General features: G+C 52.2%; 854 protein-coding genes, 6 tRNA genes, 2 pseudogenes, 1 CRISPR repeat array and 2 riboswitches (2 of these 865 running past the window's edge). Of the genes and pseudogenes, 394 read left to right on the plus strand and 468 right to left on the minus strand.

Annotation, left to right across the window (positions count from 1 at the left end):
* The 3 genes from ACO0LH_RS01035 to ACO0LH_RS01045 form a co-directional block, all read right to left on the minus strand.
* A protein-coding gene (locus tag ACO0LH_RS01035; protein ID WP_422939180.1) for a PBSX family phage terminase large subunit crosses the window boundary here: on the minus strand, window positions 1–896 show its 5' portion. It extends 400 nt beyond the left edge of the window; the window shows 896 of its 1,296 coding nt (coding positions 1–896); the start codon lies at window positions 894–896; its stop codon lies off the left edge, out of view.
* Entirely contained in the window at window positions 838–1,146 is a 309-nt protein-coding gene (locus ACO0LH_RS01040; RefSeq protein ID WP_422939181.1) for a hypothetical protein, read from the minus strand. Before ACO0LH_RS01040 ends, ACO0LH_RS01035 begins: the two co-directional genes overlap by 59 nt.
* A gap of 230 nt (window positions 1,147–1,376) precedes the next feature.
* Window positions 1,377–2,300 (minus strand): LysR substrate-binding domain-containing protein, encoded by a 924-nt coding sequence (locus ACO0LH_RS01045; RefSeq protein WP_422939182.1) that lies wholly within the window; start codon window positions 2,298–2,300, stop codon window positions 1,377–1,379.
* Window positions 2,301–2,398: 98 nt separating this feature from the next.
* On the opposite strand from ACO0LH_RS01045, the gene ACO0LH_RS01050 reads away from it, so the two are divergent.
* Genes ACO0LH_RS01050 through ACO0LH_RS01060 form a run of 3 tightly spaced genes read left to right on the plus strand, consistent with a single transcriptional unit; the run spans window position 2,399 to window position 5,076 of the window.
* Complete coding sequence (locus ACO0LH_RS01050; RefSeq protein ID WP_422939183.1) at window positions 2,399–3,382, plus strand: quinone oxidoreductase family protein; 984 nt, start codon at window positions 2,399–2,401, stop codon at window positions 3,380–3,382.
* Between the two features lie 27 nt (window positions 3,383–3,409).
* Complete coding sequence (locus ACO0LH_RS01055) at window positions 3,410–3,880, plus strand: RidA family protein (protein WP_422939184.1); 471 nt, start codon at window positions 3,410–3,412, stop codon at window positions 3,878–3,880.
* A complete protein-coding gene (locus ACO0LH_RS01060) occupies window positions 3,877–5,076 on the plus strand; it encodes an aminotransferase class V-fold PLP-dependent enzyme (RefSeq protein WP_422939185.1) in 1,200 nt (399 codons plus the stop codon). The genes ACO0LH_RS01055 and ACO0LH_RS01060 overlap by 4 nt, the downstream gene beginning before the upstream one ends.
* Window positions 5,077–5,294: 218 nt before the next feature.
* Here ACO0LH_RS01060 and ACO0LH_RS01065 read toward each other — a convergent pair whose 3' ends face one another.
* Window positions 5,295–6,263 (minus strand): LysR family transcriptional regulator, encoded by a 969-nt coding sequence (locus ACO0LH_RS01065; RefSeq protein WP_422939186.1) that lies wholly within the window; start codon window positions 6,261–6,263, stop codon window positions 5,295–5,297.
* Between the two features lie 251 nt (window positions 6,264–6,514).
* Here ACO0LH_RS01065 and ACO0LH_RS01070 point away from each other — a divergent pair, with 251 nt between their 5' ends.
* Window positions 6,515–6,805 carry a DUF4148 domain-containing protein gene (locus ACO0LH_RS01070; protein ID WP_422939187.1) on the plus strand — a complete coding sequence of 97 codons (291 nt, stop codon included), beginning with the start codon at window positions 6,515–6,517 and terminating at the stop codon, window positions 6,803–6,805.
* A gap of 206 nt (window positions 6,806–7,011) precedes the next feature.
* Here ACO0LH_RS01070 and ACO0LH_RS01075 read toward each other — a convergent pair whose 3' ends face one another.
* Complete coding sequence (locus ACO0LH_RS01075) at window positions 7,012–7,428, minus strand: winged helix-turn-helix transcriptional regulator (RefSeq protein WP_422939188.1); 417 nt, start codon at window positions 7,426–7,428, stop codon at window positions 7,012–7,014.
* Between the two features lie 217 nt (window positions 7,429–7,645).
* On the opposite strand from ACO0LH_RS01075, the gene ACO0LH_RS01080 reads away from it, so the two are divergent.
* Window positions 7,646–8,578 carry a hypothetical protein gene (locus ACO0LH_RS01080; protein ID WP_422939189.1) on the plus strand — a complete coding sequence of 311 codons (933 nt, stop codon included), beginning with the start codon at window positions 7,646–7,648 and terminating at the stop codon, window positions 8,576–8,578.
* A 9-nt stretch (window positions 8,579–8,587) separates the two neighbouring features.
* On the opposite strand, the gene ACO0LH_RS01085 is transcribed toward ACO0LH_RS01080, so the two are convergent.
* A complete protein-coding gene (locus ACO0LH_RS01085) occupies window positions 8,588–9,109 on the minus strand; it encodes a hypothetical protein (protein ID WP_422939190.1) in 522 nt (173 codons plus the stop codon).
* 184 nt (window positions 9,110–9,293) lie between these two features.
* Between ACO0LH_RS01085 and ACO0LH_RS01090 the strand changes: the two genes are divergently transcribed.
* From ACO0LH_RS01090 to ACO0LH_RS01115, 6 genes are all read left to right on the plus strand, one after another.
* Entirely contained in the window at window positions 9,294–10,256 is a 963-nt protein-coding gene (locus ACO0LH_RS01090; RefSeq protein ID WP_422939191.1) for an MBL fold metallo-hydrolase, read from the plus strand.
* A gap of 51 nt (window positions 10,257–10,307) precedes the next feature.
* On the plus strand, window positions 10,308–10,622 hold the full coding sequence (locus ACO0LH_RS01095) for an antibiotic biosynthesis monooxygenase family protein (RefSeq protein WP_422939192.1): 315 nt from the start codon (window positions 10,308–10,310) through the stop codon (window positions 10,620–10,622).
* 11 nt (window positions 10,623–10,633) lie between these two features.
* The gene (locus ACO0LH_RS01100; RefSeq protein ID WP_422939193.1) at window positions 10,634–12,835 is read left to right on the plus strand and encodes a molybdopterin cofactor-binding domain-containing protein; all 2,202 of its coding nucleotides are present in this window, start codon (window positions 10,634–10,636) and stop codon (window positions 12,833–12,835) included.
* A 33-nt stretch (window positions 12,836–12,868) separates the two neighbouring features.
* Window positions 12,869–13,318 carry a (2Fe-2S)-binding protein gene (locus ACO0LH_RS01105; protein ID WP_422939194.1) on the plus strand — a complete coding sequence of 150 codons (450 nt, stop codon included), beginning with the start codon at window positions 12,869–12,871 and terminating at the stop codon, window positions 13,316–13,318.
* Entirely contained in the window at window positions 13,318–13,920 is a 603-nt protein-coding gene (locus ACO0LH_RS01110) for a hypothetical protein (protein ID WP_422939195.1), read from the plus strand. Before ACO0LH_RS01105 ends, ACO0LH_RS01110 begins: the two co-directional genes overlap by 1 nt.
* Before the next feature lie 143 nt (window positions 13,921–14,063).
* The gene (locus ACO0LH_RS01115) at window positions 14,064–14,906 is read left to right on the plus strand and encodes a lipase family protein (RefSeq protein ID WP_422939196.1); all 843 of its coding nucleotides are present in this window, start codon (window positions 14,064–14,066) and stop codon (window positions 14,904–14,906) included.
* A 93-nt stretch (window positions 14,907–14,999) separates the two neighbouring features.
* Here the strand turns inward: ACO0LH_RS01115 and ACO0LH_RS01120 are convergent, their stop codons facing one another.
* Window positions 15,000–15,494 (minus strand): DUF3224 domain-containing protein, encoded by a 495-nt coding sequence (locus tag ACO0LH_RS01120; protein WP_422939197.1) that lies wholly within the window; start codon window positions 15,492–15,494, stop codon window positions 15,000–15,002.
* Window positions 15,495–15,571: 77 nt separating this feature from the next.
* Here ACO0LH_RS01120 and ACO0LH_RS01125 point away from each other — a divergent pair, with 77 nt between their 5' ends.
* From ACO0LH_RS01125 to ACO0LH_RS01170, 10 genes are all read left to right on the plus strand, one after another.
* The gene (locus tag ACO0LH_RS01125; RefSeq protein ID WP_422939198.1) at window positions 15,572–16,468 is read left to right on the plus strand and encodes an AraC family transcriptional regulator; all 897 of its coding nucleotides are present in this window, start codon (window positions 15,572–15,574) and stop codon (window positions 16,466–16,468) included.
* A 158-nt stretch (window positions 16,469–16,626) separates the two neighbouring features.
* Entirely contained in the window at window positions 16,627–18,096 is a 1,470-nt protein-coding gene (locus ACO0LH_RS01130; RefSeq protein ID WP_422939199.1) for a DUF4157 domain-containing protein, read from the plus strand.
* Window positions 18,093–18,875 carry a hypothetical protein gene (locus ACO0LH_RS01135; RefSeq protein ID WP_422939200.1) on the plus strand — a complete coding sequence of 261 codons (783 nt, stop codon included), beginning with the start codon at window positions 18,093–18,095 and terminating at the stop codon, window positions 18,873–18,875. The genes ACO0LH_RS01130 and ACO0LH_RS01135 overlap by 4 nt, the downstream gene beginning before the upstream one ends.
* Window positions 18,876–18,994: 119 nt before the next feature.
* Complete coding sequence (locus ACO0LH_RS01140) at window positions 18,995–19,858, plus strand: hypothetical protein (RefSeq protein WP_422939201.1); 864 nt, start codon at window positions 18,995–18,997, stop codon at window positions 19,856–19,858.
* A 185-nt stretch (window positions 19,859–20,043) separates the two neighbouring features.
* Window positions 20,044–21,594 (plus strand): methyl-accepting chemotaxis protein, encoded by a 1,551-nt coding sequence (locus ACO0LH_RS01145; protein ID WP_422939202.1) that lies wholly within the window; start codon window positions 20,044–20,046, stop codon window positions 21,592–21,594.
* A 256-nt stretch (window positions 21,595–21,850) separates the two neighbouring features.
* Window positions 21,851–22,831, plus strand: coding sequence for a hypothetical protein (locus ACO0LH_RS01150; RefSeq protein ID WP_422939203.1), 981 nt, complete (start codon window positions 21,851–21,853; stop codon window positions 22,829–22,831).
* A gap of 128 nt (window positions 22,832–22,959) precedes the next feature.
* Window positions 22,960–24,279, plus strand: a complete 1,320-nt coding sequence (locus tag ACO0LH_RS01155) for a M20/M25/M40 family metallo-hydrolase (protein ID WP_422939204.1) — start codon at window positions 22,960–22,962, stop codon at window positions 24,277–24,279.
* 170 nt (window positions 24,280–24,449) lie between these two features.
* Entirely contained in the window at window positions 24,450–24,917 is a 468-nt protein-coding gene (locus tag ACO0LH_RS01160; protein ID WP_422939205.1) for a MarR family winged helix-turn-helix transcriptional regulator, read from the plus strand.
* A 311-nt stretch (window positions 24,918–25,228) separates the two neighbouring features.
* Window positions 25,229–25,654, plus strand: coding sequence for an organic hydroperoxide resistance protein (locus ACO0LH_RS01165; RefSeq protein ID WP_422939206.1), 426 nt, complete (start codon window positions 25,229–25,231; stop codon window positions 25,652–25,654).
* Window positions 25,655–25,712: 58 nt separating this feature from the next.
* Window positions 25,713–26,732, plus strand: a complete 1,020-nt coding sequence (locus ACO0LH_RS01170) for an alpha/beta hydrolase (RefSeq protein WP_422939207.1) — start codon at window positions 25,713–25,715, stop codon at window positions 26,730–26,732.
* A 56-nt stretch (window positions 26,733–26,788) separates the two neighbouring features.
* Here the strand turns inward: ACO0LH_RS01170 and ACO0LH_RS01175 are convergent, their stop codons facing one another.
* Entirely contained in the window at window positions 26,789–27,685 is an 897-nt protein-coding gene (locus ACO0LH_RS01175) for a LysR substrate-binding domain-containing protein (protein WP_422939208.1), read from the minus strand.
* A gap of 97 nt (window positions 27,686–27,782) precedes the next feature.
* On the opposite strand from ACO0LH_RS01175, the gene ACO0LH_RS01180 reads away from it, so the two are divergent.
* Both ACO0LH_RS01180 and ACO0LH_RS01185 read left to right on the plus strand, forming a co-directional pair.
* A complete protein-coding gene (locus ACO0LH_RS01180) occupies window positions 27,783–29,000 on the plus strand; it encodes an MFS transporter (RefSeq protein WP_422939209.1) in 1,218 nt (405 codons plus the stop codon).
* 87 nt (window positions 29,001–29,087) lie between these two features.
* Complete coding sequence (locus tag ACO0LH_RS01185) at window positions 29,088–30,152, plus strand: YiiG family protein (RefSeq protein ID WP_422939210.1); 1,065 nt, start codon at window positions 29,088–29,090, stop codon at window positions 30,150–30,152.
* Between the two features lie 182 nt (window positions 30,153–30,334).
* Here ACO0LH_RS01185 and ACO0LH_RS01190 read toward each other — a convergent pair whose 3' ends face one another.
* Entirely contained in the window at window positions 30,335–31,618 is a 1,284-nt protein-coding gene (locus ACO0LH_RS01190) for an MFS transporter (RefSeq protein ID WP_422939211.1), read from the minus strand.
* A gap of 147 nt (window positions 31,619–31,765) precedes the next feature.
* Here ACO0LH_RS01190 and ACO0LH_RS01195 point away from each other — a divergent pair, with 147 nt between their 5' ends.
* Complete coding sequence (locus ACO0LH_RS01195; RefSeq protein WP_422939212.1) at window positions 31,766–32,734, plus strand: LysR family transcriptional regulator; 969 nt, start codon at window positions 31,766–31,768, stop codon at window positions 32,732–32,734.
* 68 nt (window positions 32,735–32,802) lie between these two features.
* Here the strand turns inward: ACO0LH_RS01195 and ACO0LH_RS01200 are convergent, their stop codons facing one another.
* The 6 genes from ACO0LH_RS01200 to ACO0LH_RS01225 all read right to left on the minus strand — a co-directional run bounded on the left by ACO0LH_RS01200 (window position 32,803) and on the right by ACO0LH_RS01225 (window position 38,886).
* Entirely contained in the window at window positions 32,803–33,429 is a 627-nt protein-coding gene (locus ACO0LH_RS01200) for an NADPH-dependent FMN reductase (protein ID WP_422939213.1), read from the minus strand.
* A gap of 392 nt (window positions 33,430–33,821) precedes the next feature.
* Window positions 33,822–34,307: a hypothetical protein gene (locus tag ACO0LH_RS01205; protein ID WP_422939214.1), complete on the minus strand. Its 486-nt coding sequence runs from the start codon at window positions 34,305–34,307 to the stop codon at window positions 33,822–33,824.
* A gap of 240 nt (window positions 34,308–34,547) precedes the next feature.
* Window positions 34,548–36,188 carry a hypothetical protein gene (locus ACO0LH_RS01210; RefSeq protein WP_422939215.1) on the minus strand — a complete coding sequence of 547 codons (1,641 nt, stop codon included), beginning with the start codon at window positions 36,186–36,188 and terminating at the stop codon, window positions 34,548–34,550.
* Window positions 36,189–36,257: 69 nt separating this feature from the next.
* Window positions 36,258–36,668, minus strand: a complete 411-nt coding sequence (locus tag ACO0LH_RS01215; protein WP_422939216.1) for a DUF1801 domain-containing protein — start codon at window positions 36,666–36,668, stop codon at window positions 36,258–36,260.
* Window positions 36,669–36,714: 46 nt separating this feature from the next.
* The gene (locus ACO0LH_RS01220) at window positions 36,715–37,650 is read right to left on the minus strand and encodes a TIGR02285 family protein (RefSeq protein WP_422939217.1); all 936 of its coding nucleotides are present in this window, start codon (window positions 37,648–37,650) and stop codon (window positions 36,715–36,717) included.
* Between the two features lie 111 nt (window positions 37,651–37,761).
* Complete coding sequence (locus ACO0LH_RS01225; RefSeq protein WP_422939218.1) at window positions 37,762–38,886, minus strand: hypothetical protein; 1,125 nt, start codon at window positions 38,884–38,886, stop codon at window positions 37,762–37,764.
* Between the two features lie 284 nt (window positions 38,887–39,170).
* On the opposite strand from ACO0LH_RS01225, the gene ACO0LH_RS01230 reads away from it, so the two are divergent.
* From ACO0LH_RS01230 to ACO0LH_RS01250, 5 genes are all read left to right on the plus strand, one after another.
* Window positions 39,171–39,704 carry a hypothetical protein gene (locus tag ACO0LH_RS01230; RefSeq protein WP_422939219.1) on the plus strand — a complete coding sequence of 178 codons (534 nt, stop codon included), beginning with the start codon at window positions 39,171–39,173 and terminating at the stop codon, window positions 39,702–39,704.
* A gap of 343 nt (window positions 39,705–40,047) precedes the next feature.
* Window positions 40,048–40,719 carry a GntR family transcriptional regulator gene (locus ACO0LH_RS01235; RefSeq protein ID WP_422939220.1) on the plus strand — a complete coding sequence of 224 codons (672 nt, stop codon included), beginning with the start codon at window positions 40,048–40,050 and terminating at the stop codon, window positions 40,717–40,719.
* 32 nt (window positions 40,720–40,751) lie between these two features.
* Window positions 40,752–41,270: an isochorismatase family protein gene (locus ACO0LH_RS01240; protein WP_422939221.1), complete on the plus strand. Its 519-nt coding sequence runs from the start codon at window positions 40,752–40,754 to the stop codon at window positions 41,268–41,270.
* A gap of 11 nt (window positions 41,271–41,281) precedes the next feature.
* Window positions 41,282–42,478, plus strand: coding sequence for a trans-sulfuration enzyme family protein (locus ACO0LH_RS01245; RefSeq protein WP_422939222.1), 1,197 nt, complete (start codon window positions 41,282–41,284; stop codon window positions 42,476–42,478).
* Window positions 42,479–42,530: 52 nt separating this feature from the next.
* Complete coding sequence (locus ACO0LH_RS01250) at window positions 42,531–42,710, plus strand: hypothetical protein (protein WP_422939223.1); 180 nt, start codon at window positions 42,531–42,533, stop codon at window positions 42,708–42,710.
* Window positions 42,711–42,726: 16 nt separating this feature from the next.
* Here the strand turns inward: ACO0LH_RS01250 and ACO0LH_RS01255 are convergent, their stop codons facing one another.
* Window positions 42,727–43,566: an oxidoreductase gene (locus ACO0LH_RS01255; RefSeq protein ID WP_422939224.1), complete on the minus strand. Its 840-nt coding sequence runs from the start codon at window positions 43,564–43,566 to the stop codon at window positions 42,727–42,729.
* Window positions 43,567–43,750: 184 nt separating this feature from the next.
* Between ACO0LH_RS01255 and ACO0LH_RS01260 the strand changes: the two genes are divergently transcribed.
* Window positions 43,751–44,737, plus strand: a complete 987-nt coding sequence (locus tag ACO0LH_RS01260; protein ID WP_422939225.1) for an AraC family transcriptional regulator N-terminal domain-containing protein — start codon at window positions 43,751–43,753, stop codon at window positions 44,735–44,737.
* Window positions 44,738–44,873: 136 nt separating this feature from the next.
* Here ACO0LH_RS01260 and ACO0LH_RS01265 read toward each other — a convergent pair whose 3' ends face one another.
* The 3 genes from ACO0LH_RS01265 to ACO0LH_RS01275 form a co-directional block, all read right to left on the minus strand.
* Window positions 44,874–45,332, minus strand: coding sequence for a GNAT family N-acetyltransferase (locus ACO0LH_RS01265; RefSeq protein WP_422939226.1), 459 nt, complete (start codon window positions 45,330–45,332; stop codon window positions 44,874–44,876).
* 143 nt (window positions 45,333–45,475) lie between these two features.
* Window positions 45,476–46,558, minus strand: a complete 1,083-nt coding sequence (locus ACO0LH_RS01270) for a calcium:proton antiporter (protein WP_422939227.1) — start codon at window positions 46,556–46,558, stop codon at window positions 45,476–45,478.
* 142 nt (window positions 46,559–46,700) lie between these two features.
* Window positions 46,701–47,684 carry a zinc-binding dehydrogenase gene (locus ACO0LH_RS01275; protein ID WP_422939228.1) on the minus strand — a complete coding sequence of 328 codons (984 nt, stop codon included), beginning with the start codon at window positions 47,682–47,684 and terminating at the stop codon, window positions 46,701–46,703.
* A gap of 95 nt (window positions 47,685–47,779) precedes the next feature.
* Here ACO0LH_RS01275 and ACO0LH_RS01280 point away from each other — a divergent pair, with 95 nt between their 5' ends.
* From ACO0LH_RS01280 to ACO0LH_RS01295, 4 genes are all read left to right on the plus strand, one after another.
* Complete coding sequence (locus ACO0LH_RS01280) at window positions 47,780–48,679, plus strand: LysR family transcriptional regulator (RefSeq protein ID WP_422939229.1); 900 nt, start codon at window positions 47,780–47,782, stop codon at window positions 48,677–48,679.
* Window positions 48,680–48,834: 155 nt separating this feature from the next.
* Window positions 48,835–49,863, plus strand: a complete 1,029-nt coding sequence (locus tag ACO0LH_RS01285; RefSeq protein WP_422939230.1) for a zinc-dependent alcohol dehydrogenase family protein — start codon at window positions 48,835–48,837, stop codon at window positions 49,861–49,863.
* A gap of 117 nt (window positions 49,864–49,980) precedes the next feature.
* Window positions 49,981–50,553: a beta-lactamase hydrolase domain-containing protein gene (locus ACO0LH_RS01290; RefSeq protein ID WP_422939231.1), complete on the plus strand. Its 573-nt coding sequence runs from the start codon at window positions 49,981–49,983 to the stop codon at window positions 50,551–50,553.
* Complete coding sequence (locus tag ACO0LH_RS01295; RefSeq protein ID WP_422939232.1) at window positions 50,550–50,771, plus strand: hypothetical protein; 222 nt, start codon at window positions 50,550–50,552, stop codon at window positions 50,769–50,771. The genes ACO0LH_RS01290 and ACO0LH_RS01295 overlap by 4 nt, the downstream gene beginning before the upstream one ends.
* A 35-nt stretch (window positions 50,772–50,806) precedes the next feature.
* Here ACO0LH_RS01295 and ACO0LH_RS01300 read toward each other — a convergent pair whose 3' ends face one another.
* The 13 genes from ACO0LH_RS01300 to ACO0LH_RS01360 form a co-directional block, all read right to left on the minus strand.
* On the minus strand, window positions 50,807–51,277 hold the full coding sequence (locus ACO0LH_RS01300; RefSeq protein WP_422939233.1) for a hypothetical protein: 471 nt from the start codon (window positions 51,275–51,277) through the stop codon (window positions 50,807–50,809).
* 84 nt (window positions 51,278–51,361) lie between these two features.
* Window positions 51,362–52,579: a hypothetical protein gene (locus tag ACO0LH_RS01305; protein ID WP_422939234.1), complete on the minus strand. Its 1,218-nt coding sequence runs from the start codon at window positions 52,577–52,579 to the stop codon at window positions 51,362–51,364.
* 199 nt (window positions 52,580–52,778) lie between these two features.
* On the minus strand, window positions 52,779–55,508 hold the full coding sequence (locus tag ACO0LH_RS01310) for a diguanylate cyclase domain-containing protein (RefSeq protein WP_422939235.1): 2,730 nt from the start codon (window positions 55,506–55,508) through the stop codon (window positions 52,779–52,781).
* Between the two features lie 182 nt (window positions 55,509–55,690).
* Complete coding sequence (locus ACO0LH_RS01315) at window positions 55,691–55,831, minus strand: hypothetical protein (protein ID WP_422939236.1); 141 nt, start codon at window positions 55,829–55,831, stop codon at window positions 55,691–55,693.
* A gap of 151 nt (window positions 55,832–55,982) precedes the next feature.
* Window positions 55,983–56,777 carry a peptidoglycan-binding domain-containing protein gene (locus tag ACO0LH_RS01320; RefSeq protein WP_422939237.1) on the minus strand — a complete coding sequence of 265 codons (795 nt, stop codon included), beginning with the start codon at window positions 56,775–56,777 and terminating at the stop codon, window positions 55,983–55,985.
* A 483-nt stretch (window positions 56,778–57,260) separates the two neighbouring features.
* Window positions 57,261–58,469, minus strand: coding sequence for a DUF2278 family protein (locus tag ACO0LH_RS01325; RefSeq protein WP_422939238.1), 1,209 nt, complete (start codon window positions 58,467–58,469; stop codon window positions 57,261–57,263).
* Window positions 58,470–58,726: 257 nt separating this feature from the next.
* Window positions 58,727–59,104, minus strand: coding sequence for a cupin domain-containing protein (locus ACO0LH_RS01330; RefSeq protein WP_422939239.1), 378 nt, complete (start codon window positions 59,102–59,104; stop codon window positions 58,727–58,729).
* A 138-nt stretch (window positions 59,105–59,242) separates the two neighbouring features.
* On the minus strand, window positions 59,243–59,473 hold the full coding sequence (locus ACO0LH_RS01335) for a hypothetical protein (RefSeq protein ID WP_422939240.1): 231 nt from the start codon (window positions 59,471–59,473) through the stop codon (window positions 59,243–59,245).
* A 47-nt stretch (window positions 59,474–59,520) separates the two neighbouring features.
* A complete protein-coding gene (locus ACO0LH_RS01340; RefSeq protein WP_422939241.1) occupies window positions 59,521–60,354 on the minus strand; it encodes a hypothetical protein in 834 nt (277 codons plus the stop codon).
* Window positions 60,355–60,443: 89 nt separating this feature from the next.
* On the minus strand, window positions 60,444–60,842 hold the full coding sequence (locus ACO0LH_RS01345) for a PRC-barrel domain-containing protein (RefSeq protein ID WP_422939242.1): 399 nt from the start codon (window positions 60,840–60,842) through the stop codon (window positions 60,444–60,446).
* A 193-nt stretch (window positions 60,843–61,035) separates the two neighbouring features.
* Window positions 61,036–61,881, minus strand: coding sequence for an AraC family transcriptional regulator (locus ACO0LH_RS01350; protein ID WP_422939243.1), 846 nt, complete (start codon window positions 61,879–61,881; stop codon window positions 61,036–61,038).
* 89 nt (window positions 61,882–61,970) lie between these two features.
* Window positions 61,971–63,113: a hypothetical protein gene (locus ACO0LH_RS01355; RefSeq protein ID WP_422939244.1), complete on the minus strand. Its 1,143-nt coding sequence runs from the start codon at window positions 63,111–63,113 to the stop codon at window positions 61,971–61,973.
* Complete coding sequence (locus ACO0LH_RS01360; RefSeq protein WP_422939245.1) at window positions 63,106–64,047, minus strand: hypothetical protein; 942 nt, start codon at window positions 64,045–64,047, stop codon at window positions 63,106–63,108. The genes ACO0LH_RS01355 and ACO0LH_RS01360 overlap by 8 nt, the downstream gene beginning before the upstream one ends.
* A 199-nt stretch (window positions 64,048–64,246) precedes the next feature.
* On the opposite strand from ACO0LH_RS01360, the gene ACO0LH_RS01365 reads away from it, so the two are divergent.
* The 4 genes from ACO0LH_RS01365 (at window position 64,247) to ACO0LH_RS01380 (ending at window position 73,043) form a co-directional block, all read left to right on the plus strand.
* Window positions 64,247–65,008 carry a hypothetical protein gene (locus ACO0LH_RS01365; RefSeq protein WP_422939246.1) on the plus strand — a complete coding sequence of 254 codons (762 nt, stop codon included), beginning with the start codon at window positions 64,247–64,249 and terminating at the stop codon, window positions 65,006–65,008.
* A 375-nt stretch (window positions 65,009–65,383) separates the two neighbouring features.
* Window positions 65,384–67,462 (plus strand): M48 family metalloprotease, encoded by a 2,079-nt coding sequence (locus ACO0LH_RS01370; protein ID WP_422939247.1) that lies wholly within the window; start codon window positions 65,384–65,386, stop codon window positions 67,460–67,462.
* Window positions 67,463–67,510: 48 nt separating this feature from the next.
* Window positions 67,511–68,212 carry a hypothetical protein gene (locus tag ACO0LH_RS01375; RefSeq protein ID WP_422939248.1) on the plus strand — a complete coding sequence of 234 codons (702 nt, stop codon included), beginning with the start codon at window positions 67,511–67,513 and terminating at the stop codon, window positions 68,210–68,212.
* Window positions 68,213–68,810: 598 nt separating this feature from the next.
* Window positions 68,811–73,043 (plus strand): beta strand repeat-containing protein, encoded by a 4,233-nt coding sequence (locus ACO0LH_RS01380; protein ID WP_422939249.1) that lies wholly within the window; start codon window positions 68,811–68,813, stop codon window positions 73,041–73,043.
* Window positions 73,044–73,168: 125 nt separating this feature from the next.
* Here the strand turns inward: ACO0LH_RS01380 and ACO0LH_RS01385 are convergent, their stop codons facing one another.
* Window positions 73,169–73,369 carry a hypothetical protein gene (locus ACO0LH_RS01385; protein WP_422939250.1) on the minus strand — a complete coding sequence of 67 codons (201 nt, stop codon included), beginning with the start codon at window positions 73,367–73,369 and terminating at the stop codon, window positions 73,169–73,171.
* Window positions 73,370–73,747: 378 nt separating this feature from the next.
* On the opposite strand from ACO0LH_RS01385, the gene ACO0LH_RS01390 reads away from it, so the two are divergent.
* Entirely contained in the window at window positions 73,748–74,392 is a 645-nt protein-coding gene (locus tag ACO0LH_RS01390; protein ID WP_422939251.1) for a hypothetical protein, read from the plus strand.
* A gap of 231 nt (window positions 74,393–74,623) precedes the next feature.
* Here ACO0LH_RS01390 and ACO0LH_RS01395 read toward each other — a convergent pair whose 3' ends face one another.
* Both ACO0LH_RS01395 and ACO0LH_RS01400 read right to left on the minus strand, forming a co-directional pair.
* The gene (locus ACO0LH_RS01395) at window positions 74,624–74,929 is read right to left on the minus strand and encodes a DUF6959 family protein (RefSeq protein ID WP_422939252.1); all 306 of its coding nucleotides are present in this window, start codon (window positions 74,927–74,929) and stop codon (window positions 74,624–74,626) included.
* A gap of 167 nt (window positions 74,930–75,096) precedes the next feature.
* Window positions 75,097–76,596, minus strand: a complete 1,500-nt coding sequence (locus ACO0LH_RS01400; protein WP_422939253.1) for a DUF4214 domain-containing protein — start codon at window positions 76,594–76,596, stop codon at window positions 75,097–75,099.
* A 491-nt stretch (window positions 76,597–77,087) separates the two neighbouring features.
* On the opposite strand from ACO0LH_RS01400, the gene ACO0LH_RS01405 reads away from it, so the two are divergent.
* The 9 genes from ACO0LH_RS01405 to ACO0LH_RS01445 all read left to right on the plus strand — a co-directional run bounded on the left by ACO0LH_RS01405 (window position 77,088) and on the right by ACO0LH_RS01445 (window position 83,046).
* Window positions 77,088–77,411 carry a hypothetical protein gene (locus ACO0LH_RS01405; protein ID WP_422939254.1) on the plus strand — a complete coding sequence of 108 codons (324 nt, stop codon included), beginning with the start codon at window positions 77,088–77,090 and terminating at the stop codon, window positions 77,409–77,411.
* A gap of 299 nt (window positions 77,412–77,710) precedes the next feature.
* Window positions 77,711–78,205, plus strand: a complete 495-nt coding sequence (locus ACO0LH_RS01410) for a rod shape-determining protein (RefSeq protein WP_422939255.1) — start codon at window positions 77,711–77,713, stop codon at window positions 78,203–78,205.
* Window positions 78,206–78,338: 133 nt separating this feature from the next.
* On the plus strand, window positions 78,339–78,857 hold the full coding sequence (locus tag ACO0LH_RS01415) for an O-acetyl-ADP-ribose deacetylase (protein WP_422939256.1): 519 nt from the start codon (window positions 78,339–78,341) through the stop codon (window positions 78,855–78,857).
* 79 nt (window positions 78,858–78,936) lie between these two features.
* Window positions 78,937–79,320 (plus strand): lysozyme inhibitor LprI family protein, encoded by a 384-nt coding sequence (locus ACO0LH_RS01420; RefSeq protein ID WP_422939257.1) that lies wholly within the window; start codon window positions 78,937–78,939, stop codon window positions 79,318–79,320.
* Between the two features lie 27 nt (window positions 79,321–79,347).
* Window positions 79,348–79,908, plus strand: coding sequence for an exonuclease (locus ACO0LH_RS01425; protein WP_422939258.1), 561 nt, complete (start codon window positions 79,348–79,350; stop codon window positions 79,906–79,908).
* A 12-nt stretch (window positions 79,909–79,920) separates the two neighbouring features.
* Window positions 79,921–80,289: a hypothetical protein gene (locus ACO0LH_RS01430; protein WP_422939259.1), complete on the plus strand. Its 369-nt coding sequence runs from the start codon at window positions 79,921–79,923 to the stop codon at window positions 80,287–80,289.
* Between the two features lie 175 nt (window positions 80,290–80,464).
* Window positions 80,465–81,448: a hypothetical protein gene (locus ACO0LH_RS01435; RefSeq protein ID WP_422939260.1), complete on the plus strand. Its 984-nt coding sequence runs from the start codon at window positions 80,465–80,467 to the stop codon at window positions 81,446–81,448.
* Between the two features lie 140 nt (window positions 81,449–81,588).
* Entirely contained in the window at window positions 81,589–82,530 is a 942-nt protein-coding gene (locus ACO0LH_RS01440; protein WP_422939261.1) for a hypothetical protein, read from the plus strand.
* Between the two features lie 177 nt (window positions 82,531–82,707).
* The gene (locus ACO0LH_RS01445; protein ID WP_422939262.1) at window positions 82,708–83,046 is read left to right on the plus strand and encodes a hypothetical protein; all 339 of its coding nucleotides are present in this window, start codon (window positions 82,708–82,710) and stop codon (window positions 83,044–83,046) included.
* 63 nt (window positions 83,047–83,109) lie between these two features.
* Here the strand turns inward: ACO0LH_RS01445 and ACO0LH_RS01450 are convergent, their stop codons facing one another.
* Window positions 83,110–85,140 carry an ankyrin repeat domain-containing protein gene (locus ACO0LH_RS01450; RefSeq protein WP_422939263.1) on the minus strand — a complete coding sequence of 677 codons (2,031 nt, stop codon included), beginning with the start codon at window positions 85,138–85,140 and terminating at the stop codon, window positions 83,110–83,112.
* A 69-nt stretch (window positions 85,141–85,209) separates the two neighbouring features.
* Window positions 85,210–86,370, minus strand: a complete 1,161-nt coding sequence (locus tag ACO0LH_RS01455) for a DUF3592 domain-containing protein (protein WP_422939264.1) — start codon at window positions 86,368–86,370, stop codon at window positions 85,210–85,212.
* Window positions 86,371–86,701: 331 nt separating this feature from the next.
* Between ACO0LH_RS01455 and ACO0LH_RS01460 the strand changes: the two genes are divergently transcribed.
* Entirely contained in the window at window positions 86,702–90,781 is a 4,080-nt protein-coding gene (locus tag ACO0LH_RS01460; protein WP_422939265.1) for a YCF48-related protein, read from the plus strand.
* A gap of 120 nt (window positions 90,782–90,901) precedes the next feature.
* Here the strand turns inward: ACO0LH_RS01460 and ACO0LH_RS01465 are convergent, their stop codons facing one another.
* Together ACO0LH_RS01465 and ACO0LH_RS01470 are read right to left on the minus strand one after the other, a co-directional pair.
* On the minus strand, window positions 90,902–92,758 hold the full coding sequence (locus ACO0LH_RS01465; RefSeq protein WP_422939266.1) for a DUF4214 domain-containing protein: 1,857 nt from the start codon (window positions 92,756–92,758) through the stop codon (window positions 90,902–90,904).
* Between the two features lie 145 nt (window positions 92,759–92,903).
* Entirely contained in the window at window positions 92,904–93,356 is a 453-nt protein-coding gene (locus tag ACO0LH_RS01470; protein ID WP_422939267.1) for a cache domain-containing protein, read from the minus strand.
* Between the two features lie 158 nt (window positions 93,357–93,514).
* Between ACO0LH_RS01470 and ACO0LH_RS01475 the strand changes: the two genes are divergently transcribed.
* Window positions 93,515–94,150 carry a class I SAM-dependent methyltransferase gene (locus ACO0LH_RS01475; protein ID WP_422939268.1) on the plus strand — a complete coding sequence of 212 codons (636 nt, stop codon included), beginning with the start codon at window positions 93,515–93,517 and terminating at the stop codon, window positions 94,148–94,150.
* Between the two features lie 37 nt (window positions 94,151–94,187).
* Here ACO0LH_RS01475 and ACO0LH_RS01480 read toward each other — a convergent pair whose 3' ends face one another.
* The 4 genes from ACO0LH_RS01480 to ACO0LH_RS01495 all read right to left on the minus strand — a co-directional run bounded on the left by ACO0LH_RS01480 (window position 94,188) and on the right by ACO0LH_RS01495 (window position 97,565).
* Window positions 94,188–95,075: an alpha/beta fold hydrolase gene (locus ACO0LH_RS01480; RefSeq protein WP_422939269.1), complete on the minus strand. Its 888-nt coding sequence runs from the start codon at window positions 95,073–95,075 to the stop codon at window positions 94,188–94,190.
* 87 nt (window positions 95,076–95,162) lie between these two features.
* Window positions 95,163–96,473: a type II toxin-antitoxin system HipA family toxin gene (locus ACO0LH_RS01485; RefSeq protein ID WP_422939270.1), complete on the minus strand. Its 1,311-nt coding sequence runs from the start codon at window positions 96,471–96,473 to the stop codon at window positions 95,163–95,165.
* Window positions 96,474–96,493: 20 nt separating this feature from the next.
* Window positions 96,494–96,805, minus strand: a complete 312-nt coding sequence (locus ACO0LH_RS01490; protein ID WP_422939271.1) for a helix-turn-helix domain-containing protein — start codon at window positions 96,803–96,805, stop codon at window positions 96,494–96,496.
* A 184-nt stretch (window positions 96,806–96,989) separates the two neighbouring features.
* Window positions 96,990–97,565, minus strand: a complete 576-nt coding sequence (locus tag ACO0LH_RS01495) for a hypothetical protein (protein ID WP_422939272.1) — start codon at window positions 97,563–97,565, stop codon at window positions 96,990–96,992.
* Window positions 97,566–97,690: 125 nt separating this feature from the next.
* On the opposite strand from ACO0LH_RS01495, the gene ACO0LH_RS01500 reads away from it, so the two are divergent.
* Entirely contained in the window at window positions 97,691–97,876 is a 186-nt protein-coding gene (locus ACO0LH_RS01500; protein ID WP_422940549.1) for a helix-turn-helix transcriptional regulator, read from the plus strand.
* Window positions 97,877–97,961: 85 nt separating this feature from the next.
* Here the strand turns inward: ACO0LH_RS01500 and ACO0LH_RS01505 are convergent, their stop codons facing one another.
* Together ACO0LH_RS01505 and ACO0LH_RS01510 are read right to left on the minus strand one after the other, a co-directional pair.
* A complete protein-coding gene (locus ACO0LH_RS01505; RefSeq protein WP_422939273.1) occupies window positions 97,962–98,273 on the minus strand; it encodes a HigA family addiction module antitoxin in 312 nt (103 codons plus the stop codon).
* Window positions 98,274–98,303: 30 nt separating this feature from the next.
* Window positions 98,304–99,008 carry an SOS response-associated peptidase gene (locus tag ACO0LH_RS01510; protein ID WP_422939274.1) on the minus strand — a complete coding sequence of 235 codons (705 nt, stop codon included), beginning with the start codon at window positions 99,006–99,008 and terminating at the stop codon, window positions 98,304–98,306.
* Window positions 99,009–99,207: 199 nt separating this feature from the next.
* Between ACO0LH_RS01510 and ACO0LH_RS01515 the strand changes: the two genes are divergently transcribed.
* The 3 genes from ACO0LH_RS01515 (at window position 99,208) to ACO0LH_RS01525 (ending at window position 104,320) form a co-directional block, all read left to right on the plus strand.
* On the plus strand, window positions 99,208–99,747 hold the full coding sequence (locus ACO0LH_RS01515) for an acyl-CoA thioester hydrolase/BAAT C-terminal domain-containing protein (RefSeq protein WP_422939275.1): 540 nt from the start codon (window positions 99,208–99,210) through the stop codon (window positions 99,745–99,747).
* A gap of 567 nt (window positions 99,748–100,314) precedes the next feature.
* Window positions 100,315–101,826 (plus strand): hypothetical protein, encoded by a 1,512-nt coding sequence (locus ACO0LH_RS01520; protein WP_422939276.1) that lies wholly within the window; start codon window positions 100,315–100,317, stop codon window positions 101,824–101,826.
* A gap of 406 nt (window positions 101,827–102,232) precedes the next feature.
* The gene (locus ACO0LH_RS01525) at window positions 102,233–104,320 is read left to right on the plus strand and encodes a DUF4157 domain-containing protein (RefSeq protein ID WP_422939277.1); all 2,088 of its coding nucleotides are present in this window, start codon (window positions 102,233–102,235) and stop codon (window positions 104,318–104,320) included.
* Between the two features lie 22 nt (window positions 104,321–104,342).
* On the opposite strand, the gene ACO0LH_RS01530 is transcribed toward ACO0LH_RS01525, so the two are convergent.
* Together ACO0LH_RS01530 and ACO0LH_RS01535 are read right to left on the minus strand one after the other, a co-directional pair.
* Window positions 104,343–104,576 carry a hypothetical protein gene (locus ACO0LH_RS01530; protein WP_422939278.1) on the minus strand — a complete coding sequence of 78 codons (234 nt, stop codon included), beginning with the start codon at window positions 104,574–104,576 and terminating at the stop codon, window positions 104,343–104,345.
* Window positions 104,577–104,797: 221 nt separating this feature from the next.
* Window positions 104,798–105,061 (minus strand): hypothetical protein, encoded by a 264-nt coding sequence (locus ACO0LH_RS01535; RefSeq protein WP_422939279.1) that lies wholly within the window; start codon window positions 105,059–105,061, stop codon window positions 104,798–104,800.
* Between the two features lie 195 nt (window positions 105,062–105,256).
* Here ACO0LH_RS01535 and ACO0LH_RS01540 point away from each other — a divergent pair, with 195 nt between their 5' ends.
* A complete protein-coding gene (locus tag ACO0LH_RS01540) occupies window positions 105,257–105,892 on the plus strand; it encodes a glutathione S-transferase (RefSeq protein WP_422939280.1) in 636 nt (211 codons plus the stop codon).
* A gap of 2 nt (window positions 105,893–105,894) precedes the next feature.
* Here ACO0LH_RS01540 and ACO0LH_RS01545 read toward each other — a convergent pair whose 3' ends face one another.
* Window positions 105,895–106,371 carry an Lrp/AsnC family transcriptional regulator gene (locus tag ACO0LH_RS01545; RefSeq protein WP_422939281.1) on the minus strand — a complete coding sequence of 159 codons (477 nt, stop codon included), beginning with the start codon at window positions 106,369–106,371 and terminating at the stop codon, window positions 105,895–105,897.
* Window positions 106,372–106,873: 502 nt separating this feature from the next.
* Here ACO0LH_RS01545 and ACO0LH_RS01550 point away from each other — a divergent pair.
* Genes ACO0LH_RS01550 through ACO0LH_RS01560 form a run of 3 tightly spaced genes read left to right on the plus strand, consistent with a single transcriptional unit; the run spans window position 106,874 to window position 108,888 of the window.
* The gene (locus tag ACO0LH_RS01550; protein WP_422939282.1) at window positions 106,874–107,425 is read left to right on the plus strand and encodes a hypothetical protein; all 552 of its coding nucleotides are present in this window, start codon (window positions 106,874–106,876) and stop codon (window positions 107,423–107,425) included.
* A gap of 21 nt (window positions 107,426–107,446) precedes the next feature.
* Window positions 107,447–108,298 carry a hypothetical protein gene (locus ACO0LH_RS01555; RefSeq protein WP_422939283.1) on the plus strand — a complete coding sequence of 284 codons (852 nt, stop codon included), beginning with the start codon at window positions 107,447–107,449 and terminating at the stop codon, window positions 108,296–108,298.
* The gene (locus tag ACO0LH_RS01560; protein WP_422939284.1) at window positions 108,295–108,888 is read left to right on the plus strand and encodes a hypothetical protein; all 594 of its coding nucleotides are present in this window, start codon (window positions 108,295–108,297) and stop codon (window positions 108,886–108,888) included. The genes ACO0LH_RS01555 and ACO0LH_RS01560 overlap by 4 nt, the downstream gene beginning before the upstream one ends.
* 670 nt (window positions 108,889–109,558) lie before the next feature.
* On the opposite strand, the gene ACO0LH_RS01565 is transcribed toward ACO0LH_RS01560, so the two are convergent.
* Window positions 109,559–110,458, minus strand: coding sequence for a LysR substrate-binding domain-containing protein (locus ACO0LH_RS01565; protein WP_422939285.1), 900 nt, complete (start codon window positions 110,456–110,458; stop codon window positions 109,559–109,561).
* Window positions 110,459–110,631: 173 nt separating this feature from the next.
* On the opposite strand from ACO0LH_RS01565, the gene ACO0LH_RS01570 reads away from it, so the two are divergent.
* The 5 genes from ACO0LH_RS01570 (at window position 110,632) to ACO0LH_RS01590 (ending at window position 114,740) form a co-directional block, all read left to right on the plus strand.
* Window positions 110,632–111,642 carry a zinc-dependent alcohol dehydrogenase family protein gene (locus ACO0LH_RS01570; RefSeq protein ID WP_422939286.1) on the plus strand — a complete coding sequence of 337 codons (1,011 nt, stop codon included), beginning with the start codon at window positions 110,632–110,634 and terminating at the stop codon, window positions 111,640–111,642.
* A 248-nt stretch (window positions 111,643–111,890) separates the two neighbouring features.
* Window positions 111,891–112,583 (plus strand): hypothetical protein, encoded by a 693-nt coding sequence (locus tag ACO0LH_RS01575; protein ID WP_422939287.1) that lies wholly within the window; start codon window positions 111,891–111,893, stop codon window positions 112,581–112,583.
* Between the two features lie 98 nt (window positions 112,584–112,681).
* Window positions 112,682–113,281, plus strand: coding sequence for a DUF6624 domain-containing protein (locus tag ACO0LH_RS01580; RefSeq protein ID WP_422939288.1), 600 nt, complete (start codon window positions 112,682–112,684; stop codon window positions 113,279–113,281).
* 85 nt (window positions 113,282–113,366) lie between these two features.
* Entirely contained in the window at window positions 113,367–114,038 is a 672-nt protein-coding gene (locus ACO0LH_RS01585) for a CPBP family intramembrane glutamic endopeptidase (protein WP_422939289.1), read from the plus strand.
* A 117-nt stretch (window positions 114,039–114,155) separates the two neighbouring features.
* The gene (locus tag ACO0LH_RS01590; protein ID WP_422939290.1) at window positions 114,156–114,740 is read left to right on the plus strand and encodes a hypothetical protein; all 585 of its coding nucleotides are present in this window, start codon (window positions 114,156–114,158) and stop codon (window positions 114,738–114,740) included.
* A 182-nt stretch (window positions 114,741–114,922) separates the two neighbouring features.
* On the opposite strand, the gene ACO0LH_RS01595 is transcribed toward ACO0LH_RS01590, so the two are convergent.
* From ACO0LH_RS01595 to ACO0LH_RS01625, 7 genes are all read right to left on the minus strand, one after another.
* Entirely contained in the window at window positions 114,923–115,603 is a 681-nt protein-coding gene (locus ACO0LH_RS01595; protein ID WP_422939291.1) for a hypothetical protein, read from the minus strand.
* Window positions 115,604–115,694: 91 nt separating this feature from the next.
* Window positions 115,695–116,588, minus strand: coding sequence for a LysR family transcriptional regulator (locus ACO0LH_RS01600; protein WP_422939292.1), 894 nt, complete (start codon window positions 116,586–116,588; stop codon window positions 115,695–115,697).
* Window positions 116,589–116,738: 150 nt separating this feature from the next.
* Window positions 116,739–117,440, minus strand: a complete 702-nt coding sequence (locus ACO0LH_RS01605) for a hypothetical protein (RefSeq protein WP_422939293.1) — start codon at window positions 117,438–117,440, stop codon at window positions 116,739–116,741.
* 108 nt (window positions 117,441–117,548) lie between these two features.
* Window positions 117,549–118,346: a hypothetical protein gene (locus ACO0LH_RS01610; RefSeq protein ID WP_422939294.1), complete on the minus strand. Its 798-nt coding sequence runs from the start codon at window positions 118,344–118,346 to the stop codon at window positions 117,549–117,551.
* Window positions 118,347–118,500: 154 nt separating this feature from the next.
* Entirely contained in the window at window positions 118,501–119,070 is a 570-nt protein-coding gene (locus ACO0LH_RS01615; RefSeq protein WP_422939295.1) for a DUF4865 family protein, read from the minus strand.
* Window positions 119,067–119,501 (minus strand): tautomerase family protein, encoded by a 435-nt coding sequence (locus ACO0LH_RS01620; RefSeq protein ID WP_422939296.1) that lies wholly within the window; start codon window positions 119,499–119,501, stop codon window positions 119,067–119,069. The genes ACO0LH_RS01615 and ACO0LH_RS01620 overlap by 4 nt, the downstream gene beginning before the upstream one ends.
* Window positions 119,502–119,521: 20 nt before the next feature.
* The gene (locus tag ACO0LH_RS01625) at window positions 119,522–119,890 is read right to left on the minus strand and encodes a carboxymuconolactone decarboxylase family protein (protein WP_422939297.1); all 369 of its coding nucleotides are present in this window, start codon (window positions 119,888–119,890) and stop codon (window positions 119,522–119,524) included.
* Between the two features lie 111 nt (window positions 119,891–120,001).
* Between ACO0LH_RS01625 and ACO0LH_RS01630 the strand changes: the two genes are divergently transcribed.
* From ACO0LH_RS01630 to ACO0LH_RS01640, 3 genes are all read left to right on the plus strand, one after another.
* A complete protein-coding gene (locus ACO0LH_RS01630) occupies window positions 120,002–120,910 on the plus strand; it encodes a LysR family transcriptional regulator (protein WP_422939298.1) in 909 nt (302 codons plus the stop codon).
* 153 nt (window positions 120,911–121,063) lie between these two features.
* Complete coding sequence (locus ACO0LH_RS01635) at window positions 121,064–121,732, plus strand: O-methyltransferase (RefSeq protein WP_422939299.1); 669 nt, start codon at window positions 121,064–121,066, stop codon at window positions 121,730–121,732.
* 44 nt (window positions 121,733–121,776) lie between these two features.
* Complete coding sequence (locus ACO0LH_RS01640) at window positions 121,777–122,250, plus strand: YbaK/prolyl-tRNA synthetase associated domain-containing protein (RefSeq protein WP_422939300.1); 474 nt, start codon at window positions 121,777–121,779, stop codon at window positions 122,248–122,250.
* A gap of 52 nt (window positions 122,251–122,302) precedes the next feature.
* Here the strand turns inward: ACO0LH_RS01640 and ACO0LH_RS01645 are convergent, their stop codons facing one another.
* From ACO0LH_RS01645 to ACO0LH_RS01655, 3 genes are all read right to left on the minus strand, one after another.
* Window positions 122,303–124,039 (minus strand): methyl-accepting chemotaxis protein, encoded by a 1,737-nt coding sequence (locus ACO0LH_RS01645; protein WP_422939301.1) that lies wholly within the window; start codon window positions 124,037–124,039, stop codon window positions 122,303–122,305.
* Between the two features lie 569 nt (window positions 124,040–124,608).
* Window positions 124,609–125,031, minus strand: coding sequence for a hypothetical protein (locus ACO0LH_RS01650; RefSeq protein ID WP_422939302.1), 423 nt, complete (start codon window positions 125,029–125,031; stop codon window positions 124,609–124,611).
* Window positions 125,032–125,115: 84 nt separating this feature from the next.
* Window positions 125,116–125,373, minus strand: a complete 258-nt coding sequence (locus tag ACO0LH_RS01655) for a hypothetical protein (RefSeq protein WP_422939303.1) — start codon at window positions 125,371–125,373, stop codon at window positions 125,116–125,118.
* A 360-nt stretch (window positions 125,374–125,733) separates the two neighbouring features.
* On the opposite strand from ACO0LH_RS01655, the gene ACO0LH_RS01660 reads away from it, so the two are divergent.
* The 6 genes from ACO0LH_RS01660 (at window position 125,734) to ACO0LH_RS01685 (ending at window position 129,665) form a co-directional block, all read left to right on the plus strand.
* Window positions 125,734–126,168, plus strand: coding sequence for a hypothetical protein (locus ACO0LH_RS01660; protein ID WP_422939304.1), 435 nt, complete (start codon window positions 125,734–125,736; stop codon window positions 126,166–126,168).
* Between the two features lie 124 nt (window positions 126,169–126,292).
* Window positions 126,293–126,694 (plus strand): NUDIX domain-containing protein, encoded by a 402-nt coding sequence (locus ACO0LH_RS01665; RefSeq protein ID WP_422940550.1) that lies wholly within the window; start codon window positions 126,293–126,295, stop codon window positions 126,692–126,694.
* Between the two features lie 290 nt (window positions 126,695–126,984).
* Entirely contained in the window at window positions 126,985–127,641 is a 657-nt protein-coding gene (locus ACO0LH_RS01670; protein WP_422939305.1) for a GNAT family N-acetyltransferase, read from the plus strand.
* A 39-nt stretch (window positions 127,642–127,680) separates the two neighbouring features.
* Entirely contained in the window at window positions 127,681–128,241 is a 561-nt protein-coding gene (locus tag ACO0LH_RS01675; RefSeq protein ID WP_422939306.1) for a GNAT family N-acetyltransferase, read from the plus strand.
* Window positions 128,242–128,310: 69 nt separating this feature from the next.
* Window positions 128,311–128,868 (plus strand): GNAT family N-acetyltransferase, encoded by a 558-nt coding sequence (locus ACO0LH_RS01680; RefSeq protein WP_422939307.1) that lies wholly within the window; start codon window positions 128,311–128,313, stop codon window positions 128,866–128,868.
* 44 nt (window positions 128,869–128,912) lie between these two features.
* Window positions 128,913–129,665, plus strand: coding sequence for an SIMPL domain-containing protein (locus ACO0LH_RS01685; protein WP_422939308.1), 753 nt, complete (start codon window positions 128,913–128,915; stop codon window positions 129,663–129,665).
* Window positions 129,666–129,688: 23 nt separating this feature from the next.
* Here the strand turns inward: ACO0LH_RS01685 and ACO0LH_RS01690 are convergent, their stop codons facing one another.
* A complete protein-coding gene (locus ACO0LH_RS01690) occupies window positions 129,689–129,985 on the minus strand; it encodes a CBS domain-containing protein (protein ID WP_422939309.1) in 297 nt (98 codons plus the stop codon).
* Here ACO0LH_RS01690 and ACO0LH_RS01695 point away from each other — a divergent pair.
* Both ACO0LH_RS01695 and ACO0LH_RS01700 read left to right on the plus strand, forming a co-directional pair.
* Entirely contained in the window at window positions 129,984–130,154 is a 171-nt protein-coding gene (locus tag ACO0LH_RS01695; RefSeq protein ID WP_422939310.1) for an SMR family transporter, read from the plus strand. The genes ACO0LH_RS01690 and ACO0LH_RS01695 overlap by 2 nt on opposite strands.
* Window positions 130,155–130,271: 117 nt before the next feature.
* A complete protein-coding gene (locus tag ACO0LH_RS01700) occupies window positions 130,272–131,117 on the plus strand; it encodes a hypothetical protein (protein WP_422939311.1) in 846 nt (281 codons plus the stop codon).
* A gap of 357 nt (window positions 131,118–131,474) precedes the next feature.
* On the opposite strand, the gene ACO0LH_RS01705 is transcribed toward ACO0LH_RS01700, so the two are convergent.
* Window positions 131,475–132,479 (minus strand): hypothetical protein, encoded by a 1,005-nt coding sequence (locus ACO0LH_RS01705; protein ID WP_422939312.1) that lies wholly within the window; start codon window positions 132,477–132,479, stop codon window positions 131,475–131,477.
* Between the two features lie 66 nt (window positions 132,480–132,545).
* The gene (locus ACO0LH_RS01710) at window positions 132,546–133,235 is read right to left on the minus strand and encodes a glycoside hydrolase family 75 protein (protein WP_422939313.1); all 690 of its coding nucleotides are present in this window, start codon (window positions 133,233–133,235) and stop codon (window positions 132,546–132,548) included.
* Window positions 133,236–133,761: 526 nt separating this feature from the next.
* On the opposite strand from ACO0LH_RS01710, the gene ACO0LH_RS01715 reads away from it, so the two are divergent.
* The 4 genes from ACO0LH_RS01715 (at window position 133,762) to ACO0LH_RS01730 (ending at window position 137,309) form a co-directional block, all read left to right on the plus strand.
* Window positions 133,762–134,103, plus strand: a complete 342-nt coding sequence (locus ACO0LH_RS01715) for a low molecular weight protein tyrosine phosphatase family protein (RefSeq protein ID WP_422939314.1) — start codon at window positions 133,762–133,764, stop codon at window positions 134,101–134,103.
* 2 nt (window positions 134,104–134,105) lie between these two features.
* Window positions 134,106–134,984 (plus strand): hypothetical protein, encoded by an 879-nt coding sequence (locus tag ACO0LH_RS01720; protein WP_422939315.1) that lies wholly within the window; start codon window positions 134,106–134,108, stop codon window positions 134,982–134,984.
* 301 nt (window positions 134,985–135,285) lie between these two features.
* Window positions 135,286–136,353, plus strand: a complete 1,068-nt coding sequence (rsgA, locus tag ACO0LH_RS01725; RefSeq protein ID WP_422939316.1) for a ribosome small subunit-dependent GTPase A — start codon at window positions 135,286–135,288, stop codon at window positions 136,351–136,353.
* Window positions 136,354–136,559: 206 nt separating this feature from the next.
* Window positions 136,560–137,309, plus strand: a complete 750-nt coding sequence (locus tag ACO0LH_RS01730; protein WP_422939317.1) for a polysaccharide deacetylase family protein — start codon at window positions 136,560–136,562, stop codon at window positions 137,307–137,309.
* 360 nt (window positions 137,310–137,669) lie between these two features.
* Here ACO0LH_RS01730 and ACO0LH_RS01735 read toward each other — a convergent pair whose 3' ends face one another.
* The 4 genes from ACO0LH_RS01735 to ACO0LH_RS01750 all read right to left on the minus strand — a co-directional run bounded on the left by ACO0LH_RS01735 (window position 137,670) and on the right by ACO0LH_RS01750 (window position 140,283).
* Complete coding sequence (locus ACO0LH_RS01735; RefSeq protein ID WP_422939318.1) at window positions 137,670–138,032, minus strand: YXWGXW repeat-containing protein; 363 nt, start codon at window positions 138,030–138,032, stop codon at window positions 137,670–137,672.
* A 228-nt stretch (window positions 138,033–138,260) separates the two neighbouring features.
* A complete protein-coding gene (locus tag ACO0LH_RS01740; protein ID WP_422939319.1) occupies window positions 138,261–139,157 on the minus strand; it encodes a hypothetical protein in 897 nt (298 codons plus the stop codon).
* 13 nt (window positions 139,158–139,170) lie between these two features.
* The gene (locus ACO0LH_RS01745) at window positions 139,171–139,686 is read right to left on the minus strand and encodes a hypothetical protein (protein ID WP_422939320.1); all 516 of its coding nucleotides are present in this window, start codon (window positions 139,684–139,686) and stop codon (window positions 139,171–139,173) included.
* An 84-nt stretch (window positions 139,687–139,770) separates the two neighbouring features.
* Window positions 139,771–140,283 carry a hypothetical protein gene (locus tag ACO0LH_RS01750; protein ID WP_422939321.1) on the minus strand — a complete coding sequence of 171 codons (513 nt, stop codon included), beginning with the start codon at window positions 140,281–140,283 and terminating at the stop codon, window positions 139,771–139,773.
* A gap of 239 nt (window positions 140,284–140,522) precedes the next feature.
* Between ACO0LH_RS01750 and ACO0LH_RS01755 the strand changes: the two genes are divergently transcribed.
* On the plus strand, window positions 140,523–140,780 hold the full coding sequence (locus ACO0LH_RS01755) for a hypothetical protein (RefSeq protein WP_422939322.1): 258 nt from the start codon (window positions 140,523–140,525) through the stop codon (window positions 140,778–140,780).
* A gap of 103 nt (window positions 140,781–140,883) precedes the next feature.
* On the opposite strand, the gene ACO0LH_RS01760 is transcribed toward ACO0LH_RS01755, so the two are convergent.
* From ACO0LH_RS01760 to ACO0LH_RS01780, 5 genes are all read right to left on the minus strand, one after another.
* Entirely contained in the window at window positions 140,884–141,585 is a 702-nt protein-coding gene (locus tag ACO0LH_RS01760) for a hypothetical protein (protein WP_422939323.1), read from the minus strand.
* 76 nt (window positions 141,586–141,661) lie between these two features.
* A complete protein-coding gene (locus ACO0LH_RS01765) occupies window positions 141,662–142,273 on the minus strand; it encodes a hypothetical protein (protein ID WP_422939324.1) in 612 nt (203 codons plus the stop codon).
* A gap of 154 nt (window positions 142,274–142,427) precedes the next feature.
* Window positions 142,428–144,119: a glycosyltransferase family 4 protein gene (locus tag ACO0LH_RS01770; protein WP_422939325.1), complete on the minus strand. Its 1,692-nt coding sequence runs from the start codon at window positions 144,117–144,119 to the stop codon at window positions 142,428–142,430.
* A complete protein-coding gene (locus ACO0LH_RS01775) occupies window positions 144,116–145,693 on the minus strand; it encodes an asparagine synthase-related protein (RefSeq protein WP_422939326.1) in 1,578 nt (525 codons plus the stop codon). Before ACO0LH_RS01775 ends, ACO0LH_RS01770 begins: the two co-directional genes overlap by 4 nt.
* Before the next feature lie 137 nt (window positions 145,694–145,830).
* Window positions 145,831–149,352 carry a hypothetical protein gene (locus ACO0LH_RS01780; protein WP_422939327.1) on the minus strand — a complete coding sequence of 1,174 codons (3,522 nt, stop codon included), beginning with the start codon at window positions 149,350–149,352 and terminating at the stop codon, window positions 145,831–145,833.
* 619 nt (window positions 149,353–149,971) lie between these two features.
* On the opposite strand from ACO0LH_RS01780, the gene ACO0LH_RS01785 reads away from it, so the two are divergent.
* Genes ACO0LH_RS01785 through ACO0LH_RS01795 form a run of 3 tightly spaced genes read left to right on the plus strand, consistent with a single transcriptional unit; the run spans window position 149,972 to window position 154,369 of the window.
* Window positions 149,972–150,409 carry a response regulator gene (locus ACO0LH_RS01785; protein WP_422939328.1) on the plus strand — a complete coding sequence of 146 codons (438 nt, stop codon included), beginning with the start codon at window positions 149,972–149,974 and terminating at the stop codon, window positions 150,407–150,409.
* Window positions 150,410–150,420: 11 nt separating this feature from the next.
* Entirely contained in the window at window positions 150,421–152,196 is a 1,776-nt protein-coding gene (locus tag ACO0LH_RS01790) for a putative bifunctional diguanylate cyclase/phosphodiesterase (protein ID WP_422939329.1), read from the plus strand.
* Window positions 152,171–154,369: a PAS domain-containing sensor histidine kinase gene (locus ACO0LH_RS01795; RefSeq protein WP_422939330.1), complete on the plus strand. Its 2,199-nt coding sequence runs from the start codon at window positions 152,171–152,173 to the stop codon at window positions 154,367–154,369. Before ACO0LH_RS01790 ends, ACO0LH_RS01795 begins: the two co-directional genes overlap by 26 nt.
* Before the next feature lie 296 nt (window positions 154,370–154,665).
* On the opposite strand, the gene ACO0LH_RS01800 is transcribed toward ACO0LH_RS01795, so the two are convergent.
* From ACO0LH_RS01800 to fusA (ACO0LH_RS01820), 5 genes are all read right to left on the minus strand, one after another.
* Complete coding sequence (locus ACO0LH_RS01800; RefSeq protein ID WP_422939331.1) at window positions 154,666–156,270, minus strand: M64 family metallopeptidase; 1,605 nt, start codon at window positions 156,268–156,270, stop codon at window positions 154,666–154,668.
* A gap of 765 nt (window positions 156,271–157,035) precedes the next feature.
* Window positions 157,036–157,890, minus strand: a complete 855-nt coding sequence (locus tag ACO0LH_RS01805) for an alpha/beta hydrolase family protein (protein ID WP_422939332.1) — start codon at window positions 157,888–157,890, stop codon at window positions 157,036–157,038.
* Window positions 157,891–158,110: 220 nt separating this feature from the next.
* On the minus strand, window positions 158,111–160,462 hold the full coding sequence (locus ACO0LH_RS01810; RefSeq protein WP_422939333.1) for a putative bifunctional diguanylate cyclase/phosphodiesterase: 2,352 nt from the start codon (window positions 160,460–160,462) through the stop codon (window positions 158,111–158,113).
* A 263-nt stretch (window positions 160,463–160,725) separates the two neighbouring features.
* On the minus strand, window positions 160,726–161,946 hold the full coding sequence (locus ACO0LH_RS01815; protein ID WP_422939334.1) for a Fic family protein: 1,221 nt from the start codon (window positions 161,944–161,946) through the stop codon (window positions 160,726–160,728).
* A 384-nt stretch (window positions 161,947–162,330) separates the two neighbouring features.
* Complete coding sequence (gene fusA / locus ACO0LH_RS01820; protein WP_422939335.1) at window positions 162,331–164,424, minus strand: elongation factor G; 2,094 nt, start codon at window positions 164,422–164,424, stop codon at window positions 162,331–162,333.
* 723 nt (window positions 164,425–165,147) lie between these two features.
* Between fusA (ACO0LH_RS01820) and ACO0LH_RS01825 the strand changes: the two genes are divergently transcribed.
* Window positions 165,148–165,768 (plus strand): hypothetical protein, encoded by a 621-nt coding sequence (locus ACO0LH_RS01825; RefSeq protein WP_422939336.1) that lies wholly within the window; start codon window positions 165,148–165,150, stop codon window positions 165,766–165,768.
* A gap of 167 nt (window positions 165,769–165,935) precedes the next feature.
* On the opposite strand, the gene ACO0LH_RS01830 is transcribed toward ACO0LH_RS01825, so the two are convergent.
* Both ACO0LH_RS01830 and ACO0LH_RS01835 read right to left on the minus strand, forming a co-directional pair.
* Complete coding sequence (locus tag ACO0LH_RS01830; RefSeq protein WP_422939337.1) at window positions 165,936–166,439, minus strand: hypothetical protein; 504 nt, start codon at window positions 166,437–166,439, stop codon at window positions 165,936–165,938.
* Window positions 166,440–166,818: 379 nt separating this feature from the next.
* Window positions 166,819–166,941 (minus strand): hypothetical protein, encoded by a 123-nt coding sequence (locus ACO0LH_RS01835; protein WP_422939338.1) that lies wholly within the window; start codon window positions 166,939–166,941, stop codon window positions 166,819–166,821.
* Between the two features lie 261 nt (window positions 166,942–167,202).
* Here ACO0LH_RS01835 and ACO0LH_RS01840 point away from each other — a divergent pair, with 261 nt between their 5' ends.
* The 3 genes from ACO0LH_RS01840 (at window position 167,203) to ACO0LH_RS01850 (ending at window position 171,425) form a co-directional block, all read left to right on the plus strand.
* Window positions 167,203–168,321 carry a hypothetical protein gene (locus ACO0LH_RS01840; RefSeq protein WP_422939339.1) on the plus strand — a complete coding sequence of 373 codons (1,119 nt, stop codon included), beginning with the start codon at window positions 167,203–167,205 and terminating at the stop codon, window positions 168,319–168,321.
* Window positions 168,322–168,392: 71 nt separating this feature from the next.
* Complete coding sequence (locus ACO0LH_RS01845; RefSeq protein WP_422940551.1) at window positions 168,393–170,606, plus strand: choice-of-anchor A family protein; 2,214 nt, start codon at window positions 168,393–168,395, stop codon at window positions 170,604–170,606.
* 180 nt (window positions 170,607–170,786) lie between these two features.
* Entirely contained in the window at window positions 170,787–171,425 is a 639-nt protein-coding gene (locus ACO0LH_RS01850) for a hypothetical protein (protein WP_422939340.1), read from the plus strand.
* 363 nt (window positions 171,426–171,788) lie between these two features.
* Here the strand turns inward: ACO0LH_RS01850 and ACO0LH_RS01855 are convergent, their stop codons facing one another.
* Window positions 171,789–172,979: an MFS transporter gene (locus ACO0LH_RS01855; protein ID WP_422939341.1), complete on the minus strand. Its 1,191-nt coding sequence runs from the start codon at window positions 172,977–172,979 to the stop codon at window positions 171,789–171,791.
* Between the two features lie 268 nt (window positions 172,980–173,247).
* Between ACO0LH_RS01855 and ACO0LH_RS01860 the strand changes: the two genes are divergently transcribed.
* The 4 genes from ACO0LH_RS01860 to ACO0LH_RS01875 all read left to right on the plus strand — a co-directional run bounded on the left by ACO0LH_RS01860 (window position 173,248) and on the right by ACO0LH_RS01875 (window position 177,723).
* Entirely contained in the window at window positions 173,248–174,939 is a 1,692-nt protein-coding gene (locus ACO0LH_RS01860; RefSeq protein ID WP_422939342.1) for an ABC transporter substrate-binding protein, read from the plus strand.
* A 170-nt stretch (window positions 174,940–175,109) separates the two neighbouring features.
* Entirely contained in the window at window positions 175,110–176,261 is a 1,152-nt protein-coding gene (locus ACO0LH_RS01865; RefSeq protein WP_422939343.1) for an SEL1-like repeat protein, read from the plus strand.
* A gap of 311 nt (window positions 176,262–176,572) precedes the next feature.
* Complete coding sequence (locus tag ACO0LH_RS01870; RefSeq protein WP_422939344.1) at window positions 176,573–177,034, plus strand: hypothetical protein; 462 nt, start codon at window positions 176,573–176,575, stop codon at window positions 177,032–177,034.
* Window positions 177,031–177,723 carry a type II toxin-antitoxin system RelE/ParE family toxin gene (locus ACO0LH_RS01875; protein WP_422939345.1) on the plus strand — a complete coding sequence of 231 codons (693 nt, stop codon included), beginning with the start codon at window positions 177,031–177,033 and terminating at the stop codon, window positions 177,721–177,723. The genes ACO0LH_RS01870 and ACO0LH_RS01875 overlap by 4 nt, the downstream gene beginning before the upstream one ends.
* A 135-nt stretch (window positions 177,724–177,858) precedes the next feature.
* Here the strand turns inward: ACO0LH_RS01875 and ACO0LH_RS01880 are convergent, their stop codons facing one another.
* Window positions 177,859–178,749: a LysR substrate-binding domain-containing protein gene (locus ACO0LH_RS01880; protein ID WP_422939346.1), complete on the minus strand. Its 891-nt coding sequence runs from the start codon at window positions 178,747–178,749 to the stop codon at window positions 177,859–177,861.
* Window positions 178,750–178,904: 155 nt separating this feature from the next.
* Here ACO0LH_RS01880 and ACO0LH_RS01885 point away from each other — a divergent pair, with 155 nt between their 5' ends.
* Entirely contained in the window at window positions 178,905–179,957 is a 1,053-nt protein-coding gene (locus tag ACO0LH_RS01885) for an MBL fold metallo-hydrolase (RefSeq protein ID WP_422939347.1), read from the plus strand.
* 170 nt (window positions 179,958–180,127) lie between these two features.
* Here the strand turns inward: ACO0LH_RS01885 and ACO0LH_RS01890 are convergent, their stop codons facing one another.
* From ACO0LH_RS01890 to ACO0LH_RS01905, 4 genes are all read right to left on the minus strand, one after another.
* A complete protein-coding gene (locus tag ACO0LH_RS01890; protein ID WP_422939348.1) occupies window positions 180,128–181,885 on the minus strand; it encodes a serine hydrolase domain-containing protein in 1,758 nt (585 codons plus the stop codon).
* Between the two features lie 222 nt (window positions 181,886–182,107).
* Window positions 182,108–182,746 (minus strand): hypothetical protein, encoded by a 639-nt coding sequence (locus ACO0LH_RS01895; protein WP_422939349.1) that lies wholly within the window; start codon window positions 182,744–182,746, stop codon window positions 182,108–182,110.
* A gap of 348 nt (window positions 182,747–183,094) precedes the next feature.
* Window positions 183,095–183,658, minus strand: coding sequence for a hypothetical protein (locus ACO0LH_RS01900; RefSeq protein WP_422939350.1), 564 nt, complete (start codon window positions 183,656–183,658; stop codon window positions 183,095–183,097).
* A gap of 111 nt (window positions 183,659–183,769) precedes the next feature.
* Window positions 183,770–184,660: a LysR family transcriptional regulator gene (locus tag ACO0LH_RS01905; RefSeq protein ID WP_422939351.1), complete on the minus strand. Its 891-nt coding sequence runs from the start codon at window positions 184,658–184,660 to the stop codon at window positions 183,770–183,772.
* A gap of 140 nt (window positions 184,661–184,800) precedes the next feature.
* Here ACO0LH_RS01905 and ACO0LH_RS01910 point away from each other — a divergent pair, with 140 nt between their 5' ends.
* Window positions 184,801–185,967 carry a mandelate racemase/muconate lactonizing enzyme family protein gene (locus ACO0LH_RS01910; protein WP_422939352.1) on the plus strand — a complete coding sequence of 389 codons (1,167 nt, stop codon included), beginning with the start codon at window positions 184,801–184,803 and terminating at the stop codon, window positions 185,965–185,967.
* Between the two features lie 177 nt (window positions 185,968–186,144).
* Here ACO0LH_RS01910 and ACO0LH_RS01915 read toward each other — a convergent pair whose 3' ends face one another.
* Both ACO0LH_RS01915 and ACO0LH_RS01920 read right to left on the minus strand, forming a co-directional pair.
* Window positions 186,145–186,528, minus strand: a complete 384-nt coding sequence (locus ACO0LH_RS01915; RefSeq protein ID WP_422939353.1) for a VOC family protein — start codon at window positions 186,526–186,528, stop codon at window positions 186,145–186,147.
* 183 nt (window positions 186,529–186,711) lie between these two features.
* The gene (locus ACO0LH_RS01920; RefSeq protein ID WP_422939354.1) at window positions 186,712–188,655 is read right to left on the minus strand and encodes a DUF4214 domain-containing protein; all 1,944 of its coding nucleotides are present in this window, start codon (window positions 188,653–188,655) and stop codon (window positions 186,712–186,714) included.
* A 351-nt stretch (window positions 188,656–189,006) separates the two neighbouring features.
* Here ACO0LH_RS01920 and ACO0LH_RS01925 point away from each other — a divergent pair, with 351 nt between their 5' ends.
* From ACO0LH_RS01925 to ACO0LH_RS01940, 4 genes are all read left to right on the plus strand, one after another.
* Window positions 189,007–190,236 carry a tetratricopeptide repeat protein gene (locus ACO0LH_RS01925; protein WP_422939355.1) on the plus strand — a complete coding sequence of 410 codons (1,230 nt, stop codon included), beginning with the start codon at window positions 189,007–189,009 and terminating at the stop codon, window positions 190,234–190,236.
* 107 nt (window positions 190,237–190,343) lie between these two features.
* Window positions 190,344–190,742, plus strand: a complete 399-nt coding sequence (locus ACO0LH_RS01930; RefSeq protein ID WP_422939356.1) for a VOC family protein — start codon at window positions 190,344–190,346, stop codon at window positions 190,740–190,742.
* A 142-nt stretch (window positions 190,743–190,884) separates the two neighbouring features.
* Complete coding sequence (locus tag ACO0LH_RS01935; RefSeq protein ID WP_422939357.1) at window positions 190,885–191,103, plus strand: VF530 family DNA-binding protein; 219 nt, start codon at window positions 190,885–190,887, stop codon at window positions 191,101–191,103.
* 465 nt (window positions 191,104–191,568) lie between these two features.
* On the plus strand, window positions 191,569–192,543 hold the full coding sequence (locus ACO0LH_RS01940; RefSeq protein ID WP_422939358.1) for a VirK/YbjX family protein: 975 nt from the start codon (window positions 191,569–191,571) through the stop codon (window positions 192,541–192,543).
* Between the two features lie 151 nt (window positions 192,544–192,694).
* Here the strand turns inward: ACO0LH_RS01940 and ACO0LH_RS01945 are convergent, their stop codons facing one another.
* From ACO0LH_RS01945 to ACO0LH_RS01965, 5 genes are all read right to left on the minus strand, one after another.
* Window positions 192,695–192,829, minus strand: coding sequence for a hypothetical protein (locus tag ACO0LH_RS01945; protein WP_422939359.1), 135 nt, complete (start codon window positions 192,827–192,829; stop codon window positions 192,695–192,697).
* A 292-nt stretch (window positions 192,830–193,121) separates the two neighbouring features.
* Complete coding sequence (locus ACO0LH_RS01950; RefSeq protein WP_422939360.1) at window positions 193,122–199,865, minus strand: LamG-like jellyroll fold domain-containing protein; 6,744 nt, start codon at window positions 199,863–199,865, stop codon at window positions 193,122–193,124.
* Window positions 199,862–201,883 carry a hypothetical protein gene (locus ACO0LH_RS01955; protein ID WP_422939361.1) on the minus strand — a complete coding sequence of 674 codons (2,022 nt, stop codon included), beginning with the start codon at window positions 201,881–201,883 and terminating at the stop codon, window positions 199,862–199,864. The genes ACO0LH_RS01950 and ACO0LH_RS01955 overlap by 4 nt, the downstream gene beginning before the upstream one ends.
* 607 nt (window positions 201,884–202,490) lie before the next feature.
* Entirely contained in the window at window positions 202,491–202,997 is a 507-nt protein-coding gene (locus ACO0LH_RS01960; protein ID WP_422939362.1) for a hypothetical protein, read from the minus strand.
* Between the two features lie 57 nt (window positions 202,998–203,054).
* Window positions 203,055–203,657, minus strand: coding sequence for a phosphatase PAP2 family protein (locus ACO0LH_RS01965; protein ID WP_422939363.1), 603 nt, complete (start codon window positions 203,655–203,657; stop codon window positions 203,055–203,057).
* A gap of 284 nt (window positions 203,658–203,941) precedes the next feature.
* On the opposite strand from ACO0LH_RS01965, the gene ACO0LH_RS01970 reads away from it, so the two are divergent.
* From ACO0LH_RS01970 to ACO0LH_RS01995, 6 genes are all read left to right on the plus strand, one after another.
* Window positions 203,942–204,169 carry a hypothetical protein gene (locus tag ACO0LH_RS01970; RefSeq protein WP_422939364.1) on the plus strand — a complete coding sequence of 76 codons (228 nt, stop codon included), beginning with the start codon at window positions 203,942–203,944 and terminating at the stop codon, window positions 204,167–204,169.
* A 70-nt stretch (window positions 204,170–204,239) separates the two neighbouring features.
* A complete protein-coding gene (locus ACO0LH_RS01975; RefSeq protein WP_422939365.1) occupies window positions 204,240–205,553 on the plus strand; it encodes an MFS transporter in 1,314 nt (437 codons plus the stop codon).
* A gap of 88 nt (window positions 205,554–205,641) precedes the next feature.
* Window positions 205,642–206,652, plus strand: coding sequence for a M14 family metallopeptidase (locus ACO0LH_RS01980; RefSeq protein WP_422939366.1), 1,011 nt, complete (start codon window positions 205,642–205,644; stop codon window positions 206,650–206,652).
* Between the two features lie 56 nt (window positions 206,653–206,708).
* A complete protein-coding gene (locus tag ACO0LH_RS01985; protein WP_422939367.1) occupies window positions 206,709–207,731 on the plus strand; it encodes a porin in 1,023 nt (340 codons plus the stop codon).
* Between the two features lie 108 nt (window positions 207,732–207,839).
* Window positions 207,840–208,301: a cache domain-containing protein gene (locus ACO0LH_RS01990; protein ID WP_422939368.1), complete on the plus strand. Its 462-nt coding sequence runs from the start codon at window positions 207,840–207,842 to the stop codon at window positions 208,299–208,301.
* A gap of 57 nt (window positions 208,302–208,358) precedes the next feature.
* On the plus strand, window positions 208,359–209,282 hold the full coding sequence (locus ACO0LH_RS01995) for a LysR family transcriptional regulator (protein WP_422939369.1): 924 nt from the start codon (window positions 208,359–208,361) through the stop codon (window positions 209,280–209,282).
* A gap of 34 nt (window positions 209,283–209,316) precedes the next feature.
* On the opposite strand, the gene ACO0LH_RS02000 is transcribed toward ACO0LH_RS01995, so the two are convergent.
* Window positions 209,317–210,477, minus strand: a complete 1,161-nt coding sequence (locus ACO0LH_RS02000; protein ID WP_422939370.1) for an ABC transporter substrate-binding protein — start codon at window positions 210,475–210,477, stop codon at window positions 209,317–209,319.
* 24 nt (window positions 210,478–210,501) lie between these two features.
* Between ACO0LH_RS02000 and ACO0LH_RS02005 the strand changes: the two genes are divergently transcribed.
* The 5 genes from ACO0LH_RS02005 (at window position 210,502) to ACO0LH_RS02025 (ending at window position 217,634) form a co-directional block, all read left to right on the plus strand.
* Window positions 210,502–210,723, plus strand: a complete 222-nt coding sequence (locus ACO0LH_RS02005; protein WP_422939371.1) for a hypothetical protein — start codon at window positions 210,502–210,504, stop codon at window positions 210,721–210,723.
* A 119-nt stretch (window positions 210,724–210,842) separates the two neighbouring features.
* Window positions 210,843–211,307, plus strand: coding sequence for a hypothetical protein (locus ACO0LH_RS02010; protein ID WP_422939372.1), 465 nt, complete (start codon window positions 210,843–210,845; stop codon window positions 211,305–211,307).
* A gap of 213 nt (window positions 211,308–211,520) precedes the next feature.
* A complete protein-coding gene (locus ACO0LH_RS02015) occupies window positions 211,521–215,792 on the plus strand; it encodes a response regulator (RefSeq protein WP_422939373.1) in 4,272 nt (1,423 codons plus the stop codon).
* 147 nt (window positions 215,793–215,939) lie between these two features.
* Window positions 215,940–216,884, plus strand: a complete 945-nt coding sequence (locus ACO0LH_RS02020; RefSeq protein WP_422939374.1) for a GGDEF domain-containing response regulator — start codon at window positions 215,940–215,942, stop codon at window positions 216,882–216,884.
* A 180-nt stretch (window positions 216,885–217,064) separates the two neighbouring features.
* Window positions 217,065–217,634, plus strand: coding sequence for a YdeI/OmpD-associated family protein (locus ACO0LH_RS02025; RefSeq protein ID WP_422939375.1), 570 nt, complete (start codon window positions 217,065–217,067; stop codon window positions 217,632–217,634).
* A gap of 67 nt (window positions 217,635–217,701) precedes the next feature.
* Here ACO0LH_RS02025 and ACO0LH_RS02030 read toward each other — a convergent pair whose 3' ends face one another.
* Together ACO0LH_RS02030 and ACO0LH_RS02035 are read right to left on the minus strand one after the other, a co-directional pair.
* Window positions 217,702–218,376 carry a hypothetical protein gene (locus ACO0LH_RS02030; RefSeq protein WP_422939376.1) on the minus strand — a complete coding sequence of 225 codons (675 nt, stop codon included), beginning with the start codon at window positions 218,374–218,376 and terminating at the stop codon, window positions 217,702–217,704.
* A gap of 91 nt (window positions 218,377–218,467) precedes the next feature.
* Window positions 218,468–220,588 (minus strand): alkaline phosphatase family protein, encoded by a 2,121-nt coding sequence (locus ACO0LH_RS02035; protein WP_422939377.1) that lies wholly within the window; start codon window positions 220,586–220,588, stop codon window positions 218,468–218,470.
* 226 nt (window positions 220,589–220,814) lie between these two features.
* Between ACO0LH_RS02035 and ACO0LH_RS02040 the strand changes: the two genes are divergently transcribed.
* Complete coding sequence (locus tag ACO0LH_RS02040; protein WP_422939378.1) at window positions 220,815–221,567, plus strand: YkgJ family cysteine cluster protein; 753 nt, start codon at window positions 220,815–220,817, stop codon at window positions 221,565–221,567.
* Window positions 221,568–221,584: 17 nt separating this feature from the next.
* Here the strand turns inward: ACO0LH_RS02040 and ACO0LH_RS02045 are convergent, their stop codons facing one another.
* Both ACO0LH_RS02045 and ACO0LH_RS02050 read right to left on the minus strand, forming a co-directional pair.
* On the minus strand, window positions 221,585–222,376 hold the full coding sequence (locus tag ACO0LH_RS02045; RefSeq protein ID WP_422939379.1) for a hypothetical protein: 792 nt from the start codon (window positions 222,374–222,376) through the stop codon (window positions 221,585–221,587).
* Window positions 222,377–222,472: 96 nt separating this feature from the next.
* A complete protein-coding gene (locus ACO0LH_RS02050; RefSeq protein WP_422939380.1) occupies window positions 222,473–223,600 on the minus strand; it encodes a zinc-binding alcohol dehydrogenase family protein in 1,128 nt (375 codons plus the stop codon).
* A 152-nt stretch (window positions 223,601–223,752) separates the two neighbouring features.
* Here ACO0LH_RS02050 and ACO0LH_RS02055 point away from each other — a divergent pair, with 152 nt between their 5' ends.
* The gene (locus ACO0LH_RS02055; protein ID WP_422939381.1) at window positions 223,753–224,721 is read left to right on the plus strand and encodes an AraC family transcriptional regulator; all 969 of its coding nucleotides are present in this window, start codon (window positions 223,753–223,755) and stop codon (window positions 224,719–224,721) included.
* Between the two features lie 76 nt (window positions 224,722–224,797).
* On the opposite strand, the gene ACO0LH_RS02060 is transcribed toward ACO0LH_RS02055, so the two are convergent.
* Together ACO0LH_RS02060 and ACO0LH_RS02065 are read right to left on the minus strand one after the other, a co-directional pair.
* Window positions 224,798–225,190: a GntR family transcriptional regulator gene (locus tag ACO0LH_RS02060; protein ID WP_422939382.1), complete on the minus strand. Its 393-nt coding sequence runs from the start codon at window positions 225,188–225,190 to the stop codon at window positions 224,798–224,800.
* Window positions 225,191–225,195: 5 nt separating this feature from the next.
* Window positions 225,196–225,831, minus strand: coding sequence for a TetR/AcrR family transcriptional regulator (locus ACO0LH_RS02065; protein ID WP_422939383.1), 636 nt, complete (start codon window positions 225,829–225,831; stop codon window positions 225,196–225,198).
* A gap of 124 nt (window positions 225,832–225,955) precedes the next feature.
* Here ACO0LH_RS02065 and ACO0LH_RS02070 point away from each other — a divergent pair, with 124 nt between their 5' ends.
* From ACO0LH_RS02070 to ACO0LH_RS02090, 5 genes are all read left to right on the plus strand, one after another.
* Entirely contained in the window at window positions 225,956–226,963 is a 1,008-nt protein-coding gene (locus ACO0LH_RS02070) for an SDR family NAD(P)-dependent oxidoreductase (RefSeq protein WP_422939384.1), read from the plus strand.
* Between the two features lie 161 nt (window positions 226,964–227,124).
* The gene (locus tag ACO0LH_RS02075; RefSeq protein WP_422939385.1) at window positions 227,125–227,871 is read left to right on the plus strand and encodes an SDR family oxidoreductase; all 747 of its coding nucleotides are present in this window, start codon (window positions 227,125–227,127) and stop codon (window positions 227,869–227,871) included.
* 41 nt (window positions 227,872–227,912) lie between these two features.
* Window positions 227,913–228,659 carry an SDR family NAD(P)-dependent oxidoreductase gene (locus tag ACO0LH_RS02080; protein ID WP_422939386.1) on the plus strand — a complete coding sequence of 249 codons (747 nt, stop codon included), beginning with the start codon at window positions 227,913–227,915 and terminating at the stop codon, window positions 228,657–228,659.
* Between the two features lie 34 nt (window positions 228,660–228,693).
* On the plus strand, window positions 228,694–228,921 hold the full coding sequence (locus ACO0LH_RS02085; RefSeq protein ID WP_422939387.1) for a hypothetical protein: 228 nt from the start codon (window positions 228,694–228,696) through the stop codon (window positions 228,919–228,921).
* 26 nt (window positions 228,922–228,947) lie between these two features.
* Window positions 228,948–229,376: a GNAT family N-acetyltransferase gene (locus tag ACO0LH_RS02090; protein ID WP_422939388.1), complete on the plus strand. Its 429-nt coding sequence runs from the start codon at window positions 228,948–228,950 to the stop codon at window positions 229,374–229,376.
* A gap of 44 nt (window positions 229,377–229,420) precedes the next feature.
* On the opposite strand, the gene ACO0LH_RS02095 is transcribed toward ACO0LH_RS02090, so the two are convergent.
* Window positions 229,421–230,872, minus strand: a complete 1,452-nt coding sequence (locus tag ACO0LH_RS02095) for an MFS transporter (protein ID WP_422940552.1) — start codon at window positions 230,870–230,872, stop codon at window positions 229,421–229,423.
* A 160-nt stretch (window positions 230,873–231,032) separates the two neighbouring features.
* On the opposite strand from ACO0LH_RS02095, the gene ACO0LH_RS02100 reads away from it, so the two are divergent.
* The 5 genes from ACO0LH_RS02100 to ACO0LH_RS02120 all read left to right on the plus strand — a co-directional run bounded on the left by ACO0LH_RS02100 (window position 231,033) and on the right by ACO0LH_RS02120 (window position 234,992).
* Window positions 231,033–231,926, plus strand: a complete 894-nt coding sequence (locus tag ACO0LH_RS02100; protein ID WP_422940553.1) for a LysR family transcriptional regulator — start codon at window positions 231,033–231,035, stop codon at window positions 231,924–231,926.
* A 501-nt stretch (window positions 231,927–232,427) separates the two neighbouring features.
* On the plus strand, window positions 232,428–233,069 hold the full coding sequence (locus ACO0LH_RS02105) for a CPCC family cysteine-rich protein (RefSeq protein WP_422939389.1): 642 nt from the start codon (window positions 232,428–232,430) through the stop codon (window positions 233,067–233,069).
* Between the two features lie 507 nt (window positions 233,070–233,576).
* On the plus strand, window positions 233,577–234,041 hold the full coding sequence (locus ACO0LH_RS02110; RefSeq protein ID WP_422939390.1) for an SRPBCC family protein: 465 nt from the start codon (window positions 233,577–233,579) through the stop codon (window positions 234,039–234,041).
* A gap of 26 nt (window positions 234,042–234,067) precedes the next feature.
* On the plus strand, window positions 234,068–234,568 hold the full coding sequence (locus ACO0LH_RS02115; protein ID WP_422939391.1) for an SRPBCC family protein: 501 nt from the start codon (window positions 234,068–234,070) through the stop codon (window positions 234,566–234,568).
* Window positions 234,555–234,992, plus strand: a complete 438-nt coding sequence (locus tag ACO0LH_RS02120; RefSeq protein ID WP_422939392.1) for an ArsR/SmtB family transcription factor — start codon at window positions 234,555–234,557, stop codon at window positions 234,990–234,992. The genes ACO0LH_RS02115 and ACO0LH_RS02120 overlap by 14 nt, the downstream gene beginning before the upstream one ends.
* Before the next feature lie 264 nt (window positions 234,993–235,256).
* On the opposite strand, the gene pstS is transcribed toward ACO0LH_RS02120, so the two are convergent.
* From pstS to ACO0LH_RS02155, 7 genes are all read right to left on the minus strand, one after another.
* The gene (gene pstS, locus ACO0LH_RS02125) at window positions 235,257–236,432 is read right to left on the minus strand and encodes a phosphate ABC transporter substrate-binding protein PstS (RefSeq protein ID WP_422939393.1); all 1,176 of its coding nucleotides are present in this window, start codon (window positions 236,430–236,432) and stop codon (window positions 235,257–235,259) included.
* A 42-nt stretch (window positions 236,433–236,474) separates the two neighbouring features.
* Complete coding sequence (locus tag ACO0LH_RS02130; RefSeq protein ID WP_422939394.1) at window positions 236,475–238,520, minus strand: methyl-accepting chemotaxis protein; 2,046 nt, start codon at window positions 238,518–238,520, stop codon at window positions 236,475–236,477.
* A gap of 166 nt (window positions 238,521–238,686) precedes the next feature.
* Window positions 238,687–238,914, minus strand: a complete 228-nt coding sequence (locus tag ACO0LH_RS02135; protein WP_422939395.1) for a hypothetical protein — start codon at window positions 238,912–238,914, stop codon at window positions 238,687–238,689.
* A gap of 176 nt (window positions 238,915–239,090) precedes the next feature.
* Entirely contained in the window at window positions 239,091–241,949 is a 2,859-nt protein-coding gene (locus ACO0LH_RS02140) for a bifunctional diguanylate cyclase/phosphodiesterase (RefSeq protein ID WP_422939396.1), read from the minus strand.
* Window positions 241,950–242,094: 145 nt separating this feature from the next.
* Window positions 242,095–242,409 (minus strand): hypothetical protein, encoded by a 315-nt coding sequence (locus ACO0LH_RS02145; RefSeq protein ID WP_422939397.1) that lies wholly within the window; start codon window positions 242,407–242,409, stop codon window positions 242,095–242,097.
* Between the two features lie 327 nt (window positions 242,410–242,736).
* A complete protein-coding gene (locus tag ACO0LH_RS02150; protein WP_422939398.1) occupies window positions 242,737–242,886 on the minus strand; it encodes a hypothetical protein in 150 nt (49 codons plus the stop codon).
* Between the two features lie 139 nt (window positions 242,887–243,025).
* Complete coding sequence (locus ACO0LH_RS02155) at window positions 243,026–243,220, minus strand: hypothetical protein (protein ID WP_422939399.1); 195 nt, start codon at window positions 243,218–243,220, stop codon at window positions 243,026–243,028.
* A gap of 123 nt (window positions 243,221–243,343) precedes the next feature.
* Here ACO0LH_RS02155 and ACO0LH_RS02160 point away from each other — a divergent pair, with 123 nt between their 5' ends.
* The 3 genes from ACO0LH_RS02160 (at window position 243,344) to ACO0LH_RS02170 (ending at window position 245,428) form a co-directional block, all read left to right on the plus strand.
* Complete coding sequence (locus ACO0LH_RS02160) at window positions 243,344–243,676, plus strand: EamA family transporter (RefSeq protein ID WP_422939400.1); 333 nt, start codon at window positions 243,344–243,346, stop codon at window positions 243,674–243,676.
* A 232-nt stretch (window positions 243,677–243,908) separates the two neighbouring features.
* Window positions 243,909–244,526 (plus strand): PAQR family membrane homeostasis protein TrhA, encoded by a 618-nt coding sequence (gene trhA, locus ACO0LH_RS02165; protein ID WP_422939401.1) that lies wholly within the window; start codon window positions 243,909–243,911, stop codon window positions 244,524–244,526.
* A 407-nt stretch (window positions 244,527–244,933) separates the two neighbouring features.
* Window positions 244,934–245,428 carry a hypothetical protein gene (locus tag ACO0LH_RS02170; protein WP_422939402.1) on the plus strand — a complete coding sequence of 165 codons (495 nt, stop codon included), beginning with the start codon at window positions 244,934–244,936 and terminating at the stop codon, window positions 245,426–245,428.
* 234 nt (window positions 245,429–245,662) lie between these two features.
* Here the strand turns inward: ACO0LH_RS02170 and ACO0LH_RS02175 are convergent, their stop codons facing one another.
* Window positions 245,663–246,397 (minus strand): polymorphic toxin-type HINT domain-containing protein, encoded by a 735-nt coding sequence (locus ACO0LH_RS02175; RefSeq protein WP_422939403.1) that lies wholly within the window; start codon window positions 246,395–246,397, stop codon window positions 245,663–245,665.
* Window positions 246,398–246,644: 247 nt separating this feature from the next.
* On the opposite strand from ACO0LH_RS02175, the gene ACO0LH_RS02180 reads away from it, so the two are divergent.
* Window positions 246,645–246,986, plus strand: a complete 342-nt coding sequence (locus ACO0LH_RS02180; RefSeq protein ID WP_422939404.1) for a hypothetical protein — start codon at window positions 246,645–246,647, stop codon at window positions 246,984–246,986.
* A gap of 69 nt (window positions 246,987–247,055) precedes the next feature.
* Here ACO0LH_RS02180 and ACO0LH_RS02185 read toward each other — a convergent pair whose 3' ends face one another.
* The 4 genes from ACO0LH_RS02185 to ACO0LH_RS02200 all read right to left on the minus strand — a co-directional run bounded on the left by ACO0LH_RS02185 (window position 247,056) and on the right by ACO0LH_RS02200 (window position 249,940).
* Entirely contained in the window at window positions 247,056–248,216 is a 1,161-nt protein-coding gene (locus ACO0LH_RS02185) for a YaaC family protein (RefSeq protein WP_422939405.1), read from the minus strand.
* Between the two features lie 100 nt (window positions 248,217–248,316).
* Window positions 248,317–248,562 carry a hypothetical protein gene (locus ACO0LH_RS02190; protein ID WP_422939406.1) on the minus strand — a complete coding sequence of 82 codons (246 nt, stop codon included), beginning with the start codon at window positions 248,560–248,562 and terminating at the stop codon, window positions 248,317–248,319.
* A 36-nt stretch (window positions 248,563–248,598) separates the two neighbouring features.
* Window positions 248,599–248,832, minus strand: a complete 234-nt coding sequence (locus ACO0LH_RS02195; RefSeq protein WP_422939407.1) for a hypothetical protein — start codon at window positions 248,830–248,832, stop codon at window positions 248,599–248,601.
* A gap of 343 nt (window positions 248,833–249,175) precedes the next feature.
* Entirely contained in the window at window positions 249,176–249,940 is a 765-nt protein-coding gene (locus ACO0LH_RS02200; RefSeq protein WP_422939408.1) for an SDR family oxidoreductase, read from the minus strand.
* 55 nt (window positions 249,941–249,995) lie between these two features.
* On the opposite strand from ACO0LH_RS02200, the gene ACO0LH_RS02205 reads away from it, so the two are divergent.
* From ACO0LH_RS02205 to ACO0LH_RS02220, 4 genes are all read left to right on the plus strand, one after another.
* Window positions 249,996–250,190, plus strand: coding sequence for a hypothetical protein (locus ACO0LH_RS02205; protein WP_422939409.1), 195 nt, complete (start codon window positions 249,996–249,998; stop codon window positions 250,188–250,190).
* Between the two features lie 119 nt (window positions 250,191–250,309).
* On the plus strand, window positions 250,310–250,771 hold the full coding sequence (locus ACO0LH_RS02210) for a cupin domain-containing protein (protein ID WP_422939410.1): 462 nt from the start codon (window positions 250,310–250,312) through the stop codon (window positions 250,769–250,771).
* Window positions 250,772–250,920: 149 nt separating this feature from the next.
* Window positions 250,921–252,252 (plus strand): hypothetical protein, encoded by a 1,332-nt coding sequence (locus tag ACO0LH_RS02215; protein WP_422939411.1) that lies wholly within the window; start codon window positions 250,921–250,923, stop codon window positions 252,250–252,252.
* A 358-nt stretch (window positions 252,253–252,610) separates the two neighbouring features.
* A complete protein-coding gene (locus ACO0LH_RS02220; protein ID WP_422939412.1) occupies window positions 252,611–253,675 on the plus strand; it encodes an alginate lyase family protein in 1,065 nt (354 codons plus the stop codon).
* Between the two features lie 14 nt (window positions 253,676–253,689).
* Here ACO0LH_RS02220 and ACO0LH_RS02225 read toward each other — a convergent pair whose 3' ends face one another.
* Window positions 253,690–255,081, minus strand: a complete 1,392-nt coding sequence (locus ACO0LH_RS02225; RefSeq protein WP_422939413.1) for a PLP-dependent aminotransferase family protein — start codon at window positions 255,079–255,081, stop codon at window positions 253,690–253,692.
* A 301-nt stretch (window positions 255,082–255,382) separates the two neighbouring features.
* Here ACO0LH_RS02225 and ACO0LH_RS02230 point away from each other — a divergent pair, with 301 nt between their 5' ends.
* The 7 genes from ACO0LH_RS02230 to ACO0LH_RS02260 all read left to right on the plus strand — a co-directional run bounded on the left by ACO0LH_RS02230 (window position 255,383) and on the right by ACO0LH_RS02260 (window position 263,186).
* A complete protein-coding gene (locus ACO0LH_RS02230; protein ID WP_422939414.1) occupies window positions 255,383–256,612 on the plus strand; it encodes an MFS transporter in 1,230 nt (409 codons plus the stop codon).
* Between the two features lie 134 nt (window positions 256,613–256,746).
* Window positions 256,747–257,286 (plus strand): hypothetical protein, encoded by a 540-nt coding sequence (locus tag ACO0LH_RS02235; RefSeq protein WP_422939415.1) that lies wholly within the window; start codon window positions 256,747–256,749, stop codon window positions 257,284–257,286.
* A gap of 116 nt (window positions 257,287–257,402) precedes the next feature.
* On the plus strand, window positions 257,403–257,711 hold the full coding sequence (locus ACO0LH_RS02240; protein WP_422939416.1) for an addiction module antidote protein: 309 nt from the start codon (window positions 257,403–257,405) through the stop codon (window positions 257,709–257,711).
* Between the two features lie 215 nt (window positions 257,712–257,926).
* On the plus strand, window positions 257,927–259,633 hold the full coding sequence (locus ACO0LH_RS02245; protein WP_422939417.1) for a DUF4157 domain-containing protein: 1,707 nt from the start codon (window positions 257,927–257,929) through the stop codon (window positions 259,631–259,633).
* 45 nt (window positions 259,634–259,678) lie between these two features.
* Window positions 259,679–260,362 carry a glutathione S-transferase family protein gene (locus ACO0LH_RS02250; RefSeq protein ID WP_422939418.1) on the plus strand — a complete coding sequence of 228 codons (684 nt, stop codon included), beginning with the start codon at window positions 259,679–259,681 and terminating at the stop codon, window positions 260,360–260,362.
* On the plus strand, window positions 260,307–261,962 hold the full coding sequence (locus tag ACO0LH_RS02255) for an SAM-dependent methyltransferase (protein ID WP_422939419.1): 1,656 nt from the start codon (window positions 260,307–260,309) through the stop codon (window positions 261,960–261,962). Before ACO0LH_RS02250 ends, ACO0LH_RS02255 begins: the two co-directional genes overlap by 56 nt.
* A gap of 87 nt (window positions 261,963–262,049) precedes the next feature.
* On the plus strand, window positions 262,050–263,186 hold the full coding sequence (locus ACO0LH_RS02260; RefSeq protein WP_422939420.1) for a hypothetical protein: 1,137 nt from the start codon (window positions 262,050–262,052) through the stop codon (window positions 263,184–263,186).
* 19 nt (window positions 263,187–263,205) lie between these two features.
* Here ACO0LH_RS02260 and ACO0LH_RS02265 read toward each other — a convergent pair whose 3' ends face one another.
* Window positions 263,206–264,336 carry a Fic family protein gene (locus ACO0LH_RS02265; protein ID WP_422939421.1) on the minus strand — a complete coding sequence of 377 codons (1,131 nt, stop codon included), beginning with the start codon at window positions 264,334–264,336 and terminating at the stop codon, window positions 263,206–263,208.
* A gap of 481 nt (window positions 264,337–264,817) precedes the next feature.
* Here ACO0LH_RS02265 and ACO0LH_RS02270 point away from each other — a divergent pair, with 481 nt between their 5' ends.
* The gene (locus ACO0LH_RS02270) at window positions 264,818–265,921 is read left to right on the plus strand and encodes a hypothetical protein (protein ID WP_422939422.1); all 1,104 of its coding nucleotides are present in this window, start codon (window positions 264,818–264,820) and stop codon (window positions 265,919–265,921) included.
* A gap of 225 nt (window positions 265,922–266,146) precedes the next feature.
* Here the strand turns inward: ACO0LH_RS02270 and ACO0LH_RS02275 are convergent, their stop codons facing one another.
* The 6 genes from ACO0LH_RS02275 to ACO0LH_RS02300 all read right to left on the minus strand — a co-directional run bounded on the left by ACO0LH_RS02275 (window position 266,147) and on the right by ACO0LH_RS02300 (window position 270,511).
* On the minus strand, window positions 266,147–266,542 hold the full coding sequence (locus tag ACO0LH_RS02275) for a hypothetical protein (protein WP_422939423.1): 396 nt from the start codon (window positions 266,540–266,542) through the stop codon (window positions 266,147–266,149).
* Between the two features lie 600 nt (window positions 266,543–267,142).
* A complete protein-coding gene (locus ACO0LH_RS02280) occupies window positions 267,143–267,568 on the minus strand; it encodes a hypothetical protein (protein WP_422939424.1) in 426 nt (141 codons plus the stop codon).
* 88 nt (window positions 267,569–267,656) lie between these two features.
* A complete protein-coding gene (locus ACO0LH_RS02285) occupies window positions 267,657–268,445 on the minus strand; it encodes an ATP-binding protein (RefSeq protein WP_422939425.1) in 789 nt (262 codons plus the stop codon).
* Window positions 268,432–269,472 (minus strand): hypothetical protein, encoded by a 1,041-nt coding sequence (locus ACO0LH_RS02290; protein WP_422939426.1) that lies wholly within the window; start codon window positions 269,470–269,472, stop codon window positions 268,432–268,434. The genes ACO0LH_RS02285 and ACO0LH_RS02290 overlap by 14 nt, the downstream gene beginning before the upstream one ends.
* A 369-nt stretch (window positions 269,473–269,841) precedes the next feature.
* Complete coding sequence (locus ACO0LH_RS02295; RefSeq protein ID WP_422939427.1) at window positions 269,842–270,057, minus strand: hypothetical protein; 216 nt, start codon at window positions 270,055–270,057, stop codon at window positions 269,842–269,844.
* Window positions 270,058–270,232: 175 nt separating this feature from the next.
* Window positions 270,233–270,511 (minus strand): helix-turn-helix domain-containing protein, encoded by a 279-nt coding sequence (locus tag ACO0LH_RS02300; protein ID WP_422939428.1) that lies wholly within the window; start codon window positions 270,509–270,511, stop codon window positions 270,233–270,235.
* 9 nt (window positions 270,512–270,520) lie between these two features.
* On the opposite strand from ACO0LH_RS02300, the gene ACO0LH_RS02305 reads away from it, so the two are divergent.
* The 3 genes from ACO0LH_RS02305 (at window position 270,521) to ACO0LH_RS02315 (ending at window position 272,576) form a co-directional block, all read left to right on the plus strand.
* Window positions 270,521–271,210, plus strand: a complete 690-nt coding sequence (locus tag ACO0LH_RS02305; RefSeq protein WP_422939429.1) for a S24 family peptidase — start codon at window positions 270,521–270,523, stop codon at window positions 271,208–271,210.
* Between the two features lie 201 nt (window positions 271,211–271,411).
* On the plus strand, window positions 271,412–271,963 hold the full coding sequence (locus ACO0LH_RS02310; protein WP_422939430.1) for a GNAT family N-acetyltransferase: 552 nt from the start codon (window positions 271,412–271,414) through the stop codon (window positions 271,961–271,963).
* A gap of 310 nt (window positions 271,964–272,273) precedes the next feature.
* Window positions 272,274–272,576 (plus strand): hypothetical protein, encoded by a 303-nt coding sequence (locus ACO0LH_RS02315; RefSeq protein ID WP_422939431.1) that lies wholly within the window; start codon window positions 272,274–272,276, stop codon window positions 272,574–272,576.
* A 388-nt stretch (window positions 272,577–272,964) separates the two neighbouring features.
* Here ACO0LH_RS02315 and ACO0LH_RS02320 read toward each other — a convergent pair whose 3' ends face one another.
* Window positions 272,965–275,376, minus strand: a complete 2,412-nt coding sequence (locus ACO0LH_RS02320) for a catalase (RefSeq protein WP_422939432.1) — start codon at window positions 275,374–275,376, stop codon at window positions 272,965–272,967.
* A gap of 574 nt (window positions 275,377–275,950) precedes the next feature.
* Here ACO0LH_RS02320 and ACO0LH_RS02325 point away from each other — a divergent pair.
* The gene (locus ACO0LH_RS02325) at window positions 275,951–276,259 is read left to right on the plus strand and encodes a hypothetical protein (protein ID WP_422939433.1); all 309 of its coding nucleotides are present in this window, start codon (window positions 275,951–275,953) and stop codon (window positions 276,257–276,259) included.
* Window positions 276,260–276,520: 261 nt separating this feature from the next.
* The gene (locus tag ACO0LH_RS02330; RefSeq protein ID WP_422939434.1) at window positions 276,521–276,817 is read left to right on the plus strand and encodes a hypothetical protein; all 297 of its coding nucleotides are present in this window, start codon (window positions 276,521–276,523) and stop codon (window positions 276,815–276,817) included.
* A gap of 436 nt (window positions 276,818–277,253) precedes the next feature.
* On the opposite strand, the gene ACO0LH_RS02335 is transcribed toward ACO0LH_RS02330, so the two are convergent.
* From ACO0LH_RS02335 to ACO0LH_RS02345, 3 genes are all read right to left on the minus strand, one after another.
* Window positions 277,254–278,450 carry a DUF2252 family protein gene (locus tag ACO0LH_RS02335; protein ID WP_422939435.1) on the minus strand — a complete coding sequence of 399 codons (1,197 nt, stop codon included), beginning with the start codon at window positions 278,448–278,450 and terminating at the stop codon, window positions 277,254–277,256.
* Between the two features lie 238 nt (window positions 278,451–278,688).
* Window positions 278,689–279,852 carry a zinc-dependent alcohol dehydrogenase gene (locus tag ACO0LH_RS02340; RefSeq protein WP_422939436.1) on the minus strand — a complete coding sequence of 388 codons (1,164 nt, stop codon included), beginning with the start codon at window positions 279,850–279,852 and terminating at the stop codon, window positions 278,689–278,691.
* A 74-nt stretch (window positions 279,853–279,926) separates the two neighbouring features.
* A complete protein-coding gene (locus ACO0LH_RS02345; protein ID WP_422939437.1) occupies window positions 279,927–280,394 on the minus strand; it encodes a hemerythrin domain-containing protein in 468 nt (155 codons plus the stop codon).
* Window positions 280,395–280,824: 430 nt separating this feature from the next.
* On the opposite strand from ACO0LH_RS02345, the gene ACO0LH_RS02350 reads away from it, so the two are divergent.
* The 7 genes from ACO0LH_RS02350 (at window position 280,825) to ACO0LH_RS02380 (ending at window position 284,477) form a co-directional block, all read left to right on the plus strand.
* Window positions 280,825–281,049: a hypothetical protein gene (locus tag ACO0LH_RS02350; RefSeq protein WP_422939438.1), complete on the plus strand. Its 225-nt coding sequence runs from the start codon at window positions 280,825–280,827 to the stop codon at window positions 281,047–281,049.
* Window positions 281,050–281,450: 401 nt separating this feature from the next.
* On the plus strand, window positions 281,451–281,666 hold the full coding sequence (locus tag ACO0LH_RS02355; protein ID WP_422939439.1) for a hypothetical protein: 216 nt from the start codon (window positions 281,451–281,453) through the stop codon (window positions 281,664–281,666).
* A gap of 568 nt (window positions 281,667–282,234) precedes the next feature.
* Window positions 282,235–282,567 carry a hypothetical protein gene (locus tag ACO0LH_RS02360; RefSeq protein ID WP_422939440.1) on the plus strand — a complete coding sequence of 111 codons (333 nt, stop codon included), beginning with the start codon at window positions 282,235–282,237 and terminating at the stop codon, window positions 282,565–282,567.
* Window positions 282,567–282,875, plus strand: a complete 309-nt coding sequence (locus tag ACO0LH_RS02365; protein ID WP_422939441.1) for a hypothetical protein — start codon at window positions 282,567–282,569, stop codon at window positions 282,873–282,875. The genes ACO0LH_RS02360 and ACO0LH_RS02365 overlap by 1 nt, the downstream gene beginning before the upstream one ends.
* A gap of 227 nt (window positions 282,876–283,102) precedes the next feature.
* Window positions 283,103–283,411 carry a hypothetical protein gene (locus ACO0LH_RS02370; RefSeq protein ID WP_422939442.1) on the plus strand — a complete coding sequence of 103 codons (309 nt, stop codon included), beginning with the start codon at window positions 283,103–283,105 and terminating at the stop codon, window positions 283,409–283,411.
* Between the two features lie 34 nt (window positions 283,412–283,445).
* Window positions 283,446–283,772, plus strand: coding sequence for a hypothetical protein (locus tag ACO0LH_RS02375; RefSeq protein WP_422939443.1), 327 nt, complete (start codon window positions 283,446–283,448; stop codon window positions 283,770–283,772).
* A 159-nt stretch (window positions 283,773–283,931) separates the two neighbouring features.
* Window positions 283,932–284,477: a DUF4399 domain-containing protein gene (locus ACO0LH_RS02380; RefSeq protein ID WP_422939444.1), complete on the plus strand. Its 546-nt coding sequence runs from the start codon at window positions 283,932–283,934 to the stop codon at window positions 284,475–284,477.
* 155 nt (window positions 284,478–284,632) lie between these two features.
* Here ACO0LH_RS02380 and ACO0LH_RS02385 read toward each other — a convergent pair whose 3' ends face one another.
* From ACO0LH_RS02385 to ACO0LH_RS02400, 4 genes are all read right to left on the minus strand, one after another.
* Entirely contained in the window at window positions 284,633–285,208 is a 576-nt protein-coding gene (locus tag ACO0LH_RS02385) for a hypothetical protein (RefSeq protein ID WP_422939445.1), read from the minus strand.
* A gap of 444 nt (window positions 285,209–285,652) precedes the next feature.
* Complete coding sequence (locus ACO0LH_RS02390; protein WP_422939446.1) at window positions 285,653–287,743, minus strand: hypothetical protein; 2,091 nt, start codon at window positions 287,741–287,743, stop codon at window positions 285,653–285,655.
* Complete coding sequence (locus tag ACO0LH_RS02395; RefSeq protein ID WP_422939447.1) at window positions 287,706–287,882, minus strand: hypothetical protein; 177 nt, start codon at window positions 287,880–287,882, stop codon at window positions 287,706–287,708. Before ACO0LH_RS02395 ends, ACO0LH_RS02390 begins: the two co-directional genes overlap by 38 nt.
* Window positions 287,883–288,328: 446 nt before the next feature.
* Window positions 288,329–289,432: a serine hydrolase domain-containing protein gene (locus ACO0LH_RS02400; protein WP_422939448.1), complete on the minus strand. Its 1,104-nt coding sequence runs from the start codon at window positions 289,430–289,432 to the stop codon at window positions 288,329–288,331.
* Between ACO0LH_RS02400 and ACO0LH_RS02405 the strand changes: the two genes are divergently transcribed.
* On the plus strand, window positions 289,431–289,604 hold the full coding sequence (locus tag ACO0LH_RS02405; protein ID WP_422939449.1) for a hypothetical protein: 174 nt from the start codon (window positions 289,431–289,433) through the stop codon (window positions 289,602–289,604). The genes ACO0LH_RS02400 and ACO0LH_RS02405 overlap by 2 nt on opposite strands.
* 158 nt (window positions 289,605–289,762) lie before the next feature.
* Here ACO0LH_RS02405 and ACO0LH_RS02410 read toward each other — a convergent pair whose 3' ends face one another.
* A complete protein-coding gene (locus ACO0LH_RS02410; protein ID WP_422939450.1) occupies window positions 289,763–290,521 on the minus strand; it encodes a carbonic anhydrase in 759 nt (252 codons plus the stop codon).
* 126 nt (window positions 290,522–290,647) lie between these two features.
* Window positions 290,648–291,781, minus strand: coding sequence for a ribonuclease T2 family protein (locus ACO0LH_RS02415; RefSeq protein WP_422939451.1), 1,134 nt, complete (start codon window positions 291,779–291,781; stop codon window positions 290,648–290,650).
* 180 nt (window positions 291,782–291,961) lie between these two features.
* On the opposite strand from ACO0LH_RS02415, the gene ACO0LH_RS02420 reads away from it, so the two are divergent.
* The 4 genes from ACO0LH_RS02420 to ACO0LH_RS02435 all read left to right on the plus strand — a co-directional run bounded on the left by ACO0LH_RS02420 (window position 291,962) and on the right by ACO0LH_RS02435 (window position 293,735).
* Window positions 291,962–292,366: a hypothetical protein gene (locus ACO0LH_RS02420; RefSeq protein WP_422939452.1), complete on the plus strand. Its 405-nt coding sequence runs from the start codon at window positions 291,962–291,964 to the stop codon at window positions 292,364–292,366.
* 120 nt (window positions 292,367–292,486) lie between these two features.
* The gene (locus ACO0LH_RS02425) at window positions 292,487–293,134 is read left to right on the plus strand and encodes a hypothetical protein (RefSeq protein ID WP_422939453.1); all 648 of its coding nucleotides are present in this window, start codon (window positions 292,487–292,489) and stop codon (window positions 293,132–293,134) included.
* Window positions 293,135–293,197: 63 nt separating this feature from the next.
* On the plus strand, window positions 293,198–293,449 hold the full coding sequence (locus ACO0LH_RS02430) for a type II toxin-antitoxin system prevent-host-death family antitoxin (RefSeq protein ID WP_422939454.1): 252 nt from the start codon (window positions 293,198–293,200) through the stop codon (window positions 293,447–293,449).
* Window positions 293,439–293,735 (plus strand): type II toxin-antitoxin system RelE family toxin, encoded by a 297-nt coding sequence (locus ACO0LH_RS02435; protein WP_422939455.1) that lies wholly within the window; start codon window positions 293,439–293,441, stop codon window positions 293,733–293,735. The genes ACO0LH_RS02430 and ACO0LH_RS02435 overlap by 11 nt, the downstream gene beginning before the upstream one ends.
* A gap of 48 nt (window positions 293,736–293,783) precedes the next feature.
* Here ACO0LH_RS02435 and ACO0LH_RS02440 read toward each other — a convergent pair whose 3' ends face one another.
* The gene (locus ACO0LH_RS02440; protein ID WP_422939456.1) at window positions 293,784–294,275 is read right to left on the minus strand and encodes a winged helix-turn-helix transcriptional regulator; all 492 of its coding nucleotides are present in this window, start codon (window positions 294,273–294,275) and stop codon (window positions 293,784–293,786) included.
* 141 nt (window positions 294,276–294,416) lie between these two features.
* Here ACO0LH_RS02440 and ACO0LH_RS02445 point away from each other — a divergent pair, with 141 nt between their 5' ends.
* Entirely contained in the window at window positions 294,417–295,175 is a 759-nt protein-coding gene (locus tag ACO0LH_RS02445) for an SDR family oxidoreductase (protein ID WP_422939457.1), read from the plus strand.
* 40 nt (window positions 295,176–295,215) lie between these two features.
* The gene (locus ACO0LH_RS02450) at window positions 295,216–295,410 is read left to right on the plus strand and encodes a hypothetical protein (protein ID WP_422939458.1); all 195 of its coding nucleotides are present in this window, start codon (window positions 295,216–295,218) and stop codon (window positions 295,408–295,410) included.
* Window positions 295,411–295,438: 28 nt separating this feature from the next.
* Here the strand turns inward: ACO0LH_RS02450 and ACO0LH_RS02455 are convergent, their stop codons facing one another.
* Window positions 295,439–295,597 carry a hypothetical protein gene (locus tag ACO0LH_RS02455; protein ID WP_422939459.1) on the minus strand — a complete coding sequence of 53 codons (159 nt, stop codon included), beginning with the start codon at window positions 295,595–295,597 and terminating at the stop codon, window positions 295,439–295,441.
* 127 nt (window positions 295,598–295,724) lie between these two features.
* Here ACO0LH_RS02455 and ACO0LH_RS02460 point away from each other — a divergent pair, with 127 nt between their 5' ends.
* The gene (locus ACO0LH_RS02460; RefSeq protein ID WP_422939460.1) at window positions 295,725–296,459 is read left to right on the plus strand and encodes a hypothetical protein; all 735 of its coding nucleotides are present in this window, start codon (window positions 295,725–295,727) and stop codon (window positions 296,457–296,459) included.
* Between the two features lie 32 nt (window positions 296,460–296,491).
* Window positions 296,492–298,252, plus strand: a complete 1,761-nt coding sequence (locus tag ACO0LH_RS02465) for a hypothetical protein (protein WP_422939461.1) — start codon at window positions 296,492–296,494, stop codon at window positions 298,250–298,252.
* Between the two features lie 242 nt (window positions 298,253–298,494).
* On the opposite strand, the gene ACO0LH_RS02470 is transcribed toward ACO0LH_RS02465, so the two are convergent.
* The 7 genes from ACO0LH_RS02470 to ACO0LH_RS02500 all read right to left on the minus strand — a co-directional run bounded on the left by ACO0LH_RS02470 (window position 298,495) and on the right by ACO0LH_RS02500 (window position 307,265).
* A complete protein-coding gene (locus ACO0LH_RS02470; RefSeq protein ID WP_422939462.1) occupies window positions 298,495–298,959 on the minus strand; it encodes a hypothetical protein in 465 nt (154 codons plus the stop codon).
* 276 nt (window positions 298,960–299,235) lie between these two features.
* Window positions 299,236–299,883 (minus strand): GNAT family N-acetyltransferase, encoded by a 648-nt coding sequence (locus ACO0LH_RS02475; RefSeq protein WP_422939463.1) that lies wholly within the window; start codon window positions 299,881–299,883, stop codon window positions 299,236–299,238.
* 75 nt (window positions 299,884–299,958) lie between these two features.
* Window positions 299,959–302,118 carry a DUF4157 domain-containing protein gene (locus tag ACO0LH_RS02480; RefSeq protein ID WP_422939464.1) on the minus strand — a complete coding sequence of 720 codons (2,160 nt, stop codon included), beginning with the start codon at window positions 302,116–302,118 and terminating at the stop codon, window positions 299,959–299,961.
* An 87-nt stretch (window positions 302,119–302,205) separates the two neighbouring features.
* The gene (locus ACO0LH_RS02485; protein WP_422939465.1) at window positions 302,206–304,644 is read right to left on the minus strand and encodes a DUF4157 domain-containing protein; all 2,439 of its coding nucleotides are present in this window, start codon (window positions 304,642–304,644) and stop codon (window positions 302,206–302,208) included.
* 554 nt (window positions 304,645–305,198) lie between these two features.
* On the minus strand, window positions 305,199–305,540 hold the full coding sequence (locus tag ACO0LH_RS02490) for a hypothetical protein (protein WP_422939466.1): 342 nt from the start codon (window positions 305,538–305,540) through the stop codon (window positions 305,199–305,201).
* 236 nt (window positions 305,541–305,776) lie between these two features.
* Window positions 305,777–306,685: a hypothetical protein gene (locus ACO0LH_RS02495; protein WP_422939467.1), complete on the minus strand. Its 909-nt coding sequence runs from the start codon at window positions 306,683–306,685 to the stop codon at window positions 305,777–305,779.
* 133 nt (window positions 306,686–306,818) lie between these two features.
* The gene (locus ACO0LH_RS02500; protein ID WP_422939468.1) at window positions 306,819–307,265 is read right to left on the minus strand and encodes a hemerythrin domain-containing protein; all 447 of its coding nucleotides are present in this window, start codon (window positions 307,263–307,265) and stop codon (window positions 306,819–306,821) included.
* 367 nt (window positions 307,266–307,632) lie between these two features.
* Between ACO0LH_RS02500 and ACO0LH_RS02505 the strand changes: the two genes are divergently transcribed.
* Together ACO0LH_RS02505 and ACO0LH_RS02510 are read left to right on the plus strand one after the other, a co-directional pair.
* Window positions 307,633–308,079, plus strand: a complete 447-nt coding sequence (locus ACO0LH_RS02505) for a CHRD domain-containing protein (RefSeq protein ID WP_422939469.1) — start codon at window positions 307,633–307,635, stop codon at window positions 308,077–308,079.
* A 350-nt stretch (window positions 308,080–308,429) separates the two neighbouring features.
* Complete coding sequence (locus tag ACO0LH_RS02510) at window positions 308,430–311,693, plus strand: PAS domain S-box protein (RefSeq protein ID WP_422939470.1); 3,264 nt, start codon at window positions 308,430–308,432, stop codon at window positions 311,691–311,693.
* Window positions 311,694–311,827: 134 nt separating this feature from the next.
* Here ACO0LH_RS02510 and ACO0LH_RS02515 read toward each other — a convergent pair whose 3' ends face one another.
* From ACO0LH_RS02515 to ACO0LH_RS02525, 3 genes are all read right to left on the minus strand, one after another.
* Complete coding sequence (locus ACO0LH_RS02515) at window positions 311,828–313,360, minus strand: sensor domain-containing diguanylate cyclase (RefSeq protein ID WP_422939471.1); 1,533 nt, start codon at window positions 313,358–313,360, stop codon at window positions 311,828–311,830.
* A 266-nt stretch (window positions 313,361–313,626) separates the two neighbouring features.
* Window positions 313,627–313,700 (minus strand) — tRNA-Gly (locus tag ACO0LH_RS02520).
* 77 nt (window positions 313,701–313,777) lie between these two features.
* The gene (locus tag ACO0LH_RS02525) at window positions 313,778–314,284 is read right to left on the minus strand and encodes a tyrosine-type recombinase/integrase (RefSeq protein ID WP_422940554.1); all 507 of its coding nucleotides are present in this window, start codon (window positions 314,282–314,284) and stop codon (window positions 313,778–313,780) included.
* A 101-nt stretch (window positions 314,285–314,385) separates the two neighbouring features.
* Here ACO0LH_RS02525 and ACO0LH_RS02530 point away from each other — a divergent pair.
* The 3 genes and pseudogenes from ACO0LH_RS02530 to ACO0LH_RS02540 form a co-directional block, all read left to right on the plus strand.
* Window positions 314,386–315,204 (plus strand): annotated as a pseudogene (locus ACO0LH_RS02530) (phage portal protein); the annotation flags it as partial.
* A 321-nt stretch (window positions 315,205–315,525) separates the two neighbouring features.
* Entirely contained in the window at window positions 315,526–315,771 is a 246-nt protein-coding gene (locus ACO0LH_RS02535; protein ID WP_422939472.1) for an antitoxin, read from the plus strand.
* 2 nt (window positions 315,772–315,773) lie between these two features.
* On the plus strand, window positions 315,774–316,148 hold the full coding sequence (locus ACO0LH_RS02540; protein ID WP_422939473.1) for a type II toxin-antitoxin system death-on-curing family toxin: 375 nt from the start codon (window positions 315,774–315,776) through the stop codon (window positions 316,146–316,148).
* Window positions 316,149–316,565: 417 nt separating this feature from the next.
* Here the strand turns inward: ACO0LH_RS02540 and ACO0LH_RS02545 are convergent, their stop codons facing one another.
* Window positions 316,566–316,832 (minus strand): hypothetical protein, encoded by a 267-nt coding sequence (locus ACO0LH_RS02545; protein WP_422939474.1) that lies wholly within the window; start codon window positions 316,830–316,832, stop codon window positions 316,566–316,568.
* A gap of 80 nt (window positions 316,833–316,912) precedes the next feature.
* Window positions 316,913–317,485 carry a tetratricopeptide repeat protein gene (locus ACO0LH_RS02550; RefSeq protein ID WP_422939475.1) on the minus strand — a complete coding sequence of 191 codons (573 nt, stop codon included), beginning with the start codon at window positions 317,483–317,485 and terminating at the stop codon, window positions 316,913–316,915.
* A gap of 190 nt (window positions 317,486–317,675) precedes the next feature.
* Between ACO0LH_RS02550 and ACO0LH_RS02555 the strand changes: the two genes are divergently transcribed.
* Window positions 317,676–318,680 (plus strand): alpha/beta hydrolase, encoded by a 1,005-nt coding sequence (locus ACO0LH_RS02555; RefSeq protein ID WP_422939476.1) that lies wholly within the window; start codon window positions 317,676–317,678, stop codon window positions 318,678–318,680.
* Between the two features lie 81 nt (window positions 318,681–318,761).
* Here ACO0LH_RS02555 and ACO0LH_RS02560 read toward each other — a convergent pair whose 3' ends face one another.
* Both ACO0LH_RS02560 and ACO0LH_RS02565 read right to left on the minus strand, forming a co-directional pair.
* Window positions 318,762–319,244, minus strand: coding sequence for a hypothetical protein (locus ACO0LH_RS02560; RefSeq protein WP_422939477.1), 483 nt, complete (start codon window positions 319,242–319,244; stop codon window positions 318,762–318,764).
* A 287-nt stretch (window positions 319,245–319,531) separates the two neighbouring features.
* Window positions 319,532–320,098 (minus strand): hypothetical protein, encoded by a 567-nt coding sequence (locus tag ACO0LH_RS02565; protein ID WP_422939478.1) that lies wholly within the window; start codon window positions 320,096–320,098, stop codon window positions 319,532–319,534.
* Window positions 320,099–320,305: 207 nt separating this feature from the next.
* Here ACO0LH_RS02565 and ACO0LH_RS02570 point away from each other — a divergent pair, with 207 nt between their 5' ends.
* Window positions 320,306–320,647 carry a hypothetical protein gene (locus tag ACO0LH_RS02570; RefSeq protein ID WP_422939479.1) on the plus strand — a complete coding sequence of 114 codons (342 nt, stop codon included), beginning with the start codon at window positions 320,306–320,308 and terminating at the stop codon, window positions 320,645–320,647.
* A gap of 113 nt (window positions 320,648–320,760) precedes the next feature.
* On the opposite strand, the gene ACO0LH_RS02575 is transcribed toward ACO0LH_RS02570, so the two are convergent.
* On the minus strand, window positions 320,761–321,351 hold the full coding sequence (locus tag ACO0LH_RS02575) for a DUF938 domain-containing protein (RefSeq protein WP_422939480.1): 591 nt from the start codon (window positions 321,349–321,351) through the stop codon (window positions 320,761–320,763).
* Window positions 321,352–321,481: 130 nt separating this feature from the next.
* Here ACO0LH_RS02575 and ACO0LH_RS02580 point away from each other — a divergent pair, with 130 nt between their 5' ends.
* Together ACO0LH_RS02580 and ACO0LH_RS02585 are read left to right on the plus strand one after the other, a co-directional pair.
* On the plus strand, window positions 321,482–322,300 hold the full coding sequence (locus ACO0LH_RS02580) for a helix-turn-helix domain-containing protein (protein ID WP_422939481.1): 819 nt from the start codon (window positions 321,482–321,484) through the stop codon (window positions 322,298–322,300).
* Window positions 322,301–322,353: 53 nt separating this feature from the next.
* Complete coding sequence (locus ACO0LH_RS02585) at window positions 322,354–322,659, plus strand: putative quinol monooxygenase (protein ID WP_422939482.1); 306 nt, start codon at window positions 322,354–322,356, stop codon at window positions 322,657–322,659.
* A 22-nt stretch (window positions 322,660–322,681) separates the two neighbouring features.
* Here the strand turns inward: ACO0LH_RS02585 and ACO0LH_RS02590 are convergent, their stop codons facing one another.
* Window positions 322,682–323,305, minus strand: coding sequence for a LysE family translocator (locus ACO0LH_RS02590; protein ID WP_422939483.1), 624 nt, complete (start codon window positions 323,303–323,305; stop codon window positions 322,682–322,684).
* Window positions 323,306–323,436: 131 nt separating this feature from the next.
* On the opposite strand from ACO0LH_RS02590, the gene ACO0LH_RS02595 reads away from it, so the two are divergent.
* Window positions 323,437–323,889 carry an Lrp/AsnC family transcriptional regulator gene (locus ACO0LH_RS02595; RefSeq protein WP_422939484.1) on the plus strand — a complete coding sequence of 151 codons (453 nt, stop codon included), beginning with the start codon at window positions 323,437–323,439 and terminating at the stop codon, window positions 323,887–323,889.
* A 103-nt stretch (window positions 323,890–323,992) separates the two neighbouring features.
* Complete coding sequence (locus ACO0LH_RS02600; RefSeq protein ID WP_422939485.1) at window positions 323,993–324,682, plus strand: flavin reductase family protein; 690 nt, start codon at window positions 323,993–323,995, stop codon at window positions 324,680–324,682.
* A gap of 37 nt (window positions 324,683–324,719) precedes the next feature.
* On the opposite strand, the gene ACO0LH_RS02605 is transcribed toward ACO0LH_RS02600, so the two are convergent.
* Window positions 324,720–325,928, minus strand: coding sequence for a hypothetical protein (locus ACO0LH_RS02605; protein WP_422939486.1), 1,209 nt, complete (start codon window positions 325,926–325,928; stop codon window positions 324,720–324,722).
* Between the two features lie 247 nt (window positions 325,929–326,175).
* Between ACO0LH_RS02605 and ACO0LH_RS02610 the strand changes: the two genes are divergently transcribed.
* Window positions 326,176–328,167 carry an OPT family oligopeptide transporter gene (locus tag ACO0LH_RS02610; RefSeq protein WP_422939487.1) on the plus strand — a complete coding sequence of 664 codons (1,992 nt, stop codon included), beginning with the start codon at window positions 326,176–326,178 and terminating at the stop codon, window positions 328,165–328,167.
* A 94-nt stretch (window positions 328,168–328,261) separates the two neighbouring features.
* Here ACO0LH_RS02610 and ACO0LH_RS02615 read toward each other — a convergent pair whose 3' ends face one another.
* Entirely contained in the window at window positions 328,262–328,888 is a 627-nt protein-coding gene (locus ACO0LH_RS02615) for a TetR/AcrR family transcriptional regulator (protein ID WP_422939488.1), read from the minus strand.
* Window positions 328,889–328,981: 93 nt separating this feature from the next.
* On the opposite strand from ACO0LH_RS02615, the gene ACO0LH_RS02620 reads away from it, so the two are divergent.
* Window positions 328,982–330,082, plus strand: a complete 1,101-nt coding sequence (locus ACO0LH_RS02620) for an alpha/beta hydrolase (protein WP_422939489.1) — start codon at window positions 328,982–328,984, stop codon at window positions 330,080–330,082.
* Here the strand turns inward: ACO0LH_RS02620 and ACO0LH_RS02625 are convergent.
* From ACO0LH_RS02625 to ACO0LH_RS02640, 4 genes are all read right to left on the minus strand, one after another.
* On the minus strand, window positions 330,045–330,425 hold the full coding sequence (locus tag ACO0LH_RS02625; protein ID WP_422939490.1) for a VOC family protein: 381 nt from the start codon (window positions 330,423–330,425) through the stop codon (window positions 330,045–330,047). The two genes, ACO0LH_RS02620 and ACO0LH_RS02625, sit on opposite strands and share 38 nt — an antisense overlap.
* Window positions 330,426–330,521: 96 nt before the next feature.
* Window positions 330,522–331,061: an RNA polymerase sigma factor gene (locus tag ACO0LH_RS02630; RefSeq protein WP_422939491.1), complete on the minus strand. Its 540-nt coding sequence runs from the start codon at window positions 331,059–331,061 to the stop codon at window positions 330,522–330,524.
* Between the two features lie 18 nt (window positions 331,062–331,079).
* Entirely contained in the window at window positions 331,080–331,289 is a 210-nt protein-coding gene (locus ACO0LH_RS02635; protein WP_422939492.1) for a YgaP family membrane protein, read from the minus strand.
* The gene (locus ACO0LH_RS02640; protein WP_422939493.1) at window positions 331,276–331,476 is read right to left on the minus strand and encodes a hypothetical protein; all 201 of its coding nucleotides are present in this window, start codon (window positions 331,474–331,476) and stop codon (window positions 331,276–331,278) included. Before ACO0LH_RS02640 ends, ACO0LH_RS02635 begins: the two co-directional genes overlap by 14 nt.
* A gap of 60 nt (window positions 331,477–331,536) precedes the next feature.
* On the opposite strand from ACO0LH_RS02640, the gene ACO0LH_RS02645 reads away from it, so the two are divergent.
* The 3 genes from ACO0LH_RS02645 to ACO0LH_RS02655 all read left to right on the plus strand — a co-directional run bounded on the left by ACO0LH_RS02645 (window position 331,537) and on the right by ACO0LH_RS02655 (window position 336,791).
* Entirely contained in the window at window positions 331,537–333,966 is a 2,430-nt protein-coding gene (locus tag ACO0LH_RS02645; protein ID WP_422939494.1) for a DUF6600 domain-containing protein, read from the plus strand.
* Window positions 333,967–334,222: 256 nt separating this feature from the next.
* Window positions 334,223–335,701, plus strand: a complete 1,479-nt coding sequence (locus ACO0LH_RS02650; RefSeq protein ID WP_422939495.1) for an MBL fold metallo-hydrolase — start codon at window positions 334,223–334,225, stop codon at window positions 335,699–335,701.
* Window positions 335,702–335,966: 265 nt separating this feature from the next.
* On the plus strand, window positions 335,967–336,791 hold the full coding sequence (locus ACO0LH_RS02655) for a substrate-binding periplasmic protein (protein ID WP_422939496.1): 825 nt from the start codon (window positions 335,967–335,969) through the stop codon (window positions 336,789–336,791).
* An 8-nt stretch (window positions 336,792–336,799) separates the two neighbouring features.
* Here ACO0LH_RS02655 and ACO0LH_RS02660 read toward each other — a convergent pair whose 3' ends face one another.
* From ACO0LH_RS02660 to ACO0LH_RS02680, 5 genes are all read right to left on the minus strand, one after another.
* Window positions 336,800–337,435 carry a hypothetical protein gene (locus tag ACO0LH_RS02660; protein WP_422939497.1) on the minus strand — a complete coding sequence of 212 codons (636 nt, stop codon included), beginning with the start codon at window positions 337,433–337,435 and terminating at the stop codon, window positions 336,800–336,802.
* A 157-nt stretch (window positions 337,436–337,592) separates the two neighbouring features.
* Entirely contained in the window at window positions 337,593–338,210 is a 618-nt protein-coding gene (locus ACO0LH_RS02665) for a hypothetical protein (protein WP_422939498.1), read from the minus strand.
* A gap of 257 nt (window positions 338,211–338,467) precedes the next feature.
* Window positions 338,468–339,082: a DUF4337 domain-containing protein gene (locus tag ACO0LH_RS02670; protein ID WP_422939499.1), complete on the minus strand. Its 615-nt coding sequence runs from the start codon at window positions 339,080–339,082 to the stop codon at window positions 338,468–338,470.
* 141 nt (window positions 339,083–339,223) lie between these two features.
* Window positions 339,224–340,216, minus strand: a complete 993-nt coding sequence (locus tag ACO0LH_RS02675) for an HAAS signaling domain-containing protein (RefSeq protein ID WP_422939500.1) — start codon at window positions 340,214–340,216, stop codon at window positions 339,224–339,226.
* Window positions 340,213–340,548 carry a PadR family transcriptional regulator gene (locus ACO0LH_RS02680; RefSeq protein ID WP_422939501.1) on the minus strand — a complete coding sequence of 112 codons (336 nt, stop codon included), beginning with the start codon at window positions 340,546–340,548 and terminating at the stop codon, window positions 340,213–340,215. The genes ACO0LH_RS02675 and ACO0LH_RS02680 overlap by 4 nt, the downstream gene beginning before the upstream one ends.
* 254 nt (window positions 340,549–340,802) lie before the next feature.
* Between ACO0LH_RS02680 and ACO0LH_RS02685 the strand changes: the two genes are divergently transcribed.
* The 5 genes from ACO0LH_RS02685 to ACO0LH_RS02705 all read left to right on the plus strand — a co-directional run bounded on the left by ACO0LH_RS02685 (window position 340,803) and on the right by ACO0LH_RS02705 (window position 346,056).
* Complete coding sequence (locus ACO0LH_RS02685) at window positions 340,803–342,068, plus strand: sensor histidine kinase (protein ID WP_422939502.1); 1,266 nt, start codon at window positions 340,803–340,805, stop codon at window positions 342,066–342,068.
* The gene (locus tag ACO0LH_RS02690; RefSeq protein WP_422939503.1) at window positions 342,061–342,831 is read left to right on the plus strand and encodes a LytR/AlgR family response regulator transcription factor; all 771 of its coding nucleotides are present in this window, start codon (window positions 342,061–342,063) and stop codon (window positions 342,829–342,831) included. The genes ACO0LH_RS02685 and ACO0LH_RS02690 overlap by 8 nt, the downstream gene beginning before the upstream one ends.
* Before the next feature lie 7 nt (window positions 342,832–342,838).
* A complete protein-coding gene (locus ACO0LH_RS02695) occupies window positions 342,839–344,272 on the plus strand; it encodes a DUF4407 domain-containing protein (RefSeq protein WP_422939504.1) in 1,434 nt (477 codons plus the stop codon).
* Between the two features lie 81 nt (window positions 344,273–344,353).
* Window positions 344,354–345,451: a WD40/YVTN/BNR-like repeat-containing protein gene (locus ACO0LH_RS02700; RefSeq protein ID WP_422939505.1), complete on the plus strand. Its 1,098-nt coding sequence runs from the start codon at window positions 344,354–344,356 to the stop codon at window positions 345,449–345,451.
* Between the two features lie 251 nt (window positions 345,452–345,702).
* A complete protein-coding gene (locus tag ACO0LH_RS02705; protein WP_422939506.1) occupies window positions 345,703–346,056 on the plus strand; it encodes a hypothetical protein in 354 nt (117 codons plus the stop codon).
* Between the two features lie 71 nt (window positions 346,057–346,127).
* Here the strand turns inward: ACO0LH_RS02705 and pcp are convergent, their stop codons facing one another.
* From pcp to pssA, 4 genes are all read right to left on the minus strand, one after another.
* The gene (pcp, locus tag ACO0LH_RS02710) at window positions 346,128–346,778 is read right to left on the minus strand and encodes a pyroglutamyl-peptidase I (RefSeq protein WP_422939507.1); all 651 of its coding nucleotides are present in this window, start codon (window positions 346,776–346,778) and stop codon (window positions 346,128–346,130) included.
* A 3-nt stretch (window positions 346,779–346,781) separates the two neighbouring features.
* Window positions 346,782–347,777, minus strand: coding sequence for a DUF979 domain-containing protein (locus ACO0LH_RS02715; protein ID WP_422939508.1), 996 nt, complete (start codon window positions 347,775–347,777; stop codon window positions 346,782–346,784).
* Complete coding sequence (locus ACO0LH_RS02720) at window positions 347,770–348,525, minus strand: DUF969 domain-containing protein (protein ID WP_422939509.1); 756 nt, start codon at window positions 348,523–348,525, stop codon at window positions 347,770–347,772. The genes ACO0LH_RS02715 and ACO0LH_RS02720 overlap by 8 nt, the downstream gene beginning before the upstream one ends.
* 97 nt (window positions 348,526–348,622) lie before the next feature.
* Window positions 348,623–349,972 (minus strand): CDP-diacylglycerol--serine O-phosphatidyltransferase, encoded by a 1,350-nt coding sequence (pssA, locus tag ACO0LH_RS02725; RefSeq protein ID WP_422939510.1) that lies wholly within the window; start codon window positions 349,970–349,972, stop codon window positions 348,623–348,625.
* Here pssA and ACO0LH_RS02730 point away from each other — a divergent pair.
* Window positions 349,971–350,114: a hypothetical protein gene (locus tag ACO0LH_RS02730; protein WP_422939511.1), complete on the plus strand. Its 144-nt coding sequence runs from the start codon at window positions 349,971–349,973 to the stop codon at window positions 350,112–350,114. The genes pssA and ACO0LH_RS02730 overlap by 2 nt on opposite strands.
* 5 nt (window positions 350,115–350,119) lie before the next feature.
* On the opposite strand, the gene ACO0LH_RS02735 is transcribed toward ACO0LH_RS02730, so the two are convergent.
* The 7 genes from ACO0LH_RS02735 to ACO0LH_RS02765 all read right to left on the minus strand — a co-directional run bounded on the left by ACO0LH_RS02735 (window position 350,120) and on the right by ACO0LH_RS02765 (window position 357,194).
* A complete protein-coding gene (locus tag ACO0LH_RS02735) occupies window positions 350,120–351,142 on the minus strand; it encodes a patatin-like phospholipase family protein (protein WP_422939512.1) in 1,023 nt (340 codons plus the stop codon).
* 254 nt (window positions 351,143–351,396) lie between these two features.
* The gene (locus ACO0LH_RS02740) at window positions 351,397–352,005 is read right to left on the minus strand and encodes a methyltransferase domain-containing protein (RefSeq protein ID WP_422939513.1); all 609 of its coding nucleotides are present in this window, start codon (window positions 352,003–352,005) and stop codon (window positions 351,397–351,399) included.
* Window positions 352,006–352,025: 20 nt separating this feature from the next.
* A complete protein-coding gene (gene ubiB, locus ACO0LH_RS02745; protein WP_422939514.1) occupies window positions 352,026–353,597 on the minus strand; it encodes a ubiquinone biosynthesis regulatory protein kinase UbiB in 1,572 nt (523 codons plus the stop codon).
* Window positions 353,594–354,166 carry a ubiquinone biosynthesis accessory factor UbiJ gene (locus ACO0LH_RS02750; protein ID WP_422939515.1) on the minus strand — a complete coding sequence of 191 codons (573 nt, stop codon included), beginning with the start codon at window positions 354,164–354,166 and terminating at the stop codon, window positions 353,594–353,596. The genes ubiB and ACO0LH_RS02750 overlap by 4 nt, the downstream gene beginning before the upstream one ends.
* A gap of 190 nt (window positions 354,167–354,356) precedes the next feature.
* Window positions 354,357–355,268 carry a Tim44 domain-containing protein gene (locus tag ACO0LH_RS02755; RefSeq protein ID WP_422939516.1) on the minus strand — a complete coding sequence of 304 codons (912 nt, stop codon included), beginning with the start codon at window positions 355,266–355,268 and terminating at the stop codon, window positions 354,357–354,359.
* A 34-nt stretch (window positions 355,269–355,302) separates the two neighbouring features.
* On the minus strand, window positions 355,303–356,037 hold the full coding sequence (ubiE, locus tag ACO0LH_RS02760; RefSeq protein ID WP_422940555.1) for a bifunctional demethylmenaquinone methyltransferase/2-methoxy-6-polyprenyl-1,4-benzoquinol methylase UbiE: 735 nt from the start codon (window positions 356,035–356,037) through the stop codon (window positions 355,303–355,305).
* Between the two features lie 224 nt (window positions 356,038–356,261).
* The gene (locus tag ACO0LH_RS02765; protein ID WP_422939517.1) at window positions 356,262–357,194 is read right to left on the minus strand and encodes a LysR family transcriptional regulator; all 933 of its coding nucleotides are present in this window, start codon (window positions 357,192–357,194) and stop codon (window positions 356,262–356,264) included.
* 130 nt (window positions 357,195–357,324) lie between these two features.
* On the opposite strand from ACO0LH_RS02765, the gene ACO0LH_RS02770 reads away from it, so the two are divergent.
* Both ACO0LH_RS02770 and ACO0LH_RS02775 read left to right on the plus strand, forming a co-directional pair.
* Window positions 357,325–358,359, plus strand: coding sequence for an NADP-dependent oxidoreductase (locus tag ACO0LH_RS02770; protein WP_422939518.1), 1,035 nt, complete (start codon window positions 357,325–357,327; stop codon window positions 358,357–358,359).
* A 5-nt stretch (window positions 358,360–358,364) separates the two neighbouring features.
* Entirely contained in the window at window positions 358,365–359,060 is a 696-nt protein-coding gene (locus tag ACO0LH_RS02775) for a hypothetical protein (protein WP_422939519.1), read from the plus strand.
* A gap of 502 nt (window positions 359,061–359,562) precedes the next feature.
* Here the strand turns inward: ACO0LH_RS02775 and ACO0LH_RS02780 are convergent.
* The 3 genes from ACO0LH_RS02780 to ACO0LH_RS02790 are packed head-to-tail and all read right to left on the minus strand — an operon-like array spanning window position 359,563 to window position 364,375.
* On the minus strand, window positions 359,563–359,982 hold the full coding sequence (locus ACO0LH_RS02780) for a gamma-butyrobetaine hydroxylase-like domain-containing protein (protein ID WP_422939520.1): 420 nt from the start codon (window positions 359,980–359,982) through the stop codon (window positions 359,563–359,565).
* Window positions 359,979–360,404 (minus strand): HIT family protein, encoded by a 426-nt coding sequence (locus tag ACO0LH_RS02785; RefSeq protein WP_422939521.1) that lies wholly within the window; start codon window positions 360,402–360,404, stop codon window positions 359,979–359,981. Before ACO0LH_RS02785 ends, ACO0LH_RS02780 begins: the two co-directional genes overlap by 4 nt.
* On the minus strand, window positions 360,404–364,375 hold the full coding sequence (locus tag ACO0LH_RS02790; protein WP_422939522.1) for a DUF3683 domain-containing protein: 3,972 nt from the start codon (window positions 364,373–364,375) through the stop codon (window positions 360,404–360,406). Before ACO0LH_RS02790 ends, ACO0LH_RS02785 begins: the two co-directional genes overlap by 1 nt.
* Before the next feature lie 326 nt (window positions 364,376–364,701).
* On the opposite strand from ACO0LH_RS02790, the gene ACO0LH_RS02795 reads away from it, so the two are divergent.
* On the plus strand, window positions 364,702–365,418 hold the full coding sequence (locus tag ACO0LH_RS02795; protein ID WP_422939523.1) for an SDR family NAD(P)-dependent oxidoreductase: 717 nt from the start codon (window positions 364,702–364,704) through the stop codon (window positions 365,416–365,418).
* Between the two features lie 107 nt (window positions 365,419–365,525).
* Window positions 365,526–366,164, plus strand: coding sequence for a TetR family transcriptional regulator (locus ACO0LH_RS02800; protein WP_422939524.1), 639 nt, complete (start codon window positions 365,526–365,528; stop codon window positions 366,162–366,164).
* Window positions 366,165–366,301: 137 nt separating this feature from the next.
* On the opposite strand, the gene ACO0LH_RS02805 is transcribed toward ACO0LH_RS02800, so the two are convergent.
* A complete protein-coding gene (locus ACO0LH_RS02805) occupies window positions 366,302–367,588 on the minus strand; it encodes an HAD family hydrolase (RefSeq protein ID WP_422939525.1) in 1,287 nt (428 codons plus the stop codon).
* 290 nt (window positions 367,589–367,878) lie between these two features.
* Window positions 367,879–368,370, minus strand: coding sequence for a YqaA family protein (locus tag ACO0LH_RS02810; protein WP_422939526.1), 492 nt, complete (start codon window positions 368,368–368,370; stop codon window positions 367,879–367,881).
* A gap of 81 nt (window positions 368,371–368,451) precedes the next feature.
* Here ACO0LH_RS02810 and ilvA point away from each other — a divergent pair, with 81 nt between their 5' ends.
* From ilvA to ACO0LH_RS02850, 8 genes are all read left to right on the plus strand, one after another.
* Window positions 368,452–369,987, plus strand: a complete 1,536-nt coding sequence (gene ilvA, locus ACO0LH_RS02815) for a threonine ammonia-lyase, biosynthetic (protein ID WP_422939527.1) — start codon at window positions 368,452–368,454, stop codon at window positions 369,985–369,987.
* 117 nt (window positions 369,988–370,104) lie between these two features.
* Entirely contained in the window at window positions 370,105–370,953 is an 849-nt protein-coding gene (gene queF, locus ACO0LH_RS02820; protein ID WP_422939528.1) for an NADPH-dependent 7-cyano-7-deazaguanine reductase QueF, read from the plus strand.
* A 91-nt stretch (window positions 370,954–371,044) separates the two neighbouring features.
* Entirely contained in the window at window positions 371,045–371,629 is a 585-nt protein-coding gene (locus ACO0LH_RS02825) for a hypothetical protein (RefSeq protein WP_422939529.1), read from the plus strand.
* A gap of 404 nt (window positions 371,630–372,033) precedes the next feature.
* Window positions 372,034–374,706 (plus strand): EAL domain-containing protein, encoded by a 2,673-nt coding sequence (locus ACO0LH_RS02830; RefSeq protein WP_422939530.1) that lies wholly within the window; start codon window positions 372,034–372,036, stop codon window positions 374,704–374,706.
* A 102-nt stretch (window positions 374,707–374,808) separates the two neighbouring features.
* Window positions 374,809–375,282 (plus strand): PTS sugar transporter subunit IIA, encoded by a 474-nt coding sequence (locus tag ACO0LH_RS02835; protein ID WP_422939531.1) that lies wholly within the window; start codon window positions 374,809–374,811, stop codon window positions 375,280–375,282.
* Window positions 375,283–375,376: 94 nt separating this feature from the next.
* Window positions 375,377–376,318, plus strand: a complete 942-nt coding sequence (gene hprK, locus ACO0LH_RS02840; protein WP_422939532.1) for an HPr(Ser) kinase/phosphatase — start codon at window positions 375,377–375,379, stop codon at window positions 376,316–376,318.
* Between the two features lie 53 nt (window positions 376,319–376,371).
* Entirely contained in the window at window positions 376,372–377,235 is an 864-nt protein-coding gene (rapZ, locus tag ACO0LH_RS02845; RefSeq protein ID WP_422939533.1) for an RNase adapter RapZ, read from the plus strand.
* 231 nt (window positions 377,236–377,466) lie between these two features.
* Entirely contained in the window at window positions 377,467–378,618 is a 1,152-nt protein-coding gene (locus ACO0LH_RS02850; protein ID WP_422939534.1) for a WD40/YVTN/BNR-like repeat-containing protein, read from the plus strand.
* Window positions 378,619–378,733: 115 nt separating this feature from the next.
* On the opposite strand, the gene ACO0LH_RS02855 is transcribed toward ACO0LH_RS02850, so the two are convergent.
* The 6 genes from ACO0LH_RS02855 to mutM all read right to left on the minus strand — a co-directional run bounded on the left by ACO0LH_RS02855 (window position 378,734) and on the right by mutM (window position 386,343).
* Entirely contained in the window at window positions 378,734–379,897 is a 1,164-nt protein-coding gene (locus tag ACO0LH_RS02855) for an ABC transporter permease (protein WP_422939535.1), read from the minus strand.
* Window positions 379,897–380,727, minus strand: a complete 831-nt coding sequence (locus ACO0LH_RS02860) for an ATP-binding cassette domain-containing protein (protein WP_422939536.1) — start codon at window positions 380,725–380,727, stop codon at window positions 379,897–379,899. The genes ACO0LH_RS02855 and ACO0LH_RS02860 overlap by 1 nt, the downstream gene beginning before the upstream one ends.
* Complete coding sequence (locus ACO0LH_RS02865) at window positions 380,724–382,172, minus strand: alpha/beta hydrolase (RefSeq protein ID WP_422939537.1); 1,449 nt, start codon at window positions 382,170–382,172, stop codon at window positions 380,724–380,726. Before ACO0LH_RS02865 ends, ACO0LH_RS02860 begins: the two co-directional genes overlap by 4 nt.
* A gap of 121 nt (window positions 382,173–382,293) precedes the next feature.
* Window positions 382,294–383,451 carry an A/G-specific adenine glycosylase gene (gene mutY, locus ACO0LH_RS02870; protein ID WP_422939538.1) on the minus strand — a complete coding sequence of 386 codons (1,158 nt, stop codon included), beginning with the start codon at window positions 383,449–383,451 and terminating at the stop codon, window positions 382,294–382,296.
* A gap of 30 nt (window positions 383,452–383,481) precedes the next feature.
* Window positions 383,482–385,419, minus strand: a complete 1,938-nt coding sequence (locus ACO0LH_RS02875) for a dynamin family protein (RefSeq protein ID WP_422939539.1) — start codon at window positions 385,417–385,419, stop codon at window positions 383,482–383,484.
* Between the two features lie 102 nt (window positions 385,420–385,521).
* Window positions 385,522–386,343, minus strand: a complete 822-nt coding sequence (gene mutM, locus ACO0LH_RS02880) for a bifunctional DNA-formamidopyrimidine glycosylase/DNA-(apurinic or apyrimidinic site) lyase (protein ID WP_422939540.1) — start codon at window positions 386,341–386,343, stop codon at window positions 385,522–385,524.
* A gap of 218 nt (window positions 386,344–386,561) precedes the next feature.
* Here mutM and ACO0LH_RS02885 point away from each other — a divergent pair, with 218 nt between their 5' ends.
* The 7 genes from ACO0LH_RS02885 to ggt all read left to right on the plus strand — a co-directional run bounded on the left by ACO0LH_RS02885 (window position 386,562) and on the right by ggt (window position 393,743).
* Entirely contained in the window at window positions 386,562–388,313 is a 1,752-nt protein-coding gene (locus ACO0LH_RS02885) for a tetratricopeptide repeat protein (RefSeq protein WP_422939541.1), read from the plus strand.
* Window positions 388,314–388,431: 118 nt separating this feature from the next.
* Entirely contained in the window at window positions 388,432–389,058 is a 627-nt protein-coding gene (gene lolB, locus ACO0LH_RS02890) for a lipoprotein insertase outer membrane protein LolB (protein WP_422939543.1), read from the plus strand.
* Between the two features lie 14 nt (window positions 389,059–389,072).
* A complete protein-coding gene (gene ispE / locus ACO0LH_RS02895) occupies window positions 389,073–389,921 on the plus strand; it encodes a 4-(cytidine 5'-diphospho)-2-C-methyl-D-erythritol kinase (RefSeq protein ID WP_422939544.1) in 849 nt (282 codons plus the stop codon).
* A gap of 70 nt (window positions 389,922–389,991) precedes the next feature.
* Window positions 389,992–390,068 (plus strand) — tRNA-Gln (locus tag ACO0LH_RS02900).
* Between the two features lie 121 nt (window positions 390,069–390,189).
* Window positions 390,190–391,152, plus strand: a complete 963-nt coding sequence (locus ACO0LH_RS02905; protein WP_422939545.1) for a ribose-phosphate pyrophosphokinase — start codon at window positions 390,190–390,192, stop codon at window positions 391,150–391,152.
* Window positions 391,153–391,273: 121 nt separating this feature from the next.
* A complete protein-coding gene (locus ACO0LH_RS02910) occupies window positions 391,274–391,861 on the plus strand; it encodes a 50S ribosomal protein L25/general stress protein Ctc (RefSeq protein WP_422939546.1) in 588 nt (195 codons plus the stop codon).
* Window positions 391,862–392,003: 142 nt separating this feature from the next.
* On the plus strand, window positions 392,004–393,743 hold the full coding sequence (gene ggt, locus ACO0LH_RS02915; protein WP_422939547.1) for a gamma-glutamyltransferase: 1,740 nt from the start codon (window positions 392,004–392,006) through the stop codon (window positions 393,741–393,743).
* A 23-nt stretch (window positions 393,744–393,766) separates the two neighbouring features.
* Here ggt and ACO0LH_RS02920 read toward each other — a convergent pair whose 3' ends face one another.
* The gene (locus ACO0LH_RS02920; protein ID WP_422939548.1) at window positions 393,767–394,348 is read right to left on the minus strand and encodes a 5-formyltetrahydrofolate cyclo-ligase; all 582 of its coding nucleotides are present in this window, start codon (window positions 394,346–394,348) and stop codon (window positions 393,767–393,769) included.
* Between the two features lie 35 nt (window positions 394,349–394,383).
* Here ACO0LH_RS02920 and ACO0LH_RS02925 point away from each other — a divergent pair, with 35 nt between their 5' ends.
* From ACO0LH_RS02925 to ACO0LH_RS02940, 4 genes are all read left to right on the plus strand, one after another.
* The gene (locus ACO0LH_RS02925; RefSeq protein WP_422939549.1) at window positions 394,384–396,339 is read left to right on the plus strand and encodes a transglycosylase SLT domain-containing protein; all 1,956 of its coding nucleotides are present in this window, start codon (window positions 394,384–394,386) and stop codon (window positions 396,337–396,339) included.
* A 21-nt stretch (window positions 396,340–396,360) separates the two neighbouring features.
* Complete coding sequence (locus tag ACO0LH_RS02930; RefSeq protein WP_422939550.1) at window positions 396,361–397,074, plus strand: glutathione S-transferase family protein; 714 nt, start codon at window positions 396,361–396,363, stop codon at window positions 397,072–397,074.
* A 3-nt stretch (window positions 397,075–397,077) separates the two neighbouring features.
* A complete protein-coding gene (locus ACO0LH_RS02935) occupies window positions 397,078–398,268 on the plus strand; it encodes a multifunctional CCA addition/repair protein (protein ID WP_422939551.1) in 1,191 nt (396 codons plus the stop codon).
* Window positions 398,269–398,377: 109 nt separating this feature from the next.
* Complete coding sequence (locus ACO0LH_RS02940) at window positions 398,378–399,064, plus strand: GNAT family N-acetyltransferase (protein WP_422939552.1); 687 nt, start codon at window positions 398,378–398,380, stop codon at window positions 399,062–399,064.
* A gap of 124 nt (window positions 399,065–399,188) precedes the next feature.
* Here the strand turns inward: ACO0LH_RS02940 and ACO0LH_RS02945 are convergent, their stop codons facing one another.
* Both ACO0LH_RS02945 and ACO0LH_RS02950 read right to left on the minus strand, forming a co-directional pair.
* Window positions 399,189–399,512 carry a hypothetical protein gene (locus ACO0LH_RS02945; protein WP_422939553.1) on the minus strand — a complete coding sequence of 108 codons (324 nt, stop codon included), beginning with the start codon at window positions 399,510–399,512 and terminating at the stop codon, window positions 399,189–399,191.
* A gap of 178 nt (window positions 399,513–399,690) precedes the next feature.
* A complete protein-coding gene (locus ACO0LH_RS02950) occupies window positions 399,691–400,194 on the minus strand; it encodes an Lrp/AsnC family transcriptional regulator (RefSeq protein ID WP_422939554.1) in 504 nt (167 codons plus the stop codon).
* A gap of 220 nt (window positions 400,195–400,414) precedes the next feature.
* Here ACO0LH_RS02950 and hppD point away from each other — a divergent pair, with 220 nt between their 5' ends.
* Together hppD and phhA are read left to right on the plus strand one after the other, a co-directional pair.
* Entirely contained in the window at window positions 400,415–401,527 is a 1,113-nt protein-coding gene (hppD, locus tag ACO0LH_RS02955; protein WP_422939555.1) for a 4-hydroxyphenylpyruvate dioxygenase, read from the plus strand.
* Between the two features lie 87 nt (window positions 401,528–401,614).
* Window positions 401,615–402,520 carry a phenylalanine 4-monooxygenase gene (gene phhA / locus ACO0LH_RS02960; RefSeq protein ID WP_422939556.1) on the plus strand — a complete coding sequence of 302 codons (906 nt, stop codon included), beginning with the start codon at window positions 401,615–401,617 and terminating at the stop codon, window positions 402,518–402,520.
* Window positions 402,521–402,573: 53 nt separating this feature from the next.
* On the opposite strand, the gene ACO0LH_RS02965 is transcribed toward phhA, so the two are convergent.
* Window positions 402,574–403,104 carry a DUF2147 domain-containing protein gene (locus ACO0LH_RS02965; protein ID WP_422939557.1) on the minus strand — a complete coding sequence of 177 codons (531 nt, stop codon included), beginning with the start codon at window positions 403,102–403,104 and terminating at the stop codon, window positions 402,574–402,576.
* 241 nt (window positions 403,105–403,345) lie between these two features.
* On the opposite strand from ACO0LH_RS02965, the gene ACO0LH_RS02970 reads away from it, so the two are divergent.
* Window positions 403,346–404,083: a response regulator gene (locus ACO0LH_RS02970; RefSeq protein WP_422940556.1), complete on the plus strand. Its 738-nt coding sequence runs from the start codon at window positions 403,346–403,348 to the stop codon at window positions 404,081–404,083.
* Entirely contained in the window at window positions 404,083–405,423 is a 1,341-nt protein-coding gene (locus ACO0LH_RS02975) for a sensor histidine kinase (protein WP_422939558.1), read from the plus strand. Before ACO0LH_RS02970 ends, ACO0LH_RS02975 begins: the two co-directional genes overlap by 1 nt.
* 603 nt (window positions 405,424–406,026) lie before the next feature.
* Here ACO0LH_RS02975 and ACO0LH_RS02980 read toward each other — a convergent pair.
* Both ACO0LH_RS02980 and ACO0LH_RS02985 read right to left on the minus strand, forming a co-directional pair.
* Entirely contained in the window at window positions 406,027–406,848 is an 822-nt protein-coding gene (locus ACO0LH_RS02980) for a DUF2087 domain-containing protein (RefSeq protein ID WP_422939559.1), read from the minus strand.
* A gap of 339 nt (window positions 406,849–407,187) precedes the next feature.
* Window positions 407,188–407,808 carry a LysE family translocator gene (locus ACO0LH_RS02985; protein ID WP_422939560.1) on the minus strand — a complete coding sequence of 207 codons (621 nt, stop codon included), beginning with the start codon at window positions 407,806–407,808 and terminating at the stop codon, window positions 407,188–407,190.
* A gap of 135 nt (window positions 407,809–407,943) precedes the next feature.
* Here ACO0LH_RS02985 and ACO0LH_RS02990 point away from each other — a divergent pair, with 135 nt between their 5' ends.
* Window positions 407,944–408,837 (plus strand): LysR substrate-binding domain-containing protein, encoded by an 894-nt coding sequence (locus tag ACO0LH_RS02990; RefSeq protein ID WP_422939561.1) that lies wholly within the window; start codon window positions 407,944–407,946, stop codon window positions 408,835–408,837.
* Window positions 408,838–408,853: 16 nt separating this feature from the next.
* On the opposite strand, the gene ACO0LH_RS02995 is transcribed toward ACO0LH_RS02990, so the two are convergent.
* Together ACO0LH_RS02995 and ACO0LH_RS03000 are read right to left on the minus strand one after the other, a co-directional pair.
* A complete protein-coding gene (locus ACO0LH_RS02995; RefSeq protein ID WP_422939562.1) occupies window positions 408,854–409,717 on the minus strand; it encodes a lipid A biosynthesis acyltransferase in 864 nt (287 codons plus the stop codon).
* A complete protein-coding gene (locus ACO0LH_RS03000; protein WP_422939563.1) occupies window positions 409,714–410,574 on the minus strand; it encodes a lysophospholipid acyltransferase family protein in 861 nt (286 codons plus the stop codon). The genes ACO0LH_RS02995 and ACO0LH_RS03000 overlap by 4 nt, the downstream gene beginning before the upstream one ends.
* 228 nt (window positions 410,575–410,802) lie before the next feature.
* On the opposite strand from ACO0LH_RS03000, the gene metK reads away from it, so the two are divergent.
* Both metK and ACO0LH_RS03010 read left to right on the plus strand, forming a co-directional pair.
* Window positions 410,803–411,984, plus strand: a complete 1,182-nt coding sequence (gene metK, locus ACO0LH_RS03005; protein ID WP_422939564.1) for a methionine adenosyltransferase — start codon at window positions 410,803–410,805, stop codon at window positions 411,982–411,984.
* A gap of 47 nt (window positions 411,985–412,031) precedes the next feature.
* Window positions 412,032–413,000 carry a M14 family zinc carboxypeptidase gene (locus tag ACO0LH_RS03010; RefSeq protein WP_422939565.1) on the plus strand — a complete coding sequence of 323 codons (969 nt, stop codon included), beginning with the start codon at window positions 412,032–412,034 and terminating at the stop codon, window positions 412,998–413,000.
* A gap of 34 nt (window positions 413,001–413,034) precedes the next feature.
* Here the strand turns inward: ACO0LH_RS03010 and ACO0LH_RS03015 are convergent, their stop codons facing one another.
* The 12 genes from ACO0LH_RS03015 to ACO0LH_RS03070 form a co-directional block, all read right to left on the minus strand.
* Window positions 413,035–413,652, minus strand: a complete 618-nt coding sequence (locus ACO0LH_RS03015) for a hypothetical protein (protein WP_422939566.1) — start codon at window positions 413,650–413,652, stop codon at window positions 413,035–413,037.
* Between the two features lie 20 nt (window positions 413,653–413,672).
* On the minus strand, window positions 413,673–414,341 hold the full coding sequence (locus tag ACO0LH_RS03020) for a hypothetical protein (RefSeq protein WP_422939567.1): 669 nt from the start codon (window positions 414,339–414,341) through the stop codon (window positions 413,673–413,675).
* 294 nt (window positions 414,342–414,635) lie between these two features.
* Window positions 414,636–416,087 (minus strand): M16 family metallopeptidase, encoded by a 1,452-nt coding sequence (locus tag ACO0LH_RS03025; protein WP_422939568.1) that lies wholly within the window; start codon window positions 416,085–416,087, stop codon window positions 414,636–414,638.
* Between the two features lie 363 nt (window positions 416,088–416,450).
* Window positions 416,451–416,783 carry a secretion protein HlyD gene (locus tag ACO0LH_RS03030; RefSeq protein ID WP_422939569.1) on the minus strand — a complete coding sequence of 111 codons (333 nt, stop codon included), beginning with the start codon at window positions 416,781–416,783 and terminating at the stop codon, window positions 416,451–416,453.
* Window positions 416,780–417,370, minus strand: coding sequence for a hypothetical protein (locus ACO0LH_RS03035; protein ID WP_422939570.1), 591 nt, complete (start codon window positions 417,368–417,370; stop codon window positions 416,780–416,782). The genes ACO0LH_RS03030 and ACO0LH_RS03035 overlap by 4 nt, the downstream gene beginning before the upstream one ends.
* A 9-nt stretch (window positions 417,371–417,379) precedes the next feature.
* On the minus strand, window positions 417,380–419,497 hold the full coding sequence (locus ACO0LH_RS03040; protein ID WP_422939571.1) for a peptidase domain-containing ABC transporter: 2,118 nt from the start codon (window positions 419,495–419,497) through the stop codon (window positions 417,380–417,382).
* 304 nt (window positions 419,498–419,801) lie between these two features.
* Window positions 419,802–421,016 carry an alpha/beta hydrolase family protein gene (locus ACO0LH_RS03045; RefSeq protein ID WP_422939572.1) on the minus strand — a complete coding sequence of 405 codons (1,215 nt, stop codon included), beginning with the start codon at window positions 421,014–421,016 and terminating at the stop codon, window positions 419,802–419,804.
* A gap of 106 nt (window positions 421,017–421,122) precedes the next feature.
* Window positions 421,123–421,485 carry a hypothetical protein gene (locus tag ACO0LH_RS03050; protein WP_422939573.1) on the minus strand — a complete coding sequence of 121 codons (363 nt, stop codon included), beginning with the start codon at window positions 421,483–421,485 and terminating at the stop codon, window positions 421,123–421,125.
* 162 nt (window positions 421,486–421,647) lie between these two features.
* Complete coding sequence (locus ACO0LH_RS03055; RefSeq protein ID WP_422939574.1) at window positions 421,648–422,985, minus strand: HlyD family secretion protein; 1,338 nt, start codon at window positions 422,983–422,985, stop codon at window positions 421,648–421,650.
* A gap of 350 nt (window positions 422,986–423,335) precedes the next feature.
* Window positions 423,336–423,830 (minus strand): hypothetical protein, encoded by a 495-nt coding sequence (locus ACO0LH_RS03060; RefSeq protein ID WP_422939575.1) that lies wholly within the window; start codon window positions 423,828–423,830, stop codon window positions 423,336–423,338.
* Between the two features lie 151 nt (window positions 423,831–423,981).
* A complete protein-coding gene (locus ACO0LH_RS03065; protein ID WP_422939576.1) occupies window positions 423,982–425,394 on the minus strand; it encodes a hypothetical protein in 1,413 nt (470 codons plus the stop codon).
* 2 nt (window positions 425,395–425,396) lie between these two features.
* Window positions 425,397–426,695: an SPFH domain-containing protein gene (locus ACO0LH_RS03070; RefSeq protein WP_422939577.1), complete on the minus strand. Its 1,299-nt coding sequence runs from the start codon at window positions 426,693–426,695 to the stop codon at window positions 425,397–425,399.
* A 301-nt stretch (window positions 426,696–426,996) separates the two neighbouring features.
* Between ACO0LH_RS03070 and ACO0LH_RS03075 the strand changes: the two genes are divergently transcribed.
* Both ACO0LH_RS03075 and ACO0LH_RS03080 read left to right on the plus strand, forming a co-directional pair.
* The gene (locus ACO0LH_RS03075) at window positions 426,997–427,734 is read left to right on the plus strand and encodes a response regulator transcription factor (RefSeq protein ID WP_422939578.1); all 738 of its coding nucleotides are present in this window, start codon (window positions 426,997–426,999) and stop codon (window positions 427,732–427,734) included.
* A gap of 1 nt (window position 427,735) precedes the next feature.
* Window positions 427,736–429,814 (plus strand): sensor histidine kinase, encoded by a 2,079-nt coding sequence (locus ACO0LH_RS03080; RefSeq protein WP_422939579.1) that lies wholly within the window; start codon window positions 427,736–427,738, stop codon window positions 429,812–429,814.
* Between the two features lie 36 nt (window positions 429,815–429,850).
* On the opposite strand, the gene ACO0LH_RS03085 is transcribed toward ACO0LH_RS03080, so the two are convergent.
* From ACO0LH_RS03085 to ACO0LH_RS03095, 3 genes are all read right to left on the minus strand, one after another.
* Entirely contained in the window at window positions 429,851–430,234 is a 384-nt protein-coding gene (locus tag ACO0LH_RS03085; RefSeq protein ID WP_422939580.1) for a cupredoxin domain-containing protein, read from the minus strand.
* A gap of 2 nt (window positions 430,235–430,236) precedes the next feature.
* Entirely contained in the window at window positions 430,237–431,109 is an 873-nt protein-coding gene (locus tag ACO0LH_RS03090) for a metallophosphoesterase (protein ID WP_422939581.1), read from the minus strand.
* A gap of 80 nt (window positions 431,110–431,189) precedes the next feature.
* Window positions 431,190–431,579 (minus strand): c-type cytochrome, encoded by a 390-nt coding sequence (locus ACO0LH_RS03095; RefSeq protein ID WP_422939582.1) that lies wholly within the window; start codon window positions 431,577–431,579, stop codon window positions 431,190–431,192.
* Between the two features lie 139 nt (window positions 431,580–431,718).
* On the opposite strand from ACO0LH_RS03095, the gene ACO0LH_RS03100 reads away from it, so the two are divergent.
* The 3 genes from ACO0LH_RS03100 (at window position 431,719) to ACO0LH_RS03110 (ending at window position 435,462) form a co-directional block, all read left to right on the plus strand.
* Window positions 431,719–432,312 (plus strand): sigma-70 family RNA polymerase sigma factor, encoded by a 594-nt coding sequence (locus tag ACO0LH_RS03100; protein ID WP_422939583.1) that lies wholly within the window; start codon window positions 431,719–431,721, stop codon window positions 432,310–432,312.
* Complete coding sequence (locus tag ACO0LH_RS03105; protein ID WP_422939584.1) at window positions 432,302–433,093, plus strand: anti-sigma factor family protein; 792 nt, start codon at window positions 432,302–432,304, stop codon at window positions 433,091–433,093. The genes ACO0LH_RS03100 and ACO0LH_RS03105 overlap by 11 nt, the downstream gene beginning before the upstream one ends.
* Window positions 433,094–433,362: 269 nt before the next feature.
* The gene (locus ACO0LH_RS03110; RefSeq protein WP_422939585.1) at window positions 433,363–435,462 is read left to right on the plus strand and encodes a prolyl oligopeptidase family serine peptidase; all 2,100 of its coding nucleotides are present in this window, start codon (window positions 433,363–433,365) and stop codon (window positions 435,460–435,462) included.
* A gap of 99 nt (window positions 435,463–435,561) precedes the next feature.
* Here the strand turns inward: ACO0LH_RS03110 and ACO0LH_RS03115 are convergent, their stop codons facing one another.
* A complete protein-coding gene (locus ACO0LH_RS03115) occupies window positions 435,562–436,449 on the minus strand; it encodes an amino acid ABC transporter substrate-binding protein (RefSeq protein ID WP_422939586.1) in 888 nt (295 codons plus the stop codon).
* Window positions 436,450–436,992: 543 nt separating this feature from the next.
* Here ACO0LH_RS03115 and ACO0LH_RS03120 point away from each other — a divergent pair.
* The 4 genes from ACO0LH_RS03120 to ACO0LH_RS03135 all read left to right on the plus strand — a co-directional run bounded on the left by ACO0LH_RS03120 (window position 436,993) and on the right by ACO0LH_RS03135 (window position 443,671).
* Window positions 436,993–438,744, plus strand: coding sequence for an ABC transporter ATP-binding protein (locus ACO0LH_RS03120; protein ID WP_422939587.1), 1,752 nt, complete (start codon window positions 436,993–436,995; stop codon window positions 438,742–438,744).
* 1 nt (window position 438,745) lies between these two features.
* The gene (locus ACO0LH_RS03125) at window positions 438,746–440,518 is read left to right on the plus strand and encodes an ABC transporter ATP-binding protein (protein ID WP_422939588.1); all 1,773 of its coding nucleotides are present in this window, start codon (window positions 438,746–438,748) and stop codon (window positions 440,516–440,518) included.
* An 8-nt stretch (window positions 440,519–440,526) separates the two neighbouring features.
* Complete coding sequence (locus tag ACO0LH_RS03130) at window positions 440,527–442,806, plus strand: penicillin-binding protein 1A (protein ID WP_422939589.1); 2,280 nt, start codon at window positions 440,527–440,529, stop codon at window positions 442,804–442,806.
* A 358-nt stretch (window positions 442,807–443,164) separates the two neighbouring features.
* Window positions 443,165–443,671 carry a GIY-YIG nuclease family protein gene (locus ACO0LH_RS03135; protein WP_422939590.1) on the plus strand — a complete coding sequence of 169 codons (507 nt, stop codon included), beginning with the start codon at window positions 443,165–443,167 and terminating at the stop codon, window positions 443,669–443,671.
* Between the two features lie 33 nt (window positions 443,672–443,704).
* On the opposite strand, the gene metC is transcribed toward ACO0LH_RS03135, so the two are convergent.
* Window positions 443,705–444,931, minus strand: a complete 1,227-nt coding sequence (gene metC, locus ACO0LH_RS03140) for a cystathionine beta-lyase (protein ID WP_422939591.1) — start codon at window positions 444,929–444,931, stop codon at window positions 443,705–443,707.
* Window positions 444,932–445,114: 183 nt separating this feature from the next.
* Here metC and ACO0LH_RS03145 point away from each other — a divergent pair, with 183 nt between their 5' ends.
* Window positions 445,115–445,594, plus strand: coding sequence for an Lrp/AsnC family transcriptional regulator (locus tag ACO0LH_RS03145; protein WP_422939592.1), 480 nt, complete (start codon window positions 445,115–445,117; stop codon window positions 445,592–445,594).
* 38 nt (window positions 445,595–445,632) lie between these two features.
* Here the strand turns inward: ACO0LH_RS03145 and ACO0LH_RS03150 are convergent, their stop codons facing one another.
* Window positions 445,633–446,415, minus strand: coding sequence for an MBL fold metallo-hydrolase (locus ACO0LH_RS03150; protein ID WP_422939593.1), 783 nt, complete (start codon window positions 446,413–446,415; stop codon window positions 445,633–445,635).
* Window positions 446,405–446,671: a hypothetical protein gene (locus tag ACO0LH_RS03155; protein WP_422939594.1), complete on the minus strand. Its 267-nt coding sequence runs from the start codon at window positions 446,669–446,671 to the stop codon at window positions 446,405–446,407. The genes ACO0LH_RS03150 and ACO0LH_RS03155 overlap by 11 nt, the downstream gene beginning before the upstream one ends.
* Between ACO0LH_RS03155 and ACO0LH_RS03160 the strand changes: the two genes are divergently transcribed.
* Window positions 446,658–447,560 carry an AEC family transporter gene (locus ACO0LH_RS03160; RefSeq protein ID WP_422939595.1) on the plus strand — a complete coding sequence of 301 codons (903 nt, stop codon included), beginning with the start codon at window positions 446,658–446,660 and terminating at the stop codon, window positions 447,558–447,560. The genes ACO0LH_RS03155 and ACO0LH_RS03160 overlap by 14 nt on opposite strands.
* Before the next feature lie 95 nt (window positions 447,561–447,655).
* On the opposite strand, the gene metF is transcribed toward ACO0LH_RS03160, so the two are convergent.
* The 6 genes from metF to ACO0LH_RS03190 all read right to left on the minus strand — a co-directional run bounded on the left by metF (window position 447,656) and on the right by ACO0LH_RS03190 (window position 453,696).
* The gene (metF, locus tag ACO0LH_RS03165) at window positions 447,656–448,483 is read right to left on the minus strand and encodes a methylenetetrahydrofolate reductase [NAD(P)H] (protein ID WP_422939596.1); all 828 of its coding nucleotides are present in this window, start codon (window positions 448,481–448,483) and stop codon (window positions 447,656–447,658) included.
* Window positions 448,470–448,826, minus strand: coding sequence for a phage holin family protein (locus ACO0LH_RS03170; protein WP_422939597.1), 357 nt, complete (start codon window positions 448,824–448,826; stop codon window positions 448,470–448,472). The genes metF and ACO0LH_RS03170 overlap by 14 nt, the downstream gene beginning before the upstream one ends.
* A gap of 110 nt (window positions 448,827–448,936) precedes the next feature.
* The gene (gene ahcY / locus ACO0LH_RS03175) at window positions 448,937–450,364 is read right to left on the minus strand and encodes an adenosylhomocysteinase (protein ID WP_422939598.1); all 1,428 of its coding nucleotides are present in this window, start codon (window positions 450,362–450,364) and stop codon (window positions 448,937–448,939) included.
* A gap of 25 nt (window positions 450,365–450,389) precedes the next feature.
* Window positions 450,390–450,464: riboswitch (S-adenosyl-L-homocysteine riboswitch) on the minus strand.
* A gap of 105 nt (window positions 450,465–450,569) precedes the next feature.
* Window positions 450,570–451,043 (minus strand): GNAT family N-acetyltransferase, encoded by a 474-nt coding sequence (locus ACO0LH_RS03180; protein WP_422939599.1) that lies wholly within the window; start codon window positions 451,041–451,043, stop codon window positions 450,570–450,572.
* 94 nt (window positions 451,044–451,137) lie between these two features.
* Window positions 451,138–451,680 (minus strand): adenine phosphoribosyltransferase, encoded by a 543-nt coding sequence (locus tag ACO0LH_RS03185; RefSeq protein ID WP_422939600.1) that lies wholly within the window; start codon window positions 451,678–451,680, stop codon window positions 451,138–451,140.
* Window positions 451,681–451,713: 33 nt separating this feature from the next.
* A complete protein-coding gene (locus ACO0LH_RS03190) occupies window positions 451,714–453,696 on the minus strand; it encodes a monovalent cation:proton antiporter-2 (CPA2) family protein (RefSeq protein WP_422939601.1) in 1,983 nt (660 codons plus the stop codon).
* Between the two features lie 113 nt (window positions 453,697–453,809).
* On the opposite strand from ACO0LH_RS03190, the gene ACO0LH_RS03195 reads away from it, so the two are divergent.
* The 8 genes from ACO0LH_RS03195 (at window position 453,810) to ACO0LH_RS03230 (ending at window position 460,726) form a co-directional block, all read left to right on the plus strand.
* A complete protein-coding gene (locus ACO0LH_RS03195) occupies window positions 453,810–454,850 on the plus strand; it encodes a KpsF/GutQ family sugar-phosphate isomerase (protein WP_422939602.1) in 1,041 nt (346 codons plus the stop codon).
* Entirely contained in the window at window positions 454,850–455,374 is a 525-nt protein-coding gene (locus ACO0LH_RS03200; protein WP_422939603.1) for a KdsC family phosphatase, read from the plus strand. The genes ACO0LH_RS03195 and ACO0LH_RS03200 overlap by 1 nt, the downstream gene beginning before the upstream one ends.
* Entirely contained in the window at window positions 455,371–456,015 is a 645-nt protein-coding gene (lptC, locus tag ACO0LH_RS03205) for an LPS export ABC transporter periplasmic protein LptC (protein WP_422939604.1), read from the plus strand. Before ACO0LH_RS03200 ends, lptC begins: the two co-directional genes overlap by 4 nt.
* A gap of 18 nt (window positions 456,016–456,033) precedes the next feature.
* Window positions 456,034–456,609 (plus strand): lipopolysaccharide transport periplasmic protein LptA, encoded by a 576-nt coding sequence (lptA, locus tag ACO0LH_RS03210; protein ID WP_422939605.1) that lies wholly within the window; start codon window positions 456,034–456,036, stop codon window positions 456,607–456,609.
* A gap of 1 nt (window position 456,610) precedes the next feature.
* Window positions 456,611–457,363 carry an LPS export ABC transporter ATP-binding protein gene (lptB, locus tag ACO0LH_RS03215; protein WP_422939606.1) on the plus strand — a complete coding sequence of 251 codons (753 nt, stop codon included), beginning with the start codon at window positions 456,611–456,613 and terminating at the stop codon, window positions 457,361–457,363.
* 11 nt (window positions 457,364–457,374) lie between these two features.
* Window positions 457,375–458,862: an RNA polymerase factor sigma-54 gene (locus ACO0LH_RS03220; RefSeq protein ID WP_422939607.1), complete on the plus strand. Its 1,488-nt coding sequence runs from the start codon at window positions 457,375–457,377 to the stop codon at window positions 458,860–458,862.
* A 108-nt stretch (window positions 458,863–458,970) separates the two neighbouring features.
* Window positions 458,971–459,324 (plus strand): ribosome hibernation-promoting factor, HPF/YfiA family, encoded by a 354-nt coding sequence (gene hpf / locus ACO0LH_RS03225; protein WP_422939608.1) that lies wholly within the window; start codon window positions 458,971–458,973, stop codon window positions 459,322–459,324.
* Between the two features lie 307 nt (window positions 459,325–459,631).
* Entirely contained in the window at window positions 459,632–460,726 is a 1,095-nt protein-coding gene (locus tag ACO0LH_RS03230; protein WP_422939609.1) for an enoyl-CoA hydratase/isomerase family protein, read from the plus strand.
* Between the two features lie 103 nt (window positions 460,727–460,829).
* Here ACO0LH_RS03230 and ACO0LH_RS03235 read toward each other — a convergent pair whose 3' ends face one another.
* From ACO0LH_RS03235 to ACO0LH_RS03295, 13 genes are all read right to left on the minus strand, one after another.
* The gene (locus ACO0LH_RS03235) at window positions 460,830–461,558 is read right to left on the minus strand and encodes an ABC transporter ATP-binding protein (RefSeq protein ID WP_422939610.1); all 729 of its coding nucleotides are present in this window, start codon (window positions 461,556–461,558) and stop codon (window positions 460,830–460,832) included.
* A 10-nt stretch (window positions 461,559–461,568) separates the two neighbouring features.
* Window positions 461,569–463,518, minus strand: a complete 1,950-nt coding sequence (locus tag ACO0LH_RS03240) for an ABC transporter permease subunit (RefSeq protein ID WP_422939611.1) — start codon at window positions 463,516–463,518, stop codon at window positions 461,569–461,571.
* A 9-nt stretch (window positions 463,519–463,527) separates the two neighbouring features.
* Window positions 463,528–464,418, minus strand: coding sequence for a branched-chain amino acid ABC transporter permease (locus ACO0LH_RS03245; protein WP_422939612.1), 891 nt, complete (start codon window positions 464,416–464,418; stop codon window positions 463,528–463,530).
* A gap of 131 nt (window positions 464,419–464,549) precedes the next feature.
* Window positions 464,550–465,707, minus strand: coding sequence for an ABC transporter substrate-binding protein (locus tag ACO0LH_RS03250; RefSeq protein ID WP_422939613.1), 1,158 nt, complete (start codon window positions 465,705–465,707; stop codon window positions 464,550–464,552).
* 325 nt (window positions 465,708–466,032) lie between these two features.
* On the minus strand, window positions 466,033–466,731 hold the full coding sequence (locus ACO0LH_RS03255) for a DUF4197 domain-containing protein (RefSeq protein ID WP_422939614.1): 699 nt from the start codon (window positions 466,729–466,731) through the stop codon (window positions 466,033–466,035).
* 123 nt (window positions 466,732–466,854) lie between these two features.
* Window positions 466,855–468,006, minus strand: coding sequence for a deoxyguanosinetriphosphate triphosphohydrolase (locus ACO0LH_RS03260; RefSeq protein WP_422939615.1), 1,152 nt, complete (start codon window positions 468,004–468,006; stop codon window positions 466,855–466,857).
* Window positions 468,007–468,010: 4 nt separating this feature from the next.
* The gene (aroKB, locus tag ACO0LH_RS03265) at window positions 468,011–469,633 is read right to left on the minus strand and encodes a bifunctional shikimate kinase/3-dehydroquinate synthase AroKB (protein WP_422940557.1); all 1,623 of its coding nucleotides are present in this window, start codon (window positions 469,631–469,633) and stop codon (window positions 468,011–468,013) included.
* 84 nt (window positions 469,634–469,717) lie between these two features.
* Window positions 469,718–472,108 carry a beta strand repeat-containing protein gene (locus ACO0LH_RS03270; protein WP_422939616.1) on the minus strand — a complete coding sequence of 797 codons (2,391 nt, stop codon included), beginning with the start codon at window positions 472,106–472,108 and terminating at the stop codon, window positions 469,718–469,720.
* Window positions 472,109–472,202: 94 nt separating this feature from the next.
* On the minus strand, window positions 472,203–474,311 hold the full coding sequence (gene pilQ, locus ACO0LH_RS03275) for a type IV pilus secretin PilQ (protein WP_422939617.1): 2,109 nt from the start codon (window positions 474,309–474,311) through the stop codon (window positions 472,203–472,205).
* Between the two features lie 35 nt (window positions 474,312–474,346).
* Window positions 474,347–474,889, minus strand: a complete 543-nt coding sequence (locus tag ACO0LH_RS03280) for a pilus assembly protein PilP (RefSeq protein ID WP_422939618.1) — start codon at window positions 474,887–474,889, stop codon at window positions 474,347–474,349.
* On the minus strand, window positions 474,886–475,536 hold the full coding sequence (locus tag ACO0LH_RS03285) for a type 4a pilus biogenesis protein PilO (protein ID WP_422939619.1): 651 nt from the start codon (window positions 475,534–475,536) through the stop codon (window positions 474,886–474,888). The genes ACO0LH_RS03280 and ACO0LH_RS03285 overlap by 4 nt, the downstream gene beginning before the upstream one ends.
* 42 nt (window positions 475,537–475,578) lie before the next feature.
* Window positions 475,579–476,190, minus strand: coding sequence for a PilN domain-containing protein (locus ACO0LH_RS03290; protein ID WP_422939620.1), 612 nt, complete (start codon window positions 476,188–476,190; stop codon window positions 475,579–475,581).
* Window positions 476,190–477,269, minus strand: a complete 1,080-nt coding sequence (locus ACO0LH_RS03295) for a pilus assembly protein PilM (RefSeq protein ID WP_422939621.1) — start codon at window positions 477,267–477,269, stop codon at window positions 476,190–476,192. The genes ACO0LH_RS03290 and ACO0LH_RS03295 overlap by 1 nt, the downstream gene beginning before the upstream one ends.
* 304 nt (window positions 477,270–477,573) lie before the next feature.
* On the opposite strand from ACO0LH_RS03295, the gene ACO0LH_RS03300 reads away from it, so the two are divergent.
* Window positions 477,574–479,889 carry a penicillin-binding protein 1A gene (locus ACO0LH_RS03300; RefSeq protein WP_422939622.1) on the plus strand — a complete coding sequence of 772 codons (2,316 nt, stop codon included), beginning with the start codon at window positions 477,574–477,576 and terminating at the stop codon, window positions 479,887–479,889.
* Window positions 479,890–479,917: 28 nt separating this feature from the next.
* Here ACO0LH_RS03300 and cyaY read toward each other — a convergent pair whose 3' ends face one another.
* On the minus strand, window positions 479,918–480,229 hold the full coding sequence (cyaY, locus tag ACO0LH_RS03305) for an iron donor protein CyaY (protein ID WP_422939623.1): 312 nt from the start codon (window positions 480,227–480,229) through the stop codon (window positions 479,918–479,920).
* A 61-nt stretch (window positions 480,230–480,290) separates the two neighbouring features.
* Between cyaY and lptM the strand changes: the two genes are divergently transcribed.
* Complete coding sequence (gene lptM, locus ACO0LH_RS03310; protein WP_422939624.1) at window positions 480,291–480,485, plus strand: LPS translocon maturation chaperone LptM; 195 nt, start codon at window positions 480,291–480,293, stop codon at window positions 480,483–480,485.
* A 2-nt stretch (window positions 480,486–480,487) separates the two neighbouring features.
* On the opposite strand, the gene ACO0LH_RS03315 is transcribed toward lptM, so the two are convergent.
* The 6 genes from ACO0LH_RS03315 to ACO0LH_RS03340 all read right to left on the minus strand — a co-directional run bounded on the left by ACO0LH_RS03315 (window position 480,488) and on the right by ACO0LH_RS03340 (window position 487,147).
* Complete coding sequence (locus ACO0LH_RS03315) at window positions 480,488–481,117, minus strand: 1-acyl-sn-glycerol-3-phosphate acyltransferase (RefSeq protein WP_422939625.1); 630 nt, start codon at window positions 481,115–481,117, stop codon at window positions 480,488–480,490.
* Between the two features lie 123 nt (window positions 481,118–481,240).
* Window positions 481,241–481,867, minus strand: a complete 627-nt coding sequence (locus ACO0LH_RS03320; RefSeq protein WP_422939626.1) for a sulfite oxidase heme-binding subunit YedZ — start codon at window positions 481,865–481,867, stop codon at window positions 481,241–481,243.
* 1 nt (window position 481,868) lies between these two features.
* Window positions 481,869–482,849: a protein-methionine-sulfoxide reductase catalytic subunit MsrP gene (gene msrP / locus ACO0LH_RS03325; protein WP_422939627.1), complete on the minus strand. Its 981-nt coding sequence runs from the start codon at window positions 482,847–482,849 to the stop codon at window positions 481,869–481,871.
* Window positions 482,850–482,996: 147 nt separating this feature from the next.
* The gene (gene ccsB, locus ACO0LH_RS03330) at window positions 482,997–484,142 is read right to left on the minus strand and encodes a c-type cytochrome biogenesis protein CcsB (RefSeq protein WP_422939628.1); all 1,146 of its coding nucleotides are present in this window, start codon (window positions 484,140–484,142) and stop codon (window positions 482,997–482,999) included.
* Window positions 484,143–484,196: 54 nt separating this feature from the next.
* The gene (locus ACO0LH_RS03335) at window positions 484,197–486,362 is read right to left on the minus strand and encodes a cytochrome c biogenesis protein ResB (RefSeq protein ID WP_422939629.1); all 2,166 of its coding nucleotides are present in this window, start codon (window positions 486,360–486,362) and stop codon (window positions 484,197–484,199) included.
* 86 nt (window positions 486,363–486,448) lie between these two features.
* The gene (locus tag ACO0LH_RS03340; protein ID WP_422939630.1) at window positions 486,449–487,147 is read right to left on the minus strand and encodes a c-type cytochrome; all 699 of its coding nucleotides are present in this window, start codon (window positions 487,145–487,147) and stop codon (window positions 486,449–486,451) included.
* 216 nt (window positions 487,148–487,363) lie between these two features.
* Between ACO0LH_RS03340 and yihA the strand changes: the two genes are divergently transcribed.
* From yihA to sbcB, 6 genes are all read left to right on the plus strand, one after another.
* Window positions 487,364–488,122 carry a ribosome biogenesis GTP-binding protein YihA/YsxC gene (gene yihA, locus ACO0LH_RS03345; RefSeq protein WP_422939631.1) on the plus strand — a complete coding sequence of 253 codons (759 nt, stop codon included), beginning with the start codon at window positions 487,364–487,366 and terminating at the stop codon, window positions 488,120–488,122.
* A gap of 180 nt (window positions 488,123–488,302) precedes the next feature.
* Window positions 488,303–489,328: a porphobilinogen synthase gene (hemB, locus tag ACO0LH_RS03350; protein ID WP_422939632.1), complete on the plus strand. Its 1,026-nt coding sequence runs from the start codon at window positions 488,303–488,305 to the stop codon at window positions 489,326–489,328.
* Between the two features lie 9 nt (window positions 489,329–489,337).
* A complete protein-coding gene (locus ACO0LH_RS03355; protein ID WP_422939633.1) occupies window positions 489,338–490,012 on the plus strand; it encodes a lysoplasmalogenase in 675 nt (224 codons plus the stop codon).
* Between the two features lie 10 nt (window positions 490,013–490,022).
* Window positions 490,023–491,273 carry a sterol desaturase family protein gene (locus ACO0LH_RS03360; RefSeq protein ID WP_422939634.1) on the plus strand — a complete coding sequence of 417 codons (1,251 nt, stop codon included), beginning with the start codon at window positions 490,023–490,025 and terminating at the stop codon, window positions 491,271–491,273.
* A complete protein-coding gene (locus ACO0LH_RS03365; protein ID WP_422939635.1) occupies window positions 491,254–492,354 on the plus strand; it encodes a magnesium transporter CorA family protein in 1,101 nt (366 codons plus the stop codon). Before ACO0LH_RS03360 ends, ACO0LH_RS03365 begins: the two co-directional genes overlap by 20 nt.
* Window positions 492,355–492,412: 58 nt before the next feature.
* Complete coding sequence (sbcB, locus tag ACO0LH_RS03370) at window positions 492,413–493,849, plus strand: exodeoxyribonuclease I (protein WP_422939636.1); 1,437 nt, start codon at window positions 492,413–492,415, stop codon at window positions 493,847–493,849.
* A 70-nt stretch (window positions 493,850–493,919) separates the two neighbouring features.
* Here the strand turns inward: sbcB and ACO0LH_RS03375 are convergent, their stop codons facing one another.
* From ACO0LH_RS03375 to rpsL, 36 genes are all read right to left on the minus strand, one after another.
* On the minus strand, window positions 493,920–494,558 hold the full coding sequence (locus ACO0LH_RS03375; protein ID WP_422939637.1) for a peroxiredoxin: 639 nt from the start codon (window positions 494,556–494,558) through the stop codon (window positions 493,920–493,922).
* 110 nt (window positions 494,559–494,668) lie between these two features.
* The gene (gene dsbD / locus ACO0LH_RS03380; protein ID WP_422939638.1) at window positions 494,669–496,540 is read right to left on the minus strand and encodes a protein-disulfide reductase DsbD; all 1,872 of its coding nucleotides are present in this window, start codon (window positions 496,538–496,540) and stop codon (window positions 494,669–494,671) included.
* Window positions 496,541–496,542: 2 nt separating this feature from the next.
* Window positions 496,543–496,866 carry a divalent-cation tolerance protein CutA gene (gene cutA / locus ACO0LH_RS03385; protein WP_422939639.1) on the minus strand — a complete coding sequence of 108 codons (324 nt, stop codon included), beginning with the start codon at window positions 496,864–496,866 and terminating at the stop codon, window positions 496,543–496,545.
* 184 nt (window positions 496,867–497,050) lie between these two features.
* Entirely contained in the window at window positions 497,051–497,446 is a 396-nt protein-coding gene (rplQ, locus tag ACO0LH_RS03390; RefSeq protein WP_422939640.1) for a 50S ribosomal protein L17, read from the minus strand.
* A gap of 124 nt (window positions 497,447–497,570) precedes the next feature.
* Window positions 497,571–498,548 (minus strand): DNA-directed RNA polymerase subunit alpha, encoded by a 978-nt coding sequence (locus ACO0LH_RS03395; protein ID WP_110255934.1) that lies wholly within the window; start codon window positions 498,546–498,548, stop codon window positions 497,571–497,573.
* A 104-nt stretch (window positions 498,549–498,652) separates the two neighbouring features.
* Window positions 498,653–499,276 carry a 30S ribosomal protein S4 gene (gene rpsD / locus ACO0LH_RS03400; protein ID WP_422939641.1) on the minus strand — a complete coding sequence of 208 codons (624 nt, stop codon included), beginning with the start codon at window positions 499,274–499,276 and terminating at the stop codon, window positions 498,653–498,655.
* 250 nt (window positions 499,277–499,526) lie between these two features.
* Entirely contained in the window at window positions 499,527–499,931 is a 405-nt protein-coding gene (gene rpsK, locus ACO0LH_RS03405) for a 30S ribosomal protein S11 (RefSeq protein ID WP_110255932.1), read from the minus strand.
* 31 nt (window positions 499,932–499,962) lie between these two features.
* Entirely contained in the window at window positions 499,963–500,328 is a 366-nt protein-coding gene (gene rpsM / locus ACO0LH_RS03410; protein WP_186950499.1) for a 30S ribosomal protein S13, read from the minus strand.
* 27 nt (window positions 500,329–500,355) lie between these two features.
* Entirely contained in the window at window positions 500,356–500,469 is a 114-nt protein-coding gene (gene rpmJ / locus ACO0LH_RS03415) for a 50S ribosomal protein L36 (protein ID WP_014004415.1), read from the minus strand.
* Window positions 500,470–500,502: 33 nt separating this feature from the next.
* Window positions 500,503–500,721 (minus strand): translation initiation factor IF-1, encoded by a 219-nt coding sequence (gene infA, locus ACO0LH_RS03420; protein ID WP_005663428.1) that lies wholly within the window; start codon window positions 500,719–500,721, stop codon window positions 500,503–500,505.
* Window positions 500,722–500,744: 23 nt separating this feature from the next.
* Complete coding sequence (secY, locus tag ACO0LH_RS03425) at window positions 500,745–502,082, minus strand: preprotein translocase subunit SecY (RefSeq protein WP_422939642.1); 1,338 nt, start codon at window positions 502,080–502,082, stop codon at window positions 500,745–500,747.
* Between the two features lie 26 nt (window positions 502,083–502,108).
* Complete coding sequence (rplO, locus tag ACO0LH_RS03430; RefSeq protein WP_110255929.1) at window positions 502,109–502,540, minus strand: 50S ribosomal protein L15; 432 nt, start codon at window positions 502,538–502,540, stop codon at window positions 502,109–502,111.
* A 28-nt stretch (window positions 502,541–502,568) separates the two neighbouring features.
* Window positions 502,569–502,748, minus strand: coding sequence for a 50S ribosomal protein L30 (rpmD, locus tag ACO0LH_RS03435; RefSeq protein WP_110255928.1), 180 nt, complete (start codon window positions 502,746–502,748; stop codon window positions 502,569–502,571).
* A 10-nt stretch (window positions 502,749–502,758) separates the two neighbouring features.
* Window positions 502,759–503,277 (minus strand): 30S ribosomal protein S5, encoded by a 519-nt coding sequence (rpsE, locus tag ACO0LH_RS03440; protein ID WP_110255927.1) that lies wholly within the window; start codon window positions 503,275–503,277, stop codon window positions 502,759–502,761.
* A gap of 12 nt (window positions 503,278–503,289) precedes the next feature.
* Window positions 503,290–503,652 carry a 50S ribosomal protein L18 gene (gene rplR, locus ACO0LH_RS03445; protein ID WP_110255926.1) on the minus strand — a complete coding sequence of 121 codons (363 nt, stop codon included), beginning with the start codon at window positions 503,650–503,652 and terminating at the stop codon, window positions 503,290–503,292.
* Window positions 503,653–503,664: 12 nt separating this feature from the next.
* Window positions 503,665–504,198 (minus strand): 50S ribosomal protein L6, encoded by a 534-nt coding sequence (gene rplF / locus ACO0LH_RS03450; protein ID WP_422939643.1) that lies wholly within the window; start codon window positions 504,196–504,198, stop codon window positions 503,665–503,667.
* Window positions 504,199–504,208: 10 nt separating this feature from the next.
* Window positions 504,209–504,604 (minus strand): 30S ribosomal protein S8, encoded by a 396-nt coding sequence (rpsH, locus tag ACO0LH_RS03455; RefSeq protein ID WP_110255924.1) that lies wholly within the window; start codon window positions 504,602–504,604, stop codon window positions 504,209–504,211.
* Between the two features lie 14 nt (window positions 504,605–504,618).
* Entirely contained in the window at window positions 504,619–504,924 is a 306-nt protein-coding gene (gene rpsN, locus ACO0LH_RS03460) for a 30S ribosomal protein S14 (RefSeq protein ID WP_110255923.1), read from the minus strand.
* A gap of 7 nt (window positions 504,925–504,931) precedes the next feature.
* Window positions 504,932–505,471 carry a 50S ribosomal protein L5 gene (rplE, locus tag ACO0LH_RS03465; protein WP_422939644.1) on the minus strand — a complete coding sequence of 180 codons (540 nt, stop codon included), beginning with the start codon at window positions 505,469–505,471 and terminating at the stop codon, window positions 504,932–504,934.
* A 4-nt stretch (window positions 505,472–505,475) separates the two neighbouring features.
* Window positions 505,476–505,790 (minus strand): 50S ribosomal protein L24, encoded by a 315-nt coding sequence (gene rplX / locus ACO0LH_RS03470; protein WP_422939645.1) that lies wholly within the window; start codon window positions 505,788–505,790, stop codon window positions 505,476–505,478.
* Between the two features lie 9 nt (window positions 505,791–505,799).
* Complete coding sequence (gene rplN / locus ACO0LH_RS03475; protein ID WP_006464924.1) at window positions 505,800–506,168, minus strand: 50S ribosomal protein L14; 369 nt, start codon at window positions 506,166–506,168, stop codon at window positions 505,800–505,802.
* A gap of 237 nt (window positions 506,169–506,405) precedes the next feature.
* The gene (gene rpsQ / locus ACO0LH_RS03480; protein ID WP_422939646.1) at window positions 506,406–506,678 is read right to left on the minus strand and encodes a 30S ribosomal protein S17; all 273 of its coding nucleotides are present in this window, start codon (window positions 506,676–506,678) and stop codon (window positions 506,406–506,408) included.
* Window positions 506,678–506,869, minus strand: a complete 192-nt coding sequence (rpmC, locus tag ACO0LH_RS03485; RefSeq protein WP_162021780.1) for a 50S ribosomal protein L29 — start codon at window positions 506,867–506,869, stop codon at window positions 506,678–506,680. Before rpmC ends, rpsQ begins: the two co-directional genes overlap by 1 nt.
* A 12-nt stretch (window positions 506,870–506,881) precedes the next feature.
* Entirely contained in the window at window positions 506,882–507,301 is a 420-nt protein-coding gene (gene rplP, locus ACO0LH_RS03490; protein ID WP_110255918.1) for a 50S ribosomal protein L16, read from the minus strand.
* 2 nt (window positions 507,302–507,303) lie between these two features.
* Window positions 507,304–508,137, minus strand: coding sequence for a 30S ribosomal protein S3 (rpsC, locus tag ACO0LH_RS03495; protein WP_186953127.1), 834 nt, complete (start codon window positions 508,135–508,137; stop codon window positions 507,304–507,306).
* A gap of 9 nt (window positions 508,138–508,146) precedes the next feature.
* Entirely contained in the window at window positions 508,147–508,479 is a 333-nt protein-coding gene (gene rplV, locus ACO0LH_RS03500) for a 50S ribosomal protein L22 (protein WP_174244915.1), read from the minus strand.
* Between the two features lie 6 nt (window positions 508,480–508,485).
* Window positions 508,486–508,761 carry a 30S ribosomal protein S19 gene (gene rpsS / locus ACO0LH_RS03505; RefSeq protein WP_110255916.1) on the minus strand — a complete coding sequence of 92 codons (276 nt, stop codon included), beginning with the start codon at window positions 508,759–508,761 and terminating at the stop codon, window positions 508,486–508,488.
* A gap of 10 nt (window positions 508,762–508,771) precedes the next feature.
* Window positions 508,772–509,599, minus strand: coding sequence for a 50S ribosomal protein L2 (gene rplB / locus ACO0LH_RS03510; RefSeq protein ID WP_422939647.1), 828 nt, complete (start codon window positions 509,597–509,599; stop codon window positions 508,772–508,774).
* A gap of 2 nt (window positions 509,600–509,601) precedes the next feature.
* Window positions 509,602–509,916 (minus strand): 50S ribosomal protein L23, encoded by a 315-nt coding sequence (gene rplW, locus ACO0LH_RS03515; protein ID WP_422939648.1) that lies wholly within the window; start codon window positions 509,914–509,916, stop codon window positions 509,602–509,604.
* Window positions 509,913–510,536, minus strand: a complete 624-nt coding sequence (gene rplD / locus ACO0LH_RS03520) for a 50S ribosomal protein L4 (RefSeq protein ID WP_422939649.1) — start codon at window positions 510,534–510,536, stop codon at window positions 509,913–509,915. Before rplD ends, rplW begins: the two co-directional genes overlap by 4 nt.
* A 3-nt stretch (window positions 510,537–510,539) precedes the next feature.
* Window positions 510,540–511,196: a 50S ribosomal protein L3 gene (gene rplC, locus ACO0LH_RS03525; RefSeq protein ID WP_422939650.1), complete on the minus strand. Its 657-nt coding sequence runs from the start codon at window positions 511,194–511,196 to the stop codon at window positions 510,540–510,542.
* Window positions 511,197–511,418: 222 nt separating this feature from the next.
* Window positions 511,419–511,736 (minus strand): 30S ribosomal protein S10, encoded by a 318-nt coding sequence (rpsJ, locus tag ACO0LH_RS03530; RefSeq protein ID WP_110255911.1) that lies wholly within the window; start codon window positions 511,734–511,736, stop codon window positions 511,419–511,421.
* A 135-nt stretch (window positions 511,737–511,871) separates the two neighbouring features.
* On the minus strand, window positions 511,872–513,062 hold the full coding sequence (gene tuf / locus ACO0LH_RS03535; protein ID WP_422939651.1) for an elongation factor Tu: 1,191 nt from the start codon (window positions 513,060–513,062) through the stop codon (window positions 511,872–511,874).
* A 78-nt stretch (window positions 513,063–513,140) separates the two neighbouring features.
* The gene (gene fusA / locus ACO0LH_RS03540) at window positions 513,141–515,246 is read right to left on the minus strand and encodes an elongation factor G (protein ID WP_422939652.1); all 2,106 of its coding nucleotides are present in this window, start codon (window positions 515,244–515,246) and stop codon (window positions 513,141–513,143) included.
* A gap of 128 nt (window positions 515,247–515,374) precedes the next feature.
* Window positions 515,375–515,845, minus strand: a complete 471-nt coding sequence (gene rpsG, locus ACO0LH_RS03545) for a 30S ribosomal protein S7 (protein ID WP_186957171.1) — start codon at window positions 515,843–515,845, stop codon at window positions 515,375–515,377.
* A gap of 145 nt (window positions 515,846–515,990) precedes the next feature.
* Window positions 515,991–516,374: a 30S ribosomal protein S12 gene (gene rpsL, locus ACO0LH_RS03550; protein WP_110258019.1), complete on the minus strand. Its 384-nt coding sequence runs from the start codon at window positions 516,372–516,374 to the stop codon at window positions 515,991–515,993.
* A 515-nt stretch (window positions 516,375–516,889) separates the two neighbouring features.
* Between rpsL and ACO0LH_RS03555 the strand changes: the two genes are divergently transcribed.
* The 10 genes from ACO0LH_RS03555 (at window position 516,890) to ACO0LH_RS03600 (ending at window position 527,012) form a co-directional block, all read left to right on the plus strand.
* The gene (locus ACO0LH_RS03555; protein ID WP_422939653.1) at window positions 516,890–518,812 is read left to right on the plus strand and encodes a phosphoethanolamine transferase; all 1,923 of its coding nucleotides are present in this window, start codon (window positions 516,890–516,892) and stop codon (window positions 518,810–518,812) included.
* Between the two features lie 111 nt (window positions 518,813–518,923).
* The gene (locus ACO0LH_RS03560) at window positions 518,924–520,048 is read left to right on the plus strand and encodes an MlaE family ABC transporter permease (RefSeq protein WP_422939654.1); all 1,125 of its coding nucleotides are present in this window, start codon (window positions 518,924–518,926) and stop codon (window positions 520,046–520,048) included.
* The gene (locus ACO0LH_RS03565; RefSeq protein ID WP_422939655.1) at window positions 520,048–520,839 is read left to right on the plus strand and encodes an ABC transporter ATP-binding protein; all 792 of its coding nucleotides are present in this window, start codon (window positions 520,048–520,050) and stop codon (window positions 520,837–520,839) included. Before ACO0LH_RS03560 ends, ACO0LH_RS03565 begins: the two co-directional genes overlap by 1 nt.
* Window positions 520,840–520,842: 3 nt before the next feature.
* Window positions 520,843–521,793 (plus strand): MlaD family protein, encoded by a 951-nt coding sequence (locus tag ACO0LH_RS03570; protein ID WP_422939656.1) that lies wholly within the window; start codon window positions 520,843–520,845, stop codon window positions 521,791–521,793.
* A gap of 11 nt (window positions 521,794–521,804) precedes the next feature.
* Window positions 521,805–522,446, plus strand: a complete 642-nt coding sequence (locus ACO0LH_RS03575; RefSeq protein WP_422939657.1) for an ABC-type transport auxiliary lipoprotein family protein — start codon at window positions 521,805–521,807, stop codon at window positions 522,444–522,446.
* Between the two features lie 12 nt (window positions 522,447–522,458).
* A complete protein-coding gene (locus ACO0LH_RS03580; protein ID WP_422939658.1) occupies window positions 522,459–523,601 on the plus strand; it encodes a VanZ family protein in 1,143 nt (380 codons plus the stop codon).
* 144 nt (window positions 523,602–523,745) lie between these two features.
* The gene (locus ACO0LH_RS03585; protein ID WP_422939659.1) at window positions 523,746–524,063 is read left to right on the plus strand and encodes a (2Fe-2S) ferredoxin domain-containing protein; all 318 of its coding nucleotides are present in this window, start codon (window positions 523,746–523,748) and stop codon (window positions 524,061–524,063) included.
* Window positions 524,064–524,067: 4 nt separating this feature from the next.
* Window positions 524,068–524,724, plus strand: a complete 657-nt coding sequence (locus ACO0LH_RS03590) for an alpha/beta hydrolase (protein ID WP_422939660.1) — start codon at window positions 524,068–524,070, stop codon at window positions 524,722–524,724.
* A gap of 45 nt (window positions 524,725–524,769) precedes the next feature.
* Window positions 524,770–525,918 (plus strand): D-alanyl-D-alanine carboxypeptidase family protein, encoded by a 1,149-nt coding sequence (locus tag ACO0LH_RS03595; RefSeq protein ID WP_422939661.1) that lies wholly within the window; start codon window positions 524,770–524,772, stop codon window positions 525,916–525,918.
* A 245-nt stretch (window positions 525,919–526,163) separates the two neighbouring features.
* Window positions 526,164–527,012 (plus strand): D-amino acid aminotransferase, encoded by an 849-nt coding sequence (locus ACO0LH_RS03600; protein WP_422939662.1) that lies wholly within the window; start codon window positions 526,164–526,166, stop codon window positions 527,010–527,012.
* 160 nt (window positions 527,013–527,172) lie between these two features.
* Here the strand turns inward: ACO0LH_RS03600 and ACO0LH_RS03605 are convergent, their stop codons facing one another.
* A complete protein-coding gene (locus tag ACO0LH_RS03605; RefSeq protein ID WP_422939663.1) occupies window positions 527,173–527,838 on the minus strand; it encodes an NADPH-dependent F420 reductase in 666 nt (221 codons plus the stop codon).
* A gap of 105 nt (window positions 527,839–527,943) precedes the next feature.
* Between ACO0LH_RS03605 and ACO0LH_RS03610 the strand changes: the two genes are divergently transcribed.
* Together ACO0LH_RS03610 and ACO0LH_RS03615 are read left to right on the plus strand one after the other, a co-directional pair.
* Entirely contained in the window at window positions 527,944–528,903 is a 960-nt protein-coding gene (locus ACO0LH_RS03610) for a LysR family transcriptional regulator (protein ID WP_422939664.1), read from the plus strand.
* Between the two features lie 138 nt (window positions 528,904–529,041).
* Window positions 529,042–529,317: a DUF493 family protein gene (locus ACO0LH_RS03615; RefSeq protein ID WP_422940558.1), complete on the plus strand. Its 276-nt coding sequence runs from the start codon at window positions 529,042–529,044 to the stop codon at window positions 529,315–529,317.
* 38 nt (window positions 529,318–529,355) lie between these two features.
* On the opposite strand, the gene gcvA is transcribed toward ACO0LH_RS03615, so the two are convergent.
* Window positions 529,356–530,255 (minus strand): transcriptional regulator GcvA, encoded by a 900-nt coding sequence (gene gcvA, locus ACO0LH_RS03620; protein WP_422939665.1) that lies wholly within the window; start codon window positions 530,253–530,255, stop codon window positions 529,356–529,358.
* 210 nt (window positions 530,256–530,465) lie between these two features.
* Here gcvA and ACO0LH_RS03625 point away from each other — a divergent pair, with 210 nt between their 5' ends.
* From ACO0LH_RS03625 to ACO0LH_RS03665, 9 genes are all read left to right on the plus strand, one after another.
* Window positions 530,466–530,789, plus strand: coding sequence for a DUF2917 domain-containing protein (locus ACO0LH_RS03625; protein ID WP_422939666.1), 324 nt, complete (start codon window positions 530,466–530,468; stop codon window positions 530,787–530,789).
* A 34-nt stretch (window positions 530,790–530,823) separates the two neighbouring features.
* Window positions 530,824–531,375 carry a cysteine hydrolase family protein gene (locus tag ACO0LH_RS03630; protein ID WP_422939667.1) on the plus strand — a complete coding sequence of 184 codons (552 nt, stop codon included), beginning with the start codon at window positions 530,824–530,826 and terminating at the stop codon, window positions 531,373–531,375.
* A gap of 128 nt (window positions 531,376–531,503) precedes the next feature.
* Complete coding sequence (locus tag ACO0LH_RS03635; RefSeq protein WP_422939668.1) at window positions 531,504–532,325, plus strand: PhzF family phenazine biosynthesis protein; 822 nt, start codon at window positions 531,504–531,506, stop codon at window positions 532,323–532,325.
* Window positions 532,326–532,623: 298 nt separating this feature from the next.
* The gene (gene lipB / locus ACO0LH_RS03640) at window positions 532,624–533,289 is read left to right on the plus strand and encodes a lipoyl(octanoyl) transferase LipB (RefSeq protein WP_422939669.1); all 666 of its coding nucleotides are present in this window, start codon (window positions 532,624–532,626) and stop codon (window positions 533,287–533,289) included.
* Between the two features lie 22 nt (window positions 533,290–533,311).
* The gene (gene lipA, locus ACO0LH_RS03645) at window positions 533,312–534,295 is read left to right on the plus strand and encodes a lipoyl synthase (protein WP_422939670.1); all 984 of its coding nucleotides are present in this window, start codon (window positions 533,312–533,314) and stop codon (window positions 534,293–534,295) included.
* 369 nt (window positions 534,296–534,664) lie between these two features.
* Window positions 534,665–536,077 carry a diguanylate cyclase domain-containing protein gene (locus ACO0LH_RS03650; RefSeq protein ID WP_422939671.1) on the plus strand — a complete coding sequence of 471 codons (1,413 nt, stop codon included), beginning with the start codon at window positions 534,665–534,667 and terminating at the stop codon, window positions 536,075–536,077.
* Window positions 536,078–536,511: 434 nt separating this feature from the next.
* A complete protein-coding gene (locus ACO0LH_RS03655) occupies window positions 536,512–538,026 on the plus strand; it encodes an ATPase domain-containing protein (RefSeq protein WP_422939672.1) in 1,515 nt (504 codons plus the stop codon).
* Window positions 538,013–538,660, plus strand: coding sequence for a hypothetical protein (locus tag ACO0LH_RS03660; RefSeq protein ID WP_422939673.1), 648 nt, complete (start codon window positions 538,013–538,015; stop codon window positions 538,658–538,660). The genes ACO0LH_RS03655 and ACO0LH_RS03660 overlap by 14 nt, the downstream gene beginning before the upstream one ends.
* On the plus strand, window positions 538,584–539,930 hold the full coding sequence (locus tag ACO0LH_RS03665; RefSeq protein WP_422939675.1) for a response regulator: 1,347 nt from the start codon (window positions 538,584–538,586) through the stop codon (window positions 539,928–539,930). The genes ACO0LH_RS03660 and ACO0LH_RS03665 overlap by 77 nt, the downstream gene beginning before the upstream one ends.
* 105 nt (window positions 539,931–540,035) lie before the next feature.
* Here the strand turns inward: ACO0LH_RS03665 and ACO0LH_RS03670 are convergent, their stop codons facing one another.
* Window positions 540,036–540,986, minus strand: a complete 951-nt coding sequence (locus tag ACO0LH_RS03670) for a LysR family transcriptional regulator (RefSeq protein ID WP_422939676.1) — start codon at window positions 540,984–540,986, stop codon at window positions 540,036–540,038.
* A 96-nt stretch (window positions 540,987–541,082) separates the two neighbouring features.
* Here ACO0LH_RS03670 and ACO0LH_RS03675 point away from each other — a divergent pair, with 96 nt between their 5' ends.
* The 7 genes from ACO0LH_RS03675 to infA (ACO0LH_RS03705) all read left to right on the plus strand — a co-directional run bounded on the left by ACO0LH_RS03675 (window position 541,083) and on the right by infA (ACO0LH_RS03705) (window position 550,026).
* Window positions 541,083–542,015 (plus strand): sodium-dependent bicarbonate transport family permease, encoded by a 933-nt coding sequence (locus ACO0LH_RS03675; RefSeq protein ID WP_422939677.1) that lies wholly within the window; start codon window positions 541,083–541,085, stop codon window positions 542,013–542,015.
* A 357-nt stretch (window positions 542,016–542,372) separates the two neighbouring features.
* Window positions 542,373–543,941 (plus strand): ferritin-like domain-containing protein, encoded by a 1,569-nt coding sequence (locus ACO0LH_RS03680; RefSeq protein ID WP_422939678.1) that lies wholly within the window; start codon window positions 542,373–542,375, stop codon window positions 543,939–543,941.
* Window positions 543,942–543,950: 9 nt separating this feature from the next.
* Window positions 543,951–545,360: a hypothetical protein gene (locus tag ACO0LH_RS03685; protein ID WP_422939680.1), complete on the plus strand. Its 1,410-nt coding sequence runs from the start codon at window positions 543,951–543,953 to the stop codon at window positions 545,358–545,360.
* On the plus strand, window positions 545,360–546,184 hold the full coding sequence (locus ACO0LH_RS03690; protein ID WP_422939681.1) for a hypothetical protein: 825 nt from the start codon (window positions 545,360–545,362) through the stop codon (window positions 546,182–546,184). The genes ACO0LH_RS03685 and ACO0LH_RS03690 overlap by 1 nt, the downstream gene beginning before the upstream one ends.
* Window positions 546,174–547,589, plus strand: a complete 1,416-nt coding sequence (locus ACO0LH_RS03695) for a radical SAM protein (RefSeq protein ID WP_422939682.1) — start codon at window positions 546,174–546,176, stop codon at window positions 547,587–547,589. Before ACO0LH_RS03690 ends, ACO0LH_RS03695 begins: the two co-directional genes overlap by 11 nt.
* Before the next feature lies 1 nt (window position 547,590).
* Entirely contained in the window at window positions 547,591–549,114 is a 1,524-nt protein-coding gene (gene qhpG / locus ACO0LH_RS03700) for a flavin-dependent monooxygenase QhpG (RefSeq protein WP_422939683.1), read from the plus strand.
* Window positions 549,115–549,762: 648 nt separating this feature from the next.
* Complete coding sequence (gene infA / locus ACO0LH_RS03705; protein WP_422939684.1) at window positions 549,763–550,026, plus strand: translation initiation factor IF-1; 264 nt, start codon at window positions 549,763–549,765, stop codon at window positions 550,024–550,026.
* A gap of 96 nt (window positions 550,027–550,122) precedes the next feature.
* Here infA (ACO0LH_RS03705) and ACO0LH_RS03710 read toward each other — a convergent pair whose 3' ends face one another.
* Genes ACO0LH_RS03710 through dctP form a run of 11 tightly spaced genes read right to left on the minus strand, consistent with a single transcriptional unit; the run spans window position 550,123 to window position 559,911 of the window.
* The gene (locus ACO0LH_RS03710) at window positions 550,123–550,752 is read right to left on the minus strand and encodes a carboxymuconolactone decarboxylase family protein (protein WP_422939685.1); all 630 of its coding nucleotides are present in this window, start codon (window positions 550,750–550,752) and stop codon (window positions 550,123–550,125) included.
* A gap of 48 nt (window positions 550,753–550,800) precedes the next feature.
* Window positions 550,801–551,742, minus strand: coding sequence for an ACP S-malonyltransferase (locus ACO0LH_RS03715; protein WP_422939686.1), 942 nt, complete (start codon window positions 551,740–551,742; stop codon window positions 550,801–550,803).
* A gap of 19 nt (window positions 551,743–551,761) precedes the next feature.
* Window positions 551,762–552,682 (minus strand): triphosphoribosyl-dephospho-CoA synthase MdcB, encoded by a 921-nt coding sequence (mdcB, locus tag ACO0LH_RS03720; protein ID WP_422939688.1) that lies wholly within the window; start codon window positions 552,680–552,682, stop codon window positions 551,762–551,764.
* Window positions 552,676–553,380, minus strand: a complete 705-nt coding sequence (mdcG, locus tag ACO0LH_RS03725; RefSeq protein ID WP_422940559.1) for a malonate decarboxylase holo-[acyl-carrier-protein] synthase — start codon at window positions 553,378–553,380, stop codon at window positions 552,676–552,678. Before mdcG ends, mdcB begins: the two co-directional genes overlap by 7 nt.
* Window positions 553,361–554,089: a biotin-independent malonate decarboxylase subunit gamma gene (mdcE, locus tag ACO0LH_RS03730; protein WP_422939689.1), complete on the minus strand. Its 729-nt coding sequence runs from the start codon at window positions 554,087–554,089 to the stop codon at window positions 553,361–553,363. The genes mdcG and mdcE overlap by 20 nt, the downstream gene beginning before the upstream one ends.
* Entirely contained in the window at window positions 554,089–555,006 is a 918-nt protein-coding gene (locus tag ACO0LH_RS03735; RefSeq protein WP_422939690.1) for a biotin-independent malonate decarboxylase subunit beta, read from the minus strand. Before ACO0LH_RS03735 ends, mdcE begins: the two co-directional genes overlap by 1 nt.
* Window positions 555,003–555,314, minus strand: coding sequence for a malonate decarboxylase acyl carrier protein (gene mdcC / locus ACO0LH_RS03740; RefSeq protein WP_422939691.1), 312 nt, complete (start codon window positions 555,312–555,314; stop codon window positions 555,003–555,005). The genes ACO0LH_RS03735 and mdcC overlap by 4 nt, the downstream gene beginning before the upstream one ends.
* 7 nt (window positions 555,315–555,321) lie before the next feature.
* A complete protein-coding gene (mdcA, locus tag ACO0LH_RS03745; protein WP_422939692.1) occupies window positions 555,322–556,986 on the minus strand; it encodes a malonate decarboxylase subunit alpha in 1,665 nt (554 codons plus the stop codon).
* Entirely contained in the window at window positions 556,986–558,335 is a 1,350-nt protein-coding gene (locus ACO0LH_RS03750) for a TRAP transporter large permease (RefSeq protein ID WP_422939693.1), read from the minus strand. Before ACO0LH_RS03750 ends, mdcA begins: the two co-directional genes overlap by 1 nt.
* A complete protein-coding gene (locus ACO0LH_RS03755; protein ID WP_422939694.1) occupies window positions 558,332–558,886 on the minus strand; it encodes a TRAP transporter small permease in 555 nt (184 codons plus the stop codon). The genes ACO0LH_RS03750 and ACO0LH_RS03755 overlap by 4 nt, the downstream gene beginning before the upstream one ends.
* Window positions 558,883–559,911, minus strand: a complete 1,029-nt coding sequence (dctP, locus tag ACO0LH_RS03760) for a TRAP transporter substrate-binding protein DctP (protein ID WP_422939695.1) — start codon at window positions 559,909–559,911, stop codon at window positions 558,883–558,885. The genes ACO0LH_RS03755 and dctP overlap by 4 nt, the downstream gene beginning before the upstream one ends.
* A 194-nt stretch (window positions 559,912–560,105) precedes the next feature.
* Between dctP and ACO0LH_RS03765 the strand changes: the two genes are divergently transcribed.
* From ACO0LH_RS03765 to ACO0LH_RS03780, 4 genes are all read left to right on the plus strand, one after another.
* Window positions 560,106–560,759, plus strand: coding sequence for a GntR family transcriptional regulator (locus ACO0LH_RS03765; protein WP_422939697.1), 654 nt, complete (start codon window positions 560,106–560,108; stop codon window positions 560,757–560,759).
* Between the two features lie 155 nt (window positions 560,760–560,914).
* Complete coding sequence (locus tag ACO0LH_RS03770) at window positions 560,915–561,625, plus strand: queuosine precursor transporter (protein ID WP_422939698.1); 711 nt, start codon at window positions 560,915–560,917, stop codon at window positions 561,623–561,625.
* A gap of 144 nt (window positions 561,626–561,769) precedes the next feature.
* Complete coding sequence (locus ACO0LH_RS03775; protein WP_422939699.1) at window positions 561,770–562,069, plus strand: hypothetical protein; 300 nt, start codon at window positions 561,770–561,772, stop codon at window positions 562,067–562,069.
* A 181-nt stretch (window positions 562,070–562,250) separates the two neighbouring features.
* A complete protein-coding gene (locus tag ACO0LH_RS03780) occupies window positions 562,251–562,583 on the plus strand; it encodes an ArsR/SmtB family transcription factor (protein ID WP_422939700.1) in 333 nt (110 codons plus the stop codon).
* 16 nt (window positions 562,584–562,599) lie between these two features.
* On the opposite strand, the gene ACO0LH_RS03785 is transcribed toward ACO0LH_RS03780, so the two are convergent.
* Complete coding sequence (locus ACO0LH_RS03785) at window positions 562,600–563,409, minus strand: sulfite exporter TauE/SafE family protein (RefSeq protein WP_422939701.1); 810 nt, start codon at window positions 563,407–563,409, stop codon at window positions 562,600–562,602.
* 152 nt (window positions 563,410–563,561) lie between these two features.
* On the opposite strand from ACO0LH_RS03785, the gene ACO0LH_RS03790 reads away from it, so the two are divergent.
* Complete coding sequence (locus tag ACO0LH_RS03790) at window positions 563,562–564,422, plus strand: MBL fold metallo-hydrolase (protein WP_422939702.1); 861 nt, start codon at window positions 563,562–563,564, stop codon at window positions 564,420–564,422.
* Between the two features lie 150 nt (window positions 564,423–564,572).
* A complete protein-coding gene (locus ACO0LH_RS03795) occupies window positions 564,573–565,514 on the plus strand; it encodes a DUF4214 domain-containing protein (protein ID WP_422939703.1) in 942 nt (313 codons plus the stop codon).
* Window positions 565,515–565,620: 106 nt separating this feature from the next.
* Here ACO0LH_RS03795 and ACO0LH_RS03800 read toward each other — a convergent pair whose 3' ends face one another.
* A complete protein-coding gene (locus ACO0LH_RS03800) occupies window positions 565,621–569,154 on the minus strand; it encodes an EAL domain-containing protein (RefSeq protein ID WP_422939704.1) in 3,534 nt (1,177 codons plus the stop codon).
* 250 nt (window positions 569,155–569,404) lie between these two features.
* The gene (locus tag ACO0LH_RS03805; protein ID WP_422939705.1) at window positions 569,405–570,706 is read right to left on the minus strand and encodes a hemolysin family protein; all 1,302 of its coding nucleotides are present in this window, start codon (window positions 570,704–570,706) and stop codon (window positions 569,405–569,407) included.
* Window positions 570,707–570,973: 267 nt separating this feature from the next.
* On the opposite strand from ACO0LH_RS03805, the gene ACO0LH_RS03810 reads away from it, so the two are divergent.
* From ACO0LH_RS03810 to ACO0LH_RS03840, 7 genes are all read left to right on the plus strand, one after another.
* Window positions 570,974–572,974 carry a site-specific recombinase gene (locus ACO0LH_RS03810; protein WP_422939706.1) on the plus strand — a complete coding sequence of 667 codons (2,001 nt, stop codon included), beginning with the start codon at window positions 570,974–570,976 and terminating at the stop codon, window positions 572,972–572,974.
* A gap of 27 nt (window positions 572,975–573,001) precedes the next feature.
* A complete protein-coding gene (locus ACO0LH_RS03815; RefSeq protein WP_422939707.1) occupies window positions 573,002–574,051 on the plus strand; it encodes a tetratricopeptide repeat protein in 1,050 nt (349 codons plus the stop codon).
* Between the two features lie 223 nt (window positions 574,052–574,274).
* Window positions 574,275–574,904 (plus strand): YitT family protein, encoded by a 630-nt coding sequence (locus tag ACO0LH_RS03820; protein ID WP_422939708.1) that lies wholly within the window; start codon window positions 574,275–574,277, stop codon window positions 574,902–574,904.
* 91 nt (window positions 574,905–574,995) lie between these two features.
* The gene (locus tag ACO0LH_RS03825; RefSeq protein ID WP_422939709.1) at window positions 574,996–576,099 is read left to right on the plus strand and encodes an S-(hydroxymethyl)glutathione dehydrogenase/class III alcohol dehydrogenase; all 1,104 of its coding nucleotides are present in this window, start codon (window positions 574,996–574,998) and stop codon (window positions 576,097–576,099) included.
* A complete protein-coding gene (gene fghA / locus ACO0LH_RS03830) occupies window positions 576,099–576,995 on the plus strand; it encodes an S-formylglutathione hydrolase (protein WP_422939710.1) in 897 nt (298 codons plus the stop codon). The genes ACO0LH_RS03825 and fghA overlap by 1 nt, the downstream gene beginning before the upstream one ends.
* A gap of 56 nt (window positions 576,996–577,051) precedes the next feature.
* Window positions 577,052–577,966: a hypothetical protein gene (locus tag ACO0LH_RS03835; protein WP_422939711.1), complete on the plus strand. Its 915-nt coding sequence runs from the start codon at window positions 577,052–577,054 to the stop codon at window positions 577,964–577,966.
* Between the two features lie 192 nt (window positions 577,967–578,158).
* A complete protein-coding gene (locus ACO0LH_RS03840; protein ID WP_422939712.1) occupies window positions 578,159–579,283 on the plus strand; it encodes a beta-ketoacyl-ACP synthase III in 1,125 nt (374 codons plus the stop codon).
* A 93-nt stretch (window positions 579,284–579,376) separates the two neighbouring features.
* On the opposite strand, the gene ACO0LH_RS03845 is transcribed toward ACO0LH_RS03840, so the two are convergent.
* From ACO0LH_RS03845 to ACO0LH_RS03865, 5 genes are all read right to left on the minus strand, one after another.
* Window positions 579,377–580,066, minus strand: coding sequence for a DUF3334 family protein (locus ACO0LH_RS03845; protein WP_422939713.1), 690 nt, complete (start codon window positions 580,064–580,066; stop codon window positions 579,377–579,379).
* Between the two features lie 73 nt (window positions 580,067–580,139).
* Window positions 580,140–580,472, minus strand: coding sequence for a hypothetical protein (locus tag ACO0LH_RS03850; RefSeq protein WP_422939714.1), 333 nt, complete (start codon window positions 580,470–580,472; stop codon window positions 580,140–580,142).
* A gap of 271 nt (window positions 580,473–580,743) precedes the next feature.
* Window positions 580,744–581,457, minus strand: a complete 714-nt coding sequence (locus tag ACO0LH_RS03855; protein WP_422939715.1) for a GNAT family N-acetyltransferase — start codon at window positions 581,455–581,457, stop codon at window positions 580,744–580,746.
* Window positions 581,457–582,662 carry an ABC transporter permease subunit gene (locus ACO0LH_RS03860; protein WP_422939716.1) on the minus strand — a complete coding sequence of 402 codons (1,206 nt, stop codon included), beginning with the start codon at window positions 582,660–582,662 and terminating at the stop codon, window positions 581,457–581,459. Before ACO0LH_RS03860 ends, ACO0LH_RS03855 begins: the two co-directional genes overlap by 1 nt.
* Before the next feature lie 161 nt (window positions 582,663–582,823).
* Window positions 582,824–583,678 carry a helix-turn-helix transcriptional regulator gene (locus ACO0LH_RS03865; protein ID WP_422939718.1) on the minus strand — a complete coding sequence of 285 codons (855 nt, stop codon included), beginning with the start codon at window positions 583,676–583,678 and terminating at the stop codon, window positions 582,824–582,826.
* Window positions 583,679–583,996: 318 nt separating this feature from the next.
* Between ACO0LH_RS03865 and cas9 the strand changes: the two genes are divergently transcribed.
* The 3 genes from cas9 to cas2 are packed head-to-tail and all read left to right on the plus strand — an operon-like array spanning window position 583,997 to window position 588,309.
* Window positions 583,997–587,041 (plus strand): type II CRISPR RNA-guided endonuclease Cas9, encoded by a 3,045-nt coding sequence (gene cas9 / locus ACO0LH_RS03870; RefSeq protein ID WP_422939719.1) that lies wholly within the window; start codon window positions 583,997–583,999, stop codon window positions 587,039–587,041.
* A gap of 5 nt (window positions 587,042–587,046) precedes the next feature.
* Complete coding sequence (gene cas1 / locus ACO0LH_RS03875) at window positions 587,047–587,976, plus strand: type II CRISPR-associated endonuclease Cas1 (RefSeq protein ID WP_422939720.1); 930 nt, start codon at window positions 587,047–587,049, stop codon at window positions 587,974–587,976.
* Window positions 587,977–588,003: 27 nt separating this feature from the next.
* Entirely contained in the window at window positions 588,004–588,309 is a 306-nt protein-coding gene (gene cas2 / locus ACO0LH_RS03880) for a CRISPR-associated endonuclease Cas2 (protein WP_422940560.1), read from the plus strand.
* A 70-nt stretch (window positions 588,310–588,379) separates the two neighbouring features.
* Window positions 588,380–590,925: direct repeats of the CRISPR family, unit length 36 nt; unit sequence AGTCTAACAGATTGGGATATGTGCTCTGACCGGAAC.
* A gap of 143 nt (window positions 590,926–591,068) precedes the next feature.
* Here cas2 and blaOXA read toward each other — a convergent pair.
* The 6 genes from blaOXA to ACO0LH_RS03910 all read right to left on the minus strand — a co-directional run bounded on the left by blaOXA (window position 591,069) and on the right by ACO0LH_RS03910 (window position 599,332).
* Entirely contained in the window at window positions 591,069–591,893 is an 825-nt protein-coding gene (blaOXA, locus tag ACO0LH_RS03885) for a class D beta-lactamase (RefSeq protein WP_422939721.1), read from the minus strand.
* A gap of 58 nt (window positions 591,894–591,951) precedes the next feature.
* The gene (locus tag ACO0LH_RS03890) at window positions 591,952–594,153 is read right to left on the minus strand and encodes a TonB-dependent receptor plug domain-containing protein (RefSeq protein WP_422939722.1); all 2,202 of its coding nucleotides are present in this window, start codon (window positions 594,151–594,153) and stop codon (window positions 591,952–591,954) included.
* 83 nt (window positions 594,154–594,236) lie between these two features.
* Window positions 594,237–596,072, minus strand: a complete 1,836-nt coding sequence (locus ACO0LH_RS03895; protein ID WP_422939723.1) for a M56 family metallopeptidase — start codon at window positions 596,070–596,072, stop codon at window positions 594,237–594,239.
* The gene (locus tag ACO0LH_RS03900) at window positions 596,069–596,479 is read right to left on the minus strand and encodes a BlaI/MecI/CopY family transcriptional regulator (RefSeq protein WP_422939724.1); all 411 of its coding nucleotides are present in this window, start codon (window positions 596,477–596,479) and stop codon (window positions 596,069–596,071) included. Before ACO0LH_RS03900 ends, ACO0LH_RS03895 begins: the two co-directional genes overlap by 4 nt.
* Window positions 596,480–596,640: 161 nt before the next feature.
* Window positions 596,641–598,470, minus strand: coding sequence for a hypothetical protein (locus ACO0LH_RS03905; RefSeq protein ID WP_422939725.1), 1,830 nt, complete (start codon window positions 598,468–598,470; stop codon window positions 596,641–596,643).
* Window positions 598,471–598,600: 130 nt separating this feature from the next.
* The gene (locus tag ACO0LH_RS03910) at window positions 598,601–599,332 is read right to left on the minus strand and encodes a flagellar brake protein (RefSeq protein WP_422939726.1); all 732 of its coding nucleotides are present in this window, start codon (window positions 599,330–599,332) and stop codon (window positions 598,601–598,603) included.
* A gap of 269 nt (window positions 599,333–599,601) precedes the next feature.
* Between ACO0LH_RS03910 and ACO0LH_RS03915 the strand changes: the two genes are divergently transcribed.
* Window positions 599,602–600,120, plus strand: a complete 519-nt coding sequence (locus ACO0LH_RS03915) for an NADPH-dependent FMN reductase (RefSeq protein ID WP_422939727.1) — start codon at window positions 599,602–599,604, stop codon at window positions 600,118–600,120.
* Here ACO0LH_RS03915 and ACO0LH_RS03920 read toward each other — a convergent pair whose 3' ends face one another.
* From ACO0LH_RS03920 to ACO0LH_RS03930, 3 genes are all read right to left on the minus strand, one after another.
* Window positions 600,121–600,642 carry a TlpA family protein disulfide reductase gene (locus ACO0LH_RS03920; RefSeq protein ID WP_422940561.1) on the minus strand — a complete coding sequence of 174 codons (522 nt, stop codon included), beginning with the start codon at window positions 600,640–600,642 and terminating at the stop codon, window positions 600,121–600,123. It abuts the gene before it with no gap.
* Window positions 600,643–600,789: 147 nt separating this feature from the next.
* On the minus strand, window positions 600,790–601,581 hold the full coding sequence (locus ACO0LH_RS03925; RefSeq protein ID WP_422939728.1) for a transporter: 792 nt from the start codon (window positions 601,579–601,581) through the stop codon (window positions 600,790–600,792).
* 16 nt (window positions 601,582–601,597) lie between these two features.
* Window positions 601,598–602,062, minus strand: a complete 465-nt coding sequence (locus ACO0LH_RS03930; RefSeq protein WP_422939729.1) for an Lrp/AsnC family transcriptional regulator — start codon at window positions 602,060–602,062, stop codon at window positions 601,598–601,600.
* A 129-nt stretch (window positions 602,063–602,191) separates the two neighbouring features.
* Between ACO0LH_RS03930 and lysA the strand changes: the two genes are divergently transcribed.
* Window positions 602,192–603,433 (plus strand): diaminopimelate decarboxylase, encoded by a 1,242-nt coding sequence (lysA, locus tag ACO0LH_RS03935; protein WP_422939730.1) that lies wholly within the window; start codon window positions 602,192–602,194, stop codon window positions 603,431–603,433.
* Window positions 603,434–603,507: 74 nt separating this feature from the next.
* On the opposite strand, the gene ACO0LH_RS03940 is transcribed toward lysA, so the two are convergent.
* Window positions 603,508–604,065 carry a TlpA family protein disulfide reductase gene (locus tag ACO0LH_RS03940; RefSeq protein ID WP_422939731.1) on the minus strand — a complete coding sequence of 186 codons (558 nt, stop codon included), beginning with the start codon at window positions 604,063–604,065 and terminating at the stop codon, window positions 603,508–603,510.
* A 195-nt stretch (window positions 604,066–604,260) separates the two neighbouring features.
* Window positions 604,261–605,022 (minus strand): phytanoyl-CoA dioxygenase family protein, encoded by a 762-nt coding sequence (locus ACO0LH_RS03945; protein WP_422939732.1) that lies wholly within the window; start codon window positions 605,020–605,022, stop codon window positions 604,261–604,263.
* A gap of 207 nt (window positions 605,023–605,229) precedes the next feature.
* Here ACO0LH_RS03945 and ACO0LH_RS03950 point away from each other — a divergent pair, with 207 nt between their 5' ends.
* The gene (locus tag ACO0LH_RS03950; protein WP_422939733.1) at window positions 605,230–606,285 is read left to right on the plus strand and encodes a 3-deoxy-7-phosphoheptulonate synthase; all 1,056 of its coding nucleotides are present in this window, start codon (window positions 605,230–605,232) and stop codon (window positions 606,283–606,285) included.
* A gap of 42 nt (window positions 606,286–606,327) precedes the next feature.
* On the opposite strand, the gene ACO0LH_RS03955 is transcribed toward ACO0LH_RS03950, so the two are convergent.
* The 20 genes from ACO0LH_RS03955 to ACO0LH_RS04050 form a co-directional block, all read right to left on the minus strand.
* Complete coding sequence (locus tag ACO0LH_RS03955; protein WP_422939734.1) at window positions 606,328–607,689, minus strand: formimidoylglutamate deiminase; 1,362 nt, start codon at window positions 607,687–607,689, stop codon at window positions 606,328–606,330.
* The gene (gene hutG / locus ACO0LH_RS03960) at window positions 607,686–608,504 is read right to left on the minus strand and encodes an N-formylglutamate deformylase (protein ID WP_422939735.1); all 819 of its coding nucleotides are present in this window, start codon (window positions 608,502–608,504) and stop codon (window positions 607,686–607,688) included. Before hutG ends, ACO0LH_RS03955 begins: the two co-directional genes overlap by 4 nt.
* Window positions 608,505–608,514: 10 nt before the next feature.
* Window positions 608,515–609,279 carry an IclR family transcriptional regulator gene (locus tag ACO0LH_RS03965; protein ID WP_422939736.1) on the minus strand — a complete coding sequence of 255 codons (765 nt, stop codon included), beginning with the start codon at window positions 609,277–609,279 and terminating at the stop codon, window positions 608,515–608,517.
* A gap of 110 nt (window positions 609,280–609,389) precedes the next feature.
* A complete protein-coding gene (locus tag ACO0LH_RS03970) occupies window positions 609,390–609,671 on the minus strand; it encodes a hypothetical protein (RefSeq protein ID WP_422939737.1) in 282 nt (93 codons plus the stop codon).
* Between the two features lie 34 nt (window positions 609,672–609,705).
* On the minus strand, window positions 609,706–610,386 hold the full coding sequence (locus ACO0LH_RS03975) for an SPOR domain-containing protein (protein WP_422939738.1): 681 nt from the start codon (window positions 610,384–610,386) through the stop codon (window positions 609,706–609,708).
* 17 nt (window positions 610,387–610,403) lie between these two features.
* Window positions 610,404–611,231, minus strand: a complete 828-nt coding sequence (locus tag ACO0LH_RS03980) for a type III pantothenate kinase (RefSeq protein WP_422939739.1) — start codon at window positions 611,229–611,231, stop codon at window positions 610,404–610,406.
* A 22-nt stretch (window positions 611,232–611,253) separates the two neighbouring features.
* Window positions 611,254–612,045 (minus strand): biotin--[acetyl-CoA-carboxylase] ligase, encoded by a 792-nt coding sequence (locus ACO0LH_RS03985; protein WP_422939740.1) that lies wholly within the window; start codon window positions 612,043–612,045, stop codon window positions 611,254–611,256.
* Window positions 612,046–612,170: 125 nt separating this feature from the next.
* A complete protein-coding gene (gene rpoC / locus ACO0LH_RS03990) occupies window positions 612,171–616,403 on the minus strand; it encodes a DNA-directed RNA polymerase subunit beta' (RefSeq protein ID WP_422939741.1) in 4,233 nt (1,410 codons plus the stop codon).
* Between the two features lie 229 nt (window positions 616,404–616,632).
* Window positions 616,633–620,739 (minus strand): DNA-directed RNA polymerase subunit beta, encoded by a 4,107-nt coding sequence (rpoB, locus tag ACO0LH_RS03995; protein ID WP_422939742.1) that lies wholly within the window; start codon window positions 620,737–620,739, stop codon window positions 616,633–616,635.
* Window positions 620,740–620,960: 221 nt separating this feature from the next.
* Window positions 620,961–621,329, minus strand: coding sequence for a 50S ribosomal protein L7/L12 (rplL, locus tag ACO0LH_RS04000; RefSeq protein ID WP_222616693.1), 369 nt, complete (start codon window positions 621,327–621,329; stop codon window positions 620,961–620,963).
* Window positions 621,330–621,381: 52 nt separating this feature from the next.
* Window positions 621,382–621,918, minus strand: a complete 537-nt coding sequence (gene rplJ / locus ACO0LH_RS04005) for a 50S ribosomal protein L10 (protein WP_162039459.1) — start codon at window positions 621,916–621,918, stop codon at window positions 621,382–621,384.
* Window positions 621,919–622,217: 299 nt separating this feature from the next.
* Window positions 622,218–622,913, minus strand: coding sequence for a 50S ribosomal protein L1 (gene rplA, locus ACO0LH_RS04010; RefSeq protein WP_422939743.1), 696 nt, complete (start codon window positions 622,911–622,913; stop codon window positions 622,218–622,220).
* Window positions 622,913–623,344, minus strand: a complete 432-nt coding sequence (gene rplK / locus ACO0LH_RS04015) for a 50S ribosomal protein L11 (protein WP_186956792.1) — start codon at window positions 623,342–623,344, stop codon at window positions 622,913–622,915. The genes rplA and rplK overlap by 1 nt, the downstream gene beginning before the upstream one ends.
* Window positions 623,345–623,507: 163 nt before the next feature.
* Window positions 623,508–624,101 carry a transcription termination/antitermination protein NusG gene (gene nusG / locus ACO0LH_RS04020; protein WP_422939744.1) on the minus strand — a complete coding sequence of 198 codons (594 nt, stop codon included), beginning with the start codon at window positions 624,099–624,101 and terminating at the stop codon, window positions 623,508–623,510.
* Window positions 624,101–624,484, minus strand: coding sequence for a preprotein translocase subunit SecE (gene secE, locus ACO0LH_RS04025; protein ID WP_422939745.1), 384 nt, complete (start codon window positions 624,482–624,484; stop codon window positions 624,101–624,103). Before secE ends, nusG begins: the two co-directional genes overlap by 1 nt.
* Before the next feature lie 36 nt (window positions 624,485–624,520).
* Window positions 624,521–624,596: transfer RNA gene (locus ACO0LH_RS04030), tRNA-Trp, on the minus strand.
* A 77-nt stretch (window positions 624,597–624,673) separates the two neighbouring features.
* Window positions 624,674–625,864, minus strand: a complete 1,191-nt coding sequence (gene tuf, locus ACO0LH_RS04035) for an elongation factor Tu (protein ID WP_422939651.1) — start codon at window positions 625,862–625,864, stop codon at window positions 624,674–624,676.
* Between the two features lie 78 nt (window positions 625,865–625,942).
* Window positions 625,943–626,017, minus strand: a tRNA-Thr gene (locus ACO0LH_RS04040).
* A 29-nt stretch (window positions 626,018–626,046) separates the two neighbouring features.
* Window positions 626,047–626,120 (minus strand) — tRNA-Gly (locus tag ACO0LH_RS04045).
* A gap of 48 nt (window positions 626,121–626,168) precedes the next feature.
* Window positions 626,169–626,254: transfer RNA gene (locus ACO0LH_RS04050), tRNA-Tyr, on the minus strand.
* 283 nt (window positions 626,255–626,537) lie between these two features.
* Between ACO0LH_RS04050 and ACO0LH_RS04055 the strand changes: the two genes are divergently transcribed.
* The 4 genes from ACO0LH_RS04055 to ACO0LH_RS04070 all read left to right on the plus strand — a co-directional run bounded on the left by ACO0LH_RS04055 (window position 626,538) and on the right by ACO0LH_RS04070 (window position 629,334).
* The gene (locus ACO0LH_RS04055) at window positions 626,538–627,149 is read left to right on the plus strand and encodes a TetR/AcrR family transcriptional regulator (protein WP_422939746.1); all 612 of its coding nucleotides are present in this window, start codon (window positions 626,538–626,540) and stop codon (window positions 627,147–627,149) included.
* 98 nt (window positions 627,150–627,247) lie between these two features.
* A riboswitch (yybP-ykoY riboswitch) is annotated at window positions 627,248–627,360 on the plus strand.
* A gap of 93 nt (window positions 627,361–627,453) precedes the next feature.
* The gene (locus ACO0LH_RS04060; protein ID WP_422939747.1) at window positions 627,454–628,026 is read left to right on the plus strand and encodes a TMEM165/GDT1 family protein; all 573 of its coding nucleotides are present in this window, start codon (window positions 627,454–627,456) and stop codon (window positions 628,024–628,026) included.
* A gap of 135 nt (window positions 628,027–628,161) precedes the next feature.
* The gene (gene arsC / locus ACO0LH_RS04065) at window positions 628,162–628,524 is read left to right on the plus strand and encodes an arsenate reductase (glutaredoxin) (RefSeq protein WP_422939748.1); all 363 of its coding nucleotides are present in this window, start codon (window positions 628,162–628,164) and stop codon (window positions 628,522–628,524) included.
* Between the two features lie 6 nt (window positions 628,525–628,530).
* Window positions 628,531–629,334 (plus strand): hypothetical protein, encoded by an 804-nt coding sequence (locus tag ACO0LH_RS04070; protein WP_422939749.1) that lies wholly within the window; start codon window positions 628,531–628,533, stop codon window positions 629,332–629,334.
* Between the two features lie 59 nt (window positions 629,335–629,393).
* Here the strand turns inward: ACO0LH_RS04070 and ACO0LH_RS04075 are convergent, their stop codons facing one another.
* The 5 genes from ACO0LH_RS04075 to ACO0LH_RS04095 all read right to left on the minus strand — a co-directional run bounded on the left by ACO0LH_RS04075 (window position 629,394) and on the right by ACO0LH_RS04095 (window position 634,981).
* Window positions 629,394–630,041, minus strand: coding sequence for a LysE family transporter (locus ACO0LH_RS04075; protein ID WP_422939750.1), 648 nt, complete (start codon window positions 630,039–630,041; stop codon window positions 629,394–629,396).
* Window positions 630,042–630,120: 79 nt separating this feature from the next.
* A complete protein-coding gene (locus ACO0LH_RS04080; RefSeq protein ID WP_422939751.1) occupies window positions 630,121–631,674 on the minus strand; it encodes an HDOD domain-containing protein in 1,554 nt (517 codons plus the stop codon).
* A gap of 63 nt (window positions 631,675–631,737) precedes the next feature.
* Entirely contained in the window at window positions 631,738–633,366 is a 1,629-nt protein-coding gene (locus ACO0LH_RS04085; protein ID WP_422939752.1) for a tetratricopeptide repeat protein, read from the minus strand.
* Between the two features lie 184 nt (window positions 633,367–633,550).
* Entirely contained in the window at window positions 633,551–633,748 is a 198-nt protein-coding gene (locus ACO0LH_RS04090) for a DUF2905 domain-containing protein (protein ID WP_422939753.1), read from the minus strand.
* 57 nt (window positions 633,749–633,805) lie between these two features.
* Entirely contained in the window at window positions 633,806–634,981 is a 1,176-nt protein-coding gene (locus ACO0LH_RS04095; RefSeq protein WP_422939754.1) for a class I SAM-dependent methyltransferase, read from the minus strand.
* Between the two features lie 45 nt (window positions 634,982–635,026).
* Here ACO0LH_RS04095 and ACO0LH_RS04100 point away from each other — a divergent pair, with 45 nt between their 5' ends.
* Genes ACO0LH_RS04100 through ttcA form a run of 3 tightly spaced genes read left to right on the plus strand, consistent with a single transcriptional unit; the run spans window position 635,027 to window position 637,227 of the window.
* Window positions 635,027–635,842 (plus strand): SDR family oxidoreductase, encoded by an 816-nt coding sequence (locus ACO0LH_RS04100; protein WP_422939756.1) that lies wholly within the window; start codon window positions 635,027–635,029, stop codon window positions 635,840–635,842.
* Between the two features lie 15 nt (window positions 635,843–635,857).
* A complete protein-coding gene (locus ACO0LH_RS04105; protein ID WP_422939757.1) occupies window positions 635,858–636,256 on the plus strand; it encodes a dihydroneopterin aldolase in 399 nt (132 codons plus the stop codon).
* Window positions 636,257–636,276: 20 nt separating this feature from the next.
* Window positions 636,277–637,227 carry a tRNA 2-thiocytidine(32) synthetase TtcA gene (gene ttcA, locus ACO0LH_RS04110; protein WP_422939758.1) on the plus strand — a complete coding sequence of 317 codons (951 nt, stop codon included), beginning with the start codon at window positions 636,277–636,279 and terminating at the stop codon, window positions 637,225–637,227.
* Between the two features lie 22 nt (window positions 637,228–637,249).
* Here the strand turns inward: ttcA and ACO0LH_RS04115 are convergent, their stop codons facing one another.
* The 8 genes from ACO0LH_RS04115 to phnG form a co-directional block, all read right to left on the minus strand.
* Window positions 637,250–638,350, minus strand: coding sequence for an AMIN domain-containing protein (locus ACO0LH_RS04115; RefSeq protein WP_422939759.1), 1,101 nt, complete (start codon window positions 638,348–638,350; stop codon window positions 637,250–637,252).
* 192 nt (window positions 638,351–638,542) lie between these two features.
* Complete coding sequence (locus ACO0LH_RS04120; RefSeq protein ID WP_422939760.1) at window positions 638,543–639,697, minus strand: alpha-D-ribose 1-methylphosphonate 5-triphosphate diphosphatase; 1,155 nt, start codon at window positions 639,695–639,697, stop codon at window positions 638,543–638,545.
* Window positions 639,694–640,404, minus strand: coding sequence for a phosphonate C-P lyase system protein PhnL (gene phnL, locus ACO0LH_RS04125; RefSeq protein WP_422939761.1), 711 nt, complete (start codon window positions 640,402–640,404; stop codon window positions 639,694–639,696). The genes ACO0LH_RS04120 and phnL overlap by 4 nt, the downstream gene beginning before the upstream one ends.
* Before the next feature lie 9 nt (window positions 640,405–640,413).
* Window positions 640,414–641,208, minus strand: coding sequence for a phosphonate C-P lyase system protein PhnK (gene phnK / locus ACO0LH_RS04130; protein WP_422939762.1), 795 nt, complete (start codon window positions 641,206–641,208; stop codon window positions 640,414–640,416).
* Window positions 641,205–642,092, minus strand: a complete 888-nt coding sequence (locus ACO0LH_RS04135; protein WP_422940562.1) for an alpha-D-ribose 1-methylphosphonate 5-phosphate C-P-lyase PhnJ — start codon at window positions 642,090–642,092, stop codon at window positions 641,205–641,207. The genes phnK and ACO0LH_RS04135 overlap by 4 nt, the downstream gene beginning before the upstream one ends.
* Window positions 642,093–642,127: 35 nt before the next feature.
* Complete coding sequence (locus tag ACO0LH_RS04140; protein WP_422939763.1) at window positions 642,128–643,336, minus strand: carbon-phosphorus lyase complex subunit PhnI; 1,209 nt, start codon at window positions 643,334–643,336, stop codon at window positions 642,128–642,130.
* Window positions 643,321–643,995 carry a phosphonate C-P lyase system protein PhnH gene (gene phnH, locus ACO0LH_RS04145; RefSeq protein ID WP_422939764.1) on the minus strand — a complete coding sequence of 225 codons (675 nt, stop codon included), beginning with the start codon at window positions 643,993–643,995 and terminating at the stop codon, window positions 643,321–643,323. The genes ACO0LH_RS04140 and phnH overlap by 16 nt, the downstream gene beginning before the upstream one ends.
* On the minus strand, window positions 643,992–644,471 hold the full coding sequence (gene phnG, locus ACO0LH_RS04150; protein WP_422939766.1) for a phosphonate C-P lyase system protein PhnG: 480 nt from the start codon (window positions 644,469–644,471) through the stop codon (window positions 643,992–643,994). Before phnG ends, phnH begins: the two co-directional genes overlap by 4 nt.
* 119 nt (window positions 644,472–644,590) lie before the next feature.
* Between phnG and ACO0LH_RS04155 the strand changes: the two genes are divergently transcribed.
* Together ACO0LH_RS04155 and phnN are read left to right on the plus strand one after the other, a co-directional pair.
* Window positions 644,591–645,799: an alpha-D-ribose 1-methylphosphonate 5-triphosphate diphosphatase gene (locus tag ACO0LH_RS04155; RefSeq protein ID WP_422939767.1), complete on the plus strand. Its 1,209-nt coding sequence runs from the start codon at window positions 644,591–644,593 to the stop codon at window positions 645,797–645,799.
* Window positions 645,799–647,061: a phosphonate metabolism protein/1,5-bisphosphokinase (PRPP-forming) PhnN gene (gene phnN, locus ACO0LH_RS04160; RefSeq protein WP_422939768.1), complete on the plus strand. Its 1,263-nt coding sequence runs from the start codon at window positions 645,799–645,801 to the stop codon at window positions 647,059–647,061. Before ACO0LH_RS04155 ends, phnN begins: the two co-directional genes overlap by 1 nt.
* A 29-nt stretch (window positions 647,062–647,090) precedes the next feature.
* On the opposite strand, the gene ACO0LH_RS04165 is transcribed toward phnN, so the two are convergent.
* From ACO0LH_RS04165 to ACO0LH_RS04195, 7 genes are all read right to left on the minus strand, one after another.
* On the minus strand, window positions 647,091–647,702 hold the full coding sequence (locus ACO0LH_RS04165; protein ID WP_422939769.1) for an HD domain-containing protein: 612 nt from the start codon (window positions 647,700–647,702) through the stop codon (window positions 647,091–647,093).
* Window positions 647,699–648,508, minus strand: a complete 810-nt coding sequence (phnE, locus tag ACO0LH_RS04170; protein ID WP_422939770.1) for a phosphonate ABC transporter, permease protein PhnE — start codon at window positions 648,506–648,508, stop codon at window positions 647,699–647,701. The genes ACO0LH_RS04165 and phnE overlap by 4 nt, the downstream gene beginning before the upstream one ends.
* A gap of 4 nt (window positions 648,509–648,512) precedes the next feature.
* Entirely contained in the window at window positions 648,513–649,502 is a 990-nt protein-coding gene (phnD, locus tag ACO0LH_RS04175) for a phosphonate ABC transporter substrate-binding protein (RefSeq protein ID WP_422939771.1), read from the minus strand.
* A gap of 28 nt (window positions 649,503–649,530) precedes the next feature.
* Window positions 649,531–650,376, minus strand: coding sequence for a phosphonate ABC transporter ATP-binding protein (gene phnC / locus ACO0LH_RS04180; RefSeq protein WP_422939772.1), 846 nt, complete (start codon window positions 650,374–650,376; stop codon window positions 649,531–649,533).
* Between the two features lie 185 nt (window positions 650,377–650,561).
* Window positions 650,562–650,978: a DoxX family protein gene (locus ACO0LH_RS04185; RefSeq protein ID WP_422939773.1), complete on the minus strand. Its 417-nt coding sequence runs from the start codon at window positions 650,976–650,978 to the stop codon at window positions 650,562–650,564.
* A gap of 111 nt (window positions 650,979–651,089) precedes the next feature.
* Window positions 651,090–651,983, minus strand: coding sequence for a pirin family protein (locus tag ACO0LH_RS04190; RefSeq protein ID WP_422939774.1), 894 nt, complete (start codon window positions 651,981–651,983; stop codon window positions 651,090–651,092).
* A 62-nt stretch (window positions 651,984–652,045) separates the two neighbouring features.
* Window positions 652,046–652,648, minus strand: coding sequence for an FMN-dependent NADH-azoreductase (locus ACO0LH_RS04195; RefSeq protein WP_422939775.1), 603 nt, complete (start codon window positions 652,646–652,648; stop codon window positions 652,046–652,048).
* Window positions 652,649–652,768: 120 nt separating this feature from the next.
* On the opposite strand from ACO0LH_RS04195, the gene ACO0LH_RS04200 reads away from it, so the two are divergent.
* Window positions 652,769–653,731, plus strand: coding sequence for a LysR substrate-binding domain-containing protein (locus ACO0LH_RS04200; protein ID WP_422939776.1), 963 nt, complete (start codon window positions 652,769–652,771; stop codon window positions 653,729–653,731).
* A gap of 21 nt (window positions 653,732–653,752) precedes the next feature.
* Here the strand turns inward: ACO0LH_RS04200 and ACO0LH_RS04205 are convergent, their stop codons facing one another.
* The gene (locus ACO0LH_RS04205) at window positions 653,753–654,448 is read right to left on the minus strand and encodes a DUF4272 domain-containing protein (protein WP_422939777.1); all 696 of its coding nucleotides are present in this window, start codon (window positions 654,446–654,448) and stop codon (window positions 653,753–653,755) included.
* A gap of 151 nt (window positions 654,449–654,599) precedes the next feature.
* Between ACO0LH_RS04205 and ACO0LH_RS04210 the strand changes: the two genes are divergently transcribed.
* The 3 genes from ACO0LH_RS04210 to ACO0LH_RS04220 all read left to right on the plus strand — a co-directional run bounded on the left by ACO0LH_RS04210 (window position 654,600) and on the right by ACO0LH_RS04220 (window position 656,731).
* Window positions 654,600–655,157 carry a GNAT family N-acetyltransferase gene (locus ACO0LH_RS04210; RefSeq protein ID WP_422939778.1) on the plus strand — a complete coding sequence of 186 codons (558 nt, stop codon included), beginning with the start codon at window positions 654,600–654,602 and terminating at the stop codon, window positions 655,155–655,157.
* Window positions 655,158–655,412: 255 nt separating this feature from the next.
* The gene (locus ACO0LH_RS04215; RefSeq protein WP_422939779.1) at window positions 655,413–656,000 is read left to right on the plus strand and encodes a sigma-70 family RNA polymerase sigma factor; all 588 of its coding nucleotides are present in this window, start codon (window positions 655,413–655,415) and stop codon (window positions 655,998–656,000) included.
* The gene (locus ACO0LH_RS04220; protein WP_422939780.1) at window positions 656,000–656,731 is read left to right on the plus strand and encodes an anti-sigma factor; all 732 of its coding nucleotides are present in this window, start codon (window positions 656,000–656,002) and stop codon (window positions 656,729–656,731) included. Before ACO0LH_RS04215 ends, ACO0LH_RS04220 begins: the two co-directional genes overlap by 1 nt.
* A gap of 86 nt (window positions 656,732–656,817) precedes the next feature.
* Here the strand turns inward: ACO0LH_RS04220 and fahA are convergent, their stop codons facing one another.
* Together fahA and hmgA are read right to left on the minus strand one after the other, a co-directional pair.
* Complete coding sequence (gene fahA, locus ACO0LH_RS04225; RefSeq protein WP_422939781.1) at window positions 656,818–658,149, minus strand: fumarylacetoacetase; 1,332 nt, start codon at window positions 658,147–658,149, stop codon at window positions 656,818–656,820.
* Entirely contained in the window at window positions 658,150–659,469 is a 1,320-nt protein-coding gene (gene hmgA, locus ACO0LH_RS04230) for a homogentisate 1,2-dioxygenase (protein ID WP_422939782.1), read from the minus strand.
* Between the two features lie 124 nt (window positions 659,470–659,593).
* Between hmgA and ACO0LH_RS04235 the strand changes: the two genes are divergently transcribed.
* Window positions 659,594–660,529 (plus strand): LysR family transcriptional regulator, encoded by a 936-nt coding sequence (locus ACO0LH_RS04235; RefSeq protein ID WP_422939783.1) that lies wholly within the window; start codon window positions 659,594–659,596, stop codon window positions 660,527–660,529.
* 94 nt (window positions 660,530–660,623) lie between these two features.
* Window positions 660,624–661,760: an alpha-hydroxy acid oxidase gene (locus tag ACO0LH_RS04240; protein ID WP_422939784.1), complete on the plus strand. Its 1,137-nt coding sequence runs from the start codon at window positions 660,624–660,626 to the stop codon at window positions 661,758–661,760.
* Between the two features lie 39 nt (window positions 661,761–661,799).
* Here ACO0LH_RS04240 and ACO0LH_RS04245 read toward each other — a convergent pair whose 3' ends face one another.
* Entirely contained in the window at window positions 661,800–663,164 is a 1,365-nt protein-coding gene (locus tag ACO0LH_RS04245; RefSeq protein ID WP_422939785.1) for a sensor histidine kinase, read from the minus strand.
* A complete protein-coding gene (locus tag ACO0LH_RS04250) occupies window positions 663,164–663,829 on the minus strand; it encodes a response regulator transcription factor (protein WP_422939786.1) in 666 nt (221 codons plus the stop codon). The genes ACO0LH_RS04245 and ACO0LH_RS04250 overlap by 1 nt, the downstream gene beginning before the upstream one ends.
* A gap of 275 nt (window positions 663,830–664,104) precedes the next feature.
* Between ACO0LH_RS04250 and ACO0LH_RS04255 the strand changes: the two genes are divergently transcribed.
* The 3 genes from ACO0LH_RS04255 to ACO0LH_RS04265 all read left to right on the plus strand — a co-directional run bounded on the left by ACO0LH_RS04255 (window position 664,105) and on the right by ACO0LH_RS04265 (window position 669,742).
* A complete protein-coding gene (locus tag ACO0LH_RS04255) occupies window positions 664,105–665,259 on the plus strand; it encodes an efflux RND transporter periplasmic adaptor subunit (protein WP_422939787.1) in 1,155 nt (384 codons plus the stop codon).
* Complete coding sequence (locus ACO0LH_RS04260; RefSeq protein ID WP_422939788.1) at window positions 665,252–668,377, plus strand: efflux RND transporter permease subunit; 3,126 nt, start codon at window positions 665,252–665,254, stop codon at window positions 668,375–668,377. Before ACO0LH_RS04255 ends, ACO0LH_RS04260 begins: the two co-directional genes overlap by 8 nt.
* An 81-nt stretch (window positions 668,378–668,458) precedes the next feature.
* Complete coding sequence (locus tag ACO0LH_RS04265) at window positions 668,459–669,742, plus strand: TolC family protein (RefSeq protein WP_422939789.1); 1,284 nt, start codon at window positions 668,459–668,461, stop codon at window positions 669,740–669,742.
* Between the two features lie 129 nt (window positions 669,743–669,871).
* Here the strand turns inward: ACO0LH_RS04265 and ACO0LH_RS04270 are convergent, their stop codons facing one another.
* Window positions 669,872–670,342 (minus strand): Hsp20 family protein, encoded by a 471-nt coding sequence (locus tag ACO0LH_RS04270; protein ID WP_422939790.1) that lies wholly within the window; start codon window positions 670,340–670,342, stop codon window positions 669,872–669,874.
* A 190-nt stretch (window positions 670,343–670,532) separates the two neighbouring features.
* On the opposite strand from ACO0LH_RS04270, the gene ACO0LH_RS04275 reads away from it, so the two are divergent.
* Complete coding sequence (locus ACO0LH_RS04275) at window positions 670,533–671,084, plus strand: thymidine kinase (RefSeq protein WP_422939791.1); 552 nt, start codon at window positions 670,533–670,535, stop codon at window positions 671,082–671,084.
* Between the two features lie 85 nt (window positions 671,085–671,169).
* Here the strand turns inward: ACO0LH_RS04275 and ACO0LH_RS04280 are convergent, their stop codons facing one another.
* Window positions 671,170–672,765, minus strand: a complete 1,596-nt coding sequence (locus tag ACO0LH_RS04280) for a cytochrome C (RefSeq protein WP_422939792.1) — start codon at window positions 672,763–672,765, stop codon at window positions 671,170–671,172.
* 255 nt (window positions 672,766–673,020) lie between these two features.
* On the opposite strand from ACO0LH_RS04280, the gene ACO0LH_RS04285 reads away from it, so the two are divergent.
* Both ACO0LH_RS04285 and ACO0LH_RS04290 read left to right on the plus strand, forming a co-directional pair.
* A complete protein-coding gene (locus ACO0LH_RS04285; RefSeq protein ID WP_422939793.1) occupies window positions 673,021–674,556 on the plus strand; it encodes an ATP-binding protein in 1,536 nt (511 codons plus the stop codon).
* 9 nt (window positions 674,557–674,565) lie between these two features.
* Window positions 674,566–675,249 carry a response regulator gene (locus ACO0LH_RS04290; RefSeq protein ID WP_422939794.1) on the plus strand — a complete coding sequence of 228 codons (684 nt, stop codon included), beginning with the start codon at window positions 674,566–674,568 and terminating at the stop codon, window positions 675,247–675,249.
* 117 nt (window positions 675,250–675,366) lie between these two features.
* Here the strand turns inward: ACO0LH_RS04290 and ACO0LH_RS04295 are convergent, their stop codons facing one another.
* Window positions 675,367–675,906 carry a DUF3455 domain-containing protein gene (locus tag ACO0LH_RS04295; RefSeq protein ID WP_422939795.1) on the minus strand — a complete coding sequence of 180 codons (540 nt, stop codon included), beginning with the start codon at window positions 675,904–675,906 and terminating at the stop codon, window positions 675,367–675,369.
* Between the two features lie 327 nt (window positions 675,907–676,233).
* Here ACO0LH_RS04295 and rlmF point away from each other — a divergent pair, with 327 nt between their 5' ends.
* Window positions 676,234–677,247, plus strand: a complete 1,014-nt coding sequence (rlmF, locus tag ACO0LH_RS04300; protein ID WP_422939796.1) for a 23S rRNA (adenine(1618)-N(6))-methyltransferase RlmF — start codon at window positions 676,234–676,236, stop codon at window positions 677,245–677,247.
* Window positions 677,248–677,429: 182 nt separating this feature from the next.
* Complete coding sequence (locus ACO0LH_RS04305) at window positions 677,430–678,674, plus strand: nitronate monooxygenase (RefSeq protein WP_422939797.1); 1,245 nt, start codon at window positions 677,430–677,432, stop codon at window positions 678,672–678,674.
* An 84-nt stretch (window positions 678,675–678,758) separates the two neighbouring features.
* Here ACO0LH_RS04305 and ACO0LH_RS04310 read toward each other — a convergent pair whose 3' ends face one another.
* Window positions 678,759–679,295, minus strand: coding sequence for a YHS domain-containing (seleno)protein (locus ACO0LH_RS04310; RefSeq protein ID WP_422939798.1), 537 nt, complete (start codon window positions 679,293–679,295; stop codon window positions 678,759–678,761).
* Window positions 679,296–679,672: 377 nt separating this feature from the next.
* Here ACO0LH_RS04310 and ACO0LH_RS04315 point away from each other — a divergent pair, with 377 nt between their 5' ends.
* Window positions 679,673–681,067 carry a trypsin-like peptidase domain-containing protein gene (locus tag ACO0LH_RS04315; protein ID WP_422939799.1) on the plus strand — a complete coding sequence of 465 codons (1,395 nt, stop codon included), beginning with the start codon at window positions 679,673–679,675 and terminating at the stop codon, window positions 681,065–681,067.
* Window positions 681,068–681,118: 51 nt separating this feature from the next.
* Here the strand turns inward: ACO0LH_RS04315 and ACO0LH_RS04320 are convergent, their stop codons facing one another.
* Together ACO0LH_RS04320 and ACO0LH_RS04325 are read right to left on the minus strand one after the other, a co-directional pair.
* Entirely contained in the window at window positions 681,119–682,129 is a 1,011-nt protein-coding gene (locus ACO0LH_RS04320) for a DUF2804 domain-containing protein (protein ID WP_422939800.1), read from the minus strand.
* A 97-nt stretch (window positions 682,130–682,226) separates the two neighbouring features.
* Window positions 682,227–682,835: a hypothetical protein gene (locus ACO0LH_RS04325; protein WP_422939801.1), complete on the minus strand. Its 609-nt coding sequence runs from the start codon at window positions 682,833–682,835 to the stop codon at window positions 682,227–682,229.
* A 291-nt stretch (window positions 682,836–683,126) separates the two neighbouring features.
* Between ACO0LH_RS04325 and ACO0LH_RS04330 the strand changes: the two genes are divergently transcribed.
* From ACO0LH_RS04330 to ACO0LH_RS04355, 6 genes are all read left to right on the plus strand, one after another.
* Window positions 683,127–684,419: a hypothetical protein gene (locus ACO0LH_RS04330; protein WP_422939802.1), complete on the plus strand. Its 1,293-nt coding sequence runs from the start codon at window positions 683,127–683,129 to the stop codon at window positions 684,417–684,419.
* Window positions 684,420–684,546: 127 nt separating this feature from the next.
* Entirely contained in the window at window positions 684,547–685,299 is a 753-nt protein-coding gene (locus ACO0LH_RS04335; protein ID WP_422939803.1) for a FadR/GntR family transcriptional regulator, read from the plus strand.
* A 412-nt stretch (window positions 685,300–685,711) separates the two neighbouring features.
* Window positions 685,712–686,623, plus strand: a complete 912-nt coding sequence (gene kdgD, locus ACO0LH_RS04340) for a 5-dehydro-4-deoxyglucarate dehydratase (protein ID WP_422939804.1) — start codon at window positions 685,712–685,714, stop codon at window positions 686,621–686,623.
* A gap of 111 nt (window positions 686,624–686,734) precedes the next feature.
* Window positions 686,735–688,309: an aldehyde dehydrogenase (NADP(+)) gene (locus tag ACO0LH_RS04345; protein ID WP_422939805.1), complete on the plus strand. Its 1,575-nt coding sequence runs from the start codon at window positions 686,735–686,737 to the stop codon at window positions 688,307–688,309.
* Between the two features lie 50 nt (window positions 688,310–688,359).
* On the plus strand, window positions 688,360–689,826 hold the full coding sequence (locus ACO0LH_RS04350) for an MFS transporter (protein WP_422939806.1): 1,467 nt from the start codon (window positions 688,360–688,362) through the stop codon (window positions 689,824–689,826).
* A gap of 17 nt (window positions 689,827–689,843) precedes the next feature.
* Window positions 689,844–690,737 carry an SMP-30/gluconolactonase/LRE family protein gene (locus tag ACO0LH_RS04355; protein WP_422939807.1) on the plus strand — a complete coding sequence of 298 codons (894 nt, stop codon included), beginning with the start codon at window positions 689,844–689,846 and terminating at the stop codon, window positions 690,735–690,737.
* Window positions 690,738–690,816: 79 nt separating this feature from the next.
* Here ACO0LH_RS04355 and ACO0LH_RS04360 read toward each other — a convergent pair whose 3' ends face one another.
* From ACO0LH_RS04360 to ACO0LH_RS04385, 6 genes are all read right to left on the minus strand, one after another.
* Window positions 690,817–692,703 carry a glycoside hydrolase family 28 protein gene (locus tag ACO0LH_RS04360; RefSeq protein ID WP_422939808.1) on the minus strand — a complete coding sequence of 629 codons (1,887 nt, stop codon included), beginning with the start codon at window positions 692,701–692,703 and terminating at the stop codon, window positions 690,817–690,819.
* A 30-nt stretch (window positions 692,704–692,733) separates the two neighbouring features.
* Window positions 692,734–695,478 carry a pectinesterase family protein gene (locus tag ACO0LH_RS04365; protein WP_422939809.1) on the minus strand — a complete coding sequence of 915 codons (2,745 nt, stop codon included), beginning with the start codon at window positions 695,476–695,478 and terminating at the stop codon, window positions 692,734–692,736.
* The gene (locus tag ACO0LH_RS04370; protein WP_422939810.1) at window positions 695,478–696,350 is read right to left on the minus strand and encodes a rhamnogalacturonan acetylesterase; all 873 of its coding nucleotides are present in this window, start codon (window positions 696,348–696,350) and stop codon (window positions 695,478–695,480) included. Before ACO0LH_RS04370 ends, ACO0LH_RS04365 begins: the two co-directional genes overlap by 1 nt.
* A 61-nt stretch (window positions 696,351–696,411) precedes the next feature.
* The gene (locus tag ACO0LH_RS04375; protein WP_422939811.1) at window positions 696,412–698,301 is read right to left on the minus strand and encodes a glycoside hydrolase family 28 protein; all 1,890 of its coding nucleotides are present in this window, start codon (window positions 698,299–698,301) and stop codon (window positions 696,412–696,414) included.
* A gap of 57 nt (window positions 698,302–698,358) precedes the next feature.
* Window positions 698,359–701,070, minus strand: coding sequence for a TonB-dependent receptor plug domain-containing protein (locus tag ACO0LH_RS04380; protein ID WP_422939812.1), 2,712 nt, complete (start codon window positions 701,068–701,070; stop codon window positions 698,359–698,361).
* A 194-nt stretch (window positions 701,071–701,264) separates the two neighbouring features.
* Complete coding sequence (locus tag ACO0LH_RS04385; RefSeq protein WP_422939813.1) at window positions 701,265–701,963, minus strand: FadR/GntR family transcriptional regulator; 699 nt, start codon at window positions 701,961–701,963, stop codon at window positions 701,265–701,267.
* Window positions 701,964–702,329: 366 nt separating this feature from the next.
* Here ACO0LH_RS04385 and garD point away from each other — a divergent pair, with 366 nt between their 5' ends.
* Window positions 702,330–703,883: a galactarate dehydratase gene (garD, locus tag ACO0LH_RS04390; RefSeq protein WP_422939814.1), complete on the plus strand. Its 1,554-nt coding sequence runs from the start codon at window positions 702,330–702,332 to the stop codon at window positions 703,881–703,883.
* Between the two features lie 59 nt (window positions 703,884–703,942).
* On the plus strand, window positions 703,943–704,764 hold the full coding sequence (locus tag ACO0LH_RS04395; protein ID WP_422939815.1) for an NAD-dependent epimerase/dehydratase family protein: 822 nt from the start codon (window positions 703,943–703,945) through the stop codon (window positions 704,762–704,764).
* Window positions 704,765–704,811: 47 nt separating this feature from the next.
* Here the strand turns inward: ACO0LH_RS04395 and ACO0LH_RS04400 are convergent, their stop codons facing one another.
* Genes ACO0LH_RS04400 through ACO0LH_RS04415 form a run of 4 tightly spaced genes read right to left on the minus strand, consistent with a single transcriptional unit; the run spans window position 704,812 to window position 709,676 of the window.
* Window positions 704,812–705,849 (minus strand): bifunctional nicotinamide-nucleotide adenylyltransferase/Nudix hydroxylase, encoded by a 1,038-nt coding sequence (locus ACO0LH_RS04400; RefSeq protein ID WP_422939816.1) that lies wholly within the window; start codon window positions 705,847–705,849, stop codon window positions 704,812–704,814.
* Between the two features lie 15 nt (window positions 705,850–705,864).
* Window positions 705,865–707,568, minus strand: coding sequence for an NAD+ synthase (locus ACO0LH_RS04405; RefSeq protein WP_422939817.1), 1,704 nt, complete (start codon window positions 707,566–707,568; stop codon window positions 705,865–705,867).
* Window positions 707,569–707,579: 11 nt separating this feature from the next.
* Window positions 707,580–708,770 (minus strand): nicotinate phosphoribosyltransferase, encoded by a 1,191-nt coding sequence (pncB, locus tag ACO0LH_RS04410; protein WP_422939818.1) that lies wholly within the window; start codon window positions 708,768–708,770, stop codon window positions 707,580–707,582.
* A gap of 42 nt (window positions 708,771–708,812) precedes the next feature.
* Window positions 708,813–709,676, minus strand: coding sequence for a cysteine hydrolase (locus ACO0LH_RS04415; RefSeq protein WP_422939819.1), 864 nt, complete (start codon window positions 709,674–709,676; stop codon window positions 708,813–708,815).
* 272 nt (window positions 709,677–709,948) lie between these two features.
* Between ACO0LH_RS04415 and ACO0LH_RS04420 the strand changes: the two genes are divergently transcribed.
* Window positions 709,949–710,614 carry an NUDIX hydrolase gene (locus tag ACO0LH_RS04420; protein ID WP_422939820.1) on the plus strand — a complete coding sequence of 222 codons (666 nt, stop codon included), beginning with the start codon at window positions 709,949–709,951 and terminating at the stop codon, window positions 710,612–710,614.
* A 5-nt stretch (window positions 710,615–710,619) separates the two neighbouring features.
* Here ACO0LH_RS04420 and ACO0LH_RS04425 read toward each other — a convergent pair whose 3' ends face one another.
* Together ACO0LH_RS04425 and ACO0LH_RS04430 are read right to left on the minus strand one after the other, a co-directional pair.
* The gene (locus ACO0LH_RS04425) at window positions 710,620–712,038 is read right to left on the minus strand and encodes a slipin family protein (RefSeq protein WP_422939821.1); all 1,419 of its coding nucleotides are present in this window, start codon (window positions 712,036–712,038) and stop codon (window positions 710,620–710,622) included.
* Between the two features lie 757 nt (window positions 712,039–712,795).
* Entirely contained in the window at window positions 712,796–713,548 is a 753-nt protein-coding gene (locus ACO0LH_RS04430; protein ID WP_422939822.1) for an NUDIX hydrolase, read from the minus strand.
* A 182-nt stretch (window positions 713,549–713,730) separates the two neighbouring features.
* Here ACO0LH_RS04430 and ACO0LH_RS04435 point away from each other — a divergent pair, with 182 nt between their 5' ends.
* The 4 genes from ACO0LH_RS04435 to ACO0LH_RS04450 all read left to right on the plus strand — a co-directional run bounded on the left by ACO0LH_RS04435 (window position 713,731) and on the right by ACO0LH_RS04450 (window position 717,056).
* A complete protein-coding gene (locus ACO0LH_RS04435; RefSeq protein WP_422939823.1) occupies window positions 713,731–714,321 on the plus strand; it encodes a DUF4291 domain-containing protein in 591 nt (196 codons plus the stop codon).
* 210 nt (window positions 714,322–714,531) lie between these two features.
* Window positions 714,532–715,419: a CmcJ/NvfI family oxidoreductase gene (locus tag ACO0LH_RS04440; RefSeq protein WP_422939824.1), complete on the plus strand. Its 888-nt coding sequence runs from the start codon at window positions 714,532–714,534 to the stop codon at window positions 715,417–715,419.
* Window positions 715,420–715,436: 17 nt separating this feature from the next.
* Window positions 715,437–716,072 (plus strand): 2-hydroxychromene-2-carboxylate isomerase, encoded by a 636-nt coding sequence (locus tag ACO0LH_RS04445; RefSeq protein ID WP_422939825.1) that lies wholly within the window; start codon window positions 715,437–715,439, stop codon window positions 716,070–716,072.
* A gap of 33 nt (window positions 716,073–716,105) precedes the next feature.
* Window positions 716,106–717,056: a DMT family transporter gene (locus ACO0LH_RS04450; RefSeq protein ID WP_422939826.1), complete on the plus strand. Its 951-nt coding sequence runs from the start codon at window positions 716,106–716,108 to the stop codon at window positions 717,054–717,056.
* A gap of 29 nt (window positions 717,057–717,085) precedes the next feature.
* On the opposite strand, the gene ACO0LH_RS04455 is transcribed toward ACO0LH_RS04450, so the two are convergent.
* From ACO0LH_RS04455 to ACO0LH_RS04465, 3 genes are all read right to left on the minus strand, one after another.
* Window positions 717,086–718,003, minus strand: a complete 918-nt coding sequence (locus tag ACO0LH_RS04455; protein WP_422940563.1) for a LysR substrate-binding domain-containing protein — start codon at window positions 718,001–718,003, stop codon at window positions 717,086–717,088.
* 108 nt (window positions 718,004–718,111) lie between these two features.
* Window positions 718,112–719,527, minus strand: a complete 1,416-nt coding sequence (locus ACO0LH_RS04460; RefSeq protein WP_422939827.1) for a DHA2 family efflux MFS transporter permease subunit — start codon at window positions 719,525–719,527, stop codon at window positions 718,112–718,114.
* On the minus strand, window positions 719,527–720,375 hold the full coding sequence (locus ACO0LH_RS04465; RefSeq protein ID WP_422939828.1) for an alpha/beta hydrolase: 849 nt from the start codon (window positions 720,373–720,375) through the stop codon (window positions 719,527–719,529). Before ACO0LH_RS04465 ends, ACO0LH_RS04460 begins: the two co-directional genes overlap by 1 nt.
* A 184-nt stretch (window positions 720,376–720,559) precedes the next feature.
* Here ACO0LH_RS04465 and ACO0LH_RS04470 point away from each other — a divergent pair, with 184 nt between their 5' ends.
* From ACO0LH_RS04470 to ACO0LH_RS04480, 3 genes are all read left to right on the plus strand, one after another.
* A complete protein-coding gene (locus ACO0LH_RS04470; RefSeq protein ID WP_422939829.1) occupies window positions 720,560–721,135 on the plus strand; it encodes a TetR/AcrR family transcriptional regulator in 576 nt (191 codons plus the stop codon).
* A 339-nt stretch (window positions 721,136–721,474) separates the two neighbouring features.
* Complete coding sequence (locus ACO0LH_RS04475; RefSeq protein WP_422939830.1) at window positions 721,475–723,811, plus strand: sensor histidine kinase; 2,337 nt, start codon at window positions 721,475–721,477, stop codon at window positions 723,809–723,811.
* Between the two features lie 379 nt (window positions 723,812–724,190).
* Window positions 724,191–724,898, plus strand: a complete 708-nt coding sequence (locus ACO0LH_RS04480) for a Crp/Fnr family transcriptional regulator (protein WP_422940564.1) — start codon at window positions 724,191–724,193, stop codon at window positions 724,896–724,898.
* Between the two features lie 94 nt (window positions 724,899–724,992).
* Here ACO0LH_RS04480 and ACO0LH_RS04485 read toward each other — a convergent pair whose 3' ends face one another.
* A complete protein-coding gene (locus tag ACO0LH_RS04485; RefSeq protein ID WP_422939831.1) occupies window positions 724,993–726,354 on the minus strand; it encodes a CHASE3 domain-containing protein in 1,362 nt (453 codons plus the stop codon).
* A 372-nt stretch (window positions 726,355–726,726) separates the two neighbouring features.
* Between ACO0LH_RS04485 and ACO0LH_RS04490 the strand changes: the two genes are divergently transcribed.
* Window positions 726,727–727,107 carry a response regulator gene (locus ACO0LH_RS04490; protein WP_422939832.1) on the plus strand — a complete coding sequence of 127 codons (381 nt, stop codon included), beginning with the start codon at window positions 726,727–726,729 and terminating at the stop codon, window positions 727,105–727,107.
* A 286-nt stretch (window positions 727,108–727,393) separates the two neighbouring features.
* On the opposite strand, the gene ACO0LH_RS04495 is transcribed toward ACO0LH_RS04490, so the two are convergent.
* The 9 genes from ACO0LH_RS04495 to ACO0LH_RS04535 all read right to left on the minus strand — a co-directional run bounded on the left by ACO0LH_RS04495 (window position 727,394) and on the right by ACO0LH_RS04535 (window position 735,587).
* Window positions 727,394–727,888 carry a hypothetical protein gene (locus tag ACO0LH_RS04495; protein WP_422939833.1) on the minus strand — a complete coding sequence of 165 codons (495 nt, stop codon included), beginning with the start codon at window positions 727,886–727,888 and terminating at the stop codon, window positions 727,394–727,396.
* Window positions 727,889–728,334: 446 nt separating this feature from the next.
* Window positions 728,335–728,967 carry a response regulator gene (locus ACO0LH_RS04500; protein WP_422939834.1) on the minus strand — a complete coding sequence of 211 codons (633 nt, stop codon included), beginning with the start codon at window positions 728,965–728,967 and terminating at the stop codon, window positions 728,335–728,337.
* Window positions 728,968–729,426: 459 nt separating this feature from the next.
* Window positions 729,427–729,618 (minus strand): hypothetical protein, encoded by a 192-nt coding sequence (locus tag ACO0LH_RS04505; protein WP_422939835.1) that lies wholly within the window; start codon window positions 729,616–729,618, stop codon window positions 729,427–729,429.
* A 587-nt stretch (window positions 729,619–730,205) separates the two neighbouring features.
* Window positions 730,206–732,080, minus strand: a complete 1,875-nt coding sequence (locus tag ACO0LH_RS04510) for a family 2A encapsulin nanocompartment cargo protein cysteine desulfurase (RefSeq protein WP_422939836.1) — start codon at window positions 732,078–732,080, stop codon at window positions 730,206–730,208.
* On the minus strand, window positions 732,055–732,984 hold the full coding sequence (locus tag ACO0LH_RS04515; RefSeq protein WP_422939837.1) for a family 2A encapsulin nanocompartment shell protein: 930 nt from the start codon (window positions 732,982–732,984) through the stop codon (window positions 732,055–732,057). Before ACO0LH_RS04515 ends, ACO0LH_RS04510 begins: the two co-directional genes overlap by 26 nt.
* Before the next feature lie 73 nt (window positions 732,985–733,057).
* Complete coding sequence (locus tag ACO0LH_RS04520; protein ID WP_422939838.1) at window positions 733,058–733,327, minus strand: helix-turn-helix domain-containing protein; 270 nt, start codon at window positions 733,325–733,327, stop codon at window positions 733,058–733,060.
* 7 nt (window positions 733,328–733,334) lie between these two features.
* Window positions 733,335–734,294, minus strand: a complete 960-nt coding sequence (epsC, locus tag ACO0LH_RS04525) for a serine O-acetyltransferase EpsC (protein WP_422939839.1) — start codon at window positions 734,292–734,294, stop codon at window positions 733,335–733,337.
* A 54-nt stretch (window positions 734,295–734,348) separates the two neighbouring features.
* Entirely contained in the window at window positions 734,349–734,885 is a 537-nt protein-coding gene (locus ACO0LH_RS04530) for a rhodanese-like domain-containing protein (protein WP_422939840.1), read from the minus strand.
* Window positions 734,886–735,110: 225 nt separating this feature from the next.
* On the minus strand, window positions 735,111–735,587 hold the full coding sequence (locus ACO0LH_RS04535) for a tautomerase family protein (RefSeq protein ID WP_422939841.1): 477 nt from the start codon (window positions 735,585–735,587) through the stop codon (window positions 735,111–735,113).
* A gap of 170 nt (window positions 735,588–735,757) precedes the next feature.
* On the opposite strand from ACO0LH_RS04535, the gene ACO0LH_RS04540 reads away from it, so the two are divergent.
* Window positions 735,758–736,750 carry a GlxA family transcriptional regulator gene (locus ACO0LH_RS04540; RefSeq protein WP_422939842.1) on the plus strand — a complete coding sequence of 331 codons (993 nt, stop codon included), beginning with the start codon at window positions 735,758–735,760 and terminating at the stop codon, window positions 736,748–736,750.
* Window positions 736,751–736,854: 104 nt separating this feature from the next.
* Window positions 736,855–737,169 carry a DUF2917 domain-containing protein gene (locus ACO0LH_RS04545; protein WP_422939843.1) on the plus strand — a complete coding sequence of 105 codons (315 nt, stop codon included), beginning with the start codon at window positions 736,855–736,857 and terminating at the stop codon, window positions 737,167–737,169.
* Here ACO0LH_RS04545 and ACO0LH_RS04550 read toward each other — a convergent pair.
* From ACO0LH_RS04550 to ACO0LH_RS04580, 7 genes are all read right to left on the minus strand, one after another.
* The gene (locus ACO0LH_RS04550; protein ID WP_422939844.1) at window positions 737,152–738,426 is read right to left on the minus strand and encodes an O-acetylhomoserine aminocarboxypropyltransferase/cysteine synthase family protein; all 1,275 of its coding nucleotides are present in this window, start codon (window positions 738,424–738,426) and stop codon (window positions 737,152–737,154) included. The two genes, ACO0LH_RS04545 and ACO0LH_RS04550, sit on opposite strands and share 18 nt — an antisense overlap.
* Window positions 738,427–738,559: 133 nt before the next feature.
* Window positions 738,560–741,112, minus strand: coding sequence for an EAL domain-containing protein (locus ACO0LH_RS04555; RefSeq protein WP_422939845.1), 2,553 nt, complete (start codon window positions 741,110–741,112; stop codon window positions 738,560–738,562).
* Between the two features lie 16 nt (window positions 741,113–741,128).
* Window positions 741,129–744,164 (minus strand): response regulator, encoded by a 3,036-nt coding sequence (locus ACO0LH_RS04560; protein WP_422939846.1) that lies wholly within the window; start codon window positions 744,162–744,164, stop codon window positions 741,129–741,131.
* Window positions 744,165–744,190: 26 nt separating this feature from the next.
* Window positions 744,191–745,138, minus strand: a complete 948-nt coding sequence (locus tag ACO0LH_RS04565; RefSeq protein ID WP_422939847.1) for a substrate-binding periplasmic protein — start codon at window positions 745,136–745,138, stop codon at window positions 744,191–744,193.
* Between the two features lie 247 nt (window positions 745,139–745,385).
* Complete coding sequence (locus tag ACO0LH_RS04570) at window positions 745,386–746,318, minus strand: ornithine cyclodeaminase family protein (RefSeq protein WP_422939848.1); 933 nt, start codon at window positions 746,316–746,318, stop codon at window positions 745,386–745,388.
* A 24-nt stretch (window positions 746,319–746,342) separates the two neighbouring features.
* Window positions 746,343–747,578, minus strand: coding sequence for a D-amino acid dehydrogenase (locus ACO0LH_RS04575; protein ID WP_422939849.1), 1,236 nt, complete (start codon window positions 747,576–747,578; stop codon window positions 746,343–746,345).
* Window positions 747,579–747,631: 53 nt separating this feature from the next.
* A complete protein-coding gene (locus tag ACO0LH_RS04580) occupies window positions 747,632–748,345 on the minus strand; it encodes a gamma-glutamyl-gamma-aminobutyrate hydrolase family protein (RefSeq protein WP_422939850.1) in 714 nt (237 codons plus the stop codon).
* 153 nt (window positions 748,346–748,498) lie between these two features.
* On the opposite strand from ACO0LH_RS04580, the gene ACO0LH_RS04585 reads away from it, so the two are divergent.
* The 3 genes from ACO0LH_RS04585 to ACO0LH_RS04595 all read left to right on the plus strand — a co-directional run bounded on the left by ACO0LH_RS04585 (window position 748,499) and on the right by ACO0LH_RS04595 (window position 751,568).
* Window positions 748,499–749,491, plus strand: coding sequence for a LysR substrate-binding domain-containing protein (locus tag ACO0LH_RS04585; RefSeq protein WP_422939851.1), 993 nt, complete (start codon window positions 748,499–748,501; stop codon window positions 749,489–749,491).
* 250 nt (window positions 749,492–749,741) lie between these two features.
* Entirely contained in the window at window positions 749,742–750,893 is a 1,152-nt protein-coding gene (locus tag ACO0LH_RS04590) for a branched-chain amino acid ABC transporter substrate-binding protein (RefSeq protein ID WP_422939852.1), read from the plus strand.
* A gap of 102 nt (window positions 750,894–750,995) precedes the next feature.
* Window positions 750,996–751,568: a hypothetical protein gene (locus ACO0LH_RS04595; protein ID WP_422939853.1), complete on the plus strand. Its 573-nt coding sequence runs from the start codon at window positions 750,996–750,998 to the stop codon at window positions 751,566–751,568.
* A gap of 3 nt (window positions 751,569–751,571) precedes the next feature.
* On the opposite strand, the gene ACO0LH_RS04600 is transcribed toward ACO0LH_RS04595, so the two are convergent.
* The 3 genes from ACO0LH_RS04600 to ACO0LH_RS04610 all read right to left on the minus strand — a co-directional run bounded on the left by ACO0LH_RS04600 (window position 751,572) and on the right by ACO0LH_RS04610 (window position 756,371).
* Window positions 751,572–753,533 (minus strand): sulfatase-like hydrolase/transferase, encoded by a 1,962-nt coding sequence (locus tag ACO0LH_RS04600; RefSeq protein WP_422939854.1) that lies wholly within the window; start codon window positions 753,531–753,533, stop codon window positions 751,572–751,574.
* A gap of 271 nt (window positions 753,534–753,804) precedes the next feature.
* Window positions 753,805–755,061, minus strand: a complete 1,257-nt coding sequence (locus ACO0LH_RS04605) for an MFS transporter (RefSeq protein WP_422939855.1) — start codon at window positions 755,059–755,061, stop codon at window positions 753,805–753,807.
* A gap of 131 nt (window positions 755,062–755,192) precedes the next feature.
* Window positions 755,193–756,371 carry an FAD-dependent oxidoreductase gene (locus ACO0LH_RS04610; protein WP_422939856.1) on the minus strand — a complete coding sequence of 393 codons (1,179 nt, stop codon included), beginning with the start codon at window positions 756,369–756,371 and terminating at the stop codon, window positions 755,193–755,195.
* A gap of 211 nt (window positions 756,372–756,582) precedes the next feature.
* Between ACO0LH_RS04610 and ACO0LH_RS04615 the strand changes: the two genes are divergently transcribed.
* On the plus strand, window positions 756,583–757,143 hold the full coding sequence (locus ACO0LH_RS04615) for a TetR/AcrR family transcriptional regulator (RefSeq protein ID WP_422939857.1): 561 nt from the start codon (window positions 756,583–756,585) through the stop codon (window positions 757,141–757,143).
* A gap of 32 nt (window positions 757,144–757,175) precedes the next feature.
* Here ACO0LH_RS04615 and ACO0LH_RS04620 read toward each other — a convergent pair whose 3' ends face one another.
* The 7 genes from ACO0LH_RS04620 to ACO0LH_RS04650 all read right to left on the minus strand — a co-directional run bounded on the left by ACO0LH_RS04620 (window position 757,176) and on the right by ACO0LH_RS04650 (window position 763,608).
* Window positions 757,176–757,526, minus strand: coding sequence for a GlpM family protein (locus ACO0LH_RS04620; RefSeq protein WP_422939858.1), 351 nt, complete (start codon window positions 757,524–757,526; stop codon window positions 757,176–757,178).
* Window positions 757,527–757,646: 120 nt separating this feature from the next.
* Window positions 757,647–760,160, minus strand: coding sequence for a TonB-dependent receptor (locus tag ACO0LH_RS04625; RefSeq protein ID WP_422939859.1), 2,514 nt, complete (start codon window positions 760,158–760,160; stop codon window positions 757,647–757,649).
* Between the two features lie 189 nt (window positions 760,161–760,349).
* Window positions 760,350–760,982 (minus strand): ABC transporter ATP-binding protein, encoded by a 633-nt coding sequence (locus ACO0LH_RS04630; protein WP_422939860.1) that lies wholly within the window; start codon window positions 760,980–760,982, stop codon window positions 760,350–760,352.
* Between the two features lie 100 nt (window positions 760,983–761,082).
* Window positions 761,083–761,637: a DUF3916 domain-containing protein gene (locus ACO0LH_RS04635; RefSeq protein ID WP_422939861.1), complete on the minus strand. Its 555-nt coding sequence runs from the start codon at window positions 761,635–761,637 to the stop codon at window positions 761,083–761,085.
* Window positions 761,638–761,685: 48 nt separating this feature from the next.
* Complete coding sequence (locus tag ACO0LH_RS04640) at window positions 761,686–762,186, minus strand: hypothetical protein (protein ID WP_422939862.1); 501 nt, start codon at window positions 762,184–762,186, stop codon at window positions 761,686–761,688.
* Between the two features lie 185 nt (window positions 762,187–762,371).
* A complete protein-coding gene (locus ACO0LH_RS04645; protein WP_422939863.1) occupies window positions 762,372–762,764 on the minus strand; it encodes a hypothetical protein in 393 nt (130 codons plus the stop codon).
* Window positions 762,765–762,984: 220 nt separating this feature from the next.
* The gene (locus ACO0LH_RS04650; protein WP_422939864.1) at window positions 762,985–763,608 is read right to left on the minus strand and encodes a hypothetical protein; all 624 of its coding nucleotides are present in this window, start codon (window positions 763,606–763,608) and stop codon (window positions 762,985–762,987) included.
* A 250-nt stretch (window positions 763,609–763,858) separates the two neighbouring features.
* On the opposite strand from ACO0LH_RS04650, the gene ACO0LH_RS04655 reads away from it, so the two are divergent.
* Window positions 763,859–764,065 (plus strand): ParD-like family protein, encoded by a 207-nt coding sequence (locus ACO0LH_RS04655; protein WP_422939865.1) that lies wholly within the window; start codon window positions 763,859–763,861, stop codon window positions 764,063–764,065.
* A gap of 2 nt (window positions 764,066–764,067) precedes the next feature.
* The gene (map, locus tag ACO0LH_RS04660; RefSeq protein WP_422939866.1) at window positions 764,068–764,835 is read left to right on the plus strand and encodes a type I methionyl aminopeptidase; all 768 of its coding nucleotides are present in this window, start codon (window positions 764,068–764,070) and stop codon (window positions 764,833–764,835) included.
* A gap of 85 nt (window positions 764,836–764,920) precedes the next feature.
* On the opposite strand, the gene arr is transcribed toward map, so the two are convergent.
* Together arr and ACO0LH_RS04670 are read right to left on the minus strand one after the other, a co-directional pair.
* Window positions 764,921–765,376: an NAD(+)--rifampin ADP-ribosyltransferase gene (gene arr, locus ACO0LH_RS04665; RefSeq protein ID WP_422939867.1), complete on the minus strand. Its 456-nt coding sequence runs from the start codon at window positions 765,374–765,376 to the stop codon at window positions 764,921–764,923.
* A 177-nt stretch (window positions 765,377–765,553) separates the two neighbouring features.
* Window positions 765,554–767,770, minus strand: a complete 2,217-nt coding sequence (locus tag ACO0LH_RS04670; protein ID WP_422939868.1) for an OsmC domain/YcaO domain-containing protein — start codon at window positions 767,768–767,770, stop codon at window positions 765,554–765,556.
* A gap of 481 nt (window positions 767,771–768,251) precedes the next feature.
* Between ACO0LH_RS04670 and ACO0LH_RS04675 the strand changes: the two genes are divergently transcribed.
* Both ACO0LH_RS04675 and ACO0LH_RS04680 read left to right on the plus strand, forming a co-directional pair.
* A complete protein-coding gene (locus ACO0LH_RS04675; RefSeq protein WP_422939869.1) occupies window positions 768,252–769,238 on the plus strand; it encodes an AAA family ATPase in 987 nt (328 codons plus the stop codon).
* Window positions 769,239–769,283: 45 nt separating this feature from the next.
* On the plus strand, window positions 769,284–771,899 hold the full coding sequence (locus tag ACO0LH_RS04680) for a S8 family peptidase (RefSeq protein ID WP_422939870.1): 2,616 nt from the start codon (window positions 769,284–769,286) through the stop codon (window positions 771,897–771,899).
* A 27-nt stretch (window positions 771,900–771,926) separates the two neighbouring features.
* Here the strand turns inward: ACO0LH_RS04680 and ACO0LH_RS04685 are convergent.
* The 6 genes and pseudogenes from ACO0LH_RS04685 to ACO0LH_RS04710 form a co-directional block, all read right to left on the minus strand.
* Window positions 771,927–772,052 (minus strand): annotated as a pseudogene (locus ACO0LH_RS04685) (transcription initiation protein); the annotation flags it as partial.
* 324 nt (window positions 772,053–772,376) lie between these two features.
* Complete coding sequence (locus ACO0LH_RS04690; protein ID WP_422939871.1) at window positions 772,377–773,417, minus strand: S41 family peptidase; 1,041 nt, start codon at window positions 773,415–773,417, stop codon at window positions 772,377–772,379.
* A 207-nt stretch (window positions 773,418–773,624) separates the two neighbouring features.
* Window positions 773,625–774,380, minus strand: a complete 756-nt coding sequence (locus ACO0LH_RS04695; protein WP_422939872.1) for a LytR/AlgR family response regulator transcription factor — start codon at window positions 774,378–774,380, stop codon at window positions 773,625–773,627.
* Complete coding sequence (locus ACO0LH_RS04700; RefSeq protein WP_422939873.1) at window positions 774,377–775,708, minus strand: sensor histidine kinase; 1,332 nt, start codon at window positions 775,706–775,708, stop codon at window positions 774,377–774,379. Before ACO0LH_RS04700 ends, ACO0LH_RS04695 begins: the two co-directional genes overlap by 4 nt.
* 338 nt (window positions 775,709–776,046) lie before the next feature.
* Window positions 776,047–776,322 (minus strand): hypothetical protein, encoded by a 276-nt coding sequence (locus ACO0LH_RS04705; protein WP_422939874.1) that lies wholly within the window; start codon window positions 776,320–776,322, stop codon window positions 776,047–776,049.
* Between the two features lie 32 nt (window positions 776,323–776,354).
* Complete coding sequence (locus tag ACO0LH_RS04710; protein WP_422939875.1) at window positions 776,355–776,696, minus strand: YciI family protein; 342 nt, start codon at window positions 776,694–776,696, stop codon at window positions 776,355–776,357.
* Between the two features lie 689 nt (window positions 776,697–777,385).
* Between ACO0LH_RS04710 and ACO0LH_RS04715 the strand changes: the two genes are divergently transcribed.
* The 3 genes from ACO0LH_RS04715 to ACO0LH_RS04725 all read left to right on the plus strand — a co-directional run bounded on the left by ACO0LH_RS04715 (window position 777,386) and on the right by ACO0LH_RS04725 (window position 780,524).
* A complete protein-coding gene (locus ACO0LH_RS04715; RefSeq protein ID WP_422939876.1) occupies window positions 777,386–779,305 on the plus strand; it encodes a M61 family peptidase in 1,920 nt (639 codons plus the stop codon).
* 175 nt (window positions 779,306–779,480) lie between these two features.
* Window positions 779,481–780,164, plus strand: a complete 684-nt coding sequence (locus ACO0LH_RS04720) for an HD domain-containing protein (RefSeq protein ID WP_422939877.1) — start codon at window positions 779,481–779,483, stop codon at window positions 780,162–780,164.
* Window positions 780,165–780,257: 93 nt separating this feature from the next.
* Window positions 780,258–780,524, plus strand: a complete 267-nt coding sequence (locus tag ACO0LH_RS04725; RefSeq protein WP_422939878.1) for a hypothetical protein — start codon at window positions 780,258–780,260, stop codon at window positions 780,522–780,524.
* 242 nt (window positions 780,525–780,766) lie between these two features.
* Here ACO0LH_RS04725 and ACO0LH_RS04730 read toward each other — a convergent pair whose 3' ends face one another.
* The gene (locus ACO0LH_RS04730) at window positions 780,767–781,642 is read right to left on the minus strand and encodes a LysR family transcriptional regulator (protein ID WP_422939879.1); all 876 of its coding nucleotides are present in this window, start codon (window positions 781,640–781,642) and stop codon (window positions 780,767–780,769) included.
* A 309-nt stretch (window positions 781,643–781,951) separates the two neighbouring features.
* Complete coding sequence (gene glmS / locus ACO0LH_RS04735; RefSeq protein WP_422939880.1) at window positions 781,952–783,769, minus strand: glutamine--fructose-6-phosphate transaminase (isomerizing); 1,818 nt, start codon at window positions 783,767–783,769, stop codon at window positions 781,952–781,954.
* Between the two features lie 155 nt (window positions 783,770–783,924).
* Here glmS and ACO0LH_RS04740 point away from each other — a divergent pair, with 155 nt between their 5' ends.
* Window positions 783,925–784,395 (plus strand): Lrp/AsnC family transcriptional regulator, encoded by a 471-nt coding sequence (locus tag ACO0LH_RS04740; protein WP_422939881.1) that lies wholly within the window; start codon window positions 783,925–783,927, stop codon window positions 784,393–784,395.
* An 18-nt stretch (window positions 784,396–784,413) separates the two neighbouring features.
* Here the strand turns inward: ACO0LH_RS04740 and ACO0LH_RS04745 are convergent, their stop codons facing one another.
* The 3 genes from ACO0LH_RS04745 to ACO0LH_RS04755 all read right to left on the minus strand — a co-directional run bounded on the left by ACO0LH_RS04745 (window position 784,414) and on the right by ACO0LH_RS04755 (window position 786,947).
* Window positions 784,414–785,232: a substrate-binding periplasmic protein gene (locus ACO0LH_RS04745; protein WP_422939882.1), complete on the minus strand. Its 819-nt coding sequence runs from the start codon at window positions 785,230–785,232 to the stop codon at window positions 784,414–784,416.
* Window positions 785,233–785,362: 130 nt separating this feature from the next.
* Complete coding sequence (locus ACO0LH_RS04750; RefSeq protein WP_422939883.1) at window positions 785,363–786,190, minus strand: substrate-binding periplasmic protein; 828 nt, start codon at window positions 786,188–786,190, stop codon at window positions 785,363–785,365.
* A gap of 67 nt (window positions 786,191–786,257) precedes the next feature.
* Window positions 786,258–786,947, minus strand: a complete 690-nt coding sequence (locus ACO0LH_RS04755; RefSeq protein WP_422939884.1) for a Crp/Fnr family transcriptional regulator — start codon at window positions 786,945–786,947, stop codon at window positions 786,258–786,260.
* 133 nt (window positions 786,948–787,080) lie between these two features.
* On the opposite strand from ACO0LH_RS04755, the gene ACO0LH_RS04760 reads away from it, so the two are divergent.
* The 3 genes from ACO0LH_RS04760 (at window position 787,081) to ACO0LH_RS04770 (ending at window position 789,309) form a co-directional block, all read left to right on the plus strand.
* Window positions 787,081–787,674 carry an HD domain-containing protein gene (locus ACO0LH_RS04760; protein WP_422939885.1) on the plus strand — a complete coding sequence of 198 codons (594 nt, stop codon included), beginning with the start codon at window positions 787,081–787,083 and terminating at the stop codon, window positions 787,672–787,674.
* A gap of 64 nt (window positions 787,675–787,738) precedes the next feature.
* Window positions 787,739–788,494 (plus strand): class II aldolase/adducin family protein, encoded by a 756-nt coding sequence (locus ACO0LH_RS04765; protein WP_422939886.1) that lies wholly within the window; start codon window positions 787,739–787,741, stop codon window positions 788,492–788,494.
* Entirely contained in the window at window positions 788,491–789,309 is an 819-nt protein-coding gene (locus ACO0LH_RS04770) for an SDR family oxidoreductase (RefSeq protein ID WP_422939887.1), read from the plus strand. Before ACO0LH_RS04765 ends, ACO0LH_RS04770 begins: the two co-directional genes overlap by 4 nt.
* Window positions 789,310–789,506: 197 nt before the next feature.
* Here the strand turns inward: ACO0LH_RS04770 and ACO0LH_RS04775 are convergent, their stop codons facing one another.
* On the minus strand, window positions 789,507–790,556 hold the full coding sequence (locus ACO0LH_RS04775; RefSeq protein ID WP_422939888.1) for a porin: 1,050 nt from the start codon (window positions 790,554–790,556) through the stop codon (window positions 789,507–789,509).
* A gap of 323 nt (window positions 790,557–790,879) precedes the next feature.
* On the opposite strand from ACO0LH_RS04775, the gene ACO0LH_RS04780 reads away from it, so the two are divergent.
* Window positions 790,880–791,644, plus strand: coding sequence for a hypothetical protein (locus tag ACO0LH_RS04780; RefSeq protein ID WP_422939889.1), 765 nt, complete (start codon window positions 790,880–790,882; stop codon window positions 791,642–791,644).
* A gap of 91 nt (window positions 791,645–791,735) precedes the next feature.
* Here ACO0LH_RS04780 and glmU read toward each other — a convergent pair whose 3' ends face one another.
* Entirely contained in the window at window positions 791,736–793,094 is a 1,359-nt protein-coding gene (glmU, locus tag ACO0LH_RS04785; RefSeq protein ID WP_422939890.1) for a bifunctional UDP-N-acetylglucosamine diphosphorylase/glucosamine-1-phosphate N-acetyltransferase GlmU, read from the minus strand.
* A gap of 318 nt (window positions 793,095–793,412) precedes the next feature.
* On the opposite strand from glmU, the gene ACO0LH_RS04790 reads away from it, so the two are divergent.
* From ACO0LH_RS04790 to ACO0LH_RS04815, 6 genes are all read left to right on the plus strand, one after another.
* Window positions 793,413–794,054, plus strand: coding sequence for a PepSY-associated TM helix domain-containing protein (locus ACO0LH_RS04790; RefSeq protein ID WP_422939891.1), 642 nt, complete (start codon window positions 793,413–793,415; stop codon window positions 794,052–794,054).
* A gap of 24 nt (window positions 794,055–794,078) precedes the next feature.
* A complete protein-coding gene (locus ACO0LH_RS04795) occupies window positions 794,079–794,597 on the plus strand; it encodes a DUF2271 domain-containing protein (protein ID WP_422939892.1) in 519 nt (172 codons plus the stop codon).
* Between the two features lie 18 nt (window positions 794,598–794,615).
* Window positions 794,616–795,425 (plus strand): DUF4198 domain-containing protein, encoded by an 810-nt coding sequence (locus tag ACO0LH_RS04800; RefSeq protein WP_422939893.1) that lies wholly within the window; start codon window positions 794,616–794,618, stop codon window positions 795,423–795,425.
* Between the two features lie 45 nt (window positions 795,426–795,470).
* On the plus strand, window positions 795,471–796,481 hold the full coding sequence (locus ACO0LH_RS04805) for an FAD:protein FMN transferase (protein ID WP_422939894.1): 1,011 nt from the start codon (window positions 795,471–795,473) through the stop codon (window positions 796,479–796,481).
* A 136-nt stretch (window positions 796,482–796,617) separates the two neighbouring features.
* Window positions 796,618–798,009 (plus strand): sulfite reductase subunit alpha, encoded by a 1,392-nt coding sequence (locus ACO0LH_RS04810; protein ID WP_422940565.1) that lies wholly within the window; start codon window positions 796,618–796,620, stop codon window positions 798,007–798,009.
* Between the two features lie 310 nt (window positions 798,010–798,319).
* Window positions 798,320–800,239 (plus strand): M64 family metallopeptidase, encoded by a 1,920-nt coding sequence (locus ACO0LH_RS04815; protein WP_422939895.1) that lies wholly within the window; start codon window positions 798,320–798,322, stop codon window positions 800,237–800,239.
* A 111-nt stretch (window positions 800,240–800,350) separates the two neighbouring features.
* Here the strand turns inward: ACO0LH_RS04815 and ACO0LH_RS04820 are convergent, their stop codons facing one another.
* The 26 genes from ACO0LH_RS04820 to ACO0LH_RS04945 form a co-directional block, all read right to left on the minus strand.
* Window positions 800,351–800,791 (minus strand): nuclear transport factor 2 family protein, encoded by a 441-nt coding sequence (locus tag ACO0LH_RS04820; protein ID WP_422939896.1) that lies wholly within the window; start codon window positions 800,789–800,791, stop codon window positions 800,351–800,353.
* Between the two features lie 6 nt (window positions 800,792–800,797).
* Complete coding sequence (locus ACO0LH_RS04825; protein ID WP_422939897.1) at window positions 800,798–801,436, minus strand: SGNH/GDSL hydrolase family protein; 639 nt, start codon at window positions 801,434–801,436, stop codon at window positions 800,798–800,800.
* A gap of 31 nt (window positions 801,437–801,467) precedes the next feature.
* The gene (locus ACO0LH_RS04830; protein ID WP_422939899.1) at window positions 801,468–801,809 is read right to left on the minus strand and encodes a zinc ribbon domain-containing protein YjdM; all 342 of its coding nucleotides are present in this window, start codon (window positions 801,807–801,809) and stop codon (window positions 801,468–801,470) included.
* Window positions 801,810–801,888: 79 nt separating this feature from the next.
* On the minus strand, window positions 801,889–803,913 hold the full coding sequence (locus tag ACO0LH_RS04835; RefSeq protein WP_422939900.1) for a PAS-domain containing protein: 2,025 nt from the start codon (window positions 803,911–803,913) through the stop codon (window positions 801,889–801,891).
* A gap of 124 nt (window positions 803,914–804,037) precedes the next feature.
* Window positions 804,038–804,496: a GNAT family N-acetyltransferase gene (locus tag ACO0LH_RS04840; protein ID WP_422939901.1), complete on the minus strand. Its 459-nt coding sequence runs from the start codon at window positions 804,494–804,496 to the stop codon at window positions 804,038–804,040.
* Window positions 804,497–804,509: 13 nt separating this feature from the next.
* Entirely contained in the window at window positions 804,510–805,010 is a 501-nt protein-coding gene (locus ACO0LH_RS04845) for a DinB family protein (RefSeq protein WP_422939902.1), read from the minus strand.
* A gap of 32 nt (window positions 805,011–805,042) precedes the next feature.
* The gene (locus ACO0LH_RS04850; protein WP_422939903.1) at window positions 805,043–805,933 is read right to left on the minus strand and encodes an alpha/beta hydrolase; all 891 of its coding nucleotides are present in this window, start codon (window positions 805,931–805,933) and stop codon (window positions 805,043–805,045) included.
* On the minus strand, window positions 805,923–806,360 hold the full coding sequence (locus ACO0LH_RS04855; RefSeq protein ID WP_422939904.1) for a hypothetical protein: 438 nt from the start codon (window positions 806,358–806,360) through the stop codon (window positions 805,923–805,925). The genes ACO0LH_RS04850 and ACO0LH_RS04855 overlap by 11 nt, the downstream gene beginning before the upstream one ends.
* Before the next feature lie 182 nt (window positions 806,361–806,542).
* Entirely contained in the window at window positions 806,543–807,016 is a 474-nt protein-coding gene (locus tag ACO0LH_RS04860; RefSeq protein WP_422939905.1) for a VOC family protein, read from the minus strand.
* A gap of 96 nt (window positions 807,017–807,112) precedes the next feature.
* Window positions 807,113–807,409 (minus strand): cupin domain-containing protein, encoded by a 297-nt coding sequence (locus ACO0LH_RS04865; protein WP_422939906.1) that lies wholly within the window; start codon window positions 807,407–807,409, stop codon window positions 807,113–807,115.
* Between the two features lie 24 nt (window positions 807,410–807,433).
* The gene (locus tag ACO0LH_RS04870) at window positions 807,434–807,919 is read right to left on the minus strand and encodes a nuclear transport factor 2 family protein (protein WP_422939908.1); all 486 of its coding nucleotides are present in this window, start codon (window positions 807,917–807,919) and stop codon (window positions 807,434–807,436) included.
* A 65-nt stretch (window positions 807,920–807,984) separates the two neighbouring features.
* Entirely contained in the window at window positions 807,985–808,218 is a 234-nt protein-coding gene (locus ACO0LH_RS04875; protein WP_422939909.1) for a hypothetical protein, read from the minus strand.
* A 634-nt stretch (window positions 808,219–808,852) separates the two neighbouring features.
* Window positions 808,853–812,131, minus strand: a complete 3,279-nt coding sequence (gene icmF, locus ACO0LH_RS04880; protein WP_422939910.1) for a fused isobutyryl-CoA mutase/GTPase IcmF — start codon at window positions 812,129–812,131, stop codon at window positions 808,853–808,855.
* Window positions 812,132–812,404: 273 nt separating this feature from the next.
* The gene (locus ACO0LH_RS04885; protein ID WP_422939911.1) at window positions 812,405–816,019 is read right to left on the minus strand and encodes an indolepyruvate ferredoxin oxidoreductase family protein; all 3,615 of its coding nucleotides are present in this window, start codon (window positions 816,017–816,019) and stop codon (window positions 812,405–812,407) included.
* A 428-nt stretch (window positions 816,020–816,447) separates the two neighbouring features.
* On the minus strand, window positions 816,448–817,773 hold the full coding sequence (locus ACO0LH_RS04890; protein WP_422939912.1) for a sugar MFS transporter: 1,326 nt from the start codon (window positions 817,771–817,773) through the stop codon (window positions 816,448–816,450).
* Between the two features lie 59 nt (window positions 817,774–817,832).
* Entirely contained in the window at window positions 817,833–818,846 is a 1,014-nt protein-coding gene (locus ACO0LH_RS04895; RefSeq protein WP_422939913.1) for a glucokinase, read from the minus strand.
* The gene (locus tag ACO0LH_RS04900; RefSeq protein ID WP_422939914.1) at window positions 818,843–821,404 is read right to left on the minus strand and encodes a glycoside hydrolase family 3 N-terminal domain-containing protein; all 2,562 of its coding nucleotides are present in this window, start codon (window positions 821,402–821,404) and stop codon (window positions 818,843–818,845) included. The genes ACO0LH_RS04895 and ACO0LH_RS04900 overlap by 4 nt, the downstream gene beginning before the upstream one ends.
* A gap of 111 nt (window positions 821,405–821,515) precedes the next feature.
* Window positions 821,516–822,340 (minus strand): glycoside hydrolase family 16 protein, encoded by an 825-nt coding sequence (locus ACO0LH_RS04905; RefSeq protein ID WP_422939915.1) that lies wholly within the window; start codon window positions 822,338–822,340, stop codon window positions 821,516–821,518.
* Between the two features lie 76 nt (window positions 822,341–822,416).
* A complete protein-coding gene (locus ACO0LH_RS04910; RefSeq protein ID WP_422939916.1) occupies window positions 822,417–825,122 on the minus strand; it encodes a TonB-dependent receptor in 2,706 nt (901 codons plus the stop codon).
* A 534-nt stretch (window positions 825,123–825,656) separates the two neighbouring features.
* Complete coding sequence (locus ACO0LH_RS04915) at window positions 825,657–827,057, minus strand: GH1 family beta-glucosidase (RefSeq protein ID WP_422939917.1); 1,401 nt, start codon at window positions 827,055–827,057, stop codon at window positions 825,657–825,659.
* A gap of 423 nt (window positions 827,058–827,480) precedes the next feature.
* Complete coding sequence (locus ACO0LH_RS04920; RefSeq protein WP_422940566.1) at window positions 827,481–828,509, minus strand: LacI family DNA-binding transcriptional regulator; 1,029 nt, start codon at window positions 828,507–828,509, stop codon at window positions 827,481–827,483.
* An 81-nt stretch (window positions 828,510–828,590) separates the two neighbouring features.
* Window positions 828,591–829,655, minus strand: a complete 1,065-nt coding sequence (locus ACO0LH_RS04925; protein ID WP_422939918.1) for an ABC transporter ATP-binding protein — start codon at window positions 829,653–829,655, stop codon at window positions 828,591–828,593.
* Between the two features lie 3 nt (window positions 829,656–829,658).
* Window positions 829,659–830,519 carry a carbohydrate ABC transporter permease gene (locus ACO0LH_RS04930; protein WP_422939919.1) on the minus strand — a complete coding sequence of 287 codons (861 nt, stop codon included), beginning with the start codon at window positions 830,517–830,519 and terminating at the stop codon, window positions 829,659–829,661.
* The gene (locus tag ACO0LH_RS04935; RefSeq protein ID WP_422939920.1) at window positions 830,516–831,403 is read right to left on the minus strand and encodes a carbohydrate ABC transporter permease; all 888 of its coding nucleotides are present in this window, start codon (window positions 831,401–831,403) and stop codon (window positions 830,516–830,518) included. Before ACO0LH_RS04935 ends, ACO0LH_RS04930 begins: the two co-directional genes overlap by 4 nt.
* Window positions 831,404–831,410: 7 nt before the next feature.
* The gene (locus ACO0LH_RS04940) at window positions 831,411–832,676 is read right to left on the minus strand and encodes an ABC transporter substrate-binding protein (protein WP_422939921.1); all 1,266 of its coding nucleotides are present in this window, start codon (window positions 832,674–832,676) and stop codon (window positions 831,411–831,413) included.
* 136 nt (window positions 832,677–832,812) lie between these two features.
* The gene (locus ACO0LH_RS04945; RefSeq protein WP_422939922.1) at window positions 832,813–833,712 is read right to left on the minus strand and encodes a LysR family transcriptional regulator; all 900 of its coding nucleotides are present in this window, start codon (window positions 833,710–833,712) and stop codon (window positions 832,813–832,815) included.
* Between the two features lie 162 nt (window positions 833,713–833,874).
* On the opposite strand from ACO0LH_RS04945, the gene ACO0LH_RS04950 reads away from it, so the two are divergent.
* Complete coding sequence (locus tag ACO0LH_RS04950; RefSeq protein WP_422939923.1) at window positions 833,875–834,357, plus strand: DUF1348 family protein; 483 nt, start codon at window positions 833,875–833,877, stop codon at window positions 834,355–834,357.
* On the opposite strand, the gene ACO0LH_RS04955 is transcribed toward ACO0LH_RS04950, so the two are convergent.
* The 5 genes from ACO0LH_RS04955 to ACO0LH_RS04975 form a co-directional block, all read right to left on the minus strand.
* Entirely contained in the window at window positions 834,327–835,541 is a 1,215-nt protein-coding gene (locus ACO0LH_RS04955; protein WP_422939924.1) for an acyltransferase family protein, read from the minus strand. The two genes, ACO0LH_RS04950 and ACO0LH_RS04955, sit on opposite strands and share 31 nt — an antisense overlap.
* 129 nt (window positions 835,542–835,670) lie before the next feature.
* Window positions 835,671–836,375 carry a LytR/AlgR family response regulator transcription factor gene (locus tag ACO0LH_RS04960; protein WP_422939925.1) on the minus strand — a complete coding sequence of 235 codons (705 nt, stop codon included), beginning with the start codon at window positions 836,373–836,375 and terminating at the stop codon, window positions 835,671–835,673.
* Entirely contained in the window at window positions 836,372–837,478 is a 1,107-nt protein-coding gene (locus tag ACO0LH_RS04965; RefSeq protein ID WP_422939926.1) for a sensor histidine kinase, read from the minus strand. The genes ACO0LH_RS04960 and ACO0LH_RS04965 overlap by 4 nt, the downstream gene beginning before the upstream one ends.
* Before the next feature lie 22 nt (window positions 837,479–837,500).
* A complete protein-coding gene (locus ACO0LH_RS04970) occupies window positions 837,501–838,436 on the minus strand; it encodes a LysR substrate-binding domain-containing protein (RefSeq protein WP_422939927.1) in 936 nt (311 codons plus the stop codon).
* A 3-nt stretch (window positions 838,437–838,439) separates the two neighbouring features.
* Complete coding sequence (locus ACO0LH_RS04975) at window positions 838,440–838,886, minus strand: Lrp/AsnC family transcriptional regulator (RefSeq protein WP_422939928.1); 447 nt, start codon at window positions 838,884–838,886, stop codon at window positions 838,440–838,442.
* Window positions 838,887–839,012: 126 nt separating this feature from the next.
* Between ACO0LH_RS04975 and yedA the strand changes: the two genes are divergently transcribed.
* Window positions 839,013–839,903 (plus strand): drug/metabolite exporter YedA, encoded by an 891-nt coding sequence (gene yedA / locus ACO0LH_RS04980; protein WP_422939929.1) that lies wholly within the window; start codon window positions 839,013–839,015, stop codon window positions 839,901–839,903.
* A gap of 48 nt (window positions 839,904–839,951) precedes the next feature.
* Here yedA and ACO0LH_RS04985 read toward each other — a convergent pair whose 3' ends face one another.
* Entirely contained in the window at window positions 839,952–841,001 is a 1,050-nt protein-coding gene (locus ACO0LH_RS04985; protein WP_422939931.1) for a GGDEF domain-containing protein, read from the minus strand.
* 350 nt (window positions 841,002–841,351) lie between these two features.
* Here ACO0LH_RS04985 and ACO0LH_RS04990 point away from each other — a divergent pair, with 350 nt between their 5' ends.
* Entirely contained in the window at window positions 841,352–841,972 is a 621-nt protein-coding gene (locus ACO0LH_RS04990) for a methylamine utilization protein (RefSeq protein WP_422939932.1), read from the plus strand.
* A gap of 40 nt (window positions 841,973–842,012) precedes the next feature.
* Complete coding sequence (locus ACO0LH_RS04995) at window positions 842,013–844,376, plus strand: EAL domain-containing protein (protein ID WP_422939933.1); 2,364 nt, start codon at window positions 842,013–842,015, stop codon at window positions 844,374–844,376.
* A 4-nt stretch (window positions 844,377–844,380) separates the two neighbouring features.
* Here the strand turns inward: ACO0LH_RS04995 and ACO0LH_RS05000 are convergent, their stop codons facing one another.
* Window positions 844,381–846,090: a diguanylate cyclase domain-containing protein gene (locus ACO0LH_RS05000; RefSeq protein WP_422939934.1), complete on the minus strand. Its 1,710-nt coding sequence runs from the start codon at window positions 846,088–846,090 to the stop codon at window positions 844,381–844,383.
* Between the two features lie 294 nt (window positions 846,091–846,384).
* Here ACO0LH_RS05000 and ACO0LH_RS05005 point away from each other — a divergent pair, with 294 nt between their 5' ends.
* From ACO0LH_RS05005 to ACO0LH_RS05030, 6 genes are all read left to right on the plus strand, one after another.
* Window positions 846,385–847,536 (plus strand): tetratricopeptide repeat protein, encoded by a 1,152-nt coding sequence (locus ACO0LH_RS05005; RefSeq protein ID WP_422939935.1) that lies wholly within the window; start codon window positions 846,385–846,387, stop codon window positions 847,534–847,536.
* 148 nt (window positions 847,537–847,684) lie between these two features.
* Window positions 847,685–848,533: a DUF3034 family protein gene (locus ACO0LH_RS05010; RefSeq protein ID WP_422940567.1), complete on the plus strand. Its 849-nt coding sequence runs from the start codon at window positions 847,685–847,687 to the stop codon at window positions 848,531–848,533.
* Between the two features lie 20 nt (window positions 848,534–848,553).
* Window positions 848,554–848,988: a group I truncated hemoglobin gene (locus tag ACO0LH_RS05015; protein ID WP_422939936.1), complete on the plus strand. Its 435-nt coding sequence runs from the start codon at window positions 848,554–848,556 to the stop codon at window positions 848,986–848,988.
* A gap of 190 nt (window positions 848,989–849,178) precedes the next feature.
* Window positions 849,179–850,000: a DUF3034 family protein gene (locus tag ACO0LH_RS05020; protein WP_422940568.1), complete on the plus strand. Its 822-nt coding sequence runs from the start codon at window positions 849,179–849,181 to the stop codon at window positions 849,998–850,000.
* A gap of 44 nt (window positions 850,001–850,044) precedes the next feature.
* Window positions 850,045–850,488 carry a group I truncated hemoglobin gene (locus tag ACO0LH_RS05025; protein WP_422939937.1) on the plus strand — a complete coding sequence of 148 codons (444 nt, stop codon included), beginning with the start codon at window positions 850,045–850,047 and terminating at the stop codon, window positions 850,486–850,488.
* 62 nt (window positions 850,489–850,550) lie between these two features.
* Complete coding sequence (locus ACO0LH_RS05030; RefSeq protein WP_422939938.1) at window positions 850,551–851,228, plus strand: methylamine utilization protein; 678 nt, start codon at window positions 850,551–850,553, stop codon at window positions 851,226–851,228.
* A 22-nt stretch (window positions 851,229–851,250) separates the two neighbouring features.
* Here ACO0LH_RS05030 and ACO0LH_RS05035 read toward each other — a convergent pair whose 3' ends face one another.
* Window positions 851,251–852,171, minus strand: a complete 921-nt coding sequence (locus ACO0LH_RS05035; protein WP_422939939.1) for a collagenase — start codon at window positions 852,169–852,171, stop codon at window positions 851,251–851,253.
* A 384-nt stretch (window positions 852,172–852,555) separates the two neighbouring features.
* On the opposite strand from ACO0LH_RS05035, the gene ACO0LH_RS05040 reads away from it, so the two are divergent.
* Both ACO0LH_RS05040 and ACO0LH_RS05045 read left to right on the plus strand, forming a co-directional pair.
* Window positions 852,556–855,345: a TonB-dependent receptor plug domain-containing protein gene (locus ACO0LH_RS05040; RefSeq protein WP_422939940.1), complete on the plus strand. Its 2,790-nt coding sequence runs from the start codon at window positions 852,556–852,558 to the stop codon at window positions 855,343–855,345.
* 173 nt (window positions 855,346–855,518) lie between these two features.
* Window positions 855,519–856,730, plus strand: coding sequence for a M24 family metallopeptidase (locus ACO0LH_RS05045; RefSeq protein ID WP_422939942.1), 1,212 nt, complete (start codon window positions 855,519–855,521; stop codon window positions 856,728–856,730).
* A 66-nt stretch (window positions 856,731–856,796) separates the two neighbouring features.
* Here the strand turns inward: ACO0LH_RS05045 and ACO0LH_RS05050 are convergent, their stop codons facing one another.
* From ACO0LH_RS05050 to tagH, 4 genes are all read right to left on the minus strand, one after another.
* The gene (locus ACO0LH_RS05050; protein ID WP_422939943.1) at window positions 856,797–857,279 is read right to left on the minus strand and encodes a TssQ family T6SS-associated lipoprotein; all 483 of its coding nucleotides are present in this window, start codon (window positions 857,277–857,279) and stop codon (window positions 856,797–856,799) included.
* 12 nt (window positions 857,280–857,291) lie between these two features.
* A complete protein-coding gene (locus tag ACO0LH_RS05055; RefSeq protein ID WP_422939945.1) occupies window positions 857,292–859,118 on the minus strand; it encodes a serine/threonine protein kinase in 1,827 nt (608 codons plus the stop codon).
* Window positions 859,119–859,242: 124 nt separating this feature from the next.
* Window positions 859,243–860,007: a PP2C family protein-serine/threonine phosphatase gene (locus ACO0LH_RS05060; protein WP_422939946.1), complete on the minus strand. Its 765-nt coding sequence runs from the start codon at window positions 860,005–860,007 to the stop codon at window positions 859,243–859,245.
* Window positions 860,008–860,039: 32 nt separating this feature from the next.
* On the minus strand, window positions 860,040–861,290 hold the full coding sequence (gene tagH, locus ACO0LH_RS05065; protein WP_422939947.1) for a type VI secretion system-associated FHA domain protein TagH: 1,251 nt from the start codon (window positions 861,288–861,290) through the stop codon (window positions 860,040–860,042).
* 509 nt (window positions 861,291–861,799) lie between these two features.
* Here tagH and ACO0LH_RS05070 point away from each other — a divergent pair.
* Complete coding sequence (locus ACO0LH_RS05070) at window positions 861,800–862,300, plus strand: helix-turn-helix domain-containing protein (RefSeq protein WP_422939948.1); 501 nt, start codon at window positions 861,800–861,802, stop codon at window positions 862,298–862,300.
* A gap of 64 nt (window positions 862,301–862,364) precedes the next feature.
* On the opposite strand, the gene ACO0LH_RS05075 is transcribed toward ACO0LH_RS05070, so the two are convergent.
* Window positions 862,365–865,193, minus strand: a complete 2,829-nt coding sequence (locus tag ACO0LH_RS05075) for a TonB-dependent receptor (protein WP_422939949.1) — start codon at window positions 865,191–865,193, stop codon at window positions 862,365–862,367.
* A gap of 104 nt (window positions 865,194–865,297) precedes the next feature.
* On the minus strand, window positions 865,298–865,672 hold the full coding sequence (locus ACO0LH_RS05080; RefSeq protein ID WP_422939950.1) for a hypothetical protein: 375 nt from the start codon (window positions 865,670–865,672) through the stop codon (window positions 865,298–865,300).
* Here ACO0LH_RS05080 and ACO0LH_RS05085 point away from each other — a divergent pair.
* The 3 genes from ACO0LH_RS05085 to ACO0LH_RS05095 are packed head-to-tail and all read left to right on the plus strand — an operon-like array spanning window position 865,671 to window position 869,560.
* Window positions 865,671–866,723, plus strand: a complete 1,053-nt coding sequence (locus ACO0LH_RS05085; RefSeq protein WP_422939951.1) for a proline racemase family protein — start codon at window positions 865,671–865,673, stop codon at window positions 866,721–866,723. The two genes, ACO0LH_RS05080 and ACO0LH_RS05085, sit on opposite strands and share 2 nt — an antisense overlap.
* On the plus strand, window positions 866,720–867,811 hold the full coding sequence (locus ACO0LH_RS05090) for a M24 family metallopeptidase (RefSeq protein WP_422939952.1): 1,092 nt from the start codon (window positions 866,720–866,722) through the stop codon (window positions 867,809–867,811). Before ACO0LH_RS05085 ends, ACO0LH_RS05090 begins: the two co-directional genes overlap by 4 nt.
* Window positions 867,812–867,841: 30 nt before the next feature.
* A complete protein-coding gene (locus tag ACO0LH_RS05095) occupies window positions 867,842–869,560 on the plus strand; it encodes an MFS transporter (RefSeq protein WP_422939953.1) in 1,719 nt (572 codons plus the stop codon).
* A gap of 119 nt (window positions 869,561–869,679) precedes the next feature.
* Here ACO0LH_RS05095 and ACO0LH_RS05100 read toward each other — a convergent pair whose 3' ends face one another.
* The 8 genes from ACO0LH_RS05100 to ACO0LH_RS05135 all read right to left on the minus strand — a co-directional run bounded on the left by ACO0LH_RS05100 (window position 869,680) and on the right by ACO0LH_RS05135 (window position 878,496).
* Complete coding sequence (locus tag ACO0LH_RS05100; protein WP_422939954.1) at window positions 869,680–870,189, minus strand: DUF1993 domain-containing protein; 510 nt, start codon at window positions 870,187–870,189, stop codon at window positions 869,680–869,682.
* 105 nt (window positions 870,190–870,294) lie between these two features.
* Window positions 870,295–871,677 carry a sensor histidine kinase gene (locus ACO0LH_RS05105; protein ID WP_422939955.1) on the minus strand — a complete coding sequence of 461 codons (1,383 nt, stop codon included), beginning with the start codon at window positions 871,675–871,677 and terminating at the stop codon, window positions 870,295–870,297.
* Window positions 871,674–873,083 (minus strand): sigma-54-dependent transcriptional regulator, encoded by a 1,410-nt coding sequence (locus ACO0LH_RS05110; protein ID WP_422939956.1) that lies wholly within the window; start codon window positions 873,081–873,083, stop codon window positions 871,674–871,676. The genes ACO0LH_RS05105 and ACO0LH_RS05110 overlap by 4 nt, the downstream gene beginning before the upstream one ends.
* Before the next feature lie 44 nt (window positions 873,084–873,127).
* Window positions 873,128–874,330, minus strand: a complete 1,203-nt coding sequence (locus tag ACO0LH_RS05115; protein WP_422939957.1) for an ABC transporter permease — start codon at window positions 874,328–874,330, stop codon at window positions 873,128–873,130.
* Window positions 874,330–875,565, minus strand: a complete 1,236-nt coding sequence (locus ACO0LH_RS05120; protein WP_422939958.1) for an ABC transporter permease — start codon at window positions 875,563–875,565, stop codon at window positions 874,330–874,332. Before ACO0LH_RS05120 ends, ACO0LH_RS05115 begins: the two co-directional genes overlap by 1 nt.
* An 8-nt stretch (window positions 875,566–875,573) precedes the next feature.
* Window positions 875,574–876,236 carry an ABC transporter ATP-binding protein gene (locus ACO0LH_RS05125; protein WP_422939959.1) on the minus strand — a complete coding sequence of 221 codons (663 nt, stop codon included), beginning with the start codon at window positions 876,234–876,236 and terminating at the stop codon, window positions 875,574–875,576.
* Window positions 876,237–876,330: 94 nt separating this feature from the next.
* Window positions 876,331–877,578 (minus strand): efflux RND transporter periplasmic adaptor subunit, encoded by a 1,248-nt coding sequence (locus ACO0LH_RS05130; RefSeq protein WP_422939960.1) that lies wholly within the window; start codon window positions 877,576–877,578, stop codon window positions 876,331–876,333.
* A gap of 294 nt (window positions 877,579–877,872) precedes the next feature.
* On the minus strand, window positions 877,873–878,496 hold the full coding sequence (locus ACO0LH_RS05135) for an OmpW/AlkL family protein (RefSeq protein WP_422939961.1): 624 nt from the start codon (window positions 878,494–878,496) through the stop codon (window positions 877,873–877,875).
* Between the two features lie 182 nt (window positions 878,497–878,678).
* Between ACO0LH_RS05135 and ettA the strand changes: the two genes are divergently transcribed.
* The 6 genes from ettA to ACO0LH_RS05165 all read left to right on the plus strand — a co-directional run bounded on the left by ettA (window position 878,679) and on the right by ACO0LH_RS05165 (window position 885,548).
* Entirely contained in the window at window positions 878,679–880,346 is a 1,668-nt protein-coding gene (gene ettA, locus ACO0LH_RS05140; protein WP_422939962.1) for an energy-dependent translational throttle protein EttA, read from the plus strand.
* 238 nt (window positions 880,347–880,584) lie between these two features.
* Window positions 880,585–880,995 carry a flagellar basal body-associated FliL family protein gene (locus ACO0LH_RS05145; RefSeq protein WP_422939963.1) on the plus strand — a complete coding sequence of 137 codons (411 nt, stop codon included), beginning with the start codon at window positions 880,585–880,587 and terminating at the stop codon, window positions 880,993–880,995.
* Window positions 880,996–881,038: 43 nt separating this feature from the next.
* Complete coding sequence (locus ACO0LH_RS05150) at window positions 881,039–881,827, plus strand: carbon-nitrogen hydrolase family protein (protein WP_422939964.1); 789 nt, start codon at window positions 881,039–881,041, stop codon at window positions 881,825–881,827.
* Between the two features lie 77 nt (window positions 881,828–881,904).
* Window positions 881,905–882,492, plus strand: a complete 588-nt coding sequence (locus tag ACO0LH_RS05155; RefSeq protein ID WP_422939965.1) for an IMPACT family protein — start codon at window positions 881,905–881,907, stop codon at window positions 882,490–882,492.
* 283 nt (window positions 882,493–882,775) lie between these two features.
* Window positions 882,776–884,962, plus strand: coding sequence for a protein kinase domain-containing protein (locus ACO0LH_RS05160; protein ID WP_422939966.1), 2,187 nt, complete (start codon window positions 882,776–882,778; stop codon window positions 884,960–884,962).
* A gap of 139 nt (window positions 884,963–885,101) precedes the next feature.
* Window positions 885,102–885,548, plus strand: a complete 447-nt coding sequence (locus ACO0LH_RS05165; RefSeq protein ID WP_422939967.1) for a hypothetical protein — start codon at window positions 885,102–885,104, stop codon at window positions 885,546–885,548.
* Between the two features lie 48 nt (window positions 885,549–885,596).
* On the opposite strand, the gene ACO0LH_RS05170 is transcribed toward ACO0LH_RS05165, so the two are convergent.
* On the minus strand, window positions 885,597–887,147 hold the full coding sequence (locus tag ACO0LH_RS05170; RefSeq protein ID WP_422939968.1) for a sigma-54-dependent transcriptional regulator: 1,551 nt from the start codon (window positions 887,145–887,147) through the stop codon (window positions 885,597–885,599).
* Window positions 887,148–887,298: 151 nt separating this feature from the next.
* On the opposite strand from ACO0LH_RS05170, the gene ACO0LH_RS05175 reads away from it, so the two are divergent.
* The 3 genes from ACO0LH_RS05175 to ACO0LH_RS05185 all read left to right on the plus strand — a co-directional run bounded on the left by ACO0LH_RS05175 (window position 887,299) and on the right by ACO0LH_RS05185 (window position 889,378).
* Window positions 887,299–887,862 (plus strand): hypothetical protein, encoded by a 564-nt coding sequence (locus ACO0LH_RS05175; protein WP_422939969.1) that lies wholly within the window; start codon window positions 887,299–887,301, stop codon window positions 887,860–887,862.
* A gap of 104 nt (window positions 887,863–887,966) precedes the next feature.
* Window positions 887,967–888,293, plus strand: a complete 327-nt coding sequence (locus ACO0LH_RS05180; protein ID WP_422939970.1) for a hypothetical protein — start codon at window positions 887,967–887,969, stop codon at window positions 888,291–888,293.
* 59 nt (window positions 888,294–888,352) lie between these two features.
* A complete protein-coding gene (locus ACO0LH_RS05185) occupies window positions 888,353–889,378 on the plus strand; it encodes a hypothetical protein (protein ID WP_422939971.1) in 1,026 nt (341 codons plus the stop codon).
* Window positions 889,379–889,386: 8 nt separating this feature from the next.
* Here ACO0LH_RS05185 and ltaE read toward each other — a convergent pair whose 3' ends face one another.
* On the minus strand, window positions 889,387–890,448 hold the full coding sequence (ltaE, locus tag ACO0LH_RS05190; protein WP_422939972.1) for a low-specificity L-threonine aldolase: 1,062 nt from the start codon (window positions 890,446–890,448) through the stop codon (window positions 889,387–889,389).
* Between the two features lie 179 nt (window positions 890,449–890,627).
* On the opposite strand from ltaE, the gene ACO0LH_RS05195 reads away from it, so the two are divergent.
* Window positions 890,628–891,329, plus strand: a complete 702-nt coding sequence (locus ACO0LH_RS05195) for a transglutaminase-like cysteine peptidase (RefSeq protein ID WP_422939973.1) — start codon at window positions 890,628–890,630, stop codon at window positions 891,327–891,329.
* 57 nt (window positions 891,330–891,386) lie between these two features.
* On the opposite strand, the gene ACO0LH_RS05200 is transcribed toward ACO0LH_RS05195, so the two are convergent.
* Window positions 891,387–893,345 carry a bifunctional diguanylate cyclase/phosphodiesterase gene (locus tag ACO0LH_RS05200; RefSeq protein ID WP_422939974.1) on the minus strand — a complete coding sequence of 653 codons (1,959 nt, stop codon included), beginning with the start codon at window positions 893,343–893,345 and terminating at the stop codon, window positions 891,387–891,389.
* Window positions 893,346–893,545: 200 nt separating this feature from the next.
* Here ACO0LH_RS05200 and ACO0LH_RS05205 point away from each other — a divergent pair, with 200 nt between their 5' ends.
* The 3 genes from ACO0LH_RS05205 to ACO0LH_RS05215 all read left to right on the plus strand — a co-directional run bounded on the left by ACO0LH_RS05205 (window position 893,546) and on the right by ACO0LH_RS05215 (window position 896,025).
* Entirely contained in the window at window positions 893,546–893,842 is a 297-nt protein-coding gene (locus ACO0LH_RS05205; protein WP_422939975.1) for a DUF2288 domain-containing protein, read from the plus strand.
* A gap of 110 nt (window positions 893,843–893,952) precedes the next feature.
* The gene (locus tag ACO0LH_RS05210) at window positions 893,953–894,597 is read left to right on the plus strand and encodes a hypothetical protein (protein ID WP_422939976.1); all 645 of its coding nucleotides are present in this window, start codon (window positions 893,953–893,955) and stop codon (window positions 894,595–894,597) included.
* A gap of 156 nt (window positions 894,598–894,753) precedes the next feature.
* On the plus strand, window positions 894,754–896,025 hold the full coding sequence (locus tag ACO0LH_RS05215; RefSeq protein WP_422939977.1) for a tetratricopeptide repeat protein: 1,272 nt from the start codon (window positions 894,754–894,756) through the stop codon (window positions 896,023–896,025).
* A gap of 259 nt (window positions 896,026–896,284) precedes the next feature.
* Here the strand turns inward: ACO0LH_RS05215 and ACO0LH_RS05220 are convergent, their stop codons facing one another.
* The 3 genes from ACO0LH_RS05220 to ACO0LH_RS05230 are packed head-to-tail and all read right to left on the minus strand — an operon-like array spanning window position 896,285 to window position 899,025.
* The gene (locus ACO0LH_RS05220) at window positions 896,285–897,904 is read right to left on the minus strand and encodes an ammonium transporter (protein WP_422939978.1); all 1,620 of its coding nucleotides are present in this window, start codon (window positions 897,902–897,904) and stop codon (window positions 896,285–896,287) included.
* A 20-nt stretch (window positions 897,905–897,924) separates the two neighbouring features.
* Window positions 897,925–898,263 (minus strand): P-II family nitrogen regulator, encoded by a 339-nt coding sequence (locus ACO0LH_RS05225; protein WP_110254759.1) that lies wholly within the window; start codon window positions 898,261–898,263, stop codon window positions 897,925–897,927.
* 15 nt (window positions 898,264–898,278) lie between these two features.
* Entirely contained in the window at window positions 898,279–899,025 is a 747-nt protein-coding gene (locus ACO0LH_RS05230) for a TorF family putative porin (RefSeq protein WP_422939979.1), read from the minus strand.
* 410 nt (window positions 899,026–899,435) lie between these two features.
* Between ACO0LH_RS05230 and ACO0LH_RS05235 the strand changes: the two genes are divergently transcribed.
* From ACO0LH_RS05235 to ACO0LH_RS05305, 15 genes are all read left to right on the plus strand, one after another.
* Window positions 899,436–899,678: an accessory factor UbiK family protein gene (locus ACO0LH_RS05235; RefSeq protein ID WP_422939980.1), complete on the plus strand. Its 243-nt coding sequence runs from the start codon at window positions 899,436–899,438 to the stop codon at window positions 899,676–899,678.
* Between the two features lie 12 nt (window positions 899,679–899,690).
* Complete coding sequence (locus ACO0LH_RS05240; RefSeq protein ID WP_422939981.1) at window positions 899,691–901,214, plus strand: YifB family Mg chelatase-like AAA ATPase; 1,524 nt, start codon at window positions 899,691–899,693, stop codon at window positions 901,212–901,214.
* Window positions 901,215–901,764: 550 nt separating this feature from the next.
* Window positions 901,765–903,588, plus strand: coding sequence for a hypothetical protein (locus tag ACO0LH_RS05245; protein WP_422939982.1), 1,824 nt, complete (start codon window positions 901,765–901,767; stop codon window positions 903,586–903,588).
* A 131-nt stretch (window positions 903,589–903,719) separates the two neighbouring features.
* On the plus strand, window positions 903,720–906,152 hold the full coding sequence (hypF, locus tag ACO0LH_RS05250) for a carbamoyltransferase HypF (RefSeq protein WP_422939983.1): 2,433 nt from the start codon (window positions 903,720–903,722) through the stop codon (window positions 906,150–906,152).
* Between the two features lie 56 nt (window positions 906,153–906,208).
* Window positions 906,209–906,487, plus strand: coding sequence for a HypC/HybG/HupF family hydrogenase formation chaperone (locus tag ACO0LH_RS05255; protein ID WP_422939984.1), 279 nt, complete (start codon window positions 906,209–906,211; stop codon window positions 906,485–906,487).
* Between the two features lie 30 nt (window positions 906,488–906,517).
* Window positions 906,518–907,240 (plus strand): D-sedoheptulose-7-phosphate isomerase, encoded by a 723-nt coding sequence (locus ACO0LH_RS05260; RefSeq protein WP_422939985.1) that lies wholly within the window; start codon window positions 906,518–906,520, stop codon window positions 907,238–907,240.
* Window positions 907,227–908,381, plus strand: coding sequence for a hydrogenase formation protein HypD (hypD, locus tag ACO0LH_RS05265; protein ID WP_422939986.1), 1,155 nt, complete (start codon window positions 907,227–907,229; stop codon window positions 908,379–908,381). The genes ACO0LH_RS05260 and hypD overlap by 14 nt, the downstream gene beginning before the upstream one ends.
* The gene (gene hypE, locus ACO0LH_RS05270; RefSeq protein ID WP_422939987.1) at window positions 908,378–909,490 is read left to right on the plus strand and encodes a hydrogenase expression/formation protein HypE; all 1,113 of its coding nucleotides are present in this window, start codon (window positions 908,378–908,380) and stop codon (window positions 909,488–909,490) included. The genes hypD and hypE overlap by 4 nt, the downstream gene beginning before the upstream one ends.
* A gap of 39 nt (window positions 909,491–909,529) precedes the next feature.
* Window positions 909,530–910,138, plus strand: a complete 609-nt coding sequence (locus tag ACO0LH_RS05275; protein WP_422939988.1) for a hypothetical protein — start codon at window positions 909,530–909,532, stop codon at window positions 910,136–910,138.
* Complete coding sequence (locus ACO0LH_RS05280) at window positions 910,138–911,058, plus strand: phosphoribosyltransferase family protein (RefSeq protein ID WP_422939989.1); 921 nt, start codon at window positions 910,138–910,140, stop codon at window positions 911,056–911,058. The genes ACO0LH_RS05275 and ACO0LH_RS05280 overlap by 1 nt, the downstream gene beginning before the upstream one ends.
* Before the next feature lie 3 nt (window positions 911,059–911,061).
* Complete coding sequence (locus ACO0LH_RS05285; protein ID WP_422939990.1) at window positions 911,062–911,871, plus strand: M15 family metallopeptidase; 810 nt, start codon at window positions 911,062–911,064, stop codon at window positions 911,869–911,871.
* 44 nt (window positions 911,872–911,915) lie between these two features.
* Window positions 911,916–913,838: a nickel-dependent hydrogenase large subunit gene (locus ACO0LH_RS05290; RefSeq protein ID WP_422939991.1), complete on the plus strand. Its 1,923-nt coding sequence runs from the start codon at window positions 911,916–911,918 to the stop codon at window positions 913,836–913,838.
* Window positions 913,839–913,899: 61 nt separating this feature from the next.
* The gene (locus ACO0LH_RS05295; RefSeq protein WP_422939992.1) at window positions 913,900–914,598 is read left to right on the plus strand and encodes a DUF2076 domain-containing protein; all 699 of its coding nucleotides are present in this window, start codon (window positions 913,900–913,902) and stop codon (window positions 914,596–914,598) included.
* A 208-nt stretch (window positions 914,599–914,806) separates the two neighbouring features.
* Window positions 914,807–916,468: a DUF1800 domain-containing protein gene (locus ACO0LH_RS05300; RefSeq protein ID WP_422939993.1), complete on the plus strand. Its 1,662-nt coding sequence runs from the start codon at window positions 914,807–914,809 to the stop codon at window positions 916,466–916,468.
* Window positions 916,469–916,491: 23 nt separating this feature from the next.
* Entirely contained in the window at window positions 916,492–917,694 is a 1,203-nt protein-coding gene (locus ACO0LH_RS05305) for a DUF1501 domain-containing protein (protein ID WP_422939994.1), read from the plus strand.
* Here the strand turns inward: ACO0LH_RS05305 and ACO0LH_RS05310 are convergent.
* On the minus strand, window positions 917,666–919,864 hold the full coding sequence (locus ACO0LH_RS05310) for an ATP-binding protein (RefSeq protein ID WP_422939995.1): 2,199 nt from the start codon (window positions 919,862–919,864) through the stop codon (window positions 917,666–917,668). The two genes, ACO0LH_RS05305 and ACO0LH_RS05310, sit on opposite strands and share 29 nt — an antisense overlap.
* A 58-nt stretch (window positions 919,865–919,922) precedes the next feature.
* Window positions 919,923–920,063 (minus strand): hypothetical protein, encoded by a 141-nt coding sequence (locus ACO0LH_RS05315; RefSeq protein WP_422939997.1) that lies wholly within the window; start codon window positions 920,061–920,063, stop codon window positions 919,923–919,925.
* Between the two features lie 157 nt (window positions 920,064–920,220).
* On the opposite strand from ACO0LH_RS05315, the gene ACO0LH_RS05320 reads away from it, so the two are divergent.
* Window positions 920,221–920,511 carry a DUF1161 domain-containing protein gene (locus tag ACO0LH_RS05320; protein WP_422939998.1) on the plus strand — a complete coding sequence of 97 codons (291 nt, stop codon included), beginning with the start codon at window positions 920,221–920,223 and terminating at the stop codon, window positions 920,509–920,511.
* Window positions 920,512–920,570: 59 nt separating this feature from the next.
* Here the strand turns inward: ACO0LH_RS05320 and ACO0LH_RS05325 are convergent, their stop codons facing one another.
* The gene (locus ACO0LH_RS05325) at window positions 920,571–921,095 is read right to left on the minus strand and encodes a GNAT family N-acetyltransferase (protein ID WP_422939999.1); all 525 of its coding nucleotides are present in this window, start codon (window positions 921,093–921,095) and stop codon (window positions 920,571–920,573) included.
* A 2-nt stretch (window positions 921,096–921,097) separates the two neighbouring features.
* Window positions 921,098–921,445, minus strand: coding sequence for a hypothetical protein (locus tag ACO0LH_RS05330; protein WP_422940000.1), 348 nt, complete (start codon window positions 921,443–921,445; stop codon window positions 921,098–921,100).
* Window positions 921,446–921,813: 368 nt separating this feature from the next.
* On the opposite strand from ACO0LH_RS05330, the gene ACO0LH_RS05335 reads away from it, so the two are divergent.
* Together ACO0LH_RS05335 and ACO0LH_RS05340 are read left to right on the plus strand one after the other, a co-directional pair.
* Window positions 921,814–922,317 carry a hypothetical protein gene (locus tag ACO0LH_RS05335; protein ID WP_422940001.1) on the plus strand — a complete coding sequence of 168 codons (504 nt, stop codon included), beginning with the start codon at window positions 921,814–921,816 and terminating at the stop codon, window positions 922,315–922,317.
* A gap of 104 nt (window positions 922,318–922,421) precedes the next feature.
* Window positions 922,422–922,746 carry the 5' portion of a DUF1840 domain-containing protein gene (locus tag ACO0LH_RS05340; protein ID WP_422940002.1) on the plus strand. Its footprint extends 20 nt past the window's final position, so only the first 325 of its 345 coding nucleotides appear in the window; it begins with the start codon at window positions 922,422–922,424; its stop codon lies off the right edge, out of view.

Raw genomic sequence — 922,746 nt, forward strand, 5'->3', positions numbered from 1 at the left:
GCAGAATAATGATCCAGGGTTTTATGACTGTCTTCGATGTATTCAATCACCCGCAATTCGGCACTTTGTTTTTGTACCAGGCTGATCGCCATCGCATCATTCCAGCCCAGGTCAACCACCACATGCACCTTCAGCAAAGGGTCATAAGGCACGTTGACGACACGCCCTTGCGCGGCGGCCACTTCGTTGTAATAAATGGCACCGCTGACGGCTGGCTTGCATTCACCATCCCAGATGTTTTTATAGCTTTCAGGATCGCGTTGCTGGCAAGTCTGGCGCTCTCTTTCCAGCACTTCCGGGAACCAGGGGTTATCACGCCAGTTCATCAATACCGATACACAATCATGCGGTGGCCGCATGACAAAACGCTGATGCGTGGGGTCGGTATCAAGCTCCGGGTTATAGGTGACCCAGATCTCTGACCTGGCCGTGCGTATGGTAGGTATCAAGATACTCCATGAACGGTCAGACACGCTCTGCCCCTCTTCTACCCAGACCTTGGTACAGCCTTCAAATGACTTGATGCTGTCAGCCGTCTGGTCAGACAGGCCACTGAAATAAAAGCGCGTGCCATTCTTGCCGCGCACTTCAGTCTCGAACACTTCATAAAAATGTTGCAGGCCCAGCGCTGCAATCTGGTCACGCAATAACTGATGTACTGATTGCTTGATGGATTTCTGGATTTCCCGCGTGCACAATATCCTTTCGATATTCTGTACGCCATATAAAAGCAGCGCCCGCGCAAAGCCCCAGGATTTGCCGCTGCCACGTCCGCCCCTGGCGACCTTGTAGCGTGAAGGCTCGAAGAGAAATCCCAGCTTGTCAGGAAACTCGCACTCAATCTGCATGGGCTTTGACCAGTTTGATGGCGATGCCGCTGACCAGGTGTTCGCCATTTTCACCTGCGCCACTGACTTGCAAAGGCAGCAGTTTCAGGTAAAGCACAGTCCAGAATGCCTTCTCATTGGCCGGGTCTTCACGTGCCCATTCGGCCAGACGCAAGGCACCACCCAGTTCTTCACCCGCCTTGGCAATGGCGTCCTTGACTGTCAGCGTGGTCTTGTTCAAAGACCCTTTGGGTCGCCCCCTGCCCGCCGCTGGCGGTTTGCGCTTGGGGGCAATATCCACAATATTTGTTTCTGTCATCGTGTTTCAGGATGCCTTGCAGCTTGTCCTGCCTTTGGTTGATTTGTTGAATTGACTACATTGCCTGAGCGGTAAGAATTACCGTAAGCGGAAAGCAAAAAACCCCGCGTCTTTGCAGAAGCGGGGTCTTTAGTGATGCAATTCGTAGGGGCGCAACTCGCCCTGAGAAGAACTATACACTGATTATTTAATCAGTACAAATTTTTTTATCTTTTGTCTTAAAGTGAAAATCAGCCTTGTAATACTAAGACTTGCGGGTCAAACCCATCAACCTGGGTTTGCCATATTTTTGCCTGCTCACGTATCCACTGGGTAAATGCGCGCACCTCGGGCAAGCCAGCGCTGTCTTCACGCAGCACCAGCAGATTATCGCGCGGCGATGGACAAACTACATCACAGGCCAATACCAGACGGCCTTCCTGCAAGCGTCGCCAGACAATGGATAAACGTGTCAGCGCCATACCAAGACCATATTGCGCCGCTTCAAGCAAGACATCGGCATCATTGAAGGCCTGTCCTTGCGGCACAAATTCTTCCGGCAGGCCAGCGGCAGCCAGCCAGGTCTGGGCATCCAGCGATAAATGTTGCAGCATGGCTTGCGCAGGCCACAGGCTGACATCTGTGCCAAGGCTGGCTTGCAGATGCGGCGCGGCCACTGCCACCAGTTTATCGGTGAACAGAGTTTCGCAAATCTGGTCGCTGGCCTGCCTGACGCCATGTCGCAGGGCCACCATCGCCAGCCTGGGTGCCGGCTTCACCAGCGCATAATCGGTATGGATGATCAGGCGTATATCCGGGTGCCTGGCAGTGAAGTCTGGCAGGCGCGGCAGCAGCCATTCTTTTGCGGTGGATGCCAGCGTGGCAATTTGCAGGCTCTTGACGGCATCATCCGCTGGCGGGTAGACCGCCTGGTGCAAGGCCGACAAAGGCCCGGCCAGGCGCGACAGCAAGGCCGTGCCATCCGTAGTCAGGCTGACCCTGGGGCCATTGCGCACGAACAGGGTCAGCGCGCTCCAGTCTTCCAGTTGCCGGATCTGGCGGCTGATCGCACCCGGCGTCAGGCTCAGCTCATCGGCAGCACGGCTAAAACTGCCCAGGCGCGCGGCAGCTTCAAATGCCTGCAAGGTGAACAGCGGCGGCAATTTTCCATGCATATTGAATTTCTCTCACTTTCACTTTGCCAAAGTATCGTTTTTCGCCAGTGGCGAAACAGCCAATAATTCTCGCATATTAAAGTGAAGACGGATTGATGATGAAAGCGATGATTGTGAAAGAATTTGGCGGGCCAGAGCAGCTCACCATCAGCGAAGTCCATGCCCCGCATGCCCACATCATTGTCGATGCGGCCTGGGCGGGTGTCAATTTTGTCGATATCTACCAGCGCGAAGGCCGTTACCCCGGTGTGCAGCAACCATTGACAATGGGTATAGAAGGCAGCGGTATCATCAGCAAGGTCGATGCTGTAGCAGAGGCAAGCGGCTGGCATGTGGGTGACCGTGTGGCCTATACCACCGGTGTACAAGGCAGTTATGCAGAGCAGGTCGCCGTACCTGTGGCCCACCTGGTGCGCGTGCCGCAGTCTGTCAGCCTGCATGACGCCTGCGCCGCGCTGGAACAGGGCCTGACCGCCATCGTATTGTCAGAAGATGTCGCCCGTTTGCAGGCGGGCAGCACTGTACTTGTGCATGCGGCGGCTGGTGGCGTCGGTGGCTGGATGGTACAACTGCTGGTGGCAAAAGGGCACACGGTAATAGGCACGGCTTCGTCAGCCAGCAAAGCGACATGGCTGCAAAGTGTGGGGGCGCAGGCGGTACGCTATGACGGTGATGCCGACTGGGTGGCTGATGTACTACGCCTGACACAGGACCGTGGTGTTGACGTGGTATTTGATTCCGTCGGCAAGGCCACGTTCACCAATAGCTTAAAAGCCGTTGCTACCAAGGGTCATGTTGTCCTGTTTGGTGCCGCCAGTGGCCAGCCTGAACCGGTAGATGTCTTGCAACTGATGCGCAAGAGTATTACCCTGACCCGCCCGGTACTGCCACACTACCTTGATACACCAGCCGCTTTACAGGCACACGCTGAAAAAGTTTTTCATTACCTGCAAGACGGCAAAGTGCAATTGCGCGTGCATCAGCAATATCCATTGGCTGATGCCAGCCTCGCCCATATTGCGCTGGCAGAACGCGGCACCCAGGGCAAACTGCTATTGGCAATTAATACCGCACTCGACTGACTTTCAATTCAAGAAACAAGGAAATATATGAACTCCATTACCGCACAACTCGCCACCCTGGGTCTGAGCCTGCCCGCAGTCAAAGCCCCTGCTGCCAATTATGTCAGCTATACACTGCAAAATAATTTGCTGATTATCGCCGGCCAGATCGGTCGCCCCGGGCTTGCCAACAACGGCGTCGTTGGCGCAGGCGTCGATGCTGAAGCTGCAAAGCAAGAAGCAGAACTGGCCGCGCTGGGTTTGCTGGCTGTGATCAATGCTGCGATAGACGGCAAGGTCGAACGCATAGTCCAGGTCTTGCGGCTGGGCGTGTTTATCGCTGCCACACCGGCATTTGACCAGCACAGCATCGTCGCCAATGGCGCGTCTGATCTGCTGGTGGCGACACTCGGTGAGCGTGGCCGCCACGCCCGCACGGCGATAGGTGTTGCCAGCCTGCCCGCAGGCGCAGTAGTCGAAGTCGATGCCATCGTCCAATTGCATCCTGAAAGCGCATGATGATTGATGCCAACACATTAGCAACACTCAGATCGCAAACCCCGGGCTTGAATCATCATGGCAAAGCCGTCCACCTGAACCATGCCGGTGCTTCATTGCTGCCGCAGGCTGCGCTTGACGCCATACACCAGCACCTGGAACTGGAATCGCAAGTCGGCCCCATGGAAGCTGCCATCATCGTCGAAGCACGATTGCAAGCATTACGCGCCGATGCCGCCAGGCTGATCAATGCAGACAGCGATGAGATCGCTCTCATGGGATCAGGTTCCAGTGCTTTTGGTACCGCCTTCAGCGCCATGCCCGCCTTGAAGCCGGGTGAACGCATCCTGGTCAGCCGACAGGAATGGGGTGGCAACCTGGCGAATTACCAGCGTGCCGCACAAAGCGCCGGGGCTCGGGTCGACGTCATACCCTGTCATGCCGATGGCAGTGTCGATGCCGCAGCCCTGGCCAATCAGATAGACAGCAGCGTGCGCCTGATTTCACTGACCTGGCTGCCTGCCAATGGCGGCCTGATCAATGATGCCATCGCCGTTGGCAAAGTCGCGGCTGCCGCAGGCGTGCCTTACCTGATCGATGCAGGCCAGGCAGTCGGCCAGTTGCCGGTCGATGTCAGGCTCCTGCAATGTGATGTATTGAAAAGCGCAGGCCGCAAACATTTGCGTGGCCCGCGCGGCACCGCCATATTGTATATACGCCGGGTCTTCCTGGAAAAACTCCAACCGGCCTGGGTCGATGTATCGTCTGCGCCCATGGAGACAGGCAACGTCAATCTGCGCAATGATGCACGCCGTTTCGAAACCAGTGAAGCACCCATCGCCCTGCAACTGGGCCTGGCAGCATCAATCGCCGTGGCATTAGAAGTTGGCGTGGAAAACATTGCCAATACCACCGCCCGCCTTGCGCAAAATTTGCGTGAACGCCTGACAGACATCAAGGGTATCAGCCTGCACGATCTTGGTAGCGGTAGGCAATCTGGCCTGGTGTCATTTACATTGCAAGGCCATGAACCGACCGTACTGAAATCTGCCCTGGCAGCAAAGGGCTTCTACATCGGTGCCAATGGCGTGCCTTACACCCCGCTGGACATGCAGACACGTGGCCTGCACAGCATAGCGCGCGCTTCGGTTTCTTATTTAAATACCGATGAAGAACTGGAGAGCTTTGCCGTGGTGCTGGAGCAGATGGCCAGATAGATTCAGACGGATGTATTGTGCGATATAACTCTGTACAGGAATGACGCTTGATCAACTGAAACCATCTCCACCTACCCATCCCCTTGAAGGGGAGGGGATTTCAATTGTCGCTTACTGTCCAGCATGCTATCAAGAACAGTTGCATCCTTATGCCAAAGCGACGATTTCAAGAGTGTCATGAAGGTGATCCGCACAAGCCAGTGACGCCGCAAAAAAACTCACATCTTCCCCAGCACCGCGCTACATAAACCACCCGTAAAATCCTGTCCCAGCCAGATATCACTTTCCGGATTGGGGTATTTGGATAAAATGAAATCGACAAAGCTGCGCACCTTGGCCGACAGCAGACGGCGGCTAGGGTACACCATGGAAACCGATACACGTCCAAAGCATTTATCGGGAAACAGGCGCACGAGCCTGCCACTTTCCACATCGCCCATCAATTGAAATGAGGTGCGCAGCGCCAGGCCCATCCCAGCCAGGGCGCAGACGCGCAACACATCTGCATTGTTTGAAATGATCGTACTATGTATGGGAATCTGCCTGGCCGTGCTGACATCTTCACCTGCATTGCGCACCATCCAGTGATCGCGCAGGAATTCATAACTGAAATTCAGGCAGCGGTGATCAGAAATATCTTCCGGGGTTTGCGGTGTACCAAATTTTTCCAGGTAGGCAGGAGACGCGCACAACACCACCTCTGAAGTCGCCAGCTTGCGAGAAATCATATTGCCATCGATTTTTTGCAAGTCGAGGAAAAAACCAATATCGATGCCCTCTTCCACCAGGTCTACCGGATGATCGGTAATCTTGATGTCCAGTATCACGTCGGGGTATTCCCGCGCATATTCTGGCAACAAGGGAGCCAGTTGCGCCTTGCCAAAATGCGGGACAGAATAAATCCGCAAGGTGCCACTGGGTTTCTTGGCGGAATACGAAGCCACGGCATCGGCGTCGTCAATATCGGATAATATCTGCCTGACGCGTTCCAAATAAATGTGGCCAGTCTCAGTCAGCGACAGTTTGCGCGTCGAGCGGTTCAGCAGGCGCGTGCCCAGATGCGCTTCCAGATCGGCAATATAACGGGTGACAACGGCGTTTGACATCTCCAGCGCCACGGCTGCCCGGGCAAAGTTGCCCAGCTCAACCACCTTGGAAAAGATACGCATTGATTGCAGGCGGTCCATTTTTCAAGTCCTTTATTGTTTCGGAATCCGCAACAGTATATTCCAGAATACCTACTTTATTGTTGATTCCGAAAAGCCTACACTGCATTCATCGGTGAACGGCAACAGATTTAATGCAGACACCGAACCGGAAACGCTGGCTTATTTTACAAGTTGCCATCGGAAGTGAAGCAAAGCCTCACTTCTCATGGCAATTAAAAATAAGACAACGGAGACCGCAACTCTTAACTTATCAATGATTGGAAATGAAAATGAATGCGAAACAAACTCTTGTAGCAGCCAGCCTTTTAGTGTTGACAAGTACAGCTGCCTTTGCTGCCGATACCACTACAGTGGCCCCAAAAACCCGCGCTGAAGTGATTGCAGAACTGGTGCAAGCCCGTGCCAACGGTGAAGAACTGGGCGCAGAAGGCTATGCCTGGTACCAGGCACAACGTGCAGTTCTGGCATCCAAAGCCAACACTGAAACAAAAATGGCTGCTGAAAAATCCAATGCTGATCAGGTAGCGACTGCAAAGACCCAAAAAGCGCAGCAAAACTAAGTCTTTCGCTTTAACAGGTCATTGCGGATAGATTGCATGGCAAGCCAGATGAACATTGGTTCATCTGGCTAAAGAAAACCGGCAATCTGTTCGCGCCTGACCCACAACACAAAAAAGCCCTGAACTGCTCTATGCATCAGGGCTTTATTGTTTTTGCAGCAATTCATTGAGCGCAGCACCGTCTTATCAGAAACTCATACGACAGGTCAGCGTTTCTGCTTTAACTCATAGATTTTTGAAGATATCTTGTCGCTAGCCGCTGACAGTTCATCCATTTCAGTTGCCGCCACAGCCTTCCTGTTTCTGAATTCCGCCCCCCATTTCGCCATCAAGGACAAGATAGGCGCCAGGGTCTGGCCATGTTCTGACAATGAATATTCCACCTTCAAGGTTTTACCTGGGGTTTCGATGCGGGTAATGATGCCATCGGTTTCCAGTTCGCGTAACTGTTCGGTCAACACCTTATGCGATGCTCCCTGAGTAAGCCGTTTCAATTGCCCAAAACGGATAGGGCCGTCTTTCAGGTAATACAAAACCAGAGTCTTCCATTTACCCGAAATGACATCGGCTGTAGTTTTTACCGGGCAATCTTCCAGCCGCATGGGCAGTCTGACGATTTTCACGATACGCTTATCCTTTCATCTCTTCAAATAGCGGAAAAACCTGTTGCATCTTCATGCTCACAAATATGATTTCCCTATGGTAAGGCCATTGAGCCTGAATGCACAGTAAGTACAAAAAAGTGCCTAATAGCGGGCACAAGAGATTGTTATTAGAATTCTTCGCAGCGCGCGCTGCAAGGTCTTTTTACTTTCCTTTTGACTTACTGGATTTTCAAACATGGTAACTCTGAAAAATAATCCCCGCGCAGCACCAGGCTGGAAACCCCTTTTTGTACAGCTTGCCAGCGTTGGTCTGGGTCTGCTATTTTCCATGCACGCACTGGCAGGTGATCTGACAGGCGAAGCCGTTGTCACAGCCACCCCCACCAATAATTTTAACGAAGCACAGCAAAAAACCATTCGTGTCGTGCACGATGGTGACCCGGTATATTTTCATGTACGCCTGCCCAGGCCCTTGAAAGAGTATGTTTACCCCACGTTCTCGAATGAGCAACTGGGACTGGTGCTCGCCGTCGGCCCACGTGGTCAACCTGCGCAGCAGCATAATGCCATCGCCTTGTTTTTGCGTGAGTCAGAATTAAACAGTACAGAATTACATCTGAACCTCGCACCAGGAGAAGTCAGAAAATCCTCCATGCATGTATGGCTGGAAACCGTGGGCGGTGGCAGGCCAGGGCTGTGGGAAAACGAAATACGGCTGCTGGGCAGGAACAACAGCCTGTTGGCAGTCGCCCCACTGACGGCAGACGTCAGCGATGGCATCAGCAAATATAAGGCCATGATAAAAGAATACGGCAGCCGCTTCGTCGTCGGCGACCCGGCCTCGAACGAAGCACCCGCCAATATACACAGGCGCGATCTGCGTCTGGCCGATGAAGTACTGAAACAAGCGAGCCAGCTATTGGGTAAAAAACCGGATGCCAGCTATTTCACCGATGATGGCTGGGCCGACCACCGGAGCCGCACAGGCAACATTGAATATCAGATCACGACGGCGACAGCATTGCTCAACCTCAACAAGAAACCCTGCTATCAGAATCTCAGCGTCAAAAAATATCCGATCAGTGGCCGTATCGAAGTTGAACTCGATGGAAAACCGCGCGATCTCAGCCCGGAAAATTATAAACGCGCCATGAGTGATGCGCGTTAGCGCAATTCGTCAAATGTGCGCCCGGCCTGCTGGCGACACCAGCAACGCCGGGAAATATTGCCTCAGTGCCAGCAACAATTGTCTGGCATAGGGAGCAGGCAATGCCAGCTTGCTTGTTTCGCCATTGTGGCGCTGTATTTGCAATCGCACCGCCTTAACACCCTTAGGTATGTTTTGATTCTCCCCTATCATGATTTGCCTGCCGCCACGGCGATAGCTGAATTCCACCAACGTCAATTCAGCGGGTTTGCCTAAGCATCCGCTTTTTTGCAATTGACGCAGTCTGAACCAGTCCAGCGCAAAAGAAATCGCCGCCAGGCCAAATACCACGATGCCAATAATAGAGGCAGCAACCGATTTTGCCATGATGTGTTGCCACATCAAAAATCCCAAGCCTGCCACTGCAAAAATTGCACCTCCAAAAGACCCCAAAAAGGCCAGTCTGGTTCGCCTGATTTCATCATTGAGCCTCACTTCGAGCATCGACACTGCCGCAAATTCAGCTTGTCTGGTCAAGGTATTTTCTTGCATGGCATTTTCCAAAGAGAAGTGGAATAAATTTTAGCCTGCTTATGGAAAAACAGATACAGACACGTACCGGATTATTCAAGGCAACACCGCTTTGTTGCCTTGCCCGCAGTTACTTATTTGTGCCTAATGGTGAAAAAAAAACAGACATCCTAAAATAAAAAAGTATTCATTTTCTGTAAAGACCATGTTCCCCACATATTGTTTTCAACGCATCTGCAAACACCTGTTGCCACTTGCCGTACTAGCTTGCGTGACTGTATTTGCGCAAGCCAGTACGACAAAGGGCTACACGCTGAAAGAAATCCGCGGCGGTGTTTATTTTCTGTCTGATGGTGCCTATAACACCATCTTCATCGTTGCTGACCAGGGTGTAATTGTGGTGGATCCCTTGCCGACGCTGGGTAAAAAATATTTGCAGGCCATTGCAGAAGTAACGCCCCTACCCGTCGTCTACATCATCTATAGCCATGAACATCTGGATCATATCGGTGCTGCCACGCTGTTTCCAGCCAGCGCGAAAATCATTGCGCAAACTGAAACCCGGCGGGCACTGGAAAAGGCCAATGATGCGCGGCGTCCGCTGCCAGATATTTCTTTCGACCAGTCTTACCGTCTGCAATTGGGCAATCAGGAAGTGCTACTTGAGTATGCCGGCAGCAATCATACGGCGGGGAATATCGTCATACACCTGCCAAGGCAAAAAATCCTCATGCTGGTTGACGTGATTTACCCTGGCCATGCCCCTTACCCCAATCTGGGCGTGGCTAGCGATATAAGCGGTACGCTGGCTGTCAATCGGGCGGCACTGAACTATGACTTTACTGATTTTGTCGGTGGCCATGTCGGTCAGACAGGTGAGCGTAAAGACGTACAAACTTCACTTGAATTCCTGAATGCCGTAGAGAGCACAGCAAGACAAGTGCTGACAGAAAAAACTTTTCCTGACTATTTGCGGCAAACCCCGAATGCCCTGGCCAATGGCACCTGGTTTGCCCATGACGATTATGAAAAAGAGCGCGTCGATGCTTGCTATGCGCGACTGTTGCCCGGATGGGAAACTCGCTTGCTAGGCCTGGCGCGCTCACTGAAATCACATTGCTGGGCAATGATCGTCAGCCTGGCCATTGCCATGCCGCCAGAAAAATAAATTTGCTGTCATCACGCCATTTACTAACCCTGCCTGATCGAGAACTGCGACATGATTATTGAATACCTGCGCTATCAACTGCAAAACCCGGCTACCTGTGAAGAATTTGAACAAGCCTATCTGGCAGCCATGAAAATCCTGAGGCGATCTCCGCATTGCCTGGGCGTAGAGATGGCGCAGTGTCTGGATGCGCCTACTGACTATATCGTGCGCATCAGCTGGGACAGCGTGGCCGGGCATATCGAAGGTTTTCGCAAGAGTGCCGATTTTCCTGCCTTTCTGGCCCTGGTGCGCACCTACATACCCTACATGCCGGAAATGCGGCACTACCAATTAAAACCTGGCAGCGAAACCCTTGCTGCCTGACAGGAAAAACCATGATCATGGACCTCAGCAAACCAGCCAATCTGCCAAATCCATCCAGACGCAATCTGATCAAGTTGATCAGCGCAACTGCTGGTGCCCTGACGTTGGGTTTTGACTTGCCTGCACTGGCAGCCAGTCTGGCCAGCGAAGTAAAGCTCCACTCTGCCGGACAAGAAATTGCACTCGGCAGCTGGATCAAGATCACGCCGGATAATCAGGTCACTGTCATGTTGTCTCAGGCAGAAATTGGCCAGGGCATCAGCACCACCCTGCCCGCCATACTGGTCGATGAACTGGGTGCAGACTGGCAAGGCATACGTCTCGAAACCGCCCCGTTTGCCCCAGCCTTTCGCAACCCCAAGCTGAACTGGATGTTTACCGGCAATAGCGAAAGTACCCAGTCGTTTTTTGACCTGATGCGCAAGACCGGTGCCAGCGCACGCGAAATGCTGGTCAGTGCGGCAGCACAGCGCTGGCAAGTGGCAGTAACTGAATGCCATGCTGAAAACAGTCATATCGTACATGCCGGTTCAGGCAGAACATTCGGGTTTGGTGAACTGGTGGCAGATGCCGCCAAATTGCCAGTACCTGAATCCCCGATACTGAAAACGCAACAGCAATTAAAGCTGGTCGGCCGCCCACTGGCACGCATCGATATCCCCTCAAAGGTCGATGGCAGCGCCGTGTTTGGCATAGACCTGCAATTGCCAGACATGCTGCATGCCGCCATACGCATCTGCCCCTACATAGGCGGCAGCATGCAAACCTATGACGATACCAGCATAAAAACGCAGCCAGGTGTCATTGCAGTAGTGCCTTTTCCAAACGGGCTGGCAGTGGTGGCAAGCAGCTACTGGCTGGCCAAATCCGCGCTCAACAACTGCCCACCAGAATTTGTCGCCGCCGCTGACAGCAAGCTCAATTCTGCGCAGTTAAGATCAGATTATCAAAACGCCCTGGAACAGGGGCCATTTGTCACGGCAGCCCAGGAAGCAGATGCAGGCAATGTGATCAGCAAGGCAAAAAACCGCCTGCAAGCCAGTTATGAAAATGCTTTCGCCGCCCACGCGACAATGGAACCCATGAATTGCACAGCCCATGTCAGCGCTGACAAATGTGAGATATGGGCACCAACCCAGGGACAGGAATTTGCCCACGTCGCACTGAAAAATATCTTCCAGCTAAAGGACGAACAAGTCATCATCCACCGCACCGAAGCCATAGGTGGCGGTTTTGGTAGACGTCTGCTACCTGATTTTGTCATACAGGCCGCACTGATTTCCAAAGCTGTAGGCAATCCGGTGAAACTGCTATGGGACAGAGAAGAAGATTTCGCCCATGATTATTACCGCCCCGCCAGCCTGCTGGCACTGGAAGCCGCCGTGGATGAGCAAGGCTATCCCGCCGCCCTGGCAGTGAAACTGGTTTCGCCGACCATACTATTGCCAGTGTTCCCACCTATTGCCGGCATGCTCAAGGAAAAACACATCGACCCCAGTGCCATAGAGGGCCTGACTGAAATTCCGTATGACATTGCGGCAAAACGCCTGGATTTTCATTTGCTGGAAACAGCCATCCCCACCTCCGTCATGCGCACCACGGGCTTTGGTCCCAACCTGTTTGCACTTGAATGCTTTATCGATGAACTGGCACATGCCGCCAGACGTGACCCGCTGGCCTATCGCCAACATCTGCTACGCGACAATCCACGCGCAATGGCCGTGCTGGCAAAAGTCGCCAGCATGAGCCACTGGTCAACCAGGCCAGCGGCAAAAAATCGCGGCCGCGGCCTGGCGTTTGCCTATGCCTTTGGCACCCTGATTGCGCAAGTGCTGGAGGTGGAAGTCAAAGGCGACGCGATACGTCTGCTTGACACCTGGCTGGCCGTCGATTGCGGGCAGGTGCTGGACCCCGGCATTGCTGCCGCCGGTATCGAAGGTGGTGTGGTGTTTGGCCTGGCCTATGCCAATACCGCCATCAGTTTCAGCAAGGGGCGCACAGATCAACGCAATTTCAATGACTACGAACTGCCGTATCTGGCGCAGACACCCCATATCGCCGTTGAATTCATCAACAGCGGTGCCACCCTTGGCGGCGTGGGCGAAGTCAGCCCCATTACCGTGGCGCCCGCCTTGTCAAATGCCGTATTTGCAGCCACCGGCAAGAGAATCCGGCAACTGCCACTTGCACGGCAGAGGTTCAGGCTCGCCTGATTTTACTTCGTTCATATCAGCAGAAAGAGACATATGGAAATCAACATCAATGGGCAGCAGCACAATATCAATATCGATGGCAAGACACCCTTGCTATGGGCAATTCGCGAAATCCTGGGTTTGACCGGCACCAAATTTGCTTGCGGCATTGCCGCCTGCGGCGCCTGCACCGTACACATCAATGGCAATGCTGTACGCTCCTGTTCTTTCCCTGTAGAAGCAGCCAAAGGGCAGGAAATCACCACCATAGAAGCCTTGTCGAGAGACCGCTCCCATCCCTTGCAGCAAGCCTGGATAAATGTTCAGGTGCCGCAATGCGGTTACTGCCAGTCGGGCATGTTGATGACAGCCGCAGCACTGATCAAGAAAATCCCCCAACCCAATGATCAGCAAATCAATGAAGCCATGACCAATATCTGCCGTTGTGGCAGCTATCACAGGGTGCGTATCGCCATTAAAAAAGCGACCAGGCAGGCAGTATGATGGCGCGCATCACATTGCAACTAGTCATCAGCCTGGCATTGGTTTGTCTGGCGTTGACCAGCTCAGGTCAAGACGCCCATGCCGCCAGCGTGCGCGACCAAGAAAGCCTGAATGCCTGGGCACAGGTCGAAAAAGTATTATTGCATCCGCGCTGCCTGAACTGCCATTCCGCTGGTGACCGCCCACGCCAGGCAGATGACAGACACGTTCATCAGTTTCGCGTCCTTAACGGTCATCAGGGCACAGGCAAACCCGGTACTTTATGCATAGGCTGTCATCAGGCCAGCAATCAACATACCAGCGGCGTGCCTGGTGCGCTCAACTGGCAGCATGCGCCCACTTCCATGACCTGGGAAAGCAGTCCAGGCACAGCTCTGCAAGGCAAACAGCTATGCCGTGTATTGCGTGACCCGAAAAAAAATGGTGGTCGCGACCTGCCCGCATTGATAGAACACCTGCGCACAGAACCCTTGGTCTTATGGGCCTGGGCACCTGGCAATAACGCCAAAGATGAAGCCCGAACCACACCACCGATATCACATGAAGACTTGATCAGCCATGCCAGTTTATGGGCAGACAAGGGGGCGAAATGCCCTTCGTGATTTTTCGACCATTCGTCATCAACTTATCTCCGGTTACGCGCAAAAATTCATTGCCTATTACTTAACAATACCTTATCTTGAATGAAGAAATGAGTTCTGGTCAACAAATTCGCTGGCCCGGCTTGTCAACATCAAGGTGAAGCATGGACTACGATCCCACCAAAACCGCCCTGTATCATCCAGAATTGCAACCCGCCCTGCTGAATGCGGACAAAAAATGGACACGGCATGCGGCCTGCGCAGAACTGTCAAGACTGGCCTATACGCGTTTTGAAAAAGGCGACCCGCATCTGGCCGACCTGAAAAAGACGCTGCATGATGCGCAATTTTCGTCGGCCCAGTTCTTTCAGAATGCCGCGACGGGCACGCAAGCCTTTGCCACCACCAGCAAGGATGGTCAATCAGCTTTCCTGGTGTTTCGCGGCACGCAAACCGATGACCTCAGCGACATCATCAAGGATGGCGAATTCTTGCCTGTGACCTGGGGCGACCGTGGCAAGGTACACCTGGGTTTCCTGCAGGCATTTCAAAGCATAGAGGCTGAGCTCGATGCATGGATATCAGCCTGCCAGGCAAGCATCATCTGGATCAGTGGCCACAGCCTGGGCGCGGCGCTGGCCACCCTGGCAGCGGCCAAATATACCAAGACCCATCTGGTCACTTTCGGCTCACCACGTGTTGGTGACGGGCAATTTGCCGATGCCTTTATCGGCCGTGATGTTGCGCGCTATGTCGATTGCTCGGATCTCGTCAGCTTCCTGCCGCCCGATTCCATCTTTTACAAACACCTGCGCGGCCTACACTACATCGACAAACATGGCCGCATCATGCCCGACATGACAGCTGCCGACATCCTGGCCGACCAGACCGTCGCCAAGGCTGAATACCTGATCGAATCAAGCTGGAAGCTGGCCAATGTCGGCTTTCGTTCCATGGCTGACCATGCGCCCATCAATTATGTCAGGGCCTTGCTGGGCGAAATCTGAGCAAAAAATTCCCGAAGCGCTGATTAAGCCAAGCGCGATGCGTCATCAGCGCTTTCCCTATGGCAAGCGCTGGGGTAACGCCCACGGTAACGCTTAAGGCAACTGATAGTCAAAGGTGTAAAAATGCTGCCCATTGGTGATCTGTATGCGCATCTGCCCACTGATGCCCAGCAATTCTTCGGTGCCTGAATCAGGCACGACCTGCACCGTCAATTGCGGTATGCCACGGTTCATGACACCTGTGTGCATCAGGATGAAAGTGCCTTTTTTGCCCTGCAAGCTGCCGGTCACGCGTTCAATGGCGACATAGCCTGCTGATCCTTTCGTGGCCGTGCCAGCCGCAATCATTTCACCCAGGCTATGGGCTTCCAGTTCACCATGAAATTGCTTGTCTATGGTTTGTCGCCCTAGGTTGGCAGCGGCGATGCTAGCCGCTGCAGGCTGAGGACTGAGTTTGACTTCAAATGTACCGGTCACTGACATTTTACTGCCCTCCTTTAAAGTAATCTGCGCCTGCGCGGCGGCTTGCCAGGCAAAAGAAAAAAGTACAATGGCATATGTTGCCAGACGATGAATTTTAGCTGTCATTACCCTGCTCCGTTAAAATGAAATAGCACAGGCTTCTTCCTGTGCGCAGGGCACATTACACAGGATATGAAAACGGCATGATAGGAAAAACGCGACAAGCACAGGCCACATCGGTCACACCAGCCACACCAGCCACACCAGCCGCATCGCTGGCATCTGAGATACCGGATACCTCCCCGGCACCAGGCAAACCACGCGGCGTGCTGCGCCCCAGCCTGCCGCAAGGTGAATTCCAGCATCACCGTCGCCTGCCTTCGCCAGCGCTGGCTGGGCTGATTGAGCATTACTGGTTTGTCAGTTGGGATTTGCGCGGCCTGTCTGCGCAACAACAAGAAACCCTGCCCCACCCAAATGTGCAACTGGTGTTTGAAGCAGGTCAGGCGCGCATCTATGGCGTGCATACTGCGCGCTTCATCAAACACCTGCACGACCAGGATCGCGTGTTTGGCATCAAGTTCAGGGCCGGTGGTTTTTATCCGTTTTACCGCCAGCCGATTGCCACGCTGGAAAACCAGTCCATCGATATCAGTGCCTGCTTTGCAGAAGCTGGGAAAAGCCTGTGTGGGCAAATCCTGACCAGCCCGGATTTCGACACCATGTACAAACTGGCAGAACAATTTCTGCTACAGCAGTTGCCTGCACCTGACAGCCAGGTTAAACGCGTCAGCAGCCTGCTGGCCCGCATCGCCAGTGACCGTGATATCACTTCGGTAGAACAGTTGATGACACTGGCAAGTCTGGACAAACGCGCCCTGCAACGCCTGTTCCAGAAATATGTAGGCATAGGCCCGAAATGGGTCATCAGTCGCTACCGCCTGCATGAAGCAGTGGCACAGGTGCAGGAAGGCAAGACCATCAGCTGGAGTGGGCTGGCGCTGGAACTTGGCTATTTCGACCAGGCCCATTTCATTCGTGATTTCAGGCAATTGGTGGGCATGTCACCGCAGGAATATGAAAAAAGCATACAAGATTGACAGACCCTGATTTGCAGAATTATTACAGCAGCCAATAAAATCATTGCAAATACAGCAATCTCATTTCATACTCAAAGCCTTGCAAAAAATTCCACGAAATCCTTGCGAATTTACCTTCCCGCGATGTTCACATCGGCCGGGAAACCGGAGCGCATAGAATGAAAACTGCCATACCCGGCCCTGCGGGCAAGACAGAACAAGCAGCCACGCAGCACAGCAAGCCTGTATTGACACAGGGCGATCAACGCCCGCAGAGCCTGGCCCTGCAAATGCATCAAGACCATGCCGACCGCAGCACCCAGGCCATGCAACTCAAGACACAGTCTGCCTTGATGGCAAACAGCCCGCGCGCCACGCAAATGAAAGCGTTAGCACAGTTGATGGCGCATGCGTCAGCAAACCGGCACAAGCCCGTCCAGCGCATGGCCGATGAAGAGCCTCTGCAAGCCAGACTGGCTGAAACCGTCAAACCAGACCGGACCGGTCTGCCACGCCAACTGAAGGCTGGCGTGGAATCCCTTTCCGGCATGAGCCTGGATCATGTCAGCGTGTACTACAATTCAGACAAACCTGCGCAGCTCCAGGCGCATGCCTATGCCCAGGGCAGCGATATCCACGTCGCACCGGGCCAGGAACAACATTTGCCGCATGAAGCCTGGCATGTCGTGCAGCAGGCTCAGGGGCGCGTACGCCCTACGCTGCAAATGAAGACCGGTGTCGCCGTCAATGATGATCAGGCTTTGGAAGCCGAAGCCGATGTGATGGGGGCCAAAGCCATGCAACTGCATATTGATGGCGATAGCGCGCCAGTTGCCCACGCATATACCGGCGTGCAAAGCACGGTCGCACAACGTGCACTGGTCAAAGGTAAATTGAATGTGGTGGGCGAGAACCACGACGAATCAGACCCCAGGCGCGTCAAGGAAAGCACCTATACCAAATCTGAACTGGGTGAAGATGCCGGTTACTGGGGGGAAGGAGATTTTGCCACCGGCGACCGTACTGGCTGGGGCGATCCCAAACACTTGCGCCTTGCTGAACTGCTGAGCCGCCTCAACAAAAACTTCACTCCGCTGGAGAAATTGACTTCAAGATATCCTGAAAGCGAAGGCGAAATTCCTGCTGATCAACTGAAACTAATCAGGACTGCCCTTAAAGTGGTGCTTGACACCTATATGGGAAGACTGGTGGCTGAAATAAGCGTCAACATCGGCCTTAAAAAAGCTGGCAAAGATGCATTGACCGGGCACATGGATCAACCGTTTGTAACATGGGCGAAGAAAGCCCTGGAAATTAAAAAAGACATCATTAAACTGATCGCAGGCATTGATCAATACCTCATCGATAAAAGCGGGGAAGATGAATTAAAGCTTGATCTGTGGGCAACCTGTTTCAGCGCACAATATTTCAGCGAAGAATCGATCAGTGCACTATACAAAGGCAACACTCTCATTACGGAAGAACGCTCCTTTGCAATGGAAGACGCCGCCAGCCAGGCGCATGACCGCAAGGGTGTCTGGAAAATAGGCCAGGCCCATGTAGAAGACATCAAACTCATCACAGAAGAAGATGCGCGTGAGTACCACCTCATGGACAGAAGTGAATTCAATGACCTGCTGCCCTCATGACTGGCAGGCGCACCTTGCCTGAGTTGTGGATTTCAAGGGTTTGCGCAATATTGGGCAGCCTCATGCTGGTCAATACTGCCATGCCCTGCAAGGCAGATGAATTGCCAGCGACGGCAAAACGCAGCATCATCCTGCCTGTATTTGTCGATGGACTTGAAATGCGGCAAACCCGTTATGCGCTGGAACTGGCCTATGCTGCGCTGGGCATCAAGCTCAGTTTCGTCAACAGGCCGGCATTGCGCGCGCTGATCGAAGCCAATGACGGCCAGCTCGATGGTGAAGTCGTACGCGATTCTTCAATAGAAGCGGGGCACCCCAACCTCATCAAGGTCGATGTCCCCATGTTCAATTATTCAGGCAGCGCCTTCGTGCTCAAAGACAGCACCGAAGCACCTGTCAGCCTGGAGGCAGCCTCCAGATTGCCGTCGGTTGGCATCGTCCGTGGGGCAAGGCGGGTTGAATTTGAAACCCGGGGCTGGACCAATATCGTTGTCATCAATGACCATGCGGCTGCGGTGCGCATGCTCAAGATCGGCCGCATCACTGCCCTGCTGGGTGCGTATGAAGTCATCAAGGACGCCATATTGACAAACCAGTTCAGTGAAAGCGACTTCAGGTCGTATGAAGTCTACACCATGCAGGTTTTTCATTACCTGCACAAAAACAATGCCGACATCATCCCCGCATTGAGCACCCAGCTCAACAAGCTGAAAGGCAACCAGGCTACCGTGCTGGATGGCTTGCGCGCCGGCAAGCTCAAAGACTTCCCCAGGCAATAGTAGCCGAGTCGCTGGGTCGCCAGCAAGGGTACATTTCCCCTACATCGACAGTCCCACCTCTGACCATCCATGCACCAATGCGTTATGCTAGGCAGTCATATCATCAAAATGCCTTGTTCATGGAAATACAGACCCTCTCCACCGCCGCCAGACCCGACAGAAACGAAGACCTGGTCACCAGCTTCACGCATGGCGATGGGACACTGGATTTGCTGGTGTTTGATGGCGCCAGTTCAGTCTCTGGTCACGATTACCTTGATGCCGCGCTGGGTGACCCGGCCTGGTTTGTGCAGCAGTTTTCAGCAGCACTTGAAACCGTCGCCACGCCCATGACCAGCCAGGGCGACAGCATGACGCTGGCCCTGCATGCACTGCATGAGCGGCACCATGCGCTCCTGGTCGCTGCTGCCATGCCCTGCTACGCATGGCCAATTGCCGCACTCAGCTGGTTACGCGTGCAGGCCAATGGTATCGATGCGTGGTTGTACGCCCTGGGGGACTGCAAGACTTTCTTGCTCAATGCTGAGGGCCATGTGACTGATCTTGACCCATATGAAAACCCGCAAGAAGGCCTGCTCAAAGCCGCCGTTGAACAGCTAAAGCACGAAGGCCTGGATGAACAGGCCCGCTGGGCCAGGCTGTTGCCCATGTTAAGAGAACGTCGTGTGGCACAAAACATGAGCATGCAGCCATCCATAGTCTGCATGCACCCGCAAGGCCGTTTTGCAGCGCGTGAGCATCCTGTCCGCCTGGCAGGAGCAAGCAGCCTGCTGATGATGACTGACGGTTTCTACAGGCTGGTAGATCACTATCACCTGCATGATGATCAAAGCCTGATGCAAACCTGCACAATGCACGGGCTGGACGTTTTGATGCTGCAACTGCGTACTCATGAAGCAGGCGAGACCAGTGCTGGCATGAGTGTAAAGAAAGCAGATGACGCCTCGGTCGCGATGCTGAAACCGGGCTTGCAACACAATTGATTTGTACTCTGGCGTACATAACACTGACGATCAATCATGGACGGTACAAGTCAATATTGCCAATTAAAAATATTTAACAGACGCATGCCACCTATTTGATACACTCTGACAATACCAGTGCCAGATCGTCATTTAACCAATACCGTCGGCTGCCTACCCAAGGCGACCGGCATGATGGAGTCAGCATGAAATTTTCTGCCAAGATCGTCCTGTGTTCTGCCATACCCGCCGTCTTGTTTGCCATAGGCTTGGCCACCGCCATTACCTCGCTGATGTCGACACGCAGCCAGTTTGATAACTATATTTCAACTGAACAGGCGATAGAAAGAAACATCTCTGAAATGTATGCCCAGGGTTTGCAAATGGGGCAGGCGCTCAGAAACGTCGTGCTGGACCCCTCAAATAAAAAAGGCGTGGACAATTTTCTGGCGGCGCAAGTCGCCTATGACAAGGCCTTTGAAGAAGCCAAGAAAGTATCAGCACTCAATGGCACGATACAGAACCTGGCTGAACTGCCGAAACTGAGGGCCATCCACGCCCAGTCACAAGAAAAAATCGTGTCCATCATCAAGGAAAAAGGGGATGCCGCCCCCGTACTCAATACCGAAGAAACTCCCGCCTGGCGCAACCTGCGCACTGAATTGCTCAAGCAACGTGATGAGGCCGCCAAACGCTCTGCGCAAGAGCACACCAACGTCAACAACAAGGTGGGCTTCGTCGTCACGCTGTCGATCTGCCTGGCGCTGCTGGCCAGCCTGGTCGCCATCTTCCTGACCTTCTATTGCCAGAAAACCCTGCACAAGGAACTTGGCGGTGATCCATCCCAGGCCAGGGATGCGCTGGCCAATATTGCCAAAGGCAATCTGGCGCAAAACATAGACAATAATGCCGGTGACGACAGCCTCATGGGCGTGTTGCAAGAAATGCAGACATCGCTGGAATCACTCGTCAATGGCGTACGTGGCTCTGCCACCGGCATTGCCCAGGCTACCAATGAAATCGCCACCGGCAGCATGGATTTAAGCAACCGCACAGAAAGCCAGGCCAGCTCACTGGAAGAAACCGCAGCGTCAATGGAAGAACTCAATTCCACCGTCAACCACAATGCCGACAGCGCGAAAATGGCCAATCAACTGGCCGCCCAGGCTTCAGCGGTCGCCACCAGAGGCGGTGAAGTCGTCGAGCAGGTCGTAGGTACCATGCGCGGCATTAATGAATCATCCAAAAAAATCCAGGATATCATCGGCGTCATTGACGGCATTGCCTTCCAGACCAATATCCTGGCATTGAATGCCGCTGTCGAAGCCGCCCGTGCAGGTGAACAGGGCCGCGGTTTTGCCGTCGTCGCCAGCGAAGTGCGCTCCCTGGCCGGACGCAGCGCCGAAGCCGCGAAGGAAATCAAATCCCTGATAGGCAGTAGCGTCGAAGCGGTAGGCAAAGGCACACAACAAGTCGATCTCGCTGGCAGTACCATGGCCGAAGTGGTTGGCTCCATCCGCAAGGTCAGCGAAATCGTCGCCCAGATCACCGCGTCCAGTGCAGAGCAATCCAGCGGTGTCGCCCAGGTCGGCCAGGCCGTCAACCTCATGGATCAAACCACCCAGCAAAACGCTGCCCTGGTCGAACAAATGGCCGCTGCCGCCAGCAGCCTCAATGACCAGTCAGGCGAGTTGATGAGTGCGGTATCCGTGTTCAGGACCAGACAAAGTGGCGGCGCAATGCGGGTGATAAGGTGAAAGCATGCAGGGTGTCGCGCCACCCTTTTTGATACGCGTAGCCGGTAGCCCATCAGTGCGATTAACGTAGTGTAATCGCATATCTCTCGCACACATCTCACACACATCTCAGGAACTTTATTCCACACATTCGCGTTATTTGTGCGCGCCTAAACATCAAGGCTTTGTGTAACAAATTGTCCCTGTCAGGCCAGGCCACACTACTATTTTCAATTTCATAAGATAATAGTGGCACCTTAAAAGTCAGGGCCTCGCAGTGCAAAGAAAAACCATCCTTACGGTAGCCGCAGCGCTGGCCTTGTCTGCAATCACAGGCTGCGTCATGTATTTCGCAAGCCCGGCAGAAGTGGCGAGTGACACAGCGGACAAGGCAAGACAGAACAGCACCGCGCAACTGCCACGGCAAGACTCAGTCATTGCGACAAATTCCAGCACACAGCCCCTGCTACAAAGCCCGGCTTCAGCAGCAGCTGGCAATGTCATGCATCAGGAAATGCTGAATTTGCTGAACCGCAGCCAGAGCTTGCGTGCCTTTGTATATGAAGCACAAAAGCATCCCGAACTGGGTGGCTATTTGTATGCAGGCTATGTGCTGGAAATATGCAGGAACTTCCCTTACCCGCCTGACCCAGTTCAGGTAAAGGCAGATGTCAAATCTGCCATCGCCGCGCAGATCCAGGCGCAGTCAGCACTGGCTGCGCGTTGTGATATGTCGGTGCAAGAACTGAAAACTGCACAAGAACAGATGCCTGCATTTGACAGCCGCAAGCCCTATGATGCAGACCCGCAGGTTGCTTTGCACCACAACTTGCTGGTCGCTGAAACGCCTGACGCAAAACTTGCTGCCATCAATGCCATACTGGTCAATGGAGATGCTCTTGAACTGAATCTGCTGTCCCCTTTTGTGATGATCAAAGACAAGCAGGGTGCAGATCAGACGGCCCATTATTTTGATGGCCAATGGTATGTCAGCCAGGGAGACAAGAACAAACTATACCTGGCGCAAGACCTGGCCATGTGCAATCTGGGCCTGGATTGCGGCACCAATTCCACCCGCGGCCTGGTGCTATGTGCGAACCGGGGTTATTGCGGCGACACGGCAATCGATGCCATCCGCAATGGGCTGGCGACACAATCGGCCAATTCATTTGACGACGTGATGACACTGGCAAACCGGCTGAGTGCCGCATTCAGCAAAAAGAATGCTCACGCCTTCATGATACCGGATCACAAATAGGGCAATGCCTGTAAGAGAACAAATTCGTGTACATTAATGAAACCGTCTCATCGCACTGAATGCCAACTAAGCTCCTAATAAACTTCGACTGACCTACACCTTATATCCGCAACAGAAAGGCTCGCATCATGTTTCCTAAAACTGCAATGTTACGCGCAATTATTTCTGGCTTTGGCCTGCTCACCTGTGTCGCGCATGGCGCTGCGCAGGCAGAAGATTTATCGCCTGCCGAACAGCAAATCATTGCCGCCGTCAAAGGCCATTCTGATGCGGCCCTGCAATTGCTGGAACGCAGCGTCAACATCAATAGCGGTACCCTGAACCATGACGGCGTGCGCGAAGTTGGCAAGCTGTTTCGTGCAGAGCTGGATGGCCTGGGGTTCAAGACCAGTTGGTCAGAAATGCCTGCGGCCATGAACCGCGCCGGTCATTTGCTGGCTGAGCGCGAAGGTACGCAGGGCAAGCGCGTGCTGATGATAGGCCACCTGGATACCGTATTTGAAAAAGATAGCCCCGTACGTTTGTGGGACAGGAAAGGCAATCGCGTGCGTGGCCAGGGCGTCAACGACATGAAGGGTGGCGATGTCATTATGATAGAAGCGCTGCGCGCCCTGCATGCGGTGGGTGCACTCGACAATACCCGCATACAGGTCATCTTCAGCGGCGATGAAGAAAGTGCCGGTCACCCTATCAGTATTTCGCGCGCTGACCTGATCAATGCTGCCAAGCGCAGTGATGCCGCGCTGGCCTTTGAAGGCACTGCACTGGATGCCGATGGCAATGCCACCGGCACCGTAGGCCGTCGCGCGTCGGGCGGCTTTGTCCTCACCGTCAAGGCAAAACAAGGACATTCTGCCACCGTCTTTGGGCATAATGGCTATGGCGCGATTTATGAAACCGCCCGCATACTCAATAGTTTTCGTGAGCAATTGATAGAACCCGACCTGACCTTTAATGCCGGCAATATCATCGGCGGTACCGAGATCACCTATGACAGCCTGACCGGCAAAGCGACTGCCTTTGGCAAGACCAATGTCATCCCACCATCTGCCCTGGTACACGGCGACCTGCGTTATCTGAGCGCAGAACAAGGCAAGCGCGCAACAGAGCGCATGCGCGATATCGTCTCCAAAAACTTGCCCGGTACCAGCGCCAGCATCAGTTTTTCTGAAAACTATCCGCCAATGTCACCCACGCCCGGCAACTTCGCCTTGCTGGACATTTATTCCAAAGCCAGCAAGGATGCTGGCCTCGGCGAAATCAAGGCGCTCCCCCCCGGTGAGCGTGGCGCTGGCGACATACAGTTTGTCGCCCCCTATGTTGCCAGCCTTGATGGCTTGGGCGCCACCGGCAGGGGTGCGCATTCACCTGACGAGGACCTCGATATCTCATCCATACAAAAAGCTACCATCAGGACAGCGATTTATTTGTACAGGCTGACGCGCTGAATAGCGGGGCCTTAAGCAACCGGTGTATGGTAAAAGAATGGGCGATAACACGATATCGCCCATTCTGGCCGGCAGTCTGCTTTACTTCCTTAAAGATACTTCAGGATATTCTCAAAATATTTTTCAAAAATAACTTGCAATTAAATAGCACGCTATTTATTATGTGAAACATGAAGACGCCAAACACAACGCCCAATACCAAATCACTACCGGTACCGCAACTCGGTGACCAGCTTTGCTTTGCCCTGTATTCGACGTCGCTGGCAATGAACAAGCTGTACCGCAAGCTGTTGAAAAAAATGGGCATCACCTATTCGCAATACCTGGTATTGATGGTGTTGTGGGAACAGGATCAGCAGACCGTGAACGATATCGGTGCGCGCCTGATACTGGATTCTGCCACGTTGACACCCTTGCTCAAGCGCATGGAAGCACAGGAACTGATCACCAGGGTGCGTGCCGCAGCAGATGAAAGGCAGGTCATTATTTCGCTGACCAAGGCAGGCAATGATTTGCGCAAGCAAGCTGCCGCCCTGCCGATATCGGTCATGTGTGCTGCCGAATGTTCGTCAGAACAAATACGTGGCCTGAAGGATGAAATACTGGCCCTGCGTGCGGCCTTGCTGAAAAACGCATAAGGGGTTTGCCTGGTACAGGAACAGGTAATGGATTTTTTGTTTTAATGATTATTAAGTAGCGAACTATTTAATAGGTAGTTATATTTTTGAATTTTCATCTTGCATCAAGACTGCAAGTGCAATGGTCACGAAGCTGAGTTGAGCCTGGCGTATTTAAATCTGAAGCATAAAAATTTAAAAGTAGTGCGCTATTTAATAGGTATCAATATAAAAATAATAAGTAGTAAGTAAAAAGTAAGAAGCAAGAAGTAACAGCAGTTTTAACAAATCCCCGCAGCCCGAAAAGCTGCATAAACTGAAAGGAAGTTTGTATGTCAATAGCTCAAGTTCTCTACCGCGCCTATGCTAAAGCCACAGGTGGCCGTGATGGCCGTGCCGTTTCTTCGGACGGTGTACTGGATATCAAACTGGCGACACCAAAAGAATTGGGTGGTGCTGGTGGCCAGGCGACCAACCCTGAACAATTATTTGCCGCCGGTTATTCTGCCTGTTTTCTCGGTGCGATGAAATTTGTCGGCCAGCGCGACAAGATCGCCGTGCCTGCTGATGTGGCCGTCGATGGCATGGTTGGCATAGGCGCGATACCGCAAGGCTTTGGCATCGAAGTCGAACTCAAGATCAGCCTGCCCGGCATGGACAAGGCGGCGGCCGAGGACCTGATTGCCCGCGCCCATATTGTCTGCCCTTATTCCAATGCGACCCGCAACAATATTGACGTGACACTGACGCTTATTTAAGCCTTTCGACCTTCTTCTCACCCTGTCCACACGAACATTTTAACAACTGGAAACCACCATGAACAAGCTTACTACCGTCCTGACCGCCACTGCCATCAGCCTTGCTTTCACCAGCGCCTTTGCCGCAGGCAGCCCCGGTGTAGAACCCACCACCCAGGCTTTCCTTGAAGCCCTGCAAGCCAGTGGCGGCAAGCCCCTTGAACAATTGCCCGTGGCAGATGCACGTGCCGTGCTGGTGGGTGCGCAGGCCGGTGTGAAACTGGTTTTACCCGCCGCTGATGTTTCAGAAAAAACCATCCGTGTTGATGGTGCCGACATCAAACTGACCATCGTCCGCCCGGCCGGTGTCAGGAAAACCCTGCCCGCCTTCATGTTCTTCCACGGTGGCGGCTGGGTGCTGGGTGACTTCCCTACCCATGAACGCCTGGTGCGCGACCTGGTTGCCAGCTCCGGCGCTGCTGCCGTGTTTGTCAACTACACTCCATCACCAGAGGCAGCTTATGGCGTCGCCATACAGCAGGCCTACGCGGCGACCAAATGGGTAGCGCAACATGGAAAAGAAATCCAGCTCGATGGTAGTCGTCTGGCAGTGGCCGGCAATAGCGTGGGTGGCAATATGGCAGCCGTGGTCAGCCTCATGGCAAAAGACAAGGGCGAACCCACACTGCGTGCACAGGTCTTGCTGTGGCCGGTGACAGACGCCAATTTTGACAATGCGTCGTACACCCAGTTTGCTGACGGCCACTTCCTGACACGCAATATGATGAAATGGTTCTGGGACAATTACACCACTGATGATGCCAAACGCAAGGAGATCTATGCATCGCCCTTGCAAGCCAGCACAGCGCAATTAAAAGGCTTGCCGCCTACGCTGATACAAACCGCCGAATTTGATGTCCTGCGCGATGAAGGCGAAGCCTATGGCCAGAAACTGGACAGCGCAGGTGTAGCGGTGACGACCGTGCGCTACAAAGGCATGATCCATGACTTTGGCCTGCTGAATGTCTTGAGCACGGTACCGGCAGTACGGTCAGCGATGTTGCAGGCAGGTGGAGAACTGAAGCAGCGCTTGAAATAATTTCTGCTTCATCAGGCGTGGCAATGGGTCAGACTGATGCCACGTCTTTTCTGATTTCAGCTTTTGTCCAGTGCCAGCCTTGTCGCCAAAAAATTCACGAACGCCGCTACGCGTGGCGCCATGGCTTCCTGTTTGTAGAACACGGCCCACACGGGCTGTACCCACGGCACGCTGGATGCGGCCAGCACCGGCAGCAAACGCCCCTGGGCACGGTCAGTCGCTGTCATGAAATCGCCCAGGCAGGCAATGCCTGCACCATTCAATACCAGATGCCGCAGGGTTTCGCCGCTCGATGCGCTGACCACAGGCGTTATCTCCAGCCCTTCCACGCCGCTTGCCAGTTTCAGGGGCCAGGTATTGAGGCTGACCGGTGTCGTAAAGCCCAGCAGGCGGTGCTTGTGCAGCTCAGCCACGGTTTGCGGCTCGCCATGCCTGGCCAGATATTGTGGTGAGGCTACCAGCCGCATACGGCTGCTGCCCAGGCTGCGTGCATGCAGGCTGGAATCTGCCAGGTGGGCGATGCGTATACCCAGGTCGGCACGTTCTTCTATGAGGTCAACGATGGTTTCGCCGCTGACCAGTTCCAGTCTTATCAGGGGATAGCATTCCAGGAAATCAGCAACCAGCGGTGCGATCATGTGATCAAACACCGGCGTTGCCGCATTCACGCGCACCAGGCCAGATGGCTGCGGCATCCTGGCGAGCAAGTGTTCTTCAGTCTCATGCAGGTCAGCCAGAATTTTTCTGGCTCTTTGCAGCAGCCATGCGCCTTCTTCAGTCAGATCAAGGCGACGTGTCGTGCGCGTCAGCAAGGTCATGCCCAGTTGCGCTTCCAGCCGCGAAATCGTGCGGCTGACGCCAGACGGGGTTTGCCCCAGCCTTTCTGCCGCAGCGGAAAACGACCCGGTATCCACCACGGCGACAAAGCCGGTCAGGCTCTCTACTGACAACATTCGTGACTCCCAGTCAAAAGTCTAGTGTAGCCGCAATGATTTTTCTTTGCTGGCATTTGCCGCACACTAGGCTACTTTTTCAACGCAAGGAAAGATTATGCCTCTCGCCCTATGGGCGCTGACACTCAGCGCTTTTGCTATCGGCACGACAGAATTCGTCATCGTCGGCCTGATCCCCACCATCGCCGACAGCCTGCATGTATCCGTACCATCGGCCGGTCTGCTGGTCAGCCTGTATGCGCTCGGTGTTGCCATTGGTGCACCAGTGCTGACCGCACTGACCGGCCGCGTGCCACGCAAGCAATTATTGCTGGGGCTGATGGCCCTGTTCACTGTGGGTAACCTGGTCGCCTGGCTGGCGCCCAACTACGCCGCCCTGATGGCCGCCCGGGTCCTGACCGGCCTTGCACACGGCGTGTTTTTTTCTATCGGTTCCACCATTGCGACCAGCCTGGTCTCCAAAGAAAAAGCGGCCAGCGCCATCGCCCTGATGTTTACCGGCCTCACCGTGGCACTGGTCACCGGCGTGCCGCTGGGCACTTTCATCGGCCAGCATTTCGGCTGGCAGGCGACCTTCCTGGCAGTGTCACTGCTGGGGGTGATTGCCGTCATTGGCAGCGCCCTGCTGATACCCAGGCACATTGCAGGCAGCGTCCCGGCAAGCCTGCTGACACAGCTCGCCGTGCTGAAAAAACCGCGCCTGCTGCTGGTCTACGCAATGACAGCGCTGGGCTATGGCGGCAGCTTCATCGCCTTTACCTACCTTGCCCCCATCTTGCAGGACATCAGCGGCTTCAGCGCGTCCTCAATCGGCCTGGTGATGCTGGTATATGGTGTGTCGGTTACCTTTGGCAATATCTGGGGTGGCAAACTGGCCGATAAAAAAGGCCCGGTCAAGGCACTGCAAATCGTATTTGCCTTGCTGGCCCTGGTCTTGCTGGTGCTGACTTTTACTGCCCATGACAAATGGCTGGCCTTGCTGACCGTATTGGCCTGGGGTGCAGTGGCCTTTGGCAATGTGCCGGGTTTGCAGGTGTATGTCGTACAACGTGCAGAACACGATGCGCCGCAGGCCGTCGACGTCGCCTCTGGCCTCAATATCGCCGCCTTCAATGTCGGCATCGCAGGCGGTGCCTGGGCTGGCGGCCTGATCGTCACCCATCTCGGCCTGATGGCAACACCGTGGATAGGTGCACTGGTGGTAGTGGGTGCGCTGGGCTTGACGACACTGGCAGGCCGGCTGGACAAGATCGATGTCCAGACCGGGAAAGGCATCATCACACAAAAACCGCATGCGGCGGTGGTGATGCATTAAGCCTGTTCAACAGGCATTGTAACAAACTGTTGCATCTTTAAAATTACATAAAAGCTAAGATGGCGCATCTCATCATTCAGGACATTTATGAATGCGCCATTGCATACGCCAGCACATATCGCCAGCAAGCTGACCATCCGCCTGCTGCTTGCGCTGGCGGCCACAGCACTGCTGCCCGCATGTAGCAAAAAGCCGGACAATGCCGGCCTTGCGAGCACAACTCCGGCGCCTGCCTCAGTTGGCAATAGCCAGGCCACGCCGCCACTGACGACACCTGCCGAAGACAAGTCCAGTCAGGCAGCCAGCAAGCTGCAAGACTATATCGCCTGCTACAACAGCCTTGACGGTGATACCCACCGCAGCATTGCGCGTTACCGCAGCTGGGTCAAGGACATGAGCAACGGCCCCAGCGGCAAGGAAGTGGTGGTGTATGGTCTCTATAAAATCGATGTCGACCATATCAGCAGATGCAAGGCGAGTTTTGCGCAAACCGCCAAAGCCTCGCCTGCCTTGCCCAGGCTGGATGCCGCCGCCGAGAGCTACATCAATGCCCTGGCCGAACTGGGTGCCTTGGTGGCAGACGCCGAACAGTATTACAGCCGCGAAAACTACAAGGATGATGCCTTTGCCAAAGGCCGAAAACTGCACGCGCCGCTGGCCGCCAGCATGAAGACTTTTGAAGAAAAAAGCACGGTCTTTTCTGATCAGATAGAAGCGGAAAATGATCAATCGCTGGATGCAGAAATGCAGCGTCTGGAAAAAACCGAAGGCCGCCAGTTACCCTATCTGCACATGGCCTTCATGAGCAAGGCCAAGCAATTGATGCGCATGCTGGGCGAAGAAACTTTCGATGCCGTGGCCGCTGGCAAGCTGCTGGCTGATTATGAAAACCTGGCGGACGAAACAATTGCCTATGTGAAGAAAAACAGCGACAGCGCATCCAGCGGCTGGTCACAGCTGGAAAGAAAAACCGAAGATTTCCGCAAGGCCGCCAAAGAACGTGTCAGGCGCATACGTGACAAGCAGGCGTATAGCGAAGGTGAAAAAATGATGCTCAAACCCGGTTCAGCCTGGATGGTCGATGGCAGCCAGGAAAAAGTGATGCGTGCCTATAATGACCTGATCGAGGCCAGTAACCGTTTGAATCGTTGAGAGAAAAGCTTGCTGGCAAGATGTAAAACGATGCCTTGAAGCCCATCGTTTTACATCTGAAAACAAACCAGAACAGCTGCACCAAAATTCTCCTCCGCACTTCTCTGTGTCTCTGTGGTGAGTTTTTTGGTTTTGAATTTGCTGTCAATCAGACTTCTACGCACTACATCAAAACATGGACATCACACTTTAGCAGCAGGCACTTTCCAGAAACGTACCGCCAGTGCCGCCAGCGCAGTCAGCGTCGCCATGCCTGTCACCCCTGTCCAGCCAAACCTGGCCAGCAAGATACTACCCAGCGTTGCCCCTGCGGCCATGCCAATGAACATGCCAACAAACAGGACGGCATTGAGGCGGCTGCGTGCACCGTTGTCTATGCCGTAGACTATGGTCTGATGCGCAATCAATGAACTTTGCACACCCAGGTCAAAACCTACCGTGCCTATGCCCAGCAACCACAGTTGCGCTGTGGGTGGCAGCAAGGCACTGAAGTTCATCGCGGCAAAAGACACTGCGGTCAAGCCGGCACCGAGTTTTGTGACCAGTTCCGGCCCGCGTTTATCTGCCAGATGCCCAGCCAGCGGTGCGGCCAGTGCCCCGGCTGCACCGGCGATGCCAAAAGCACCGGCCACGGCACTGCCGAGGTGGAAAGGTTCAGCATGCAACATCACCGCCAGGGTAGACCAGAACGCGCCAAAGCCCATCGCCAGCAAGCCTTGCGCCAATGCGGCGCGGCGCAAGGCACCATAGCGGCGTATCAGCTCAAGCAGGGAACCCAGCAAGGCACGGTAAGACATGGTCGTAGTTGGCACAAAATGCGGCAGCCCGCGCCAGATGGCAACCCCGATTGCAGCAACGCCGCCAGCAGCTACGACAAACATGGCGCGCCAGCCAAAATGCTCTGCCACAAAGCCACTGATCACACGCGACAGCAAGATGCCCATCAGCAGACCTGTCATGACCTTGCCCACCACCTTGCCACGGCGGGATTCATGTGCCAGCGTGGCAGCCGCAGGAACAATGTCCTGCGCCATGGTGGCGGTAAGCCCTATCGCCAGGCTGGCCAGCAACAGCACGCCTAAAGAATGCGCAAACGCCGCCGCAATCAGGGCAGATACCAGCAAGCCTGCTTTGACGAGAATGATATTGCGGCGGTTATGCCGGTCACCCAGCGGGGCCAGCAACAAAATGCCCAGCGCATAGCCGAGTTGCGTCAGGGTGGGCACATAACCGATATCGAGATTACTGACACCGATGTCGGTCGCCAATACGCCCAGCATGGGCTGGCTGTAATACAACGAAGCCACCGATAAGCCGGCTCCGCTGGCCAGCAGCAAGACCAGCGGTGGTGACGGTTGCTGATGCACTGCCTCTGGCATTGCCGTCATGGCAACGGCAGGCCTGGCAGCTGTGGCAGCGCCTGCCGGTAAAGTAATTTGGTCATGCGAATTATGAATGGAAGACATGGTTTGATCCTTCTTTAATGCAAATCGGCTAAAAACTGGGGCAGAAACGGCATGCATGACACCCTTCCCTTCTATGAGACCCAGTGTAAGCGCCATGACTTTGAAACGGTAGTAGCAGGCCGCGCAGATTTGTTATACATTAAACGTATGACCAAAACACTGATCAAGGTTCCAGACCATGCCGCCACCGCCGCCCTCATGACGGGTGCCGGTGACCGCATAGAACTGATGCAAACCTTTGTACGCATCGTGGAAGCAGGCAACCTGTCTGCCGCAGCGGCTCAGTTGGGCACGACCCAGCCCACAGTCAGCCGCCGCCTGCAATCTCTGGAACAGTTCTTGGGTGTGCGCCTGCTGAACCGGTCTACCCACAGCATGCGGCTGACCGCCGATGGTGAGCGCTGTTATGAACATGCGAGAAACCTGCTGGTCAGCTGGGCCGCTTTTGAATCCGACCTGCGCGGCAGCAATGAAGAACCTGAAGGTGTGCTGCGCGTGGTAGCACCGCATGCATTTGGGCAGCAACGCCTGATCAGGCCGCTGGCTGATTACCTCAAACGGTATCCGCAGGTATCGGTGGAATGGCTGCTGCATGATGACACCTCGGCGCAAGATTTCATTACCGACGGCATAGATTGCGCAATACAGGTCGGTGAAATTGCCGACTCTGCCCTGGTCGCCATCAAGCTGGCAGAAGTGCCCCGCATCGTCGTCGCCTCACCATCTGTGCTGGCGGGTGGGCAGATACCGCAGCAGGCCATTGACCTGGCTGGCCTGCCGTGGCTGTCGCTGCGTACTTTTTACCGCAATGAAGTCTTCCTGCACCATATGCACACCGGCGAAGTGCAACGCCTGGCCATCACCCCGCGCATGAGCACCGACAACCTCTATGCGCTGCGCACCGCTACCCTGGAAGGCCTGGGCATCGCCATTGGTTCAGCCTGGATACTGACCGACGACCTGGCCACAGGCCGCCTGGTACAACTGGCCCCACAATGGCAGGCCACCCCGCTGCCCGTGCACCTGGTTTACCCCTATGCACGCTTTTACCCCGCACGCCTGCGCAGGTTTATCGAGGTGATACGGGCGGCGGTGCCGACGACGCTACATGGGTAATTTTTCAAGATCGGCTCGCAACAAAACTGCAAAACAGCCCTGAATTTTTCAATCCAAGACTTTGATTACTAACGCTTTGCCCTGATCCGTAGCGCCGATGGCAATGACTGCACTTCGGAACGGGCGTTCTTGAAAACCTTGGCCAGCCAGGCAAGATCATCAAGCATGACGCTCAGGTGCACATTTGTTATCGGGTTGGTCGCCTGCCCATCCGCATCAAAGGCGGTTGTCACCAGCGGGATAAGTGTCGATGCACGGACAGGGATAGCCTCGGTTTCCACCATGATCTGGGTCAAATGTTCAACTGCCCGCGCCGCAGCCGTAGGGCCCAGGCTGTAAGCGACAAAAGCGACTGGCTTGCGGCGAAAACTGAAAGAGAAAAATACTGTATCAATCGCATTTTTCAGCACAGCAGGCATGCTGCGGTTATATTCTGGTGTGACGATGATGTAGGCATCGGCTTCCCTGATCTTTTCGTTCCAGCGTTTTACCAGTGGATCAGAATAGGTGGGATTGCTGAAATCACCGACACTGGCAATGGTCTCCTGAAAAAAGGGCAGATTCCATTCCCGCAAATCCAGAACCTCGACATCAAAGTCGCCATGCGACTGTGTCAATGGCAACAGCCATTGACAAACGGCATCGGCATTTCTGCCTTCACGGGTACTACCGATAATGATCTTTAGTTTGAACATATATGCCCTTAAAGTGATTGATGTAGTGATTGATGTAGCGCCTCTTTGTTTTGGCACCATCATTATAATCATATTTATATAAACTTGTTTATATAAATTTTACACCCACCTGCAGGGGGGCTTAGTGGTGCATGCGGAATGCGGCGAAAATTGGCTGACGCCCTGGGTGTGCCAGTCAGGATGCAGCCTGGACGTTTACTATGACAGGGGATAAGCAGCAAGATTCGGTAGCCAGGACAATGACAGGCAATATCATTGCCCGTCAAGCTAGTTTGCCTGCGCGTACGCGATTCTGCCACAAGCATACACAGGCCATTTTGCCCTGCCATGAAAGGAAAATTTGTTTCACCAGCAGTTAGCTACCCCGTCTTTAAGATAGCTAAATGGAAAAATCACTCAGCATGCCCGACGACCACATCGTCTATGCATTGCCGCCATCCTGCGATATCGCTTTTAGGGCGATTGGCTGCTTCACAGGCTTGCACTTCCTTGATGATGATTCGAATTTTATCGAAATTGAGCAAACGTTGACGGGTTGCCTTCATCTTGCAGACACTCCAGTCAAAATAGGAATACGATTCTTTCGACCATTCACGTACGGCAAAGGCAATTTCTGCACGCCCCTGAATGATGTTTCTCAACAGGTCAGGGCGATTCCCATCTGTCTTTGACAATTCATCAAACGCGGCAGTATTGGCGGCTTTTTCAGTCAGACCCTGGTCGCGGTATTTGGTGACCGTCAGGGCGATCAGCGAAGATATCTGGCATTGATTTGCATCTGCTTCTGACATCGTTTTTATTTCTTGCGCCTGCGTTACAGTGCTGGCAGCCAATCCCATACAAATGACTGCTGCATTGAAGACAAAATTGATTTTCATGTTTATATTGGTGTTCCACATATGGTTAGCAAGTGCGCTCATGGCGACAGCATTTCGGCAGCTAGTTAGCTGAAGTCGATGTCTGTTACCTTTTACGCCAGGAGATTTTGAACCGGTGACAATCTTGCCATGCGCAACAAGGTGATGCAAATCCAGGTGCAAATCCAGATGCGCAATGAAAATGGTAGCTGGAGGCCCCGAGAACGCATTTCACGCACAGGATGAAATGCGTTCCAACTTCTATAAATCCAATTTCTGCATCAAGCGCTGCATATCAACTTCATAAAATTGCGGTATCTCGAAACCTTTTTTACACGGCACCATGATGCTTGTTGCATTTTTCAAACCCAAAATCACCTGGCCACGTGACGCACAGGCTTGTATCATTTCATCGACCAGCAGCGAAGAACCGAATAAATTTTTGCCCTCCATCTGGTGGATCTGCATACCTTCCTTAAAGACGCCGCAATCCTTGATATCACCTACGACGAAAGCATCTTTATCAGTGTAAAAACTGGCCTTGCCATGGCAGTTTTCTTCCATCAAGGCGACGAATGCCATGCGTTGAATATTGGCATATTGTGCTGGCGGTGGCGGCGCGGGTTTTGCCAGCTTTGTGCGGGCCAGAAAATCGGGCCAGATTGCTGATATGGTCTGGGCACCAAGCAATTCAGGCAGCCAGTGCGGCGTGCAATTCTTTTTTCTCCCACATTCCAGGGCTTGTTCAAAGCTGGTCGCGGCCCCTGTTTCAAAGCTGTGATAGTAGTCATTCATTTGTTGCAGCGGGCCAGCATCATTCTGACGCACGGCCAAACCCATGACGTGCAATGCAAGCCCACATTCGTAAGGCACAGAGCCGCTGGTCGCCAGATTCTTTGGCAAGGCTTGCCAGCTATACTTGCCTGTTTTCGTAATACAGTTGGAAATGGCAGTACTGATTTCCGTGGCGGCATCTTCAGGGCTGACCCGTCTGGTTTTCAAGCCAGCCATCCAGCGTAAATATTCAGCGCCGCCTTCGATGATGAACGCAGTACGTTCTCCGCTTTCTTTGGCTTGCTGTGGTTGAAAGCGATGCGCAAATTCATGCCATACAAATTTTCTCAGCCTCTCTTCACTTTCTGCACTGGATTGCAGCGGCCAGTTATACAAGGACAGACGCAGGACATCGCCAGCGTCCCCCCAGAAACCTGGCACACCGCCGTTCTGTTCTATGCTTGCTGCCAGAATGGGTTTGCGAAAGCTGACATCTGGCAAAGCCTTTTGATAAAAATCCACTGCCTGGTCAGCCATGCCCTGCAGTAGCTGAATATTTTCTGCCCCTATCGCCGGGTTGAAATAACTGATGGCACCCGTTTTTGAGGCGATTTGATTTTGCAATAGCAACACCGCCATGTATTTGCCATCAGGTGCGTCATACGACGCCGTATTCTGGAAAACCTGTCCTTTAAACGCAATGCTGCCAGGCGCTGAAAACCGATAGGCAACAGTGCCGCAGGCATCGCTGACAGCATAGCTGGTGGTATTGGCATACATACCCTCTCCCATGGGAAAGGCACCTGGCGCTACGCGATCATAAAACTTGCTGGTTGCAGGTACCCGGAAACGAAGGCCCGGGCATGTCTTGCTGGTTCTGGTGAGCGCCGTCCCGTCAACAGTACCGCAACCATCCAGGGCTTGCCAGCTTGAACGAATTTCGCTGCCAAACCTGGGCAGGGTTTCTTCATTCAGGAAAGGCAGGGCATCACATTGTTGAGGTAACTGGTAACTGACTTCCAGTTCCTGTGGTGAGATCAGTTTCAGGTGGACAGTGACATCAGCAGCCCTGGTTTGAGAGAACAGCAAACAAGCACCTACAGCGATACCTAAAGAGCGAAGTTTCATTATCGAGATTTCTGTTAAGCTGATTTTGCACGCCAGACATGGCGCACTTAAAATGATAATCGTGCAACATTATGCCTTGCCTTTGGCAGTAACAGCTTCTTTAATCAGGGTTTCGAACACCTTCATATCAATATCTGCCAGTTTGCGTATGTAAAGACAGCCCTTGCCTGACCTGGTCTTGCCCAGGCTGGCCAGCAATTGTTCATGATTGGGTGCGGCCCTCAAACCGTAGACGCTGATGTCGCCCTTGCGAGAGGCAAAGCCGACGAGGCAGATATCCCCTTCACGACCACTTTCATATTGATAGTGGATACTGCCAAAGCCGACTATGCTGCTGCCCCACATGACGGCGGGCTGTCTGGTGACCTTAGTCATCAGCTTGATCAATGCCTGGCAGTCTTTGCGTCGTGATTCATCATCGATGGCGGCAATGTATTCTTCTACGCTTTGCTCAGTTGCCTTGGTTTGATTGTCTGCCATGATGACTTCCCAAATAATGATCTGGTGCGTTGGAAAAAATTACAGCTTATTTGCGCGCCCTGGCCTTTTGTGGGAATGCCTGGGCAAACACCTGGCGTGCCAGTGGCCGCGCATCTTCGTTCAACCGGGCTTCATAATAACTGGCGACAGCTTCGAGTATTTCGCGCCGCGCAAATACGGTATTGATCTGACGTATTGCCTGTTCACCAAATGCGCCTTTGGCGCAAACGGCATGGCCCGGCAGGTAGGCAGGCTGTTCCAGTAAGGGGAAGAATTTCAGGTCGATGAAATCAGCCGTATCTTTTTCATTCAAAAAACTGGCTTCATAGGGAAAGCCCAGCATCAGGTTGACGCGGCCCAGGGCATTCATCTGGAACAGACTTTTGGCAGGGTTGGTGGTGCTGTTGATATAGACGTTTTTCTTGTCTGCATAGCTCAGCAGCATCTCGTCTATACCTGCCCCATAGCTGCGACCATTGTGCACACCGACGACCAGGTTTTCATCAGCCAGCAGATCACGCAAGCTGAGCTTGTCACCAGCGCGCAGATAAGGCTTTAACTGCGACACCAGCGCGGCAGGCAGCATGGCGCCCGGCGGTATCTGGGCAAAGAAAGGGCTTGAAAAAAGCATGGTTTTTTCACGCTCAGGTTTTTTCAGCAAACCCAGGGCGCAGGCAGTGGGGTCCTCCTTAAGCATCAGTTCCAGTCGCTTCAACGGCACATTGACGATCTTGTGCTGATAGCCGGGCATGCCGGGTATCAGGTGGCGCTGCAAGGCCAGGTCAATGATGCCCTGTCCCTTGTCCGGCCCTTCCTGTATATACAGTGGCGGTAGCTGGTAGGTGTACCAGGTGATGACAGGTGCGCCATGCGCCAGGCCTGTCCAGCAAAATGCCGCCGCGACCAGGATAGCCAGCACGAGCATACGCATGATGCGTATGTCGCGACTGCCGTAGTTATATCTGCCTGAAGACTGATGCATGCGCACTGTTCCGGAAAAAATCACCATGCCGGAAGTATGTCATACCAGCCCGCTTTGGCAAGTGGCCTGTGTCATCGCCGTCACTATTTCGCTATGGTGTCACTACTTTTCCTAAGGTGTCACCACTTTGCAGGCAGCGCTTTTAGCATTGCCTGTTGTACTGACACCAAACACGGCCTGCAAACCGCATTGCGAACCGAACATGCCTTCCTGGTCATGGCCTATGCCGATGACATCGAAATAGCGGCGCAGGGGCTGGTCGGAAGACGTGTTTCTGGCTGGCGAAACAGGTGGCAATTTTTTTGCCAGGTAAGTTTCATATTGCCAGTAGGCATGAGCGCGTTCATAGCGGTTTGGCCCTTCTGCCTCAGCCCCGCATGATTTATCCAGCACGCGGTGATTGGGGTCATTGTCTTTCGACCCGACCAGATAGGTGACATGGCGCTGCATATGACGCCGGTAAAGATCTTCAGCACTCATCTTGTTGGCATAGGCGACCATCTGCTGCATGCCATAGCGGTAATCATCATACGCCGCGCACAGCCTGGCATCGTAGGGTACAAAGCCGCCACCCGCAGTTGGCCGCTCCGGCGTGAAATACAGGTAAGAAGACGGGTTGGCAATCACATATTGGACAGCAATGCCGTTGCTGCGCAGGCGTTCATCGACATGATTCAGTACGGCATAGCGATGCATCAGTTGCCCGCCACCTGAATGCCCGGCGAAGGTGATTTTTTCCAGCAGCGGCAGACGGGCTTTATCAGCCAGCATCAGCGCCAGGTCATCGAGCACGCTGAGCGAACTCAATTGTGCCGGTGTGGCGGCGCCTGCCAGGGCAAAATCACCCCCTGTCCAGCCTTGCACCGACCAGACCGGCATGCGGTCAAAACCCTTGGCCTGGTCTGGCGTGCCAGGGAAATTGGGGGCGATGATCAATACCTGTTCATCAGGCAAACCCGCCGTTTTCAGCAATTGCATGGCGGCCGCAAAATAGTCATCACCATTGCGCTGTATGCCATGCTGGACGAAAATCACATGGCGGATTTTTGTCAGATCCGCTTTCAGGTCATGATTGGCATACACGGGAAAGTCATAGGCGCGCAATTTGTCAGCAACATGCAGGCTGACGCGCTGCCAGACAGGAGCCGTTTCAGCCAATGCGGGGTTTGTGTTTATACCGGCTGTGACCAGGCACGCCATGATCAGGCCCCGCCATGTGTTTTTGAATGTTGTCATGCGCTTTCCCAGTTTTTACGTGTGTGGCGGTGATGATAGAACATTTTGTGGGAGTAAACTTGAGTTGAAATGTATCCGAGTTTATCAAACGCCACTGGATTCCTGCCTGCGCAGGAATGACGAATTTGGGGGTGCTGGCGCATTCCAGTGGCGTTTGTTGCACACCAAATTATCTTGCATCAAGACTCTATAGTGACGCTTTACGCTACCATGACTCATGACCATCATTTCATGGAATGCAGTGTTTCGTTAATAAACCAAGATTGAGAATACAATCCCACACTATGGTCAAACCTGTTACCAAACTCAAACACATGAAAATGCCTATCAAAAATAAACTGCTGACCCCCGGCCTCTTCACAGTCATCCTTCTTGCCAGCCTGGGTAATGCCCACGCGCAGGAAGAAATCTGCAAGGACGCCACCACCGCCAGGCAGCAGGCCGATACCATAGACGAAGATATCGCCAGTTTTCGCACCCGACAAAAACAGTCAGAGCGCAAGGCGCAATCAGAAATAGATGCAGCGGCAGACAAACTGGTGGCCACCGGCAAATGGACAGCCCAGCAACGCCAGGATTTTTTCGGCGTGCAGGTTGCTTCAGATTATTTTACGGATTACGAAGCAAAGAAAAAAACCGCACTTGATTTTTACATGATCGCCGCACAATCCATGGTCAACGCCAAGAAAAAGGGCGATATCCAAACAGCCTGCAACGGTTCTGTCGGCATGCGCACAATGTTGAAACTGATAGGTAGCTATAACGACAAGCAATATGCCCATATGCTGGAAGCACTGACACAGCAAACCAGGCCCTGATGTGTGACGGCTGGCCCAACGACCAGCGACGCCGCCACAGGCCAGGTTTTTAAACCTGGCTGGTGCAGCCTGGGTACGTAGATATTTGAGAACTGTTAAGGAATCAAGCTGGCATTTCTGCGTTACTGCGTGGTTACTTCGCCTTTCCAGAGGCGCCAGCTTATCTTCATTTCACAACAGCCTATTGATAAGCTCTCAGCTAAAAAAATAGGCAAATCTGTGAAGCAAACCTGTCAATTTACGTGTGGTATATTACATATTACTTGTAACGAACTCGCAAAATATAACGAAAAGCGAGCTTGCCAGCCATTTTCATTACACAGACTTACCTGAAACAAACAGCATGCCCATACCTGTCATCACGCCTGTCATTCCCCGTTCGCTTGCGCGGGTAGACGTTTATCGCACCATTAAGCAATGGATCATTGAACTCCAGCTTGCTCCAGACGAAATCCTGCGCGACCATGAACTGGCAGAGCGCCTGGGTGTATCACGCACCCCTGTGCGGGAAGCCTTGCGCCAGCTGGAAGATGAAGGCCTGGTTGTCACGCGCTTTCACAAGTGGACAAAGGTAGCGCCTTCAGACATCAACGAGATCGCTCAGCTCTACCCCGTACTGGCCGCGCTGGAAGCGACGGCGGCTGAACTGGCCTTGCCACATCTGTCACGTGCTGACCTGGCACAGTTAAATGACATCAATACCGCACTGGCGCTGGCGATAGCGCAATCTGACATCCAGGCGGCGACAGCATGGGATGCGCAATTCCATGCCCTGATCGTGCAAAAAAGCCAGAACACGGAAATCGAAAAAATACTGGCCAGCCTGCTGCCACGAGTCAAACGCATAGAGCTTGCGCATTTTGGCAACCAGCTGGTGGCCGCGCATTCAGTGACTGAACATGAAGCCATCATCCAGGCACTGCAAAACGGTGATGCCGTGGCAGCAGCACAGGCGATGAAGAAAAACTGGCAACTCGACGCTGCCGACCTGGCATTGATCAAACCGCCTCTGTAAAAATCTGTCTATATTTATTCCAAGGAACACCTATGCAATCTGCCCTGCTTATCATCGATTTCCAAAACGCCATTTTTACAGAGCCGGCTGCCTGGCAGGCTGACCTGGTGCTGCAACGCATACAACAACTGATCGCCAGGGCGCGACAGGCAGGCATGCCTGTTGTCTACGTACAGCATGATGAAGCGGGTACGATATGGGAACACGGCAGCCAGACCTGGCAGTTTCCCGCTGCGATTACCCCTTTGCCTGGTGATTTTGTCAGCCCCAAGCAGCATAGCAGTGCCTTCCAGAACAGTGCTTTCCAGGCCGGCCTGGCAGAGCGGGGCATACAAAAAGTATTTGTCTGCGGTTATGCGACTGAATTCTGCATGGACAGCAATATCCGTCAGGCTGCCAGCCTGAACATCTACACTGTGGTGATCAGCGATGCGCATACTACGCGCAATCGCCCGCACATGGATGCGCCAAAAATTATCGAACACCACAATTGGGTCTGGTCTGAAATGGGCCAGATCGATGTGGTGCCAGCTGACAGCCTGCCTTTTTAGAGAGTCTCACCATGCCGACTTCAAACGCCGATCCAAGCCGGGATTCAAGCCCAGATTCAAGCACCGACATCGCTACACAACTGGTGCAGCCAGCGCAGGGCCTGCCAGCAGGTTTTGCCTCGCTATCGCAGGGGGTGTTTCATGCCTCCACCATAGTCTTCCCGGATGTGGCTTCTTTCCTGGCGCGGCAAAACCAGGCTTATGATGGGTATAGCTATGGTCAAAACGGCACACCCACGCACTATGCACTCACAGGCAAACTGGCTGAACTTGAAGGAGGAGGCAAGACGGTACTGGTACCCACCGGCCTGGCCGCTGCCGTGCTGGTCAACAGCATGCTTTTGTCGGCAGGTGACCATGTGCTGTTGCCGGAAACCGTCTATGGCCCGACACTGGAAATGACCCAGGCTTTGTTCGGCAAATGGGGCGTCACCTGTACACTTTACCCTAACGATATCGCGGCAGATATCAGCAAGCTGTTCCAGCCGCGCACGCGGCTGGTATGGACAGAAAGCCCCAGCTCGAACACGCTGGAAATGCAGGATGTGCCAGCCATCGTCAAGGCTGCCCATGCACAGGGCATACTGGTGGCGATGGATAACACCTGGGCCACGCCACTGGGCTTTCGCCCCCTGGATGTGGGTGTCGATTTTTCCATCCAGGCCCTGACCAAATATGTGGGCGGGCATTCTGATCTATTGATGGGTGCGGTCAGCACACGTGATGAAAAAACCTACCAAGACCTGCGCGACACTGCTGAATTAATCGGCTATTACGTCGCCAGCGATGAATGCTTTCTCGCCCTGCGCGGCTTGCCCACGATGGCCTTGCGCATGGAAAGGCAATTCAGCTCGGCATTGCGTATCGCCCGCTTTCTGCAAGATCATGCGGCTGTTGCCAGCATCCATTATCCGCCGCTGGAAAGCGACACTTACCACTGTCTGTGGAAGCGCGATTTCAAGCTGGGTAGCGGCTTGCTGTCGTTCACGCTGAAGAACAATACTCTGCCCGCCATAGAAGATTTCGTTGCCGCCTTGAAGCTGTTTACGCTCGGTAACAGCTGGGGTGGCGTGCATAGCCTGGTGGCTGTTGCGCCCTTGCGCAAGACAGAGGATGCGTCAGACCAGGGCTGGCTGATCCGTTTGCATGTGGGTGTGGAAGACGTGAATGATTTGCTCAATGATCTTGGGCGGGCTTTGTCGGTCTAAAATTTTTTTGAAAATAAACTGCCAGATTCACTTGCACCGCCCTTGACTGAAAATGAGCTTGAAGTTCTACACCAGGCCTGTCGTCACAAAAAAAGGGGAGCCATGCCGCCATGACCCCATGACGCAAACCGCCAACGTGATTTTCCAGATCAGACAAAACCAGATCAGCCGTACCTGGTTACAGGTCGACCATCTGGGTTTGCTACAGCAAATCGGTGGTGTGGCAATCTGAGCGCAGGATACCTGGCTTAAAACGTCCCGTCTGTTGAAGTTGACAATACACGCCATTGCTGCAATTCCTGTGCATGCCTGTCGAGGCTGCCAGCTATCATGCCCACTGCATCTGAACCAGCGACGAAGCGCAATGGCGGCTGTGGCGCGGCACTGAGGCTCAGCAATGCCAGGCCCAGTTTGACCGGGTCACCCTGCTGCTGGTGATTATAGGCATCATAGGTCTGGCGGCTGGCGGCAGAAGATTCAGCATAGTCAGCAATCGCAATCTCCCCATAGCGAACTGAATTCTGGTCGAGGAAATCTGTCCTGAAAAAACCGGGTTCAACAATGGTGATATGGATGCCGAAACCTGCCACTTCCAACGCCAGTGATTCAGAAAACCCCTCAATCGCGAATTTGCTGGCGCAGTAAACCGATGCCCCTGAAAAACCGACAATGCCACCCACAGACGACAGGTTAAAGATATGGCCACGGCGCTGCTTGCGCATGATGGGCAAGACGGCACGTACCATGTTCATGCTGCCAAATACATTGGTGTTGAATTGGGTATTGATCTCTGCCGCACTGATTTCTTCAAACAAGCCCAGTTGCCCATAGCCTGCATTATTGACCAGTACGTCGATACCGCCGAATTGCGCAGTTGCCGCCTGCACCGCCGCCTGTATCTGTGTCGTGTCATTGACATCAAGGGCCAGTGCCAGCACGCGGGTGCCGTAACTGGCAAACAGTGTCTGCAATTTTTCTACCGAACGGCCAGTGACGACCACATTCGCACCGCTATCGAGTACAACTTTTGCAATTGCCGCGCCTATGCCGCGGGTTGCGCCGGTGATGAACCATGTTTTTTGCGTCATGATGTGCCTTAAAAATGAATGCCCGCCCATTGCGAACTGGCTGCCATCATAAAATTGCGGGGTATTTTTGCGAATGCCGGAATCTCGCACAGATTTGCCTGATCCTATAATTTGCAGTCGCTGGCCGTGCTCTGATGCCTGAGTTTTGTTACCATGATTGCCTGTTCCTATCGGTAGATACAGCATGTCAGCACATCAACCCACTACACACCCTGACCTGGCCCAGCGCATGGCCTATATCGTGGCGCAGATGGCATCGGAAGAAGGTTTCACCGCATCGGCACTGGATAATGTGCAGTTCATGCGCAGCAACCATGCATTTGCCCGCGCACCGGTCATGTATGAGCCGTGCATCTGCATCATCGTCCAGGGCAGGAAGCGTGCTTACCTGGGTGAAGCCAGTTATGTCTATGATGCCCAGCAATACCTGGTCGTATCAGCGCCATTGCCGTTTGAAGCAGACACAGAGGCGACGACGGAAAAACCCATGCTGGGTATTACCCTGAGTATCGACCAGGCACTGGCGGCTGACCTGGCGCTGGCCGTGGATGAGGCTATGCATGAGGCTGTCCATGAGGTTATGAACAAGGCCACTCAGCAGGACACCAATGCCCAGGCAGCCATTCACGATGCGCCGCCGGGTTTCATGTATTCCACCCGCGTCGATACCGCCTTGGCAGAAGCTGTCATGCGCCTGCTGCAAAGCCTGGCGTCACCGCTGGAAGCAAAGATACTGGCACCCGCCATCGTGCGCGAAATTTATTTCCGCGTCCTCATGGGTGAACAGGGGACGGCGATGCGGGCCGCGTTAAGCCAGGGCCAGCATTTCCAGAAAATCACGCGCGCCTTGCGCATTATTCATCGTGATTTCAACAGCAAGCTTGATGTGAACAGCCTGGCCAGGGAATCTGGCATGAGCGTGCCTGCCTTCCATGCCCATTTTAAAAACGTCACCATGACCACGCCTATCCAGTACATCAAGGCGATGCGCCTGCACAAGGCCAGGTTACTGATGATACGTGGCGGTATGAGCGCCTTCAGCGCATCCAGCAGTGTCGGCTATGAAAGCAGTTCGCAATTCAGCCGCGAATTCAAACGCCTGTTTGGCCGCAGCCCGCTTGATGAAGTCCAGCAGATGCGCTCGGTACTACGCTTGCGGCCAGCAGCTTAGTACTTGCGGATGCAGTTACTGCACCGAGATGAACAAGTTGTGCCTGCTGGCTCGACAAGCAGATGCAATAGGCTAGCTCAACAAGCAGGACAGTATCACTGTCAAATAAGCTTGCAGGCTGGCACAGTGCCAGGCTTCAGCTTTCCGCAATCACCCATTCCATATAACTGCTGTCTTCCACAAAGCCCGCTGCGGCATATAGAGGACGTCCCTGATCAGATGCATGCAGCCACACTTTGCCGTAGCCGTGCTGCTGCGCGTAGTGCATGGCCTGTTGCAGGACAGCTTTGCCATGCCCTTTGCCACGGTATTCGGGCAGCGTAAACATATTCAGCAGATAGGCGTCCTTGCCTGATACATTGCCAGGATAAGGCGGGCGGCTAAAAATCGCCAGCGTACCCGCCGCCACGATTTGCCCGTCGGCCTCTGCCAACCAGGTCTTGCAATCATCGCCGGTGAAACTACGTTCAAAATACGCGCTGGTCGCCGCCTGCAATTCGGCATCCACACCTTTACCGTGATTGAAATCGACCAGATCACCAAACAGCCTCAGTCGCAATGCGATGATTTGTTGCAGGTCGTCGGGGTTTGCCATTCTGACTGTCATTTGGTTTAACTGTGCCTTATCGTTGGTTTAAAAACCTGCTTAGGGAATAGCAGCATCTGGTATTGACATCAGACCAGGCTCAAAAAGTGCTGGTTTCGCAAGACATAAAAAAATAAATCTGCAAAAGCCACTCAAGGCACGATCGTCGTAAACAAATACACGGCAAAGATCACGCAATGTATCGTGCCCTGCATGATGGTGGTGCGGCCGGTGCCCAGCGATATTGAAGTAATGATCAGGGACAACAATAGCAGGATGGTGGATTTGGCATCCAGGCCCAGGGTCAGTGACCAGCCCGTGGTCAGGGAGATGACGGCCACCACGGGTATCGTCAAGCCTATGCTGGCCAGCGCTGAACCCAGCGCGAGGTTGATGCTGGTTTGCAGGCGGTTGGCGCGGGCGGCACGAAAAGCAGCCATGCCTTCAGGCAGCAAGACTACCATGGCGATGATGATACCCACCAGCGCCTTTGGCGCACCGGCAGCAGCGACCGCATGTTCGAGCGTGGGTGCCAGGGCCTTGGCCAGCAAGACCACGGCCCCCAGGCAGAGCATGAGCAATGCTGCGCTGGTCCAGGCCATTTTGTTCGATGGCAGCGGCGCATGCGCTTCTTCATCAGCAGTAACCACATCAGGCAGGAAGTAATCACGGTGACGCACCGTTTGCACCAGCACAAAAGTGCCATACAGGACCAGTGAAATCACGGCGATAAAAGCCAGCTGGCTGGGGCTGTAAAAGGGGCCCTTTACGGTAGAAGTAAAATTGGGCAACACCAGGGTCAACACCGCCAGCGCTGCCAATGTCGCCAATGATGTACTAGCACCTTGCAGGCTGAAGCTTTGCTCTTTGTGCAGGCTGGCACCGGCCAGCAGGCACAGGCCGATGATGCCGTTCAGGATGATCATGATGGCGGCAAACACGGTGTCACGTGCCAGGCCAGACGTGGCTTCGCCACCAGCCAGCATCAGCGAAACAATCAACGCCACCTCGATGAGGGTTACCGCCAGCGCCAGCAGCAGCGTGCCAAATGGCTCACCGATACGGTGGGCCACCACTTCAGCATGATAGACCGCTGTCAGCACGCCACCGAACAAGGCGGCTGTCAGCAAGACCGCATACAGTGGCGCAGAAACCAGCAGCGAGCCGCCCAGGACAAGCCATGCAGCAATGGGAATAACGATGGACCAGCGCGGCAGGCGTTGAGGAATTTTCATGTGTGATCCAGTATGCAGTAAATACGATACGGCATATGGTATTACAGATAGCTGGCTTATGGCGGCTGGCTTATGGCGGCTGGCTTATGTGCAAGCGAAACTGAGCTGCCCATGCTGGCGCTTGCATGGGCGCTCCTATCTTTTAAACCCGCACAACCAGCTTGCCGTGTGCTGCATTGGTTTCCATTAACTGATGGGCGAGCGCAATGTCAGCCAATGCAAAGCTGCGGGCGGGTTTCAGTTTTAAGGCACCAGTTTCCACCGCGCTGACAATCTGCTGCATGGGCACATCATTCAAGGGGAAATCGTCATTGCCAAAATTGAAGCTGCCAAAAAAACTCAGGTGTACGCCGCTGGGCATCTGCGCCAGCGGGTTAAACGCAGCCAGCGGTGCCAGGCCGCCCAAAAACCCCGCGAGGCAGACATGGCCACCACACCGGGTTTGCTGCATGGAATCGAGAATACTGCTATTACCCAGCAAATCGAGCACTGCATCGACCTTGCCGCCGACAGACTCGATATGGATACCCGAGTTTGCATCAGCAACCAGAATATGCCGCACACCCAGATCGCGCAGCCAGTCTGCATGTGCAGTCTGGCGTGTGGTGGCAATGACTTCTGCGCCCATATGCACGGCAAGTGCAATGGCTGCCTGTCCGAGGCTGGAAGTACCGCCACGCACGAGCAGGCGTTGCCCGGCTTTCAGCTCCAGGTTGCGGTGCAGGCAAGTCCAGGCGGTGGCATAAGATTCAGGCAATGCCGCCAGCACTTCCCAGGGCAATTCGCTGTCAATCGCAATCACATTGGCGGCTGGCACTGCCGTAAACCCGGCATAACTACCATTGATGCTGCGCCCCATGCCGCCCATGAATGCCATCACCTTTTGCCCCGGCTGCATGCAGCCTGTGGTATCGGTCACGACCTGCCCCACGCATTCTATGCCGCTGATGGCAGCCACATCTCCCCATTCACCACGGCGCATATACAGTTCGGCACGGTTCAGGCCAAATGCCCTGACTTCTATCAGGATGCTGCCTGCCTGCACGACGGGCATGGGTACTTCACTCAGTTGCAATACTTCCGGCCCGCCAAACTGCTGACGTGTGATTGCTTGCATGGTCTTCATTGTGTTCTCCAGTTCAGGTTGAAGACGCATGGTAAGATGGGACAATATAAGAATAAATTACTTTGTTTTTACAAAGACTGAAGGTTTTATCTACAATGAATGAACCCACCTTATTGCAACTGCAATGTTTTACGGCGCTGGTGGCGCATGGCAGTTTTTCGGCTGCGGCCCAGCACCTGAACCGTACACACCCGACCGTGCATGCGGCATTGAAAAGTCTGGAAGAACAGCTGGGGATTGTTTTGCTGAACCGTGACGCCTATCGCGTGGCGCTGACTGCGGAAGGCGCAGCCTTTCATGCACGTACCTTGCTGTTCTTGCGCCGTTATGAGGAACTGAAACGCGAAGCTGCCCAGCTGGCCGCTGGCGAAGAGCCTGAATTACGCATCGTGGTGGGTGACCTGTGCCCGCTGCCAGAAACCCTGGGCATGCTCAGACGCTTCTTTGATGGCAGCACAGGGACACGACTGAACCTGCTGGTAGAAGCCATCAGCGGCCCGTGGGAACGCCTGCAGGACGGTGATTGCGACCTCATCTTCCACCACCTCGACAAGCCCGACCCGCAAATTGAGGCAATTGCCCTGTTCGATGTCAAACTCATCCCCGTGGTTGCACCTGGCTTTTTTGCTGGCGAGATCAGCAAGGCGCTGACACCAGACGACTTGCGCCCCTACTTGCAATGCGTGATCAAGGATAGCTGCCACCGGCCATCACAAGCCAGTTATTACCTCATTGATGGTGCCCGCACCTGTAGCGTGGCTGACCAGTTGATGAAGCGTGAACTGATCGTGCAGGGCCTGGCCTGGGGCCACCTGCCGCAACACCTGATTGCCAGTGACCTCAAAGAAAAACGCCTGCTGTCACTGGAAGGCCATCATTTTCGTGGAGCCACCCTGCCACATTATGCGGCGCGCCGGCGTGATGTCGCGCATGGCCCGGTGGCAGAAAAACTGTGGGCCCAATTGCGTGACGGGCAGGCAAACCCGGTGCGCTGAACTGCCTGTTCAGACTTGTCTTTGCGCCAGCGGCAAAAGCCCTTTGCCATGATAGCGGATTGTGCCCGCGAGGCTTCATGCCGATACTGTCTTCCTGTCACCCCATCACGGCCTCACAGCCTCATGGCCTCACAACTTCATCGACAGGAAATCACATGACACACACCAGTTTTCGTACCGATGGCCAGGGCGGCCTAGTTCGCCAGATGCAACACGACAGCCCTCTGAAACCGACACAGGTGCGCATCAGCGTCCTGGCGGTTGGCCTGAATTTTCGCGACAATTATTTCGTCAAGGGCAACCGCTTTCGCCCAGCAGTCGAGGGGCGCATCCCCTGCACTGACAGCGTTGGTATCGTCACCGCCATTGGCAGTGGCGTGACCAGGTTCAAACCGGGTGACCGCGTCAACACCACGGTCTTGCCCAACTGGATAGACGGCCCGCTGAGCCAGGCTAGCTTGCATGGCTCCATCGGCAGCCGCGAGCGTGACGGCGTGCTGGCAACGCAGCTACAGATGGATGAACAGGAACTGGTATTGGCTCCGGTATTTTTGTCTGACCTGGAAGCGGCCACCCTTTCGGTTGCCGCCCTCACCGCCTGGCATGCCGTGGCTGAACTGCAAGCCCTGCAAGCTGGTGATACGGTGGTCATACAAACCACGGGCGGCGTCGCCGTATTTGCCATCCAGTTCGCGCATGCAATGGGCGCGAAAGTCATTGTCGTCTCACGCTCGGATGAAAAATTGCGGGCGGCACGGCAACTCGGGGCAGACAACATCATCCATACCGGCCAGACACCGGCATGGGAACAGCAAGTGCTGGCGATGACTGACGGCAAAGGTGCGCAACTGGTGCTGGACATGGGCCTGAGCGATTCTTTGCGCCAGTCATGCACAGCCGCCGCCTTTGAAGGCACGGTAGCGATCATCGGCGTGGTGCAGGAAGAAAGTAATCCCCTCGATATCTACACCGTGATGAATAAGAACCTGCGGGTGCGTGGCGTGGAAACCGGCTCACGTGCGATGTTTGAACGCATGAACCAGTTCCTGGCAGCTCAGCGCATTCGGCCTGTCATTGACAGCGTCTTCGCAATTGCAGACATCAATAAGGCTCTCGACCGCTTGGCCGCCAGCCCGTTTGGCAAGGTGGTCGTTAACATGGAAGGGCTGGAAAACACGGCATGAGAACTGCCCTGCATTTGCCCTGCATTTGCCCTGCATTTGCCCTTCATTTGCCCCACCATCAAAGCATGTTATTCTTTTCAGCCTATTCCATCTTGATAAGCAGAGGACAGAAGCAACATGAAAATGCCAGGCAATAAAACTCTCTTTGGCCTTTCAGTGCTGGCAGGCATAGGCTTTGTTTTGCTGTCGGCCGCTTATAGCCGCTTCAGCCTGAGCCGCCTCCCTGAAGTCACGACCCATCAACTGACGCACAGCATCTTCGTGACAGAACAGGTCAGCGTGAATGCCGTCACCAGCTTGAAGCATGACGGCATCACCACCATCATCGACATGCGCCCCGATGGCGAAGCAGCAGGCCAGCCCACGGCGGCGGCAATGGCAGCAGCTGCAAAGGCAGAAGGTCTTGATTTTGCGTATATCCCCGTGCCGCATGGCCCTATACCAGATACCGCAGTCACCGCCTTGCAGCAGCAACTGGCGAAAAACTCTGGCGCGGTACTTTTGTATTGCCGCAGTGGCAGCCGTGCTGCCCGTACCTGGAGCCTGGTCGAGGCATCACGCAATGGCGGGCTGGATGCACCTGACATTCTGGCAGCGGTCAAAGCCAGCAAGCTCAATGCCGATGATCTTGAACCAGCGATCAGGCAGCGCATCGCCCTGCGTACTGCCGATAGCAAAGGAACGCCATGAACCCGACCATGCCAGAAGCCACCAGCCATGCTGCCACACCAGCGACATCAGCAACATCAGCAGAAGCAAGCACAGCGCCAGCAGCTGCGTCAACTGGCTGGCAACTATTTTTCAAAGTCTTGCTGAAACTGATACTCATCGCAGCAGGTATCGCTGCCGGGACGGTTGCGGGCTTCATTATAGGAGTATGCATGGGGCTGATCGATTTTCACTGCTGAGACAGCAGTGTGAACAACACCGAAGTGCGATCGATCTAAGAAAAATGCCGCAAGAAATCCGTCGCCCGGTCGACACCGGCATCTGCGGCCAGATGGATCATCGCCAGTCCGGCAATGGCGTTTTCTGTGATGCCATTGCTGCCGTAAAACATATTGATGCCATGATCGAGCCAGGCTTCCGGGTGGCCAGCATTGGCAGCCTGCCTGAATAACTGTGCCGCCTTTAACAGGTCGCGCTGGTAATAATCACCGACTTCATGATACACACCCATCAGGTACAGTGCCGGTGCATAACCACCGTCTGCGGCAATTTGTAACTGCTGCTTGTGACGCTGTTCAAACTGCTGGGTGCTTTCATCTTCACAGGCACTGAAATGGGCAGCCATGTAGAGTGCTTCTGGCTGTTGCGCGCCGACCAGTGTGGACAACAACTTGCGGGCACGCTGGAATTTACCGTTTTCTATCAACACGCGTGCCAGCCCCAGCACCTGTTCTGCTTCTGTCATTTGATTCAAAATCAATCTTCTCTTTATTTTCTTTATTCTCTTTATTTTCCAGGGCCAAATGGCGAATAGGCACTGGCCACCAGCCTAAAGCGGTGTTTCTGCCGCAGCCTGCAATTGCCCTGCCTCTGGAAATTCTCTGACCAGATACCGCACAGGGTAGCCTTCCACTTCCTGCATCAGCGGGGCCGCCATGCTGACGGCATCTGCCCAGCTGAGTATCTTGCTTTCATATTTATCGTCAGTCGCACCGGGCGTGACCATGGCAACCAGGTCGGTTTTGGGCAGCAGCGAGATCACGCCCCTGGTCCAGGTGCATAGCGAAGTCAGTTTGTCGGTATCATTGTTCTTGAAGACGGTGAAGCTGGCAACGAAGGTATCGTCGCCATTTTTGTCATGCAGAGCATCAAGCAATTCTTTTTGAGAGCCATAATCTTCTGCGAAAAAAGACGTGCGCAGGTTATTGAGCTGTTCACGCACGCTGGCATCTTCTGGCGTATAGACAACTAGCTGGTCACCCTTGATTTTATACATGCAGGCGGACACGGTGCGGCCATCCGTTTCACTGCTGAGGCGCGCCACTTCTATCATTTTCAGTTGCCCGGCGATGGCATTCGATGCGGTCAGCAAAAACCGGCCACGGCTAGGTATCATCATGACCGGGTCGCTGCCGCAATTGGCACGGTAGGCCAGGTCATGCAGCAGAATGCGCGAAGAATCATAGGCATCGTCCCATACACCCGCCACGAGGCCGTGGCCAAGATCAACAAAATGATCGGCAGTGCGGTCGCGCAGATTGTCGAGCGCCGCCGCCAGCGCCTGTTCCATCGTCACGCCCCAGCTCTCATAATTGGATTTGTTGACGAGTGCCATTGAATGTTCGGTGTCATAGGCCAGCATCAGTACGGCATCATCACTGAAAGGCAGGGCCGCGGCATCATAGGACATTTCCTTGTCCTGTATCTTGCTGGTCAGACGCAGGTATTCCCCCTGCCCGCGCGGCTTGAGGCTGGGCATCAGATGGGCTTTGGCACTGGCAAAATCGTCGGGTATGCCTTCTATTTTCAGACCGGCCGTGTATTTGAGAAGGACAGTATCGCGCTGGTGTTTGGGCACGGCGCAGTAATCGCGATAGGCATTATGCAGGTTCAGTACATGGCTGGCATTATCACCAACGACCAGGCGAAATTCTGCTTCATCGAAATTGATGGGTTGCTGAAAACCATTTGCCCGCGCATAGTTGATCACGATCTGGCCAAATTTTTTGGTCGATGGTTTGGAACTGAAGAAATCAAAAAATCCCATGTTTATCCTGTTCTTCCCTGAATTTTTGCCGTGCAACACCGGGGCATTGGCGCAATTTTAATTCATCTGCGCGCAGACAGCCGTAATGTAGCATATTGGCTATGTCCGGCCAGGGTTTGCAGGGAAGATGATCAAGCGGAAGAAGGACTACATGCGGAGTGCAAGGCAGGGCATTTCTGCCCCGCCACGTGACAAGAATTTAATCCATTTGCAGAACCTTGAAATTATTACGGCCTGCTTTCTTGACCAGGTAAAGCGCTTCGTCGGCTTTTTTCAGCATTTGTTCGCCGCTGTGTTTTTTCTCGCCGCAAATGGCGATGCCTATGCTGGCGGTAATCATATGGGGCTGGCCTTCAGCAATCACCGGGACGGTCATTGCCTGTATGATTTTACCGGCAACCAGTTCGGCTTCTGCATGGGCATTGAGGCCTTCAAGTATGATGACGAATTCATCGCCACCCAGTCGTCCAACCAGATCCGTCTGGCGTATGCAACTCTTGAGGCGGCTGGCAAATTCTTTCAATACCTCATCACCGGCGTGGTGGCCGAGGTTATCGTTGATGTCCTTGAAGTGATCAATATCAAGGAACATGATCGCCATCAGGCGGCCTGTGCGTTGAGAACGGGCGCTGGCCTGTTCCATTCTTTCGTCGAGCTGGTTACGATTGGGCAAGGCGGTCAGACTGTCAAACCTTGCCAGTGCCAGCAACTGCTTTTCCACAGCCTTGGCGTCACTGACGTCATTGATCAGTGAATTCACGCCGATGACTTTGCCGACATCGTTAAACTGCGGTACATAGGTGGCATGGTAATGCCCCAGCACACCGGCGATTTCAATTTCAATTTCAAATTCTGTTCTCTCGCCCGACAGCGCATACATGAAATGGGTCTGGTGCAGTTCCAGCAGATCACCGCTTAGCAATGAACTGAGGGCACGGCCACGTATGGCCACCAGTGGCAAGTTGAACCAGGTTTCATAGGGCCGGTTCACGAACTGGAAGTGATTGTCGGTATCAATAAAACTGACGAAGGCAGGTATATTGTCGGCAATGGTACGTAACAGGCCTTCGCTGGCCTGCAGTTTCAGTTCAGCTTCTTTGCGGTCAGAGACATCGATGATCATGGCATAAAATCCCAGGGTTTCGCCTTCCGTGTTGACGTCGGGCACATATTCATATTGCAGGTGCTTGTATAAACCGCGCTCTGTGGCAAAGCGTTCAAACGATACAGCTTCGCCATTGAGGGCACGGTGTATTTTTTCTTTCAATTCCAGATAAGGCTCATCGCCAAATACCTCCTTCACCGTTTTTCCAACGATCTCTGCCTGATCCACACCAGACATCATACGTGAATAGCGGTTGCAGAACTGATAGCGCTCATGCGCATCCACATAGGCTATCATGGCCGGGATATTGTCGGTGATGGTCAGTATGCGCTTTTCACTGAGCATCAGGTCGGTCTGAATGCGCTTGAAGTCGGTGATGTCTTCGACCAGCACAAAAAAACCCAGCACTTCGCCATCACGGCTGACATCGGGTACATAGGTCACCCTGTCCCATTCCAGCACGCCTTTTCTCTCTGCGCGCCGTTCAAAACGTGTCCACAAGCCCGTCATCACCCTGGCAATATAGGGTTGGGTTTGCAGGTAAAACGGGGTGCCTGCAATGTCCTGTACCGCACGGCCTATGACCTGATGCGCAGGTATGCCAAACAGGTGCTCTATCTTTTTATTGGCAAAAGTATATCTCTCATGCTTGTCTATATAACCAATGAAGGCTGACATATTGTCTGCAATCAGACGCAGATTGTTTTCACTATTGCTTAAGGCAAGTTCTGCCGCACGGCGCTTGCGCATCGCATCATCAAAAGCCTTGGCCAGGTCGCCGATTTCATCCTTGTGGTAGCTGGTATCGGCCTCTGCAAGATCAGGTTCAGCTTCGGCATTATTGACCTTGTCGCGCAGTTTCTGCAAGGGTGACAACTGCCAGTACATGAACCACCAGGTCAGCAATAACAGGCCCAGCAACAGGGCAATGCTGGCAACGATGGCGTGATTTCTGACGTCGGCGATGGTGCTGAAAGCCTCGCGTTTCGGGTACACCGCTGCGACGATCCAGTCTACCGACTTCAAATGCCTGTAAGACAGTATGGCTTCGTCATTACCGCCCTTGCCCGACGTGGTCGTGCCTTCGGCCTGTTGTAAAACCTGCGCGGGTATGCCGCCTTGTGCTGGCAGTTCACTGAGATTTTTCAATATCCAGCTTTGGTCTGGATGACTGACAAAACTGCCTTTGGCTGTCAGCACATAGAAATAACCGGTCTCGCCAATTTTGGCATTCGATAATTCAGACAAAAAGCTGTCATGGGTCAGCTCTATCGTCCCCAGCAAGACAAACAGCAGGCTGCCGCGGGTATTAAAGATAGGCGCGCTCATCAATACCAGCGGGCGACCGGTCAGCCCGCTTTTGAGCGGTGCTGAAATCACTGCCTGGTATTGCTTGACTGCTGCCTTGAAATAATCACGGTTAGCCACATTGATTTTGCCGCGTGTTTCAGGGCTGTCCATATTGGCTAGCTGGTCACCATTCAGATCTACGATGGAAAAATTGTCAAATAAACCATCAAGACTATGAAATTGCCCGAGATAATCCTGTAACTGGTCTTTGTCGAGTTCGGCAGCGCCGATATCATGGGCCAGCCGTGTCAGGGCAGTTCTTCGGAGGTTGATCTTTTGATCCACCTCATCTGCCATATTGGCAATCAGCGTGGATTGCCGCGCCTCGATGACTTTTTCCAGGGTTTTTTCAAATACCGATATCGCCAGTGCCGACAGCAAACCCAGCGCCAGCACAAACAGCAGCGCGACTGCCAGACTCAGGCGCGTCTTCAGGCTGATATTGCGAAAGTGAAAAAACTGCTTTGGCGACATATCTGTAAGCGAACAGTGTTAACTCAAGATACATACTAGCATTCACTTTCGGCAGAACAACAAAAAAATCCCATATCAAGTGTTAATGAAAGTCAACATTTGGGGAAATAAATACATCTCACTCAATTTGAAATACGTATCTTTACCAAGTTAGCATTTCCAGTCTATTGCACTAGCTTGCACTAACGCCCCTTAAACATTAATATTTTCTCAATTTCACCCGCACTTCTCCCAGTTTCACTTTCCAGTATTTTCAAGGTTTCAGCAACATCAGCTTTCAAGGTAATACTCCCTCCAGCAACAAGGCAGGGCGTGGCCGCCATGATCAGGGCAATCAAAACGAATATAAGAAAAAATGCCCAGTCTCAAATCCTTCAAAATTCCTCGTTGTGCGCTGGTCATGATGATTACTTTCAATTTTCGATTTGTTGAAATTCCCTGGCATGGCTACGGCTAGGCGCCATCAAATTGAGCTTACAGCCCTGCGTAATCAATAAACCCTTTGTTGATATCCGCTATCTTGCGGCTAAGCTTATAGACGCCCCCGCCTTCACGGGTTTTGCTGGCGTCGGTGTTGCCTTCTATGGTGAAGATGATGCCACCTGCCACGCTTTCTATCAGGCCGGAATGACCCAGCCCGCCGCCATGATCCATCACGAAAATCATACCGGCTCGCACCAAGCTGGGGTCAGCCGCTGCCTGGGCACTGGTGATGCGACTTGCCCCCTTCTCTTTGACGCAACGGCTCCAGTGATCCAGCACGCCAGCGGTTTGGACCATGGGGTTGCTGCGTCCCAATTCGACAGCAGCGGTATCAAAGCAGTAGTAAATGAAGGCCACACACCAGGCCAGGCCTGACCGCATGCCCGCAGTTTTCAAGTACAGATCCACTTCTGGTCCGCTATTGGAATTTATTGGCACCTCCCTGACTTTATCGTCGGCAGCTTTGCCGGCGATTGCCAGTACGCGGCTCAAATAGTCGCTGGTGGTATCGCTTCTGACAACGCTCTTGTCACCAAACAGCGCTTCCCAGGTCAGCGAGCCAACTTGTCCGTCGATTTTCAAGGGTAAGCCTGTGTTATCCACCTTTTGAGACTGGAACAACATCACAGCCTGCTTGGTCGCTGCATCAAATTCAGTCACGCTGGTATCAAGCTTAAGCGCAGGCTGGCGTGAAATTGCCAGCATTTTGTTCAATTGCTTCTTCAATGCGATCACCAGCGCTACATCGCTTTCGCCGGTTTTGATAATGTGTCCTGGATATTTCATATGGTTTCCTGCTTGGTTAGATTCGGGAGTTGAGCAATGGGCTTGCTGTCAAGGGCACACAAAGAGGTGACCAAGGTTTTCGCTATCATGTATCGCGACAGGTTTTAGCTTGAAGGCGGTGGCCGGTGCGGTGAGAACAGGCAGCCATACGCCATGCCAGATACGCCTTCATGCCAATAAACTCCCAGCGAATGGGCCATTTCAAAAAAATGATACCAAACCGGTTAGCAATCAAAGCGAATTAAATATAATTAAGATTACTAAATTTAACAAATCATTTGATTGTAGTTCACCCACATTGCTGAGATAACGTGCACAAATTGCCCCGATGCAAGCCAGCTTGGCTTGCTGGTTATAGAGAAACGTTTCGATTCTTCCAAAAAGGAAATGGCGATTTCAGATAAGCTGAAATCGCCATTTATCTACGCAGGTGCCTTTCGTTATCCTGCACTTTTCGACCTTACCGCAAAAAATGATTATCGATCAAAACGCGGCAGGCCCTACCGTATAGGTCGTGCTGAGGTTGAAAGTCACAGCCGTATTGCCGTTGTTATGTACGGCAATATACATAGACTGGTTGCTGGTGTTGAACAGCCTTTCCCAGAAATTCAGGCGGTTGGTCCAGACATGGGCGTTGGCGTAGGCATTGCTGGGTACGCGCCCATAATTAACATACAGGTCAAGGTTCTTGTTGATGCCGATGTTGGGGATAAGATTGGCCGTCGACATGGTTGATGCGGCTGTTGCGGCTGACACAGGTGATGCAGCAAAGGGGGTGGTTGTTGACAGGATGATTTCTGCTTCTTCTGCCGTGTAGGGGCCAAAATATTTCCATGAACCGGCGCCTACGACCTGGCCATTCTGGATATCGGTCACTGGCGGGTTATAGGCATGGCCGTAGGCAGGTACGTTCCAGGTGTAATCCTGGGTGTAGTCAAGCTGGTCAGCAAAGCGTGCCATCAGCAGGATGCAGTTGGGCTTGCAGACATTGCCGCTACAGGTTTGCGAATTCATTTCCAGGATGACGGCACCGTCTTGCCAGATGCCGTTTTGCCCCGCAAAATTGGCGCTGGTATCGCCCTGGTTCTGGTGCACCTGATGCACACCCAGACCATTGGTGTAAGGCTCACCAAACACGTATACGCGCTTTACCCCTTGTGCGAACAGGGCGTCGTAGGCAGGGACATCATATTTGTGAGTGGCGGTCGGGTTGACGGCTGGCTGTATCAGGTTATTGGTGTCGTCGAGATTGCTCCAGGGGTGCTGGTCCAGTGCTTGCAGAATACCGGGGTGGCGGATGTAATCCAATGCCCCGCCCGTTGCCGCCTGAGCAGAGGCATTGGTCGGCAACACATATTTGCCGTCGGCCTTGTTGAAGACGGTATCGAATGCCGTTATGCCATAGGGCAATAGCAATTCGCGGTGACGGCTTTGCTGCGTCTGGCTGCTGGTGGACAAGTCGATGGCAGAATCCCAGGTCTGGCCGTTGACGTTAAAGGTGATGTGATAATGCGGCCACTGGCCGTTTTGCCCTGGCACGCCACTCCAGTCCTGCAATTTGGCGGTCAGGGGTTTGCCTATGGCGACGATATAACCATAAGGCAACTGTGCCATGGCTGGTGCGGCCAGCAAGCCTGTGATGGCAAACATGGCCACGACAGAGGCAAGCAGCGATGTAAAGCGTTTGTTCATGATAATTTCCTTGTTCAATATTTGGCTGATGCAAATACCCCGGCACCGCATGGTGTGGTGATGCAGCGATGCAATGTCGGGGGAGACAGAAATGCTTTGAAGAAATTGCCTGCAGGATGGTAAGACATGCCAGCATGTCGCCAGCCTGTTTGTAATTTACCGATGCCTGCGGGCAGCCATGTGACAACAGTCAGCACGGCAGAACATTATGCGCACAAGGAAATTACGAATCGATTACAAATGTGTTATTACCACTATCAGACAGGGCGTAATTGATCCGCGATGGAACGGGTTTTTTCTGTTTGTATGTTGCCTGTATGCAGCGTGGATTTTTTTTCTATGAGCATGATCAGACATTCTTCATCGGCAACCGGGTTGTGCCTGACGCCTTTTGGTACGACATACATATCGCCTTGCGCCAGATCAACATTGCCCTGTTCCATCTCTATACACAGATGGCCTTTGAGGATGTAGAACAGCTCATCTTCATTGTCATGACTATGCCAAGCCAGTGTGCCTTTGACCTTGGCTACTTTAACGAAGGAATCATCAAATTCTGCCACCACACGAGGTGACCAGAATTCATTCAACGAGGCGGCGATTTGCGTGGGTGTGCTACTTTGCTGGCTAGTCATTTCTTGCTCATCCTGTGAAGTGGTTGAAACCCACAGTCTAGGCAATTAATGCTGTCCTGTCTTGAACGTTTGTGCGCTGGCTGTTTTGCCACAGCCAGCGATTAAATGTCAGTATTAGCGTCAGCGCCAGCGTCCAAATCAGTGTTCACGCGAATATTCGCGATGTTTTGCTGACATGGATTTCCGGATGGCATCCAAGCTCCGCATTTCCCTCAGCCACTTTCTGCGCTCGGCTTCTTCCTGATGAAAATCAGGGTCATCCGTATCGGCATCTACATCCGGCAAATGCATTTCTTTTTGATCTTCCCTTGGCGTTTTTCTTGGGATTTCTCTTTGTGCTTCATCATTGTGACTGTTACTCTTTAACATGCTCAGCTCCGTACAAAAAATGAATTCATGGTTAGAACAATCCAGCCTTAAAAACGTACTTTCACATACGCGGAAGGGCCAGCCAGACGGATATTCATATTGGCATTGTCATGCTCACGCATCAGGTCAATCTTGGTGACGCCATAATCAGCGACCAGTCCTACGTTCTGGAACGGGAACCATTCGACACCGGCGTTACCACCATAGATATTGCCGCTGACACTGCCACCGTTTTTCTTGATGCCAGATGCCTCGGCAAAGAACCTGAAATTTTTGGAAAAGGCATGCCGCCAGCCCAGTTCAAGCAGCGGGGCTACCGTACTCTTGCTGACTGAATCGCTGGCGCTGGCAGTGTTACCATCGACTGTGCCGCTGACGATGCCATCGAGCCGGGCACGGTAAAAGGCCGCACCCAGCCCCACGCCGACCACGTCATTGTCGCCACCAAACCACCAGCGATAGGCAAACTGCCCTACTTCCAGGCGCAAGTCTGAACTCAGGCTGGCGGCGCCAGTAACCAGTTTATCGTTGATGGTGGCTTGCCCGCTCACGCTTGACAGATAAGATTTGTCATAACGGAAATAATCAAACGACAGCCCCTGGCTATCACCCAGCAACATATCGGCGCGTACACGCGGAATTTGCACATGGTCCTGATCATAGGTAGGCGTCTGGATACGTCCAAATCGTGTATCGGCATTGAAATTGATGCTGGGGTCGGCATAAAAGACACCACCCGAAAGACTGATACGATCCAGCGCAGAGGACTGGTCAGCCCATGCAAGGCTGCTGCTCAAGCCTGCGGCAAGACTCACAACAAGGCCCGGCAAAACAGATTTGCGCAATAAGGCGAGAGGGCGGTAAATTTTTTTATTATTCATGGCTGGCATTCTCATTAAAAAGAGGCAGCGACTGCTGGCGAAACAGTGCTGCCCCAACTTGGGTAGGACTAGCTATTCAACGCCTTGATTTATCGGGATTGGTTCACACCGTAGTAGGTGTCCAGATTGTTACGCCATGCCAGGTCGGCCATGTCCGGCCAGTTATTTGGGTCAAAGCCTGGTGCGGTATCAAATCTTTCTTTATCAACATTAAGAACCAGGTTTTTCTTTTCGGTATTTAAATGCAGGGCGGACCAGGGCACCGCATACAGCTTTTCGCCCAAGGTAAATACACCACCCCTGGACAGAACGGCATAGGCGATCTCACCGGATTTGGTGTCAAGCATGATCTCTTTCAACTGGCCCAGATGTTCGTCCTGTGCGTTATGGATATGGTCACCAATCAGGGTGTTGGCGCCCATTACGGCAGGGCCTGGGCCATCGCCATGAATTGGCTGGTAGATATTGTATTGGTCTGCGCTTGTCATGAAGCTCTCCTGTTTTCCAAGTGAAATTGAACGATGCATGCGAAGCATTATAGAAATAAATGCAGCGAGAGCGCCGTAGGATGAGACAAGCGGAATTTGTAGGAAAAAGCCTAATGATTGCTTTTATTTCTTGCCAGAATCACGGATGAAATAACTCCGAATGACTCCGCAGGCGGCCGTGTATTACCAGTGTTTAAGAAACACCAAGACGTAACCATTTCGCCGGAGAAATACCATACGTCTTAAGAAACTGGCGGCTCATATGGCTTTGATCAGCAAACCCGGCAAAGACAGCGCATTCTGCCAATGGCCTGCCAGCGAGCATCAGCCGCCGCACCAGTGCCAGGCGGCGCATGGTGATATAGCGGTAGGGACTGGTACCAAAAAATTGCCGGAAATCACGCGACAGGCTCCAGCGGTCACGGCCACTTGCCGTGGCCAGCTGGTCCAGCGTGATGGTCTGGTCAAGCGCATCATCGATATACTCACGGGCGATTTGTGCCGCCCTGAAATCGCCTGGCTTTGCCAGAGGCTGACCGGACACCTGCTGCATCGCCATGGCCAGGTCAAACATGGCATCGTCTTGCTCCAGGCCGTCCACCGTATCGGTGAAATTGTTCAGCAAAGCCTGTGTTGCACGAAACAGACGGGGGTCAGTGGATACGCCACCAGCAATAAAAGGCAAGGGGCGACCTTGCAGAATATCTTGCAGCATCGCCGGTTCAACATAGACCATGCGGTAGTGAAAACCGTCTGTGGTACCCGCCTGTCCATCATGCAGTTCATCGGGATGCAGAACGATGGTGTGACCAGCCAGGCTATGTCGCATCGAAGAGCGGTAATGAAATGACTGCACGCCGGAAATCGTACGCCCTATCGCATAGGTATCATGACGATGTGGTGCGTAGGCCCGGCCTTTGAAAAAAGCTTCTATGCGCTCTACACCGGCCAGTGGCGTGGCACGCCGCACCCAGTCGCCATGCGCCTGATTTCCAGGCAGGGGCTGTGCTGTTTGCGGAGAAGGCGTTTTCTTGTCCATCAACAGATTCTACCTGAAGCACAGCAAGCAGGTCATGTTGAGGACTGGTGCCAGCCATTCCCGCTCTTTCTGTCACAAGAAGCCACAACTTAAGAATAAGCCCCCAGGCTGTCGTCGGTGGCAATGTCATCACGACCCCCACCGTAGGAGCCTGCCGTCGTTGAAAAAACAGTCTGGCTGTCGTCGCTGCGATTTGAAGCACTGCTGGTATCAGTCATGTCATCCGCTCCGCCATCAGTGCGGTCATCAGTACGGTTATTCGGATAACCAGGCACCTGTGTCAGATCAACCGGGCTGGATGCGCTGGGATTATATTGCGACGAATAGGCAGCTGCCGCAGCGAAATTGTCATTGTTATAGTTGTTGTAGGTATTATAGGTATTGTGATTGTCCTGATGCTGGTGGTCGTGATGCCGGTAACTGCTTTCGTAATACATATGGCGGCGACGCATGGGTACATAACTCGGGTTGGCCCGCACCATCGCAGTTTCAAGACGGTCAAAAGCCGCAGGATGAAAATGATGGTCTATGCAATACCACGCATAGGCATCTTGATAAGGGGCATCGCGGTAATGTGTCTGCCGGCTGCGCCATTCTCTTTCCATTTCCTGCATATGCCGGTCAGACAAAATGGTCTTGCGGCGCTCCTGCAATTGCCTGGCCTGGCGCACGATTGTTTTCAGCTGCTCATAGACATCTTCAGGTATTGCGCAGCCATCTTGCTCAGTGTGTTTCAGCAATTCGATAAAGTCTGCCGTATTGCTGTCCTGCCTTTGCAATTCATCGATCTGCGCATTGACGGCTGCCAGTTCTTTATCGATGATGGACAGCGAAGACAATTCGGCCTTGGTATCAAAATAAAATGCCAGCCTGGTCTGCAAACTCCCCAGCGCCTGGGCAGAACCGGGCCGGTCGATAAAACCCAGCCATGGCCGGTAGGCTTCAAATGCCGCCAGCACCACGGCATCGACAAATGCCGGACAGGTGGCGTTCAGGTCTCGCAAGGTACTGGCCTGAAAACCCGGCAACAAATCAGCCACGACCCGCTTGATTTCTTTTTCACGCCTGGCCTTCAGGTGTTCTTGCCGCGGTGTCAGATCACCCAGCTGTGCCTTGATTGCCAACAGCGCTTTTTGCAAGGCATCGCGTGCCGCCGACACGACATTGAGGTCAGGATAAACGGTAGCGGGTGCGCCATCGGCATAGTCATCGTGTTGACGAGGGTTAGGCATGGCTGGCTTTCTCAAAAAATTCGCCATCTTCACGGCGGGATAAAAAATAATCGGCAAAATATTGACGCAATTTGGGTTTTTGCATATCGGCATGCCACTCCAGCGGCTGGCCGCTGCGCACAGTCAGATCAGTCCAGGGGTTGTAACCGAGGTCGGTAATTTCATGCATGCGTAAAAAATAGCGGCGGTGCAAGGCTTCGCCGTGCCACAGATGGCAGATATCGGTACGTACCACGCCCAGGCTGCCCTGCACGAGCTGATGAAAGCGCGCACCCCAGGCTTGCAGGTGCAAGATCTGGGCGCGGTCATGCTTGAGGGCATTCTGTATGCAAAAATTATAGTCACCATAAATCGCGTGTGCCATGAAATGGTCAGCACTGCCTGATATTGCAGCTTCATACAGACCCACAGCATCAAACAGGCTGCGCCGCATGGCCCAGCCATAACCTGTATGCCCGTGTGTATCATAGCGCCCCGCCTGCAAAGAACCCGGCTGCGCCTGCATGACCGCAGCGAACGAGGTCACCAGGTCTGGCTTGGTACCGGCACTACCGTCCTGTTGCAGGCGCAGGCAGTTTTCCCATACCTGGGCAATCGGGTGCTTTTGCAAGACTTTCACCAGTTCCTTGGCCCATAGCTTGTTGTTAAACAAGATGTCGCAATCGAGCCAGGCCACATATTTGCAGCTGGGCGGCAACCAGGATGCTGCCAGGTTCAGCAAGCGTTCTTTCTGCCACAGCAGCGTGGCAGAGCGCACCTGCAAAACATCCAGCGCGGCAGGTAATTCAAACGGTGCGTCACCAAAAGCACATTCGACCGTGATACAGGTCACCCCAGCCGCCCGCATGCCCTCGATGAAGACATCATAATTCTGCCTGCGCGATACATAGCGGCAAGGGTTGAAATAAGTAGTAAGGACGACAAGTTCAGACATGGCAGGCGAATCAGGAGCGCAATTAATGGAAAGGCATGGCAGCGTATCATGATAACAAGTATTTGCGCTATGATCTGCATGTGCTTATGGCCATGCTTATGTTCATGCTTATATCCATATTAATGCCGATATTTTCACCGCCAATACCATCAGCCTGTTCATCATTCTCATTACTGTCATCACAATCATCAAGGACACCATGGAAAATCATCACGCCAATAATGCGGTCTACACCAGCGCGACACAACTCAATGCCATCGTCATGACCAATCTCGGTGCCGGCGATGAGTTGCGGGTCTTTTTGGCAGATGCCAAAGCACCACGCGGTATCACTTTCGATGCGGCTGGCAATCTGTATTTTGCTGAATACGGCTCACAACGCGTGCGCGTCATCGATGACAGTGGCGTCAAAACCTTTGCCACTGGTTTGCGCTATCCACGTGGACTGGCAATCGATAGCGCAGGCAATATCTATGTCGCAGACGCGGGGTCCGATACGATCAAGGTAATCGACCAGCAGGGGCGCGTGCGCGACTTTACCCACATTACCAAGCCGGATAGCCTGTCCCTGCAAGGCGACAAACTCATTGTTTCTTGCGGAGAAGGCACCATCGGCAAATTCAGCCTGAACGGCGAAGGCGGTGCCTTTCACAAACTGCCGCGCCCATCAAGCGGCACGGCCATGGATGCCCAGGGCAATATCTATGTGACCACCGGCATGGATCAGCACAACCGCTCGCAGATGAGCAAGATCGATGCGCAGGGTCGTGAGTCCATTATCATGACCAGCAGGTCACAAGGTAACCTGTTCACCATTCTGGGTTTTAGCAACAATGGTTACCTGTTGTTCTCAGAACTGCCCGATACCATCACCATATGGAAATCACGCGAAGACTGCATCGTCAGATCCTGCGTTGTTCCGGCGTATTCTGCGACAACGCATGATTTTGTGATGGGGTGATGTACAGGGCCTGATCTACGTCTTACAGAACCCGCCGCTTGCATTCGGCAAGTTAGCAACGCAGGCGGGCCTGCTCCCACACTGGTCACCAATCACCACTCCAATATCTGGGTAAGTGGTGCGTAGAGGAACGTCACGACAAAGACTGCCATCCTATTGAGATACAAACATAGCTACCTTTTCCTTTCCAGAACAAGATATTTTAACTTGTTACCTTTTTTGAAATAATGTTACAAACCTCCCATATTTGTAAGCATATCAAAAACATGGCAAATTAATAAGCCATTTCAACTACACTTGGAAATCTTTCCAATTTGTTCGTCCGGCATCCTGGTTTCATCCGGACAAACGATATACCACACACCCACGACAATCATGACTAAGTCTAGCCTGAAGCTCGCCATTTTTCTTTTGCTGTTGCCTGCTTTGCTCACCGTCCTGGGTATATCGCAGTTCATGCGACTGACAAATCTGACGCAGGACCGCGCTACATTGTCTGCACAAATAGCCAGTTTGTCCGAGCTTGCCCAGCGCGATCCGCATGCAGCCATACCTAGCGGCGTTCCGGGACGGGTACTAGGTGTGCAATATGCCGGGCAGATCCTGAAGGCGCAATTGTCTGATCTAGATGAAAACCAGCCTGCCATACGTGCCCGCCAGGCCTTGCCGTTCTGGACAGTTGCCTGCGGATTGCTGGCAACCCTATTGGGCATGGTGGGTATGGTGCTGATGATTCGTGCCGGGCGCCTGGCGCGACATTCGCGTGAACAACTCTGGCAGATTTTTTCGAAAGGCTATCAACGCTTACCCTGGCTGATGGGTGCCATGACCGTATTGCTTGCAAGCGCCACCATTACAGCATCGATTTATGAAACTTTAGCCAGTATTCACATCACCAGCGCGATGAGCAATGGTGACCTGAAACGCAGTGTCCTGTTCGGTATCATCAGCCTGGTTGCCATCGCAGCAGCCTTGCAGGCGCTGTATGCGCTGTATGTCAACCGGACCAGTTTCAACATCCAGCCCATGCCCTTGATGGGCCGCAGTGTTTCAACAACGCAGTCACCAGCCCTGTGGGCCTGGATGCGGGACATCGCCCAGAGGCTCAACGCATTGCCACCAGATCATATTGTTGTTGGTCTGTGCGACGGCTTCTTTGTCACCTCCTCTGATATCAGGCTGACACCTTCAGAGGCTATCTTGCGGGGCCGTACCCTCTACCTGCCGCTTACCTACCTGGCGGTGTTGTCGCGGTCAGAAACTGAAGTCATTATGGGTCACGAGCTGGCGCATTTTGCAGGTGCCGATACAGAATATTCCACACGTTTCGTCCCTATTTTTTCCGGAGTGTACAGAAACCTGCGGCACATGCACACTTTGCGCGAACGTGACATCGTCAGTCAGGTCATGCTCTACCCGACCTTTCTGTTAGGCGAATTTTTTTCTCAACAGTTTGATCATGCCGTTCAGCACTGGAGTCGCCAGCGTGAACTGATGGCAGACAAGCTTGGCAGTTCCCTGCATAGCCCGGTTGACGCAGCCACAGCACTATTGCGTACCAGGCTGTTTAACCTGTATATCCATGAGTCCCTTGGCCGCGTGCGCTTGCAGCCAAAAGACCAGGATGATCTGGTCGCTGAAATGATAACAAGCGCCCAGGCAAGGGGGCTGGACAATCCGCAAACACATCTGGATGATGAATGGGCCCACCCCACTGATAGCCACCCGACATTGCGGCAGAGGATGGATGCATTGCAGGTCAACCCAAACGCCGACTTGCTGACCCATGCTGCCCGGCCTGTAGATGACGCCGGCATGTCGCTGCTGAATCAACTGCTGGGCGGCGGCCGTGCATGGTGCCAACAACTGACCAAGGATCTATCGCAGGTACAAAAGCAGGACATCGACATACGCACCGGTTTGCTGACAGATCAATGGATCATCAAAAAACCGCCATCAACGGCAATGCTGGTATTTGGGTTGATGGCTTTTCTGCAGTTCCTGTTTGCATTTGGCATTGTACTGATGTTCACGTCCAGCGGCACGCACTTCAAGATGATTACCGTCACAGTGATTGCCTTCCTGATGGCAGGCGGCGCCGCCTGTACTTTCGTTGCCAACATTTACCGCAAGAAATCGCAAAAGCCCTTTATCGTTGTACGCAGAGACAGCTTACGCCTCGAAGGTATGTCAGGTGAATTAGCCTGGTCGGCAGTTGAATCGGTGGTAGCGCATCCCGGCTTCGTCGTCACTTTACAGCTGCAATTGATGCCTGGCACAACCCTGCCCCCGCCAGGAAAAAAAGCGACCTACCTGCGCTTCGACACCCTGTCAAATCAATTGTTCATCACCTTGCCAAGAATTAGTGGCAAAGACTATGACGAGATTGCGACCCTGTTTTATGAATACCACCATATCGCCCATGCCGGCCGCGTTGATGCAGGGCCAGGCTGAACGCACGATGAACCGGCTTCTCATCCCAAGATTATTTCGGAGAATGTAATGTTTTTCTACGTCGTCACTCAAACCCACGTCCCTGTGGGTGAACTTGCCGTCAGCCATATCCCATGCCCACACTGCCACGCAGAGCGACTGCGCATGCAATTCTTCAATTTGCGTGAAGATTCTTTCTTCCACACATTTACCAATATGCCGGCCATACCGCTGGTGGTCTGCACGGCCTGCCATACACAAATCGAGCGCAATGATTTCAGCAAACCGATGACTGACTTCTATCGGCAACATCAGAAAGGCTACCGTGGCAAGTTCCGTTTCTGGTTCAAGTGGAAATTTGTCGCAGGTGTCGCAATCGCCATCACCGCCATAGGGGTCTTGCAATTTAAATTCAATACAGATGCGCAAGCCTCCAATGATCGCGCTGCCCTGGTCAAGCAACATCTGGCCCACCCTGTCGTTGGCGATATTTTTGAAGCCTGGGTAGTCACCGAGCCAAACACTTCGCAGGCGGCACCCAAGGTAGTGCAGCGATGGTTCAAACTGATACGCATCGATGGCGATGTGCTGGTCATGCAACAAGATACCCGTGAGTACAGTCTGACGAAGGACAAGCCTCATCAGAATGTGCAGGTCAATGACGATAGCTTTGCCCCCGCAGAACTGAAGTTTCAGCTCAAGTATGGCGGCTTGTATCCACTGGATGGCAAAGAGGCTATGTCGGTCTGGAGTGTAACAACGGCAAGCTGATTTTACAGATTTGCTGATCCTATAGAGTCGTCGTCGCCCGAATATGCCCTTGCACGCGCAGGTGCCATGTACTCCAGCAACGTAGGTGCGACAAGCGCAGCGTAATCGCACGCATGACCCCTCGCAAATAAACATAAACCAGCAAAGCCATATCTAATATCGCAGCAGGCCGCCCCTGGGTAGAAGGGTTTCTCTTTAAGTTCTGCTGTAATGATGCGGCAATGACGCGTGACGACCTGAGCAAATGTGAAGGTAGGTGTGATGCGCGTGTACGATTCGCATGCTCATCGCACCTGCAGCTTGCTACAGCGGCAGGTCGCTTTTCATTGCATCCATAAAGTTGTCAAATAAGATATTAATGTAATTAATTGTAATTTAATGACATGGTTTTCAAGCAATCCCCTGAAAATGGGGTGGCGCTATTCTTCAGACTCAGGCTTACCCATAGCGACTCACCAGGACATTCTTACCTGGGATCAGCGTTACCCATATAACAAATATATGCCGGATCAATCCGGCAATACGCATTGCCAACCCATCCTGTCTGCGCTGGTTTGGCCTTAAAGCTGCGCCTCAAAAGGGAAAAGGGAAATTTAAAATGAAAGCAAAAAAATATGCCATGCTGCTTATCGCAGCAGTGGCGGCTACCGTCGCCATCGCTGGCGCTATTGTCACGCTCGGTGGCTCGAATTCAGGGTTAAATGCCAACGCAGCAGGCGGAGGAGCCAGCTCGGCAACCGGCCCACGAGGGCTGATGAGCGCGCTTGCAACGCCGGGGTCGAATTCGATTTTGAACGTCAGCGTAGCAGGTGACGGCACGGTGAGCAGCACAGCCGGCAGCCCGGGCGCAGTGACCTGCACCAGTGCTGTCGTGGGCTATACCGGCAATTGCAGCCAGCTGTTTGATACTAATTCCACTTTCACGCTGCATGCATCAGGCAGTGGTTTTACTGGCTGGGCGGGGCCGGGTCTGACTGCCGTTGGCACGGGGTGCAGCGGCACGGCAGATTGCACCTTCACCAAAACTGCTGATACACAATATGTCACGGCAATCTTTGCTTCTGGTGGCACAAATGACGCAGGCAGCAATGCACCGCAGCAGCTCTATACAGATATCACGTCTGGCCCCACAAGCGGCGGCGAGAATAACAAGGGTATTTATCTGTCCGTCTTTGGGCAGAACTTTGGCACGACAGGCGCAGGTACCAGCGCCAAGGTCTACCTCGATAACATCGAAGTAGACAATTACCGTTCCATCGGCACTTCACGCGGCCGGGCCGATATCCAGCAAATCACAGCGCAGATAGGCGCACTGGGCGGTGCGTCCAACGGCACCAGTCTGCCAGTTAAAGTAGTCATCAACGGCAATGTCGCAACAGACGCGAATCAACTGAGTTTTAAAGTCAACCCCGGCAAGATCTACTTTGTCAGTCTGGATGGCAGTGACAGCACCGGGCAGCCGGATGATATCAATCACCCTTACAGACACGTACAGCTGGCGATCAGCAATAACTCCAACGACATCCATGTCGGTTGCACGATTGCAGGTGGCTTGCAGCCCGTGGCAACTGCCGGTGTATGGGGCATCGTCCTGCCGGGTGACTTCATCATCATGCGTGGTGGTGTGTGGACTGATGTGCACCAGGCGAATGATAACTATTTTTTGCGCGTGCAAAACAAGTCCGGCACGCCGGCGACAGGCGCGGTACAAACCGGGCCGATTACCCTGATGGGCTTCCCGACAGAAACACCCCTGCTCTCTCAGGCACTGACCAGCAGTGCCGACAATGGTTCAGGTGGCGTCATTACCTCAGCTGACAGTGCCCGCCAGGAAATTGGCTGCGGTGCCGGCATCACCATCACCAATCTGAAGATAGAATCAGGCCGTGCAGATGGTATGATCGATGTGCAAGCAGGCTATGAACTCAATGCCTACAAGGGTGCCAACTGGCGCGTGGTCAATACCGAACTGACTGCTTATACCGCCGCCTACAACGTCATGGCAAAAGGGGCCGGGGTAACGGGTAGCGGCAACGGTGTCGTGGTTTTGGGTAACCATGTGCATGATGTGTATTGCGGGCCGGACAACGGCACCAGCTTCCTGCAAAACCATGGCATTTATTTTGATGGCACGGGCTCGTATGAAGTCGCTTATAACGAGATCGGCAATATCTTTGGTGGCAATGGTGTACAAAGTTACAGTTCTTCGGGTACGCCCATAGGCAATATCAATGTGCACCACAACTTGATCCACGATGTACGCAAGCATGGCATCAACCTTGCTGACGGTACGGCTGGCAATGTGAAAATTTGGAATAACATTGTCTACAACATCCAGTATGCGGCTGTGCGCTTCAACACCACCGACATCAACGCGGCAAAGATATACAACAACACCTTCTACAACACCAATACCGCAGGCAATAACAATTACGGTGCATTGACGAACGACTGGAACCTGCCCAAAGGGGCGATGGATGTGGAAAACAATATCTTCTACGTGGCCACCGGCACACCGTATAACTCAGGCTCGAATGGCGTACAGGCCAGCGCTGGCACCTTTGCGCGCAACCTGTGGTTCAACGGCTCTGGCAGCCCTGGCCTGGATTCCACCGCGGTACTGGCCAACCCGCTTTTTGTCAAAGCCGGTGCTGACTTCCATCTGCAGAACAACAGCGCGGCACGTGGTGCTGGCTCAACAGCCGCAGCGGTAACCTCTCTCGTCACAACGGACTATGACCTCAAAGCCCGCAGTACAACAACGATGGATATCGGTGCCTACCTGTCGGGTTCTGCCAGCGATTCAGGCTTGCCAGCCATCACTGTGTCGCCAGCCATCCAGGGTACGGCGCAGGTTGGCAGCACATTGACCGTATCAACAGGCACCTGGACCAACAGCCCGAACAGCTATCAGTATCAATTGATAGTGAATGGGGTCGATGTGACTGGCAGTACCGGCAACAGCTTTACCCCAGGCAGCGCGGATGCCGGCAAGATGATTGTGTGGCGCGTCACCGCAAGCAATGCGAAAGGTTCTGCCTCGGTCATGAGTAATACCGTGACGGTGGCAGGCGCGGCCTCTCCCGTCAATGGCACTTGCGGCAGTGCCAACGGTTTGTCATTTTCCACCGCGCCCTCAAGCGGTCTGTGCAGCGCGGGTACGGCATCTACATTGACAGGCTCTGGCCCCTGGGCCTGGAGTTGTGCGGGTTCCAACGGCGGTAGCACGGCAAGTTGCAGTGCAAATCTCGCCAGTGCGCAGGCCCCGGCCAACACGGCGACACCTTCTATTTCTGGTATTGCGGGTGTTGGCAGTACGTTGACTTGTTCGCCTGGCAGTTGGAGCAACTCACCCACCAGCTATGCCTATCAATGGAAGCGCGCTGACGCGGCAATTGCTGGCGCCACTGCGGCAAGCTATGCCGTCGCCGCCACAGATGCGGGTCAATCACTGACTTGCGCAGTGACAGCAAAGAACGCCGCAGGTTCTGCTACCGCAACATCGGCTGCGGTGACCGCGACAGGGGCGACGCAAATCACGCCACCGCAAGTGGTGCAGACTGCAAACCCGGTCTATGCTGACGGGTCAACCCGACCTGTCAAGATCAGCTTCCCCAACCCTGTCAAGGCGGGCAATCTGATTCTTGTTTCCATGGCTTCCACGCAAGGGCATACCTATAATTTCACTGTCTCGGATAACAAGAACACAGGCAACTACACCTGGTATAAAACCGATGCCTGTCAGACTACCTGCGCAGGATGGTTCTATCTCGTGGCGCCAAAAGGCGGCAGTTATTTTACGATCACGGCAAGCGGGGGCGCGGCCCAAGCAGTCGTCATGTCCGCGATGGAAGTCAGCAATTTCGACGCTTCGATCTTTGATGGCAACCCCGTCACAAGCAATGGTACAGGTGACACGGCAAGCGCGACCAAGCTGACCGCTTCGGCCAATTCACTCGTTCTCACGGTGTATGGCGGTGACCCTGATCAATCCATTGCCCCCGCCAATGCAGCAGGCGCATTCAACGCACCTTACGCCCATGCACTGACTTACGGCACGCAGATGGCAGTGGCAACGACACCGGGGTCTACACCTGTCTCGTGGAGCGTCGCACAAGTCAGAGGCTGGACAGGCTGGTCAGAAATGGTCATCGCGATTAAGGGCGCCCATAGTGCCGTCCAGACCCCAGCATCCGCTGCGGTGGTGCAAACCACGGTACCTGCCTATGCAGATGGCGTGACCAGACCGGCTTCGATCAGCTTTGCCAACCCGGTAAAGGCCGGCAACCTGATCCTTGTTGCGATGGCGACCAACCAGGGTAACACTTACAACTTCACTGTCTCGGATAATAAAAATGCAGGCAACTACACCTGGTATAAAACTGATGCTTGCCGGTCTTCCTGCGCTGGCTGGTTTTACATGGTGGCTACAACGGGTGGAAGTTCGTTCACGATCAACGCTAATGGTGGCGCAGCGCAAGGCGTGGTGATGGCTGCCTATGAAATATCGGATTTCGCCCCCACAATCTTTGATGGCAACCCCGTGACGGCAAGTAACACCAGCGCCTCTGCAAGTGCGGCCAAGAGCACCCTGCTGGCAAATTCTCTGGTTTTTGGTGTGTACGGTGGCGATTTTGCGCAAAGCATCGTGCCCAGCTATGGCCTGGGCGCGCTCAGCTACGCCAATCCCAATACCCTGACCTTTGGTACGCAACACGCACCGGCCACTGCATTGGGCTCTTCCTCCATGGCCTGGAGCGTCGCGCAACCGAATGGCTGGCTGGGCTGGGCGGTGACAGCAATTGCGATCAGGAGTGCGACCAGTCCGTAAAATTTGCAGCCCCCGGAACCGCGCTTACTGCTCGTCTGCGCGGTTCTTCCTTAACTGCAACAAAGCGCATTATCGGCACCCTGCAAAACAAAAATCCACTTCCAAAACAACATCATCCGGGGCAATTACCGCCCAACAGAGGTGAAGTTCACCGCCAGTTTTTGCAGATACGTATCAAGCACCGGCTTCACAGGCACCTTCAACCAGAATTCAAGAACCAGCACCGCCAGCCCAAATACCGATACCGCCAATTGCCTGGGTCGCAAGACGATAGTGCATTCTGTATGGCAGGAAAACAGTTGTGTTAAGTTGGCGGCGATAGTCATGGCACAGTGTCTTTCATCAAGGCTGGATCAGTTTTACTGCAAGAGACGCCAGTGTGCGGGATTGCCTGACAAAAGAAAATTACCTGAAACCGTATGGCTGATATACATAAATGTATACATGCTGTAGACGGAGTTGCAGCAAGGGGCGCTATGGCATCTGCCGCATGACGTTAAGCCATAAACCATAGCCCGGGAGTCATCGTCAGCGATCGTCAGGCACTTCGCATTAATCGCCAGCTTCGTGATGAGATAAGTGATGTGCCTGCCTCGGCCTACCGTCACCTGTGAGCAACCTGACATGAAAAAGGGGCATGCTCAGCGGAACTGTTTCATTGAAAGCAATGTCCAATAAACTGTTTCCAAATTGAAGACGAATTGATGCACGAACACAAGCTTACCCTGCCGGATCAGGCTGCCTGGCAATCCATCGTCTCTTTCGTCATTGCCTGTCTGATCACCGCCTTGTTATTGTTCCAGCTGGTACGACCCTGGCACAAAAATAGCGAGCCTCTGAGCCGCTATATCGCACTCGATTTATCACTCTTGCCTGCGCTGATTCCCACAGCCCCGGCGAAAGACGACAAGCCTGCCGACAACAAGATGGAGGTTCCCAAAAAGACCGAAAGGCAAGCCCGCAAACAGGCCAGCCCTGATACACATAAGCCGGCGCAAGCCATAAGCTTACCGGCATCAGAACCACAGCGGCAAGATACCGCCAAAGACTTGTTCACCGAAGAAAAACCCGCAGGCGCATCGACCCTGCGCATAGACAGGGACGCCGTCGCCCGTGCATATAAAGACAGTCGCAGTGACATACAAAAACTCGCAGGCCGCGCTGGCCAGCCACTGGAAGCCACAGAACGCAGTCAAATCCGCCAGTTCGGGCGCGAAGTTCACAATGCCAAAATAAGCGACTGCATCAAAGCCAATGGCGAAGGCATCAGCATAGGCCAGGCGACCTACCTGGGCTATTTCGCCGCCGCTGCGCTGGCCTACAATGCAGTGACGGGGAAGTGCAAGTGATGTGGAATATGCCTGGTCAGGCTTGCATGCAGGAGTGGCGCTAACGGATCTTGTAGGGGGAATTATTTTGCAACGCGTGATCCGTCTTGCGCAGTTCGCATAGGTGCGATTAGCACAGCGTAATCGCACAAATGGCCATCACGATCAAAAGTGCAGCGGGGTAACAAACTGCATAATTTCAGAATAACTACGACCCTACGCTGATATGCATGTCGTTCAGTTTGCGTACGATTACGTTGCGCTAATCGCACCTACCGGGTCGTCATCGTTTTTAGTGTATGGCAATGCGATCTTTTGTTCGCTACACACCAGTTCATAGTGATTCAATACAGCAGCCATTTCGTCACAAATTTCAATCAATTCAATATTTAGATCGTCGATACAATCATTACGTAACAACTGCTGCAAATTTTTCAGACGGATGACTAAACTATGCAAACTATCGCCCTGAAATACGATGCCTGGATATCGCCTTTCTAAAAGCTGCACAACAGCGAAATTTTTGGGGCTACTCAATAATTTGACGTCATCGCTCATTTTGGCATCCCTGATTTAGAAGCTAGATAACAGATTCTTCACATCGCGGCGATCAGCGCTAACAAATACGATGAACCCAGCATAATGACCCACAAGCCCAGAGATGTATGAAACAGGGCGCAGCAACCAGCCGCGCCCTGTTTCGTTTCACACGACAAGACCCAAACTCATCCCACCCACAACTTGTACTCTATCCCGTTCTGTATTGTACCTATCACCTGGGCCTGGTTTTCTGTGCTTTCGCAGAAGCTGGCCAGGGCGCCGGCTGCGGTGATTTTGCCGGTGCTGAGTTGACCGTTCCAGTAATCAAAACCTGCCTGGTCGGGGGCGCGGTGCAAGACGTTCTGGTAAAAATTGGTGATCAGGGTATTGGTCGACGGGTTGGCCCCGTACAGTTTCTGAAATTCTGGCGACTGGAAGAAACCCGCAGCGACCGTCGTCAGGCTGGAGCCGCCATCCATGTCCTTAATCCAGTAACCCAGGCCTGCCAGGTCTGGCTTGCGGCCAAAAGCAGCCTGGTAGATGCGATAGGCTTGTCCAGCCGTGCCATTGATATCGAGTGCGATGCTTTTGTCGGAAAATTGCAGACGCTCTACGTTGACCAGGTTATTGGTGTCGCCATTGGCATAGGCACGCAACTGGTAACCGCCGCCGGAAGCGGTTACCGCAAAGGCGCTTGCCTGCCCGTTCAGTATCGCCGTATCCATGCCTGTGCCGCCATCGACATTGTGGTTGCCAGTGCCGATGTTGATAGCGTCATTACCGCTACCTGCATTGACGTGCAAACGACCACCACCGCCATTGATGGTGATGAGGTCATTGCCTGCGCCCGAAGAAATCAGGTAATCAGAATACATCGCTGATGGCAGGTCAACGCTGATGATGTCATTGCCGCCAAACAGGGACGCGTCAGCCAGCAGTTTTTCATCGATTTGCTGGTTGGCAGCGATGGGGGCAGACAGGTTGGTGATGCGGTTATAGCTGCCGTCACGGTATTCGGTGACGCTGCTGGTCATGGTACCCGTCACACTGGATTTGCTGGTGCCTTGCCCGACTGAAATCCCATTGGCATACAGAGAAAAACTGCCATCAACGGTAGTGGAAGCCAGAAACTTGTCAGCTGTCGCTGAAATACGGCTGATGCTGCCAGAATTATTGCCACTGCTATCTGCCGCGATATTGCCCTGTACGGTAACGCCGATATTGCCGAGCACAGGGTCATAGTTGCTGCTGTAGGTCGGCTGCAAGGCATTAAAGGCATAGCTGGACGCCTGTACACCTGTGCCCCTGATGGTAATTGAATTGACGCCGTTGACGACGGTATTGGTGTAATCAAAGTTGAATTTGCCTGTCTCTACGATCGACACCACGCCATTTTTATATAACTGTATGCCGGTTGCCGTCGCCGTCCCTGACAGGGCGTTGGGGTTGGCCAGCACAACGCCGGTATATGTCGTGGTGGCGCCATCGGGAAAGCCCAGTTGCAGCCTGCCCCCAGAAAAATCAAACGAGGTGTAATAGGGATGATCCCTGGCCCAGGCTGTGCCGACGATGGCGAAGGCATCAAACAGGGTGCCCAGACTGCCATTAGTAGGTGGCGATTTTTGTGCCTGTTGGTAATTGGTGTTAACGACTGCTTGCGAAAGTTTGATATTGATATTTGCCATGTTTTTTTTCATCAGCTCATGCTGATGTTATTCATTAAGAAGTCAATGAGAAGTCATTGAGAAATCATTGAGAAGTCGTTTTTGTTGCAGCTTAAAGTAATCAGAACACAAGCATCGTTATCAGTTCCGGCGCTGGCATGCATACCAGTTACTGAGAATCAATTGTCACCTCTTATATAAAGCGCTGTGTTTTTTCAATTTCGACCATACCACTGAGAAATGAGCTGATGCACACAGAAAACTTTGACCCACTGCAAACACGCAGGACTATAACAGTCACAAAACGAATTGCCAAATGAATAATATTAGATTATATTTACACAATTGAAATTTAACCATATTTGACTTTTGATTTTGCTTACTGATAAGCCCGCATGCTGCTTGCATTCTGGTTCTTGCAGGCACCAACAGCAGCCGGGCACAGACTTTACAGCCCTGGTCACGAAGTCATTTTATCGAATCCCCCTACTTCGCTGTCATCAGGAGCGCGCATGAAGTACATACGAATCTTAGCGACATTGTTGACACTGGTGACGGTGTCGGCCTGTGAAGGCAGCTGGTCTAACCCGCGGTATCAGTTGGTTACTTCCAGTGATGGCAAGGTATATCGCCTGGATGCACAAAGTGGCACAGTGCACTATGTGACAGGCGACAAGATGGTGGCCTTGAATGATGGCCTGCCTACCCTGCATGTGGGCGAATATTATCAAATGAGCGACGCCAGCGGCGGCACCAAATATTTGAAATATCTGGGCAATGCACAATTTGAAAAGAGCCTGGCTGGCACACAATTAAGCCAGGTTAAACAGCAATAGCAGCTTGCCGGATCTGTATCGACTATCTGTATCGACTACCTGCCCAACTATTTGTCCAACTTTTTGTCCAATTCGCTGTCAGATGTTTGCCAGTCGTTTTTCAGATGTGCATCAGGCACCAGCATTGCATGCCGTCACTGATGCTGACTTATTTCTTTATCGTCAGCATTGGGCAAGCCGGTATTTTATATTCCTTCTATAATGAAGCGTTTTCTGCGCTTGGTGACTTAGTGACTAATACCGGACAGAGCACGCATCACGGACGACAACAATTCATCCATCAACTACACTGAAAAAATATGCTTAAGCATTTTCAGCAATTACTCTATATCCAGCTCTCACCAGATCGCCTGACGGTGCGCAACCCAAAAAGTGGCGACGTGATTTCTGAAATACCCGAGATCGCCATCAGCGCCGCCCCCCAGGCCCGTATCGTCGCGGTTGGGGCGCAGGCCAGGCAAGCCAGCAGCCTGGACAGTTCCGTCAGGCTCGTCAATCCATTTGCCCACCCGCGCTCACTGATGTCTGATTTCACTACGGCGCAAGAAGTACTCAAGAGCTTTGTGAAACGTCTGCCGCCCAAAGCTTTCTGGCAGGCTTCACCAGCGATGGTGATACACCCGCTGGGTGAACATGAAGGCGGCCTGACGCAGGTAGAATTGCGCGCCCTGCATGAACTGGCTTTCGGCGCGGGTGCTGCGAGCGTCAGTATCTGGCAAGGTCGTCCACTGACAGATACCGAATTGCTGGCGCGGGAATTTCCGCATGAAGGGCAGTTATTGTCGGCGACCTGAGTTGTCAGGCATGGCCGATGAAAGTTTGATCTCTGTTGTAGCCTGTATTTGCAAACCAACGATACTGCTTGCACAAACTGACAGGCTAGTTCAAGTTGGCAGGCAATAACACGTATATAAGAAAGATCACCTGATGCCTGTCAAATTTCGTGCAGTGCGTGCTGATATTACTACCATGAAAACAGACGCCATCGTCAATGCGGCCAACTCGTCCTTGCTGGGTGGCGGTGGTGTCGATGGTGCCATACATAGGGCTGCGGGTCCTGATCTGGTGCATGAATGTCGACTACTGGGTGGTTGCAAGACGGGCGACGCAAAATTAAGCAAAGGCTATCGCCTGCCCGCAAGTTTTATCATCCATACGGTTGGTCCCGTCTGGCGTGGCGGCAGCAATGGCGAAGCAGAATTACTGGCGTCATGCTATCGCCGTGTCATGGAAGTGGCGGCGAGCAAACCTATCCATAGCCTGGCATTTCCCAGCATCAGCACAGGTATTTACGGTTACCCGATAGATCAGGCGGCACAGGTAGCGCTTGATACGCTGAATGCACTCGCCCCGGATTTTCCGGCGATCAATGAAATTATCTTTTGCTGTTTTTCAGATGCTGATCTGCAGGTGTATGAAACTGCGCTGAATAAAATATCAGGTTGAATCGAGTACATTGCCGTTACCATTCATTATTTATGAAACGCGTATTTGCCAAGCATTTGCCACTTATTCCCTCACCATCATGCGACAACTATTAAGCTTACTCACCCTGGCCTGCACTTGCAGCTTCGCCCATGCGATTGATTGCAGCAAAGCACAAAACACCATGGACCTGAATGAATGCGCATCCATAGACCTGCAAAAGGTGGAAGCCAAACTGAACCAGGTCTACCAGCGTGTCTTGAAGTCAACAGAAAAAGACTATGCATCAGAAGGCAACTACGCCGACATCAAGAAATCTTTTATCAATGCCCAGCGTGCGTGGATCAAGTTTCGTGAAGCGGATTGTGATGCTGTGTATCAGCGCAATATAGGTGGCACCATACGTACGGTGATGCATCTGGGTTGCATGCGGGCGCATGCGTTAAAGCGCATAGCAGACCTGGAAGAATATGAAAAGAATTGAACACGCACATTGCCAACGGACGATGCCATGAGCGCACCAGAAATCTATATCAGTACCGACGTCGAAACCGACGGCCCCATACCTGGCCCGCATTCAATGTTGAGCATAGGTTCTGCTGCCTACACTGCCGACAAGCAATTGATCGCCACGTTCAGCGCCAACCTGGCAACCCTGCCGGGAGCCAGCGCAGACCCCAGGACAGCCGCCTGGTGGCAAACCCAGCCAGAAGCATGGGAAGCATGCCGCAGCAACCAGGAAGACCCGGCAGCAGCCATGCAGCGCTATGTTGCCTGGGTCAAGACCTTGCCTGGCCGCCCGGTATTTGTGGCTTATCCGGCAGGTTTTGATTTTCTGTTCGTTTACTGGTACTTGATACGCTTTGCCGGTGAAAGCCCGTTCAGCCATTCGGCACTGGATATGAAAACCTTCGCCATGGCCTTGTTGAAAACTGATTACCGCGACAGCACCAAGCGCCATATGCCCAAGCAATGGTTTGATCCCATGCCGCATACCCACGTCGCGCTGGATGATGCGATAGAACAAGGCGCCTTGTTTTGCAATATGCTGAAACAGAACCGCAATACCTGAAACAACAGCAACATGGCTTTCCTCACCTGCCGTCAATTGTTTGGCACCCTGCGCGGCTGGTCGTGGCTGCTGGGTATCTTATCGCTATTACCGGTGGTGTTTCTTGTGTATGAATATCAGGTGTTTTCTGCATGGGCAAAGCAGCAGGCTGAAAACGGTGGTTTTGTCTGCGGCACGGGTCTGGCGGGGCTGACTCTTTTGTGCGCGCTGGTGGCTGTCATTTTTTCCTTGCCTGCCCTGGTCTGTGCGGTCATGGCATATCAATATGCCCCTTCACCGCGCGGCCTCATGCGCAAACTGGAAGTGCTTGTTGTGGGCAATGTTGTTGTCCTGCTGGCGCTGATGTTTCTGGTGTCAGCCATCGATTATCTTTTGAGTTGAAGCAGGTTTATTGACAGCAACACCGATCTGCATCTGCCCCAGGCTGCTTATCTGCTTATGCCCAACATGCCCCTCATGCGGCAGCTTCAGTTACCCTCTGCCAGCGCCACGACTTGCCAGCAGTTTAACAATGCGGCACACTGCTGCTCTGAAAATTCATATTGAAAGATGTGCCATGAATGAAAAAAATCAAAGTAACTTTGTCTGGGTAGCAGCCCTGGTATTGACCAGCATCGCTGCGGCTATTCTCAGTTATAAGGTGGCCAGCAAGGGTATGACCAATATGGCCTATCTGGCCGGGCAGTTTGTTGTTTATGCACTGATTATTGCGGTAGTATTCCGCTCGCTGCTGTTACGCAAACGTGACGGAAAATTATTCATCGTGGTCTTCTTCGCTATCTACGCAGCCATGCTGGTGGCGGGTAGCATGAGTGTTGAAAAACAGAAAAAACAGGCGGCACTGGCTTTTGCTTCGGCACAGGAAGAAATGAAGCGTATCAGTGATGCCCTGCAAAAACCCGGTGCCGACGCAAACAGCTTGCCAGCGATAGAAGCACACACTGGTGACGCACCCAAAGCCAGCGGTGAATTTGGTGAAATGGAACGTTTCATGAAAGACTTCATGAACAGTGCCGTCACCTTCAGGAACCAGTATCAGCAAGAACTGGAAGCAGCTGGCTGGAACCGTCTGCTGGATGCAAATCGCCTGAAAAATGATCTCAGCATGATAGAAAGCCAAAGCATACTTGATAGGGGTAAAAGCATCGTCAGCAAATACGAATTGAAGACCAATTCATTATTCGATGAAGGCAAATCCAGAATCCAGAGTCTGAATATCAGTGAAGCCAGCAAGCGCGACATGCTGACAGGCTTTGAAAGCGGCCTGGGTAAAGCCATGAAGGAATCGGCAGAACAATGGCAGATGGAAAAACAGATCGTCGAAGAAGTGGGTAACATGATCAACCTGCTGTCAGACCATAAAAAATGGACCGTGGAAAATAATCAGTTCATGTTTTATACGGACGGTGACATGAGAAAATTCAATGCCTACCATCAGAAAATCCAGGACATTTCCAAAAAACAGGAAGAAACCCAGAAACGCCGTCTTGAACAAGGCAGCAAAAATTTTGAAAATCTGAAAAATAGCTTTCAAAAATAAGCGGCAAGAACGGATGCCAGCGTCGATGCTGGCATTGCCGTTGGCAGTGAATTGATATTGGTGTCAACGATGACCGCATGTCAAACCTGGATTTATCTGGCACACTGCCATACCGAAATTCGATTGAAAAGATGCCCGACATGAGTACAACAAATCAAAGCAATGTCCTGTGGATAGGCGCACTGGTGCTGACTACCGCCGCCGCTGCCTTTCTGGGTTTTACCCTGGCGGGCAAGAGTGCGGTCAGCATGATTTATCTGGCCGGGCAATTTGCCGTCTATGCGCTGGTGATTGCGGCGATATTACGCCTGATATTGTTGCGCCAGCGGGTCAATAAATTGTTTGTGATCGCCTTCCTCAGTATTTACGTAGCGATGCTGGTGGCTGGCATGGCAGGCATTGACCAGAAGAAAAAACTGGCAGTCACCAGCCCGGAAACCGTGACTGAAGATTTGCAGCACAGCACAGTAACAGGCAGCAGCACGGAAGCCGATAAAAACCTGGCTGAATATGAGCGCTACGTAAAGACCGTCCTGGAAAGTGCCATCGCGTTTAAAAAACAGTTTCATGACGAAATGACTGAGGCTGGCTGGGGCCGCCTGATGAACGCTCAGCGCCTCAATAATGACACCGATATGACTGAAAGCCGCGACATACTGGTGCAAGGCAAACGCGTCATCACCAAATTTGAAACAAAAGTGAATGCCCTGCTTGAAAACGCCAGGGACGGCGTTCAGTCAATGAACGTCAGCGATGCGATAAAGCGCGATATGCTTAAAGAGATGGACGCTGAAATCGTCAAGGTCAAGACCGATCTGGCAGCGAAATGGCAGGCCGAAAGGCAACTGGCCGACGAGGCAGGTAATATCATCGTGCTGCTTTCAGACCATAAGCGATGGGCTGTACAGGATGACAAAATCATGTTTTATTCTGCCGAAGATTTGAACAAGTTCAATGCCTACAATCAAAACATGCGGCTTATCCTCACCCGGCAGAATGAACTTCAAAAGCGCCGTTTCGAAGAAAGCGCCAGGGATATTGAAGCAGCAAAAGAAGCCCTGCGCAAACGTGAGAGCAGTTAAAACATTTCAGCGCTCAAGTTAAGAGGCTATTGCGAAATCAAGCTGGCATTGTTGCGTCGCCTTCATGTTGGCTCAGATGGCTAGATCGCACACAGCAACAAAAATCGCAAAAATCATAAAAAATCCACACAAATCCTGGATTTAGTCGATAATACTGATTATTTATACAGTACTATCATGAAACTGCACATGGTGAAGATGCGCATCAGGGGTATCGCCATCCCCAAAAAGCGCCTGCTGGACCGCTTCAACTGCGGCAATTCTGGCGAACTGGCGATTTGCGAAACCAATGACCAGGGCCTGCACCGCATGACGCGGCTGGCACGGTTTACATCGGGTTCCAATAACCAGTATCAGGAAACCCTGTTCGATCCCCAGATATTGTGGATGGAAGGTGAACGCATGGTCATCACCGGCTTTGAGCGCATCAAAACAGAAGAAGGCATGGTCGACTATGCACAGTCATGGCTATGCATACAGGGAGACATACCTGGCATGGTGGAACAGCGGAATTAAAGTTTGAAAGATAGCAACTCAGTCGATTGATTAAATCACCAGAGCCCATTTCAAAAACAAATATCAATCACACCCCAGCGTCTTCGCCGCCAGGGGCTTTTTAAAATAGCGTGCATAGCTGCAAGCGTCTTCACCGTACAAGTCTTTCTTGTTCTTGTCAGCGCCTGCACTGATCAAAAACCGGATCGAATCTACCTGATCATGTTCCACTGCGATCATCAAGGGTGTGGAACCACGTGCGCCGCTGAAGCGCTCATCAACAGGAAGACCTTGCGTCTGTAAAAAGGCCATGCTCTTCACCGCGCCGCGATAAGCACCATAATGCATGGGCGTCCACACCTGGTTGCTGGCTTGATGGATATTCGCGCCTGCCGCCACCAGGGCTTGCAAGACAGGCAAAGCATCGGCCTGTATCGCATCAAACAAGGCGGTGCGCTCACCCAGACCAGTGGCATCAAGTGGCGTAGCGGCATTGACCTGCGCGCCATGCTCAAGTAAAAACTGCACGCTGGGCAGGTCGGCATCCAGGGCAGCATGCATCAGCAGGGTTTTGCCATCGCCATCTCTGGCATTCACATCCGCTCCGGCCTTTAGCCTGGCCTGTAATCGCGTCAGTGTTTCTTTTTGGGCAGGCGCAATAAGTGGTCTGTCTGTCAGGCCAGCCTGCGCATCGTCGTCTTCGGCATGAAGGGACGATAGATAAGCAAACACGGACGTCAACATCAACGTCAGCACAATGATACTGAGGATGACCCAGCGTGCTGTGCGCGTGCCCGGTGAGGAGACTACTTTGTGAGGCCCCATGAAAACGAAACTGCCACGGCTGGAACCTGCGTTCTTTTCAGATGAGGCCGCGTCCCTTTTTAAGGAAGCCGCACTGCGATGTGACAGTTGCTGGTCTGGTGCACTGTGCGCGGTGTGATGTACCGGTATGATGAAGTCCAGTGTATAGCCCAGCAATTTGACCTGCAATGTCCAGATGACTTGTAATGCATCGTTATCCTGCATACCGCTAGCTGGCAAACCTGCCGGGCAATCTATTGTGAAATCAAAGTGCTGCGCCCCATGCATGGCGATTTTTACCGCTTGTTTTTGCGACCACAATACTTTCTCGACCGCATCTTCATTACGCTTATCTTTTTGCGCGCACTGGAACTGTATTGTCAGCGGATAATGCAGTTGCGACGCCTGCAAACGCGTGCCCAGGGCGGTAGCAAATTGCAGGCGCATGCGGATGTCAGTCCTGCCTGTTGCAGCTTGTTGCACCATCAGCAAACTGGTTTTGCCAAGCCGCCAGCGCCGGTAAGCGTTCAGCGCGGCAAAAGAGATGAGCAGCACACCAACGAGGGGGAACAGCAGACTCAGGTAATACCAGTCAAGCGCGAGTTTTTTGCTTTCCCATTTTTGCAAGAACAAGGGCACGGCAATCGCAAAACTCATCAAGCTCCATATGACGGCAAAAAGAGCCATCCCATAAGCCGCGCCAGTATCGGGCACAAGCGTGGTATGACTGGCAAACTGCGCCCCACCACGTGCCGACTGGCGTGCATGGTCAGGTGCCAGGGTGCGGTTGGGCACCTCATGCCAGATGCGCCAGACACCCCAGCAGGCAAGCAGGCTAATCATGGGAAACAGCAAGGCAAAGGGCAGCGAAAACAACAGAAGGCGAAAGCGGGGTTGCCTGTCAAGCACCGCAAATTGCGGATTTTTTGGGTCTGCCCACAGGGTCACGCCCTGCCCTTGTGATTTACTTTGCAATAACTGCTGGTAACACGCTTGTTGATAGTTGCCGATATTGTCGTGCGTATCACCGGCAATATTGATGCGGTGGCTGCGAAATTCTTTCCCCTGGTAATGATAGACAAATTCAGCTTTCACCTGCCAGGTAAGCGATTCATCGACACGTTCATCGAGGCTGAGTTCCAGTATCTGGGCTGACACCGCGACCAGGTTCTGCGCGCGCCACCATCCGGCCAGCATGGCAGAAACCGGTTGCCAGCCTGCATACCACCCTGCGACGCCAAAGCCAATCGCAAAGGCCAGAGCCACCAGAGTGCGTACTACTTTTGAACCTGAATTTATTGTTTTTGTCATGGCGCCAATGTAACAAACAAAATTACATGCAACAACATACCAAGGTAGGTACTGTGGCCTGGCTTTTTGTCACTCGGTGTGGTCATATGCGCCCCACTTTGCTGAGTTTTTTTCTACCGGCAGACTGAAATGCTGCGCATCCCCCAGGAATCGCACTTCCAGCGTCCAGCCTATCTTCAGATATTTCTTTTCCAGCACGCCAGCGGCGGGCAGATGTGCCGGGCAATCAAACCTGAAATCCATGCTCTGTGCGCCATGCAGCACCATTTTTTGAGGCAATTCCTGCGACCACAATGTCTTGCTGACCGTGTCTTCACCACGGCTGTCTTCATGCACACATTTGATTTCCATGCTGACCGGATACTGCATGGCGGGTTCGCGCATGCGCTCACCCAGCGCATGCCTGAAATGCAGGCGGGCTGCCCTATTCTCTGCACCCGTCACCGGTTGGCGCATCATGCTCAACACGGTGTCGCCAGCACGCCAGCGCAAAAAACCGGCACGCGCTGTGATATACACCAATAACACCCCAATCGCCGGGAAGATCAGCGTCAGGTAGATCAGCAGGTTGCCCATGTCGCGGGTGTTATAAAAAGCCACCATCACAATTGGCCAGCAGACGATATTCCAGAACAGGGTAAACAAGCCCAGGGTGATGGCACCACTTTTTGCCGCTGGCAGCACCAGGCCACCAGGCGGCACAGCAATGCCAGTGGAATCGCCACCAGCCCACCCTGGCCGCACGGGCCGCCATATCACCCACAAGGCCCAGCAACTACCCAGGCTGATGGCGGGCAGGATCAAGGCAAAGGGAAGAATGAACAACAGGCGGGTCAGACGGAACGCCCGGTCATAGACGGCAAACCCTGGCTCTTGCGGGTCTAGCCAGACAGTGATGGAACGGCCAGTTGCCCTGGCCTCTTGCAATTCGTGATAACGGTCTTGCTGGTAAGTGTCGATATTATCACTGCTGTCGCCACCGATATTGATACGCTGGCCATGATATTGCCTGCCTTGGTACGCATAGGTGAATTCAGCCAGCACCTGGCGGGTAATGGCTTCACCCTCGTGTACACGCAGTTCCAGCCTGTCGACTTTCGCAGGCACTGCCACCAGGCCTTGCGCCCGTGACCAGCCCCTGAACATCTCTGCGGCAGGTCGCAGGGCAACTTGCCAGCTTCCATAAGCAAAACCCAGGGCACACACGACTGCAACAACACTACGAACCAATCTGGAGCTTATTATTTTTGTCTTGGTCATGCCACCAATGTAGCAAACAAAATTGTGCGCGGCAACATGCCTTAGCGGGTGCGATGGGTGGATACAACATGCGGTAATACGCCTGTCATAAAGAACCTCAGAAATTGTGATGCGTTTATTGCAAACCAGGTTTAAAAGAAGGCAACTTCATAAATTACTTATTGAATATGCTTTATTAGCAATTTTAAACGGTTACTATGTTGACACGACTGTGTCTTTCAGCTTCCATTGCAGTGCCGATAGCGAAGCCGGTCAAATCTGCATCGATACCAAACCGAATTGAAAAAATGAGGGTTCTTGCATGGGAATTCAAAGACCGGCGACCAAGACTGGCCAAACAAAACCGGGCTTGCTACCGCCACTGCTAGCCTGGCCCTGGCTTTGGCTGGCGTTTGTCTTGTTAGCGCTTGGCAGCATTCTCGCCTGGCAACAGGAGCCGCGTCTGGTGCCGGCCAATCGCACGGCGCAGCAGATGTCATTCTTTGCCCCAAATGAAAGCAATCCGCACCGGCGGCTGTTTACTTCGTACGAAGATTTTCGCTCCATCAGTTTTGCCGAAGATGGTTTGCATGGCTGGGTCGCCGGCGGGAAAGACATTATTCTTGCCACAGTCGATGGCGGCAAACATTGGCATGTCCAGAAAATAGCCGTGCCACAAGACAATATCACTTCCGGTCTGGCGAACATCCATGCGCATGCAGATGGCAAGCGTGCCTGGGTCACCGGAGACAAGGGCTTTATTGCATCCACTATTGACGGTGGCGAACACTGGATTACACAGAACAGCAACACAAGCAATGCCTTGCATAATGTGAGTGTGATGGCAGACGGCCAGCATGCATGGACAGTAGGCGAAGGGCAAGGCACCCTGCTGGCAAGCACAGACGGTGGTAAAAACTGGGCTCCCCAGCCAAATAATCTGCAACGACGTCTGCAGGCCATCAGTTTTCATCCAGACGGCCAACACGGATGGATATTAAGCGGTGGTGCCAGCGTCTGTCGTACTGGCGATGGTGGCCAGACGTGGGATGAGGTCAGCATCTCCTCCAACCTTCGCCTGTATGCCCTGGCTACCAGCGAAAACCCCAGGCATGTCTGGGTAGCGGGAGAAAACGGCAGCCTGTTTTTTAGCAAGGATGATGGCAAGACCTGGGAAAAGCAAAACAGCACACTGACATCAGAGATAGCGGCAATCACTTTCCAGGCCAACGGCCTCCATGGCTGGGCAAGCACATATAACGGTGAAATCATTGCCACCAGTGATGGTGGACAAACCTGGACGCAGCAAATCAATGAGATACCAACCGCCCTGACATCGATTCACTTCATGCGCGATGGCCTCAATGGCTGGGTGGCGGGAAGACAGGGCGTCATCATTCACACAGACAATGGCGGCCAAACATGGCACGCCCTGTCAGCCACCAGCCAGCCGGACCTGAACGCCGTCACATTTGATCATGCCGGCATCCATGGCTGGGCAGTAGGCAGCAATGGCCTTATTTTGGCAACGTCCGACGCAGGTATAGACTGGTATCCTCAACACAGCGGCGTCAGCAATAAATTGCTGGCCGTGGCCTTCAGCGACAATGCCCAGAATGGCTGGGCAGTCGGTGATAATGGCATTATCCTCGCTACCAGGAACGGTGGACAAAAATGGCTAAGACAGGTCAATGGCAACAACGCGACCCTGGTCGCAGTCGGTTTTGATCAGGCTGGTATCAATGGCTGGGCAGCGACAGCGAATGGTGGACTGATAGCAAGCACTAACGGTGGCGAGAGCTGGGATGCCAAAACCGACTGGTCAGTCACATCTGTTAAAGCGAGTGCCATACAATTTACCAAAGATGGATCGCAAGCCTGGACAATCGACGAAGATATCCGCGGCCTGGGTGGATCGTTAATGAGTACATCCAACCACGGCATTGACTGGAATCCAGTCTCCAATAGCCAGGGCCTCGATTTCATCTACACGCACTTCAATGAAGACAGGCAGCATGTGTGGGCGATTACCGGCTTTGGCGTGACAGCCAACGGAAAAACTGACTTCCCGATAACACTGGGCGAAATCGTCGCCAGTGAAGACGGTGGACACAGCTGGAAAAAACAACAAATCAACGCCCCCGCTGAACTGCTGGCCATTCACATCAACAACGATCAGTTGCACGGCTGGGCAGTGGGCAAAAGCGGCCTGATACTGGCGACAACAGATGGCGGCAAGAACTGGAATTATGCAGAGCACTATAGCCGCTCGCCTGCCCTGTGGTATTGGCTGCTGGTGGCGGCATCTGCCTTTTGCCTGTGGCTGTCCTGGCATTTCCGCCCCAAAGGCAATGCGCCCGATTCCGTCGCCGACGTGGCCGCCTCTGATGCTGAAATACGCCAGCCTGCTGACGACAAGCTGGAATTTTCTGGCCTTGCGCGTGGCATCTCGCGGTTTTTACGCAATACCGAAACCCAGCCACCACTGACCATGGCAATCACTGGTGACTGGGGTAGCGGCAAAAGCTCACTGATGCAACTGGTCTGTGCAGACCTGCGCAAATTTGGCCATCGCCCCATCTGGTTTAATGCCTGGCATCACCAGAAGGCAGAAAACCTGTTTGCCGGTTTGCTGGGCGCGATATATGCACAGGCTGCGCCTGAACTGTTGAGTTTCAGCGGTATCCTGTTTCGCCTTAATCTTTTGTGGTGTCGTTCCAGACGGCATTTTGGTGCGATGATGCTGGCCATTATTATTGTGACCAGCCTGTCTATTCTCAGCTGGAATGCATGGCACCTGGGTGGCATGCAAAATATGCTGACAACGCTGGATGCCTATCTGAAGAATATGTCGCAACCATCAGTCCCAGTCGCCACACCACTGACTGCATTCCTGGCTGCTGTCACCGCGCTGTGTACGGCCCTCTACACACTGGCAAAAGGCACCAGTATTTTTGGTGTGAACCCAGCCACCCTGCTGGCCAGCGTCGGCGACAGCATGAGCCTGAAAACAGCCACGGCCCAGAATGATTTTCGTGACCAGTTTGCAAGGCAGTTCAGAGAACTGACGCTGGCTTTACCATATCGCCTGGTCATTGTCATTGATGACCTTGACCGTTGCCGCCCGGAGGCCATACTGGAGGTGATGGAAGCAGTCAATTACCTGACCTCATCAGGCGATTGCTTTGTGATTTTTGGCATGGCAAAAGAACGTGTACAGGCAGCACTTGGCCTGGCATTTAAAGATATTGCTGCTGAAATGCTGGCCATGGATGAAAGTAGCCATACAGAAGAAACCAGCGCTACAAAAGATGACGCCACATTGATCAAGCGTCGCGCCTATGCCGCAGATTATCTGCAAAAACTGGTGAATATAGAAATCAAGGTGCCAGGCACGCGCGACAAGGCAGTGCACCGTCTGTTGGTCAGCAATGAAGCCGCTCCTGCACGTCGCAGCAAGGAATTTTTCCGCCTGCTGACACATACCTGGCCACTGTTTGCCGCAGCACTTGCCGTGCTTCTCGGCCTGTACGTGGCGGAAAGCAGTTTTCTCAAAAACTTTTCTGCAGAGCCGCCACCTGCGATAGTGAAAACTGAAAATGCAGCACCTGTAAAGATGACGGTAGCGGTATCAGCATCGTCGCCAGCCGCCAATGCGCCATCAGCCAAGGCCAAGCCTGAAATCAATTACGATAAACCCATGTATCCGGGTGAAGGCGAGTCCCCCCTGGGCATACTCGCCTGGCTAGGCCTGGCACTTGTTCCGGTGCTATTTGTTGCAGTGATTGTCTTCACACGATTGCTGCGAAAAAACATACTGGAAACCAGGGATTCAGAACATTTCCGCGATGCGCTGGAAATATGGACCAGTGTCATCGCCAGCAAGCGCAGCACGCCGCGCGCCATCAAGCGCTTTGGCAATCGCCTGCGCTACCTCGCCATGTTGCAGCAGGGCGAAGCCAGGGATGAAACCCTTTTTGATGTGTTCAGAGACAATCTGTTCGCCTTGCTGCGCAGCGAAGAATCACCTTCAAAATTAGTGCCTGCTACAGAAAATGCACTGTCAGAATATCAGTTGATCGCCATTGGCGCGATCTATGAAGTGTATGGCGAAAAATGGAAAGATAAATTAAGTGGTGAACACGACTTGAAGATGGGCTATGCAGGTGCACCAGCTACTGAAAAAAGTCTGGCCGAGAAAAATATGGAAGACGCCGTCAAAATGCATCAGAATAAATTTGATATCTATTGGCCGCCCAGCGCCGAAGAAATCCAGGTCTTTGAACGCCTGATCGCCGGCGTGCGCCTGGCCGGTGACCCGAAGGTCATCAATCATCCCTTGTCCATCTCTGAAAGGCATAAGAACGGCGGAGGGTCTTTTTCTTCCAGCGCTGTGAAATAAGCGGTGGACAGGCAAGAAAGACCGCGATGAGAAGAGCTTGCCTTGAAAAACAATATGCAGTTTTTCGAGGCAAGGAACGATCAGCAAATCAAAGCCTGCCTGCCCATCTCAAACCAGCCCCTAGCCTACCCATACCAGGTAGTCGATACCATTTTTGATTTGACCTAGGACCTGGGCCTGATTTTCAGAACTTTCGCAAAAACTTGCCAAGGCACCAGCGGGTGTAATCAAGCCCTTGCCGAGCTGATTGGACCAATAATCAAATCCTGCCTGATCAGGGTTGCGATGCAAGACATTTTGATAGAAGTTGTTGATCAAGGTGCTGTTACTAGGGTTACTGCCATAAAGCTTCTGAAATTCTGCGGATTGAAAAAACCCGGCAGCCACTGTCGTCAGGCTTGAGCCTTTATCCATATCCTTGATCCAGTAGCCCAACCCGGCCAGGTCAGGCTGGCGGCCAAAAGCAGCCTGATAAATGCGGTACGCCTGTCCGGCAACGCCGTCTATATCCAAGGCAATAGCGCCATCGGTAAATTGCAGTCTTTCCACTTGCTGCACATTATCTGTACCGTCATTGCCAACATTGTCTTTGATGGTATAACTGGTGTAAGTGCCACTGACATAATAATTTGCTTTTTTCCCTGACAGAACAATGGTATCCGTACCGGCACCACCGGAAATATTGTCATTGCCTGCGCCGCCAACGATGGTGTCATTGCCGTCACCACCAGAAATATTATCATTCCCGGCTGAACCTAATAAATAATCATTTCCCGCTGTGCCATTCAAATTAAGACCACTGCTGGCAAGGGTCGTGAACGAATAGCTGCTGGTTCCTGAAAAATTATTGCCAGCCAGATCCTTGATGCTGCCATTTGGGATACTCACCGTATAAGAGGTGCCGGCGTTGAATGACGTATTTGGGTGTATCGTCAAGGTAGAGCCGCTGATGGTCAGATTAGTGCTGCCTGCGGCATCAAAATTGCCCACAACGTTACCATTCGCATCTTTCAACGTGATGATCCCGCTACCACGCTGAATGGCTTCGCTGAAATTGAGGACAATATCGCTATTGACGGGTACCGAAGTACCAAAATAATCTGGTTTAACTGAGACAATAGTGGGCGGTGTAGTATCGCCTGCGCCCACGACATTGATGGACGTGTTCACTCCCAAAGCCTGCAACTGTGCTGCCGTGTATGTCATTGAGTTACCACTCAAGTCTGTCACTTTGGCACTGATGACGTGGTAGACACCATTCTTGTTGCTACCGGCGATTGAAAAACTTTGCGTAGATTGACCATCGGCCCAGGAATCTTTAGCGCCTATCATGGCAAAGGCACTATAGGTCCCGCCATTTGCGTTAACGTCATACGTCAGCGCGGCATCAAGAACAATCAGTAAGCTATCGACACCTGAGCCAATATCTGTCGCATTGGCAGTGATCACCAGTGGCGCGTCACCATTGACCAGATTAACCGTAGAGGGAATCTTAAGCGAAGATAAAACGGGTGGAATGACATCGACAACAGGGGTGGAAGCTGAAAAATTCAAGGTCATGACATAGTCAGCATTTGTATAACCTGGATTGCTCACCTTGATGAAATAATCGCCGTGCGAATAATTACCAGAATAGGTAAAGCTAATCGCTCCGTCAACGTTGACACGGGCGGTAGCCATACTGATACCTGGTACGGTGTTACCATCCTTATCGGTAATCTCTATCTGAACGCCGCTATAGGATGTGTTCCAGAAATGGGAAGAACTGTAATTATTAGCGACATCAGTAGAGACAATGAGGTTATAGCTTCCAGGACCGTTGAGATTCAATTGATACCAATCAATCCAGTCGCTTCCCGAGAGCGTTCCGTAAGATTTACTTCCCAACGATACCTGGTATGTGGATGAACGGTAAAAAGAATCCGTACCCCAGAATTTTTCGTCAGTTAAACTATCGACACCTACGATATAAGCCATAAAGCCTGTTCCGCTGTTTGAAATTTAAAAACTGAATTGCCGCGTCAATGGCGGCGCGATTTTCCAGACCAGATCATAAATGAATGGCCTCAGAAATCAAGTTTTTTGAATTTGCCGACTGTCAGCTTACGAGCTTACTTAATGCTTACTTGCCCTTATAAATCCCCGCCTCAATGATCACATCACCACTGCGTACATAGTAAGTGGATTTGTTTTCGAGTTGCTTGGTCACCGGATTATTGTAGCGGTAGTCGACCCAGCCTTTGCCCTTGGTTTTGGCACCGTCGACGATCTCTTTGCGGAACATTTTGCCATCGGCATCAGGCAGCACGATCATGTTCTTGCCTATCAGCTTTGGATTAACGGGGTGGGCCAAAGTGGTGCCGTCCAAGCTGCGCACGACCAGGTACATTTCACCTTTGATGAATTCAGGGTTCTTGTTGTTGACTTCCTTGACCAGGGCTTCAACGCCGTTTTTCTTCAGATAGGCCAGGCCCTTGTCCACCATTTCTATGGCGTCCGCAGGGGCATCGGCATGGGCGCTGGAAAACATCATGAAAGAAAACAGTGTCAGGATAAGGCGTGCAAATTGTTTCATGGTGTCCCCTGTATTGTTATAGTCCGAGTTTTGAGTATAGGTAAGATGACTGACGCAGGCAAGAAAATTGCGGGACTGGCCTTGCCGGCTCAGCCTGCGAGCAGGCATAATCAGGTGATAAGTAGGTGATAAGCAGCCTACCGTTACCAGAGCCCGTCATGCACAATTCCAAAGTCACCATCGCCACTTTCAACAAGCTGGCGCAACGCTACCAGGATAAATACATGCACCTGGATACGTATGACGACACTTATGATTTCTTTTGCACGCATCTGCCCAGACATGCGCAGATACTGGAGCTGGCTTGCGGGCCAGGCAATGCCACACGCAGCCTGCTGGCGCGACGCCCTGATTTCCAGATCCTGGGTACCGACATGGTAGAAAACATGCTGGAACTGGCACGTGCCAATAATCCCACAGCGCTGTTTGACGTCATGGATTGCCGTGATTTTCTGCGTCTGGGCAGGCGCTTTGATGCCATCATCTGCGCATTTGGTTTGCCGTATATTTCAAGGGAGGATACGGTTCAATTGATCGCCAATTCAGCAAAGGCTCTGGAACCGCAGGGCCTGCTCTACCTGAGCATGATGGAAGGTGATGAGGCGCAGTCGGGTTACCAGGTATCTGGCTCGGGTGACCAGGTTTATATCCATTATCACCAGCATGCGCATCTGGCCCGGGCCCTGAAGATGCATGGTTTTACTGAACTCGCCATGTACCGCAAACCCGGCCCTGCGCAAAGCAGCATGGTGAGCACCGATCTGTTTATGATTGCCAGTTACCAGCCAGCTTGAAGGCCAGGCTGGTAACTGGTATTCATCTCTGCATGAATTACTTCAGGAAGTTTTTGACCTCTGCCTGAAACTGCTCAGGCTGGTCCCACATGATGAAGTGGGCGCTGGCGGGTATGCGTTTCAGTGTCACGCCTTTTAAGCTCGCATAGGCGGACTGATAAAATGCGTCTATCTGCGCTTCTGTCAGCGGTGCGCCATTGGGCAATACATACAAGACTGTTGTCGGCACAATGATGTTTTTCAGTTCAGGCGTCAGGTCGGTGATGATCAGCTCATGATAGGCGCGTGCAGCTACCCCGGGATCTGACTTTTGCCCATCTTCAAGCGCACCGGGGCGCATGGCCACATTGTTGATCATGCTGTTGATGGTAGCCTCTGTCCTTTGCGCACGGGCTGCCGGTTCGGCTGCAAGCATCTTGGCCATCATGCCATCGGCGATGGGCTTGACGCTTTGCGCCGTCGTACCCGGCGGCCCGAACAAAGCCCCCAGGAAAGGGAACATATCCACCACCATCAATTTTGAAACGGCCTCAGGGTGGCGTGCCGCCAGCATCATGCCTATGGTGCCGCCCATGGAATGCCCGATCACGACCGGTCTATGCGATTCAGTACTGCTGATATAGCGGGCAATTTCTTCTGCTACTGGTGCAGAGACAACACCCTCACTATTGCCACCGGCAGCTTGGCCGGCAAAGCCGGATACCTGCACCAGGTGGTAACGGTACCCAGGTACCGCCTTGATCATCTCCGCCCATACGCGCGGAGATGAACTCAGGCCAGGGATCAGGATCACATCCGTGCCCGTACCTTCTGTTTTGACAGTGATACGGTCAGAGCTAAAGCCGGCGGCCCAGACTGCCATTGGCGTGAAGACAGCGCAACTGAGGGAAATCATTGCGGCAAGCATGTTGCGACGAGTGTTCATCTGTGAATTCCGTAGATAAAAGAGAAACAGAGTGTAGCAGCTTCCGTTTTTTCTTGAAGAAAAATAAATGCTATTTTTTTGCCCTGTTCATGCAGTCCCGGCAGTCAACGCCACACCACCATCGAGCCTGGCCGCCACTGCCAACCTGACGCTGTCTGGTGCAGTTGCCAGGATAGCCGGCCAGTTTTTTTGCGCGTGCCTCACAGTGTTTCTGGCGATTTGCATGAGGCGGCTTTTGCGCAGCACGCCGGCGCTGGTCAGCAATTGCTCCAAATCTGCCCAGGTAAAAGATCTGAGCTTGTCATCAATGGCTTTGTTGATCGCATAATAATCATCAGGCACACTAGCAAACAGGGCCGTCACGCAAACCGGGTCGTAGGCTGGCGACAGTTGGAGATGGCGGCCATCTAGGTAAATGACTGACCAATTTTTGAGATGGGCATCGGTATTGCCCATGAGGATATAGGCGACAAAGCGGCGGACGAATTCGGCCGTGTCTTGCGCGGACTGCGAAGACAGGTTTTCCAGTACGCTCAGGATGGCAGCGTAATCGCGCAGCAGGTCTTTGCCGTATTTGTGCCTGGGTGCATATTGCAATATCTGGGCAAATTCTTCCATGTGGATGCGCTGGCTGTTTGCGCCACGGTCAAAGCGTTTTACCACCAGCAATTCATCGAAGGGAAAAGCCTCTGGCAGATCGGCATCGTCTTTGCTGATGATGCTGGCCTCTGCGCACCGTATGCCAACTGCCTTTAACAGGGCAAACCCGGTCGCTTCGTTTTGTGCGAGCTCAGGGTGGGTGGAAGTCGGCAGTTTCAGGATATACGCACCCGGTGCGCCGTGGCGTTTGATGATGTAGCGCCGCCCATCCTGTATCGCTGAAAACTTGGTCACCACGCCCGGGATGGCAGCGGCATCGGGTACCGGGTTTTCTACAAAACCGGGTTCGAGCACATCTTTGCCCAAGGTGGTATGCCACAGCCGCACGCTGTCTGGCACGCCTTCACGTGCTGGCACGGGTTGCACTTCGACGGCACCCATCAGGTCATGCCCAGCAGCGGCCAGCAATTCAAATTCATCGTCGGTGCCGCACTGGCGTTCACGCGCCAGGCGTTCACGGTTATGTCCTTCGGGCAGCAGGTTCTGGAAATAGACTGGCCATTTGCCATCGCTGCGCGATACACGCATATCCCGCTCAGAACGCAAGATCGCCTGCGTGTCTGCTTCATTTGCACCCTGGTAAGCGAGCGACAATATCGGCCGCTGGCTGTCCTGGATGTAGCTTTCATCAAAGGACAGTCGCAAGATATCACCATAGGCAGACAAATAGCCAATGGCTGTCTTGCCTGCTTCTGGCGTGTGCAGATAAAGGCGCAGATAGCGTATCGATGTGCTCATGGTGGCTGCCAGGGATGGTATCAGCCCCGCCCTTTTGCCAGCAGGCTGTCAACGACAGACAGCGGTGCATCAATCCCCTGGTCTTGCCCCAGGTATTTGCCACCAGCCTGGATAAACGAGGTCAGCGGCGCAGTCAGCTCTTGCGGTACCAGCATCAGTTCCAGCCCCAGCGCACGCGCCATGACCTGTATGGTAGACAGGCGCGGGTCAATCTGCCCGTGTTCAGTACGTACGACGGTCATGCGGCTTAAACCTGCCAGTTCTGCCAGATCAGCCTGGGACTGTTTGCTGGCTTCACGCAAAGCGGTCATTTGTCTGGTGATATTGTTCATTATGCTACTCATTTCAGAGGTGATGAGTAGCATCATAGGCTTTTTACCCGTTTTTTCAAGGCAAATTTCATACTTAAGCTACTCATTTCATCAACAATGAGTAGCTTACTACTCTTGTATCGATAGTGATGCGTTAAAAACAAGGGGGATTAAAACGGCATGTGGCCGAGCCCGTGCGAAGTGATCAACCCGCATAGCCAGTCGTCAAACAGGCATAGTAATGCCCCAATAACTTCAAGACAGGCTTGCTTTCGCATTGCATGCTGGTGCTGATTTTATCGAGCCGCGCCTGCTGCGGTGAGCCGCCGCCTGGCACATACAGGATGCCTTCATGTGCTGAAAATGGCACATGCAGGGCATATTCAAAATACACATAGGGCGGGTCAGCTTCGTCTGAAAAACAGCTCGATTGCTGCACGCAATTGCCCGGTGTTTTTTGAGTGACACTGACGACTTCACTGTCATAGTGATACTTGCAGAGCAACAGATCTGCATACACACTCAAGCTGCTGGCAGACAGCAAGGGCCATAGCAACCATGAAGCCACAACCGCTACCAACAACCACGGCGAAGCATGTCCACCCTTGCAAAAAACCGCAGCACGGTAACTGGTATAACAACCGAGGCAAAACAGGCCAATGACCACGATCACCAGCACACCAAAATAAAACTGCTGATACAGCGTTACAAAGCAGGCGACGCTGGCAACAAAAGCGAATGGGGAAATCGGGTAAGGCTGTTTATCTGTTGATAAATGCATGGGTAATCGCGTTGCAAAAGAATTTAGAAGCCATCAACACAGCAAAAACTACTTTTTAGCACATATATGTATTCATATTCGTACGACATTCAAGGAAATAAGTACATATATGTACTGCTATCGCGCTGCGGGCCTTATCCGGCCTGACCCAGAAAGAATTCGCACGGCATCGTGGCGTCAGCATACGCGTCATCAAGGAACTCGAAACCGGCACAGGCAACCCGACCATCAAATCCATCAACACTATCGCTGCCATTTTCGGGTTGGAAGTGGGTTTGCGGAAAAAATCACAGGATGGAGATCATCTGTAAGCGCAGTGCAGTGCACTGCGGCAGCGAAGCATAGACAGCGTACCTTATTCAGGAAGTAATGGAGCGCTGATTAATCGCTTCCCTCTCAGGCAGTTTCAAATTCAAAAGGGCGAATGCGGGTTTTAATTTCAGGTAACAGATTTGCCTTTGCAATACGCACATCATACTCAGCTTGCAAATTCAGCCAAAAAGATGCATCCATATTAAAAAACACGGCCAGACGCATTGCCGTATCTACGGTAATCGGGCGACGTTTGTTAATGATTTCGCTGATGCGGCTGGTCGGTACATCAAGATCACTGGCCAGACGTGCATTTGTTATCCCCAAAGGCTTAAGAAACTCTTCACTCAGAATTTCACCTGGATGTATTTCTTCCAGCCGGGTTTTCTTCGTCATGTCAGTCCTTCTTTATCAGACAGAATAATTTCAATCAAACAAATCCAGATTCCGCGGCAAGATCATCTTTTCCCTGACTGGCTTCACCAGCTTTTTAGGCGCGGGTTTGGCCACCTGCTCTGCCACCATGCGTTCTGCCGGGAACAGTTGCAGGTAAGCCCTGGCCACCTCGGGGTTGCGGCAGGCGAGCCAGTCATCGAAATCATCGGGCTGCACAATCACGAGTGAGCGCTTTTCTTCACCGGGTTTGTGAAAGCGTTTCATCAGCGGGTGTTCGTCGGCATTGATGGTGATCTGGGTGAATGAATAGCTGACGCTGCCGTCGGCTTCTGGCCATTGCTGGTAGAGCCCGGCCACGGCAAAATCCGCTTCATCAAGCAAGCCTATGCGCCAGCGTTCAGCCTGGCCGTTTTCATAATTGGGCTCGAAGAAATGCTGCATGGGCACCAGGCACAGTTGTCCTGCATGCCAGGCGGGGGCATAGCTGCGCAGTGCACCCAGGGTTTCTGCCCGGGCGTTCATGGTGGAAAAGCGTTTGATACCAGGCGGTATTTTTGACTTCGGCACCATGCTGTACTTGCCCAGCATGGCCTGGCGCTCGCCAGCCTGGTTATGCAGGATGATGGGGGCAGCATAATCTTGCCAGGTTTCGCCATTCCAGTCGGCCAAGGCTTTGCCACCAACGCCAAATCGTTCAAGCGATTCTTTTCGAGTAGGGGTGTAATTAATGCACATGCCGCCAGTTTATTCGTTTCGCGGTTTTTCAGCCAGCGGCTGAATAAGAAGCTAAATAAGAGGCTGGCAAAACTGTGTGCTGAATTTCGTCACACAACATTATCTATAGCAGGGCGAAGTAGGTATATTCGCATATTTGCTTCCATTGACGTCGATGTCGACATCCATATCCACGGCCATCATATCCAGGAGAATATGCATGCCACAGGGTAGCCACTTCCGGTCAACCCTGTTGCGGGCGGTGACGATATGGTTGCTGGGTACGGTCATCAGCATGGCAATAGTCGCGCACGCGCAAAGTGAAGGCACTGCCAAGCCGGCACTGCCCTATACACCCAATGCCGGACTGGATAAAGCCTTTGCCACCAAAGTGCCGGTGCTTGCACATATCTATATTGAGGGCCGCAAAGCCTTCCCTGAATTTGCCAAGGCTGCGCGCATACGTATGGAAAATTTCAAAGGGGCGGTCTTGCTGATTGCCGTTGGCGATGACCAGATGTGGCCCGCCGCAGACATGGCGACCAGCATCGCCGCCACGCGCAAGGCAGCCGGGCTGGATACTGAAGTGCTGCTCTTCCCCAAAGCCGGGCATCTGGTCGGTGGTGACGGTTATTCACCCAATGATTACAACACGCCGTTTGCCATGGGTGGCAATGCAAAAGAAGATGCCCATGCGCAGACCACGGCATGGCCAGCGACCATGCGCTTTTTGAAAAAAGCGCTGCAAGTGTCACCTTGAGCAGGCAATCGTATTGAGTTGGATTTGCCTGCGCGCAGGCCGCTCGACTGCAACTGCCAGCTGTGCCTGCTAACTTTGACTGCCAGCTTTGACTGCTCGCTGTGATTACAGCTACGTCAAAACAATGTCAGTCTGGCTCAGGCAAACCGCATACTCACCCGCCTTGACCAAAAACAAAAATTCCATTAAATTTTGCCGCCAGAGAATTTCTTAAAAGAAATTCACTTAACTTCGTCAAAAATAGAGGGATTACTCTTCTTTTTCGCGCTTTCTTACTTCTGTTGGCATCAAGGCACTTTCGATGATGGCAATACCAGTATTCAATATCGCGCTGCAGCAAAACGAATTTTTAATACGGCATTGACCATACCAGTTACCACTTTGCGCAGGAAATCCTGTTGATAGAAAACGATTTATGTCCGATGTTGAAACCAGTTCCTCTGAACTCAAAGCCAAATCCGCTGTCTACGCCGAAGGCAAAAACGACCGCAAATACAGTCTGCATGAAAAAGTTTTTCTGAGCTGTTTCAAGTAAGCCCTGCTTTTACCATTATTACCGGACATCTGATGAAATACCTGAGCGCTGATATTTTGTTCAAGGACGAAACGGCGGCAAGCCAGTTTTTTGCCGCCACACAACCGCATCTGCAAGACGATGCCTGGACACTCAACAAGTCACTGACAAACGCTGGGGCAAGTATCCCTTCAGACTATTCCGATTTCTCGATTGATGCGTTCAGGCAGTTTCGCAATGTCGTCCATATTGAATTTTATTGCGGCACACGTGACGAATATGAAGAGATCATCAAAGCCTTTTTTACCACTGGCGCGCATATGCTGAAACTGCGTGTACGTACCGACGAATGCGATGAGACTGAACGCCATGTCGCCAACCAACGTGTCAGGAACATCAAGCAATTTGACCAGGAATATGACAGCCTCGTCATCGTCGACGTTAATCTTGCATTCAGCCGCGCCATCATCAAATCCGATTTCGTCAAAGCGATAAACCTGCTGGAACAGATGGATCTCACCAGCTTCCACTTCGACGATGAACACCTGCTAGCGCTGACAAATGACGATACCGCGGCTGACCTCATGCTGGCATTGATCGCACGTGGTGTTTTCACGGAAAACCGCCTCGTCAATGAAGACATGCGGCTGTTCAGCCTGGCTGCGGGCATGGGTAGCCTGGCAGTGGTGAAGGCTTTTTTTGACCTGGGTTTTGATCCTTATCTGGCAGATGCCAACGGCAGCAATGTCTTGCATGCCGTGCTGAGCTGCAATCAAGCCGGGGCCATCGCCGCGGCACAGTATGTGGCAGAACAATGCGCGGCCAACCTGAACCCTGTCGGTGAAGAAGGCAGCCCTTTATGGCTTGCCTGTTACCGGCAAGCGAATATGGCCGGGGCGAAATATTTCAGCCAGCGCGGTGCCATCGCTATTGCACCAGACGGGTTTTATGATGGCCTGGCGCATGCAGACATCATTGCAGAAGCTACCAGCCATGGCGACCTGGCAACGCTGAAAACACATTTCACGGTAGCCGACTATGATCTGGTCCTGCGCAAGGCCATCCATGGTGAAGCACTGGATATCGTCCTATGGGTGGATGGTATCCAGAAAATCGACTGGTTGCGTATCGTCGAAACAGACCGTTTTGATGAACGCTTTGCGCGCGAAGTACGCCTGTTTGAAACGCCCTTCCTATTTGCCAGCGGTGACAATGCCGATCTGGATTTTTATGACATGATCATCGATGCCGTCGCCAGCCACCCTAGCGCAATCGACGTGATGGCGGTCTACCTGGCAGGCTATAACGGCAGCAGCCGCTTATTGCGCAAACTGGGCGCGCTGGGCGCAGTCTTTGGGCCCGCCCCGATAGAACATGGTGAAGCGGTCTACCCGCTCTACAAAGCCGCCCTTGGTGGCCACCTGGGCAATATCGCCACCCTGCTCGACATGGGTGCCGCCGTCCCTGTCATGGAAAGAGACAGCCTCGATAAATTCGTCTTGCGCAATATCGAAAAAAACAAGGCTGAACAGGCAAAGGCGCTGTTTGTGGAGTATGGGGTTTAACGCTTAGTTGCGCTTATTTGTGCTTAGTTGTCCGTAGCTTAAGCCCAAGCTGCGATACTGACGAGGCCTGCCCCAAGCTGCAAAGTCCCACCGACAAGAGTCTTCCTCTCTCAACTCCCTCGCCACAAACGTAAATTATACGACCAGCCAATGCCTTCCTTGGCTGGTCGTACACACCTTACGTCGCCATATCGTACCAGCTTCATCTGTATCCACTGCCATGAATGAAACCGGTGATGAACAGCGAAATGATGAATTAATTATCAACACAGCATGACAATACGCTATCATATTTAAGAAAACAGATGGCGTGTAGCCAACGTAGCGCTTGTGTCCCGTATGAAGCCCGCCACATCACTTGTTTGTCATTCTGACTGGAACCGTCGCTAAAGCAGGAGAGCATTGCATGAGAGCCGCACTACCCGGCCAGCCCAGCAAGACCAACGCACAGCCGCAGCAAATTGCGCAGACCGTGCAAGCTGTGCGCGGCGATGCCCAAGCGCCGCTGCTCGACTCCCGCCCGCCAAGCCTGACCCAGCAGATGCAACAGGCATACCAGCGCCACGCAGACAGCAGTACCCAGGCCATGCAGTTAAAGGCACGCCAGGCCATGATGGCGAACAGCCCGCAGGCGCTGCAAATGCAGGCCCGGTCACGCATGATGAACCGCAATGAAGCGCCGGTACAAACCATGGATGATGAAGTGACATCCATCGCAGACAGCCAAACCCAGGCAACAGGGCCGGCAGACATGGCTGCGCCCCCGCCAGAAGTGGCCGCACCCACCGCCCCAACTGCGCCAGCAGCATCCGGCAACGGCTTGCCGCATCAGTTAAAGGCTGGCATGGAAAGTCTGTCAGGCATGCGCATGGACCATGTCAAAGTGCATTACAACTCATCACAGCCTGCACAACTGAACGCCCTGGCCTATGCACAGGGCACGGATATCCACGTCGCACCGGGACAGGAACAGCACCTGCCGCATGAAGCCTGGCATGTCGTGCAGCAGGCACAGGGGCGCGTGCAGCCTACCAGGCAAATGAAAGGGAATACCCCCGTCAATGATGATGCCGGGCTGGAAGCCGAAGCCGATGTCATGGGTGCCAGGGCCATGTCAGCAGGCGCGCAGATGACCCAGCTAGCCACCGCAGAAAACCGGCCTGCCCAGGCCGGGCTGGCTGAGCTTCCCACGTTTTCAGCCAGCACACCGGTGATGCGTAAGATAGGTTTTGAATATGAAGTCGGTTCCGTCAACACAGAGAAAGACACCGCTTTTTTCAGCACCGAATGGGAGCCCCACAGCAAGGGTGAAATCATCAAGACCCGTACCGGCTACGACATCACCGCAGATATCAATCAATACGGAGAAGGCACCAATCTCGAATTCATCACCAAGCCCATCGACGAAACCAGCCCCGCCGCTGCCGCTGAACTGACCATGGTGGCAAACAACATCGTCGCCGACCTGACCGAAATTGTCCAGGCATCCTACGGCCCCCATGCCGATCAGGATAACTGGGTAACACTCGATCATCTGAATCGTGTCAATGGGAAAAAATCGCAGCGTATGCACAGTACAACCAACGCGGTCAATAATTCCCTGGCGCAGTTGCAAATGACGGGTGGGGTCGATATCCACAATCTGCCCGACCTCATGTCAGGTCGTGTTCTGGGCCAGGAGCCGTTGAGAGCACCCATGCCGCATGTAGGCCCCCAGGTAAGCACAGAAGTCAAACGCACCTCGCTCAGTAAATACTATGCCACCAACCCGGCCGGTGAAGCCAAGCAACCAATTTATGTGCAAGCACTTTCACAAATCAATGCCCGCTTTGGCGATGACTGGGACGTGCCCAGCAAACAGATCATTGCCGCAGCATGTGCACTGATGGCGCAAATACCCATAGAAAAACGCGCCAACGCCGAATTATTCATGGCCGGGTCCGGATTGTTGCTGGCCAAGACCGACTATGGCACCATTTTGCACATGGCCACTGAAGCAGTGGGAAAAACCATCGACAGCAGCAAATTCACCAATGCCCTGGTCGCCACCATCAATGCGCATGTACCGGGCGACAAGCAGGTCAGTTCCGCCAGCGATGTTTTCCCCGACGACTACAGCATGATTCAACGTGGTCGCGAAAATGAGCCAGACCGCGGTATTGTGACTTTTACCGGCGTCAAAATTGGCGATTGGGTCACCCAGGCCATGCCCTTCAAATTGCCCGACCTGCCCTTATTTCCATTTGGAGGCGACGCCATGATGCAAGGTATGCCGACCAGCGAAACCCTGCGCAAGGGCAAAGATTTGCTGACGGCGCAAAATTTCCCTGGCACGAAAGCACAGAAAAAAGAAATGCGCGCCTTTGGTACTTTCGGCAGCAAAACCGACCCTGGTAACAAAATCATCCTTGAATGGCGTAGCCTGGGCCCCTGCTATCCAGACTCTTTGCTCGACGCCATGCTGAACGCGCTGGCGTATAACCAGCGGTTGTAGATAGGAGAGTTGGTACGTTCCCTTATACCTGTTCCACCGTATCACAAGCAACATCAACCAGCATATTCCACGGGCATGACTTTATGAAGTCAGCTAATTCCTGTCTGGATGCTGCGTCTTTAAGTTCAGAATATGCCCATAACAGTGCAGACAATCGCTGGTTCCACTGGCGATAATTGAGCCTTAATACTTTGATGATTTCAAAAAAATCTTCTGCATTGTCGATCTCGGGCAATGCATAACTTTGCATTTCCATGGACACAAATTTCAAGAGAAATGCCACACTCTCTTGATTATAAAATTTGTCCCGTTTAATTTCAGGTAAATTAAATAATTGATCAAACCTGTCCCATCTTGATTTACGCTGCTGATATCAAGATGCCATTTATGGCCTTTGACATTGATTTTTTTCAGTGACTAATGCACAAAAAACATTAATCACACTGCTAACAATTTTTCAGAAATTTGTAACAAATATCAGCGTGAATCAATCGGTTCTATTTTCAAATATTCGCCCGATACACAAAATGCATGTCCTGAATAAAATGCAGTATCTCCATGCTCTACAGTACTTCCAAATCCAAGCCAATAATATCCGTATTTATCAATCTCAGTGATGACTGCCGCTTTACCAATACAGGAATAGATTTCTGTTTTCTCTTCTTCTGGCAAATCATGTACGAGCCATTCCGGTACGCCAGTCAGGATTACCCGATCCCCCATTTTAATTACATTACTCACTCACTTCCCCTAAAAGAACACAACAAAAATGATCATTTTTAATGATCGCCATTGCAATGGTTTGAATAATCGCACTCAGCATCCCTATACCCAACATTGCCAAAAACCCGCACTAGCAAGGTCATCAACGCGGTAAAAACGCATGCGTCCTGGTTTAACATCATCGTGGTATACACATCTTCAGGAACCCACAACATGCAACTACTGTACCAAACCCACTCCCCCTACGCCCGCAAGGCACTGGTCTTCGCCCATGAAGCGGGCCTGGCTGATCGCATTGAAGTCATCCATCATGAAACCAGCCCCACCAACCGCAATGAAGCTGTGTATGCCCAAAACCCCTTGGGCAAAGTGCCGGTGTTGTTGCGTATGGGTTTGCCCCCGATTTTTGATTCTGGCGTGATTTGTGAATATCTCGATACCCTGCACACAGGCAGGCCATTGATACCATTGCGTGACGAGGCACGCTGGCATGCCTTGCGCGTACAGGCGGTAGCCCAGGGCATGGCAGATTCCGGCATTGCCGTGCGCTGGGAAACCTCACGCCGCCCCGAAGCCTTGCGTTATCCACCGCTGCGTGACGGGCATACCGGAAAACTGCTGGCAAGCTATGACTGGCTGGAAAAGGAACTGGATATGCATATAGACACCGATGCCCCCATCCACATCGGCCATATCGCCGTTGCCACATCACTGAGCTGGCTGGAATTCCGTGACTTGCCCGGCTTTAGAAACCAGCGCCCCAGACTCACTGCCTGGTATGAGACTTTCATCCAGCGCGCTTCGATGCTGGCGACACCTTTGTCTGGTGAAACACAGGATCACGCCTGACCTCAATCACCCCCATCCAGCGGCACAGGTATATGCAAACCACGCTTGACCAGCCCAAGACAGACATTGGTGGTAAAGCGTTTGACATTGGGGTTATCTTTCATCAGCGCTGACATCAAGGTGTCAAAGGCTGCCATGTCAGGTGCGGTGACGATGATGACAAAATCTGCTGCGCCGGTGACGTAAAAGGCTTGCTGTATCTGCTCATGTCGCGCCAGCCATGCGCGCAGCTGTTCCAGCAGTTCAGGATGTTCGCGCTCAACTTCCAGGCTGACGATAAAAAAATTGGGCTGGCCAATCTGAACTGGATCCAGCATGGCCACATCCCGCACGATCACACCCTGCTCACGCAGGCGGCGCAAACGCCTTTGTATGGCCGATGGCGATAGTGGCACCTGCTCTGCCAGGCCTTCGGCCGCCATGCTGGCGTCTTGCTGGACAAGATTAAGCAGTTGACGGTCAAATTTATCGAGTTGCATGTTTATTTTTTGGCGGATGCGGAACTGGCAGGGCTTATGAATTGCAAAGCCTGGTGATTTTCGATTGTAGCATTGCGGCATGTTGCCGATGTCTGAGCATCTGCCACTCATCTATCACTCATCTGCCGCTCGCCTGTCAGCACTCATATCCACCGCGCAGCAAAAACCTGGCATGGACATTGTTTCATTGCTTGGTGGCAGGTCTCTACAAGCACCTGTTTACGGCCTTGACTGGCTTGCTACCTGCTATCTTGCTTGCGCTTGCCCTTTGGCAAGATGGCTGTGACTGCGTGCAAAGCATGGCGTGCATCCGCTTTAAACGTAAGGAAAACGCGTCAGCAAGAATATCAGTGCGTGTGTGCATAAGCATGTAAAATAGACCATATTTCATGAAAAAGGCGGGCTCTTGCAGCTGGGGTTTTCATGTCATCGGTTTTAATCTTTTCTTCCTGTGCACGACGTATTCTGGCAAGCACATTATCTTCATCAACCAGGGGTAAGCATGAGCTTTACTGTCATTAATAATACCGGCTTCGAGGCGCATTTCACCTTCAAAAAAGGCGACATCATATTTGCGCACTGGGTACCTGTCGCAGCTGGCGCCACGATGGAATTAAAAACCGATATCGCGCTCAGCATTGTTGCCAAAACCAATTTCCTGAATAAGGAATATGAGTCAAGTATGCAGATACAGTTATCTGCCAACCTGGCCTATGTTGCAGAGATAGACCAGGATATCGAAAACAAGTCCTATGTGATGCAACTGTCGGAAGCCCCCAGCAGCAATCCGCCTTGCCTGCAACTTTACAAGACCTGTACTTCGCCTGTGAGCTTTCTGGTGCGAGCTGGCGACAATGTCGAACAGGCCTTTTTGCAGCCCGAAAGCTTTACGCCCATGAATTTGCAACTGGACGGCTATACCGTGCAAGCTGTCATCAATGGCATTACTGTGCCCCACGTTGCCATCGCCCAAGACGGCGCAACTGTCACTGCCAATACGCTAGACCCCAATCCCGAAGCCGGGTTTTATGCGCTGGAAGTGACCAATAGTTAGTAATGAGTTTGCCCAGAAAAAATGGAAATAACACGACGTGTACGCTGGCGACGCATTTCGCAACAAGGACAACAGGTGTTAAGCGAAGATTGTTTTACTCCTGCAAGACCTTCGGCTATATTGCTCAGTCAATTGTACAAACTTATACCTATGTGTCTCAAACATTTACTTCGCACCTTTCTTACTTTTGTTGCCTTGATATCCATATCGGACAAAGGCTTTGCGAGTCAGGCAAGCGTTAAAATCGCCAGGCACGTCTGGTCTGCACTAAGCCTGCAAGAACAGCAATTGATTCAGAATAAGGGTCAAATCCAAATCATTGAATCAGATTCTTATGGACTGATCATTGATAACCAGGGTGTCAATGAATCAACCCAATCTACCAATGGGGGTGCCGCTCTTGGCGCTGCAGTTGGAAGTGCGGTGTATGTAGATAAGGCGATCGGCAATGGAAACTATTCCGCTAAAAGTCAGCTTGCAGCCATCCTGGTTGGTGGCATACTCGGCTCAGCACTTGATAGCCAGGGTGTGACAAGGTACCACTTCAGGTATGCGGTCAAACTTGGTTCCGGTGAATTAAAATATTTTGATCAAATGCAGTCAGATCCATTTCGGCATGCAAACGGCGCATGCGTATCTGTTTCAAATTTTTCTCTGATAGAGCAGCAGCTTTGCTCACAGTCTGTCGAGATGGTTAGAAGCGTGTATCTGACTGCCAAATCCACTACAGGTGGAGTCGCAACAGGCATCAGCGGCGACGTTGCCGGTCAGCAGGTAAAACAAGAAAGAATTAGTTGTAAATTGGGAACGCAAGCTCCAGTTTTCACCACCCGAGAAAAATGTTTGTCAATCAATGGGAGTATCGAAGAATGAAATTTAAATATGCTATGCCTGGCCTGCTGCTGATACTCATGGCGCTTACAGGCTGCGGAACTGTTTATACTTTTGAGGGACAAAAGTACGATTCTAAAGAAAAACTATTTCAGGCAAGTGATAACTTCATCAGCACTTCCCTAAACACTGTAACACCACTGCCTAAACCTGTATCCTCAAAGAAGCTGGTTTTTGCCATACCCAGTCAACTAGCTCTTTACAATGAATCAATCACTAGATACGAGACTGTTCAGCACACCAAGGCGCCTGGCAATGTGCGCGATATGCTGGATGGAATTACCACGACAAATTTCAGGCAAATTAAAGTTTTTTATGACGCAATCGCAAAGAAAAATATCTATCAAAGCACAGAATTTGTAGGCTTCGATACGATGAACGGCTCTTATCCAGCATCGCCAGATGTCGATGTAATTTATTACATCGAGCCAGCTCAGGGTGCAGGTCAATGGTTTTTTGTCTCTGCTAAATATGGAAAACAGGTATTTGCCTATGACAGAAGCTCTACTACCGGCGCAGGCAAAATACAAGGTTTCATTGACGCCGTTCAGGTGCAAGCCATCAAGGATTAAATGGATTTAAAGAAGGGTTTGCGGTGAGAGAAAAACCAACATTTATCCGCAAGCCTTTAGTTGGCACCAAAACCCGAATAGGTATTGGCTCAAAGCATTGCCAGACCTAGCATAGTCAGCGCCATTGCAACAACATTTGCGTTTCTTCAGTCACCTTATGCTCAAAAGCGTCCTCGAATACAGTTAGCTCAATAGTGGTAAGACCTACCTCATCACTCAAAGCCACTTTTTTCCAATTCTCAACATGGGATAGCACGATCTCTCAAACCGTGATGGCCTCAACATTGGTAAGCGAAAAGTAAAGTGCAGCATCAAGCAGCATTTGCACTGAATCAATCGTGCCAGAATCTTCCGTCAATCAGATCTTTAATTCCCGCAACTCGCCTGGCATTGGATTGATGTCGAACGACGGCGAGAGTTGCGATTACCCTTCACCGATATAGAAAAATCATGGCTTTTCAGGTGGTCGTCAGTATTGGTGATGAGCAGATTAAAGACCCGGCGACGCCCTAGTCCGCAGGCACCCTGTTCAGGATTCAACCACTTTTGCCGCATGACGTCGACAATCTCGGTGTAAGCACGTATATCCCCTCTTGAGGCTTGAAGCATAGACGCTGCCGATAGATAGGGAATTCAACAATACAAAGCCTGGAGCTAGCCGGGGCGACAATCAAACAGAAAGCGGCCGCAGCACCTCTTCCAGAAATTCCACAAACACCCTGATCTTGGCAGCGCGATGATGTTTTTGCTGGAACAGCACGGACACGTCCGGTCCCGGCACTGACCAGTCTGCCAGCATGGGCAATAGCTGACCATTGTGGACGGGGCCAGCCACCGACACCGACATATGCTGGATGATGCCGGCACCCGCCATGGCCGCAGCGATCAATGATTCCACATGATCCATCGCCAGCAAGGGGGGTGGCATGTGCTGAAAATGTTCGTCATCTTTTTCAAACAACCAAGGCCGCAGTTGACGGGAATTGGGGCGCAAAAAACCCAGGCAGGCAAATTGCGCCAGTTCTTGCGGGTGCTTGGGCTGGCCATGCTGCTGCACAAACGACGGTGCCGCACAACAGATATAGCGGGTCTTGCACAAGCGTTTTGCGATCAGGCTGGAACTGGGCAGATCAGCAATGCGCACGGCAACATCGACGCCCTCTTCCACCATATCGATATTACGGTCACCAACGGTGATCTTGAGGGCGATATCAGGATATGCCGCCATGAAGCGCGGCAGGGCCGGGGCCACATACAGGCGACTGATGATGGCGGGCAGCTCCACGCGCAGGCTGCCTGCCGGGTTCTGGCCTGATTGCGTGAGGCTGGCTTCGAGGTCATCCATGTCGCCCAGCAATTGCAGCGCCTGTTCATAGCATTGACGGCCCTCGTCCGTCAGCGACATGCTGCGCGTACTGCGGTTCAGCAATTTGATGCTGAAATGCTTTTCGAGTGCGGCGATCTGGTTCGTCACCGAAGAGGTGGACATGCCCAGCTTGTCTGCCGCACGGCTAAAGCCACCCAGCTCGACTACGCGGCAAAATACTTTCAGTGCATCGAGCTTATCCATCGGTGTTTCCCCAGGGTGTGTCCAGAAGCGCTTTCATTCTAGCATCCGTCAATTTTTTCTAAGACAGGGATTGTGCAGCTTTTCTGAATACTGCATTGCGCCCGGCCCTGTTTATCCCGGTAGCCCACAGGTCTAGACTGCGTTTCATCATCAATTTTTATGGAGAAACCATTATGACAAACACTCACACCAATACAGGCATGCGCGCCCTGGTGCTGGAAAACTACGGTACGCCTTTCATCAGCCGCGAAGTGGCACGCCCCCAGCCTGCAGCAGGCGAAGTGCTGGTGCGTATCAGCGCCAGTGGTGTCAACCCGCTCGATACCAAGATACGCAGCGGCAATGCAGCGCATGCCAACACAGTGTTGCCGGCCATACTGGGTATGGATATGGCAGGTGTGGTGGAAGCGGTGGGCGCAGGTGTCAGTACTTTCAAGCCTGGCGATGCCGTGTTTGGCATGACCGGCGGCATTGCCGGTGTACCCGGTTCGCTGGCGCAGTTTGCCGCTGTCGATGCACGCCTGCTGGCGCATAAACCCGCACACCTCAGCATGCGTGAAGCCGCCGCCCTGCCACTGATCTTCATTACCGCCTGGGAAGGCCTGGTAGACCGCGCCCACGTGCATGCAGGCCAAAAAGTGCTGGTGCATGGCGGTGCCGGTGGTGTCGGCCACATGGCAGTGCAACTGGCCGTCGCCCTCGGTGCAGATGTCTATGCCACAGGCTCGGCACAGCAAAAAAACATCATCGAAGGCTATGGCGCCACGGCGATTGACTACCAGGCCAGCAGCGTGGCTGACTATGTACAGCAACATACCGGCGGTGAAGGCTTTGATGTGGTCTATGACACCGTAGGCGGCAGCACGCTGGATGCCTCCTTCAACGCCGTGCGCAGCTATGGCGGCCATGTGCTCAGCTGCCTGGGCTGGGGCACGCATGCGCTGGCGCCACTGTCTTTCCGTGCAGCGACCTATTCAGGCGTGTTCACGCTGCTGCCATTAATCACCGGCAAACAGCGCCAGCATCATGGCGACATCCTGGGCGAAGCCGCCCTGCTGGCCGATGCAGGCAAACTCAAACCCCGCATGGACAGCCGCCACTTCGACATGCAAACCGTGATGGATGCACACCAATTGCTTGAAACTGGCAAGGCCGAAGGAAAACTGGTGATTGATATCGCGTGAGCAGACTTGGTAATGACATCCCGCACGAAACAAACTATGCACAGGAAGACAAAGCGGAAACTGTGCATAGTTTGCATGAAAAAATCACAATTGACAGCCTGCATATTCTGAATTAATGTACCCGATTACGCCAAGCTGCTGATGGCTTAATCCTGGCTTTTTCTTTCTTGCAATCAATGTATTGGTGAGAAAGACCTATGCAAACCTGTTTTCGCCTGCGTGATTTTTCCTGTGAAGAGTGAAGCCATATGCAAACAAGCAGCAGCATCAAATCACCACTTTATTTCTCGGGCCTGTTTTTGCTGGTGTTCATCGGCTTTTACCCCAGTTACTTTGGAAGGTTGGCACAGCTTGATGTGAAGCACCATTTTCACGGCATCATGGCGACCATCTGGATGGGCATGCTGGTTTTGCAAAGCTGGCTGGCCACGCACAGGCGGCTCGATATCCATCGCAGCATAGGCAAGTTGTCGATGGTGATCGCGCCCTTGTTTGTCATCTCTGGCATCATTATCATGATGACGATGCTGTCCAGCCACAATGGCTTTGCCAAAGCCTTTGGCAGCCGCCTGGCTTTCGTCGATCTGACAACCTTGCTGGGTTTTGTATTGGCGTATGGACTTGCGATTCAGTATCGCCGTTATCGTCCGCTGTATTCGCGCTGGATGGCATGCACAGCCTTACTGGCTTTCCCACCAGCGGCAGCGCGGGTGTTCGGCAATTTTGTGCCGGGCATTAACTCTTTTTCAGCCTCGTTCAATGCCTCGTATTTTTTTACCGACGCCATCCTGCTTGGCCTGATCGCCTATGATGCGCGCCAGGGCAGATTGAAAACCCCTTACTGGCTGGTACTGGGCATCATGGTCTTGCATCAGATCAGCTTCATCGTCTTGCCGCATATCCCGCAATGGCAGGCATTCACTGACTGGATAGGGTCTTAATTCAATCCATCCCATGGTGAGCGTGGTGACGTCGAGCGCTAAGTGATTATCACCGCTTTGCCAATAACAAAAAATGAAACGTAGCAATTAAAACATGCATGCTTCTGCTGTTGATGAGTCCATGGGCGCTTTGCCAGGCCCACGATTCCTGCGCCATCGACCGCTTAAACCCACAACTTGAGCAAGTGTTTCAACGCGACCAGGGTTTGCGTATGGCGCGCATCCAGGCAGATTATGATCAGAAATTTGCCCCCAGCGCCGAGCATGAAGCCAACCAGGCCAAAGTGCTGGAAGAATTACGCGCCGGTGACCGCGAAAATGATGCCACGATAAAAAACATTATCAGCAACTGTGGCTGGCCTGATGCCAAGACACTGACCTACCTGGCTAATTCGGCACTGTTTTTTGTCATACAACATGGCAGCAAAGAAGACCGCATCCGCTATTTCCCTTATTTTGAGAAACAGTATCAGGACAAACAGCTGCATAGTTCACGCTATACCATGATGAAAGACCGCATGCTTTTTGACCAAGGTTTGCCGCAGTTATATGCCACCCAATTTTTTCCTGGAAAAGAAGGTATAGAAGCCTATGGCAACGTGGAAGAACCAGAAAAACTCAATGACAGGCGCGAACAGGCGGGCTTGTCACGCATCAAGGCCTTTGATGACCAATATCCACCACAACAACGCAAGTAAATCAGTCAGCAAGGAAAACAAAGCGGTGCAATACACGGCTGCATTGCTTGTCTTGAAGTGAATTTCGACTTAACGCATCCCTATCATGAATCAGCATAAAGACGCTTCCCAGGCGCCTGTTCACAGCGGTGAAATCATCGCCATCATCACGATCTGCTTTGGCCTGTTTATCCTCGCATCACTACAGGCAGTAGCCCTGGGCTTTCCCGCTGGTGGCGCATTCAATGACCATGTCTTGCTGTCGATGGCGTATACAGAATGCGTACTCGCAACAGTGGCACTGGTGGTATTGCGCATACGTGGGTATACACTGGCGTCCCTGTGGCCAGTACCAGACTTGCGCGGCAGTGGCATAGGCATACTGTTGCTTGCTGCCAGCTACCTCGGTCTTAGTATTGTGTACCCGCTGTTGCCGGTCAATTCCATGGTCGAACAACCGATCGCCACCATCGTCTCGCAGTCTCACCCGTCTTTCATCGGCATCTTGCTGATTTCCATCATCAATGGCTGGTATGAAGAAACATTTTTACTCGCCTACCTCGTGCGTGGTCTCGACAGACTGGGCGCTTCCACGGCGATAGGCATCAGCGCACTGGTACGTCTGATGTATCACCTGTACCAGGGCCCTGTGGGTGCAGTCTCCGTGCTGGTTTTTGGTATCATCATCAGCACTTACTACTGGCGCAGCCGCAACCTGTGGCCCGCCGTTTTTGCGCATATGCTGGCAGATTTTGTGGCCTTCCTGCCGCAGATTTAAATTGCTGTGGCAAGGTAAAACGACAAAGCCGGGCTGGTATGCTCATGGCAACAGGCAGTTGTGTTTCACGGCAGCACCCATTAAAAATTCTACATTCGTCATCAATAAGGAGTCAATATGAAAAAAAACCACCTGCGAAGCTTATGCCAACTTCCAGCCATGATGTTGCTGGCACTGGCTTCCAGCACCTTTGCCGCAGCCGATAATGAAGCCATTTTAAAAGACAAACCCTACAGTCTCGATTTGACGGAGATCGCGGCACTTGACCCAAAGCCTTTGAAGATTTCTGAATTTTCACCCGACCCGGATAAAAAAATTCAGGGCGTCAGAATCACATCAACAGGACGCATTTTTCCTATCGAGTATGAAGTCATCACCTTTCCGGCACCTGCAGATACTGACCGCATGCTGATCGCCATTTCCAATTCACTGGAAAAGCATGACGACATCATCCTCAAGCAGATGCAGGACAGCAAGACACGCGGACATTCCATCCATTATTTCCAGCAGGTGTCTGAAAACGGCAAACCGCATCACGTTTCTTCGAACTATATCTTCGTCAAGAACAATGTCACATACCACATCGTCGGCACCAGCTATGCCGCAAAAGTGATGTCCCGCGAAAGCTGGGGAGAACCCAGCCCCGACAAGAATGCTGACGAGGAAGCGAAGCTCTTGTATAAAGCCCTGCAATTCAAGTAATGACATGCCGGATCAAGTCCGGCATGTCAGCCTGGATACTTTATGTTGAGATGCAGGATGCTGCCCGTTATTTGAGAATGCTGCTTCAAAATAAAGCTCAGTCGTAAAAAACCAAAACATGATGAAGGCACTCTTTGCTCATCAGGCTAGACGAAGAGTTCTGATTTGCACACGTAAAATCATCAACAGGGGCAAGGGCAAGCCCCAACCACAAACCACGGCATGTTCAAAAGCCCCTTGTGCAGGGTGACACAGGTCGTGTTACTCGATGCCAGATCATTGAAAACCGTACTTCTGACACGCACTTCTTCAGATGTCGGTGTTGGCCCCCAGGGCGCCAGTTGCAGATAATAGGCCGTACTCTTGCCGTGGGAAACGCGCCTGCTTTCAATGTTGACATTGTAAGATTGAATAGCAAAGGGATCAAAGCGCGCATTGATCAATGCCAGCGCACCAAAGCCATGCAGAAAAGAGAGGACCAGGCACAGAAAAAGTACCATGGGCTTATATGCCTCTTCATAAACGCGTATCACGATAGCGACGAAGATTAGCGAGCAGGCCAATGCCATCCCCACCAGCATGGTATGGTCAAGCAGATTGACATCTGTCTGTGATCTTATAAACAGCACACCTGCTGGCAACAGGATCAGCAAAGTCAGGTTGCCCCCAAAGTCATTCCATTGCCCGTCAATCTGGAATTCGTCCTTGTAGCGCTGCATCAATAGCAAGGCCACACAAGGCATGGGCAACAAAGCCAGCAGCAGCAAGTTATAGGGAGTGGGATAAAGCAGCATCCATGCAGAGATCGCACCGGCGATGAAATTCCAGAGCTTGGCAACCTGTTGTGAATTCAGTCTTTGCATGGGTTGGTGCCAATAGGTGAGGCAATGCGGTTGATGAAGAAATACAGCATCTCTTACCTGCTTATTTTTCAGCTTATTTTTTAGCTTATTTTCAGCCCTTATGCCGCAAGGCTTCGACCACCAGCGCAAACGCGGGTGATGCCTGGCGGCGGCTGGGGTAATACAGATGATAACCCTGGAAACTGGGGCTCCAGTCTTCCAGCACGCGTTGCAGATTGCCCGCGCTGATATGCTGCTCAACCATATCAATCGGCAGATAGGCCAGGCCCAGGCCAGCCAGCGCTGCACGCACCATGGGCGAACTGCTGTTGAACACCAGTTGGCCTTCGACACGCACTTTCAGTTCATGCCCCTTGCGCTTGAATTCCCATGCATACAGGTTACCCAGTGTAGGCAGGCGCAGGCAGATGCAATTGTGACTGGCAAGATCTTGCGGTGTCTTCGGTCGCGGGTTTTTGGCAAAATACGCCGGTGCGCCCACGACCACCATATGCAAATCCGGCGCAACCCGCACGGCGATCATGTCTTTGGCAACATGCTCGCCCAGGCGTACACCGGCATCAAAACGGTCAGCGACGATGTCGGTAAAACCGTAGTTGATATTGATCTCCACCTTGATATCAGGATAGTCAGGCAAGAACTTTTCCAGCCTGGGCCACAAGACTGTGTTGGCCGCATGCTCAGCGGCAGAAATGCGCACCGTACCAGCCGGTTTGTCGCGCAGCTCGCTCAGGGCGGCCAGTTCCAGTTCGATTTCTTCAAAACGCGGGGCGAGGGTTTTCAGCAGGCGTTCACCGGCATCAGTCGGTGCCAGGCTGCGTGTGGTGCGCGTCAACAGACGCACACCCAGCCGCGTTTCCAGACCACGTATGGTATGGCTTAAAGCCGATTGCGACACCCCGAGTTGCGCTGCTGCCCGGGTAAAGCTGCCTTCACGTGCAACCACGGTGAAGGCCAGCAGGTCATTGAAATTTTCTTTGGGCATTCATGAGACTTTCTCACCAGTTCATGCCGATTATAGCGCCTTATAGTACCTTGTAGCACCTTGTAGCACCTTCGAGACGCAAGAAGTGCACAGCCTGCCTGTTCCTTATCCATGTACGGTATTGCCATCGCCTGCAACGAACGTGGAAAGCTATGCGATGGCACGTAGCCCTATCTCATCCAGATAGGCCGCCAATGCCGCAGGGGGATCATGCTGTATCAGCACATAGGGGTACAACGATGTCGGCTTTTTAAACAACATGGTGGCACGTTGCCCGCTGAGATAACAGTGCTTTACCTTGCGGTTCCAGGCCAGCGTGGAACCCGCTTTGCTGATACGGTAATACACGGCAACATCATCGCGAAAAACATATTCCGCCTCGAATGGCAGGATTTTCCTGGCCACTTTCAGCATGCGTTTGGCGTGAGACTTTGCCAGCCAGCTCCAGTAAGGCTTGAATACTTTTCCCTGCCTGTTGATGAGTTTGTTTTTATCCCAGAACAAGACCAGCAGGATCAGGAAAAAGAGGGCGAATAAAAATTCTATCCTGATCCCGTGAAAAGGAATGCCGCCCAGCGCAAACACCCACACGCACAAAGCCAGGCCCAGGATGCAAATGCATTTCAATATCAACAGCAAAGACAGGGTCATCCTGGATTGCATGTACCGTTCGCGATACGCCATGAACCGCGCATGCAAAGTTTCCACCAGTTCCGCTTCCAGTGCATCGAGAAATTCTGCATCAACCTTCGTATGCAACTGGAATTGGCGGTGAGGCGCACTGTTTTCAGCGCCGTGTTCAGCAGCAGTGACAGTCGCAATTTCACTTAGGGGATTGATCTGGTCGGCCATGTTTTTTTATTCCCTTATCAGCGGCATCGCCTTGGTCTGATGATGAAATCTTATTTTAGCATGGCGATATGCTGTCTCTTTCCATGTGTGAAGCCAGCAGACTGGAAATTATTCTTGCTGGGATGCGAAATCATCCGGCGCACAAAACCATTCACGCCTGATGCCATCTTGTTCCATCCTTGCTTCGTCAAAGAATGGGGCAAATGGCACAATACCCTGCTTCACCAGGCTGGCATATAAATCAGCCGCGAAGCGATGGGCATAATCTTCTTTGGTGGCAGTCGTCTTTCCATCCCACTCTTCATCTGAACATCGCTGCCTGTCAACATGATGTCCTATCTCGTGCAGGAGCGTACGGTACAGTATCGTGTTACGCAAGGATTGTGCATTTGGCGCTATACGGTAATGTCTGTCAGAACGATGGATAGCATGCCCATCTTGCTGCAAACGGGTGAGTTCACGGCGGCGTTCCGTACTCAATGATGTAGGCCAGACATAGGAATCGAGATTTTGCGCCTCAATGACGATGGCAGCGCCGCGTAAACGCCGTATATCAAATGAGAATATTGCCCTGCCCCACACCGGTCGCAAAATGCGCTGCTTGCGTGTAGCCTGACGCAGTACGATGAAATCGAAAGATGAGAGAGCATCTTCAGGGCAATGTGTCAGCACAGTAGAAATGTCGTCAATGCTGCATGGATAAAAGAAACCGGGTCGTGCAGGTTCTATAAAAAAGCGTATCTCGCGCAAGCCAATATGGCGCACGATCAGTTTATGTGAATCAAGCTTTTCATAATAAATATCGCCCCAGGCTTCAGGAATGACGAGGCGATTATCGTTGCCATGTCCTTGCGCCCCGGTACCTATATGTTTATTGCGGCGGGTAGGATTCCAGGCGTGGCGCATGGTCGATGTACTGAGAAAAGTGTTGGTGAAAGCCGTAAATCGGCTTCAGCGTGGTGAGGCCTGGTCAATAATTCTAGCATGACAATCTTGCGGCGATTTCTATTGCGGGTTCAGATACCCTATGTCTGGTATATCCAAACCCTGCATCAAAAATTTATCTGGCCCCCACCGACACATGCCCCACTTCATACCCCTGCACATCCTGACCAGCATTGGCAAACCCCGCATCACGCCATAGATAAAACCGCACCAGTGTCCATGCATTGGGGTCAAAGGCCGTTACCACGGCCAGCAGGCCATCTTGCTGGCTGGCTTTTTTTGCCGCAGCGGTTTCTGTTTCGCGCAAGGCGGGTAAAGCGGTATAAGGTGCAATGGCGATGATCTCGCGTGTCGCATAGCTTGCACTGGCCACCTCGGCATGCACATGGCTGTGCCAGACTGACCAGTTGCTGACGGCGGGCCAACCAAAGGCTTGCGAAACGGTGGCAAAACCATCGCCGCACAGGAAGTTGTTCATGCCTTCATTGCTGTCCCACAGGTAAAACGGCGCATACCAGTTTTGTGCTGATTGCGTGGGCACGGTATTTTTTGCCGCATGCAAATACGCCTTGAAGACCAGGCCAGGGAAGTTGTCCATCAGATGCCCCTTGCTGGCAATGCGCTGGCGCACGATGCCCATGTCATAGTCAGCAGGCAGGGTAAAGTTATATTGCATGGCGATCATGTTGCGGCCCTGTTTTCTGTGGTGGTGTCGTCAAGGCTGGCACGCTGGCCTATGCCCATGTGGCCTGAGCTTAAAGACCAGTCGTCTGAGGTCGTGGTGTTGATGATGATCATGATGTCTTGTGGCCGCAAACCGGGTGCTGCGCCCAGCAATTCAACCACACGCTGGTAAAACGCCTGCTTGGTGGCCTTGCTTCGCTCGCGCCCGCCAGTGATGCAGATGAGCACATAATCATCGGAACGCGCGCCGCCGCGGCTTAAGTAATGGCGGTCAAAAATCAGCTCTTCAGGCGCATGCTGGTGAATGGCCTGGAAGCAGTCATCCAGTGGCACTTCATAGGCATCCACCAGGGCTTGATAGATACCGTCAGACAAGGCTTTCAGATAGCTGACTGGTTTGCCTTTTAAGAGTGAGATACGGGCGAATGGCATGGTGTCGGTTCCTTATTTGGCTACTTTGGTTGATTTTGGGTGGATGTGAGGGTGCCACCAAACTGCGGCATGGCTTTCAGGGCGGTCACGGCGCTTGCGGCAGTCGGCCAGCCTGAATAAAACGCCAGGTGGGTGACTAGTTCCACCAGTTCTGCCGGGGTCACGCCATTGTCGATGGCGCGCTGCAAATGGAAAGGCAGTTGTTCACTGCGGTTAAGTGCCACCAGGGTGGCGACGGTGATCAGGCTGCGTTCGCGCTTGGGCAGACCCGGCCTTTGCCAGATATCGCCAAACAAGACTTCATCTGTCAGTTGTGCCAGCCTGGGGGCAATATCGCCCATGGTTTGCTGGCCTTTGCCTATGGCGGGGTCGACATTTTTCTGCTGCATGTGTCCTCCAGATCGCGTTGTAGTGATTGACAGGATCAGAATACGCGCTTATCTTCATCCATAAAATCAGATAATTTTCAACAGATAGTTCAGAAAAACAGGATTATTAAAATGGCAAAATTAACTTTTGATCTGGATGTCTTGCGTACCTTTGTCACTGGCGTTGACCTGGGCAGCTTTGCCAGGGCGGCGGACCGGCTGGGTCGCTCCACCTCTGCCGTCAGCGCGCAATTGAAGAAGCTGGAAGACCAGGTGGGCAGCCCCATCCTGCGTAAATCTGGCCGTGGCATGCTGCCCACTGCGGCAGGTGAAACCCTGCTGACCTACGGACGCCGCCTGCTGGAACTCAATGATGAAGCCGCCACCGCAGTACGCGGTGTAGAGCTGGAAGGCTGGATCAGGCTGGGCATGCCGGAAGATTTTGGCGAACGCATACTCACTGATGTGCTGGGCCGCTTTACCCGCGCCCACCCGAAGATACGCATGGAAGCCAGGGTCGCGCGCAATGTCATTCTGATGGAGCAAATCAGCGCCAGCAAGCTTGACTTGGCACTGACCTGGGATGCCGGCATCCCCACCCCGCATGTGGAAGACATCAGCAGCTTTGCCATGCGCTGGATAGGCCCGCAAGAAAACTGGACGCTGCCCATGCCCACTGCCGACAACCCCTTGCCGCTGGTCGCCTTTGAAGCGCCCTGCCTTATGCGCAGTTGCGCCATCAACGCGCTCGACAAGGCGGACATACCCTGGCGGCTGGCGTTTACCAGCCCCAGCCTGAGCGGCGTCTGGGCGGCGGTGGCAGCAGGACTGGGCGTCACCGTGCGTACAGAAATCGGCCTGCCCGCCAACCTGCGCCTGCTCAATTCGGCAGACACAGAATTCGACCTGCCGCCCCTACCCATGCTGGGCCTGAACTTGCATCGCGCAGAAGCAGAACTCGACACTGCCACCCAGCGCCTGCGTGACATCATCGTCGAGGCACTGGCCGAGCATACGGTGCACGTGAACAAAATTTGCTAGGCTACATGAAGCATCATTGCACGCAGTTGTCAGCACTTGCGGATGAAATTATGTGTAATTGCTTTGGCAAGAAAAACCCCACAACTTACACAATCAGGCATAATATTTCAGCAAGATTTCCCCAAAAAGCAAAGAACCGAAAGATCCCTGACCATGAGCCAAGATACCTGGAACAGTGTTGACGATTATTTTTGTGAACGCCTCATTCCTGAAGACCCCGTACTGACAGCCGCCCTGGCGGACAGTGATGCCGGTGGTTTGCCACCCCATCATGTGGCAGCCAACCAGGGCAAGTTTTTACACCTGCTGCTGAAAATGCAGGGCGCACGCACGGTGCTTGAATTTGGCACGCTGGCAGGCTACAGCACGATCTGGCTGGCGCGTGCCTTGCCGGAAGACGGTCGCGTGGTCTCACTGGAATTCAATCCAAAAAATGCCGAAGTTGCCCGTCACAATATTGCCCGCGCAGGCCTGTCGCACAAGGTCGATATCCGTGTGGGCAAGGCGCTCGATACCTTGCCTGCGCTGGAAAAAGAAGGCATCGCACCGTTTGATTTTATCTTCATTGATGCCGACAAGCCCAATAACCCGCATTATCTGGAATGGGCATTGAAGTTGTCACGGCCAGGCACGGTCATCATTGGTGACAATGTGGTGCGCAATGGCGCCGTGGCTGATGCCGGCAGCACCGACGCCAATGTCATCGGCGTGCGCAGCTTTTTTGACCTGATGGCAGCCAACCCGCGCCTGTCAGCCACGGCCCTGCAAACCGTTGGCAGCAAGGGTTATGATGGCTTTTCCATGGCCCTGGTGTTGGAGTAAATTTCGCTGGAATAAACTTCGTTGGAATTTTTTTGGAAAGCAGCATGTTTGAACAACTGAAACAACACTTGCAAGACCATCATGCACGTTTTCGTGTGATCGAACATGCTGCTGAAGGCAATTCAGAAAAAGTCGCTGCCGTGCGCGGTACCGAGGTTGGCCAGGGTGCCAAGGCCATGCTGTGCCAAATCAAAGAGCAACCGGCTTCACTGGTGCTGGCGATTTTGCCCGGTGACCAGAAGATCGATTTCAAGAAACTGGCGCTGGCGGTCAAGGCCAAAAAAACCAGCTTTGCAGCGCCTGAGGTTGCAATGGCAAAAACCGGCTGCGTCATCGGCGCGATCCCACCCTTTGTATTTTCTGAAGACATACACCTGGTGGTTGACCCCAGCCTGCTGGCACGGTATGCAGAAATTGCCTTCAATGCCGGGCGGCTGGATGCCTCCATCGTGTTGAACAGTGAGGACTATCTGCGCATTGCCAAGCCCTTGCTGTCAGATATTTGCGCGACGGGCTGAAAAGCTTTCGTGTTTCAGCCCGGCTGCGTTTATACAGTCATTTCAAAATTCTTCAAAACTCTTCCCAATCCGGTGTTTCCTGCGGCTGTGCTTTTGCTGCCCCAGCATCTGGCCGGGTTGGTGCGGCACGCCTGGGCGTGGCATGACTGGCTGCATGTTTGATCTGCCTGACCGGCGCTGACCTGGTGGCCACTGGCTGGCGATGGATGGCTTTGGTCGATACCGTGGATACTGAAGATGCCGACGATGCAGGCAACAGATTCTTGATCTTGAAGACGCTGACGACCTGCGACAGATTATGCGCCTGGTCTTGCAGCGAAGAAGCGGCAGCGGCTGCCTGTTCAACCAGGGCGGCATTTTGCTGGGTGGCTTCATCCATATGAATGACAGCCTGGTTGATCTGGTCTATGCCGGATGACTGTTCATGGCTGGCAGAGCTGATTTCACTGACGACATCGGTCACGCGGCGTATGCTTTCCACCACATTGCTCATGGCGACACCTGCTTCATCGACAAGCCTGCTGCCTGACGCGACTTTTTCTACCGAGTTGTCGATCAGGGTCTTGATTTCCTTGGCGGCAGAGGCAGAACGCTGGGCCAGGTTGCGCACTTCCGAGGCGACCACGGCAAAGCCGCGCCCCTGTTCACCGGCACGGGCGGCTTCCACCGCGGCATTGAGGGCAAGGATATTGGTCTGGAAGGCGATGCCATCAATGACGCTAATGATGGCCTCTATCTGTTTGGCTGAATCATTGATTTCTGCCATCGTGCCTACTACCTGCGACACCACGGCACCACCATCCACCGCCACCTTGGAAGCAGTCTGCGCCAGTACATTGGCCTGACGCGCATTGTCTGAATTCTGTTTGACTGTGCTGGTTAATTCTTCCATCGACGAGGCGGTTTCTTCAAGTGCGCCAGCCTGCTGCTCGGTGCGTGAAGACAGATCCATATTGCCGGTGGCGATTTCTGATGAGGCGGTGGCTATCGCATCGGTGCTGTGGCGTATTTCTGAACAGATTTTTTCCAGGCTGCCTGACATTTCTTTCAACGCCCGCATCAACTGGGCGATTTCATCCTTGCCGCTGTCGTCGATCTCCTTGGTCAGGTCACCAGCGGCAACGGCGCTGGCAACTTCGATCGCCGTATTGAGATTGCTGACAATTTTACGCGCCAGCATCAGGGCCATCGCTGCCACGGCTAGCACGGCGATCAGGCCGATGATGGACGATGTGAGATTAGCCCGCCTCAACACGGCGCTGGCCTGTTCTGCACCGGCGGCACCCAGTTGCACATTGTATTTCTGGTGTTCGCGCAAGGCTTCCAGCGCTTTTTGTACCACGGCCTGCTGCCCTATCAAGAGGTCTTTGGCTTCATCCATCTTGCCTTCTACCCCCAATGCCAGCACTTTGACGCGCAGCGCATCATAGGTGGCAAATGTGCTGCGGTCTGCGGTCAGCAGTTCGCGGTCTTTTTGGTCGGCGATATCTTCTTTTTCGTATTTGTCCAGTGCCTCGACCAGCTTGACCCTGGCAGCGTCAATACGTGGCAACATCGTCGCCCGTCTGGCTTCGTCGCTGTCGGCCAGATAAGTCAGGGTGGCGACACGCATGGTGGCCAGGGCATTGATGCCATCATCCAGTGCCAGCAGGCTGGGTACGGTATTGACATTGGCAAAATTGGCCGCTTCGAACACCGTGCTGATCTGGCTTAAACCCATGCCCACCAGGATAAGCAATACCACAGTGACGAATGCGGTCAGTATATAGAGTCTTCTTGCGATGCTCATGATGTCTCCTGACTATCGGTTTTTATAATAAAACGCGTTTTTGATTCGGTGCATCAGGCCATACTGGTGATAGGACTTGCAAATTCTGTTCAGATAAAAATTGCCGCAGATAAACAATATGTCGATTATGTCGCATTTGACGACCCGCATTTGACGACCCGCATTTGACGGCCATTTGTTAAGGATAGCGGCAAACTGTATTGATACAAGCAGCGTCGATATGCTGACACCTGCTTGCTCGACATCATGCATGGGTTAATCTATCAAAAAGACCCTGACAGCACATGACATTATTTGTAGTGAATTGTAAATTGTGTCTTGCGAATCACACATGGAGCGCAAGAAAAAAGTATCAGACCGGATTGATTTTCATTTGCATTGGACTGACCCGATTTGTATTGTCGGCTTTTACTACCGGCGCAGTTTAAAAATGAACCGTCTGTCATTCAAACTTGGCGTCCTTGTTTGCCAGTGATTTCGCCTGCATAAAAAAACGACGCCCAGTCCTGAGACCGGGCGTCGTTTTTTAGACTAAAAGCAAGCCTGGCAGGCTTGCTTCTACAGCGGGCTTACTTGGCTGCTGGTGCTGTTTTTACAGCTGGGCTGGCCGTTGCTGCGGTGGCGACTTTATCGTCTGCCTTTTTACCTGCTTTGGCATGTTTTTCGTGCTTGACATGCTTGCTGTGCTTCACTTGTGTATCGGTGCCTGTCACAGCGGTTTTGCTGTCTGTGCTTGCTGTCGCAGTTGCAGGCGCTGTTACAGGTGCAGTTGCGGACGTTGTTGCTGATGTTGTTGCCGACGTTGTTGCTTTAGTGGCCACAACAACAGGTTTCGCTGTCGGTGCCGGGGTAACCGCTGTTGTGGTCGTGGTGGTAGCAACCGTTGCAACTGGTGCTGCTGCTGTTTTGCTTACTGGCTCAGTTGGCGTTTTTGCAAAAGCACTGCCCATCAACAAAGTGGAAGCGATGAAAGCGGAGATAATTTTGTTCATGATCATTGTCCTTGATTTAAAAAATTTAAAATGCGTTGATTGCTGGAATAAGTTGCGTAACAATTTGCCTGACTAAGTACCTGATTATTTCGATGCTGCCGGTGCTGAGGCTGAAGCTGGTTTGGCTTCATCTGCCTTGACTACCTTTGCTGCTTTTTTTGCTTTCGCATGTTTGACATGCTTTACTGGTTTATCTGTACTTGCTGCTGGTTTGGCTTCGGCGGTGGCTGAAGCCACTGGTGCAGCAGCCTTGGCAGATGCCGATGCGCTGGCAGGTGTTTGTGCAAAAGCGCTACCCATCAAAACGGTGGAAGCGATGATGGCGGTGATCAGTTTGTTCATGATATGTTTCCTTTATTCCGGTTGAGGTGATTTGCTTGCCTGCCTTGTGTTTCATTTCAGCCTGCATGAGCAAAAAACGCCAGCCGACGCATCTGCGTTGACGCAAAAAACCACAGTGGGGTGTGCTTAGTGTTGTTGTTCTAAACGAGGGTGGTCTTGTCAACCGGATGGTGGCTTCATGCGTTACGCGCGTAAGGGTATGAATAAATCATGGCCCTGGCGCATCTCTTCCTGAGCTCCTCCTTTCTCCCTCCTGATTTTCATCTGGCTGCGCTTAAATTTTTTGCACAGCAGGGGCAGCACGCCAAAATGCTATCATTCACCTGCTTTTCTACCCATCACAGGAACAGGCAGCAATCCATGAGATATCTATTTGCATTCATTTTTTCCCTGTTTTCGACCTATGCGCTGGCAAGTGACATGGCACTCATCAGCGGCAAATACCGTTATGAGAAATATGCGCTGACCATGCCCAACGGGAATGTCATGTCGATGAATAACATCGGCGCCAAATCGATCAACATGGTGTTCAATCTTGACGATACCGTCATCATGGAACTGAAAACACTGGATGGAAAAATCATCAAGGAAACCGCCACCATCAAGGAAATCAAGATCAAGGGCAACAAGGGTTACTGGATCGCCAAATGGCCAGACATCAACTACAACGTGCGCAAGGATTTCACTTTCCATGATGATGTCTTTGAATATGAAATCAAATTCACCGACAAGTCAGATACTGTCCGCTATGGCGCAGTGGAACGTGCCACCCTCAGGAAAATGCCTTACTTTTGATGTCACACCTGTCAAATAATCAGGGCGCAAATGCAGGTACATTGCGCCAGCAGATACGCGCCGAAATCAGCACCATCACCGCCCACGATGCGCTTGAGCAAAACCGGCCACGCCACCGCAACACCTGGTATCGTATTTTGTCGTTACCGATGGTCAGCATGTTTTGCTGGTGGATCACAAGAATGCCCAGTTATGGCTGCCTGCGGGCGGCCATGTCGACGATGGCGAACACCCCCGCACGACGGTTCAACGCGAACTGTTTGAAGAACTGGGCTTTCATGCTGCGCATGACATTGCCGCACCGTTGATGATCACCTGTACCGGCACCGTTGGCCTGACTGCCGGGCACACCGATGTATCGCTGTGGTACGTGGTTCATGCCAGGCGTGAACAACCGCTGGTATTTGACACAGGTGAATTCAACAGCGTGCGCTGGTTTGCCTTTGCCGATCTGCCGTTTGACCGCAGTGACCCGCATCTGCGCCACTTCATGGACAAATATCTGGCTGTGCAAATGGCTATGTAGAGGTATGCAGGGTATGCAGGGAGGGCGTTTGAACGTACCGCCTGCGCCCAGCCGCTGTCAATGACATACATGATCTGACCAGCCCGCATACATCGCCCTCCTGCTGCGCTGAGTTCAAATACCCCCTGCAAAATGCCCCACCTGGCGCAAAAACAGGGGGACTTTGTAGTTCGGTGTAAAATTGCTACTTTACAAACAGCTGCGCACCTGCCGCAGCTCGTCACCACTGCTGCCGCACCTCACACTGACGGCTCCGACAAGACGATGCGTTCACCGACAAAGGTAACATCATGCAAAGCACCTTCAGCATTACCGAACAAAGTACCCTGCTCAGCGCCTGGGTCCATGGCTGGACCATTTCACGTGGCACGCCGCCAGCTGTCGCACTGGCCGATGATGGCTTTCATATCCCGGTTGGCCTGCCTGGCCACCTTGAACGCTATGTCCTCTACGGCCATGCTGTCAGCGCGATACGCTCGCTGGCACGCGAATTAAGCGCGGCAGATACCTGGCTTAAAATCTGCGCGCCTGTCACCGAAGTCGCTGCACTGTTGCCAGCCTGCTGGCAGATCAGGCCGGCAGAATACCTGATGCACAAAGCCATACGCGCCAGCCAGGCCCTGAACTTGCCTGAACGCTATAACATGCGCATTGCCGAAGACGGCCAGGCTGTCACCGCCCACGTGCTCAGCACCGATGGCCAGATCGCTGCCACCGGCCGCATGGCACTGAGCAGCCATTTCGCTGTGTTTGATCAGATCGTGACTGACCCGGCGCACCGCCGCAAGGGGCTGGGCCAGCAGATCATGCAAGCTCTGAGCAACCATGCGTTTGGCAGGCAGGCCAATACCGGCGTGCTGGTCGCCACCGAAGACGGCAAGGCGCTTTACACTGCCATCGGCTGGGCACTGGTGTCGGCCATGACGGCAGCAGTCATCTGTAGCTGAACACTTCGTACCTGAACATCTCAGACCTTAAACGACTTCATGCCTGCCTTTGACCAATTGACCCTGCATACCCGGCGCCTGTTATTGCGGCCCTTGCACCACGGTGATACCGACGCCATCATGCGCATACGCGGCAACCCTGCTGTCATGCGCTACATGCCTTCGCCACCGTGGACAGACATCGCCAGAGCCACGGCCATGGTTGAGCAAGACAAGGCTGCCATGATGAAAGGCGATTTCTTGCGCCTGGGCCTGGAGCGCCTGGAAGATGGTCTGCTGCTGGGCAGCTGCATCCTGTTCCACTTTGATGCCGGTTGCCGCCGTGCCGAGATCGGCTATGACATGGATGCCGCCGTCTGGGGCAAAGGCTATATGCATGAAGCCCTGGTCTGTCTGCTCAATCACGGCTTTGATGAAATGAACCTGAACCGCGTTGAGGCGGATATACACCCGGACAATCTCGGTTCAGCCAGAACTTTGGACAGGCTGGGTTTCAGGCAGGAAGGCTTGTTGCGCGAACGCTGGATCGTTGAGGGCGTGGTGGGAGATTCCGCCTTATATGGCTTGTTGCGCAGCGACTGGCGCGCACGTCAGCAATGAAGAAAATGCCTGCCATGGCCATCAACCTTACCAGAACATATCACTGAACACATAAGCTGAAAACCTACCATGCCTGCATTTGACCAACTGACACTGACTACCCCGCGCCTGCTGTTGCGCCCCCTGCGCCACGACGATACCGCCACCATTTTGCGCATACACAGCGACCCTGTCGTCATGCAATACATGAGCACACCACCGTGGACAGGTATTGCCCAGGCCACCGCCATGGTAGAGCGCGACCTGGCTGCCATGGTCAAGGGTGAATTCTTGCGTCTGGGGCTGGAACGCCTGGAAGACGGTGCGCTGCTGGGCTGTTGCACCCTGTTCCACCTTGATGCCGGTTGCCGCCGTGCCGAGATCGGTTATGACATGGATGCCGCCGCCTGGGGCAAAGGCTATATGCATGAAGCGCTGACCTGCCTGCTCAATTATGGCTTCGATGAAATGAACCTGAACCGCGTCGAGGCGGATATCGACCCGCGCAATATCGGTTCAGCCAGGTCTCTGGAGAGACTGGGTTTTAAACAGGAAGGCTTTCTGCGCGAACGCTGGATCATTGATGGCGTGGTGTCCGATACCGCCCTGTTTGGCTTGTTGCGCAGCGACTGGCTGGCGCGTGGGTGACACAGAAATCCCGCAAATCTTTACATCAGACACCGGAGCCTAACATGAACAAAGAACTGTCCCGCGCCCTCATCATCCTCGGCGTTTTGCTGGCCATAGGCATGTCGGCAGCAGCGTTTATTTTTGGCATGCAGGCCAAACACATAGGCGCAGGCAGACAAAGCATTTCGGTCAAGGGTCTGGCGGAAAAGAATGTGCAGGCCACGCTTGCAGAATGGAAGATCGGTGTCGCCGTTGTCGCCCCCAGCTTTGCCGAAGCCCTTGCCAAGCTGCGCACATCGCGGCCAGTGCTCGACAGCTTCCTCGCAAAGAATGGTTTTGACAAAAAAGCCCTGAAAGAATCGGAAGAAAGCGTCGGCCCGAATATGGAAACCGAAGAACTGCCCGAGGGCCGCAACCGCCAGGTACAGCGCGGCTTCAAGGCCAGCCAGAGCATCACTGTGACCAGTAGCGACCTGGCAAAAGTCAGCAATGTCAGCAAGGCGGCGCTGCAACTCGAGGCCGATGGCCAGCCCGTGTTTTATTCTTCACCGCTGTTCCTGGTGCAGAACCTGGAAAACCTCAAGATGTCGCTGATCGGTGCTGCCACTGAAAACGCCAGCAAGCGCGCCAGCGAATTTGCCAAATATGGCGGCGTCAGGGTCGGTGCCATGCGATCAGCTTCGCAGGGGGCCTTCTACATCCTGCCAGCCGGTGCCGAAGTCAGCGCGGATGAATATGGCGGTACTTACGATAAAAGCACCATAGACAAAGTCGCCCGGGTGGTGGTGACGATAGAATACAATATCGAGCACTGATGGTATTCAGCCATTGACAAGCCTCAGGCTTCGGTATCTGCCAGACGGCCACGGTACAGCGCTGCCACCAGGTCAGATTGCGTGACCATGCCAACCAGACGGCGCTCTGCATTGATGATGGGGATATGATGCAGGCCCTGGTCAGATAACAGTGGCACCAGTTCCACGATATGCAGGTCACTGCCCGCCGTGCGCACAGGGTGGCTCATGATTTGCCCGACGACTTCCGGCTTGGCAGAATGCATGAGATGCGTGCGGCGCAATAGTTGCCGCAGCTTTTCATCAAACTTTTCATAGACATCAAGGTAGGCATTTTTCATGAAATCAACCAGGGTGATGATGCCGATAGGCATTGCCTACGCCATCTGGTCAGGCGTCGGTTGGCTACTGTTCGGACAAAAACTCGATATGCCTGCCATTCTCGGCATGGTACTCATTGTTTCTGGCGTGATCGTAATGAATGTTTTTGCAAAAGCAAACCAGCATTAAGCGAAAAGAAATAAGCCCGCCACCAGAATAGCAAGACAGTTTCGTCATCCTGTGCGGCGGGTACGTTGACGATTGTTAAGACAAGACTATGGAAATCAATTGCTTGTTCTGGAAACGATGGCTGACGCTGTCGTAGAAAAACTGGTTGCCAATTTAAGGTCTCTCGTTTATGTTGATGGCTACCCGCCATCATTTGGTCATCATTGCCGTATGGATAAGAATCGCCTTCGTATCATCGTCGCCGTGGTATTGCTGGTCCCGGGCTTGCTGGTCTTGAAAGCCATCTTTCGCCGGGGTGACAGTGTGCCAGCCATACCTACAGAGATGGCAACCACGACGTCACAAGCTGCGATGAACAATCCATCTGTGCTGCTTGCCCCGACGACAGCAGAAGAAGAACAGGGCATGCAGTTTGCACCGGAAGCAGAAAAATTTGCTTCCGACATGGTCGAAGGCCAGGCCGGTTTGCGCAAATACCTGACGGCCACACAGGCAAAGCAGGTAACAGCCATGCTTAAGGGCCAGCATTGCGATTCACAAAAAATGACTGTGTATTACCAGCAAGCTGTCGCTGAAAAACTGCTGGTCAGCGACTGTAATTACGAAATCGAAGCCGCCTATGGCAACACACCAGCTTATTACGATATCGAATACAACATCATGCTGGCTGTCAGCAAGGATCAGATTCATGAATTGAAAAATGTCAGGGCATACAAATTCATGTACGAATCCGGTAGCCTGGCTGCTGTTACCAACCTCAATAAAAACGGTCGCCTGCAATTGTGGCTTGATGGCACAGTCTGCGAAAACGATAATAGCCAAGACATGCCCGCCATTGCCAACCTCAATGACCCGGTAGCTGAATGCGAAGCGACGACGATAGTAGAAATTATTGACGGCAAATTATTGCCGTTCAAAAAAAAGGCCCTGCCAGAGAAATTGCCTGGCAAGGCCGTGAACTGATGTGGTGTGCGGTAAGGGTTTTTGCTACTTGACTAGTTCCGCTATTTTGTCATTTCTTCCACGCATATCGGTAACAACGGAATCTACCTTTAGTTTGAATTGCATTACCGCTGCTTTCGCAGCGTCAAACTTCAATTTTTGCGTCACCTTCTGGTCGAGAGATACGGCAGAGAATTGACGTATCGCCTCGAACATATCTGTTTCAGCCTTGTTAATCGGGCCATTTTTAATATCGCAATCAGCTTGCTCATCTGCCGCAAGTTTAGCAACTTCTTTCGCCAGTTGATCAACAGCCAGCGCACGGATAGCAGAAGATGTTTTGAGGGCGACAATATCAGGTGTGTTTGTCGTATCGTCCTAAATTTTTTTGTCTTTTGCGGCAAAGGCAGCCGCTACTTTAACGGTATCCTGCGCAACCTCTGCCATGGTATTGCAACTCTTGGTTGCAGACGGCAAAGCAGAAGTATCCAGCGAGGCAGTACCCAAAGATAAATTGACGCCCGTATTCAAATCTTGCAGCAATTCGTTCACCCTCTTCAGTCCCGGGTCGCGATCACGAGTAACCGCATCACTGGCTTCTTCAAGACCGGCCAGGATATTGCAACTGCCATGATAAAAAATCGCATCACTGATGGCGGCGTCCAGCGTATACTGGGTGATGTTTTTACTTACACGATTATCGCGTATACGTTTGAGTGTTTTTTCACGTACAGAACGTATGGATTTTGACACCAGTTCAAACGCCTGAGATGAAAAGTAGACCTCATTGTATTCTGCGCGCAAGCCGCTGGTAAATGCGCCTGCACCTGAAAAAACCCTTGCCGTAGTAACCGATGTGATCAAACTACCCAAAGTGCCAAACATGGTGGTCGCTGCGCCGAGATTCAGATTAGTACGGGTAAACGATTTTCTTACACTGACCAGGTAGTCTGAACAGGCACTTTCTGAGGCCCAGATCAATCTGTCCTGGACGCGGTCACGCAAAACGCCACACCGTTCATCGCCTGAACAATGGGCGTAAAAGTACTGGCGTGCCAGTTCAATTTCGTCGCCAGCGATATTGGCTGCTGCCGGAGCTGCTACAGACTGGTCACCAGGTGACGCCGTACTGACTGCTTGTTGCGCTGATATTCCGTCTCTGTTTATTAATGCGCCTGGCTTAGAAGGATCTGTCTGCGCCGCCATTGCTATCAAAGTGGGCAGGCTGACCGGATAATCCGTGGGTGTGCCATCCGTCCGGTGATTACTGATTCTCGCCGCAGTGGATGGCCCGGGCTCCAAACCCTTGCCTGTCAGTGAACAGCCTGCCAATAAGCTGGCAACTGGAAATATCAATAATAAAAACCTCGCGGAATGACGCATACAGTCTCCAGATGTATAAGTGGAAGCACGTTGATGAAGCGAACAGGTGAAGCAATGCGTGAATGATTACCAGGCAATCTCCGGCAACAATGCCTTGAGCCGCGACAGACCACCCCATTGTGTAAATTTTTCTTTTGCGTGCTGCTCTATCACCTCAGGTGCCAGTGGCCAGCCTGTGCCACTACCCGGGAAGACCACATAGACGATGCCATGCGCAACGCCACCGTGTTTAGGGCTGCTGGGAATATCCAGTTTTTTTGCCAGTGCCATCGAGCCTTCGCCAATTTTTGCGCTGGGTCCATTGTCGGCATGAATACAGCCATAGACCAGGCCATTGCGGGTATTGATGGCGACGCTAAGGTCACCCAGCCTGGCACCAAACTTGAATTTCCCCGGCAAGACAAAGAAGGGGATATGTTCAGCATCGACATAGCGCAGCGGGTCTTGAACAGCGCGGGTTTTATCTTGCAGGGTGGTCGTCGAAATATAAAAACCAGGTGCAGGGTCGCCCTGTTTTTGTATAAGCGGCTTACCGGCACGTGTACCGTCATCGGTCACCAGTGCCCACCAATCGCCAGGCTTGCCCGCATTACCCAGATAATCAAGCCCCTGTCCAGACTGAGGATGATAAGCATGCGGCGCACCATCGGCATCTATCGCCATGCCCGCTTCAAAGAAATAGGCACTGCGATCATTTTCCAGCGTATAAATATCTGAATAGGCGATACGCGCCAGCAGTGTTTTTACATCAGCCATCAGCTTGCCCTTTATAAAAATATCCTACAAATTCACCGGACAGAAAAGCAGGCCAGACAAAGACAGTGCTGGCGAAAGCGCATACAAAATCAACAGACAAGAGTACCCCTGCAAATAAAATGCATCTGAAAACGAGGGGCCGGAGGGTGATGCGTACAATCTGGAATCTAAAATCTGGGAAAGCGATAAATCTAGCGAAAGAACCAGGCTCAGTGCCTGTTCGTGCAATTTAGGCGCGCTTGGCCTGGAAGATTTTTTGTTGAATCTCGCGCGCTGAAATTGCTTTATTGTATTTATATATAGATAATTATTTGATAGCTGAGTATATACTTATTAATAACTATCGCAAGCATTTTTCTCTGCGGTTGATGTTGTTTCTTTTCACAACAGCGGATACTTTCCCTTAGGGAAATCGCTTAAATGTAGTGTCCACCTGTATGTCATCCTGCTCAATGGCTGAATTGCCGAATTACTTAATGCAGGCAATCTGGCATGATGATGGTTCTCAAATTTTTTCTGCTTCTACATGCCGTCAAATCCCGTCAATGTACTTTTCGTTTGCAGCCGTAACCAGTGGCGCAGCCCGACTGCCGAACAGGTATGGCGCAAGCACCCCATGGTGCGTGCCCGTTCTGGCGGCACCAGCCCCAATGCCAGACATACCGTTTCTGCCGATGATGTGAGCTGGGCCGACGTCATCTTCGTCATGGAAGACAAACACAAATCCCGCCTGTTTGCCGAACACCGCCGCCTGCTGGAAAACAAGCCCGTGCATGTGCTTGATATTCCCGATGAATACAAATACATGGATGCCGACCTGGTAGAACAGTTGCGCCAGGCGGTAGGCGATATCCTGGGACTGGAATGAATGTGCATGACTACCCTGTCTGGATAGACCATTTCATCGCCCGATTTGCGTCTGCGTCCCTATTGCAAAAAACAGAAATCCTGCAATCGTTCACGCAACTTGACCAACGTCTGCCAGTGCAGGCGCAAGAACTGGTTTATCAAACTGCATTGCATGCAAAACTGGATACCAGCCCTGATGTGACAGACCATACAAACCAGGAATTATTCAGCACGGCCATCATCGCCTTAAGCAAAGCCACTGACATCAGGTCACAGGCCATCGCCCTGCTCAGCGACTGTCTGGCTCACCCGCTGTGGTTCATCCGTGGCAATGCAGCACTATCGCTGGCGATGCTGGGCGTGAGCGATGAAGCCATCATCAGTCGCATTGCAGACCTGCTGTTCGACAAAGCTGGCAATGACTGGCATGTGTTTGAATCTGCCCTTCAGGCATTGGAGATTTTGGGTGGGCGTGCACAGGGAGAATTACCCAAAGTCTTGCGTCTGGTATCGTTTTACCTACATGATACCGATGGCGGCGGTTGGAACGATACAGGTATTTACCTGGCAGACTGTCTTGCTGCCATCGGTGATAATTCAAGCGCTGTCATCAGCATGTTGTGTCAGATTATTGCCAAGCGCAGAAGCAGCGCCTACCAGGCCTGCATCGCTTTGGGCATGCTGGGTACGACCGAAGAACAGGCCACGCAAGCGATTGCCAGCTATTTATGCAGTGATGACATGCCCGCCGATGAGGCAAGAAAAGCGCATGAGCTGATTGATACACTGATCAGCGTCGCCGGTGAAAAACACGCCATCGTCGGGCAATGCCTGACGCATTTGCTGCAATCACCGTTTCCTGATGTGGCACATATCGCCAGACAGCGGCTGTCGTCATAACTTGACACACAAAAGCCCGACACTTGACGCCTGCATCACCTGCTGGCACACTGGCTGCTCCCATCAACCACCACAGGAGACAAAACCATGCGAACCATAGATATTGCCGCCCTGTCGGCTGCCTGATCCTGCCTCATCTTCCTGCTTTTCCCTGCAAATAAACTTGCACTAGTGTGTTGATACGCGCCTGATCCCGCGCCGGCCTCCATTTTCTTTTTCAGCACCTGCACGTCTGAAGCTTTTACGTGCGGGAAGGACTCGTGCATGCCACGGGTAACGAATTTGGGAACACACACTCATCATGATCAATTTTGATTTTGAAGCATTACGCCGCATCGGCCTGACACCCGTCATCGCCAACCAGCTCTATACACTGACACCACAGACAACCGGCAGCCACCATGTGGCCCGCATCACCGAAGTACATCGTGACACGGTGAACGTGCATGATGGAAAAACCGCTTTCAACACCAGGATCTTGCCACGCCTGTTGCTAGACAAGGACAGCAGCGATAGTGGTTTGGCCGTTGGCGACTGGGTGCTGACAGAAAGTATGCAGCATGACGACTATTGGGTCACTGACCGCATGCTGCCAATCACCCATCTGACCCGCCGCAGCAACGATGGCAGGCGGCAGGCACTGGCCAGCAATATCGACACCGCGCTGCTGGTCATGGGCCTGGATGCCGATTTCAATCTGCGCCGCATGGAACGTTACCTGGCGCTGACGCATGCCGCAGGCGTAGCCGCGGTGATCGTGCTGACCAAGGCTGATGTCAGCAGCGACACCGCAACGCGCGTGGCCGAGGTAGAACAACGCCTGTCTGCCAGCGTGCCCGTGATTGCCGTCAACGGCCAGAGTACCGATGCCGCCAGCGCTCTGGCACAGTGGATGGCTGCCGGGCAAACCCTGATTTTGCTGGGCTCATCGGGTGCAGGCAAATCCACACTGACCAATACCCTGGCCAGCAGCCAGCAACAAACCGGTGGCGTGCGTGCCAGTGATGGTCGCGGCCAGCACACCACCACCGCACGCTCGCTGCACTTATGTCCAGGAGGCGCCTGCATCATCGACACACCCGGCCTGCGCAGCCTGCAACTGGACGTGGATGAAGCGGCATTGAGCGCCAGCTTTGAAGACATTGAGGCGCTGGCAGAACTATGCCAGTTCCGCAATTGCAGTCACCAGAGCGAGCCTGGTTGTGCCGTTCGCGAAACAGTCGACGCTGACCGCCTGCACAACTACCAGAAACTGTTGCGTGAAGCGCGCCGCCACCAGCAAAGCCCGCTGGACAAAATCGCTGACAGGGCGAAATGGAAAGTGATGATGCGTTCTGTGAAAGAGAGGGACAGGCAAAAGCGCGGCTAGCAGTTAGCGTTTAGGGTTTATGGGCCTGCTCGCTGAATGTTCACTGAATGCTTACTGAACATTCAGTGCAGGCTGGATGGCCCGCACCGCCAAAGCGCTTGCGATGGCGGTGCAACTTGTCTTTTTGTTTTTACCAAATGTAAATTTCAATGCGCTTGATCATGCGCTGTGTATACTTGTGCGCATTAAAACGATACTGAGACTTCATGAAATACCCTGGCACCCGCCCTTTATTCGCAGTTATGCTCGGCCTGTGCAGCAGCCTCGCAATGGCACAGGAAAAGCCAGTGGAAATCCACACGCGGCTGGTGCAGCAGGCAGGAGCAGACAAGAAAGTGGCGCTGACGCTGGACGCCTGCTCAGGCAAGTTTGATGATGACCTGATCGAATTTTTGATACGCAACCGCATCCCTGCAACCATCTTCGCCACCAAAAAATGGCTGGACAGTAATCCCTATGGCATCTCTGTCATTAAGGCCCACCTGGATTTGTTTGATGTCGAAGACCATGGTGAAAACCACATCCCCGCCGTCATCGGTGCCGGCAGAAAAGTCTATGGCATACCAGGCCAGCCCGACCTTTTGCACTTGCAACGCGAAGTCAGCGAAGGTGCCAAGGCCATCACCCGCATGATAGGCGTGACACCCCGCTGGTATCGCGGTGCCACTGCTGAATATGATGCCCAGGCCGTCAGTGAAATCAATAGAATGGGTTACAAGATCGCCGGTTTTTCATTGAATGCCGATGCAGGTGCCACCTTGCGCAAAGCTGCCATCATAGAAAAAGTCAAACGCCTGAAATCAGGCGACGTCATCATCGCTCACATGAACAAACCCGCATCTGATTCTGCCGAAGGTTTGTCATCTGCCCTGATCAATTCGCTCAAGCAAGGCTTCATCTTCGTGCGCCTTGATCAGGTGGACATGGAACAGATACCTGACCGCAGGTTGAGATAGCTTAGTTAAATAACTTAGTTAAATAACTTAGTTAGATAACTTAGTTAGATAGGACGGCGGCTTAGCTAGATAAGGCTGATGAAATTGAGCGCAGTTTCAGCTTGTGCGGCTGTATGGACAGAAGGCCCAAAGGCGCATCACAGAAAAGGTCGAAGAGAAAACGATGCTTATCGCCTCATCTTATATCTTAAGGTGTAGAGTTTTCAACGCGACAATGATGCGTTCCAACTAGCCATATCATAGTTATATCACATAGGCTGCGCCACGCGCACCGCATGAAAATATGCAATACCGTCAGCCATCAGGCAAACGATATTGACATGCACGGATGCCGTTTTTCGGCATCCGCTTGCTACCGCATTAACGGCGATGCGGTTCCCAGTGACCTTCGCGGAAATGCCAGGAATTACCGACCTGCTCCCAGCGATGGCCAACCCAGTAATGGCCTGAACGCGGGGCCGACCAGTAACCGCCGTGCCATACATGGCGGCCACCTTCCCAGAACCAGGCGCCGCCTATCCACACATACCCTGCGGTAGGTGCCACGCCTATCACCTCAGCATAGGGCGCTGGCGGTGGTGCCTCTACCACGACCGTACTGATCGGGTAAGGCTGCTGCACATACACAGGCTGCGCATGATAGACAGGACGGGGTGCCACTACGCAAGCCGTCATCGTTGTTGCCACGGCGACAACCGCCAGGCATAAAGGAATGGTTTTCATTTTTACTCCTGAGTAATTTTCTGCAAGGCATTCTACAAACAAAGCCTGCATACAAGCATAACGACCCAGGCCCATCTTTGTTGACTACAGACTTGTAAAGTATTGCAACAGCAGTTACAGGTGATGGCGACGACAAGTGACAACTGCTGATCGATGGCAATTTAGTAACCCAACTCCAAGAATATTATTGCTTGCATCATGCTGTTTTCTCCATGCTGAAAATGAGATTTAATATTCAGGTCGAAGAATAAATGACTGTAAAAGTTTTTCCCATACAGCTTGCATTGCCACCCAGTCTTTCAGATGTATGCGCTGATAGCTCAGTGTTACTTTTGCATTCAGTGGCTTGAATATAAAACCCTGTTCACAAAAAGCAGGTGCTGGTGCCTGCAAGCCATTGCCCGATGCTTCCGCTTCTTCTGCCGTACAGCGTATAACTGTATTCAGATTTTTTTTCTCGTCGTAGCTGAAATAAACATCGTCTTTGAAAATGTCACCATATTGCGATCGTGGAATAACTGGATAGTGGCTAAAATCGATACCGATACGTTCCAGACCATAACGTGCAGGCTTGGCATCTACCTGTTCTCTGTTACTACAAATGGCAGCATCAATCAATCCGCGTTCATTCTTTTCCACTTTGGGGTAATAGCAAACATTGTTCAGATTTACAGAAAAGGTCTTGAAGTCATATTGCAAGCGATTGACATTAACACCGTCATAAATGTCAATTGCAGATAACTGTAATAATGCATATACCTGCAATGACTTGTCATGTGCAGGCTGGGCCAACCATTTCATTTCATCCAATGGCGCCATGTCGGGCCAGAAAGCAGAAACGGAAAAATTAGCATAGGCTGGCGCTGTCATTTTCCCTTGTTTCTGCTGAAATAACTGCGTCTCAGCTAGCAGCGGCAAATTCCATACCGTGTTGACCTGGAAAGCATAGGGAATGCGTAAATGCGTCCATTCAATACCAGTCGTGGTTTTTGGCCAGGTGATATTGAAGAAGATCACAGGCTTTTCGTCAGCGCTGGCGTTAGCGTTGCCCGAGGTAACGAGTAGCAGGTCAAGAACACCGAGCACAAGTCTGATAGAAAAGAACAAGCCTGCTATGGTTCTCATTAGCGATGCGCTCTTATTTTTTATGTTCTTTCTCAATTTTCTTCAACCCCAATTTATCAAACAAATTGACTTGATTGTCTGGCCCACATTGTCCAGAAAACGTCCAGGGATAAACATCTTCAGTTGCAGGAAACATCCGGCTGACAAAGCCACCGTTTGCGGTGACATATGCATAATGAAAAACCAGCTCACCCGTTTTGGCATCGATATAGCGTATAGGCAAAATTTTTATCGCAACAGCTGTATCTGCTAAATATTGTTGGGGGCGACTATCGAAATAAACTGTACGCCCTCTTGTTGATGCAACATCGATATGAACCATGGATTCTTCATTGCAAATTTTTTCAAACTGCCTTTTCCCAATGAATTCGTCAGTTAAAGGTAAGGCCAGCAGCATGAAGAAAATGAAGAACGCAATGAAAACACCCCACCATTGCTCAATGATTTTGCGCGTTAAAAATCTGCTGATCTTGAATACGATATACAACCACACTGGAAAGCACAGCAAAAACAAGATCAGGTGTATCAATGGACCAGCTCCAAAAAAACCCAAATTACATTAACTAAGTAATGCCATCGGCAAATACGAAATGCCGAACATAGCAAACAGCATTCAATCATTTATATGCTGCCATTGCCCGTTCGAAAAATCATAACTTTCCAGGTCAAACACGATGTAAGTGCTGGCATAGACAAAATAGGGCTTGCCTTCATTGATGCCATAAGCAGTAGTGCCCAGGTGTTTTCTCAGCCATTGCCTGGAAAGCCCGGCAGTGGCACTGTCTGGCGGGTAATGCCCTTTTTCCTGCCTGTATTGTTCTATACTGGCGACGGCCTGATTGGCGTATTGTCTGGCGACTGAGGCCATCCATATATGGCCGGCAATGATGATGGCAAACCCGGTTAGCCAGATCGCTATTTTTGCACCCCGCAATGTACGCTGTGGCGGATGTCTTCCCATGATGTAGATGCTGTAAAACAGCCACGGTAGCCAGAACAACATTACTAAAATCAGTGCGAAGCCAAAGTGGCGTTGCATCAGTGTCAAAGTGATGAAGCTTACCCCGGCGATACACGATGCCAGTGGGCGGAACTTGGTATACAACTTTTGCAGGGTGTCAGACATCAGAAATGCCAGTTAAGCTGCGCAGCATTCGAGGTGAAAGCATGCATCAGGCGCAAAGCATATCATGTTTATATGGCAATAATTCGAGGTTTTTGCTGCACTTGTGCAGAATGGCGCACTGATAGCGGGATATTGCAAATATGCGTTCCCCTGACACAAAATTTCTTGCTACACTCATCCTGCTTACCGGCTTAAAACCAAAACCCACGCTGGCTTCACACCCTGATCGGATTCGCATGATGGATGATATCTTCGAAATCCTGCTGCAATTGTTTGGCCAGATTATTGGCTATGGGACAGGTCGTTTGCTGATACCCATTTTATCTTTGGGCAGCATGCGCGGTGAGCATTTTGATGGAGAGACGGGGCCAGATAAAAAATCCTATTTCTGGCGGGACGATACCGGCATCGTTGTCAGCAGCGGGACGACGACATTCATCGGCATCGTCTTCTGGGTTGCGGTGCTGATTGCGGTGGTTGTGCATTTCAATAGCTGACGGCAACAGGCGTTTGCCTGTGTAGTCAGCCTGTGTAGTCGGCCTGTGTAGTCGGCCTGTGTAGTCGGCTCGTATAGGCTGCCTGTTTCCTGGCACCCGCGTGTCACGGTGCAGGCTTGGTCGTTGCCGTTATACCCCACACACTTTCCAGCATGGCATGGCCGCGTGCATCATATTTGATGAGTTCTGCGCGCTGGTAGGGATAAAAATCATTCTCGCCAAAATAGGCTTCGCTGAGTTCGGCAAAATATTCACGGTGGTTACCCAGGGCATAGGCTTCCTGCAACTCTGGCCTGTGATCACGTGTCACCTGTTTGTATAGCCCGGCTGCTTTTGCCAGCTCATAGGCCTGCAAGATGCGGGCGTCGAGTTCAGGGTGCAAAAAGTGGTAGGCATGCGACATTTCATGCAGTAGCGCATACGGCTGGCTGCGTACCAGGGTGGTGAATTCACGCCAGTTACAGATTTCTATATTGCCGGCAAATTCAACGGGGTAGCCATTTTCTTTCAGCCATTGTGCCGACGGGTGATGCTGCGCACCAAAGGCGCGGTAGGTACCGCTAGACACAAAGATTTTAACGCCACGCAAACCTGCCAGCGCTGGGGCTGGCAGCTTGTTGAGTTTGTTGAGCTGGTCGTTCAAGACCACCAGAAAGGCCGCTTTTTGTGCCGCATCTGCGGTTTGCGCGCCCTGGTCGAACAGTACAGTCCAGCCAGCGATTTGCCTTGCTTGATAAGTGGTATGGGGATGGTCCTGGGCAGGGACAACGCCGTGGGCCTGACCGCTTGCCAGCCAGGCGAGCATGGCCCATATCAAAGACAATAAAAACTTTGGCACTTGCGTATGACGAGACAGAAACGGGTAGATGAACTGTGCAATATCAATGCACCTTCAAACCATTTACCATGGAAAAATGCTGCATCTTTTCAATGATGGCATTGTTTGATACATAGACGCTGATGATGGTGTGTTCGGCGTCATTGACCCAGAATTTGACATAGCCAATGTCATTGGTCTTGTACAGGTAACGGCCCAACAGGCTGAAGAAACCGACACCAAACAGGGCGGCAGCTGCGGTCGCGCCATTGATGGACACGCCGCCAATGGCCAAACCACCACCGTCTTTGTATTCCATTTCCCAGCGCAGGATGTCGCTGTAGAGCATGGCTTTTTGTTTGCCATCGTCGATTATGTAAATGGTCTTGTTGGCGTAATTGAGAGCGATGGCGCTTTCGCGGCAAGTGTCGAAATAGGCAGGGTCACTGATTTGCGAAAACGACTTGATGTCGGCCAGCAATTGCTGCTTGGCGCGTCTGGCCTTGACGACGGTATTGATCAGCGCATAGATGGTCCAGATGATGACAGGCAAGCCCAGGATATTGCGGAAGGTTTGCGAATAGGTCACCTGAGAGATCACATAGAACAAGACCCAGGCGGTGAGCAAAATTCTGACAACCGGGCGTTTAAAGAAGTGGATCAATCTTTGTATCATCTTTTTCCATCTCGCAAGCAGATAAATTAAAAGCCCCTGCATATGCTTACCTTTGCACATGCAAGAGCCAGGTAGATCATTATAAGGCAGGTGCATGTTCATTTATCAATGCCCCTTGGCAATTATGTAATCAAAAGTTACAAAATCAGCGGGATCAAGGCAGTCGCCTGGCCAGACCCATTTTGAGCAGCCACATCAGTTGCCTGTGCGCCTGCTGGGGCCTGAGATGGCAACTGGCACCCAGGCTGCCTGCCAGTTCGCCAAAGCTGGCCGGGCCATGCACCAGTTGCAGCAACGCAGCGCTCAGGAAGGGGATGGACAACACACCGAGTGCATGGTGATAAGCGGGCAGCTTGGCCCTGCCCTGGCAGATCGCATGCCCCTCATCAGTGAGCGCGATCTGACCCTGCTGATCAAGTTGCGCGCTGGGGTAGTGAGAAAACACTTGCGGTATCGCCTGCAGGTTATAGTCTTTTTGCGGCTGTGGCTGCCACGGCGTGTGGCTGGCGACATCGGCCAGCTCATCCCATAAGGCTTCATGCTGGCCGACCACGACTTGCCAGTCGTAACTGGCAACCGCCCGCTCACGTGATGCCGCACCCAGGCGCTGGCGCAGGGCCGCAGAATCGATCAGGCTTTGCAGGCTGGCCGCCAAGGCATCGGGGTCGACCACCACGCTTTGGGCGCTAGCGAGATGGTCGGACATATCATAGGCGTCATACACGCCTGCGCCCAGGCTGACGTCATCAAGCGTGCCATCTGCGACAGGTGCAGGCATCCAGGTGGGGATGCGGAAACCTGTCACATCGTCGATGACGGTATCGCGGTAACCGTCCCAGTCAGACACCACTTGCGGCACGCCGCAGGCCATGGCTTCGATGGGGGTGATGCCAAAGGTTTCCTGTATGCTGTCCGCCGGTGAGACAAAAATGTCTGCCGCTGCGTGGTACAGATGCCGCTGCCGTACTGGCACGGGGCGCAACAATACGCGATCAGCGATACCCAGTTCACGCGCATGAGCCTGCAAGGTATGGCTGACAAACTGGTGGCCGGAACCACCGATCAGCAAGACCAGCGGCTGGCCTTCAGGGCCGAGCCGCAAACGTGCAAACACTTGCAGCAGTGGCAGCAGATCTGCCTTGTCGAGTGGTGAAAAGCGCCCTACCCATAACAATATCAATGCGTCTGCCGGCAAACGCAGTTGCTGGCGCAAGGGTGTTTTTGGCCTTGGCCGGAACACCTTGCTGTCCACCCCCAGCGGTATGGTGGCCAGGCGCGGTGTGAAAGACAGTGTCAGGCCGTGGCTGGCTTCCAGGCTGGCGCTGACGCTGGCAAACATATTCTGCACAACCTGCCTGGCTGAAGCGGTCGGGCAAATCAGTGCATCACAGGGCTGGCCGTCTTGCAACAGCATGCGCAATATCCAGCTATGGTTGAGGCCGGCATAACTGTAGGCATGCGGCGTGGCCGTGACCGGATACAGGCGCGACGAATAGCGCTGGCGCAAATCATGTGCGCCATGCAAATTGCCATCAAGGTCATGCCAGGCGGCAAATGGGTGATCCGCAAAATGATTGCGCAAGGCGCGCATTTCTGCCAGCACGGGGCGCACCTGCGCTGCGGCCTGCTGTTCAAGGCGCGGCATGGGGTTACTGCGCTTTTGCAGCAGCGGACTGTTCTGAAAAAACCGCAATTCGCCAGGACGGGAATACTGCAACAGCGCGCCACAAAAACCTTCTACTGCAATGTCACGGCCAAACACACCGGCCGGATCTGGCTCGGGGTCGTTGATGTCCAGGTACATGCCCAGCCTGGCCATTTTTTTTGCCCCTGTCACTGCACTCATGCGGCGTCTCCGGCCAGGTGGCGCAGGCACAATTCAAGGCTGGCGGCACTGTAGAAGGGCAAGACTTCATCATCGCTGCCATCTTCACACCAGCCCTGGAATTGCGCTTGCAAGCGCTTGCTGTCTACCAGCCCGGCCTGGGCCAGCAACGGGGCGTCAAACAATTCGGCCAGTTGTGCCGTGGCGCTGTCGCGCATGCCTGCCGACAGGGCTGTCTGGAAGCTGTCGTTGACGCGGCTGTCCACCACCTCGGTAGTGCAGTTGAGTTCGCGCAACATGCGTCTTTCTATCGTGCGGCCTACCCGCCATGACCACGGCAGTGCACCGCAGAACAGGTTCAGTTCTGGCGTGCATAAAGGATGTATCGGCCAGATGCCATGACGCAAATACATGGCCGAACCCAGCGCGGCAGACTCCAGTGAAGAGGCATCAATGGCGGCCCGGGGTGCAGGCGCACGTGGCGTATTGCGCATGGCCTGCACGGCGCGCAGTGTCAAAAAATCAGATTGCGTACGCACGCAGGTGGCCGGTTCCAGCGCAGCCAGTTCCGGCGGTGGCGGATCTTCATCCCCATAGAGCGGACATAATTCATCGCCGCCAAAGCCGGTAAACATCGCTTGCACACCCTGTTGCGCGGCCAGGCTCAGCATGACATTGACGCCTTCATCATAGATTTCTTCCCAGGGTACGCTGACCTGCTGTTGCCAGCGCGGCGAATTGCGCGCCAGTGGCAGGTGGGCATCAAGCTCAACCGTGTGGTCGACAAAACCGAAACGGTCTATCAATGATTGCCGCCTTGGCTGCTGGCCCGGTGCATCGATATGAATGCCATAAGTCTGCCATTGTGGCCGGTGCTGCTGGCAGACTATCGACACCAGGCTGGAATCAAGCCCGCCACTCAATTCAGACGCATAGCGGACATCATCATGCAGCCAGCGCCGTATGGCCTGATCAAGTATCGTCACCGCTGCCTGCGCAGGCTCAGCACCCGGGCGCAAGGGCTTGCGGCTGACAGGCGCCGCTTCACGCGGGTAGGCAATGTGGATGCCACCGCCCTGCCAGCGTGCGTAACTGCCTGCTGTCGTGACCTGCAAGCCGTCAAACAGGGTATGGCGCGAATACGGCATGTCAAATTCATGCAAAAACCGGGCAGCCCGTCCAGGGTGCAAACTGTTCAGGCCAGGCAGGTGCTGATAAAGTTGCAAGGGGTCCCAGTGTCCATGCAGGGTCCATTCAGCTTCACAAAAAAAGACCGGGGCCGTACCCCAGGAACCCTGACGTACGCGCACAGTGCCATCAGTATGGTCGATTAATGCAATGCAGGTCTGCAAGGGCCATGCACAGGCTGCCTCGATGGCGGCGGCAAATTGCTCCCTGCCCATCACCTGGCTGGCGGCAGGCCCGGGGCCGCGTTCACGCACGACCAGTGCGCTCGTGCCAGGTGCACGCAGGGAATACGATTCCAGCATGGGGTGTTGCAGTGCACGCACCCAGCTTGCGCTGCAACTTATTTCACCATCAGTCGCATGCCATCCCTGACGCAAGGCAGGGGCATGGATTTTAAGACTCAGCATAATGTCCTTTTTTCTGAGCGGTTTTCAACATAAAAAAAGCGCGCAACCCGGTGCTTTTTTGCACCAGGCCACGCGCCGATTTCAACGACCGTTCAGGTTCTTACTGTTTCTGACGAGCACATCAGTCCCTGAAAATATCATTTCTTCCTGCGCTGACGGTCTCTTGCGCCAGCTCTTTTCGCTGTCTCCCCCAGGGCAGAATTTCCCAGCAATTCTGCGATCTGTTCGCGCAAGACATCTGCTTCATCCGGCTCATCAGATTCATAGGATTCATGAAAGGCCAGGGCATTATCTTCATCACCCACAACACCATCCGATTTCTTTTTCCGCTGACGATCACGCGGACCATAGATCTTGGCATCGTCCATGGTGGTCAGTGCAATCACATTTTTCCTGCGCTGGCGGTCTCTTGCACCGCTGACTTTTGCTGTCGTTCCCGGATCATAATTTTCCAGCAATTCTGCTATCTGCTCACGCAGGTCATCTGCTTCGTCAAAGTCACTCTCTGCTTCGCCTTGCAGTACCATTTTCTTTTTCTTCTGACGATCACGCGCGCCAGAGCGTTTGGCACTATCCGGTTCAGCACCCAGGTGCAACGGTTTTCTTCTGCGCTGACGGTCTCTGGCACCACTGACTTTTGCTGCGTCTCCCAGATCAGCATTTTCCAGCAATTCTGCAATCTGTTCGCGCAAGTCATCTGCCTCATCGGGCTCATGGAATGCCAGGGCATCGTCGTCATCAATGCTGTAATCCATGCGTTTTTTCCGTTGACGATCACGCGGGCCATAGATTTTTACATTATCCTTAGCGGCCAAAGTATTCGCATTTTTCCTGCGCTGGCGGTCTCTTGCACCGCTGAGCTTGGCTGTCGTTCCCAGATCATAATTTTCCAGCAATTCTGCAATCTGCTCAAGCAGGTCATCTGCTTCGTCAAAATCGACCTCTGCTTCGCCTTGCAATGCCATTTTCTTTTTCTTCTGACGATCACGCGCGCCAGGCCGTTTGGCATCATCCGGTTCAGCACCCAGTTGCAAAGGTTTTCTTCTGCGCTGACGATCTCTGGCACCACTGATTTTTGCTGCGTCTCCCAGATCAGAATTTTCAAGCAATTCTGCGATCTGTTCGCGCAAGTCATCTACTTCATCGTATTCATGAAATGCCAGCGCATCGTCATCACCAACAACGCCATCCCATTTCTCTTTACGCTGACGGTCACGATTACCAGCACGCTTGGTATCGAGCTCGGCACCCAGCAGCGCTGTCTTTTTCCGACGCTGAAGGTCTCGTGTACCACTGGTTTTGATTGTTGTTTCCAGCTCTGAACTACCCAGAAATTCTGCGATATGCTCAAGCAATGTATCGGCATCATCTGCCTCGTCAGAGGCTTCCGCCAGCATATTGCGTGGCTCGCGCTTCTGACCACGGCCAAGGTCTCGTATGCCAGGGAATTTGGCGGCGACGCCAACACCCTGGGCCAGGTATTTTTTCTTGCGCTGACGGTCGCGTGCACCACTGACCTTGGCTTCTGCCTGTTCATACTCATCATCGCCGTAGCCAGCCTGCGCCTGCTCGCGCAGTGCAAGCAGTTCATCGACAAGATCGCGTAACAAACCGGTATCGTCAGATACGTCCGATGACGACAGGTCTTCATCATGCAAGGACAATTTCTTTCTCTGACGGTCACGCGCACCGGCCAGTTTGGCACTGACATCGGCGTTGACATCGGCACTCAGCCTCCTTACTTTCCTGCGCTGACGGTCACGTGCGCCGCTGATTTTAACTTCATGGTCTTCATCATCATCGTCGTAGCCAGCCTGCGCCTGTTCGCGCAGTGCAAGCAGTTCATCGACGAGATCGCGTAACAGGCTGATTTTATTCTCGCCAGTCACATCATCAAACTGGTCTTCATCGCTGCCGTCAAAATCATCTTCTTCAAACTGCTCTGAACCGTCGGCGATATGCAGGCCGTGATACTCCTCGTCTGCATGATCAAGGTCATGGTCGCCAGACAAAATATCTTCTGCCAGCGCGCTGAAGCGATAGTCTTTTTTAGCCTGGCGATCGCGTGCACCTGCCAGCTTGCTTGGCAGTGGGCGCGGGTCACTATCATCGTCCGGCCATGGGCGGTCATCACCGCCGCCATCTTTCTTGCGCTGGCGGTCACGCGCACCGGCTGTCTTGCCGGCGGTTGTCAGAGGTGCCAGATGATTGCTTTTTTTACGCTGGCGGTCACGTGGGCCGGCGATCTTGCTGTTGACTTCCGCATGCAGGCCATCATCGATACCCTCTGTGCCTTCAACAGTGTCGGCCCCGTCAGCGGGCAGGCCGAAAGAGCATTCCGGCGCAATGTTGGAAATCAGCGCAGTCTGTAATATCGTGATGCGGCTATGGTTGTCGGGATATGGCTGGCCATTGGCTTCTTGCGTCGGCGGGGTGATATCGAGTGTGTCATCCTGCTCTTTGGCCTGTTGCAGGTAGCTATACAACAATTCCAGCTGGGCGATGGCTTTGGGCAGGCGGGCGGCATGCTCTTCACCAAACCAGATGGCGCGCAATGCCACGGCGGCGGCAAACCAGTCTGCCCGGCCTTCGCAGGTAACACCACCAGGCAACAGCGGCCAGCCCAGCAGGTGCCCGACTTCATGCGCCAGTGCCAGTGCCAGCCCTTCTACTGCAAAGCCCTTGATACGCGCCAGCCCGCCAGACAGATACACGGTTTGCTGGCCCGAAGCCGGGTTGACCCAGGCATAGGCGTTGACGGTATTGTCATACCAGTTGAAGTGGAAACGGATATCGTAATAGCGCGGTTCGAAAACAAATTCAACCAGGTGTTCACACAGGTCTGGCAGATAGAGGCTGGATGTCGGCTCTTTCGGTGCGTGGCGGTCAAGTACGGCGGCTTGCACTTCCGGTAAAAAGGCGCTGGCATACGCCGGGATGGCAACCGCAAAAGCCGCCGCCGGAATGAAAATGCCATCCACCAGTTGTATCGGTTGGGTATAGGTATGTTCTTCCGAACCATTTTTTTCCAGCCAGGCGCTGGAGCCGATGGACGGGCGCTGCGCGTTGCTCTGGTCTGGCATGATGATGCTGGCGTCACCAGTGACGACACCCTCGCTGATCAGGAGGTGACCATCGAGGCTGGCTGTGTCAGCCTTGCCGCAGATCAGTTCCCAGAACTGACCTATATAGTTACCCATGACGATGGCATCAATGCTGACTGGCCTGCCATCACCGCCTTGCAACTGGTCGCTGGCCTGCAAGGCATAGGCAGGTACCAGGGTCTTGTCAGCCAGCAGGAAGGGGTAATCCATATTGACGACGCGCTCCAGCACGGCACCATCGCTGTCCTGGTAACGCAGGTAGATGCTGTTCCTGAATTCGGCGGTATTGCTTTTGACGAGGCTGCTGACCGTGCCCGGCACGAATTTCAGATCCAGCCCTGCCGTGGCAATGCCGGTTTCGCCTGCCTGCAAATCTTCTATCCGTTCCTGGCTGCCATCTGCCATTGCAACCAGTGTGCCGGTAGCAAGGCAGGCACGGGCCGCATAAGTGCGCTTGCCGTGCGCCAGTATCATGCGCCCGGCGCCTGCTTCATCATCCAGATCATGTTCTTTCGCAGAAATATAAAAATGATCACTGCCTTCACTTGCCGCCATGCTGCCCCCTATTGGATTAACTTCAGTTGACTTCGATAGACTCAATTCCCTGGCTTGCCCAGCTTTACTCCAACGCAGGCATTGCTGCGGCTGATGGCCTCTGCGCCTGTCTCACCGCACCCTGCCCTGCTCTGCCCTGATTTGACTTACCTGATGATGGCGAATCTTTGTGGCAACAGCATGACCTGTCAGCTCATTATTTGCATAATCAGCAAGTGTGATGTTTGATGGTACATGAGCTTTCATCAACAAAGTGTGTTTTATTCAAGGCTCTTTATTTGCTCTTTATTTGCTCTTTATTTGTTTTTTATCTGCGTTTTCTCTACCTTGCAGCGCCCTGCCCTGCGCTGATATCACCCGCGACATCTCAGAGGTAGGAAAAACAAGGCATTGCGTAATGTTACTCAAATTGTAACTTCATGTTAAAAACGTAACACTCCTGTCATTCAATATTGCACCATCGTGCTAATTTGCCTACTATTGACTTAATAAATTTCCAATTAAATGCGAATTTTTCAAATTAAATTTAGAGCAATGTCCTCCAATTGAAAAATAATGTTGCATAAAAGTTGCCCTGTAGTATTATTGTTTGATGGCCCTTCTGTCGAAAGGCGTTCTTATGGATGACAGCATCCCGCAGACCAAACCGGTCACGATACTGATCGTGGACGATGATGACGTTGATGTCATGGGTATAGAACGGGCGCTCAAAAAACTCAAAATTGCCAATCCCATCGTGCGTGCACGTGATGGCATCGAGGCGCTGGAAATTTTGCGTCAGCCAAACGGTGTGACGCGCCCCTACCTGATTTTGCTAGACATTAATATGCCACGCATGAACGGGCAGGAAATGCTGGCCGAGCTGCGCCGTGATACGCAGTTGTCGCCTGCAGTCGTGTTTGTTTTAACCACCTCGCAAGACGATCAGGACAAGGTGCTGGCTTATTCGCAGCATGTGGCCGGCTATATCGTCAAACAGCATGTCGGTGACGGCTTCATGCGTGTCATCGAAATGCTGGATCGTTATTGGCGCATAGTCGAACTTCCTATCGCATAAGGGGACGCATGATGTTAGCTGGATCTCAACAGACCGCCGCACTGGAAATACTGGTCATTGATGATGATGAACTCGACCGCCGTTCAGTCATGCGGGCGATGAAACAGGTGCCGGTATCCGTCAATATTTCAGAAGCCACCACAGCGCTGGAAGGCTTGATGAAAGCGCAGGCCACGCGCTTTGATGTCATTTTGCTTGACTATCGCCTGCCTGACCGCGATGGCATCGAAGTCCTGAAAAGCCTGCGCATGGACAAGACCCACCACACCGCCATCATCATGCTGACCAACCAGGAAGATGTGACCCTGGCGGAACAGGCCATCGAAGCCGGTGCCCAAGATTTTTTGCTAAAAGACGAAGTCAGCGCCCGCCGCCTGCTGCGCGCCGTGCAACAGGCACGCCACCGCCATAAACTCGAAACCGAACTCAGCAACAGTTATGACCAGTTGCGCGACCTGGCCGAACACGATGCCCTGACCGGTCTGGCCAACCGCTATGATTTTGAACGCGCGCTGGAATTTGCCGTCAGCCGCGCCCGCCGCGAAAACCTGCATGGCAAACTGGCGGTATTGCTGCTGGATTTGGACCGTTTCAAGAACGTCAATGACACCTATGGCCATGCCATCGGCGACCAGTTGCTGGTCAAGGTGGCCCGTCGCCTGGGCACCACCACGCGCGGCAGCGATTTGCTGGCACGCCTGGGGGGCGATGAATTTGTCGTGCTGGTGCAGGATATGGAAAGGGTAGACCAGGCAATCTTGCTGGCGGGCCGCATCGTCGACGCTTTCAAGAAACCCATCGTGCTCGATGGCGTCGAATGGGACGTAACCATGAGCATAGGCATCGCCGTCTTTGGCTCCTGCGCCGACAGCGCTACCGAACTGATGAAATGCGCCGACATCGCCATGTACCGTGCCAAGCAGGAAGGCCGCAACCAGAGCCATTTTTATTCCGACCAGTTGCATCAGGCCGTGCGCCACCGCATCTATCTGGAAAGGGATTTGCGCCAAGCCCTGCGCAATGACCAGTTGAAAGTCTATTACCAGGCCAAGATCAATACCAGTGACGGCAGCGTAGGCGGCATGGAAGCGCTACTGCGCTGGCACCACCCTGTCGAAGGCGTACTGGCACCCGGCACATTTTTGCCGATGGCAGAAGAGCTTGGCCTGATGTTTGAAATCGACCAGTGGGTCATGCGCACCGCCTGCAAACAATTGCAGCAATGGCGTTCACTACCGTTTTTGCATGCACAGGAGTTGACGGTGGCCGTCAATGTCTCGTCCATACAATTACAGGGCGACAATTTGCTGGCGACCGTTGACGAGGCTTTGCACAGCAGTGGGCTGGACCCTGCCTGTCTGGAGCTGGAGATTACTGAAAATGCCCTGATCCGTGACCCAGTGCACGTGGCCAGCATCCTGCTCAAGCTGGCGGCACGCGGTGTTAAATTGTCACTGGATGATTTTGGTACCGGTTATTCGTCTTTTGGCCACCTTAAACTCTTCCCCATCCATGTGTTGAAGATAGACCAGAGTTTTGTCAAAGGCGTGGGCCACGGCGAATCGCCAGAACGTTTGCTGGCTGCCATGATCGCCTTTGCCAAAACCATGGGTCTGACCCTGGTCGCCGAAGGCGTGGAAACACAGGCACAGGCCGATTTTTGCACAGACCATGGTTGTGAGCTTTTGCAAGGCTACCTTTACTCGCGCGCCGTCAATGTTGACGAGTTTGAAGCGACTTTTTTAGCGAGGAAATACCGTCATGACGCCCACGCCCGGCAAACCTGAAACTGGTCACGAACCAGACTGTTTGCTGGCAGCCATCGTCGCTTCATCGAATGACGCCATTATTGCCTGCGACCTGGACGGCAATATCCATAGCTGGAACCCGGCGGCTGACCTCATCTTTGGTTATCCTGCCCACGAAATCATGGGCAACCCGCTGGCCAGCCTGTTCCCACGCGGCCAACTGCCTGAGCATGCGCAGTTGTGCCAACTGCTGCAACAAGATGAACCCTTAGGGCATTTTGAAACCATGCGGCGCTGCAAAAGCGGCATGGAATTGCCAGTGTCGCTGACCATCTCCGCCATTCTTGACCAACAGGGCCGCTTCAACGGTATGTCGGTCATCGCCCGTGATTTCAGCGATGGCTACCGCATCAATGCCAGGCTGGCGCAAAGCGAAAGGCATTTCCGCCAACTGGTGGAAGCCGCGCCGAATGCCATGATCATGATAGACAAGCGCGGCCAGATAGAAATGGTGAATGCCCGTGCCGAACAAATTTTTGGTTACAGCCGCAGCGAGCTGATAGGCAAAACCATGGAAGTACTGATACCCCAACGGTTTCGCCATCACCACCCCGGCCTGCGCATAGACTATTTCACCTCTCCCAGCACGCGTGAAATGGGCCGTGGCCGTGACCTGTTTGCCCTGCGCAAGGACGGCAGCGAATTCCCGGTTGAAATTGGCCTGAACCCGATAGAAACTGGCGACGGCATCAAGGTGCTGTCGGCTATTGTCGACATCTCTGAACGCAAACGCCAGGAACAGCGCTTTCGCCAGGTAGTAGAGGCTGCCCCAAACGCCATGGTGATGATAGACAGCAGCGGCCAGATAGAAATGGTCAATGCCCAGACTGAGCAGATTTTTGGTTACAGCCGCGAAGAACTGCTGGGCCAGCCGGTGGAAATGTTGATACCCGAGCGCTTTCACCATCAGCACCCCGGCTTGCGCAGCAGCTATTTTTCTTCGCCCAGTACGCGCACCATGGGCAGTGGCCGCGACCTGTTTGGCCGTCGCAAGAATGGCAGTGAATTCCCGGTTGAAATTGGCTTGAACCCGATAGAAACCGCCGATGGCATCAAGGTCTTGTCATCCATTGTTGATACCTCAGAGCGCAAGCGCCAGGAACTGCGTTTCCGCCAGGTGGTGGAAGCCGCACCCAATGCCATGGTGATGATAGACAAACACGGCCACATCGAAATGCTCAATGCCCAGGCCGAACAGATTTTCGGTTACAGCCGCAGCGAACTCATGGGCAAGCCCATGGAGATTCTGATACCGCAGCGCTTTCGCCATCACCACCCTGGCCTGCGCTCGGATTATTTTGCCGACCCCAGCACACGCGCCATGGGCAGTGGCCGCGACCTGTTTGGCCTGCGCAAGGACGGCAGCGAATTCCCGGTTGAAATTGGCCTCAACCCGATAGAAACCGCCGATGGCATCAAGGTCTTGTCTGCCATTGTCGATATCTCTGAGCGCAAGCGCTTCACCGATGAACTGTCACGCCGCAATCAGGAACTGAATAATTTTGCCTATGTCGCCTCGCATGACCTAAAATCGCCATTGCGCGGTGTTGACCAGCTGGCGACCTGGCTCAGTGAAGACCTGATGGGCAAGTTCGACAAGGACACCGACGAACACCTGCGTCTGATGCGCGTGCGTATCAAACGCATGGAAAAACTGCTCGACGACCTGCTGCTGTATTTCCGCGCGGGCCAGCTGGGCGGCAACCTCGAACGCATAGACATAGGCCAACTGGTCACCGACGTGTTTGACCTGTGCTGCAATGACCGCCCTTACCAGTTGCAATTAAATGGTGATTTCCCCATCGCCAGTATCCACAAGGTGCCGTTGGAACTGGTGTTTCGCAACCTCATCAACAATGCCATCAAGCACCATGACCAGGCCAGCGGCACTATCACCGTCAGCGCCACACCGGGCGAAGGCCGCTATGAATTTGCTGTCGCTGACGACGGCCCCGGCATCGCCGAAGAACACCGCGAACGCGTCTTCACCATGTTCCAGACCCTGCGCCCGCGCGACGAAGTAGAAGGCAGCGGCATGGGCCTGGCCATCGTCAGAAAAACCATAGAATCCTTCAACGGCAACATCACCTTGGGCAATAACACGCCACGCGGCGCGGTGTTTCAGTTCAGCTGGCCTTGCAAGGTGGGGTGAGTATGATGACGCGGGAGTTTTTCTCACGTTCATAAGAGGAAGGTAAGGCGCAGTGCGCCCTGCCACCTCCGCAGGTGCGATTAGCACAGCGTAATCGCACGTATGCTGACTATCGCCAGAGCGCATCGATGCGTATCAATGCGCATCAATTGCATCATTCACGACCATCGCAGACGATGCAATTGATGTCTTGCTGACCGGGGAAAGTATATGTGTGCGATTATGCTGCGCTAATCGCACCTACGAATCAGTGACACTCCTTCATCCGCAAAGAAACATCCCCCGGCCAAGCCAGTTTACTTAGGCGGAAACGAATACGTCACCGTGTAATTGCCACTGCCAGAATACGATTTGACCTGGACGTAGTAATAACCCGCCGTACCCGCATAGTTGAACGATTCTGACGATGTGTTGCCTTCGCTGGCAGCCACCTTGATCCAGGCAGTACCCGAATACTTGAACAGGTAGAGGTCAAAGTCAGCGCCCGCTGGCCCGCTCAGTTGTACGCTAAACGTGCCGTTGCCTGCCTGGATATAACCGGGCGATGCACTGGGCGCATAGGCTACCGCGCCATTGGTGAGGCTACCGGTCTGCGTGACAGGGCCGCCTGTCACTGGGGCATAGGAGGCAAATACGGTTTTGGCAATGCCCTCATTCACGGCATGCCATGGATAACCCAGCGTGCGCATGCGTGAGTTTTCTGTCGGACGGTATTTGCCGGTCGTGCAATATTGCGCACCCTGGAAGACACCGACAGTGCCATTGGCATACTGCCCCAGGCTGGTTGGCACGGCAGTGGCAGATGAGATCAGCCCGCCCCATTTGACGTTACGTGTGCCGTTAAGCGATACATCACCCGAAGTCGGTTCGGCACTCAGGCTACAGGTGCCGTAATCATATTCGTCGGCCAGGGCAAAGGCGGTGTGACCAATTTCATGCAGGGCAATTTCCACTGACTGCGCGTGCATGGACAAGGTCGCTATTTCCCCGCCTGAGCCGCCATAGCGCGTCGAATTGGAAACCACGACGATGATATCGCGCTGATCGGGTGCCAGCACCGAACCGACGATGTCGTACACCTTGGTCGAATTGACGCATAACAGGCGATCGAGGTTATAGCAATAAAAGCTGCCATCCATGGCCGTATCGCGGTAGATACCCTTGTCAGGCTCATCCACGCCCGACTGATTGCTGGCGACATCGACGCGGCGCACATTGATGCTGGCGCGGTTGGCTGCAAACAGCGGGTCGGCCATGAAACCGTTAATCACTTTCTGCGCATCTGCATGCCATTTATCCATCTCGGCAGCCGTGTAGCCATCACCGACAAAGACAATGTCCATACGCGCATTGGACGGGCCGTTATCGATGATCGTGGTGGCTGTCGCTGCAGGCGGTGGGCCCTGGACACGTGCCACCTGGCTGCTGCGTGCGATTTTCTCAAGGCTAGCCCGGTCAAATACGGTCAACTGCGGCGGCACAGGCGCCATGCCTGCGGTGCCGGTAGATTGCTGCTGGATTTCAACACTGGCGATCTGCGCATCAAAAGGCAGGGACACCTCGAAGACGCCATCAGCCTGCCTGACCTGCTGCGACACGTCGATGGTGCCGTTTTTTTGATTGAATACTTCTACATGGCGCTGCTGTGCGTTCCTCACCAGCACTTCATGGATGACGGCGCCTTGTGCATTTTTGGCGACGACGCGCCATTTATCTCCCTGCCCACCCTGCGCCAGGCTGGGTGTCAGGCCAAACTCGCCAAGCTCGGCATGCACAGGGGTGAAATTCGTACCCTGCCTGCCATCGCTGTAAGCGACACGCAAAGAGATATTCCCGGCATAGGCACTGATGTGTGCCAAGGCAATTGCCAGGAAGGTAAAACTAAGTTTGATCGCATTCATACTGTCTCCGAATAAGTATTTTTGAATGTAAGAACTGTCGATGCTGATGCTTTGATGATGCTGATGCTGATGCTGATGCTGATGCTATTGATGATGTTGATAATGTCGATGGTATGGCCTGGCGATGAGCCCTTCCTTGGCAAAGAAACTGTTGATGGGAGATGTCAATGAGGCAGCAACTGCGCGCGATGCTGGCAGTTGCTGCCCAGTATAGTAAACTAAATATAAAATAAATATATCAAAGAAAACTTAATGTAACTAGATGTAACTTCTTTGTGCGGTATCGATCATAACGGCAGTCCATGTTGCTTATTGCCGCTTGGCACCACTTGGTAACGATCGGTATCAAATAGCGCCAGTGAAAGCTTATGCGTGTTATTGCGAAAGACTGGCAGGCAGCATCTTGTTTAACTGTGCTGGCGCACCAGACTCAAGCGCACAGACGTTAATACGATGGATTCCTGCCTGCGCAGGAATGACGATTTGAAGCGTACCGGGGTACTGATGCAGCCCGGTACGCCGATGTGATTTTTATTCCAGAGAAACAGGCGTGCAGCAGATCAATAAAATGCTATGCGAGACAATCCTTGACCTGGCTATGAAGGGAAAACAAGATCCACATAATTGGCATCGCCTCAGCGCAAGCTGAGAGCGTAATAGCGTTTGTTGATAGCGATCAAGCGCAGCTAGAACCGCGCCTTACTGAGCTACAGCTCATCAGCCCAACATGGGGCATAACATCACCTGGCATTGTTTCACAACACCTCACCCCTTACTGAACAAAGCAATCGACCGCGCAACAGCCGGTGCAATCATCGATTCATGGTTAGCGTTAATCACTTCATGTTTGCACACGGAATATTTGGCGACCAGGTTGCAAAATTCTGTATTGACAGGGATAGCCGGCGTGTTGACTGATTCAGTAAAGATATACAGCGGTGTTTTGACTGCGGCGGCATAACGATAGGGGTCGCGGATTTTTTGTTCGTCTGGCAGGTCGACATTAAAGGGGGCCATGTTCTTGTAATGGGCCAGCCACAACGGCAGGCGGGCGAAGCCGCTGTAGGAGGCAACTGCCTTGAATGGGGATGGCATTTCTGCTGCCAGCATGGCCAGGCTGCCACCGACGCTATGGCCTGCCAGGTAGAGTCTTTGGGTATCTACCTGTGGCAATGTGGCGAGGTAATTGCCGGCGGCGATGGCATCATCGAGTTCACCGCCAAACATTTCAAAATTGCCTTCACCACCGTTTTCACCGCGCAGGCGCGGCATCATGAGGAGATAACCCGCTTTGACAAAGCCTTGAACAGCGTTCCAGTCATCGGATGAAAATGAGAAACCACCGTGCAAAACCACCACGGCAGGCATTTTTTTCGTGCTGTCAGGGGTGGCAGAAACCCATGCTTTCAAATGCAGTTTGCCTGATACGTAGTCAATTTCCCTGACACCGGCTGGCGGCTTTTCTGGCACGTAGTCTTGCGGTGCCTTCATTTTCTTGATGAACTGGCTGGCATAGGCGGCACGCGCTGCCAGCAGGTCTTCTGCGTGGGCGCTGAAAAGTGGCGCTGACAAGAGGAATATTGACAGGGAGATAGTCAGGCAGGGTACATTGAATGTCATTTTGAATGATGGAATAGATGGGCGGGCTTAGGATATTACGGCATTCAGCCGCCTATGGATACTGGCGGGTAATCATAAAATCGAAGCCTGGCACAGCGTGCTAAGCATTGCCGCACCGTTTGGTTAATCACATGAATTTTTGCCGGCGCAGGAATGATGAGGCGGATGGTATCGACACCTCAAAATGAATGGGCTTGCGAATAAGTGACAAGAAATCTCATCAGGTATGCGGTTGCACATTTACTTCAGGCATACCTTCACTCACCACGACACCAGCTCCATAAACGCGTATCAGTTCATCGACAGGCTTGGGCTTGCTCAATACGAAGCCCTGGATGAAGGTATCGCCAAACTGGCGCAGAAAGGCCAGTTGATTGTCTGTCTCCACCCCTTCTGCAATGACATTCAAATGCAGGTTGCGGCCCAGTTCTATGATGGTGCGCACGATGGCGCGGTCTTCGCTTTGTTGCGGCAGGCCCTTGATGAAAGAGCGGTCTATCTTCATTGATGAGATGGGCAGGTTTTTTAAATGCGCAAGCGACGAATAACCCATGCCAAAATCATCAAGGCTGATGCCAAAGCCCTGCCGCCGCAGGGTGCTCATGATGGGGATGACGTGATCGGGCTGCTGCATGAGCATGCTCTCTGTCAGTTCCAGGCAAAGATGATGAGGCTTGATGCCGGATTTGTCGACGATGGCGCGCAGTTCATCCGGCAGGTTGCTGGATGTGAATTCAGACGCGGCCATATTGACATGCACTTTCAAATTCTCGAACCCTGAACGATGCAGGCGTGCCAGGTCATGGCAGGCGCGATGCACGACCCAATTGCCAATCTGTATGATTAAACGGCTTTCTTCTGCAATGGGGATGAACACGTCAGGCCGTACGATGTTCCCATTGGCGCGACGCCAGCGTATCAGCGCTTCTATCGCATGGATCTGGCCATTGCCGGCAAAGATGGGCTGGTATTCGAGATAGAAAGCTTCATCTGCAATGGCCTGATGCAATTCGGTTTCCATCGTCAGCCGCTGCGCCAGATCAGATTGTTGTACCGCCAGTGTGTAAGACGTGCTGCTGGCAAAATAGCTCATGGCGTTGCGGCCATTTTTCTTGATGCGGTACATGGCGGTATCGGCACCACGCAACAGTTCGGGGCCGTTCAGGCCATTGTCAGGATAGATGCTGATGCCTATGCTGGCCGATACGGTAATTTCATGGCCATTGAACATGAAGGGTATTTGCGCTGCATGCAGCACTTGCCTGACGAGGGCATCAAGCTGTTCATTGAAGGGTGTGTCAGAACCATCGGGCTGGTACAGGATGGCGAACTCATCGCCCCCCAGCCTGCCCACCAGTTTGCCAGGTATAGGCAGTGCCTGCACGCGCTGCGAGAAGCCACGCAAGACGACATTGCCAGCCTCATGACCAAAGGCATCATTCACTGGTTTGAAGCGGTCAAGGTCAATAAAAATCAGGCCAAACACGCTGCCATTGGCCGCGCTTTGTTTACAGTTTGCTTCCAGTATCTGGTAAAAGTGGCTGCGGTTGGCCAGTTCAGTCAGCCCATCGATCTGGGCTAGCTGGCGTATGGTTTCTTGCTGTTCCAGCCTTTGCGCAGTTTGTGCAATCAGCGCACCGATGGTGGCAGACAAGGTCGGCAATTGCGCTTCGCTCTGGCGCGTCAGGCGGCTATAAAATTCCAGCACGCCGGGGCAATGGAGATAACCTTCATCAGTCACATACGCCACCGGGAAAATATACCCAGATCGCAACTGGCACTGGATTGCCGTTTCACTGCGCAAGAAATCACGATCATCATTCATGTTTTCTACCCAGCGCGGCTCGCCCTGTTGCCACACCTGTCCAACCAGCCCGGTGCCAGGGCGCACCTGCATGGCCAGGCTTTCTTCGGTAAACAAGGCCAGTGATTCTTGCTGGGCATGCCAGCAGTTTTCCAGCGCCAGTTTGCGCTCACCCAGGCTGTCGGCCTGCACTGTCCAATAGGCACCCCAATCCCAGCCCAGGTTTTCACACACCAGTTGTATGACCTTGGTAACGGCGACCCCGATAGAATCTGCACCGACGAACAGCCGGGTGGTTTCAAAACTCAGACGTTCACGCATGGCGGCATGTCTGGCGGCGGTAATATCCGTCAATATGCCTTCGCAAATGGCCGATGCGTCTGTTTGCGGGATGGATTTCAAACGCAGCCAGCGCAAGCCACTACCTTCGATGAAAATGCGGAATTCCCATTCCAGTGGCAGATGGCTGGTGCGGCTCTCACGCAACATGGCGCTTAATTGCAACCTGTCGTCTGCCAGCACGTTGATAAAACCTGCCTCCAGGGTGACATGCCAGCCAGCAGCCACGCCCACCATGTCGGCAGCGGCCCTTGTCAGCACCATCTCGCCGCTGTCAGCGTGATACCACCAGCGCCCGAATGACGCCGCCTGTTCAACCGGGTCAAACGCCACCGCCTGCGCAAGCAGCACCCGCAGCGCCGGCGTGGCAAAGTGGCCTGTTGATGACGGCAACCCTGAAGCAGTCGCCTGAGCAGCGGTTTCACGCATGATGTGAAATACTTCCCTATGCAATGGTGGAAATGTCTATATCTCTATATGTCTGCGCAGCAATTTTTATACCAATAGAAATACCACAAATGCGGGTCTTTCGTGCATAAAACCTGTTTCTCAGATGATGGAAGCCAAACTCAGGCGGGAATTTCGCTTTTTTCGGTGCATGGCAGCTTGATGCACCACGCGGGTGCGAATGTCTCACAATAAAGCTGGCTAAACGTTATGACGCTGCGCATATGCAGATGAAATCCACGCATTCATGCTTGTGTATTTGCTTCCGCCTCAGGCCAAAGCCGTGGAAAAAGATAGCGAAACAAATCCAGTGGCGCCGCCAGTTCAACGGGACCTTTGGGCGTTTTAGAAGTGATCACTCCGAGTTTAAACAAATCTGCAAGAACGCGGTCAGCAGTGCGGTCCGCCAGGCCCATCATGCTTTTAAATCTGTTTCTCTCCAAAGATTTGACACTCCCCAAATAAGCCAATGGCGCTGCGGCTTCAAGCTTCAAATATCTGGTTTCCTTACGGGTTGATTCAGCAGCCAGCATTTGGGCAAGGCGGTCTTCAAAGCTGGAGAAATCAAGCAATCTATTCATAAAATAAATCTGGTCAAGGCAAACCTGCATGAAGAATTCAATAAACGCGACCAGTCCTTTTTCCGTCAAATTACCTCTGCCATCCAGATCGCCACGACGTACCTGATCAGCATTGATCAAATGCGTGTAATAATTTTCTTGTTGCCGCGCCAGTCCGCGCATGGGCGACCATAAGCCTTGCGTCAGACCCAATGCATTCAGCCCGGCATGCGTATGTAAGCGTGCAGTACGGCCATTGCCATCCACAAAAGGATGTATCCAGGTGAATCGATGATGGGCGGCAACCAAGGCAATGACGGCAGTTTCACCTGCGCGTGCATATTGATATGCCGCATGCCATTCATTCATGAACAAAGACAAAGTCATCGGATCAGGCGGAATATGCTGTCCAACAATGACACCAACTTCACGCGATATCCCAGGCTTAACAATTTGCTCAATGCCATCTTCATTGAACTGAATCAGGTCTTCAGGCAAGAGTTGTGCATGTAAATGGCGATGAATGGCATGTGTGACATCTGCATTAAAGAAAATGGATGCGTCAAAGTGTGGATAAGTTGCGTCTGCCCAGCGCTCAGTTTCTATATGGGCAACGGCAATACGCTGCTTACGCGCTTCATCTGGCTGATTCGAAAAATCTTTGTTCATCGCCCTTTCTATTAACAAGGGTTCAGTCTGTTGCCCTTCTATCTTATTGGTATAGAAAGAATTCATGGGACGTAAGGTTTCCCGCAACAAGGCGCGCAAATGCGGCATGCCATGAGAAGCAAGATCCTTGGCTTTGCTAATGAGATCTGCCGCCAATGGCCGCAAATCATTGAGTTTTGCTTCACCCGGAAGCATGGGATGCATCTGGTGAGGGTTGTTGTATGGATATTTACTCATATTATCGCTTTGCATACTTCCAATACGATCAAGTCACATTCACGATCAAAATGGCGCCTATTTTGGCGGATCATTTAATAATTTAAATATATAAAATTTCCTTTAAATACAATAACTTAAAAAGTTAATGGCGAATCATTTGGCGAATCATTTTTTGAATACAATACTACTATACCTCATTTCTTCATGTGCAATAACCCGGTGGTACACTGTGTGTACCACCGGGTTATTGCACAGCATGAGGTGCGATATTTGCGCCTCTTGTAAACAAAAAGAAAAAAGCCAGAGCACACGCCCTGGCTTTTCTCATTCCAACATACTGCCTTGCAAACAACAGGCAAACCAAATTCCAGCCTGCCTGTCATCTGCCATTACAACAACGCCTTACACAAACGACGCTTCATTCACATCACAAGCCGCATGCCTTGCATAAGTTGCGCTGGCAAATGCCCTGCCCTGTGTCAGTGAACGCAAGTCATTCGTATGACCGAACAGCCTGGTCAGCGGCACATCGGCCACCACTTCGACACGGCCTGTGCCTTCAGTGATGCCCAGTACGCGGCCACTGCGTTTTTGCAAGTCACCAATCACGTCGCCCGTATTGATGGCGGGTGCATCGACGGTGACTTTCATGACGGGTTCAAGCAAGACCGGGTTGGCCTTGCGCAAACCTGCCAGCACTGCCTCTTTGGCGGCGATGATGAAGGCCATTTCGTTACTGTCAACGGCATGGAAATCACCATCCAGCAAAGTGACTTTGACACCTGTCACTTTTTGCCCCAGCGGGCCTTGTTGCATGGCCTGCTGCACACCTTTTTCAACAGCCGGGAAAAACGCTGTAGGTATCACACCGCCCTTGACGACATTGGCAAAGGCAAACTCACCGTCTTTGGCATCGAGCAATTCCAGCCTGACCACGACGCGGGCATACATGCCTTTGCCGCCGTTTTGCTTGTCAAGCTTGCCTTCTGCTTCGACGACTGGCAGGCCCATGGTTTCTTTGTAGGCCACATGCGGCGCGCCGACGCGGATGTCCACCGCAGCTTCACGGCGGGCACGCTCAAGCACCACATCCAGATGCAACTCACCCATGCCCCACAAAATCGTCTCGCCAGTTTCGACATTGTTTTCCAGACGCAAAGACGGGTCTTCACGGCGGAACTTGTCGAGCACGGCCAACATCTTCGCCCGGTCAGTGCCACTGCCCGGTTCCACTGCCAAAGCCACGACAGGCTCACCCGCATGGATGGTTTCCAGCGTCCACGGTTGTGCCTTGCTGGCCAGGGTCTGGCCAGTCAGTGCATCTTTCAGGTTGGCGATGGCGATGATGCTGCCCGCGCCAGCTTGCGTGGTGCTGGTACGTTCATCCGCATGCACGACATACAGACGGCCTATGCGAACAGAACTATCCAGGCTCGCATTCCAGATGGTGTCACCTTCATGCATGCTGCCACCATAAATGCGCACAAAAGCCAGCGAACCATGTTCGTCATGCGTGACCTTGAACACCAGCGCGGCCAGCGGATCAGCATCGCCAGTTGCCACGGTCAGGCTGTCACCGTTCAAACTTGCAACGGGGGCAGCACGGTCGTCAGGTGCCGGCAGCCAGTCAATCACGGCATCCAGCAGCGGTTCTATGCCCGCGTTTTTATACGCAGAACCGCCCAGCATGGGCACGGCTTTTCTGGCCAGCGTCAGGGCACGCAAACCTTGCAGGATATCTGCATGGCTGAGCGTGTCGTTCGCCAGGTAGGCATCGGTCAAAGCATCATTCGCTTCTGCCGCGACCGAGGCTGCATAGGCATATGCTGCCTGCGACTGCGCCTGCAATTCTGCGGGCAAAGCCGACACCGTCATGTTGCCCTTGGCATCCCATTGCAGAAAACGCTGTTGCAAGACATCAATGACACCAGTGAATTCATCTGCTGCACCAACCGGTATCGCCAAAGGCACAGGGCGCGCACCCAGGTGCGAACGCACTTGTTCAGCGACACGGGCAAAGTCGGCACCCAGCTGATCCATCTTGTTGACGAAGATGATCATGGGCACGCCATGTTTCTCGGCCTGATGCCAGACAGTTTCGGTCTGCGGCTGCACGCCAGCCACGCCGGACAGGACAGTGATGGCACCGTCAAGCACGCGCAGGGAGCGTTCAACTTCTATCGCAAAGTCGATATGGCCGGGTGTATCTATCAGCGTGAATTCATGGCCGTTCCAGACACAGCGGGTTGCCGCTGCACCGATGGTGATGCCACGTTCTTTTTCCAGGTCCATATGATCCATGGCAGCATTGCCTTCATGGACTTCGCCAGTGCGGTGGATTTCGCCGGTTTTAAACAGGATGCGTTCAGACAGCGTGGTCTTGCCAGCGTCGATGTGCGCGATGATGCCAAAGTTGCGCCAATGGTCACGCAAATGATGACGTGAAGTATGAGCAGATGCCTTGTTGGAAGCGGCACGGGGGACAGTGTTCGTCATGATAGGGGTACTTTCACATAGCGAGCGGTCGTGGGGTTGTCTTGGTGACAGCGCCGCGGGGCCATGCGACCACCCTCATTTCAGTGGACCCGCGCGCGTTCTACATCTGCTGACTTCATGTTATATGGCTCCTCAAAAGAGAGTGTTTGGTGTTACAAGTAATGCAAAGTGCTTACTAAAGTGGTGCTGAGTTTTTGGATATCAAGGGCAAAAACAGAGCGCCGAAAACAAAGTGGTAGAAAACAAAAAAGGCCCTTGTGGGCCTTTGTTTTCATTTCTGATTTACTTTGGTCAGAGTTTCAACGGGCACACATCAGCGGCCCCGGGATGTCGTCTGACATGCCGGGAGGGCGTAGGTAAAAAAAAGTATGCTCAGTGTTTTCATTTTTATAGAGTAATCCTGTTTTGCAGGCTTGTCAAATGAGGTCGTACTCGTTACACGGCAGAAAAAACGGATTTTTGCAAACTACCTCATAGAGCAAACCCCTGTATTTTGGTATTGAAGTACGCGCTGATAATAATTTTCAATCGGCCTGATATAAACTGCCTATCGTCGCTATATAAAGCAAATTGTGAGCGTAAAAAATGAGCGCGTAAGCGCGTTATAACTCTCCGTCTTTGACACTCTCAAGTGTATGCAGCAATTTTGGAAACGATGCGCTTCACCACAGTCTACGCACAGTTAACATTTGATTTCGCGTTTATGAAAATATTGAAGAAATCATGAAAAAAAAACTTACTTTAGTCATTGCAACATTAGGATGTCTAATGAATTTAACGGCGTGCTCTGAATCGTCCGATTTCATTAGCTGGAATGAAGAAGTTAAATTGAATGACAATCGAATGATTATTGTTACTCAAAAAAAGAAATGCGAGGGCGGGGAAAAAGTGACAGCAAATGGTTTCCCATATTGTATTGCACGCGAAACTTGGCTAACTATAAATTTGCCTGAATTTAGTAAGCAGCCAATTGTTTGGCATGAAAAACTTCATCCGATGATTATAAATATTGTTGGTGGGCGACTCTACGTCGTGGGCACTCCACCGACCTTAGCTGAGTATCGTTTTTATGAAAATCCAGAACCGTATTTTGTTGGTTTTATTTGGGAAAATGAAAACTGGAAAAGAATCAAATTCAATGAAATTCCAGAGGTGATTTATGACGCAAACATGCTTTTCTCGAATATTCCTATCAAAGGAACCAAGCTACTAACTTGGGATGTGAAATGGAGTGAAAAACTAAATGGTGGCTCTGAATATAGCGCGTCTTCATTTAGAAAACGAATAGATCCAAAATATATAACTGGCTACCCTCAACTGTATAAACCTAGTCCAAATAAGTAACTCTATTTTTGAGATATGGATCGAAATCGGTAATAGTAATCAGCGAAATCAGGCATGCATAATGACATTATTCTAAAAATTTAGAATAGTTATGGTATCAGCGAGCAAGGTGCGTTACAACGTACCCTACATCACGGATCAATAACGAGATCAGATAAAGTATGTAATTAGCAATTCTCACTATATTTCGCAATCTGTGAACGCAAGATACCCGCAACCTCGTCGACTGTTCCTGTGCTTATACATGCATCGGGCCACCATTGAAATTGGCCGTACTGATAAAAAATCAGAAATCCATCCTTGAGCCTGTAAACCTTGTCAAAAACATTCCATTGAGCTTCCCCTTTGGACAGTGGATCATCCCAAGAAAATTTATCGGATTCCACTACAAGCTGCATCATGATATTGCAGGCAGACGACCGTCTGAAGCGCCATAACATTATCCAGTAATCCAACTTGGGGCCTAGAGCAAGAAGCACTATCATCGAAGCGATGAATAGCGATACCAAATATGCCTTTGCATGTATCAGGATTGCCAGCAAAGCCATCAACCCTAAACAAGAAACGATTTTTACGGGCTGACGCAAGAATCGCTCATATGAAATACTACGCTTGCGATAAAAGGCCGTGACTTGATGTTTTTCTGTATTTTTTATCTGGTATTCTGCCATTGAAGAACTTATCGTAGTTGCGAATGTGGACTGTGTATTTCCAGATAGGGATTGTACCAAACCCTGCACGCATCGATCTTCTCATATTGCCGCTGATTATTGCAGCCAGTGTAGGTACGATTAGTGCAACGTAATCGTACGCATGCTATGCCGCAAATGACCAAGCATCACTGGTAAGTTTCGTGGCCACCGCTTATTATCTCAACATGGGTAAGATGCATGCTTGATTGAGTCACATAAAATTCCCGTGATTATCAAGCAACATGGCGAGTTGCTGCCAAACATGCGTACGATTACGTTGCACTAATCGTACCTACGCTCTTACCGCTGGCAGCGGTATGGAAGATGCACGACTCGCTCAATGCTGCGATGACATCCCCTACTCCACCCCATAAACAGCCGACACCCGCGTCCCCACCACCAGCAAAAAATGCGTGAACGCGCAGGCTGTCAATATCCAGGCCAGCGGCAAATCACCCACCAGTGCGCCTGACAGCAACAAGCAGTGATCAGGCGATGGCGGCTTTGTTGGATAGTCTGGGTAACTCGGTGGGCAGTGCTTTGCAGGCGCAGATGGATAAGACCCTCGGACAGATGAATTGATCTATTGAATAAGATGCCACTCTGATTAAGGTCATTTGTGGCATCTTTTAGTGACTTTATGACAGTGAGGTTTTCGGGTAGTTTGACGGGCTGTATCAAACTATTGGTAATCCTTTGAAAACTACCATACGATGCATAATGATGAATAAGTGAGAATGAAATGAATGAATCTAGCCGACAACAAATAACTGTTATGAACGAAATACAACAAGATAACGTTCAGCAAGATGGTTGGGGTGTGCCACGTGCATGGACAAGGAATACTGGGGACGTTTTTGGAGGAGCGAGACAAAGAAACCTGTTCTTTCCTAAAATTAAGATTGGGGATAAAGTCCTGGCGCACAACGTAGAAACAGGTGAGCTTGGATATAGCAAAGTCGTGAATGTATATACTATGGACAATGTACCTAGCTATATACTCTATTGCGAAGATATTCATGGGGTAAGAGATAGGATTCAAACTATCGAGGCTGCAGAAAATTTGTTATTACTGGTCGAAGGGAAGGGCTGGACCAGGCTGATCGATTTGCAAATCGGGGACAGAATCAGGTCATTTGACAGCGATGCTCGCCGCCAATCAATGAATAGCGAAGTGGAGACATTGCAAAGCAAAGAAGTCGTTGTGCTTGGAATAAAAAAAACAGGCATGCTCAGAAAAATGTATAGCTTGGAATTAGATTCGTCACATAGTTACTGCATGGGGGATCTTCTTTTATGGATGCATGACGGTGTTGGGCAAGAGCCAGTGAAGCAAGCTGTGGCAACGATGCCTGTCGATGAATTAAGCCAGCTAGGCTCATTAAGAATTTGTGGTGTCGGTGGTTTGGAATTCGTAAAAGAGCCAGGCAAGAGACTACTCGATATGGAATACGTAAGTCGCGGTAGGAATTTGTGTGGACGCAACAAAAAAACAGGTGAGTTAACAGTGTCGAAAGTGTTGTATCAATGGGAGCATAGGGACATCGAGAAATGTAATCTTTTTTATCTTTATAATGAAGAGCCACATCGTGTACACATGTCCTGTGCACAAGAAATTTTGGTAAAAGGGGGCAACTGGGTTAGGGCAATGAACCTTCAATCTGGCGATATTTTGGAATCTGGCGATGACCTTACCGTTGTTGAATACGTTGAGACGCTATGTGATGGAGAAATAGAGCATGAAGATTTTTATGCATTCATCCTTGACGGTGATAATAACTTCTGTGTTGGTGAAAATTCTGCAATATGCTTGCGTGGCTTTCGCTTTGATGAGGACACGGAAGCTGAAGAAGGTCTTTGAAAATTTCGAGTCCGTGATCGTATTGTTTTAATCAATGAATTTGCAATGACCTCATTGATCACAATGGCGGCATCAATGGCACGGCGCCTTATGGCCACACGCAAGACGCCTATGGCCAGAAGGCAGATGACCACGTCATTCAGGGCAACCCACCGTTTGCTTTTGCTGATGTCCAGACCCAACTGACCACCCTGAGCACCAGCCTGGCCAACCAGCCAGTGACTGGCACTGTCGTGCTGCAATACGGTGGCCTCACCTTCACCGGTGACGGTACGTCCGCAGTCCAGGTCTTTACCGTCAGTGGTGCTGACTTTGCCAGTGCCGGTTACACCCACCTCAACAACATCCAGCCCGGCCAAAGCATCATCGTCAACATCATTGGTGATACCGGCTTTGATGGTGGTGTCACTGACGCCTTTGATGGGTACAACACCCTGTTCAATCTCAGCACCGCCACTACCTTCACCATCAACACCAGCATCTACGGCAACATCCTTGCCCCCCATGCCAGTGTCAATGGTGGGTCTGGTTCCATTAATGGCAACCTCATCGTCAACAACTGGAACTCTGGTGTACAGATCAATGCCTACCACTTCTTTACCCCGGCAACGACCAATGCCCCTGGCACCACCCCACCGGTCAACCATGCCCCGATTGCCACCAACAGCAGTGCCAGCCTCGATGAAGACACCAGTGTCTCTCTGAGCCTCTTGAGCAACGCCAGTGATGCTGACAGCGCCGACGTATTAAGTGTCCGCATCACCACCCAGCCAACACACGGCACCGTTACCAAAAACAGCAATGGCAGCTGGACTTACACCCCAGTAGCCAACTACAACGGCACAGACAGCTTCAGTTACGTCGTCAATGATGGCAAGGTCGACTCCAACATTGCCACCGTCAGCCTGACAGTCAAAGCCGTCAATGATGCCCCGGTCGTCAGCAACCAAAGCATTACCGTTGACAATGCCACCAGCATCCTCATCAAAGCGCTTGGCACCGATGTTGATGGTGACAGCCTCACCAGCAAACTCATCAGCACCGCCAGCCATGGCGCCGTTACTCTCAATGCCGATGGCAGCTTTACCTACAAAGCCACCGCAGGCTATGTCGGCACCGACAGCTTTAGCTACAAAGTCAACGATGGCAAGGTCGATTCCAACATTGCCACCGTCAGCCTGACCATCACTGCCGTTGCCCCACCGGCAATGACCTCAGCCGACCTGGGGTTGGCAGGGCAGTTCAACGCCTTTGTCTTCAATGACTACACCGCCACCGGTGGTGAGGTCGCTGGTACCATGGCCGTAGGACACAACTTCAATGTGTCGTCCTTCAGCACGGACACTACCCAAAAGAACTACCAGGGCATGTCACTGATCGTTGGTAACCAGCTCACCTTCAATGGTGGGTCCACCCATGGCAAAGCCACCTATGGCAGCAGCAAAACCACCAGCAACCTGCAACAGGGTGACACCGTCGTCAAGGCCGCACCGCCATTCAGCTTTGCTGATAACAAAACCCAGTTGACAGACTTGTCCACCAACCTGGCAGCTCAAACTGCCAATGGCAAAACCACCGTCCAGTTCAATGGTATGACTTTTCAGGGTGATGGCACCAACGGCACACAAATCTTCAATGTTAAAGGCGCCGACCTGCTCAGCGTGACCTATGCCAACTTCGTCAACCTCACACCAGGGCAGACACTCATCATCAATGTGACAGGGGACAGTGGCATGCAGGGTGGTATGCCAGATGGCTTCAAGAATTACAACACCCTGTTCAACTTCAGTACCGCCAAGAAGTTGACCTTCACCAACGTCGCCTTGAACGCCAGCATCCTGGCGCCATTAGCGACAGTGACCGCAGGCAGTGGGGTGATCGATGGCAATGTGGTGGTCAATAACTGGAACAGCAATATCTACATTGCGAACAACCGCAGCTTCCAGGCGGCAGCGATGCCAGTGAAACAGACGAGCACCAACACGGCGATGGCGATGTCTGTTGCCGCAGCCAACCCGTATGCAACGGTGGTGAGTCCGGCGACACCGGCCACGACTGCCAACAGCAAGGCGGCGACGGTCTCAGCAACACCGTTACAGTCAACAACAGGTAGCAGTGCGATTGTGATACCGGCAAGCACAACAACGTCATCAAGCAACACCAGCACGACAGCAGCAAGCAGTGATCAGGCGATGGCGGCTTTGTTGGATAGTTTGGCTAACTCGGTGGGCAGTGCTTTGCAGGCGCAGATGGATGCGGTTTTAAGGTTTAATAAACCCTTTTAATCTACAACAAATGTTGCGTGTTGAGCGCACTCTATTTTGCAGTTACTGTAATTGCGACAGTGTAAAATTAGAATTTAAGTGTGGTGATTTGCTTCATTTTTGAGCACAATTTATATGTTTTACAGCAATAAATATAACTGATTTATTAATCAATTGAGTTGGACTTTTCTGGATTAAAAAATGCCTAGAATTATTAATGTAACGAATGGGGTTCCTCTATATGCGGAAAATAACTTACCATTTGGTGATGATCTGCCTTTACTTTGTGAATCCATGGAATTATTGAAGAGTATCAAAGGAAAAATAATAACTGACATTCTAAAGTTGTATAACTGGGAACCATCCGAATATCTGAATAAGCCATTTAATATACCTGTAAATCAATTATTTAAACGAGCATTAGGACCAGTGTTTTTCGTATTGGAGAATGAACTGTGTGTCGGTTTTTATAGTTCATCCTTAAATCAATCAGTATTGGTTTGGAGGGAAGATTTACCTTTACGATTTGACGTACTTGCCGAAAAATTTCAGTACATTGTGGAAAAAGGATCATTGATTGATTGTAGAAACAAGCATTTTGGCGATGTACAATTTGCCAATGTCATTGGTAGGAAAATAACGAGACTTACTATATTTAAGACTTCGGAACCTAAGACCATACCCTATCGAACTGAACGTGGCCTCTTGGTTGGATTAGATAATGGTACAGATTTTTTAATCTCCAAGGGCTTGCAAGAAAAAAGCAGTGACTTTATTTTAATGTTTGATGAAAAGATCAGGGCATCTCTAAAAGACATTATTACGCCAATTGAGGTTTGATTTGCTACTGCCATGTTCAGTGTTCAGTTAAACCAAATCGCTCCGTCCGATCTGCAAATTTTGCAAAATCTGATGGAGGTTTTGGTAAGCCCCCGTAGGTACGATTAGTGCAACGTAATCGTACGCATGCTATGCCGCAAATGACCAAGCATCACTGGCAAGTTTCGTGGCCACCACTTATTATCTCAACATGGGTAAGATGCATGCTTGATTAAGTCACATAAAATTCCTGTGATTATCAAGCAACATGGCGAGTTGCTGCCAAACATGCGTACGATTACGTTGCACTAATCGTACCTACGCTCTTACCGCTAGCAGCGGCATGGAAGATGCACGTCGCGCTCAATGCTGCGATGACATCCCCTACTCCACCCCATACACCGCCGACACCCGCGTACCCACCACTAGCAAAAAATGTGTGAGTGCGCAGGCTGTCAATATCCAGGCCAACGGCAAATCGCCAACCAGTGCGCCTGACAGCACCAGGCTGACCGGCATCAGCAGTTTGAACAGCGAACCGGTGAGGCCGGATATGCGGCCTATGTAGCGGCTGTCTGTGCTTTCCTGGCGATAGCCCCAGATGCAGACATTGCCGATGACGGTGCAAAAGCTGTTGATGCCCAGTGCCAGCAGCAGCAAGGGGATGCTGTTGCCCCAGGCCAGCAGGAGCATGGAACAGGCTTCCACACCCAGTTCCAGTGCTAGCAGGCGGCCCAGGCCAAAGCGCTGGCGCAGGCGGCTGGCGACCAGGCCGCCGATGACGCCGCCTATGCCTGCCACGCCATACATGAGGCCCACCTCAGCCGCGCCCAGTTGCAACTGGTCACGTGCGCGGAACAGGAAGAGTACATCCACCACGCCCGCGCTGCCATTGATGACGACCACCAGCCAGGCCATATGCCATAGCGGTTTGTTGGCGACCAGCACGCGCCAGCCATCGCGCCATTCATTCCAGAAACCGTCTGCATCCGGCTTGCGCACTGGCAGTTGTAAATCCCTGAGCAGCCATGCCGCCAGCAGCATGGCTGCCATGGGCAGCCACAGGCCCAAGTCCATGCGTATGGCAATCACCGCACCGGCCAGCGCCGGGCCAAGGATGCTGAACACCTGGTTTAACACTGTCAGTTGGCCGGTGGCGGGCAGCAGCAATTGCTCGGGCAGCATTTCTTTCAGCATACCCATGCGGCAGATCGCATACAGATAATGCAGGGTCATCAGCAGAAAGGCGGTGATGAAGAAAAAGGACAAGGCCCTTGCACCATGGTCCAGCAGCACTGCCTGCATGCCGGTCAGCACGACGATACCGACCAGCGCAAAGCGTGCCCAGCGGCCCCGGTCTATGCGGTCAACCCAGACACCGATGAACATCGCCAGCAGCAGATTGGGCAGCAATTCAATGGCGCGCATGCCCGTCATGACGCCGGCTGAGCGGGTCAACTGGTAAAGTATCAGCGGCATGGCCAGTTGGTAGATTTGCGTGCCCAGCGAAAAACTGATGGTCGATGCGTACAGGCGGCGGAATCCGGCGTGTTGCCAAAGCGAGGGTGTGGACATAAAGAATATCAAGCAAGGTTGAAGAATGTTTTAGTGAACTGTAACAATAGGAAACGAAGTGCCTGCCATGTGCGCGCCGATCATGGCTGCGTTACAAATGCTCGCGATAGTCCCGCTATCGCTGTGCTTTGCGTCTTGCCCTGATGCGCCGGGCACAAGTCCTTCACTTCCGTTTCCTACTGTTACAGTCCACTAGCGTATATCAAAGGCGGAAACACAAAAACGGATAGAATCTGATATTTCTTTCCGCCTTTATTGCGATACCCAGATGCGACTGCTTGATCACTTCCAGCGCCTGGCCGAGTGGCACCCCGGTGCCCATGCGCCTGACCTGACGCAGATCGCTGCGGCCCTGTGCTGTAGCGAGCGCAATGCGCGCCTGCTGCTCAGGCGCATGCAAGAACAGGGCTGGATAGACTGGCAGCCCGGCAACGGGCGTGGCCACCGCTCACGCCTGCGCTTGTTGCAAGACCATGACAACCTGCGCCTGCAAAGACTGCATCACCTGCTGGCAGATGGCAAACTCGAAGCTGCCTTTGATGGCTTGCCCAGTGCCGGGCGTGAACGCCTGAAGCAATCGCTGCCTGGCTACCTTGGCGGTGGCCGCGCCGGCAGCTTGCGCATGCCCTTCTACCGCCCGCTGCATGCGCTGGACCCCATCCACATCAACCGCCGCACTGAGCAACACATCATCATGCAACTCTGCACTGGGCTGACAGAGTATGACCGCGCCAGTGAGCAGATCATTCCGGCGCTGGCGCATCGATGGGATGCCAGTGCCGATGGCCGTCGCTGGGAATTCATCCTGCGCCCCGGCCTGCAATTCCACGATGGCCGCCCCGTGCGTGCCGAGGACGTGGTCTACACCCTGCAACGTGCCCGTGATACAGATGGCCCCTATCGGGCCATGTTTGCCCACCTGGCCGGCATCAGCGGGGCTGAGCGCAGCGTGAAGCTGCAACTGAACAAGCCTGATCATCTGCTGCTGCATCTGCTGGCGCACCATGCCGCCGTGATCGTGCCTGTGGAGGATGCCAGACGCGCAGATTTTGCCGCGCTGCCTATTGGTGCCGGGCCTTTCCGGCTGTTGCGCAATAATGAACACCGCGCCACGCTGGCAGCGTTTGATGCTTACTTTCGCGAACGCGCCCTGCTTGATGAAATCGATTTATGGGTAGTGCCGCACAGCAGCCCTTTGCCCGAAGTGGATCTGCACCTGGCACATGCCTCGCCTGAAAAAGTGTTCGCCCCCGCCGATAGCTGGTCGCAGATACGTGCGCTTGAACAAGGCTGCGACCTCGTCATGCTGAACCCGGCACGCGCAGAATTTTCTACCCCTGCGGCACGTTTGGCAGTCGGTGCCTGGCTGCGCCCCGCTGCGGCTGAACTGGCCGCCAGAGAAACCCGCCCCATGGCTTTTGGCATGCTGCCGCAATGGCAGCACTTGCCTGAGCAAACGGCGACGACAGCACCCGCGTTGCCAACCCACCTCGACGTGGTAACGTATGAACTCGACAGCCATATCGCCCTCACCCATTGCGTAGCTGCCAGGCTGCGCGAGGCGGGGGCAGATGTCACACTGCACATTCTGCCCTTCCCCGAATTTGGCCCCTACAACTGGCGGCACTGGGCAGACGTGGTGATTGCCGGTGACGTGCTCGACAATGATATGGAATTTGGCCTCTACAGCTGGCTGGCCGGTGAGTCACTGGTCAACCAGATGATGGACAAAACAGCGCGCACCTGGCTGGCAAAGGCCAGTGCAAAAATTGCTGCCGAAGCAGATGCTGGCAAACGTGCCACCCTTATCGAAACCTGCTTCGCCCGCATGGTTGAACAAGGCTGGATACTGCCCATGCGCCACACCCGCCACGGCATAGACTATGGCCCGCAACTGGGCGGCGTCACGCTGGCCCGCTGCGGCTGGATGGATTTTCGCAAGCTGTGGTTGCGGCCCTGATTTGCATCCCAAAATTGCACTCCTGAATTGCCCATGCCGAATTGCCCCATAGCGTATTGCTCAGGCAGCAGCCAGCGTCGGCATACGCAATGCAGACAATGACACGCCCCCTGCCGCCAGGTATGTTTTTCATTTACAATCAATCTCCGCCCATCCATTGCCGATCTCTCATGCGTAAAATAATTTCCTTACTTTTGCTATCCAGTGCAATCCTCACATCGCACGCTTATGCCGATTATGAAGCAGGCCTGATTGCCGCAGACAAACAAGACTATGCAACAGCGCTGAGAGAATGGAAGCCATTGGCTGAAAAAGGTGATCGCAGGGCACAATACAAAGTGGCTATTCTATATCACCACGCCCTGGGGGTGAACCAAGATTATGCCGAAGCTGCAATGTGGTATCGCAAAGCCGCCGAGCAGGGCGAGGCCATATCCCAGTTCAGCCTTGGTGCGTTTTACTATCGGGGATTAGGGGTAACAAAAGATTATAACCAGGCATTGAGTTGGCTCAGCAAGGCAGCCGAGCAGAATTTGCCCGTGGCACAATACCAACTTGGTATCATGAACGAGCTTGGGGAGGGTGTTCCGAAAAATTCCCCGCAGGCACTCATCTGGTTCCGCAAGGCCGCTGAACTTGGCGACGCTGAATCCCAGGTACATTTGGGCAACATCTACTTTTCTGGCGCGGGCGTTCCTAAAGACGATGCACAAGCAGTGGCGTGGTTTCGCAAAGGGGCAATGCAGGGAGATGCAGAAGGCCAGCTCAACCTGGCGTTTATGTACTACACCGGCAAAGGCATAAAAGAAGATCGTCGACAAGCCTTTGAGTGGTACAGCAAAGCAGCAGAACAAGGCCAGGCACTGGCACAATTCTATCTGGCAGTCATGTATGAGAAGGGCGATGCCACACCGCAGGACTATGCAAAAGCTGTTTTCTGGTTTCGCAAAGCAGCAGAACAGGGCGACGCCACTTCGCAATTTTATATGGGTGAGTTTAATGCCAACGGCATAGGCGTGCCCAAAAGTCTTTCTTCTGCCTTGAACTGGTATCGTGCAGCGGCCGTGCAGGGAAATGGCAACGCCCAGTTAGCCATGGGAAAAATGTACGAAAAAGGAATCGAGGTAGCACAAAACAAGGTCGTCGCCTGCGCACTGTACACGCTGGCCGCCAGTTCCAATACCAAAACTGCCAAAGCAAATCGCGATACCATCCTGACGACCATGTCTGCCCAATCAACCGATGCAGCGCAAAAACTGGCTGTCAAACTGGCAGAGCCAGGCAACCTGTTGAAGGCGATTGAGCAAAATCGGGAGCAGTGAAAAAATCAGCGGATTGTGTATGCCACACCACGCCACGCCGCACCACACTACACCGTGACGATTACCCGCAACGGCGTCGATGATGGTCAGCATCCCAGCGGCGTTACGCTGGTCCGTTGCAGCCGGATGGATTTTCGCAAGCTGTGACTGCGCCCCTAAGTTACCTCCAAAAAAGCCCGTGCGATTGAGTCCCCCGTTTAAACGTCCTTGTTAGTCAAAAACCATCATTTAATACATATTTATCTAATAATGATTGTATTTTTATTAGATAATATACATAATAAGCGCTTCCATATAAAAAAAGACAGCCCATGAACCAGCACATTCTGGATACTGCCCTGGCAAAACGTCTTGTCACTACATCTGCCATTGAAGGCGCGTCGATTATCGGGCAGACTGGCGGCTGGCATATCCTGCTCAGGTTTGGTGCCACGGAACACCCCTTGTGCGCACAAAGAACCGACCAGCCGCGCGTATGGCGTTCGCTTGACCGCTGTGTGGAATACCTGAAGTCAGAATTGCAAATCACCCGTATTGATTTGCTTGACGCCAGCGCGCACAGTGAATTGGCAGACAATCTCAAAACCCGCGCAGATACCTCCGAGCGCATGCGCCGCGCGCATGAGGCAGCGGCCTACGACAAATGGGTTCGTGAACAGACCCAGGTCGCGCTGGACGATACGGCACCTGCGCTGTCCAATGACAAAGTGAAACAGCAATTTGCAGACAAACGCGCAGCCTTGCGTCAACGTATGGCGGGCAGCAAAGCATGAAGCTGGTATGGAAACAACAGGCCCTGGCTGACCGCGAAAGTCTCATCAACGACCTGGCGCAAGACCAGCCGCAGGCTGCCCTTGAACTGGATGAAGCCATTGAACACTGCGCAGAGCAATTGCTGGCCAGCACGGCTGTCTATCAACCTGGCCGCATGAACAAAACCCATGAAGCACTCATCCGTAAGGGGTATGTGATGGTATATGCGCTGGAGGGCGATAAGCTCTGCATATTGCGCATCCTGCATCACCAGTCAGCTTCGCCGGTCTCTGCGAAAAAGACAGGGGCAGTGTCATTGCGCGACATTCCTGCCAGTTCAACAGGCTATAGCGAACTGACAGATCAACATAAACAGGCTGAAATTTTTCATCACATCAATTCAGAGCCGGTGCGCCTGGTTGCGCATGCCATCCCTTTCGAGCATGGCCCGGTGATTCATATTGATATTTTCAAAGGCGACGATGCCATCGCCGCCGCCCGTATCATGCCGCCTTATCATTCCAGCCTGATCGGTGTTCGTGCAGACAAGTCCGCTACTGAACTTGCACACGAAGTATTGAAGCTATTCAGCACCGGTGCGCTGCACGCCACGCTTGGCCGTGTCATGCAGGCAAGGCAGCATTACCTGGATTACGGCCTGTCATTCCTGCCCGTGATTTATCAAAACCCGGGGGATGTGAAAGCCTGATCACCGGTGTGCCGGTGCGCTGATGCTATGCATCATTTTCCTGGCAAAAGTAATGCTTCATCCCCTCTTCCTTAAAAGGGAGAGGGTGAAGTTTCGCCAAGCATGGTTTGCATGCGTGCATGATCTGAACCGCTCTCAGGCCACACGCAAAAACGAAATCAAGGCCTGCAAGGCCGCTGTCATATGGCGGCGGCTTGAATAATACAAATGAAAACCGGCGCGTGTCGTTGCAAAATCTGGCAACACTTCGAGCAGGCGGCCACTTTGCAGATAAGGCCGCGCATGGTCTTCTGCCAGGGCGCTGATGCCTGCGCCGCCCAATGCCGCCGCCAGGGCAAGGCTGGCGTCGTTGACGATGAGATGGCCGCTCACGGCAATTTCCAGCGCCTGGCCTTTGTCCATGAAAGACCAGGGCAAATGCACCTCGGTCGTGGGGCGCTTGATGCGTATGCATTCATGTTTTTGCAAATCACGTGGGCTATGCGGCATGCCGTTTTTGGCGATATAGTTTTTTGACGCAACACAGACAAAACGGCGGTCAGGGCCTATGCGCATGGCGATCATGTCCTGCGCCAGCAATTCACCCTGGCGTATGCCCGCATCGAAACGCCCCTTGGCCAGGTCGACGATCTTGTCTTCCACCGAAATATCCAGAGTGATTTGCGGAAACGCCAGGCGAAACTCTGCCAGCCTGGGTGCCAGCATTAATTCTGTCGCCACCCGCGGCGCGGTCAGGCGCACTGTGCCCGATGGCGTCTCACGAAAATCATTGATGGCTTCCACCGCATTGTCCAGCCCTTCCAGCACGGGCCGCAAATGATCAAGCAATTGCTGCCCTGCCTGCGTCACCGACACGCTGCGCGTCGTGCGGTGCAAGAGCCGAACATTAAGCCGGGTTTCCAGTTGCCGCATGGTCTGGCTCAGGGCCGAAGGCGTCACTTCCAGAAACGCTGCCGCCTTCGCAAAGCTTTGCCGCTCTGCAATCGCCACAAAAGCCCTGAATTCTGCAAATTCATTTGCACGCATGGATAAAAGTCTTGATAAATATGAACAAGCATAAACAAGCACGAACAACATTAATTAGCTTGACTACATAATATAGTAAATCATTCAGTGATTATTTGAACATAATTTTTCCCTATACTGAAGCCCTTCCAACAAAAAACGCAAAGGGGTTTCTCATGAACAGCAAATTGACAATGCGCGCACACCAGATCAGTAAAGCCGTCATCCTGCTCGCAGGCGCCGTCGCAAGCACGATTGCCCTGTCAACCAGCGGCCAGGCACAGATCAGTACGCCAGCGAATAAACCAGCAAATACACAAGCCAATCCACCAGCCCGGACACCCGTGCCAATGGCAACATTCCAGGCCCCCGGTTTTTACCGCATGATGCTGGGCGGTTTTGAAGTCACCGTCCTCTCTGACGGCACCGCCACACGCCATGTCGATGAAATCATGAGCAAGCCAGAAGAAGTCCGTGCCGCCTACGCGCACAGCCATGAAGAACTGCCCGTCGAACTGTCGATCAATACCTACCTCATCAACACCGGCAGCAAACTGGTGCTGGTTGATACCGGCGCGGGTGAACTGTTTGGTGGCGGCAGCAGTAACAGACTGGTTGGCAACCTGCGCGCTGCTGGCTACCAGCCGGAACAGGTTGATGCGGTCTTGCTCACGCACATCCACGGCGACCATTCAGGCGGCCTGAGCATCGGTGGCAAACGCGTTTTCCCGAATGCTGATGTGTATGTCGATCAAAAAGATGCCAGCTACTGGCTGAGCCAGGCCCAGGCTGACGCAGCACCTGCCGCAAAACAGCTGACGTTTACGCAATCACGCGCCACCGTCAACCCCTATGCCGATGCAGGCCGCCTGAAAACCTTCAACGGTGCGCAGGAGCTGTTCCCAGGCATCAGCAGCGTCCCCGCCTATGGCCACACACCCGGCCACACCGCCTACCTGATCGCCAGCCAGGGCAAGCAATTGCTGTTGTGGGGTGACCTCATCCATGCCGGCAATGCGCAATTCAAAAACCCCGCCATCACCATCGCCTATGACTTTGATGCAGCCGCCGCAGTCAAATCACGCGAATACCTGTTACAACTCGCCGCCAGCAAAGGCTACCTGGTTGGCAGCGCCCATATTTCCTTCCCCGGCCTGGGCCACATAGGCGGCTCATCAGCAGGCTATGAATGGATTACTGCGCCGTACCAGCTTAAAGGCACGTTTTGATGGCAGTTGATTCAGGTCAGAGATTATTCGCAAGGGCATTATCAGCGATGTGCAAGGCTGTCAGCATGCCTGGTTTCTCATGACCTGAACTGGCTTGCGGCTTCCGACCCAAAGCGGGAGATCGCTTGCTTACCGTATTCACCCGGAACTTTGAGAAGATGTGAAAAAATTCAAGCCCAGGTCCGTAAAGGGATGATGCCAAACCAGGCCAGATAAGCCGCTGCACACAAGTGCAGTACCGTAAACAAAACACTATACCAATAAGCTACCCAATTGCCGGGCACACCGCGCTGACGCCACACTGCCCATGCGCTCCATAGCACAAGCAGGCCATACAGCAGCGAGCCTATGCACCAAGACAGGGATGCTGGCGTCATGCTGCCGAGCGCGGATTCTTCCACCTTCAACATGGGCGGCGTAATACCAGTCGCGATGAACACCAGGCTGGCCAGCAAGGGCCAGACGCGCAGACGGAAGGCTGGCCCGCCTTGCAGTTGGCCCCACACCCGGCGCGGCACCCACACCAAAGCAAACACGAGCCCGCCTAGCGTGCATGCGACCAGGCCAAGCAAGACGGCGTACATCGCGCCCACTTGCAGGACAGAGATGCGCCGGTAGTGGTTTGTGCCCAGTACCACCACATCGCCCGCAAGAGGGTCTTGCGCACGAAGGCCATTGGCAAGACCAGTCGAGGGATCGATCAGATAGATGCCGCTTTTGAGAAGCTTGTCAGACCATGTCCCGGTAAAGGCTGTGCGTTCCACAAAACCATCTCTGTCTTGCAAGCGCACGGCCTGAAAGGGTAAGAGAAACCTGACCAGGGCTATACGCGGGTTATCCGGCACATACAAGCCATCCACATCTTCCCATGTATGCGCGTCAACTGGCGACTGTAGATAGGGTGGCTTGGGCGTCTTGATCCATTGATCAAACACCAGGTCACGAACCTTGAAACGCACATTGCTATCGCTGTTGGTCATCACGACCATGCCGACACCCAGTTCATGCGAATACTGTACCAGCGCGTGGAAGCCGCCAATGTCGCCGCCGTGACCAAACAGGGCGTAGCCCTTGTAGCCGTCAAGCTGCAAACCCATGCCCGGACTTGATTCCATGCGCGCAATGGTCTCAGGCTTGAAAATGCCATCGCCGTTTTCAAGAAACATGCGTACCAGTCGTGCCATGTCGCTGCTGGTGGATATGCCTGAGCCACAGGGGCGAAACAGAATATGTATGAACGGCCGTGCCTTGCCATCCTTCGTGTGGCCGATGGCACCGAGCTGCGTGTCTTCGAAGTAGCTGGCAGAGGCCATGCCCAAGGGTGTGAACACGCTTTGCCTGACCCAGTCCTCAAACAGCATGCCGCTGACTTTTTGCGCCACATACCCCGCCACCGCCGCGCCGGCATTTGAATACGCCGTCCGTGTGCCAGGCACCCAGCGCGAAGTACGTGAATGCGGATGAAAGGCCAGAGTCTCAGCGAGCGGCACTTCCCTGCTATTGTCGTAGGCATATTCTACAAAATGGATATCGTCCCAGCCTGTGGTGTGTTCCATCAGGTGGGCAATGCGCACAGGCGCCGTGGCTTCATAGGGATTGCTGAATTCGACTTCCGGTGCAAGCTGATGCAAGGGTGTACTCAGCGCGAGCTTGCCGTCTTCGACCAGGCGCATGACTGCCAGCGTCGTGAACATCTTGCCCATCGACGCGGTGCGAAAGCGCGTCTGGTCCGTCACTGGCAACTTGCGCGCCGCATCGGCAAGACCCAGGTTGATGACGTGGGTGGGCTTACCGCGTTCGATAAGGGCGACGCTCATGCCAACAGTGTGACTGTCCTCGCGCAGTTGTTCCAGACGCGCTTCCAGCGTGTCGTGAGCGGCCGCGTTGCAGCAAAGCATATAGGCCAGAAGAGCGGTCAGTAGTTTCATTTGACGTGGTCAAGCAGAAAAAATTTGAACCAGACCGTTGACGAGTGTGAACGCCCTTCCCGCCCTGGATGAAATAATGCCGGAACAGCGCTCATCATGCCCATCACTGTGTCTTGTACGACTTGGCGCCTGACGTCAGCGCTTGGCTAAATTCTATAGACGGACTGAACACGCTTGAATTTGTCGGCGCACATAATTAGCGCAACCAACCCGAACGAAAAATTATTGCGCTACCTTTGGTGTATCCTCCAGCTTAAGGTCGTCGTAAAAGCTCATTGCATAATCTGAAATTCTGGATTCAGTAATGACTCCTTTACTGAACAGGAAGAAGCGACGTTCAACGAAGCGTTGGTCGCCACCACCGTCAAATTTCAATGTGCCATTTTGGTAACTAGCAGGCAAGAAGAGTGCTGCGATATTGACATCCTGCTTCTCATCTACTTTCCAATAGACCTGGCAGACGTAAGCAAACTGGTCAGCTGTATTTTTCAATTTGGCCACGAGCATCGTGGTCGGATTTTGTCCCTTTTCTACCTTCATTATTTCGGATTGCATTCCATGCAAGGACAAAATTTCATGAAATTCACCTGCAAATTCTTCAACTTTCATATTTAGAAAGTCGTTAAGGTTTTCGTTTGTTGCGTGACCATTCATTTGCCTGGACGTCACTATGAAAAATGGCTTGCTTTTTTGAATGGGCTCCGCCGAATGAGCGACAGTGTCGAACAGAGTCATACTCAAGGCTATAAGAATGCAAACTATGTATTTTTGTATGTTCATTTCAGAATAATTTCTAGCGGTCAAACGGGAAAATGTAGATTCATTTTTTACTGGTACTATGTTACTGATGCTGGTTGGCATGCGGTCATGCCGCATAGCAATCCAAAAATTGACATTAAATTAATCCATTGGCAAGCTTGTACTTTAGCCTGATACACCACAATCGGCCAGTAGCTGTTAGTCATTCTCACTAACTGCGCCAAATTTGATTTTATTTCAATTTGCGTAAAGTTCCGTAGCGATGATAGTGCACTTGATTGACCAGCATCATTGCCGCCATTTGAACCCCAAAACGGTGCGATTGATCGCACCCTACAAAGCGCCGCATCGCGTAGGGTGCAATGAATTGCACCGTCTTGCTAGTTAGGCGGTCAAGTCATCAGCAATAAATCGCGCTTTCGCAGGCAGGCAAAACGCAAACCCGCACCATCACATAAACAGCGTCTTGTGATGCAGATAATTGCGGTACATGATCTTGAAGTTCTCGATATTGCGGTTGTCTGGCTGCACCAGCAGGTCGCGCACTTCGCAGGCTTTATCGTCGATTTTGTAGACCCAGAAATCCAGTATCACTTCAGGGTGGTCTTGCGAAACGATGGAGACGCCTTTGCCACCGCCGATGATGTTGGCATATTGATAGACCATGAACTTGCCTTTCAATACCGTTTTATCGATCTTCATGCCATCCAGCACAGCCGCGGCCTTCTCTTCTGCCGGGCTGATTTTTTTACGCGCATCCGCATAGGTGTTCAGAAATTTACGCAGGCAGGCCACTTCAGGGGTTTTATAGGACTTGCTATAGCCTTCCAGTTGCTGCTTGTTGAGGACAAGCTCTTTTGGTGCTTTGACTTCCTGCGCTTTTGGTTCTTCGGCTTCTTTGCTTTCTTTCGTGTCGGCAGTTTCCTTGACCTCTTTGGCTTCTTGTGCGTGCAGGGCAAAGGGTGCAAGGGATAACAGCAAGGTGGATATCAAGGCGAATTTTTTCAGGTGCATGTTTGCTTTCGGTTGGTTCGGTTGGTGCAGCCGCTACGATTCTCTGGGCTGTTTCGTTATCGTCCTTATTGTAATTTATCTCAACATCAATAAGGCATGGTGGCGTGACTATTACTTCAGTGTCGCCACCAGGAAATCAATAAACGCCCTGACCCTGGCAGGCTGCTGGCGGCGGCTCAGGTAATATGCATACAGGTCGGCAGATGGCAGGGTGTAGCCGGGCAGCACCTGTTGCAGCCTGCCGCTTTGCAGGTATTTTTCCACATCCCATTCTGAACGCTGCAAGATGCCGTGGCCATCAAGTGCCCAATTCAGCACCACATCGCCATCATTGCTCGATACTGCACCGCGCACTTTGACCAGCTCGACCTTGCGGCCCTTTTGCAAACGCCAGGTGCCGTAGACATCATCATTCTGGCGGTGCAGGATGCAGCGGTGCTGGTGCAGGTCTGCCGGGGTGAGCGGTTGCCCGGCTTTTTTCAGATACGCAGGTGAGGCGCACAGGTAACGGCGGTTGCTCATGAGTTTGCGCGCACCCAGGCGGGTGTCGGGCAGCTCGCCAAAGCGCACGGCCAGGTCATAGGCATCTTCAACCAGGCCAATCGGGCGGTCAGTCAGTTGCAGTTGCACTTCGATATCGGGGTAGGTATGCGCAAAGCGCGATACCAGCGGGGCAATGTGGGTGCGGCCGAAACCCGGCGTGGCATTGACGCGCAGCAGGCCCTTGGGCGTGGCGCGGCTGCTGGAAACTGATTCTTCCATATCGCGGATGCTGCCCAGTATTTGCGTCGCATGCGCGAGATAGGTTTCGCCTTCCGTCGTCAGGCTCAGGCGGCGTGTAGTGCGGTTGACCAGGCGCACGCCCAGGCGCTGCTCCATCAGCATCAGGCGTTTGGTGACGGCAGGCGGTGTGATGCCCAGTTCACGTGCCACGGCAGACAGGCTGCCCAGCTTGGCCAGCAGTGCAAAAAACGCCAGTTCGGGTGCAATTTCAATCTTCATTTCATTCTTCACTTTAAGTTAAGAATGGTTTTCATAGGGGTGAATTATAACAAGATCAATGCAGGGTAAGCTTGTTTCATGTGCCAGCCACGCTGCTTATGCGGATCACTTAACTTCTACCTTACCCAGGAAGCCATGCCATGAAAATTGTCGACATCCGCGAAAAAACGGTGCCTATCAGTTCCCCCATACGCAATGCCTATATCGATTTCAGCAAGATGACGCTGAGCCTGGTGGCCGTTGTCACTGACGTGATACGCAATGGCAAACCCGTCATCGGCTATGGTTTCAACTCCAACGGGCGTTATGGCCAGGGCAAGCTCATGCGTGAACGCTTCATCCCGCGCGTGCTGGAAGCTGCACCAGACAACCTGCTTGATGACAGTGGCAGCAACCTCGACCCGCACAAGATCTGGAACTGCATGTTTACCAATGAAAAGCCCGGCGGCCATGGTGAACGCTCAGTGGCGATAGGCACGATAGACATGGCGGTGTGGGATGCCGTTGCCAAGATCGCTGGCCAGCCCCTGTTTCAACTGCTGGCAGATCGCTATGGCAATGGCGTGCCTGACCGCCATATTTTTGTGTATGCAGCCGGTGGTTATTATTACCCCGGTCAAAGCCATGACAAGCTCAAGGATGAAATGCGCAGCTATATTGACCGGGGTTATACCGTGGTCAAGAAAAAGATAGGCGGCGCTTCACTGGATGAAGACCTGCGCCGCATCGATTCTATCCTCAGCGTGCTGGGTGACGGACAAAAGCTGGCGGTGGATGCCAATGGCCGCTTTGATCTCGACACGGCCATCCAGTATGCCAAGGCCTTGTCGCAATATGATTTGTTCTGGTATGAAGAACCGGGCGACCCGCTGGATTTTGAATTGCAGGCCACGCTGCGCAATTATTATGACAAGCCGATGGCCACTGGCGAAGACCTGTTCTCGATGCAGGATGCACGCAACCTGATACGCTATGGCGGCATGCGCGCCGACCGTGACTGGTTGCAGTTTGATTGCGCGCTCAGCTATGGCCTGGTGGAATACCTGCGCACGCTTGACATGCTGCGCCAGCATGGCTGGTCAGCCAAGCGCTGCATACCGCATGGCGGCCACCAGATGTCGCTCAATATCGCCGCGGGCCTTGGCCTGGGCGGTAACGAGTCCTACCCTGACCTGTTCCAGCCCTATGGCGGTTTCCCCGATGGGGTGAAGGTGGATAAGGGCCATATCATGCTGCCTGAATTACTTGGCATCGGTTTTGAAGGCAAGGCGGATTTGTATGCCGAGATGGTCAAGCTTGCGGTATAGGACGGGGCTTGCCTGCGGCAAGGAAAGCATTTTCCTGCGTGAGGGAAATGCCAGGGTCACGGCAGCGGCGAGACAGTGAAAATGACAGCCGTCAAGCATCAATGAAACGCTCAGGGCTTTGGGCGGCTGTTCAAGCAGCGCCCCAAAGCCCTGTCATGACTTATCAGGTAAAAAAAATCAGCTTGCTGGTGGTTCCCACAATTCGACGCGGTTACCTTCGGGGTCCATGACCCAGCCAAATTTGCCATATTCCGACTCATCGACCTTGTCGTCAACGGTACAGCCTTCTTCGCGCAACGCAGCCAGCAAGGCATGCAAATCATCAACGCGATAATTGATCATGAAGGCTTGTGTGCTCGGCGCAAAATAGTTCGAATCGCTTGGGAACAAAGACCAGACCGTTTTTTCCCTTTCGGTGGAGCCAGGGTCGCCAGTCGGTTGAAATATCGCGCCGCCCCAGTCGTCAAGATTGAAGCCCAGATGATCCCGGTACCACTCGCGCAGTTTTTCAGGATCCTGTGCTTTAAAGAACACGCCACCGATGCCAACAACACGTTTCATATTGCCCCCTGGGGATAGCTGCTGTTACCTGCTGAAATAACCAGCTCACCTGAGCGGTCGACTGGCACAGATACTACATGATAGGCTGGGGTGGTGCAAATCAGGCGGTGAAGTAGTTACAGCGCGCTTTGTTCGACATTGACGATCTGCAAAACACCGCCAGTATGGCCTGGCATTTCCCCTTCATGCAGCCACGCCAGTCAGTTGTATGACCAGTTGCGTACCGGCCAGTGTGGCAGCGGTGGCGGCGTAGGTATCAGTTAGCTGGTTGGCGGCGGTGACGCTGGCGGTGCTGCCATCTACAGCGCTCATTACTGTTTTTGCCCAGGTGGTGTCGGTCAGCCCCTGGTTGATGGCAAAGTGGACGCCGACCAGTTCTTTGTTGGCAAGTGCCAGGGCATCGGCAGCGGAACCGGTGACGGCGCGGGTGCCGTAGATCACGTCGAGAATAAACAGCGATTTGGTCACTGAGCCGGTTTGCAATTCGTTTGTCCAGTATTTCAGCCCTACGGCGTCGGGGCTGCGGTTTAATACGTTGTGGTAGACGGCATTCACAAAATCATTGATGTTCTGGCTTTCAGGGTAAGCAGCCACGGTTTCTGGCTGGACAAAAAAACTGTTGGCGATCTGTTGCAGGCTCATGCCGTCTACCATGCGGCTGGACCAATAGTCGAGACCGACAGCGTCAGGTGCGCGATTGAAATAGGCGATGTACATTTCGGTCAGGTCAACCAGGCTGGCTGTTGGCAAGGTGGCTGCCTTGATGAACCAGGAGGTGTCGATATCACGGTCGTTGAACTGTATTTTTTGGATGTTTTTGAGGGTGTCGTTACCGTCAATCCCCCTGTGGTCTTGGACTTTGATGGAGGCACCATTCACCACCAGCCCATAATTTTTTGATGCACTGGCATACGTGACGGCGCTGTTGCTGTTACCGGCAAAGCCTATGAGGGTGTCGTTACCGGCACCGCCGTGCAGGCTGGCATTGGCAACGCTGGCAGCGATCAGCAAGTCGGCATTCAGGGGGCTGATCGTGACGGTGGCTTCGGCAAAGATGACGGTCTCTATCGAACGTAACAGGGAAACGCCATCGATGCCTGTCTTGTTTTGCAGCAGGGTGTCCGTGCCGTATTTGACGAGATTGGAATCAGCCAGATAGCGGGTGACCACGACGGTGTCATTGCCCAACCCGCCATCAAGCAGGTAATTGCCATTGCCGATATTTTTGGGCAGCATGATTGTGTCGTCGCCTTCGCCGGCAGCAACGATGCTGGATGTCTGAACAGGTGTAAGCACGTCATTGCCAGACGTACCAATGATATTGTTTTTATCCAGCGTATCGACCAGTGGCAGGCTCTGGTAGTTTTGTATGGTCCAGCCTGCATCGCGCAGGATCAGCAGGTCAAGCTGGCCTATATCGAGGCGGTTGCTGTCGTAATTACCCCATTGGTACATGAGGCCCGACCTGACTGGCTGATAGGTGATGGTGGTGTTGCCGTAGTGGTCGTTGGCACCAGTCAGGGTCGTCGGTGCCAGCGGCAAATCGCCACCCAATACCTGATCGATGGTGGGGCTGGAATAATACCAGGCGCCATTCACCTGTTTGGTCAACTGGTTCCAAGGGGCATTGACAGCCGACCAGGACGCAAAGCCCAGGCAATGCACCAGTTCATGCATGGCAATGCCAATAAAATCAGCGGTGCCCACCGGCAAGGTGGGTGTCACGCCGATTTGCGGGTTAGGGTCAAACCAAAGCGGCGTGCCATAATTTTTCAGGCTGCCGTCATTGCCTGCATAGACGGTGAAACCGGCATCGGCGACCGCCCCATTGGCATCGACCCCGGTCTGGTTTTTCAGCACCGGCACCAGCATGGTATGGCCGGGTACTAATGACCAGGTGGGATTGGATGGCAACAAGCCATCGGTATTGGCCGCATTTTGCGAAGCAGGTGCAAAGTTGATTTGTAAATCGAGTGGCTTGGAAAAGACGATGTATTTGGACAGCACGCCGATAACGTAATTCACATCCGTGATTAAAGCCGCGACATTCGCCCCCAGCAGATTGCCAGGATCATTGATGTTGAGGGTGAAGCCGTTATTCATCGGGATGGGGATGGGCGTGGGCATGGCGATTCCTTTTCGCTGCGATCAACAGTGGGCTTCAATGCACATGGGCAATGCTCTTCAAATACCAGCCTGCCGCAATCGAGTATAGGTAACTATGGCCAATTTGTCATTTTGAATTTGCATAACAAAACCCGCAGTCGAGCCATAGGCAGGCCGCGATGCACAGCCCTGCCAAACCTTGTTAAGCCTTGTTAAGCCTTGTCGTCATCGTCTCTCGTTTGGCGCGCATGCATATGTACACACTATTGTGCCCATGATATCTTAGGAACAATTTTGTCCAGGGCAGATTTTCATGCACCCTGGCCTGCCAAGATAACAGCCTGCCACTTCACCGCATTGATCAAAACGAAAATGAAAAAGACTCTGCAAATCTGCCTTTCTGCCGCCCTGCTGATGGCAGGCATACCATCCCTCGCGCAAACGGTGGAAGAAGCAGCTGCCGCATTGGCGCGCGGTGATAATCTGGCGGGTCTTGAAATGTACCGCAAGCTGGCTGACCAGGGCAATGCGGTTGCCCAGTTCAATATCGCTTATTTCAATGAGCGGGGCCGCTTTGGGCCGGCCAATTATGATGCGGCAGAATTCTGGTATTACAAATCTGCCCAGCAGGGCAATGTGAAGGCGCAGTCCAATCTCGCCTGGTTCTATGTCGATATCAAAAAAGATGATGTGCGCGCGGCGTTCTGGTATGAAAAAGCGGCGGCGCAAAAAGATGCGAAGGCCATCGCCTCCCTGTCCAATTTGTATGCCGCGCACCCCGGCCTGAAAGAAACCGTCAGAAAGCACCTGGACACAGAAATCGATATCAACAAACAGCAGGCCCTGGCACAACAGCAGGGAAAAGACCTCGACGCCCAGGATGAGCAAAGCAAGAAAGAATCGCTGGCCTGCCTGGACAAACTGTATGACGACCCCAGGGCAAAATCATTGTCCGGCAAGATCATGCTGGACACGCGCAAACCCGCGCCGATGGAGCTTCTGGCCAATACCGCCAAACCCACTGCAAAGGAAAAAACTGCGCTGTCCTATATCGTAGCCGAGTGGGAAAGATGCGTTGACATGCAGGCCGAAACGCATAAGCGCAAACTGTCCGCCGAAACCATGCAGGCAATGAATGCCTACCGGCTGGATTTAAGGTCCGCCTTTGCTGACCTCTACAGCGGCAAATTCAGCTATGGCGACCTGGCAAAGGCGCGCGCCAGACTGGACCTGGAATTCAGCCAGAAAATCAGTGCCATCATCGCCGCCGGGCAGGCAAGAGAAATGGCCGAAGCCAAACAAAGGCAGGAAGCAGAAGCACAACGACGTTATGCCGAAGCACAGAACCAGCAACAGCGCGAAGCCGAACTGCAAAGGCAGCAAGAAGCCCGCCGCCAGCAGGATATGCTCGAAGCGCAGATGCGCCAGCAACAGGCACAAGCGCGCCAGTTGCAAAAAGAGGCCGACTTCAACAGAACCATGCAGATGCTGCAAATGTTCAGCCAGCCCCAGCAAGTGCAACAGGCCCCACCGCTGTTGCGCCCACCTGTGACATGCACATCGAACCGCCTGGGCAATACGGTGACGACAAACTGTAATTGACGGCAAGGCGGGACGCTGAAAAAGGCCTTGCCTACACTTGCGGCTGGTAGCATCCGGCCCTAGTATGGACAGGTCAGCAACCATGCCCACAATGACAGAGGATAGCCATGGCAATTGAACTTGATCACCTCATCCTGGCAGTCAACGAACGCGACACCAGCCTTGCTTTCTACACCCACATACTCGGGCTAAGCCACGAAAAAGAAGGTGATCAGGGGCCGTTTTCCATGCTGCGGGTCACACCTGCCTTCGTCATCCAAATGGCCGCCTGGGGCACGACAGGGGGCGAACACCTGGCCTTTGCCATGTCCAGGGCAGAATTCGACGCCGCCTTTGCCCGCATCAAGGCCGCTGGCATCGCCTATGGCGACCGGTTTGATACGGTCGGCAACATGCAGGGGCCGGGCGACGAAGCCGCATTGGGAGGCATGGGCATAGGCAAGGCCGTGTATTTTTTTGACCCGAACAAGCATTTGCTGGAGATACGGCATTATGAAACCACGTAATGCCCGGTAATGCGGTTATAACGGATATGGCGAAGCGATAGCTTCACACCCGCCGCGCGATGACCTCCAGCCTGTTGGTATGCAGTTGACGGCAGCATCCTGCTATGATGGCGTCATCACCCAGCCTCACCGAAGACCAACAATGAATACACCCACCCTTCCCCGCAGCCTGCATGGCATGACCCTGGAAACAATACTGGTACAGCTGCAAGCCCATTATGGCTGGGAGAAACTGGGGCAAATGATAGACATCAACTGCTTCACCAGCGACCCCAGTATCAAATCCAGTTTGAAATTTTTGCGCAAAACACCATGGGCGCGCGCGAAGGTGGAAGAGTTGTTTTTGAATATGCCGGTGTAGGTGCTGGAATAAGCCCGGCTGGCATACGCTTGCTGAGGCCGCGGTTAGAGATGCAGGATCGTACTAAACACAATCGGCACACTAAGCACACCTCTGCCCTTTAATGCGCAGTACCTGCCCTTCAATCGTCGCGCCTGCGCAGGCGGGTGCCCAGTGGCGTTCGTCGGCTACGAAAAATCTTGCTGACACTACGCAAATACGCTCAATAGAAGCAAAACTCTAGCGGCAAAACGCAATCGGCCTTCGCGTCGACATAGCTATCAAATTGACAAAAAACCGGCACTCGCAAGCCTTTCTTCGTTCTTCTGCTTCAAAAATTCGTAAACAAACGACAACATCTTTTGAATAGGTGACAATTTGACTACAAAATTGACACAATTTTCCACAATTCCGAAACAAATCAAAGACATACAAGCTGGAAACATTAAGTTACAATCGAGCACAATATGAAACAATGGTGCCATCGTGGATATTCTGAACTGGGTAGAGCTGGAAATAGCAAGCAACAGAAGCAAGGAAGCACCTTCAGCAAGAAGCGTGCAAGGTGGTTCTGCGTTTGCCAGCATGGCCTGGGCAATGGGCACGCGGTTTGCGGACACCAATAGCAGCTTCAAGAGTAAATGTGTATTCGTGCTGCGCAGCCTGTTGCAACCAGCGACCAGCCTGACCTGGTTCAAATGCCTGCACCAGACGTATCTGCAAAAAGCCGTGCATGGCGATGCCAGCCTGCTTGATGCCATACACCGCCCGTTTTTTGATCACACCATCGCTTGCGGCGCACGCCTGAAGTTGCTGAGCAATCATTTCCGCCTGTCCGGCATGTTGCTGGGTACCAAACTGGCGCAAGACCTGGCCAGCGGCAAACCCTATGAAATTGCCACTGTCAGCGGCAAGAACCATGAAGAATACAGCCTGGCCCTGTTCTGGGGCAGTTCCTTCAAACGTGAAGGCGGCATGACACTGGGCCTGTTTTTGCAGGGCAAGCTGTTGCAATGCATGACCTTTTCTTTTGACCGCGAAAATGGCCAGACCGTGTTGCGCGTCGGTGGCGTGCAAGCCTGCAACCAGGGTGGCCGTGATCTGATACGCGAATCCACCAAGGGCCTGCATGGCATACAGCCACGCCTGCTGCTGATCGATGCGCTACGCTGCATCGCCAGAGAGATCAATTGCGCTGCCATTGAATGCATCGCCAAGAAAAACCATATCTACCAGGCCTGGCGTTATAAATTCAAGAAAAACATCCGTGCCGAATATGATGCCCTGTGGGTGGCCGCTGGTGGCGTGGCACAAGCCAATGGCAATTACCGTCTGCCGCTGGTAACACAAGACAAACCCCTGTCCGAGCGCCCGACGAATAAACGCAGCGAATACCGCGCCCGCGAACAACTGACACTGGCCATGCGCAACGACATCGCCTGCCGCCTGCCGTTGGTGTGATCGATCGATCATAATCTAGCTTCAAGATATTCAGGTACGGCTGCGCCAGCGTAAAAATCTGCCTACCAGATGCAGCGAGTTCACTTGAACCAGCGCCACAGGTCAGCCCGTGGGTAGCCTGGGTTACGTACCGGCACAACTGCGCAACCCTTCAACCCCGCCCATCACCATTGCCCGGCAACATGCGGCGCAACACCCCATCTTTTTTCACCAGCGCATGCCACAGGGCCGCTGCCGCATGCAAGGCAGCCAGTGCCAGCGGGATATTGGCAATCAAATCGTTCAATTCAACACCCGCCGCGTGATCGCACTCGGCCAACCATCGATATCACGCTCCATTTTTTCGATTTGCACATTGCCCATGAATGGTGTAAGCCTCTGCCAAACAAACAGGGTCGTCATCAGCGATCAACTGCGCTTTTCCTTGTTTCGCCAAGGCGAGGAGTTCAGGGGCAATTGTTTTGAGAGACTTGTTGCCTTAGGGTAAGGTGGGGAATGGCATAGGCACTCCGCGTCACCCGGCGGCGGTTTCCCCATCAAGAAAAGGAAACCGCCTGGAAACCAGCACTCACCTAAGCCTATTTACCGTATTTCAAGCTAGCCAAACTGTGCGTTACCAGCGCAGTACCGCTTGCCAACGCGCGCACGCCAGTCACTACTGTGTAGATTCCCGTCGCGGCACCGCCAGTCGACTGACGGAACCAGTTCGCGCCTGTCTGGGTGAACATGAACCAGGGCATGCGCGCCACGAGCATGGAGACGTCCCGGACAAAATACAAACGCGTTTGCATCTTGAGATTCTCGTCTGCCTCATCCTGATCAAGAACCATCATCGCTCGACCGTAAATTATAATCCGTAGGGTAAGCAGGACGATGCATCCAATAGGCGCGAACTTGGCAATCTTAGCTTCTTTCTGGTCGAGCCAACTACCAGCGATCCCGCCGCCTAGCTCGCTCAATTGCTGAGGGGCAGGCGGCCTCACGATTTGTATGGCACCGCCGACCAACGTGATTAGGTCCCCCAGGGCCAGTACGCTGAAAACACTATACGTCATCCACTCTTTAGGTTCGACAATCTCCCAAGCTTCAGCGCTCAGTCCGCTCTTCATTCGGTCGTTGAATGCTGGCGTCCACGTGAGAGTCTGCAAACAGGAAGCGGCTATTCCGGTCGCACCTTTTAGCACTTTCATCATTCCGCGCACACGTGCTTCGGCCTGTGACGCCGCGCCGATACCGCCTGAGCTCACGCTCTTGGTGAAGAGAGCGTCGGATGCCAGGCCGGAGATGAGATTGATCGAGCGCAGCACGATGATTAAAGTTTCGCTGGACGTGTCCATTTCATTTGGTACTTTGGGTGCGCTGGACAGTTGTAGAGAATCTGTAGTCTTGCGTAAGGTGCGCGGTGCCTTGCCCTGTTCGGCACGCTTCATGCTCTCAACGAGACCCTTGTTGTCTTCCGCAAAAGTGCTCATCCGGCCTGACAGCGTCGTGACGACCAGATGTGCTATATGCACTGGCACAGCAAGGCCGAGACAGACCAGATCGAGGAGTGATAGTTCTGAACCTGTGATCCATCTGTACAAATCGCTGAGGAATGGAATCCGGATTTCCGTTTTCAGAATCTTCATGATCCAGTCCAGTCCTTCGATCAGCGCGCCGCTCACTGCAGTGAGCTCCTTGATCATCAGCCGGATGCTCGTCTCTGCGCCTTTCTTCAGGACAGCGAGAAGTTTGTCTAACATTTCGGAAAGCGATGTGTCGAGCAAGCCGGAAATCAGCGATGGAATGCTGTTGATCAGATCGTCGAAAGGACTTTCGCTACTGACGGCTATAGCTGGCGCGGCTGAAGTCACGCCAGTGACCGGGTTTTCCCGCGACTTTTGTATCACCATCTGCCCCTGCACACCTCGCGACTCATTGAGAACTGGCGAGTCGGACTCTCCTGCGCTAGCCGCTACTCCATTCACACTCTCGTTCCTCATCTTCGGTTTGACCGCAATCGCGTCAATGAGAGGCAGAAATGCAGCCTCAATTTTTGCGGGAGACATGGCGCGCTTGGTGGCGTCAAGACTCAGCTCGATGACACCTTTGATGATGTTCTTTGCTTGGATAATCGCCTTCCAGTTGAAGAGGGCGCGCAGGAACTCGATCGCTTTCATGATCATCACACCGATTTGCTCGAAGAAGCCCGCGACGGCATTCGCCGCCTCGACCACCGAATTAACGACGGTATGGACCACGCTCAGCACGCCATCGACCATCTTGGTGATCGCGAGTTCGACGGTATCGGCGATGGATACCACGATTTTCACGGCACCTTCATAGATATCCGTTGCCACATCCTTGATACCCTCCCACAGATCGCCGAAAAAGCCGCGCAGCAACACGCGTTCAGGAGTTGCCTCGCCGCGTTCTTCGTCTACCTCTGCCTGCGTTTCAAGCATCTCAAAGCGCAGACCCTGATTGCCGTGCGGGTCGTTGACGGCTTCAAACACAAATCCAAGATTGGAGTTGAGCGCTGCACGGGTCGCTTCGGGATTGAGCGCCTGCTGCATAGGCACGTGGGTCATGGTGCGGAAGGTCGCGACGCGGTCGCTGCCCGCAGGGCGCTGTGGTTGACGCATAGGCTGCGCATCAAAAAGTGCTCTTTCAGCACCATGCAGATTTCGCTTGGCCTGCTTGCGTGCCTTTGAACGCAGCATATGCGCATCGCCGCGCGGCTCCTTGGACGCAGCCGGATCAACTGGTTTTGCCGATGCCATTACAGTCTTGATTGCATTGGCCACCTTGTCTGCATGCGGCGCATAGTCCGGCGCGAGCAAGGTTTCACCATCGCCTTCCTTCATGCCTGGTTTCCAGCGTGTGGTGCGCTTTTCCATGAAGTCGGAACCGCGCACGTTGGCAAGTTTGCGATGCAACTCCTGATCGGCCGCGATCACTACCCGGTCATTCCTGTGCATGAAGCCAGCCCGCGCCATCAGGATGGGCGCGGTCAATGCTGATGCATCAGAGATGATGATGACTTCGCCCTGGCTGTCGGTCGTGAGCTCTGCACTGTTCTCTTTGTTGATCGCATACGAGCGGCCCACAACCTGCACGGTGGTTTGCTCGTCACCCCACAAGGATACTGGTTCACCGATCACGACCGTGCCGTCAGGGTTGGTGACGCGAATTACTGTTCTCCAGGTCGAGCGATCGCGGCTCTCGTCGATCTTGTTGCCACTGGTATAGGCATAGTCCTGGATCAGCTTGCTTTGCACGCTGAGTGTGGGTGGTGTTGCTGGTACCAGCATCTGTTCGTCCATCAGGACGTTGACGTGGAAGCGCTCATGACTCGCCATGAAACCGGCGCGCAGATCAATGGCTGGCGTGTGATCCACGCGTGAGGGCGTCACGAAGAAGGAAATAGTTCCGTCGTTGCCCGTGGTCGCCGAGAATACCCGCTGCTTGCCATCTGGCGAAGTTACGCCTGGTTCAGGTTCCTCTGCTGACCGCGAGCCGGTGATGCCGTCTGAATTGAAGAGAATCGATTCAGGCTGGTCGTCACGATTACGCACATACCAGAGGTTCATCGCTTGCCCAGCCATGCCGCTGCCGTCGGCACGGTGCACCTTGCAAGTCATCTGGTAGGTCTTGGGCTCGCCAGCGACATTGCGTAATATGCTCGCCTGGGTCGAGACATAGGGATACGATGGTTTCTCGAAAGCCAGATCCGACAACCACCAGACCGGGTCCTGGCCCGCGCCGACGACCGTGCCGTGGTGATGGTCGACACCCGCATCATTGACGTTCTGACGGTCGAAGTTCCAGAAGGCCAGCAGGTCAGGCTCGCTGCCGCGCAGTTTTACGTGCATACGTGCCGCAATTTCCGCAGGCTTAAGATAGGTGTCCCAAACACGTACATCCGCAATCATGCCGCAGAAAGGGCGCACCGCGTCGAGATTTGCGCCTGCTGCTGCGCCAATGAAGGCTTTCAGGCCCGGTGAGGTGTGCGCGGGTGCTTCCTCGACCAGGGTGCTGGTCAAATTTGGCACGGCCACGCCGTCGATATAGATGATTGCCGATTGCTCGGTCGAGCGCGAGACAGCGATGTGATGCCAGGTACCGTCATTCAGTTTGGCATCTGCACTCAGCTTCAGCATTTTCCACTTGCCGCGTTGCAGGGAGCGTGCGTGGTAGTGCAACGTACCGTCTTCATCGATTTCGAGATTGACGTCAAACTCGCCGTTTTGTGTCGGGCAAATGCCCAGCACACCACCACCAGGCCGCCGTTTGGAATCTACTTGCGCATCCGGCACGTTGACCCAGGCTTCGATGCAACTGAACGAAGGGTCCATCAAATGCAGGGTGTGTTTCGCAGCATCGACCGCTGGAATATCGACCATGGCGTAGGGTTCTGCCTTGGAAGGCATGCCCAGTTCATTGAGCCCGAGTCGCAGCACCATGGTGTCGCCGAAGACGACGCTGTGCAGCGCGCCGTCCCGGAAAGCGTCAGCACCTACCGCGTCGGCGCAGCCATAGTAAGCCGTGGCGGCGGAAAATGCAGCAGGCGTTACAATGCCCTGGTCATTGAAATACAGACCAACACGCGCGCCTGTTACAGGATCGAGAATGGCAATCGTTCCCGCGCTTGTTGTGCAGCAAACACGTCCGGCGGCGTCGAACACCGGCGCGTAAACCGAATGAGCTTCATGCGTTTTGAGTGTATGACTTGCTGGCAGCTTCACGCTCCAGCGTAGCGCCAGGTCAGAGATGGCAAATCCGTAGACCTCGCCTTTGTCGGTACCCACGACAACGAGGTCGCGGTCCAGCCTTGCGGCGATCCCGCTTATCGCGCCATTAATGGCAGCGTTTGCCTGCAGAACCACACCAGCATTATCGGCCGCAACACGTGTGAGTTTGGCATCGCGCACGCAGAACAACCATTCGCGGCTCGCTGCGTAGGCATCTGCGCTTACTGTCGTGCTCGCCTGGTTTCCGCTTGCCAGATCGATGCTGACCATCTTGAGTGCGCCCGGTGAACCACATAAGGCGAACAGGTGTTTGTCGCCGAGAGTCAACTGACGTACCGCAGCCGATACAGAAATATTGCGAACCCCGACAGGGACAGCGAGCCGGTCGACGATACGAATCTCGCCCGCAGGCGTTCCTGCCGCAAGATGTGTCTGTGTGACGGCTGGCGCGGCGAGCTGCGCGTTGGTCGGCTTCATGAAACCGGCGAACGAATCGATGCGTGCATATTCACCGCTCACTGCATTCACACCGATAAGACCATCATCGCTGGTCAACACGAAAAAGCGACCTGAGTCTGCCACTGGTGCCGAAGCTGCACCTGGCATATCAATCTGCCAGATCCGGCGTCCATCCGCGCGACGAACTCCGTATAGCGCGTTGCTCGTGCCAAACGCAATTGCACCGCCTGTCAGCGCTGCCGCTGTATCTACCGGTTGCTGGCCGCGTGCAGCCCAGGTGCCGGCATAAGGCCAGTGACTCTGCACTTCATGCAGCAGATACGGGAAGCCGGCATTGTCGAGTGTGAGGTCGGTGGGTGTCGAGGCCGCATTTTTGAAAGTTGCTTTGCTGGCGTGTCTTGCGACAGCATTTACTACTGGCGTTTCTTTGCCGGGAAGATGTTTTTCCGACAGTGTCCACAGGCCTTTCAGGCGCGGTTCGTTGCCGGTGAGCGCCACATGGCGGTTGTTTTGTACGGTAGCGACGTCGAGTGCGCGGTCCCAGATACGCAATTCGCGGATCAGGCCGTTGAAGTGCTGTTCTGCCTGTCCACCTGCTGACGGCCGTGCCGCACCGATAGTGAGCGCGCTCTTGCCACCGATAGAGAGGCCTGCCTGCGAATCGTCGCGGAAGAAGACGTCCAGCGATTTACCATCAAGCAGCGCGAGCAGTGTCTGATCACGCCGGATCAGTGCGATGTGATGCCACTCGCCATCGTTGGCGTGTGTTTCGCGCGTGCGGCCTGCATGTACCCGCTTCGCTGTTGCATCGACGATCGCAACGCGCAATTCACCATTTTCGCCAAGGTTCAAGCGAAAACCATGTTCTTTCGAGCCAGCCTCTGTGACGTGACTGGAGACGATCTCGCCACCTTCGCTGGAACGTATCCACGCTTCGATGCTGAAGTCGTCCATGCCAAAGTCGAACTGCTTGCCGTCTGCCTCTACGTCAATGTAGGAACTGATGCCGTCAAACAGTGCCGCATGCTGGCGCGCAAAAGGCCGCGCTTCGACCGAGCCACCAACATCAGGAATAAACACCGTGTCATTCGCGACGACGGGCGAATGATCACCCGCTATCTCGGGAAGTTCCATACGGCGTTCTACCTCGCCGGTAGACAATAGCAGCGTCGAGAGCATCCTGCGGTTGTCGGTTGTTACCATGACGCGGCCGGCAAGTAGCGATGGCAGGCCGGGCTTGTTGAGCGTGGTGCGCCAGGCTACCGTGCCATCCTTGGTGCGTACTGCAATCACTTCGCTGCTATTGCTTGCGATGAACAGGCCTGCTTTTTCAGCCAGCACTGGTGACAACCATACATCATTTGCGTTCTTTGGCTTAATCGCCGAAAACACCTCAGCACCTGTCTTGACATCGAAGAAATGCAACGATGTGCCGGCAGCGATGACGACGTCCCGGGCAACGCAGGGCTTCACGTTTGCATGTAGGGGCTCTGACGAAATTCCGCCTTTCGTGTATTTGAACCGGTCATCGCCAAAATCTACGTTGACTGCGTGAAGCTTACCGTCTGCCACGAAAAATACTGCACCTTCGCCATAGCTTACAGTGCCAGGACTCAGGTCACTGATGACCAGAGGGCCGAACACAGGCTCGCCATTGACGGCCACGAAACCGGAAACTTCTGTATTACCCGAATCGCCGATGTGCACGGCGATGATTTTGTCTTTTGCGGCGACCAGACCGCTGACCTGCGAGAGCCGCGGTGCTTCCCAGAGCTCCCAGTCGCCTTTCTTATTGCGCTTCTTCAATGGTTGACCATCAGCCAGGCGCAATGCGGTAAGTTCTTCACCATCCATGAAATACACGACGCCCGCTGCCGCGACGAGATAAGGGTCATCACCATAATGCGACTTGAACGTGTACGGAAAACCCGGCTCGGCGACCTGCGCATCGGGCAGGGGTTCCTTGCCACGAAAGATGTCGATCGCGAACAGTGTGCTTCCTGCAACACCGAGTAGCCTGTCACCTGCGACAACCAGGGGTTGCTGCGGCGAGAGTGTGCCAAAGCCATCGAAACGCCATAGTTCACCAAGGCGTTCGGGTGTGGGGAGTGCAGCAATAGTAGTGGTCATGCAGGTTTCCTCGGAAAACGGCCGCCGCCTGTATCAAGCGGTTTAACGTAATGAATAACGATCTCGTTGCCTGTTCGGCCTTTGAGAACGGTGGGCAAGGATCTTGCTCTGGAGTCGACCGCCCGGGAAGAGGCAGAGGCGGATGTGACGGTGGATCCCAGCCGCGAGAACGGGAGGGCGACGTCGCCATTTGCATCGGTGGTTGCGCTTATGCGGTCGCCATCGCTAAATTGAAGTTCTACGCGCTCGTTCGCCAGAGGGTGCGAACTGTGGTTGACTTCAGTGCCGCCCCAGGCCTCCTGCGAGGATGAGTAGATAATACGCACGATTATCGGACTTGCGAGGTCGCGCATGCGCTGCAGTACCTTGCGTGCGTTTTCTGCATCTTCGCTGGTGACAGCTGCACCTACCTGGTAGGAATAGAGAGCATGTTTGCCAATCATTGGTGGCAGCGGCAGTTCGCCTAATGCAGCGCCTGCCGCGGCGGCATCTGCGTAGGGTTGCAGGATTTTTTCCTTGTGCACGCTCCAGGACGCCTCGCCGTCTGCCAGCAGCGCAAGCAACTGCTCGCGTGTGCTGCTGTCCCGCGCAATCATGTACGCATCGATCATGGAAATCGTCACCTGCGTACGTATGCTCACTGGCGGCTTGGCTGTCGGGGAAAACGCTTCCAGTGTGCCATTGCGGATACTTTCTGGTGGTGGTGGATACCAGGCGACCGCCCTTTGGTCTGCCGCGTCCACGTTGTTTGCAACCAGTACCCTGAAGCCCAGGCCGCTACCAGGCTGGCGTGGTTCGCGGTCGAATTCAGCGACCATGAGAGGCCTGTTCTTGGTTTCGAGGAAACTGCTGTAGTGTGGCGCCAGGTCTTTGCGTGCGCCCCATCGTTCAGCAGTCACATTGTTCTTGGCGAACGAAATCAGGCGTGAGGATGTATCGGTGCAGACGAGCGCGAGCTGCCCTTCTTTTGGCAGTTCCAGCCAGCGCCAGTCTTCGCCCTGCGCAAGCTTGATTCTTGATGCTGAGCCTTGTTCATCAATGGGCAGCGCGAACACCCCGGTCTCCTGCGCATCGTTTCCCCAAAGCAGGCCTGAGTCTATGCGCGGCCTGATGCCGGGCTGCAGACTCGAGCGCCCGCGCGCTGGCCATTTGCCTTTGACCGCGGGCGGCAATGAATGGCCTTCAATCTCACGCACCAGACCTTCGCCAGTCACGTAGAAAAGTTGACACGCGAATTCGTCACTATGGGCTTCGGTTTCTGACTCTATCATCGCAAGTGCGGGCCGTGCGCTGTTGTCGTGGCGGACGGTTCCCATGCGTTGCAGCTTGTCGTCAAGCGGATGAATAGTTCCGTCACGTCCGATCGCGTAGACCAATGCGCCAGCCTTCGCTGCGACTTGGTGAGTGCGCACCACCGGGGCCGAGAAAATCATCTGTGCCGCGGCGTCCTCGGCTGTTGCCAGTTGGGCACGGATCTGGCCGCGGTTGGCACCGACGAGTTGCCCCAGGTCGGCGATCATTGCGAGCAGCTTTGTCTGTATGTCAGGCGTGCGGGTTGCGGAGGTATCGTGCTGGAGTGCTTCGCAGTTTTCAAGCAGCGTGAGCCATTCGGCCTTGCGGCGCGCACGCACCAGTGCGAGTTTCTTTTCGCTCTGCGCGGTATCGAGCACGTGTAGCTTGCCCCAGTTCACCGGACCATCAGCAGGCTTCCATGAAAGCTTGGGATTGAGCAAGTTGATGGCGGCCATGCAGGTGCCGTTGATAAGCTCCCATCGGCTCAGTACAGGCCCATCCTGCAAGAAAAGTTCGCCCGAGTGCACGGCGAATCCAGTGATGCGCGACTGAGCTGGAATCGACGTCATGAGGGTGGGATTCGCATTCACCTTGACGAGTGACAGACCCGAAGGTCCACCAGCAAAAACGACGGCATTCCCTTTGTCGAGGTAGGGTTGCAAGGCGGAATCGCCATAAGGAGCGATGTCGCCCGGAAGAGGAATCGGTTGCCATCTCGGTTTCATGCAGGAACCCTATCAGAAATTGAACGTGTGATGCTGAACTCAACCTTGGTTTCCGGTTGAGTACGACGGATACGAAAAAAAGAATATGACACTTAATTTAATAGTATTATTGCATGTATTTAAGATAAGTGTTCATATCAACTCAAATATATGATGTCAGCCCCTATCTGGTAAAACCAGTCGAAGTACCTATCGACTATAAGAGCGACGGTTCTGTCTATCCTTTTGGGATACCTGCACAGTTGCCGTCCATCTTATGCGTAGGCCGTTTTTATCTCTTAGGCCGACAATTGGCTCATCATGCTACGCATCAGGTCTGGTTGTAGTGTGGTTCCAGGACAGCTTTGCCCTCCCTATCGCCGAAGAAATCTTGCAGCACCTGAGCCAGACTGTCTGGAATGATCTTGCTGGCAGTTTTTATTTTTGAATCGTAGTGCAGCACAGCGTTCAAATCTCCCTGGCAAAAATAGATGGCTGCGCACGCTGCACACATGCGGCGCATTGCTAAGAACTCTGGAATGAACCCTTTGTTAAGCCTGCAGTGACCGGCTGCTGGCTATCCACATGCCTGATAAAACTGATTAGCAAATTCATCAATTTGGTATGCTCAACTCCCCCTATGCCACCAAACATTGTTCTTGAAGTCGTACTGCTCGGTTTCAAAAACCAGATAGGTAGTCGCGTAATAAAAGTGCGGCTCCCCGTCTTTGCAGTAATAGTGAGAAAGACCTAGTCTGTTTTTCAGCCAGTCCTCTGACAAACCCAGGACTGCAATGTCTGCCGGACAATGGCCGTTCTTTGCAATGTATTGTTGCACCAGGCTGATGACTTCATTGGCAGTCTTCCGACTGGAAACGTACAGATAGCTGTGCCAGGTAATGATGCAGCCAAAGGCTACAATCCACAGCAAGATCTTGTTCCTCAGGAAGCGCCTGCGACCCGGATTTTTCATCATCACGAAGAGATTAAAAATCAGGAAAGGCAGTGATAAGAGCATGACAAATACCAGCATGAAACCCGCATGCCGCTGCGCCAGCAGAAAAACAATGATGGCCGCAGCAATAAAGTCGGATTTCAGCGATAGTTTTTTGTCAGCTTGTACCAGGTCACCCATTCTTTCTCCGGTTTATAGAGCTCTGAAAAATTTCTTGCATCCCACATCATTCACCCCTTAGCGCCGTACCCACCCGCGCGCAATCGGCCAGGCCAGCACCAGGTGGTAAAAGCGCTCAGCCACAGCCATCACTGTGATTCCCCACTTAGCCCACAGGGGCATCATCAGCGCATAGGCCAGTAAAGCCACCAGCACCGCACCCACCATATCAAACGGGAAATGCACGCCCAGAAAAATACGTGAGCATGCTACGGCGACACCTGTTATGGCCAGCAGGCAGCCCCACAGGCTTTCGCCTGCGATGAGAAAACATAGCGCAATGCTGGCGAACACCGTGCCGTGGTCACTGGGGAAAGACGCATCTGCGGCATGCATCGTCCAGGTGTGCCCGACACCGATCATGAACGGGCGTGGGTGTTGCCACAACAAGGTCACCAGTTGCCCCAGGCCCAGCGCCAGCAGGCACACCAGCACTGACTGCAAGGCCAGCCTGCGTCTGTCTGCACCGCCCCATAACCAGAAGGCCAGCAATAACAGGGGCAGCAAAAAGATGAGGGCATCAGCAATAAAAATGGCGATGCTGATCATGGCTTGCGGTGTACCGTCAGTGGCATTCCATTGCAAGAAGAGGAGTTGATTCAGGTTTTCGATTTGGTGCATGGCTGATTTTTATTGTTGAAATCATGGTCATTACCGCAGCTAGCGACATTGACGTGCTGCTTTGGCGTAAAAAAGACAGTCCCCGCATTTTGCCACAGCTTTATTCAAGCGCCATATCATTGCTTTCTTACATCGGAATTTTCTCCGGCCTTCATTTTCTGTGCCCCGCTTTCACTCTATAGCTGAGCCTGCCATCAGCAGTTTTTACATTGCTTCACATAGTCCCAAAAACCTCTGCCGCATCAGAAAGCACGAGGTCGTGCCGAAACGGCACAGAGGCAAATTTGACGCAAAACTATACTCGCTTAAGCCCAGAGAAATTTGCCCGCGCTTCACACCAGATGCCAGATGTTGATACTGATGTTGATACTGATGTTGATACTGATGTTGATACTGATGTTGATACTGATGTTGATACTGATGTTGATACTGATGTTGATACTGATGTTGATACTGATGTTGATACTGATGTTGATACTGATATTGATGTGGAAGCCCGCAAGTTTTTTTGAAATTATTCAAAGTGTTTCGAAGTATCTCGCCCATACTGATGAGACCTGATAAAAATACCGGAGTCTGTATATGTCAGCACAACTGCAAACCCTTGCTGTTGAACCCCACAACACCGCCGCGCGCCAGCCGTGGAAAGAAATCTGCGCCGCCAGTATCGGCAATGCGCTGGAATTTTATGACCTGCTGATCTATGGCTATTTCGCCATCATCATTGGCAAGCTGTTTTTTCCGGCAGACAGTGAAACCACGTCTTTGCTGCTCAGCGTCGGCACCTTTGGTATTTCCTTCGTCATGCGCCCGCTGGGTGCCATCATGCTGGGGTCATATGCGGACCGTGCGGGGCGCAAACCTTCGCTGACCTTGTCGATCACCATCATGATGATAGGCACAGGCATGATCGCCTTTGCGCCCACCTATGCGCAGATTGGCATTGCTTCGCCCATCATCATTATCGTTGCACGCATGTTGCAGGGCTTTTCTACCGGGGGTGAATTTGGTGCTGCCACGGCTTATATGGTGGAACATGCTGACGGCAAACGCCGTGGCTTTTTCGCCAGCTGGCAGTTGTCTACCCAGGGTCTGGCGACGGTGCTGGCTGCCGGTATCAGTGCGCTGCTCAGCTACACGCTGACGGATGCGCAACTGAGCGACTGGGGCTGGCGTCTGGCCTTTGCCTTTGGTTTATTGGTGGGGCCAGTGGGGCTGTATATACGCAACCAGATTGATGAAACACCAGAGTTCAAAAAAGTAAAAGCCATCAAGGCTGAACGCTCGCCCCTGCGCACCGTGCTGCTGCATGAAACCACCAACCTGCTGCTGGGCATAGGTGTGGTGTCGGGTGCGACGGCATTCAATTATGTGCACAAACTGTACATGCCCACTTACGCCCTGAAGCAATTGCACATACCCGCCACGTCTTCATTTTTGGGCGCGATGATCACGGGCGTGGTGCTGATGATTACCGCCCCTATCTTTGGCGCGATGTCTGACCGCTTTGGCCGCTTCCGTGTATTGTCGATTGCGCTGATGCTGATCGGCCTGACGTCTTACCCGCTGTTTTTGATATTGAATACCTGGCCAACGGTGACGACGCTGATCGCCGTACAGTTTCTGGTCGGCCTGTTGATCGCTGCCTGTCTGGGCCCGATACCGGCAATGCTGTCAGATATTTTCCCGACCACATCACGTGGTACTGGCCTGGCCTTGAGCTATAACTTCTCTGTCACCATCTTTGGCGGTTTTGCGCCACTGCTGGTGACCTGGATGATCTCTGCCACTGACAACAAGATGGCACCCAGTTTTTATGTCATGGCGACATCGGCCATCAGTGTCATCGCCGTGCTGGCGCTGGCCCAGCGTATGAAACGCAGACCGCAAAGCTAACACTCACCTCACTTATTCCCTCTCATTTTTACCGCTCTCCTGCCTGGCAGGCTGGGTCACCCTTTGTCTTTTTTTTGGAATTATTTACATGAAAACCCTGGATCAGATTCGTGCCGGATTACCTGTGTATCCTATCGAGGTCGATTTCCCTGACATTTCCAGATGGCAGAAAAGTAATACCGGCGTCGATTACATCCACACTTTCGACAGCGGCATCGCTGGCCCGCATGTGATGGTGATGGCGCTCACGCATGGCAATGAAGTAAGCGGCGCAATTGCTGTCGATGCCCTGTTGCAGATGCGGCCCAAGCCTTTGCAGGGCCGCATCACGCTGGGCTTTGCCAATGTCGATGCCTACCTGAAGTTTGACATCAACAACCCGGATGCGACCCGCTACATTGATGAAGACATGAACCGTGTCTGGTCAGCAGCCAGGCTGGATGGCAAGGGCGATAGCGTGGAACTACGTCGTGCCCGCGCGCTGCGCCCCCTCATCGACAGCGTCGATTACCTGCTCGACATCCATTCCATGCATGAAGAATCTCCACCGCTGATGATGAGCGGCCCGCTGGAAAAAGGCTTGCGCTTTGCCGCGCAGATTGGCGTGCCGACCAATGTGATTGCAGATGCAGGTCACCCGAACGGCAAGCGCATGCGTGACTATGGCGGCTTTGGCGATGTCAACAGCCCCAGGAATGCCTTGCTGGTAGAAACCGGCCAGCATTTTTCTGCGCGTAGCCGCGATGTAGCGCTGGATACGGCCAGCCGTTTTCTGGCAGCCACCGGTGTCATGGACATCATGCAGCTATCGCATTTTTTGAAACTGGCTTACCCGGTCACACAGCGCTTTTTGCAAGTCACGCAACCGGTCGTCGCCAAGACCATGGACTTTGCATTCAGCCGCGATTTCCGTGGGCTGGAACTGATCAAAACTGCCGGTACCACGATAGCCACAGACAATGGCACAGACATCGTTACGCCCTATGACGATTGCGTCATCGTCCAGCCTTCACTGCGGCACCTGGGGCCCAATGTCACCGTCATGCGGCTGGCAAAGCTCCTAGCGTATAGCCCGGCAAACATCGATGAACATACCTGATTTTTTACCTGATTGATTTACCCGTTTCTTCCATCAAAACCTTGCAAGGACTTATCATGAAAACCCCACTCTTGAGCATCGCCACTTTGCTGTCTGCCATGTCAGTCATGTCAGTCATGGCAACTACTGGCCTGGCGCAGGCACAATCGAATGTCACCGTGTATGGCGTGGTTGACGCTGGCATCGTGTATGAAAACAATGGCAGCACCACCGTCACCCGCATGGACAGCGGCATTTTGAACAGCAGCCGCCTGGGTTTTAAAGGGACAGAAGACCTGGGTAATGGTCTTAACGCCATCTTCCTGCTCGAAAGCGGCTTCAATGTCGATACCGGTGCGCAGTCAGATGCGGCCAGGCTGTTCAACCGCCAGGCATTTGTTGGCCTCACCGGTGCGTTTGGTGCGGTGCGCATGGGCCGCCAGGTCAACCCTGTGTATGCCAACAATGCGACGTTTGATCCCTTTCGCATCGGCATGGCGGGGGATTCTTCCCGCCTGATCAGCTTTAACGGCAGCCGTACCGACAACCTGCTGACGTATAGCTATGCCGCCAATGGCCTGCGGGGTGAATTGCAATATGGTGCCGGTGAAGTGGCGGGCAACAACAGCGCCAACCGCACCCTTGCTGGCTTTGCCGGTTACCAGGCCGGGCCTGTGGATGTCGTCATCACGCATCAAAACATCAGGAACGCAACTGACACCAATGCCACCAAGATGACCCTGATAGGTGGCAATGTGCAAATCGACTGGGCCACTCTGTACGCCGCCTACGGCTGGGAAAAAGGCGTGATACTCGGCACCACCAGCCCGCTTGATCAGCGTGACTTGCTGCTGGGCGCACGTGCCAAGGCAGGCGAAGCGGGTACTGTGGTGTTCTCCTACATCCGCAAGACCGACAAGGCAGTGGCGAATGCAGATGCAACGCAAGTGGCAATAGGCTATATCCATGACCTGTCAAAACGCACGGCGCTGTATACCAGTTATGGGCAGATCCGCAATGATGGTGCGGCCAAATACAAGGTGCTGACCGGTGGCGCGACGGACAAGGTATTGAACGTGGGCGTGCGTCACTATTTTTAAGGAAACGCTGACCGGGCTTTGAGATTGGGCTGGATGCTAAAGCGCCGCTTGAAGCCTGCCTTGCCCTCCTCTGCACCAGTCATCCATTGCACTTTTAAGGAAAAAATCATGAAAACTTTCAAGACGCTTAAGCTGTTTGCCCTGTCCTTGCTGCTGGGTTTGATGACCCCTGCCTTTGCTGCAGATACACCAGAAGACGCCATCGCCATTGTCAACAAAGGGCTGGCTTATGTCGATGCCCACGGCAAAGACGCCCTGATCAAAGAAGTCAATAACAAAAACCCGGCCTTCATCAAAGGCGATGTCTATCTTGCCCTGCGTGCGATGGATGGCACCACCATCGCGCATCCCATGAACCCGCGTGTGGTAGGCAAGAACATGGTGGTCTTTGCAGACGCAGACGGTAAATTCTACAGGAAAGAAATCATCGATGTTGCCAAAACCAAGGGCAAGGGATGGGTGGATTATCGCTACAATAATCCCGAAACCAAGGAATTGGAAAAGAAAGCAACCTATTTCGTGCGCAGCGGCGATATGATATTGGAAGCGGGAATCTACAAAGGCAAGTAAGCCAAATAAGCTCACCATCAACCTGCCATAAGCGATTGCTACCAAGAGGGCATCAACATGCAACTGACATGGCTGGAAGATTTTGTCGAACTGGCGCGCACGCGCAGCTTTTCGCGGGCGGCTGAAAACCGCTTTGTGACCCACCCTGCCTTTGGGCGACGCATACGCGCGCTGGAAGAATGGGTCGGTGCCAGCCTGGTAGAACGCCAGCAGCCGGTATCGCTGACGCCGGCAGGCCTGCTTTTTCTGGATGCCGCCATCCACACGCTGGATGTGCTGAACGCCACCAGGGCACAGGTGCAGGATACCGCTTACCGCCAGGACAACACCCTCAGAATAGCCACTGGCCGCACGCTGGCCAATACTTTTTTCCCTGACTGGTACGAATCGGTGAACCGCCGCTACGGGCCGTTTTCTGCTTCCATCACCACCAGCGGTGCGCAAGAAGCCATCAAGCATTTATCGGCTGGAGATGTTGATCTGGTGGTCAGCTATTCCAGCCCGGCCACACGCCTGCTGCTGGACCCGCGACAATTTGAAACCATGGCACTGGAGCGCGAAGTGCTGGTGCCTGTCAGCGCGCCAGACGCACAGGGGCGGCCAAAATTTCGCATCTCGGTGTCAGGCAATGCGCCGACGCCGTGGCTGGCGTATTCGACCTCCCTCACCTTGCGCGGCGTGCTGGCCAGGCACCTGTCTGAATTGCCGCGCAAGCTGGCCTTGCAAACCGTGTTCCAGGCGGATTCGTATGAATCGATACTGGAAATGGCCAAGCGCGGTACCGGCCTGGCCTGGTTGCCCCAGCGCCTGATACAGGACGACTGGAAGCAGGGCAAGCTGATGATCGTCGGCGATGCCAGCATGCGCGTCAGCTTCGACATCTGCCTGTGCCGCCTGCGCGGCAGTAACAATGCCATCGCCGATAAAATCTGGAATGGCTTGCTGGCAGACATTGGCCAGAGTGGCGGTCCGGTTGGATAAGTCGCTTTGCGTCTGACAAAGCAAAGACATCGCCTCATTCAATGAAATGCCCGCCAGAACCAATCACGGTCACCGTCACAAAGCCTGAGCCATTGTGCTTGCCAGCAGAAAAGCTGAGCGGGAAATCACCAACATTCCAGTCATGCATGGATTCCAGCGCGGCCAGCAAGGCTGGTCTGGTCAGTTTGTTGCCGGTACGTTTCAGCGCTTCTGTCATGACCTTGGCAGCGATAAAACCTTCCAGCGAAATATGGCTGGGTGTGGTCTTCAATGCAGGTGTGGTCGTGGTGTTGAGCGTAGCCTGGTATTCGCGGGCGATCTGGGTCTTGCCATTGAAGGGCGATGGCACCACCTGCGACAAGACCAGGCCACGACTTTCTTCACCCAGCTCAGCCACCAGTTGGTGCCCGGCGATCAGGCTGCGGGCAAAGTATTGTATGGGCTTGACCAGCGCGGCCTTGTTGAATTGCTGGATAAACTGCACCGCATCTTTTCCCGACACGCCCAGCACCACCGCATCCGGGCGCGCCTGTGCCAGCACACTGATGTTCTTGGAAAAATCACTGGACTGCAAAGAAATCACCGTGCTCACCAGCGGCGTCAGTTTCAGCACCTGCACCTTGCCTGCCAGTTCTTTTTCCAGCGCAGCACCTGAAGAACTGTCATAGCGTATCAGTGCCACCCGCTTCAAACCCATGACAGAAAATTGTTTGATCAGGGTATCAAGCTCGGCAGAAAAACTGGCACGTGTCATGAACAGATACGGGTTGACGGTCGCATACAATTCATCATTGCCCGCATAGGGCGCCACATACGGCACCTGCGCTGCCGTGGCAATGGGCAAAGACACTTTGACGGTGTTGGTGAACATATGCCCGAACAGCGCCAGCACATGATATTGCGTGATGAGCTTGCGGGTATTTTCTTCAGCCTGCTTCGGTACATACACATCATCAAAGGTCATCAGTTTGATGGCACGGCCATTGACACCGCCCTGGCGGTTTATCTTTTCAAAATACAGCAAGGCGCCATCGCGATAAGCCTTGCCCAGCTCACTGAAACTGCCCGTCAAAGGGGCTGATTGCCCCAGCACGATGTCGTCAGCCGCCACATTGTCGGCCCATACCCTGGCATGTACCGTAGACAAAAAAGCAGCCGCCAGCATCGCTTTCATGAGCAATAATCTTGTACGCACTGTCGCCCCTCCCGATGTGATGGCATGACCGTTAAAGTCTTTTTAAAGTCTTTTAAAGCCTTTTTTACCAGCGCATTGCTGGATCTGGTCAGGGGAAAGTATAGAAGGCAGACAAGGCGAGTCCTTGCTGATTCGGCACACATTTTTGCTGATTTGTTGATCAACAGCGTGGGGAGAGAGGCGAATGCTAGAAGTGTCCTATTGCTGGTCAAGCTGGCAAGTGCCAGCCATGTCCAGGCATATTGACACGTCGGGAAAATGATAATATCTTGACAACAAACCTACCTATGCAGCCATCATCTTTCATGGTAAATTGCAAACACCGTCATTGAACCCCGCTAACCTCTACTGCTGAATAATTCACAATGGCAGAAAGCATCATCATCCATTTCCGTACAGCCGATCACGATTCGGTGGCAACATTGATTTCTCAACTGGCTGCGCCTGCCGGGGCGGCGGCAAGCTGGCATTATCCCGATCATGTCGCCTACACGCTCACCCTTTATCCTTACCATGATCTTCTTGATGAATATGAGCCAGACAGCATCAGGCAACTGAAAAATCTGCTGAATGGTCTGCATAATGGCCTGCTCGATGGTCTGCATAATGCCCTGCCCAGCTCATCCTGGATCATTGAATTACGCCGGTCTGTCGGTGACCGTAGCGTGGCAGATGCGGCGGCCATCGCCATGCATCTCATCGGCGTGCTTGACGGTGTTATTGACGATACCTGTGGCGAGATGTGGACAGCCGCAGAAATCAGCGCTGGTGTGATTAAAAGCGAAGGGGCGTTTCTGGATTGTTACCGCACTGGTGTTGGCTCTCTATGAGTAAATTCATCTTCCCAAAACCAACATCTGCTATTATCAACATAGTAATTATTATTAACAAGCTGTAACAAAACCCGCACTGCTGCTGTATCAATACGCTGTGGTTATCGGGTAGACTAAAGATATGACACTGTGTGTAACGGCCATTGTTTTGCGGCGGTTACGTTCAGCATATCGCCCTATCAGCGTCACCTCTTCGGGAGACTGAGCACAATGAGCGCCCCGCCGGCACCTGGCTCACCAGCTAAAACTGTCGCTGTGTCCACGCTGCTGTATTTTGCGCTGGCACTGGTCGGCATCGCCCTGTCACGGCATGCAGAAAACGTCGCCGTCATCTGGTTTGCCAACGCCATCGTCGTGGCGTATATGAGCGAACAACCATTGAAAACCTGCGTGCCCTTGTTTGCCGGTGCCATGCTGGCCAATTTTTTCGCCAACCTGCTGTTTGGCAGCGGGCCGCTGATGTCGCTGCTGTTTTGCGTCGCCAATGCTATTGAGATCGTCCTGGTGACGTATGTCATCAAAACCTATGACCTGGCAAGGGATTTCGACAAATCCAGCAACCAGCTACTCAAGCTGATCATGCTGGGCATCTTCTGGCCCTGCGGTGTCAGCGCCACGCTGGGGGCGGCGATTGCCTCGTGGGCGGGGCTGGGCAGTTTTGAAAAGATATTCCCGACCTGGTATGTCGGTGCGGCGCTGGGTCTGGTGTTGATGTTCCCGCTGATGAAACTGATTTTGCGCCCCGGGCAGCAGAGTTTGTTCAAGCACATCCGGTGGGGGTATTTTATCCGCTTTGCCCTGCCGTCAGTGCTGGTGGCGGTGCTGACGCTGGAATACCTGCCCTTCCCTTTTGTATATGTGCTGGTAATTTTGACCTTTGCGATACAAAAACTCAGTTTTGAAGAAGCGCACGTTCTCATTACGCTGACCATAACCGGCGTAGCGCTGGTGATTGCCTTTGGCCAGGTAGGGACCGTCATCATCGCTGAAAACTGGCGGATTTTGCTGGTCTACCTGCCAGTGCTGATCACGGCCATTCCCGCCATGCTGCTGTCGGCCAGCATGAACGAAGGCAAGATCAAGGAGGCCGAGCGCATGCAGTTTGCGGTGGATTTATCCAACAGCCAGGCTGCCCTGCAAACCGTCATCGACCATATGCAGGCCATGATAGGTTACTGGGACAGGGATGGCGTCAACCACTTTGCCAACGGGGCTTACCAGAAATGGTTTGGCATTGACGAAACCAGCATGCCAGGCAAACACATGCGCGAGCTGGTGGGTGAAGAACGTTACCAGAACAACCTGCCGCATATCGAAGCCGCCCTGCGCGGCGAAGCGCAGATGTTTGAACGTGTCATCATTGATACCACGGGTGAACAAAAACATGCGCTGGTGTCGTATATACCGCATGCCTTCAACGGCGAAGTGCGCGGTTTTTATACCTTTGTCAGCGATGTCACGCCGATAAAGCAGGCACAGTTGAAAGAAACCCGCGCCCAGGCCAGGTTGACCAGCATCTTTGAAGCCGCCAGCGAATTTGCCATCATCGCTACCGACATCGAAGGCAATGTCCAGTTGTTCAGCAAGGGCGCAGAGCGCCTGCTGGGCTATCGTGCAGAAGACATCGTCAACCGGCAGCCACCCGTCATCATCCACCTGCGTGAAGAAGTACATCAGCGTGCCGTCGCCCTCACAGAAGAACTCGGTTACCCTGTCAAAGGCTTTGAAGTGTTTGTCGCCAAGGCACGCATGGGCATACTCGAAGCTCAGCCCTGGACTTATCTCACCAGCAGCGGCGAGCATGTGCCGGTGACCGTGATGGTCAGCGCCGTGCGCAATGAAAAAAACGAGATCGACGGCTTTCTGGGGGTTGCCACCGACATCAGCCGCCACAAGCTGCTTGAGGCATCGCTCATCACCGCCAAGGAAGAAGCCGAACTGGCCAGCCGCACCAAGTCTGAATTTTTGGCCAACATGAGCCATGAAATCCGCACCCCCATGAACGCCGTGCTGGGCATGAGTTATCTGCTCAGCAAGACCGAGCTGAACCACAGCCAGCGCAATTACCTGGAAATGATACGTTCGTCAGGCCAGTCGCTGCTCAGCATATTGAATGACATCCTCGATATTTCCAAGATAGAGGCGGGCCGTATTGAATTATCGCCAACGCGGTTTTACCTGAAAGACATCCTGAGCGCCCTGGCCAATATGATGTCAGTCAATGCCGGTGAAAAAAAGCTGGAACTGTCGCTGGGCATTGATGCCGATGTGCCGCGTGAACTGGTCGGCGATGCGCTGCGATTGCAACAGGTGCTCATCAACCTGATCGGCAATGCCATCAAGTTTACCGAAAGTGGCGAGGTGTCCATGCTGGTGCAGCTGAAAAAAACCAGCGTAGCCACGCCAGTCGCAGCAACAGACAGGGCAGGTAATCTGCCGATACAGTTCATCGTGCGTGATACCGGCATAGGCATGTCGCCAGAACAGATAGGCCGCCTGTTCAATGCCTTTGAACAGGCCGATGCGTCTACCTCGCGCCGCTTTGGTGGCACCGGCCTCGGGCTGGCGATTTCAAAACGCTTTGTCGACCTGATGGGGGGCAACATCAGCGTCACCAGTACCGAAGGCCAGGGTACCGAATTTTGTGTTGAGGTGATGATGCAGATCGCCGCCCCCGTCAGCGATGCCGACATCGCCATTGCCCTGGCCGATGGCACGACCGACATCCACAGCCTGCAACCCAAGCTGGGCATCAACCGCATATTGGTGGTGGATGACAATGCCACCAGCCGCAGCTACATTGCCAAAACCATCGAGGCCTGGGGCTGGCGCGCCGATACCGTCGGTTCCGGCGCTGTGGCGCTCGACATGGTGCGCCAGCAAATGACAGAGGGCGGTGGCTACAGCGCCATTCTCGTCGACTGGCATATGCCCGGCCTGGACGGGCTGGCCACCGTGGCCGCCCTGCGCGTTATATTAAGTGAATCTGCCGTCCCCCTCTTGCTCATGAGCAGCCCCTATGAACGCAGCAACATCAGGCTGGATAAAAGCCAGCCCATGCCCGATGCCGTACTGCTCAAGCCCGTCACTGGTTCCAGCCTGTATGACGTGCTGCAAGAAACCAGCTATAACAAAACCAGCGGCAATACCTGGATCAATCGCAGCAATCTTGGCGATAGCAATGCCACCCTGCCTGCCAGCCACGGCAGGGCCGCAGGCACGCTCAGCGGGCAGGTATTTGCTGGCAACCATGTCCTCTTGGTCGATGACAATAAATTCAACCAGATCGTCGCCAGCGAGATTTTGCAACAAACCGGCATCAGTCTCGAAGTGGCCAACAACGGCAGCGAAGCCGTTGAAATGCTCAAGACCCATGCTGACCGCTTTGACCTGATCCTCATGGATGTGCAAATGCCCATCATGGATGGCTGGGTTGCCACTGAAATCTTGCGCAAGGAACATGCACTGCAAATGCCCATACTGGCCATGACCGCCGGTGTCATGCATTCTGAACGCGAACGTTGCCATAACGTCGGCATGAACGATGTCATCGCCAAACCCATCGATGTAGACCAGTTGCTGAAAACCCTGGCACGTTACCTGCCCAAAAAGCCGCAGCCAGCCGGCATGGCTGTCAATTCAGTAAACCCGGCCAACTCAGTGGATGCCGCAACCAACCAGACGGGTGTACCAGCGATGCAAGACGCCAGCGCTAATGCCATTACCCATACCAGTGATGCCAGCCCCGACATTGGCTCAGCCACCGGCGTGTTTGACCCCGATAAGCTCATCTCCCTGTCCAAAGGTAACCCCGCTGTCGTCAAGACCCTGTTTGGCGTCATGAAAAACATGATAGGCACAGCCCGCAGTGAATTCAACAAAGCCAGGCAATTCTGGGATGCCGGCGAAACCGTCCAGGCCGCCCGCACCCTGCACACCCTGCGTGGCAGCATAGGTACGCTGGGCGCCAAAAATTTTGCCGAAACCGCGCTCGAACTGGAAATGGCCATCAGCGGGCAAGACAGCCAGGCCATTTTGCCCCTGTTTGCACTGGCAGAAACCCGCCTCACCCAAACCGTCAGCACTGTACAACACTGGCTGCAAGAACAGGCCAGCCGCAGCGCCGCCGAAGAACAGGTTGCCGCCAGCCACAGCAATGATGCCCAGGCCAGTGTCAGCCAGCAGCAACTTGACGAATTCAGCGCCCTGCTACAGACACAAAACATGAAAGCCTGCGAAGTCTATCAAACCCTCAAACCCGGCCTTGCAACGACCGGTGCCATTACTGCCCGCTGGCCCGCTGCCCGTCGCCAGGCGCTCGATACCGCCATGCTGGCGCTGGATTTTCACGCTGCGCTGGAACTGGTGAATGACCCAACCCCGACCACAATCCCAGCCACCGACCTGGCCTCAACTCCGGCCACAGCCCCGATCCAGGTTACAGACGCCGCTGCCGCCTTGAGCGCCAGCCCTGGTTCATGAGCAAAGTTTGCCAGCGCAGGCCCAAACTGCGCCGCAAACACAGCCCTGTTGTAACATCAGCGCAATTTGATTGCATTCAGGTCAGTGAATGCTATGCTATTGCCAAATTCAGCAGGCAATTCTTGCCCGCCCTACCATTTTATTGCTATGCCCACATTAAGCTATCTGGCGTCCCTGACCAATAATCAGGAATTATTATCGAAACGGCCACGCATCCTCGTGGTGGATGATCAGGCCCTGAACATCCAGACCCTGTACCAGATATTTTCTGAAGACCATGATGTCTTCATGGCCACCAATGGCCCGCGCGCCATTGAATTTTGCCAGCAGACACCGCCTGACCTTATTTTGCTTGATGTCATCATGCCCGGAATGGATGGCCTGGAAGTCTGCGCCGAGTTAAAACGCGATGACCGCACCAGCGACATCCCCATCCTCTTCGTCACCGCCCAGAATGATGCGCTCGAAGAATCACGCGCCCTGACTGCCGGTGGCCTGGATTTCATCAGCAAACCCGTCAACCCCGACACCGTGCGCGCCCGTGTCAAGACCCATATCACTTTAAAGTTGCAACGCGACCTGTTGCAAAGACTGGTCTTTACCGACCCCCTGACGGGCCTGGCTAACCGCCGCAGCTTTGATAATTCCTACGACAAGGAATGGCGTCACTGCCTGCGCCACCGCCATGCACTGTCCATGCTGATGATAGACATCGATTATTTCAAGCTCTACAACGACCACTATGGTCACCAGCAGGGCGACCATTGCCTGGCTGCCGTCGCCGCCAGCCTGCAGGCCAATTTTGGCCGCCCGCATGATGTCGTCGCCCGTTACGGTGGTGAAGAATTCATCTGCCTCATGCCCCAGTGCGAACTCGAAGGCGCACGCAACAAGGCCGAAAACCTGTGCCAGGTATTGATGAGCATGGCCATCCCGCACAGTGAATCCAAGATAGGCGACGTCGTCACCCTCAGCATCGGCGTCGCCTCCACCGTGCCCGACGAAACCCAGACCCGCGAAAGCCTCATCGCCGCCGCCGACGCCAAACTCTACGAAGCCAAAAACGCCGGCAGAAACCGCGTGGCGGCTTGAGTGGGATGAACCGGCATTGCCTCCGGTTTTAAAGACACCGCTGTAGCGTGAGATAAGATCAATCCCAAAACCAAAAAGCCTACCGCAGTGTTTCTGTGGTGCGCCTTTTGGTTTTAAAATTGAACGCAATCCGCATAGTATGTGAAACCCGCGCCCATCAACCTGATAAGCCCGCCCCACATGACCCCTACTGAACCCCTGTCATTTGCCACGCCAGCCGATCTCAGCCTGTGGCTGAAAACCCATCATGACAGCCACAAGGAACTGTGGGTGCGCATCTACAAGAAAGGCAGCGGCACGCCCAGCGTAGACTGGAGTGACTGCGTCATCGCGGCCATCACCTGGGGCTGGATAGACGGGCAGCGCAAGGCGCTGGATGAAGCCTCGTTTCTTCAGCGGCTGACGCCACGCCGGGCCGGGTCGAACTGGTCTAAGAAAAACAGTGAGCATGCCGAACGCCTGATCGCCGCAGGCCATATGCAAACCGCTGGCCTCGCCCACGTGCAGGCGGCGCGTGAAGATGGCCGCTGGGAACAGGCCTATGCCGGTTCTGCCGACATGGTCATCCCGGATGATTTTTTGAAAGAGCTGAAAAAGAACCCTGCCGCCAAACGTTTCTATGCCACGCTGAACCGCCAGAATTTATTCGTCATCTACCACCGCCTGCACACCGCCAAACGCCCCGAAACCCGCAGCAAGCGCATCGCAGCCATGATAGAGCAACTGGCGACAGAGAAGGCTTTTCATTGAAAGCCAGGGGCTGAGTGTAAGCGAGATTCAGCGAGACTCAGCCAGACTCAGCGAGATTCAGCCAAATTCAGTCAGCATGGATATCTTCGTTGGCATTATTGCGCACGAAGTGGTCATCATGGATGTCGAATGTCGATGCCGCCATGGGCTTGCTGCTGAGTTTGGTGACACGCCATTGCACCTGAGATGCGCTGTCGGTGATCAACAAGGGCAGGCGATACTTTTTGCTCCAGCAAATCTTACTTTCAGTGCTATTGCGTGTCAGGCTGTACCAGTTGCAATTGTCCACCGGTTTTTCTTGCAGCAAGGGCTTGTCAGTCATGGTCAACTGGTACGCAGCAGCAGGCCGGCTGAGCGCATGCGACATGCTGAACCAGTCGGTGAAATGGCCGATGCGGTACAGGTTGGTACGGTCAATATCGGTGCGTATCTTGCGTTTGAGGTCGAGTACAACCATGCTCCATTCCAGCTCTTTGGGCTGCTTGAAGATGAAGGTTTCCAGTGCGTCGTCCGTGCGGCGTTTGAGGTGCTGATGGCGGTCACGCCAGACTTGCACCTCGTGCTTGTCTGCCCCCAATTGGTAACTGGCCTGGAAATAAACCTGAGCCGGTTCTGCCTTGTCGTTAAAGACTTTGTCAAAATCCAGGCTGTCAGCCTGACTGCTGGCCGCGCACAGTGTGGCCGCGACAAAAAAAATGACCCGCGCATGGCGCGGGCGAAAATTCAATGCAAAAAAATTCATTTTACTTAGTGCCTGCAACGATTTGATCCGGAGCAAAAAGCTTGCACCCGGATCAAGTGAATCAAAATATCCTGCCTGAGCGCTTACTCAATCAGTTACGCACAGCCTGTGCATAATCGAAATAACGATAGGTCTTGCCGTCAACCGTCAGATCCTTGACGACCAGGTTAATCGTGTAGCTGCCATTGCTGAGTGCCGTATCCACGGTCGCGCCGGTAGGGTCGGTCGGCAGTTTGAATGACAGGCCAGTCGATGGCGCGGTCGGGTTCAAGGTCGCTGACTTGACGACGGGTGCGTTAGTCGTTGCTGGCTTGAGCAAGGCTTCGTTGAGCACGCGGCCATCTGCCTGCGGCATGGATTGACCAAGCACGTAAGCAATCGTCGGTGCCACGTCCACGTTACCGGTAGGGTTGCTGATGGTAACGCCGCTGCGGAAAGCCGGGCCACTGGCGATCAGGGTATTGTGTACGTCGATGGGGCTGAAGCTGCCATGCATGCCGCGGTTGCCGCCTGTGCTTTCAAACTCGATACCTGGCAAGCCATTGACGAGTTGCTGCGCATCCCAGGTGAAGCTGACGATGATGTCTGGCTGGCCCTTGCCGGAACGGACTGCATTTTCCAGATTGATCATGGACATCGGCAAGGTACCAGGGATGGCACCGTAGCGGCTGTCAACAAAGATCGCACCGTATTCTTCACGCGATTGCAAGAAGCGCACTACGCTGCTCACTGTCGTTACGTCATGGTCTGGCAAGTACAGATAGTCAGAACCGCCATTGGCAGCAATGACGATACCGTTAGCTGGCAAGATGGCAGGCACCTTGAAACTGGCCAGTGGGGTTGGCAAGGCGGCGCTGATGGCCTGGTATTTGGTGTTGGCCGTACCGCACAATGCGCCGGTGCCGTCGATACCGACGTTCTGCACGTTCGTGCCATCTGCCTTGATGCCATACATGCCGCTGGTGCTGCAACCTGAACCATCAAACGCCTTGAAACCAGCAAAAGTCAGCAAATCTGCCGTACGTACGTCACCAGAGACAGAGAAGCCATTCACCGGATCTCTGTTACCCAACGTGGCATTGGTGATGCCGCTGGTCACTGAGGTGCTGGCATTGATGGCGCGCAGCGGGTACAGGCTGGTCGGGCCAGACACATTGCTGTGTGCATGGTCAGAGACGATGATGATATTGGTGGTGCTGTCCATGCCGGCCGCTTTCAGAGCTGCCTGCAATTCGCCCAGGCGGGCATCTTGCGAAGCCAGCGCCTTGCGGTAATTGGACGATCCCGGGCCATACGCATGTTCCGTATTGTCTGGTGTACGGAACCAGATCAGCGACAGGTCAGGCAATTTTTTTGGCAGGACGAAATCCGTGTAGAGCTTCATCATGTACTTGTTGGCCGCATCTTCCGGTGCGCCTTGCGTGGTGTCGGTAGCGTCCCTGACTTGCAGGCCGTTAGGCAAGGCAAATGTCAACGCACCGGCGCGGGCAGTCGGGTTGCCATTGCTGGCAGCCAGGGTCACCGCACCTGAGGGGTAAGCAAACGGTGCATTCAGTGGCAGTGCAAAATTAGCAGTCTGCAACTCGCTTGCCAGTGATTGCGGCAAGACCGTGTTTTCGTCAATAAACACACCACCACGGCCCAGATCCTGGATATAGGCCGCACCGGATTTGCCGATGGTTGCCGTTTTCAGACCGGCATCCTGTGCCGTCTTGAACAAGGTTTTTACCAGCAACAATTGACCACCATAATAGTCATTGAGCGTACTCAAAACGGCGTAATCTTCAGTGAACACTGGCGCAACATAATCCTGGTTACCACCGGCAGCAGATTTACCGACGGGGATAGGTGTCGTCGCATTGGCTTGCGGCGGAGTCCAGAAAGTATTGCCATAAAAGCCGCTGGTCTTGGGGAAAGACCCGGTCGCAAACGAAGAGCCATTCATCATCGTGAATGTGGGGTAGGTCGAATGATGGTCAGCAAAATTGACACCCTGTTGACGCAAGGCATACAAATTCGGCGTATCCGTCGCATTGACGGCATCGGGACGCAGACCGTCCCACACCATGACGATGGTACGTGTTTGTGGTGTTGTCGTCACAACTTGTGGTTGCGTGGTCGTGGCCGTGGTCGCGACGGAACTGGAGCCGCCGCAAGCAGACAAACCAGCAAGTGCCACGCTTAAAGCGAGGACTAAGGCAGATTGGCGCATAATAAGTCAGTCAAGATGAGTAAATAAACAACCAGCTTCAGGCTGGCCTCGTTAAAATTGTTGTCAGGTCTTAGAAAAAACATAAGAATGGCAGGCAGGCTGTGCCGCCCTGCCATTGCGCTGCTTGCAGATAAAATGCATACAACAAGGCCATCGCGCTCAGCCGGGATGATAGTCAGGGAAAATGACAGGGCCATGACGGCGTCAGATGCGCTTGCACAGCTTCATGCGGCGATTGCGTGAGGGTGGTGTGAAGTCGCGGGGCGGGGCTGGCTGGAATGGCCTGGAAGGGGTAATCGACAGATCGTGGCACCAGTACCTGGGACAAAGCATGCTCACTGAAGAAGAACAGGATGCCTTTCTGGAATCCATACAAACCGTCAGGCGCCACATTGCCATACAGCTCATGCCTGTCCAACAGTCTGCGATGGCGGTCGCCCATATCGGCAAGCTGCATAAGAACGTCGATCAATTGCTGCAAGACAGCGACAAGATATTGGCCCCGCTGGCCTGCCAGGCGGGTTGCGCGCATTGCTGCCATGTGCGCGTCAGCGTCAGCCAGCCCGAGGTTTTTCATATCCTCACGGCACTCCGGCAACACAGCGACATGGCGCTGGATAGCCTGATCCAGCGGCTAAGACAGTATGTAGAAACGTCGCAGCACAACTCTCTTCACATACGTCAGGCCTGCGCTTTTCTGGTCGATAATCTGTGCAGCATTTACAGCCACCGGCCTGCCGTGTGCCGCAAGGCGCACTCCCTGTCCGTCAGCGCATGCGCCAGCGGGGCTGAACATATCCCTCAGGATCTGCAACTCATCCTGCGCGCCGAAGCATTGATACAGGGCCACGCTGCGGCCTACGAGGATGCCGGATTACCCGCCGCATCGCATGAACTGGCCAGCGCCGTCCTGCTGGCACTGGCCGACGCGCAGGCGCAAGAGACATGGTTTGCCGGCAAGCGCGCAGGGGCAGTGTGAACCCAAATGCTGGCGGCTCAATGTGAATGCCTGACCCGCCTCAATACGGCAGCGCTGACACGCCACCACGCAAGCACATAAGCTGCCGTGAGAACGATGAATACCATATAGCCTGCGCTTGCAGGGAAGGAGGCCGGAAGACAGGTCGCCAGCAAACCGAAGGCCGGTATGAATTGCTGTGCATGCACACCCAGAAAATGCGCCGGGCGCATGTCGCCTTGCGTATCGCCATCATCGCGCACATGCCAGCCCACGAGCGGCAAGCCTTTGCCAGCTGCGGGCTGACGCGCGCCCAGCAAAAAGCCGCTGACCGTCGCCAGTACAAAGGTCAGTATCAGACCGGTGACAATGGCGATCTGCATTAAGGACACAGCCGGCCTGCTATGGTGCAGCCAGATTACCCAGGCCAGCCAGACCTGGCTGGCTGTCAGGCAAACCGCGACGATACCCATCAAACCCGACATCGCCGCATGCAATGCGTCTGACGTATTGTAGTGCGAGGCTTCGCCCAGGCTGGCCTGCAAGCTGATGTAAGCCACTTCGAAGGCCGATGTGCTGACGATGAGCACGGCAATCGAGTAAAACGCTGGCAAGGCTGCCGGCGTCACCTCAGCCATCTGCATCAGGCCTGCGCTGGTCAGGGCAAACAACGCCGTGGCAGACATGAATTTCAGCGGCTTGACCCAGATGCCGACGCCACGAAATGTGCGCAGATCAAAGCGCGACCAGCCCCAGGCTGCCACCATGCCGATGCCCATGAGCAGGCTGTACATCAGCAAGACCTGCTGCGCGTCATAAAGCGATGTCATGCATGAACCCCTTTTTTTGTTTGCGGAAGCTTTGCCAGGTAACTGGTAACTGAATTAATGCGATGCTGCCTTGCTGCTACCTTCATGCTTCCTACTTTACAGTGAAACCACGATCTTGCTGGCAGACACACCTTTTCTTTGCATGTCCAGACCCGCCTGCACATGCGCCAGCCCCTTGCCGATGACATGCGGCTCAGGCGCGGCAACAAAAACACCCTGCGCCAGCGCCGCCGGCAAAAAATCTACATAGATGGCGCGACTGACTTCATTGGCGATCAGCGATGTGCCAAAGATGGCTTTGGTGCGTATGCCCCGCAGGCGCGATTTGACCTGCATGGACAGCATGAACGCGACAAGCCGTGGCAACTGACGCAGAAACTGGTACTTCAGATTGGTGCCCTTCGTCATCTTCTGGAAAGAAACCGGAAACGTCGCCATCGCCACAAATTTATTGCCCTTGCACGCATGCACAATATCGAGACAGGCTTCCATCGACCCCATGCCTATCGCCATCGCACCAGCCAGGGTTTTGCCATGACAGGCCGCAATGATATCGCTGACCACGCTGTCGCTGCGATAATCAAAGACCTGGCTGGCGCCCAGCTTTTTGAGGTAATCAACATTCTTTGCCGAGGCCGTGGTAATGACCTCATAACCAGCTGCAACCGCCAGTTGTATGGCATTGCAGCCAACGCTGCTTGAACCACTCCAGACCAGCACGGTGTGCCCCGTGACTTTGGCTTGTGTGGCGTTGACAGATGGATGCTGAAGCGCCATCTGGTCTTTTTCAAACAGGCCACAGGCCGCCGTCGACAAGCCCAGCGGCAGAACCGCCGCACTTTCATACGACATGGTGTCAGGAATGGGGCAGGCCATATGCGCAAGAACCACGGTGTAATTCTGAAAAGCGCCTTCGGCAGCGCTGTTGCGCTTGGGGTCACTGCCCACAGCATGCGCCAGCACCCGCTGCCCCACCTTGAAACGGCTTACCTTCTTGCCCACTTCCACGACTTCGCCTGACAGGTCTGAGCCCAGTATGAATGGATACTTGATCCATGAAAACACCAGCTCACCCGCATTTTGCAATATCCAGTCCAGCGGGTTGATGGCGACAGCATGGTTTTTCACCACGATCTCATGGTCGCCAGGCGGGGTATAGGCCGCAGGCTTCACGGTCAGATCGGCCCGCTTCGTTGATATCCATGCAGCAGTATTGGTCGTCATTTGCGCTCCTGAAATGATAAGAACGCATTTCATCAATAAAGATGAGATGCGTTCTAGCCCCTGACGGGCAAGAAAAACCCCATCATAGGCGCTTGTGCCAGGACGATCCATACTCTATAGTCCGGCTTATCTTTGCTATCGTCCGGGAATATATGGATCCGCTTTCAGATGTCTTGTCACTGCTCAAACCCCGCAGCTATATGTTTCGCGGGCTTGATGCGGGCGGACAATGGTCGCTGCATTTCAAGGCCCTGCAAGGCATACGCTGCTATGCCCTGCTCTCTGGCGAATTCTGGCTCACAGTAGAAGGCTATCCTGAACCGGTGCACCTCAAGGCAGGTGATTGCGTCTTGCTGCCAGGCGGGCAACCCGCCAGCCTGGGCAGTGACCCGGCTTTGCCGTCTGTTGATGCCAGCATGGTGTTCCCCATGGTGAAAGAAGGTGGCATAGTCACCTACAACGGCGGTGGCGATTGTTATGGGCTGGGCGGCTATTTTGAATTTGCCGGAAGACATGCCGGCGTGTTGCTGGGCATCTTGCCAGCGGTGGTACACATCCGTAAAGAATCCGATAAGAAAGTCTTGCGCGGCTCACTTGAGCAAATCATGCAAGAGCTGCGCGAACCCCTGCCCGGTGGTTCATTGATAGCCCGGCACCTGGCCCATCTCATGCTGATCCAGGCACTGCGCCTGTTTCTAGCGCAGACGACAGAACAGACCGCGCAGACAGAAGGCGGTGGTGCAGGTGCAGGCGTAGGCTGGATCTATGCGCTAAGCGACAGACAGATCAGCGCCGCCATCCATGCCATGCATGAAAACCCCGCACACAAGTGGACCATACAGAGCCTGGCAGAACGGTCGTATATGTCGCGGTCAACCTTTGCATTGAAATTCAAAACACTGGTGGGCGAATCACCGATGGATTACCTGACCCGCTGGCGCATGCTGCTTGCCGGCGACAGGCTGATGAACACCCGCGACCCCATTTCCATCATCGCCCCGTCACTCGGCTACGAATCCGAAAGCGCATTCAGCACCGCCTTCAAACGCGTCATGCAATGTTCGCCCCGCGAATACAGCCTTGGCCGCACCGATATCCGCATGGCGCAACCGCTCGCATAAACGGCTTGAAGGCAGCAGCCCGGCCATGTGTTGAGATTGCGATCAAGCCCCTTGCAGGCAAATTTTACACACACCTTTACGAATCGCTCGCCGCCGGAAAACCAATTCTTTCCATGGTGCCGATATGGCGCGCCAACAATAGCAAAGCCCTTTCCGTGTCCCTGGCTCTCAGGGCATCCACGATCAGGCGGTGGTCTTGATTCGAGCGCTGTTGCCAGCCGCGCACCTTGCCTAGGGCAAAAACAAAACGCGAATTCGATAACTCAAGTTGCTTGAGTGTCGCCAGCAGCCTTGGCATGTCGCACTGGCTGATGATGGCGCTGTGAAATTCGCGATTGGCAGCGTCCCATGCTGCCAGCGAATCAGCACTTTCGCAGCTTGCCTGCGCGGCTTCGATGACAGCCAGATCAGCGTCCTTCAGCCGCGGTGCCGAGTGCTTCAGGGCGAGCATTTCCAGCGCTGCCCGCATCTCTGTTATTTCTCTGATGCTCGCGTGGTTGAGTGCCGCGAAAGAAGGACCAACTCGGCTGCTTCCGCTGCGTCATTGAGGAGCGTCTTGCGCGGCACGCCCATCTGCGCACGCATGGTCAGACCACGGGAAAGGTCGAGAACCTGAGTCGCGCGCGCCGCTACGGGAAAGTCAGACGGGATTTCGCCAGAGCTGACCCCGTCAGAGAAACGACGTTCCACGAGCGCCACGCCGCCAGCTACGGCGTCCTTCAAGAACTGCCTGACCTCAGCGTCGTCTACGAGGGGCGCGACACACAAGAGAAGACACCCCGGGGCTGATCCCTCCTCGGTCGCAGCTTCTACGGCATGCCTCAGGAAGCCGGCAAGCGAATCCTGGAGAGCCGGCGGTGAGAAAAGCGCCTTCGCAGCGCGAGCGCCTTTCTTTTCGGCGTATGCCCGAAGGACACGCAAGAATAGCGTCCGCTTATCCCCGAAGACAGAATACAGGGTTGGCCTTCCCACACCCATGCCTGCAACGAGATCGTCGATCGTCACGCCGTCATAACCCTTGGACCGGAACACCTTGGTGGCCTTTTCAAGCGCATCCGTCTCGTCGAAATTTCGCGGGCGTCCCCGCAGCCTGGTGGTATTTTGAAACATTTTAGTTCTAAATTCCTTGACTCTACATTTACACCAATATAATATAACTGAACAGTTCGAAAATAACAAGGTCACCCTATCCGCAGGGACTCCTTCAACCTTATCCTTCACTACGGATCTGCCCATGAAACATTCAATTGCCCTCGTTACTGGCACCACCTCTGGGCTCGGCCATGCGGCCGCCCGCATGCTCGCCGCCGAGGGCTGGCACCAGGTCATAGTCACTGGTCGCAGCCTGGCCACTGTCCAGCAAACGGCAGCGCAGCTCGTCGCTGAGACCAAGACACAAGTCTTCATGCCGCTGGAGCTGGACCTGGACACGCCGGCCAGCGTTCAGGCCGCCCTCGCTGAGCTCGTCAAGCGAGGTCAGCCGATCGACTTTTTATTGCTTAATGCCGGGATGGTCCCTGGCAAAGCGCGCGTAATCACTGCATCGGGCGTCGAGGCGTCTCAGGCCCCATTGATTGGTCATCATCAACTGACTGTGGGCTTGTTACGCGCCAATCTGCTGAGTCCCAACGCGCGGATAGTTATCGCCGGTGCGGAGCCAGCCCGAGGGGGCGTTCCAATGTTCAGCTACACCGACATGCCAGCCTTCGCGGCCAAATATCACCAGGGTGACCAAACCGCCGCTGTTGAAGCCCTGATCCGTAACGGGCCTGACGTGAAGTACGTGCCCAACAATGCGTATGCTGACGCGAAGCTCATTGTCGCTTGGTGGGTCGCGGCACTGGCGCGCAGGCTGCCCTCCGGCATGGCTGTTTACGCCGTGTCGCCCGGTGCCGCGACCGCTACCAAGGTTTCGCGACAAGCTAGCCTGGCCGTGAAGTATCTATTTATCCCAATCGCTAACCTCATCCCCGGCATGAACCAGACGCCGGAGATTGCGGCCAGTCGGTACCTCCAGGCGTCGAAGTTCGGAACCGATGTATCAGGGCAATTCTTTGCCTCGGCGCAAGGGAAGTTCTCAGGCCCAATTGTATCCCAGCGCCACCCACATATCCACGATCACGCCAGCCAGGAGGCCGCGTGGCTGGCAGTCGCCAAGGTCTCTGGCGTCGACTTGCCCAATTCTACCCCCTTAGGCGCGGTGTCTGAAAAAGCGTCGGTCGCGGCGAAATGGTCGCAGTGAACAGATCGGCAGGCGATTGCAGAATAATAAGATCGTCCAGGAGTTTTACAGTCTTTTGAGATAAATAGTTCAAAAACACCCCGGGTGTCCATTACGCTTATTTATTAACTAAACAGTTAATAAATAAGTAAGGCAACCCTAACCTCGCATGGAGAATACATATGGACCAGTACCAAAATAAAAAGGTGGTTATTATCGGCGGCACAAGCGGCATGGGGCTCGCGACGGCGAAGAAGCTAATGGACGGGGGCGCGCGCGTCCTGGTGACAGGACGGTCTAAGGGCGGCCTGGAATCGGCGGGGAAAGAGCTTGGGGCGGGCGCCATCGTGGTGTCGAGCGACGCGCGGTCGCTGCCAGACATCGATGCCCTCGCATCCCGGGTGAAGACTGAGTTCGACACCTTCGACCTGCTATTTGTGAACGCCGGGTTCAGTATTCCAACGCCTCTCGAGGGTGTGACCGAGGCCATCTACGACGAAATGTTCAACCTGAACGCCAAGGGCCCCTTTTTCACGGTCCAGAAACTCGCGCCGCTGATCAACCGGGGAGGTGCTGTCGTCTTTACGACTTCGATCGCCAACGTCAAGGGATTGCCCGGCCAGGCCACCTACGGTGCGGCCAAGGCTGCGCTGCGATCATACGCCCGGGTGCTAGCCGCTGAGCTTCTTCCTCGCGAAATCCGCGTGAATGCGGTATCGCCAGGTCCCATCGACACAGGCATCCTCGACAAGGCGATCCCCGATAAAGATGCAGCCGCCAAGATGCGAGTACATGCGAGCGCCATGGTCCCGATGAAGCGTTTCGGGACGTCGGAGGAAATCGCCAAGGCCGTCCTCTTCCTCGCGTTCGATGCGACCTTTACGACCGGCGCCGAGCTTCCGGTCGATGGTGGCTGGTCGCAAATCTAATCGCGGTGCAAGCCGCACGTTTCACCAGAAGGAGAGCAATAATGACTTTATTGGAAAACAAGATTGCCGTCGTCACCGGAGGGACCAGCGGCATCGGCCTTGCGACCGCAATCAGGTTCGTTGAACAAGGGGCCCATGTTTTTATCGCCGGCCGCCGACAGTCCGAGCTTGACAAGGCTGTCGCCAAGATTGGCACGAACGTCACTGGCGTAAAGGCTGACATTGCCAAACTTGATGACCTCGACCATCTATACGAGATCGTCGCGAAAAAAGGCAAGATCGATGTGATTTTTGCGGGAGCGGCTTTCGTCGAAAAGACCATGACTGCCGCAGCCACGCCTGAGCATTTCGACAAGACTTTCGACACCAACGCCCGCGGTACTTACTTCACCGTTCAAAAGGCGCTGCCTTACTTGAACGATGGCGCTTCCATCATTCTCGTGGCGTCCGCCGGGAAGGACAAAGGCCTTCCCGGCCGCAGCACCTACAGCGCCACCAAGGCAGCGCTCCGGTCATTCGCCCGCACGTGGACCAGCGAACTCAAGGAACGAAGGATCAGGGCCAACGTGTTGAGCCCTGGCGCGGTCGACACGCCAATGTTCGACGACCAGTTCCCCTCCAAAGAGGGCGCGGCCAAAGCGAGAAACCAAATCACAGCGATGACGCCGTTGGCTCGCCTGGCATACCCCGATGAGATCGCCTGCGCGGCCTTGTTCCTTGCCTCGGATCTGAGCAGCTACGTCGCTGGCATCGACCTGCCGGTCGATGGCGGCCTGACTGCTGTCTAGCCCGAACCTTGCACCATATTAGGAGGAATCTCTGATGACACACACATCGAACCATTTGGTCCCAGAGGGCAAGCTTCGCCGCGCCCTCGCGACCGCCCGGGCTTTTCTGCAATCACTGGAGTCCACCAGCTTCGACTATACGCTCGATCGCATCGAACACCTGGAGCGGGAGGTGGGACGACTGAAAGAGGAAATGCGCGAGGGGCGCGATCCGACGGCAGTCGATGCTCACAAAGAGAGCACCGGTGCATCCGAACCCTGACCTGGCCGGGAGCTGCCCTGAAGATTGTGGCTACTATTCGCAATCTGCCAACGCACGGACAATTTGGTTATCTCAACCCGCTCATCACGCTTGAGCAACGCCTGGAACGGCTTCGCCTGGCGTCAGAAAATTCCCTGCCACTGACCCTCATCGCCTTATCCGATGAAGGCCAGGTGCAAGGGACGGCAAGCCTCAACCAAAGCACCTTGACGCACAAGCATCTGAGCCCCTGGCTATCTGCGATATTCGTGCCGCCAATGTATCGCGGCACCGGCATTGCCTCGGCACTGGCAACCAGGGCGCGTCTTGAGGCAGCACGACTAGGCCACCAAAAAATCTACCTCTTCACCCCGCACAACGCATCACTCTACGCGCGCCTGGGCTGGGAAAGCTTTGACACCGCGCAGTTAGCTGATACCACCGTGACTTTGATGGAAGCGAGTACGGCAATGTGATGTCGATCATGGATTTGTTACCGGTGCAACAGCAGGGTATCGCCCTATTGTGCTGTCTGTTTTTGCCGCAAAAGCCTGCTCGCCACCCACACACAAGCCAGCGCCACAAAAATCAAACCTGCTGCCACCGCAAACGTTACATGCATACCAGTGGCAACGGCTGCCGGGTCGGCGCTGCTGATGTCAGATGCCGCAGTCGCCAGCGCAAACAGGGCGCCCATCACTGATGCGCCGGTGATCAGGCCCAGGTTGCGTGACAGGCTCAGCATGCCGGAAACCAGGCCGCGCTGGTCGGCGGCGATATCGCTCATGATGGCGGTGTTATTGGCTGCCTGGAACAGGGCATAGCAAGGTGTGAGGCAGACCAGCGGCAGCAGGTAACCGGCAATGCCCAGGCTGGCGGGCAACAGCGCCAGGGCGATGCAGCCTGCCAGCATGCCGCACAGCCCGGCCAGGCTCATGCGCCTGGCACCAAAGCAGTCAACCATGCGCCCGGCAGGCACACCACTGAGTGCAGAAAACAGCGGCCCCACCGACAGCGCCAGCCCGACCTGCGCAGCAAGCAAACCCAGTGCCAGCGACAGGTAAAACGGCCCAACCACCAGGGTCGACATCATCACCGTTGCCACCAGCATGTTGGATGCCAGGCTGGTACTCAGCGCCGGGTTGCGAAACATGGCCAGGCGCAGCAGGGGCGCTGTCGCTTTGGCCTCCACGCGCAAAAACAGCGCCAGACCACAGGCCGCCGCCAGCAGCAGGCCCGCATTGAGCGCCCCAAAATGCCCGCGCCCCATGGTCATCGCCAGCGCATAGGCGGCCAGTGTCAGTGCCAGCATCAGCATGCCGGTCTTGTCGAAACTGGCCAGCCTTGCCCTGTCTTGCGCGGTCTGCCTGTCGGCAGGCAGATAACGCTGTATCAGGAAGAAGTTGATGATGCCCAGCGGCACATTGATCAGAAATATCGTGCGCCAGCCCGGGCCAGCCATGAGCAGGCCACCCAGCGATGGCCCCAGCGTCGTGCCGATGGCGGACATCGTACCCAGCAAACCCATGGTGCTGCCGGTTTTTTCTTTGGCGACGGTTTCACTGACCGATGCCATGCAAAGCGCCATCATCACCGCCGCCCCCAAGCCCTGCGCAGCCCGCGCGGCAATCAGCCAGGCCAGCGAGGGGGCCAGGCCGCACAGTGCCGAGGCGGCGGTGAATAAGGCAATGCCTGCCAGCAGCAGGCGACGGCGACCCAGCATGTCACCCAGGCGGCCCGCACCAACGATGAGGGTGGTAATCGCCAGCAGGTAGGCCAGCACGATCCACTGCACGGCCTGGAAGGGGGCGCCAAACGCCTGCGCCAGCACCGGCAAACCCGCATTGGCGATGCTGGTATCAAGCGAAGGCATCAGCATGGTCAGGCACAGGCCCAGCAGCGCCCAGCGCACCGAGGCGGGCTGCGCAGGCTTGCTGGCGGCAGACAGGCCAGGTGGTGTGGCAGGGGTCATTTCGGTTTTCACAATCGGCTCCGGCTTGGTATCTTGAAGGAATAGTGCCTACCATACGCCCATACTTGACATGGCGGAAGACGCAACATTTGCACTTTATTCATGCACCAGACGCCACATATAACGCCACATGCCTGCCAGGACACGCTACAATCGCCGCATGAGTACACCCGATTTCAACCTCTTGCTGACGCTGGATGCCGTGCTGGCCGAAGGCAGCGTGGCACGCGCCGCCCAGCGCCTGCGGCTGAGCCCCTCAGCCATGAGCCGCGCCCTGGCGCGCCTGCGCGAAACCACAGGCGACCCCTTGCTGGTACGCGCCGGTCGCGGCCTGGTGCCCACGCCCCGTGCGCTGGAATTGCGCGCCCAGGTCAGTCAGCTAGTGCAAGATGCGCAAGCCGTGTTGCGCCCGACAGAAAAGCTGGATCTGCAACAACTGAACAGAACCTTCAACCTGCGCACGCGCGAAGGCTTTGTCGACAATTTTGGTGCTGCACTGATCGCCCGTACGCGCAGTGAAGCACCTGGTGTGCGCCTGTGCTTTTTGCAAAAACCCGACAAGCAAAGCACCGCCCTGCGCGATGGCAGCATCGATCTTGAAACCGGCGTGGCAGGCACCAACACCAGCCCGGAAATACGCACCCGCGCCCTGTTCAGCGACCGCTTTGTCGGCGTGGTGCGCCCAGGCCATGGCTTTTGCAAAGGCAAGATGAGCGCTGCGCGCTATGCCGGCGGCCAGCACATCTGCGTATCACGGCGCGGCCTCGACACCGGCCCCATCGATGAGGCCATGCGCCCCCTCGAACTGGAACGCGACATCGTCACCATCGTCGGCAGTTTTTCAGCCGCTCTGGCGCTGGCAAAGGCATCCGACCTCATCGCCACCGTACCTGAACGCTACACCACCAGCCTGCGCCACGACCTGCACAGCTTCGCCTTGCCCTTTGCCGTACCTCCATTCACCATCTCGATGATGTGGCACCCCAGACAAGACGCCGACCCGGCACACCGCTGGCTGCGCGGGTTGATGGTGGAGGTTTGTGGCGGGGGTTGATGGTGCAGGTCTGTTCCGTTTTTCTTCGCGCTGGCTTGAGAACGTAAGTTGGGCGGAATGTAGGCTGGGTTGAGAACGTAGGTTGGTTGGACAACGTAGGTTGGCTGGACAGCGTAGGTTGGGCTACGGTTTACCAGCCCAACACTGGGCCTTTGATAAACGTGTACGACATTGAAATGCCAAGTGTAGGGCTGATGAAGCGTAGCCCAGCGGGGCCCGGCCCAACCTACGACCCTGACAGAGTCAATTCAGCTAGTAAATTGGTTAAATAACATTGATGTTTTAAGTGTAGATTTGGGTATTATTCAAGCTACCCGTTAGTATTGAACGTGCAATATTTTTTATTCCCAAGATTTCGTAAAGCACTTGGTGTTCCTTAAAATTGGTGGTTAGTCGTTGCTTGCTCTGAAATTTGAGCCACTTTGCTGGATAATTTGCAACTATGTGGCCCATGTTTGCATCAGAGGCGCTGAAAATTCACCAATCAGCCGGTAATTTTAGATGGTGACTCATTTGACTAGAGATGAAGCAATTGATTTGTTAGTGCAACGCGACCTTGCTCGACTTTCCAGGGAGGAGCGTGAGGCCTTGCTGCTGGATTGGTGGTCTATTGATGCGGGTGATCCCGACTATGAAGGTCTTCCCGATCTTTTAAAGGTGATGATCGCTCGTACTGACGAACCGGGCAACCCGAAAGGCGCAATATATGATCCTCTGCTAAAGATTGCCCTTAAACATTCATATACAGGGGTGGTCAACTCGTATTTGAAAAACCAGATCGCCCTTCTAGGGTTGGATGATGTGGTTAAAGGCGACGTTGAGGAGCTAGCGACGTGCCCATGCTGCGGATACCGAAGCCTGGAAGAGAGTGCGGCATATGATATTTGTCGTGTGTGCTTTTGGGAGGATGACGGGACAACGGAATTTGATCGACACAGTGGGCCGAATCATATGACACTGCGTGATGCGCAGCAGAATTTTCAACGCATTGGCGCCGTTACTGAAGAGGTTCGCCGATATGTCCTTTCGGATGGTCGGGATCGATATCTATCAGAAAAATCGGTGTGTAACGCGCTTGATAAACAATCAAATCTGCCGATTGCAAACGATCTTGCAATCGGGGCGGCATCATCCATTAAATGAGTACTCGGCAATTGTCTGAAGACTAGCGCAGGTCATTTGCAGGTCATTTCGAATACTGAATTTTGCCGTCATACGAATCACTTTAAAACGAAGGTTGGGCCGTGCCTCGCCAGGCTACGCCTCATCAGCCAAACACTCAGCCTTTGATTAACGAATAAGAGATTTATAGGCCCAGTGTTGGGTTGGTAAACGGTAGCCTGACGAAGCCAGCCACAAGCTGTGTCACGGCTGATCAACCGAAACCCATCTCCCCCTTGATCCGTCCACTGCACCGCTTGCAGGCTGCCGCACCGCGCAGGCATAAATCCCGCCGCATTCATCCCGCCCCGCCAATAAAGACAACCAGGCTCATCAAGCCCTCCCTAACATGCCCGCGCTGTTGACATCATAGTGACATCAAAAATAAAGCAACCAAATAGTTGCATTTATCCGAAACCCGTCCCATAATAAATAAGCAGCCAATTGGTTGCATATAATCTCAACCCAAATCCATGACCGGAGATCACCATGAGCAACTACCAGCACACCCTTGACCTGGCCGCCACGCCCGCTGCCGTCTACAACGCCCTCACCACCATCGCCGGTTTGCGCGGCTGGTGGACGCAGGATTGCGACGGCGGCACGGCTGTCGGCGACACCATCCATTTCCGCTTCGGCGTCTGCGACAAGGACGTGCGCATCAGCGGCCTGACGCCACAACACCAGGTGCGCTGGCTGTGCACGCGCGCCCACATCGTTGCTGCCAACGTCACCCGCAGCGACGAATGGGTAGGCACAGAAATGGTGTTTGGCATCAGCGACGCAGGCAATGGCCGCACACGGCTGGAATTTGAACACATCGGCCTCGTCCCCGCGCTGCAATGCTATAGTCAATGCCTGAACGGCTGGCAATACTTCATGACCAGCCTCCAACAATATGCAGAAACCGGCACGGGCACACCCCATGTCATCGCCGAAACAGCCACCGCCTGAATCAAAAAAAGAAAGGAGTCACCAGCATGAGCAACACAAGCAGCAATGCCAGCCACGCCGCAGACCAGCCATCCGACACCGACAGCCTGCAACGTAGCATCGTCATCAATGCCCCGCGTGAACGCGTCTGGCGCGCCCTCAGCAATGCCGAAGAATTTGGTGCCTGGTTTGGTGCCGACCTGAGCGGCCAGACCTTCGTGCCAGGCCAGCGCAACCGCGGCCTGTTCAACCTGCCCGGCTGTGAAAACCTCTATTTCGACGCCGTCATCGAACACATACAACCGCCAGATGAAATGTCCATGCACTGGCACCCGTATTCCATCGACACCAGCGTCGATTATTCGGGCGAAATCCCCACCCTCGTCAGCTTCAGCCTCAAAGACGCGCCCGGCAACGCCACCCTGCTCACCGTGGTTGAATCCGGCTTCGACAAGGTACCCGCCCACCGCCGCCGCAAAGCCTTTGAAATGAATTCCAACGGCTGGGAAAAACAACTGCAAAACATCGCCCGCTATGCCAGCAACTGATACCACGAGCAAAGCAGCCAGCAGCAAAACCCGCCGCACCGCCACCCGCGCAGCAGTTGGCGCGGCGGGTGCGGCTGCGGAAGGATCAGCCAACCCCGCAGCAGACAAGGACCAGCTCGCCAGCGTCTTCGCCGCCCTGGGAGACCCTACGCGCCTGAAGCTCGTCGAAGTGCTGTGCGCCGGTGGCGCCTTCTCGATTTCACACCTGACGCAAACCACCGCCATCAGCCGCCAGGGCGTCACCAAACACCTCACCGTGCTGGCCGACGCCGGCGTCGTCCACGACATCAAAAGCGGCCGCGAACGCCTGTGGCAACTCCAGCCCACCCGCATAGACGAAGCCAAACGCACGCTTGAATCCATAGGCCGCGAATGGGAAATGGCGCTGGGCAGGTTGAAGCGGTTTGTGGAGAAGGATGATTAGGGGGTGGCGTAATGCAGCCTTCGCCAAGAAGCGGGAGGTGGATCAAACTGACCTGGTCAATTCAGCTAGCAAACCAACACGCAAGTCCTAATAAGCCGTGCCAACCCATTGCTCAAATTAGCGGCTAACATCCATTATGTGCGCCGCTTTCTCGAATCCAAACCGCTCATGCAGTGGTAATCTTACTTCTCGTGCAATTTGACATGGTTAGGAAATTTCCTATATTTCTCAATGGCTTAGAAAACCGATTTTTTCCAAATAATGTCACTGAGGAATCCACTGCAAAGGCTTACCACTTGTATCTGCCACGGTCATCATTTCTCTAAAAATACGTGCCTGTATGCTATCCGGTAGACGGACCATATCGACGGCGCGAACCAAGTGGTCGCCGTTCATAAAGCTCCAGGTAAAGAACTTCATGGTGGCAATCGCTTTTTCCGGGTTGTTGACATTTTTTTGAAGCAAGACAAAAGTTCCCATCGTAATTGGCCAACTGTTGACGCCAGACTTATCTGTCAGCATTTCCTCGAAATTGCCTTGCGTTTTCCAGCCACTGTTAACCATACTCGCCGCAAATGCATCTGCTGAAGGTCCGACAAACTTTCCATCACGGTTTTTGAGCAACACAAAATCCAAGTTGTCCTGAAGCACGTAGTTGTAGTCGATATAGCTTAGCGAATAAGGTGTTTTTTTGACTGCTGCAGATATGCCGCTGCTGCCTTTTGCCTGGATGACTTCAGAATGCCACTTGATCGTGAAATTTTTTCCATAGGCACTCTGCCAGTCCGGTTTTAGTTTTGACAGATAGTCCGTAAAATTATAGGTTGTGCCCGATCCATCCTGACGTGCAATCACCTCAATGGCCTTCTTTGGGAGTTTGATGTCAGGGTTCAGGGCGACAATAGCAGGATCATTCCATTGGTTGATTTTGCGGGCGAATATGTCTGCAAGAACTTCACCCGTCAGTTTCAGCTTCCCCGATGCGATACCAGGAATGTTAATGATAGGCACCACACCTGAAATTGCAGATGGAAATTGAATGAGATTGTCATGCTTCAAATCTGCCACGCTGAGTGCCACATCGCTGGCACCAAAATCTACCGCTTTTGCCTTAATTTGCTTGATGCCGGTGGAAGAGCCAACTGCCTGATAATCAACATTCATTTGGGTTTTCTTGTTGTAAGCCTCAGCCCATTTGCCGTATAAAGGCGCCGCTGCGGAGGAGCCTGCGCCGTTTATCGTAGCGGCTATCGCGGTGGATATATGAAAACTCAGAAACAAAAAGAGTGAAAACGCTTTGCAGATAGCCGCGATTTGACCATGGGCAGTCATATTGACAGGCTTGGCATCAGGCTGGATTTCGGCCTCATCACCGGAATAATTGCAGTGTAAAGAGCGAAATGAGCTGGTTGGTAAAAGTAATAATAAAATCATTTTCATATCTCGTTGCAGCTCATAAACAAGCATTGTACCGTTATAAGCTCAATTCGTATTTGCCAGACGAAGTTTGGCCTTGGTAATTTGCCTGACCTGCGGAGCTGCATTTTTTTTCATGCTGCCTTGCCCTGCCTCTCCCTCATTTGAGTTTGTTGGTCTAGCGTCATGAATCCTGAATACGGCAACCGCTTGCGACAGTTTGAGCGCCTGATCATGCATGCTTTCTGCCGCTGCTGCTGCCTGTTCAACCAAAGCTGCATTCTGCTGGGTGATGTTATCCATCTGGCTCAAAGCTTCATTCACATGCTCAATGCCAGAACGCTGCTCAGCGCTGGCCGTGGTGATTTCTTCCATGGCATCGGTAACAGACTGAATGGAGTTGACAATCTGTTCCATGGTTGCACCCGCCGCCTGGACTTGCTTGCTGCCCACGTTGACCTGCTCGACAGACGCTGTAATCAGTTGCTTAATTTCTTTGGCCGCACCAGCAGAGCGTTGTGCCAGATTGCGCACTTCTGAAGCAACAACTGCAAAGCCACGGCCTTGTTCGCCAGCGCGGGCCGCTTCTACCGCAGCGTTCAGCGCGAGGATATTGGTCTGAAAGGCAATGCCATCAATGACACCAATAATGTCGCTGATTTTTTTGGAGGATTGTTCGATAGCCCTCATGGTATCGATCACCCGTTCCACTGCCACGCCACCTTCGCGTGCTATATCTGAGGCAGACAAGGCATTACCGTTGGCCTGTTCTGCACCAATAGCGTTTTGTTTCACTGCATTGGTTAGCTCTTGCATGGAAGCAGAAGTTTCCTCCAGTGAGCCGGCTTGCTGTTCAGTGCGGGTGGACAAATCAGCATTGCCATGTGCAATTTCCTGGGACGCCGTGGCAATTGTTTCTGTCCCACTGCGGATGTTGGTCACCAGACTTGCCAGGCCCAAACTCATTTCTTCGAATGCGTTAAGCAACTGCGCTATCTCGTCTTTACCATGAGACGAAATCCTGGTACTAAGGTCTCCAGCTGCGACACGTTGTACAGCTTCGCTTAGTTCTTGCACCTCGCCAGAAAACGAAACATAGAAACCTGCCAGTAAATAAGCTGCGACAATCAAGATGAGGGAAATCACTGCGATCAACATATTTCTGTGCAAGATGTCGCGTTGAAGCCGCTCTTCCAGTGATGCATCAAGCAAAGCGCCTGTCGCATTTGCATAGGCATACCAGCCATTGACACTTGCTATGCCCGCCTTCAAAAATTCTGTGCCTGATGTCTGGTTCAGGGTATTGAGAACTTCATTTTTTGTACGCTCCAGAAATTCCAGATTACTGGTAAGGACGGCCTGTTGCGCATCCAGCTTCGTTTTGAAACCAGGATTGGCTCTGTACATCGCTTCCAGTAATGCCGGTATGCGGCTGATGTCACGTTTGGCCAGCATGACATCTGAACTGATCAGCAAGTCTTCATTGGCTTCCAGCAAACCGGTATCGATATAAGAAGCCCCGCGACCTGCAATGTCGGAAATACCATCTGCTAATTCTGGCAAATTCTTGGCAAAAAGACTGATCAGATAATAGGTATCAACTTCCGGGTCCAGCGTAAGATGCGATCGATCGGCGATTTGTGCATTGAGTTTGTACAATTGCGCGATCAGTGATGCATGATCGGTATAGCTTTCTTTATTCTTTGATGCTGACAGCTTTTGCAAGATGCTTTCCCAGGACTGTTTGATGGCGATAAATGATGCATCCAGCCCCATTTCCAACTGCGCTTTTTGTAGTTTGTCAAACGCTGAAATTTTGGAGTTAATTTCTTGCTGTAGCTTGCTTGCCGCTTCTTTGGCTGGTGCATTACCGGCCAGGGCTAAATGACGCAGAGCGCGATGACGCTGCGTCAGTTTCAGCAATTCTTGTGCAGCCTGCAATTGCTGGATACCCAGACGCTCACTTTGACTAAAAGAGATAGATTTATTAAGCTCATGGATTAGCAAGCCAGTGATCAGAATAGCGGGTACAGAAAAGAGTACCGCAACGATCAGGAACTTAGGAAACAGACGGAGGCGCTGCATTAGCGCGATGGCAGGACGTAGAAACATGGCATGGTCACCTAAATAAAGCATGCATCGTTTCAAGCTTGAAACGATTTATTGCATTGCAGCAATGATGCGCCTGCTTTATGTCATTTTCATGACTGCTATGTCACAAATGGTTACGTCTTTTAAAGTATCGTACCATTATATATGTGGCAGATCCGGTTCGCATTTATGCGCCGTTGCGACGGTGCTCCGGTTGGGTTAAGACACGCTGAGTAACCTGGCGCGGTACACCATGTGCGCGCAGGTATTCAAGTGCACAAGCAGTTCCTACTGTCTGTTGCAGAGAAATACCATGGGCAACCTTGGTCTCGGTCGCAGAATCGGTTCTGCCATGGATGTTGGAAGTAGTTACTTCTTCGAAGTTTTGCAAAAAATTCAAATGGCTAATTGACATGCGTATCTCCTAGTTCCATCAGTGAAAAAATGCAAAATGCCGAATCGAATCGTTGTTTCCACAGACTTTTGCAGGCAAAAGAATACACCGAATTGGCGATCAAGATTTGCTGTTTTCATTTTTTGCGCTTGATTTTTGCATCTTATTTGATCAAACCCAAATGTCATTTACTACCTCTATGAATTCACTGCCAGCGGTAGTAGAAATTGTTTTAACATCAAATCAGGTACATAGTCAGCCGATACCGGGCGGGAAATAAAATAGCCTTGAATTTCATCACAGTTGAGCTGCCGGAGTGCATCCACTTGCTCCTGGGTTTCTACACCTTCCGCAACAACGGTCATATCCAGTGCGTGCGCCATGGATACTATCGCTTTAAAGAAAATCTCACCCTCTTTAGACTTCGTGAGTTCATTGGTGAAAACCCGGTCTATTTTCAAAATATCCATGTCCAGGCGTTGAAGTTGGGATAATGAGGAATACCCTGTCCCAAAATCATCCACCAATAATTTAACGCCTAGCTCACGTATATCGCGGAGATCCGCAAGGATGGCATTATCTTCCCCCATCATGGCAGATTCAGTGATTTCAACTTCCAGAAGAGTGGAATCAATACCGCAACTTTGCAGGCACTCAGCCAGTTTCTTCGGCAGAGAACCCGCGCTGAATTGCTTGGCCGAGACATTGATTGAAACAGGCACCACTGGCAAAGATGCGGCTTGCCATGCTGCGATCTGGGCACATGCCTTTGCCATAACGATTTCGCCCAGGCGCAGTATCATTCCATTCGATTCTGCAAGAGGAATAAACTCTACCGGAGGAACCAAGCCATAGTCCGGGCGTATCCATCTTATCAGCGCCTCCATACTGGTCATCTTACCAGTCAATGCATTGACTCGCGGTTGATAGAACAGCACGAATTGATCTTCTTCTATTGCCTGCTCAAGTGCACGCTCCATGTCGACGCGCACTCTTAATTTTTCATAGAGCTCGGGTTTGAAGAAATTGTAATGCCCCTTTCCAGATGCCTTGACCGAATACATGGCAATATCTGCATTCTTTAGCAATATCTCGGTCGTATCGCCATCGACAGGGTAAATGCTGATACCGATGGAAGCACCGATCTGATGCTTTTGCCCTTCCCACCAGAATGGTTGCTGTAAAGTGTCGCCTATACGTTCTGCAACTCGGGCAGACTGGCTATCCCGCTCTACCGGTTCCAGCACGACCAGAAATTCGTCGCCGCCCAGACGAACGACATTGTCAGATGGCCGCAGTACAGATAGCAATCGTGAAGCAACCGATTTCAGTAGCTGATCGCCCGCTATATGTCCTTGTGAGTCGTTGACGTTCTTAAAGCCGTCGAGATCAATAAACAACAATGCCAGCATTTGCTGGCTGGTTTTTGCCCTCTGTATCGCGTTTGGTAAATACTCCGTTAACCAGTGCCGGTTATATAAACCAGTCAACACGTCCTTGGTAGCCAAACGTTGCAGTTCACGCTCGGCTTCTTTTCTTTCGCTGATGTCTTGTATTGCTACTGCCAGACCAGAACCGGAACGTGTAAGGCGGCGTCTGGCCCATGCCATGTTCAAAGGACTCAATTCAGAGAGTTCGTACTCATCCTCGTAAAAGCCGGTTTCCATGGCGCGGGAATAAATTTGCATGAGCTTCGTGAAGTAAATTTCACCCTGCAGGGAAGACATCTTCATGCCTATGAGTTCTTCGCGGTTGAGTCCAAAAAACAGGGCACCGCGAACATTGCAATCAACCACCTGGAAATCGATGATTTTCCCGTGCGCATCCCTGATTGCATTCATCATGTAAAAGCCTTCATCTGTCGCTTCCGTCGCCAGACGATAAGTGTCGCGCACTTGCTTGGCCTGATACTTTCTCCAAGCAAGCCTGGTCGATATAAAAGCGGCGATTGAACCAAACAGGAAAAGTGCGATTGTTGTCGTGACAGCCGTCATTTTAGCTTGCGCCCAAATGGCCTGGTAATTACCAAACAGTTCCTGCTCATCCAGACCAACAACAGCAGTGAGTGAAAAGGCATCAACGCTTTGCCAGCCCAATATGCGGGAGTGTTGATCTACGAAAGTCGACGGCCCGGAAAATTCGTCTGAGCCTACCGTTGTTTTGAATTGAATATTCTGCGTAAATACGTTACCGCCACCAAACGGTATGACATCTCCCAGCCTGCTTGCACCTATCGCGCCATCGCTTGCCAGAATGGCGATCAATCCATTTTTACCCAGGCTTTGGCTGTCATAGAAAGAAGAAAAATAGGATGGTTCTACCGAGATAACCACTATCCCATCAAATGTTTCGTCAGCGGTTTCCAGCCTGCGCGTAAATTGAATGACGAGCTTGCCGGAACTGTTAATAACAGCCGGAAAGCCTATTTGCATGGCACTGGAATTATTATTCTGATGATAAAAAAACTGCCCCCTCAATGTCGTGTCCTGCCATTTCTCTATAGGGATAGTGGAGGTAACAGGTTTGCCTTTGGCGTCCAGGATGGCAACCAGCTCAAATTGTGGGGCGATGAATAATCCCTGGGATCTTTGTTCTTCCAGCCTCAGGGAATGCCTGGAATGTTCCCAGTCATATTTCACATGCATGCTGACCTGGTCAATTTGCTCAATTGTGCGGGTCAGATATTGCGCATATGCACGCGACAGAGAGGCGACATCTTTGAGCGCATTTGCCCTCATTTGTTTTTTGTCTCTGTCTATAGTGGAATAATGCGAACGCCAAACGGCAAGGACGAGAACCAGGAAAACAATTGACCATCCAATAATAAACGTACAGCTGTATCTCAGAAGAGCATGCTCTTGTGTCCACTTCCGGATAGAAGTAATGAGATGTGAGGCGATCACGATATTAAAGGAACATTTAAAGAGACATGACGGTATGGTGCGACAAGTATGGGCGTATCGCTGCCTGTATAGGAATGTATAGCAAAAATTTTCCTGTTCAGCTTGATTTTCAGAATGAGTCCTTGAAAGCACCAGCTTGTTTTTAGCAAACAACAATGCAAGCAGGGAGTCATTGAACTGTCATACCTGACTGCTATACTCACGGAAACATCTCCTCGATGTCGGATCCATTTTTTAAGCAGCCTCTCAAGGCTGCTTTTTTTTATATCTAAATTTATATCAAAAATCTTGCGGTGATTTAGTCGTTCGCAATATAGTAATTGCACATCGTTATGACATTACTGAGATTTCTGGCATCTTCACGTGCCAGCAGAATATCCCTGACTTCAACGATCTGGCTGCGGCTGGGAATAATTTCGACCGGGCTATGGCACATCCAGTTCACAAGAATCTTAGTGATTTTTTGACTGCTTAATTTAGCAACTTCGTTGCGAGTAGGTACATAACAATGAGAAATCTCCGTATTTTGTTTTTCGGCCCACTTTTTTGCCGCATTCAGGTTTTCTTCCGGGACACCAAAACGCTCATGACCACGCTGCATGGTAAAAATCATTAAGAAACCAGGTGAATAAATTTTATAGATTATTAACTATACAGCAAATAATTTCTTGTTTTACTTATCAAAATAATTTCGAAATGCAACGAGTACCAATTTCAAACTACATACGATCATTTTTACAAAAAAGTCGGTACAAATTTAGACCAAATAACACATTTTATTAAGCCTGACCCGGCTCCAACCCATGCACTAATAAGACGGCTGCATTAACAACTTGATTACAGTATGGATGTTGAATGAATTTAATTTCATGAGACGAATGCCCGCGCAAACCCTGTCACTCCCTCTACAACACCGCCAGCATCGCCCTCAGTCCCTCATTCAACGCTTCAACTCCCCCGTCCCCAAGGCTGACATGATGCGTCTTTCATTTTCTACGTGAGCGACGACTGCGCGGTCTACCAGGTCTTTACCGGCGTTGGTCAGTTGCACCAGCATGCTGCGTACGTCATCGGGGTTTTGCAGGCGCAAGATCCAGCCGCTGGCTTCGAGTTTTTTGCAATCTGTGCGTCATGGTGCCGGAGATGACCATGAGTTCGGAAAACAGGTCTGTCGGGCTCATGCAAAACGTGGCTCTGGAGCGCCTGATCGTGGCCAGCATGTCGAATTATCAGTCGCTCATGACGAAGGTGTTGAAGGTGGAATCGAGCTCGCGCTGTAATAGATCACTGCAACGCCTGAGACGGCCCATATTTTCCATGGGGCTGCAATCAAGGTCTGGCCTGGCATTGCGCCACTGTTTCATGATCTTGTCGCCTGCATTCATCATTTTTTCTCCCGTCTTGATGACTCCCTGAGTATTCATTCGTTCTTAAGCCTGCATTATATGCGTTGCCCCTCGCTATTCAGGCATATGGCCACTGTGGCTTCTGCTTACACCTTGAAAGACCACACACACACCGGGGGGTTATCTTGAAATCGAGATAGTTTGTGCTATCAGCTCTTGCTGTGTGGTGTGATCTTGCTGCCCTTGAGCCTCATGGCAGATGCGCCGCTGCCTGCGCTGAGCCTGACGCAGATACTGGCGTATGCCTATCTGTCGGTGGTCGGTGCCTTGCTGGCCTACAGCCTGTGGTTTCGCGGCATTGCGCGCCTGTCGCCGGTGGCCGTGTCTTCACTCTGTTTGTTAAGCCCCATCAATGCCGTTATCCTGGGCTGGATCGTGCTGGATCAAAGTCTGCGCGGCATGTCACTGGCGGGTTTATTGATCGTCCTGGCCATTGTCATCATCGTGCAAAAAAACATGCGCAGCCAGGTCTGAAATTATTCTCACCCACACTTTCATCAAGGAAAACAACATGGATGCACACATACAAGTGCTCAGCAAAAGTATTGATCCATTACAATGGCGCCACTTCGATCGGAAAGCACTGGGATTTGATAGGTCGCGTAACCGGGTGGCAGTCTTCGCCAGGAAGTGCGCAACGCGGCTGCGCAAAAATATAATTGCTGGGCCAGAGTATTCATAGCAGGAAATTTGTAGGGAGATACGCATGTATTATGGAGAGCGCTTCAACAGCATTACCCACGCGGTGGGTGCCGTGCTGGCGGCAGTGGGTGGCGTATCGCTAATCACGATAGCAGTTCGCAGTGGCGACTATTGGAAGATTGTTAGTTTCAGCATCTACGCAGCCACGCTAGTTGCCCTGTATTTTACATCTGCCCTGTATCACAGCACCCAAGGGCCAGCCAAAGACGTATTGCGTCGGCTCGACCATTGCGCAATCTACTTGCTAATTGCTGGTACCTATACGCCATTCACACTGGTCAGCCTAAGGGGGACGTGGGGATGGACGCTGTTCGGCGTGGTGTGGGGGCTTGCCGTTATTGGTGTCCTGCAAGAATTGTGGTACGCCAAAGGAGCACGGCTAATGTCGTTGCTGATCTATGTGGTGATGGGCTGGGTTGGCGTGATCGCTGCTAAGCCGCTCATCAATGCGCTCACGATGGACGGCTTCCGGTGGCTGGCAGCAGGCGGTGCGCTCTACACCGGCGGCATCGCGTTTTATGCCACAGATCACAAATGGCGTCACGGACACGGGGTTTGGCACCTGTTCGTACTTGGCGGAAGCATGTGCCATTTTGGCGCGGTATTGCTGTACGTGGCATAGAGGCTCAAGCACAGCGATTTGTCTTCTATCGCAGTGCCCTTTGTTGACTGAACACCGACAGAATTTTTTCAACTGGAGTTCTGCCGATCTAACTAATCAGCCAATAAGCGTTATCGAATGCCTACAGCGATAGCTTGTTGGTCTGCCACTCCAATCACGCTCTGGACAACTTATCCATTGTTGAATTGATAGGCTACATCAATTCGACACATGCAAATGGCTACTTTTATGAGAATACGCAGATGGGCTGGCAAGACTAAAGCGCAGGTTCATGCAGCATGCTGCACACCTGCGCACAGGCCAAACCATTAGCAACCCTAATGTTTCACATTACAACTATTCGTTATGCAAAGAGAACAGGGCAGGCTAAGATTTCTTTCACCCCCTGCCACGACTTACTCTGACAAATGAAACTACCTCTTTTATTCCCCGCTTTGGCTGCCATCATCCTTGTCGCCACGCTAAGCACTGCCCATGCTGAAACGCACAATGCCCCAAATGCCGACGATGAAAAGCAAATCAATACCTTGCTGACAAACTACACCACCAGCGTGACCAACGGCGACAGCGCACTTTTTGAATCGCAGTTGCTCGATCTGCACATCCCGTTTTCCGGCGTATCGCAAAAGAAAGGCGGTGCAGCGAAAATGACACTGCAAAGCATTCAGAACTACCAGGGTTTCAAGGCCGCCATTTTTGGCGACAGTCAACAATACAAGCAACGGTTTTCTGCCATCGATATCCAGCAAGTAGGCAACCTCGCCCAAGTCTCACTCGACTATGAAACCGCCGGACAAGGCGAAGACTACCAGGGCAAGGGATGGAAGATCATTCAGTTGATCAAGGTAGACGGCAACTGGAAAATAGCCAGCGAGTTTTTTGCGGGGTATCCGAGGTCTTAGTGTCAGATAGTAGTAGTGGCGCATCGAAGTGTAGCCGGATCACAAGTGCACATCACAGCGATTTACATTTATCTCGTGATCCTTCGATGTCGCCGTTTTGCTTCGATTTGATGCTGCATGTTTTCGAGCGTCTTAGAAGAGCTTGTGGAAGCCACGCTTCGCTTTAGCATCGTCAAGCTCTTTTTCACCTGTTTTTGAAATGAATTCTTAAATATATACTCATAGCTCTTTGGATCAGGAAAAGTCATTTGCAATAACAGTGCTGTTAGGGCCTCTGGCTAAAAATTTTACCAACTCAGTAGATCCCTTTGCGTTGTGCACCAATGCACCAAACAAGCCGACAAAATAAGTGTGAAATTCTTCAACTTCCAAGTTATAGACGGTCGTTTTTCTTTCAGTTTTTTTCAAATCAATGATAGTGGCAGATGCACCTGTAGCCAATTTAAGCCTTTGCCCTAACTGGAGTGCACTAACTGTTGCCCAGCCTATTCCCTCGACCCAAAATGGATGCTCTTCTGTAGCATAAATGAATTCTACTTCTTCATTCTGATTCTGGATTACCAAGTCACAAATGCGTTTATCGAAATGCTCAAAAAACTTTAGAATTTTACGATATGCTATTTCTCCAGTTTTTTCATCGCGTGATAAAACCTCGAGCCCTGGCTCTAAAAACTGGATTTCAACTAATCCATGTTTTGTCCAAACAAACGTACCTTCGTCAAAACACGAGAGATCTGGTGCTGCATTTTCAGTATTATTGAATGCTTCATCTAGCACTTTTTCGCAAGGTGGCGAAGCACTTCCAGTGGTTTTATTTTCATACTCATTTTGGATCCAGACACCTATCTCACCAAGGTAATACTTGTTAAAACCTTTTACTGTAAAGTCATAAATTCTTGAGTTGAAAGCCTCACCAAGTACAGGTGCAGCAGAAATTTCACTATCCGCGCGGGAATTTAAAATTTTCATATAGTCATTACCCAAACAATAAGGAGATTTTCGCCACTTAGATTATCTTTTCTTGAAACAATATCAGGAAATCGCGTGTAATAAACTTTGTTTCAACTTAGCGAGATCGCATCAGTGCCATCCATTAATTCCAGCAACGTAGGCTGGGCCTCGCTAGCCTACGCTTCACCAGCCCAACACTGGGCCTTCGATATGCATATGCGACATTGAATCGCCAAATACTGTAGCGAGGAGAAGTAAGCTAACGATGTCTGCCGCGCTTTATGGAAATGTTACGGCACTTAAGCCAACTGCTGTGCTTTCTTTACATTCAACGCTGCATGCCTCACCAGAACACCGTTCGCGCTGGCAGCATGCGTTTCACTCACCGGTCAAATGTATTGAAGACATTGGCCATTTGCTGGTTCTCAATAGAGGGCATACTCTGGCGCCTGCCCCGTTCGCGCCATTCCCTGACTACCTCGGTGACTTCTTTCTCGATGGTAGTTGCCTCGTCCCGGCCAAGCCGGTAGAAATCTGCCGCAGTTTCCCTTACGACTTTGATGTCAGGTGCAGCCACATCACCACCGCAGGCTGGAACAGTACGTAGGTTGGGCTACGCTTCACCAGCCCAACACTAGGCCTTCGATTCACGAATATTCACAAGCCAAACTGCGAGTCACATCAACCAAGGCTGTCTATGAGTAGAAATAATAATTTCATCGGAAGCCAGCATTGATAAAGCCAAAATAGGAAATTTTTTAACAATTGTATCTACCGCAAGATCAATCAATTTTGCAGCACGACAATGAGACTCAATGCAACCCACCCATATGTCAGGGAAATATCTAGACAACATACTTAATTGATAGGCCAATATGTAAAGATCGACAATTTCAAATGTGTACAGAGTATCGGCATAAGCGATGCTTTCGTGATTCAAATTATCTCTACTACTTGGCCAACTAAAGTGAAAATCTAGCTCGCGCTCTAAGGTAAGTTCAATGATTCCAACCTTAGCATCATCTTCTCCAAGCCAAGAAAATGAATTCGCATATTTCGGCGCAATGCGAAATTTATCTAATATCGAATCACGTTCATCGAGTGATTTGCAATTATGAATTCTCCAGCTAAAACGCCCCATAAAGTCACCATCAGCGATCGTATCGAGATTAATCCGGCTGCAATATACTTCTATTCCAAATCGATCAAGATCAATAGTTAGATCGGGCATATGTCGGAGAAGATCAATTATCTTCTTTTTTTTCCCATGAAGTTCGGCAGAACTACAAACATTAAAAGTTCCCACTGGCGAATATTCTACAGAACTATTTCGCTTCCCATTTGTCCTCTTCATTCCATACGTTTTCCCTACACTTGGCAAAACATCATACCAATTAGAAAAATGCCCAAATTTCAATATTTCTGCGTGTGTATTTTCAAGCAGATGCGTTCCTGAAGACGCCATCTTCGCATTGCAGCCAGTTGTAAAATCCAGACCATGATTATTATTTTTTTTGTCTTGGCGAAGGTAGTCGAGAGATTTTCTTCCATCTCCAAGAACCAACATCATTAAGGATGCTAAAGCGACAGCACCATAGTAAACATGATTTGGCCTTGTAAAAAGAGTTGAGGCACGAGCTGCATCAAAATACTCTTTCGCCTGCATGACACACACACGGGCTTGGGTAGCCTGCTTTAAATAATTTGCTTCATCTGATTTCGATTTACCTGACCCGTGCCTCAGTTTTATTTTATCTATTGTCAGTTCCGCGTTTGAGAACTCAAGCAACTGCCGCCATGTTTCGTTGTAGATATTATCGGTTACTATCCAGCGCATATTAAATTTTCATAAAAATTACCAAAGACGCTACCAGTCGAGAATCTAGCGTTGAAAAAATTACTCTCGCCAAATATCAACAACCAAAACAACAAAAAAACTATCTCTTTTTAGTCTGCGCCAACGCACTGGCAGCCGCTGACTTGGATTGGGCACTGGTTCTGCCATCAGTTAATACCTTAGACGCGGCACTGGCAGCGGCGGCAGATGTTTGTTTTCCGGGCGCGCCTGTTTGAGAAAGTGCGCTTGCAGCGGCAGTCTTTGAATTGTGTCCTGTTGATTTGCTTTGCAAGGTTTGCGATGCAGAACTTGCTGCTTTGCTTCCGGTAGTTTTGGTATTGGGCATGATGCCTCCTGGTTAGGTGTCACACGATTTGAAGCCTTACTGCTGCACGGGGAAGACCAATAACTGCCAAGCAATTTTTCCTTTATAGGGATCATGTTGCCTGTGATTTTGTGGTGGCAAGGTGTGACCACCAGCAATAGCGATCTCGTCGCCGCAATTTGTGCATCTGTAGATACCGGGATGCGGTGCAGTTGTACCGGGGGAATGTATGGCATCAAACGCAGCATCATTCCGCTGAAGCAGATACTGTCCGTATTTATATAAAGCCATACCTTCCTCCGTGAGAGACGTTGGCAATACTTAAGGTCGATGGCAATGCTTACAGTGACCAGAAGACCGCTCGTATGAAGATTTTAGTCCTTACATCTGCTGGCAAGCAATCCAAATTAAATATAAATAAGACATTTTATATTTACAACTATAAATCGTTGTTTTTTGACGGATTATTGTTTTTAGACAATGGCATCAGAAACTGATATGTCCGATTAAAAAGACAAATAATCGTATCTTGTCTGTTTCATCGGACAGTTAAAACTGTCTGACCATGCTGAACGTAACTTGTTTATTTGGGTAGCGCAGGTTGTGACTGACCTCACCACCTGCGACGATCCCCCTACCCTCGATAAACCGACATCCCACCATCCACCAGCAAGGCGGCACCGGTCATGAACGATGAGGCATCGGATGCCAGGTAGAGCACTGATCTGGCAATTTCTTCCGGCGTGGCCAGGCGTTTTAAGGCGTGCAGGTTTTGCACGTGGGCCAGGGTTTCGGGTGAGCTGGTCATCTGCCTGCCCATGGGGGTGTCGGTGCCGCCGGGGAGGATGGCGTTGACGCGTATGCCTTCGGAGCCGAATTCGCTTGCCAGCGATTGCGTCAGGCCGATCAGCCCGGCCTTGCTGGCGGCATAGGCGGCGACGCCGGCAAAGCCGACGGTGTAGCCGACGAAGGTGGATGTGAAAATGACCGTGCCAGACCCGCGTTTTTGCAGGGCGGGGATCTGGTGTTTTGCGCCGTAGAAGGCGCTGCTGAGGTTGATGCCCAGCGTGTCATGCCAGCCCGCGGCGGATATGCCGGGCGTGGGGCCCATTTCACCCAGCGTGCCTGCATTGTTGAAGGCGATGTCCAGTCCGCCAAAATGGGCAATGGCGGCTTGCACCATCTGTGCGGCAAAGGCTTCGTCTTTTACATCGCCTGCCACGGCCACGGCGCGCCCGCCTGCGGCGGCGATCTCGGCCACCAGCAGATCCAGTTCAGCGCGGCGGCGCGCACCCACCACGACCGCTGCGCCTTCGCGTGCCAGCAGCAAGGCACTGGCGCGGCCTATGCCTGAGCTGGCACCGGTGATGATGGCTACCTTGTTGGTCAGATTATTCATTGCCTTGTTCCTGTCTGTCGTTGAAAGAGCACGCAGTCTGCGCTGCAGCCCGGCAATGGTCTGGCCGGATACGGACGAGAAATTGGATGTGCCTGCGCAGCATGCTTACGCTCTGAAGATCGATGCTGCCAAACAGCCCATTGGTGCCTGCAATCAAAGTGAAATAGAGGTGGCTGAGGTGGCCGAGGTGGCCGATCCAGACGACGATGGCAAAAGAAGGATGAGACCAAAAGCGAAACTGAAAAAATGAGCTTGCCTGCCCGTGACAAAAATAGCTTGTCAGCCGCCACGCGGTATTGCAAACTTGGTACACACCTTCATCCCAAATCCCCCAATCCCCCCCAACCCCTAACAAGCACTGGAGACATCATGCGCATCAAACCCACTATTGCCCTTGGCCTGGCCTTTTGCGCTGGCGCCCTGATTTCGCCGCTGGCGCTGCACAGCATCAACGATGCGCGTGCCGACACACCGGGCCTGACGGCGGCGGTGATTGACCTGCTGGCGATCAGGCATGATGACCTGCCCAAGACCACCAATGCTGACCTCAATGCCCGCACGCTGGTCGTGACCGACCACGCCACCGTGGGCATACAGTCAGGCAATGTTGCCAAGCACATCCACCCGCAGACAGATGAAATCCAGTACATCATCGAAGGCAGTGGCAGCATGTGGCTGGGCAATGAACGCAAGGATTTCAAACCCGGCAGCCTCATCGTCATCCCCAAAGGCGTGGCCCATGCCGGCAGCATCGTCAGCAACGGCTCGGTCAAAGCCATCGCCATCAAAATCCCGCCGCAGGGCAAGGGAGATATTGTGTTTGTGGATTGATGCAAGTCAGGCAAACAGGCACTTTGCAGCCCTGCTGACTGAATGGCCCCCAATTTTGCCTATGGCATGCACTAATGTCATAATTCAATGATTGCCATTTTGTGGCATTCAAATGAAGCCTGTCTTTCTCTTTCTACTTGTCTAAAACTATGAAACTGTTAAGTACAATGCAAACGCTGTTCGGAAGGCGAGCACGCGCGAATGAGTCGACGGAGACCAGCGCTCAGCTTCAGACTCAGCTTGAAGCTCAAGAACAGGCTCAGGAACAGACTCAGGTACAAAACTTATTGGCATCGGCCCACTATGAGGCAGCCGAAAAACTGTGTCGGCTTATCATTCAGAAGGATGAACGATCCTTCAAAGCGTACAATTCCCTGGGTTTCGCCTTGCAACTCATGGGGCGCACAAGCGAAGCCATGCAGGCCTATCAGGCAGCAAGAACTTTGAATCCTGATTATTGGCAAGCCGCCTACAACATCGGTAACTTATATAAGCTGACCGGACAACTCGACGCCGCACTTTCTCCGTTCTACGATGCGATGGTAAGTCGTCGCAAAGTACAGGCGAACGCCCCGCAGGCAGACCCTCAGGACAAAGGCATTTCGCAATCCAAGTTGCTGCATGATATTGAACAGCTCACGTATTTGATCAGTCAGGGCGAGGTTGATAGCAATATCCTGGATGCCAAGGCAGCCCTGGAAGAAATATTGCACTATATGAAGCAACATTCTGCCAAGGTCATGATGGAATTACCAGCTTCTTTATCTGCCAAAAGCGCGAAATGGTTTAATCGTTTTTTACATTATCGGGATGCACCTGCATTGGCTGGTGGCGCGCTCAATCCCGACATCGATTGGGCAGCAGTCGAAGACGCCTATTTCGCAAACGCGCCAGGAATGACCTATATCGACAACTTTCTCAAACCGGAAGCCTTGGCCAGCCTGCGACGATTCTGTTTGGAGTCGACGTTTTGGTTCGATTACCAATATCTGGGAGAGTATGTCGGCTGCACCATAGAAGATGGATTCGTCTGCCCTTTGCTGCTACAGATTGCAGAAGAACAAAAGGCGGCAATGCCAAGAATTTTTGGCGACCACGCGATTCATGGAATGTGGGGATACAAATACGACTCGGAACGAACTGGCATTTCCATCCATGCCGATTTTGCTGCAATCAACGTGAACTTCTGGCTTGCCCCCGATGAGGCCAATTTGGATCCAAACAGCGGCGGCCTTGTCATTTGGGACAAGGAAGCACCACTCAACTGGGAATTTGACGACTACAACAATAATGCCGAAAAGATCGCCGCGTTTTTGCAAGAGACTGGTGCAAAAACCTTCGTTGTACCACACCGGCAAAATCGGGCGGCGTTATTCAATTCTGACCTGTTCCACAAGACGGATAATTTCAGGTTCAAGCCAGGATATGAAAATCGGCGTATCAATGTCACCATGTTGTTTGGCGACCGCAGGACAGGGTGAAGTGCTTTCAAAACGAACAGATGACAACTTCAAACCAGGCTTGATTCAGCGTCTATTTTTACGACAGTTGCAAGCCAATTGCAAGCCCTTTGCAATCACCTTCAAGCTGTTTTAAATGAGCGCTTTGCTGGCGTGCGGATGGCGGCAATGGGCACTGACCTGGTCAAAGCCATCGCCATCAAGATCCTAACGCAAGGCAAGGGAGATATTGTATTTGTGGATTGATACGGCAGTAAGCTGATCTGACAAAAGCCCCCGTGTAAAAACCAGGGGCTTTTTTTGTCGTCCCGCGCGGACACAGGTATCATGCCAGATATGACCACCTCACTACCCACTCACTGTCAATCTGATCACCACCATGACACCCACACCCCACCGCATTCTACTAACCCTGGCGTTGGCCTTGTCCATCGCCCCCTGCAAGGCGCAGACTACTGCTGCAGCAGCGCCGCCGCTGATGATCAGCGAAGCGCGCTTCGCGGCCTTGCGGCAGGCGCCTGAGCGCTGGGCTGGTTTGCGCAAGCGTTGCGATACAGAACTGACGCAGCCCAGCCATGCGGTGGCTGATTACAGCCCGGCACGGCATTACAATGCCGAAGGCGTCAGCCATGACCCCAGCGGCAAATACCTCAATACCGATGCAGGCGTCGCCTATCGTGCGGCGTTGTGCTACCAGCTCAGTCATGAATTGGCCTATGCGCGCCACACGCAGCAGATTGCTGATGCCTGGGGCAAGACGCTCAGGCAGGCGTCCAAAGACCAGGGTGCGGCAGAACTCAATTTCAATATCCCGCAACTGGTGATCGCCGCCAGTTGGGTGCGCAGTGCCAGCCCCTGGGATGACAGTGCCTTCATCGCCATGCTGCAAAAAGTGGCGCTGCCGCTATCGCATGCGGACAAAGCCAATAACCACGGCAACTGGGGCGTGCTGATGGATGCCAGCATTGCCGCCTACACCGGCAACAGCCAGCAACTGGCGGCGGCTGAACAGCGCTGGCAAACCTTGCTGACGAGACAGGTGGCAGATGATGGCAGCCTGCCGCTGGAAATCTGCCGCAGCAATACCAACAATTATTGCGACGGCGCGGACAAGGGCATCAACGGCCTCAGCTATACGCATTACACGCTGCACCCGGCCACCATCACCGCAGAAATTTTTCTGCAACTGGGCAAAGACCTGTATCAAACCAGTGCCGGCAAAAACCTGGGGCGTGCTTACCAGCGCGCCGCCGAATGGACACGTTACCCCGAACGCTTCCCCTATTACAGCAGCAACCAGGGCCACCTGAACGGCATCAACAACGACGCCTATTTCCTGATACTGCAAGCGCACTTCATGAATGACGATGCCGCTACCGTATTAAAGCAAGGCAAGCCGGGGTCGAATAGCCTGGAACTGGGGTTGTTGTATGGGGCGAATTAAGGGCTAAAAAAGCCTCATGGCCGCGCCAGGTAAGCCAGCGCCCCGGCTTCGCTGGCATAGCTCACATTGATGCGCACCCACGGGCAGGTGGGCATGCTGGCGATGAAGATGCTGCCTGCCGACATGCTGATGCCGCGTCTGGCGGCAGCGTCAACCAGGGTGGCAGAATCTTCCACGCCCGGGCGGCGCGCCCAGACAAACATGCCGCCAACGGGCTTGCCGAAGATGTCCCAGCCAGCCTTGTGCATGAGTTTTTGCACGGCGATCTGCTGGCCTTCCAGGCGTCTGGCGAGGCGTTCTGCCAGTTTGCGGTAGCTGCCGTTTTCCAGCATGGTGGCAACCACTTCTTCTGCAAAGCGCGATGCGGTGATGCTGGTCAGCATCTTGACATTGACGAGGTTGCGGATGAGGGCGGGTGTGGCGACGATATAGCCCACGCGCAGCGAACACGACAGCGTCTTGGAAAAACTGCCGACATAAATCACCCGGTTGAACTGGTCCAGTGTGGCCAGGCGCAGGCTGGCATCGCTTTGCATGTCGGCATAGATGTCGTCTTCGATGATGCTGAAATCATGGCGTTCTGCCATTTGCAGAATACGGTGGGCAGTGGCAGGTGACAGGCTGGTGCCAGTGGGGTTCTGGAATACGCTGTTGATGAAAAAAGCCTTGGGGCGGTGCTTTGCCAGCGCACGTTCAAGTACATCGAGATCAGGCCCTTGCGCGGTGCGCCTGATTTCTACCATGTGTATGCCTTGCAGCTTCAGCAGGCCGAACAGGTTGTAATAACCGGGCGACTCCACCAGCACGGTGTCACCGGGTTTGAGCAGGTAGCGTATCAGCAGGTCCAGCGCATGGCTGGCACCGGTGGTCAGCATGATTTGCGATGGTGCGGCGCTGATGCCCAGGCCATCGAGCCGTTGCTGTAACAATTCGCGCAATGTGGGGCTGCCCAGCGGGGTGCTGTAATCAGACAGGGCCTGCGCGTCGCGCCGGGTAACGTGGCGGATGGCGGCAGCGGTTTCATCCGGCTCGCGCCAGTTGGCGGGCAACCAGCCACAGCCCAGCTTGATGGTGTCTGGCGATTCGCCAAACAGGTGCCAGAGCTTGTCGGTCACGTCTTCGGCATTGTGGGGGTTGGAGGATCCACCCTGGCCACCTTGTCCACCTCTCGCCGCATCCTGCGCATAATAGCCCGAGCCCTGCCGCGCGCGGATAAGGCCCACGGCACGCAGGCGTTCATAGACTTCGATGACGGTATTGCGGCTGACACCCAGTTCATCTGCCAGCTGGCGTATCGACGGCAGGCGGCCTGCCGCACCCAGTTCACCCCGCGCAATGCGCAGGCGCATGTCTTTTTCTATCTGCACGACCAGGGGTTCAGGGCGCTGAGGTGTGGGTGGTGTCATGGTGGTAAGTGTGTCGTGAAAACAGGGGTACGGTTGTGAAGTTTATAGGGCAAGTGTACCTGTTAGTGTACCCGTTGTGGGAGGTAATATGGGTTGGTGGGTTGGGCCGGGCGCCGCTGGGTTACGGTTCGTAGGTTGGGCTACGGTTCATCAGCCCAACACTCGGCCCTCGATGAACGATACGTGATTTATAAGCCCAGTGTTGGGCTGGTAAACCGTAGCCCAGCGGGGCCCGGCCCAACCTACGAACCCGACCCAAGCTCGCGCTTTCTGAAACTAAATAAAACCAAACCAATACCTCATGCCCCCTCGCTCCCAAGCCGCCATCCTCGCCTTCGCCCTGACCATCATCACCATGGGCGTGAACCTGCATGTGCCGCTCTACCCTGCCATTGCGGCGTTGGATGGTCGCGGCCTGGCGGCGACGACGGTGGCGTTTTCTTTCTACGTGGCGGGTATCTTGCCGGTGCTGCTGGCGCTGGCTGGTTTACCTGACCGTATCGGGTACAGACCGGTGATTATCATGGCATTGCTGCTGTCCGGCACGGCGACGGGCCTGATGGCGATGTCGCCGCATATCAGCACGCTGGCCGTGGCGCGTTTGCTGCTGGGTGTGGGGACGGCGCTGATGTCGGCAACCGCGCTGGCCTACATGAGCCAGATAGGGATGAGCCAGCCTCTGCCGGGCAAGCCCGCAGGTGCGCAAGCCAGCCACGCAGCCAGTTGGGTAGCGGCCAGCACCTCGCTGGGCTTTGGGCTCGGGCCATTTGTGACGACGCTGACGCTGTATTTTACGGCGGCACCCGGCACGCTGGTGCCGCCCAGTTATATCATCCACATGAGCCTGGTGCTGCTGGCAGGCTTGCTGTTGTGGCAGGTATCGGGACGCATGTCTGAGGCGGGCAAACCCTTATCGTCACCTGCCGTGCGCATGCTGAGGCTGCCTGCCTATCCACCTGGAGCGCTGTGGTTTGGCCTGGCGATCGCGCTGGCCTGGGCCACCACGGGCATCATTATTTCTGTCTTGCCTGCGATGCTGGCACAGTACGGGATGGCAAAGTGGTCAGGTACCACGACGTTGCTGGCTGTCAGTTGCGGCCTGTTGTTCCAGCCTGCGGCACGCCGCTGCCAGCCGCACCGTGCGGTGACTATCGGTTTACTGACGCTGCTGCCAGCCTTTGTCATATTGGCCTTTGGCGCATTGCGCGGGCAGTTGTTGCTGGTCTTGTTGGGTGCACTGATGGCCAGCAGTGCCTGCTATGGCTTTGTCTACCTCGGCGGGCTGGCCGGCGTGGCTGCACTGGCAGACGAAGGCAACCATGCTCAAGCCAGCAAGGCCAGTGTCAGTGCCGGTTTTTTCATGCTGGCCTATGTCGGCTTCAGCCTGCCGGTGGTGTTTACCGGCGCACTGGCAGATGCCTTTGGCAAGGCAGCGGCGATGACGGTGTTTGGCGGCTTTCTGGTGCTGGGTGTGGCGGCACTGCTGTGGTGGCGCAGGCCACGGGTGGTGCTGGGCAAGGTAGGTGTTTGACCAGGTGTAATGAGGTCAAAAGTGGGCAACATGCGCACCAGCATCAGACTGCATCACGCCTGTCATTTCACCAGGAAAGCAGATTCATGTATCATGCGCCGCTTATAAAGAATGATGCGTGAAGAGCCCTGCCTATGAAAAATGAAACCTGGGAAATGTCTACGCTGGATTGGAGCCTGGAAGGATTTTATGGCGCCATTGTCAGCCCGGCAGATGTCGCACAACTCATTTCTGCCGAAAACAAACAGAAGGTGCGAAATGCTTTCTTTATCGTGGCTGACGCGGTAGGCCAAAATGGCTATATCTACCCATGTGCGCTGACGGTCACCAAAACCGTGCTGGCAGCCTTGCCGAATTGCGGCAAGTTTGCAAGGTCTGAATGCCTGGATCTGCTTACCATCATCGCCGCCGCCAGATTTGCCCCCGATGCACCACCTGTCGCAGAAGCATGCCTGCTTGAAATCCGTAACGCCACCTGGTACTTCATCTGGGGCCTGCAATTTGATGATGTTGACTTGGCGTCTTTATATGTCGATATCCTCGGCTGCCTGGGCATGGGCTTTCCAGATTTCAAAGCCACGGCTGAACACTACCTGACGCTGGCACTGACCAGGAATTTACCGGACTATGACATCGTCATGGTGAAGAACACGATTGCTGAGTTGCAAGAGTGAGGAATTTTCAGCAGCGCAGACAAACCCGGGTTTGATGTAGCATAGCAAGAGCCTTATCCCCATTCGATAATTTGATTGATACAAACAGCCTTGTAACTTTCGACCGAGTTAAAATCATGAAGCCACAAACAAGCACCTGGGATGTGACCGACTATCTCAAAACTGAAGAAGATCAGGCCATGTATCTGGATGCGTGCATGGAAGATGCTGATGGGGATGCAGCGTTTATTGCCAAAGCCCTGGGTGACATCGCACGTGCACGTGGCATGTCGCAAATCGCGACAGATACCGGGCTTTCACGTGAAAGCCTCTACAAGGCCCTGTCAGCCGATGGTAACCCCTCATTTGCCACCATTTTGAAGGTGATGAAATCACTGGGTCTGGAATTGCATGCCACGGCGAAAAAATCACCCGTTGCGACATGAGTAAAAGCATCGATCATCAACACCGCTGTTGAAATGGAAAAGCAAGCTTTCATCAAGACCCTTTTGCGGCAGACTCTTCTCTTCTTTAGTTAACACTTCATCAATCCTCTGGTACAGTAGCAGACGCAAGTCGGCCTGGGTGGTTCGCTATTGTGCTATCCCGCTATCAAGCCTGCCTTGCGCAGGGCAATCTTGATGATGACAGGTGGAAACGCATGAAAACGCATAAGACGGTGCAGGCTGGTGAAGGCCAGGCGGAGCACAATCACATCGCCCAGGCAGCCAGGGCCGCACCGGTCAGTCAGCTGGCCGATACCACTGCTATTACTTCTATCACCAGCACGGCGAACAGTTTTATCGACACCCGCCCACAGGCGCTGGTGCAGGGGCGTTTCCAGCAAATGGCTGACCAGGGCCAGCACACCACGCGCCTCAAAACCCTGCAAACCCGGATGGATGACAGCGCGCAAGCCTTGCAGATGCAAAACAGGGCACAGCGCATGCAGGCAGCCTTGCCCACGACCCCAGGGGCAGGGTCAGCAGTCAGGCAGGCCAGATCCGACACACCCGCCAACACCACAGGCATGCCCGACAATTTAAAATCCGGCATAGAAAGCCTGTCGGGCATGGCGATGGATGATGTGAAGGTGCATTACAACTCGGACCAACCGGCCAGCATGCAGGCGCATGCCTATGCGCAAGGTGCAGACATCCACATCGCCCCGGGGCAGGAACAGCATCTGCCGCATGAAGCCTGGCATGTGGTGCAGCAAAGACAGGGGCGCGTCAAACCCAGCTTCCAGATGAAATCCGGTGTCAGCATCAATGATGACGTGGCGCTGGAATCCGAAGCCGACGTGATGGGTGCACGCGCCCTGAGTGCGGGTACGGTGCAGAAAGTGGCGGCCGAGGAAGACCATGAGGGCGTATTCCAGAAAATGGCGGTGTCATCAGGGCCGGTTTTTCAGTTGACGAGAATGTCAGGCACTTTAAGCCCAGACAAAAAAAATGTTAGCTCCCCAGCCGGGGGGGCCAGAGCGATACCTGAAGACGCCGTATGGCATGTTGAATGCCTGCCCGGTCAAACCATATATTATGAATGGGATGTCGACGATAGGATCGTTACGGATATTTACGGGCCGGACGCCCCTCCGGCTGCGGCTCCGCCAGCGCCAGTGCCAGCGAAAAAATTGCCCAATAAGCCAATGGGGATAAACGCTCCATGGAGAGACACCAGTACACCCGCTGTGGCCGCAGACAAAAAACCGAATAAACCGCCATTACCCGCGGCAGGGGCAGAAATCAAGGCGGCGGCATTGCCCCCCAAAGCTGCGGTGGCTGCAACAGCCACAGGCAATGCGGCAGCGGGTGCAGGCGCAGAAATTAAAAAAGCAACCCCCGCTGCTGCTGCGGCGGCTACTGTTAGCGACAAAGATGCCAAGGCAAAAGTACCAGCGGCGGCATCTGCCGGCAAACCAAGTGCACTGGAAGCTCTCGAAGCAAAAATAAAAAAAATGCCACAACGCCAGCTCAAGATATACCAAGTCTATATCCCCGCAGACCGCTTCAAGCATGTTTGGTTCGCACACACACCCAGAGGAATTTTCGATGCAAAAGGGATTACAAGCAAAACCCAGGGCACAAGTATTTCAGTTTTTTATCGTATGAGTTTAACGGAATTAACTAGCATAATGGAAGACGAAGCTGCGGATACCAGTGCCTATATATGGAGCAAAAGATCTGGGGCACAAGTTGAAGGCCAAAATGGCTTCTACAGAATGACCTGTGAGAATATAGGTGGTCATTATTATATCGATACCTTCTACCCATTAAATGCTTCCATAGATATAACGAAGATACGAGCGGCTCTACGTGTCCACGCAGACGATTACGACGCATTTCTTACAGCCATAGGATTTTAACGCGTCCCCCACGCACACACCACCCTCATCACCAGGAGCCCCGCCATGCCACTCACCCTGTATGCCCACCCTTTCGCCTCTTACTGCTGGAAGACGACGATAGCGCTGTACGAAAACGACACCCCTTTCGACTTCCACCTGGTGAACCTGGGCGATGCGGCGTCGGCGGCGGAACTGCAAAAGCTGTGGCCGTTCAAAAAATTCCCCGTGCTGGTGGATGGTGATACCACCGTCATTGAATCCAGCATCATCATCGAATACCTGGACCTGCATTACCCGGGCGCGGTGCGGCTCATCCCCACAGATACCGCAAATACCACAGATCCCGCCAATGCGGCAGCAGCACTGGATGTGCGCTTCATGGACCGTTTTTTTGACAACTACGTGCATACGCCCATGCAGGCCATCGTTTCTGAAGCCATGCGTGGCGACAAGCGCGATGCCGATGTGGTGGCACGCGCCTGCGCCACCCTGGACATTGCCTATGCCTGGCTGGAACAGCGTCTGGCAAACCGCCACTGGGCCACTGGTGAACACTTCAGCCTGGCGGATTGTGCTGCCGCACCGGCCCTGTTCTATGCCGACTGGGTGCATGTCATTGGCGACGCCTACCCCAATGTGCGTGCGTACAGAAACCGGCTCAATGCCAGGCCGTCGTTCGCGCGCACGATCGATGAGGCGCGACCTTACCGTCATTACTTCCCACTGGGTGCACCTGACCGTGATTGAAGAAAACCAGCGCCTGTCTGCGTCGCGCCTGTGGCAGTGGCAGCGGCAGTTTTTCAGCGAGCAAACCATCGCTGCCTGGCGCAACAGCATCGTGCCGCATTATGTCACCAGCAATACCTTCATTGCACGGGCTTATGCCAGGCTGGTGTTCGGGCACCTGCGCGACCTGCTGTCTGACCAACATCATGCACTTGATGCACAACAGCCCGTGACGGTGCTGGAACTGGGCGCGGGTTCGGGGCGGTTTTCTTATCATTTCCTGAAAAAATTCTTTGCACTGTTGCAGCAATCCACCCTCAGCCACCTGCGCGTCAGGTATGTGATGACGGACTTTTCAGAAAAGAACCTGGCCTTCTGGAAACAGCACCCCTTTCTGCAAGACTATATCACCCGCGGCTTGCTCGATTTTGCGCTGGTCGATATCAATCTGCCGCAAGACATTGTCTTGCAGGTGTCTGGCGATGTGCTGTCAGCCGCGCAGATGTATAACCCGCTGGTGGTGATTGCCAATTATGTCTTCGACAGCATAGAACAGGATTGCTTTTACCTGCACCATGGCGAGCTGCATGAAAGCCTGGTCAGCCTGCATGATATTGACAATGAAGACAGTACAGAACCACCTGCGGATGCCAGCATCCTGCACAGGCTGGATCTGCGTTTTACCAACCGGCCTGCTTCGCCTGACTATTACCCAGAAGCTGAACTGAACAATCTGCTGGCCTATTATGCGTCCAGAAAAGTCGATGGCTATGTCTTGCTGCCCACGCAGGCGCTGCGCTACCTCGCACACTTGCGCCGCCTCAGCAATAACCGTCTTTTGCTGATTTCTGGCGACAAAGGTGACAGCCGCGAAGAAGACGTAGTGCTGCCCACAGCGCCTGCCATCGTCAGCCACGGCAGCATTTCATTGATGGTCAACTACCATGCGCTGGCCCTGGTTGTGCAACAGCAAGGCGGCGTATTCATGGCCACGCCGCAGCAACACCATGGCCTGCATATCTGCGCCGCGGCATTTCACCCGCATGCGGATACCGGCAACACCAGCGATGCGTTCTACCCGGAAACCCGACAGGCATTTCGTGAACACATCAGCGAGACCAGCCCCGATGATTTCTACCTGCTGAAATGCTTCATCCAGCCCAATGCAGTATTGCTGGATTTGCCGCAACTGCTGGCCTACCTGCGCCTGAGCGGCTGGGATGCGGCCAATTTCATGGGCTGTTACGATGCCCTGCTGCAATGCGCGGCGAACCTGCAAGAGGCTTCCCTGAAGCAGGAAATCATCAGCATGGCCGCCCAGGTGTGGGACACTTATTACCCCCTGGGCGAAAGCACCGACATTGCCCAGGCCCTGGGCAGCCTGCTGTATGAAATTGATGCCTATGCGCAGGCCATGATCTACCTGCAACATTCACGCGACCTGCATGGCGACGACGCCAGCATTGTGTATAACATGGGCATGTGCCATTACAATATGGGGCAACTGGTGCCCGCCCTGAGCTATGTCAAACAAAGCCTGCAACTCAAGCCCGGGTATGAACCGGCAACCCTGATGCAGGTGGTGATAGAAGAAGAACTGGCAAAGCCGGTGCTGGTGTAAAGTGATAAAAGTCTGTTGATGATCTTGCTGCGCAAGCAGGATCACCAACAGGCCCACACGGGTAGCAGGCAAAACAGCCGAGGCGACATGAAAACGCAATTGCCATCGCAACAGCAACAAAGCCTTCAAGTGCCGCAGGTCAGCACGGGCAAGGCATTGCTGCCGGCAGATTTTCATGACAGCCGCCCGCTTGCGACCCTGCAAAGGCGCTTGCAGACACTGGCCGATAACAGCCCGCAAACCCAGCAACTGCAAACCGTGGCACGCACCATGCAGGCACGGCCAAGGCAAAAACAACTGGCCGGCATCATGCAGCAAAAACCGGGGCAGACCCGGCCCAGCTTTCAGATGAAGACCAGCGCAGCAGGTACAGCAGGTACAACAAATACAGCAGGCACAGGCAGCCAACATCAAGGTGCCACGGCGCAACGTAAACTGGATGCGGCCAAGCTCAATGTGGCGGGGGAAGATCATGGCCAATCCGATGCCGAAGGAGAAAGGTCAGAAGAAAAACGCTTTTCCGCCGCCGTGACAAAATCTGCCGGGTACTGGACAGAAGGCCAGTTCACCATCAGTGAAGCTGGTGAGGGTGGCGCCATGTTAGAAAGACCTGCTGATCCACCCATGGTTGCCATCAGGTATTTGCTGTCGGTAATCAGGCCGAAAGTGATGCTGCTGGAACAATATGCAAAGGCCTATGAAGCAACGCCGAAATTTTATGCGAGCTGGCTCAAGTGGCGCACCTCGCTCAGGAATAATGTCGACCTGCTTTCAACACATATTTTACGCGCCACCGAAGAAAAAGAACTGAAGATCAGCGGCTTGAAAAACCCCGGAGATTTAGCCAGTTGCGCAAACCTGCTGCTGGTTTTTTTTGCAGGCGTAGCCGCTGAACCAAAGCCAGATGATATGGCAAGATACGTCGCGTTTTCGTTGAGCTACGACGCGCATGCAAAAAAATTCGTTACCTCAGTCGGCGGCGATGTCGACGCCAAAGCAGAAGAGAAAGATACCCACAACACACGCAACATCGCCATGGACGCGGCTGCAAACAGCAAACACGCCGTCAAAGGCGTATGGAAAGTCGGCGAAGACCATGTCACCGGCATCGCCGCCCTCGTGGGAGAAAAACAATACAATCTCGTCACCCGTGCCGAATTCAGGACAGAAATGGAGGCGTTCCAGGCCAGGCATCCAAGGCCACAGGATTGTGTAATTTTGTAGGTGGTGGGCGTAGTTTCTGTTACACCCTTACCAATTCCAGGAGTGGTTCAAATGCATACAGCGCAGGCCTGCGTCCCGACGCTTCTTCTATAGGGTGTAACATTCCCTTTTCCTGCAAGACTCGCACAAACCTGGCGGCGGTTGAAGCAGGTATGCCACTGTTATTCGTAAACTTATTATTTCTGAAAACTGGCTGTGTAAAGACAAAATCCAATGCGTTGACACTCCATTTAGATGCAAGCACTGTACTGAATTCCTGCTTCATGTTTTCGTAAAGCGCACTGATACTTTCAGCTATCTGAAGATTTCGAATAGCCTGTTTTTCAACGGCTTCCAAAAAGAATACGCACCAGGAAGTCCAGTCATCTTTTTCCGAGACAGCCCGCATGATGTCAATGTAGGCATCTTTATGCTCTTCAAAGTAACCACTGATATAAAAATGTGGTGCCGATATCACGTTGGATGACCAAAGCAACAAAGTGATGATCATGCGCCCAATACGTCCATTGCCGTCTTTAAACGGGTGCAAGGCTTCAAATTCAACATGAGAGATGGCTGCTTTAATCAATGAAATATCATCACTGGTCTGAATATAATGGAATAATTTGTCCATCCCTTCCTGCAAACGCTCTGGGCTAATCGGCACAAAGAGAATATTTCGCCTCGCTCTATCTGCGAGATAATTTTGCTCAGTTTTGAATTTACCCGGAGACTTGGCCGCACCTCTTCCAAACGACAGCAGGCGTTCATGTGCGGCTCGTATCAGATATTGCGAGAGGGGTTGTCCTGTCAACATGGCTTGCTGTGCATTTTTAAGAGCACGTTGATAAAGAAGCGTTTCAATCACTTCAGATCTGGTATTTGAATTCTCTGTGATATCTTCGTCGTAATCTGCTTCGTATTTCAAAATTTCATCGATGGTGCTGACCGTTCCCTCCATGCGGGAAGATATAACAGCTTCCTGATTTCTCAGCGGTGCAAGTAAAATCTCGCTGTTATGCATGTTTTTCAACATTTGGTCGTATCTTGCCAATGCATCAGTTGCTTTGACGAGCTGCACAAGCAGGCGTGGATAATCCAGCGAAGCTGGCGGAAATTTATCATAATGATAATCAACCGCATTTTCAGAATTTAATGATGTGAATAGCATGGTGACATTTGGCTCTTAAATTTCTATTATTATTCATATCAAATCAATTTGAATCATTGATTTTTAAATTATATTAACATCAAAATTTCCAAACCAAGATGTGTTGTCATTTCAAAAAGTCAACATATGTAGTCATTGCAATAAATTTGAGCGCATAGATATATTTCTCAATGACTGAGGCATCTTAAAAACAGCGTCCCTATAATAGAAACTCATTGTCTCTTGCATGAGCGTCATCGTGAGAAACAAAGCGTGTAGACCCCTCTCTATTGAAGACAAACTGGCTTGTCTCTTGTTTTCACCTTATTTTGAGAAACAAAGTAAATAGACCTCTCTTTATTGAGAACAAACTGGCGCGTCTCTTGTTTGAGTAGTATGTTAGAAGACAAAGTATTCGCTCATGATTCACGTCATCATGGTCGGGCAAATTTGCAATACAAGTTATAACTCGCCAAGCAACGCTTTGAAAACGGGACTCAAGATGAAAACCCAGTTGCCGCAAACCTCACACGCTGTCCAGGCTGCCCACCAGTTGCCCCAGGCAACTACCGTTGTGGCCGCCGGCTTTGTGGATGTGCGGGCGCAGGCACTGGCGCAAAGGCGGGTGCAGGCCATGGCCGATAATAGCCCGCAGGCGCGGCAAAGCCAGGCCATGCAGGCACTGGCCGATCACAGCCCGCAAACCCGGCAATTAAAAGCGCTGAATCACGTCATGCAGCCCAAACAGGGGCGGCTGAAACCCAGCTTCCAGATGAAGGCGGCGGCCCCCGTTGCGGCAGGCGCGGTGGATGTCATGCAGTTAAAACTGGATGCCGAGAAGCTCAATATTGCCGGTGAAGACCATAGCGAATCGGATAAAGCAGGGGAAAGAGGAAAAGAAAAGGCTTTCACCAAGGCGAAAACAGGCGTTGCCGATTACTGGACGGAATATGAATTTCAGGTCGACACAGACGCTGGCGCAGGACGAACCGTCAAAAAGCCAGCCGACCCGCCACTGACTGTGGTCTTGTATCTGCTATCGGTCACCAGAAAACGTCTGGCTGAACTCAAGACCTATATCGACACCAATGATGCGTCGGCAGGCTATTACATGGGATGGCGCGTGTGGAGCAAATCCTTAATCCAAGGCATTGAGACCTTGAATTCCCATATAGAACGCTGTGTGGACAGCGAAGGTTTGCCGAATTCAGACCCGGTGAAGGTATGTGTGGCAAGCACGACACAATTGCTGGCCGCCATCAAACCGGCACCCACTGCGGCAGAGATGGCGCCTTATGCCGTTCTGGCAGCCAAGTACGAGACGGCGGCAGCATTGCTTGCACCGACCTTGGGTGGCACCGGCGACTATGCTGAAGACGAAAAAAGCAGCAACACAAAGCGAAATAATGCGATGCATGCCGCGGGCAACAAGATGTTTACGACCAAAGGTGTCTGGAAAATCGGTAATGCACACGTTGAAGAAATCGAAGAAGCCAAAATGCCAGAATATAAGTACAACCTGGTCAGCCGTACAGACTTCCGCAGCGAGTTAAAAGCCTATCAGGATGAGGAGAAAAAAAAGAATGAGAGTTGCGTGATCGGGTGATCGGGTGATCGGGTGATCGGGTGATCGAGTGATCGGGTGATCGAGTGATAGTGAGCAGTCTGGTCAGTCTGAGCGGTATGGGTTTCCAGTTGAAAGCCATGCCGCTTTTCTTATTGTTCAACGCGAATCAGGCTTCTGCTTTTGTATGCTCTGACAATGCAAAAAAACCGGCGCAGTTTTCACTGTCGCCGGTTTTTTCTTCATCACTGAAGCCTGTTCAGGGACTTATTTGGAAGCCGATGCTGGTGTGGCCTTGGCTGCTGGTGCTGAGGATGCTGCCGGTGTGGATGCAGCTGCCTTGACTTCATCTGTCTTCACTTCTTTTTTATGCTTCGCATGTTTCACATGCTTGGCTGTTTTTTCTGTCGTGGCCGATGCGGCAACAGGAGCGACAGGTTTGGTTTCTTTTTCTGGCGTCATGGCTGCGGCAGAAGCTGATGCGCTGCTGGCCTTGACGGCTGGTGCGGCTGGCGTAGTAGTAGCTGCTGCGGGTGCAGATTTGGCGACGCTGGCAGCGGCGGCAGCAGAGGCTGCTTTGGCTGGTGTGCTCGCTGGTGTTTGTGCAAATGCGCTACCCATTACAAAAGTAGTAGCAACGAGAGTGGCGATGATTTTGTTCATGATATTTTCCTATTCGTGTTTGGGTAATTTGTTTGACCGCTTTTGTTTTTCGTAGTCAATCTACGTAAGCCAAGAACGGGCTAGTCGGCAACCGCGTTGACAGAAAAAAGACAGATTGCGGGGCTTAGAGTTGTTGGTCTAAACGGGTGGTGGCGTGTCAACCAAAAGCGCGCTCGTGCGTTGGGCGGGTATGATGGATGAAAAAAACGACGCCCTTTTGATGGGGCGTCGTTTTTTTTGGGCGACTTCGATTTGGAGCGTTTCGATTTTGGCGCGTGGCTTTAAAAATATTTGTCTCTCATTTCACCAGTAATCTTATTTACGTCATTCCTGCGCAGGCAGGAATCCAGTGGCGTTGGTCGTGCGGATTGAGGTTGGGATATTCTCTTAGGGCCGTAGGTTGGGTTAGGATGGGTCGGATCGGGTCGTAGGTGGGGCCGTGCCGTAAGTTGGGCTAGGCTTCATCAGCCCAACACTCGGCTTATCAATCACGTGTACGTTAATTAAACGCCCAGTGTTGGGCTGATGAAGCGTAGCCCAACCTACGAGACATTCCTAACCGACAAGCCGAAGCCGAACTACGAATCCAACCTCCCCCTCTCACAACGCCAGCTTGTTCTCCTCCACCACCAGCTGCAATTCATCGACCGCATTCAAAAAGGCCTCATGCGGGTCGAGCTTGGGGTATTTCCACAGGGTCATCAGGCCCAGGTGTTTGCAGATGGCCCAGTAGGTCCAGGGTTGTTCGGTGCGCAGGTTGTTGATGAGGGTGTCGAGTTCCTTGATGGTTTTTTCGCGGCGCATGTCCCAGACGACCTGGCTGTCGTCGGCGGCGACGCAGAAATTGCTGATGGCGTTTTTGCCGATGACGCCACCGCCTATGCCGGTGTCCCTGGCGATTTCGGCATGGTTGTTGTTCATCCATAGGGCCCATTGATCAAGCCAGTAAACCAGCAGGTCTATCTTGGCCTGGGCGGGGTCGATGTTTTTCTTGTGGAGGGGTGCAAAGTTCTGACGTGCATTCATGCTGGCTCCTTGGTGGGTGTGCGGTGTGCGTTTCTTATTGTGTAATGGCGGGTGTTTCATGGTGGTTCCGGTTTTCTGCACCCTGTCTTCAGGCGATGCGCCGGTACGATGCCCAGTCGAATACGACGGCTTTGCCACCGCCTTCACGCAGCCTGTCCATGACGCGGCTGCCTATGTATTTTTCCAGGTCGGCCAGGCCGAGGTTGCTGATGAGGATGCTGGGTTTTCTGACTTCGTAGCGGCCGTTGATGATTTCAAACAGCAGCATTTTTTCTGTCTCACTGCCAAACTGGACGCCGACTTCGTCCAGTATCAGCAGGGCGGGTTCGACCAGTTCCTGAATGGCCTGGTCTTCGGTTTTCTGGCTGTCGCGCTGGTAGGTGGCCTTGATGTGGCGCAGGGCTTTGAGCACGGAGGTGAACACGGCCTGTCTGCCGCTGGCCAGCACTTGCCGGGCGATGCCGATGGCGAGATGGGTTTTGCCGGTGCCGACACCACCGCAAAAGATCAGGCTGAGCCCCTGTTTTTCAACTTCATCAAATTGCGCGGCATACTGGATGCAGGTGTGCAGTGCCAGCTCTGACGCGGCGCAACTGGCGACATAATTTTGCAGGCTGCGGTCGCAAAAGCGTGCCGGTATGGCGGCGCGCCCCAGGCGTTGTTGCCAGCGTGCTGCCTGGATGGCGGCGGCATCTTTCTGACGCTGCGCCTGCTGTTGTTGCAGGTCGCTCTGATGCAGGCAGTGTTCGCAGGCAGACCAGCAACCGGCCCGGTGCGAATAGGCGGTGTAGTCACCATGTTGCGCACAGTGGGCAGGCTTGTTTTGCAAAGCGAGGCCACCGACGCGGATGAAGTTGCCTGCTTCAGAATGAACCATCTTGTGCTATCCCCTGTTGGTAATTGATCTGCTCAAAGCCGTTGTGCCGGTTGCCTGTTGTTGCCGCGCCTGGGCCGGGTGAGGCGCGGGCCTTGATGCTCCAGTCGGCCTTGTAGTGCTCATCCGGCCCGAAGAAGGTGGCCGCATGTTTGATGAACTGCGGGGCGGTATGCAGGGCGGCGACATAGGCGGCATAGCGTTGCACCCCGGCCAGCAGCGCAGCCTTGTCGGCACCGGCCTTGCAGCGCGCCCGCCAGGCTTTCCAGGCTTCTTTTTTGCTGGCACCAGGCCGGGGCGGATAGGCTTGCCAGGCCTGTTCGAAATCCACCGGGTAGGTGCTGGCAGTGGTGCTGGTGTTGGCATTGGCCGTGACACTGTTCGGCATGCTGCTGGATACGCTGCTGGCCTCGTTTTTTCTTTCGCTGCCACCGCCGTCCTTGCCCTCGTTTTTGCCCGACATGACCGGTGCAGGTGTTGGCACCGGATCAGGGAATAGAGGGTTAAGGGAATCAGGAATCAGGTTAAGGGAATCAGCCGGGCTGCTTCCGGTTAACACTGGTGCTGGCATGGTGCTGGTACCGGTTAATAACGGTACTGGTCTGATGCTGCTGTTGTGGCTTGGTTTTGTGTCAGGTTTAGTGTCCGATTTTGCCTCCAGGTTTACAAGCTGCCCTGCATCTGTATTGACAGCGCCATCAGGCATGTCAGGTGCGGGGATGGTGCTTTCCATTTCCTTGACATGCGGGTTCTGGTGGGCATCCCATTTGGTGATCTGGATGAAGGTGTCGCCAGCGGATTGATAACGCTGGATAAAGCCATGACGGGTGAGGATGTCGAGCAGGGCATCGCAATCGCAGTCGTCATACGGCAAGATCTGCGCCTTGATTTTTTTGGGCCGGTCTTCCAGCCGCCCGGCACGGTCAGCAATGGTCCATAAACCGACAAACAACAGGCGCCCCAGCGCCGGTATGTCGGCCAGCACATCATTGGTAAAAAACCCGGGCTTGATATTTCTTGCACGCGCCATGCTTGTTCCTTATTTATTTTTTTGACCGGTGTAACAGTGTTCAGATGTTGATTTATGACCGTAAAGATCGTGAAGACCATGAAGACCTCTCACCACAGAGGCACAGAGACACAGAGGGGGCACGGAGGATTGATCTTGTCGGTTGGGTCGGGTTCGACGGTTGGATTTATCTCGTAGGTTGGGCCAGGTTCGTAGGTTGGGCTACGCTTCGTCAGCCCAACACTCGGCTTATCAATCACGTATCCATTAATCAAAGGCCCAGTGTTGGGCTGATAAGACGTAGCCCATCGGGGCCCGGCCCAACCTACAAACTAGCCCAACCTACAAACTCTGCCCAACCCACGAACGCAATCCAAGCTACGCCCCTCCTCACATCCCCGGCTTGCCATCACGGCACAATTTGCAATACTGGTAAACCGCTTCATTGTTGGCATTGCAAAATTGCCGTATCGAGCGCAATTGTCCGCGGCCGTGGCGACAACGCGGGCCGGTGCACAGGCGGCGCGAGGTGATGGTGTTGACCGGCGACAAATTCTGGTTGGCGATGTGCTGCTTGTCGGTAGTGGCGGGTGATTGATAACGCATGCTGCGATGCCTTTCATTTGTTGTCTGGTTTGCTGGCAGCATTGGCGCTGCTTTTATTTTGTTGTGGCGTGGGTGCGGCGTTTGTTGTACGGGGTGGGTGGTGGGTTGTAGGTTGGGCCGGGCCCAGCGTGGCCCGGCCCAACCTACAGGCAAATCCCAACCTACCTCCGCCAACCTACAATCCCATCTTTCCTACCTTTCCCACCCTCACCGCCTCCTCCAGCCGCTTGCCCTGCCGGTACGACAGATCTGCCGTCTTGCCATTGATCAGGCGACTGATCGTGGCCTGGGTGACGCCGGCAATGGTGGCGATGTCGCTCTGGCTTTTGCCTTGTTCAAGCAGGGTCAGGGCGAGTTCTCTGGATGACTTCATATTGAATACGATTATATACGATGTCGTATTTTTCTCAAACTTTTTCGTATTATTCTTGGCAAATCCTATGCGATAACGCATAATGATCGTATGGACGCTAAAACTAATATCAAATATTTAATGGACAAGGCGGGGTTGAACCCGACCTCGCTTGCAACTGCGCTGGAGAAAAAGTTTCCGGTCGATATGTGGGTGCCGCAGGCAACCATCTTCAGGATTGTGGAAGGGATCACCAAAGACCCACGCACGTCTTCGCTGTCGCCGATTGCCGATTTCTTCAAGGTCAGCCTGTCTGATTTGCGCAGCACCGACCTGCGCAGTGCAGAAGCCTCACTGCCTGCGCCCGACATGGATGATGGCGGGCTGGCGCGCATCAATTACTATGCGGCCAAGGGTTCTTGCGGCGGCGGTGCGCATAATGAAGATGCCGAGGCGAAAGGCCAGCTCATTAAGGAACTGGGCTTTTTCAAGAAATACAATGTCAAGCCAGAAAACCTGGCCGCCATTTATGCCGATGGCAGTTCCATGGCTGACTTCATCGTCGATGGCGACATGGTCATCATCGACAAGACCAAGACCGAACCGCAAAGCGGCAAGATTTTTGCCATCCAGCACCCCGACGGCCTGCGCATCAAGCAATTGCGCCGCGAAATCGACGGCACCTGGGTACTGGAAAGCCGCAACCCCGACAAGCGCGCCTACCCCGACGAACGCATCACGCCAGACAATGTCGGCCTGCTGAAGATACTGGGGCGCTTTGTTTACCGGCAAGGGGGTTGAGGCTGCTGATGCGCTGCTGGTGCGTTGCTCATGGCTTGCTGATGAGCGCCGGCGACAGCTTGCAGCTGCCTGCGATTGCTTGACACTGTGGCATGTCAACATGCCGTAGCAAGACAGGGGCAAAATCATGCTGAAAGGGCAATTTGAGGTAAGCTGTGGCCCTTGTCCGTATTTCAGCCAACGCCTTATTCGTCATCACCCATGCAAACCACCCTGACACTGTCACTGGAAACACCGCGCCTGATCATCCGCACCATCACAGAAGACGACCTGGCCGACCTGTTCAACGTTTTTTCTGATGATGACATCACCCACTTCCTGCCCTACACCACCTGGCAAAACAAGGACGATGCCCGGGCCTGGTACGACAAGGTGCTGGAAAACGCCGCAGCCGCCAGCGCCATCCAGTGCGTGATGGCGGACAAGCACAGCGGCAAAGTCATCGGCAGCATTTTGCTGTTTCGCTTCGACACCGAATGCGCCCGCGCCGAACTCGGCTATGCCCTGGGCAAACCCTACTGGGGCAAAGGCTACATGGCCGAAGCCCTCAAAACCCTGCTGCCGCACGCCTTCACGCACATGGGCTTTAACCGCATCGAAGCCGAAGTCGACACCCGCAACGCCCCCTCTGCCAACCTGCTACGCCACCTCGGCTTCCAGCAAGAAGGCCTGATGCGCCAGCGCTGGACAATGAAAGGGCAAGTGAAGGACACCCTGTTTTTTGCGATGCTGGGGGATGAGTGGGTTGGTTGAGGGTTGGGTTTTTGAAAAATTTCACTGATTGAAGCTGTTTCAGCATCGGTTGAAACAGCAAAAAAGACTGAAAACCGGCATCGCGTCCATCTCAGCCACAGCCAGTGAAACCTGACGTGATTGCTAATCCGCCTCACCAGTGACGATGTATTGTGGCCGCACAGAAATGTTTCGATCATTTTATTCCGCCCCCCTACTTCAACGTAATCGCAGTCTTACATTGACGCAGCGCGGCAACTGATTTCAAGCGGGTTTAAGTAGGCAGATAATCTGCACCTGATTACCTCACCCTATCTGGAGAACCCGTATCATGATGACTTACCTGACCAAACATGCTGTTACAACTTGTCTGACGCATCAAGCTCTACGTGCTGACGCAATCGTAAACCAGTTGGCAGATAAAATGATGCGCGCGCCAGCCACACAAAGCCCGGCTTATCCTGCGGCAGATCGGAGCGGTACGACCTTGCGCAAAGAACGTCAGTCGCCACACCCTTTGCGTTATTTCCCACATCGCTTTCCTGAATCGCATGATGCGCCATTTGGCTTCAAATTCGCTGCTGATTCAGACACCCATTTTTCTGCAAACACCTCTGCCATCATTTTGCATTAAGCCTGCCTGCGTATGACGCGCATGATATGTACGAGAATGTACGAGAGGCGATGCAACATGGCCTTTATTTGCCTGGCTATAAAAAGACCACGACGTATTGCAGGATTGCAGGCACACGCTCGCTACCATGCCTGAGCGGCCTGACGAGTAGCTCAAAACCAGCTTAAGAATCGCTTAAGCTGGCGTTTCAGGTTCTCACGCACTTGGCCTTGATGGCCTGATCCCCGTTTCTAACACTTATTCTTACACTTGCTTGCTGCTGGCTTTGTGCTGGCTTTGTGTTGAACACAGCCACAAAGCCGCTCTGTCATTGTCTAAAAATCCCGCCATGTCCCTATCTCATGCCCCCGAAGGCAGCAAAGGATAGGGTGGCGGGTTTTGCTTTACATCAGGCAACAGGCGGGTCTGTCTCACGCACGTAGTAGCGGTGGGCAGCCAGCATGTCTTTAAACTGCGTTAAGGATGCGGCGTCAAAGGATTTTTCTACTCGGATGACCGATGGGTCGGGCGAGCCATCGGGCAATGCCGTGGGTACGCCCGCCAGGTCAAGAAGAATGCCGGACGTGCCCAGTGCCAGGATGGGCTTGCAGTGACGATGTTGCCAGCGGATGAATTCGAGGGCATGTGCATTTGTCGCCAGGCTTTCTACCGAATGAAAACCAGCCAGGATAATGACAGCGTCATACAACACCGATGGCCCGGTTTCGAAGGTGATTTCCACATCCAGCGGTTCTCCCGTCGAGGGACGCAATTTGCCCAGGGTATTGCTGATTATGCGCGGGACTGCGCCATCGTCAAGCAATGCGGTATAGATGGTGCTGGCGTCTGCCGCATCGACACCATGCGCTGCCAGCAAGGCGATGCGCCGGGTCTTGATGCCTGCGCTGCCGGGGCGGGCCAGCAAGGACAAGGCAGGGGATGGGTCATACTCAGGCACGGGTGCATCTATCACCGGCGGCATGGGTGCAGGCACTTCTATGCCCAGACCGTCAGCGACGCCAGCGCACAGGATGGGGTCGACATTGGCCAGCATGGATACGACACGCTCACGTATGGCTGGCGTTTGTACGCGGGTCAGCTCGAAGCGGAAAGCGTTAACGATGTGGGCTTGCTCGACGGGTGTCTGGCTGATCCAGAACATTCTGGCCTGGGCAAAATGCTCGGCAAATTTTTCTGGTTTGCCACGTACCTTGTCGTCGGCGATGGTCTGCGGGAAACTGGTAAACCCTGCACGGCCTGCCTGGAACGGGCAGCCACCAGCCAGTGAGTTGGGCTCATAAGCGACCCTGCCTCTGTGCACAGCCTGGCGGTGCATGCCGTCACGCTGATTGTTGTGAACCGGGGCAACCGGCGAGTTGATGGGGATTTCATGAAAATTGACGCCACCCAGCCGACTGATTTGCGTATCCAGATAAGAATGGATGCGCCCTTGCAGCAAGGGGTCATTGGAAAAATCAACACCAGGAACAATGTGGGCCGTACAGAAGGCGACCTGTTCAGTCTCGGCAAAGAAATTGTCAGGGTTGCGGTTCAGTGTCATCTTGCCCAGCGGCGTGATGGGGACGCTTTCTTCGGGCACCAGTTTGGTGGGGTCGAGCACGTCAAATGCAAAGGCTTCGGCCTGTTCTTCAGAGAAGATCTGAACGCCCAGTTCATATTCTGGAAAGGCACCGGCTTCGATGGCTTCCCACAAATCACGGCGGTGAAAATCAGGGTCGGCGCCGATGATCTTGGCGGCTTCATCCCAGATCAGTGAATGGGTGCCGGCCAGTGGCGTCCAGTGAAATTTGCAGAACACGGACTCGCCCTGTGCATTGACGAGCCTGAAGGTATGCACGCCAAAGCCCTGCATCATGCGGTAGCTGCGCGGTATGGCGCGGTCTGACATTTGCCACAGCAGCATGTGGGTTGACTCTGGCATGAGCGAGACAAAGTCCCAGAAGGTGTCGTGCGCGCTGGATGCCTGTGGCATGGCATTGTGGGGTTCAGGCTTGACGGCATGTACCAGATCAGGGAACTTCATCGCATCCTGGATAAAGAACACAGGGATGTTGTTGCCGACCAGGTCCCAGTTGCCTTCATCGGTATAAAATTTGACGGCAAAGCCGCGTACATCGCGCACGGTATCGGCAGAACCACGCTCGCCAGCCACGGTAGAAAAACGGACAAACACCGGCGTGCGTTTGTTAGCTTCTGCAAACAGCGAGGCCCTGGTCAGGCTGCTGAAATCTTTGTAGCTTTCAAAATAACCATGGGCGGCAGAACCACGCGCATGCACGACCCGTTCTGGAATGCGTTCATGATCAAAGTGGGTGATTTTTTCGCGCAGAATGAAATCTTCCAGCGCGGTTGGCCCACGCAGGCCTATCTTCAATGAATTCTGGTTATCGGCAACTGGCACGCCCTGGTTGGTCGTCAGGCGCTGGTCAGAGCTGTCTACCCTGACGCGGTCCAGCGAGCCTATGGTGGCATTCACGCCCAGCGCCGGTATGCCGTCGCCAGTCTTGTCAGAGGCGACGGATTCCATCACGGTACTGGCAGTGGCAACGGCTGACGCAGGCTCAGTGGTGCAGCCTGCCACAGGGTCACGTGCCAGGTCACCATATTCTGCTGCCTTGGCAGTGTTGACGGGCATGGCTGCGGCCAACTCAAAAGCACTGCCGATTTTTTCTATCAATGAAGGGGAAGTGGCGTCCACCGCACCAAGCGAATCAGGAAGTTGATCCGTGGATGGGCCAGAGGTACTGCTTAATACAGAGCCGGCACCGTCATTCGACGCCGGAGAATTTTTTTTGGTCATTGCGCTTGCCTTTAAAATCAATCAGGGTCTAACAAGAGAAAAGGGAGCATCAGGTAAATACGCGACCCATGACAACGCATCTTTTAAGAAGATAACGTGAAATAAAACAGATCACTGTTAGGTGCCGTACATACCCGCAAGCATCATGGCCTTTGTCCGCTAGTGTATAGATGCTCTGGATGGCTCTGGATGGATTCATGACATGCATGCCAATCTGGTGAGGTCGTATGTTGTCCGTAAAAAAATTGTCCGTAAAAAAAAAGAAAAAACATGCCGGCAAGTTTTTTCAAAATTGAACAATTCGTTAAAACAGAACCCCAAATACCCAGCTTTGCAAACGCAGAAACTATCCATCAAGCGCTGACAAAAAAAGAAAAAACTTGATGGTGGCCATGCGCTTGCCTACTGGGATGTGGGTTTTAGCACCCGGCACAAACCGCATGCTCTCCTACAGCCTGGGGTCGATTCTGCTCACTACAAAGACGAATGGTATGGCTATGATGATCTCACTGGATGCAAACAAAACCAGTGCAATGTGACCGCGACATTCTGCGGATATTTCTGGAGTATTTCAATGTCTACAAATTCTACTAGCTCTACTGGCTCTACTGGCAATAACAAATCAGGTTCCTCTTCTTCATCAGGTTCTTCCAAAGATTCTTCCAAATCTGGCGGTTCTACAGGTACGCAAGGCGGCACGCACGAACAGCACGTGAAAGCCGGTCAGCAAAGCCATAAAAATGATGACAGCAAATCTGACAGCAGCAAATCCAGTGCCTCTAATGACAGCAACGGCGGCAGCGGTTCCAAATCCAACTCGTCCGGCTCGCATTCTGGATCGGGCTCTAAATCCGGTTCTGGTTCAAGCTCGGGTAGCCGTTAATTACGGGTAATCAAAGACAGGCACAGCGACGGTGCATGTCTGTCTGGAGAATAATTTTTTCTCAAGGAATCTCTGCTTAAGTTCTGCATAAGTTGTGCATAAGTTCTGCTTAAGTACGGCAAACGACTTGCGTTTGATGAATTGAAAACCCTGCCATGCTGGCCTGCACAAGTACGGCACGCATGGCAGGACCAAACGCGGCGTCATGCCTGATTTAACCGGGGTTTCCACTATCACTGACCTATTACTGAAAGAAACATCATGACTACTTTACACATGCCTGTCGTTGGTACGACTACAGCAACGACCCCGCAACCGCAAGACAGCGGCTCTACTGGCAACAGCGCCCCTGATCAATTTGATGCCTCTGAACGTGATATCGCTGAAGGTGACCAGTCTGAAGATTTGCCATCGCGAAATCCGCAAACCAGCGGTAACGGTACGGCGCTTGAAAGCGATGGCCTCAACGATGCGGGCGGCCAGTCGCCTTCTACTCGCGCAAATGACGCAGATGATGCAGATGAGCTGGACGATGAAGACCGTCAAGGCAATCGCTGACACATCAGCGCCTGTAGACAAGACAGGCAAGCTGTAGAAGTTATCTTACATAAAAAGCCAGGATTCTGGCTTTTTATGTTGATGCGTATGTCGCTACCTATGTCACCACCTTATGTGATCACCTTGAGCATGGCAACCTGCTCAGGCTTCTTCGTTTTTCATCACTCCACGCACATTTATGACCAGCAGGCAGAGCTGCAAGCTGATAAGCGCGTAAGCGTGATCTGTCCAGCCCCAGATGATCCACAGCGCATTGCTGAGTACGCTGAGTACGAATAGCTAGAAGCCTGCTTTGTGTTTTTGACTGAGAGTGAAGCGACACACCAGGCGGCGACAACTGTCACCAGCATGGCGGGCCATTGCAGCAAATCAAAGAGCTCTTGCCAGTCCATGTGCATGCAGGTCTTTCTGAGCTTTAGCCAAGCTAGGCTGGCATCTACTTTGTATCAATATAGCGGCGGCAATGTTCAAGATAGGCGGCTTCATGCAGTGCTGCCAGTTCAACCACGCATTTCCATAACCAGCTTGGCGTGCCTTTGGTAGAGGGGTTGCGCGTTAAATCCTTATACCAGGCGAGTGCGGTTTCCTTGCTCATCTGACGCGCATGGGCCTTACCGACAACGGCACCAAAATAGCGGGCCAGTTTCAGTGCTTCTTTTGGTTTCAGTTCATCAATGTCGAGTTTCAGGTCTTCTGGCCGCAGAGCGCGCACGAAGACGGATTTGCCATCCACACGCCCTGCCAGCATGCGTTCACCCAATGATGGTGACAGGTGCCGCGCACCGGTGATGATGCGTTCGGCATTGATGACAGGCATGCGCACATCGGCATAGCGCGGCGCTTTGGCGGCGACTGCCTCCTTGATATCCATGAGGCACAATTCAATTTCTGAAGTGACGGGATCATCCACATTCAACAAGACCGCATAGCGCAACAGGCCCAGCGAGCTGCACCCTTTGACCCAGTAAGCGGCATCGACCAGTTTGACTTCTTCATCGCTTTTACGGCAACGCAGGTGGTTGACGAGCTTGATCGCATTTTTGCGCGTGAAGATCGACTGTATGGCTTTTCTCTCTTTAGTGACGATGGGCCAGAATCTTCTGCCTTGCGGGATATGCGGGCTGAGATCGACGATTCTTTCACGCGCCAGGTGTTTCCAGGTGCGGCGGCGGGCGCGCCGCATCGACGCTCTGACCACTGCCGGTATTTCTACTGCGGTTTCATCGCCATCGATAAACTGGGCGGCATAGCCTTCCATTAACACGCGCAGCATGTTGACTGTCATGATGCCTGGCAGATTAGACCCACGCGCCGCAAATGCCAGCGACAGCGCCAGCCGTATCAGATCGTGGGCAGGGTTGCCGATAACGGTTTGGTCGAAGTCGCGGATCTGGAAATCAACATTGCCGTTGATGTCAGCAACCGGCCCGAGGTTACCGATATGGCAGTCGCCGCAAATCCAGATTGCCGGGCCTTCAGGCAGTTTGCCACTGGCGGTATCCAGCCATTCATAGAATTTTGATGTACTGCCGCGCACATAGGCGTGGGCAGACGCAGCCATTTTAATATTGCGGCGCTCGGCCAGAGCGGTAGCGCGATCTGCGATGCCAGGTAAGGTGATATTTTTTTTCATATATTTTTTTGATTTTTTTTAAATATGGTTTCGCATATATTTTTAAATGGGACCAGATGAATATCTCCCTTTTGCCTGGCCCACTTACGTGATTTACTTTTGCACTGATGCCACTGATGCCCTTGATCAATTTATACGCTTAAGCAGGGGGCGCATACCACCGTGCTGAAGAAGGGAGCTTGCGAGCAGGGCTTGTCCCTCAACCTACCCTGCTTCAATACAGCATTGCGCCACTTTATCAATCTGGCGTCAATACCACTTTGCGGCAATCCTGTTCTTTCTTGTCAAATATCTTGTAGGCTTCAGCAGCCTGGCTCAATTTCATTCTGTGGGTGATGATGGCGTCTGGTTTAAGCTTGCCTTCTTCAATGAAACGCAGTAACTCGGGCATATGTTTTTGCACATGCGTCTGGCCCATGCGGATAGTCAGGCCCTTATCGAAGGCGTCACCAAACAAAAAGCCGTGGATGTAACCGCTGTACACACCAGGCACGCTGACGACACCACCTCGGCGCACGGCGGCAATACACTGGCGCAAGGCGCTGCCGCTGCTGGATTCGATTTTAAGCCCGGTCAAGACGGTTTCCAGCGTGCTGCCCTTGGCTTCAAAGCCGACGGCATCGATCACTGCATCGACCCCACGCCCCTTGGTATCGTTAACAATGATTTCGGCAGCATCGACTTCATCAAAATTGATGGGGATGATGCCGTAGGTTTCCCTGGCAAAATCAAGACGGTAGACATGGTGATCGATCATGTAGATTTTTTCTGCCCCCATCATCCTGGCGCAGGCAGCAGCCATCAGGCCGACCGGGCCAGCACCAAAAATCGCGACGGTAGAACCCTGCCTGATCTCAGCATTCAGCACAGCCTGATAGCCGGTGGGCAAAATATCGCTGAGAAACAAGACCTGCTCATCAGCAAGCGTTGCTGGTATCACCAGCGGGCCGACATTGGCCTTGGGTACGCGCACGAATTCGGCTTGCCCGCCGGGTACACCGCCATACATATGGCTGAAACCAAACAAGGCTGCCGGTGGCTTGATATGCTTGCTGTTCAAGAGGCCACCTTCACCTGTATTGGTGGTTTCGCATGCAGAAAACTGTTGTTGCGCACAAAAAAAGCAACTGCCGCAGGCGATGACAAAAGGGACGACAACACGGTCACCTTTTTTGACAGTATGCACTTCGGGGCCGGTTTCTTCGACGATGCCCATGAATTCATGCCCAAGGATATCGCCCTTTTCCAGTTGCGGCACTTTGCCGCGGTACAGGTGCAGGTCAGAACCGCAGATCGCGGTTGCCGTCACCCGCAATATCAGGTCATCGCTGTTGAGTATGCTGGGGTCAGGGACATTATCAACCCGCACGTGGTGACTGCCGTGGTAACTTAAAGCTTTCATCGTATCTCCCAATTGAAAAGCAGAAAAAGCTGCCTCTGGTGCAGCTTTTTCAGGATCAGCGCAAGTAAGGAAATTTATGCGCCGAGGCGTTCTTTCAATTCTTCTTTGGCGGTCGCCATTTCTTCACCGAGACTGTCGAGATCGAGATCGGTCTTTTTGAGTTTGGGGAAGAGTTCATTTTCTTCTTCCTCAACGTGGTGCTCGATCTGTTCGCTGAGTACTTTCACTTTTGCATCGAACATCGGGTCATCGGCTTCGGTTTCACCGAGTTGTTTGATGAGGTCTTTCGCGCCGTTATGTTCGACTTCGGCTTCGTTGAGCAGATCCTCATCTTCCAGTGCGGCGCGGGCTGCCGGATAAAAAATGGTTTCTTCGACCTGCATGTGAATCAGCAAGGCGGCACAGACTTTGCGGGCGATTTCGTATTTTTCTTTGGTTTTTTCTGCGTCTTTGGCTTTTTCATACTGTTCAAACAGTTCTTCAGCTTCACGGTGGTCTGCAATTAACAAATCAAGGGCGTTCTGAGTAGTGACTTCTGACATGGTGTTCTCCTGTTGGCGATGGCTGAATGTGGTCGCACCGTATTAATTCTTTAGCAGTGCGGCTCAGATGCATCTTATTTTTTTTAGAGAGCAATGAGAGTCAGCCACTGGCACACGCGCTCGTAGGATAAAACCCCGAACCTGGCACTATGTTTTACGGCGCACATAGCGACTGCATCGCGCCTCCGCACGCTTATAAAAGACAGGATGAATAGCGCATCATGGTTTGTTCACCCTGGCTCATCATCATTGCCTGTTCGCCTACATGCCATGCGCCTGATTTCCGACTCACAAACGCAAAAGCTTTTATTAAGATGAGGTCACTGCTGAATAAGCAAAACAAGCAAAACAAGCAAAACAAGCAAAACAAGCAAAACAGGCAAAACAGCACACTAATTCTGATCAGATTTTCTTTACCCTGGAGCACACCATGAAAACCTCTCCTAAGTTGAACAAAACCCTACTCGGCACAGGCCTGGTTTTGGCCTTTACGGCGTTGACAACGACAATGGTGCTGACCATATTGCCTGCCAATGGCGCTCACTTCCCGCCTGCCGTCACTCTGGACTTCGAGGCATTCGCCAACAACACCCAGCCCGCAGCGCAGCAGCATCTGAAAATGTCGGAAGAAATGAAAGTCAGTCTGAATAAATAAGCCACCTGCTGGCTTGCCTATAGCGGCAAGCGCAATGGACGCCATCGTCCGCAAATCTGAGATGTTGATGTAAGGGGCCTTGCGGCCCTTTTTTTGTGCGCCTTCGCTACAGCTTCGTCCAACTGCTTTGCGCTGTGTCCAATTGCCTCCCCCTGAGTCCACCTGCTTTCATGTCGCACAGGCAAGATTCATATTCCCTTAGCGTCCCATTCGTATCCCATTGTCAAGTTTGCCATCGAAAATTGCTATTTCGTGGCCTAAATATTAACAATCGTTTGGTGATGTGCGGTATTTACACAATTTAATACGATTTTATTCATTTCAATGCATTTTCGTATTGACATGGATAATACGACAGCGTATAGTTATATACATGGTCAGACATGAAAGGAAAGCGACAAATGAGTACGCAAACTTATTTCGGATTACCCAAAACCTATTTCGCCCAACCCGTGGCGGCGTCAGCTGGTGTGGTCATCGACGGGCAAAACCTGATCGACGCTTTTTCTGAATGCAGCATGGAACAATGCGAAAAAATGGCGTCCCTGCTTGACCAGGGCAGGTATGAAAACTTTGGCCGCATGATGGCCAAAGTGCTGCACGACTGGAAGCAATAAGGAGCTGGTAGTAGCAGGTATAGCAGGTCGCCATTCACCTGGCCCTTCTTCAAAAAGTTTTGGGCAGCACAAAAACTGTTTTGCCAAGCTGGCAGCTTTACCGACACCGACAAAGTGACTGCCTGAGCTTTAACGACAATTTTTGTGTGCGCCCACCCGTTTTAGAGTGTGCATCTGTACTGCATCGCTGGTGTCGCTGATTTGATCTGATTAGCGACACGCTTGCCGGGGTCAGCACCCGGCAACATCTGCTACTGGTCTGGCCCCGACCTTTGGCATGACAACGCAAGGGGCAGCGCAACATCCGGTGGCAAACGCGTGCATCAGCATTTGCACTTGCCACCGGATGCAGGCCAGCATCATCTGTTTGCATCTCCGGCAAATAGGCCTGCAACAAGAACACGGCAACGCAAGTAGCTAACCGCAACTAAACGACAACAACGCAGCACAACAGGCAGCATGGCGGCCATGACAAGTCAAGGCGCCGGCTTTTTGACGACCCTTTTTCAAGCTGGCGCAGGCAAGGCTCGCCCGGTAACTGACAAGATATCTTTATCAAGGACAAAACATGAAAGCTTCTCTCACAGACTGGTTCATCGCCGCCATTGCCTTCATCGTAATTTGCACCGTCTTCAGCCTGGTTGACGCGGGTGACAGCAGGGATGCATCAGTTCAGCCAGACCAGACAGAAAACCCGGCAGCACCAGCCGCCCCCGGCCAGACAACCAAGCCGCATGCAGCAATGTTGTCGCCAGCAGCTAGTGCAGCGTCACCAGCCACAAGCACAGCGTCACCAGCCACAAGCACAGCGCCACCAGCAACAAGCGCAGCACCACAAACAGAAATGCAGCGACTGGGGCAAGAAGCTGAACGCATGACCGGTATGACGGCGAGGCTGTGATGCAGCATACCCCGCAATTACAGGTCGTCGGCAATGCCATCTTTGATGCAAAAGACAGCCGCTGCCTGGCGATAGCCTATGGCTGGAAAGCCGAGCCGCACTACGATGCCAGCGGCAAGATCAGCAACCCCGATGCCCTGCTACCATCTGACGAAGCCGTTGCCAACGCCAGGCTGTGGGCCAGCGCACCCGAACTGCTGGCCAAAGCCCGCGCCCTGGTCAGCAAACTGCCGCAAGACCCGCAATGGTGCGCCGCCGCCGAGGCCAGTGATTTTCGGCGCTTGCTGGCGGAGCTTGGGGCTTCGTAGCTTCGTAGCTTCGTAGGTTGGGCAGATTTTGTAGGTTGGGCTACGGTTTACCAGCCCAACACTCGGCTTATAAATCACGTATACGTTGATCAAAGGCCCAGTGTTGGGCTGATGAGGCGTAGCCCAACCTACCAACCTACCAACCTACCAACCTACGAACCTACGAACCGCCCCAACCAATTTAACCAACAAGCAAAAACAATTCAACAACCCAAAGGAAACCAGACATGAAAGCCGACATCGCCGAACGTTATGCCCAAATGGCGCGCATTTTGAATGGCAAGTTCTTGTTCATTGAAGACATCATGCAACAACTGCGCACCTCAGAAAACTATGCGCGCAAGCTGGTGGCAGATCTGCTGTATTCTGGCCACATCGTGCAGGAAGCGACGCCGGGTTTGCGTGGCCGCACCAAACTGAAATTCACCTGGCAGCCCGGCAAACCCGCGCCGGTGGAATACACACGCAAGCAGCGTGTTTCCATCAAGGTGCAACGCACCGACCCGCTGATGATTGCGCTGTACGGCGCCGCCTAAGATCAGCCCCCAGACCACCTCACCAGGAGCCACCATGAGCGACACCCCTTTCTTGCGCACGTCCTGCCAGCTGCAACCCTGGAGCCGCGCCATCCACCTGCGCCTGGCTTACCGCCAGGCAGGCAAACTACAGGCCGCCCATGCCCTGCATTTCAGCGAAGTGGAAGACGGCCAGCACATAGAACCCGCACTGTGCCTGCAATATGAAGAAGCGCAAAACCTCATGGATGAGTTATGGACCTGCGGCCTGCGCCCCAGCGAAGGCACAGGCAGCGCCGGCGCACTGGCGGCGACAGAAAAGCATCTGAAAGACATGCAGGCCGTGGCGTTCAAATTGCTGGATGGCGTGGCAACAAAATAAGTTCAGCCAAGGCCGCGCTGCGCACGCCAGCCTCATAGGGAGAGGCAATGGGCGGGATTGCTATAATCAATTTCATCGCTTAGTGAAATTGTGTTTTAATCGCAAGCTGATCACAAATCCAAGTATACCCAGACAGCAAACCATCACCATAGCAGAGACATGACGATGACCTTCACGCTTAAAAAAAGCCACGCCACTTACCTGGTGCTGCTGCTCTCCCTGCCCTGCCTGACATTTTCTGCCGACACGGGCAAACCCGCCCCGACCATCAACACGCCGGATGCAACCATATGCAGCGTCAGCGCCATAGACCGCACCCTGCCCTTCCCGGTCGGTGAAAAGGCGCTGTATTTTTTGAACCTGCGTAATGGCGACAAGGTGCACGCGCCTTTCCGCGTGGCGTTTTCTGTTTCCGGCATGGGCGTGGCACCGGTAGAAGCAGGCAAGATCGATGGCACCGGGCATCACCATATCCTGATCGATCTTGACCTGCCGCAAGACATCAAGAAACCCATCCCCTTTGACAAATCGGATGAATACCAGAACCAGCATTACAAACATTTTGGCAAAGGCGAAACCGAAACCGTGCTGAACCTGCCCCCCGGCAAACACAAGCTGCGCCTGATGTTCGCCAACCACCAGCATGTGCCGTATTACATCGCCAGCAAAGAGATCAATATCGAAGTCTTGCCTAGCAAGGGATAGCAGGAACTGATTGCATGGGCTTCAGGGGGATAGGGTTCGGTTGATTAACACTTGCGGAATTTGCGCCAGAAAGCCATCCCCATCCCAACCATTCCACCGCGCTGCTTGCAAGCAGCTTGGATAACATGCGTGCGATAACGCTTTGCTAATCGCACCTAAGGGGCTGATTTATGCAAAATATGAGACGCGCCAGCGATACTGTCGATCAGCAATTCAAGACAAAATATTTCACTATGGCTCCATCGATTTCTGCCTTCGTACCCGGAGTGCGCAAAGAGATAAACCCCATCACGCATACCGGCTTTTCCTTTAACAAGATCAAGTTCACCTAAATCCCTGCCAAGCCAGAACGGCACTGCGACTACCTGGCTTCCCAAGTGATGGCTTGAATCAGGATCAGAGGAATATATACAATTCATTTCAGCAGTCATTTGCTCAGTTTCAGTACCTATCCGGTAGCAATATATACTTTGCACATTGGCAGGAATTTGAGAAACGAGACGCGAAAACAAAACTTTTTGAACTTCGTTCTGAGCGACAGTCATATTTGCCCAAGTAATGGCAACTATCACGATCAGCAGTACACCTATCCAGCGATTGCGCCTGACTTTCCAAATTTGATAATTTATCTTCACGGGACTAATTCGTATAAATTTTTGTTTTTCTTGAACAAACTTAACTGCATTGCAGTTTGCCCAATCTGTGTCTTCAATATTTTCAGCGATCGGCATCAAATAGAGCTATTCAGTCCTTTCCTCACCGCCTCATTCACCAACAAATTCTTAGGTAACGCATGTGTAATAAACAGCATGGTGACTCGTCCTTTTAACTGATTGATCGTTGCTGAAAAATTGTTTTACCGTTTCTGCGTCCAGGCAGCTAGTCAGCTGGTGGCTTTATCAAATACCAGAATCTTCGCTTGCTTTAACAAAGGACAGGCGATTACCATGCGTTACTTTTCCTTGGCGCCCTCCCTTTAACAGCAAAGTCGACTTTACATTCACCTAAAATAAATACTATGGTGTCGTCCTTGAGTTTTAACGTCATGCTTCTCTTTTTGATGATAACGTTTGTGCTCTAAAATAATGTCTCTTCCCCGCCCATTGTTACACTATGCAAAACCTAGCGATATGGGGGTTATAGTAGATCTCTTGGTCAGTGTCATTTCTCTTTCTTCAAGGAAGCTGCAATTTGAGAATGGCATTGCCGGAAATGACGGCAAATGTTTTTGGCCCTAGTTTGACCAGAGTATGAGGGTCGTACAGGCCACCTATCAAACCTAATTGCGTGCCATGCGCATGGGCAACGCCTGCCAGCGTTGTGACAACACCACTGACCGTTCTTTTACGTATTGTTGAATCAAACGTAAAATAGATGTCATCATTTTTATCTACTGCAAGATCTTTGGGATAATATAAAAACTTATAATCTTTCTGAACTATGAATTCTTCCCCATACTCACCCCAACTGGTAACGTTTGCCGTTGGATTAATTTTCCGAAGAACTTGATCATCAAAAACAACTATATCCCCCCTGCGATCGAATATCATATTCGTCAGAGATAAGAAAACAGCGTCCGTGCCAATGCCATCTTTTCTATATTTCCCCTTACGACCTGCGAAGACTACGGGTAGACCTTTAGCATTTAGCTGATATATGGCAGCGCGTGAACTAAAGAATATTTTTCCTGTCGAGTTTATAGCGATACCGTCAGGAGCAAAGTTACTGTCTACCTGTTGTACACCATTAATAAAAAAATCTTCTTTAGGAGCGCTAACAACAGTACTTACCTTGCCTTTAAAATCTATTTTTCGTATATCGCGATTGCCAACTTCAACTACATAGAGACTGCCTTGATCATCCAAGGCCATATCACTTAAGCCATCAAATTTAGCCGATCTTACCTCGCCATCTTCGTGACCTTGACCAGCTGGCCCTGGTATGCCAGCGACTGTACTGACAATACCGAGCGGACTAATTTTACGAATCAAAAAATTTCCACGATCAGACACATACAAATTACCCTGCTTATCTGCTACTAAACCAAACGGCAAATTGAATCGTGCATCTGCGCCAGCACCATCAACGTATCCGCCTTTCAAATTCTGACCGGCTATCGTACTGACGTCGCCTTGTTTAGTAATTTTTCGGATAAAGCTATCATCGGCGACAAAAATATTTCCCGCCGCGTCCAGAGCAGGCTTTCCCATTTTGCTAAATAGCGCTTCAGAGCCTCGTCCATCCAGATGCCCGGCTTTATGTTGACCAGCAATGACACTTGTTTTGCCATTTTTATCAATCAACCGTAGGATTGCTCCTTGGGTTACGTACAAATTCCCAGCGCGGTCGATAACAAGCCCGCCTGGTTCATTTAAACTAGGCACTTCCTCTTGATTAAACTTGCCTGGCTCAACCACCACACTTAAGGTAGAGACCGCACCAGTATTAGCAATTTTTCTTATTGCGTTATTAGATTCGTCTGCTACATAAAGTACGCCATCTGCATCAACGGCAATATCCTTGGCTACACCAAATTGAGCCTGGATACCAGTGCCATCCCTCAAGCCTTGTTTTCCGGGCTGACCTGCAATAGTGCTGACCACACCATTCGGACTAATTTTGCGTATGCAGTAATTAATCATATCGGTGACAAATAGCTCGCCTGCGGCATTAATCGTTATACCCATAGGGCGATTGAATTTGGCGCTAGCACCCTGTCCATCGGCCCAGGCAAATTGCCCCGGAGATCCTGCTACGGTAGAAACCTGGCCTTCCGGGGTAATTTTACGGATCGTGGAATTGGCGACGTCAGCAATGTAAAGATTATTTTTGGTGTCAATTGCCAGGCCTGCCGGAAATTTGAAGCGAGCCGTTGAGCTCATTCCATCGGCACTGCCTGCTTGTCCAGCCTTGCCAGCGATGGTGGTGACCACGCCTTGTGGCGTCATCTTGCGTATGATGTGATTGCCTGTGTCAGCGATATATAGGTTGCCAGACGTATCGATAACAAGGCCTTTACGATTGACACCAAAGTCGTTTAAAGTCGCCTCGCTAAATTGCGCTTGTAATCCAACTCCATCTGCCCAGCCAGGGCCTTCGATACTCCCGGCAATCAAACTCAAAGTTCCTGGCGCTACGGTGGGGGCCTTGTTTTCAAGTTTTATATCTGGCTTACTTTTTGTGTCCGCTTGCGCATTGCAATCAAAACCAGTAAATCCAAGAGACACGCTAAGCATTAAGCAAAGATGAGGTAGTATTAATTTCATTTGCAATCACCAATACAAATTCAAAACCGTTGATAATAAGTAGGAATAAGCAGCTATTTTTTTGCTCATCAGTTCCGCTAAACACATCGAATTTTATTACAAGCAATACAGGCATTTTTTCTACAATTATGTCATTCATGGTATCGGCTTATCTTCACCACCTCATCCGCCAACAAATTCTTACGCAACGCATGCGTAATAAACTGCATAGTAACTTGTCCTTTTAACTGATTGATCATCGTCACAAAGCATGTTTTGCGAATTCACATCAATCTCTCTTGATGAGGAATGAGCTTATTGGCTCAGACTTCGAAAACAGGCATCATTGGAAAATGAAGCTTGCGAAAGAAAACCGGTGCGCATTACGCATTCCAGGCAGGGGAAAACGATAGGCAGGATAAGTTTGAACGCCTCATTTGTCGTCAAAAGTCCGGAACCATAAAAGGTAAAAACATAGATTCCTCTTTGCCTTTCTCTGTGTCTCCGTGTCTCTGTGGTGAGCATTTTGGTCTTACGATTACGATTACCTTTGCACAGCCTTCAATATCATCCCCGGATCAAGCCGGATCAAGCCCGGTCACGCCATCAAGGCCGCTTGCCCGGCACCAGCAAATCGCCCAGCTGGCTGGCCATGGGGAATTCATTGCGGTAATTCGACAAGACGATGACGACGTAGCCGCTGTCGCGGTAGATGTCGACATTGCCGATCACGCCGGGGAAAGAGCCGCTGTGGCCGACCACTCTGCCGGCCGGGCTGCTTGCGAGTTCAAATCCATACCCGTAGCCACCGTCTTTTTTGTCCACCTTCGGTGCATGGTTTTGCCATATCTCGTCGAGCGTCGCGGGCTTGAGCAGTTTGCCGTCCTGCAGGGCCTGGGTAAAGCGCAGCAGATCGTGCACGGTGGAATAGCCACAGCCAAAGGAGAAGCCGCGCAGCAAGCCTTCGAAGGTGGTGTCGTGGTTGTACTTGGTCTGGCCGCGGGTTCTGTTGTAACCGGTGGCGAGGTTTTCTACTGGCTCATCAAGGGCATAGCTGTCTGAATCTGTCATGCCGGCCACCTGGTAGATATGCTGGCGCACGTAGTCAAAATAATTCTGGCCCGAGGCTTTTTGTATGATCACGCCGAGCAGCACATAGCCGGTGTTGCTGTACAGATAGCGGCTGCCAGGTTCAAATTCCAGCCCCATGTTTTGCAGCAGGGGTTTAAGATCATCGAGCTCGCGGTAGAGTGCGCGTGAGCTGTGATTTGCCCTGTCCTGGTTCAAAAACTCTGCCAGGCCACTGCTATGCGTCAGCAACTGGGCGATGGTGATGCGGTCAGTGACACTGGCGGGCAGCCAACTGGCATCAATGAATTTGCTGATCTTGTCGGTATAGCTGAGCTTGCCTGCTTCAGCCAGCTGGGCGATGGCGACGCCGGTGAACATCTTGCCGATGGAAGCGAGATTGAATTTGGTATCGATGCGGTTGGCCGCATGGTAGCGCTTGCTGGCTTCGCCGCAAACGGCTTCGGTCACCACGCGCTGACCCTGGGCGATCAGGATGGCGCCAGAAAAAGTATCGCGCTGGCATTGCTCTTTAAAAATCGCCTGGGCTTTGGCAGTCAGTGCAGCTTCATCGAGGGCCGGGGCAGTTTGTGCAAGCACGGGCGCGCCAGCAGAGCCACAGGCCAGCAGCAGCGCAGCCATGCGTAAAACAGAAATTTTTCGCATCATCGTCATCAAGTTAACAGGGAAATTTAAAAGGAAGGCCGCGCCTATTATAACGATGGCAGACAGACATAAGTACGCCATGCGCACAGAAAAAATCACCGGCAGGCAAGTTGTGCTGCCGGTGATTTTGGTGATGGCAATGAAGTGAAGCGCAAGCGCATTAACCTCATATGTCTCCAGAATTTTTCTGCATCCAGGCGTCTCTATGCTGAGCGCTTTGGTTTTGGTTTTGGGATGTCCGTTACCCGATGATCAAAGCAATGCCTTTCACGCACCGCTTTTGTGATGACAAATACCTGCGTGAATTTATTCGCTGACTTCCACCACACGGCCATTTAAGGGTTGTACTGGCCGGGCATTCATTTTGTAGAGGTTATGAAATGCCGCCACCTGGGCCTTGGATAATTCCACCGGTTCTTTCAGCACTTGCCAGCGCACGCCGTCACTGCATGGTGGTGTGGTGAGGGAGCCGGCAAACTTGTAGTACGCATGGTTGGCGGGGATGACGCCGGCTGGGTCAAAGCTGGCCAGTGGTGTGGGTTTGCCTTCTTGTGGCAGGGCGGCGAAGACTGGTGCCAGGGCAGTGTTTTCTTTGCCGGTTTTAAACAGCACGGCGACTACCGCCAGTTTGCCATCCACCGTTTTATGGACGAAGTGGGCCACCATGGGGTAGTTCTTGCCATTGATTTTTTCTTCGCTAGGTGTGTGGAAATGGAACTGCAAGAGGTTGGCTTCGAAATCGCCAGCTTTGAGGCTGCTGCCTGCGGGCAGGTTCACCTGTATGGTGTGGCCATTGTTGATGACTTCGGCAGCGCCACCGGCATATTTGAATTCCAGCGCGGGCAAGGCGGCTTTCTTGGTGGCACTGTCGATGATGTCGATGGGAGATTGCTCTTTGCTGAGCTTGCAGGCGGAATTGGCTTCATCAAGTTCAGACCAGTGCGCAGGCGCGGTCTTGCCGTCATAACTCCAGTGGGGTGCCGCCTTGTCATTGGCACCTGCCAGCCCTGCATGCATTGCCAACACACTGCCCGTTACCACCGCTACCAGCATTGCTTTTTTCATTTTGTCCCCTCGTTGGTGAGTACCGCAAAGACTACACATTAGTACAAAAATTAATTAAATGCCAATTAATTTATGCAAGCATGCTGTCATTGACGGGCCACCAGCGAGCGCGGACAAACGCCGGTATTAGCGGCTGCGGCCGTTAGCTTCTACACGGATCTCATTACCGCATTTTTCTGTCTGGCTGGCAAAGCCATCGGCGTCACCTATCAGTTTTTGCAGGCCCTTGCCGGTTTCAAAGTTCAGTGGCAATTTGAAACGCAGCTCTTGCAAGTAGCTGCCGCTGGCGCAACTGAGCAGGATGTTGCGGGCGACATTGTCGCCATAATTCTTTTTGACATCGGCAAAAAAATCAGCCGCCTGGAAAGACTTGCTGACATGGGCGAGGATGAATTTACCCACCGCCGAGTTATTGACTTCTTCCACCGCTGCCACGGCGGTCTTGAAATAGGTATCGGCATCGCGTGACTGGCAGACGCCGTGTTTTTCCCATTCATAGGTACCGAACTTGGTTTCATACATGAAATTGGGCATCCATTTGGCGATGTGGCTGACGGTATCGGGCGACAGCTTCAGGGCAACGCCGGGGCAGCTGCCATAGCGGATGCCGCATTCTTTTTTATTCGGCCACAGGCCATGCAGGGTCAGGTTGGTGACCACCAGATCCCCCTTGTGGATGGCATCGCATTCCGGCTTTTTGCCCTGGTAGGGAAAGTGTTCACAAAAACCAGGCTGCCAGGTGATGGCCAGCACATAGCTGTCTTCCTGGTTGGCAGTGGAACACTGGCCACCGTTGCCGGCATTGACCGTCACGTGGCCAGCGGGAGGCGCGGCTGGAGCCGCAGGCGCTGCGGGGGCTGCTGGAGCTGCCGGAGCAGCGGGCGCGGCTGGTGCAGCAGGAGCTGCTGGAGCGGCGGGTGCTGCCGGGGCGGTAGAAGCAGCAGGCTGCCAGCCATTCATGCCGACAATTTGCGACTTGCCACAATCACGCGACACCCAGCGCAGATTGGGGTTGGCATCAGGCACGATCACGCGCAGCCAGGTATAGTCGGGCGACTTGTTGATTTCTTTGACGATATACACCGCGCCTGACCTGGTCTGCAAGCCGTCGGGATTGGTTTTTTTGACGAAAGACGAATACAGATCACAGGCCTTGGTGGCGATCAGACTGCCCGCCGCCGTTTCACTGGCCTGCGCGCTGCTGCCAAGGCAGAAGGCAATGAACAGGGTTTGCGCGATGTTGTTGATGATGGGTTTCACTGGCGTCTTTCGGTTTGGGTGATCAATCTGATTTGCTGGCATAGTAAGGGCTGCGAGTAAATCAGTAAACTCCACGCTGAGCCACACTGTTGCCCGTCATGTCTTACGACAATGGAATCAGGATTAAATTCCCTCCCCTTCAAGGGAAGGCGTTGACCCGCATAAATTTAAGAAGCATACATGGAAGCCATCGCCCACTTTAGCCTGGAAAAATTACCCTCGTATTACCCCATGCGAGAATACAAGCGGCGTCTGCTTTTTAAAGACAGCCAAACCGCCATCATCGTCCACGGTGATGAAGTGGCGGCGCAATTCAGTTGTGCGGACTGGTATGTGGTCATGACGCAGTATGATTATTTCGATGGCACCAGCCACTGGTTTTACCTCATCGACAAACAGCTCAGGCGTAAAGATGCATGCAGCCCGCCGGATTCTTTTGGCTTCTTGCAGGATGTAGAATTCGTCGCTGATGCGTGTATCCAATTCGGCTTTTATGGCAGTGAGCAACAATGGTCGCTGGCGATTGTGCCGCAGGGTTTCTGGTCACTCAGGGGCAAGCGTTACCTGCGGCTTAATCGGGTATGAAGCTTTGTTCTCTCCTCCTTCAAACCGGGGGTTTGCCATGGTATTGATCTGCCACACCGTTTTATGCTGGCACAGCAGTCCCTGTGAAAACGATCAATGAATTTCGCTGAAAGGATGCGGATGCTATCCCCAAACAACACGCAGCCCCGCTGTGCTGGTCGAAGCAAGCTCGCACAGCGCGCATTGCCGGTGCGCCTGGCCTTGCTGGCAGGTATGGTGGCGTTGCAGGTGCTGCCACCAATTGCGCAGGCGACACCGTTGACAATGCGACTGGCAGCGCTGGACAGGGCCGAAAAAGCCACGGTAGTCATGGTGCCGACTATGTGGGCCTTTTACGCGCGTCTCGATGAAAAGGCGCTGAAAAAAGTCGGCTGCACCTTCGTGACGACAGACCGCACCCACATCGCCGCGCTAAAAACCCTGCTGGAACAGGCCAACCCCGACACACTGGACAGCCCTGTGCGGGCGCTGGACATACGCAATGCGGTGTTTTTCAATCTGCCGGGCGGCATGCAATCAAAATTTGTGTTCAGTATGGCGTATGGCAACAAAGACGCGCTGGATGGTATTTATCACGCTGTCGGGTCAGGTACCGGCGTGCCTGTGAAGGCTGACCGCGCCCTGATCGAGCAACTAAGTATCTGGACTACCCGACCAGGCGTCGAGCAAGTGGCGTCTGAAGTGACAAAGAGCGCCTGCGCTGATTTGCGTTCGAAACAGGCTCATACATCAGTCGCTGGAACGCATGCCAGCACTGGGTTGAAATAAGTTCCAATATATATTAGAAGTGCTATCATTAGACCTATTAAACGACCACTTAAAAGCCTGATCATGGAAACCATTCTCGCCCCTTCTTCAGTTGGCATTAGCGAATTGAAATCAAACCCGGCAGCGGTATTGGCCGCTTCTGGTGATCAGGCTGTTGCCATTTTAAACAGAAACAAACCAGTGGGTTACATTTTGACTGCTGCAGCCTGGGAAAAAATACACGAGCAGCTTGAAGACAAGGAAATCCTTGGACTGGCTAAATCAAGAATGGCTGATGGCAAAAAACCTGTCAGGGTAAGCCTGGATGACTTATAAGCTTGATTTTCACCCAGACGCGCTCAAAGAATGGCACAAGCTGGACGCGGCGATAAAAACGCAGTTCAAGAAGAAATTGCAAGAACGGTTGGAGCAACCTAAAGTCCTGAGAGCCTCAGTGATTGGGGGGAAGGACTTGTATAAAATCAAGCTCGCTGCTCAAGGCTATCGTCTTATTTATAAAGTGATTGACAGCACCATTGTGGTCTACGTTTTATCCGTGGGTAAACGCGAGGGCAATGCGGCTTATAAAATCGGACACAAACGTGACATGCAGGCACGATAAAACCTGGCTGAATTTCTATTTCCTATAAAGCGTTTTACTTGCGAGACGTTATTGATCCCCCTTCCCTTCAAACGCCTGCCGTGCCGCGGTGATGGTGTGCCTGTGTTCTTCTGCCCATAGCCAGACGCCGCAAAAGGCGGCGCCCAGGCTGAGGCCCAGGTCGGTCAGCGCGTATTCCACCTTGGGCGGGATGACGGGGTAGACGGTGCGCAGGACCAGGCCATCGGCTTCCATCTGGCGCAGGGTCTTGGTCAGCATCTTCTGGCTGACATCACCCATCAGTTCACCGATGCGGGTAAAGCGCAGGGTGCCGTGTTCAGACAAGACTTCGATGGCGACCATGGTCCATTTGTCGGCCACGCGGCTGATGATGTCGCGCACCAGGGCTTCCAGCTGCGGGTCACGGGCGGCGGTGTAATGCGGGTGGGCCAGCGGCTGGCCGGCCTGGTGCCTTGGCGTTGTTGTCGATGGTGTTGATGACGCTGTTAATGCTGGCGCCGCTCCTGGTGCAGCCGGGCTGTTCTTGCTGGGGCCGGACATTGACACTCTCCTTTTGGTAAGTACTGAACTTTCGGGTGCCTACTTCCCTTTGGTTCGTAATGATCTTACCATTGATGCCTGTTCATCTTCAATCCGTCTTCAACGCATCTCCCTCCATCTTCACGCTGAAAAGGACATCACATGGAAACCACTCTCCCCACCACTCCACAAGCAACAGGTGCAGCCATCGTGACCGGCGCATCAGGCGGCATCGGCCAGGGCATTGCCCTGAGGCTGGCGGCAGATGGTTATGCCGTGGTCGTGCATTACGCCGGCAATGCGGCCAAGGCCGAGCAGACCGTGGCCGCCATACAAGCCGCTGGTGGCAGGGCCATCGCGGTGGGTGCTGACATTGCCAAAGCCGCCGATGTCGACCATTTATTTGCTAAGGCCAAGGCGGCATTTGGCGATATTGCGGTGGTGGTCAACAGCGCCGCCATCATGCCGCTGGCACCGATACAAAAGGGCGATATGGAAGGCTTTGACAAGGTCATCGCCACCAACCTGCGCGGCACTTACCTGGTGATGAGCGCTGCGGCCAACCATGTCATCAACGGTGGTCGGATCATCGTGTTTTCCAGCAGCGTGCTGGGCAAGAATTTCCCGGCCTATGGCGCGTATATCGCTTCCAAGGCAGGTGTCGAGGGCCTGACGCGGGTACTGGCGAATGAACTGGGCGCACGCCAGATCTGCGTCAATGCCGTCGCCCCGGGGCCGGTGGCAACCGAGCTGTTTTTAAACGGCAAGACAGATGAGCAAATCGCCACCATCAGCAAGATGGCGCCACTGGGGCGGCTGGGTGAAGTGGATGATATCGCCGGTGTCGTCTCATTTTTGGCAGGCAGGGATGGCCGCTGGGTCAACGGGCAAGTGCTGCGCGTGAATGGCGGGTTTGCCTGATACTGCACGCTACCGGTGATGCCAGGACTCGTCCCTGTTGATGAATGCGTTCTGCAACCCGATGAAACCGGCTGATGTCATGGCCATGCATGCAAGGCTGGCTGCGTATGACTATGAGGATATTGTTGGCGTCACCTGGAAACGCCCTATCGTCTGCCAGGCCGGTGCTGCGACTGATGCATCTTTCACGTGGTATTTGCAGGCGGTCGCGGCGGGCTGCGGTCATCCGTTGTGATCCGCCACTGCCTTGTATAAAAACCTGTTCAAGCACCACGCTGATTTTTTGTTAAGACAAGAGCGAGGCCAGCGGGCGGGCTGTCACGCGCAGCCCCTGCCCTTGTCAACATCGCCAGCGCCATCAATGCCACGAATGCCACAGCGCCACCATCGTCATATCTGCATGACAAGAAAAGTTGCTTCAAAAAACTTCCCCATCGACCGCCATCGCCCCCAACATCAAGTATCATAGCCGCACATCCAGTGTGCATGTCAGCGTGTCAGAGATGCATCAAAATCGCAGCAAAAGCACCGCAGAAAGAGCAGCAGCCCATGAAGATTGTCAAACTTGCCCCGTTCCCGGCCCGATTTTCTGTTCGATTCTCTGCTCATTTTGCCACCCTGATGCTGACTCAGGTGCTGACTCTGTTGTTGAGCATGGCTCTGTCCCATAACAGCCAGGCGCAACCCACCCCGCCCTTTGGAAAAAAACTGCCTGCCACGGCACCGGCACTGCGTGATTTTGTTCCGCGCGGCTGGGCCGTGGAAAACCAGGTCAGCGGTGACCTCAATGGCGATGGCCAGGCCGATATTGCCGCTGTGGTGGTACAAAACAAGGGCGCAGGCGATGCCAGTGGCGATGACCGCCAGCGTGGCCTGATCGTCTTGCTGGCTAGCGGCAAGGCCTACAGTTTATTGGGCAGCAATGACAAGCTGCTGCAATGCCAGGGTTGCGGCGGCGTCAAGGACGGTGTCAACGTCACCATCAAAAACGGCGTGCTGGTGGTCAGCCAGTACAGCGGCTCACGTGAATATTCTATTTATACCTGGCGCTTCCGCCTTGACGCAAGCAGCCAGCGCCTGCAAATGATAGGCATTGATGAAGAAGAAACCGACAGCATGCTGGGCAAGGGTTCCACCGTCAGCACCAACCTGCTGACCGGTCAGCAAATCAGCGAAACCTATCAATATAACCAGAAGCAGGAACGCAATATCATCCTCACTTCCAAAAAAAGCAAGGTCGCCAAAACCCCCACCCTGTTTGAAGACGCGGTAGGTAATCAATAAGCCTGTGCAAGACCATCACCTGAAGACAGCGTATGACTGACAATCAACAAGGCAATATGCAGCATGCCACGACACCCAATGCAAATGGTCTTTTGCAAGAGCAGGTTGCGGCGCATCAGCTAGCTTATGACCCAGTGGCAAAGCGCATTGCAGCCAGCATCTTCAAGATGATGCAATATGAAGCGCCCGAATATGTAGCCGTTCTGCCCAATGCCTTCAAACACCTGGATTTGAAAACCTATGACCGCACCGCCCAGCAACTGGCGGCGTTTGGTTTCAGCAAATCCATCGATGCAGAATCATTGAGTTTCAAGCGCAGTTTCGGCAAGCGCGTGATGCTGCGTTTTGCGCTCATGGATGACGGCAACACCGTAGCCGCCATTTACCAGGTGCCGCCCAATGAAAAACCGCGCTTTGCCTGGCTCAAGAAACTTCTGGGCACGCTGCCTAAAATGCTGACCACGGTGGAATTTGAAACCCGCTTCGTCAATGGGCATGAAGTGCTGACCAATAACCTGACTGGCCGCAATGTCTTCAGTGCGCCGCCAGAAATTCATTCCACCCATTTTGCACCTGACGCCGCGCTGGATGATATCTGGCGCATCCACCAGCAATGCATCGTGCAGTTCATGCAAAAATACCCGGGTTGTGAAGTACGCAGCATTGATAATCTCGACGATATCGAACAGGCTGCCTTGCACACCAACCAGCTCAAGGCCAGCCACCGCCGCAAGTTTGGTGGCGCGACGCGCGATGAACTGATGGCCCTGACCAAGGAAAAATTTCCGTTTGTGGAAGCCGGTATCCGCTCCGAACTGGCACGGCTGATGGCCACGCAAGGCGATACAGCAGCAAACGCATCAACAACACCATCAGGCACCGCCGAAACACCCGTCCCCGCCTGGGCCAGTTTTTTCAGCACCGCTGATTATGCGCTCTTCACTGCCCTGGTCGTGACAGACTTTGCCCGTCGCGGCAAGGTCGCCAATATCAATGATGGTGTCGTCAGCACCGCTAGCAACGATGCCAACAGCAGCGACCAGCATGGCCTGCAAAACCTGGCCCAGCGCTGCCATCAGGAAAGACAAAGTGCTGCCTGGCCTGCCCTCATCGCCAGTCACTTTACCGCGACAGAAAATGCCAGGCAGAGCGCCACGCCAACCATTGATGCCGCCAGCGAATTTGCCAAGATTGCCAATGCGCTGACGATACGTCTTTACCCCGCCGATTATTACAGCAGCGTGCCTGCGGCCAGTGCCGCCATCAGCCGCAGCGACCTTGATGGCACCATCAGCGCCCTGGTCATCGACTTGCCTGAGGCCGTGCTGCCCGTCACCCGCGACATGAGCCGCGCCTGGGGCAAGACCGATGCCGAATTGTTTGCCCATGCGCTGCGTTGGCTAAAGCGCGACAAGAACATAGAAAGTGGTGCGCTGGAACTGGGCCAGGGCATTACGGTACGCCTGGTCGCCAGTGATGGTTTTTATGCCGCGTCGCAGGCGCTGAACCTGGAACAGCATCAGGGCATGATAGGCAGCCACGGCGCCCTGGTCTGCGTGCCACACCGCCATAGCCTGGTGGCCTACCCCATAGAAAACCGGGCCGTGGCCACGGCGGTGGAACGCCTGATACCTGCCGTCATCAATATGCATCACGAAGGCCCCGGTGCCATCAGCCCGCACCTGTATTTGTACCGTAACAAAAAATTCACCCGCCTGCCTGTACACACCGCCAGTCAGAGCATGGTGTCACCCGCCTTCGCTGCGTTTGTCGATAGTTTGCCAGCGGTGTGATGGGGATGGTGGCGGTAATCATCCGAAGATGCAGACCAAAAAACTCACCACAGAGACACTGAGGCACAGAGAAAGACAGAGAAAGGCACAGAGAAATTTCGGTACAGCAGGGAATTCTAGTGGTATGAGGTTCGCCTACGTAACGAAGGCTGCTTGCAGGCAGCCTTCGTTTTTTCTTATTTCTGTGGTGAGCCTTTGGGTCTTGAGACCGCTACTCAGTCACAACAAAGCGATGAAATCAATTATTTATCCATGTCCTTGAGCCATTCAATATGCGCTCTTTCAGCGGCGCTGATGGCGCGGTCTATGTGCATTCTTGCGCGGTCACGCAGGCCGCGCACTTCGGGATTATCTTCTTCGCTGGAAATGTCAGCGCGTGCCTTTTTCAGCGTCTCTATGGATTTCAACAGGCGGCTTCCATGTTCCTTGACGTCGACATTTTTGTAGTCGTTGATGTCCTTGCCGTCATCAACCGCTGCTCTCTTGATTTCAGAAATTGCCGCATCGATTTCGACGATACCCATGTCTTCGTTTGCATACACTCTTGTACTACCGGGTTGGTGATATAAAAACCAGCGGGCTGTACGTAAGTCTGTCAATGCATGGAGGTAGGCAGGGTGCTTGCCGGGCAATTGTTGCGCCATGGAAGAAAGAGGAACCAGTGCCACAAAAGCCAGGGACAGGGAGTATTTCAAGATTTTGTTCATTTTCGTTTCCTTTATAAAATGATGAATTCAGCTGGTACGCAATCATAGTCTTCAGATAGACAAGCATTAAAAACTCGTCTTGCATGCATTGAAGACAACGTGATTAAAACAAATGTGGTTGACGCTGTATCGGTAAGAACTGTAACAAAGTATGATCAAATTGCCCTGAGATCATGGTCATCGCGGTGCAGCGAGGGTGCCATTGATTTTGTGCAAGTACACAAAGCGATCTGTACCTGCACCATCCAGGCCATGCATGGCGTACCCTGCAAAATCTCAGGGGATATGCGCAGTCACATAGGGTGAGCATATCTGCCAGCCCAGCGTTGCATAGAGTGCCTGCCCGGCTGCCGTGGCGACCAGTACCTGCTTTGATGTGCTGCTTTGTCTGGTCGACCGTAATGCGCGCATCAAACAGGCACCCAGGCCACGGCGGCGGTGGTCGGCTTCGGTGACGATACGGTCGTAGATGAAGTAGCCATCAAGTTCAGCAGCATGACCACTGGCGGCCAGCTCACCAGCATCGGTGACGATGCGTGCATGGGTAGTGGTCGCCTCTGCGCTCAGTTGCAGGGTGTAGTCTGGTGGCAGCAGTGCGTCGCTGGCGTTGAAGCCCTCGCCTGTCATCAGATAGCGCAGGTCTTGCAATTGCCAGCGCGGCGGCAACAGGGCGCGCAGTTCCTGCTCAGTGCCGCACAGTTTTAAAAACACCAGCGGCGTGACGATGTCTTCGCCCAGCTGGCGCAAGCCTTCGCCTGCACTGGCAAATACATAGCGCTGCAATTCTTCTGGCAAGCCGGTGTCAACACGCAAGCCGCCATGGTCTGCAACCGGTGCTGGCAAGCCGCGTGCGTAGGAACGTGTGCGCAGCCAGCCGGCGAGCAGTTCGGGGGGAACAGATTGGGGTTTGTCTTCTGTGCTCATGCTCAATAAAAATAAAATTTCTGGAATCCGCTACTATCCACTACGCAGGCTTTGCAAGGGTTGAGGAAGTGACGACTAATCTCCAGAGTCCAAATCCATTCCCTGCACCTGACTGCCACCCTGGCCTTGACCACCACCGCCTTTGCCATCATTGCCGCCAAAATGAAAGACCGGTTTCACTTCGGGCCCATATTCTTCCTTGATGGTGTCCAGCCAGCGTATGAGTTCCCTGGCCTTGTCTATCCAGGCCACGCCAAAGTCAATGTCGTCATCAAAACGGGCCGCCAATATATGCCGCACCATGTGGCCAAGCATGAGGTCACGTCCATGTACGCCATGCATACGCTGCAACTCGCCATAGGCCGACTGCAATTGTTGATAGACTTCGAGCACCGCCTGGCGCAGTTGTGACTTGCGCACCTGCTCTTCTTTTTCGCGGTTGTCGGTTGCCTGTTGCCAGTCCTGGTTAAAACCTGTGAGGAAAGGCGTATGCTGATAGCTATGCAGTGACTGGCTGATCTGGCCGAACTGGTTGTTGTAGAGACTGGTATCGCGCTTTTCAATGTCAGGCTGGGCGGTCTCGTTGACATAGCTGCTGAAATGCCCAATCGATTGGCCACCTTTTCCGAAACCAAAATGGCCAGGATTGAAGCCCAGTTCATTCAGGCTGCTTTTCACGGTGTGGTTGATTTTATTGCCACCGAAATCGTCACCAAATTCTTCTTTTACTTTCTTTTTGATCACGCTCTGTTTCTTCGACTGGTTGCCGCCAGGGCCGGTAAACTGACCATCTTCTTCTTGCAATCCATGGAAAAATCCTTGCATGTCTACCTTCACCTGCTCTTTGGCCTGTTCCCTGTTTTGCATCTTGCTGCTGATCATCTGGCCTTCCTTGGAAAAAAAAGGATGGTCGCTGCTGGTGAACACATCGTCCCTTTCCAGCGAAGGGTAAAGAATTTCACAGACATAAGGGTGGGTAGACCAGCCAGAACCGGATTTCTTGCCGATATGGTTCAATTCAGCTTCGGTGGTGATGTCTTGCCAGGAGACGATATTTTTTGCGTCGTCACGGATTTCGATATCAGGGCGGGTTGCGCCGCTGGCCACTTGCAGGCGGACATTGAGGCCAAATTCCTGTGGATTTAACTGCTCACAGGCCAGTGTTTCTACCGCATAGCCAAAGCTGGCATGCAGGAAACTGACCTGGCCGTCGCTGCCCATCTCGTACTGGGCATTCGCGTTCTTGTACCAGTTACCCAGATAACCGTCATAAGTCTTGAACTGACGCCAGTCCAGTGCGATCGGGCGCACCCGTTTGACGATTTGCCAGACATGCTCGGCTATTTTTGCGGCATTGTCTATTTTGGTCTGGTCGACCACATCTGTGGCTTGGTTGCGGTGCGGATAGACATCACGCTGCACAGGGGCATCTGATGCGCCACCAGCCATGATCATGCTGGCAGAGGTGAACCCGGATGCTGCCGCCCCGCCCTGCGCCATCTGCTGCACCACCTGCGCACCATGATCCAGCGCCCTTGCGCCCATGACATCGGCTTCGCTTTCCAGCCCGCTGTCATCATTGATGGCGACGCCGGCCTTCATCTGCATGGTGGGTCGCACCCGCCCCTGCGCCTGTTGCACGACATGCCAGGCTTCATGCGGCAGGTGCTTCTCTTGCCCGGGGCCTATGTGGATGTCTGTACCTTGCGCATAGGCATGGGCATTGAGTTGCGCTGGCTGCGCCGAGTTGTAATGCACTTTGACCGCATCGAGGCTGACGCCTGACAGGCTTTCAACACCAGCCTTGAGCTGGTTGGGCAAGCCGGTATTATTGCGGGTGGTGATCGGTGTCTGCACAGGTGTTTTTGCAGGTGTTTGTGCAGCCTGCTCATTGACCGGCTTTGCCTGAATGGCAGGTGCGACTTCGCGCTTTTGTATGGACTCGGCGTCAGCACCGGCCTCAAACTTGCCTTGCAGTTCTTCGTCTCTGGCCTGCTGTAACACCGGCACAGACTGGCCATCCATCCTGGCCCTGACGGTCTGCAATTGCCGCGCCTGCGGGCTGTTGTCGGCAATCTGCTGGCGCTGTCTCTGTGCCTGCATGGCTGGCCGCTGGTCGCTGAAACCTGTGGGCTGTACCAGCCTTTGCGCCGTGGCAGGCCCGACCTGCGATGCCTGGGCAGTTCGCGGTGCAGGCTGCAGGCGTTCACGCTGTGCAGGGTGAGAAGATTTCATTGTCAGACCTTATCGAAATGCCTGTATGGATATGTATCCCAGCTTGCATTGTGACACAAACCCTGGCTGGCTGAGAGTGGCATGGTCTTAAAGACCCTCTTCTTCCTCTATATGGATGATGGAATCGTTGTCGTCTTCTTCGTTGCTGGACCCGGCATCTTCTTCCTCCATGTCATGACGCGTATCTTTCGATATTTTTATCTCTTCAACCTCGTCTTCGTTGTCACTGAAAGACTTGCCAACATTTTTCTTTCGCTTGGATTTCTCTGCCCGTTTGGTTTTCTTCTCGAATTCAGTCTTGTCCACTTTTCTTTTTAATTCGGACTGCTTGCGTTTTTCAATTTTTTTCTTCTTCTCAAGCTTCTTGGTTTTAAAAGAAAATTTCAGGGAAGGTGATTTCTTTTTTTCGTATTTATCTTCGTCTTCGCTGGAGTTTTCTTCCTCGTCTTTTTCAAAGATAAGATCGTCGAGAGAAAATTCGCTGGTTTTTTCCTCTTCTTTTTTTTCTTTTTTCTCTTCCTTCTTCTCTTCCTTCCTTTGCTCTTTCAGATCCAGTTTTTTATAGCCCAAGCCAGCCTTCCGGCCCATTCCGCTTTCGTCATTACCTTCGTTAAGCTCGTTCGACGCATTGAGCGAATATTTCCAGAAAGGGCTGCCCGTTATAGCAAACAATTCGGAAATGGTTTCGCCGTCGAATTCATATTTTTTCAGTTGTTCAACAGCGTACAACCAGCCTTGTATGGAATATTTGGCATCTGCCAGCATGGCACCAATGGCAATCACTTCTGATTTATGAAGCTTCCCCTTATATTCATTCAGCAAGACCTCAGCAAGCCGGGTATGGACTTTATCGAGCCCTTTCACCTTGGATAAATGTCCAGCCAGTTTGTCCCAGGTATGTTCGGTGGAACCGCCTTCCTGTCTGTAGACGTTTTTTTCATCCTCTTTCTCTGTCAGTGGAAAATAAAACAGGTCGCCATTACCTGTCGTATCGCGGTAAAGGCCGAGGCTTCCTCCAAGGTCGAATACAAATTTTGTGCTTGCACAACGTCCTTTGATGTTCAGTTCATCACCATAGGCACGGATATACATACCTGCCAGCGCGATAGAGGCGGTACAGTAGTAATCTTTCTGTTTACCTTCGCTGCCGATTTCTATCTTGGCAGATTTCTCCATCTTTTCGAGCAAGTCTTGTGGTGACGGGGCACCTTCTTTACTGCCAAAGGTAAAGGAATCTTGACGGCTGAGTTTTTTGCCCTTGCCGACATCCAGTGTAGACACATCCGTGACCAGGTCGGCGATCAGGTCTTCCGAAATACCCTTGTTGTCATCATCGTCTTCACTGTTCAGTTCTTCGCTTTTGTCGTGCTTGCTGTTTTTTTCTTTATCGCTTTCTTCGTCGCTTTCTTCCACATCGCTTTTTTCATTATCGTATTCCAGACCCTCATTCCATGCGTGAAACAGACCCTGTCTGTATTTTGGCGCGAGTTTGTTACTGGCCACCCATTGCTTTACCCATTCCCTGTCGATGTGGTCGTTGATATGTTCTTCGAGGGTAACAAGTTTCGGCTTCCTGTCTTTCTCCCTCGGAAAAGTAAGTTCCCATTTATGCAACCATGTGCCTTTTGGCTTGCAACCATCGAAGAGTTCGCTTTTCCTCAGTTCTTTGATGCCGTAAAACGCATCTCTATGCCTGTAGATATATGCACTTGCATCATTACGTGTCAGTTGCACGGGCATGCCTGCTTGCATTGCCAGTTGCCTGGCTTGTGACACTGCCGAACTGCTGGCAGACTGATTTGCTGCCTGGGTTGGCGACGATACTTTTACCTGCCCACCCGCCGCCAGCGCCCGTGCGCCCATGACATCGGCTTCGTTTTCCAGCCCGGCATCATCATTGATGGCGACGCCGGTCTTCATCTGCATGGTGGGGCGCACCCTGCCCTGTGCCTGTTGCACGACGTGCCAGGCTTCATGCGGCAGGTGTTGTTCCTGGCCGGGGCCGAGGTGGATGTTGTTGCCCTGGGCATAGGCATGGGCATGCAGTTGTGCTGGCTGGGCTGAGTTGTAGTGCACCCTGACTGCATCAAGACTGATGCCGGACAGGCTTTCTATGCCGGATTTAAGCTGGTGGGGCAAGCCCGTGCGACTGGCGCTGGCGCTGGCGTCAGGCTGCGCGCTGCCATGAAGCTTATGGCGGTTATTACTGATATTGCTGAGATTTTTGCGGGCATGGGCCTGCAAGATGCCTGCCCTGGCTTGCATCTGCAAGGCTGCCGGGCTGTTGTCCATACGGGTTTGCCACGCCTGTAACTGGAGTGCGCTGTCGCTTTGATCGGCAATGGCTTGCCAGCGGCCAGCCGCCTGCATGACAGGCCCCTGTACAGGGCGTTGATCGGCAAAGACCGCACCAGCACTGACGGGGCCAGTGACGGCAGCATGGGCCTGTGACACGGCCAATGGGCGAGTATCAGGGTGGCTTGCCTGTCTTTGCTCGCGTGTTTGCGCAGCCGCATGAGATTTCATCAGCACTTGCCCGGTTGCAGGTGTTCAGGTTTTGCGCAATGTTGCACGCAAAAACATGACTTGAGTCTATCAGTTTAACATGGTTATTTGGCAATTTATTTTTTGTGCGTGGTGTTTGCAACAAGGCTTGGAACAAGCTTGGAACAGGCTTTGACATAGCGGCTTGCAACAGCGCCGCAGATGATCTACCAGCGGAGAGGGGTTGTAGAGATGGGGAGCGTCGTGCCATGCCGTACTATGGTGAACGCTGGTGAACGATGGCGTAGTATTGAAAAATTGATCCACGCCACAGGTGCCAAACCAGCAGCGGCATGAAGCCGTGTTTTCACAGGCAGTTTTGAATGCAGGTTTCGAGCACGGCAGGCCACGGTTAGGCAGCAACCCCAAGATGATCAAGAAGGGCGAGAAGGAAACGCCCGCACGGCACAAGCGCACAGACAACTCTGTGGCTACATCATTCGCTCACGGTCGCCAACTGCCGCGGCCTTCACCTGAATAATAGGCATCTGTACCTGCACTGCGCCAGTTCGCATCAACGCAGCGGAGATATGCGCTCAATAATGCTGGGCGTTGGCACTCTCTTCATTGGCCGAGACGGTGCGGCGGCGATTTGATTTAAGCTGCAAATCAGTGATGCGGAAACTTTCGCGTTTATCACCCATCAATGCGCGCAATTCCTTGATGGAAAGGCCGCTGATTTCATGCATGCTGATCATGAGCGATGCGCCTATCGCCAGGCGATGATGACGCACTTTGCTGATCACGGGCGGCGCCACTTCCAGCAACTCTGCCAGGGCTGCATCGTTTTTCAGACGCAGGCGTTTGATCAGTGTGTCAAACAGGTGGTTAGGGTCATACTTGAATTTTTCAGTTTGCAGGTTTAATAAGTTAACCATTTCTATTCCTTTATAAATCTCTAAAACACGCGCCTTTTAGCAACCACGTAAGCTATCTGAGCCAGGTCGCAAAAAGAAACTATCGTACAAACAGCGCGATTAAAATAACTATGGGGATGGGTACACCTAATAACAAGAGCAAGATGGATCGCATGGCATTCTCCGGCAGGGTTCAACATCATTAAAAACAGCAAGTTCTCGCAGGTCTTACAGGTTTATTTCTAGCTTCCGACTTGTCAGGCTATATGCGCACCATCACGCTGACGACCGCCAAAGGTGGCAAAGAAGCTGGCGACAAAGGCACCGATGAGCAAGGCAACGAAAGTCCATAAGGCGGTATGGGCGGCAGTTTTACGTGCCTGGTCAGCCGCTGCTTTGGCCGCAGTTTGCGCATCGACGATGGCTTTATTCAGTTGCACATAAACGTTGTCCACGCGTTTTTCTGCATCAGCCTGGCTTAAGCCTGTGCGTCTGGCGACAATTTTCGACAGATATTCACGGTCTTCCGTGGGCATTTTTCCGACGGCCAAATCGTTGGCCAGAATTTTGCTGACTTCATTACGGGCGGCGTTGCTGTTGATGGCCGGGCTGCCCAGCGCGACCAGATCTGAACGCAATACCATGTCAGAAAAATAGTCGATGGCCTTGTCTTTGGATGGGGCAGTTGTAGTTACCGCACCAGACGCCGCGGTCGCACCTGCAACGAGGGCAGCATCTGTCGCCACATCGCCCGCCGCTGAAATGATGCTATGCATGACACCGGTCAGCAAGGCGGCTGTGAGCAAAGACGATACGGCCCAGGCCAGCAGGCCATGCGCGGTGTCACGGAAATACACTTCGTGCGTATGCAGGTCAGTCCAGCGGTCACGCAGGCGACCAGCAATATAGCCACCCAGGCCCGATGCCGCCAACTGGGTGAACGCCAGCCAGGCCAGCGTCGATGCGCCAATCACGGCGGTGTTGTAGGTCCATGGTGAGACGGCAGACAAGCCCAGGCCCACACCGAGTATCAGCAAGATCATGGACAAGGCGGCGGCAGCAGCCGCACCGGCCAGCACCGCGCCCCATGACACGCCGGAAGAAGCGGTGCGGGGTGTGATGCTAAACGGCGATACGGCGTCTACTTCCAGGGTTTGCGCATTCATGATTTTCTCATTTCTATATATCTTCACATTTTGTCTTCACGCTTAGCGGGCTTGTAATTAATAAAATTCACAAGATTCACAAAATCAGCAAGGCAAACCGCGCCAGGTAGCCGGGAAGACTTCAGTAAAATGTTCAGTGCAGTAATTCTCTGCGGGCACGCATTTCTTCACCCAGCGCCAGCAGATCTATCTTGCTTCTACGCAGCTTGGGAAACATTTCATCTTCGACTTCGCTGACATGCAGGGTAATTTCTTCTTCCAGTACCTTGACGACGGGGTCATACAAATCATCATCCGGGTTCATGCACTGGATTTGCCAGATCAGGTCACGCACGGTGGCGATTTCGATTTCCACTTCATCCATCAGGTTCTTGTCCTTGATGATTTCTGTGACGGCTGGGTAAAAGGTTTTTTCTTCCATCTGCACATGCTGTATCAGCACCTGGCAGATCGCATCGGTAATCATTTTCTTGTTGTCGGCGGTACGGTCGCCGAGATTGTCATAAGCACGAAACAGCGCCTTCAGTTCTTCATGATCACGTTCCAGGATATTAATTGCATCGTCATGTCTGGCGTTCATAATGTTTCCTTTATGTAAATCATTTATTCTATGTAAGAAAGACTAAATAAAACTTGCAAGCTTGTATGTACGATATCTAACACAGGCAGATAAAAGAATTGGAGAAGCTATTTTTTCTATTTTTCTATTTTTTCTATTCTTTATCTCTTTGCTACCATGGGTGCTGACTTGTGCATCTTGCACACCATCTGCAAATTCAGGATTTCTCTGTTTTTTACGCCATCTGTGCGTTATTCAACGGACGTACGCAGATGAAACCTTCACAATCATCAAGCTTTTGCATTTAATTTATAAAATAAGAACTTAGAACAGTTAAAAACCATCTCTACCATATCGCAAGACACCGACACATAGCGAGGTCAGTATCATGTTGAAACAATTTTCTCAAAAGCAAGCAGGCAAGCTCAGGGCTGGCCTGCTGACTGCAGCCATTGCGTTAACCTTCAGTGCGAGCGCTGTTGCGCAGACAGGTGTAAGCAGTGTCAGCTTGAGTGGCGATGCCGAAACCCCGGCGGTGACCACACTGGCCAGGGGCACGGGCAGTGTCTCGGTTACGGAAGATAAAAAAATCAGCGGCACCATCAATACCACCGGCCTGGTGGCGACCGTCGCCCATATCCACATGGGTGCCGAAGGTGTCAAAGGCCCGCCCATCATCAACCTGGTCAAGACGCCGGATGGCAGCTGGATAGTGCCAGGTGGCGCGGTACTGACGGATGAACAATACGAAGCTTACAAGGCAGGCAATTTGTATATCAATGTCCATACTGCACAAAATATGGATGGTGAGATACGTGGGCAACTGAAGCCCTGAAGCAGACGGAGAGCGGGCACAGGTAAAAGTGAGCAAGCGCACCGGGTTTGTGCAAGCCTGGCAATACTGCGCCAGTGGCAAAAACGCCTGTGTTGTCGCCCCTGCCGCATCGTCTGCACGCAGGCGCCAGCCTGACATGGGTTTGATCACGCGGCCATTAATGCAGATGGCGCCAGAAGCTGCGCAGCCTGCTTCGCTGACCTATCGTGTTTTATCCTGTTATTGCATGCTCACCGGTAGAATGAGCACTGTTCATTTTGCCGTATTTTGTGCTTTAATGACCCGCTCGCGCGTGGCCACCGATGTCGCCTGCGCCGGCGCAACAAACTATCATTTTCTACGTTATCAACATGAATCCAACCCTGACCGAGCGAGCCCATCAACCTTTTTTGAACGATACCGGCGATATCGGCAAGCTGGTAGAAGCTTACGACTGGGGCAGCACCCCTTTGGGTGAAATCAGCTACTGGTCTGCCGGCGTCAAGGCGGTGGTGGCGATGATGTTGCGCTCCCCCATGCCGATGGTGATGCTGATGGGTGTGGAAGGCGTCATGATCTATAACGAGGGGTACGCCACATTTGCGGGCCCACGCCACCCGCAATTGCTGGGCATGACCGCAGGCGAAGGCTGGCCAGAAGTGGCTGAATTCAATGCCATGATTATCCGCCGGGTGTTTGCCGGTGAAAGAATCAGTTATACCGACCAGGAATTTTCGCTGAACAGGAAGGGTACGCTGGAACAGGTATTTTTGAACCTGGATTATTCAGCCGTTTCAGACGAGCACGGCGTTACCGTCGCGGTGCTGGTGACGGTGGTTGAAACAACCGCCAAGGTCAAAGCCGACCGTTGGATGGCAGGCGAACGCCAGCGGCTTCAGGCCATGTTTGAGCAAACCCCGGGCTTTACCGCCATGCTGACTGGCCCGCAGCATGTGTTTGCGCTGACTAATCGTGCCTATTCCACATTGGTCAACAACCGCGAGGTATTGGGTAAATCCGTTAAGGAAGCGATACCCGAAGCTGCAGACCAGGGTTTTGTCGACCTGCTAGACAAGCTGTATGCCACAGGCGAGATTTTTGAAGGGACGGCCATCCCCTTTGTCATCGCCGACAGCCAGGGAAACACGAACAAGCGCTTTCTCGATTTTGTCTACCAGCCGCTGAAAAATGATGCCGGTGAAGTGTTCGGCATCTTTGTGCAGGGCTTTGATGTGACCGACCGTGTGGTGGCTGAAAAAGCCATGGTCGAAAGCGAAGCCCTGTTCCGCACGCTGGCGCAGGCGGTACCCAACCAGGTGTGGATAGCAGCACCAGATGGCCTGTTGTACTGGTTTAATGACCGCGTATATGACTACAGCGGTGCCAGGCCAGGTGAACTGGATGGCGAAAAATGGGCTACCCTGCTGCACCCTGATGAATTGGCCGAGGTAGCAGCGACCTGGACGGCTGCTGTCACATCTGGCGAAATCTATCAGACCGAATTCCGTATCCGCCAGCATGATGGCAATTACCACTGGCACCTGGTCAGGGCCTTGCCCATCCGCGATGAAAAAGGTGAAATTTTACGCTGGATAGGCACCAACACCGATATCCATGACCAGAAAAGCGCCTCACAGGTACTGACCCATGAAAACCTCAGCCTGACCCAGCAAATCAGCCAGCGTACGGAAGAACGTGACCGCATGTGGCGGCTGGCAACCGATATCATGGTGGTGGCCGATATCGACGGCAATATCACCTCGGTCAACCCGGCCTTCAGCACGCTGCTGGGCTGGAAAGAAGGCGAGGTAACAGGTGTACCCTTCGTCAGTCTCATTCACCCTGATGAGCAGCAGCGCGCTGGCGGCAAATTATTTGCCTCGTCTGATGGCAATAATACCTTCAAGTTTGAAAAGCGTGTGCGCCGTGCTGATGGGGCTTATAGCCTGGTCTCGTGGACAGGTGCGCGCGATGCCGGCCTGTTCCACGCCGTTGGCCGCGATGTGACTGCAGAACGTGCCGCCGCTGCGGCCATGAAACGCACTGAACAGGCGCTGATACAGTCACAAAAAATGGATACCATCGGCAAACTGACCGGTGGTGTCGCGCATGATTTCAACAATCTGCTGCAAGTCATTTCAGGCAACCTGCAACTACTGACACCCGAAGTGAGGGACAACCCGCGTGCGCTGCGCAAGATCAACAATGCCCTCGACGGTGTGTCACGCGGTGCGAAGCTGGCCAGTTACCTGCTGGCCTTTGGCCGCCGCCAGGCACTGGAACCCAAGGTGGTCAAAGTCAGCCGTTATATAGTCGCGATGGAAGACATGCTGCGCCGCAGTCTCGGTGAAGCCATCGATATAGAAATGGTCGCCTCTGGCGGGCTGTGGAATTGCCTGGTCGACGTACCGCAACTGGAAAACGCCATCCTCAACCTGTGTATCAATGCGCGTGACGCGATGGAAGCCAACGGCAAACTGACCATAGAAATGGGCAATGTCGCCCTGGATGATGACTACGCCGCCAACCACTTCGAAGTGGAACGCGGCCAGTACATCATGATCGCCGTCAGCGACACCGGCAGCGGCATGACGCCTGAAGTGATCGCCCAGGCATTTGAGCCCTTCTTCTCTACCAAGCCCGAAGGCAAAGGTACCGGGCTGGGCCTGTCGATGGTGTATGGCTTTGTCAAACAATCAGGCGGCCACGTCAAGATCTACAGCGAAGTGGGTCTTGGCACTACCGTCAAACTATACCTGCCAAGATCGATGGCGGCAGAAGAAATGCCGACCATACTCGACAGCCGTGAGGTGGTCGGCGGTGAAGAAACCATCCTCGTTGTAGAAGATGATGTCGGCGTGCGCAAAATCGTCGTGGAAATGCTGGGCGGCCTTGGTTACCGCGTCTTGCAGGCTGGTGAAGCCGAAGGTGCACTGGCCATCGTGCAAAGCGGCCTGGCCATCGACCTGTTGTTTACCGACGTCGTCATGCCCGGCCCCCTGCGCAGCCCCGACCTGGCACGCGAAGCACGCGGCTGCCTGCCTGACCTGGCTGTTCTGTTCACTTCGGGCTATACCGAAAACGCCATCGTCCACGGCGGCCGCCTCGATGCCGGGGTTGAGCTGCTTGGCAAACCCTATACTCGCGCCGCGCTGGCACAAAAAATCCGCCATGTGCTGGGCAACCAGAAGCAGCGCAAGCAAACCGCCGCGATGGAAATAAAGAAGGCTGCGCCAGTCAACCCGGCCAACGCAGCCAGCCAGAGCATTATTAAGCCTGAACCCGCACCGCCACGCGCATTGCATATCTTGCTGGTGGAAGACGACGATATCATCCGCGCCAACACGACTGAATTGCTGTCTCTGCTGGGCCACCGTGTCAGCCACACCAGCCATGCCGAACAGGCGCTGAAGATACTGTCATCAGAAGATATCAATGTCCTCATCGCCGACATACAGCTACCCGGCATGTCTGGCGAAACCCTGGCCAACCAGGCCCGCGCCAGCCTGCCAGAACTGCATGTCGTTTTCGCCTCGGGCCAGCCACAGCAAACCCGCTTGCCCGGCGCAGTCAGCCTCATCAAGCCCTACGATATCGCAGCGCTGGTGCAGGCGATTGAAGGGGCTGGCAGATAAACATTGTCTGGATGAAGTCAGCTTACCCAGGAGCGATTCGCGCAGCGCCAGCTGGGCTGGGCTGAACTCAGCGTCAAACTATCAGCGGCGATCTTCAAAACCGTATCTGGTTTGCTTCGGCTTGCCCGACTGAACTAGCTGGTGCCTGGTAGCAGATTGGGGTTACGGCAAACACGGTCACGTCCGCTCTTTTTGGCAGCATAGAGCGCAGTGTCTGCCGCTTCGATCAGTGCCACCGGGTTATGCAAGTTCTTTACGGGGATGATGGCTTCCACCCCAGCACTGACGGTCACAATGCCAGTCTCGTTACCCGCGTGTGAGATCGCTAAATGGTGAATGGCCTGACGTATTTTTTCAGCGATCAGGATGGCACCTTCGACATCAGTGGTCGGAAGAATCACTGCCAGTTCTTCACCACCATACCGGGCCGTCAGATCGCCAGCACGATTCTGGCAAGATTTGACGGCCTGGCTGATTTTTCTCAGGCATTCATCCCCAGCCGCATGGCCGTAAAGATCGTTATATTGTTTGAAGTGGTCAACATCAATCAGGATGAGTGCCAGTGAACTGGCATTTCGAATCGCCCTGCTGAATTCTTCTTCCAGGGTGATATCGAAATTACGCCGATTGGCAAGCTCAGTCAGCGCATCCTGAAGCGACAGGCGCTCAAGTGTCTTATTGAGATCAATCATTGCATCTCGCGTCTGTATCAGTTCGGTTTCAGCACTAAAGCGCAACTTCATCTGCGCAATCAGATAAAAGCCGACAGAGCCGAGTATGATCACAAGCAAGCCGACACCCGCTGAGTGCCAATAAGTATCCGTCCGCCAGTCGGCAAGAACTTCATCTTCAGAGACGGCCGCAGAAACGAACAGGGGGTAAGAATCAAGACGATGAAAACTGTTGATCCGTCTGACCCCGTCCTGGGCTGATTTTACGGTGAACGTCCCTGCTGGCTTTAACGCACTTTCTTTAAACACCGTTGTTGATTTCATGTCCCTGCCGATAGAGTCAGGCAATAGCGGGCGACGCGTCACCAGGGTGCCGCTGTTTAAGGACAGTATGATGGCTCCCGCCTTGCCGATATCAAAGCTGTCATAAAATTTATTGAAGTAGCCAATATCGATAGATGCCAGCGCAACACCTGCAAAACTTCCGTCGGCATGATTGATTCTGCGTGACAAGGTAATCACCCATACGCCACTGGAACGACTGCGTATCGGCGCGCCTATATAGGTATCGTCGCCCTGGTGAGTCCGGTGATAAATGAAATAATCGCGATCTGCATTGCTGGCATGCGCTGGCATCGTCGGCAAGGAATTGACTAACCACCCGCCGTTTTCGTCGACAAAAAACAAGCCTTTGATCTGCGGCAGTTTGGCCGTTTTGGCGACCAGTAATTTATGCAGACGTTCCAAAGCGGCAGGGCTGGTACCGTCAGCCTGGATTCTTTCATCTGTGCCCAACAGGGCAGCATCAGCAGCCCTGATCGTATCGTCTGCATGTTGCGCTATTGCGCGCGCCATATTGGCAGTGGACACCTCCATCTCACGCACTTGATTTTCTCTTGCTGTCCAGCTACGCCAGCCATCCATGCATATCAGTGACACGCAAACAAAAACAACAAATCCCATCGCCAGCCACTTGAGGGATCTCTTTCTCGGCATCGGGCTTGCCTGCGGAATCGAAGTCACTTGATTGTTCATAAATTGTCAGAATGGATGCCGTATATTCTACCACTGCGCTTACCACAGTTATTGCTATGGATCAATCATTGCAGACGCCAATACCACAGTACGCTTGCCATTCGACCAACACCCGGAAACGGCTTGCTTCACTGTGTGGGAAGCATTTCCTGGGGGTTACCATCAGTTTTTTCCGGGAATTGTGGAGCGCGGAAACCAAATAAAATAAGTCAGATCAATGATTTTATTGGAGCGGGTGAAGGGAATCGAACCCTCGTATGAAGCTTGGGAAGCTGCCGTTCTACCATTAAACTACACCCGCGATAGCTTTATTCTACGGGGGTTTTGATAGATTTAGCAATCCCCGTCTTTCACGCAATTATTACAACTTTCCCGCAATTATCGGGTAGGCACTACTATTTTACCTCTACGCATATAATGTCTGCGAGTGGTTTTGACGTCATCATGACCGAGCAAATCGGCGGCCTTCTGTTCGCCCAACATATCGGATGTATCATCGGCCGCTTTTGCACGCAGATCATAAAACCAAAAGTTGATGATGTCGCTTTCAAGTTCTGGATTTTCAACGATGGCCAAGTCCCTTGCATCGTGAAAATGATTTCGCAGCACCGCTTGTGTCATTCCCTTGCCGTGTGTGTTTACGAGTAAAGCACCGCTTACGATAGCGTATTCATCTTTACGGCGATATATCCTGTCAATCACCTCTTTTAATTGCCCCTGAATAACAACCCGCAAGGGTTGTTTGCTCTTTGCTTGCTTAATGATCAGATGTCCAGAAACAATGTCGTTCTCCATCATAGATAAGGCGTCTGCTGGGCGCTGGCCGGTCAGATAAGCTAATTCCATTGCATCCTTTAGTGGCTCGCTGGCATGCTTATAGACCAGGTTAACAGGTCGTCAGAGATATAAACCGTCCGTTTGTCTATTTCTGTCCTCGGATACCCTCATAGGGGTTTTGCGCGTCTGTATAGCCCCAGCCACGCGCATCCAGCGTCCACCATAGCACTGCCATTTACGTCAAACGCAATTTGCTGGCGGCCACCTTCATCCCGCATACATATCTGTCACGTCTGGCGTTTAGCAGGTTTGCGCTTGATTACCTGATATTCGGCAATGGTTATCTGGAAAAACAGAATAGCCGCAAAGGAAAGATTTTGCAGCTTGCACCGGTATTATCCAAATACACACGCCGGTGCTGTGACGATCTGGACAAATACGCTTTTGTGCGTGGCTGGCAGCAAGAACATGAATTTGCCACTGGTTCAATTTTCCACCTGATGGAACTTGATATTAACCAAGAGGTGTATGGCTTGCCGGAATATTTGAGCGCCTTGCACTCTGCCTGGCTGAATGAAGCGGCAACGCTTTTCCGCAGGAAGTATTACAAGAACGGCTCACACGCTGGCTTCATTCTGTACATGACTGACGCTGTCCAAAATCAAACTGACGTTGACGCCATGCGCCAGGCACTGCGAGACAGCAAGGGGCCAGGCAATTTCCGTAATGTGTTCATGTACGCGCCAAACGGCAAGAAAGACGGCATCCAGATTTTGCCGGTTTCCGAAGTGGCGGCCAAGGATGAATTTTTCAGCATCAAGAACGTGACGCGTGATGACATGCTGGCGGCCCACCATGTGCCGCCTCAACTGCCGGGTCTGGTGCCGAACAATACGGGCGGTTTTGGGGCCGTTTAACCGACGGCGAAGGTGTTTACGATGAATGAACTGGAACCGCTGCAGGCGCGTTTCAGGGAGTTTAACGACTGGCTGGGCGAGGAAGTAATCCGATTCAACCCATATTCTTTATGGCGATGCAGGAGAGGTAACAAAATGACTGATGTTTCGGATATGTCAGATCAATTAATTGAAACTTTTATTGCTTCAGCTATTGATTCGCAAGCCGGGGCCTGCATTTGCAAAGTAATGGCCACTGCCTGTTTTGTGATGAGTATGTCGAACCTGATTTGCTGTTTTGTAATTTAGATTGTCGTGATGATTTTGAGAAAGAAAGGCGACTACAGAAAATTGCAGGCAAATAATGTATAAGAATGAAACACTTGAATATATACATTTAAATGTGTATTATATTGTATGAAAGACGAGACTATGCCAAGGAGGGTGTATTAAATGGAAACTTTACTAACCAAGAAAGCAGCGTCATTAACTGAATTGCGAGAACCTGGCAAGGTGTTGGAGTATGCAGGACACACACCTGTCGCCATTTTGAATCGTAATGCGGTAGTGGCCTATCTGGTTCCAGCTGGGGCTGTGAATATTACCCATACCAAGGCGTCCACTGATGATGTGTTGGCCGCGTTTGATCGACGTTCTAAGGTATTGGAGCCAGTGCTTGATTATCTGAAAGATAAATAAGCATGATTAGTTTGACCACTGAAACAATTATCAGATTACATGATGAGCGTGTTATACAAGCACATGAATTACAGGGCCTTGTACCTGATAAGTCATTAGAAGCAGCAATTGCACGGATTGATACCAGGTTGGATTATGGGTTGATTGAAGATGTTTTCCAGCTAGCCGCGTGCTATGCTGCTTTTATTGCTGAGGCGCATGCGTTTAATGATGCGAACAAACGCACCGCCTTTGCCGCTATGGACATGATCTTGGTTCTTAATGGCGTTGAGATTGACTACAGCCCGCAAGAGGCTGGAGATATGATTATTAAGATCGTCACCAAGCAAATAGATGAAACAGTGCTCGCCGAATGGCTACGCAGCCTTCAAACTTAATATGCAACTCGCTTCAAATTAAACCGGCCTTACGCCGGTTTTTTTGTTCGTCTAGCATATCAAAGAATTCAAAGAACTCTCCCAGCCTATATGACGTGTTGGGGCGAGATTCTCTCGACATACACAAGACAATAATCACTCGCCACCATGGCTGCCCATATCGGTTTTCTAAACCGTTCGAAAATCATTTCATTTAAGCAATTTTTTTACGTTTTTTCCCATTCCAAGACCTGGCGCGCAGACATCCCCCACCACGCATGCCCGCTAAATGGGTCGCTTTTGACTCAAATCTGCGTCACCAGTTAAGACTAAGCCCAGCCTACGGATGCGGCTAGATTGAAGGCCTTAAAAGCTGACGCAATTAGACGCATATTTCGTGCAGCCTTAGTGAAATTTTCGGCCATGAAATTTACGCAGTTATTGGCTATGCATTGTGCCGAAAACTTCAAAGGATGGCACTCCCTCTTTTTCAGAAGTAATTGTCATCGAAACTCGACTGTCCTCTGACACCATTCCTGAAAAACGCGCATAAACAACCGTATCTTGATTGCATTCATCACGCAGGCACATTACGCCAGAAACAGCATAGCTCTCATCCGCCACTGCCAAAAATGCGCGACCTGTAGTAATCAGCCATTTCCCTCGAAAATCGACTGACATAAACCAGCTCCAGTCAAATAACATATTTGTCCTTATAAATTTTTCAAAAATTTGCGGCGTCACTTTGCAAGTAAAATAATTTCACAAGCACGAGTATCTGTTCCTCAAGTCGCTTTAACGCCTCCAGTTGAATGATCTTTTGCGCGCTCCAGGCAGTAAGCCGCACCTTCTATCCCTGCATCAACGGCCTGCTGAAGTAACATCAACCCCATAGGCTGATTCTGAACAATTCCATTTGTCCCATAAAACAAATCCAGACCATAGGAGACTTTTGCTTTTGTGTGTCCAGTTTCGGCAGCCTGCTTAAATAGTTGAGATGCTCTGTCGGGATTCTTGTCCACCATATCACCAACATCATAAAAAACCGCGAGCTGATATAAGGCGTCACCGTGTCCCAAACTGGCGGCCTGTTCCAGTAAACGCAGTGTACGTTTTTGGAAATCATCAGTGGTTTCTTTACGCAAGAAGCTAAACTTCGAATACATATATAAAGCTTCAGCACAATTTGTTTGCAAAAGCGGTGCCAATATTTTGTAGGTAGCACGATATGAACCCTTGTCCAGCTTCTCTCTCGCTTTTTGCAATAGATAATCCTGATTGTCATTGTTCATATGAGTCAATTCCAACTTTGTCTTGAGCTTTCTTGAGAGCGATAAGTGTAACGTAATCGCAAGCATGTTAATCGCCAAATTCCAATAATCATCTCAAAACCCTGCATATACATGAAGCAATTCCCACGAGCGGGGCTTAGCTCTATTGCATCCGTATTGAATACGCTATCATGCCGCTTCATTGAGATTTCAGACTCAAAAAAGATGCCTGAAAACTCCTCTCATTTTGCATTACCCCCCACAGGAAATCTGGCGAATGTCCAAAACAGTTTTATTATTGCTCCTCGCAATTACCACCGCAAATTTACACGCCGCGCAAACTGATCCGCATCAGGCTGTGAAAGAGCCAGCAAGTGCGTGGGAACCGCCTGCGGGTCTGAAGCAGATTGCTATCTGGCCCAATGGTGTGCCTGATGGGGCGGTCGTTTCTCAAACTCTTGAAAGCATGCAGCTCAACACACCGCCGGAGGTCAAGCCGGGGCGGGAGTATACGCAGTTGCTCAACGTCAGCAAGCCAACGATGACGGTCTTCCCACCCAAAGGGGTGAACACTGGTGTGGCGATGGTGGTGTTTCCGGGTGGCGGGTTTCGTATCCTGGCGATAGATCTGGAAGGCACCGAGATATGCGACTGGGTGACAGCCCGGGGCATGACCTGTGTTTTGCTGAAATACCGCGTCCCTAAGGGTAACCACTACTGGGACAAGGATTGCAACTGCCACATCACGCCTAAAGTTCCACTTGCGCTTCAGGATGCGCAGAGAACCATCAGGCTGGTACGGGCGAGTGCAAAGGAACTGGGTATCGATCCCGGCAAGATTGGTGTCATCGGTTTTTCTGCCGGTGGTTATCTGGTTGCACAAACCAGTAATATCTTCAAATCCACCTACAAACCCGTTGATGCGGCTGACAAGCTGAGCAGCCGACCTGACTACGCGATTGCGCTTTATCCCGGGCATCTGTGCCGTTCAGGCACGCGCTTTGACCCTACCATTCACGTGACAGGGCAAACGTCGCCGACCTTTCTGCTGCAAGCCTGGGATGACCCGGTCGACAAGATCTGTAACAGTACCTTGTATGCGAGAGCGCTGAACGATGCGGGCGTGTCGACCGAGGTACATCTGTTTGCCCGGGGCGGACATGCATTTGGCTTGCGCAGTACCCCGCATCCGATTTCTTTATGGCCGGTACTGGTTGAGAGCTGGCTCATGGAGATGGAGATATTGCCGCCCTCGCCTGCTAAGTCAAACAGTGGCAACTAATGCGCCAGCAAACTGACTGAGGTGGCCACGCTTGCGAATACGCGAGTTATTCGCACTTGCGTGGTTTACAACAACCAGGCCTCAAAGGAAACTTGGCTTTGCGTCGCAATAGACGCGCTTGACGGTGGCGTCTCTTACCCACCAGCCTTCTTTACCATCTGTCGTAACAAATCGTTCCAGACGGGCAAAGCACTGTGAACCCGTACGTGACCAGGTAGCCTTGTATCGCGCACCTTCTACTGCATTGAACAGAAGTTTTACGTCACATGATGTTCTGGTAGTGATGTCGTAGTCACCAAATTCGATGAGCGTATCGGGTCTTGCGGCGATGGTGGTTGTCAGCGTGTCGTCTGAATGATGATCCAGCATGCCAATGTGATGCCTGCCGCTACATTCTGCATCCCTGAAAAGATAGGGCCACAAGCGGCCTGCTTTTGCCCCGTCGGCACGACCCACGGTCAATTCTGCGACTGGCCCGGTGGATACGGGGCGGTACAGTGGTGTCTGGCATGCTGCAATTGAGGCCAGCATTGCCAGCATGATGGCTATTCTCGTCATTTTCATAAGGTTTGTTTCCTGTTTTCTAGAACTCATTTCATAAATAGGGGTGAATGCGAACAAGGCGATTTGGGATGCAGTGCAAGGCGTGACGCGCAGCTAAGGCGTCCGCCTTTGCAAGCGGCACAACGCAGCAATGCGCCCAAATCGTCAGTTCCCGAAGGGTTTGCCTCATAGCGTTGGCTGGACTGTGTAGGACTCGTTGTCAATAGCACCACTATTGACGGCCTCGCCCGCCTTGCCAGCCCACGCTATGAGGCAAACGCATCTCATCCCTATTTATGAAATGAGTTCTAGTGAAGCTCCACCAGCCAGGCGCGTGCACGGTAGTCGCCTGTCGGTTCGCAATGCAATTCATATTTCGTATTTGGCTTGAGGTCGGCATTCAATCTGATTTGCGCGATAGCGCTCCCGCTTGATCCGACTACTACGCCAACCCCATTGTCGACTTCATCAAAGGGACGTTGCCTTCCGCTCATCGCACTTTTATCCAGGCGGCACAATATGATCAGTTTGCTTGGCCCCGGAGGCGTTGTGGCGCCTGTGGCATAGCCGGTCATCTCAAACCCGACTTGCTGACCATTCACGTGCGTGATGAGTGCGGCACCTTTTTCATTTTTGCCGGAAACGCGTGTGATTTCAGCATTCCCCTGGTCTGGTGTATTCGGTGCCCTGACATGAACGCCGCACCCTGAGAGTGCTGCGACTATGAGCACCGCAAGATAAGACACACTGATGATTTGATTGATTCTTTTTCCCATGGCCAAGCCTGATATCCCTGAAATTTCAGCGCGGACTATACCTGCTGGTGAGCTATCTGGCAAGGGTGCACCAGTACCGCAGTCTGCGGTCTCTGCCAACTGGCTCTCTGTTATCTGCTGACGGCATTGGGCGCTTTGAAGAATGCAGCAACTGTGCACACTTCACACCGGGCGCATACTCTCTTCACACAGGCATGGCATGCTGGCTTGTCACTGGCGCAGAGGCAAGCATGATGCTGTTATTGCGCTGGCCCAGCAACCCACTGTTGAAATGCCATCTCTATGGAAATAATTGCCTGCCTTTGTATGCTGCCTTACACGATCCCGTTTGCCCTGGTCTTTTTGATGCCTGACCGCCGCTTGTTACTCAGGGGTGCAGCGGTGATCAGCATAGCGCTCATCGCGCTACTGGTGTACAACATCAAGGGTGTCATTGGCTCGGGCGATGATGCCGATGTTGGCATGGCGTTGACGATATTTGTTTTTGGTGTGCCCTGTATAGGTTTGTGGGCAGGGACAGCAACGCGCCTGCTTTTATGGCAAAGGCGTGCCGCAGGTGAATCAGCAGTCGAGCGCGCAACACTTGCGGTGTGCGGTTTTGCGCTGTTACCGCTGCTGTTCTTTATTACGATATTGTCGTCCAGGTAGACAGCGCTTCATCGCATAAACAAAGCAGCGTCTGATGGAGAATATCTGCAAGAACGCATGCAGTAGTGATGCCCCATAGTCGTTCTAGCGCGCAATGCCAGAGCGCACGGTGTTTAGGTCGTCATCACCAGCAAACGATTATTGGCGGGCATGGCGATATCATCTTGCAGGTGCAAACCATGCTGCTCAGCCAGTGCAATGATTTTTTCAATATCGCGCAGGCCCATGTGCGCGGCCTGCTGTTTTAATGAGGCATCAAATTGCTGGTTGCTGGCGCTGGTGAACTGGCCTGCATAATTGAAAGGGCCGTAAATCAAAAAACAGCCGGGCGCTGCAAGGGCTTTTGCAACACCGGCAAACATGAGCTGCACTTCTTGCCATGCCATGATGTGACAGGTGTTGGCGGTAAAGACGGCATCAAACTGCCTTTCTGGCCAGGGGCTTTTACCGATATTCAATTCCAGCGGTGGCAACACATTGGTAAGCGCAGCCTCATCCAGCCACGCCATGATGCCAGGATGGTATTCAGGCCGGTCACTGGTCTGCCATTGCAGATGCGGTAAATGCCGGGCAAAAGTGACGGCATGCTGGCCAGTGCCGCTGCCGATTTCCAGCAGACTTTTAGTGTCAGCCAAAACAGGTGTGATCACTTGCAGGATAGGGCCGCTATTTCTTTCACAGGCGACGGAGTATGGTTTGTTCATGCCAGAATTCATTTGCTTAAAGACCCTTTTTCTTATTGTCTATATCATGTCGCTACTTTACGTTGAAACAGCGAATGCCACAATCAGCGCTTTCTGTTCATATTTTTAATTTTCAAACTAGCCGACTGGCATGAAAAAAACCCTGTGCCCTCCTCTCCCACAACTGCTGCCTTACATTGACAGACTTTGGGGCTGGGAAAGTGAGGTAAACGAAATCATCGCACTGCCAGAACTGTTGCCAGGCACAGGGGCGGAACTGTATTTTCATTATCGTTCGCCTTTCCAATACCGCACTCGCGGCAACGAGAAATTGGCAGTGTGTAATTCCAGCCATTTGCTGTGTATGCGTCAGCAGGCGCTTACGCTATCCGCGTCTGCCGATATGGGTTTTATTGCAGTGCGTTTCAAGGTGGGCATGTTGCCGCGGTTTACCACTATCCCCATGAATGAACTCGCTGACCAGGTAGTGACGGCGGAAGATATCTGGGGTCAGGCAGCGAACAGGCTGGGCAGGCAATTGGAAGAGGCTACTGCGCGGGAAAGGCTGGAACTGATCAATGCCTTCCTGCTCAGTCGATTAAAACCCGAAGCACCCGATGCGCTGATAGAGCAAGCCATGCCGCTGTTATACCGGCGCCATGCGGATATCAGCATACAGGCGCTGGCTGAGCATTTCCATCTTGGCAGGCGGCAGTTTGAGCGGCGCTTTCTGGCTGCCAGCGGGCAGACGGCCAATACCGTCAGATGCATGAGCCGCTTCCAGCACACCATGCGCAGCCTGATGCTGGGTGATATGACAGCTACCGCCAGCACGGCGCTGGACCATGGCTACTATGACCAGGCGCATTTCATCCATGAGTTTAAAAAAATCACGGGCAGCAGCCCTGAACAGTATTTGAAACTGGCGCGCACGAAGACGCATTTTTACAATACCAGCCAGCGCCCTTAAAGCAAACTATTTACTCCTTCTCATTACTATCATCACTACAGGAGTAAAAAAACATGCTGTTATTATTGGCCGAACTACACGCGCATGCCGCCGCGCAGGAAGAAGTAAAAACCATGCTGGAAAAACTGGTCGCATCAACTCAGCAAGAAGCCGGCAGTCTTTTTTATGCGGTGCATCAGCAGCAGGATCAGCCTGATCATTTTATGGTCTATGAGTTATATCGCGACAAGGCGGCCTGCGATGTGCATCTGCAATCCCTGCCTGTCAAGACTGCGTTGCAGCGCATGGAGACCTTGCTCAGGCAAGCGCCGAAAATTACTTTTTGCGACACTGTCGCCCACACTTCACTGAAGACTTAAGACAGGCTGCGCCCCGGGGCTATCAGGCTCCGGCACGCAAACCCATGATTTGCCATGCGGCGAAACCCAGCAGCAGGCAGCCACCGGCGCGGTTGATGCTTGTCATCATTGCGGTATCGATCTTCTTGCGTATCAGGGCGATGCCGCAAGTCAGTGTCAGCCACCAGGCGGCGGACCCCAGCAGCACGCCTGCCACCATCAGCATGGCGGCAGATGGCTGCACTGCGACGGGGCCGGCAATGCTGGCGAACACGGCGATGAAAGAAATGATGGTCATGGGGTTGGTCATAGTCAGCAAAAACACCGATAAGAAGGCGCCTGCCGCAGAAGGCCGTACAGCTGTGCCCTGCTCTGCGGGGCTGGCTTTGCTGAAGAGCAGCCTGACACCCATCCAGGCCAGGAACAAGGCACCAGCCAGCGCCAGCGGCATGCTCAGCGAGACGAAGTAGTCAGTGATGGCCACCATGCCAAACGCCCCAGCGGCGCCGTACACGGCGTCAGCACACGCCGCCCCCAGGCCACTGACAAAACCGGCACGCATGCCATGTGCGAGGGTGCGCTGTATGCACAGCAAACCTATCGGGCCGACCGGCGCGGCGATCGACAGGCCGATCAGCATTGCCTTGAAAAACAAAATCCATTCCATGATGTACCTGAGAACAAGAAAGACAGGGTTCAAGTATGACGAATTGAACATGGCAATAGAATGGAAAAATTCAGGTAAAACTGCTACATTGCCTTCACTATTCTTGCGAAACTGCCTGCGGACTTAAAATCATGGATATCGATGCCAAAGCCTGGAAAATACTGGCCGCACTGCAACGCGACGCCCGCATTTCGCTGAAATCCCTTGCCGATGAAACCGGCCTGTCGCTGCCTGCCACATCTGAACGGGTCAAGCGGCTGGAAGAGGCAGGTATCATCAAAGGCTACCGCGCCGAAATCAATGCCGAAGCCCTGGGCCTGCAGGTGCAGGCGGTGGTGGGGATCACCGTTCCACAGCCGCAAAAGGCCAGCCTTATTGCACACCTCAAATCGCTGCCTGAAGTGATGGAATGCCTGCACGTCACCGGCCAGGATTCTTTTTTGCTGCGGGTGGTGTGCAGGGATATCCGCCATCTCGAAAGCTTTGTCGGCAATATCAATCATTATGGCGAGACCCGCACCTCCATCGTGATGTCGGCACCGATACCCTTGAGAGCGATCACTGACCTGACCAGCAGCGCATGATTTTGCACGGCGGCGCGAGAAAATCTCGTGTCCGATTGCAGCCAGCCATGCCACTTTGCCTCGCCCATACTTTGCCTGTCGTTCAACAACAAGCGAGGCAAAAATGCATATCAGCAGCGAATCATCCATCCTTTATTTTGGTACACCTGTGATACTGGTCAGTACCGTCAATGAAGATGGCAGTTTTAACCTGGCACCGATCTCATCGATATTCTGGCTGGGCTGGCGGGCGGTGATCGGTGTAGGCTCGAGTTCACAGACCGCGCGTAACCTGAAGCGCAACGGCGTCTGCGTGCTGAACCTGGCTTCTGTCAATGAGGTGGAGGCAGTCAACCGGCTGGCGCTGACGACGGGTTCTGATGCAATGTCGGCATGGAAGGCCGCATGCGGTTACCGGCTGGTGAGGGACAAGTTTGCCCTGGCTGGCCTGACGCCGCAAGCATCAGAAACCGTGGCCGCAGCGCGTGTGCAGGAATGCCTGGTCCAGCAGGAAGCCAGTGTCGTCGCCATGCATGGCATTGCCGATGATGAGGCCCTGCTGCGCGGCGGCATACTGACTTTCGAATTGCGCATACAGCGCCTGCATCTTGATACGTCGATACTGATGGATGGCAACCCCAACCGGGTAGACCCGGACAAATGGCAGCCACTGATCATGAGTTTCCAGAAATTCTATGGACTGGATAACCAGCAGCTGCACCCCTCCACCCTGTCAGGCATACCGGAAAAAGCCTACCGCAGCCCGGATGTGGACAAGGCGCGGCAGATGCTGGCTATCGCAGACATTGCCTGACAGTGGCCCCGGTGCTGACACGCGCTACACCAATGCGCTACACCATCATGGATGCTGTCTTTGGTGCCGACAGCAGGTCTGTAAAGACCTGCCAGCGGCTTTGCTCGCTGCCAGGCTCTGCCAGTTTTTCGACATAGGCCTTGGTCATATCCTGGCCCAGGTTATAGTTGATGACATAGGAGCGATGTTTTTCCATGAAGCGCAGGCGTTGCCTGGAGCGGGCTTCATCAGACAGCGCATATTTCATCAGCATGGCAACGGCGGCTTCAGTGTCGATCTCGCCATCGAGATAAAGCCTGGCGACCATATTGCCGGCATACGACAATTGTTGCAGCACCGCCTGCACTTCATAATAATGTTCTACCCTGGCCGGATCGATACCGGCCAGCGGGAACAGTTGTGCTTTCTCAAAGGCCATGCGTTCTGCATGCGGGAAGGCGACTTCTATGCCGTAATTGGCACTGCCTTCAGCCAGGAAAGACATGGGCGAATACAGGGGGTAGATGCTGTATTCGAGCCAGCCGTTTTCATTGACCAGGTGTTTTTCCATCAACAGGTTGAAGACATGGTGGCCGGGGTAGCCTTCATGGCTGGCCAGGTCAATCGCGCGGCTGATGAACATGGGGAAATCCGTATTGACCTGTATCAGGCTATAGCTGTTGCCCTTGTACCAGTTATAGGCACTCCAGACCTGGTCTTTGACATATTCGATGCGGAAATCTTCTTCTGCCGGCAAGTTGATGTATTTGCGGGTGCGTTCCCTTGACTCATTGATGGCGGCGGTGAAGACGGCGTCTAGCCTGTCGCGCGGGATTTCAAAATCGCGGTTATAAGCGCTGAGGCGCGGGTTGAGTTCACCTTCTCCGGGCAGCAGCTGGTCAAGCTCTGCCAGGATCAGTTCAAAGTCGGCAGGCGTCTTTACCGGTGACTGGGCGTCATACAGGGCCAGCGATTCGGCATCAAAACTGAGCTTGCTGCCCGACAAGTGGGCGATATAGGTGCGTACCGATGCCAGTTGCAGCAACAGGAATTGCTGGCGCAGGGTTTCGCCAGCCGCAGGCGGGGGCAAGTTGCGCGCCAGTTGCAACAGCTGGTCGGCAGATGCCAGCAAATCGACCAGCGGCAGCTGGCGGCTTTCTTCCTGCCAGGCGGGTGGGCCGTAATAGGCATCGACATACCCGGCATCATGCTGACCAACGGCCAGCACCAGTTTGACATAGGCTGCGGCAATTTCATTGAGTGTCATACGCGTCTTTCTGGAAGGGACAGGGAAGGATAAATACTTGCCAGCTTTGCATTCTAATTTATATTCCGGTTTTGATCCGGCTACGCTGTTTGCAGCACAGCATGGATTTGTCGCGACAGAAATTGACATGCTGATCGGCTAACACTATATTTCGCTACCGCCCGGCATCGTGCATGCAAAAAAAACGCAGGCGGTCATAAAAGAGCAGCCCACAAGGACGCAGTTTTACCCTACCGGAGGAGGACACATGGCTTTACAGCAGCTAGATGATACACAGATACGCACCTGGTCAAGACGACAGAAAGACCAGTGGTGGTTTGATAATGTGTACCGCAGCAATATGGCACAACTGACCTTGCGCTCTGCCCTGACGGGTTTCTTGCTGGGCGGCATCCTGGCTGCCACTGCGCTGTATATCGGTGCCAAAACAGGCATCGGCATCGGTGTGGGCCTGACTTCGGTGATTTTATCGTTTGCGATTTTCCGCATCCTGCACGGCATGGGCCTGGCTTCCGATTACACGATACTGGAAAACAACTGTACGCAATCCATCGCGACAGCCGCCGGTTACATGATCAACCCCATGATTTCCAGCCTGGCGGCCTATATGCTGATCACCGGGCGCATCATCCCCTGGTGGCAGATGCTGCTCTGGGTGACCGTGGTCGCACTGATCGGCGTGCTGGTGGCTTTCCCGCTCAAGCGCCGTTTTGTCAATGAAGACCAGTTGCCCTTCCCGGAAGGCCGCGCCTGTGGCGTGGTGCTTGATTCACTGTACACCGATGGTGCCGGCGCCGGCCTGTATAAAGCCAAGCTGCTCGGCTACACCAGCCTGTTCGCCGGCCTGTACCAGATGCTGGTCAGTGATGGCTGGATGCGCCTGATACAGTTCAAGATTTTGCGCATGGACAAATGGGCAGGCATGACAGAAGCCTGGAATTTGCAGGAGCGCCTCGATACCTATTACTACATGGCCGCCGTCAAATATGACTGGTGGATACCAAAAATCCTCGGCACCGACATACGCCAGCTGGGTTTGCGCTTTACCGTCGATGCGGCAATGTTTGGCGTTGGTGGCCTGATGGGCATACGGGTGGCCAGCAGCGTCATGCTGGGTGCGGTCATCAACTTTGTGTTCCTCGCACCGTGGATGATACAGCGCGGCGATATCGCTGCCCGTACTTTACCCAACGGCAGCATCGTGGCGATTTCACGTACCGAAATCGTCAATCAATGGGGCTTGTGGTGGGCGGTGACGATGATGGTGGTGGGTTCCCTCGTGGGCCTGCTGGCAAAACCGGAACTGTTCAAGGCGGCATTCAATTCGCTGCGTGGCAAAAGCGAGAAGGTCAAGGACACCGGCCCCGATCCGCTCAAGGATATTGAAGTGCCGCTGTGGATTTCTTATGTCGGCGTGCCCATCCTGTGCGGCGTTGCAGCCTGGCTCATCAATGCGCTGTTTGGTGTTTCCTACATCATGGCGCTGATTTCTTTCCCGCTGATTTTTGTGCTGACGGTGATCTGTATCAATGCGATGGCGCTGACTTCCTGGGCACCTATCGGCGCGCTGGCAAAGATCACGCAATTCAGCATGGGTGCGATAGACCGCAGCAATCCGGCGACCAACCTGATACCGGCGGGCATGACTTCTGACATCGCCTTCAATGCCTCATCACTGCTGTCAGATATCAAGCCCGGCTATATGCTGGGTGGCAAACCCAGGCACCAGGTGATAGGCCATATCATCGGCATTTTTTCCGGTGCGCTGGCCTGTGTGCCGCTGTTCTTCCTGCTGTTCCTGCCGCCTGACCATGAGGGCTTGCGCAGCACCGCTACCATCGTCAGCGAGCAGTTTGCCTTCCCTTCTGCGCTGCAATGGAAAGGCGTGGCGGAGATCATCGCCAAGGGCATCAGCGGTCTGCCAATTTCAGCCATTATCGCCATGACTATTGCCGGTCTGTGCGCAGTCTTTATCGAGGTGACCAATATCATCACCAAAGGCCGCCTGCCTTTGTCGGCGGTGTCCATCGGCCTTGGCGTAGTCTTGCCACCTGATGCCTGCCTGGCCATGTGGATAGGCGCGCTGATATTCTGGTATATGGGCAGGAAATACCCGACTGAAGGCACGCAGGGCAATACCTTCTGGGTGGGTGGCTGCGAAGCCATCAGCGCCGGCCTGATATCCGGTGCGGCAATACTGGGCATAGGCAATGCCATCATCAATGTCATGATGGCCTGATAGCCTGATAGCATGCACGTGAGGTTTTGCCAGGCAGGCGTGTCTGGCAAAACCTCAGTTGGCTGGGTTGCTTGGATTAGCCGGGTTGGCTAGCTTAATTATCTGCCCGCAAATACCGCAGCAACATCTGCACCATCTCTTCTTCCCCTGCCTTTTGAAACTGCGCCGACGGCTGGTCTATCACCAGCTTGTGCGTGAAATGCTCTATCGTGTGCACTACAAAATACGCTTGCAACTGGCTGTCTGTGCTGCTGACATCGGGGCGCAGGGACAGGCAGCGTGCCACTTCCTGTATCAAAAACACTTCAGCCTCTTTCACCGTTAGGCGCAAGCCCACGGGCAGCAAAGCCTCTTCATACAATAAGCGGTGCAGGCCAGGGTTGATCTTGTGCAGCGCGATCATGCTGGAGACGATTTCGCGCAAGGTGGCTTCCAGCGACAAGTTGGCCTGACGCAGGGTCTCAAGCAGACGGGCACTGAGGCCCAGGCCTTCCGCCAGGTGCTGCTGTGCCAGCGCAAACAGGATTTCATCCTTGTTGGGGAAATACTGGTACAGCGAACCGATGGAAACTCCGGCCCGCTGCGCGATGCGCGAAGTCGTGCCGGCCGCATAGCCGTGGACTTCAAAAACCTGAATAGCAGCCTCCAGGATGGCCTGGACGGTTTGCCGCGAACGCTGCTGAAGCGGCTGTTTTAAAGGCTTTGCGCGGGGTGTGGCCATGTCAGAAACCGGCTCCTGAATGCGAATAGACAATGTGAATGATTGTTCATATTATAGACCGACATGGCGAGGTCGCCATCTTCTGGAGTTTTCATGCGCAACAAATCTACGGACGCAAGACCTGATCAGCTTTACTGGCATTGTTATCACGACGCGGCCACCTTGTCGCGCGCGGCAGCGTTACGCCGCGTCCACCATGTGCCATCCACCGGTGTGGATTTGCATGTCGATGTCTATGCGCAGCAAGACCAGGCCGCGCCCGTGCTGGTGCTGAATCATGGCGGTGGTGGCTATGGTGGTTTGTTTGTCGGCCTGGCGCTGGCTTTTCATGCGCGTGGTTATACCGTCGTGGTGCCTGACCAGAAAGGCCAGGGCCGCTCTGGCGGTGCACAGGGCGATTTTACCGTTGCTGAAAGTGTGCAGAATATTGTCGACGTTGCCCTCTGGGCGCGCAGCCAGTTTGGCGGCAACCTGTTTCTCAGTGGTGGCAGCATAGGTGGCGGGCTGACCTATGCTGCAGCGGCGGCACTGCACCAGCACGGTTTGCCACCGGCGGCAATCGTCTGCCTGAACCTGTATGATTTTGGTGACCCGCATACCGGGCTTGGCTTTACCCGTTTGTCTGCGCTGGCGCAGATACCGGGCATGGCCGTTTTATGCAAATATGCCAGCCTTGCACTGGCAAGCCTGCTGCCAGGATTGCGCCTGCCCTATCGTCCACTGGCGCGTTTCCGGCATATGCTGGATGAACGCGACCAGGTGGATTTGCCTGGTGGCTTTTATACAAAATGGCAGGCTGATCCCTGCACCTTGCGCACGGTCACGGCACGCTATTTTGCGAGCATGCTGGCAACACCATTTTGCATACCGCTGGAATCGAATACCGACATACCGGTGCTGGTGATCAACCAGAAACGTGACAGGATGGTCAGCCCGCAACTGACGCTTGACGGTTACCAGCGCCTGGCAGGGCCGAAAAAATACGTAGAAATAGACTGTGGTCACTTCTCTTTGCAGGAAGCTTTCATCGCCTGTCTGGCTGACCTGGGTGACGACTGGTTACAAAAGCATGGGCAACATGGACAACATCGCCAGCATGAACAGCATGGGGAAATCCGCACGGCCAAACCTGCGCCGCTGGCGGCTTGCCTGCAAGCTAATCGACTACTTTTGTCCCCGGTGCATAGTAAGTGATTTCAAAGCGTATGCCGTCTGCATCTTTCATGAACAGGGCTGTTGCACCGCCGAGTTGCTGGATTTCTGGCACGGCAAAACCGGCCTCCTGCATGCTGAGGCGTATATGCTCTACCGCCGCTACCGAGGCTGCGCCAAAGCCGACATGGTTCATGCCGGCACCATAGCGCTCATAAGGACGTGTACCTGCCTTCGCTTCCAGGAACTGGAAGAAAAAGCCTTCACCATCTGACCAGACATGCGCGCGCTGTTTGCTAAAACCCAGCAGCGGCAAGAGCGTGTCGTAATACGGCATGCTGGTTTCGAGTGAGCTGACCAGCAGGGTGATGTGATCTACTTTCATGATGCTTTCACTTATGGGGCAACTCTCAAATGACAATCAAACATCGGTGTTTATTATGCAGCCAGCATGACCTCATACATGGCTTCATCCACGGCTTCATCCATGGTCATAGGCCAGCAGATATTCCCTGACCAGCACACGCGCCCTATGCAGCCGGCTCTTGATGCTGCTTTGCGGCTCGTTCAGGCGCCCGGCGATTTCTGCTATCGTCAGTTCTTCAAAATCGCGCAAGATGACGACTTCCAGATAATGGGCGGGCAATGATTCCAGCGCGGCAACCAGGTCCATGCGCAAATCCTGGTCTGTCTTTCTGGCCAATTGCTGTTCTGCCTGCGCTTCCCGTTCTTCATCAAAGCTGTCAGTGCGCGTGATGATCTTAGCGAGTTTGTAGCATTCGCGCTTGATGACGGTAAACAGCCAGGCAGAAAAAGCGGCCACTGCCTGCAAGCCACCCACTTTGCGTGAAATGATGAGCAGTGATTCTTGCACTGCATCATCGACATCACTGGCATGGCAATGGCGGCGGGCATAACGGCGCGCGTCGGCCTGGCAAAGCGCCAGCAGGCGGGCAATCGCAAGCGTATCGCCCGCCTTGGCAGAAGAAATGAGATTATCTCTTTCTATCGTAATATGCATCAATGGCCCTTATTGACCTTATTGACTCTTATTGAGCTTGCGACCCAGCATGGCACACATGGGGCAAAACCCTGCCAAGCCGGTGACAGCAGCCACGGCCCCGCCAAGGCCCGCGGCGACACTGAGCCATGACGACCCCCAGTTCATATACGCAAAACCCAGACATGCCAAACCAGCAATAATACGCAAAACCCGTTCCCAGCCTGGTAAATTTTTAATGTAAAACATCGTAAGCCTCTTTGAATGGCGTTATTTTCAGAACTAACATCAACTTATGCTGACATTTGTTAAGAGCAGGCAAAAGCGGGAAACGGTTCGCACGATTCGGGGCATATTGAAAATATTTTTTGGATTTATGACTTTTCATGACATCCAAAACAGCTGTTGGTGCGTTAAGGCTAAACAGGCGTCTCATTTGCCACCCTCTTTATTTGTCGCCTTTATTTTCATTCCTGCATACAGTGGAAACCAAACTATGCGTAATACCAAGACTAGCAAGCATCTGTTAAAAGTCGCTGCCTTTGCCATTGCCGGCCTGTTTATGCAGGCAAACGCCAGTGCGCAGGATGAGCCACCAGGCCGGGTTGCGCGCGTCAGTTATTCGTATGGCAATCTCAGTTTTGCCGACGCAGGCACGACAGACTGGTCGGCACTGGTGCCGAATCGCCCTATTTCTACCGGTGACGGCTTGCTGGTGCCATCGGCTGGAAGGGCAGAATTGCATGTGGGTTCCAGCGCTTTGCGTTTGCAGGAAAACACGAGCATCCATTTCCTCAACTTGACCGATGACGCGACCCAGATAGATTTGCAGCAAGGCAGCATGGTCGTACGCGTACGTGCGCTGGCGAACAATGAAATTTTTGAAGTTAATACCCCCAATTTGCTGTTTGCCATACAAGAACCTGGCGAATACCGTATCAATGTCAACCCGGACAACAGCACCACCGTTCTGGTGCGGCGCGGCACCGGCGTAGTACAGGGTGAGCGCGACACCATCACCGTGCGTGAAGGCGAGCAGTCACGTTTTTCGGGCCGCAATTTGCAGCATACCCAGATCACCAATGTCTTGCCTTACGATACCTTCGACCAATGGGCTTATGATCGTGACCGCGCCGAGGAAAGCGCCATATCAGCACGTTATGTGTCGCGTGAAATCATCGGTTATGAGCAGCTGGATTCTTATGGCGCATGGGAAACCACAACAGAATATGGCGCAGTCTGGTACCCGCGCCAAGTGGACGTGACCTGGGCACCGTATCGTGACGGCAAATGGGTCTGGGTAGCCCCCTGGGGCTGGACCTGGGTTGACCGTGCACCCTGGGGCTTTGCGCCATATCACTATGGCCGCTGGGCGTATGTAGGCGCGCGCTGGGCCTGGGTGCCGGGTGCGTATCAGCAGCATCAGCGCCCGGTCTATGCACCGGCCCTGGTGGCGTTTGTCGGTAATGGCAACCCTGGTTTTGGCAATAGTCTCAATCCTGGTCAACAGCACTCTGCATCGGTTGGCTGGTTCCCGCTTGGGCCTGGTGAAATCTACCGCCCTGGCTATGCCAGAAACGTGACCTACATCCAGCGCCTGAACCCGACTGTAGTCATCAACAACACGACCATCATCAATAACCGCACGGTGTTTGTGAACCAGGGCAGGCAGAACGCCGTCACCGTTGTGCCCACCAACACCTTTGTGCGTGGCGACAATGTGATGTCAGTGCGTAATACCAAATTTAACCCGGCAAGCGTACAGGTGCAGGCAGTGACCCATGCGCCCGACCTGACACCGGGCAACGGCAACCGCTTTGGCGATGCCCGCCCGCATGGCTGGCAGGATGCCAATCAGTTCCAGCGTCATATTTCGCGCAACCCGCCTGCCGGTAATGAACAGGGTGCGGCAGTCAACAATTTCAATGCTGGCCCGAATGTGCCAAAGACTGAACTGAGGCCGCAAATACGGTCTGGCGAAGTCGCCAATAACCCCGGCAATATCGGCAACAATACCGGTAATGGCGCGAATGGCTATCGCCCGAACGGCAACAATGGCAATGGCAATGACAATGTCATTCACCTCAACAACCTCAATAACCGGCCACAGGTGATTACCGGGCCTGCCGTGCCTGCTCCTAATAATGCGGTGACTGTGAACCCGCCAGCCAATGTTAACAATGCTAACAACCCGATTGGCAACCCCATGACGGGTAACCTGAATCAACGCTCTGGTGAGAACCAGGACAGGGGTTCAAGATTGAATATGCGCCCCGGCGACAGGCCAGGTGAACGGCCAGGCGACTTGCGCAGTCCGAATGGCCAGCCTGCGACGACACCGGGTGCACCGGCTGTCGTGATGCCTGCTGCCAATAATGGTATTGCGCTGCCCGCAGCTGTGCAGCAAAACCAGCCACAGAATATGCCGCAGCGCAGCCCCAATGTCGTCAGCCCGGCCAACAATGCGATCATGACTGCGCCAAGGCCAGCGGAAAATATTGACCGCAATGTTGACCGTAATATTGAACGAAACGGTGACCGTTCGCGTTATGGTGGCAACCGCGCACCAGACAATGCCGGGCAACAAGATCCGCGCAATGAGCGCCCGCGTGAAAGAAGCCCGGTGCAGATGCAAAGGGAAATGCCGCAGGTGCAACAGCAACCACAGATGCAACAGCAACCACAGATGCAACAGCAGCCCCAGGTACAACAGGCACCGCGCGTGGAGATAAGGCAGGCACCAGTACAGCCGCAACAACCGCAACCGCAGCAGATCCCGCAGCCAGCTCCGCGCATGGAAATGCGTCCAGCGCCAGCGGCCATGCCGGCACCTGCACCGGCGGCTCCTCCAGCGCCCGTGCACAGGCCAGACAAGGAAAAAGAGAAGGAAGATGGCCGCAAGCCACATAGCGCGCCTGAAAGATAGCCAACCGCATGAAGGCAGATGCAGCGCTGATAAAGTGCTGCATCTGTTTTATCAAAACTGCGATGAGTTGATACGCAACGACATCAATGCATCAATGAGCCAACGCATCAGCACATCCGCATTAATGCATCAGTGGGCCAAGCCCCAATAAGCTTCGTGGCTTATTCCGCACCACCCGTCACATAAACGCACCTGCTCGTGCGTTTTTCTTGTATCTACCTGATTGTCCAGACATTTGCACAATCACGAGATCAACATGACACCATCAGCCATCCGCAAATTAATCAAACCACGCGCACTGAAGTGCGCATCCCGATCTGCATCGCGATCTGTATCTACATTTTTATTTACATCGGCATGCACCTTCACGTTTTGTATCGCATGGGCTTTCAGCAGCGCCGCCCAGGCTGACAGCATCAGCGACAGCAGCGCCGTGCTTTTGCAGATGCAGGGCACACGTCTGGTGTCCCATCAGGCCTACACGCCAACGCTGGCGACGCAAGAAATCAAGCTGACCCAAAATGCACTGCTGCGTAAGGACAGGCATTTTCGCCTGGTCACTGAATCGTTCTGGCCTGGTCAGATCAAATTCCATTTCATGAGTACCGGCTCAGCCGAAGGCATGGCCACGGTCGATCTCATGCAATGGCGCGGCGGCATAGAAATTGAAAGGGAAGACGCGGCAAGTGCACTGACAAATTATGCCGACCTGCTGTTCCTGTCACCAGCCCTGTTGCTCGAACAGGCGACTGAAAGGCAGCCCATCTCCACTACAGCCGCCACCTCGACAGATGCCAACTATCGTATAGAAAGCTTCAAGGATGCCGCAGGCAGACCAGCCACGCTGGCGCTGGATCTGGCAAGCGGGCATGTGGTCAGCGCCAGAAATGCGGTATCGCGCTTTGACTACAGCCGCTACCAGGATGATGACTATTTCAAACAACCACAACAGGTCAGGGTCATGAAAGGCGATGATTTGCAGGTGCAATGGACTGTGCTAGCGCAGGCTGTGCCACACACTGGTGCGCAAGACTTTGCGCTGCCGCCAGCGTATGTGGAAAAGCAGGACAAGGGCGCATTGCGTGCCAGCCTGATTGCGCCCGGCACTTATCGTGTTGATGGCACAGAATCGGGTTACCACACGGGGTTTTCGGTAGGCAGCCATAGCGTCGCCATTTATGATGCCCCCGTCAGCCCGGCAGAAGCGGCAAAACTCAGGGCCTTGATAGAACAGACTGCACCGGGGCGCAAGCTGGCCTATGTGATCGTCTCGCATGCACATCGTGACCACATTGCTGGCCTGCCTGCCTACCTCAATGACGGGCTGCACATCATGCTGGGCAAGGATGGCAAACTGGCAGTGGCGCGGCAACTGGGCGATGCCGTCGCCGCGAAAACCATCGAAGTCAATCAAGCCACAGAACTGGACCTGGGTGGCCGCCGCATACAGCTGCTACCTGTCGCCAGCACCCATGCGTCTGACATGCTGGTGGCTTACGATACGGCGTCTGGCACGATATTTCAGGGCGATCTGTTTTACCTGCCTGAGCTTGGCCCTGTCCCACCCGCCTTTGAAGGCAGTGAAGAACTTGACAGCCTGATCAGGCAGCACCAGCTTGCGGTGAAGCTGATTGTCGGCGTGCACGGCAAAACTGGTGACTTGAGCGACTTGCAAAAATCACTGCAATTAAGAAAAGAAAAACAAGAAAGGCAAGAAAGACAGGAAAAAATGTAACTGACCGTACTTTGTGGCGGCCATGCCGCGCAACAGCCCAAAATTGTCATTGTTTAACAGGACAAACGCATCCTGGCAGACGGTTTTGCATTGTTCAACTATCTCTGCAAGCAGAATTGTTGTAAATTCAGAGCAGGCGAAATAATCGGTGTCCTTAATTTATCGACACCTTCGCAAGCGCCAGAATACAGGTGCACAGATTATTTTGCCTGCTTGGAATTTGATATTTTTAATCACGCCAGCCTCTGGCAAATATCAGGCAATCATGCACGCTGCCCATTTTGGCCCTTTCTGCTTACGCACCCTGCTTTCCCGCCTGCGCAGGGTTGGCTTGCTATGGGCTTTGCTGTTCATGTCATCGCTGGCAAGCGCACAGGAATTACAGATTTTTACCGAAGACTGGCCACCAGTCAGTTTTGGCAATGGCAACAAGGCAGACGGCATGGCCGTAGAAATGGTGCAGGCCCTGCAGGCACGCATAGGCAGCAGCCACCCGGTGCAGGTCGTGCCATGGGCACGCGGTTACAAGGCCTTGCTGGAAGAACCAAATACCCTGCTGTTCACGGTTGGCCGTTCTGAAGAACGAGAAAAACTGATGATCTTGCTGGGGCCGGTGGCGATATCAACGACATCGCTCTACACGCGCAAGGGCAATGCCGCACGCCTGCAAGCCATGGGGGACGATATCCAGAAACTGAAAGTGGGTGCTTACCGCTCAAGCATCTTTGCCGACACGGCGCGCAAAAAGGGTTTTCAAAACATAGAGCAGGCGCCGACACCGCAGGTGATTGCCAATATGCTGCTGGCAAAACGTTTTGACTTGTGGGTGGAAGGCAGCCTGGTGGTGTCGTCGGTGCTAAAAGAAATCGGCCATTCGGTGGATGAAGTCGAAAAGGTCAAAGTGCTCGACAGCCTGGAACTGTACCTGGCGTTTTCGACCCAGACACCCGCCAGCACCATCAAAGCCTGGGAAGATGCCCTGCGCTGGCTGAAGAAAGAAGGCCATTTCGCCAGGATTCACCAAAAATGGCTGCCCAATGAAGTGCCACCGATGGCGGTGATACGTCTGGACCCATCGGGAAAACCCTGAACATGGGCTCAGCCCTTGACGATATTTTCCAGGCTAAAAGTGAAAGGCTGGAAACTGGCACCTGAGCCACCACCTTTCATGATGATATCTGCGCTCACAATATCAAGCAGCGATAATTCGGTATCGATGCTGGCAACAATGGCTGGGTCCATGACTTGACCTTCCTGCACTTGCGAGGCAACACCTATCCAGATTGAAGGCTTGAATTCAAACGCGGCTGTTTGCCCCGGGGCGATGGAATGGTGGACTGCCAGTCTTTGTCCGGCTCTGTAAATGACTGCATTGATTGCACCATTCGGTTTGCCATTACGGACCTGTACTTCACTGCTGACACTGGCAGGCCCTATATAGTGCAAATAATCATAATGTCCGGGAGCTTCTCCATAGCTATATAAGCGACCAGCATACGCGCCTAACTGCCGCGTATAGTTACCCCATGCATCACTTACGCTAACAGCCATGGACATGGAAAAGGAAAACGGGCGATGGTGATTGTCTCTCGGCCCTTCCTTGATGATCACTTTCCAGGCGATGACATTTGCATCGACATTGCTTGCCACATTTTTCTGGAAGATGACGACGTGAGTATTACTGTCATCCGAAAGATTGATGAGCTTCAGGTGAATAACCCGTTCAATACTCATGTCATGTCCTTTGCTTTAAAAAGAGAGAGGGCTGGTGTAAATCGCAGCGCCAGCGTGGCAGGCAGGATGCATGGCTGCCTAACAAAGTGCTGCCGGGTGGCTATGAGGCTCTGATAAGGCTTGAACCACCGGGGCGGCCTTAGGAGCTGAAGCAGGATCAGGCGGACCGGATGTTTTCGAAATGAAATGCAAACGGTGTGGAGTCCGGGCCCGGGCCACCGCCTGTCATCACGATATCTGCGCTGGCGATACCGAGCAAAGACAACTCGGTATTGAGACTGGACAGCACCGCCGAATTCATGACATCGCCTTCTTCCATCTCAGAAACTGCGCCTATCCACAAGGTCGGTTCCAGCCTGAATGCTGCGCTTTGACCAGGGGCAACGGCGGTCTTGATAGCCAGCAGCTTGCCAGCCTTGAAGATATGCGCATTGATGGCGCCTTGCGCCAGATTATTGCGCACCTGGACTTCTGAAGCGCTTGTTGCGGGCCCGGCGTAAGCAAGGTGGTCGCCAGAAGCGGCCATTGCTGCCTCAAACATTTGCCCATGCTCTGCTGGCAGTTGTGGTGTGTAATTACCCCAGCTGTCGCTGGATGACAGGGTCATGCCTATAGGATAAGTAAAGGGATGGTACTCGTTTTGACCGCAATTTTGAATGACCGTCCAGGCCACGGCCTTTTCTTCAAAATTTGCTGCCACATTTTTCTGGAAAATAACGACACTGGAATTATTTGTATCGTTGGATGAATTGCGGAAAGTAAGTTTTATATCCATCGCCTGCTCCCTTTGCTTGATTCGTAAGAAATTGCCTGTGATATTGATTGCAGATTAAGTCTGCAAATTAAGATTGCAAATAAATTGCAATATTGCCATCTTAATAGTACATCTTCAGAGAAGTCACTTCAAGAGAAATCAAAAGGGGAAATTGCCTGGCGCATACCCCTAACGGACAATAGATGAAGTAGCAAAGGAAGGCTTATCCAGATTGCGGATTGCGGACCATAATCCGCAATCTGGATATACAGTAAGGATCAAGACAGCATAGCCACCAGTGCATCAGGATGGATATGCAGGCCCAATAAACCGGCCACGCCCATCAGCACGCCAAAACCTGTAGGCACCAGGGACAGGTAATACAGCCATTTCTGTTTGGTTAATGCAGTCACTGCCAGCAAGGAAATGGCAATCGCCAGCAAGGCATCTGACAGGTCGAACTGGTCATCCTTGTAATTGGCGTTGTCATAATCAACCTGGTCCTGCTCTGCCTGCTTTTTCAGTTCTTCTTTTTTCTCGCGCTGTTCTTTGGCGAGCTTGTTGTAAGTATCGATGGCGGCCAGGTAGTCTGCCTGTTGTTCAGCAGGTGCGTTTTTTGATGCCAGCCGCAACTGTAATTCAGTCGCCTTAGCGACTTCTTCACGGATGTTTCTGGCCTGGTAAAACGCCCAGTGATCAATTTTATTGGCTTGCGACTGTTGCATGGCCTGGACGATATTATCGTCCTTGACCTTGCAGATGCCCATGAAGGTCGCCAGCAAGGCAACGGTGATGGCGACCAGTATGTTCAGGTGCTGGTTGGCCCTGTGCTGTTTATTTTCTTCCTGCTCTTCCGTTAATTGTTCAACGGTTTCCATTGGATCAATTTCCATGTTTTACCCCAATCACTGATTGATTCATACAACGATTTATACAAACGAGAGTCTGACGACGAATTTCCATTCAGCAGAAGACTAGCGCATTTGAAACCATTCCCGCTAGTAGCGCGGAAATATTTATTTTGTAGCATCATGTTACTGACGACTGGTATGAATGAGCGCAGAGTCGCCGTGTAATTGCAGCCAGCGCTGCCCGTCCCTGAAAACCTGGTACATCAGGTATAGCGCATAAGCCGCACAAGCGAGGCGAACCGCATGATCAAGCCTGGGCAGGTCACTCATAGTTGCCATACCCTGTGCCGTGGTCACAAAACGGGTATCCAGCTGGGCAAAGAGCAGGAACAAAACGGCATACAGGATATTTTGCGCGATGTTCAGCACGAGTTTTTTCTTGTCCCAGCGTGGTTGCAGCAGGCACCACAGACAAAATGCGATACTGTATGACAACAGCACTGTCATCCACGGGAAATAGCTGGCCATCGCCGGTGAAAAATCAACAGGCAGGCCATTCAGGCTTTGCGCCGGCATCCAAAAGGCATGCCAGATCAGCAGCAGGGCAAAGCCGCAGTTGGCCAGGTCAGTGATGATGTCGGTACCGCGTATGGCCTGCCATTCATGCGGCTGGTCGGGCAAATCCTGCACCCGCCATGTCCCCTGTGTCAGCCAACCAGGCTTGCCGGTTTTGGCCGCGCGTACAGAAGCCGCATAAAACAGCAGGGTCACCACCACGAATACCTTTGCCGACTGATCGACAAAACCGGACAATAATTGCAGCAGGGCCTGCATGATCCTGAAATGCTCTGCCTGTAAAAAAGTCATGCCGCTTTTTAAGGATTGCAAGAGCAGGACAATGCCGAAAGCGCTGAACAATACCTGGTGGTAGAAGGGCATCAGCTCGCTGCTGACCAGGGCCGTGGCAGGCCGGTAGCTGGCGGCCACTTTGCCTGGGTGGCCCAGTTTTTCCAGCAGTGCAGCCAGTTCGTCCTGATTGATGTCCCTGCCGAGCTGCTCGCGCAGGCTGTCGATCTGATCGAGTATGTTGGCCTGCAATTCGCGGGCGATATCGTCACGCTGCGCTTCTGGCAATTCCCGTTTGACGGCGCTGATATAGTTTTGCAGCAGATTCATGTTGATTTCTCCAAGAGCCGGGCCAGGGGGCCGTTGAGCAAATGCCATTCCTGAGTCAGTTTTTCTAGCATGTCCAGCCCGTCAGCCGAGAGGGTGTAATAACGCCTGTCGCGGCCTTCGGCCTGTTGCCATTCACTGTCGAGCAAGCCCTGGTCTGCCAGCCGCCTGACCAGGGGATACAAGGTGCCTTCATCAATATCGATGCCGTTATCGAACAGGGCCTTGCGCAATGAATAGCCATATTGCGGCTGGCGCAATGAAGCCAGCACCGCCAGCACCAGGGCACCACGGCGCAATTCCAGACGCATTTTGTCCAGCCGTTCTTCTGACATGCAGTATTCCTTCCTGTTTTTCACATACTGTGTGTTGCACAGCATAATACTATGTGACGCACAGTAAAAATACAAGCTCTCTTTTTCGCTGGCACCAGCGCATGCTGACTAGTTCAGCATGGCGGCTGTCAGTCAGTTTTATTCCCTGTTATCCGCGATTCGTCAGCATTTTTTTGCTTTTGTCGGAAAATGCAAGACGAAAGCCGCGCAGGCAATTATTCTTGGCAGCAATCGCAAATAAGAAGGAAATAACAATGTTCACGACGATCTGGTTTATCTTACGTGCCAGTTTTGGCTGGGGCCTGCTGATACTGTTCAGCACCATATTTATCGTCAACGTGATTTTCAGGAATCACATGCCGGCGGAAATGGTCTTCCTGCCCCTGGCTGCGGTGGCCTTGGTGATGGGTATCAGTTTTTCGCATGTGCGGCGGGTACGCCTGATCGCCAGCAAGGTGGATGCAGGCACGCTCGCCAACCGCCAGCGCCGCCAGATAGAAATCCCGCTGGAAGCCAGCGAGGCATTTGAACTGGTCGATGCCGCCATACGTGAACTGCCCGGTGCAGAAGACACCGACAGCGCCAGGGACAGTTTGCAGATACGCGCCAAAATCAAACGCATCGACCCGTATCAGGCGAATATCGTCGATGAATGGAAGTTGCTGGATTTTCTGGCGACCAAGCGTAACCAGATCCTGGCAACCATTACCCCCGGTGACGGCATCGGCAGCCTGACCCTGATCTGTGAGCCGGAACGCCCGGCCTGGACAGACCTGTTCCTCGTCGATAATGGCACCAATCTCGAAAACGCCGAAGCCATCACCCGCGCCATCACCCGCCGCATTGCCGAGCGCAGGCGTAAGGAAAAAGCCAGCGCCGCACAATCCGTCACCGAAAAAGAATTGACGGTGGCCAAGCTGAATCTCTTGCATGCGCAGGTGGAACCGCATTTTCTGTATAACACGTTGGCCAGTGCACAATTATTGACGCGGGCCGATCCAGCGGCAGCCGACCAGATGCTGGGCAACCTCATCACTTATCTGCGTCATTCATTGCCGCGCACCGAAGATACTGCTTCCAGCATAGGTGAAGAACTGGAACGGTCCATCGCTTATCTCGACATCATGAAGATACGCATGGGTGCGCGCCTGAACATACAGATCCAGGTACCGCCAGAATTGAAGGCACTGCCCTTCCCCATGATGATGTTGCAGACCCTGGTGGAAAACGCCATCAAGCATGGCCTGGAACCCAAGACCGGCGGCGGCACAATATGGATCATCGCCAGGCAGCATGAGGGCAATGTCGCCGTCACCGTCGCCGACGATGGCAATGGCCTGGGGGCAGAAATTGGCGGTACCGGCATCGGTTTGAAGAATGTGCGTGAACGCCTGCGCCTGGCCTATGCCAATACCGCCAGCTTTGTACTGGTGGGCAATTTCCCCAGCGGCGTGGCGGCCACCATTACGGTGCCAGTCGTCAGGGAAAAAGCTGCCGATAAAGGAGAGCACCATGCCTAAGTGTGTCATCGCAGAAGATGAAAGCCTGCTGCGCGAAGCCCTGCTGCAACAACTGAGCCTGGCCTGGCCAGAGCTGGACATCGTCGCCGCCTGCGATGATGGCGGCAGCGCACTGGAAGCGATTGCCGCCCATCAGCCGGATGTGGTGTTTCTGGATATCCGCATGCCGGGCCTGAGCGGGCTGGAAGTGGCCGCCGCCATGACAGAAGTCAGCCCGCGCAGCCAGATTGTGTTTGTCACGGCCTATAACCAGTATGCCATCGACGCCTTTGAAAAAGGCGCGGTTGATTACCTGCTCAAACCCATCGCCCAGGAACGTCTGCTGGCCACCGTGAAGCGCCTGCAAAAGCGCGCCCTGACCGGTGCCACTGATTTGCAGGCAATTACTGCACTGGTGCGCCAGCTCAGCGGCGGCCCTGCCGATGTGCCCAAGCGCGAACCGCTGGTCTGGATCACCGCCAGCGTCGGCAATGAAACCCGGCTGATCATGGTCGATGATATTGCCTACTTCCAGGCAGACAGCAAATATACGGTGGTGATGACGGCAGAAGGCGAATCGCTGTTGCGCAAACCCATACGCGATTTGCTGGAAGTACTCGACAATGCCCTGTTCAAGCAGATACACCGCTCGACCATCGTCAACATCAAGGCGATAGCCTCGGTATCGCGTGATGACACCGGCAAGGGCGTGGTCAGGCTGAAAACCCGGCCAGAAACTCTGAGCGTCAGCCAGCCCTTCATGACTTTATTCAAGAATATGTGAGCGCGGCATGTCTTTCCCCATTCTGAATGCAGACGCATGCAGGCATGCGTTGAAAAGCCTGCTGGCATTGTCTGCCGGTGTCAGCCTCCCAGTGTTGGATGAAAAAAATCCGGCCGGGCATTTCGTGCATGCACGTGGTCGCCAGAAATACCTGGGCATGGGCGCGCTGGTGCTTTTCTTTGCGCTGTTTGCCGGTTATGGCATGAGCCATATGCTGGCCAGCATGGCCAATGTCAGCGCCAGCGGTGCGGTCATTACGGGTTGTGTCTGGGCGGTATTCCAGTGGTGCCTCGAACGTCAGATGATCATGTCGATTGCCTCAGACGCTTCATGGCAGGCAAAATTGGCTGGCCTGAGCTGGCGCAGCCTGCTGGCCTGCCTGTCAGCCATCACCATGGTGTACCCGTTTTTTGTGGACAGTAACCGTGCCGAAATTGATGTCAGAACAGGAGAAATGGCGCGCGGCCGGTTGATACAGAATGTGCAAAGTGCGCAGGTGGCGGCAGGCTTGCCGGTGCTGGCAATGGCCGCATCCGGCATCGATGAAAAATTACAGAAGGCCGAAGAAAACCTGCGCAGCGAAGCACCGGACATGGCCGCACTGCGCGCACAACTGCACCTGTGCCGCGACCGGCTGAAGGAAGAAGAACGCAAGGCAGCACCGCAACTGGCTGTGTGGAAGCAGCAACTCTCGGCAGCAGCCGCATCAGGCCTGAGCGAAGGCCGGCACTGGCAAGACAAGATCGATGCCATGCAGGCGAAAATCCATGCAGCCAAGGCCCGTTGCCAGCAATATGAGATGCAGGTCAGCCAGCGCCTGATCACCTGGAAAAATGAAAAGCTGGCAGAGAAAAACCAGCTCATGGAAGACTGGCGTGACAGCCGGGCCAGCATCACCAGCGCAAGACAGCGCAGCACTGTGCTGGAAGAAGAACAGGCAAAAAAAATAGACCTGGCCGCCCATGCCGGTTTTGCAGCAGACTTCGCCGCCACCTGGGACATGCTGAAAAACGATATGCCCAGGCGCCTGCAATTCATCTGGTGGCTGCTGTGGTTTTTGACGATAGAAATGGTGGCAATCATCATCAAGTTCAGTTCCCATACCGACCTCGATGCGCGACTCAGTGCCGATGAAAAACTGGTCAAACTCGATATTGCCCAGACGCTGGGTTTGCAAGAGGCACAGATGGACATCACCCGGCTGCGCAATGCCATGCAAGACAAGGGCGAGCAGGATGCGCTGCATGCAGATGATGGTAAAAGCCAGGCTGCCCTGAGTACGATACGCCAGTTGATCAGGCTGGAAGAGCAGGCGCAGCAGGCCGGGCAGGAAAGCAAAGCCAGCACCTCGGTGCATGTGCAAGCGCACGTACAAGCCATCGTGCAGCAGACCACTGCCGCCATCCACGCACGCTTTCTGGGTTTGCTGGCAGCAAAGTAAGCGGCAATGCTATTGCAGAATTTTTGCATGTGCATGCCGGCAGGGATTTACAATAAGGCGATCTTTATTTCCTGAAAAATCATGAAGCCATTTCTTGCCCTGTTCAGCGCCACCCTGCTGTGCGCGATTCACCTACCCATTCAGGCACAAGCCCAGGCACAAACGCCAGCACAGACTCCAGCGCCAGGCTGGCGTATGACAGACAGTGGCACGCAGGTTGAATTGCGCGGACTTTCTGTCGTCAGCCCTACAGTCGCCTGGGCCAGCGGTGCCAAGGCCACCGTGCTGCGCACTGTCGATGGCGAGCACTGGCAGGCGATGCAGGTAGCCGGTGCCGACGGCCTGGATTTTCGTGATATCCAGGCGTTTGACAAAGACCATGCGCTGATCATGAGTGCAGGCCCCGGCGACAAGTCGCGCATCTATCAGACCAGTGATGGCGGCGCTTCATGGCAATTGCTGAAAACCAATCAGGAGCCTGCCGGTTTCTGGGATGCCTTTGCTTTTTTTGACGCAAAAAACGGCATGCTGTTTGGCGATGCAGTCAATGGCCGTTTCCAGGTGCTGGTCACTGCTGACGGTGGCGCAAGCTGGCAAGAGCAAAGCCATGCAGGCCTGACTGCCCTGCCCAATGAAGGCGGTTTTGCTGCCAGTGGCACCTGCATTGCGGTCTACGGCAAACAGGCCGCGTGGATAGTCACAGGCGGGGCCGATGCCGCGCGGGTGTTCCGCAGTACCGACCTGGGCAAGAGCTGGGCTGCCAGCAATTTACCGATTCCGGCAGCGGCTGCGAGCAAGGGCGCATTTTCCGTCGCCTTTCTCGATGAAAAAAATGGCATGGTCGTTGGTGGTGACTACAAGCTGCCCCAGCTGGACACCCTCAATGCCGCGCGTACCGAAGACGGTGGCATGAGCTGGGTAGCCAGCCCGGTATTGCCGAAGGGCTTCATGTCCGTCATTGCGACCGTGCCAGGTGCGGCACACACCTATGTGGCAGCCGGGCTGGCCGGTTCCGGCATCTCGGTCGATGGCGGCAAGAGCTGGCGGGTTTTGGGAACCACGCCCGTCAATACCGTCGCCTTTGCCAATGCCAGCACTGGCTGGGCCATCGGCCCCAAGGGTTTGCTGATGACTTACCAGGCTGGCGAGCTGCCCTTGCCCAAGCCGGTGGCAAAATAATCGCGATTGTTGATTATTGATTATTGATTGCTGGATGTTGCCTGACGGCAGTGTCCGCATGTGTCCGCCAGTGTCCGCTTTGTCCGCCAAAGTGACCGCAAGCGGACAGTGGACATGCACAAAAATCAACAGCTTTCGCCAAGTTCTTGTTTTTGATGGGTTTTATTTCTGGCACGTTCTTTGCAATACCTACGCAGGCGCGAACAAAACTATTCTGGACAAATGCGCTGCTTACATCGGGACGCGAAAAAATGAGACTGACTTTCCCTGTAAAACTGGTATTTGCCGGCACCTTGATGGCTGGCCTGCTGGCGACCACGCCCGCTGCCTTCGCGCAACCACTGGCGGTATCAAATGCGGAAGCGCAATTGATTTCTTACTTCAAGTCATATACGCCTGCGGCCGAAGTGCTGGTTAACAAGAATGAGAAAAACGAGAAAAATGTCGCCAACCAGACCTCTGTCACGGCCAAAGATGCGGCAAGCCGCACATCAAGGTCAGAACTGAGCCCTGGCAACAAGGAAGACTGTAAGGGCAGTACCCAGAAAATCATAGAAGCCAGCGCATCGGATAACAAGACGCCGTCAACGCCGCAGCTACAGTAAGTGCGGCAATTTGCTGCAAATCTGCTGCGAACCTCTGCAAGTATTCATGCCAACACCAGGCTGAAGGCAGCTTAGTGGTTCGCACCACCGCCTAGGCGCAAGTCCTGCGTGTTCAGGATGCAGGCTTCCAGCGCCGTCAATATACCGCTTTTCATCACCTCCAGAGACATGCTGGCCGCACCGGGGCTGGCCATTGCCTGCGCGGGCAGATACGGGATATGGATGAAGCCGGCCTGCCTGATATGGTCCATCTTCTGCGCCATATGCATGAGGCCATAAAACACGTGGTTGCATACATAGGTGCCGGCAGTTTGTGATATCGATGCGGGTATGCCTGCCTGGCGCAGCGCATGCATGATCGCCTTCACTGGCAGGCTGCTGAAATAGGCGGCTGGCCCGCCTGCGACCACCGGCACGTCGACTGGCAAGGCACCTGCATTGTCCGGTATGCGCGCATCATTGATGTTGATGGCGATGCGCTCCACACTGATATCAACACGGCCACCGGCCTGCCCCAGGCACAAGACAATGCTGGGCTGATATTGCCTGAGTGCCGCTTCGAGGATTTGCAAAGAGCTGGCGAATTCACACGGCAATTGCGCCACAACGATCTGGTGATCGTCATCCACCAGGCGGGCATCAAGACCACGCGCCACTTCCCATGAGGGGTTGCTGAGTTCGCCACCAAAAGGGTCAAAACCGGTAAGCAGTATGCGTTTCATATTTTATGGAAATGCAAAAAAATGGATGAGCAGGATATTGCCAGTCAAGACCAGTATAGCAGTCGGCACCTGTACCTTGATGACCTGGTACTTGTCTTTCAGTTCCAGCAAGGCAGCCGGTACGATATTGAAGTTGGCAGCCATGGGCGTCATCAGCGTACCGCAATAACCTGAAAACATGCCTATGGCCACTAGCGCCGCCGGATTGGCATGATGCTGGCTAATCAGGAATGGCATGGCAATACCGGCCGTCATGACCGGGAAGGCGGCAAAGGCGTTTCCCATGATCATGGTGAACAGGGCCATGCCGCAGCAATACATGATGATCAGCGTGAAACGGCTGCCAGGGTCAATCAGCAGGTTGACGATGGCCTGTATGGATTGCCCGGTCCTGGCGGCCACAAAGACGCCGCCCAGCATGGCCAGCATCAGCGGCAAAATCAGCGCCCAGCCTATGGAGTCGATCAGGCGGCGCGATTCACGTACCGCCTGCATGGGCGTGCCACCTGTGTATCGACAAGCCAGCGCCAGTGCAGTGACACAGGCAATCGTCAATGCGGCCAGGGTCAGGTTTTTCTGGTCGAGCAAATACCAGGCACCCCATTGCAAGTCTTTCAGCAAGACCGTAAAGATGACGGTGACAACGGGAATGGTCAGCGCTGGAATAAAGATTTTATTACCCAGCTTACCCAGCTTGCCCGATGCTTGCAGTCGCTGTGCGCGCCCGCTGTCATCATGCGCGCCTGCCCCCAGCAGATTCGCACCGGCCAAGCCCGCCATGACCAGCACCATCACCCCTGTCAGCCTGTAGGTCAGCGTTTTTCCCAATACGGCCAGCATCAGGTCACCAAACAGGAAGCTGAAGCCAAGCAGGAACCAGAACAGGGCCGTGGTGTAGCGACGCGGGTTGCTGCTGTCGCGCACTGTCATGAAAGCCACCAGCATGACGATGATGCCAATGAGGTAAAACACCAGGTTGATGCTGACGAGGCTATTCATGGGCCGCCCCTGCTGCGGCATCTACGGTACCAGCGGCTGCGCCAGATGCCTCCCGGTTGCGCCAGGCGTGGATGTCACGCGCAATGCTGGCATCAAGGCGCGACAGGCGAAACAGATGTATCAGCAGCGCCATGACTGCGGTGGGAATACCCCACAGGCCGATGGTCAGCGGTTCCATGCCCTGTATGCCATTTTCTTTTAGGAAGGCACTCATCAGCAGTACCGCACCAAAGGCGATGAAAATATCTTCGCCAAAGAACAGGGCAACATTGTCGCAGGCAGCAGCGTGCGCGGCGATGCGGTCACGGATAGGGGCTGGCAAGTCGCCATAGCGGTTGCTGGCTGCGCCTTCTGCCATCGGTGACAGCAGGGGCCTGACCGTCTGCGCCTGCCCGCCCAGGCTCAGCAGGCCCATGGCGGCAGTGAGTTCACGGACGACAAAGTACAGCATCAGTATGCGCCCGGTGGTGGCGCTGCGTATGCCGGCCACCCATTGCTGCGCCCGTTCGCGCAGGCCATATCTTTCCAGCAGGCCAATCACGGGCAGGATCAGCAGCGCACTGGCCAGCTGGCGGCTGTTTAAAAACTTTTCACCAAAGGTTTCCAGCACGCTGACAAAATCAAGGCCGGCAGCCAGCCCTGTCGCCAGGCCCGCTACTGTCACCACCAGCAAGGGATTAAATCGCAAGGCAAACCCCAGCACCACGATGGGGATGCCTGTCAGGGGCAATAGCAAAGCCTGGTCCATACCTTTGTCTCCTGAAGTCTGACGGCATTTCCCTGATCTTGCCGGGGCTGCCGTTCTGGTTTTTTTTGTGTGGCTCTATTGTATGGCTCTACCGTATCTAGAGTACGCGGTAAGCCAGCCTGTCCAGGCTGCTGCCCCGGAGGCGGCTTAATAATTTGCGCACTGGCTCAGGGTAATCGCGTAATTTTTCCAGGTCGCGGTAATGGGTGATGCGGCTGGTTTTTTCCATGATCTGCGCCAGTTCTTCCTGCCGCTGTTTTTGCAGGAGCTGTTGCGGATCATGGATCAGCAGGGCATTTTCCAGATCAAGGCGGAAGGCACGCGGGTTCAGGTTATTGCCTGTCATCAGTGCAAACTGCTGGTCTACCCATACACCTTTGAGATGGTAGGTGTTGTCGCCATCTTTCCACAAATGCAGTTGCAGTTGCTGGCTGCTGATTTCTGCCTGGTGAGATTTGGCAAAGCGGCGCAGATTGGCTTCATACAGGTAGGGCAAGGCGGCAATCGCCTTGAAAGGCTGCTCAGGCGGGATGAAAAAATCATTGGCGGTCTTGTCGCCGACGATGATGGCAATACGCACACCACGTTTCAAGGCGCGGTTGATTTCACGTGTCACTGCCAGCGGGAAATTGAAATAAGGCGTGCAGATGGTGATCTGCGTATGGCTGGCGGCCAGCAACTGGCAGATGACTTTATTGAGCGGATTGTCTTTACCCACACCGACCAGCGGCGTGACCGTCAACGCATGCGGTGGCGACTCTTGCTCAGGCAGGTTATACGTGTAGCGCGCACGCTTGAGCTTGTCGCGGAACTGTTTGATTTCGCGCCGTATGCTGCGCGTGGGCGGAATGTCGGGCATGTCAAGCCGGTGCACGGCCGCCGCCGAGAGCAGGTGTTCACGGATAAACTGCACCATGCTGTTGGCCAGTATCTTGTTTTCAATTATCAGATAACGGTCATGCCGGTATTTGTCGAGCTTGTGCAGGTAGACATTATTGAGGCTGGCACCGCTGTAGATGACTTCGTCATCAATCACAAAACCCTTGAGGTGCAGGACGCCAAACAGTTCACGGGTCTGCACGGGTATGCCATAAATCGCCACGGCATAATGATGCGCCTTGCTGATCTCCTGGTACCAGCCGGCATTGCCGCTGTTTTTGGCGGCACCGATCAAGCCCCTTTGCGCCCGGTGCCAGTCAACCAGCACGGCAATATCAAGCGCCGGATGGGCGGCCTTGGCGGCATACAGGGCTTCCAGTATCTCGCTGCCGGCTTCATCATTTTGCAGGTACAGGCTGCACAGGTAAATCCTGTTTTTGGCACTGGCGATTTTTTTCAGTAATTGCTGACGGTAATCAGCGGCGCTGTGCAGGGTATGGACTGCATCGGCATGCAAGGGGATACCGGAGAGCTGGGCAAGATCAGAAACAGATTTGAGGATACGCATGAGGATAGTCGCCTACCGGTGGAAACCTGCCGATGGTAACACCTTGCGTCAGCTAAAAACAATCCCGCTTCTTGCGGGAAATAAATTTCCCGCACCGGGCCTGCCCGCACTGCTGGATTGGCATAAAGCGGTACCGGAATAACTACCTTACTGGAATAACTGCGCAAGCCGGAATGTGGAACTCTTTCCCAATTGATCAAAATGCTGATCGAGCCAGGTTTGTGCATGCAGGCGCCCTTCTGCATGCAGACGGTGCAGGAAAACCGGGTTTGCATTCATCTTGCTATGCGTGCTCAGCTGGCTCATCAGGTCCTGTGCTTCCAGTACATGCATGTTCAGCCTGCGCAGGCGTCTTTCCAGCTTGCCAAAAGCCAGCCAGCTACGCTGGGCTTCACGCTTGGCCAGCATCAGGCCCTGTAATTCGGTATAGAAAGAAGAGCTGAAACCCATCTCGGTCAGGCGCTGCCAGATCTCATTGGCCGAAGTAGGCACCTGCCTGCTGGCCTGCGCATGCAGGAGTACCACGAGCACATCGCGTGCCTGGCATTGATGCACCAGCGGGAACAGCGGCGGGTTGGCCGTCAGGCCACCATCCCAGTAGGCCTCACCATCAATTTCAACTGCCCTGTGCATCATCGGCAAACAGGCTGATGCCAGCAAGACATCCAGGCTCATATGCCTGTTGCGGAACAGCTTCAGCGTGCCGGTACTGACCTGCGTAGTCGCGATGAACAGCCTGATCGCCGCTGCGTCCTTCAAGCGGTCAAAATCGATCTGCGCCGACAAAATATCGCGCAGGGGATTGATGTCAAAAGGATTAAGCTGGAAGGGCGAGAAAAACCGCATGAGGCCAACAAAATGCTTCATGCCGGCAGCCAGTTCTGATTGCGCCGTAATATCTGAGGTCAATGAATGCTCATCCGGCAAGAGGCTGAAAGGCGCTGCTGCGGCAACGCTTTCCCAGAAAGTTTTCAATGCTTCACGCGCACCATCCCGCCCGCCTTGCAGATAACCGTGGGCCAGCACGACAGCGTTCATGGCACCCGCACTGGCGCCACTGATGCCTTCGATGTCGATACGTCCATCTTCGAGCAGACGGTCGAGCACGCCCCAGGTAAACGCACCATGAGAGCCCCCGCCCTGCAATGCCAGTGTGACTGTTTTGTTCATTGATTCCCTTTCAAGAGGCAGATGCCGTGAGGGAGAGTGAAGCACGAAGGTGACCGGCTTATGACGTGGTCAGTGTGAAGGAGTAGCAAGCAAGGGACGTGCCTGTGGAATATCGTAGGTTGGGCCAGACCTCGTTGCGCTACGCTTTACCAGCCCAACACTGGGCCTATGATAAACGTACGCGTCCTAAACGCCGAGTGTTGGGTTGGTGAAGCCAGGCCCAACCTACGATTAACCCAACCACGATCACGATATTACAAACGCTGCCACACCTGCCAGCGCTCCTTGCCCGCAAACACGGGGATGGAGTCACTGACGGCACGCTCTTCAAGCAAGGCAAAATACGGCGACATCAGTTCACGAAATGCGGCGCTGTGTATGGTGAACGGCGGCCCTTTCAACGAGGCATCGGGCGCATCATCAAAGAAGAAATAACCCGCCAGCAAGGCACCGGCAGGCAACAGCGCCGCCCAGCGGCTGACGATATCTGGCCGCATTGCAGCAGGCAAGGCGCAAAAGAAGGCGCGCTCATAAATCAGGCCCAGGGCTTGCGGTGGCGCATAGGTTAAAAAATCTGCTTCGATGACATGGCTGCCCCATTCACCTATCGCCGCCTGTGCGCTGCGCACGGCAGCGGGAGAAAAATCAATCGCCACCACAGGCCAGCCGGCTTGCGCCAGAAAGCCAGCTTCATAGCCATTGCCACAACCGGGGATCAGGGTGTTCAGCGGTTGCGGCAGGGTCTGCATGAAGGCTTGCAGCTCAGCCGGGACATTGCCTTTGTCCCAGGGCATGAAATTCTTTTCAAACCGCTCATCCCAGAATGCAGGGTTGCGCGGATCACGTGTTGAAAAGTCTGCCATCAGCTAAAGTTTGCCATCATTCATGTCGTGAGATAAGCATGCCACAAAAAGCGCACCGCAAACACACCGGCAACTATAAACAAGCCTGCGCCGAGGTATAACAGGGTGCGCAACATGCGGTTGGTACGGCGCTGCTCAGACAGCAGGGCGACCAGCATTTCATCATTATGCGATGGCTCTGCCGCGCGCGTCAGGGCCTGGTGGGCAAGGCGTGGCAGTTGCGGGAAGATGTGGCTGTAGCGCGGTGCCTCGGCCTTGAGTTTTTCTATGAGGCCGCGCCAGCCGACCTGCTCGCTCATCCAGCGTTCCAGATAGGGTTTGGCGGTTTTCCACAAATCCAGTTCAGGGTCAAGCTGCCGCCCCAGGCCTTCGATATTGAGCAGGGTCTTTTGCAGCAGCACCAGTTGTGGCTGTACTTCGACATTGAAGCGGCGCGATGTCTGGAACAGGCGCAGCAAAACCTGGCCAAAGGATATGTCTTTTAACGGACGGTCAAAGATAGGTTCGCAACAGGCCCGCACGGCAGCTTCCAGTTCATCGACGCGGGTTTCTTTTGGTGCCCAGCCGGATTCGATATGGGCTTCTGCCACGCGCTTGTAATCGCGACGGAAAAACGCCAGGAAATTTTGCGACAGGTAGTCTTTATCAAAATCATTGAGCGTGCCAACGATGCCAAAATCGAGCGCGATATAGCGGCCCAGCGTCGCCGGTGCGGTCGATACCAGGATGTTACCGGGATGCATGTCGGCATGGAAAAAGCCATCACGAAACACCTGGGTAAAAAAGATGGTCACACCATCACGCGACAGCTTTTGCAAATCGACACCGGCTTCACGCAGTTTATCGAGCTGTGAAATCGGTATGCCCTGCATGCGTTCCATGACGATGACTGAGGACGAGCAATAGTCCCAATGCATTTCCGGCACGAGCAGCAAATTGGAGTCTGAAAAATTGCGGCGCAACTGGCTGCCATTGGCGGCTTCACGCATGAGATCGAGTTCGTCATGCAGGTATTTGTCAAACTCGGCCACGACTTCTTTTGCCTTGAGGCGCTTGCCATCTGCCCACAGGGTTTCGAGCCAGCCAGCGGCAATCTGCATGAGTGCCACGTCATCGTCGATGGCTTCTTTCATGCCAGGGCGCAGCACTTTGACAGCGACTTCGCGGCCATCCTTGAGCACGGCAAAATGCACCTGGGCGATGGAGGCAGATGCCACGGGCACGCGCTCAAAACTGGCAAACAGCTGGTCAGGGTGTGAGCCCAGGGATTTCTTGATCTGTGCTATTGCCAGGTCAGGATCGAATGAAGGGACGCGGTCTTGCAGGTGCGTCAGTTCATCGGCGATATCCGGCGGCATGAGGTCGCGCCGGGTGGACAATACCTGGCCAAACTTGACGAAGATGGGGCCCAGTTCTTCGAGCGCCTTGCGCAAGCGCTCGCCACGCGGGGCCGAGATATCGCGCCAGAAGATGACGGTATCGATCAGGCGTGCAGTGCGGGGAACGGACAGACCGGAAATCGCGATTTCATCGATGCCATACTTGATGGCGATGCGTATGATTTTGAACAGTCGCAAAAATTTCAATATCATCCGCGCATCCTTTCCAGTTTTTCGATGCGCTTGATAAGACGCTCGACATCATCACGTGTCTTATTGATTTCAGCACTGAAACCCTGCACGGCCGAGGGCCTGACCAGCATGGGATTTTCTTCGAGAAAATACTCAGCCAGGTTTTCCTGAATTTTCTGGTGCGTCTGCCCCAGAGTCTGCACGACAGATTTCGCCAGCCCGACCATGCGTACGGCGGCAATGTCGCCAAACAGTTTGCTCAGGTCTTCTTCTGCTTCCCAGCGCAGGTTCTGGCTTAATCTGGAAATGGTGTTGGCAAAATCTGCATCGCCTTCGATCTTGACATAAGAAAATGCACGTTCGCGGTTTTGCGCAATCAGGGGCAGATCGCTGAGCTTGATGCGGATGGTGACCTGTGCCTCAGCGCCCGCATCGGCTGATTCGAGCAAACCGTCGGCACCGACTTTCAGGCGCAACTGCATGGTCTGGACATCGATACAGGCAATCTTTCCGGCATGCGGCAACAGCGCATTTCTGGCCCAGGTTTCTTGCGCCAGCAAATGATTTATAAAAGCGGAGATAGGTGTCATGGTCGATTAGGGCCTGGGCAAAAAACTGTCAGGCATTTTTGCCTGTTTTTGCATAAGCCCGGAAATAAAAAAACCGCCCAGCAATCGCGGGCGGCTTCCAGTTTAACAGCTTATCGCAGTGTACATGGTTGCGCTATAGTAAACCGTGGGCAAACATGAGCAAACTTCAGCCTGCTCATGCGCACTGTCATCACTGCACTTGCTGTATGCCTGCCAGTACCCAACCGCCCTGACCGCTGACAGGTTTGGACAGGTTCCAGACTTCATTGAAGGCTTCTGCCGGTGCATTTTGTGCTTCCTTGATCATGCCGGTAAAGCGTACGCTGGCCAGATGATCATTGCCACTGCTTTCCAGGCCCAGTAACTCGGCATCAATCGACACCACGTCAGTCACGTTGGTAGTCGCACCACGCTCCTGGATTTCAAGCTTCAGTTCAGCATACATCTCTGGCGTCGTAAATTCACGCAGGTCATTGATGTCAGCCTTGTCCCATGCCGCCTGCAGGCGGATGAAATAAGATTTCGAATTACGCAGGAAACCTGGCACATCAAAATCAGCTGGAACACCCCAGGGCGCATTATTTGCTGGCGCACTTGCAGATGCCATCGAATTACCCTGGAAAGCCTGTGGCTCTTGACGGGAAATGTCTGATGCAGGCACACCGGCATAAGCAGGCTGTGAAAAAGCCGACGCCCCGCCATTGGTCTGGTCACTATTACGACGGAACAGACGCACCACAAAATAAATCGCAAAGCCGATCAGCGCAAAGGTCAGCAATGAGCCCAGCGCACCACCCAGGGCACCGCCCAGGCCAAAATGGGACAAGGCTGCGCCCAGCAGGGCACCACCGATCAGGCCGCCAACAATGCCCTTCCAGGGTGTTGCCGGTTTAGGCGGGATCGCAGCAGCAGGTGCTGCCGCTGGTGTCGCAGGCCGGGCCTGGTTGGCGTTGTTGCTGACAGGCGGTGTCGCCTGACGCGATACATTGTTTGATTGACGGCCAATGGAACCACCGCCACCAAGGCGCTTGGCCTCTGCATCCGACAAGGTCATTGCCATGGTGCTTGCTACCATCAGCATGGCGATCAGAAATTTTTTCATCATTTGACTCCTGTTTGTTTCAAATTCATCGACTTCAACATTTGATACCGGTGTGTAAAGCGGCCACACCTGCCGTCAGATTGAAATACTGTACTCTTTCCAGCCCTGCCGTTTCCATCATGCCTTTCAGGGTTTCCTGATCGGGATGCATGCGTATGGATTCGGCCAGGTATTTATAGCTCTCGGCATCACCGGCTATTTTTTGCCCCATCCACGGCAAGACCTTGAATGAATACAGGTCATACGGTTTTTGCAATATTTCCGGCACTTTGGAAAATTCCAGTACCAGCAGTTTGCCGCCTGGTTTCAATACCCTTTGCATTTCTGCGAGGGCCTGATCCTTGTGCGTCATATTGCGCAAACCAAAAGCCACCGACACGCGGTCAAAGTAATTGTCCTGAAATGGCAATTTCTCTGCATCACAAAGCAAGGTGGGGGTGATCAGGCCTTTATTCAAGAGGCGGTCACGCCCCACCCTGAGCATGGATTCATTGATGTCGGTATGCCAGACTTCACCGGTCTTGCCTGCCTGCCTGGCGAATTCCTTGGTCAGGTCACCAGTACCGCCAGCAATATCCAGCACCTTGAAGCCCGGGCGCACTCCAGCCTGGGCAACGGTAAAAATCTTCCAGACACGGTGCAGACCAGCCGACATCATGTCATTCATGACATCATATTTTGCCGCCACCGAATGAAATACTTCGGCCACTTTATGGACCTTCTGGTCTTCTTCGACGGTGGTATAACCAAAATGGGTGGTATTGCTCATATTCTTAGCCTTTTCTTCTTTCAAGGGGATGACGCCGGTTTGTCTGCCTGCCATGTTAACCATGGCAGCATGCTTCACACGCATCCCAGTAAATTCGCTATGTAACGGATTGTAGCCTATTCATTGCGCAAAACCCTGCGCCTGGCGAAAATCAAGTATCCCAGGTTTCGCTGGATTGCCTGAACCTGCCCAAAGTTGCCACCTTCAGCCACCTTCAGCCACATTCAGACATTATGCCCGGCAAGTGTCTGCGCCAGTTCAATTTGCCACTGGGCAGCGTTTTTGCCATTCCAGACCAGGTGGATTTCTTCGCTGCACTGGAAGCCGCAATCGCTGACTTCCAGCCTGAGCAAATCGCTGTCGGTCAACGCAAAGTCAGGCAAATAAGCGAGCGCCTGGCCGGATTTGACCATGGACAGCAATAATTGCAAATCATCTATCCAGTAGCGTATCTTGCGCGGCAACTGGTCATCACGCCAGCCATCAGAACGTGTGCCACGCTGCTTGCCGCAAAACAGCGAACGTGAAGGGCTGACAAAATCATGAGCCAGCACCTGCTCGCTGCTGACCTGCCAGTGATCAGGCTTTCCTGCATGAGCACGTGCCTGTGCATCGCTGACCAGTGGATGCTGACGCCCCGCCAGCAACTGTAAATTCAAGGCCCCCAAAGGCGTGCTGACCCAGTCTGCCGACCAATGCCCGCCACGCCCGTGCAGCACTTCACCGGTCACCAGTGCATTATTTACTTCACCACTTGCCAGCGCCGCCAGGGCATCATCTTCATACATGCTGGATAAATGGATTTCAGCATCAGCATACGCCGTCATGGCTTGCCTGAACTGGGCAGCGTGCCGCCATAGCAATATAGCAGGCCCGGCAACGCGGCAATTGAAACTGGCCTGCCCGCCACTGACATCGGCTTTGGCCTGGTCTGCCATCGCCAGCATATTGCGGGCAAAATCGAGCATGCGCAAGCCACTGGCATTCAGACTCAGTTGCTTGGCAGAACGGTTAAACAAGACGGTATCGATATCCCCTTCCAGCCTGCGCAGGGCTTTGGACACGGCAGAAGGCGTCAGGTGCAATTCCAACGCCGCCGCCCCCAGCGAAGGCTGCCTGGCTACACAGGCGAAAATTTTCAGGTCTATCAGGTTCATATGCTGATGCTTTAAACTAAATTTCCATTTTGGACATAAAAACTGAATTTATATTGCTTTACGAGACATTTTATCAGTTCTACTATGTAAGCATCCACTTCACTCATTGACTCCTATCTCGGAACTCACCATGACCAACACAGAAAATGTCGTACACCAGCAATGGATATACAGCCGCCATCCGACTGGCATCGTCAGCGATGAACACTATGCATTGCGCAGCCAGCCTTTGGACACCTCGCTGGACCGTGATGAGGTCTTGATAGCCGCCCGCTATATCAGCGTAGACCCTTACATGCGTATCAACCAGTCGTCCAAACCCACGTATAACCCGGAACCACACCCGCTCAACACCGTGCAGGCCGCTGGGGTAGTTGGCCAGGTGCTGGCATCGAATGCCGCCAGTCTCAAAGAAGGTGACTGGGTATTTGGCATGACAGGCTGGCAAAGCCATGCGCGCGTGCATGTCAGCGCGCTGACCAAAATCGACCCGACGATTGCCCCCGTATCCACTGCGCTGGGCGTACTCGGCATGCCGGGTCGCACGGCCTGGTTTGGCCTGACCGAGGCAGGCAAGCCACATGCAGGTGAAGTCGTCGTCGTGTCCGGCGCAGCCGGTGCTGTTGGCTCACTGGTCGTGCAATTCGCCAAACGCCATGGCGCCAAAGTATTGGGCATCGCTGGTGGGGCAGAAAAATGCGCGTGGCTGAAAGACAAGCTGGGCGCAGACTGGGCGCTTGATTACAAAAGCTTCAGCAATGACGAGACACTGAGCCAGGAGATACTCAAACTCACAGGCGGTGTCGATGTGTATTTCGACAATGTCGGTGGCATGGTCACTGATGCCATCCTCCCCATCATCAAACGCCGCGCCCGTATCATCATCTGCGGCCAGATCAGCCAGTACAACGGCGGCCTCGATGTGCCGGAAATGGGCCCACGCCTTCTGCAACACATGCTGTACCAGCGCGCCACCATACAGGGCATACTGGCGCGCGACTACCTGCACCGCATGGATGAAATGCTGGCCATCGTCTCGCCCTGGGTCAAGGCGGGTGAGCTGGTGTTTGAAGAAACCATCATCGACGGCTTTGAACAGTTGCCCAGCGCACTGAATTCTTTATTCACAGGTGAGCATCGCGGCAAATTGCTGGTAAAGGTGTGAAGCGCATGAAACGCCTGCTGTCCTTATTCCTGCTCAGTTTTTGCTGCATCTTCAACGCCCATGCCGAAAACAAACACGGCCCCACCTGGGGCGTGCACGGCATGCTTTTGTTTGGCAACAGCGAAGGCATGTATGTCTCGCACCTGCCCATGTTCCATGCCCCGCATGATTACCAGGTTGTCTTGCAGATACGCTGCCTTGATCAAAAGCTCGATGCTGCCATCAAAGCCAGGCTGGAACAAAAACTGGCCTTGTGGACCATGGAACCAGAACAATTCGAGATCGCCAGACTGGCCACGGACAGCCAGACGCCGCTGAAACAGTTCAAGGCCAATATCGTGCTTGGGCATTTTGAACAGGGTGGCAAAACCGAATACAAGGATGTGACTGTCGTCGTAGAAAAAACCCTGCTCTTCCGTCAGCTATCGCCGCAAATGCACGAGAGCAAACAGGCTGTTTATCATCAGATAGGCAGTGGTTCACAACGCTTTCTGTTGAAGGAAATCGACAGCCGCCCTGACTTTGATCATGTGCTGGCGATCAGTGTGCCTGCGAATGCGGTGACGGCTGACGTGGTGGTGAAAAAGACAGGATTGCAGGCGGTAACAGATGCCGAGTTTTTGCAGGTCTTACAGGGTAAGGTGGATAAGCGGGCTGGTGTTAAGAGGACGGTTTATCTTGATAAGGCGGATCTGGAGTAAGTGACCAAGCTTAGTGCAGACAGTACACAAATGCAGGCATTAACGTCGCCCTTGAAGTTGGGGTTGTTTTTGACTTTCCGCAGTTCCCATGTGTCGACGCCGTTTGTGCTGTACAGAAAATGGAAAAAGAAGAGCCGATGTCTGAGGTGTAGCAGGGGTTTCGTGGTGCATGCACCACGCTTGCGTAACGACATGCGCTTGCAAGCGCATGTTCCTAGGGCAAGGCTGCAGGCGAGTTTCGGATCTTCCCATTTTTTGTACAGCACAAACGGGAACCCCGTAGGGGCGACGACGCCTGGGTCGCCTTCTTTGGCTTACTTTTCTTGGCGAGACAAGAAAAGGGAGTAGCTGCCGGGCTACCCCCGGCCTGCAATCTTAAGCCACTAGATTCCTGCCTGCGCAGGAATGACGTTAATGTGTGTACGATTTATCAAAAGATAGCAGTGCTGAGCTACATCTCAGACGTGAAATCTGAGTTCTGAAATCCGAGATCAACGCACACTCAGTGTTTGGTCCCACAACTACCGCCACCCTTCACCTGCATGGGCGCATCTCTCCCGGTCTCGCCACCAAACCCGGCGGCCTGCAATTTATCCATATACTCCTGCCACAACTGTGCCTGGTTTTCACCCAGCCAGTACAGGTAATCCCAGGTGAATATGCCTGAAGCGTGCTGATCTGAAAAAATCGGCCTGATGGCGTAATTGCCGACTGGTTCTATGCCAGCCACACCGATCTCACGTTTGCCGGTTTGCAGGGTTTCCTGCCCTGCACCGTGACCACGCACTTCGGCGGAAGGTGAATACACGCGCAGTAATTCAAACGGCAGCGAAAACTCTTTGCCATCGTCAAACGCGACTTCAAGTACCCGCGACTGAGTGCGGGCATTCAGGGAAGTGGGTTGTGGTTTGCCTATGCTCATGATGCGAAATTCGAAATAATGGTTTGCCTTAATTGCGGCAACAAGTTGCGACGTGCGTCTAGTGCAGCTTGGTCAGCATTGCCATGCGCAACAGCCCAGATGGGGTTGGGGAAATGCGCATCATCGGTATACCGCGGGATCAGATGCCAGTGCAGATGCGGCACCATATTGCCGAGGCTGGCGACATTCATCTTGTGCGGCTGCATGACTGTGCGTATCGCCGCTTCCAGCTTCCAGACAGATTGCATGAACACCGTCCTGTCTGCCTCTGGCAGGTCAGTCATTTCTTTGACATGCACATTCCAGATGACGCGGCAAAAGCCAGGGTAGTTGGCGTCATCAACGAGGAGGATGCGTAACTGATCTGTGCTGACGATAATATCGCCAGCACGGGCATCACATAATTCACAAGCAATGGCCATTACACCAGCACCCTTTCTATACCACCGTTATTGGCTTTGGCGACATACTCTGGCATCCAGTTTGGCCCCAGGATATGCTTGGCCATTTCGACGACGATGTAGTCGGCTGTCGTGCCAGAGTCTTCATCATAGCGTGTCAAGCCTTGCAAGCAGGCCGGGCAGGATGTCAGGATTTTAACGTCGCCAGTAAAGCCATCAGCGCGCAGTTTGTCTGCACCCTTGTTCATTTCTTCTTCCTTGCGGAAGCGTATCTGCGTGGAGATATCAGGCCGCGATACCGCCAGCGTACCTGCCTCGCCACAACAGCGGTCATTCTTTTCGATTTTTACATCATCGACCGTCGTGATCAGTGCATTGACCGTTTTTAATGGGTCTTGCAATTTCATTGGTGTATGACAAGGATCGTGATACATATAACGCGTGCCATTCACTGCGGCCAGCTTGACATCTTTTTCCAGCAAAAATTCATGAATGTCGATGATGCGACAGCCAGGGAATATCTTGTCGAATTCATAGCCCTGTATCTGGTCATAACAGGTGCCGCAAGAAACGACGACGGTTTTGATATCCAGATAGTTCAGGGTATTGGCCATGCGATGGAATAGCACGCGGTTATCAGTGATCATCTTCTCGGCTTTGTCGAACTGGCCGGCACTGCGTTGCGGGTAACCGCAACACAGGTAACCCGGAGGCAGCACGGTTTGCACGCCGACATTCCACAACATTGCCTGGGTTGCCAGACCAACTTGAGAAAAGAGCCTTTCTGAACCGCAGCCGGGGAAGTAAAACACGGCTTCCGTATCTGCTGTCGTGGTTTGCGGATTACGGATGATGGGTACCATCTTGTCATCTTCAATATCCAGCAAGGCACGCGCCGTTTTCTTAGGCAAATTGCCCGGCATTTTCTTGTTGATGAAATGAATCACCTGCTCGCGCATGGCAGGCTTGCCCAGGCTCGCCGGTGGTGCCTTGGTCTGCTTTTTGGCGAGCTTTTTCAATACCGTATTACCCATGCGCTGTGCCGCCACACCCCAGCCAAAAATCACCTGGCGCGCCGCCTTGATGGTGGCCGGATCTTTGGCGTTCAAGAAGAACATGGCTGATGCGGTGCCGGGGTTGAACGACTTTTTGTCCATCTTGCGCAAGAGGTTGCGCATATTCATCGACACATCACCAAAGTCGATATCGACCGGACAGGGCGTCACGCATTTATGGCAAACCGTACAGTGGTCGGCCACATCTTCAAACTCTTCCCAGTGCTTGATGGAGATGCCACGGCGGGTCTGCTCTTCATACAAAAAGGCTTCGACCAGCAACGAGGTCGCCAGAATCTTGTTACGTGGCGAATACAGCAAATTGGCGCGTGGCACATGGGTGGCACAGACAGGTTTACATTTGCCGCAACGCAGGCAATCCTTGACGCTATTGGCGATCGCACCGATATCACTTTGCTGCATGATCAGCGACTCGTGCCCCATCAAACCAAACGAAGGCGTGTAAGCATTGCGCAGGTCGGCAGCAAAGTCTGGCAGGTTCAGCAGCTTGCCTTTGTTGAAGCGGCCTTCTGGATCGATACGTAATTTATACGAGCGGAAATCCTTGATCTCGTCTTCAGTCAAGAATTCCAGCTTGGTGATCCCTATGCCATGCTCGCCGGAGATAACACCATTCAGAGATCGGGCCAATACCATGATGCGGGCAACGGCATGATGCGCCACTTGCAGCATGTCATAATCGTCAGAATTGACAGGCAAGTTGGTATGCACATTACCGTCACCTGCATGCATGTGCAAGGCGACGAAGACGCGGCTGCGCAAGACTTTTTTATGAACAGCCACGCATTCATCCAGTATCAGTTTGAAGGCAGAGCCACTGAATATCTGGCGCAGGTGTGCACGGATTTCTGTCTTCCACGATACCCGTACTGTCCTGTCCTGAACGATGGAAAATACCGTCACATCCGGCTGCTGTTGCAGTCTTTCATCGAAGACAAATTCCAGCTTGTCCAGACCCAGTTCCAGCAATTCTTCCTTGGCCGCACTCAGTGGTTTGTCGAGATTATTCAGCAGATAAGTCCAGCGTGCTTCTGCTGCCTGTAGCAAGACATTCGCTTCATTGACGCGGTCTTCCAGCAATTCAGATGCGGGGATATCATCGCCAGCGGCATCTTCACTCTTGCCCAGCGGCAGATTGCGCTTGGCGAAGAAAGCTTTCAGGGCATCGAGCAAGGCCAGCTTGTTTTGTATCGATAATTCTATGTTGATGCGCTCTATGCCATCGGTGTATTCACCCATGCGGTTCAGCGGTATCACCACGTCTTCATTGATCTTGAAGGCATTGGTGTGCTTGGAAATCGCTGCCGTCTTGGCGCGGTCCAGCCAGAATTTCTTACGTGCCTCTGGGCTGACAGCCACAAAGCCTTCACCGACGCGGGTATTGGCAATGCGTATGACTTCAGACGCGGCCTGGGCCACGGCATTTTCATCATCGCCGACGATGTCGCCAAACAAAGCCATCTTGGGCAAGACACCGCGCTTGGATTTGGTCGTATAACCGACTGCGCGCAGATAGCGTTCATCCAGATGTTCCAGACCAGCCAGAATAGCACCGCCCTTGCGGGTTTCGTTATCGAGATAATCCTTGATTTCTACTATGCTTGGTATGGCATCACGTGCCTGGCCAAAAAATTCCAGGCAGACGGTGCGGGCAAACTTGGGCATCTTGTGCAGGATCCAGCGTGCCGATGTAATGAGACCATCGCAACCTTCTTTTTGCACGCCTGGCAAACCCGCGAGGAACTTATCAGTCACGTCCTTGCCCAGACCTTCCTTGCGGAAGACACGGCCCTTGATATCAAGCTGTTCAGTCTTGAACGGCTGCTTCTCACCCGGGTGTGTCCATTCGAGCTTGAACTTCGCCAATTCCACATCATGGATTTTGCCGAGGTTATGCTCAAGCCTTGTTACTTCCAGCCAGTCACCATTAGGATCAACCATGCGCCATGAAGCCAGGTTGTCGAGCGCCGTGCCCCATAATACCGCCTTCTTGCCACCGGCATTCATGGCGACGTTGCCGCCTATGCAGGAAGCTTCAGCCGAGGTTGGGTCAACGGCAAATACAAAGCCTGCTTTTTCAGCCGCATCAGAGACGCGCTTGGTGACGACACCGGCACCGGAATAGATAACGGCGTAATCGCGATCAACACCCGGCAGGCGCGTCATTTCGACTGCGCCCAGTTGTTCAAGTTTTTCAGTATTGATGACTGCCGACAAAGGCGTCAGCGGTATCGCGCCGCCGGTATAACCGGTGCCGCCGCCACGCGGGATGATGGTCAGGCCCAGTTCTATACAGCTTTTGACGAGGCCAGCCATTTCATCTTCGGTGTCGGGCGTCAGCACGACAAACGGATATTCCACGCGCCAGTCGGTTGCATCAGTCACATGCGATACACGGCTCAGGCCATCGAACTTGATATTGTCTTTTGCCGTGAAACGCGCCAACAACTTGCTGGCCTTCTTGCGCAAATCATAGGTATCACGAAAATCCTTGGAAAATGCTGCCACCGCCTTGCGGGCAGCCTGCACCAATGTTTCCACGCTATTGCTGCGTTCTGCATCATCGTTGACCGTGCTGACGCGGCGCTTCTCGACTTCCGCCAGCCTGTGGTTCAGCGCATCGATCAGATCCTGACGACGGCGCGGGTTGTCCAGCATGTCGTCTTGCAGGTAAGGATTGCGCTGCACGACCCAGATATCACCCAGCACTTCATACAGCATGCGCGCAGATCGCCCGGTCTGGCGTTTGCCGCGCAATTGATCAAGCAATTGCCATGCATCTTCACCTAGCAGGCGGATGACGATTTCGCGGTCAGAAAACGAAGTGTAGTTATAGGGAATTTCCCGCACGCGGGTCGGTGTGGCGCCTTGGGGTGCATCTGCGAGCAAGGCCTGTATCTGGGCTGGAGCGTTCATCAGTGACGTGGTTGGACGGATTTTTAAAAACCCATTCTAACTTATTGCGATGCACCACGCGCCAACAGCCTTGAAGTTTATACGGTAATGAATGGTGATTCTGGCAATTTTCCAAACGGAATTTGGTAAAAACCTGCTAAAAGTGCGAAAAACCGCCATTCTTTGCAAATTCGCCACAGGCATGGCTGCCAAGAGCGCCTCCTGGCGAATTTGATTTTCACCGCCGTCTCAATTTTACACGTGCTTTACAAATGACCGCCAGTCATTTAATATAAAACACAAATGACCAACGGTCATTTATCTTGTGTTTTTATGGAGAAACTGAAATGAGCAAAGATTTACAAGGCAAATGGGCATTGGTCACGGGGGCGTCCAGCGGGTTTGGCGTCGATTTTGCACAACTGCTGGCAGAACGTGGCTGCAATCTGGTATTGGCTGCACGCCGCCAGGACATGATGGAAGAACTGGCAGCCCGCTTACGCAAGCAATACCAGGTCACGGTATTTGTGCTTGCGATTGACCTGGCCAGGGCAGGCATAGGTGCAGAAATGAAAGCCCATACCGACAGCCTGGGGGTGTCTGTCGACATCCTCATCAATAACGCCGGTTATGGCGTGTTTGGCGAATTCATCCAGCAGGACCTGCAAAAGACACTCAACATGCTGCAACTGAATATGGCCAGCCTGACCGAGCTGAGTCACGTGTATGCAAGCGACATGCAAACCCGTGGTGGCGGCAAGATTTTGCTGGTGTCGAGCATCGGTGGTTATCAGGCCACGCCTTACTATGCGGCCTACTCTGCCAGCAAGGCGTATGTGCTGCTGTTTGGCGAAGCCCTGAATGAAGAATTAAAGAAATACAATATCGCGGTGGCTGTGCTGTCACCGGGCATTACCGCGACTGATTTTTTGAAAGTGTCGGGGCAAAAAGCCACGGCCTACCAGCGCAGCATGATGATGGCATCACGCCCGGTTGCAGCAATTGGCCTTAAGCACTGTTCAAGGGCATACCGAGTATCATTCCGGGTCTGGGCAATAAACTGACTATTTTTTCCAGCCGCTTTACGCCACGCCGCATACAAATCAAAATGGCGGAGAAGCTGATGAAGAACTAGCACGCAGGCCTATTTTTAAAAAGGACAGAAGCAAGGATGGTAACCCGCGCAAAAGACGATGAGGCCAAGCAGGCCAGACGCACAGACATCCTGCTGGCGGCACGCCGCCTGTTCATGCTTGACCCGCATCAACTGCCTTCTGCCCTGCGCATTGCGGAAGAATCCGGCCTCGCCAAGGGCACGGTGTATCTGTATTTTTCGACCAAGGAAGAAATTTTCCTGGCATTGCTGGAAGAAGAATTTGCACTGCTGCTCGACGAGGTAAGGGATATTTTTTCAGCGGGGCAGCAAGTCACTGCCAGCGGTTTTATCACGCGCTATGTCAATTATCTCGAAGCGCGGCCAGAAATGCTGCGGCTTGATGCAATGGCGCATAGCGTGCTTGAACAAAACATGCAGGAAGACAAGTTGCGCGCATTCAAGCTCAATCTGATACAGGCACTGATGCAAACCGGCGCGGTGCTGGACCAGACCCTGCAACTGACACCGGGTCGCGGTGCCAGCCTGCTGACGCGCACCCATGCCATCACCAGAGGCCTGTGGCAATCACTCGATTATTCGCCATTGTTGCAGGAGATATTAAAAGACCCGGTCTTCGCGCCGATACGGCCAGACTTCAAGACAGAACTGGCGCAGACGCTGGAAGAATACTGGAGAGGTGCATTGGGCATGTGATTTGCCCGGCCATGTTTTATCGGGCTTCAGGGAAGCACAGCGCAGAACTCAGGCAATTTCTTACCGTCGAAATTAACTTTATTGCAACAATACAAACAAAAAAACGGGCAACATCTGTTACCCGTTTTTAACAAAATTTAGCCCAGCAAAGCAGGTGCTGTCTTGCCGTATTTCAGCGTGGTTTCAACCGGCACCCAGTTGCCTGTCGATTCCTGGCGGCCTTGCAGTACGAAGCGTGGATGTGCTTCTTTGGCAGCGTCAGCAGCGGCTTTCGACAATTCACCGATCTTGCCTTTTTTGAGGCGGTTCACGACCAGGCCGATTTCTGTTTCCGTGAAATCGCGCAGCATGTCGTAGTCACCATCGCTGTCGCCGGCAACAAATACCGGGCCATAGCCTTTTTGGGCAACCAGTTCGCGTTTGATGACGACGGTTTTGCCCGGGCCCCAGTTCAAAGGCCAGTCCTTGCGGTAGGCGTTTTTGTAGACATCGCCATTTTGTTCGAGGCGCAAGCCCAAGACGTTTTCACGCTTGACGTGGTAACCGTATTTTGGATTGCTGGCAAATACGGCAACCACATCTTCCAGTGATGCTGTGCTGACATACACGTCGAAACCGTTTTGACGGAAAGTGTCCATCAGTGTCGCCACTTCTGTGCACAGGCGTATGCCGTGGAAATGCGCTGTCGTGATGACACCGGCTACACCAGGCAGGGATGTCGGGCTGGTGTACTTGGTCTTGGTCAGGCTCATGCCCAGGTTGGCATCGTTGGATGCTTCAGCCAGTGCGCTGACTTCGGCAACGGTCATGTTGGCGAAGAAGTAGATGACCCATGGGTAACCGACATTGACGCCATGCGTGTCATTGACGGCTTCATACAGGAAGTAAAGCTTGGCGCGGAAATCCTGGAACTGCGCAGTTTCAATGATTTCTTCGAGGCTGCGGCCACCGGCCATGCCCTTGTAGTTGGCATGCAGGTAAGCGTAATCGCTGTCAAGGTCAGTACAAACGCTTTCCAGGTCAAGCTGCTTGCCAGCGGCGTTTTTGTAGTCGGCAGTGAAATTACCAGCCGGTACATTCTGGCGTATGGTGGCAGAGAATTCAGCGGGTGTGAGCTTGAACGCCAGGTGATTGATCTGGTACATCAGCAGCGCTTCTTCGCAATCATTCATGATGCTGGTGTTATCCCAGTCAAACACGGCGTAGGGTTTGCGTTTGGCCGAATAAGACTTGCTGGTATTGCCATGTTTGGCGATCAGTGCGGCGATCAGTTCACGGTTGCGTGGTGACCATTTGGCACTATCGAGATAGACCGCGTTTGCCGCGACCGGTTTTGCCAGCGCTGGCGTCATCAGTGCAGCACCTGCTGCGGTAGCAACGAGACCCTGGATAAAGCCACGGCGTGCCTGTTTATTTTCTTGCATTTTCTTGTCCTTAAGAATGACATGCGACGATGATATCGCCTGTCTGGAATGAGTACCAAAGCGGGCATTCAGCGATAGTGACGTATTTCAGAGGTGTGCATCACCCACTGTTAAAAAGATCACAAACCTCAACAAAAATGCCGTTGGGAAACGCATTATAGACAAACATTGTGACAGGACTGTGCAAAAACAAAAAAATTAGACTGTTTTTACTGAATAATTTCGCCGGAAGTCGATGCTTGAAATTGCCAATAAAATTGGCAACTTTCCATAAAGTTATGAATTAAGCTTCAGGACAAATAACTCGCCAGATGCGTCCAGAAGCCATCTGGCAATTTAAGCAAGAGCCAGCTGATGAGGATGTAGCGCAGGCACTTGCCCACTGCCATGTAAAAGACACTGGGCCAGAATGGCAGTTTCAACCAGCCTGCGAGGGTGCAGATGGGGTCGCCGATGACGGGTAGCCAGGCCAGCAGCATGGTTTTTGCCCCGAAATGCTCAAGCCAGCGAAACCAGTAACTTTCTTTTTCGCGGTGGAAAGCTTTTTGCGCGCCATAACCCATGGCATAGTCGACGACGCCGCCCAGGGTATTGCCGATGGTGGCGACCAGGATCACCAGCCAGAATATCTGTGGATTGGCCTTGATGACGGCAAATACTGCCGGTTCTGACCCTAAAGGCAATAAAGTTGCCGAGATAAAGCTGATCAGAAAGACTGAACTCAGACCGATTTCTGGCAGTGCCAGCATGCTTAATATCCAATGTACTCCCGCCTCTATCATGGCATTCCAGTGTGTGCAGAAAAGGCATCCATTATAATGAGCTTACAATTTTCAATTCACCAACCTTAAGATTAGACATCCATGAGCACCGATTATCTGAAAAAGATCCTGACAGCGCGCGTCTATGACGTCGCCTTTGAAACCCCGCTGGAACTTGCCTCCAGCCTGTCGGCGCGCATGGATAATCGAATTTACTTCAAACGCGAAGACATGCAAAGCGTGTTCAGTTTCAAGTTGCGCGGTGCCTATAACAAGATTGCCCATTTGACCCCGGCCCAACTGAAGCGCGGCGTCATCTGCGCGTCAGCCGGTAACCATGCGCAGGGCGTGGCGCTGAGTGCCGCCAAGGTTGGCTGCAAGGCTGTCATCGTCATGCCGACGACCACGCCGCCGGTCAAGATTGATGCGGTCAGGTCGCATGGTGGCGACCTGGTGGAAATCGTCCTGCATGGTGATTCTTATACGGATGCCTACGGCCATGCGCTGGAAATGGAAAAAAAGCGCAAGCTGACTTTTGTCCATCCTTTCGATGACCCGGATGTGATTGCAGGCCAGGGTACGGTAGGCATGGAAATTTTGCGCCAGCATGCAGAACCCATCCATGCGATTTTTGTGGCCATCGGCGGCGGCGGCCTGATCTCTGGCGTGGCAGCCTATGTCAAGGCGGTGCGCCCTGACATCAAGATCATCGGCGTACAGACAACGGATTCTGACGCCATGGCACGCAGTTTGAAAGCGGGCAAGCGCGTGACACTGACCGATGTGGGCCTGTTTTCTGATGGCACGGCGGTCAAGCTGGTGGGTGAAGAAACCTTCCGTCTGGCCAAACTGTATGTCGACGAAGTCATTACGGTCGATACCGATGCGGTCTGCGCGGCCATCAAGGACGTGTTCCAGGACACGCGCAGCATTTTGGAACCCGCCGGGGCACTGGCAGTCGCCGGTTGCAAAGCCTATATAGAACGTGCCAAGGCGGCAAAGAAACCCTTGAAGAACGAAGCCCTGGTGACCATTGCCTGTGGTGCCAACATGAATTTTGACCGCCTGCGTTTCGTGGCGGAACGCGCCGAAGTCGGTGAGGCACGCGAAGCGGTGTTCGCCGTCACGATACCGGAAGAACGCGGCAGTTTCCGCCGTTTCTGTGAACTGGTGGGCGCGCGCAATGTGACGGAATTCAATTACCGCATCAGTGACGAAAAGGCGGCGCATATTTTTGTCGGCGTACAAACCACCGAGCGGGAAGAATCGGCAAGGATCGCCAAAAACTTCGTCAAGCATGGCTTTCCTACGCTGGACCTGACGCATGATGAGCTGGCAAAACTGCATATCCGCCATCTGGTGGGTGGCAAGAGCGCGCTGGCAGAAAATGAGCTGCTGTACCGCTTTGAATTTCCTGAGCGCCCGGGTGCACTGATGCGTTTTCTGAACAGCATGGCACCGAACTGGAACATCAGCCTGTTTCACTATCGCAATCACGGTGCTGATTACGGTAGAACTTTAGTGGGTTTACAGGTTCCAAAGAAGGAAATGAAGGCCTTCCGTGAATTTTTGACAACTTTGGGTTATCGTTACTGGGACGAAAGCAATAATCCCGTTTATCAATTATTTCTTGGTTGAAACAGCTCAGGCGAGAAATAAGGATACGCAGACACAATACGACATCAGCACGACACAAGGCCGACATAAACGCGATGTAGATTCATATAGATACGATATAGACACGATACAGACAACATGACAGATCCCGTACCAAATACGCCCGAGCAATCGCTACTGGGCAAAGCTGCGACTTACAAGGCCGAGTATGATGCCAGCCTGCTCTTCCCTATCCCGCGTGCCGGCAAGAGGGAAGAAATCGGCCTGACTGGCAGCAGCCTGCCTTTTTTTGGCATGGATATCTGGAATGCCTATGAGGTGTCATGGCTGAACCTGCGCGGCAAGCCGCAAGTGGCGATTGCCAGGATCACGGCACCGGCAGATTCACCCAATATCATTGAATCGAAGTCTTTCAAGCTGTACCTGAATTCATTCAACCAGACACGGCTGGCTGGCAACGAGGCATTGATCAGTTTGCTGCAAGCCGATCTGTCTGCCGGCTTTGGTGCGGCGGTGCAGGTCAGCCTGACCACGCCAGATCAGTTTGACAAGCTGGCCATGCATGAACTGCAAGGCCAGTTGCTTGACCGTCTCGATATCGAAGTAGATTCATACACCCCCAACCCCGACCTGCTGACGGCCAGCACGGACGAAGCACCGGTAGAAGAAACCCTGATCTCGCATTTGCTGAAATCAAACTGCCTGGTGACCGGGCAGCCGGACTGGGGCAGTGTGCAAATTCATTATGTCGGGCCGCAGATCAACCAGGAAAACCTGTTGCGCTACCTGATCGGCTTTCGTGACCACAATGAATTCCACGAGCAATGTGTAGAACGTATTTTTGTCGATATCATGCGCCAGTGCAAACCGCAAAAACTGTCCGTGTATGCGCGTTACACACGGCGCGGCGGTCTCGATATCAACCCGTGGCGCAGTAATTTCAGTTCCGGCCAGGGGCCGGACAACCGTCGCAATGCGCGGCAATAGGCAGGTCATAGGCAAGCTGATAAAGCAAGCCGATCAGGCATGCTGACCTGCCATCTATGAATCCATTTTCATCACTTTGTACAATGACTCTATGTTGAAGTTTAAAAATTTTTCCTTACGCGCAGCACTTTGCGTATCCAGCCTGTTTTTCAGCATTTCTGCCAGTGCGCAAGCGCCGGTCAATGAGGAGCTGGGCTGGTGGGATAGTGCCAAGGCCAAGACCAACAAATTGCTTGATGACGGCAACCTGTCCATCAATATTGCCGGTTATACGCACCACGGGCGCGGCACCTATACGGCAGAACGCATTGCCGAACTGAACGAACGCACCTGGGGCCTGGGCTTTACCAAAACCCTGCGTGACGCCAAGGACAATGAAGAATCGCTGTACGCGATGATCATTTCCGATTCGCATTTCAAACCGCAGCCCATGCTGGGCTATGCGTATGAATGGATGAAGCCTGTGGGCGACAAGGTCGAAGTCGGCGTTGGTGCCACGGGTGTGCTGATCAGCCGCACGGACTATTTTGGCGGCTTCCCCTTCCCCGCCGTGTTGCCGGTGGCATCGATAGGCACGCGCAGCAGCAAGCTGATCGCCACGTATGTGCCGCGCTTTTCCAAAAACAAGGGAAATGGCGATGTCCTGTTCCTGTTCCTGCGCTTTGATTTGAACTGAGAGAACGGTGATTGCAAATCGGCTAGACGAAATACAAAGTAAGTATTTTATTGCTATGCTAGAACGCATTTCATGAGTAGGGGTGAGTGCGAACAAGGTGATTTGGGATGCAGTGCAAGGCGTGACGCGCAGCTAAGGCGTCCGCCTTTGCAAGCGGCGCAACGATGCAATGCGCCCAAATCGTCAGTTCCCTAAGGGTTTGTCTCATAACGCGCGCTTGGCTGCGTTGGACTCGTTCTCAGTAGCACCGCTATTGACCGCCTCACCCGCCTTGCCAACCCGCGTTATGAAGCAAACGCATCTCATCCCTATTCTTGAAATGAGTTCTATCAATCTATCAACGTTGTCCTCAGGCAGCGCTTGATGTACATTAGTCAGACTTATTAGCCACAAAGATTGTTGTCGTGATATCACCGATCCCGTTTTCTACAAGCAGTGCGCGTGAATATGTCGCCGGTAGTGACTGGCACATGGCTTTGCTGGAACATAATCCAGATGCGATGTATGTATTGATAGACGACAGCCTGGTTTATGCCAATCCGGCAGGGGCAGAACTGATGAAGGCGGCCGACCAGTACCAACTGATCGGTCTGAAGCCTGAAGCTTTTTTGCATGGCCGCCATCATGAGGGTGCGCGTACCATCTTGCAGAAATTGCGTCATGAAGGTGCGCAAAGCAAGCATGTCTGCCAATGCATACGGCTCGATGGCCAATTGCTCGATGTCGAAGTCCGGGGTACGCAATTTACCTTCAATGAGCAAACTGCCATCTTGCTGACAGCACGTGAAATCAGCAAGCATCATCGCGCTGCTGCCACCGTCACGGCTTTACCTGTGATTGATCAGGGCCGCTATAAATCCAGCCGTATGCATGAAGCCCTGCACCACGAAAAAGAAATCCTGGAAATGATCGCGCTGGACAAGCCGCTGGCCGATATTCTCGAAGACGTCTGTGACCGCATGGAAAGGCTGCTCGATAACGGCGCCCTGTGTGCCATCACCCTGTTTGACAGCAGCACGCAACAAGTGACGCTGGGTGCAGGCCCTTCCTTGCCTGCCGGGTTTTGTGCCCTGCTGAGCAACCTGCCGGTGGACACCAGATCTGGTACCGCTTCCGCCGCGATTCATTACAACCGCACGACCATCGTGCAAGACATTGCTGTCAGCCCCCTGTGGGAGAAATTGCGTGAGCCGGCACTGCGCTACGGTTTGCGGTCTTGCTGGTCGCTGCCTATCACCACGGCTTTCAACACCCTGCTCGGTACCATCGATGTCTATCACCAGAAGGTGCATAGCCCGAATGAGGATGAACAGGCCATGATGATGGATGCCTGCGATCTCATCGGCCTCGCAATAGACAAAAAGAACATGGAGCAGAGCCTGGAGGAAAGCGAAGAACGCTATCGCTCCGTGGTGACCAATTTAAGTGAAGGCATCATGGTCATCGGCCCCGCTGGCCAGATCCTGACCTGCAACCCCAGTGCACAACGCATCCTGAAGATAGAAGACATCAATGCCGTAGGCCGGCGCCACCGTTATTTCAAGACCCTGCTGGGTGAAGATGGCCAGGCGACCAAGATGGGTGATGACCCGGCTTCCATCGTTTTCCGCAGCAAGACCGCCATCCTGAACCTGTCAATGGGCGTGGAATTGCGTGATGGCTCCACCGTCTGGCTGCTGGTGAATGTCTTGCCCATCAACAAGAAGAGCAGCGCTTCCGTGTCTGCCGTGCTGATTTCGTTTACCGATACCACCGAGGTGCGCGAAACACAAAGGCGATTACACTTCATGGCCTCGTATGATGCCCTGACGGGTTTGCCGAATCGCCATCAATTGAATCAGCGCCTGGTGAAAGCCCTGTCCAGCGCACGCCGTAACCATCACAGGCTGGCTTTATTGTTTCTCGATCTGGACCGGTTTAAAAACGTCAATGATACAGCTGGCCATGCGGCTGGTGATGCCCTGCTGCGCGATGTCTCTTCACGCCTGAGCTCTTGCATACGTACCAGCGACATGCTGGCGCGCCTGGGTGGTGATGAGTTCGTCATCGTGGCAGAAGCCTTTGATGATGCCATGCACCTGAAAGACCTGGCAGAAAGGGTGCTGGCGCGCATGCGTGACCCCTTCGTCATTGACGGCAACGAATACCATCTAGGTACCTCTATCGGCATCAGCGTCTACCCGCATGATGGCGAGGATGGCCCTACCCTGATGCGCTGTGCCGATTCGGCCATGTACCATGCGAAAGAATCAGGCCGCAATAATTACCAGTTCTTCACGACAGAGCTGAACGTGCGCGCCCAACACAGATATGCGCTGGAAACCAATTTGCGCCGGGCGCTGACCGAAGATGAATTCCTCGTGTATTACCAGCCCAAGATCAGCCTCAGCACCTCACGCATCGTCGGTGCCGAAGCCCTGATACGCTGGCAGATGCCCGATGTGGGTCTGGTACCGCCGAATGAGTTCATCCCGATTTCAGAAGAAATAGGCTTGATACTGCCGCTGGGCCGCTGGGTATTGCGGGAAGTATGCAAGCAAACCCTGCTGTGGCGTCAGCGCTATTCCCCCGACCTGGTGGTCAGCGTGAATATCTCGCCCAAGCAATTCCAAGACCCGAGCTTGCCGACGTATATAGAGCAGGTCTTGCAGGAAGTGGGTTTGCCACCGTCGGCACTGCAACTGGAAATTACAGAAGGCTTGCTGATGGGTGAAATTGAGGTCTTGCTGCCCGTTTTCGATGCGATCAAAAAGCTGGGCATCAGCATTTCGCTGGACGATTTTGGCACAGGCTTTTCATCTTTATCTTATTTACAACGCTTTCCTATCGATAATTTGAAAATAGACCGCTCGTTCATACGCGAGATCCCGGAAAACCAGGATTCCGTCGTCCTGACCCATGCCATTATTGCCATGGCAAACGCCTTGGGCATGAGTGTCACTGCGGAAGGCGTGGAAAAAGCCGATCAGATGTTCTTCCTTGCTGACTCTGGTTGCCATGAGATGCAGGGCTTTTATTTTAGCCAGCCTTTGCCTGTAGAGAAATTCGAAAAATTACTACAAGACAATATTCGTTAAAAGTGTTCATCAAGTTTTACGCATATCGGGCAAAAGAAGCCTATAATTTGTCAAAACCCAACTTTGTGCACTGCACCATTTCGCTGTAACCGATCTTGCACCATGACGAATATTGCAAAAATCCTGCCTCTCAACAACGTACTTCTGGATCTGGAAGTTTCCAGCAAAAAAAGAGCATTTGAACAGGCCGGGCTGTTATTCGAAAATAATTGCAGCATAGCCCGCTCCGTTGTTTCTGATAATCTGTTTGCCCGCGAACGTCTGGGATCAACCGGTCTTGGACATGGCGTCGCCATTCCTCATGGTCGCATCAAGGGTCTGAAGGCACCGATAGCGGCACTGGTCAGGCTCAGGGAGCCAATTCCTTTCGAATCGCCGGACAGCCAACCTGTCAGCCTGCTGATATTCTTGCTGATGCCCGACAATGTCATGCAACAACATCTGGAAATCCTTTCCGAAGTCGCTGAAATGCTGTCGAATGAAAGTTTCCGTGATACGCTCAATACGGAAGCCAGTGCAGCTGCTATTTATGAAAAAATCATGGCATGGCGACCCAATTTGCCAGGTAATCCCTGATTTTTTATCTATAGTGCTGCGAACTGACCGCTAAGCCCAGCGTTTCCAGACTCCAGCCCTGCTCCAGACATCGTCAGATTCAGCACCTATCGCCATGCCATCATTGACAGAACTAACGATACAAAAAATCTACGACGATAATCGTGACACCATGCAACTGGGCTGGTTTGCCGGTTTTGCAGGTGCAGATAAACAAATCACTGGCGATGCTGCCTCTTCTGCCGACCAGGTCGGGCATTTGAATCTGATCCACCCTGGCCGCATACAGGTGCTGGGGCATCAGGAACTATCGTATTACAACCGCCTCTCAAATGCTTCGCGCAATAACCTGATGCGCGAACTGGTCGCCGGTGCCCCCCCTGCCCTGATCGTGGCGCAGGGGCTGGAATCACCGCCAGCGTTTCTGACGACCTGCGACGACAATAATATCCCGCTGTTTTCAACGCCTTATCCATCAGCGCAAGTCATTGATTACCTGCGCGTCTACCTGTCGAAAAAACTCGCGCAAAAAATCACCATGCATGGCGTGTTCATGGATGTGCTGGGTGTTGGCGTATTGATTACCGGTGAATCTGGCCTGGGCAAGAGCGAGCTGGGTCTGGAACTGATTTCGCGCAGTCATGGTCTGGTAGCCGATGATGCGGTTGAGTTTTCGCGCATCGCACCGAATATGATAGAAGGCCGCTGCCACGAATTATTGCAAAACCTGCTCGAAGTACGCGGTCTGGGCCTGCTCGACATCAAGACGATTTTTGGTGAAACCGCCGTGCGCCGCAAGATGCGCCTGAAGCTGATCGTGCATCTGGTACGCCGCAGCACGCTGGAAGAAAACTACGAACGTCTGCCCATCGATTCTCAGACAGAAGAAGTGCTGGGTTTGCCGATCAGAAAAGTCGTCATCCCGGTTGCCGCAGGCCGCAATATTGCAGTGTTGCTGGAAGCGGCGGTGCGCAATACGATCCTGCAATTACGTGGCATCAATACGCTGGAAGACTTCATGGAGCGGCAACGTCGCGCCATGGAAAACGGCGATTAGTTGGCAGCAAAATGGTGAATAGACGGTGAAGAAATGGTGACAAAATAGCGCTTATGGAAATCCTGCTTATCTCTGGTATCTCCGGCTCCGGCAAATCGGTAGCCTTGAATGTGGTGGAAGATGCAGGCTACTATTGCGTCGATAATCTGCCCCCCAGTCTGTTGCCAGACCTGGTCACCACGCTGACAAAAGAAGGCATACTGTCAGCGGCCATTGCCATTGATACCCGCAGCGCCACCTTGCTGACCAACCTGCCTGACGCCATCCAGACCCTGCGTGACCAGGGTCATGAAGTCAAAGTCCTGTTCCTCACTGCCAGTACAGAATCGCTGGTTGCCCGTTTTTCTGAAACCCGCCGCAGCCACCCCCTATCACACCGCCTGGCCAAGGACAAGGACACTGGCGACAGGCTGAGCCTGACAGAATGCATACAGGAAGAACGCGAAATCCTGGCAGGCATACAACTGGTCGCGCACGTGATTGATACCTCAGACCTCAGTGCCAATAAATTGCGCACCTGGGTCAAGGACATGACACAGATTGGCCATACGCCCTTGACACTGACATTTGAATCTTTCGCCTTCAAGATTGGTGTGCCGCTGGATGCCGATTTTGTTTTCGATGTACGCATGTTGCCCAACCCCCATTATGACCCCGACCTGCGTCCGCTGACCGGGCGCGATGAACCTGTCATCCGCTACCTGAAAGAACAGGCTATGGTGCACGAGATGTTTGATGACATACGCCAGTTCATCGCCAAATGGTTGCCTGCATTCAAGCGCGACAACCGCAGTTACCTCACCGTTGCCATAGGCTGCACCGGCGGCCAGCACCGCTCTGTGTATATGGTGGAAAAACTGGCTGAGGCTTTCAGGCAGGATGAGCAGGTATTGCTCAGGCACAGACGTCTAAGTTAGATCACACATAGGTCAGACACAAGCTGGGGTGGATTTCACATCAGCCGCTGTCAGCTTCCCCGTTTTCAGGGAGTGTCAATTCTTCCAAATGCCCTTGCTTGATTATGATGCCCGCCAGCATATTTGCGATCAACGCAAATATGAAACTTCTGTACGCCTGCCCGTGTCCAAGCAAATCAACAAGCTGGCAAACTCAAATAAGTAAACTTAAATAAGTAAGCTCAAATAAAAATGAAAACCAAACCACAAAAAATCTGGACGGCGACAATCATCAGTACCGCGCTTGTCATGGCCCTGACGGCATGCAGCACAACACCCGGCATTCCGAAAGCAGTTAACCATCAATATCAGTTGAGCAGCGATGCCAGCTGGGCCAAACTCAATACCGTGGCCTATAAGGGCAAGCAGGATGACATCTTCTTTGTGCAGCCTGAGCTGGGCTGGTATGTGAATGGCAGCGGCAAGATATACAAGACGACGGATGGTGGCCAGAACTGGCAAGAGCAATTATCCAAACCCGGCACCTTCTTTCGCACGGTGGGTTTTGTCGATGCACAGCATGGCTATGCGGGCAATATCGGTACGGATTATTTCTCCGGCGTGACCGACACCACGCCCTTGTATGAAACCCGTGATGGCGGTGCCAGCTGGCAAGTGGCAAAAGGGCTGGAAGGCATCACCATCAAGGGTCTGTGCGCGATTGATATCCTGCATAACAAGTTCATCAATTCCGGGGTGCTGGAAGCGAGAACCATCATCCATGCGGGTGGCCGTGTCGGCGGGCCAGCGACGCTGCTGCGCTCGGTAGATGGCGGTGCCAGCTGGAAGAGCATAGACATGACGCCTTACACAGGCATGATACTCGACGTCAAATTCTTTGATGCGATGACAGGCTTTGTGTTTGGCGCATCAGACAGCGATACAGAAAAATCGCATGCGCGCATCATCATGACCAAAGACGGTGGCGCTACCTGGAAGACAGTCTATGAATCCAGCCGCCCGTATGAACTGACATGGAAGGCCAGCTTCCCCACACGTGACACCGCCTACGTGACGGTACAGAGTTACAACCCTGATCCGAAAACCAGCCAGCGCTATGTCGCCAAGACAGAAGATGGCGGCCTGACCTGGCGTGAAATTCCCCTGGTCAATGACATCAAGGTAAGGGAATTTGGCGTGGGCTTTGTCGATGCCAAAACAGGCTGGGTAGGTGCGATTGACGGCGGCTACCAGACAACGGATGGTGGCATCAGCTGGAAGCATGTTCCCATGGGCCGCGCTGTCAATAAAATCCGCCTGTTACCGACAGAAAAAGGCTTTGTCGCTTATGCGATAGGGACAGATGTCTACAAGATGACGCAGGATAACGCGCGCCTGCCGTGATGAACTGAACGCTGTCTGGCTCCCTGTATCAAAAAAAATCAGAAAAGATCAGGAAAGAACCAGACAGCTTTGAAACAAGAATGCAGATGGGCTGAAATGCTGGCCTCCCAGCTTGTCAGCTCATCACCACCTTGCGCATTTTTTGCGCGATATAGGCCAGGCTGACAAAACTCATCAGGGCGCAAACGACGAAGGCAATCGCCATCGCTGCGGCGCTGACGGTTTCCCCCTTCAAGACCTGATTCATCATCTGGTTTTGCGACAACACCGGCACCCATTGAAACCAGGATGGTTCCCTGCCGGGAAACAATATCGGCATCAGCGAAACAAAGGGGATGAACATCGTCACCAGCTGGTTGCGCACCTGCGCCTCTTTATAGCTTTTGCAATCAAGCGCAATCGCCACCTGTATCGCTGCCATGCTGGCTGCCAGAGGCAGCAGCACAAATAGAAAGCCAACTGCATCCTTGATGCCGAACTGGAATTCGGCGCGCAGGGTTTCGTTTCTGATCAGCCATTGCGAGGGGAAGAAACTGCATATCGTCAACACCACCACACCCATGCCCACCAGGGCAACCGCGCCCCATTTGCCGATGGCGAGTTGCCAGCCACTGACGGGGTTCATCATCAGAGGTTCCAGCGAGCCACGCTCGCGCTCGCCAGCGGTGGTGTCGATGGCGGCATACATGCCACCGAGGACGATCGCCATCAAGACCATCATCGGCAGCATGGTAGTGACGGTGGCCTTGCGCTCATCCGGCTTTTGCAGGTGGCGCTCCTTGACTTCCACGCGTTGCAATAATTCCAGTGAAACACCGCGCATGGCCAGCCCCATGGTGGCAGTTTCCTGCGCGTAGGCGTCAAGCAGCCTGCGCAAGGGACGCAGGCTGAATTCAGCAGGCCGGTTCGAGGTGTCGTAAGCAATTTCCAGCGTCGCCTTGTCACCAGCTGCCAGCTTCTGGTCAAAGTCTTTGGGGATGACCAGGACAGCCTGTTCAAGCTCCTTGCTTTGGGATTTCGCCTCATAATCTGGCGGTGCGGCCTTGATCTTGTAGCCCTGGCGCAGGATGAAATTTTCCAGGCCATGCGCATATTCGATGCCGGTCACCATGACGCTGCGTTTTTCTTCCTGCGATTCGACCTGGGTCAGAATGACGGAAAAAATCAGCAATATCAAAGGTACGCCGAGTAAGGAGCTGATCAGGGCCACCAGCAAGGTACGGCGGTCACGCAGGGCATCGCGGATTTCCTTGCGCAGGATAGCGAGTGTCACTTTCATCAGATTGCTCCTGTCACAGAAGTTGGCGGATGCAAAAACGCCAGCTTGACGAAGGCATCTTCAAAATTGGCTTCCGCAGATTGCTGCATCAATTCAGCCACTGTGCCCTGCGCCACATTGCGCCCCTGGGCAACGATGACAACCTGGTCACAGAGTCTTTCCACTTCCTGCATGATATGGGTAGAGAAAATAATGCATTTGGCACCGCCTTCGGGTGAACGCAAAAAACGCAGAAATTCCCGCAGTGCGCGTGTCGCCACCACGTCGAGGCCATTGGTCGGTTCGTCCAAGATGATGTTTTTTGGGTCATGCACGAGGGCACGGGCAAGCGCGGTCTTCATGCGTTCACCCTGGCTGAAACCATCGGTGCGGCGATCAAGCAAGGCTTTCATGTCCAGCCATTCGGCCAGTTGCTGTGTCCTCTTTTCAGCCAGGCCCTGCTCCATGCCATGCAAGAGGCCATAGTATTGAATGTTTTCCCTGGCTGTCAGGCGTGGGTACAGGCCGCGCGCATCAGACAGCACGCCCATCTGCGACTGGGTTGACGATGAACCGGCTTTCACCTGCGCACCATCCACCATGATTTCGCCTTCATCTGCCTGCAGTAAAGCGGCAATCATGCGTAGGCTGGTGGTCTTGCCGGCACCATTGGCACCCAGCAAGCCAGTGATGCAACCATCAGCCGCAGTAAAACTGACACCATCGACGGCCTTGACCACCTCGGTCGATTTTTTCATCAGGCCCAGGCTGCGTGCCATACCGGCAAAGCTATTGCCAGACGCCTTGCCCATGCGTACAAATTCTTTATGCAGGTCTTTGACGATGATCATGGCGCATCCTTTCCAGCTGCGACAGGCGCCTGCCATGCCAGCGGACGCGGAATCTGCCGCACGCATTTTGCATCAACATTGATGGCTTCGCTGTCTTCCTTGGCATTCAGATAGCGGTACACGACATCGCGCACGCAACCCTGTGCCAGCAAACCATGGCCAGCATTGTCTATCTTGATATGTGTCGCTTTCGCACCCAGTGCTTTGGCCACGGCTTCACCGTGACGGCTTGGCGTTACCGGATCAATACCGCCGCTCAGCAGCAGGACAGGCGAGGCACTGGCAGGAACTTCAAAAAAGCCGGCAGGGATATCCGCACGTGGCCATTTTTTACAGGTCTGCTCATACATCTCATTCATGGACTTTTCAAACGCATCTTTGGCCTGGGTTTGCTGAGGTCTGGCATAAGCCTCGCCACACCAGACAGAAAAATGCATGCCATAGGCGATGCCACCTGGCCCTGGCAAACTGGTGCTGCCGCTCATGGTGATCAGGGGCGCATAATTGCCCTGTTCAGCCTGGGTGATGGCATAAGGCAGGGCTGCCAGCGTTGCTGGGGAATATAAAGTCTTTTGTACCATGCCCAGCAGGCTGTCATAGGTCAGTTCAAACTTGACGGTATTGCCCATGCGCGGATGAACGAAGCTGACTTTTTGCGGCTGGCTTGCCAGCAGTTTTTTCCAGTGTTTTTCCAGTTCAGGGTAACTGGCATTGCAGGCTACCTCTTTCAGGCAATCCCTGAACAGGGCATCCAAAGCCAGTTGCGAATCGGCGCTGGCAAACTGTATCGTCGGTGGCACCACGCCATCGAGCACCAGACGCCTGACCGATTGCGGGAACTGACGCAGGTATTCCAGGCCGACACGTGTGCCATACGAAGCACCAACCAGGTTGATACGGCCATAGCCTTGTTGCTGGCGTACTGCTTCGAGATCCTGCACGGCAATGCTGGTGCTGAAATACTGCAATTCACCATAAGGCAGGGATTTTAATTGTTGCAGGCATTCATCGGTACGTTTGGTGGTCTGTTCCGGCGTCAGCACTTCGGACAGGTTTTCCAGCCCGGGGCATTCGAGGGGGGCGCTGCGGCCCGTACCGCGCTGATCAACAAACACCAGGTCACGCCGGCGGTTCAGGCGACCAAGCACGGTATTGCCCCAGCCGGCCACCTTGATGGCACTCTGGCCAGGGCCGCCAGCGAGCAAAAATACGGCATCGGGCAATTTGTTTCTGTCCTGCGAGGGCAGGACGACATAGTGGATATCGATTTTCTTGCCTTGTGGCTGTGCCGGATTCAATGGCCTCTGAACCTGGCCGCATTGCACTTCCTGCGGAAAATCAGCGACACGGCAAGCCCTGGTCACCGCCGCCTGCGCAGACAGGGACGCCAGGGAAGCGGTCAGCACAAGCAGGGACGATAATCCACGCACGACATTTTTATGCAAAGTGGTCTCCTGAAAAATGGTGGTGCAAAACCAGCAATATTATCTTGAAAGCCGCGCAACCGATAGCCTGCACAGGCCGCCGGGCTGATCCCGCTTATTTCGTTGATTTCGCTTCTTCCAGCTAATCAAAGGCAAAAGAAGCCTGGGCACCAACTGATACCAGCAGATTCTTGATCGGCGCCGGCAAGGCATACTCTTCCGCCTGACGGATATCGAGCCAGCGATGATCATCTTCGGCCACCAGCGCGTGACGCTTGTCGAGCAAGACCTGCACCGGCAATATGTGCAGCTTGAAATGGGTAAATGCATGGATGACGACTGGCAAGACATGCATGGCGCTGATATCGCCAAACTGGCTGGCACGCTGTCTGAGCGCCACCATCTGTGCGTCGACTGACACGCGCTCGTCGCTACAGTCCTGCATGCCATCAAGTTCAGGCAGCGACAACAAGCCACCCCAGATACCTGTGGGTGGTCGTCTTTCCAGCAATATCTGGTGTTCATGCTGCAACAGCAGCATGACGGCCTGTTTTTCTTTTTGTGCTTTTGGCGGTTTGCGGGTAGGCAATTCTGCTGCGCGGCCTTCGGCATAGGCGACACAACGGTTCTGGAACGGGCATTGCTGGCACCTGGGCTTGCTGCGTGTGCACAGGGTTGCTCCCAGGTCCATCAACCCCTGGGTATAGGCTTCTATGCCCTCTGATGGCAACAAAGCCTGTGCCCGCTTCCACATCAGGTCTTCCACGGGTTTGCTGCCCGGGTAACCGGCAATACCAAACACGCGGGCAAACACGCGCTTGACGTTTCCATCGAGGATGGCCGCGACCGTGCCATAAGAAAAAGCCGTAATCGCCGCAGCGGTAGACCGGCCTATGCCGGGCAGTTCCTGCAACAGGGCCGGGTCAGCAGGAAACTGGCCCTGGTATTTTTCCACGACCTGTTTTGCGCACTGATGCAGGTTACGGGCGCGGGTGTAATAACCGAGGCCACTCCAGTGTTCCATGACATCTTCAACCGGTGCAGCAGCCAGGGCAAACACTGTCGGATAACTATTGAGGAAACGCTGGTAATACGGGATGACAGCACTGACCTGCGTCTGTTGCAGCATGATTTCAGACAGCCAGACGCGATAAGCCTCACGGCTTTGCTGCCATGGCAAGCCGTGCCGGCCATGCTGTCTTTGCCATGCGATGAGGGTTGCGGAAAAACTGGGGTCGCTATCGTCACTATCAACAGGGTGGTTCGCGGGAACCACCCCGTCAGGGGTACTGGATGTCATCTGTTGTCAGCTATCAGGCAGTGCCCTGGATCAGGCAGCCACCCTTAATGCGCTCAATTCAGCTGAAAGCGAGTTTTTGAGACTTTCTTCCAGCATGGTCAGGGCTTTTTTCTGGGTGTCAATTTCTGCCTGCATGGATTCGAAAGAGGTAATCTTGTCTTCCAGGCTGTCGGTTGCCACATGAATTCTTTGTATCGACTGCATGCGGTTTTTCAACTGGCCCTTATGCTCACGTATCTGTGCTTCCAGAGGTGCCATCACCACTTTTTGCCAGGCTTCGACATCGCGGTTGGCTTGCAAAAAGCTTTGCTTGACGCGGGCAGCGACAGAATCAAAGAATTTTTGCATGAGCACCACTTTTGGCGTGGTCCACAGGGTTTCGGTAGTGAACTGCTTTTGATAAACAGCTTCAATTGCTTCCACTTCCTTGATGTACTTGTCGAGGGAAAATGGCATGGGCGACGACAGGGCCAGACCGTGTTCAGTAGAAAATTTGCGGTACATGACCGTCATCATTTCAGAAATTTCGTCTGTTTTCTTGTTCGATGTCATCAGGTTCAATTTAACCTGGGCAAAGAACTGCCTGACAGATTCTTTCAGGCCGACTGAGAACTTGCTGCTTTCCATCGAATCGCGTGCCTTGCGTATGTCTTCGCGCAGGATGTCCATGCCCAGGCTGGTATACACCTCGGTAGACAGGCGGGTGAAGACAGAACGTGTACCCTGCATGCGCAGGAGGCTGGCATCGAATTCTTTTTTCTCGGCATCGATACGTTTCATCATGTGTTCGATGACGTTCATATTCTTGCCGCGCAAGCTTTTCAGTTCCAGCATCTGTTCAACAACACTGCGGCTGCGCGCAGAGATGATGGCTTGCTGGGCACTGGTAATTTCATTGACTTCAGAAGCCAGTTGCGCACGGATGATGTTTTGCTTGGCCGGTATCAGTTCTTTCGACAAGGCATATTCAAGCGTAGGCAGGCGGCTGCGTGCCAGCAATGGCGCGTCTTTATTGATCTTGGCCACCAGGCCTTTTTGGGCAGAGATAGGGAATACCTGCTTCTCATCCAGCGCCAGGGTATGGGCAACGGTGCTGATCTGGCGAACGATTTGCGCTTCCACTTCTTCAGGAGTGCGCAACTCATCCCACATGCTGTCGATCTTGTTGAGGACCACCATGCGGCCCGGGCCATTGCCGATATGATTGCGCCAGACATCAATATCACTCTTGGTGACACCGGTGTCAGCAGCCAGGATGAACAGGACGGCATGCGCATTCGGAATCAGGTTCAGCGTCAGTTCAGGCTCGGTACCGATGGCATTCAAGCCTGGTGTATCGACGATGATCAGGCCCTCTTTCAGCAGAGGGTGGGGGAAATTCACAATCGCGTGACGCCACTGAGAAATTTCTACCAGGCCATCTTCATCGACTTCGAGCGCGGCATCGGGGTCGTTTTCATCAAACAGGCCGTAATATTTTGCGGTTTCGACGCTGACTTTCTTGGTCAGGCTGACTTGCTTGAAGGCTTCGAGCATGCCGTCGCCTGAATTGATATTCAGCGGCAGCACGGTCCAGACATGGCTTTGCCCCTTGTATTCGCTGGTCGATTGCGCTTCGGCGCGGGTTTCTATCGGCAACAGGCGTATGCAAGGCGGGATGGTATCGTCGTATAAAAGCTCGGTCGGGCACATGGTGGTGCGGCCGGCAGATGAAGGCAGGATACGCTGACCGTAGTCGGCAAAGAATATGGCATTGATCAGCTCTGACTTGCCGCGTGAGAATTCTGCAACGAAAGCGATAGACAATTTGTCATCAACCAGTCTTTCCATCAGGCGTGCGATACGCTGATCACTGGCGGCATCGGCCATATCCGATCCATGTATCCACGTACGATACTGCTCCAGCGCCTTTACTACCCCTTTGCGCCAGTCGCTGTACTCCTGGAATTTCTGAACCAGATTGCTCATGTTCCCCTCGGTTAACTTTTTTAATTTTCCAAGTATATATGGAAGCTTTGAAAAAATATGGCTAAATTGAATTTTGCCTACATTTCAGCCGCTTTGGTGGATTTATTTCTGACATTGTGCACAATAAAAGCTGCTGCGCTGCCCCTGACGTATCTGGCGTATGGCTTCACCACAGACCCGGCAAGCTTCGCCGGTACGGTCATAAACGAAATAACTCTGCTGAAAATAGCCTGATTGCCCGTCTACCCCCATGAAATCTTTCAGGGTACTGCCGCCCTGCTGTATGGCCGCTGCCAGGGTGTCGCGTATGGCCTGTGCCAATAAAGTATAGCGCGCCAGACTGATACGTCCAGCCTGAGTTTTAGGGTTGATACCCGCACGGAACAAGCTTTCTGATGCATAAATGTTACCAACACCCACAACCAGGTCGCCTGCCAGCAAGACCTGCTTGATGGGCGCGGTACGCTTGCGCGTCTGGCGATATAGCAATTCAGCGGTAAAACCCGGCTCCAGCGGCTCTACACCCAGCTGGCGTATCAGCAGGTGTTCTTCGAGGCCGCCATCGGCAGCGTCATGCCAGAGCACAGCACCAAAACGGCGCGGGTCTGTCATGCGCAGGGCAAAATCCCCTACAACAATATCAATATGATCATGTTTTGCAGGCTCGACATTTTTATCGAGGACACGCAAATGACCTGACATGCCCAGGTGGATGAGTAAAACACCGTGCTGGAAATGCAATAAAAGATATTTGCCCCTCCTGCCGGTCGCCAGAATACGCTGCTGGCTCAACAGCGCAGGCAAATCAGGGGGAAACGGCCAGCGCAAGCCCGCACGCCGCAAAATCACGTTCGTGACTTGTTTTCCGGTCAAGTGGGGGTCTACGCCCCGTCTGGTGACTTCAACTTCTGGTAATTCTGGCATGGGAGGGAGCTTTTACCATTACAATTTGACACAGTGTGATAATACTGATCAACCCACACTTGCTCAGCTTCAGCGTAAAATCTATCATCTAAGTCAAATCCGGATTCGTTTTGAAAACACTTCCTACTACTTTTTCTGCTTCTATTGTATCCGCTATGTCAGCTTTGCGGCCTGCCCCCCTGCTGATCTGCGCTGCCCTGCTGACGGGATGTGCGTCCATGGGCCATCAAAATGCAGCCGATGGCAGTGATGCCAGCCATGCGCATGATGCGGCCCAGGCCGCCTTGTCGGCGGAAAAAACCCTGAATGGCACGACGGAAGACGCGGCGGTCAATGAAGACAAGCTGCCCAATGTCGTGCTGACAGAAGAATTATTCTACAAAATCCTGACTTCTGAAATCGCCTATCAGCGCGGTAGCTGGCAGGCGGCTTATGTCACCCTGTATTCAGTGGCGCAACAAACGCGTGACCCGCGTATTGCCCGGCGCGCAGCAGAAATCGCCCTGAGCGCCAAGCAGGCTGGTGAAGCCCTGGTTGCCATACGCCTGTGGCGCGAGCTGGCCCCTAACTCCAATGAAGCGACGCAATATTATCTGGGCTTCATGGTCATGAATAACAATCTGGCCGAAATCCAGACTGTTTTCACCGAGAGGCTGAAATCTGCCGATATCAAGCAGCACGGCATCATCATGTTGCAGGCACAGCGCCTGCTGTCCCGTGCGCGCGACAAAAATGCGGCATTCGATGTACTCGAAGAGATACTCTCGCCTTACAAAAACAGTGCCGACGCCCATCTGGCGCTGGCCCAGGGTGCTTATACCAAAGGCGACAACAAGCGTGCGGTGCTGGAAGCACAGGCTGTGCTGGCAGTGAAACCTGATTCCCAGCTGGCGATACTGACTGTGGCACAAGCCTCGTCGCAGCAGGATGCGGCAAAGGCCATGAACGCCTTCATCGCCAAAAACCCGACTGCCCGCGATGTACGCCTGGCCTATGCGAGTATTTTGATCGATCTCAAGCAAATGGATAAGGCCACGCATGAATTCGAGCAATTGCTGCGTGACAAGCCGGACGACAGCAATGCCATCTATACCCTCGGTGTACTGGCCATGGAAAGAAACCAGCCGCAAGAAGCTGAGCGTTATTTCCTGCAATATCTGAAAGTGCTGGAAGCCAAACCTGGTGAAGAACGTGACCCGACCACTGCGCTGGTCAATTTGTCACGCATTGCGACTGACCGCAAAGACTACAAGGCAGCACAAGGGTGGCTGGAACAGGTAGAGTCTTTTGATGGCAGAAATCCAGCCTGGTTCAATGTGCAGATGCGCCGTGCTTCGCTGTACGCCAGGGAAGGCAAACTGGATGAAGCGCGCAGTTTTCTGCAAAAAGTAAAAGCCGGCAATGAAGCCGAACAAACCCAGTTGATACAGACCGAAGCGCAGTTACTGAAAGATGGTGGTTTGCCCGACCAGGCCAAAACGGTCTTGCAGGAAGGCATACAGCAACAGCCAAACAACCCCGATCTGCTGTATGACTTTGCCATGCTGGCAGAAGCGCAGAAAGATGTCACCGGCATGGAAGCCTCCTTGCGCAAAGTCATCGAACTGGCACCGAATAGCCAGCATGCGTATAACGCGCTGGGCTATTCTTTCGCCGACCGCAATGTGCACCTTGACGAAGCCAATACCCTGATAGAAAAGGCCAACCAGATTGCCCCGGATGATCCCTTCATCCTCGACAGCCTGGGCTGGGTCAAGTTCAGGTTATCGAAATATGATGAAGCGGAACAGGCTTTGCGACGTGCCTACCAGTTGCGCCCTGATGCTGAAATCGCGGTACACCTGGGCGAGGTTTTGTGGACTGTCGGCCAGAAAGATGACGCAAAAAAAGTCTGGCGTGACGCTCTGGCAAAAGACCCTGGCAACCTGACGCTGAAAGCAACGCTGGAAAGATTGAAAGTCAAACTTTAATCCATGAACCCGGGCATGCATTTCTGTTTGCATGCCCGCGCTCAATCATCGCTCATCACTGTAAGCCTTTGACGTACATCAGCGCTTCTTCGCATTTTCTTGCAGACAAATACCCATCATGACGACCACTACCCGCCTTTCCCTGGCTGCTGTTATTTTCCCTGTCCTGGTCTTCATGACCGGCTGTGCCAGCCTCAATACGCCAACTGCGCAGCCAGGACAAAATCTGGCCACAGCCAGCACGACCGGCACAGCACGCCCGTATAAAGACCAGATCCAGATCAGCGGCAGGATTACCGTGCAATACCAGCAGGCAGGCAAGCCGCAAAACCTGCCTGGCAGCTTTGAGTGGGATCAGAATGCTGACGCAATACGTATCAGCCTGCTGTCACCGCTGGGCCAGACCCTGGCAAGAATCACGCAAAACAAACAAGGTGCGACCCTGGAGCAGGACGGCAAGGAAACACGCCAGGCCAGCAACCTCAACCAGTTACTGCAAGACACGCTGGGATGGCCCTTGCCAGTGGCTGGCCTGCGTGACTGGCTGCAAGGCTATGTCGCCATCAATGGCAACGTGCTGACTGCACTGAAGCCGGAAGACCAGACCGTAGAAAGCCAGGGATGGAAACTGCGCTATGCGACCTGGCATGAGGCGCCTGATTTCCCCAAGCGCATTGACTTGCAACGCTATACCGAACAGGCTGGTGATGTATCGATACGTATCGTGATTGATCAATGGAAGTAAATGGAAGCAAGCAGATGCAAAAACTGGAAAATTGTCCCGCACCAGCCAAGCTCAATCTTTTCCTGCATGTGACGGGGCGTCGTGCAGATGGCTATCACCTGCTGCAAACTGCTTTCCAGTTGATAGACCATTGCGATTATCTCGATTTTGCCGTGCGTGAAGACGGCCAGATTGTCAGGACCAATGATATTGAGGGTGTGCCAGCTGACAGCGACCTCATTGTGCGTGCCGCCAGGCTTTTGCAGCAACAGACTGCTTGCCCGCTGGGTGCCGACCTGACCCTGCATAAGCACTTACCCATGGGCGGCGGGCTGGGCGGCGGGTCTTCAGATGCGGCCACGGCGCTGATGGCATTAAACCATCTGTGGAAAACCGGTCTTTCCCGCGCAGAACTGATGAAAACCGGCCTGCAACTGGGTGCGGATGTACCGTTTTTCCTGTTTGGTGAAAACGCCTTTGCCGAAGGCGTGGGCGAAGAATTGCAGCCACTTGACACACCGGCATGCTGGTTTGTGGTGCTAGAACCAGGTGTGCAAGTTCCCACACCAGCAATTTTTTCGGCGAAAGGCTTGACAAGAAACACGAAGCCCGTCAGAATAGCGGACTTTTCCAGTACCAAAGAATTAGACTGGAAAAATGATCTGCAAACAGTTGCCTGCGCATTGTTTCCGCAAGTCGGTGAAGCCATACAATGGCTCTCGGGTTACGGCGATGCAAAGATGACAGGATCAGGAGCTTGTGTTTTTTGCGCCTTTGCTGATGAGGCAAGCGCAGATAGCGTGTTAAAGCAAGTGCCGGATCGCTGGGTATCATGGAAAGCAAAAGCGCTGAGTCGCCACCCGATGGCGCTGAAATTGAGATAGTAAAATATTTGGCTTGCAGTCAGTTTAACGCTAAAATAGCGGCGAATTGGAAACAGGCAAACGGTTGTGTAGGGGAGTCGCCAAGCTGGTTAAGGCACCGGATTTTGATTCCGGCATGCGAAGGTTCGAATCCTTCTTCCCCTGCCATTAAATTAAAGCCGCCGCATAGATTGTGCGGCGGCTTTTTCAGTTTTATCAGCGGCTTCTTTTGTGTAAAACCCATGCAAAATAAGCCAGACCCACAAAATCTCAGCCGATAGGTCCAGCCATGGCAAATGCGCGCGCAAATGACAACATGATGGTTTTCACTGGCAACGCCAATCCTGCATTGGCTGCTGGTGTTGCCAAGCAACTGGGCATACCACTCGGCAAAGCCGACGTTTCCAAATTCTCTGACGGTGAAGTGATGGTCGAGATCAATGAGAACGTCCGCGGCAAAGATGTTTTCGTTTTGCAATCGACCTGCGCACCTACCAACGACAACCTGATGGAAATCATGTTGATGGTTGATGCCCTGAAACGCGCCTCTGCTGGCCGTATCACTGCCGCCATCCCTTATTTTGGTTATGCCCGCCAGGATCGCCGTCCCCGCTCTGCGCGTGTGGCGATTTCTGCCAAGGTCGTTGCCAACATGCTCGAAGAAGCCGGTGTTGACCGCGTGCTGATCATGGATTTGCATGCAGATCAAATCCAGGGTTTCTTTGATATCCCGGTCGACAATATCTACGCCTCGCCGATTTTGCTGGGCGACCTGGTTGCAAAAAATTATGAAGACCTGCTGGTGGTTTCACCAGACGTAGGTGGTGTGGTACGTGCACGCGCGCTGGCAAAACGTCTGGGCTGCGACCTGGCCATCATCGACAAACGCCGTCCTAAAGCCAATGTCTCTGAAGTCATGAACATCATTGGTGAAGTTGAAGGCCGCAACTGCGTGATCATGGATGACATGGTTGATACCGCCGGCACCCTGACCAAGGCAGCCGAAGTATTGAAAGAACGTGGTGCCAAGAAGGTGCTGGCCTATTGTACGCACCCGGTTTTGTCGGGACCTGCGATACAGCGTATTTCGCAGTCACCACTGGATGAACTGGTGGTCACTGACACCATACCTTTGTCTGAAGCCGCCCGTGCCTGTCCTAAGATTCGCCAGCTGTCGTGCGACAGCTTGCTGGCAGAAACCTTCCGCCGCATCACCAAGGGCGAATCCGTGATTTCTCTGTTCACAGACTAATCATATAAACGTTTCCGGCGCTGCCATCTTGCTGATGGCAGTGCTTTTTTCTGGGTCCCTGGTCGCGGGGGCTCAACACCGCAAAACCAATAAAACGTTTTGCATTTTTTGGAGTAACACCATGAAAGTAATCGCATTTGCACGCAAAGAACAGGGGACCGGAGCGAGCCGCCGCCTGCGCCTTGCTGGCCAAACACCTGGCATCATCTACGGCGGTACAGAAGCCCCGGTATCCATCACTCTGGATCACAACGCCCTGTACCATGCGTTGAAAAAAGAAGCCTTCCATTCTTCCATTCTGGATCTGGAAGTTGATGGCAAAACAGAAAAAGTATTGTTGCGCGACTTCCAGGTCCACGCATACAAACAACTGGTTTTGCACGCTGATTTCCAACGCGTAGATGCTAACCAAAAAATCCACGTTAAAGTGCCTCTGCATTTCGTGAACGCTGATGTTTCCCCAGCAGTGAAATTGTCTTCCGCAGTCATCAGCCACGTTGCTGTTGAGCTGGACGTTTCCTGCCTGCCAGCAGACTTGCCAGAATTCGTTGAAGTTGACCTGTCCAAACTGGAAGCCGGTCAATCCATCCACGTTTCTCAACTGACATTGCCAAAAGGCGTGACAGCTGTTGTGCACGGTGGCGACGCTACTGTTGCTATCGCTGTTGTACCAGCTGGTGCAACATCCGCAGAAGCCGAAGCGAAGTAATTCGTTTCAGCTGTCGCAAGAAAGCCGCCTCAGGGCGGCTTTTTTATTTTCTGCATGCGGGATAAATGTACACTGATGGATGTCGAAAAGGTATAAATTAATAGCGTTCGCGAACACGCCCACCCTGCCGGAGTAAGTCTGCATGTATTTTTCAAAAAAGCTTTGCCTGAGTCTGCTCATCCCCCTCTGTTACGCCTCTGTCAGCCTGGATAGCCAGGCACAAATCGCCGCTGGCATCAAATACGACACCACCTACCCCATCATCAGCCCGGTTCACGGCCAGCATGGCATGGTCGTCAGTGAACAGGCTTTGGCCAGCCAGGTTGGTCTTGATATATTGAAACGTGGCGGCAATGCCGTTGATGCAGCCGTTGCGGTTGGTTTTGCGCTGGCTGTGGTGCTGCCCAATGCGGGCAATATCGGTGGCGGCGGCTTCATGATCATTCATGAAGCCAAATCAGGCAAGGATATTGCACTCGATTTCCGTGAACTGGCACCTGAAAAAGCCAGCAAGGATATGTACCTCGATGCCAATGGCAAGGTGATACCTGGCAGTTCGCTGCATACCCATCTGGCTGTGGGCGTGCCGGGCACAGTGGCCGGCATGGACCTGGCATTGCGCAAATATGGCAGCCTGCCTTTAAAAGACGTGATCGCTCCCGCCATACGCCTGGCTGAACAGGGTTTTGCCATCAGCCCGCACTTGGCTGAACTGATAGAAGACAGCAAACCCGAGCTGGGCAAATGGCCAGCCAGCCGCGCGATTTTCTTCAAGGATGGGCAACCGCTGAGGGCTGGCGAAATCTTGCAGCAAAAAGACCTCGCGCAATCTTTGCGCCTGATTGCAAAAGACGGTGCGCGGGCTTTTTATGAAGGCAGCATAGGCCAGAAAATCGTCGCTGAAATGCAGCAGCATGCGGGCCTGATCTCAGCCACTGACCTGAAGAACTACAAGGCGGTTGAACGCATACCGGTCAAGGGCAATTACCGCGGCTATGAAGTGATGTCCATGCCGCCTCCCAGCTCAGGCGGCGTGCACATCATCCAGATGCTCAATATGCTCGAGCACTTCCCGCTGAAAGAACAAGGCGTTAACAGCGCAAAAACCCTGCACCAGCTCAGTGAGGTGATGAAGCTGGCCTATGCTGACCGTTCCGAATTTCTCGGCGACCCTGACTTTTACAAGGTGCCGCTCAAAGGCCTGACTTCACGCGCTTATGCCGATGAGCTGGTGAAAAAAATCCAGCCTGACCGCGCTACGCCTTCGAGCGAGATTAAGCCAGGCAAGCCACTGCCCTATGAGAGTGACCAGACCACGCACTACAGCGTGGCTGACAAATTCGGCAACGCCGTAGCGACTACCTATACGCTGAACCTGAATTTTGGCAGCGGCATCGTCGCCACAGGCACGGGCATCGTGCTCAATAATGAAATGGATGATTTTTCCGTCAAGGCCGGTGTACCCAATGCCTTTGGCCTGCTGGGCGGGGATGCAAATGCGGTACAGGGCCTGAAGCGGCCGCTGAGTTCGATGTCACCAACCATCGTCCTCAAAGATGGCAAACCCTTCCTGGTCACAGGCAGCCCGGGTGGCAGCCGCATCATCACCACGACCCTGCAAACGATATTGAATGTGATTGACCACGGCATGAATGTCGCCGAAGCCACCATCACACCACGTATCCACCAGCAATGGATGCCTGACCAGTTGCGCTTTGAAAAAGGCATCAGCATCGATACCCTGAAACTGCTGGAACAAAAAGGACAGAACCTGAAGCCTGCGGCAACCCTGGGCAAGACACAGACCATACAAATCGGTAAAGATGGCTTTGATGGTTATTCTGACCCGCGTAACCCAGACGGCAGCGCTCTGGGGCTCTGAAACGCCATCGCTACCATCAGCCTTTATCCAGCGATCAGTATGTCATCCATGGCAATATCGTGCTCCCCTGCTGCAAAATCAGCAAGGGTGCATTGATAGGCGATGCCCAGTGTCAATGGCCTGGGCAGTTTTTCCAGAGTACGGTCATAGTAACCACCGCCATAACCCAGGCGAAAGTTTTGCGCATTGAAGCCAACGCAGGGAATGATCAGGGCTGCAGGCAAAATAGTCACACTGCGCTGCGCTGGCACAGGGATGCCATATTCATCGTCAAGCATGGGGTCCCCAGGCTTCCAGTCTAAAAACACCAGGGGCTGCTGCCTGGTTTCAATCAGCGGCAAGGCCAGTTGCATCCCTGCCGCGGCCAATGTGCCATAAGCATCCCGCAAATCAGGCTCGCCTTTTATCGGCCAATACACACCCAGGCTCGTAATTTGATGATGCGCACAATAGGCCTGCAACTTTTGCCCCAGTTCGGCATCCCATTGTTGCTTGAGGCTGGCATCCAGGTTTCTACGTTTCTGCAACAAAATTTTTCGCAAGTCGTGGCGGCTCTGGGGTGCATCTGTCATGCTAGTGTGCGCGATGGCTGTGGGCTGTGTCATACTGTCAGAAATGTAATCAAATACTGTGTCTAAAGATGTCTGCGAAAAAAAGTTTAGCTGGTCTGGGTCTGGTGATGTTAGCAGGTTTCGGCATAAGCCCCCTTGCCGGTGCAGTTGCGGCAAAAAGGGGGTTGATCAATGATGATGATCGTTTCATGGCCTTGCGCGATGCGGCTTTCCATGACGATACATTCAATGCCGAGCAGCATGCAGCAGCGCTGAAAAATTACGAAATCCCTTCTTACGTCGATTATTACCGTCTGCGTTCGCATCTGGCAAAAGCCACGAATGCCGAAATGCGTGAATTTTTGAACAAGTATGAAGGCACGGCCATTGCAGACAGGTTGCGCAATGACTGGTTGCTGTTGCTGGGCAGGCGGGGCGAATGGGATTTGTTTGACCAGCAATATCCGCTGTTCGTGGTGGCTGACGATAACCAAGTGCGCTGCTACTCGCTGTTGTCGAAAGCTGTCAAACAACAAAAAGTTGCCGCTGAAGCACGTAATTTGCTGAACTCACCGCGCGACTATGGCGAAGGCTGCTACGCCCTGGTGACTTACCTCACGGCAAACAACCAGTTCAACCAGAATGATCTGTGGACACAAATGCGCATGGCAGGCGAAAACGCTGCCTTGCCGCTGGCACAGCGCCTGGGCAAGTTACTGGAAATTCCGGACAGGCAGGTTACCGATGCCATCGACAAACCGGCCCTGTTATTGAAAAAAGGGCCGGATGTCGGCCGTACCGCGCATGAGCTGTACCTCATCGCGCTGGGCCGCAATGCCAAAAATGATCATGAGCAAGCTGCCGCCACCCTGACCCGCTACAGCAGCCAGTTCAGCGAAAGCGAACGTGCCATGGGCTGGGCGCAAATCGCCCTACAAGCCGCATTGAAGCTGGAACCGGAAGCACTGGGCTACTGGCAAAAAGCCAGTAATGCACCGTTGTCACTGGAAGCCTTTCAATGGCGGGTGCGTACTGCCTTGCGCGAAGGCGACTGGAAGCTCGTCAAATCATCGATCGACAACATGCCTGCCAGCCTCAAGTCTGACCCGGCATGGGTCTATTGGCTTGGCCGGGCCCTGAAGGCGGAAGGCAAGAATGAAGAAGCACGCGCCCTGTTCACCAGTATTGCTGATCAGCTGCATTTCTATGGCCAGTTGTCACTGGAAGAACTGGGGCAAAAAATAGGCGTGCCTGCGGCAGTCAAACCGGTGACGCCGGAAGAAATCGCCCCGATGGAAAAAAATGCCAACCTGCAAAGGGCATTGAAGTTCTATGCGATGAACCTGCGTTTTGAAGGCACGCGTGAATGGAACTGGGAATTGCGCAAGATGAGCGAACGCCAGCATCTGGCAGCAGCTGAACTGGCACGCCAGAATAATTTGCTGGACCGCATGGTCAACACGTCTGACCGCACCAAGGGCGAACTCGATTTCAGCCAGCGCTACCCTACCCCTTTCAATGACAGCATGTACAAGACCACCCAGAGCCTGGGGCTGGACATGGCATGGGTGTATGGCCTGATCCGCCAGGAATCACGTTTCATCATGAACGCCAAATCGCATGTGGGCGCTTCTGGCCTCATGCAGTTGATGCCTGCCACGGCACGTTACGTCGCCAAGAAAATTGGCCTGGGCAATTTTGTACCGGCACAGGTGAATGATGTCGATACCAATATCGCCCTGGGCACCAATTACCTCAATATGGTGCTGACCGACCTGGGCGGCTCGCAGGCGCTGGCATCAGCCGCCTATAATGCGGGGCCGGGGCGGCCCAGGGCATGGCGGGCAAAATTGACACGGCCAGTGGAAGGGGCTATTTTTGCAGAAACCATCCCCTTCAATGAAACCCGTGGCTATGTCAAGAATGTCTTGTCGAACGCCACTTATTACGCTGCCCTGTTCGAGAAAAAACCGCAGTCATTGAAGACGCGGCTGGGCACGGTGATCCCCAAGGGGATGACCGCCGGTGATCCCGATCTCCCTTAAATTTTTTGAACACAAAAACTCATGCAAGATACTGAAATGCAACCTGCGCTGGCCGCCATGCTGGGGAAACACCGCTCTGGCCTGCGTCTGATCATCGGCAATAAAAATTACTCTTCCTGGTCGATGCGCCCGTGGGTGGTGATGAAGGCCTTTGGCATCCCGTTTGAAGAAGTGCGCATCCTGCTGAACCAGCCGGATACGACGAACCGCATCGCTGAATTTTCTGCCGCCGGGCGCGTGCCGGTGCTGCTGGCGGGTGAAATTACCATCTGGGATTCGCTCGCCATCTGTGAATACCTGGCTGAACAGTTTTCCATACTGAACCTGTGGCCGGAAGACGTGGCCGCCAGGGCGACGGCGCGCAGTATCTGCGCTGAGATGCATTCCGGTTTTTCTTCACTGCGCTTTGACATGCCGATGAATATCCGTGCCGACCGGTTTGGCAAGGGCCGCACCATAGGTTCACAGGCAGACATCGGCCGCATCAGCGAAATCTGGGAAGATTGCCTGGCCTTGTATGGCGCACATCAATTTTTGTTTGGTGAATTTTCAATTGCCGACGCCTTCTACGCGCCGGTGGTGATGCGCTTCCGCACCTATGGTGTCTCGCTCGCCCCGGCATTGCAGGCCTATGTTGACCGTGTGATCGCCCACCCTGCGGTGGCGCAATGGGTCAGGGAAGCACTGATGGAAACCGAGACCATGCCAGGCCATGATGCACGGCCTGCCGAATAAGCAATGAAGAGTTATATCGTTGGCGGTGCAGTACGTGATACCTTGCTGGGCTTTCCGGTGCAGGACAGGGATTTTGTCGTCGTCGGCAGTTCACCCGGAGAAATGCTGGCGCTGGGTTACCTGCCGGTGGGCAAGGATTTCCCGGTGTTTTTGCATCCCAAAACCCGTGAAGAATACGCACTCGCCCGTACCGAACGCAAGACCGCCGCAGGCTACAAGGGTTTTGTATTCCATACCGACACCAGTGTCACGCTGGAAGAAGACCTGATACGTCGCGACCTGACCATCAATGCCATGGCACAGGATGATGCAGGCCATATCATCGACCCGTTTGGTGGCCGACAAGACTTGCAAAACCGTGTGTTTCGCCATGTGTCAGAGGCGTTTTGCGAAGACCCTGTGCGCATTTTGCGGCTTGCACGTTTTGCTGCGCGCTTTGCCATGCCACCGACAGAGTTCAGCGTCGCAGAAGAAACCAATGCCCTGATGCAAACAATGGTCGCCGCCGGTGAAGTGGATGCGCTGGTGGCTGAACGGGTATGGCAAGAACTGTCACGCGGCCTGATGGAAGTCAAACCATCACGCATGCTGGATGTCTTGCATGCGTGCGGTGCACTGCAAAGGCTGTTGCCAGAACTGGCCGCATGGTGGCAGACAGCAGATGGCAGCGATGGCAACAATGGTGCTGATAGTGTCGATAGTGCCGATAATGCAGAACCAGCCCGGCAGCTTATCGATCACGCCGCCCGGTGTGGCCTCGCACTGGCGCAGCGTTATGCCGTCTTGCTCCAGCAGCTTGATGATGTAAAAACCGTCGAAGCCATCAGCCAGCGCCTGAAAGTGCCGGTTGAATGCCGTGACCTGGCCGTGATGACAACACGCGAATACCAGACCATCTTGCAGGCACAAGACTTGTCAGCCGCCAGTGTGGTCGACCTGCTGGCGCGCAATGATGCCTTTCGCAAACCGCAACGGTTTCTTGATCTACTGCAAACTATTGCCTGCATTTTCACAGTGCGCAAGGCACAGTATGACACCGCTTTCCCGCAGGCAGATTTGCTGGGCAAGGCGATGCAAGCAGCGCAACAAGTGAATGGCGGCGCGATTGCCAGCCTGCATGGCAGCCAGCCGCAACAGATACCGGTAGCCATACGCGAAGCCCGTATTGCCGCGGTGGCAGCCCTTCTGAAATAGTAGTTAACGTTTAAAGATGGCGGTTTTCTGGAATAATCAGTGCAGATCACCTACAATGCGTTGTGCACTGCACAAAAAACCATTCCTATAATTCCCCTAAGGAGCTGGTATGAATGCGAACGACGTTTTCCCTGATACCCCAAAACATTTGCCCAAGCCGGGCGGCAAACCATCGAGATCGACAGTCTTCGTCAAGGAATTGTCAGAAAAAGACCGGCACCGTATCCTCCGCCATTTTCTGGGACTGGAAGAAAGTGACCGCTTACTGCGTTTCGGCACGTATTTGCCGGACGTGATGATAGAAAAATATGTAGAAGGCATCGATTTTTCACGCGACAAGGTGTTTGGTGTGGTCAGTCACCATTTCAGCCTGGTCGGCGTGGGCCATCTGGCCTATGCACCAAAAGAAGTCGGTGATGAAGCGACCAACAAAGACAAGGTGGCAGAATTTGGCGTGTCTGTCTCAAAATCAGCACGTGGCAAAGGCGTGGGCTCACGATTGTTTGAACGTGGCGCGATCCATTGCCGCAATGATGATGTCGATACCTTGTACATGCATTGCCTGTCATCCAACCAGACCATGATCCATATCGCCAAAAAAGCCGGCATGGAAATCCATCGCGAATATGGTGAGGCCGATGCCTACCTGAAGCTGTTGCCAGCCGATGCCGTCAGTGTCCTCAAAGAAGCCATGCAGGAACAGGTCGCCACCATCGACTACACCATCAAGGCCAATACCCGCGCAGCCGCAAAATGGCTGAGCAACCTGCCGGGCATGAAGGATAATTCCAAGTAGAACAGATTATCCACATGGTCTTTGCATCATGTTTATGCCAAGGCCGGGATAAATCATGTCTTTCTTTCGTATCTTGAATTGAAAAGACTGAACTTGAAAGATCGTACTACCTCTTTGCAGTTAATTATGTCGATTCATAGTACCCGTCATCGCTCCAGTTATTGAAGAGCAAATAAGCACCAATTATTGTACCGACAGGGAATGCAAACAGCATGAGCAGGGCAATTAAAGTTGATGTCATTCGCGCCCACGGTCTTTTATTGTACGCACCGACAGAAGTCGCATAGTGCAAAACCGTCAAACTCAAAAAAATCGAAAATACGCTTATCAAGGCATTATTTGGCTTCCCGGAATGAGGGTAAAGCATGTATCCGAGTACCAACAACAAGAGACCATACAAAAGAGCTAAAGCGCGATGTGTCCTCGCGACTTTTTCGTGTTTTTCCATATTGGCAAATCCCCACATTAAATAATTGTTTGATCAGGCTCTTTACAGCTATTGCAAATAGCTTCAGGGTCAGCAAGTCTCTGAAATAGCACCGCGTAAATGTTAACTATTTATGTCTTGGCAGTAAACAAAAATTTCATTAATGCATGCATTTTTAATATTTTTAGAGTAACGATAGTTACCCGCTGATTACTACCGGCAAGGCCGTCGTGTCCTTGATATGCTGGAGGGCAAAGCTGGATTTGACATCCAGCACGGCAGGATGGCGCAGCAGGGTTTCCATCATGAAGCGTGAGAAATGGTTCATGTCTTCGACATGCACGCGCAGCAGGTAATCCATTTCACCGGTCATGGCATAACAGGCGACCACTTCCGGCCATTGCGCCACTGATGCAGAAAAATCATCTCGCGGTGAACGTGAACTGCCCTTGCCCGGATTATCGCTATGCTTTTCCAGCCTTACATTGACATAGGCCAGCAAACCCAGGCCTATCTTGGTCGGTTCCAGCAAGGCGACATATTTGCGGATGACGCCGCTGTCTTCCAGCCGCTTGATGCGGCGCAGGCAGGGTGATGGCGACAGGTTGACGCGCTCTGCCACTTCCTGGTTGGTCAGCCGCCCATCTGCCTGCAAAATCGCCAGAATTTTGCGGTCAATTTTATCGAGTTCAATTTCAGCCATAATATGTCTTAAATTTATTTATATAAGCAATATTATTGCTCAAATCTCTAAATCATTGGGTTATTTTGCAATTATATGGCGCGTTTTGCAGACTATACTGAGAGCTTGAGCTACATCAAAGCCAGACATTAAGCTAGCCAGTTGAAACTAACGAGCTGAAACTAGCGTGTTGAAACTAGCATGATGCAGCAATACTGATGATCACACTGAGGAGACAGGCATGACTTTCCAAACTTGGGAAAACCCTATGGGTACCGATGGCTTTGAGTTTATCGAGTACGCGGCACCCGATCCAAAAGCACTCGGCGACTTGTTTGTCACCATGGGTTTTACTGCGATAGCCAAGCATCGCACCAAGGATGTGACCCTGTTCCGCCAGGGCGGTGTGAATTTCATCATCAATGCAGAACCTGATTCTTTCGCACAAAAATTTGCCCGCAAACATGGCCAGTCTGTTTGCGCATTCGCTTTCCGCGTCAAGGATGCCAATGCTGCCTACAAGCGCGCACTGGAACTGGGTGCCTGGGGTTTCGACAATAAAACCGGCCCTATGGAATTGAACATCCCTGCCATCAAAGGTATTGGTGATTCCCTGATTTATTTCGTTGACCGCTGGCATGGTAAAGATGGCGCAGATGCAGGTGCCATCGGCAATATCAGTATCTATGACGCTGACTTCGTGGCACTGCCAGGTGTGGATTCCAACCCTGTCGGCAAGGGCCTGACTTACATCGACCATTTGACCCACAATGTGCATCGTGGCCGCATGAAGGAATGGGCAGATTTCTATGAAACCCTGTTCAACTTCCGCGAAATCCGTTACTTCGATATCGCTGGCAAGCACACTGGCCTGAAGTCCAAAGCCATGACTTCACCTTGCGGCAAAATCCGTATTCCTATCAACGAATCTTCGGATGACAAATCCCAGATCGCTGAATACCTGGATCTGTACCACGGCGAAGGCGTGCAACATATCGCCATGGGTACAGACAATATCTATGACACTGTAGGCGGCATGAAAGCCAATGGCGTGGTGTTCCAGGACACGATAGAAACTTACTACGACCTGGTTGACCGTCGCCTGCCTGGCCACGGCGAAAACCTGGAAGAATTGCGCAAGCTGCGCATTCTGGTTGATGGCAAGAGCACAGAAACATCGCGTGAATTGCTGTTGCAGATTTTCACAACGACGGTCATCGGCCCTATCTTCTTTGAAATCATCCAGCGCAAGGGCGACCAGGGTTTTGGTGAAGGTAATTTCCGCGCCCTGTTTGAATCTATTGAGCTTGATCAGATCCGTCGTGGTGTCATCAAAGACGAAACAACTGCCTGAAGCATTAAAACTTTGTTTCGCTAATAGCTAATGGAGATATGAAAGAGGCTGGTCATCATCTGATGCCGGCCTTTTTCACTGAAAAATATGGATACTATCGCTACTTCCGCTACTGCTGACACGACTGTCAGCAACGACGATTTTCTGGCTACCGTTGCCGAAAAATCCAATGGTGCAGCCCTGCGTGGCAATTATGAAAAAGCCGACGCGCAATACGTTGTCGAGCAAGACTGGGATGCCTATACCGAAGCAGAGCATAAACTATGGCGCAAGCTGTATCAGCGCCAGATGGAACTCTTGCCTGGCCGTGCCTGCGATGAGTTCATAGAAGCACTGCACAAGATGGATGCCTCGGCTGGCATCCCGAAGTTTGAGCGTACTTCAGAAGAATTATTTGCCGCCACCGGCTGGCGCATTGTGGCCGTGCCCGGCCTGATCCCGGAATTGACTTTCTTCGAACATCTGGCCAACCGCCGCTTCCCGATCACGGTCTGGTTGCGCACGCCGGAAGAATTCAATTACATCGTCGAACCCGATGTCTTCCACGATTATTTTGGCCATGTGCCCATGCTGTTCAATCCGATTTTTGCCGACTACATGCAGCTGTATGGCAAAGGCGGTCTGAAGGCGATGAAGCTGGGTGGCCTGGATTTTCTGGCGCGCCTGTACTGGTACACGGTAGAGTTTGGTCTGATCAATACCGACAAGGGTTTGCGCATCTATGGCGCGGGCATCCTGTCGTCAGGTGGCGAAGTGGAATATTGCCTGAAGCCGGGAACGACTTCACGCCATATCCATCTCGACATAGAACGCTGCCTGCAAACCCTGTACAAGATAGACAGCTACCAGGAAACCTATTTTGTCATCGACAATTTCCAGCAATTGTTTGATGGCACGGCACCGGATTTCACGCCTTATTATGAACGCCTGAAACAACTCGATGCCTTGCCAGCCAATACTCTATTGCCGGGTGAAGTTGAATTGCTGCCGTAAGCCAGCACGGATATTAAAAACTGAAATGGGAGCATCAAATGATGCTCCCATTTCTATTTTTGCGCCGTGATGATGTTGGACACACGCGTCCACACCTGGGTACGGCCATTTTCTGGCTTGTCCTTGTAGGCAGTGACTTCCAGCTCAGTCTGGCTCAGCATGCGCATCTGGCAGGCATAGGTCTGGCCATCGGCACGGTTAAAAATCTTGCCTGACCAAGTGTCGGCATTGCCTGGCGTAAAGCCTTCCATGATGGTCTTGCCCAGTACAGGCGTGGCGGGCATGGATGTTGAGGCAGCACCCATGGCAGCCATGTTGCTGACATTGCCCGCATCATTGACCTTGCTGACTTTGCCGCATAAGGCTTCGCCACAATGACTGATCTGCACTTCCAGACTGCCACTTTGCGTGAGCCAGGTACCGGCGACTGCGCCAGCCTTGCTGCTGGCATGATGCTGGGCCTGGATTTCAGCTTCCACAGGTGCCAGGTAGTAATCAGACAAACCAGCCTGCTGCGCCTGGGCAGACCAGGCACTCATCAATAAAGTGGCGAAAGTGCTGATAACGATCATTTGCTTTTTCATGTCAGTTCTCCTTGAGTTGTCGAGGTGATGCAATTCATCACGGCCATGTCATTAGACAGGCGCAAGGTATCTGGCAGATGTCAGGAAATGCCATATTTGCATCTACATATGTGTCAAGAGTGCCCAGATACACTGGGATACAAAAGATTTTGTCTCTGCCACGATTTAAGCTATAAAGCACTATGGAATGAACTATCAAGAATGCGCAACCAGTACACAACCAGTCCAGCACATGGAAAACATTGAATCCCCGGATCACATCCTCATCGTTGATGATGATGCAGAAATACGCGAACTGACTGCCCTGTACCTGCGCAAGAATGGCAACAAGGTCAGTACGGCTGCGGGCGGCAAACAAATGCGCGCCTTGCTGGAAGGCAGTGCCATCGACCTGGTTGTGCTTGATATCATGATGCCCGGCGAAGATGGTTTGAGCCTGTGCCGTGAATTGCGCTCTGGCCCGCACAAAGTCATTCCCATATTTTTTCTGACGGCACGCGCTGAAGAAACTGACCGCATCGTCGGCCTGGAAATGGGCGCAGATGATTACCTGACCAAGCCTTTCGCTGCACGCGAGTTGCTGGCACGCATCAAGGCGGTCTTGCGTCGTACACGCATGCTTCCCCCTAAATTGCGCGAACAAAAACCACCCGCCATGCTGCATTTTGGTGACTGGCAACTTGATACCCTGGCACGCCATCTGCTTGATAAAGACGGTGTCATGGTCACGCTCAGCGGAGCGGAATACCGCTTGCTGCAAGTCTTTGTCGAACACCCGCAGCGCGTGCTGAACCGTGACCAGTTGCTGAACCTGACGCAGGGTCGCGATGCCGACCTGTTCGAGCGCTCCATCGACTTGCTGGTCAGCCGCCTGCGCCAGCATTTGCGTGATGATGCGCGCGAGCCGCGTTATATCAAAACCGTGCGCAGCGAAGGTTATGTATTTTGCGCGCAAGTTACCGCACCCGAGGAAGCCTGATGCATATCATAGAAAGCCCGCACTGGCCGCACACCCTGTTTGGCCGCATATGCCTGATTTTGCTCAGTGCCCTGCTGATGGCCTATGCACTGTCATTTGCCTCATCACAATGGGACAAAATGCAGGTCAGGAAAAATCATATGGTTTATTCGGTAGGCAAGGATGTCGCCAATGCGATTTCCTTTCTTGACCGCCTGCCAGTCAGTGAACGTCAGGCCTGGCTGGGCAAACTTGCCCGCAACAACTATGAATATACTTTGCAGGCCGCCCCCGCAGATGCCAAGGACAGCATAGACCTCGACATTGCCAACGAGGCGATAGAGGCCATCAAGAATAACCTCGAACATCCGGCAAAGATCAAAATCAGCATCAGTATGGAAGCAGATAAAAAAATCCTGCAATTGCATCTGGCCCTGAGTGATGGCGCGCCGCTCACCGTGCGCCTGACTGCCTCGCCTTACACCATACAATGGAGCATGTTTTCGCTGCTCTGCGTACAGCTTGCCATTCTCATGGTGGCAGCCTGGCTGGCAGTCAGGACAGCGACACGCCCGCTGGCGATGCTGGCCGACGCTGCCGATGCGATGGTCAAGCCCGGTGCCAGGCCACAGTTCCCTGCCCGTGCACCACGAGAAGTATTCCGCGCAGCGACTGCCTTCCAGAACATGCAGGAACGCATAGATACTTACCTGGCAGAGCGCATGCAAATCCTGGCTTCCATCACCCACGACCTGCAAACCCCCATCACCCGCCTGCGCCTGCGCACCGAACTCATGGACGACGATACCCATCGGGACAAAATGCAGGCCGACCTGCAAGCCATGCAAAAACTAGTGGAGCAGGGCCTGGCCTATGCCAAGGTACAAAACCAGCTGCAAACCAACCAGGAAGCCAGCAGCAAGATCAATCTCGATGCCCTGGCTGGCAGCCTGGTACAAGACTATTGCGACACCGGCCAGCAGGTCAGCCTGCATGGCAATAGCCACCAGACCCAGCAAACCCGCCCCCTGGCCCTGTCCCGCCTGCTCGGCAACCTCATCGACAATGCATTGAAGTTTGGTGGTGAAGTCGAGCTTATTCTGAGCAGTGACCAGCAGCATGCAGTCATCACGGTACAGGACAGAGGCCCAGGCATCCCGGAAGAACAATGGGAAGCCGTCATGCAACCCTTTGTGCGACTCGAATCGTCCCGCAACCGCGATACCGGAGGTGCTGGCCTGGGACTCGCTATCGTGGCGCAACTGGCGTTGCAACTGCATGCGGAGATACGGTTTGCCAATCGTGAAGGTGGGGGCCTGGCGGTGAGTGTCAGCCTGCCCTTGCAGGCTGCGATGGGGTAGGTTTAATCGGTGGGCAATTGATCGCGAAGAATGTGGCTGCGGTCGTGATGCCGTTGCTTTTTAGATTTTGATGTTGTTTTTGATTTTGCCTTACCCCCGCTTGGGCCCTGTATCCCTAAAGGGAAGGGACATCGCCTTGCAGGGCGATGTCGTTACGCAGGCGGATTGCATGCAATCCGAATTCCCTGCTACACCGATGCAATTTGTGCATCGCAGAAAATGGATAAGAAAGTTTTGTTGTCTGAGCCGAAGGCGAGTTTCGAAACTTTCCATTTTTTGTGATGCACAAATTGTGCTGAAGCGTAGCGCAAGCACCCGAAGGGCAAGTCTGCGGTCGCCTTTCTTTGATTCCTTTCTTTGGCGAAGCAAAGAAAGGAATTCGGCCGCCGGGCCGAGACCCGGCTTGGTACTACGAAGGACTATCGTTTTAGTCAAAGTGCGAGCTTCAGCAAACAATACGGCATACCACGAACGCCGCTGGAACGCCAGCCCGGTGGATTCCTGCCTGCGCAGGAATGACGTTAACTACATTGCCGTCAAATTCAAGACTCAGCAGCCAGGGCGGTACAACAAAGCTAATCTGCATTAAATCGCAGACATAGCTCACACCCTCCAATACTCCCCCTCCGCCCTCTCCATCAATCCATTCATAATAAACTCCCGCCGCAAGGTCGCAAAATCAGAATGAAACTGCAACAAGAAGCTATTGATATCCGCCTCCACATACCGCTGCTCAAATTGTAATTGCTTCACCAGCCAGCGCAAGATCACCAGTCGCTTTTTATGCTGCTCAGGAATACTCACCAGCCGCCCATCCTTGACGAAAGACTTCATGACCCGCTCAGCCTCGACTTCCGTCGACTGCAAATCCAGCATGAGTTGAGAGGCATCCCAGTTCTCTTTGAAACGCTCGGTGCGGCTGGCTTGCAGGCGTTGCTGCGCCAGGTTCAGCCAGTTTGCACTGCCATAGCCCTGTACCAGATCACGCCCGATAGCGTCCCAATATTCAGCAGCAGCGCTCACACCCAGCGCCTGCAAATAATCAGCGGTGACGACGAGGTATTGCTTGCGGTAAGGTAGTAAATAGCCAGCTTCATTCACCCGCAATTGCGCCTGCGCTTCGGCATAGCTGGCATACCAGTGATTGATGAAGACAGCCACTTCGGCACCGTGCCAGAAGTCACCCATGTCTTCACCCGGTCTGGCTTCGCCACCGAGGACGATGCGGGCATGTTCCCAGTTCTGGAAACCGGCATCGGCTGCGGCCAGGTTCATGCAGTGCTTGAGTTGCCAGACCTCGGGAATGTCCCACTTGCGCTGACGGCTCAAGATCAGGGCGCGTTTGCTGGCTGCGGTATTGCGCGTCTCCAGCAGTTTCTGCAATAAACGGGCGCGGGTTTTGATTTCTGTCGTCAATGCATTCATGCTGTTGCTCCACGAGAGGTGGGCTGCAATGCAGTGAACAATGAGGGGTAGTACGAAGACAACATGATGAACTCCAGTTCGCTTATCGACGACCCGCTGACGTCAAACGAAACATGGCAATTATCACATTAGTATGGATGTGCATAATATCTAGAGGCTGTTACAAAATTAAGATGGCTAGGCGCCATCGCCGCAGACAGTACTTTAGTACGGCAAGGCGATGCAACAACGCCAGGTTAATTTTGTAACAGCCTCTAAGGGTGAGAGCCTCTTGTGCGGGTAGGCGCCCCTTAGCACCTGCGGCAATTTTAGGCGCGCATCCAGTTTTCGTCAACCATGTCACGAATGCAAGGCTGGCAAACTGGCCAAGGACACACCCAATAATATCAGTACGCCGCCAATGCAACGATTGAGCATGGCCTGTTTTTTCAACATGTCCACCCGCAAGCGATGATCTGAAAAGAACAGGGCAACCAGGCTGAACCATATCCAGTGTGCGACAGACATGAACAAACCATAGCCAAATTGCGCCAGCAAGCTGGTATCAAGCTGTACGACCTGTGTGTAAGTGCTCAAGACAAATAAAGTGGTCTTGGGATTAAAGGCATTCGTCATGAAACCTGCACGCAAGGCCGCCAGAGTATTCAAGGACTGCCCCTCTCCTGCTTCGGCACTGACGATAGCGCGGGCAAAAAATGTCTGGTAACCGATATAAATCAGATAGATCGCACCGATGATCTTGATGGCGAAATACAGGCTGGGTGATTTGGCAATCAACAGCCCCACACCCAGCATGGTGTACATCACATGCACCTGCACACCAAGTGCTATGCCACTCGCAGCCAGCAGGCCTGCACGGCGGCCATACAGGTAACTGTTCCTGGTGACCATGGCAAAGTCAGCACCGGGGCTGATGACGGCCAGGATGGTGATGATGGCGACGGCAATGAGTTCTGTCATGTTCTTCCTCAAGATAAAAATATTTATTTGTGATCTGATTTGTGATCTATGTTCACGTATGCACAGATTCTGAAGCCAGGCAACGATGATGAAAATCGATATATACTCAGACATATCATTGAGAAAATCTCACAGATGCCAAATCACCTTCCCTCTCTGAATGCCATACGCGTATTTGAAGTCGCCGCACGCCATCTGAGCCTGGTCAGGGCGGCGGAAGAACTGCATGTGACCCACGGCGCGGTCAGCCGCCAGATCAAGCAACTGGAAGAAAAACTGGGCGTGGAATTGTTCGAGCGCCGCAACCGCGCCATCTTTTTGACACGCGCTGGCTTGAGCCTGCAAGGCACTTGCACTGACATCATGCGGCAACTGGAAGCCGGCCTGCGTCAACTGAAGCAGGCAGATGATCAACCGCTGGTGGTGTCGTGCGAACCGACGATAGCCATGCGCTGGCTGATCCCGCGCCTGGGTCAATTCAGGCAACTACACCCTGAACTGGAGATTCATTTATTTGCCGCTGGCGGCCACGTCGATCTACGCCACGGGCATATAGACCTGGCTTTGCGGCGCAATGATTTTGCCTGGGATGCACACTACCATGTCGCTCAAGTTGCGCATGAACTGATCGCCCCGGTTTGCATTCCCAACCTGCTCAAACAAGGCAAACTGCAATTGAACCAGCAATGCCTGTTACACACGGCAAGCCGGCCAGATGCCTGGCCACAATGGCAAAAATTCAGCGGGCAGGCTGTACGCGGCAAGAGCCGGGCGACGTATGAACATTTTTACCTGAGCCTGCAAGCTGCCTGCGCCGGGCTCGGCGTCGCCATGGCATCGGCGTATATGGTGGAAGATGAAATCCGCAACGGGCTGCTGCTGGCACCACATGCCTTCATGGCAGATGGGACTGACTATGTCTTGCTGTCAGCCCTGCCATTTGAAGAAGACCCGCGCCGTCTGGCATTTCTGGAATGGTTGCAGCAGGAATTTGAAGTGACGGCACAGGCCGTCACTGGTGGAAAGTAATAGCTGATCCGCACTATCAATACAGGCTTGCTTCACCCGGTGGCCGGGTTTTAAAGCGCTTGTGTGCCCAAAAATATTCGGCTGGCGCTTGCAGGATTTCCTGTTCGATATACGCATTCATGAAGCGGGTTGCCTCGATCATGTCGTCACCGGGATAGTTTTCCCAGGCGTCACGGAAACTGACTTTCCAGCCGCGGTAATTGGGCAATATCGTCGCAATCACCGGTATCACTTTGGCTTTGGTGGTGGCCGCTATCCTGGGCACTGCGGTCAGCGTGGCGGCGGGCACACCAAAGAAAGGGACGAATTCCGCATCCTTGGCGCCAAAATCCATATCGGGCAGCATGAAGAAGGGCAGGCCTTCGCGCATTGCACGGATGATGGGTTTGACACCCTCAGCCCGCGAGAATAATTTCACCGAGCGAAAACGCGAGCGGCCCTTGCGCAGGGCTTCATCAAACACCTTGCTGCGCTGCTCGGTATAGATGGAACACAGCGACGATTCCAGCATCACCGCCACGCCTGCCACATCGAGGCTGACAAAATGCGGGCACATCAGGATGGTAGGGCCAGCCTGTATGCTGGCCAGCGGCACAGCCGGGTCTATCTGTATCAATTTTTTCAGGCGCGCTTCTGATGCCCACCAGAGAATGCCGCGCTCCAGCACGCTGCGTGCATAGACCTGGAAATGCCGTTTTGCGATGGCTTCTCTTTCTGCTTCGCTCAGTTGCGGCAGGCACAAACGTAAATTGGTCAGCGTGATATGGCGACGCTTGCGTATCAGGCGAAACAGCAGACTGCCTACGGCTTCACCAAGACGCCCCAGCACCGGCAAAGGCAACCAGTGCAACAGCCACATCAGCCCCAGCACTGCCCTCATGCCTGCTCCTGCTCAGAGCGCGTTTCGGGGCCATCTACGCCATCCGGTTTTTTATAGCGGTTATAGCTCCAGAAATACTGGGCTGGTGACAGCGCGATCAGTTTTTCCATGCCGCGGTTGATGGCTGCTGCCTGCTCCACCGGGTCAGACCCCAGCTCTTCTTCAAAGGGAACAAAGCGGATCACATAACCGCGCCCCATGGGCAGGCGTTCAGCATAGGTCAGGATAATGGGCGATGAAGTCATGCTGTGCAATTTGGCCGACAGGGTCATGGTGTAGGCGCGCTTACCAAAGAACTTGGCCCAGACGCCCTCACCTTCCTGCGGCACCTGGTCAGGCAGCAGGCCGATGGCTTCACCTTTCTTGAGCGCCTTTGCCATGATCCTGACGCCGGATAAATTGGCGGCAGCCAGCAATAGGTTGTCACGCGCACGCGCGCCTTCGATCAGGGGCTTCAGGGCTGCCTTGCGTGGCGGGCGGTACAAGACTGTCAGGCGGGTACGCACGGCGATACTCTGTGCCACGATTTCAAAACAGCCAAGATGCGGTGTCAGGAAAATAACACCCTTCTTGCCATCGAGCGCGGCCTGTACCAGTTCCCAGTTTTCTATCGTAGCGGTGCGCAAAACCCTGTCCGGGCGGGCGCACCAGATGAAGGGCAGCTCCAGTATATTTTTCCCGGCTTCCCTGACTGCATGGTGCAAATGCCCGGCAAAACCAGCTCTCGTGATGTTTTCTTTCAGGCGGCGGCGATATGAAGCTGACAATAAATACACCACCCAGCCCAGTAGCGATCCCGTCGCATGCAAGACCGACAAGGGGAAAATGGAAAGGAAACGAAACAAAGTGACAAGCATGACGCAGCTCAAGTATCAGTATAAAAAATAGGGGATATTCGACAGATAAAGTAGAACGAGCGTAAAATATCACACATTGGGCTGCTTTGACCTGCAACAACATGGTAAAGCAGCCACCGCCGAGTTAACAGACAACTTGCGAGGCGGTTAATAAAATTCGCTAAAGCGTCGCAGGATCTCTTCCGACTGCGGCAAAATCTTTACGGTCATTTTTTATAGGAGCCTGCGATGGCAAATGATTTTCTTTTTACTTCTGAATCGGTTTCCGAGGGACACCCGGACAAAGTCGCCGACCAGATTTCCGACGCAATCCTGGATGCCATTTTTGAGCAAGACCCGCGTTCGCGCGTTGCTGCCGAAACCCTGACCAATACCGGTCTGGTGGTACTTGCTGGTGAAATCACCACCAATGCCCATGTTGATTACATCCAGGTGGCACGCGACACCATCAAGCGCATCGGCTATGACAATACCGACTACGGTATCGATTACAAGGGTTGCGCCGTCCTGGTGGCTTACGACAAACAGTCGAATGATATCGCCCAGGGCGTTGACCAGGCATCTGATGACCACCTCAACACCGGTGCCGGTGACCAGGGCCTGATGTTTGGTTATGCCTGCGATGAAACACCAGAGCTGATGCCAGCACCAATCTATTACGCCCACCGTCTGGTAGAACGCCAGGCACAATTGCGCAAGGATGGCCGCCTGCCTTTCCTGCGCCCGGATGCCAAGAGCCAGGTCACCATGCGTTATGTCGACGGCAAACCGCATAGTATTGATACTGTGGTGCTGTCCACCCAGCATCACCCTGACCAAAGCGAAACACCAACGAAGATGAAGCAGTCTTTCATCGATGCCGTCATTGAAGAAATCATCAAGCCGGTCTTGCCGACTGAATGGCTGAAAGATACCAAGTTCCTCATCAACCCGACAGGCCGTTTTGTCATTGGTGGCCCGCAAGGCGATTGCGGCCTGACCGGTCGCAAGATCATCGTCGATACCTACGGCGGCGCATGCCCGCACGGTGGTGGTGCTTTCTCAGGCAAAGACCCTACCAAGGTTGACCGTTCTGCCGCTTATGCAGCACGTTATGTGGCGAAAAACATTGTCGCTGCCGGTATCGCCCGTCAATGCCAGATCCAGGTTGCCTATGCAATTGGTGTGGCCCGCCCGATGAACGTGACCGTGTATACCGAAGGTACAGGCGTGATCCCTGATGACCAGATCGCCGCACTGGTCAATGAATATTTTGACCTGCGTCCGAAAGGCATCATACAAATGCTGGACTTGCTGCGCCCCATCTATTCCAAAACTGCCGCCTATGGTCACTTTGGCCGTGAAGAGCCAGAATTTACCTGGGAACGTACCGACAAGGCCGCTATCTTGCGCGCTGCTGCGGGTCTGTAATCTGTCTTAGTTTGTCTTAACGTGTGGCACCGGGAGTTCAAGCAAGAATGCAATGGAGATTGTTGAGAAGTAAAGTCTGTGCATTTCGCTGCAAACCACCTGGTGCTGCTTTTGCCGTAACGATGACGAGCCTGCTGGCAAGCGCATCCTTACTGGCAGCGCAGCCCGATGTAAAGCCTGTAGCAAAGCCTGTAACAACATCTGCGGCAGTCACCGCGCCCGCCAGCAAACCCAAAATCATCACCGACTGGTGCACCCCGTTGGTGGCACGCCTGCCCAAGGTCTCTTTAAACGACTGCAAGAACAGCAAGTTCAGCCCTACCGGTGCCACTTCGCTCAACGGTTTTCCGGTACTTGCGCGTGATTTACGCGCAGATGCCAAACACCCGCAGGCCATTAAAATCCTGTTGATAGGCGGCATTCACGGCGATGAACAGACTGCCTCATCCATTGTTTTCAAATGGGTGGAAACCATGCAGAAAAGCCCGCTGGAATTCAACTGGAAGATCGCCCCCGTGGTCAACCCCGATGGCTTGCTGGCCGCCAAACCACGGCGCGTCAATGCCCGTGGCATAGACCTCAACCGCAACTTCCCGACGCCCAACTGGCAAAAAGAAGCCCCCAGTTACTGGGCCAGGGTCACCCGCAGCGACCCGCGCCGTTACCCCGGCAAGGCCCCCATATCCGAGCCTGAAAGCCGCTGGGTCTATGACACCATAGAAAAATTCAAGCCTGATGTCATCATCTCGGTGCACGCACCTTTTGGGGTACTCGATTTCGATGGCCCGACCACGCCACCCAACCGTTTTGGCCGTCTCATCTACAACCGCGTCGGCGTCTACCCGGGTTCACTGGGCAACTACAGTGGCCTGCACAAGGACATCCCGGTCGTCACCATAGAACTGCCGAACGCCACCCAGATGCCACCAGACGCCGAAATACAGCGCATCTGGCAAGACATGCAAAACTGGATAAGACAGAACGTAGCCGCCCCATTAAAGACAGCGCGGAACTAGGCATTCACACGTCGATTCTTCGCCCCTGCTTGATTCAATGCGGTACAAGAATGCCCAGATCTTCTGCCTTGAGTTCACTGATGGCTTCATACTTTCCACCACCGGTGTCCTGCAAAAAAATGGCGTGCTGATCCTTATCCGGTTTATTGAATATATGGATGGCCCCAAAATTATCTTTGACGCGATATAGCAAGGGAAGAAAATCCGCAGGTATTTTGCCTTCACTGCGGGCGACGATCTTGTTGAAAAATTCTTCCGTCTGTTCTTTCAGAAACTCTTCATCCCTGGAGACCAGTGGCCGCAATATCAGCCGGCTTGATTTTCCATCGGCACTGGGCAACAAGCTACGCTGATAACCGTACAGAAAAATGGTCGCGCAAGCGAATGCGCAATTTTCACGGGCGAAAGTATGCAGGTGATATTGATCAATCAGATCCAGCATCTTTTTGGTCAGTTCAATTTCATTCTTGTAGATACCATAAGATCTGACAAACTCGATTTCCCGCAGCGAAGGATGCGCTTTAAGCTGCGTTTCAAGGTCATGGATTTTTTCAGCATTAATAAAACTCGTGATGATGTAACGTGTTTTATTTTCATCCGCAATTGCTGTCGAACAAAGCAAGAGCAGCAGGCAGTAAATTAGTTTTTTCATTTTTTGATCCGGCTGAACAACTACTCTTCAACTTCAATCCCAAGTTCGCTTAAGGTCTGGCTGGACAATGCCTGCAATTGATCGCCATATTTGCCCTGAAAGAAAATATGTTTTCCATCTGCATTCGCCTGACGCTTGATGATGATCCCGCCATATCTGTCTGTCGCCTGGTACATTTTCTGCAAAAGCGCCTGACTGATTTTATTGCCGCTGCGACTGCTTATTTCCTGAATATACTTATCAGTGGAAAAACTGACGACCTGATTCATGTTCGAATTAAATATGGGATGCAGCTTGAGGATGGTGGGATTATCCTCAGTACCTTTTAACAAACTGCGTTGATGTCCCATCAGAAAAATGAAGGCACAGGTGGAATCACAAAAACCACGCGCATAAGTATGCAACTTCAATTCATCAATCTTGAGCTGAAATAAATTCACGATAGAGTCAGCATAACCCTTTGAGCCGTTGGAATTAAAAAATTCCAGTTCACGGATCGCAGGATTGACTTTCAGCGCCGCTTCAAAATCCCTGTAGGTATCCAGCGTCAGGGAATCCGATATCCGATAGCGTATGGAAGCAGAAGGCGGGGCGAGAGGGGTAACAGGGGCAGCAGAAGGCGCATCGTCGGCGACAGCGTAATACGGAACACAAGGTAAAAGAAATGCCAGCAAATAAAAGTGTTTCATTCATCTCCCTCAATTAAGCCCGTTTCAAATTCGACACTTCATCCTTGAGAACAGCAGCACGCATTTCCAGTACCTGCCCCTATGGAACCAAAGCGTAACACTACATCACCAAGATGGCGCTTTTCAAAATAAGAGACCGGCAAACGCACAAGGTGGGCAAATACGCGCGCCGACCATTGCAGGCTGATGTCCATAATTCAGCGCATCAAAAACCAGCTGCGCGCGAGGCCTATGGCATTCTGGGTGATCATCAACAGCGCAAAACCAAACACCAGCACGACCAGTAATTTTTTGTCACCGCGATTTCAATAAAAGCGGCGTTTTCACACTATTTTCTTCCATGAATATCCCAACAGTACGGTTACTTGGGACTAGCAAAGATTTCGAGACTCTGTGCAAGTGCTCCAATGTCATTTCTTGTATGCGATTCCGCTCCCAAAAATATAGGCGCCAATCACCACCAGCAATGTAACTCGACAGTTTTTCTGAAAACTCTTTTATGTCCTTACGTTCATTACTCGCTTTTACTTTGTATTGATTTTTGATTTCGTCCAATTCAATTTGATTGAACTTCTTTTTTTTTAGATTCGATTCTTGCTGCAAAAAAAAATCTTTAACTTGAGGAATTTTTTTTGCATCACCAAAATCCAGTTCTGCATAAAACATTAGTGCATTTGCTTCTGAAAATTGCAAATTCCCGCTATTAAAACTACTAGATTTCTTTGAATTCAATAATTTCTTTTTCCAGCTTTGTATTCCGTTATCACTTGATAGCAATTCACCTATCAATGTTGCAGCAGCATAATCTGGATGAGAAATACCTTCTGTACGATATGCTAAAAAAACGACAGATCGTTCTTTGGGCCTACGAATAAGAAATTCTTTTTGAGTCTGTCGTGGGAATTTTCCCACACTGATATTCGATACAGGTTCTTTATATCCGGGAATTTCAGAAAATGCATTGGCAACAGAAATTAAGGCTTTTTCCACATCAAAATTACCTGCAATAATTATTGTTGCGTTGTTGGGGTGGTAATGTTTTTCCCAGAAATTTTTCACCGCATCGAGTTGAATATTTTCCAGATCCCGGCGACTTCCCAAGACATCTGTTCCATAGGGATGCTGCTGAAAAACAGTTTCAAGCATTTTCTTGTAATGAAATCTTCTGATGTTCGAATCATTTTCCCTAAGCTCGTCCAAGACTTCAGATAAAGCTGTGTGCAAGCTATCTTTTGAGTAAGAGAAATTCTGCATGCGATCAGCTTCTACATTCAGAATCCAGTCAAGATAATTATCTTTAGTCTCAAAATTAGAACGATAATAAGTGTAGTCTGCACTTGTAATTCCTACTCGCTTGAATTTTCGATCTTTCATTTCTTGCTGTAAATCTGGATGATGCCCAGATCCACGCATTACAGCAAAATGTTCAAAAAGATGTGCAATGCCTTTTTCATCTGGTGCTTCGTACTTTGAACCAACGCGATAAGTCAAATTCACCACAGTATTTTTTGCAAACGTATCTGGTATAAGTAGTATCTGCAAACCATTACTTAATTTGTATTCGCTGATTCCTTCAAGTTCCCGAACAAATATTCCTGTTTCCTGGCTATTTTTAGTCAACAACTGTTCAGACTGTTTTGCGCTCACTGCGGCCATGACAGACAGAGAAAGTAATGCGAGAATTGCGTTGATCATTTTCACAGTTAAATTCATTCCCTTAAAAATAAAGAATAAGGTAAGCAACATATCATTACGCTGCTTGCCTTACAAAAGCTACTCGGTCACATTAACCCGTAGTACCACATGTTTCGGGACGACTCTCAGCCGCCGCTTCCCTCGCTTGCTGCTCACCATATTCATCTTTTTCTTCTTGAGTCATTCTTTTACCGGTTTACTCTCCGTCACCACCGCTTACCAGTTTCAACAGTTCTTCATTTGAAATAATACGCATTTTATGTTACTCCTATACGTGGTTAAGTGAACCATACCTCATGGCATGGCTTTACTACTCCGATCAGGGTCTTGATCAACCTTATCTTTTTTTGGGGCTGGGTCTGTCGGGTTTTCCTGACAGGCTCAGCATCTAATTCTGAAATACTTTGTTGCCTTTTAGGTTCGCCGGTTGATTGCCAGTACTGGCTCCAGTACGCATCCCCAAATCCTGCGCTTGTCCTGTATCACGCCCGCTTCCGGCGTCATGCCTGGCTTGAGCATTTTTGCCTGTCCATAGGCATTGATGCTTTGCTCGTGCAGCCTGACCTTGATGCGGTACAGCGCTTCGTTCGTGTTGAAGCCAATGATGGATTGCTGGGCATTGCTCAAAATCGTTGTTGCCAGATGTGCGGGTAGTTCTGCCGGGGCAAAGGGGGTGCGGCTGACATCCGTGACAGTGGCGCTGTGCAAACCAAATTTTTGGTAATGAAAGGCTGCATAGCGTATCAATACTTCTTGTCTCGGCTGGATGAAACCTGCTGTGCGGCTGGGTACATTTTCTGCAAAAGCGTCTGACTGATTTTATTGCCGCTGCGGCTGCTTATTTCCTGAATATACTTATCGGTGGAAAAACTGACGACCTGATTCATGTTCGAATTAAATATGGGATGCAGCCTGAGGAAAGTGGGATTATCCTCAGTACCTTTTAACAAACTGCGTTGATGTCCCATCAGAAAAATGAAGGCACAGGTGGAATCACAAAAACCACGCGCATAAGTATGCAACTTCAATTCATCAATCTTAAGCTGGAATAAATTCACGATAGAGTCAGCATAAGCCTTTGAGTCGTTGGAATTAAAAAATTCCAGCTCATGGATTGCAGGATTGACTTTCAGCGCCGCTTCAAAATCCCTGTAGGTTTCCAGCGTCAGGGAATCCGATATCCGATAGCGTATGGAAGCAGAAGGCGGGGCGAGAGGGGCAACAGGGCAGCAGAACGTGCAGTAGAAGGGGCAGTAAGAGGCGCATCGTCGGCGACTGCATAATACGGAATACAAGGTAAAAGAAATGTCAGCAAATAAAAGTGTTTCATTCATCTCCCTCAATTAAGCCAGCTTCAAATTCGACACTTCATCCTTGAGAATAGCAGCACGCACTTCCAGTACATTCCCGTCATATAAGGAAACCACCCGCTCGGCGGCATTGATAGTCTCGGGGCGATGCGCCACCATGATGCGTGTCAGTTGTAAATCACCGAGCGCCTGATTGACCTTGTGTTCGTTATTCACATCGAGGTGGCTGGTTGCTTCATCCAGCGCCAGTACTTTTGGCTGTTTGTATAAGGCACGTGCCAGCAAGACGCGCTGCTTTTGACCGCCAGACAGGCTGCTACCCATATCACCAACCAGGGTCTGGTAACCCATGGGCATCTTGCTGATTTCTTCATGGATGGCCGCCAGCCCGGCGCACTGTTCTACCCTGGCCTGATCACAGTGACTGTCAAAGAAAGCGATATTGTCCATGATGGAACCAGCCAGTAAAACGTCTTCCTGCATGACTGTGCCGACGAGTTGGCGGTAAGTCTTGACGCCAAGCTGGGTGATGGGGATATCATCGATCAACACTTCACCCTCTGTCGGTTTCAACAGACCCAGAATGATCTTGCACAAGGTCGTCTTGCCACAACCACTGGGCCCAACCAGCGCAATGCTTTGCCCTGCAGGTATCGTCAGGTTCACATCCTTCAATACCCAGGGCTCACCCTCGGCATAACGAAACTTGATATTCTTGAGCGTGATGACAGGCTTGATGCGCGAGATATCAGTTTCGATCGCAGTTTCTGCCTCGGCCTCTTCCAGCACAATATCGGCCAGCCTTTCGCTATGCAGGCTCAGCATGCGGTAACTGATAAACACGTCAATCAGACTGGAAATGCGGCCAGTGAAGGTGCCCGCATAACTGGAGAAGGCCATCAGCATGCCGACCGTGAGTGTATTTTGCATGACCTGGCCAGCACCGATATAAAACAGTGCCAGGCCCTGTATGCCAAAGATCAGGGTATTGCTGACCTTGAAGATGATGGATAATTTTTGTGTCTTGATATCACGGTTTTGTACATCCATCTTCAGGTTCTGCCATCGCGACAAACGTTCAGTCTCACGACCAAACAGTTTCAAAGGCGTGACGGCACGCATGGTTTCCAGGAAGTGGCTACTTTCTTTGGAAGAAAGTATCAAGCGCTGTTGCGATGCTTCGCGGAAAGGCTGATAGAAAGCCCAGCGCAAACCCGCGTACAAAATGACCGCCCCCAATACCAGCATGCTGAGCTTGACGCTATACACCAGCATCATGACCAGCGCCAGCACAGCCATCAAACCGTCAAGAGCACTTTCGACAAACATGCTGGTCAGGGTACTTTGTATCGCACCGATGGAACCAAAACGCGACACCACATCACCCAGATGGCGCTTTTCGAAATAAGAAACCGGCAAACGCACCAGATGCGCGAACACGCGCGCCGACCACTGCAAGCTGATATCCATACTCCAGCGCATCAAAAACCAGCTACGCGCGAGACCTATGGCATTCTGCGTGATCATCAACAAGATGAAACCAAAAACTAGTACGGTTAACAGTTCTTTGTCGCCACTGACGATGACTTCATCTACAACAAATTGATTGAACAAAGGTGAACAGATCGCGAAGATTTCCAAAGCCAAGGCAAGGGCAATGACTTTGACGATGGCTGGACGCAGGCCAACAATGTGACCAGTTAAATCACGCAGGGCAAGCTGCTTCCTTTCATCCCTGGGTTTGAAGGCAGGGCTGGGTGCCAGTTCCAGAGCCACACCGGTAAAATGTTTGGACGCTTCTTCTATCGAAACGCGGCGCTCACCCACAGCGGGATCAAGCAAAATCAGCGTCAGCTTGCCACGCCAGTCTTTGCGCACGGCTTCCAGCACCACAAAGTGATTCAAGTTCCAGTGCAGGATGCAGGGTAAAGCCAGTTGATCAAGTTCATCGAGTTCCAGACGCAGCGGACGGCTATTCAACTGCATGGCAGATGCGTGACGCATCAGTTGCGCCAGGGTTGCACCTTTAAGGCTGATGGAAAATTGACGGCGCAAATCAGCGAGGTCAGTGTTGTAGCCAAAATGGCTGGCAACCATGGCGAGACAGGCAAGGCCGCATTCGCTGGATTCAGTTTGGAGCTTCAGGTTCATTTGCCAGACGTGAATTATAGAAATACTTTCTATTCACATCACCAGATGTGCATAGTTTTAAAATCAGTTGAAGAATAGTGCTAGTCGACATCTCTTTTAAACAGAGAGTAAATCCAGGCAATCGCGAAGCCTAATGGAAAATAATAGCCAAATATCTTCAAGATGATTGCAATATCAAAAGACGTTAACTTGCCTTTTATTATCCACCCCAAAAGACCGACCAAAAAGCTTATCAGGCCACACAATAGTGGCTGCTTGAATTTTGAAATTTTCCAACGCATTTACTATCCCTCAGTGTCTACAGTTAATTGCTGAGAAACCAGTGGAATTTTTTGACGATTTGATTCGCCACATTTTCTGGTATTGTTTCCTGGTTTTCCTGCTCTAATCCATGCCCCAGATGCGGGTAGACGTTAAAGTGAATATGCTTATTTTTTAATTTTTCTTTTTCCAATATGCCGACATTAATCGGGACATTCAAACGTTGATCATTGTCCCCATAGAAAATTTCCACGGGGCCTGCAAAACCAGATAACTCGGACAATGGCTCGACAAACGCTGTTTTCTCAATAAAGAAGTCCTTCATATAACCAGCACTGGATTCAACTCTGTTTATACCATCACGAGTTTCGCTAAAAACGGCATGACGGGGTACATCAGAATAGACCTTCAGATTATTTGTAAAGTTCGTTACCAACTTTTCCTTGGCAAGTATCATGTCATTCGCATCAATTTCGCTCTTGGCTCCAAACAAATCGACTACATCCTGGCCCTTCCAATTTCGCTTTTGTGCGACGGCTGCCATTTCTGACACATTGAGCGTTGTCATATTTTTTGAAAAATGCTCCGCTAATAAATCGGGGATAAACGCACACATCTGTCTTTCCCCGGCTTTATAAGGAGATTCTGCGGGACCGCCAATCGCCGCTATAAAGCGCGGATGAATAAGCGCTCTTCCGGTTACGTTTGCGACATGCAACAAGCCTTCCGAATACGCTAAAACGCCCATTCGCTTTTCGTCAATATCAGGTAATGTCATTGCAAGTTGATAGACCGTAACGATATCTTGTCTCAAGGATTCAAAATCTACTGTCTTACGCGCAGGGTTATTCCAGCAATCAGTGACAAACTCGGAAAAATTCAGGGCTCTGGTTTTTCCATGCATGCATCGTCGGCCAGAGACAGTTCCCCTTGTGTCAAATCGCACTATGGCAATTCCATTTGCAAGTAGTTTGCTTCCCAGACCTAACATGCCATCTTCATCTTGCTCAAAATTGGGAGCAAGGGGGTTGAAATATAAATCTGCTGTGGCCTTTGTTCCTGGAACGACCACAATGACGGGAATCTTCGTACCAGCGCTGACGCGTTCTTTCCTGGGCATGCTTACATAGACGTTGAGAAATGCTTTGCCATCCAAAGTAGCAACATGAAATTCGCTTACGCTATCTTTGCTTACTGCATTGCCTGTGGCCAGTAAGCTAAAAAAAACAATCCCCATGCGTAACAAAAATGACAGCATTTTTAATTCCCAATACGTATCGCCAAGAAAATTTAAATTCAGGTAGCGTTAAAGTATGCAAGGAAGAATCAGCCTCCTTGCATTTAAATGAAACTGCTAAACCAGATTACGGAGTGCAGTCGTAAGTCATTTTATAAGTGCTGGCGGTGCCGCCAGTAGATACATTGACGCCAGCTTGGGTTGAGTACGTAAACGTTGCGGTGGAAGTGCCTCCAGTAACCTCAACTTTCACATTCGTAGGCGTACTTCCTGTTTGGCACATTTGTTGTCCGCTAAAAGGATTCTGTACGGGCGACGGTATGTCGATTTTACTAACAATAGTATATGTCGGTGCCGTATCCTGGGAAATATAATCCAGTCCCATCGAAACCGAATCCGCCGCGCTCATGTCGCCATCCATACCGCCAGTCAATTCTTCTTCGCCACCGCCAATTTGGTCAAGCAATTTTTCGTTTGTGATTACGTGCATTTTGTAATACCTTTCTACATTGTTGGAAAGAACCATACCTCATGGCATGGTTTTTACTGCTCCGTTCAAGGTCTCGATCACCTTGAACGGTTTTTCTGGCTGAGTCTGTTGGGTTTTCCCCATAGACTCAGCAAGGAATGATGAAATTCATTGTTCTTGCTTTCAGGCGCGCTGTGCCATTGCCAGCACCGGCTCCAGCACCCATTCCCAGATTTTTCTACTGTCTTGCAGCACATCTGCTTCCAGCGTCATGCCAGGCTTGATGGCTTGTGCCTGTCCATAGGCTTGTATGCTTTGCTCATCAAGCCTGACCCTGACGCGGTAGAGCGCTTCATTACCGTTAAACCCGTTAATCGCTTGTTGGGCATTGCTCAAAATAGTGCTTGCCAGGTTCTGCGGTAATTCTGATGGTGCAAATGGGGTGCGGCTGACATCGGTCACTGTTGCGGTATGCAAGCCAAATTTCTGGTAGGGGAAAGCGGCATAACGTATCAATACTTGCTGCCCAGGCTGGATGAAGCCAGCAGTGCGGCTGGGTACATACAAATGCACTTCCAACAGGCCAGCGGTTTGTTCAGCTTTTGATCTGTCCGCCCCCTCTTTGCTGCCGGACGGTATCAAACTTGCCAGTACTTGGCCCGCATTGATAGCCTGTCCATTTTGATTGGTCAGCGCCGTCACCGTACCTGCCTGTGGTGCTGTAATCTGACTGGATTGACGATTGGCGTTTTCTGCTACTTCCTGTTTCAGGCTGGCTTTGGCCCTGTCGATTTGGGTCAGGTCGGTGGCCAGTGTGTTTGCCAGGGTATTGAGTTCGTCTTGCAGGGCGATTTTATTCGCCTGTAGCTGGGTCTTATTTCGCTGCAAGGTGCTTAAGCGGGTGCTGATGTCGATCAGGTCTTCCTGCTTTTGCTGGGTCTGGGCGGCAGAGACATAACCACTACCTTGCAGGGTTTCAAACTTGCTGACGCTTTGTTGTGCCAGTTGCTGGCGGCGCAGCGACAATGTCAGTTCTTGTTCCAGTTGGCCATATTCGAGTTCAAGATTAGCCAGCCTTTGGCTGAGTGCCAGTTTCTTTTCCTGATACTGTGTCTGGCGCAGGCGTTGTTCTGCTGCCAGGCTATCGGCGCGGGTAGCCAATTGCTGGGCGACCAAGGCAGTAATTTCGCCCTGGCTGTTTTGTCTCTCTGTACTGATGGTGAACAAGACTTGCCCGACCTTGACCAGCTCACCTTCTTTGACGTGGGTATTGAGTAATATGCCTGCATTGGGCGCCGCAACGCTCAACTGGCCACCGACAGGTACGGTAATACCAGTGACACGGGCTTTTTTGGTGATGCTGCCGAACGTGATATAAGAGATCAGGGCAGCGGCAATGATCAGGGCAACGATGGCAATCAGGGAAGCGGAAAGTGGCTGCGCCAAGCGTATGGAACCCATCCATTGACTGCCTAAGGCTGCGGTGACTTCAGGGCGGAACAATGGGCTGGAATTACTCATCACCCATCCTGCTAACTACAATTTGTTGCGATTTCACTGACATCTTCAATTATCTACGGCAATTTCTCAAAAAACACTTACTTGTGCACCGGTCGAAAGCATAAATGAAAACACTGAAAAAATGTTAAATAAAGTTAAAAATATATTTTAAACATGCCTAAAGACTACCTCATATTTTTCTGATAGGATCGCGCGCCACGTGCGCTGGCGCGGGCAACAATCAGCCAGGCCACTCATTGTTCAGGAGCCGCGACCAGGTCATGAAAAAGTTTTCATGCAGTCTCTGGACACCATTCTGATGTCCAGGCATTCTTCTTTAAATCCGGTTCCATCATACGTATGTCTAAAAATCAGTCACCTTGCTGCTGCCAGATCGCCTTGCCCGCCTTCATATAGATCAGGGCACTAGCGGAGCCTTCTTTCGCCACAATGATGCCGTCATTCTGCAATTTGACAGACTTGGCATGATAGCTGTGTGGCTGTGAACCTTTGTCTTCGACATACCAAAGTTCCAGCCACGAAAAGTCATCACCACCATTGCCTGTCGCATGTCCCGCACCCACGATGACAGGCTTGGCTTTGCCATGTGACAAAAAGACGATGCCCTCTTTTTTAGTCTTGCTGTCCTTCACCAATACTGCCAGGTCACCCTTGCCAGCGCCCAGAAAATTGCCACGCCAGACGAAGGGATTGATACGGCTGTTCACCTCGATTGATTCTTGCTGGGACAAGCCATCAAGCTGCTTGCTTGCCCAGTCCGGCAATTGCATCTTGGGTGTCACATCCTGTGCAAAAGCGATGCTGTTGACGAATAACAGAGCGACAGACGCTAATTTAAGATTCATGGCAAAACTCCTGATAATGAAATAAATGGGTAAAAAGCGATTGGATGACAACCTGCGATGCTGAAACTGATCATTGATACTGATGATTGCTACAGATTACTACGACTGATTAACGCGACTAACTACCGCCACTACGGTCACTACAAAAACCTCACCTCAAACTGATGGTCTGCTTCTTCCACGCCGGGTCTTGCCACTTGTAGAAGACACTCAAAGAGCCTGGCTTGTCAGCACCGTTTTCAACTTGCAGGCTGTCCATGCTGACGACTTCAAAACTCTTTTTAAAACGGCCTTCGACCTTGGCTTCGCGTGCGACCAGCATCTTGTTGGCACCTGGCACCCAGCCGGCGAATTCTGCATAACCCAGATCAGGGTCGCTATTGGCTGGTGGCAGGATATCGATGATCCAGCCCTGGCTGGTCTGGTGAAATAACCAGAGTTCACGCCAGTTTTCCATCGGTTGCACGGCCAGCGTCAGCGCGGTGTTTTGTGCATTGGTACGGGCTGATGCTGCCCACACCACGCTATAGGTGCAGCGTTTTGCCAGCGGGTTTTTCATATCATGTCTGGCGTCAATCAGCATGACACAGGTTTCACCTGGCTGGCCCGGGGCGGTGAAGAGATTCAGGCCGGGCTTGGGGGCGACTGCGGGTTCAGCAGCCCAGCGTGTCGTACCTACCCGCACACCGGCTTCCGTATAGGCGTAGACATCTTCATCGGTGAATTCTTCTTTATTGACGGCGGCCAGTTCTGTCAATGCGAGGTTAGCAGCGTCTTCCATTTTTTCACCTCTGCGGGCGCGCTGGAAGGCGATGCTGGACCAGACGCCGGCCTTGCGCATGTGCATGCGGTTTTTCAGGTACTCGGGCAGGTTTGTCGTGTTGACCCGGTCAAGCACATCGGCACGCCATTGGTCGAGGGCAAAACGCTCGGCGGGGCGCATGGCAGGGTCTATGCAATCTGACCGTGTCAGCGCCAGAGCGGCGCGGGCTTTCTGGTCTGGTGTTGCGTTCATGGCCAGTACACGGCGAAAGGCTTCACCGTCATAGCAGAGTTGCATGCGGCCTTCGCGTTCATAGCCTTTGATGCTGATGCCATAATTGGCGACCACTTCCAGATGGGCGGCAATGATCGCTTCATTTTGTTTGGGCTGCTTGCTCGAAGCACGGCGTGCCAGACGCTCTGCCATGGTACCCAAAGCATCAAAGGCTTCAGCACCGATGGCTTTTGCCGGAGCCGCCTTCAGATAGGCAGCGGTATAGCTGATACCCAGTGCTTCGGCACCCGGCGTGTCGCGCATGAAGCGGATGACGGCAAAACTGTCGGGTGCATCATCAGGCTGCATGGACACCAGACGCACTTGTGAAGCCTTGATATAACCGGCGCGTTCACGCCTGTGGTCATACACTTGCAGGTAGTCGAGTTTTTCACCACGGATTTCCAGGCTGTCGCCCTGCCACAGCACGGCTTGTTGTTGCGCACCGTCCTTGGGTGCGGCGCGCAATTGGGCCTGGTCCTGTGTGACAACGGCAAGCACGGCGACAGCAGCTAAGGTAGCAAACATGATTATTGGCTCTCTTTGTTTTCGTTAGTGGTTTCTGCTTCAGTCGCTACTTTCTGTTGCGCTGGGTTATTGTTTTTACCCGCCCCCAGCAAAGCTGCACCGATGAAGCCGCCATCTGCCGGTGGCGGCGCGATGATGACCGAGATCTTGTCAGACAATTTATCGGCCATGGTTTTTTGTATCAACAAGGGGTGCTTGGTCAGCAAGGCACCATCACGCTCCATTTGAGAACTGGCGACCTTGCCGATCAGGTCTTGCCTGTAGGCTTCGGCATCGGCCAGTTTGCGGCGTGACTCTGCTTCGCCCTGTGCTTCGATGACACGTGCCTGTGCCGTACCTTCCGACGTTTTGATGAGCGACACTTTTTCTGCTTCGGCTTCAAGCTTGCGTTGCTCTATCTGCTTTTGCTTGAAAGGCAGGACATGCTTCATGGCTTCTTCTTCCGCTCTGGCGGCGATGATCTGTTCATTGCCAGCGGCTTCGGCAGCTTTTTCGCGCTTGACCTTGTCGGCATCTGCCTCCAGTGCGGTTTGTTTAACCTGTTTGTCTTTCAGTTCCAGCGTATAACGCATTTTTTCGCTTTCCAGTTCTTCTGCCAGCAGTTTTTCCATGCCCCGTTTATAGTCGGCAGGCAGGTCCACCTTGCCCATCATGACGCTGCGCAGGATGATGCCGTCAGCGGCCAGCCTGGGTTTTAATTCAGCTTCGATCTGCTTCTGGATTTCTGCCCGTTTGCTGGAAAAAATTTCACGTACCGTGTATAGCGTGAATGCCTTGTAAATCACACCCTGCACTGCAGGCTCAACGATTTCTGCATTGATGTTTTCTGGCAGGCTTTTCGATATGTTGGTCAGCTTGGCCGGGTCAACCGCATAGCGTATGCTCAGGTCCACACCGATTGATAAACCTTCTACTGACTGGAAAGGCGCGTCACCGTCGGCACGGCTGCTGCGTACCGGTCTGTACAACTGGTCTTGCAGATTGAACAGGCGCAATTCATGCAGGCCTGGCACGACGATGACCGCACCGTCGTGCACCTGGTCTGCATTACCGGTTAACTGGTTGATACGTACGCCAACTTCACCACGTGGAATTCGCTTCACCGGAGGATGGGTGCTGATGGCATATACAGCACCGCCAACCAGGCTGAGAACCACCAGGCGATTGAACGTGGTTTTACTGAAGAGACCGGACTCTGTCGTGACCCTGGCCCCCACCTTGAGTCCCGACGCGCTTTTGCTGAAAACGGAAGACAGGGTGGATCTTACGGCTTGTACCAGGGATTTGATACGGTCAGACATGATGGATCTCCAATGTTGGTCATTTTTATCAGGATTGGTGCAGTAGCGTTTGCCCTGCTTTCCTTAGAACCTGCCGATGGTCTGTAGCGAAGTTCGCCGGCAGGTTCTGAGACACATCATGCGCCGCAAGCCACGGAACATACAATGCTGGGGCGGGGGCAGAAATATCACTGTGGCAAGCTATTTATTCCGCGCCTGGAATAAGCCTTGCCGCGTGTGAAGAAAAACTCACAGCAGCCGTATGACTTTTGCCTGAAAAGCGTGGATACTGCGGATATTGAGATTCCTGCAGGAGAAAACCGTGGTCAAAGTAGCTGTCATCGAAGATGATCTGCCCACCAGCAATCAGTTAAAGACCTGGATAGAAGCGGCAAAGCCGGGCATACAGATAGACCAGTGGTTCAGCCGTGATGATGCCGAAGCCGCCATCGTACGTGAAAACTATGACCTGGTGGTGCTTGATATAGAACTGGGGCGCGAGCGCCATGCCGGCGTCGCCATCATCAATGCCATCAACAAGCAGCATGCCACGCCGGTGCTGGTGGTGTCGGCCATGCCGGCCACCATCTACCGCAGCATCATGAAGGCGCTGGATGCCTGGGATTACCTGCAAAAAGCCACTTTTGAAGAAGCTGATTTCATCGAAACCTTCCTGGAAATGCTGCGCTCGGTGAAAGAGCGCAAGCTGCATAAAGAAAGCCAGAGCAGTGCCTACAAAGAAGCCGCAAAAAGCCCGGCTGCCGACCAGCTCAGCATGGACCCCTTGCGCCAGCGCACCCCCATCTGGCGCGGCCAGCGCATCAACCTGCCACTGACGGCACAACGCATACTGGCAGCCCTGTTTGCCCGCCGTGGCCAGGTGGTGTCGTATGAAGACCTTTATGAAGTCGTCAAGAGCGGGCGCAACCGCGACAATATACGCAAGCATGTCTCGACGATACGCGATGCCTTTCGCGAAATTGATGCCGACTTTGAATGCATAGAAAACGTCCCCATGCGCGGTTTCAGATGGGTGGATGACGACGCAGGCAGAAGCTGAGATGAGCAAGTTTTTGCTGGCAACTTACCGGCTGCGGATTTTATTCCGCGGGGTTTTTCTCTTGCTGGCGCTGGCAACCGTGGGGTTGGCGCTGTCTGTCCTGCAACAGGAAAAACAGCTCAGCTATAACAATTACCAAAGCAATTTTAATAAAACCCGTTTGCAGATATCGGCCACGCTGCGCCACCCCGCCGGGCAACTGGCCTTGCTGAATCCCCCTGCTGAGGGCAAGCGCGCATCCCTACGCCCTCTGTTGCTGCCGTATTCTGCGATTGATTTTGATGACCAGAACAAGGTACAGCAAGCCATCGCCATGTCAGGTTGCCTGGTGCAATATGGTAATGAAGGCGCACTCTGTAGCGGCATAGGCAATAACCCCTGGGCCGGTGGTTTTATCTATATCGCCGGCAATTTCAACAGCAGCCAACTGGTGTCGCACAAGCGTGGCAATGAAAGCCTGACACAGGCGCACAGGCTGAACGTCAGTGTCAGCCTGCGCGGCCAGACGTATCGCTGGATAGCACCGTTTGAAGAAGAAATAGCACCCGCCAGACAAAACCAGGGCGTGCGCGGACGCTGGACTGGTTTCAACGAAAGCGAAGCCAGCAAACCGAATGCACGCCCCGTCAAAGACTTCCGTGGCTGGGCCTGGCAACAGGCAGTTTGCAACCAGGCAGACCTTGATGACAAGGATGCCAACTGCCAGAAAAATACTTTCTTCTCACTGCGCCTGCCTATACCTGTGTTGCAGGAAGCCCTGTTTGAAAAAAAACGCCCGGTCTGGCCGCCACAAGATCTGGACCAGATGGAAGTCCACCTGTCTGTACTGCCACCGGATTCTGACACCGCCCTGCTGGACAGCAAGAACACGCCGACTGCGACACCGTTTTCACTCAAGGATTTGCAGGGCAATCTCCTGCCGGGCGAAACCCTGCGCATACGCAAGCGTGATGCTCAGGACAGCAAGGACAGCAAGGATGATCTGGTCAATTTGACCGGTGCCTTTGAACAAAGCGATGAGTCATGGAATATCATCACCCGCCTGATACGCCGCCTGCCTGTCGATGAATACGATGTCCCACTTGAAAGCCGCGAAACCATCAGCACGCCGCTGGCCAATTATGAAGTCTTGCTGAAAGGTGACGTGCGCAGCGTCAGCAAGAGCCTCAGCGTGGTTGCCAGCCGGGTTTCCTGGTTTGTCGGTGCGATGCTGCTGGCGCTGACAATGGCCTGGCTGTTGATCGAGGTCAGCATCATACGCCGCATCACCCTGCTGACCAGGCGCGCCGTGTCGCTGTCGAAGACCATGAAGGGCGCGGGTGAGCTTGAGCAATTCGATGTCAGCGATTTGCGCAGCCCCGATGAACTGGGCGTGCTGGCCAGTTGCCTGCATGACTTGCTGCGCCGCGTAAAGGAAGACGTGGAACGCGAAACCATACGCACCGAGCAAGAGAAAGAAATGTGGCATGCAGTGGGCCATGAAATCATGTCACCGCTACAGTCCCTGATGGCCTTGCATGGCACGGCAGATGACCAGAGCAACCGCTACATCAGCCGCATGCAGCAAGCCATACGTGTGCTGTATGGCAGTGCTTCGCCGAGTGAGGCATTTCAGTCCACTGTCTTGCAGGTCAGTGAAATTGACATCACCCTGTTTCTCAAAAACGTGGCCGACAATGCGCCCATGGTGGACATACCGCATGTCGTCTATCAGGGGCCGGATGAAGTCATCATGGTCAAGGCCGATGAATATTCACTCGAAGATGTCGTCACCCATGTCCTGCGCAATGCCCAGCGTTATCGCCAGAGCAATACGCCTATCAGCATCAGATTGCAAAGTACGGAAACCTCAGTGACGATCAGCATTCACAATACCGGCCCGCATATTGCAGAAGACCTCATCGACAAGATATTTGAATATGGTGTTTCTGACCAACTGGATTCAGGTGCGCATGGCAACCGCGGCCAGGGCTTGTTTGTCGCCAAAACCTATATGGCAAAAATGGGCGGCACCATCAGCGTACAGAATGTCGCCGATGGGGTCAGTTTTACGCTCAGCCTGCAAAGAGGGAATTGTTAAGCTGGTTTTCAAACCTTGATTTTCAAACCTTGAAATTCAGGCGATAACAACAAGCTTGCCACTCATGCCCTCATGTCCGTCACCGCAAAAGTTATCGCATAAAAATTCATAGGTGCCTGGCTTGTCCGGTTTCAGTTCCACATTGATGACTTTGCCTGGCACCAGATCCATGCGCAGATTAAAATCAGGCAGGTTGAAACCGTGGGTGAAATCCAGTGCGGTGAAAGCCAGTACGATGGTTTCGCCCACTTTGGCTTCTATGCGATTTGGCACGAATGAAAATTTTTGCGCTTTGACCGGGATAACACGTTTTCTGGATTGTCCCTGCGCATAGGCAAGCTGGCTGTAAGTCATGACCGATGCCGCGCCCAGCAATATCATCGCTGCACTCGCACAAAACAGGCGTCTGGATGCTTTCATGTTCATGCCTTTACCACAGGGAATTCGCTGACGCTGCTTACTTTGCCGTCCACATCAATTTCGCGGAAACCAAGACCTGAGAATGGTGCATCAGGTTTCCACGGCAAAGGTGTGCGCTTGTCCTGGGAACCTGGGGCCGGTAACGGAAAGATCAGGGATTTGGCAGCATGATGCGGGATATGCCCCGTCATGTGATGATGCTCCTGATGGATGTGGCCGTAAAACACGCTGATATTGGTATATGGCGTCAACAAGGCAATCGCCTGTGCGCCATCGCGTGTGGCCCAGTCCCATTTGGGTACCAGATCAAATAGCGGTCTGTGCGTGAACAGGACGATAGGCGCATCCTTCGCCTGCTTGCTCAGATCAGCCTCCAGCCAGGCCAGCTGTTTTTCGCCTATGCGTGCGCCTGAATCGGACACATTATCCAGCGCAATGAAATGTACGCCTTTATGATCGAAACTATAATTGGTCGCACCAAAATGCTCTTTATAGGCGGCACCGGCATCGAGTGAGGCATCATGCTCACCAGGGATGAAACGAATGTTCCTGACCTTCAGGTCGCCAGTGATGTCCTTGAATTCTGCCATGCGCCTGCGGCGTTCAACCGGGTCATCGGTGGTATGGGTCAGATCGCCCGTGAAGATGATGAAATCAGGTTGATGCGGCAAGGCATTGACACTTTCTATCGCCTTCCTCAAGGTATTCTTTGCCTCGGGGTTAGCGTCGCCGCTATAGCCCCAGTGCGTATCCGACAACTGGACGAAATAAAAATCAGATTCCGTATTTGCCAGTACGGAACGGTACAGGCCGGACATGAACACGGCACCACCGCCTACGGCACCAAGTTTCAGGAAATTTCTGCGGTCTATCATGGTGTTTCCTTTATAGAAGAAGGTCTTGTTCAAAAAAGACAGGTAAAAATCGCAGGTAATTAAAAACAGCTGATTCACGGTCACCGCGGCTGTGGTGCTTTCATGGTCTTCAGATAGGCAATCAGGTCTGCACGCTCGCGTGCCGAAGCGACAGAGACACCCATTTTTTGACCTGGTACTAATTTCTCAGGGTCGCGCAGCCAGGCATCCAGCAGTTTTTCATTCCAGACCAGGTCAGCCTTGCTTAGTGCAGCTGAATAGACATACGCTTCCACGCTGCCTGCCTTGCGGCCAAACACGCCCAGATGTGCCGGGCCGACACCGTTATACTGAACCGAGTGGCAGGCTGCACACCTGGCCTGGTAAAGCAGTTGCCCTGCGCTGGCATCCCCTGCTGCATGTGCTTCTGCCGTCATGGCAAGGTTCGCCAGTATGGTCAGTGTTGCCAGCAAATATGGTCGACTATTCATCTGATTAGCCTTATCCTTGAGTTAAAACTGATAGATGCAAATACCCGGAATGGCAGGAATTTATTCCCGCCAGACTCAAAAAAATTTGTTTTATTTTTTTGCCCGGATCGGGAATAAATCTGTGCGATATTGCGTCTTCATGGCAAGGATCAATAAAATGGGTGTGTTTTTGAAAGATGACCGTGCTGCCAAAGAATTTGAAACCCTCGCCCTCGCGCATCTGGATGCCGCCTATAACCTTGCGCGCTGGCTGACGCGCAATGACCATGATGCAGAAGACCTGGTGCAGAATGCCTATCTGCGGGCTTTCCGTTTCCGTGACAGTTATCACGGTGGGGATATCCGCGTCTGGCTGATGACGATAGTGCGCAATACTTACTACACCACTTTGCGTGACAACAAGAACATGGCCGCAGACATTGCTTTTGATGAAGCCATGCATGGTGACGCCGCAGGCAGCAATGAAGATTCCAGCTATGCCTTTGACAAAGACCCTGCCCATGCATGGGAAATGCGCGATGTGGGCAGGACCGTCAATCTCGCGTTGGAAAAACTGCCACAGGCTTTCCGGGAGGTGCTGGTATTGAAAGAAATGGATGATTTTTCCTACAAGGAAATCGCAGAAGTCTCAGGCATCCCTATCGGCACGGTGATGTCACGACTGGCACGGGCCAGAAAATTATTGCTGGGATTTCTGCAAGCAGGACCATCAGGAGATGAACATGGAATGTAAGCAGATCAGGCCATTGATGTCTGCATACCTCGATCAGGAGCTTGATGCCACGCAGGCATCGCAAGTGGATATGCATGTCGCAGGCTGCCAGGATTGCAGCGCGGCCTTATCACAAATGCAGGCAGTGAAGACAGGCGTAAAACAACATGCGCATTACCATACTGCACCCGCCGGATTGCGCCAGAAAATCATGGCAGACCTGGCGCAGCAACACCTGTCCAACCCTTCCCCATCACCCAGCCCTTCCCGCCCTTCACGTTTGCGTGCATGGCCCTGGGCCTGGATCAATCTTGGCCTGGCGGGCATGAGCACCGCTGCCTTTGCGGTCATGCTGGTACTGTATCTGGGCCAGCCGTCTGCCAATGACATTTTTAATGAGGATGTGCTGTCCAGCCATTTCCGCTCGCTGGCACCAGGGCATCTGATTGACGTCGCCTCTTCAGACCAGCATACGGTCAAGCCCTGGTATGCGGGCAAACTGGATTTTTCACCGCCGGTACGTGATCTGGCGGCGCAGGGTTACCCCCTGCTGGGTGGCAGGCTTGATTACCTGGCTGGCCGCCAGGTGGCAGCCCTGGTGTACCAGCACCGCAAGCATATTGTGAGTCTGTACCTGTACCCTGACAATGGTCAATCCCTGCCTGCGCCAACGACGGCATCCAGCCGTGGCTACCAGTTGATGCAGTGGAGTGCGGCTGGCATGCACTATGTCGCGGTATCAGACATGAATCATGAGGAGATGGCGCAATTTGCCAGTCAGGTCAGGGCATCTGCTGAATAAATCATGCAGGCATGCCTTCGTGAAATGATCAAAATTACATCAATCTGATGCAGGCAGCAGTTTTTCTTCAAAAAGCAAAACTTAGTTTTGTATCAAGACAAAAATCACATCGCACCATCGGAAAGCCCCGAATTAGAATGCCAGACCAAGGCGCAGAACTATTTGTTCCGTAGCCTGGTCTATTGCATTGCCTGACAAGGCAAGGGCAAATAATAAATCAGGTGGACACCACCTGTTCCAAAAAAACAAGGAAGACGATGAAACCACAAATGAAATTACTCGCAGCACTGTGCCTGCTGGGCGCAACCAGTCTGGCACTGGCGCAGGCAGAAGACAAGCACCAGTGGCTGGAAGACGTGACGGGTGAAAAAGCCCTGAACTGGGTCAAGGATCAAAACAAGCTCACCCGTGGCAAGCTCGATAATGACGCAAGCTTCAAACAGTTGAAGACTGATCTGCAAGTCGTGCTGGATTCAAAAGACCGCATCCCCAGCATACGCAAGATGGGAAACGCCGTCTATAACTTCTGGATGGATGCAGAACACCCACGTGGCGTCTGGCGCAAAACCAGCCTGGAAGAATACAAAAAAGCCCAGCCCAAATGGGAAACCGTACTGGATGTCGACGCACTGGCCAAAGCAGAAAATGAGAACTGGGTTTTCAAGAACAGCGCATGCCGCGAACCAGAATTTGATCGCTGTCTGATTGAATTGTCACGTGGTGGTGCCGATGCCGTGGTGACGCGTGAATTTGATCTTGCCAGCAAATCTTTCGTCAAAGGTGGCTTTACTTTGCCAGAAGCAAAAGTGGCACTGGACTGGCGTGACAAGGATACCCTGTTCGTCGCCACCGATTTTGGTCCTGGCAGCCTGACCGATTCTGGTTATGCCCGCATCGTCAAGGAATGGAAGCGGGGAACAGACATCTCTGAAGCCAGGACGCTGATGGAAGGTGAAAAAACAGACATGGCTGTTTCAGCCCAGGCCAGCGACCATAAGGGTGTGCACCGCGAGCTGGTGAACCGCCAGATGACTTTTTACACGGCAGAACAATTCCTGAAAGAGGGTGACAAACTCATCAAGCTGGATTTGCCGGCAAAAAGCAATATTTTCTTCTTCGACAAACAGGCCATTATCACCCCGCGTGAAACCTGGGCAGTTGGCGGCAAAACCTATGCGTCCGGCAGTGTGCTGGCCATTGATTTTGATGCTTTCATGAAAGGTAACCGTCAATTCACCGTGCTGTTTGAACCCAGCGACACCACGTCTTTTACCGGTGCTGCGGTGACCCGCAATCACTTGCTGGTACAGGCACTGGATAATGTCAAAAGCAGCCTGAAAGAATGGAAATTCGACGGCAGCAAATGGACATCACGCCAGGTGAATCTGCCCACCCTGGGTTCAGTCACGGTCAGCGCCCTGGACTCTGAAAATTCAGACGATTACCTGCTCAGCTATTCTGATTACCTGACGCCCAGTGTTTACATGCTCGCGCATGCAGGCAATGACCGCCGTGAACTGCTGAAATCGGCACCAAGCTTCTTTGATGCTGCACCATATGAAACAGTACAACAATTTGCCACGTCCAAAGATGGCACCAAAGTACCGTATTTCATCGTGCGCCGCAAAGATGTCAAGTATGACGGCAACAATCCGACCCTGCTGTACGGCTATGGTGGTTTCCAGATTTCCATGACACCTTCGTACTCAGGTGGTATTGGTAAATCATGGCTGGAAAAAGGTGGTGTCTACGTGGTGGCCAATATCCGTGGCGGTGGCGAATTTGGCCCACGCTGGCATCAGTCGGCACTGAAAGAAAACCGTCAGCGCGCCTATGATGATTTCGCTGCGGTGGCAGAAGACCTGATCGCCAGCAAGATCACCAACCCGAAACACCTGGGTGCAATGGGTGGCAGCAATGGCGGCCTGCTGGCTGGCGTTGCCCTGACCCAGCGCCCTGACCTGTTCAATGCCGTGGTCAGCCAGGTGCCTTTGCTTGACATGCAGCGCTTTAACAAATTGCTGGCTGGTGCGTCATGGATGGGTGAATACGGCAACCCGGATGTACCTGCCGAATGGGCTTACATTTCCAAGTATTCCCCTTACCAGAACGTCAAGGCAGGTGTGACTTACCCGAACGTGCTGTTCATCACTTCCACACGTGATGACCGTGTGCACCCGGGTCATGCACGCAAGATGGCGGCCAAAATGCTGGATCAGGGCCACAAGAATGTCTGGTACTACGAAAACATTGAAGGCGGTCACGGCGGTGCGGCCAACAATGCGCAACGCGCAGACATGAGTGCCATCACTTATACCTTCTTGTGGAATATGCTCAAGCGTGACAATGACGCGGTACAAGTGCATTAACTGACTTAAGTATCAAGTGTAAACATCAAGTCAGGCACGATAAAAAAAGCAGCCACCCGGCTGCTTTTTTTTCGAACAGGATTTCAGCAACCCCGGCGCTTAATTGACCTTGTCAGATGGGAAACGTATGGTTTCCTTCAACAGCGCACCCATGGGCCAGGCCAGGTTAATGTTGTTTGGCTGTATCGGTTTGGTAAACCATTTTTCATGCAGCTTGGTGATTTCACCGTCGGTCATTTGGCGTGCCATTTCCGTATCGATGAATTTCTTGAATGCGGCGTCACCTTTGGGCAACATGATGGCATAGGCTTCAGAAGCCAATGGGTCACCCACTATCATCAGTCTGGACGGGTCTTTGGACTTGGCTTTCAAGCCAAACAGCAGCGCTTCATCCTGCGCAAAGGCATCGACCTGATTGGTTTCCAGCATGTTGAAAGAATCACTGTGGTCCTTACCTTCTACCAGCTTCATGTTCAGGGCGCGCACCTTGTCACGTTCAAGTATGAATTTGTCGGTGGACGTGCCTTTGGTGAAGACGACTTTCTTGCCCTTCAGATCGGTCCAGTTCTTGATGCCCGAACTGGTGTTGACCATCATGCGCAGGGTAGAAAAGAAATGCGGTATGGTGAAGTCAACGAGCTTCCTGCGGTCTGCGGTATTGCTGGTTGAACCACATTCCATATCTGCCTTGCCGGATGTCATGACCTCGATGCGGTTATCTGCCGTGACAGGCACAAAATTGATTTTGAGTTGTGGCAATTTCAATTCTTTTTTAAGCGCATCGACCATTTTTTTACAGATGTCGATGGTGTAGCCGACTGGTGCCTTGGTGTCTGACAGATAAGAGAAAGGCAGGGCTGACTCGCGATACGCGATATTGACGGTCTGGCTTTTTTTGATACGGTCCAGTGTGTCAGCAGAAGACACCTGGGAAAGAATAGCGGCGGACGCAAATACACCAGCCTGAAGAATACAGCGCAATTTCATATGGTTTCCTTATGCTCTTAAAAAGACAAAATTTACCGAGGCATGTAAGTGGAAGCTGTTGCAAAGATGTTCAGGCATTGCATGGCTACGATGAGCAGCTATTGCCTGAGTATAGGTAATACAGAAGGGCTATGCAATTCAGCCCGGGATATTTTGCAACAAGCGTGAGGGGTTCAACAGTGAGGGGGCGGATTATATAGCGGTCTGAGTTTGTTGAGGAAGAAGTAAACCTCTAGTGCATGATGAGATAGAAAATACGATAAAAAATAAGATAGAAATAGAGATAAGTAATTCCTACGCAGAGAATTGAAAAGAAATTGTATTTTTACTTTTCATAAAAACAAAATCATGTGTGCTGGCATAGCGCAAAATGAAAGTTCAAAGCAGCCAGAGGATGATCAGAAAATCAATATTTCATCAAGGTAAATCGCAGAGAATGAAATCAGAATTTGAGGATACTGTATCATTTCCTGCTTTGCCAACAATCGAGGACTTGCATTTGATGCATGCAACCATTTCCTGTCTTACTGGTCTGAACCATTTATGAGTTTGTACCAGCTTATTGCTCAATTTATACGACAGAACTGGCGCCACTATCTTGGTGCTGGCGCGATGCTGTTTGCTGTCGCTGTCATGACGGTGTTGATCCCCCGGCGCGTAGGCATGGTGATAGACGGCATGGTGGCGGGCCGCTTTGATCAGCACGGTCTGCTGCTGGAGCTGTCCTGGTTGCTGGTCATGGGCGTGGCCATCTATTTCTTGCGGGTGGGCTGGCGCACGCAACTATTTACCGCTTCCTACAAGCTGGGCATGGAATTGCGTACGCAGTTGTATCAAAGACTGAGCATGCAGGGTGCGCGCTTTTTTCAGCAACAAAGAACCGGTGACCTGATGGCGCTTGGCACCAATGATGCGGATGCGATCGAGCTGGCCGCAGGCGAAGCAGCACTGGCAGGGTTTGATGGCAGCCTGACCTTTGCGCTGGTGATAGGCATGATGCTGCTTGGCGTGGACTGGCGGCTAGCCGTGGCGGCCTTGCTACCCTTCCCTTTCATGGCCCTGGCATTCAAACGTATCACCCAGCATGTCCATGATGCTTCACGGGATTCGCTTGAGCGTTTCAGCAAACTCAATGACCAGGTGCAGGAAACCCTGGCCGGTGTACGCACCCTACGCGCGCTGGGGCTGGAACAACGCAGTGCCGCCCAGTTTGCCGAATTGACGGAACAGGCCGCCGCTGCCAGCCTGTCAGCCCAGAAATGGGAAGCCGCCTATGAACCCGCGGTTGGCCTGACACTGAGCAGTGCTGGTGCCCTGACTCTGGGTGTGGGCGGTTACCTGGTCTGGCATGGCGAAATGAGCATAGGCTCGCTGACCAGCTTTACCATGTACCTGGGGCAACTGATCTGGCCCATGTTTGCTGCCGGCTGGGTCTTGTCATTGCTGGAACGCGGCAAGGCTGCCTGGGGCAGGCTGGAGCCGGTGTTGACGCAGGAACTGAGCATCGACGATACCGGTGAACTGACTACCGCACCGCAGGGTGTCCTGTCGCTGAAGGATGTCAGTTTTCATTATCCCGGCCAGATGCAGGCGGCGCTGGACCAGGTATCGGTTTCCATCGCACCCGGGCAGACCCTGGGCATTGTCGGCCCTACCGGTTCAGGCAAATCCAGCATCATCCGTTTATTGCTGCGCCAGATAGAAGCGCAGCAAGGCCAGGTCATCTGGGGTGAACATGCATTGGCAGAATACCGTTTGCAGACCTTGAGACAGGCCGTGAACTGGGTCGCACAAGAGCCCTTCTTATTCTCTGCGTCGATTGCTGACAATATCGGCCTCAGCAATCCGCAAGCCAGCCGTGAACAGATCATGCAGGCAGCAAAACTGGCCTCTGTCCACGACGACATCCAGCGCTTCCCGCATGCCTACGATACCTTGGTTGGTGAACGTGGCGTTACCCTGTCTGGCGGTCAAAAGCAGCGCGTTGCCATCGCCCGCGCCCTGCTGACAGAAAGCCCCTTGCTCTTGCTGGATGATGCCCTGTCCGCAGTAGATACCCAGACCGAAACACACATACTGCAACATCTGAATGAATTGAAACGCGATTATGCAGCGCGTAGTGCCGTGATTGTCAGCCACAGGCTCAGTGCGGTACTGGAAGCGGACCATATCATCGTGCTGCGCGAAGGGAAAATTTCTGAACAAGGCAGCCACCAGCAATTACTGGAAATGAACGGCTGGTACGCCACGCAATGGCGCTATCAGCAACTGGAAGCCAGCCTGGATGCCGCCTGATATGCATACCTCAACACAGAAAACCACCGTAGCAGCGCCGGGGTCAGAAAAATACCTGGCCATGGGCTTGCTCTTGCGCGCCGCACAAACAGAAAAGCACCATGTCGTACTGGGGATTTTCTTTTTATTTTGCGCCGCTGGACTGGAAGCCATGGGGCCTCTGCTGGGCAAGGCTTTTATCGACCATTACCTGTTACCGCACCAGATGGATATGCCTGCGGTGATCGCCATACTGGCCGGGTTTATCGTGACCGGCTGGATGGCAACATGGTTGCGCTATCTGCAACTGACCAGGCTGGCTGGTGTGGCCATGCGGTCTGTCAGGCGACTGCGTGAACAGGTGTATGTGCATGTGCTGCGCCTGCCCATGGCATTTTTTGACAAGGCGATTACCGGGCAACTGGTCAGCCGCGTCACCAATGACACCGAATCTGTCAAGAGCCTGTATGTACAGGTCTTGTTTGTCATGCTTGACAGTTCCATCGTCGTCATCGGTACACTGGCAGCGATGGCCTGGCTGGACTGGCGGCTGATGCTGATCGTTACCCTGCTGATTCCGGCAGTCATCATCATCGTCTGGTTTTACCAGCGCTGGAGTGCACCGGCTGTCAGCAAGGCGCGTCAGTTGCGTAGCGAAATCAATGCACAGGTGGCAGAGAGCATCAACGGCATGAGCACGCTACAGGCCAGCAATGCCGAGCTGCGCTTTGGCCAGCGTTTTGCCAGAACCAATCAACTGCATTACGATGCCAGACTCGATGAATTACGCGCCAACGCCTGGCTGCTGCGGCCGGCACTTGATTTGATGAATTCATTGTTGCTGGTGGTGGTTATTTTCAGCTTCAGCCAGCGCAGTTTTTCGGGTGTGGAAATTGGTGTGCTGTATGCCTTTGTCAGTTACATCGCCCGCGTGGTTGAACCACTGATACAGATCACCTTGCAGTTTGGCCAGATCCAGCAGGCGGTGGTTTCTGCCGCGCGTGTCAATACCTTGCTGAACGAACACCTGCCATCCACCGCCAGTACGGATGCAACAATCAGCCGTGGTGCACTGACGCTGGAAAACGTCAATTTTGGGTATGACCCTGCGCATGTGGTCTTGCATGATTTCACGCTGCATATTCCATCAGGTAGTTTCTACGGCATAGTCGGCCATACCGGCAGTGGCAAATCGACGCTGCTGAGTTTACTGTTACGTTTCTATACGGCGCAATCTGGCCGCATACAGATTGATGACCAGGCACTCGCTGATTTTTCAGATGAGCACTTTCGCGCCAGGGTTGGCCTGGTACCGCAGGAACCGTTTTTGCTGGCGGCCAATGCGCGTGAAAACATTGCCATGGGGCGCGATATTTCTGAAGAAGATATCATCGCCGCTGCCAGGGCAGCGCACGTACATGAGTTCATCCTGCAACTGGAAAATGGCTACGATACACCGTTGGGCGAAGGTGGTGCCCGTCTGTCGACAGGACAAAAGCAGTTGCTGGCCATCGCCCGTGCGCTGGCAGGCAAGCCACGTATCCTGTTCCTCGATGAAGCCACCTCGCATATCGATAGCGAGACCGAGCAGGTCGTACAAATCGCCCTGACAGAATTGCGTGGCAAGGTCACCATCGTCGCCATTGCCCACCGCCTGTCCACCATACGTGATGCAGACCGCATCATCGTACTCAATCACGGCAAGCTGGCGGAGCAAGGTAACCATCAGGCATTAATGCAAGTGGAACAGGGTATATATCAAAGGTTGTACCTGTTGCAAACCCTGGAAGAATAAGGAAAGTCATGAAGAAGTGGATCACCATCAGCATCAGTGCTGCCGTTACCCTGTTACTGTCGGCGCTGGCCTATGTTTTTCTGGTCTTGTCACCAGGCCTGCCATCACTGGATGCCGTGACGGATTACCGGCCCAAGATACCTTTACGCATTTACACCGCAGACAATGCGCTAATAGGTGAATTTGGCGAAGAACACCGGGATTTTGTCGCCATCAAGGATATCCCCCCTGTCATGAAGAATGCCCTGCTGTCGATAGAAGATGCCAGGTTTTACGAGCACGGCGGTATCTCTTTCATCGGTGCCGGACGCGCCCTGCTGGCAGATTTGCGCGGCGGTTTTCATCAGGGTGCGTCTACCATCACCATGCAGGTAGCACGCAACTTCTTTTTGACCAATGAAAAATCGGTACCGCGCAAACTGAAAGAAATTCTGCTGACCTACCGCATCGAGGGTGCCCTCAGCAAAGACCAGATCCTGGAACTGTATATGAACCAGATTTACCTGGGTCAGCGCAGCCATGGCTTTTCCAGCGCGGCCCGCACCTATTTTGGCAAATCGCTCGACCAGTTGACGCTGGCAGAAGCCGCCATGCTGGCCGGTGTGCCGCAAAACCCGGTGCGTCATAATCCGGCGGTCAATTTTGAACGGGCCAAGCAGAGGCAGATACTGGTGCTGAGAAGCATGGTCAAGAATGGCTTCATCAATGAAGCGCAATTTGAAGAGGCCAGCAAGGAAGTCATTACCGTCGCCAGCAGGCAGCAATTTGATACGCATGCCGACTATGTTGCCGAACTGGTCAGGCAGAGCATTTATGCGCAATACAAGGAAGACGCCTATACCAGCGGTATCAAGGTGTACACCACCATCAACCGTGCCGAGCAGGAAGCGGCTTATGAATCGGTACGCCGCAATGTCATGGCGTATGACCAGCGTCACGGCTATCGCGGGCCAGAGGCATTCATAGAATTGCCGACAGATGAAGATGAACGTGATGACGCCATCGATGAAGCCTTGCGCAAACATCCGGGTAACGACAAGTTGCTGTCGGCAGTCGTCACGCAGGCGTCCAATAAACTGATCAAGGCTGAACTGCAATCTGGTGAAAGCGTAGAGCTGAGTGGCGATGGCTTGCGCTTCGCTGCCAATGCATTGAGCAATAATGCCAAGGCAGATATGAAGATCAGGCCGGGTGCCATCATCCGTGTGATACAGGATGCAAAAAAACACTGGGCCATCACGCAATTGCCTGAAGTTGAAGGGGCTTTCATTGCCTTGAATGCAGACGATGGCGGTTACCGCGCCATGGTCGGCGGTTTTGATTTCAACCGCAAAAAATTCAACCATGTCACCAGCGCCTGGCGTCAGCCTGGTTCCAGCATCAAGCCCTTTATTTATTCTGCCGCGCTGGAAAAAGGGTTTTCACCTGCAACGCTGATCAATGACGTACAACTGTCAGAGACTTCAGAAGAAGTCCTGCGCTGGGACCCGCGTAATGATGATGGCAAATATGACGGCCCTATCAGCATGCGCACGGCACTGGCAAAATCAAAGAACGTGGTCTCGGTCAGGATTTTGAAGGCGATCGGTGTTGATACAGCCAAGGGCTGGTTGCCGCGTTTTGGCTTTGATAAAGACAAGCATCCGGCCAACCTGACCATGGCCCTGGGTACGGGGGCAGTCACACCTGTACAACTGGCTGCCGCCTACGCCGTGTTTGCCAACGGTGGTTACCAGGTCACGCCGTGGCTGATCAGCAAGGTCGTTGACGCCAAGGGCAAATCCCTGTTCGAGATGAAGCCACCTGCCATCGCCCAGGATGAGGCGCGTGTCATCGACAGCCGCAATGCCTTTATTACCGACAGCATGTTGCGTGAAGTGGTACGCAGCGGTACGGGTGCCAGCGCCACGCAAAAGCTGGGCAGGCGTGACCTGGCAGGCAAGACTGGTACGACCAGCGATGCCGTCGATGGCTGGTTTGCAGGCTATGCCGGCAATGTCGTGGCAGTTGCCTGGATGGGCTATGATGATCCAAAATCCCTGGGTGGCCGTGAATTTGGTGCGACCCTGGCCCTGCCTATCTGGATAGATACCATGCGCGTGGCCCTGTCGGGCAAGCCGGAAACCCAGCGCACGCCACCAGAAGGCGTCAGTTCAGCCGAAGGCGACTGGATGTTTTCTGAATTCCTGAACGGTGCAGGCATCAGGACGGTTGATATGGACGACATACCGCCGGCACCATCGGAACCACCGACTTCGCCGCCAGCATCACCGCAACAGGCACAATAGAAAAAGCCCGCAGATCACTCTGCGGGCAAATATCCCGACCTTTGGAGGAACTTCTTCAGGATTGCCGCATGGTATCGGCTGAACATGACCTGCGCATGACAGGACATGGACAGAGGAAGATTCGGCAAAAAAAAGCCCGCAGACGGGAGCATGCGGGCTGAAATTCCTGCCCGGTGAAGGTGCAGGACGGTGGTAATTCTAAAAACTGCCAAAATCTTGTTGCGCATGGCCTGGTTGGCCCGCCATCTTCCATCTAATCCAAGAACAGAGCGCAAAGCACCTGTTTATTCCGCGTCTCAAGTCCTGCGTACCTTTTGTAGACTGTTTCTCATCCCTTTACAAAATGTCAGGTCTACCGATGACTAGCTCTTACCGCCCACAAAGGACCTTGCCGCGTGAACCCCAATTCATGCATGGCACGCCAGGCACGATCTACATTTTGCAAAACGATGGCTTACGCCAGGGTCTGTACAAAATCGGCGCTACCCGCCGTTCCGGCGTTTCCAAGGCCATGGAGCTGAACCGTGACCATCAGGAACTGATACCCGGTGTCTATGAATGCGTCTTTGAACTGCATACCAAGGACTGCGGCCAGGCACTGGATGACATCCTGAAACAATTCCAGCAACAACGCCGTGGCAAAAAAAACCAGGAGTTCTATGAACTCAATCTAGATGATGCTGCCGAAAAAATCGCCAACATCATCGCTACCATCAACCGTCAGGGCATCATGCGCCAGCAACAGGCCACGCTCAGCATGATGCGTCACCTGGAACCGGACGTCATCGCAGAAAAGCAGGCCCAGGAATTCAGCCCACCACCCGCTGGTCTGTTCAGGAAAGCATTTGACTGGGTAGCCAGCTAAACGCCGTCCCTGCATTTCCACCATCCCTCATCTTCAGACCACGGCCTTCAGGTAATTACGCGCTGGCTGTGGTTCACTGGTTTTACGCAAGGCATCAAAGCCCTGTGCCAGGTCAGCCAGCAAGTCTTCTGTCGCTTCCAGGCCTACATGCAGGCGCAACATCGGCGTCTGCCATTGCCCGGCATTGACACTGCGATAAGCAGACGGTTTTGTCGGCAAAATCAGGCTTTCATAACCACCCCAGCTAAAACCAATACCAAACAGACGGGTACGGTCGATCAGCGCGGCAACCTGCTGCTCGGTGATGTCTGCACGGAATACTGCGCCCATCAGGCCGCATGCATATTCAGGCTTGAAATCACGTTTCCATAATTCATGACCGGCACAGCCTTCAAGCGGCGGGTACAAGACCTCGGCCACTTCTGGCTGCTGTTGCAACCAGCGCGCAACCACTTGCGCACTGTCACGATGTACTGCCAGGCGTGCCGCCAGCGTGCGCAGGCCACGCAGGGCCAGTGCGGCATCATCGCCGCCAATGGTGATACCCAGTTGACGGTAAGTATTGCGTACACGCTCATGCAGGGCTTCATTGGTCAATATGACACCCATCAGCGCATCTGAATGACCAACGATGTATTTGGTGGCTGCGTGTATCGATACATCGATGCCCAAATCGAAAGAATCCCAGCCTATCGGTGTGGCCCAGGTGCTGTCAGATACAACGACCGCCCCACCGGCGTGGGCGACGGCCGCAATGGCCGGTATGTCCTGGATTTCAAAAGTCAGCGAACCGGGTGATTCGACAAACACGACCCTGGTATTTTTTTGCATCAGCGCGGCGATGCCACGACCGATAAGCGGATCGTAATAAGTCGTTGTCACGCCTATCTGTTTCAGCAGGCCGTCACAGAACAGGCGGGTCGGGTCATAGGTGGTATCGACCATCAGCAGATGGTCGCCAGGCTGCAACAGGGCCAGCAGCGTTGTGGTAATGGCAGACAGGCCCGACGGTGTCAGCATGCAGCCTGCGGCGTTTTCAGCCGAGCACAGCGCCTGTTCCAGCGCATGGGTGGTTTCATTGCCATGGCGGCCATAGACACGGCGTGTGCCACAGGCATTATTGAGCGCAGCCACGTCAGGGAACAGCATGGTGGACGCACGTACGATGGGCGGGTTAACCGGGCCTGGGTGTACCTTGCCTTTGCGACCTGCATGGGTCAGACGGGTGGCGGTTTGCAATGCTGGCTCGACCAGGTTCATGATTAACTCCTGTAGTAACTATGGTGATGACTATGCTGAATGCGCTTGCGTCTTTGCTCTGATGCAAAAAAATTTTGCAGGAAACGCTTCACACACATCCTAACAAGGGGTGGCAGGAATTTTTTACCAAATTATTTAGTAATTTGTGCTATTTTTAGTAAAATTTTCTATAAATAGACAAATATGGATAAAATTGATCTAGAACTTCTGAATTTATTGCAAAAAGATTCATCGATTGCCCTGGCCGATCTGGCGCAGGCCGTGCATCTTTCAGTGACACCATGCTGGCGGCGCGTGCAAAAATTGCAGGAAGATGGCGTGATACGCCAGCAGGTCGCCTTGTGCGACCCGGTCAAATTAAACCTCGGCCTGACCGTCATGGTGGCGCTCAAAGCCGCCCAGCATAATGACAAATGGATGCAGCGCTTTATTGCCGGTGCCACCGGCATACCTGAAATTGTGGAAATTTTGCGGATGAGCGGCGAGATTGATTATTTGCTGAAAGTGCATGTACCCGACATGGCAGGCTTTGACCTGGTCTACAAAAAACTGGTCAAGGTCGCCGACCTGCAGGATGTCAGCTCCAGTTTTGTCATGGAAGTCATCAAGACGACCACTGCCCTGCCGTTGAATTATGCCGTCCTGAAGCAGGGAAAATCGTGAGAAAAAAATCATAAGGCAGGCATTACCTGCCACTCTTTTCAACCACGGAAACGGTAATGCTCCTGCGTGAACAGGTCTATGCCGCATTGCAGGTTTTCTATCCAGTCAAGAAAGGCGGTAATGGCTTCATTGCCTAGCAGGTAACGGCCATGCTGGGGCACCAGCATGGCAACATCCATCTGCCTGACCATATTCGCCCAGAAGCGGCATACCTTGTTTGACACCATATAGCGCTTGTGAAAGCCGCTCATGGTGTGCAACTGCGCATAAAACTCTTCTTTGGTGGTGATCGGTTTTTGTATTTCCAGGGCATCGACCATGGAAGCGCCCATGTCGCCAGAAAACAGGATTTTTGACTTGCTGTCGTAAAACTGGAAATTGCCTTCTGCATGCAAAAAATGCGCAGGCACGGCATGAATGACAGAATCAGGCAAATACACAGGCATACCCTCATCAGGAATGCCGACGACACGCCCCTCTGCGCGGTTGAGGTTGCAGAAATGCGGCACAAAGCGTGACCACAATTTTGAGACATACAATTGGCATTCGGTACTGAACAGCCATTTATCGAGCGCGCCGATAATGTCCGGGTCCTGATGCGAAGCAAACAAATACTTGAGTTCTTTCTTGGGCAGATACCTGTGCATGCTCAGGACCAATGCGTTATAGGTAATATTGCCGGAAGGGTCGATCAGCGCCCCCACGCCATCCGAAACAATCAGGAACTGATTGGCCTGCACCGCATGATCTGCACTGTCGTCGACCAGGTCATTGAACATCACGCAGATGTGTTTGCCGTCGTTATAAAGTTCAATTGCCAAGTCCGCCCCTGTATGCCATCACCTGAAAATAGGTTCTGGTATTGTAGAAAAATTCAGCTAACGCCAGCTTGCGCCAGATCAAGCAAAGCGCATCCATCCCATCCCCCTGGAACAAACTGGATAGTGATGAATGGTGGCGAATGGTGACAAATGCGGCCAGCGCATGCCATGCATGAAAACTTGTCATGTGACGCCGCGTTGAAGTACCTACAATGTCATCTTCCCTGATCCCAATTACTCCCATGATAGAACGCATACTTTCCATCATCATGCCGGTATTCATCGTCATCGGCCTTGGCTATCTGTATGCGCGGCGCAAAGGCGGCGCGGCAGCGGCTGACATGGTGGCGGTCAACCGCATCAGCATGGATGTGTTATGCCCTTTGCTGGTCTTCACTGCGCTGGCGGGAAAAGATTTTGATGTCAGCCATAACCTGTGGCTGATCGTGGCAGGCGTATTGATCGCTTTGGGTTCTGGCCTGCTGGCCTGGCCACTGGCCCGCCTGCTGGGTTATGACGTGCGCAGCTTCGTACCACCGATGATGTATAACAATTGCGGCAACATGGGTTTGCCGCTGGCAGCGCTGGCGTTTGGCACAAGCGGCCTGTCTGCGGCCGTGGCCTTGTTCATGGCCTGTAACCTTGTCTACTTCACTGTCGGCATGCGCATTATCCAGCAAGGCCATCCTGAGCACCGCGATTCACCGTGGCGGTTTTTAGTCAGCCCGATGATGCTGGCGATGGCGGCCGGCATGGTCTTTGCGATTTTTCATATCCCCTTGCAGGCGACACTTTTCCTGGCGCTGAAAATGACGGGCGATGCCTGCATACCCATCATGTTATTTTCTCTCGGCGTGCGCATGCTGGATATCAATTTTGCCAGCTGGCGCATAGGCATGGCAGGTGCCATCGTCTGCCCGCTGAGCGGGCTGATCATGGCAGCGATACTGGAAAATATCTTGCCACTGACCATCACGCAGCGCGGCCAGATGTATCTGTTTGCGGCGCTGCCACCCGCCGTGTTTTGCTTCATGGTGGCAGAACAATACAGGCAGGAACCAGACAAGGTGGCTTCGATTGTCTTGCTGGGCAATGCAGCCGCACTGCTGTTTGTGCCAGCGGGTTTATGGCTGGGGCTGAGGTAATCATAAATAAAAAAACAGCCTCAGACTGATCTCATATCGAAACGCAGTCTGGGGCTGTTTTACAAGCTTACAATCTTACAAGAGGCAGGGCAGGACTACACCAGCCGCTGCCAGATTGCTGTGGTTGCTGCCGCCTGGTTCAGGGAATAAAAATGCAGGCCAGGCGCACCGCCTGCGAGCAGGCGTTCGCACATGGCGGTGACGACATCGAGGCCAAAGGCCTTGATCGACGCGCTGTCATCCCCATAGCTGCTGAGTTTCAGGCGTATCCAGCGCGGGATTTCTGCGCCGCACATTTCAGAAAAACGCTGTAGCTGTGTACTGTTGGTGATGGGCATGATGCCGGCAACAATAGGTGCAGTCACACCGGCCTTGTTTGCTTCTTCCACAAAGCGGAAATAGGCATCCGCATTATAGAAATACTGGGTGATGGCAGCATTGGCACCTGCCTGCATCTTGCGCACAAAGCTGTTCAAATCGTCTTGCGGCGAGCGCGCCTGCGGATGCATTTCGGGGTAGGCTGCCACTTCGATATGGAACCAGTCACCGGTCTCGGCACGGATAAACTCCACCAGTTCATTGGCATAGCGAAATTCACCGCCCATGCCATAGCCGCTGGGCATATCGCCGCGCAAGGCGACCAGACGGTGGATATCATGCGCCTTGAACTCGTCAAGAATGCCGCGTATCGATTCACGCGTACCACCTATGCAAGACAGGTGGGGTGCAGCATCATGGCCTTCCTTGCGGATTTCAGTCACGGTATCAAGCGTACCCTGCTGTGTCGTGCCACCGGCACCAAAAGTGACAGAAAAATATTTGGGTTTAAGCTCGGCCAGTTTGGCGCGCGTGGCGCGCAGTTTTTCCGTGCCTTCCGCCGTCTTGGGCGGAAAAAATTCTATGCTGAAATTAGGCGTCTTCATTTTTACCTTGCAACAATAAGGTCGAGAGTGTCCAGGAGATCACGCTGTACAGCAAGGCACCGCCCACCGCTGCCCAGAAGCCGGTGACATGAAAACCTTCCACCACGTTTGCCACACCCCAGAACATCAGGCCATTGATGACGAAGATAAACAGACCCAGGCTCAGCACCGTCGCCGGCAGGGTAAGTATCAATATCACGGGGCGGATGATGGTGTTGACCAGGCCAAGTACCACGGCCACAACCAGGGCAGTGCCAAAACTGGCGATCTGCACAGAGTCCATCAAGTAAGGGATCGCCAGCAAAGCCAGCGCATTAACCAACCAGGTTGCCAGTAAACGCATACATGCTCCTGTTTGCAGATTGTGAGATGAATCCTGGAAGCTGCAAGTCAATGACCCGCAGCTTCCTCCAGACCGGTAACTGTCAGGAAAAAACAGTTACCGGATGGCGATCAATAACGATAATGATCTGGCTTGTAAGGGCCTTCTTTTTTCACGCCTATGTAAGCAGCCTGTTCTTCAGTCAACACACTCAATTGTGCATTCAGTGTTTTCAATTGCAGACGGGCGACTTTTTCGTCGAGGTGTTTTGGCAGGGTGTATACGCCAACCGGATATTTCTCCGTATTCACGAACAACTCGATCTGCGCAATGGTTTGATTGGCGAAAGAAGAACTCATGACATACGATGGGTGGCCAGTACCGCAACCCAGGTTGACCAGACGGCCTTCAGCCAGCAGGATGATGCGTTTGCCGCTAGGGAAAATCACATGATCAACTTGCGGCTTGATGTTGTCCCAGGTGTATTGCTTGAGTGAAGCAACATCGATTTCATTATCGAAATGGCCGATGTTACAAACGATGGCCTGGTCTTTCATCTTCAGCATATGCTCGTGGCTGATGACATGGTAATTGCCGGTCGTGGTCACGAAGATGTCGCCAAATTCAGACGCGTATTCCATTGTCACGACGCGATAACCTTCCATCGCTGCCTGCAGGGCGCAGATAGGATCAATTTCAGTGACCCAGACCTGGGCCGACAGGGCACGCATGGCTTGTGCACAGCCCTTGCCTACATCACCATAACCGGCGATGACGGCAACCTTGCCAGCGATCATGACGTCGGTAGCGCGCTTGATGCCATCTACCAGCGATTCACGGCAGCCATACAGGTTATCAAACTTGGACTTGGTGACAGAATCATTGACGTTGATTGCCGGGAAAGCCAGTTTGCCTTCTTTATGCATCTGGTACAGGCGATGTACGCCGGTCGTGGTTTCTTCTGTCACGCCCTTGATGGCGGCCAGGCGTTTTGAATACCAGTCAGGTTCTGTTGCCAGGTGTTTTTTGATGGCATTGAACAGGCAGATTTCTTCTTCCGAGCCTGGATTGGCCAGCACGGAAATATCTTTTTCTGCACGGGTACCCAGATGCAGAAGCAAGGTTGCATCGCCGCCATCATCAAGGATCATGTTGGAAAAACCGCCATCTTTCCATTCGAAAATACGGTGGGTGAAATCCCAGTATTCATCAAGATTTTCACCCTTGAAGGCGAACACAGGTGTACCACCAGCGGCGATCGCTGCTGCGGCATGGTCTTGTGTAGAATAAATATTGCAAGATGCCCAACGTACCTGCGCACCCAGGGCATTCAGGGTTTCTATCAATACCGCAGTCTGGATAGTCATATGCAGGGAACCAGTAATGCGCGCACCTTTCAGTGGCTGGCTGGCAGCAAATTCTTCACGAATTGCCATCAGGCCCGGCATTTCTGTTTCTGCAATGCGGATTTCTTTATTGCCCCAGGCTGCCAGACTGAGGTCAGCAACGAAAAAATCCTGGGAAGTAGTATCGGATGTGTTTGCTACGATGGCGTTCATCACGCCCTCCTTTCTGATGAAAAAAGTAACGTGAGCGCGGTTATGGATATCCCAAGCCTGGCAAAAACTCGTAGTTCTCGTCGCAACGCTCCTTGGAAGACCTGAAGTATAACGCAGCTCCGCATTTTTTTGCTTATTTCTTGCGTGCTGGCTTCATGCAGCCAGCCAAACTGAAAGCACTGCCTCGAACTGCATTGATCTAAGCTTATCTGGCTGGCAAGCTTTTCTCAAAGCAGACAGCGGCAGCATTGCCCACATATTTGCCAAAATTATCAATCCGGCGGTAACCATGCTTTTCATAAAAAGCGACCGCACGCTGATTGACCAGCCGGGTTTCAAGACGCAATTTCTGATATCCCAGATCAGCAGCCGCTGTTTCCAGATGTCTGAGTACTGCCAGGCCAGCACCTTTGGTCTGCGGCCTCGCATACATGCGCTTGACTTCGGCAATGCCCGCTTCCATGGGCCTGAAGGCGCCGCAGGCGACGGCCAGGCCAGCGGCATTGCGCGCAATGACAAACAGGGATGCCGGGCCACGTACGTCATTGGCATCAAATGATGCGCGCCCGCTGTCACCGGTAATGGCTGCCAGGCTGTCGGACAATTCGTCGAGCAAGACCAGCGCTTCCGGCAGTGCCGGATCACAGGTTTCCATGGTCAGGATTTGATTGCTGTTCACAATATGTACAACTCAATTCATGTCAAAGCGCACAGGCATGGCGCCCAATAAAAAACTGACGCCGTAGCGTCAGTTGTTCGGGGATGTAAAAATTCTAATGACCTTCAAAATTACAGACGGTGAACAGGGGCAGGCCGCTGTCCTTGATGATTTTGGAACCACCCAGTTCTGGCAGGTCAACAATCACTGCGCCTTCCACCACGGTGGCGCCCAGGCGTTCCAGCAGCTTGCGGCCAGCCATCATGGTACCGCCGGTGGCGATCAGGTCGTCGATCAACACCACCCTGTCGCCTGCCTTGCAGGCATCGGCATGCAGCTCTACCGTGGCGCTGCCGTATTCAAGCTCATATTGCTCGGACACGGTATGGAAAGGCAGTTTGCCCTTCTTGCGGATAGGCACGAAACCCAGGTTCAACTCATAGGCCAGCACAGAGCCGATGATGAAGCCGCGTGCATCCAGGCCTGCCACCACGTCCAGTTTCTCATCCATATAGCGATGTACAAACATATCGATGAGCACGCGGAATACTTTAGGGTTTTGCAACAATGGCGTAATGTCACGAAACATCACGCCAGGCTGCGGCCAGTTTTCCACGGTGCGGATATGTTCTTTAATGTATTCGGATGGATTAAACATTCCTGCATGTCCTTCAAATTGAAAAATAAGCCGCTATTTTAACAGCCGCTGCTCTGCTCTAGCGACTGCTTCCGATGTGCCCCTGACGACAACGACATCGCCCACCTGCAAAAGTATGCCTTCCTGGTGATCCAGCCTGGCCTTGCCGCGTCTGACCGCATGCACATCAGCTTCCACCTCTTCAAGATGCAATTCACTCAATTGCAGCCCGACAGACTTCGCGCGCTCGGTCAGCATTACGGTATGCAGGCGGATTTGCATGTTTTCTGGACTGTCACTGGCGTCACTGGCACCATGAAAAAAGCCGCGCAGGGATTCATACCGCGCATCCCTGGCGATTTGCACGCGGTGCACCACTTTTCTTAATGGCACACCCAGCATCACCAGCGCATGGGAAGCCAGCATCAGGCTGCCTTCCATCAGTTCAGGCACGACTTCGGTGGCACCTGCCGCCCGTAATTTATCGAGATCAACATCGTCATGGCTACGCACGATCACCGGCAGGCTGGGGTTCATTTCATTGACGAAATGCAATATCTTCAAGGCGGATGCGGTGCCGGTGTAGGTCACGACAAGGGCGGCGGCGCGATTGATACCGGCTGCCAGGAGGCTTTCGCGCCGTGCGGCATCACCATACGATACATTTGCGCCCGCAGTCTGGGCTTCGAGTACACGGTCAGGGTCCAGATCGAGTGCATGGTAATCAATATTTTCCTCTGCCAAAATACGTGCCAGGCTTTGCCCGCTTCGGCCAAAGCCGGCAATGATCACATGCTTTTTCGTCGTCATGGTGCGCGCCGCAATTTGCGTCAGCGCCAGTGATTGCATCATCCATTCATTGGCGGAAAACTTCATGACAATGGCATCAGAATTGGCCAGGATAAACGGTGAAGCCAGCATGGACAGCACCATCGATGCCAGTATCAGTTGCAGCAACAAGGGGTCGAGCAATTGCAGGCCGCCCGCTTGGTTCAGCAGCACAAAACCAAATTCACCCGCCTGCGCCAGGCCCAGGCCCGTGCGCAAGGCCACGCTGGTGGAATTGCCAAAGATTTTCGCCAGCGCCGTGATCAGTGCCAGCTTCATCAATACCGGGCCGGACAACAGCAATAACACCAGCCAGAAATGATCAATGACCAGTTTGACATTCAGCAACATACCTACGGTGATGAAAAACAGGCCCAGCAAGACATCGCGGAAGGGTTTGATATCTTCTTCCACCTGATGACGGTATTCGGTCTCTGATATCAGCATGCCTGCAACGAACGCGCCCAGTGCCATCGACAGGCCCGCCTTTTCGGTCAGCCAGGCAGCGCCCAGGGTAATCAGCAAGAGGTTCAGCATGAATAACTCTTGTGAGCGCCGCTTGACGACGATGCGGAACCAGGTGCGCATGAGCTTTTGCCCCACCACCAACAGCAGCACCAGCACCAGAACGGCCTTGCCGCTGGCGAATGCCAGGGTTTTCACCAGGTCCGGCGATTTTGAAGCCAGTGCGGGCACCAGTATCAGCAAAGGCACGACGGCCAGATCCTGGAATAACAACACGCTGATGATTTGCCGGCCATGCAGGCTTTCCAGTTCCAGCCTCTCAGTCAGCATCTTGGAAACAATGGCGGTCGATGACATGGCCAGCGCGCCACCCAGCGCAAACGAGGCTTCCCAGCTGATATTGAAAAATTGCGGCAGCCAGCGGCTGGCTATCCAGCCAAACAGCATGCTGGTGAGTATCGTGACCAGTACCTGCGCCATCCCCAGCCCAAACACCGCCTTGCGCATGGCCATCAGTTTCGACAGAGAAAATTCCAGGCCGATGGAAAACATCAGGAAAACAACGCCAAACTCGGCCAGCTCATGCGTCACGGCACTATCGTCGGCAACTCCCATGCCAAACGGGCCGATAAAGATACCAACCACCAGATAACCCAGCATGGGCGGCAGTTGCAACATGCGAAAAGCGACCACGCCTAAGACGGCCGCGGCCAACAGTGATAAAGTGGTATCTAGTCCATTCATGCCTCCTATTATTGCCGATTTATCGCGTCTGAAACCTTATTTCTGGCAAACAATATTCATTCCGTTACAACTGGCAGAGTTTTTGCTTTCTGGATTTCGTTTATACTTCTGGCATGAATGAATTGAATGCCCCTTACTCCCCGAATCCGCAAAGTGCAACCGATAAGGCCGCCGCGGCAAAACGTGCGCTGAAACTGGCTTGTGAAACCCTGCAAATTGAAGCAGATGCCTTGCTGGCCTTGCAGACACGCCTGGGCAATGGTGATGCTGCCGGGTTTTCGCAGGCGGTTGATATGCTGCTGACCTGCCATGGCCGTGTGGTCGTGTCCGGCATCGGCAAATCCGGCCATATTGCACGCAAGATCTCGGCGACCTTTGCCTCTACCGGCACGCCTTCGTTTTTTGTCCACCCGGCAGAAGCTGCGCATGGCGATCTGGGCATGGTGACGCAACAGGATGTTTTCATTGCCATTTCGTATTCAGGCGAAGCGTCTGAACTGATGTCCATCTTGCCCATCATCAAGCGCCTGGGTGTCAAACTCATCGCGATGACGGGCAACCCGGAATCCAGCCTGGGCAAACTGGCCGATATACATTTGAACCTGCATGTGGACAAAGAAGCCTGCCCGCTGAACTTGGCACCAACGGCCAGCACGACGGTCACTCTGGCTTTGGGCGACGCCCTGGCCGTAGCAGTGCTGGATGCGCGTGGTTTTCGTGAAGAAGATTTTGCTCGTTCCCACCCTGGCGGTTCACTGGGGCGTCGGCTGCTGACCCATGTCAGGGATGTCATGCGCACAGGTGCCGATATCCCGCAAGTGGGGCCAGAGACTCAACTGAAAACGGCGTTGCTGGAAATTACCAAAAAGGGCATGGCGATGACAGCCGTGGTCGATCACAACCAGCATATCGTCGGCATCTTCACCGATGGTGACTTGCGCCGCTTGATGGATGGCACACGGGATTTTACGCAATTGCAGATTGCCGATGTCATGCATGACAAGCCACACCGCATACGGCCTGAACAATTAGCCGTGGAAGCTGTCGAAGTCATGGAAACCTATCGCATTAACCAGTTACTGGTGGCAGATGATGATGGCAGGCTGGTGGGTGCCTTGCATATTCACGACCTGACACGCGCCAAGGTGATCTGATGACGAGCGCAATCGACATGGCACGCCAGGTCCAGCTGATGATTTTTGATGTCGATGGCATATTGACAGATGGCAGTCTGCATTTCGGGCCGGATGGTGAAATGATGAAAACCTTTAATGTCCTTGATGGCCAGGGCATTAAATTATTACAGCAGGCGGGTATTGCCACGGCCATCATCAGCGCCCGGCAATCTGCCATTGTCACCAGACGCGCGACAGATTTGGGCATCCCGCATATCCGTCAGGGCATACATGATAAAAAATCAGCTTTCCTGCAATTGATTGCCGATTTGAACCTGCCTGCCAGTGCCTGCGGATTTATTGGCGATGATGTCATTGATTTACCGATACTGATGCGTTGCGGCTTTGCCGCCAGTGTGCCCAACGCCCATGCTGAAGTAAGACAGCGTGTGCACTATGTCACCACGGCTGGTGGTGGCAAAGGGGCGGCCAGGGAAATATGTGATTTCATCTTGCGGGCGCAAGACAAATACGAACTAGCTTTACAAAATTATCTTTCATGAAACATCATTTAACCATAGACCGTTTCCGTATCTGGCTGGCAGTCGTCATGCTGGGCGTCATCACGCTGGGCGCCATCTGGGTCATGGAAGTGGTAAGGCGTAATGCCGGTGATGAACAAAATCGTTCTTCCGCCAGGGCCGCACCCGATTATTATGTCGAGAAATTCAATTTCATACGGCTGTCCAACAATGGCAAGGCCAATTACCATGTCACCGGCGAACGCCTGATACACTTGCCCCGTAATGACAATATAGAAATTACACATCCGCAAATTAATAGTTTTGATGAAAACCGTACGCCTTTGCACTTGCGTGCAGAGCTCGCCGTTGTTTCACAAAAATCAACCACAACTTCGCCCAAACGCGAACATGATGAAGTGCATTTATATGACCAGGTCAGCGTTGAACGCCCTGAGGGATTGAATTCACAATTCATGCGGCTGGAAACAAATTATTTGTTGTTATTGCCAGATGAAGACCTGATCAAAACCGACAAGCCCGTCTTTGTAAAAACCAGCACGATAGAAACCACTGCGGTAGGTATGCTCGCCAATAATGCTACCCAGGAACTGGATTTATTGAGTAAAGTAAAAATGCATTTAAAGAGGCGTGTGAAGTCCGCTCCTCTTCCCATAAAATAAATAAATAGAAAGCAGAACATGAGAATGAAACCCATTTTTTCTGTGCCTGGCTTGCGCAAATTAATCGGCCTTGGATGTATGGGCCTGGCCCTCACCTCAGCCCATGCAGAAAAAGCCGACAGCCTGAAAGACACATTGATTGAAGCCGGCAGCACACAGAGCAAGGGACAGAAAGGCGTCCATGTTTTATCGAATGGTGTCCTGGTAACGAGAGGTACGCTGGTGGTCAAAGCTGAAAAAGCCGTACTGACAGAATCACCAAGTGGTGATCAGTTTGTCGTACTGAGCAGTGGCAGCAATGGCAAGGTCACGTTCCGGCAAAAACGGGATGGCGGTACCGATCTGTGGGTTGATGGCGAAGCTGACCGTGCCGAATATGATCAAAGTACCGAGGTCGTGAAATTTATTTCCAAGGCAAAGATACGCTACCTCGAAGGTAAAAAAGTCACCCAGGAACAAGAGGGTGAATATCTTTCCTATGACAGCAAAAACGATGTCTTTGATGGTGCCAATTCAACCAGCGGCAAGCATGTCGATGGCGATGGTCGTGTCAAAATAATTTTGCATCCAAAAACTGAAAAACAGGCCAATTAAGATGACGGCAATTGCTAGTACGCTGCTCGTCAAAGGGCTGCAAAAACGCTATGGCGCGCGCCAGGTAGTACGTGACGTATCGCTACAAGTGAAAAGCGGCGAAGTCGTTGGCCTGCTCGGCCCGAACGGTGCGGGCAAAACAACTTCTTTCTACATGATCGTTGGCCTGGTGCCATCGGACGCAGGTGACATCACGATAGATGCTGTCAATATATCTCAGTTACCCATCCATCAAAGGGCGGTGCTGGGCTTGTCATATTTGCCGCAGGAAGCTTCAGTATTTCGCAAGCTGACAGTCGAAGACAATATCCGCGCTGTTCTGGAATTACAGAAAAATGCCCACGGAAAATTTCTTTCGACCAAAGAAATCGATGAACGTCTCGATGCCCTGCTGGCGGATTTACAGATTGAAAAAATTCGTGAAAGCCAGGCCTTGTCGCTATCTGGCGGTGAGCGCCGTCGTGTGGAAATCGCACGTGCGCTGGCGACCAATCCCCGCTTTGTTTTGCTCGACGAACCCTTTGCCGGGGTCGACCCGATTGCCGTCATCGAAATCCAGCGCATTGTGCGCTTTTTGAAAGAACGTGGCATCGGCGTGCTGATCACCGATCACAATGTGCGTGAAACCCTGGGCATTTGCGATCATGCCTACATCATCAATCAGGGTGCTGTACTGGCAAGTGGCAAACCCGACGACATCATACAAAATGAATCCGTGCGGCGCGTCTATCTGGGGGAACACTTCCGGATGTGACGGGAATCATCATGAAACAAAGCCTGCAACTACGTACTTCCCAGCATCTGGCATTAACGCCCCAACTGCAACAATCGATACGGTTATTGCAGCTCTCCACTTTGGAATTACATCAGGAACTGGAAACCCTGCTGACAGAAAACCCCTTGCTTGAGCGTGTCGATGACCCGCTTGACCATGCTGTACGTCTGTTGGCCGATGGTGCCATCAACACCAGCAGCAGTGCCGCGGATGCCGGCATGGAAGCGCCAGCCATACGCGAAGAAGCAGCCGCAAGCACAGAGCAAAACCAGGAAGCTGAAGCCCCTGCCAGCAATGACACCATGAGCACCAATGAAGACGACTGGAGCTTCGATGATGGTCACCATGGCGCAGCAGCCAGCGATGATGAAGATGGCCGCCCACAACTGGGCGCAGCGCAAACTACCTTGCGCGAACACCTGCTGGAGCAAATGCGCCTGAACCTGCGCGAGCCACGCGACCGTGCGCTGGTAGAGCTGATGATCGATGCACTCGACAGCAATGGTTATCTGACTGAAACCCTGGATGAAATCCATGCCAGTTTGCCATTGGAATTGTGCATAGAACCGGAAGAGCTGGCCTTCGCGCTCAACATGCTGCAAAGCTTTGACCCGGCAGGTGTGGGTGCGCGCAGCCCGGCAGAGTGCCTGGCCTTGCAAATCAGGCGCCTGCCCAGGATTGCTTTCGTGACACGCCGCCTTGCACTAAATATTGTTGAGACACAACTCACTTTATTTGCACAACGGGATTTCACGAAATTAAAGAAAATACTGGACTGCGATGATGAAGATTTGCGCGATGCACAAACTGTCATCAGGCAATGCAAACCCCGGCCAGGTATCGCCTTTACTGCCGATGATTCAGACTATGTCGTGCCCGATGTCATCGTCAGAAAGTCAGGGAATGGCTGGCAGGTGCTCTTGAATCAGGATGTAATGCCAAAGTTGCGCGTCAGCAGCATGTACGCCAACATCATGAAACAAAACCGCGGTGAAAGTGGACTTGGTTCACAATTGCAGGAAGCGCGCTGGCTCATCAAGAACATGCGGCAACGTTTTGATACCATTTTGCGCGTTGCACAAGCGATAGTTGAAAGACAACGTAACTTTTTCACCCACGGTGCAGTTGCCATGCGCCCCCTTGTTTTGCGCGAAATTGCTGATACACTAGGATTACACGAGAGCACTATCTCACGTGTAACAACCCAAAAATACATGCTGACCCCACATGGCATGTTTGAGTTGAAGTATTTTTTCGGCAGCCACGTCGCGACGGAAACAGGGGGAGAAGCATCTTCCACCGCGATACGGGCACTCATCAAGCAATTGATAGGAGCAGAAGACCAGAAAAGCCCACTCTCTGATAGCAAAATTGCAGACATGCTGGGTGAACAGGGCATGGTAATTGCCCGACGGACAGTTGCCAAATACCGTGAAGCCCTCAAAATCCCCCCAGTGAGCCTGCGTAAATCTTTGTAAGTAGTCCTTGTAATCACGGTTTGAATTGCTATATATGATTTAGCTCAATGTTATTTGAACGCAAAGAGCTTTTCGTAATGGCAAGCAACATCACTATAGGAGCACAGTATGAATCTCACAATCAGTGGACATCACGTCGAAGTAACTCCTGCAATTCGTGAATATGTACATACCAAGTTAGAGCGCATCAGGCGGCATTTCGACCAGGTCATTGATATCGCCGTCATCCTGACGGTGGACAAGCTCCGGGAAAAGGAAAAAAGGCACAAAGCAGACATTAATTTGCATATCAGCGGTAAAGATATCCATGTTGAAAGTCTGGCACACGATCTCTATGCAGCGATTGATACGCTGGTCGATAAACTCGATCGCCAGGTCATCAAACATAAAGATAAAATACAAAGTCACCAGCACGATGCGATCAAGCACATACCTGATCCGGCGTCAGCCCAAGACGTGTAAGCCATAGCCCTGATCGGGCTGATGGCATCCAAAACAAGGACGCGAAAGGCGTCCTTTTTGTTTTCTTGAGACCTTATTGATGCTTTATTGACTCATCGTTGAGCCGTCACCAAGCATGGCAAAGTCATCATTTATATACATTATTCATGTTGACTGAGTCATTGATTAGCGCCAGACAATCCGTCGCATTCGCACAATCAGAAAATTTCTTTGCGCTATTTCTGCATATGCTTATACATCTAGTGACGTGCACTGCCTGCAAAGTTAGAATAACAGCTTCGTCCCTTACCCTGCATAGCGAATCACCATGAGCGAATTTGTACTCACTTCCGTCAAGAACCATATAGGCTTCATCACACTCGACAGACCCAAGGCGCTGAACTCGCTATCGCTGGACATGGTGCGGGCGCTGACCACGACCCTGCTGGCATGGCAAAACGACGCCAGCGTACGTGCGGTGTTTATTCATAGCAGCAGCGAAAAGGCTTTTTGCGCCGGTGGCGATATCCGTTTCTTTTATGATGTGGGCACGGCAACACCCAAGGGTGATTCTGCCCTGCTGGAAGATTTTTTCACTGAAGAATACGCTTTAAATCATTTGATTCATTTTTACCCAAAACCCTATATCGCCCTGATGAATGGCGTGGTCATGGGTGGTGGCATGGGCATCGCCCAGGCGGGTGAAGACTGCCGTCTGCGCATCGTCACCGAACGCACCAAGATGGCCATGCCGGAAGTGAATATCGGCCTGTTCCCGGATGTTGGCGGGGGTTATTTCCTGTCGCAGGCCCCGGGCGAGCTGGGCACCTATCTGGGATTGTCAGGTGAAATCATTACGGCAGCTGATGCCTTATACGCTGATCTGGCAGATGTCTTTGTACCGACATCCGGGATACCGGCTTTACTGGGTTTGCTGGAGCAGACAGATGCCGCGGATATACGTGTGGCCATACGTGAATTTGCTGCACCGTTCACAGCACAAATACAGCCAGAGAACAGCAAACTGGCAATACAGAGAGATGTGATAGACCAGGATTTCAATGGTAATAGCGTTAAGGCCATCTGCGAAAAGCTGCAAGAAAATAATGCCGAATTTGCACAACAGACCCTGGCGGTGATGCAGAAGCGCTCTCCCTTGCTGATGTCAGTCACGCTGGAGCAGTTGCGCCGCAGTGCTGCCATGTCAGTCTCTGACTGCCTGCGCATGGAAAGAAATATGGTACGCCATTGTTTCAAACATGGTGAGGTACTGGAAGGCATACGCGCTCTGGTGGTAGACAAAGACAATACGCCACGCTGGTCGCCAGCAACATTGGTAGAAGTCAGTGCAGAACAGATAGCCGGTTTCTTTGCTGAGGTATGGCCAGCACATGCGCACCCTTTGCGTCATCTGGCTGGCTAGGTAGCCATACCGGCAATACAGGCAATACAGACATTCATACCGCCGTCAAAAAAAAGGGGACAGCATGCTGTCCCCGTTTTTTTATCTGTAGAAGAATCATGCATCAATGTTGCGCGCCGCCCCCCAGATAAGCGGCTTTGACCGCAGGATCATTTTGCAGGCTGGCAGCGGGGCCGTGTACTGATATCTTGCCGTTTTCAAGTACATAGCCGTAATCCGCCACGGCCAGGGCAGCAGCGGCAAACTGCTCTACCAGCAGCATGGTCGTGCCCTGCTCTTTCAGCCGGACAATGATGCGAAATACTTCATCGACCAGGATAGGTGCGAGGCCCATGGAAGGTTCGTCCAGCAACACCACATCCGGGTTCAGCATGACAGCGCGTGCCATGGCTAGCATTTGCTGCTCACCACCAGACAAGGTACCGGCAAGCTGGTTCTTGCGTTCTTTCAGGCGCGGGAACAAGTCCATCGCTTTTTGCAGATCACTTTCAATATCACCGCGCGGGCGACTGCGGGTAAAGCGCGGGAAAGCACCGAGCAAAAGATTATCCGTGACAGACATGGTGGCAAACACGCGCCGGCCTTCAGGCGAATGGGCAAGCCCGGCCCTTGCTATCTTGTGTGAATCGAGGCCGGTCACATCTTTTCCTGCCAGGGTGACCTTGCCTTGCTTGGGTTTCAACATGCCGGAAATCGCCCGCATGGTCGTGGTTTTACCCGCACCGTTAGAGCCGATCAGTGTTACCACTTTTCCCTTCGGGACTTCAAGAGAAATACCGTGCAGGACTTCGACCTTGCCATAAGCCGCATGCAGATTTGAAATACTTAACATGGTTTTCTCCTTAAGCCGCGACAACGTCTGATGCATCGGCAACACTGCCGCCCAGATAGGCTTCAATGACTTTAGGGTCTGCCTGCACCGCAGCAGGTTTGCCTTCCGCAATTTTCTGCCCGAAATCAAGCACGGTCACCGTATCGCAAATGGACATGACCACATCCATATGATGCTCAATCAGGATGATGGTGATGCCGTGTTCACGTATCTTGCGGATGATGGCAATGAGGTCTTTGATATCCGGCGCAGTCAGGCCTGCTGCCGGCTCATCCAGCAACAGCAATTGCGGGTTGAGACCCAGGGCGCGGCCAATTTCGAGCAGGCGCTGTTTGCCGTAAGGCAGATTACGCGCTTCTTCATTCGCCAGGTCGGCCAGGCCAACGAAATGGAGTATGCTGGCCGCCCTCTCCCTCGCCAGTCTTTCTTCGCGCAAGTATCTTGGCGTATGCAACATCACATCGAGGACATTGCTGCGGAAAGTATTATGCAACCCCACCAGGATGTTTTCAGTTGCCGTCATTTCGCCAAACAACTGCACATTCTGAAACGTGCGTGCAACACCGCCCAGCGCAATGGCCGATGGTGTACTGCCGGAAATGACTTTGCCGCCAAATTCGACCACCCCATCAGTTGGCTGGTAGATGCCTGTCAGCACGTTCATCATGGTACTTTTACCTGAACCATTGGGGCCGATCAGGCCATGTACCGTGCCCTTGGTGATTTGCAAATCCACCTGGTTCAAAGCTTTCAGGCCACCGAATTGCATCAGCAATTTCCTGGCGCTCAGTAAGACCCCTACCCTGGCATCGCTGGCTTTGACAATGGCAGTCTCATCACTGGCATGCACAGCAAGCTGATCCACGACAACACGTGTCTGTGCCTTGCCCATCACACTGTTAATGAAACCGACAATGCCGTCTTGCAGGTAATACACGACAAACAGGGTCATCAGGCCAAAGATGGTGAGGCGCCAGTCGGTGATGTTTTCCAGCTTGTAGGAAAACAGGGCCATGGCCACCGTGGCACCTACCGGCACCAGCATTTCCTTCATTGTCTTACGCTTGCTGCTAACGGCAAAACCACCTGCGATGAATGCAACAACCGCGGCTACCGTGGCGATTTTACGGAACAGTTCTATGTCTGCCAGCAATGAAGGCAACATGACCACGATCAGTGCACCCAGCAAAGAACCGCTGCGCGTTTTTCGCCCACCCATGATCACTGCCAGCAAGAACATGATGGTCAGTTCGAAGTTATAGGTATTGGGTGAAATGTATTCTTCAGAATAGGAATACAAACTGCCCGCCAGACCTGCCAGCGCAGCGCTGATGACGAAGGCGATGACTTTGTAGCGATATACCGACACACCCATGCAATCAGAAGCAATCGGGCTGTCGCGCAAGGCCTGGAATGCACGCCCGAGGTGGGAACGCAGGATGCGGTGAACGACTATCAGCGCCAATACCATCATGACCGCAACGACGTAGAAATAACCTACCTCATTGAGTTTCTGGCCGAACAGGATGGGCTTGGCAACCTTGATGCCCATTGGCCCTTCGGTCAGAAAAGTCATCTCGTTGATGAGAATCTGGATGATGGTACCGAAGGCCAGGGTCACCATCGCCAGGTAGGGGCCGGTGACGCGCAAGGCGGGCAAAGCCAGTAAGGCGCCAAACAAGGCTGTCACCACGATGCTGCATGGAACGGCAACAAAGATAGACATGCCCAGTTTGAATACCAGCACACCCGTGGTGTAGGAACCAATACCAAACAGGCCGGCATGGCCGAGGGACACCTGCCCTGTATAGCCCACGACGATGTCGAGGCCAAACAGCAGAATCGCATAGATCAATATGGTTTCTGCCAGATGCAGGTAATACGGGTTATGCATGAAGACCGGCAATAGTGCCAGTGCAGCAATACCCACGACAGAGAGAGATAAGGTTTTCTTGTCCATGATTTCGCCTTACACCTTCTTGATGGCAGCTTTGCCAAACAAACCGGCAGGTTTTACGGCCAACACCAGCAACAGCAATACCAGGCCTGGCACTTCCTTGTAGCCGGTAGAAATATAAAAGCCTGTCAGCGTTTCAGCCACACCCAGTATCAAGCCACCAACGATGGCACCGACACCTGAAGTCAGGCCACCGATAATCGCCACGGCAAAGGCCTTCAAACCCAGGGCCGATCCCATGGTGGCACCGGTCAGCGTCAGCGGCGCGACCAGTACACCTGCGAAGGCGGCTGTTGCTGAAGACAGGGCGTAGGAAAAGGTGATGACCATACTGGTGTTAATACCCATCAGGCCCGCCGCATCGCGGTCATTGGAGGTGGCAACAACGGCTTTGCCGTAGATGGATTTGCGGTTGAAAAACTCGACTGCCAGCATCATCGCCAGGGCACCCAGCACCACCACTACTTGCATGGCCTGTACATTGGCACCAAAGATCTGGAATGGCGCAGCGGATAATGGAGAAGGGAAAGTCAGATCATCTTTTCCCCAGATATTTTCAGCGACATTTTTAAAAATAATCGCCAGTGCGATGGTGGACATGATCCAGCCAAATTCAGATTTGATCTTGATAGCCGGACGTACGCCTATCCATTCCACGACCATGCCTTGCAGGGCACCAAAGATCAGTACCAGCGGTATCATCAGCCAGTAATTCATGTACGGGCCGCCATGCACGTTTCCAACGATGCTAAGCCCCACCAGCGCACCCAGCATCAAGGCTTCGCCCTGACCGAAATTAAGTGTGCCCGATGTGGCAAACGTCAGTTGATAACCGAAAGCGATGACGGCATAGATCATCCCCAGGGCAATGCCACTGAAGACGAGCTGAAGTAAGATTTCCATTTTTTTCACCCATGAGAGTGCAGCCAGCCAGCTTGCTGATGCAGGCGATCAGCAAGAAAGGCCATGCCTATCTGTAAGAAGGCCAGCCGCTGGAAGGCGGCTGACCAGATGGCAAGCGTGAATTCGCCTGATTATTTGGCGAGAACGATATGACCACCTTTGGCTTCACCCATGACTGGGGTGCCAGGTTTGATGGCTTCATGATCGTCGTGCGTGAAAGGTTTGTTGTACGTCGTGACGACACCTTCCACTTTTTCGTTCAGGTTTTCCAGCGCTTCACGCACTTTGACACCGTCTGTGCTACCTGCCTGTTTGAACGCGGCAGCCAGCAGATAAATGGAATCATAGCCTTGTGCTGCTGAAACAGCGGAAGGCATGCGTTCCAGTTTGTACGCTTTTTGATAGGCTTCGATGAAGGCTTTGCGTTTAGGCGTATTGGGGTCCTGGATAAAGGTTTGTGGCATCATCGCGCCATCACCATTCTTGCCGGCGTTGTCGAGGAAGTTACCCATGGACAGCGTCCAGCTGCCTATCATCGGTACTTTCCAGCCCAGTTTTTCCATGCCGTTGGCGATCTGTGCCAGTTCAGGGCCGATGCCGTAAGTCAGAATGACTTGCGCACCGCCCTGCTTGGCCTTCAACAGCTGGGCAGTCATATCAACATCCTTGATATTGAATTTTTCTACCGCGACTGGCTTGATGCCTTTGGCGTTGAGAACTTTTTCCAGATCTTCACGACCAAGCTGGCCGTAATTGGTGGAGTCGGCAAGGATGGCGACTTTAGTGAATTTGTTTTTGGTAACAGCCTCGTCAACGATCATTGCTGACTGTATCGTGTCGCTGGCAGCGGTACGGAAGATGTAGTTGTCTTTGTGTTCTGGCGCGACAAATTGCTTGGTGACCACGCTGCCTGTCGCAACATTATTCAGGACGGGGATTTTGGCTTCTTGGTAAAAGCGCTGTGATGCCAGCGCCACGCCTGTATTGATGTAGCCGACCGTCGCAGAGACTTTCTCTTTATTGATCAATTCTTGGGCGACTTGCACACCGCGCTCATTTTTTGCCTCATCGTCGCGTTCTACCAATTGCAACTGGCGACCCAGCACACCGCCTTTGGCGTTGATTTCGCTGACAGCCAGTCTGACGCCGTCACGCATTGAGACACCCATCGGTGCAGAGCCACCAGTGAACGGGCCTGCGACACCAATCTTGATAGGTTCTGCTGCATTGCTCACAGCAACCCAGCTCAATAGCGCGGAAGCGACGAGAGTTTTGATTTTGTATGACATTTTGGTCTCCTGATTTTTTTTGGTTGGTACTTCAAAAAAATGAATTAATGAATTACCTCGCTAAATTAACAGGAAATGACGAGGACGTTGCAAGCAGCGCTACTTAAGTAATACTACGCAAAACGCCCATGAATTGCCGGTTAAAATTTGGGCAACTCTGTGCCAGGCCTTATGGGGTAAGGGTTTCAGGCATTTTTATCAATTCTGAAACAGACTCAGTCTTGCCATGTTGCGGATTGAAATTTCTTCCTGTCATCAGGTGAATTTCTTTCATCAATGCGAAATCATTCAACGATGTACAAGAAAAACAACATCTGGAAATCATCTATTTCAACAAACTGAATACCTTGCTGATGGCTTTGCTGCCAGCACCAAGCGGGTCCTTGCGTATGGCTTTTTCTTCTTCGGCTATCATCAGGTACAGGCCATCCAGCGCGCGCTGCGTGACATAGCCTTCAACCGTTGCTTCTTGCTGGGAAACTGCGCCGAATTTCTGCGCCTGCCCCATGATGGCATTGTATTTGGCAGACAAGCCTGCTTTATCCGTCACGCCCTTGACCATGGGTAGAAATTTTGCGCCTAAAGGTGTCGCGGTTTTTTCTTTAAAGAAATCTGTCACCGAGGTGTCACCACCGGTCAAAATATTCTTGGCATCAGTCAGGCTCATGGATTTCACCGCATCGATCAGCAGGGGCTTTGCCATGGGTACTGCCGCTTCTGCCGCGCGATTCATGGAAACGATCAATTCATCCAGCTGTTGTCCTTTACCGGTCATCTGCAAAATCGGACGGGCTTTTTCCAGTATCGACGGTAATTGAATTTTGACCTTGTCATTATTCAGGAATCCATTTTCGACACCCAGTTTACCCACGGCTGCGACAGAACCTTTGTCGAGAGCAGCCCTCAAGCCGGTACTGGCATCCTGGTTGCTGAGGTCGGAAAAAGAAATGGCATAAGCACTGGTGCTGATCGCCAGGATGCCGGTCACTGCCACACGGGCAAACATAGTAGAAATGAATGTCATATTTTCACCAGAAAAATAAATGATATTCTATGCCGCCATGGGTCTGCATGGGCAGGGTGATGACGTTAAATTAAGTGAAACCTGGGGATATCAGACATTAAAAGCAGAAATGAAAAACAGAATTTAAATTTCATCCACCATGTACAGGCGGCGGTGTTCGCGCATGGCGTAGCGATCTGTCATGCCGGCGATGTAGTCGGCAATTTTTCTGACTTGCAAGGGCATGCGCTGATCATCACTTTCACCTTGAGCAAGCTGGTAATCAGGCGGTAGCAAATTCGGTTCTGCGATCATGGCGTCGAATAATTCAGTGATCGTGCGCCTGGCCTTGAAAGTCATGCGGTTGACCTGATAATGCCGGTACAGATTTTCAAACAAAAACTGCTTGAGTGCCTGCGCCTCTTGAAACATGGCATCAGAAAAGGCAATCATTCTTTCCATATGACGCACGTCGTCAACTGATGTGGGCGCGCATTCCTTGATCTTTTGCCCTGAAGTCTGGATCAAATCGACGATGAGAGTATTGATCATACGACGTATGGTTTCGGCAATGGCACGGCGGCCACTGATGCCGGGATATGTGGCATCGACAACGGCGCGATGCCGTGCATAGATATCCACTTCCAGCAACTGCGCTTCCTGTAACAAGCCAGAGCGCAGGCCATCGTCAATATCATGGTTGTTATAGGCAATGGCATCGGCCAGATTGGTGACCTGGGCTTCCAGCGTCGGTCGTTTCTTGTCGATAAAACGCTGACCAACATCGCCCAGCAATCTGGCATTGTTTATAGAACAGTGCTTGAGTATGCCTTCGCGGGTTTCAAATGTCAGATTCAAGCCGTCAAAAGCGCCATAGCGCTCTTCAAGCTGATCAACTACACGCAGGCTTTGCAGATTATGTTCGAAGCCGCCATAGGCCTTCATGCAGGTATTGAGGGCATCCTGCCCAGCATGACCAAAGGGGGTGTGGCCCAGGTCATGCGCCAGTGATATGGCTTCGACCAGGTCTTCATTGAGTCTCAGGTTGCGGGCAATCGAGCGGCCTATCTGCGCCACTTCCAGACTATGGGTCAGGCGATTGCGAAACAGGTCACCTTCGTGATTGACGAATACCTGGGTTTTATATTCGAGACGGCGAAATGCGGTGCAATGTATGATGCGGTCGCGGTCGCGCTGATATTCACTGCGGGAACTGGAAGCTTCTTCAGCGTAACGCCGGCCTCGCGAATTAGCCGATTGAGCAGCATAGGGACCGAGGTGGGCGTCGGTAAACATGGCTTTAGTGTGCGATGCAACTACGTATGGTTTCCAGCAGGATCTCTTTGGGTACGGAGGTAATCACTGCCTGGCCTAGCGGTTTCAACAAGATGAATTTGATCTTGCCGCCTTCATTTTTCTTATCGACTTCCATCAGTTCCAGCCAGCGGTCTTCACCCAGATCAGGTGCCAGCGTCGGCAAACCTGCGGCTTCGACAACTTGTTTGATACGGGTCTTGCAGACATAATCAATATAGCCAAGACGGCAGGATAATTCTGCTGCCATGACCATGCCGCAACCGACTGCTTCACCATGCAACCATTTGCCATAGCCGAGGCCAGATTCAATCGCGTGTCCAAAAGTGTGGCCAAAATTAAGGATGGCGCGCAAGCCACCTTCACGTTCATCCTGGCGCACGATATCTGCCTTGATTTCACAAGAGCGCAATATGGCATGTGTCAGTGCATTGCTGTCTTTGGCGCGCAAGGCGCTCATATTGGCTTCTATCCAGTCAAAGAAAACCGGGTCAATAATGGCGCCGTGCTTGATCACTTCTGCCAGGCCGGCCGACAATTCATTGTCGGGCAGGCTTTGCAAGGTGCTGATATCGGCAATCACGGCTTGAGGCTGGTAAAACGCGCCTATCATGTTCTTGCCCAGCGGATGGTTGATGCCGGTTTTGCCGCCGACAGAAGAATCCACTTGCGACAGGAGGGTGGTGGGTATCTGTACGAAGGGTACGCCGCGCATATAGGCCGAGGCAGCAAAGCCGGTCATATCGCCGATCACGCCACCACCAAGCGCCACCAGGGTGGTTTTTCTATCGCATTTATTTTCGAGCAGGGCATCAAAAATCAACATCAGCGCTGCCCAGTTTTTTTGTTCTTCGCCATCTGGCAAAACCACTGATATGACTTGCTTACCTGCTGCCCGCAGGCTGGTTTCCAGTGTCGCCAAGTATAAAGGCGCCACCACTGTATTGGTCACAATCAGGACATGCCTGCCCTTGACTTGAGATTGCAGGAAATGAACATCCGACAATAACGATGCGCCTATGGAAATCGGATAACTACGTTCACCCAGATCAACATTCAGGACTTTGTTCGGTGAATTGCTTTCTGCTGACATGATTGGCTTTGTACCTGACAGACCATCGATCAGCTTATCCTGTATCAATTTGTCTAATATGGATTGCACCAGAAATTGTACATTCGGGCGTCCGGTTTCGATAACCAGATGTGCGACCTCCTTATAAAGGGGATCACGTTGGGATTCTAATTCTTCCAGTTTCTTGCGTGGGTCACTGGTGCGCAACAAGGGACGGTTCTTGTCATTCCGGGTACGTTGCAAAATGCTGTGTATACCGGCGCGCAAATAAATAACGGTGCCGCGTTCATGCAGAAATTTCCTACTTTCTGCATTCAAGACAGCACCGCCACCTGTAGCTAATACGATATTTTCCTGGGAAGTCAGATCGCGAATGACATCTGCCTCGCGCTGGCGAAAACTGGCCTCGCCTTCAATTTCAAAAATCACCGGAATCGAGACACCGGTACGGGCCTCGATTTCGTGATCTGAATCTATGAATCGCTTATTAAGTTTTTTCGCCAGGGCCCGGCCAACCGTAGTTTTGCCGGAGCCCATCAGGCCTACCAGGAATATATTTGTCAACACTATTTCTTATTTCAACACGCATTGCAATGATTCAGATCAATCTACCTCTGATCATCAGCAACCGGCACCGCCATTCAAATCTTTAATAGTCATGGTACTTGTTGCGGTGACGTTCTGACTATCCTTGACAGTAATTGTCACGGCTGTATCAGCGGCCACGCAACGGGTACCTTGAGTTCCCAATGCCACGCTCAGCACACGACCGTTGAAACTCAAAGGATTCAGTGGATCAGGGTTGCTGCCAGAAACTGAAGACAGCAATGTGCTGCTGGTGAAGACTTGGAACGGTGCGTTACCGCCAGTAATGTTCAAATTAATTGTTGCAACATTAGTTTCATTAATATTGAAAACATTTGGACTGATAGACATGGTCGTCACCGGAGCAACAACTGTAATAGACACCAGACTGGTGTTACCCGAAGCGTCTGCAATTACCAGAGATGTCGCCCCTATTTTTGCTAAAGTAACATTAAATATACCACCACTAGTCGCAACCGTGCCATTTGCTACACTGGCAATAGCCTGATTATTTGAGGTAATAGTGTAAGGAGCTGCACCACCATCAATACGGAAAGCCAGCAAATCGCCAACATAACCAGTACTTGCATTAGGGGTAACTGCCAATGTCGCGCTAGTTGTACCAATAACGCTAACGCTGATAGGCACTCTTGCACCTACGCTATCCACCACCGAAACGTTTGCAGAACCTGCAGCCACACCCGTTAAAGTCAGCGACGAGCCGCTTACCACCGCAGTAACAATTCTTGCGTCACTAGTAGTCGCAGTGTATGGGCCAGTACCGCCACCAATTGTATAAACCGGTGAAGCACCTATAGTCAAATTGAGCGTCGCGGGCGAGGAAGTATACAAGGCAACCGAGGTACCCGTACCTACACTCACACTAATCGTGACTGGAGAGCCTGACGAATCCTTGACAAGAATCGTTGCCGCACCTGTCGATACGCCAGTAATTGTCAAGGTAGTACCTGTGACCGATGCAGTTGCGATTGCTACGTTACTACTTGTCGCAGAATACGGCGCAGTGCCGCCACCGATTTGGTAAGTAGGTGATGCCCCAGTAGCAATAGTGATCGCGGCTGGCGCAGTAGTAAACACACCGTTTACAGAACCGCTACCGACAGTCACATTAATTGAAATAGGACTACCACCACCCGCTTCACGCAAGCTGACAACCGCACTGCCAGGCGTCAGACCATTGATCACAACGTTATTTCCAGAAACGCTGGTTGTCACTACGCTGGTATTACTGCTGGTAGCGGTAAAAGGAGCAGTGCCGCCACCTACAATAAAACTATTACTGCCGCCGACCGCAACAGTAATACTACTCGGCGCAGTTGTATAAAAGGTAGCGCCCGATCCTACTGTCAGGTTGATCGCCACGTTTGCACCTAAACTATCCTTGATATTGATAGTCGTACTGCCAGGGCTAACACCTGAAATGACGAATTTATTGCCATTAATACCAACAGTAGCTATTTGAGTATTTCCACTAGTGGCAGTATAGATTTGACTACCGCCACCTATTGTAAATGTAGGGCTACTGCCACCTACAGGCACAACCAGCGCCGTTGGTGCGGATGTAAACAATTGTGCGGTAGAGCCAACGGTAACAGTAATTGTCACTATTCCTTGCGAAGCATCTCTAACAACCACATTGGTTGAGCCGACTGAGAGACCGGTAATAGTCAAAGTGGTACCTGATATGGACGCAGTACCTACAGCATTGTTACTACTACCTACGGTATAAGGGCCATTGCCCCCCCCTACAGTGAAGGTTGCAGCGGCACCAACACCGACATTGACAGAATTCGAAGCAGTAGTAAACAAGGGATCGTTAGAACCAACGGTAACAGGAATATCAACCGTGACTTTACCAAGGCTGTCTTTAACAGTTACGGTCGTTTTGCCACCAACCAGACCATTCACTACGAATGTATTATTAACCAGTGTTACGCTAGCAATAGTTAAATTATTACTAACTACATTGTATATCAAACTGCCGCCACCAATGGTATATACAGCCGAAGTACCGCCAACTGGCACAGTAATGCCACTTGCAGGGGCGGAAGTGAACAAATCAATTCCCGTACCAACCGTAACATCGATTGAGACGGCAGTTCCAGCACCATCCTTGACAGAAATTGTTGCTTTTCCTCCACCAGCAGAGCCACCAGTAATTGTTAGTACACTTCCATTAACACTCACAAACGCAGCGCTCGAACTAGTAGTTACAAAGTAAGAGGGGACGCCGCCGCCAATATTATAGGTACGGACTTCCCCTGGTGCGATAGTCAACAGGGCTGGCGCAGTCGTAAATAATGCTGCACCGCCACTTGTATTCCCAGGAGACCCGCCACCGCCACCACATGCAGTAAGGCCGACTAGCAGCAATAATGCGAACACTTCGCGAATAAACTTCATCATGAAACACCTATAGTTAATCAAATTCGTAAATTAATGGATTCAACATCAACCAAATGCCAATCATTGCATATCGTAACTGCAGATGAAACAACTGTTACTTGTTGTTAAATTTCTCAGCAATAATTTTGGGCGTAATAAATATCAACAATTCAGTTTTATCGTTGGTACGCCCAGTTGATTTAAATAAATTCCCGAATAAAGGAATGTCGCCAAAAAATGGTATTTTTGTAACGCTATCACGTTCATTCTGCTGGAAAATGCCACCCAGTACAACTGTACCGCCATTTTCCACTAATACCATGGTTTTAACTTCCTTTTTATCAATCGCAAAACCAGCTCTGGTTTCGATACCGACACTGTCTTTATGTACGTTGACATCAAGAATGACATTACCGTCAGGTGTAATCTGCGGCGTGACTTCCAGTCGCAAACTCGCAGTTCTGAAAACAATTGACGTTGCACCACTTGAAGTCGCTACCTGATACGGCAATTCTGTACCTTGCTCTATCGATGCTTTCAACTGATCTGCCGTTACTACACGTGGGCTGGAGATAATTTTGCCCTTACCATCTGCTTCCAGTGCCGACAGCTCCAGATTCAGGAAACGATTGGCGGCAGATGAGAACAGACTGACTGCCAAACTGCCCGGATTTAAACCGTTAATACCTGTTGCAGGCAGATTGATGAACTGCGAGTTAGGAATAAAACTTTGATCCGTGATTTTCGCCTGACCCGTTTGTTCACCCACACCCAGATAATTACCTGTTAAAGCTACACGTTGATTACCTTGTAACTGATAACCGGCATCACCACCACGCAAGCCACGCAAATCGGTAAAGCCCAATTTTGCACCCAGGCTCTTGCTGAATTTATCATCCGCTTCAACGATCCGGGCTTCAATCAATACCTGTCTCGAAGCAATATCGGTTTTTTGAATCAGTTTACGTATTTCTTCCAGTTTTGACGGGATATCAGTCACAAACAATTGATTGGTACGTGGTTCAATCACAGCACTGCCGCGCTTGGAAAGGATGCGGTTGGTGCTTGACCCATCCGCACCGAAAACCAGTTTGAAAGCTTCTGCTTTTTGATAATTTAATTGGAATGACTCTGTTTTAACTGGCTCCAGATCGGCGATTTGGGCCTTTTGTTCAAGTTCCAGTTTTTCTTTAGTCAGCAATTCATCTTTTGGGGCAACCCAGATCACGGACCCATTCTTGCGCATGTCCAAGCCTTTGGATTGCATGATGATGTCCAGTGCGTGATCCCAAGGAACATCTTTCAAACGCAGGGTTATCGTGCCGTTGACGGTGTCACTGGCAATAATATTGAGGTTGCTGACTTCTGCAATGATTTGCAAAATGGCACGCACTTCTATGTTCTGGAAGTTAAATGACAGACGTTCGCCACGGTAGCCTTGTGTGCCTTGTGTCAGTTTATTCGGGTCTTCCTTGATCGGTTTGACTTCGACAACAAATTGCGTATCGCTTTGATAAGCACTATGTTCCCACAGACCGGTAGGCTCAATCACCATCCGCACATTTTCGCCAATTGCGGTGGTTGTAATGGATTGCACTGGCGTACCAAAATCAGCCACATCCACGGTTTTCCTGAGAACTTCTGGCAAGCCTACCTTGAGGAAATCAACGATGATTTTTTGACCTTGTTGACGAATATCAACCGCCACCTGATTCACAGGCAAATCGACGACAATACGGCCTTCGCCAGCAACGCCGCGACGGAAATCGATATCCCTGAGATTTTTCTTGCCGCTTACGATGGGTTCCGGTGCCGCCGGCAAGCCCTGGGAATTCACTGCTGTCGCCGTGCCGCCAGAACCATCTATCGTGATGATCAGGTTATTTCCCTCTATCGCTGTCGCATAATTCAGTGACTTGTTTAAATTCAGTACCAACCTGGAGCGCCCGGTCGCCTCGATGACATTAACGGTGCGCAAATCCGCAATATTAATATCGAAGATAGTCTTGCCAGTACCATTGCTGATATCCGCAAAATCCAGTGCAATCCTTGCAGGACTGGCGATAGAAAACCCGACAGGCGCTTTCAGCAAAGGGGATTTCATGCCTACTCTGACGATAATATTGGCACCCTGCTGATTTGCAGTCACTGATTCAATGGAATTTGACTGGGCAAATGCAAATTGGCATAAACCCAGCATTCCCAATAAAATAAATTTAATCATTCCGGCGCCCCTTATACTTGTATTTATCAACGCATTCATTTCTTACTCTCCTGCAATTCTAACTTGGCATCGCGCTCGGTCCAATCACCTGCGGCATCCAGAACTTTTTCTTTAATTTCGATCTCGTTCTCCGAAATTTTTGTAATCTTCCCGGTGTTTTGACCTATGTAGGTTCCGGCTTTTACCTGATAGACAGTCTTATCTGCCTGCACCAGTGCATAGACCACTTTATTCTTCTCTATCGTGCCAACCATTTTTAGAATATCCAGAGGAAATGACTCCAGTGCATCCTGACGTCTGTTAGGGTCTGGTGCATCAACGCCATTCCCTGATTGCGCCTTCAGACGAGCCAACACGACCAGCAGTTTTGCCGGGTCGAAAGGTTCAGTGCTGCCTTTCGCATCATAAGAAAAGGGGACATAGACCTTAGGCTCACTGAGTTTGGGTACTATCACTTTGATTTCTTTTCTTTCAGCTTCCATCCATGAGCGGATTTCGGTTTCTTCACTATCACCACAGGCTGATAATGACGTCACTGCAAGCAAAAGAACTGAGGATCTAAATATCATCTTCATCATTTCTTAGGCCCCTTTTTCAGGTTTGCCTGCGTCATTACTTCATCCTTGTTCAAATAACGGAAAGTTTTAGCCGTTACTTCCAAAGCAAGACCGCCTTCTTTCACTGTGCTTATTCCTAAATTGTTCAAGGTCACAATCCGTGGCAGCTTGGCGATGTCGGAAACGAATTGCCCAAGATCATGGTAGCTACCGAAAATCTTGATTGAAATTGGCAACTCGGCATAATAATCTTTGACGACCACGGTTCCTGGTATAAATGAATCAAACTGCAAACCACGTCCAGTAGCGGCCTGATTAATATCAGCCAGCAAAGCCGCCATTTCGGCCTGACTCGGGAGTTGCTTTTCCATCGTCGCCACGTACTGCAACACCAGCTTCCTTTGATCTTTCAGTGCCTCAAGATTTACTGCCTGTGTCAATTTTTGTTTGTAATCAGCCTTCAGCTTGCCTTCTTCTATCACGCCATTATCGATCGCCTCGATTTGACCACTCCACTGGAAATACCAGCCAAGGCCTAAAACCAGTAACAACACACCAATTGCGGTTGCTATTCTGGGCGCGATCGGCCACAGGCCTGGATGCAGCCCATTTAAATCTCGAAATTGCGCGCCAATCGAATCGCCAATTTCATTCAGGTTAATCGCCATTTACAATTTTCCGTAATATTGCTAAAAAGTCCAAATCCAAGCTTACTTACTCTTTTTGCCAGCATCGCTGGCTTGCGATCCAGACTCTTCCTTCTCCCGCGGCCGCTTAATTCCGACATTGATCGTAAATTCAAACACTTTCTTGGCATCCCGTCCCTGACCTAAGGTCGTTGAATGAATATTCACCAGCTCAGGTTTGTACATCCAATCCGATTTGGCACCGAGGTCGCGGATATATTCAGCAACCCGGTCCTGGGATTGGGCAAATCCAATCAACAATATCCTTTGCCCCTCTTGTTTCAAGGAACGCAGATACACACCTTCAGGCGTCAGCTTGACCAGTTCGTCAAGCAAGAACACAGGCTGGTTCCTGTCGCCCTGCAAATCTTCAACCGCTTGTTGACGCGCTTTCAGAGCATCAATTTCTTGTCTCAGACTGGCAATTTCGATGATCTTCTCGTCTAATTTGCCGTTTTCTTTTTTGATGAATTCATTGCGTTCGGTCTGTGCTGCCAACTGGCGTCCATAATAGGCACCGACAACAACCACAATCAAGGCCCCGACAATTGCGGAAAATAGCAATAATGAATAAAAGTCGTTCTTTAGCTGTTTGCGCTTTTCTTCCCTGTGAGGAAGGAGATTAATCTTTATCATCAGCCAAATCTCCGCAAGGCCAGACCGCAAGCGACCATATAAGCAGGGGCATCAATGCGCAAAGCTTTTTCATTGACGCCAGATCCCAGCTCCATACCCTTGAACGGACTGACTACTGCCGTAGAAATTTTTGTGCGTTCAGCAATAATATCAACCAGACCCGGAATCACTGCGCAGCCACCTGTCAAAAAGATTTGATCCACGCGGGTGAAAGGTGTAGAGGTAAAAAAGAATTGGATGGCGCGTGTCACTTCGAGCGCAGCACTTTCCAGGAAAGGCTCAAGCAACTCCATTTCATAGCTGTCAGGCAGATCACCACTCTTCTTCTTGACTTCAGCCTCTTCAATCGACAAGCCATAATTTCTGACGATGTCCTGGGTTAACTGACTGCCACCGAATTGCTGCTCACGCTCATAAATCACTTCACCATTGAGCATGATGAAAATATAGGTACGCTTTGAGCCTATTTGGAAAATCGCAAAAATCTGGTCTTTGCCTTCATTCGCCTGCTGGTCAATCAGACGCGAAATGGCTGACCGTGCCGCATAAGATTCGATATCCATGACTTTAGGTGTCAAACCACCCGCCTGGACAATCGCCACCCGGTCTTCAATCTTTTCTTTGCGCGACGCTGCCAGCATGACTTCCACATCTTCTTCCGCATTGGCGGCTGGGCCCAGCACACAGAAATCAAGACTCACCTCATCCATGGAGAAGGGAATATATTGACTGGCTTCAGATTCAACCTGAACCTCAAGTGCCTGTTCGGACAAAGTGCCTGAAAGTATGATTTTCTTGGTAATGACGGCAGAAGCAGGCATGGCCATTGCCACGTTTTTCGCCGAAGTGCCGCTTTTCTTCACAAGCTTGCGCACCGCCTCGGTTACTTGCTCAATATTCTCGATGTTGCCATCCAGCACCGCCCCTTTGGGAAGCGCTTCGGAAGCATAGCGCTCAAGACGATAGGTCTTGTTGCTTCCTTCCGAAAGCTCAACAAGTTTTATGTCGAGAGAACTTATATCCAAACCAAAAAGTGGTGGATTTTTTCTGCCAAGCAATGAAGCCAGATCTAAAGCCAAGAATATCCCCTCACGATTACATCATTATTGCAATTTGCACAAAGCAAGTTGTGCAAATCATTATCTTTCCTGGAGTAAATTCTCTTTAAAAACCGCTATTTACGAGACAATTATCCAAGCTTACATGAAATCCTAGCAATAAGACTGACATTGGTAAAGCAATTTCCACGCAGCATTACCAATAATCGTTGCCAAATATCCACGTATCTAATGAATATCAAGAAAATTTCCTTTCAATTTGCTTCCGTCGCATGCCGATAGAAGGCGGCTATAATGTCTGCTGCCTTATTTACAATTAGCCGCTATGTCAGATCAAAAAAAAGAAACCGACAGTAAACCAGAGCAGCCAAAGCGCTCCGTTGGAAAGTTAATCGCCCGCATTTTACTAGGAACAGGCGGTGTTTTATTAGGATTAATGGTGGCAGGCTTGCTGATGGTCGGTTTTGCACTGACGATGGCTTACCCCAATTTGCCCGAACTGGACTCGATTACCAGCTATCGCCCCAAAATGCCTTTACGGGTTTTTTCTGCCGACAATATGCTGATCGCCGAATTTGGTGAGGAGCGCCGCAACGTCGTCCGCTTCAAGGATATTCCTGAAATCATGAAGAAAGCAGTCCTTGCCATTGAGGACGACCGCTTCTATGAACATGGCGGTGTCGATTACCTGGGCATTACCCGTGCGGCCCTGCATAACCTGACCGGTGGTGCCAAACAGGGTGCATCAACCATTACCCAGCAAGTTGCCCGGAATTTCTTTCTTTCCAGCGAGCAAACCTTCAAACGCAAGATTTATGAAATCCTGCTGGCCTGGAAAATTGAACAAAACCTCACCAAAGATCAGATCCTGGAGGTGTATATGAACCAGATCTATCTGGGTCAACGCGCCTATGGCTTTGCATCTGCTGCGCAGATCTACTTTGGGAAAAACCTCAAAGATGTGACGATAGCAGAGGCGGCAATGCTGGCAGGTTTGCCAAAAGCCCCGTCCGCTTACAATCCGGTCGCCAACCCCAAGCGGGCAGCGGTCAGGCAGCAATATATTCTGCAAAGGATGCGCAACCTGGGTTACATCACGGAAGCGCAGTACGACCAGGCAAAGAATGAAGAACTAAGAACCAAGACTGACAGCAGTGAATTTGGCATTCATGCCGAATATGTTGCGGAAATGGCACGCCAGCTGGTGTATGAGCAATTCAAGGAAGAAACTTATACCCGCGGCCTGAATGTCTACACCACCATCACCAAGGCCGACCAGGACAGCGCCTATCTGGCGCTACGCCGCGGTGTGATGGACTACGAGAAGCGCCACGGCTATCGCGGACCGGAAGCCATCATTACCATACCGGAAGGCAAAGAAGCGGCGGAAGATGCCATAGAGAAAGAATTGGCTGATCATTCCGACAGTGATGACTTACAAGTTGCCATGGTTCTGGAAGCCACGCCCAAATTAGTCCGTGCCGTCTTGTCGTCTGGTGAAGAAATACGCATAGAAGATGCGGGTCTGACTTTTGCTGCCAGCGCCCTGTCAGCAAAAACACCGGCCAATAAACGTATACAGCGTGGGGCCGTCGTCCGCGTCATGCTGGACGGGAAAACCTGGAGCATTATCCAGATGCCAGAAGTGCAGTCTGCATTTATTGCTGCAAATACAACTGATGGTGCGATTCGCGCCCTGGTTGGTGGTTTTGACTACAACCTCAATAAATTCAATCACGTGACCCAGGCCTGGCGACAGCCCGGTTCCAGCTTCAAGCCATTTATCTATTCTGCTTCGCTGGAAAAAGGTCTGTCCCCTTCTACCATCATCAATGATGAACCCATCAGTTTTGATGCCGGACAAACTGGCGGGCAAGCCTGGGAGCCAAAGAATTACGATGGTAAATACGAGGGTCCGATGACCATGCGCAAGGGTTTGACGAAATCCAAGAACATGATTTCCATCCGCATTTTGCACAGGATAGGTGCCAAGTACGGGCAGGAATACACAAATCGCTTTGGTTTCCTGCCAGAAAAGAATCCTCCTTACCTGACACTGGCGCTGGGTGCAGGTGCAGTCACACCGCTGCAAATGGCGGGAGCCTATGCCGTGTTTGCCAATGGCGGCTATAAAGTCAATCCCTACCTGATTTCAAAAATCACCGATACCAACGGCAATCTGCTGGTGGAAACCAAACCGGAAAAAGCCGGTGATGAAAACAACCGCGTGATTGATGAGCGCAATGCCTTCCTGATGGATAGCATGATGAAAGACGTGGTGCGCTACGGTACGGCAACCAAGGCCATGATATTGAAACGCCCTGACATTGCCGGCAAGACGGGCACGACCAATGATTCTTTCGATGCCTGGTTTGCCGGTTATCAGGCAAAAGTGGTCGGCATCGCCTGGATAGGCTTTGATCAACCGAAAAACCTCGGCAACAAGGAAACCGGTGGGGGTCTGGCGCTGCCGATCTGGATAGGTTATATGCAAAAAATCCTGAAAGACTTCCCTATCGAAGAACGCCCAATTCCCAAGGGTGTTATTTCTGTAGAAGGGGATTATTACTATGCAGAAAACCCACCGGGCGTAGGGATTTCTACCCTCGCAACGCCGCCAGCAACCATTATTGACGAATAGCGACTGGCGGCCGCTGCCTGACCTTGTTCTAGTGGCCTTGTTCTTTGGCTACCCTGGACAAGGTCGCAAACAATTCAGACCCATCGCGCGTATTGAGCCAGTGCTGGCCATCAAATTTATAGTGGAACCCGCCGCTGCGTGCAGCCAGCCACATCTCTTGCATGGGTGCCTGGCTATTGACGATGATTTTTGAGCCATTGTCGACAAATTCCACGGTCAGTACATTGCCGCTGCGGCTGCATTCGACATCGTATTCATCGTTTTCATAAGCCTGCTCGAATAATTCCTCGACTTGTCGCAAACAAGTATCAGCCAGTACCAGGAATTCAGATTCAGTCATGCTACACTCCAGCGTCTTTATATGTAAAACGCCATTCTATACGGTGTTTCAGGATCGCAAGATGCGCAAACTCATACCCCTCATTTTTATAATGTCTTTACTGACGGCCTGTGGACAAAAAGGCCCGTTGATTTTACCGCCCAAATCGACACAGCCTGCGGCAACGACACCGGCAGCCAAGCCTGTCACTACTCCTGTAGCTGCGCCGATCACAACCCCTATCACCACACCCATCACTTCGCCAAATCAGTCCTGATATCAGCCCCGATTACTGGCTTCATCCGGGCGCAGAACTATAGGGCTGGCCAGTGATGACCTGCACCCTTGGACACCCTGATACACTGCAGCAATACTGGCCATGTCCTGGGTCCTGTCACCACTAAGGTCAAGATAATCAACCAGCGACACTTCGCGTTTGGCAAAGTCGAAATAGGCACAGCCCAGCGGCACCTTTGCCGTCGTTGCAATATGATAAAAACCGCTGCGCCAATAAGTTTTCAGACTGCGCGAGCCTTCTGGCGCTATCGCCATCCAGTACCAGTCCGCACGATTGATTTTTTCTGCCAGACGCGCAATGGCACCGGTAGAAAGACCACGCTCGACAGGTTCACCGCCGAGATAACGCACCAGGCGTCCTATGGTCGCCCCGGTCAAACCTTCAAATAAAGTGGATTTGGCAATGAAATGAAACGGCATGCCTATTGCCAGCTTGGCCAGCACGCCTATTATGAAATCCCAGTTGGATGTGTGCGGGTACACAATGATCACACCACGCGGCCCGGGCAAAGGGCGATACTTCACGCGCCAGCCCAGCATGCCCAGAATACCCAAAGCCAGCCGCTGCACCAATCGTGGCTGTAGCTTCTTTTCAAGTAAATAATCGCTCATGTTTTAAGCAAGTCAAAAGGGCTGTTTACCCGCCCTCGCGATTATGCCGCGAAGAAATATGCGATGTAAAACAAGATCTATGTGCGCCCGCAACAGACCATTGCGTGCGCAAGTGGAATGAAATTAGTTCCCATTTGCGACAACAGAATTGCGCCCCGACCAACGCCACCAGACACGCAACAACAAGAGACTGCCGACGATGACGGCAAATACGACAGGCTGGGAAAAGTCATGCTTGCCCGATTTCATCCAGAAATAATGCAGCACACCCAAAAGGGCAATCACATAAATCAGTTTATGCAGCAGTTGCCAGCGCTTGCCGCCAAGGCGCTTGATCATGCCATTGGTACTGGTCGCAGCCAGTGGTATCAGCAAGACGAAAGCAATAAAACCTACCGTGATGAAAGGACGTTTAAGGACATCTTTCCACATCTCCTGCACATCAAAGAAATGATCGAACCACAGAAAAGTCATGAAATGCAGGAAAGCATAAAAGAAGGCATACAAACCCAGCATGCGCCGGCAACGCAATAACCAGGGCATGTGCAAGAGCTTGCGCAAGGGCGTCACGGCGAGGGTAAAGCACAAAAAATACAGCGTCCAGTCACCGGTATTGCGGGTAATGAATTCCACCGGGTTGGCACCGAGCTTGTCGAGAAAGACAAAACTCACCAGGCGGATAAATGGCAGTAAGGCGACGACGAACAGCGCCATCTTGAAGCGTGAAACTTGCTTATTGGTGAGCTGCATATCAGTAAAACTTTTTCAAATCCATGCCGGTATACAGCGAAGCAACTTCACTATAACCATTGAACATCAGGGTCTTGCGCTTGCGCGCCAGAAAGCCATCTTCGCCTATGCGTCTTTCCGATGCCTGCGACCAGCGCGGATGATCAACATCAGGATTTACATTTGAATAAAAACCGTATTCGCTGGGCGCTGCGATATTCCATGCTGTCCGCGGCTGATCTTTGACGAAGCGTATCTTGACGATGGATTTGGCGGATTTGAAACCATATTTCCACGGCAAGACCATGCGTACCGGTGCACCGTTTTGATTCGGCAAGACTTCGCCATACATGCCAAAACTCAGCAATGCCAGCGGATGATTGGCTTCATCCAGGCGCAAGCCTTCTACATACGGCCATTCGAGAACCGGGCTGCGCAAGCCTGGCATCTGCTTCTTGTCATCAAGGGTAATGAATTCTATATAGCGTGCATTCGCGGTCGGCTCCACTTTCTTGATCAGGTTGGACAAGGAATATCCTATCCACGGTATCACCATGGACCAGCCTTCAACGCAACGCAGGCGATAAACCCGCTCTTCCATCGCTGCCAGTTTCATCAGGCTATCCAGATCCAGCGTCATTGGTTTTTTGACTTCACCGTCGATAGTAATCGTCCACGGACGCGGCCTGAGCGAACTGGCCGTCATCGCCGGATCGGCCTTGTCGGTACCAAATTCATAGAAATTATTGTAAGTCGTGGCGTCCTTGAAGCTGGTTTTCTTTTCCATCGAGGCATAGGCAGGGTTGGCTGCTGCGGCCAGCTTTTGGGCGCCTGGTGTCTGGGCAAATGCTTCACGGTTAACCATTTCCAGCATGCTGCCGCTGGCAATCGACCCCAACGCGACTTTGCGGATGAAGTCGCGGCGCGATTCAAACACGGCGCGTGGCGTGATTTCGGACGAAAAAGGCAGGTCTATCCCATTGGGGCTACGTTTGATCAGCATGGTGGACTCCGTGGCTGCGTGATGACAACATTCATGAAACATTCGCGTAAGGGCATGCAATATGCCTTTACGCGCCTAGTTTCTCATGAGTCGCAGAAGTCTGCTGATACTTACAGTTTTAAGCGGAAATAGTAGAAATAAAGGGAATCAAAGTTTTCCGTAAGAATGCAAACCGGACAGGAACATATTCACACCAAGGAAAGCAAAGGTCGTCACCAGTAAGCCGACCAAGGCCCACCATGCAGCAACCTGCCCACGCAAGCCCTTCATCAAGCGCATGTGCAACCAGGCCGCATAATTAAGCCAGACGATCAGCGCCCAGGTTTCTTTCGGGTCCCATGACCAGTAGCCACCCCAGGCTTCAGCCGCCCATAAGGCACCAAGTATGGTGGCGATGGTAAAGAAAGCAAAGCCAACGGCAATTGCCTTGTACATGACATCATCCAGCACTTCCAGCGCGGGCAGGCGGTCTGCCAGGTAGCCTTTGGATTTCAGCAGGTAAGCCATGGCGACCATGGCTGCCAGGGCAAAAGTACCGTAACCGATGAAGTTGGCCGGCACATGGATTTTCATCCACCAGCTTTGTAAAGCAGGCACCAGGGGTTGAATGTCGGCAGCATCACGGCTGACCGTATACCACAGCAAAAAGCCCACGGCGGCAGAAATCACCAGCAACACAAAAGCACCCAGTTGGCGGGTCGCATATTGTTGCTCGTAATACAAATAGAACAGCGCTGTAATCATGGAAAACAGGATGAATACTTCATACAGGTTGGACACAGGTATATGGCCCACATCCGTACCGATCAGGTAAGACTCATACCAGCGCACCAGCAGGCCGGTAAAGCCCATCACCACCGCCGCCCAGCACAGGATGGAACCGACGGAAGAACCGAAATCAGACCTGGCGATCAGGCCGCCCCAGTAAAACAGCGTGGACAGGAAAAACAGGGTACTCATCCACAAAATGGCCGACTGGCTGGAAAACAGGTATTTCAGGAAAAATTTCTTGTTCGCCATGTCCAGCGAACCACCGTACAGCTGAATCGCAAACAGGCTCAGTAGCGCCAGCACCAATAACAGGGGCCGCACCGGTTTCCAATGCCAGCCCAGCCAGGCAAAGGTCGGGGCGGCCAGCAACAGGATGGCCTTTTCATACACATCCATATACGCGCCGAAGCGGCTGAAGGCGAATAAGGACGCCATGCACAAACCGACTGCATAAAGCCAGTCAACGATAGAGAGCCGCTTGAAAAAGCCCTGGTAAGGCGTATAGTTTTCTGTCATTTCCATCATATTTTCCCGAGTGCCGATCTGGCAACGCTGTACACAGTGAAGTGTAGTCGATTACTTCGTATCCTGCTGTTTCACTTCCGCATTCTGCACACCAGATTGCCTCAAATGTATTTTGAGCTGTTCAAACTCTTTTTCAAAATCCAGAGTCTTTCTTTGTGAACTCAATGCCATCAGAGCATGCGTACCCTGCCCCTCATCCCTGATCCAGATCCACAATCTGCGTTCACGGATATAAAACATGGAAAACACACCAATCACCAGGAACAGGCAACCCAGGTAAACCACTTTTTTACCCGGTGAACGGGTCACTTGCAGCACTGACGCCTTGACCTCTTCAAAACCCGTCATTTGCAGGAAAACCGGCGCGCCATAAAAACTGGAGTCGGAAATTGCCCCGGTGGCCAGTTGCAAGAATTGCGCATGCTTGTCGTTCAGTGCCAGTTCCGGCAAACCATCTTTTTCGCGGGCAACGGCCCACAGATCCCACATGCTGCCATTCAAGATTTTCATGAACACATCGGCGGCCTTGGTCTGCTCAGCTGCCGGTATGTTTTCCAGGAACTTGGCAATGGCGACAAAACCCGCCTGCTGGCCATCACCTGCAAAAATACTCAGGCTTTTCTTGGCAGATTCAGATAACTGCGACTGCATCTGGGCAGGGTTATCGATATTGGGCGGCAATGCACGCACGGCATAACGCTTGGCGGCCTGCTCCCGCAGTTCCGGGTTATTGACGGCAGCACGCAGCCGCATCCATTCTTTGATCGTATCGTCATCATCTGCCGGGATACGCAGATAGCGAAATGCCTCAGCCGGTGAATCACGGGTACCGGCCAGGAACATATATGCCCCATCAATCATGATGGACTGCATGTAATTATGAAATTCCCTGGCCTGCCCGGTCTTGTCGCGCAATTTATATTGCAGGCTGGGGCCGACATTTTTCAAATCTTTGTTATTGGCATTTTTTGCCGCGGAACCCAGGTGTTTGTCCAGGTCAGCACTGAGTTTTTCATTGAAACTCTGGTCTGTATTGACCGCCCTGACATCGGTGCCATTACGCGCCATGTTCTCGACATTGAAAGGGCGAAACCCTGACCACTCTATGGTGAAGTCATTGCCGCCCATGCCTGGTAAGGGCGTGCTGCCCCCCATTTCACCGGCCAGGTCAAATGTCGTATTGGCAGCGCCAGACATGGGATAAGCCTTCAGCTTCAAACGGCTGCCGCCGTCTTCAAAGCTCGATTGATATACCGCAATACCTTTGTAAATCAGCGGCTCGTTGACCTTGATGGTGGAGGCAAAAGATTTTCCGGTTTCATGATCGGTCACTTCCACATCGCTGGCAAACAGCTTGGGCATGCCGGTCGAGTAAAAATCGATCGTGAATTTCTTCAGCTTGATGGTGAAAGGCAAATCCTGTATCAATACCCCGGTTGCCTGCGGCAAAATCGCCGTACTGCTGCTGCTGCCTTCAGGGATCATGGTGTTGCCACGATAAGACGGGTTCGCCAGCGACAGGCGATGCTGTTGCGGGATATTGGCGATAATGCCATTGCCCTCAAACGGCACCTTGCCCATGAACCATTGCTGGAAACGTACCGGCATGTCTGAATCGAGCAAGCCGCCTATGCAGATGATGACAATGGCGCTATGGGCAAAAATATAACCCCATTTGTTAGCCGCACCCTGTTTCGCCACCAGCAGGCTGGCGCCATCTTTCTCTACCACTTTGAATTTATAACCGATACGCGACAGATGCGCGCCAAGCCGGGCAATCACTTGTGGCCGCGTATTGCTGCTACGCCATTCATCCTTGTGATGAAAATTACGCAGGGACTGCTCGCGCACGTTTTCACGCCAGCTGCGCATGTCTTTCAACATTTTGGGCGCATTCCTGATCAGGCACAGCGAGGTCGACAAGACCAGGAAAGTCATGATCAGCAAGAACCACCATGCTGAATACACTGAATACAGGCTCAGCTTGTTGAAAATCTCAAACCAGAACGGGCCAAACTGATTCACGTAATTTGGCATCGGCTCATTTTGCTTGAGCACGGTGCCTATGACTGAGGCAATCGCGATCAGGGTCAGCAAGCTGATGGCAAAACGCATGGAAGACAACAACTCAACGGCATCTGCAACCCAGACTTGCCGTGTTTTAATCTGGATGCCACCGGTATCTGCAGCCTGATCGGTATCCGTTTTGATATCCATACTATTCCAGGGATTCATCTAAAAAAAAGGGGATGGCAAACTGCCACCCCCTCCGATTACTTATTGACTTGATTTGTCTTTGTGACTTATTTCAAACCGGCTACGTAGTCAGCGACTGCCTTGATTTCATCATCAGACATTTTGCTGGCAATCGTCATCATCTGGGCGCTGTTGACGCGGGCACCAGCGATTTTGGCACCGTCTTTACGGGCACCGTTATGGAAACCAGTCAGTTGTGCAATCGTATAGTCCTGATGCTGACCGGCAATACGTGGGAACTGCGCAGGGATACCAGCACCATTCGGGCTATGGCAACCAGCACAGGCGGGAACGTTTTTCTCTGCGATGCCACCACGGTAAATCTGTTTACCCAGTTCGACGATATCTTTATTTTTTGCAGCACCTGGTTTGGCTTTTTGCACGGTCAGGTAAGCGGCCACATTCTTGATATCATCTGCTGTCATGGCTTTTGCAAATACCGACATGGTCGCATTGGCACGTGTGCCGGCGGCAAATTCAGACAGCTGTTTGACAATATATGCATCATGCTGACCAGCCAGTTTGGGATTGGCGACTATCGTTGAGTTGCCAGCAGCGCCATGGCAGGAAGCACAGGCGGCAATACCCTTGGCCGCATCGCCATTGGTATATAAGGCTTCGCCTTTAACTGGATCAGCCTTGGCTGGTTTGGCTTCTTCGTTAGCATAGGCCACAGAGGCAAGGGAAGACACCGCCAGGATAGCGACGCTGATGGACTTGGACAACGATAAAAAAGCACGGTTCATTCAAACACCCTGAGACTAAATAATGGAAATCTGCCCTATTGGCGACGCATTGCTGCTGGTAAATGCCACATAGATGCATTAAACACAGCAAATACGGCAAAAACCGGTATGGGAGCACTGCTTTTATCGCTGCCCAATACCTAACCCCTTATTGTACAATAGCTTTCAGGCGTTTTTACTGCCTTATGTTGCATTTTTCCATTATTCCTTTCCTCTATGTCTATCCTCTGGCAAGCCCGCTTCTTCACTACGGTGAATCATCTTCGCGATCTTCCGCGTACCCACGTACCGGAAATTGCTTTCGCTGGCCGCTCTAATGCAGGCAAATCGACTGCAATAAATACCTTGTGCAACCAGAAAAAACTCTGTTTTGCCTCAAAAACCCCGGGTCGCACCCAACATATTAATTATTTTTCAATAGGTGGCGCACACGTTGGCCAACATCGCAAGGATGAAACCCGGGTCGACGAAATCCGCGCCCTGCTGGTGGATTTGCCGGGTTATGGCTATGCCGAAGTGCCTGGTGCCGCAAAACACCACTGGAACCAGTTACTGGGTGCCTATGTACAAAGGCGTACCCAGCTTGCTGCCCTGGTGCTGATCATGGATGCGCGCCGCCCGTTTACCGATCTTGATCTGCAAATGCTGGAATGGTTTGCCCCGACTGGCCGCCCCATCCATTGCATATTGACCAAGGCCGACAAACTCAACCGCAGTGAATGCACTGATGCCCTGCGCAAGGCGCAAGCGGTGCTGGACAGCTATGTCGATGATGAAGGCCCGCTGTTTCCCTTCAGCCTGCAATTATTTTCTGCGTTGAAACGCATAGGCCTGGAAGAAGCAGACGCGGCAGTACAGCGCCTGGTTGGTCTCGATAGAGAGCCAGAGCCGGCCGATGCCTCGGAAGCGAAAGCAGGCGATGCGCTTGAAGCTGCTGATACTGCCGGACCAGATCATCCCCTGGACGCACAATAAAAAAGCCCCGGCAAAAAAAGGTTTTTGCCGGGGGAACAACACCGTTACGAATAGGGAACGAACGGTGCCCGCTCAGGGAGGAGAAGCGGTAGGCGTGGAGATGATTCCCAACCTGTGCATTAAGAGCTTGCAACGCCAAAAAAGTTTCATTAACCTGCAGAAAAATATTTTCATTTCATCATGTCACATTTCAAACCTGCCCCATTACCTGCTCATTTCCCAGCGATCCGTATGCGCCGCATGCGCAAAGACGTGTTTTCACGTGCATTGATGCGCGAAAACAATATCACCGCATCTGACCTGATCTACCCGGTGTTTGTCATTGACGGCGTGAATCAGTGTGAAAAAGTGGCGTCCATGCCTGGCGTTGAACGGGTCTCCATCGATCTTTTACTGGGTGTGGCCGAAGATTGCGTGGCACTGGGGATACCAGTGATGGCGCTGTTTCCCGCCATCAATCCCAATCTGAAAACGCCGGACGGCATAGAAGCAACCAATCCCAAAGGCCTGATACCACGCGCGATTCGCGAATTAAAAAGCCGTTATCCAGAACTCGGCATCCTGACCGACGTGGCGCTTGACCCTTACACCAGCCACGGCCAGGACGGCCTGATCAACGCCGACGGTTATGTGTTGAATGATGAGACCACCGCCATGCTGGTGCGCCAGGCATTGACCCATGCCGCCGCCGGTGCCGATATCGTCGCGCCCAGCGACATGATGGATGGGCGGGTGGGAGCAATTCGCCATGCGCTGGAAACCAATGATTTCATCCATACCCGCATCATGGCGTACTCGGCCAAATATGCGTCGGCATTCTATGGTCCTTTCCGTGATGCAGTCGGCTCTGCCACCAATCTCGGCAAAAGCAATAAGGCCAATTATCAGATGGACCCGGCCAATAGCGATGAAGCCCTGCGCGAAGTCGCACTGGATCTGGCAGAAGGGGCCGATATGGTCATGGTCAAACCCGGCATGCCCTATCTGGACATCGTACGCCGCGTGAAAGATGAATTTAAAGTCCCTACTTTCGCGTATCAGGTCAGCGGTGAATATGCCATGATCAAGGCAGCTGCACAAAATGGCTGGCTCGATCACAACAAGGCCATGATGGAAACCATGCTGGCGTTCAAGCGCGCTGGCGCTGACGGCATCCTGACTTATTTTGCGCGTGATGTCGCAAGGCTGTTAAAGCATACTGGCTAAGCGCCTGCCATGACCGCAAGCTTGCGCTCTGTCATCATTTTTGTTTTTGCCGCTCTCGCCATTGCTGGCGCAGAGCTGGCAAAAGAAATTGACGGGGCACGCTTGCTGCACTATGTTTTTAAACCACTGACAACGCTCAGTATTTTCTTCCTCGTTCTGCAAGGCAAACCTGCCATCAGCCAGCGTTATCGCAAGGCGATACTGACCGGCATACTCTTTTCTCTGCTGGGCGATATCTTTCTGATGCTGCCTTCAGATCTATTCAAACCAGGTTTTCTGTTCGGGCTGCTGAGTTTTCTGTGCGCCCATATCTGCTTCTTGTACGCGCTAAGCAGTGATTGCCGCTTCTTTGCCAGACCAGTCGTTTTTATTGTCATTGCCACGCTGGGCATCATCAATCTTTTCATTCTCTGGCCCGGTCTGCCGCCCAGCCTGCGCATACCCGTTGTTGCCTATGTCTGCCTGCTACTGAGCATGGCGGCACAGGCAGTCAGCCGCGGCCTGGTGTTGCGTACAACTGGCAGCCACAGCGCGCTGGCTGGCGGCCTTTGCTTTATGCTGTCTGATACCTTGCTGGCCTATAACAGATTTAATGCACCAATAACGCATTCGCCACTGCTCATCCTGGGCAGCTATTACCTGGCACTCTGGCTGATTGCCCGTTCTTCCTACCACGCTGAATAAGGCATGGATCATGCATGAAAAAATCATCAGTTTTGCCAGCCCGGTTTTCTTTCTGTTGATCGCTATTGAATTTTGGGTGGCACGCAAACGGCAACGACATACTTACCGCATGAACGATGCCATCAACAGCCTGAGCCTGGGTGTCATGAGCCAGATCATCGGCATTTTCATGAAGCTGTTTTCGGTGGGGGCCTACGCCTGGGTATTCGTCCATTTTTCCATTTTCAAACTGGCTGCTGACAGTATCTGGGTGTGGCTGCCTGGTTTGCTGCTTTATGATTTTTTGTACTACTGGTTGCACAGGATGGGGCATGAAACCAATCTGCTATGGGCTGCGCATGTTGTTCATCACCAGAGTGAAGAATACAACCTGAGCACGGCGTTAAGACAAACCAGCACCGGTTCTTTATTTGGCTGGGTGTTTTATCTGCCGATGGCAATTATCGGTTTTCCGGTAGAAGTATTTATTGCAATTGCCCTCATTGATCTGCTCTACCAGTTCTGGGTACATACTGAACAAATCGGAAAACTGGGCTGGTTTGACCGTGTGTTTGTATCGCCGTCCAACCACCGTGTTCATCATGCCGTCAATGATATGTACCTGGATAAAAATTATGGCGGCATACTCGTTATCTGGGATCGCCTGTTCGGCACTTTTATCGAAGAAAAGGATGATGTCGTCATCGTGTATGGTACCCGCAGCCCCTTGCGCAGCTGGAACCCTTTATGGGCAAATCTTGAAGTCTACAAGGCCGTCATGCAGGATGCCTGGCGCACCCGGCGTTACCAGGACAAGTTACAGATATGGCTACGCCCGCCTGGCTGGCGGCCTGCTGACCTGGTATATTTATCTGAGCCGAAAAATTTCGATATCAACCGCCCTCTTTACAACCCGGGACTGCGCACTGCCAGCATGTGGTATTGCGTGGCACAATTCGTGATTGTCATACAGTCTGCAACCTATTTCCTGCTCTCGTTTAAAACCATCTCGGCCCTGAATGCGACGATGTATGCAGCATGGCTGGTATTGAGTTTATGGAGCCTGGGTGGCCTGATGGAAAAAGGGCGTTCTTATATCATGATAGAAAGTATGCGTATCACCGGGGTCATACTGATGTGCTTGCTGACTGGCACCTGGTTTTATTGCTCACCACTGACTATTCCCGCACAGGCACTGACCACGGCGACCGGACTGATCTCATTATGTTCGCTGTGGCTTATTTTCTTAACTAAAAAAACGCATGGACATCTTTCACATTAATGACACCCTGGCTTTGCTTAACCCTGAAAACCCTGACCAGTTTTTGCAGGCAGGCGGTTTTTTATGGCTGGATGCGAATCACGACGAAGTCGCTGCCAACCCGGAAGCCTGGCGTCATCAGGTAGAACAAATTACCGGCACTCAGATTTACGACTTGCATCTGAAGGATGTCAGCAACTTGTCCCACCCCTCCTATTTTGATGCCACCCAGGATTATGAAATGGTGGTATTTCGCAAGCTGACTTTGACTGAAGCAAGCGCTGAAACCAAGAGCGGTGTGAAAAGGAAAATTCCTGCGGCGCTCAATAAACTGGCCACCTCGCCAGTATCGTTTCTGTTAATGGAAAATGTGCTGGTGACTGTGCGTCCGGCGCAAAGCCGCACTGTAGAGCTGGCACGCAATCGCTTGCTGGAATACAAATACAAGGCGGACAATAACGGTAGCACCCACGGTGGCCGCCTGCCTGCTTCCCCTGAAGAATTGATGCTACGCCTTCTCAATGCCATGGTTGACCAGTATCTGGAATTACGCCAACCTTTGACCCAGCAACTCGATCGCTGGCAACATGCCTTGCTGGATCCGCGCCGCCCTTTCAATAACTGGCTGGCCTTGCTTGATTCACGGGTAGAGCTGCGCAAACTCGATAATCTTTGTGAAGAACAGCACGATGCCATGCAGGAGTTGCGCGACCATATCGTCGACACGCATGATGGCACCAGCCGCGCCAAGGATTTGCTGCTGGTACGTATCAATGACGTGATGGAACATATCAACCGCGTACTGAATCATGCACGCCGGCTTGAAGCGTCGCTGGAGTCAGCAGTGCAAATCCACTTTGCCGCGATGGCGCACAGAACCAGTGAAATCATGCGCACACTGACGGTGATTACCGCGCTGTTCATGCCTTTGACACTGATCACCGGCATTTTCGGCATGAACTTTGAAGTCATGCCTCTGCTGAAACATGCATCCGGCTTCTGGTACACGATGGCAGCCATGGGAGTGATTGTGATTCTCTTGCTGATTTATTTCCGCAGCCAGCGCTATTTGCAAGACCAGGCCAGCCGGCGCATTGAATAAACGGTACATTTCAACAATCTTATCCCAAGCAAGCACATCTTATTGAACTGACCTAGCAATGCAAGAACACACTTTTCTCTGGCACGATTACGAAACCTTTGGCACAGTGGCACGACGCGACCGGCCAGCACAGTTTGCTGCCATCCGCACCGATGCAGAATTGAATGAAATCGGCGAACCGCTGATGTTTTACTGCAAGCCTGCCAACGATTTTCTGCCTGACCCGCAATCGTGCCTGATCACCCATATCACGCCACAAACCTGCCTGGAACGCGGCATACCGGAACATGAATTCGCAGCCAGGATAGAAAGTGCGCTGGGCCAGACAGGCACCATCGGCGTCGGGTATAACACCATACGTTTCGATGATGAAATTACGCGCTTCATGTTCTGGCGCAACCTCATCGACCCGTATGCGCGTGAATGGCAAAACAGTTGTGGCCGCTGGGACATCATGGACATGGTGCGTACCTGCTATGCCTTGCGCCCCGACGGTATCAACTGGCCAGTGAATGATGAAGGCAAGCCCAGCTTCCGTCTTGAGCTGTTGACTGCGGCCAATGGCATCACACATGAAGCCGCACATGATGCCTTGTCTGATGTGCGCGCCACCATCGCGCTGGCGCGCCTGATACGTGAGCGTCAGCCCAAGCTGTTCGACTTTTGTTTTGCATTGCATAAAAAAGACAAGGCAGCGGCTGAAATAGGCATGCCCGTATTGGGCAAGCCTTTCCTGCATGTGTCAGGCATGTTCCCCACCGAGCGCGGTTGCCTGGCAGTGATGTGGCCTTTGGCCATGCATCCCAAAAACAAGAATGAAGTGATCGCCTGGGATCTGGCACATGATCCGGCAGAATTGGCGGGCCTTGATGTAGCCACCATACAGTTACGCATGTTCAGCAAGAGCAGTGACTTGCCCGAAGGCGTGCAACGCCTGCCGGTAAAAAGCATACACATCAACAAATCACCGACGGTGATCGGCAATTTGAAAACCTTGTCCGCCGGCATGGCAGAGCGCTGGAATATCGATATGCACCTGGTACAGCAACATGCCGACAAGGCTGCGGCACTGCCGGCGGCCGCCAAGGCGATTTGGGAGCAGGTATATGCGCGCCCTGAAGCGGCGGCCAGTGATGTGGATGAAGACCTGTATGGGGGCTTTGTCGGTGCCGGTGACCGTCGCCTGCTCAATGACCTGCGCCGCATGAGCCCGGCACAGCTGGCCAAAGCCAGCGCATCATTCCAGGATCATCGCCTGCCTGAATTGCTGTTCCGCTACCGTGCCCGTAACTTCCATGACAGCCTGAGTGTGGAAGAACAGGAAGCCTGGGAAGAACACCGTGCCTCGCGCCTGCTGGATGGTGTTGCCGGTGCGCGTACAGTCGATGCTTACTTCAATCAGATTGATACGCTGTCTGAAACAGCCAGTGAAGAAGATGAGGACATCCTGGGGGCCTTGTATGACTATGCTGAAATGGTCGTACCATCACGCTAGCCTTTAAAAGCAAAACCCCCGCTGACCAGGCGGGGGTTTTGCTTTGATAAAACAGCTCAGCTTACTTAGCTTATTTGTTTGGCTGTGGTGTCACACGCAGGTATGGTCGTGCAGCGGTATAACCTTTAGGATATTTCTGCTTGATCACTTCTTCATCCTTGATTGACAGCGGGATGATGACATCATCACCATCACGCCAGTTGCCTGGTGTGGCGACGGTATAGCCGTCAGTCAGTTGCAATGCATCGATGACGCGCAAGACTTCATCAAAATTACGGCCTGTAGTCAAAGGATAAGTAATGATGAGGCGTATCTTTTTGTTCGGGTCGATGATGAACAGCGAACGCACCGTCACGGTCTCAGACTGATTAGGATGGATCATGTCGTACAGGGCTGCGACTTTTTTGTCAGCATCAGCCACGATAGGGAAACCAACTACCGTATTCTGCGTAGCTTCAATATCCTTGATCCATTGCAGATGGGATTCTGCACCGTCTACCGACAGGGCAATGGCTTTGACATTGCGCTTGTCAAACTCTGGCTTGAGTTTTGCCGTCAATCCCAATTCTGTTGTGCATACTGGTGTGAAGTCGGCTGGGTGTGAGAATAAAACCACCCAGGAATTACCCGCCCATTCATGAAATTTCAGAGCACCGATAGAGGAATCTTGCTCAAAATCAGGGGCGATGTCGCCTAAACGCAATGTCATATTTTTCTCCATAAAGAAACAAGACCTTGAATATAGTGCCTTCAGCGGCATCACTCAAGGATAGTTTTGTTGCAAGCTTATAAAATCATTGAATATACGTGTTCTGCGTATCAGCTGCCTTCGGCACGGTTCAATGAATTTAAAAATTTCTCGGCATTCTGGTAACCAATGACTCGCTTGCCCTGGTTTTCATTGCCTTGTTTGTCAAAGAAAATAATGCCTGGCGGGCCAAACAAATTAAAGCGCTTGAGCAAGGCTTTGTCGTCGGCATTATTGGCGGTCACGTCGACTTGCAACAAAAGCATATTGTCCAGCCTGGCTTTGACCTTGGTTTCCGTGAAGGTCAGTTTTTCCATCTCTTTACAGGACACACACCAGTCAGCATAAAAATCCAGCATGGCTGTTTTGCCCTTGGATTGCGCCAGTGCCGCATCGAGTTCTGCTACCGAACGTACACGTGCAAACTTGACGCCGTGTACCTGAGCGCCATACAAATGCGCCAATGGCGAGAACACATCGCGACCGCCCGTGCTGACACCCACCAGTTGCACGGCACCCAGGATGAAGAACAGCACGGCAACAGCCCTGGCAAACAAGCCTGTGCGCTCAAAGAACAATTGATAGACAGCATAACTGATTAATAGCACTGCCCAGGCGATCATTTGCAACCAGACCGGTATCACAGGAGTCACCATCCACAGTGCCATCGCCAGCATCAGCACGCCAAAGAAACGCTTGATACTTTCCATCCACATGCCGGCGCGCGGCAACAGGCTGCCCGCTGACAGGCCCACCAGCAACAAAGGCACACTCATGCCCATGGCCATGGCAAACAGGGCGGAGCCACCAACAACAACGTCGCGGGTCTGGCTGATATAGACCAGTGCGCCGGCCAGCGGTGCGGCGACACAGGGGCCGACGATCAGGGCCGATATCGCCCCCATGAAAAATACGCCAACCAGCTTGCCGTTACGCTGGCCTTCTGAAGCAGATGACAGCCTGGTCTGCAAGGCAGCAGGTACCTGCAATTGGTAGACATTGAACATGGACAGGGACAGTATCACCATCAAGATGGCGAATGCGCCCAGGACCCAGGGATTTTGCAGCGTGGCTGAAAGACCTTCACCAACCAGGCCAGCGGCAACACCGAGGGCCGTGTAGACCAGTGCCATGCCGAGCGCATACGCCAGGGACAGGATAAAACCACGATTTTTTTTGATGCCAGCGCCTTCACCGATAATGATGGAGGAAAGAATGGGCACCATGGGCAATACGCAGGGAGTGAAGGACAAGCCCAGACCAAGCAACAGGAACAGGGGCAATATCAATGTGAGCTTGCCGCTTTTCAGGGCCGCGCTGATGCTGCTGGTTTCCTCATCACTACCTGTGTCTGCCGGTTTAGCTGTGTTCGCGGCATTCGCTACGGGTGCTTCAGTAGCGGCTGGTGTACTTGCAGCGCTGACAGCTGCCGCAGGGCTTGCCGACGAGGATGCGGGATCAGATGTGCCGGCTATTTGCAGTTTGATCGGTGTTTCCAGCGGTGGATAACATAGACCCTGGTCCGCGCAACCCTGACGCGTTACTTTCAGGGTGAAATCAGCGGAAGCCTGTACCGGTATGCGTACGACGACTGATTTACGGTAGGTCTCTACTTCTTTTTGAAAGGTTTCATCGAACTTGACCTTGCCTTTAGGCAAATCGATGGTGCCCAGCTTGGCATCGTCAGAGCTGAATTTAAAGCGCTCGCGATACAGGTAATAGCCATCAGCAATGGTGAAGGTCACCTCGGCCATGCCTGGTTCCAGCATTTTTGCGGATACCTTGAAGGCTTCTTCAGGATCGAGAAAATCGTCTGCGCTGGCAAACTGTGTGACCATCAGGGCGCAAGCCAGTGCGCAGAAGCGCAGGATCTGGCTAAAAGAGAATCGGAAAAATCGGGAAAGCAGGTAGGACTTACCTGGCTGTCGCATAAAAAGGCTCATGATCATACAGTTTCTTTTCTCACCCATGACTGATAAGCAGGCAAGGCAGCTATCAGCGGGATGGCAATTATTTCAGGTACGTCGTAGGGATGAAGTTCTGTTATCAGCGTTTCCAGGCGGGCATAACATGCCTGCCTGGTCTTGATGGATAGCTGCACCTCGGTTTCAGCCTGCTGCTGCCCATCCCAGTTGTATATGGACAAGATTTCTGCGGAAATGTTCACACAGGCCGCCAGCTTTTGTTCAATGATCTGCCGGGCAATATGCTGGCCAGTCAGGCGGTCAGGCACATTGCTCAAGACTAAAATCAGGCTTTCACCATCCATGATATTTCCCAGAATACTGCATGACATCATTCTAGCAAGAGAAACAGATCCCGTTGCTATTCCTTAGTCGGTGCAGCGGGCAAGTTATTACACCAGCCGGGCCAGGCTTGTGTAAAAAAGCAAAAAGCCGTTCAGCATAAACTGAACGGCTTTTTTAACCAGGAACCCTGAGGTTCTTTGTTATTTATTCTGCAGTTGGTGCATCAGCTGCATCTACGCCTTCTGGACGGTCCAGCAGTTCAACGTAGGCCATAGGAGCATTGTCGCCGACGCGGAAACCCATTTTCAGGATGCGCAGGTAGCCGCCGTTACGATTTGCGTAACGTGGGCCCAGTTCAGCAAACAGCTTGACTACCATTTCGCGGTCGCGCAAACGGGAGAAAGCCAGACGCTTGTTAGCCAGTGTGTCTGTTTTACCCAAAGTCAGAATCGGCTCGATAACACGGCGCAGTTCTTTGGCTTTTGGCAAAGTTGTTTTGATGGCTTCGTGACGCAACAGGGATACTGTCATGTTGCGCAGCATTGCCAGACGGTGGGAAGAAGTACGATTCAGCTTACGTAAGCCGTGACGATGACGCATGGTATTTCCTTTCAGATTTAAATGCCAGCTCTTCTATCGATAAGAAACTTATCGCGGGCCGGTAATTATGTTTACTACGGTTAAAAAACGGGCAGGCTGTCTCAGCCCACCCGTTGAGACAAAATTATTTTTCCAGGCCAGCTGGTGGCCAGTTTTCCAGTTTCATGCCCAAAGACAAACCACGGGAAGCCAAAACTTCCTTGATTTCGTTCAAGGACTTGCGACCCAGATTTGGTGTCTTCAACAGTTCGTTTTCGCTACGTTGGATCAGATCACCAATGTAGTAAATGTTTTCTGCTTTCAGGCAGTTGGCTGAACGTACTGTCAGTTCCAGATCATCGACTGGACGCAACAGGACAGGATCAACAGCAGGTGCGCGGGATGGCGCTTCAGCAGCGGCTTCAGTACCTTCCAGGGCAGCGAAGACATTCAATTGATCAACCAGCACGCGGGCGGATTGACGAATTGCTTCTTCAGGGGAGATAACGCCATTGGTCTCAATATTGATGACCAGTTTATCCAGATCAGTACGTTGTTCAACGCGGGCAGATTCCACAGCGTAAGAAACACGGCGTACTGGAGAGAAAGACGCATCCAGTATCATACGACCGATGGTTTTGTTCGCATCTTCAGACAAGCGACGAACGTTACCTGGCACATAGCCACGGCCTTTTTCTACCTTGATCTGCATGTCCAGCTTACCGCCGGCTGTCAGATTGGCGATAACGTGATCCGGGTTGATCAGTTCTACGTCATGCGGCAGATCGATGTCGGAAGCCAATACAGCGCCTTCGCCATCTTTTTTCAATGTCAGCGTGACTTCATCACGGTTATGCAACTTGAAGACAACGCCTTTCAAGTTCAACAGGATGTCGACAACGTCTTCTTGCACGCCATCAAGGGAAGAGTATTCATGAACTACACCAGCGATCACAACTTCAGTCGGTGCATAACCAACCATCGTGGACAACAGTACGCGACGCAATGCGTTGCCCAGTGTGTGGCCATAGCCACGTTCAAACGGTTCCATCACGACTTTAGCGTGACCGGCACCCAACATTTCCACATCGATAATACGTGGTTTTAACAGATTGTTTTGCATGAATGTCCTTTTCAATACCCTCGGCTCGTTACACCGATAAGGCTGACGGCATTAAAGAAAAAAGCCTGCCTGTAGTAAAACAGGCAGGCGGTGAAACTTAAATATTAACGAGAATACAATTCAACGATCAGGGATTCGTTGACATCGTGAGCGATATCGCTACGATCTGGCATGGACTTGAAAGTACCTTCCAGTTTTTTCGCATCAACAGCTACCCATGTAGGCATGCCGGATTGTTCTGCCAGGGACAGCGCTTCAGCGATACGAACTTGTTTTTTCGCTTTTTCACGAACAGCAACGACGTCACCAGCTTTAACCTGGTAAGAAGCGATGTTGACAACGATACCGTTGACTGTGAATGCTTTATGGCTGACCAGCTGACGTGCTTCAGCGCGTGTGGAACCGAAGCCCATACGATAAGCAACGTTGTCCAGACGGGATTCCAGCAATTTCAACAGTGTTTCGCCTGTGTTGCCTTTTTGACGGTCAGCTTCAGCGAAGTAGCGGCGGAACTGACGTTCCAAAACGCCGTACATACGTTTAACTTTTTGCTTTTCGCGCAATTGGTTACCGTAGTCAGAGGTACGAGCACCAGAAGTGCGACCATGTTGACCTGGTTTTGCGTCCAGTTTGCATTTGGAGTCCAGGGAGCGACGTGCGCTCTTCAAGAACAGGTCCGTGCCTTCGCGACGGGAAAGTTTTGCTTTTGGTCCGATATAACGTGCCACGATGTTTTCCTTGTAAATGACGTAATGTTTTCTACACTACGCTAGTCTGATCTGCCTGCAACCAGACGGTGGTCTTAACAACAAAGACAGTGTCTTTGATTAATTTTTTTGTACTCTGAAATTTCCACAACACAAAACCCGCCAACGAAATGGCGGGCCTGCATTCTAACGGAGATTCCGCAAGAATGCCAGCAGAGAATAAATCTGCTTGCCTAAGGCGCTTAAATAATAAGCAGCTTAGCGTTCCAACTTAGATACGACGACGCTTTGGAGGGCGGCAGCCGTTATGTGGAACTGGCGTAACGTCTTGAATCAGGGAGATCTTGATACCCAGATTGTTCAAAGCGCGTACTGAAGATTCGCGACCTGGGCCTGGGCCTTTGATACGAACTTCCAGATTTTTGATACCGCATTCAACAGCCACTTTACCTGCTGCTTCTGCTGCGACCTGCGCTGCAAACGGAGTAGATTTACGTGAACCTTTAAAACCAGCACCACCGGCAGTTGCCCAAGACAACGCATTGCCTTGACGATCAGTGATCGTGATGATGGTGTTGTTGAAAGAAGCGTGAACGTGAGCAATACCTTCTGCAACGTTCTTTTTAACTTTCTTACGCGCACGTGCTGCTGCAGCGTTATTTTGAGCTTTTGCCATAATGTTTTCCTTGGATCCGGGCTAGCCTGGATTATTTCTTCAAAGATTGCGCTGCTTTACGTGGACCCTTACGTGTACGCGCATTTGTGCGGGTACGTTGGCCACGGCAAGGCAAGCCTTTACGATGACGGAGACCACGGTAGCAACCCAAGTCCATCAAGCGTTTGATGTTCATGGACAGTTCACGACGCAAGTCGCCTTCGACGATAAATTTACCGATTTCGTCGCGAAGCTTCTCGAGTTCGTTGTCATCCAGATCTTTAACCTTTTTATTGGTCAAAACACCTGTTGCGTCACAGATTTTCTGTGCGCGTGGACGGCCAATACCATAGATAGCTGTTAAGCCGATTACGGTATGCTGATGATTTGGGATATTAACCCCTGCGATACGTGCCATTCGTTATTCCTCGTTCAATAACGTTAATTAACCTTGGCGCTGCTTATGGCGTGGTTCTGTGCATATAACACGAACAACACCCTTGCGCTTGATGATTTTGCAGTTGCGGCAGATCCGCTTAACTGATGCGAGAACTTTCATTTTTGCCCTCTTTCCTTCTAGTTCATTTTAAATTTACTTGGTACGGAACACTATTCGCGCCCGGCTCAAATCATAAGGCGTCAATTCCACTGTCACCTTATCACCTGGAAGAATACGAATATAGTTCATTCGCATCTTCCCGGAAATATGGCCAAGTACAACATGCCCGTTTTCCAACTTAACTCGAAATGTTGCATTCGGAAGATTCTCAAGAATCTCGCCCTGCATCTGTATAACGTCGTCTTTTGCCATTCGATCTGCTGTCCCCTGGGCGATTACCTGGAAGGAACTCCGCCCTTGAAATTTGCTTTACGAAGAAGCGATTCATATTGCTGGGACATCACATAGTTCTGTACCTGCGCCATAAAGTCCATGGTCACCACCACGATAATCAGCAGAGACGTTCCGCCGAAATAAAATGGTACTTTCCACTTCGCAACCAAAAATTCTGGCAACAGACAGACCAGCGTAATATAAATCGCACCAGCCAGCGTCAAACGCATCAAAATCTTGTCGATGTAGCGGGCAGTCTGGTCACCTGGACGAATCCCGGGAACAAAAGCACCACTTTTCTTCAAGTTGTCAGCGGTTTCCTTGCTATTGAATACCAAAGCGGTATAGAAAAAGCAGAAGAAAATGATCGCTACTGCATATAACAAAGCATGGATCGGTTCACCTGGCGCCATCGACGCAGCCAAATCTTTCAGGAAAGTGACAACGCCACTTGTAGAAGACTCAGCACCCTTGGTGAACCAGCTTGCAATCGTCGCCGGGAACAAGATGATGGATGAAGCAAAAATAGGAGGAATCACACCAGCCATATTCAGCTTCAGCGGCAAATGACTGCTTTGCCCGCCATAAATCTTGTTGCCAACCTGACGCTTGGCATAATTCACCAGAATTTTGCGTTGACCACGTTCGATAAACACTACCGCAAACGTCACTGCAGGAACCAAAACGCAGATCACAAGTGCTGAGAAATTACCAATCGATCCGTTTTTAACCAATTCAACCAGATTCGCCAGACCACCAGGCAAGCCAGCTGCGATACCAGCAAAGATAATGATGGAAATACCATTACCCAAGCCACGTTCCGTAATCTGCTCACCAAGCCACATCAAGAACATCGTACCAGTTACCAGCGTGACAACAGTGGTAAAACGAAATGCCAATCCAGGATCAATCACCAGACCTGGCTGAGCTTCCAATCCAAACGCAATGAAATACGCTTGCAAAGTCGCCAGCAACAACGTGCCATAACGCGTATATTGCGTAATCTTTCTACGGCCGGATTCGCCCTCTTTTTTGAGTGCTTCCAACTGCGGAGAGACGATCGACATCAATTGCATGATGATCGACGCGGAAATATACGGCGTAATGCCTAACGCGAAAACAGCGAAACGCTGCAACGCGCCACCGGAAAACATATTAAACATCCCCAGGATACCGCTCTGGTTTTGCTTAAACATATCGCCCAGCACAGCTGCATCAATACCAGGTACAGGAACATGCCCACCAATCCTGTAGACAACCAGTGCAGCGAGCAAGAACCAGAGTCGTCCCCATGGGAACCCGCTTGCCGCACTTTTATTTTGTTGTGGAGATGTTGCCAATTAATGCTCCGGTTGTCTGCTTTGAATTACGCGATTGTGCCACCAGCAGCTTCGATTGCAGCTTTTGCGCCTTTAGTGACGATCAAGCCGTTCAAAGAAACTTTCTTGGTAATTGCACCAGACAAGATCACACGGACTACACGAGCAAGTTCAGAGACAACGCCGGCTTGTTTCAAAGCCAAAACGTCGATTTCTGTCACTGGCAGGTTTTCCAGATCTGTCAGGCGAACTTCTGCTTTGTACGGTGTTGCCAGTGATTTGAAACCACGTTTTGGCAAGCGACGTTGCAGAGGCATCTGACCGCCTTCAAAACCGACTTTATGAAAGCCGCCTGAACGGGATTTTTGGCCTTTATGACCGCGACCCGCTGTTTTACCTAAGCCTGAACCGATACCGCGACCAACACGACGTTTGTAGTGTTTTGCGCCATCAGCTGGCTGGATTGTATTCAATTCCATAATTTGCTCCGATCGCAAACCTGACGGCTTACGATACAACCTTCACAAGATACGAGACTTTATTGATCATGCCGCGTACGGATGGCGTGTCTTCCAATTCGGAAACTGAATTAACACGACGCAGACCCAGGCCACGTACAGTTGCACGGTGATCCTGGCGTGTGCCGATCAAACCTTTAACCAATTGCACTTTTACTGTCTTAGACATGAGGTGCTCCTTAACCGAGAATTTCTTCAACAGTTTTGCCACGCTTCGCAGCGATTTCAGATGGAGTACTCATCTTGGCCAAACCATTCAAAGTTGCACGAACCATGTTGTAAGGATTTGTGGAACCGTTGGATTTCGCCACCACGTTCACAATACCCATTACTTCAAAAATCGCGCGCATTGGACCACCGGCGATAACGCCAGTACCTTCTTTTGCCGGAGAAATCATGACGGAAGATGCGCCGTGCTTGCCAGTAACGGTGTGTTGCAGTGTACCGTTCTTCAAAGTCACTTTGATCATCTTGCGACGTGCTTCTTCCATCGCTTTTTGTACAGCAACTGGAACTTCTTTCGATTTCCCTTTGCCCATACCGATACGGCCATCGCCGTCACCAACGACTGTCAGTGCTGCGAAACCCATGATACGACCACCCTTGACCACTTTGGTCACGCGGTTGATCGCGATCATTTTTTCGCGCATGCCATCATCCGGCTTGTCGGCTGCTGTTTTTGCTTGCATTTTTGCCATGACAAATTTTCCTTAGAACTTCAAGCCAGCTTCACGGGCTGCTTCTGCAAGCGCCTTGACCCGACCGTGGTAACGGAAACCGGAGCGGTCAAACGCAACTTCGGTAACCCCTGCTTTGATTGCCTTCTCTGCAACACGTTTGCCGATCAAGCTCGCTGCAGCAGCGTTGCCGCCTGCACCTGACTTGCCAGCCAACTCTGCACGTACTTCTGCTTCTACGGTAGAAGCTGATGCCAACACTTTGGCATCTGGGCCAATGATGTTTGCATAGATATGCAGGTTTGTGCGGTGCACGGCCAGGCGGTTCACTTTGAGTTCTGCGATCTTGGCACGGGTTTGACGTGCGCGGCGCAGACGTGATTGTTTCTTGTCCATCGTCAACCCCTATTACTTCTTCTTGGTTTCTTTAATCACAACCACTTCGTCCGCGTAGCGAACGCCTTTGCCTTTATAAGGCTCAGGACTGCGGTATGCACGAACTTCAGCTGCAACCTGACCAACTTTTTGCTTGTCAATCCCTTTGATCAGGATTTCAGTTGGTGTTGGTGTTGCGCATGTAACGCCAGCTGGCATCGCATGAACGACCGGGTGCGAGAAACCAAGAGACAAATTCAATTTGTCGCCTTGAGCTTGCGCTTTGTAACCAACGCCGACCAAGTTCAGTTTCTTTTCGAAACCTTTAGTGACGCCGCTGACCATGTTGTTAACCAGAGCACGCAGGGTGCCGGTCATCGCATTGGCTTCACGACCATCATTAGCTGGGGAAAAACTTAAAGTGCCATTGTCGTTCGCAACTGCTACCAGGCCGTTCAAGGCTTGTGTCAGTACGCCCTGTGGGCCTTTAATTGTAATCTGCTCTGTCGAAATGGTGACTTCAGCACCTGCCGGCAAAGCGATTGGCATCTTACCTACTCGAGACATCTTTCACTCCTTAGGCGACGTAGCAAATCACTTCGCCACCGACACCGGTTGCGCGCGCTTTGCGGTCAGTCATGACGCCTTGTGGTGTGGAAACGATCGCCACTCCCAAACCGTTCATGACACTTGGGATCTCGTCTTTACCTTTGTAAATACGGAGACCTGGACGTGAAACACGTTCCAAGCGTTCAATCACAGGACGTCCTGCGTAATATTTCAAGCCGATTTTTAATTCGGACTTACCTGCAGTTTCAGAAACTGCGAAATCTTCAATGTAACCTTCGTCTTTAAGTACGTTCGCAATTGCGATCTTTACTTTGGAGGACGGCATCGCGACGACAGTCTTTTGAACAACTTGTGCGTTACGGATGCGGGTCAGCATATCGGCGATAGGATCGCTCATACTCATTGCTTATTCTCCTATTACCAGCTGGCTTTAGTCATACCCGGGATTTCACCACGCATGGCGACTTCACGGAGTTTAATACGGCCCAAACCAAACTTACGGAATGTGCCACGTGGGCGACCTGTCAAAGCGCAGCGGTTACGCTGACGGGTCGGATTGGAGTTACGTGGCAAGGCCTGCAACTTCAGACGGGCAGCGTACTGCTCTTCTTCAGTCTTTGATTGGTCATCAATGATGGCCTTCAATTCGGCGCGTTTGCCAGCGAATTTCTTCACCAGGTCTGCACGCTTTTGCTCACGATTAATCAGTGCCAGTTTTGCCATGGCGACCTCAGTTTCTGAACGGAAATTTAAATGCGGCGAGGAGCGATTTCGCTTCGTCGTCGGTCTTTGCTGTTGTCGTGATACTGATATTCATACCACGCAACGCGTCGATCTTGTCGTATTCGATTTCAGGGAAAATGATCTGTTCCTTGACACCGATATTGTAGTTACCACGACCATCAAACGCACGACCAGAAACGCCACGGAAGTCACGTACGCGCGGCAAAGCCACGGTAATGAAACGGTCCAGGAATTCATACATCTGAGCGCCACGCAAAGTTACCATACAACCAATTGGGTAACCTTCACGGATTTTAAAACCAGCGATCGCTTTGCGAGCTTTGGTAACTACTGGCTTTTGGCCAGCGATCTTGGTCAGATCACCAACTGCATGCTCGATAATCTTTTTGTCTGCAATTGCTTCGGACAAACCCATGTTCAGGGTGATTTTCAAGATGCGTGGCACTTCCATGACTGACTTGTAAGCGTACTTTTCAGTCAGTTGACCAACGATTTTATCTTTATATATTGCTTGTAGACGGGCCATGATGTTATGCCTTCACAACTTCGCCAGTCGACTTGAAGATACGGACTTTCTTGCCATCCACTACCTTGAAGCCTACACGGTCTGCTTTGCCAGATGCTGCATTAAACAATGCAACATTCGACACATGAATCGGCATCACTTTATCCACGATGCCACCTACTGCGCCAGTCATTGGGTTTGGTTTAACTGCCTTTTTAGCGACATTAACACCAGCTACAACAACGTAATCGCTATCGATACAAGCTTGTACCTGACCGCGTTTACCTTTGTCTTTACCCGTCAAGACGATGACTTCGTCGTTTTTACGAATTTTGTTCATCACGACCCCTTACAGCACTTCTGGAGCTAAGGACACGATTTTCATGAAGCGCTCAGTACGCAGTTCGCGTGTTACTGGGCCGAAAATACGAGTACCGATAGGCTCAAGCTTTGCATTCAACAATACTGCAGCATTGCCATCAAATTTGACTAACGAGCCATCTTGACGACGAACACCTTTAGCTGTCCTCACGACAACGGCGTTGTAAATTTCACCTTTTTTTACACGACCGCGCGGAGCAGCAGACTTAACAGTGACTTTAATTACGTCACCAATACCCGCATAACGACGCTTGGAACCGCCCAACACCTTGATGCACAATACTTCGCGCGCACCAGTGTTGTCAGCCACTTCCAGCCGGCTTTCTGTTTGAATCATAATGTTCTCTTTCCCAACTTAATCCACACAACTTGCACTATGCAAATTTGTAGTCAGTCTTGGTCCTGCCAGCCAACCCCTACATAACTTACAATGCACGAGCCAACTGATTAGGTGGACGATTTTTAACCACTTTCGCAACAAGAGGGCGCTACGAAAGACATTTAGGCTGCCACTGCAAGCTTTGCAAATGACAGCCCATCATTATTACACCAAAAAAAGATTTGTGCAATAAATTTATACTACTTGTGCGACTTGAACCACACGTGTCACTGTCCAAGCTTTAGTCTTGGAGATAGGACGACCTTCTTGAATTTCAACGGTGTCGCCGGCCTTTGCCTGGTTCGTTTCATCGTGTGCGTGGTATTTAGCACTACGGACGATGATCTTGCCATACAAAGGATGCTTGACGTGACGTTCAACAACCACTGTTACGGTTTTGTCCATCTTGTCGGAGACAACCTTGCCAATCAATGTGCGCTTCAGTGCGACTTTAACTTGATCGTTCATTATTTGGCATCCTTCTGGTTCATGACGGTTTTTACACGTGCGATGTCACGACGAACTTTTTTCAACTGTGAAGTGTTAGTCAGCTGTTGCGTAGCGATTTGCATGCGCAGGCTGAATTGTGCCTTCAACAAGTCGTTCAGTTCTTTAGTCAAAGCCGCCTGATCCTTACCTTGGAGTTCAGATACTTTCATTTACAACTCCTATTATTGGCCGACTTGACGGACGACGAACGTAGTCAATAACGGCAGTTTAGCTGCAGCCAAGCGGAACGCTTCGCGTGCCAGCGTCTCATCGACACCATCCATTTCGTACAACATTTTGCCTGGTTGAATCTCGGCAACGTAGTACTCAGGATTACCTTTACCATTACCCATACGGACTTCCGCTGGTTTCTGGGAAATTGGCTTGTCCGGGAAAATGCGGATCCAGATACGGCCACCGCGTTTAATGTGACGTGTCATTGCACGACGCGCTGCTTCAATCTGACGCGCTGTGATACGACCACGACCAACTGCCTTCAAGCCAAACTCACCGAAGGAAACTGCTGTACCACGAGTATGCGAGATACCCTTGTTACGGCCTTTCTGTTCCTTGCGATATTTTCTGCGTGCTGGTTGCAGCATGATTATTCTCCTGCTTTCTCAGCCGGTGCTGCAGCGTCAGCTTTTGCGCGTACGCGCTTGGCTGCCGGGGCTGCTGCGCCGGTCGTCGGTGTTTGTCCTTCTGGACGCTTGGCGCGTGGACGGCTATTTGGCTTGCCATCATCACGACGTGGACCACGACGTTTTTTGTCGTCTTCCGGTGTCGATTCGATAACAGGCGCATCGCCGTTTGCCAAACGATCGCCTTTGTAGACCCATACTTTTACGCCAATGATGCCGTAAGTTGTGGATGCTTCGCCAAAACCGTAGTCGATGTCAGCACGCAGAGTATGCAGAGGCACGCGGCCTTCGCGATACCATTCTTTACGTGCGATTTCGATACCATTCAAACGACCACCGGACATGATCTTGATACCTTGCGCACCCAGACGCATTGCATTCTGCATCGCACGTTTCATGGCGCGGCGGAACATGATGCGTTTTTCCAATTGCTGAGCGATAGAATCAGCGATCAATTGCGCATCGATTTCTGGCTTGCGAATTTCTTCAATGTTGACGTGAACTGGCACGCCCATCAATTTCGACAACTCAGCTTTCAATACTTCAATGTCTTCGCCTTTTTTACCGATTACAACACCTGGACGGGAGCTATAAATAGTAATGCGTGCGTTTTTAGCAGGACGCTCAATAACGATGCGGCCTACAGACGCGTTTTTCAGTTTTTTCTTCAGGTATTCACGTACCTTCAGATCTTCGATGAGCATGGTGGCAAAGTTACCATTGCCAGCATACCAGCGAGAAGACCAGTTACGTGTTACTGCCAAACGAAAACCGGTTGGATGTATCTTCTGTCCCATCGTGACTCCTTAGTTACCAACGGTCACATAAATGTGACAGGATTGTTTAGAGATACGATCACCACGACCCTTAGCGCGTGCTGTGAAGCGCTTCAGAATCGCACCTTTTTCGACATAGATAGTCTTTACTTTCAGCTCATCGATGTCCGCGCCATCATTGTGCTCGGCGTTTGCAATTGCAGACTCCAACACTTTCTTGATGATCGCAGCACCTTTTTTAGGGCTGAATGCCAGGATATTCAATGCCTGATCTACTTTTTTACCGCGAATCAGGTCAGCCACCAGGCGACCTTTTTGCTCAGACAGACGCACACCGCGCAAATTTGCTTTAGTTTCCATCATCGGTCCTTATCTCTTAGCCTTTTTATCGGCTGCGTGACCCTTGAACGTACGGGTCAGCGCGAATTCGCCGAGCTTGTGACCAACCATGTTTTCGGAAACATAAACTGGTACGTGTTGCTTACCGTTATGAACCGCAATGGTCAAACCGATGAAGTCCGGCATAATTGTCGAACGACGGGACCAAGTCTTGATTGGCTTCTTGTCTTTGGTCGCTTGCGCGGTTTCGACTTTCTTCACCAGGTGGGCGTCGCAAAACGGCCCTTTTTTCAATGAACGTGTCATGTTTTATCCCTTATTTCTTGCCACGGCGTGAGACGATCATCGAAGTAGTACGCTTGTTGCGACGAGTCTTCTTACCCTTGGTTTGCTGACCCCATGGTGATACTGGGTGACGGCCGGCTGCAGTTTTACCTTCACCACCACCGTGCGGGTGATCGACCGGGTTCATGACCACACCGCGAACGGTAGGACGAACACCGCGCCAACGCATCGCACCAGCTTTACCGATTTTGCGCAGGTTATGCTCACCGTTGCCTACTTCACCGATGGTTGCACGGCATTCAATATGAATGCGGCGAACTTCACCAGAGCGCAGACGAACTTGAGCGTAAGTACCTTCACGCGCCATCAGGACAACGCCAGCACCAGCTGTACGTGCAATCTGAGCACCTTTACCTGGCAGCATTTCTACGCAATGCATAGTTGTACCGACCGGGATATTACGGATAGGCAAACAGTTACCAGATTTGATCGGTGCTTGCGAACCGTTCATGACCTGATCACCAGCAGCCATACCTTTAGGGGCAATGATGTATGCGCGCTCACCATCCGCGTAGCACAACAATGCAATGTGTGCTGTACGGTTAGGATCGTATTCAATACGTTCTACTTTTGCAGGGATACCATCTTTGTTGCGTTTGAAGTCAACCAGACGATAATGCTGCTTGTGACCACCACCGATATGACGGGTAGTGATGTGACCGTTGTTATTACGGCCAGCAGTTTTTGATTTCTTTTCCAACAAAGCAGCGAACGGACGACCTTTGAACAGGCCCTCTGTCACTACCTTCACCATACCACGACGACCTGGTGAGGTTGGCTTCATCTTAACGAGTGCCATGCTTATGCCCCCTCAGTGAAGTTAATTTCCTGACCTGGCTTCAAGCATACAAAAGCGCGTTTTGTATGATTGCGGCGGCCATTAAATTTACCGGTACGTTTTTGTTTACCTTGGCGATTTGCTACCTGTACAGATTCAACTTGTACTTTGAACAGCAATTCGACGGCAGCTTTGATTTCTGGCTTGGTTGCATCTGGCATAACCAGGAAAACCACTTGCTCATTCTTTTCAGCAACCATCGTTGCCTTTTCAGAAATCACAGGAGCCAGCAACACCTTCATCAGGCGTTCTTCGCTATGTTTGACTGGTGCGTTCATGCCAGCATCTCCTCAATCTTTGCCAATGCCGGCTTGGTGATCAACACTTTCTTGTAGAACACCAAAGAAACTGGATCAGCATAACGTGGCTCAACAACCAGTACGTTTGCCAGGTTACGGGCAGCCAACATCAGGTTTTCGTTGAATTCATCAGTGATGATCAAAACGGAATCCAGGCAACCCATTGCTTTCAACTTCTCAGACAACAATTTTGTCTTAGGAGCATCAACAGCAACATTGTCAACCACACTCAAACGGCCTTCACGTGCCAACTGAGACAGAATCGAGCAGATACCTGCGCGATACATCTTCTTGTTAACTTTGTGAGAGAAATTCTCGTCAGGAGAGTTCGGGAATATACGACCACCGCCACGCCACAAAGGAGAGGAAGACATACCAGCACGTGCACGACCAGTACCTTTTTGACGCCAAGGTTTCTTGGTTGTGTGATGGACTTCTTCACGATCTTTTTGTTTGCGGTTACCGCTACGGGCATTGGCCTGGAATGCAACGACGACCTGATGAATCAGGGCTTCATTGTAATCGCGACCAAAAATAGTATCAGGAGCGACTACATTCGACGCTGCTTGACCTTGTTCGTTTAGGAGCTTCAGTTCCATGGATTAGGCTCCCTTCTTGGCTTTAACTTTAACAGCAGGAGATACAATCACCTGACCATTTTTTGCACCCGGCACAGCACCCTTGACCAGCAACAACTGGCGCTCTGCATCTACGCGAGCGATTTCCAGATTTTGCACAGTACGAGTAGCATCACCCAGATGACCAGTCATGCGCTTACCAGGGAATACACGACCTGGATCCTGCGCCATACCGATAGAGCCAGGTACATTATGCGAACGGGAGTTACCGTGAGTAGCACGACCAGAAGAGAAATGGTGACGCTTGATGGTACCGGCATAGCCTTTACCAATTGTTACGCCTTGCACGTCTACTTTTTGACCAGCTTCGAACATGCCAACAGGCACAACATCGCCCATTTTCAATTCAGAGGCTTTAGCAGCATCGACACGGAATTCTTTTAATACAGTACCAGCTTCAACACCTGCTTTTGCGAGGTGACCGGCAGCCGCTTTTGTTACACGGGATGCACGGCGCTGACCGAAAGTTACCTGAACAGCGGAGTAACCGTCTGTTTCAGGAGTTTTGACTTGCGTCACGCGGTTGTTGGATACGTCCAAAACAGTAACAGGAATTGAATCCCCATCATCCGTAAAGATGCGCATCATGCCAACCTTGCGACCAACTAGGCCCAAGCTCATTGTTTTCTCCATTCTCACCTACGATTGGGTGAGGCTGATGTTTAAAAAACTTAAACGAATAGGCCAGCCGGAGCCGACCTACATCTAAGCCTTCGATTATAGCCCGCAAATTTTTTATTTACAAGACTATTTATTTGAATTTTCGAAAAATTGTGGTATGTCGAATTTTCAGTATTTTTCTGAAAACACTAATTTGCATCAGCATTTCCAAATCAATAAGAATTATTGCAATTTGATTTCTACGTCAACGCCAGCTGGCAGATCGAGCTTCATCAATGCATCAACTGTTTTGTCAGTTGGGTCAACGATGTCCATCAGACGCTGGTGAGTACGGATTTCGAATTGATCACGGGAAGTTTTGTTCACGTGTGGGGAACGCAATACGTCGAAACGCTGGATACGTGTAGGCAAAGGAACCGGGCCTTTAACAACAGCGCCAGTGCGCTTGGCTGTTTCTACGATTTCCAGAGCGGACTGATCGATCAGTTTGTAATCGAAAGCCTTCAGACGGATACGGATTTTTTGATTTTGTGTGGACATGATCATTCCTATAAAGAGCGGGCCATACGCGGTAGAACCGGTGGCATTTTTTTAACAAAGAGCGAAAAAACTAAAAGGCTGCCGCATTAAATTCAATACGACAGCCAGCTAGTATACTACAAATTACGGCAGATATTACTCGATGATTTTAGCAACAACGCCAGCACCGACTGTACGGCCACCTTCACGGATAGCGAAGCGCAAGCCTTCTTCCATCGCGATCGGGTTGATCAGTTTTACTGTGATCGAAACGTTATCACCTGGCATGACCATTTCTTTGTCTTTCGGCAACTCGATCGAACCAGTTACGTCCGTTGTACGGAAGTAGAACTGTGGACGGTAGTTGTTGAAGAATGGTGTATGACGGCCACCTTCATCTTTGGACAATACATAGATCTCGCCTGTGAAGTGGGCGTGAGGCTTGATGGAGCCTGGTTTTGCCAACACTTGACCACGCTGGATATCTTCACGCTTTGTACCACGCAGCAATACGCCGACGTTGTCGCCTGCTTGACCTTGGTCGAGCAGTTTGCGGAACATTTCAACGCCTGTGCATGTTGTTTTGACTGTGTCTTTGATGCCGACGATTTCGATCTCTTCGCCAACTTTGACGATACCGCGTTCGATACGGCCAGTAACGACTGTACCGCGACCGGAGATGGAGAATACGTCTTCTACTGGCAACAGGAAGGCGCCGTCAACAGCACGTTCTGGTGTTGGGATGTAGGAATCCAGAGCAGCAGCCAGTTTCATGATGGCTTCTTCGCCCAGTGGACCTTGATCACCTTCAAGGGCCAGTTTAGCGGAACCTTGAATGATGGGCAGGTCGTCGCCTGGGAATTCGTATTTGGACAGTAATTCACGCACTTCCATTTCAACCAGTTCCAGCAACTCAGCGTCATCTACCATGTCGCATTTGTTCAGGAATACGATGATGTATGGAACGCCAACTTGGCGGGCCAACAGGATGTGTTCGCGTGTTTGTGGCATTGGGCCGTCTGCTGCGGAGCAAACCAGGATGGCGCCGTCCATTTGAGCCGCACCGGTGATCATGTTTTTAACATAATCAGCATGGCCTGGGCAATCAACGTGGGCGTAGTGGCGAGCAGCTGTTTCGTACTCAACGTGAGCTGTATTGATGGTAATACCGCGCGCTTTTTCTTCTGGTGCTGCATCGATCTGGTCGTATGCTTTGGCTTCGCCGCCGAATTTTTTCGACAATACTGTCGCAATCGCTGCTGTCAGTGTGGTTTTGCCGTGATCAACGTGACCAATTGTGCCGACGTTTACGTGCGGCTTGGTGCGTTCGAACTTACCTTTTGCCATTTTATTCTTCCTTCAAAAAGAACGATTTATCAACAATAGAAAACCCACCCCGGCATGGGGCGGGCCTTTGATTCTTTATTACTTAGCTTTGGATGTGACGATAGCGTCAATCACGTTCTTAGGTGCTTCAGAGTAGTGCTTGAATTCCATGGAATACGTTGCACGACCTTGTGTAGCAGAACGCAGGGATGTGGAATAACCAAACATCTCAGACAAAGGCACTTCAGCTTTGATGATCTTGCCACCGCCGCCAGCGATTTCATCCATACCTTGAACCATACCGCGGCGTGAAGACAAGTCACCCATGACTGTACCAGCGTAGTCTTCAGGTGTTTCAACTTCAACAGCCATCATTGGTTCCAGGATAACAGGGCTTGCTTTACGGCAGCCATCTTTGAACGCCATCGAACCCGCCATACGGAAGGCGTTTTCGTTGGAGTCAACGTCATGGTAGGAACCGAAGAACAGTGTGACTTTAACGTCAACAACCGGGTAGCCAGCCAATACACCGGAAGTCAGTGTTTCGCGAACACCTTTTTCAACTGCAGGGATGTATTCGCGTGGAACTGTACCGCCTTTGATCGCGTCAACGAATTCAAAGCCTTTACCTGGTTCTTGCGGCTCGATCTTCAGAACAACGTGACCATACTGACCACGACCACCGGATTGCTTAACGAATTTACCTTCGATTTCTTCGCAAGTTTTGCGGATAGTTTCGCGGTAAGCAACTTGTGGTTTACCTACTGTGGCTTCAACGTTGAACTCACGCTTCATACGGTCAACGATAATGTCCAGATGCAACTCGCCCATACCGGCGATAATTGTCTGACCAGATTCTTCGTCAGTACGTACGCGGAAAGATGGATCTTCAGCGGCCAGACGGTTCAATGCCAGACCCATTTTTTCCTGGTCGGCTTTGGTTTTTGGCTCAACTGCCTGAGAAATAACTGGCTCTGGGAATATCATGCGTTCCAGAACAACGATAGCTTTTTCATCACACAGGGTATCACCAGTCGTTGTGTCTTTCAGACCAACCACGGCAGCGATATCACCCGCCATCATTTCTTTGATTTCTTCACGTTGGTTCGCGTGCATTTGAACCAGACGGCCGATACGTTCTTTTTTCTCTTTAACAGAGTTGTAAACGCTGTCGCCAGAATTCAATGTACCGGAGTAGCAACGGATAAAGCACAATTGACCAACGAATGGATCAGTTGCGATTTTGAATGCCAATGCAGAGAATTTCTCTGTATCTTCCGCTTTACGGACAACTGGTTCGTCATCTTCGTTCACACCAGGAACTGGTGGGATGTCCAATGGGGATGGCAGGTATTCAACAACCGCATCCAGCATCGCCTGTACGCCCTTGTTCTTAAATGCAGTACCGCACATCATAGGAACGATTTCGGAAGCGATGGTACGTTGACGCAAAGCAGCTTTGATTTCTTCTTCAGTCAAATCACCTTCTTCAAGGTATTTGTTCATCAGCTCTTCGCTGGCTTCAGCAGCTGCTTCAACCATGTTTTCGCGCCATTTTTGCGCTTCAGCGACCAGGTTCTCAGGGATATCACGGTATTCAAATTTCATACCTTGAGATGCTGTGTCCCAGATGATTGCTTTCATCTTGACCAGATCGATCACACCTTCGAACAAGTCTTCAGCGCCGATAGGCACTTGCAGAGGCACTGGGTTGGCTTTCAAACGTGCACGCATTTGATCGTACACTTTGAAGAAGTTCGCGCCAGTACGGTCCATCTTGTTGACGAATGCCAAACGTGGGACTTTGTACTTGTTAGCCTGACGCCATACGGTTTCAGACTGAGGCTGAACGCCACCTACTGCACAGTAAACCATGCAGGCGCCATCCAGAACACGCATGGAACGCTCAACTTCAATTGTGAAGTCAACGTGGCCTGGTGTATCGATGATGTTGATGTGATGCTCAGGAAAGTTGTTCGCCATGCCCTTCCAGAAGCATGTCGTCGCAGCGGAAGTAATGGTGATACCACGCTCCTGCTCTTGCTCCATCCAGTCCATGGTGGCGGCGCCATCATGCACTTCACCAATTTTGTGGTTTACACCGGTGTAGAACAATACGCGTTCAGTTGTCGTCGTTTTACCGGCATCAATGTGAGCAGAGATACCGATATTGCGGTAGCGCTCAATGGGGGTCTTACGGGCCATAGCTAATCCTAAATCTTTTAATGGACAAAACCGAGCGCAATTTTTCGTAAAAATCGCGCCCGGCCTGATTCAAAATACTTGCCAGAGCCGTTGCACTAAAGACATACAACAGCTCCTTACTCTTACTCTTAGAAGCGGAAGTGAGAGAAGGCCTTGTTGGCTTCAGCCATACGATGGACTTCATCACGTTTCTTCATTGCGCCGCCGCGGCCTTCTGCGGCTTCAAGCAACTCACCACCCAAACGTTGTGGCATGGATTTTTCGCTACGCTTGTTAGCGGCTTCACGCAACCAACGCATAGACAAAGCCAGACGACGAACTGGGCGCACTTCTACAGGCACCTGGTAGTTCGCGCCACCAACACGGCGGGATTTAACCTCAACCAGTGGTTTGGCGTTGCTGATTGCCAGCGCAAATACTTCCAATGGATCTTTACCAGATTTTTGCTGGATGTGATCGAATGCGCCGTAGATGATGCCTTCAGCAACAGATTTCTTGCCGGACAACATCAATACGTTTACAAATTTTGCTACTTCTACATTACCGAATTTTGGATCCGGCAGTACGTCCCGTTTCGGGACCTCACGACGACGTGGCATTTCAATTCCTTTCAATCTTCAGTTGAGCACAAAGCAACATTTTGCTTCACGCTCGCGACAGGCCATCATAACCGGTCACTTACTCGGCTTATTTCCAAACCGACACTGATCCGTAATAGTTTACGGAGATTAAATTACGAGATAATTACTTCTTAACTGCCTTAGCACGCTTAGCACCATATTTGGAGCGAGCTTGCTTACGGTCTTTAACGCCTTGAGTATCCAAAGCACCGCGAACCATATGGTAACGAACACCAGGCAAATCCTTTACACGACCACCGCGCAGCAAAACTACGCTATGTTCTTGCAAGTTATGGCCTTCACCGCCAATGTACGAAATCACTTCGAAACCATTGGTCAGGCGAACTTTGGCAACTTTACGCAAAGCCGAGTTAGGCTTTTTTGGAGTTGTCGTATAAACGCGGGTGCAAACGCCACGTTTTTGCGGGCTGTTTTCCAGCGCCGGCGATTTGCTTTTCACACGTGCAGAAACACGTGGTTGGCGAATCAGTTGATTGATGGTTGGCATCGTTTTTAATCCAACAAAATACAACGTTAAACACAAACCCGGAAACGGTTGCCCGGGAACTAAGAATCATTTTTTTGGCCTGAAATTTTCAGACTTACCCGACAATTGCCTGCTTTTTAGGCATCGCCACACAGGTAAAACCGTGCGCAGCAAACATAGGAAATGCAAACCCAAAATCGAGAACTCGCAATTTTATGCCGTGACGCGCAAGCATGTCAACGCTTTTTATTACTTAAATTCAAGCGCTTACAGCACGAAACGCCTACAGGGGAATCGTCCGGAAGATTGCTGACCAGCCTTTCAGAGTAGAAAATTTCCAAAGAAAAGCAAGCTTTTCCAGATTTATTCCAGTTTTGACAAGTAGCAATCTTTTTAAATATCGATAAATTCCGGCTTCCCTACGCCGCTGCCAAAGTAAATCATTTACTATTTACGCCCTTAACGCCCCACCCCATCTAAGACCACACCGGTGGATGGCAGCCGTCAACCCTTCATGCAAGCTGAGCCTCATTCACATGCCCGCCCTGTTTCGCCCTGCCCCGCTATTCCTGATCGTCAGTTACCTGCTACTGTCGGCGATGCCGTTTTTCCCCTTGCTGCTGGGGCAGGCGGTAGAGAAACCATGGCATTTACTGGCAATGGAACTGGTGTCCTGGCTGGGCTTTTGGGCTTTACTGCAACGACCGCGCTGGTTCCATTACCTTTTGCTGCCGGCTTTTTTTGCCGTGCCGACAGAAATTTACCTGCGCTTGTATTTTGGACAAGGTATCTCCACCCACCATTTGGGCATCATGGTAGAAACCAGCCCGAAAGAAGCCATGGAGTTTCTGGGCAACAAGATATGGTTGCTATTATTTATCGTCGTGGCCATGACTGGCTGGTGGTGGAGCCTGTTAAGAATTGCCCAGCAAAATGCTGGCTGGCATTGGCGGCATTGGTCACGCTGGCTGGTACTGGCGCTGATTGCCACTGGTGCGCTGCTCTTTTTTTATGGTGACCAGATAGGCGTCGCCACGAAACCGGCATCCACCAGCAACAGTGGCAGCGCATCCGCATCAGAAGAGGAAGACGACGAAGAGGACGAAGAGGACGATGAGGCCAGCGCCAGCACATCTGCTTCGGCCTCAGTCAGTGCCTCAGTGAATACATCAGCCAGTGCATCGGCAAATACGCTGGCCGTATGGCGCAAGGCATTGAAAAAGCACTTGCCGCCACTGCCCTATTGGGCGCAGATCCCTTACGATGATGACACTTTTATCCGTACCTGGCCGTTTGGCCTGGTTCTGCGCGCGACTGATTTCTGGAATGAACGCGACTATCTGGCGAGACTGTCGGAAAAGAGCAGGGACTTCCACTTCCAGGCGCATCTGGACGGCAACCCGGAATTACCGCAAACCGTGGTGATGGTGATTGGCGAATCATCCCGCTTTGACCGCTGGAGCCTGAACGGTTATGAACGCGACACCAATCCCCTGCTGAAACAGGAAAGCAACCTGGTCAGCTTTAGCGATATGGTGACGGCCGTGTCAGCCACCCGCCTTTCTGTGCCCATCATCGTTTCACGCAAACCGGCGGCGCAAAGCCTGAAAGCCGGTTTTTCAGAAAAATCGTTTATTACCGCCTTTAAAGAAGCCGGCTTCAAAACCTATTGGCTGTCCAACCAGATGAGCTTTGGTCAATTTGATACACCGACCTCGGTCTTTGCCAAAGAAGCTGATGTCACCCAGTTTCTGAACCTTGGTGGTTTTACCAACAACTCCAATCTCGATCAGGTTTTACTGGCACCGATGAGTATTGCATTGCGCGACGCCACACCGAAAAAACTGATCGTCCTGCACACACTGGGCAACCACTGGAACTATAGTCACCGCCACCCTGCCTCCTATGACCAATGGAAGCCGTCCTTATTTGGCATCGTCAACCCGGCCTACACGGACTTGAAAAACAAGCAGGCCTTAAATAATAGTTATGACAATTCCATACTATATACAGACTGGATCTTGTCGGAAATGATCAAGCGTCTGAAAACCAGTCAGCAAATCACCTCCCTGTTTTATGTATCTGATCATGGCCAGACTTTATATGATGGCAGTTGCAATCTGGCTTTCCACGGCCACAATACGCAATACGAGTTCCATGTCCCGGCCTTTATCTGGTATTCAGATGCCTATCAGGAACGCTTCCCCGACAAGATAGACGAACTGCGCAAACATCAAAAATCCAGACTCTCGACAGAAAACGTGTTTCACAGTTTGCTCGACATGGCCAATATCCGCTATCCGGATGAAAAGATGGAATGGAGCGTTCTGAACAAGAAATTGAAAGCCCATACCCGCTATGTCGACAGCTATGGCTGGACCGACTATGACAATGCCACTTTCAAAGGTGATTGCCGCGAAGTCATGGATAAAAAGACGCCCTTGGCACAAGAAAAATAAAGCGGCCTTCGACCTGCCTCTCTCTAAAGTTGTCAACGACAAATGCGGGTAAATGAATGTCATGACTGGCATTCATTGCAGTAAAAGCACTTTCTCACTTACACTTGCTGCATGTCACAAGAGATAGCGCCAACGCTCAGCTTTACCCATCAACAACAGCCGACTGCCAATGTGGCCGGTGCATGGCTGGTGCATGCGCTGTCTGGTGCTGCCAAGATGCGTGAAATCACAACGCAATTGAAACAGGCGACAGCGAACCCGGATCTGCACTGGGATCTGTCACAGATCACCAGGCTCGATCACATCGGCGCACAAATGCTATGGCGGGCATGGGGCAAGCAAAGACCCAGGCATCTAATACTTCAAGAAGCGCATGAAGGTCTGTTTGAAAGACTGGAACAGGTCGATCATCTGGTGATTCCAAAAGCACCAAAACCCAGACTGACACGCATCATGCAACTGGGTGCGCAAGTATTGGGTCTGTTTGACCACTTGCACAGCTTCACTGCTTTGCTCGGTCAGTTGATGCTGGATTTGTCGCGCTTTGCACGCCATCCCATCAAGGCACCATGGAAAGAGCTGTCTGCCAATATCTATCGCACAGGTGGTCAGGCACTAGGCATCACGGCGCTGGTCGGCGCGCTGATAGGCGTGGTGTTATCGTATCTATCCGCACAACAGTTAAGAACTTTTGGTGGCGATCTGTACATCGTCAACATCCTCGGCATGAGCATCGTGCGCGAACTGGGCCCCATGCTGGCAGCCATTCTGGTGGCTGGCCGCTCGGGCTCGGCCATTACTGCCCAGCTGGGTGTCATGCGGGTGACCGAAGAACTGGATGCCATGCGGGTCATGGGCATACCGCACGGCTTTCGCCTGATCATGCCGAAGGTGCTGGCACTGGCCATCGCTATGCCTTTGCTGGTGATCTGGACCGATATCATGGCTCTGGCAGGGGGTATGGTGTCTGCCCAGGCCCTGCTCGGCATGTCGCCTGAATTTTTTATCTATAAGTTGCCCGAGGCGGTTCCCCTGCTTAACTACTGGATAGGCATGGCCAAAGGTGTGACCTTTGGTATCTTGATCGCCCTGATCGCCTGTCACTATGGTTTGCGCATAGAACCCAATACCGAAAGCCTGGGCCGTGGCACCACCAATTCAGTCGTTGTCGCGATCACCATGGTGATCATTGCGGATGCTATTTTCGCTATTATTTTCAGCAAGACAGGCTACTGATGAATAACGAAAATATCATAGAAATCCACGGTCTGCGCACCCAGTTTGGCCGTGCCGTGGTGCACGACCAGTTGGACCTGCAAGTGCGGCGTGGTGAAATACTCTCCATCGTCGGTGGCTCGGGTTCCGGCAAAACTGTCTTGATGCGCCAGATGCTGGGGCTGGAAACACCCGCACGCGGCAGCATCAAGGTGTTTGGCGATGACCTGCACGCAAAAAACGCACGGCATATGGATTTTTTGCGCAAACGTTCAGGCATGCTGTTTCAGCATGGGGCGCTGTATTCGGCCCTGAGTGTGTTTGACAATGTTGCGCAACCCATGCGTGAACTGGGTACCCTACCCGAGGAACTTATTACTGACCTCGTCTATCTGAAACTGCATATGGTAGACATTGCTTTTGAACATGCACGCAAGATGCCGGCCGATTTATCAGGTGGCATGATAAAACGCATCGCCCTGGCGCGCGCCCTGGCGCTCGACCCTGAGCTTTTATTTCTGGACGAACCAACTGCCGGTCTTGACCCGGATCGTTCAGACAGTTTTGTCGAGTTGATCAGTTCCCTGCATCAGCAATTGCGACTGACCGTCATCATGGTGACCCATGACCTTGACAGCATGTTCGCCCTGTCCAGCCGTATTGCCGTTCTGGCAGACAAAAAAGTGGTTACCATAGGCACACCACAAGAAGTGGTGCACTTTCAGCATCCATTCATACGTAGTTTCTTCCTTGGCGGACGCGGTTTGCGTGCCATGGAAATCATGTCACCCACTTCGCAACAGGAAACATAAGTTATGGAAAACAGATCTCACGCCCTCATGGCAGGTTTCTTTACCATCGCTTTGCTGACGCTGGCTATCCTGATGGCGGTCTGGCTGGGGCGCGACAAAATCAAGCGCGTACCTTATGAAATTGTCACCAAGGCAGCCGTGTCCGGCCTGAATTTGCAGGCCATCGTGCGCTACAAGGGTATCAAGGTTGGCAATGTCACTGACATTGCTTTCGATGACAATAATCCCGGGCAAATCATCCTGCGGCTGGAAGTCAAACCCGATACCCCGGTTACCACGTCAACTTTTGCCACGCTGTCTTATCAGGGCGTGACCGGTATCGCCTTTGTGCAACTTGATGATGATGGCTCATCCAAAATAGCCTTGGTACAAGACAGCACAGCCGCACTGGCCAATGTCGTGCCACGCATACCCTTGCGACCTGGCATGATACAAAACCTGGAACAACGCGGTCAGGCCATACTGGGGCAGACTGAAGAAATGATGCGCAAGCTCAATGTCATGCTGGACCCGAATAGCGAGAAATCGGTGGTCACCGCCATTGATAATTTTAATAAAGCCGCTGTTGCCTGGAAAGCGCTGCCGGCAAAGCTGGAACCTACACTGGTACGCTTGCCGGAATTGGCTGACCAGGCCAAGTCCAGCCTGGTGGCGATACGCCATCTTTCTACCGACGTCAGCAAGCTCACCAATAACCTGAATCAATTTACCAGCAGCTTGCAGGCACCTGACGGCTCACTGGCGCGCCTCAATCTGGCGATTGACCAGATCAATACTTCGCTGACGGTGGACACGTTGCCGCGTATACAAAACCTGACTGGAGAAGCCAGAACGACATTGCGCTCGTTCAGCCGTACCTCTGACGCCATCAATGAACGCCCGCAGAGCTTGCTGTTTGGTAAGCCAGCTGTAGCACCGGGGCCAGGCGAGCCCGGTTTTGTCGCGCCCAAATAAAGGAATACGACATGAAATATCCGCAAATTTTGCGCAACACTGGCAGTCTGATGCAATTCAGTTCAGGCATGTTCTTGCTGCTTATCCTGTCTGCCTGTGCTGGCAATCCAGCAGTGCAACGCCAGCAATATGATTTTGGGCCAACGCCCACTCCAGTGACGTCTGCACCATCTGCCCAGGCAAAAACCGGCTTCCAGATCGGCCTGGCAGAAGTCACCGTACCCGCTGCCTTGGACAGCAGTGCGATGCTTTACCGCCTGCAATACGACAATGTGCAGCAGCTCAAGGCCTACACCCTGCACCGCTGGAGCATGACACCAGCCGACTTGCTTTCACAAAGATTGAAAGCAAGACTGATGGCGAACGGCAATGAAGTGCTGGCCAATACCGCCGGTGCAGTCAACCTGCCCGTCTTGCGCATTGATCTTGATGAATTTTCACAAATCTTCAGTTCTGCCAGCCAGAGCCAGGCGCAAATCAACTTGCGCGCGTCAGTCATCAAAGCCGGCAAGCTGATCGCACAAAAAAGCTTTCAGCAACAGGTAGCTGCCACCAGTGCCGATGCGCCCGGTGGTGCCAGGGCCATGCAGGAAGCAACTGACGCCAGCATCAATGAACTCCAGTTGTGGCTGGCAGGTTTGCCCTTGAAATAAAAAGCGCGACTGATGCTGCCGCCAGATACCCAAACTGAAAAAGTCAGCGCCCTGCGCAGCTCGCCCTTCGCCAGGGTGAGCCTGGTGGCGTATCTGTTCCTGATCGTGTATGCCAGCTGGTACCCCTTCACTGGCTGGCAAACCAATAGTCTGGCAACCCTGCCTGACGTGATCCGGCAATGGCCGCGCTATTGGTCAGTATTTGATGCCAGCATCAACGTCGTTGGCTATATTCCGTTTGGTGTCTTGATCGTGTTTGCGCTGTATCCATTGGTCAACCGCTGGTGGGCTGCCTTGCTGGCGGCACTGAGCGGCGCATTGCTGTCAGCGATTGCCGAATCGGTGCAAATTTTATTGCCCACCCGCGTCACCTCCTTGCTGGATTTTTTGACAAACGCCTCCGGTGCATTGATAGGCGCCATACTGGGAGCGCTGCTGACACCGCTGATACTGGAAAAAGGCCGCCTGCAACTGCTGCGCAAGCAATGGACGGATAAAGAATCCAGCAGGGAAATCCTGGTACTGGGTTTATGGATCATGGCGCAGATTTTCCCGCAGGCCTATCTGTTCGGCCTGGGACAGATTGTGCCCATCATCTCGCAGAATCTAAGTGAATTATTCAGCATGGATATCGACATTAGTGCATTTCTGATGCAAGGTTTCGATCCCAGTGCAGAAGAATATTTATTATCGGAAACCATCATCACCGCCTGTAGCTGTACCGGGGCTTTGCTGATATGCCTGAGCATACTGAACCGCCGCGCACCGAAAACCATTCTGACCGGCCTGCTGCTGACGGCTGCGCTGGTCAGTAAATCGCTGGCCAGCGCCTTGCTGTTCAAACCGGAATACGCTTTTTCGTGGCTGACACCGGGTGCCCGTGGCGGTTTGCTGATCAGCGTCATCATGGTGTATGGATTTTCTTACGCCCCGGCACTTGTACAAAAACGCCTGGCTTTGCTGTTGCTGGTGATTTCAATGACTGTTTTAAATCTGGTGTCTGACAGCCCGTATTTTGCAGCCACCATGCAAACCTGGGTGCAGGGCAAGTTTTTGAATTTTAACGGTGCTGCGCAATTCCTCTCGCTGTTCTGGCCATTTCTCGCCATCTGGGCTTTACTGCGCAAGCCCCGCCCCGCTGATATGGCAAGATGAAAGCGATAAACGGCTGGCGCTGCGCAATTGCAGTATCATTATGGCCTTAATGAGCAGGATGAGCAGTATCACCTGTATCGGCTTTATAAGCAGCACTGGCATCAGCCTTACCCTACTGGCAGCCATCAAAGCAGGATAAATTTTATGTCTGAACCTCTGTATTTTCAAAAGCACGTTTTCTTTTGCATGAACCAGCGCGATGACGGTCGCCCATGTTGCGCCGACCGCGGCGCGCAGGCAGCGCAAGAACATGCAAAACGCCGTATCAAGCAACTCGACATGAGTGGCCACGGCAAGATCAGGATCAATAAGGCGGGTTGCCTTGACCGTTGCGAAGAAGGCCCTGTCATGGTCGTCTACCCGCAAGGCACGTGGTATACCTATGTAGATCAGACGGATATTGATGAAATCATCGAAGTTGACCTGATCGGTGGTGGCGTGGTTGAACGCCTGAAGGTCTGATTGCATGAATGCACAAACTGAACATTTCCTGATACCGGGCGCAGCCGGACAATTGCAATGCGCACTGGATTTACCTGACCCTGAAGCATTTCATGAAGTGCGCGGCCTGGCCCTGGTGGCCCACCCGCACCCGCTATTTGGCGGCAGCATGGACAATAAGGTCGCGCAAACCCTGGCGCGTACTTTTACCGGCCTGGGCTATGCGGCGGTACGCATGAATTTTCGCGGCGTCGGCCAGTCTGAAGGCGTACATGATGCCGGCATGGGTGAAACCGATGACATGGCGCTGTTGCTGGCACAGATGCGCCAGCGTTTTCCCGGTTTGCCGCTGGTACTCGCCGGTTTTTCTTTCGGCACGTTTGTACAAGCCCGTTTGCAGCAACGCCTGATGCAGGACACAGAAAACGGCCCGCCTGCCGAGCGCCTGGTGCTGGTTGGTGCTGCTGCCGGCAAATGGGCCATGCCTGACATTCCTGCCAATACCATCCTGATCCATGGCGAACTGGATGACACCATTCCGCTGACTGCCGTGCTGGACTGGCTGCGTCCGCAAGATATACCAGTCACCGTTATTCCCGGCGCTGATCATTTCTTCCATCGCCGCCTGCACCACATCAAACAACTGGTGTCGAGCATGTGGGGCATGACAGAAAAGACCTGAACTGACACAGCTTTTTATCGTTTTTTTGTAACACATTCACTATCAATGAAAAAATTTCTCGCAACAATTGCAGTATCACTACTGACCATGACCGCTGCCGTGGCACAAAGCCTGCCAGCGCCAACCATCGCTTCCAAATCCTGGCTCTTGCTGGATGTCACCAGCAATCAAGTGATTGCTGCCCAGGAACCGGCTTTACGCGTCGAACCCGCGTCCCTGACCAAGATCATGACCGCCTATCTGGTTTTTGCTGCGCTGAAAGATAAAAAACTGGATCTGAACCAGAGCGTCAATGTCTCGACCCGGGCATGGAAGGTTGATGGCAGCAGCTCCAAAATGTTCATCGAACCCAACAAACCCGTCACCATCAATGAATTGCTGTATGGCCTGATCGTGCAGTCCGGCAATGACGCAGCCGTGGCGCTTGCTGAAACTGTAGCAGGCAGCGAAGACGCCTTTGTCGTGCAAATGAACCGTGAAGCCGAACGCATGGGCCTGAAAGCCACGCATTTTGCCAACCCGCACGGCCTGCCAGCCAAAGACAATTATTCCACCGCACAGGATTTATCCAATCTGGCTGCCCGCCTGATACTGGATTACCCGGATTTTTACAAGACCTATTATTCGACAAAAAGCTATACCTACAACAAGATCACCCAGCCCAACCGCAATCGCCTGCTGCTGCTTGACCCTACTGTCGATGGCATGAAAACCGGGCACACGAAAGAAGCAGGCTACAGCCTGATTTCTTCTGCCAACCGCCCCAATGGCACTGGCCAGCGCCGCCTGATTTCTGTTGTGATCGGCACCGACAGCGACCAGGTACGTGCACAGGAAAGCCTGAAATTGCTGAACTGGGGTTACCTGAATTTTGACACGCTGAAGTTGTACGAAAAAGGCCAGGCCCTGGCGACACCAGAAGTCTGGAAAGGCACACAGGCTCAGGTCAAGATCGGTTTCGACCGTGATTTGTACGTGACCCTGCCAAAAGGCGCAGCCGCAAAACTGAAACCGGCGCTGGAACGCAAAGACCCACTGGTGGCCCCCATTGCCTTGAACAGCAAAGTAGGCACCGTCAAGATGATGCTGGACGGCAAAGCCGTGGCTGAATTCCCGGTACTGGCGCTGGAACAGGTCAACCAGGCCAGCATCTTTGGTCGTGCCTGGGATTCAGTACGCCTGATGTTCAAATAATCAGCAGCAGGCTTTAAGCCAGCCATCAGTCAAAGCCAGGCATACGCAAGATGCCTGGCTTTTTTGTACCTGCCTGCATGGACCATGCTTAATGCTGTTTATTGTTGCTGATGCTACTTTATGCTTTATTGCTGGCCGGATGCCATAAGCCCTGCTTATCCTTGTATGCTTTATTTGCATAAGCAGGTGCAGGGATTTGTGTGAGAATAAGTCTTTCACTACACATGCCGGATACCCTGCTCATCATGAATGATCCCCTGGTTTACCTGAACGGCGAAATGACGCCACTTTCCGAAGCCAAAATTCCTGTACTGGACAGGGGTTTTATTTTTGGTGACGGTATCTATGAAGTCATCCCCATTTATGCTCGCAAGATGTTTCGTGCCGACCAGCACATGGCGCGCCTGTTCCGCAGCCTGGCGGCGATAGGTATTCACAATCCGCATGACAAGGATGCATGGATGAGCCTGATCAACCAGGTCGTCAATGCCCACGAAGCCGATGACCAGATGGTGTATGTACAGGTGACCCGTGGCGTTGCCAAACGCGCCCATGCCTTCCCCAAGGATGAAGTCACGCCGACGGTCTTCATCATGAGCAACCCCATCGTCTTGCCGACTGCGGCTGCGCGTGAAAGCGGCGTTGCCTGCGTGTCCATGGAAGACAAGCGCTGGTTGCGCTGCGAGATCAAGTCCATCTCGCTGCTGGGCAATGTACTGGCCGCACAAAATGCTGCCGAACATGGCGTGGCAGAGAGCATACAGTTCCGTGATGGTTATCTCACCGAAGCATCGGCATCCAATGTCTGGATAGTCAAAGACGGTGTTCTCATGGGGCCGCCAAAGGACAACCTGATACTCGAAGGCATACGCTACGGTCTCATCGAAGAACTGTGCGCAGCCAACAAGATCAAGCTCGAAGCCCGTCGCATCACCCGCGAAGAAGTCTTTGCCGCAGATGAAGTCATGCTGTCATCCGCCACCAAGGAAGTGCTGGCGGTGGTCAAGCTGGATGACACGATGATAGGCGATGGTAAACCGGGCACGATTTATCATCAGTTGTATGCGGCTTATCAAGTGGCCAAGGCGACTTAAAAATACCGAAAACATATTAACTCGTAGGTTGGGCTACGGGGTATCAGCCCAACACTCGGCTTTTAAATAACATATACGTTTGTTGAGGCCCAGTGTTGGGCTGGTAAACCGCAGCCTAGCGAGGCCCGGCCCAACCTACGACATTGCCACCGATTGGAGCCTACTCCGCCTGCCCCAACAAACTAAACCCATGCGTCCAGTGCTGACGCTGGAAGGCATAGCTGATCCATAACATCGCCAGTGGTTCAATCAAACGCGCTGCGGTGATGTCCCCCATGTCGATGGCACCACGCCAGCCAAAATCACGCAGGATGGCGGTTACTTCTTGCTTGGCCTCTGCATCATTACCGGCAATGAACATATCCGGCTGACCATCTGAAAATGTTGGTTGCACCATATGCGTGGTGACGATGGTATTGAAAGCCTTGACCACCCGCGCCTGCGGCAGCAGTCTTTGTACCAGCTCACCGGCAGAATCACTGAAACCTACCGCCAGCTTTGGCGAACCTGTAGCAAAATCCAGTAATGGATTAACAGCATCAATGACGGTTTTGCCAGCAAAATTGTCAGGACCAGCCAGTGCCAGACTTGCTGCCAAGCCATCCCATGGCAAGGCCAGAAAAACCAGGTCGGCAGCCTTGGCAGCATCTGCATAACTGCTGGTCAGCGCCGTTGGCACAGCTGCCAGTGCTTCTTTGCTTTTATCGCTGTCAGGATTACGGGTGCCGAATATCACCTGATAACCCAGGCTGGCAAATCCTTTGGCGACGGCAACGCCAACGATACCATTGCCAAGGACCGCGACTGTTTTTGTAGCTGTTTGCATTTTGTTTCTCCTATGTAGTGAGTTGATGGGAGTGATTGTGAGCTCATTGATTAATACTGATAAGACGGCTATTCTTATTTTCAATCACAACCTGAAGTTATGAATATGAAGCTTGATATCTCGCAAAGAGTGCCTGCCATGCTGTCTTTTATACAAGCGGCAGATCGCGGCAGTTTTGCAGCAGCAGCCCGCGCCCTGCATATTTCAGCGGCGGCAGTCAGCAAAAATGTGGCGGGGCTGGAACTGGCTTTAGGTGTGCGTCTGATGAACCGCAGCACCCGTTCGCTGCAATTGACAACTGAGGGCCAGGCCTTTCTGGAACGCGCCCGCATCGCCATCGATGCGCTTGATCATGCGGTGGCAGGGGTAACAACAGAGCACGGCGCAGTGGCCGGACAGGTCAGGATGTCTACTGGCCATGCCTTTGGCTTGAATTACCTGTTGCCCCTGCTGCCAAAATTGCAAGCCCGCTATCCTGACCTGCAACTTGTTGTCGATTTTGATGATCACCGCATCGATCTGATACGTGATGGCTATGACCTTGCCCTGCGCGGCGGCATGATAGAGGACTCCAGTGTTGTTTCACGTACGATCTGTCAGATCAATACCATCCTGGTCGCCTCACCCGCTTATCTGGAACAATATGGCGTACCCGTATCGGTCCATGATCTGGACCAGCACAGGTTAATCGCCGTACGTTTTCTCAATGGCAAAATGACACCCTGGAACCTGAAACACAAGCAAGGTGAAATCAATCAGCCGCAGCCACGCAAGCCGGTACTAAGCGTGTCAGCACCGGAAGCTGCCGTGCAGGCAGCACTGATGGGCACAGGCATTGCTCAGGTCGCGGTGTATCATTCCTGGCGATACTTGAAAGAAAACAAGCTGAAAATCGTGCTGGCAGACCAGCATGAGGCTGGTCAAAGGCAAATGGTTTTGCAATATCCCCACCGTGCGCTGATCGCACCCCGCGTCAAGGCTACTGTAGAATTTTTGCTGGAAGAATTGCGTCACATCGAATCGCTGCACGTCGCCTTTCATGCGTTGCACGACTTTACTGCCTGACTTGAGCGCCTGACTATAATGTCTGGACTATATGCCTGAACACCGGCATTTCGCGTGTTGGCATATCCTGATATTGGAAAGCGGGCACATGACCCCATATACTGATATTGAATTAATTGACCTGGAATCATTATGGAAATGAAACCCATCCCGCCGGAAGAAAGTCTGATCGTTTATCCCAGCGATTTCCCTATCAAGATCATGGGGCCCATGCATGAAGATTTTACCAAGACCATGGTAGAAGTAGTGACCTCTTACGACCCGACCTTTCACGCTGGCAAGGTAGAAATGCGCCCTTCAAGCAAGGGGACATATATCTCGGTGACAGTCACCGTGCTGGCCACCAGCCGTGAACAGCTTGATAGTCTTTACCGTGAACTGTCTTCTCACCCTATGGTGAAAGTAGTTCTGTAACATCTGCTGAACTCTATGCGCCTGCACTACCGAAGTAGTCAGGCCATAGATTTGCGCTCGATAGCTATTTCATTCAACAGCCATTCCCTGAAGGCTTTTACCTGCGGCTTGAGCAGGGCATTCGGCGGATACACGAGGTAATAAGCTACTTCACACGGCACATCAATGCTGAACAGGCGTTTCAATAAACCTGCCTGTATATCTGAATGCACGATCACATGCCTGCCCAGGGCTATCCCCTGGCCATCAACGGCAGCGCGGGCAAGCATGGATGAATCCTGAAACACCAGGCCACCGATAGGTTCATCATTATCCAGGCCGGCCGCACGGAACCAGGGTTCCCACGGCTCACCATCACAGCGCAATAACTGCATTTCAGCCAGTTCAGCCGGGGTCTGCGGCAATTGCCCGCCATGAAAACAAGGGCTGGCTACCGGGTAATAATAATCCCCCATCAATAATTCACTGACCATGCCTGGATAATTGCCCAAACCAAAGCGTATACCGATGTCGATGGATTCGCGGTTATAGTCAGTCAGGTGGTTGCTCGATTGTAAACTCACTTCCAGATCCGGGTAATGTTCAATAAAGCGCCCCAGTCGCGGCGACAGCCAGCGCGCTGCAAACGAAGGCAGTGCGGTAATGCCCAGACGCTTTTGCTTATTGCGGGTTTTCAACTGTTCAGCAGCCTCACCCAGGCTTTGCAAAGCCTGCCTGATGGTGGCTGCAAACTGTTCGCCATCAGGTGTAATGGCGATACGCTTGCCATTACGCACAAACAGGCTGACACCCAGCTCTTCTTCCAGCGCCCGCACCTGATGGCTGATGGCCCCATGAGTCAGATGAATTTCTTCTGCTGCACGCGAAAAATTCTGGTGTCTTGCAGCGGCTTCGAAAGCCCGCAAGGCCGCCAGATTAGGTAATCGTCGAAAATCCATAGCCGCAAACCCAAGTATAAAGTGGTTTTTTCATGTGAATATAATTAGCAAACGATACGAAAATTACTCGTTTTATTTTCTATGCAGACACTACTACAATGCTCTTATCGCGGCGCAGCAATTTTCATCACACAGTACATTACCCAGTACAAAAGGCTTGCATCGCACTTCAGGTAAGGCATTTGTAGCCATTTAGACAGGAGTAAGGAAATGACAAATAATTTCGCAAACCCATCATACACGATAGCAGCCGGTGCAACACTTTCCGGCAATGCAGAGCAAGCACGCAAAATCGAAGTTGCCTGTGGCCGCGTATGGCTGACCATTGCTGGTCAAAAAGACGATTATTGGTTGAGTGCTGGTGAATCCATGACTATTCCAGCCAATCAGCTGGTGGTTATCGAAGCTGAAGACAAAGCCAGCCTCATCGAATTGTCTGCTGGCGCTATCATTGCAAAAAAAGCAGCAACGGAGTTTTCACTGGCTGCTTATGTCGGGAAACTGTCCAGCAAATTTAGCCAGACTTTTGCCTGATCGCCAATACGTATAACCGCAGAAAAGCGCCAAGATGACAACGACAGCATTGATACTGATAGACGTACAGCAGGGTTTTGATCACCCGAAATGGGGCAAGCGCAATAATCCGGCGGCCGAATTGCATATCGCCAGCCTGCTCCAGCACTGGCGCGAGCAAGATCAAACTGTGATCCACGTCCAGCATCAGTCGGTAGAGCCTGATTCACCTTTACGGGCTGATCAGCCAGGTTGTGAGTTTAAAGCCCTGGCGCGACCACTGAGTGATGAAGTAGTGTTTGCCAAACAGGTCAACAGTGCCTTCATTGGTACTGGCCTGGAAGCTTATCTGCAATCCAAAGGCATCAGCCAGCTGGTGATTGCGGGTTTGACGACTGACCATTGCGTATCAACCACCACCCGCATGGCAGGCAACCTGGGCTTTAACGTCAGCCTGGCAGCAGATGCCTGTGCGACATTTGACCGCCCGGGTACTGATGGCATCAACATCAGCGCTGATGATATCCATCGCATCCACCTGTCGAGTTTGCACAATGAGTTTTGCCAGGTTAAAACCACCTCAGAAATCATCGCCCTCCACTCTTGATCCTGCGCTGCTGATCTTGCGCTGCTGATATTGTGGTCCTGCCCCTCGTGCCAGCACTGAAATCTGTGCTGGCAGCTTGCTTGTCACTCCCCCTATAATATTCATTCTTTGTCAATCCAGGAGTGGGTATGGGTCAGCTGGTCGAAGTTCACATCGTTCACGCATTTACCCATGACAACAAAGGCGGTAACCCGGCTGGCGTGGTCTTGCAGGCCGACGATTATACGACTGCACAAAAACTACAAATCGCCCGTGCAGTGGGTTTATCAGAAACAGCTTTCGTATCCAGCTGCGACACCGCCACCTACCGGCTTGATTTTTTCACCCCCAACCGGCAGATCGCCCATTGCGGCCACGCCACCATCGCCACGTTTTCCTTGTTGCGTGAACTGGGCAAGGTTTCAGAAGGCCAGTGCAGCAAACAAACCATCGATGGCAAGCGTGACATCCTGATCCAGGGTGACCTGGCGCTCATGCAGCAAAGTGCACCACGCTATCAGGTGATTACGGCTGACGATACGGAAATCACTGGCACAACCAGCCTGTATGCACGCATCTTGCAAAGCATGGGCTTGAGCGAGCATGATTTGATACGCGACAAATTGCCCACCGTGGTCAATACCGGCAATGCCTTCCTGGCCATTCCCATCAAAGGGCGCGACTGCCTGTTCAATATACAAGCCAATCATGAAGAAATTGGCAACATCAGCGAAGAACTCGACCTGGTCGGCTTTTATCCTTTCACCCTTGATGTACAAAACAGCAATCACGCTGCCAGCACCCGCATGTTTGCGCCACGCTATGGCATAGGTGAAGAATCCGCCACCGGCACCGCTGCTGGCCCCCTGGCATGTCTGCTCTACACCCAGTACAACATGCCCGGCGCCACCTTCCAGATAGAACAGGGCGCACTCATGGAACCCGCCTCCCCCAAGCCTGATCAGGGTTGAACTCGATATACAGCAGGGGCAGATACCCAGCCTCATGGTAGGTGGCAGAGCCAGGGTGGAGAAGACGATAGCGGTGCGGATTTGATAGGCGAGGTCGTCATTTCTTGTAGCTTGGATCGGGCCTCGCCAGGCTACGGGATATCAGCCCAACACTGTGGGCGTTTAATAAACGTATACGGTATTTCAAGGCCAAGTGTTGGGCTGGTGAGACGTAGCCCAACCTACGAGGCTGAACTGTCTAGGATATCATTTACACAAGCAAAGACCCCGTCCGCACAAAATGTTACACTAGCAGCCTATGCAAGCTGCCCTCGCCCCCAACGTGATACCCCGCATTATCCATCGCGGCATTGAGCCTTACCAGCTCACTTTCGACGCCATGCGCGCGTTCACCGACGCACGTGATGAACATACACAAAATGAATTCTGGATCGTGGAACACCCACCCGTGTATACCCTGGGCCTGGGCGCTGATCAGTCGCATGTGCTGGCAGCGCATGACATCCCGGTCGTGCAGACCGACCGTGGTGGAGAGGTCACCTACCACGGCCCCGGCCAGGTGGTGATCTACCTGCTGATGGACTTGCGCCGCAGCCACCCCAGGGCAAGATTATTCGCCCGCGAATTCGTCAACAAGATAGAACAGGCAGTCATCAACACCCTGGCAGCGTATAATCTTACTGGTGAACGCAAGGAAGGCGCGCCCGGCATTTATGTCAGCGACGGCCAGTGGCAAGGCGCCAAGATCGCCGCCCTGGGCTTGAAAGTGCGCGGCAACGGCTGCACCTATCATGGCGTATCACTGAATGTAGAGATGGATTTGACGCCGTTTTCCTGGATTAACCCCTGTGGCTATGCTGGCCTTGCCACAGTAGATATGAAAACCCTGGGCGTGACCGTGCCGCTAAGCCAAGTCCAGAACGCACTCGCACAGAATTTGCAAGATCTTTTGACTGCCCCCTGATTTTTCGACATCGCTTCATACCATGACAACCGAAAACACCAACGTCGCCGCCGCTGCTTACGATCCCTCCGAAAAACAAAAAGGGGCAAGCAAGACTGCGCGCATCCCCATCAAGATCGTACCGATGGAAAGATTGCCCAAGCCCGACTGGATACGTGTCAAGGCCGGTTCGCCGACCACCCGCTTTTATGAAATCAAGGATATCCTGCGCGCCAACAAACTGGTGACAGTCTGCGAAGAAGCCTCTTGCCCCAATATAGGCGAATGCTTTGGCAAAGGCACGGCCACCTTCATGATCATGGGTGACAAATGCACGCGCCGCTGCCCGTTCTGCGACGTCGGCCATGGCCGCCCGGATCCACTTGATGTCGATGAACCAGCCAACCTGGCAAAAACCATCGCCGCTTTGAAGCTCAGCTATGTCGTCATCACTTCAGTTGACCGCGATGATTTGCGCGACGGCGGTGCTGCTCACTTTGCCGAGTGCATTACCCGCGTGCGTGAATTGTCCCCAATGACACGCATAGAAATTCTGACACCGGATTTCCGTGGCCGCATGGACCGTGCGCTGGAAATTTTGAACATGGCCCCGCCAGATGTCATGAACCACAACCTCGAAACCGCCCCACGTTTGTACAAGGAAGCGCGCCCGGGTTCTGACTATGAATACTCCCTTAACCTGCTGAAACGCTTCAAGGAGCAACACCCGAACACGCCTACCAAATCCGGCATCATGGTAGGCCTGGGTGAAACCGATGAAGAAGTCTTGCAGGTCATGCGCGACATGCGTGCGCACAACGTCGACATGCTGACCATAGGCCAATACCTGGCCCCAAGCGGCCACCACTTGCCAGTACGCCGCTATGTCCACCCTGATGTCTTTAAGATGTATGAAGAAGAAGCCTACAAAATGGGCTTTGCCCATGCCGCCGTTGGCGCAATGGTGAGGTCAAGCTACCATGCAGATCAGCAGGCGCATGGCGTAGGAACAGATGTTAAAGTATAAAAAATAAAATTACAAAAAGCGGCTCATTATTTTAAAAATAATGAGCCGCTTTTTTTATCTTGATGGCCCTCAACAACTCGCAGTTTGCCACCTGATGATGCGCTTGCAGGATTTTACTTTTAATAACTTGGCAGTGCGACATATATCCCAAGATGAAGTTAAAAAAGCATCACATGATCCACTTATACAAGACATACAAAAAAGATAATTCAAAAAAACCACAATGCAAACACGCACACCGAGAAGCTGTGCAATAGCGCACGGAAATAAGTTACACAACGATGACATTCTTCGCGTGGATATTGAAAGAAAAATCTCACAGACGTACAATCAGATCAGGTGTAGTGTGTGAAACGGCGTGGATGAAAAATGAAAAAAAATACAAGGCAACTAGACAGGCTTGAGCGCATCATTGAGACGCAATCCCTTCTCGCCCAGGCAGATCTGGATCTTGCCGTATTCATGCAACTGGTTGTAGACACGCTGCAGGAATTGACCGAAGCAAAGGGCGCGGTAGTCGAACTCGTTGACGATGATTACATGGTTTACCGCTCGGCCAGCGGCGCGATAGCACAGCATGTGGGGTTGCGCCTTTTGAGAGCCAATAGCCTGTCGGGCTTATGTGTCAGCAGCGCACAAATTCTTCAGTGCGACGATGCAGAAACCGATCCACGCGTTGATGCAAATGCCTGCAAAAAAGTGGGCGTTCGCTCCATGATCTGTACCCCACTTTTTGAACGCGGCTTGCCTGTTGGTGTTTTGAAAGTCATGTCTGAACAAGCCCACGGTTTTGACGAAGAAGATATACAGACGCTGGAACTGATGGGAGCTGCACTGGGAGCCGCGCTGGGGAAACAGGTGGCTTTTGACGACATGCTGCGTGTGCAGGCACAATTGCGTGCGAGCGAGGAGCGCATACGTACCATACTCGAACATGCCAACGATGCAGTGATATCGATGGATATCGCTGGCTTTGTGACGCAATGGAACCGGTCTTCCGAATGCCTGTTTGGCTGGACCAATAGTGAGGCCATGGGCCGCAATATCGCCGATCTCATTGTGCCACCTGCGTTCAGAAGTTCTTTCACGAATATCCTGACGCATCTGGACAACATTAAAAAAACAGCAACGACTGCTCGAAGGGAATTCCTGGCTATTGACCGCAATGGTAAAGAGCTTTCCGTCGAGATAAGTTTGAACGTGAATAATATCGCAGGTCAACTTGAATTCACGGCTTTTTTGCATGACATTTCCGAGCGCAAAAAATGGGAAGAAGCCTTAAGCGAAATGGCCTTGTCGGACGGCTTGACCGGGCTACCAAACCGGCGTCGTTTCATGGAAGTATTGCATCAGTCGATTGTCCGTCAACTGCGGCAAAACAATGGCCTGGCTTTATTGTTCATGGACTTGAATGGCTTCAAAAAAATCAATGACACGAATGGTCATGAAACCGGAGACCAGGTACTAAAAGAATTTGCAAGAAGAGTATCTGGCTGCTTGCGCGAAACCGATACCATGGCGCGGCTAGGCGGCGATGAATTTGTCGTGCTTGCCGAAGGCATACGGATACTGGAACATGCGCAGACTCTAGCCCAGAAAATAGCCGCCACTTTAGATGTACCTGTGCCCGGTTCCACAATCATGATGTCAACGAGTATAGGCATACGTATCTACGACACGGTGACAAACGCAGAACAGTTCTTGCGGGAAGCTGACATTGCGATGTACAAGGCGAAACAGGCTGCGTCCAGCCGCAGCTCTATTGCTGCATTTGCAGAATAAGATTTCAATAATACATATCCGAATCGACAAGTAATTTCTCCAATAGCTGCCGACGCTGACAGCAAATAAAAGTCAGGAAAAGAAACGAAGAGAGCGCATTATTGTAAAAAATAATGTGCTCTCTTTCGCTATACAGCCGGGTAAGTCCACATGCACCTACTGTTCATCTACTGTTCATCTATATCTGCATCCTGAATCATCGATTCATGCATAAATGCCGTACCTGCTTCATCGCTATTTATAATTTTTTCATGAAAAAGTTTTATTATGTATGTTTCCGCACATAAGAATTTTCGTCATAGAATTAAAATTAATCATGAAGATAGCTGTCAGCGAAGGTCTCTCCATCTTGGCCAGTGTGACTTGACTTCTATTTCACGCGATGCCTTGCAATTTATTTTATGCCTCATGACGCTGATACTATACGACCAACTATGACCGACCAATCCTACGCACCTGAAACCCGCAAACGCACTACCCGTATCTCTACCGGCATTGCCGGGCTTGACGATATTCTTTGTGGTGGCCTGACCGCACAACGTGTCTATCTGGTGGAAGGCTCACCGGGAACTGGCAAAACCACACTGGGCCTGCAATTTTTGCTGGAGGGTGTGGCCCAGGGGCAGCCCGGGCTATACATTACGCTCTCGGAAACTGCCGATGAACTCAATGCAGTCGCGGAGAGCCATGGATGGGATATTGGCAAGATCACCGTATTTGAACTGGCTAACGACAATTCCCTGCATCCTGATGCACAACAATCTGTGTTCCATCCATCGGAAGTGGAACTGGGTGAAACAACTAAAAGCGTCATGGATCGCGTCAATGAATTGAAGCCCTTGCGCATCGTTTTTGACAGCCTGTCAGAAATGCGCCTGCTGGCGCAAAACCCCTTGCGTTACCGCAGGCAAATTCTGGCGCTCAAACAATTTTTCGCATTGCGTGATTGCACAGTGCTTCTGCTCGATGACAAATCCAATAGCCCCGATCAGCAACTACATAGTATTGCGCACGGCGTCATCAGCCTGGAACAGATCGCGCAAGAATTTGGCAAAGAACGCCGCCGCATCAACATCATCAAAATGCGGGGTATCAAGTTCCGTGGCGGATACCATGACTACGTCCTGGACACTGGCGGCTTGAGAATATTTCCCCGTCTGGTGGCGGCAGAACACATTTTTCAATTTGAACCGCATACCAGTTCGACAGGCTTGCCCAGCCTGGATAAATTGCTGGGAGGTGGGTTGGTTGCCGGCACTAATTCACTGATCGTGGGGCCGTCTGGCATAGGCAAGACGACATTGTCGGTACGTTGCCTGCTCTCTGCGCTGGAACGCGGCGAAAAAGCCGCATTCTATTTGTTTGATGAAGGCCTTGGTACTTTCTTTGCACGCTCTGCTTCACTGGGGACAGAGATCAGACCTTATGTTGAAAGTGGTCAGTTGACTGTGCAACATATTGATCCGGCTGAACTTGCACCAGGTGAATTTGCCCAGATGTTGCGCGATGCGGTTGAACTGAGCAGCGTGCGTTTCATCGTCATCGACAGCCTGAATGCCTACCTGCACGCAATGCCGGGAGAGCATTACCTGACGCTGCAAATGCATGAGCTTTTATCTTATCTGAACCAGCAAGGTATCACCACGGTGCTGGTGCTTGGGCAACATGGTTTGATCGGTGAAGTGCGAACCGATGTCGATCTGAGCTATTTGAGTGATACCACCGTGCTGTTACGCTTTTTTGAATCAAATGGCAGGTTGCGGCGCGCCATTACCGTCATAAAAAGCAGAACCAGCAACCACTTGCTGACCATTCATGAACTACAACTCGCCGCCGGTGGCATTGCCATCGGCGAAGCACTGGAAGGTTTTGAAGGCGTATTGACCGGCTTACCCACTTATCGCGGCACGACTCCCATGCTGGTGGAAGAACTTAATGCCGAGCAATAACAGCGTGCTGGACGAACGCATACTGATTCTCGCGCCTTATGGCAGGGACGCGGAAGTCATCTACCAATTCCTGAGCCGCAACGGTTTTGAATGTGGCGCCGTACCACATTTCGATACCATGGTTTCGGAATTGTCGAATGGCGCTGGCGCTTGCGTCATTGCTGAAGAAGTTTTGCAAGATTCTGGCGTCAGGCAACTTATCAACTGGCTGGAGGCACAAGAGCCCTGGTCTGATTTTCCATTTGTCGTACTGATTTCCAAAGGCAGCAGCATCGCCACCAGCACGGCCAGGAGCACCTTCGACCAGCTTGGCAATATCGTCTTGCTGGAACGCCCGCTGAATTCAGAAACCCTGCGCAGCGCCGCTGCCTCGGCTCTACGAGGCCGTCGCCGCCAATACGAAGCGCGCAAGATCTTGCAGGAAAGAAAGCTGGCGGCTGAAAAATTGCGTGATAGCCAGGTACAGCTGCTTCAATTAAATGAAACCCTGGAATCGCGGATAGAAGAACGCACACGTGCGCTGGCACAAGCCAATGACAGATTGATGACCGAGGTCATTGAGCTCGGCTCTACGAGGCCGTCGCCGCCAATACGAAGCGCGCAAGATCTTGCAGGAAAGAAAGCTGGCGGCTGAAAAATTGCGTGATAGCCAGGTACAGCTGCTTCAATTAAATGAAACCCTGGAATCGCGGATAGAAGAACGCACACGTGCGCTGGCACAAGCCAATGACAGATTGATGACCGAGGTCATTGAGCGCGAACGCGTACAGCAAGCCATGGTGCAATTCCAGAAAATGGAAGCCATGGGGCGCCTCACCGGTGGCATTGCCCATGATTTCAACAACCTGCTCAATGTCATCCAGGGCAGCATGGATTTAATCTTGTTATTGTCCAAAGACGATATTGCCAGGCGTAAAGCGGAAGTGGCCAGGCGGGCATGTGAACGGGGCGGCAAACTCACAGGCCAGTTGCTGGCCTATTCACGCAACCAGCGGCTAGACCTGCGCTCGACGGATGTGCTTGCCTTGTTCGAGGGTGTCAGAGAATTGATGAAGTCTTCACTGGGGTCAACGATAGAGCTTGATTTTGCATTGGAAGACGGACTCGAATATATCATGGCAGACAAAAACCAGATCGAAATGGCGCTGCTCAACCTGGCCATCAATGCCCACGACGCCATGCCCGGGGGTGGCAAACTGAAAGTATCTGCTCGCAAAGCCACGCCACCGGAAGGCTTGCTTCCACATGGCACTTACGGCCTTATCTCGGTCACCGACAATGGCCATGGCATTGCACCAAATATTCTTTCGAAAGTGTTTGAACCGTTTTTCACCACCAAAGGCGTAGGTAAAGGCACCGGATTGGGCCTGAGCCAGGTCTATGGCATGGCCCAGCAATCTGGTGGTACCGCAAGGGTGCTCAGTGAAATAGGCGTAGGTACCACCATCGAAATATGGCTGAGACTGGCGGAAGATTTTTCAGACAGTGACAAACAAGGGCCGCTGCCGGTGTTGCGAATGGTCGCCGCCGGAACACGCATACTGGTGGTGGAAGATGATGCCTCGGTGCGGCACTCCATGGTGGAATCGCTGGAAGCCCTGGGCTATGAAGTCAGCCAGGCGTCAGACGGTGAAGCAGGCCTGCGAGAACTAAGACGCGAAAAGCCCGACCTGATGATTACTGACTACCTCATGCCGGGCATGACAGGCGCCCAGCTGGTTGATATCGCCAATCAGGAATTCCCCGGCCTTCCCATGATTATCGCTACGGGCTACGCCGATATGGAAGCCATCGACCAGGTCATCGAAGGCAACGCCATCTTGCGCAAACCTTTTCAGTTAGTCGACCTCGCCTCCAGCGTAGACCAGGCCCTGCGCAGAAACCGCGATCATCCCCCGGCTTGATGCCAACATGACCTGAGCTGGTGGCAAATGAGCTATTTTTTATCGGACAATTGACGTGAAAAATTTATCTGATAATGGTATTTTTAAATGTGGATACTTCCTTCTTCACACGAAATGCCGGGCGAGATGAACGATGTCAGGATCAACCCAATCCGGTTCAACGCACTCTTGAAGACCTTGTGCCATGAATTGAATCAACTGCATCGCAGCATGAGGAAGGCGGCGATCTTTTCTACTAACCAAATACCAGTTACTCTTCAACGGAAATTCATCTACTGGTAAGATCGCCAATTTTTCTCGGCCTTCTTGCAGCGTATGGGCAGAAATCACAGATAAACCCAAGCCAGACGCCACACTCAGCCTGATTGCCTCATTGCTTTCGATTTGCATGGTGTCGGCTATTTCAATCCCTTTGCCGCTAAGCCATGATTCAAACATCATCCTGGTGGCGGAGCCGGGCTCCCGGATCAAAAAACGTTCATGTTTCAGATCAGCAAAGCTGAGCCTGCTATGACTGGCCGCCCAGTGATCATGCGGTGCAATGATATGCAAAGGATTTTTAAGTATGCGTGTCGCGTTCACGGCAGTGCCGCTAGGTGGATGGCTGAAAACATACAAATCATCTTCCTGCATCGAAAACCTGTCGAGAATACGCGCACGGTTGCCAATGTTCAAGGTCACACCGACCTTGGGAAATTGTCGATAAAAAGCACCCAGAATACGAGGCAATACATACTTTGCAGTGGTTACGATAGCAATATTAATATGGCCTGTGTTTCCATCACGCGCTTGTTCAAGGACGCCGTTAAAGTCTTCAAAGCGTACCAATACATCACAGGCTGCCCGATATAACTCTTCCCCCACATGCGTCATGACCATGCGCCCGTTACGATGGTCAAACAAAGGTTCGTCAACCGCTTCCCTGAGTTTTTTCAACTGTAAAGATACCGTTGGTTGCGTCAGATGCAAGGCGCGGGCAGCCGCCGAAATATTGCCAAGGCGTGCAACTTGCACATAAACCTGTAGCAGGCGAAAACTCAGGTGACGAATATTCATAGACGATTATCAATGATTAATATGGGTATAATTTATTAGTCAATATACCCAGAAACCAGCACAATCGCCACCACTTTCACAAACAGGAGTGGTTTCATGCCGGACATTGTTATTGCGTTTTTTTTGCTAGGCTTACTTGCTGGTTTATTGAAGTCGGATCTGAAGGTGCCACAACCCGTATATCAAACGCTGTCAATTTTGTTGATGTTAATACTGGGATTGAAAGGCGGCATGACATTGCATGGAAAGTTCGAGATCGGCATGCTCTCCACATTGGTTCCTGTAGCAGGGCTGGGGCTATTGCTGCCGCTACTTTGTTATCCGGTTTTGCGCAAGCTTGTCCTTTTGACAGTCGACGATGCAGCCAGTATTGCTGCTCATTACGGTTCAGTCAGTGCCGGTACTTTTGCCGTTGTTTTTACTATGGTAGAACAAGCCAGGTTACCGGTGAATCCAGAAACCACACTCTACCTGGTCATGCTGGAACTGCCTGCCATCGTGCTCATGCTTTGGCTGCATCGCAAGCTTGGTGAGCAAAGTGAAAAAGGCAGTATTTTGCGGGAAGCATTAACGAGTCGTGGCGTCATTTTGCTCGGGGGTGGCGTATTGATTGGTTATTTTTACGGCTCAACTGGCCTGGGTTCTTTAGCACCCGTATTGCTAGATGGCTTCAAGTCCATACTGGCGCTGTTTCTGCTGGAGATGGGTCTCTGCACGGCTAAAGTTTGTATTCCTTTACCATTGCAGCATTGGCGCTTAATGATGTTTGCCGCGTTGGCCCCCTTTGCGCTGGCCTGGATAGGCATAGGTACGGCACTGGTATTGAAGCTTCCTGCCGGCAGCGCCTTGGTGTTAGCCGGCCTGACGGCCAGCGCATCTTATATTGCCGCCCCAGCAGCAATTCAGGCATCCATCCCCAAGGCAAATATTGGTCTTGCCATGCTGGCGGCCCTGGGAATTACTTTCCCCATGAATGTACTGATAGGTTTGCCGCTATACCAGCAATGGATACTCTCTCTTTATTCATAGGCATGAGTGAATTTTTACAATCATGTCATTTTTTGGGAAAAGTAGTTTTCGTTGATGTCAGAACTCATCTCACCCCTTTATATGAGATGAGTTCTACAAATAAGATGTATTAATTTACCAGGTCAAATCATTCTGCAAGAAAATATATATTTGTCATGCAATAACAACATTCTTAGTGTCACAAATTTCTTATCAAATAAAACTCTTTTCCTCACTTGATAATAATTTAACATTAACTTATTATTAATTTTAATCTTGCATTTTCAATAAAGCCACCTCGCAATCCATCCTTCAAATGTTTTGAGGATGTTTGCTTTTGCTCCATCCATAGCAACACTAGCTCAGAAGGACAAGGAAATGCGTGCTGCACAAATCAGGCGCCATCTTGGTGCCATGAACAAGCTCTTACCCAAAACGGGGGCTAAAAATGGTTTGCTGATGGGGTTGGAGTCGCTTTCAGCAGAGGCCGTCAGCCCCACGACCAAAAGCCAGACTGCCTCGGTCAACCTCGAATTCTCTCCGCGTGACTATGTCAGCTATCTGTTGTCCATCGATGCCGAGATTGAGCATTGCCTGATGGTGCAATATCTGTATGCGGCGTATTCGCTGGGCGGGCCACAGGTGCCGGAAGAATTTCGTGATGTGGTGCGCAACTGGCAGGAGGTGATACTGGGTATTGCCAAGGAAGAGATGGGGCATTTGATTTCTGTGCAGAACTCACTGCGGCTGATTGGTGCGCCGCTGCATATGGAACGTGAAGATTACCCCTGGGATGTACCGTTTTATCCTTTCCCGTTTTCGCTGGAACCATTGACGCTGGATTCGCTGGCGAAGTATGTGTATGCCGAATCACCGGTGGACTGGGAAGGTGGCGAGCTGGGGGATGAGATACGTGCGCGCGTGCATGCGCAGGTGGATGACCCGCATCAGGTGTCGGTCTTGTTCAATACCCTGATACCGCTGGTGCAAGACCCTGATTATTTGTCTGATGACGTGTTCCAGGCCAACACTTATCCGGCGCAGGCCAACTGGGCTGAATGGGGACGTGGTTACCAGGGTGGCAACCGGGGCAATAGCACAGGTCAGCCCAGGCAGACGCCGGATGTGCTGGTGGTGCCGCAAACCTGTCGTGACGATATGGTGTCGGCCTTGCAGGCCATCGCTTCACAGGGTGAGGCAACGACGGGTTCGACAAAATCCCATTTTGTGCGTTTTCTGACGGTGTATGTGGAAATGCGTGAGCTGCTGGCGCAAGAAAGCCTGAGTGATGAACAGTGGCGCGAAGCCCGCCCGGAAGATTATTCACAGGATGGCTGGCAGACATTGCAACCCGCCAGCAAAGCAGGCTTGCGCGTCAGCTTTGCACCATGGTCACCATCACGCAAGGTGGCCGTCAACCCTTATGTGTCGCTGGACCCGGATCTGGAACCAGAAGATGCCGGTGCCAGCACAACGCGCATTACGCACCCTGAATCGGTCTTGTGGGCGCAATTACATAACGTGCGTTACCGCATGTTGCTGACTTACCTGATCCATAGCTTTACGCTGTTTGGTGGCTTGAATGCGGCAGGGGCAATTACACCGCGTGGTGCCATCGTCAACGGTACGTTTGGTGAGATGTATAACCTGCGCGCGATTTCTGACATTTTGATGCAGTCGCCTGTGTCTGCCACGAATCCGGATGCGGGCTTTGCCGGGCCACCTTTCCAGATGCCGTACACCCTGAACAGTCCTTTTGGTGAAGCTAACCGCTGGCGCGGCCATCTGGATTTGCTGACAGCTGCCGACAATCTGGTGGAAGCCTTGCTGCTGATCGCGCCACCATCGCGTCATACTTACCTGACATCGATGCGTGAAGCAGACAAAAATATGCGGGCACAGGCCCAGCGTATCTTATCCGGCAGCATTGATGCTGCATTGTTCTAGGAGCCCAGAATGTCTATATTGGAAATCAGGATTTTGCCGCCCCTGGCCATTGCCCGCCTGGGTGCAGCAGACGAACCGCTGGAAGCATTTGAGCTGGAAACCGACCCGGATAATCCGCTTGATTATCGCCGTATCGTGCCACGGCCCAGCCTGGAAGTGGATAAGCTGACAGGTGAGATTGTGCGTGCTTACCTGCCAGAGCAAATCCGCTTCAAGGATGAAAATAAAAAGATCAGGCCCGTCGCGCCTTTTCTGGAAGTGTATATACGCACCGGCGAACACCCCGAAGAATTACAGGCATTGACATCAGATCTGCTGCATAAGGAAGGGCTGACACTGGCCAGCCTGCACTGGGATGTAGCGCTGGGTAATATCAAGCTGTTCCGCCGCACTGGCAATATCGATGACCAGATCCATGCGCAGCACCTGGGCATCACAGATCATGCCCGCCACGCTGTGCTCGGACATTGCAGGAATTTTTTACCAGGTAAAACCCTGCCGCTGGGGCATGTGCAATTTATCAGGCCGAACCAGGATTTTCCTGAGATACGTTTTCGCTATACACCCGCTGCTGGCATCGTGTATGGAACGCGCAAGCAAAGGCTGGAACCAGATCAAAATAATGTGCCGGTGCTTACGCCCGACCCCATCATTGATAATGATGCGCTGATCTTGTACGATGAAACAAAAGACTGGCTCAATTACACCGAAAGCGTGGGGCCTTCGCTGACCAACCCTGCCGGTATCTATGCAGGTTATGCCAATGCTGACGGTAACCAGGTCAGTTGGGGTTATCTCGATGATGAATGCGATGGTCATGTCAAAGTCAGTCTGAAATTGCATGACGGCACGGTACTGCAAGCGCAAAGCTATATCGGTGCAGGGCCGCCAGCCTTTGCGCCAGATACCTTGCCGGTACGCGTGATTTCTGACGAGATGGAACAACTGTTGTACGGGCCAGAAGTGAAAGACGAAGAAGTATCACTTGATGACGCTACCGAACTGGTGCTGCGCGCGCTGGAAACTGTCAGGCTGATGAATACGGCGGTCATGAATGGCAACCCGGTCAATGGCCGCCTGAACGTGGCCAGCACCATGGTGCGGCAAAACACCAATGACTTCGAACGTTATTACGAACCGATCGCTGCCAGTTCACTGGTCGACAACCTGGCCCTGCGTGCTTTGCATGAACGTGTCTTCAGCGCCCTGTCTGCCGGTGGTGCGCCGTGGTTTGCCCAGGTCTTGCGTCAGCCTGAAGAGATCGGCGATCTGTCGGCCACTACCTTGCGCAAGATGCCTGCCCTGATGCGTGGTGCAGATGGGCGCAGCCTGACCTTGACACGTCGTCATATTGATATGGTCGTCAAGGCTGCCAGAAACGCGATGTTTGCTGCACCAACGCCAGCAGGAGGCCAATAATGTCAGACAAGAAAACGACGATCAGTGCCAGCAACCTGACGGCGCAAATTCATCACCGCGGCACTGGCAACCCTGCATCGGTGTTGCCGCGCAGTGCGATTTCCAATTGTTTTCCTGGTCTGGAATTTGATTTCAGAAATCTGTGGCGGCGCGCCTTTGAAGGTATCACTCTGGTAGAGAATAATAACTATGTGGTGGACGCGGACCCGGCCTATGAAGATTTGAAAACCCGCCGCCTGCTGCGCTTTGCCGGTCTGGAAGCAGGCACCATGGTGGTGACAACGGGGCCAGTGTTTCCCGATGGCAGTTCTGGCACGCTGGCATCCATTGCCAACCCGAATGCCGTGTCTTTCATGGAATGGTCAAACTCGATTGCCCGCATCGTGCATCTGCAAGGCCAGATGGTGGAATGTGAATTCACCACCGAAAAAAATGCTGTCACGGAAGTGTTATTCGACCCCAGGGCACCGACCATCAAGGTGCAGTTAAGGCTGCGCCATTTCTTCGATGCCAATACCGCCTCATTCAACCCGGCTCTGCTGCAACCGGGTGAGCTGACACAGGGTTTGTGCGCGCCGTGGCAAAATGATTATCGCGAATGTGCCTGTTATTACTGGGCTGCATCACGCCCTGATTATGTCAATGTAGAACCGGGAGTTGATGGTTTGTCGCGTGGCGATATGTGGTTTGCAAAAAAACGTACCGGCACTTACATACCCGACAACCGCACTGATACGCGTTTGTATTCTTACGATGATTTATTCAAATCCTGGCAAGAAGATTTGCAATTCATCATTCGTGGCAAAGATGCGGATGAGTCCTGAACTCGAAGCGATAGCATCTCCCATTGCCAGGCCGGATGCCAGGCTTGCCCCTGCCCTGGCTTTGCGCATTGTCGAAGCATCTCGCCCCTCACACCGTGATGCACATCTGGTGGAAGATGCGCAGGGTGCACAGTTATTACTGGTCAACGGTAGCAGGCTGTTTCACTTGCCACCTGATCTGGTGCCGGAATTTCGCGTGGCAGTGCATGACGATGATGCGCAATTGCTGACAGCGCTGATAGCGAATTACGGCCTGCAAGCCCAGGCGTATATTGATGATGTGCCGCTGACCTTTCCTCCAGTACATGCCCTGTCGCTGGCGATCGCGCAAAAATGCAATCTGGGCTGCACCTATTGCTATGCGCAGCAGGGCGAATTTGGTGGCAAGGCAAAAAGCATGGAATTGCAAAAAGCCATGCAGGCTGTGGATTTGTTGCTGGAACAAGCGGCACCGGGTGCCAAGGTGAACCTGGCTTTCATGGGTGGTGAGCCATTATCTAACCGTGCTGTCCTGCGCAGCGTGACTGAATATGCCGTAGGGCAGGCAGCCCAGCGCGATGTGCGCTGCCATTTCTCCATCACCACCAATGGCACGCTGTTGACGCCTGAAGATGCTGATTTTTTTGAGCAGCACGGCTTTGCCGTCACAGTCAGCCTGGATGGCCCGGCAGAGCAGCACAACCACTTGCGCGCCTTCAAGGGTGGCAAAGGTTCTTTCGACCAGATTGTGGAGCGTATTGCCCCGCTGCTGGAACGCCAGCGTCAGATGCAGGTGTCTGCCCGCGTGACAGTCACGCCGTTCAACCTGAACCTGCCACACACCCTGGATATGTTCATAGGCATGGGTTTTCATAGCGTGGGGTTTTCACCGTTATTACGTGCTTCGAACGGGCAGGCAGAAATGGGGCCGGAAGACATGGCCGAAATGCTGCAAGGCATGATTGCCTGCGGCCTGGCATTTGAGCAGCATGTCATGCAGGGGCAGCGTTACCCATTCATGAATATGCAAAACGCCTTGCGTGAATTGCAGCGCGGCACACACCGGCCTTACCCTTGCGGTGCAGGTGCCGGTTATTTTGGTGTGTCTGCCGATGGTGATTTATCTGCCTGCCACCGCTTTGTCGGAGATGAACAGGGCAAAATGGGCAGCCTGGATGAAGGGGTAGACCGTGGCAAACAAGCCATCTGGCTGAGCCAGCGCCACGTACACCAGCAACAGCCTTGCAATAACTGCTGGGCGCGTTACCTGTGTGGTGGCGGCTGCCATCATGAAGTATTGGCACGTGGACGCCATGCCTGTGATTACATACGCGGCTGGCTGCATTACACCATTGGTGCGCATCAGCGCCTGAGCCATCTGGCACCCGCATGGTTCAACGGCGCACCCGACAGCATACAGGCCTGACATGGCTGGTACGGATAGCGCAGTCGATGTCCTCATCATCGGTGCCGGGCCAGCTGGTCTGACCGCTGCCCTGCGCTTGCAGCAACTGGGTTATCGCGTGCAGGTGCTGGAACGCAGCACCACCTGGCCACGCCCGCAGATAGGCGAAGCACTGACCCCCGGCGTTAAAAACATCATCACCATGCTCGATGCCAACGACGCCATGCAGGCCGTGCCCCATCTGGCTGGCCTGGCTACGCGCCTGTGCTGGCGCAGCAGGCAGCCAGAAACGATACGTCACGGCGATGCCGCTGTCGTCAACCGCGCCGCCTTTGATGCCGCGTTGCTGGCGCTGGCACAACAGCGCGGCATAAGACTTGCCATGCCTGCACAAGTGCAAGACATCACTGGCTGCGCCCATGACTGGCAAGTCAGCATCAACACTACTACGGGCATGCAGCAAACCCATGCACGGTTTATTCTGGATGCCAGCGGGCGCAGAAAAAACATATCCCTCACCACTGAGCACAGCGCACAACAATATGCGTGCGGGCCACGTTTGTCTGCCATGTGGGCTGAACTGGCACCTGAGCATATTCCAGCGGAACTGGCCAGCCTGACGCAGGTAGAAGCGCTGGAACATGGCTGGTTATGGGGTACGCGCCTGCCAGATCAGCGTTATCGAATCATGCTGGTCAGCGACCCGCAAACAGCGCATCAGCACATGCCGGGGCAGGCAGAAAAGTGGATAAGGTCTCATTGTGCAGCGAGCCAGTTATTCAGCGCTGTGGCGCAAGCCCCTTTTGCCAGCCGCTTGCAGGTCTGTGCAGCAAGCCACTATCTGTCGCTGGATAGCTGGCAAGAAGGCAGGGTGAAACTGGGCGACACGGCATTTGCTCTCGACCCAATTTCATCATCCGGCGTAGAAAAAGCCATGCGCTTTTCTTTGCAGGCTGTCGTCGCTTTACATACCATGTTAAGTGGCAACGACAGCAAACGTGATGAATTGACACAGTTGGCACGCCAGTTCTTTGAACAAAGGCTGATAGAAACCTGCGCCCGTCATAACTATTGGACGCAATCTTATTACGCACAGGCCTGGTGTAATGACAGACCATTCTGGCAAAGCCGTTCTGGTGCAGATTACGCTGCCAGCGCAACTACGACGCTTGCCGGTCATCCACTGGTCCTGTCATTACATGAACAAAGCAGGCAACTGGCAGACTATCAACCTGCGCAATTAAAGCCTCTGCATGCATTCAATCCCTATCATGCCTTGCGCATTCATCCAGCCACGCGTCTGGTTGATACGTATTGCGTGGTGGATGACAGGGTACAAAAACAGGCGGCGCTGAAACACCCCAATCTTGACCGCCCCATCTCTTTTTTGGAAAATCAGGCACTGCTGCCACATCTGGATTTTTTATGGCAGCCCCAGTCACTGGCCAGCGTTTTAAAAAAACTGGAAACGACCATGGGGCTTCAACAATCGCAAAACATCACGGCCTGGCTGTGGCAGCGCGATGTGCTGGAAAGCCTGACTTAAGTTGCCTGTCATTAAAAATGGGCTTAGCACATGATGCCCGGCGTGATCAGGGTTTGTGGTGTTTTTGAAATCCCCTGCTGCCGCACGCGCCTGACTCTGTGTGCCGGCAATTTTAAAAGTACCACGCCGAAGGGAAACGCTGCATGCCATTGCGTTTTGGAGATTGTCAAAATACCACGCTTGTATGCACCGACCTTTCCCTCATCAATTCAGAATTGCCAAAAACTGCTGAAAAATACTATAAACACAACTTTATTCCAGGGATTTTGTCAGCGATCTGCAAGCAAATGCAGATAAACTCATACAAGGCTGTATAATCCTAAAAGGAACAGAATTTGGTTGCATTTTCAGGAACAGCGTGTTCTTTCGAATTTATAGCCGTCCGCAGTTTTTTTACCGCGTTGATGGCCTGATCTTTAATCCATGTACCTCTGTACTTGTATCTTAAGCACTGTCTTCACGTAACGGCGTTTCTGACGTGTTAGTACAGCCGACATACCGCTCTGACGCCTGGTTTCTGCCGTAATGGCAGGCGCGCAATGTGAGCTTACCGTAACAGAAATAATTTCTTGCCGATGATGTCTGTCGTCAGCAAGCTTGCGATGCCATGCTGGTGTCGCCCAACCCTACTATAAAGATGAAGAACCCATGGCAAAAGAAGAACTATTGGAAATGAGTGGTCAGGTCGAAGAAGTGTTACCGGATTCACGTTTTCGCGTGAACCTGGAAAACGGTCATCAATTGATTGCCTATACCTCCGGCAAAATGCGTCAGCATCACATACGCATTCTGGCGGGTGACAAGGTAACGCTGGAAATGTCGCCGTACGATCTGAGCAAGGGCCGGATTACTTTCCGTCATATTGAAAAACATGGTCCGTCCAACCCGGGCCAGCAGCGTCGTCGTTATTAGTACATTGCGTACACTGCCGTGATGGCAGCAGATCTGTGAACAGCATGGGACATTGGTCCCATGCATGCTTCATTCATACGTGCATCTACCGTACTCTTATTCTGGAAAACGTGGCAGCTTTTTGCCATCTTTGGGAATCTGATATTCGGCGACATTCATCTGCATCGCCAGCAAAGTGTAATAGGCATTGATGCCTGTCAGATCCACCACTCCCTTTTTACCGAATCGTTTCTCTGCACGCTCATAGCTGCGCTCAGATACACGCTTGTTCTTGTGCAACTCTGTTGAAAATTCATAGACGATCTCTTCATCATCTGTCATGCCCACCGGACGTCGCCCGTCAGCAATGGCGGCCGCCAGCTCCGGCTTGATACCGGCCTTGATGGCGATGGGGTAATGAACATGCCATTCATAATCCTGTGACCATTCCCTTGCGGTGATCAGTATCACCAGTTCGCTCAAGGTCGTACCCAGTGCCGATTGATAGCGCAGGTAGTCACCCATGGCACGTGCCTGACTCATGACTTGCGGGCTGTGCATCAAGGGTTCAAACGGGCCAAACACCGGTACCTTGCGGGCTGCCAGGAAATCTTCAGCCGCTCTTTTTTGTTCATCCGAATATTGCGCTGGCGGTATGGTCGGCAGACGCTCGGCTGTTAGTGCTGAAGTGTGGATGGTCATGGTAAGTAGAAACAGGCTGATTGAATTGATAAGGTGATGTCGCATGGTGTCTCCTCCGGATTTTACTGCATACAGAAAAAAATAAAAAAACGATCAAGATTCAAGCTGACGCTTCACCCATGCGATCACACCATCAAGGCTGCGAAAATCGGCGACAGACCGGCACGCAATATGCGGATGCCTGGCTTGCAGCATGGTCGACAAGGCAGACCCCGGCCCCAGCTCCAGCGCGAAGCGGATACCCTTTTCTGCGCAGGCATCCATGCAGGCGGCCCATTGTATGGGATGCGTCAATTGTTCTACCAGGCTGCTGCAGATTTGCTCAGGCGTAGTAACCGTTTCAGCACTCACGCCTGCCAGTACTGAAGTGTTGCTGACGACGACAGGTGACTGCATGAGCAATTGGGTAAACGCAGGCACAGCCCCTTGCATCAAGGGTGTATGAGATGCGATATGCACGGGAATTATAGTATGGCTGATGTCATGACCAGGCATGTCTTGCAAAGCCGGAATGGCCAGTGCAATGTCATCCGCCAGACCCGCAATGATGGCTTTATTTTCTGCGGTCACAATGGCCACATGCAGGCGATGCTGGCTGGCAAAAACCTGCAATTCAGCTATGTTGATACCACTGACTGCCAGCATGCGCTGGGGCGCTGATTGCGTGACACAAGCCTGCATCATTTGTGCACGTGAAGCCGCCAGATGAATGGCTGTTTGTATATCGAGGCTACCGCTGACCGCATGGGCAGAAATTTCACCAACGCTATAACCGGCGACCAGAGCAGGGGCAGGCAAAGCATGGCGTATCACTTGCCAGTTAGCCAGGCTGGCTGCCACGATCAGCGGCTGGGCATAGCGGTTTTCAAATAACAGTTCAGTTGAAGCCAGCACCTGCGTCAAAGGCAGGCTGAATACATCGCTGTCATCCAGCGTTTTTAAAAAAGCGGCACCAGACAGGCTCGCTGTTGCCAGATCAAACATCTCTGCAGTTTGAGCGCCCTGGCCAGGGCAAAGCAGCGCGAATTTATTCATGCGTCAAGATTGAGATGCTTCAAGATGCTTCAATGAGTTCTGTCGTACACCAGTGCACGAAACAAGTCGCCGCCAGCAAATCAGCGGCACCGCCAGGTGATAATCTGCGGGCAACGAATTGCTGGTGACAGGCTTGCGCGGCCACTATCCATTTTGTTTGCGCAGTACCGCCATCGTCCATGAATCGTCGTGCCGTTTGCTGGACAAAAGCAATGCCCTGCTCGCCACCGCGATGATAGAGATTGGTATCGCTGATATGTGCCATCAGTACAAACAGGGTATCGATTTGCGCGCAAGAAAAATCACGGCCTTCTTCCAGCGTTTTTTGCAGGCGTAGTAAAGCCAACTCAAAAATGGATGGAAAACCCATGGCCGCCTCTTCTCTCGCCCCACTGACCTGATATCGCTGTGCTGCCTGCTGACCGTGACTGGGGTTAGCATCTGGCGTCAGTGCGGCACTGTGATGCAGCAGCGCAGCGCCCCACAGTGAAGTCAGCGTATGGCGTAAATGATCTGTCGTCAGCGCTTGCCTGGTCTGCAAGCAATGTCCTGCCGCTGCACACAGCATACCCAGAGCGAATATCGCGCCACGATGGGTATTGATATCCCCGGTGGCAAGCAGCATGCGTTTTTCTGCGGCGATGCCGAGCTGCTTCAGAGCATCGAAATCTGCACCATCTGCACCTGCCAGACAAATCGCCTTGAAGTAACGACGTAAAGAAAACAGGCTGCGCATGAAGGTTTGCGCATTCATGTCCTGGTGACTGCCGTTGTCGCGCAGTGATACCAGGCCAGGCTTGGGATAAAGCACCAGTTCTTCATACAGGCTGCGTAACGCCAACCTGGCAATTTTTTGCGCCCACATCCGGGACTTGCGCTCTTGTCCAGGCGCATAGGGTCTGACGCGTAAAGCTGAAGCGTGCCCATGATTGATCAGCATGGCAAATCCCCTTCTGGCAAGTCTGCCAGCAAGCTCTGCCTAGTTTGCAGGCTGACGCTGTCCATGGCTTTCACCAGTACGCGCTTCTGTTCAAATCCACCCTGGCTGGCATCGCTCAACAGCCATTCTTTCCAGGCGACGGCGCCATCATTGGGGAAAACAATTTCGCCATCGAGCGGGATATCTGCCAAATGTTGCTGCAATAAAGCCAGACCAGCGCGCAGTTGTATGTGATGTTGTGGGCGAAATAAGAGATCGATATCCGAGTTATCGCTCAGGTAGTGCTGCCCCGTCAGAAATTGCCAGGCCAGCGAACCGTACACCCGCAGGCGTATGCCCGCGCCTTGCGCCTGCTGGTTCAGGGTTTGCAGGCTGGCCTGCCATTTAGGCGGCGCTATCGCGATCACGCTGGCAAGTGACAGGGCTGACTGGTGGGCAACGATGTCGTGATGCTTCACCTTAGCAGCAACGCGTGGCTTGATGCCATCTTCCGGCGGCAAGGGCAAGCCTATGCAAACTTCATCAGCCGCCGTGCCGGCATCGGCGCGGCGTATGACGGCTGGCCATTCCTGCTCCTGCCATTGCTTCAACATACCTGCGGCTGGCTGCGCCTGCACAATCGCCTGCCATGCGGTGTCAGACAACCAGACGAGGTCATGACGCTGGTATTGTGCGCGATTATCCACGGCATTCAACATTGTCAAGCGCTGCCTGCGCCAGCACGGCATCGATCACGGTCTGCGCCACGCGGCGGCCACCACGATCTTGCCCCAGCTGGCTGCGTTCATCCCTGGGGTTGGCACTGGCGAATGCCTGTTTCAGTTGAGCGGGCAGGTCGTTGTCCCAGATCGCCTGCACGCCACCCATGCGTTCATAGTTTCTCGGCCCTGGTGCAAACACAGGGTTATCTTGCGCCAGTTCGGTCAGTCTTTCTTCTGCCACCTTGGTAATGCGCGCCATGGCAGGCAAGCCCATGACGCGGATTGTTACCTCAGGCAAGGCGTAACAGGCATCGGCCATCATTCCGCTGGTGATAAAGCCACCGGACAATGCCTGGTCATACACCAAGGCGATGATCTTATGCCCTGCCTGTCTTGCCAGTTCCATGCATTTACCCAGATGCGCCATATAGCTGTTGATGCCCAGCATTTCGTCGCGGTGACGCAGGCGCTGGCCCTGGGTGTCTACCAGTAACAAAATCGGGCGTTGCGGAAAATCTCGCACGGTCGCCAGTACCGCACGTGCCTGTGCGAGTGCAATTTCCACACCTATCGCGGTGTTGTCTGTGGTGCCAATGACGCTGATGGTTTGCCCGTCAAGTTCGGCTGTGCCAGACAGAAAATTATCCTGTGCGCTGATTTGATGGCCAAGCGGGAATAGCTGGTTTGCCAGTTGTGACCATTCCATCATGCAGCCCCTTCATCGGCAGCATGCGCTTGACTGCCCTGCCGCACACTGGCGGCAAGCGCCAGAAATTCTTTTGCTTCCAGCATGGCGAGTCGTGCCGGTTCTTTTATGCCCATCTGTGCCCAGATATCCATAGGTTCAGTCATGCTGCCAAAGTCTTGCAGGCGCTGAGACAGCATGGCCTGTTCCGCTTCCAGTTCTGCCAGGCTCAAGGGCAGCGATTGCCGTTCACATGCCTGCATGGCCTCAGTTATCGCGGTCTTAAACGCGTCTGTATCATCAGCCACCAGCATCTGACAATCGCCCAGCAGATAACGGTGTTTGCCACCGGTGGTACGCCAGACCAGAGCGCGATCCCTTGAATCAAATTCTTCTACACCATTCGCGGTTTCTATGACTTCGGGGCCAGACATCGCCAGCCTTGCTTCTTCCGACATGATGATGACATTGGCGCAGCGGGAAACGATGCCCATCCCACCAAAGCAGCCATTGCTGCCGCCGATGACAACGATGACAGCGATACCAGCCGCCCGTACTGCCAGCAAGGCACGCATGACTTCAGAGACGGCAATCAGGCCGGCATTGGCTTCATGCAGGCGCACACCGCCAGATTCTGCCAGCAGGACAAGGGCATCCGGTTTGTGGATGACCGCGCTGCGCATGAGGCCAACCAGTTTGGCACCGTGAACTTCCCCGACGGCACCGCCCATGAAGCCGCCTTCCTGCGCGGCGATATATATCTGCCTGTCGCCCAGCCAGCCTTTGCCGATGATCACGCCATCATCAAAAGAAACCGGCGCATTCAATTGCGGCAGATGCGGGCTGGTCCATTGCTTTGATGGCGGCAGGAATTCTGTAAAATCGCTGAACAGGGCTGCCACTCTTTGCCTGGCAGTGGCTTCCAGATAACTATTCATTTTGCATGCTCCAGACAGGCTTCTATCGCCTGGTCAAGGCGCAGGCTGACGACAGCCGGGGTTGCCCCCATATCGTTGATGCTGATACGCGTATCAGCCAGTTGCCAGCGTGCGTGAAAATCATTCATGACTGCCTGCCAGATCGCGGCAAAACCGGTAGCCGCCGTGTTGACTTCAATCTCGCAGGCTGACTGCAAGTCTGCTGCTTGCACCAGCACCTCAAGATTGCCGGAACTGACCACACCGACGAGCTGGGCAGCCTGCAATGTGCGTTGCCCATTTTCAAAACGGAATAACAGGGTTTCCATATCGTCCTTACCAGTTTCTGAAGCGTTTTGGCGGCTGGTATAAACCATCCGATGCACGCACCAGATCTTTCATGTTTTTTGCTGCCAGCAAATCTCTTGTCGCCAGGCGTTTGTCTATACCCATATCTTCCGCACGTCGTATGATGCCGCGGTCACGCAGGTTTTCTACCATGCGCTGGTCACGTGCCAGGCCAACCGGGGTATAGCCGGCAACGCCGCGTATGGCCTGCTCGCGTTCTTCATCACTGCGGCACAGCAGTAAATTGGCGATACCTTCTTCTGTCAGGATATGCGTGACATCGTCGCCATAGATCATGACGGGCGGGATATCCATCCCGGCCTGTTCAGCCAGTTGCCAGGCATCGAGTTTTTCAACAAAAGCAGGCTGCATGTGTTCACGGAAGGTCTCTACCATCTGTACGACCAGTTTTTGTCCACGCGGGATCTGCTTACTACCTTCGCGCGCTTCACGACCCGCCTTCAGCCAGGCCGGGCTGGCATGGCGGCGGCCACGTGCATCTGCCCCCATATTCGGGGCGCCGCCAAAACCGGCAATGCGGCCCAGCGTGGCAGTCGATGAATTGCCCTGCAAATCAATTTGCAGGGTAGAGCCGATGAACATATCACAGGCATAATGTCCTGCCGCCTGCGACAGCGCCCGGTTGCTGCGCATGGAACCATCGGCCCCGACAAAGAACACATCCGGGCGCGCGCGGATATAGTCTTCCATCCCCAGTTCAGAACCAAAAGAATGTACGGATTCAACAAAGCCTGCTTCGATAGCAGGTATCAATGCCGGATGCGGGTTCAGGGCCCAGTGGCTGGCGATCTTGCCCTTCAAGCCCAGTGAGGCGGCATAAGTGGGCAGCAATAATTCTATGGCTGCCGTATCAAAGCCTATGCCGTGATTAAGTCGCTTGACTTGGTATTCAGCGTAGATGCCTTTGATTGCCATCATCGCCATCAATATCTGGATTTCTGATATCAGCGCCGGGTCACGTGTGAACAGCGGTTCTATGTAATGCGGCGTTGGTGCCTGCACGACAAAATCCACCCAGCCAGCAGGAATATCCACACGCGGCAGGACATCGACAATCTCATTGACCTGGGCAATCACGATGCCGGATTTGAATGCCGTGGCTTCAACTATAGTGGGAGTGTCTTCGGTATTGGGGCCGGTATATAAATTACCGGCACGGTCTGCCGACTGTGCCGCCACCAGGGCCACACGTGGCGTCAGGTCGACAAAGTAACGCGCATACAATTCCAGGTAAGTATGGATGGCACCGATATTCAATTTGCCAGCGCCCAGCAATTTTGCCAGACGTGCAGCCTGTGGGCCGGAAAAAGAAAAATCCAGTTTCGACGCAATGCCCTTTTCAAACACATCAAGATGTTCAGGCAGAGCCAGCACCGATTGCAGCATGTGCAGGTCATGCACACGGGCAGGGTCAAGCTGCGTCAATGCTTTCGCCAGAAAATCTGCCTGCTTCTGGTTATTGCCCTCCAGGCAGACCCGGTCACCTGGTTCCAGCGCTGCGTGCAGGCAATCGAGCAGGCGTGCAGGTGGAAATAACTTGCCCTGCAAATCACTGCCCAATACCTCAGCAGCGCGTTGCAGGCGTTGCTGGCGATTGGTTTGCAAGGTGTTCCAGCGTCCTGGCGTAGCCATTATTTTATCCCCATCAGACTGTCTGGAAACGCTGTAGCAATTTGCGGAAACACACATAACAGGATCACCGCAACCAGCATCAATAACAGAAAAGGCATGACACCCCAGACGATATCTTTCAGCGGGATATCGGGTGCGATATTCTTGATGACAAAAATATTCAAGCCCACGGGTGGGTGGATCAGCCCCATTTCCATGACAATGGTCATCACCACACCAAACCAGATGAGGTCAAACCCAGCCACCTTTAAAGGCGGCAAGATGATGGGGCACATCATCAAGATAATGGACACTGGCGGCAGGAAGAAACCGAACACAATCACCATGCACAGGATGACACTTAACAGCATCCATTTGCTGAGATGCAAATCAACCACCCATTGCGCTGCCGACTGGCTGATATGCAGGTAACTCATGACATAGGAATACAGCAAGGACATGCCTATGATGAACAGCAGCATCGTTGATTCCTTGATGGTGGATGTGATGAAGGGCGAGATATCCTTTGGCCGCCAGACACCATATACGATGGCAATCAATACCATCGCCAGCAAGGCACCAAGCCCAGCTGTTTCAGATGGCGTGGCATAGCCGCCGTACAGCGCGACCATGACACCAATCAGCAAGATGACGAAAGGTAAAACCCGCGGCAGCATTTCCACTTTTTGCGCCAGATTGAAATGCTCTTTATCCAGATAGGCTGATTTGACACCACCCTGCTGGTAAGCCTGGTAAGCCACCGCATATTCACGCCGCGCCCGGTAGACTGCATAGCCAGAAAACAGCAGCACCAGCAATATGCCCGGCCCTATGCCGGCGAGGAACAAACGCCCCAAAGATTGCTCTGCCGCGACCGCATACAGGATCATGGTAATGGAAGGCGGCAGCAAGATACCCAAAGTACCACCCGCGGCAATAATACCTGCGGCAAAGCCGGGCGAATAGCCGCGCCTGCGCATTTCCGGTATGCCTGCCGAACCAATGGCTGAACAGGTCGCCGGTGAAGAACCGGCCATCGCCGCAAACATCGCACAGGCAAATACATTGGCAATACCCAGGCCACCCGGCACTTTGTGCAGCCACGCATGAATGGCAGAATACAGGTCGCGCCCGGCGGGTGATTTTCCGATGGCCGCCCCCTTTAAAATGAATAGCGGAATCGACAGCAAGGTGATCGATGCCATTTCTTCATAGACGTTCTGGGTAATCGTATCAAGCGATGCAGCGGGCATGAAGAAATACATGAAGCCAGTCGCAACCACCCCCAGGGCAAATGCGATCGGCATGCCGGAAAACATGACGATCAGGGTCACCACACCATACAGTACACCAAGTGTCAGCGGACTCATGCGGGCCTCCGCCTGGCAGTAATTGCAGCTAGCACCTGTATGATGATCTGCAGGGATAACAAGCTCATGCCGGCGGCCATCATGGCATACGGTATCCATAATGGCGGTGCAAAGGTCGATGATGTGGTTTGGCCGTCTACCCAGGCTTCATGAAACAGGGTCCAGGATTTCCATGAAAAGAAAAGGCAAAAAGCAGCACTGATGATATCCACCATCAACAGCCTGAAACGGTTGACCGCCGCCGGCAAGATCGATGACAAGACTTCTATGCCTATATGGCCACGGTAAGACTGTACATAAGCCGCAGAAAAGAAAGTCACCCCTATCAGCATGAAGACCGATGCTTCATCCTGCCAGTCTGTCGGCAACTTGAACAGGTAACGCGACACCACTGAATACGTCAGGATAAGTGCCGTCAGCAACATGGCCGCCATGGAAATACGGACGATGACTTTATTCACCCATTCCAACAGCTTCGCCACTCTGGCAACGGCAGCATTGTCTGGCACTGGCGGGCCTTTTGGCACCTCCATTTCAAAGCCATGACTCATAATAATTTCTCCGCCAGCTTCAGCAATTTGGCGCAGTTTTCATTTTTATCTGCATAATCTTTCCATGCCGTCGTGCGGGCAATGGCCTGCCATTTTTTTACCGTAGCCGCATTCAGATCAACAACTTTGGCACCTTTCTTTTCATAGACCGTGGCGACCGCGATATCATCCTGTTTGGCGGCCTTGATGGCGAAGGCTTCCAGTTCTGCACCGACGGTCATGATGGCATTTTGATGTTCCTTACTGAGCTTGTCGAAAATTGTTTTCGACATCATCAGGGGCTCAAACATATACCAGTAACTCTGGCCGCGCCCGCTGGTCAGGAACTTTGACACTTCTTCAAGGCGGAAAGAAATTAATGAGGTCGATGAAGTCATCGCTGCCTCCATGGCCCCCGTTTGCATAGCTGCATAAATTTCGTTGGAAGGCAAAGAGACGACAGCCGCACCGGCAGCCTTCAGGACCAAGTCGACTTCGCGTGAGCCACCGCGTATTTTCATGCCTTTGACGTCATCTGGCTCGACCACGGCCTTGGTGCGTGATGCCACGCCGCCCGCCTGCCAGATCCAGCTGACAACGACGATGCCCTTGTCGAGCAGGAGCTTATTGAGTTCCTTGCCGACTTCGGCATTTTTCCATGCAGCACCGACTTCATAGGAAGGTACCAGGCCGGGCATCAGGCCAATATTGACTTCAGGTACTTCACCACCAGCATAAGATAAAGGGACAAGCGACAAATCCAGCGCGCCCTTGCGCATGGAAGAAAACTGCGCATTGGTCTTCATCAGCGAAGAACCAGGATAAATTTCAAATTTCAAGCCACCGTTTGTCCGCTTTTGTACTTCGGCTGCAAACATGCGGCACAGGCGGTCACGAAAATCGCCATCTTCGAGCGTGCCACCAGGAAATTGATGCGATATTTTTAACGTGACATTTTGCGCCCAGGCAAGCAGAGGGGAAAATGCCGAGACGAAAGGAACCAGGCTGAGCGCCTGCAATACATTTCTTCTTTTTGTTTGAGACATGGTAACTCCTAAGGTTTTAGCGATTAAGCATCTATTTTTAACAAGCGCTGCGCCTGTCTGGTTTGTGCATCTCACTTAAAGTTCTTCTGTGTATGCTTTTTTTCTCTTCTTGTATACAAGATCTTATATTTTGCATTCAAAGTCAACTTGAATATATACTAGAGATACAAAATAGCCTGATTACAAAATACACCATGAAAAACCGCTCTGCCAGTTTGCGCGAAGAAATCGAAGAGCTGATCGCCATAGGGCAATTGCCGCCTGGCCACCATCTTGATGAGACTGAACTGGCCACACGCTTTGGGGTGTCGCGCACCCCCATACGGGAAGCCCTGATACAACTGGCATCGATGGGCATCATCGTGATACGGCCACGGCGCGGGGCACAAGTCGCCACCATCAGCCCGCAGCAACTGGTGGAGATGTTTGAGGTCATGGCAGAATTTGAAGCCATGTGTGGCCGCATGGCCGCGCGACGCATGTCCAAACAGGAGCAGGCTGATTTGCAGACAGCGCACAATGCCTGCAAGGACGCACGCGATGCCGAGGACCCGGACGAATATTTCTATAAGAATGAGGTCTTTCATGGCCTTATCTACAGTGGCAGCCACAATGGTTTCCTGACTGAGCAGGCAAAAAACCTGCACCGCCGTCTGCGCCCTTACCGTCGCCTGCAATTGCGCGTGCGTGACCGTGTCATGAATTCTTTCAATGAACACGATGCCGTAGTGCAGGCGATCTTGCAGGGTGAGGCAGAACTGACGGCAAACCTGTTGCGCGGCCATATCCTGATACAGGGTCAACGCTTTGCCGACCTGATTGCATCGCTGCCACGTGCAGCCAATTAATGCTAAGCAGCTCCAGTGACTCTCTGCCCCTGACTTTATCTGTTGCGGCAAACGATGTGGATTAATTTCCAACATATTCCGATGCGGCTGTTGACAAGCCAGAGCGGCGTGCCGGAATATGCCTGATCGCTTAATAATGTCAAAATAGGATAGTCATGACACGCCCACTTGGCAGTTATAAATATTATGATTTCGTGATGGCAGCCTTCGTCACTGTCTTGCTGTGCTCGAACCTGATTGGTGCGGCCAAGGCGGCGCAGGTAACGCTGCCGGTGCTGGGCACGGTCACCTTTGGTGCTGGCGTGCTGTTCTTCCCTATCTCGTATATTTTTGGGGATGTACTGACCGAGGTCTATGGCTATGGCCGCGACCGCCGTGTTATCTGGGCAGGTTTTGGGGCGCTGCTGTTTGCAGCCATCATGTCTGTCGTCGTGTTGTCACTGACACCGGCGGCTGACCCTTTCAATGCCGAATACCAGACACACCTGAATGCGGTCTTTGGCAATACGCCACGAATTATCCTCGGGTCCATCACGGCCTTCTGGTGTGGCAGCTTTGTAAACAGCTATGTACTGGCGAAAATGAAGGTGGCCATGGCGGGCAGGCATCTGTGGATGCGTACGATAGGTTCGACCATCTGCGGTGAACTGGTCGACTCGGGCCTGTTTTATATCATTGCTTTTTATGGCATCTGGTCAAACAGCCAGTTAATAACGGTGATGATAGCCCAGTATATTTTGAAAACCAGCTGGGAAGTCATCATGACACCGGTCACTTATAAAGTAGTTGCCTTTCTCAAGCGTAAGGAAGAAGAAGACTATTACGACAAGGATACCAACTTTAGCCCATTCAAATTGAAAGTGTAGCTTGAAGGCAATAGATAAATATCTTAATTATGAGCAAAATTACTGGCAGAATTGCTAGCAATTAAGTCAATAAGGAAACATTTTTTAAAGTTTTAGGGAAAATTACCGTTTTTAGTAAGGTAATCATATTTCCTGGCACCAGTCATGTTTCCCCTGAAAGTATTCCGTTTCTTTGAACCAACGACAGATATCCCGCAAACGACGCTATTAAGTCGTCGTCAGTCAACCAGGCAAGCCAGCGGGATAGCTGAAGAAGACTTGCGCTGGCCGCAGGCAGAACGCCGTCAAAATCAGGACCGGCGCAATAATGACCGCCGTGAAAAACAGCAGGCCATCCTGCTCAATACCCGCAAATTGCAAGGCAGGCGCAAAGATCCTGGGCGACGCCAGGAAGACAAGCTCGCCGCGCCGAATTCCCACATCAATATTTCCGTCAAGGGTTAAGTTTCGCAAGAGCAGGCAGAAATTAAGCAGAAGCGTTATAGCTCGCTCTTGATCCCATCTTATCGGTCAATCAGGTCAATATGCCTATATGCACACTTACGCAAATAAGGATAAATTAAACGCGCAAATCCTGATGCTCAGGTTATGATAGGCAAATTACTACTTCGGCTATTGCTATTCCATGGACGGATTGTCTGATCAGGCGCTGATTGAAATCGCGCATTATTTTTCAGCGCTGGCTGAACCGACCCGCTTACGGATTCTGAATTGCCTGCGCGAGAAAGAGCATAATGTCGGCGAACTGGCTGAACGCTGTGCCTGCTCACAGGCGAATGTATCTCGTCACTTGTCCACACTCGCAAAACATGGGCTGGTGGGGCGTGAAGGGCGCGGCACTTCGGTGTATTACCATATTGCCGACCCATCGATTTATGAATTGTGTGACCTGGTCTGCGGCAATGTCGCCCGTCAGCTGGAATCGCAGGCCGCGCTATTGAACAGACGCCTGGCATAACACCCCCGACATCGGCTTATCCAGCAATACGCAATACCAGGCTGGCTGCCACACACAACAACAAGCCGGCAAAAATCATCTGTACCTGACGGGCTGGCAAACGTGCCGCGATACGCCGCGCCATCAGCATGCCACCAATAGTCGTTGCCACAAACACCGCAGACAGCACAAGGGGCAGGCTGGCACCATTCCATACCGCAGAGCCCACTCCCATCGCACCAACCAGGCTGATCACCAGCAAAGAAGTTGCCACCGCCGTGTGCATGCTGGCATTGGTGTAATGCCTGAGCATGGGCACGATCACGAAACCACCGCCAACACCCAGCAGACCCGTCATGAAGCCTGAAATGCCACCGATAGAGGCAATCACGGCACCCGTCTTCAACGACCATTCAAACCTGCCGGTGCTGTCATTGATACGTGCCAGTGCTGCTCGTTTGGCGTCATTACATTCGGGTGAGCGCAATTGCAGGATCAGGCGCGTGGCGACAAATAGCAATATCAATGCAAACACCAGCATCAGCCATTGTTGTGAAAGCCTGTGCGCAATATGCACGCCCAGTACGGTAGGCAAGCTGCCTGACAGCGCCATCAGTATCGCGGCACGATAGCGTACCAGCTTGCGCCGCAAGCCTTCGAGCGCACCGATCAGGGCGGCACTGGTCACTGCCAACAGGGCCACAGGCATGGCTTGCTGCATGCTCCAGCCATGCGTATACACCAGCGCAGGCACAGCCAGTATGCCACCGCCTGCACCGGTCAGCCCCATGACCAGGCCGACTACCGCGCCTATCAGTGCTGTCAGCAGTTGTGCCAGAGAGATCATTATAAAACCCCGGAAATAAAAACATGCGCTAGTGTATTCCTTGCCAGGAAGGCCGTCGAGTCAGCGCCAGCAGATTGTTTTGATCTGTAAACATAAAAGTACCCGCGCAGTTTGCTATCATTCACAGACAACCTGCTCACAGACAAGCAACCATGACAGCCCAGATAGAAAGCTTCTTCGATACGCAAACCTGTACCGCCACCCATGTCGTGTTTGACGAAACTGGCGGGCATGCTGCCATCATCGATCCGGTGCTCGATTACGATCCCAAGTCAGGACGTACCAGGACAGAATCAGCCGACAAGGTACTGGCGTTTTTGAAAACGCATCAACTGCGCCTGCAATGGCTGCTGGAAACCCATGCCCATGCTGATCATCTGTCAGGTGCCCATTATCTGAGGCAGGCAAACGGCGGGAAAATTGCCATCGGTGCGCATATTAACGAGGTACAAAAAGTGTTCAAGAACCTGTTTCATCTTGAACCTGAATTCGCCGTCAATGGTGCGCAGTTTGATGTGTTGTTTGCAGAAGACCAGGAATTTTTTATTGGCAAGCTCAAGGCCAAAGCCCTGTTCGTGCCCGGTCATACACCGGCTGACATGGCTTACCAGATTGACGATGCGGTATTTGTTGGCGACACCCTGTTCATGCCGGACGTGGGAACGGCACGTTGTGACTTTCCCGGTGGTGACGCCCATCAGTTATATCACTCCATCCAGAAGTTATTGGCACTACCGGCACAAACCCGGCTCTTTCTCTGCCATGACTATCCGCCTGCCGGACGGGCTGTCAGCCTGCAAACCACGGTAGCCGCCCAAAAGGCGGGCAATATCCACGTGCACGACGGCATCTCGGAAGCCGCTTTCGTGGCCATGCGCAAGGCCCGTGACAGCGGCCTCGACATGCCGGTACTTTTGCTGCCGGCCGTACAAGTCAATATCCGCGCCGGCGCTTTGCCGCCACCAGAAAATAATGGTGTCAGTTATCTGAAAATACCGATGAATGCTTTGTAAGCCCATGCAGGCCCCTGCCGAAAAACAAATCGCCTGTAATGTAAAGTTACAAGTCAGAAATTGTCTTTGATAAAAATGTATTCTAAGATGCAACAATATTAACGTTGGTATTATTGCATTTCATTTTTAATTATCTTTTTTTGAGAAGACATGGCCAATATCAAAGTAAGCCAGCAAGGGGCGACCATCACCTGGCAATTCGAACCTTCCACCAATATATCCATGAGCAGTACAGGTGGCTATTACCACGGTAAAACCAGTTCGCTGGAATGGACAGGCATGAACCTCGTCTATGCAGATCCCAATTCTGTCATACCTACTGGTGGTACGCTGACCTCATTCATCACTACGGCAGCCAATGGCATAGACCAGATGAGCCTGACTGGACTGAATTACCAAATCCAGCCTGGCGACATGACTTTGCCGATTGGCGAGCGCCTGGGCAAACTGCTGGCAGGCAACGATAACTGGACCGGCACGGCTGGCAACGAAACCTTCATTTATGGTGTGGGGAACGACAATTACGATGGCGGTCAGGGGCTCGATACCTTATATGATTCACTTCCTGCCAGTTACTTCTCCCTGGATCAGTCAAAAACCGGTTTTGTGCTGACAATGACAAAAACCGGAACCAGTATTTCTGGTCAAATCAGTAATCTGATCAATGTAGAGCGCATACAGTTCTCTGACAAAATGGTTGCACTTGATCTGGATGGCAATGCCGGCCAGGCATATCGCCTGTATCAGGCCGCATTCAACCGCACACCTGACAAAGCGGGCCTGGGTTATTGGATAGGTCAGCTCGACAAGGGAGCGGAAAGTCTCAATCATGTGGCAGCAGGTTTCGTCAACTCAGCTGAATTCAAGCAAATGTATGGCAACAATGTATCTGACAATGGTTTTCTGACGGCTTTATATAACAACGTCTTGCACCGCAACCCTGATCAGGCTGGTTTTGATTACTGGAACGGCCGCGTCGCGGCCGGTATGACACGCCCGGACATTCTGGCCAGCTTCAGTGAAAGCGCAGAAAACATTGCGCAGGTCGTCGGGCAAATTGCACACGGCATAGAATATACGCCCTTCGCCTAGATCTGATGAAGATCGCATGAATCGCTTCACGGAGTGGCACAATACCTCTGTGCCCTCCGCTGCGGGTAATTCATCAGGCCACAGATAACTCAGGCATGATGCTATGTCAAGGCAGCTTGTCGCGGATATAAGCGGCGAAATCCGCCGCAGGCAGCGGTCTGGAATAAAAATAACCCTGCACTTCGTCACAAGCCTGCTGACGTAAAAATTCCAGCTGCTCTGCCGTTTCCACCCCTTCGGCAATAGTCAGCAAACCCAGACTTTTTGCCATGCTGATGACAGCGCTGACAATGGCCTTGTCTTCCGGGTCACTGGTAATATCGCGTACAAAACTCCGGTCTATTTTCAGCTTGTAGACCTTGAATTGTTTCAAGTAACTCAACGACGAATAGCCAGTTCCAAAATCATCAATCGACATGCGTATGCCGCGCTCATGCAGGTTATTCATGACCGCGACCGCCCCTTGCGGATCATGCATGGCAACGCCTTCTGTCAATTCAAGTTCCAGATATTCTGCGGGTATCCCTGCTTCACTTAAAATCCGTGTGACCAAAGCAGGCAAATCGCTATGGCGGAACTGCACGGCCGACAGATTGACCGCCATCAGCAGCGGAGGCAAACCCTCCAGTTGCCATTGCTTGAGCTGCTGCACAGCGGTACGCATCACCCACTCGCCTATCGCCAGAATCAGGCCGCTCTCTTCTGCCACGGGAATGAATTCAACTGGTGACACTGCACCAAGGACAGGATGCTGCCATCGTATCAGCGCTTCTGCGCCCAGAACCCGCCCGGTATGCATGGAAATTTGTGGCTGGTAATGAAGCTGGAACTGGTTTTTTTCCAGAGCCTGACGCAATGCATTCACCAGTTCAAGATGGCGTGAAGAGCGGGCCTGCATTTCCTGGGTAAAGAAGCGATAGGCGTTTCTGCCTTCACGTTTGGCCCGGTACATGGCGGCGTCTGCATTGCGCGACAAGGTCTCCAAATCCTTGCCATCATTGGGATAAATCGCTATCCCCATGGAAGCTGTCACGTTCAGATCATATTCACCGAGTTGAAACGGCGCATTCACTACCAGCATGAGTTTTTGCACGACCTGCTCAACTTTATGCTCGTCAACACCAGATAACAACAAGATGAATTCATCCCCGCCCAATCGCGAAATCGTATCGTTTTCCCGCATGCTGGCCGTCATGCGCCGGGCCAGTTCAACCAGCATCTGGTCGCCAAGGCTATGCCCCAGGCTGTCATTGATATCTTTAAAATGATCAAGATCAAAAAAGATGACGGCCAGCGCGTCATTGCTTCTTTCAGCCAGGGCAAACGCATAACGTGCCAGCTCTTCCAGCAAGGTACGATTCGGTAGGCCCGTCAGGGCATCATAATGTGCCAGGTACCGGATGCGTTCTTCAGAACGTTTTTTCTCAGAAATGTCTTCTTGTATCGAGAGGAAATGCGTGATTACGCCCTCAGCATTCCTGATCGGGGAAATATGCGCCAGGTCTATGTGATCAAGGCCGTCTGCATACAGATTGATTAATTCCCCTTTCCAGCTTTCGCCTTGTCCCAGCTTATGCCACATCTCGGCATACACTTCGGGTGAGGTTTTACCTGAACGGATAATGCTGGGTTTCTGGCCTATCACTTCGTCGAGCCGCTTTCCCGCGTTTTTTAAATAGACCTCATTGGCGTATTCAATATTGACCTGGAAATCGGTAATCACTATCGCGTTTGAGCTTTGCTCCACTGCCTGTGACAATTTACGCAAACTCTCTTCAGCCAGCTTGCGCTCAATGGCAATGGCAAGCAGATTTCCTGCCATTTCCAGCATTTGCAGGGAATACCGATCTGGCTCTGAAGGCGTGCGGTGATAAATGGCAAATGCACCTATGACATTGCGCTCGGCAGAAAATATGGGTTCTGACCAGCAAGAGCGCACGCCTGCCTGCTCCGCAACCTGCCAGTAGTCCTTCCAGAAAGGGTGTGTAGAAAGATTGGCAGCAATCGTACGATCGCCTGTAAACAAAGCGTTGCCACATGAGCCAATGCCGCCACCAATAGCTACCCCCTCTATCGCCCGGGAATAAAAGGCAGGCAGATTGGGGGCCGCCCCAGTGCGCAAATGAATACCATCCTTGTCCAGCAACATGATGGAACACAGACAGTCCGGCAGCAATGCTTCCACCTTCAGGACGACATCACGGAAAAGCTCTTGCTGGGTAGTGGCACTTGTGATGCGTTCCAGCATGTAGCTGCGCAGTTCTTCCATTTGCAAGGCATGTTGCCGTTCGGCCTCAAGCTCAAAGCGGCTCAGCACATGGCTGATATCTATCGCAAATTCATTCAGCAAATCCTGTACCGGCGCGTCAAACGCATATTCATGATCAGCATACAGATTGAAAGTGCCCACCACTTTTCCTTCTTTATGCAAGGGCAAGACCGCTGACGCCATCCAGCCGTGCCTGGCACCCAGTGCATGCCAGGCAGCTGAGGCAGAATCAGTTTGAAATTGCTGGCACCAATATGTTTGATTATTCAGAAACGCCTGGGCACTTGGCCCTTTCGCGTCGACATGATCTGGATCAATAGAAATTTCAAGATCATCAACATGCTCTGCGCCGGCACCAAAAGCAGCCACCGACTTGAGCAGTTGACTTTCATCATCCAGCAAGCCCACCCATGCCATTCTCAAGCCACCAATGGTGACAGCCTCCTGACAAATTTTTGGCAGTAAATCTGCCTTGTCGGTGATGCGTAATATCGATTGACTACACTGGCTAAGCGCACTGTATAGGCGGCTCAGGCGTTCATTTTTTGCAGCGGCCAGATTCCTTTCATGCTCAATGTCTGCCAGTCTGCTCCGGGTTACGGCCAGCCAGCCCATCACACTTTCATTCATGCCGGGTTTTACCGCAATAACGGAGGCAAAATTACCCTGCCCCAGATTAGCCAGATGGGCATGAACTTCTGCAACCGTTCCCCCCAATGTCAGAGACAAAGAGCGATAGGCACGCCAAAGCAAACCGACCAGCAATATCCCAAGAAAAATAAACAGGTAACGTAGCCGCAGCGCAAATTCTTCTGCATTACGTAGCAAATTGAGTGTGCGCTGACCAATGAGATGATGTGCTTCATCGATAGGTTGCAAGATGGCCAGCTTTGCTGCTTCATAACGTTCGTCGTACAGCATCCTGATTGCGGCTTCGCGATCAGCTTTGGCATCGATACCGGGTTGCTCTATCAGACGCATCGCCTCGCGTTCGATCGCAGTCAAGGCGTCGGAATTTGACTTGGCCAGTTCTAGTTGAGCAAATTCTTCGGTCGTCAATGAAGTGCTTTTCAATAATTCCATTAACGGAATTTTCTGACCCGCAGATGCAGACAGATTGTTCAGGACTTTTCCATTTTGAGCGGGCAGCAAATCCATATATAAATTCTGCCCCGGTGCTGGCCTGGGCGCATCACCATTGCGCACATCCACGATGTGCTGAAAATAGGTTTTATAGATGGGGTTACCGGTGATGACATAGCTGCGCACCATGCGCGTCAAGTCTTCTGAAGACTGGCGCAGTTCCAGCGACAACACGTGGGATTCGAAGCGTAATTCGTTGACACGGTCTATGGATTTTTCAGATTGCACATAGAATCCAAAAACCAGCGTAAAGACGGCAAATACGCCTAGCGTAAGCCAAAAGCTTTTCGAGTAAATGGACAAACTATTGTGAGACGTCATTGCGCAATCGCTTTCAAGACTCACTGCAAAAAAAAGAAGCCTGGAACTTGCCAGCCCCAGGCGCATTTTAACTGCTAGTTCACTTAAATCACCAATAGCAGCGTAGTACAGTCAACTATTGCAAACGCCTACAGGATTTCGACAGCCAGCGTCAATTTCACGCTTCTGATTTGGGATGTATCCTGACTAAAACAATGCGCGGGCCGTTCATCTTTTTTACAACAGCATCAAAGCGGTCGAACTCGACTTTCTGCCCTTCCACGGGTAAATCGCCCAATTTATGCATGATCAGTCCACCTATCGATTCGACTTCATCACTATCGACATCAAAGCCCAGGGCACTACCCAGAGTGAACAGAGGCAGGCTGCCCTTGCCAATCAGCGTACCATCATCGAGCAAGGTCCAGTCGTTTTCATTTTGCCTGAATTCATCACGTATCTGGCCAACCAGTGCACTCAGCAAGTTATCCAGGGTTAAAAAACCTACTGGCTTGCTGCCACGCACACCCACTATGGCGAAATGCGGCGCGCCCTTGCGGAAACGGCGGAACAGTTCCAGCGCAGCCATGGTGGGCGGGACAAACTCCACCTGGCGCAAATGCTTGCTCAGATCGTCAAGCGGTTTGCCAGCCTGTTGGGCGAGGAATAAGTCTTTCAGGTGCAACATGCCCAGCACGGTTTCTTCGTCTTCGTCAAAGTAAGGATAACGGCTGAAGCGGTTGCGGCTGGCCGTCTGCATGTTTTCTTCCAGGCTGAGATTTTTGTACATCGCCACGACTTCGCTGATGGGCCGCATCAGATCAGAAATTTCCAGCCCGCCGAAATCGAGCACCTGGGCCATGATGCTCCACTCATCGCGGGTTTCTTTGCTGCCGTTGTGGTTGCCGCGCAAGATCAGTTTCAGTTCTTCCGGTGAATAATGCGCTTCCGTCCCATGCCCGGCATTGAGGCCTATCCATTTCAGGACTTTGTTGGAACTCCAGTTCAGTGTCCAGATCGCCGGATACATGGACCAGTAAAACGCATACAGCGCCGGTGCCGTCCACAGGGAAACTTTTTCCGGCATGCGTATGGCCATGGATTTCGGTGCCAGTTCACCGACCACGATATGCAGGAAAGAAATGACAAAAAATGCGAAGAAGAAAGAAATGCCGTGTATCAATTCGGCGGATGTCACACCGATGACATGAAACAGGGGTTGCAGCAAACGCGCAAAGGCCGGTTCACCTATCCAGCCAAGTCCCAGCGAAGCCAGGGTGATGCCCAACTGGCAGGCGGATAAATAGGTATCCAGATTCTGATGCACGGTCAATAGCAAACGACCCCGCAGACCGGAAGTCTTTGCAATACTGCGTACTCTGGTCTGGCGCAATTTCACCAAACCAAATTCTGCCGCCACGAAAAAGCCGTTTAATAAAACCAGTAATAGGGCAGACAGCACCAGCAATAAATTTTCCAACGTTCAACCTTTGTCATATACACCTCGACACTTTAGACTAAATTGCCCCGATTTGCATGCAAATGGACAGGAATAAGCTGATCTGCCCGCTATCTGGTGTCTACTGTCGCCAATCCGTCGTCTATCCGTCGTCTATCCCTTCTCACCATGCCATCAACCGCCACCCTGCCCATCCACATTTACTTACAAACAGGCACATCTAAGCGCATGACAAAACCGGCAATTTGCGTTAAAAGCTAATGTCTACAGCAATTTGAGGAGATGCGTTTGAGCTTAGACAACGTTTTGTCGGAGATTCACCTTCGGCTTACCGAAACCCCGGCACTGAACGATATTCACTATCTGCACAAGCTGGTCGCAGAATTACGTCCTCCCCGTCCGCAAGATATTACCCGTGCGACGGACAATCTGCGCGCCCTGTGCTTCGTTCTGCAAAGAAACCCAGCCTGGCGCACCGCGCTCAGGGCCTATCTGATACAGGTAGTAACGACACGCAAACTGGTGCATTTATTTACCGACACCGGCATCACCATGAACGTCGGTTTCTGGACGGCCGCCAGGCAGAGGCTGATGAACAAGTTTTTGCCGCCACTGATGAATGATGCCTATATCAAGGATGTGTTCGGGCTTTTATTTAATCTGCAATCTGACTACATCTGGGTCAACGGCGTGGAAGATCAGGTCTGGGCCGATTTGTTCAGGGCCGTCGGCTTCCGTTCACGCAATGCCCGCCCTACTTATGCCATTTTGACCGGCGAAATTTTAAGCGCCGTACAGGTCTTGTCTTACCGCATCACCAATATTGGCCTGGAAGCAGAACTGGTGCGCAACCATCCTGACATAGAAAAATTTGAATCACCGTTTTTGCGGCAAAACGATGCCATCAATGATTATGTACTTTGCTACAACAACTGGCTGACCGACAAATCCTGCCAGCGTGAAGACGCCGCACATATCGAAGTCTTGCTGACGCAGTGCGAAGACATCGTCAACCGCATACGTCGCACGGCATCCATGCAGGGTGTGTCGATCAGCCTGACACGTTTGCTGCTGCAACTGACGCAAAGCTTCGCCCGTTTGCGGCAATTGCTCGATCTGCTCGACAGCCGCAGTACCGCTCACGCAGCGCAAATCGGTACAGTGTTGCTCAAGGAACTGGTAACGGCGGACAACAAACGCCACAGCCTGCGTGACCTGATACAGACCAGTACAGAATTATTGTCCCTGCAGGTGACCGAGCGCGCAGGCAAGAGTGGCGAACATTACGTCACCAGCAACCGTGCCGAATGGCTGGAAATGCTGCGCTCGGCCATGGGTGCAGGCTTCATTGTCGGTTTCATGGCGATGATAAAAATCCTGTTTGGCACACTGGCGATGGCCCCCTTTGGTTATGCCTTGCTGTACAGCCTGAATTATTCAAGTGGCTTCATGCTGGTGCATATCCTGCACTTCACCATTGCCACCAAACAACCTGCGATGACCGCAGCCGTCATCGCGCGCTCGATTGATGAAGGCAAGCAAAAACTCGACGAACTGGCTGATCTCATCGTCAGGGTTTTGCGTTCGCAATTCATCGCCATTATTGGCAATATAGGCCTGGCCATACCAACCGCCTATGCCATTGCCTGGGCCTGGTACGGCATCAATGGCAAGCACCTGGTGTCGGCAGAAAAGGCCGGGCATCTGCTGCATGATATTGATCCCTTTGGCAGCCTGGCATTGCCGCATGCGGCGATTGCCGGTGTATGCCTGTTCCTGTCAGGCTTGATTTCAGGCTATTACGACAACAAGGCCAGTTATTCCAACATCCCGGAACGCCTGCGGCAGTTGAAATGGCTGAAGAAAATCCTCGGTGAAAAACGCCTGCAAAGCGTCACGACCTATATCGGCAATAACCTTGGTGCACTGGCGGGTAACTTTTTCTTTGGCATCATGCTGGGCAGCATAGGCCAACTGGGCAGCTTTTTTGGTTTGCCAATTGATATACGGCACATCACATTTTCCAGCGCCAATTTTGCCTTCTCGCTGGTGGGTCTTGATCATCATATGAGCTGGCAACTGGCCGTCTATTCCATCTTTGGCATTTTCACCATAGGCATGGTGAACCTGGGTGTCAGCTTCAGCCTGGCGATGCTGGTGGCCTTGCGTTCACGCCGTGTCAGTTTTGGCCAGGGCGGCCTGCTCACCATCTTGCTGTGGCAACGCTTTCGTTCAGCACCCCGTGATTTTTTCTGGCCGAACAAGGATGAAGCAGAAAAGCCGACCTGAAATAAACAGAACCCCAAGTCAACCAAAATGGCTGATGCGCCGTTACAAGCCATCAGCCCTAGCTTACCTACCTTAGCCACCGATAACCAGATACCTATGAAATTATTGCCGACACTGATCATCTCTTCCATCGCCATGCTGCTGGCACAAGCTGCCAGCGCACACGAATACGATGCCCTGATCAGGGCAAAAAAATATGCCGAAGTGGAAAAGGCAGCCACCACCAGGCTGAGTACCGATCCCAATAATGCCGATGCCCTGCTGGCCAAGGCCGATCTGATACTGACAGAAGGAAAACTCGACAAACTGGATGATGCCGCCAAATTGGCCGAGCAGTGTATTGCCGCCCATCCGCAACTGTCGGAATGCCATGAGATGCTGGGCAATGTCCTGGGCACCAAGGCCACCAGCGGCAACATCATGGCAGCCATGAGTTATGCAGGCAAAATTCGCGATGCGTTTTTGAAAGCAGTAGAGCTTGATGCCAAGAATTTCAGTGCACGCAATTCACTATTGCAGTTTTATCTGCAAGCGCCCGCTATTGCCGGTGGCGGCAAAAGCAAGGCACAGAACCTGATACTGGAAACCGCAAAAATAAGCCCGGCAGCCAGTACCCTGATGCAAGCCAATGTTGATCTTGGTGAAGAGAAATTTGCCAGCGCTGAAACCGGCGCCTTGTCAGCCATACCCGGCAACATCGAAGCCCTGACGAGAATGCAGCGCAATGTGCTGTTCAGCGTCGGTGCCAATTATGTGCAGCAAAAGAAATTCGCTGATGCAGAACGCATCTTTGGTGATTTGCAGCAACGCTTCCCGGATAAATACAGTGGCAGCTATGGCATGGGCCGCTCCATGCAGGAACAAGGCAAGAACAAGGAAGCCATCGCCTGGTTTGAAAAATCTCTGACCCTGGAAGTGAGTGCGGCAACCTATTACCGCATCGCCCAATGCCAGCAAGCCATTAACGACAAAACCAAGGCGATTGCCTATTTTGAAAAATCCCTGAATACCAGACCTCTCATGAGCAAGAAATTACGTGCCGACGCAGAAGATCAATTGAAGGCACTGAAAACCTGATTTTCCGATGTAGCAGGATGTATTCGCATACCGGCAGGTATGACTTATGAAAAATAAGTCATACCTGTTTTCACATTCGGTCTCATACAATTCAAGGCTCGCCTTAGCGTCAGTTGGCGGGGGTTGACGCATATCAAGAGAAGTGTAGATACTGCCGGACGAATGATTTCTGCTCTCCAGCTGGACGTACAATCCAGGTTCATTTTGCCCTCTCCGTCCTGCCATGAAAACAGCCCATGCATCAACACCTTTTGTCCCGCATACCCTGCTGGAAGATGTGCTGGCCATCGTGACAGGATGCCTGCTGGTTTCCCTCGGCGTTGCCCTGTTCAACCAGGCTGGCTTGCTGACCGGCGGTACGGCCGGGCTGGCTTTCTTGCTGCACTACAGCACAGGCTGGTCTTTCGGGATCATTTTCTTCCTGATCAACCTGCCCTTTTACTGGCTGGCTTGGAAACGCATGGGTTGGCGCTTTACGCTGAAGACGTTTTGCGCGGTGGCCCTGGTGTCGCTTTTTTCCAGCCTGCATCCTAAGCTTTTGCATCTAGCTGACATGACAGCCGTGACAAGCTTCTATGTCGCCATGACTGGTGGACTGATGATGGGCGTGGGCTTCATCGTGCTCTTCCGTCACCAGGCCAGCCTGGGTGGCATCAATATCCTGGCCCTGTATCTGCAAGAAAAACGCGGCATACGCGCAGGCAAATTACAGATGGGCATTGATTGCATGATCGTGCTGGCGTCGCTGACAGTCGTCACCCCGGTGGCCTTGCTGGCATCGGTCATAGGTGCGCTTGCGCTGAACCTGGCGATCAGCCTAAACCACAGGCCAGGGCGTTATATGGCGATGTAAGGCAATTTGAGGTGATGTCAACCAACGCAACGGCAGCCACAAATGCCTGTCTTCCTTTACAATGGCCTTATTCACTTTGTAAAGGATCAGCATGAAAACCAAAGCCGCCGTTGCCTGGAAAGCAGGTTCCCCACTGACGATAGAAGAAGTCGATCTGCAAGGCCCGCAAGCCGGTGAAGTGCTGATTGAAGTCAAGGCCACCGGCATTTGCCATACCGATTATTACACCCTGTCGGGTGCTGACCCGGAAGGCCTGTTCCCTGCGATTTTAGGTCATGAAGGCGCAGGCGTCATCGTCGATACCGGCCAGGGCGTCAGCCTGCGCAAGGGTGACCATGTGATCCCGCTGTACACGCCAGAATGTCGCCAGTGCAAATTCTGCCTGTCGCGCAAGACCAACCTGTGCCAGGCGATACGTTCTACCCAGGGCCGCGGCCTGATGCCGGATGCGACCTCGCGTTTTTCACTTGATGGAAAACCCCTGTTTCATTACATGGGTACATCGACTTTTTCCAATTACATCGTAGTGCCAGAAATTGCCGTCGCCAAGGTGCGTGAAGATGCGCCTTTCGACAAGATTTGCTACATTGGTTGCGGTGTCACCACTGGCGTCGGTGCCGTGGTTTTCACTGCAAAAGTTGAAGCGGGTGCAAACGTCGTGGTGTTTGGTCTGGGCGGCATAGGCCTCAATGTCATACAGGCTGCCAAAATGGTCGGTGCTGACAAGATCATCGGTGTAGACCTGAACCCCGCGCGTGAAAGCATGGCGCGCCAGTTTGGCATGACCCACTTCATTAACCCTACGCAGGTAGAAAACGTGGTTGACCACATCATCCAGCTGACTGATGGCGGCGCAGATTATTCTTTCGAATGCATCGGCAACACCAAGGTCATGCGTCAGGCGCTGGAATGCTGCCACAAAGGCTGGGGCAAATCCATCATCATCGGTGTCGCTGAAGCTGGTGCAGAAATCTCTACACGCCCCTTCCAGCTTGTCACTGGCCGCGAATGGAAAGGTTCAGCCTTTGGTGGCGCACGTGGCCGTACTGACGTACCAAAGATCGTCGACTGGTATATGGAAGGCAAACTCAATATCGATGACCTGATCACGCACAGGCTGCCGCTGGAACGCATCAATGAAGGCTTTGACCTCATGAAGAGTGGTGAATCAATACGTTCAGTGGTGTTGTACTGATGACGCAGCGCAATTCCAAAGAGGATATGGAAAACGACACAGACGAAGTGACATTGCTGAGCCAGCATGCCTGCCACGGCGGCGTGCAGCGCTTTTATCAGCATGACTCTGCCGAAATAGGTTTACCCATGCGGTTTTCTGTCTACCTGCCACCACAAGCCATGGCAGGTGAAACCTGCCCTGCCATTATTTACCTGGCGGGCCTGACCTGTACTGAAGAAACTTTCATGATCAAGGCGGGTGCACAAGCCATTGCCGCCCGCGAAGGCATCATCCTCATCACACCGGATACCAGCCCGCGCAATGCCAACATCCCCGGCGACAGCGATGCCTGGGATTTTGGTGTGGCAGCCGGCTTTTACCTCGATGCTACGCAAGCGCCGTGGAGCAAACACTACCGCATGCACAGTTACATCGTCGCTGAACTGCTGCCCATGCTGCTGGCCAGCCTGCCCATGGACAAGTCGCGCGTCGGTATCATGGGGCACTCGATGGGTGGTCATGGTGCCCTGGTACTGGCCTTGCGCCATCCTGAGCTGTTCAGCAGTGTCTCTGCCTTTGCCGCCATCGCCGCCCCCAGCCAGTGCCCCTGGGGACAAAAAGCCTTCACCGGCTATCTGGGGCCTGATCAAACGACCTGGGCTGAGTATGATGCCACCGCATTGATGCAAAAGCAGAGCCAGCCACCCTTCCCCAAAGGCATTTTGATCGACCAGGGTTTTGCCGACAAGTTTTTGGCCGAACAACTACACCCTGAAAAATTTGCCGCCGCATGTGCCGCAGCAGGGCAAGCGCTGAGCTTGCGCTATCAGCCTGAGTATGACCATGGTTATTACTTCATCAATAGCTTCATTGAAGATCATTTACTGCATCATAAGCAACAATTATCGGGTTAATTTTAAATTTGGCGGTAAACTACGTTGGACAAAACTCATACTCGCAAGATCAAATCATGTCCCATGCACTATTAAGGAAAATAACTTTTGCCTTTGCTTCGATGCTTTGTGCCGCCACTGTTAATGCTGGGGACACTAAAGATCCCAGCTCTGGGAAGTTAGTATTATTTCCAGGGCAGTTACCCAGTAACAATTATGGTGGCGGCGATTATATTCAAACATTTTCAGGTTGGAATGTTCCTGGCAAACATTTTAAGACTGGGGATGGATGGTGGGTCTTTGCCTGCAAAAAAAGCTGCGAGCTCAGCTCAGCAGCAATGACTGTCAAAGACAGTACACACGCTGATTATGACGGGCCACCACTTCTGAGCCAACTAATGAAATGGTCACCACTGCCCTTCCAATTGGATGACGAAAAGCGGTATGGTTCGTCAGAAAACGCACTAAGCCCTGAGCGTGCGCGCAAGCCTTTTGATCCAATCTTACTTGCGATGTTTAAACCAACAGGAGAATTAGCAAACCGCTTGCATTTCTCTGTAGGGCCTGTGACAACGTGGTGGCATCATGGCATGACAAATCTCCCTAAATCTAACGGAGATTTTTCCCGAACATCAATTGAAATTGGTAACGGAAAGCAAGCCATTTTGTCTCAGCGCTTTATCAACCTTCCGAAACAGCCAAATGATAAAGAAGAGCAACGGCAGCTTTTAATTGAACTGCAAATTGATGGCATTCGCCAAACTCTTGCAAGTTATACGTTTCATATGGAATTGGAAGAGTTTCGCTCACCCAAATCTTATCTAATGTGGATAGGCGATATTGATGGCGATGGCAAAGTTGACATATTTATCAATTCAACGAGTTACTACTGGAACACAACAATGTTTCTATCATCCTTGGCAAAAAAGGGAGAGCTTGTAGGTAAAGCAGGAAACTTCAACTTTTCGCCCCCCGACTCTGCAGGTTGCTAATGCAGATATAAAGCTTTAACGCCCTTAACTAGGAATCATGTAATACCTATCACACAAACCTGCACCAAACTGGAACAAGCACTCTATTTCTGTGCGATTTTCGCTTAACTGTCATTAATCTTGTGTAAAATCGAGCGACATCGTCGCGCATTTTTGCGCATCATTCAGAACGACATAACAAGAAAGCAAGAGATGAGTAAAGTAGTCATCAGCGGCACCGGCTTGTATACGCCATCCCAGTCCATATCCAATGAAGAACTGATTGCCAGCTTTAACGGCTATGTCCAGCAACATAATGCGCAAAACGCTGCGGCCATCGCTGCTGGCGAAGTCGTAGCGCTGGAAGAATCCAGCGTCGCCTTCATAGAAAAAGCTTCCGGCATCAAATCACGTTATGTGATGAACAAAGAAGGCGTACTCGACATCAACCGCATGGTGCCACGCATACCAGAACGCAGTGATGATGAACCATCGATCATGTGTGAGATGGCAGTTGCTGCCGCCACCCAGGCGCTGGAACGCGCAGGCCGCACAGCTGCCGATATCGATGCCGTCATTTGTGCTGCCAGCAATATGCAGCGTGGTTACCCGGCAATGGCAGTAGAAATTCAGGCCGCCCTGGGTATTGATGGTTATGGCTATGACATCAATGTTGCTTGCTCTTCTGCCACTTTTGGCATACAGGCAGCCGTGACTGCGATAGAAAGTGGCCAGGCACGTGCCGTGTTGGTGGTCAACCCTGAAATCACCAGCGGCCACCTGAACTGGCGCGACCGTGACAGCCACTTTATTTTTGGTGATGCCTGCACGGCCATCATCGTGGAACGTGCAGACCTGGCGACCTCCAGACACCAGTTTGAAATCGTCGGCCTGAAGCTGAAAACGCAATTTTCGAACAATATCCGCAACAACTTCGGCTTTTTGAACCGCGCAGATGAAAGTGGCATAGGCAAGCCAGACAAACTGTTCCGCCAGCAAGGCCGCAAGGTGTTCAAGGATGTGTGCCCCATGGCCGCTGCCGTGATCACCTCCACGGTAGAAGCAGCCGACATCGCCATCCCCGATGTCAAACGCTTCTGGCTGCACCAGGCCAACCTCAACATGAATTTGCTGATCGCCCGCATGATTTTGGGCCGTGATGCCACGGCGGAAGAATCGCCAACCATTCTCGATACTTACGCCAATACCTCGTCAGCAGGTTCCATCATCGCCTTCCACAAATACCAGGAAGACCTGGCTGCTGGCAGCATCGGTGTGATTTGCTCATTTGGTGCGGGCTATTCCATCGGTTGCGTGGTCGTGAAAAAACTTGCCTGATACGGGCAACACGCCATCGCCTTAGTCAGCGCATGAATTGAAAAAGCCGCCTTGTGCTCATCACCAGGCGGCTTTTTTGTCAGTACGGCTGTATTACATCCCCAGAGACTTCAACAATTCTTCATTGGCGTCATCTGATGGCGGCGGCGGGGCCTCGGCCTTTTGACCAGCCTGCTGCATATCATTGAGCAGGTCATCGGCATCAGGCACTTCATGGGTTTCAAAATCGTGCAATTTGATGAACTCTGTACGGTCTATTGCCAGTTCCAGATAGAAGATATTGTTTTCTTCTGTGAAAAAAGACACGCGGCGCAATTCTGGCCTGTCCAGCGGGGTATCGACACTGAGCATCACCTGCTTGGTCAATACCAGCATCTTGGGCTGGTTTTGCGTGATATTGGTTTGCAGTTCCCTGCGTACCTTGCCGGTGAAGTCACCGACGATCTGGTTCATCAGTTCACCCAGAATATTGGCCACTTCATCGGAAGTGAATGAGGTTGCCAGCTCAGACTTGGGCATGCCCATGTTGAGCATATATTTCTCATAGATTTCCAGCGCGGTATCGCCATCAAAATTCAGCACCACCAGACCAGAAAAACCGCCATCAAACAGGACAAAGCAACCGATATCGGGCTTCAAGCCTATCTTGGTGATACGTTGCACCATGGCTGAATAATGCACTTTGCTATGTGTCGCGACGTTCAAAACACGGATGACTGAATTGCACAAGCTGGTCAGCAGGTCTTCGGTTCCGTAGACGACACCGATTTCTTTTGTGTCCATGTTTATCTCCTGAAATTTTTATATCAAATCACGCCAGTCTTGTCTGCCTCAGGCAACAAGATTCAGGTCATGGTCATTTGTCCTGAGCAGATGGGCGCGCCATCTCATCACATTCCATCTTGCTGGCAACCGCTGTGCTGGAAACCAGGGCATAAGAAGCCGTCACATCGGAAACTGCAATACGAAACAATACTACCCTGCTGAGCAGATGGGCAAGCTTCTCTTGCCATACCGGATTTTGCCTTGCATCTTCAGGCATGGCAGCAAGTGCTCTGCGCAAAAGGGCAACTTCAAGTTCCAGCTCGCGTACACGTCGCACCGCGCTCATTGCCGCTGGCGGGGCCTTGTGACCCGTCAACAACTCCTCCAGCGCATCAGTTTGCGGTGTCGGGTCGTCGATGAGCATGATTTACTCCTTAAAGTACCGGACATGCCGGGAAACGAAGCGGCATACCCCCAATAGCACAGCTTTATTGCCTGTCTGGATAATGAAAGAATACTGAAGGGATTGCTCCCCGTCTACTTGTTTCATGTAGTGTGCGTAATTTGCCCACTACAGACAGGAACAGACCACATTGACATTGTTACAATGCGAGTAAAAACAACAATAGTCAAGAGAATGTCGTGAAATGCGGCAAGGACAAAGAATGTAGCTTCCTTGTCATGCTGGCGATGCCCTAGCGACGTGAAACGACCCTGGCGAGGGATACACCATAATCTCTGAAACCCATGCGCCGATAAAGGCGCAACGTGTTTTCATGTGCCTGCATGACGCGCAGGAAGCTTTTCAGCTTGCCTTGCGTTTGCCGTCTTAGCAGTTCTGACACCAGGCCGTGCGCCAGGCCCCGTCCCTGAAAATCAGGATGGGTGCAGACACTACTGATTTCAGCATAGCCGCCTGCGCAAATGCGGCTACCTGCCATGGCAATCAGTCGCCCGGCATCAAATATGCCCAGGGTTAGGCCCAGTTCCAGGCTTCGGGACGTGAATGGCCTCAGATTGCTCAGCTTGGCAAGTTGCCATGCCTGTGCTGCGTGCCTGGCATCAAGCACCATCGCTTCTTGTACAGGGTCAGCCAGTGGCGCATCTGCGTCCCAGCATAATTTCAGCAAAACGGCCTCGGCTTCGATCTGCCAGCTTGGCGGCGCAGGGCCCTGCCAGCCGTCGCAATAGAGGTGTTCGCCAGTTTGCACAAAGGGCGCAAGACCGGCAAAGTCCGGGGTTTCTCTATCTGCAAAAGCCACCACGGTAGGAAAACCCGCGACATAACGACGCGCCATAGCACTGCCTTGGGCAAACCTGGCATGCGGCCCTGACAGCGTGTGCCAGACGATATTGTCGAGAATGTCTGTCATGGGCAGATGAGCATGGTGGATTTCATTTGCCAGCATCAAGATTTGCCATCAAGCTGCAAAGCGTCGGGGTACAGCCTGTCTTCATGTTTCGGGCTGGGCCATAAACCTTCGGGGCGTTTCAGCATGATTACCACCATCGTCAGGCCTATCAGCAACTGGCGCAACACCTCAGGCTCTATCCATACCCGGCCCAGCAATTGCAGTTGCAGCGGTTCGACGATATAGCGCAACACCTCTGGCAAGACGGTCAGTATCATCGCCCCCAGTATGACGCCAGGTATATGCCCGATACCACCCAGTATCACCATCGACAACACCATGATGGATTCATTCAGAGAAAATGATTCAGGTGACACAAAGCCCTGAAAGGCTGCAAACATCGCCCCCGCCACGCCCCCAAACGACGCCCCCATCGCAAACGCCAGCAACTTGATATTGCGGGTATTGATACCCATCGCCTTTGCCGCCGTTTCGTCTTCGCGTATGGCGATGAAAGCACGGCCCAGGCGTGAATCATGCAAGCGTACGGTCACAAAAATAATCGCGATGCACAACGCCAGAAAAAGAAAATAATAGGCGTTCACCGAAGGCATGGAAAATTCGCCCCAATGCAGAACCGCTTTTGACCCGGGCTCACCCGCCAGTGACATTCCAAATATACGGATAGGGTCTATCGCGATAATGCCTTTCGGGCCATCCGTAATGTTCACCGGCGCATTCAGGTTGATGATGAAGATACGCACAATTTCACCAAAGCCCAGCGTCACCACGGCCAGATAATCACCGCGCAGCTTTAGCGTAGGCGCACCCAGCAAAGTCCCCAGCAGCGCCGCCAGGCCAGCCCCAAGGGGCACAATAAACCATACCGACAAATGGATGCCATGCCTGGTAATGTCTGGCCCACACAGCCACACCAGGGCATTGCCAATCTGAGGGTAAGTATTGACGAAAGATTCCAGCACGATGGCAAATTGCGGCGATGCCAGCAAGGCCGTCATATAAGCACCAAGCGCATAAAAAGCGATGTAACCCAGATCCAGCAGCCCGGCAAAACCCACCACAATGTTCAGCCCCAGCGCCAGCATGATATACAGCAGCGCAAAATCCATGATACGCACCCATGCATTGCCAAACTGCTGCGCGATGAAAGGGAAGACCAGTGCCAGACCCAGCACCAGCAGATAACGGTAAGAAAGCGCAGCCTTGCTGAAATGCGCTTTGGTGCTCAACAGGCTGATCATCGAAAACATCTTCCAGTGCAGATGTCGTCACATCGGTAAGGTGGTGTCAGGCAGACATACATCATTATTTTCCAGGCAAAGATGAATGCTGCCCATCTTAAGCATCTGCAAAACCTGCCGCTACCAGAATCTTGCTCAAATCAGGCTGGGTAGTCGCCCCGTCAATACACGGCCAAACGCTGGCGTGATTGCGAAGGCGTTACTCCAAACACCGACTTGAAGCTGGACGTGAAATGGCTATGGCTGACAAAACCCGTTTCATGCGCGATGGCCGTCAAGTCAGTGGATGCCTGCATCGCCTCCAATGCCTTGCCCAGCCGCCTGCGTATCACATAACGGTGCACCGGCACACCCACTTCTTCGCGAAACACCCTGGCCAGATGGAAGGGCGAGGTATTGGCGTGCTGCGCCAGGCTGGTCAGCGTCCATTCATGACCGGGGTGAAGAGAAACCAGTTCCTTGACCGCTTCCACCTGCTGACGCCGCCTTGCCATCGTCAGGCTGTGCCTTGCGCGGTCTTGCATGCGCCCATCCACACACGCTGCCTGCACCGACCCTGTCAGCACCGCGACGCTGATTTCTTCAACCGCCAGACGGTCAACCACAGCCTGCCGCAAATGCCGCCACAACAGTTCACGGTTCAGCACACTGGCAGGCGAAAGCAGACAATGCGCCGCCAGCGAAGACGAAGAAAAATCCTGCATCGCCACCGTCTCGGTCAACATCTTCGCCAGCACAGCAGGCGCAAAATCCAGCACCAGGGATTCATCCCCGATGTCATCCACAAAACTGATGGAATAAGGCTGCCCCGTACCAAGCAAAATCGCATGACTAGGGTTGGCAATGAAATGCTGCCGCGGCCCGTCATGCTTGGCAAACACCCCCTTGATAGGCAACAAGACCAGATCCGCCGTTTCACAATCCACCGACCGCGCCCCATCCGGCGAAGGCCGCGCAATGCCATGCCGTATTGACAGCAGCTCGCTTTGAAAGACGGTTTTCAGGTCAAGTAGCATGGAATGATGATGGGTAGCAACGCTTCAAGGTAGATTATCCGTTAATCCGGCAATCGCCAAACTTGGAATGGATAATAGATTAACTTAATCTGGACGCAATTAAGTTTTGAAGACTCGGTATGAGAAGGCAAAGAATGCGGGAGCGATTATGGGCAGATGATTTCCACAAAGCAAAAGGCCGCATATAGCGGCCTTTTCATTTGGTGCATCTTTCAGCTTGTTAGCGTTCAGAGCACATATCCCAATCTGATAATGCTTGCACTATAGACTAGTATTAATGTAAAGTCAAAACATTATCAAAAAAACATGGGATCAGACATGCTCGGCAAAATGGCATATCGATTGGCGCTGGATTTGGGCTCCACTTCTCTGGGTTGGGCGCTTATAAGACTAGATGCCGAGAACTTACCCTGCGCAGTAATTAAAGCCGGTGTAAGAATTTTTTCAAATGGCAGAAACCCAAAAGATGGGTCATCCCTTGCCGTAACGCGCCGTGAGGCACGAGCTATGCGCAGACGCCGTGATCGATTGCTCAAGCGCAAAGCTCGAATGATGCGCTCATTAATTGAGCATAAATTTTTTCCTGCAGATGACGACGCCCGCAAAAGTATGGAAACGATCAATCCATATACTTTACGAGCCAAAGGTTTGGATCATGAACTGACACCTGAAGAGTTTGGCCGCGCACTCTTCCATATCAATCAACGCCGTGGATTTAAGAGTAACCGTAAAACAGATAAGAAAGATAATGATAGCGGCGCATTGAAGACAGCAATCAATAAACTGCGCTCAAATTTGGCTGAGGAAAACTGCCGGACGGTTGGCGAGTGGCTATACAAACGAGATAGTGCTGGCTTGACAGTGCGTGCCAGATATCGCGAGACCAAAGTAGTAAAGGATGATGGAAAACAACGCATCGATAAGAGTTATGATCTCTACATAGATAGGGCAATGATAGAAGCGGAATTTGATGCTTTGTGGGGAAAACAAGCAACTTTCAACCCCGTTCTCTTTAACGAGTCTGCGCGTGCTGATTTAAAAGATGTGCTATTACATCAGCGCCCCCTAAAACCTGTCAAACCTGGTCGTTGTACATTTTTACCAGATGAAGAACGCGCCCCCCTTGCGCTACCAAGTACTCAAAGATTCCGGCTGTATCAAGAAGTGAATAATTTGCGAATATTGAGGCAAGGTATGCGCGAAGAAGCACTAACACTGGAACAGAGAAATCTGCTTATCAAGGCACTGGAAGAAAATAGTAAACGTACGTTCATACAAATAAAAACTTTACTGGGAATTGGTAGCGTCAATTTTAATTTTGAAGATCCTAAACGGCTGGAACTGAAAGGAAACATAACTTCTGTAAAACTCAGTTCTTCTGATTGCTTTGGGAAAAACTGGTTTTCTTTTGATGAGGAAAAACAAGATGCCATTGTTACGCAACTTGTTACCGAAGAAAATCTCGCGAAACTCATACGCTGGTTGAAAGCAGAAACTGGTATAGATGACGAACGAGCAGAAAATATTGCGAACACAGCGCTACCAGAAGGCTATGGCAGCCTTTCTGCAAAAGCACTCGCTCGAATTCTCCCTGAATTGAGACGCGATGTTATCACCTACGATAAGGCCGTGATTGCTGCTGGTTTTGAGCATCACAGCAATATCAGCCCTTCTGCTACAGGTGAAATATTGGGCGAATTGCCGTATTACGGACAGGCTCTTCAAAGGCACGTTGGATTTGGTACTGGCAATCCAAATGATACTGACGAAAAGCGATATGGTCGAATCGCCAACCCTACAGTCCACATTGGCTTAAATCAGGTGCGCTTGGTAGTCAATGCTCTTATCAAAAAATATGGGCACCCAAGTCAGGTAATTGTAGAAGTTGCTCGCGACTTAAAACAAAGTAAAGAGCAACGCGATGAAGAGAGCAAGCGTCAAGCAGAAAGACAAAAACGTAATAGCCAGATCCGCACAGAAGTAGCACAAATTCTCGAAATTAGTGAAGAACGTGTAAGAAATGCAGATATTCAAAAAATGATTCTCTGGGAAGAGCTCAGTTTTGATCCCGCGGATCGTCATTGCCCTTATTCTGGAGTACAAATTAGTTCCAAAATGCTACTGAGTGACGAAGTAGAAATAGAGCATATCTTGCCATTTTCCATTACTTTGGATGACAGCCTCAACAATAAAACAGTCGCCATGCGACAGGCAAATCGTGTGAAAGGCAATCGCACACCTTGGGATGCCTTTGGTGGGGCAAATAATATTGCTGGATTTGAGTATGTAAATATTCTCTCCAGAGCAGAGCACATGCCAAAAGCAAAACGATACCGCTTCGCAGAAGATGGTTATCAACGTTGGCTAAAAGATGATGCGGGCTTTCTGGCACGTGCACTCAATGACACGCGTCATATGAGCAAAGTTGCCAGAGAATATGTGCAATTGATTTGCCCTAAAACAAGGGTAATACCAGGTCAAATGACTGCCATGTTAAGAGCAAAATTTGGCCTGAACGATGTACTAGGTTTGAATGGTGAAAAAAATAGAAACGACCATCGTCATCACGCGGTTGATGCTTGCGTGATTGCAGTTACCGATCAGGCGATGTTGCAACGCTTCGCGCAAGCGAGTGCCAGTACCCGTGAAAAACAACTGAATCGTCTAGTTGACGATATGCCTCTACCTTGGAAGACCTATCGTGAGCATGTGGCGCGCGCAATCAATAATATCTGGGTCAGCCATAAACCGGATCATAGTCATGAAGGAGCCATGCACAATGACACGGCGTATGGCCTACTAAGTAATGGCAAAGTAAGTGTTCATAAATTCATTGATGGGAAGCGCACAAAGCTTGAAGAAAGCCTCAAAGTTATTCGATTTACTAACCCTGCCACACCTGACAGACACGGAGTCCTTGAAAACGGAGAACCTCGCCCTTACAAGGGTTACAAAGGTGATAGCAATTACTGTATTGAAATTGTACGCAATAAAAAGGGTAAATGGGAAGGTGAGGTTATTTCGACCTTCGAGGCGTATCAAGTAGCACGTAAATTTGGCCAAACACGGCTAACGGATCCATCTTTCAGCATAAGCAACAAACCCCTGATCATGAGATTGATTGGAGACGATTTTGTACGTCTATTACACAATGGAAAAATTACCACCCTAAGACTTTGCAAATTAAGTGGGGACGGTGTACTAGCGTTTGCAGATACAAGAGCTGCAAACGTAGATGCAAGAACTAGGACCAAAGAAATTTCATATATTTTCAAAACTGCCGGTTCAATGCAGAAAACAAATAGCCGACGAATAACAATCTCACCGATAGGTGAGTTGCGTGACCCAGGTTTTAAAGGCTAATCACCATGATAGGCCGCATAGTAGAAATAGCAGACGATCGTCGCCATTTATTTCTATCACGCGGCTTCATGGTGGTTCAAGATACCGAAGGTGAACGCAAGGAACTGGGTCAAATTCCTCTTGATGATATTGCAGCAGTTATAGCAAATGCACACGGCCTGAGCTACACCAATAATTTATTGATCGCCCTGGCTGAACGTTGTGCACCTTTCGTCCTGTGTGCGGCCAATCACAATGCTGCGGGCATGCTGTTGCCAATAGACGGCAATTTTCAACAGGCAAAACGCTTTGATGCGCAGCTTGCAGCTTCGCAGCCTACGATTAAAAGGTTATGGGCAGATATCGTCAAATCCAAGCTCCAGCAGCAAGCCGCAGCATTGGAGGCGGCAAACGCTGCCAGTATCCCGCTCTCGTCCCTGGTTCGCAAAGTGCGCTCTGGCGACCCGGATAATTTTGAAGCCCAGGGTGCAAGACGCTATTGGAGTTTATTATTTGGTGATGCTTTCCGGCGTGACCAACAAGCTGGGGGCTTGAATGCCATGCTGAACTACGGCTATACCGTATTAAGAGCAACCACTGCACGCGCTGTAGTTGCCGCTGGCTTACATCCCACTATGGGTCTGCATCATAGCAATCAGGGAAATGCCATGCGCCTAGTAGACGATTTGATGGAACCATTTCGCCCCATGGTTGACCTGAAAGTATGGCAACTTCTAAAGCAAGGCGAAGACATGATTACGCCAGAAACAAAACGTGCACTGGTGCGCACTATGTATGACGACATGCAAACCAGTGCGGGTGTTACACCTGTCATAGTTTGTACGCAAAAACTGGCCGTCTCACTGGCCCAAATTTTTATCGGTGAAAAAGAAAAACTGGATCTGCCACTTCCCGGTCTGCCCCTCAACCTTGCGGCATCATTACAAGACGAGTAATGCGCCATGCTAAGCGGATATCGCATCATGTGGATGATAGTGATGTTTGATTTGCCAGTCATAGAAAAAGCCGAGCGCAAAGCTGCGACAGAATTTCGCAATTCATTATTGGACATGGGATTTGAGATGTCACAGTTTTCCGTTTATATGCGTTTTTGCACAAGCGTTGCACAGGTAGAAACATATTGCAGGCGTGTAGAACAAAAACTACCTAGCGGTGGGAAGGTGAATATCCTACAATTTACCGATAAACAGTATGAACGCATCATCACTTTTCGCGGAAAAGCCAAGCAAGTGGCAAATAAAACCCCAGATCAGTTTGATTTATTCTAATGAATTCACACGTTTTTCTTGAGTCAAAAAACAATAAACCCCTGAATAATCAGGGGTTTATTGCATTTCTAGTCTAACAGATTGGGATATGTGCTCTGACCGGAACGATGGAAAGGTGCTCAAAGATTCAAGATGCAGTCTAACAGATTGGGATATGTGCTCTGACCGGAACTACAACTCAAGGCGGAATTTTCGGCGGTTCAGTCTAACAGATTGGGATATGTGCTCTGACCGGAACTACAGAATCTCAAGTTAAAAAATCTTGGAATAGTCTAACAGATTGGGATATGTGCTCTGACCGGAACTCACTGGCGTGGCGCTGGCTTCAGCATCCGAGTCTAACAGATTGGGATATGTGCTCTGACCGGAACAGCAAGCGATGCTTGGTCTTGGGTGCGCCCAGTCTAACAGATTGGGATATGTGCTCTGACCGGAACGTGATCGGCCTACGCCCATCCAGCATATGAAGTCTAACAGATTGGGATATGTGCTCTGACCGGAACTCTCATTCAATTGCATTAAAACAAAACGTCAGTCTAACAGATTGGGATATGTGCTCTGACCGGAACTCGATCGATTTGGCGTTGATAGAGTAAGGCAGTCTAACAGATTGGGATATGTGCTCTGACCGGAACTTGCCGTTGACGCTCAAAATAACAGCGTCACAGTCTAACAGATTGGGATATGTGCTCTGACCGGAACTAACTCTTCAGTCACACTGAGAATGAAAGGAGTCTAACAGATTGGGATATGTGCTCTGACCGGAACCAAGGCATGGGCAGCTCGCCGAAAGGAGGGAGTCTAACAGATTGGGATATGTGCTCTGACCGGAACCAACACCGCCAACACTTGTCAACGCCGTCGAGTCTAACAGATTGGGATATGTGCTCTGACCGGAACTCAATCGTGTGTTGATCGAACCAACGCCATAGTCTAACAGATTGGGATATGTGCTCTGACCGGAACAAGAAGGATCTGATTCCACCAGTCCATCTTAGTCTAACAGATTGGGATATGTGCTCTGACCGGAACAAGACGGTACTGAAATCAGCACCGTAACGAAGTCTAACAGATTGGGATATGTGCTCTGACCGGAACGGTTATAGCCAGCAGAATAAGTAGGCGACGAGTCTAACAGATTGGGATATGTGCTCTGACCGGAACAGGAATAGTCATGCCCAACAATCGCCCATGAGTCTAACAGATTGGGATATGTGCTCTGACCGGAACGTAACTGGCGCAGCAATACCATGGCCTGCCAGTCTAACAGATTGGGATATGTGCTCTGACCGGAACTCTCTAAGTGTGCATATGACGAGCCTGGCGAGTCTAACAGATTGGGATATGTGCTCTGACCGGAACTTGGTGCAAGCGTTGGCAGATGGTAAATTGAGTCTAACAGATTGGGATATGTGCTCTGACCGGAACGCGTGCCTTATGATGCTGGCAAGCCAGTCAAGTCTAACAGATTGGGATATGTGCTCTGACCGGAACTAGTAGCGCTGGCGGCTGCGTTGGTGGTTTAGTCTAACAGATTGGGATATGTGCTCTGACCGGAACATGATCATCATGTTTGCCAAGCAGCAAGCAAGTCTAACAGATTGGGATATGTGCTCTGACCGGAACAACCCGTACCGCCTGCCGTTTTGGTCGTCGAGTCTAACAGATTGGGATATGTGCTCTGACCGGAACGGAAGAAGCGTTATGAATGAGAAACAAAAAAGTCTAACAGATTGGGATATCTGCTCTGACCGGAACTAGCATCTTCCAGTGCATTATGCGGAATAGAGTCTAACAGATTGGGATATGTGCTCTGACCGGAACGGGCATCGCGGAATTGATCTACATATTGGTAGTCTAACAGATTGGGATATGTGCTCTGACCGGAACACCGAATAGAATGTCATGCATTTGCTGATAAGTCTAACAGATTGGGATATGTGCTCTGACCGGAACTTTACATATGCCATGTTATTTCCAATCAAGAGTCTAACAGATTGGGATATGTGCTCTGACCGGAACTTTACATATGCCATGTTATTTCCAATCAAGAGTCTAACAGATTGGGATATGTGCTCTGACCGGAACGCAATCTGACAGTCAGCGGAACATTGGCAGAGTCTAACAGATTGGGATATGTGCTCTGACCGGAACTCTAGTACAGGGCGATTGATTTCGGAATGTAGTCTAACAGATTGGGATATGTGCTCTGACCGGAACTGGATGACCAGACAATCAGAATTGCAATCAAGTCTAACAGATTGGGATATGTGCTCTGACCGGAACAACTCCAGAGTTTTATGTATTATTCATAAGAGTCTAACAGATTGGGATATGTGCTCTGACCGGAACTTCAACACTCAACAATCGCCGGGCTTCTTCAGTCTAACAGATTGGGATATGTGCTCTGACCGGTACATGCAATTGCTGTTGAAGCTGGCCGATTGCAGTCTAACAGATTGGGATATGTGCTCTGACCGGAACAGTATAGCCGTCGTTAAAGAGTCCATCTCCAGTCTAACAGATTGGGATACGTGCTCTGACCGGAGCTGTGAACCCTTGGTCAAATAGGTAGAAGCCAGTTTAACAGATTGGAATAAGTGCGCTGATTGAAACGAAGACACAGCCCACGCGAAACGATAATTGAGTCGAACAGACAATTATTTTTTCTAAAGGGTTTCCACGTATTGCAGTCTATTTTTCCCACGATCAAAACTGATCTACCATACGTAAAAGCTTTACGTACATGATCAACGCATCTATTCATTGAAAACTATCTTTAAAAACCCCTCCCACTCCCCCAAAAACACATCCCGCGCGCGCACTCCTGCGGGCCCCTGCTCTTCCTTCTCGTCTTGCGTAAGCCGGGCAAATACCAGGGTGCGCTTGTCTTTTTCTGCCCAGCCGACAAACCAGCCGTAGGCGTGGACTTCGTCGATGTTGCCGTCTGTATTTTTGGGGAAGCCTGAGCCTGTCTTGCCGTGTATGACCCAGCCACCCGGTGATTGTGGCAGAAGGGTCAGTTGCTTTGTCATGGCAAGTGCATGTGGGCTGACTTGCAATTCTTCTTTGATGATTTTTTTCAGGAAAGTGATTTGTTCCATCGGTGATATTTTTAGCGATGAACTTATCCAGGCGCGTTCAAGGCCGTTGTTCTTGCCGGGGTCGCCACTGATGTCTGCATTGCCGTAGGCAAAATCGTTGACGTATTTTTTGAAGCGCGTTTCACCCAGTGAGTTTGTTATTTGTTGCGAGTACCAGACGACAGAATATTTCATCCATGCGGCAGGGTCGGTCGGTTGACGCCAGTTGTCACCACCCCAGTCGGCATAGCCTTCATGGAAAGGCAGGCTGGGCGCATGCTGGTCTTTCAAAAAACCGGAATCAAAACCCATGAGGCTCAGGGCGATTTTGAAGGTGGATGCGGCAGTGACGCGCTCTGCGCAATTGCCGTTTTGTAGCAGGATTTTGCCAGTATCTGTATCGGCAACGATGGTGCATATGGTTCTGGCCTGACACGGGGCGATGAATAGTGTAGCGGTCATCAAGATGATCGCAAGCAAGCGAAAATACAGGGGTTTCATCAGGTTCTTTCTATCGTTAGCGTGTGCATATTGTTTCAACTGAAGCTGCTTTATCGCATTACAGGCGATATTCCCAGATCAGGCGCAGGGTGCGTGTTGATTGCTGCTGGCCTGCATCTGTCCAGCGTGATGTTGGGGTGGCGTAGGCACCGGTTTCCAGTCTGTCTTGCTGCAAAACATTGGTGACAGAAAAGCGCCACTGGCTTTGTTTGTTTTGTTTCCAGGCGAGGTAGATGTCGAGGTTGCGTCTGGGGCCGGTATGGCTGAACAGCAGTGATGATTCGCGCACATTGTCTGCGGCCTGAAAACTGACATCTGCGCCGACACGCCATGCGGGTTGAAACTGGTAGTCTGCCCCGGCGCTAATGAGCAGGCTGGTTTGCTGTGCCAGGCGGTTGTCTGGCCCTGGTACCTGTTCTACCTTTGACCAGTTGCGGTTGATGGTGGCGCGCAGGCCTATGTCGGGCAGCTCATGTGAAAATTCTTGCAGCCGGGTTTTGATTTCGGCTTCCAGGCCAAACACGCTGGCACGGCCGCTGTTGGTGAGGCTGGTGACCCAGTTGCCATCGTTTTGGGTCAGTTGTTCAAGCATGACGTCATCAATGCGCCGGGCGTAGATATTGGCGCTGAACATGCTCGATTCTGTCAGGTAATGCTCATAGGCGATATCGATGCCCCATGCGCGTTCAGGGCGCAATTGCGGGTTGCCCTGAAAGTTTGCATTGAGGGGGGTGTTGTTGTTATCGATGCGGAAGCGGCGCGGCACCAGGTTGGCGGCGGTGGGCAGTTTGAAGCTGCGGTTGAGGGCGAAGCGCCACTGTCTTTTTGCATCGAGCTTCCACACGCTTTGCAGTATGGGGCTGAGTATGCTGGACTGGTTTTCAAAATCGAATACACCTGCTTCTTTGCTGTCGCTGCTGATACGTTCCCAGCGCAAACCCAGGTAAGCTGACCAGGCGGGGTTGATGGTCCATTCATCCTGGACGTAGGCGGCCAGTTTGCTCAGGCGTGACTGGTAGGTGTGGGCATCTGTTGCGGCGGTGCCGCTTTGCAGGTCAAGGTCAAGTTCATTGCGGTCTTCAGTGCGGGTGCTGCGGCTGCTTTCCCAGCCCAGGCTCAGCACGTGCTGGGCTGAATACGGTGCCAGGTATTTGCCGACGAATCGGTATTCGTTTTCAGTAGCGCCACCATTGACATAGCGATGCTCGCGCTCAATGGCATTGCTATCGTTGCCCCAAAACTGGAACTTTGCATTGCGGTCAAAATGGTTCCAGCCCAGGTTGAGGGTCAGTTTGGCGCTGTCGGCAAGTCGTTTTTCCCAGCTCAGGTCATTGTGTGATGTGAGTATATGTGCCGTCCAAATGCTGCGGTTGTTGGGGAATTCGGTCGTGTTGCCCAACATGCTGGTTTCTGTTTCGCCCTTGGCTGTTTCTGCCCGCGTTAAATTGATATAGCTTTGCCAGTTCAGGGTGTTTTGCGCATCGACTTTCCAGTTCAGGCGTGGCGACAGGCTGATGGCATCGCGGCGGTTTTGCTGGGTCTGCTGCAATTGCCGGTCTGCCTGTGTTTGCCATAGACCGCTGCCTGGCTGAAGACTGGCAAAACTTTCTCTTTGCAGGTTATTGACATCGTTGTTGTTGCTTTCCATGGTTCCTGCCAGGACATAGGAAATATCCCCTAGTTGCACAGGCAGTTTGTCGCCCATGCTCCACGAGGCATTGCCAGATACGCGCCCGGCCTGCAAGCCAGCGCTGGTTTTGATTTCACTGGGCTGGCTGCTGGTTTTTTTCTTGAGCAGGATGTTGATGGTGCCAGCGATGCTTTGTGCGCTGACATCGGCACTGGCGACCCGCATGACTTCGATTTTTTCTATGAGGTCGGGGGCAATGCTGTCTATGGTAAAACCTGCGGGTGTGGCCTGGCCGTTCAGCAATATCTGGGTGTAGCCATTGCCCAGCCCGCGCATGCGTATTTCTGCGCCCTTGCCTTTGCTTTCAGTGACGGTGATGCCGGGCAGACGTTTGAGGATATCGCTGAGGTTGGCGTCGCCATATTTCTCAATTTCTTCGCGGCCATAGCTACTGCGCAAACCGGCATCGTCCTGGCGGTCACGTGCAGACTGGGGTTTGCCGGTAATTTCCACTTGCTGGCCTGCACCCTGGGCTTGCACAGGTTTGCTGGCAAATAGCGCGAGTGCGGCAAGGGCGATACCTGACAGGGTGATTGATTTTGGTTTTAAAAACATCGGTTTTTCTTTCATTGATCATTCTCAGGGCGTGACTGGTCCTTGCGCCAGTTGTGGCGCAAGGCAGTCTTTAGCTTGAAACTTTGGGGGTAGCGGTTTTAGCTGATGACTCTTTTGGGAACAGGCGTTAAAGCCTCGCGGATATGGTGGACATCGTCATTGCGCACATCCACGTTTTTGGCATTGAGCAAGACCATGATGACCGGCTTGCCAGCGATATTGCTGCGCATGACCAGGCAGCGCCCAGCGGCTTTGGAATAGCCGGTCTTGGACAGGGAAATGTCCCAATCCTTGTTTGCCGTGAGGATGTTGGTGCTCTGGTATTGCTGGGTTTTGCCGTCTATGGTCACCAGGCCTTCGCTGCTGCTGGTGAGGCGGCGCAATTCAGGGTAACTGGCAGCAACAATCGCCACCCGCGCCAGGTCGTTGGCGCTGGATCGGTTTTTGACAGACGTGCCCGTGGGTTCTACCAAGGAGGTTTGTTGCAGCTTCAGACTGGCAATTTTTTGCTGCAAGGCGGCGAAAAATGCTGGCTCGCCACCGGGATAAGTCCTGGCCAGGGCTTTGGCAGCGATATTGCTGGATGGGATGAGCGCCAGTTCGAGCAAATTCTGGCGTGACAAGACCATGCCGGGTTTTAGCTTCACCTGGGCGTTTTGATAAACGGCCGCGTCTTCTTTGCTGATGGTGATGGACTCGTTTTTATCCAGCCCGGCATCCAGTGTCAGCATGGCAGTCATCAGTTTGGACAATGAGGCAATGGGCACGACATGGTCGGCGTTTTTTGACAGCAAAATGGCGCCGCTTTGCTCGTCCATGACCAGTACGTTTTCTGACATGGTTTTTACATAGGCTGTCATGTGTGGCGCTGGCCCCTGTTGTGTCAGCACAGCAGGGCGCAATTGTCCTGACACAGCAGGCTCTGCGGTGGCCATTACTTGTGTCTGCACCAGCAGTATCATGGCCAGGCCTATGCCCAGCACGGGTGCTGCCATCTTCCAGTGCCAGGGCTGCGCGTCAGGGCGTATCAGGCGTTTGATGCGCGACAATAAATCACCGCCATGTGCGGCGACGGCCAGGTCCGCACTGGCGGCAATTTGCAATTGATCCAGTGCCTGCAATGCGCGGGCCAGGGGGCGTGACTGACCGAGCGCACCGATGGCCAGGTCATCGGCGATCAGTTCTCTTTCGGCATTGATGCGTGTTGACAGCCACCATACGGCAGGATGATAGAACAGCATGGACAGCACCAGGTTTTGCAGCAGGTTGACTGCATAATCCCAGCGTTTGATATGGGCAAGCTCATGTGCCAGCAGGGCTTCTATCATGTCGTAAGACATGCCGGTCAGCAAAGACGCTGGCATCAATATCACGGGTTTGAAGCAACCATAGGTGATGGGGCTGAGCAATTGCTGCTGGAACTGTAATTGCACCGGCCTTTGTATGGCGAGTTGCTGTGCCAGTTGACTGGTACGGTCTTGCCACTGCTGCGCCATGCGCAACACGTCCTGCGTCTGTGCATGCTGCCCCAGGCGATATACCCATAGCAGGCCCAGGCCAAGGCGCACCAGCATGACGGCAACACCCAGGCTCCAGATGCTGACGATCAGTGGCAGATAGGCTTCTATATACGCGCCCAGTGTGCTTTGCCTGATCCACACCAGATCCAGTGTGATGGGGGTATTGGTTGCCAGTTGCAAAGCTGCTTCCAGGCTCATGGTTTGCGGTGTTTGCCATTGCTGGACGATGCCCAGAGCCGGCCATAACAGGCATGTCAGCATGGCGACACAAGCGATCAGATAACGCAACTGTGGGCGCGCATTGCGGCATATGGCAAACAAAATCGCGCTGACACTGGCGACCAAAGCACCCTGCCAGACAAAGTGCAGCAAGGGCCAGCCCAGCAAACCCGCGAGTGTATGGGTGGGCGTCATGGCTTTTTCTCGTCCTGAAGAATTTGTTCTATTTCATCACGCTCTTGCGCGCTGACATGGCCGCGCAAGGCCGCCAGCACCAGGGCCTTGCCTGAACCGGCGAATACTTTTTGTATCATGTCTTTGAGCAGATTGGTTTGCAGCGAATCCTGCTCCTGCGATGGCGCATACACGTGCGAGCGCTGGCTTTCATCACGTGTCAAAATACCTTTGCCATGCATGATCTGCAAATGACGCAATACCGTTGCATAGGCCAGGTCAGGACGCTCGGCCTGCACTGCCTCATGCACCTGCTTGGCATTGAGAGGGCCGTGCTGCCACAAGAGCTTGAGCAAGTTCAGCTCTGAAGCGGTGGGCTTGGGTATGCTGGATTTGGATACTCTGGTTTCGGCGATGGAAGACGACATGCTGGGCATTCTGAAATGACGATGGAAGAAGAATAAATGTTCTAGAAATTTTTGTCTAGAAATTTTTTTCTATTTATCGCTTCTTCGCCCTTTCACCCTTCTTTTCTTCTTTGCAGCGGAGCCAGGGCTGGCAAACAGACCTGGCTCGGTAAGTACTATTTTCAGGTCGCTGTCAGAGCTGCAATACGCGCATTCACTTCACGCTTCAGTTCACCTGCAAAATAATCATTGAACTGTACGTTCATGCCGCGTATTTCGCGATCGGTAATACCATGGGCCAGGCGGAACTCGCGTCCATGCGTGCGTAACTGGTTTTCAAATGCTTCTATTTCTGCCAGGCTCGTGATGGGCTTGACCGCCAGATCTGGTGTAGCAGCCAGTTGGGCGATCACGCGTGCCTGGTGCAGCTTCAGCATGTCTGTTATCGAAGTTGATTTGAATACCGGGAACCCCCGCACTTTGGGCCCGCTGACAAAATACGTGCCGCCACGGCTATCGCTAGTCAGCATCAATGACCCATCGCTGAACAAGCTGACGCAACGTTTAAGACGCACCTTGCCTGCGGCTTCGGCAACCAGTGCAAAATCGCCTTGTGCTGACACCCAGCATTGCCCTGGCGCTTCACGTTTGAGGGCGGCGACATTGGAAGGGTTTTGAAACCAGGATAGAAATTGCAGGCCATTTTTTTCCAGTTCAACTGCGAGCTCATCAAACCAGGGATTCATGTCTTCCATGAAGCTGGCCTTTTGCATGGGCTGCAACTCAATCTGATCCCATTTGACAAGACTCATGGTGCTGGTGGCCATTTTTGCTGCAATGCCGTTCAATTTCAGCTTTTCTTCTTCATCGGGTTCAGCAGGCAGTGCCTGGCTGGCAGTTTGCCATTGTGTGACTGCGGTTTTGAGATTTGCCAGTGGTTCAGCCACGTAGTCTGGTGCCCCTTCTCCGCCCTTGGCAAAGTGCGGTAAATTGTCAAGGCGTGCCATGGAGTTTTCCAGCGCGGCGAAGTGGGCCGCATGCACGGCATCACGGCCAGCTTCACAGGCAGCGGCGCCTTGCAGGGCATCATCAAGGCTGGCTTGCAAGTCTTCACGTTCATCTTCGCTGCTGGACTGCAATGCGTTTTCGTAGGCTTTTGCGGCCAGCCGCAGGCTTGCTGCCGCACCAGGATAATCATCAAGCGCTTTTAACAAATTGGCTTTTTGCGTCAGCAAGACAGGTTCATTGGCCAGTGTATCGACTTCATCAATGGCAGCAATGGCGTCAAACACAGTCACTGCGTGAAAACGGCCAGCTATCATGTGTTCAAAATAACCGATGGGGGTTTTGTCGGTCTGCTCTTCAACGGCATCGCACAAAGAAACCAAAAAACCGGCTTTCGCTTTTTTGAGCTTCACGTCATGCGGATGGGCAGCAAGTGCCCACAGAATCGAAGCGTAATAGATCCACGGGCTCCAGATGCTGGCATCATCCCAGGCTTGCAGTATCTTGTGCACACTGGTGATATCCGCAGCGTGCACCGTCATCATTACGCCCAGGCCATGAATGGCTTCATTTTCCAGCGTCGCGCTGTAAGCGTCGATTTCTTCTTGCAGGGCATCGAAGGCGGCTTCACGTTCCGGGTCGAGGGCTGCATATTCGTCTTCATCGTCGCTGTCTTCCAGCGCATCGCCATCTGGAGACAGATTTTTTTCAGCAAAGGCATCGCTGGCGATCCAGTGTGCAGACCTGTGTTGGCGTGTCAGGACGACCAACTGGTTGTCTATATCATCAGGCTGCAATGCCAACAGGCTTTTTCTGTCTTTCCATGCTGAGACCTGATCATAGGCAGCATCAAACAGGGCGATGCGCATGCGTAAAAATTCTGCTGATTCTGCTGCATCAGGGTGGGCGGCAATATGTTTCGCCAGCATTTCCATGGTCTCATCGAAATCAGCTTCGTCGCGACAGGCTTTGTCGACTTGTATGCGCATTTGCTCTACGGTCATCATCAGTCATTCCCGAAATGGCTATTGGAACAATGACTTTACCAGTGTTTGAAGCGGCTTTCCAGATGCCTGAACAGTCTTATGATCGATGGAGGAAATGGCACAACAAGTGACAACGAAATCAATAGTTCACTTATTTCGGCAGCAGCTTGCGGCGTTCATATTCAAGCTGGTTGATATGCTTTTGTATCGCGACATCCATGTCATGCGGCAAGTTGCTGAAACTCATGCCGATACGGTGTTTGCCGGTTTTGGTACGCTCCATCATGGTGATATGGCGGACTACAGCTTCGCACTGGACGATGTTCCTGATGCCCAAGGGGATGATGATCCTGGCGATGCGGTCCTGCACTTTCAGCTCTGGTTCGATGGTTGTGTGCACACTGACACCGCCAACACATAAATCATGAATGGGCCAGTGACCGATGATTGCGCCCTGGGCATCGAAGAGCTTGGCTTTAAGCGGATCGACGATAGGCAACTGGTTACGGAAAAACTCCCGCCTTTGCATGCGGACTATGCGCGTGGGTATGGGTACCCAAAACGCATCCTGGTCACCCCAGCTTAATTTTTGTGGGTCGACGCCGGAAAACTGTATGCGTATGCCATCGGGCAAGGCAAGGAAGACGCAGGTTTTGGCTTTTTCCAGCAAGCCATTGGAACGCGCATCACCGCCGATATCAAATACCAGGCCATCCTGGCGTGCCGATAACAGCAGGGTGACGATGAATTGCCTGCCTTCGTTAAAATAAACGGTGACCGGTTCGCGCCTGTGGACGAGTTCATTCAGGACACCGAGAATTTCTCTTTGCCCCAGTAAAAAAAATTTATCTTCAATTTCTTCGTTACTGAACGACGCTGACATCAATCCACCTTTTATTGTACTTTTACAAAATTAAACTGCTTGTTACTGTTGGTCAATAAAAGAATGTCAATCATGTTGTAAATACTTTATTGAATAGCTTATTTTTTGTGGCGGTATTGTGTCGCAATATGACGCGCTGATCAAACTATTTCATCATTCCTGCACTTGCAGCGCGCTTATGTTTTCCAGCGAACATGGCCGTACGGCAATTTGCAGTTTGCCGCATAATCAGGTTCCTGCCGGTTTAAGGCGAATAAGGACTTGCTTGCATGAAAATACTTGCCATCTGTGGCAGCCTGCGCGCTGCATCTCTCAATGCGGCGCTGCTACGCGCGATGATCCGTCTGGCACCGGCGGGGATGGAAATAAAACCATTTGATGCGATGGCGGACCTGCCGCTGTTTAATCCAGACCTGGATGCCTGCCCATCTGCCAGCGTGATCAGTTTCAAGAATGAGATTGCCGCAGCAGACGTCGTCCTGATCGCCAGCCCTGAATATGCGCACGGCATTACCGGTGTGATGAAAAATGCACTGGACTGGACGGTGAGCAGCGATGTCTTTGTCAACAAGGCGGTGGTAGTTGTGAACGCATCACCAAGGGCCACGCATGCTGACGCAGCCTTGCGTGAAATATTGAGCGTGATGTCGGCCCGTATTATTGAAGCCGCATCGGTGACCGTGCCTGTGATTGGTGCCAGGCTGGATGAAGATGGTATTGTTACCCATGCCGGTATTTCAGCGACACTGACGCAGGCGCTGGCGGCACTTCAACAAGAATGGCAATGATCAGGCAGCCAGGGCTTTTTCCAGCAGGCTGTTTAATTCGGTAAACGAAGGCTCGCCCACATAGCGCTTGAGGATATTGCCCTGCTTGTCGATAACATAGGTGGTTGGCGTCAGCTTGACATCACCAAATGACTGCGCCAGTTCGCCCTTCAGATCAAGCGCGACATGGAAAGGCAGTTGGCGGGTTTCGGCATAGTTAAGGACATAATTGGGGGCGTCATAGCTCATCGCCACGGCCACAAATTCCAGGCCCTGTTTATTGTATTTCTTATAGGTTTCCACCATTTTTGGCATTTCGGCAACGCAGGTCGTGCACGAAGTTGCCCAGAAATTCACCATCACGACTTTGCCACGCAGGCTTTGCGACGAGATTTTTTCACCTTTGAGATTGGTGAAGCTGACATTCGGCATGGCCTGCTTCGCACCCAGAGACTGATAAAACAGGACACCCAGAGTCACCAGTGCCGCAACAGCGACAACGGAAAACAGGGCAAATTTACGGGGTGAAGATGGTGCCAGCATAAGAATCCAGAACGGTGGGCGGGAAGACCTGCGTATTATACGTCTTCCGGCAAATTGGGGTTCAGCCATGACTTTGCAGCGTTGATCTGGAACAAGCAAACGCATTCAAGTGTGAGAAGTCGAAACCCCGGCTTCATCTGAGATTGTTCACCACAGCTTTGCAACCGGCACGACGATACCGGCAAACAGTGAACGCTGCGACGAAATACTGTTCAAACCCTTGGTCACGCCAAAATCGATGGTCATGCGTTTACTCGGGCTATACGTCAAGGCGAACAGCAACTGCCCCTGAGCATCTGCACCCGCGCGCCGCCAGGTCGCCCATTCAGCAGTACCGCCCCATTTATCGGCCAATTCTGTGGAAAACGAGCTGGAAAAACCTTTTTGCCAGTTTGAGGTACCAGTTTCTGCAAAACCTTGGTGAGTGACATTCAAATTCACATCCGCATGGATTTTACCCAGGTCCTGGCTGACAATGCCATTGATGGTCCAGTCGGATTTGCCTGAACCTATGGGTTGCCCAGCGGTCGGGAATTTATTGCCGACTTCCAGGCCAAAGGCAGTTTCGTCACTGATGACGAAGGCCCGTTTAAGTGTCAGTGTGGTATCACCAAAACCCTGGTCACGCTGGCCTGCGCCATCATCATTGACAACCCTGGCGTTGCCACCGAGCAGCACGCCCCATTCTTTGGAAAACGCCAGCTTGAACAGATATGGCAGGCTGCGGCTGGTGGCTGCATCGGCTTTTTGCGAAGAAATGCCCAGCTCCAGTTCCAACTGGCCTTCTACCGGCAATTGTGCCGAATTGGATACAGAGGGGCGGTAAGGTGTGATGGCATTGTCAGCCTTGTCAGGCTCATCGGCGGCGCTGACAGTTTGTGCACTGAATACACTGAGGCAAGTCAGCAGAGCGAGGCAAAGCGGGCGAAATTTAAACATAAGATATCCTTGATAACTATTCTGAAACAGTAGCGATGGCAAGTGGTGCAGTGATGGCTTTTCCCGCCACATGGGTGGTTAATACGATGGCCGTGGAGGTGGAACCAAAGGCATTCAATTCATTGATGATGCGTTGCAAATGTTCCACATCGGTGGCGAGCACACGCATGACCGCGCCATCTTCCCCGGTGACAGTATAGCAATCAATAATTTCAGGACAATTTGCCACGTATTGCGCATACGGTCGCCCCTGCTGGGTAGACAATCTGATCATCGCTGTCATTTGATAGCCAAGCGCCTTGGGATTAATATCAGCACGATAGGCACGGATAACCTGGGACGCTTCCAGGCGCTTGATGCGCTCGGACACGGCTGGCTGGCTAAGATGCACCTGGCGGCCAATTTCGGCATGCGACATTCTGGCATCTTGTTGCAATAATTGCAGTATTTTTTGATCAAACTGATCGATTTTTTGATTCATAAGCGTTTTGGTTTGATTTCCAATCAAATCCATGAAGAGTGACGGAAATCCTTATCGAATCCCATTCATTCTGCACGATGCTCTTGGTAAAGTAGAGCTTACACCAATCCTTCACAAAGAAAAATTGTCATGAACACGATTAACGCTGCCCAGCTTGCCCGTATTGCCCAGGAATTTGATACCCCGTGCTGGGCCTATGATGCCAGCGTGATACGGGCGCAAATTGCGCAGTTGCGACAATTCGATGTGATCCGCTTTGCCCAGAAGGCATCAAGCAATATCCACCTGCTGCGCCTGATGCGTGAAGAAGGCGTGATAGTCGATTCTGTTTCCCTTGGCGAAATAGAACGCGCACTGGCTGCCGGCTATTCTGCCAGTGCCGATGATAAAGGTCACGCCCCCATCGTCTTCACCGCTGATCTGCTGGACCGTGCAACATTGAAGCGTGTGGTGGAATTGAATATCCCGGTCAATTGCGGTTCGCCGCAAATGCTGGAGCAGCTTGGCCAGGCCCATCGCGGTCACGCAGTCTGGCTGCGCATCAACCCCGGTTTTGGTCATGGCCACAGCCGCAAGACCAATACGGGTGGTGAGCAAAGCAAGCACGGTATCTGGTTTGAAGAATTGCAGAACGCGCTGGCCATCATTGATCAATATGGCTTGAAGCTGGTGGGCCTGCACATGCATATCGGTTCGGGTGTGGATTATGACCATCTGCAAAGTGTCTGTGATGCCATGATTGCGCAGGTCAAAATCTGTGCGCGTGACATGGAGGCGATTTCCATAGGCGGTGGTTTGTCCATCCCTTATCGTGATGGCGAAGCGGTGGTCGATACCGCGCATTATTTTTCCATCTGGGACAAGGCGAGGCAAGAAATCGAAGCCCATCTTGGTCACAAGATCAGCATGGAAATTGAACCTGGCCGTTTTCTGGTCGCGCAATCAGGTATCCTGATTTCTGAATTGCGGGCGCAAAAACAGGTAGGCAATAATTTCTTTGCCCTGGTGGATGCGGGCTTTAATGACCTGGTGCGTCCTTCCATGTATGGCAGCTACCACCGCATCAGCACGCATGCGCCTGATGGCACGCCACGCACAACGGCTTTACGTCCTACTGTTGTTGCCGGGCCCTTATGTGAATCAGGAGATGTATTCACGCAGGAAGATGGCGGCGTGGTCATTACTCAGGATTTGCCGGCCAGTGAAATTGGCGACCTGTTTGTCTTTCATGATGCAGGTGCCTATGGTGCCAGCATGTCGTCCAACTATAATTCACGCCCGCTGATACCGGAAGTCCTGGTGGATGGTGAGCAGATACGCCAGATCCGCCGTCGCCAGACAGTGCAGGAGTTGATTGCGCTGGAAATGTAAGCGACTACGCAAACATATTGAAAACAAGAAAGCGCAGATTGATGATCTGCGCTTTTTGCATGGAATTATCCGCTTCAGCTTTTTGTGTGCGCGCTGCCAGCACCAGTTGCACTAATGGCAGCCTTGATATGCGCCCATTGCTCAGGCTTGATTTCCCCCTTGAATGATTCCAGCACTTTACCATCGCGCCCGATGAGGAAGGCCGTTGGTGTCGCATACACTTTGCCGAAATTGTCTTTATAGTTGCCAGCATTGCGCCACAGTGAAGGAAAGCTTTGCTTGTTCTTGCTCATCCAGTTGGATGTTTTGACATATTCATCAATGTCAGTCATTTCGTCATCTATGCTGACGGCGACCAGCTCAAACCCGGCCTTTTTGTTTTCTTCGTAGAATTTTGAAAAGGCCGGCATTTCTGCACGGCAGGTCGGGCACCAGGTGGCCCAGAATGCCACCAGTACCACGTCACCTTTACCCGTATTGAGCTTGAAAGCCTTGCCATTGAACGTGGTGCCCGTCAGCGCCGGCTTTGCAGGGAACTCTTCCTTGGTGGCGGCGACAGCAAATTGGGCAGTGAAGGATAAGGTCAAAGCCCAGATTAGGCTGAGGGTAAAGCGATTGAGTAGCTTGGGCATATTCATTCTCCTTTGAATGCGTGGCATGTCTAAAAGCGACTGCCGGTCATGGCGACAGCCTGCTGCAATTAGTCGTACTCAAATCATTTTGCTTACAGCGTCAATGAAACTGACTTGCCGTCATACCGACGCTGGTACGAAGGCATCGTATTTCATCATAGACCAAATCCAGCGTTGTGATGTAGCGCTTATTTCTCACAAAGCAATTTCGGGATAAGCAGCCGAGCGTGTACCGGGCAATGGTGGGTTATCTGCCGCCCTGTAAGTAAATACCATGGAAAACTTGGTGGCCGCTGTCTGGTTTTTACCGGCGGCATGGAAAAGATTGCTATGGAACAGCAATACATCCCCCTGTTGCAGCGGCACGGGCTGGGCTTGCGCCAGCAATTCCTGATTCTGTGGCAGGTCGGTACGCAAGAATTGGGCGGCATCGAGTTGTGCAGCATCGATATCACGCTTGTGCGAGCCGGGTATCACCAGCAGGCAGCCGTTTTCCAGGGTTTCATTGCGCAGGGCCAGCCAGCTTGAGATCAGTTCAGCGCGCTCAAAGTTCCAGTAGCGGCTGTCACGGTGCCAGCCAGTCGCGGTTGAATATTGCGGCTGTTTGGTCATGATGCAATTGTGATGCGATTGCGACAACAAGGCACCCTCACCCAATAATTGCAGTAAAGGATCTGCCAGGCCAGGCCCGGTCGCCCATTGCGCCAGGCGCGTATCACGTGCACAGGCTTGCAGCAAACGCCTGGCTGTGCGCCCGCCCTCGGCATCACGCGAAGCGGGGGCGCCGGGGTAGCGCGTGTCGGCTTCATATTCTATGGGTTCCACATGCAAAGCCAGTTGCTGTTCTGCAAAACTGACTACATCGTTGCAAAAAGCCGCGCTGGCTTGTTGACGTAATACTAAAAACCCCTGTGCTTCGAATTCTTGTTGTTGCGTAATGCTTAACATGGTCATCATCAATGTCGGTGAGCAATATGCCATTGTGCCAGCATCGCTCCTGTGCTGCACCACAATGGCCCATTTCTGATTCTAAGAGATATTTCACTTTCGCAGTCAGAACAGATGAGGCAGATTTCAGCTTGTTTGTGATCATGAAGCGCCGATGAAAATCCAGTATTAGGTCATAATGTAGGCCAAATTTAACGCTGATAGCCCTTACCTGCCATGACACATACCGTACTTGAAAACATCAACGTCAGTTCGTTTGACACCATGCCCACGCCGGAAGAATTGCATGCCAGCCTGCCCTTGAGCGATCTGGCTGGCGATGTCGTTGAACAAAGCCGCGAAACCCTGCGCAATATACTGGAACGCAAGGACCAGCGCCTGTTTGTCGTGGTCGGCCCCTGCTCCATTCATGATCCTGTGGCTGGCCTTGATTATGCGCGCCGCCTGAAAGCCTTGCAGGAAGAAGTCAAAGACGTGATGTTGCTGGTCATGCGTGTATATTTTGAAAAACCACGCACCACAACAGGCTGGAAAGGCTACATCAATGACCCGTATATGGATGATTCTTTCCGCGTTGATGAGGGCATGGTCAAGGCACGCCAGTTCTTGCTGGATGTCTGCGAGCTGGGTTTGCCGACAGGTACTGAAGCGCTGGACCCGATTTCGCCACAATACCTGGGTGACCTGATAGCCTGGACGGCGATTGGTGCGCGCACGACAGAATCACAAACACATCGTGAAATGTCATCCGGCCTGTCGACACCGGTAGGTTTTAAAAACGGTACGGATGGCGACATCAGTATCGCCATCAATGCGATTTTGTCGGCATCACACCCGCATTCTTTCCTTGGCCTGAATGGTCAGGGCCGCGTCTCTATCGTGCGCACCAGCGGCAACCAGTTTGGTCATGTGGTATTGCGCGGTGGCGGTGACCGCCCGAATTATGATACGGTGTCTGTCGCCATGGCACAGCAGGCCCTGGTCAAGGCCAAACTGCCGCCGAATATCGTGGTCGACTGCTCACATGCCAACAGCTATAAAAAACCGGAACTGCAGCCGCTGGTGATGGCAGATGTGGTCAACCAGATCGCCAATGGCAACAAGGATATCGTCGGCGTCATGATTGAATCCAACATCGTCGCTGGCAACCAGCCGATACCTGAAGATTTGTCACAACTGAAATATGGTTGCTCGGTGACTGATGCCTGCGTGGATTGGGAAACGACAGAAAAAATGCTGCGTGATGCAGCACAGAGATTGCGCAGTAAATAAATAGCATTGCAGGGCACGGCATGTGCCCTGCAATGCCCGGCTTTACAAGGCCCGCAAAGCACGCATGCATGCGCCGTAGGCAGCCTGTATGGCTGGCTGTTGCAGATGTTTTCCATCCTGCACAACTTGTGAACCACCGACATACACATCACGCACCAGATTATCATTGCCGGCAAAAATCCAGGTATTGAGCACATCTTCGCTGCGCATGCCTGCGAGGTTAGGATGCTGGTCATCAAGCACCAGCATGTCGGCGCGGTAACCCACCGCCAGTTGCCCAAGTTTGCGGCCACTGGCCTGCGCCCCGCCTTGCAGGGCGGCATGCCACAAGAAATCGCCGACCTTGCGCTGTCCGGCAACACTGGCAATATTACGGCCTTGCAGGCGCAGGCGCTGGCCATATTCGAGCCAGCGCAACTCTTCTACCGGGCTTTGCGAGACATGGCTGTCACTGCCGACACCAAAACGTCCACCGGCAGCGATGTAGTCAGGCAAATCGAAAAAGCCATCACCCAGATTGCCTTCTGTCGTTGTGCAGATCCCGGCGACTGCGCCGCTGGCAGCGACACCTTGCACCTCTGCCTTGTTCAAGTGCGTGGCATGCACCAGGCACCAGCGCTGGTCGACCAGACCACTGTCGAGCAAGAGTTCTACCGGACGCCTGCCGGAAAAGGCGATGCAGGCATCCACTTCTTTTTGTTGTTCTGCGATATGAATGTGGATGGGCCGCCCTGCGGGCAATGCCGCCTGCACTTCACGGATCTGCGCCATGCTGGCAGCACGCAAGGAATGAGGGGCAACACCGATTTCCACCTGATCATTACGGGCAGCTTCAAGCGCGTCTATCAACTGCATGATCTCATCCACACCGGTCGAGAAACGGCGCTGATCATAGCGCAAGGCTTGCTCACCGAAATCGGCATAGCTATATAAAACCGGCAACATGCTGATACCCATGCCGGTCTGGCTGGCAGCGGCAATGACGCGCTCTGCCATCTCTGCCGGCCTGGCGTAAAAGCGGCCATTGATGTCGCGGTGCAGGTAATGGAATTCGCATACCGAGGTATAGCCATGCCGCAGGCATTCGGAATACAGCTGTGCAGCAATGGCCTGGATTTGTTCAGGTGTGATGTGAAGCGCATAGCGATACATGAGCTCACGCCAGGTCCAGAAACTGTCTTTGCTTTCGCCTGCCATTTCTGTCATGCCGGCCAGGGCACGCTGGAATGCATGGGAATGCAGGTTGGTCATGCCGGGCAATACAAAAGTCTCCTGCTTTTCATGCGCGCCGGGCTGGGCATGCTGTTCGACCTGTATCAGCTCACCTCTGGCATTCCAGTGCAGACGCACATTGCTGACCCAGCCTTGTGGCAAACAGGCATGGCGGGCAAACAGGCTGCTCATGTTGCGGCCCTCCCCTGCTGTTTACTCCAGGCAAGGCAGGTTTGCAATAATTGTTTTAACACGGGCTGCACCTGGCCTGCAAGATCTGGCCTGTACGCATAAGGAGCAGCTTCGTCCATGTACACGCACTGGCTCATTTCCAGCTGCACGGCATGAATGCGGCTCTGTGGCTGGCCATAATGACGTGTGATGAAACCACCTTTGAAGCGGCCATTGAAGATATGGGTATAGGCACTGGCTTCTGCCGAATTTTGCAGACACTCTGTGAGTGCTGTCTGCAAACCGGCATCGCAAGATTTCTGGTCAGCCGTACCAAAATTCAGGTCAGGTAATTTGCCCTCAAAGAACCGTGGCACTTGTGAAGCGATGGAATGCGCATCCCACAAGATGACGTGACCATGCAGACTCAGCAAACGTTGCAGTTCCAGTTCCAGTTGCTGGTGATACGGTAACCAGTAGCTTGATATGCGGCGCTTTATTTCTGTTTCAACCGGCAATTTATCGGCCGCATACAGCGGCTGCTTGTCGAAAGTATCTACCGGACACAGGCCCGTCGTGTCTTGCCCCGGATACAGATTGGCATTGTCGGAAGAACGATTGAGGTCAATCACGTAGCGTGAGTATTCGGCAGCGATGGTCGATGCACCCAGCTCTTGCGCCATGTTGTAGAGTGCGCGTAAATGCCAGTCAGTGTCGGCTGTTTCTTGCGCGACAGGCAGCATCTGTGCCGCGATATCAGGCGGGATGGCAGTACCCACATGGGGCATGGAAATCAACAGGGGCACACTGCCTGGTGTAAAGTGATATGCAGTCATGATGGTCTCTTTATGGATGTTGTAGTTTGCGGCTAAGGCGGTCGGCTGCCGCCAGGGTCATGTTGACGAGTTCTTGCTTGCGCTGCTGTATGCGTTGTGTTGGTGCCATCAGGGACAAAGTGGCTTCAAGTTTCTCGCGACCAGAAAACACCGGCGCGCTGATGCCCCAGATGCCCAGATCAACTTCGTTTTCACTGGTCGCATATCTTTGTTCACGTATGTGAAGTAACTGGGTTTGCAAGTCTTGCAGGGACTGACCAGATAGCGGTGTATTCTCTAGAAAATTCTGGGCTAGCAATTCCTCTTGCAGGTCTGGCGACTGATAGGCAAGCAAGGCCTTGGCCGAAGCGCCCCGAACGCTGGAACTAGCGCGTCCTTTGGCAAATGAACAGCGGAGGGCATGCTGGCTTTCTTGCATATCCAGGCAAACCACCTGACCATTTACATACGCCAGCAAGCCCACACTTTCCCCGGACTTTTGCACCAGCTCAGCGAGTTCATCGCGCGCTGCGCTCATGAGCCAGGAATGCTGATCAAAACCGCGCGCCAATTGCACTGCCAACGGGCCAGGTTCATACAAGCCAGTCTGCGCATGTTCTTGCACGAAGCCCCATTTTTTGAGCGGTGCGAGCTGACGGTATAAAGTGCTGAGTGGCAAGCCGGTTTGTTCTACCAGTTCGCGTGCAGACAATGCCTCGCCATGACGGGCAATGCAGGTCAGAACTTGTAAAACACGCTCATTTTGAGGAATTTCTATTTTATGAAGAGCGGCCATTGGTAGCTAGCATGTGAAATCGAATATACTTATGCTAGCATTAAGTTGGGAAACATCAACTGCACATTCTCACAAGATGAGAATTAATGATTATTTTTGATCAAAAACAATCATTCATCATGATGCAGCGGACCAGCGTATCCATCTTCTGCATAGAGGAATGTAATATCTTCGTCATAAGCCGATTGACTATTGCTTGCGCCCAATGTGGGTCGCACAAACACATAGCACGCTATCGCTCCAATAACTGGAAGCAGCCAGATCAGCGCATATTGGGCATACTTTTGGCCAGGCTCGTAAAAATTGCTCTTTACAACCAAAAGACTAACGTACAAGTTCAAAACCAGCAAAAGGCTGGCTATAGAGACCGTCACCATCAGAAGAGTATTCATATTTACCAGAATAGCAAAGTTTGCAGAAAGCTACTTAACTCCTGCTATACGCCGTAGTCTGGCAATTCCGGTTTTCCTGAGCAGGGAATTCTGCCTTGATGGCGTCATATTTTGTTTTTTCTTCTGCCGTCAAGGTGTGCAGCTGATAGGCAAATTTATTGGTGCTGACAGTGCGTGGGCCTATGCGGGCTGAGCGTACACCTTTATTGCTGAGATTATTCAGATGCAGCTTGGCGGCTTCTTCGGTTTTAAAGACACCCATGGAAATCCCCCAGCGCAAATTGCTCTGGTCTTGCACGATATAGAAATCATTGATGCCAAGGCGGCGCAATTCACCGGCTTTTTTGTCGGCACCTTCTTTACTGCCCTGTGAAGGGATGAAGACCATGTGGGTGGCGACCTCGGTCACATTGATGCGCGACTGCCGTTCACCCAGTGCCAGGGTTTTCAGTTTGTCTTCCATGCGCGTTGCTTCTGCCTGGAGGAAATTACCGACTTCCAGACAGGCGATGATTTCCGGTTTTTTCTCATTGCCCGCTTCTGCCGGTGTCATGGCTTCAGAGGCTGACAAAGGTTTAAGCTGGTCGGCATGATGCTGCATCTTCAGGCGTTCAGGCTCGTGGGTATCGAGCGACCAGTGTCCCAAATAACCAAGATTAAATGCCAGCAAAAAGGCATTCAATAACAGCAGGCTCCAGAAAAAGAATCGCAACATGGTAATTTAAGGTGTAATCAGCTCGGACTTGATTGTGCCACGACAAACAGTCCCGTCAAGACCAGATTGTCGACATATTGATAACTGATGTCCAGATGAGCGAGCAAATACGGTGCTGCGCCACCGGACAGGATGCAATTCACGAGCTGTTGCTGGTGTTGCTGGTGTTGCTGGTGTTTTTGCTGTTGCTGCTGGCGCTGCTCCAGCGCAGTCACTGCACGCAGAATGGCACCAACCTGCGCACTGATGCAACCACTGACAATGGCCTGGTCAGTATTGTCAGCGAACACTTCTGCAATGCTGGTCGATTCTGCCACCTGGGGCAATTGTGCGGTATTGCGTGCCAGTGATTCTGCCATTAGCTTCAGACCTGGCAAGATCATGCCGCCCACAAAATCACCTTGGGCAGTGACAGCATCAACCGTGGTTGCCGTGCCACAAGTGGCGACGATCAGGTCTTGCGCAGGAAACAGGTAATGCGCTCCTATCATGGATGCCAGCCTGTCACAGCCGAGCTGGGCAGGGTTGCGGTAGTTATTCTGGATGCCTGCAAGCCGGGCTGCTGAGCTGAACCAGCTAATTTTTGCATCGGCCCTGACGGCTGCCAATAACGCAATCAACTGCGCACGTATGGCATCACCGGCGACATTGGAAACCAGCACATGCGTAAACGGTATGCCTTGCCAAGCCTCTGTCAGCGTTGCCATATCGGCATGAGCGACTGAATTCATATGCAGCCAGACAGGCAGCTTGCCTGTTTCTGTTTCACCCCGTACGGGCGTCCCGGTCAAGCCGGGCACAGCCCATTTGATCCTGGTATTACCAGCGTCTATCAATAACTGCATCTTCACATGCCTTCGCTCGTTTTTATTCTGCCGGGCGCAGGGAGACATCGCCTGCCAGTACATTCACCTGCCCTTGCTCGGTCTGCAATACCAGGCAACCATGCAAATCCACACCCAGTGCCGTGCCCCGATGCAGGACCTGGCCATGATCAAGTATATGCACGGTTTGCCGCGCATAGGCATGTAATGTATTCCAGCGCGTCAGGAAGGCGGCAAAACCCTGAGCGGCAAATTGTTCCAGCGCTTTTGCCAGGGCGTTCAACAACTGCGCCAGCAAGTCATTTCTATCCATCTTGGCCAGCCAGGGTGCGTCGGCAATTGCGCGTCCTACCTCGCTTTCGAGCTGGTCCGAGACTTGCAGGTTCAACCCTATGCCGATGACAACCCAGGTGCCGCCATCACGTGCGGCGGCCGACTCGACGAGTATGCCAGCTAATTTCTTGCCTTCGCGCAAAATATCATTCGGCCATTTCAATTGTACATTCTGGTCAAGTGCGTTCAGGGTTTCTGCCAGGGCGACACCAATTGCCAGAGGCAGGCCCAATAAATTCTGCGGCGCTTGTGGCAGATGCCAGGCCAGCGAAAAAGTCAGCATGCCGCCTGGCACGGTCAGCCATGGTCTGCCTGCCCGCCCACGTCCGGCTGTCTGGTGTACCGCGACCCGCAAAACCGGGCTTTGCAGTGCTGATAATCTGGCCATCAGGTCGGCATTGGTGGAGCCGGTTTCTGCGACGACTTCAATATCAACCTGGCGTGCGGCCTGATCACAGCGCATCTCTATGGCAGCGGCATTCAGTTGTAGATTTTTATTCACTTGCGTATTCAATTTTTTGACTGTCTGTTCGGTCTGTTTTGTTTGTTCTGTCTGCTTTACTTGGGTTCAAAAAAAACGGCACCCAGAAACGGTGCCGTTTTTTTTCTTACAAACTACGTCTTTGCTTACGCTTCGCCGCTGTCCATGACATCTGAGGTTGTTACTTCAGGTATGGGAGCGAACACTGCTTTTTCCGCTTCCAGCATGGCAGTACGTTCATCGGCTTCCCAGGTTTCTTTCAACTTGCGGGCACGATGGAAGGCCAGACCGGTACCGGCAGGTATCAGACGACCAACGATGACGTTTTCTTTCAAACCACGCAGACCGTCTTTTTTGCCCATGATCGCAGCTTCGGTCAGAACACGTGTGGTTTCCTGGAAGGACGCCGCAGAGATGAAGGAATCTGTAGACAACGATGCCTTGGTAATACCCAGCAAGATATTTTCATAGGTTGCAGGGATACCGTTAGCTGCTGCTACGCGATCATTTTCATCGAGCAATTCAGAACGTTCTACCTGTTCACCAACGATGTAGTTGGCATCGCCTGGATTAACCACGACAACGCGACGCAACATCTGACGCACGATCACTTCAATGTGCTTGTCATTGATCTTCACACCTTGCAAACGGTACACGTCCTGTACTTCATCAACGATGTAACGTGCCAGCGCTTCGATACCCAGCAAACGCAGGATGTCTTGTGGATCGGCCGGGCCGTCAACAATCATCTCACCTTTGTTCACGACCTGACCGTCATGTACCAGGACTTGTTTGTCTTTGGTGATCAGGAACTCGTGTTTCTCGCCGTCCATGTCTGTGATTTCCAGACGTTGTTTGCCTTTGGTTTCTTTACCAAACGCCACCGTACCTGTTACCTCTGCCAGCATACCGGCATCTTTTGGTGAGCGGGCTTCGAACAATTCAGCAACGCGTGGCAGACCACCGGTAATATCACGGGTTTTTTGTGATTCTGTCGGGATACGCGCCAGAACTTCACCCACGTGTACTTGCTGACCGTCTTTGACGGTAATCAGCGCGCCCACCTGGAAGCCGATCGTTACTGCGTGCTCTGTACCGGCGATCTTGACTTCTTCGCCTTGTTCGTTCAGCAGCTTGACTTGTGGACGCAATGTTTTACCAGCTGCGCTACCACGGCGTTTCGCATCGATCGCTACCAGCGTGGACAAACCTGTCACTTCATCAACCTGTTTGGCAACAGTCACGCCTTCTTCGACGTTTTCGAATTTCACCGTACCGGTGTATTCGGTAATGATAGGACGGGTCAATGGGTCCCATGTTGCCAGGGCGATACCAGCCTTGATCACCATGCCATCTTTAACGATCAGCGTTGCACCGTAAGGTACTTTATGACGTTCACGTTCACGACCATGGTCATCAGTGATCAACACTTCGCCAGAACGGGAAATAACGATCTGGTCGCCTTTACCGTTGGTGACATAACGCATGGTCGCTGTGAAACGGATAGTACCGTTGGACTTGGCTTCAACAGAAGACGCAATCGCTGCACGGGACGCCGCACCACCGATGTGGAAAGTACGCATCGTCAACTGTGTACCTGGTTCACCGATGGACTGCGCAGCGATAACACCGACTGCTTCACCAGAGTTAACCAGCGAACCACGGCCCAGATCGCGGCCATAGCACATTGCGCACAGACCATAGCGTGTATCGCATGTCAGTGGTGTACGTACCTTGACTTCATCAATGCCCAGGGCTTCGATGCGTTCTACCATTGTTTCGTCGAGCAGGGAGCCTGCTTCGTACAGCGTTTCCTGTGTTTCAGGATTGACGATGTCATTGGCGCAGACACGACCTAAAATCAGGTCACGCAAAGGCACGTTGACTTCACCGCCTTCAACGATCGCCTTCATGGACGAACCATTGGATGTACCGCAGTCATCTTCAACCACGACCAGATCTTGTGTCACGTCAACCAGACGGCGTGTCAGGTAACCGGAGTTCGCTGTTTTCAACGCCGTATCGGCCAGACCTTTACGCGCACCGTGAGTGGAAATAAAGTACTGCAAAACGTTCAGACCTTCGCGGAAGTTCGCGGTGATCGGCGTTTCGATAATCGAGCCATCCGGTTTCGCCATCAGACCACGCATACCTGCCAACTGACGAATCTGGGCAGCAGAACCACGCGCACCGGAGTCGGCCATCATGTAAATGGCGTTGAAAGATTCTTGTGTACCAACAGAGCCGTCGCGGCGCGTGACTGGTTCAACTTTGAGTTGTTCCATCATGGCCTTGCCGACTTCATCACCGGTTTTACCCCAGATATCGACCACTTTATTGTAACGTTCGCCCGCAGTCACCAGACCGGACGCATATTGCTGTTCGATCTGTTTGACTTCGTGTTCGGCATTCGCTACCAGCGTGACTTTTTGTGGTGGTACCAGCATGTCATCGATACAGATGGAGATACCGGCACGTGTCGCCAGGCGGAAACCGGATTGCATCAATTGATCAGCAAACACAACGGTTGCGCGCAGGCCGCACTTACGGAAAGAAGTATCGATCAGCTTGGAAATTTCTTTTTTCTTCAGCGGACGATTCAATACGGTAAATGGCAGACCCTTAGGCAGGATTTCAGACAAGATCGCACGGCCAACAGTCGTTTCATAACGCTTGATGGTTTTAACGAATTCGCCAGTTGCCGGATCTTTTGGATATTCGGTAATACGGACTGTCACGCGGGTAGCCAGTTCGACTTCCTTGTTGTCCCAGGCGCGGATCGCTTCTGAAACGTCAGGGAACATCATGCCTTCGCCCTTGCCGTTGATTTTTTCACGGGAAGCGTAGTACAGACCCAATACGATATCCTGGGAAGGAACGATAGACGGTTCACCATTGGATGGGAACAGGATATTGTTCGATGCCAGCATCAAAGTGCGTGCTTCCATCTGTGCTTCGATAGACAGTGGAACGTGAACCGCCATTTGATCGCCGTCGAAGTCGGCATTGAAGGCCGCGCAGACGAGTGGGTGCAACTGGATCGCTTTACCTTCGATCAGGACTGGTTCAAACGCCTGGATACCCAGACGATGCAGTGTAGGCGCACGGTTCAGCATGACCGGATGTTCGCGGATGACTTCTTCCAGGATATCCCATACAACTGGTTCTTGGATCTCTACCAGTTTTTTCGCTGCCTTGATGGTAGTTGCCAGACCCATCAATTCCAGTTTATTGAAAATGAAAGGTTTGAACAGTTCCAGCGCCATCAGTTTTGGCAGACCGCACTGATGCAATTTCAGTTGTGGACCCACCACGATAACGGAACGGCCAGAGTAATCGACGCGTTTACCCAGCAAGTTTTGACGGAAACGACCGCCCTTACCCTTGATCATTTCTGCCAGGGATTTCAGAGGGCGCTTGTTGGCGCCTGTCATGGCCTTGCCGCGACGACCGTTATCGAGCAGGGAATCGACGGCTTCCTGCAACATACGCTTTTCATTGCGTGTGATGATTTCAGGAGCGCGCAATTCCATCAGGCGCTTCAGACGGTTGTTACGGTTGATGACGCGGCGATACAGGTCATTCAGATCGGAAGTCGCAAAACGGCCACCATCCAGTGGGACCAATGGACGCAGTTCTGGCGGCAAGACCGGCAGAACTTCCATAATCATCCAGTCTGGCTTGATGCCTGAGCGCTGGAATGCTTCCAGTACTTTCAGGCGTTTTGCGTATTTCTTGATCTTGGCTTCAGATTTGGATTCTTTCAACTCTGTGCGCAGGGTTTCTGCATCACGGTCGATGTCGATGGAACGCAGCAATTCACGGATGCCTTCGGCGCCCATGAATGCGGTGAATTCATCGCCATGTTCTTCGTACTTGGCAGCGTAATCATCTTCGGACATGATCTGGCATTTTTTCAGCGGTGTCATGCCTGGATCGGTGACGACATATGCTTCAAAATACAGAACGCGTTCGATATCGCGCAATGTCATGTCCAATACCATCCCCAGACGGGATGGCAGGGATTTCAGGAACCAGATATGCGCAGTTGGGGAAGCCAGCTCGATATGGCCCATGCGTTCACGACGCACTTTGGCCAGAGTCACTTCAACGCCGCATTTTTCGCAGATCACGCCACGGTGTTTCAGGCGTTTGTACTTGCCGCACAGGCATTCATAATCTTTGATAGGACCAAAAATCTTGGCGCAGAACAGACCGTCGCGCTCAGGCTTGAAGGTACGGTAGTTGATGGTTTCCGGCTTTTTAACTTCGCCGTAGGACCAGGAACGAATTTTTTCTGGTGACGCCAGACCAATCTTGATCGCGTCGAATTGTTCGTTGGGTTGGACTTGCTTGAATAGATCGAGCAGAGCTTTCATGTGTATCACTCCAGTTAAGCGCGCAAACGCTTGGTGGCTGAATGGTGCTGCAACAGAAGCTTCGCCGCTTTACCCTGTTCGCATGAGCGGGAGAGCCTGGTCTTTTGACACAGGTTCCGCTGATACCGGGAACGACATTACTTCCAAACTGCTTGCCAGGTTTAACGGCCATCGCCCGAATGCTATCCGGGCGATGACTTTGCTACGCAATTACAAAAAACTAAACTTCTTAGCTACGTTCGAGATCGATATCGATACCCAGAGAGCGAATTTCCTTGACCAGAACGTTGAAGGACTCAGGCATGCCGGCGTCGATCACATGGTCACCTTTGACCAGGTTTTCGTACACTTTGGTACGGCCATTCACGTCATCGGACTTGACTGTCAACATCTCTTGCAAGACATAAGACGCGCCGTAAGCTTCCAGTGCCCAGACTTCCATCTCACCGAAACGCTGACCACCGAACTGCGCTTTACCGCCCAGTGGCTGTTGCGTGACCAGAGAGTAAGGACCGGTCGAACGTGCATGCATCTTGTCATCCACCAGATGGTGCAATTTCAGAACGTGCATGTAACCCAGCGTGACTTTACGCTCAAACGCTTCACCGGTACGGCCATCAAACAGGGTGACCTGGTTTTTCGATGGTGTCATACCCAGTTGCGCGGCGATATGGTCAGGGAAGGCCAGATCCAGCATGCGACGGATTTCATCTTCATGCGCACCGTCAAATACCGGTGTAGCAAATGGCACACCGTGCTTCAGGTTGTTCGTCAATTCCAGGATCTCGGCATCAGAGAAACCGTCGATATCTTCCTTCTTGCCAGATTCGTTATAAATCTTCTTCAGGAAATCACGCAGTTCTTCTACCTTGGCCTTGGCTTTCAGCATTTCGCCTATACGCAAGCCCAAGCCTTTCGCTGCCCAGCCCAGATGCACTTCCAGAACCTGACCCACGTTCATACGTGATGGAACACCCAATGGGTTCAACACGATGTCAGCCGGGGTACCGTCAGCCATGTATGGCATATCTTCGATAGGCACGATACGGGAAACCACACCCTTGTTACCGTGACGACCCGCCATTTTATCACCAGGTTGCAAACGACGTTTAACAGCCAGGTAAACCTTGACCATTTTCTGTACGCCTGGCGGCAATTCGTCGCCCTGTGTCAGCTTGGTACGTTTTTCTTCAAACGCCAGATCGAACTGGTGACGTTTTTCAGCGATGGAGTCCTTGATCGCAACCAGTGCATTCGCTGATTCATCAGATGCCAGACGAATATCGAACCAGTGGTATTTATCCACGCTGGCCAGGTATTCCTTGGTGATCTTGCTGCCTTTAGCCAGTTTGGCCGGGCCGCCATCAGCGATCTTGCCGTCGAGCATACGTTCGAGACGCTCAAATGCATCGCCTTCAACAATACGCAACTGATCGTTCAGATCGAGGCGATAACGCTTCAATTCATCATCGATAATCTGTTGTGCACGTTTGTCGCGTTGTATGCCTTCGCGGGTGAACACTTGTACGTCAATGACCGTACCTACCATGCCGGAAGGCACGCGCAGGGATGTATCTTTCACGTCAGAAGCTTTTTCACCGAAGATGGCGCGCAGCAGTTTTTCTTCTGGTGTCAGTTGAGTTTCACCTTTTGGTGTCACTTTACCGACCAGGGTATCACCGGCGGTGACTTCAGCACCGATGTAGACGATACCGGATTCATCCAGACGTGCCAGCTGATTTTCTGCCAGGTTGGAGATATCACGTGTGATTTCTTCCGCACCCAGTTTGGTGTCACGGGCAACAACCGACAACTCTTCGATATGAATCGAGGTGTAGCGGTCATCAGCCACGACTTTTTCAGAGATCAGGATCGAATCTTCGAAGTTATAACCATTCCAAGGCATGAACGCGACCAGCATGTTCTGACCCAGGGCCAATTCGCCCAGATCTGTCGATGCGCCGTCGGCCAGTACGTCACCTTTTGCAACCAGGTCGCCAACCTTGACGATAGGACGTTGGTTGATATTGGTGTTCTGGTTAGAACGGGTGTACTTGATGAGGTTGTAGATATCCACACCGACTTCACCAGCCTGTGCTTCAGCATCATTGACACGAATAACGATACGGCCCGCATCGATGTAATCCACTTTACCGCCGCGCAGTGCCTGTACTGTTGTACCGGAGTCAACTGCCACGGTACGTTCGATACCTGTACCGACAAATGCTTTTTCTGGACGCAAGCAAGGAACGGCCTGACGTTGCATGTTGGCACCCATCAACGCACGGTTCGCATCATCGTGTTCGAGGAAGGGAATCAGCGATGCCGCAACAGAAACCACCTGACCAGTAGCCACGTCCATGTACTGGATACGCTCTGGGGATACCAGGATCGTTTCGCCAGCTTCACGGGCAGAGACCAGTTCATCGATCAGTTTGCCTTCGCCATCAATCGTCGCATTCGCCTGGGCGATGATGTAACGACCTTCTTCAATCGCAGACAGATAATCGATCTGTGGCGTGATTTTGCTGTCGACTACTTTACGGTATGGTGTTTCCAGGAAACCATATTCGTTCAGACGTGCATACAAAGCCAGCGAGTTGATCAGACCAATGTTTGGTCCCTCTGGTGTCTCAATCGGGCAGACGCGGCCATAGTGGGTTGGATGAACGTCGCGGACTTCAAAGCCAGCGCGCTCACGTGTCAAACCACCAGGTCCCAGGGCGGAAATACGACGTTTATGCGTGATTTCTGACAATGGGTTCGTCTGATCCATAAACTGGGACAATTGTGAAGAACCGAAGAACTCACGAATCGCAGCAGAGATAGGCTTGGAGTTGATCAGGTCATGCGGCATCAGGTTGTCGGCTTCAGCCTGACCCAGACGCTCTTTGACAGCACGTTCAACACGTACCAGACCAGCACGGAACTGGTTCTCAGCCAATTCACCGACGCAACGTACGCGACGGTTACCCAAGTGATCGATATCATCGACTTCACCGCGGCCATTGCGCAGCTCAACCAAAATCTTGATAACGGCCAATACGTCTTCGTTCGACAGGGTCATCGCGCCTGTCAGTTCATCACGGCCAATACGGCGATTGAACTTCATGCGGCCCACTGCGGACAGATCGTAACGCTCTTCGCTGTAGAACAAGCCATTGAACAGGGCTTCAACAGAATCTTCTGTTGGTGGTTCGCCAGGACGCATCATGCGGTAGATGGCAACACGGGCAGCCATCTGGTCAGCCGTATCATCAGCACGCAAAGTTTGCGAGATGTAAGCACCCTGATCCAGATCATTGGTGTACAGAGTCTGGATGTCAGCGATCTTGGCATCGCGCAGGCGACCCAGCAATTCTTCTGTCAGTTCATCATTGGCATTGGCAATGACTTCGCCGGTGTCGCCGTCAACGATGTTCTTGGCCAGCACGCGGCCGAGCAGGTAGTCTTCAGGCACGGAAATGTGCTTGATGCCACCGGCTTCGATTTCACGGACATGCTTGGCGTTGACACGCTTGTCTTTGGCAACAATGACTTTACCGTCTTTATCGCTGATGTCGAAACGGGCGACTTCGCCACGCAGACGTTCTGCGACGAATTCCATTTCTGCGCCATCATTGTGCAGAGTGAAATTATCAAAAACGAAGAAGTTCGCCAGGATCTGCTCATTGCTCATGCCTATGGCGCGCAGCAGAATAGTGACTGGCATCTTGCGACGACGGTCAATACGGAAGAACAGGATATCTTTAGGATCGAATTCAAAATCGAGCCATGAACCACGGTAAGGAATGATCCTTGCCGAGAACAGCAATTTACCGGAAGAATGCGTCTTGCCGCGGTCATGTTCAAAGAACACGCCTGGGGAACGATGCAACTGGGAAACGATAACCCGCTCAGTACCATTGATAACGAAAGAACCAGTGGTTGTCATCAAAGGCAATTCGCCCATGTAGACTTCCTGTTCTTTCATTTCTTTGACGACTGGCTTGGTTGGCGATTCTTTATCCAGTATCACCAGGCGCACTTTTGCACGCAAAGGTGATGCGTAAGTCAGGCCACGCAATTGACATTCCTTGACGTCGAACGCAGGATCGCCTAAAACGTAGGACAGGAATTCAAGACGTGCGAACCCGTTGTGCGAAACAATCGGGAAAATCGAGGTGAAGGCAGACTGCAAACCCTCGTTCTTACGAGTTGGCGGTGTTCTGTCTTCTTGTAAAAAACTCTGGTACGACTCGATTTGAGTCGCCAGCAAGAACGGAACGTTGTGGACGTTGGCGCGCTTCGCAAAAGATTTACGAATACGCTTCTTCTCAGTAAATGAGTAGTGCATGGACACTCCGTGAGTGGCAAGGAAAGATAGAGAATTCAGGATTTTTGTCACAAAAATAACATATAGCAACTCTGTGACAAAAAAACCTCAAGTCTCAACCCTCGGTCTTAATAAACAGCTAAACAACCCTGAACGACAAAGAAGCCAAAGAGGAACCCTCTCTTTCAAGAGGATTCCTGTCTTTGACTTAGGCAAATCCGAAGACTTGCCATGATACCGTATTACTTGATGTCGGCTTTCGCGCCAGCATCTTCCAGTTTTTTCTTAGCTGCGTCAGCATCAGCTTTGGAAACTGCTTCTTTAACTGCTTTTGGTGCGCCATCAACTACGTCTTTAGCTTCTTTCAAGCCCAGACCAGTGATTTCACGAACTGCTTTAATGACGCCAACTTTGTTTGCGCCAACTTCAGTCAGAATTACGTTGAATTCTGTTTGTTCTTCAACTGCTGCTGCTGGACCGGCTGCTGCTGGGCCTGCTACTGCTGCTGCGGAAACACCAAATTTTTCTTCGAAAGCTTTTACCAGGTCGTTCAGGTCCATTACGGACATCGCGCCTACGGCTTCCAGGATATCGTCTTTGCTAATTGCCATTTGAAACTCCAATTAATTAATTACATTGATACGGTATTTGACGGAAACAATCTTATTCTGCGACAGCTTCAGCAGCTTCAGCTACTGGTGCTGCAGGAGAACCGGATTCTTTCTGTGCTGCGACGGCTGCCAGAGCACGTGCGAAAGCAGATACAGGAGCCTGCATCATGCCAACCACTTGCGCCAACAATACTTCACGGCTAGGAATGCTTGCCAATGCGACAACGCCAGCTTTATCCAGCGATTTGCCTGCATAGTTACCCGCTTTAACAACCAGTTTGTCATTGCTTTTTGCAAAGTCTTGAACGACTTTAGCAGCAGCAACAGCATCTTCCGAGATTGCATAAATCAACGGACCAGTCATTTCAGAAGCGAGACTTGCAAATGCAGTTCCCTCAACAGCGCGACGTGCCAATGTGTTTTTCAACACACGCATGTATACGCCTTGAGCGCGTGCGCTAGCACGCAATTGCGTCAAATGACCGACCTGGATGCCACGATATTCGGCCACGACGATAGTCTGTGCAGTTGCTACTTTTGCAGAGACTTCAGCGACGACGGCTTTTTTGTCATTCAGATTGAGACTCACGGTCAACCTCCATTAATGATATTCAGTCCATACACCGGAATGATGTACTTCCCTCATATCGTTTCGAACACGGCGTCCGAAGTTAGGAGTTTCACTGGGGGACCAGTAATCACTACAAAACTTGTTCGGGTACACCATCTGCGTTGGGGCCTGTCGATTGCTCTCCAGATATTAACCTCATGCTTGAAAACTACACTCACACACTCGGCCCAACGGTCTTTGACACTCTGGATGTTTGTTCAAAACATCCAGCCCAAAGATGCGCCCTGCATCAAAAGATGCAGGGACTTGATTCTTTCTTAGCCTGCCAGATTAGCGTGATCTACACGTACACCTGCACCCATAGTGGATGAGATGGATACTTTACGCAGATACACACCTTTGCTGGATGCTGGTTTAGCTTTGTTCAAAGCTTCGATCAGCGCAACCAGGTTGGATTTCAGGTCACCATCAGCAAACGACTTACGGCCGATTGTTGTGTGGATGATACCTGCTTTGTCTGTACGGTATTGAACTTGACCAGCTTTTGCATTTTTAACTGCATTGGCGACGTCAGGTGTTACTGTGCCGACTTTAGGATTAGGCATCAAACCGCGTGGGCCCAGGATCTGACCCAGAGTACCAACGATACGCATGGTGTCTGGAGAAGCGATAACGACGTCAAATGGCATGTCGCCAGCTTTAACGCGTTCAGCCAAATCTTCCATACCAACGATATCAGCACCGGCAGCTTTCGCTTCTTCCGCTTTTGCACCTTGTGCAAATACGGCGACGCGTACTGTCTTGCCTGTACCAGCTGGCAATACGACTGCGCCACGGACAACCTGGTCAGATTTCTTAGGATCAACGCCCAGTTGGACGGATACGTCGATGGATTCGTTGAATTTTGCTGTTGCGCATTCTTTGATCAAGGCGATAGCATTGTCAAATGGATACACTTTCAGACGGTCAACTTTCGTTGCCAGCAATTTTGCTTTTTTAGATAACTTAGCCATTACAGACCCTCTACCGTGATGCCCATGGAACGAGCAGAACCAGCAATAGTACGCACTGCTGCGTCCATATCAGCTGCTGTCAAATCAGCGCGTTTAACGGTCGCGATTTCTTCAGCTTGCTGGCGAGTGATTTTGCCAACTTTGTCTGTATGTGGTTTTGCAGAACCTTTAGTGATGCCAGCTGCTTTTTTGATCATATATGTTGCTGGAGGCGTCTTCATCACGAATGTGAAAGACTTGTCAGCAAATGCGGTGATCACAACAGGAATAGGCATGCCTGGTTCCATACCTTGGGTCTGCGCGTTGAACGCTTTGCAGAATTCCATGATATTCAGACCACGTTGACCCAGAGCTGGACCGATAGGTGGGGATGGGTTTGCTTTACCAGCTGGCACTTGCAGCTTGATAAAACCAATGATTTTCTTTGCCATGTTTGGCTCCTTCAATAAATGAGTAATAGCGCCTGTTAATGTCTTTTCACATCAACAGGCTCCTCTGCCTGCTTTGCCAGTTTTAGCAATTTCCTGCTTCGCACTGGCTACGTTTACTACTTAATTTTTACTGCTTAACTTTTACTACTTAATTTTTTACCGCTTAAACTTTTTCAACCTGACCGAATTCCAGCTCTACCGGTGTAGCACGACCGAAAATGGTGACAGTGACACGCACTTTGGATTTTTCGTAATTCACTTCTTCGACGTTGCCGTTAAAGTCAGTGAAAGGACCATCCTTGATACGTACTACTTCGCCAACTTCGTAGAGCACTTTTGGCCTTGGCTTCTCGACGCCGTCTTGCATCTGTTGCAAGATCTTGTCAACTTCATGCTGAGGAATCGGTGATGGCTTGTTTGACTTGCCACCGATAAAACCAGTTACCTTGTTGGTGTTCTTGACCAGATGCCAGGTATCGTCAGTCATTTCCATTTCGACGAATACATAGCTTGGGAACAAACGACGTTCAGTAACTGCTTTCTTACCGTTCTTGACTTCAATGACTTCTTCAGTCGGCACCAGAATCTGGCCGAACTTGTCTTGCATCTCTGCGCGCTCTATGCGCTCCAGCAAGGCACGATGCACGCTTTTTTCCATACCGGAATACGCATGCACTGCATACCATCTTTTAGCGCTTTTAGGTACAGACACCGCTGGTGCTGTACCTTCTTCGTTTTCCTGAATGTTATCGCTCATTATTTTTTCCATCCGAGGATTACGTCATACAACAAAAATCCGATCAGCTGATCAGTGCCCCACAGGAAAAGCGCCATGACCAGCACAAAACCAAAGACCACGGCAGTGATCTGACCAGCTTCTTTTCTCGTTGGCCATACAACTTTTTTAGTTTCGCGTATGGATTCCTTGGCGAAATTAAAGAAATCACGACCCATTTCAGAGGTTGCGATAAATCCTGCAGCAACCACCAAACCAAGTACCATGGCAGCGGCGCGTATCCACGACGCCTGACCAGCGAGAATATAAAAAGCAGCAACACCGGCAACTGCAGCTACTACCGCCAAGATGACTTTGTACTTGTCATTGGATGTACTAACAGTTTGAACGGGATGATTAGACATACTTTATTTACTTTCGGTGCCCTGTGGCCTTGATGGTGGCAGGGGCGGAGGGAATCGAACCCCCAGCCTACGGTTTTGGAGACCGTCGCTCTGCCAATTGAGCTACACCCCTACATCTTTAAACTACCTACCTGAACTAGTACGGCGACCTTGAAGCAGGTCGCCGTTTTTCATTCGTTTACTACTGAATTACTCGATGATTTTAGCAACAACGCCAGCGCCGACTGTACGACCACCTTCACGGATAGCGAAGCGCAAGCCTTCTTCCATCGCGATCGGGTTGATCAGTTTTACTGTGATCGAAACGTTATCACCTGGCATGACCATTTCTTTGTCTTTCGGCAACTCGATCGAACCAGTGACGTCCGTTGTACGGAAGTAGAACTGTGGACGGTAGTTGTTGAAGAATGGTGTATGACGGCCACCTTCATCTTTGGACAATACATAGATCTCGCCTGTGAAGTGGGCGTGAGGCTTGATGGAGCCTGGTTTTGCCAACACTTGACCACGCTGGATATCTTCACGTTTTGTACCACGCAGCAATACGCCGACGTTGTCGCCTGCCTGACCTTGGTCGAGCAGTTTGCGGAACATTTCAACGCCTGTGCATGTTGTTTTGACTGTGTCTTTGATACCGACGATTTCGATCTCTTCGCCAACTTTGACGATACCGCGTTCGATACGGCCAGTAACGACTGTACCGCGACCGGAGATGGAGAATACGTCTTCTACTGGCAACAGGAAGGCGCCGTCAACAGCACGTTCTGGTGTTGGGATGTAGGAATCCAGAGCAGCAGCCAGTTTCATGATGGCTTCTTCACCCAGTGGACCTTGATCACCTTCGAGGGCCAGTTTAGCGGAACCTTGAATGATGGGCAGGTCGTCGCCTGGGAATTCGTATTTGGACAGTAATTCACGCACTTCCATCTCAACCAGTTCCAGCAACTCAGCGTCATCTACCATGTCGCATTTGTTCAGGAATACGATGATGTATGGAACGCCAACCTGGCGGGCCAACAGGATGTGTTCGCGTGTTTGTGGCATTGGGCCATCTGCTGCGGAGCAAACCAGGATGGCGCCGTCCATTTGAGCCGCGCCTGTGATCATGTTTTTAACATAATCAGCATGGCCTGGGCAGTCAACGTGGGCGTAGTGGCGAGCAGCTGTTTCGTACTCAACGTGGGCTGTATTAATGGTAATACCGCGCGCTTTTTCTTCTGGTGCTGCATCGATCTGGTCGTATGCTTTGGCTTCGCCGCCGAATTTTTTCGACAATACTGTCGCAATCGCTGCTGTCAGTGTGGTTTTGCCGTGATCAACGTGACCAATTGTGCCGACGTTTACGTGCGGCTTGGTGCGTTCGAACTTACCTTTTGCCATTTTGGACTCCTAACGATTTTGATGAGAATGCTCAGGCACGCGCCCGACAAATCAGACTTGAAAACACCAGACTAAATATGGTGCCCTTGACGTGGATTGAACACGTGGCCTCTCCCTTACCAAGGGAGTGCTCTACCACTGAGCTACAAGGGCAGCTTTGCGTCAAACAACACGCACTTACTTGGAGCGGGTGAAGGGAATCGAACCCTCGTCATAAGCTTGGAAGGCTTCAGCTCTACCATTGAGCTACACCCGCAAAGGCCACCACTTCAGCCGCTAAATTCTAAATTCAATTCTTTACCTGTGGTGGAGAGGGCTGGATTCGAACCAGCGTACTCGTAAGAGAACAGATTTACAGTCTGTCGCCTTTAACCACTCGGCCACCTCTCCGCAGGGAACCCCGAATTATGGAGATGTCCGAATCAACTGTCAATACCTATTTGAGAAAAACTTGCTCGCACCCCATGACTGAAGTAGTGGTTTACACGCTAAGTTTTTGATTTTATTTAATTTTGTTGATTTTATATAGATATGTCAACATTAGTGAATGTGTGGCACAAAACATTAGCTCGCCAACCAATAGGGAAACCTTCCTGTTGCAAATCTTGTCAAGTCGCTGCTACTGCCCAGGATGTCAAGGTATGATGTTGGCAACTCATTTAGCACTTTACCTATGGCTCGCACACAAGCATCTGATCATCAATTGCAGCGCGACGAGATTTTGGAGCGTGCGGCACAAGCATTTGCCAGTCATAGTTACCCGGGCACATCAATGAGCCTGCTTGCCAAGGCTTGTGGCACATCCAAAGCGAGGCTATACCATTACTATGCCAGCAAGGAAGCCATACTGTTTGATTTGCTTGACCGCTACACCAGGGTGCTGATTGCCCTGGCAGAAAAACATGCTGATCTGGCAAACCTGATCGCCGCTTTTCTGGCCGAATATGAGCACTCACAAACCCGGCACATCGCTCTGCTCAATGATGTCAAGTTTCTGGAAGAGCCACAGCGCGAACTGATACTGACAGCGCAAAGAACCATCGTGAATCTGTTTGCAGAGGCCATCCAACGCCGTTTTCCACAGCGTACAGACGCCCAGAACCGCAGCGCCATTACCATGCTGCTGTTTGGCATGATCAACTGGACCTTTACCTGGCTGAAACCCCATCAGGATGCGGACAAGATGTCGTACGCCGACTTCGCCGTGCTGGTTACCCAGATTTTCATGCATGGCATGGAAGCCTTGCCTGAACGCCCGGACAATCTTTCAAAGACTGCAACGTAATTTGCAGTTTGGCAAAAATTGCCGCGACACTGCGCCATCAGAATACCCCGCATCCCATAAGACTGGCCGGCCGTCAGGCTATGCTGTTATAATCCGTGCTCACGTTCATTGGGGAGTAGCCTGCTCTGGTTCCCGCCAGGGAAATCGCATCAACATACTTGACCTGCGGTCATGGTGCGGTTGATTCTGTATGTCATCGACAATCAGAATTGGGCAAGACCTTTGATAGTTATGTTTCTGCGACCAGGGATGGGGCGAGGCATGGCTGTCATTGGTTAAACTGGCCCTATCCCGCTTAAAATCCATGGAAGCTTTCCTCGTCTCTACCCTTGCTGTCACCATTGGCGAAATTGGTGACAAAACACAATTACTGGCCTTGTTGCTGGCCGCCCGCTATAAAAAACCTGGCCCGATTGTGCTGGGTATTCTGGTTGCCACGCTGGTCAATCACACATTGGCAGGCATGGTCGGCCAATGGGTTGCCAGTCATGTTGACGCCGGCGTTTTGCGCTGGCTGCTGGGCCTGTCTTTTCTGGCCATCGCCGCCTGGACACTGAAGCCGGATGAGATGGATGATGGTGGCATAGGCGAGAAACCATATGGCTTGTTTCTGCTGACTTGCATGACCTTTTTCATTGCAGAAATCGGTGACAAGACGCAATTGGCAACCGTTGCGCTGGCGGCAAAATATCAAGACCTGCCACTGGTGATTGCCGGCTCCACACTGGGTATGCTGATTGCTGACATCCCGGCTGTTTTTCTGGGCAAGATTGCTGCGCCTAATTTTCCATTCAAGCTGGTACGCTGGCTGGCAGCTGCTGTTTTCGCCGTACTTGGTGTCCTGGTCTTGCTGCGACTGGATCAGCAATTTATGTAAACACCACGACGTATTGCTGGCGAACTTAACAGCAATGATCAGAATACCGGCAGGCAAGCGGATAAACACAGCTTCTGAAACAGTAGCTGTGCCTGCCAACTTCATCTTTGCGTCTTTCCAATTTACAATCTGATTATGATTACGATTTATCACAATCCCCGCTGCTCCAAGTCCCGCGAAACATTGGCGCTGGTGCAAGCATTGGCGGATGAACAACACTTGTCTCTGCAAGTCATAGACTATCAAAAGACACCGCTCAGTTACACTGAATTGCAGAGTTTATTGCTGGCTCTGGACAGCTCAGATGTACAAATGATATTGCGCAATAATGAAGATGCATATGCAAGCCTGAATCTGGCTGATGCAGACAATGCGACTGCCTTGCAGGCCATCGCTGCACATCCCAAATTATTACAGCGCCCCATCGTTACTTATCAAAATAAAGCGGCAATCGGACGTCCGCCGGAACACGTCCTCTCCCTGTTCAAGAAAGCCTGAGCCGCCATGTCAGAATTTAAACTTGCCGCTGGCAGCCATGTCAAATACGGCTGTATTTCCAGCGAGCTATACCCCATCTTGCGTCAGGGCTTGCCTGCCCACGCAATACGCCATAATTTCCAGGAAGAAGACAATACCCCTGCGCACGGCATCATGGTGGGTGAATTGATGGCCTATTTTGCGGCCTGTGCCGCATTTTGCAAGGCTACCAGCAGCCTGCATCATGAACATCAGCAAGTGATGGGGCAATTCGTCAATGCCTTGCAAAGCCAGGTCGGTGAAAAACCCGTCATGCCCGAGCTGGAAAATATCGCGGTGGCTGCCGGCCTGCCTGTCATTCTGGAAATCGAACTGGCCGAAGATTGCGTCATCGAAGCGGATAGTCACTTCGTGTCTGAAGCTGAAGCCGAGAAAAGCTGGAAACTCTGGCGCAGTGGCGCGCTACTGCGCGAAGGCGGTATCCCGGCCAGCTGGGTCAGGAAATTTTATTTTCCACGTTTGCTCGATTATCGCGATGTGGCAAGCTCAAGAAGCCCGCGCACACTGGAGCAAACCACCGATTGCGCCTTGATGGTGGGTGGTCTGATGCAATCCTGGCATAAGGATACGCCAGCCGATTTATTGCATGCCTTCCGCAAGCAATATGGCCGTATTAATTTTTCTCAAAGCAGTAATTTTGATGAAACAGCACTGGAGAGATTTTTTAATTTGAATCCCATGCTGGACCCTGCCACACGCCTGCTGAACCAGATGACGATCTGGCAGGATATTGATGCGCTGGCGAAGAAACAGCAAATTCCACTGTCTTGAAAGCTGGATTCTATCCGTCTGTTCAGCAAAAAAACTGAGCAGACGGATAGCTGTAAGTTTTAGGCAGTTGTGTGGCGCTTGACGAAAAACAAGGCCGTACCTATCGCCATCAATATACCGCCGAAAAAACGATTCTGGCTTTTCAGCCATTTTGGATCGCGGAAATACTTTTGCATAGTAGATGCGGCAAAGGCATAGCCATGCATGACCGCCAGATCAATCATGCACATGGTCACGCCCAGTATCAGCAGTTGCGGCAACAAGGGGCCATCATGAGAGATGAACTGCGGTAACACGGCCACCATGAAGATAATGCCTTTGGGGTTGGTCGCATTGGTAAAAAATCCCGTCAGAAAGCGTTTGCGCAAACTGGGCACCTGGGTGGTTGCCATGGTTTCGGTTTCGGCTTTGCTGACGACATCCACCCTGGCACGCCATTGATTGACACCCAGATAAATCAGATACAAAGCGCCAACGGTTTTGACAACACTGAAAGCAAATTCGGAAGCCATCAAAATAGACCCGACACCTGCACCGGCGATAGCCAATATGAGCAATAAGCCAGCCTGCAAACCCATGATGGTGCCGCTGGTACGCTTCACGCCATAGCTCAGACCATGCGACATCGACAAGACGGCACCAGAGCCTGGGGAAACGGCAATCACGCAAGCCGCAAAAAAGAAAGTGAGCCAGGTGGTGAATGACATAAGTGTTTGCCCGCTTGAAGAAATGGCTGATATTGTAACCCGCATGCCGAAAAATGTTTTCAGGCGGGAAAGCGCATCGCTATCCGCGCATCATGGCTGCCAACAGCTGGCTTTTGAGTGTCTTGATCAGCGCAGTTTCGTCCGGTGGCACCCCTTCTTCTGCACTCACGGCACGGTCAGCATAGAATAAACCCAGTGCCTTCTTCTGAATAACCAGGGGCAGGATGATGAAACTGCGGGCATCCGGCATCAGTTTTTTATGCCATTCGGGCAGCAGGTTTTGTATCTTCGGTACCGACGCATCGGAAATCATCAGGTCGACATTATTGGTCATCGCCAGATGAAACAGATTCTGGTCAGGCTTGCCGGGAAACGCAAAGTTTTTTTGTATTTCCGAGTAGTTTTCACCAATCGCCAGGCGTGCGACATAGCGGGCCGACTGTAAATCACGCAGGCATACGGTAGCAAAACGAAAACCCATGCTGCTGTACAAGGTTTCCAGCACCAGCAGTATCAAATCATTCAACCTGAAAGATTCGGATGCCAGCATTTGCGTCACATCCTGCACGCCAGCCAATAACAGATCCCGTGCATGCATGGGCTTGCCGCTGGCGTAACGCTCATTATTCTGCATTTCGCCAGCGTCATAGGTCTTCAGCAATAACTCGTCAGGCAGGCCGTTGACGGTGGATGCACCCTCATCAGTGCGGATATCCGACATCGCGATATCCATGCTCTTGGCCAGTTGCTGGGTTTCTGATTCCACCTTGACGAGCATCTCATCAAGCAAAGCCTGATCCAGTTCCAGTGCCTTGCCATAACGCAGCAATAAGGGCTTGCACTTCTCACTGAGACTAGTGCCACTGCTCGTCATAATCAGGGACGCCAACGCATCGCTGAAACTGGCAACCTGCTTTAACCAGTCTCCCCGGCTGCTTACTTTCTTCAATTCGCCCGCAGGCAAAGGAGCCAGAGACTGAATGATGGTGTCGGGTATTTTCCACTCCTGCAAGGCCATTTCGCCAAAGCGTTCATAGCTGCAACCCAGCAAGGTCGCGCTGGCCTCATGCGAACTGGTCTTGCCAGTGGCCAGCATGGCTTGTATGCGGGTATATAAGGGATGATCGAAAGACGCCACCAAAATCTTCCCGACGTTCTTGAACAAGGCTGCTACCGCAGCCTCTTCGCCATCCTGAAAACGGCTGCGCTGCGCCATTTCCCGCCCGACGATGCTGGCGCACAAGGCCTGTATCAATTCTCGCCTGACACTACTGGCATGGCTTTTATCCTTGAAGCAATCGACCAGCAACATCGCCATGGCGCTGGTTTTAATCGTATTAAAGCCCAGCAAAAAGATGGCACGGGAAATGGTGGTAACCGGGACACCGGCACTGGTACGGTAATGGATGGTGTTGGAAAGACGCAGAATTTTTTGGGTCAGGGCGACATCGGCCAGTACAAAATGTGCCAGCTTGGCGACCGGATCTTCGCCTGACGACGTGATCTCAACCACTTTGGTGATGGACACACCCAAAGTCGGCAAATTGCTTTCTTCATTGATTTTAATCAGTAGATGGTCGCGTGGTGATAAAGGTGCGTGCTCATCAAGGTGTACAGAAGCTTGTGTTGCCATGATCTCCGTCACTGCCGGTTATTCCAACGATAAATACAGGCACTGTCTACCGTGCATTATTTTTTATTTTGTAATTCTGGAAGCGTTGATACCATATTTTTTCTGAAGCTCATCGTACAAACCACGTATGGCTTTCAGGCGGGGGTTCATGGGGTCAAGGCGGCGGGCAGATTCGATCAGCATGCGTGCCTGCTCACCGATACCCTGATCCCATCCGAGGTTTTCCAGGCATTTCAGGGCCGCCAGCGCGGCATTCAACACCACTTGGGGATTATCAGGTGATTTGCGGGCAGCAGCGGTCATCAATTCGACCGAACCGCGGAAATCACCTGCCTTGGCTTTTTGCACACCCATCGCCACCAGATCCATGACTTCTTTCTGGCTGCGTTGTGCCAGCTCTTTGCCAAGGTGGCCTTTACCGGCACTTTCAAAGACGCCCATGGCCTTGTTCATGACTTGCTGGTTACTGGCGTTTTTCATCACGTCCAGGATGATTTCGGAAGCATTACCTTCCTGATCATTGTCCAGGCAGCTTTTTGCCAGCCCCAGTTTGGCCTCTATGGAAAGACCGATATCTTCGCGTGAAGCGACGACAGCATTATCCAGTTCCTCTGCCAGGCGAGCGTCGCCCGTCTTTGCATGCACCATGGCAGATGAAATGGCCCGGACGGCTGCCGTCTTTTTCATGCCCGACATATTTTTTTCGAGATCGCGTATCACCGATTTTGCCTGTTCGGTATCGCCCTTTTTGACCAGCGCATCGACCAGGTTCAGATGGTCTTCCGGGTCGCGGAACTCAGAAAATTTGGCCTTGCTGACGACTTTTTTCAAAACATTTTCTGCCGTTTCGATATCCCCTGTTTCCAGAGCAATTTTGCCAAGCTTGCGCAAGCGCCTGACTGCATGGGGCGACACGCTGACAGCAACATCCAGCACTTCCTTGGCTTCTGGCAGCTCACCCACTATTTCATGGGTCTTGGCCAGCCAGTCATACGCATCCATGTACTTGTTATTTTCTGCCACCAGGTTTTTCAGTATCGCTTCTGCTTCTTCGTATTTGCCTTGCATGAACAGGGTCTTTGCCAGGCCGAGGCGGGCCCAGGCCACGGCTTTCAGTTCAAACAGGTATTTATATAACTCTTCGGCCTCGGCGGCTTCGCCGTGTATGACATGCAATTCTGCCCGCAGGCGCATGAAATCGATGGCGTATTTGGGATAATCACGCTCACCATGGTGGCAGGCCATGATGGCTTCGGCGACAGCGCCTTGTTCCATCAGGCTGTGCACTTCGACGAAGGCCTTGCGTTTTTCCAGAGCACGTATCACGCGCTCCAGCAGCATATCGGCAGTAAACGGCTTTAACAGATAGTCTGAGGGAGCCAGTTCAGCAGCGCTGACCACCTTGGCATAGGCGCGTTCTGCCGTCACCATGATGAAAATCGTCGACAGGGGTGCCAGTTTGTGATGCCGCATGTCTTCCAGCAGTTGCTGGCCATCCTGGCCAACACCGAGGTCGTATTCGCACAGTATCAGATCGAATACCTTGGCCTGAATGGTGCGCACAGCCGTACCGGCTGACAAGGCATGCTCGATCTTGGTGATACCGCACAGATTCAGCATATTGTGCAAACTGACCCGCATACCCGCATGCGGCTCAATGAGCAATGCCCGAATGTCGCTGAGTTCGCTCATTTCAACCTTTAGCTTAATTATTGTTGGTAGTCGCTATCAGGCATGCTGTCTGGTCTCTGATCAGCAGCACCGCCTCAATGAGGCATGAAGCCTGTTTCATTATATTAAAGTGACGGCGTTATGACGTGGAAACTTTACCCCCAGAAAGCAACAATGTTGCACGGCTTTAACAAATTATCACGATTCACTTGAATATCCGCGCCAACAAGAGCACGAACAGGGAAATCAAAATGGTAGAAGCGAAAGGAAAAGAGAAAGACTTGCCAAACAGGCGAAAACGCAGGTCTCCCGGCAAGCGACCTATGCCCAGCTTTTCCAGCCAAGGCAAGAGGCTGGAAAGCAAAATGACCACCAAAAATATCAACAGCACCTTAATTAGCAAGTTTTAACCCCTATGGTTAGCCAGGTACAGGTCAGCGGGCCGCTGCCCCTGCATGGGCTAAAGGCGATGGCTGCGGTCGTGCCTGAGCAAATTTTCAGGCAATTCTACTCCGGTACCGATGACCAGCACCTTGAACAATTCGCCCATCTCTGCGGGTGATACCAGCTTTTGCAAGGCATTTGCCTGTGGCAGATAGCGTAAAGCCTGTTCTGCCGAAGTACGGGCCAGCAAATCAGCAATGCCTGATTCGATCAAAAAGCTGGCCTGGCTGCAATAAGTCAATAATTCCAGGCCCTGGTCCAGGGCTGCTCTCGCCATTGCTGTAAAGTCAACATGCGCAGTAATATCCTGCAAACCCGGAAAATAAAAGGGATCAGGATGCGCATGATGACGATAATGACACATCAGGCTGCCTTGTGAGCGCTGGGAATGATAATACTCTGCCGCCGGAAAGCCATAATCGATCAAAATCGCTGCCCCGCCCTTGCCACTGGCAGTTTGCCCGCCCACCAGCATCTGCGACAGGCTGTGCATGAAACCGGTGGCGACGGCATGTACTTCGGTCAGATAGCCTGCTGGCAGGCTATCTGCATCGGGAATCTGTGCGATCTTAGCCAGTTCACAAGCGTGCTCACGAAAAACCAACCTGGCTGTGGCAGTTTCATCAACCACGGCCACGCCTACCTCGCGCCAGCCGTCTGCGGTCTTGATGACCAGGTCAACCGGCATGGCATCAAGCACCTCATTTCCCAGCACCAGGCCAGAAAATGATTCTGGCATTTTTTGCAACCAAACCACCTGCGGATAGTCTTTCAGTAATTCTTCCTGACGTGCACGCAGTTCGCCGGACAATTCCACGATAAAATAGCGGTCTATCCTGATTCCAGACAATTGACATTCCGACAAAAAATCGCGGGCCAGCTTGCCGGTACCGGCACCAAACTCCATGACTTCTGAGGGGATTTGCAAAAAGAGGTGGCTGGCCAGTCTGGCCAGAGTAGCGCCGAACAGAGGCGACATCTCGGGTGCGGTTGTAAAATCACCGTCTTTGCCTAATTTGGTAGCACCGCCGCTGTAATAACCCAGGTCGGGCGCATATAGCGCCAGTTCCATATAACGCGAAAATGGTATCCAGCCCTGATGCGCATGGATGTCGTCGATAATCAGTTGTTGTAGCGCAGACGAGGCGCGCAAGGCATCATCAGCAGGAACAGGTAGAGATAATTTATGCATACCCGCATTGTATTGAAAACGTACTAGCTTCAGTTAAGAATTTCCATGACCGATATTGTCCACGCCACTGCCAGCAGCACTTCACGCCCACGCGTCGCCCTGATCACGGGTGCGGCCAGGCGCATAGGGCGGCACATCGCCCTGTACATGGCGCAGCAGGGCTGGGATATTGCTGTGCATTATGGAAACTCAGCGGCCGAGGCAGCCGCGCTGGTGACAGAAATCAAAGCTTTGGGTCGCCGCGCCGTTGCCCTGCAATGTGACCTGGCTGACGAGGCCGCGACCCGCGCCCTGTTGCCCGCCGCGATCGCGGCTATGGGCGTGGTAGATTGCGTCGTCAATAATGCGTCGCTGTTTGAAGAAGATGATGCCAGCAGCTTTAGCCAGCAAAGCCTGAACCGGCATATGCATGCCAACCTGGCAGCACCTGTCATTCTCGCGCAAGCCTTATACAGCGCAACAGCAGAAGGGCAGCAAGCCTGCGTCATCAACCTGCTCGATCAAAAACTGTATAACCTGAACCCCGACTTTTTGTCGTATACCTTATCCAAGGCTGCCCTGCAATGCGCCACGACCATGCTGGCACAGGCGCTGGCACCCAGGGTGCGCGTACTGGGCATTGCGCCTGGTATTACGATGGTGTCCGGTCATCAAAGCGCTGCCGATTTTCAGCAAGCCCACCAAATCACGCCTTTAGGACGTTCCAGCACGCCGGAAGATATCGCGCGCACGGTGTGCTTTCTGGCGGACAGCCCGGCCATGACAGGCACCACAGTTCTGGTGGATGGCGGCCAGCATCTGATTCCCTTGCAGCGCGACGTCATGTTCCTGGCGACTGCCCCTGTATCCATTTCATCTTAAATTATCGAGCCCATTATGTTATCCGTCCTGCATCACCCGCAACTTGCCGATTGCCGCCGCCTGTTTTTGCGCAACTATGAAATCTCCATCAACATCGGCGTTCACGAGTTCGAAAAAAAGGGGGAGCAGCGCGTACTCTTCAATGTCGATCTGTATATCCCGCTGGCCCTGTCGACACCCAAAGACGATCAGCTCGAAGAAGTCGTCGACTATGATTTCATGCGTTGCACCATAGCCGACCGTATTTCCAAAGGCCATGTCCACCTGCAGGAAACCCTGTGTGACGATGTCGCAGCTATCATGCTGGCACATCCAAAAGTACGCGCAGTGCGCATCTCTACCATGAAGCCTGACGTCTACGCAGATTGCGAAGGCGTAGGCGTAGAAGTATTCAAGATCAAAACCGATATTTAAGCCCGGATTCAAGTTAAATCATGCAAGCTCTGAACGAAACACTGACTGACACCCTGACGCAGGCCGAACCGGCAGCGTCTGCCACAAAATCGCAGGAAAAAATCACCTACGAAAACAATAAGCTGCACAAGCGCTTATGCCGCCTGGTTGGACAGGCCATTGGTGACTTCAATATGATAGAAGAAGGCGACAAGGTCATGGTCTGCCTGTCTGGCGGCAAGGACAGTTACGCCTTGCTGGATATCTTGATGACCTTGCGTGAACGTGCGCCCATCAATTTCGACATCGTTGCTGTCAACCTCGATCAGAAGCAACCGAATTTCCCTGACCATATATTGCCAGCCTATCTGGAAAAACTGGGCATTCCCTACCACATCGAAAACCAGGATACCTACAGCATCGTCAAGCGCCTGATACCAGAAGGCAAAACCACCTGCTCACTGTGTTCACGCCTGCGCCGTGGGATTTTGTACCGCGTGGCCGATGAACTGGGTGCCACCAAGATCGCACTTGGCCATCATCGCGACGATATCCTGGAGACCTTTTTCCTGAATATGTTTTTCGGCGGTAAGCTCAAGGGCATGCCGGCCAAGCTGCAATCTGACGACGGCAAGCATATCGTCATCCGCCCGCTGGCCTATGTGAAGGAATCTGATACCGAGCGTTATGCCGAAGTGAAAAACTTCCCCATCATCCCCTGTGATTTATGCGGCTCGCAAGAAAACCTGCAACGCAAGCAGATCAAGGGACTGATGCGTGAATGGGACAAGAAATTCCCTGGCCGCGTGGATAATATTTTTTCTGCCTTATCCACCGTCGCCCCATCCCATTTGATGGACAAGGACCTGTTCAACTTCCGCGACTTGAAACTGGATGGTGAAGCCAAGCCGGATGGAGATATCGCTTTTGATGATGAGCCTTGTGCAACACCAGCGAATGGTGTGATTGCCTTGCACTTGGGCCAGGATTAAGCAGATTTGATTGATACAGGTGTTATCGGGAAAGCTCCTTCAATATCTGCTGCGCCTCCTGATCACCCTGTTCTGCGGCTTTGCGGTACCAGAACACGGCGTCAGTTTCATCATGACGGATGCCTGAATCTGACGCATACATTTGTGCCAGCACTTTTTGTGCGGGCAGGTAGTCTTGTCTGGCCGAACGCAAGGCCCAGTGTTCAGTTTGTTTCAGGTCTTTTTTGACACCCTCGCCAAGATAATACATACCCGCCAGGCAAAGCTGGGCATCAGGATCATTTTTTTCTGCTGCCTGACGATACCAATACACTGCTTTCTCTGCATTTTTTGCCAGTCCCTGTCCTTCACGGTACATATAGCCCAGGTTGAGCTGTGCGATCACAACGCCCTGTCTGGCGGCCAGCAAAAACCAGTGCCCTGCGAGCGCCGCATCTTTGGCGATGCCACTGCCTTCGCGATACATTACCGCCAGATGAGCCTGCGCATTGGCATTCCCCTGCTGTGCAGCCAGACGAAACCAGTGCAGAGCCTTGCTGACATCTGGCGAAATGCCATAACCAGTACGATACATTTCTCCGACAGAAAACTGGGCGTCTGCCCTGCCGGCTCTTGCCAGCACCAGATGGGTGTTAAACAATTCTGGCGCTGCCACCCCGGATTGAACCGGGTCTTTATACGGCGTATCAGTCACAGTGACATCTGATGAATCGCTCAAACGTATTACGGCAGTATCTCCCTCCACACTGATGGAAGGATTTTTAAAAGCCTGCTTGAGATTAAATACAAGCCGCGTGCGCCCACTGACTTCGATGATGTCTATGCTGCGTAACCAGGCATCAGAAGAATTGATTTCTTTTTTGCCGGTACCATTCGATGCCTGCAAGAAATCAGTGACGACACGATCAGGGGCTGGGAGAATAAACAGGGACGGTGCCTGCTGGATGGCTTCTTTCAGCTTGATGCGAATCACAGCTTGGCTGTGATCAGGCAGGATACTGATAATCTGATTGTCCTGCGCAAGGCTGGCATGACTGAAAAGCAAGGACATCAATGCCAGGCTTGTTGCGCAAAAAAAGATAAGAAAACGCGACTTGCGCTGCGCTTTGTTGACGGACGTCATTGCTCATTATCTTCAATAAATAGAAAAGCAGATACTGACACAAAAATTGTGTATGTCGTATCAATCCTGTCCATCTAATATGATAAACCAGCGATAAACCTTCCGTTCAGGTATAGGTATAGGCATAACAAACTGCTGCGATCATTTTTCCAGATCGTCAAGCAATGCCATCATCTTGCCATAATTTTACCATCAGGCAATCTTGATGCCTGATTTCCAGACACCCAGGACGATCGGGATTCCCTGCACCACACGTACGCGCAAGAAATCTGCGCGCAAGCCTGTGGCGATTTCGCCGCGGTCATGCAGACCTATCATGCGCGCCGGATTGCGGCTGACTGTTGCCACGGCTTTTGGCAGGCTGAAACCTTCATTCTGCAACAGGAAAGCGGCATGCAGCAGGCTGGCAGGGACGTAATCGGAAGACAGCACATCGAGCAAATCTGCGCGTGCCAGTTCAGCCGCCGACACATTGCCGGAATGAGAACCGCCACGCACCATGTTTGGCGCCCCCATGATGATGCCCAGCCTTTGTTCACGTGCCGCGCGGGCTGCGGCCAGGGTAGTAGGGAATTCAGAGATCGTCACACCGTCATCCACACCTTCGGACACATGCTCGACAGTCGTATCATCATGGGTCGCCAGCGGCAAGGGATGATCAAGCAGGCGGCAGCAGGCCACGATGCTGCGGCGATTTGAGGCCGCATAGGCTTGCTGGCGTTCCAGCAGGCGGTCCAGCATGGATTCCACCTTGTCTTCACTCCAGCCGCGCTTGCCAGATACATAGGTGCGGTAATGCGTCAGGTCAGTCCATTGTCTTTGTCCTGGCGTATGGTCCATCAGTGATACCAGTTTAAGACGGTCATCGTTGAGATAAGGGGCAAACATTTCCAGCAGGTTTTCCTCTGCGAGTTCCAGCCGCATGTGCAGGAAATGATCGGCGCGCAACAGGCCTGAATTAGCCGCCGAGCGCAAGCCCAGGGTACAGGCTTCCAGTGTGTCATTGCGCATGCTGTCGGAATCGATGTCGCCAACGGAAATCGCATCCAGTACGGTAGTAATGCCAGCCGCAGCAATCTGCGCATCATGGGCGATAATGGCCGGCAATGTCGGCCAGCTCACCTTGGGCCGGGGCATCAGGTGTTTTTCCAGATTATCGGTATGCAACTCCACCAGGCCGGGCAAGAGGAAATCGCCGTTCCAGTCTTCTGCCGTTGTCTGCAGGTTGCTACTGGCAAGTTCTGAAGCTGCGGTGATGCTGGCAATGATGCCGTTTTCTATCGACATGCTGCCGCCAAATACCTCGTCAGCAGTGACGATATGCGCGTTTCTGATTGTATTGTTCATGCTGCCACCAAGGTTACCGCCTGAGCCGGTGTAATTGAAAAAATTCTGCTTGCCAATGCCTGGCGTACGGCTTCATCATGAAAGATGCCAACGACAGCCGCACCACGTTCGCGAGCCGCATTGATCATCTCTATCACGGTATCGCGATTGGCTTCATCGAGCGAAGCTGTAGGCTCGTCGAGCAGTAATACCGGGTAATCAACAATCATGGTACGGGCGATATTGACGCGCTGCTGCTCGCCGCCAGAAAAGGTGGCTGGCGGAATTTGCCACAGGCGTTTTGGTATGCGCAGACGTGACAGCAGCTCTTGTGCCTGCTCATTGGCACTTTGCTGGTCAACGCCGCGGCTGATGAGCGGCTCGGCAACCAGGTCCAGTGTGGAAATACGCGGAATGACACGCAGGAATTGCGTGACGAATCCCATGGTGGCATGGCGCACGGCCAGCACCTGCTGGGCAATGGCTGACTGTACATCCACCCATGCGCCGTCATGCCATATGTTGACACTGCCGCTGCTGGCGCGGTAATTGGCATACAGGCAGCGCAGCAAGGTGCTTTTACCTGCCCCGGACGGCGCATGGATCACCACGCATTCACCGGCATCGACCTGCATGTCGATATTTGACAGGATAGGCATTTGCAGGCCGCCCTGCAAATGCAGCGTGAAATCTTTCGACAAGGCGCTTACTTCAATTCTTCTGGACATAGTGATCTCTCAGGCCTGCAATACAGACGACACCAGCAATTGCGTATACGGATGCTGCGGATCATCCAGTACCTGGTCGGTCAACCCCTCTTCCACCACCTGACCATTTCGCATGACCATGAGGCGGTGTGCCAGCAGGCGTGCCACGGCCAGATCATGCGTGACGATGATGGCGGCCACCTGCAATTGCGAAACCAGTTGCCGCAATAAATCCAGCAGGCGCGCCTGCACCGACACGTCAAGACTGGCGGTAGGTTCATCCATGAAAATCAGGCGTGGTTTGGTCACCAGGTTGCGCGCGATTTGCAGGCGTTGCTGCATGCCGCCAGAAAAATCACGCGGCAAGTCGTCGATACGGGCGGCGTCAATTTCTACCCGCTCCAGCCATTCTGTTGCTTCCGCCCGGATATTGCCATAATGCCTGGCACCCACGGCCATCAGGCGCTCACCGACATTGGCCCCGGCAGAGACACCTGTCCGCAAGCCGTCTTTGGCACTTTGATGTACAAAGCCCCAGTCAGTGCGCGACAGCAGGCGACGCCGTGCTTCGCTGATGGCAAACAGGTCGACAATGCCTTCGTCGCGGGTATTGAACAAGACTTCGCCATGGTCTGGCATCAGTTGCCCGGCCAGGCAGTTCAGCAATGTCGATTTGCCAGAACCGGATTCACCGACAATGCCCAATACCTCACCTGGATAGAGTGCCAGGTTCACCTGGCCGCAAGCAGTTTTACCTGCATAGGTTTTGGTAATATTTTTTGCCTGCAAAAGCGGTGCAAGTTGCGGATTTATTTGTGGATTCATGCTGTCACTCCGGTCTTGCTGTCCTGGCGAGTGCGGCAATAATCAGTATCGCTGCACACATACATGCGCGCACCTTTGTCGTCGACAATGACTTCATCCAGAAAACTGTCATCGGCATCGCACATGGCGCAACGGTGTTCCCAGCGCTCGATTTCAAATGGATAATCTTCAAAATCCAGGCTCTTGACCGAGGTATAGGGTGGCACTGCGAAAATACGTTTTTCACGACCGGCACCAAACAATTGCAGTGCCGGGCTGTGATTCATTTTCGGATTATCAAATTTGGGGATGGGTGAAGGCCGCATCAGGTAGCGGCCATTGACGATAACCGGATAATCGTAGGAAGTTTCGATTTTCCCCAGACGGGCAATATCTTCATACAGCTTGACGCTCATCAAGCCGTAATCTGCCATTGCATGATACTTGCGGGTTTCGGTTTCACTGGGCTCAAGCCAGCGCAAGGGCTCGGGAATGGGCACCTGGTAGACCATGATCTGTCCCGCGGCCAGCGGAGTTTCAGGTATGCGGTGGCGTGTCTGTATCAAAGTCGCAGCCGTGGTTTTCTCTGTGGTGGCAACACCGGTAGTACGGCTGAAAAAACGGCGGATATTGACTGCATTGGTGGTATCGTCCGACCCCTGGTCAATGACCTTCAATATGTCGTCCTGCCCGATGATGGCGGCGGTAACCTGTATGCCCCCGGTACCCCAGCCATAAGGCAGGGGCATTTCACGCCCGCCAAACGGTACCTGATAGCCTGGTATTGCTACTGCCTTCAGGATGGAGCGGCGTATCATGCGTTTTGTCTGTTCATCAAGATACGCAAAGTTATAGCCGGCTTCTGGCTGTACCTTATTGCTCACAGCAGCATTTGCGGCTGTCATATCAACTTCAACTGCTGGGGTACTAACGGTATTCATCATGCGGCTTTCTGGTCTGAAGTATCTTCAGCCGCCTCATCGGCGGGTCCGGTCGTGCGCGCATCAATGCCCTCGTCTTCACCACGCGCCTGCATGGCCAGCCGCAGGCTGCGCAATAAATTCAATTCTGACTGGAAGTCAACGTAATGCGGCAATTTCAAATGCTGGAGAAAGCCGGAAGCTTCGACATTGTCAGCATGGTATAGAACAAATTCTTCCATTTGCGCTGGCGCAATAATTTCTTCTTTCAATTCTTCTGCACGCAAGGCCCGGTCCACTACACCCATTGCCATGACTTTGCGTTCGTTGTAACCAAAGCTGAGACCATATCCGCGCGTGAACTTGGGTGCTTCGGTTTGCGAGCCTATGAACTGGGTGACCATCTGGCATTCTGTCAATTCGATATCACCGATGTCGATGGCAAAACCCAGTTCTTCCGGCACCACTTCCACGCTCACCGTGCCATAACGGATTTCACCGGCAAACGGGTGATTGCGTGCATAGCCACGTTGCGTCGAATAAGCCAGTGCCAGCAAAAAACCTTCATCACCACGGGCCAGGCTTTGCAGTCGCAGGGCACGTGTTGTCGGAAACTGCAAAGGGTCGCGGGTCAGGTCAGCAGGTTCGGGGTCATTCTCGGGAATCGATTCAGGCTCGATCAGGCCTTCGTCATTGAGGAAATCCAGTACACGCGGGCAAGGCTCCGGTTCTGCCTGGCTTTGCGATACATCATCGTCCTGAGGGTCAGATATATGGGTATCAGATGCGTGGCTCTCGGATGCCAGGCTGCCAGCCTGGGCCTGGGCAGCCAGCGAAAAATCCAACAGGCGCTGGGTATAGTCATAAGTTGCACCCAGCACCTGACCGCCTGGCACGTCCTTGAAGGTGGCTGAGATACGTCTTTTTATCAGCATGCAGGCCGTATCAACGGCCTGCGTAGACAGCAAGCGTGGCAATGTCGTCCGGTAGGCACGCAGCAGGAAGATAGCTTCGATCAAATCGCCACTGGCCTGCTTGATCGCCAGCGCAGCCAGATCCTTGTCATACAAAGATGCTTCACTCATTACCCTGGCAACAGCCAGCGACATTTGCTCACGTATCTGTGCAATGCTCAGTTCAGGCACTGCCGTATCACCGCGCCGCAGTTTCGCCAATGCCACATATGACTGGGCAATGGCTTTCTCTCCACCTTTTACTGCGACGTACATGCGTTATCCTTTTTCTCTATGCGGCTGGTGCGCGGCAAGCCCAGCAAGGCATCGCGGCAACAGAAAATAATATCCACACCCTGCGGAAAACCCAGGTTGTTTTGCTGCCATCGCGAGACAAAATCAGCAGGCAAGCCAGCGACGCGGAAATTACCAGACTCCTTGATGCCCGGGCCAGTGATCAGATTTTCCGGGCCGTTTTCCAGGTCATCGACCTGTATCAGCAAAGTGGCCGACTTATCAGGGTAAGTCATGCTGCCCTGTGCATATTCCTGCAAATCCAGATTTTGAAGAGGGGCATTCAACACCACGAAATTAGCCAGGGTTTTATCAGTCACCAGCGGCAAACCGCAGTGAAATCGCAGATAGGCACGCACGGCTTCATTATCCAGATCAGGCGCCAGCCAGGTGCTGGTTTCAAAATCCATCAGCGCAAGGCAAGCAGCGGCAGTGGCCAGATGCAAGGGTGCGGGCGCCTGCAATTGCACGGACAAGCGCTGTATGCTGCCTGGTTCAGACAGCGCTTTGAGCAAGCTGCGAAAGACAGTCTGTGCATCATGGACAGCATCATTCCAGGCTGGCAACAGGCCCTGGCCGACAACAGGATTATTCATCGCATTGACCGTATCTATCGTATTTATCGCCTCTACATTATTCATGCATCTTCCCCACGTACCATCGTCATGAACTCGACCTTGCTGGCTTTTGCTGCCGCGACAGTTTCTGCGCGCTGCACCGCCAGGATTTTTTCCAGCGGTGCAATAATGGTGGACTGCACGATGGCTTTGGCATCGGTCTGCATCAGCGCATCGAAGATCGCTGCCCATTCTGCATGGCGGACACTGCGGCCAGCTACATAAGCCAGACCAGTCTCGCCGCTGGACAGCCGCAAGGCGCAACGTGTCACTGACATTTCACCGAGATTGAATTGTGTACCGCTGCCACCTGTTCTGGCGCGTACCATGGCCAGGCCGGTTTCCGGTTTTCTTAACCACAGATAAGCAGGCAACTCGCCGAACTGTGCGACGGCTTCTGCCAGGGTTTCGTCCGGCGCTTTTGCCAGGACTGACATCCAGCGCGCGCGTTCTTGCTGGTCTGCATTCGGGCCAGGATGTGTGTTGTGATCTGATTTCATGGAGGAACATTACATCATCAAAAAATGAAGTCTTGATGACATGCAGTCTTATTATCGTTGTCAATATCCAGTCATATTTCCTGCATAAAATTGGGTATCCGAACAAAGAAAGCCAGACTATGGACACGCGCTTTTCAATTCAAGGCAGCCGCTTTTTGCAAACTTCTGCCGATGGTCATAGCGGCTGGAGCGAAGACAGCCTGCATTTGCAAGGTGCGCTCATATCTGGCACAGGCAACAAGGGGTTTTCCAGCGCATTGGGTCAGCAGACATTTGATGCCGATGGCCTGTTAGCACTGCCTGGTCTGGTTGATATCCATGGCGATGCCTTTGAGCGGCAGTTACAGCCTCGTCCTGCCACCAGTTTCCCTTACGATATTGCGTTTGCAGATACGGACAGGCAACTGATCAGCAATGGCATTACCACGGCCTGTCACGGCGTCACTTTTTCATGGGAAGGCGGCTTGCGCGGGCGTGAGGCAGCACTTGCCAGTTTCGAGCAACTGAAGTCGCAAAAAGACCGTTTTCACGCCGACCATCGCCTGCACCTGCGTTTTGAAAATCATCATCTCGATGGGCTGGGTGAAGCATTGAACTGGATCGCCTCTGGCAGTATTGCCTTCTTTGCGTTCAATGAGCATCTGCCATCGATATTGAAAAAATCTGCTTCACCGGAAAAGCTGCTCAGCTATGCCGAGCGCGCACGTTGCGATGTCGCCACTTTCCTGGAACGCCTGCACAAAGCACAGTCCCGCTCTACCAAGGTGGCACAGGCAATACAGCAACTGGCACAGGCCTGCCGCGAACATGGCATTCCCATGGCTTCACATGATGATGAAAGCCGCAGTGACCGTGAGCGCTATCAGGCACTGGGCGTGACCATCAGCGAATTCCCGAAAACCGAAGAAGCCCTGCTGGCAGCTCACGCGCTGGACAATCATGTCGTCATGGGCGCACCCAATATTTTGCTGGGCGGCAGTCACTGTGGCGGTCTGTCAGCCGCTGATGCAGTGCGCCGTGGCCTGTGCGATATCCTGGCCTCCGATTATTACTATCCTGCCTTGCTGCACGCGCCATTCCGCCTTGAGCAGGAAGCTGCATGCAGTCTTGAACAGGCTTGGCAACTGGTGTCACATCATCCTGCGCAGGTACTGGGCTTGCATGATCGTGGTCAGATCAAGCCAGGATATCGTGCAGATTTGATTTTGATAGAAAAACTGGCGGATGGCAGTCCGCGCCTGATCGCTACGATAGCTGCCGGGAAACTGGTATTTTGCGCAGAACCAGAGCGTCTGTCTGGCCAACGCCCTCTTGAGCTGGCAGCGTGATGCGTTATGCCCTGTATTTTTCCCCGGCGCCAGATACTGCCTGGTGGGAAGCCGGCGCACGCTGGCTGGGTCGTGACCCCATGCATGCGGGTAGCATTGCGCAGCGCCATATTCCTGGCATGCCTGACCTGATGTTGAGCAAACTGACTTCGGGCGCTACGCGCTATGGTTTCCATGCCACCTTGAAAGCACCATTCAGCCTGCTTGAAGGTTTTCATGAAAACGAGCTTATCAGTATGGCAAGGGCGTTTGCCAAGGTACAGCACAGTATCAAAATCCCGGAAATGCAAATCAGGATGATGGGCAATTTTCTGGCATTGCGCCCTTCAGGCAACGAATCCGATATCAATGCACTGGCCATGCGTTGCGTCAGTTATTTTGATCTCTTGCGCAATGCTCCCGATGCTACTTACCTGGCCAAGCGCCGGCATGCAGGCTTAAGTGCAAGGCAGGAGATTTTGTTGCAGCAATGGGGTTATCCCTATACAGAAGAAGAATACCGCTTCCACCTGACCCTGAGCGACGATCTCGGCGAAGTCGATGCAGATGCGCAGTACGCCTTGCGCAAGGCAGCAGAGCAGCATTTTTCCAGGCTGCTGGAAAATTCACAGATGGAAATTGATGCGTTGACGATATTCCGCGAAGAAGAACCGGGGGCGGCGTTCAAGTTCTGGATGCGTTTTCCATTCCAGGCTGTATTCCAGCAAAAAGCCCTGCCCCGCCCGGGCCAGCTTTTCTTTGTGGTTGGCCCCTCTGGGGCAGGCAAGGATACCCTGCTGCAATGGGTAAAGACCAGAATGCCGGAATCATCGAGCCTGGTGTTTTCACAAAGGAGCATTACCCGACCGGCCCATGATAGCGAACAGCATGAAGCCATGAGCCAGGAAGCCTTCTGGCAAGCCGCCGCAGCCGGACATTTTTGCATGCAATGGCAGGCCAATGGCCTGTGTTATGGCATACGTCGTGAGCTGGAAGTGAAATTGAAATGTGGCCAGGATGTGGTGGTTAACGGTTCGCGCGAATACCTGCCACAGCTAAGGCAGTTATTTCCCGATGCCAGGATCATCTGGATTGTCGCCGACGCCGACCTGATACGGCAAAGAGTCGAGAAACGCCAGCGCGAGAATGGCGCCGCCTTGCTCAACCGCATGGAAAGAGTGACACAGTTTGCCATACCCACCGAAGAAGATATCATTCATATCGACAACAGCGGGCCTGTGGAAATAGCCGGTCAAAAGCTGCTGGCACTTTTCAGTGAATGATACCTTAAGCGTTTGCTAAACCTGTTCGCTCAGGCTTCTACCCATTGCACATGCTGCAAGCGGTGTTTGTCAGTCCCCTTGTCCATACAGGTTTCCATCAAGGCGATGAAATAGACAAGTTCAGGCGTTTTTGCGCCAACGACTTTGGCGGCGTCATCCCATTGACGCAAGCGTACTGCATCCTCTGCATAGGGCTGGCTGATGAAATCCGTTGCCTGGGTCACGGTGAACGGCCCGCCCTGCCAGATCAGGCTGCGTTGTGAAGCCTCAGACAGGCCTGACCAGTACAAGGGATCTGCGGCGCACAGATAGCGCTTGGCATCGACATGCAGACGTATGGGTTCGGTGACGGCTTCATCAAAAAGATCGGCCAGTTGCAGTGCTGCCAGTTCGCCATGCGGAAAGGTCTGGTCAGTTTCATCATCCGCCAGATGGGCAATATCATGTAACAGGGCGGCGATGATGAGTGTATCGGAAGCGCCATCCTGCATGGCGAGGCTGGCGCATTGCAGGGCATGTTCAAGCTGGGTAATCGCTTCACCGCCATAAAAACCACCAGCACGGTATTGCAGCCATTCAATCACGGTAGAGAAGGCGATGGGAGTAATCCGTTTTTGCTGACGCTGAACAAATGCATTCATATAAATAGTTTTCTTAAACGGGATGAAGTCACGTCTATCAGGCTGACCGTCACGACGATCATCAACAATACGGTGCAGGTCTGCGCATATTGGAAGGCACGTATGACTTCCCATAAAATGACACCTATGCCACCAGCGCCCACCATGCCAACCACGGTAGCGGAGCGCACATTGGATTCGAAGCGGTAGAGCGTAAACGAAACCCACAAAGGCATCACCTGGGGCAAGACGCCATAAACGATTTCTTCCAGCGCATGCGCCCCAGTGGCGCGTATGCCTTCGACCGGCTGCGGGTCTATTGCTTCTACCGCCTCTGAAAACAGTTTGGACAATATGCCGGTCGTATGCACAAACAGCGCCAGCACACCGGCAAAAGGGCCCAGCCCTACCGCCACGACAAACAGCATGGCAAACACCATTTCATTGATGGCGCGCGCTGCATCCATCAAGCGGCGCACTGGCTGACAGATCCAGGCTGGTGCTATGTTCGACGAACTCAGCAAACCCAGCGGTACCGCACAGATCACCGCCAGGGCCGTACCCCACACGGCAATTTGCAGGGTCACCAGCAACTCCTGGAAATAGATACGCCATTCATGGAAATCCGGCGGAAAAAAACTGGCGGCATACGTCAACATATTGCCGCTATCGCGTATCAATTCCAGTGGTCGCATGTCGGCACCATTCCACGACAGTGCCAGTATCGCCAATACAATGCCCCATACCAGCAACTTGCCAAAATCCTGCTTTGGCGGTGGTGGCAAACTGACGGTTTTGTTTGTGTGCACGGATGGGGACGAATTCATACGATCAGGATTTGGAAATGTCGTTGAGCTTGCGGTTGATATCGTCCAGCTTCACTTTCTTTTCATCGGCATTCATGGCGACATCCGCCTCAAGCTTGATTTTTTCCTTGTACAGTTCCAGTTGACGGATAGGCTTCAACTGCGCGTTGGTGGAATCCTGGAAGCCGCCGAGTGTCAGCTTGTTCAATTGTGCTTTTTCGCGCGCTGCATCAGGGCCGGTTTTGCCATAATTAACAAAGAAATCCTTGATCTTGTTTTTGACATCAGCAGGCAAATCCTTGCGCCATACCAAAGGATCAGAGGCAATCAAAGGTGACTTCCAGACCTGGCGCAGCTGGCTGGCTATTTCTGGCTGACGTGCCTTGATGCGATCCAGCGTGTCAGAACTGTGTACGGCGGCGTCTACCTGTTTGTTGGCAACAGCAAGGATATTGGTTTCGTGATTGGCACCGCGTATGGTCTTGAACGCTGTTTTTGAATTCACGTTATTTTGTGCAAACACATAATAACTGGGTACCAGGAAACCTGATGTAGAGTTAGGGTCACCGATGCCAAAATTGAGGTTTTTGGCATTTTTCAGCACATCATCAACCGTCTGGTAAGGGCTGTCCTTGTGGACACTGATCATACTGTAATAACCCAGGGTGCCATCAGCATTCACGGTCTGTGCAAAGACTTCGGCACTGGCGCGGTCTACTGCTTCGATGGCCGATTTATTGCCCACCCAGGCAAACTGTACTTTATTGAAACGCATACCTTCAATGACACCAGCATAATCAGGCGCAAAGAAAGCCGTGACCTTGATGCCCAGCTTTTTGCTCAGGTCTTCCAGTATAGGCTGCCAGTCCTGTTTCAGGTTTTGTGAAGACTCGGTGGAAATAATGCCGAAGTTCAGCGTTTTTACTGCATCTTCTGCCGAGGCAGAAGCCGCGAAAGTAGCTGATGCAGCCATCGCCAGGCCTAGCGTAAAAGAACGCATGAATTGTCGAAACATGGAAATACTCCTGAATGAAAAATGAAACTCAGGCGGCAGCCGCAAGAGTGGGGAGGGAAAGATGATCGACCAGCGGTTTTTCCAAACTGGTACTCACAGGTGCCGGGCTTAATAATTCTTCTGCCTCTGCGCCATACAGGTCACGTAGCATGCTGACCGTCAATTCACTGGAAGGGCCGTCATACACTACCCGGCCTCTGGACAGCGCTACGGTACGCGGACAAAAACGCAAAGCCACGTCAACCTGGTGCAGGGACACCAGCACGGTCGTCCCATCCTGGCGATTCAGGTCGGCCAGCGTCTGCATGACGCGGCGGGAAGATTCGGGGTCCAGCGAAGCGATGGGTTCATCTGCCAGGATGACTTTGGCCTTTTGTACGATGGTGCGCGCTATTGCGGCGCGTTGTTGCTGGCCACCAGACAAAGCCGAGGCACGCTTGTAAGCATGTTCGGCAATGCCGACACGGGCCAGCGCTGCCAGGCCAAGTGCTTTTTCTTCTTTGGTGAATATTCTGAAACAGCTGCGCCATAAGGGGATGCGGGCAATGCCACCCGTCAATACATTGGTCAATACCGGCAAGCGGCCCACCAGGTTGAACTGCTGGAACACAAAACCAATTTCGGAACGCAGTTGACGGATATGCCGGCCCAATACGCCATTGGCCTGCACCACGTGTTCACCAGCCCGTATGTCATTACCGTTTGCATTGGCAATGATCAGGCCGGAAATATGACGGAGCAAGGTAGATTTTCCTGAACCGGAAGCACCTATCAGCGCCACCATTTCACCGGGCGCAAATGACAGCGCAATATTATCGAGCGCCTGATAGCCGCCACGAAAGGTTTTGGAAATGCCGTTGATTTGTATCTTCATTGCATCCGCCCCGGTTGGATGTTGGATTTATCCACGGGAGTATTAGGGACGAATGTGTCAGGCGTATGAAAGCCAGATTACAGAATGATGAAACGCAGATATTTAAAAGCAGGTTTCAAAAACAAAAACAGCAGACTTACCCGTGGGCAAGCCTGCTGTTCTGATCAAAACGAATTCACGGCTGGTCAGGCTTTATTGCCGTCCAGGCTATACGCCCCGCTGCCGTGGATCAGCACATATAAGAGACCACCAGCCATGGAGATATTTTTCATGAAATGTATCATCTGGTTTTGTGCCGCGTCTGCCGGTACACCCCAGAAATTATGAAAAATAAACGCCGCAGCCAGCGTGAAGGCTATCATTGCAGCAGCAGCCCAGCGGGCCCGCCAGCCTACAATCACCATCAGGCCACCGCCCAGTTCCACCACGATGGCAGCAATCGCCCCCAGTGCAGGCAAAGGCAGGCCCTTGCTGGCGATGTACCCGACAGTTTGTTCAAAACCGGTAATCTTGCTCGCACCGGAAGCTACAAAGATCAGTGCAATCAGGACACGCGCAATCAGGGAAGCATATGCCGGCCCTGCAGTTTTCAATTGGTTCATTTCAAATCCTTCAATAGTGATTTTATTTTTCAACTACCCTTGCTGATGAAATCAGTTAAGCCTGGTGTCAGGCTTTCATGGCTCATTAGTGCCATAGCGCCATGGTTTAATTTAATCAGCACGCCCCAGCTTGCCAGCACGGAAGTCATTGATCGCGCTGAAAATTTCTGCCTGACTGTTCATCACAAAAGGCCCGTATTGCACGATGGGTTCTCCCAGCGGCTGACCTGCCATCAATAACAGACGGCTATCAGCTTTGGCTTCGATCACAACACCATCTGCACCGGGCGTTTTCTTCAGTATAGCCATTCTTTGCTGCGGCACCAGGCGTTCAGCGATCTGCACTTCACCTTCATACACATAGACGAAGGCATTGAAACTGCCCGCCAGTTCCTGGCTAAAACTGCTACCTGCCGGTAAATGCACATCCAGGTAAAGCGGCTCGGTCACTTCGCGCTGCATGGCGCCCTGCACGCCGTGACTGCTACCTGCGATCACCCTGACCTTCACGCCTTCAGGTGTCACCAGTTCCGGGATCTCGGCACTTTGTATGTCGCGATACCACGGTGCGCGCATCTTGTCTTTGGCAGGCAGGTTCAGCCATAGCTGAAAACCAGCCATGCGCCCTTCTTCCTGTTCAGGCAGTTCGGAGTGGATGGCACCACGGCCAGCCGTCATCCATTGTACGCCGCCATTTTGCAGCAAGCCTTCATTACCGGCACTGTCACGATGGCGCATGCGACCATTGAGCATGTAGGTGATGGTTTCAAAGCCACGGTGCGGGTGATCGGGGAAGCCGCCGATATAATCATCAGCATCATCGCTGCCGAAGGCATCAAGCATCAAAAACGGATCGAGACGATACTGAAACGGCTGCGTCAGGACCCGCGTCAATTTCACACCGTCACCATCCGAAGTAGGCTGGCCGGCCACCAGTTGCTCAACCACACGCGATTGACTGACGCGTGCCGTGGTAGTGATGACATCTGTATCTGTAATATCCATGATCCGTCCTTGTTAGCTTATTAGCTTGTTAGCTTGTTAGCGTTCTATATCGCCAGCGCTAATTATGCTGGCAGTAAATCATTCATTTGCTGGTGGGCAGAAGCAATCGCTGCTTTTTCGCCTTCTGGCCCCATCGCCAAACCTTCTGCATAAACAAACTCTACATCTGTCATGCCCAGAAAGCCAAAAAAGGTTTTCAGGTAAGGCATTTGCGTGTCATTCGGTGTATTGCGATACAGACCGCCACGGGTCAGCACGACATACACTTTCTTGCCGGTCAGCATGCCTTCCGGGCCGTTTGCGGTATAGCGGAAAGTGACCTGGGCACGTGAAATGGCATCTATCCAGTTTTTCAGTTGCGCAGAAATACCAAAGTTATACATGGGCGCGCCCAGTACGATGACATCAGTCGCCTGTATTTCAGCAATCAGCGCATCATCCAGGGCGACACGTGCCTGCTGGTCTGCATTGCGCTGGTCGGCCGGTGTGAACAAGGCCTGCAAGGCAGTTTCATCCAGTATGGGGTGAGGGTGACGACCAAGGTCACGGATGCTCAGTTTGGCATCCGGTGTGGCAGCCAGCAGGCGTTCAACCAGAACAGCCGCCAGTTGGGTGGAATGAGAGCCTTCAGCACGGGCGCTGGAATTAATTTGCAGGATGTTCATTTTGTATCCTTTTCATGTGGGGTTGCGATGTAACTACTTTAGACGTTCCAAAAACAATGCGGAAGACGTTAAAATGGATATCATTGTTCCAAAAATAGCAAAATAGAGAGGAAATTCGTCATGTCCCTGGAAGCAAACGACCTCTTGCTGTTCGCCCGCGTCGTCGAAGAAGGCAGTTTCAGCAAGGCAGCAGAACGGTTGGGCGTGCCAAAATCAACGCTGTCGCGCCGTATTTCTGCACTGGAAGCCCAGCTTGGTGAACGGCTGATCCTGCGCACGACACGCAAACTGACGGTGACTGATCTCGGTCAGAATGTCTTGCTACACGCTCAACACGTGCAGGAAGAAGTGGATGCAACACTGGCGCTGACCCAGCACAGGCAGGCGGAACCGAGTGGCAAGCTGAAAGTATCCATGCCGGGCGACTTCGCCAATATTGAAATGGGTGAGTTGCTGGCGGACTTCATCAGCAAATACCCGGCGATCAACCTGGAAATCGATCTGTCACCAAGAAGGGTGGATTTGATAGGCGAAAATTTCGATGTCGCCATCCGCGTTGGCGACTTGCCCGATGATGCGTCACTGGCGGCACGTGGCCTGGTGCGCTTCAGCATAGGATTGTATGCCTCACCCGCCTATTTACGCGCGCATGGCACACCGGCAGAACCAGAAGCCCTGATGGAGCACGACTGCCTGCGCCTGATGGCACGCAATGGCGAAGTGACGATATGGCGCATGGAAAAAGAAGGGGCGGTATGGGAAGGCATACCGCCGGGCAGGGCCAGCGCCAATTCACCCGAATTGCTGACACGCCTGGCCGTGCATGGCAAAGGTATTGTCATGCTGTCTGATCATTTTGCCGATCACCATGTACGCAGCGGCGCCTTGTTACCTTTGCTGGAAGACTGGAAGCTGCCTGACGTCAATCTCTGGGCAGTCTTCCCCGGCCGCCGCCTGATGCCGGCACGCACCCGCGTCTTTCTCGATGCGCTACAGGCTGAATTCTCCGGCCCTCGCTGCCAGAAGATGCTGGACCAGATCAATACCTGTAAATCAGAACGGCGGACGCTGAAGGCGTTTTGATGATGCCGGTGGCTGACTGCATCAGGTCTCGGTGCTGACCTTGTCCCAGTCGTTTTCTTCTTCATACTGGCACAGCCAGTTGGCGGCCTGATGCCATTCGCGTACGGCAACGGCGTTCAGGTTTCCCGGTGCATCGCGCCCGGTGATATGTGCATGACGAACTGCCCAGTGCAGGCGATATAATAAATCCGACCAATCGAGTAGTTGCCCTTTGCGGCGTGGTTTCAGGGCAGCCTGCAAACGCACAGGCGCTTCCAGCGCTCGCGGAAATAATTTCAAAACCTGTTTCAGGTTTGCCGCTTGCGTCGGCACTGCCAGTTTGTCTGTCAGACCTGCGGCCCAGGCCAGAAAATACAGGGCTTCCTGCTTTTCGACAAAGTGTGTCCGCAGTTCTTCAACTGGTTTTTCGGGAGATGCTTCAGCAAATAAAAATGCCCTCTCCTGCGCAGACAGGCAGTCAATCAGTCCATGTGTTTCGAGATAAAGACGATAACGCGCAGCGTCGTCACCAGTCGTACCATCAATCGCACAATCAATCGCACCACCAGACGCGACACCAGTCACTGCCCACAAGGCCAGCATGCGCTGCATCAATGCTTGAGGTGTACGCAGTTCCACTTCTTCATCAGACTCAATCACATGCAATTGCACATTGATGCGGATACCACGTTTATGCAATTCCAGTTCGGAAGCTTCTTTGCGTTGCTCTGGGCTCATTAAAATTCATTCCTGTTGATCAGATGACCCTGTGATTGCGGGCAGACGGATTATCCCAGATTTTGCCGCCCCACAACCAGCAAGAACCAGGCTGCCACCTGCCGACTGTGGATTAGAATGCCTGTCTGTCACCTGTTATTGCAAAGCGTCTATGCGAGAAACCAGCTCTTTCCCCTTGCTGCATACCCGGAACTATCAACTCCGCCGTATCGTGCCTGCTGACATGGCGGCCATTTTCCGGGGTTTATCCGATCCGCGTGTCACGGATTATTATGGCGTCAGCTATGAGACGCTGGCATCAAGCCAGGCACAGATGGACTGGTATGAACAGGTCTGGCTCGACGGCACCGGCATCTGGTGGGGGATTTGCAGCAGGGAAGCACCTGAGCAATTGATAGGTACTTGCGGCCTGCATGGATGGGAGCAGGAACATCATTGTGCCGAAACCGGCTTCTGGCTTTCGCCTGACCACTGGGGCAAGGCTGTCATCCCTGAATGCCTGCATGTCATGATAGGCCATTGCTTCCGGCATCTGGGCCTGCACCGCCTGCAAGCCATGGTGGAACCAGAAAATATCGCCAGCTGGCGTTTAATCGAAAAGCTGGGCTTTCGTCTGGAAGGCGTATTGCGGGAATGTGAATATAAACAAGGACGTTATGTCGATCTCAAATGCTATTCCATGCTGGCAACTGAATATACTTCAGCGTAAAGCAGAGCCGTCGTGTGTTGAATAGTTTTTGCCTGAAACACATCGAATGTGGCAATTTGCACATCATAGACAAAGATGACATGAGCCAAGCTAAGCCATCAGTAATTACAACACGACAATATTTTGTGACCCTCAGCTTTCGTGCATACTATAAGTAATTGAAAGTAATGTGTTCAAGTGATGCAACCCGGATACAAAAGATAGTCTAAAATCACCGGACTTTCCCCCATCAAGCTGCTATTGACAGAATTGGACATGCAATTGCCCACCGCTACCCTAGATACCAGCCAGCTTCAGCAATGGCTTGCCGCCGTCGCCCGTAAAGACGCCCAGGCTTTTAAATCTTTATATGATGCAAGTTCTTCGAAACTGTTTGGCTTCGCGCTGCGTATATTAGTTAAGCGGGAGTTAGCCGAAGAGGTTTTGCAGGAGAGTTTTGTCAACATCTGGAACAACGCAGGCAGTTACCAGGCAGGTCTGGCAGCCCCGATGACCTGGATGACAACTATCGTACGCAATCGCGCTTTTGATCTGTTGCGCCGTCTGGATCATGATGTGGAAATCGATGGTGATACTTTTGATATGGAAGTCATGCACGCTATGGAAAGCAGCGACCCGACCCCAGTACAGTCACTGGAACTGACACAGGATGCGAAGGCACTGGCATCCTGCATGTCAAGGCTGGAAGGCTTGCACAGGCAGGCCATGGCAATGGCTTTTTTCCATGATCTGTCGCATAGCGAAGTGGCAGAGCAAATGAAATTACCTATCGGTACCGTCAAGACCTGGATACGCCGCGGCCTCGACAAGCTGCGTACCTGCCTCACCCGACTGGAGGCATGATGAATTTGCTACAACTAAAGAATAATCCTTCCTTACTGGAAAAACTGGCATCTGAATATGTGCTTGGTAGTTTGCGTGGCGGTGCACGCCGCCGCTTTGAGCTGTGGCTGAAACAGGATGCCGCTTTGCTGCAAGTCGTCAGGCAATGGGAAAGCCATCTGCTGCCTATGGCAGAATTTGCACCAAAGGCTCAACCGTCAGCACAGGTCTGGCCAGCGATAGAAAAACAACTGGGCTTGAGCAGGCAAAAAGACCCCTGGGCCTATTGGCGCAGCTGGGGCAATTTGCGCGAAGACCTGGCATTCTGGCGTGGTCTGGGCCTGTTTTCAAGCACCATCGCCCTGGTACTGGTCACGGTCTTGTTAAGCAGACAGGCCGATCAGGCGCAGGTGCAAACGAGCTATATTGCCAGCCTGGCTGACGATAAGGCACAGGCGGTCGCCATCATTACCGGCGACACCCGGCGCGGGCAGTTGCAGGTACGCATGGTCGCTGCGCAAAATATCGCTGCAGACAAGAGCCTGGAACTGTGGGCAGTGGGCAAGGATGGCAAGGTCAAGTCGCTGGGCCTGCTGGCAGACAACGGCAGCATGACATTGAAAATGCCTGCTGGTATGACGGCTGACAATGTGCCTTTGCTGGCCGTGACGCTGGAACCCAAGGGTGGTTCAGGCAATCCTGAAAAACCATCAGGACCGATCATATTCAAAGGTAACTGGATACAAATTTAAAAACGATGAACGAAAAAACGGGACTGAAAAGTCCCGTTTTTTTTACCTGCGCAAAACAGCTCAGGTCTGGTGGTCAGCTGAAAAGCCTACGCCCTGGCTGGCAGCAAGGTACCGCTCACTTCACCAAAACCGATGCGTGGGCAGCCTTCTTTGTGCGCCCAGCCGCGCATGATGATGCTGTCGCCATCTTCCATGAAAATGCGTTGTTCGCCATTGCTCAATACGATGGCTTTCTTGCCACCTTCAGTCAGCTCCAGCAATGAACCAGCTTCTTCCGGTGCCGGGCCTGACTGCGTACCTGAACCCAGCAAATCACCAGGGTTGAGATTGCAACCGTTGACAGTGTGATGCGTGATCAGTTGCGACACCGTCCAGTAAGAATGGCGGAAGTTGGACAGCGACAGGCGTTCTGGTGCCAGCCCTTCATTGCGCATTTTTTCTGTCTGCAACAAGACTTCGAGTTCGACATCAAAGGCACCACTGTCACGCAATGCCGGTGCATCCAGGTAGGCCATCGGCTGCGGGTCAGCCGCATCGCGTGACCAGGCGTGACGGTAAGGGGCCAGTGCTTCCAGCGTGACTACCCAGGGAGAGATCGTCGATGCAAAATTCTTCGCCAGGAAAGGGCCAAGTGGCTGGTATTCCCATGCCTGTACATCACGTGCGGACCAGTCATTCAACAGGCACAGGCCAAATACATGCGACTCTGCCTTGTCCATATTGATGACATCACCTAGTGCATTGCCGGGGCCGACAAAGATGCCGATTTCCATTTCATAATCCATGCGTTTGGCGGGACCAAACACTGGCGTTTCGGATGTGGGCGGCTTGGTCTGGCCGACCGGGCGGCGAAATTGCTGGCCAGATACGCCTATCGATGAAGCGCGGCCGTGATAGCCGATAGGCACCCATTTGTAGTTCGGCAGCAAAGGGTTATCAGGGCGGAATAATTTACCGACTGCCGTTGCATGGTGGACGGACGTATAAAAATCGGTGTAGTCGCCGATTTGCGCAGGCAGGGCAAATTCAGCCGCGCTTTGCGCCAGCAGGCAGGCTTGCAGTGCAGCCTGCTGGCTGGCACCTTCACGCATGGCACGTGACAAGGCCAGGCGCAAGGCTGACCAGACCGGTGCGCCCAGTGCCATCAGGGCATTGAGGTTACTGGCATTGACGGCATTGGTGAAATGCCCGCCCTGTAATTCTGTATACCCTGCAAAAGCGTGGGCGGCATGCGCTGCGGCCAGATCCAGCACCTGGTCACCGATGGCGACACCAATGCGAAATGCCTGGTTGCTGCCCTGGCGCCGGAACACACCATAAGGCAGGTTTTGCAGCGGGAAATCCGTCGTTGCCTGATTCGCCGAAGCGATCCAGCTGCGCAGGTTAACGTCATGGGTTTCGTTGAGTTGTACCGTCATTTATTTTTGCTCCGGATTGAAATTTTTCTTGATGCCCTGCCAGCATTGATAATAATCTGCCTGCAATTGCGGCGATTCCATCGCTGCCCGCGTAGGTTTGATGATAGTACGCGTTTCTATCATGAACGCCATCGTATCATCGACTTTATGTGGTTTGGCAGTATCTGCGGCACTGGCCTTGTCAAAAGTCGGCGCATCGGGTCCGTGACCGCTCATGCAGTTGTGCAGGCTCGCGCCACCGGGGCGGAAACCCGTGGATTTGGCATCATATTGCCCATGGATCAGCCCCATGAATTCACTGGCGATATTGCGGTGGAACCAGGGTGGGCGGAAGGTGTTTTCTGCCACCAGCCAACGCGGCGGGAAAATCACGAAATCTATCGTATCCACGCCCGGCGTATCGCTGGGCGCCTGCAAGACCAGGAAGATCGATGGATCAGGGTGATCATAGCTGATCGAACCGATGGTGTTGAAATGGCGCAGGTCATATTTGTAAGGCGCGAAATTGCCATGCCATGCCACCACGTCCAGCGGTGAATGGCCCATTTTTGCAGACCACAAGTTGCCGCTGAATTTAGCCAGCAATTCAAAATCGCCTTCCTTGTCTTCATACCAGGCAACCGGTGTCTGGAAATCACGCGGATTAGCCAGGCCATTCGAACCAATGACGCCCAAATCAGGCAAGCGCAGCATGGCACCAAAATTTTCACAGACATAGCCACGTGCTTCGCCGTCCGGCAATTGCACCTGGAAGCGCACGCCACGCGGTATCACGGCAACCTCTTGTGGCTCTATATCCAGCAAACCCATTTCAGTACGGAGATGCAAACGACCCTGTTGCGGAATGATGAGCAGTTCTGCATCGGCGTTGTAGTAAAACCGGGTCGTCATGTCGCGGTTGGCGGCATAAACGTGGATGGCACAGCCATTCTGCGCATCGGCAGAACCATTGCCGGCCATGGTCAGCCAGCCATCGATAAAGTCACAGGCTGTTTCCGGCATGGGCATGGGGTCCCAGCGCAACTGGTTAGGTGTGGACGGCACGGCAGAAAAATCATTGCTCATGTTGCCATTGCCAGCCAGTTTAAAAGGCTGGTGCATGGCTGCCGGGCGTATGCGGTAAAGCCATGAACGCCGGTTTGCATGGCGCGGGGCAGTAAAAGCCGTGCCGGAGATTTGCTCTGCATATAAACCGTAAGCACATTTCTGCGGTGAATTCTGGCTTTTGGGCAATGCACCAGGCAAGGCCTCGGTCGCGAATTCATTGGCAAACCCGGATTGGTAGTCAAGTTGCACTTCTTTTGCGTCATGCTTGCTCATCGTGATTCCAGCCATGAAAGTTTTGAACAGAATTCAACTTTAATGCAAACCATGATGTTTTACGATATAAATACAAAAATGTACTATATTCACAATATCAATAATAGTAAGTCAGAGTAGCGATATGCTTGAACCCAAAGACATAGACCTGAACCTGCTGGTGGTATTCCAGGAGGTGTATCAGGACAGACAGATTTCTTCCGTAGCCCGCAAGCTGGGCCTGTCGCAACCAGCAGTCAGCAATGCGCTGGCCAGGTTAAGGCGCAGTTTTGGCGATGAATTATTTGTGCGCACTGCCGCAGGCATGCAGCCGACGGCACTGGCAGAACAACTGGCAGAACCGGTTGCCGTGGCGCTGACCCATATTACGCAGGCATTGAACCGCCAGGAAGACTTTGACCCGGCCAGCAGCACGCGTCACTTTACCATTGCCATGACGGATGTCGGCGAAGTGTATTTCATGCCCGTGCTGGCAGAACACCTGCACACCCTGGCCCCGGGGATACAGTTGTCAACAGTACGTGCCAGCGATATAGACCTGAAAACAGAGATGGAATCTGGCCGGGTCGACCTGGCTATTGGTGCCTTCGATCATTTGTCTGACGCCTGGTACCAGCGACGCCTGTTCAAGCAAAATTATGTATGCCTGTTCAGGAAAAGCCACCCGCTGGCAGCGGACAAACTGGAAATGAAAGATTTTCTGGCCGCAAGACATTTGATTGTTGCATCCAAAGAAAACCCTTATGCAAAAGTCAATCAAAGCCTGGAAAAAGCCGGTATCAGCGCTGCCGCCCATTTGCGGGTACCGCATTTTGTGGCCGTTCCCTATATCGTCAGTGTCAATGACCTGCTGGTAACGGTGCCGCAAAAACTCGCAGAACGGGCTGCCGCACCGTTTGGCTTGCGTTACGCCAAGCCGCCGATACGCCTGCCGGCCTTGCAAACCAATCTGTTCTGGCACCGGCGCTACAACCAGGATACAGGCAACCAATGGTTGCGGGCTTTTATTTTTGAGCGCTTCCTGGAAGAGAATGCTGAAAATCCTTCACTGAAAGCCTGAAACGAATTCCGCCATGACAGCTCGCTTATACCCTACACTTTGGCCATCCTGTTCATGTTAATCATGTTAACTATATTACTTCCGGAGTGTTGCCATGCCCGTCATTACCTGTGTAGAAGATTTGCGCCTGCTGGCCAAAAAGCGCGTTCCCAAGGCTTTTTATGACTATGCCGATAGCGGCTCCTACACAGAAAGCACTTACCGCGCCAATAGCGACGATCTGGCTGCCATCAAATTAAGGCAGCGTGTGGCGATCAATGTAGAACACCGCTCTACCCGTACCACCATGGTCGGGCAGGAAGTCAGCATGCCTGTGGCGATTGCACCAACCGGCCTGACCGGCATGCAATGGGCGAATGGAGAAATGCTGGGTGCCATCGCCGCAGAAAAATTTGGTGTGCCGTTTACCCTGTCCACCATGAGCATCTGTTCGATAGAAGATGTTGCCAGTGTCACCACCAAGCCTTTCTGGTTTCAGTTGTATGTGATGCGTGACCGCGGCTTTGTGAAAGAAATGATACAGCGCGCGAAAAACGCCAAATGCTCGGCACTGGTATTGACACTGGATTTGCAAATCCTGGGGCAGCGTCATAAAGACCTGAAAAATGGCATGTCGGTGCCGCCCAAACTGACACTGGCCAATATTCTTGACCTTGCCACCAAACCCGCCTGGGCCTTACGGGCACTGACAGGCCGCAGGACCTTTGGCAACCTGGTCGGCCATGTCAAGGGTGGCGATGGCATATTGACCCTGAGCCAGTGGACAGCCAGCCAGTTTGACCCGACCCTGAACTGGGATGACGTGGCCTGGATCAAGAAAGAATGGGGTGGCAAGCTGGTACTGAAAGGCATACTCGATGTGGAAGATGCCAGACTGGCCGTTGCTGCCGGGGCGGATGCCATCGTCGTCAGCAATCATGGCGGCCGCCAGTTGGACGGAGCGATGTCATCGATACAGGCATTGCCTGCCATTGTCGATGCGGTGGGCCATCAGACCGAAGTCTGGTTTGATGGCGGCATACGCACTGGGCAGGATATCCTCAAAGCCACGGCACTGGGTGCCAAAGGCAGCATGGTAGGCCGGGCTTTCTTATATGGCCTGGGCGCGATGGGTGAAGCCGGTGTGACAAAGATGCTGGAAATTTTGCAAAAAGAACTGGATGTCAGCATGGCACTGACCGGTACCAAAGATATACGCGAAGTCGGGCCAGCGAACCTGATACGGCCCTAAAGCAAAAAACAACTGCACCCGCCGGTAACTACTCATCTGCTAGAGCAGGCAACGCGCAAACACGACTTCAAAAACAGTGCCGCTGCCGTTGCTACCGGTAGATACATTGATGCCGGCTTTATGGTCATTGGCAATGTCCCTGACAATGGAAAGCCCAAGTCCACTACCGTTGGACTGATCGCTGATACGGTAAAACCGGTTGAATATCAGTTGCTGTTCTGATTGTGCAATACCGGGGCCGGAATCTTCCACTTTCAGTATCACCCTGTCGCCGGTGCTGAGGCAACTGACGGTGATCGTGCCGTTTGCTGGTGTATAGCGTATGGCGTTATCGATGAGATTATCTATCAGATCACGCAATAGAAAACGATTGCCCATGATCTCACTGGCATGCAGGTCAAAACCGAGGTCGATGTTTTTTTTGTCGGCTTCTTCAATGAAATGCTGGATCGCATCTTCGACCAGTTTATTCAATGCCAGTTTTTCGAGATGTGCCTGGTCAAACTGGCTGGGTTCTGCGCGCGCCAGTGACAGGAACTGGTTGGTCTGGCGTATCAGGCGCTCGGTTGATGACATCATCAGCTTGATGGAATGACTGGTTTCTTCTTCCGATACATAGCGTTGCTGCAACCATTCAATCTGCATTTTCAAACCGGCCAGCGGCGTACGCAACTGATGCGCCACATTGGCGACAAAGTCGCGTTGCGCGGCTGCACCTATCTGTACCCTGGTCAGCAGATCATTGAGGGCCAGCACCAGTGGCTGCAACTCAAAGGCGATGTGCTTGACATCGATCAGTGACAGATCATCGTAACTGCGCGAGTCGAGGTCGGCACGCATTTTCTTCAGCGGCGACAAGCCCTTGGCAACCGCGAACCAGACGATGGTGGCAGACATGCCTGCCAGTAAGCCCTCCATCAATAACAGGGCGATGAAAATATCCGAGCGGATATTATTCCTGCGTCGTAAAGTCTCTGCCACGCCGATGAATACCGGCTTGCCGCTAACCATGGTTTTCAGGGAAATGACGCGTATCCCGCCGTTACGCATGACAGCATCATAGGCGATCGGTTCATCAAGTCGCTCGGTCGTGCGCAAGGTTGGGAAATCGGCATCGCCTGCAATGGTCTTGCCTTCGGTATTGCGGACGATGAAATAAATCGGATCGAAATGGCCGACCCGCAATACCTGTTCTGCCTGCGGCGGCAAATCAATTGCCACGTCAGCACTGACCAGCTTAAGGCGCGGCACCAGTGCCCATGCGGTGTCGGTCAGGCCTTCGTCAAAGGCGGCATTGGCCGGCTCCCAGGCCAGGCGATAAATCAGCACTGCGCCGAGGATATTGGTCACCAGCAAGGGCGCGATCAGCCACTTCAGCAGGCGCAGGCGTATGCTGGCGTTCATCAGTCGGCCCGTTCCAGCATATAACCAAAGCCCCTGATGGTCCTGATGGTGACACCTGCATCGAGAATTTTACTGCGTATGCGCGATACATACACTTCGACTGCATTCAGGGTGATGTCTTCTCCCCACGGCAGGATGGCGTCTATAATCTGCTGCTTGGAAACCACACGGGCCGCCTGCTGCATCAGGTATTCGAGAACCGCCCACTCCCGCACTGACAATTCTATCGACTGCCCGTTGACCCTGGCACGCTTGGATGTCTGGTCCAGGCTCAGGCCGGCCAGTTGCAGCGACATGGCTTCCGGTGCGCTTCTCCGGATCAGGGCCTTGATGCGCGCCACCAGTTCTGGCGTGGCAAAGGGTTTGACGAGGTAATCATCTGCCCCTAGTTCCAGGCCATGAACGCGGTCCTGTATGGAATCACGCGCCGTCAACAGCAATACGGGTAAATGATTATTCTGGCTGCGCAAGCGTCTGACAACTTCAAAACCATCAATGCCGGGGATGCCGATATCAAGCACCATCATGGAAATTTCCGAGCGTTGCAGTGCAGCCAGTGCATCAATGCCATTGCTGACGACATCAATGACCATGCCATGCGCCTTCAGGTTTCTGGATATGCCATCTGCAATAACGGAATCATCCTCGACTAACAAGACATGCATGGCGTATCCAGTTCAGGCATTTGATTGTTCATTTGAAATCGGCATATTTTACTCTTTTGCATCTATTTGGCACCCTGTTTCCTGATTTTTCCTGCTGTCAGCTTATTGTCAGCGTTATGTCATGTTGACGACAGAAACGCTTGTTATCCTCAGCCCCAATTTGTAATTAGAGCGCATTTCATCAATAGGGATGAGATGAGTTACAGCTATTTGCTACGACAAACACCGGCGTTTTTAACGTTGCGTGACTTATCAAGCGTGAAATTGAGGTTGAAATGAGAAAGTACCATACCCGTCGCCACACTTGCAGTGCCCTGATCGCCCCCGTGCTGATCACATTATTGCTGTCTGGCTGCAACAAGGAAAGCGATCCTGCATCAAAAAAAGATGCGGCGGCTGAAGAAGCCAAACTCCCTCTGGTCAGGGATGCTGCCAGTATACGCATTCCAGAATTGTCACCACTGCGCAAGTCGCTGGTGATTGCGCCAGTTGCCGAACAGTCCATAGAGCGGGCGATTGTCATCCCCGGCACGATAGAAATTGATGCCGCCTCATCCATCAAGGTAGTGCCACCGGTGACAGGCCGCATCATTCAGTTAAACAAGCGTCTTGGTGACAATGTCAAAGTCGGCGATGCACTGTTTTCAATCGATTCCGCCGATATCGCCCTGGCTTATAGCGATGCCAATAAAGCGCAGAGCGCCCTGTTGCTGGCAAAGCGCAACCTGCAAAGGCAAAAAGACCTGGTGGATGCGGAAATAGCTGCCCGCAAGGATTTCGAACAGGCCGAGGCTGATTACGCCCAGGCCAATAGCGAAGCCACACGCACGAAAGCACGCCTGACGCAACTGGGCGCAAGCGCTGGCGCCTCTGCCGGTCACCAGTATCAACTGCGCTCACCCATCGCCGGGCGTGTCATTGAGCTGACAGGTGCGCAAGGTGGTTTTTGGAATGACACCAATGCCCCGTTAATGACAGTCGCGGACTTGTCCAGCGTGTGGATGGTGGCCAATATCCAGGAAAAAGACCTGTCACAGGTATTTTTGGGGCAGACAGCGAAAATCACACTGAACGCCTATGACAATGAAAGCTTTGAAGGCAAAGTTCGCTATATCGGCGATGTGCTTGATGCTGATACACGTACCATCAAGGTGCGCATTGCGATTGACAATCATTCTGGCCGCTTCAAGCCTGGCATGTTTGCCAAGGTCAATTTAAGCGGGCAGAAACATCAGTCCCCGGCCATTCCCACCTCAGCTTTGGTGCAGAACGGCTTTAATACCCGCGTTTTCGTGGAAAAATCCCCATGGGTATTTGAACCACGCATCGTCAAGACAGCAGCCCAGGTAGGTGACCAGATTGAAATCCTGTCAGGTCTGAAGGCAGGTGAACGTATTGTCGTCAAAGAGGGAGTACTGCTCAATGATTGAGAATATTGTTAAAACCAGCTTTGCCCGTCGCGGTATCGTCTGGCTGGTGTTTTTCCTGGTTGCCATGTATGGCATCTATTGCTGGAAACAATTACCGCTGGAAGCCTATCCCGATATTGCAGATACCACCTCGCAAGTGGTCACCCAGGTCGCCGGGCTGGCGGCTGAAGAAGTGGAAAAACAGATCACCATCCCGCTGGAACGGGAAATCATGGGCACACCCGGCATGCATGTCATGCGCTCCAAAAGCACTTTTGGCCTGTCGCTGATTACCGTGGTTTTCCAGGACGGCATAGAAGATTACTGGTCACGCCAGCGCCTGCAGGAAAGGATCAGCGCCGTGCCCCTGCCCTATGGTGCGCAGCCCGGCCTTGACCCGCTGACTTCGCCCATAGGTGAAATTTACCGTTACACGCTGGAATCAAAAAGCCGCGACCTGCGTGAATTATCCGAACTCCAGTTCTGGAAAGTCATACCACGCCTGAAGCAGGTTGCCGGGGTGGCTGACGTGACCAATTTTGGTGGTATCACGACACAGTTCATCCTGGATTTTTCACCGGAAAAACTGAATAAATATAACCTGACACTGGCCCAGATCACACAGGCCATCAATGCCAATAATGCCAGTGCCGGCGGCAGTATTCTGACACGTGGACAGCAGGGTTTTGTGGTGCGCGGCATAGGCCTGATCAGCGGTCTTGATGACCTCGGTAATATCGTCATCACACAAAAAAATGGCGTGCCTGTCCTGTTGAAAGACTTGGGCGAAGTCAAACTCGGCAACCAGGAACGTAGCGGCATCCTCGGCAAGAATGACAACCCCGATGCCATCGAAGGCATCACCCTGTTGCTGAAGGGCCAGAACCCATCCAAGGTATTGGAAGGCGTGCATGAGGCCGTGCAGGATCTGAATGCCAATATCCTGCCCAAAGATGTCAAAGTGGTGCCTTATCTTGACCGCACCATGCTGGTAGAAGCAACTTTGCATACGGTAGGCAAGACCCTGCTGGAAGGCATGTTTCTGGTGACGCTGGTGTTACTGCTGTTTCTGGGTAGCCCGCGCGCAGCACTGATCGTTGCGGTCACGATACCCATGTCCTTGTTGACGGCCTTTATTTTCATGCATCACTTCAAGATTCCGGCCAATTTATTGTCCCTGGGCTCGATCGATTTTGGCATCGTTGTCGATGGTGCGATCGTGGTGATGGAACAGATACTGCGCAAGTTTGAAGAAGATGGCGGCAAACCCCTGACGGCCAAAGACGTGATGACGGCAGCGCTGCAGGTCAGCAAGCCTATCTTTTTTGGCATGGTCGTGATCATCACCGCGTATCTGCCATTGTTCATGTTTCAGCGCATAGAGTACAAATTGTTTTCACCCATGGCGTTTGCAATCGGCTTTGCCCTGTTCGGTGCGCTGGTGGTATCGCTGGTACTGATACCCGGGCTGGCTTACCAGGCCTATAAAACACCGCGCAAGGTATTTCATAACCCTGTGCTGGTCAAACTGGCTTCGTTGTACAAGCCGGTACTCGAAAAAGTCGTCAATTCTTCGCGTCTGACGATAGCTGCATTTACTTTTGCGTTCATCGCCGTGATCGGCCTGGGAGCCAGCATAGGCCGTGATTTTCTGCCCACGCTGGATGAAGGCTCGATCTGGTTACAGGTCACCTTGCCGCCTGGCATATCGCTGGAAAAAGCCAGCAGCATGTCGGATGCACTCAGACGTGCGACGCTGGAATTCAAAGAAGTGGCATCCATCGTCTCGCAACTGGGCCGCAATGATGAAGGTACCGATCCCTGGACACCATCCCATATCGAAGTCAGCGTCACCCTGCACCCTTACGACAGCTGGAAATCTGGCTGGAGCAAGCAGGAACTCATAGAACATATGGCCAAACGCTTCGAACAGTTACCTGGCACCCATGTCGGCTTCACGCAGCCCATGATAGATGGTGTACTGGATAAACTGGCCGGTGCACACAGTGACCTGGTGGCCAAGGTATATGGCAATGACTTCAAGGAATCACGCCGTATCGCCAAGGAAGTGGAAAACACGCTGAAGACAGTACCCGGCGCAGAGAACGTCATTATCGAACAGGAGCCGCCCTTGCCGCAGGTGCGCATAGAAGTCGACCGTACCGCATCAGCCCGCTACGGCATTAACGTGGCAGACATCACTGATCTTATTGGCACGGGCATAGGTGGCAAGCCGATTGCACAATTGTTCATCGATGAGCGCCATTACGATATCGGCGTGCGCTTCAGCAAGGAGTCGCGCAGCGACCCCGAAGCACTGGGCAACCTGGTACTGACTTCATCGACGGGCGCCAAAGTGCCACTGGCGCAGGTGGCAACGATACGTCTGGATGATGGTGAAAGCACGATCACGCGTGAAATGGGTAAACGCCACCTGACTGTGGGTCTGGGTTTGAAAGGCCGTGACCTGGCCTCCTTTCTCGATGACGCCAAAGAGCGGGTGGAATCAAAGGTCAAATATGATCATGCGAAATTCCAGATTACCTGGGGTGGTCAGTTTGAGAACCAGCAACGCGCCCAGGCCAGGCTGGCAGTTATCTTGCCGGTCGTGGTGGCATTGATGTTTGTCCTGCTGTTTGGCCAGTTCAGGAATTTGCGCCAGCCGGCTCTCATACTGATGGCAGTACCGCTGGGTGCCCTGGGTGGCTTATGCGCCTTACACCTGCGTGGCATGACCCTGAATGTGTCGAGCGCCGTCGGCTTCATCGCCTTGTTTGGCGTGGCTGTCATGGATGGCATTTTAATGGTGTCAAACCTGAACCGCCTGCGCAGTGAGGGCAAACTGTCACTCAGGGATGTGGTGTTGCGCGGTGCCAGTGAGCGTTTCCGGCCAGTGCTGATGACAGCCACCGTGGCTGCCCTGGGCTTATTGCCTGCGGCAATTGCGCATGGTCTGGGCAGTGATGTACAACGCCCGCTGGCAACGGTCGTGGTGGGTGGGCTGATCACTGCAACGGGTCTGACATTGGTGTGGCTGCCCGGGCTTTATTACCTGATCGAGCACTATATCGAAACCCGCGAACACAAGAATAATACAGTCGCAACGCACCATGCTGACGATACAGCAAGCGCTGTTTAAGGATTAAGTATGCAAAGAATATCTCTACAACCATGTCGTCGCATGGTGATGATTCCATGTCTGATATTGACATCAGTTTTCATGACGCCGGCCTGGGCGCAGTCAAGCCAAAATGGCACTGTCAATTTGCAGCATTATTTGCGCGCTGTTGAAAACAATAGTCTTGATTTGCAGGCGCAGCAGGAACTGGTTTCCAGTGCAAAGGCAGGCATTTCCATCGCTGGTGTCAGGCCAGACCCGCAATTTACCGCAGGTATAGATTCGAAAGAATTGTATGGGCCGAACAAGCCGAATACCGCAACCACCACCACGGCCGGTATCGCCATTACGGTGGAAACAGCGAATAAACGGCAAGCCCGCATCAATGCGGCAGAAAGCAATGTACGCCTGAGCGAGGCGACGGTGTCGGCATTCAAGCGGCAATTGATGGCTGATGCGGCAACCTCATTTATCGAAGCCTGCCGCTCTTCTGCATCGCTGACACGTAAAGAGACCAGCCTGAACGCCTTGCGTGACATCGTGCGCATGAATGAAACGCGCCTGAAGGCCGGTGATATCGGCAAGCTGGAAATGGTGCAGTCCAAGGTCGAAGCTGACCGTTTTGCGGCAGAGGTCAACATCGCCCGTGCCGACACCCAAAATGCGCTTGCTGTTTTATCGAATTTTCTGGGAAAAAAATATGATGATGCTTTTTCCGGACAGAAAATCAATTGCGATATCTTCCAGGCGGAAAAACAAAATAGTCAGGCTGACCCGTTTGACGATATCAATAAACTGATACAACAGGCTTTGGAAAAACGCGAAGACATACAGCTCGCCAGATCGAGTACAGAAAACGCCAGGGACAATATAGAACTGGCGAGGGCAAACCGCTGGATAGATCCGGTGATTAACCTGGGTGTAAAAAATACGCCCAAAGTCAACGCCATTCAAAATGCCAGCGGCATGGTGACCAATTCGCCGGCGGAAAGATCGAATATGCTGGGGCTGACCATTACTGTCCCCATCCCTTTTTCGCGCACACAAAGTGGTGAGTTGACGCAGGCGCAATCTGCGCTGACGCAGGCCAGTCTGCAATTGCGGTCGGTATTGCTGAAAGCGGAAATCGACGTACGCAATACTTATATGCAATACCAGGCAGCACGACAGAACCTGAGCAACTATAAAGAATATGTGCTTGATGATTCTGAACGTCTGTTGCAAGGCGTGCGCACCAGTTACCGCAAAGGTTCGGCTTCGATGCTGGAATTATTGAATGCCCAGCGTAACGCCGATGAAATTTTTCTCGCGTATTTGCAGGCAGAAGCGAATGCGGCAAATGCAAAAATCAAATTACAACAAAGCATCGCTTATTCAGCCCCTTAGATTCTTCAGCACCCTGATCTGATTTAATAAATTGGGTACGAAGCAGAAAACAAAAGGCATGGGCCAGTCAAACTGGCCCATGCCTTTTTTACGACTGACTTTCTTTACGACTGACTACAAGGCTCTAGCTTACGCTGCCTGACGGGCGACCTGAGTTTGTGGATCAACCAGTTGCAGGTTTTCACCATCAATCAGGATACGGCGTGGTTTATAGGCTTCCGGGATTTCGCGGATCAGTTCAATATTGAGCAAACCATTGTCGAGATGGGCGCTAATGACCTTGACATGATCGGCCAGACGGAAACGGTGTTCAAAATCACGGGAAGCAATGCCGCGGTGCAGGAAATTGCGTGCACCTTCAGCCTTTTGTTTGCGGCCTACAATTTTCAATGTATCGCGTTCACTTTCAATTTCCAGTTCACTGCGATCAAAGCCGGCAACTGCCATGCTGATGCTGTATTTGTCTTCACCGATGAGTTCGATGTTGTAAGGTGGATAACTTGGTGCTGCTTCAGCACGTTGTGCATCGTCAAATAATTGTGCCAGACGGTCAAAACCAATGGCGGAACGATACAGGGGAGCAAAGTCAAAATTACGCATGATGATATCCTTTTAAATTTAAGCGATATGTAAAATAGGTATAAAACAGGTACGAAACAGTTTTTTAGCAAACCTCGGTTGAGCATCTGCTGAGTAGAAAATGGGGCTGTCCAAACAAGTTTCAAGGCCTTGAAATTGTCGAATATCATCCCTATATACGTCGATCAACAAAAAATTATCAAGGACACCAGTGGCCAAGCTTTACTTCAGATATTCGGCAATGAATGCCGGAAAATCCACCGCTCTCCTGCAAGTTGCCCACAACTATGAAGAGCAGGGGCAAAAGGTGCTTTTATATACGGCGGCCATTGATAACCGCTATGGCGCAGGCAAAGTCACTTCGCGTCTGGGGCCACAGCGTCAGGCCGAAGTGTTTGATGCCGATTTCGATTTCCTGGCAGAAACGCCGAAAGTCAGTTGCGTCTTGCTCGATGAAGCACAATTTTTGACTGCGGAGCAAGTCAAACAATTGCATCAACTGGCGCAGGTACGCGGTGTACCCGTCATTTGCTATGGCTTGCGCAGTGATTTTCTTGGCGAACCATTTACAGGTTCGGCGTATTTACTGGCGCTGGCAGATGATATTGAAGAATTGAAGAACATCTGCGCCTGCGGGAAAAAAGCGACAATGAATATTCGTGTCGATGAAAAAGGCACGCGCATGAAAAGTGGTGAGCAGATTGATATCGGTGGAAATGAAAGATATCAGCATGTCTGTGGCCGCTGCTTTTATTCGGAATAAGCAGGCAAAAATCCATGGTGCATAGGCAGATCAACACTGATCTGCCTATGCTTTTTTTTACCAAATCGCTATCTCGCCATACTGATCACAGTACTTTCAGGAATTCTGTCAGATCTGTAATTTCCTGGGGCGTCAAACCAATATTGAAACGCTTGTCGTAAAACTTCACCAGGTCAGTCAGGTCTGTTGTGCCGCCATTATGGAAATACGGTGAACGTGATTCTATGGCACGCAGGCTGGGCACCTTGAAGCGGCCTATATCTTTCCATTTCCCGGTTGCCATGGCAACGCCTGGATCGGTGGTTTCCATGACTTCGCCGGTCAGTTTATTTTTCAGGGTATACAGTGGCATATCAGGTGTACGCAAGCTGGCATCTGCGATACCCGTATTGAAAAACCGTGGTACAGAATGTGAACCGACATTCGGTGCACTATGACAACTGGTGCAGGTAGCACGCTGCAAGGGCACGCGCAACTCATCATTGAAGCCACTGACACCGGTGATGGCAAACGGCCTGGTATTAAAAATCTGCTCACCCCGCGCTATCGATGCCCTGGCAACATTGATTGCTGTTGGTGGCTGTGGTGCAGGTGGGGCACCGCGCCCCGGGCCGGGTGGGTTTGGCGGGTTTGGCGGTGTTGGCCGATCCAGGCCGCGCCAGCTGGTGAACATATTCATGACATTGCGATTGAAGGCTGCACCAGTCAGGTAATCGCCAGAATCAAGATCATTGATACCAAAATAAAAATCATTTTTTGCCAGTTCAGCCGGCCCGCCCTTGGCACCGAGGTCGGTGAGATTACCTGCGACACTGCTGGTAATTTGCGCAGTGAACAAGGTTTTTTCAAAATCAACAATACTGCGCTGCTCCGCCGCAGTCAGACCCTGTGCTGCCTGCGCATGACCGGTCACTGCACTGTTGGACTGATGCAGCAAATTGAAATCCGTACTGGCGAAACATTGCAATGGCCGGCTATTGCGCAGGCAGAGACTGGATTTCGCATCGGTAAAAGTTTCACGTCCATCCCACATCACGGTACTGAGAAATTTAACATTCGTCGTCGGCAAAGGACGACGGAACAGGGACAGTTCCTTGGCACTGGCATAACCGTAAGGATCATCCACTTTCAGTAAAGTAAACTCTGCATCTGCCGGCACGGGCATGCCTACCCGTATTACGCCCCTGGTCAACAACATGCTATAAGCCAGACGTTTCTGATCTACCGTGGCAACCAATGCGGCCGGTGAGTTAGCACCGTCATTGAGACGAAAAATAGGGTCTTCACCATTCGACTGCGTGAAGCGGTCCTGTATATTGGGTGGGCGTACACTCCAGCCCTGGCTTTCCTGATGACAGGTGGCGCAGCTGCGGCCATTTCCCATTGCCTTGAAAAAGGGATTGCTTTTGTCAATGGCGCCTGTCGTACTGACTGTCAGCACGCTGCCTTCTTCATTTGCAATCGGAACCAGGGAAGGCAAATCTGTTGGCGGTGGCGCGCCTGGCGTATTGCTGACAGTTACAACGAGTGCTGCTGCCGGTGGTGCTGCCGGCGCACTGGTGGTAGTGCCTTGTGTTGCCTGGCTGCTGTCCCCGCCTCCACATGCGCTCAAGCCCATGATGGTTGCGGCAAGCACGGAAACCTGCACTCTCCCTAAGGACGTTTGTAATCTTTTTTTCATTTGAAATCTCCCCGGTTTTAATGCGTTGTCCGCAAAGGCTCGTGTTGAGCTTGATGACAGGATGCCGCCGGAATGTGGAGAAAAAATGGAGATTGGAAATTTTTCAGAATTGCCGGGATTGTTATAATCACTATCAGAATTCCAGGAAAAAATTCATGATTTCTCCATAATTCACTTGCATAATGGAGCATTCGGAATATTCCGGTCAGTGACCAAACCCACCATGATTTTTGTCATCATCCAGAGTAAGCACCTATGCGCCTGACCATCGCCCGCAAGCTGGCTGTGGCGATTACGGCAATAGTCATCCTGAGCATAGGCACCATGGCATGGGTGACCAGTCAAAACCTGAAGAGCGGGTTTATCGCTTATTTGAGTGATCTGGAAAAACAGGATCTGGAAAGACTGAGCAAACTGCTGGCAGAAGATTACCGGCAATATGGTAATTTTGACCGTTTCCAGAGTAACCGTGGTTCCATGCGCACGCTGCTGGACCAGTTGCGTAACAGGCCACGTCCGGCGGAAGAAGACCCTGAGGCACCTCCACCGCCACCTCCACGCCGTGAAGATGGTACACAGGCTGACAGGCCGCCGCCACCGCCGCGCCGTTCGCGCGCAGCACAAGACCCGCCACCAAGGCCACAAGGCCAGGCAGCGCGTGATGTACCGCCAGAACAAAGACCACCTGTTGATCCCATGGGTTTTGGCCAGCGTTTATCGCTGATAGACAAAGACGGCCACGCCCTGATCGGGCCGGCAGATGCACCGGGTGGCAGCATACAGGCCATCATGCTCGATACGACCAGAGTCGGCACCTTGCGCCTGGCCCCGCTTAGGCAAATATCGAATGCCAGCGGCATGGATTTTGTCACGCTGCAAATCCGGCATACCTTATGGCTGGCGATTGCATTGATCTTTATCGCCGTCGCGTTTTCGCTGTGGCTGGCGCGGCATTTGTTACGGCCATTAAAGTCACTGCACAGGGTAACGGCGCGTGTATCGAAGGGCCAGTTCCAGGCGCGTGCAGAAGTGATTACCCAGGATGAGCTGGGCGACCTGGCAAAAGACATTAATGCGATGGCAGAAACCCTGGAAAAAAATGAAAAACAAAGAAGCAAGATGCTGGCCGATGTGTCGCATGAATTGCGTACACCGCTGACCGTGATTCTGGGTGAAATAGAAGCCTTGCTGGATGGCGTACGCCCTACTACCCCTGCGGCACTGGAATCTCTGCATGTTGAAGTCATCCACCTCAACAAACTGGTCGATGACATCCGCCAGCTGACACTGGCTGACGCGGGTGACTTGCATTACAACTTCCAGACCATCGACTTGCTCGCCCTTTTTCGTGAATTATTGCAGCGCTTTCAATTGCGCATCGGCCAGGCAAATTTGCAGTTGCAAAGCCAGCTTCCCGACACACCATTATGGATACGGGCAGATAGCGGACGCCTCACTCAGGTCATCAGCAATTTGCTGGAAAACAGCGTACGCTACACCGATGCTGGCGGCCAATTACTGTGCAGCCTGAAACGCAACGGTGCTTTGGCAGAGCTGAGCATAGAAGACAGTGCGCCTGGCGTACCCGCGGGCGCTCATGCCTTGCTATTTGACCGCCTGTACCGCGTTGACAGCGCACGCAGCCGCGAAAGTGGTGGCAGCGGGCTGGGCTTGTCTATCTGTAAAATCTTCATTGAAGCGCATGAGGGACGCATCAGTGCCTTGCCTTCCGGGCTGGGCGGTATCACGATATTGATACAATTGCCATGTGCACCAGGGCCTGTTGAATAGGAGCCAGCGATGGAAGCAAGCACGCGCATACTGATCGTTGAAGATGACCTGAAAATAGCAGCTTTATTGAAAGATTATCTGATTGCTGCCGGCTACCTGGTAGCGCATGAAGTCAATGGACGCGTAGCGCTGGAACAGATACGCAAAAACCTTCCTGACCTGATCCTGCTCGACCTGATGCTGCCAGAACTGGATGGCATCAGCATCTGCCAGGAAGTGCGCAAGTTCAGCCAGGTACCCATCATCATACTGACCGCCAAGGTCGATGAGATAGACCGTTTGCTGGGGCTGGAAACCGGTGCAGATGACTATGTCTGCAAACCCTTCAGCCCGCGCGAAGTGGTGGCACGCACCAAAGTGCATTTACGACGCAGTTCTGGCAAACCGCTGTCTACCGAACTGCCACGCTTTTTTATCGACAGGGAACAGTTACGCATACTGGTTGATGCCCATCCCCTGAGCCTGACGCCGGTAGAATTTCGCCTGCTGTCCGAATTCATCATGCACCCTGAACGGGTTTTTTCACGCCAGCAATTGCTGGATTTTGCGCATGAAGACCAGCGCGATATCAATGACAGGACTGTCGATTCGCATATCAAGAATATCCGCAAGAAAATACAGGCTCGCCTGCCAGGCAATGAATGCCTGCATTCTGTCTACGGCGTAGGGTATCGTTTTGAATTGCCGTTATAAACGAGGCGATGTGGCTTGAGCATTCGGGCTGTTGATTGCACCAGTTGAATGCCGATAGTGTTCAGATGGCAAATGCTGCCTGCGGCCATGCAGCATCTGCCTTTCAGCGCAAGTAGTTCAGGACCTGGCTTTATAGAAGTTGTAGACCGCTTTATACGGTACACGCTGTTCAGCACCTACCTGGTATTGTGAACAACCTGTCAGTGGTGCCTTGCCGCCCAGCGTCAACACGCGCTGTATGCTGGTGACTTTGGAAAAGACACCTGAACCGGCATTCGACTTGGCCTTTAACAGCAACCAGGGAATGGCATTGGCATCCGGGCCATCATTTTTCGCGACCACTTCACCGACCACCTTGCTGCCATCATTCGCTTCCCAGGTCGGGCCAGCATAGTGCCTGCCGGTTTTAGCACCGGCCTGATTATTCAACTCTGCCTCTGGTGCGCGGAATACCCATTCAAATTTGTTGGCTTCGTCTTTCTTCGCCTTGCACTCATAAATCTGCACGCCAGTAGCAGGCATTTCCAGCGCAAACACCTGGTCTGCCGGTACTTTCAGGTTTTCTGGTGCAGTCACGGTCGGACTGAGCTGGGAAGTGGCACAAGCGGATAACACCGCCGTAGCGGCCAGGACAGTGACGAGAGCCGGGTTCTTCATGTTACGACCTTTCAAAATTCAAATTTCTATAGAGCAAGTTAGCCAAGGATTGAGGGCGGTAAGATTTTAGCAATCCCTGAATAGCTTGCCAAAATACTTACTTTATCTTACATCTTATCCATCGTCTTGTGCTGTGCCCATATACTTAGGTATGCGTATAAAAGCCAAGAATCGTCTCACTGGCAGCGATGTGAGAACGTTCTGAGAACGTATAACAACAATACCCGCCAGCCACCTGCCAAAGCACGACGAGTGCATCCATGTGACAATGCGGGTAATACACTCTTTTACCTGCGGATTCAACATGAATACGATGATCCGGCTCTCATGACGAATAAAAACCAGCCTGCATCTCCGAAAACCAAGTTAGTGACCAGACAGGTGGGTGCACTGCACCCACGTAATCGTCATCACGGCCGTTATGATTTTTCCACATTGATACAGGCGGAACCTTCATTGGCCCACCTGATCATCACGAATCCTGATGGCGGGGCAAGCATCGATTTTGCTGATCCAGTCGCCGTCAAGACCCTGAATAAAGCCTTGCTGCATGCCAGCTATGGCATACGGGATTGGGATATTCCCTCTGAAAATCTTTGCCCGCCCGTGCCTGGCCGCGTTGATTATCTGCATTATCTGGCTGATTTGCTGGCTGGCAGTAACCAGGGGCGCGTGCCCGGTGCCGGCAAAGTCAGCGCACTGGACATAGGCACAGGCGCCAGTTGTATCTATCCACTGCTGGGCGCCAGCGAATATGGCTGGCAGTTCATCGCCAGTGACATCAATGCTGCCTCGATTGCCAATGCCGAAGCAATTCTGGCGCGCAACCCGCAGTTGCAAGCGCACATCAGCCTGCGTTTGCAAACCACTGCCAGTGCTATTTTTAAAGGTATAGTCGGGCCGGATGATTGGTTTGATTTCAGCATGTGCAACCCGCCATTTCATCAATCACTGGCAGAAGCCAGGGCTGGCAGCTTGCGCAAGTGGGAAAACCTGAACAATGCCAATGCGAATGCCAGCGCCGCAAGTGCACCTTTGCTGAACTTCAGTGGCCACGATGCCGAGTTGTGGTGTGAAGGCGGCGAGCAGGCGTTTATAGCGAAAATGATTGCTGAGAGCGCGCAGATTAGCACGAAAGTTTTATGGTTTTCCACACTGGTATCAAAGTCAGCCAGTTTGCCGGGTATTTACGCCGGCTTGAAGCAGGTCAAGGTCAGTGATCATAAAACCATTATCATGAGCCAGGGGCAAAAACAGAGCCGTCTGGTTGCCTGGACTTTCTTAAACGCAACGCAGCAAAGCGCCTGGGCCAAATTACGTTGGTCAAATGGCAAGAGATGATGGTGCCCGTGAGGAAATATCACCGTGGTCATGCATATAATCTTCACTATGCAAGCATGGCCTGGCTTACAATCTCGTTCGTCGTCTGGAATGAAGGTCCTGGAAGGTCAAAATTCGCCAGACCGGTTGCCAGCATGAGCATCGCGTGATTTACTTTTGAGCAAAATGTGTCAAGGATAACAATGAAACGTGTAGATGATTTCCGCCTGAAACTGGGCAAAGATGAGCTGGTTCCGATTATGGTGGGTGGCATGGGTGTGGATATCTCCACAGCCGAGCTGGCCCTGGTTGCTGCACGTCTGGGTGGTGTTGGTCATATCTCCGATGCCATGGTGCAAGATGTTTCCGACCGCCGTTTCGATACCAGCTTCGTCAAGGAAAAAACCAAATTCTACAAATACAATATCGCCAATTCTGACAAAACCGATATCAAGTTCAACCTCGATCAACTGGCAGAAGCAACCCGCCTGCATGTAGGCAAGACCATGGAAGCCAAGCAGGGCACAGGCATGATCTTCGTCAATTGCATGGAAAAACTGACGATGAATGCGCCGCGCGAAACCTTGAAGGTGCGCCTGGAATCATCACTGGATGCCGGTATTGACGGCATCACCATGAGCGCCGGCCTGCATCTGGGTTCGTTTGGCCTGATCGCTGATCATCCACGCTTTCGCGATGCCAAGCTGGGTATCATCGTGTCGTCGGTACGTGCACTGCAATTATTCCTGCGCAAGAATTCACGCCTGAACCGCCTGCCTGACTATGTGATCGTCGAAGGCCCGCTAGCCGGCGGACATCTGGGTTTTGGCGCAGACTGGGCAGAATTTGACCTGCAAACCATCATCACGGAAATCGTCCAGTATCTGAAGACAGAAAACCTTGATATCCCGCTGATTGCAGCTGGCGGCATCTTTACCGGCAGCGATGCCGTATCCTTTTTGGAAAACGGCGCGTCTGGTGTACAGGTGGCCACCCGCTTTACTGTCACCAATGAGTGCGGTTTGCCTGCCAAAGTCAAACAGGAATATTTCAAGGCCAGTGAAGATGATATCGAGGTCAATAATATTTCCCCGACCGGTTACCCGATGCGCATGTTGAAGAACACGCCGGCCATTGGCGACGGCATACGCCCTGGCTGCGAATCCTATGGATACCTGCTGGATGGCAATGGCAATTGCGCATACATCACTTCCTACAACCGCGAAGTCGCCGCCCATCCGGACGCAAAAAAAATATCGGTCATGGACAAGACTTGCCTGTGCACGCACATGCGCAATTTCAATTGCTGGACTTGTGGCCATATGACCTATCGCCTGAAAGACACCACCCGCAAACTGGCTGATGGCACTTATGAATTATTGAGCGCCGAGCATGTCTTCCGCGATTATCAGTTCAGTGTTGATCATCAGATTGCACTGCCGGTATAAGTAAATCCAGATACAGCAAAACGCCGCAATTGCTCATCAGCAGTTGCGGCGTTTTGATTTTGGGGTGAACCGGAAATAAGCGGATTACAGTTCAGATGGCTTTTTGGAAGCGATGGTTTTCCAGTTATTGTTTGCAGTGGAGATATTGCCAGCAATATCTTTTGCCCAGATGGCACGGATTTTGGTATCCAGGTTGAAATACAGCTTGTTGTCGACGATGTCATAGACATCCGGGTCAGCGACAAACTTTTTGCCTATGGACGCGCCATAAGCGCAGTAGCCACCAAAGGCAGGCAGATATTTCTCTGGATTTGCCAGGAAGGTCTTTTTGTTTTCTTCACTGGTGAACAGATAATCGACACCATCAACGCTGGCGACATGATGGCCGGTGCCATGTGCCGGTTTTTCACTGGTAAAGAAGGTCGTCAAATCATAGCCACGCGCACCGATGACACTGTTTGCCACGGTATCAGCAGCACTGATGCCGGGAATCGCTGCCAGCGTCAGGATTGCCGCAGTCGATAAAACAATGGATTTGAACTTGCTGGATAGGTTGCTCAACAAGTTAGTCAATAAGTTGCGCAATCCCTTGCGCGCCAGGCTGCCAGATGCTCGGTTCATAATAGGTCCTCGTCATTAAATGTATGGGTAGCCTGATCTGTGCCACCCGGATATCAGCTTCGCCTGCGCTATGCATTGCGAATGAGCATGACTTTATAGAAGATGCTCAACACATAGAATCCCTTTGAAATACAATTAATTATTCCTATTATCGGAATAATGAAGCTATCCTCACCTTCTTAACTTGGAACGTGACGGGGATACAATAAACGATAGGCGTGCAGGCAACGCGCGTGCGGTACGCAGGCTTATGCCAACAGGTTCGCGGTAACTTTACTTAGCCAAATTACAGCTGGAGAAGATGGCTTAGGCTAGAATTCTGCTTTAATGCAAATCCCCGAGCCAAGCCGGTACCTCACAGCACTTACTGACGCATCATGAAAAAATCTCTCTACGACATTCTTGCCGTACCGCCTGATGCGACAGTAGAACAAATACTGGCGGCCTACCAGGAAGCGATCAGCAAACTGGATAGTGAAGAGAGTATCGCGCATGATCCCAACAAGAAAATCATTTTGCGTGAAGCGTTTCACGTTATCTCGCATCCGCAAAGAAGAGCATCTTATGATGCCAGTCTCGCCAAACAGGCCATAGACCGCGAAGCCCGGGAATCGGTAAGGCAACAGACCGTATCAAAAACTGCCGCGAAGAAAAGGAAGAGCTGGCTACTCCCACTGGCAGCGACTGCCATTTTGCTGCTAGGCGCAGCCGAATGGTGGTCGGTCAGGCATTACCCTGCAAAAGAAAAAAACACTGATCTGGCTACCAGCAGTACTGCAAACCCGCCAGCAATAACCGCGACAGCCAGCACTAGTGCCGGGCAAGCAGTCAATCCCGTCAACCAGTCAGCAGCAGGGGCAGACACTGCAAAATCTGCTGAAGAAATTTATGCGCAACTGTCTCCCAGCGTAGCGCTGATTTCGGTATTTAACGCCAGCGGCAATCAGGTTGCCATCGGCAGCGGTGTCGTCATCGCACCGGAAGTAGTCATCACCAATTGCCACGTGACCAAGGCCGGTGTGCAGTACAGGGCAAAAATCGGCAAGGACGATTATCCTGCGACCGTTGTGATGGCTGATGAAGAGTTTGATCTGTGTCGTTTGAGCGTGCCCGGCGCAACTGCGCCCGTTGTCAGTATGGGCAGCAGCGAGGCGCTGCGCATAGGGCAGAAAGTGTATGCACTGGGCGCACCACAGGGGCTGGACCTGACCATCAGCGATGGCATCGTTTCTGCCCTGCGCCCTCTGTCATCGGGCAAGGTCATACAGACCACGGCACCGATTTCACCGGGCTCCAGCGGCGGCGGATTATTCGATGCGTCAGGAAAACTGGTCGGCATCATGACCTTCCAGCATAAATTTGGGCAAAACCTGAATTTTGCGGTCCCGGCTGACTGGATCAATGCCATGCGTGCACGCACCAGTACTTCACTAGGCGTGGGCGCTCTGACCATCAAGGGAAATGAGAGCCAGCCTAACCCTGACAATACGCCGCCCCCAACCGCCGCACAGCAAGCCTATGCAAAGATCTTTGGCACCTGGCTTTGCTATGGCGTATTGACCGGCTACAGCATAGAGATCAACTTTGGCCGCCAAAACCGCATGACAGGCACGCTGGATGGGAAAAAATTTACAGGCAATTTCTACTTTGATGTCAAAGCCCAGTCGCTCAGTATCAGCGATATCGCTTCCGGCAAAGTCGATGAATTTACCGACAACAAGCTGGTTGTCAATGCAGGTAAAGGCGCGCGCCTGGTATGCAATAGAAAATAAGCAGCGCGATGCTACACATCGTACACATACCAGACATTATCCCTCCACCGCTCACCAGCGCGAAAAATGGTCTTCGGTGACACCCACTAAATTTTCTATCTGGCGGACAGGTGCATCGACGCTGGCCCTGACCCAGCCGCTAAAGGTGCCGATGGGCTGGACATAACGGCTGGCGGCAATCAACAGGTTTTTATTTTCTGCCCGAAAACCTTCTGGCTGGAAGTGCAGATCCAGTAAACCGTCATCGGTATGTATGTGCCATGCCGCCATGGGATTATTCTGATCAAACGCAAACTGTGCAGCCCCAAGGGCAATCAACTGACCATCCAGCCAAAGCGCATTTTCATTACGGCCAAAATACCCCGCCTGCAAATTAAAACCCAGGCCAGGCGCATGCGCGGATGCCCAGCGCCAGGCGGTTTCACGCGCCAGAAAACCATTGCTGTGGTCGTAACTGCCAATACCGCTATCCAGGGCAAACCGGCTGTCAGCCAGCCTGACCTCGCCATTTAAACGCATCGCAGCAGATTTGAAAGTCGCATGTACCGTACCACCCTCCACTTCACCAGCCGCAAACAGGCCGGGGGCGGCCTGACTGCCATTGAGCACGGCATCGATGCTGAATGCGCCACATTGCAGCGACAGGTGATAATTGTCCGTCCCTGCCACATGCTGGAAATGAATACAGTTTTTTAAAAACTGGAAGCGACAATCTGCGCCTGTTGCCGGGTGCTTATTTAATTGCGCAGTCAGACCGGGGATGCCGTCTTGCGAATAACTTGCCAGCAGTTTCCCCTGTTGACGATCAAATACATAGGCAAAGGCCGTATTCGTCCAGCCAATATCGACAATGGCAATGCCGCAGAAAATTTCTTCCGTCGCCAGCGCGACGTAATGCCAGTGCTTATGATGAAAGACCTGCCAGAGTTTGCTACGGCGATATGGTGCTGCGAGCGTGGACCAGTCTATGCATGCCGGTGCGCCGGAAAATTTTCCAAACTGCACCTGGCCTTCAGGATTCAGGACATTTGCAGGTGCCGGTGACAGGTGAGAAGTAAGCATGCCTTGCCTTCAGATTAAGATAACGCAATTCTGAAGCATACTGGCTAGAGGGTCTAGTTCAATCCAGGCATGCATCACGCAAGCCTGGATATCTATTTCAGTGAGGTAAATTAAATTCAGCAACAGAGGCCAGACGCTGCTTACTTTGGGGGTTCCAGCCAAAGCTGACATTCCACAATGCATTCGTCAGCAAAATCAGACCGGCATCAAAGCAACCATAAGGATCGGCCGGGCCACCTGAAAATAAAAATGGATAGCCGATGGCGAACACGCTGAGCACCGTGCCAACCACCAGATGCGAGGGATTGGCAAATACCTTCGCCAGAGGCAGGAAATGCAGCCCAATGATCAGCATCGCCACCGGTGTTACCCAGGCAGGCATGCCAACATTGATCAGTACATTGCTGATGACCAGGATAGCAGCCCACTGTGCTGCATTGATCCAGTGGAAGCGGCGCATCGCTGCCTGTTTATGCGGCAGCTTGCTTTCTGCCTCATGAAAAGCCTTGATCAGTTGGAAGCGGCTCAGTGCTACCCCTAGCAAGCCAAGGCCGACTACGGCAATGAGTACATACAACAGCAAACTGCCTTGAAATGCGCGCTGATTCCACAACGCCAGCCAGACACTGCCGAAGATGGAAAAAATGATGGCACCTATGGCACGGCTGGCAAGTGTGGCTTCAGTAGTAGCTTTGTATTCTGACATGGTCTCAATTCCGGTTAATGTCTCAGGGTACTTGCATCGATATGCATGAGCAAGCGAGTACAGCCAGTATGCGTAATCCGGGAAATTGCCAGTAGAACAAAGTGTCAACACTTTAAGATGACAAATGTCATTGGCGACACAAGATATTGCTTTGCCATTTTTTTCATGGCAGCATAGCCGCTGACCGAAGTAGTAAAGCTGCGACCAGACTGCAACCAGGCTACTACAAGACTGGTTCTGCATGCCGTATGTCTTGCTTTGGCTGCCAGATCATCAACAGGAGACTTACCGGTGCATATCCTCATTATTATTGTTGTACTTTTGATTCTGGCCTACGTGGTCAATCAAATGATGCAGCAAAAGCAGTCATCGCAAGGGGCTGATCCTGTCTCTGGTAATCCATCCAGTCAAGGAAACCTGGACAGACATGCCGCAGACACGGCGGTGGCCTATATCTCTGAGGGCAAATTGTTTTACAAAGCTGCCAACACAGAGATCCGGCAAATACACAGCCCCTATGTGCAAGAGATGATGGACAAGATGGAAAAGCATCGTGAGCGGCATGCATGGAAACAGAACACCAGCTTTGGTGTATCTGCGTCTGGTGGCATGCGACAGTTTGACGGCGACGCCGCCCAGGTCATTGCGACATCCGTGCAATTTGACCAGAACCGGAACATGCTCTACTTTTTGAAAGACCAGGTCATGGGTGGCCTGTTTTCCATGGATATGGAAAATGATCTTGAAAAACGTATATTGCACAGGCAAAACCTGGCATTGAATGATCTGAACCTGGATAACAATACGGGCAAGATACTGGCATCGGCTACCAGCAAGACCGGCATCGCCAATCTTGTCATGCTCAATAGCGATGGTGAGCAATACCAGGAGCTGACCGGTGGCGATACACTTGATACTGCACCGGCATGGATACCAGGTGCAGAGAAACAGATTTTGTATCAGTCAGCCGGTATCGCCCGTGACCAGCATGGCCGCCGTCTGGCTGAAGGCAATGCCAGCATACAGATGCTGGACATGAAGACCGGTTCAGTCACCCCTGTGCTCGATGATGCGCAATTTGATTACCTGCACCCACGTGTGTGCCCGCAAGGCAATCTGCATTTCATACGCCGCCCTTATGATGCGCCCCAATATGAAACGAGGAGCATGTTGCAGGACTTGCTGTTCTTTCCTTTCCGGCTACTGCGCGCAGTATTTCACTACCTGAATTTCTTTTCATTGATGTATAGCCGCAAACCCCTGACCAGCGCTTCTGGTCCTGCCATGCAGGCTGACCTGAAAGACATCATCCTCAAAGGCAAGCGTATTGATGCTGAAAAAGCTTTGCGCCGGGAAAACATGATCAATGGCATACCGTCGCTGGTACCCGCTTCATGGCAGTTAATCAGCCGTAACCGCCAGGGCTATGAAACCGTGCTGGCCACAAATGTCGTGTCTTATGATATGCGCGCCGATGGCAGCATTGTCTACTCGAACGGACGCGGCGTATTCCTGCTTGGTGGCGCGCATCAATCTGGCCTGATATTGAAAGGTGATCTGGTGGCGGACGTGATTGCTCAATAAGGCGGCCCTGGTGGACAGGGTTTGTCGCCAAACACCAGCACCTTGTAAGTCATCACACAACTTACGCATGGTAACTTCAGGTAGAATCTGTCCATTCTTGCCTGTTTAGTATGAAGACGACGCCATTATGGAAACCCAAGACCTTATTCATTCAGCGCCTGCAAAAAGGCGGCATAAAAGCCTTTCTCAAGGCCTGGTTGAAAGTATTACCAACAATATAAAAAATGCGGTCTTGAAACCTGGCGAAAAATTACCGACAGAATCCGCCATCATGGACCTGTATGGCGTCAGCCGTACTGTCGTCAGGGAAGCAATTTCACATCTGCAGGCGGCTGGACTGGTACAAACACGGCACGGCATAGGCACTTTTATTCTGGAGCCTGCGCCCAGCACCCTGGGTTTGCTGAAAGAGGCAATTGTCACCGTCAGGGATGTGCTCGACATTCTGGAATTGCGTATCAGCCTGGAAACAGAAGCTGCGTGGCTGGCGGCTTCTCGCCGCACAGAGCAGCAGGTGGTTGAACTCGCAGCTGCGCTGGACGACATCCTCAGCAAGAAAACCAGGGAAAACGAGTCAGTTAATGCCGATGTGCGCTTTCACCAGTTGATTGCGCAGGCGACTGGCAACCGCTACTTTGTTGACATCCTCAGCAACCTCGGCACCGCCATCATCCCACGCGCCAGACTAAATTCTGCAACACTCAGCATGGAAGCGGGCGCTAACTATCTGGCCCGGGTCAATCATGAGCATGAAGATATTTTCAATGCCATTTTGCGCAAAGACCCGGAGGCAGCAAGAGCGGCCATGCGCACCCATTTGAGCAATAGCAGAGAAAGATTGCGTTTGGCGCAACAACGCATAGAGGCTTCTCCCGGCTGATGTAAACACTCAGACACCTTGCTACTCAGCTATTCTGTTGCTTTGTTGCTTTGTTGCTTTGTTGCTTTGTTGCTTTGTTGCTTTGTTGCTTTGTTGCTTTGTTGCTTTGTTGCTTTGTTGCTTTGCCATTCTGATAACTTGAGCAGTGACTCGCACTGACAAGCGCCACGCTATTTTTCTGGCTGTCCCCATGCGTTTGGCCTCGTCGTTGCCATCAACGCACTGCCCAGCGGCAATTTTCTCCCAATTTTTGTATCTGATGAAAAAGTAAGCTTGCAGTTGATGATTTTAAGTTGTACGATGACGTATGACTTAAATGATTAAATATCTGACGACTGACTTGACTGCATGTCGCCATACCGTTTTCTGCATCAACGCACACGCTATTCCAACCATCCTTTCTGGAGACATCATGCATCCACAAGAACTGAAACAGATACTTTCCGCCGGCCTGCTTTCTTTCCCTTTGACTGACTTTGACGCAGCGGGTGATTTCAATGCCAAAACCTATGCTGAACGTCTTGAATGGCTGGCCCCGTACGGCGCCAGTGCGTTGTTTGCGGCGGGCGGTACCGGTGAATTTTTCTCCCTGACAGGCAATGAATATTCAAGCGTCATCAAAGTCGCGGTAGATACCTGCCGTGGCAAAGTACCCATACTGGCCGGTGCCGGTGGCCCTACCCGTACTGCCATTGCCCATGCCCAGGAAGCGCAAAGACTGGGTGCGCATGGCATTTTGCTGCTGCCCCACTACCTGACCGAAGCCAGCCAGGATGGCCTCATCGCGCATGTGCAGGAAGTGTGCCGCTCGGTGGATTTCGGCGTGGTGATTTACAACCGTGGCATTTGCCGCCTGACCGCCGATTCCCTCGAAAAACTGGCAGCAAGCTGCCCTAACCTGATCGGTTTTAAAGATGGCATAGGCGATATTGAATTGATGGTATCGATCTGGCGCCGCATGGGCGACCGCTTCAGCTACTTGGGTGGCTTGCCAACGGCCGAGGTGTATGCAGCCGCCTATAAGGCGCTGGGTGTGCCGGTCTATTCATCTGCGGTATTTAATTTCATGCCCAAACTGGCCATGGATTTCTATCATGCGATTGCGGCAGATGATCATGCGACCACGAACAGATTGCTTGATCAGTTCTTCCTGCCATATCTGGAAATTCGCAACCGCAAATCAGGTTATGCAGTCAGTATCGTCAAAGCGGGTGCGCGCCTGGTGGGTCACAGTGCCGGCCCGGTTCGTTCACCATTGACCGATTTGACGGCAGAAGAAGATGCCATGCTGCATCAATTGATACTGGCACAGGGCCCGCAATAAGCGTGCTCGTGCGACTGGTGCGTACTGGTACTCACTGGTGCAGCAGGTGCGCCTCATCATATCAATACTGTATTTGCCTGCGCCCGGCGCGCAGCACAAAAGGAGAGAGTAATGCAACTTACCGGAAAAATGTTTATCGGTAAAAACACGGTATTTGGTCTGGCCGGCACGATCAGAGCCATAGACCCTTCCATAAACCAGGAACTGGAACCGGTATTCGGTTTCGCCACAGAACATGAGGTTGAACAGGCATGCCAATTGGCTGGCCAGGCTTTTGATACCTATCGTGCGACCTCACTGGAACAGCGTGCCCGTTTTCTGGAAAGCATCGCCTCCGGCATACTTGATCTGGGCCCTGCACTGATAGAACGCGCCGCCCAGGAAACCGGTTTGCCGGTCGCCAGGCTGGAAGGGGAACGCGGCCGTACAGTGACGCAATTGCGCCTGTTTGCCAAAGTCGTGCGTGATGGTAACTGGCTTGATGCCACCATCGATACGGCCTTGCCAGAACGCATACCAGCCAGGCCAGACCTGCGTCTGCAAAAAATTGCCCTGGGGCCGGTTGCGGTGTTTGGTGCCAGCAATTTCCCTCTGGCGTTTTCTGTCGCCGGTGGCGATACTGCCTCTGCCCTGGCTGCCGGTTGTCCGGTAGTCGTCAAGGCACATAATGCCCATCTGGGCACGTCTGAACTGGTGGCTGGCGTCATACAGCAGGCTGTAGCTGACTGTGGTTTGCCAGAAGGTGTATTCTCCATGCTCATCGGGGCGGGCAGCAAGGTCGGGCAACAACTGGTCAGTCACCCTGCCATCAAGGCGGTCGGCTTTACCGGCTCACGTTCTGGCGGGCTGGCACTGGTGCACACGGCACAGCAAAGAAAAGAACCCATTCCCGTGTATGCAGAAATGAGCAGCATCAACCCGGTGTTCCTGCTGCCGGATGCATTACATGCACAAACACAGCTGGCGCAAAATTTTGTCGATTCACTGACCCTGGGTGCAGGACAATTCTGTACCAATCCAGGCCTGCTCATCGCCATCGACAGCGACGCTGCGCGTGCATTTCTCGACCAGGCCGGTGCGGCCTTGCAAAAGAAAGCGGCAGCGACCATGCTGACGCCAGGCATCTATCAGGCTTACGTCAAGGCGAGTGACAAACTGAGCGATATCGCTCAGTTGAATCTGGTTGCCAAAGGGCAGGCAGCGCAATCATCCTGCGCGGCGCAAGCGGTATTGTCAGTGTGTGACGGTGCGGCTTTTCTCAATACGCCAGCCTTGCAGGAAGAAATTTTTGGCCCTTCCTCCATCGCCATACTGTGCAAGGATTTTGCTGAAGTCGTGCAGGTCGCAGAAGCACTCGAAGGCCAGTTGACAGCCACGGTTCATGCCACAACTGCGGATCATGCACTGGCAAAAAAACTGCTGCCTGTGCTGGAAAGAAAAGCCGGACGGATATTGTTCAACGCTTTCCCGACCGGTGTCGAAGTGGCGCATGCCATGGTACATGGCGGCCCTTATCCGGCGACATCAGACAGCCGCTCTACCTCAGTCGGTGCGACAGCGATAGACCGCTTCCTGCGCCCGGTTTGCTATCAGGGTATACCGGCTGATTTATTGCCGGACGCCCTGCGTGATGACAATCCCTTGCAGTTGACCCGTATCATGGATGGGAAAATGATGACCGCCTGAAATAGGGCAAAACAACAAACGGACCTGAACATACCGGGTCTGTTTGCTGTTTGTTTTTTGATTCAGGCTGCACCAATGCAGGAAACACAAAAGTGAAACACACAAAGATGTGTCACTTTTCAAATACATATCAAGGAGACGCTCTGATGAGCCAACAAAGCCTGGGAAAATATCGCTGGACGATATGCGGCCTGCTGTTTTTTGCGACCACTGTCAATTACCTCGACCGGCAAGTGCTGAGCCTGCTGGCACCAGATTTATCAAAGGAATTTGGCTGGACCAATTCAGACTACGCCAATATCACCGCCGTATTTCAGTTCGTATATGCGATAGCGATGTTGTTTGCAGGCCGCATCGTCGACAAGATAGGGACTAAAAAAGCGTTTCTCTGGGCCATATCGATCTGGTCTGTGGGCGCGATCATGCACGCCTTTGCCGTCCCCATGGGCACGGGTCTGGCTGGTATTTTTTCCAGCCTGGGCATTGCCGCCATACCGGTGTCGATAGCTGGCTTCATGATTTCACGTGCGGTGCTGGCATTTGGCGAAGCAGGCAATTTCCCTGCGGCCATCAAGGCAACAGCAGAATATTTCCCCAAGAATGAACGCTCACTGGCGACCGGCATCTTTAATTCCGGTGCGAATATCGGGGCGATACTGGCTCCACTGACCGTACCCTGGATAGCGGAAACCTGGGGCTGGCAAACCGCCTTTGTTGCTATCGGTGCGGTAGGCTTTATCTGGATGATTTTCTGGAGTATTTTTTACGAAAAACCAGAACAGCAAAAGCGCCTTTCTGCCAGTGAACTGGCCTACATCAATAGTGGTGAAGTGCCTGCCGCTGACAATACGGCTCCCGGCACACCGGAGAAAAAGATCTCCTGGATAACACTGCTGTCTTACCGGCAAACCTGGGCATTTATCATCGGCAAATTCATGACTGATGGTGTCTGGTGGTTCTTCCTATTCTGGCTGCCCAAATATTTGCAGGCACAATACCAGATGCAAAAGACCGACATCGTCATCCCGCTGGCGGTCTTGTACAGCATGACCATGGTCGGCAGCATAGGTGGCGGCTGGTTCCCCAGTTATTTCATGAAGCGTGGTGACAGCCCGTACAATGGCCGCATGAAGGCCATGCTGGTGATTGCCCTGTTCCCGCTGGTCGTCTTACTGGCCCAGCCCCTGGGTTATCTGGGCCCCTGGATACCAGTATTACTGATTGGCATAGGCACATCAGCGCATCAGGCCTGGTCTGCCAATTTGTTTACGACTGTGTCAGATATGTTCCCCAAGAAATCGGTGGCTTCCATCGTTGGTATTGGTGGCATGGCCGGTGGGCTGGGTGGCGTGCTGGTATCGAAAGCAGGCGGCTGGTTATTCGATTACTACGGTGGCCTGGGACAAATACAAACGGGTTATACCATCATGTTTTCTTTCTGCGCCCTGGCTTACCTGATCGCCTGGAGCCTGATGAAGACCCTGGTGCCTACCCATAAAGAAATCACCGATTTATAAACACCGGACATCGCAATATGAGTCAATTTTCAGACATGGAAGTCATACCTGGTGTCAGTTGCACCGTAGGTGAGAGCCCGGTGTGGCATGCACAACAAGCAGCATGGTACTGGGTGGACATACCTGCAAAAACCATCTGGAAACTGGATGTCGCTACAGGTAATCTGTCATCCTGGCAGACATCAGAAATGGTGGCCTGCATTGCCATCAAGGACGATGGCGATTTTATCGCCGGCATGGAAAGCAGCATCTTCAAGCTGCATCTGGATGCTGACCAGCGTGCCGTAGAAACCAGGCTGGCGACGCCACCAGAACTGAAAACCGGCATGCGTTTCAATGATGGCCGTTGCGACCGGCAGGGTCGTTTCTGGAGCGGTACCATGTTCATGGACATGGCTGCTGCCAAAGCGATCGGGCAGCTGTATCGCTACAGTCAGCAGCAAGGCCTGTCAGCCCCCATCGTCAGCAACTTGCTGACGCAAAACGGCCTGGCCTGGTCGCCAGATGGCAAGACCATGTATCTGTCTGATTCTCATCCGGCCAGCCAGATGATCTGGGCATTTGACTATGATGGTAATGATGGCGTGCCGGGCAAGCAACGTGTGTTTGTCGATATGAAGACCATGCCGGGACGCCCGGACGGCGCGGCTATCGATATCGATGGCTGTTACTGGATATGTGGCAATGACGGCAGTTGTGTCTTGCGTTTTACACCAGAAGGCAAGCTCGACAGAAAGATAGACCTGCCGATGATCAAACCAGCCATGTGCAGCTTTGGCGGTGCCAATATGGACAGCTTGCTGGTCACTTCTATCGGTGCTGGCAAGGCAAGTGATGACCAATGGGCAGGAACACTGGTGCTGTTGCGCCCGGGCGTCAGCGGCATGCCGGAAACCAGGTTTTCGATGTAAGCGCGCCAGCAGCCCATCCCTGGCGCTGGCATTTTGCAATGCGCATAAGGATAGATATCCTTATGCGCATTTTTTTGCTTCAGGTGGACAATATACTGTTATGCAACTTGTCGCCTATCTGCACATTCTTCAGTGTCAAGCCCCTGACGTTGTACAGGTATAAAGGGTTCGCTGCATTCACGGGTGTGCCAAACTGGCAATCGCTGATGGTGACATCGGTCACCGGAAATACCATAGGTGATTTTTCTTCGCCATTGTAATCAGAAGCCACCGGGCCCAGTATCACCACCGCCTGGTAACAGGAAAATTGCCCAGCACTGGTTTGCACATTGCCCACTTTCACATTCGAGATATGGACATTCGTCACCACTGGCGGGCGGGTCCTGACATTGTCATTGACTGGCGCATAATCACAATCAAAAGTAATCACTGCACCGGCAGCAGTGGCAACAGTTTTCGAATGAACAGGCGAATTGGGCAAGGACGTGTAAAACGATGGACTGGTCTGCACACCATTGGGAATGGTGATGTTACGCACGAAGAAATTCTTCAGATAACCACCGCGGTTCATATTGGTCTTCAGGCGTATTGCCGTATTCAGCGGATTGCTGGCCCAGTGTATATTCTCAAAAAGGAGATTTTGCGCATACACATTTTGTATGCCACCAGCCATTTCACTACCCAACGTGACAGCGCCATGGCCGCTTTGCATGGTGCAATTCTGGATCACGATATTTTGCGACGGGCCATATTGGGTATCGAGGTTTTTACCCGCCTTGATGGCGATGCAGTCATCGCCAGAATCAAAGGTGCAGGATTCTATCAACACGTGGTCACAGGCTTCCGGGTCAAAACCATCGCTGTTCGGGCCATGGCTTTTCGCATAGACATTGCGTATCACCACATTGCGGCAATGCACGGGATGATGTTGCCAGAACGGCGTGTTATTGACCTGATAGCCCTGCATCAGCACATTCGTACATCCTATGAACTGTATCATGGGCGGGCGCAAAAAATGGCCCATGCCAAAGATGCGCTTGCCAGTAACCACGCCCGCTTCAGACAAGGCAGGCAGGTAATTTGCGTCAGCACGCCATCTGTCACCCTCGCCCTGGATATGCAGGCGCTGTTTTTCATCCAGGTGCGGTGCCAGTTTTTCCAGCGAAACGGCATTTAATTCATTGGCCGTATTTTCTGACCGTTTGCCCGTTTTGTAATTGGGCGTAGAACCCTGTGCCACGGCATTGATGGTTTTGAGCTTGCCCTTCCAAGTCCACCAGCAATCGCCACTGTCATCAAAGGGAACACCGCCTTGACCATCAAGTATGCTGGTCCAGTCGTCGCCGGTCAGGGCGATATGGTCTTGGCCATACGCATACACCATAGGTGAAAAATTCAGGCAGTCATTACTCTGCCAGCGTGAAATGACGAGATGCCCGTTTTCACCGCAATTGAAGTTACCATATCTGGCATAGTCTTCCGGCTTGTTACTGAAATAGAGGTGCGCACCAGCCTTCAGGTGCAGGTTGACGTTTGACAGCAATACGATGGGGCCTGCGCAATACCAGTTACCTGCCGGGATAATCACACGGCCACCACCTGCCTGGTGACAGGCCGTAATGGCATTGGCTATCGCCAGATAACAGTCTTTGGAACCAGCGACAGGTGTACGCAAGCTGTCTTGCTCTTCAAAAGAAATCCAGGCCTTCACAGTGTTCAGTTCGCACCTTGCTGCACCGAACTCAGTGATCAAATAATCAACCTCGCGAAACTTCAAGGGCATGGACACTCTGTCGACGATGGCTTGCGCTCTCTGCCAGGGGTCTTCTATCTGCGCTGAAGCCAGGGCCTGCCCGCTTAGAGCAGAACCACTACCTGCGATGGATAAACCTGTAATCGACATTTTTTTCAGAAAGTCTCTGCGCGGCGCTTGTTTTTTGAAATTGCTGGTCTGCTGTGTTTTCATTATAGAGTCTCTGCCTGTTATTTTTACGTATCATTCTTCCGTATTATTGAATTCGGCCAGAAAGATATTATTCGGGCTATCAGGCAAGAACGGTATTGAATAGCCTAGCCTGGCCACGGGATCTATCTTCGCTTCCAGCAAATTGGCCCAGTAATCGGCCGCCGAGTATTGTGCTGGGCGGTAAGGCAGCGTGCCGTTCTTGTTCCAGTTTGACCAGGGCTGCTGTTTATTGATGTGCGCGCCAATGACTGAATTCATCACGACCATCTTGCCGACAGATTCCAAGGTACTTTTGGTGATGGTACCGGTGGGTGGCGTATATTGATCGACATCACCAATCTCACAACGATAAGCAGGGACTGGCACCGTGCCGTAAGGTGTACAGCGCTGGTTATGGAACCATTGCCGGGAGAAATAAAACTTGCCTGCCAGTGCATAGGGGCTGCCATCATGGGTAAAGCGTACGTGATCAAAGACCAGACCATAGCGGGCTTTAACATTCGTGCTCGGCGCGCCCACATAAGATGACGAACGGTCGCCCAGGGATTTTATTTCTGACTGATAAAAGTAAGCGGTAGCATCACCAAAAATGAAATCGACATCACCTTCAATATAAGAATGGTTAAAGAACTGGCGTGCTGTTTCACCACCCTTGCCTGCCTTCATATACAGCGTATCCTGAAACCCCAGCAGGCGCACACTGTCGAAATGTACTTTGTCTGCCCCATCAAGCATCACAGCCAGCGCTTGGTGGTGAACCAGCAGCATTTGCGCATAGACACCGGTATCGGGGCAATTGCCAGGCTGGCATTCAGCACGGGCATTGCCCTTGTCCTTGTTGTAGGCGTTTTCTATGGTGATATTTTTCGCCTGAAAGCCTGGGTTTTTAACCCATAAAACAGCTGTGCCAAAAGTACCCAGTGTGGACCTGTCCCTGATACTGTCATACATGGCCGTAATGGCCGCATGGGTATGGGTAAATTGTGCACCAAATTGCGTGACGTAACTGCTGCCCGGCAATGCCGCATCAAGATTGGCACTGATACGGGTGGTGGTAGCATCGGTCCCGTAGATGGTAATTGGTGTATCCAGGGCAGGTACATAGACAAGTTCGCGGTAAATGCCCGGTTTGACAAAGATATGAATGCGCCGTTTTTTCGTCGTCGCTTTTTCAGAATCGATAACTGCCCTGCTGACTGCGGCCTGCACCTGGTTAAAGGTATGCACACCGTCTGCACTGGAGCTGGCGTCAACGATATAGTCTGGCTGCAAGCCTGGCATGGCGGCAATGGGCTCGTTTAGCGGGTCCCAGGGAGAGATTTTTTCTTCACCGGGCATGCCTGCATAGTTAAGCACTTCAGTGTAAGCAAACAGCTTTGCAGTCGCCGCATCAAGTTGCGGGCGCTTTGCGACAAAGCTCATTTCCGGAAAATCTGCAAACGCCTGATCACATTGCTTTGGATTGACTGCCTCTGTGCTGAAATCGTTCTGCATCGCCACATGCTCACGCTGTATCGTGCTCCTGGTGTCCAGCACCACATCCTGCATGCGCAAGTGTAAAGGGTGGGCTGCATCATAGCCTTGCAGGATGATGCGGCCTGGCGTCAGTGAACGTACATGCTCAAGGCTGACATCACGGTAATCCGGTATCGCACTGCCATTGGCAGTTTTATTGTAATGGGTATCCATATCGATAGGCGCACGCACATTACGCAGGCAAACATCACGGTAAGTCACATTCTGTACAACGCCGCCGCGTGAAACATCGCTCTTGATACGCAGGCCTGAGGTCGTGCCATCCATGCTGAGGTTTTCAACCAGGATATTTTTTACACCACCATTGGTTTCACTGCCTATGGACATGCCATGGCCGGAATAAAAATGATTATTCCGTATCGTGATATTTTCAGTTAGCCCATTATTACCGGCCTTGATGGCGACATTGTCGTCACCGGTACGGATATAGCTATGGGCAATCGTGATATTGCGTGAAGAGATGGGGTCTATGCCATCGGTATTACGCGCATTGGCAGGCGTATCTATACGCACGCCCCATGCAGTGAACCCATCGACCTGGTTCAGGGTTACGTGGAAGTTGGGCGAGTTTCTGAGGGTGACACGATGCAAGGTAAAATTGCCGGATTGCGTTACCTCTATCAGCCTTGGTACATTCTGCCGATTGTTTTCCTTCTGCGCACGGCGGGCAATTTGCCACCAGGATTCAGTCTTCCCCTGTATCAATTCACCACCCTGACCATCGATGATGCCATCGCCATAAATGCCGCTGCCTTGCGTATGATCGGCGGTGATGAATGGCTTGCAGCCTTTACCGCTATCATCATTGCTGCCACAAGTTTTTTGACCACGATCAAAATCCTGTGGATTGCTTGATGCAAACAGGGTCACGCCGGCGTCGATCAGCAGCGATACGCCGGTACGCAATTGCAAGGCTCCCGATACAAAGGCAGTTTTCGCATTTTTTGTGCTCAGCCTGACTGCCTGACCCGGGCGACATTGATCAATCGCTGCCTGCAATCTCGACGTATCAGCCGCCAGCGCAAGCGGTGTTCCGGGCTTGATGACATCCGCTTGTGCTGATTGCGCTGCCAGGGCAATACATACTTGCGGTGACTGGGGTTCTTTCACCTGGCGGCTGTCTTGCGCGCAGGCGTCAATACTCGCGAATGCACAAGACATAAGCAATGCGCTTGTCATGCCCGCAGACCATGTTTTCACGGAACGGGCCATTTGTTTGATGTTAGTCAGGTCAGACATTACTTGTCCTCTTTCCGGACGCTGCTGTCTAGGGATGGAATGGCGACACGCAATTCAGCAAGAACCATTTTGGAAAAAAAATCTGCGCACTTGCTGCCCAGATGGGTACGGTCAAAGAGAGGGCGTGCAGCACCGGCACGTTCTGTCTTCGCTGTGTCGTTATTCGTTGCAGCTGTAGCAATAGTAGCAGCGGTAGCAGTGGTCGTAGTGGTAGCAGGAGTTACTGACATGGCTGATGAGGGCGGTGGTGCCATCGCCAGCGTATCTGCTTCGGCCTCACCCATGGTCTGTACCGCACGATAGCTGATGGCATTCAAGTCAATCAAAGGCACATGCTGCGCAGTGGCAACGGCCATGCTGGCGTCAGCCCAGGGCCTGAGATCATTTTGCAACTGCGCGCCCTTGAAGCTGCGGCGTGTCAGCGGCGTGATCAATACCGCCTGCGCACCTGCTGCTTTCAACTCTTCCACATAGCGCGTCATGTTGACCGGGAATTCCGTTGCCAGATCGGTCGAGCGGCCAGGCTTGCCTGGCTGGTCATTATGACCAAACTGTATCAGTACCACGGTCTGGCTATATTGTGCATTGGCTTTCAACAGTGTCTGTATAACTTCCCACGAACCTTCTGCACGATAACTGCCAGAACTGCGCCCACCCTTGGCCAGGTTCAGGCAGGTCACGTCTGGTTTGAAGCGTTGGCACAATGCATCGCCATAACCACTTTTTGTTGCCATCGTCGAATCACCAACCAGGATAAGCCGCAAGGGTTTGCCAGTGGACACTGGTTGCCCCTTATTTGCATCGGTGGCGCAGGCACACAGCAGCACAGCGCTGATCGCAGTCATTGCGACAGAACGGGTAAGCAGTCTCATGAAATTCTCTATGTCTGGTAGAAAAAAGGGAGCGTCCTTCAGAAAGACGCCCCCAGGCACACTAAGTCGACAGTGTTTTGTTGTGTATCGTATTACCTATCTTGACATTCTTCAGCGTCAGTCCCTTGACGTTATACAGATATAGGGGGTGGTCTGCATTGGCAGGCGTACCAAGATCGCAATCGCTGATCGTCACATTGCTGACCGGGACGATCAGTGACGCCGGATTGCCTGGCCCATTATAGTCCGTTGCCACCGGCCCAAGTATGACTATCGCCTGGTAACAGGAAAAACTGCCGTCCCTGGTTGCCACATTACCCACCTTGATATTGGAGATATGAATGTCGGAAACCACTGGTGGCCGCGTCCTGACATTGTCATTGATGGGATCATAGCCGCAATCAATGGTGATGATGCCACCGGCAGATGTTGCCACTGATTTGCTGGGTATCGCAGACCCTGGCAAGGTTGAATAAAATGCCGGTGTCGTTCGTATGCCATTCGGTATGGTGATATTGCGCACATGCAGATTACGTAAAAAACCACCACGGCTCATATTCGATTTCAGGCGTATCGCGATATTGAGGGGGTCCGTTTTCCAGTGGCTATTTTCAAATACCAGGTTTTGCGCAAATACGTTTTGTATGCCACCCGACATGATGCTGCCGAAAGTCATTGCGCCGTGGCCACTATGCATCTTGCAGTTCTGTATCACGATATTTTGCGAAGGGCCATATTGAATATCCGGCCCCTTGCCAGAATCTACTGCGATGCAGTCATCACCGGTATCAAAGCTTGAATCTTCTATCAGCACATAGTTACAGGATTCGGGGTCAAAACCGTCACTGTTCGGCCCTATGCTGTTGGCATAGATATTCTTGACATGCACGTTACGGCAATTGACCGGATTGTGCTGCCAGAAGGGCGTGTTGGTAACCTGGTACCCCTGGAACAGGACATTGCTGCAACTGATGAATTGCACCATATGTGGCCGCAGAAAATGTCCCATGCCAAAGACGCGCTTCTCGGCAGGTACACGTGCTTCTGCCAGCGTGCGCAGGTAATTCGAATCACGACGCCATTTATCCCCCTCGCCCTGTATGAAGCGGGCTTCTTCTGCGCTCAAATGAGGGGCAACTTCTGTCAGCGAAGCCGGGTTTAAGGGATTCAGCGCAACCTCAGTCTGGCCCGGCAGGTTTTTGACATAGTCGCCACTGGCACCGGCGGCGATATCGCCAGCGGTATTCGGTTTTTCTCGCCCCTTCCACGACCACCAGCAATACGGGCTGTCAGGAAAGGCAACGCCAGCCTGACCATCCAGTATGGCAGTCCAGTCATCGCCGGTAAGCGCGATATTGTCTTGCCCATAGGCGTACACCATGGAAGAAAAATTCAGGCAATCATTGCCTTCCCAGCGGGTCATGGACAAATTGCCGTTCTGGCCGCAATTGAACTTGCCATACTTGGCATAATCAGCCGGATCATTGCTGAAGAAGACATGCGCGCCTGCGTTCAGGTGCACATTCACATTCGACAGAAGAACGATGGGGCCTGCACAATACCAGTTACCAGCCGGTATCACGACACGGCCACCGCCTGCTTTATGACAGGCAGCGATCGCCTCAGCTATCGCCGGGTAACAATCTTTGGAAGCCTTGACGGGGGTATTCAACGTCGCCTTATCGACAAAGGATACCCAGGCAACTGTGCTAGCCACCTGACAGGTTTCTGCGCCAAATGCCGTGATCACAAAATCTTCTTTGCGAAACCGCAAGGGTTTGGCAAAGCGATTGATAATGTCTTGCGCCTGCTTCCAGGGGTCGCTCTTGTTTGCCGCGGCGAACGCGCTTGCCGTCAGGCCGCTGCCCATTAAAAACCCACCCGCTGATGCGGCTTGCAGAAAAGTTCTGCGTCGGGTGTCCAGAATATTTTTCAGATTACTGTTTTGCATCATGGCTCCGCACTCCCCCTGCAAGCAAACATGCGAGCAGGAGGGAATATCGCTTTCTTAGAAGGTGTAAGTCAGACGTGCATTGAAGGCGCGGCCAATCGGGCTGGCGGCACTACTCAGATAGCCGTAGGTATAAGCACTGTGATTCGTTATCGGTGGTTTGGCATTGAGCAGATTGGTGATGCCCGCAGCGATCGTCAGGTTTTTGAAACCACGATAGCTTGCCGTCCAGTTCCAGACCGAATACGGTTCAATGTCGCGGAAATAATCTGCGGCAACCAGGTTCTGATCGTGATAGCCCGTATTGTAGTTTTGCGTCAGTTGCGAATTCCAGTTACCTTGCGCCCATGACAGCGTCATGGTGTGTTTCCAGCGGAAAGTGATGATAGGGAAACTGCTGGTCGTGCCGTTGCTGGCGACACCAAAACGCCCGACGTTGGAAATATACGCGCTGTCTTTTTCCAGTTGATTGTCAAACTGTGTCAGATAGGTGCCATCTATCCTGAACCTGAATTCACCAACCGAAGTTTTTGGCAAAGCATATGCCAGACTGACGTCTATACCTGAAGCCTTTTGCCCACCGAGGTTCATGGTGATGTTCTTGATATATGCCAGAGAACCATCGGCATTGCGTACGAACAGATCAGCGTATTTGGTCGGATTTAGAAAATACACTTGCTCTGGCAAGTTCGCCAGCATGTCTTTCATTTCTATGTGCCAGTAATCGGCAGAAATGGTCAGGTCTTTCATCGGTTCAACCACGACACCCAGGGTCGCACCGCGTGAAGTTTCAGGTATCAGGTCAGGGTTGCTACCTGTCTGGCGTGGCAATGCCACATTACACACTGCCGAAGCCACCAGGCCTGGCAAAGCCTTGCCAGTACCAGCCACACCAGGGGTACCACCCGGACACTGAACAGGGTCATCCCATTTTGCGGCAGTGGTGGCGTTGGCACCGGCAACACGATAACCATAGCGGTCAAACAAGGTGGGTGCGCGGAAACCTGTATTGGCAGAACCACGGAACATCAGCGACTTCATAGGCTGATAACGGAAACTGGCCTTGGGGTTGACGGTATTGCCGAAATCGCTGAAATGATCGTCACGTACTGCCACGTTCAGGTTCAGTTCTTTAGTCAGCGGGATTTCCATTTCAGCATATGCTGCGGCGACATTTCTTGCGCCCTGGCCATGCGCTGGCCCGGAGGCAGCATAAGTCACCACTGAGGTGATGTCAGTCTTGGTATCTTCTGTCGTATCCCTGTGGAAATCAGTGCCCAGGGCCAGGGTCAGCGGCCCGCCGGCAAGCGTCATCAGCTCAGTTGAAGCAGTAAAGTCGACGCCCGTGTAAGTGCTGATGGAATGACGGTTTTGTGCACCATCAACCGAAATACTTTTCAGGTAGGCTTTGCCGTTTGCATCCTGCAAACCAAATGGATTCAATGAGCCATTGGCGATGCCGGTCAGCAAGCCCGGGCCATTCACGTAGCCTGATTCATAATAATTATCACGCTGGCTGTTCCCGTAAACGAAGCCTGCTTTATAGTCCCAATTGCCGAAACGGCCCTCATCATTGAGGGTGACGCGCTGGTTGAGTTGCACATCCTTGGTGGTCGCCTCAGCCAGATCGGCGACACTCCAGGTAACGGTTAAAGGCTCACCTTTCAGACCGGCGACAGCAGGCACGCCACCACTTCCACCCGGATACCATTTGCTCGTTGACGGAAGTATGGCGTTGACACCGTTGGCCGCCAGGCTGGTCGTCGGATTTTTCGTACCCAGAATCTGTTCCTGACCGCGCATGTAATCAATCGTGATGACATGATCTTCACTCAGTTTTTTTGTGCCTTTTGCATAGAAAGTCACTTGCTCATTACCATACAGCGCAGTGCCATAATAAGCCGCATTCAGTATGCAGGTATTTTTAGCACCCTGTATCGAATACGGCCCGACGCAGCCTGAGGCATAGTAAGGGTTGGCAGCCGTCTTGTTGGTGGCTGTTGTAAAGTTGGCGGGCATGGCATAACCACCACTACCCAGGGTTGGCGCACGGCCTATGCTGGTCAATATGTCCGGGGTACTGAGATCAGCACGATCCGATGCCAGCAAACGGCTGCGACGGTGCGCATCGATCGTACCGTACAGGTTCCAGCCATCTTTATTCAGGTCGCCGGTGCCGAAAGTGGCACTGAAGCGTTGCTCGTCCCCACCACCGGATTGTTGTGGTTTTACCGCCTGTGCAGAAACGGATGTACCGTTAAAAGTGCGCTTGGTAATGAAGTTGACCACGCCACCAATCGCGTCAGAGCCGTAGATGGAAGACGCACCGTCGCGCAGGATTTCCACGCGGGCAATCGCACTCATAGGTATAACATCGAGATTGGCGTACCCATCGGCAATCGCTTCATTGGCCAGGCGACGGCCATTCAGCAACACCAGGGTGCGGTTGACACCCAGGCCACGCAGATTGATGTTGGTACCGGACCCCGCATTGGATGGTGCCAGTGAAGCAGATTCAGGCAAGGACATCATCAGGTCGGCCAATGTGGTCATGCCGCGTTTTTCCAGCTCTTCACCAGTCACCATGGTGACCGGCAGCGAAGCTTCGCTAGCGAGACGTTTGATGGAAGAACCCGTTACTTCCACCCTTTGCAGTTCTTGCGCACTGGCCTGGCTGACCACGGTCAACACTGCCAGGGCAATGGACGACAGTACAAACACAGGCCGCGTATTTCTGTTAACGATTTTATCGTTGTTATGGTATTTCATTGTCTGGTCTCCTCCTGATTTTTTCATGGAATGCATGCGCCCACGTAAAACGTGGAGCACTAGTCGGAGCACCTCGCGTACTCTGTGCCACTGCAACGAGGATGGACGACAAAGTTCCACCGAGGTTGCAGCCGGTCAAATTTAAAAAAACTTATTTGGAAAATAGTCGCAAATGTTTGCCTTTGCTTTGACTTCTATCCTCGTGAAAATGTCCTTGTAACTCTTTCCAGATGCGCACGCATGGCCTTTCTGGCGGCGGCCGGGTCATGCGAGGCTATCGCCTCCAGAATATTTCTATGATCTGTCAGTGTTTGCTGACGCAAATCTTCTGTCTGAAAATGCTCCTTTAATTTATGCCATAAACGGCCCCGCTGATTCCACAGGTATTCAATCGTGCCGACCAGGGCGCTGTTCCCCGTCGCTCTGGCTATCGCCATATGGAAATTGCGGTCGGCATTTTCATTGCTGGAATAATTCGCATGATGCTTTTCCATTTCCAGCACGGCTTTCAAAATTTCATCGATGGCTGAATCCGTCGCCACGCGGGCGGCAATCGCCGCCACTTCTGATTCAATCAAACGACGTGCTGACAAGACTTCAAATGGCCCCGGCCCCACTTCGGGCAAATCAGGCAACTGCTCTGGCGCTTCACTGACATACACACCTGAACCACCGCGCACTTCAATCACCCCGCCCAGTTCCAGTGCGATCAAGGCCTCACGCAAGGATGCACGGCTCACGCTGAGTTTGGTTGCCAGATCGCGCTCAGACGGAAGACGCTCGCCGGCAGCAATATTTTCTTCGGCAATCAAAGCTTGAATCCGGTCGGCAACCACACGGTAAAGCCTTGGTTCGTGAGACGCGGATTCGTTTGAATTATTTTTTTTCATCATGGTGTTGAGAAAATAAGGAAAGCTTAATAAAAAGCATTTCGGTCTGACCCATTCTAATGTGGTCAGACCAAATATGCAATGTGGACTAGCCAAATATTTTTATTGGTGGCATACTCGCCACAAATGCAGCAAAGAAAATGACAGCGAGATCATAACGTATCCGAGAAAAAACAGGTCAAATTCATCACATTTTCATAGATGAATATCCAGATTTTCCAATCAGCAGCTTGTCGCGGAATAATCAAAAATGCGAGTCAAAGAAAATTGATCATTTTTTATTTTGGTATGACCAATTCATCGTAATCGCTGGATTTCAAACAAAACAAATTGCATAAAAAAGACAATAAGCCCGCCGGAAAGAGAAAAATGACGACCCCTAACCCGAAATTGCCGCTTTATATATGTATGCATAGCAATGACAACGTTGCGATTATTGCCAATGACGGGGGCTTGCCTGCGGGATCGATCTTCCCTTCTGGTCTGCAATTAAAGGAAAACGTCCCGCAGGGGCATAAACTGGCATTGCATGACATAGAAGAAGGGCAGGCAATTACCCGCTATAACGTCACCATAGGCTACGCCGTCAGAACCATACCCCAGGGTAGTTGGGTGGAAGAATCACTGATACGCATGCCGGCAGCAAGGCAGCTTGTTGATTTGCCGATTGCCACGGTACAGGCGCCAAAAAGCGAACCGCTGGAGGGCTATACCTTTCTAGGTTATAAAAACGCAGATGGCAGTGTGGGCACACGCAACATATTGGCCATTACCACCACCGTGCAATGTGTGGCCGGGGTGGTTGAACACGCGGTCAAACGCATCAAGGAAGAATTGTTACCGTCTTACCCCAATGTCGATGATGTCGTCGGGCTGGAACACACTTATGGCTGCGGCGTCGCCATTGATGCACCGGGTGCTGCCATCCCTATCCGTACAGTGCGTAATATCAGCCTGAATCCGAATTTCGGTGGGCAGGCCATGGTAGTCAGCCTGGGCTGCGAGAAACTGCAACCTACCCGCTTATTCCCGAAAGGGACTATCCCCATACAGCATGGTGGTGAACCTGCCGTGGTTTGCTTGCAGGACCAGGCTTATGTGGGCTTTCAGGCGATGATCTCGGCCATCATGGCTACCGCCGAAAAGCAACTGGCAGAATTGAATGCGCGCAGGCGTGAGCCCTGTCCGGCTGCTGATCTCGTGGTAGGCGTGCAATGTGGCGGCAGCGACGCCTTCTCTGGCGTGACGGCCAACCCCGCAGTGGGCTTTGCGACAGACTTGCTGGTCAGGGCGGGTGCAAGCGTCATGTTTTCAGAAGTAACCGAAGTGCGCGACGGCATAGACCAGTTGACGTCACGTGCTGCCAACGCCGAAGTGGCCGCTGCCATGATACGTGAAATGGAATGGTATGACGAATACCTGAAACGCGGTGGCGTAGACCGCAGCGCCAACACCACGCCTGGCAATAAAAAGGGCGGGCTGTCGAATATCGTCGAAAAAGCCATGGGCTCTATCGTCAAATCCGGCACCAGCACGATTTCAGGCGTACTATCGCCGGGTGAAAAGCTTACACAAAAAGGCTTGATTTACGCGGCAACACCCGCCAGTGATTTCATCTGCGGCACACTGCAACTGGCAGCGGGCATGAATATGCATGTGTTCACCACAGGCCGCGGCACACCGTATGGGCTGGCCGCAGTACCCGTCATCAAAGTCGCCACCAGGGATGAACTGGCAAAACGCTGGCACGATCTCATGGATATCAATGCCGGAAAAATCGCCAATGGCGAAGCGACCATTGAGGACATAGGCTGGGAATTATTCCAGCTCATGCTCGATGTTGCCAGCGGCAAGAAAACCTGGGCAGAACACTGGAAGCTGCATAACGCGCTGGTCCTGTTCAATCCAGCCCCCATAACCTGAAGGCACTGCATATCGGATGCAGCCTCAAGCATTATTTCTATAAAAATCAAGGAAGACAAATGAATCTCACTTCATCAGAAAAACCTTTTAAGCGCATCTTGCTGACCGGCGCTGCCGGCGGCCTGGGCAAGGTATTGCGGGAACGCATCAAAGTCTGGGCAAATATCGTTCGCCTGACAGACATCAGTGATATGGGCCAGGCCGGCGAAGGTGAAGAAATTGTGCAATGTGATCTGGCAGACAAACAGGCCGTACTGGCGCTGATGCAGGGCGTTGACGTGGTATTGCATTTCGGCGGCATATCCACCGAAGCCAATTTCGAAGCCATCATGCATGCGAATATCCAGGGCACTTACAATATTTATGAAGCCGTGCATCAATGCAAAGTGAAGCGCGTGATCTTTGCCAGCTCGAATCATGCCGTTGGCTATTACCGAACTACCGACTATATTGATGCTGACATGCCAACCCGGCCGGATGGCATGTATGGCATCAGCAAATGTTTTGGTGAATCGCTGTCACGTTATTACTATGACCGATTCGGTATAGAAACGGTATGCATACGCATAGGTTCATCTTTCCCGGTACCGACGACCAGGCGCATGCTGACGACTTACCTCAGCTATGATGACCTGACTGAATTATTGCGTTGCTCTGTCTTTGCCCCGCGTGTCGGCCATACCATTACATTTGGTGTCTCTGATAATCCCGGTAAATGGTGGGACAATAAAAAAGCAGCTCACCTTGGCTACAAAGCCAAAGACAGTTCGGCAGAATTCAATCACCTGTTCCCCGACAGTGGAGACTACCCGCCTGCGGACGATATCACGACGATCTATCAGGGTGGCGGTTTCTTGCTGACTGGCCCGCAATACAAATAAAAAAGCGAGCCAGATATCTGGCTTGCTTTTTTATCGCGTAGCTGAGTTTAATCTTCGTCCACCGACAGCATCAGAAACTGATCGAGAATATGGAAGTGGTCATCAAAAAATAACTCTTCCATCTTGCGCAGTTTCTCTATCGGTACCCAGGCCGCCTGTGCGGCATCGTCAGCGGCACTGACATCTGGCAAATGGCTGGTATTGAGATCAAAGAAATGTGCATGGGTAATCGTGCGGCCACGCAGGCTGCGGCCGGGGTGATCAAAAACCTTGACGTCAACGAGTGTATTTTCCAGCGTTGAGCTCAACACCGCCAGATTGGTTTCTTCAAACAATTCACGTATTGCGCCCTGAAACAGGCGTTCATTCTGGTCCAGAAAACCGCCGGGTATGGCCCACAAACCTTTGCCAGGGAAACCACCACGCTGTACCAGCAAGACATGACTGGCCGTTTTTACCACGGCATCGACCGTCGTGAACACAGGCGGATAAGGTGCCGCCTTCCATGCAGCCTGATAAGCGATCAATTGCGCATGCTCTTTTACCAGTGCGGCATAGTGTGGCAAGATACTCCATGCCTTCAGGTATTGACGTATCGTCAGCGGCAGATAATGCGCAATCACATCAAGCGAGACTTTCATGTCATCTGCCTCGAACAACACGCGGCGTATGACAGTAGCGTCAATCGCCAGCATTTGTTCTGCCGCCACCAGTTGCCAGTGCGGAAAACGGTTCAGGTAGTAACTGGATGCATCCTTGAAATGGCCGATCAGTGCCACGCGCCGGGCTTGTGGAAACAGTTTTTCCACCTTGCCGCGCACTGCACTGGCCCAGCGTACATCATCATAATAATCACGTACCGCCACGAAACTGACGCGCTCACGGTCAGCCGCAGACAGTGTCGCGCTGATCATGTCGGCACGTTCACGCCAGGTGAAGGGATTTTTGGTACTGCGCGCATGGAACGAAGAGCCCAGCACCACGACCACATTTTCTGCTGTTTCCAGCGCAAGCTGCAACAAGGTCGCATGACCATTATGAAAAGCCTGGAAGCGCCCTATCAATACCGAAACATCAATTTGCATAGTAAATTATAAAAATTAGTTTGAATAATGTGCTGCTATCGGCATCTGGCGGCCATTGCCAAATGCCCTGGCACGCACACGGATGATAGGTGGCGCCTGACGGCGCTTGTATTCATTACGTGCAACCATGCCCAAAATACGGCTCAGGGTTTTGGTACCAGCTTCTGTGGCACGCAATTGTTCTACAAAAGCAGATGCCCTGGCAAATTCCTGCGCAGGCAGGCGCTTGCCTTCTATATGCCATTTAAGCATCTCATCAAGCTCATCATACGGTGGCAGGCTGTCGGTATCAAGCTGATCTGGTGCCAGCTCTGCTGATGGTGGCTTGCTCAACACATCTTGCGGAATGATCTCACGTCCGGCTTGCTGATTCACATGCTGCGACAAGGCATATACCTCGGTTTTATACAGGTCGCCAATCAGACCCAGGCCGCCATTGGTATCGCCATACAGCGTACAGTAACCGACTGATATTTCACTCTTGTTACCGGTCGTCAGCAACAGCGCGCCAAAGGCGTTTGAATATTCCATGAGGATGGTGCCACGGATGCGGGCTTGCAGGTTTTCCTGCGTCAATCCTTTCAAAGGTGCAGAAAAAGCCGCTTCAAAGCCATGCGCATATTGCCTGACCAAGTCCAGTATGGGATGCGTCAGCAGTTTCACTTGCAGGTTATCGCATAACTTGACTGAATCAGACACGGAACCTGTGCTGGAATAGGCAGATGGCATGGTGATGGCGATGACATTTTCTGCACCAAGTGCTTCGACGGCCAGGGCAATCGTCAAGGCAGAATCGATACCGCCGGACGAACCGAGCACGACCTGCCTGAAACCACAGCGACGCGCATAGTCTTGCAAGCCGAGAATGATCTGCCTGCGGGTAAATTCAGGGACACTTAAACCGGCACTGTCCGGCGCGGGCAAGGCAGCACCATTGGTCTGCAGGAATTGACCATCTTCAAAACCCAGCACTTGAAAATCTTCTGTAAAACGCGCCGCTTCATAGGCTATGCCCTGAGCAGGTGACACTGCAAATGAGGCGCCATCAAACACCAGTTGATCTTGCCCGCCCACCTGGTTTACATACAGCAAGGGCAATTGATGATGTGCGGATGCCTTGCTGAACATGGCATGGCGCTGCTGGCGTTTGCCTATGTCTGAAGGGCTGGCATTGATGCTGATGATCAGGTCAGGCGAAGCCGCCGACAAGGCGCTGAAAGGATTGACCGAGTAATCATGCCCTTCATCATTCCATCCGTCTTCACACACCATGAAGCCCAGCTTGCACCCCTTGACAGTCAGCGTGCAGGCGACTTCTGCACCAGGTTCAAAATGTCTGCGCTCATCAAAAATGCCATAGGTAGGCAGCAACTGCTTGTAATATTCGGCGACAATTTCACCGTCGCGTATTGCCAGCAAGGCATTATGCAGAGGCTTGCCCTGCCAATCATGTTTGCGCACTGTCCCAATGACGGTGACCAGCGCTGGCCATTCACGTGAAGCCTGCAATATCGTTTGCAGTGCTGCGTCGGCACGATCCAGGAAGCTACTGTCTTCAAGCAGATCACCAGGATAATAACCACATAGACATAACTCAGAAAACACGGCGACATCGGCATTTTTTTCAGCCGCATTTTGCATAGTGCGAATGATGGCGGCTGCGTTGCCTGTAAAATCACCAACGGTGTAATTCAATTGCGCTAGAGCGATATTCAGCATAATTTATTTTTTCAGATAACAGGATGATGAAAGACCTGGCGTAAATATGCGAGGAAGGTTTCATCCGTACATAAGGTCTTGCCTGCGGAATCAGATAATTTTGCCACCGGCTGACCATTGCATGATTTTAATTTCATGACGATATTCAAAGCCTTGATGCCGCAGTCATTACTGAGATTGGTGCCGATGCCAAAACCCGTCATGCAGCGGTCAGCAAAGTGGTGGTATAAGGTAAATGCCGTATGCAGGTCCAGCCCGTCTGAAAACACCAGGCGTTTGGTATGGGCATCAATGCGCAGTTTTGTGTAATGCGCGAGCGCCTTTTCACCCCAGATCACGGGATCGCCAGAATCATGGCGCAAGCCGTCGAACAGCTTGGCAAAATACAAATCGAAATCAGCCAGGAAGGCATCCATGCCAACCACATCAGTCAGCGCCGTGCCCAGGTCGCCACGGTATTCCTGCACCCAGTCTTCCAGTGCAGCCTTTTGAAAATCGCGCAGGCGAACACCAAAGGATTGATAGGATTGCAGGTATTCATGCGCCATCGTGCCTATGGGGGTGAGCTGGTATTTTTTCGCCAGATAGACGTTGGATGTGCCCTTGAAAAACTGCGGCACTTCGCGCGCCAGTGTGGCGACGACCTCATCATGCCATGCGCCCGAAAAGCGGCGGCGCAGGCCAAAGTCAAAAAACTCAAACGGATGTACCCTGGCTGGCGTTTGTGCAAATGCCTGCAGTTTCTCTATTTTTCCATGCAGGCGCTGGCGCGCTTCGGCCAGCGTGTCATCGGTCTGCAAACGGCGGAAATACAGTTCATTAACGATGTGCAGCACATAAATTTCAAAGCCCATGACATGCACTTGCGGGCCACTGGCAACAATCTCCAGCGTATCGCCCTGCTTGCTGACCTTGATGAATTTGCGCTGGAAATGAAAGACTGTCAGAAAATCAGTGAAATCACTCTTGATAAAACGCAGCGAGCGTAAATAATCGAGTTCATCTTCCGCGAAATTCAATGAACACAGATGATCGAGTTCACGTTCAACATCGGCCTTTAATTCTGCCAGGGGGTAGGCGGGTGTATTACGGCAGACGAAAGCATATTCCGTCTGAGTATTTGGATGACTATGCAGCAGCGCCTGCCACATGGTGAATTTATATAAATCAGTTTCCAGCAGGCTTTGCACGACGGGCTTCATTTTTATTTATCCGGGTTGCAGAATCATAGATATTACTTCAACTTAGGTATTGGCCAGCAATTCTGCCAAAACATCATTTGCCTGCGCTATCTGCACACCTCTATCACGCATGTCGGCCACAAAGCTTTCGTATTGGGCATCGAAACCTGTAACGGGGCTCATGCAATCGGTCAGCAAGACGAGTTTGCTACGCATTTCCGGAGTAAAATTTTCGACGATATGCTCAGTCGTCGCCTTCACACAATGGCTGGCTGCTTCGCCGCAGATATAGATACGGTCAGCCAGGCTTAACGCAGTGATCAAGTCCTGGTTCAATTGCGTATCCGCATCGCTGCTATCAGGCACCTCGGCTCTCACAGCAGAATAATGCTCGGTCCAGGGATTGGAACCCTTGTTGACTTTACTGACTACCGACAGGCTTTGTTCTTCCCAGGCATTGTAGGCAGCACGCACATCGGCATGAACATTTTGCCCCCATGAGCCAATTTCGCAATGCACAGGCCATATCATTAACTGATAACGCCCTTCTGCCTCCAGCGCATCCAGATAGGCTAGCGCCCGCGGCAACGCGGCCTTGCTGCGTGGCTGGAATTGCCCTGCACGAACGGCAGCAGCGGATATGCTGGTAAAGGCAGCTACGGCAGCGCCATTGCCATCCATCCAGAAAGTCGGGTGGGCAATATCGTAGCGATGATGGGCATCAAGCGTGATGGTAATGGCAGACAGACCGGCAGCACCATTATTGATGAGACTGGCAATGCGCAACATATCTGCATGCGCGCCTGGCACAGGCAGGGCTGGCGTGATCGGCGCACCGGTGCGCGCATCGCGGGCAAGGTAAGCGGAAGGCAAATCACAAAAATCATTTTGTGGATCAATAATCAGCAATTGCAGATTGCGTTTCATGGTACGTTTCCTTATATGTGAAACCAGATCATGCGTTTATTGTAGGTCAGTTAGTTTAATATTGCAACTAAGTATTTTATGCACCAGTATCGCCCTGAAATAAGCTGTTGAATAGAGTAAATTGTCATATTTATCTATGAAGAAGATATAGACCATCTCGTTTAAAAGAGCTACCACCCTGTTGAATTTCCATGGCAATTACAATTAGTTGCAAATAATTTTTAACTCCGTTACATTCGCTACACGGGTAGCAACCAAACTTTGGGGTAGGTGTGGAACAAATAATTTGCACAGTCGATGTAGTCTTACTGACACTGCAAGATGATAGTCTGAAAGTTGCCTTGTTAAAGCGCACACATGCCCCTTATCAAGGCTTGCTGGCTTTGCCTGGTGGCTATATCCATCAGGGTGAAGATAGCGATGCACGCGATGCCGCCTTGCGGGTATTGCGCGACAAAGCGAATATCCATGCCCCTTATCTGGAACAATTGGCGACTTTCACAGGACAGGCACGCGACCCCCGTGGCTGGTCGATATCGGTCAGTTATTATGCGCTGGTGTCGGCACAGGTGATAGAAGCCGCGGCGCACCCCGACGTGCATCTGGTCGATGTAGACCGTTACCAGCAACTGCCTTTTGATCACCAGCACATATTGAATACAGCGGTACAACGCCTGCGCAGCAAAAGCCAGTATTCATCCCTGCCCTGCTATCTGGCTGGTGACACATTTACCTTGCCGCAACTCCAGCGCGTCTATGAAGTATTGATGGGAGAAGCGATCAATAAAGTCAGCTTCCGCAGGAAGATGACAGAAATGGACATGCTCGAAGTAGCAGGTGGCAAACCAGAAGCCCATGGTGCGCACAGACCGGCGCAGCTTTACCAGCTAAAACCCGCATTCCGCCAACATCTGCGTTTGCTGGAACGCGGGTTTTAAAGTACTTACCTGTCTGAACCTGGCTTGAATGCCGCGACCTGTTTCAGCAAGCTTTCCAGCCCGCCATAGACACTGATCTTGTCGATCTTTTCGGTCATCTTTTCCAGGGTTTCCAGTTCTTTCAGGCGCAAGGCAACGGGGTTATCTTCCATCACCCGCGAGGTGTTCATCAATGACCTGGTCGCTGCTGTTTCCTCGCGACGGCGTATGACGTTGGCCTGTGCCGCTTTTTCTGCTTCTACCACCTTGCCCAGCATGGTCTTGATTTCACCCGGCAAGATCAGGTCCTTGATGCCCAGGCTGATGATTTCTATACCCTGCGCCAGTGCTTTCTGGGCGACATATTGCAAGATCTGTTCATCGGTTTCATTCTTGTTTTCCAGCAGACCATCAAGGGTCTTGCTGCCAATGGCGGCACGCAGGGCAAACTGGATTTCCTTATAGATGAAATCCTTGTAATCATTGAGACTGGCCAATACCAGCGGCGCGTCGATGATTTTATAACCAGCCGTGACATTCACGCGCAATGGCACCTTGTCTTGCGTGAGCATCTCCTGTCCGGTTATTTCCAGGGTCGTCAGACGGGTATCAATGATCGTCAGGCTCAGGCGGTTCCCGCCATGCCAATAAGCATAGAAACCAGGCTTCAGACTGGCATGGAAAACACCATCGATATACAACATGCCGATATGCTCTGAAGGTACTTCATAATTGCAGACATGCGGGGCCAGCAGCTTGGCGCTGTTGGCGTTGCTTCGCATCGCCAGAACGATATGGTCTTCAATCGCACGCGGCGCCCGCGCCAGTGAAATCAACTCCAGTTTCAGATCGCTACTGGCCAGGGCAGGTGTGGCCTGGCTAGTGACATGCACCAGTTCATTCTTGTCCCACCAGACAGCCAGTTGCTGATCGCTGGTTTCTATCTTGTTCAATTGCGCAGACAAAACCGGATGCGCACTGGCGACGATGGCATGCACGACATCTTTTGCATCGATCACTTGTGACTGGCGGCAAATCGTCAGTTTTGTCTTGGGCAAGACATCAAAATAGGCATGCCTGCCAGGCAACAGGAAATCGCTGAAACTTTCTTCTGCAAACAGGAGGCCATAAGCGCCAGCAGGTATCGTGACCTGTTTGACACATCCCACAGAGACGCCGATAGGCAGTTGTTTTAGCCATTCTTCAGGCACTTTCAGGTCAGGCGTGATGTTTGCCCTGTATACCTTGACACCCAAACCCTGCTTCCAGAAAGCCCGCAGGGAATTGGGCGTGACGCATAAAAACTGCTGACCACTGCATACCAGGGCCACTTCATCATGAGCGGTATGGACAATTTCCAGATCTGCTGCCAGCGCCGCCTTGTGATGAGAGCTGAGCCACTCAAGATCAGTCAGCGTTGCCGGGAAATCGGTTAAATTGGCCATTTCCACCCTCTTGGACCCTGACAGGAAATAGCTGCCTTTGCCAAGAATTTTCTCAAAGCCGCTACGGCCATATAGAAGACCAACCTGGTGATCTTGGATTATTTTTCGCAGGAACATAGACATTCTCAATCGATATAAATATTTCGTCAGATGAACTCAGCGAGCCGGGGCCAGTAAAAACGGGGTAGACAGCACACATCAGTCTCAAATGGAAACAGCCTCAGGAAAACCATCCCCGCAGCATGGCGGATGACTATGCATGTAAGGTGCCGCAATCTTGTTTCTGGTACGCCCGCCTGGGAAACGACAACAAAAGCACTGTATCCGTTTGCCTGACGTTTATAGCTTGAATTAAGAAAGGGGACGCAGACATGGTAACAATCACGCGAAGCGATGCTGCGTTGTCCCGGTGCATGACAACTCATTATCTGAATCAGCACGCGCAAGGACAGGAAAGCAGTTTCCCTGAGGATTACTACTGATGCACTACACCTTTTTACTACAATCAGATTAAAAGTCTGAGGCTCAATCTTTGAGCTGGATGCGTAATATAGGAATCGAACCTATTAACATCTGCCTGGTGCGGTACACAAACGCATACAATGCGCTGTGCCAGTCTGAACTCATGAGTCAGAACCTTTGCAATCAGGCAAATTGTTCCCACCGAGGAAACGCACAGGAAGTATAGCCTGAGTTAATGCAGTTACGGGATTTGAAATTGAAACAAATTTAAGAAACCCGCCAATTGACAGGAGCGCTAATTGCCCATGAGGCGGCTAAATATCGCCGGTGATTTGCCATCACGCAAAGCATACAATTGCGCCGGACGATTGCTGCCCAGCCTCTGCCTGCCAGCCAGCTCTGCAAGAAAATCACCTTCCTTGATACGCTTCCTGAACGAGCTTTTGTCGAGTTGCCTGCCCAGTACGATTTCATAAACTTGCTGCAATTCTGACAGCGTAAATTCTTTCGACAGCAAATGCGCCGGCAAGGATGTGTATTCAACCTTGCTGCGCAGACGCAACAGAGCCACGTCAAGAATGTCTGCATGATCAAATGCCAGGGCTGGCAATTTTTTATTGTGCATCAACGGAAACCATTTCACATCGTCGGCCCCGCCGCCATGTTGCAAAATCACGTCATCTGATGAGATCAGCGCAAAATAGACAAAGGTGCTCGACCAGCCTCTGGGGTCGCGGTCTTTGCTACCAAAGCCTTGCAACTGCTCCACATAAGGCGCGCTGACACCGGTTTTTTCCTTTAATTTCCGCAGGGCGGTCGCTTCGAGGCTGGCATCATGGCGCACATCAATAAAACCACCAGGCAGCGCCCATTCTCCCTTGAACGGATGGTCACCACGCTTCACCAGCAAGACCTGCAAGCTCATGTCACGTATGGTAAAGATCACCAGATCAACACTGGTCAAGGGCAAATCATAGTCATGAATGTTATAGCCCTGGAGAAATTGCTGCTCTTCCTTGCCTGGCTTGCGCTTAGCTGTCACGCTCATAATATGTACTCTGTATGCTTTGGATTAGGACAAGCGCATTGTACGCTGCAAGTAGCATTAGTGCAATTTACAACTAACTTAGTTGATATTTACAAATAAGTGTTTTATAGTTGCTGCAATCCGGTCGCTATGAGGCTGGTCGATAATAAAAGAAAAAAGAAGTGAATATAAAAACTCTTAACATGAAGTTCCAGACATATCAGGAACAGCTCAAGGTTTGGCCTGATGAAGGCAAACACGTCATGGCGCAGTTCGACGATGATACGATCATTGTGTATCAAGCCTATAGCAATGCGATCGCGGAATTTGCAATCAAAAATCAATATTTCGGCGGCGAGTTCAAATACTCACGCATGAGCTGGATCAAACCAAATTTCCTATGGATGATGTATCGCTCGGGCTGGGCTCAAAAAGCAGGCCAGGAATGCATACTGGCGATTCGAATTAAGCGCGTATTCTTCGACGAAATATTGGAAGCAGCTGTAAGCTCGACTTACGATCAGGCGAAATATGCATCACATGCTGCCTGGCAAGGCGCGGTAGCGAATTCTGATGTACGGCTGCAATGGGATCCTGATCATGATCCGTCAGGACAATGTTTGCAGCGTCGCGCTGTCCAACTAGGATTGCGTGGCCAAATGTTGCATCGCTTCGGCAATGATGAAATTGTCGAAATCATGGATCTCAGCAGCTTTGTGAAAGAACAGCGCCTTTATCTTGAAACTGATACGGCCTTGATCACGCCAGCAGAATCTGTTTATCGTTCCATCTAACATAAGTCTTCCAGCAGAAAGCAGATTCGGTAGTCCTATATAAATTTCACTCTATGCCAGGTTTTTATTCGCATTCCTTGAACGCATGCGAATCACGCATGAAATTCGTTTGAAACAGTAGCCATACTGGGATTCAATAGCATCAGGCGGCACAGAAAATTTTTGAAGACAGCAGGAATTTTTTAAATCGCCCAATCTACTGGAGTCTCTATGAATGCACTTTTAGACAAGCGCCTGCGTCTCAGTCCCACGCATGATAGTTCACCCGATGGCAACTGGCCTGTGCTGGCCAGCATGAGTTATATCAAGCCATCAAACCAGCGCCCTTGCAGTTATACCTTTGAACCGCCGAATGGCGAGCCCTGGGAAAACAGTGAATACGATTTAAGAGAAGTCCAGATTCATGATGCGCGCATCGCGGCTAGCCGCCCTGCCCTTGAGCGTGAAGGCTTTGAATTGTGGGACGCGCCGACAGCGGTCGTCAATTTTATGAACCAGAATGAAGTGCGATCGACGTATTACCGTGAAGCGCGGGAACTAGCCCTGGCGGCTACCGGTGGCAGGCGGGCCTATGTGTTTGATCATCTGGTGCGTCGACGTGAGCCTGATCATATCGCCCTGTCTTTCGGCAAGCGCTCCATCAACGGACTGGCGGCTGCCAATGGGCGCATACACAATGATTACACGGAAGAATCAGGCAAAAAAAGGCTGTCACTGGTCATTACCGACCCGGCTGAACTGTCTGAAGTCCGCCGCTATAGCATCATCAATATTTGGCGTTCAATTCGCGGGCCGGTACTGGATACACCGCTGGCAGTTTGTGACGCCCGTAGCCTGTCTGTCGATGATATGGTGGTATGCGATGTCAAATATCCACACCGGACCGGTGAAATTTATCTTGCCCGCCATGATGCGGCCCATCGCTGGTCGTATTTCTCTCGAATGGACAGGCATGAAGCACTGATCTTCAAGCAATACGATACACAAATCAGTGGTGTCTCGCGCTTTACACCTCACGCCGCATTTGATCACCCTGATACCCCGGCAGGCACGCCACCACGCGAAAGTATAGAGCTGCGCTGCCTTGTCACGTATTGAATTTACCAGGAATAAACATGGACATATCCATTTCCCCAAAACCTGTCGGTGATTTGCCAGTGATTGATTTCTGGTTTGAGTTTGGTAGCAATTACAGTTACCTGAGCGTCATGCGTATCGAGCAGGATGCAGCACGGGCTGGTGTCAGAATACGCTGGCAACCCTTTTTGCTGGGACCGCTCTTCCAGTCCTTTGGATGGAAGACTTCGCCCTTCATCCTGCAAAAAGAAAAAGGCGAATATGCATGGAAAGATATGGAACGCCAATGCAGGAAATATCAAATCCCATGGCGCAAACCCAGCAATTTCCCGCGCTCAGGCATACTCGCCCTGCGTGTCGCCCTGCTCGGCGTCGATGTACCGTGGATGGCGGCATATTGTCGCCGGGTCATGCAGTTGAACTTTGCCGAAGACCGTGATTTTGACCGCAGGGACGTGTTGTTCAAGGTACTCGATGACCTGGGCTTGCCTGCATCTGACCTGCTGGATCAAGCTGTTACCGACGATAACAAACAGAAATTGCGTGCCCAGACCGAAACTGCATTTGCCAAAGGCATCTTCGGCGCGCCGACTTTTTTTGTGGGCGACGAGATGTTCTGGGGGAATGACAGGCTCGATGATGCACTGCTGTTTTGCCAGCAATCAGTTCGCTGAATTTTAAAAACCGGCTCAGAGACAGGAATAGCGATGTGCAAGAATGTGACGAAACTGAGCAGCATTGCAACAGCTGAAGCCCTTGTCAACAGTCGTCGTATTGGCATCTTGTGCGGTTTCGCCATTGTTTGTCTGTTCTCTGGCTTCACCCTGGTTTCCAGAATGGGTTTTGCATCTTCACTGAAGGTTATGGATATTGCTGCGCTGCGCTTTGTTACTGCCGGTATCGTGATGCTGCCGCTATTGCTCAAGTACGGTCTGACTGTGCAAGAGGGGCAAGAAAAAGTCAGGAAAGCAAGAGGACGGATACGCTTGCATGAGGCAGCCGCACTCGCCCTGTCAGGTGGTCTGGGATTTGCCATGCTGGCTTATACCGGGTTCTCTCTGGCACCCGCCTCACATGCTGCAGTATTACTGCATGGCAGTTTGCCGCTGTTCAGCTCTCTACTGGCTTATACCCTGTTACCGGCAAGTCTGAGCATGAGGCGCAAGCTGGGTTTGTTGATTATCGCGCTAGGCATAGCCGCGATGGCTTATGACAGCCTGATCAATGCAAGTATGCGGCAATTGCTGGGAGACGCAGCCTTGTTATCGGCTTCGATCTGTTGGTCAGCATATGGCTTGCTGGCACAAAAACTGGAATTGCGGCCTGCACATACCGCGGCCATCGTGGCGGTATGCTCGATGTTTTGCTACCTGCCGTTATATCTGATGTTGCCTGGCAAGGCGCTCTTATTGGCCAACTGGCGGGAGATACTTGTACAGGCCCTGTTTCAGGGTGTGATGATTGGTGTGCTGTCTATCTATATATATTCTCAAGCCGTGGCCAGATTGGGTGCACTTGAGACTGCTTTGTACACCGCAGCGGTTCCCTGCGTTACGACGCTGGCTGCGGTGTTTTTTCTTGCCGAGATACCTGGCTTGCTTGTACAGGGCGGGGTACTCATCGTAACGGCTGGTATGCTGCTTGCCATGAAAAACTGAGACGGGTGCCTGAGCGTTCTCATCATCGCTCAGGCCGGTTGCCATTCCTGGGTTTGACGTGCCTGCTCCTGTATCCAGTTGGCGACATGGCTGACCTCTGCACGCGGCTGATCTTCTGCCTGAACCAGCCAGTTCGCATAACCGTCTTCACCCTGCTTCCTGGCAGGGGCAACGATCATCAGACGGCCCTCATCGATTAACGTCTGGATCAGCTCCAGCCGTCCCAGTGCAATGCCCTGGCCAGCCACTGCTGCCTGTATGACCTGGTCATATTGATTGAAGCGCAGAATGCCGTGCGCCTTCGCCCTTTCTTCAGCGCCCAGCCAGTCAGACCACATCAGCCAGGATTTTTGTGCCTCATCAAATTCCAGCAAGGGCCATTTCACAGGCAGTTTTGAAGCTGGCCGCAGTTTGATGCCCAGTGAAGGATGGGCAACAGGTGCCACTGATTCGTCAAAAAGACGAATCGATCCAGCCGGTGCCATTTTGGCGTTGCAATAACGTATCGCCAGGTCAATACCATCATTGCGTAAATCACTCACGCGGTTATTGGCAGAAAGACGCACATCGACAGCGGGGTAGAGTTTCTGAAAGGCATTCAATCTGGGCAACAACCACAAACCCGTGACGCCGATAGTGGCACTGACTGTCACCGGCTTCACCTCACTGGTGTTGCGTATTTCACCCATGATGTCCTGCAACTGCTGGATGGCCCCATCAGCACTGCGGAACAGGCGCTCACCTTCCGCAGTAAAGGCAATCGAACGATAGCCGCGAACCAGCAACTTCACCCCCAGCAGTTCTTCCAGCGTGAGTATCTGCCGGCTTACCGCTGACTGCGTCAGGCAAAGATCATCGGCTGCCAGCGTAATGCTCATGCGCCGTCCCACAGCGACAAAGCCTTTTAACTGATCAAGATACGCCAGTTGTGCGAGTGATAGCGACATTCTCATGGTGCATGCCATTTGTCATTGAACCTAATGTCCGATTGGAACATAAGCGTGGCCAACTTACAATACATCCAACGGGTATCAACATGCACCTTGACCAGACAATTACACCGCAGTGCTTTCAACAGCTTCGCCAGGCGCTGCCGGGACGATTTTCTTTGACCTGCGTGACAAAGGCAATGCCAGTAACGATGTCAATAGACCGCCCGCCGCAATGAAGAGAAAGACATATTTGAACTGTGCGATCCCGTGCAAATTGCCGCCGACAATAGCAACAGTGAAGGCGACACCCAAGGCGGAACCAAACTGTCGTACAGCCGCATTGACGGCACTGCCCACGCCAAAACGGCTGGCTGCCAGATTGGAAACGGCAGCACCTGACAGCGAAGGCAGGACCATGCCGACTCCGACGCCACTGATCAGCAAGCCTGGTAACCAGGCAGACAGATAATCTGCGGTAGCGGCAGCAGCGAAATAAAACCACAAGCCGCTCAGTGCATACACCAGCCCACCTGCGATCAACAAGTTGCGGTGCCCATGACGCGCGGCATAACGACCTGAAATCACAGCGACGGGAATCACCAGCAAAGGCCCTGGCGTGATACTCAGGCCAGCTTTTGCCAGCCCATAACCCCAGATCAGCGTAGTGAACAGGAAGAAACACAGAAACATGGCGGTAAATGCAGCACCAAAGATCAAGGTCGCTACATTGACTATGCTGTAATTCCTGTCTTGAAACAGGCTTAAATCTACCGCCGCATGCGGCCGGTCTTTTGCCCAGAATATAAATGCCAGCAAAATCAGCAAACCGGCAATGATACTGGCGCCTGTTTTTGGTTCTGCCCAGCCCCATGCGTCGGACTGGACGATGCCCAGTGTCAGCAAGGCACTGCCAGCGATCAACAGCAAAATGCCGGGTGCGTCAAAGCTTCGCCCGGTATGCGGGTTACTGGATTCCTGCAAGCTGACTCTGGCACGTAAGAGAGCGACAATGCCGACTGGCACGTTGACCAGAAAAGCCCAATGCCAGCTGGTATTCTCGATAATCAGCGCTCCGACGCTGGGGCCAATCGCCGCGGCCAGCGCACCCACTGCTCCCCACAGGCTGACGGCAACCGCCCGCTTGCCTTCGGGGAAAGCTTGCAATATCAATGCCAGGGAAGTTGGCGTCAGCAATGCAGCACCTATCGCCTGCAAAACCCGGAAAGCAATCAAGGTTTCCAGATTTGGGGCCACACCACACAAACCGGAGGCCAGCGTAAAAACACCAACGCCCACCATGAACAGGCGCTTGCGCCCCAAAAGATCTGCCAGGCGGCCTGCCGGCACCAGCAATGCGGCGTAGACGATGGTGTAGGCCGTCAATACCCAGGACAAGCCGCTGGCTGTATCCAGGGGAAATGCCATGCGCAATGCCGGGAAAACAGCAAAACCGATGGTCGCATCCAGTGATACCAGAAATACCGCAATACTGACCAGCGCGAAGATGCGCCAGGGATTAATTGGCTTGATCATATTCATCATGCAGCTCCGGCAAAAGGGTGAATAGAGGTGAGGTTATGAGGGAGAGCATGGCCGACAAAGTCAGCGACGGACTGGATGACAGCGGGTGCGCGCAAAATTCGCCTGTGCCCGACATCGGCAAGCAAGGTGATATGGCTGCCAGGCCAGGCTGCGGCCAGCGCCAGGCTTTCTTCGACTGGCATTTCCCTGTCCAGCGGATCATGCATGATCAGGGAGCGATGCTGCATGCCAGGCTGCAATTGTTCCAGATCCATGATTTGCAATGGTGCCTGTATTTCTTCTGCCATTTGTGTTTCCAGGGCCGAAATATGCGCCGCGTCCATCCCGGCCAGTTTGGCTCCCCGCCTGAGTACCCGGCTCAGGGAAGAAGGGCCGCACAGATGTACACTGGCTGTGACCTGCACACCATGCGCAAATGCGTACAAAGCGGCGGCTGAGCCCAGTGAATGGGCAATCACGGCACTGAACTGGCCAATATCATGCCGTGCACCGGCATTGGCAACGGCGACCACCGCCTTGCCGTAATCAACTACATTCGTATTTTGTCCGTCTGAATCACCGTGTGCAGGCGCATCCAGTGCCAGCACGCGAAAACCGGCTTGCAGCAAGGCAGGTACGAAAGCGGTCATGTGACTGGCGCGGCTTTCCCAGCCATGCAATAGCAAAATGGTTACCGCTTCACGCTTACCCCAACTCCATAAAACCAGTTGCTGCCCCTGAAAATGGATAATGTGACGACTGGCATCAGCCAGCGCCAGCTCATCTTCACCGGAAGCGCCCAACCTGCGCGGCGTCGTGAATGCTCGCAAAGCCTGCTCCACCGGGTCAATTAGTATCTCAGTCATGACTGCACTTTCATTTAGATGACAAACATAATCAAATAGATGTTGATTATCATCTAAAATAAAGGTTGGCGTCAAATACTGCTTTGAATAATTTGCAACATCGCCGAACTGGATTGAAAATGCATAGATAATACGTCTATGCTGTGTTAACACGAACTACCGCCCTGTCTGAAAGAGCATAAAAATGAGAAATTCACGTGAACAAACTGCGCAGACCAGAGAGCGCATCGTCGAAACTGCCGCACGGCTCTACCGCGAACGCGGGATCAATGGCATCGGTGTGGCCGATCTGATGAGCGAGGCCGGACTGACGCATGGTGGTTTTTACAAACATTTTGAATCGAAAGAGGCATTGATTGCCGAAGCCTGTACAGAAGCCCTGCAGGCCACCCGGGCAGAACTGCGCCGTAAAGTGGATCAGGCAAACGATGCCGATGCACTGGCAGCACTGGTCCATTCTTATCTGAGCAAAGTGCATAGCGACCACCCGGGCCACGGCTGCGCCATCGCGGCAATGGGCGCAGAAGCTATCCGCGATGACGGTCTGGGCAAAGTCGCCATGGCTGAGGGGGTAGACGAATTACTGGCATTAATCCGTCAACAACTGACACGAAAAGGATCTGATGACGTCGATGCCAAAGCCCACGGCATCTTGGCGGCGCTCATCGGTGGCTTATTACTGTCACGCACAATGAGCAGTGGAAATAAAGCCAAAGCGGTATTGCGGGACACCAGCGCCTTTATATTGAAAGCAATATGAAAAATACAATTCCCATTTGCCTGACGAACATGCAGACTGAATGAAATATTCGATCTGCTTCGCTGTCGCCAGGAAAAAGCAGAAGACTTCGACGCGATAAACGATAACTTTTCCAACAAAAATAACAGAATTAATAACAAAAATCCCTGTTCCTTCGTCTAAATACTTCCTTTTTTTACTGAATCCAGTAATATCAAAATTAATATCCAGCCTCAGGCATAGGGATCAGCTTCATTCTGCATTGTTTCAGCTGCTGGACAATCCGGGACGCGTGAATCAAGGTTTTCATAGTTTAAACTTAATCTCGCCATCATATTCATCCAAGCTGATCGCTAATATATGCCATCATCAAAACAGACATCTTTACCAAAGCTGGCAACTTTATTGACTGCTGGTGTAAGCGCTGTAGTCTTGTGCACCATCTGGTCAGCATTTTTACTGGTTGACCATTTCGCTGACAATTATGCGCAAAAGGAAGCTGAAAAGAGATTGCAGCAATTGTCATGGCAAATGCGCGACTCGCTGGATCAGACCATGCAAAAGGCGGTGGGCGATGCGCAATTGTTGTCGCAGCTGGATCAGGTAAAGAATACCAAAGACCCGGCAGATATACGCCGCATTCTCGACAGTTTGCAAAAGACTTTTCCTGCCTATGCCTGGATAGGTCTGGCAGAGCTGGATGGCAAGGTAGTGGCATCCACCAAAGGCTTACTTGAAGGACAGGATGTCAGTCAGCGTCCCTGGTTTCAAAACGGGAAAAAAGAATTGTATGCAGGCGATTATCACCCTGCCTTGTTGCTGCAAAAACTGATGCCCTATAGCGCCGACCCCTGGCGCTTTGTTGATGTTGCCATTCCCATACAACACAGCGACGGCACGCCACGCGGCGTTATTGGTTTTCATTTGAGCTGGGGCTGGGCACGATCCATCGCCCAAACCCTGCTGGCACCTGCAGACCAGCAATACTCGGTAGAAATCATCGTCGCACGTGAAGACGGCACGGTGATACTAGGCCCCAAGGGCATGGAAGAAAGCAAGATTAAAACCGCCAGCCTGACGCAATCGCGTTCAGGTAAAAGCGGTGCCACGGAAGAAACCTGGGCCGACGGGCAAAAATACCTGACCGGCTATGCGATGGCCGGGCAAGCGCGTAATTACCCCGCTTTGCAATGGAGCGTATTGGTACGCCAGCGCAAGGATATCGCCATGGCGGCACTAGGCAAGCTCGAACATGAGATTCTGATACTGGGCGCCGTACTGGCGCTGATATTGGCACTGATCGCGGCACTGTTGACGCGCCGTCTTTCTTCATCATTGACAAAGTTGAGTGCTTCGATAGAACAGCGCGCGCAATTGCGTAGCGGACCAGAAAATCCACAACCTATAGCGATCGTCCAGGGGTTTCACGAGGCGCATCTGTTATCGGTGACACTGGCCGATATGATTGACAAGGAAGAACAGTATCTGGGCCGCATACAACGGGCAAATGAAAGCCTGGAATCCACCGTTGCAGAGCGCACTCGCGAAATCGCCGACAAGGCAAGTGAACTGGAAGCATCCTTGCAACAGCAACGCAGCGTACAAAGCAGATTACAGGCCGTGACAGACAACCTGCCCAGCATCATTACTTTCATGGACAGAGACGAACGCTACCTGTTCGTGAATGCCTTTGTCACCACCGAATTTGGCGTTAAGCCTGAATACCTGATGGGTAAAACCTTGCGTGAAGTGGTGGGTGAAAAATTTTATAAACCGATGGAACAGCACGTACGCACTGTACTTGGTGGCCAACGCGTCAGTTTCGAAGGCGAAGGTGAGCTCAATGGCCGCATTTATTACTATCAATCAGTGTATGTACCAGCGTTGGATGAAGCGGGTCAGGTGGTCGGCTTTTATGCCATGAGTTCCGACATCGCTGACCGCAAACGGGTAGAAGCAATGATGACTGAATTCGTGTCCACCGTCAGCCATGAATTGCGTACGCCGCTTACTTCCATCAATGGGGCTTTGCGCCTGGTTGCTGCCGGGGTCGCCGGTGAGATTCCTCCCAAGGCAAAAGAACTGACCACTGTCGCCATGCGCAATGCAGACCGTCTTCTGCGCCTGATTAACGACATTCTGGATCTGGAAAAAATCGCTTCTGGCAATATGGAATTCAATTTTAAATTGAGCAAGCTGGGGCCGATGATACAGGATGCAGTTACTGCCAATATTTCTTACGCTGACCAGTATGGCGTGCGCATGCTGGTCGCGGGCGACTATAACGACCTGCATGTCAATGTAGACCGTGACCGCTTCTCACAGGTCATGACCAATCTGCTCTCGAATGCGATTAAATTTTCGCCTGAAGGTGGCGAGGTAGAGGTGTCGGTGGAAGCCAGCCAGAAACTGCTTAAAGTGATCGTCAGTGACCAGGGATGTGGGATTCCAGCAAACTTCCACGACAAGATTTTCCAAAAGTTCAGTCAGGTGGATGGCTCCAATACCAGGAAAAAAGGCGGTACTGGCCTGGGCTTGAATATTTGCAAGACCATCATAGAACATATGGGCGGCAATATCGGTTTTACCTCAACGGTTGGCTCTGGTAGCCAGTTTTTCTTCGAGTTGCCTATTGTGGCGGAAGTGGCAGAAGTGGCAGAATCTGAAACATCCGTAACACGTGAATCTGCAAAATAAACACCAACATCCTGGTGCTTATCTTTTAATCATTCATAAAACTTATTTTTTCTGAATTTTCCCCTCCTGTACATTGTTGTAGGACAAGGCTCACATGCTGCAGCGCACTGAGCGTACAAAGCGCTGCCGACTTTTCCGATATCAACACTGACATTAAAAATATAAAGTGAAGCTCAGGTTGATCTTGAGAAGAATTATTGAAAATCCTTCACTTCCTATATCAACAAGTCTTGATAACAACAGGCAGGAATGTAATTTCAAAAAGGGGAATACTATGATTAGCGCCATGCATGCACAAACCTCACGCACTATACGTAAGCCATTATTATCGGCTGGACTCTTGCCTCGGGATTTTTCTGGCATACGTGCAAATATCGAGGTGGCAGCTGTTGGCCCCTTGCAAAACGACATACTCGCTGCCTTGCCACAGAGCGAACTTGACTTATTGTTGCCTCACCTGGAATTCGTGCATTTGCCGTTTGACAAAGAACTGTATGCGTATGGTGACAACCTTAGCCATGTCTATTTCCCGACCACCGCCATCGTAGCCTTGCTGTATGTATTGGCAGATGGTGACGTCACAGAAATCAGTGTTACTGGCCATGAAGGTATGCTCGGTATCTCCTCCTTGATGGGGCAAACCGCGATGGGTACGGCCATGGTACAAAGCGCAGGTAGCGCGTACCGCCTGCCGGCTTCCGTGTTGCAGAAAGCCTGCGCCAATGGTGGAAAATTGCAACAGTTGATCATGCGCTACACCCAGGCGCTGCTTTCTCAAATGGCGCAGAACTCGGTGTGTGGCAGACACTATTCTATCGATCAGCAATTATCGCGCTGGTTACTTGACAGGATAGATCGCCTGCCAGGCAACGAGTTGAAAGTAACCCAGGAAATGATCGCGAATATGCTTGGTGTTCGCCGTGAAAGCGTTACGGAAGCTGCTGGAAAATTACAAAACGAAGGCCTTATCCATTACAAACGCGGCAACATCACCGTGCTTGATCGCGAAGGTCTTGAAATTTACGCAGGTGAATGTTATCGCGTTGCCAAACAGGAATTTGACAGAATATTGTCGAGCAATATGTAACAAACCAAGCGTCGCTGCACGCCATCATTGCAGCGACTTTTACCTGAACGCATTCCACGACGCATTCCACGCACAAAACGTGGAATGCGTTTTTTTAATTGAAGGGGATAAACGCTTCGATAGCGGTACCATGATTGTCTTCACCGGGCTTGACCTTGAAAGTCCCACCTAATAACAGAGCGCGTTCACGCATACCAAGCAAGCCATGCGATTTCGGCTTGGTAATCGCATCTTTTTGTATTCCAATACCATCATCAAGAATTTGCAACCAAAGGCCAGATTCTTGCCGTTTCAGGCTGATTTTTACCTTGGTGGCCTGGGCATACTTGATCACATTATTCAGCGATTCCTGCATGATACGAAACAGGGCTATCGATCTGGCTGGATCCAGGGTATCAAAATCTTCTGCAATATCGGTAGCGTAATCGAGCCCGGCAATAGCGGTTGCTTCTTCACAGTAATACTGGATAGACGCAGCCAGGCCAAGATTGTCCAGCATGCTTGGTCGCAAGTCTTCAATAATCCGCCGTTTCAGGTTAACCGTATCTTGCAGCACACGCTTGGTTCTTTGCAATTGCGTGGCAAGCGCTGGTTCCTTCTCTTTCAATTTCTCAGCGACGACGGAAATATCCATGTTGATGGCGGTCAGATTGGAACCCATTTCATCATGCAATTCGCGCGCCAGTTTGGCTTTTTCTTCCTCTGCCACTTTCAGCAAATGCCGCGACAATACCGACAACTGTTCGGTTCTTTTCAGCACCGTTGTCTCCAGATTATCGTTAGCGATTTTCAAGGCATTTTCTGTGCAACGCTGTTTATTGGAATTATGGTAGATCAGACGATAAAACAAAATCAGTACAAGCAAGGCAAGGCCGTTGATGGCATTGCCTATGAATAAGGCTTCCTTGTATTCTGTATAAAAAAGCTTGCGTCTTGTCTGCAAAGTTTCGTTTTCCTCTTTTTCCATGATGATATCGAGCAAACGGATTTCATCCATGATCTCGCGGCCTTCGCCAGCCTTGGCCAGGGCGACAATGTCAGGCAGTCCCACCTTTTGGTAAATGGCGATACTGTTTTCAAAAACTCTCTCTTTACTATCGTAAAGAGCACGAAGCTCCCGCAGGTTTTTTACCTGCGCAGGATTATCACCCAACAAGCGTTCCAGCTCCTTGAAATCACCCTGAAGTTGTTGCTTTGCCGCTTCCCATGGACGCAGATAAATCGGATTGCCGGATATGAAGTAACCACGGATACTGCTTTCGGCATCCATGATGAGGACATTGATATTCTTTAATTTATCTTTTACGCTCCAGTTATGCTCGGCTGCCTCATTATTGGTTTTAAGTCTTTCCAGATTCTGGTATGACGAAAATGCGTTTCCGACCAGCACGATCAGGCAAGCGACAAACAAAAATGTAATGTAAAAAGGCAGAGAAGAAGTTCCCAGGCGTTTCATGAATAATCCTCCGGCTTGTAGATGTTTGCGATGAGACTGGCATTCATTTCAACAATGGTAGTCAGTCCATTGAGCATTGTAATTATACAAAATGGATACATTTGTAAACCTGCACTTTCCATGAATTGCGCCGCATCTCAGCCTCAGGTCAAAATAAAATAATGTAACACGGTACAAGAAGAACTTCTTTAAGCCTGAGCAGGCGCTTGACGTAGGTCTTTTCCTACAAGCGATTCCGTTAAAGCTTATTGCCACTTCAGGCAAGTCTCCATAAAATGAGATACCTTAACCAGAAACAGTACAATCATTTACCTAGCGGTTATTTTTCGTCTTTCATACAATCAAGAGTCAACTCATCTGAGTTTGAACAAAATGAATTCCAAAAAAAAGTTGAAAGTATTTTTAATCGAAGATGCGCAGAAAATCCGCTCTGTTCTGATTGAAGTATTGGAGCAAATCGAAAATATTGAAGTTGTCGGTTTCGCAGAAAGCGAAAAAGAGGCTTTGAAACAGTTGCGCTCAATTGAATGGGATATCGCTATCGTCGATATTGGCCTGCGTGAAGGAAGCGGCCTGGCTGTACTGTCAGCTTTAAAAAGCGATGAACGTGAATACGGAACACGCCTGGTGTTTACCAGCAGCCCCAGCCGCGCTTTAAAAACCCGCACCATGTCGCTTGGCGCGGAGGGTTTCTTCGACAAATCATTCGAACTCGACATGCTGGTAGACCATATCAAGGCAATGACGCATTAATCACCCGCGGCACATTCAAACCAGGCACAAAGACACGCTTGCAGTGTCTGCTTTGAACGGCGTTGCAAATCCGCGTAAAGCTAGTGCCAAAGCGGATCGGCTGCTATAACGAAATTTCCAAGAAGCGCGCAAACTTAGATCAATACTGTGAATAGGTACCTAATATCTCGAGCCTTAACACGGAAATGACGAGATCACCGCGACGCTCATAAATTTAAGTGCAATATTCATTGGCGATTTCCCGTCGATTGATCTGTTAAATTTAGTATTTGAATACGCGATTTTCTTAAGTGTCAAAATTACTGAAAATCCCTTTTTCTTTTGCGAATGCGACGATCTTTTGTGTGCTGACTAGCTTGTACTTGAAATCGCCTGCCTTAGACTGCCATCTAAATTTCTTCCCGTTGACGACGAACGTCAAACGATGACGTTTTGGACCGCGCAACAGAACTACGCCAAGCACGAAGCAAAAACCCATGGCACCAATCGGCACACTCATTCCAGCGGGAAAAGAACCGAATGCCAATACCAACAGGATCGATAAAGCTAGGAGTCCGCCAAAAATCATTGAAACTACTGCCCATTTTATTTCGTAAAAAATCGCCGAACATTCGCTTAGCGAAAATTGAAGAAGTTCAAATGGCGTCAATGACGCTACCTTTCTCTTCACGAAAACAAGTTTCTGTGTGGATACACTGGCTATTTGATTTATGTTCTTAGCGTATTCATCGGGATATACAAGTGTTGCGATGTGTTCTTCGTCGACATTGGGTAAGGTCATAGCATGAGACATTTAATGCTGAGCTGATCGGAACTGCGCGCTAGGCAATATGACCGAAGCGCAGATGATTGAAAAAATGATGAGCGGAAAAATTGCTAATAGGCGCAGTTTCCGTATTGAGCGTCGTGTTAAAAGTCATAGATCGACAAAATCTCCAGATTCAGCATCATAAAAGCGAGCGCAGAGCAAATTAGCGAAATCCAGCTCCAAACAACCAATTTGCTTATCCCTGTTAAAAATTGCATTCGTGATAAGCACTAAAGCTTACGCACTGAAGAAGCCTATGTTTACTGGATTGGATGGTAGATGCACTTTCATGGCCTGTGCCATCCCTTAGGGATGCGCGAGACCGAGTTCAAAGCCTTTGCAGCAACATGAAAAATTTTGAGCTTACACGTGCACCAAATTTAAGCGTTTTTACGAAGCCAGTAACATCCATCGCAGCATCAGTCCAACAAGTTATTTTTCATCGCGTAATAAGTCAGATCCGAATTTGACTGCAATTTCATTTTTTCCATGACGCGTGTACGATAAGTACTGATGGTTTTTACACTCAGCGATAATGTCACGCCAATATCAGAGACCGATTCACCTTTGGCCAACCTGAGAAAAACTTGAAACTCACGGTCTGATAATTCGGTGTGCAAGGCAGCTTCTGCGTTGTGATCAAAACCCTGCGCAAGAATCTCGCCAACATCAGCACTGACATAACGCCGGCCTGTCGATACCGTGCGGACAGCTTTAATCAATTCCTCCGGGTCACAATCCTTATTGAGATACCCATTGGCACCCATCTTCAACAAATTAAACGCATACTGTTGTGCCGGATAGCTGCTCAGTATCAATATGGGTAACTCTGGCTGCCCTTGTTTTATCGTGCGCAAGGTATCAATGCCGCTTTGATCTGGCATGCTAATGTCGAGCAACATGACGTCACAGGCTTTTTTTCTGGCTATGTCCAGCGCTTCACGACCGGTACCGGCCTCGGCAACAACCTCAATATCACTGACTCCAGCAAAAATTTGTTTGAAGCCAGCCCGGATAATTTGATGGTCATCACAAACTGCTACACGTATCATTTTGATCCTCAGGCATAATCAGACTCATGGAAATTGTAATCACAAAATTGTGCAAGCAATCAGTGTGGCAAGATAATAGCATTTGAAAATCAATAATTAAAAATACAGAACCTGAAGACACCCGCTTTTTGCGTTTATTTATTAACTTATCAATATATTTGTTCGTATCGTCAGGTTATCAAGGGCAAAAATCGCCTTTTCGATTGATGTTTATCGATTTATTACTATAGTGACATTGTTTTCGATAAGATAGCAAAAATGCTTCAGATATTGCCTTATCACTTAACTTAAAAGGTAACCGGCTAGATTGGCAAATCCTTACGATATCATCCTGTGATTGACTTACTTGAATGCAAACAGCAGCAATGGATAATTGCTGCTGTTTGCATTCATGCCAGATCCCCGTGCTGTGCGATCTCATTCGCATGTCAGGGCCTGGTAACCGCGGATTCTGTTTTTCTAGTGTTCAGTCGCAGCACTTTTACCAGCGCTCACTGGCAGGTTACCGCCCTCACCTTCCCATGTGGTCAACTCAATCTTATGGAGCTTTTTCTCCAAGTGTTTTTCCTGCTGTTTCTTTTTTCCCAAAAAACTGGTCAAAAGCAAGCTGGCTACACCAGCCAATACAACAAACTGTTTGCTAATCAACATATATTTCTCCCTCTGATAATTTAAAAACCAATCCATCAACTGGAATGTGCTCTAAGAAAAGTATTTTGCCCTTGCTCTGCTTCAAGACGGCGATATCGAAGTACGCTGGGCCTGCCTATGCTTAATGCACTGCGCTATGATTCTTTGCGCATCACCGACAGCTATCTGGCATTTAGCATTAGTGATCATCTGATGCCCAGTCGCCAACAAGCGTGGGTTACCCAATACCTGTCCGAGACCCATGCGCACGGTGCCACGGAAATAAGTGATTCCACCTTTTAGCAAACACATATTCATTGCGGTTTCTCCTCAAAACAGGTATCAGGGTTCCAATAATTGGCATGAAGCCTCGTATTGAACTGATTTCATGTTAACACCAGCCTTTATGACCCCATATAGGACACAGGCATCTGGTTTTGTAGGAATAGAGGAAGTACTGATTCACAAGTTCGGCATATGGAGAGCTGCTGTGAATAACGGCGTTGAATATTTGCAGTGAATAGGCTGCATCAAGGACAAAGGCGGCAAATAATTGCCGCCTTTGCTTTACCACCTTGAATTACTGCTGAGAACCATTAAGGCTGGTATCAGGATTTCCTGGCAAATGCCAGTTTGCGTACTACAGCCAGCAGGCGATCAATTTCTTCGCAAGTGTTATAAAACGCAAAAGAAGGACGTACCGTAGCTTCGACACCAAAACGACGCAGTATAGGCTGGGCGCAATGGTGTCCGGAACGTACGGCGATGCCTTCTTCATTCAGGGCCTTGCCCACTTCTTCTGTCTTGTAGCCAGCCAGTACGAAAGAAGCCACGCTGGCTTTTTCATGCGCAGTGCCAATCAGGCGCACACCCGGGATACGCTTTAAACCCTGGGTTGCATATTCAAGCAACGCATGTTCATACAAGGCAATTTTCTCCAAACCCAGACGCTCGACATAATCAATAGCCGCGCCCAGACCGACAGCATCGGCAATATTGCCAGTACCAGCTTCGAAACGCGCTGGTGCAGGCTGGTACTGGGTACGCTCAAAGGTCACATCAGCAATCATGTTGCCGCCACCCTGCCAGGGAGGTAACTGGTCCAACAGGGCTTTTTTGCCATACACGACGCCGATACCGGTAGGGCCGAAAACCTTGTGGCCTGAAAACACATAGAAGTCTGCATCCAGCGCCTGCACGTTGACACGCAGATGTGATACTGCCTGCGCACCATCAATCAACACGCGGGCACCGGCAGCATGGGCCAGTGCGGTAATTTCCTGCACGGGTGTGATCGTGCCCAGGGCATTCGATACCTGGGTGACTGCCACCAGCCTTGTCTTGCCATTCAAGAGCTTGCGGTATTCATCGAGCAGGACCTGACCGCTGTCGTCCACGGGTATGACACGCAGGATGGCACCTTTTTCTGCCGCCAGTTGTTGCCAGGGCACGATATTGGCATGATGTTCGAGTTGCGAAACGATGATTTCATCCCCGGCACCGATAAACTTTTTACCAAAAGTATTCGCTACCAGATTGATCGCTTCGGTCGCACCACGCACAAAAATGATTTCATCAGGGCTGGATGCGCCCAGAAACCTGGCAACTTTATTGCGCGCAGCCTCATAGGCATCGGTCGCCCTGGCCGCCAGTTCATGCGCAGCACGATGAATATTGGAATTCTCATGCGCGTAAAAATAACTGATGCGGTCAATCACTGACTGCGGCTTTTGCGTGGTGGCGGCATTATCAAACCACACCAGTTGCCTGCCATTCACGCGCTCTGCCAGGATGGGAAAATCCTTGCGTACCGCGTTGATGTCAAACGGTGCGGCCAGCGATGGATTGGCAGCACGCGGTGCATTATCCCAGTAATCCTGCTCGCCCTGCTGGAAATAATATGCCGGATGCGTTGCTGAATTCGTCCCTGACGCAGATGCAAAATGCTGTGCAGGGTACAACTCCCCCAGCAGGCTTTGCAACTGGTCTTGCCCGGGCAAGCCGAATGAGCGGGCAGCAAGCTGATCCTGATTTTTTCCTGTCGCTTGGGCTGCCAGCCTGTCCAGGCCATCCTGACCATGACCGCCAGTCTTGTAACCCTGGTCTTCACCCAAAAAATAATAAGGTGAAGATGCCGGGGCACCACCAGCTTGTGGCCGAGTAGGTGCAGTGTTACCTGCCCCCTGCGGCAAAGCGGCTGCATAGATGGCCGGTACACCCTGGGCAATGCCGGCATCGGCTGCTGGTGGTACGTGCGCAGTGCCGCTGGTTTGAGGTTCTATGACAGGCGACGCTGACACCGGATTGCTGGAAGCTGCACCATGATGACTTTCGTTCAAATGGGACAGGCCAGGCAAAAACTGCGCCGCCGCTTGCGCCGCGCCTGGCACCAGTGCAAAAAACTCTGATGCCATGCGGTTCAGCAAGTCTTCGTCCGGCAAGCCAGCGCCTCCCGCATTATTTGTAGGTGTCAGGATAGTCATGATACTTACCGATCTCCACGTCATCCAACACAGCCAGGGCATCTTCTGTCAATACTGCCAGAGAGCAATACAGAGAAATCAGGTAAGAAGCAATTGCGTTGCGGTTAATGCCCATGAAACGTACGGACAGACCCGGGCTTTGCTCGCCCGCCAGACCAGGCTGGAACAAGCCGACCACGCCCTGGCGTTTTTCACCAACGCGCAGCAAAATGATTTTTGTCTTGCCGTCTTCGATAGGCAATTTATCCGAAGGTACCAGCGGCACACCGCGCCATGTCAAAAATTGCGAGCCAAACAGGCTGACTGTTGGTGGTGGCACACCACGACGTGTACATTCGCGGCCAAAGGCAGCAATGGCCAGAGGGTGAGCAAGGAAGAAGCCTGGTTCTTTCCAGACCTTGGTCAGCAGATCATCAAGGTCATCGGGTGTCGGCGCGCCGGTCAGGGTAGAAATGCGCTGGTCATCATGGACGTTTGCCAGCAGGCCATAATCCGGGTTATTGATTAATTCGCTTTCCTGTCTTTCCTTGATGGTTTCTACCGTCAGGCGCAGTTGTTCCTTGATCTGGTCATGCGGGCTGCTGTAGAGGTCTGAAATGCGCGTATGGACATCCAACACGGTCGCTACGGCATTGAGGAAATATTCACGTGGCTGTTCGTCATAATCGACAAAGGTTTGCGGCAATTCGGATTCATCACGCTGCGAGCAGGCGACGCGTACATCCTTGGGGTTTTTTACCTTGTTGAGACGATAAATACCTGCCTCTACCGGCAGCCATTGCAGCAGATGCACAAGCCAGCGTGGTGAAATGGTCGATAACTGGGGAACGGTTTTGGTCGCATTGGCTAACTGCCGTGCGGCATTGTCGCTAAGTGCGAAATTACTGGAAGACACATCGGTCATTACTTACTCCATAAAAGTGCAGTGAATCGGGGAAACAGCTAAATTCAAAGTGTCGGCGGTCTATATACATCATTCAACATGCTATAGACGCCAAATCAAATACAAGGGCGGTTCTGGCGCGGCGCAGTTGCTCACAATGCGCCAGCAGTTCTGGCAGACTCATGCCCAACGCCAGCGATAATTTGTCTATGGTGACGAGAGACGGGATGACCTTGCCACGTTCAATCTCACCCACATAGGAACGGTTCAGGTCGGCGCTTTCTGCCAGCGTTTCCTGGGACCAGCGCTTCAGCTCCCTGACCTGGCGTATGGTCAGGCCAAAGTAATGGCATAAATCACTCATGGGCAATTCACCTGGTAGGGGTAATTTGCGCGCCCTGCTCATGCCGCAAACTGGCCTGGCTGACATGCTCGTCGGGAGCGACATCATTTGTGATCCAGACATTGCCGCCGATAATCGCTCCACGGCCTATGGTGACGCGGCCCAGTACGGTAGCACCGGCATAGATCACCACATCATCCTCAACAATGGGGTGACGGGGCAGGCCCTTTTGCAATTTGCCTTCGTTGTCAGTGGGAAAACGCTTCGCGCCCAGTGTCACCGCCTGGTAGATACGCACACGCTGACCGATGATGGCGGTCTCACCAATCACCACCCCGGTGCCATGATCAATAAACAGACCGGCGTCGATACTGGCACCGGGGTGTATGTCTATCCCGGTCTGGCCGTGGGCAATTTCTGCAACGATGCGCGCCAGCAGCGGCACACCCAGCTCATACAACTTATGCGCAATACGGTGATGTATCATCGCCAGGATGCCGGGGTAACACAGCAAGACTTCATCTACCGTACGCGCTGCCGGGTCACCCTGGTAAGCAGAAATGACATCGCTGTCGAGCAAGGAACGTATGCCCGGCAATGCGCGGGAAAACTGACGGACGATGGTCAGCGCACGGTCATCGATATGCAGGCCATCTTCTTCGTGATAGCGCGATGCATAGCTAAGCTCCAGCCTGACCTGGCCCAGCAGGGAGTGCAGTACCGAATCCAGGGTATGGCCGACATAAAAGTCTTCACTTTCCTGGCGCAATTCTGGCGGCCCCAGTCGCATGGGGAACAGAGCGCCGCGCAAATCATTGATGATTTTTGAAAGGGCATCACGGGACGGTAATTCACGCCCGCCCGGTTCAGACGATCTTTGTTGCTGGCGACGCCAGGCATGGCGCACGGCAGCGAGTTCACTGACTACCTGCTCTATGCCAAAAAGTGAGGAACGGACATCTTTTGCCTGCTGCAATGCGTGACCCATAAGCGTCAGCCTTTCTGTTTTATTCAAATAATCTGTGTCTACAGATGGCTCACGCTAATCTTGCAACCACGGTAAATGGTGAAAACGCCAGCCACCTTGCAAACCACGTTGCTGCGACTCGTTCAGGTCGCCTTCAAAGCCTTCGGCAACATTGAATACATTGCCAAAACCGGCTTTACTGGCTGCTTCTGCCGCCGCGCTGGAGCGTTTGCCGCTACGGCAAAGCAACAGCACCACCGCGGATTTATCCTTGAGTTTATTTTCCAGTTCCTTGACGAACCTGGGATTGCGGGTCATTGCTGTACCGGTCGCCCATGCAACATGCACGCTATCGGGTACATGGCCGACAAATTTGCGTTCTTCTGAAGTACGCACGTCGACCAGCACCGCCAGACCCTGCTGTACCAGTTGCCAGGCATCTGCCGGTGACAGGCTGCCAGCGAATGCAAGGCCAGTGTCTTGTGCCTGCTGGCGTGCAGCCGCAAGAATGGGGTGTTCGTGTGTGCCTGCCTGGTCGGCGCTGGCGCCGATAATGGCCTCAGTTGCCTCAGTTGCCTGTTCGTCTACGTGGGTAAATGTGGAATCGCTCATTAAATATGCTCGCTGCAATCGAATACAAACTGTTGATTTCGTAACAGTGACCCAATGTACCGAAATTACCTAAGGCGCAAAACGAATAAAAATGAGGATATTTATCTGAAAAACAGATATGAAAATTTCCTGAACAATCAGAAATTAAAGGTAAAAAATGTGCAGTGGCCTTGAACCGGCGTTACAGACTCAAGGCACTTGATCAGGCTGGCAAGATCTGAGGAATTAACTGCCAGCAGTAGTGGTGAGCCCAGTCCCGGCAGGCTGCAAATGGCGGTAGCCGGCAGCACGGGCAAAATCCGGCAAAGTCCAGACTATGCCATTCACACCCCAGGTGCCATCCACCACATCATGCAGCATGATAGAGCTGATCAGTTTGCGATGTTCTTCTGCCGGCATGGCTTGCCTGAAAGCCTCATGGACAAGCTGCACATAAAGCGCACGGGCAGTGGCATCCAAGACACCCGCAGGCACATACACCACGGCGATGCAGGGCAGGCATTGCATCGTCATGTCCATACCGCCAAAGGTATATGACCCGCTATCGACCTCATCAATGACGATCATGGTCATCATGCGCATTCTGGGGTCGTCGGGAATTTGTTCAGCCGTGGCGGCTGCATCACTGAGGCTGCGCATCAGTCTGGCCCGGTGCTCTGCCGGAAAGGACGCTTTGGGAATTTTGACGAGTATGTTCGGCATGATGAATCCGCTGTGATTGATCGAACAGTCATCGTAAGCAATATCAAGATTTTTTCGTAGTGTCTGTTTTGACTTTATTCAAGTGTATTCAGACAATGTCCATTTTTTTGAATTTTTCTTTTTCAGAAAACAGGGTAGTATATAAATTATGTTTGTCGCCCGGATCTATCATGCAAGACCATAGCAATTACGACTATACGGTGCTGATCATGCCAGGTGCCTATGCGTCCAGCGTGTCGCTGACGCTGGACATACTCGCTGCCGCTGCACGCATGGCTAAAAACCTGCATATCGCCATCCCGCGCTGGCGCATTTATTCCAGCGTCAAGACACCTACCTTGCTGAGCAGCGGCCTGTCAATCTCAGCCAAAGCATTGCCACGGCAATGGCGACCAGACACATCAACCTGGATCATCCCCGGGCTGGGGCTGGATAATCCGAAAAGCATACCGCAACGCCTGGCGCAGCCTGACGCCTTGCTGGCAATACGCGCCTTGCGGGCACACGCCAGGCACGGTGGCAGCATTGCGGCTTCGTGTTCTGCGGTGTTCCTGTTGCAGGCTGCTGATTTACTGGCCACGCATAAGGTCACCACTTCCTGGTGGCTGGCGGGCTTGCTGAGTCAGCTTGAGCCACGTTGCATAGTCGATGCCAATCGCTTGGTTATCGCAGACAAAACCATCATCACTGCCGGTGCAGCACTGGCACAGACAGATATGATGCTGCATCTGTTGAGACATCAATCCGGCACGACATTGGCAGATGCCGTTTCCCGTGTTTTGCTGATCGATGGCCGTCAGGCGCAGTCACCGTTTATCATTCCAGCACTGATGTCGAATGGCAATGAATTGATAGGGGCACTGACCACACGTATAGAATCTTCCTTGCCTGCTCCTCCCAGCGTAGCGGATCTGGCAGCAGAATTTTGCATGTCCGAACGTACCCTGGCACGCCATGTGCGCACTTCGACAGGGCGCAGCACGCTCGATCTGGTACAAAGCGTGCGCTTTGGCCGTGCCAGGCAATTGCTGGAAACCAGCAGGCTCACCATAGAGCAAATAGCAGAACGCGTGGGTTATAACGACTCCACCGCATTCAGGCGCATGATGAAGAAATTCTCAGGTGCCACGCCCAGCACTTTCAGGCCAGCTGCTTACGAATAATTCACTTGAAAGACACTGCCAACCGCAGGTTCATCTCTGGCATTCTCGCCACGCATGTGAGCCAGCTGAAATGTCATTTGAAAGCCAGGCCAATCAGGCATTAAATGCTAGCTATCGACAAGCTACAGAAAATGGTGATTGTGATGGAACAGGTCTCTGGAATTTCGCTGGCAAATCAGTCAGGCAGGAAGCAGTTAATCAATTTATTGAAACGTGATTGTTTTCGTGTTCCCAATTGCGAACATATCAGCATACGTTGCCTGCAAGGCTCTTTATGGATTACCGAATTGCGTTCAGATAAAGATATTGTCATTGATGCCGGTGATTGCGTAGAAGTCAATGGACGCAAGGATGTTATTGTCGAAGCACTGACATCCTCGCATTTTGAATTTGCCCTGCCATCAGCCTGCTGTGCTTAAAGCCTGCTCCAGATCGGCGATCAGATCGTCGATATGTTCAATACCGACAGATAGACGAACCGTATCTTCCGTGACGCCCGCCTTTGCCAGCTCTTCCGGGCTCAACTGGCGATGCGTGGTCGTGGCTGGGTGGCAGGCCAGTGATTTGGCATCACCGATATTGACCAGGCGGGTGAATAATTGCAGCGCATCCTGGAAACGACCACCTGCTTCACGGCCACCTTCCAGGCCAAACGTCAGAATACCAGATGGCTTGCCACCCAGATATTTGAGCGCCAGCGCATGGTCTTTATGTTCGGGCAAACCCGCATAGTTGACCCATTTGACCTTGCTGTGTTTGCTCAGGTAATGCGCAATGTTGATGGTATTGTCAGTAATGCGATCAAGCCGCAAGGCCAGCGTCTCTATACCCTGCAGTATCAGGAAAGCGTTGAAGGGTGACAAGGCTGCACCGGTATTACGCAAGGGTACGACCCTGGCCCGGCTTATATAGGCCGCAGGCCCCAGCGCTTCGGTATAGACGACACCGTGGTAAGACACATCAGGTTCGTTCAAACGGCGGAACCTTTGCTTATGTTCCGCCCAGGGAAATTTGCCAGAATCGACAATGATGCCACCGATGGAATTGCCATGGCCACCCAGGTATTTGGTCAGCGAATGGACAACGATATCGGCACCAAATTCAATGGGACGCAATAAATAGGGTGAAGGCACCGTGTTATCAACGATCAGCGGTACACCATGTTTGTGCGCAACGGCGGCAATGGCCTCGATATCGGTGATATTACCTAATGGGTTGCCTATCGATTCAACAAATACTGCCTTGGTTTTTTCATCGATCAGTTTGCCGAAAGACTCAGGGTCACGATAATCTGCAAAACGTGTTTCTATGCCGAATTGCGGCAAGGTATGGGCAAACAGGTTATAAGTGCCACCATACAGGGTCGAGGCAGAAACAATATTGTCACCTGCTTCGGCAATGGTCTGTATGGCATAGGTAATGGCCGCCTGGCCAGACGCCAGCGCCAGACCGGCGATGCCGCCCTCCAGTTCAGCCACCCGCTTTTCCAGCACGTCGTTGGTAGGATTCATGATGCGTGAATAGATATTACCCTGCACCTTGAGGTCAAACAGGTCTGCGCCATGCTGGGTATTATCAAAGGCATAGGCAACCGTCTGGTAGATGGGCACGGCAACTGCGCGCGTGGTCGGGTCAGGTGTATAACCACCGTGCACGGCTATGGTTTCCAGCTTCATGAAAGAGTTCCTGTCAATGATTTGATATGCACCGATAGTAAAAACAGACCATCCAAATCACAACGAAGCTTTTCAGTTTTGCTTATTTGAAAAATGCTAAATAAGACATATTCGTGTTGAGCACTGCCTGCTTTTATTGGTGAGTCTGCTCCGGTTTGAAGTTCTGCAGGAAGGTCGTCATCTCAGCAGCAGGAAGTGGTTTGCTGATCAAATAACCTTGCATGACGTCGCATTGCAAGGAACGCAGATAGCTGGCCTGATCCTGATGCTCTACGCCTTCAGCGATAATTTCCAGATCCAGGCTATGACCCAGTGCAATAATGGCCCTGACGATGGAAGCATTGCTGCTGTTGGTGGTCATATCGCGCACAAAAGCCATATCTACTTTCAGCTTGTGCACCTCCAGTTGCTGTAAATAAGCGAGCGAAGAATACCCCGTTCCAAAATCATCAATCGACAGGCGTACACCAAGTGCCTTCAGATCGGCCAGAGACTTGAAAGACTTTTCACGATCCAGCATGACGCTGCTTTCGGTAATTTCGAGTTCCAGCTGATCGGCGTCGATCCCGTTTTCCTGCAAAGACTGCCTGACAGCATCAATGAGAGAACCGCGGCTAAGTTGAATGGCGGACACATTGACGGCTACCTGCCTCAACTTTAATCCTGCATCTGACCACTGCCTGATCTGGCGGCATGCAGTGCGCAGAACCCAATCACCCAATTGAACAATAAAACCATTCTCTTCAGCCATGGGTATAAATGCGGCAGGCGGGACCAGGCCACGCAGCGGATGCTGCCAGCGTACCAGGGCTTCCAGTCCAACAATCTGCCCACTGATCAAATCAACCTGGGGCTGATAATACAGACGCAACTCATCGCGCTCTATCGAACGGCGCAAATCGGCTTCCAGCGTCAGGCGTTCCTTTGCGCGACTGGTCATTTCTGAAGAAAAAAAGCGCAGCATGCCCCTGCCCCGTACCTTGGCCTGATGCAGCGCTGCATCGGCATTACTCTGCAAGGTTTCTGCATCACTGCCATCATTTGGATACAGCGCAATACCAATGCTGGCACCAACGTACACACTGTTACCATCCAGTTCAAATGGTTCTGCCAGCGCATCTATCATGCGCTGCGCTACCAGATCTATCCACGGCATGCCTTCACTGTGATTCAAGATGATGTTGAATTCATCACCGCTAATCCTGGCAACAGCGTCAATATCGGGCAACAGTTCCTTAAGTCGTTTACCTGCTTCTATCAGTAACAGATCCCCAAAACTATGGCCCAGGCTTTCATTGATGGTCTTGAAATTGTCCAGATCAATAAACAGCAATGCAAACTGGGTCTGGTCGTGCTCTGCACGCTGTAGAGCATGACCCAAAAGCTCGCGAAATAGTGCACGATTGGGCAAGCCAGTCAGCGGGTCGCGATTGATAAAGAAATTTAGCCTTTCTTCGGCATAGCGCCGTTGTGAAATATCGCGATACGAGCCACGCAGGCCCATGGATTTTCCCTCTGTGTCCATTACCGGTTTGCAGACATGCTCGATCCAGTGTTCACTGCCATCCTTTGCCCGAATACGGAATATCAATGGTATCGGCGGGGCTTGGGCAGATAAAGGGGCCTGCATTTTCCAAGCCTTGAGATCATCGGGATGAATGATTTTTTCTATCAATGCCGCATCGGCAAAGAAGTCTTCTGGTGCATAACCGGATTCTTCCATGCAGGCTGGTGATACGTACAAATAACTGCCGTCAGGAGCCATCCAGTATTCCCAGTTTGGCGAATAATCCGCCAGGATACGGTACTTCTCTTCACTTTTAATCAGCAGGGCCGTGCGCTGCGCCACCAGTTGCTCCAGAAAGTGACGCAATCTGGCCAGTTCAAGATGCGTGCGCACACGTGCATGAACCTCATCGATATCAAAAGGCTTGGTGATGTAGTCGGCGCCACCAATTGCGAAACCCTTAACTTTATCCTGGACAGCATCAACCACAGTCACAAAAATGACCGGAATACGGTTGCCAACCGGCGTCGCCTTGATACGACGACACACTTCATAACCATCCATGCCGGGCATCATGATATCGAGCAAAATCAGATCAGGCGGTGTCTGTCCTGATACCAGCTCAATCGCCTTGGGCCCGGAATTGGCGACCATGATGCGATAGCGATCTTTTAATGCCTCCAGCAACTCATGAATGTTTTCTGGCACATCATCAACCACCAGCAAGGAGGGTGGCCGCAATAGCTCATCATGCCGGTCTATATCGAAGTTCACCGGATATTTTCGATAACGTTGTAATTCAAGTTGTATACGTATACGCAGATGCAATAGATCGGGGTTGACTGGTTTGCAGATGTAGTCTGCAACTCCCAGTGCAAGACCGCGTGCTTCATCGGCAGCTTCTGACAAGGCTGTTACAAAAATAACTGGTATATCAGCAGTGAGCGGATTGGCTTTCAAACTCGCCAAAACCGAATAACCATCCATGCCCGGCATTTTAATATCGAGCAAGATCAGATCAGGCTGGGGTTGACGTTGTGCCAGCGCCAGTGCCTTTTCGCCGCTGTTGGCTGCTACGATGGCGTATTCATCACGCAGCATGCTCATCATGGCATGCAAATTTTCATTCACATCATCTACGATTAAAATGCGGAGGCGGCCACCAGTATTTTCAGTCATGATCGACTCACTCAGGTTATGTGCTTGAAGGTTTGCTAATGTTGGCTAGTAATACTTGGGCTGCATCTATATCAAATACATCAACCCGGGCTGCGATAGCCGCGATTTCTGTTTCCAGGCTGGTGCCGCGCGCACTGGCGCGTAATTCGGCCAGCAACGGCTCTGCATTGCCAAGGTCGGACTCCAGTGCTTGCTGCAGTTGTGCCAGACGCTCGTGGAATTCCTGCGGGGTCAACTGTGCGCTATCGGCGGTGATGACTGGTGCCGTTTTGATCGCAAGGCTATCAATGTCGTGCAGCACGTTTTGCAGCAAGTCACTCAGTTCTTGAAGTTCAGCCAGATCTGGCAGTTTGTCTTGCCTGAGTTCTGCATCAATGTCGAGCACTTTGCCATACAGGGCAGTTGCGCCTATGTTGCCAGCGACACCTTTCAGGGTGTGACAATACTCAGAAGCTTTGTGCAGGTTATTGTCACCAATCCAGCGTGCCAATTGACTGGCGGCATCGCTGTAGTTTTCCCGGAAACGGTACAACTGACGGCGATAAGCGTCCAATTTCCCTCCTATGCGCCTGACGCCTTCAGTCGTATCAAGGCTATCCAAAGCCAATAATTCTTTTGGAAATTCAGTCACAGAAGCAGCTGGAATCCGCGAGCTGGCACGGCTTGCAGGCAGGCGTATCCATTTCACCAATACCGCCATCAAACGATCTGGCGAGATGGGTTTGGTGACATAATCATTCATTCCTGCCGCCCGGCTTTTCTCTGCATCATGTGCCATGGCCAAAGCAGTGATAGCGATAATGGGCACACTGGCAAACCGCTCGCCACCAGGATTGCCAGCCAAAGCACGGATGGCCCGGGCCGCCTCCAATCCATCCATGACCGGCATCTGGAGATCCATCAGTACAGCATCGTATTCATGAATTTGCATTTTTTCTACCGCTTCCTGCCCATTTTTTGCTTCGTCTACGATCATGCCTTCACTGCGTAGCAATTCCATTGCAAATTCGCGATTAATGTCATTATCTTCAACCAGTAAAATGCTGGCACCGGCAAGTTGGCCGCTGGATGCCAGATCAGGCAACTTGACGCGCGACGGGTCGCCCGTACCAAGTATGCGACCTCGTCCCAATATGGAAAGTATATTGTCCAGCATGGTCGAAGGAGATACCGGTTTGATGAGAAAACCATCGACACCCGCTTGCTCTGCCAGCCGCATGACATCTTCGCGGCCGTAGGCAGTGACCATCACCACCTTGGGTTGTGGCCTTATGGCTGGATTATTGTGAATGCGCCGCGTTACTTCATCACCATTCATGCCTGGCATGCGCCAGTCCATCAGCACCAGATCGTAAGGACGTTTTTCAATGCAGGCATTCGTGATGGCCTGCAAGGCATCAGGTCCATTCGCAGCGGTACTGACATCAACTTGAAAATATTGCAGCATTTCTGCCATGATGTCGCGTGAGACTTCATTGTCGTCAATCGCGAGTATGCGTATGCCAGCCAGCAAAGGCCCTACCTGTTCAACCAGTGCGCGTTGACGCGCCTGCGCCTGCTGGGCAATTTTAATCTGAAGAGTAAAACATATGGTTGTGCCTTTACCCAGTTGGGTATCTTCTATCCAGATCTTGCCGCCCATTAGTTCAATAAGGTTTTTACAAATAGCCAGCCCTAGTCCAGTCCCACCGAAACGACGTGTGGTGGACTGATCAGCCTGCGTGAACTTTTCAAAAAGCCGGCCCTGAATTTCTGGTGCAATGCCAATACCCGAGTCACGTACATAAACCTGCATGTTCAGATCTGTCCCGGTTGCGCTGACGCAGCGAAAACCTAGTTCAACTTCACCATGTTCGGTAAATTTAACTGCGTTGCCACACAGATTGAGCAGAATTTGTCCAAGCCTCAGCGGATCACCAATCAATATTGGCGGAATGCTGGCATCGTAACGAATCAAGAACTCGATTCCCTTGTACTCAGACTGGTAACTAATCGCATCAGTTACCTGCTCAAGCACGGTTTGCAGACTAAATTCAATATGCTCTATTTCGAGCTTGCCGGCATCAATCTTGGAAAAATCAAGGATGTCGTTAATGATGCCCAGTAGTGAATGTGCTGCACCTTGCGCCTTGCTCAGATAATTACGTTGCGTAGCTGATAAATCGGTTTTTAAAGCGATATACAGCATGCCCAATACCGCGTTCATGGGTGTGCGAATTTCGTGACTCATATTTGCCAGAAACTGGCCCTTTGCCAGGTTCGCGCTTTCTGCCGACTCTTTCGCCATCTGCAATTCTTGCGTACGTTCGGCCACGATGCTTTCCAGATTCTGGTTAAGCTCGTTCAACTCTTGCAGGGAATCGAACAACCTGGCCCTGCTTTCGTTAAAGGCATTCACCAATTCACCAAGCTCATCCCGGTAAGGGTAAGTGATTTTCTCAACAGGAGTATCGCTGGAACGAAAGCGCCAGTTCGCCACCACCCGTGCGGCCGTGGTCACGGTATTTGAAAGACGGTAACGTATCGTCCACAGAAAAATCATCCACAGCGATGTAGTAACGACCAAGGAATTGAGCAGCACGATCAGAAAACCGTATTTGGTGCGATCCCAGACTACGTCGCTGCCTGAATACATTTTCAACTGTCCGATCAGACGATTTTCACCACGCAAAGACTGATAGATTAGTGGTACAACAGTTCGTTTGAAATGACCGGGCAGGAGGCCACCCACTTCATTCAGTGAGTTAGGGACGCTGCCATTATTGAGTAATATCTCGCCACTGGCCGTTTCTACCTGAACACCGGTGACAATAGCGTTTTGCCGCACGCCCTTAACGATAGCCAGTATTTGAGGATTATCCAGCTCCCACACTGCGTTGGTAATATTCGGGCCCACTGTACGTCCCAGGGAAGCGAGATCGCTGTCAATATCACGACTGACGCTGAAATACTGTATGGCAAGTTGCGCTACCGTCATGCTGATCGCGATCAGCAAATACCAGGGCAGCATGGTGTAGAGCAAGCGTCGGGAAAGCGTCTGCGATAAAAACATCATTTCCTCTGTTTCATTGAAACGTCTTAATGCCACCACCAGCGCGTGTCTGGCTCTGCCGTATGCGCTGGCAGAATGGGATTGGCCAGCCGTATTACTTCACGCCTCTCACTTGCCAGTGTCTTTATTTCTGCTGCATGGTAGGTTTCGAAAAGCTTGCGAAATGAGCCATCAGCCAGGGCCAGCTTTAATCCACGTTCTATTCTTTGTGCAAGCGTGGTGTTTCCTTTGTTGACCCAGAAGTAAACCGGATAGGGAAAATAAAGGGCCTTGGTCTTTTCGACCACCAGTTGAGGGTAAGTATTCTTGCGCTGATCAAGCTCCAGGCCTGCTTCATTCAAACCCCGTGTAAAAGCGTCGAAACGCTTGGCAACCAGCATGCCAAACAAATTTTCATAACCACTGGAAGTTTCGATCATAAACCCATTGGCACGTAGTATTGCCAGATCGGCCCATTGACTGTTCAGCCCAAAGATGAGTTGCTGGCGTAGTGCCTGTTCATTCATGCCGGCTATGCGCGCCTGATCGGCTGCGCGAATAACCAGCAAACGGTAACCAACGATGCCACGCAGTATGTCCTGCCTGACAGGCAGCATCTCAGCCTCACGTTCGGCATTGGTGCCGAGCGCGACGACATCTATCGCGCCCGATTGCAGCAATAGTATGCCGCGATTCTGGGTCACATCGTCCGGGTAAGGTTCAAGTACGGCAGGGCCATCCGTAATTTGGGTATGCGCCAATACAAGTTCCAGCAGCTTCCAGCGATACTCGTAAATCGGCCCGGCAGGAAAATATCTAAGCTTGATTTCACCTGATCCTGATGAGACAGCAAAACATGACAGGGGCAAAAACAGGGGGAAAATCAGTAATAGAAAGATGGAAATTTTCTTGCCGCGTTGGCAAACGGGTGCAAGCGCTACAACTGATGGTTGAGCGAAATTCACAATACCGAGAATAGGCCATCTTGGCATCATCTTTGCTGACTCTCTTCCAGGCATTCTGGCGATATTCAGAAATTGCAGCGCGCTTTATTTAATTTTTAAAGTTACAAACTAAGCAATTAAAAATTAAAACATTTGTCACCAGTATTCCTTAAATACGCCAATATCACAAGTGCAACTTCCTCCTCGTCAATAAATCAGTTAAATTGCTAAATAAATTCGAATCACTAGATACTGATCACTGCTGATTAAAATTAGTGCTTGTCTAAAACCGATACCGTCAGGGTTCAGACTTCCCAGCAGCTTCAAAATTAACTTGTCTGTAAACAAATTCAGCCAGAGCAACATCCTCCAGGCCGACACCGATCGCCTTGTATAGAAATATTTGCGACTCATTCTGCCGCAGTGGTTTGGGGTGCGCCAATATATTCGCCAGTTCATTCACGTTGCCCCAATCAAAGCAATCCTGCGCACACAATAGCAAATCACCCGCTTCATTTTTTGCCTGCGATTTTGATTCGACAACAATTTGTGCTGAACGCCTGATGACGTGATCATCAACTTCCCGGGTATCTGGCTTGCTTGATCCGATTGCAGCGACGAAGGCACCTGGCTTTAACAGCTGGCCATCAAACAAGGGATTGCCTGCCCGTGTTGCTGTCAACACGATATCGGCAGCAGATGCAGCCTCAGCAGCACTGACAGCTCTTGCGGATACGCCGTAGCGATTGGCAATTTCTTGCGCGAATTCGACAGGCTTGTCTATGCCACAAACCAGGATTTCAGAAAAATTTCGAATTGCCATCAATGCCGGTACATGCGCCCTCGCCTGAACACCGGTACCGAAAACCGCAAGACAACGCGCTTCTTTACGCGCCAGCGCATCCGCAGCCAGGGCCGTCACGGCGGCGGTGCGAAATTCTGTCATGGCGTCGCCTTCCATGACCGCCAGCAAGGCACCGGTACTGGCAGAGAATAGTAGAACTACAAAGCTGAACCTTCCCTTGATGGTTGTATAGATTTTTGCGCCGACGGCATCAAGGCCAGGAATGATGGCGCCCATCATGCTGAGTTTTGTATCGTCACAGTCGATACGCACACGATCCTGACTGGCACCTGCCTGACCATAAAAATGGAAAGCCTCACGCATGACCCTGATCGCATCCCTAGTCGTCAACAGGCTGGCGATTTGCTCGTTCTTGATTATTTCCATGATCTTGTCTTTTCTGATTAACATTCAAATGTGATTGATAGCCGGTACTTCACCGTCCATCTCGCCAGCGAGTTTTTCAGCACTGCCACAAGCCAGCGTCCAACCCAGCGCGCCATGACCAGCATTGATGTACAGGTTTTTCAGGCGGCTGCGGCCAATGATGGGAATACCTGTGGGCGTCGCTGGTCGCAATCCTGCCCAGGGTACAAGCGCATCACCATGTTTTGCCAGTACCGGAAACAGTTGCTGTGCTTCATCGGCGAGACCACGCCAGCTTCGTGCATCCAGGCTTTTGTCATTACCGACAATTTCGACTTTGCCTGCGACACGCAGGCGGCCGCCTATACGGGCATAAACTATTTTCTTTGCCAGATCGGTGATACTCATCGTGGGCAGGTCTTTACTATCGTCTGTTTCGTAGGTCAGGCTATAGCCTTTGAGCGGATACACCGACAGGCTCACATCCAAAGTGGCCGCAGTCTGTGTACTGTCAACCCCATTTGCCAATACGAAAGCATCGGCAACAATATCGCCCTGCGCACAACGAAGTGCATGCACACGCCCACCTGACATGACAGCACCGGTCACCCTGGTGTTAAAGGCAAGACTGACGTTGCTGTCTTGCGCCAGAAAGCCAGCAAGCTGGCTGCAAAATGCGGCGCAATCGCCAACCTGCTCTGAAGGTGTATACACACCGCCGGCCCAATGCCGGTTGGCGACAGCCAGCGCAGGTTCAATTTGCATGCAGGCTGCGGCAGACAGCAATTCTTGCTGACAGCCATACTGCTGTTGAAAGTCAATTTGTCGCCTGGCTGTTTGCAGCATTTTTTCAGACGACAACATGACCAGTTTTCCGGCTGTGCGGAAATCGAAATCCATCGCCAGTTCTTTTTGCATGGTAGCCAGGCAATCACGGCTGAAAAAAGCCAGCTTTAATAATTCCACGCTGGCTTTTTGTGATGCATGCCTTGTGCACGCCACCATGAAGCTGCTTATCCATTTCCATTGCTGCATGTCCAGCCTGGGCCGCCAGCGCAAGGGGGAATCTGGTTTCAACAAATAGCCTGGCAAGCTTTGCCAGACCCCGGCATCAGCCAAAGGGGCGACATAGGAATAACTCAGTTGAGCACCATTGGCCTTGCTGGCTTCTTGTGCGACCTGACTGTGGGCTTCGATCACAAGTACATTGTGCCCGCGCTTTGCCAGTGCGTAGGCAGTGGTCAGGCCAATGACCCCGGCACCGACAACACATATTTTCATATTGAGACTTTCATGAATACAGCTGATAGTACAGTTGATAATGCAGCTGAAAATCAGGGCTTCGCTGCCCGCACAAGTTCTGCAAACAGGCTTCGCTCGGCAGCATTCACCTGATATTCCGGGTGCCACTGCACGCCAACGCAGAAAGTATGATTGATCGCTTCGATCGCTTCAATCACACCATCATCGGCTACTGCACCCACGCGTAACTGGTGGTTGCCACTGATCACGGCCTGATGATGCAGGCTATTGACCATGCACTCATCGACACCCAGCATCTTGTGCAGGCGACTGTCAGGCATCAGGCGTATGCGATGCGCAGGCAGATCGCAGGGCATGTTTTGTTTATGCTCGATATGGCTGTCCACATCTGCTGGCAGATGCTGGAATAATTGCGCGCCCATTTCCACCGCGATCAATTGCATGCCGCCGCAAATTCCCAACACCGGCATATCCCGTGCCAGGGCGCCACGCAAAAGTGCCAGTTCAAATTCGGTGCGGTCTGATTTCAGGCACATGGCGGCGGTGTTGGCCTGGTTGCCGCCGTACAAGTGCGGATGGATATCAAACATGCCGCCGGTCAAAACAATGCCATCGACCAGATCGAGGTATTGGTCGATCAAATCCAGCTGGTATGGGAGCACGAAAGGGATGGCCCCACAGTCAGCAATAGCAGCGCAGTAATTTCTGCGCACGAAGAAATGTGATTCGATGCTGGTGGCTTCATCATTGCGGTCTGGCGTAATGCCAATGACAGGCTTGCTCATGGTTTTTACCCGATATGTGGATGACTGCCATTTTTGGCCCGAACAGGTTTTCAGGCAAACCAAAAATCCTATTGCTGGCATTAGTCATGCTAATGCGTCTAAACTGTGGGATATAATCTGGGAACGCCCTGCCCTTCATCGTGAAAGTAAGCCATGCCACAGCGCCAGTTGCTCACCCCCCTGATCTTGCATGCGATTAAATATTTCGATTCAGCCGCGCGGCACCGCAGCTTTACCCGCGCCGCCGAAGAATTGCATGTGACGCAGGGAGCAGTCAGCCAGCAGATCAAGGGACTCGAAGAACAGATCGGCGTCATGTTGTTCAAACGTCTGCCACGCGGGCTGGCGCTGACCCAGGAGGGTGAGCGGCTATACCGGGTCGCGCAAAAGGTATTGCGCGACCTGGAAGCAGAACTGCATGCGATACAGCCTGTCGCGCCGAACAAGACCCTGCTGATACGCGCATCCCCGTCATTTTCGATGATGTGGCTGATGCCGCGCCTCAACAGTTTCAGCCGCCTTTATCCTGAAATCAGCATACGCCTGCGCGGTGAATTATTTGGCATGAGTAATGCAATCATGAACCAGGAAGCCATCGACCTGCTGATCATGTATGGCAAACTACCCCAGCAAAGCGACCAGCAGGTCACCGTTCTGATGAATGAATACCTGATACCAGTAGCCAGTGCAGACTATCTGCAACAGCACGCGTCCATTCTTACCGCAACAGATTTTGCCAGCCACCGCTTGTTGCATGATGATTCGCCCTGGGAGGGCGCACCTGCCTATGAAGAATGGACATCGTGGCTACGCGCACTGACCAAAAGCAGCGATGAAGAAACCGATGACCTAGGCAGGCATGGCAATCAGTTCAACCTGTCGCAACTGGCAGTGAATGCAGCCCTGCAAGGACAGGGCCTGGCGATGGCGCGTGTCTCGCTGGTCATGGATGAATTAAACCGCAAGCAACTGGTGCCCGTCATTGCACAGCCGGTATTGTCGGCAGCCCATTACTTCCTGGTAATCAATCACAGCACGTCCAACCGGGATGCAGTCAAACTGTTCAAGGAATGGATTATCGAAGAATGCCAGACATTTGAGCTGGAAAGAGACAACTTCCTCAGGCAACTTACTGACGGGTCATAGCAAAAAGAATAGCCTTCATAACAAACTTGTCATGCATTAGCTGCGCTAATGGCACTCTATAGAAATTATGGTTTGTCCAGATGCAGTGATCGTAACAAGATGCGACTACGGATTCATCAACAAAACGCCAGACAAACGGCAAGCATCTTCAGTTCAGTTTCGCTGAGTGCATTGCCAGTTCAAAAGCGCGTCATCCGTTTGCCACCCGCCGCTTCGCGGGTGAATTATTGCCGCATATTGGAGGAATATCATGAACGTCAAATTTGCTTGTTTAAGCATTGCCAGCGCTATCGCACTTATCGGTCATCACCATGTCAACGCCCAGGACCTGATCGTCAGGATTGGTCATGTCAGCCCGCTTTCAGGCCCCTCAGCCCACATGGGGAAGGATACTGAAGAAGGTGCAAGGATGGCGATAGAAGAACTGAATGCCAAAAGTGTCACGATAGGCGGCAAAAAAGCAAAATTTGAATTGATGTCTGAAGATGATGCTGGCGACCCGAAACAGGCGACCTCGGTTGCGCAAAAAATGGTGGACGCCAAAGTCAATGGCGTCATTGGTCACATGAATTCAGGTACGACGATTCCTGCATCCAAAATCTATAATATCGCTGGCATACCGCAAATCTCGCCATCGGCAACGAATCCGAAATACACGCTGCAAGGCTTCAACACGGCTTTCCGCGTCGTCGCCAATGATGGTCAACTGGGCGGCACCCTGGGTCGCTTTGCCGTACAAATCAATCATGCCAAAAAGGTGGCAGTCATTGATGACCGTACTGCCTATGGCCAGGGCGTGGCAGATGAATTTGTCAAAGGCGTCACCGGCAAAGCTGGCGCAGATGCCATCGTCACACGCCAATACACGACGGACAAGGCAACCGATTTCAATGCTATCCTGACCATCATCAAGAGCAAAAGCCCCGATGTGGTGTTCTTCGGCGGCATGGATGCCGTTGGTGGCCCGATGTTACGCCAGATGAAGCAACTTGGTATAGAAGCCAAATTCTTTGGTGGCGATGGCATCTGCTCATCTGACTTACCCAATCTCGCCAGCGATGCGCTCGGCGAAAGCAAGGTCGTCTGCGCAGAAGCAGGTGGTGTAGAAGAAGCCAAGCGCGGCGAATTGAATAAATTCAAGGCCGCATTCAACAAACGTTTTGGTCACGATATCGTCCTCAACGCCCCCTATGCCTATGACAGCGTGATGACGATGGTGGAAGCCATGCAAAAAGCAGGCTCTGCAGAACCAGCCAAATACCTGCCTGCACTGAGCAAAATCCAGCACAAGGGCATCACTGGCATTATTGCCTTTGACAGCCACGGCGATATCCTCGATGGCACGCTGACGCTGTACACCTACAAGGCTGGCAAGCGCGAATTGCTGGCCATCACCAAATAACAGGGAAAGGCAGCGCGGGCGCAGGCATCTGCGCCCGGTATTTGCTGCATAAGTCACTGCACAAATCGCCATACAATTCACCCCACAGAAAAATCTGCCAACATGAACGCAATCCAAAGAAACCAACTGCGCCTGAGAGCAGCTATTTTTCCTGATGCCAGCATCAATACGCAGTTCTATATCGCCATAGAATTAATGGCGCAGCTGGTGATGGTCATGCCGGCGGCCAGGACCGTTGCCACACTGGCGAAAGTAAGCGGCCACAAGGCATCGGCAATCAGGCCGGTATTGGAAATACTTGCTGAATGTGGTCTGGTGAATGGTGATATCCATCAAAAAGACAGCTGGCTTTGTGGTAGCTGGCTTGGCAATCTGACACTGGCCCACATCTATAACTGCTTTTACCTGGCGGCTGAAAAATCTGCATCAGCCATAGAAAATGTCACTGATGCAGCAGGTATCACCGAGCAGAATAGCTATGCCAGTTTGCGCCTGTCGGATGCAAAAAAGAATAGCCTGGATTTATTGATGATGCAGGTAAAAATCACTGTCAATAATGCCGTGCTACAGCAACTGGAACAATTTGATCTGGAACGCCTGCGCGGTCTGGCGCCCTCAGGTTGCTTTCGCAGCCATCATGGCAGGCCGCGTAGTTATATCCCCGAACCCTGCTGAGGTTCAGCCCGGTGGATTGCCTGCCGCTACGATGCCAAGATCCTGCATGTTTTGCGGCGTGTAGCCCGCTTTCAACAAGGCGTGATTGAGTTCTTTGCGCATATGCAGCAGGGCGTGTTCAGTCTTGAGCAAACCCAGGCCCAGTTCTTCTATCAGCCGGGTGTGCAACAAGGGCGCACCGGTGACTGTGTCCCAGCCCAGCAGGTTATGGTTTTCATTGGCATCGACTTCGTGGTTATACAATTCCCACTGGGTATGGCTGACATTGCCCGGGTCCCAGTAACGTACCAGCTTCCATGGCTTTTCATAATACGACTGGATATGGTTGGGCTGTACCACCGGCCCTGAAGCTTTCAGCGGTTGCTCTGCCGTTGGTTCCCCGGTGGGGCTGGTCAGGCGTTCGGTGATATTGACATACCAGCCGTAACGGTCGGGGCTGTAATTGGTATCCAGCGGCGCAGTGATATTGTCATCGGATACAAAGAGCACGCCCTTGCGTTCTGGTTGCAGGCTACTGCCGATAATCACCGGCGATAAGTCTTCACCCGCCAGGGGCTCGACGGTATGGCCCTGTATGAATTTGCCCAGCGCCTCACGATCAGCCTGGTTAAAACCAGCAAGACCCAGCAAAGTCGGCACCCAGTCTACATGCGTGGTATGACTTTGTATGACGCGCATTTCCTTATCGGGATTGACCAGCGGTGATGAAATGATGGCTGGCACGTGTATGCTTTCCTGATAGGCGCCACACCACTTTTCTATCTGCCCGCCATGCGCGCCAGCCAGTTCACCATGGTCAGAAGTAAATACCACGATGGTATTTTTATCGAGACCACTTTCAAACAGGCGCTCCAGTACCGAACTGATTTCCAGGTTCACCAGATATTGCAGGTAAAGATAAAACGCCAGGTAATTGCGATACCACTCTTCTGCATTGGCTTGCATCTTGAACGGGTAAGGCGAAGGGATGAAGGCATACTGCCCGCGTAAGGTGGTCAGTGCCAGCTGGAATTTATACGAATAATCATACTGACAATCAGGCTTGCCGGACAAATCAGCGTTCCAATTGGCTGGCAGCCTGACCTCGCCAAGCTTGAAGCCACCCGGGTTAAGCGGCACGCGGTAAGTACCGGTGTAATTATTCGGCGCCTTGCCATAAGTGGGCGGCTGGCTATGCGTGCCCTGCATGGGCGCGCCATAAGGCACGATGGGTTGTTGTAAAGTTGCCTGCGTCGTCAGCGGGCCAGGTTGTTCTACCGCCGGTTGCCAGGGGAAAGGGTAAGCACCAATATCATGCGGGTTGACGAAAGAGGCCACCGCCAGCCACGGACGGATCTTGAAACTGGCGTTAGTAGGATTATTGCTGTTGATGATATTTGCTTCCACACCCAGCGCCTTGCGCCGCAGGAAGGTATTGATCAGATCGGTATAACTCTTGTCGCGGTACACGCCCAGGTTTGGCGTACCAAAGCGCTGGTCAGACGGTGAAGAATATTCCCAGTCCGCAAAACCCCATTGCTCCAGACTGGCCGCCGGTGGATTGGACAAATCCCAGCGGCCGAAATAATGGGTATCATAACCGGCAGCACGAAACCAGTCGCCCATGGTTGGCACGCCATCTTGCGGCAACCACGGAAAAGCCGGGTCAGTATCAATCTTGAACATGCCCTCGGTCTGGGTAACGCCACTACGTGCGCTATATTGACCCGTCATGATGGTCGCCCGCCCCGGCACACAGGCAATGCTGGAACAGGTATGATTTTGCAACGATACGCCATGTTCACGCAAGAGACGAAAGCCGGGGAACAGGTCGGCATAAGGGTTACCTGCCAGGTCGCCCTGCTGAAAGCGCAGGATCTTGTATAGGGGCTCAAGCGGATCATCAGGATACAGCGGCGCATAACGCATCTGGTCTACCAGGATGAAAAGGATATTCGGTCTTGGTGTCGCCGTATCTTTGTTCATGATGATCTTTCAAGCTGGTAGCGTTAGATTAATCAATTAATAATTAATTTATTGATAATATTACGGCTACTTTTTCAAAAAGAAAAGTAAAAACTACAACAATCTGATTTTCTTTTTTTTGAGTCTGCCGATGGCTGGGTCGCACACACAGGATGGACTCGCAAAGGCAGCTCGCAAAAAAACCAGGGACCAGATTGAATATCAATCTGGTCCCTGGTGGTCATCTTTTAACGCGATGAAACTGATCAGCCTGCTGGCAGACCTCTGATGATCATGCCGGTACGGGCTTCATGGCAGGCGTAGCCGCCACCATGCGCTGGATGAAATACATCAGCACCGCCGTGATCAACACCGTTCCCACCAGGATATAACCCAGCACTTCAAAGTGTTGGATACTACCAGTGGCAGACTGGCTGACGATCAGCCCGGCAACAACAGAACCGACACCGCCGGCGATCTGTTGCAGGGATGAATTCACCGCCATGAATGAACCCCGGCTGGCAGGTGCAGGGACAGCCGACATCAGCGCCTGTGCCGGTATCATGCGTGAAAATATGCCGACAAACAGCACCACATTAACGACAATCACCCAGGGTAAAGGTGTGACGCCCAGGTTGGTATAAATAACGACCATGATGATGGTCAGTGCAGCACCAAAAAGGAACACACGGTATTTGCCGAATGCATCACTGAGCTTGCCAACCAGCGGGCCGGTAATGATGGCGCAGACACCGGTGATCAGGTAGATGACAGGAAGATGCGTCATCTCTATACCCAGGTTATTCACCGTGAACGCACTGCCAAACGGCATCAGCATATAACCGCCGACACTTAACAGGCCAGTCGCGGCAAACGCCAGCAGATATCGTGGCGTTGCCACAGTCGTTTTCAAATGATGGAAAGGACTGCGGTCAGGATGCAGTTTCAAATGCCCGTCAATAGGTTTCAGGTTAATCACGATAACCACGCCCACGATGGCAGCAATTGCCACAATCATGAAGAAAGGCGCATGCCAGCCCCAGTGATTGGAAAGGAAAAGCCCAATCGGCAAACCCAGCACCTGGCTGCCACCAAAAGCTGATTGCAGCACACCCATGACACGACCACGCACTTCAAACGGGAACAGGTCAGTGGTAATGGCAAATACAATGGAACCGATGACACCACCAAACAGCCCCGTTACGATACGGGCGAACAGCAGGAAGTAAAAATTCGGCGCCAGTCCACACAACAGGGTGCCGAGCACAAAGCCGCAATAGAAAAACAGCAGCAGTTTTTTACGGTCAAAGCGGTCAGCAAAACCGGCTGCCAAAAACCCGGCAATACCGGCACTGAAAGCATAGGCGGACACCACCACACCAAATTGCGATGGCGTGATTTTTAAGGCTGGCATCAGGATTGCGCCCAAAGGCGACATGATCATGAAATCCAGAATGATAGTAAATTGCAAAAAGGCCAGGATGGCCAGTACAAATTTTTGATAGCCGGTAAATGCTATGACGGGTTTTACATTTTCCATATGATCCATTCTTTTTCTTTTAGGTTTGCTGAACACATAGTAATGGGTTTTATGAAGTTCAGCTCGCGTTGTCACTGGTGCCTGATCAAAGCTTAGTCAACACTTTATCAAAGCAAAATCAAGCACCGGCCTGGTGATATTTACTCATTGGTTACGACTGCAGAAAAGACTTCCTTGAAAAAAGGAACCGGGTCGCTGGAATGAAATGCCTCGGTAAATTCCAGTGTCATTTTTGCGGTCTGACCGTTTCGTCCGCGCATCTCTTTTTCATATGCCGCGATGGCTGCATGCATACTGGCAAAACCAGGGTCAAGCAAGTTGTCGGCAAGTACCATGGCATCCTGCATGGCCATGTTGACGCCTTCGCCTGCGTAAGGTGGCATGACGTGGGCAGCATCTCCCAGCATGGTCAGGTCAGGCAGGCTCTGCCAGTCCTGGTTGGCAGGTGCACAGAACTGCGGGCGTGGTATCAAAGGCAGGCTGGCATTTTCTATCAAAGCGTCCCACATTGCATTCCAGCCATGGAATTCTTTTTTGAACCAGCCCAGCACTTGCACCCGGTCAGAAAAGTCGATGCCGCAATTGTCCGGCCAGCCAGGTTCGGCTTTATGTCCGGTATAAAAAGCTACCGTATCATCGCCCTTTAAGACAATAATCAGTGTTTTTTTGTTCCCCAGTACACAAATTTTTCCACCATTCAACAGTTTGTGTATTTGTGGCATGGTTTTTTCCACCTCATGCACTGCCCCCTCAACTACTGTCACACCGGAATAAACCGGCGCGATCGAAGTAATATACGGGCGCACTTTTGAATTGGCACCGTCTGCTGCAATCACCAAATCTGCCAAAGCTGTTTTGCCATTTTTGAATGTGAGTTCAACGCCATCCCCGGTTCTTTGCAACGACAGGAACTGGGCGTCCCACACTACCGTATCAGCGTCCAGCGAAGCCAGCAGCAATTCACGCAACGGCCCACGATCTATTTCCGGCCGGCTTTCAACGCCATCGCTGTCATCCGCTTCGTCGATAAGAATATTCGCACTGCCATCAACGAAGATCATTTTATCTGCACCAGGCCGGTATGCTTTTTTGAAGGATTCCATCAAACCGGCCTTGATGATGGCATCAAGGCCGGAACCCGCATTCAAATTCAGGGTAGCCCCCTGCACCCGCGCTGCCGGACTTGCATCGCGTTCATATACTTTGACGCTTGCACCATTCATCTGTAACAGGCGGGCAAGTATCAAACCGCCTGGGCCAGCACCAATGATGGCGATGTTTTTGTCTTGTATGGGGCTGCGCTTTTGTAGTTGTGTCATGGAGGATGGTCCTGGTTTGCTATTTTCAGGCAATCTTTGCAGCGCCCTTGCATGGCTGACGTCGCTGGCTGGAAAATATTGTAAAAATAGGTGTTTACTTGATCATGCGAACTTTAATTTAATTAAATTAAAAAGTAAAGTCACTTAAATATTTTATTTACTTGGATTTATAGATGGCTTACAATAAAGCCATCAAGAACAGGAGTTCCCCATGGGATTGCGAGAACTGAAAAAAACCAAGACCCGTAAAATGATTTCTGACCTGGCAACCAGGTTGTTCATCGAGAAAGGTTATGCCGAAGTCACCACGGCTGAAATCGCCAGGCTGGCAGAAGTCTCTGTGCCTACGCTATTTAATTACTTTCCCACCAAGGAAACCCTGGTATTCGATGAAGAGGCAGAACGTGAAGAAAAATTGATTGCGGCAGTGACTTCACGAGAACCTGGCGTCAGCATACTTGATGCATTGCATGAGCATTTTTCCAGTTCCATCGCACTTAGCCCTGAAAAGCTGAAGCACTTCAGCACATTCAAGAAATTGATTGATACCACACCAGAACTTTCCGGCTATGCAAAACAGATGTGGATGCGCTATGAACAGTCGCTAGCGACGGTGCTGCAAAAAGAAGCTGAAAACAAGATACAAAAAGTGGAAGCAGAAGCCATCGCCCACTTCATCCTGGATTCTTTTCACAGAGCCTTGAAAACATCAACTCCAAAAACATCGCTGAACACATTGTTCAAGTTATTGAAAGAAGGCTGGAAGGAATAAGCCGCAAGACCAGGGCATGATTGGCAAAGCAGTCAATTGACGCCAGGATAAACCTTGAACCAGACAAGCAACATCAGGGCAGCAGCAACCAGCCAGACTGAAGTGGCCGCAACCAGGGTCACCACCAATGTGGTCCGGGTGCTGAGCCAGACTACGGCTAGCAGATAAGCCGCATACGGGATCAGTGACCACAGCCCAAAAAGTGCGGTGGTTTGCAACGCCGCTGCCGGACGGCTTGTGCCGACGACGAAATGGGCAATCAATGCAAACGTGGGGAATAAGGGCACCAGCCCGGCCAGGACGAAATACCGTGATTTTGACGCCAGTGCGATGAGCAAAACTGCCAATGCACCCAGCAGGCATTTCAGTAATAGCGAGATCATGTCAGTCTGGTCTTGTCAACGAAACCAAAGTCTAGCAGAGATCACTGGCCTGATTGCAAGCCATGCCGTGCCGTGCAATTTTTATCTCCGGCACTGCACGGGTAGACGATGTGCCTGGGCTCAATCGTGATTTGTCTTGCCGAAACTATACCGCAGACCAAGCCAGATCATGCGCGGCGCACCTGGAGTATAAAAAGTGGTGCCACTGGTGTCTGAATTGCTATACCCGCCCCCCGGTGTAATCGCGTACGGCCCCAGTTGTCCGGCAGTGTAATACTGCTGGTTAAACAGGTTGCTGACATTGACGAATAGTTTCAGTTGGGAACAGGATCTGAAACTGTAACTGGCAGACAGGTTGGCCACTGCGTAACCGGGTATGCGTCCTGATCCGAAGCTTGTTTTGCCATCAGCAAGATGCGCATTATTTTCATTCCCCCGCACGAAACTCTGACCAATAGCCAGCAATTCAAGGCCCGCAGAAAGCCCGGCGTCAAATTCATAATTGAAATGGGCCTTGAAGATTTGTTGCGGAATCAGCGGCAGCCTGTCACCAGGCTGGACGCGGATATTGCCACCCGCGTCAGCAGCACTGTTGTTTTGCGAACCCAGCAGGTCGCTACTCTGGTAAGTCGCCTTCATCCAGGTGTAATGCATGCCCAGGCTTAGCTGGTCAAAGTTGGCAGACATCCCCGCTTCCAGCCCCTGTCGCCGGGTCTTGTCAAAGTTCTTGAAGTAACCAGTGGCTGCGGAGTTGGCAACGAACAGGATGTCATCCACGTTGTCGCCGCGAAAGACACCGGCATTCCAATTCATTTTCCCAAACAGCTTGCCGCGCAGGCCAGCTTCCCAGGTTTTGGAAATGACTTGCTTCAAGGCCGGGTCACCTGCCATGGAGTTGGGTAGGCGGCAACCAAAATTGGGGTCCGCACAACCCAGTTCTATCGATGTTGGCGTCCGGCTGCTTTCGCCATACGACAGGTAAGCATTGATTGCGCGGTTGGGTACAAAGCTGAGGCCCAGGGCCGGATTAAAGCGGCTGAAATGATGATCCCCATCCAGTGAACCACGCTGGCTGCCTTTGGTGGTGGCATTATGATAGGGATACAGATGGTCGGTGTTGTTGAGAATCAACTTGTTATAACGACCGGAAATACTCAGATGCCAGATATCGGCCAGGGACAGGGTGTCGCTGGCAAACAGGCTCCAGCTTGTCGTTTGGCCGCTTAAATCAACACGCTGATCGAAAGCATTTTCAGAATTCTGGGTGCCATCCGCGAAGGCATTCACAGGGCTGATGCTGCGGTCGGCATTCAGGTAGCCAAACTGGCTGGCCTGGGCGAAGCTGGTGCGACTGGCATCATAGGCGGCACCCGCAACAACCTGGTGACGCACAGTCGCGGCCTGGCTCTGGAAACTTAACTGGCCGCTGAGGCCGTAATTTTGCTGATGGGTGTTCGTTGCTGTAATGAGACCATTGCACTTTTCATTGGGTTCGGCATTCATACCCGCCTGTGAGATGCAGCGCAGGCTGGGGAAGGCATAGGTGGCACTGGTCTTGCTGTTGTTGCTTTCATTGGCCGCACTATAGCCATGTGCCAGCAGCCAGGCTTTGTCTGCTGCCTGCCCGGTGTAATACACAGACTCACCCAATGCATCTTCGTTCAGGTCGCCATTGGTCGTCGCGGTACGGGTATTGCGGTAATAGACATTACCAGACAATAAAAGCTTGTCACTGAGGCTGGCCTTGCCTTCCAGGTTCAGGAAACCGGCACGGTTATTTGTCACGTCAGGCAAGGTATAGACACTGGCGTAGCGGCTGGCCAGCAATTGCTGCTCCTGAGAACCGTTCCCCGTCATTTTGCTGCTGGCCCAGGCATAGCTGAGCTTGAACTCTGCCTGGCTGTCATGCCAGCCCAGCTTGCCAAAGAATTGTCCCAGTCGTGAAGGTGAGGCATCCCGCCAGCCATCTTCGCTATAGGTATTTGCCACGAAGAACCAGTCCAGCCCCTTGTGATTGATGCCACCATGCTCAAGGCTGATGGTATTGCGGCCATAGCGCCCGGCGCCCATTTCAATCGCAGTCCCGGCATCGTGACGACCATCCTTTGTTTGCAGCACGAGTGCGCCGCCCAGAGTGTTCAGGCCAAACAGCGGGTTGGCACCGGACATCAGTGTCACGTTCGAGATCGCTGCCTTGGGAATCAAATCCCACATGACCACATCGCCAAAGGGCTGGTTCAGGCGCACGCCATCCATATAGACAGACAGGCCCTGCGGCGTTCCCAGCAGGGGCGACGCGGTATAGCCGCGATAGCTGACATCATTCATGTACGGGTTGCCCTGCACATCGTTGACATGCACGCTGCCAAGGCTGCGGTTGAGAAAATCAGAAATAGTCAGCGCGCCGCTCTTTGCCATATCACGGCTGCTGGCAGTCTGCACTGCGGCAGGAATTTGCTCCCTCACCAGCCCCATGCCAGGCAAGGCGGTAGTGCCTATGATTTCTACCACCGGTGTCGGGGCAATGTCAGTCACAGCATCCACACGTGCGTGAGCATGTATGGGGGCGGTAATGCACAGTCCGGCCAGGGCAAACCTGTGCAGCAGGAATTTGCGTACAGGCAGATTTCTCATGGTGCGCAATAAGACTTGTTAAATGAATACTTAATTTAACATTATTGCAATATACACACCATGAAAATGCTATCTAAAAATGAAAAGAGCAGTTATTTGAGCAATATGACAACAGTCTTGGCCAAAGCCCATATCAGGCTCATAGTGCATGATATGGCAGTTCCTGCTGCTCACTACCTATGAAAACGCTCAATCACCGAGATCAATCAGGGCCGACAGCGCCACGCCTTGCGGCTCTGTATACATGGCCACGACCCAGGCCTGATGCGTGCGGGACGCGGCCTGGTTCAGCACTTCCACCACGAATTGTATGGATGCCCTGTCCAGCGCGGCAAATGGATCATCGAGCAAAATGACAGTAGCACCCGCTGCAAAAGCCGCAGCCAGCCAGACCTTGCGCTTGCTGCCTGTCGATAACATGAACAACTGTTTGTTCAGATGAGGTGCCAGCCCCAGGCCTTCAATCATCTGCGCCAATAGCACATCGTCAAACTGGGGATAACGGGCATGTAACGAAGCAAAATAATCCGGCACCGCCATCTGGTCAAATTCTTCTGTACGCGGGTCTATCCAGAATACCTGGCTGCGGTAGACATCTGGCTGCGCATGCAAGAAGACACCCTGTATCTGCAACTGTCCTGTCTCAGCGGGCATGGCACCTGCCAGCAATTGCAGCAAACTGGTCTTGCCACGCCCATCGCCACCGCGCACCAGGGTGATACCCGTCTTGATGTCGTAGGTGCAGTTGCTGAATAATGCGTGACCCGGATAATGAAAGCTGAGATCAGTGGCTTGCAGTACCGTGTTTTGCTGTGCGCTCATTAAATGATGCATCCTCTGGCTTGTTGCCTGTTATGTTTAATCGACATCCTGACCCGGCAGTGGACCGATTACGGATTTTACTATCACCATGCAAGACTGGCTATGTGCCCACTTCGCCATACATCCAGTGCTGGCTTGAATAAGCACCCCAGCCGTCTGCATCACCGTCAGCATGCCAAAGGCTGCCATTTTCCTCTACCCTGTCTGGCAGCCTCAACTGCCATTCTTCAGAGAGCCGTCGCCCTTCTATGCCTGCGATATGGCACTGGCCGTCACTGCCATCTGCTGTTAGCTTGCTCATGAAGTAGGCTTCGTCAAGATAGATGCAAATCTCGCTGGCATGCATATCGGGCAGGCAAATACACGCAGTGACATGGCAGGCAGCTGCCCATGCCGGTTTGACTTTTGCCAGCCGTGCGCAGGTATCGATGAGCAACTGGGCAACAGTCCGTTTGATTTCAGGCGTACTGTAAGGACCTTCGACCAGTGCCCAGTCGGTAGGGATTTTCCAGTTCCAGTATAAGCGATTCTCAGCAAGCTCTTTTTGCGAAGGAAATTGTTCGCTGACGCTAAGTCCCCATTTTTCAAGCGCACGCAGGCGGCGCGCAATGCCACGCAATTTCTTTACCGGCTGGCGATCAGCTGACTTGCTCATTGAAGATGAGATCCTTATAAACGCGGGTCAGTCATTGGTGACCAGTCTTTATCGCACAATCTCCAGCTTTACTATGATATTGCCGACATAGTGCACGCGCACTATCTTCCCTTGCCATATCGGGCCACCGTGTGCCGATGTGCGGTTGAAGCCAGCGTTCACCGTATTATCAGAGAAAGAGAAACATACATCCCGCACGCAAAAATGCTCACTGCCATGACCACTGGCCGGCATGGGGCTGAACTCAGTGACTACCCCTTCGACAACTTTCGCCCGGTTTTCGGCAATAGCATTTTTAGCGGACAGATAATCCGTATAAGTCGTGATTGAACCCAGGGTAAAAACAACACTAACGGTGAAGAAAAACCAGCGAAATGCTTTCGTCGATACGGATGCAGGCCCCGTAAAAGGCAGGGCGTCAGCATAGCGCAATAAAATTGCACCGATGAGCGTCAGCAGCAAACCTATTGCGGGAAAATACCAGGCATCGTAGCCGTTTGCCGAGGCATCAAACACCATTTGATAATTAAGCGGATTCATCGGCAGCACGACAAACATATCCTGTTAGCGAAAGACCAGCCAGTTCGCAATCACTCGTTATTAACGATCACCTGGCTGGCGAAACCGCTCATTTTAATGCAAAGACTGAAGTGCTGACTGAGCCCACTTTTTTTCAATAAAAACCAAGCCGATCAAATCACTTGTAAAAATGGCTTATACAGATAATCTGTAGGTTATGTCTTCTTCGCCTCTGGTGGAACCAGGCATTCATCGGAGATCACTGTGGAATGCAATATCTGTTCAGTCGTGGCATCAGCTCCTGATACACCATCGATTTTGCAACCCGGATTGGTGGTGTACAGCGTCCCTGAAAAGTTTGAATTATTCGCGGTCTCTTTTGGCGTGACAAAGCACGCATCTGAAATCACCTTGGCATTGTGCATTTGATTGATATCAGCCACAGAGCCTGCCACGCCATCAAATGTACAGCCCTCGTTTCGCGGATAAAATGTTTTCGAGCTTGTTACTTCGCGTACGGTGTGGGAACTCTTGCGTTCACTGCAAGCGCCTAGCATCAGGCTCAACATCAAGGTACAGATAACAATGCCATGGGATCGGGTGAACATATTTTCTTTCTTTACGGGGCGGTTGAGGGACAGGCATTCTTTTCGAATGGCTGATTTTAGCTAGCCCCGCTGAGAAGGCCAACGGTAATAGCTGACTGAAATCACCACTGGCCCTGCTGCCACAGTTTTTTATGGCATACCCCTGCGCATTGCCCGCGCAAGCAAGAAATCACGTTCCGGCGTATCACCTCTTCCTGCTTATATCCACTGTGATAATTTTTTATTGAAAGAGCGCGCTGCTGTCACCGGCAAGCAACATCTGCGGGACCTGGATAAAAGCAGTAAACACACCTGTACCACCTGGACGGTCTAGCACAAAGACCATGTCGTAACGTGAACCTGGCCAGGCCTGTGTGGGCAGGTTAGAAAAAGAAATTGTCCCTGTCTTCTTCAGAATCTCATTGACGATGGAATCCTGACCAGGCCCTTGCCAGATATCTTCGTGCTGCCATGCGATGAGCACCGTGCCGGATTGCGCCAGCACGCTAGCTACCATGCCATCAATGTGCTTATATTGACTTTTGCCAAACGAAGTATTGGCTGTGATATTTAACTTGGCAGCCAGTGCAGAGATAGTCTGGTATGGCCTCTGGCTGGGTTCCTTGTTTTCGGTGGATGCCGGATTGGCAGCGTAGATGAAAGCAGGCGTCGCCAATTCCGCATTCTGGAACTGGCCATTGGTGGGAGAGAACAAATTTGCGATACCACCTGCACGCTCCCAGCCCAGCGTAATCAGGGATTCCTTGTCACTGCTGCCGAGCAAATTGATACCGCCAAACTCGTTTGCGCCATACGTACCAGGTTTTTCTGCATGGCGGATGATCATGATTTTGCTTGGCCCCATGTTTTTCCTTTACGAGTTGAGTGATGTGCTTATCGGTACCGATCGATAATTGTAATAATACGACAACGATGCTGGCAAACGCGGCTTTCCTGACTTATTTACGCTGTCAGTTGCGTTGAAGCCTGTGCAAGTTCTTTCCCAAGAAAAATTGACCCTGAAAAAAAAATCGGCCAAAGAAAACTTCTTGCAAGCTCATACAAGATGAATATACAATTCATATACGTTTCGTATATAGATATAGGAATATCAAATGGGCATAGTCAACATCGATGATGAACTGCATGATCAGTTACGCAAGGCAAGCGCAGTGGGTTGCCGTTCCATCAATGCGCAGGCTGCCTTTTGGATCAAGATAGGCATGTTGTGCGAAATGAATCCTACGCTGACTTTCAATGAGATCGCTGTGCGGGAACTGCGTGCCGCTGGCATTGAGACCCCGGTTTTCAAGGCTGCCTGAGCATGACCAAGCGACCAGAAGAAATCGTCTTGATGGCAGAAGCGGGCAAGCTGCTGGCAAATGTCTTCAGTTACCTTGACGAGCTGGCCCTGGCAGGCATGTCGACCATGCAGGTCAATGACATGGTCGATGGCTTCATCGTCAATGAACTCAATGCGCGGCCTGCCAGCAAGGGGCAATACGGGTATGCCTATGCCTTGAATTCTTCGCGCAACAATGTTGTTTGCCATGGCGTCCCGTCTCCTGTCGATATCCTGCAGGACGGCGATATCGTGAATTTCGATATCACGCTGGAAAAGAATGGCTATATCGCCGACTCCAGCAAAACCTACCTCGTCGGCAATGTATCATCCACGGCAAAGCGGCTTGTACAAGTGACCTATGAAGCCATGTGGAAAGGCATCAAAGCCGTGCGCCCGGGTGCACGGCTTGGTGACGTAGGTCATGCCATCGAGCGGCATGCCCGGCAAAATGGTTATTCGGTCGTCAGGGAATATTGCGGGCATGGCATAGGCCGCGAAATGCACGAACCGCCCCAGGTGCTGCACTGGGGCAGGCCGCGCACCGGACTGGTGTTACAAGAAGGCATGGTATTCACCATAGAACCCATGATCAACCAGGGCCGCCATGATGTCCAAACTGAAGATGACGGCTGGTCAGTCGTTACGACCGATGGGAAACTGTCAGCACAGTTTGAACATACGGTGGCGGTTACAAGAAATGGCGTGCGCGTTCTGACCTTGCGGCCAGGGGAAAGCGCACCGGGTTGATCCAGTTGCCGGATATGTCATGCGCTGGAACTGCCCCGCCTTGCGCTGTCCCGCTCCTTCAATGACGTTTTTCAGAAGCAATTCACTAGTCTTCAATCAATGCCAGGCCCTTGCGTATTTTTTCTTTAAGACCATCAATCATCTGTTGCAATACTTCTGGCGGGTGCCCAGTCCAGTCATCTACCCTGCCGACGATGCGCAGAGGCTGACGTGAGCGGTAGGATTGCGTAATGTTACCGGGAAAACGTTTATTGGTCAGGTTGGGGTCATCTTCAAAGCTGCCAGTGGGTTCAACGATGTAGATGTAGCCGCGGCCCTCTGCCCCAGTAAGTGAAGTGGACAATTCTGCACCCCAGACTGCGGGTTCCAGAAGGGCAGTGAAATACACATTGTTTGAAACCCGCCCCTCTTCGAAGTTGGATACGAAACCCGGTACCAACAACGCACCTATTTCAAGATCGTATTTCGTGCCATGATAAAACGGCCCTTTTACATTGCTGCAATTTTCATGGGTAACTGCCTTCCAGTCTGAATCGCTCATGTGCGTATTTCCTTCAAGTTTCGTTTTTTAACCAAGCGTGAACACTGGTAGACATTGATAATGCATGCATCGTTCACAGCCTTGCGACAGATTGCATGAAATCCTTTGTTTAACCGTCGCCAACCTGGCTTATGAAGAAAACACTCTCGCCCATATTTATGAAATAAGCTCCAAACTTCAACTGGACATGGCCGCCACTTTGCTGCGCGCCACATGCAATTTCTTGTAGCTGTCTATCAGGCGCTGGTGTCTGTCCAGCCCTTCCAGTTTCATGCTGGTTGGGGTCAGGCCATAGAAACGCACGCTGCCATCGACTGAACCCAATACCGCATCCATCCTTGCATCACCAAACATACGGCGGAAGTTGACGAGATAATCATCCAGTTCCAGTTCATCATCCAGCGTGGCTTCCAGTACCACATTCATGGCCTGATAAAACAGGCCGCGATCAACCGTGTTGTCGTTGTATTGCAGGAAGGTTTCGACCAGTTCTTTTGCTTCTTCAAACTGTTGCAAGGCGAGATTGATCAGCAGCTTCAACTCAACCACCGTGAGCTGGCCCCAGACCGTGTTCTCGTCAAACTCTATGCCTATCAGGGTGGCGATGTCGCTGTACTCGTCCAGCTCATTATTCTCCAGCCTGTCGAGCAAATCTTCCAATTGCTCATCATCCAGCGTGTGCAGATTCAGAATATCTTCGCGGAACAATAGGGCCTTGTTGGTGTTATCCCAGATCAAGTCTTCCACAGGATACACTTCAGAATAACCGGGCACCAGGATGCGGCAGGCGGTAGCACCCAGATGATCGTACACGGCCATGTAAACTTCTTTGCCCATCTCCTTGAGTATGCCGAACAAGGTCGCGGCTTCATCGGCGTTAGAGCTGGCTTTGTCACCTTTGCCCTGCGCAGAAAAGTCCCACTCAACAAATTCGTAATCAGCCTTGGCACTGAAAAAGCGCCACGACACCACGCCGCTGGAATCGATGAAGTGTTCAACAAAATTATTTGGCTCAGTCACCGCATTGCTGACAAAGGTAGGCTGAGGCAAATCATTGAGGCCTTCAAAACTGCGGCCTTGCAACAACTCTGTCAGGCTGCGTTCCAGCGCCACTTCCAGGCTGGGGTGTGCGCCGAAAGAGGCAAACACGCCACCCGTGCGCGGGTTCATCAGGGTCACGCACATGACCGGGTACTGACCACCTAGCGAAGCATCTTTCACCAGCACCGGGAAGCCCTGCTCTTCAAGACCCTGTATGCCAGCCACAATGCCAGGATATTTCGCCAGCACTTCTTGCGGTACATCCGGCAAGGCGATTTCACCTTCGAGGATTTCACGCTTGACGGCACGTTCAAAAATTTCAGACAGACACTGCACCTGCGCTTCAGCCAGCGTATTACCGGCGCTCATGCCATTGCTGGCGTACAGATTCTCGATGAGGTTGGACGGGAAATAAACGACCTCGCCATCTGACTGACGCACATAAGGCAGCGAGCAGATGCCACGCTCTGCATTGCCAGAATTGGTATCAACCAGATGCGCACCACGCAGCTCGTCATCTGGGTTGTAAATCTCCAGACTATATTCATCAAGAATATCTTTAGGCAGTGCATCTTTTTTGCCAGGCTTGAACCAGCGCTCTTCCGGATAATGCACAAACGCCGCATTGGCGATATCTTCACCCCAGAACGAACCCGCATAAAAATGGTTGCAACTGAGACGCTCAATATACTCACCCAGGGCCGACGCCAGTGCGCTCTCTTTAGTCGCGCCCTTGCCATTGGTAAAACACATGGGCGAATGCGCATCGCGTATATGCAGCGACCACACGTTGGGAATAATATTGCGCCACGAAGCAATCTCTATCTTGATACCCAGCCCTGCCAGCAAGCCAGACATATTCGCGATGGTCTGCTCCAGCGGCAAATCCTTACCCAGAATATAAGTGGCTGCATCCGCAGATGGGTTCAAGGTCAGCAAGGCCTGCGCATCTGCATCCAGGTTCTCGACCTCTTCAATCACAAACTCCGGCCCCGCCTGCACCACTTTTTTGACCGTGCAACGATCTATCGAGCGCAAGATACCTTCACGGTCTTTGGCAGAAATATCGGCAGGCAACTCCACCTGTATCTTGAAAATCTGCGCGTAACGATTTTCAGGATCAACAATATTATTTTGCGACAGCCGGATATTTTCAGTAGGGATATTGCGCGTATTGCAATACAGTTTCACAAAATACGCTGCACACAAGGCCGACGAAGCCAGAAAGTAATCAAAAGGACCAGGCGCAGAACCATCCCCCTTATAGCGGATAGGCTGATCAGCCACCACCGTAAAATCATCGAACTTGGCTTCAAGACGAAGCTTATCGAGAAAGTTAACCTTAATTTCCATGGGGGAGTTCCAGAAGAGTGTTCAAAATCGTGTAGGCGGTATTATCCGTCTTTTTTGGATAGGCAGCGAAGGCTTGTTGGCAGTCTTCTCATATGTAATGGAATTGCATCCGCGTTATTGGATAGTTCATAGCTTGCGTCCTTGGTTTGGCAAGCTATATTGCGTATATAGATGCAGGAGATTGTGTGATAGCAGTGGAGGGTTAACTAAGTCTTATTTGTTGATGGAGCCAGTGCAACGAACAAATGAATCAAACTTCGGAGGATAGGCACGCAGGTTTTTTTGATGTCGCTCGGCTGCAATCCGAGATGAGTGTTAAAGTACAACTGAAAAAAACTTGATCAAAATTGTATATTATTGCAACATCTTCCGAAAATTTATGACTTGGTACTTGGTTGCAATTCATACGAATATGCAGATATGTTGTTTTTAAGTCATATTCTTTATAGTACCTAAATAATCGAAATAATGTGTAGCGCAAATGAACGCAGATCTTACTAAACGTCTATTTAAGGCAATAGCTATTGGATCCGATAAGGATATGGATAAGCTTTGCCGCAAAGTTATACAAGAAGAAAATAGTAAGGGTCATGCTGTATTAGCCAATCAGTTGGAGACAATTTTGAAAGGCAAGAAAAGCGCTATAGCTTTTGAGCCTAAAACCGACAATGAACGGATAATGCAGGCTCTGCCTATGAGTCGGCGCTATCAAGATCCTCTCGTTGTACATATGGATCACAATGCTTTGAGACACTTCATGGTTTTACCCGAACAGGTAGAGACGAGATTCAGTCGTATTGAGGCTGAATATGCCGCCAGAGAGAGATTGGCAACGTACGGTTTAAAGCACAAGAAAAAAATTCTTCTTTACGGTCAGCCGGGCTGCGGTAAAACACTTGGTGCAGAACGCTTGGCATGGTCCACCGGTCTTCCCTTAGTGAAAGTGAGATTTGATGCATTAATCTCCTCATTTCTGGGAGAGTCTGGCATAAATTTGCGCGCAGTTTTTGAATCTGCCAAGGAACGCCCATGTTTGCTATTCTTAGATGAGTGTGACTTTATAGCTAAGTCACGCGAAAACCAGAATGACGTGGGTGAAATTCCTCGTTTAGTTAATACATTACTTCAATTGCTCGAAGATTATGATGCTCCTGGTCTTCTAGTTGCTGCGACCAATCTTGATAAACAGTTAGACAAAGCACTATTCCGACGGTTTGATGATGTCTTTGAAGTAAAGCCACCAGGCAAAAATGAAATCGAAAGACTGCTAAAGTCGACACTTGTTGCGGTTCCTGTAGAACGTAGTGTTAAATGGAAATTTTTAGTTGATAGTCTCATGGGTATGTCTGCCGCTGAGGTCGTTAAGGTAGCTCAAGATGCAGCGAAAAATTCCATTTTGAGTGGTCGAGACATAGTTACGCATGAAGATTTAGAGTTTGCAATTACGGAAGTATACAATCAAGAATAAACCTGTTTAAATTATTAGTAATTTTTTAGACAATAAAAATTACTAATGGTTACTTCGCGACAACAAAGAGGAAGCTTTCCTCATCTCTCCCTGCCATTAATTGTTCGAGGTCGCGCACGATTGACCGGTGGTCGGACAGTTCCTGAACAAGAAAGAGAAAATCGCAATAATAGGGAAGCTCATGGAGCATTTTTAGCAGGGGCCGCTAGCGCAGCGGTCTCCATTTGGAACTCCGTTCGGCAGGAACGTGCCCGCACAATGCTTCCTGAGTTACCTCCCAATATCCCATTGTTTGTCGAAGTTGATCCTGGTTCCGACTTGGAATACCTCCGCAAGCATTTTAATCTTGAGATTGTCTCTGAACACAATGACGGTGTGATTCTAGTAGCGAGTCCAGACGATGGCATGGCTAAGTTTCTTAACTCTACAGAGGCTTTCATTCAAGACCGTCGTGGTGGTGCTACAGCTGCGAAAATTTACAGTCTAACCGGTCCTGATAACACCCAACTTAGAATAGAACGTATTTTATCCGAATCTCTACTTGAAAGATGGTCCACGGTTCATGATGCCCAAATTTACACTGTTGATGTAGGCATCGAATGTTTGGGGACAATTACCGTGCCAGACACGCCAGAGGTAAAAGAGAACGAAACGACAGAACATTTTGATGCACGCCTAGAGAGATGGCGAGTGCAATGGCGTAAAGCTGAGTTCGAATGGGACGATTTGATGGAGTCCCGCGAATCGCAGTTGATAGAATTTATCGGTGGTTATAACGGCGAAGTTCTCGACATTGTCCACGGAACACACATGGGACCAGCTACGTTACCAGATAGCTTTACTGTTAGGGTGCGTGTGACGGGACTTGCTCTACGCGATCTTGTTTTGAACTATCCGTATGTGTTCGAAGTTGCTGAACCAGATGAAATTTCAGGTAAATTTACAACGGATATTGTTGAAGAGTCGACCTTAAATGAACTGAGACTTCTTCCTCCTGACGACCAGGCTCCCGCAGTATGCGTTATTGATAGTGGGATTCAAGAACATCATCCTTTATTACACCCAGCCATTGATGTGGCGTCATCTACTTGTTTTATACCTGGCGTTGCAGCAACAGATGTTGGTGATTATGTTCGCGCAGGTGGGCACGGGACAAGAGTTGCAGGTGCGATCATCTACCCAAAAGGAATTCCAACAGAAGGTGATCTAAAGCTCAATGTGTGGATACAAAATGCCAGAGTTTTGGATCACAATAACAGGCTATCAAGCAGTCTTTATCCACCATCTTACTTGAAGTCTATAGTAAAACAATTTCATCTTGGCCCACGCTCCACTCGCTTATTTAACCACTCAATCGCTGCATATCGGCCTTGTAGACTGAGAAATGTTTCTGCCTGGGCTGCCGCAATGGATTGGTTGAGCTGGCAATATGACGTGCTATTTTTTCAGAGTGCAGGAAACCTCCCCCCTAGCTCATCAGCACTACCGTTTCGCTTGGGTGTCCTGGACCATCTAAACTCTGGGTTTAATTACCCTGACTATCTCACTCGTCCATCATCGAGAATCCCTAGCCCATCTGAAAGCCTACAGGCCATAACGGTAGGATCTGTAAGTCATGCCGACTACTCTGGCACGGCAGGAACTTCGTTCGCAAGTAACAATCTTTGTTCCGCTTTTTCGACGACAGGGCTTGGGGTGTGGAGCTCAATAAAACCCGATGTTGTTGAATATGGCGGTGATTTTGTTCGAGACAATTCGATTCCACCGAGTATTACCACTCCGCCCGATGTGTGCCCAGAGCTGGTACGATCCACCATGCATGGTGGGCCGTTATCAGGAAGAGATGATGTCGGAACATCATATGCAACACCAAAAGTCACTGCAATAGGTTGTGCATTGCAATCATTGTTGCCAGAAGAGCCATCCCTGCTTTACCGAGCTTTAATCATTAATTCCGCAAGGTGGCCACAATGGGCAGAGAATGCAGCTAACAAATTAAGCGCAATTCAACAATTAGGCTTTGGAATACCAGATGTTGAACGGGCGACACAAAACACAGCATATCGGGTTACGATGATCACCTCTGGCCTGCAATCTGTAAAATCGAAGGAAGCTCAGATATATCGCATACCAATTCCTGATTTGCTTCGTTCCCCAGCTGGGGAATTCAATGTTCGAATAGATGTTACGTTGTCTTATGTAGCAAAACCAAGAAGGACTCGCCGAAGTATCCCGCAATACTTGTCTACTTGGGTGGACTGGAGAAGCATTCATCTCGGAGAATCTTTAGAATCATTTACAAATCGTATGCTAAAGGTAGGTGATAGAACGTCGACTACAAACGAAGGTGTTATTCCTTGGAAAATACGCGAGCAGGATGAATGGGGCGAAATTATTGGTGTGCGGAGGGAAAATGGAACGATTCAGAAGGATTGGGCAGTTTTAAAGTCCCATCAATTACCAGAGGATCTTTGCGTTGCTGTTCGCGGGCATCCTGGTTGGGATAAAGATCCTGATGCTTCTGCTAAATATGCATTGACGATCTCATTTGAAGCCATAGATGAAGATCTTGAGATATATAGTCCTATTGAGACTTCATTAAGATCGGTTATTCCAGTGGCCGAAGTCCAAACTGAAGTTCGCGTGGCGCAAGATGTTTAGAGCAGAATGTACTGCAGCATTCTGAGCTCAAGACTCCGGATCAAACATAAATACCCTAAGCTCCTGATCGCAGCGACAGGCTTTTGCGATACGTGCGGCCCAGGCGATAGCGTCCTCTCTTGTAGGAAGCCCAAGTATAGTGAAGCCACCATCGAGTGGAGGTGCCTACGGGTATCTGAGAGGATGATTTGATCTTCGACGACTGCGTGCACTTTGAAGGTGTCCCGCCTGCAATAGTGCACGCTCCGCGCCATACCGTTGAAAAAGTATAAAACCTGTCAATCAACACCAAGCCAAACCTTCTGCATCCGTTCTAGCCGTGTTTGTCCGACTTCGTCTCCTATCTCCGGAAACGGACACCGGGTGAAGTTCTTACCGTCGAGATGAAGCATTTCACCACCTTAAAGGCTGGATTGGGGTGTTTCGACCTCATCGTGACAGACATGAACTTTGCACGCTGCATGTTGATATGAGGTTTTAGTGACCCGTAGCAACAGGTGGTGCGCCGCCATTAAGTTGTCGCTGCATCAGATCTTTGGCCGCCGCGAGTGCATCGTCCACCTTTGCCGCAACATCCGGGATGACGCCCACGCCCTCCCAGTTTGTATGGGTGATTGGGCTGATTGAGCGCCTGCTTGGTATAAAGGCAGCAAAATACTCGCTGAGACGATATGGGCGCGAAGCGTTAGCGCCACCCCAAGTGCGTTCGCCGATCACCGTGGCGCGTTTCAATGCCTGCATTTGGTACGCGAATGATTCGGCGGCGGACTTCGTGTTGGGGCCTGCCAGGATGAGGACTGGCTTCTTGCCGCCATAGCGTTTGCCGTCAAGCTTATCCTGCGTCCAATACTGCCTGGTGATGCCGGTCGTACGTTCCCAGGTGTCGTTGAGGCGGGTGCGCTCGTCAACAAGATAGCTGATCAGTAGCGCCACTGAGTCTCCCCCGCCACCGCCGTTGTTGCGCAGATCGATGATGAGGCCATCGGTGTCAGCGAGTTCATTCATGACTGCGGCGAACTTGTCGGATACGAGAAAAACTGGCCCGAAAGAGGAAATCTGCAGGTAGCCAATATTGGGACTAAGGTGATCAACCTTTTCCACGCCAAGGTTTGATGCGAGAATCTTTTCAAGAGCGGCAGGCGGCACCTGTTTTTCCCACTCCGCCCGCGTCTGGGGTGGCGGCGGCATTGCATCATCGGGCGGCACCGGGCGGGTACTCATATCTACTGAGATATGCTTGTCGTGGACAACGCCATCAATGTCATCGAACAGCTGTTTGGCCAGCTGTTTACCGTCCGTGATCCCATCGTACTTGCCCTCGCGCTGGTGCCGGCGCAAGACGACCTCGGCTTGTTGGGCTTTGTCTGGAAAAACGTAGTGGGCATTCAGCTTGGCAATCAGCGTATCGATGACCTCCAACCGGGTCGCCTGATCGACCTCCCCTGTCCGCGGGCTGGCGATTGCCCCTGTCACGGTCAGCAATAACAAAGACAGTGTGACTATCCATTTCTTTTTCATTATCTTCCTTTCAGATCAATATGTGGAAACGATTAATTGCGAACTGAACCAAAAAACGCGCAGTCGGCACGAGGGCCGCCGTTCAGCAGACGGGCTTCAAAAGCCCTGCGCTGCGCGCATCCCTACAAGGGAAGGAGGTCGCGCTTGCAAGCGCGAACCGGTGATCCGCTGCATCGTTGCGCGATTCGAAACCCCGGCCCACACCTGCTACATCTGGCGAAACTGCTTGGTAAATCCTTCACTAACGGTCAAGCGCTCGGTCCGGCCTTTCAGGATGACCTCCAGCCCGCCGCCGCCGCGCGCCCCGTATTCACTGCGTTCGATCCGGTCTATGGCCTGAAGATTGACGATGGCGCTGCGGTGGATTTGCGCGAACAGTTGCGGGTCCAGTTGCTCGAGTAGGGACTTGAGAGGCAGGCGAATCAGCGAATCGCCGTTCACCGTCACCACCCGCGTGTACTTTTCATTCGACTGGAAGTACAGCACTTCGCTCACCATCACCAGCCGCACCGAATTGCCGCTCGAAGCCTTAATCCACTTGAGGTACACCGGTGCGCTCTCCTGTTCAAAAAGCTGTTTCCACACGGTCGGTGGCGGGCTTGCGGTCGTGCGCGACTTCAGACGGCGGATCGTCTGCAGCAGGCGTGCGGTCGTCAACGGCTTGACCAGATAGTCAGACGCACCGGCATCGAAAGCGGCCAAGGCATATTCCGCGTATGCCGTAACGAACACGACCTGGCACGACTCGGGGATATGGCGCGCCACCTCCATGCCGTTGAGGCCGGGCATCTGTATGTCCAGGAAGACGATGTCCGGTTTCAGTGCATCGATGCTTGCCACCGCTTCGATGCCGTTTTCGACTTGGCCGGCGATTTGTAGTTCGGGCCACAAGACACGCAACTGGTCCATCAGCTCTGCGCGCAGCAGAGGTTCGTCTTCGACGATCAGGGCGCGTGGCATCATGCGTGGCTCCCGGCAATAGGCACGCTCAACAATGCGCGTACGCCTTGTCCGTCGCCCGGCTCGACGAAAAGGCTGGCCTTGCGCCCGTATAGCAGCAGCAAGCGCTCTGCGATATTCGCCAGCCCCGTGCCTTGCCCGGCTTGTTCGGTCAGGCCAACGCCGTCGTCGACCACAGACACGCTCAGCAGCGCGTCCTTCCCGTCGCTCTCATGCCTTGCGCTGATGGTGATCAGGCCCGGTCGGCTAGCCCGCTCCAAACCGTGTTTGACGGCGTTTTCCACAAGCGAGATCAGCATCGCCGGCGGGAACGGCAGGCTGCGCAACTCCTCAGCCACTTCAACTGCGAAGCGCAGGCGGGCGCCCATGCGGATGCGCATCACCGCCAGATAGTCGTTAACCAGGTCCATTTCTCGCCCCAGGGTCGAGGACACTGAGCGCATATCCGGCATCGCGTTCTGCAGGTAGCCGACCAGGTGGTCGAGCATGTCCTGCGCGGCCTGCTGGTCGGTGCGGATCAGGTACTTCAGATTTGCCAGGGTATTGAACAGGAAGTGCGGCTCGACTTGGGCCTGCAAGGCTGAGAGGCGCGCCTGCAGCGAAGTGCGTTCCAGCTCGCGCTCACGCCGAGCCGCGTTCAGTGCGTTTGCATGGCGCGCGAGGTGCTGGCGCAGTTGCGCAGACACCACCTCGGCCGCCTTCAGCGACTCACCCTGCTGGATTGCGAACCAAGTCAGGCCCGGGCGGCAGCGCAGCTCGATGTGGCAGCTGGGGCCCAAATCGGACGATACCCTCACCTCGACATGGCGCCCCAGCGACAACGGGCGCCAGCGGCCCAGCACGATACGGCCTTTGAAAGGGTCGTGGACGAACGCCGGCGGGCCGGAGTAGCCGAGTGCAGTGCCAAGCGCCAGCCCCGACAAGGACTCGGTGCACAGGTCGAAGGTCGTATACGTATTGAACGGCGCATCGATGCGACGCGTCACCGAGGAAGCCATCGCCTCCGCACACAGCGCCTTGCCCTCCTCGCCCAGCCGGGCAAGGAAGTTGCGGGCGATCCCGCTCGAAATCAGCGCGAGCCAGGCCATCACCGCCAGCGCAACGCCGCCGACTATGTACGGAGTCAGCTTGCGGTGATCTACTTCGCCCGGCGCGGCCGGACCGAAGTTCAGCCAGATCGGCAGCAACGCGATCGCCAGCGACAGGAACAACAGCGAACCGGCGTTGAAGCGCAGCGCCGACTGCAGCAGGTAGCGGCGCACCAAGCGGCGGTCATGCTCGACTTCCGGTACGGGAGGCTCGTTAAATGGCAGAAATGGGGGAGAACTCATTAAATTCCTCGTGTAGAACTTGCCCGCTATTCTAGCGGCTCGGGTGCGCGTGTTTTCGCCCATGCGACAAATACCCGCAAATCGGGGAGGAAACCGGCGCCGGCGGGATGAATGCCGCCGACCCAACGCTGCCCGGGCCCGGCGATCTTGAAGGATATAAGCGTGCGCCCAAATTTGACTGGAGAGGCGGACAGGCTGTAAAGCGTTTCATGCGGAAGTAATGTCAGCAGAATTCAATCGCTTAAATTGAAAATTGGCATAGCCCTCCCCTCCCTCAATATCCATACCTCATCAGCAATAATTTCGATTCATCAGGAATTCTATTGTTTCTGTATTTTTTACAGATACTTCCTGGCATTGCTCGTCTTTGATTTGGCAGTCATATCAAACTTCAAAACTTCTTTTGACAAGTGGTGTATGGGTGACAATTTGCCGCGATGTTCTTGCAGGCGGATGACCTGTACATCTCCTCTGAAGGTAACGCGGACTTCTTGCATGTTAGATTTGAGATTTTCTATGGGAATATCGTTGAGGCGACAGTAACGGCGGGCATTTTTTGGTGACCAAAGCGAGGGGCAGTACTTGAGTGCACCTCCCCGCAGAGGATGCGTCATGAGCTGGCAGAATGTACAGCAACACACCAGCTTCAAGACTCAGGATCAAACATAAACACCCTCAGCTCCTGATCACAGCGACAGGCTTTCGCGATACGTGCGGCCCAGACGATGGCGTCCTCTCTGGTAGCGAGCTCAAGTATAGTGAAGCCACCATCAAGTGGCGGTGCCCACGGGTAACCACCCTCAGCGACTGCACCATCGGCTGACACCAGAACGGGTGGCACTGATTCATTAATACCACCGCCGAAAACATAGACGCCTGCTTCTTTTGCCTCGCGTATCACGGCACGAGCATCTCGCCCGACAGTCATCATCTCACTGTCGGGTACGTCCATTGCAATGCTGGGAAATGAAATAAGATACTTTGCCATGATTTTCTTTCTCTAAAAATTTTTCGATAGTGATAAAGGTAATGTAAAGCTATATCCAGAGCAACGAGAAGTGCTTAATAAAATCGTAAACTGATGTCGATATTTAACGGCGCATTACTTGAATTTAAATAAATCAAAGCTAAATTAGAGTCGTATGTTAATACGTATGGAATTTTCCTTTTCTGAATAATTTGCATCTATTGGATCCCATGTTTAAAGGACATCTATTAAGGCATCTTTCGCGACACTGTGTGGCGCTATTTGCGCTCTGAAGTCACAGAGCCAACGTACGAAGATCGACATTAAGCGTCATCGATAAATATGCTTAAAGCTTTCAAGCTGGCTTAAAACCAAATCTGGCAAAAATCGTGAGTAGCGGCGGAATTTAAAACAGATCCTCTGAATCTGAAAAACTGGGATTTGAAGCGCCCCTGTGAGAACCCTCACCTGGAAGTAGAAGGTGGATCGAACTGACCAGGTCAGTTCAACTAGCAAACGAGCAGCTCAAATACAAATAGATAGGCCATCAGTGTTTTGTCTACCTTAACAAAGTTGCTATCAGTTTCGGCACCGCAGAATATCGACGCTGCTGCACTTCGGAAAAAAATGTAAACGATGATACCGGTTCGCCTTGGTCAGAAAATCGAAGTACATCATTGTTTAGCGTTTTGCCAATATTAGAATCATTAATGGCTTTCATTAAATACATTCGATTTTCCAATATCCACGATTTATGTATGCTTAAGTCTTTCGGGAGGTATTTAATGAAAGCATGTTGGTTGTTATTAGCCGCATTATTGGCAGGGAAAGCTGGAGCCGCATCTATTGCGCCCATTACGCTTAGCGTCGATTTGCGTGACACGCCGCGCAAACTGCTGCATGTTGTCGAAACTATTTCCGTGCAGCCGGGACCACTGACTCTCGCCTATCCGAAATGGGTTCCAGCTCAGCAACGTCCGGGACCAATCCAGCAGCAGGCCGGGTTGGTAATCCGCGGTGATGGCAAGGTCATCCGTTGGCACCGTGATGCGCATGACGTGTATTTATATCATCTGGACGTGCCAACTGGTGTGCATAGCATTGAAATAAATAGTGACTTCATCGCCACCGACGGCTCAGATGGTGCGCATGGCTCGGTCAGCGACACGATTGCTGTGCTAAGCTGGCAGGATGTCACGCTGTACCCCTATGTGGGCGCAACAACACGCGTGGCCGATATTCAGGTTAGTCCGTCCGTCGTGTTGCCATCGCAATGGCGTTACGCCAGCGCACTTGAGGTGGCCAAAGATGACAAAGATGGAACCATAGGATTTCGCACTGTCTCAGTGGACCGCCTGTTCGATTCACCCCTGATTTCCGGCCTGTACTTCAGGGAAGTCGCTCTGGCGCCCGAGATTACTCCGTCACACTATCTAGATCTCGTAGCTGACACACCTGCCAATCTGGAAGTTCCTCAAGCCTATATTGAGAAACTGTCGAACTTGGTTCGGCAGAGTGGGCAAATGTTCCGCCACCGCCACTACGATTCGTTCCGTTTTCTGATTACGCTTTCGAACCAGATTTCCGGAGGGGCGAGCGACCACCATCAGTCGCTGGAGGAGCGCCGTCCAGCCAACTTTCTGACTGATGAAAAATCGCTTGTGCGATCTGCCAACTCTATGCCACATGACCTGGCCCACAGCTGGAATGGTAAATATCGGCGCCCCGTAGGACTCTCCGAGCCTAATTATCAACTTCCGCCTGATGGCAGTGAACTTTGGATCGTCGAGGGACTGAGCGAATATCTTGGTTCGGTCTTGACAGCGCGCGCAGGAATGTGGGATCTCGAGCAATACCGTAACTATCTTGCCAGGAACGGAGCTTTTATTGAACACAGGCAAGGGAGGCAATGGCGTGATCTTGAAGATAATGGCCGAATGGCAATTAACTTATGGACAAATCGAGACGGCTACTACGACAATTGGCGCCGCGGTGGTTTCGACTTCTACGGCGAAGGGGCATTGGTCTGGTTCGATGTCGATGTCGCTTTGCGAAACGCCAGCGAAGGCAAGAAATCTTTGGATGATTTTGCTGCACTGTTTTATGGTGATAAAGCCGATAGTGGCCCGCTTGAGCGTCCCTATTTATTTAAGGACATCGTCGCAGCGCTGAACCAAGTAGTGGCGAAGGACTGGGATGCATTTTTGCGTAATCGCGCAGAGTCACTTGGCACTACCACAGTACTAAGCGGCATTCACGACGCAGGATATCGTCTGGCTTACAACGACCAAGCTGCTGCACCCACGTCGGCCAATTCCTTGTTCGAATATACGGTTGGAATGTCGATTCAAAGCAATGGTGAGATTTCGGATGTACTAGTCAAAAGTGCCGCCAGGAATGCAGGATTGGCACCCGGTATGATAATCGCAACCGTGCAGGGCAAGCCGTATAGTGCGGCAGTGCTTCAGCAGGCTATACGAGAGGCGAAAGGCGGTAGCGCAGCGATCCAGTTGACGTTGTCGAACGGCTCATCAATTAATCTGGTTTACCACGATGGTGCGCGCTATCCCGCACTTGAGCGTATCCCGAATGCGCCTGACCGGCTTGCTGAAATCATCAAAGCGCGATAGGCAAGTGACTGTTAAGAATGAGCAGTTCAATGCGGCCATTCGGCGGCTTTTTAGAGGTTCCGAATGGTCAGTAGTTAACGTGATGACTCACATTTAAAGTAAAACTAGTGTCTATCAAATAAACCTAGATCGATTTCCAGCCCTAGTGGGTGGGGGGTACGAAACGGAGTGATAAATGAAGTTAATAACAATTGTATCTGTCTACGGAATAGTTTTTGGTCTATCTTTTTTTTGCAATACCGCCAATGCTGATAACAACATTCCGTCCGACTGGCGTGCCAACGTGATTGAGTTTTCTAAGAAAAATTTCAAACACCCTGCATGGGGCTTTTCGCATAGCATGCGCGACTATAACCTTGCCAAGTCGCTAGCCCTTCAGGATAAGGTAACGATTGATGACGATGTATTGTTCGCTGCTGCGTATTTGCATGATATCGCAGCCTTTCCACATTGGGAAAAAGAGGGCATTAATCATGCCGACCAAGGAGCAGCCATCGTTGATACCATACTGAATGGAAGTGGTTTTCCTGTCGAAAAAATTGAGACCGTTCGACATGCGATCAAGACGCATATGTTTAATCGCGACCCGGTGGGCGTGGAAAGCGTCTATCTGCATGATGCCGATGCACTCGATTGGCTAGGTGCCATTGGAATCGTCCGAATACTCTCGATGATCGAACACAACGGCGAGCAACCTGACAGTCATAAAATAGTCGGCATGCTTGAGAATTACACATACAACGTACCGAATCATGTGATTTCCCCAGCCGGCCAACTACTGGCGGTAGAGCGTAAGGCAGATTCAATGCGTTATTTGCAGCAACTGAAATCGGAGACTGCAAACTTGAATTCATTGTGAGCGAACGAATTCAATTCACATTGTTGAATAAGGTAGGTGAAAGTAGCAAAATTTTCCGCAGCATAAATTTTTATCAATTCGAAAGGAATAATAATGAAAGCCATCATCAATTGCATAGTGATTGTATTTTTGTCGCAAAGTGTCTTAGTCAGTGTAGCAAGCGCAAAGCCAACCCCGCCACCACCACCTACCAGGCCCACGCCTCCAACCGCGCCTGTGCGTCCTTCCGCTCCCGCAACGGCAAGTACCAGTGTCACCAGTGGTACAAACAACAATGGCGTGGCTGGCACACCCGTCACCACGACCGGCAATACTGTCACTGTCACAATCAATTGCAGTGCCGACAGTAATTGTGGATAGGCAAGCGACAATGCCGGAAAGTAAAAACACTACTCCCCAATCAGTTTATGTTATTGCCTCTAAAAATTGTTGTCTGATATAAGCGTGCTGCACGGAGTTTTGGTAGAGCGCGGGTACCCACGGCATAAAAATTGCCTTAAGAGTATGCACTCGTTTTAACAAGGGTGCCCGGACACGGGCACCCTTGTTGCACTGGATATTCACGCAACAAAGTTAATGTTGAAGTAAGTAGTCGCCTTACTTTAAGCTGCGCTAACCTGTTTTTGCCTGGAATACGCGTCAACAATAGCCCTTTTCAGCGCCGCGGCAGCTGGATTATCTAATAGGGCAGGACTATGAAGCGTTATCGCAAACAAGGGCAAGGTCGGCAAGCCCGACTCTGGGCCCAATATCTGCAAGTAACGCGGCACCGTCGAAGGCAAAAGAACCGATACCGCCTCGTCTGCATTCACCGTAGCCGAAGTAGCTTCGGCGCTGGGAAAGTCAATCAGAGTGCACCATTCGACATCGGCGAATCCAAGAGTAGATTGAATCAATTGTCGAAACACGCAATTGGCAGATACTAGAGAAATTGGCAATGGTCGACGCGCCCACGCATTGCCGTTTAGGGCGCCTACCCATGCGGGTAACTCCAGTGCCAACAAATGGCCTCCAGAGCCGCTGTGGATTTCTTCAAGTATGACGAGATCAAGTTCGCCAATTTCATAAATCTTGCGTAACTCGATCGATGACCCTCCTGTGAGCGCTATATCGACAAGTGGGTAACGGGGTGCGAATTCATGCAGTATCGGTGGTAGATGGGTGGCCATCAAATCATGTGGCACACCCAGCCTTACCGTGCCCCTAACCTGGGGTGCCGTAAAGGAAGCGAACAGTTCGTCGTGCATCTTTAGTAACTCGCGCGCCTTGCCAGCAAGGCGCTGACCAGATTCGGTCAATCTGGCTCCGCCACTGTTACGATCCAACAACCGCTGATCAAGCATCAATTCGAGCCTCTTGATCTGCTGACTAACAGCTCCCTGAGTGACGTGCAGACGTTGCGCCGCGCCGTTCATCGAGCCAGTTTCACTCACGTGCAACAAGGTGCGCAACAGCGCAAGATCAACATTTCGATTCAATTTTTGTCTTTCATTCCCGACGACCAATTAATCCGCCCGATTCTATGGGACTAAATTATTATGCTGGTAACAGCCAACGTTTGACGTGCGTTGCGTTCATGAAACATTTCGTGACTAGTCGTTCAATAACGAAATTTTTCGTTGAACTCCTTATCGACCCGATTTTCCCTGGATTACCGAGATCGGTCATTGCACAGAATACCACTTGCTCGGTGACCATTTTTCGCCACACAAAAATCGGAAGCCATTTCTACTACAAATACAGCGTGTCTGCTAAGTACGCTGAATAATTATAGCACCGCAGGATGCCTATTCAACCGTCACACTTTTTGCCAGGTTACGCGGCTTGTCGACATCCGTCCCCCTTGCCAGTGCCGTGTGATACGCCAGTAATTGCAGTGGCACCACGTGCAGTATTGGTGAGAGTTGGCCGTAGTGTTCTGGCAGACGGATGACGTGTACGCCTTCGCTGGAGGTGATGCGGGAGTCGGCGTCGGCGAAGACGTAGAGTTCGCCGCCGCGGGCGCGGACTTCCTGCATGTTGGATTTGAGTTTTTCTATCAGAGTGTCGTTGGGGGCGACGGTGACGACGGGCATTTCCTTGGTGACCAGGGCCAGGGGGCCGTGTTTGAGTTCACCTGCGGGATAGGCTTCGGCGTGGATGTAAGAAATCTCTTTGAGTTTTAATGCGCCTTCGAGGGCAATGGGGTAATGCAGGCCTCGGCCCAGGAAGAGTGCGTTTTCCTTGCGGGCGAATTCTTCTGCCCAGGAAATGATTTGTGGTTCGAGTGCCAGCACGGCGCTGATGGCGACAGGCAGGTGGCGCAGGGCGCGTATGTGTTCTGCTTCGTCAGTCTCACTGAGGCGGCCTTTGCTTTGTGCGAGTGACAGTGCCAGCAGGAAAAGTGCTGCCAGTTGCGTGGTGAAAGCCTTGGTGGAGGCAACGCCGACTTCTACCCCGGCATGGGTGATGTATGACAAGGCGCATTCACGCACCATGGCACTGGTGGCGACATTGCAGACTGTGAGGGTGTGCAACATGCCGAGGCTGCGTGCATGTTTCAATGCGGCCAGGGTGTCTGCGGTCTCGCCACTTTGCGATATGGTGACGACCAGTGAATTGGGGTTGGGCACGCTTTCGCGGTAGCGGTATTCGCTGGCGATTTCTACATTGACGGGGATTTTGGCGATTGCTTCTATCCAGTATTTGGCTGTCAGGCCAGCGTAATAGCTGGTGCCGCAGGCGAGTATCAACACTGAATCTATCTGCTTGAAGACTTTGTAGGCACCGTCACCGAAAAGCTCGGGCATGATGCTGATGACGCCTTCCAGCGTGTCGGCAATGGCGCGCGGTTGCTCGAAGATTTCTTTTTGCATGTAATGGCGGTAAGGTCCCAGCTCCGCTGCGCCGCTGTGGGCATGTACTGTTTTTACTTCGCGCTGGACTGACTTGCCTTCGCTATCGACTATCCATACTTTTTGCAGTTGCAGGTCTACCACGTCGCCTTCTTCGAGATAGATGATCTGGTCGGTGGTGCCTGCGAGTGCCATGGCGTCGGATGCGAGGAAGTTTTCGCCCTGGCCAACACCGACGATCAATGGAGAACCCTGGCGTGCGCCGACGACGCGGTGAGGTTCATCGCGGCAGAATACAGCAATCGCAAATGCACCGGTCAGGCGCTTGATGGCGATTTGCACGGTCTCGAACAAATCACCGCTATACAGGTGGTCTATGAGGTGGGCGATGACTTCGGTGTCGGTCTGGCTCTCGAACACATAGCCAGCTTGTGTCAGTTCTGCACGCAGTTCTTCATGGTTTTCTATGATGCCGTTGTGCACGAGGGCGATGCGTTCACGCGAGAAATGCGGATGGGCATTTGATGAAGACGGTGCACCATGCGTGGCCCAGCGGGTGTGGGCGATGCCAGTGAACCCGGCCAGGCCGGACTGGTCTATCTGTGCCTGCAGGTCTGCCACGCGGGATGTACTGCGTGAGCGTTGCAGGTGACCATTGACATGCAGGGCGACGCCGCATGAGTCATAGCCACGGTATTCTAGCCGCTTCAAGCCTTCCAGCAAGACGGGGGTGATATTGCGTTGAGCAACTGCGCCGACGATACCGCACATAGTGACCTCTGATAAAGAATGAATATGTGTTCATGCTAAAGCAGATGAGTTGATATTTTCTTTCAAAATTTACCTATTATTGAAATTTATAGAACACCATTTTTCTATTTGAACTATTATTTCAATATAAAAGAAAATTTGGAATTATTAATCATATGCTGACTATGAATGAGCTGGATGAACTCGATAAACGCATCTTGCAGCAATTGCAAAAAGATGCCTCGCTGACCAATCATGAACTGGCCTTGCGGGTGCATGCGTCTGCGCCCACCTGCCTGCGCCGCGTGAAGCGGCTGACGGATGAAGGCATCATCAGCCGCCAGGTGGCATTGCTGGATGCCAGCAAGCTGGGGGCGGGCTTGACGGCCATCGTCGAAATCACGCTCGATCATCAGGCGACGGAGAAGCTGGTGGAATTTGAGCAACTGGTGGCGCAGGAAGCGGCGGTGCAGCAATGTTACCGCGTGTCGCAGGGGCCGGATTTTGTGCTGGTGATACAGGTAGCAGACATGGCGGCTTATCATGCGCTGGCGCACAGGCTGTTTGCGACGCATGCGAATGTGCGCAATGTGCGTAGTTTTTTTTCTATCCTGCGCAGCAAGTTTGAGACTGCTATTGCGCTATAGGTTTTTTAGTACAACTGTTTAGCGCGGACGTATGCTTTCTTTCAAGACATTGGCCGGGTAATAACGCTGAAAGCCTTTCCAGACCATGCCGGATTTGGCGATTTGCTCCATCATCTCTTTCAATGCCGCCCTGTCTTCATTGTTCAGTGAATTTTTGGATATGTAGGCACCGCTATCGCCCCACGGTAATTCGGGTATGGGTTCATAGCGTAATTTATCGAGCATGTCCTGTACCCGCCCGTCTTCCATGATCGCACCGGCAAGTATGGAGGGTGCCATGATGGTGACATCGGCAATGCCTGCCTTGAGCAGGCGTGCCACGGACAGGGGCTCTGCATCAAAAAACAGACGACCCTGCCTGGTCAGCTCCTTGACCAGGTCCTGGTAGGCCGGGCCATAGTCAAAGCCGCGCACGAGTGCGACTTTCAGATCTTTTTTATCCAGCAGTTCTTGCGCCGATGTGATGACGGGGCGGTTGCTGTCGAGCGAGATGAGGGTGGCGCGGTTGTAGACCATAGGGATGAAGATGCCATGCTCATCCCGCTTTGGTGTGCGGCTGGCGGGTATCAATAAATCGGCACGGCCTGTTTCGAACATCAGTTCCAGCCTTGCCCTGGGTACGGCGGTCAGCAGAAATTTGCAGCTGTCGCCCAGATTACGCAGCACATCCGGGTAGATGCCATCTATCTGATCGCCATTGATCAGGACACTGCGCCCGGTAGACGCCACCGGTACATTGATGGCACGCGAGCATGCAGCAAAAGCCTGTACGGCAAACACCGTCAGGCCACAACATAGCAATATGCGCAATCCTGTGTTACCAGTACGCAATCTCATCAATATTTGCTCACTTATCTCTGCTTATCTTTGCTTGTGTCTGCATATTTCTTTGCAATCAAAAACAGTCATCAAACAGTACAAACGGGGTATGGCGCTTTTGAATTGTACATGAGCTGACAATATTGGTTTAACGTGGCCGGCTTCCCTCTTTTAATACGTCCGGTTTGTAGTAACGCGAAAAGCTTTTCCAGACCATGCCGGAACGGGCTGCACGTTCCATCATTTCTTGCAGGGCATTGCGGTCGTCCTGGCTCAGGGATTTTCTGGACAGGTAGATACCGCTGTCACCCCAGTTCAATTCTGGCAAGGCTTCAAACCTCAATTTGTCGGCCATATCGTCCACCCTGGGGTCGCCCTGCACGGCCCCGGCAAAAATATAGGGCGCCATGATGGTCATGTCGGCAATGCCGGCTTTGAGGATGCGGGCGGCGGAAATGGCATCGGTTTCCATTATCAGACGCCCCTGTTTGTGCAATTCTGCCAGGATAGCCTGATAGGCTTCGCCATAGTCATAACCGCGCACGAGCACTACTTTGAGGTTTTTTTGCTCCAGTAATTCTTGCTGATTGTGTATGGCTGGCCTGGCCGATTGCAGCGAAATCAGTGTGGCACGCGTATAGATGAGGGGAACGAAAAAGCCATGTGCATCCCTGCGGGCTGTGCGTATGGCGGGAAACAGCACATCTGCCTGGCCATTTTCAAACATCAATTCCAGGCGCGCGCGGGGTACGGAAAAGAAATGGAACTGACAAGTTTCACGGGAAGACAGGTTGCGAAAAATATCAGGGTAAATGCCGCTGACGTTATCGCCGCTGACAATGACACTAAACCCCTGGGCAGCTACCGGCGCATTGATGACACGTGAACAAGCCGCCTCTGCAAGTACACAGACATGACTAAATAACAAAATCAGCGCTACACGCAAAGCGTAGCATTTTGTCAGTATCGTCCTCAAGATTTGCCTTGATAGGATATTCACAATAGACCAAAAAACAACTTTGCCTGGCTGCCTCTGGTCGGGTTCATTCTTTATCAGATAAAGCCGACAGCCTGCTTTCTGAAAGAATTTCTATCTTGCCATAAGCCAGGCGAATCAAACCATTTAACCTGAAAAAACTTAATTCTTTTGAGACAGTCTGGCGTGTCATGCCCAGCATCATGGCCAGTGCCTCCTGCGTCACGGGCACAATTATCTGGCCGGCCTGCGGCCGTTTGCCAATATTGGCCAGCAACAGCAGGCGACGGGCGACACGCGCCCTTACAGAACGCAGGCTGCCATCTTCGACTATGCCATACAACAGACGTATGCGCTGCGCCAGCATGCGGGCTATGGCGGTTGCAAACGACAGCCTTTGCATCATGAGATCAAAACTTGCCAGTGGCAAAACAAGTAGTTCAACATCATCAATCGCGGTTGCATCGTGGGTACGCGGCAAGCTGTCGATCAGGGATATCTCGCCAAACCAGGTGCCGACATCAAGAATGGCGAGGATGGCTTCCCTGCCTTCTTCACTGAGGGTAGACATTTTGACGGTGCCGCTGATGACGGCGTAAAAACCCGTGGGCAGATCCCCCTGGCGAAACAGCATTTCACCAGGCCGCAAGCGCAATTGCTCACATGGGGCTACCATAGCCTTGCGGTCAATCGCCGGCAAAGCCGCGAACCAGGGGTCACACAGCAGCACTTGCATGAGATTTTGTTGCGATGTCATTTGCCTGACTTTGGGTAGATGGATGAAATGAATTTGAATTGTAAAATATTTGACAGTTTAAACAGAACATGGCGTTGTAAGGTGACATCAGAACCACGTTCAATGACGAATATGGACAAGAGGAGTGAGACAAATGCAAAATCGTGCCCAATTTACCCGCATGGAAGACAGTACCCAGCAAGAATGGCAAGTGATTGGTGGTGAATTCAGGCACTTTGCCCAGTTGCTGCCCGACCGTGTCATGCAACACTTGCGCCTGCTGGAAGGTGATTACGGCGGCTTCCCTGTAGATCGCTTCACGCATTCGCTGCAAACTGCCACCCGCGCCATGCGCGATGGCCGTGATGAGGAATATGTCTGTTGCGCCTTGCTGCATGATATTGGCGACACCCTGGGTTCTTTCAATCACCCGGATATTGCAGCCGCGATATTGAAACCCTTTGTATCGGAAGAAAACCTGTGGATGGTGCAGCACCATGGCATTTTTCAGGGACACTACTTTTTTCATCATATCGGCATGAACAAGGATATGCGTGAGCAATTCCGCGCCAGCCCGTATTTTGAGCGCACGGCAGAGTTTTGCGCGCTGTATGACAACCCGTCTTTTGATGCGCATGCAGAAACTTTCCCGCTGGTGGAATTTGAACCGATGCTGAAAAAACTATTCAGCCAGCCACGCAATACCATTTACAAAGCTGCTGTCAGCGAAGCCAGCCACACCAACTAAGCCAGCTAAGCCAGAAAAAACAAGAAAATCAACCCATAAGCACACATACAACAAGAGAGACATCATGCATATCCCATCCGTCAAAGATCAGGTCAGCGCAGAAGAATGGCAGTTACGCATCGACCTTGCCGCCTGTTACCGCCTGGTTGCCGCTTATGGCTGGAGTGACCTGGTATTTACGCATATCAGTGCGCGCATCCCCGGCCCTGAGCATCATTTCCTGATTAACCCGTATGGCCTGATGTTTGATGAGATCACCGCTTCATCGCTGGTAAAGGTCGACCAGCAGTGCAATAAGGTGATTGATTCACCTTTCCCGGTGAACCCGGCAGGCTTCGTCATCCACAGTGCAGTACATGCCGCAAGAGAAGATGTGCAATGCGTCCTGCATACCCACACGCGCGCAGGTGTTGCAGTAAGTGCACAAAAATGTGGTGTACTGCCCATCTCCCAACAATCCACTTTTGTGCTGGCTTCACTCGCATATCATGAATATGAGGGGGTTGCCTTCAGGGAAGATGAAAAACCGCGCTTGCAAGCTGACATGGGACAGGCTAACTTCTTAATGTTGCGCAATCATGGCTTATTGACTACAGGCAAATCTATCGCAGATGCCTTCCTTTCCATGTACACCTTTGAAGCGACTTGCCAGATCCAACTGGCGGCGCAGGCAGGCGGTGAACTGGTGCATGTGAACCCTCTCATCGTGAAAGGTGTTGCAGAGGCCATGCGTGTGCAGACAGGTGGATTGGGCGGCGCATTTGTCTGGCCCTCATTGATACGCAAACTCGATCGCATGGACGAAAGTTATAAACTATGAAGGCAAAACACAAGGTTGTCGTGATCACTGGCAGTTCAGATGGAATAGGAGCAGAAATGGCGCGCCAGCTGGCGCGCAAATATGGCACTAGCCTGGCACTGGTTTTAGCAGCACGCAATGAAGACGCGCTAAAGAAAGTGGCCGCTGAATGCAAGGCCTTTGGTGCGGTTTCCCTGGTGGTGAAAACAGATGTCAGTGTCGAATCAAATTGCCGGCATCTGATAGAAGCAGCAGTTGAACAATTTGGCAGTATCGATGTGTTGATCAATAACGCCGGCAAATCAGCACAGGCGCTGTTTGAAGAAGTCGACAGCCTGGGCTGGTACCAGGAACTGATGCGTATCAATTTCTGGGGCAGCATCTGGTGCACCCATGCTGCCCTGCCCTATATCAAAAAATCCCATGGCAGCATCGTCGCGGTGTCTTCGCTGGCAGGCCTGATTGGCGTGCCTGGCCGCACCGCCTACAGTGCCAGCAAGTTTGCCATGGGTGGTTTTTTTGAAAGCCTGCGTGCAGAATTAAGCGGCAGCGGTGTCAAGGTCACGCTGGCCTACCCTGGCGTGGTCGCCACCCAGATCCGCTACCACGGTTATAATGCCGCAGGTGAAGCCGCCGGCAGCAGCGGCCTGAAAGAAGACGGTGCCATGTCGGTAGAAAAATGCGCCGCCCTGATCATCAGCGGCTTCGAACGCGGCGACCGCGAAGTCGTCATGACCTTCAAAGGCAAACTGGCCCGCTGGCTAAAATTAATCATGCCCGGCCTGGTAGAAAAAATGGCCATGGCCGCACTCAAGAAAGAAGTCAGGCCACATTGAATCAGGCCACGTTTCAGCGTTATGTATTTGGGCTGAAAGTGACATTCTTGGTATTTTTACCGACTCCTGTTGGTCGAGGAAGCTTTGTCCAGGCGTAGCGAGCGCCGCTAGTTTTTTTAAGAAGCGCAGTCGTACTTTAGTACGACGAGCATCGCAGGCTCAAAGTAGCGTTGCGCAGTAGCCTGACCAATACTTGACTAGAAGCGGTGTTGAATGCCGGCTGTCACCGAACTCTGACTACTCGCAAACCCCGCATCATCACGCGACACCCCGGTCAGCTTGTTATTGCTGGCCTTGGCATAACCACCTGCCACATACAGGTCAGTACGTTTCGACAGCGCATATTTGGCCCTCAAGCTCAGCAAACCCGGATCGGCATCTGCACCCGGTGCCACGTTCTTGATGTCCTGATAGTAGTAGACACCCGTCAGTGTCCAGGCTGGTGCCACGTTGTAGTTAGCCCCCAGCCATAGCATGTCACTGCGCTGGTCAGCGCCACCTGCTGCCAGGGTTTTCTTGAAGTTGCGGTAACCGGCAAATAATTTGGCATCTCCCAAATCATAGGTCGCCCCCAGGTGCAAGACCTTGGCCTGGTCGTAGGAGCCATTGGCGATCGGTGCACTATTATTTTGCTCATAGGTTGCCACCACTGCCCAGGGACCATCGAATACACTGGCCGCTATGATGGCTTTGGCGTTGCCTGAAGTATTGCCAGCGACTTCACCAAAACCATAGGTCGCGCCCAGCTTGTAGCCTTTGCCGTCATACTGGTATTTGAGCAGATTGGAAATGGTGGTCAGCATGCCATCTTTACGGTTACCCGTAGCGCCGCCAGAAGTTGCCCACGAATATTGCGGCGCATAGCCCAGCGGATCAAAAGGCAAGATGAAATCATAGGTCGTGCTGTAAGAACGGCCTGCCACGACGCGGCCAAAATCGCCTTGCAAACCCACATTGGCCTGGCGACCAAAGAGGTCGCCATCAGACGCGCCGGTGTCGAGCAGGATGCCGCCTTCGAGCTGCATGATGGCTTTCAGGCCATTACCCAGATCTTCACTGCCGCGCAGGCCAAAGCGTGAGGTGTTCATGCCGCCACTGTTCAATTTGAACTGGCTGTTCTTGTTGGCATCTGCATTGTTGTTGTAGGTGATGTTGGCATCAAGCAAGCCATAAACCGTGACGCTGGTTTGCGCGTGTGCAGCACTTGCCATGCCGACCAGCGCCGCAGCGCCTAGTAGCTTCTTCATTGGTGTTCTCCTGGTGTTTTATTTTTAGGCCGCATGAAGCTCATGCGGTCAGGGCGTATGCTAAAGAATGGAAGCTTTCAGTTCCCTTTCTAAACGGGTCTGCCTGAGGGCCGGCGCAAAGGCTGTTGCAAAAATGCTGCTCTCGAAATGAAAGTCATGTGCGAATTTCATTTGCATTTTTATTTGCATTTGGCGACAGAATTTTATGGGTTCACACCATTTTCAGGCGTTTGATCTCATCGCGATGGCGGGCTTGAGCCGGGAGTCTTAATCTGTCCCTGCTGTCCCCAACATTGTTTGCCATCACTTACATGGAGCGCATCATGAAAACACTTTCCACTATCTTTACAGCCGCTAATACAAAAAAACTCGCCCTTGCCAGCGCACTGGCTTTGATCACAGCCAGCAATGCAATGGCATTTTCAGAAACAGAATTCCGGTCTGCGCTGAAGCAGTTGATTGCGACACCTACCGTCAGTCAGGAGCAGCGCGTCGCTGCCTCAGTGACCGCCTGGTTGAACCAGGACTATATTAATTCACTGGGTCAAATTGAAATTGATGCGGCCAGCAAGGCCAGCCAGACCGCCCTGAGCAGTTTTAGCAATTTGCTGAAACAGGAACCCAATAATCCTTTGCTGCTGTCTTATACCGGCGCTGCCACTGCAAAATCTTCTCTGGAAAAATTTGTCAGGGGTGAAAAAAATAATGCGCTGGAAGACGGCACGGCCATGGTGGAACAGGCTTTGCGATTAGCAGACGAGGCAGACAAAGCAGACTACCGCCAGGCTATGCACGGTTCAGTACCGGTCGCTCTGGAAGTGCGCTTCGTTGCCGCCAGTACCTATCTGGCTGTTCCAAAAGTCATGAATCGCAATCAGCAGGGGCAACAATTGTTGAAAGATGTTTTGGAAGCACAACAGTTTGCACAGAGCGATTTATTCTTCCGTGGTGCCGTATGGATGCGCGCTGCCAGCCTGGCAATGGAACAACAACGGCCTGACGATGCAAAGAATTTTTTGAATGAAGTGGTGAAGCACAATGCGCCACAAGCGCGCAGTGCCAGTGAGCTGCTGCAAAAACTGTCTTGATAATGACAGGTTTTCAGTGAGGAATGAAGATGGCGATGAGGGCGACATGAACCATTTGTCGTGACCGATATCGCCATCAGTAAACCCTGATTTATTTTTTGATTTTTTCTGGCCTTTGCCAGCCATCGATCGTCATTTGCCGGGCACGTGACACGGTCAGCTTGCCAGCAGGCGCATCTTTGGTCAGCGTCGTACCTGCACCCAGTGTCGCCCCTTTGCCCACACGTACGGGTGCCACCAGTTGGCTGTCACTACCGATGAAGGCATCATCTTCGATGATGGTACGGGATTTGTTCACGCCATCATAATTGCAGGTGATGGTACCAGCACCAATATTGACGCGGCTGCCTATGGTTGCATCGCCAATATAGGCCAGATGATTGGCCTTGCTATGCGCGGCAATCTGGCTGTTTTTGACTTCAACGAAATTGCCGATGTGTACATCTTCAGCCAGCTCGGCACCTGGGCGCAGGCGCGCATACGGGCCTATCTGCCCTTGTGCACCAACGATGGCATCTTCAATATGACAAAATGCCTTGATGGTGCTGCCAGCGCCGATATGGGCATTGGTGATGACGCAGTTGGGGCCTATGCTGACACCGTCATCCAGCCTGACATGACCGATGAATACGCAACCGACATCGATACTGACATCACGTCCGCATTGCAGGCTGCCGCGCACGTCGATACGCGCCGGGTCATACAGACCCACGCCTTGCTCCAGCAATTGCTGGGCGATATTGCGCTGGTAGGTGCGCTCCAGGTCTGCCAGTTGCACCTTGCTGTTGACACCCAGCGTTTCCCAGATAGCATCTGGCTGCGCCGATGTCACCGGCACGCCCTCCGCCACGGCCTGAGCGACGATATCGGTCAGATAATATTCACCTTGCGCATTGTGATTGGATAACTGACCGAGCCAGCGCTTCAGCTGCGCCGTGGGTGCCAGCATGATGCCGGTATTGATTTCGGTAATCTTGCGCTCGGCTTCACTTGCATCTTTTTGTTCGACGATGCGTGTGATCTTGTCATTTTCCCTGACGATGCGGCCAAGGCCAGTGGGGTCAGGCATCTCGGCGGTCAGGATGGCCAGTTTGTCATTGCCGCCAGCGGCAATCAAACGCTTCAAACTGCTTACCGTGGTCATGGGCACGTCACCATACAGGATTAAAGTAGGCACGCCATCATCCAGAACAGGGATGGCTTGCGCCACCGCGTGCCCTGTACCCAGTTGTGGTTGCTGGAGGGCGAACCGCAAATCCTCTGCTGCCACGGCAGTTGGCACCTGCTCACCACCGTGCCCGTAAATCACACTGATGGTCGTAGCATGCAATTGGCGGGCTGTGTCTATGACATGCAATAACAAGGGTTTCCCGGCCAGGGCATGCAAGACCTTGGGTAAGGAAGATTGCATGCGTTTGCCCATGCCTGCGGCGAGAATGACAACGTTCATATATGAGATGAGATAAAAAAATGAAATACGGATGAAATGTGGATGAGGCAATGGAGTCTGGCGATTGCCATCCCACATGATAGCCCCTTTGCGCTCTGAAATTTTATCATGCGTGCCCGGTAAGGCCTTCCGGTTTCACCATCTGCCTGACATTCAATTGCCGCACATCCTTCGCGCGTGTCTTGTTTTCAAATTATTAATGCCCTGCAATCAGTCTACAAAAATGTACAATTTCGGCTGTTTTGACAATGCTATTCATGTACAATTGAGAATAATTATCATTTAGAATTATCATTTAAAATAATACGCATCAGCGCAATGCCACATCCCAATTCTGATAACTTGCCATCCCAGCAAAGCAGGGCATTCTGGTTACGTCACCTGCATCAATGGCACTGGATCAGTTCGGCCATGTGTCTGGTGGCGATGCTGGTGTTTGCTCTTACCGGCATTACCCTGAACCATTCGGCGCAGATAGAAGCGCATCCTGTAGTGAGCAAGAAGAATGGAACATTGCCAGCACCATTGCTCAATCAGTTGACTGGCCTGAACGATACCAAGGGCAAGGTTTTACCGGCTGGCGTTGCTGACTGGCTGGCGCATGATCTGAGCATACAGACGTATGGGCAGACCCCTGAATGGTCGCCGGAAGAAGTCTATGTTGCCTTGCCCCGCCCTGGTGGTGATGCCTGGGTACGTATCGCTCTTGACAGCGGTGATGTGGAATATGAGCTGACCAGCCGTGGCTGGATCGCTTACCTCAATGATTTGCACAAGGGTCGCAATACTGGCACAGCCTGGAACTGGTTCATTGATGTTTTTGCCGTCGCCTGCCTGATTTTTTGCGTGACTGGCCTGTTCCTGCTGAAAATGCATGCGAGCAAGCGCCCGGGCACCTGGCCGTTTGTCGCCTTTGGTTTGGTTTTACCCTTGATATTAGCTTTGGTTTTTATTCATTAATTGTCGATTAAAAGGTTTTTTCACATGCGTAAATTACTCCCGTTTGCCATCAGCAGCCTGCTGGGTGCACCAGCCGTGAATGCGGTTGCGGCCGACCTGACACTGAAGGTCGAAGTGCCACGCCTGACCGTGGCTGAATACCATAAGCCGTATGTGGCCATCTGGCTGGAAAAACCTGACCAGACCTTTGCCGGCAACCTGTCAGTCTGGTATGACCTGAAAAAACGCGACAATGAAGGTGCCAAATGGTTGAAGGATTTGCGCCAATGGTGGCGTCGCAGTGGTCGTGAATTGCAAATGCCGGTGGACGGCATCAGCGGTGCCACCCGTACCACAGGCGAGCAGACCCTGAGTTTCGCTGGTGATAAAGGCGTGCTGGCCAAATTGCCGGCAGGTGAATATCAACTCATCGTTGAAGCTGCACGTGAAGGCGGTGGCCGTGAAGTCGTCAAAATACCATTCCAGTGGCAAGCCAAAGGCGAGCAAAACCTGAAAGCACAGGGCACGAATGAACTGGGTGCGATTGCTGTCACCATTAAATAACCAGGCACACAGACTATCATGAAAACTTTTAAAAAAATCGCCCTCTTCTCTGTACTGGCTTGCGCAACTTTCACAGCCCAGGCACACCGCGCTTTCCTGGTACCGTCATCCACAGTGGTGGCAGGCAATACCCCGTGGGTCACGGTGGATGCCGCTGCCGCGACGGATGTCTTTGTTTTTGATCACATGCCTTTGAAGCTCGACAACCTGTTCATCACCGCGCCGGACGGCACTGCCTTGAAACCGGAAAATACCAGCACAGGCAAGTTCCGCAGCAGCTTTGACGTGAAATTAAGCCAGACTGGCAGTTATAAAATGGGCATCCTCAATGAAGGCCTGTTTGCCAGCTATAAAGAAGACGGCAAGGTCAAGCGCTGGCGCGGGACGGCAGAAACCTTTGCCAAGGAGGTACCGGCAAATGCAGAAGAACTGCAAGTCACCCAGCGTTCAGGCCGCATAGAAACCTTTGTCACCAATGGTAAACCCGGCGGCAAGGCCATGGACATTACTGGCAGTGGCCTGGAATTGAGTGGCATTACCCATCCGAATGACTTGGTTGCCGGTGAAACGGCACAATTCCGCCTGACGCTGGATGGCAAACCTGCGGCCAAAGTCAGTGTCACACTCATCCCGGGTGGCATACGCTATCGTCAGAAACTCGACGAAAAAACCGTAGTCACTGACAACGAAGGCAAGTTCAGCGTCACCTGGGCCAATGCAGGCCTGTACTGGCTCGAAGCCGAAATCAAGGACGACACAAAAGCCAAGGCACCAGCAAAATCCAGGGTGGCCAGCTATGTCGCCACGCTGGAAGTCTTGCCACAGTAATCCAGCTTTTTTGCCGACATAATCTACCAGCATAATCAATCGCAAATGCGTCGTGTTTTTATACCGCTGGATGTGGCGGAACCAGCAATTCCGCCTGCCCATGCCATCAGCCACACACTCAAGGGCAAAAGCATGGGCACCAGCTGGACAGTGCAATTGCTTGGCCTGCCAGGACATGAGGGCCACAATGCTCACCGCTTGCAGACTGGCATAGAAGCAGAACTGAACCAGGTCGTCATGCAGATGAGTACCTGGGACCCCTCATCACTGCTCTGTGCTTTCAACCGCGCGCCTGCACTGGTATGGCAAAGCCTGCCACCAGAATTTTTCAGGCTCGTCGATTACAGCCTGTATCTGTCACAACAGACACAGGGGGCTTACGATATCACCGCGGGCAAGCTGGTTGACCTGTGGGGCTTTGGCCCGGCAGGCAAGCGCAGCAGCCGACCGGCAGATGCTGATATCCATGCCAATTTGCAGGCAGGCAACTGGAAATCACTGGAGCTTGATCACCTCAATCTTCGCCTGCGCCAGACTGGCAGCATTGCACTGGATTTGTCCTCTATCGGCAAGGGTTTTGCCCTCGACCAGATCGCCCGCTACCTGGAAGCACAGGACATCAGCAGTTACCTGATCGAAGTGGGCGGAGAATTGCGCGGACTGGGCATGAAGCAGGACCAGTCGCCCTGGTGGGTCAAAATAGAAAGCCCGGCAGATGCGGATAAACCAGCCAGGGAATATATGGTGGCCCTGCATGGCCTGTCGGTAGCGACATCGGGTGACTATCGCCAGTATTTCGAACAGGATGGAAAACGCTATGCGCATACGCTGGATCCGCGTACCGGCTACCCGGTGGAGAATGACCTGGCGTCGGTGACCGTGCTGCACCCATCGTGCATGCAGGCAGATGCGCTGGCAACCGCCCTGACCGTGCTGGGTTGTGAAGCCGGTCTCGCCTACGCCAATGCACACCATGTCGCCGCACTGTTTTTGCAAAGACATGAAAATGGCATGCAAGAAAAAATGAGCACTGCCATGGCTGCCATGCTTGACTAAGTGTCTCAGTGCCGCCCAAGAAAAATGAACTCTGATTGAAACCACAGTGACGTCAGTAATACGCCCTTACTCTTTACGCGCTATCAGCGGCCTCGGCAGCCTGGTGCTGGCTGCCGGCTGTGTGACCAGTTTCTACCTGCCGTTTGCCTTGCAACGTCAGCTATCGGCGGCCCTGGTCGCGCTCAGTTACCTGAGTTTTTGCCTGTTCATCTGGATACGGCATAAAGAAAATGAAAGCGCGGCACTGGCAGGCTTTAGCGCCGACACCCAGCAATTTGATGCGCACGGCATCTTGATTGCCTATGCCAGCCAGACCGGTTATGCAGAACAAATCGCGATTAAAACGGCACAACACCTGCAAACCGCAGGGCTGGCCGTGGCCGTATCAGCCCTGGGCAATATCAAGGCAGAAATCCTGCAACAGACTCGCCGCATCCTGTTTGTGGTCAGCACCACCGGCGAAGGGGATGCGCCTGATAATGCCGCCGCATTTACGCGCCGCATCATGACGCAAGGCATGGACCTATCGCATTTGAGTTTTGCCGTGCTGGCGCTGGGTGACCGTCACTACCAGCATTTTTGCGCATTCGGGCACAGGCTCGCTGCATGGTTGCGCCATCAGAATGCGCATGGTCTGTTTGATATCGTGGAAGTCGATAACGGCGATGAAAGCGACCTGCGCCGCTGGCAACATCACCTCGGCGTGGTCAGCGGCCATACCGAGATTTCTGACTGGAGCAAACCAGCCTATCAAGCCTGGATACTGACGGGGCGTGAATTGCTGAACCCTGGCAGTCTAGGTGGCCCGGCATACCGCATCAGTTGTCGTCCGGCGGAAGGTGACATGGTCTGGCAGGCTGGCGACATTGCAGAAATCGGGCCGCAATATCCAGACAGCGACAGCAATGAAGAAAACCGCGCGCCGTTGCCACATCGCGAATATTCGATCTCCTCCATCCCGGCAGATGGCAAACTGGAATTACTGGTGCGCCAGATGCGCAGACCTGATGGCAGCCTGGGCATAGGCTCTGGCTGGCTGACAGAATATGCCGCGATAGGCCAGCGCCTGGCCTTGCGCATCAGGGAAAACCGCAACTTCCATACCCCACAAAATGACTGCCCGCTGATATTGATAGGCAACGGCACTGGGCTGGCCGGCTTGCGCGCCCATATCAAGGCACGTGCTGCGAAAAAACAGCGACAGAACTGGCTGTTTTTTGGCGAAAGGCAGGCAGCCCATGATTATTTTCATCAGGAAGAAATTGAAGCCTGGCACAACAACGGGGTGCTGACCAGGCTGGATCTGTGCTTTTCGCGTGATCAGCCAGAACGACGCTATGTGCAACATGCATTGCAAGAACGCTCGGCAGATATCCAGGCATGGGTTGCACAAGGTGCTGCCATACTGGTGTGTGGCAGCCTGCAAGGCATGGCAGAAGAGGTGCACGCTACGCTGGCATCAATACTCACTGAAGACAAACTGGAACAAATGACAGAGAATCATTTGTATCAGCGTGATGTGTATTAATACCTGCAATTCTCGTCTGCCAGGTTTCTTTTCAGCCTCTTACCTTCCTATTTTTCCTGCACCGAACACATCCAGATAAAGCTGCGTTAAAACTGTTATGCAGTTTTATTCCGTTTGTCATGGATTTCGGCACAGCTGTTGTGGACAGGATGATTTATCTACATTTTGTTACAGCTGCTGAAACGAAATCATTGCAAGATGTACCATTTTTCAATGGCATTGTTGTACGATAGAACACCTCCGGTAAAGCCCAGCATGTCGGCTTACGCTTGAACAACAGCTCATTTATTTATACAAAGGTCAAAGCGCCATGGCTGACGTTACCCCTCTTCTGACCACTGGTCCCAGTAAAAATCGTGTTGATATTGTGTTTGTAGCAGAAGGCTACACGGCTGCTGAACGCGACAAGTTTCTATCAGATGCCAACACTTTCCTCAAAACCATGCTGGGGGATGCCAATGCAAAATTGAATGCACCATTTTCTTCGTACAAGAATTTATTCAATGCCAGTGCCATCTTTGTCGCTTCAGCGCAGTCTGGAACCGATCAACCCAATAACAATATCAGCGTCAATACCTATTTCGATTCCAGCCAGCATGGCAGCGATGGCCGCCTGCTGTATGGCGACTTCAGCAAGGTAGACACGGTAGTCACATCGGCTGTCGCCAGCGATGCCCATGAACTGACTGTCGTATTGGTCAACACCGCCCTGTATGGCGGTGCAGGCGGCTCCATCGCCTGGGCGTCAGCGGGCAATGTCGCATCTTCAGAAGTGGTACTACATGAAATTGGCCACAGCTTTGCTGGCTTCCAGGACGAGTATGTCGATACCTCGATTGCCAGCAATTATCCCTTGACAGACCCGGGTTTCCTCAACAGCCCGCATGTGACTGATTCACTGAGCAGGATTCCTTGGTCAGCCTGGATAGGCTATCAGGACGGTGACCTGGGCGTGGTGGGTACATATCAGGGCGGGTATTATCGCGATACCGGCATCTGGCGTGCCACGCTTGATTCCAAGATGAATCATCTGGGCGTTGCTTTCAGCGCGCCCGAAAAAGAAGCCTTCGCCCTGAAATATTATGCCGCGATTGGCGACTATTTATCGCTGTCGACCAGCATACCCGGCATCTATCAGCCATCGACACCAGACAGCAGCCTGCTGGCATTTAACTGGAAGATCAATGGTGCAACCGTTAATACAGGCGACAAACTTTATTTTGATGCCTACGCCACCGGTGCCTATAAAACCGGTGCCAGCCTGAGCCTGACGACGATAGACAATACCGGCTATATCCGTAAAAACCTGAGCACCACCCAGCAGGTGGAAAACACCACGCTGGACAAGGCGGTCGTCAATATCGCCGGTGTCAGCAACACGCTGACCGCCAGCAACAGTATCCTGCAACTCGACGGTGGCAATGACACCCTGTTGATCAGCGACACCACTGCCAACCGTTACGACTATATTGATGGGGGCAGCGGCACTGACATCTTGCAGATGAATGCCACGCTGGGCAAGGGCAGTAATTATTTTATCAATCAGGTCACCGGAACAACGGTATTGGTGGGTACTCAAAACACCGCCTATTGGGCCGCACATAATGTAGAAAAAATCCAGTTCTCTGATTTTATTGTTAACACCACGGTGTATGACAATGCGCATACCATCAAGACCAATGAATTGCAGTCACTGGAAGAATTGTATGTCGCGTATTTCAACCGCGTGCCAGATGCCGACGGCCTGGACTACTGGGTTACCCAGTTCAAGTCCGGCATGAGTTTCAAGCAGATAGGTGATGCGTTTTTTGTCGCTGCCGCCCAGTTCCCAGCACAAACCGGTTACAGCGCCAATTTAAGCAATACGGATTTCATCAATATCATCTATAAAAATGCCATGGGCAGGACCGCCGGTGCAGATGCCGATGGCCTGAAGTACTGGCTCAATGAACTTGATACCGGGCTGCAAAGCCGTGGCACGATGGTAACCGCCGTACTCGCGGGTGCACGTGCCTTCAAGGGCGATGCCACCTGGGGCTGGGTGGTCGACCTGCTCGACAACAAGATCAAGGTTGCTAATACTTTTGCCGTGGAATGGGGCTTGAATTACCTGACGCCGGAAGCATCTATCACCAATGGCATCGCCATCGCTTCAGCAGTCACTGCCACCGACACCAGCGCCGCGATTGGCCTGATCGGTATAACGGACGGGCAGATCCACTTTACTTAAAGCATTGCAAACCAGCAGCATGTAAACCGCAGCCATCTTTGCTATCCGGTAGTTCATAGCGATAGTTCACAGGCTGCGGTTTTCTATTTTACGATGCCTATTTGATGATGCCTATTTGATGATGCCTTTGTGTATGGCAGTCTGTCCGTCACTCCAGTACACTTTTTGGACGATGGAACTGATAAGCCATTTCCCTGCATCTTTTTGCAACCCGAACGCATACAGGCAATGCGTGTGCAGGGTTTCACCATTTTTATTTTTACGGTAAATGATGGTAGACACCCTGGCCCTGGCTTCAGTTGTCACGGAAGAGTCCAGGTCAATTTCAGTATTGCTGCCCACATGATGTGTCTGTAGTTCCTGCAAGGCGATGCGGCGCAAGTCTGCATAATGCAGATTGCTCATCTGTTCTGGCGGCGTACCACGCAGGTCAGAATAATCTGTGTAAACGGATGGCGTCAGGCATGCAGCAAGGGCATCCCAGTCTTTCAGATCAAAACTGTTTGCAAAGCGGCCCAGTAAATTGTGAATGTCATGTAAATCAGTCAGCATGAAAACCTATCTCAATATGGAAGTGACGACGCCAACCAGTTCCCAGCCCAGTATCAGATGCTGATCTGCATCAAGATGGACACCATCATATTCACTGACCGTGACGACACTGCCAGCATCGAAGAAATGGCAATTATTTGCTATGGCCACGTCCTTGTATACTTCTGCCAGGCCATCGCTCTTTTCTTCACCGCCCATGAATTTAGGCGCGATAAGCCCCTTGGGTATGCCAATAGGCGGCGGTACGACGATGAGTATGGGTGGTACCGGCATGCCGGGTTCCAATGGTGCCTGGCGTATGGTGCTGATGAGCACTGCCAGCCCCTGCGAAGACAGCCAGGCATTATTCTGATGCATGGACTGGAAGTCATTCGTGCCCAGCATGATGATCACCAGCGACAATGGCGACAGGCTTTCTATGCGCTGCGCCAAGCCCTGCTGCCCGTTACGGCCAGGTTTAAACGGATCATCCCAGACCGTGCGCCGCCCGTTCAGACAATCTTCTACCACCCGCACATTGTGTTCGGCACTATTGAGGCCAATTTCAAGCACGCCTGGCCAGCGTTCTTCAAAGCCCAGGCGTTTGCGGGTCGTGGGAACCAGTCCCCAGGACAATGAATCACCATATACCAGAATATGTCGCATCAGATCTCCAGATTATGTTGGTGTAGTTGGCTCAGACTTTTTTCAGATAACAGGCTTTCAGCATGAAACTGCCTGCGTCCATTTTGCAATCCACTTCATGATCGCCACCAACCAGGCGTATGCTCTTTACCTTGCTGCCCATTTTCAAAGTGATGGAAGAACCTTTGACTTTCAGATCCTTGATCAGGACCACGGCATCACCGTCAGCCAGCACATTGCCATTGGAATCCCTGACGACACGTTCGTCATTGTCATCGGCCGCAATGGCAGCCTGTGACGGCCATTCGTGGGCACAGTCAGCACAAACAAAGTTGTCCCCATCCGGGTAGGTATTTTCCATGCCGCAAACCGGGCAGGCGGGGGAACTGGACATAGTTACTTTCAGATTGCAGATTCAAAGACAGGTAGTATACCCGAGCGTCTGCCCCGCATGGGTAAGGATGTCTGTGAACTTATTCTGCATCAACAGATGGTGCTGTCAGCGGCAATTGCATGACAAAGCTGGCACCGGCATTTTCTGTGCTTTCAATGTGAATTTGCCCGCCCAACAGATCGCAAACGATGTTGTAGACGATATTCAGGCCCAGGCCACTACCACCCTGCCCCAGCTTGGTTGTGAAGAAGGGATCAAAGATGCGTTTGATATTATCTTTGGGGATACCGGCACCATTGTCACTAAAATGAATTTCTACCTGATCTGTACCGCGCATCTGTGCGGCTATCCAGATTTTCCCATCATTACGGCCATCGAAGGCATGCAGGATGGCGTTATCTGTCAGGTTACAGATAACCTGGTCCAGAGGGCCGGGATAACTATTCATTTCTATATGAACAGGAATATCCAGATGAATCTCTACACCGGCCTGGCGGATCTTTGCCATCATGGTCGCGATAACGTCATGACAAACCTTGTGCAGATGAAAAACGCGGCGTTTGGAGCTGGCCTGGTCCACTGCTACCTGCTTGAAGCTGGCCACAAGATCGGCGGCGCTTTTCAGGCCATGTTCTATGAGCTCTGATGCTTGCCGGGCAGCCTGTAGATAAGAAGTCAGGTCTGAGCGGCGTATCCCGCCTTCTTCGATTTTTTGCGCAAACTCCAGGGTCTTGGCGTGCAGGGTACTGGATGTCAGCAAGCTGTTACCGATGGGGGTATTGAGTTCATGGGCCACGCCGGCTACCAGCGAACCCAGCGCAGCCAGTTTTTCACTGCGCATCAGGTCGTCCTGGGTATGCCGCAGTTCTCTGGTGCGGTCGGCCACATTTTGTTCCAGCCGCGCATTGGCGTCTGACAAGGCCATCTCCACCTTCTTGAGTGCGGTAATATCGGTATAGGTGGTCACAAAACCTTTGAGCTTGCCATCTTCATGAATGGGCTTACCCTGTACCAGATGGGTATGCGCATTCGGTCTGACGCGTTCGAACTGGTGAGGCTGGAATTGTCTGGCCAGTTGCAGCCGGCGATCAATGAGTTCGTCGATATCACCCTCACCGTATTCACCGCGCTCTGCCATGATGCGCAACAGGTCTTCAAACGGTACGCCCTGATAAATTGAATCACGGTGATAATCCAGTACATCAAGAAAACCTTGATTCCATAGATACAGTTTGAGCTGCTCATCGAAAACACTCAGGCCTTGCGGCATATGCGCCAATACCGCCTTCAAGAATAATGACTGCTTGCGAAATTCAATTTCTATGTGCCGCCTGGCCGTCACATCAAGACAGGTAGTGACAAATCCACCACCTTCTACCGGCACACCCCTGACTTCAATGATGCTGCCGTCAGAACGGACACGCTCGTAGGTATAGGGAACATCACTTTGTATGATGCCCATCAGTTTTGCCAGCTTGTCTTCATCGCTGGCATTGCTGAACTCCCCGTACTCGCCACGCCTGATATTTGCTTCAAACACTTCACGTGCCAGTGGTTGCTGCCCCTCAAACAAGGCTTGCGGCAAATCCAGCATGCGCAACAATTCCTGATTCCAGGCGACCATCCGCAGCGACTCATCAATCAAGGAAACACCGCCAGGAAAATTTTCCAGCAAGACCCGCAGTTTTTCGTTTTGCCTGTGCCCCAACTGCTCGGCATTTTTACGTTCAGAAATATCACGTACAACGGCAATAATACGCTGGCAACCGGCATCTTCCAGAAGGCTGAGGCAAACTTCCGTGAGGAACATTTCACCATTGGCACGCTTGGAAACCCATTCAAAGCGTTGCGGTGCCCCCGTCATTGCCAGCGCCATATATTCCAGCGCAACATGCAAGGATTCACGACCATCAGCCTGCATTCTGGGAGACAGGATGATGGGGGTCTGGTTCAGTAATTGCGTACGTGGGAGTCCGAACATTTTTTCGGCGCTCAGATTGCAATCAATAAATTTATTGTCTTCAATCACCAGCAGGGCGTCCAGTGCCTGCTCTATCATGGCGCGATATAAAGCTTCCCTGGAAACATCGACTGTGCCTGGCATGTGCTTCCCTGAATAAGCTAAAGGACAATGTACATAAACTATACAGCTTGGCGCTGACTGCTTAAGTTCCAGTATTCATCAAACAGACCCAGATCACAAGCAGGAAAGATGAATCAGGCCTATCTCATGACTTAAACAAGGGCGCGGACAACTCCAGCAGGACATAGGGGCCATCGACGCTATGGCCGCTGGCGACTTCCCGCCAGCCAAGATGCTGATAAAACGCCAGAGCAGCATGATTATTTGTCACGCATTTAAGACGCCATGGAAAGGGTAGAAAATCTTGCAAATATAACAGCAAGGATTTCCCCAGACCCCTGCCCTTGGCTTCTGGATGAACATAGAGGTGATGGATATAAGAATCGGCGACCTGCACCGCCAGTACAGCCAGTATTTTCTCTGAAGTTTGTCCTTGCCCTGGACCGTCGGTCGCCACCAGCACCAGCTCACCCTGGGATGACGATGCAAAATCCGCGATGGCATGCGCAGGCCTGATTTGCCATGCTGCGTCGATAACGCAATGCTGGTAAATACCCTGGATCTGCGCAGCGTCCTGGATAGTTGAAGGCCTGATGATGGTCAATGCCTGTCCGTATCTATTGCGGCACGGCGGGAAGCTGGCTCAGGTACACAGTCAATGTGTCTTTTGGTGGCTGTACAGAAATCTGGAACAGTATCCTGCCGACCGCACCGCGATGGTAATTTCCGTGCGTGGCGACATGCAATAACATTTCACCACGTGTCATGCTCCCTGGTGTACCGTCGACAAAGGTAAAGGCAATCTGTTCAGAAAAACTGTCTTCGGGAAGACCGATAAGATGGGTAATAAACCATGCATCAAGTTCCAACACAGCACCATGTAAATCTGCCAGCAATGGGGTTGCCGGTGTATTCAGTGCAGTAAAACTATGTTGCCTGCTTTGCAAATTTTCCCGAAAAATCTGATCAACCACATAGATATGATTCAAGATACGCAAGGCATCATGTACCTGACGTGGATGCGATTCAGGCGATACCGAGCTCAATAACTCATACAAATCCTTGTTTGCCCAGGCCTTGTATTCAAACAGGGTGAGAAGGAGTTTTTTGGTTTGCATAGATGCTCCACGAATACTTGGAAAAAATACGGTCAGTGCGATAAAGGTGTCAAGCCCGCTTGTTCATTGCGTATAAAGCCACTAATGATAGCGGCCATTTCGCTTTCCTGCCCAAGATAGCCGTGTGCAGAGTTACCTTCACAGGCAAGCAGGCTGCCAGCAACGCGCTGATCCGGGCCGCCGGTCAGCAGTACGACCTGCGAGCGCACCGATTTGATACGGGCGGATACTTTGTCCATCAATCCTGCGGGCGAACGTTCGCAGGCATCACTGGCATGCCCCAACAGCAATACCGGGATATGGATGTTTTCCAATGGCAAATCAAAGACCGTTTGTGCTACCCAGGGCTTTTTTGCCGATGCCTGCCCCGACATGAGCGCTGACGTCAGCACCAGGCCATCAGGCGCTGCCTGGCCGGATAGACGGGATGCGGCATTGACCGCAGAAATACTGCCGCGGCTGGTACCAACCAGCCAAACCCTTGCATGACCCCGATCACGCAAATGACGTATGATCAGGCCGATATCTTCTGCATGCGATGCGGAATTACGAAAACCTGCCAGGCCATCTGGCCCTTGCCAGTCTGAAGGCGCATCAGGCAAGGCTGTGCTAAATCCCTGTGCTTCAAACAGTTTCAGGCTGCGTATCAGTGAATTGCCCTTCAGCGCACCGGGACAAGCCTGGTCATCCAGCGCAATATGCCCACTGCCGCCGACCAGCATTAACAACACGATATTGGTGCTGGCATCTGACGGCTCGGTGGACGCATGGTAAGCAAACGCAGTTGTGCTGCTGCCGTGGGTTTTGATGACAACAGGTTCTGCGCATGTCTGTGGCAAGGGTTTTGATTGCGCGTGACACTGCGCTTGCATTGCCAACGTGACAAGCAAGACACCTGTTGCCATGCGCAGTCTATTTTTCATTTTCCTTTGATGCGGTCAGCAAATGCAGGGGTTGCACTTCCTTGGAGCGCGCTTTGATTTCGCTTAGCGTAATGGTTTTGCCATCCAGAAAAACCTGCATGACAGACCAGGAATCACCATACGCTTGACGCACTATCATGCTGGTCTTGCCCTTGGCCTGATAATCCACGCCTGAGCCACCGTGTACGGCCTGATACTTGAGGGTTTTGCCGTCTATACCTGCCTTGAACGCGGCGGCACCCGTCATCTTCAATAAAACATCATATAAGCCATCTGCATTTTTTGCAGCAAATTGCGCCATTTCCACTTCGACTTCTTCACCTTCCAGAAATTTTCCGTAAGGATTGACGACAGGTGCCTGGGCGTGGGACATGACAGGCACGGCAAATGCCATGCATGCAGCGAACGTAGCGATTAATAATTTCACTTTTGATCTACCTTGGATTGAATGGTTTTGAAATGCAGTTTGTGCCCAGGCGTCTCATGTTTGCCATGAGCTGTCAGGACATCAACTCATGGCAGTTTTGCACAAGTCCAGTCAATTTCCTGCGATGGTAAACAAAACTTACAAATTCGATATGCCCCATATCAATCAGATTCATTCCAGCTTCATTCGCCGTTATAGGCACGCACCAGTAAAGCAATATCAATTTTCTTCATTTGCATCATCGCCATCATCACTCTTTGTGCCTTGATGGGGTTGGGATCATTGAGGTAAGTGATCAGTATCTTCGGCACGATTTGCCATGACACGCCGTATTTATCGCGCAGCCATGCACACTGGTCTTCTGTGCCGCCTGCCAGCAGTTTTTCCCAATAGTAATCAACTTCTTCCTGGTTATCACAATCGACTACAAAGGAAATTGCCGGGGTGAACTTGTAATGCGGGCCGCCATTGAGTGCGACAAACTCCTGGCCTGCCAGCGAAAAATTGATGGTCAGGACTGTCCCTTTGGGCATGGGTGCGCCCTCACCGTAATGGGCAACAGTCAGCACTTTGGCATCTTTAAAAATAGAGCAGTAAAACTGCACAGCTTCTTCAGCCTGCTGATCAAACCACAGGAAAGGCGTAATTTTTTGCATGATGCATACTCCCTGAAAGACTACACAAAAATTGGCCTGCTGCGGCGATGCACTTTTATTGCAGTGGGCAAATCCTGTCTGTCGGCTATCTTTCAACTATCTGTCAATAATGACCAAGGTGCCATAACTACCCGCTGCCACGGCATGCGGAGTATGGGCAGGTACCAGATACAGTTCACCGGCGTTCACGGTAATAACTTCACCGTGTATGTCCAGATTCATCAGCCCATCCATGACCAGCAGGGCCTCATCGAAATCATGGGTTTCATCAGGATAGGCAGCGCTATCCATGCGCAAGACTTTCACTTGCGCACCGGCTGCCTTGCCCAGGATGACGGAACGCCAGCTATCTGGCAATACAGCGGCTTCATCTTTCAGATTCTTGTGTGACATTAAAGTCCAAGCATTCATTTATATTTATTTCAGCGCTGGGTCCCAATGTTCAGCAATTTTTCCATTTTCTATGCGGAACATATCAAACCAGGTCGTTGTATATTTTTTGCTGGAGTCTTGCGGATCCTTCACTTCTTTCACAAAACTCAAAATCACCAGATTGCCATCGGCACTGATCGCCACCAGCAGAGCTTTGATTTTCGCTTCTATCGCCTTCGGCTTCACAAACTTGCTGAACAATTCGACAAAAGCCGCACGTCCGGTCGGCACCTGAGGATTATGTTGCATATACGATTCTGCCAGATACTTGTCAGCAAGCTCCATGTGCCCACCTTCGAACACCTCACGCCAGAAATCGTAAACCAGGCGTTTGTTGGCAGCAAGTTGCGGATCAGGGCTGGCCAGCAAAGCTTCGTGATTGGCATTGGCCAGCACAGGTAGCTGGGCCTGTGCCCACAAGGGAAAGCAAAATGACGCAATAAGCAAAAGATGACGACAGGCAATTTTCATTTGATACTCCATTCTTTAAAAAGCGGGACGTCCCTGGTGCAAACGAGGGAATTAGTGCTTCAGATTTACTTCGACGCCTCTTTTTTTGCCTGGCCGCCAGTCTGCACTTCGATGACATCTCTTTGCGCATCTGCCGCTTTTTGCAGGGCCTGTTCAACTTCTTTTGCCTTTTCTAACTGCTTGCGCTGGTCTTCCATGATCTTCACAGGTGGCGGCGCATCAGGCTCAGGCTTGGATTCTTTGGACTTGCCACAGGCGCTGATGAGGCAAAAACTCAATAAGACGAGGAAAACACGCATTTCAGACTCCGGTTGAATAGCTTGGCCGCTGTGGCGACAGGAAAATGATGAATCATCATTTTAGCAATAATTTGAAAAATGACAGGATTGATCGCAGGCGGCAGGAAATTTGCCTGCGAAAAACAAAATCCCAGAATAAATCCGGGATTTTGTTTTTGCTGTGTTTCGGCAAGATTTTTGTCAGTGCATTAGAAAATCGCAAAACCTGACATATTCACCTGATCCGGCGTGAAATGCAATGACACTGATCAACAAACGCCTCCGGGCTCCTGCCTGCGCAGGAGCGACGAAGTTAAGATCAGCATTGTGGATATAAATCAAGGCTTGCCAAAAACTCGAAGGCTCGCGCAGTGCCGCCCAACAACCGTACACGTGGCGCGTTGAGAAATTCATTCAGCGGGATGCCGAGCAAGGCCAAGGTTACCCCTTGCGCAGCAATACGTCGGTATTGCGCGCATTTGCAACGCAGTAATGCGCCCGCTAATTGGTACCCGGATTTTTCAGACTGCCGTCAGGAAGCTTCGAAAAACCTTTTCATCGGGATGCAGAGCAAGGCGTAAAGCGCAGCAATACGTCGGTATTGCGAGCATTTACAACGCAGCTATGCGCCCGATTAAAAGGTTTTTGAAGCTTCCTACATGTTGCGACGATACTGCCCACCTACCTCAAAGAGCGCCGTCGTAATCTGCCCCAGCGAACAAACCCGCGCCGCATCCATCAACCTGGCAAACACATTCTCATTATTGATTGCCGCCTGCTGCAAGGCTGCCAGTGCCTTCGGTGCCACGTCCGCATGACGGCTGTGGAAATCCGCCAGGCGTTGCAATTGCGATTGCTTTTCTTCTTCGGTGGAACGCGCCAGTTCTATCTTTTGTGGCGTGTCATTGGCTTTGGGATTGCGGAAGGTATTCACACCGATGATAGGCAGAGTGCCGTCATGTTTCAGGTGTTCATAGTGCATGGATTCTTCCTGTATCTTGCCGCGCTGATAGCCGGTTTCCATTGCTCCCAATACACCACCGCGTTCTGCGATGCGTTCAAACTCCTGCATCACGGCTTCTTCCACCATGTCGGTCAGTTCTTCGATAATGAAGCTGCCCTGGATAGGGTTCTCGTTTTTCGCCAGGCCCCACTCACGGTTAATGATGAGCTGGATCGCCAAAGCACGGCGCACTGATTCATCAGTAGGCGTGGTGATGGCCTCGTCATACGCATTGGTGTGCAGGCTGTTGCAGTTATCGTAGATCGCAATCAAGGCTTGCAGCGTGGTGCGGATGTCGTTGAAATCGATCTCTTGCGCATGCAGGGAACGGCCACTGGTCTGGATATGATATTTGAGTTTCTGGCTGCGGTCATTCGCACCATATTTGTCACGCATGGCCACCGCCCAGATACGGCGGGCGACGCGGCCCAGCACGGTGTATTCAGGGTCCATGCCGTTACTGAAGAAGAAGGACAGGTTGGCTGCAAAATCATCAATGTGCATGCCGCGTGCCAGATAGGCTTCGACAAAGGTGAAGCCATTCGACAGGGTGAACGCCAGTTGAGAAATCGGGTTCGCACCGGCTTCGGCGATATGGTAACCAGAGATGGAAACAGAATAGAAATTGCGCACCTGGTGATGAACAAAATATTCCTGGATATCGCCCATGACCTTTAGCGAGAATTCTGTCGAGAAGATGCAGGTATTCTGGCCCTGGTCTTCTTTCAGGATATCTGCCTGCACCGTGCCGCGTACATTTTGCAATACCCAGGCGCGTATCTTGGCGGATTCATCGGCAGTCGGTTCACGCTTGTTATCGACGCGGAATTTTTCCATCTGCTGGTCAATCGCAGTATTCATGAAGAAAGCCAGTATGGTCGGTGCCGGGCCATTGATAGTCATGGATACCGATGTGGCCGGATCGCACAAATCAAAGCCATCATACAAGACCTTCATGTCTTCCAGCGTCGCGACTGACACACCGGAATTACCGACCTTGCCGTAGATATCAGGACGTATGGCCGGGTCTGCGCCGTACAGGGTTACGGAGTCAAAAGCAGTCGACAGGCGCTTGGCATCCATGCCTTGCGACACCAGCTTGAAGCGGCGGTTAGTACGGAAAGGATCACCCTCACCGGCAAACATGCGGGTAGGGTCTTCACCTTCGCGTTTGAAGGCAAATACACCGGCGGTAAAGGGGAAAGAACCAGGCACGTTCTCCAGCAACAGCCAACGCAGGATTTCACCATGATCGACAAAGCGTGGCAACGCCACCTTGCGTATCTTGGTACCTGACAGGGATTGCTGTACCAGGCGAGTGCGTATCTCTTTGTCGCGAATCTTGACGACATATTCATCACCCGCATAGGCAGCCTGCATGTCTGGCCACATGCTGATGAGTTTTTTGGATTCACCATCGAGGCGGTTTTCACGTTCGGTGATCAAGTCATCAAAATCAACAGACTTGCCTGCCACTGACAGCATGCGCTTGGTCTCTTGCAGTTGCTGGCGTTCACGGGCAATCAAGACCTGCTTGCCGGTATTCTTGTGATAGGCACGTACCGTGTCAGCAATCTCAGCTAGGTAACGGCTGCGGGCTGGTGGCACGATGACATTTTTGGCACTGGAATATTTGACGCCAATGGCTGCCAGCTTGCTGGGCTTGGCCAGCAAACCACGTTGCACCAGTGCTGGCAAGATGCCTTGGTAAAGCGCAGTCACACCATCATCATTGAAGCGTGAAGCCTGTGTGCCATAGACTGGCATTTCATCTGGTTTCTGTGTCCACAGTTCGCGGTTGCGCTGGTATTGTTTGGCGACATCACGCAGGGCATCCTGTGCACCTTTGCGGTCAAATTTATTGATGGCGACAAAATCGGCAAAATCGAGCATGTCGATTTTTTCCAGCTGCGATGCGGCACCAAATTCTGGCGTCATCACATACATCGATACATCAACATGCGGCACAATCGCTGCGTCACCCTGGCCTATGCCTGAAGTCTCGACAATGACCAGGTCAAAACCAGCAACCTTGCAGGCAGCGATGACATCTGGCAGGGCTTGCGAAATTTCTGAACCTGCTTCACGAGTTGCCAGCGAACGCATGAAAACCTTGAGCTTGCCCTTCCAGGGGTTAATCGCATTCATGCGTATGCGGTCGCCCAGCAAGGCACCGCCAGATTTGCGGCGCGATGGGTCGATGGAAATCAGGGCGATGTTCAGATGGTCATCCTGGTCCAGGCGTATGCGGCGTATCAGTTCATCTGTCAGCGAAGATTTACCGGCGCCGCCAGTACCCGTAATACCCAGGGTAGGGGTCTTGCTGGCTTTTGCCGCCTCCATCAATTGCGTGCGCAATTCCGGCGCGACCTTGTCGTTTTCCAGCGCGGTAATCAATTGCGCAAGCGGGCGGTGTTTGTCGGCGATATCGCCTTGCTGCAATACTGCCAGCGTCGTTGGTGCATAGCCAGACAGGTCACTGTCACAAGCCTGTATCATCGACAAAATCATGCCCACCAGGCCCATGCGTTGGCCATCTTCAGGGCTGAAAATACGGGTCACGCCATAAGCATGCAGGTCGGCTATTTCTTCCGGCACGATGACACCACCGCCACCACCAAAGACCTTGATATGCGCACCACCACGTTGCTTGAGCAGGTCTATCATATATTTGAAGTACTCAACATGACCACCCTGGTAACTGGAAATGGCGATGCCCTGCGCATCTTCCTGCAGGGCCGCAGTGACAATTTCCTCTACCGAACGGTTATGGCCCAGATGGATCACTTCTGCACCATTCGCCATCAAGATGCGACGCATGATATTGATCGAGGCATCATGGCCATCGAACAGGGAAGCGGCAGTAACAAAGCGCACTTTGTTGGCAGGTTTGTATTCAGTCAGGTTCTGGGCAACGGACAGGTCAGTCATGTCTTCCTCATCGGTCTTGTTTTATCACAGTGACGATTACTATTTAGCAACAATCACTGTGTTTGGGTTAAGCTAAGTTATATGACGTTAACGTAAACGTCAATATGAAAATGTAAAACAGCAATCTCAGGCTGGGCGTGGCTTATGGCAGCAAAATGTCTGGAAAGAGTCATGAACACTGATTCTAAAAAAATACCAACTATCCATACAACTACCAACGCCAAACTGACAAGGCAGGCTTCCCGCCTGGCTTGTCAGTTTGCCATTAGGCAATTACGCTACACGCGATACTTCCTTGATCACTGTTGTATTTTGCGGGTTCAGCAAAACTGCTTTCTCTGCATGATACGCCTGCATGGCCTTTTCTTTGACATGGCCATAACCGCGTATCTTTTCAGGCAGGCTCGCGAGAGCAATGGCCTGTTCCAGATTATCCGCACTCAAACCAGCAGCCAGTTTTTCCATCAGGGCTGTGTATTCAACAATGAGAGCACGTTCGGCCTTGCGTTCTACTGTGCGACCAAAGATATCCAGTGCCGTACCACGCAAGCCCTTGAGTTTGGCCAGCAGCTTGAATGCCTGCCAGACCCAGGAACCATATTGCGCCTTAACCAGATCACCCTGCCCATCTTTCTTCGAGAAGATAGGCGGAGCCAGATTGAATTTCAGGCTGAAGTCGCCTTCAAACTGTTGCTTGAGTTTTGCCGTGAAATCGCCATTGGTGTACAGACGTGCGACTTCATACTCATCCTTATAGGCCATGAGTTTGAATGCATATTTGGCGACTGCCATGCTGAACTTGTTACCGGCATTCAATGCAGATTCAGCCTTGCGCACTTTGTCGACAAGATCAGCATATTGCTGAGCGTAGGCGGCGTTCTGGTAATCCGTCAATACGGCAATGCGGCGCTTGATGAGAGCATCCAGGCTTTGCGGCATCTGGATGACGACAGGCTGGCCAGGGATGGCGATTTTTTCCACACGGGCAAAATCCACAGCAGCACGGCGGCCCCAGAGGAAGGCTTTCTTGTTGGCCTCGATCGCCACGCCATTCAGTTCTATTGCGCGCAGCAAGGCTGTTTCAGATACCGGTATTGCGCCCTTCTGGTAAGCAAAACCGAGCATGAACAGATTGGTGGCAATGGAGTCGCCCATCAAGGCCGTTGCCAGTTTGGTCGCATTGATAAAATCAACATTACCACCGACTGATTCAGAAATCAGGTGTTCAACTGACTCCAGCGGGAATTGCCAGTCAGGGTTCTTGGCAAACGGGCCAGTCGGTTGTTCATGGGTATTGATGACGGCACGGGTGCGGCCAGCGCGCATTTTGGAAATTGCGTCATGCGCGCCAGCGGTGAGGATATCGCAGCCCAAAATCAGATCAGCTTCACCCGTCGCTATACGTTGTGCACGCAATTTTCCAGCCTGGTTGACGATGCGTATATGCGAAGTCACCGAACCATTTTTTTGCGACATGCCTGTCATATCGAGTACAGAAGCGCCCTTGCCTTCCAGATGCGCTGCCATGCCCAGCAAGGCACCGACCGTGATGACGCCGGTACCACCTATGCCGTTCAGCAGGATGTTGTAAGAGCTTTCACAGGCTGGCAATTGTGGTTCTGGCAGCGCGCCAAAGTCATCAGTCTTTGCCGTGCCGGTCTTGGATTTGACCAGCTTGCCGCCTTCTACCGTGACAAAGCTGGGGCAGAAACCCTTGACGCAGGAATAGTCCTTGTTGCAGGACGACTGATCTATGCTGCGCTTGCGGCCAAATTCTGTTTCCACTGGCATGATGGACGTACAGTTGGATTGCACGCCGCAGTCGCCACAGCCTTCGCAGACTGCTTCATTGATGAACATGCGCTGGTTAGGGTCAGGGAATTCGCCTTTTTTGCGGCGACGACGCTTCTCGGCGGCACAGGTCTGGTCGTAGATGAGTACGGTAGCGCCGGGGATGTCGCGTAATTCACGCTGTACGGCATCCATGTCCTTGCGGTCATGCAGGGTCAAAAAGCTAGGCAGGTTGGAGCGGTCTGTGTAACGTGACAAATCCTCAGTCACCAGAGCGATGCGCTTGACACCTTCTGCTGCCATTTGTTGCGCCATCATCGGTACGCTGATAATGCCATCGACAGGTTGTCCACCCGTCATCGCCACGGCATCGTTATACAGAATCTTGTAGGTGATATTGACCTTGGCAGCGACGGCTGCGCGTATTGCCAGATAACCCGAATGGAAGTAGGTACCATCACCGAGATTCTGGAATACATGCGGCAAAGTCGAGAATGCGGCCTGCCCTATCCATGGCGCGCCTTCGCCGCCCATGTGGGTCGTCAGTTTATTGAATTCAGGGTAAATCGCCGTCGCCATCACGTGGCAACCTATGCCTGCCAGTGCCAGGCTGCCTTCCGGCACCTTGGTCGAAGTATTGTGCGGGCAGCCTGAGCAATAATAAGCTGGGCGTGCCGGTGTATTGACTTGCTTGCTGAGCACGACATCCTTGGCTTCCAAAAATGCCAGGCGTGCCTTGATCAGGTCGCTGGTATGGAAGCGGGCGATGCGGGAAGAAATCACGCGCGCAATCTGCGCTACCGAAAAGTCAGCCTTGGAAGTCAGCAACCATTCACCACGCGGATGCACCCATTCGCCTTTTTCATCGAACTTGCCGATGACGCGCGGGCGTACATCGTCGCGCCAGTTATACAGTTGTTCCTTGAGCTGGTACTCGACCATCTGGCGTTTTTCTTCGACCACCAGTATCTCATCAAGGCCCTGGGCGAATTCACGCACGCCATCCGGCTCCAGCGGCCAGGGCATGGATACCTTGAACAGGCGTATGCCTATCTCGGCGGCGAATTTTTCATCGATGCCCAGTTCTTCCAGCGCTTCCAGCACGTCGAGGTAAGACTTGCCGGAGGCGACGATGCCCAGACGTGCCGTCGGGCTGTCTATGGTGACATGATTGAGTTTATTGATGCGGGCATAAGCCAGGGCTGCATAGATTTTGTAATCCTGCATCAGGGCTTCTTGCTTGCGTGCCTGTATGCCAAGAGTATCCAGAGACAAACGCGTATTCAGGCCACCTTCAGGCATGACAAAGTCTTGCGGGATCTTGATTTGCAGGCGGAAAGGGTCGGCATCGACCGAGGAAGTGGATTCCACGGTATCCGCCAGCGCCTTGAAGCCAACTGCGCAGCCAGAAAAGCGCGACATGGCCCAGGCATGCAAACCCAGGTCCAGGTATTCCTGCACATTGCTGGGGTACAGCATGGGGATCATGCAGGCAGAGAAAATATGGTCGGACTGATGCGGCAGCGTTGAGGAATACGCACCATGGTCATCACCGGCCACCAGCAAGACGCCACCGTGTTTGGATGTGCCGGCATGGTTCATGTGCTTGAATACGTCAGCACTACGGTCCACGCCAGGGCCTTTGCCATACCACATGCCAAATACACCATCGTATTTGGCCGGGCCTATCAGGTCTACCGTTTGCGAGCCCCAGACGGCAGTTGCGGCCAGGTCTTCATTGACACCGGGTACAAATTGTATGTGATGCTGGTCCAGCAGTTTTTTGGTTTTCCACAATGTTTCATCCAGGCCGCCAAGTGGCGAGCCACGGTAGCCAGAAATAAATCCCGCCGTATTCAAGCCTTCGGCCAGGTCGCGCTGGCGTTGCATCATCGGCAAGCGTACCAGCGCCTGTATGCCGGAAAGAAAGATCGTGCCGCTAGTCGACGTATATTTATCGTCGAGTTGCACATCGTTTAATTCAGGGGATGTATTTTGAAATGCTTCTGGTGCATCTATGAAGTTGTCATTTGTATCAACAACTGTAGATGGCAGGGACGAGAGTCCAGCAGACTCCTGGGTGGTGTCGGATGACATATGTGGCTCCAAAATTTGTGATTTAGATCGCAAAGAACATGCGTTGCATCCGGTAAGACACAAGTTTGCTCGTAGCCTATAACGAGGTATCAGAGATAGGCTCTCATTGCGTGACAGTGATAGCTGCCATTTTATTCGAATTCGACACAAAATTCGATATCAAGACATTATCTGTATCACATCTGCCAACGTCAGATATGACATTCAGTACTTGAAACGGCTCTGGTCGAATCAAAGAGACATCAAAAGAAGCTTTCGAAATTTCGCTGCAGCGCTTCTTCGACTTCCTTTGAAATCTGCTGTGTTCACAGTGTAGGTTGAATCAGTATTTGTGGAAAATATGGAATTAAAATAGGGATATCATAAAAAATGATACCCGAAAAAAAAACGGGAGCACCAAGCTCCCGAATCCCTGCAAGGAAGAAAACCTATTCCGGTTTGGTGGAATACATACCCGCGTACCTGATACCAAAATACAAAATGAAGGTATAGCAGGCGGCGGGTACATAGAAGGAAGTGTGTACACCTATGCTGTCTGCCAGAAAACCCTGGGCAAATGGTACCAGCGCGCCACCAACGATGGCCATGCACAAAATGCCTGAACCCTGGCCGGTGAACCTGCCAAGCTTGTTCAAAGCCATACTGAATATCGTCGGGAACATGATGGAATTACACAAACCAACCGCCAGTATCGCCCACATCGCCAACGCGCCACGGCTGTAGATGGCGGTCAGTATGAGGATAATCGCAACGCTGGCATTGACTGCCAATGTCTTGCCCGGACTGACAAAACGCATGACGGCAAAACCAATGAAACGCCCCACCATGGCGCCGCCCCAGTAAAAACTCACATAATGCGCAGCCACCGCGGGGGTCATATCACCAATGTCTGCTTCGCTCAAAAAGCTGATCAGAAAGCTGCCGATACTGACTTCTCCCCCTACATACAGGAAAATACCTATCGCGCCCAATAGCAGATGCTTATGGGCAAGTGCTGATTTCTTGCCGCTCTCTGTCACGACATCTGCATCATCCGTATGCGTGATTTTGGGCAGCCGTGCAAATGCAAACAGCATGGCCAGCACCAGCAAGGCCGTTGCCAGCAGCAGGTAGGGAGTCTGCACAGCGGCTGCGGCATTGGCTTTATAGGCAATTTGCTGGGCAGCTGGCAGAGCTGTGATCTCGGTTGCCGTTAACACTGCGCCAGACAAAATGAGTATGCCACCAAAGATAGGGGCAACCGTCGTACCCAAAGAATTGAATGCCTGCGTCAGCGTAAGGCGGCTGGAAGCCGTTTTTGCCGGCCCCAGTACGGTGACATAGGGATTAGCCGCCACCTGCAAAATCGTGATGCCCGATGCCAGTACAAAGAACGCAAACAGGAACAGCGCATAACTGCCAAGGGAAGCCGGGTAAAACAGCGCGCAACCTGCTGCCGCAATGATCAGGCCGGTGACTGCGCCGTTCTGGTAACCAATTTTTCTAATCAGCACACCAGCGGGCAGGGACACGATGAAGTAAGCACCAAAGAAACAGAATTGCACCAGCGTAGCCTGTACATAGCTGAGCGTATACACCGATTTCAAATGCGGTATCAGTACATCATTGAGCGAGGTCAGCAAGCCCCACATGAAGAACAGCAAGGTGACGATGACCAGCGAACTGCTATGGCTACTGCCCGCACGTGGTACGGCTTTGTCAGTTATTGCCGGGGTGGCCGGGGTGGCTGGATTGGTCGACGACAGACTTTCCATGATCTTGTTTCCTTGGATTTATATTTTTATTTAAGCGATAGGATGAAAGACATACTGCCTCAGACTGCGTTCTTCTGTTGCAAGTGTTCTTCCAGTATCGCGGATACGCCCAGAAAGGCTGGATATTCTTCAGTGATCAGGTAAGTCGGTATCTGTGCCAGATAGGTGCTGAGCCGCCCCTTGGCTTCAAAGCGGGCGCGAAAAGCCGACTGGCTGAACAACCTGCCCAGCCTGGGTGCAATGCCACCGCCTATATACATGCCGCCAGTCGCGCCCAGGGTCAGGGCGACATTGCCGGCGACGCTGCCCAGTATCGCGCAGAAATGGGCGACGGTCTGGCTGCTGGCCTGGCAGCTATCTTCCAGTGCCTGCCTGGTGATCTCTGCCGCATCCAGTTCCAGACCAGAGATGGCATGACAGATCTGTTCCAGCCCTTTGCCTGATAGCAGGCGTTCGGCAGAAACATGGTCGTACTGTTGCCACAGGCTCTGGAGTATTGCCACCTCTGCCGGACTGGATGGCGAAAAAGTGGCATGTCCGCCTTCACTGGCAAGTGCCACCCAGGACTGACCCACGGGCAAAATACCAGAGACCCCCAGACCCGTACCGGCACCGATCAGTCCAACGCAACGTCCCGGCAATTCGACACCGCCGCCAATTTTCTGGCGCTGAGTTGCATCCAGATAAGGCAATGCCATTGCCAGCGCCGTAAAATCATTGACGACCAGGAAATTACTTAAATCCAGTTTTTGACGCAAATCTGAAATGGAAAAACTCCAGTCATGATTGGTCATGCGCACCTTGTCACCATCAACCGGGTTGGCAATGGCGATAGCGGCATCTACGACTGGCAAGTGTGATTTGTCCCGCACTTTTTTAACGGCGGCACCATTCAAATAGCTTTGCATTGCCTCCAGCAAACTGGGATAGTCAGCGCAGGGCAATACCTCTATAGCTTCAAACTGCTGACGTGCAACTTCCAGCGCAAAACGTGCATTGGTCCCACCCACGTCAGCCAGCAAACGTGCGTGCTTAAATATAGGATTCGATGAATGCTTGATTACCTGGCTCATTGCAATGCTGCGCAGTGAAGCGCATCCTGGTCTTTTTCGGCACCGCCGACAATTTGAATATTGGTAAAAGCCGCAGCAAAAGCAGCGTTGCTGCTGATGCTGAAAGGAACATCAATTTTATGCAGTTTAACACCCTTAGCAGTGAAGCAGTTCAAGGGTATCTTGACTGTCTGCTTGTCTTTCTTTTCTGCCAGGCGTTTGAAAACAGCCGTCATATCGAGACTGGCTTCGCAATGCGGGCCACACTGCATGGCGATAGTGACAGTACCACTTGGGGCAGCACTGACGATGGTATCGAAACTGAGTACCCCCTCCTTCACCGCAAATGCCGGCACAGCCTGCGCCTGTTTTGCACGCGCCTCAAGACGCGCCGGGCCGCTCCAGGTCAACAGCTTGGCATCTTGCTGGCTATTGACTTGTGCGGTTTGTACGCTGATGCCAGTCATATTGAGCACACGGTTCAAATCTGCGCCCAGCGCCTGCTGTTCATGACCACTGATCACATACAAGGGATAAGTGGCCCGGTCTGCCTGGTTAAACACCGGGTAGGCATTGGTCACGCCGCAACCACCTGAAGGGTAGGTGTTACTCAGCTTGCCAAGCTTCAGCGTGCTGCGGTAATTGAGACCATAGCCCAGCTTGAACAAGGGTGAATAATGCGCATCATCAAAATTCAGGCTGGTCTGGCACACTGTTTTTGGCCATGAAAAAGAAAGTGTGCCAGTAAAATCATAAGCAGGCGCACCCTCTTTACCGCGAAATAATACATCTGCCACGCCCTTGCCTTCGCTGCCAGGCAACCAGGCCGCAACGAAACTGTCGGACAAATTCATCAGGTCATTCACGTAAAGTGGACGGCCAGACAAAAAGACCGTCACCACCGGCCTGCCCTTGCCTGCCACTGCCTGCAACACCGCCAGATCTTCAGGGAAACGACCGGTATGGCGCAAAGTACCGGATGGCCCGATATCGCCATACATTTCAGCGTATGGTGTTTCACCTATCACGGCAATCACTGCGTCATAGCGACTGACATCAACACCTTTCGCATCGATGCTGAAATCGACAAAATCTGTACCGACGGCATCCCTGATGCCGGTCAGTATCGAATCTGCATTGGGGAAATCCACATTGTTATTATCCGTACCCTGCCAGGTCAGTGACCAGCCGCCGACCTGATTCGAAATGGTATCTGCGCTTTTACCCACCACCAGTATTTTCCTGTTGCGGGCCAATGGCAAGATGCCGCCATCATTTTTCAGCAAGACCAGGGATTCACGCACGGCCTGGCGGGCGAGCGCCCGGTCTTGCAAGGCATCCTGCTTGCCGGCATAGGCATTTTCTGAAGGCTTTTTCCCAAACAGGCCGGCGCGCAGTTTGACGCGGATAATTCTGGTTACGGCATCATCAATCCTGGCAACAGGTATTTCACCTGATTTGACCTGGGCTATCGTATTGGCGATGAAATTCTTCCAGGCATCAGGCACCATGATCATATCGACACCGGCATTGATGGCCTGCGGACAGTTATCGTTTCGGCAGCCAGGTACCTCGGCAATGCCGTCCCAGTCGGTAATGACAAAACCGTCAAAGCCCATTTTTCCTTTTAACACATCGGTCAGCAAGGCCTTGCTGCCATGCATTTTTCCGTAATTGGCACCGGCAGCCACATCATTCCAGCTATTGTAGGAAGCCATCACGGTTTGTGCACCGGCGGCCAGGGCGGTCATATAGCCCTGGGCATGGGTGTTCAGCATCTGCGCATTGGTGGACAGATTCACGCCCCTGTCCTTGCCCTGGTCTGTACCACCGTCACCCATGAAATGCTTGGCGGTTGCCACCACGTTGCCGTCATCCATGAAACTGCCTTGCAAACCTTTGACATATTCACCCGCATACTGGCGTACCACGGCGCCATCTTCCGAAAAACTTTCATAGGTACGCCCCCAGCGGTCATCACGCACCACCGCCAGCGTAGGGCCAAATACCCAGGCAATGCCGGTTGCCCGTACTGCCTTGCCCATGGAGCGGCCTATCTGTCCAGCCAGTTGCGGATTATGCGCCGCACCCAGGCCGATATTGTGGGGGAACAAGGTAGCGCCAAACACATTGCTGTTGCCGTGTATGGCATCGATGCCCCAGATGACCGGTATCTTGACCGCCATGTCGGTAGCCATCGAGGCATCATAATATTTGTCGGCCAGTGCCACCCAGTCGGCAGCACTGCTGTGCTTGTTATTACGGTCAGGCCAGCTGCCGCCACCGTTCAGGACTGAACCCAGATAATAACGACGCACATCGTCTGGCGTAATCGATTTGATTTCGGCTTGTGTCATCTGGCCGATTTTTTGTTCCAGCGTCATGCCTGCGACGATGGCCGCGACACGTGCTTCAAGTGCGGGGTCTTTGCTGATGATGCTATTTACTTGTGGCCATGCGGCCAGTGAAGATGCTGGCATGCTGGCTGCCCCATATTGATCAGCAGCACTCACCCAGGCAGTGCTGCACACCAGCACCAATAAAGAACCGTACCCCAACAAGCTTGTTTTTAATTTCATCGTGATTACTCGTTTAATGGTGCGAGCCTTTCATTCTTTGTGACTCGCCCTGTGTCTCGGATTATTTTTATATCTGCCACTGCTACTGCTACCACAAAGAAAAACTTTTTTTCACGTCAGCTTTCTACGATAAACCCGCACATAATCAACCAGCATCTGCTGCGGGAATTGGCTTGTCGCATCTGGTGAGCCTGGCCAGTCACCACCGACGGCCAAATTCAGGATGATGAAAAACGGGTGATCAAATACCCATTGCCCCGCCAGTTGCTGCGGACGGGCGCTGAAGTATTGCACGCCATCCATATACCAGCGTACTTCTGTTGCTTCCCATTCCAGCGCGAATACATGAAAATCATCAGCATACTGGTCTTTACTTAAAGCGAACGGCTGCCCATATCCTTTCGCGCCTGAATAACCCGGCCCGTGCATGGTGCCATGGATGACGGCTGGTTCTTTGCCTATATTCTCCATGATGTCGATTTCACCGCAGCCTGGCCAGCCGGCAGCGTTCAGATTATTGCCCAGCAACCAGAATGCTGGCCAGATACCCTGCCCGGCCGGTATTTTGATGCGTGCTTCAAAACGGCCATAAGTTGTTTCCTGCAAACCTGCGGTCTTGATGCGTGCCGAAGTGTACGCGCGGCCACTATAATCTTCCTGCCTGGCTTCGATGACCAGCATGCCATCTTTCACCCGCAGGTTTTCACTGCGCCTGGTATAAAACTGTAGCTCATGATTACCCCAGCCATCGCCACCGGTTTCTTCCAGCCACTTTCCATGATCGAGACCTGTACCTTCAAACTCATCTTGCCAGACCAGTTCCCATGCAGGCGCTGCGAGTATTGGTTTGTCCGGTGCAGATACCAGGGTTTGTACAGGGCCACCACCACATGCGAGCAGGAAAACACTTACAAAAATCAGCAGGAAATTTTTCATTGATTGCCGGATCCCACATGAATGAAAAATATTGCATGACAAAGGCTTTACCGGCCTTTGCCATCACGCTCAACGCTTAATAACTGAGGCCCACTCGCACACCATAAGAGCGCTGGTCGATATAGCTGGCACCCATTTTGCCGCCGCCATCGTTCCAGCCATTGGTCTTGGCTTTGACGTCGGTAAAATTACGGATATACGCTTCAGCAAACCATTTTGCATCCGGTGAGACCAGCTTCAGGGAAACATCCCCCTTGGCATAGGCCTTTTGGCTGAGGCCGATATAGGGGTTATCGAAATTGCGCAGATCAAAATAAACCTTGTCCTGCCAGCGCATGCTGATCCAGGGCGTCAGGGTATAGCCATGATCGAGTGCAAACTCTTGTGAGAAGTTCATGCCGAACGTGAATTTCGGCGCATTTGGCATTTGATTGCCTTCCAGGTTATAGGCACGACGACCACGCAGCCTGTCGTCTGTACCCTGATACACGAGCGGGCATGGTACTGCACCGAATTCTGCACGCAAATCGCAGGCATAACCGTCATCATAAGAATCATAATCATGAATCACGCTTTTCAGGTAACTGAAAAAACCACCCAGCTTTGCACCTGGCCAAGGGCGATAATCCCATTCGGTTTCTATACCTGACAAATTCACCTTGGCGACATTGACTGTTTGCCAGGCAGTAGCGACATCGCAGGTAGGTGCCCATGAGGGGCAAGGCAGGTTGTCTGGCGTATTCACTTTTGCCAGGAAGTTGCTACCGGTTTGCTGCATGTCTTTATATTGCATGGCGAACAGCACAACCGACAGGGCAAGGCGGTTATCAAGCAGTTTTCCTTTATAGCCAAGTTCAAAGTTGGTGACGGTTTCCGGCTTATAAGTCAGATAGGTAATCTGTTCGATTTTGTTATCGCCATACACGCAACCGGTTTGCCCGCACTTGTTGGTACGGTCACCAAAGCCGCCAGATTTATAGCCAGTAGATAAAGCCGCATAGACCATGTCGCGTGGCGTCAACTGCGCTCTTAAGCCCAGGCGATAGGTGCCTTTGCTCCAGCTGTCTTCATGGTCATTATTGGTGCCCGGGCCATAACCGGCATAGGCAGCAGCACCGCCCAGTGTACCCATTTGTGGCGTGAACTGGTTACCATTTGGCGTGCGGTAATTTGGCGTACCCGGTGTGCCATAGTCAAACATGCCGTTGTAATAGCCAAAACTCTGGCCACCCCAGCTATTGCCGCCAAGATTCATACCGCCTTTGTCAACCTTGCTGTCACGCGTGTAGCGTGCGCCCGCAGTGGCGGTCCAGATGGGTGAGAATTGCCAGTCTGCCTGGGCAAACAAGGCTTTGGAATCAATCTGACGATCTGGCTGTGCATAGAACTGGCTGATAGGAATATTATTAGGCCCGTAATGCAATTGTTCCTGGCCGAAATTGATGGCGTTCTTTTCGTGCATCCAGAAGGCACCGGCGACATATTGCCAGTTGTCGAAATTCTGCTTCAACTGCAATTCATGAACGGTAGACAGGTATTTTGAATTCAAGGTGCGTGTCAGATTGTCCGCCACCGGCCAGGTTGGCCAACTGCCATCAGGCGGATTAGTACCGGTCACTTCAAAAGCATAGGGATAAACACCAGAGTCATCATCATGCACCTGGCTGCGGCGCTGGTCAGCATAAACGAAACCATATTCGAGGCTGGTGTCTTTATTCACGTTCCAGATGGCTTTGGATCTGAGACTGTCTATGGTCATATCGACTTTACCAGGCACATTGATGAGGATATCGTATTGCCCGCGCGTACAAGCCCAGCGCGTACCTGCCGACTGATCGCAATCGCGCATGCCGACATAACCAGCGCCAGAATCCTGGAAATGCTCATACGCCAGTTGCCATTCGATATCATTGTTGACCTTCAGTCTTGCCGCCAGGCGGGCAGCCCACTGATTCTGGTTATTATAGCCATCGGCCTTTGATACCTTGGTGTTGAAGCGTTGCGATGCATCAGGTATGCCATCGGCTTTCCAGCCCAGTGCGGGGATATTGATATCGGTAAAATCCTGTTGCTGGTTGAACGGGCTGTCCTTGGTGACCTTCATCACGGTGGCACGCAACGCCAGCTTGTCGTTGACAACGATGTTCTGTATCACATTCAGGTTGCGCAGATTCAGGCTGCCCACTTCATATGACACGCTGCCATAAGTCGAGCTGAAATCCGGCTTGGCGGGGATGATGTTGATACTGCCAGCGGTGGAATTGCGGCCAAACAAGGTGCCCTGCGGGCCGCGCAATACTTCAACCTGGTCCAGGTCGAACATCAAGGCTTGCGCCCCCTGCGGACGCGGCGAATACAAACCATCAACATGCAAGCCGGCAGAGGGATCACCGATTTCTGTAAAATTGGTGGCGGTGATACCGCGTATGGTAATTTTTACTGCTGAATCATTAGCCTGACCATCCATTTGCACGTTGGGCAACTCACCAGAGATACCGGCCAGGTTATTAATACCCTGCTTCGTCAATTTTTCCTGGCTGAAGGCGGTCACGGCAAGCGGGGTTTTCAACAGCGATGTAGTGCGCCGTGTCGCCGTAACGGTCACTTCCTGCACTTCGTTTTTATCAGCATCGGCTTTCTTTGGTTTTGCGGTGGTGCTGGCTTCCTGCTCTACCGGTTTATTACTGCCCTGTTCTTGCGCCCATGCCGATGAAGTCAGTTGTGCACAGGCGCTGGCTACCGCCAGACTGATCAAGCTCCTCTTGGTCAATATGTGAAACATTTTGTCTCCTTTATTATTTTCAGTTATCGGCGCTTTCCCGGCCATACAGCGCAGGTCGCCTTTACTCGTTTTGTCTTTGTATTTTTTTGCAAGCGCGTTTGGGTATTCTTTTGCTTCTGATCTTTTGCTTACTATCTTTTGTTTACTATGAATATGCTGGAATTTTTTCTCTAATGCATATCCATTATTTCTTTACAGCCAGGCTAATTTCCGGGTGACCTGTTTCAGGTATTTATTCAGTCAGAAATGTTTATGTTCAAACCCCGGATTGCACTGCCATTTTTCTAAATTCTTTTAATGCTTTTTCTATCAATTACCCAGCTACTGCTGTCGTTGATTCATCTCTGGTTCAATTTCACAGATTATGGAAAGCTTCCCACTTCATTTGAAAATCATAGTGCAACCTCCGTTTTTATTTGTCAATGGAAATGTGCCCCGAGCAATAGCAAGAAAATTTTGACGAAAAATATCAAATTGCCGTTGCTGCAAATCACTTCAGGGACTGCTCTTTTACGGATTTCCGGTGCTATGACGCTAAGCAGCCGACTGCCATTTTGATGCCGTCGCGGTTTCTCTTTCATGCAAAAAATCGCTATACCATTTACCGCTCAGTTTGAGAGTGCGTACCTGGGTATCAAAGTCAACATAGGTGATACCGAAGCGGCGAGAACAACCTTCTGCCCATTCAAAATTATCGAGCAGGCTCCAGGCGAAATAACCCTTGATCTGGCAGCCCTGCTGTATCGCATTCCTGACTGCGGCCAGATGGCGTATCAGGTAAGCGCGGCGTAGCGCATCCTGAATTTCACCTTGTTCATCGAGATGATCATCATAGGTTGCACCGTTCTCGGTAATGTACACAGCACCAGGCTGGTAATCGTCCTGTATGCGTTTGAGCAAACTAGTCATGCCTTCTGGTGCGACTTCCCAACCAAAGGCAGTACGCTCAACATCACCGGCATCTACCAGACGCAAATCCAGTGCTGAAGCACCTGGCGCATGCACTACCATTTCTGGAAAATAGAAATTCACCCCGAGAAAATCGGTGGGCACGGCTATCGCCTGCATGTCACCCTCTGCTACCTGCGGTGCATACTCACCCAGGGCTTGCCAGACATCTTGTGGATAGCCACGGCCATACAGGGGGTCGAGATACCAGCGGTTGCGCAAGCCATCGTGACGCTGAGCCGCGGCGAGATCCTCAGGCTTATTGCTGGCGGCGCTGATGGGGTGCAGATTCAAGGCCAGGCCTACACGCGCATCAGTCACATTGGCACGCAATACCGGTGTTGCCAGGCCATGGGACAAGAGCACATGATGACAGACCTGTATCGCTGTTTTGAAATCCTTGATACCAGGCGCATGGATACCATCGGCATGCCCCAGCATGGCGGTGCACCAGGGTTCATTATGCGTGATCCAGTGCTTGACGCGGTCCCCAAGGTGTTTGCTCATGACATCGGCAAACTCGACAAATGCATGCACAGTGTCGCGTGCCAGCCAGCCACCCTGATCTTGCAGGTATTGTGGCAAATCCCAGTGGTATAGCGTAGCCCAGGGTTGCAGACCGCGCGCCAGCATGCCATCTACCAGGCGCGAATAAAATGCCAGTCCCTCGGGATTTGCTTCGGCACCCGGGCCTGAAAATATGCGCGGCCAGGAGATTGAGAAACGATAGGCATTGGTACCCAGGCTTTGTGCAATATCCAGATCCTCCGGCCAATGATGATAATGATCACAGGCGACGGCGCCATTGCTACCGTCACGTATGGTGCCTGGCTGATCACAAAACCTGTCCCAGATGGATTCTACGCGACCATCCAGGGCAGCGGCTCCTTCGATCTGGTATGCCGAGGTAGCACTACCCCATAAAAAGTCACTGGTAAAATCCGAGCGCCGTAGTTGCGGCAGTGAATGATGAAGACTTCTGGTCATATTTTGCTTGTAAGATGTAAATGTAATTTAAGTTTTAAATTAAATGGAAAGGTTTCCATTTAACTCCAAAAAATTTTATTTCAAGGTCGCTCTTTAAAAAACGAATATTTAATTTTTATATGAGGCGTGTTACAAATACCGGAACGAAACTGAATTGATTTATTCTCTCTCTGACCTGCGCTACGCAACAAAGAAAAGACGCTGCACTGCAATATACAAAAACCACTATTCCAGATTTTTTAGCTTTAATTTGAATTACTTGGAAACGATTCCATAATTTCATAAAAAAAATGAACAGTCAAGATTTCCATTCATTTTTTCTTCAAAATTTGCGCTTAATTTACAACAAAATTTCCTGTCAGAATCAGATGGCAAAATCATGTTTTACCACCGCCCTTCCAGACTGATTCATCCGGTCATGCGTCAATTACCCTTGCGGCGTTGCCCGCCCGGTTTCGCCAGTGAGGCACGCATCGTGACCGTGATCGGGTAATCACGTATCACCGGTCTTTCAGTCCCATAGCAGCGGTTCAATAATTCATTGAGTGCACTTAGGGTGACATCGCGCCAGGGGATATGTACGGATGTCAGTGGTGGGGCTGCAAATGCAGCGCTCATGGTGTCATCGTAGCCAACGACGGATACATCACGCGGCACGGCAATGCCCGCCTGCTGGAAATACGATAAGGCACCCAGCGCCATTTCATCATTGGCGCAGAACACGGCAGTAAACGAACGCCCCGACTCGACCAGTTCTTTTGCACAATTCCAGCCGCCTTCTGGCGAGAAATCGCTCTCTGCTATCCACATATCCGCCGTGTTGACACCGGCACTTGCCAGCTCGCCCAAAAACCCATTGATACGATCAACGTTATCGGGTGCGGTAGATGGTCCGGCGATGACTGCAATTTTTTTATGATGGTGGTCAAGCAGGGCGCGCGCCGCCATGATGCCACCCTGCACATGATCAGCCGTAAAGCATTGTGCGGCGATATTGTCTGAGCCGTGGTTCAGAACCACCAGGCGCGAACGCTTGGTACCCAGCACGTCAAAATCTTCATCGGTGAGTACATTACTCATGACGATGAGCCCATCACAGCCACGTTCCATCAAAAATTCTATACCGTCGACACCCTGTCGTCTTTCATCTCCCGTACCGACACCAAAGGCCACCACCATATGCAAGCCGGCAGCGCGTAATTCATTGTCGATGGATTGCAGGATGGGCATATAGAACGTGCCCTTCAGGACCGGGATGTAGACGCCTATCATCTGCGAGTTGCCTGACAGCAGTGAACGGGCCGCGTGGGAAGGACGAAAATCGAGCTCTGCGATTGCCTGCCTGACTTTTTCCTGCGTGGCCACCGAGACAGATCCCTTGCCGCTCACTACCCGTGAAGCGGTGCCCAGCCCCACACCCGCCAGGCGGGCTACGTCTTTGATGGTCGCCACTTGATTCTTTTCCATGATGTCAATATCCAGCCAGTATATAAAGAATTCAACAAGGGTACGATAGAGAGTTTTTCACCTTGATTACAGTCGCTGCTCTGTAGTCTGGTCAAACAATGACACACGCGGCGAGGCAATGTCAAACTTCAGGGTTTCGCCCAACTCAAAATGGCGGTTATCGTGAACGATGACGGCAAGTTGATGCGCACCAAACGCCAGCCAGACTATCTGATGATTGCCCATGGGCTCTACCAGGCTCAACTTTGCTTCCCATACCCCATCTGGCCGTATATCAAGATGCTCGGGACGTATCCCGAGAATAACCCGACTTTCAGCTTGCGGCACCTGCTGGAAATCATAGCTGCGTAGGTCCAGCGTCAATCCTTCAGAAGAGAATACCTGGTCTGCATCAAGCTTCCCGGCAATGAAATTCATTGCAGGTGCGCCCAGAAAGCCAGCCACAAATAAATTCGCAGGCTGCTCATACACGGTCGCAGGCGCGCCTATCTGCTGGATTTTTCCAGCGCGCATGACTACGATGCGGGTCGCCAGTGTCATTGCTTCGACCTGGTCATGCGTAACATACAGCATGGTAGAACCAAGGGTCTGGTGCAATAGTTTCAGCTCCCGGCGCAACTCGGTGCGCAGCTTGGCATCCAGGTTCGACAGGGGTTCATCAAACAGAAACACGCTGGCTTCCCTGACCAGGGCGCGGCCTATCGCCACGCGCTGCCTTTGCCCACCGGAGAGTTGGGCAGGTTTTCTGTCGAGCAAGGTCTCCAATTGCAGCATCTGCGCTACCTTTTGCAGGCGTCGATCTATTTCTGCACTGGGTGTACCGCTGATGCGCAGGCCGAAAGACATATTTTTTTCTACCGTCATGGTCGGATACAGCGCATATGACTGGAACACCATACCAATTTGACGCTCACTCGGTTCAGCATGGCTGACATCCTTGCCAGCGATTTCTATACTGCCGCTATCAATATCGATAAGGCCGGCAATGCTATGCAGCAAGGTCGACTTGCCACAGCCCGAAGGGCCAAGCAAAACCAGGAACTCGCCCTCTTCCACACGCAAGTCCAGATCATGAATGATCTGGTTGGCACCGAGTTTGATACTCAAATTCCTGACACACACATTCGACATGAATTAACCTTTTACCGCACCGGCGGCGATGCCGCGCACGAACCAGCGACCAGAAATGAAATAAATACTCAAGGGCAGCAGGGCGGTCAGAATGGTGGCTGCCATATTCACGTTATACAAACGTATGCCGGTGGTCGTGTTGATGACATTATTCAATTGCACCGTCATCGGCAAATGCTCGCGCCCTGCGAATACCAGGCCCAGTATGTAATCATTCCAGACACCGGTAACCTGCATGATGGATGCCACCACGATCATCGGCAATGACATCGGCAACATCAGTTGTATGAAAATCCTGAAGAAACCGCCCCCGTCTATACGTGCCGCATGAAACAGTTCTTGCGGTATCCCCATATAATAATTGCGGAACAGCAGCGTCATGACAGGCATGCCAAAAATTATGTGCACCAGCACGATGCCAGGCAAAGTGCTGAACAGACCAAGACTGGCCAGTATGCGTAACAGTGGAAACATCATCACCTGCACCGGTATGAAGGCACCGGCCAGCAAGATACCGAACAAAAACTGCGCGCCGCGGGGCCGCCAGAAAGACAGGGCATAGCCATTCAGCGCGCCAAGAAAAATGGCAAAGACTGTGCTGGGTAAGGTAATCGCGACGGAATTCCAGAAGCCGCCACGTATGCCTTCACATGCCACGCCGGTACAGGTGCTGCTCCATGCCTGGCGCCACGGCTGCAGCGTGATTTGCATGGGCAAGGCAAAGATATTGCCGAGCCGGATTTCTTCCATCGACTTCAATGACGTGACCAGCATGATGTACAGGGGCAACAGGAAAAACAGGGCGGCGCTGATCAGGAAAGCATAAATACCCAGGCGTGCAGGAGAAAAAGTGCGTTTGCTCATTTGCGCACCTGCCTGGCACGCGCATACGCATACGGCACCAGTATCGCCAGCACGGGCACCAGCATCATGACGGCACCGGCTGAAGCGAGTGCGAGGTTGGCACGGCCAAACAGATGATCCATAATAAATTTGGCAGGCACTTCGCTGGCTGTGCCTGGACCACCCTGTGTCATGGCCTCGACCGCATCAAACAATTTGACCACTGCGGTCGTCAGCAATAAAAGCACGGTGGCAAAGCTGGGGGCGAGCATGGGAATGATGATGGAAAAATACACACGCCAGGCCGGTATGCCATCCATGCGGGCGGCTTTCCAGATATCGTCATCAATGCCACGCAAACCCGCCAGCAGCATCGCCATGACCAGGCCCGATGCCTGCCACACTGTCGCGATGACGACGGTATAGATAACCATGTCCTGATCAATGATCCAGTCAAACTGAAAATCAGGAAAGCCCAGTTGCCGTATGCTCTTTTCTAAGCCTATACCAGGGGTCAGCATCCATTGCCAGACCAGGCCGGTAGCAACGAAAGACATTGCATAGGGGTAGAGAAATACCGTGCGCAACACGCCTTCACCCGTGACATTCTGATCAATGAATACAGCGAGCAGGAAACCGATGACGAGGCAGGCAATGATGAACAGAACACCGTAAATGGCAAGGTTATTCAGTGACAGTAACCAGCGCTCGTTTTCAAACAGACGTATGTACTGACTCAAACCAACGAAAGTATCCACTGGCAAAGTGCGCGAACTGCTCAACGACACCTTGATGGACCATAGCACAGTCGCCAGATAGCCGAACACCACCGTCAGACTCATCGGCAACAAGGCCGCGTGAGGGATGATCCTGGTGTAGAGCATTCTGCGTTTGCTGGCAGTCATGTGCTGATTAATTCTTTAACGCCGATACGATATTCTTCTGTGCTTTTTCGACTGTCATATTGGTGTTCCAGTACGCCGTCAACACATCAGTCAGCGCGCCATTCTGGTCTGGCGTCAGATAGATCTCACCTATGCCAGCATGGCGGCTTTTATCTTTCATGATGTCCAGGCCCCTGCGTGCGCACAGATTCATTTGTGAGGCATCAAGATCGTTACGTACCGGGATGGAGCCTTTCAGTTTATTGAACTCTATCTGCACTGCGGGCGCAACAAAGACATTCGCCAACATTTTTTGCGCTTTCAAAGCTTCAACATTACTGGTTTTAGGGAAAACGAAGACATCACCCTGTATCAGATAAGGTGCTTTTGGTCCCAGACCGGGTATGCAGCCATAATCCCGGCCAGCAACTTGTTTTGCCGCGACAAATTCACCGGTTGCCCAGTCACCCATGATCTGTATGCCAGCCTTGCCACTGATCAGCAAGGCAGTTGTATCATTCCAGTTGCGTCCCGGTGACGCAGCATCAACATAGCCATGCAGGCGCTTGAAACTGAGCAGCACCTTGCGAAACTCTTCTGAGTTCATTGCACGTGGATCACGGTCACGCATCACACTGAGGTAGAGGTCCTTGCCACCGACATTAGCCAGCATGGCCATGAAGACGATGGTTTCCTGCCATGATTGTCCGCCATGTGCCAGTGCAATCAGGCCGGCTGCCTTGAGTTTATCAAGTGCGGCGAATAATTCGTCCGGGGTGACTGGCTCTTTATCAATACCAGCTTTTTTAAATGCCGCCTTGGAATACCATATCCAGGTCGGCATATGAATGTTCACAGGAATGGCGTAGTAATGCCCCTTGATCCTGATGACACTGCTGATAGGTTCAGGCAGGGTTTTATCCCAGCCTTCCCTGATGGCGATCTCATCGACATTGCTGAGCATGCCCTGTTCAACCACATCCTGAAACTGGCGCGAAATATTGAATTGCGCAGCTGTCGGCGGGTTGCCACCGACCATGCGGTTGATGGCTACCGAGCGCGCCTGATCGCCACCGGCAATAGCAGTATCTGTCCAGACGCCGCCTGCCGCACGATAAGCATCAGCAAACCTGGCGACGGCGGCTGATTCGCCACCTGAGGTCCACCAGTGCATGACCTCTGCCTTGGGCCCTGCTGCCAAAGCCGCCATGTGTACAGACGCATTAAGGCAAAGCACCGTTGCCATTGCCAGCTTGCTCAACTTGAACATCTTGTCTCCTAGAGTGCGGCTCATGGTCCGCATTTTTCAGGTGTCTGACTAGCGATCTGACGCCGCATTTGGAAACGTTCCCACCAGACCAGCCAGAATATAGCATCTGAAGAATTTATGTGTCAACTGTCAATCTGATATCAAAAAATTTATATCCCGATCAGTTTATTTTCAGGTGATCACGCAAATGATGTGCGACCAGGTCTACAAAACTTCTGACCTTGATCGACGCGTAACGACTCTCTCTATGCACGACATGCACCGGTAAAGGCGCAGGCTCAAACTCTGGCAACAACCTCACTAGCTGACCGCTGTCAAAATGGGTTTCAACCTGGTATGACAACAGGCGGCTGATACCAAGGCCAGCCAGGCAGGCCTCAATGGCGGCATCATTATTGCTGACGGTCAGACGTGGCTTCACCTTGACGGCAACCGGCTGCTCATCTTTTGCAAAGCGCCATTCGACCAAAGGTGCCATGCTACCCGCTGAAATAATGCTGTGACCAGGTAATTGCTGTGGCGTCAGGGGACAGGTATTTTTTTCAAGATACGCTGGCGACGCGCATAGTACGCGCCTGATATACCCGACACGCAGGGCCTTCATGCTGGAATCAGGCAACTCGCCTATACGCACGCCAACATCAACGCCCTCCTCCAGCAAATTGACTATGCGGTCCAGGAACACGGCTGACACATCCATGCCCGGATAACGCTGTAAATAGTCGATGATGCCGGGCATGACAAACATTTTCCCAAACATGACAGGTGCTGTCACGGTCAGGTGACCACGTGGTTCGGCATTGATGCCGGCAGTCGCTTCATCGGCCGCTTCCACCTCGGCAATGATGCGGCGTGAATCGTCAAGATAGCGTTGACCAGCCTCGGTCACGCGCACATAACGTGTACTGCGGTTGAGTAACTTTACCTTCAAGCCAGCTTCAAGCATGGCGACGGCCCGGGTCACTGCCGGTGGTGACATACCCAGCCGGCGCGCTGCCGCTGCAAAGCCCTCTTCTTCTGCCACCGCCACATAAACTGTCATCAAATGGAGTTTGTCCATGATTTTCCCTGAAATGATCATGCTGCGAGTTCATGCCATTATTCCACGAAATGAAATAATTAAATGTAATTGACGACTATTCCAATCAAAGATTTTATTGCGTAAAGTCAGGCGTGCGCATTTACCCGCTAAAACAATTTTTGACAAAGAAAGATCACACCCATGACTCAGGCAATGGAAGGACAGCGTCCACCTTTCCCGCCGTTTACTTTGGAAACCGCCATACAAAAGGTCCGCATGGCAGAAGATGGCTGGAATAGCCGTGACCCTGACAAGGTGGTGCTGGCCTATACCATCGATACGGTATGGCGCAATCGCCATGAATTCCCGTTGGGTCGCGAACAGGTGCGTGAATTTTTACAACGCAAATGGGCGGCCGAACGTGAGTACCGGCTCATCAAGGAATTATGGGCTTTTCGTGACAACCGCATTGGCGTACGTTTCGCTTATGAAAGCTGTGATCACGCAGGCAACTGGACACGTTCATATGGCAATGAAAACTGGGAATTTGCTGAAAATGGCCTGATGCACCGCCGCCTGGCCAGCATCAATGATGTACACATCACTGAAGAACAGCGTCTGTTCCACTGGCCACAAGGGCGACGGCCTGACGATCACCCCGGACTGAGTGACCTGGGTTTATAAGACCATCCAAACCCCAGGCCAAACAGCGGGCGCAGAAAAAACAGGCGACGTATCAGTTCATAGCTGATGAAGCAGCTTGCGCCTGTCAGCACGATCAGCAGGATGCCTTCGCTTAGCGCAGGCAACGCCAGGGGTTTCAGGCTATGCGCCATGATGACGATATAAGTCTGATGCAGGATATACACAGGAAACACTGCCTGCGTCAGATAGCGCCTTGCCGGGCTGTCAAAGTTCAGGTACACACGTGCATAACCACAAGCGGCGATGATGGCACTCCAGGCCATGCTGACCCAGACTGCCCGCTGAAACATGATCAGCCATTGTCGCGGGCTAGCATCGTCGAAACTGAAATAGATAATGAGGAAGAGCCAGCCGCAAGCAGCTATCTTCAATGCCGTCCAGCGCAATGCAGCAAGCTCTTGCCAGAAATTGTCTGCATTCGCGATCAATGCCCCAAACAGGAAGACAAACAGGTAGCATGCATGGTTATACCAGTCGGCAAACAAGCCATTATTGGGTGGAAAGGCACTGAACAAGCCCATGCGCACCAGCGCCAGATACATGACAGGCAGTACCAGTATGCGATAGCCATGCATGTGTTTTTGCAAGGCAGTACGGGCGGCCTGGAACCACGCAGGCCGGAAAGCCACTAACAGCCATAACAGCACGCTATATACCCAGATGTAGGCGACAAACCAGAGGTGGTTCCAGGTTGGCAGGCTCAATACTTTGCCATCAATCTTGAAACCCTTGTAGGCATGCAAATAAAGCTGCATGAAATCGCCATAGCTGCCAGCATAAGACAGTTTCTCAACGACTTCCAGATAGGCTTGCGGCGGCACGATAATGACCATGCCAAAAATCAGGGGTAATAACAGGCGCACCGTGCGGTTGCGCAAAAAGCTGCCAGGCTGTGATTTCTCCAGCATGAAGGCCGACGCCACGCCAGAAATAAAAAACAAGAGGCTCAAGCGCCAGGGACTGCTGAGCATCATCAAAGGCTGGATAGCCGAACTGGCGTGCGGGCTTTTGACATGCCAGCCCCATTCCACATAGTACATACCCACGTGGTAGAGGATGAGCATGAAAAAAGCGATGATTCTGACCCAGTCGAGAAAATACAGGCGTGAATCAGACGGTCTTGTCGCAGACAGACTACTGACAGTGAGGTTTGGCGTAGACATGGATTTGACTTTGGCATGAATGTGAGCACAGCACAAAGACTAACTTCCAGGCCAACACCTGACGAGAAAAATGTGGCCGGGTGGGTGTAAAGCGGGGTGAAACGGATATGCGCGGTAAACTGTGAGATATCAGGCCAGTTTTGCTAGCTCCAGCATGACATTTTCACGGTACTGACGGCTGCAAGGCAAGCTGATGCCGCTGCCGAGCAGTAGTTCGGCATCGCCCTTTTGCACATGACTGACTTGTACGATCTCATAAACGCGCACGACATGACGCCGGTGGCAGCGTACAAAGCCTTCACCCAGCCTTTCCAGCAAACCGGACAAAGTTTGTCGCATCATATGCTGCTCTTGTGCCGTATAAATCACGACGTAATTGTCGGCGGCTTCCAGACGTATGATGTCTGCTGGCTTGATGACAATGACACGGCCTTTTTCATTCAACAATAAATGCGCTTGTGCAGAGATTTTCCTTGATGTAGCCCGGCGCTCAGCTACTCTTTGCATTGCCCGTAAAAATCGGGTTTCATCATAGGGTTTGAGCAAATAGTCGACGGCATTTGCATCAAACGCCTGCAGGGCAAACTGGTCATAGGCGGTAACAAAGACAATCAGCGGTAACGGAGGATGCAGTTCACTGGCGACGGTGATGCCATCCATTTCCGGCATCTGGATATCCAGAAAAACCAGTTCGGGTGTGTTAGTAGCAATACTCGCGAGTGCTTCCCTGCCGTCCCTGGCTTCAAACACGCTGGCATTAGCGACATGCTCTGCAACCAGGCGTTTCAGTTTATCCCTGGCCGGGGCTTCATCATCAACGATCAGAATTTTCATGGCAATTGTTTTCCATGTTCATGAGCAGTTGACAGCGGCACACGCATTTCTGTCAGCACACCGGCAGGTGCCAGGGCACTTAATTGCAGACTGGCTTTGTCCTGATACAAGACTTGCAGGCGCTGGCGCAGATTGCTGATCCCCACCCCTGAATTGCTGACACCGGTTGACATGGCCGCGGGCAGTTTTCCAGCATCATCCTGAATGCGCAGCACCAGTTGCGCGCCTTCACTTTTCGCACTGATATGTACCCGTGTCAATTGCGTGCGTTTTTCCACAGTATGTTTGAAGCTGTTTTCAAGTATGGTTTGCAGGCTCATGACTGGTATGCTTGAGGCCAGTACGTCATCAGCAATGTCCCAGCTTAACTCTACACTGTCAACAAATCGCAGGCTCATCAGGCGCGCATAGGCGTGCAGTAGCTGCAACTCGTGACGCAGTTCGGTTTCTGCGTGCTGGCCCAGATCCATGCTGGCCCGCAAGAGTTCAGCAATCTGGCTCAAGGCAGTATCAGCCAGTTTCACATCGGTATACATCAGGGATGAAATAGTATTGAGGACATTAAACAAAAAATGCGGCTGCATTTGCTGGGTCAGCCTTTGCAATTGCGCCTGTCTTAACAGAGCCTGAGATTTTTCAGCATTTTCTTTTTCTTCCAGCAGCGAAGCATAAGATTGCAGGCCAAACACAACGACGTAGAAAATGCCAAAGAACAGGAAAATCTTGCTGCATTCGTAAACCAGCACCTGACCCCAGTTTTCATGATGATAGCTCAGTCCCAGCAAGGCATATACCAGATTGCGCAGGCCATAAACAGTAAGAACAAATGCAATCGACATCAAGGGCAAACGCAGTATTTGTTGCAGGAACCATTTACGCGGGGTTTGTAATAACACCCTGTCGGTCAGTCTGCGTCTTTGCAGTAACAGCAAACCGGTGCCAACGATAGCGGACGAGCTTTCCCAGAATACGGGTTCCCAGATATGCTTGCCACCATTCTTCAGATGATCCTGGATGGCCACGGCAACCATCAGCGCCCAGAACAGTAACCATCCGGCCAGCAAGGGAAATTTCATCTGCTTCCAGAATTTTTTATTATTCATCGACTCATTGTTATTCATCATATCAAGGCACCAGATTGCTAGTGCCCTGCCATTTCCCGCTCTGGCTTAAATCCCTGGTCAACTCCAGCACTAGCTTCTCCACCGCCATGGCAGCGTTGGTCAAAGGAATGTTTTTCGATGCACACAGAGTCACCGTACGCGAAAGCTTGACATCATTGATGGGGCAGGCACGCATTTCGCCACGCTCGATTTCGGCCAGCAAAGGCGAAACCGGCAAGATCGTCGCCCCCATGTCTGCCAGCAAGGCAGATTTCAGAATCGCGATCGACGTAATATCAATCACACGTTCTATATGCTGACCGTGCTGCCGCACGACCTGTTCTATACGTGGCCTAACGCCGTGCTGTATGCTCGGCAAGATCAGGGTGGCCTGCAAGGCTTGCTCAAGACTGATGGATTTGCGCTTGCAGGCAAATTGCGAATCACTGCGCGTGATATACATCATCTCTTCTTCGACCAGCGGTTTGGTAGCGAAGCCACCCAGCTGCCCGTCATCAAACAATATTGCCAGATTCAGACGGCCTGATCGTAACTGCTCGGTCAGATTACCCGTCAATTCTTCAGTGAGTTGAAAAACGATATCAGGGTAAGCCGCACGTACCGCTTTCAGCATGGGAAAAGCCAGTGCGCCCGATGCGCTTTGCGGTATCCCCAAAGCCACGGTACCACTGGGTTTGTCCGTAGACTGGGCGACTGCCGATTTGGCATCATTGACTTGCTTGAGGATGGCTTGCGCATGTTCATAAAACAGCTTGCCCGCATCAGTAGCCTGCATGCCCTGTGCAGAACGGTGCAACAGCTGTGCGCCCAATTCTTCTTCAAGCTGCTGCAATTGCTGGGTCAGTGCCGGTTGTACGATATGCAGTACGCGGGCAGCGCGCGACAGGGAACCATGATCGACGATGGCGACAAAATAACGTAGTTGGCGCAGTTCCATTTTTTACTCTAGCGGTTTGATGGCTCGTCGTTCTATCGACGACGATAAAATCAGCGAAGTTGAGGTCACACCACAACGCGCCAGGCTGGTAATCACTCTTTCAAGTTCGCGCACGGACGACGCCACCACCTTGACGATGACGCAATCTTCGCCGGTAATCGCATGACATTCAACCACCTCCGGCACTTGTTCAGCAAGCTTGAGCACTGGCGTATCAGTAGCACGGCTGGCAATACGTACAAAAGCAGTAATACCATAACCCAGCGCTTCAGGATTGACGCGGGCGTGGTAGCCAGTGATGACATTGGCCGCCTCCATGCGCTTGACCCTTTCGGCCACGGCAGGCTGACTTAAATGGATGCGGCGACCTATCTCGGCCATCGTCACCCTGGCATCGGCCTGCAAAATTTCCAGAATTTTGCCATCCATCATGTCCAATTCAAGCTTCATGGAAAAACCTCTTATTTTCAGTTAATTCAAAAGAAATGTACCTGATTTACCTTTGAATTGCCATTCAAAATACCAAGTGACTGACATACACTAATGTTCCAAAACTCTTCACCTGCGGAAATTTTCATGCGCCACCTGCCACGACCAGTCCTGTTTGCTTTACTGACGGTATATATCGTCTGGGGCTCCACCTATTTTGCTATCCAGGTGGCGTTGACTGCTTTTCCGCCGTTCATGATGATAGGCACGCGCTTTCTGGTGGCAGGTGTGATTTTGTATGTCTGGCAAAAATTACGTGGCGCGCCCAACCCCACATTGCGTGAATGGCGTGACGGTGGCATCGTCGGTATGTTGATGCTGGGCGGCGGTACCGGACTGACTGCGGTCGCGCAACAATATGTGTCTTCAGGCCTGACCGCGGTGTTCATTGCCTGTTCGCCGATGATTTTATCGGGCTTGTCGGGTTTGTTTGGCGACTGGCCAAAACGCCGCGAGTGGACTGGTATCTTGTGCGGCTTTGCCGGTGCCCTGTTACTGGCATCCGATGGGCAGTTTTCAGCAAAACCGCTGGGTATCCTGTTTTTGCTGGGTGCCATCCTGTGCTGGGATGTGGGTTCCATCCTGTCACAAAAGAAATTGAAAATGGCGGCAGGCGGTATGGGCTTTGCCAGTGAAATGCTGATAGGTGGCCTGTTTTTGTTCATCATCAGCAGTCTGAAAGGTGAACACCTGACTGGTGAAGTGACTTTCAATGCGGTGGCGGCCTGGGCTTACCTCGTAGTGGCTGGTTCGCTGCTGGCGTTTACAGCCTATATGTATTTGCTGTCCAAGGTGCCGGCTGGCCTGGCTGCCAGTTATGCGTATGTCAATCCGGTAATCGCGGTGGGACTGGGTGTGGCCTTTGGTGGTGAGCATTTGTCCATGCGTGCCATGCTGGCGATGGCCGTCATTCTTGGCAGTGTGGTAATGCTAACCAGTGCGCACAAAAAGAAGAAAGAGCAAACTGTCCTGGAATGACGGACAGGAATCAAAAATAATCAGAGAAATCGGGGGAAGCCGGCAAAATCAGAAGAATTCAGCCGTATCGTTGGAAACTTCTGTATGCAAATCACCGCTGGCGACCAGGGCGTCATAGTAACAAGTGCGGTTGCGACCATTGCTTTTGGCGAAATACAGCGCCTGGTCGGCACGGCCGACGATGGCAACCGCTGGCTCAAATGGGTCTATACGGGCATAACCTATACTGATGGTCACCGTACCGACTTGCGGAAAATGATGCAGCTCTACATTCTGGCGGAAACGGTCAAAGATCATCTGCGCATCTTCTTGCGAAGTCGAACGTAGCAAGATCACGAATTCCTCACCGCCAAAGCGAAACAGGCGATCCGACGGTCGGAATGAGCTACGTAACAAATTAGCAATCAATATCAATACTTCATCGCCATACAAATGACCAAACTGGTCATTCACTCGCTTGAAATGGTCAATATCCAATACCGCCAGCCAGTGCTGGCGCTCGGGCTCATGGCTACGGCGCTCTTCTTCTTCGCGTTCAGCTTCGCTGCTGGCCTGCTGTTGCAGCGCACTATTACGTAAGACCTTGGAAAAATTATCGTCAAATGTCTTGCGATTGAGCAAGCCCGTCAAGGAATCACGTTCGCTGTAATCAAGCAGGTTCTGGAAATTGCGGTACACAATCAGCATGCCATTGACCACTTCCATGGAATTGGCGGTGTAATTGGCTGGTTTGTAGATTTCCAGACAGGTATGCAATTTTTCATTGATCCAGATCGGCAGCCAGATGATTTTGCCACCATCGATGGCATGCTCAATGACTTGCTGTTGCTGGGCGACGCCTTCTTTTAACTGAGGGAATTGTTCAATCGAATCATTTTGCGTGGGCGCAGCATGAGATTCGTCAGCCATGGCGACTGAACCTTCATGAATGACTATTTGCGGCTTGATAAAAATCTGCTGGCCGACAGAAACCACATCCAGAACACGGGCAGACTCAGCATTGGTCAATTGACGCAGAGCCGTAATCACTGAAATATTCAGTAAATCATGATCGCGGTGTCCGGTAATTTCTACCAGATGTTTTATGATTGATTCCATGCCCTGTATTCCTGCATATCCCTGCAAATTCCAGCATCAGGTGCTTCAAGAGGTATGACAAAACTAAGCTTGCCCTGTAGCACTTGGCTATCTTAATTTTGCAACTGCTCTATGTATCCAATAAGTATTAGTACAACTTGCTACCATGCAATGCGCACATTGCCCTTGTACAATAGTATAACAAGTGTAAGCCAGCGGCCACCATATAATCTGTAACCAGACATGACCTTAAACAAAATTTCACAAAACAAAATACGGTGGCAAAACGCGTGAAGCATTCTGCCACGTGCAGAACTAAAGTAATATAGAGCGAGATCATTTCAACCACATTTTTTTACAGGATGCACAATATGCGAAGCAAACAAAACGGTTTTTTCGCTCTTTGCCTGATCTATGTGGGCATGATGCTGGGTGCATCGGGCAACACCCTGGCCAGTTCTGTCATTCAGGTAGTCGACAATGCCGGGCAACCCGTACAAGATGCTGTGGTCTATGCGGAATTGGCTGGCGGGCCGGCCAGTACCAAATCAGCCAGTGCAGAAATCCAACAAAAAGACCGCAAATTCATGCCTTTCGTCACGGCAGTGCAAACCGGCACGTCGATTTCCTTCCCCAACAATGACACGGTAAGACATCATGCCTATTCGTTTTCACCGGCCAAACAATTCGAATTAAAACTGTATTCCGGCAAACCCGCGGCCCCCATTGTGTTTGATAAAGCAGGTACGGTGGTGGTGGGATGTAATATTCACGACCAGATGGTGGCTTACATACATATTGTGGACACCCCCTATTTCGCCAAAACAGATGCCAGTGGAACGGCACGTCTGCCGAATATCCCTGCGGGTAAATATGTACTTAAAACCTGGCACCCAAAACTGGCCCCAGGGGCGACCATACAGGAACAAAGCCTGCAAATCGATAATGGTACAGCACCAACTGTTGTCAAATTAAGCTACAAGGCCGCATAGCATCAGTTTTTTCTTCCATGTACTTCATTGAGGATCGTCCATGCGTTTGCATAGTTTGGAAAGCCGCGTCATTGCACTGTTTATCGGTTTGCTATTGACCCTACAACTCGCGGGTTTCTTTGCCATCCGTAACGCAATTGACAGCAATGCCAGAAATGCTGCTGAAACAAGCCTGAGGAACAATGAAAAACTGCTGTCACACCTGCTCGACCAGAACGCCAACAGGCTCATAGAAAGTGCCATTGTTTTAGCAAAAGAATATGCCTTTCGTGAAGCTATCGGTACCCATGATACGGAAACCATCGTCTCCACCCTGTCCAATCATGGCAAGAGGATAGGCTCGGACCTGACCATGCTGGTCGGGCTGGATAGAAAAATCACCGCGTCTTCCAGTGCCAACCTGAGCCACAGCCTGCAACAATCGGTCGCATCTTTGATACAGACGGCAGAAAAATCCGGCAGTGCAGCCAGTGCGGCAATTGTCGATGGCAAACCCTATCAGATGGTGGTCGTTCCGATTGAGGCACCCGTCACCATCAGTTGGGTCGTCATGGCGATTCCCATAGGCAAAGCCTTTGTGAACAACATGAGCGCCTGGTCGGAAATACAGATCAGCCTGCTGACGGCAAAGGAAAAAGGCCCCTGGGCAGTCAATATTTCTACCCTCAACGACGAACAGGCAGGGAAACTGGCCGCACAATTACCTGCTCCGGATCAGAAAATCAGCTATCTGCCCGCCATACAGATTGATGACGATCAATACAGCGCCCGCGTTATCAAATTGGCCCAGAATGAGCAATTCAGTACCATTGCCGTGTTGCAGTTATCTATCAGCCAGGCCGTTGCCCCGTATAAAGACTTGCAAAGAAATCTCCTGATACTGACCGTTTTCGGCGCTATTCTCGCCAGTATCGTCAGCGCCATTACCGCGCGCCGTATTGCCGGGCCGGTACGTCAACTGGCAGAAACCGCCAGACGCCTGGGTGCCGGTGATTACACGGCAGCAATCAATGTCAAACAAAAAGACGAAATTGGCGACCTGGCGCGCACGTTCATGACCATGCGCGACGGTATCGCGCAGCGCGAAAAAGAAATCAGCCGACTAGCGTACTGGGATACGCTGACCAATCTGCCCAATCGTGCCCTGTTTACAGACATGCTGGAAGAAGCAATCGCCAGCGCGCGCTCAAGAGAAAAATCCTGTTTCGTACTGATGATGGATCTCGACCGTTTCAAGCACGTCAATGACGTCATGGGTCACCGCTTTGGCGATATCTTGCTGAACCAGGTAGCCATCAGGCTATCGGCCGAACTGGGTGCGGGTGGAACCAAGCCAGCGCGCCTGGGCGGCGATGAGTTCGCCATCCTGTTACCTGACAGTACCAAGGAAGAAGCACAAGGACTGGCAGACAGAATCTTGCGCTCACTGGAAAAACCCATCTCCATCGAAGATCAGACCGTGGATCTTGGTGCCGGTATCGGTATTGCAGGTTTTCCCGAACATGCCAGCGATACCCAGACCTTGCTAAGCCGTGTCGAAGTAGCCATGTATGCGGCGAAACTTGGAAACAGTGGTGCCGTCATCTATTCACCCGACATTGACAAGAGCAGTCAGCAAAGTCTGTCCCTGCTCAGCGAACTGAGGGCCGCGCTGGAACAGCAGGCGTTTCGTCTGTATGTGCAACCCAAGGTAGATCTGGCATTTGGCAAGGTGATCGCAGTGGAAGCTCTGGTACGCTGGATACATCCGGAGCGCGGCTTCATCTTTCCCGATCAGTTCATCCCCTTTGCTGAACAAACCGGCTTTATCCGGCAACTGACGCACTGGGTCATGAATGAAGCTGCACGTGTCTGCCATGCCTGGAACGAGGTCGGTCTGAACCTGAAAATTTCAGTAAATATTTCCACCCGCGATTTGCTTGATCAGGACTTGCCAGGGAAATTCGCGCACATCCTGCAACAACATCAGGTCAGTGCAGCTTCTTTTTGCCTGGAAATTACCGAAAGCGCGATCATGGACGACCCGGTACGCGCCTTCCAGACACTGGACAAGTTGCATGCAATGGGGCTGGATTTATCGATCGATGATTTTGGCACTGGCTATTCTTCCCTGGCCTATCTGAAGCGTCTGCCAGTTGATGAACTGAAAATCGACAAGTCTTTCGTCCTGAAAATGGAAAAAGATATTGATGACACCAAGATCGTCAAATCCACCATCGATCTTGGTCACAACATGGGCTTGCGCGTGGTTGCTGAGGGCGTGGAAAACATCGAAGTCATGCATCTGCTGAAAGAACTGGGCTGTGACCAGGCACAAGGCTATTACATCAGCAAACCCATGCCCTCAAATGATTTGCCTGACTGGCTGGAGAAATGGCAGCAAGCCAATCCGCAAAGTGCATAGCAGGCTAAGCCAGATGCATCTGGCCTGACTTGCGATCACGCTTGCGGTTGTACATGCGGCTATCGGCTATTTTGATCAGCCGCACATAATCTGCCCCATCTTCCGGAAAACTGGCCCAACCTATCGATACACCGACACTGACGACGACATCCTCCAGTGCAATGGGCTGTTCAACGATGCTACAAATTTTCTCGACCATATTATTGATGTCTATGGAATGCTTGGTGTCTTTCAACAACAGGACAAATTCATCACCACCGTAGCGTGCCACTTCATCAGTATCGCGTATCGCAGAACGCAAACGCGCAGCAATAATCACCAAAGCCTTGTCGCCGGCATCATGCCCGTGGTTATCGTTAATATACTTAAAGCGATCAAGGTCAACAAACAGCAAGGTAAAACCCTCGACACTACCTGGATGCGCTGCTGCCTGCTTTTGTAAATAATTGATTTGGGCAAACAGGGATTCGCGGTTGGCTACCTGCGTAAGCTTATCGAAACGCAGCTTGTTTTCCATCTCAAGAAAAGTCTGTGCCAGAGTACCGATTTCATCAGTGCGCCGGATTTGCAAACTGGGCATGGGTTCTCCATTGCCAAATTTTTCTGCTGCGGAAGTCAGCTTGCGTATATCGCGTATCACCCTTTCGACAATGGTGAGGGCAATGGTCAAGGCAAAGATGATACAAGCCAGCGCAATCACCATGCTTTGTAAGAAACCCTGGTTGATGCTGCTCATGAAATCAGCGCGCGGTACGGCAACCACGGTGACCCAGTTCAGGCCCTGGCGATTGCCCAAAGGTGAAACGGCAACATCAATGGTGCCGCTTTCCAGTTCCATGGTCTGGGTAGCGGTCGTGCCGGGTTGTGAATTTCCAAGCTTGCGGAAAGTCTCATTGATCAATGAGGTTTTCATGTCGACGGCGCGCATGCGTTCTGGCTTGCCATTCACCGTCCTTTCGGGCAACTCCTGCCCCGACGTGGCGACGATATAACCTTCTGCATCGACGATATAGGCCACGCTGTTCTTACTGATTTCAAGCTTGCGCAAGAACCCGGATAACTCTTTCAAGGTCACATCCGTTGCCACGACACCGGCAAATTCATGGTTTTTTTGATAGACCGCTTTTGCCAGCGTAATGGTCGGAAAATGAAAAGAAAAATTATTGTAGATCTTTGACCAGACCGGCTTTTCCGAATCTTTCGCGATCTGATACCAGGGCCGCGAGCGAGGGTCGAACTGGTCGGTACGTAATAATTCGCTGCGGTCACCGATCTGACTCACCCGAAAGACCTGGCGTTCATTGCTATCCGGTTCACGCCAGAACAATTGCACCATCTCTTTTGAAATCCGGTAAATCCCGACAAATCGCCCATCCTTGCCGCCAAAATAGACATAATTATTCACGTCCATGAACAGACCGCTAGCCGCCCAGAATTTTTCTTCCAGTGCCCGCATGTCGGTAGAAAAAGCCTGCTCTCTAGGCATATTGCCGGCACTGGGCGCAACCGATTCCAGTGCAACCAGTGCGCCATCAAGGTGTTTTTCGGTCGCATGGTTAATGCGATTCGTCATGTCGACCAAAATACGCTGGGTCAGTGTATAGACGGCATCGGTCCCGGCCTTCATCGAGACCCAGGCTATCGCACCGGACACACCAATCACCAGAACGGTAATTGGAATTACCAGCTCGCGACGTAAAGACGAACGACTCATAGTCAAATCAGATTCAAAGCGAAATCAACAAATTACAGATTAATGCCAGGATACGCAAGATGAAGCAAAATCACGATGCCGCCAATCCCGATTTTTTGGAAGAAAAACAGGCTTTTCAGTATATACCGTTAAAAATTGTTAAAACCAACTTCTGCTGCAACACAGAAATTAAATCTTGCGTATTGTGGTAGTTGACCTGGCCAAGCTTCATAAAAATCTTGGCTTTTCATCCATTCCTTTTCGCAATTGATTGGCTTGTTTTTGGAAAATTTTCTTCGAAGCAAGCAGCATACTATGGACTTATACGCCACAGATAGTGAAGTTACCCAGTTAGAGCTGCGCCTGACAGAAATGGTGGCGCAAGAACAACTGAGTGAACTGCTGACGCTGGCATGGCATTTACGACAACGTGATAGCAGACGGGCGCTGGTTTTATGTGAACGTATCAGCAAACTGCTCAATACTTCCGCCAAATCAGAAACCGACAAAGCCCTGCTTTATCTGCGCATGCAATTGATCAGGGCAGAAGAAAAATGGCTGCACGCTGATCTTGATGCCGCCGCCGCCGTGGTGCAGGCCATACTCAGGCACCCTGACGTGCATTTGGATCCAGCCTGTCTCAGTGATGCACATCGCATGCTGGGATTTGTTTTCTCGGATCAGGGCAAGCATGTAGAGTGTGATATCGAGATGGCCATATCGATAGATGAGGCTAGCAAGGCCGAAGACTATCTGCGTAAAAATTGCACCGCAGCGGCACTGGCAAGAATTGCAGTCTTGCGTGACAAGCGCCTGGCGAAATCTTATTTTGATCGCTATTTCGAATCACGAAATGCGCAAAAAGATATTCACCCCGGCTTATCGGCTTTGACCAACGATTTTCTTGGCCTGTATGCAGGCCTCAATAATCAAATCGCCGATTCAGTACAGTTTCTGACTAAAGCCTATGAATTTTGCCTGCAATCCGGGCAAATCCGGCGCGCCATTCTGACCGCCGCCAATATTGGTTACACGTACAACGCAGCGAATGACTACGAAGCTGCACTGGAATGGCTGCAAAAAGCCCTGGTGCTGGCAAAGCCAACGGGCTGGTCACCCAGCATAGGCAATTGCCTGACGCAAATCGGTGATACCTTACGCAAAATGGGCTCGCTTGATGCGGCCGAAAAAATGCTGCATGAATCCCTGGAACAGCTGGCCAGCCTGACGAATTCGCGCAATTATGCTCTCGCTATCAGCGTGCTGGCCGATGTGGCTTTAGACCGTCGCGACTATCATCTTGCACTTAACCTGTTCACCCAACTGAGCTTGCTGCCCGGTGCACAAGAGCAGGCAGACTTGCAGGAAACCGCCAGTCTCGGGCAAGCCAAAGCACAGTCCAAGCTGAAACTGGAACCACGGGAACAGGCCGTCAAACAAAGCAGTTCTTTAGCGACAAAGCGTTAAACTTCTTTTCTTCTTGCCCACAGCCAATAAAAAAACAGACCGCACGTTATAGAATCACTGATGTTGATTTGCAGCAAAAATCCCGGTGATATTTATGTCCGTTAAAAAAAGCTTACCCCTTGGCCTCGCCCTCGTTTCCCTGTTATACATGGCGGCTGCGTGCGCTCAAAGCCTGCCTTCGCCAGACAAAGGTAAATTACTTGCAACTGGCGGCGTCATCCAGATAGAAGGCGCTGGCGGTGGTGGACTGACGCCCTGGGCAACCATCACGGGGTACGGCAGCGAAGATAGTTACGGTGTCAATGCGCATCTGACGCAAGTCCAGACGCAGGACTATAAATTACAAACTTATGGCGTGGCGATAGGCATTGCTGACAAACTTGAGTTGTCGCTATCCACACAAAAATTTACCGGCAGCCAGGCACCACTGGATAAACTGGAATTGAATCAGGACGTGGTCGGCATCAAACTTAAAATCTCTGGTGACCTGGTGACCGATCAGGACAACTGGCAACCGCAAATTGCCGTCGGTGCCATGTTTAAACGTAACCATGCGGTAAAAGGCCTGGAAGCGCTGGGCGTGACCAATGTCAAGCAACTGGGCGCGATGGATGACAGCGGCATTGATTATTATGCATCGGCGACTAAACTGATGCTGGAAAACAGCTTGCTAGTCAATGGCACCTTACGCCTGACCAAAGCCAATCAGATGGGCTTGCTGGGTTTTGGCGGCGACAAACACAACAGGTATCAGCTAGTGCCTGAGATTTCTGTCGCTTATCTGATCAACCGCAAACTGGTGGGCGGTGTTGAATACCGTGTGAAACCGCAAAATCTGGGTGTCGATAATGAAAAAGCCTATTACGATGCTTTTTTAGCCTGGTTTCCCAGCAAGGAATTTTCCGTCACCCTGGCCTATGCGAGACTGGGAGACATTACCGTTTTCAACCCCAAAAATCAACGTGGCTGGTATCTGTCGCTGCAAGTGGGCAACTGAGGGCGTGTTAAGGAAGCGATATGAAACAAGCAATTACAGCCTTCACCATCAGCTTATTGCTGGCAACTGGCATGTCTGCGCAAGCTCAGCCTGCGCCTGATACCTTATTCCAGGCGCTGGGCAAAGAGGCTGGCATCAGCCAGATCGTTGATGAACTGATCAAGCTGCTCATGCAGGACGAGCGTATCAAGACCTCATTCAAGGAAACCGATATGCGCCGCCTGGCAGTGCTACTGAAAGAGCAATTTTGCGTGATCAGTGGCGGCCCCTGTAAATATACCGGTGATGACATGAAAGTCGTGCATGAAAATCTAGGTATCAAGGCAGCGCAATTTAACGCATTGGCAGAAGACCTGCAAATTGCAATGGACAAATTGTCTATTTCTTCTGCTACTCAAAATAAATTAATGGCGAAACTGGCCCCTATGAAACGGGACATTGTCATCGTCAAATAATTTTTCGGTTTTTTGCATGCGCTTGAATCCAAAGTCCGTATCACAGCGTACAAGAAGCAGGTGCCCGGATTCACGGGTGTAAGTAAGTCCAACGCAAGGAAGCAAGATGCAAATTTCCAAAAAAATCCTTCGCTCAGCCGTGCTTTGCGGCTGCTCGACTCTCTGCCAGATCAACTTTGCCCAGGACAGCATGAAACCCGACATGGGTAAATTGACTGCTACCGGCGGTGTCAGCCAGCTCGAAGGTGCAGGTGGTGGTGGTCTCACACCCTGGGCGTTGATTACCGGTTATGGCACACGTGACAGCTATGGCGCCAACGCGCATCTGACGCAAGTCAATACCCAGGATTATAGTCTGAAGACTTATGGAGTCGCTGTCGGCATCGCAGACCGTGTCGAGTTGTCACTGGCAACGCAGGAATTTACAGGCAGCCTGGCTCCCTTGAATGCCCTGAACATCAAACAGGATATTGTCGGCATCAAATTTAAATTGGCGGGCGATGCCGTCTATGACCAGGATAGCTGGATGCCGCAGATTGCCGCCGGTGCCATGTTCAAACGCAACAAGGGCATAGGTGGTCTGGGTGCACTGGGAGTGACGAATGTCAAACAGTTGGGCGCCAAAGATGACCGCGGTGTTGACTACTATGTGGCTGCCACAAAGATTCTGCTTGAACAAAGCCTGCTGTTAAATGGCACGGTACGCCTGACCAAGGCCAATCAGATGGGCATACTGGGTTTTGGCGGCGATAAGAAAGATAGCTATCAGGCCGAGCTGGAAACTTCAGCTGCTTATCTGATCAATCGCAAATTGGCAGTTGGCGCTGAGTACCGCATGAAACCGCGGAATCTGGGTGTCGATAATGAAAAAGATTATTACGATGTCTTCGTTGCCTGGTTCCCCAGCAAAAATCTTTCTGTTACTGCTGCCTACGCAACACTGGGCGACATCACGGTATTCAATCCTAAAAACCAACGTGGCTGGTACCTGTCTGTACAAGCCGGTTTTTAAGCGATACAAAAAAACAAACCATACTTTCTACTGAGACCACCACTATGATTTCTTTTCCATCATTCAGCAAAGCCGCGTGCGCTGTCTTTCTTTTCTGCGGACTCTGCTTTTCTTCTCAAGCGCAAACCAGCAATGACGCGCTTTATCAAAGTTTGGGAGCCAAACAGGGTATCAGCACTTTTGTGAATGACTTTGTTGCTATTGTTCTGGAAGACCAACGCATCAACAAGGCATTTAAAGATACCGATATTGAACGGCTATCCTTCATGCTGACCGAACAATTTTGTGAATTAAGCGGTGGCCCCTGCAAATATAGCGGTAAAAGCATGCAGGAAGCCCATAAGGACATGCAAGTCACCAATGCCCATTTCAATGCGCTGGCGGAAGATTTGCAAATCGCCATGGACAAGCATCAGGTGCCATCATCTGCGCAGAATAAACTGATTGCCAAACTGGCGCCGATGCAAAGACCTATCGTTACCAAATAAATCTGTCATGGAAATATGCTGCTAAGCTGTCATAGCGACTGAGACTGAAACTGGAAATTTAAATGCAAACCTTTAGCAATCCAAACGTGCACAAGCCATCTTTTCGCCTCTCTTTGGCCTTATGGTTTTCTCTGGCTTGTGGCATATCGCCTGCAACCAACGCAGCCAATCTGAGTTTTCAGGCATTGGACAAAAACGGCGCTGCCATGGCGGATGTCGTGATCTATGCAACACCCGTAGGTATGGCTTTACCACCTGCCAACAGGACAGATACGGCGATCATCTCGCAAAGTGATATGCAGTTTTCCCCCTATGTCACGGCAGTGCAGACCGGCTCGCAAGTCAGGTTTCCCAATTATGACAAGATGGAACACCATGTTAAATCTTTCTCTGCCGCGAAAGAATTTGAAATCAAGACCTATGAACGTGGCGTCGTACCGCCACCCGTCTTGTTTGACAAACCTGGCATCGTCATCGTGTATTGCCTGTTGCATAACTGGATGCGTGCCTACGTGCTGGTACTGGACACCCCCTACTTTATCAAGACCGATCAACTGGGTACGGCCAATCTGGATCGATTGCCAAACGGCACTTATGAAATCAAGGCCTGGCATCCCACTATGGGTAGCATCAAACCACCGCTGACCCAGACCATCAAGGTCAGTGACCAGTCACCGCCGATCAAATGGCAGTTTGATTTTGTACCAGTGCCCAGAAAAACCAAGGCTGTCAGCAATTAAGGCTGACTGGTCAGGTGCATGATCAGGTCTTTGCCAGCGCGGCTAGCCAGTCAGCAAATTCCTTGTCCATGTCCTTGCCCCAGGAACGTACCAGCGACTGATAACGCGGGTAATCACCTGCACGCGTGAAGACCAGCATCTGCTCGATTCTGTCACGGTGTTTTTCCATCATGAAACGAACCGCCAGATATCCCCAGCTATAGATTCTGACTGTGCCATTATTGGCTTCATAGCCGGTATCAAACAGTTGGCTCAGTGCGTAGTTTTTTTCTGCCGCTGCTTTGACAGCCTGCGGGTTGTCATTCATCTTTGACACATACTCAGCGATGCCTTCAGTCCACCAGACCAGATAAGGTGTCAGCGGCGCAGGTTTGGCGCAGTTCTCTGGTGGCGCATGCGAGTCATGCAAGTTGGCGCAAAAATCGCCGTAGAGATTAAAACGGCCATCCAGATAATGCACATATTCATGACCCAGATTGAGTATGCTGCCATCCTTTTTCTGGTTTGCCACAAACTCGGCCTGGTTGCCTGCGCGATCAGGAAAACCTTCCAGATACATGCCACCGTTATCGGTAGGCATATCAAAATGCTGACCGGCATATTTGACGAAATCTTCTTTCGACTGATAGATATTTGCGCGCAGGCTGCGATTGTAGTCATCCTTGACCGGCTTGCCACTGGTGTTAAAAATACTATGGAATTGCTGCTCCAATTTACCCAGCATCTGACAGGCGGCCGTTTCGGCTTCTGCTGTCAACGCTTGTGAACGCAAACTGAGTGTAGGACTGCATTTATGAACATGCGTCAGCACTTGCTGAATTTGCCTGTCCCTCTCGCTCACAGGCTGTTGTTGCATGCTATTGCAGGCTGCCAGCAAACCCAGGCTAGCCAATAAAAGCCCTTTCGCACCCTTCATTGCCTTCATTTCAATACTTGTCTTCAAATTGTTCTCCTTTTTTATAAATGCTATCCGACCTGGGTAATTCAACCTGGAAATTTCCCGGAAGCGGCGTTGTAAATACGCCGCAAATATTTTATAAATATACTGTAAATATATTTAAATTGGTACATTTGAGTCCCGCTGAATTTGCTTCATGCATTTTTGACTGGCAAATGCGAGGGGATACATGGGAAAGATGTGCAGATAAACACCATGTTTCACATATCACAAATAAATAGAAGATCAGCTCCGCGCATCTGGGCGGGCGTCTGGTACGGGAAATAAAACATTTCTGACGCGCGCACTGCGAAGCAGAAATGGGGGTGACTGTTCATTTGAGGGAATGAATGGTGAGACTGAGGGCAACCTCGAACACAGGAGCATATTTTGAAAAATCTACCAAACATGAAAAAATCTGTGCTGGCCATCGCGCTGGCACTGGCTGGCATGCAAGCAGCAAACGCACAGGACAATGCACCACCACAAAAAGTCGTGGTGACAGGCTCCAACATCAAGCGCGTCGATAGTGAAACAGCCTCGCCCATACAAATACTGACGCGCCAGGAAATTCTGGAAAGCGGCGCCAATACCGTCAAGGATTTGCTCGACAATCTCAGCAATAATGATCACGGTGCCATCAGTGATCTGGGTGGTGCCAATTCCTGGGCCAGCGGTGCATCTGGTGTGTCACTGCGCAACCTCGGACTGACAGCCACCCTGACTCTGCTCAATGGTCGTCGTTTGCCCAGTTATGGTTTTGCCGATGGACTGCAAGCCACGTTCGTCAACATAGATGCGATTCCGGCAAATGCGATTGAGCGCGTGGAAATACTGAAAGATGGTGCCTCTGCCATTTATGGTTCTGACGCCGTGGCTGGTGTGATCAATATCATTACCCGCAAGGATTATCAGGGCGTTACCCTGGACGCCAGCGCCCAGCAATCCCTGCGCAGCAGCCTGCTCAACAAACAACAAGTTGCCTCCATCACCGTCGGTACTGGCGACTTTGATAAAGATGGCTATAACGTGTATGCGCATCTGGAAGCCTTTCACCGCGGGGCCTATAAAGACCGCGACATCTTCCCGCTACTGCCAGACTGGTATCTGAAAATGAATCCAGACCGGGCGGCTTTGTCGACTGGTTCTTTTCCTGGTAACTACACCGGACGTTACCCTGCCAACTATGCTGACAGCAGCCTGGCCGGCAAATCGTTTACGACAGCCGCACCAGGCTGCGCGCCGCAATTGCTGATCGGTGGTTTATGCCGTTATGACTACTGGAAAGACAGCGATGCCAACCCGGCAGCTGACCGTATTTCCTTCTTCAGCATGGGTCGGAAAAAACTGGGCGACAACCTGACAGGGTTTGCAGAAATCAGCCTGTCAAATACCAAAAGTACGTATTACACCTCGGTACCACGCAGTAGCATCACCGGTGTACCATTGACGTGGTATGACTCCCTCAAAGGTGAAATGCAGTATTTCACCGATCCGCAATTGCCTGTTGGTCATCCCAATAATCCCTATTCATTTCCGGTCGGACTGAACTACCGTTTCTCTGATAATCCGGATATGTTCAAGAACGTCGGTGAAGCCCGTCAATACCGTGTCATGACCGGGCTGGAAGGCAATCATCTCGGTTGGGAATGGGATAGCGCCTTAGGCACCATGAGTTCTACCGCAACCCAGAAACAGCATTTATACCGTGACCGCTATGGCTATTACAATGCCATCGTCAGCGGCGAATACAAATTTGGCGCAGTCAATCCACAATCAGTCCTGGACAAGATGTTCCCTGAAATGGGTTCACACGGCACCTCTACCCAGACTTTCTTTGATTTCAAAGCGTCGCGTGAATTAATGGCGCTGGGTGGTGGCCCCTTGCAACTGGCAACCGGTTTTGACATCCGTCATGAAACATTTGAACAAGCCAGTAGCGACAATGTATTGAATGCACAGATCGTCCAGTTCAGCGGCGTTTCGATACAAGGTTCACGCAATGTGTCTGCTGCATTTGCGGAATTGAATGCGCCATTCACCAAACAGCTGGAGGGTAGTTTTGCCTTGCGGGCTGACAAATCCGGCCAGACTGAAGCCGCTGTTGTACCGAAGATGGGGCTTTCTTACAAGGCGACTGATTTCCTGATGTTGCGCGGTACAGCGTCTGAAGGTTTCCGCGCACCAACCCTACCGGAAACCGGCAACGGTGGCGCATCCTGGTTCAATAATGGCTATCTGGACCCCAAGCGCTGTGCGATGGCAACGCAAATGTCAGATGCGCTGAAAAAGGGTAATTCCATCGACCAGTCTGATGCCAGCGTGGCGTATAACCTGGGTTGCTCAGTCAGTTTCCCGGCGCGCGTCTTGCCGAACAAGGATCTGAAACCAGAAAAATCTAATAGCTTTACCCTGGGTCTGGTATTACAGGCAACCAAGGACATCAGCCTGACACTGGATTATTACAACATCAAACGTCGTGACGAAATCTCGGTATTGGGCGTTGATGAAACCCTGGCCAATGAAGACAAGAAAGCAGGCCTGGTAGAACGCGGTGCACTGACTTCGCAAGATATCGATCTGGCACAAAGAGCGAGCGCGCTGGCTGGCAAGCAACTGGGTTTTACCATTGGCCCGATTGCCACCATCGGTGCACAATATGCCAACCTGACCAAGACCAAAGTTGCAGGCTTTGACGTGGATGTCAACAGCAAATGGCAATTGGGCAGCGCCGGAAAACTCAATGCCGGCCTGGAATTGAACTACCAACTCGATTACCGTAGCTGGAGTTCATTCACCAACAGCTATAGCGAAAACTATGTTGGTCGTCGCGGCACACCCAAAATCAATGCCATTGGCAAGTTCAGCTGGGCACTGGGCGACTGGAACGCCGGTGCACGTATCTACTACACCAGCGGCACGACGTTAAGCTGGGGCGATCTCGACACAGCCAATACGCCACAGGGTTGCATGGATCGTGGCGTCAATGTGGAGGACTGCAAAATTTCTGCTGACACCACAGTCGATCTTTCCATGTCTTATAAAGGATGGAAAAATACCTTGTTGTCGATGAACCTGTTCAACGCATTTGGCCGTGACTCACTGGTACAAATGCGTCCAGGCAGTGCGCTGCCATTGCGCGGCAGGACCTTGAAAGTGTCGTTAGAGCATAAGTTCTGACCCAGCCTGATCCGTGTTGAGGAAATCCCTGCCCTATCCTGGCAGGGATTTTTTGTTTAATGACTATGCCAATTTCTGCATTCAGCCACCCGGAAAGCATCAAGCCAATGCCTGCCATTTATACTAAGCTGTCACGTTAATTTAATACGGCCAAGCATGAAAGGGATTTCAGGATGACGACAGGCATAGGTGGTTCCAGCGCTGCCACAGAACTGGCAGGTATACACAAGAACCTGGACGATGTCAGACCCATTACCGCCGCTGAACGTCAGGGCAGAATAGAAAAAGCGGCCAGGCTGATGCAGGTCAATGCCATTGACGCCCTGCTGCTGACTGCGGGCAGCAGTCTGTATTATTTCACGGGCCTGCACTGGTATCCGAGTGAACGCCTGACCGCTGCCATCCTGACGCCGGATGCCAGGCTGGTATTTATCTGCCCTGGCTTTGAAGAATCAAAATTACGCGAAACCCTGGGGGCGAACGCCGACATCCGCTTGTGGAATGAAGAAGATGATCCAAGCCTACTGGTGAAAACGACGCTGCAAGATTTGTTATGCAAGACCAATACCATCGCACTGGATGAAAGTGCTGCGTTTTTTATCTTTGATGGCTTGCGCCGTGCACTGCCGCTGTCACAGATCATCAATGGCAATGTGATTACCGCTGAATGCCGCATGCATAAATCGACGGCAGAGCTGGCCTTGATGCAAAGGGTTAAAAACATCACTCTGGAAGTGCAAAAGAAAGCTGCGCGCATTTTACATGAAGGTATTTCTTCCTATGAAGTGGCGCGGTTCATCGACCAGGCGCATCGTGCCTATGGCGGCAGCCCTTCAACTTTCTGTATCGTCAGTTTCGGCCAGTTGACGGCCATACCGCATGGCCCGGATGGCGAACAATTCCTGTGTGAAGGCGATATGGTCCTGATCGACACCGGTTGCAAGCTGCAGGGCTATCATTCCGATATTACCCGCAGCTATGTGTTTGGCAAACCCAGCCAGCGCCAGCGTAATATCTGGGAACTGGAAAAAGCGGCACAGGCGGCGGCGTTTGAAGCGGCTCAAATTGGCGTCGCCTGCGAAGAGGTTGATGCCGCAGCACGAAAAGTATTGGTCGCCGCAGGACTGGGGCCCGACTACCAGTTACCTGGCCTGCCCCACCGTACTGGCCACGGCATAGGCCTGGACATCCATGAATGGACTTACCTGGTCAAAGGCAACAAGCGCCCTCTTGCTGCCGGCATGTGTTTCAGCAATGAACCCATGATTTGCATAGAAGGTGAATTCGGTATCCGTCTGGAAGACCATTTTTATATGACTGAACAGGGGCCGCGCTGGTTCACAGGGCAGAGCCATGCAGTTGACGCGCCTTTTGCCAGTGCCTGAGCAAAGATATCAGGCAGCTTAGCCAGAACTGGCCAGAGGAGATACCCTGGCAAACCCTGTTTTGACTTATTTAGACTTGACGGCGTTCTTGGATTTCAGGAACACCGGTCCCCAGATAGGGTGGCCTATTTCACTGGGCAACAGGGTAAAACTGGGGTCCAGCTTCAGGGCACGATCAAATTGCGCACGGCACAGTTGTATCTTGGACGTAACGCAATAACTGAAGGCCATGATCTTGAGGGCATTTACCTGGATTGCCTTGTTATGCCCATTCCAGATTTCTGTTGAAGTATTCAATTTCTTGATGGCACCGCTGTAGTCCCCGCCGTCATACAGCGCCATGCCATCTTTCAGGGCTTGGGCATCTGTATATGCGGGCACAGGTGGCGGCTCAGCCGGGGCAGGCGCAGGTTGCGGTGCCGGTGCTTCTTTTGGCTTGACTACCGGTTTTGGCGCAGCGACCTGCGTGGGCTGGGTTTCGCAGCCCGACAACATGGCGCACGCCAGCACTAAGGCACTGGCACCTGCGTATTGAAATGTGTTCTTCATGTTTCCTGCACTTTATTTAGTCGTGAATTCATGCTCTATCATAGCTGAATTGCTTTTCGCTGAATCCACTTCTGTCACCAGGTCAGGGAAACCGGGATTGGTCACCCTGATTTTGTGCTTGCCCTGTGTCAGGCTTAATTGTTTCAGGGGTGGGCTGGCACCTTGCTGTATGCCATCGACAAAAATCGTGCCCCAGGGTTTGATGGCCAGTTTGACACTGAATTTAACGGGTGCTTTTTCAGCTACCACGGCACTGGCTGGTTTGTCTGTGATGGAAGTACTGGCAATATTGCCGGCATTATTCACCTTGTTCAGCGCTGCCTTGTTCAAGTCCTTGATGCGTAAATGCGCGGCATCAGCATATTTGCCATTTGGGTATTGCTGCAAAAATACGTTTATGGCATCCACACTGGCATTGGCATCATCTTTCAATTTGTCCCAGGCCAATTTTTCGGGGTCCGCCTTGACGACGATCGCTGATGAAGCGGGTGCGGTGCTAACTTCTGGCACTGGAGCAGGCACTACTGCTGACGCAACCGTCGATATCGATGCTGTTTCAGGCTTGGATTGTTTGCCAGTGACATCGGGCAGGGCTTGTTGAGCAGCCAACGGCAAAGCAGGTACGGTATTGGTCTTTTCAGTACGGCTAAAAACATAAATCAAGGCAAGCAAAACCAGCACGACACCACCAAGCGCAATCGCTGCCACAGGTTTGGCACGCAAGCTGGCGATCAACCCGACACCCGCATGCACTGCGGCCTGATCATCGTTTGGCGGTATCTCATCCTTCAGCTTTGCAGGCTTGTTGCCGCTGGCAAGAATGGGGACAACTTTGCCAGTTTCATTGCTGACGTCTTCGTGCGTCTCGCTGCCAGGTTCAGACTTATTTTTGCGTGATTTGCGTGTTGAGGCAAACGCGCTGATGCCCAGTGACTGGCGAAACTCATCAATGCTCTGGGGCCGGTCCTGCGGCTGTATGGCCAGGGCCTTTTCAATTGCCCTGAGAAATTTTTCACTGAACCCTGGGCGTGCCCCCTCATGCAAAGTCACCAGAGAATCTTTGACAACACGAGCTACCGACATCGGTGGTGGAGACTTGACTATGGCGAAATACATGACAGCTGCCAGCGCATAGATATCTGTCCACGAACCTTGTTGCATATCGGATTCATCCGAATACTGCTCTACCGGCGCATAACCAGGCTTCAGGATAACGGTAAGGCCTTGCGTCATATCACCAATGATCTGACGGGCTGAGCCAAAATCGAGCAGGACTGCCACGCCATTTTTTTGTACGATGATATTGTCAGGCGAAATATCCCTGTGCAAAATCTTGGATTTGTACAGGGTATCGAGCGCTTCTAGAATTTGTTTGAAGATAAACTTGAGCCAGGCCTCGGTCACCAGTTGCGGGCGCTTGTTGACGATATCTTTCAGCGTATGGCCGTCATAATGACGCATGACCATATAGGCAGTCTTGTTTTCTTCCCAGAAGCGGTACACCTTGACCAGAGATGGATGGTCAAACTGGGCCAGCAGGCGGGCTTCGTTGATAAAGCTTTTTAAGCCCGCTTCAAAAGTTTTTTTATGGCGCTCAGCGCGTATGACTACGCTGGTATCGGCCGCCCGTCCAGCCAGCGCGCCAGGCATATATTCCTTGATGGCGACAGTGCGTTGCAGAGAATGGTCAAACGCCAGATAGACGATGCCAAAGCCGCCCTCCCCCAAAATGCCAGTGATCTCAAAATCGTTCAGACGTGTGCCGACCGCGAGACAATTCTCGGTCGCTGCATGAAATGCAGTGGGTGTTGTTTCGGCGAGTAGTTTTTCGGTATTCAAGGATTACTCGGAAAATAGAATTTTTTTTATGATACAGGACTTATATGAAGCTACCATGAAGCAATAGCTTCTCCGGATAGCCCTACTACTATATTTCTTAATCGGCAGTGCTGACTCTGCAGTGTCATTTACTGGCGGCATCGTCACGCAGGAAAATGGTAAAAGCGGAGAAATTATCCCTGTTCATGGCCTGCGAAGATGTAATATTTTGTTCCGCAATGGCATTCATTTTACTTAACCATTCATCACTGCTTTGCGCACGAGACAGGCTCTGCTCCATTTCATCTTCATGTACCCACTCCCAAAAGCCATCCGTACAAAGCAGGAAGGCATCGCCGTCATGTAATTCAATGGCATCCATCGTTACTTCCGGGATGTTTCCACCTTCAGCACCAATCGCCGCAAACAGCAAATTGCGCTGGGGGTTGCTGCGTAGCAGCGCATAATCAGCATAACCTGCATCCACCAGCCTTTGCGCCTGACTATGATCTTTCGAAATAGTCTTTATCTTTCCTTCACGAAACTGGTAAATCCTGGTGTCCCCCAGATGCGCCCACAAGGCGCAACGGTTATTCTGATCTATCAGCATAGCAGCTATGGTGGTACTCATATCTGCCGGCCCGGTTTTATCCTGCTTGCTTTGGGCCAGCTTCAAGATCGCCCAGTCAAGGTAGGACAGCAGGGCCCGTGCGCTGAATGAGGCTTCCTGCACAAATTTTTCCATGATGGCAGCGATCACCAGATTGGCCGCAATTTCGCCGCCAGCATGGCCGCCAGTACCATCTGCCACGGCAAAACAGACCAGATCATCTTCATGCGCGCAGGCGAGCGCGTCCTGATTGGTCTGCCTGTTACCAATGGCGCTGATTTGCGCTGTATCCAGGTACATTTGCAAGAAAGTGGTCAATGTGGCCTTGAAAATCAGCGATCCAGATCCGCTCTTTCCACCTCGGCTTCATAGGCGCTTAAAAACTCCTTGCCGAACATGACCTGGAATCCTTCTTTTTTCCCTTTGGAAACCGTATCAAACAACTCGCTGAAATGATCCCACATGGCGGCCTTGCGGCGTGCTGGATTGATATGGTCGCGTAAAGTTGGGGCTTCCAGCAATTGCTCGATGTCGGTCGGCTCCAGTTGCTGCAACAGGGCTTCGCTGACGGCGCGCATACCTGCGGCGACACCCAATTGATGCGCACGTATGTCAAAAAAAGCATCTTCCATCGCTTCCGCAGGAGCCATGAAGCCCGGCATTTTCTTGCGCAGCATCTGAGTCAGGACGGTTTTACTATCCGGGAAAAACTTCAGGGGATTATTTTCACGCAAAACCACCATGGTGACTTCCGCTTTGACTTCACGCTTGAGCAGGGCCCGTTGCGACAGTTCTTCCATTGCGCCCTGCACTGAACTGGCCATGAATTTGCCGAGCGTTTCCATCAGCTCAACTGTCAACCCAGACGACAGGCTCAGCGTGGGAAGACCAGCTCCGTCCAGGAATGCCTGCATCAACTCGCTAGCGCTAGCCTGGGGCTTGCTGGTATCGGCAGGACGCTTGCTATCCTGACGCAGAACTGTCGATGCCGCCTCAGCCGAAGACAAATTTTCTTCGCTTGCGGCCTGTGCCTGCAAGGCGCTGCCATTGTCTGTGGTCATTTCAGCTTCCGGGCGCAGCAAAAACTGGGGTGGCTGAACGGCTGGCTCACTTGCAGCCGCAGCGTTTTTTGACGACGCTACCCGCACGGTTGATGTATTTGTTTTTATATCCACAACTTGCGCTGTATGGACGACAGCATCAGCGGGCTCTGCACTTGCTTCCGTCGTCGCCTCTTCTGTCTGCTCTGCCTGTTCTGTCTCTTCGGCCTGGACTGCATCAACATTCAACAAATAAACGCCAATTTGTATTTCGTCGCCAGGATGAATTTCGTGATCGGCTTCTGCCACTATTTCCTTCCCGTTGACCAGGATAGGATTTGCCAGGCTCAGATTCATCAGATAATGGCGTCCAGCTATGCTCCATGCCTTGGCCTGGGTGCGCGAAACGAAGTGTTTGGGGTCGGGCAAAACCAGAAAATTGTCAGTATTACGGCCTATGGTTTCTTGTTCTTCTGCGAATACAGCAAAAATCGGTTCAACAGGTGCTTCGTTATTATAAGAAACGACGGCAATTTTAATCATTAGTGGAACTCCAAAACCAATTTATGACGCCTGTGTACATTTATATACGCAGGCCAGGCAGTTTGAAATAATCTCGCGATTGTTATCTGTTGTTTAGCGCATATTTTTGGAAAAATGAGGATTTTCCCTTATTTCTATCTGCTATTTGTCCAGGCACGACTTTGCCCTAGGGAAAGCGTGAATGCGGCACAAATTAAAATATTGCCAGAGTGTATAGCAGCTTACCCGATTATCGCAAAAACGGCGACTGGGTCAGCGCAAGTTTTAAGATTTGCACAATACTTAGCAACAACACACGCGCATTCAATGGCATTTGGGCAAGTAGATATGACAGCATCTGAGCTTTTTCTGGACTAAATGTTGCTTACAGGCACGCAAATGAAATTTTGCGTGAATCACAGTATTAGTCGTCATACATCTGTAATATATTATGATGCGCGTTGTATTGCCCTGTAAGTCAATTTTTGTCTGTTTCAAACTGTCGTTTTATCTATTTATGAAGGAAGGTAATGAGTCATTCTGATCAAAGTGAACCTGCTCTGTCAGAAGTAACGGGAACATTTCATTACCAGGAGTTGATTGACTCCCGGCTGGGGCAACCAATTGCCGCCGATTTAACTGATGCAGAAGCTGAAAAATTGGCTTTGTCACCTGGCGCGAAGCTGGCCGCGGGGCGTAACGCGATGGGATGGTCAGTCGAGCAGGTGGCCGCGCAATTGAAGATGGCACCGCGTCAAATCATTTCCATCGAAAAAGATGACTATGCTGCCTTGCCTGAGGCCGCCATAGTCAAAGGCTTTGTACGCGCCTATGCAAAATTGCTCAAGCTGGACCCTGCTGTTGTCGTCGCTCTCGTCATTATTGCGCCAGACAAGAACAAGACAGCCGCCACATCTCGTGCGGTGGTCAACACCGCGAACAAGGAAACAAATTCCTTGCCCGTCAAGGCCATCCTGTTTGTGTTTTTGCTGGCCGCATTGGCAATCGCCTATTTCAATCTGATTCATTAGGCAGAGCATTTGTTGGGCAGCAAGAAATAACCGTGCCTTTCGTCAAGGCACGGTAAATCTGCCCTTAAAAACTATATGAGCCTGTCATATAGAATGTCCTGCCCAGCGCATCAGCGTAGCGGCCATCATAACCCACCTGGTCGCCATTACCTTCTTTCAGCGACAGCGGTGGATTGACGTTGAACAAATTGCGTATGCCTACACTGATCGCCATATTTTTGCGCAACTGCATTCTGGTTTGCCAATCAAACGTCATATACGAAGAAACATCGCGGCGTACTTCGACAAAATTGCCAAAGCTGCCATCGGCATTGACTTCCCTGACGGTTGCTGGCGCATCATGGTAGCCAGAACGGTAATTCATGGTCAGTGCGTGGGTGAACATATCTGAGGTTTTCAAGGTTGTCACCAGTTTGCTGATCACGCGAAAAGCCACAGCATTACCCTCATCATAACGGCCTACACTATGCACAGTCGGGCTGCCAGGTATGTCAAAATCCGACATCAGCATATAGGTACCGGTCCAGTTAATGTTGAGCTTGCCGATTGGCGTCGCAGTCTTGAAGCTGTGATCCCAGTCTATGCCACGGTAATGCGCACTGGCGATATTAAATGAAGGCAGGGTACCCACCAGGATATTGCCGCCCTGACCTGGTTCATAAAATGTAGAGAACAGGTTTTGATAGCGTTCCGGGTGACCGAATACCGCAGATTCAGGGATTTGGGCAATCTGGTTTGCCATCCTGACATCCCATAAATCCAGCCCAAGCGAGAGATTGCTCACCGGCTCCACACGCAAACCTATGGTGGCCTGCTTGGATTCTTCCGGCTTCAGGCCGTTTTCGCCTGTCATGCGATTGCCGCCGGTGAGTATGTCGTATTGCGTCGCCCCCATGCAATTGACGGCGCGCGGATCTGGTGCCTTCACCGGGCAGGCATAGGTACCGGCCGTGTTGCCGCTATGCGTTAAAGGTGACGTGATATCGCTCATGCTGGCCATCTTGAAACCGGTGCCATAGGATGCGCGTAGCAAGACGTTATCCAATGCACGGTAGGCGGCTGACAATTTATACGTCAGTTTGTCAGCCTTGTTACCCTGGGTCGCGCTGGCAATGGACTTACCCTGTTCATCAAAATTTGCCGTGTTCGTGACAGCACTGTAATCGTCGTAACGTAGTGCAGCAGTCACGTCCAGCTGCTTGCTGAAAGGCATCAGCAGTTCTGCAAACGTACCCCAGTTCTTGCGGCTGGCAGCAATCGGCAGATCACCTGGCGAGTCTCCCAAAGGCGCGTCCGTATAATTCGGTTGCAGGGCATTCGTACCCATGCCTATGGGCGTGGCGAAATAATCATAGCGCTGTCTGGTGTAATCTGCCCCCAAACCCAGTTGTGATTTGCCACCGCCCAGCGAAAACAATTCACGTGACCCGCGTACACTCAACACATCCAGCGTGCTTTTTGAACTGGACCAGTTTTCATGCAGTACCGCCGGTGCCAGAATAGCGCTGGCCGCACCAGCTGGCCCGAATGGGTCGTATTGACCGCTATCGACGATAGCGTAGAATTTGTCCTTGCTCAAAAAGCCACCGGCAAAGTCGCGAATTCTTTTTGATATCGAATGGGTATAAGACAGATTGTAGTCAAAGCCAAACGCATTGCCGTCTGCACCTAATACCAAATGCTGGGCTTCCGTCGTGTAGGCCGTATTGCGCCCACCCGCATCAGAGATACGCAGACGCATTTTGGCTGAATCCAGATTGGCCGGGTTCACTCCCAAAGCGGACAGATAAGGTGTCACATATTTTGCAAACAGGGGACTGTCGAGACCCAGGTTCAGAGGCTGCGCCGCAGGCGCATAACGACCGGTTTGCTTGAAGCTTGAGACCACCGCTTCTGCTGATAAATTGGTGTCATTATTGAGCTTGTAATTCAGCGATGAAAACAGGCTGTCCCGTTTTGATTCGGGGATCAGTTGTACCGTCGACGCATAGTCAAAGCGGCAGCGGTTTTCTACCTGGAAGGTATTTGCTGCACAGGTTTTATCTTTCAGGTAATTTGGTGAAAACAGAACCGGATCTGAACCGTCCTTGAAATTCAACTGCGCAATTGCCGGACTGGAATTATCAGACAGTAACCAGCTCGCATAGTTTTTGCCGTTGAAAGAAAAACGTCTCACACCCGTATCGGCAAATGAGCGTTGATCAGCATTGAGCATGCGCTGCTCATCATGGCTATACGACAGCAGGATGTTATAGCCATCTTTATCCAGATCACCAAAACCCTTGGACAACCCCAGGCGATAAGATTTGCCACCAGCCTGTTGTGGTTGGGTATAGCTGACATCAACCGCTGCATCAGTCTGGTTTTTACGCAAGATGAAATTCACGACACCAGCAATGGCATCGGAACCATAGAGTGTTGACGCACCATCGGTCAGAATTTCTACACGCTCCACTGCCGACAAGGGGATGCTGGCCAGGTTGACTGTACTGCCAGCACCATACGATGCCAGACGGTGACCGTTCAACAGCACCAGCGTATACGCAGCGCCGATATTATGGATGGATGCGGTTTGCAAGCCGCCACCTCCACCATTGATGGTTTGATTGGCCGTGGCAAAACCCTGCATGCTTGGCAAAGCAGCGATCAGACTTTCCACATTGGTCGCACCGCTTTTTTCTATGTCGGCGCGCGACAAGGTTTGCACGGGTAATGCGGTTTCCTGATTGATGCGTTTAATCGATGAGCCAGTGACTTCTACCCGCTGCATGGCTGCACTGGGTTGATTTTCCTGTGCCTGCGCCTGTGCAGCGACCTGGAAAGTCAGCGATAAGCCTATGCTACTGGCGAACATGAGTCTCAGTGAATGAGACAAAACCTTTTCTTTCATCATTGTCTGCTCCGGGAATGGAATATATTTTTTTTGCTCGTACAAAAGTGTCATGCATGTCGCCTGCATCGCTTTTGCTTTTACCTTGCTGCTGAAGACAACATGCTTTATGCACCGGGCCTGCGATGAGGGCATCTGGAAAAGCAAGGCATCACCAGGGTTTTTCGTTCAACGTCATCGTATGAAGTTGCCTGCAGCAGATCACTGGCATGCTGGATCACAGCCTGTAGCGTCCCGACATTGTGTTTCGAACAGAGGTAGAAACATGCAGATTTACAGAAGATTGTTTCAGCATTTTTACTGAAACAATCTGTGTTATTTTTTAATATATCATGAATATATTTAATGGATAGGCAAAAAAAACTGCCAAAAATTTCAGCTTGTTTTTCTATGCCAATTTCGCCGTATACATCCGGGTAAATCGTCAAGACTTGCACAACATCACCGCTTAAGCTGGCGGTTTTCTTGCCGGGGACGTGCATGCAAAGTGCCATACAAACCAGAGCCTTCGCCAACTGGCAGCCACCGCATCGCGGACACCAGATTACCAGTCTCGATTGCCATACTGGTGGTGAACCCTTGCGTATCATCACGTCTGGCTTTCCTGTGTTGCCGGGCAAACGCATACTGGAAAAACGGGCTTACTGCCTGGAACACTACGACCATTTACGCAAGGCACTGATGTTTGAGCCACGTGGCCATGCTGGTATGTATGGTTGTGTGATCGTCCCTGCAGAGAGGGAAGACAGTGATTTTGGCGCATTGTTTTTACATAATGAAGGCTATAGCACCATGTGCGGTCATGCCATCATCGCACTGACCAAAGTCGCCCTGGAAGCTGGCGTGGTTGCCTGCAAAGGCCCGCTCACCACCTTGCGTATCGATGTCCCTGCCGGACAAATCACCGCCTATGCAGAAATGGCTGAAGGCAAAGTTACCCGCACTTATTTTGACAATGTGGCGTCCTTTGTAGTTGCCATGGATGTCCGGGTGGTGGTACCACAGATAGGTACCGTTACTGTTACTCTGGCTTACGGCGGTGCCTACTATGCCTATGTCGAAGCAGCCAGCATAGGCTTGTCACTCGACGCCGCCAACCACAAACAGATCATCGCCATGGGGCGCCTTATCAAGGCGGCGGTGCAAGCCAGCCTGCCAATTCATCACCCTTACGACGACGAACTAGGGTTCTTATATGGCACGATTTTTTCATCTGCCACTGCCACACCTGGCGTGCATAGCAGAAATGTCTGCATATTCGCAGACGGTGAGCTTGACCGCAGCCCCACTGGCAGCGGTGTTTCCGGGCAGGCAGCCATCCTGCATGCACGTGGTTTACTGCGCATAGGTGAAAGCATCATCATCGAAAGCATACTGGGCAGCCAGTTCAAGGTCACAGCTTACCATCCTCAAAGTTATGGATTTCATACGGCCATCATCCCGCGTGTGGAAGGCAATGCCCACATCACGGGCCGCAGTACTTTTTACATCGATCCAGAAGATCCTTTGAAAGAAGGATTTATCTTCCGATGAAACCACGATTTGAACAAAGACTGGCACTGTTGCGTCAAACACTGAAGCTTGCCGGGCAAGAGGCCCTGTTGATTTTTTCTCTGGATAATCTGCGCTATCTGAGCAATTATTCAGGCGAGGCAGCCTGTGGCATTGTCACTGATGATCAATTGTTTTTGATTACCGACTATCGTTTTCTTGAACATGCACAGGAAGAATGCGTGAATTGCGAAGTGGTTTGCCGTGATCGCGACAAACAAAGCCTGGGTCAGGCGATAGACAAGATTTTAAAACACCAGGCCATTCAGCATGCGATGTTTGAAGCCGGGCATATCAACCTGCATAACTGGCTGAGCGTGGCAGAAGATATTTCTTCCTGCCGCTGCGTTTCCAGCACAGGCATCATTGAAGACCAGAGAAAAATAAAAGATCGCTGGGAAATCGAGCAGATCAGCCAGGCAGCGGCGATTGCTGACCATGCCCTGAGCCAAACCCTACCCTTGCTGCAAGCTGGTGTCAGTGAACGTGATATCGCTATTGAACTGGATTACCGCATGCAAAAACTGGGATCAGAAGGTGTGTCCTTCCCCAGCATTGTTGGCTTTGGTGCGCGTTCAGCTTTGCCACATTGCATACCGTCAACGGTGCGCTTGTGCAGCGGTGATCTGATCGTGATCGACTTCGGAGCAGTCATCAATGGCTATCGTTCCGACATGACGCGTAGCTATGTCGCAGGCCGGGCCAGTACACAGCAAAGAAGCATGTTCGATACCGTGGACCGTGCCCAGCAGGCGGCATTGAGCAGCCTGCACGCCGGCTTGCCAGCTATTGCGGCCAGTGCTGCTGCCAACACAGTATTGCAGGATTCCGAATTTGCTGATTTTGCCAGCAATGGCCTGGGTCACGGTCTGGGCATCCAATTACATGAACAACCATTCATCAGCCCGCATTGTAAAGACATCTTGCAGGCCAATTATATCGTCACGATAGAACCTGGCATTTACATTCCCGGTTACGGCGGTATCCGGCTCGAAGATGATGTCCTTATCACCGAGGCAGCATTCACCTTCCTGAGCCATGCCCCCAAGATGTGTGAACTGCCATTCTGACCATCGTCTTTTTCAACACCATCTACCATCATGACTACAGCAGCCCGCAAACGTAGCGCTTTCCATGCGAATTTTTATGTCGCCAATACCATGGAAATTTTCGAACGGCTTGCCTGGTATGGCTTTTTCACTTTGTCATCCCTGTACATGACCAGCCCGGTCACACAGGGCGGCCTGGGCCTGAATGATCAGGAAAGGGGCTTTTTGCAAGGCATGATCCCTTTTCTGCTCTATCTGCTACCTGTCATCACCGGTGCGCTGGCTGACCGCTACGGTTACCGTCGCATGTTTTTGATTGCGTTTTCCATCATGTGTCCTTCGTATTTCTTGCTTGGGCAAGTGCATGGATTCTGGAGTTTTTTTGCCGTGTTTCTGGCAGTTGCCGTGGGTGCGGCCTGCTTCAAACCGGTCGTAGTCGGCACCATAGGGCGTACCACTGATGACAGTAACCGCGGTCTGGGTTTTGGTGTGTTTTATACGATGGTCAATGTCGGTGGTTTTCTGGGGCCGCTGGTGGCAGGCTATGTGCGCGCTGTCAGTTGGGATACCGTGTTCATGATGTCTTCATTCTGGATCTTGCTGAATTTTTTACCCGCCATCTTTTTATACAAGGATGGTGAGCATCACGACGGCATCGCCGATAGCCGTGGCCTGAAACAGGTATTGCTGGAAACCCAGGAAGTACTGGGTAATGGTCGCCTGGCCTTGCTGGTCATACCGGCCATCCTTGGCGTCATGATTGCAGCAAAGGGAGGCATCAGCTACAAGAGTTATTTTCTCATCCTGCTGTGCTGGACAGGACTCAATCTGTTGTGGAGTACCCTGCTCAGTTCACCAGACCAGACTGTCTGGTATCGCCAGGGCATACGTCTGGGCAATACCCGTTTTGTCATCTACCTGCTGATCATGACAGGCTTCTGGACTATCTATAATCAACTATTCATTACCCTCCCTTTATATATCCGTGATTTTGTCGACACCAGTGACCTGGTCACACTGATTGCCGACCATAGTCCTTCCCTGCTCAATTTTCTGGCCGCGGTCAACACGGAGCAACTCAGCACCATACTGCCAAAGCTGGCCACAAAACTGGGCACGCATGCAGACATGCCAATGCTGGAAAACATACGACTGGAACTGGTCAACTATAAAGTCATGCCCCCGATGGAAACCATGCAGGCGGGCCTGCACGCGCTACAGGAAGGCCAGGTCAGCGCCAGCCAGCTGGCACAAAGCTGGGCAAAGTCATACCGGCAAGTGAACCCTGAATATATCGTCAACCTGGATTTCGGCGCAGTCGTCCTGTTGCAGATTGCCATCAGCACCTATCTGCAACGCTGGCAAGCCTTGCCGGTACTGGTCGCCGGTACGCTGGTACTCAGTGCGGGTTTGTGGATGGCAGGTTTTTCACACGCTTTGCTGTTCGGTGGACTTGGCGTGACCATGGCGGTGTTCGTCTTTGCCCTTGGCGAGATGATCGCCTCACCCAAAAGCCAGGAATATGTCGCTGCCATTGCGCCACAGCGAAAGACTGCCATGTTCATGGGCTATTATTTCGTTTCCATGGCTTTGGGTAATCTGTTTGCCGGTTTGCTGTCGGGCTGGTCTTATACCGTGCTGGCGCGAGAAATGCACCAGCCCATGCTGATGTGGTCACTGTTTGGCGGCATAGGCGTTCTCACCTCTACGGCCCTGCTGGTATTTAATCTGCGCCTGAAATCTTCGCAAATGCTGGCTATGACTGCATGAAATAAAAAAGCCGGGACAGTCATTACTGTTCCGGCTTTTATCCTGAACACCTGTCGACATACAAGCGGCGCTCACCTCATCATCATATACATGGTGCGTTTGCGTGTGCTGGCGTTGGCTTAAATCGCGCCCATGAAATCTTTTTTACCCAGATCAACGCCGTTATGGCGCAGGATGGCGTAAGTAGTGGTCACATGGAAAAAGAATTGTGGCAAACCATAGGAAAACAAATACGCCGTACCGCTGAAAGTTTTTTCTTTCGGTGTGCCCGGGCGCAATACCACGTCACGGCCTTCGCTGCCTTCAAATTTTGCAGCATCAAGTGTGGCGATGAATGCCTTGGTCTTGGCGATACGTGCCTGCAATTCAGCAAAAGTCTGCTCATTGTCTTCATAAGAAGGCAAATCCACCTGAGCCAGGCGACCGGCAATCCCTTTGGCGAAATCTGCACCTATCTGTACCTGACGTACCAATGGGAACATATCCGGGAACAGGCGTGCCTGCAAATAGGCTTCCGGTGCAATATTCTTTGCCGTGGCATGGGCTTCTGCCTTGCTCAGCACGTCACTCATGCTATCAAGCATTTGGTTTAGTACAGGTACCGAAGCAGCATACATAGAAATTGACATGGGGTATCTCCAATCAGGGTGGCAAAAATAGGAGCTCGATTATAGGACGAAACCACTTTTCACGTTGAGCGCAAACTCAGGAGGCTTTCACTTGCCATGCTGATATCAGGCCGATTGCTTCAGCCAGATTGAAAACTCGGTTTCCCCCTCAGCATTGACGGCCAGCCTGTGTGGGAAGCCATGCCTGTTCAGTACCTCACGTACAAACATCAGGCCAATACCCTGTCCACCTTTCTTGGTAGAAAAAAATGGTGTGAATAACTGCCCATTCGGTATGTCACCCAGTTGCTTTGCAGAATCAGTTATCGCCAATTTAATGGCTTGCTTCTCTTCATCTTGCGTCAAAGTGATATGCACAAAGGCGGGTACATGAGTAGCGTTCTTCTGGGCAGCCTCGACCGCCTCGATCGCATTCTTGATAATGTTGAGCAAGACTTGCTCAAATAAATGCCTGTCCAGCATTTGCAAGGGAATGGGGTTGCTCTGCGTCAAACTCAATTCTATGCCCAGCTCATTGCATTGCTGGCGATACAGATGCAACATATCATCAAGAATGTCAGGCAAGCTGGACGCTTGCAGTTCTGCCTCAGGCATTTTGACGATACGGGTAAACCGTTCTATGAATTCACCCAGGTTGCCATTGCGCCTTTGCACTGCCGCAATCGCCGTAGAAAAATCTTCACTGTCTTCATGCTGCAATTGCTGGCGGTAAAACAATAAGGATTCCAGCACCGAACTGGTGGCAGCGACGGTGTTATTGACTTCATGCGCGAGTACGCGTACCAGCTTTTCATAAGTCGCCTTTTCCGAACTGGCCAGCTCTTCGGTAATTTCGTCTATCAGCACAAAATCGCGCTTGAACCCCCGGTCAATAAACTGGCTGCGCTGGCAACGATAACGCCTGCCATCTTTATCGCTGAACACCCTGCTATCGCCTTGCGTCAATATGTTCAGGTCTGCAATGAGTTCATGTGCCGGATTATTGACCACGGTATCGTGGCTATCTTTCCGTGTCATTAATTCATCCAGCCGCTGGCCTTCAAAACCATCAGAACCCATTAAAGCCTGCGCGCTGGCATTCATCAGGCTGATTTTGTCATCGAAATCAAATACGATTACCGCAGTCGGCGTGGCCTCAAGCAAACGCTCCAGGAAACCACGTTGCTCACCCAGTTTCAGGCGTTCCTGATAAAGGGCTTCCAGCATGTGGTTATAGAGTTGAATCAGGTCGTTTAATTCTGTATTGCTGCTTGAGCGTATGCGTGCCGCATAGCTTTGGTCTTGCAGCAAATCATGGAACTGCTGGGCAAATCCAAAAGGTTGCAAGGCTTTTTTAATCAGGTAGATGCCTGCGGCCAGGCTGGAAATCAAACCTAGTTCTATGCCAACGACAATCAGCGGCTGGTCACGATAAAAAGTCAGTGTCAGCAAAAAAAATACGCCGTGAATAATCAGCAGATATGCCATCAGGCGCCGCTGCAAACTCATTTGGCGTACTCGTCATTGTCATCTGCTTCGGCATTGACAATCTGATGTTTTTCCAGCCGTCGATACAGGGTAAAACGACTCAGGCCCAATACCTTTGCCACCCGCGTGATATTGCCCTGATGCTGTTCCATGGCTTTTTCTATCATGTGTTTTTCCACCTGGTCCAGCGTCAGGCCGTCGATGACTGAAGCTTGCTGCTGTGCTTCTTCGTGCTGTTCTGAAAACAGAAAATCATTCTGCTCAAGCAGGGGCTTGTCGACCAGCAGCAAAGTACGCTCCAGGCATTGCCTGAGCTGGCGGATGTTACCTGGCCAGTGACGTGAACTCAGCCAGTTCAGTGCAGAAGGGCTGAGTACCACGGCAGGCATGCCATAACTGCGCGTCAGGTCAGCGATGAGTCTTTGCGCCAGCAGCGGGATATCACTGCGCCGCTCGCGCAATGCCGGCAAACGGATGGTGATCAGGTTAAGACGGTAAAACAGGTCTTCCCTGAATTCATTGGCAGCCACCAGTTCAGCCAGTTCGCGGTTGGTGGCTGAAATGATGCGCACGTCGGCCTGTTCAGTCTTGCTGGCACCGACGGGTTGATAACTCTGGTTTTGCAGAACACGTAATAATTTCACCTGATCATTACGATTGAGTTCACCAATTTCATCAAGAAACAAGGTGCTTTGACTGGCGCTGGCAAAATGGCCTTTGCGATCAGTCTTGGCATCGGTAAAGGCACCACGCACATGGCCGAACATTTCACTTTCAAACAGCGATGGCGTAATCGCCCCCATGTTGACCTTGATGGCAGGCCTTGCCGCACGCGGGCTGTTGCGGTGAATGGCATCAGCGATCAGTTCCTTGCCGGTACCGCTTTCACCCAGTATCAATACGGCCGCATTGGTTTTGGCAACCCGGCCTATGGTCGCCAGAACCTTCAGTAATTCAGGATGTTCACCGACGATGTCGGCAAATTCAAATTGCTGATCCAGCAGCCTGCGATCTGGCTTGCTGGCACTGGCGCCGGGACTGTAAGCCAGGGTGCTGCCTATCAGTTGCACCAGTTGGGTATTATTCCAGGGCTTGGTGAAGAAATCGGCAGCACCCAGTTTGACACCACGCACCGCCAGCGCAATTGATCCCCAGGCTGTCATTAATAAAACTGGCAGGCCGGGGTACAACTTCTTTATTTCCGTCAACAAGTTCAAACCTTCTTCACCGCTGGTCTGCAAGGAAAAATTCATATCCTGCAAAACCAGGTCTATGCCTTGTGTCGCCAGGATCTGCATGGCCTGTTGCGGCTCGTCACAACTCAGTGCCGTATAGCCAGATTGCTTGAGCAATAATGCCAGCGACACCTGCACTGAAGCATCATCATCAATGATGAGGATGCGTGGTAATGATCTGGCTTCTGTCATGCAGTAAGCGCTTCAGTGTAGAAGGTTTTTATCACAATATTTTCTTATTCATAGTGCAAAGCTTCGGTCGGGCTCAGGCGGCTGGCACGCCAGGCCGGGTAGAGTGAACACAGAATCGAAATCCCGTAGATGACTGCCATGGAAATCAGGATGGCAATCACAAATACTGTCCAGTTGACGGCTTCACCCAATACGCCCGTAATCGGTAACTGTATCAAGAATACCAAACCCGCCAGCATAGCGATAGAACTTAACAATAATTGCTCTGTAATAATTTGCCGGTAGATGTCACCACTGTTTGCGCCCACCGCACGGCGCAAGCCAATTTCCGGGATGCGCTGCGTGGTCTTTTGCCAGAGCACACCAAATAAGCCAAATGCCACCATCACCAAAAGAAAACAGGCGATGACAGCCAGTATCATGAGGGGAATGGTATCTTCTGTCAGTTTTGATTTCCGCATATCAGTCATGGGGGATATCTGGTAACCGATATCGTTGCGTATCATTTTTAACTGCTGACTGAGTCTGGCTTCAAATGCACGCAGTGTGCCTGGTCTCACTTTCAACAGCAATACCTGCCACATATCCGTGCTGGATTTGGGTGAAAAACGGGTAATGGCGAAGGGCGTGGGCGTCATGAATTCGCCCTTATTACGAAAATCAGCAAACACCCCGGTCACACGCATCAATTGCAAATCTTTCGAATCTGGCTTGTTGTTGGCGAGCAGTTTGCCGACGGCACTCTGCCCCGGAAACATCTTGTTTGCCAGTTGCCAGTTGATGACGATAGGGTTCATGGCCGCTCCTTCATCGGCTTCAGAAAACCAGCGTCCTTCCTCTATATGCATATCGAGCACCTGAAACGACGTATCGCTCATGGACATCAAGTCCGTGTGATAACTGATTTGGGTGTCGGGTAAATACACGTCGGTGCGCCAGGTCGAATTACTATACGGCGAATGATTGACCATGCTGATCTGCTCCACTTCTGGCATGGCAAGCAAACTGCGTTTCAGGTTTTCAAAAAACACCGGATCGTTTTTCAACATGCCGCTATTACTCATTTCCAGTTTGACCGACCAGACATTGTTGTAGGAAAAACCCAGGGGTTGATGATAGAGCTGGAAATACCTGACACTCATCAAGGCCAGACCAAAGACGACAAAGAAGGCCAGCAAGATTTCCAGGCTCAGCATGCTGTTCTTGAATTTACGTTTCCAGATAGGTTTCAAAAGATGGAAAAACATTATGCACCTCCTTTCAGGGCAAGCACAGGATCAAGGCGCGACATTTTCCATGCAGGTATGACACCTGACAAAAGACCAAACACGACAGAGATCACCAGCGCATAGCAGAAAACGACTGCACTCAAATCGACTTTCATATAGGGCACGATGCCGGAACTGCTTAGCCATATCAGCGTCAGCTTGGTAAAGAAAATGCCGAGTACGCCACCGAAAACGCATAGCAGGATATTTTCCATGATGAATTGCCCGGCCAGTTCAGTGCCAGATGCACCAAAGGCTTTGCGCACACCAATTTCAGTGGCGCGCTCCATGATCCGGCCAGAATTGAGATTGACCAGATTGAGTGCAGGCAACAGCATGAACGCCACCATCAGGCTGGCGATGCCGAGCAGCAATTGAGTGGCCCCTGAATCTGCCACCTCCCTGTTGTCGAGGATATTCCTCGCGACAAAGTCGAGCTTGCTGTCTGCCCACAGGTAGGTATGCTCCCAATGAGCAGGGTCATCAGCATTGACCAATTTCGCAATCTGCTGGATTTCATCCTTGATCAAAGGTAAATCCGCAGGGCTTTTTGCCAGCAGCAGGGCAAAGAATTCACCGTGATATTCATCACGATACTGGCTGGTAGGAAATGTCGTGACAGGTACCCAGATATCTGCAAAGGCGTTGAGATGCAAGACATCTTCCACGATACCTATCACTTCAAACTGCTGTCCACCTGCATTGATCTTTTGCCCCAGGGCTTTACCGTCAGAAAATATCTTTTTTGCGGTTGATTCATTCAGGACGGCAACAAAACGCCCCTGTTTGACATCATCTTCACTGGGTACGCGACCTGCCAGCACCTTGAAATCGAGTATCTGCCAATATTCTGCATCAGTGCGACGCATGATCACTTCGGTCACGCGGTCTGACTGGTAAATGGAGACCGTTTTCCCACCGCTGACGGCAGCGACTTTGTCCACTGTCTTCATTTTCCGCAAATATTGTTCAATGACTTTATAGCCCAGCGGGCTGCTAGTGGAACTTTTCTTTGAGGTTTGTGCAATGGTGGTGACCTGTAAAAAATGATCACTCCGGCCCTCCACGCCTGTGGGATAAAACATGGTCTGCAACATCGCTGCGACTGTCAGCAATACGACGAGAGTGAGAATAATGCAGAGCAGGTTAATGGCGGTGAATAACTTGCGCCGCATATAAACCTTGCAAGCGACCAGGAAATAATTTTTTAACATGGCAATTCCTAGGCAACCAGTTGGCCGTCAAATACGCGCACGATGCGGCCACTTTGTTTGGCTTGCCGCTCATCGTGGGTAACCATGACAACTGTGGTGCCCTCCTGGCTTAGCTTGAGCAGGATATCCATGACTTCGGCACCCATCTGGCTGTCAAGATTACCGGTAGGTTCATCCGCCAGCAAAATATGGGGCCGGCCTACCATGGCGCGTGCAATTGCCACCCTCTGCTGCTGCCCACCGGATAACTGATTGGGATAATGTTCCATACGGGCGCTGAGCCCCACTTTGGCCAATGCTTCTTCTGCCAGGCGGCGACGTTCCTTACCGCTGCATGAACGATAGAGCAGGGGCAGTTCCACATTATCAATCACACGCAAATCATTGATCAGATGGAAGCTTTGGAAGATGAAGCCAAAAGTACGGTTGCGCAGTTTGGCAACTTCTTTATCGCGCCAGTTTTTCAGTTCTTCACCTTCGACGGCGATCTTCCCTGTACCTGGCCGGTCAAGCAGGCCTATCAAATTCAGCAAGGTACTTTTGCCGCAACCGCTGGGGCCCATGATGGAAACAAATTCCCCTTTTTTGACATGCAGGTTGATATTTTTTAAAGCCAGGGTTTCGACTTTATCGGTCTGGTAAGTCTTGCTGACATTTTCTAATTTGATCATCACTGCTTCCTTTGCACAGATATCCTGTTGATTGACTTCGCCCAATGAATCCAGAAATTCGCTTTTGTTTTCTTTTACTGCTGCATCTATATGTCTATTGCGTTACCCGGAAACTATCCAGGTGTTTGAATTGGCTGATATCCGAAATCACCAGTTTGTCACCTGCTTTGGCGCCCTGCAAAATTTCGACCACTTTGCCATCACCCAGACCGATATCGAGATTTTTTTTGACTGCCCGGCCTGATTCCAGTACATACACATCCTGCTTGCCACGGCCATTGATGGCTGGGCCGGTCTCTACGATCAAACTATGGCTTTTTTGTTCGGTAATGATATTTGCATCGACTCTCAAGCGATGTCTTAAAACCGGGTTATTTGGCTGCTCGAGCGTGACGATCAGTTTCACGGTGCCATTTTGAATTTCAGGCAAGATGGTCTGTACCTCGCCATTCAAGATTTGCCCGCTGTATTCGACGTGCACTTTTTGTCCGGCACTGAGGTAACGTGCATAAAAATCCGACGCAGTGGCCTCTACCTTGAAGTTGCTCAACTCTGACACTTTGGCAATCAGTTGCCCGGTATTCAGGCTGGCACCTTCTTCTGCCAGCATCCAGGTCAGCAAACCATCGAACGGGGCTTTGACCTGGGTTTGCTCCAGCAGTCTTTGCTGCAATTCCATCTGTTTCTGGAAAATGGATTTTTGCAGGCGGGCAGCTTCGATATTACTGACTGTTGTACGGCGCGTATCACTGAGCATTTCATGGTGCTGGCGCAATTGCACTTCATTGCGTTTGACCGCCAGTTCTGCCGCCTGCAAATCCACTGCCGAGGTGATGCCTATCGGCCCGAGTTTTTGATAGCGCGCCAGCTTGACTCTGTTGCTTTGCAAATCCAGTTCCAGCAATTCGGCTTCACTGGCAATTTTTTTTAATCCGGCCTCCATCTCCATGCTCAGCACTTGTATGCGGATATCCTGTTGCGAAATCTGTTCGCGCAAATTGTCAATGGCCAGCCGTATGGTATGGTCATCCAGCACCATCAATAGTTCACCGGCCTTCACCGTCTGACCGGCCTTGGCAATTATCTTGGCAATGCGTGACTGGTTGGGGCTCGACAGCTGTTCTTCATGCACAGGCACCACGACACCAGCCGCGTTGATGGTATTGTCGACTGCGCCCATGCGCACTTCAGATACCCTGATTTCACCAAGGCTGACGCCAGGGCTGATAAGGCGGTTGAGCGCCCAGGCAATGCCCGTGACAACGCCGGCTATGGCGATACCCAGCAAGAGCTTTTTGCGAATGCGCAATTTGAGCGTGGTGTGACTGATTGCCTGATCCATGTAAGAAGCCTGTTTAGTCAATTCTTACCTGACATTGGCAAAGTCTGTGCCAGCCGCTGCGGTTTCAATTATATTGAATATAATCAACCACTTGGCGATATACAGACATGATCAAATGAGAGAATTCACACGCCAATTCGTGCGCAGGCGAACGCAGGTGTGCGGATTAGCACACTGGATATGGTGTTATTGAAAAGCATGCTTGTACGAAGAAAATTCCCCATGACGCAGGGCTGCGCCGTGGGGAATTGTACTTTTACACATCCCGGTATTCAGGATGTGATTTCTACTTTGCTAGAAGCGATAACCAAGGCCCACACCAACCAGCCAGGGATTTATTTTTACAGTGCTGACTTTCGTACCGCTGATCGTGACATCGCTACCTATCTGTACTTTCTTGACATCCAGGTTCAGTGACCAGTTTTTGTCTAGTTTAAAGTCGATACCTGCCTGCACTGCCAGGCCAAAACTGCTGTTTTCCAGACCTCCGGCACCCTTGAGCAGATTGACGTCCGAGATGCGCGTGTAGTTCACGCCCACGCCCACATAGGGGCTGAATTTTGCATCGGGCACAAAATGATATTGCGCCGTCAAAGTTGGTGGCAGGTGTTTGAATGTGCCTATGATGGCGCCATCAAGCATGACGTCATGTTTTTGCGGATAAGTGAGTATCAGTTCAGCCGACCAGTTGGGTGTGAAGAAATAGGAGATATCAACTTCCGGGATTTCTTTGCTGCTCACGGTGATACGGTCTGCGGCACCAGTACCAGCGACCGGATCAGACGAGTTTGCCGGACTGATATTGACCACACGGGCGCGCACCAGCCATGGGCTTTGCTCTTCAGCCATTGCCTGTGTTGCAGTAAAACCCATTGCTGCCAGGGACAGTGTGCCGACAGCCATTAAGCGCTTTTTCATTTCTCTTTCCTTTATCATTGGTGAATGAAGAAAGTGTAATTTCGCCCGCCCCGGACCAACTTGCGCTATATCAAATTTGGTGCGAGGCACAAATTTCCGGGAAATTTGGCAAAATACGCCTCTGTCTGTCTGCTTGATGTATCCTTGCAGGCATTGTCATCACCTACTAAAAAACGAGAAAAATGGCCAATTACGTCTACACCATGAATCGCGTCGGCAAAATCGTTCCGCCGAAACGCCAAATCCTGAAAGACATTTCCCTGTCCTTCTTCCCTGGCGCCAAAATTGGCGTACTGGGTTTGAATGGTTCGGGTAAATCTTCCCTGTTGAAAATCATGGCAGGCATAGATAAAGATATACAGGGCGAAGCCGTGCCCATGCCTAACCTGAACATTGGTTACCTGCCGCAAGAACCGCAACTTGACCCGGAACAAACCGTGCGCCAGGCAGTTGAATCTGCCTTGGGTGAAGTATTTGCAGCCAAGGCCAAACTCGAAGAAGTGTATGCCGCCTATGCAGAAGAAAATGCGGACTTCGATGCTCTCGCGAACGAGCAGGCACGTCTGGAAGCGATCATCTCCACCTCCGCAGGCGACAATGTAGAACTGCAACTGGAAATGGCTGCCGATGCGCTGCGCCTGCCACCATGGGATGCCAAAATCGGCGTCTTGTCCGGTGGTGAAAAACGCCGTGTCGCCCTGTGCCAATTATTGCTGTCCAAGCCGGACATGCTCTTGCTTGATGAACCAACCAACCATCTGGATGCTGAATCTGTCGACTGGCTGGAACAATTTCTGTTGCGCTTCCCTGGCACCGTGGTAGCGATCACGCATGATCGCTACTTCCTCGACAATGCAGCTGAATGGATACTGGAACTCGATCGTGGTCATGGTATCCCCTGGAAAGGCAATTACTCTTCCTGGCTGGACCAGAAGCAGGCCCGCCTGAAGCAGGAAGAAGCGACCGAATCCGCGCGTCAGAAAGCGCTGCAAAAAGAACTGGAATGGTCACGTCAGAACCCGAAAGCACGCCAGGCCAAGAGCAAGGCACGTCTGGCACGCTTCAATGAAATGAGTGAGCATGAATACCAGAAGCGTAATGAAACCCAGGAGATTTTCATCCCTGTGGCAGAGCGTCTGGGTAATGAAGTCATTGAATTCAAGAACGTCAGCAAAGCCTTTGGTGACCGCCTGCTGATCGATAACCTGAGCTTCAAGATCCCTCCTGGTGCTATCGTCGGTATCATCGGCCCTAACGGTGCCGGTAAATCGACTTTGTTCAAGATGATCAAGGGTCTGGAAACACCGGACAGTGGTGAAGTCGTACTGGGCCAGACAGCAAAAATCTCGCTGGTTGACCAGTCACGTGAAGACCTGGGTAATACCAAGACCGTGTTTGAAGACGTAGCCAATGGTGCCGATATTTTGACGGTGGGCCGTTTTGAAATGCCTTCTCGCGCCTACCTTGGCCGCTTCAACTTCAAGGGTGGTGACCAGCAAAAAATCGTGGGCAACTTGTCTGGCGGTGAGCGTGGCCGTCTGCATCTGGCGAAAACCTTGCTGCAAGGCGGCAATGTCTTGCTGCTGGATGAACCGTCCAATGATCTGGACGTGGAAACCCTGCGTGCGCTGGAAGATGCCTTGCTGGAATTTGCCGGCAGCGTCATGGTAATTTCCCATGACCGCTGGTTCCTCGACCGTATCGCCACGCATATCCTGGCGTTTGAAGGCAATTCACAAGTCAGCTTCTTTGATGGCAACTATCAGGAATATGAAGCCGACAAGAAGAAACGTCTGGGTGAAGAAGGTGCCAAGCCAAAACGCATCCGTTACAAGCCTCTGACTGTATAAGTTTCAACCAAGGCCAAAACCCGGGTATGTAATTTGCATAAGCCTGTTGTTGAGCTTCGACCATGAGCAGCTCTCAAGGTCGATATCAAAAACAGGTTTATTGCAAAAAACATCAGCATATAGCGCCTATACTTAGCCATGTACCGGCTTCAAGTTGTTTAACAGTATGTTTTGTTGCGATGCGGTAAGCTTCTGAAAAACAGGCATTTTCTTGAGCAAATATTAGCGGAAGATAAACATGATACTGAAAAAGCATTTATCCCCTTTCCTGCTTTGCCTCGCGCTCAGCTTGTCTTCCGGCGTGGCACTGGCCAATTCTGGCGGTAAGGAAGGCGGTGCAGGTGGTGGGTCTACTGCCAAACTGGAGGCCTTCACCGTTAACCTGTCTTCTACGGAACGCTATCTGCAATTGAGCATGGCATTGCAAATTGCCAACGCAGAAGTCAGTGACAGGATCAAAATGTTCATGCCCAAGCTCAGGCATGTATTGATCGTTTTGTTAAGCAGCAAGGATGGCGAACAATTGCAGAGCCTGGAAGGCAAGCACAAGCTGATGGAAGAAATCAAGGAAGGTGTCAACAAGACGCTGGAATTGAAAGAACATGATGGCGTCACCGATGTGTTCTTTGAAAATTTTGTCATCCAGTAAGCTGCCCTGCTATCGCTGGCAGGCTGGTTAAAAAGATTCCCTCATGCCAGTCATGCCATTGGATTCACACGCTACACTGCGCATTGCCGCATTCCAGCGCAAACCACTATTTGATAAGCTACCTGCCACCCTGGCAAGACTGGCACATGACCTGCGCTGGTGCGATGAGCACGGTGTTGATGTTGCCGTATTCCCCGAATGTTATCTGCAAGGCTATTCCTCAGATTCAAAGACATTGGCAAGGCGTGCCATATCCCTTGATGACGCCTGCATGATGCAATTATTGTCCGCGCTGGCAACTACACGGGTCACTTGCCTGCTAGGGCTGGTTGAACGGCGTAGCGAGCTGTTGTACAACAGCGTGGCGGTCATACGGCAGGGAGAAATATTGGGCGTTTATTCCAAAAGTCATCCTAACGAAGCGGCGTTCACAGCGGGCCTGGATTTTCCTGTATTTGAAGTACGGAACTGGCGGTTTGGCATCAATATCTGCAACGATGCCAATTTCGCCGCCCCGGCCCGCAGGCTTGGCGAGCAGGGTGCGTCCCTGCTATGTTATCCGCTCAATAATATGCTGTTACCAGCAACGGCTGACAAATGGCGCCAGAAAAGCCTGGAAAACCTGCAACAACGCGCCATCGACACTGGCTGCTGGGTGATCTCGGCCGACGTAGTCGGCCAGCATGGTGAACAGATAGCCCACGGCTGCACTTGCCTGTTCAGCCCCGATGGCCAGGTCAGGCTGCGTGTCGCTGAAGGGCAAGAGGGCGTCGTGGTCGCCGATATCACCGGGAAAGACCTTTGTACTGAATACCGTCACGCAAGAGAGTGACCACGACCCCACCGGTTTAGGTATACCTGACAGGCATAAATCAGCAAAATAGCGTCTTTGCGTTTGCCACCCCGTTCATGTACCAGCTTGCAGCACCGGCTTTTGCCGACATCGAAATCAAGAAAAGCCGTTTTCTGGGGCAATTGTATCCGCTCAACAGCCGTGCCGAGGCGCGCCAGCAACTGGCCCTCATCCGTGCACAGCACCCGGATGCTGTGCATGTCTGCTGGGCGCTGGTGTGCGCGGGGGATTCTGGCCTGGATGATGATGGCGAGCCTTCCGGCACGGCCGCCAAACCCATGTACAACGTCTTGGTGCATAAAGACGTGACCAATGTACTGGCCGTCGTCGTACGTTACTGGGGTGGCATCAAACTCGGTGCCGGTGGCCTGACCCGCGCCTATGGACAGGCCATCTCGGACGCATTTAAAAACGCCAGCCTGGCAGAAGTCCAATTTTTTCATGAATGGGATATCGTCTGCGCCTATGCCGATGAATCCCAGGTGCGACGCCTGTGCGACAAGTTTGCTGCCACCATCCGGCAAGTCAGCTATACCGAAGCAGCCACAATGGCCATCAACATCAATCAGAAAACCGCTACCAGTTTTGAAATTGAGCTGATTGGCATGCTAAAAGGGCAAGTTCGCATCGTCAAAGCGGATTAAGATTCGCCACAACTCCCTTGTCAGCACCGCACCAGCGTGCAAAAACATCAATATCTGGTTTTACGTGTAAATTGCCATCAATCAATATGTCATTTACATATAAAATATCTTTACTTGTCACTATGAATACACAGCTTTGTAATAAAGTTCGTTATAGTAACGCCGTTACATATTGTAACGAGATGCAACGAGGTACAACTTATGCCGCTATTTGCCTGTTGTTTGCGTAGCCAGTTTCGCAGATAGGTATGCGCAACAAAAATAATGACCACGCAAGAAGCCAATGCAAAATATTGATCTGGATAGCAGTAGCGCAGTGAAAGGTGCTGACGATGACGGCATCAGCCTCAGGCATTACGAATTAAAACAGCGCCTGGGCGAAGGTGGCTTTGGCCAGGTCCATGAAGCCTGGGACACCAAGCTCTGCCGTCCGGTCGCCATCAAACAGCTGAAACACCTGGAAGGCATGGCACAACCAGCCAGCCTGCTGAAAGAAGCACGCCTGGCAGCCTCTTTAAAACACCCTGCCTTCGTCAAGATATTTGCCATTGAAGAAGAAGACGATACCCAGTCCATTGTCATGGAACTGGTGCCCGGCCAGACACTGAAACAATTACTGAACGGCAAAGCACTGCCAGAGCAGCAGGCCATCAACATCATCAGCCAGGTGGCAGAAGCCATGCAGGAAGCGCATGCGTCCGGCCTGATCCACGGCGACCTGAAACCATCGAACCTGATGGTGGAACCGAACGGCAAAGTGCGCATCCTTGATTTCGGGCTCGCATCACAAACCGATGTGCAGGCCACGACCTCGGTCAGCCAGCTGGATCCGCAAGGCACCATCGCCTACATGGCACCCGAACGCATGCTGGGTGCCGCCGCAAATGCGCAAAGCGACATCTACGCCCTTGGCGTCATTTTCTACGAAACCCTCAGCGGCAACCGCCCCTTTGCCAGCGCCAGCGGCTTGGCCCTGGCCGCTGCACTGATGCAGTCAAATTCAGATACCTGGGAATTCCCGCAAGGCTGCAAGCCTGAACTGATCAGACTGGTGCTGGCAATGACAGCCAGACAAACCGAGAAACGCCTGAGCAGCATGCAGCAGGTGCTTGACCAGTTGCGTGGGCTGGTCAATGCGCAGGCAGTTTTAACAGGTGGCAGCGATAGCAAAACAAGCACGAGCGCAGGCTGGAAAGGCTTAAGCACCCCAAAACGCGCCGCCTTGATCAGCGCCCTCATCGTCGCCCTGGGCTATGCAGCCTGGCAGGCGGCGCCTTATCTTGAGATGGACAAGATGTCGTTGAAGCCGTTTTCGGAAGCATTGACGATGAAGCAGGGGCTGGAGGCGTTAAAGCAATTTGACAGACCGGGCAGTCTCGATGTGGCGGAAGCAAATTTTGATACGATATTGAAGCGAAATCCTGAACATGCAGGCGCAGTTGCTGGCTTATCGATCATATACACTTTCCGGTATAACAGTGACAGGCAAGATGAAGTTCTATTGCAAAAAGCTGACGCAGGTGCCCAACAAGCATTAAAGCTAGATGATAAGTTGGCACTCAGTCATATTGCGTTCGCTCGAGTAAATATATATCAAGGTAAATATGCGTTAGCGTTGTCAGAATTCGAAAAAGCGCTGGTTTTTGACCCTGACAATATCTTTGCTTCTTATGGTCGAGTCAGCATTCTTCGAAAGCTAGGAAGATTTGAAGATGCAATCAAATTTGCAAATAGTGGCCTTGAAAAATTTCCACAAGAACGAATGTTTGCTGAAGAGCTAGGCGCCGTATACCTTGAGCAAGGGAAATACGCCGAAGCAGAAAAATTTTTCAGGCTAAGTATCAAAATACAACCTGACGCAATATTTGCTTACGCGAACTTAAACAACGCTTTAGTAAGGCAAAATCGAGATGAAGAGGGTTTGCAAATACTACAGCAAGGCTTACTAATTCGCCCAAGTGCAGAACTTTATGGAAGTGTCGGATTTTCTCTCTTTAAAAAGGGGGACTATGTTGGAGCATCAGAAGCATTTGAAAATGCTGTTAGTCCAAATAAAGGTAATCCTGCAAACTATTTGGGCTGGGCTAATCTCGGTGATAGTTTATTGTGGATACCTGGAAGAGCAAATGATGCAAAAAAGGCATATGAAAAAGCACTTAATCTAATGATTCCCAAGATAAAAATTACACCAAATGATTTAAAGCTTATTTCAAGGTTTGGTTTATTTTCTGCAAGGGTTGGTGACAAAGCCCAAGCAGAGGAATATATACAACGTTCTCTTAACATAAGTCCTAAAGACGCAAGTGCTCATTTTCGCGCAGGCTTAGCGTATGAACTTCTCGGCAAACGAAATGAAGCACTTGCTGAAATTAACAAAGCAATCGAGTATGGTTATTCGATCAAATCCATAGAATCTGAACCCGACTTGCTCAATTTGAGACGAGACGCACGATATTCGAAAAAGCAATAGTTGAAGTTGGTACAGTTTTTGCTGATCGGTTCATGGAGTAAGAAATTTCTTTAATCTAATGTCTTTGATTACTGAAGCGGAAGGTATGAATATCATGAGTATTCATACTTATTTAGTTTAACCCATTGAGAACTTGAATATGAGTGATCCAGTCAACTATACATTCACAACATTTTTTAGCCAAGGCGATCCACAAAGTAGGGCTACTGTTTCAGCAACAGGAAAATTTAATCCAGAACCGCCAAGAAGTCCTATAAATAATAAACGCGTTCTCAATGTTGGCGATACTGTGACCTTTAGTTTCAAAGGTACTGCTACCGATCCATCAAATAGCGCAACAGTAACCGCAAGTGCCTTCATAGCTATATGCAAGGGTATATTCGATAACGGTAAAGCGGCAGTTGGTACTGCTAAAACGGCATGTCCAGTTGACGGCGTAACAATGACAATGAGTGAAGACAGTTTAGGTTTCTGGGGATTCACAATCTCATTTACAGCGGACTTCACGGACTCTACTGGTAATGTAGTAAGTTCTGAATTTTTCTACTTGCCAGACCCTGAAATAGATGTGCAAACTGGTGGTTGATCAATAAATGATCACAATACCAGGCAATTGTTGAATCCGAATAATGTCTTAAACCCCCATCACCTTCAAATACCGCCGCAGTGCCTCACTCGGCGTTTTTAACAAAGCAGCACATGCCTCTACATCGCCAGCGCTGGTTTCCAGTGTCTGGCGAATTTCTTCCATCGTTATCTGTTCGGCACGGCGTATCTGGCTGTGGCTGTCGAGCAGTTTGTACATGGAAGGGCGTGAGATACCCAGCTCTTGCGCGGCGCCCTGTATGTACCAGTCATTGTTTTCCATGGCGCGCACGACATCGTCTTCACTTAATTCGGTCAGCTTCTTGCGCGGTGGTGCTGGCATGGGTGGCTTGCTGTCGCCGCTGATGGTGGAATTTTCATTGACTGACGCAGATCGGTTCTGGCTGGTTTTTGCCAACGTGGCCAGGCGCGGAACCTCGCCCAGTTGCAAGGCCAGCAGTGCACGCCGCAAGACATGCGCGAGTTGGCGGATATTGCCGGGCCAGTCATAGTTGGCAAATTCGCTGACCAGAGCCACGGGCAAATTATTGCCTATGTCATTTTGCAGCTTGCTGGCTTCCAGCAGATGCAGCAGCAATACACCCATATCTTCGCGGCGGCTACGTAATGGCGGCAGGTGGATGATGAAACTCTCCAGACGACGCAGCAGCGCCTGGTTGAAGCCCTCGCTGTAGAGGTCCTGATCGGTGGCGGCGATCAGGCGGGCGCTGGATTTCTGGTCTTGCTGCGCACCCAGCGGGCGGTAATCGCCGCTTTCCAGCACGCGCAGCAACATGGGTTGTATGCTGGCTGGCGTGTTGCCTATTTCATCGAGAAAAAGTGTCGCCCCTTCGGCTTCGCCAAACAAACCTTTGCGGGCGTTTTGTGCGCCTGTATAGGCTCCTTTGGCTGCGCCAAACAAGTCTGCCGCGGCCAGGGCTTCGTTGAGGGCAGCCATGTTGACGGTCACCAGTGCCGCATCAGCACGTTTGCTGAAGGCATGAATGGCACGTGCGGCGATTTCTTTGCCGGTACCGGTTTCGCCCAGCAGCAGCACAGGCAATTCTGTACCAGCAACCTGGCGTATCTGGTCGCGGGCAAGGATGGCGGCACTGCCAACGCCAATGAAACCCATGGCTGGATTATGTTTGGGCAGGCAACGCATCCAGTGCAGGCAGATCAGCACTGCTCGACCCAGACCGAGGATGACGCCGTCTTCAAGCTGTTCACGGCTTAAATACACGGGCTCTGTGATTTCTGCACCATTCACCTCTACCACCATGCGACTGGCTGGCGGCGTAATAAGGACGCCATCGACACTGTCGCGCGCGATGCGCACGGCCTCACGTGAAATACCACCATAGCCCAGCGCCAGGCCTTCTTTGGCTGGATGCCGGAACAAGGGCAGGAAACGGCTGATTTCAACCAGGCCAGAAGGATTACTGGCAATGAACTGCTCGCCAATGCGCTGACTGTCAGGATGCCAGACGATAGTCAGGCCCAGCAAGGCAGCGGTGTTGTCAGCCAGTCTGGACAAGGGGGAAGTCAGCGTGTAGTCAATATCATTCATTCTTTGTTCTGCGCCATCTGTGTAAGTCATGTGTAAAGCCTAATGTAAGTTTCTGTGCTTTACGTGTCAACCTGCATTCAAAAATAGCCGCTCTCCCAGTAGGCAGAGGCTGGCACGACACTTGCAATTATCGCATTACGATGCAGGCGCTGACGTGTTTGCCGTTTGGGGGAGAAAGAAAATGCTGTCATCTGAAATGTTACTGGGGGTATCGAATCTGCTCTTGTTCATGATGTTGAGCAAGATGGCCTTGAAGGCCAGGGTAGCACGCAAGATTGCCATGCGCTTGCTGACCGACGATATTTTTTATCATGAAACCCGCAGTGTGCTGATACAAAAAAGTGTGGAACAGATATCGAGATTCCAGCGCCATGCACGACTGACCATAGGGTCAAGGGCCGGGGCGGTCAACAATGTGGTCAACGCCGCCTACCCGCAAGTTGCCTGGGCAGCGGCACTGCATACGTCGACAAGGATACGCATGCAGGTGCAATGTGAAGCACAGCCATCGATACTGGAAATGCCTTACGTCCTGTGGGCCAGTACCTGGGTGTCAAAAGACAAGCCCTGGTCAACCACGGTGGGGCTGGAGCAGGCGGAAGAGAAAGTAACACGTTCGCAAAACAAACCCACCACTGCGGCCACACCGGCCAGACACCCAGGAATTAAAGAGCGCAGCCAGAGTGATGTAGCGAAAAATCTCTTGAATTTTGGACTGGCACCGCAGCCTGTCCCATGTGATTGAGGATGTGGCAGGGCAGAAAGAAAAGAGTTTGGCCGTCACTCAACAAACTCTCGAAAATCATCAAGGGGTTTAACAAAATGCAAGCTACCGTAACAGGAGTAATCATGCAGACCACACAGACTATGCCCACTGTTGACGCACTTTTGAAGGCCGATGCCGCCGGAGAATTTGCCAGTTTTCTGGATCGACTGCCACCGCTACTGAAACCTCAGGCACACCTGTTCGGCCAGCATGAACAGACTGAAGAAGAAAAGACGTTTGACATGGAAAAACTGCGTGAATTGTTTGGCGACACACAAACACGTTTTGACCGCAGAAAAACCGACAGACGCCTGGATCAAAGCAGGACTCCGATCAGCAGCCGTGTCAGCAGTGACCGGCGCAGGAAGAATGATTTATTGGCCGGATACCGGGCCGACGCCCAGCTATAAATATACATCAGCAGGGCTTGATAGTTTGAGAATTTCTCAGTATCCAATTGGAGAGAAGTGTGACGAATAAAGAAAAAAATATCGCCATACCTGAAGCGCAAACGCCCATGGCGTTCAGTGTCAAAAACGCCGGTTTGCAATGGGTGAAAATTCCCGGTGTGGCAGTACATGAAGATGCCAACTGGGAGCTGGAAGTCTGCCGCAAACAGTGTCTGACTTCGGCAGAAGCCAAGGCATTTGCTGCCGCTGATGACAGGATTACTTTTTTCTTTTACGTCAAAGATTTCCTGATACTGAGCCGGCATCAGGTCTTGCATGCGGGTGATGTGGTATTTTTTTCCGGCACGCCGGTACTCGGCATGGAAGCCGGGGCAGATGTCTATGAAAAACCGGCATCCAAAGGCGCTGTCGCCGGCATCTGGGCACCGCCGGACAATGGCTGGATTTCATTACAAGCCAGCATGCAGGTGCCATCTGTGCCCAGCCCACGTGGGGTATTTTTTATCTGGCCGGGCTTGCAACCAGGTGGTGCCCACTTTTCGCCTGTCGGGCGCGGGGTATTGCAACCTGTACTGACTTATTGCGCACCGCTAAGTACATCTTGCGCGCCCAACCCTGATCAGCTACTGGAAGAAGGCTGGTGGATCTCCGGCCAGTATGTAAATACAGAAAACAAGGATGGTCCTTTTCATGGCTGCTATGGTGGCCCGCGCATGGCAGTCAACGCAGGCGACGTGCTGACCTGCCGTATTGAATATGACGCTGTCAGCAAGGGCTGGTTGCAAACTGTTTTGAATCAGTCAACTCAGGAGAGCGTCACGTTTTCCATTTCTTTAACGACAAATGGTGAACAGGCGCAGGAGCAAAATATCGCCTATTTTTGCGTGGAAAACCTGCATCAGGCTTCACTCAGCCAGTGTGTCAGCCTGTTTAATATCGTCGCCACCGTCGCCCATCCACAAAATAATCTGGGGCAGGATCTGGCGAACCTGCCCTGTGTAGAAAATGTCAAACTCAGCGAGGACAAAAGGACTTTACGTATAGGGCGTATCGTGGTGTATAGCCCTATTTTCAACGCTGAATAATTTTTTAACTATTGCTTGCTGCTTGCTGCTATTGCCACTGTTTGCCAGGTTCCGAAGAAATCAGTAAAAGCAGCCACCACCATGCTGATATCTTCCCTGCCTATATCCAGATGGGTCACCATGCGCATGTGTGGGGTCACCCTGGCCATGATGCCGCGTTGCGACAAGAAATCATTCAGCGCCGGGCACGCTGTTTCTGGCAAATCAGCATAAACAATATTGGTTTGCGGTGTTTGCACCTGTATGCAGGCTATCTGGCTTAATCCGTTTGCCAGCAGGGTTGCATTGTCGTGATCATCAGCCAAACGGGAAACATTATTTTCCAGTGCGTATAAACCGGCTGCGGCCAGGCTGCCGGCCTGACGCATGCCACCACCGAGCATCTTGCGCCAGCGCAGCGCCTGTTTAATCAGGGCACTATCCCCACAAAGCAAAGAACCCACCGGCGCGCCCAGGCCCTTGGACAAGCAGACCGATACACTGTCAAAACCAAGCACTGCCTGCTGCAGGCTGACACCCGACCTGACTGCCGCATTGCAGATACGCGCACCGTCCAGATGAGTCGCCAGTCCACGTTCATGCGCGAGGCTGGTGGCTGCCTGTATATACGTGGCCGGTAAAACACGGCCACCTATGGTGTTTTCCAAAGCCAGCAGGCGGCTGCGGGCGAAATGGAAGTCATCGGGCTTGATGGCCGCGGCAATATCACTGAGGGCAATGCTGCCATCTGCCTGATTGGGCAAAGGCTGTGGCTGTATGCTGCCCAAAACAGCCGCGCCACCTCCTTCATATTTGTAGGTATGGGCTTCTTGTCCCGCCAGATATTCATCACCACGGGCACAATGACTCAACAGGGCCAGCAAATTGGTCTGGGTGCCAGAAGGTGCAAACAGCGCGGCCTCGTAACCAAACAACTCTGCGGCATAGGCTTGCAGCCGGTTGACGCTAGGGTCATCGGCATAGACATCGTCACCTACCTCGGCTTCATGCATGGCTGCACGCATCGCAGCAGAGGGGCGCGTGACGGTATCACTGCGTAAATCTATCCAGCTTTGTTTTGTATTTGACATCATGCTTTCCTTTTTCTGCTGATTTCTCAAGGCAAATGGCTGATCCTGAATTGACCTTGCTTTTCGGGTTTAGTTTAATTGTATGCTGTTTAACAATGTTTAAATGCTGGTGAGCATCAAATCCCGGGCAAGAAGCGGATACACTTAGCACTATCTTCGGTTGCCCGGATCGCCTGCACATGCGAAGTTTTGAAGCAAAAATCACGGTATCTCTGTTGATGCTACTCGTACTCACTAGTCCGCTGGCGATCTCCGGCCTGGTGGATTTTTCGCATGGGCTGATGGAAAGTGTACAAAAGCGTTTTGGTGTCGAAGGGCCGCGCCGCCTGATGCAAATGCAAGCTGCGGTGAACAAGATCAAAGCCCAGGCAGGCAGGGATTTTCCAAAAAATATCTTACGTTCCAGCGATGCGCAATATGAAATGCCTGTCTTGCGGCAAGTGAATGATTTTTACAATCATGTGCCCTATTTCAGTGACCAGGAACATTGGGGGGTCGCTGATTATTGGGCCACACCTGTCGAATTCATAGCGTCATGGGGTGGTGATTGTGAAGACTATGCCATCGCCAAATACATGACCCTGAAAGAACTGGGTGTACCTGTCGAGCGTTTGCGTATTACTTATGTCAGGGCGATCCGCATAGGGGAAACCCATATGGTGCTGGCATACTACCCAACGCCAACTGCGGAACCGTGGATATTGGATAACCTCGTCGATGAAATCCAGCCTGGCTCTGCGCGCAATGACCTGATCCCGGTATACAGCTTCAATGATGAAGACTTGTGGCTGGCCAGCGGCAACACAAAAAAAGGTGGCGCATCAAATGTACGTCTGTGGAAAGACCTGATAGAAAAAATGGAGAAAGAAAAACGCATGTAGCAAGATGTGACGATGCAGGACGTTTTTCTGTTTCCCAGCCAGGTTCGCTACCTGGTCTTATTCCACTGGCGGTGTCACTATTTTTTCAGGCACGCCAAAATAGAAACCCTGCCCGCAGGCGATGTGATCAGCCAGCAGTAATTGCAGTGAAGCCTCACTCTCGACATTTTGTGCGATCAGGGGAATATCCAGTGACTGCGCGAATTTAACGATGGCGCGTAAATGCGCATGACTGCTTTCATTGCCGGCGATTTGCGCTATCAGACCGCCATCGAGCTTGATGTAATCTGGCGGCACTTCGCGGATAAAATTCAGAGCATGCGGATCAAGGCCAAAATGATCGACGCCAAAACGCATGCCGGCATCACGCAATAAAGCCACAAATTTTCTGGTGACAGCATGATCTTTGGCGCAGGCAAATTCGCTTAATTCTATGGAGAGACGGCCTGCCAGCTCCGGTGAAAATTTCAAACGCGCCAGCAACCAGTCGCAAAAATCCTGACTTTCAATGGATTGCAGAGAGACATTCACGGCCAGGTTCTTAAATGCCGGCCTCGGTGCCAGCAGCATGTCAATAATCAGGGAAATCACAGCCTGGTCTATTTCCGGCATTAATTGATGGCGCAGTGCCATGGGCAAAAATTTATTTGCCGGTACCAGATTTCCTTCTCCATCCATCAAACGGGAAAACACTTCATGGTGCACTAATTGGCGTAGTTGCAGACGCATCACCGGCTGGGCAAACAAAACCCAGCGGTTTTCTGCCAGGGCATTGCGTATCAGGGTGCGCCAGCCATGCGAGCCGGCGATATTGGTTTCATTGTCTTCCAGGCTGGCCAGGGTAATTTGCCCGGTGCCGGCCTGACGTGAGGTTTCTATCGCCAGATCGGCACGTGAGAAAATATCGGTACGTGTTTGCGCCGGGCTAAACACGACAGCGCCCGCCGCCAGGCTGACATGCCGGGAAGCACGCAACAATACCTGGTTCAGGCGGTATTGCAGGGCGTCAATCAACACAGTGATTGCCTTGTCATCAATATCGACGCAGACTGCCGCAATCGAGGTGCCACCGATGCGTCCTATGATATTGCCATACTTGCTGACCACTTCGCGCACGACGGTTGCCACGTCTGCCAGCAAGGCATCACCCTGTTGATAACCGTATTGATGGTTATATTCTTTCAAACCATCAAACTCAAATACAAAGAGGATAGCGGTTTCAAAGCGCCCGTCTTCTGCCAAAAGATGATTAAAGCGCAGATCAAAGCCATGGCGGTTTTCAAGATTACTGACTTTATCAATGAAGGCCTCACGCCGGTAGGTTTCAGCCTTGTTGATTTCTTCGTCCAGCACGCTGGAGATACGGTCAGACATATGATTCATGGCTTCCACCACACGTCTGAATTCACGCGCTTGTGGCAATACTTCTATACGCTGGAAACGCTTTTCCTGAATCGCCAGAGCCACTTCTTCTATTTTTTCCAGCGGGCTCAAAATGATCCTTAACAGCAAAACCGTCAGTCCCCATACCAGCAGATACATGGCAAACATCCAGAGCGCCGTTTCTTTCATTGAGCGCCACAGGTATTCATAGGCATAGGCGGGGTGACTAAGCACGATGACTTTGCCCAGTTGACGCCAGCCAGAAGAAATGAATGCTTCACCAGGCGGTGTTTGCAAATCAAACAGCGAAGGCATCCAGACCGGCACTTTTTCTTTATTGGCAGACAGCTCTTTACTGATCAGCACTTTTCCTGCTGGATCGAGTACCACGATTTTCTTATAATAGCCGCGGTCAAAGATGGTGGATATCTGGATGTCGGCCAGGGTCTGGTCGTTTTTTGCCATGGCATCTTCCAGCGGCCGGGACAAAGCCGTGGCCGCATCCTGTGCGTGCGATGCCAGTTGCTGTTGCAGATAATCTTTGGTGGTCAGCACCGACAGAATTTGCAAACCAAGAAACACTGCAAAAAATATAAGGGAAATAGCGAGAAGTAGTTGGCGTCTCAGCGTCATGTCGTCTCTTTAGCGCAAGTCCTGGGGGTTTCAAGAAGTTCCACATCACAATTTGATGCGGTGTCAGCAGCTTAAGCCAAAAAATAGCATTTCCGCATCAGTTTGCCTGTTTTATTTTGAGATGTGCGTAAAATTATGTCGCGAATAACTGTTTCTGGCAGCTTTCGGCCCTTTTCCAATTTTTAGTTCGAGTCATTTTCATGCCCAATACTGATATTTTGCGTACCAAGATCAACCTGGAAACCGCTTCCTTCCCCTGGAGTGAGTTACTAAAACACTTTGCGGGCGGCTCCGTGCTGGTGGTAGAGGATGGTCAGGATCTGGTGGAAGTCGCTGTGCATATGGCAGAAGATCACGCTAGTGAAATCGCCGCCCTGCTGGCCAATGGTCAACTGGCCAGGGTCAGCGATGCCCAGGCGCAAAGCTGGCTGGAACAAGACCGCCAGCTCTGGACGGTGGTGGTGAAGCCATGGATACTGGTACAGCAACGCACATAAGCCGCTTAACCAAAGCTAGTGCACACTTACATCTGAAGGATATGGGTAGTCATGAACTTTTACCAAGTTTATCCGGTCAGACAGTGCAGGTAAAAAATTATGGATACAGCATGCATTTTTCGGGAAGATCGAAGCTGCCAACCCCGGCACGCAGCCTAAGCTTGTTATTGGTGTTGCTGACACACCTGGTCGTATGGCAGCTTGTACGTCATCAGATCTGGGACCGTTCAAATAAACCGGAAAATGATTTAGTACAATATCTACAACTCTTGGCCATTCCCAAACCTGCGCCGGCAAAACCCGTTTCAGTAAGCATTCCCACTTCAGCCCCCGTTTCCACACAGCTTCCAACTGCCGTTTCTACCGAGAAACTTACGCCTGCTGCCAAACGACAGCCTGCGCAGGAAATTACCGATAAAACAACAAATGATCATCCAGCCAGCACGCAAACCAGTGCTGAAGCTGAACCCATCAGTCCACCTGCCCCCTCTGAAACAGATTCCAAAACAAGCCCGTCACTGGATCTGGACAGTTTGCGTAGCGCTGCACTGACACTGGATCGCCAGCGCAAACCCGGTGAAATTGAGCAAATACAGGCTAGTCACTGGCGCCGCGACACGATGGAAAAACGTCTTGGTGAAGGTACAAAAAGGGCCGGAAAGAAAGAATGCATCAAGGCTTTTTCTGGTCTGGGTTTGCTGGCTGTCATCCCATTGGCGGTCAGCGCCGTTGTGGACACAGGCTGCAAATGGTAATGCTGGCGCATGCTCAGCTATAATGCCGCATTCCGCAAATATACTGACTTCAGGATCTGAACGGAAAAGGACTGGTGCAAGGCTTTTGGCGGCCGGGCCTGGCTACTGCCTGACCCTGCTCTTGCTGCTACTTTCATTTTTACATCTGGATCACTCATGAATAAAATCTCTTACCTGTTCGCCGCCATGATGGTGGCAGCAATCGGATCTGGCGTTTCTCCTGTGACTATCAATACTGCACAAGCACAAGAAGCTGCTGCTGATGCAAGCAAGCAACTGACCGTACGCGCAGAAATGGGCAAGCCACTTGCTGAAATCCAGGAACTGCTGAACGCCAAGCAATATCCTCAGGCGGTGGAAAAAATCAATGCCCTGGAAGCCCTGGACAAAAAGACGCCCTATGAAATATTTGCCATTGACCGCATGCGCGCCGTGGTGGCCTCCAGTACGAATGATTCAGCCATGATGGCCCAGTCTTTTGACAAGATGATACAGACTGACTTTCTGAAAGACCCGGAAAAACTGCGTCTTATCGAAGCCATGGCAGGTACCTTCTTTAACGAGAAGAAATATGATCTGGCAAAAGCCTGGGCGCAGCGTTACCTCGCCAAAGACAATAGCAACCAGGGTATGCACAACCTGATGGCACGTGCCTATTATCTGGAAAATGACTATGCCGGCACCATCAAGGTATTGACTGCTGTTATCGCAGAAGATGACAAAGCCAAACGTAACCCCAGCCAGGAAAACCTGCGTCTGCTGGCTGGCAGTTATCAGCAAATCAAGGACAATAACGGCTATGCGCTCGTGCTGGAACGCATGCTCGAACTGTATCCACAAAAAGAATACTGGGGCGACCTGTTGTATCGCATAGAACACCGCCCAGGTTTTGCAGAACGTCTGCGTCTGGACCTGTACCGTTTGCTGCTGGTCACAGACTCGCTGGATGATGCTTCGCAATACGTAGAAATGACGGAACTGGCCTTGCTGGCAGGCTTGCCGATTGAAGCCAAAGCAGCCATCGATGCTGGCTATGCCGCCAATATGTTGGGTAATGGCAAAGAAGGTGCCAAGCACAAGCAGTTACGTGACCGCACCTATAAACAGGCTGCTGATGACCTGAAAAATCTGGACGCCGGCGAAGCATCTGCCAAAGCATCGAAAACAGGTATAGGCATGGTCAACATCGGCTACAACTACGTGTTGAACGGTCAGTTCGACAAAGGCATTGGGTTGATAGAGCAAGGTATTGCAAAAGGTGGCCTGAAGTCTGTTGATGAAGCCAAACTGCATCTGGGCATGGCTTACCTGCATGCCGGCAATCGCGAAAAGGCGAAAGAAGTATTCAAAACCATACAAGGCAATGATGGCGCCGCCGACATGGGTCGCTTGTGGCTGCTGGTACCTGCCAAGACTGCCAGCAAATAAGTCAGCAGTTAGTAAATAAGTCAGCAAGTAAGCCTGAGCAGACTGCATCACCTTACAAAGCCGCGCTGCCCAAACGGGTAACGCGGCTTTTTAACGACCTCACTATTTTACCCGCGCCCTCTTTAGCTTCACAGAATAAAAAAAGGCAGCCCTGCGTGACGCAGGACTGCCTGTCAAATTCAGGACCGCAAGCTCTGATTACGGTACTGACGGTACTTCCTTTGGATACTCAAAATTAGAACTATAAAACGACTTCAGATCATGAATGATAAGCAGATTCACCATGGCTGGTGATGTCCAGACCTTCACGTTCTTCATCTTCTGGTACACGCAGGCCAACCACCAAGTCAACCAGCTTGTAAGCGACCAGAGAAACAATGCCTGACCACAAAATCGTGACACCAACCGCCGTACCTTGTGTGACCAGTTGATCAAAGATGGAGTAAGGATCAGCCGACATCTTGTTGGCGACATAATCAAATATGCCCTGACCACCCAACGATGGGGCAGCAAACACGCCAGTCAGCAATGCACCCAGGATACCGCCAACGCCATGTACACCAAATACGTCGAGGGAATCATCTGCACCCAGCAGACGTTTCAAACCATTCACACCCCACAGACAGACGATACCTGCCAGCAGACCGATGATCAGTGCACCCATAGGGCCAACAAAACCGCAGGCTGGCGTAATCGCAACCAGACCAGCTACCGCACCGGATGCGCCACCCAGCATGGAAGGTTTGCCCTTGGACATCCATTCACCGAATACCCATGAAACAGTTGCAGCAGCTGTTGCCAGCAAGGTGTTGACGAATGCCAGTGCTGCCACATCGCCAGCTTCCAGTGCGGAACCTGCATTGAAACCAAACCAGCCCACCCACAACAGGGATGCGCCTATCATCGTCATGGTCAGCGAATGTGGCGCCATCGATTCTTTGCCGTAGCCGACACGTTTGCCTATCAGATAAGCACCAACCAGACCGGCCACCGCAGCATTGATATGCACGACCGTACCACCGGCGAAATCAAGCGCGCCTTTTTGTTGCAGGAAACCGCCTTTGACCAGTTCAGTAGCCGCCGTAGCTGCATCCTTGATGGTGTCAGGACCAGTCCAGAACCAGACCATGTGAGCGATAGGCAGGTAACTGAAAGTGAACCACAAGACCACGAACAACAATACTGCCGTGAATTTTGCACGTTCAGCAAAAGCACCAATGATCAGGCCGCAAGTAATTGCAGCAAATGTCGCCTGGAAGGCTACATAGACAAATTCAGGAATAACAACACCCTTGCTGAAGGTAGCCGCCGTACTGAAGGTGGCTTTGGCAGGATCCCAGATACCTTTCAGGAACAGCCTGTCAAACGAGCCGATGAACTTGCCGCCCTCTGTAAACGCCAGTGAATAGCCATAGATGCACCAGAGAACAATAATCACGGCAAAGATCATGAAAACCTGCATGAGTATGGACAGCATATTCTTGGAACGTACCAGGCCGCCGTAAAACAGGGCCAGGCCTGGTATGGTCATCAAAATAACCAGCAAGGTCGAGACCATCATCCAGGCCGTGTCGCCCTTGTTGGGAACCGGAGCCGGTGCAGCCGCCGCTGCTGATGCCGCCGCAGGGTCCGCAGCCACAGCCGGTGCAGCAGGTGCTGAAGCAGGCGCGGCCGCAATGGAAACAGCTGGTGCGGCTGGTGCTGTAACTGTCGCCGACGCCGCAGGGGCTGAAGCAGAAGCCGATGAGGCGACTGCTGTAGAAGCAGGCACTGACGCAGCAGCTGCTTTTGGTGCATCTTCAGCCAAAGCCAGCGATGCAAAACCGACTGTTGCCAGTAAGACTGTCCCCGCCAGTATGTTCTTCAATAGTTTTTTCATGTGAACTCCCTGGTAGCCGATTAAAGCGCGTCGTTGCCGGTTTCACCGGTACGAATACGCACAACTTGTTGCAAGTCATAGACAAAAATCTTGCCGTCACCAATTTTCCCGGTACGGGCAGCGGTTTCTATCGCTTCAATCGCCCTATCAACGATGGCATCGTCCACGGCTGCTTCAATTTTTGTCTTGGGCAGAAAATCGACCACATATTCGGCACCACGATATAACTCGGTATGGCCTTTTTGGCGCCCAAAGCCCTTGACTTCCGTTACGGTAATCCCTTGCACACCAATGGTGGACAAGGCTTCGCGTACTTCATCGAGCTTGAAAGGTTTAATAATTGCTGTAATCAGTTTCATGCTGACCTCGGATATTTAAAAGGATTTGACTGCAGATAAAACCAGAGTGGTTTTACCTGTAAATTTTCCGGCGGGTGTCACATACAGTTTGCTGTCGGCATTCGTACCCAGGGCAGCCAGACCGAAGTTCACGCCAAAAAATTCTTTATTGACACCGACTTTCCAGTCGGAATACGAGTAGGCACCATTGTTTTTAATGGTCTGACGGCCTACATGCAAACCCAGGGTATACCCTTCTGGCAGATCAATGTTGGCGCCAAGATCAAGGTAACCACTGTTTTTGCTATTCACAAAACCAAACAGGTTGGTCACGGAATGCGAGTACTTGGCATAGACTGGGCCAGTACCGATCTGACCGTAGATTTCTGTGGTGTTTGCGTCTGCAAAACCAGGGATTTTATTCAAGCCATTCGATGGATAAATATAGGAAAGAATGCCGACGTCATACGATACGTCTTTCACGATCTCGCCTTTTTTACCAGCATACAGATCCCATTCGATATCACCGCCACCACCGGCATCCTTGGTCCACTTAATGGTAGACAGCCAGGTGCCGGCGTAAAATCCGCTAGGGTTATTCACATAGTCGGCACCACCCTGCAAGGCAGGGTCCATACGTGACTGCGCAATAGCACGATAACGGTATTCGCTGGCGGCACCAATATTGAAGCTGACTTCATTATCTGGCTTGGCGTCTTCTGCAAATGCATAGGCACTCATAAAAGTAGTGGCAACAGCAGCGGCGATTACTAGTTTTTTCATTGCGCTTCCCCCTGATTGATAAACATATGGATTGAATAAAAGTCTTGCAGGGTTCATTTGACGATCTGGCTGTCTGGCCCGCCAGTGTGTTTCGTGAACGCTAAATTTTCTTTTCTCTTCCCTGTTAGCAGGAGTCGTGCCAACTACGTAACTTTACTTAGTTTTGAATGATTGCCTCCTTTGCAAGCTGTAGTTAGCCGGGGTAAACGATAGACAACACTTGATTTCATGCACCTGCCCCCAATACCAGATGGAGGTATGGCAAGATGCGCTATCATTCTTAAGTGAATAGAGTAATAAGCAAGCTTTGAAGCTTTATGCACCAATAAAAGGCATGAAGTTTCTATACAAAAAAACAGTCAGGTAATGCGCGCACCAATTAGGTGCAACTACAACATAGAGGATAAAGTATGGATAAGCAAAATTTCTTTAATGACATGCAAGCCAAGATTAACCAGGTGTTGGAAAACTCACCGGCCAAAGATATAGAGAAGAATGTCAAGGCGATGATGAGCCAGGGTTTTTCCAAACTGGACCTGGTCACCCGGGAAGAATTTGATATTCAGGCCCAGGTACTGGCAAAGACCCGTGCCAAACTGGAAGCACTGGAAGCAAGAGTCGCTGCACTGGAATCCCCGCAAAAAGACGTATAGGCAATAACCCCGATGTCGCTCGCTGTTCTCAAAAGCCGTGCCCTCAATGGCATGGACGCACCGCAAGTCACGGTGGAAGTGCATCTCGCCAATGGTTTGCCTGCATTCACTATCGTTGGCCTGCCTGAAACCGAAGTCAAGGAATCCAAGGACAGGGTACGGGCGGCATTACAGAATGCCAGGTTCGATTTCCCGGCCAAAAGAATCACAGTGAACCTGGCTCCGGCAGACCTGCCTAAAGAATCTGGCCGTTTTGATCTGCCCATCGCCCTGGGCATATTGGCGGCATCAGGCCAGATACCCGGTGATGCGCTGGAACAGTATGAATTTGCCGGTGAACTTTCTTTATCAGGTGAATTGCGACCGATACGCGGGGCACTGGCCATGACTTTTGCCATCTGCAAAAGCCAGCAGGCATCACAGCAGGAACCGGCTTTTATCTTGCCTCGCGCGAATGCGGATGAAGCTGCACTGGTCAGCGATGCCGCCATTTATCCGGCAGATTCGTTACTGCAAGTATGTGCTCACTTTGCTGCTATAGGCGCAGATCAAAAGCTGGTGCGTCACCGGCCAGCCGCCCAAACGACACGGCCACATTATCCTGACTTTGTGGAAGTCAAAGGTCAGTTGCAGGCCAAACGAGCCCTCGAAGTGGCTGCCGCGGGGTCACACTCCGTCATCATGGTGGGCCCACCGGGTACCGGAAAATCCATGCTGGCCGCGCGCTTCCCTGGCATTTTGCCTACCATGACCGATCAGGAAGCGCTGGAATCCGCCGCAGTACAATCGCTGACTTCTGGATTTTCCATAGAGAAATGGAAGACCAGACCCTACCGTTCGCCGCACCATACTGCTTCTGCTGTGGCGCTGGTTGGCGGTGGTGGCACACCACGTCCAGGCGAAATCTCTCTGGCGCATCGTGGCGTTTTATTCCTCGATGAATTACCTGAGTTTGACCGCAAGGTACTGGAAGTTTTGCGTGAACCGCTGGAATCAGGCCACATTTGCATTTCGCGCGCAGCCCGCCAGGCTGATTTTCCGGCCCGGTTCCAGCTGATTGCGGCGATGAACCCATGTCCGTGTGGTTATTTTGGCCACAGCAATGGCAAGTGCCGTTGCACGCCTGACGTGATTGCCCGCTACCAGGACAAAATCTCTGGCCCCTTGCTGGATCGTATTGACATGCAAATACAGGTTGGTGCCCTGCCCCATGCCGATTTGCTGAAACAGGCTGACGGCGAAGCCAGCGCCAGTATACATGCACGAGTGGAAATGGCATTTACCAGACAGCAAGCGCGTCAGGGTAAGGCGAATAATCTGTTATCCACCACAGAAATAGATGTGCACTGCAAGCCTGACCAGGCGGCCGAACAGCTATTGCGCAATGCCATGATCAAGCTCAACTGGTCAGCCCGCGCTTATCACAGGGTCTTGAAAGTCGCCCGTACCATCGCCGATCTGGCGGGAGCAACACAGATCAGCGCTGCGCATGTAGCAGAAGCCATACAATACCGGCGTGCTTTCAAAGATCATTAGCTCAACACTCGAAGTGCACGAATGCACCTCAAGAGCATCAATGTACATGCATCACCTGGACATCAGCGCCATGCATATCGCGTCTTCTACATCGCTATAAAATCTACTCCCCCGTATTTCTCTTAGTTTCAGAAAAGCAAATTATCGGACAGCATCCGGCAATTTCTGTCTGCTGACGTGCATTTCGCACACTTTTCATTTTGTCATATAAAAATTGCAAATAATTGATAATTTAATATTCAATTATATAAAATGCATGCTAAATTACTACTCCAAGTGATTATTGTATTTTTTATACCTCGCCTGATTTTTCAACCAATTGCCAGCCCAGGTATGCAAGCCCGTCAGTTCTGGTCTTTTGCCGTGTGTTGTTCTTAGTCCTTCGCTTCAAACGAAGTTTTAGCAAATGCAGTAAGCAAATTGTCGCCTCAAAGATGCAGGCAATGCTGGCGTGCGTCTTCTGTGAGCAACTTAGTCAGATGTCAAATCAAAAGCGAGAAAAGAACAGCTCTGATCTTGCAAAAAAGGGAGAAATACAATGAGTGGGTTCATGACAACAATACGGCGCAGTGGCGCTATGTCAAAATGTCTGGGATGTGTGGCGGTTGCGATCACGCCACTGCTGACGGGCCAGGTGCAGGCACAAACCGTGATACCGCAAGATGCCAAGCCATTGTGCGCTGTTTCGCCGCAGACCTTTTCCGGTTGGTTCGGCGGTAACGTAACCTTGAATGGTGCCGTCAATCCAGCCAATAGCGTGACTTTCCCCAACACTGGCGATTGTAGTTTCTATCAATGGTCGGAGCAGATGTTCCTGTGGCTGACCTCGCCAGCCCCCAGTTCTTATGGTGGCAGTAATAGTCTGGTTTTCAATTCACCAGTCTTTTTCAATGTATCTGGCAAAAATGCGCAAAATCAGCGTACCTATACCCCGAACCTGCCAAATGTGCCGCTGCCTCTGCTGAACATCCGCAGCGCCCAGGTGGGTCCAAATGGCTTGCAAAGGATAGCGGATAAAAACGGGCATGAATTTGAAGTGTTGCCTGCGCCACAGACTGAAAAAGGACAATCGCTGATACGCAGCAATGCCGGCAAGCTGGTCGAAATTGGCCGCATAGAAGCGCAGGAAGGCAAGAAACCCAGTTTCTTCGATACAAATAACAAGAAAATCGCCGTCCCCAGTGTAGCGCCGATGGACACCTCGCTGGCCGTACGTGTTGCGCCCCAACTGTTGAAACTCGACGGCAAGGTAGCAAAGAATATGGTGCAGGCTTTCCAGGCGAATGGCAAAACGGTTTTCATTGATAGCCTGGGCAATGCGATAGAACCAACCCAGGGCCAGGCAGGCAGCCTGTCTGGCGTATTGTTGGGCCAAAATCAGTCGCTGGTGTATTACGCCACCATGGTCAATGATGTGTTTGCCTATTTCCAGACCGGTGTCGCCAATGGCAATATCTCCAACCCCAATAATGTTTTCCCGACGACACAGCCTGAACTTGACCCTGTCATTGCCTATGCAGCATCCAAGGGCGTCAAATTACTCGCTTCTGAAGCGCTGGCAATGGAAGTCAAAACATCATGGATAGACACGGCTGGTCTTGATGCACTGGGTTTAAAAGCCAGCAACTATGTCACCGTCAACACCAATGTGCCGGTCTATAACAAATCCAATCCGCAATTATGGATACCTACTGGCCAGACACGTCCTGTGGTACTGGCACTGGTCGGCATGCATGTGGTGGGCAGCGCCAACGGTCACCCTGAAATGATCTGGGCAACATTCGAACACATCAGCAATACACCGAATGCAGCCTACAGCTACACCAATGCCAGCGGCGGTACGGTGAACGTGGCACAAAGCAGCGGCGGTACCTGGGTGTTTTCTGCACCAAATGCCACGACCTATAATGTGCAAAAAGCGAACTTCACGGGATCCCCCAATATCACCGCAAACCCTGGCCAGACCATCGCCCCAAGCGACACCCTGCGCTGGAAAGCCTGGGGCACGGGTTCTGACGCCACCAATGCGCTGCTGGAAAATACAGAAGTCATTTCCGTCAACAGCAGTGTGCTGAGCCAGTTGATCAGCGGCGATGTGCGTGCCAACTACATCATGACTGGTGCAACATGGACTATCGGCGGCAAGACCGTAGCACCGAATACCCAGTTCCCGAACAGTAATCAGGTGGGTACCAATTTGCTCAACAACACCACCATGGAAACTTACGACCAGGGTGTCAGCAGCAAGAGCAACGGGTCGAACTGTTTCAGTTGCCATTCCAATGGTTCACAACCCGGCGGGCAACCGGCTAACACGGGTGTCAGCCACATCTATAACTCCCTGGTCCCTTTATATCCAAAAACCAGTAAATAGCTCTATGCAGTGCCGGTGCGGAAATAATCAGTTCCGCACCGCTGTTTTGTCAGCAACACGTCTGACAAGACCATCGTTAAGTGAAGGCAGGTCTGTTCCTGCTGAAGTAGCCAGAATGACGAGGACCAGGCATGTCAGCTGTATTGGAGAATCAGGAGGTACGCGTCAGGGGCACTGTGCAGGGTGTAGGTTTTCGCCCTGCCGTGTACCGGCTGGCGGTGGAATGCCAGTTGCATGGTGAAGTATCGAATGATACAGATGGCGTACTTATACGCCTGTCGGGCATGCAAACCGATATACGGCAGTTCTTGCAACGCCTGCAAAATGAAGCACCACCACTGGCAAAAATAGACTCCATCAATTCGGCAGTGATTGATGCGCCGTGGTCCTATCAAAATTTTCGCATCGCTGCCTCCAGTCATGGTCATGGCCGCACCGAGATAGTGGCCGATGCAGCCACCTGCCGCGCCTGCCTTGATGAAATCGCCAACCCGGCAGAACGGCGCTATCTCTATCCCTTTACCAATTGTACGCATTGCGGCCCCAGGCTATCCATCATCGAAGGGATACCGTATGACCGTGAAACAACCACGATGGCAGCGTTCACGCTTTGCCCACAATGCCAGAGAGAATATGCCGATCCGCTGGACAGACGCTTTCATGCACAACCCGTCGCCTGCCATGATTGCGGCCCACGCCTGAGCATTCATGAGGCCGGCCAGCTTGTTGCCTCTGATTGCCATGCTACACACCTGAGCGATCTGCATCACAGAACAGAGCAACAACTGGAACAGATACATCAGGCACTGAGTGCCGGCAAGATCGTTGCAGTAAAGGGGCTGGGTGGATTTCATCTGTGCTGTGACGCCAGCAATCACGCAAGTGTAGAGTTTTTACGCCAACGCAAGCAGCGTTATGCCAAGCCCTTCGCCCTGATGTCGCATGACATGGACACGATAAAAAATTATTGCAGCGTCTCAGCGCTCGAAGCACAAACACTGCAAAGCGCGGCAGCACCTGTCGTATTGCTGGAAACAAGGCAGTTGCCACATCCTGCACTGGCGCCGCTATCGCATGCCATTGCACCTGGCAGCCATCTGCTGGGATTCATGTTGCCCTACACGCCGCTGCATCACATGATCAGCCAGCGATTTGGCAAGCCGCTGGTGATGACCAGCGGTAATCTGTCAGGCGAACCGCAAATCACGGACAATACCGAAGCCATACTTGGCCTGGGCAAGATCGCCGACCTCATCGTCTGTCATAACCGCGATATTGCCAATCGTATTGATGATTCCGTAGTACGCTGCACGGCGGGCAAAGCCAGAGTCTTGCGCCGCGCACGGGGCTATGCGCCGCGCTCAATAGCTTTACCGGCCGGCTTTGAAAATGCCGACCAGATACTGGCTTACGGCGCAGAACTGAAATCGACTTTTTGCCTGGTCAAGCAAGGCACGGCCATCCTGTCGCAACATCAGGGTGATCTTGAAGATGTCTGCACCTTCGATGACTACGAGCATAACCTGGCGCTTTATCAGCGCCTGTTTGAATTCTCGCCGCGTTATCTGGCACTTGACCATCATCCTGAATACATCTGCAACAAGCTCGCCAGGTCAGACATTGGCACAGCGCCGCTTCCTGTCATCGAAGTGCAACATCATCATGCCCATATCGCCAGCGCCATGGCAGAAAACCAGATTACCTTAAGCCACCCGCCAGTACTGGGCATCGCACTTGATGGCTTGGGTCTCGGTGATGATGGCACGCTCTGGGGTGGTGAATTTCTGTTGGCAGATTACTGTAATTTCAAGCGCGTAGGCCGCTTCAAACCAGTCGCCATGCCGGGTGCGGCACAAGCCATCAAACAGCCATGGCGCAATAGCTATGCACAGATCGTCAACAGCATGCGCTGGAATGATTTCATAGAGAAATACGGGAACACAGCACTGGCGAAATTTCTGGCTGGGCAACCAATCACCACTTTACACGCCATGATGCAGGACAAGCTTAACTGCCCTGTCGCCAGCTCTGCCGGCCGCCTGTTTGATGCAGTTGCCGGAGCCATCGGCCTGCATGCTGCGCAAGTACAGTTCGAAGGACAGGCAGCAATGGAACTGGAAATGCTGGTCGATAAAGATTTGCTCGAAAACTACCTGCACGGTGGCGACGGTGACAAGGGTGGTCACCAGGCTTACCGCTTCAGTATAGAAAGCGCAACCGACACGCAATTACTGGAACTTAATGCGGCCAGCATATGGCCGCAACTGCTGGGCGACTTGCAACAAGACGTAGCAAACAAGCGCATCGCTACACGGTTTCACGCAGGGCTGATCACCGGCATCTGCGACATGGTTGATCAGTTACAGCAGAAATATGGCTTCCATGACATTGCACTATCGGGCGGCTGCATGCAAAACGCCGTACTGCTGGAAGGCTTGAGCCAGTCTTTAAGCAAAAGAAAACTGAATTGTCTCAGCCATGCACAGGTGCCAGCCAATGATGGTGGTGTTGCCCTCGGTCAGGCAGTGATTGCTGCCGCCAGAATCATTAAAAATCAGATGTAAAGAAACCAGAAAATTTAAATCTTGCCACTCCAGACCTCACCTTAAAGGAAGAAATCATGTGCTTGGGAATTCCAGGAAAAATTGTCAGCATCACGGATGTTGAACAGCAGTTGGGCATGGTGGACGTCGGCGGCATACAGCGCGCAGTCGATCTCAGTTGTGTTGCGCAGGATGGTAAAAGTCTGCACACGCTTATCGATAGCTGGGTTTTGGTGCATGTGGGTTTTGCCATGAGCGTCATCGACGAGGCGGAAGCGCAGTCTACGCTGGCGATATTGACCGAGCTTGGGCAAATGCAGGAAGAACTGGTCGCCATGCAAGAAGGCGACTCTTGAAGAAATGCAGCTTCATCGACCAGGATCATCATGATTAACACAGAAAATGCCAGCCACCTGCAAGCCCTGTATCCGTTTCTGAACAAAAAGAAAGCGGACGCTGCGAGCATGAATCAGGCGCTGCTTGATTCCATTACCCAGAAAATGGCGCAACATCAAAACGTCATCAGCCAGTTCTTTGCCAACCATCAGCAAGCCGTGGTGAATTGCGCGAACGCGATTGCCACTGTTTATAAAAAGCAGGGACAGTTATTCACCATGGGCAATGGAGGTTCCAGTTCAGACGCCTCACATATCGCTGTGGAATTTCTGCACCCTGTTACGACAGGCCGACCCGCCTTGCCAGCCTATGACCTCAGTTGCGACAAGACTGTCATGACAGCCATCGCCAATGATGTCGGTTATGAAAACGTATATGCACGCCAGGTTGCCACCCTGCTCCATCCCAATGATGCCTTAATCGGCATCTCCACCAGCGGCAATTCAGACAACTTGCTGCGGGCATTTGCACAGGCGAAAAAGACAGGCGCTGTCACGATAGGTCTGGCAGGCGGCACCGGCGGGGAAATGAAAAAGATAGGTCTTGATCACTGTCTGGTGGTTGATTCAGACAGCATACACCGCACTCAGGAATGTCATGTCGCCATTTATCACGTCCTGTGGGATCTGGTGCATACCCTGCTGGCTGACGAACGCGGCTATTTAAGTAATAAAACCACAGTAAACCGGGAGGCAGAAAATGAAATACGTTGATGAGTTTCGTGACCCTGAAAAAGCCAGGGCTTTGATCAGGGAAATTACCCGCCTGTCAGATGACCTGGCCAAAGACCTGAAGCGCCCCGTCTACATCATGGAAGTGTGCGGTGGCCACACACATTCAATTTTTCGCTATGGCATAGAAAACATGCTGCCCGCCAGCCTGGAATTGATCCATGGCCCGGGTTGCCCGGTCTGTGTACTGCCCATGGGACGTGTCGATGATTGCGTCGCCATTGCCGAACAGGCAAATACCATCATGACCACCTTTGGCGACGCCATGCGCGTGCCGGGTTCCAAGCGCAGCCTGTTACAGGCCAAGGCCCTGGGTGCAGATGTACGCATGGTGTATTCACCGCTGGATGCATTGAATATCGCCAGGAAACACCCGGATAAAGAAGTCGTCTTCTTTGGCCTGGGTTTTGAAACCACTATGCCCAGCACCGCGCTGACCGTTTTGAAGGCCGAAGCCGAGGGTATACGCAATTTCTCGTTGTTCTGCAATCACATCACCATTATCCCTACCATCAAGGCAGTGCTTGATTCGCCTGATTTGCAGCTTGATGGTTTTCTTGGTCCTGGCCATGTCAGCATGGTGATAGGCAACCAGCCCTACGGCTTCATTGCTGAACACTATCATCGCCCGGTTGTGGTGTCTGGTTTTGAGCCACTGGATATTTTGCAATCCCTGTGGATGGTGCTGAAACAATTGCATGCAGGTGAAGCACACATAGAAAACCAGTACAACCGCGTTGTACCTGAACACGGTAACCGGGCCGCACTGGAAGCCATCAGCAAGGTTTTTGAGCTGCGCCAGTTCTTTGAATGGCGTGGACTGGGCTCGATCGACAATTCAGGCGTGCAATTGAACCAGCAATACCTAGCGTATGACGCTGAAAAGAAATTTTCCATTCCGGCCGTCACCATTGCTGACCCTAAATCCTGTCAATGCGGTGAAGTATTGAAAGGCGCGATCAAGCCCTGGCAATGCAAGGTCTATGGCAAGGCCTGCACACCAGAAACACCGTTGGGCGCCCTCATGGTATCGAGCGAAGGTGCCTGTGCTGCCTATTATCAATACGGCGGTGCACCTAAAGATAGTATCAAAATACATCCAGTAGAGGAGATCAGCGTATGAACATGGCAGAGAAACATCTGGCTCCGGCCAATGAAGAAACCCATACCGACGAAGTGGCAACACGCAGGCGGCAAGGCAAGCTGGTCAGTTCGGTCATCACCCTGGCACATGGCGGGGGTGGCAAAGCCATGCGTGACTTGATTGACGATGTCTTCATTGATGCCTTCAGCAATCCCGCCTTGAATACACTGGAAGACCAGGCTCGCTTCCAGTTAAGCGATCTGGCGAAATATGGTGACCGGCTGGCAATGACCACGGATTCGTATGTCATAGACCCGATTTTCTTTCCCGGTGGCGACATCGGCAAACTGGCAATCTGCGGCACGGTCAATGATCTGGCAGTCGGCGGTGCCACACCCTTGTACCTGACCTGCGCCATGATCATAGAAGAAGGCATGCAAGTCGACACCCTGCGCCAGATCGTCAAATCCATGGCCGACACCGCCAGGGCGGCTGGTGTATTCATCGTGACTGGTGACACCAAGGTGGTGGGCCGGGGCAGTTGTGACAAGATCTTCATCAATACGGCGGGGATAGGCGTCATCCATCAGGATTACCGGCTAGGCGCGCACCTGGCTGGCGAAGGCGACCATATACTGGTCAATGGCTTTCTGGGTGATCACGGGGCGGCAATATTGAATGCGCGTGGTGACATGCATTTGTCCAGCCCTGTCGAAAGTGATTGCGCCCCCTTGCATGAATTGATACAGACTTTGCTCACCGCCGCACCGGGCACACGCTTTATCCGCGATGCCACCCGTGGCGGTATAGCTTCGGTGCTCAATGAAATTGCCGATGCATCGCGGTGCGCGATAGAAATTCATGAAACCAGGACGCCGATACGTCAGGAAGTAAAAGGCTTTTGCGAAATCCTGGGCCTTGATCCCTTATACCTGGCCAATGAAGGCAAGATCGTTGCCGTCGTGCCAGAAAACCAGACACAGGCCGCACTGTCAGCCATGCGGGACCATCCACTGGGAAAACACGCTGCTGACATTGGTACTGTGTTGACAGGTGGCAGGGCCGGGCGCGTGCACATGCAAACCAGTTTCGGCGGCAAACGCATCGTCGACATGCTGGTCGGTGAACAACTGCCGAGAATTTGCTGATTGCCCTACAAAAATTGTCAACTCCATTAAGGAAAGACCATGATTTTTTCTTCCAAAGAATATATTCCCGCACAAGGATTGCTGATACGCATCGTTGACAATGGCAAGGTTCTCACGCTTGATTACCAGGAAGCCACCGCCATGCATCAACGCTCACTATGGTGGGGCACTGCCGTTGGCTACCGTGCCATGCAGGTAGCAGCACTGGCCTTGTCCAAAGACCAGTTGTGGCATCGTGAAAACCTGGTCGTGGTCAGCGCCCACCCTGGGCCGGGCGTGCTGGATTCGCTGAACTATGTCACCCACTGCGCTGACACTGGCAGCCTGACGGTCATGGAAAACGATAACTGTGTGAGCCGCTGCAATAGCCAGATGAAATTTGAATGGTGGGTCAGTGACGGCAGGCAGACTGCGCACGTGATGCTGAATGAAGATTTCGTGCCGCTTGATTTTTATCAACTGATAGACAGGCGTGTCTATAGCGAAACAAAGGCTGATGACGATAAGTTGTTTGAATTATACAAAGTCAATCTGTCTTCACGTATCTGGGTAGGCGCACTGGAAGAGAATTTTACGGTGGAATTGCTGCCGCCTTTAAGCAAGGGCGAGCTGCCGTCCCATCATGAATGGAATAAAGCAGTCGCCTGATGCTGATGACTGAGCCTGTCAACCGTGCACAGCAGTTGTACTGTCTGGAAAAAATCACCGGGCTACCTCTGCCATTAAGCGTGGCCTTGTACCGCCACTATCCCGGCATGAAGCTGGGTCAAATGCCACTGGTTGATTTTTTCAGCCGGGAGCTTGCCCTGCTGGCCGCAGACATCATGCGCAATGATGTTGCCCCATCCGGGCCAGGCTGGGTCATCACTGCGCCGGCTTATTATTCTCTGCCTTCAGCGGCGAATCTGCTGGCAAGACAAGTCTGCAAACTGTTGCTGCAATGGGGGCATCGCGTCGACTTGATCGAGCCACGTCTGAATCAACAGCAGATCGCTGTCAGCAACCTGGCTGAATTCAGGCAAAGCAATGACTACAGCAAGAACCCGTCGCAAACTCGCATGGCAGAGCGGCAGCGCGTACATGCCCTGGCAGGAAAAGATACACAGATGTCTGCATTCAGGCACAGGCGCGTCATGATCATCAATGATATTCATGTTACCGGCACGCAGCAAAAATTCATGCAGGCAGCGATGCAGGATGCGTCTGCCAGTGAAACACACTGGCTATATATCTTCCATGTAGAGCAAGGGCTTGCACAACAACATCCTGAAATCGAATTCCAGATCAATAGCAACGGCATCACCGGCCTGGACAGCTTTGCTGCCATTCTCGCTGATGAACAAACTCAGTATACGACGCGCTGTCTGGCCCGCCTGTTCAGTGAAGAGATCGAGGACTACCGCTACCTCATAGGCGCGCTGCAAGCTGGGACCAGGGAAAAAATTTTGCAGCTGGCCCAGGCAGAAGGACGTTATAACCACTCTATCTTCGCAGAAAAAATGCAATTGCTGTCAGCACGTCATGTTCAGATGGCCGAAAAACAAACCATGGAAAAGGAAGAAGGTTAAACCATGTATGACATCGATTATCAAATCCCGCTGGTTGACCTGAGCAGGATACGTTTGCCACATTACCAGATCCCGCTGGACCGGCAATCACCTCTATTTACCGAAGAGCTGGTGAATGTGCGTGATTATGATTTGCCGTTTTCATCCTGGCATGCGATGTCGGATGGCAGCAATGCCCCCTATCATAAAGCCATACAGGGTAGCCGCACTGATGGCTGGCTGAGGAAAACCTTCGCAGAAAAACTGGCGCGTATCAATCACCTGCTGCATTCTTTTGACGTGGAGTTGCTGATACTGGATGCCTACCGGTCCATAGAATGCCAGCGTGGCCTGTGGGCATTTTACTGGGAGCGCGGGCGCGTCGCCAAACCCGATGCCACCGATGAAGAATTGCGTCTGCACACGCTGGGGTATTTACGTGACCCACGCAATTTTGACCCGCAGGATGCGCGCAGTTTTCCCATACACAGTACCGGCTCTTCCATCGATGTGGTATTGCGTTACCGCAAAAACGGGCAATGGCTGAACATGGGATCGGCGTTTGAAGAATATAGCGATGTCAGCGCCACAGATTATTTTGAGCGTCAGTTGCAACAGGGTGCCATCGATGACAGGGACGAACGTCTGTGGAATCGCCGTCTGTTGCACTGGTCCATGTCCACCGAAGGCCTGACCAATGACCCGATTTTTTACTGGCACCACGACTGGGGCAACCAGATCTGGATCAAGGTCAAAAAAGTCATGCATGGCAGTGCGCCGGATGCGGCCTGGTACGGCTATATCGCCGACCCGCAATGGGAACAGTTCGCCTGATGGCGTATGCCAGACAATCAGTCCGAATACAGGAAGGAAACGATATGGATCTGGAATTGGAGCACACTGGCCAGGCAAGACAGACGCCAGCCGCAGGAAATCTGAAGCCCTCAGGCAACCGCCTCAGTGCCGGGCTCATGCAGTTGATCAGGGAAAAGAATACTGCCAGCCTGAGCGCTAAAACAGACCCCATGAGCCGGCTGGAAGGCGCGCTGGCCGTACATTGCCGCGTTGATCTTGCCGGCGGGAAGATACTGGAAAGTGCCTCCATGGCGACACTTTTCAAAGGCTATGAGTCACTATTGCCGGGACGTGATTTGTCCAAGGTAGGCATGGTCAGCGCAACGGCTTCGGGCATCTGTGGCGGCGTCCATGCGACGGCTTCTGCGCTTTGTCTGGAGATGGCACTGGGGCTGGAGCCACCACCTTTGGGTATCGTCTTGCGCAACCTGTTACTCAGTTGCCAGTATCTGAACGATAACTGCATGCACTTGTTCATTCTGGCGGGGCCGGATTATTCGGCACAAGTCATACAAAATACCAATCCTGAAATCTGGTCTCTGGCACAGCACAGCCATAGCAAGCATACCGCCATACATGGCTATACCTGCATCAGCGATCTCCTGTCTGCGCTTAACAAGGGTAGCGGCGCATTGTATAAAGAAGCACTGCAAATGGTAGCGCGGGCGCGTCGGGCTTATACACTGCTGGGTGGTAAGTACCCGCATTCTGAATCCATCATCCCAGGTGGGGTGACGATACAGGCGGATGCTGAAAAACTGAGGCAATTCAGGCAAATTTTGCAGCCCTTTGTTTTATACGCCCAGAAAACCGCTGCTGTCTGGAATGAGGTTTTTGATTTCATGCTTGATGCCAATCCCCTCTATGAAGAACTGGGGCGCTCGGCGGCTTCCATGCTCGATTTTGGTCAATGGGATCATCCTGATCATTATGACGGGCGCTATGCACATTGCGATGCCTGGGGAGAAAAACGCTGGTCCACACCTGCGGTGATGATCAATGGTGAGCTGACCAGCACGCGCCTGAGCCTGCTCAATGCTGGCATGGAAGAGTTTCTGGATTTTTCTTATCAGCAACGACACGATAATGTCAACGACGCCACACAACATATCATCGGGACAGACCCGAATGGCAACGCCATTTCAGCCTTTCACCCATGGAACAAAAGAACCCGGAACCCGAAAAACCTGAATCCGCAAGCCTATAGCTGGGGATCAAGTCTGACCTGGCATGGCCATAATTTTGAAGTGGGGGCGTATGCACGCTTGTATCTGACGGCTGCTGCGCAAAAATTACCCGATAACCCATATGTGGCGGCCACCGGCAATAGTCTGGAATTTTTATTGCCTGTGCAGACTGGCCGGGAAATCGCCATGCAGTGGAAAATCCCGGCGGTCTGGAATGCCTTCGAGCGCAACCGTGCCCGTGCCTGCTCCCTGGCATTTAACCTGGCTGTCACGCTGGAAAATATCGGCATTGCAGAGCGGCTGGTGCGTAACGGTGAGACGCTCACGCATGTCCCTTTGGATCAAAGCAAGTATGGCTTGCAACTGGGTGTTGGCTTGTGGGGCGCCAGCCGTGGCTTCCTGGCGCACTGGGCAGTTATCCAGGATCAGGTCATCGATAACTACCAGATCGCCATCCCCTCACGCATCAATGTAGGCACTTGCACGCCGGGGCAAGTACCAGGGCCGCTGGAGATGGCATTACAGAATACGCCAATACTGGAAAGCCGCTTCAGGCATGGTGGCAACGGTGATAACCGTTGCAATGACGACAACAATGTCCGCGATTTCACAGGCATAGACATACAACGCACCATACAAAGCTTCGACCCTTGCATGAGTTGTCATGCCCATATACTGATAGATCAAAGCAATGAGGTATTGCTCAGGGAAATTGATACGCATTTCCCCACTCTTCCCCATCCATCCCAATTGACTTGATCGTTGAAATTCCGGGAAACATGACCAGATAGAGGCTATATCATCCAATCAGGAGATGGCCATGTCCCCACAAGAAACCCAGATTTTACAAAACTTCCTTGATCAATTAAGCAAGGTTCAAGGTATCGACAAGGACTTGCAGGCGCAGCACATGATCACAGAAGCTGTCAGCAAACAGCCCGATGCCAGTTACCTACTGGTGCAAAGAGCCTTGCTGCTGGAGCAGGCTTTGGCGACAGCCAATAGCCAGATCGCCAGCTTGCAGGCCAACATACGTGAATTGCAGGCGCTGAATACCCCTGCTTCAGGGAAAGCTTTTCTCGATCCCGCCATCAGTGGCTGGGGTAATAGTGCCAGCAGCCGGCCTTTAAATGTAACAAACAGTGTGCCGGTCAATAATTATGCGGCCAACCCGCCGCCATTACCCTTGGGCATGCCACCCATCCCCAGTACGGCTTCTGCACCCGGCTTTTTTAGTGGCCACACCGGCAGCATGCTGGGTACCGTTGCAGCAACTGCGGCGGGCGTGGCAGCGGGTGCATTTCTGTTCCAGGGCCTGGGCCATATGATGGGCAACCAGGATCATGCACAGGTGGCAAATAATTCTGCCGCCCAGTTAAACCAGGGTAACGGTGACCTCTTGCCAGGTTACTTTGATCATGATGCCAACACCACACCAGCAAGCCTGGCAGATGCGGGAGCAGACAACGGATCCGACGGTTTACTGGATGGTCTGACAGACAGTGACGACGTGATCTAAAGGCTTTTTATCGAATTGCCGAATCAAATTGTAAGTAATCTCTTCTATTTTCTTGCTTGTTACAGCAAGTTACGAAAATCTCCAAAAATATCCGGCCTTCGCGTATAACGTTTCCAGTGTTGGGGCGTTATACGTTGATGCGGGCTCTATTGTGTCAGGCCGTCGGCGCATATCTATTGTCTGCCCTGCAATCTGGAAGAGGTTAGAGATGAAAATTCAACTAAAGCTGCACCATGCCGTCAGTGCCAGTCTGCTCGCCTTGCTGGCAGCTTGCAGTTCACAGCCACAACAGCATGCAGAAAATAGCAATAGCAAATTCCTGACGCAGGCTGCGATACCACCCGAGCAATTACTGAACCGCATTACCTGGGGTAGCAGTTATTCATCATTGCAACAAATCCAGGCCGTCGGGCCAGACCGTTTCCTTGACCAGCAGTTGCGGGGGCGTAAAGCTGTCTTGCCCCCTGCGATTCAGGCGCAAGTCGATGCGATGACAATTTCCCGCCAGCCTTTTGAAGACATCATGCGTGACCTGGAAGCGCGCCGTATCGCCGCCGACAAGCAAAAAGGCATTGATGACACGCTGGGCAAAGAATACCAGCAGGAGCTGAGCAGACTGGCACGTGAGGCCGCTACCCGTTCTCTGTTGCGTGATATCTATTCCAGCAACCAGTTACAGGAACAGATGAGCTGGTTCTGGATGAACCATTTCAATATCCATAGCGGCAAGGCCAATGTGCGTGCCATGCTTGGCGACTTTGAAGAACAGGCAATACGCCCGAATGCGCTGGGTAATTTCCGTGATCTGCTGCGTGCCACGGTATTGCATCCGGCCATGCTCAGGTATCTGGATAATGAGCACAATGCCGTCAACCGCATCAATGAAAACTATGCGCGAGAATTGATGGAACTGCATACCATGGGTGTCAATAGTGGCTATACCCAGAAAGATGTGCAGGAACTGGCAAGGGTACTGACCGGTGTTGGCATCAGCATCAATAAAGACATGCCAAAGATGAAGCCCGAGCAGGAGAAACTGTATTACCGCAAGGGCCTGTTTGAATTCCAGCCGCAACGGCATGATTTTGGCGACAAGCTGATACTGGGCAAAACCCTCAAAGGTCGCGGCATGCCTGAGCTGGATGAGGCTTTGTTACTGCTGTCCAGGCAACCCGCCACTGCCCACTATGTCAGCCAGAAACTGGCGAATTTCTTTGTGTCGGATACACCATCGCCTGCACTGGTTGAAAAAATGGCAAATCGCTTCCTGCAAACGGATGGCGATATCCAGGCGACCCTGCGCGCCATGTTTGACAGCCAGGAATTTGTCGCCTCGCTGGGTAAAAAATTCAAGGATCCCTTGCATTACATGCTGGCGTCAATCCGCCTGGCTTACGATGGCAATACCATCGTCAATACCGGCCCCATGCTGAACTGGCTGAACATGATGGGCCAGCAATTGAATGGCAGGCAAACACCGGATGGCTATGCCTTGACTGAAAGTGCCTGGGCCAGTTCAGGCCAGATGACGGTGCGTTTTGATATTGCCCGTGCTATCGCCGGTGGCAGCCCTGGTTTGTTCAAGGCTGATAATCAAGCTACAAATCAAGCTACAAATCAGGCGACAAATCAGGCTACAAATCAGGGGACAAATCAAGCCGCAAACCAGGCCACAAATCAGCCGGCAAAACCAGCTGTAGTCCAGCCTGCACAGGATAAGCCGCCCCAACCGGCATTGGCAGCCTCACCTTATGTCAAAGGCTGGAGCAAACAATTCAGCACTAGCACCCAGGCGGCCTTAAGCCAGACCAATACGGCACCCGAATGGAGCACCCTGTTTCTGGCATCCCCAGAAATGATGCATCGCTAACCTTTTCAGAGAGAGTACGAATCATGAAACGTCGTGACTTGTTAAAAGCTTTGGCCATGTTGCCATCCGCCTCCATGCTGGGTTTGAGCAGCCATGTGTTGGCTGCCCCTTCGACACAGAACCGCCTGTTACTGGTTTTTTTGCGCGGCGGCTATGATGCCAGCAATTTGCTGATTCCCACTTCCAGCAATTTTTATTATGAAGCCCGGCCCAATATCGCTATCGCCAGGCCTGGCTCATCGCCGAATGCGGCACTGGAACTGAATGCAGACTGGGGCTTGCACCCTGCCCTGCGCGAGACGATTTATCCCATGTTCCAGCAGGGTGAAGCGGCCTTCATCCCTTTCGCAGGGATTGATGACCTGTCGCGTAGCCATTTTGAAACACAGGACAGTATAGAACTGGGCCAGCCGCTCAATGCCAGCCGCGATTTTCACTCAGGGTTTTTAAATCGCCTTGCCAAGGTATTGGGCAATAATGGAAAAGTTGCCGCCATGTCGTTCACTGACCAGTTGCCGATTGCCATGCAGGGTTCGGCACATATCGCCAATACGGCCATGCGCAATGTCAGCAAAGCCAATGTCGACCAGCGTCAGCGCGATCTGATACTGAAAATGTATGGCGACACCAGCCTGTCGCAAACCGTCAAGGATGGTTTTGCCACGCGCGATGAAGTCGCCCGTGAAATGCAGGAAGAAATGAACAGCGCGAATCGCAATGCGATTTCCACCAAGGGTTTTGAACTGGAAGCGCAAAGGATAGCGCGGCTCATGCGCGATAAATACGCACTGGGGTTTATCGATGTCGGTGGCTGGGACACGCACGTCAATCAGGGCGGTGCCAGTGGCACACTGGCTGTCAAGTTTGAAGAACTGGGACGCGGGCTGGCCGCGTATCGTACCGAAATGGGTGATACCTGGCGCGATACCACCGTGGTCGTCATCAGTGAATTTGGCCGTACCTTCCGCGAAAATGGCAAGCTTGGCACTGACCACGGTCATGGCAGCGTATATTGGGTACTGGGCGGTGGCATTAAAGGCGGGCGCGTGGCAGGTGAGCAAATCGCGCTCGAACAAAACAAGCTGTTCCAGAACCGCGATTATCCTGTGCTTAATGAATACCGCGCCGTGTTGGGGGGCTTATTCAGTAGTATCTATGGCTTGAATGCTGGCCAGATAGATCAGGTGTTCAGCGGTATTAAGCCACGTGATCTGGCTTTGATATGAGATTGCTGATGTCGTCCGGGCTGTCAAGGTGCAGTGGCAGGTCTATGTAAAAATGCGTGCCAGCGATTTGCAGTTCATCCATGTAATAGCCGATTTCACCATGCATTTGTTTGATAATGGCTTGTGAAATTGCCAGCCCCAGCCCCGTGCCACCCTTGGCGCGGGTGTCAGAAGAATCTGCCTGAGAAAATTTCTGGAACAGTCGGTCGCGGAACGCCTCGGGTATGCCGCTGCCCTGGTCAATGACTTCGATGCGTATCCAGTTTTGATTGCGCATCATGGTCACCACCCTGACCCTGGAGCCTTCGGGGGAATATTTGCAGGCGTTCGATAACAGATTTGCCATCACTTGCTGGAAGCGCCCTGCGTCAACCATCACAGTAGCGTCATCGCAACTGTTGCTGAGTACGATTTCAGTCTCCATGCTCTGTGCAAACCCTTGATTATTGTTGACGGCGGTTTGCAGCAATGACTGCAAACTCAGTCGCTCAAAAACAAAATCCATCTTGCCAGCTTCTATCTTCTGGATATCCAGCAAATCATTGATCAGTCTGGTCAGGCTTTCACTGTTTTTATGCGCCATCGCCAGCAGGGCCGCTATCTTGTCCGGCACGCCCCCCATGGCACCGCCCACCACCAGACCCAAAGCACCACGTATGGCGGTGAGGGGAGTGCGCAACTCATGGCTGACGGTAGAAATGAATTCACTCTTCATGCGCTCAATCTTGCGGCGCTCGGAAATATCCCTGACGATGACGATCAGTTTGCGCCGGCCTGCATGGTAATACTCGCTGATGGCCAGCTCGGCAGGGAACATGCTGCCGTCTTTGCGCATGCGCTCGACCTCGGTACGCAGACAACCGGTTTCCAGAAACTCGGTACGGCTCATGGCCAGGCCCAACAAATCCGGTTGCCCAGGTGGTGAAAAGAACTTGCCGTTCTTGCCCACAACTTCATTCGCTGGATGCCCGTAAATCGCCACTGCCGCCGGATTCAATGCCTCAATTTTTCCAGTGTCATCGATCATGATGATGCCGTCAGCGGCATTCTGGAAAATTGCCTGCAAGCGGTCCGATGAATCCTTCAAGGCAATCTGTTGCTCGGTCAGGTTTTTCAACAAGTGTGCCTGATTCCGGTTAATGACCTCGGTCTGTTGTTTCAACTCAGTCGTCACGATCAGATCCTGCTCGCGCCTCTCCAGCAGATTGACCAGTACGCTGAAGGCAGCAACGATGGCCAATATGCCGCTCATGGCGACGACGATAATTCCCGTGCTGATTTTGCGCCAGTCAGCCAGGTATAAGTCTTCATCCACTGAGAAATTGATGATCAGCGGGTATTTTTCCAGTGTCTGTATGGCTGCCATGCGCGTAATATGCTTGCCACCATCTGCCATTCTGATGTTATTGCTGACGATGACACCGGATTTCTTGTTCTGTTCATGCACCAGCTCATAGGTGCTGCCGGTGAGATTTTTCTGTCCCATGATTTCACCTCGCTCGGGCCAGCGAGCTAGATAGGTAAAATCATTCCTCAGCAAGCCTATTGATGCATGGCCATCGGCACTCAGTTTTTCATAGAACTGTGAATAAAAGGAAGGGGACATGCCAAGAATGACGACGCCGATAAATTCCCCGTCGCTGCCGGTCAGCCTGTGACTGAGGAAAAACATCCATTTGCCCGTCGTCTTGCTGCGCACGGAAGAGCTCAGGTAAATGCCCTGTACCGGGTTATCGCGTTGCGCCGTGAAGTAGTCACGGTCAGCCAGGCTATAGGTCGGCGCAGGAAAATTGCGCGAGGTGTTGATGACATTACCTTTGACATCCAGCACAGAAATTACTTCAACTGCCGGCGACAGGCTGGCTTTTTCACGCAGAAACTGATGAAAATCATGGGTAGACAGCTTGGCGGTCAGGTAATCTGCACTGACGCTCCAGCGATCTTGTATACGTTCAGAAATACTGTCGAGCGCAGTATAGGCAAAATCCATTTGCTGGCTGACCGTCTCGGTCAGGACGATGCTGAAAGTTTCAGTCTGCTTTTCCCATTTGCCGATTTCCTGCACACGCAACATCCATACCGCAGTTGCCGCACCCACGACGATCGCCAGCACCAGGCACGCTGCCAGCGCGATGGCCAAACGACTGGTGGGTAAAACGGCTTGCTTCATTTGATACTGTCCGGTTTCACTAGTTTACAAATAGGGGATAACGCTCAATATGGCATAGTCAGCCAAATGCCATACCGCATGTTGCCTGAATTTCAAACGCTAGGGAATAATAAGCCATTTTATTCCAGTAGCCAGCGATGGCGTCAATGCGCCCTGTTCTGGCATTCAGACCCTGAACGCTGGCTAAACCCAAAAACATCTTCAAATTCCCGCTAAACCCTGCAATTGCAGACGATTTACCACGCTTTACTCACAGAAACCCATGTATTTCTATTAAAAATCAAACAGAAATGTTACGGTTTTATAGTGACTCACAGTAACAATGACAAACCAAGCACAGAAAAGGAGCAGGCAAAATGGAAGAAAGCTTTTTGGTCAAGGGGATGATCAAAGGTTTAGTCAGGGGTTTGGCAATCAGCTTGTTGCTGGGACTGTCCAGTACTTCAGCCTGGGCCGAAATTACTTCTTGCGAAGCCATCAAAGATAAAGTTGCAGCAAAACTCGAGGGCAAAGGAGTGAATAACTACACCCTGCAGGTGGTTTCCAAAGACACAGAGACTAAGTACAGGGTCGTTGGCAGTTGCGAAGGTGGTAAGAAAAAAATCATCTATAAAAAAGAAAAATCTTCAGACAAAGCCGAAGAGTAAGCGCTGAATAATGTGTCTGCCTTGCTGAGAGGCAGACACAAGACTTTTCTCCAGACAATTCATGCTCCTTGCAGCGTGAATTGCATAAAATGGGCCGGTCCGGCATAGCTGGCCAGTTTAGCTAATTGTGCCGGCTCCAGATGGGCTTGCTCCACAAACCCCAGACGCTGCCAGAATGTGCCCGTGCTTTGCACCGATACCAATAAAACCTGCAATAAGCCTTGCTGACGCGCATAATCCAAAGCATGGCTGACCATGCTTTGTGCCAGCCCCTGTCCAGCCATTTTGGGATGCACTGCCAGATCATGTAGATAGAGGGCTTCAGCATTCTTTGCCACCTGAAACGTCTGCCCTAATGCAGAAAGCTGGTCACGGGCACATGGATATGCCATCAAGTAGGCCAGGATTTCCCCATCACGCTCTGCCACCCATACCGTCTCAGGCGCACTGTCGAGTCGGGCTGCAAGCAAGTGCATGGCTTCGACCATGGTTGGGACATAGGCCAGTGACTGAATATGGAATACCGCAGTCAGGTCAGCCTGTTGCATGAGGCGTACATACGCGGTCATTGCATGCTTGCGCAAGGCTATTTTTCCGCCTTTGCACTGGCAGAAGCACTGGCGTGGGTTTCTTCGCCTTTGGCTGACGCTTCGGATTTGGTTAATTCGGGCTTGACGACATCAATCTTGTTTTCACGCATATAGTCGTTCATGTCCTTCCAACCGGCATAGACCGCCGCTCTCGACGCATCAGGGTTGAGTGCATAGCAATCTTCTATGGCCCGTCCGGCATGCCTGCATGCACTGCCGGTGGCTCTGGCGTCGGATTCGCGGACGGCAGCATCCCGGGCAGGGTCTGGCAATCCCAGGCGATCGCAAGCTGTCAGCGATGTCAGTATCAGTAAAGAAATGCCAAGTGAATTAGAAAGTGACATCGCGGCACCAGAAATGGTAGGTAAAAGACGTGAATAACAGGATTTCAATCTTCAGGCTGAAATGGCTATTTTGGAAATTGGCTCATGATACCTTAGTGTATCGCCCGATTAACAGCCCTGATTGCAAAGACAAGACCGTGTTTGCCTGTCTGTTTTTTATTACTGCTATATCAGTACTGATATCAGTACTGAGGGCAGACTAAACCCTGGCAAACCCATTATCATGAGGGCTGAGGTATGCATGCTGCATGTCATATCAGTTTTTGAAGTGGATTTTTGAAGCAAGATTTTGAAACCCGCGTTTTATGCACACAGCTGACATCTGTTTAATATCAGCACAATTCAACCCCCATCCTAGCCTTGGACTCATGAAAATAGTCACAAAAATTGTATTCATCAGCACAGTGCTGCTTTTTGCCAGCGCCTGCAGCCCGAAATTTGACTGGCGCGAAACCCGCAGCAATGAGGCACCGTTTGCCATACTGATGCCCGGCAAAGCTGTCAGTGATGGCAAAAACCTGCAACTGGAAGGCATAGATATCAAAATGACCATGCTGGCAACAGAAGCCGGCGGCGTCAGTTTTGCGGTTGGCAGCACCAAAATCGACGACCCCGGCAAAACCGGGCTAGTCATGGAAGCCATGAAAAAGGGCATGATCAAGAATGTCCAGGGCACACCTGAAAACACCAGAACGACCACTTCGGGAGAGATAGAAGTTCATGGCAAACTCAGGAATGGCGAGCCGGTGCTGATGGCGGCCCGCTTCGTGATACGCGGTCCCTGGGTGTATCAAATCGTCATTCTGGGCCCTGAAAAAGTAGTCAGCCGTGATGTGATAGACACGTTTATGACTTCATTCAAGACAAACTGAAACGACAGCAATGGGATTTGGGATTATCATAGCAGGCACGCAGGTGTAGCAAGCTTAGCTCGCAATACTTATCAAAATAGCCATTATCGAAAAGGGGCATGACCATGCTGATCACGTTTAAATCCAAAGCCGCTACCGAAATCACGATGTACAAAGAACATGCGCGGCGCATTCTGGATTTGCTGCAAAAAGATGTAGAACGCGGCGTCATCACACCAACTGAATTACCTCATGCCATAGAGAAAATTGAAGCTGCCGTTGCTGAAAGCAAGGCACATCCCATTTCTGACGAAGTCAGCCGTGACATCAACGCCCACCACAATGAAAACGGCGATGACAATGAACATGAATTGCCGGAACCCGTGAGTTTCGCAACCCGCGCCTATCCGGTACTGGAAATGCTGCATGCGGCCAACAAGATGCAGCGTG

It is taken from the genome of Undibacterium sp. TJN19, from assembly GCF_049339485.1.
In the GTDB taxonomy this organism is placed as follows: domain Bacteria; phylum Pseudomonadota; class Gammaproteobacteria; order Burkholderiales; family Burkholderiaceae_D; genus Undibacterium.

Bases quoted from the DNA above. Each gene is read 5' to 3' on its own strand.
- ACO0LH_RS01040 (WP_422939181.1), bottom strand. From the start codon at position 1,146: ATGACAGAAACAAATATTGTGGATATTGCCCCCAAGCGCAAACCGCCA.
- ACO0LH_RS01045 (WP_422939182.1), bottom strand. From the start codon at position 2,300: ATGCATGGAAAATTGCCGCCGCTGTTCACCTTGCAGGCATTTGAAGCT.
- ACO0LH_RS01050 (WP_422939183.1), top strand. From the start codon at position 2,399: ATGAAAGCGATGATTGTGAAAGAATTTGGCGGGCCAGAGCAGCTCACC.
- ACO0LH_RS01055 (WP_422939184.1), top strand. From the start codon at position 3,410: ATGAACTCCATTACCGCACAACTCGCCACCCTGGGTCTGAGCCTGCCC.
- ACO0LH_RS01060 (WP_422939185.1), top strand. From the start codon at position 3,877: ATGATGATTGATGCCAACACATTAGCAACACTCAGATCGCAAACCCCG.
- ACO0LH_RS01065 (WP_422939186.1), bottom strand. From the start codon at position 6,263: ATGGACCGCCTGCAATCAATGCGTATCTTTTCCAAGGTGGTTGAGCTG.
- ACO0LH_RS01070 (WP_422939187.1), top strand. From the start codon at position 6,515: ATGAATGCGAAACAAACTCTTGTAGCAGCCAGCCTTTTAGTGTTGACA.
- ACO0LH_RS01080 (WP_422939189.1), top strand. From the start codon at position 7,646: ATGGTAACTCTGAAAAATAATCCCCGCGCAGCACCAGGCTGGAAACCC.
- ACO0LH_RS01085 (WP_422939190.1), bottom strand. From the start codon at position 9,109: ATGCAAGAAAATACCTTGACCAGACAAGCTGAATTTGCGGCAGTGTCG.
- ACO0LH_RS01090 (WP_422939191.1), top strand. From the start codon at position 9,294: ATGTTCCCCACATATTGTTTTCAACGCATCTGCAAACACCTGTTGCCA.
- ACO0LH_RS01095 (WP_422939192.1), top strand. From the start codon at position 10,308: ATGATTATTGAATACCTGCGCTATCAACTGCAAAACCCGGCTACCTGT.
- ACO0LH_RS01100 (WP_422939193.1), top strand. From the start codon at position 10,634: ATGATCATGGACCTCAGCAAACCAGCCAATCTGCCAAATCCATCCAGA.
- ACO0LH_RS01105 (WP_422939194.1), top strand. From the start codon at position 12,869: ATGGAAATCAACATCAATGGGCAGCAGCACAATATCAATATCGATGGC.
- ACO0LH_RS01110 (WP_422939195.1), top strand. From the start codon at position 13,318: ATGGCGCGCATCACATTGCAACTAGTCATCAGCCTGGCATTGGTTTGT.
- ACO0LH_RS01115 (WP_422939196.1), top strand. From the start codon at position 14,064: ATGGACTACGATCCCACCAAAACCGCCCTGTATCATCCAGAATTGCAA.
- ACO0LH_RS01120 (WP_422939197.1), bottom strand. From the start codon at position 15,494: ATGACAGCTAAAATTCATCGTCTGGCAACATATGCCATTGTACTTTTT.
- ACO0LH_RS01125 (WP_422939198.1), top strand. From the start codon at position 15,572: ATGATAGGAAAAACGCGACAAGCACAGGCCACATCGGTCACACCAGCC.
- ACO0LH_RS01130 (WP_422939199.1), top strand. From the start codon at position 16,627: ATGAAAACTGCCATACCCGGCCCTGCGGGCAAGACAGAACAAGCAGCC.
- ACO0LH_RS01135 (WP_422939200.1), top strand. From the start codon at position 18,093: ATGACTGGCAGGCGCACCTTGCCTGAGTTGTGGATTTCAAGGGTTTGC.
- ACO0LH_RS01140 (WP_422939201.1), top strand. From the start codon at position 18,995: ATGGAAATACAGACCCTCTCCACCGCCGCCAGACCCGACAGAAACGAA.
- ACO0LH_RS01145 (WP_422939202.1), top strand. From the start codon at position 20,044: ATGAAATTTTCTGCCAAGATCGTCCTGTGTTCTGCCATACCCGCCGTC.
- ACO0LH_RS01155 (WP_422939204.1), top strand. From the start codon at position 22,960: ATGTTTCCTAAAACTGCAATGTTACGCGCAATTATTTCTGGCTTTGGC.
- ACO0LH_RS01160 (WP_422939205.1), top strand. From the start codon at position 24,450: ATGAAGACGCCAAACACAACGCCCAATACCAAATCACTACCGGTACCG.
- ACO0LH_RS01165 (WP_422939206.1), top strand. From the start codon at position 25,229: ATGTCAATAGCTCAAGTTCTCTACCGCGCCTATGCTAAAGCCACAGGT.
- ACO0LH_RS01170 (WP_422939207.1), top strand. From the start codon at position 25,713: ATGAACAAGCTTACTACCGTCCTGACCGCCACTGCCATCAGCCTTGCT.
- ACO0LH_RS01175 (WP_422939208.1), bottom strand. From the start codon at position 27,685: ATGTTGTCAGTAGAGAGCCTGACCGGCTTTGTCGCCGTGGTGGATACC.
- ACO0LH_RS01180 (WP_422939209.1), top strand. From the start codon at position 27,783: ATGCCTCTCGCCCTATGGGCGCTGACACTCAGCGCTTTTGCTATCGGC.
- ACO0LH_RS01185 (WP_422939210.1), top strand. From the start codon at position 29,088: ATGAATGCGCCATTGCATACGCCAGCACATATCGCCAGCAAGCTGACC.
- ACO0LH_RS01190 (WP_422939211.1), bottom strand. From the start codon at position 31,618: ATGTCTTCCATTCATAATTCGCATGACCAAATTACTTTACCGGCAGGC.
- ACO0LH_RS01195 (WP_422939212.1), top strand. From the start codon at position 31,766: ATGACCAAAACACTGATCAAGGTTCCAGACCATGCCGCCACCGCCGCC.
- ACO0LH_RS01200 (WP_422939213.1), bottom strand. From the start codon at position 33,429: ATGTTCAAACTAAAGATCATTATCGGTAGTACCCGTGAAGGCAGAAAT.
- ACO0LH_RS01205 (WP_422939214.1), bottom strand. From the start codon at position 34,307: ATGAAAATCAATTTTGTCTTCAATGCAGCAGTCATTTGTATGGGATTG.
- ACO0LH_RS01210 (WP_422939215.1), bottom strand. From the start codon at position 36,188: ATGAAACTTCGCTCTTTAGGTATCGCTGTAGGTGCTTGTTTGCTGTTC.
- ACO0LH_RS01215 (WP_422939216.1), bottom strand. From the start codon at position 36,668: ATGGCAGACAATCAAACCAAGGCAACTGAGCAAAGCGTAGAAGAATAC.
- ACO0LH_RS01220 (WP_422939217.1), bottom strand. From the start codon at position 37,650: ATGCATCAGTCTTCAGGCAGATATAACTACGGCAGTCGCGACATACGC.
- ACO0LH_RS01225 (WP_422939218.1), bottom strand. From the start codon at position 38,886: ATGACAACATTCAAAAACACATGGCGGGGCCTGATCATGGCGTGCCTG.
- ACO0LH_RS01230 (WP_422939219.1), top strand. From the start codon at position 39,171: ATGGTCAAACCTGTTACCAAACTCAAACACATGAAAATGCCTATCAAA.
- ACO0LH_RS01235 (WP_422939220.1), top strand. From the start codon at position 40,048: ATGCCCATACCTGTCATCACGCCTGTCATTCCCCGTTCGCTTGCGCGG.
- ACO0LH_RS01240 (WP_422939221.1), top strand. From the start codon at position 40,752: ATGCAATCTGCCCTGCTTATCATCGATTTCCAAAACGCCATTTTTACA.
- ACO0LH_RS01245 (WP_422939222.1), top strand. From the start codon at position 41,282: ATGCCGACTTCAAACGCCGATCCAAGCCGGGATTCAAGCCCAGATTCA.
- ACO0LH_RS01250 (WP_422939223.1), top strand. From the start codon at position 42,531: ATGAGCTTGAAGTTCTACACCAGGCCTGTCGTCACAAAAAAAGGGGAG.
- ACO0LH_RS01255 (WP_422939224.1), bottom strand. From the start codon at position 43,566: ATGACGCAAAAAACATGGTTCATCACCGGCGCAACCCGCGGCATAGGC.
- ACO0LH_RS01260 (WP_422939225.1), top strand. From the start codon at position 43,751: ATGTCAGCACATCAACCCACTACACACCCTGACCTGGCCCAGCGCATG.
- ACO0LH_RS01265 (WP_422939226.1), bottom strand. From the start codon at position 45,332: ATGGCAAACCCCGACGACCTGCAACAAATCATCGCATTGCGACTGAGG.
- ACO0LH_RS01270 (WP_422939227.1), bottom strand. From the start codon at position 46,558: ATGAAAATTCCTCAACGCCTGCCGCGCTGGTCCATCGTTATTCCCATT.
- ACO0LH_RS01275 (WP_422939228.1), bottom strand. From the start codon at position 47,684: ATGAAGACCATGCAAGCAATCACACGTCAGCAGTTTGGCGGGCCGGAA.
- ACO0LH_RS01280 (WP_422939229.1), top strand. From the start codon at position 47,780: ATGAATGAACCCACCTTATTGCAACTGCAATGTTTTACGGCGCTGGTG.
- ACO0LH_RS01285 (WP_422939230.1), top strand. From the start codon at position 48,835: ATGACACACACCAGTTTTCGTACCGATGGCCAGGGCGGCCTAGTTCGC.
- ACO0LH_RS01290 (WP_422939231.1), top strand. From the start codon at position 49,981: ATGAAAATGCCAGGCAATAAAACTCTCTTTGGCCTTTCAGTGCTGGCA.
- ACO0LH_RS01295 (WP_422939232.1), top strand. From the start codon at position 50,550: ATGAACCCGACCATGCCAGAAGCCACCAGCCATGCTGCCACACCAGCG.
- ACO0LH_RS01300 (WP_422939233.1), bottom strand. From the start codon at position 51,277: ATGACAGAAGCAGAACAGGTGCTGGGGCTGGCACGCGTGTTGATAGAA.
- ACO0LH_RS01305 (WP_422939234.1), bottom strand. From the start codon at position 52,579: ATGGGATTTTTTGATTTCTTCAGTTCCAAACCATCGACCAAAAAATTT.
- ACO0LH_RS01310 (WP_422939235.1), bottom strand. From the start codon at position 55,508: ATGTCGCCAAAGCAGTTTTTTCACTTTCGCAATATCAGCCTGAAGACG.
- ACO0LH_RS01315 (WP_422939236.1), bottom strand. From the start codon at position 55,831: ATGGCGGCCACGCCCTGCCTTGTTGCTGGAGGGAGTATTACCTTGAAA.
- ACO0LH_RS01320 (WP_422939237.1), bottom strand. From the start codon at position 56,777: ATGAAATATCCAGGACACATTATCAAAACCGGCGAAAGCGATGTAGCG.
- ACO0LH_RS01325 (WP_422939238.1), bottom strand. From the start codon at position 58,469: ATGAACAAACGCTTTACATCGCTGCTTGCCTCTGTCGTGGCCATGTTT.
- ACO0LH_RS01330 (WP_422939239.1), bottom strand. From the start codon at position 59,104: ATGACTAGCCAGCAAAGTAGCACACCCACGCAAATCGCCGCCTCGTTG.
- ACO0LH_RS01335 (WP_422939240.1), bottom strand. From the start codon at position 59,473: ATGTTAAAGAGTAACAGTCACAATGATGAAGCACAAAGAGAAATCCCA.
- ACO0LH_RS01340 (WP_422939241.1), bottom strand. From the start codon at position 60,354: ATGAATAATAAAAAAATTTACCGCCCTCTCGCCTTATTGCGCAAATCT.
- ACO0LH_RS01345 (WP_422939242.1), bottom strand. From the start codon at position 60,842: ATGACAAGCGCAGACCAATACAATATCTACCAGCCAATTCATGGCGAT.
- ACO0LH_RS01350 (WP_422939243.1), bottom strand. From the start codon at position 61,881: ATGGACAAGAAAACGCCTTCTCCGCAAACAGCACAGCCCCTGCCTGGA.
- ACO0LH_RS01355 (WP_422939244.1), bottom strand. From the start codon at position 63,113: ATGCCTAACCCTCGTCAACACGATGACTATGCCGATGGCGCACCCGCT.
- ACO0LH_RS01360 (WP_422939245.1), bottom strand. From the start codon at position 64,047: ATGTCTGAACTTGTCGTCCTTACTACTTATTTCAACCCTTGCCGCTAT.
- ACO0LH_RS01365 (WP_422939246.1), top strand. From the start codon at position 64,247: ATGGAAAATCATCACGCCAATAATGCGGTCTACACCAGCGCGACACAA.
- ACO0LH_RS01370 (WP_422939247.1), top strand. From the start codon at position 65,384: ATGACTAAGTCTAGCCTGAAGCTCGCCATTTTTCTTTTGCTGTTGCCT.
- ACO0LH_RS01375 (WP_422939248.1), top strand. From the start codon at position 67,511: ATGTTTTTCTACGTCGTCACTCAAACCCACGTCCCTGTGGGTGAACTT.
- ACO0LH_RS01380 (WP_422939249.1), top strand. From the start codon at position 68,811: ATGAAAGCAAAAAAATATGCCATGCTGCTTATCGCAGCAGTGGCGGCT.
- ACO0LH_RS01385 (WP_422939250.1), bottom strand. From the start codon at position 73,369: ATGACTATCGCCGCCAACTTAACACAACTGTTTTCCTGCCATACAGAA.
- ACO0LH_RS01390 (WP_422939251.1), top strand. From the start codon at position 73,748: ATGCACGAACACAAGCTTACCCTGCCGGATCAGGCTGCCTGGCAATCC.
- ACO0LH_RS01395 (WP_422939252.1), bottom strand. From the start codon at position 74,929: ATGAGCGATGACGTCAAATTATTGAGTAGCCCCAAAAATTTCGCTGTT.
- ACO0LH_RS01400 (WP_422939253.1), bottom strand. From the start codon at position 76,596: ATGGCAAATATCAATATCAAACTTTCGCAAGCAGTCGTTAACACCAAT.
- ACO0LH_RS01405 (WP_422939254.1), top strand. From the start codon at position 77,088: ATGAAGTACATACGAATCTTAGCGACATTGTTGACACTGGTGACGGTG.
- ACO0LH_RS01410 (WP_422939255.1), top strand. From the start codon at position 77,711: ATGCTTAAGCATTTTCAGCAATTACTCTATATCCAGCTCTCACCAGAT.
- ACO0LH_RS01415 (WP_422939256.1), top strand. From the start codon at position 78,339: ATGCCTGTCAAATTTCGTGCAGTGCGTGCTGATATTACTACCATGAAA.
- ACO0LH_RS01420 (WP_422939257.1), top strand. From the start codon at position 78,937: ATGCGACAACTATTAAGCTTACTCACCCTGGCCTGCACTTGCAGCTTC.
- ACO0LH_RS01425 (WP_422939258.1), top strand. From the start codon at position 79,348: ATGAGCGCACCAGAAATCTATATCAGTACCGACGTCGAAACCGACGGC.
- ACO0LH_RS01430 (WP_422939259.1), top strand. From the start codon at position 79,921: ATGGCTTTCCTCACCTGCCGTCAATTGTTTGGCACCCTGCGCGGCTGG.
- ACO0LH_RS01435 (WP_422939260.1), top strand. From the start codon at position 80,465: ATGAATGAAAAAAATCAAAGTAACTTTGTCTGGGTAGCAGCCCTGGTA.
- ACO0LH_RS01440 (WP_422939261.1), top strand. From the start codon at position 81,589: ATGAGTACAACAAATCAAAGCAATGTCCTGTGGATAGGCGCACTGGTG.
- ACO0LH_RS01445 (WP_422939262.1), top strand. From the start codon at position 82,708: ATGAAACTGCACATGGTGAAGATGCGCATCAGGGGTATCGCCATCCCC.
- ACO0LH_RS01450 (WP_422939263.1), bottom strand. From the start codon at position 85,140: ATGACAAAAACAATAAATTCAGGTTCAAAAGTAGTACGCACTCTGGTG.
- ACO0LH_RS01460 (WP_422939265.1), top strand. From the start codon at position 86,702: ATGGGAATTCAAAGACCGGCGACCAAGACTGGCCAAACAAAACCGGGC.
- ACO0LH_RS01465 (WP_422939266.1), bottom strand. From the start codon at position 92,758: ATGGCTTATATCGTAGGTGTCGATAGTTTAACTGACGAAAAATTCTGG.
- ACO0LH_RS01470 (WP_422939267.1), bottom strand. From the start codon at position 93,356: ATGAAACAATTTGCACGCCTTATCCTGACACTGTTTTCTTTCATGATG.
- ACO0LH_RS01475 (WP_422939268.1), top strand. From the start codon at position 93,515: ATGCACAATTCCAAAGTCACCATCGCCACTTTCAACAAGCTGGCGCAA.
- ACO0LH_RS01480 (WP_422939269.1), bottom strand. From the start codon at position 95,075: ATGAACACTCGTCGCAACATGCTTGCCGCAATGATTTCCCTCAGTTGC.
- ACO0LH_RS01485 (WP_422939270.1), bottom strand. From the start codon at position 96,473: ATGAGCACATCGATACGCTATCTGCGCCTTTATCTGCACACGCCAGAA.
- ACO0LH_RS01490 (WP_422939271.1), bottom strand. From the start codon at position 96,805: ATGAACAATATCACCAGACAAATGACCGCTTTGCGTGAAGCCAGCAAA.
- ACO0LH_RS01495 (WP_422939272.1), bottom strand. From the start codon at position 97,565: ATGCATTTATCAACAGATAAACAGCCTTACCCGATTTCCCCATTCGCT.
- ACO0LH_RS01505 (WP_422939273.1), bottom strand. From the start codon at position 98,273: ATGACGAAGAAAACCCGGCTGGAAGAAATACATCCAGGTGAAATTCTG.
- ACO0LH_RS01510 (WP_422939274.1), bottom strand. From the start codon at position 99,008: ATGTGCATTAATTACACCCCTACTCGAAAAGAATCGCTTGAACGATTT.
- ACO0LH_RS01515 (WP_422939275.1), top strand. From the start codon at position 99,208: ATGCCACAGGGTAGCCACTTCCGGTCAACCCTGTTGCGGGCGGTGACG.
- ACO0LH_RS01520 (WP_422939276.1), top strand. From the start codon at position 100,315: ATGAAATACCTGAGCGCTGATATTTTGTTCAAGGACGAAACGGCGGCA.
- ACO0LH_RS01525 (WP_422939277.1), top strand. From the start codon at position 102,233: ATGAGAGCCGCACTACCCGGCCAGCCCAGCAAGACCAACGCACAGCCG.
- ACO0LH_RS01530 (WP_422939278.1), bottom strand. From the start codon at position 104,576: ATGGAAATGCAAAGTTATGCATTGCCCGAGATCGACAATGCAGAAGAT.
- ACO0LH_RS01540 (WP_422939280.1), top strand. From the start codon at position 105,257: ATGCAACTACTGTACCAAACCCACTCCCCCTACGCCCGCAAGGCACTG.
- ACO0LH_RS01545 (WP_422939281.1), bottom strand. From the start codon at position 106,371: ATGCAACTCGATAAATTTGACCGTCAACTGCTTAATCTTGTCCAGCAA.
- ACO0LH_RS01550 (WP_422939282.1), top strand. From the start codon at position 106,874: ATGAGCTTTACTGTCATTAATAATACCGGCTTCGAGGCGCATTTCACC.
- ACO0LH_RS01555 (WP_422939283.1), top strand. From the start codon at position 107,447: ATGGAAATAACACGACGTGTACGCTGGCGACGCATTTCGCAACAAGGA.
- ACO0LH_RS01560 (WP_422939284.1), top strand. From the start codon at position 108,295: ATGAAATTTAAATATGCTATGCCTGGCCTGCTGCTGATACTCATGGCG.
- ACO0LH_RS01565 (WP_422939285.1), bottom strand. From the start codon at position 110,458: ATGGATAAGCTCGATGCACTGAAAGTATTTTGCCGCGTAGTCGAGCTG.
- ACO0LH_RS01570 (WP_422939286.1), top strand. From the start codon at position 110,632: ATGACAAACACTCACACCAATACAGGCATGCGCGCCCTGGTGCTGGAA.
- ACO0LH_RS01575 (WP_422939287.1), top strand. From the start codon at position 111,891: ATGCAAACAAGCAGCAGCATCAAATCACCACTTTATTTCTCGGGCCTG.
- ACO0LH_RS01580 (WP_422939288.1), top strand. From the start codon at position 112,682: ATGCTTCTGCTGTTGATGAGTCCATGGGCGCTTTGCCAGGCCCACGAT.
- ACO0LH_RS01585 (WP_422939289.1), top strand. From the start codon at position 113,367: ATGAATCAGCATAAAGACGCTTCCCAGGCGCCTGTTCACAGCGGTGAA.
- ACO0LH_RS01590 (WP_422939290.1), top strand. From the start codon at position 114,156: ATGAAAAAAAACCACCTGCGAAGCTTATGCCAACTTCCAGCCATGATG.
- ACO0LH_RS01595 (WP_422939291.1), bottom strand. From the start codon at position 115,603: ATGCAAAGACTGAATTCACAACAGGTTGCCAAGCTCTGGAATTTCATC.
- ACO0LH_RS01600 (WP_422939292.1), bottom strand. From the start codon at position 116,588: ATGCCCAAAGAAAATTTCAATGACCTGCTGGCCTTCACCGTGGTTGCA.
- ACO0LH_RS01605 (WP_422939293.1), bottom strand. From the start codon at position 117,440: ATGGCCGACCAGATCAATCCCCTAAGTGAAATTGCGACTGTCACTGCT.
- ACO0LH_RS01610 (WP_422939294.1), bottom strand. From the start codon at position 118,346: ATGCGCCACGCCTGGAATCCTACCCGCCGCAATAAACATATAGGTACC.
- ACO0LH_RS01615 (WP_422939295.1), bottom strand. From the start codon at position 119,070: ATGATCGCCATGCAATATAACTTTACCCTGCCTGCTGACTATGACATG.
- ACO0LH_RS01620 (WP_422939296.1), bottom strand. From the start codon at position 119,501: ATGCCATTCGCCCGTATCTCACTCTTAAAAGGCAAACCAGTCAGCTAT.
- ACO0LH_RS01625 (WP_422939297.1), bottom strand. From the start codon at position 119,890: ATGCAGCAGAAAAATGTCGACCCCGCCATAGGCAAAGGCCAGCAAACC.
- ACO0LH_RS01630 (WP_422939298.1), top strand. From the start codon at position 120,002: ATGGCAAAATTAACTTTTGATCTGGATGTCTTGCGTACCTTTGTCACT.
- ACO0LH_RS01635 (WP_422939299.1), top strand. From the start codon at position 121,064: ATGAGCCAAGATACCTGGAACAGTGTTGACGATTATTTTTGTGAACGC.
- ACO0LH_RS01640 (WP_422939300.1), top strand. From the start codon at position 121,777: ATGTTTGAACAACTGAAACAACACTTGCAAGACCATCATGCACGTTTT.
- ACO0LH_RS01645 (WP_422939301.1), bottom strand. From the start codon at position 124,039: ATGAGCATCGCAAGAAGACTCTATATACTGACCGCATTCGTCACTGTG.
- ACO0LH_RS01650 (WP_422939302.1), bottom strand. From the start codon at position 125,031: ATGAACAAAATTATCTCCGCTTTCATCGCTTCCACTTTGTTGATGGGC.
- ACO0LH_RS01655 (WP_422939303.1), bottom strand. From the start codon at position 125,373: ATGAACAAACTGATCACCGCCATCATCGCTTCCACCGTTTTGATGGGT.
- ACO0LH_RS01660 (WP_422939304.1), top strand. From the start codon at position 125,734: ATGAGATATCTATTTGCATTCATTTTTTCCCTGTTTTCGACCTATGCG.
- ACO0LH_RS01670 (WP_422939305.1), top strand. From the start codon at position 126,985: ATGCAAAGCACCTTCAGCATTACCGAACAAAGTACCCTGCTCAGCGCC.
- ACO0LH_RS01675 (WP_422939306.1), top strand. From the start codon at position 127,681: ATGCCTGCCTTTGACCAATTGACCCTGCATACCCGGCGCCTGTTATTG.
- ACO0LH_RS01680 (WP_422939307.1), top strand. From the start codon at position 128,311: ATGCCTGCATTTGACCAACTGACACTGACTACCCCGCGCCTGCTGTTG.
- ACO0LH_RS01685 (WP_422939308.1), top strand. From the start codon at position 128,913: ATGAACAAAGAACTGTCCCGCGCCCTCATCATCCTCGGCGTTTTGCTG.
- ACO0LH_RS01695 (WP_422939310.1), top strand. From the start codon at position 129,984: ATGAAATCAACCAGGGTGATGATGCCGATAGGCATTGCCTACGCCATC.
- ACO0LH_RS01690 (WP_422939309.1), bottom strand. From the start codon at position 129,985: ATGAAAAATGCCTACCTTGATGTCTATGAAAAGTTTGATGAAAAGCTG.
- ACO0LH_RS01700 (WP_422939311.1), top strand. From the start codon at position 130,272: ATGGCTGACGCTGTCGTAGAAAAACTGGTTGCCAATTTAAGGTCTCTC.
- ACO0LH_RS01705 (WP_422939312.1), bottom strand. From the start codon at position 132,479: ATGCGTCATTCCGCGAGGTTTTTATTATTGATATTTCCAGTTGCCAGC.
- ACO0LH_RS01710 (WP_422939313.1), bottom strand. From the start codon at position 133,235: ATGGCTGATGTAAAAACACTGCTGGCGCGTATCGCCTATTCAGATATT.
- ACO0LH_RS01715 (WP_422939314.1), top strand. From the start codon at position 133,762: ATGCCGTCAAATCCCGTCAATGTACTTTTCGTTTGCAGCCGTAACCAG.
- rsgA (WP_422939316.1), top strand. From the start codon at position 135,286: ATGATCAATTTTGATTTTGAAGCATTACGCCGCATCGGCCTGACACCC.
- ACO0LH_RS01730 (WP_422939317.1), top strand. From the start codon at position 136,560: ATGAAATACCCTGGCACCCGCCCTTTATTCGCAGTTATGCTCGGCCTG.
- ACO0LH_RS01735 (WP_422939318.1), bottom strand. From the start codon at position 138,032: ATGAAAACCATTCCTTTATGCCTGGCGGTTGTCGCCGTGGCAACAACG.
- ACO0LH_RS01740 (WP_422939319.1), bottom strand. From the start codon at position 139,157: ATGAGAACCATAGCAGGCTTGTTCTTTTCTATCAGACTTGTGCTCGGT.
- ACO0LH_RS01750 (WP_422939321.1), bottom strand. From the start codon at position 140,283: ATGTCTGACACCCTGCAAAAGTTGTATACCAAGTTCCGCCCACTGGCA.
- ACO0LH_RS01755 (WP_422939322.1), top strand. From the start codon at position 140,523: ATGGATGATATCTTCGAAATCCTGCTGCAATTGTTTGGCCAGATTATT.
- ACO0LH_RS01760 (WP_422939323.1), bottom strand. From the start codon at position 141,585: ATGCTCGCCTGGCTGGCAAGCGGTCAGGCCCACGGCGTTGTCCCTGCC.
- ACO0LH_RS01765 (WP_422939324.1), bottom strand. From the start codon at position 142,273: ATGATACAAAGATTGATCCACTTCTTTAAACGCCCGGTTGTCAGAATT.
- ACO0LH_RS01770 (WP_422939325.1), bottom strand. From the start codon at position 144,119: ATGAGTGCAGTGACAGGGGCAAAAAAAATGGCCAGGCTGGGCATGTAC.
- ACO0LH_RS01775 (WP_422939326.1), bottom strand. From the start codon at position 145,693: ATGCTGAGTCTTAAAATCCATGCCCCTGCCTTGCGTCAGGGATGGCAT.
- ACO0LH_RS01780 (WP_422939327.1), bottom strand. From the start codon at position 149,352: ATGGCGGCAAGTGAAGGCAGTGATCATTTTTATATTTCTGCGAAAGAA.
- ACO0LH_RS01785 (WP_422939328.1), top strand. From the start codon at position 149,972: ATGGATGACAGCATCCCGCAGACCAAACCGGTCACGATACTGATCGTG.
- ACO0LH_RS01790 (WP_422939329.1), top strand. From the start codon at position 150,421: ATGTTAGCTGGATCTCAACAGACCGCCGCACTGGAAATACTGGTCATT.
- ACO0LH_RS01795 (WP_422939330.1), top strand. From the start codon at position 152,171: ATGACGCCCACGCCCGGCAAACCTGAAACTGGTCACGAACCAGACTGT.
- ACO0LH_RS01800 (WP_422939331.1), bottom strand. From the start codon at position 156,270: ATGAATGCGATCAAACTTAGTTTTACCTTCCTGGCAATTGCCTTGGCA.
- ACO0LH_RS01805 (WP_422939332.1), bottom strand. From the start codon at position 157,890: ATGACATTCAATGTACCCTGCCTGACTATCTCCCTGTCAATATTCCTC.
- ACO0LH_RS01810 (WP_422939333.1), bottom strand. From the start codon at position 160,462: ATGCGTGAAACCGCTGCTCAGGCGACTGCTTCAGGGTTGCCGTCATCA.
- ACO0LH_RS01815 (WP_422939334.1), bottom strand. From the start codon at position 161,946: ATGAGTAAATATCCATACAACAACCCTCACCAGATGCATCCCATGCTT.
- fusA (WP_422939335.1), bottom strand. From the start codon at position 164,424: ATGACGAACACTGTCCCCCGTGCCGCTTCCAACAAGGCATCTGCTCAT.
- ACO0LH_RS01825 (WP_422939336.1), top strand. From the start codon at position 165,148: ATGAAAAAAAAACTTACTTTAGTCATTGCAACATTAGGATGTCTAATG.
- ACO0LH_RS01830 (WP_422939337.1), bottom strand. From the start codon at position 166,439: ATGGCAGAATACCAGATAAAAAATACAGAAAAACATCAAGTCACGGCC.
- ACO0LH_RS01840 (WP_422939339.1), top strand. From the start codon at position 167,203: ATGAATGAATCTAGCCGACAACAAATAACTGTTATGAACGAAATACAA.
- ACO0LH_RS01850 (WP_422939340.1), top strand. From the start codon at position 170,787: ATGCCTAGAATTATTAATGTAACGAATGGGGTTCCTCTATATGCGGAA.
- ACO0LH_RS01855 (WP_422939341.1), bottom strand. From the start codon at position 172,979: ATGTCCACACCCTCGCTTTGGCAACACGCCGGATTCCGCCGCCTGTAC.
- ACO0LH_RS01860 (WP_422939342.1), top strand. From the start codon at position 173,248: ATGCGACTGCTTGATCACTTCCAGCGCCTGGCCGAGTGGCACCCCGGT.
- ACO0LH_RS01865 (WP_422939343.1), top strand. From the start codon at position 175,110: ATGCGTAAAATAATTTCCTTACTTTTGCTATCCAGTGCAATCCTCACA.
- ACO0LH_RS01870 (WP_422939344.1), top strand. From the start codon at position 176,573: ATGAACCAGCACATTCTGGATACTGCCCTGGCAAAACGTCTTGTCACT.
- ACO0LH_RS01875 (WP_422939345.1), top strand. From the start codon at position 177,031: ATGAAGCTGGTATGGAAACAACAGGCCCTGGCTGACCGCGAAAGTCTC.
- ACO0LH_RS01880 (WP_422939346.1), bottom strand. From the start codon at position 178,749: ATGCGTGCAAATGAATTTGCAGAATTCAGGGCTTTTGTGGCGATTGCA.
- ACO0LH_RS01885 (WP_422939347.1), top strand. From the start codon at position 178,905: ATGAACAGCAAATTGACAATGCGCGCACACCAGATCAGTAAAGCCGTC.
- ACO0LH_RS01890 (WP_422939348.1), bottom strand. From the start codon at position 181,885: ATGAAACTACTGACCGCTCTTCTGGCCTATATGCTTTGCTGCAACGCG.
- ACO0LH_RS01895 (WP_422939349.1), bottom strand. From the start codon at position 182,746: ATGCCAACCAGCATCAGTAACATAGTACCAGTAAAAAATGAATCTACA.
- ACO0LH_RS01900 (WP_422939350.1), bottom strand. From the start codon at position 183,658: ATGCACCTGAAAAAATTCGCCTTGATATCCACCTTGCTGTTATCCCTT.
- ACO0LH_RS01905 (WP_422939351.1), bottom strand. From the start codon at position 184,660: ATGAAGATTGAAATTGCACCCGAACTGGCGTTTTTTGCACTGCTGGCC.
- ACO0LH_RS01910 (WP_422939352.1), top strand. From the start codon at position 184,801: ATGAAAATTGTCGACATCCGCGAAAAAACGGTGCCTATCAGTTCCCCC.
- ACO0LH_RS01915 (WP_422939353.1), bottom strand. From the start codon at position 186,528: ATGAAACGTGTTGTTGGCATCGGTGGCGTGTTCTTTAAAGCACAGGAT.
- ACO0LH_RS01920 (WP_422939354.1), bottom strand. From the start codon at position 188,655: ATGCCCACGCCCATCCCCATCCCGATGAATAACGGCTTCACCCTCAAC.
- ACO0LH_RS01925 (WP_422939355.1), top strand. From the start codon at position 189,007: ATGAAAAAGACTCTGCAAATCTGCCTTTCTGCCGCCCTGCTGATGGCA.
- ACO0LH_RS01930 (WP_422939356.1), top strand. From the start codon at position 190,344: ATGGCAATTGAACTTGATCACCTCATCCTGGCAGTCAACGAACGCGAC.
- ACO0LH_RS01935 (WP_422939357.1), top strand. From the start codon at position 190,885: ATGAATACACCCACCCTTCCCCGCAGCCTGCATGGCATGACCCTGGAA.
- ACO0LH_RS01950 (WP_422939360.1), bottom strand. From the start codon at position 199,865: ATGACCACTACTATTGCTGCACTCCCCACACCCGAACGCCTTGGTGAA.
- ACO0LH_RS01955 (WP_422939361.1), bottom strand. From the start codon at position 201,883: ATGAAACCGAGATGGCAACCGATTCCTCTTCCGGGCGACATCGCTCCT.
- ACO0LH_RS01960 (WP_422939362.1), bottom strand. From the start codon at position 202,997: ATGGGTGACCTGGTACAAGCTGACAAAAAACTATCGCTGAAATCCGAC.
- ACO0LH_RS01965 (WP_422939363.1), bottom strand. From the start codon at position 203,657: ATGCACCAAATCGAAAACCTGAATCAACTCCTCTTCTTGCAATGGAAT.
- ACO0LH_RS01975 (WP_422939365.1), top strand. From the start codon at position 204,240: ATGTCAGCACAACTGCAAACCCTTGCTGTTGAACCCCACAACACCGCC.
- ACO0LH_RS01980 (WP_422939366.1), top strand. From the start codon at position 205,642: ATGAAAACCCTGGATCAGATTCGTGCCGGATTACCTGTGTATCCTATC.
- ACO0LH_RS01985 (WP_422939367.1), top strand. From the start codon at position 206,709: ATGAAAACCCCACTCTTGAGCATCGCCACTTTGCTGTCTGCCATGTCA.
- ACO0LH_RS01990 (WP_422939368.1), top strand. From the start codon at position 207,840: ATGAAAACTTTCAAGACGCTTAAGCTGTTTGCCCTGTCCTTGCTGCTG.
- ACO0LH_RS01995 (WP_422939369.1), top strand. From the start codon at position 208,359: ATGCAACTGACATGGCTGGAAGATTTTGTCGAACTGGCGCGCACGCGC.
- ACO0LH_RS02005 (WP_422939371.1), top strand. From the start codon at position 210,502: ATGACCGTTAAAGTCTTTTTAAAGTCTTTTAAAGCCTTTTTTACCAGC.
- ACO0LH_RS02010 (WP_422939372.1), top strand. From the start codon at position 210,843: ATGGCAGAAAGCATCATCATCCATTTCCGTACAGCCGATCACGATTCG.
- ACO0LH_RS02015 (WP_422939373.1), top strand. From the start codon at position 211,521: ATGAGCGCCCCGCCGGCACCTGGCTCACCAGCTAAAACTGTCGCTGTG.
- ACO0LH_RS02020 (WP_422939374.1), top strand. From the start codon at position 215,940: ATGCCCACATTAAGCTATCTGGCGTCCCTGACCAATAATCAGGAATTA.
- ACO0LH_RS02025 (WP_422939375.1), top strand. From the start codon at position 217,065: ATGACCCCTACTGAACCCCTGTCATTTGCCACGCCAGCCGATCTCAGC.
- ACO0LH_RS02030 (WP_422939376.1), bottom strand. From the start codon at position 218,376: ATGAATTTTTTTGCATTGAATTTTCGCCCGCGCCATGCGCGGGTCATT.
- ACO0LH_RS02035 (WP_422939377.1), bottom strand. From the start codon at position 220,588: ATGCGCCAATCTGCCTTAGTCCTCGCTTTAAGCGTGGCACTTGCTGGT.
- ACO0LH_RS02040 (WP_422939378.1), top strand. From the start codon at position 220,815: ATGCGGCGATTGCGTGAGGGTGGTGTGAAGTCGCGGGGCGGGGCTGGC.
- ACO0LH_RS02045 (WP_422939379.1), bottom strand. From the start codon at position 222,376: ATGACATCGCTTTATGACGCGCAGCAGGTCTTGCTGATGTACAGCCTG.
- ACO0LH_RS02050 (WP_422939380.1), bottom strand. From the start codon at position 223,600: ATGACGACCAATACTGCTGCATGGATATCAACGAAGCGGGCCGATCTG.
- ACO0LH_RS02055 (WP_422939381.1), top strand. From the start codon at position 223,753: ATGGATCCGCTTTCAGATGTCTTGTCACTGCTCAAACCCCGCAGCTAT.
- ACO0LH_RS02060 (WP_422939382.1), bottom strand. From the start codon at position 225,190: ATGCGGGCAGCGCTGGAAATGCTCGCCCTGAAGCACTCGGCACCGCGG.
- ACO0LH_RS02065 (WP_422939383.1), bottom strand. From the start codon at position 225,831: ATGTTTCAAAATACCACCAGGCTGCGGGGACGCCCGCGAAATTTCGAC.
- ACO0LH_RS02070 (WP_422939384.1), top strand. From the start codon at position 225,956: ATGAAACATTCAATTGCCCTCGTTACTGGCACCACCTCTGGGCTCGGC.
- ACO0LH_RS02075 (WP_422939385.1), top strand. From the start codon at position 227,125: ATGGACCAGTACCAAAATAAAAAGGTGGTTATTATCGGCGGCACAAGC.
- ACO0LH_RS02080 (WP_422939386.1), top strand. From the start codon at position 227,913: ATGACTTTATTGGAAAACAAGATTGCCGTCGTCACCGGAGGGACCAGC.
- ACO0LH_RS02085 (WP_422939387.1), top strand. From the start codon at position 228,694: ATGACACACACATCGAACCATTTGGTCCCAGAGGGCAAGCTTCGCCGC.
- ACO0LH_RS02095 (WP_422940552.1), bottom strand. From the start codon at position 230,872: ATGACCCCTGCCACACCACCTGGCCTGTCTGCCGCCAGCAAGCCTGCG.
- ACO0LH_RS02100 (WP_422940553.1), top strand. From the start codon at position 231,033: ATGAGTACACCCGATTTCAACCTCTTGCTGACGCTGGATGCCGTGCTG.
- ACO0LH_RS02105 (WP_422939389.1), top strand. From the start codon at position 232,428: ATGGTGACTCATTTGACTAGAGATGAAGCAATTGATTTGTTAGTGCAA.
- ACO0LH_RS02110 (WP_422939390.1), top strand. From the start codon at position 233,577: ATGAGCAACTACCAGCACACCCTTGACCTGGCCGCCACGCCCGCTGCC.
- ACO0LH_RS02115 (WP_422939391.1), top strand. From the start codon at position 234,068: ATGAGCAACACAAGCAGCAATGCCAGCCACGCCGCAGACCAGCCATCC.
- ACO0LH_RS02120 (WP_422939392.1), top strand. From the start codon at position 234,555: ATGCCAGCAACTGATACCACGAGCAAAGCAGCCAGCAGCAAAACCCGC.
- pstS (WP_422939393.1), bottom strand. From the start codon at position 236,432: ATGAAAATGATTTTATTATTACTTTTACCAACCAGCTCATTTCGCTCT.
- ACO0LH_RS02130 (WP_422939394.1), bottom strand. From the start codon at position 238,520: ATGTTTCTACGTCCTGCCATCGCGCTAATGCAGCGCCTCCGTCTGTTT.
- ACO0LH_RS02135 (WP_422939395.1), bottom strand. From the start codon at position 238,914: ATGTCAATTAGCCATTTGAATTTTTTGCAAAACTTCGAAGAAGTAACT.
- ACO0LH_RS02145 (WP_422939397.1), bottom strand. From the start codon at position 242,409: ATGATTTTTACCATGCAGCGTGGTCATGAGCGTTTTGGTGTCCCGGAA.
- ACO0LH_RS02155 (WP_422939399.1), bottom strand. From the start codon at position 243,220: ATGAATACTCAGGGAGTCATCAAGACGGGAGAAAAAATGATGAATGCA.
- trhA (WP_422939401.1), top strand. From the start codon at position 243,909: ATGTATTATGGAGAGCGCTTCAACAGCATTACCCACGCGGTGGGTGCC.
- ACO0LH_RS02170 (WP_422939402.1), top strand. From the start codon at position 244,934: ATGAAACTACCTCTTTTATTCCCCGCTTTGGCTGCCATCATCCTTGTC.
- ACO0LH_RS02175 (WP_422939403.1), bottom strand. From the start codon at position 246,397: ATGAAAATTTTAAATTCCCGCGCGGATAGTGAAATTTCTGCTGCACCT.
- ACO0LH_RS02180 (WP_422939404.1), top strand. From the start codon at position 246,645: ATGTCTGCCGCGCTTTATGGAAATGTTACGGCACTTAAGCCAACTGCT.
- ACO0LH_RS02185 (WP_422939405.1), bottom strand. From the start codon at position 248,216: ATGCGCTGGATAGTAACCGATAATATCTACAACGAAACATGGCGGCAG.
- ACO0LH_RS02190 (WP_422939406.1), bottom strand. From the start codon at position 248,562: ATGCCCAATACCAAAACTACCGGAAGCAAAGCAGCAAGTTCTGCATCG.
- ACO0LH_RS02195 (WP_422939407.1), bottom strand. From the start codon at position 248,832: ATGGCTTTATATAAATACGGACAGTATCTGCTTCAGCGGAATGATGCT.
- ACO0LH_RS02200 (WP_422939408.1), bottom strand. From the start codon at position 249,940: ATGAATAATCTGACCAACAAGGTAGCCATCATCACCGGTGCCAGCTCA.
- ACO0LH_RS02205 (WP_422939409.1), top strand. From the start codon at position 249,996: ATGGTCTGGCCGGATACGGACGAGAAATTGGATGTGCCTGCGCAGCAT.
- ACO0LH_RS02210 (WP_422939410.1), top strand. From the start codon at position 250,310: ATGCGCATCAAACCCACTATTGCCCTTGGCCTGGCCTTTTGCGCTGGC.
- ACO0LH_RS02215 (WP_422939411.1), top strand. From the start codon at position 250,921: ATGAAACTGTTAAGTACAATGCAAACGCTGTTCGGAAGGCGAGCACGC.
- ACO0LH_RS02220 (WP_422939412.1), top strand. From the start codon at position 252,611: ATGACACCCACACCCCACCGCATTCTACTAACCCTGGCGTTGGCCTTG.
- ACO0LH_RS02225 (WP_422939413.1), bottom strand. From the start codon at position 255,081: ATGACACCACCCACACCTCAGCGCCCTGAACCCCTGGTCGTGCAGATA.
- ACO0LH_RS02230 (WP_422939414.1), top strand. From the start codon at position 255,383: ATGCCCCCTCGCTCCCAAGCCGCCATCCTCGCCTTCGCCCTGACCATC.
- ACO0LH_RS02235 (WP_422939415.1), top strand. From the start codon at position 256,747: ATGAAAAATGAAACCTGGGAAATGTCTACGCTGGATTGGAGCCTGGAA.
- ACO0LH_RS02240 (WP_422939416.1), top strand. From the start codon at position 257,403: ATGAAGCCACAAACAAGCACCTGGGATGTGACCGACTATCTCAAAACT.
- ACO0LH_RS02245 (WP_422939417.1), top strand. From the start codon at position 257,927: ATGAAAACGCATAAGACGGTGCAGGCTGGTGAAGGCCAGGCGGAGCAC.
- ACO0LH_RS02250 (WP_422939418.1), top strand. From the start codon at position 259,679: ATGCCACTCACCCTGTATGCCCACCCTTTCGCCTCTTACTGCTGGAAG.
- ACO0LH_RS02255 (WP_422939419.1), top strand. From the start codon at position 260,307: ATGAGGCGCGACCTTACCGTCATTACTTCCCACTGGGTGCACCTGACC.
- ACO0LH_RS02260 (WP_422939420.1), top strand. From the start codon at position 262,050: ATGAAAACGCAATTGCCATCGCAACAGCAACAAAGCCTTCAAGTGCCG.
- ACO0LH_RS02265 (WP_422939421.1), bottom strand. From the start codon at position 264,336: ATGCTATTCACATCATTAAATTCTGAAAATGCGGTTGATTATCATTAT.
- ACO0LH_RS02270 (WP_422939422.1), top strand. From the start codon at position 264,818: ATGAAAACCCAGTTGCCGCAAACCTCACACGCTGTCCAGGCTGCCCAC.
- ACO0LH_RS02275 (WP_422939423.1), bottom strand. From the start codon at position 266,542: ATGAACAAAATCATCGCCACTCTCGTTGCTACTACTTTTGTAATGGGT.
- ACO0LH_RS02280 (WP_422939424.1), bottom strand. From the start codon at position 267,568: ATGAATGCACGTCAGAACTTTGCACCCCTCCACAAGAAAAACATCGAC.
- ACO0LH_RS02285 (WP_422939425.1), bottom strand. From the start codon at position 268,445: ATGGTTCATTCTGAAGCAGGCAACTTCATCCGCGTCGGTGGCCTCGCT.
- ACO0LH_RS02290 (WP_422939426.1), bottom strand. From the start codon at position 269,472: ATGGCGCGTGCAAGAAATATCAAGCCCGGGTTTTTTACCAATGATGTG.
- ACO0LH_RS02295 (WP_422939427.1), bottom strand. From the start codon at position 270,057: ATGCGTTATCAATCACCCGCCACTACCGACAAGCAGCACATCGCCAAC.
- ACO0LH_RS02300 (WP_422939428.1), bottom strand. From the start codon at position 270,511: ATGCGTTATCGCATAGGATTTGCCAAGAATAATACGAAAAAGTTTGAG.
- ACO0LH_RS02305 (WP_422939429.1), top strand. From the start codon at position 270,521: ATGGACGCTAAAACTAATATCAAATATTTAATGGACAAGGCGGGGTTG.
- ACO0LH_RS02310 (WP_422939430.1), top strand. From the start codon at position 271,412: ATGCAAACCACCCTGACACTGTCACTGGAAACACCGCGCCTGATCATC.
- ACO0LH_RS02315 (WP_422939431.1), top strand. From the start codon at position 272,274: ATGATGACTTACCTGACCAAACATGCTGTTACAACTTGTCTGACGCAT.
- ACO0LH_RS02320 (WP_422939432.1), bottom strand. From the start codon at position 275,376: ATGACCAAAAAAAATTCTCCGGCGTCGAATGACGGTGCCGGCTCTGTA.
- ACO0LH_RS02325 (WP_422939433.1), top strand. From the start codon at position 275,951: ATGTCTACAAATTCTACTAGCTCTACTGGCTCTACTGGCAATAACAAA.
- ACO0LH_RS02330 (WP_422939434.1), top strand. From the start codon at position 276,521: ATGACTACTTTACACATGCCTGTCGTTGGTACGACTACAGCAACGACC.
- ACO0LH_RS02335 (WP_422939435.1), bottom strand. From the start codon at position 278,450: ATGAAAAAAAATATCACCTTACCTGGCATCGCAGATCGCGCTACCGCT.
- ACO0LH_RS02340 (WP_422939436.1), bottom strand. From the start codon at position 279,852: ATGAAAGCTTTAAGTTACCACGGCAGTCACCACGTGCGGGTTGATAAT.
- ACO0LH_RS02345 (WP_422939437.1), bottom strand. From the start codon at position 280,394: ATGTCAGAAGTCACTACTCAGAACGCCCTTGATTTGTTAATTGCAGAC.
- ACO0LH_RS02350 (WP_422939438.1), top strand. From the start codon at position 280,825: ATGAAAACCTCTCCTAAGTTGAACAAAACCCTACTCGGCACAGGCCTG.
- ACO0LH_RS02355 (WP_422939439.1), top strand. From the start codon at position 281,451: ATGAGTACGCAAACTTATTTCGGATTACCCAAAACCTATTTCGCCCAA.
- ACO0LH_RS02360 (WP_422939440.1), top strand. From the start codon at position 282,235: ATGAAAGCTTCTCTCACAGACTGGTTCATCGCCGCCATTGCCTTCATC.
- ACO0LH_RS02365 (WP_422939441.1), top strand. From the start codon at position 282,567: ATGCAGCATACCCCGCAATTACAGGTCGTCGGCAATGCCATCTTTGAT.
- ACO0LH_RS02370 (WP_422939442.1), top strand. From the start codon at position 283,103: ATGAAAGCCGACATCGCCGAACGTTATGCCCAAATGGCGCGCATTTTG.
- ACO0LH_RS02375 (WP_422939443.1), top strand. From the start codon at position 283,446: ATGAGCGACACCCCTTTCTTGCGCACGTCCTGCCAGCTGCAACCCTGG.
- ACO0LH_RS02380 (WP_422939444.1), top strand. From the start codon at position 283,932: ATGACGATGACCTTCACGCTTAAAAAAAGCCACGCCACTTACCTGGTG.
- ACO0LH_RS02385 (WP_422939445.1), bottom strand. From the start codon at position 285,208: ATGCCGATCGCTGAAAATATTGAAGACACAGATTGGGCAAACTGCAAT.
- ACO0LH_RS02390 (WP_422939446.1), bottom strand. From the start codon at position 287,743: ATGAAATTAATACTACCTCATCTTTGCTTAATGCTTAGCGTGTCTCTT.
- ACO0LH_RS02395 (WP_422939447.1), bottom strand. From the start codon at position 287,882: ATGAATGACATAATTGTAGAAAAAATGCCTGTATTGCTTGTAATAAAA.
- ACO0LH_RS02405 (WP_422939449.1), top strand. From the start codon at position 289,431: ATGCGTAAAACAGAAATTTTTCGCATCATCGTCATCAAGTTAACAGGG.
- ACO0LH_RS02400 (WP_422939448.1), bottom strand. From the start codon at position 289,432: ATGGCTGCGCTGCTGCTGGCCTGTGGCTCTGCTGGCGCGCCCGTGCTT.
- ACO0LH_RS02410 (WP_422939450.1), bottom strand. From the start codon at position 290,521: ATGAAAAAAGCAATGCTGGTAGCGGTGGTAACGGGCAGTGTGTTGGCA.
- ACO0LH_RS02420 (WP_422939452.1), top strand. From the start codon at position 291,962: ATGGAAGCCATCGCCCACTTTAGCCTGGAAAAATTACCCTCGTATTAC.
- ACO0LH_RS02425 (WP_422939453.1), top strand. From the start codon at position 292,487: ATGCTATCCCCAAACAACACGCAGCCCCGCTGTGCTGGTCGAAGCAAG.
- ACO0LH_RS02430 (WP_422939454.1), top strand. From the start codon at position 293,198: ATGGAAACCATTCTCGCCCCTTCTTCAGTTGGCATTAGCGAATTGAAA.
- ACO0LH_RS02435 (WP_422939455.1), top strand. From the start codon at position 293,439: ATGACTTATAAGCTTGATTTTCACCCAGACGCGCTCAAAGAATGGCAC.
- ACO0LH_RS02440 (WP_422939456.1), bottom strand. From the start codon at position 294,275: ATGTCCGGCCCCAGCAAGAACAGCCCGGCTGCACCAGGAGCGGCGCCA.
- ACO0LH_RS02445 (WP_422939457.1), top strand. From the start codon at position 294,417: ATGGAAACCACTCTCCCCACCACTCCACAAGCAACAGGTGCAGCCATC.
- ACO0LH_RS02450 (WP_422939458.1), top strand. From the start codon at position 295,216: ATGAATGCGTTCTGCAACCCGATGAAACCGGCTGATGTCATGGCCATG.
- ACO0LH_RS02460 (WP_422939460.1), top strand. From the start codon at position 295,725: ATGAAGATTGTCAAACTTGCCCCGTTCCCGGCCCGATTTTCTGTTCGA.
- ACO0LH_RS02465 (WP_422939461.1), top strand. From the start codon at position 296,492: ATGACTGACAATCAACAAGGCAATATGCAGCATGCCACGACACCCAAT.
- ACO0LH_RS02470 (WP_422939462.1), bottom strand. From the start codon at position 298,959: ATGAACAAAATCTTGAAATACTCCCTGTCCCTGGCTTTTGTGGCACTG.
- ACO0LH_RS02475 (WP_422939463.1), bottom strand. From the start codon at position 299,883: ATGAGCACAGAAGACAAACCCCAATCTGTTCCCCCCGAACTGCTCGCC.
- ACO0LH_RS02480 (WP_422939464.1), bottom strand. From the start codon at position 302,118: ATGAAATCTTCTCACCCTGCACAGCGTGAACGCCTGCAGCCTGCACCG.
- ACO0LH_RS02485 (WP_422939465.1), bottom strand. From the start codon at position 304,644: ATGAAATCTCATGCGGCTGCGCAAACACGCGAGCAAAGACAGGCAAGC.
- ACO0LH_RS02490 (WP_422939466.1), bottom strand. From the start codon at position 305,540: ATGGTTAACTTATTAAACCTGCAAACTGAAAAATTCAAGTATGACCCT.
- ACO0LH_RS02495 (WP_422939467.1), bottom strand. From the start codon at position 306,685: ATGAATGCGCAAACCCTGGAAGTAGACGCCGTATCGCCGTTTAGCATC.
- ACO0LH_RS02500 (WP_422939468.1), bottom strand. From the start codon at position 307,265: ATGAACGCCAGACATGACGATGCAATTAATATCCTGGAACGTGATCAT.
- ACO0LH_RS02505 (WP_422939469.1), top strand. From the start codon at position 307,633: ATGTTGAAACAATTTTCTCAAAAGCAAGCAGGCAAGCTCAGGGCTGGC.
- ACO0LH_RS02510 (WP_422939470.1), top strand. From the start codon at position 308,430: ATGAATCCAACCCTGACCGAGCGAGCCCATCAACCTTTTTTGAACGAT.
- ACO0LH_RS02515 (WP_422939471.1), bottom strand. From the start codon at position 313,360: ATGCCGAGAAAGAGATCCCTCAAGTGGCTGGCGATGGGATTTGTTGTT.
- ACO0LH_RS02535 (WP_422939472.1), top strand. From the start codon at position 315,526: ATGGAAACTTTACTAACCAAGAAAGCAGCGTCATTAACTGAATTGCGA.
- ACO0LH_RS02540 (WP_422939473.1), top strand. From the start codon at position 315,774: ATGATTAGTTTGACCACTGAAACAATTATCAGATTACATGATGAGCGT.
- ACO0LH_RS02545 (WP_422939474.1), bottom strand. From the start codon at position 316,832: ATGTTATTTGACTGGAGCTGGTTTATGTCAGTCGATTTTCGAGGGAAA.
- ACO0LH_RS02550 (WP_422939475.1), bottom strand. From the start codon at position 317,485: ATGCTTGCGATTACGTTACACTTATCGCTCTCAAGAAAGCTCAAGACA.
- ACO0LH_RS02555 (WP_422939476.1), top strand. From the start codon at position 317,676: ATGTCCAAAACAGTTTTATTATTGCTCCTCGCAATTACCACCGCAAAT.
- ACO0LH_RS02560 (WP_422939477.1), bottom strand. From the start codon at position 319,244: ATGAAAATGACGAGAATAGCCATCATGCTGGCAATGCTGGCCTCAATT.
- ACO0LH_RS02570 (WP_422939479.1), top strand. From the start codon at position 320,306: ATGCTGCCTTACACGATCCCGTTTGCCCTGGTCTTTTTGATGCCTGAC.
- ACO0LH_RS02575 (WP_422939480.1), bottom strand. From the start codon at position 321,351: ATGAACAAACCATACTCCGTCGCCTGTGAAAGAAATAGCGGCCCTATC.
- ACO0LH_RS02580 (WP_422939481.1), top strand. From the start codon at position 321,482: ATGAAAAAAACCCTGTGCCCTCCTCTCCCACAACTGCTGCCTTACATT.
- ACO0LH_RS02585 (WP_422939482.1), top strand. From the start codon at position 322,354: ATGCTGTTATTATTGGCCGAACTACACGCGCATGCCGCCGCGCAGGAA.
- ACO0LH_RS02590 (WP_422939483.1), bottom strand. From the start codon at position 323,305: ATGGAATGGATTTTGTTTTTCAAGGCAATGCTGATCGGCCTGTCGATC.
- ACO0LH_RS02595 (WP_422939484.1), top strand. From the start codon at position 323,437: ATGGATATCGATGCCAAAGCCTGGAAAATACTGGCCGCACTGCAACGC.
- ACO0LH_RS02600 (WP_422939485.1), top strand. From the start codon at position 323,993: ATGCATATCAGCAGCGAATCATCCATCCTTTATTTTGGTACACCTGTG.
- ACO0LH_RS02605 (WP_422939486.1), bottom strand. From the start codon at position 325,928: ATGACACTCAATGAAATTGCCGCAGCCTATGTCAAACTGGTGCTGGCC.
- ACO0LH_RS02610 (WP_422939487.1), top strand. From the start codon at position 326,176: ATGGCTTTACAGCAGCTAGATGATACACAGATACGCACCTGGTCAAGA.
- ACO0LH_RS02615 (WP_422939488.1), bottom strand. From the start codon at position 328,888: ATGGCCACACCCCGCGCAAAGCCTTTAAAACAGCCGCTTCAGCAGCGT.
- ACO0LH_RS02620 (WP_422939489.1), top strand. From the start codon at position 328,982: ATGCGCAACAAATCTACGGACGCAAGACCTGATCAGCTTTACTGGCAT.
- ACO0LH_RS02625 (WP_422939490.1), bottom strand. From the start codon at position 330,425: ATGAAAGTAGATCACATCACCCTGCTGGTCAGCTCACTCGAAACCAGC.
- ACO0LH_RS02630 (WP_422939491.1), bottom strand. From the start codon at position 331,061: ATGCATATTACGATAGAAAGAGATAATCTCATTTCTTCTGCCAAGGCG.
- ACO0LH_RS02635 (WP_422939492.1), bottom strand. From the start codon at position 331,289: ATGTTTTACATTAAAAATTTACCAGGCTGGGAACGGGTTTTGCGTATT.
- ACO0LH_RS02640 (WP_422939493.1), bottom strand. From the start codon at position 331,476: ATGAGACGCCTGTTTAGCCTTAACGCACCAACAGCTGTTTTGGATGTC.
- ACO0LH_RS02645 (WP_422939494.1), top strand. From the start codon at position 331,537: ATGCGTAATACCAAGACTAGCAAGCATCTGTTAAAAGTCGCTGCCTTT.
- ACO0LH_RS02650 (WP_422939495.1), top strand. From the start codon at position 334,223: ATGACACCATCAGCCATCCGCAAATTAATCAAACCACGCGCACTGAAG.
- ACO0LH_RS02655 (WP_422939496.1), top strand. From the start codon at position 335,967: ATGCACGCTGCCCATTTTGGCCCTTTCTGCTTACGCACCCTGCTTTCC.
- ACO0LH_RS02660 (WP_422939497.1), bottom strand. From the start codon at position 337,435: ATGAGTATTGAACGGGTTATTCACCTGAAGCTCATCAATCTTTCGGAT.
- ACO0LH_RS02665 (WP_422939498.1), bottom strand. From the start codon at position 338,210: ATGGATATAAAACTTACTTTCCGCAATTCATCCAACGATACAAATAAT.
- ACO0LH_RS02670 (WP_422939499.1), bottom strand. From the start codon at position 339,082: ATGGAAATTGATCCAATGGAAACCGTTGAACAATTAACGGAAGAGCAG.
- ACO0LH_RS02675 (WP_422939500.1), bottom strand. From the start codon at position 340,216: ATGAATCTGCTGCAAAACTATATCAGCGCCGTCAAACGGGAATTGCCA.
- ACO0LH_RS02680 (WP_422939501.1), bottom strand. From the start codon at position 340,548: ATGTCAGAAGAACGGCTGGACAAAATGCGTCTGGAATTGCGCCGTGGT.
- ACO0LH_RS02685 (WP_422939502.1), top strand. From the start codon at position 340,803: ATGTTCACGACGATCTGGTTTATCTTACGTGCCAGTTTTGGCTGGGGC.
- ACO0LH_RS02690 (WP_422939503.1), top strand. From the start codon at position 342,061: ATGCCTAAGTGTGTCATCGCAGAAGATGAAAGCCTGCTGCGCGAAGCC.
- ACO0LH_RS02695 (WP_422939504.1), top strand. From the start codon at position 342,839: ATGTCTTTCCCCATTCTGAATGCAGACGCATGCAGGCATGCGTTGAAA.
- ACO0LH_RS02700 (WP_422939505.1), top strand. From the start codon at position 344,354: ATGAAGCCATTTCTTGCCCTGTTCAGCGCCACCCTGCTGTGCGCGATT.
- ACO0LH_RS02705 (WP_422939506.1), top strand. From the start codon at position 345,703: ATGAGACTGACTTTCCCTGTAAAACTGGTATTTGCCGGCACCTTGATG.
- pcp (WP_422939507.1), bottom strand. From the start codon at position 346,778: ATGAAACGCATACTGCTTACCGGTTTTGACCCTTTTGGTGGCGAACTC.
- ACO0LH_RS02715 (WP_422939508.1), bottom strand. From the start codon at position 347,777: ATGAATAGCCTCGTCAGCATCAACCTGGTGTTTTACCTCATTGGCATC.
- ACO0LH_RS02720 (WP_422939509.1), bottom strand. From the start codon at position 348,525: ATGGACCAGGCTTTGCTATTGCCCCTGACAGGCATCCCCATCGTGGTG.
- ACO0LH_RS02730 (WP_422939511.1), top strand. From the start codon at position 349,971: ATGAGGATAGTCGCCTACCGGTGGAAACCTGCCGATGGTAACACCTTG.
- pssA (WP_422939510.1), bottom strand. From the start codon at position 349,972: ATGCGTATCCTCAAATCTGTTTCTGATCTTGCCCAGCTCTCCGGTATC.
- ACO0LH_RS02735 (WP_422939512.1), bottom strand. From the start codon at position 351,142: ATGAACAAAACAGTCACACTGGCATTGCAGGGCGGGGGCTCTCATGGT.
- ACO0LH_RS02740 (WP_422939513.1), bottom strand. From the start codon at position 352,005: ATGGCAGACTTTTCAACACGTGATCCGCGCAACCCTGCATTCTGGGAT.
- ubiB (WP_422939514.1), bottom strand. From the start codon at position 353,597: ATGATATTGAAATTTTTGCGACTGTTCAAAATCATACGCATCGCCATC.
- ACO0LH_RS02750 (WP_422939515.1), bottom strand. From the start codon at position 354,166: ATGACACCTATCTCCGCTTTTATAAATCATTTGCTGGCGCAAGAAACC.
- ACO0LH_RS02755 (WP_422939516.1), bottom strand. From the start codon at position 355,268: ATGAAAAAATTTCTGATCGCCATGCTGATGGTAGCAAGCACCATGGCA.
- ubiE (WP_422940555.1), bottom strand. From the start codon at position 356,037: ATGAGCAATACCACCCATTTTGGTTATACCACCGTCGAAGAAGACCAG.
- ACO0LH_RS02765 (WP_422939517.1), bottom strand. From the start codon at position 357,194: ATGAACCTGATAGACCTGAAAATTTTCGCCTGTGTAGCCAGGCAGCCT.
- ACO0LH_RS02770 (WP_422939518.1), top strand. From the start codon at position 357,325: ATGACCAACACAGAAAATGTCGTACACCAGCAATGGATATACAGCCGC.
- ACO0LH_RS02775 (WP_422939519.1), top strand. From the start codon at position 358,365: ATGAAACGCCTGCTGTCCTTATTCCTGCTCAGTTTTTGCTGCATCTTC.
- ACO0LH_RS02780 (WP_422939520.1), bottom strand. From the start codon at position 359,982: ATGAGCATAGGCAAACCACAACCCACTTCCCTGAATGCCCGCACTCAG.
- ACO0LH_RS02785 (WP_422939521.1), bottom strand. From the start codon at position 360,404: ATGGCCATTGCTTGTGAATTATGTGATGCCCGTGCTGGCGATATTATC.
- ACO0LH_RS02790 (WP_422939522.1), bottom strand. From the start codon at position 364,375: ATGAACGCTCCAGCCCAGATACAGGCCTTGCTCGCAGATGCACCCCAA.
- ACO0LH_RS02795 (WP_422939523.1), top strand. From the start codon at position 364,702: ATGAGCAAAGATTTACAAGGCAAATGGGCATTGGTCACGGGGGCGTCC.
- ACO0LH_RS02800 (WP_422939524.1), top strand. From the start codon at position 365,526: ATGGTAACCCGCGCAAAAGACGATGAGGCCAAGCAGGCCAGACGCACA.
- ACO0LH_RS02805 (WP_422939525.1), bottom strand. From the start codon at position 367,588: ATGCAAGAAAATAAACAGGCACGCCGTGGCTTTATCCAGGGTCTCGTT.
- ACO0LH_RS02810 (WP_422939526.1), bottom strand. From the start codon at position 368,370: ATGATAGAGGCGGGAGTACATTGGATATTAAGCATGCTGGCACTGCCA.
- ilvA (WP_422939527.1), top strand. From the start codon at position 368,452: ATGAGCACCGATTATCTGAAAAAGATCCTGACAGCGCGCGTCTATGAC.
- queF (WP_422939528.1), top strand. From the start codon at position 370,105: ATGACAGATCCCGTACCAAATACGCCCGAGCAATCGCTACTGGGCAAA.
- ACO0LH_RS02825 (WP_422939529.1), top strand. From the start codon at position 371,045: ATGTTGAAGTTTAAAAATTTTTCCTTACGCGCAGCACTTTGCGTATCC.
- ACO0LH_RS02835 (WP_422939531.1), top strand. From the start codon at position 374,809: ATGACGAATATTGCAAAAATCCTGCCTCTCAACAACGTACTTCTGGAT.
- hprK (WP_422939532.1), top strand. From the start codon at position 375,377: ATGCCATCATTGACAGAACTAACGATACAAAAAATCTACGACGATAAT.
- rapZ (WP_422939533.1), top strand. From the start codon at position 376,372: ATGGAAATCCTGCTTATCTCTGGTATCTCCGGCTCCGGCAAATCGGTA.
- ACO0LH_RS02850 (WP_422939534.1), top strand. From the start codon at position 377,467: ATGAAAACCAAACCACAAAAAATCTGGACGGCGACAATCATCAGTACC.
- ACO0LH_RS02855 (WP_422939535.1), bottom strand. From the start codon at position 379,897: ATGAAAGTGACACTCGCTATCCTGCGCAAGGAAATCCGCGATGCCCTG.
- ACO0LH_RS02860 (WP_422939536.1), bottom strand. From the start codon at position 380,727: ATGATCATCGTCAAAGACCTGCATAAAGAATTTGTACGCATGGGCAAG.
- mutY (WP_422939538.1), bottom strand. From the start codon at position 383,451: ATGACATCCAGTACCCCTGACGGGGTGGTTCCCGCGAACCACCCTGTT.
- ACO0LH_RS02875 (WP_422939539.1), bottom strand. From the start codon at position 385,419: ATGAGCAATCTGGTTCAGAAATTCCAGGAGTACAGCGACTGGCGCAAA.
- mutM (WP_422939540.1), bottom strand. From the start codon at position 386,343: ATGCCAGAATTACCAGAAGTTGAAGTCACCAGACGGGGCGTAGACCCC.
- ACO0LH_RS02885 (WP_422939541.1), top strand. From the start codon at position 386,562: ATGGGCCATCAAAATGCAGCCGATGGCAGTGATGCCAGCCATGCGCAT.
- lolB (WP_422939543.1), top strand. From the start codon at position 388,432: ATGACGACCACTACCCGCCTTTCCCTGGCTGCTGTTATTTTCCCTGTC.
- ispE (WP_422939544.1), top strand. From the start codon at position 389,073: ATGCAAAAACTGGAAAATTGTCCCGCACCAGCCAAGCTCAATCTTTTC.
- ACO0LH_RS02905 (WP_422939545.1), top strand. From the start codon at position 390,190: ATGGCAAATGCGCGCGCAAATGACAACATGATGGTTTTCACTGGCAAC.
- ACO0LH_RS02910 (WP_422939546.1), top strand. From the start codon at position 391,274: ATGAAAGTAATCGCATTTGCACGCAAAGAACAGGGGACCGGAGCGAGC.
- ggt (WP_422939547.1), top strand. From the start codon at position 392,004: ATGTATTTTTCAAAAAAGCTTTGCCTGAGTCTGCTCATCCCCCTCTGT.
- ACO0LH_RS02920 (WP_422939548.1), bottom strand. From the start codon at position 394,348: ATGACACAGCCCACAGCCATCGCGCACACTAGCATGACAGATGCACCC.
- ACO0LH_RS02925 (WP_422939549.1), top strand. From the start codon at position 394,384: ATGTCTGCGAAAAAAAGTTTAGCTGGTCTGGGTCTGGTGATGTTAGCA.
- ACO0LH_RS02930 (WP_422939550.1), top strand. From the start codon at position 396,361: ATGCAAGATACTGAAATGCAACCTGCGCTGGCCGCCATGCTGGGGAAA.
- ACO0LH_RS02935 (WP_422939551.1), top strand. From the start codon at position 397,078: ATGAAGAGTTATATCGTTGGCGGTGCAGTACGTGATACCTTGCTGGGC.
- ACO0LH_RS02940 (WP_422939552.1), top strand. From the start codon at position 398,378: ATGAATGCGAACGACGTTTTCCCTGATACCCCAAAACATTTGCCCAAG.
- ACO0LH_RS02945 (WP_422939553.1), bottom strand. From the start codon at position 399,512: ATGGAAAAACACGAAAAAGTCGCGAGGACACATCGCGCTTTAGCTCTT.
- ACO0LH_RS02950 (WP_422939554.1), bottom strand. From the start codon at position 400,194: ATGGCTGAAATTGAACTCGATAAAATTGACCGCAAAATTCTGGCGATT.
- hppD (WP_422939555.1), top strand. From the start codon at position 400,415: ATGACTTTCCAAACTTGGGAAAACCCTATGGGTACCGATGGCTTTGAG.
- phhA (WP_422939556.1), top strand. From the start codon at position 401,615: ATGGATACTATCGCTACTTCCGCTACTGCTGACACGACTGTCAGCAAC.
- ACO0LH_RS02965 (WP_422939557.1), bottom strand. From the start codon at position 403,104: ATGAAAAAGCAAATGATCGTTATCAGCACTTTCGCCACTTTATTGATG.
- ACO0LH_RS02975 (WP_422939558.1), top strand. From the start codon at position 404,083: ATGCATATCATAGAAAGCCCGCACTGGCCGCACACCCTGTTTGGCCGC.
- ACO0LH_RS02980 (WP_422939559.1), bottom strand. From the start codon at position 406,848: ATGAATGCATTGACGACAGAAATCAAAACCCGCGCCCGTTTATTGCAG.
- ACO0LH_RS02985 (WP_422939560.1), bottom strand. From the start codon at position 407,808: ATGACAGAACTCATTGCCGTCGCCATCATCACCATCCTGGCCGTCATC.
- ACO0LH_RS02990 (WP_422939561.1), top strand. From the start codon at position 407,944: ATGCCAAATCACCTTCCCTCTCTGAATGCCATACGCGTATTTGAAGTC.
- ACO0LH_RS02995 (WP_422939562.1), bottom strand. From the start codon at position 409,717: ATGAGGGCAGTGCTGGGGCTGATGTGGCTGTTGCACTGGTTGCCTTTG.
- ACO0LH_RS03000 (WP_422939563.1), bottom strand. From the start codon at position 410,574: ATGCTTGTCACTTTGTTTCGTTTCCTTTCCATTTTCCCCTTGTCGGTC.
- metK (WP_422939564.1), top strand. From the start codon at position 410,803: ATGGCAAATGATTTTCTTTTTACTTCTGAATCGGTTTCCGAGGGACAC.
- ACO0LH_RS03010 (WP_422939565.1), top strand. From the start codon at position 412,032: ATGCAATGGAGATTGTTGAGAAGTAAAGTCTGTGCATTTCGCTGCAAA.
- ACO0LH_RS03015 (WP_422939566.1), bottom strand. From the start codon at position 413,652: ATGAAAAAACTAATTTACTGCCTGCTGCTCTTGCTTTGTTCGACAGCA.
- ACO0LH_RS03020 (WP_422939567.1), bottom strand. From the start codon at position 414,341: ATGAAACACTTTTATTTGCTGGCATTTCTTTTACCTTGTGTTCCGTAT.
- ACO0LH_RS03025 (WP_422939568.1), bottom strand. From the start codon at position 416,087: ATGTTGCTTACCTTATTCTTTATTTTTAAGGGAATGAATTTAACTGTG.
- ACO0LH_RS03035 (WP_422939570.1), bottom strand. From the start codon at position 417,370: ATGAATGAAACACTTTTATTTGCTGACATTTCTTTTACCTTGTATTCC.
- ACO0LH_RS03040 (WP_422939571.1), bottom strand. From the start codon at position 419,497: ATGAACCTGAAGCTCCAAACTGAATCCAGCGAATGCGGCCTTGCCTGT.
- ACO0LH_RS03045 (WP_422939572.1), bottom strand. From the start codon at position 421,016: ATGCTGTCATTTTTGTTACGCATGGGGATTGTTTTTTTTAGCTTACTG.
- ACO0LH_RS03050 (WP_422939573.1), bottom strand. From the start codon at position 421,485: ATGCACGTAATCACAAACGAAAAATTGCTTGACCAAATTGGCGGTGGC.
- ACO0LH_RS03055 (WP_422939574.1), bottom strand. From the start codon at position 422,985: ATGAGTAATTCCAGCCCATTGTTCCGCCCTGAAGTCACCGCAGCCTTA.
- ACO0LH_RS03060 (WP_422939575.1), bottom strand. From the start codon at position 423,830: ATGAATCTTAAATTAGCGTCTGTCGCTCTGTTATTCGTCAACAGCATC.
- ACO0LH_RS03065 (WP_422939576.1), bottom strand. From the start codon at position 425,394: ATGTTTGCTACCTTAGCTGCTGTCGCCGTGCTTGCCGTTGTCACACAG.
- ACO0LH_RS03070 (WP_422939577.1), bottom strand. From the start codon at position 426,695: ATGTCTGACCGTATCAAATCCCTGGTACAAGCCGTAAGATCCACCCTG.
- ACO0LH_RS03080 (WP_422939579.1), top strand. From the start codon at position 427,736: ATGAGCAAGTTTTTGCTGGCAACTTACCGGCTGCGGATTTTATTCCGC.
- ACO0LH_RS03085 (WP_422939580.1), bottom strand. From the start codon at position 430,234: ATGAAAGCATCCAGACGCCTGTTTTGTGCGAGTGCAGCGATGATATTG.
- ACO0LH_RS03090 (WP_422939581.1), bottom strand. From the start codon at position 431,109: ATGATAGACCGCAGAAATTTCCTGAAACTTGGTGCCGTAGGCGGTGGT.
- ACO0LH_RS03095 (WP_422939582.1), bottom strand. From the start codon at position 431,579: ATGAATAGTCGACCATATTTGCTGGCAACACTGACCATACTGGCGAAC.
- ACO0LH_RS03100 (WP_422939583.1), top strand. From the start codon at position 431,719: ATGGCAAGGATCAATAAAATGGGTGTGTTTTTGAAAGATGACCGTGCT.
- ACO0LH_RS03105 (WP_422939584.1), top strand. From the start codon at position 432,302: ATGGAATGTAAGCAGATCAGGCCATTGATGTCTGCATACCTCGATCAG.
- ACO0LH_RS03110 (WP_422939585.1), top strand. From the start codon at position 433,363: ATGAAATTACTCGCAGCACTGTGCCTGCTGGGCGCAACCAGTCTGGCA.
- ACO0LH_RS03115 (WP_422939586.1), bottom strand. From the start codon at position 436,449: ATGAAATTGCGCTGTATTCTTCAGGCTGGTGTATTTGCGTCCGCCGCT.
- ACO0LH_RS03120 (WP_422939587.1), top strand. From the start codon at position 436,993: ATGAGTTTGTACCAGCTTATTGCTCAATTTATACGACAGAACTGGCGC.
- ACO0LH_RS03125 (WP_422939588.1), top strand. From the start codon at position 438,746: ATGCATACCTCAACACAGAAAACCACCGTAGCAGCGCCGGGGTCAGAA.
- ACO0LH_RS03130 (WP_422939589.1), top strand. From the start codon at position 440,527: ATGAAGAAGTGGATCACCATCAGCATCAGTGCTGCCGTTACCCTGTTA.
- ACO0LH_RS03135 (WP_422939590.1), top strand. From the start codon at position 443,165: ATGACTAGCTCTTACCGCCCACAAAGGACCTTGCCGCGTGAACCCCAA.
- metC (WP_422939591.1), bottom strand. From the start codon at position 444,931: ATGAACCTGGTCGAGCCAGCATTGCAAACCGCCACCCGTCTGACCCAT.
- ACO0LH_RS03145 (WP_422939592.1), top strand. From the start codon at position 445,115: ATGGATAAAATTGATCTAGAACTTCTGAATTTATTGCAAAAAGATTCA.
- ACO0LH_RS03160 (WP_422939595.1), top strand. From the start codon at position 446,658: ATGATAGAACGCATACTTTCCATCATCATGCCGGTATTCATCGTCATC.
- ACO0LH_RS03155 (WP_422939594.1), bottom strand. From the start codon at position 446,671: ATGCGTTCTATCATGGGAGTAATTGGGATCAGGGAAGATGACATTGTA.
- metF (WP_422939596.1), bottom strand. From the start codon at position 448,483: ATGAAGACGCCTAATTTCAGCATAGAATTTTTTCCGCCCAAGACGGCG.
- ACO0LH_RS03170 (WP_422939597.1), bottom strand. From the start codon at position 448,826: ATGCGTTTACTGGCAACCTGGTTGGTTAATGCGCTGGCTTTGCTGGCG.
- ahcY (WP_422939598.1), bottom strand. From the start codon at position 450,364: ATGAACGCCATCGTAGCAAACACATCCGATACTACTTCCCAGGATTTT.
- ACO0LH_RS03185 (WP_422939600.1), bottom strand. From the start codon at position 451,680: ATGTTTAATCCATCCGAATACATTAAAGAACATATCCGCACCGTGGAA.
- ACO0LH_RS03190 (WP_422939601.1), bottom strand. From the start codon at position 453,696: ATGAATGGACTAGATACCACTTTATCACTGTTGGCCGCGGCCGTCTTA.
- ACO0LH_RS03195 (WP_422939602.1), top strand. From the start codon at position 453,810: ATGAATGAATTGAATGCCCCTTACTCCCCGAATCCGCAAAGTGCAACC.
- ACO0LH_RS03200 (WP_422939603.1), top strand. From the start codon at position 454,850: ATGACGAGCGCAATCGACATGGCACGCCAGGTCCAGCTGATGATTTTT.
- lptC (WP_422939604.1), top strand. From the start codon at position 455,371: ATGAAACATCATTTAACCATAGACCGTTTCCGTATCTGGCTGGCAGTC.
- lptA (WP_422939605.1), top strand. From the start codon at position 456,034: ATGAGAATGAAACCCATTTTTTCTGTGCCTGGCTTGCGCAAATTAATC.
- lptB (WP_422939606.1), top strand. From the start codon at position 456,611: ATGACGGCAATTGCTAGTACGCTGCTCGTCAAAGGGCTGCAAAAACGC.
- ACO0LH_RS03220 (WP_422939607.1), top strand. From the start codon at position 457,375: ATGAAACAAAGCCTGCAACTACGTACTTCCCAGCATCTGGCATTAACG.
- hpf (WP_422939608.1), top strand. From the start codon at position 458,971: ATGAATCTCACAATCAGTGGACATCACGTCGAAGTAACTCCTGCAATT.
- ACO0LH_RS03230 (WP_422939609.1), top strand. From the start codon at position 459,632: ATGAGCGAATTTGTACTCACTTCCGTCAAGAACCATATAGGCTTCATC.
- ACO0LH_RS03235 (WP_422939610.1), bottom strand. From the start codon at position 461,558: ATGTTAAGTATTTCAAATCTGCATGCGGCTTATGGCAAGGTCGAAGTC.
- ACO0LH_RS03240 (WP_422939611.1), bottom strand. From the start codon at position 463,518: ATGGACAAGAAAACCTTATCTCTCTCTGTCGTGGGTATTGCTGCACTG.
- ACO0LH_RS03245 (WP_422939612.1), bottom strand. From the start codon at position 464,418: ATGGAAATCTTACTTCAGCTCGTCTTCAGTGGCATTGCCCTGGGGATG.
- ACO0LH_RS03250 (WP_422939613.1), bottom strand. From the start codon at position 465,707: ATGTCATACAAAATCAAAACTCTCGTCGCTTCCGCGCTATTGAGCTGG.
- ACO0LH_RS03255 (WP_422939614.1), bottom strand. From the start codon at position 466,731: ATGACATTCATTTCTACTATGTTTGCCCGTGTGGCAGTGACCGGCATC.
- ACO0LH_RS03260 (WP_422939615.1), bottom strand. From the start codon at position 468,006: ATGTTTACCGACGCCCACCTCGGTCCCTATGCTGCTCAATCGGCTAAT.
- aroKB (WP_422940557.1), bottom strand. From the start codon at position 469,633: ATGGGCTCCGGCAAAACTACGGTTGGCCGGGCCCTGGCGAAAAAACTT.
- ACO0LH_RS03270 (WP_422939616.1), bottom strand. From the start codon at position 472,108: ATGATGAAGTTTATTCGCGAAGTGTTCGCATTATTGCTGCTAGTCGGC.
- pilQ (WP_422939617.1), bottom strand. From the start codon at position 474,311: ATGATTAAATTTATTTTATTGGGAATGCTGGGTTTATGCCAATTTGCA.
- ACO0LH_RS03280 (WP_422939618.1), bottom strand. From the start codon at position 474,889: ATGATGAAGATGATATTTAGATCCTCAGTTCTTTTGCTTGCAGTGACG.
- ACO0LH_RS03285 (WP_422939619.1), bottom strand. From the start codon at position 475,536: ATGGCGATTAACCTGAATGAAATTGGCGATTCGATTGGCGCGCAATTT.
- ACO0LH_RS03290 (WP_422939620.1), bottom strand. From the start codon at position 476,190: ATGATAAAGATTAATCTCCTTCCTCACAGGGAAGAAAAGCGCAAACAG.
- ACO0LH_RS03300 (WP_422939622.1), top strand. From the start codon at position 477,574: ATGTCAGATCAAAAAAAAGAAACCGACAGTAAACCAGAGCAGCCAAAG.
- cyaY (WP_422939623.1), bottom strand. From the start codon at position 480,229: ATGACTGAATCTGAATTCCTGGTACTGGCTGATACTTGTTTGCGACAA.
- lptM (WP_422939624.1), top strand. From the start codon at position 480,291: ATGCGCAAACTCATACCCCTCATTTTTATAATGTCTTTACTGACGGCC.
- ACO0LH_RS03315 (WP_422939625.1), bottom strand. From the start codon at position 481,117: ATGAGCGATTATTTACTTGAAAAGAAGCTACAGCCACGATTGGTGCAG.
- ACO0LH_RS03320 (WP_422939626.1), bottom strand. From the start codon at position 481,867: ATGCAGCTCACCAATAAGCAAGTTTCACGCTTCAAGATGGCGCTGTTC.
- msrP (WP_422939627.1), bottom strand. From the start codon at position 482,849: ATGCTGATCAAACGTAGCCCCAATGGGATAGACCTGCCTTTTTCGTCC.
- ccsB (WP_422939628.1), bottom strand. From the start codon at position 484,142: ATGGAAATGACAGAAAACTATACGCCTTACCAGGGCTTTTTCAAGCGG.
- ACO0LH_RS03335 (WP_422939629.1), bottom strand. From the start codon at position 486,362: ATGGATATCAAAACGGATACCGATCAGGCTGCAGATACCGGTGGCATC.
- ACO0LH_RS03340 (WP_422939630.1), bottom strand. From the start codon at position 487,147: ATGAACCGTGCTTTTTTATCGTTGTCCAAGTCCATCAGCGTCGCTATC.
- yihA (WP_422939631.1), top strand. From the start codon at position 487,364: ATGTCTATCCTCTGGCAAGCCCGCTTCTTCACTACGGTGAATCATCTT.
- hemB (WP_422939632.1), top strand. From the start codon at position 488,303: ATGTCACATTTCAAACCTGCCCCATTACCTGCTCATTTCCCAGCGATC.
- ACO0LH_RS03355 (WP_422939633.1), top strand. From the start codon at position 489,338: ATGACCGCAAGCTTGCGCTCTGTCATCATTTTTGTTTTTGCCGCTCTC.
- ACO0LH_RS03360 (WP_422939634.1), top strand. From the start codon at position 490,023: ATGCATGAAAAAATCATCAGTTTTGCCAGCCCGGTTTTCTTTCTGTTG.
- ACO0LH_RS03365 (WP_422939635.1), top strand. From the start codon at position 491,254: ATGGACATCTTTCACATTAATGACACCCTGGCTTTGCTTAACCCTGAA.
- sbcB (WP_422939636.1), top strand. From the start codon at position 492,413: ATGCAAGAACACACTTTTCTCTGGCACGATTACGAAACCTTTGGCACA.
- ACO0LH_RS03375 (WP_422939637.1), bottom strand. From the start codon at position 494,558: ATGACATTGCGTTTAGGCGACATCGCCCCTGATTTTGAGCAAGATTCC.
- dsbD (WP_422939638.1), bottom strand. From the start codon at position 496,540: ATGAGCCTTTTTATGCGACAGCCAGGTAAGTCCTACCTGCTTTCCCGA.
- cutA (WP_422939639.1), bottom strand. From the start codon at position 496,866: ATGGATGGTGAAAGCCTGATTTTAGTCTTGAGCAATGTGCCTGACCGC.
- rplQ (WP_422939640.1), bottom strand. From the start codon at position 497,446: ATGCGTCATCGTCACGGCTTACGTAAGCTGAATCGTACTTCTTCCCAC.
- ACO0LH_RS03395 (WP_110255934.1), bottom strand. From the start codon at position 498,548: ATGCAAAACAATCTGTTAAAACCACGTATTATCGATGTGGAAATGTTG.
- rpsK (WP_110255932.1), bottom strand. From the start codon at position 499,931: ATGGCAAAAGCTCAAAATAACGCTGCAGCAGCACGTGCGCGTAAGAAA.
- rpsM (WP_186950499.1), bottom strand. From the start codon at position 500,328: ATGGCACGTATCGCAGGGGTTAATATCCCAAATCATCAGCATACCGTA.
- rpmJ (WP_014004415.1), bottom strand. From the start codon at position 500,469: ATGAAAGTTCTCGCATCAGTTAAGCGGATCTGCCGCAACTGCAAAATC.
- infA (WP_005663428.1), bottom strand. From the start codon at position 500,721: ATGGCAAAAGACGACGTTATACAGATGCAGGGCGAGATTCTTGAGAAT.
- rplO (WP_110255929.1), bottom strand. From the start codon at position 502,540: ATGGAATTGAATACAATCCAGCCAGCTGATGGCGCAAAACACTACAAA.
- rpmD (WP_110255928.1), bottom strand. From the start codon at position 502,748: ATGTCTAAGACAGTAAAAGTGCAATTGGTTAAAGGTTTGATCGGCACA.
- rpsE (WP_110255927.1), bottom strand. From the start codon at position 503,277: ATGGCAAAAATGCAAGCAAAAACAGCAGCCGACAAGCCGGATGATGGC.
- rplR (WP_110255926.1), bottom strand. From the start codon at position 503,652: ATGGACAAGAAACAATCACGTCTGCGCCGCGCACGTCAAACCCGTGCC.
- rplF (WP_422939643.1), bottom strand. From the start codon at position 504,198: ATGTCTCGAGTAGGTAAGATGCCAATCGCTTTGCCGGCAGGTGCTGAA.
- rpsH (WP_110255924.1), bottom strand. From the start codon at position 504,604: ATGAGTATGAGCGATCCTATCGCCGATATGCTGACCCGCATCCGTAAC.
- rpsN (WP_110255923.1), bottom strand. From the start codon at position 504,924: ATGGCAAAACTGGCACTGATTAATCGTGAGCAAAAGCGTGCAGACCTG.
- rplE (WP_422939644.1), bottom strand. From the start codon at position 505,471: ATGGCCCGTCTACAAGCAATATATAAAGATAAAATCGTTGGTCAACTG.
- rplX (WP_422939645.1), bottom strand. From the start codon at position 505,790: ATGAACAAAATTCGTAAAAACGACGAAGTCATCGTCTTGACGGGTAAA.
- rplN (WP_006464924.1), bottom strand. From the start codon at position 506,168: ATGATTCAAACAGAAAGCCGGCTGGAAGTGGCTGACAACACTGGTGCG.
- rpsQ (WP_422939646.1), bottom strand. From the start codon at position 506,678: ATGAACGATCAAGTTAAAGTCGCACTGAAGCGCACATTGATTGGCAAG.
- rpmC (WP_162021780.1), bottom strand. From the start codon at position 506,869: ATGAAAGTATCTGAACTCCAAGGTAAGGATCAGGCGGCTTTGACTAAA.
- rplP (WP_110255918.1), bottom strand. From the start codon at position 507,301: ATGCTGCAACCAGCACGCAGAAAATATCGCAAGGAACAGAAAGGCCGT.
- rpsC (WP_186953127.1), bottom strand. From the start codon at position 508,137: ATGGGACAGAAGATACATCCAACCGGTTTTCGTTTGGCAGTAACACGT.
- rplV (WP_174244915.1), bottom strand. From the start codon at position 508,479: ATGATGGAAACTAAAGCAAATTTGCGCGGTGTGCGTCTGTCTGAGCAA.
- rpsS (WP_110255916.1), bottom strand. From the start codon at position 508,761: ATGACACGTTCATTGAAAAAAGGGCCGTTTTGCGACGCCCACCTGGTG.
- rplB (WP_422939647.1), bottom strand. From the start codon at position 509,599: ATGGCACTCGTTAAGATGAAGCCAACCTCACCAGGTCGTCGTGGTATG.
- rplW (WP_422939648.1), bottom strand. From the start codon at position 509,916: ATGAACGCACCAGTCAAACATAGCGAAGAACGCCTGATGAAGGTGTTG.
- rplD (WP_422939649.1), bottom strand. From the start codon at position 510,536: ATGGAACTGAAGCTCCTAAACGAACAAGGTCAAGCAGCGTCGAATGTA.
- rplC (WP_422939650.1), bottom strand. From the start codon at position 511,196: ATGAGCTTGGGCCTAGTTGGTCGCAAGGTTGGCATGATGCGCATCTTT.
- rpsJ (WP_110255911.1), bottom strand. From the start codon at position 511,736: ATGTCCACACAAAATCAAAAAATCCGTATCCGTCTGAAGGCTTTCGAT.
- tuf (WP_422939651.1), bottom strand. From the start codon at position 513,062: ATGGCAAAAGGTAAGTTCGAACGCACCAAGCCGCACGTAAACGTCGGC.
- fusA (WP_422939652.1), bottom strand. From the start codon at position 515,246: ATGGCCCGTAAGACCCCCATTGAGCGCTACCGCAATATCGGTATCTCT.
- rpsG (WP_186957171.1), bottom strand. From the start codon at position 515,845: ATGCCACGTCGTCGTGAGGTCCCGAAACGGGACGTACTGCCGGATCCA.
- rpsL (WP_110258019.1), bottom strand. From the start codon at position 516,374: ATGCCAACCATCAATCAACTGATTCGCCAACCACGTGTTTCTGCACGT.
- ACO0LH_RS03555 (WP_422939653.1), top strand. From the start codon at position 516,890: ATGCCCGCCCTGTTTCGCCCTGCCCCGCTATTCCTGATCGTCAGTTAC.
- ACO0LH_RS03560 (WP_422939654.1), top strand. From the start codon at position 518,924: ATGTCACAAGAGATAGCGCCAACGCTCAGCTTTACCCATCAACAACAG.
- ACO0LH_RS03565 (WP_422939655.1), top strand. From the start codon at position 520,048: ATGAATAACGAAAATATCATAGAAATCCACGGTCTGCGCACCCAGTTT.
- ACO0LH_RS03570 (WP_422939656.1), top strand. From the start codon at position 520,843: ATGGAAAACAGATCTCACGCCCTCATGGCAGGTTTCTTTACCATCGCT.
- ACO0LH_RS03575 (WP_422939657.1), top strand. From the start codon at position 521,805: ATGAAATATCCGCAAATTTTGCGCAACACTGGCAGTCTGATGCAATTC.
- ACO0LH_RS03580 (WP_422939658.1), top strand. From the start codon at position 522,459: ATGCTGCCGCCAGATACCCAAACTGAAAAAGTCAGCGCCCTGCGCAGC.
- ACO0LH_RS03585 (WP_422939659.1), top strand. From the start codon at position 523,746: ATGTCTGAACCTCTGTATTTTCAAAAGCACGTTTTCTTTTGCATGAAC.
- ACO0LH_RS03590 (WP_422939660.1), top strand. From the start codon at position 524,068: ATGAATGCACAAACTGAACATTTCCTGATACCGGGCGCAGCCGGACAA.
- ACO0LH_RS03595 (WP_422939661.1), top strand. From the start codon at position 524,770: ATGAAAAAATTTCTCGCAACAATTGCAGTATCACTACTGACCATGACC.
- ACO0LH_RS03600 (WP_422939662.1), top strand. From the start codon at position 526,164: ATGAATGATCCCCTGGTTTACCTGAACGGCGAAATGACGCCACTTTCC.
- ACO0LH_RS03605 (WP_422939663.1), bottom strand. From the start codon at position 527,838: ATGCAAACAGCTACAAAAACAGTCGCGGTCCTTGGCAATGGTATCGTT.
- ACO0LH_RS03610 (WP_422939664.1), top strand. From the start codon at position 527,944: ATGAAGCTTGATATCTCGCAAAGAGTGCCTGCCATGCTGTCTTTTATA.
- ACO0LH_RS03615 (WP_422940558.1), top strand. From the start codon at position 529,042: ATGAAACCCATCCCGCCGGAAGAAAGTCTGATCGTTTATCCCAGCGAT.
- gcvA (WP_422939665.1), bottom strand. From the start codon at position 530,255: ATGGATTTTCGACGATTACCTAATCTGGCGGCCTTGCGGGCTTTCGAA.
- ACO0LH_RS03625 (WP_422939666.1), top strand. From the start codon at position 530,466: ATGACAAATAATTTCGCAAACCCATCATACACGATAGCAGCCGGTGCA.
- ACO0LH_RS03630 (WP_422939667.1), top strand. From the start codon at position 530,824: ATGACAACGACAGCATTGATACTGATAGACGTACAGCAGGGTTTTGAT.
- ACO0LH_RS03635 (WP_422939668.1), top strand. From the start codon at position 531,504: ATGGGTCAGCTGGTCGAAGTTCACATCGTTCACGCATTTACCCATGAC.
- lipB (WP_422939669.1), top strand. From the start codon at position 532,624: ATGCAAGCTGCCCTCGCCCCCAACGTGATACCCCGCATTATCCATCGC.
- lipA (WP_422939670.1), top strand. From the start codon at position 533,312: ATGACAACCGAAAACACCAACGTCGCCGCCGCTGCTTACGATCCCTCC.
- ACO0LH_RS03650 (WP_422939671.1), top strand. From the start codon at position 534,665: ATGAAAAAAAATACAAGGCAACTAGACAGGCTTGAGCGCATCATTGAG.
- ACO0LH_RS03655 (WP_422939672.1), top strand. From the start codon at position 536,512: ATGACCGACCAATCCTACGCACCTGAAACCCGCAAACGCACTACCCGT.
- ACO0LH_RS03660 (WP_422939673.1), top strand. From the start codon at position 538,013: ATGCCGAGCAATAACAGCGTGCTGGACGAACGCATACTGATTCTCGCG.
- ACO0LH_RS03670 (WP_422939676.1), bottom strand. From the start codon at position 540,986: ATGAATATTCGTCACCTGAGTTTTCGCCTGCTACAGGTTTATGTGCAA.
- ACO0LH_RS03675 (WP_422939677.1), top strand. From the start codon at position 541,083: ATGCCGGACATTGTTATTGCGTTTTTTTTGCTAGGCTTACTTGCTGGT.
- ACO0LH_RS03680 (WP_422939678.1), top strand. From the start codon at position 542,373: ATGCGTGCTGCACAAATCAGGCGCCATCTTGGTGCCATGAACAAGCTC.
- ACO0LH_RS03685 (WP_422939680.1), top strand. From the start codon at position 543,951: ATGTCTATATTGGAAATCAGGATTTTGCCGCCCCTGGCCATTGCCCGC.
- ACO0LH_RS03690 (WP_422939681.1), top strand. From the start codon at position 545,360: ATGTCAGACAAGAAAACGACGATCAGTGCCAGCAACCTGACGGCGCAA.
- ACO0LH_RS03695 (WP_422939682.1), top strand. From the start codon at position 546,174: ATGAGTCCTGAACTCGAAGCGATAGCATCTCCCATTGCCAGGCCGGAT.
- qhpG (WP_422939683.1), top strand. From the start codon at position 547,591: ATGGCTGGTACGGATAGCGCAGTCGATGTCCTCATCATCGGTGCCGGG.
- infA (WP_422939684.1), top strand. From the start codon at position 549,763: ATGGCAAAAGAAGAACTATTGGAAATGAGTGGTCAGGTCGAAGAAGTG.
- ACO0LH_RS03710 (WP_422939685.1), bottom strand. From the start codon at position 550,752: ATGCGACATCACCTTATCAATTCAATCAGCCTGTTTCTACTTACCATG.
- ACO0LH_RS03715 (WP_422939686.1), bottom strand. From the start codon at position 551,742: ATGAATAAATTCGCGCTGCTTTGCCCTGGCCAGGGCGCTCAAACTGCA.
- mdcB (WP_422939688.1), bottom strand. From the start codon at position 552,682: ATGCTGATCAATCATGGGCACGCTTCAGCTTTACGCGTCAGACCCTAT.
- mdcG (WP_422940559.1), bottom strand. From the start codon at position 553,380: ATGTTGAATGCCGTGGATAATCGCGCACAATACCAGCGTCATGACCTC.
- mdcE (WP_422939689.1), bottom strand. From the start codon at position 554,089: ATGGAATGGTCACAACTGGCAAACCAGCTATTCCCGCTTGGCCATCAA.
- ACO0LH_RS03735 (WP_422939690.1), bottom strand. From the start codon at position 555,006: ATGAATAGTTATCTGGAAGCCACTGCCAGGCAAAGAGTGGCAGCCCTG.
- mdcC (WP_422939691.1), bottom strand. From the start codon at position 555,314: ATGGAAACCCTGTTATTCCGTTTTGAAAATGGGCAACGCACATTGCAG.
- mdcA (WP_422939692.1), bottom strand. From the start codon at position 556,986: ATGGCTACGCCAGGACGCTGGAACACCTTGCAAACCAATCGCCAGCAA.
- ACO0LH_RS03750 (WP_422939693.1), bottom strand. From the start codon at position 558,335: ATGAGTCCGCTGACACTTGGTGTACTGTATGGTGTGGTGACCCTGATC.
- ACO0LH_RS03755 (WP_422939694.1), bottom strand. From the start codon at position 558,886: ATGAGTCATGGCTTTGAAATGGAGGTGCCAAAAGGCCCGCCAGTGCCA.
- dctP (WP_422939695.1), bottom strand. From the start codon at position 559,911: ATGTCTCAAACAAAAAGAAGAAATGTATTGCAGGCGCTCAGCCTGGTT.
- ACO0LH_RS03765 (WP_422939697.1), top strand. From the start codon at position 560,106: ATGAAAAACCGCTCTGCCAGTTTGCGCGAAGAAATCGAAGAGCTGATC.
- ACO0LH_RS03770 (WP_422939698.1), top strand. From the start codon at position 560,915: ATGACACGCCCACTTGGCAGTTATAAATATTATGATTTCGTGATGGCA.
- ACO0LH_RS03775 (WP_422939699.1), top strand. From the start codon at position 561,770: ATGTTTCCCCTGAAAGTATTCCGTTTCTTTGAACCAACGACAGATATC.
- ACO0LH_RS03780 (WP_422939700.1), top strand. From the start codon at position 562,251: ATGGACGGATTGTCTGATCAGGCGCTGATTGAAATCGCGCATTATTTT.
- ACO0LH_RS03785 (WP_422939701.1), bottom strand. From the start codon at position 563,409: ATGATCTCTCTGGCACAACTGCTGACAGCACTGATAGGCGCGGTAGTC.
- ACO0LH_RS03790 (WP_422939702.1), top strand. From the start codon at position 563,562: ATGACAGCCCAGATAGAAAGCTTCTTCGATACGCAAACCTGTACCGCC.
- ACO0LH_RS03795 (WP_422939703.1), top strand. From the start codon at position 564,573: ATGGCCAATATCAAAGTAAGCCAGCAAGGGGCGACCATCACCTGGCAA.
- ACO0LH_RS03815 (WP_422939707.1), top strand. From the start codon at position 573,002: ATGGCTGATGCGCCGTTACAAGCCATCAGCCCTAGCTTACCTACCTTA.
- ACO0LH_RS03820 (WP_422939708.1), top strand. From the start codon at position 574,275: ATGAAAACAGCCCATGCATCAACACCTTTTGTCCCGCATACCCTGCTG.
- ACO0LH_RS03825 (WP_422939709.1), top strand. From the start codon at position 574,996: ATGAAAACCAAAGCCGCCGTTGCCTGGAAAGCAGGTTCCCCACTGACG.
- fghA (WP_422939710.1), top strand. From the start codon at position 576,099: ATGACGCAGCGCAATTCCAAAGAGGATATGGAAAACGACACAGACGAA.
- ACO0LH_RS03835 (WP_422939711.1), top strand. From the start codon at position 577,052: ATGTCCCATGCACTATTAAGGAAAATAACTTTTGCCTTTGCTTCGATG.
- ACO0LH_RS03840 (WP_422939712.1), top strand. From the start codon at position 578,159: ATGAGTAAAGTAGTCATCAGCGGCACCGGCTTGTATACGCCATCCCAG.
- ACO0LH_RS03845 (WP_422939713.1), bottom strand. From the start codon at position 580,066: ATGGACACAAAAGAAATCGGTGTCGTCTACGGAACCGAAGACCTGCTG.
- ACO0LH_RS03850 (WP_422939714.1), bottom strand. From the start codon at position 580,472: ATGCTCATCGACGACCCGACACCGCAAACTGATGCGCTGGAGGAGTTG.
- ACO0LH_RS03855 (WP_422939715.1), bottom strand. From the start codon at position 581,457: ATGCTGGCAAATGAAATCCACCATGCTCATCTGCCCATGACAGACATT.
- ACO0LH_RS03860 (WP_422939716.1), bottom strand. From the start codon at position 582,662: ATGATCAGCCTGTTGAGCACCAAAGCGCATTTCAGCAAGGCTGCGCTT.
- ACO0LH_RS03865 (WP_422939718.1), bottom strand. From the start codon at position 583,678: ATGCTACTTGACCTGAAAACCGTCTTTCAAAGCGAGCTGCTGTCAATA.
- cas9 (WP_422939719.1), top strand. From the start codon at position 583,997: ATGCTCGGCAAAATGGCATATCGATTGGCGCTGGATTTGGGCTCCACT.
- cas1 (WP_422939720.1), top strand. From the start codon at position 587,047: ATGATAGGCCGCATAGTAGAAATAGCAGACGATCGTCGCCATTTATTT.
- cas2 (WP_422940560.1), top strand. From the start codon at position 588,004: ATGTGGATGATAGTGATGTTTGATTTGCCAGTCATAGAAAAAGCCGAG.
- blaOXA (WP_422939721.1), bottom strand. From the start codon at position 591,893: ATGAAACCCCTGTATTTTCGCTTGCTTGCGATCATCTTGATGACCGCT.
- ACO0LH_RS03890 (WP_422939722.1), bottom strand. From the start codon at position 594,153: ATGAAAGAAAAACCGATGTTTTTAAAACCAAAATCAATCACCCTGTCA.
- ACO0LH_RS03895 (WP_422939723.1), bottom strand. From the start codon at position 596,072: ATGACGCCCACCCATACACTCGCGGGTTTGCTGGGCTGGCCCTTGCTG.
- ACO0LH_RS03900 (WP_422939724.1), bottom strand. From the start codon at position 596,479: ATGTCGTCTTCCATCGCCGAAACCAGAGTATCCAAATCCAGCATACCC.
- ACO0LH_RS03905 (WP_422939725.1), bottom strand. From the start codon at position 598,470: ATGATGACCGTAGAGCAAATGCGCATACAAGTCGACAAAGCCTGTCGC.
- ACO0LH_RS03910 (WP_422939726.1), bottom strand. From the start codon at position 599,332: ATGTCAGCGTCGTTCAGTAACGAAGAAATTGAAGATAAATTTTTTTTA.
- ACO0LH_RS03915 (WP_422939727.1), top strand. From the start codon at position 599,602: ATGAAAATACTTGCCATCTGTGGCAGCCTGCGCGCTGCATCTCTCAAT.
- ACO0LH_RS03920 (WP_422940561.1), bottom strand. From the start codon at position 600,642: ATGCTGGCACCATCTTCACCCCGTAAATTTGCCCTGTTTTCCGTTGTC.
- ACO0LH_RS03925 (WP_422939728.1), bottom strand. From the start codon at position 601,581: ATGTTTAAATTTCGCCCGCTTTGCCTCGCTCTGCTGACTTGCCTCAGT.
- ACO0LH_RS03930 (WP_422939729.1), bottom strand. From the start codon at position 602,062: ATGAATCAAAAAATCGATCAGTTTGATCAAAAAATACTGCAATTATTG.
- lysA (WP_422939730.1), top strand. From the start codon at position 602,192: ATGAACACGATTAACGCTGCCCAGCTTGCCCGTATTGCCCAGGAATTT.
- ACO0LH_RS03940 (WP_422939731.1), bottom strand. From the start codon at position 604,065: ATGCCCAAGCTACTCAATCGCTTTACCCTCAGCCTAATCTGGGCTTTG.
- ACO0LH_RS03945 (WP_422939732.1), bottom strand. From the start codon at position 605,022: ATGATGACCATGTTAAGCATTACGCAACAACAAGAATTCGAAGCACAG.
- ACO0LH_RS03950 (WP_422939733.1), top strand. From the start codon at position 605,230: ATGACACATACCGTACTTGAAAACATCAACGTCAGTTCGTTTGACACC.
- ACO0LH_RS03955 (WP_422939734.1), bottom strand. From the start codon at position 607,689: ATGAGCAGCCTGTTTGCCCGCCATGCCTGTTTGCCACAAGGCTGGGTC.
- hutG (WP_422939735.1), bottom strand. From the start codon at position 608,504: ATGACTGCATATCACTTTACACCAGGCAGTGTGCCCCTGTTGATTTCC.
- ACO0LH_RS03965 (WP_422939736.1), bottom strand. From the start codon at position 609,279: ATGGCCGCTCTTCATAAAATAGAAATTCCTCAAAATGAGCGTGTTTTA.
- ACO0LH_RS03970 (WP_422939737.1), bottom strand. From the start codon at position 609,671: ATGAATACTCTTCTGATGGTGACGGTCTCTATAGCCAGCCTTTTGCTG.
- ACO0LH_RS03975 (WP_422939738.1), bottom strand. From the start codon at position 610,386: ATGTTGCGATTCTTTTTCTGGAGCCTGCTGTTATTGAATGCCTTTTTG.
- ACO0LH_RS03980 (WP_422939739.1), bottom strand. From the start codon at position 611,231: ATGCAGTTATTGATAGACGCTGGTAATACCAGGATCAAATGGGCTGTG.
- rpoC (WP_422939741.1), bottom strand. From the start codon at position 616,403: ATGAAAGCTCTGCTCGATCTATTCAAGCAAGTCCAACCCAACGAACAA.
- rpoB (WP_422939742.1), bottom strand. From the start codon at position 620,739: ATGCACTACTCATTTACTGAGAAGAAGCGTATTCGTAAATCTTTTGCG.
- rplL (WP_222616693.1), bottom strand. From the start codon at position 621,329: ATGGCAATTAGCAAAGACGATATCCTGGAAGCCGTAGGCGCGATGTCC.
- rplA (WP_422939743.1), bottom strand. From the start codon at position 622,913: ATGGCTAAGTTATCTAAAAAAGCAAAATTGCTGGCAACGAAAGTTGAC.
- rplK (WP_186956792.1), bottom strand. From the start codon at position 623,344: ATGGCAAAGAAAATCATTGGTTTTATCAAGCTGCAAGTGCCAGCTGGT.
- nusG (WP_422939744.1), bottom strand. From the start codon at position 624,101: ATGAGCGATAACATTCAGGAAAACGAAGAAGGTACAGCACCAGCGGTG.
- secE (WP_422939745.1), bottom strand. From the start codon at position 624,484: ATGTCTAATCATCCCGTTCAAACTGTTAGTACATCCAATGACAAGTAC.
- tuf (WP_422939651.1), bottom strand. From the start codon at position 625,864: ATGGCAAAAGGTAAGTTCGAACGCACCAAGCCGCACGTAAACGTCGGC.
- ACO0LH_RS04055 (WP_422939746.1), top strand. From the start codon at position 626,538: ATGGCTCGCACACAAGCATCTGATCATCAATTGCAGCGCGACGAGATT.
- ACO0LH_RS04060 (WP_422939747.1), top strand. From the start codon at position 627,454: ATGGAAGCTTTCCTCGTCTCTACCCTTGCTGTCACCATTGGCGAAATT.
- arsC (WP_422939748.1), top strand. From the start codon at position 628,162: ATGATTACGATTTATCACAATCCCCGCTGCTCCAAGTCCCGCGAAACA.
- ACO0LH_RS04070 (WP_422939749.1), top strand. From the start codon at position 628,531: ATGTCAGAATTTAAACTTGCCGCTGGCAGCCATGTCAAATACGGCTGT.
- ACO0LH_RS04075 (WP_422939750.1), bottom strand. From the start codon at position 630,041: ATGTCATTCACCACCTGGCTCACTTTCTTTTTTGCGGCTTGCGTGATT.
- ACO0LH_RS04080 (WP_422939751.1), bottom strand. From the start codon at position 631,674: ATGGCAACACAAGCTTCTGTACACCTTGATGAGCACGCACCTTTATCA.
- ACO0LH_RS04085 (WP_422939752.1), bottom strand. From the start codon at position 633,366: ATGAGCGAACTCAGCGACATTCGGGCATTGCTCATTGAGCCGCATGCG.
- ACO0LH_RS04095 (WP_422939754.1), bottom strand. From the start codon at position 634,981: ATGCATAAATTATCTCTACCTGTTCCTGCTGATGATGCCTTGCGCGCC.
- ACO0LH_RS04100 (WP_422939756.1), top strand. From the start codon at position 635,027: ATGACCGATATTGTCCACGCCACTGCCAGCAGCACTTCACGCCCACGC.
- ACO0LH_RS04105 (WP_422939757.1), top strand. From the start codon at position 635,858: ATGTTATCCGTCCTGCATCACCCGCAACTTGCCGATTGCCGCCGCCTG.
- ttcA (WP_422939758.1), top strand. From the start codon at position 636,277: ATGCAAGCTCTGAACGAAACACTGACTGACACCCTGACGCAGGCCGAA.
- ACO0LH_RS04115 (WP_422939759.1), bottom strand. From the start codon at position 638,350: ATGACGTCCGTCAACAAAGCGCAGCGCAAGTCGCGTTTTCTTATCTTT.
- ACO0LH_RS04120 (WP_422939760.1), bottom strand. From the start codon at position 639,697: ATGAACAATACAATCAGAAACGCGCATATCGTCACTGCTGACGAGGTA.
- phnL (WP_422939761.1), bottom strand. From the start codon at position 640,404: ATGTCCAGAAGAATTGAAGTAAGCGCCTTGTCGAAAGATTTCACGCTG.
- phnK (WP_422939762.1), bottom strand. From the start codon at position 641,208: ATGAATCCACAAATAAATCCGCAACTTGCACCGCTTTTGCAGGCAAAA.
- ACO0LH_RS04135 (WP_422940562.1), bottom strand. From the start codon at position 642,092: ATGACAGCCGCAAATGCTGCTGTGAGCAATAAGGTACAGCCAGAAGCC.
- ACO0LH_RS04140 (WP_422939763.1), bottom strand. From the start codon at position 643,336: ATGTACGTCGCAGTAAAAGGTGGAGAGAAAGCCATTGCCCAGTCATAT.
- phnH (WP_422939764.1), bottom strand. From the start codon at position 643,995: ATGAATAATGTAGAGGCGATAAATACGATAGATACGGTCAATGCGATG.
- phnG (WP_422939766.1), bottom strand. From the start codon at position 644,471: ATGAAATCAGATCACAACACACATCCTGGCCCGAATGCAGACCAGCAA.
- ACO0LH_RS04155 (WP_422939767.1), top strand. From the start codon at position 644,591: ATGGACACGCGCTTTTCAATTCAAGGCAGCCGCTTTTTGCAAACTTCT.
- phnN (WP_422939768.1), top strand. From the start codon at position 645,799: ATGCGTTATGCCCTGTATTTTTCCCCGGCGCCAGATACTGCCTGGTGG.
- ACO0LH_RS04165 (WP_422939769.1), bottom strand. From the start codon at position 647,702: ATGAATGCATTTGTTCAGCGTCAGCAAAAACGGATTACTCCCATCGCC.
- phnE (WP_422939770.1), bottom strand. From the start codon at position 648,508: ATGAATTCGTCCCCATCCGTGCACACAAACAAAACCGTCAGTTTGCCA.
- phnD (WP_422939771.1), bottom strand. From the start codon at position 649,502: ATGTTTCGACAATTCATGCGTTCTTTTACGCTAGGCCTGGCGATGGCT.
- phnC (WP_422939772.1), bottom strand. From the start codon at position 650,376: ATGAAGATACAAATCAACGGCATTTCCAAAACCTTTCGTGGCGGCTAT.
- ACO0LH_RS04185 (WP_422939773.1), bottom strand. From the start codon at position 650,978: ATGAACCAATTGAAAACTGCAGGGCCGGCATATGCTTCCCTGATTGCG.
- ACO0LH_RS04190 (WP_422939774.1), bottom strand. From the start codon at position 651,983: ATGGATATTACAGATACAGATGTCATCACTACCACGGCACGCGTCAGT.
- ACO0LH_RS04195 (WP_422939775.1), bottom strand. From the start codon at position 652,648: ATGAACATCCTGCAAATTAATTCCAGCGCCCGTGCTGAAGGCTCTCAT.
- ACO0LH_RS04200 (WP_422939776.1), top strand. From the start codon at position 652,769: ATGTCCCTGGAAGCAAACGACCTCTTGCTGTTCGCCCGCGTCGTCGAA.
- ACO0LH_RS04205 (WP_422939777.1), bottom strand. From the start codon at position 654,448: ATGAGCCCAGAGCAACGCAAAGAAGCTTCCGAACTGGAATTGCATAAA.
- ACO0LH_RS04210 (WP_422939778.1), top strand. From the start codon at position 654,600: ATGCGAGAAACCAGCTCTTTCCCCTTGCTGCATACCCGGAACTATCAA.
- ACO0LH_RS04215 (WP_422939779.1), top strand. From the start codon at position 655,413: ATGCAATTGCCCACCGCTACCCTAGATACCAGCCAGCTTCAGCAATGG.
- ACO0LH_RS04220 (WP_422939780.1), top strand. From the start codon at position 656,000: ATGAATTTGCTACAACTAAAGAATAATCCTTCCTTACTGGAAAAACTG.
- fahA (WP_422939781.1), bottom strand. From the start codon at position 658,149: ATGACGGTACAACTCAACGAAACCCATGACGTTAACCTGCGCAGCTGG.
- hmgA (WP_422939782.1), bottom strand. From the start codon at position 659,469: ATGAGCAAGCATGACGCAAAAGAAGTGCAACTTGACTACCAATCCGGG.
- ACO0LH_RS04235 (WP_422939783.1), top strand. From the start codon at position 659,594: ATGCTTGAACCCAAAGACATAGACCTGAACCTGCTGGTGGTATTCCAG.
- ACO0LH_RS04240 (WP_422939784.1), top strand. From the start codon at position 660,624: ATGCCCGTCATTACCTGTGTAGAAGATTTGCGCCTGCTGGCCAAAAAG.
- ACO0LH_RS04245 (WP_422939785.1), bottom strand. From the start codon at position 663,164: ATGAACGCCAGCATACGCCTGCGCCTGCTGAAGTGGCTGATCGCGCCC.
- ACO0LH_RS04250 (WP_422939786.1), bottom strand. From the start codon at position 663,829: ATGCATGTCTTGTTAGTCGAGGATGATTCCGTTATTGCAGATGGCATA.
- ACO0LH_RS04255 (WP_422939787.1), top strand. From the start codon at position 664,105: ATGAGAAAGTACCATACCCGTCGCCACACTTGCAGTGCCCTGATCGCC.
- ACO0LH_RS04260 (WP_422939788.1), top strand. From the start codon at position 665,252: ATGATTGAGAATATTGTTAAAACCAGCTTTGCCCGTCGCGGTATCGTC.
- ACO0LH_RS04265 (WP_422939789.1), top strand. From the start codon at position 668,459: ATGACGCCGGCCTGGGCGCAGTCAAGCCAAAATGGCACTGTCAATTTG.
- ACO0LH_RS04270 (WP_422939790.1), bottom strand. From the start codon at position 670,342: ATGCGTAATTTTGACTTTGCTCCCCTGTATCGTTCCGCCATTGGTTTT.
- ACO0LH_RS04280 (WP_422939792.1), bottom strand. From the start codon at position 672,765: ATGAAAAAAAGATTACAAACGTCCTTAGGGAGAGTGCAGGTTTCCGTG.
- ACO0LH_RS04285 (WP_422939793.1), top strand. From the start codon at position 673,021: ATGCGCCTGACCATCGCCCGCAAGCTGGCTGTGGCGATTACGGCAATA.
- ACO0LH_RS04290 (WP_422939794.1), top strand. From the start codon at position 674,566: ATGGAAGCAAGCACGCGCATACTGATCGTTGAAGATGACCTGAAAATA.
- ACO0LH_RS04295 (WP_422939795.1), bottom strand. From the start codon at position 675,906: ATGAAGAACCCGGCTCTCGTCACTGTCCTGGCCGCTACGGCGGTGTTA.
- rlmF (WP_422939796.1), top strand. From the start codon at position 676,234: ATGACGAATAAAAACCAGCCTGCATCTCCGAAAACCAAGTTAGTGACC.
- ACO0LH_RS04305 (WP_422939797.1), top strand. From the start codon at position 677,430: ATGAAACGTGTAGATGATTTCCGCCTGAAACTGGGCAAAGATGAGCTG.
- ACO0LH_RS04310 (WP_422939798.1), bottom strand. From the start codon at position 679,295: ATGAACCGAGCATCTGGCAGCCTGGCGCGCAAGGGATTGCGCAACTTA.
- ACO0LH_RS04315 (WP_422939799.1), top strand. From the start codon at position 679,673: ATGAAAAAATCTCTCTACGACATTCTTGCCGTACCGCCTGATGCGACA.
- ACO0LH_RS04320 (WP_422939800.1), bottom strand. From the start codon at position 682,129: ATGCTTACTTCTCACCTGTCACCGGCACCTGCAAATGTCCTGAATCCT.
- ACO0LH_RS04325 (WP_422939801.1), bottom strand. From the start codon at position 682,835: ATGTCAGAATACAAAGCTACTACTGAAGCCACACTTGCCAGCCGTGCC.
- ACO0LH_RS04335 (WP_422939803.1), top strand. From the start codon at position 684,547: ATGGAAACCCAAGACCTTATTCATTCAGCGCCTGCAAAAAGGCGGCAT.
- kdgD (WP_422939804.1), top strand. From the start codon at position 685,712: ATGCATCCACAAGAACTGAAACAGATACTTTCCGCCGGCCTGCTTTCT.
- ACO0LH_RS04345 (WP_422939805.1), top strand. From the start codon at position 686,735: ATGCAACTTACCGGAAAAATGTTTATCGGTAAAAACACGGTATTTGGT.
- ACO0LH_RS04355 (WP_422939807.1), top strand. From the start codon at position 689,844: ATGAGTCAATTTTCAGACATGGAAGTCATACCTGGTGTCAGTTGCACC.
- ACO0LH_RS04360 (WP_422939808.1), bottom strand. From the start codon at position 692,703: ATGAAAACACAGCAGACCAGCAATTTCAAAAAACAAGCGCCGCGCAGA.
- ACO0LH_RS04365 (WP_422939809.1), bottom strand. From the start codon at position 695,478: ATGTCTGACCTGACTAACATCAAACAAATGGCCCGTTCCGTGAAAACA.
- ACO0LH_RS04370 (WP_422939810.1), bottom strand. From the start codon at position 696,350: ATGAGACTGCTTACCCGTTCTGTCGCAATGACTGCGATCAGCGCTGTG.
- ACO0LH_RS04375 (WP_422939811.1), bottom strand. From the start codon at position 698,301: ATGCAAAACAGTAATCTGAAAAATATTCTGGACACCCGACGCAGAACT.
- ACO0LH_RS04380 (WP_422939812.1), bottom strand. From the start codon at position 701,070: ATGAAATACCATAACAACGATAAAATCGTTAACAGAAATACGCGGCCT.
- ACO0LH_RS04385 (WP_422939813.1), bottom strand. From the start codon at position 701,963: ATGATGAAAAAAAATAATTCAAACGAATCCGCGTCTCACGAACCAAGG.
- garD (WP_422939814.1), top strand. From the start codon at position 702,330: ATGACGACCCCTAACCCGAAATTGCCGCTTTATATATGTATGCATAGC.
- ACO0LH_RS04395 (WP_422939815.1), top strand. From the start codon at position 703,943: ATGAATCTCACTTCATCAGAAAAACCTTTTAAGCGCATCTTGCTGACC.
- ACO0LH_RS04400 (WP_422939816.1), bottom strand. From the start codon at position 705,849: ATGCAAATTGATGTTTCGGTATTGATAGGGCGCTTCCAGGCTTTTCAT.
- ACO0LH_RS04405 (WP_422939817.1), bottom strand. From the start codon at position 707,568: ATGCTGAATATCGCTCTAGCGCAATTGAATTACACCGTTGGTGATTTT.
- pncB (WP_422939818.1), bottom strand. From the start codon at position 708,770: ATGAAGCCCGTCGTGCAAAGCCTGCTGGAAACTGATTTATATAAATTC.
- ACO0LH_RS04415 (WP_422939819.1), bottom strand. From the start codon at position 709,676: ATGAAACGCAATCTGCAATTGCTGATTATTGATCCACAAAATGATTTT.
- ACO0LH_RS04425 (WP_422939821.1), bottom strand. From the start codon at position 712,038: ATGGCCAATTTAACCGATTTCCCGGCAACGCTGACTGATCTTGAGTGG.
- ACO0LH_RS04430 (WP_422939822.1), bottom strand. From the start codon at position 713,548: ATGAGCGTGACAGCTAAGCGCAAGCCAGGCAAGGAAGAGCAGCAATTT.
- ACO0LH_RS04435 (WP_422939823.1), top strand. From the start codon at position 713,731: ATGAAGTTCCAGACATATCAGGAACAGCTCAAGGTTTGGCCTGATGAA.
- ACO0LH_RS04440 (WP_422939824.1), top strand. From the start codon at position 714,532: ATGAATGCACTTTTAGACAAGCGCCTGCGTCTCAGTCCCACGCATGAT.
- ACO0LH_RS04445 (WP_422939825.1), top strand. From the start codon at position 715,437: ATGGACATATCCATTTCCCCAAAACCTGTCGGTGATTTGCCAGTGATT.
- ACO0LH_RS04450 (WP_422939826.1), top strand. From the start codon at position 716,106: ATGTGCAAGAATGTGACGAAACTGAGCAGCATTGCAACAGCTGAAGCC.
- ACO0LH_RS04455 (WP_422940563.1), bottom strand. From the start codon at position 718,003: ATGTCGCTATCACTCGCACAACTGGCGTATCTTGATCAGTTAAAAGGC.
- ACO0LH_RS04460 (WP_422939827.1), bottom strand. From the start codon at position 719,527: ATGAATATGATCAAGCCAATTAATCCCTGGCGCATCTTCGCGCTGGTC.
- ACO0LH_RS04465 (WP_422939828.1), bottom strand. From the start codon at position 720,375: ATGACTGAGATACTAATTGACCCGGTGGAGCAGGCTTTGCGAGCATTC.
- ACO0LH_RS04470 (WP_422939829.1), top strand. From the start codon at position 720,560: ATGAGAAATTCACGTGAACAAACTGCGCAGACCAGAGAGCGCATCGTC.
- ACO0LH_RS04475 (WP_422939830.1), top strand. From the start codon at position 721,475: ATGCCATCATCAAAACAGACATCTTTACCAAAGCTGGCAACTTTATTG.
- ACO0LH_RS04485 (WP_422939831.1), bottom strand. From the start codon at position 726,354: ATGAAACGCCTGGGAACTTCTTCTCTGCCTTTTTACATTACATTTTTG.
- ACO0LH_RS04490 (WP_422939832.1), top strand. From the start codon at position 726,727: ATGAATTCCAAAAAAAAGTTGAAAGTATTTTTAATCGAAGATGCGCAG.
- ACO0LH_RS04495 (WP_422939833.1), bottom strand. From the start codon at position 727,888: ATGACCTTACCCAATGTCGACGAAGAACACATCGCAACACTTGTATAT.
- ACO0LH_RS04500 (WP_422939834.1), bottom strand. From the start codon at position 728,967: ATGATACGTGTAGCAGTTTGTGATGACCATCAAATTATCCGGGCTGGC.
- ACO0LH_RS04505 (WP_422939835.1), bottom strand. From the start codon at position 729,618: ATGTTGATTAGCAAACAGTTTGTTGTATTGGCTGGTGTAGCCAGCTTG.
- ACO0LH_RS04510 (WP_422939836.1), bottom strand. From the start codon at position 732,080: ATGACTATCCTGACACCTACAAATAATGCGGGAGGCGCTGGCTTGCCG.
- ACO0LH_RS04515 (WP_422939837.1), bottom strand. From the start codon at position 732,984: ATGACCGATGTGTCTTCCAGTAATTTCGCACTTAGCGACAATGCCGCA.
- ACO0LH_RS04520 (WP_422939838.1), bottom strand. From the start codon at position 733,327: ATGAGTGATTTATGCCATTACTTTGGCCTGACCATACGCCAGGTCAGG.
- epsC (WP_422939839.1), bottom strand. From the start codon at position 734,294: ATGGGTCACGCATTGCAGCAGGCAAAAGATGTCCGTTCCTCACTTTTT.
- ACO0LH_RS04530 (WP_422939840.1), bottom strand. From the start codon at position 734,885: ATGAGCGATTCCACATTTACCCACGTAGACGAACAGGCAACTGAGGCA.
- ACO0LH_RS04535 (WP_422939841.1), bottom strand. From the start codon at position 735,587: ATGCCGAACATACTCGTCAAAATTCCCAAAGCGTCCTTTCCGGCAGAG.
- ACO0LH_RS04540 (WP_422939842.1), top strand. From the start codon at position 735,758: ATGCAAGACCATAGCAATTACGACTATACGGTGCTGATCATGCCAGGT.
- ACO0LH_RS04545 (WP_422939843.1), top strand. From the start codon at position 736,855: ATGCTAGCTATCGACAAGCTACAGAAAATGGTGATTGTGATGGAACAG.
- ACO0LH_RS04550 (WP_422939844.1), bottom strand. From the start codon at position 738,426: ATGAAGCTGGAAACCATAGCCGTGCACGGTGGTTATACACCTGACCCG.
- ACO0LH_RS04555 (WP_422939845.1), bottom strand. From the start codon at position 741,112: ATGACTGAAAATACTGGTGGCCGCCTCCGCATTTTAATCGTAGATGAT.
- ACO0LH_RS04560 (WP_422939846.1), bottom strand. From the start codon at position 744,164: ATGTTTTTATCGCAGACGCTTTCCCGACGCTTGCTCTACACCATGCTG.
- ACO0LH_RS04565 (WP_422939847.1), bottom strand. From the start codon at position 745,138: ATGATGCCAAGATGGCCTATTCTCGGTATTGTGAATTTCGCTCAACCA.
- ACO0LH_RS04570 (WP_422939848.1), bottom strand. From the start codon at position 746,318: ATGGAAATAATCAAGAACGAGCAAATCGCCAGCCTGTTGACGACTAGG.
- ACO0LH_RS04575 (WP_422939849.1), bottom strand. From the start codon at position 747,578: ATGAAAATATGTGTTGTCGGTGCCGGGGTCATTGGCCTGACCACTGCC.
- ACO0LH_RS04580 (WP_422939850.1), bottom strand. From the start codon at position 748,345: ATGAGCAAGCCTGTCATTGGCATTACGCCAGACCGCAATGATGAAGCC.
- ACO0LH_RS04585 (WP_422939851.1), top strand. From the start codon at position 748,499: ATGCCACAGCGCCAGTTGCTCACCCCCCTGATCTTGCATGCGATTAAA.
- ACO0LH_RS04590 (WP_422939852.1), top strand. From the start codon at position 749,742: ATGAACGTCAAATTTGCTTGTTTAAGCATTGCCAGCGCTATCGCACTT.
- ACO0LH_RS04595 (WP_422939853.1), top strand. From the start codon at position 750,996: ATGAACGCAATCCAAAGAAACCAACTGCGCCTGAGAGCAGCTATTTTT.
- ACO0LH_RS04600 (WP_422939854.1), bottom strand. From the start codon at position 753,533: ATGAACAAAGATACGGCGACACCAAGACCGAATATCCTTTTCATCCTG.
- ACO0LH_RS04605 (WP_422939855.1), bottom strand. From the start codon at position 755,061: ATGGATCATATGGAAAATGTAAAACCCGTCATAGCATTTACCGGCTAT.
- ACO0LH_RS04610 (WP_422939856.1), bottom strand. From the start codon at position 756,371: ATGACACAACTACAAAAGCGCAGCCCCATACAAGACAAAAACATCGCC.
- ACO0LH_RS04615 (WP_422939857.1), top strand. From the start codon at position 756,583: ATGGGATTGCGAGAACTGAAAAAAACCAAGACCCGTAAAATGATTTCT.
- ACO0LH_RS04620 (WP_422939858.1), bottom strand. From the start codon at position 757,526: ATGATCTCGCTATTACTGAAATGCCTGCTGGGTGCATTGGCAGTTTTG.
- ACO0LH_RS04625 (WP_422939859.1), bottom strand. From the start codon at position 760,160: ATGAGAAATCTGCCTGTACGCAAATTCCTGCTGCACAGGTTTGCCCTG.
- ACO0LH_RS04630 (WP_422939860.1), bottom strand. From the start codon at position 760,982: ATGAGCGCACAGCAAAACACGGTACTGCAAGCCACTGATCTCAGCTTT.
- ACO0LH_RS04635 (WP_422939861.1), bottom strand. From the start codon at position 761,637: ATGAGCAAGTCAGCTGATCGCCAGCCGGTAAAGAAATTGCGTGGCATT.
- ACO0LH_RS04645 (WP_422939863.1), bottom strand. From the start codon at position 762,764: ATGTTCACCCGATCCCATGGCATTGTTATCTGTACCTTGATGTTGAGC.
- ACO0LH_RS04650 (WP_422939864.1), bottom strand. From the start codon at position 763,608: ATGGGGCCAAGCAAAATCATGATCATCCGCCATGCAGAAAAACCTGGT.
- ACO0LH_RS04655 (WP_422939865.1), top strand. From the start codon at position 763,859: ATGGGCATAGTCAACATCGATGATGAACTGCATGATCAGTTACGCAAG.
- map (WP_422939866.1), top strand. From the start codon at position 764,068: ATGACCAAGCGACCAGAAGAAATCGTCTTGATGGCAGAAGCGGGCAAG.
- arr (WP_422939867.1), bottom strand. From the start codon at position 765,376: ATGAGCGATTCAGACTGGAAGGCAGTTACCCATGAAAATTGCAGCAAT.
- ACO0LH_RS04670 (WP_422939868.1), bottom strand. From the start codon at position 767,770: ATGGAAATTAAGGTTAACTTTCTCGATAAGCTTCGTCTTGAAGCCAAG.
- ACO0LH_RS04675 (WP_422939869.1), top strand. From the start codon at position 768,252: ATGAACGCAGATCTTACTAAACGTCTATTTAAGGCAATAGCTATTGGA.
- ACO0LH_RS04680 (WP_422939870.1), top strand. From the start codon at position 769,284: ATGGTTACTTCGCGACAACAAAGAGGAAGCTTTCCTCATCTCTCCCTG.
- ACO0LH_RS04690 (WP_422939871.1), bottom strand. From the start codon at position 773,417: ATGAAAAAGAAATGGATAGTCACACTGTCTTTGTTATTGCTGACCGTG.
- ACO0LH_RS04695 (WP_422939872.1), bottom strand. From the start codon at position 774,380: ATGATGCCACGCGCCCTGATCGTCGAAGACGAACCTCTGCTGCGCGCA.
- ACO0LH_RS04700 (WP_422939873.1), bottom strand. From the start codon at position 775,708: ATGAGTTCTCCCCCATTTCTGCCATTTAACGAGCCTCCCGTACCGGAA.
- ACO0LH_RS04705 (WP_422939874.1), bottom strand. From the start codon at position 776,322: ATGACGCATCCTCTGCGGGGAGGTGCACTCAAGTACTGCCCCTCGCTT.
- ACO0LH_RS04710 (WP_422939875.1), bottom strand. From the start codon at position 776,696: ATGGCAAAGTATCTTATTTCATTTCCCAGCATTGCAATGGACGTACCC.
- ACO0LH_RS04715 (WP_422939876.1), top strand. From the start codon at position 777,386: ATGGCTTTCATTAAATACATTCGATTTTCCAATATCCACGATTTATGT.
- ACO0LH_RS04720 (WP_422939877.1), top strand. From the start codon at position 779,481: ATGAAGTTAATAACAATTGTATCTGTCTACGGAATAGTTTTTGGTCTA.
- ACO0LH_RS04725 (WP_422939878.1), top strand. From the start codon at position 780,258: ATGAAAGCCATCATCAATTGCATAGTGATTGTATTTTTGTCGCAAAGT.
- glmS (WP_422939880.1), bottom strand. From the start codon at position 783,769: ATGTGCGGTATCGTCGGCGCAGTTGCTCAACGCAATATCACCCCCGTC.
- ACO0LH_RS04740 (WP_422939881.1), top strand. From the start codon at position 783,925: ATGCTGACTATGAATGAGCTGGATGAACTCGATAAACGCATCTTGCAG.
- ACO0LH_RS04745 (WP_422939882.1), bottom strand. From the start codon at position 785,232: ATGAGATTGCGTACTGGTAACACAGGATTGCGCATATTGCTATGTTGT.
- ACO0LH_RS04755 (WP_422939884.1), bottom strand. From the start codon at position 786,947: ATGACATCGCAACAAAATCTCATGCAAGTGCTGCTGTGTGACCCCTGG.
- ACO0LH_RS04760 (WP_422939885.1), top strand. From the start codon at position 787,081: ATGCAAAATCGTGCCCAATTTACCCGCATGGAAGACAGTACCCAGCAA.
- ACO0LH_RS04765 (WP_422939886.1), top strand. From the start codon at position 787,739: ATGCATATCCCATCCGTCAAAGATCAGGTCAGCGCAGAAGAATGGCAG.
- ACO0LH_RS04770 (WP_422939887.1), top strand. From the start codon at position 788,491: ATGAAGGCAAAACACAAGGTTGTCGTGATCACTGGCAGTTCAGATGGA.
- ACO0LH_RS04775 (WP_422939888.1), bottom strand. From the start codon at position 790,556: ATGAAGAAGCTACTAGGCGCTGCGGCGCTGGTCGGCATGGCAAGTGCT.
- ACO0LH_RS04780 (WP_422939889.1), top strand. From the start codon at position 790,880: ATGAAAACACTTTCCACTATCTTTACAGCCGCTAATACAAAAAAACTC.
- glmU (WP_422939890.1), bottom strand. From the start codon at position 793,094: ATGAACGTTGTCATTCTCGCCGCAGGCATGGGCAAACGCATGCAATCT.
- ACO0LH_RS04790 (WP_422939891.1), top strand. From the start codon at position 793,413: ATGCCACATCCCAATTCTGATAACTTGCCATCCCAGCAAAGCAGGGCA.
- ACO0LH_RS04795 (WP_422939892.1), top strand. From the start codon at position 794,079: ATGCGTAAATTACTCCCGTTTGCCATCAGCAGCCTGCTGGGTGCACCA.
- ACO0LH_RS04800 (WP_422939893.1), top strand. From the start codon at position 794,616: ATGAAAACTTTTAAAAAAATCGCCCTCTTCTCTGTACTGGCTTGCGCA.
- ACO0LH_RS04805 (WP_422939894.1), top strand. From the start codon at position 795,471: ATGCGTCGTGTTTTTATACCGCTGGATGTGGCGGAACCAGCAATTCCG.
- ACO0LH_RS04815 (WP_422939895.1), top strand. From the start codon at position 798,320: ATGGCTGACGTTACCCCTCTTCTGACCACTGGTCCCAGTAAAAATCGT.
- ACO0LH_RS04820 (WP_422939896.1), bottom strand. From the start codon at position 800,791: ATGCTGACTGATTTACATGACATTCACAATTTACTGGGCCGCTTTGCA.
- ACO0LH_RS04825 (WP_422939897.1), bottom strand. From the start codon at position 801,436: ATGCGACATATTCTGGTATATGGTGATTCATTGTCCTGGGGACTGGTT.
- ACO0LH_RS04830 (WP_422939899.1), bottom strand. From the start codon at position 801,809: ATGTCCAGTTCCCCCGCCTGCCCGGTTTGCGGCATGGAAAATACCTAC.
- ACO0LH_RS04835 (WP_422939900.1), bottom strand. From the start codon at position 803,913: ATGCCAGGCACAGTCGATGTTTCCAGGGAAGCTTTATATCGCGCCATG.
- ACO0LH_RS04845 (WP_422939902.1), bottom strand. From the start codon at position 805,010: ATGCAAACCAAAAAACTCCTTCTCACCCTGTTTGAATACAAGGCCTGG.
- ACO0LH_RS04850 (WP_422939903.1), bottom strand. From the start codon at position 805,933: ATGAAAAATAGACTGCGCATGGCAACAGGTGTCTTGCTTGTCACGTTG.
- ACO0LH_RS04860 (WP_422939905.1), bottom strand. From the start codon at position 807,016: ATGCAAAAAATTACGCCTTTCCTGTGGTTTGATCAGCAGGCTGAAGAA.
- ACO0LH_RS04865 (WP_422939906.1), bottom strand. From the start codon at position 807,409: ATGTCACACAAGAATCTGAAAGATGAAGCCGCTGTATTGCCAGATAGC.
- ACO0LH_RS04870 (WP_422939908.1), bottom strand. From the start codon at position 807,919: ATGAAAATTGCCTGTCGTCATCTTTTGCTTATTGCGTCATTTTGCTTT.
- ACO0LH_RS04875 (WP_422939909.1), bottom strand. From the start codon at position 808,218: ATGCGTGTTTTCCTCGTCTTATTGAGTTTTTGCCTCATCAGCGCCTGT.
- icmF (WP_422939910.1), bottom strand. From the start codon at position 812,131: ATGACTGACCTGTCCGTTGCCCAGAACCTGACTGAATACAAACCTGCC.
- ACO0LH_RS04885 (WP_422939911.1), bottom strand. From the start codon at position 816,019: ATGTCATCCGACACCACCCAGGAGTCTGCTGGACTCTCGTCCCTGCCA.
- ACO0LH_RS04890 (WP_422939912.1), bottom strand. From the start codon at position 817,773: ATGGAAAGTCTGTCGTCGACCAATCCAGCCACCCCGGCCACCCCGGCA.
- ACO0LH_RS04895 (WP_422939913.1), bottom strand. From the start codon at position 818,846: ATGAGCCAGGTAATCAAGCATTCATCGAATCCTATATTTAAGCACGCA.
- ACO0LH_RS04900 (WP_422939914.1), bottom strand. From the start codon at position 821,404: ATGAAATTAAAAACAAGCTTGTTGGGGTACGGTTCTTTATTGGTGCTG.
- ACO0LH_RS04905 (WP_422939915.1), bottom strand. From the start codon at position 822,340: ATGAAAAATTTCCTGCTGATTTTTGTAAGTGTTTTCCTGCTCGCATGT.
- ACO0LH_RS04910 (WP_422939916.1), bottom strand. From the start codon at position 825,122: ATGTTTCACATATTGACCAAGAGGAGCTTGATCAGTCTGGCGGTAGCC.
- ACO0LH_RS04915 (WP_422939917.1), bottom strand. From the start codon at position 827,057: ATGACCAGAAGTCTTCATCATTCACTGCCGCAACTACGGCGCTCGGAT.
- ACO0LH_RS04925 (WP_422939918.1), bottom strand. From the start codon at position 829,655: ATGTCGAATGTGTGTGTCAGGAATTTGAGTATCAAACTCGGTGCCAAC.
- ACO0LH_RS04930 (WP_422939919.1), bottom strand. From the start codon at position 830,519: ATGAGCAAACGCACTTTTTCTCCTGCACGCCTGGGTATTTATGCTTTC.
- ACO0LH_RS04935 (WP_422939920.1), bottom strand. From the start codon at position 831,403: ATGACTGCCAGCAAACGCAGAATGCTCTACACCAGGATCATCCCTCAC.
- ACO0LH_RS04940 (WP_422939921.1), bottom strand. From the start codon at position 832,676: ATGAGCCGCACTCTAGGAGACAAGATGTTCAAGTTGAGCAAGCTGGCA.
- ACO0LH_RS04945 (WP_422939922.1), bottom strand. From the start codon at position 833,712: ATGGACAAACTCCATTTGATGACAGTTTATGTGGCGGTGGCAGAAGAA.
- ACO0LH_RS04950 (WP_422939923.1), top strand. From the start codon at position 833,875: ATGACTCAGGCAATGGAAGGACAGCGTCCACCTTTCCCGCCGTTTACT.
- ACO0LH_RS04955 (WP_422939924.1), bottom strand. From the start codon at position 835,541: ATGTCTACGCCAAACCTCACTGTCAGTAGTCTGTCTGCGACAAGACCG.
- ACO0LH_RS04960 (WP_422939925.1), bottom strand. From the start codon at position 836,375: ATGAAAATTCTGATCGTTGATGATGAAGCCCCGGCCAGGGATAAACTG.
- ACO0LH_RS04965 (WP_422939926.1), bottom strand. From the start codon at position 837,478: ATGAATAATAAAAAATTCTGGAAGCAGATGAAATTTCCCTTGCTGGCC.
- ACO0LH_RS04970 (WP_422939927.1), bottom strand. From the start codon at position 838,436: ATGGAACTGCGCCAACTACGTTATTTTGTCGCCATCGTCGATCATGGT.
- ACO0LH_RS04975 (WP_422939928.1), bottom strand. From the start codon at position 838,886: ATGAAGCTTGAATTGGACATGATGGATGGCAAAATTCTGGAAATTTTG.
- yedA (WP_422939929.1), top strand. From the start codon at position 839,013: ATGCGCCACCTGCCACGACCAGTCCTGTTTGCTTTACTGACGGTATAT.
- ACO0LH_RS04985 (WP_422939931.1), bottom strand. From the start codon at position 841,001: ATGGAATCAATCATAAAACATCTGGTAGAAATTACCGGACACCGCGAT.
- ACO0LH_RS04990 (WP_422939932.1), top strand. From the start codon at position 841,352: ATGCGAAGCAAACAAAACGGTTTTTTCGCTCTTTGCCTGATCTATGTG.
- ACO0LH_RS04995 (WP_422939933.1), top strand. From the start codon at position 842,013: ATGCGTTTGCATAGTTTGGAAAGCCGCGTCATTGCACTGTTTATCGGT.
- ACO0LH_RS05000 (WP_422939934.1), bottom strand. From the start codon at position 846,090: ATGAGTCGTTCGTCTTTACGTCGCGAGCTGGTAATTCCAATTACCGTT.
- ACO0LH_RS05005 (WP_422939935.1), top strand. From the start codon at position 846,385: ATGGACTTATACGCCACAGATAGTGAAGTTACCCAGTTAGAGCTGCGC.
- ACO0LH_RS05010 (WP_422940567.1), top strand. From the start codon at position 847,685: ATGGCGGCTGCGTGCGCTCAAAGCCTGCCTTCGCCAGACAAAGGTAAA.
- ACO0LH_RS05015 (WP_422939936.1), top strand. From the start codon at position 848,554: ATGAAACAAGCAATTACAGCCTTCACCATCAGCTTATTGCTGGCAACT.
- ACO0LH_RS05020 (WP_422940568.1), top strand. From the start codon at position 849,179: ATGAAACCCGACATGGGTAAATTGACTGCTACCGGCGGTGTCAGCCAG.
- ACO0LH_RS05025 (WP_422939937.1), top strand. From the start codon at position 850,045: ATGATTTCTTTTCCATCATTCAGCAAAGCCGCGTGCGCTGTCTTTCTT.
- ACO0LH_RS05030 (WP_422939938.1), top strand. From the start codon at position 850,551: ATGCAAACCTTTAGCAATCCAAACGTGCACAAGCCATCTTTTCGCCTC.
- ACO0LH_RS05045 (WP_422939942.1), top strand. From the start codon at position 855,519: ATGACGACAGGCATAGGTGGTTCCAGCGCTGCCACAGAACTGGCAGGT.
- ACO0LH_RS05050 (WP_422939943.1), bottom strand. From the start codon at position 857,279: ATGAAGAACACATTTCAATACGCAGGTGCCAGTGCCTTAGTGCTGGCG.
- ACO0LH_RS05060 (WP_422939946.1), bottom strand. From the start codon at position 860,007: ATGTACCTGGATACAGCGCAAATCAGCGCCATTGGTAACAGGCAGACC.
- tagH (WP_422939947.1), bottom strand. From the start codon at position 861,290: ATGATTAAAATTGCCGTCGTTTCTTATAATAACGAAGCACCTGTTGAA.
- ACO0LH_RS05070 (WP_422939948.1), top strand. From the start codon at position 861,800: ATGAGTCATTCTGATCAAAGTGAACCTGCTCTGTCAGAAGTAACGGGA.
- ACO0LH_RS05075 (WP_422939949.1), bottom strand. From the start codon at position 865,193: ATGATGAAAGAAAAGGTTTTGTCTCATTCACTGAGACTCATGTTCGCC.
- ACO0LH_RS05085 (WP_422939951.1), top strand. From the start codon at position 865,671: ATGCAAAGTGCCATACAAACCAGAGCCTTCGCCAACTGGCAGCCACCG.
- ACO0LH_RS05080 (WP_422939950.1), bottom strand. From the start codon at position 865,672: ATGCACGTCCCCGGCAAGAAAACCGCCAGCTTAAGCGGTGATGTTGTG.
- ACO0LH_RS05090 (WP_422939952.1), top strand. From the start codon at position 866,720: ATGAAACCACGATTTGAACAAAGACTGGCACTGTTGCGTCAAACACTG.
- ACO0LH_RS05095 (WP_422939953.1), top strand. From the start codon at position 867,842: ATGACTACAGCAGCCCGCAAACGTAGCGCTTTCCATGCGAATTTTTAT.
- ACO0LH_RS05100 (WP_422939954.1), bottom strand. From the start codon at position 870,189: ATGTCAATTTCTATGTATGCTGCTTCGGTACCTGTACTAAACCAAATG.
- ACO0LH_RS05105 (WP_422939955.1), bottom strand. From the start codon at position 871,677: ATGAGTTTGCAGCGGCGCCTGATGGCATATCTGCTGATTATTCACGGC.
- ACO0LH_RS05110 (WP_422939956.1), bottom strand. From the start codon at position 873,083: ATGACAGAAGCCAGATCATTACCACGCATCCTCATCATTGATGATGAT.
- ACO0LH_RS05115 (WP_422939957.1), bottom strand. From the start codon at position 874,330: ATGTTTTTCCATCTTTTGAAACCTATCTGGAAACGTAAATTCAAGAAC.
- ACO0LH_RS05120 (WP_422939958.1), bottom strand. From the start codon at position 875,565: ATGTTAAAAAATTATTTCCTGGTCGCTTGCAAGGTTTATATGCGGCGC.
- ACO0LH_RS05125 (WP_422939959.1), bottom strand. From the start codon at position 876,236: ATGATCAAATTAGAAAATGTCAGCAAGACTTACCAGACCGATAAAGTC.
- ACO0LH_RS05130 (WP_422939960.1), bottom strand. From the start codon at position 877,578: ATGGATCAGGCAATCAGTCACACCACGCTCAAATTGCGCATTCGCAAA.
- ACO0LH_RS05135 (WP_422939961.1), bottom strand. From the start codon at position 878,496: ATGAAAAAGCGCTTAATGGCTGTCGGCACACTGTCCCTGGCAGCAATG.
- ettA (WP_422939962.1), top strand. From the start codon at position 878,679: ATGGCCAATTACGTCTACACCATGAATCGCGTCGGCAAAATCGTTCCG.
- ACO0LH_RS05145 (WP_422939963.1), top strand. From the start codon at position 880,585: ATGATACTGAAAAAGCATTTATCCCCTTTCCTGCTTTGCCTCGCGCTC.
- ACO0LH_RS05150 (WP_422939964.1), top strand. From the start codon at position 881,039: ATGCCAGTCATGCCATTGGATTCACACGCTACACTGCGCATTGCCGCA.
- ACO0LH_RS05155 (WP_422939965.1), top strand. From the start codon at position 881,905: ATGTACCAGCTTGCAGCACCGGCTTTTGCCGACATCGAAATCAAGAAA.
- ACO0LH_RS05160 (WP_422939966.1), top strand. From the start codon at position 882,776: ATGCAAAATATTGATCTGGATAGCAGTAGCGCAGTGAAAGGTGCTGAC.
- ACO0LH_RS05165 (WP_422939967.1), top strand. From the start codon at position 885,102: ATGAGTGATCCAGTCAACTATACATTCACAACATTTTTTAGCCAAGGC.
- ACO0LH_RS05170 (WP_422939968.1), bottom strand. From the start codon at position 887,147: ATGACTTACACAGATGGCGCAGAACAAAGAATGAATGATATTGACTAC.
- ACO0LH_RS05175 (WP_422939969.1), top strand. From the start codon at position 887,299: ATGCTGTCATCTGAAATGTTACTGGGGGTATCGAATCTGCTCTTGTTC.
- ACO0LH_RS05180 (WP_422939970.1), top strand. From the start codon at position 887,967: ATGCAGACCACACAGACTATGCCCACTGTTGACGCACTTTTGAAGGCC.
- ltaE (WP_422939972.1), bottom strand. From the start codon at position 890,448: ATGTCAAATACAAAACAAAGCTGGATAGATTTACGCAGTGATACCGTC.
- ACO0LH_RS05195 (WP_422939973.1), top strand. From the start codon at position 890,628: ATGCGAAGTTTTGAAGCAAAAATCACGGTATCTCTGTTGATGCTACTC.
- ACO0LH_RS05200 (WP_422939974.1), bottom strand. From the start codon at position 893,345: ATGACGCTGAGACGCCAACTACTTCTCGCTATTTCCCTTATATTTTTT.
- ACO0LH_RS05205 (WP_422939975.1), top strand. From the start codon at position 893,546: ATGCCCAATACTGATATTTTGCGTACCAAGATCAACCTGGAAACCGCT.
- ACO0LH_RS05210 (WP_422939976.1), top strand. From the start codon at position 893,953: ATGCATTTTTCGGGAAGATCGAAGCTGCCAACCCCGGCACGCAGCCTA.
- ACO0LH_RS05215 (WP_422939977.1), top strand. From the start codon at position 894,754: ATGAATAAAATCTCTTACCTGTTCGCCGCCATGATGGTGGCAGCAATC.
- ACO0LH_RS05220 (WP_422939978.1), bottom strand. From the start codon at position 897,904: ATGAAAAAACTATTGAAGAACATACTGGCGGGGACAGTCTTACTGGCA.
- ACO0LH_RS05225 (WP_110254759.1), bottom strand. From the start codon at position 898,263: ATGAAACTGATTACAGCAATTATTAAACCTTTCAAGCTCGATGAAGTA.
- ACO0LH_RS05230 (WP_422939979.1), bottom strand. From the start codon at position 899,025: ATGAAAAAACTAGTAATCGCCGCTGCTGTTGCCACTACTTTTATGAGT.
- ACO0LH_RS05235 (WP_422939980.1), top strand. From the start codon at position 899,436: ATGGATAAGCAAAATTTCTTTAATGACATGCAAGCCAAGATTAACCAG.
- ACO0LH_RS05240 (WP_422939981.1), top strand. From the start codon at position 899,691: ATGTCGCTCGCTGTTCTCAAAAGCCGTGCCCTCAATGGCATGGACGCA.
- ACO0LH_RS05245 (WP_422939982.1), top strand. From the start codon at position 901,765: ATGACAACAATACGGCGCAGTGGCGCTATGTCAAAATGTCTGGGATGT.
- hypF (WP_422939983.1), top strand. From the start codon at position 903,720: ATGTCAGCTGTATTGGAGAATCAGGAGGTACGCGTCAGGGGCACTGTG.
- ACO0LH_RS05255 (WP_422939984.1), top strand. From the start codon at position 906,209: ATGTGCTTGGGAATTCCAGGAAAAATTGTCAGCATCACGGATGTTGAA.
- ACO0LH_RS05260 (WP_422939985.1), top strand. From the start codon at position 906,518: ATGATTAACACAGAAAATGCCAGCCACCTGCAAGCCCTGTATCCGTTT.
- hypD (WP_422939986.1), top strand. From the start codon at position 907,227: ATGAAATACGTTGATGAGTTTCGTGACCCTGAAAAAGCCAGGGCTTTG.
- hypE (WP_422939987.1), top strand. From the start codon at position 908,378: ATGAACATGGCAGAGAAACATCTGGCTCCGGCCAATGAAGAAACCCAT.
- ACO0LH_RS05275 (WP_422939988.1), top strand. From the start codon at position 909,530: ATGATTTTTTCTTCCAAAGAATATATTCCCGCACAAGGATTGCTGATA.
- ACO0LH_RS05280 (WP_422939989.1), top strand. From the start codon at position 910,138: ATGCTGATGACTGAGCCTGTCAACCGTGCACAGCAGTTGTACTGTCTG.
- ACO0LH_RS05285 (WP_422939990.1), top strand. From the start codon at position 911,062: ATGTATGACATCGATTATCAAATCCCGCTGGTTGACCTGAGCAGGATA.
- ACO0LH_RS05290 (WP_422939991.1), top strand. From the start codon at position 911,916: ATGGATCTGGAATTGGAGCACACTGGCCAGGCAAGACAGACGCCAGCC.
- ACO0LH_RS05295 (WP_422939992.1), top strand. From the start codon at position 913,900: ATGTCCCCACAAGAAACCCAGATTTTACAAAACTTCCTTGATCAATTA.
- ACO0LH_RS05300 (WP_422939993.1), top strand. From the start codon at position 914,807: ATGAAAATTCAACTAAAGCTGCACCATGCCGTCAGTGCCAGTCTGCTC.
- ACO0LH_RS05305 (WP_422939994.1), top strand. From the start codon at position 916,492: ATGAAACGTCGTGACTTGTTAAAAGCTTTGGCCATGTTGCCATCCGCC.
- ACO0LH_RS05310 (WP_422939995.1), bottom strand. From the start codon at position 919,864: ATGAAGCAAGCCGTTTTACCCACCAGTCGTTTGGCCATCGCGCTGGCA.
- ACO0LH_RS05315 (WP_422939997.1), bottom strand. From the start codon at position 920,063: ATGTTTTTGGGTTTAGCCAGCGTTCAGGGTCTGAATGCCAGAACAGGG.
- ACO0LH_RS05320 (WP_422939998.1), top strand. From the start codon at position 920,221: ATGGAAGAAAGCTTTTTGGTCAAGGGGATGATCAAAGGTTTAGTCAGG.
- ACO0LH_RS05330 (WP_422940000.1), bottom strand. From the start codon at position 921,445: ATGTCACTTTCTAATTCACTTGGCATTTCTTTACTGATACTGACATCG.
- ACO0LH_RS05335 (WP_422940001.1), top strand. From the start codon at position 921,814: ATGAAAATAGTCACAAAAATTGTATTCATCAGCACAGTGCTGCTTTTT.